The sequence below is a fragment of the Bradyrhizobium sp. CIAT3101 genome (genome assembly GCF_029714945.1).
In the GTDB taxonomy this organism is placed as follows: Bacteria; Pseudomonadota; Alphaproteobacteria; order Rhizobiales; family Xanthobacteraceae; genus Bradyrhizobium.
This window is the reverse complement of sequence record NZ_CP121634.1, coordinates 1,813,400-2,717,298: the sequence shown is the minus strand read 5'-3', so window position 1 is coordinate 2,717,298 and position 903,899 is coordinate 1,813,400. Positions and strand designations below refer to the sequence as shown.

General features: G+C 64.5%; 854 protein-coding genes, 2 tRNA genes, 3 other RNA genes, 3 pseudogenes and 1 riboswitch (2 of these 863 running past the window's edge). Of the genes and pseudogenes, 350 read left to right on the top strand and 512 right to left on the bottom strand.

The window, feature by feature from the left end; translation table 11 throughout:
• From QA645_RS12705 to QA645_RS12695, 3 genes are all read right to left on the bottom strand, one after another.
• A protein-coding gene (locus QA645_RS12705; RefSeq protein ID WP_254133055.1) for a sugar ABC transporter permease crosses the window boundary here: on the bottom strand, positions 1-432 show its beginning. It extends 519 nt beyond the left edge of the window; 432 of the gene's 951 nt are visible here — the first part of the coding sequence; it begins with the start codon at positions 430-432; its stop codon lies beyond the left edge, outside the window.
• A 137-nt stretch (positions 433-569) separates the two neighbouring features.
• Entirely contained in the window at positions 570-1,832 is a 1,263-nt protein-coding gene (locus QA645_RS12700) for an ABC transporter substrate-binding protein (protein ID WP_283050572.1), read from the bottom strand.
• Position 1,833: 1 nt separating this feature from the next.
• A complete protein-coding gene (locus QA645_RS12695) occupies positions 1,834-2,775 on the bottom strand; it encodes an N-acetylmuramic acid 6-phosphate etherase (RefSeq protein WP_283050571.1) in 942 nt (313 codons plus the stop codon).
• Positions 2,776-2,868: 93 nt separating this feature from the next.
• On the opposite strand from QA645_RS12695, the gene QA645_RS12690 reads away from it, so the two are divergent.
• The 5 genes from QA645_RS12690 to QA645_RS12670 are packed head-to-tail and all read left to right on the top strand — an operon-like array spanning position 2,869 to position 7,798.
• Positions 2,869-3,747 (top strand): BadF/BadG/BcrA/BcrD ATPase family protein, encoded by an 879-nt coding sequence (locus QA645_RS12690; protein ID WP_283050570.1) that lies wholly within the window; start codon positions 2,869-2,871, stop codon positions 3,745-3,747.
• Positions 3,738-4,493 (top strand): GntR family transcriptional regulator, encoded by a 756-nt coding sequence (locus QA645_RS12685; RefSeq protein WP_254133059.1) that lies wholly within the window; start codon positions 3,738-3,740, stop codon positions 4,491-4,493. Before QA645_RS12690 ends, QA645_RS12685 begins: the two co-directional genes overlap by 10 nt.
• On the top strand, positions 4,490-5,515 hold the full coding sequence (locus tag QA645_RS12680; protein WP_283050569.1) for an SIS domain-containing protein: 1,026 nt from the start codon (positions 4,490-4,492) through the stop codon (positions 5,513-5,515). The genes QA645_RS12685 and QA645_RS12680 overlap by 4 nt, the downstream gene beginning before the upstream one ends.
• The gene (nagA, locus tag QA645_RS12675) at positions 5,515-6,654 is read left to right on the top strand and encodes an N-acetylglucosamine-6-phosphate deacetylase (protein WP_283050568.1); all 1,140 of its coding nucleotides are present in this window, start codon (positions 5,515-5,517) and stop codon (positions 6,652-6,654) included. Before QA645_RS12680 ends, nagA begins: the two co-directional genes overlap by 1 nt.
• Before the next feature lie 46 nt (positions 6,655-6,700).
• Positions 6,701-7,798, top strand: coding sequence for a Gfo/Idh/MocA family oxidoreductase (locus QA645_RS12670; protein ID WP_283050567.1), 1,098 nt, complete (start codon positions 6,701-6,703; stop codon positions 7,796-7,798).
• Between the two features lie 131 nt (positions 7,799-7,929).
• Here QA645_RS12670 and QA645_RS12665 read toward each other — a convergent pair.
• The 5 genes from QA645_RS12665 to QA645_RS12645 all read right to left on the bottom strand — a co-directional run bounded on the left by QA645_RS12665 (position 7,930) and on the right by QA645_RS12645 (position 12,645).
• Positions 7,930-8,005 (bottom strand) — tRNA-Lys (locus tag QA645_RS12665).
• 167 nt (positions 8,006-8,172) lie between these two features.
• A complete protein-coding gene (locus QA645_RS12660) occupies positions 8,173-8,769 on the bottom strand; it encodes a Spy/CpxP family protein refolding chaperone (RefSeq protein ID WP_283050566.1) in 597 nt (198 codons plus the stop codon).
• Positions 8,770-9,021: 252 nt separating this feature from the next.
• Positions 9,022-10,026, bottom strand: a complete 1,005-nt coding sequence (locus tag QA645_RS12655) for a TRAP transporter substrate-binding protein (protein WP_283050565.1) — start codon at positions 10,024-10,026, stop codon at positions 9,022-9,024.
• A 288-nt stretch (positions 10,027-10,314) separates the two neighbouring features.
• The gene (locus QA645_RS12650; protein ID WP_254133214.1) at positions 10,315-11,877 is read right to left on the bottom strand and encodes a 2-isopropylmalate synthase; all 1,563 of its coding nucleotides are present in this window, start codon (positions 11,875-11,877) and stop codon (positions 10,315-10,317) included.
• 522 nt (positions 11,878-12,399) lie between these two features.
• Positions 12,400-12,645 carry a hypothetical protein gene (locus QA645_RS12645; protein WP_283053170.1) on the bottom strand — a complete coding sequence of 82 codons (246 nt, stop codon included), beginning with the start codon at positions 12,643-12,645 and terminating at the stop codon, positions 12,400-12,402.
• A gap of 300 nt (positions 12,646-12,945) precedes the next feature.
• On the opposite strand from QA645_RS12645, the gene QA645_RS12640 reads away from it, so the two are divergent.
• From QA645_RS12640 to QA645_RS12595, 10 genes are all read left to right on the top strand, one after another.
• The gene (locus tag QA645_RS12640; RefSeq protein ID WP_254194864.1) at positions 12,946-14,169 is read left to right on the top strand and encodes an SMP-30/gluconolactonase/LRE family protein; all 1,224 of its coding nucleotides are present in this window, start codon (positions 12,946-12,948) and stop codon (positions 14,167-14,169) included.
• 96 nt (positions 14,170-14,265) lie between these two features.
• Complete coding sequence (locus QA645_RS12635) at positions 14,266-15,009, top strand: 3-deoxy-manno-octulosonate cytidylyltransferase (protein WP_283050563.1); 744 nt, start codon at positions 14,266-14,268, stop codon at positions 15,007-15,009.
• 50 nt (positions 15,010-15,059) lie between these two features.
• Positions 15,060-16,178: a D-alanine--D-alanine ligase family protein gene (locus QA645_RS12630; RefSeq protein WP_283050561.1), complete on the top strand. Its 1,119-nt coding sequence runs from the start codon at positions 15,060-15,062 to the stop codon at positions 16,176-16,178.
• A 55-nt stretch (positions 16,179-16,233) separates the two neighbouring features.
• Complete coding sequence (locus QA645_RS12625; protein WP_283050559.1) at positions 16,234-17,331, top strand: FAD-dependent oxidoreductase; 1,098 nt, start codon at positions 16,234-16,236, stop codon at positions 17,329-17,331.
• Positions 17,332-17,552: 221 nt separating this feature from the next.
• Entirely contained in the window at positions 17,553-18,797 is a 1,245-nt protein-coding gene (locus QA645_RS12620; protein ID WP_254133219.1) for an ABC transporter substrate-binding protein, read from the top strand.
• Between the two features lie 91 nt (positions 18,798-18,888).
• Complete coding sequence (locus QA645_RS12615; RefSeq protein WP_254133220.1) at positions 18,889-19,764, top strand: branched-chain amino acid ABC transporter permease; 876 nt, start codon at positions 18,889-18,891, stop codon at positions 19,762-19,764.
• Position 19,765: 1 nt separating this feature from the next.
• Positions 19,766-20,692, top strand: coding sequence for a branched-chain amino acid ABC transporter permease (locus tag QA645_RS12610; protein ID WP_254133221.1), 927 nt, complete (start codon positions 19,766-19,768; stop codon positions 20,690-20,692).
• Positions 20,692-22,173, top strand: coding sequence for an ATP-binding cassette domain-containing protein (locus QA645_RS12605; protein WP_283050558.1), 1,482 nt, complete (start codon positions 20,692-20,694; stop codon positions 22,171-22,173). The genes QA645_RS12610 and QA645_RS12605 overlap by 1 nt, the downstream gene beginning before the upstream one ends.
• Positions 22,174-22,227: 54 nt before the next feature.
• Positions 22,228-23,466, top strand: coding sequence for an ABC transporter substrate-binding protein (locus QA645_RS12600; RefSeq protein WP_283050557.1), 1,239 nt, complete (start codon positions 22,228-22,230; stop codon positions 23,464-23,466).
• A 173-nt stretch (positions 23,467-23,639) separates the two neighbouring features.
• A complete protein-coding gene (locus tag QA645_RS12595; protein ID WP_283050556.1) occupies positions 23,640-24,542 on the top strand; it encodes an SMP-30/gluconolactonase/LRE family protein in 903 nt (300 codons plus the stop codon).
• A gap of 16 nt (positions 24,543-24,558) precedes the next feature.
• Here QA645_RS12595 and QA645_RS12590 read toward each other — a convergent pair whose 3' ends face one another.
• From QA645_RS12590 to QA645_RS12555, 8 genes are read right to left on the bottom strand one after another with little or no spacing between them, the layout of a single operon-like run.
• Complete coding sequence (locus tag QA645_RS12590) at positions 24,559-25,824, bottom strand: MSMEG_0569 family flavin-dependent oxidoreductase (RefSeq protein WP_283050555.1); 1,266 nt, start codon at positions 25,822-25,824, stop codon at positions 24,559-24,561.
• A 12-nt stretch (positions 25,825-25,836) separates the two neighbouring features.
• Positions 25,837-26,124 (bottom strand): MSMEG_0570 family nitrogen starvation response protein, encoded by a 288-nt coding sequence (locus QA645_RS12585; protein WP_283050554.1) that lies wholly within the window; start codon positions 26,122-26,124, stop codon positions 25,837-25,839.
• Complete coding sequence (locus QA645_RS12580) at positions 26,117-27,283, bottom strand: MSMEG_0565 family glycosyltransferase (RefSeq protein WP_283050552.1); 1,167 nt, start codon at positions 27,281-27,283, stop codon at positions 26,117-26,119. Before QA645_RS12580 ends, QA645_RS12585 begins: the two co-directional genes overlap by 8 nt.
• Positions 27,280-28,275: a sll0787 family AIR synthase-like protein gene (locus tag QA645_RS12575; RefSeq protein ID WP_283050551.1), complete on the bottom strand. Its 996-nt coding sequence runs from the start codon at positions 28,273-28,275 to the stop codon at positions 27,280-27,282. Before QA645_RS12575 ends, QA645_RS12580 begins: the two co-directional genes overlap by 4 nt.
• Before the next feature lie 2 nt (positions 28,276-28,277).
• The gene (locus QA645_RS12570) at positions 28,278-28,826 is read right to left on the bottom strand and encodes an MSMEG_0567/Sll0786 family nitrogen starvation N-acetyltransferase (RefSeq protein ID WP_254194875.1); all 549 of its coding nucleotides are present in this window, start codon (positions 28,824-28,826) and stop codon (positions 28,278-28,280) included.
• On the bottom strand, positions 28,823-29,941 hold the full coding sequence (locus QA645_RS12565; RefSeq protein ID WP_283050548.1) for an MSMEG_0568 family radical SAM protein: 1,119 nt from the start codon (positions 29,939-29,941) through the stop codon (positions 28,823-28,825). Before QA645_RS12565 ends, QA645_RS12570 begins: the two co-directional genes overlap by 4 nt.
• Entirely contained in the window at positions 29,868-30,923 is a 1,056-nt protein-coding gene (locus QA645_RS12560; RefSeq protein ID WP_283050546.1) for a Nit6803 family nitrilase, read from the bottom strand. The genes QA645_RS12565 and QA645_RS12560 overlap by 74 nt, the downstream gene beginning before the upstream one ends.
• Positions 30,924-30,961: 38 nt before the next feature.
• Positions 30,962-31,444, bottom strand: a complete 483-nt coding sequence (locus QA645_RS12555; RefSeq protein WP_027526573.1) for an MSMEG_0572/Sll0783 family nitrogen starvation response protein — start codon at positions 31,442-31,444, stop codon at positions 30,962-30,964.
• A 331-nt stretch (positions 31,445-31,775) separates the two neighbouring features.
• Here QA645_RS12555 and QA645_RS12550 point away from each other — a divergent pair, with 331 nt between their 5' ends.
• On the top strand, positions 31,776-33,164 hold the full coding sequence (locus QA645_RS12550; protein WP_283050541.1) for a PLP-dependent aminotransferase family protein: 1,389 nt from the start codon (positions 31,776-31,778) through the stop codon (positions 33,162-33,164).
• 15 nt (positions 33,165-33,179) lie between these two features.
• Here the strand turns inward: QA645_RS12550 and QA645_RS12545 are convergent, their stop codons facing one another.
• The 4 genes from QA645_RS12545 to QA645_RS12530 all read right to left on the bottom strand — a co-directional run bounded on the left by QA645_RS12545 (position 33,180) and on the right by QA645_RS12530 (position 37,992).
• The gene (locus QA645_RS12545; RefSeq protein ID WP_254133233.1) at positions 33,180-34,139 is read right to left on the bottom strand and encodes an ABC transporter permease; all 960 of its coding nucleotides are present in this window, start codon (positions 34,137-34,139) and stop codon (positions 33,180-33,182) included.
• Positions 34,136-35,248, bottom strand: coding sequence for an ABC transporter permease (locus QA645_RS12540; protein WP_283050538.1), 1,113 nt, complete (start codon positions 35,246-35,248; stop codon positions 34,136-34,138). The genes QA645_RS12545 and QA645_RS12540 overlap by 4 nt, the downstream gene beginning before the upstream one ends.
• Entirely contained in the window at positions 35,241-36,788 is a 1,548-nt protein-coding gene (locus tag QA645_RS12535) for a sugar ABC transporter ATP-binding protein (protein WP_283050536.1), read from the bottom strand. Before QA645_RS12535 ends, QA645_RS12540 begins: the two co-directional genes overlap by 8 nt.
• Before the next feature lie 73 nt (positions 36,789-36,861).
• Entirely contained in the window at positions 36,862-37,992 is a 1,131-nt protein-coding gene (locus QA645_RS12530) for a sugar ABC transporter substrate-binding protein (protein WP_254133236.1), read from the bottom strand.
• 453 nt (positions 37,993-38,445) lie between these two features.
• Between QA645_RS12530 and QA645_RS12525 the strand changes: the two genes are divergently transcribed.
• Positions 38,446-39,756, top strand: a complete 1,311-nt coding sequence (locus QA645_RS12525; RefSeq protein WP_283050533.1) for an ABC transporter substrate-binding protein — start codon at positions 38,446-38,448, stop codon at positions 39,754-39,756.
• A gap of 573 nt (positions 39,757-40,329) precedes the next feature.
• On the top strand, positions 40,330-40,509 hold the full coding sequence (locus QA645_RS12520) for a hypothetical protein (RefSeq protein WP_283050532.1): 180 nt from the start codon (positions 40,330-40,332) through the stop codon (positions 40,507-40,509).
• A gap of 176 nt (positions 40,510-40,685) precedes the next feature.
• Here QA645_RS12520 and QA645_RS12515 read toward each other — a convergent pair whose 3' ends face one another.
• From QA645_RS12515 to QA645_RS12475, 9 genes are all read right to left on the bottom strand, one after another.
• Complete coding sequence (locus QA645_RS12515; protein WP_254194883.1) at positions 40,686-41,855, bottom strand: Gfo/Idh/MocA family oxidoreductase; 1,170 nt, start codon at positions 41,853-41,855, stop codon at positions 40,686-40,688.
• 49 nt (positions 41,856-41,904) lie between these two features.
• A complete protein-coding gene (locus QA645_RS12510; protein ID WP_283050530.1) occupies positions 41,905-42,219 on the bottom strand; it encodes a septal ring lytic transglycosylase RlpA family protein in 315 nt (104 codons plus the stop codon).
• Positions 42,220-42,322: 103 nt separating this feature from the next.
• The gene (locus QA645_RS12505) at positions 42,323-43,168 is read right to left on the bottom strand and encodes a CmcJ/NvfI family oxidoreductase (RefSeq protein WP_254194884.1); all 846 of its coding nucleotides are present in this window, start codon (positions 43,166-43,168) and stop codon (positions 42,323-42,325) included.
• A 363-nt stretch (positions 43,169-43,531) separates the two neighbouring features.
• A complete protein-coding gene (locus tag QA645_RS12500) occupies positions 43,532-44,470 on the bottom strand; it encodes an ABC transporter substrate-binding protein (RefSeq protein WP_283050528.1) in 939 nt (312 codons plus the stop codon).
• Positions 44,467-45,561 carry an LLM class flavin-dependent oxidoreductase gene (locus tag QA645_RS12495; RefSeq protein ID WP_283050526.1) on the bottom strand — a complete coding sequence of 365 codons (1,095 nt, stop codon included), beginning with the start codon at positions 45,559-45,561 and terminating at the stop codon, positions 44,467-44,469. Before QA645_RS12495 ends, QA645_RS12500 begins: the two co-directional genes overlap by 4 nt.
• A 27-nt stretch (positions 45,562-45,588) precedes the next feature.
• Positions 45,589-46,761 (bottom strand): acyl-CoA dehydrogenase family protein, encoded by a 1,173-nt coding sequence (locus QA645_RS12490; RefSeq protein ID WP_283050524.1) that lies wholly within the window; start codon positions 46,759-46,761, stop codon positions 45,589-45,591.
• Positions 46,755-47,555 carry an ABC transporter ATP-binding protein gene (locus QA645_RS12485; RefSeq protein ID WP_283050523.1) on the bottom strand — a complete coding sequence of 267 codons (801 nt, stop codon included), beginning with the start codon at positions 47,553-47,555 and terminating at the stop codon, positions 46,755-46,757. Before QA645_RS12485 ends, QA645_RS12490 begins: the two co-directional genes overlap by 7 nt.
• Positions 47,549-48,571 carry an ABC transporter permease subunit gene (locus tag QA645_RS12480; protein ID WP_283050521.1) on the bottom strand — a complete coding sequence of 341 codons (1,023 nt, stop codon included), beginning with the start codon at positions 48,569-48,571 and terminating at the stop codon, positions 47,549-47,551. Before QA645_RS12480 ends, QA645_RS12485 begins: the two co-directional genes overlap by 7 nt.
• Positions 48,549-49,652, bottom strand: a complete 1,104-nt coding sequence (locus QA645_RS12475; RefSeq protein WP_283050520.1) for an ABC transporter substrate-binding protein — start codon at positions 49,650-49,652, stop codon at positions 48,549-48,551. The genes QA645_RS12480 and QA645_RS12475 overlap by 23 nt, the downstream gene beginning before the upstream one ends.
• Positions 49,653-50,139: 487 nt before the next feature.
• Between QA645_RS12475 and QA645_RS12470 the strand changes: the two genes are divergently transcribed.
• Positions 50,140-51,120: an ABC transporter substrate-binding protein gene (locus tag QA645_RS12470; protein WP_283050518.1), complete on the top strand. Its 981-nt coding sequence runs from the start codon at positions 50,140-50,142 to the stop codon at positions 51,118-51,120.
• A 136-nt stretch (positions 51,121-51,256) separates the two neighbouring features.
• On the opposite strand, the gene QA645_RS12465 is transcribed toward QA645_RS12470, so the two are convergent.
• The gene (locus tag QA645_RS12465; RefSeq protein ID WP_283050516.1) at positions 51,257-51,691 is read right to left on the bottom strand and encodes a hypothetical protein; all 435 of its coding nucleotides are present in this window, start codon (positions 51,689-51,691) and stop codon (positions 51,257-51,259) included.
• Positions 51,692-52,024: 333 nt separating this feature from the next.
• Between QA645_RS12465 and glgC the strand changes: the two genes are divergently transcribed.
• Both glgC and glgA read left to right on the top strand, forming a co-directional pair.
• Positions 52,025-53,287 (top strand): glucose-1-phosphate adenylyltransferase, encoded by a 1,263-nt coding sequence (gene glgC, locus QA645_RS12460; RefSeq protein WP_254133250.1) that lies wholly within the window; start codon positions 52,025-52,027, stop codon positions 53,285-53,287.
• Positions 53,284-54,720: a glycogen synthase GlgA gene (gene glgA, locus QA645_RS12455; RefSeq protein ID WP_283050514.1), complete on the top strand. Its 1,437-nt coding sequence runs from the start codon at positions 53,284-53,286 to the stop codon at positions 54,718-54,720. The genes glgC and glgA overlap by 4 nt, the downstream gene beginning before the upstream one ends.
• An 84-nt stretch (positions 54,721-54,804) precedes the next feature.
• Here the strand turns inward: glgA and QA645_RS12450 are convergent, their stop codons facing one another.
• Positions 54,805-55,599, bottom strand: a complete 795-nt coding sequence (locus tag QA645_RS12450) for a class III extradiol ring-cleavage dioxygenase (protein WP_283050513.1) — start codon at positions 55,597-55,599, stop codon at positions 54,805-54,807.
• 157 nt (positions 55,600-55,756) lie between these two features.
• On the opposite strand from QA645_RS12450, the gene QA645_RS12445 reads away from it, so the two are divergent.
• Complete coding sequence (locus QA645_RS12445) at positions 55,757-55,936, top strand: hypothetical protein (RefSeq protein ID WP_027519499.1); 180 nt, start codon at positions 55,757-55,759, stop codon at positions 55,934-55,936.
• A gap of 7 nt (positions 55,937-55,943) precedes the next feature.
• Here the strand turns inward: QA645_RS12445 and QA645_RS12440 are convergent, their stop codons facing one another.
• Both QA645_RS12440 and QA645_RS12435 read right to left on the bottom strand, forming a co-directional pair.
• Positions 55,944-57,413: a carboxylesterase family protein gene (locus QA645_RS12440; RefSeq protein WP_283050509.1), complete on the bottom strand. Its 1,470-nt coding sequence runs from the start codon at positions 57,411-57,413 to the stop codon at positions 55,944-55,946.
• Positions 57,414-57,528: 115 nt separating this feature from the next.
• On the bottom strand, positions 57,529-57,777 hold the full coding sequence (locus QA645_RS12435; protein WP_309143731.1) for a hypothetical protein: 249 nt from the start codon (positions 57,775-57,777) through the stop codon (positions 57,529-57,531).
• A gap of 189 nt (positions 57,778-57,966) precedes the next feature.
• Here QA645_RS12435 and QA645_RS12430 point away from each other — a divergent pair, with 189 nt between their 5' ends.
• From QA645_RS12430 to QA645_RS12420, 3 genes are all read left to right on the top strand, one after another.
• Positions 57,967-60,657: an alpha/beta hydrolase fold domain-containing protein gene (locus QA645_RS12430; RefSeq protein WP_283050507.1), complete on the top strand. Its 2,691-nt coding sequence runs from the start codon at positions 57,967-57,969 to the stop codon at positions 60,655-60,657.
• Between the two features lie 129 nt (positions 60,658-60,786).
• Entirely contained in the window at positions 60,787-61,059 is a 273-nt protein-coding gene (locus QA645_RS12425) for a hypothetical protein (protein ID WP_283050506.1), read from the top strand.
• A gap of 128 nt (positions 61,060-61,187) precedes the next feature.
• Entirely contained in the window at positions 61,188-61,493 is a 306-nt protein-coding gene (locus QA645_RS12420; protein ID WP_254133257.1) for a hypothetical protein, read from the top strand.
• Between the two features lie 273 nt (positions 61,494-61,766).
• On the opposite strand, the gene QA645_RS12415 is transcribed toward QA645_RS12420, so the two are convergent.
• The 8 genes from QA645_RS12415 to QA645_RS12380 all read right to left on the bottom strand — a co-directional run bounded on the left by QA645_RS12415 (position 61,767) and on the right by QA645_RS12380 (position 71,562).
• Positions 61,767-61,919, bottom strand: a complete 153-nt coding sequence (locus QA645_RS12415; protein ID WP_254133258.1) for a hypothetical protein — start codon at positions 61,917-61,919, stop codon at positions 61,767-61,769.
• 94 nt (positions 61,920-62,013) lie between these two features.
• A complete protein-coding gene (locus QA645_RS12410) occupies positions 62,014-62,538 on the bottom strand; it encodes a septal ring lytic transglycosylase RlpA family protein (protein ID WP_283050504.1) in 525 nt (174 codons plus the stop codon).
• 148 nt (positions 62,539-62,686) lie between these two features.
• Positions 62,687-62,845, bottom strand: coding sequence for a hypothetical protein (locus QA645_RS12405; RefSeq protein ID WP_283050502.1), 159 nt, complete (start codon positions 62,843-62,845; stop codon positions 62,687-62,689).
• Positions 62,846-62,994: 149 nt separating this feature from the next.
• Positions 62,995-65,514 (bottom strand): M56 family metallopeptidase, encoded by a 2,520-nt coding sequence (locus QA645_RS12400; protein ID WP_283050500.1) that lies wholly within the window; start codon positions 65,512-65,514, stop codon positions 62,995-62,997.
• Entirely contained in the window at positions 65,511-65,903 is a 393-nt protein-coding gene (locus QA645_RS12395) for a BlaI/MecI/CopY family transcriptional regulator (RefSeq protein ID WP_148753097.1), read from the bottom strand. Before QA645_RS12395 ends, QA645_RS12400 begins: the two co-directional genes overlap by 4 nt.
• Before the next feature lie 287 nt (positions 65,904-66,190).
• Entirely contained in the window at positions 66,191-67,786 is a 1,596-nt protein-coding gene (locus QA645_RS12390) for an NAD-dependent malic enzyme (protein WP_254196308.1), read from the bottom strand.
• Positions 67,787-68,142: 356 nt separating this feature from the next.
• Complete coding sequence (locus QA645_RS12385; RefSeq protein WP_283053166.1) at positions 68,143-69,141, bottom strand: tripartite tricarboxylate transporter substrate-binding protein; 999 nt, start codon at positions 69,139-69,141, stop codon at positions 68,143-68,145.
• Between the two features lie 90 nt (positions 69,142-69,231).
• A complete protein-coding gene (locus QA645_RS12380) occupies positions 69,232-71,562 on the bottom strand; it encodes a mechanosensitive ion channel domain-containing protein (protein WP_283050495.1) in 2,331 nt (776 codons plus the stop codon).
• A 253-nt stretch (positions 71,563-71,815) separates the two neighbouring features.
• Here QA645_RS12380 and QA645_RS12375 point away from each other — a divergent pair, with 253 nt between their 5' ends.
• On the top strand, positions 71,816-72,439 hold the full coding sequence (locus QA645_RS12375) for a hypothetical protein (RefSeq protein WP_283050494.1): 624 nt from the start codon (positions 71,816-71,818) through the stop codon (positions 72,437-72,439).
• Positions 72,440-73,085: 646 nt separating this feature from the next.
• Positions 73,086-73,970: an MBL fold metallo-hydrolase gene (locus tag QA645_RS12370; RefSeq protein WP_283050492.1), complete on the top strand. Its 885-nt coding sequence runs from the start codon at positions 73,086-73,088 to the stop codon at positions 73,968-73,970.
• Between the two features lie 323 nt (positions 73,971-74,293).
• On the opposite strand, the gene QA645_RS12365 is transcribed toward QA645_RS12370, so the two are convergent.
• The 8 genes from QA645_RS12365 to QA645_RS12330 form a co-directional block, all read right to left on the bottom strand.
• The gene (locus QA645_RS12365) at positions 74,294-75,223 is read right to left on the bottom strand and encodes a polyphosphate kinase 2 family protein (RefSeq protein ID WP_254194894.1); all 930 of its coding nucleotides are present in this window, start codon (positions 75,221-75,223) and stop codon (positions 74,294-74,296) included.
• Positions 75,183-76,202, bottom strand: coding sequence for a branched-chain amino acid ABC transporter permease (locus QA645_RS12360; RefSeq protein ID WP_254194895.1), 1,020 nt, complete (start codon positions 76,200-76,202; stop codon positions 75,183-75,185). The genes QA645_RS12365 and QA645_RS12360 overlap by 41 nt, the downstream gene beginning before the upstream one ends.
• Positions 76,199-77,080 carry a branched-chain amino acid ABC transporter permease gene (locus QA645_RS12355; protein WP_254133267.1) on the bottom strand — a complete coding sequence of 294 codons (882 nt, stop codon included), beginning with the start codon at positions 77,078-77,080 and terminating at the stop codon, positions 76,199-76,201. The genes QA645_RS12360 and QA645_RS12355 overlap by 4 nt, the downstream gene beginning before the upstream one ends.
• A gap of 7 nt (positions 77,081-77,087) precedes the next feature.
• Entirely contained in the window at positions 77,088-77,792 is a 705-nt protein-coding gene (locus QA645_RS12350; RefSeq protein WP_283050489.1) for an ABC transporter ATP-binding protein, read from the bottom strand.
• Positions 77,792-78,562 carry an ABC transporter ATP-binding protein gene (locus QA645_RS12345; protein WP_283050487.1) on the bottom strand — a complete coding sequence of 257 codons (771 nt, stop codon included), beginning with the start codon at positions 78,560-78,562 and terminating at the stop codon, positions 77,792-77,794. The genes QA645_RS12350 and QA645_RS12345 overlap by 1 nt, the downstream gene beginning before the upstream one ends.
• Before the next feature lie 15 nt (positions 78,563-78,577).
• On the bottom strand, positions 78,578-79,888 hold the full coding sequence (locus tag QA645_RS12340; protein ID WP_283050486.1) for an ABC transporter substrate-binding protein: 1,311 nt from the start codon (positions 79,886-79,888) through the stop codon (positions 78,578-78,580).
• Between the two features lie 93 nt (positions 79,889-79,981).
• Positions 79,982-80,686: an NUDIX hydrolase gene (locus QA645_RS12335; protein ID WP_254133271.1), complete on the bottom strand. Its 705-nt coding sequence runs from the start codon at positions 80,684-80,686 to the stop codon at positions 79,982-79,984.
• Positions 80,687-80,715: 29 nt separating this feature from the next.
• On the bottom strand, positions 80,716-81,741 hold the full coding sequence (locus QA645_RS12330) for an ABC transporter substrate-binding protein (RefSeq protein WP_283050484.1): 1,026 nt from the start codon (positions 81,739-81,741) through the stop codon (positions 80,716-80,718).
• Between the two features lie 139 nt (positions 81,742-81,880).
• Here QA645_RS12330 and QA645_RS12325 point away from each other — a divergent pair, with 139 nt between their 5' ends.
• Positions 81,881-82,330, top strand: coding sequence for a cupin domain-containing protein (locus QA645_RS12325; protein ID WP_283050482.1), 450 nt, complete (start codon positions 81,881-81,883; stop codon positions 82,328-82,330).
• A 45-nt stretch (positions 82,331-82,375) separates the two neighbouring features.
• Here the strand turns inward: QA645_RS12325 and QA645_RS12320 are convergent, their stop codons facing one another.
• Both QA645_RS12320 and QA645_RS12315 read right to left on the bottom strand, forming a co-directional pair.
• Positions 82,376-83,161, bottom strand: a complete 786-nt coding sequence (locus QA645_RS12320; RefSeq protein ID WP_283050480.1) for an ABC transporter permease — start codon at positions 83,159-83,161, stop codon at positions 82,376-82,378.
• Complete coding sequence (locus QA645_RS12315; RefSeq protein ID WP_283050478.1) at positions 83,161-83,979, bottom strand: ABC transporter ATP-binding protein; 819 nt, start codon at positions 83,977-83,979, stop codon at positions 83,161-83,163. The genes QA645_RS12320 and QA645_RS12315 overlap by 1 nt, the downstream gene beginning before the upstream one ends.
• Before the next feature lie 118 nt (positions 83,980-84,097).
• On the opposite strand from QA645_RS12315, the gene QA645_RS12310 reads away from it, so the two are divergent.
• Positions 84,098-84,880 (top strand): ABC transporter ATP-binding protein, encoded by a 783-nt coding sequence (locus QA645_RS12310; RefSeq protein ID WP_283050477.1) that lies wholly within the window; start codon positions 84,098-84,100, stop codon positions 84,878-84,880.
• Positions 84,877-86,436 (top strand): ABC transporter permease/substrate-binding protein, encoded by a 1,560-nt coding sequence (locus tag QA645_RS12305; RefSeq protein ID WP_283050475.1) that lies wholly within the window; start codon positions 84,877-84,879, stop codon positions 86,434-86,436. The genes QA645_RS12310 and QA645_RS12305 overlap by 4 nt, the downstream gene beginning before the upstream one ends.
• 28 nt (positions 86,437-86,464) lie before the next feature.
• Here the strand turns inward: QA645_RS12305 and QA645_RS12300 are convergent, their stop codons facing one another.
• The 3 genes from QA645_RS12300 to QA645_RS12290 all read right to left on the bottom strand — a co-directional run bounded on the left by QA645_RS12300 (position 86,465) and on the right by QA645_RS12290 (position 89,549).
• On the bottom strand, positions 86,465-86,842 hold the full coding sequence (locus QA645_RS12300) for a rhodanese-like domain-containing protein (RefSeq protein ID WP_254133278.1): 378 nt from the start codon (positions 86,840-86,842) through the stop codon (positions 86,465-86,467).
• A 138-nt stretch (positions 86,843-86,980) separates the two neighbouring features.
• Positions 86,981-88,693: a sulfatase-like hydrolase/transferase gene (locus QA645_RS12295; protein WP_283053165.1), complete on the bottom strand. Its 1,713-nt coding sequence runs from the start codon at positions 88,691-88,693 to the stop codon at positions 86,981-86,983.
• A 190-nt stretch (positions 88,694-88,883) separates the two neighbouring features.
• Positions 88,884-89,549 (bottom strand): TetR/AcrR family transcriptional regulator, encoded by a 666-nt coding sequence (locus tag QA645_RS12290; RefSeq protein WP_283050472.1) that lies wholly within the window; start codon positions 89,547-89,549, stop codon positions 88,884-88,886.
• Between the two features lie 106 nt (positions 89,550-89,655).
• On the opposite strand from QA645_RS12290, the gene QA645_RS12285 reads away from it, so the two are divergent.
• Entirely contained in the window at positions 89,656-90,273 is a 618-nt protein-coding gene (locus tag QA645_RS12285) for a hypothetical protein (protein WP_283050470.1), read from the top strand.
• Positions 90,274-90,278: 5 nt separating this feature from the next.
• Here the strand turns inward: QA645_RS12285 and QA645_RS12280 are convergent, their stop codons facing one another.
• From QA645_RS12280 to miaA, 10 genes are all read right to left on the bottom strand, one after another.
• Positions 90,279-90,650 carry a lysozyme inhibitor LprI family protein gene (locus QA645_RS12280; RefSeq protein WP_283050468.1) on the bottom strand — a complete coding sequence of 124 codons (372 nt, stop codon included), beginning with the start codon at positions 90,648-90,650 and terminating at the stop codon, positions 90,279-90,281.
• Positions 90,651-90,653: 3 nt separating this feature from the next.
• Complete coding sequence (locus tag QA645_RS12275; RefSeq protein ID WP_283050467.1) at positions 90,654-91,505, bottom strand: SDR family oxidoreductase; 852 nt, start codon at positions 91,503-91,505, stop codon at positions 90,654-90,656.
• Positions 91,506-92,029: 524 nt separating this feature from the next.
• The gene (ilvC, locus tag QA645_RS12270; RefSeq protein WP_028145443.1) at positions 92,030-93,049 is read right to left on the bottom strand and encodes a ketol-acid reductoisomerase; all 1,020 of its coding nucleotides are present in this window, start codon (positions 93,047-93,049) and stop codon (positions 92,030-92,032) included.
• Between the two features lie 132 nt (positions 93,050-93,181).
• Positions 93,182-93,784 (bottom strand): LysE family translocator, encoded by a 603-nt coding sequence (locus tag QA645_RS12265; protein ID WP_254133284.1) that lies wholly within the window; start codon positions 93,782-93,784, stop codon positions 93,182-93,184.
• 7 nt (positions 93,785-93,791) lie between these two features.
• Complete coding sequence (locus QA645_RS12260) at positions 93,792-94,667, bottom strand: EamA family transporter (protein WP_283050464.1); 876 nt, start codon at positions 94,665-94,667, stop codon at positions 93,792-93,794.
• 49 nt (positions 94,668-94,716) lie between these two features.
• Positions 94,717-95,412, bottom strand: coding sequence for a class I SAM-dependent methyltransferase (locus QA645_RS12255; RefSeq protein ID WP_254133286.1), 696 nt, complete (start codon positions 95,410-95,412; stop codon positions 94,717-94,719).
• A 3-nt stretch (positions 95,413-95,415) separates the two neighbouring features.
• Positions 95,416-95,958, bottom strand: coding sequence for an acetolactate synthase small subunit (ilvN, locus tag QA645_RS12250; protein WP_254133287.1), 543 nt, complete (start codon positions 95,956-95,958; stop codon positions 95,416-95,418).
• A 23-nt stretch (positions 95,959-95,981) separates the two neighbouring features.
• Positions 95,982-96,953: a threonine dehydratase gene (locus QA645_RS12245; protein WP_254133288.1), complete on the bottom strand. Its 972-nt coding sequence runs from the start codon at positions 96,951-96,953 to the stop codon at positions 95,982-95,984.
• 4 nt (positions 96,954-96,957) lie between these two features.
• A complete protein-coding gene (locus QA645_RS12240; protein ID WP_254133289.1) occupies positions 96,958-98,733 on the bottom strand; it encodes an acetolactate synthase 3 large subunit in 1,776 nt (591 codons plus the stop codon).
• A gap of 329 nt (positions 98,734-99,062) precedes the next feature.
• Complete coding sequence (gene miaA / locus QA645_RS12235) at positions 99,063-100,004, bottom strand: tRNA (adenosine(37)-N6)-dimethylallyltransferase MiaA (protein ID WP_283050462.1); 942 nt, start codon at positions 100,002-100,004, stop codon at positions 99,063-99,065.
• 11 nt (positions 100,005-100,015) lie between these two features.
• Between miaA and serB the strand changes: the two genes are divergently transcribed.
• Positions 100,016-100,921 (top strand): phosphoserine phosphatase SerB, encoded by a 906-nt coding sequence (serB, locus tag QA645_RS12230; RefSeq protein ID WP_283050459.1) that lies wholly within the window; start codon positions 100,016-100,018, stop codon positions 100,919-100,921.
• A 128-nt stretch (positions 100,922-101,049) separates the two neighbouring features.
• Here serB and QA645_RS12225 read toward each other — a convergent pair.
• From QA645_RS12225 to QA645_RS12175, 11 genes and pseudogenes are all read right to left on the bottom strand, one after another.
• A pseudogene (locus QA645_RS12225) lies at positions 101,050-102,345 on the bottom strand (Do family serine endopeptidase); the annotation flags it as partial.
• 101 nt (positions 102,346-102,446) lie between these two features.
• Entirely contained in the window at positions 102,447-103,343 is an 897-nt protein-coding gene (locus QA645_RS12220) for a protease modulator HflC (protein WP_254133293.1), read from the bottom strand.
• Entirely contained in the window at positions 103,340-104,476 is a 1,137-nt protein-coding gene (hflK, locus tag QA645_RS12215) for an FtsH protease activity modulator HflK (RefSeq protein WP_254133294.1), read from the bottom strand. Before hflK ends, QA645_RS12220 begins: the two co-directional genes overlap by 4 nt.
• A 160-nt stretch (positions 104,477-104,636) precedes the next feature.
• Positions 104,637-105,152, bottom strand: a complete 516-nt coding sequence (locus QA645_RS12210; protein WP_283050453.1) for a dihydrofolate reductase — start codon at positions 105,150-105,152, stop codon at positions 104,637-104,639.
• On the bottom strand, positions 105,152-105,637 hold the full coding sequence (locus QA645_RS12205) for a GNAT family N-acetyltransferase (protein WP_283050452.1): 486 nt from the start codon (positions 105,635-105,637) through the stop codon (positions 105,152-105,154). Before QA645_RS12205 ends, QA645_RS12210 begins: the two co-directional genes overlap by 1 nt.
• 5 nt (positions 105,638-105,642) lie before the next feature.
• Positions 105,643-106,437 (bottom strand): thymidylate synthase, encoded by a 795-nt coding sequence (locus QA645_RS12200; RefSeq protein ID WP_283050450.1) that lies wholly within the window; start codon positions 106,435-106,437, stop codon positions 105,643-105,645.
• A 171-nt stretch (positions 106,438-106,608) separates the two neighbouring features.
• Complete coding sequence (locus tag QA645_RS12195; protein ID WP_283050447.1) at positions 106,609-107,589, bottom strand: tripartite tricarboxylate transporter substrate-binding protein; 981 nt, start codon at positions 107,587-107,589, stop codon at positions 106,609-106,611.
• 136 nt (positions 107,590-107,725) lie between these two features.
• Positions 107,726-109,240 carry a tripartite tricarboxylate transporter permease gene (locus QA645_RS12190; protein ID WP_283050445.1) on the bottom strand — a complete coding sequence of 505 codons (1,515 nt, stop codon included), beginning with the start codon at positions 109,238-109,240 and terminating at the stop codon, positions 107,726-107,728.
• A gap of 7 nt (positions 109,241-109,247) precedes the next feature.
• On the bottom strand, positions 109,248-110,012 hold the full coding sequence (locus QA645_RS12185; protein WP_254133300.1) for a tripartite tricarboxylate transporter TctB family protein: 765 nt from the start codon (positions 110,010-110,012) through the stop codon (positions 109,248-109,250).
• 94 nt (positions 110,013-110,106) lie between these two features.
• Complete coding sequence (locus tag QA645_RS12180; RefSeq protein WP_283050442.1) at positions 110,107-110,637, bottom strand: chromate transporter; 531 nt, start codon at positions 110,635-110,637, stop codon at positions 110,107-110,109.
• Positions 110,634-111,239, bottom strand: coding sequence for a chromate transporter (locus QA645_RS12175; RefSeq protein ID WP_283050440.1), 606 nt, complete (start codon positions 111,237-111,239; stop codon positions 110,634-110,636). The genes QA645_RS12180 and QA645_RS12175 overlap by 4 nt, the downstream gene beginning before the upstream one ends.
• Positions 111,240-111,334: 95 nt before the next feature.
• Here QA645_RS12175 and ssrA point away from each other — a divergent pair.
• From ssrA to QA645_RS12125, 10 genes are all read left to right on the top strand, one after another.
• Positions 111,335-111,710, top strand: a transfer-messenger RNA (tmRNA) gene (gene ssrA / locus QA645_RS12170).
• Between the two features lie 114 nt (positions 111,711-111,824).
• Positions 111,825-112,343: a ClpXP protease specificity-enhancing factor SspB gene (locus QA645_RS12165; protein WP_283050438.1), complete on the top strand. Its 519-nt coding sequence runs from the start codon at positions 111,825-111,827 to the stop codon at positions 112,341-112,343.
• 89 nt (positions 112,344-112,432) lie between these two features.
• Positions 112,433-113,866 carry a class II fumarate hydratase gene (fumC, locus tag QA645_RS12160; RefSeq protein WP_283050436.1) on the top strand — a complete coding sequence of 478 codons (1,434 nt, stop codon included), beginning with the start codon at positions 112,433-112,435 and terminating at the stop codon, positions 113,864-113,866.
• A 279-nt stretch (positions 113,867-114,145) separates the two neighbouring features.
• Entirely contained in the window at positions 114,146-114,334 is a 189-nt protein-coding gene (locus tag QA645_RS12155; RefSeq protein WP_254133305.1) for a DUF4169 family protein, read from the top strand.
• The gene (locus tag QA645_RS12150; RefSeq protein ID WP_254133306.1) at positions 114,331-114,582 is read left to right on the top strand and encodes a ribbon-helix-helix domain-containing protein; all 252 of its coding nucleotides are present in this window, start codon (positions 114,331-114,333) and stop codon (positions 114,580-114,582) included. Before QA645_RS12155 ends, QA645_RS12150 begins: the two co-directional genes overlap by 4 nt.
• Positions 114,583-114,721: 139 nt before the next feature.
• Positions 114,722-114,997, top strand: coding sequence for a FeoA family protein (locus QA645_RS12145; RefSeq protein ID WP_148754161.1), 276 nt, complete (start codon positions 114,722-114,724; stop codon positions 114,995-114,997).
• 24 nt (positions 114,998-115,021) lie between these two features.
• Positions 115,022-116,893, top strand: a complete 1,872-nt coding sequence (locus QA645_RS12140) for a ferrous iron transporter B (RefSeq protein ID WP_283050430.1) — start codon at positions 115,022-115,024, stop codon at positions 116,891-116,893.
• Between the two features lie 389 nt (positions 116,894-117,282).
• On the top strand, positions 117,283-118,608 hold the full coding sequence (locus QA645_RS12135; RefSeq protein WP_254133308.1) for an MFS transporter: 1,326 nt from the start codon (positions 117,283-117,285) through the stop codon (positions 118,606-118,608).
• A gap of 200 nt (positions 118,609-118,808) precedes the next feature.
• A complete protein-coding gene (locus QA645_RS12130; RefSeq protein WP_254194918.1) occupies positions 118,809-119,012 on the top strand; it encodes an ABC transporter substrate binding protein in 204 nt (67 codons plus the stop codon).
• A 232-nt stretch (positions 119,013-119,244) separates the two neighbouring features.
• Positions 119,245-119,514 carry a cyclase gene (locus QA645_RS12125; protein ID WP_283050426.1) on the top strand — a complete coding sequence of 90 codons (270 nt, stop codon included), beginning with the start codon at positions 119,245-119,247 and terminating at the stop codon, positions 119,512-119,514.
• Positions 119,515-119,707: 193 nt separating this feature from the next.
• Here QA645_RS12125 and QA645_RS12120 read toward each other — a convergent pair whose 3' ends face one another.
• Complete coding sequence (locus tag QA645_RS12120) at positions 119,708-120,700, bottom strand: AraC family transcriptional regulator (RefSeq protein ID WP_283050425.1); 993 nt, start codon at positions 120,698-120,700, stop codon at positions 119,708-119,710.
• Between the two features lie 564 nt (positions 120,701-121,264).
• Here QA645_RS12120 and QA645_RS12115 point away from each other — a divergent pair.
• The 4 genes from QA645_RS12115 to QA645_RS12100 all read left to right on the top strand — a co-directional run bounded on the left by QA645_RS12115 (position 121,265) and on the right by QA645_RS12100 (position 124,118).
• Positions 121,265-121,456, top strand: coding sequence for a hypothetical protein (locus tag QA645_RS12115; protein WP_283050423.1), 192 nt, complete (start codon positions 121,265-121,267; stop codon positions 121,454-121,456).
• A gap of 53 nt (positions 121,457-121,509) precedes the next feature.
• A complete protein-coding gene (locus tag QA645_RS12110) occupies positions 121,510-122,685 on the top strand; it encodes an OpgC domain-containing protein (RefSeq protein WP_283050421.1) in 1,176 nt (391 codons plus the stop codon).
• 30 nt (positions 122,686-122,715) lie between these two features.
• A complete protein-coding gene (locus QA645_RS12105; protein ID WP_283050419.1) occupies positions 122,716-123,150 on the top strand; it encodes a GNAT family N-acetyltransferase in 435 nt (144 codons plus the stop codon).
• A gap of 284 nt (positions 123,151-123,434) precedes the next feature.
• Positions 123,435-124,118: a helix-turn-helix domain-containing protein gene (locus tag QA645_RS12100; protein WP_283050417.1), complete on the top strand. Its 684-nt coding sequence runs from the start codon at positions 123,435-123,437 to the stop codon at positions 124,116-124,118.
• A gap of 100 nt (positions 124,119-124,218) precedes the next feature.
• On the opposite strand, the gene QA645_RS12095 is transcribed toward QA645_RS12100, so the two are convergent.
• Positions 124,219-124,974 (bottom strand): outer membrane beta-barrel protein, encoded by a 756-nt coding sequence (locus QA645_RS12095; RefSeq protein WP_283050416.1) that lies wholly within the window; start codon positions 124,972-124,974, stop codon positions 124,219-124,221.
• A gap of 167 nt (positions 124,975-125,141) precedes the next feature.
• Positions 125,142-125,408, bottom strand: a complete 267-nt coding sequence (locus QA645_RS12090; protein WP_283050415.1) for a hypothetical protein — start codon at positions 125,406-125,408, stop codon at positions 125,142-125,144.
• A 122-nt stretch (positions 125,409-125,530) separates the two neighbouring features.
• Here QA645_RS12090 and QA645_RS12085 point away from each other — a divergent pair, with 122 nt between their 5' ends.
• On the top strand, positions 125,531-126,028 hold the full coding sequence (locus QA645_RS12085) for a GNAT family N-acetyltransferase (RefSeq protein WP_283050413.1): 498 nt from the start codon (positions 125,531-125,533) through the stop codon (positions 126,026-126,028).
• A 42-nt stretch (positions 126,029-126,070) separates the two neighbouring features.
• Here QA645_RS12085 and QA645_RS12080 read toward each other — a convergent pair whose 3' ends face one another.
• The gene (locus QA645_RS12080; protein WP_283050411.1) at positions 126,071-126,439 is read right to left on the bottom strand and encodes a cupin domain-containing protein; all 369 of its coding nucleotides are present in this window, start codon (positions 126,437-126,439) and stop codon (positions 126,071-126,073) included.
• A gap of 118 nt (positions 126,440-126,557) precedes the next feature.
• Positions 126,558-127,151 carry a TetR/AcrR family transcriptional regulator gene (locus tag QA645_RS12075; protein WP_283050409.1) on the bottom strand — a complete coding sequence of 198 codons (594 nt, stop codon included), beginning with the start codon at positions 127,149-127,151 and terminating at the stop codon, positions 126,558-126,560.
• A gap of 98 nt (positions 127,152-127,249) precedes the next feature.
• Here QA645_RS12075 and QA645_RS12070 point away from each other — a divergent pair, with 98 nt between their 5' ends.
• Positions 127,250-127,987, top strand: coding sequence for a 3-oxoacyl-ACP reductase family protein (locus tag QA645_RS12070; protein ID WP_283050407.1), 738 nt, complete (start codon positions 127,250-127,252; stop codon positions 127,985-127,987).
• Between the two features lie 123 nt (positions 127,988-128,110).
• Positions 128,111-128,473 carry a hypothetical protein gene (locus tag QA645_RS12065; protein WP_283050405.1) on the top strand — a complete coding sequence of 121 codons (363 nt, stop codon included), beginning with the start codon at positions 128,111-128,113 and terminating at the stop codon, positions 128,471-128,473.
• A gap of 186 nt (positions 128,474-128,659) precedes the next feature.
• Here the strand turns inward: QA645_RS12065 and QA645_RS12060 are convergent, their stop codons facing one another.
• The 4 genes from QA645_RS12060 to QA645_RS12045 form a co-directional block, all read right to left on the bottom strand.
• Entirely contained in the window at positions 128,660-128,905 is a 246-nt protein-coding gene (locus QA645_RS12060) for a hypothetical protein (protein WP_254133320.1), read from the bottom strand.
• 25 nt (positions 128,906-128,930) lie between these two features.
• Positions 128,931-130,055, bottom strand: a complete 1,125-nt coding sequence (locus QA645_RS12055; RefSeq protein ID WP_254194927.1) for a DUF2336 domain-containing protein — start codon at positions 130,053-130,055, stop codon at positions 128,931-128,933.
• Between the two features lie 220 nt (positions 130,056-130,275).
• Positions 130,276-133,908, bottom strand: coding sequence for an AsmA family protein (locus QA645_RS12050; RefSeq protein ID WP_283050402.1), 3,633 nt, complete (start codon positions 133,906-133,908; stop codon positions 130,276-130,278).
• Positions 133,909-134,067: 159 nt separating this feature from the next.
• Positions 134,068-135,297, bottom strand: a complete 1,230-nt coding sequence (locus QA645_RS12045) for a cytochrome P450 (protein WP_283050400.1) — start codon at positions 135,295-135,297, stop codon at positions 134,068-134,070.
• 132 nt (positions 135,298-135,429) lie between these two features.
• On the opposite strand from QA645_RS12045, the gene QA645_RS12040 reads away from it, so the two are divergent.
• On the top strand, positions 135,430-136,053 hold the full coding sequence (locus QA645_RS12040; protein ID WP_283050398.1) for a TetR/AcrR family transcriptional regulator: 624 nt from the start codon (positions 135,430-135,432) through the stop codon (positions 136,051-136,053).
• 169 nt (positions 136,054-136,222) lie between these two features.
• Complete coding sequence (locus QA645_RS12035) at positions 136,223-137,896, top strand: serine hydrolase (RefSeq protein WP_283050396.1); 1,674 nt, start codon at positions 136,223-136,225, stop codon at positions 137,894-137,896.
• A gap of 54 nt (positions 137,897-137,950) precedes the next feature.
• Here QA645_RS12035 and QA645_RS12030 read toward each other — a convergent pair whose 3' ends face one another.
• Entirely contained in the window at positions 137,951-139,162 is a 1,212-nt protein-coding gene (locus QA645_RS12030) for an ABC transporter substrate-binding protein (RefSeq protein WP_283050394.1), read from the bottom strand.
• A 263-nt stretch (positions 139,163-139,425) separates the two neighbouring features.
• Between QA645_RS12030 and QA645_RS12025 the strand changes: the two genes are divergently transcribed.
• A complete protein-coding gene (locus tag QA645_RS12025; protein ID WP_283050392.1) occupies positions 139,426-139,707 on the top strand; it encodes a hypothetical protein in 282 nt (93 codons plus the stop codon).
• Between the two features lie 21 nt (positions 139,708-139,728).
• Here the strand turns inward: QA645_RS12025 and QA645_RS12020 are convergent, their stop codons facing one another.
• The 3 genes from QA645_RS12020 to QA645_RS12010 form a co-directional block, all read right to left on the bottom strand.
• The gene (locus QA645_RS12020; RefSeq protein WP_283050391.1) at positions 139,729-142,314 is read right to left on the bottom strand and encodes an EAL domain-containing protein; all 2,586 of its coding nucleotides are present in this window, start codon (positions 142,312-142,314) and stop codon (positions 139,729-139,731) included.
• 157 nt (positions 142,315-142,471) lie between these two features.
• Positions 142,472-143,764: an MFS transporter gene (locus QA645_RS12015; protein WP_283053164.1), complete on the bottom strand. Its 1,293-nt coding sequence runs from the start codon at positions 143,762-143,764 to the stop codon at positions 142,472-142,474.
• 91 nt (positions 143,765-143,855) lie between these two features.
• On the bottom strand, positions 143,856-146,285 hold the full coding sequence (locus QA645_RS12010) for an EAL domain-containing protein (protein WP_283050389.1): 2,430 nt from the start codon (positions 146,283-146,285) through the stop codon (positions 143,856-143,858).
• Positions 146,286-146,570: 285 nt separating this feature from the next.
• On the opposite strand from QA645_RS12010, the gene QA645_RS12005 reads away from it, so the two are divergent.
• Positions 146,571-147,737 carry an ABC transporter substrate-binding protein gene (locus QA645_RS12005; RefSeq protein ID WP_283050387.1) on the top strand — a complete coding sequence of 389 codons (1,167 nt, stop codon included), beginning with the start codon at positions 146,571-146,573 and terminating at the stop codon, positions 147,735-147,737.
• A 6-nt stretch (positions 147,738-147,743) separates the two neighbouring features.
• Here the strand turns inward: QA645_RS12005 and QA645_RS12000 are convergent, their stop codons facing one another.
• From QA645_RS12000 to QA645_RS11990, 3 genes are read right to left on the bottom strand one after another with little or no spacing between them, the layout of a single operon-like run.
• A complete protein-coding gene (locus tag QA645_RS12000) occupies positions 147,744-148,721 on the bottom strand; it encodes a hydroxyacid dehydrogenase (protein ID WP_283050385.1) in 978 nt (325 codons plus the stop codon).
• 12 nt (positions 148,722-148,733) lie between these two features.
• Positions 148,734-150,587: a TRAP transporter large permease subunit gene (locus QA645_RS11995; protein WP_283050384.1), complete on the bottom strand. Its 1,854-nt coding sequence runs from the start codon at positions 150,585-150,587 to the stop codon at positions 148,734-148,736.
• A gap of 37 nt (positions 150,588-150,624) precedes the next feature.
• Positions 150,625-151,656, bottom strand: a complete 1,032-nt coding sequence (locus tag QA645_RS11990) for a TRAP transporter substrate-binding protein (RefSeq protein ID WP_283050383.1) — start codon at positions 151,654-151,656, stop codon at positions 150,625-150,627.
• A 66-nt stretch (positions 151,657-151,722) separates the two neighbouring features.
• On the opposite strand from QA645_RS11990, the gene QA645_RS11985 reads away from it, so the two are divergent.
• Entirely contained in the window at positions 151,723-151,938 is a 216-nt protein-coding gene (locus tag QA645_RS11985) for a hypothetical protein (protein WP_283050381.1), read from the top strand.
• A gap of 81 nt (positions 151,939-152,019) precedes the next feature.
• Here the strand turns inward: QA645_RS11985 and QA645_RS11980 are convergent, their stop codons facing one another.
• Positions 152,020-152,463 (bottom strand): DoxX family protein, encoded by a 444-nt coding sequence (locus QA645_RS11980; protein WP_254133334.1) that lies wholly within the window; start codon positions 152,461-152,463, stop codon positions 152,020-152,022.
• A 96-nt stretch (positions 152,464-152,559) separates the two neighbouring features.
• Here QA645_RS11980 and QA645_RS11975 point away from each other — a divergent pair, with 96 nt between their 5' ends.
• From QA645_RS11975 to QA645_RS11960, 4 genes are all read left to right on the top strand, one after another.
• The gene (locus QA645_RS11975; protein ID WP_254133335.1) at positions 152,560-153,480 is read left to right on the top strand and encodes a LysR family transcriptional regulator; all 921 of its coding nucleotides are present in this window, start codon (positions 152,560-152,562) and stop codon (positions 153,478-153,480) included.
• 144 nt (positions 153,481-153,624) lie between these two features.
• Positions 153,625-155,115 carry a caspase family protein gene (locus QA645_RS11970; RefSeq protein ID WP_283050378.1) on the top strand — a complete coding sequence of 497 codons (1,491 nt, stop codon included), beginning with the start codon at positions 153,625-153,627 and terminating at the stop codon, positions 155,113-155,115.
• A gap of 151 nt (positions 155,116-155,266) precedes the next feature.
• Entirely contained in the window at positions 155,267-156,934 is a 1,668-nt protein-coding gene (locus QA645_RS11965) for a SulP family inorganic anion transporter (protein WP_283050376.1), read from the top strand.
• 259 nt (positions 156,935-157,193) lie between these two features.
• Entirely contained in the window at positions 157,194-157,997 is an 804-nt protein-coding gene (locus QA645_RS11960; protein WP_283050374.1) for an ABC transporter substrate-binding protein, read from the top strand.
• A gap of 8 nt (positions 157,998-158,005) precedes the next feature.
• On the opposite strand, the gene QA645_RS11955 is transcribed toward QA645_RS11960, so the two are convergent.
• Both QA645_RS11955 and QA645_RS11950 read right to left on the bottom strand, forming a co-directional pair.
• Positions 158,006-158,365, bottom strand: coding sequence for a hypothetical protein (locus QA645_RS11955; RefSeq protein WP_254133339.1), 360 nt, complete (start codon positions 158,363-158,365; stop codon positions 158,006-158,008).
• 52 nt (positions 158,366-158,417) lie between these two features.
• Positions 158,418-159,842 (bottom strand): FAD-linked oxidase C-terminal domain-containing protein, encoded by a 1,425-nt coding sequence (locus QA645_RS11950; protein WP_283050373.1) that lies wholly within the window; start codon positions 159,840-159,842, stop codon positions 158,418-158,420.
• A gap of 87 nt (positions 159,843-159,929) precedes the next feature.
• On the opposite strand from QA645_RS11950, the gene QA645_RS11945 reads away from it, so the two are divergent.
• A complete protein-coding gene (locus QA645_RS11945; RefSeq protein ID WP_283050372.1) occupies positions 159,930-160,439 on the top strand; it encodes a thioesterase family protein in 510 nt (169 codons plus the stop codon).
• Positions 160,440-160,448: 9 nt separating this feature from the next.
• Here QA645_RS11945 and QA645_RS11940 read toward each other — a convergent pair whose 3' ends face one another.
• Positions 160,449-160,619 carry a DUF1328 domain-containing protein gene (locus QA645_RS11940; protein ID WP_234679956.1) on the bottom strand — a complete coding sequence of 57 codons (171 nt, stop codon included), beginning with the start codon at positions 160,617-160,619 and terminating at the stop codon, positions 160,449-160,451.
• 240 nt (positions 160,620-160,859) lie between these two features.
• Here QA645_RS11940 and QA645_RS11935 point away from each other — a divergent pair, with 240 nt between their 5' ends.
• The 8 genes from QA645_RS11935 to QA645_RS11900 all read left to right on the top strand — a co-directional run bounded on the left by QA645_RS11935 (position 160,860) and on the right by QA645_RS11900 (position 168,903).
• The gene (locus QA645_RS11935; protein ID WP_283050371.1) at positions 160,860-163,436 is read left to right on the top strand and encodes a UvrD-helicase domain-containing protein; all 2,577 of its coding nucleotides are present in this window, start codon (positions 160,860-160,862) and stop codon (positions 163,434-163,436) included.
• Between the two features lie 7 nt (positions 163,437-163,443).
• Positions 163,444-163,731 (top strand): type II toxin-antitoxin system HicB family antitoxin, encoded by a 288-nt coding sequence (locus tag QA645_RS11930; protein ID WP_283050370.1) that lies wholly within the window; start codon positions 163,444-163,446, stop codon positions 163,729-163,731.
• An 88-nt stretch (positions 163,732-163,819) separates the two neighbouring features.
• Positions 163,820-164,236 carry a hypothetical protein gene (locus QA645_RS11925; protein WP_283050369.1) on the top strand — a complete coding sequence of 139 codons (417 nt, stop codon included), beginning with the start codon at positions 163,820-163,822 and terminating at the stop codon, positions 164,234-164,236.
• Complete coding sequence (locus QA645_RS11920) at positions 164,236-164,904, top strand: OmpA family protein (protein WP_283053163.1); 669 nt, start codon at positions 164,236-164,238, stop codon at positions 164,902-164,904. The genes QA645_RS11925 and QA645_RS11920 overlap by 1 nt, the downstream gene beginning before the upstream one ends.
• 172 nt (positions 164,905-165,076) lie before the next feature.
• Positions 165,077-165,595 carry an Mpo1-like protein gene (locus tag QA645_RS11915; protein ID WP_283050368.1) on the top strand — a complete coding sequence of 173 codons (519 nt, stop codon included), beginning with the start codon at positions 165,077-165,079 and terminating at the stop codon, positions 165,593-165,595.
• Between the two features lie 32 nt (positions 165,596-165,627).
• Positions 165,628-166,659 (top strand): NAD-dependent epimerase/dehydratase family protein, encoded by a 1,032-nt coding sequence (locus QA645_RS11910; protein WP_283050367.1) that lies wholly within the window; start codon positions 165,628-165,630, stop codon positions 166,657-166,659.
• Between the two features lie 31 nt (positions 166,660-166,690).
• Positions 166,691-167,317 (top strand): isoprenylcysteine carboxylmethyltransferase family protein, encoded by a 627-nt coding sequence (locus QA645_RS11905; RefSeq protein WP_254133347.1) that lies wholly within the window; start codon positions 166,691-166,693, stop codon positions 167,315-167,317.
• A gap of 281 nt (positions 167,318-167,598) precedes the next feature.
• Positions 167,599-168,903 carry a sorbosone dehydrogenase family protein gene (locus tag QA645_RS11900; protein ID WP_254133348.1) on the top strand — a complete coding sequence of 435 codons (1,305 nt, stop codon included), beginning with the start codon at positions 167,599-167,601 and terminating at the stop codon, positions 168,901-168,903.
• Between the two features lie 4 nt (positions 168,904-168,907).
• Here the strand turns inward: QA645_RS11900 and QA645_RS11895 are convergent, their stop codons facing one another.
• Both QA645_RS11895 and QA645_RS11890 read right to left on the bottom strand, forming a co-directional pair.
• Positions 168,908-169,732: an aspartate dehydrogenase gene (locus QA645_RS11895; RefSeq protein ID WP_283050366.1), complete on the bottom strand. Its 825-nt coding sequence runs from the start codon at positions 169,730-169,732 to the stop codon at positions 168,908-168,910.
• A gap of 37 nt (positions 169,733-169,769) precedes the next feature.
• Positions 169,770-170,687: a LysR family transcriptional regulator gene (locus QA645_RS11890; RefSeq protein WP_283050365.1), complete on the bottom strand. Its 918-nt coding sequence runs from the start codon at positions 170,685-170,687 to the stop codon at positions 169,770-169,772.
• A 131-nt stretch (positions 170,688-170,818) separates the two neighbouring features.
• Between QA645_RS11890 and QA645_RS11885 the strand changes: the two genes are divergently transcribed.
• The gene (locus tag QA645_RS11885; RefSeq protein WP_283050364.1) at positions 170,819-172,117 is read left to right on the top strand and encodes an MFS transporter; all 1,299 of its coding nucleotides are present in this window, start codon (positions 170,819-170,821) and stop codon (positions 172,115-172,117) included.
• A 21-nt stretch (positions 172,118-172,138) separates the two neighbouring features.
• Complete coding sequence (locus tag QA645_RS11880; RefSeq protein ID WP_283050363.1) at positions 172,139-173,212, top strand: tartrate dehydrogenase; 1,074 nt, start codon at positions 172,139-172,141, stop codon at positions 173,210-173,212.
• Between the two features lie 8 nt (positions 173,213-173,220).
• Here QA645_RS11880 and QA645_RS11875 read toward each other — a convergent pair whose 3' ends face one another.
• Both QA645_RS11875 and QA645_RS11870 read right to left on the bottom strand, forming a co-directional pair.
• Positions 173,221-174,168: a LysM peptidoglycan-binding domain-containing protein gene (locus QA645_RS11875; RefSeq protein WP_283050362.1), complete on the bottom strand. Its 948-nt coding sequence runs from the start codon at positions 174,166-174,168 to the stop codon at positions 173,221-173,223.
• 828 nt (positions 174,169-174,996) lie between these two features.
• Positions 174,997-175,860 carry a DUF3313 domain-containing protein gene (locus QA645_RS11870; RefSeq protein ID WP_283050361.1) on the bottom strand — a complete coding sequence of 288 codons (864 nt, stop codon included), beginning with the start codon at positions 175,858-175,860 and terminating at the stop codon, positions 174,997-174,999.
• A 171-nt stretch (positions 175,861-176,031) separates the two neighbouring features.
• Between QA645_RS11870 and QA645_RS11865 the strand changes: the two genes are divergently transcribed.
• A complete protein-coding gene (locus QA645_RS11865) occupies positions 176,032-176,709 on the top strand; it encodes a TetR/AcrR family transcriptional regulator (RefSeq protein ID WP_283050360.1) in 678 nt (225 codons plus the stop codon).
• A gap of 101 nt (positions 176,710-176,810) precedes the next feature.
• Positions 176,811-177,203: a PRC-barrel domain-containing protein gene (locus QA645_RS11860; RefSeq protein ID WP_254194952.1), complete on the top strand. Its 393-nt coding sequence runs from the start codon at positions 176,811-176,813 to the stop codon at positions 177,201-177,203.
• Between the two features lie 136 nt (positions 177,204-177,339).
• On the opposite strand, the gene QA645_RS11855 is transcribed toward QA645_RS11860, so the two are convergent.
• Complete coding sequence (locus tag QA645_RS11855) at positions 177,340-178,056, bottom strand: hypothetical protein (protein WP_254133357.1); 717 nt, start codon at positions 178,054-178,056, stop codon at positions 177,340-177,342.
• A 282-nt stretch (positions 178,057-178,338) separates the two neighbouring features.
• Here QA645_RS11855 and QA645_RS11850 point away from each other — a divergent pair, with 282 nt between their 5' ends.
• Both QA645_RS11850 and QA645_RS11845 read left to right on the top strand, forming a co-directional pair.
• The gene (locus QA645_RS11850; protein WP_254133358.1) at positions 178,339-179,262 is read left to right on the top strand and encodes an ABC transporter ATP-binding protein; all 924 of its coding nucleotides are present in this window, start codon (positions 178,339-178,341) and stop codon (positions 179,260-179,262) included.
• The gene (locus QA645_RS11845) at positions 179,259-180,020 is read left to right on the top strand and encodes an ABC transporter permease (RefSeq protein ID WP_254133359.1); all 762 of its coding nucleotides are present in this window, start codon (positions 179,259-179,261) and stop codon (positions 180,018-180,020) included. The genes QA645_RS11850 and QA645_RS11845 overlap by 4 nt, the downstream gene beginning before the upstream one ends.
• A 53-nt stretch (positions 180,021-180,073) precedes the next feature.
• On the opposite strand, the gene QA645_RS11840 is transcribed toward QA645_RS11845, so the two are convergent.
• Positions 180,074-180,397 carry a hypothetical protein gene (locus QA645_RS11840; protein WP_254133360.1) on the bottom strand — a complete coding sequence of 108 codons (324 nt, stop codon included), beginning with the start codon at positions 180,395-180,397 and terminating at the stop codon, positions 180,074-180,076.
• 359 nt (positions 180,398-180,756) lie between these two features.
• On the opposite strand from QA645_RS11840, the gene QA645_RS11835 reads away from it, so the two are divergent.
• Entirely contained in the window at positions 180,757-181,551 is a 795-nt protein-coding gene (locus tag QA645_RS11835) for a L,D-transpeptidase (RefSeq protein WP_283050358.1), read from the top strand.
• A 2-nt stretch (positions 181,552-181,553) separates the two neighbouring features.
• Here the strand turns inward: QA645_RS11835 and QA645_RS11830 are convergent, their stop codons facing one another.
• A complete protein-coding gene (locus QA645_RS11830) occupies positions 181,554-182,816 on the bottom strand; it encodes a hypothetical protein (RefSeq protein WP_283050357.1) in 1,263 nt (420 codons plus the stop codon).
• A 54-nt stretch (positions 182,817-182,870) separates the two neighbouring features.
• Positions 182,871-186,062 carry a CHAT domain-containing tetratricopeptide repeat protein gene (locus QA645_RS11825; RefSeq protein WP_283050356.1) on the bottom strand — a complete coding sequence of 1,064 codons (3,192 nt, stop codon included), beginning with the start codon at positions 186,060-186,062 and terminating at the stop codon, positions 182,871-182,873.
• A 219-nt stretch (positions 186,063-186,281) separates the two neighbouring features.
• Here QA645_RS11825 and QA645_RS11820 point away from each other — a divergent pair, with 219 nt between their 5' ends.
• A complete protein-coding gene (locus QA645_RS11820) occupies positions 186,282-186,536 on the top strand; it encodes an acyl carrier protein (protein WP_254133364.1) in 255 nt (84 codons plus the stop codon).
• A gap of 23 nt (positions 186,537-186,559) precedes the next feature.
• Positions 186,560-188,260 carry a fatty acyl-AMP ligase gene (locus QA645_RS11815; protein ID WP_283050353.1) on the top strand — a complete coding sequence of 567 codons (1,701 nt, stop codon included), beginning with the start codon at positions 186,560-186,562 and terminating at the stop codon, positions 188,258-188,260.
• A gap of 6 nt (positions 188,261-188,266) precedes the next feature.
• Here QA645_RS11815 and QA645_RS11810 read toward each other — a convergent pair whose 3' ends face one another.
• From QA645_RS11810 to QA645_RS11800, 3 genes are read right to left on the bottom strand one after another with little or no spacing between them, the layout of a single operon-like run.
• Positions 188,267-189,208 carry a hypothetical protein gene (locus QA645_RS11810; protein ID WP_283050352.1) on the bottom strand — a complete coding sequence of 314 codons (942 nt, stop codon included), beginning with the start codon at positions 189,206-189,208 and terminating at the stop codon, positions 188,267-188,269.
• 37 nt (positions 189,209-189,245) lie between these two features.
• Positions 189,246-190,628: an MBOAT family O-acyltransferase gene (locus QA645_RS11805; protein WP_283050350.1), complete on the bottom strand. Its 1,383-nt coding sequence runs from the start codon at positions 190,626-190,628 to the stop codon at positions 189,246-189,248.
• 38 nt (positions 190,629-190,666) lie between these two features.
• Positions 190,667-191,626 (bottom strand): fatty acid desaturase, encoded by a 960-nt coding sequence (locus tag QA645_RS11800; protein WP_283050348.1) that lies wholly within the window; start codon positions 191,624-191,626, stop codon positions 190,667-190,669.
• 336 nt (positions 191,627-191,962) lie between these two features.
• Here QA645_RS11800 and QA645_RS11795 point away from each other — a divergent pair, with 336 nt between their 5' ends.
• Positions 191,963-192,820: an alpha/beta hydrolase gene (locus QA645_RS11795; protein ID WP_283050346.1), complete on the top strand. Its 858-nt coding sequence runs from the start codon at positions 191,963-191,965 to the stop codon at positions 192,818-192,820.
• Between the two features lie 200 nt (positions 192,821-193,020).
• Entirely contained in the window at positions 193,021-193,944 is a 924-nt protein-coding gene (locus QA645_RS11790; RefSeq protein WP_283050344.1) for a glycerophosphodiester phosphodiesterase, read from the top strand.
• Positions 193,945-193,950: 6 nt separating this feature from the next.
• Here QA645_RS11790 and QA645_RS11785 read toward each other — a convergent pair whose 3' ends face one another.
• The gene (locus QA645_RS11785; RefSeq protein WP_283050342.1) at positions 193,951-196,233 is read right to left on the bottom strand and encodes a fused MFS/spermidine synthase; all 2,283 of its coding nucleotides are present in this window, start codon (positions 196,231-196,233) and stop codon (positions 193,951-193,953) included.
• Positions 196,234-196,404: 171 nt separating this feature from the next.
• On the opposite strand from QA645_RS11785, the gene QA645_RS11780 reads away from it, so the two are divergent.
• Complete coding sequence (locus QA645_RS11780; protein WP_283050340.1) at positions 196,405-198,015, top strand: NAD(P)/FAD-dependent oxidoreductase; 1,611 nt, start codon at positions 196,405-196,407, stop codon at positions 198,013-198,015.
• Positions 198,016-198,302: 287 nt separating this feature from the next.
• Here the strand turns inward: QA645_RS11780 and QA645_RS11775 are convergent, their stop codons facing one another.
• On the bottom strand, positions 198,303-198,467 hold the full coding sequence (locus tag QA645_RS11775; protein WP_187435185.1) for a Flp family type IVb pilin: 165 nt from the start codon (positions 198,465-198,467) through the stop codon (positions 198,303-198,305).
• A 156-nt stretch (positions 198,468-198,623) separates the two neighbouring features.
• Here QA645_RS11775 and QA645_RS11770 point away from each other — a divergent pair, with 156 nt between their 5' ends.
• The gene (locus tag QA645_RS11770; RefSeq protein WP_283050338.1) at positions 198,624-199,511 is read left to right on the top strand and encodes a 50S ribosomal protein L11 methyltransferase; all 888 of its coding nucleotides are present in this window, start codon (positions 198,624-198,626) and stop codon (positions 199,509-199,511) included.
• A gap of 151 nt (positions 199,512-199,662) precedes the next feature.
• Here the strand turns inward: QA645_RS11770 and QA645_RS11765 are convergent, their stop codons facing one another.
• Entirely contained in the window at positions 199,663-199,845 is a 183-nt protein-coding gene (locus QA645_RS11765) for a hypothetical protein (protein WP_254194963.1), read from the bottom strand.
• Between the two features lie 184 nt (positions 199,846-200,029).
• Between QA645_RS11765 and QA645_RS11760 the strand changes: the two genes are divergently transcribed.
• The gene (locus QA645_RS11760) at positions 200,030-201,859 is read left to right on the top strand and encodes an aminopeptidase P family protein (RefSeq protein WP_283050336.1); all 1,830 of its coding nucleotides are present in this window, start codon (positions 200,030-200,032) and stop codon (positions 201,857-201,859) included.
• A 225-nt stretch (positions 201,860-202,084) separates the two neighbouring features.
• Positions 202,085-203,365: a multidrug effflux MFS transporter gene (locus QA645_RS11755; protein WP_283050334.1), complete on the top strand. Its 1,281-nt coding sequence runs from the start codon at positions 202,085-202,087 to the stop codon at positions 203,363-203,365.
• 171 nt (positions 203,366-203,536) lie between these two features.
• Here the strand turns inward: QA645_RS11755 and ligA are convergent, their stop codons facing one another.
• From ligA to rsmH, 20 genes are all read right to left on the bottom strand, one after another.
• Positions 203,537-205,684 (bottom strand): NAD-dependent DNA ligase LigA, encoded by a 2,148-nt coding sequence (ligA, locus tag QA645_RS11750; RefSeq protein ID WP_283050332.1) that lies wholly within the window; start codon positions 205,682-205,684, stop codon positions 203,537-203,539.
• A 96-nt stretch (positions 205,685-205,780) separates the two neighbouring features.
• Positions 205,781-207,454 (bottom strand): DNA repair protein RecN, encoded by a 1,674-nt coding sequence (gene recN, locus QA645_RS11745; RefSeq protein ID WP_283050330.1) that lies wholly within the window; start codon positions 207,452-207,454, stop codon positions 205,781-205,783.
• A 26-nt stretch (positions 207,455-207,480) separates the two neighbouring features.
• Positions 207,481-208,368 (bottom strand): outer membrane protein assembly factor BamD, encoded by an 888-nt coding sequence (locus QA645_RS11740; RefSeq protein WP_254133378.1) that lies wholly within the window; start codon positions 208,366-208,368, stop codon positions 207,481-207,483.
• Positions 208,369-208,612: 244 nt separating this feature from the next.
• On the bottom strand, positions 208,613-209,575 hold the full coding sequence (gene lpxC / locus QA645_RS11735; RefSeq protein ID WP_254133379.1) for a UDP-3-O-acyl-N-acetylglucosamine deacetylase: 963 nt from the start codon (positions 209,573-209,575) through the stop codon (positions 208,613-208,615).
• Positions 209,576-209,936: 361 nt separating this feature from the next.
• Positions 209,937-211,733: a cell division protein FtsZ gene (gene ftsZ / locus QA645_RS11730; protein WP_254194968.1), complete on the bottom strand. Its 1,797-nt coding sequence runs from the start codon at positions 211,731-211,733 to the stop codon at positions 209,937-209,939.
• Between the two features lie 87 nt (positions 211,734-211,820).
• Positions 211,821-213,143, bottom strand: a complete 1,323-nt coding sequence (gene ftsA, locus QA645_RS11725) for a cell division protein FtsA (protein ID WP_254133381.1) — start codon at positions 213,141-213,143, stop codon at positions 211,821-211,823.
• Positions 213,140-214,156 (bottom strand): cell division protein FtsQ/DivIB, encoded by a 1,017-nt coding sequence (locus tag QA645_RS11720; RefSeq protein ID WP_283050327.1) that lies wholly within the window; start codon positions 214,154-214,156, stop codon positions 213,140-213,142. The genes ftsA and QA645_RS11720 overlap by 4 nt, the downstream gene beginning before the upstream one ends.
• A gap of 349 nt (positions 214,157-214,505) precedes the next feature.
• Positions 214,506-215,492 (bottom strand): D-alanine--D-alanine ligase, encoded by a 987-nt coding sequence (locus QA645_RS11715; protein ID WP_254194969.1) that lies wholly within the window; start codon positions 215,490-215,492, stop codon positions 214,506-214,508.
• 22 nt (positions 215,493-215,514) lie between these two features.
• Entirely contained in the window at positions 215,515-216,435 is a 921-nt protein-coding gene (murB, locus tag QA645_RS11710) for a UDP-N-acetylmuramate dehydrogenase (RefSeq protein ID WP_283050325.1), read from the bottom strand.
• A 245-nt stretch (positions 216,436-216,680) separates the two neighbouring features.
• Positions 216,681-218,084, bottom strand: a complete 1,404-nt coding sequence (gene murC, locus QA645_RS11705; protein WP_283050323.1) for a UDP-N-acetylmuramate--L-alanine ligase — start codon at positions 218,082-218,084, stop codon at positions 216,681-216,683.
• Between the two features lie 122 nt (positions 218,085-218,206).
• Positions 218,207-219,307, bottom strand: a complete 1,101-nt coding sequence (gene murG, locus QA645_RS11700; RefSeq protein WP_283050322.1) for an undecaprenyldiphospho-muramoylpentapeptide beta-N-acetylglucosaminyltransferase — start codon at positions 219,305-219,307, stop codon at positions 218,207-218,209.
• 191 nt (positions 219,308-219,498) lie between these two features.
• The gene (gene ftsW, locus QA645_RS11695; RefSeq protein ID WP_283050320.1) at positions 219,499-220,650 is read right to left on the bottom strand and encodes a putative lipid II flippase FtsW; all 1,152 of its coding nucleotides are present in this window, start codon (positions 220,648-220,650) and stop codon (positions 219,499-219,501) included.
• A 228-nt stretch (positions 220,651-220,878) separates the two neighbouring features.
• Positions 220,879-221,190: a hypothetical protein gene (locus QA645_RS11690; protein ID WP_283050318.1), complete on the bottom strand. Its 312-nt coding sequence runs from the start codon at positions 221,188-221,190 to the stop codon at positions 220,879-220,881.
• Positions 221,191-221,280: 90 nt separating this feature from the next.
• Positions 221,281-222,678, bottom strand: a complete 1,398-nt coding sequence (gene murD / locus QA645_RS11685) for a UDP-N-acetylmuramoyl-L-alanine--D-glutamate ligase (RefSeq protein WP_283050316.1) — start codon at positions 222,676-222,678, stop codon at positions 221,281-221,283.
• 10 nt (positions 222,679-222,688) lie between these two features.
• On the bottom strand, positions 222,689-223,792 hold the full coding sequence (gene mraY, locus QA645_RS11680; protein WP_254133391.1) for a phospho-N-acetylmuramoyl-pentapeptide-transferase: 1,104 nt from the start codon (positions 223,790-223,792) through the stop codon (positions 222,689-222,691).
• 176 nt (positions 223,793-223,968) lie between these two features.
• Entirely contained in the window at positions 223,969-225,348 is a 1,380-nt protein-coding gene (murF, locus tag QA645_RS11675; RefSeq protein WP_283050314.1) for a UDP-N-acetylmuramoyl-tripeptide--D-alanyl-D-alanine ligase, read from the bottom strand.
• Positions 225,345-226,802, bottom strand: a complete 1,458-nt coding sequence (locus QA645_RS11670) for a UDP-N-acetylmuramoyl-L-alanyl-D-glutamate--2,6-diaminopimelate ligase (RefSeq protein WP_283050312.1) — start codon at positions 226,800-226,802, stop codon at positions 225,345-225,347. The genes murF and QA645_RS11670 overlap by 4 nt, the downstream gene beginning before the upstream one ends.
• 80 nt (positions 226,803-226,882) lie before the next feature.
• The gene (locus QA645_RS11665) at positions 226,883-228,631 is read right to left on the bottom strand and encodes a penicillin-binding protein 2 (protein WP_254133394.1); all 1,749 of its coding nucleotides are present in this window, start codon (positions 228,629-228,631) and stop codon (positions 226,883-226,885) included.
• Entirely contained in the window at positions 228,628-229,020 is a 393-nt protein-coding gene (locus QA645_RS11660) for a hypothetical protein (RefSeq protein WP_254133395.1), read from the bottom strand. Before QA645_RS11660 ends, QA645_RS11665 begins: the two co-directional genes overlap by 4 nt.
• Positions 229,021-229,023: 3 nt before the next feature.
• A complete protein-coding gene (gene rsmH, locus QA645_RS11655; RefSeq protein ID WP_283050310.1) occupies positions 229,024-230,013 on the bottom strand; it encodes a 16S rRNA (cytosine(1402)-N(4))-methyltransferase RsmH in 990 nt (329 codons plus the stop codon).
• Between the two features lie 512 nt (positions 230,014-230,525).
• Here rsmH and QA645_RS11650 point away from each other — a divergent pair.
• Positions 230,526-231,308, top strand: coding sequence for an N-acetylmuramoyl-L-alanine amidase (locus QA645_RS11650; protein ID WP_283050309.1), 783 nt, complete (start codon positions 230,526-230,528; stop codon positions 231,306-231,308).
• Between the two features lie 116 nt (positions 231,309-231,424).
• On the top strand, positions 231,425-232,447 hold the full coding sequence (locus tag QA645_RS11645) for a D-cysteine desulfhydrase family protein (protein WP_283050308.1): 1,023 nt from the start codon (positions 231,425-231,427) through the stop codon (positions 232,445-232,447).
• On the opposite strand, the gene QA645_RS11640 is transcribed toward QA645_RS11645, so the two are convergent.
• From QA645_RS11640 to QA645_RS11630, 3 genes are all read right to left on the bottom strand, one after another.
• Positions 232,444-233,676 carry an RNA polymerase sigma factor gene (locus tag QA645_RS11640; RefSeq protein ID WP_283053162.1) on the bottom strand — a complete coding sequence of 411 codons (1,233 nt, stop codon included), beginning with the start codon at positions 233,674-233,676 and terminating at the stop codon, positions 232,444-232,446. The genes QA645_RS11645 and QA645_RS11640 overlap by 4 nt on opposite strands.
• Positions 233,676-234,026: a YciI family protein gene (locus tag QA645_RS11635; RefSeq protein WP_283050307.1), complete on the bottom strand. Its 351-nt coding sequence runs from the start codon at positions 234,024-234,026 to the stop codon at positions 233,676-233,678. The genes QA645_RS11640 and QA645_RS11635 overlap by 1 nt, the downstream gene beginning before the upstream one ends.
• 87 nt (positions 234,027-234,113) lie before the next feature.
• On the bottom strand, positions 234,114-234,464 hold the full coding sequence (locus QA645_RS11630) for a YciI family protein (RefSeq protein WP_283050306.1): 351 nt from the start codon (positions 234,462-234,464) through the stop codon (positions 234,114-234,116).
• Positions 234,465-234,613: 149 nt separating this feature from the next.
• On the opposite strand from QA645_RS11630, the gene rnpB reads away from it, so the two are divergent.
• Positions 234,614-235,030: RNase P RNA component class A (gene rnpB / locus QA645_RS11625), an RNA gene on the top strand.
• Positions 235,031-235,149: 119 nt separating this feature from the next.
• Here rnpB and QA645_RS11620 read toward each other — a convergent pair.
• Both QA645_RS11620 and QA645_RS11615 read right to left on the bottom strand, forming a co-directional pair.
• Positions 235,150-235,863, bottom strand: a complete 714-nt coding sequence (locus tag QA645_RS11620) for an alpha/beta hydrolase (RefSeq protein WP_283050305.1) — start codon at positions 235,861-235,863, stop codon at positions 235,150-235,152.
• Positions 235,864-235,936: 73 nt separating this feature from the next.
• Positions 235,937-236,368 carry a DUF983 domain-containing protein gene (locus QA645_RS11615; protein ID WP_283050304.1) on the bottom strand — a complete coding sequence of 144 codons (432 nt, stop codon included), beginning with the start codon at positions 236,366-236,368 and terminating at the stop codon, positions 235,937-235,939.
• Positions 236,369-236,447: 79 nt separating this feature from the next.
• On the opposite strand from QA645_RS11615, the gene QA645_RS11610 reads away from it, so the two are divergent.
• Positions 236,448-237,818: a PLP-dependent aminotransferase family protein gene (locus QA645_RS11610; protein WP_283050302.1), complete on the top strand. Its 1,371-nt coding sequence runs from the start codon at positions 236,448-236,450 to the stop codon at positions 237,816-237,818.
• A gap of 118 nt (positions 237,819-237,936) precedes the next feature.
• Positions 237,937-238,680, top strand: coding sequence for a sulfite exporter TauE/SafE family protein (locus tag QA645_RS11605; RefSeq protein ID WP_283050301.1), 744 nt, complete (start codon positions 237,937-237,939; stop codon positions 238,678-238,680).
• Here QA645_RS11605 and QA645_RS11600 read toward each other — a convergent pair.
• The 5 genes from QA645_RS11600 to QA645_RS11580 form a co-directional block, all read right to left on the bottom strand.
• Complete coding sequence (locus QA645_RS11600; protein WP_283050300.1) at positions 238,667-239,953, bottom strand: O-antigen ligase family protein; 1,287 nt, start codon at positions 239,951-239,953, stop codon at positions 238,667-238,669. The two genes, QA645_RS11605 and QA645_RS11600, sit on opposite strands and share 14 nt — an antisense overlap.
• Positions 239,954-240,036: 83 nt before the next feature.
• Entirely contained in the window at positions 240,037-241,443 is a 1,407-nt protein-coding gene (locus QA645_RS11595; protein WP_283050298.1) for an MATE family efflux transporter, read from the bottom strand.
• 75 nt (positions 241,444-241,518) lie between these two features.
• The gene (locus QA645_RS11590) at positions 241,519-243,318 is read right to left on the bottom strand and encodes an ABC transporter ATP-binding protein (RefSeq protein WP_283050296.1); all 1,800 of its coding nucleotides are present in this window, start codon (positions 243,316-243,318) and stop codon (positions 241,519-241,521) included.
• Between the two features lie 411 nt (positions 243,319-243,729).
• The gene (locus QA645_RS11585) at positions 243,730-245,316 is read right to left on the bottom strand and encodes a DHA2 family efflux MFS transporter permease subunit (RefSeq protein ID WP_254194980.1); all 1,587 of its coding nucleotides are present in this window, start codon (positions 245,314-245,316) and stop codon (positions 243,730-243,732) included.
• Positions 245,317-245,344: 28 nt separating this feature from the next.
• Complete coding sequence (locus QA645_RS11580) at positions 245,345-246,655, bottom strand: HlyD family secretion protein (protein WP_283050293.1); 1,311 nt, start codon at positions 246,653-246,655, stop codon at positions 245,345-245,347.
• A 197-nt stretch (positions 246,656-246,852) separates the two neighbouring features.
• Between QA645_RS11580 and QA645_RS11575 the strand changes: the two genes are divergently transcribed.
• Genes QA645_RS11575 through QA645_RS11565 form a run of 3 tightly spaced genes read left to right on the top strand, consistent with a single transcriptional unit; the run spans position 246,853 to position 249,077 of the window.
• Positions 246,853-247,488: a TetR/AcrR family transcriptional regulator gene (locus QA645_RS11575; RefSeq protein ID WP_254194982.1), complete on the top strand. Its 636-nt coding sequence runs from the start codon at positions 246,853-246,855 to the stop codon at positions 247,486-247,488.
• Between the two features lie 54 nt (positions 247,489-247,542).
• Complete coding sequence (locus tag QA645_RS11570) at positions 247,543-247,887, top strand: DUF6665 family protein (RefSeq protein ID WP_254194983.1); 345 nt, start codon at positions 247,543-247,545, stop codon at positions 247,885-247,887.
• A complete protein-coding gene (locus QA645_RS11565) occupies positions 247,884-249,077 on the top strand; it encodes a LanC-like protein (RefSeq protein WP_283050291.1) in 1,194 nt (397 codons plus the stop codon). The genes QA645_RS11570 and QA645_RS11565 overlap by 4 nt, the downstream gene beginning before the upstream one ends.
• Positions 249,078-249,134: 57 nt before the next feature.
• Here QA645_RS11565 and QA645_RS11560 read toward each other — a convergent pair whose 3' ends face one another.
• The 3 genes from QA645_RS11560 to QA645_RS11550 all read right to left on the bottom strand — a co-directional run bounded on the left by QA645_RS11560 (position 249,135) and on the right by QA645_RS11550 (position 251,976).
• On the bottom strand, positions 249,135-250,322 hold the full coding sequence (locus tag QA645_RS11560) for an extensin family protein (protein WP_254133414.1): 1,188 nt from the start codon (positions 250,320-250,322) through the stop codon (positions 249,135-249,137).
• A gap of 330 nt (positions 250,323-250,652) precedes the next feature.
• Positions 250,653-250,985 (bottom strand): hypothetical protein, encoded by a 333-nt coding sequence (locus QA645_RS11555; RefSeq protein WP_283050289.1) that lies wholly within the window; start codon positions 250,983-250,985, stop codon positions 250,653-250,655.
• 100 nt (positions 250,986-251,085) lie between these two features.
• On the bottom strand, positions 251,086-251,976 hold the full coding sequence (locus QA645_RS11550; RefSeq protein ID WP_283050288.1) for a DUF2147 domain-containing protein: 891 nt from the start codon (positions 251,974-251,976) through the stop codon (positions 251,086-251,088).
• Positions 251,977-252,163: 187 nt separating this feature from the next.
• Here QA645_RS11550 and QA645_RS11545 point away from each other — a divergent pair, with 187 nt between their 5' ends.
• Positions 252,164-252,955: a DUF2147 domain-containing protein gene (locus QA645_RS11545; RefSeq protein ID WP_283050287.1), complete on the top strand. Its 792-nt coding sequence runs from the start codon at positions 252,164-252,166 to the stop codon at positions 252,953-252,955.
• Between the two features lie 187 nt (positions 252,956-253,142).
• Positions 253,143-254,591 (top strand): FecR domain-containing protein, encoded by a 1,449-nt coding sequence (locus QA645_RS11540; RefSeq protein ID WP_283053161.1) that lies wholly within the window; start codon positions 253,143-253,145, stop codon positions 254,589-254,591.
• Between the two features lie 130 nt (positions 254,592-254,721).
• On the opposite strand, the gene QA645_RS11535 is transcribed toward QA645_RS11540, so the two are convergent.
• Positions 254,722-255,291 (bottom strand): NUDIX hydrolase, encoded by a 570-nt coding sequence (locus tag QA645_RS11535; protein WP_283050285.1) that lies wholly within the window; start codon positions 255,289-255,291, stop codon positions 254,722-254,724.
• 69 nt (positions 255,292-255,360) lie between these two features.
• Entirely contained in the window at positions 255,361-256,224 is an 864-nt protein-coding gene (gene asd, locus QA645_RS11530) for an archaetidylserine decarboxylase (RefSeq protein WP_283050283.1), read from the bottom strand.
• Positions 256,225-256,259: 35 nt separating this feature from the next.
• Here asd and QA645_RS11525 point away from each other — a divergent pair, with 35 nt between their 5' ends.
• Positions 256,260-257,924 (top strand): aminotransferase class III-fold pyridoxal phosphate-dependent enzyme, encoded by a 1,665-nt coding sequence (locus QA645_RS11525; RefSeq protein WP_283050281.1) that lies wholly within the window; start codon positions 256,260-256,262, stop codon positions 257,922-257,924.
• A gap of 305 nt (positions 257,925-258,229) precedes the next feature.
• Here the strand turns inward: QA645_RS11525 and QA645_RS11520 are convergent, their stop codons facing one another.
• From QA645_RS11520 to QA645_RS11510, 3 genes are all read right to left on the bottom strand, one after another.
• Complete coding sequence (locus QA645_RS11520; protein ID WP_014492925.1) at positions 258,230-258,889, bottom strand: hypothetical protein; 660 nt, start codon at positions 258,887-258,889, stop codon at positions 258,230-258,232.
• A 155-nt stretch (positions 258,890-259,044) separates the two neighbouring features.
• On the bottom strand, positions 259,045-259,734 hold the full coding sequence (locus QA645_RS11515) for a methyltransferase domain-containing protein (protein WP_254133420.1): 690 nt from the start codon (positions 259,732-259,734) through the stop codon (positions 259,045-259,047).
• A 33-nt stretch (positions 259,735-259,767) separates the two neighbouring features.
• On the bottom strand, positions 259,768-260,820 hold the full coding sequence (locus QA645_RS11510; protein WP_283050279.1) for a glycosyltransferase family 1 protein: 1,053 nt from the start codon (positions 260,818-260,820) through the stop codon (positions 259,768-259,770).
• Between the two features lie 274 nt (positions 260,821-261,094).
• On the opposite strand from QA645_RS11510, the gene QA645_RS11505 reads away from it, so the two are divergent.
• Together QA645_RS11505 and QA645_RS11500 are read left to right on the top strand one after the other, a co-directional pair.
• Positions 261,095-261,799, top strand: coding sequence for a L,D-transpeptidase (locus QA645_RS11505; RefSeq protein WP_254133422.1), 705 nt, complete (start codon positions 261,095-261,097; stop codon positions 261,797-261,799).
• Between the two features lie 106 nt (positions 261,800-261,905).
• Positions 261,906-262,325 carry a c-type cytochrome gene (locus tag QA645_RS11500; RefSeq protein ID WP_283050277.1) on the top strand — a complete coding sequence of 140 codons (420 nt, stop codon included), beginning with the start codon at positions 261,906-261,908 and terminating at the stop codon, positions 262,323-262,325.
• An 11-nt stretch (positions 262,326-262,336) separates the two neighbouring features.
• Here QA645_RS11500 and QA645_RS11495 read toward each other — a convergent pair whose 3' ends face one another.
• Positions 262,337-262,732 (bottom strand): nuclear transport factor 2 family protein, encoded by a 396-nt coding sequence (locus QA645_RS11495; RefSeq protein WP_283050275.1) that lies wholly within the window; start codon positions 262,730-262,732, stop codon positions 262,337-262,339.
• 132 nt (positions 262,733-262,864) lie between these two features.
• Here QA645_RS11495 and QA645_RS11490 point away from each other — a divergent pair, with 132 nt between their 5' ends.
• Both QA645_RS11490 and QA645_RS11485 read left to right on the top strand, forming a co-directional pair.
• Entirely contained in the window at positions 262,865-263,350 is a 486-nt protein-coding gene (locus tag QA645_RS11490) for an Lrp/AsnC family transcriptional regulator (protein ID WP_254133425.1), read from the top strand.
• Positions 263,347-263,862, top strand: coding sequence for a GNAT family N-acetyltransferase (locus QA645_RS11485; RefSeq protein ID WP_283050274.1), 516 nt, complete (start codon positions 263,347-263,349; stop codon positions 263,860-263,862). The genes QA645_RS11490 and QA645_RS11485 overlap by 4 nt, the downstream gene beginning before the upstream one ends.
• Here QA645_RS11485 and QA645_RS11480 read toward each other — a convergent pair.
• Together QA645_RS11480 and QA645_RS11475 are read right to left on the bottom strand one after the other, a co-directional pair.
• A complete protein-coding gene (locus QA645_RS11480) occupies positions 263,796-264,131 on the bottom strand; it encodes a hypothetical protein (protein WP_283050272.1) in 336 nt (111 codons plus the stop codon). The two genes, QA645_RS11485 and QA645_RS11480, sit on opposite strands and share 67 nt — an antisense overlap.
• Complete coding sequence (locus tag QA645_RS11475; protein ID WP_283050270.1) at positions 264,074-264,853, bottom strand: thioredoxin family protein; 780 nt, start codon at positions 264,851-264,853, stop codon at positions 264,074-264,076. Before QA645_RS11475 ends, QA645_RS11480 begins: the two co-directional genes overlap by 58 nt.
• 99 nt (positions 264,854-264,952) lie before the next feature.
• Between QA645_RS11475 and QA645_RS11470 the strand changes: the two genes are divergently transcribed.
• From QA645_RS11470 to QA645_RS11435, 8 genes are all read left to right on the top strand, one after another.
• Complete coding sequence (locus QA645_RS11470; RefSeq protein ID WP_283050267.1) at positions 264,953-266,173, top strand: helix-turn-helix domain-containing protein; 1,221 nt, start codon at positions 264,953-264,955, stop codon at positions 266,171-266,173.
• A 27-nt stretch (positions 266,174-266,200) separates the two neighbouring features.
• Positions 266,201-266,839: a PQQ-binding-like beta-propeller repeat protein gene (locus QA645_RS11465; protein ID WP_283050266.1), complete on the top strand. Its 639-nt coding sequence runs from the start codon at positions 266,201-266,203 to the stop codon at positions 266,837-266,839.
• A 141-nt stretch (positions 266,840-266,980) separates the two neighbouring features.
• Entirely contained in the window at positions 266,981-268,549 is a 1,569-nt protein-coding gene (locus QA645_RS11460; RefSeq protein ID WP_283050263.1) for a DUF4403 family protein, read from the top strand.
• 135 nt (positions 268,550-268,684) lie between these two features.
• On the top strand, positions 268,685-269,788 hold the full coding sequence (locus QA645_RS11455) for an ABC transporter ATP-binding protein (protein WP_254133432.1): 1,104 nt from the start codon (positions 268,685-268,687) through the stop codon (positions 269,786-269,788).
• A 63-nt stretch (positions 269,789-269,851) separates the two neighbouring features.
• Positions 269,852-270,910, top strand: a complete 1,059-nt coding sequence (locus QA645_RS11450) for an ABC transporter substrate-binding protein (protein ID WP_283050260.1) — start codon at positions 269,852-269,854, stop codon at positions 270,908-270,910.
• Between the two features lie 22 nt (positions 270,911-270,932).
• Complete coding sequence (locus tag QA645_RS11445; protein ID WP_283050258.1) at positions 270,933-272,195, top strand: ABC transporter permease; 1,263 nt, start codon at positions 270,933-270,935, stop codon at positions 272,193-272,195.
• The gene (locus tag QA645_RS11440; protein ID WP_283050256.1) at positions 272,192-273,019 is read left to right on the top strand and encodes an ABC transporter permease; all 828 of its coding nucleotides are present in this window, start codon (positions 272,192-272,194) and stop codon (positions 273,017-273,019) included. Before QA645_RS11445 ends, QA645_RS11440 begins: the two co-directional genes overlap by 4 nt.
• 295 nt (positions 273,020-273,314) lie before the next feature.
• Complete coding sequence (locus QA645_RS11435) at positions 273,315-274,529, top strand: ABC transporter substrate-binding protein (RefSeq protein WP_283050254.1); 1,215 nt, start codon at positions 273,315-273,317, stop codon at positions 274,527-274,529.
• A gap of 101 nt (positions 274,530-274,630) precedes the next feature.
• Here the strand turns inward: QA645_RS11435 and QA645_RS11430 are convergent, their stop codons facing one another.
• Entirely contained in the window at positions 274,631-275,170 is a 540-nt protein-coding gene (locus QA645_RS11430) for a PRC-barrel domain-containing protein (RefSeq protein WP_283050252.1), read from the bottom strand.
• Between the two features lie 219 nt (positions 275,171-275,389).
• The gene (locus tag QA645_RS11425; protein WP_283050251.1) at positions 275,390-275,965 is read right to left on the bottom strand and encodes a hypothetical protein; all 576 of its coding nucleotides are present in this window, start codon (positions 275,963-275,965) and stop codon (positions 275,390-275,392) included.
• Positions 275,966-276,145: 180 nt separating this feature from the next.
• On the opposite strand from QA645_RS11425, the gene QA645_RS11420 reads away from it, so the two are divergent.
• Positions 276,146-276,886: a response regulator gene (locus QA645_RS11420; protein WP_254133440.1), complete on the top strand. Its 741-nt coding sequence runs from the start codon at positions 276,146-276,148 to the stop codon at positions 276,884-276,886.
• Between the two features lie 15 nt (positions 276,887-276,901).
• Positions 276,902-278,239: an ATP-binding protein gene (locus QA645_RS11415; RefSeq protein WP_283050250.1), complete on the top strand. Its 1,338-nt coding sequence runs from the start codon at positions 276,902-276,904 to the stop codon at positions 278,237-278,239.
• A gap of 24 nt (positions 278,240-278,263) precedes the next feature.
• On the opposite strand, the gene QA645_RS11410 is transcribed toward QA645_RS11415, so the two are convergent.
• Positions 278,264-278,479, bottom strand: a complete 216-nt coding sequence (locus tag QA645_RS11410) for a hypothetical protein (protein WP_283050248.1) — start codon at positions 278,477-278,479, stop codon at positions 278,264-278,266.
• Between the two features lie 237 nt (positions 278,480-278,716).
• Here QA645_RS11410 and QA645_RS11405 point away from each other — a divergent pair, with 237 nt between their 5' ends.
• The 7 genes from QA645_RS11405 (at position 278,717) to QA645_RS11375 (ending at position 285,117) form a co-directional block, all read left to right on the top strand.
• Positions 278,717-279,271: a lytic transglycosylase domain-containing protein gene (locus QA645_RS11405; RefSeq protein WP_283050246.1), complete on the top strand. Its 555-nt coding sequence runs from the start codon at positions 278,717-278,719 to the stop codon at positions 279,269-279,271.
• A 52-nt stretch (positions 279,272-279,323) separates the two neighbouring features.
• Positions 279,324-279,468: riboswitch (TPP riboswitch) on the top strand.
• The gene (locus tag QA645_RS11400) at positions 279,456-280,466 is read left to right on the top strand and encodes an FAD-dependent oxidoreductase (RefSeq protein WP_283050244.1); all 1,011 of its coding nucleotides are present in this window, start codon (positions 279,456-279,458) and stop codon (positions 280,464-280,466) included. It overlaps the preceding riboswitch by 13 nt.
• 7 nt (positions 280,467-280,473) lie before the next feature.
• A complete protein-coding gene (thiS, locus tag QA645_RS11395) occupies positions 280,474-280,671 on the top strand; it encodes a sulfur carrier protein ThiS (protein WP_283050243.1) in 198 nt (65 codons plus the stop codon).
• Positions 280,672-280,675: 4 nt separating this feature from the next.
• On the top strand, positions 280,676-281,458 hold the full coding sequence (locus tag QA645_RS11390) for a thiazole synthase (protein ID WP_283050242.1): 783 nt from the start codon (positions 280,676-280,678) through the stop codon (positions 281,456-281,458).
• Positions 281,445-282,050 carry a thiamine phosphate synthase gene (locus tag QA645_RS11385; RefSeq protein WP_283050241.1) on the top strand — a complete coding sequence of 202 codons (606 nt, stop codon included), beginning with the start codon at positions 281,445-281,447 and terminating at the stop codon, positions 282,048-282,050. The genes QA645_RS11390 and QA645_RS11385 overlap by 14 nt, the downstream gene beginning before the upstream one ends.
• 162 nt (positions 282,051-282,212) lie before the next feature.
• Complete coding sequence (gene thiC, locus QA645_RS11380; RefSeq protein WP_283050240.1) at positions 282,213-284,111, top strand: phosphomethylpyrimidine synthase ThiC; 1,899 nt, start codon at positions 282,213-282,215, stop codon at positions 284,109-284,111.
• Between the two features lie 235 nt (positions 284,112-284,346).
• Positions 284,347-285,117 carry a hypothetical protein gene (locus QA645_RS11375; protein ID WP_254194991.1) on the top strand — a complete coding sequence of 257 codons (771 nt, stop codon included), beginning with the start codon at positions 284,347-284,349 and terminating at the stop codon, positions 285,115-285,117.
• A 150-nt stretch (positions 285,118-285,267) separates the two neighbouring features.
• Here the strand turns inward: QA645_RS11375 and QA645_RS11370 are convergent, their stop codons facing one another.
• Both QA645_RS11370 and QA645_RS11365 read right to left on the bottom strand, forming a co-directional pair.
• Positions 285,268-285,813, bottom strand: coding sequence for a phosphohydrolase (locus tag QA645_RS11370; protein ID WP_283050239.1), 546 nt, complete (start codon positions 285,811-285,813; stop codon positions 285,268-285,270).
• Positions 285,814-285,838: 25 nt separating this feature from the next.
• Positions 285,839-286,324, bottom strand: a complete 486-nt coding sequence (locus tag QA645_RS11365; protein WP_283050238.1) for a DUF4262 domain-containing protein — start codon at positions 286,322-286,324, stop codon at positions 285,839-285,841.
• 96 nt (positions 286,325-286,420) lie between these two features.
• On the opposite strand from QA645_RS11365, the gene QA645_RS11360 reads away from it, so the two are divergent.
• On the top strand, positions 286,421-286,930 hold the full coding sequence (locus QA645_RS11360; protein ID WP_283050235.1) for a mismatch-specific DNA-glycosylase: 510 nt from the start codon (positions 286,421-286,423) through the stop codon (positions 286,928-286,930).
• 57 nt (positions 286,931-286,987) lie between these two features.
• Here QA645_RS11360 and QA645_RS11355 read toward each other — a convergent pair whose 3' ends face one another.
• Complete coding sequence (locus QA645_RS11355; protein WP_283046012.1) at positions 286,988-287,929, bottom strand: IS110 family transposase; 942 nt, start codon at positions 287,927-287,929, stop codon at positions 286,988-286,990.
• Positions 287,930-288,424: 495 nt separating this feature from the next.
• Here QA645_RS11355 and QA645_RS11350 point away from each other — a divergent pair, with 495 nt between their 5' ends.
• The gene (locus QA645_RS11350; protein WP_283050233.1) at positions 288,425-289,069 is read left to right on the top strand and encodes a glutathione S-transferase family protein; all 645 of its coding nucleotides are present in this window, start codon (positions 288,425-288,427) and stop codon (positions 289,067-289,069) included.
• A gap of 167 nt (positions 289,070-289,236) precedes the next feature.
• Here QA645_RS11350 and QA645_RS11345 read toward each other — a convergent pair whose 3' ends face one another.
• Positions 289,237-289,965 (bottom strand): SDR family oxidoreductase, encoded by a 729-nt coding sequence (locus QA645_RS11345; protein ID WP_283050232.1) that lies wholly within the window; start codon positions 289,963-289,965, stop codon positions 289,237-289,239.
• 277 nt (positions 289,966-290,242) lie between these two features.
• The gene (locus QA645_RS11340) at positions 290,243-290,680 is read right to left on the bottom strand and encodes a VOC family protein (RefSeq protein WP_254133456.1); all 438 of its coding nucleotides are present in this window, start codon (positions 290,678-290,680) and stop codon (positions 290,243-290,245) included.
• 228 nt (positions 290,681-290,908) lie between these two features.
• On the opposite strand from QA645_RS11340, the gene QA645_RS11335 reads away from it, so the two are divergent.
• From QA645_RS11335 to QA645_RS11325, 3 genes are all read left to right on the top strand, one after another.
• Positions 290,909-291,133, top strand: coding sequence for a hypothetical protein (locus QA645_RS11335; protein ID WP_254133457.1), 225 nt, complete (start codon positions 290,909-290,911; stop codon positions 291,131-291,133).
• A gap of 207 nt (positions 291,134-291,340) precedes the next feature.
• Positions 291,341-291,733: a hypothetical protein gene (locus QA645_RS11330; RefSeq protein ID WP_283050230.1), complete on the top strand. Its 393-nt coding sequence runs from the start codon at positions 291,341-291,343 to the stop codon at positions 291,731-291,733.
• 25 nt (positions 291,734-291,758) lie between these two features.
• Positions 291,759-292,454 (top strand): glutathione S-transferase family protein, encoded by a 696-nt coding sequence (locus tag QA645_RS11325; protein WP_283050229.1) that lies wholly within the window; start codon positions 291,759-291,761, stop codon positions 292,452-292,454.
• A gap of 151 nt (positions 292,455-292,605) precedes the next feature.
• On the opposite strand, the gene QA645_RS11320 is transcribed toward QA645_RS11325, so the two are convergent.
• Positions 292,606-293,040 (bottom strand): hypothetical protein, encoded by a 435-nt coding sequence (locus QA645_RS11320; protein ID WP_283050227.1) that lies wholly within the window; start codon positions 293,038-293,040, stop codon positions 292,606-292,608.
• Positions 293,041-293,386: 346 nt separating this feature from the next.
• On the opposite strand from QA645_RS11320, the gene QA645_RS11315 reads away from it, so the two are divergent.
• The 4 genes from QA645_RS11315 to QA645_RS11300 all read left to right on the top strand — a co-directional run bounded on the left by QA645_RS11315 (position 293,387) and on the right by QA645_RS11300 (position 295,340).
• Entirely contained in the window at positions 293,387-293,773 is a 387-nt protein-coding gene (locus QA645_RS11315; protein ID WP_283050225.1) for a RidA family protein, read from the top strand.
• A gap of 106 nt (positions 293,774-293,879) precedes the next feature.
• Entirely contained in the window at positions 293,880-294,140 is a 261-nt protein-coding gene (locus tag QA645_RS11310) for a hypothetical protein (RefSeq protein ID WP_283050223.1), read from the top strand.
• Positions 294,141-294,357: 217 nt separating this feature from the next.
• Positions 294,358-294,609: a hypothetical protein gene (locus tag QA645_RS11305; RefSeq protein ID WP_283050222.1), complete on the top strand. Its 252-nt coding sequence runs from the start codon at positions 294,358-294,360 to the stop codon at positions 294,607-294,609.
• Positions 294,610-294,701: 92 nt separating this feature from the next.
• Positions 294,702-295,340, top strand: a complete 639-nt coding sequence (locus tag QA645_RS11300) for a hypothetical protein (protein ID WP_283050220.1) — start codon at positions 294,702-294,704, stop codon at positions 295,338-295,340.
• Between the two features lie 6 nt (positions 295,341-295,346).
• Here QA645_RS11300 and QA645_RS11295 read toward each other — a convergent pair whose 3' ends face one another.
• A complete protein-coding gene (locus QA645_RS11295) occupies positions 295,347-295,832 on the bottom strand; it encodes a J domain-containing protein (protein WP_254133465.1) in 486 nt (161 codons plus the stop codon).
• Between the two features lie 111 nt (positions 295,833-295,943).
• On the opposite strand from QA645_RS11295, the gene QA645_RS11290 reads away from it, so the two are divergent.
• From QA645_RS11290 to QA645_RS11280, 3 genes are all read left to right on the top strand, one after another.
• Positions 295,944-296,711: an SDR family oxidoreductase gene (locus QA645_RS11290; RefSeq protein ID WP_283050217.1), complete on the top strand. Its 768-nt coding sequence runs from the start codon at positions 295,944-295,946 to the stop codon at positions 296,709-296,711.
• 214 nt (positions 296,712-296,925) lie between these two features.
• Positions 296,926-297,174, top strand: coding sequence for a helix-turn-helix domain-containing protein (locus tag QA645_RS11285; protein WP_237865850.1), 249 nt, complete (start codon positions 296,926-296,928; stop codon positions 297,172-297,174).
• Between the two features lie 112 nt (positions 297,175-297,286).
• A complete protein-coding gene (locus QA645_RS11280; protein ID WP_283050214.1) occupies positions 297,287-297,805 on the top strand; it encodes a collagen-like protein in 519 nt (172 codons plus the stop codon).
• Between the two features lie 3 nt (positions 297,806-297,808).
• Here QA645_RS11280 and QA645_RS11275 read toward each other — a convergent pair whose 3' ends face one another.
• Positions 297,809-298,021: a hypothetical protein gene (locus QA645_RS11275; protein ID WP_254133468.1), complete on the bottom strand. Its 213-nt coding sequence runs from the start codon at positions 298,019-298,021 to the stop codon at positions 297,809-297,811.
• Positions 298,022-298,117: 96 nt separating this feature from the next.
• Complete coding sequence (locus QA645_RS11270) at positions 298,118-298,384, bottom strand: DUF2277 domain-containing protein (RefSeq protein ID WP_283050212.1); 267 nt, start codon at positions 298,382-298,384, stop codon at positions 298,118-298,120.
• 128 nt (positions 298,385-298,512) lie between these two features.
• Here QA645_RS11270 and QA645_RS11265 point away from each other — a divergent pair, with 128 nt between their 5' ends.
• The 4 genes from QA645_RS11265 (at position 298,513) to QA645_RS11250 (ending at position 301,171) form a co-directional block, all read left to right on the top strand.
• Positions 298,513-299,574 (top strand): alpha/beta fold hydrolase, encoded by a 1,062-nt coding sequence (locus QA645_RS11265; protein ID WP_283050210.1) that lies wholly within the window; start codon positions 298,513-298,515, stop codon positions 299,572-299,574.
• Positions 299,575-299,714: 140 nt separating this feature from the next.
• The gene (locus tag QA645_RS11260) at positions 299,715-300,059 is read left to right on the top strand and encodes a hypothetical protein (RefSeq protein WP_283050208.1); all 345 of its coding nucleotides are present in this window, start codon (positions 299,715-299,717) and stop codon (positions 300,057-300,059) included.
• Between the two features lie 76 nt (positions 300,060-300,135).
• Positions 300,136-300,537, top strand: a complete 402-nt coding sequence (locus QA645_RS11255; protein WP_283050207.1) for a DoxX family protein — start codon at positions 300,136-300,138, stop codon at positions 300,535-300,537.
• Between the two features lie 31 nt (positions 300,538-300,568).
• Complete coding sequence (locus QA645_RS11250; RefSeq protein ID WP_283050206.1) at positions 300,569-301,171, top strand: MSMEG_1061 family FMN-dependent PPOX-type flavoprotein; 603 nt, start codon at positions 300,569-300,571, stop codon at positions 301,169-301,171.
• 73 nt (positions 301,172-301,244) lie between these two features.
• On the opposite strand, the gene bfr is transcribed toward QA645_RS11250, so the two are convergent.
• The 3 genes from bfr to QA645_RS11235 form a co-directional block, all read right to left on the bottom strand.
• On the bottom strand, positions 301,245-301,733 hold the full coding sequence (gene bfr, locus QA645_RS11245; protein ID WP_011089420.1) for a bacterioferritin: 489 nt from the start codon (positions 301,731-301,733) through the stop codon (positions 301,245-301,247).
• A gap of 132 nt (positions 301,734-301,865) precedes the next feature.
• On the bottom strand, positions 301,866-302,138 hold the full coding sequence (locus QA645_RS11240; protein ID WP_148750587.1) for a (2Fe-2S)-binding protein: 273 nt from the start codon (positions 302,136-302,138) through the stop codon (positions 301,866-301,868).
• Positions 302,139-302,304: 166 nt separating this feature from the next.
• Positions 302,305-302,604: a hypothetical protein gene (locus QA645_RS11235; protein WP_283050205.1), complete on the bottom strand. Its 300-nt coding sequence runs from the start codon at positions 302,602-302,604 to the stop codon at positions 302,305-302,307.
• A gap of 134 nt (positions 302,605-302,738) precedes the next feature.
• Here QA645_RS11235 and QA645_RS11230 point away from each other — a divergent pair, with 134 nt between their 5' ends.
• Together QA645_RS11230 and QA645_RS11225 are read left to right on the top strand one after the other, a co-directional pair.
• Positions 302,739-303,077 (top strand): hypothetical protein, encoded by a 339-nt coding sequence (locus tag QA645_RS11230; protein WP_254133474.1) that lies wholly within the window; start codon positions 302,739-302,741, stop codon positions 303,075-303,077.
• A gap of 239 nt (positions 303,078-303,316) precedes the next feature.
• Entirely contained in the window at positions 303,317-303,601 is a 285-nt protein-coding gene (locus QA645_RS11225; RefSeq protein ID WP_283050204.1) for a hypothetical protein, read from the top strand.
• Between the two features lie 84 nt (positions 303,602-303,685).
• Here QA645_RS11225 and QA645_RS11220 read toward each other — a convergent pair whose 3' ends face one another.
• Entirely contained in the window at positions 303,686-304,909 is a 1,224-nt protein-coding gene (locus tag QA645_RS11220; protein ID WP_283053160.1) for a lytic murein transglycosylase, read from the bottom strand.
• 99 nt (positions 304,910-305,008) lie between these two features.
• Between QA645_RS11220 and QA645_RS11215 the strand changes: the two genes are divergently transcribed.
• Entirely contained in the window at positions 305,009-305,500 is a 492-nt protein-coding gene (locus QA645_RS11215; protein ID WP_283050203.1) for a hypothetical protein, read from the top strand.
• Here QA645_RS11215 and ettA read toward each other — a convergent pair.
• On the bottom strand, positions 305,460-307,109 hold the full coding sequence (ettA, locus tag QA645_RS11210; protein ID WP_254133477.1) for an energy-dependent translational throttle protein EttA: 1,650 nt from the start codon (positions 307,107-307,109) through the stop codon (positions 305,460-305,462). The genes QA645_RS11215 and ettA overlap by 41 nt on opposite strands.
• A 234-nt stretch (positions 307,110-307,343) precedes the next feature.
• Between ettA and QA645_RS11205 the strand changes: the two genes are divergently transcribed.
• On the top strand, positions 307,344-307,559 hold the full coding sequence (locus tag QA645_RS11205) for a hypothetical protein (protein ID WP_254133479.1): 216 nt from the start codon (positions 307,344-307,346) through the stop codon (positions 307,557-307,559).
• Positions 307,560-307,719: 160 nt separating this feature from the next.
• Positions 307,720-308,682, top strand: a complete 963-nt coding sequence (locus tag QA645_RS11200; protein WP_283050202.1) for a D-2-hydroxyacid dehydrogenase family protein — start codon at positions 307,720-307,722, stop codon at positions 308,680-308,682.
• A gap of 73 nt (positions 308,683-308,755) precedes the next feature.
• Here the strand turns inward: QA645_RS11200 and QA645_RS11195 are convergent, their stop codons facing one another.
• Positions 308,756-309,919, bottom strand: coding sequence for a L,D-transpeptidase (locus tag QA645_RS11195; RefSeq protein WP_254135506.1), 1,164 nt, complete (start codon positions 309,917-309,919; stop codon positions 308,756-308,758).
• 364 nt (positions 309,920-310,283) lie between these two features.
• On the opposite strand from QA645_RS11195, the gene QA645_RS11190 reads away from it, so the two are divergent.
• Entirely contained in the window at positions 310,284-311,165 is an 882-nt protein-coding gene (locus tag QA645_RS11190) for a hypothetical protein (protein ID WP_283050200.1), read from the top strand.
• A gap of 64 nt (positions 311,166-311,229) precedes the next feature.
• Here QA645_RS11190 and sseA read toward each other — a convergent pair whose 3' ends face one another.
• The 3 genes from sseA to QA645_RS11175 form a co-directional block, all read right to left on the bottom strand.
• Positions 311,230-312,081 (bottom strand): 3-mercaptopyruvate sulfurtransferase, encoded by an 852-nt coding sequence (gene sseA / locus QA645_RS11185; protein WP_283050198.1) that lies wholly within the window; start codon positions 312,079-312,081, stop codon positions 311,230-311,232.
• 129 nt (positions 312,082-312,210) lie between these two features.
• A complete protein-coding gene (locus tag QA645_RS11180) occupies positions 312,211-312,624 on the bottom strand; it encodes a rhodanese-like domain-containing protein (RefSeq protein ID WP_283050196.1) in 414 nt (137 codons plus the stop codon).
• A 38-nt stretch (positions 312,625-312,662) separates the two neighbouring features.
• Positions 312,663-313,838: a VWA domain-containing protein gene (locus tag QA645_RS11175; RefSeq protein ID WP_254133484.1), complete on the bottom strand. Its 1,176-nt coding sequence runs from the start codon at positions 313,836-313,838 to the stop codon at positions 312,663-312,665.
• A gap of 123 nt (positions 313,839-313,961) precedes the next feature.
• Between QA645_RS11175 and QA645_RS11170 the strand changes: the two genes are divergently transcribed.
• Positions 313,962-314,207: a GlsB/YeaQ/YmgE family stress response membrane protein gene (locus tag QA645_RS11170; RefSeq protein WP_254133485.1), complete on the top strand. Its 246-nt coding sequence runs from the start codon at positions 313,962-313,964 to the stop codon at positions 314,205-314,207.
• A gap of 105 nt (positions 314,208-314,312) precedes the next feature.
• A complete protein-coding gene (locus QA645_RS11165) occupies positions 314,313-315,155 on the top strand; it encodes a MoxR family ATPase (protein WP_063201884.1) in 843 nt (280 codons plus the stop codon).
• 830 nt (positions 315,156-315,985) lie between these two features.
• Here the strand turns inward: QA645_RS11165 and QA645_RS11160 are convergent.
• Together QA645_RS11160 and QA645_RS11155 are read right to left on the bottom strand one after the other, a co-directional pair.
• Complete coding sequence (locus QA645_RS11160; RefSeq protein ID WP_283050191.1) at positions 315,986-316,423, bottom strand: DUF5958 family protein; 438 nt, start codon at positions 316,421-316,423, stop codon at positions 315,986-315,988.
• 19 nt (positions 316,424-316,442) lie between these two features.
• Positions 316,443-316,709 (bottom strand): hypothetical protein, encoded by a 267-nt coding sequence (locus QA645_RS11155; protein ID WP_283050190.1) that lies wholly within the window; start codon positions 316,707-316,709, stop codon positions 316,443-316,445.
• Between the two features lie 145 nt (positions 316,710-316,854).
• Here QA645_RS11155 and QA645_RS11150 point away from each other — a divergent pair, with 145 nt between their 5' ends.
• On the top strand, positions 316,855-317,094 hold the full coding sequence (locus QA645_RS11150; RefSeq protein WP_283050189.1) for a hypothetical protein: 240 nt from the start codon (positions 316,855-316,857) through the stop codon (positions 317,092-317,094).
• Between the two features lie 25 nt (positions 317,095-317,119).
• On the opposite strand, the gene QA645_RS11145 is transcribed toward QA645_RS11150, so the two are convergent.
• The 5 genes from QA645_RS11145 to QA645_RS11125 all read right to left on the bottom strand — a co-directional run bounded on the left by QA645_RS11145 (position 317,120) and on the right by QA645_RS11125 (position 322,004).
• Positions 317,120-317,425 carry a hypothetical protein gene (locus QA645_RS11145; RefSeq protein ID WP_283050187.1) on the bottom strand — a complete coding sequence of 102 codons (306 nt, stop codon included), beginning with the start codon at positions 317,423-317,425 and terminating at the stop codon, positions 317,120-317,122.
• A gap of 111 nt (positions 317,426-317,536) precedes the next feature.
• The gene (locus tag QA645_RS11140; protein ID WP_283050186.1) at positions 317,537-319,183 is read right to left on the bottom strand and encodes a GMC family oxidoreductase N-terminal domain-containing protein; all 1,647 of its coding nucleotides are present in this window, start codon (positions 319,181-319,183) and stop codon (positions 317,537-317,539) included.
• Between the two features lie 16 nt (positions 319,184-319,199).
• Positions 319,200-319,793: a GNAT family protein gene (locus QA645_RS11135; protein ID WP_283050184.1), complete on the bottom strand. Its 594-nt coding sequence runs from the start codon at positions 319,791-319,793 to the stop codon at positions 319,200-319,202.
• Between the two features lie 195 nt (positions 319,794-319,988).
• Positions 319,989-320,927 carry an SMP-30/gluconolactonase/LRE family protein gene (locus tag QA645_RS11130; protein WP_283050182.1) on the bottom strand — a complete coding sequence of 313 codons (939 nt, stop codon included), beginning with the start codon at positions 320,925-320,927 and terminating at the stop codon, positions 319,989-319,991.
• 243 nt (positions 320,928-321,170) lie between these two features.
• Entirely contained in the window at positions 321,171-322,004 is an 834-nt protein-coding gene (locus QA645_RS11125; RefSeq protein WP_283050181.1) for an AraC family transcriptional regulator, read from the bottom strand.
• Between the two features lie 174 nt (positions 322,005-322,178).
• On the opposite strand from QA645_RS11125, the gene QA645_RS11120 reads away from it, so the two are divergent.
• Entirely contained in the window at positions 322,179-323,282 is a 1,104-nt protein-coding gene (locus QA645_RS11120; RefSeq protein WP_283050179.1) for a mandelate racemase/muconate lactonizing enzyme family protein, read from the top strand.
• Positions 323,283-323,291: 9 nt separating this feature from the next.
• Here QA645_RS11120 and QA645_RS11115 read toward each other — a convergent pair whose 3' ends face one another.
• On the bottom strand, positions 323,292-323,642 hold the full coding sequence (locus QA645_RS11115) for a hypothetical protein (protein ID WP_283050178.1): 351 nt from the start codon (positions 323,640-323,642) through the stop codon (positions 323,292-323,294).
• A 183-nt stretch (positions 323,643-323,825) separates the two neighbouring features.
• Between QA645_RS11115 and QA645_RS11110 the strand changes: the two genes are divergently transcribed.
• Positions 323,826-324,050 (top strand): hypothetical protein, encoded by a 225-nt coding sequence (locus tag QA645_RS11110; protein WP_254133493.1) that lies wholly within the window; start codon positions 323,826-323,828, stop codon positions 324,048-324,050.
• A gap of 279 nt (positions 324,051-324,329) precedes the next feature.
• Here the strand turns inward: QA645_RS11110 and QA645_RS11105 are convergent, their stop codons facing one another.
• Complete coding sequence (locus QA645_RS11105) at positions 324,330-324,986, bottom strand: glutathione S-transferase family protein (RefSeq protein WP_283050176.1); 657 nt, start codon at positions 324,984-324,986, stop codon at positions 324,330-324,332.
• 120 nt (positions 324,987-325,106) lie between these two features.
• Here QA645_RS11105 and phaZ point away from each other — a divergent pair, with 120 nt between their 5' ends.
• On the top strand, positions 325,107-326,330 hold the full coding sequence (phaZ, locus tag QA645_RS11100; RefSeq protein WP_254133495.1) for a polyhydroxyalkanoate depolymerase: 1,224 nt from the start codon (positions 325,107-325,109) through the stop codon (positions 326,328-326,330).
• 3 nt (positions 326,331-326,333) lie between these two features.
• On the opposite strand, the gene QA645_RS11095 is transcribed toward phaZ, so the two are convergent.
• The 10 genes from QA645_RS11095 to QA645_RS11050 form a co-directional block, all read right to left on the bottom strand.
• On the bottom strand, positions 326,334-329,708 hold the full coding sequence (locus QA645_RS11095) for an adenylate/guanylate cyclase domain-containing protein (protein ID WP_283050173.1): 3,375 nt from the start codon (positions 329,706-329,708) through the stop codon (positions 326,334-326,336).
• A gap of 296 nt (positions 329,709-330,004) precedes the next feature.
• Positions 330,005-330,520: a hypothetical protein gene (locus QA645_RS11090; protein ID WP_283050172.1), complete on the bottom strand. Its 516-nt coding sequence runs from the start codon at positions 330,518-330,520 to the stop codon at positions 330,005-330,007.
• A 656-nt stretch (positions 330,521-331,176) separates the two neighbouring features.
• Entirely contained in the window at positions 331,177-332,325 is a 1,149-nt protein-coding gene (locus tag QA645_RS11085) for a PepSY-associated TM helix domain-containing protein (protein ID WP_283050169.1), read from the bottom strand.
• Positions 332,326-332,344: 19 nt separating this feature from the next.
• Positions 332,345-334,342 (bottom strand): TonB-dependent siderophore receptor, encoded by a 1,998-nt coding sequence (locus tag QA645_RS11080; RefSeq protein WP_283050167.1) that lies wholly within the window; start codon positions 334,340-334,342, stop codon positions 332,345-332,347.
• A 491-nt stretch (positions 334,343-334,833) separates the two neighbouring features.
• Entirely contained in the window at positions 334,834-336,702 is a 1,869-nt protein-coding gene (locus tag QA645_RS11075) for an ABC transporter ATP-binding protein (RefSeq protein ID WP_283050165.1), read from the bottom strand.
• Between the two features lie 9 nt (positions 336,703-336,711).
• The gene (locus QA645_RS11070; protein ID WP_283050163.1) at positions 336,712-337,638 is read right to left on the bottom strand and encodes a glyoxylate/hydroxypyruvate reductase A; all 927 of its coding nucleotides are present in this window, start codon (positions 337,636-337,638) and stop codon (positions 336,712-336,714) included.
• A 7-nt stretch (positions 337,639-337,645) separates the two neighbouring features.
• Entirely contained in the window at positions 337,646-338,974 is a 1,329-nt protein-coding gene (locus QA645_RS11065) for an FAD-binding oxidoreductase (RefSeq protein WP_283050161.1), read from the bottom strand.
• A 40-nt stretch (positions 338,975-339,014) separates the two neighbouring features.
• The gene (locus QA645_RS11060; protein WP_283050159.1) at positions 339,015-339,890 is read right to left on the bottom strand and encodes an ABC transporter permease; all 876 of its coding nucleotides are present in this window, start codon (positions 339,888-339,890) and stop codon (positions 339,015-339,017) included.
• 4 nt (positions 339,891-339,894) lie between these two features.
• Positions 339,895-340,845, bottom strand: coding sequence for an ABC transporter permease (locus QA645_RS11055; protein WP_283050158.1), 951 nt, complete (start codon positions 340,843-340,845; stop codon positions 339,895-339,897).
• A gap of 27 nt (positions 340,846-340,872) precedes the next feature.
• Entirely contained in the window at positions 340,873-342,564 is a 1,692-nt protein-coding gene (locus QA645_RS11050; RefSeq protein ID WP_283050156.1) for a peptide ABC transporter substrate-binding protein, read from the bottom strand.
• Between the two features lie 202 nt (positions 342,565-342,766).
• Here QA645_RS11050 and QA645_RS11045 point away from each other — a divergent pair, with 202 nt between their 5' ends.
• Together QA645_RS11045 and QA645_RS11040 are read left to right on the top strand one after the other, a co-directional pair.
• On the top strand, positions 342,767-343,402 hold the full coding sequence (locus QA645_RS11045) for a cupin domain-containing protein (protein ID WP_283050155.1): 636 nt from the start codon (positions 342,767-342,769) through the stop codon (positions 343,400-343,402).
• Positions 343,403-343,538: 136 nt separating this feature from the next.
• Positions 343,539-345,392 carry an ATP-binding protein gene (locus tag QA645_RS11040; protein ID WP_283053159.1) on the top strand — a complete coding sequence of 618 codons (1,854 nt, stop codon included), beginning with the start codon at positions 343,539-343,541 and terminating at the stop codon, positions 345,390-345,392.
• Positions 345,393-345,411: 19 nt separating this feature from the next.
• Here QA645_RS11040 and QA645_RS11035 read toward each other — a convergent pair whose 3' ends face one another.
• Positions 345,412-346,437 (bottom strand): AraC family transcriptional regulator, encoded by a 1,026-nt coding sequence (locus tag QA645_RS11035; RefSeq protein ID WP_254135508.1) that lies wholly within the window; start codon positions 346,435-346,437, stop codon positions 345,412-345,414.
• Positions 346,438-346,622: 185 nt separating this feature from the next.
• Here QA645_RS11035 and QA645_RS11030 point away from each other — a divergent pair, with 185 nt between their 5' ends.
• Entirely contained in the window at positions 346,623-347,072 is a 450-nt protein-coding gene (locus QA645_RS11030) for a cupin domain-containing protein (protein ID WP_027529369.1), read from the top strand.
• A gap of 108 nt (positions 347,073-347,180) precedes the next feature.
• Entirely contained in the window at positions 347,181-348,674 is a 1,494-nt protein-coding gene (locus QA645_RS11025; protein ID WP_283050151.1) for an NAD(P)/FAD-dependent oxidoreductase, read from the top strand.
• On the opposite strand, the gene QA645_RS11020 is transcribed toward QA645_RS11025, so the two are convergent.
• Complete coding sequence (locus QA645_RS11020; RefSeq protein WP_283050149.1) at positions 348,671-350,233, bottom strand: TadE/TadG family type IV pilus assembly protein; 1,563 nt, start codon at positions 350,231-350,233, stop codon at positions 348,671-348,673. The two genes, QA645_RS11025 and QA645_RS11020, sit on opposite strands and share 4 nt — an antisense overlap.
• Positions 350,234-350,556: 323 nt before the next feature.
• On the opposite strand from QA645_RS11020, the gene QA645_RS11015 reads away from it, so the two are divergent.
• The gene (locus tag QA645_RS11015; RefSeq protein ID WP_283050147.1) at positions 350,557-351,630 is read left to right on the top strand and encodes a hypothetical protein; all 1,074 of its coding nucleotides are present in this window, start codon (positions 350,557-350,559) and stop codon (positions 351,628-351,630) included.
• Here QA645_RS11015 and QA645_RS11010 read toward each other — a convergent pair.
• A complete protein-coding gene (locus QA645_RS11010) occupies positions 351,627-352,997 on the bottom strand; it encodes a cytochrome c peroxidase (protein ID WP_283050144.1) in 1,371 nt (456 codons plus the stop codon). The genes QA645_RS11015 and QA645_RS11010 overlap by 4 nt on opposite strands.
• Before the next feature lie 18 nt (positions 352,998-353,015).
• Positions 353,016-354,716, bottom strand: a complete 1,701-nt coding sequence (locus QA645_RS11005) for an alkaline phosphatase family protein (protein WP_283050143.1) — start codon at positions 354,714-354,716, stop codon at positions 353,016-353,018.
• Between the two features lie 230 nt (positions 354,717-354,946).
• Between QA645_RS11005 and QA645_RS11000 the strand changes: the two genes are divergently transcribed.
• Positions 354,947-356,122: a beta-propeller fold lactonase family protein gene (locus QA645_RS11000; RefSeq protein ID WP_283050141.1), complete on the top strand. Its 1,176-nt coding sequence runs from the start codon at positions 354,947-354,949 to the stop codon at positions 356,120-356,122.
• Between the two features lie 4 nt (positions 356,123-356,126).
• Here the strand turns inward: QA645_RS11000 and QA645_RS10995 are convergent, their stop codons facing one another.
• Both QA645_RS10995 and QA645_RS10990 read right to left on the bottom strand, forming a co-directional pair.
• On the bottom strand, positions 356,127-357,380 hold the full coding sequence (locus QA645_RS10995; RefSeq protein ID WP_283050139.1) for an alpha/beta hydrolase: 1,254 nt from the start codon (positions 357,378-357,380) through the stop codon (positions 356,127-356,129).
• Positions 357,381-357,420: 40 nt separating this feature from the next.
• Complete coding sequence (locus QA645_RS10990; RefSeq protein ID WP_283050137.1) at positions 357,421-358,212, bottom strand: ABC transporter substrate-binding protein; 792 nt, start codon at positions 358,210-358,212, stop codon at positions 357,421-357,423.
• 257 nt (positions 358,213-358,469) lie between these two features.
• Here QA645_RS10990 and QA645_RS10985 point away from each other — a divergent pair, with 257 nt between their 5' ends.
• Positions 358,470-359,663 carry an efflux RND transporter periplasmic adaptor subunit gene (locus QA645_RS10985; protein WP_283050135.1) on the top strand — a complete coding sequence of 398 codons (1,194 nt, stop codon included), beginning with the start codon at positions 358,470-358,472 and terminating at the stop codon, positions 359,661-359,663.
• A gap of 10 nt (positions 359,664-359,673) precedes the next feature.
• Complete coding sequence (locus tag QA645_RS10980) at positions 359,674-362,832, top strand: multidrug efflux RND transporter permease subunit (protein WP_283050133.1); 3,159 nt, start codon at positions 359,674-359,676, stop codon at positions 362,830-362,832.
• Positions 362,833-363,012: 180 nt separating this feature from the next.
• Here QA645_RS10980 and QA645_RS10975 read toward each other — a convergent pair whose 3' ends face one another.
• Positions 363,013-365,280: a cation:proton antiporter gene (locus tag QA645_RS10975; RefSeq protein WP_283050132.1), complete on the bottom strand. Its 2,268-nt coding sequence runs from the start codon at positions 365,278-365,280 to the stop codon at positions 363,013-363,015.
• Between the two features lie 285 nt (positions 365,281-365,565).
• Here QA645_RS10975 and QA645_RS10970 point away from each other — a divergent pair, with 285 nt between their 5' ends.
• From QA645_RS10970 to QA645_RS10960, 3 genes are all read left to right on the top strand, one after another.
• Positions 365,566-367,356, top strand: coding sequence for an adenylate/guanylate cyclase domain-containing protein (locus QA645_RS10970; protein WP_283050130.1), 1,791 nt, complete (start codon positions 365,566-365,568; stop codon positions 367,354-367,356).
• Between the two features lie 345 nt (positions 367,357-367,701).
• Positions 367,702-368,187 (top strand): lipocalin-like domain-containing protein, encoded by a 486-nt coding sequence (locus QA645_RS10965; protein WP_254195012.1) that lies wholly within the window; start codon positions 367,702-367,704, stop codon positions 368,185-368,187.
• A gap of 100 nt (positions 368,188-368,287) precedes the next feature.
• Entirely contained in the window at positions 368,288-368,539 is a 252-nt protein-coding gene (locus QA645_RS10960) for an aspartate/glutamate racemase family protein (protein ID WP_283050129.1), read from the top strand.
• Between the two features lie 9 nt (positions 368,540-368,548).
• Here QA645_RS10960 and QA645_RS10955 read toward each other — a convergent pair whose 3' ends face one another.
• Complete coding sequence (locus QA645_RS10955) at positions 368,549-369,721, bottom strand: MFS transporter (protein WP_254195014.1); 1,173 nt, start codon at positions 369,719-369,721, stop codon at positions 368,549-368,551.
• A 51-nt stretch (positions 369,722-369,772) separates the two neighbouring features.
• Here QA645_RS10955 and QA645_RS10950 point away from each other — a divergent pair, with 51 nt between their 5' ends.
• The 4 genes from QA645_RS10950 to QA645_RS10935 all read left to right on the top strand — a co-directional run bounded on the left by QA645_RS10950 (position 369,773) and on the right by QA645_RS10935 (position 375,145).
• Complete coding sequence (locus QA645_RS10950) at positions 369,773-370,612, top strand: helix-turn-helix transcriptional regulator (RefSeq protein WP_283050127.1); 840 nt, start codon at positions 369,773-369,775, stop codon at positions 370,610-370,612.
• Between the two features lie 290 nt (positions 370,613-370,902).
• On the top strand, positions 370,903-372,252 hold the full coding sequence (locus QA645_RS10945; RefSeq protein WP_254133521.1) for a malonyl-CoA decarboxylase: 1,350 nt from the start codon (positions 370,903-370,905) through the stop codon (positions 372,250-372,252).
• Between the two features lie 350 nt (positions 372,253-372,602).
• Entirely contained in the window at positions 372,603-373,949 is a 1,347-nt protein-coding gene (locus QA645_RS10940) for an MmgE/PrpD family protein (RefSeq protein WP_283050122.1), read from the top strand.
• Positions 373,950-373,957: 8 nt separating this feature from the next.
• A complete protein-coding gene (locus QA645_RS10935) occupies positions 373,958-375,145 on the top strand; it encodes a DUF418 domain-containing protein (protein ID WP_283050120.1) in 1,188 nt (395 codons plus the stop codon).
• Between the two features lie 125 nt (positions 375,146-375,270).
• Here the strand turns inward: QA645_RS10935 and tarD are convergent, their stop codons facing one another.
• From tarD to QA645_RS10910, 5 genes are all read right to left on the bottom strand, one after another.
• Positions 375,271-376,440 (bottom strand): D(-)-tartrate dehydratase, encoded by a 1,170-nt coding sequence (tarD, locus tag QA645_RS10930; RefSeq protein WP_254195018.1) that lies wholly within the window; start codon positions 376,438-376,440, stop codon positions 375,271-375,273.
• Between the two features lie 193 nt (positions 376,441-376,633).
• The gene (locus QA645_RS10925; RefSeq protein ID WP_148754636.1) at positions 376,634-376,891 is read right to left on the bottom strand and encodes a DUF3297 family protein; all 258 of its coding nucleotides are present in this window, start codon (positions 376,889-376,891) and stop codon (positions 376,634-376,636) included.
• A complete protein-coding gene (locus QA645_RS10920; protein ID WP_283050117.1) occupies positions 376,888-377,364 on the bottom strand; it encodes a glutathione peroxidase in 477 nt (158 codons plus the stop codon). The genes QA645_RS10925 and QA645_RS10920 overlap by 4 nt, the downstream gene beginning before the upstream one ends.
• Positions 377,365-377,366: 2 nt before the next feature.
• Positions 377,367-378,767: an amidase family protein gene (locus tag QA645_RS10915; protein ID WP_283050115.1), complete on the bottom strand. Its 1,401-nt coding sequence runs from the start codon at positions 378,765-378,767 to the stop codon at positions 377,367-377,369.
• A gap of 233 nt (positions 378,768-379,000) precedes the next feature.
• Positions 379,001-379,258: a hypothetical protein gene (locus QA645_RS10910; RefSeq protein WP_254133528.1), complete on the bottom strand. Its 258-nt coding sequence runs from the start codon at positions 379,256-379,258 to the stop codon at positions 379,001-379,003.
• Positions 379,259-379,505: 247 nt separating this feature from the next.
• Between QA645_RS10910 and pqqA the strand changes: the two genes are divergently transcribed.
• The 11 genes from pqqA (at position 379,506) to QA645_RS10855 (ending at position 391,115) form a co-directional block, all read left to right on the top strand.
• Positions 379,506-379,586 (top strand): pyrroloquinoline quinone precursor peptide PqqA, encoded by an 81-nt coding sequence (gene pqqA, locus QA645_RS10905; protein WP_007595659.1) that lies wholly within the window; start codon positions 379,506-379,508, stop codon positions 379,584-379,586.
• Positions 379,587-379,704: 118 nt separating this feature from the next.
• On the top strand, positions 379,705-380,634 hold the full coding sequence (pqqB, locus tag QA645_RS10900) for a pyrroloquinoline quinone biosynthesis protein PqqB (protein ID WP_283050113.1): 930 nt from the start codon (positions 379,705-379,707) through the stop codon (positions 380,632-380,634).
• Positions 380,631-381,410 carry a pyrroloquinoline-quinone synthase PqqC gene (gene pqqC / locus QA645_RS10895; RefSeq protein ID WP_283050111.1) on the top strand — a complete coding sequence of 260 codons (780 nt, stop codon included), beginning with the start codon at positions 380,631-380,633 and terminating at the stop codon, positions 381,408-381,410. The genes pqqB and pqqC overlap by 4 nt, the downstream gene beginning before the upstream one ends.
• 12 nt (positions 381,411-381,422) lie before the next feature.
• Positions 381,423-381,734 carry a pyrroloquinoline quinone biosynthesis peptide chaperone PqqD gene (gene pqqD / locus QA645_RS10890; protein ID WP_283050109.1) on the top strand — a complete coding sequence of 104 codons (312 nt, stop codon included), beginning with the start codon at positions 381,423-381,425 and terminating at the stop codon, positions 381,732-381,734.
• Positions 381,731-382,924: a pyrroloquinoline quinone biosynthesis protein PqqE gene (gene pqqE, locus QA645_RS10885; RefSeq protein WP_283050107.1), complete on the top strand. Its 1,194-nt coding sequence runs from the start codon at positions 381,731-381,733 to the stop codon at positions 382,922-382,924. Before pqqD ends, pqqE begins: the two co-directional genes overlap by 4 nt.
• A complete protein-coding gene (pip, locus tag QA645_RS10880) occupies positions 382,914-383,900 on the top strand; it encodes a prolyl aminopeptidase (protein WP_283050105.1) in 987 nt (328 codons plus the stop codon). The genes pqqE and pip overlap by 11 nt, the downstream gene beginning before the upstream one ends.
• A gap of 154 nt (positions 383,901-384,054) precedes the next feature.
• A complete protein-coding gene (locus QA645_RS10875; protein WP_283050103.1) occupies positions 384,055-384,732 on the top strand; it encodes a DUF4286 family protein in 678 nt (225 codons plus the stop codon).
• Between the two features lie 240 nt (positions 384,733-384,972).
• A complete protein-coding gene (locus QA645_RS10870; protein WP_254133535.1) occupies positions 384,973-386,772 on the top strand; it encodes an FAD-dependent oxidoreductase in 1,800 nt (599 codons plus the stop codon).
• The gene (locus tag QA645_RS10865; RefSeq protein ID WP_283050101.1) at positions 386,742-388,589 is read left to right on the top strand and encodes a 2-oxoacid:acceptor oxidoreductase subunit alpha; all 1,848 of its coding nucleotides are present in this window, start codon (positions 386,742-386,744) and stop codon (positions 388,587-388,589) included. The genes QA645_RS10870 and QA645_RS10865 overlap by 31 nt, the downstream gene beginning before the upstream one ends.
• Positions 388,586-389,641: a 2-oxoacid:ferredoxin oxidoreductase subunit beta gene (locus QA645_RS10860; protein WP_283050100.1), complete on the top strand. Its 1,056-nt coding sequence runs from the start codon at positions 388,586-388,588 to the stop codon at positions 389,639-389,641. Before QA645_RS10865 ends, QA645_RS10860 begins: the two co-directional genes overlap by 4 nt.
• A 124-nt stretch (positions 389,642-389,765) precedes the next feature.
• Positions 389,766-391,115 (top strand): adenylate/guanylate cyclase domain-containing protein, encoded by a 1,350-nt coding sequence (locus QA645_RS10855; protein WP_283050099.1) that lies wholly within the window; start codon positions 389,766-389,768, stop codon positions 391,113-391,115.
• A 6-nt stretch (positions 391,116-391,121) separates the two neighbouring features.
• On the opposite strand, the gene QA645_RS10850 is transcribed toward QA645_RS10855, so the two are convergent.
• From QA645_RS10850 to QA645_RS10840, 3 genes are all read right to left on the bottom strand, one after another.
• Positions 391,122-391,562, bottom strand: a complete 441-nt coding sequence (locus QA645_RS10850) for a DUF4399 domain-containing protein (RefSeq protein ID WP_283050098.1) — start codon at positions 391,560-391,562, stop codon at positions 391,122-391,124.
• Positions 391,563-391,579: 17 nt separating this feature from the next.
• Entirely contained in the window at positions 391,580-393,124 is a 1,545-nt protein-coding gene (locus tag QA645_RS10845) for an SUMF1/EgtB/PvdO family nonheme iron enzyme (protein WP_283050096.1), read from the bottom strand.
• 321 nt (positions 393,125-393,445) lie between these two features.
• Complete coding sequence (locus tag QA645_RS10840; RefSeq protein ID WP_254133540.1) at positions 393,446-394,030, bottom strand: STM3941 family protein; 585 nt, start codon at positions 394,028-394,030, stop codon at positions 393,446-393,448.
• 195 nt (positions 394,031-394,225) lie between these two features.
• Here QA645_RS10840 and QA645_RS10835 point away from each other — a divergent pair, with 195 nt between their 5' ends.
• The 6 genes and pseudogenes from QA645_RS10835 to QA645_RS10810 all read left to right on the top strand — a co-directional run bounded on the left by QA645_RS10835 (position 394,226) and on the right by QA645_RS10810 (position 396,889).
• Positions 394,226-394,849 (top strand): hypothetical protein, encoded by a 624-nt coding sequence (locus QA645_RS10835; protein WP_283050094.1) that lies wholly within the window; start codon positions 394,226-394,228, stop codon positions 394,847-394,849.
• A gap of 31 nt (positions 394,850-394,880) precedes the next feature.
• Positions 394,881-395,354, top strand: a complete 474-nt coding sequence (locus tag QA645_RS10830; RefSeq protein ID WP_283050092.1) for a DsrE family protein — start codon at positions 394,881-394,883, stop codon at positions 395,352-395,354.
• A gap of 94 nt (positions 395,355-395,448) precedes the next feature.
• The gene (locus QA645_RS10825; protein WP_074120355.1) at positions 395,449-395,772 is read left to right on the top strand and encodes a metalloregulator ArsR/SmtB family transcription factor; all 324 of its coding nucleotides are present in this window, start codon (positions 395,449-395,451) and stop codon (positions 395,770-395,772) included.
• A complete protein-coding gene (locus QA645_RS10820; RefSeq protein WP_254133543.1) occupies positions 395,769-396,200 on the top strand; it encodes an SRPBCC domain-containing protein in 432 nt (143 codons plus the stop codon). Before QA645_RS10825 ends, QA645_RS10820 begins: the two co-directional genes overlap by 4 nt.
• Before the next feature lie 38 nt (positions 396,201-396,238).
• Positions 396,239-396,451, top strand: coding sequence for a hypothetical protein (locus QA645_RS10815; protein ID WP_254133544.1), 213 nt, complete (start codon positions 396,239-396,241; stop codon positions 396,449-396,451).
• Positions 396,448-396,889: pseudogene (locus QA645_RS10810) on the top strand (DUF1801 domain-containing protein). Before QA645_RS10815 ends, QA645_RS10810 begins: the two are co-directional and overlap by 4 nt.
• Positions 396,890-397,071: 182 nt before the next feature.
• On the opposite strand, the gene QA645_RS10805 reads toward QA645_RS10810, so the two are convergent.
• From QA645_RS10805 to QA645_RS10795, 3 genes are read right to left on the bottom strand one after another with little or no spacing between them, the layout of a single operon-like run.
• The gene (locus QA645_RS10805; protein WP_254133546.1) at positions 397,072-398,610 is read right to left on the bottom strand and encodes a SpoVR family protein; all 1,539 of its coding nucleotides are present in this window, start codon (positions 398,608-398,610) and stop codon (positions 397,072-397,074) included.
• Positions 398,607-399,884, bottom strand: a complete 1,278-nt coding sequence (locus tag QA645_RS10800) for a YeaH/YhbH family protein (protein ID WP_283053157.1) — start codon at positions 399,882-399,884, stop codon at positions 398,607-398,609. The genes QA645_RS10805 and QA645_RS10800 overlap by 4 nt, the downstream gene beginning before the upstream one ends.
• A 19-nt stretch (positions 399,885-399,903) precedes the next feature.
• A complete protein-coding gene (locus QA645_RS10795; RefSeq protein WP_254133547.1) occupies positions 399,904-401,847 on the bottom strand; it encodes a PrkA family serine protein kinase in 1,944 nt (647 codons plus the stop codon).
• 1,033 nt (positions 401,848-402,880) lie between these two features.
• Here QA645_RS10795 and QA645_RS10790 point away from each other — a divergent pair.
• From QA645_RS10790 to QA645_RS10765, 6 genes are read left to right on the top strand one after another with little or no spacing between them, the layout of a single operon-like run.
• Complete coding sequence (locus QA645_RS10790) at positions 402,881-405,730, top strand: bifunctional transaldolase/phosoglucose isomerase (protein WP_283050091.1); 2,850 nt, start codon at positions 402,881-402,883, stop codon at positions 405,728-405,730.
• 13 nt (positions 405,731-405,743) lie between these two features.
• Positions 405,744-406,742: a phosphogluconate dehydrogenase (NAD(+)-dependent, decarboxylating) gene (gene gnd, locus QA645_RS10785; protein WP_283050090.1), complete on the top strand. Its 999-nt coding sequence runs from the start codon at positions 405,744-405,746 to the stop codon at positions 406,740-406,742.
• 30 nt (positions 406,743-406,772) lie between these two features.
• Positions 406,773-408,284: a glucose-6-phosphate dehydrogenase gene (gene zwf / locus QA645_RS10780; protein WP_283050089.1), complete on the top strand. Its 1,512-nt coding sequence runs from the start codon at positions 406,773-406,775 to the stop codon at positions 408,282-408,284.
• Complete coding sequence (pgl, locus tag QA645_RS10775) at positions 408,284-409,033, top strand: 6-phosphogluconolactonase (protein ID WP_283050087.1); 750 nt, start codon at positions 408,284-408,286, stop codon at positions 409,031-409,033. The genes zwf and pgl overlap by 1 nt, the downstream gene beginning before the upstream one ends.
• Positions 409,020-409,559, top strand: a complete 540-nt coding sequence (locus QA645_RS10770) for a gluconokinase (protein ID WP_254133553.1) — start codon at positions 409,020-409,022, stop codon at positions 409,557-409,559. Before pgl ends, QA645_RS10770 begins: the two co-directional genes overlap by 14 nt.
• Positions 409,560-409,587: 28 nt before the next feature.
• Entirely contained in the window at positions 409,588-410,400 is an 813-nt protein-coding gene (locus tag QA645_RS10765; protein ID WP_283050086.1) for an HAD family hydrolase, read from the top strand.
• Positions 410,401-410,404: 4 nt separating this feature from the next.
• Here QA645_RS10765 and QA645_RS10760 read toward each other — a convergent pair whose 3' ends face one another.
• Complete coding sequence (locus QA645_RS10760; RefSeq protein WP_283050085.1) at positions 410,405-412,210, bottom strand: glycoside hydrolase family 15 protein; 1,806 nt, start codon at positions 412,208-412,210, stop codon at positions 410,405-410,407.
• A 30-nt stretch (positions 412,211-412,240) separates the two neighbouring features.
• Positions 412,241-414,202 (bottom strand): 4-alpha-glucanotransferase, encoded by a 1,962-nt coding sequence (gene malQ / locus QA645_RS10755; protein WP_283050084.1) that lies wholly within the window; start codon positions 414,200-414,202, stop codon positions 412,241-412,243.
• A gap of 204 nt (positions 414,203-414,406) precedes the next feature.
• Between malQ and QA645_RS10750 the strand changes: the two genes are divergently transcribed.
• The 6 genes from QA645_RS10750 to treY are packed head-to-tail and all read left to right on the top strand — an operon-like array spanning position 414,407 to position 428,418.
• On the top strand, positions 414,407-416,353 hold the full coding sequence (locus QA645_RS10750) for a maltotransferase domain-containing protein (protein ID WP_283050083.1): 1,947 nt from the start codon (positions 414,407-414,409) through the stop codon (positions 416,351-416,353).
• 10 nt (positions 416,354-416,363) lie between these two features.
• A complete protein-coding gene (gene treS, locus QA645_RS10745; protein WP_283050082.1) occupies positions 416,364-419,657 on the top strand; it encodes a maltose alpha-D-glucosyltransferase in 3,294 nt (1,097 codons plus the stop codon).
• Complete coding sequence (glgB, locus tag QA645_RS10740; protein ID WP_283050081.1) at positions 419,650-421,797, top strand: 1,4-alpha-glucan branching protein GlgB; 2,148 nt, start codon at positions 419,650-419,652, stop codon at positions 421,795-421,797. The genes treS and glgB overlap by 8 nt, the downstream gene beginning before the upstream one ends.
• 3 nt (positions 421,798-421,800) lie before the next feature.
• Complete coding sequence (gene glgX, locus QA645_RS10735) at positions 421,801-423,879, top strand: glycogen debranching protein GlgX (RefSeq protein WP_254195045.1); 2,079 nt, start codon at positions 421,801-421,803, stop codon at positions 423,877-423,879.
• Entirely contained in the window at positions 423,876-425,630 is a 1,755-nt protein-coding gene (treZ, locus tag QA645_RS10730; protein WP_283050080.1) for a malto-oligosyltrehalose trehalohydrolase, read from the top strand. Before glgX ends, treZ begins: the two co-directional genes overlap by 4 nt.
• Position 425,631: 1 nt before the next feature.
• Positions 425,632-428,418, top strand: a complete 2,787-nt coding sequence (treY, locus tag QA645_RS10725) for a malto-oligosyltrehalose synthase (RefSeq protein ID WP_283050079.1) — start codon at positions 425,632-425,634, stop codon at positions 428,416-428,418.
• A gap of 3 nt (positions 428,419-428,421) precedes the next feature.
• On the opposite strand, the gene QA645_RS10720 is transcribed toward treY, so the two are convergent.
• Positions 428,422-428,739 carry a polyhydroxyalkanoic acid system family protein gene (locus QA645_RS10720; protein ID WP_027529317.1) on the bottom strand — a complete coding sequence of 106 codons (318 nt, stop codon included), beginning with the start codon at positions 428,737-428,739 and terminating at the stop codon, positions 428,422-428,424.
• Between the two features lie 180 nt (positions 428,740-428,919).
• Between QA645_RS10720 and QA645_RS10715 the strand changes: the two genes are divergently transcribed.
• Entirely contained in the window at positions 428,920-429,084 is a 165-nt protein-coding gene (locus QA645_RS10715) for a DUF3309 family protein (protein WP_007595743.1), read from the top strand.
• A 124-nt stretch (positions 429,085-429,208) separates the two neighbouring features.
• Here the strand turns inward: QA645_RS10715 and ligD are convergent, their stop codons facing one another.
• Positions 429,209-431,881 (bottom strand): DNA ligase D, encoded by a 2,673-nt coding sequence (gene ligD / locus QA645_RS10710; RefSeq protein WP_283050077.1) that lies wholly within the window; start codon positions 431,879-431,881, stop codon positions 429,209-429,211.
• Between the two features lie 119 nt (positions 431,882-432,000).
• On the opposite strand from ligD, the gene QA645_RS10705 reads away from it, so the two are divergent.
• Positions 432,001-432,885 carry a Ku protein gene (locus QA645_RS10705; RefSeq protein ID WP_283050076.1) on the top strand — a complete coding sequence of 295 codons (885 nt, stop codon included), beginning with the start codon at positions 432,001-432,003 and terminating at the stop codon, positions 432,883-432,885.
• 123 nt (positions 432,886-433,008) lie between these two features.
• Here QA645_RS10705 and QA645_RS10700 read toward each other — a convergent pair whose 3' ends face one another.
• The 6 genes from QA645_RS10700 to QA645_RS10675 form a co-directional block, all read right to left on the bottom strand.
• Complete coding sequence (locus tag QA645_RS10700) at positions 433,009-433,698, bottom strand: response regulator transcription factor (RefSeq protein WP_254133565.1); 690 nt, start codon at positions 433,696-433,698, stop codon at positions 433,009-433,011.
• Positions 433,695-436,418, bottom strand: a complete 2,724-nt coding sequence (locus QA645_RS10695) for a sensor histidine kinase KdpD (protein ID WP_283050075.1) — start codon at positions 436,416-436,418, stop codon at positions 433,695-433,697. Before QA645_RS10695 ends, QA645_RS10700 begins: the two co-directional genes overlap by 4 nt.
• A 40-nt stretch (positions 436,419-436,458) precedes the next feature.
• Complete coding sequence (locus QA645_RS10690; RefSeq protein ID WP_283050074.1) at positions 436,459-437,064, bottom strand: K(+)-transporting ATPase subunit C; 606 nt, start codon at positions 437,062-437,064, stop codon at positions 436,459-436,461.
• Between the two features lie 59 nt (positions 437,065-437,123).
• The gene (gene kdpB / locus QA645_RS10685; RefSeq protein ID WP_283050073.1) at positions 437,124-439,238 is read right to left on the bottom strand and encodes a potassium-transporting ATPase subunit KdpB; all 2,115 of its coding nucleotides are present in this window, start codon (positions 439,236-439,238) and stop codon (positions 437,124-437,126) included.
• A 17-nt stretch (positions 439,239-439,255) separates the two neighbouring features.
• Complete coding sequence (gene kdpA / locus QA645_RS10680) at positions 439,256-440,959, bottom strand: potassium-transporting ATPase subunit KdpA (RefSeq protein WP_283050072.1); 1,704 nt, start codon at positions 440,957-440,959, stop codon at positions 439,256-439,258.
• A gap of 112 nt (positions 440,960-441,071) precedes the next feature.
• On the bottom strand, positions 441,072-441,161 hold the full coding sequence (locus tag QA645_RS10675) for a K(+)-transporting ATPase subunit F (protein ID WP_035698142.1): 90 nt from the start codon (positions 441,159-441,161) through the stop codon (positions 441,072-441,074).
• 621 nt (positions 441,162-441,782) lie between these two features.
• Between QA645_RS10675 and QA645_RS10670 the strand changes: the two genes are divergently transcribed.
• The 8 genes from QA645_RS10670 (at position 441,783) to QA645_RS10635 (ending at position 446,808) form a co-directional block, all read left to right on the top strand.
• Positions 441,783-442,247 (top strand): hypothetical protein, encoded by a 465-nt coding sequence (locus QA645_RS10670; protein ID WP_283050068.1) that lies wholly within the window; start codon positions 441,783-441,785, stop codon positions 442,245-442,247.
• A 150-nt stretch (positions 442,248-442,397) separates the two neighbouring features.
• The gene (locus QA645_RS10665; protein ID WP_283050066.1) at positions 442,398-442,646 is read left to right on the top strand and encodes a hypothetical protein; all 249 of its coding nucleotides are present in this window, start codon (positions 442,398-442,400) and stop codon (positions 442,644-442,646) included.
• Between the two features lie 25 nt (positions 442,647-442,671).
• On the top strand, positions 442,672-443,589 hold the full coding sequence (gene dapA, locus QA645_RS10660) for a 4-hydroxy-tetrahydrodipicolinate synthase (protein WP_283050065.1): 918 nt from the start codon (positions 442,672-442,674) through the stop codon (positions 443,587-443,589).
• Positions 443,590-443,716: 127 nt separating this feature from the next.
• Positions 443,717-443,908, top strand: coding sequence for a hypothetical protein (locus QA645_RS10655; protein WP_283050063.1), 192 nt, complete (start codon positions 443,717-443,719; stop codon positions 443,906-443,908).
• 16 nt (positions 443,909-443,924) lie between these two features.
• On the top strand, positions 443,925-444,281 hold the full coding sequence (locus tag QA645_RS10650; protein WP_283050062.1) for a hypothetical protein: 357 nt from the start codon (positions 443,925-443,927) through the stop codon (positions 444,279-444,281).
• Between the two features lies 1 nt (position 444,282).
• Entirely contained in the window at positions 444,283-444,411 is a 129-nt protein-coding gene (locus QA645_RS10645) for a hypothetical protein (protein ID WP_283050061.1), read from the top strand.
• A gap of 156 nt (positions 444,412-444,567) precedes the next feature.
• Positions 444,568-445,203, top strand: a complete 636-nt coding sequence (upp, locus tag QA645_RS10640; protein WP_254133574.1) for a uracil phosphoribosyltransferase — start codon at positions 444,568-444,570, stop codon at positions 445,201-445,203.
• Positions 445,204-445,236: 33 nt separating this feature from the next.
• Complete coding sequence (locus tag QA645_RS10635; protein ID WP_283050060.1) at positions 445,237-446,808, top strand: AMP-binding protein; 1,572 nt, start codon at positions 445,237-445,239, stop codon at positions 446,806-446,808.
• A 7-nt stretch (positions 446,809-446,815) separates the two neighbouring features.
• Here the strand turns inward: QA645_RS10635 and QA645_RS10630 are convergent, their stop codons facing one another.
• The 6 genes from QA645_RS10630 to QA645_RS10605 are packed head-to-tail and all read right to left on the bottom strand — an operon-like array spanning position 446,816 to position 452,253.
• Positions 446,816-447,727 carry a flagellin gene (locus QA645_RS10630; protein ID WP_283050058.1) on the bottom strand — a complete coding sequence of 304 codons (912 nt, stop codon included), beginning with the start codon at positions 447,725-447,727 and terminating at the stop codon, positions 446,816-446,818.
• A 19-nt stretch (positions 447,728-447,746) separates the two neighbouring features.
• Positions 447,747-449,522, bottom strand: a complete 1,776-nt coding sequence (gene flgK / locus QA645_RS10625; RefSeq protein ID WP_283050056.1) for a flagellar hook-associated protein FlgK — start codon at positions 449,520-449,522, stop codon at positions 447,747-447,749.
• A gap of 18 nt (positions 449,523-449,540) precedes the next feature.
• On the bottom strand, positions 449,541-450,014 hold the full coding sequence (locus QA645_RS10620) for a flagellar protein FlgN (RefSeq protein ID WP_254133578.1): 474 nt from the start codon (positions 450,012-450,014) through the stop codon (positions 449,541-449,543).
• Positions 450,015-450,023: 9 nt separating this feature from the next.
• Positions 450,024-450,284, bottom strand: coding sequence for a hypothetical protein (locus QA645_RS10615; RefSeq protein WP_283050054.1), 261 nt, complete (start codon positions 450,282-450,284; stop codon positions 450,024-450,026).
• 3 nt (positions 450,285-450,287) lie between these two features.
• Positions 450,288-451,553, bottom strand: coding sequence for a flagellar hook protein FlgE (gene flgE / locus QA645_RS10610; RefSeq protein ID WP_283050053.1), 1,266 nt, complete (start codon positions 451,551-451,553; stop codon positions 450,288-450,290).
• A 31-nt stretch (positions 451,554-451,584) separates the two neighbouring features.
• On the bottom strand, positions 451,585-452,253 hold the full coding sequence (locus QA645_RS10605) for a FlgD immunoglobulin-like domain containing protein (RefSeq protein ID WP_283050051.1): 669 nt from the start codon (positions 452,251-452,253) through the stop codon (positions 451,585-451,587).
• Between the two features lie 37 nt (positions 452,254-452,290).
• On the opposite strand from QA645_RS10605, the gene QA645_RS10600 reads away from it, so the two are divergent.
• Positions 452,291-452,422, top strand: coding sequence for a hypothetical protein (locus QA645_RS10600; protein WP_283050050.1), 132 nt, complete (start codon positions 452,291-452,293; stop codon positions 452,420-452,422).
• A 91-nt stretch (positions 452,423-452,513) separates the two neighbouring features.
• Here QA645_RS10600 and QA645_RS10595 read toward each other — a convergent pair whose 3' ends face one another.
• The 3 genes from QA645_RS10595 to fliD form a co-directional block, all read right to left on the bottom strand.
• Positions 452,514-452,786: a hypothetical protein gene (locus QA645_RS10595; protein ID WP_283050048.1), complete on the bottom strand. Its 273-nt coding sequence runs from the start codon at positions 452,784-452,786 to the stop codon at positions 452,514-452,516.
• A gap of 170 nt (positions 452,787-452,956) precedes the next feature.
• Positions 452,957-453,385 carry a flagellar export chaperone FliS gene (locus QA645_RS10590; protein WP_254195062.1) on the bottom strand — a complete coding sequence of 143 codons (429 nt, stop codon included), beginning with the start codon at positions 453,383-453,385 and terminating at the stop codon, positions 452,957-452,959.
• The gene (gene fliD / locus QA645_RS10585; RefSeq protein WP_283050046.1) at positions 453,385-455,019 is read right to left on the bottom strand and encodes a flagellar filament capping protein FliD; all 1,635 of its coding nucleotides are present in this window, start codon (positions 455,017-455,019) and stop codon (positions 453,385-453,387) included. The genes QA645_RS10590 and fliD overlap by 1 nt, the downstream gene beginning before the upstream one ends.
• Here fliD and QA645_RS10580 point away from each other — a divergent pair.
• On the top strand, positions 455,012-455,155 hold the full coding sequence (locus tag QA645_RS10580; protein ID WP_283050044.1) for a hypothetical protein: 144 nt from the start codon (positions 455,012-455,014) through the stop codon (positions 455,153-455,155). The genes fliD and QA645_RS10580 overlap by 8 nt on opposite strands.
• 8 nt (positions 455,156-455,163) lie before the next feature.
• On the opposite strand, the gene QA645_RS10575 is transcribed toward QA645_RS10580, so the two are convergent.
• Both QA645_RS10575 and QA645_RS10570 read right to left on the bottom strand, forming a co-directional pair.
• Positions 455,164-455,988 carry a flagellin gene (locus tag QA645_RS10575; protein WP_148772853.1) on the bottom strand — a complete coding sequence of 275 codons (825 nt, stop codon included), beginning with the start codon at positions 455,986-455,988 and terminating at the stop codon, positions 455,164-455,166.
• Positions 455,989-456,129: 141 nt separating this feature from the next.
• The gene (locus tag QA645_RS10570; RefSeq protein WP_254133586.1) at positions 456,130-456,828 is read right to left on the bottom strand and encodes an RNA polymerase sigma factor; all 699 of its coding nucleotides are present in this window, start codon (positions 456,826-456,828) and stop codon (positions 456,130-456,132) included.
• Between the two features lie 729 nt (positions 456,829-457,557).
• Between QA645_RS10570 and QA645_RS10565 the strand changes: the two genes are divergently transcribed.
• The 3 genes from QA645_RS10565 to QA645_RS10555 all read left to right on the top strand — a co-directional run bounded on the left by QA645_RS10565 (position 457,558) and on the right by QA645_RS10555 (position 461,693).
• Entirely contained in the window at positions 457,558-459,756 is a 2,199-nt protein-coding gene (locus QA645_RS10565; protein WP_283050042.1) for a hypothetical protein, read from the top strand.
• A gap of 67 nt (positions 459,757-459,823) precedes the next feature.
• Positions 459,824-461,143, top strand: a complete 1,320-nt coding sequence (locus QA645_RS10560) for a hypothetical protein (protein WP_283050040.1) — start codon at positions 459,824-459,826, stop codon at positions 461,141-461,143.
• A 13-nt stretch (positions 461,144-461,156) separates the two neighbouring features.
• Positions 461,157-461,693 carry a hypothetical protein gene (locus QA645_RS10555; protein WP_283050038.1) on the top strand — a complete coding sequence of 179 codons (537 nt, stop codon included), beginning with the start codon at positions 461,157-461,159 and terminating at the stop codon, positions 461,691-461,693.
• A gap of 1 nt (position 461,694) precedes the next feature.
• Here the strand turns inward: QA645_RS10555 and QA645_RS10550 are convergent, their stop codons facing one another.
• From QA645_RS10550 to dctP, 5 genes are read right to left on the bottom strand one after another with little or no spacing between them, the layout of a single operon-like run.
• A complete protein-coding gene (locus QA645_RS10550) occupies positions 461,695-462,942 on the bottom strand; it encodes an acetyl-CoA hydrolase/transferase C-terminal domain-containing protein (RefSeq protein WP_283050036.1) in 1,248 nt (415 codons plus the stop codon).
• A gap of 19 nt (positions 462,943-462,961) precedes the next feature.
• A complete protein-coding gene (locus QA645_RS10545; RefSeq protein WP_283050035.1) occupies positions 462,962-464,128 on the bottom strand; it encodes an acyl-CoA dehydrogenase family protein in 1,167 nt (388 codons plus the stop codon).
• Positions 464,129-464,166: 38 nt separating this feature from the next.
• Positions 464,167-465,456: a TRAP transporter large permease gene (locus QA645_RS10540; protein WP_254133591.1), complete on the bottom strand. Its 1,290-nt coding sequence runs from the start codon at positions 465,454-465,456 to the stop codon at positions 464,167-464,169.
• 12 nt (positions 465,457-465,468) lie between these two features.
• Positions 465,469-466,023: a TRAP transporter small permease gene (locus QA645_RS10535; protein ID WP_254133592.1), complete on the bottom strand. Its 555-nt coding sequence runs from the start codon at positions 466,021-466,023 to the stop codon at positions 465,469-465,471.
• Positions 466,024-466,050: 27 nt separating this feature from the next.
• Entirely contained in the window at positions 466,051-467,076 is a 1,026-nt protein-coding gene (gene dctP / locus QA645_RS10530; RefSeq protein ID WP_254195067.1) for a TRAP transporter substrate-binding protein DctP, read from the bottom strand.
• 228 nt (positions 467,077-467,304) lie between these two features.
• On the opposite strand from dctP, the gene QA645_RS10525 reads away from it, so the two are divergent.
• From QA645_RS10525 to QA645_RS10510, 4 genes are read left to right on the top strand one after another with little or no spacing between them, the layout of a single operon-like run.
• A complete protein-coding gene (locus QA645_RS10525; RefSeq protein WP_283050030.1) occupies positions 467,305-468,507 on the top strand; it encodes a CoA transferase in 1,203 nt (400 codons plus the stop codon).
• A gap of 45 nt (positions 468,508-468,552) precedes the next feature.
• On the top strand, positions 468,553-469,005 hold the full coding sequence (locus tag QA645_RS10520; protein WP_015684048.1) for a MaoC family dehydratase: 453 nt from the start codon (positions 468,553-468,555) through the stop codon (positions 469,003-469,005).
• Positions 469,005-469,856, top strand: coding sequence for a CoA ester lyase (locus QA645_RS10515; RefSeq protein ID WP_283050027.1), 852 nt, complete (start codon positions 469,005-469,007; stop codon positions 469,854-469,856). The genes QA645_RS10520 and QA645_RS10515 overlap by 1 nt, the downstream gene beginning before the upstream one ends.
• Before the next feature lie 17 nt (positions 469,857-469,873).
• Positions 469,874-470,614 (top strand): IclR family transcriptional regulator, encoded by a 741-nt coding sequence (locus tag QA645_RS10510; protein ID WP_283050025.1) that lies wholly within the window; start codon positions 469,874-469,876, stop codon positions 470,612-470,614.
• A gap of 2 nt (positions 470,615-470,616) precedes the next feature.
• On the opposite strand, the gene QA645_RS10505 is transcribed toward QA645_RS10510, so the two are convergent.
• From QA645_RS10505 to QA645_RS10460, 10 genes are all read right to left on the bottom strand, one after another.
• Positions 470,617-471,033 (bottom strand): hypothetical protein, encoded by a 417-nt coding sequence (locus tag QA645_RS10505; RefSeq protein ID WP_283050023.1) that lies wholly within the window; start codon positions 471,031-471,033, stop codon positions 470,617-470,619.
• Positions 471,034-471,163: 130 nt separating this feature from the next.
• Positions 471,164-471,955, bottom strand: coding sequence for a transporter substrate-binding domain-containing protein (locus tag QA645_RS10500; RefSeq protein WP_283050021.1), 792 nt, complete (start codon positions 471,953-471,955; stop codon positions 471,164-471,166).
• Between the two features lie 36 nt (positions 471,956-471,991).
• Positions 471,992-472,783, bottom strand: coding sequence for a fumarylacetoacetate hydrolase family protein (locus QA645_RS10495; RefSeq protein ID WP_283050019.1), 792 nt, complete (start codon positions 472,781-472,783; stop codon positions 471,992-471,994).
• 89 nt (positions 472,784-472,872) lie between these two features.
• Positions 472,873-473,691 carry an alpha/beta hydrolase gene (locus QA645_RS10490; protein ID WP_283050017.1) on the bottom strand — a complete coding sequence of 273 codons (819 nt, stop codon included), beginning with the start codon at positions 473,689-473,691 and terminating at the stop codon, positions 472,873-472,875.
• On the bottom strand, positions 473,691-474,479 hold the full coding sequence (locus tag QA645_RS10485; RefSeq protein ID WP_283050016.1) for an SDR family oxidoreductase: 789 nt from the start codon (positions 474,477-474,479) through the stop codon (positions 473,691-473,693). The genes QA645_RS10490 and QA645_RS10485 overlap by 1 nt, the downstream gene beginning before the upstream one ends.
• A gap of 10 nt (positions 474,480-474,489) precedes the next feature.
• The gene (locus QA645_RS10480) at positions 474,490-475,461 is read right to left on the bottom strand and encodes a tripartite tricarboxylate transporter substrate binding protein (protein WP_283050014.1); all 972 of its coding nucleotides are present in this window, start codon (positions 475,459-475,461) and stop codon (positions 474,490-474,492) included.
• Between the two features lie 40 nt (positions 475,462-475,501).
• Positions 475,502-476,938 carry an MmgE/PrpD family protein gene (locus QA645_RS10475; protein WP_283050012.1) on the bottom strand — a complete coding sequence of 479 codons (1,437 nt, stop codon included), beginning with the start codon at positions 476,936-476,938 and terminating at the stop codon, positions 475,502-475,504.
• An 18-nt stretch (positions 476,939-476,956) separates the two neighbouring features.
• Positions 476,957-478,411: an MmgE/PrpD family protein gene (locus QA645_RS10470; protein WP_283050011.1), complete on the bottom strand. Its 1,455-nt coding sequence runs from the start codon at positions 478,409-478,411 to the stop codon at positions 476,957-476,959.
• Positions 478,401-479,435, bottom strand: a complete 1,035-nt coding sequence (locus tag QA645_RS10465; RefSeq protein ID WP_283050010.1) for a 4-hydroxythreonine-4-phosphate dehydrogenase PdxA — start codon at positions 479,433-479,435, stop codon at positions 478,401-478,403. The genes QA645_RS10470 and QA645_RS10465 overlap by 11 nt, the downstream gene beginning before the upstream one ends.
• Before the next feature lie 17 nt (positions 479,436-479,452).
• A complete protein-coding gene (locus QA645_RS10460; protein WP_283050009.1) occupies positions 479,453-480,766 on the bottom strand; it encodes a cation:dicarboxylase symporter family transporter in 1,314 nt (437 codons plus the stop codon).
• 135 nt (positions 480,767-480,901) lie between these two features.
• Here QA645_RS10460 and QA645_RS10455 point away from each other — a divergent pair, with 135 nt between their 5' ends.
• Both QA645_RS10455 and QA645_RS10450 read left to right on the top strand, forming a co-directional pair.
• Positions 480,902-481,870 carry a LysR family transcriptional regulator gene (locus tag QA645_RS10455; RefSeq protein WP_283050008.1) on the top strand — a complete coding sequence of 323 codons (969 nt, stop codon included), beginning with the start codon at positions 480,902-480,904 and terminating at the stop codon, positions 481,868-481,870.
• A gap of 46 nt (positions 481,871-481,916) precedes the next feature.
• Positions 481,917-482,816, top strand: coding sequence for a LysR substrate-binding domain-containing protein (locus QA645_RS10450; protein WP_254133609.1), 900 nt, complete (start codon positions 481,917-481,919; stop codon positions 482,814-482,816).
• Positions 482,817-482,895: 79 nt separating this feature from the next.
• On the opposite strand, the gene QA645_RS10445 is transcribed toward QA645_RS10450, so the two are convergent.
• The 8 genes from QA645_RS10445 to QA645_RS10410 form a co-directional block, all read right to left on the bottom strand.
• On the bottom strand, positions 482,896-484,359 hold the full coding sequence (locus QA645_RS10445; protein ID WP_283050007.1) for an amidase: 1,464 nt from the start codon (positions 484,357-484,359) through the stop codon (positions 482,896-482,898).
• A gap of 16 nt (positions 484,360-484,375) precedes the next feature.
• Positions 484,376-485,173, bottom strand: a complete 798-nt coding sequence (locus QA645_RS10440) for a xanthine dehydrogenase family protein subunit M (protein WP_283050006.1) — start codon at positions 485,171-485,173, stop codon at positions 484,376-484,378.
• Positions 485,174-485,184: 11 nt separating this feature from the next.
• Positions 485,185-487,572 carry a xanthine dehydrogenase family protein molybdopterin-binding subunit gene (locus tag QA645_RS10435; RefSeq protein ID WP_283050005.1) on the bottom strand — a complete coding sequence of 796 codons (2,388 nt, stop codon included), beginning with the start codon at positions 487,570-487,572 and terminating at the stop codon, positions 485,185-485,187.
• Between the two features lie 2 nt (positions 487,573-487,574).
• Positions 487,575-488,066: a (2Fe-2S)-binding protein gene (locus QA645_RS10430; protein ID WP_283050004.1), complete on the bottom strand. Its 492-nt coding sequence runs from the start codon at positions 488,064-488,066 to the stop codon at positions 487,575-487,577.
• A gap of 19 nt (positions 488,067-488,085) precedes the next feature.
• Positions 488,086-489,192: an ABC transporter ATP-binding protein gene (locus QA645_RS10425; RefSeq protein ID WP_283050003.1), complete on the bottom strand. Its 1,107-nt coding sequence runs from the start codon at positions 489,190-489,192 to the stop codon at positions 488,086-488,088.
• 2 nt (positions 489,193-489,194) lie between these two features.
• Positions 489,195-490,115 carry an ABC transporter permease gene (locus QA645_RS10420; RefSeq protein WP_283050002.1) on the bottom strand — a complete coding sequence of 307 codons (921 nt, stop codon included), beginning with the start codon at positions 490,113-490,115 and terminating at the stop codon, positions 489,195-489,197.
• Positions 490,112-490,996: an ABC transporter permease gene (locus QA645_RS10415; RefSeq protein WP_254133616.1), complete on the bottom strand. Its 885-nt coding sequence runs from the start codon at positions 490,994-490,996 to the stop codon at positions 490,112-490,114. The genes QA645_RS10420 and QA645_RS10415 overlap by 4 nt, the downstream gene beginning before the upstream one ends.
• 82 nt (positions 490,997-491,078) lie before the next feature.
• On the bottom strand, positions 491,079-492,428 hold the full coding sequence (locus tag QA645_RS10410; protein ID WP_283050001.1) for an extracellular solute-binding protein: 1,350 nt from the start codon (positions 492,426-492,428) through the stop codon (positions 491,079-491,081).
• A gap of 259 nt (positions 492,429-492,687) precedes the next feature.
• Here QA645_RS10410 and QA645_RS10405 point away from each other — a divergent pair, with 259 nt between their 5' ends.
• Positions 492,688-494,160 carry a hypothetical protein gene (locus QA645_RS10405; protein ID WP_283050000.1) on the top strand — a complete coding sequence of 491 codons (1,473 nt, stop codon included), beginning with the start codon at positions 492,688-492,690 and terminating at the stop codon, positions 494,158-494,160.
• Between the two features lie 18 nt (positions 494,161-494,178).
• Here the strand turns inward: QA645_RS10405 and QA645_RS10400 are convergent, their stop codons facing one another.
• A complete protein-coding gene (locus QA645_RS10400; protein WP_283049999.1) occupies positions 494,179-495,480 on the bottom strand; it encodes an MFS transporter in 1,302 nt (433 codons plus the stop codon).
• Positions 495,481-495,685: 205 nt separating this feature from the next.
• On the opposite strand from QA645_RS10400, the gene QA645_RS10395 reads away from it, so the two are divergent.
• The 3 genes from QA645_RS10395 to QA645_RS10385 are packed head-to-tail and all read left to right on the top strand — an operon-like array spanning position 495,686 to position 499,455.
• Positions 495,686-496,900, top strand: a complete 1,215-nt coding sequence (locus tag QA645_RS10395; RefSeq protein WP_254195087.1) for an ABC transporter substrate-binding protein — start codon at positions 495,686-495,688, stop codon at positions 496,898-496,900.
• Positions 496,901-496,907: 7 nt separating this feature from the next.
• Positions 496,908-498,641, top strand: coding sequence for an FAD-dependent oxidoreductase (locus QA645_RS10390; protein WP_283049997.1), 1,734 nt, complete (start codon positions 496,908-496,910; stop codon positions 498,639-498,641).
• Positions 498,642-498,660: 19 nt separating this feature from the next.
• A complete protein-coding gene (locus QA645_RS10385; protein WP_254133622.1) occupies positions 498,661-499,455 on the top strand; it encodes an IclR family transcriptional regulator in 795 nt (264 codons plus the stop codon).
• Between the two features lie 162 nt (positions 499,456-499,617).
• Here QA645_RS10385 and QA645_RS10380 read toward each other — a convergent pair whose 3' ends face one another.
• The 10 genes from QA645_RS10380 to QA645_RS10335 form a co-directional block, all read right to left on the bottom strand.
• Positions 499,618-500,397, bottom strand: a complete 780-nt coding sequence (locus QA645_RS10380) for an SDR family oxidoreductase (protein WP_283049994.1) — start codon at positions 500,395-500,397, stop codon at positions 499,618-499,620.
• Between the two features lie 57 nt (positions 500,398-500,454).
• Positions 500,455-501,045, bottom strand: a complete 591-nt coding sequence (locus tag QA645_RS10375) for a thiamine pyrophosphate-dependent enzyme (protein WP_283049992.1) — start codon at positions 501,043-501,045, stop codon at positions 500,455-500,457.
• Positions 501,046-501,050: 5 nt separating this feature from the next.
• On the bottom strand, positions 501,051-501,581 hold the full coding sequence (locus tag QA645_RS10370) for a thiamine pyrophosphate-binding protein (RefSeq protein ID WP_283049990.1): 531 nt from the start codon (positions 501,579-501,581) through the stop codon (positions 501,051-501,053).
• A 324-nt stretch (positions 501,582-501,905) separates the two neighbouring features.
• On the bottom strand, positions 501,906-502,607 hold the full coding sequence (locus QA645_RS10365; protein ID WP_283049988.1) for a GntR family transcriptional regulator: 702 nt from the start codon (positions 502,605-502,607) through the stop codon (positions 501,906-501,908).
• A 105-nt stretch (positions 502,608-502,712) separates the two neighbouring features.
• Complete coding sequence (locus QA645_RS10360; protein WP_283049986.1) at positions 502,713-503,456, bottom strand: aspartate/glutamate racemase family protein; 744 nt, start codon at positions 503,454-503,456, stop codon at positions 502,713-502,715.
• A gap of 9 nt (positions 503,457-503,465) precedes the next feature.
• Positions 503,466-504,731 (bottom strand): FAD-binding oxidoreductase, encoded by a 1,266-nt coding sequence (locus tag QA645_RS10355; protein WP_283049984.1) that lies wholly within the window; start codon positions 504,729-504,731, stop codon positions 503,466-503,468.
• A gap of 3 nt (positions 504,732-504,734) precedes the next feature.
• A complete protein-coding gene (locus QA645_RS10350) occupies positions 504,735-506,396 on the bottom strand; it encodes a thiamine pyrophosphate-binding protein (RefSeq protein WP_283049982.1) in 1,662 nt (553 codons plus the stop codon).
• Complete coding sequence (locus QA645_RS10345; RefSeq protein WP_283049980.1) at positions 506,393-507,619, bottom strand: pyridoxal phosphate-dependent aminotransferase; 1,227 nt, start codon at positions 507,617-507,619, stop codon at positions 506,393-506,395. The genes QA645_RS10350 and QA645_RS10345 overlap by 4 nt, the downstream gene beginning before the upstream one ends.
• Positions 507,620-507,628: 9 nt before the next feature.
• Entirely contained in the window at positions 507,629-507,982 is a 354-nt protein-coding gene (locus tag QA645_RS10340; RefSeq protein WP_254133631.1) for a RidA family protein, read from the bottom strand.
• A 17-nt stretch (positions 507,983-507,999) separates the two neighbouring features.
• Positions 508,000-508,917, bottom strand: a complete 918-nt coding sequence (locus QA645_RS10335; protein ID WP_283049979.1) for an NAD(P)-dependent oxidoreductase — start codon at positions 508,915-508,917, stop codon at positions 508,000-508,002.
• Between the two features lie 237 nt (positions 508,918-509,154).
• On the opposite strand from QA645_RS10335, the gene QA645_RS10330 reads away from it, so the two are divergent.
• The 5 genes from QA645_RS10330 (at position 509,155) to QA645_RS10310 (ending at position 513,741) form a co-directional block, all read left to right on the top strand.
• The gene (locus QA645_RS10330) at positions 509,155-509,991 is read left to right on the top strand and encodes a transporter substrate-binding domain-containing protein (protein ID WP_283049976.1); all 837 of its coding nucleotides are present in this window, start codon (positions 509,155-509,157) and stop codon (positions 509,989-509,991) included.
• 6 nt (positions 509,992-509,997) lie between these two features.
• Positions 509,998-510,660 carry an amino acid ABC transporter permease gene (locus QA645_RS10325; RefSeq protein ID WP_283049975.1) on the top strand — a complete coding sequence of 221 codons (663 nt, stop codon included), beginning with the start codon at positions 509,998-510,000 and terminating at the stop codon, positions 510,658-510,660.
• Complete coding sequence (locus QA645_RS10320) at positions 510,657-511,415, top strand: amino acid ABC transporter ATP-binding protein (protein ID WP_283049973.1); 759 nt, start codon at positions 510,657-510,659, stop codon at positions 511,413-511,415. Before QA645_RS10325 ends, QA645_RS10320 begins: the two co-directional genes overlap by 4 nt.
• 38 nt (positions 511,416-511,453) lie before the next feature.
• Positions 511,454-512,182, top strand: coding sequence for an aspartate/glutamate racemase family protein (locus QA645_RS10315; RefSeq protein ID WP_283049972.1), 729 nt, complete (start codon positions 511,454-511,456; stop codon positions 512,180-512,182).
• Positions 512,183-512,373: 191 nt separating this feature from the next.
• Positions 512,374-513,741 carry an MFS transporter gene (locus QA645_RS10310; RefSeq protein WP_254133636.1) on the top strand — a complete coding sequence of 456 codons (1,368 nt, stop codon included), beginning with the start codon at positions 512,374-512,376 and terminating at the stop codon, positions 513,739-513,741.
• Between the two features lie 15 nt (positions 513,742-513,756).
• On the opposite strand, the gene QA645_RS10305 is transcribed toward QA645_RS10310, so the two are convergent.
• A complete protein-coding gene (locus tag QA645_RS10305; RefSeq protein WP_254133637.1) occupies positions 513,757-513,915 on the bottom strand; it encodes a hypothetical protein in 159 nt (52 codons plus the stop codon).
• Between the two features lie 227 nt (positions 513,916-514,142).
• Here QA645_RS10305 and QA645_RS10300 point away from each other — a divergent pair, with 227 nt between their 5' ends.
• Entirely contained in the window at positions 514,143-515,084 is a 942-nt protein-coding gene (locus QA645_RS10300; protein ID WP_283049970.1) for an alpha/beta hydrolase, read from the top strand.
• 200 nt (positions 515,085-515,284) lie between these two features.
• Here the strand turns inward: QA645_RS10300 and QA645_RS10295 are convergent, their stop codons facing one another.
• The 3 genes from QA645_RS10295 to QA645_RS10285 are packed head-to-tail and all read right to left on the bottom strand — an operon-like array spanning position 515,285 to position 519,799.
• Positions 515,285-516,946, bottom strand: a complete 1,662-nt coding sequence (locus QA645_RS10295) for a carboxylesterase family protein (protein ID WP_283049969.1) — start codon at positions 516,944-516,946, stop codon at positions 515,285-515,287.
• Positions 516,943-518,439, bottom strand: coding sequence for a carboxylesterase family protein (locus QA645_RS10290; RefSeq protein WP_283049968.1), 1,497 nt, complete (start codon positions 518,437-518,439; stop codon positions 516,943-516,945). The genes QA645_RS10295 and QA645_RS10290 overlap by 4 nt, the downstream gene beginning before the upstream one ends.
• Positions 518,440-518,461: 22 nt before the next feature.
• Positions 518,462-519,799, bottom strand: a complete 1,338-nt coding sequence (locus QA645_RS10285) for an MFS transporter (protein ID WP_283049967.1) — start codon at positions 519,797-519,799, stop codon at positions 518,462-518,464.
• 213 nt (positions 519,800-520,012) lie between these two features.
• Between QA645_RS10285 and QA645_RS10280 the strand changes: the two genes are divergently transcribed.
• A complete protein-coding gene (locus tag QA645_RS10280) occupies positions 520,013-520,663 on the top strand; it encodes a TetR/AcrR family transcriptional regulator (RefSeq protein WP_254133641.1) in 651 nt (216 codons plus the stop codon).
• Positions 520,664-520,807: 144 nt separating this feature from the next.
• On the opposite strand, the gene QA645_RS10275 is transcribed toward QA645_RS10280, so the two are convergent.
• From QA645_RS10275 to QA645_RS10250, 6 genes are all read right to left on the bottom strand, one after another.
• Positions 520,808-521,593: an ABC transporter permease gene (locus QA645_RS10275; RefSeq protein WP_283049966.1), complete on the bottom strand. Its 786-nt coding sequence runs from the start codon at positions 521,591-521,593 to the stop codon at positions 520,808-520,810.
• Positions 521,590-522,402 carry an ABC transporter permease gene (locus tag QA645_RS10270; protein WP_254135511.1) on the bottom strand — a complete coding sequence of 271 codons (813 nt, stop codon included), beginning with the start codon at positions 522,400-522,402 and terminating at the stop codon, positions 521,590-521,592. The genes QA645_RS10275 and QA645_RS10270 overlap by 4 nt, the downstream gene beginning before the upstream one ends.
• A 72-nt stretch (positions 522,403-522,474) precedes the next feature.
• Positions 522,475-523,518, bottom strand: a complete 1,044-nt coding sequence (locus QA645_RS10265; RefSeq protein WP_283049964.1) for an ABC transporter substrate-binding protein — start codon at positions 523,516-523,518, stop codon at positions 522,475-522,477.
• Between the two features lie 22 nt (positions 523,519-523,540).
• On the bottom strand, positions 523,541-524,848 hold the full coding sequence (locus QA645_RS10260; RefSeq protein ID WP_283049963.1) for an FAD-binding oxidoreductase: 1,308 nt from the start codon (positions 524,846-524,848) through the stop codon (positions 523,541-523,543).
• Positions 524,849-524,863: 15 nt separating this feature from the next.
• On the bottom strand, positions 524,864-525,580 hold the full coding sequence (locus QA645_RS10255) for an HAD family hydrolase (RefSeq protein ID WP_283049961.1): 717 nt from the start codon (positions 525,578-525,580) through the stop codon (positions 524,864-524,866).
• A 33-nt stretch (positions 525,581-525,613) separates the two neighbouring features.
• A complete protein-coding gene (locus QA645_RS10250) occupies positions 525,614-526,693 on the bottom strand; it encodes an ABC transporter ATP-binding protein (RefSeq protein ID WP_283049959.1) in 1,080 nt (359 codons plus the stop codon).
• A gap of 213 nt (positions 526,694-526,906) precedes the next feature.
• Here QA645_RS10250 and QA645_RS10245 point away from each other — a divergent pair, with 213 nt between their 5' ends.
• Positions 526,907-527,845: a LysR family transcriptional regulator gene (locus tag QA645_RS10245; protein ID WP_283049958.1), complete on the top strand. Its 939-nt coding sequence runs from the start codon at positions 526,907-526,909 to the stop codon at positions 527,843-527,845.
• 5 nt (positions 527,846-527,850) lie between these two features.
• Here the strand turns inward: QA645_RS10245 and QA645_RS10240 are convergent, their stop codons facing one another.
• The 7 genes from QA645_RS10240 to QA645_RS10210 form a co-directional block, all read right to left on the bottom strand.
• Positions 527,851-529,002, bottom strand: coding sequence for an alpha-hydroxy acid oxidase (locus tag QA645_RS10240; protein WP_283049956.1), 1,152 nt, complete (start codon positions 529,000-529,002; stop codon positions 527,851-527,853).
• 17 nt (positions 529,003-529,019) lie between these two features.
• Complete coding sequence (gene uxuA / locus QA645_RS10235; protein ID WP_283049954.1) at positions 529,020-530,210, bottom strand: mannonate dehydratase; 1,191 nt, start codon at positions 530,208-530,210, stop codon at positions 529,020-529,022.
• A 13-nt stretch (positions 530,211-530,223) separates the two neighbouring features.
• Positions 530,224-531,273: an L-idonate 5-dehydrogenase gene (locus tag QA645_RS10230; protein WP_283049952.1), complete on the bottom strand. Its 1,050-nt coding sequence runs from the start codon at positions 531,271-531,273 to the stop codon at positions 530,224-530,226.
• Positions 531,270-532,676 carry a TRAP transporter large permease gene (locus QA645_RS10225; protein WP_254133651.1) on the bottom strand — a complete coding sequence of 469 codons (1,407 nt, stop codon included), beginning with the start codon at positions 532,674-532,676 and terminating at the stop codon, positions 531,270-531,272. Before QA645_RS10225 ends, QA645_RS10230 begins: the two co-directional genes overlap by 4 nt.
• 4 nt (positions 532,677-532,680) lie before the next feature.
• Positions 532,681-533,259, bottom strand: a complete 579-nt coding sequence (locus tag QA645_RS10220) for a TRAP transporter small permease (protein WP_254133652.1) — start codon at positions 533,257-533,259, stop codon at positions 532,681-532,683.
• 117 nt (positions 533,260-533,376) lie between these two features.
• Positions 533,377-534,336, bottom strand: coding sequence for a sialic acid TRAP transporter substrate-binding protein SiaP (locus tag QA645_RS10215; protein WP_283053155.1), 960 nt, complete (start codon positions 534,334-534,336; stop codon positions 533,377-533,379).
• An 88-nt stretch (positions 534,337-534,424) separates the two neighbouring features.
• Positions 534,425-535,237: a FadR/GntR family transcriptional regulator gene (locus tag QA645_RS10210; protein WP_283049949.1), complete on the bottom strand. Its 813-nt coding sequence runs from the start codon at positions 535,235-535,237 to the stop codon at positions 534,425-534,427.
• Between the two features lie 138 nt (positions 535,238-535,375).
• On the opposite strand from QA645_RS10210, the gene QA645_RS10205 reads away from it, so the two are divergent.
• Together QA645_RS10205 and QA645_RS10200 are read left to right on the top strand one after the other, a co-directional pair.
• Positions 535,376-536,845, top strand: coding sequence for a mannitol dehydrogenase family protein (locus QA645_RS10205; protein WP_283049948.1), 1,470 nt, complete (start codon positions 535,376-535,378; stop codon positions 536,843-536,845).
• An 89-nt stretch (positions 536,846-536,934) separates the two neighbouring features.
• Positions 536,935-537,342 carry a nuclear transport factor 2 family protein gene (locus QA645_RS10200; protein WP_148772927.1) on the top strand — a complete coding sequence of 136 codons (408 nt, stop codon included), beginning with the start codon at positions 536,935-536,937 and terminating at the stop codon, positions 537,340-537,342.
• A gap of 13 nt (positions 537,343-537,355) precedes the next feature.
• On the opposite strand, the gene QA645_RS10195 is transcribed toward QA645_RS10200, so the two are convergent.
• On the bottom strand, positions 537,356-538,108 hold the full coding sequence (locus tag QA645_RS10195) for an HAD family hydrolase (RefSeq protein WP_283049946.1): 753 nt from the start codon (positions 538,106-538,108) through the stop codon (positions 537,356-537,358).
• A 136-nt stretch (positions 538,109-538,244) separates the two neighbouring features.
• Here QA645_RS10195 and QA645_RS10190 point away from each other — a divergent pair, with 136 nt between their 5' ends.
• A complete protein-coding gene (locus tag QA645_RS10190) occupies positions 538,245-539,093 on the top strand; it encodes an SDR family oxidoreductase (RefSeq protein WP_283049945.1) in 849 nt (282 codons plus the stop codon).
• Positions 539,094-539,207: 114 nt separating this feature from the next.
• The gene (locus QA645_RS10185) at positions 539,208-540,473 is read left to right on the top strand and encodes a serine hydrolase domain-containing protein (protein ID WP_283049943.1); all 1,266 of its coding nucleotides are present in this window, start codon (positions 539,208-539,210) and stop codon (positions 540,471-540,473) included.
• Positions 540,474-540,533: 60 nt separating this feature from the next.
• Here QA645_RS10185 and QA645_RS10180 read toward each other — a convergent pair whose 3' ends face one another.
• Both QA645_RS10180 and QA645_RS10175 read right to left on the bottom strand, forming a co-directional pair.
• Positions 540,534-541,421, bottom strand: coding sequence for a dienelactone hydrolase family protein (locus tag QA645_RS10180; protein ID WP_283049942.1), 888 nt, complete (start codon positions 541,419-541,421; stop codon positions 540,534-540,536).
• Between the two features lie 100 nt (positions 541,422-541,521).
• Positions 541,522-542,748, bottom strand: coding sequence for an MFS transporter (locus QA645_RS10175; RefSeq protein ID WP_283053153.1), 1,227 nt, complete (start codon positions 542,746-542,748; stop codon positions 541,522-541,524).
• A 530-nt stretch (positions 542,749-543,278) separates the two neighbouring features.
• Between QA645_RS10175 and QA645_RS10170 the strand changes: the two genes are divergently transcribed.
• Entirely contained in the window at positions 543,279-543,857 is a 579-nt protein-coding gene (locus tag QA645_RS10170) for a MarR family transcriptional regulator (RefSeq protein ID WP_283049940.1), read from the top strand.
• A 12-nt stretch (positions 543,858-543,869) separates the two neighbouring features.
• On the opposite strand, the gene QA645_RS10165 is transcribed toward QA645_RS10170, so the two are convergent.
• Positions 543,870-544,802 (bottom strand): hypothetical protein, encoded by a 933-nt coding sequence (locus QA645_RS10165; protein WP_254195115.1) that lies wholly within the window; start codon positions 544,800-544,802, stop codon positions 543,870-543,872.
• Between the two features lie 814 nt (positions 544,803-545,616).
• On the opposite strand from QA645_RS10165, the gene QA645_RS10160 reads away from it, so the two are divergent.
• Complete coding sequence (locus QA645_RS10160) at positions 545,617-546,387, top strand: response regulator transcription factor (protein ID WP_283049938.1); 771 nt, start codon at positions 545,617-545,619, stop codon at positions 546,385-546,387.
• Positions 546,388-546,597: 210 nt separating this feature from the next.
• Here the strand turns inward: QA645_RS10160 and QA645_RS10155 are convergent, their stop codons facing one another.
• The 38 genes from QA645_RS10155 to motA form a co-directional block, all read right to left on the bottom strand.
• Positions 546,598-547,056, bottom strand: a complete 459-nt coding sequence (locus QA645_RS10155) for a hypothetical protein (RefSeq protein WP_283049937.1) — start codon at positions 547,054-547,056, stop codon at positions 546,598-546,600.
• Positions 547,053-547,592: a flagellar biosynthesis protein FlgN gene (locus QA645_RS10150; RefSeq protein ID WP_283049936.1), complete on the bottom strand. Its 540-nt coding sequence runs from the start codon at positions 547,590-547,592 to the stop codon at positions 547,053-547,055. Before QA645_RS10150 ends, QA645_RS10155 begins: the two co-directional genes overlap by 4 nt.
• Positions 547,593-547,636: 44 nt before the next feature.
• Positions 547,637-548,116 (bottom strand): rod-binding protein, encoded by a 480-nt coding sequence (locus QA645_RS10145; RefSeq protein WP_283049934.1) that lies wholly within the window; start codon positions 548,114-548,116, stop codon positions 547,637-547,639.
• Positions 548,113-548,532: a hypothetical protein gene (locus QA645_RS10140; protein WP_283049933.1), complete on the bottom strand. Its 420-nt coding sequence runs from the start codon at positions 548,530-548,532 to the stop codon at positions 548,113-548,115. Before QA645_RS10140 ends, QA645_RS10145 begins: the two co-directional genes overlap by 4 nt.
• Before the next feature lie 6 nt (positions 548,533-548,538).
• Positions 548,539-549,291, bottom strand: coding sequence for a flagellar biosynthesis protein FliR (gene fliR, locus QA645_RS10135; protein ID WP_254133665.1), 753 nt, complete (start codon positions 549,289-549,291; stop codon positions 548,539-548,541).
• Entirely contained in the window at positions 549,288-551,369 is a 2,082-nt protein-coding gene (flhA, locus tag QA645_RS10130; protein ID WP_254133666.1) for a flagellar biosynthesis protein FlhA, read from the bottom strand. Before flhA ends, fliR begins: the two co-directional genes overlap by 4 nt.
• A gap of 78 nt (positions 551,370-551,447) precedes the next feature.
• Entirely contained in the window at positions 551,448-551,714 is a 267-nt protein-coding gene (gene fliQ, locus QA645_RS10125) for a flagellar biosynthesis protein FliQ (protein WP_254133667.1), read from the bottom strand.
• 2 nt (positions 551,715-551,716) lie between these two features.
• Positions 551,717-552,136 carry a flagellar hook assembly protein FlgD gene (gene flgD, locus QA645_RS10120; protein WP_254195121.1) on the bottom strand — a complete coding sequence of 140 codons (420 nt, stop codon included), beginning with the start codon at positions 552,134-552,136 and terminating at the stop codon, positions 551,717-551,719.
• A 17-nt stretch (positions 552,137-552,153) separates the two neighbouring features.
• The gene (gene flbT / locus QA645_RS10115; protein WP_254133669.1) at positions 552,154-552,564 is read right to left on the bottom strand and encodes a flagellar biosynthesis repressor FlbT; all 411 of its coding nucleotides are present in this window, start codon (positions 552,562-552,564) and stop codon (positions 552,154-552,156) included.
• Positions 552,564-552,908, bottom strand: coding sequence for a flagellar biosynthesis regulator FlaF (gene flaF / locus QA645_RS10110; protein WP_254133670.1), 345 nt, complete (start codon positions 552,906-552,908; stop codon positions 552,564-552,566). The genes flbT and flaF overlap by 1 nt, the downstream gene beginning before the upstream one ends.
• A 60-nt stretch (positions 552,909-552,968) precedes the next feature.
• The gene (locus tag QA645_RS10105; RefSeq protein WP_254133671.1) at positions 552,969-554,015 is read right to left on the bottom strand and encodes a flagellar hook-associated family protein; all 1,047 of its coding nucleotides are present in this window, start codon (positions 554,013-554,015) and stop codon (positions 552,969-552,971) included.
• 2 nt (positions 554,016-554,017) lie between these two features.
• Positions 554,018-555,493 carry a flagellar hook-associated protein FlgK gene (gene flgK, locus QA645_RS10100; protein WP_254133672.1) on the bottom strand — a complete coding sequence of 492 codons (1,476 nt, stop codon included), beginning with the start codon at positions 555,491-555,493 and terminating at the stop codon, positions 554,018-554,020.
• 46 nt (positions 555,494-555,539) lie between these two features.
• Positions 555,540-556,772, bottom strand: a complete 1,233-nt coding sequence (locus tag QA645_RS10095; protein WP_254195124.1) for a flagellar hook protein FlgE — start codon at positions 556,770-556,772, stop codon at positions 555,540-555,542.
• A gap of 115 nt (positions 556,773-556,887) precedes the next feature.
• A complete protein-coding gene (locus tag QA645_RS10090) occupies positions 556,888-557,472 on the bottom strand; it encodes a transglycosylase SLT domain-containing protein (RefSeq protein ID WP_283049929.1) in 585 nt (194 codons plus the stop codon).
• Complete coding sequence (locus tag QA645_RS10085) at positions 557,423-558,772, bottom strand: flagellar hook-length control protein FliK (RefSeq protein WP_283049928.1); 1,350 nt, start codon at positions 558,770-558,772, stop codon at positions 557,423-557,425. The genes QA645_RS10090 and QA645_RS10085 overlap by 50 nt, the downstream gene beginning before the upstream one ends.
• Positions 558,769-559,953 (bottom strand): chemotaxis protein, encoded by a 1,185-nt coding sequence (locus QA645_RS10080; RefSeq protein ID WP_283049926.1) that lies wholly within the window; start codon positions 559,951-559,953, stop codon positions 558,769-558,771. The genes QA645_RS10085 and QA645_RS10080 overlap by 4 nt, the downstream gene beginning before the upstream one ends.
• Positions 559,950-561,269: a MotB family protein gene (locus QA645_RS10075; protein WP_254195128.1), complete on the bottom strand. Its 1,320-nt coding sequence runs from the start codon at positions 561,267-561,269 to the stop codon at positions 559,950-559,952. The genes QA645_RS10080 and QA645_RS10075 overlap by 4 nt, the downstream gene beginning before the upstream one ends.
• Before the next feature lie 7 nt (positions 561,270-561,276).
• Positions 561,277-561,984, bottom strand: a complete 708-nt coding sequence (locus QA645_RS10070) for a hypothetical protein (RefSeq protein ID WP_254195129.1) — start codon at positions 561,982-561,984, stop codon at positions 561,277-561,279.
• The gene (gene fliF / locus QA645_RS10065) at positions 561,981-563,606 is read right to left on the bottom strand and encodes a flagellar basal-body MS-ring/collar protein FliF (RefSeq protein ID WP_254195130.1); all 1,626 of its coding nucleotides are present in this window, start codon (positions 563,604-563,606) and stop codon (positions 561,981-561,983) included. The genes QA645_RS10070 and fliF (QA645_RS10065) overlap by 4 nt, the downstream gene beginning before the upstream one ends.
• A gap of 304 nt (positions 563,607-563,910) precedes the next feature.
• Positions 563,911-564,819: a flagellin gene (locus QA645_RS10060; RefSeq protein ID WP_254133680.1), complete on the bottom strand. Its 909-nt coding sequence runs from the start codon at positions 564,817-564,819 to the stop codon at positions 563,911-563,913.
• A 276-nt stretch (positions 564,820-565,095) separates the two neighbouring features.
• Entirely contained in the window at positions 565,096-566,004 is a 909-nt protein-coding gene (locus tag QA645_RS10055; RefSeq protein WP_254133681.1) for a flagellin, read from the bottom strand.
• Positions 566,005-566,274: 270 nt separating this feature from the next.
• Complete coding sequence (locus QA645_RS10050; RefSeq protein WP_254133682.1) at positions 566,275-567,180, bottom strand: flagellin; 906 nt, start codon at positions 567,178-567,180, stop codon at positions 566,275-566,277.
• A 242-nt stretch (positions 567,181-567,422) separates the two neighbouring features.
• On the bottom strand, positions 567,423-568,163 hold the full coding sequence (gene fliP, locus QA645_RS10045; protein ID WP_283049922.1) for a flagellar type III secretion system pore protein FliP: 741 nt from the start codon (positions 568,161-568,163) through the stop codon (positions 567,423-567,425).
• A complete protein-coding gene (locus tag QA645_RS10040) occupies positions 568,160-568,603 on the bottom strand; it encodes a flagellar basal body-associated FliL family protein (RefSeq protein ID WP_148772957.1) in 444 nt (147 codons plus the stop codon). Before QA645_RS10040 ends, fliP begins: the two co-directional genes overlap by 4 nt.
• A gap of 30 nt (positions 568,604-568,633) precedes the next feature.
• Positions 568,634-569,329, bottom strand: a complete 696-nt coding sequence (gene flgH, locus QA645_RS10035; protein WP_254133684.1) for a flagellar basal body L-ring protein FlgH — start codon at positions 569,327-569,329, stop codon at positions 568,634-568,636.
• The gene (locus QA645_RS10030; RefSeq protein WP_283049919.1) at positions 569,329-570,096 is read right to left on the bottom strand and encodes a MotE family protein; all 768 of its coding nucleotides are present in this window, start codon (positions 570,094-570,096) and stop codon (positions 569,329-569,331) included. Before QA645_RS10030 ends, flgH begins: the two co-directional genes overlap by 1 nt.
• A gap of 67 nt (positions 570,097-570,163) precedes the next feature.
• Complete coding sequence (gene flgI / locus QA645_RS10025; RefSeq protein ID WP_254133686.1) at positions 570,164-571,294, bottom strand: flagellar basal body P-ring protein FlgI; 1,131 nt, start codon at positions 571,292-571,294, stop codon at positions 570,164-570,166.
• Positions 571,291-571,767: a flagellar basal body P-ring formation chaperone FlgA gene (gene flgA / locus QA645_RS10020; protein WP_254133687.1), complete on the bottom strand. Its 477-nt coding sequence runs from the start codon at positions 571,765-571,767 to the stop codon at positions 571,291-571,293. The genes flgI and flgA overlap by 4 nt, the downstream gene beginning before the upstream one ends.
• Positions 571,768-571,780: 13 nt before the next feature.
• Positions 571,781-572,572 (bottom strand): flagellar basal-body rod protein FlgG, encoded by a 792-nt coding sequence (flgG, locus tag QA645_RS10015; RefSeq protein WP_254133688.1) that lies wholly within the window; start codon positions 572,570-572,572, stop codon positions 571,781-571,783.
• A 17-nt stretch (positions 572,573-572,589) separates the two neighbouring features.
• Complete coding sequence (locus tag QA645_RS10010; protein WP_254133689.1) at positions 572,590-572,922, bottom strand: flagellar hook-basal body complex protein FliE; 333 nt, start codon at positions 572,920-572,922, stop codon at positions 572,590-572,592.
• 2 nt (positions 572,923-572,924) lie between these two features.
• Positions 572,925-573,341 (bottom strand): flagellar basal body rod protein FlgC, encoded by a 417-nt coding sequence (gene flgC / locus QA645_RS10005; protein ID WP_254133690.1) that lies wholly within the window; start codon positions 573,339-573,341, stop codon positions 572,925-572,927.
• A gap of 11 nt (positions 573,342-573,352) precedes the next feature.
• The gene (gene flgB, locus QA645_RS10000; protein ID WP_254133691.1) at positions 573,353-573,754 is read right to left on the bottom strand and encodes a flagellar basal body rod protein FlgB; all 402 of its coding nucleotides are present in this window, start codon (positions 573,752-573,754) and stop codon (positions 573,353-573,355) included.
• Positions 573,755-573,818: 64 nt separating this feature from the next.
• On the bottom strand, positions 573,819-574,904 hold the full coding sequence (flhB, locus tag QA645_RS09995; protein WP_283049915.1) for a flagellar biosynthesis protein FlhB: 1,086 nt from the start codon (positions 574,902-574,904) through the stop codon (positions 573,819-573,821).
• Positions 574,905-574,917: 13 nt separating this feature from the next.
• Positions 574,918-575,958: a flagellar motor switch protein FliG gene (locus tag QA645_RS09990; RefSeq protein ID WP_254133693.1), complete on the bottom strand. Its 1,041-nt coding sequence runs from the start codon at positions 575,956-575,958 to the stop codon at positions 574,918-574,920.
• A gap of 2 nt (positions 575,959-575,960) precedes the next feature.
• Positions 575,961-576,335: a flagellar motor switch protein FliN gene (fliN, locus tag QA645_RS09985; protein WP_254133694.1), complete on the bottom strand. Its 375-nt coding sequence runs from the start codon at positions 576,333-576,335 to the stop codon at positions 575,961-575,963.
• Positions 576,336-576,410: 75 nt separating this feature from the next.
• Positions 576,411-576,725, bottom strand: a complete 315-nt coding sequence (locus tag QA645_RS09980; protein ID WP_254195134.1) for a hypothetical protein — start codon at positions 576,723-576,725, stop codon at positions 576,411-576,413.
• Entirely contained in the window at positions 576,706-577,647 is a 942-nt protein-coding gene (locus QA645_RS09975) for a FliM/FliN family flagellar motor switch protein (protein WP_254133696.1), read from the bottom strand. Before QA645_RS09975 ends, QA645_RS09980 begins: the two co-directional genes overlap by 20 nt.
• Positions 577,644-578,540 (bottom strand): flagellar motor stator protein MotA, encoded by an 897-nt coding sequence (motA, locus tag QA645_RS09970; protein ID WP_254133697.1) that lies wholly within the window; start codon positions 578,538-578,540, stop codon positions 577,644-577,646. The genes QA645_RS09975 and motA overlap by 4 nt, the downstream gene beginning before the upstream one ends.
• Positions 578,541-578,682: 142 nt before the next feature.
• Here motA and QA645_RS09965 point away from each other — a divergent pair, with 142 nt between their 5' ends.
• The 4 genes from QA645_RS09965 to QA645_RS09950 all read left to right on the top strand — a co-directional run bounded on the left by QA645_RS09965 (position 578,683) and on the right by QA645_RS09950 (position 583,059).
• The gene (locus QA645_RS09965) at positions 578,683-579,474 is read left to right on the top strand and encodes a DUF1217 domain-containing protein (protein ID WP_254133698.1); all 792 of its coding nucleotides are present in this window, start codon (positions 578,683-578,685) and stop codon (positions 579,472-579,474) included.
• Between the two features lie 3 nt (positions 579,475-579,477).
• Positions 579,478-580,206: a flagellar basal-body rod protein FlgF gene (gene flgF, locus QA645_RS09960; protein WP_283049911.1), complete on the top strand. Its 729-nt coding sequence runs from the start codon at positions 579,478-579,480 to the stop codon at positions 580,204-580,206.
• A 36-nt stretch (positions 580,207-580,242) separates the two neighbouring features.
• The gene (gene fliI / locus QA645_RS09955) at positions 580,243-581,568 is read left to right on the top strand and encodes a flagellar protein export ATPase FliI (protein WP_254195136.1); all 1,326 of its coding nucleotides are present in this window, start codon (positions 580,243-580,245) and stop codon (positions 581,566-581,568) included.
• 855 nt (positions 581,569-582,423) lie between these two features.
• Positions 582,424-583,059 carry a MarR family transcriptional regulator gene (locus tag QA645_RS09950; RefSeq protein WP_254133701.1) on the top strand — a complete coding sequence of 212 codons (636 nt, stop codon included), beginning with the start codon at positions 582,424-582,426 and terminating at the stop codon, positions 583,057-583,059.
• A gap of 831 nt (positions 583,060-583,890) precedes the next feature.
• On the opposite strand, the gene QA645_RS09945 is transcribed toward QA645_RS09950, so the two are convergent.
• The gene (locus QA645_RS09945) at positions 583,891-584,955 is read right to left on the bottom strand and encodes a 2-dehydropantoate 2-reductase (protein ID WP_254133702.1); all 1,065 of its coding nucleotides are present in this window, start codon (positions 584,953-584,955) and stop codon (positions 583,891-583,893) included.
• Positions 584,956-585,311: 356 nt separating this feature from the next.
• On the opposite strand from QA645_RS09945, the gene QA645_RS09940 reads away from it, so the two are divergent.
• The gene (locus QA645_RS09940) at positions 585,312-586,823 is read left to right on the top strand and encodes an ATP-binding protein (protein WP_283049907.1); all 1,512 of its coding nucleotides are present in this window, start codon (positions 585,312-585,314) and stop codon (positions 586,821-586,823) included.
• Between the two features lie 11 nt (positions 586,824-586,834).
• Here the strand turns inward: QA645_RS09940 and QA645_RS09935 are convergent, their stop codons facing one another.
• From QA645_RS09935 to QA645_RS09890, 10 genes are all read right to left on the bottom strand, one after another.
• Complete coding sequence (locus QA645_RS09935; RefSeq protein ID WP_283049905.1) at positions 586,835-589,150, bottom strand: TonB-dependent receptor; 2,316 nt, start codon at positions 589,148-589,150, stop codon at positions 586,835-586,837.
• On the bottom strand, positions 589,131-590,198 hold the full coding sequence (locus QA645_RS09930) for a HoxN/HupN/NixA family nickel/cobalt transporter (RefSeq protein WP_283049903.1): 1,068 nt from the start codon (positions 590,196-590,198) through the stop codon (positions 589,131-589,133). Before QA645_RS09930 ends, QA645_RS09935 begins: the two co-directional genes overlap by 20 nt.
• Positions 590,199-590,429: 231 nt before the next feature.
• Entirely contained in the window at positions 590,430-591,170 is a 741-nt protein-coding gene (locus QA645_RS09925) for an ABC transporter ATP-binding protein (protein WP_283049900.1), read from the bottom strand.
• Positions 591,167-592,015 (bottom strand): ABC transporter ATP-binding protein, encoded by an 849-nt coding sequence (locus QA645_RS09920; RefSeq protein ID WP_283049898.1) that lies wholly within the window; start codon positions 592,013-592,015, stop codon positions 591,167-591,169. The genes QA645_RS09925 and QA645_RS09920 overlap by 4 nt, the downstream gene beginning before the upstream one ends.
• The gene (locus tag QA645_RS09915) at positions 592,015-593,838 is read right to left on the bottom strand and encodes an ABC transporter permease (protein ID WP_283049896.1); all 1,824 of its coding nucleotides are present in this window, start codon (positions 593,836-593,838) and stop codon (positions 592,015-592,017) included. Before QA645_RS09915 ends, QA645_RS09920 begins: the two co-directional genes overlap by 1 nt.
• Positions 593,839-593,891: 53 nt before the next feature.
• Positions 593,892-595,049, bottom strand: coding sequence for an ABC transporter substrate-binding protein (locus tag QA645_RS09910; RefSeq protein WP_283049894.1), 1,158 nt, complete (start codon positions 595,047-595,049; stop codon positions 593,892-593,894).
• A 62-nt stretch (positions 595,050-595,111) separates the two neighbouring features.
• Positions 595,112-595,690, bottom strand: coding sequence for an alkylhydroperoxidase domain protein (locus QA645_RS09905; RefSeq protein WP_283049893.1), 579 nt, complete (start codon positions 595,688-595,690; stop codon positions 595,112-595,114).
• A gap of 14 nt (positions 595,691-595,704) precedes the next feature.
• On the bottom strand, positions 595,705-596,304 hold the full coding sequence (locus QA645_RS09900; protein WP_283053152.1) for a CMD domain protein: 600 nt from the start codon (positions 596,302-596,304) through the stop codon (positions 595,705-595,707).
• Positions 596,305-596,336: 32 nt separating this feature from the next.
• On the bottom strand, positions 596,337-597,371 hold the full coding sequence (locus QA645_RS09895) for a putative FMN-dependent luciferase-like monooxygenase (RefSeq protein WP_283049891.1): 1,035 nt from the start codon (positions 597,369-597,371) through the stop codon (positions 596,337-596,339).
• 131 nt (positions 597,372-597,502) lie between these two features.
• Positions 597,503-598,297, bottom strand: a complete 795-nt coding sequence (locus QA645_RS09890) for a MetQ/NlpA family ABC transporter substrate-binding protein (protein WP_283049889.1) — start codon at positions 598,295-598,297, stop codon at positions 597,503-597,505.
• 212 nt (positions 598,298-598,509) lie between these two features.
• On the opposite strand from QA645_RS09890, the gene QA645_RS09885 reads away from it, so the two are divergent.
• Complete coding sequence (locus QA645_RS09885; protein ID WP_283049887.1) at positions 598,510-598,896, top strand: hypothetical protein; 387 nt, start codon at positions 598,510-598,512, stop codon at positions 598,894-598,896.
• Here QA645_RS09885 and QA645_RS09880 read toward each other — a convergent pair whose 3' ends face one another.
• Positions 598,897-600,336, bottom strand: a complete 1,440-nt coding sequence (locus QA645_RS09880) for an MATE family efflux transporter (RefSeq protein WP_254133714.1) — start codon at positions 600,334-600,336, stop codon at positions 598,897-598,899.
• Between the two features lie 146 nt (positions 600,337-600,482).
• Here QA645_RS09880 and QA645_RS09875 point away from each other — a divergent pair, with 146 nt between their 5' ends.
• Entirely contained in the window at positions 600,483-601,058 is a 576-nt protein-coding gene (locus QA645_RS09875; protein WP_283049885.1) for a TetR family transcriptional regulator, read from the top strand.
• Positions 601,059-601,264: 206 nt separating this feature from the next.
• Here QA645_RS09875 and QA645_RS09870 read toward each other — a convergent pair whose 3' ends face one another.
• The 10 genes from QA645_RS09870 to QA645_RS09825 form a co-directional block, all read right to left on the bottom strand.
• Positions 601,265-601,552 carry a DUF1330 domain-containing protein gene (locus QA645_RS09870; RefSeq protein WP_254133716.1) on the bottom strand — a complete coding sequence of 96 codons (288 nt, stop codon included), beginning with the start codon at positions 601,550-601,552 and terminating at the stop codon, positions 601,265-601,267.
• A gap of 11 nt (positions 601,553-601,563) precedes the next feature.
• The gene (locus QA645_RS09865; protein WP_283049881.1) at positions 601,564-602,484 is read right to left on the bottom strand and encodes an NAD(P)-dependent oxidoreductase; all 921 of its coding nucleotides are present in this window, start codon (positions 602,482-602,484) and stop codon (positions 601,564-601,566) included.
• Between the two features lie 32 nt (positions 602,485-602,516).
• Positions 602,517-603,791 carry an amino acid ABC transporter substrate-binding protein gene (locus QA645_RS09860; RefSeq protein WP_254195149.1) on the bottom strand — a complete coding sequence of 425 codons (1,275 nt, stop codon included), beginning with the start codon at positions 603,789-603,791 and terminating at the stop codon, positions 602,517-602,519.
• 34 nt (positions 603,792-603,825) lie between these two features.
• Positions 603,826-604,557, bottom strand: a complete 732-nt coding sequence (locus tag QA645_RS09855) for an ABC transporter ATP-binding protein (protein WP_254133719.1) — start codon at positions 604,555-604,557, stop codon at positions 603,826-603,828.
• Positions 604,547-605,311, bottom strand: a complete 765-nt coding sequence (locus QA645_RS09850; protein WP_283049879.1) for an ABC transporter ATP-binding protein — start codon at positions 605,309-605,311, stop codon at positions 604,547-604,549. The genes QA645_RS09855 and QA645_RS09850 overlap by 11 nt, the downstream gene beginning before the upstream one ends.
• On the bottom strand, positions 605,308-606,306 hold the full coding sequence (locus QA645_RS09845; protein WP_283049877.1) for a branched-chain amino acid ABC transporter permease: 999 nt from the start codon (positions 606,304-606,306) through the stop codon (positions 605,308-605,310). The genes QA645_RS09850 and QA645_RS09845 overlap by 4 nt, the downstream gene beginning before the upstream one ends.
• The gene (locus tag QA645_RS09840) at positions 606,306-607,184 is read right to left on the bottom strand and encodes a branched-chain amino acid ABC transporter permease (RefSeq protein ID WP_283049875.1); all 879 of its coding nucleotides are present in this window, start codon (positions 607,182-607,184) and stop codon (positions 606,306-606,308) included. The genes QA645_RS09845 and QA645_RS09840 overlap by 1 nt, the downstream gene beginning before the upstream one ends.
• Before the next feature lie 103 nt (positions 607,185-607,287).
• A complete protein-coding gene (locus QA645_RS09835) occupies positions 607,288-608,271 on the bottom strand; it encodes a quinone oxidoreductase (protein WP_283049872.1) in 984 nt (327 codons plus the stop codon).
• Between the two features lie 31 nt (positions 608,272-608,302).
• The gene (locus QA645_RS09830) at positions 608,303-608,746 is read right to left on the bottom strand and encodes a hypothetical protein (protein ID WP_254195154.1); all 444 of its coding nucleotides are present in this window, start codon (positions 608,744-608,746) and stop codon (positions 608,303-608,305) included.
• A gap of 46 nt (positions 608,747-608,792) precedes the next feature.
• A complete protein-coding gene (locus QA645_RS09825; RefSeq protein WP_283049869.1) occupies positions 608,793-609,956 on the bottom strand; it encodes an alcohol dehydrogenase catalytic domain-containing protein in 1,164 nt (387 codons plus the stop codon).
• A 187-nt stretch (positions 609,957-610,143) separates the two neighbouring features.
• On the opposite strand from QA645_RS09825, the gene QA645_RS09820 reads away from it, so the two are divergent.
• From QA645_RS09820 to QA645_RS09810, 3 genes are read left to right on the top strand one after another with little or no spacing between them, the layout of a single operon-like run.
• The gene (locus tag QA645_RS09820) at positions 610,144-610,788 is read left to right on the top strand and encodes an FCD domain-containing protein (protein ID WP_283049867.1); all 645 of its coding nucleotides are present in this window, start codon (positions 610,144-610,146) and stop codon (positions 610,786-610,788) included.
• A gap of 31 nt (positions 610,789-610,819) precedes the next feature.
• Positions 610,820-611,905 carry an LLM class flavin-dependent oxidoreductase gene (locus QA645_RS09815; RefSeq protein ID WP_283049865.1) on the top strand — a complete coding sequence of 362 codons (1,086 nt, stop codon included), beginning with the start codon at positions 610,820-610,822 and terminating at the stop codon, positions 611,903-611,905.
• Positions 611,906-611,936: 31 nt separating this feature from the next.
• Positions 611,937-612,812 carry a polysaccharide deacetylase family protein gene (locus QA645_RS09810; RefSeq protein ID WP_283049863.1) on the top strand — a complete coding sequence of 292 codons (876 nt, stop codon included), beginning with the start codon at positions 611,937-611,939 and terminating at the stop codon, positions 612,810-612,812.
• A 52-nt stretch (positions 612,813-612,864) separates the two neighbouring features.
• On the opposite strand, the gene QA645_RS09805 is transcribed toward QA645_RS09810, so the two are convergent.
• Positions 612,865-613,059: a hypothetical protein gene (locus QA645_RS09805; RefSeq protein WP_283049861.1), complete on the bottom strand. Its 195-nt coding sequence runs from the start codon at positions 613,057-613,059 to the stop codon at positions 612,865-612,867.
• Positions 613,060-613,333: 274 nt separating this feature from the next.
• On the opposite strand from QA645_RS09805, the gene QA645_RS09800 reads away from it, so the two are divergent.
• Together QA645_RS09800 and QA645_RS09795 are read left to right on the top strand one after the other, a co-directional pair.
• Complete coding sequence (locus tag QA645_RS09800; protein ID WP_283049860.1) at positions 613,334-613,771, top strand: hypothetical protein; 438 nt, start codon at positions 613,334-613,336, stop codon at positions 613,769-613,771.
• Between the two features lie 15 nt (positions 613,772-613,786).
• The gene (locus QA645_RS09795; protein ID WP_283049858.1) at positions 613,787-613,978 is read left to right on the top strand and encodes a hypothetical protein; all 192 of its coding nucleotides are present in this window, start codon (positions 613,787-613,789) and stop codon (positions 613,976-613,978) included.
• Between the two features lie 9 nt (positions 613,979-613,987).
• Here the strand turns inward: QA645_RS09795 and QA645_RS09790 are convergent, their stop codons facing one another.
• The 8 genes from QA645_RS09790 to QA645_RS09755 form a co-directional block, all read right to left on the bottom strand.
• Positions 613,988-616,309 carry a molybdopterin guanine dinucleotide-containing S/N-oxide reductase gene (locus tag QA645_RS09790; RefSeq protein WP_283049856.1) on the bottom strand — a complete coding sequence of 774 codons (2,322 nt, stop codon included), beginning with the start codon at positions 616,307-616,309 and terminating at the stop codon, positions 613,988-613,990.
• 194 nt (positions 616,310-616,503) lie between these two features.
• Positions 616,504-617,067 carry a hypothetical protein gene (locus QA645_RS09785; protein WP_283049854.1) on the bottom strand — a complete coding sequence of 188 codons (564 nt, stop codon included), beginning with the start codon at positions 617,065-617,067 and terminating at the stop codon, positions 616,504-616,506.
• Positions 617,068-617,159: 92 nt separating this feature from the next.
• Entirely contained in the window at positions 617,160-618,398 is a 1,239-nt protein-coding gene (locus QA645_RS09780; protein WP_349253177.1) for a serine hydrolase, read from the bottom strand.
• 24 nt (positions 618,399-618,422) lie between these two features.
• Positions 618,423-619,151 (bottom strand): glutamine ABC transporter ATP-binding protein GlnQ, encoded by a 729-nt coding sequence (gene glnQ / locus QA645_RS09775; protein ID WP_283049852.1) that lies wholly within the window; start codon positions 619,149-619,151, stop codon positions 618,423-618,425.
• Entirely contained in the window at positions 619,148-619,804 is a 657-nt protein-coding gene (gene glnP, locus QA645_RS09770) for a glutamine ABC transporter permease GlnP (protein WP_254133731.1), read from the bottom strand. Before glnP ends, glnQ begins: the two co-directional genes overlap by 4 nt.
• 19 nt (positions 619,805-619,823) lie before the next feature.
• Positions 619,824-620,576 carry a transporter substrate-binding domain-containing protein gene (locus QA645_RS09765; protein WP_283049850.1) on the bottom strand — a complete coding sequence of 251 codons (753 nt, stop codon included), beginning with the start codon at positions 620,574-620,576 and terminating at the stop codon, positions 619,824-619,826.
• Between the two features lie 40 nt (positions 620,577-620,616).
• Positions 620,617-621,519, bottom strand: a complete 903-nt coding sequence (locus QA645_RS09760; RefSeq protein ID WP_283049848.1) for a PhzF family phenazine biosynthesis protein — start codon at positions 621,517-621,519, stop codon at positions 620,617-620,619.
• Between the two features lie 98 nt (positions 621,520-621,617).
• Positions 621,618-622,364, bottom strand: coding sequence for an AraC family transcriptional regulator (locus tag QA645_RS09755; protein ID WP_283049846.1), 747 nt, complete (start codon positions 622,362-622,364; stop codon positions 621,618-621,620).
• Positions 622,365-622,653: 289 nt separating this feature from the next.
• Here QA645_RS09755 and QA645_RS09750 point away from each other — a divergent pair, with 289 nt between their 5' ends.
• Positions 622,654-624,441, top strand: coding sequence for a peptide ABC transporter substrate-binding protein (locus QA645_RS09750; protein WP_283049843.1), 1,788 nt, complete (start codon positions 622,654-622,656; stop codon positions 624,439-624,441).
• Here the strand turns inward: QA645_RS09750 and QA645_RS09745 are convergent.
• A complete protein-coding gene (locus QA645_RS09745; protein WP_283049842.1) occupies positions 624,404-625,384 on the bottom strand; it encodes an AraC family transcriptional regulator in 981 nt (326 codons plus the stop codon). The two genes, QA645_RS09750 and QA645_RS09745, sit on opposite strands and share 38 nt — an antisense overlap.
• 103 nt (positions 625,385-625,487) lie before the next feature.
• On the opposite strand from QA645_RS09745, the gene QA645_RS09740 reads away from it, so the two are divergent.
• The 10 genes from QA645_RS09740 (at position 625,488) to QA645_RS09695 (ending at position 634,210) form a co-directional block, all read left to right on the top strand.
• A complete protein-coding gene (locus QA645_RS09740; RefSeq protein ID WP_349253176.1) occupies positions 625,488-625,826 on the top strand; it encodes a carboxymuconolactone decarboxylase family protein in 339 nt (112 codons plus the stop codon).
• Between the two features lie 139 nt (positions 625,827-625,965).
• Entirely contained in the window at positions 625,966-627,237 is a 1,272-nt protein-coding gene (soxC, locus tag QA645_RS09735) for a sulfite dehydrogenase (protein ID WP_283049841.1), read from the top strand.
• Entirely contained in the window at positions 627,224-627,769 is a 546-nt protein-coding gene (locus QA645_RS09730; protein ID WP_283049839.1) for a c-type cytochrome, read from the top strand. The genes soxC and QA645_RS09730 overlap by 14 nt, the downstream gene beginning before the upstream one ends.
• A gap of 10 nt (positions 627,770-627,779) precedes the next feature.
• Positions 627,780-628,250, top strand: a complete 471-nt coding sequence (locus tag QA645_RS09725; RefSeq protein WP_283049837.1) for a DUF302 domain-containing protein — start codon at positions 627,780-627,782, stop codon at positions 628,248-628,250.
• A 40-nt stretch (positions 628,251-628,290) separates the two neighbouring features.
• Complete coding sequence (locus QA645_RS09720) at positions 628,291-628,632, top strand: hypothetical protein (protein WP_283049835.1); 342 nt, start codon at positions 628,291-628,293, stop codon at positions 628,630-628,632.
• A 160-nt stretch (positions 628,633-628,792) separates the two neighbouring features.
• A complete protein-coding gene (locus QA645_RS09715) occupies positions 628,793-629,671 on the top strand; it encodes a sugar ABC transporter permease (RefSeq protein WP_283049833.1) in 879 nt (292 codons plus the stop codon).
• Positions 629,668-630,465, top strand: a complete 798-nt coding sequence (locus QA645_RS09710; protein ID WP_254133742.1) for a carbohydrate ABC transporter permease — start codon at positions 629,668-629,670, stop codon at positions 630,463-630,465. Before QA645_RS09715 ends, QA645_RS09710 begins: the two co-directional genes overlap by 4 nt.
• A gap of 1,047 nt (positions 630,466-631,512) precedes the next feature.
• Entirely contained in the window at positions 631,513-632,088 is a 576-nt protein-coding gene (locus QA645_RS09705; protein WP_283049831.1) for a hypothetical protein, read from the top strand.
• 2 nt (positions 632,089-632,090) lie between these two features.
• A complete protein-coding gene (locus QA645_RS09700; protein WP_283049829.1) occupies positions 632,091-633,071 on the top strand; it encodes an SIR2 family protein in 981 nt (326 codons plus the stop codon).
• Positions 633,072-633,340: 269 nt separating this feature from the next.
• A complete protein-coding gene (locus tag QA645_RS09695) occupies positions 633,341-634,210 on the top strand; it encodes a hypothetical protein (protein WP_283049828.1) in 870 nt (289 codons plus the stop codon).
• A gap of 120 nt (positions 634,211-634,330) precedes the next feature.
• Here QA645_RS09695 and QA645_RS09690 read toward each other — a convergent pair.
• Positions 634,331-634,579, bottom strand: a pseudogene (locus tag QA645_RS09690) (LysR substrate-binding domain-containing protein); the annotation flags it as partial.
• Here QA645_RS09690 and QA645_RS09685 point away from each other — a divergent pair.
• From QA645_RS09685 to QA645_RS09660, 6 genes are all read left to right on the top strand, one after another.
• Entirely contained in the window at positions 634,508-636,082 is a 1,575-nt protein-coding gene (locus QA645_RS09685; RefSeq protein WP_283049827.1) for a serine hydrolase, read from the top strand. The pseudogene QA645_RS09690 and the gene QA645_RS09685 sit on opposite strands and share 72 nt — an antisense overlap.
• Positions 636,083-636,464: 382 nt before the next feature.
• A complete protein-coding gene (locus QA645_RS09680; protein WP_283049826.1) occupies positions 636,465-641,288 on the top strand; it encodes an NAD-glutamate dehydrogenase in 4,824 nt (1,607 codons plus the stop codon).
• 50 nt (positions 641,289-641,338) lie between these two features.
• A complete protein-coding gene (locus QA645_RS09675; protein ID WP_254133749.1) occupies positions 641,339-641,659 on the top strand; it encodes a hypothetical protein in 321 nt (106 codons plus the stop codon).
• Between the two features lie 190 nt (positions 641,660-641,849).
• Positions 641,850-642,320, top strand: coding sequence for a YbaK/EbsC family protein (locus QA645_RS09670; protein ID WP_254133750.1), 471 nt, complete (start codon positions 641,850-641,852; stop codon positions 642,318-642,320).
• Between the two features lie 112 nt (positions 642,321-642,432).
• A complete protein-coding gene (locus tag QA645_RS09665) occupies positions 642,433-642,852 on the top strand; it encodes a CBS domain-containing protein (protein ID WP_254133751.1) in 420 nt (139 codons plus the stop codon).
• A 180-nt stretch (positions 642,853-643,032) separates the two neighbouring features.
• Positions 643,033-644,061, top strand: coding sequence for an alpha/beta fold hydrolase (locus QA645_RS09660; RefSeq protein ID WP_283049824.1), 1,029 nt, complete (start codon positions 643,033-643,035; stop codon positions 644,059-644,061).
• A gap of 40 nt (positions 644,062-644,101) precedes the next feature.
• Here the strand turns inward: QA645_RS09660 and QA645_RS09655 are convergent, their stop codons facing one another.
• Positions 644,102-644,476, bottom strand: coding sequence for a hypothetical protein (locus QA645_RS09655; protein WP_254133753.1), 375 nt, complete (start codon positions 644,474-644,476; stop codon positions 644,102-644,104).
• Between the two features lie 496 nt (positions 644,477-644,972).
• On the opposite strand from QA645_RS09655, the gene QA645_RS09650 reads away from it, so the two are divergent.
• From QA645_RS09650 to QA645_RS09635, 4 genes are all read left to right on the top strand, one after another.
• Positions 644,973-646,277: a hypothetical protein gene (locus tag QA645_RS09650; RefSeq protein WP_283049823.1), complete on the top strand. Its 1,305-nt coding sequence runs from the start codon at positions 644,973-644,975 to the stop codon at positions 646,275-646,277.
• A gap of 265 nt (positions 646,278-646,542) precedes the next feature.
• Positions 646,543-647,001: a hypothetical protein gene (locus tag QA645_RS09645; protein ID WP_283049822.1), complete on the top strand. Its 459-nt coding sequence runs from the start codon at positions 646,543-646,545 to the stop codon at positions 646,999-647,001.
• A 141-nt stretch (positions 647,002-647,142) separates the two neighbouring features.
• Positions 647,143-648,879 carry an ATP-binding cassette domain-containing protein gene (locus QA645_RS09640; protein ID WP_283049821.1) on the top strand — a complete coding sequence of 579 codons (1,737 nt, stop codon included), beginning with the start codon at positions 647,143-647,145 and terminating at the stop codon, positions 648,877-648,879.
• A 116-nt stretch (positions 648,880-648,995) separates the two neighbouring features.
• On the top strand, positions 648,996-650,348 hold the full coding sequence (locus tag QA645_RS09635) for an HlyD family type I secretion periplasmic adaptor subunit (protein WP_283049820.1): 1,353 nt from the start codon (positions 648,996-648,998) through the stop codon (positions 650,346-650,348).
• A gap of 73 nt (positions 650,349-650,421) precedes the next feature.
• Here QA645_RS09635 and QA645_RS09630 read toward each other — a convergent pair whose 3' ends face one another.
• The 7 genes from QA645_RS09630 to mnmA all read right to left on the bottom strand — a co-directional run bounded on the left by QA645_RS09630 (position 650,422) and on the right by mnmA (position 656,172).
• The gene (locus QA645_RS09630) at positions 650,422-651,204 is read right to left on the bottom strand and encodes a response regulator transcription factor (RefSeq protein WP_283049819.1); all 783 of its coding nucleotides are present in this window, start codon (positions 651,202-651,204) and stop codon (positions 650,422-650,424) included.
• Positions 651,205-651,417: 213 nt separating this feature from the next.
• Positions 651,418-652,002 carry a hypothetical protein gene (locus QA645_RS09625; RefSeq protein WP_283049817.1) on the bottom strand — a complete coding sequence of 195 codons (585 nt, stop codon included), beginning with the start codon at positions 652,000-652,002 and terminating at the stop codon, positions 651,418-651,420.
• A 792-nt stretch (positions 652,003-652,794) separates the two neighbouring features.
• The gene (locus tag QA645_RS09620) at positions 652,795-653,094 is read right to left on the bottom strand and encodes a hypothetical protein (RefSeq protein WP_283049816.1); all 300 of its coding nucleotides are present in this window, start codon (positions 653,092-653,094) and stop codon (positions 652,795-652,797) included.
• A gap of 467 nt (positions 653,095-653,561) precedes the next feature.
• Positions 653,562-653,638 (bottom strand) — tRNA-Met (locus tag QA645_RS09615).
• Positions 653,639-653,859: 221 nt separating this feature from the next.
• Positions 653,860-654,222, bottom strand: a complete 363-nt coding sequence (locus QA645_RS09610) for a hypothetical protein (protein ID WP_283049815.1) — start codon at positions 654,220-654,222, stop codon at positions 653,860-653,862.
• Between the two features lie 46 nt (positions 654,223-654,268).
• Complete coding sequence (locus QA645_RS09605) at positions 654,269-654,907, bottom strand: class I SAM-dependent methyltransferase (RefSeq protein WP_283049814.1); 639 nt, start codon at positions 654,905-654,907, stop codon at positions 654,269-654,271.
• A gap of 80 nt (positions 654,908-654,987) precedes the next feature.
• Positions 654,988-656,172, bottom strand: a complete 1,185-nt coding sequence (gene mnmA / locus QA645_RS09600; RefSeq protein ID WP_254133764.1) for a tRNA 2-thiouridine(34) synthase MnmA — start codon at positions 656,170-656,172, stop codon at positions 654,988-654,990.
• A gap of 357 nt (positions 656,173-656,529) precedes the next feature.
• On the opposite strand from mnmA, the gene QA645_RS09595 reads away from it, so the two are divergent.
• The 8 genes from QA645_RS09595 (at position 656,530) to QA645_RS09560 (ending at position 664,888) form a co-directional block, all read left to right on the top strand.
• Positions 656,530-658,152: a flagellar hook-length control protein FliK gene (locus tag QA645_RS09595; RefSeq protein ID WP_283049813.1), complete on the top strand. Its 1,623-nt coding sequence runs from the start codon at positions 656,530-656,532 to the stop codon at positions 658,150-658,152.
• A gap of 13 nt (positions 658,153-658,165) precedes the next feature.
• Positions 658,166-658,885, top strand: coding sequence for a flagellar hook capping FlgD N-terminal domain-containing protein (locus tag QA645_RS09590; RefSeq protein WP_254133766.1), 720 nt, complete (start codon positions 658,166-658,168; stop codon positions 658,883-658,885).
• 394 nt (positions 658,886-659,279) lie between these two features.
• Positions 659,280-659,555, top strand: a complete 276-nt coding sequence (locus tag QA645_RS09585) for a DUF1153 domain-containing protein (protein WP_002714638.1) — start codon at positions 659,280-659,282, stop codon at positions 659,553-659,555.
• Between the two features lie 188 nt (positions 659,556-659,743).
• Positions 659,744-661,369 (top strand): flagellar basal-body MS-ring/collar protein FliF, encoded by a 1,626-nt coding sequence (fliF, locus tag QA645_RS09580; protein WP_283049812.1) that lies wholly within the window; start codon positions 659,744-659,746, stop codon positions 661,367-661,369.
• Positions 661,370-661,383: 14 nt separating this feature from the next.
• Positions 661,384-662,475, top strand: a complete 1,092-nt coding sequence (fliG, locus tag QA645_RS09575; RefSeq protein ID WP_283049811.1) for a flagellar motor switch protein FliG — start codon at positions 661,384-661,386, stop codon at positions 662,473-662,475.
• A complete protein-coding gene (locus tag QA645_RS09570; protein ID WP_254133769.1) occupies positions 662,475-663,095 on the top strand; it encodes a FliH/SctL family protein in 621 nt (206 codons plus the stop codon). Before fliG ends, QA645_RS09570 begins: the two co-directional genes overlap by 1 nt.
• 3 nt (positions 663,096-663,098) lie before the next feature.
• Positions 663,099-663,449, top strand: coding sequence for a flagellar motor switch protein FliN (gene fliN / locus QA645_RS09565; RefSeq protein WP_254133770.1), 351 nt, complete (start codon positions 663,099-663,101; stop codon positions 663,447-663,449).
• 53 nt (positions 663,450-663,502) lie between these two features.
• Entirely contained in the window at positions 663,503-664,888 is a 1,386-nt protein-coding gene (locus QA645_RS09560; RefSeq protein ID WP_283049810.1) for a sigma-54 dependent transcriptional regulator, read from the top strand.
• A 102-nt stretch (positions 664,889-664,990) separates the two neighbouring features.
• On the opposite strand, the gene QA645_RS09555 is transcribed toward QA645_RS09560, so the two are convergent.
• Positions 664,991-665,323: a GYD domain-containing protein gene (locus tag QA645_RS09555; RefSeq protein WP_254133772.1), complete on the bottom strand. Its 333-nt coding sequence runs from the start codon at positions 665,321-665,323 to the stop codon at positions 664,991-664,993.
• Between the two features lie 379 nt (positions 665,324-665,702).
• On the opposite strand from QA645_RS09555, the gene QA645_RS09550 reads away from it, so the two are divergent.
• Together QA645_RS09550 and QA645_RS09545 are read left to right on the top strand one after the other, a co-directional pair.
• Positions 665,703-666,953 carry a vanadium-dependent haloperoxidase gene (locus QA645_RS09550; RefSeq protein ID WP_283049808.1) on the top strand — a complete coding sequence of 417 codons (1,251 nt, stop codon included), beginning with the start codon at positions 665,703-665,705 and terminating at the stop codon, positions 666,951-666,953.
• Positions 666,954-667,136: 183 nt separating this feature from the next.
• On the top strand, positions 667,137-668,285 hold the full coding sequence (locus tag QA645_RS09545) for a M20 family metallopeptidase (protein ID WP_283049807.1): 1,149 nt from the start codon (positions 667,137-667,139) through the stop codon (positions 668,283-668,285).
• 112 nt (positions 668,286-668,397) lie between these two features.
• On the opposite strand, the gene QA645_RS09540 is transcribed toward QA645_RS09545, so the two are convergent.
• From QA645_RS09540 to QA645_RS09505, 8 genes are all read right to left on the bottom strand, one after another.
• On the bottom strand, positions 668,398-668,553 hold the full coding sequence (locus QA645_RS09540) for a hypothetical protein (RefSeq protein ID WP_254133775.1): 156 nt from the start codon (positions 668,551-668,553) through the stop codon (positions 668,398-668,400).
• Between the two features lie 85 nt (positions 668,554-668,638).
• Positions 668,639-669,220 carry a flavin reductase family protein gene (locus QA645_RS09535; protein ID WP_283049806.1) on the bottom strand — a complete coding sequence of 194 codons (582 nt, stop codon included), beginning with the start codon at positions 669,218-669,220 and terminating at the stop codon, positions 668,639-668,641.
• A 32-nt stretch (positions 669,221-669,252) separates the two neighbouring features.
• Positions 669,253-670,092 (bottom strand): ATP-binding cassette domain-containing protein, encoded by an 840-nt coding sequence (locus QA645_RS09530; protein WP_254133777.1) that lies wholly within the window; start codon positions 670,090-670,092, stop codon positions 669,253-669,255.
• 7 nt (positions 670,093-670,099) lie between these two features.
• Positions 670,100-670,906, bottom strand: a complete 807-nt coding sequence (gene ssuC, locus QA645_RS09525) for an aliphatic sulfonate ABC transporter permease SsuC (protein WP_148755361.1) — start codon at positions 670,904-670,906, stop codon at positions 670,100-670,102.
• A complete protein-coding gene (gene ssuD / locus QA645_RS09520) occupies positions 670,903-672,081 on the bottom strand; it encodes an FMNH2-dependent alkanesulfonate monooxygenase (protein WP_283049805.1) in 1,179 nt (392 codons plus the stop codon). Before ssuD ends, ssuC begins: the two co-directional genes overlap by 4 nt.
• Entirely contained in the window at positions 672,078-673,031 is a 954-nt protein-coding gene (locus QA645_RS09515; RefSeq protein ID WP_283049804.1) for a sulfonate ABC transporter substrate-binding protein, read from the bottom strand. The genes ssuD and QA645_RS09515 overlap by 4 nt, the downstream gene beginning before the upstream one ends.
• Positions 673,032-673,069: 38 nt before the next feature.
• Positions 673,070-674,020, bottom strand: a complete 951-nt coding sequence (locus tag QA645_RS09510; RefSeq protein WP_283049803.1) for a sulfonate ABC transporter substrate-binding protein — start codon at positions 674,018-674,020, stop codon at positions 673,070-673,072.
• Between the two features lie 369 nt (positions 674,021-674,389).
• Positions 674,390-675,559: a cytochrome P450 gene (locus QA645_RS09505; protein ID WP_283049802.1), complete on the bottom strand. Its 1,170-nt coding sequence runs from the start codon at positions 675,557-675,559 to the stop codon at positions 674,390-674,392.
• A 569-nt stretch (positions 675,560-676,128) separates the two neighbouring features.
• Between QA645_RS09505 and QA645_RS09500 the strand changes: the two genes are divergently transcribed.
• Positions 676,129-676,380, top strand: coding sequence for a hypothetical protein (locus tag QA645_RS09500; protein WP_283049801.1), 252 nt, complete (start codon positions 676,129-676,131; stop codon positions 676,378-676,380).
• Positions 676,381-676,849: 469 nt separating this feature from the next.
• Here the strand turns inward: QA645_RS09500 and QA645_RS09495 are convergent, their stop codons facing one another.
• The 7 genes from QA645_RS09495 to QA645_RS09465 all read right to left on the bottom strand — a co-directional run bounded on the left by QA645_RS09495 (position 676,850) and on the right by QA645_RS09465 (position 683,561).
• Positions 676,850-677,830, bottom strand: a complete 981-nt coding sequence (locus QA645_RS09495; protein ID WP_283049800.1) for an ABC transporter substrate-binding protein — start codon at positions 677,828-677,830, stop codon at positions 676,850-676,852.
• A 135-nt stretch (positions 677,831-677,965) separates the two neighbouring features.
• The gene (locus QA645_RS09490; protein ID WP_283049799.1) at positions 677,966-678,499 is read right to left on the bottom strand and encodes a GDSL-type esterase/lipase family protein; all 534 of its coding nucleotides are present in this window, start codon (positions 678,497-678,499) and stop codon (positions 677,966-677,968) included.
• 192 nt (positions 678,500-678,691) lie between these two features.
• A complete protein-coding gene (locus tag QA645_RS09485; protein WP_283049798.1) occupies positions 678,692-679,675 on the bottom strand; it encodes an ABC transporter substrate-binding protein in 984 nt (327 codons plus the stop codon).
• A 219-nt stretch (positions 679,676-679,894) separates the two neighbouring features.
• Positions 679,895-680,683, bottom strand: coding sequence for a helix-turn-helix transcriptional regulator (locus QA645_RS09480; RefSeq protein ID WP_283049797.1), 789 nt, complete (start codon positions 680,681-680,683; stop codon positions 679,895-679,897).
• Positions 680,684-680,697: 14 nt separating this feature from the next.
• Positions 680,698-681,051, bottom strand: a complete 354-nt coding sequence (locus tag QA645_RS09475; protein ID WP_283049796.1) for a DUF2200 domain-containing protein — start codon at positions 681,049-681,051, stop codon at positions 680,698-680,700.
• A gap of 10 nt (positions 681,052-681,061) precedes the next feature.
• Positions 681,062-682,267, bottom strand: a complete 1,206-nt coding sequence (locus QA645_RS09470; RefSeq protein ID WP_283049795.1) for an LLM class flavin-dependent oxidoreductase — start codon at positions 682,265-682,267, stop codon at positions 681,062-681,064.
• A gap of 73 nt (positions 682,268-682,340) precedes the next feature.
• Positions 682,341-683,561 carry a helix-turn-helix domain-containing protein gene (locus QA645_RS09465; RefSeq protein WP_283049794.1) on the bottom strand — a complete coding sequence of 407 codons (1,221 nt, stop codon included), beginning with the start codon at positions 683,559-683,561 and terminating at the stop codon, positions 682,341-682,343.
• Between the two features lie 218 nt (positions 683,562-683,779).
• Between QA645_RS09465 and napE the strand changes: the two genes are divergently transcribed.
• The 6 genes from napE (at position 683,780) to QA645_RS09435 (ending at position 689,157) form a co-directional block, all read left to right on the top strand.
• A complete protein-coding gene (napE, locus tag QA645_RS09460) occupies positions 683,780-683,965 on the top strand; it encodes a periplasmic nitrate reductase, NapE protein (RefSeq protein WP_254133796.1) in 186 nt (61 codons plus the stop codon).
• A 25-nt stretch (positions 683,966-683,990) separates the two neighbouring features.
• Positions 683,991-684,305, top strand: a complete 315-nt coding sequence (locus QA645_RS09455; RefSeq protein WP_254133797.1) for a chaperone NapD — start codon at positions 683,991-683,993, stop codon at positions 684,303-684,305.
• Between the two features lie 17 nt (positions 684,306-684,322).
• The gene (gene napA / locus QA645_RS09450; RefSeq protein WP_283049793.1) at positions 684,323-686,836 is read left to right on the top strand and encodes a nitrate reductase catalytic subunit NapA; all 2,514 of its coding nucleotides are present in this window, start codon (positions 684,323-684,325) and stop codon (positions 686,834-686,836) included.
• A complete protein-coding gene (locus tag QA645_RS09445) occupies positions 686,833-687,303 on the top strand; it encodes a nitrate reductase cytochrome c-type subunit (RefSeq protein ID WP_254133799.1) in 471 nt (156 codons plus the stop codon). Before napA ends, QA645_RS09445 begins: the two co-directional genes overlap by 4 nt.
• On the top strand, positions 687,300-687,941 hold the full coding sequence (locus QA645_RS09440) for a NapC/NirT family cytochrome c (RefSeq protein ID WP_283049792.1): 642 nt from the start codon (positions 687,300-687,302) through the stop codon (positions 687,939-687,941). Before QA645_RS09445 ends, QA645_RS09440 begins: the two co-directional genes overlap by 4 nt.
• A 100-nt stretch (positions 687,942-688,041) precedes the next feature.
• Positions 688,042-689,157 (top strand): ATP-dependent RecD-like DNA helicase, encoded by a 1,116-nt coding sequence (locus QA645_RS09435; RefSeq protein ID WP_254133801.1) that lies wholly within the window; start codon positions 688,042-688,044, stop codon positions 689,155-689,157.
• Positions 689,158-689,190: 33 nt separating this feature from the next.
• Here the strand turns inward: QA645_RS09435 and QA645_RS09430 are convergent, their stop codons facing one another.
• Positions 689,191-690,036 carry a metal-dependent phosphohydrolase gene (locus tag QA645_RS09430; protein ID WP_254133802.1) on the bottom strand — a complete coding sequence of 282 codons (846 nt, stop codon included), beginning with the start codon at positions 690,034-690,036 and terminating at the stop codon, positions 689,191-689,193.
• 188 nt (positions 690,037-690,224) lie between these two features.
• Complete coding sequence (locus tag QA645_RS09425) at positions 690,225-691,916, bottom strand: caspase family protein (protein ID WP_283049791.1); 1,692 nt, start codon at positions 691,914-691,916, stop codon at positions 690,225-690,227.
• A gap of 246 nt (positions 691,917-692,162) precedes the next feature.
• Between QA645_RS09425 and msrA the strand changes: the two genes are divergently transcribed.
• The 4 genes from msrA to QA645_RS09405 all read left to right on the top strand — a co-directional run bounded on the left by msrA (position 692,163) and on the right by QA645_RS09405 (position 694,107).
• Positions 692,163-692,864, top strand: coding sequence for a peptide-methionine (S)-S-oxide reductase MsrA (msrA, locus tag QA645_RS09420; RefSeq protein WP_283049790.1), 702 nt, complete (start codon positions 692,163-692,165; stop codon positions 692,862-692,864).
• A 45-nt stretch (positions 692,865-692,909) separates the two neighbouring features.
• Positions 692,910-693,329, top strand: a complete 420-nt coding sequence (msrB, locus tag QA645_RS09415) for a peptide-methionine (R)-S-oxide reductase MsrB (RefSeq protein WP_283049789.1) — start codon at positions 692,910-692,912, stop codon at positions 693,327-693,329.
• 107 nt (positions 693,330-693,436) lie between these two features.
• Positions 693,437-693,601, top strand: a complete 165-nt coding sequence (locus QA645_RS09410) for a DUF3309 family protein (RefSeq protein ID WP_187436663.1) — start codon at positions 693,437-693,439, stop codon at positions 693,599-693,601.
• A 212-nt stretch (positions 693,602-693,813) separates the two neighbouring features.
• Positions 693,814-694,107, top strand: a complete 294-nt coding sequence (locus QA645_RS09405; RefSeq protein WP_027532521.1) for a hypothetical protein — start codon at positions 693,814-693,816, stop codon at positions 694,105-694,107.
• Positions 694,108-694,376: 269 nt separating this feature from the next.
• Here QA645_RS09405 and QA645_RS09400 read toward each other — a convergent pair whose 3' ends face one another.
• Both QA645_RS09400 and QA645_RS09395 read right to left on the bottom strand, forming a co-directional pair.
• The gene (locus QA645_RS09400) at positions 694,377-694,934 is read right to left on the bottom strand and encodes a DUF4112 domain-containing protein (protein WP_254135519.1); all 558 of its coding nucleotides are present in this window, start codon (positions 694,932-694,934) and stop codon (positions 694,377-694,379) included.
• 62 nt (positions 694,935-694,996) lie between these two features.
• Positions 694,997-695,422, bottom strand: a complete 426-nt coding sequence (locus QA645_RS09395) for a DUF5413 family protein (RefSeq protein ID WP_283049788.1) — start codon at positions 695,420-695,422, stop codon at positions 694,997-694,999.
• 145 nt (positions 695,423-695,567) lie between these two features.
• Between QA645_RS09395 and QA645_RS09390 the strand changes: the two genes are divergently transcribed.
• Together QA645_RS09390 and QA645_RS09385 are read left to right on the top strand one after the other, a co-directional pair.
• Positions 695,568-695,813: a hypothetical protein gene (locus QA645_RS09390; RefSeq protein ID WP_254133807.1), complete on the top strand. Its 246-nt coding sequence runs from the start codon at positions 695,568-695,570 to the stop codon at positions 695,811-695,813.
• Positions 695,814-695,992: 179 nt separating this feature from the next.
• A complete protein-coding gene (locus QA645_RS09385) occupies positions 695,993-696,340 on the top strand; it encodes a hypothetical protein (protein WP_283049786.1) in 348 nt (115 codons plus the stop codon).
• Between the two features lie 209 nt (positions 696,341-696,549).
• Here QA645_RS09385 and QA645_RS09380 read toward each other — a convergent pair whose 3' ends face one another.
• A complete protein-coding gene (locus QA645_RS09380; protein WP_283049784.1) occupies positions 696,550-698,145 on the bottom strand; it encodes a hypothetical protein in 1,596 nt (531 codons plus the stop codon).
• 37 nt (positions 698,146-698,182) lie between these two features.
• The gene (locus QA645_RS09375; RefSeq protein WP_254133810.1) at positions 698,183-699,475 is read right to left on the bottom strand and encodes an adenylosuccinate synthase; all 1,293 of its coding nucleotides are present in this window, start codon (positions 699,473-699,475) and stop codon (positions 698,183-698,185) included.
• A 372-nt stretch (positions 699,476-699,847) separates the two neighbouring features.
• Here QA645_RS09375 and QA645_RS09370 point away from each other — a divergent pair, with 372 nt between their 5' ends.
• On the top strand, positions 699,848-700,780 hold the full coding sequence (locus tag QA645_RS09370) for a DMT family transporter (RefSeq protein WP_254133811.1): 933 nt from the start codon (positions 699,848-699,850) through the stop codon (positions 700,778-700,780).
• On the opposite strand, the gene QA645_RS09365 is transcribed toward QA645_RS09370, so the two are convergent.
• The gene (locus QA645_RS09365) at positions 700,777-701,166 is read right to left on the bottom strand and encodes a DUF1330 domain-containing protein (protein WP_283049781.1); all 390 of its coding nucleotides are present in this window, start codon (positions 701,164-701,166) and stop codon (positions 700,777-700,779) included. The genes QA645_RS09370 and QA645_RS09365 overlap by 4 nt on opposite strands.
• 105 nt (positions 701,167-701,271) lie before the next feature.
• Here QA645_RS09365 and QA645_RS09360 point away from each other — a divergent pair, with 105 nt between their 5' ends.
• The gene (locus QA645_RS09360) at positions 701,272-702,207 is read left to right on the top strand and encodes a DMT family transporter (protein WP_283049779.1); all 936 of its coding nucleotides are present in this window, start codon (positions 701,272-701,274) and stop codon (positions 702,205-702,207) included.
• Positions 702,208-702,303: 96 nt separating this feature from the next.
• A complete protein-coding gene (locus tag QA645_RS09355) occupies positions 702,304-703,281 on the top strand; it encodes a tripartite tricarboxylate transporter substrate binding protein (RefSeq protein ID WP_254133814.1) in 978 nt (325 codons plus the stop codon).
• Between the two features lie 177 nt (positions 703,282-703,458).
• Here QA645_RS09355 and QA645_RS09350 read toward each other — a convergent pair whose 3' ends face one another.
• Positions 703,459-705,144 (bottom strand): methyl-accepting chemotaxis protein, encoded by a 1,686-nt coding sequence (locus QA645_RS09350; RefSeq protein ID WP_254133815.1) that lies wholly within the window; start codon positions 705,142-705,144, stop codon positions 703,459-703,461.
• Between the two features lie 260 nt (positions 705,145-705,404).
• Here QA645_RS09350 and QA645_RS09345 point away from each other — a divergent pair, with 260 nt between their 5' ends.
• From QA645_RS09345 to QA645_RS09320, 6 genes are all read left to right on the top strand, one after another.
• Positions 705,405-706,448, top strand: coding sequence for a C-terminal binding protein (locus tag QA645_RS09345; RefSeq protein WP_254133816.1), 1,044 nt, complete (start codon positions 705,405-705,407; stop codon positions 706,446-706,448).
• A 91-nt stretch (positions 706,449-706,539) separates the two neighbouring features.
• A complete protein-coding gene (locus tag QA645_RS09340; RefSeq protein WP_283049775.1) occupies positions 706,540-707,880 on the top strand; it encodes an extracellular solute-binding protein in 1,341 nt (446 codons plus the stop codon).
• A 132-nt stretch (positions 707,881-708,012) separates the two neighbouring features.
• A complete protein-coding gene (locus QA645_RS09335) occupies positions 708,013-708,969 on the top strand; it encodes a sugar ABC transporter permease (RefSeq protein WP_283049774.1) in 957 nt (318 codons plus the stop codon).
• Complete coding sequence (locus tag QA645_RS09330; protein ID WP_283049772.1) at positions 708,962-709,864, top strand: carbohydrate ABC transporter permease; 903 nt, start codon at positions 708,962-708,964, stop codon at positions 709,862-709,864. Before QA645_RS09335 ends, QA645_RS09330 begins: the two co-directional genes overlap by 8 nt.
• Positions 709,865-709,992: 128 nt before the next feature.
• Positions 709,993-710,964 (top strand): MBL fold metallo-hydrolase, encoded by a 972-nt coding sequence (locus QA645_RS09325; protein WP_283053146.1) that lies wholly within the window; start codon positions 709,993-709,995, stop codon positions 710,962-710,964.
• A 109-nt stretch (positions 710,965-711,073) separates the two neighbouring features.
• Entirely contained in the window at positions 711,074-712,429 is a 1,356-nt protein-coding gene (locus QA645_RS09320; RefSeq protein ID WP_254195204.1) for an esterase-like activity of phytase family protein, read from the top strand.
• A gap of 183 nt (positions 712,430-712,612) precedes the next feature.
• On the opposite strand, the gene QA645_RS09315 is transcribed toward QA645_RS09320, so the two are convergent.
• From QA645_RS09315 to QA645_RS09290, 6 genes are all read right to left on the bottom strand, one after another.
• Positions 712,613-713,446, bottom strand: a complete 834-nt coding sequence (locus tag QA645_RS09315; RefSeq protein WP_283049768.1) for an energy transducer TonB — start codon at positions 713,444-713,446, stop codon at positions 712,613-712,615.
• Positions 713,446-713,892, bottom strand: a complete 447-nt coding sequence (gene exbD, locus QA645_RS09310) for a TonB system transport protein ExbD (RefSeq protein ID WP_283049766.1) — start codon at positions 713,890-713,892, stop codon at positions 713,446-713,448. The genes QA645_RS09315 and exbD overlap by 1 nt, the downstream gene beginning before the upstream one ends.
• 3 nt (positions 713,893-713,895) lie before the next feature.
• The gene (exbB, locus tag QA645_RS09305) at positions 713,896-714,672 is read right to left on the bottom strand and encodes a tonB-system energizer ExbB (protein ID WP_283049764.1); all 777 of its coding nucleotides are present in this window, start codon (positions 714,670-714,672) and stop codon (positions 713,896-713,898) included.
• A 19-nt stretch (positions 714,673-714,691) separates the two neighbouring features.
• Complete coding sequence (hutX, locus tag QA645_RS09300; protein ID WP_283049762.1) at positions 714,692-715,195, bottom strand: heme utilization cystosolic carrier protein HutX; 504 nt, start codon at positions 715,193-715,195, stop codon at positions 714,692-714,694.
• 24 nt (positions 715,196-715,219) lie between these two features.
• Positions 715,220-715,552, bottom strand: coding sequence for an antibiotic biosynthesis monooxygenase (locus tag QA645_RS09295; RefSeq protein WP_254133825.1), 333 nt, complete (start codon positions 715,550-715,552; stop codon positions 715,220-715,222).
• Positions 715,553-715,648: 96 nt separating this feature from the next.
• A complete protein-coding gene (locus tag QA645_RS09290) occupies positions 715,649-718,012 on the bottom strand; it encodes a TonB-dependent hemoglobin/transferrin/lactoferrin family receptor (protein WP_283049759.1) in 2,364 nt (787 codons plus the stop codon).
• A gap of 247 nt (positions 718,013-718,259) precedes the next feature.
• Here QA645_RS09290 and QA645_RS09285 point away from each other — a divergent pair, with 247 nt between their 5' ends.
• Genes QA645_RS09285 through QA645_RS09270 form a run of 4 tightly spaced genes read left to right on the top strand, consistent with a single transcriptional unit; the run spans position 718,260 to position 721,308 of the window.
• A complete protein-coding gene (locus QA645_RS09285) occupies positions 718,260-718,466 on the top strand; it encodes a hemin uptake protein HemP (protein ID WP_283049757.1) in 207 nt (68 codons plus the stop codon).
• Between the two features lie 6 nt (positions 718,467-718,472).
• Positions 718,473-719,420 carry a hemin ABC transporter substrate-binding protein gene (locus QA645_RS09280; protein ID WP_283049755.1) on the top strand — a complete coding sequence of 316 codons (948 nt, stop codon included), beginning with the start codon at positions 718,473-718,475 and terminating at the stop codon, positions 719,418-719,420.
• Complete coding sequence (locus tag QA645_RS09275) at positions 719,417-720,508, top strand: iron ABC transporter permease (protein WP_283049753.1); 1,092 nt, start codon at positions 719,417-719,419, stop codon at positions 720,506-720,508. Before QA645_RS09280 ends, QA645_RS09275 begins: the two co-directional genes overlap by 4 nt.
• Complete coding sequence (locus QA645_RS09270; RefSeq protein ID WP_283049751.1) at positions 720,505-721,308, top strand: heme ABC transporter ATP-binding protein; 804 nt, start codon at positions 720,505-720,507, stop codon at positions 721,306-721,308. Before QA645_RS09275 ends, QA645_RS09270 begins: the two co-directional genes overlap by 4 nt.
• A gap of 193 nt (positions 721,309-721,501) precedes the next feature.
• Here QA645_RS09270 and QA645_RS09265 read toward each other — a convergent pair whose 3' ends face one another.
• Complete coding sequence (locus QA645_RS09265) at positions 721,502-723,175, bottom strand: mucoidy inhibitor MuiA family protein (RefSeq protein WP_283049749.1); 1,674 nt, start codon at positions 723,173-723,175, stop codon at positions 721,502-721,504.
• Between the two features lie 246 nt (positions 723,176-723,421).
• Entirely contained in the window at positions 723,422-724,042 is a 621-nt protein-coding gene (locus QA645_RS09260) for a response regulator (protein ID WP_254133832.1), read from the bottom strand.
• Positions 724,043-724,243: 201 nt separating this feature from the next.
• Between QA645_RS09260 and QA645_RS09255 the strand changes: the two genes are divergently transcribed.
• A complete protein-coding gene (locus QA645_RS09255) occupies positions 724,244-725,260 on the top strand; it encodes an AraC family transcriptional regulator (protein ID WP_283049747.1) in 1,017 nt (338 codons plus the stop codon).
• A gap of 1 nt (position 725,261) precedes the next feature.
• Here the strand turns inward: QA645_RS09255 and QA645_RS09250 are convergent, their stop codons facing one another.
• Positions 725,262-726,473 carry an NnrS family protein gene (locus QA645_RS09250; RefSeq protein ID WP_283049745.1) on the bottom strand — a complete coding sequence of 404 codons (1,212 nt, stop codon included), beginning with the start codon at positions 726,471-726,473 and terminating at the stop codon, positions 725,262-725,264.
• 128 nt (positions 726,474-726,601) lie between these two features.
• Between QA645_RS09250 and QA645_RS09245 the strand changes: the two genes are divergently transcribed.
• Positions 726,602-727,312 carry a Crp/Fnr family transcriptional regulator gene (locus QA645_RS09245; protein WP_283049743.1) on the top strand — a complete coding sequence of 237 codons (711 nt, stop codon included), beginning with the start codon at positions 726,602-726,604 and terminating at the stop codon, positions 727,310-727,312.
• Positions 727,313-727,398: 86 nt separating this feature from the next.
• Here the strand turns inward: QA645_RS09245 and QA645_RS09240 are convergent, their stop codons facing one another.
• Together QA645_RS09240 and hemN are read right to left on the bottom strand one after the other, a co-directional pair.
• Entirely contained in the window at positions 727,399-727,596 is a 198-nt protein-coding gene (locus QA645_RS09240) for a DUF1858 domain-containing protein (RefSeq protein ID WP_234680425.1), read from the bottom strand.
• Between the two features lie 73 nt (positions 727,597-727,669).
• Positions 727,670-729,022, bottom strand: a complete 1,353-nt coding sequence (gene hemN / locus QA645_RS09235) for an oxygen-independent coproporphyrinogen III oxidase (protein WP_283049739.1) — start codon at positions 729,020-729,022, stop codon at positions 727,670-727,672.
• Positions 729,023-729,273: 251 nt separating this feature from the next.
• On the opposite strand from hemN, the gene nirK reads away from it, so the two are divergent.
• The gene (gene nirK / locus QA645_RS09230; protein WP_283049738.1) at positions 729,274-730,371 is read left to right on the top strand and encodes a copper-containing nitrite reductase; all 1,098 of its coding nucleotides are present in this window, start codon (positions 729,274-729,276) and stop codon (positions 730,369-730,371) included.
• Positions 730,372-730,423: 52 nt separating this feature from the next.
• Positions 730,424-731,299, top strand: a complete 876-nt coding sequence (locus QA645_RS09225) for an SUMF1/EgtB/PvdO family nonheme iron enzyme (protein WP_283049735.1) — start codon at positions 730,424-730,426, stop codon at positions 731,297-731,299.
• A gap of 26 nt (positions 731,300-731,325) precedes the next feature.
• Here the strand turns inward: QA645_RS09225 and QA645_RS09220 are convergent, their stop codons facing one another.
• The 3 genes from QA645_RS09220 to QA645_RS09210 are packed head-to-tail and all read right to left on the bottom strand — an operon-like array spanning position 731,326 to position 733,351.
• Entirely contained in the window at positions 731,326-731,961 is a 636-nt protein-coding gene (locus QA645_RS09220) for a GNAT family N-acetyltransferase (protein ID WP_283049733.1), read from the bottom strand.
• 20 nt (positions 731,962-731,981) lie between these two features.
• Positions 731,982-732,632 (bottom strand): CoA transferase subunit B, encoded by a 651-nt coding sequence (locus QA645_RS09215; RefSeq protein WP_212298191.1) that lies wholly within the window; start codon positions 732,630-732,632, stop codon positions 731,982-731,984.
• Positions 732,633-732,649: 17 nt separating this feature from the next.
• The gene (locus tag QA645_RS09210) at positions 732,650-733,351 is read right to left on the bottom strand and encodes a CoA transferase subunit A (RefSeq protein WP_283049730.1); all 702 of its coding nucleotides are present in this window, start codon (positions 733,349-733,351) and stop codon (positions 732,650-732,652) included.
• 274 nt (positions 733,352-733,625) lie between these two features.
• Between QA645_RS09210 and QA645_RS09205 the strand changes: the two genes are divergently transcribed.
• The 4 genes from QA645_RS09205 (at position 733,626) to QA645_RS09190 (ending at position 738,915) form a co-directional block, all read left to right on the top strand.
• Positions 733,626-735,515, top strand: a complete 1,890-nt coding sequence (locus QA645_RS09205; protein WP_283053144.1) for an AsmA family protein — start codon at positions 733,626-733,628, stop codon at positions 735,513-735,515.
• A 195-nt stretch (positions 735,516-735,710) separates the two neighbouring features.
• Positions 735,711-737,096 (top strand): ABC transporter substrate-binding protein, encoded by a 1,386-nt coding sequence (locus tag QA645_RS09200; protein WP_254133842.1) that lies wholly within the window; start codon positions 735,711-735,713, stop codon positions 737,094-737,096.
• 98 nt (positions 737,097-737,194) lie between these two features.
• Positions 737,195-738,067: a sugar ABC transporter permease gene (locus QA645_RS09195; protein ID WP_283049728.1), complete on the top strand. Its 873-nt coding sequence runs from the start codon at positions 737,195-737,197 to the stop codon at positions 738,065-738,067.
• A complete protein-coding gene (locus tag QA645_RS09190) occupies positions 738,064-738,915 on the top strand; it encodes a carbohydrate ABC transporter permease (RefSeq protein ID WP_254133844.1) in 852 nt (283 codons plus the stop codon). Before QA645_RS09195 ends, QA645_RS09190 begins: the two co-directional genes overlap by 4 nt.
• Before the next feature lie 51 nt (positions 738,916-738,966).
• Here the strand turns inward: QA645_RS09190 and QA645_RS09185 are convergent, their stop codons facing one another.
• The 8 genes from QA645_RS09185 to QA645_RS09150 form a co-directional block, all read right to left on the bottom strand.
• Positions 738,967-740,994 (bottom strand): HAMP domain-containing methyl-accepting chemotaxis protein, encoded by a 2,028-nt coding sequence (locus QA645_RS09185; RefSeq protein WP_283049727.1) that lies wholly within the window; start codon positions 740,992-740,994, stop codon positions 738,967-738,969.
• 16 nt (positions 740,995-741,010) lie between these two features.
• Entirely contained in the window at positions 741,011-741,910 is a 900-nt protein-coding gene (locus QA645_RS09180) for a TRAP transporter substrate-binding protein (protein ID WP_283053143.1), read from the bottom strand.
• Between the two features lie 172 nt (positions 741,911-742,082).
• Positions 742,083-742,592: a DUF6622 family protein gene (locus QA645_RS09175; RefSeq protein WP_283049725.1), complete on the bottom strand. Its 510-nt coding sequence runs from the start codon at positions 742,590-742,592 to the stop codon at positions 742,083-742,085.
• A gap of 13 nt (positions 742,593-742,605) precedes the next feature.
• Entirely contained in the window at positions 742,606-743,418 is an 813-nt protein-coding gene (locus QA645_RS09170) for an ABC transporter permease subunit (RefSeq protein WP_283049724.1), read from the bottom strand.
• A 1-nt stretch (position 743,419) separates the two neighbouring features.
• On the bottom strand, positions 743,420-744,331 hold the full coding sequence (locus QA645_RS09165) for an ABC transporter permease (RefSeq protein WP_283049722.1): 912 nt from the start codon (positions 744,329-744,331) through the stop codon (positions 743,420-743,422).
• Entirely contained in the window at positions 744,328-745,497 is a 1,170-nt protein-coding gene (locus tag QA645_RS09160; protein WP_283049720.1) for an ABC transporter ATP-binding protein, read from the bottom strand. The genes QA645_RS09165 and QA645_RS09160 overlap by 4 nt, the downstream gene beginning before the upstream one ends.
• A 52-nt stretch (positions 745,498-745,549) precedes the next feature.
• Positions 745,550-747,028: a glycerol-3-phosphate dehydrogenase gene (locus tag QA645_RS09155; protein WP_283049719.1), complete on the bottom strand. Its 1,479-nt coding sequence runs from the start codon at positions 747,026-747,028 to the stop codon at positions 745,550-745,552.
• A gap of 33 nt (positions 747,029-747,061) precedes the next feature.
• Positions 747,062-749,746: an EAL domain-containing protein gene (locus QA645_RS09150; RefSeq protein ID WP_254133851.1), complete on the bottom strand. Its 2,685-nt coding sequence runs from the start codon at positions 749,744-749,746 to the stop codon at positions 747,062-747,064.
• A gap of 205 nt (positions 749,747-749,951) precedes the next feature.
• On the opposite strand from QA645_RS09150, the gene QA645_RS09145 reads away from it, so the two are divergent.
• The gene (locus tag QA645_RS09145) at positions 749,952-751,055 is read left to right on the top strand and encodes an NAD(P)/FAD-dependent oxidoreductase (RefSeq protein ID WP_254133852.1); all 1,104 of its coding nucleotides are present in this window, start codon (positions 749,952-749,954) and stop codon (positions 751,053-751,055) included.
• 112 nt (positions 751,056-751,167) lie between these two features.
• Here QA645_RS09145 and QA645_RS09140 read toward each other — a convergent pair whose 3' ends face one another.
• Entirely contained in the window at positions 751,168-751,350 is a 183-nt protein-coding gene (locus tag QA645_RS09140) for a DUF465 domain-containing protein (RefSeq protein WP_254133853.1), read from the bottom strand.
• A 327-nt stretch (positions 751,351-751,677) separates the two neighbouring features.
• On the opposite strand from QA645_RS09140, the gene QA645_RS09135 reads away from it, so the two are divergent.
• The 3 genes from QA645_RS09135 to QA645_RS09125 all read left to right on the top strand — a co-directional run bounded on the left by QA645_RS09135 (position 751,678) and on the right by QA645_RS09125 (position 752,528).
• Positions 751,678-751,884: a DUF465 domain-containing protein gene (locus tag QA645_RS09135; protein WP_008546179.1), complete on the top strand. Its 207-nt coding sequence runs from the start codon at positions 751,678-751,680 to the stop codon at positions 751,882-751,884.
• 151 nt (positions 751,885-752,035) lie between these two features.
• Positions 752,036-752,254, top strand: a complete 219-nt coding sequence (locus QA645_RS09130) for a hypothetical protein (RefSeq protein ID WP_283049717.1) — start codon at positions 752,036-752,038, stop codon at positions 752,252-752,254.
• A 22-nt stretch (positions 752,255-752,276) separates the two neighbouring features.
• Entirely contained in the window at positions 752,277-752,528 is a 252-nt protein-coding gene (locus QA645_RS09125) for a hypothetical protein (RefSeq protein ID WP_028138362.1), read from the top strand.
• 2 nt (positions 752,529-752,530) lie between these two features.
• On the opposite strand, the gene QA645_RS09120 is transcribed toward QA645_RS09125, so the two are convergent.
• Positions 752,531-753,274, bottom strand: coding sequence for a GGDEF domain-containing protein (locus tag QA645_RS09120; RefSeq protein ID WP_283049714.1), 744 nt, complete (start codon positions 753,272-753,274; stop codon positions 752,531-752,533).
• Positions 753,275-753,415: 141 nt separating this feature from the next.
• On the opposite strand from QA645_RS09120, the gene purE reads away from it, so the two are divergent.
• A complete protein-coding gene (gene purE, locus QA645_RS09115; protein ID WP_254133856.1) occupies positions 753,416-753,904 on the top strand; it encodes a 5-(carboxyamino)imidazole ribonucleotide mutase in 489 nt (162 codons plus the stop codon).
• Complete coding sequence (locus QA645_RS09110) at positions 753,901-755,007, top strand: 5-(carboxyamino)imidazole ribonucleotide synthase (RefSeq protein WP_254133857.1); 1,107 nt, start codon at positions 753,901-753,903, stop codon at positions 755,005-755,007. Before purE ends, QA645_RS09110 begins: the two co-directional genes overlap by 4 nt.
• Positions 755,008-755,102: 95 nt before the next feature.
• On the opposite strand, the gene aqpZ is transcribed toward QA645_RS09110, so the two are convergent.
• Complete coding sequence (gene aqpZ / locus QA645_RS09105) at positions 755,103-755,825, bottom strand: aquaporin Z (protein WP_283049711.1); 723 nt, start codon at positions 755,823-755,825, stop codon at positions 755,103-755,105.
• Positions 755,826-756,085: 260 nt separating this feature from the next.
• Here aqpZ and rpsU point away from each other — a divergent pair, with 260 nt between their 5' ends.
• Both rpsU and QA645_RS09095 read left to right on the top strand, forming a co-directional pair.
• Complete coding sequence (gene rpsU, locus QA645_RS09100) at positions 756,086-756,382, top strand: 30S ribosomal protein S21 (protein ID WP_027545547.1); 297 nt, start codon at positions 756,086-756,088, stop codon at positions 756,380-756,382.
• A gap of 125 nt (positions 756,383-756,507) precedes the next feature.
• On the top strand, positions 756,508-757,158 hold the full coding sequence (locus tag QA645_RS09095) for a tetratricopeptide repeat protein (RefSeq protein WP_283049709.1): 651 nt from the start codon (positions 756,508-756,510) through the stop codon (positions 757,156-757,158).
• Positions 757,159-757,185: 27 nt separating this feature from the next.
• Here the strand turns inward: QA645_RS09095 and QA645_RS09090 are convergent, their stop codons facing one another.
• From QA645_RS09090 to QA645_RS09050, 9 genes are all read right to left on the bottom strand, one after another.
• Positions 757,186-758,145 carry a hypothetical protein gene (locus QA645_RS09090; protein WP_283049706.1) on the bottom strand — a complete coding sequence of 320 codons (960 nt, stop codon included), beginning with the start codon at positions 758,143-758,145 and terminating at the stop codon, positions 757,186-757,188.
• Between the two features lie 93 nt (positions 758,146-758,238).
• A complete protein-coding gene (locus tag QA645_RS09085; protein WP_188105482.1) occupies positions 758,239-758,523 on the bottom strand; it encodes a cupin domain-containing protein in 285 nt (94 codons plus the stop codon).
• 24 nt (positions 758,524-758,547) lie between these two features.
• Positions 758,548-759,645, bottom strand: coding sequence for an ionic transporter y4hA (locus QA645_RS09080; protein WP_283049703.1), 1,098 nt, complete (start codon positions 759,643-759,645; stop codon positions 758,548-758,550).
• A gap of 63 nt (positions 759,646-759,708) precedes the next feature.
• Positions 759,709-760,509 carry an alpha/beta hydrolase gene (locus QA645_RS09075; protein WP_283049701.1) on the bottom strand — a complete coding sequence of 267 codons (801 nt, stop codon included), beginning with the start codon at positions 760,507-760,509 and terminating at the stop codon, positions 759,709-759,711.
• 23 nt (positions 760,510-760,532) lie between these two features.
• Positions 760,533-761,933 carry an NAD(P)(+) transhydrogenase (Re/Si-specific) subunit beta gene (locus QA645_RS09070; RefSeq protein ID WP_254133863.1) on the bottom strand — a complete coding sequence of 467 codons (1,401 nt, stop codon included), beginning with the start codon at positions 761,931-761,933 and terminating at the stop codon, positions 760,533-760,535.
• A 39-nt stretch (positions 761,934-761,972) separates the two neighbouring features.
• Complete coding sequence (locus tag QA645_RS09065) at positions 761,973-762,290, bottom strand: proton-translocating transhydrogenase family protein (RefSeq protein ID WP_014492434.1); 318 nt, start codon at positions 762,288-762,290, stop codon at positions 761,973-761,975.
• An 11-nt stretch (positions 762,291-762,301) separates the two neighbouring features.
• On the bottom strand, positions 762,302-763,429 hold the full coding sequence (locus QA645_RS09060; protein ID WP_254133864.1) for a Re/Si-specific NAD(P)(+) transhydrogenase subunit alpha: 1,128 nt from the start codon (positions 763,427-763,429) through the stop codon (positions 762,302-762,304).
• A gap of 144 nt (positions 763,430-763,573) precedes the next feature.
• Positions 763,574-763,726 carry an aa3-type cytochrome c oxidase subunit IV gene (locus QA645_RS09055; RefSeq protein WP_008136857.1) on the bottom strand — a complete coding sequence of 51 codons (153 nt, stop codon included), beginning with the start codon at positions 763,724-763,726 and terminating at the stop codon, positions 763,574-763,576.
• Between the two features lie 208 nt (positions 763,727-763,934).
• Positions 763,935-765,872: a M3 family oligoendopeptidase gene (locus tag QA645_RS09050; protein ID WP_254133865.1), complete on the bottom strand. Its 1,938-nt coding sequence runs from the start codon at positions 765,870-765,872 to the stop codon at positions 763,935-763,937.
• Between the two features lie 127 nt (positions 765,873-765,999).
• Between QA645_RS09050 and QA645_RS09045 the strand changes: the two genes are divergently transcribed.
• From QA645_RS09045 to QA645_RS09035, 3 genes are all read left to right on the top strand, one after another.
• Entirely contained in the window at positions 766,000-767,496 is a 1,497-nt protein-coding gene (locus tag QA645_RS09045; RefSeq protein WP_254195232.1) for a sigma-54 dependent transcriptional regulator, read from the top strand.
• A 348-nt stretch (positions 767,497-767,844) separates the two neighbouring features.
• Positions 767,845-770,091, top strand: coding sequence for a L,D-transpeptidase family protein (locus tag QA645_RS09040; protein ID WP_283049699.1), 2,247 nt, complete (start codon positions 767,845-767,847; stop codon positions 770,089-770,091).
• A gap of 273 nt (positions 770,092-770,364) precedes the next feature.
• Positions 770,365-771,984: a DUF882 domain-containing protein gene (locus QA645_RS09035; protein WP_254133868.1), complete on the top strand. Its 1,620-nt coding sequence runs from the start codon at positions 770,365-770,367 to the stop codon at positions 771,982-771,984.
• A 12-nt stretch (positions 771,985-771,996) separates the two neighbouring features.
• On the opposite strand, the gene QA645_RS09030 is transcribed toward QA645_RS09035, so the two are convergent.
• The 3 genes from QA645_RS09030 to QA645_RS09020 form a co-directional block, all read right to left on the bottom strand.
• The gene (locus QA645_RS09030; RefSeq protein WP_283049696.1) at positions 771,997-772,416 is read right to left on the bottom strand and encodes a DUF1801 domain-containing protein; all 420 of its coding nucleotides are present in this window, start codon (positions 772,414-772,416) and stop codon (positions 771,997-771,999) included.
• A gap of 186 nt (positions 772,417-772,602) precedes the next feature.
• Entirely contained in the window at positions 772,603-772,875 is a 273-nt protein-coding gene (locus QA645_RS09025; protein WP_008546273.1) for a DUF2312 domain-containing protein, read from the bottom strand.
• Between the two features lie 198 nt (positions 772,876-773,073).
• The gene (locus QA645_RS09020; RefSeq protein ID WP_254133870.1) at positions 773,074-773,379 is read right to left on the bottom strand and encodes a DUF1244 domain-containing protein; all 306 of its coding nucleotides are present in this window, start codon (positions 773,377-773,379) and stop codon (positions 773,074-773,076) included.
• 157 nt (positions 773,380-773,536) lie between these two features.
• Between QA645_RS09020 and QA645_RS09015 the strand changes: the two genes are divergently transcribed.
• Positions 773,537-774,133 (top strand): DUF1036 domain-containing protein, encoded by a 597-nt coding sequence (locus QA645_RS09015; protein ID WP_254133871.1) that lies wholly within the window; start codon positions 773,537-773,539, stop codon positions 774,131-774,133.
• On the top strand, positions 774,130-775,566 hold the full coding sequence (gene pyk, locus QA645_RS09010; RefSeq protein WP_254133872.1) for a pyruvate kinase: 1,437 nt from the start codon (positions 774,130-774,132) through the stop codon (positions 775,564-775,566). The genes QA645_RS09015 and pyk overlap by 4 nt, the downstream gene beginning before the upstream one ends.
• 142 nt (positions 775,567-775,708) lie before the next feature.
• Here pyk and QA645_RS09005 read toward each other — a convergent pair whose 3' ends face one another.
• Entirely contained in the window at positions 775,709-776,389 is a 681-nt protein-coding gene (locus QA645_RS09005; protein WP_200469738.1) for a TetR/AcrR family transcriptional regulator, read from the bottom strand.
• Positions 776,390-776,893: 504 nt separating this feature from the next.
• Between QA645_RS09005 and QA645_RS09000 the strand changes: the two genes are divergently transcribed.
• Positions 776,894-778,453, top strand: a complete 1,560-nt coding sequence (locus QA645_RS09000; RefSeq protein ID WP_283049688.1) for a glycosyltransferase 87 family protein — start codon at positions 776,894-776,896, stop codon at positions 778,451-778,453.
• A 188-nt stretch (positions 778,454-778,641) separates the two neighbouring features.
• Here QA645_RS09000 and QA645_RS08995 read toward each other — a convergent pair whose 3' ends face one another.
• The 3 genes from QA645_RS08995 to QA645_RS08985 form a co-directional block, all read right to left on the bottom strand.
• Entirely contained in the window at positions 778,642-779,268 is a 627-nt protein-coding gene (locus QA645_RS08995) for a phosphoribosylanthranilate isomerase (RefSeq protein ID WP_283049687.1), read from the bottom strand.
• A 234-nt stretch (positions 779,269-779,502) separates the two neighbouring features.
• A complete protein-coding gene (locus QA645_RS08990; RefSeq protein WP_283049685.1) occupies positions 779,503-780,771 on the bottom strand; it encodes a glycosyltransferase family 87 protein in 1,269 nt (422 codons plus the stop codon).
• Between the two features lie 165 nt (positions 780,772-780,936).
• A complete protein-coding gene (locus tag QA645_RS08985; protein WP_045002731.1) occupies positions 780,937-781,101 on the bottom strand; it encodes a Flp family type IVb pilin in 165 nt (54 codons plus the stop codon).
• A 292-nt stretch (positions 781,102-781,393) separates the two neighbouring features.
• Between QA645_RS08985 and QA645_RS08980 the strand changes: the two genes are divergently transcribed.
• The 3 genes from QA645_RS08980 (at position 781,394) to QA645_RS08970 (ending at position 784,778) form a co-directional block, all read left to right on the top strand.
• Positions 781,394-782,884, top strand: a complete 1,491-nt coding sequence (locus QA645_RS08980; protein ID WP_283049681.1) for a hypothetical protein — start codon at positions 781,394-781,396, stop codon at positions 782,882-782,884.
• Complete coding sequence (locus QA645_RS08975; RefSeq protein WP_283049679.1) at positions 782,881-784,353, top strand: hypothetical protein; 1,473 nt, start codon at positions 782,881-782,883, stop codon at positions 784,351-784,353. The genes QA645_RS08980 and QA645_RS08975 overlap by 4 nt, the downstream gene beginning before the upstream one ends.
• A 95-nt stretch (positions 784,354-784,448) precedes the next feature.
• Positions 784,449-784,778, top strand: a complete 330-nt coding sequence (locus tag QA645_RS08970) for a hypothetical protein (RefSeq protein ID WP_254195239.1) — start codon at positions 784,449-784,451, stop codon at positions 784,776-784,778.
• Positions 784,779-784,843: 65 nt separating this feature from the next.
• Here QA645_RS08970 and QA645_RS08965 read toward each other — a convergent pair whose 3' ends face one another.
• The gene (locus QA645_RS08965; protein WP_254133880.1) at positions 784,844-785,041 is read right to left on the bottom strand and encodes a hypothetical protein; all 198 of its coding nucleotides are present in this window, start codon (positions 785,039-785,041) and stop codon (positions 784,844-784,846) included.
• A 104-nt stretch (positions 785,042-785,145) separates the two neighbouring features.
• A complete protein-coding gene (locus QA645_RS08960) occupies positions 785,146-786,348 on the bottom strand; it encodes an ABC transporter substrate-binding protein (RefSeq protein WP_283049676.1) in 1,203 nt (400 codons plus the stop codon).
• A 159-nt stretch (positions 786,349-786,507) separates the two neighbouring features.
• On the opposite strand from QA645_RS08960, the gene QA645_RS08955 reads away from it, so the two are divergent.
• Entirely contained in the window at positions 786,508-787,362 is an 855-nt protein-coding gene (locus QA645_RS08955) for an alpha/beta fold hydrolase (RefSeq protein WP_283049674.1), read from the top strand.
• A gap of 203 nt (positions 787,363-787,565) precedes the next feature.
• Here QA645_RS08955 and ftsH read toward each other — a convergent pair whose 3' ends face one another.
• From ftsH to tolQ, 10 genes are all read right to left on the bottom strand, one after another.
• Positions 787,566-789,488, bottom strand: coding sequence for an ATP-dependent zinc metalloprotease FtsH (gene ftsH / locus QA645_RS08950; RefSeq protein WP_254133884.1), 1,923 nt, complete (start codon positions 789,486-789,488; stop codon positions 787,566-787,568).
• A gap of 254 nt (positions 789,489-789,742) precedes the next feature.
• A complete protein-coding gene (gene tilS / locus QA645_RS08945; protein WP_283049672.1) occupies positions 789,743-790,828 on the bottom strand; it encodes a tRNA lysidine(34) synthetase TilS in 1,086 nt (361 codons plus the stop codon).
• A 54-nt stretch (positions 790,829-790,882) separates the two neighbouring features.
• Positions 790,883-791,920 (bottom strand): tol-pal system protein YbgF, encoded by a 1,038-nt coding sequence (gene ybgF / locus QA645_RS08940; protein WP_283049670.1) that lies wholly within the window; start codon positions 791,918-791,920, stop codon positions 790,883-790,885.
• A gap of 184 nt (positions 791,921-792,104) precedes the next feature.
• Positions 792,105-792,593, bottom strand: coding sequence for a peptidoglycan-associated lipoprotein Pal (pal, locus tag QA645_RS08935; RefSeq protein WP_254133887.1), 489 nt, complete (start codon positions 792,591-792,593; stop codon positions 792,105-792,107).
• A gap of 257 nt (positions 792,594-792,850) precedes the next feature.
• Positions 792,851-793,579, bottom strand: a complete 729-nt coding sequence (locus QA645_RS08930; RefSeq protein ID WP_254133888.1) for a hypothetical protein — start codon at positions 793,577-793,579, stop codon at positions 792,851-792,853.
• 167 nt (positions 793,580-793,746) lie between these two features.
• On the bottom strand, positions 793,747-796,083 hold the full coding sequence (locus QA645_RS08925) for an EAL domain-containing protein (RefSeq protein ID WP_254133889.1): 2,337 nt from the start codon (positions 796,081-796,083) through the stop codon (positions 793,747-793,749).
• A gap of 247 nt (positions 796,084-796,330) precedes the next feature.
• Positions 796,331-797,680: a Tol-Pal system beta propeller repeat protein TolB gene (gene tolB, locus QA645_RS08920; protein ID WP_283053141.1), complete on the bottom strand. Its 1,350-nt coding sequence runs from the start codon at positions 797,678-797,680 to the stop codon at positions 796,331-796,333.
• A 41-nt stretch (positions 797,681-797,721) separates the two neighbouring features.
• The gene (locus QA645_RS08915; protein WP_254133890.1) at positions 797,722-798,681 is read right to left on the bottom strand and encodes a protein TolA; all 960 of its coding nucleotides are present in this window, start codon (positions 798,679-798,681) and stop codon (positions 797,722-797,724) included.
• A 4-nt stretch (positions 798,682-798,685) separates the two neighbouring features.
• Entirely contained in the window at positions 798,686-799,138 is a 453-nt protein-coding gene (gene tolR, locus QA645_RS08910) for a protein TolR (RefSeq protein WP_254133891.1), read from the bottom strand.
• A 43-nt stretch (positions 799,139-799,181) separates the two neighbouring features.
• Positions 799,182-799,898: a protein TolQ gene (gene tolQ / locus QA645_RS08905; protein ID WP_283049666.1), complete on the bottom strand. Its 717-nt coding sequence runs from the start codon at positions 799,896-799,898 to the stop codon at positions 799,182-799,184.
• Between the two features lie 700 nt (positions 799,899-800,598).
• Here tolQ and ggt point away from each other — a divergent pair.
• Positions 800,599-802,305, top strand: a complete 1,707-nt coding sequence (ggt, locus tag QA645_RS08900) for a gamma-glutamyltransferase (RefSeq protein WP_283049664.1) — start codon at positions 800,599-800,601, stop codon at positions 802,303-802,305.
• 141 nt (positions 802,306-802,446) lie between these two features.
• On the opposite strand, the gene QA645_RS08895 is transcribed toward ggt, so the two are convergent.
• Both QA645_RS08895 and QA645_RS08890 read right to left on the bottom strand, forming a co-directional pair.
• A complete protein-coding gene (locus QA645_RS08895) occupies positions 802,447-803,157 on the bottom strand; it encodes an SDR family NAD(P)-dependent oxidoreductase (protein ID WP_283049663.1) in 711 nt (236 codons plus the stop codon).
• 39 nt (positions 803,158-803,196) lie between these two features.
• A complete protein-coding gene (locus tag QA645_RS08890; RefSeq protein WP_283049662.1) occupies positions 803,197-803,964 on the bottom strand; it encodes a serine acetyltransferase in 768 nt (255 codons plus the stop codon).
• Between the two features lie 293 nt (positions 803,965-804,257).
• Between QA645_RS08890 and QA645_RS08885 the strand changes: the two genes are divergently transcribed.
• Positions 804,258-805,421, top strand: a complete 1,164-nt coding sequence (locus QA645_RS08885) for an acyl-CoA desaturase (RefSeq protein WP_283049660.1) — start codon at positions 804,258-804,260, stop codon at positions 805,419-805,421.
• A 17-nt stretch (positions 805,422-805,438) separates the two neighbouring features.
• Here QA645_RS08885 and QA645_RS08880 read toward each other — a convergent pair whose 3' ends face one another.
• From QA645_RS08880 to QA645_RS08860, 5 genes are all read right to left on the bottom strand, one after another.
• Complete coding sequence (locus QA645_RS08880; RefSeq protein ID WP_254133896.1) at positions 805,439-805,609, bottom strand: hypothetical protein; 171 nt, start codon at positions 805,607-805,609, stop codon at positions 805,439-805,441.
• 285 nt (positions 805,610-805,894) lie between these two features.
• On the bottom strand, positions 805,895-806,392 hold the full coding sequence (locus QA645_RS08875; RefSeq protein WP_283049658.1) for a DUF2852 domain-containing protein: 498 nt from the start codon (positions 806,390-806,392) through the stop codon (positions 805,895-805,897).
• A gap of 119 nt (positions 806,393-806,511) precedes the next feature.
• Positions 806,512-807,252, bottom strand: coding sequence for a TetR/AcrR family transcriptional regulator (locus QA645_RS08870; RefSeq protein ID WP_283049657.1), 741 nt, complete (start codon positions 807,250-807,252; stop codon positions 806,512-806,514).
• An 85-nt stretch (positions 807,253-807,337) separates the two neighbouring features.
• Positions 807,338-807,700 (bottom strand): hypothetical protein, encoded by a 363-nt coding sequence (locus QA645_RS08865; protein ID WP_254133899.1) that lies wholly within the window; start codon positions 807,698-807,700, stop codon positions 807,338-807,340.
• 46 nt (positions 807,701-807,746) lie between these two features.
• A complete protein-coding gene (locus QA645_RS08860; RefSeq protein ID WP_283049655.1) occupies positions 807,747-808,151 on the bottom strand; it encodes a YciI family protein in 405 nt (134 codons plus the stop codon).
• A 485-nt stretch (positions 808,152-808,636) separates the two neighbouring features.
• On the opposite strand from QA645_RS08860, the gene QA645_RS08855 reads away from it, so the two are divergent.
• Positions 808,637-810,301 carry a PAS domain-containing methyl-accepting chemotaxis protein gene (locus QA645_RS08855; protein ID WP_283049653.1) on the top strand — a complete coding sequence of 555 codons (1,665 nt, stop codon included), beginning with the start codon at positions 808,637-808,639 and terminating at the stop codon, positions 810,299-810,301.
• A 150-nt stretch (positions 810,302-810,451) separates the two neighbouring features.
• Here the strand turns inward: QA645_RS08855 and QA645_RS08850 are convergent, their stop codons facing one another.
• Positions 810,452-810,829: a cupin domain-containing protein gene (locus QA645_RS08850; protein ID WP_283049651.1), complete on the bottom strand. Its 378-nt coding sequence runs from the start codon at positions 810,827-810,829 to the stop codon at positions 810,452-810,454.
• Positions 810,830-810,919: 90 nt separating this feature from the next.
• Between QA645_RS08850 and QA645_RS08845 the strand changes: the two genes are divergently transcribed.
• The 5 genes from QA645_RS08845 (at position 810,920) to QA645_RS08825 (ending at position 813,899) form a co-directional block, all read left to right on the top strand.
• Positions 810,920-811,708, top strand: coding sequence for an SDR family oxidoreductase (locus tag QA645_RS08845; RefSeq protein ID WP_283049649.1), 789 nt, complete (start codon positions 810,920-810,922; stop codon positions 811,706-811,708).
• Positions 811,709-811,833: 125 nt separating this feature from the next.
• Complete coding sequence (locus tag QA645_RS08840) at positions 811,834-812,262, top strand: hypothetical protein (RefSeq protein WP_254195247.1); 429 nt, start codon at positions 811,834-811,836, stop codon at positions 812,260-812,262.
• An 81-nt stretch (positions 812,263-812,343) separates the two neighbouring features.
• Entirely contained in the window at positions 812,344-812,892 is a 549-nt protein-coding gene (locus tag QA645_RS08835) for a hypothetical protein (protein ID WP_283049647.1), read from the top strand.
• Positions 812,893-812,997: 105 nt separating this feature from the next.
• Positions 812,998-813,180 (top strand): hypothetical protein, encoded by a 183-nt coding sequence (locus QA645_RS08830; protein ID WP_254133906.1) that lies wholly within the window; start codon positions 812,998-813,000, stop codon positions 813,178-813,180.
• Between the two features lie 371 nt (positions 813,181-813,551).
• Positions 813,552-813,899, top strand: a complete 348-nt coding sequence (locus QA645_RS08825) for a hypothetical protein (protein WP_283049645.1) — start codon at positions 813,552-813,554, stop codon at positions 813,897-813,899.
• Positions 813,900-813,967: 68 nt separating this feature from the next.
• Here QA645_RS08825 and QA645_RS08820 read toward each other — a convergent pair whose 3' ends face one another.
• The 4 genes from QA645_RS08820 to QA645_RS08805 form a co-directional block, all read right to left on the bottom strand.
• Positions 813,968-814,381 (bottom strand): VOC family protein, encoded by a 414-nt coding sequence (locus QA645_RS08820; RefSeq protein ID WP_254133908.1) that lies wholly within the window; start codon positions 814,379-814,381, stop codon positions 813,968-813,970.
• Positions 814,382-814,418: 37 nt separating this feature from the next.
• Positions 814,419-814,955 carry an SRPBCC family protein gene (locus tag QA645_RS08815; protein ID WP_254133909.1) on the bottom strand — a complete coding sequence of 179 codons (537 nt, stop codon included), beginning with the start codon at positions 814,953-814,955 and terminating at the stop codon, positions 814,419-814,421.
• Between the two features lie 179 nt (positions 814,956-815,134).
• Positions 815,135-816,436, bottom strand: coding sequence for an RNA polymerase sigma factor (locus QA645_RS08810; protein ID WP_283049642.1), 1,302 nt, complete (start codon positions 816,434-816,436; stop codon positions 815,135-815,137).
• Entirely contained in the window at positions 816,433-816,801 is a 369-nt protein-coding gene (locus QA645_RS08805) for a YciI family protein (protein ID WP_129275136.1), read from the bottom strand. The genes QA645_RS08810 and QA645_RS08805 overlap by 4 nt, the downstream gene beginning before the upstream one ends.
• A 143-nt stretch (positions 816,802-816,944) precedes the next feature.
• On the opposite strand from QA645_RS08805, the gene QA645_RS08800 reads away from it, so the two are divergent.
• Positions 816,945-817,910 carry a glyoxylate/hydroxypyruvate reductase A gene (locus tag QA645_RS08800; RefSeq protein ID WP_283049639.1) on the top strand — a complete coding sequence of 322 codons (966 nt, stop codon included), beginning with the start codon at positions 816,945-816,947 and terminating at the stop codon, positions 817,908-817,910.
• Positions 817,911-818,064: 154 nt separating this feature from the next.
• On the opposite strand, the gene QA645_RS08795 is transcribed toward QA645_RS08800, so the two are convergent.
• Genes QA645_RS08795 through QA645_RS08780 form a run of 4 tightly spaced genes read right to left on the bottom strand, consistent with a single transcriptional unit; the run spans position 818,065 to position 822,087 of the window.
• Entirely contained in the window at positions 818,065-818,478 is a 414-nt protein-coding gene (locus tag QA645_RS08795) for a Rieske (2Fe-2S) protein (protein ID WP_212298258.1), read from the bottom strand.
• On the bottom strand, positions 818,475-819,575 hold the full coding sequence (locus QA645_RS08790) for an amidohydrolase family protein (RefSeq protein WP_283049637.1): 1,101 nt from the start codon (positions 819,573-819,575) through the stop codon (positions 818,475-818,477). The genes QA645_RS08795 and QA645_RS08790 overlap by 4 nt, the downstream gene beginning before the upstream one ends.
• The gene (locus QA645_RS08785) at positions 819,572-820,675 is read right to left on the bottom strand and encodes an amidohydrolase family protein (RefSeq protein ID WP_283049635.1); all 1,104 of its coding nucleotides are present in this window, start codon (positions 820,673-820,675) and stop codon (positions 819,572-819,574) included. The genes QA645_RS08790 and QA645_RS08785 overlap by 4 nt, the downstream gene beginning before the upstream one ends.
• 32 nt (positions 820,676-820,707) lie before the next feature.
• Positions 820,708-822,087 (bottom strand): MFS transporter, encoded by a 1,380-nt coding sequence (locus tag QA645_RS08780; protein ID WP_283049633.1) that lies wholly within the window; start codon positions 822,085-822,087, stop codon positions 820,708-820,710.
• 126 nt (positions 822,088-822,213) lie between these two features.
• Between QA645_RS08780 and QA645_RS08775 the strand changes: the two genes are divergently transcribed.
• A complete protein-coding gene (locus QA645_RS08775) occupies positions 822,214-823,131 on the top strand; it encodes a LysR family transcriptional regulator (protein ID WP_254133915.1) in 918 nt (305 codons plus the stop codon).
• A 104-nt stretch (positions 823,132-823,235) separates the two neighbouring features.
• Here the strand turns inward: QA645_RS08775 and QA645_RS08770 are convergent, their stop codons facing one another.
• Positions 823,236-823,904 carry a TetR/AcrR family transcriptional regulator gene (locus QA645_RS08770; protein ID WP_283049631.1) on the bottom strand — a complete coding sequence of 223 codons (669 nt, stop codon included), beginning with the start codon at positions 823,902-823,904 and terminating at the stop codon, positions 823,236-823,238.
• A gap of 107 nt (positions 823,905-824,011) precedes the next feature.
• Between QA645_RS08770 and QA645_RS08765 the strand changes: the two genes are divergently transcribed.
• On the top strand, positions 824,012-824,656 hold the full coding sequence (locus QA645_RS08765) for a glutathione binding-like protein (protein ID WP_283049629.1): 645 nt from the start codon (positions 824,012-824,014) through the stop codon (positions 824,654-824,656).
• 74 nt (positions 824,657-824,730) lie between these two features.
• Here QA645_RS08765 and QA645_RS08760 read toward each other — a convergent pair whose 3' ends face one another.
• From QA645_RS08760 to QA645_RS08715, 10 genes are all read right to left on the bottom strand, one after another.
• On the bottom strand, positions 824,731-825,498 hold the full coding sequence (locus QA645_RS08760; protein WP_254133918.1) for a transporter substrate-binding domain-containing protein: 768 nt from the start codon (positions 825,496-825,498) through the stop codon (positions 824,731-824,733).
• Positions 825,499-825,534: 36 nt separating this feature from the next.
• The gene (locus QA645_RS08755) at positions 825,535-825,840 is read right to left on the bottom strand and encodes a cytochrome c (RefSeq protein WP_254133919.1); all 306 of its coding nucleotides are present in this window, start codon (positions 825,838-825,840) and stop codon (positions 825,535-825,537) included.
• 157 nt (positions 825,841-825,997) lie between these two features.
• Complete coding sequence (locus QA645_RS08750) at positions 825,998-827,713, bottom strand: PQQ-binding-like beta-propeller repeat protein (protein ID WP_254133920.1); 1,716 nt, start codon at positions 827,711-827,713, stop codon at positions 825,998-826,000.
• Positions 827,714-828,125: 412 nt separating this feature from the next.
• Complete coding sequence (locus tag QA645_RS08745; protein ID WP_283049627.1) at positions 828,126-829,781, bottom strand: hydantoinase B/oxoprolinase family protein; 1,656 nt, start codon at positions 829,779-829,781, stop codon at positions 828,126-828,128.
• A gap of 2 nt (positions 829,782-829,783) precedes the next feature.
• Positions 829,784-831,868 (bottom strand): hydantoinase/oxoprolinase family protein, encoded by a 2,085-nt coding sequence (locus QA645_RS08740; RefSeq protein ID WP_283049626.1) that lies wholly within the window; start codon positions 831,866-831,868, stop codon positions 829,784-829,786.
• Positions 831,869-832,009: 141 nt separating this feature from the next.
• The gene (locus QA645_RS08735; protein WP_283049625.1) at positions 832,010-832,816 is read right to left on the bottom strand and encodes an NAD-dependent protein deacetylase; all 807 of its coding nucleotides are present in this window, start codon (positions 832,814-832,816) and stop codon (positions 832,010-832,012) included.
• A gap of 37 nt (positions 832,817-832,853) precedes the next feature.
• Entirely contained in the window at positions 832,854-833,984 is a 1,131-nt protein-coding gene (locus QA645_RS08730; RefSeq protein WP_283049623.1) for a helix-turn-helix transcriptional regulator, read from the bottom strand.
• A gap of 212 nt (positions 833,985-834,196) precedes the next feature.
• Positions 834,197-834,817, bottom strand: a complete 621-nt coding sequence (locus QA645_RS08725; RefSeq protein WP_283049621.1) for a hypothetical protein — start codon at positions 834,815-834,817, stop codon at positions 834,197-834,199.
• Positions 834,818-834,963: 146 nt separating this feature from the next.
• Positions 834,964-835,800, bottom strand: a complete 837-nt coding sequence (locus QA645_RS08720) for an SDR family oxidoreductase (protein WP_283049619.1) — start codon at positions 835,798-835,800, stop codon at positions 834,964-834,966.
• A gap of 72 nt (positions 835,801-835,872) precedes the next feature.
• Positions 835,873-837,192, bottom strand: a complete 1,320-nt coding sequence (locus QA645_RS08715; RefSeq protein ID WP_283049617.1) for a solute carrier family 23 protein — start codon at positions 837,190-837,192, stop codon at positions 835,873-835,875.
• 124 nt (positions 837,193-837,316) lie between these two features.
• Between QA645_RS08715 and QA645_RS08710 the strand changes: the two genes are divergently transcribed.
• Positions 837,317-838,645: a dicarboxylate/amino acid:cation symporter gene (locus QA645_RS08710; protein WP_254195261.1), complete on the top strand. Its 1,329-nt coding sequence runs from the start codon at positions 837,317-837,319 to the stop codon at positions 838,643-838,645.
• A 182-nt stretch (positions 838,646-838,827) separates the two neighbouring features.
• Here QA645_RS08710 and QA645_RS08705 read toward each other — a convergent pair whose 3' ends face one another.
• The 5 genes from QA645_RS08705 to QA645_RS08685 form a co-directional block, all read right to left on the bottom strand.
• Positions 838,828-839,568, bottom strand: coding sequence for an SDR family oxidoreductase (locus QA645_RS08705; RefSeq protein ID WP_283049615.1), 741 nt, complete (start codon positions 839,566-839,568; stop codon positions 838,828-838,830).
• A 116-nt stretch (positions 839,569-839,684) separates the two neighbouring features.
• The gene (locus QA645_RS08700; protein ID WP_283049614.1) at positions 839,685-841,274 is read right to left on the bottom strand and encodes an ABC-F family ATP-binding cassette domain-containing protein; all 1,590 of its coding nucleotides are present in this window, start codon (positions 841,272-841,274) and stop codon (positions 839,685-839,687) included.
• Between the two features lie 144 nt (positions 841,275-841,418).
• A complete protein-coding gene (locus QA645_RS08695; protein ID WP_283049612.1) occupies positions 841,419-842,666 on the bottom strand; it encodes an amidohydrolase family protein in 1,248 nt (415 codons plus the stop codon).
• 12 nt (positions 842,667-842,678) lie between these two features.
• Positions 842,679-843,179, bottom strand: a complete 501-nt coding sequence (locus QA645_RS08690; protein ID WP_283049610.1) for a GAF domain-containing protein — start codon at positions 843,177-843,179, stop codon at positions 842,679-842,681.
• Entirely contained in the window at positions 843,176-844,534 is a 1,359-nt protein-coding gene (locus QA645_RS08685) for an MFS transporter (RefSeq protein ID WP_283049608.1), read from the bottom strand. The genes QA645_RS08690 and QA645_RS08685 overlap by 4 nt, the downstream gene beginning before the upstream one ends.
• Before the next feature lie 170 nt (positions 844,535-844,704).
• On the opposite strand from QA645_RS08685, the gene QA645_RS08680 reads away from it, so the two are divergent.
• Entirely contained in the window at positions 844,705-845,571 is an 867-nt protein-coding gene (locus QA645_RS08680) for a LysR family transcriptional regulator (RefSeq protein ID WP_349253190.1), read from the top strand.
• A gap of 5 nt (positions 845,572-845,576) precedes the next feature.
• Here QA645_RS08680 and QA645_RS08675 read toward each other — a convergent pair whose 3' ends face one another.
• From QA645_RS08675 to QA645_RS08635, 9 genes are read right to left on the bottom strand one after another with little or no spacing between them, the layout of a single operon-like run.
• The gene (locus tag QA645_RS08675; RefSeq protein WP_283049604.1) at positions 845,577-845,924 is read right to left on the bottom strand and encodes a RidA family protein; all 348 of its coding nucleotides are present in this window, start codon (positions 845,922-845,924) and stop codon (positions 845,577-845,579) included.
• Between the two features lie 12 nt (positions 845,925-845,936).
• The gene (locus tag QA645_RS08670; protein ID WP_283049602.1) at positions 845,937-847,058 is read right to left on the bottom strand and encodes an FAD-dependent oxidoreductase; all 1,122 of its coding nucleotides are present in this window, start codon (positions 847,056-847,058) and stop codon (positions 845,937-845,939) included.
• Positions 847,055-848,473, bottom strand: a complete 1,419-nt coding sequence (locus tag QA645_RS08665) for an FAD-dependent oxidoreductase (RefSeq protein WP_283049600.1) — start codon at positions 848,471-848,473, stop codon at positions 847,055-847,057. Before QA645_RS08665 ends, QA645_RS08670 begins: the two co-directional genes overlap by 4 nt.
• Positions 848,470-848,766, bottom strand: a complete 297-nt coding sequence (locus QA645_RS08660; protein WP_018641635.1) for a (2Fe-2S)-binding protein — start codon at positions 848,764-848,766, stop codon at positions 848,470-848,472. Before QA645_RS08660 ends, QA645_RS08665 begins: the two co-directional genes overlap by 4 nt.
• 29 nt (positions 848,767-848,795) lie before the next feature.
• Positions 848,796-849,992 carry an FAD-dependent oxidoreductase gene (locus QA645_RS08655; protein ID WP_283049597.1) on the bottom strand — a complete coding sequence of 399 codons (1,197 nt, stop codon included), beginning with the start codon at positions 849,990-849,992 and terminating at the stop codon, positions 848,796-848,798.
• 8 nt (positions 849,993-850,000) lie between these two features.
• Positions 850,001-850,807 (bottom strand): ABC transporter permease, encoded by an 807-nt coding sequence (locus QA645_RS08650; RefSeq protein WP_254133939.1) that lies wholly within the window; start codon positions 850,805-850,807, stop codon positions 850,001-850,003.
• Positions 850,804-851,679: an ABC transporter permease gene (locus QA645_RS08645; RefSeq protein ID WP_283049594.1), complete on the bottom strand. Its 876-nt coding sequence runs from the start codon at positions 851,677-851,679 to the stop codon at positions 850,804-850,806. The genes QA645_RS08650 and QA645_RS08645 overlap by 4 nt, the downstream gene beginning before the upstream one ends.
• Positions 851,676-852,716 (bottom strand): ABC transporter ATP-binding protein, encoded by a 1,041-nt coding sequence (locus QA645_RS08640; RefSeq protein ID WP_283049593.1) that lies wholly within the window; start codon positions 852,714-852,716, stop codon positions 851,676-851,678. The genes QA645_RS08645 and QA645_RS08640 overlap by 4 nt, the downstream gene beginning before the upstream one ends.
• A gap of 27 nt (positions 852,717-852,743) precedes the next feature.
• Entirely contained in the window at positions 852,744-853,775 is a 1,032-nt protein-coding gene (locus QA645_RS08635) for an ABC transporter substrate-binding protein (protein WP_283049591.1), read from the bottom strand.
• Between the two features lie 276 nt (positions 853,776-854,051).
• Here QA645_RS08635 and QA645_RS08630 point away from each other — a divergent pair, with 276 nt between their 5' ends.
• On the top strand, positions 854,052-854,951 hold the full coding sequence (locus QA645_RS08630) for a LysR substrate-binding domain-containing protein (protein WP_254195272.1): 900 nt from the start codon (positions 854,052-854,054) through the stop codon (positions 854,949-854,951).
• Here the strand turns inward: QA645_RS08630 and QA645_RS08625 are convergent.
• Genes QA645_RS08625 through QA645_RS08585 form a run of 9 tightly spaced genes read right to left on the bottom strand, consistent with a single transcriptional unit; the run spans position 854,948 to position 863,702 of the window.
• Positions 854,948-856,321, bottom strand: coding sequence for an amidohydrolase family protein (locus QA645_RS08625; RefSeq protein WP_283049589.1), 1,374 nt, complete (start codon positions 856,319-856,321; stop codon positions 854,948-854,950). The genes QA645_RS08630 and QA645_RS08625 overlap by 4 nt on opposite strands.
• Positions 856,318-857,901, bottom strand: a complete 1,584-nt coding sequence (locus QA645_RS08620) for an ABC transporter substrate-binding protein (protein ID WP_283049588.1) — start codon at positions 857,899-857,901, stop codon at positions 856,318-856,320. The genes QA645_RS08625 and QA645_RS08620 overlap by 4 nt, the downstream gene beginning before the upstream one ends.
• Before the next feature lie 20 nt (positions 857,902-857,921).
• Positions 857,922-858,578, bottom strand: a complete 657-nt coding sequence (locus tag QA645_RS08615; protein ID WP_283049587.1) for an aspartate/glutamate racemase family protein — start codon at positions 858,576-858,578, stop codon at positions 857,922-857,924.
• 8 nt (positions 858,579-858,586) lie between these two features.
• Positions 858,587-859,471, bottom strand: coding sequence for a polysaccharide deacetylase (locus QA645_RS08610; protein ID WP_283049585.1), 885 nt, complete (start codon positions 859,469-859,471; stop codon positions 858,587-858,589).
• Complete coding sequence (locus tag QA645_RS08605; RefSeq protein ID WP_283049584.1) at positions 859,458-860,288, bottom strand: ABC transporter substrate-binding protein; 831 nt, start codon at positions 860,286-860,288, stop codon at positions 859,458-859,460. The genes QA645_RS08610 and QA645_RS08605 overlap by 14 nt, the downstream gene beginning before the upstream one ends.
• 15 nt (positions 860,289-860,303) lie before the next feature.
• Positions 860,304-861,068, bottom strand: a complete 765-nt coding sequence (locus QA645_RS08600) for an amino acid ABC transporter ATP-binding protein (RefSeq protein WP_254133949.1) — start codon at positions 861,066-861,068, stop codon at positions 860,304-860,306.
• Positions 861,065-861,922 (bottom strand): amino acid ABC transporter permease, encoded by an 858-nt coding sequence (locus QA645_RS08595; protein ID WP_283049582.1) that lies wholly within the window; start codon positions 861,920-861,922, stop codon positions 861,065-861,067. Before QA645_RS08595 ends, QA645_RS08600 begins: the two co-directional genes overlap by 4 nt.
• The gene (locus QA645_RS08590) at positions 861,919-862,746 is read right to left on the bottom strand and encodes an ABC transporter substrate-binding protein (RefSeq protein WP_254195279.1); all 828 of its coding nucleotides are present in this window, start codon (positions 862,744-862,746) and stop codon (positions 861,919-861,921) included. Before QA645_RS08590 ends, QA645_RS08595 begins: the two co-directional genes overlap by 4 nt.
• A gap of 32 nt (positions 862,747-862,778) precedes the next feature.
• Positions 862,779-863,702, bottom strand: a complete 924-nt coding sequence (locus QA645_RS08585; RefSeq protein WP_283053140.1) for an N-carbamoyl-D-amino-acid hydrolase — start codon at positions 863,700-863,702, stop codon at positions 862,779-862,781.
• Between the two features lie 184 nt (positions 863,703-863,886).
• On the opposite strand from QA645_RS08585, the gene QA645_RS08580 reads away from it, so the two are divergent.
• Together QA645_RS08580 and QA645_RS08575 are read left to right on the top strand one after the other, a co-directional pair.
• A complete protein-coding gene (locus tag QA645_RS08580; protein ID WP_283049581.1) occupies positions 863,887-864,813 on the top strand; it encodes a LysR family transcriptional regulator in 927 nt (308 codons plus the stop codon).
• A 28-nt stretch (positions 864,814-864,841) separates the two neighbouring features.
• Positions 864,842-865,561 carry a type 1 glutamine amidotransferase gene (locus QA645_RS08575; protein ID WP_283049579.1) on the top strand — a complete coding sequence of 240 codons (720 nt, stop codon included), beginning with the start codon at positions 864,842-864,844 and terminating at the stop codon, positions 865,559-865,561.
• Between the two features lie 144 nt (positions 865,562-865,705).
• Here the strand turns inward: QA645_RS08575 and QA645_RS08570 are convergent, their stop codons facing one another.
• The 7 genes from QA645_RS08570 to QA645_RS08540 form a co-directional block, all read right to left on the bottom strand.
• Complete coding sequence (locus QA645_RS08570) at positions 865,706-866,173, bottom strand: nuclear transport factor 2 family protein (protein ID WP_283049577.1); 468 nt, start codon at positions 866,171-866,173, stop codon at positions 865,706-865,708.
• Positions 866,174-866,267: 94 nt separating this feature from the next.
• Complete coding sequence (ybgC, locus tag QA645_RS08565) at positions 866,268-866,717, bottom strand: tol-pal system-associated acyl-CoA thioesterase (RefSeq protein WP_254133955.1); 450 nt, start codon at positions 866,715-866,717, stop codon at positions 866,268-866,270.
• Between the two features lie 67 nt (positions 866,718-866,784).
• Positions 866,785-867,708, bottom strand: coding sequence for a metallophosphoesterase (locus QA645_RS08560; protein WP_254133956.1), 924 nt, complete (start codon positions 867,706-867,708; stop codon positions 866,785-866,787).
• Between the two features lie 129 nt (positions 867,709-867,837).
• Positions 867,838-868,896, bottom strand: a complete 1,059-nt coding sequence (gene ruvB, locus QA645_RS08555) for a Holliday junction branch migration DNA helicase RuvB (RefSeq protein WP_283049574.1) — start codon at positions 868,894-868,896, stop codon at positions 867,838-867,840.
• Positions 868,893-869,510, bottom strand: a complete 618-nt coding sequence (gene ruvA / locus QA645_RS08550) for a Holliday junction branch migration protein RuvA (RefSeq protein ID WP_283049572.1) — start codon at positions 869,508-869,510, stop codon at positions 868,893-868,895. The genes ruvB and ruvA overlap by 4 nt, the downstream gene beginning before the upstream one ends.
• Positions 869,507-870,034: a crossover junction endodeoxyribonuclease RuvC gene (ruvC, locus tag QA645_RS08545; RefSeq protein ID WP_283049570.1), complete on the bottom strand. Its 528-nt coding sequence runs from the start codon at positions 870,032-870,034 to the stop codon at positions 869,507-869,509. The genes ruvA and ruvC overlap by 4 nt, the downstream gene beginning before the upstream one ends.
• 76 nt (positions 870,035-870,110) lie before the next feature.
• The gene (locus QA645_RS08540) at positions 870,111-870,857 is read right to left on the bottom strand and encodes a YebC/PmpR family DNA-binding transcriptional regulator (protein WP_254133960.1); all 747 of its coding nucleotides are present in this window, start codon (positions 870,855-870,857) and stop codon (positions 870,111-870,113) included.
• A 208-nt stretch (positions 870,858-871,065) separates the two neighbouring features.
• On the opposite strand from QA645_RS08540, the gene QA645_RS08535 reads away from it, so the two are divergent.
• The 5 genes from QA645_RS08535 to QA645_RS08515 all read left to right on the top strand — a co-directional run bounded on the left by QA645_RS08535 (position 871,066) and on the right by QA645_RS08515 (position 879,157).
• Positions 871,066-872,802, top strand: a complete 1,737-nt coding sequence (locus QA645_RS08535; RefSeq protein WP_283049568.1) for a methyl-accepting chemotaxis protein — start codon at positions 871,066-871,068, stop codon at positions 872,800-872,802.
• Between the two features lie 188 nt (positions 872,803-872,990).
• Positions 872,991-874,415: a methyl-accepting chemotaxis protein gene (locus tag QA645_RS08530; protein ID WP_283049566.1), complete on the top strand. Its 1,425-nt coding sequence runs from the start codon at positions 872,991-872,993 to the stop codon at positions 874,413-874,415.
• A 763-nt stretch (positions 874,416-875,178) separates the two neighbouring features.
• On the top strand, positions 875,179-875,643 hold the full coding sequence (locus QA645_RS08525) for a (2Fe-2S)-binding protein (RefSeq protein ID WP_254133963.1): 465 nt from the start codon (positions 875,179-875,181) through the stop codon (positions 875,641-875,643).
• An 8-nt stretch (positions 875,644-875,651) separates the two neighbouring features.
• Positions 875,652-877,817, top strand: a complete 2,166-nt coding sequence (locus tag QA645_RS08520) for a molybdopterin cofactor-binding domain-containing protein (RefSeq protein WP_283049564.1) — start codon at positions 875,652-875,654, stop codon at positions 877,815-877,817.
• Positions 877,814-879,157, top strand: a complete 1,344-nt coding sequence (locus tag QA645_RS08515) for a cytochrome c (RefSeq protein ID WP_283049562.1) — start codon at positions 877,814-877,816, stop codon at positions 879,155-879,157. Before QA645_RS08520 ends, QA645_RS08515 begins: the two co-directional genes overlap by 4 nt.
• Positions 879,158-879,403: 246 nt before the next feature.
• Here QA645_RS08515 and QA645_RS08510 read toward each other — a convergent pair whose 3' ends face one another.
• Positions 879,404-880,501 carry a cyclase family protein gene (locus tag QA645_RS08510; RefSeq protein WP_254133966.1) on the bottom strand — a complete coding sequence of 366 codons (1,098 nt, stop codon included), beginning with the start codon at positions 880,499-880,501 and terminating at the stop codon, positions 879,404-879,406.
• A gap of 120 nt (positions 880,502-880,621) precedes the next feature.
• On the opposite strand from QA645_RS08510, the gene QA645_RS08505 reads away from it, so the two are divergent.
• Positions 880,622-881,686 carry a GTP-binding protein gene (locus QA645_RS08505; protein ID WP_283049559.1) on the top strand — a complete coding sequence of 355 codons (1,065 nt, stop codon included), beginning with the start codon at positions 880,622-880,624 and terminating at the stop codon, positions 881,684-881,686.
• A gap of 298 nt (positions 881,687-881,984) precedes the next feature.
• Here QA645_RS08505 and QA645_RS08500 read toward each other — a convergent pair whose 3' ends face one another.
• The 5 genes from QA645_RS08500 to QA645_RS08480 form a co-directional block, all read right to left on the bottom strand.
• Positions 881,985-882,809, bottom strand: coding sequence for a TIGR00282 family metallophosphoesterase (locus QA645_RS08500; protein WP_254133968.1), 825 nt, complete (start codon positions 882,807-882,809; stop codon positions 881,985-881,987).
• Positions 882,787-883,383 (bottom strand): 5-formyltetrahydrofolate cyclo-ligase, encoded by a 597-nt coding sequence (locus QA645_RS08495; RefSeq protein ID WP_283049556.1) that lies wholly within the window; start codon positions 883,381-883,383, stop codon positions 882,787-882,789. The genes QA645_RS08500 and QA645_RS08495 overlap by 23 nt, the downstream gene beginning before the upstream one ends.
• Positions 883,384-883,598: 215 nt before the next feature.
• A non-coding RNA gene (gene ssrS, locus QA645_RS08490) (6S RNA) lies at positions 883,599-883,759 on the bottom strand.
• A 263-nt stretch (positions 883,760-884,022) separates the two neighbouring features.
• Positions 884,023-884,406 (bottom strand): cell division protein ZapA, encoded by a 384-nt coding sequence (locus tag QA645_RS08485; RefSeq protein WP_254133970.1) that lies wholly within the window; start codon positions 884,404-884,406, stop codon positions 884,023-884,025.
• Positions 884,403-884,693, bottom strand: coding sequence for a DUF4164 domain-containing protein (locus QA645_RS08480; RefSeq protein WP_084292232.1), 291 nt, complete (start codon positions 884,691-884,693; stop codon positions 884,403-884,405). Before QA645_RS08480 ends, QA645_RS08485 begins: the two co-directional genes overlap by 4 nt.
• Before the next feature lie 328 nt (positions 884,694-885,021).
• On the opposite strand from QA645_RS08480, the gene tkt reads away from it, so the two are divergent.
• From tkt to QA645_RS08440, 8 genes are all read left to right on the top strand, one after another.
• A complete protein-coding gene (gene tkt / locus QA645_RS08475) occupies positions 885,022-887,007 on the top strand; it encodes a transketolase (protein WP_283049554.1) in 1,986 nt (661 codons plus the stop codon).
• A 172-nt stretch (positions 887,008-887,179) separates the two neighbouring features.
• A complete protein-coding gene (gene gap / locus QA645_RS08470) occupies positions 887,180-888,187 on the top strand; it encodes a type I glyceraldehyde-3-phosphate dehydrogenase (protein WP_254133972.1) in 1,008 nt (335 codons plus the stop codon).
• 155 nt (positions 888,188-888,342) lie between these two features.
• The gene (locus QA645_RS08465; RefSeq protein ID WP_283049551.1) at positions 888,343-889,539 is read left to right on the top strand and encodes a phosphoglycerate kinase; all 1,197 of its coding nucleotides are present in this window, start codon (positions 888,343-888,345) and stop codon (positions 889,537-889,539) included.
• Positions 889,540-889,590: 51 nt separating this feature from the next.
• The gene (fba, locus tag QA645_RS08460; RefSeq protein ID WP_254133974.1) at positions 889,591-890,658 is read left to right on the top strand and encodes a class II fructose-bisphosphate aldolase; all 1,068 of its coding nucleotides are present in this window, start codon (positions 889,591-889,593) and stop codon (positions 890,656-890,658) included.
• 336 nt (positions 890,659-890,994) lie between these two features.
• Positions 890,995-892,020, top strand: a complete 1,026-nt coding sequence (locus QA645_RS08455) for a class I fructose-bisphosphate aldolase (RefSeq protein ID WP_283049549.1) — start codon at positions 890,995-890,997, stop codon at positions 892,018-892,020.
• 3 nt (positions 892,021-892,023) lie between these two features.
• Positions 892,024-892,692, top strand: a complete 669-nt coding sequence (locus QA645_RS08450) for a thiamine phosphate synthase (RefSeq protein ID WP_283049547.1) — start codon at positions 892,024-892,026, stop codon at positions 892,690-892,692.
• 8 nt (positions 892,693-892,700) lie between these two features.
• Positions 892,701-893,804, top strand: coding sequence for an HcpA family protein (locus tag QA645_RS08445; protein ID WP_254195296.1), 1,104 nt, complete (start codon positions 892,701-892,703; stop codon positions 893,802-893,804).
• A gap of 107 nt (positions 893,805-893,911) precedes the next feature.
• Positions 893,912-894,697: an inositol monophosphatase family protein gene (locus QA645_RS08440; protein ID WP_254133978.1), complete on the top strand. Its 786-nt coding sequence runs from the start codon at positions 893,912-893,914 to the stop codon at positions 894,695-894,697.
• Positions 894,698-894,788: 91 nt separating this feature from the next.
• Here the strand turns inward: QA645_RS08440 and QA645_RS08435 are convergent, their stop codons facing one another.
• From QA645_RS08435 to QA645_RS08400, 8 genes are all read right to left on the bottom strand, one after another.
• A complete protein-coding gene (locus QA645_RS08435; protein WP_254195297.1) occupies positions 894,789-895,040 on the bottom strand; it encodes a hypothetical protein in 252 nt (83 codons plus the stop codon).
• 265 nt (positions 895,041-895,305) lie between these two features.
• On the bottom strand, positions 895,306-895,761 hold the full coding sequence (locus QA645_RS08430) for a MaoC/PaaZ C-terminal domain-containing protein (protein ID WP_283049542.1): 456 nt from the start codon (positions 895,759-895,761) through the stop codon (positions 895,306-895,308).
• A 165-nt stretch (positions 895,762-895,926) separates the two neighbouring features.
• A complete protein-coding gene (locus QA645_RS08425; RefSeq protein WP_283049540.1) occupies positions 895,927-897,054 on the bottom strand; it encodes an AAA family ATPase in 1,128 nt (375 codons plus the stop codon).
• Positions 897,055-897,216: 162 nt separating this feature from the next.
• Entirely contained in the window at positions 897,217-900,372 is a 3,156-nt protein-coding gene (locus tag QA645_RS08420; protein ID WP_283049538.1) for a multidrug efflux RND transporter permease subunit, read from the bottom strand.
• A gap of 6 nt (positions 900,373-900,378) precedes the next feature.
• Positions 900,379-901,572 (bottom strand): efflux RND transporter periplasmic adaptor subunit, encoded by a 1,194-nt coding sequence (locus QA645_RS08415; protein ID WP_283049537.1) that lies wholly within the window; start codon positions 901,570-901,572, stop codon positions 900,379-900,381.
• Positions 901,573-901,816: 244 nt separating this feature from the next.
• Positions 901,817-901,966 (bottom strand): hypothetical protein, encoded by a 150-nt coding sequence (locus tag QA645_RS08410; RefSeq protein WP_283049535.1) that lies wholly within the window; start codon positions 901,964-901,966, stop codon positions 901,817-901,819.
• 225 nt (positions 901,967-902,191) lie between these two features.
• Complete coding sequence (locus QA645_RS08405) at positions 902,192-903,220, bottom strand: cyclopropane-fatty-acyl-phospholipid synthase family protein (RefSeq protein ID WP_283049533.1); 1,029 nt, start codon at positions 903,218-903,220, stop codon at positions 902,192-902,194.
• A protein-coding gene (locus QA645_RS08400; RefSeq protein ID WP_283049531.1) for a DUF1295 domain-containing protein crosses the window boundary here: on the bottom strand, positions 903,217-903,899 show its 3' portion. 127 nt of this gene lie beyond the right edge of the window; 683 of the gene's 810 nt are visible here — the last part of the coding sequence; its start codon lies beyond the right edge, outside the window; its stop codon occupies positions 903,217-903,219. The genes QA645_RS08405 and QA645_RS08400 overlap by 4 nt, the downstream gene beginning before the upstream one ends.

Below are 903,899 nucleotides of genomic sequence, written 5' to 3'. Positions count from 1 at the left end.
TAGCGGGGAAAGGATCAGGTTCCAGGAGAAGCCGACGATGACAACCGAAAGCATCGTGGGCAGAAACATGACTGTGCGATAAAATCCCTTGAGCCTCAGACCCGGCAGGCTCAGCAATCCAGCGAGCGCGATACCGACTGGATTCTGCACGCACATGTGCACGGCGAAGAAGATCAGATTGTTTCCGAAGGCATTCCAGAATGGCTTCGACCAGAGCGCATCGCCGAGCAGCGTCGCGAAATTGGCGAGCCCGACGAAAGACCGGGCTCCCGACGGATCGCTCGTATAGGTGGAGAGCGTCATCGTCGCAACGAGCGGATAGATCGAGAATAGGGTATAGATCGCCACCGCCGGCCCGAGAAAGAACAGCAGAAGGCCCGCGAGTTTTGCGCGAGGCATCTGGGCAGTGATGTTCGAAACGGATTCGGGCATGACGGGAAGAGATTGAACCTAGCGTGCGTTATCGTCCCTCTCCGCGCCTGCGGCCGGTGCCGCGAGTCAGCGAAGTATGGAGGCAGGTCGAACAAGGAAAATCCCTCTCCCCGCAAGCGCGGAGAGAGGGACTGGCTTCATTTGGCAGGCTTGTACCACTTGTCGAGGCCGTCCTGCAGTTGCTTGCCGGCAGCATCGGGCGTCAGCTTGCCGTTGACGACCTGCGCCGACACGTTCCAAAGCTCGTTTTCCAGGTTTGGTGTACCGCGAGACAGGATCTGATACGAGTTGCGGATCGTCGACTTGCAGGTCTGGCGCCAGCCGACCATCGTCGCCGCGACGTCGTCATCGACCTTCACCGGCGTCTTGGCGAGAGGAAAGAAGCCGGGAAGCGCGTTGGCGTAGATCGTTGCGAACTCCGGCGTCGTTAGCCATTCCAGAAACTTCTTCGCATCTTCCTTGTTCTTCGAAGCTGCGTTGACACCCATCGCGATGTCAGTGTGATCGGAGATATAGCAATCCGCCGTGCCGGCCGGCTGCGGCGGCGGGAATGCCCCCATGGCAAACTTCGCCTGGCCGCGGAATGTCGAGATGTCCCACGAGCCAGCCGCATAGATTGCGCCCTTGCCGAGCGAGAACAGGTTCTGGCTGTCAGCGTAGGTCTGCGCCTGGAAACCCGATCCAAGATACGGTGCCCAGTTCGCGATCTCCTTAAAGGCGGCAACGTATTGCGGATCGGTGAGCTTCTCCTTGCCGGCAATCAGATTGGCGCGACCCGTCTCGCCCTTCCAATAGTCCGGACCGACATTCTGGAATCCCATGGTCGCGGCCTCCCATTGATCAGCCGTGCCCATCACCAGCGGGACATAGGTCCCGTCCTTCTTGAATTTCTCGAGCACGGCGTGGAATTCGTCGAGCGTCTTCGGCTCGGACACGCCGAGTTTGGCGAATGCTTCCTTGTTGTAGATAAACCCTGCGATCACGGAGGCCATCGGAACACAGAAGGTGGTCTTGCCATCGTCGGTCTGCCACGCGGCCTTCGCGACATCAGAGAAATTGTCCATGCCCTTGATGCCGTCGACAGCATCGAGCTGATGTTTCTGATAGAGCGCGAGCGAGGCGTCGAACGGACGGCAGGTAATCAGGTCGCCGGCGGTGCCACCATCGAGCCGCGCATTGAGAGCGGCGTTGTATTCCTTGGGCGCGGACGGCGCGAATTCGATCTTGATGTCGGGATAGTGTTTGTTGAAAGCGGGAATGATCTTCGAATTCCAGATATCGGCGTCGTCGTTACGCCAGCTCTCGATCTTCAATGAACCTGCCTGGGCCGACGCCAGCCCCGCGAGCAACGCCAACGCGGCAACCTCAGTTCCCAATGCGGCCTTGAATGTCCGTCTCATGCTACGCTCCCTTGTTCGGGCCTTCGCCCTCGATTTCGTTGACCTTTGCGCGGCGCAACGCGTCGTCTATGCGGCCTTCTGCAGCGGCGAGCCAGTTGACGGCTTCGCTCATGCTGGCGATGCCGTGGGCAATCAGCACCGCTGGCTTGACATCGCCGCCTGCCTCAAGCAACGCCGCCGCCGCTTTGGCATCGCTGACACCAGCGATCGATGCGACGATCCCGCGCGCCCGTTCCCGCAACTTCGCATTATCGGCCTTCAGGTTGACCATCAGCCCCTGGTGGATGTGACCGAGCTCGAGTCCCATCAATGATGAGAGCATGCCGAGCGCGGCCTTTTGCGCGGCTCCGGCCGCAAGCCGCGTCGAGCCGCGCAGCGCCTCCTCCCCGCTTTCGAGCAGGATCGAGGCGTCGGCGCCTGCGAGCAACGGAGAGGCCGGATGGTGCGCGATGCCGACCACGAAGGCGCCGCGCCTGCGCGCCGCTGCGGCCGCGGCGACGGTGAACGGCGTCGAGCCGCTTGCCGAGACGGCGATCACCGCGTCGCGGGAGAGATCGCCAAGCTCGGTCATGGACCTCTCGCCGGCTACAGCATCATCCTCCGCCGCGCCGTCGATGCGAAATGGCTCGGCGGTCCCGCCGGGCAGAACAATTGCGATGCGGCTCTGGTCAAGGCCGAACGTACCGGGAAGCTCGGCAGCATCCGCGGCCGCCGCAAGGCCCGAAGACCCCGCACCGGCAAAGACCAGACGCCCGCCGGCCCGCCAAATGGCGGCGAGCCGAAGTGCCGCCGTGCGAATGTCCTTTGAGGCAGCCGCAACCGAAGCAATCGCCCGGCGGTAGGAGGCAAGCATCGCGTCTGCAAACACCGCTTCATCGGTCGTCACGATGTCAGCGGTGTCGCCGCACCTCTCTCCCGTCTCCGCGCTCGGCAGTACCAGCATCGTGAATACCAATGGTAGATACCTCTTGTATTCGTTTTAGCCACGTGACATACCACTTGTCTAGAGGCGTTAAGAATATTTTTAGGAGGCTCCTTGGCGACAGCCCGGTTCTTTCTCGGAGTAGACGGCGGCGCCACCCGTTGCCGCGCGAGACTGCGGGATTCGTCAGGCCAAGAGCTCGGGCGCGGGCTCGGGCCGGCTTCGAACATCTATCTCGACTTCGACGAGGCGATGCGCGTCGTGCGCGAAACCATCGAATCCGCGATCAGTGCCGGCGCGCCAAGGCAGGAGATCGCAGTCGGCCTTAGCCTTGCGGGGCTTTCGGACGACAGGGAAGCCGAGCGCGTCTCCGCCGCCCTGCCCGGCTTTGCCCGCATCGTCGCTGTCAACGACGCTGTCGCCGCCTGCGTTGGTGCCAATGGCCTTGGCGACGGCGGCCTCATCATCGCCGGCACGGGCTCGGCGGGCATCGCTCGCGTGGGAGCTCGAACGACCATCATTGGCGGACGCGGTTTCTGGCTCGGCGATGACGGATCTGCCGCACGCCTCGGCGAGTCGGCGTTGCGCGCGACGCTGCGTGCGATTGATGGCCTCGAACCGATGAGCGGGCTCGCGCAAGCGCTCGGGCGTCATTTCGAAGACGACCCGTTACGGATGAGCCGCTGGGCAGCGGACGCGAGACCCAGAGACTACGGCGCCTTTGCACCCCAGATCCTGGACGTCGCCAGATCCGGAGACATGCGCGCGCGCGAAATCGTCGGCGAGGCAGCCGGTGCGATCGCGACGCTTGCAAACGCGCTGACGGCGCTCGGCGCGCAGCGCATTGCGCTTGCCGGCGGCTTCGGTGAGCCCTTGCGGCCCTTCTTGCCGCCTGATGTGGCCAAGCGCCTCGCGCCGCCGCGGCGCGACGCAGTCGATGGCGCAATCCTGCTCGCCGGTGGAACGCTCGCGGAGGACCCGCAATGTCCATGACGGTCGAGACGGCGCCAGGCCAGAAACTCTATCGGGCCGTGGTCGACGCGCTTCGGCGCGAGATCGAGACCGGACGGTTCGCGGAGACGCAATTGCTTCCGGCCGAGCGCATATTGTGCGAGCTGCTCGAGGTATCGCGCACCACGTTGCGCAAGGCGATTGCCGATTTGATCGCCGAAGGGGTGCTGTTTCACCGTCATGGCGCCGGCACCTTCATCCATCGTGCAACGCCGCGCGTCGAACAGCCCTCCTCGCGCCTGACGAGCTTCACGGAAGACATGCGGCTGCGCGGATTGGAGGCGAGCTCACGCGAGCTCGAGCGCGGCGTGTTCCTCCCGACGCCGGAAGAGGCCATGATGCTTGGCGTACGGCCGAACGAACGGGTGTTCCGACTGGGACGCTTGCGCCTGGCCGACGGTTCGCCCATGGCCATCGAGCGCGCCGCCGTGCCGATCGGTTTTCTTCCTGAACAGGAGTCAGTCGGCGATTCGCTTTACGAGGCGCTCTCCGCGAACGGCTTCAAGCCCACCCGGGGCCTGCAGCGATTACGTGCGACCCTCCTCGATCATACGGATGCCGAACTGCTCGGCGTCGCACCGAACAGCCCGGCGCTCTATATCCAGCGTATCGCCTATCTCGCCGACGGATCCTGCGTCGAATTCACGAAATCCTGGTACCGCGCCGATGCGTATGATTTCGTCTCTGAACTCACGCTGTCACCACCGGCCCGAAAGTCGCAGCGATGACGACCCTCATGTTTCAGGAGATCGGCGAGTCGGGCGATGCGGTCGCGCGGCAGCTCAGCGAGAATGCGGAGCCGCTCGCCAAGCTGGGAGCGCGCCTGCGCACCCTCGACCCGCCCCTCGTCGCAACCATCGCCCGCGGCTCGTCGGATTGCTGCGCGCTCTATCTGAAATACCTCGTCGAAATCGTTTCGGGCGTACCCTGTGCCTCCATCGGCCCCTCCATCGCGACACTCTATCGTACGCCGATGCGGCTCGAAGGCGGCGTTTCCGTCGCGATCTCGCAATCGGGACGCAGCCCGGACATCGTCGAAATGCAGCGCGCCGCACGACTCGGCGGTGCGCTTGCCGTCGCACTGGTCAACGACGTCGACTCTCCGCTGGCGCGAGAGGCCGAACTGCTGCTGCCGTTGTGCGCAGGCACGGAACGTTCCGTCGCCGCGACCAAATCGATGATTGCGGGTCTTGTCGCGGGCGCGAGCCTTGTCGCGGCCTGGCGCGAGGACCGGCAACTCGCAGACGCCCTCGCCGCCTTGCCTGGCATTCTGCGCGGTCAAGGGACGGCGCCACCCGCGGCGATGCTCGAGAGGCTCGCAAATGCCCGCAGCGCTTTTGTGCTCGGTCGCGGTGCCACGCTTGCGATCGCCGCGGAGGCGGCGCTGAAGCTCAAGGAAACCTGCGCGATTCACGCCGAGGCTTATTCCGCGGCCGAGGTGCTGCATGGCCCGGCCGAACTCGTAGCCCCGGGCTTCCCCGTCATCGCCTTCCTGCCGTCCGACGCGGCGCGCGAAGGCATGCTGCCGACGCTCACGGCGCTGACCAAGGCCGGCGCAACGGTGATTGCAATCGAAGCGGGCGGTATCGATGAGGAGGATCGTCTCGCGACGGCAAAGGTCGAGGCAACGCTCCTGGAGCCCATCGTCATGATCCACCGCTTCTACCGCCTTGCCGAGGCGCTTGCGCTCCGGCTCGGGCGCGATCCCGACCGCCCGCGCAATTTGCGCAAGGTGACGGAGACTGTTTGATGAGCGTTCTGTCCGGCGCGCGGATTTTTGATGGCGAACGTTTTCTCGATGACCACGTGGTCGTCATCGAAGGCGCCCGCATCGCCGCAATCGTGCCCCATACCGATAGGCCTCACGGCGAGGTGCACGATCTCGGCGGCGGCCTGCTTGCGCCCGGCTACATCGATGTGCAGGTCAATGGCGGCGGCGGAATCCTGTTCAACGACGACCCAACGCCTGAGGGCATCGCTCAAATCGCCGCAGCGCATCGCAAGTACGGCACCGTTGGGTTGTTACCGACGCTGGTGACCGATACGCCGCAGGTGATGGCAGCGGCCATCGCCGCGACGCGCGAGGCGCGACAACGGACTCCGGCGACGCTCGGCATCCATCTGGAAGGCCCATTCCTGGATCCCCTCCGCAAGGGCGCACACGAGCTCGGTTATATCCGCGATCTCGAGCCGAGCGACATCGCGACGATCGCCGAGGCGAATTGTGGCGCCGTCATCCTGACGCTCGCGCCTAACAGGGTCGGAGCAGCGGACATTGCCAAACTCGCGCAGCATGGCGTGCTCATTTCGCTCGGCCACTCCAATGCAAGCTACGCAGAGGCTTGCACGGCCGTCAAAGCCGGCGCACGGGCGTTCACCCATCTCTTCAATGCGATGAGTGCGCCCGCCGGACGCGAGCCAGGCATGGTCGGCGCGGCGCTCGATCTCGACGAGGCTTTCGTTGGAATCATCGCGGACGGTCATCATGTCCACGAGGCGAACCTGCGTATCGCCTTCGCCGCCAAGCGGCATGACCGCTTCATGCTGATTACGGACGCAATGCCACCGGCGGCCGGTGGGCCGGATCAGTTCAACTTACAGGGCCGCCGCGTCACTCGCGCAGACGGCTACCTGCGGCTCGAGGATGGAACGCTCGCGGGCTCCGTTCTGACCATGGACGAAGCCGTACGCTACGCGGTCAACGACGTGCGGCTCGATCTCGCTGACGCCCTCGCGATGGCGTCCCGCATTCCGGCGACGTTTCTACGACGCGACATGGAGCTAGGCCGCATCGCGCCAGGCTATCTCGCGAGCCTCGTACATCTCGGTGACGATTTGCGCGTGCTCGAAACCTGGATCGAGGGCCGGCCAAACGCCGACGGCTGCTAGCGCGACGAGTTGGCAACCAACATCTGACCGAGAGACCGATTGAGCCATGTCCTCGCCCTCCATCTCGACCGCACAGAAGGTTCGCGTTCTCGTGGTTGGCCTCGGCACCATGGGAACCAGTCATGCCCGCGCCTACAGATCGATCGAAGGATTTGAGCTCGTCGGGCTTTGCACCTCGCGTGCAGCCGAGCGCAACGATCTCGAGGCCGAGTTTCTCTCCCTCCCGCGCTTCGAAACCTTCGACGAGGCGCTCGCCAGCCTGCGTCCCGACGCTGTCGCGATCTGCACCTACACGGAGCATCACGCCACCATGGCCTTGCAGGCTATCGCCGCAGGGGCGCATGTTTTCTGCGAAAAGCCGCTCGCCGACACGCTGGAGGCCGCGCGACGGGTCGTCAGCGCGGCACGTACGGCCGGAAAGGCGCTGCTGATCGGCTATATCCTGCGCGTGCATCCCGCATGGTCGCAGTTCGTCGAGATCGGCCGGACGCTCGGAAAGCCGCTCGTGATGCGTATGAATCTCAACCAGCAGTCCGCGGGCTCCTTCTGGGAGGTTCATAAGAATCTCATGCGGTCGACTTCTCCGATCGTCGATTGCGGCGTCCATTACGTCGACATCATGTGCCAGGTGACGCGAGCGCGTCCCGTTGCGGTCCATGCGGTCGGGGCGCGGCTGACGAACGAGATCGCGCCGACCATGTACAATTACGGGCATCTTCACATCGTGTTCGACGATGGATCCGTCGGATGGTACGAGGTCGGCTGGGGTCCGATGATGAGCGAGACCGCTCATTTCGTGAAGGATTTGATCGGCCCGAACGGCAGCGTGTCGATGGTCGCGAAAGAGAGCAGCGAAGCCGCCGCGCATTCGGCCGACCATGACACGCATACGCGGACCAACGCCCTTCGCATCCATCACGCGGCGCGCGGCGCCGAAGGCCATCTTGCAAAGCCGGACGAGTTGATCTCGACAGCTGACGAACCCGGCCATCAGGAGTTATGCGAGCGCGAGCAGCAGCTGTTTCTGGGTGCTGTCCGTGGCGAGATTGACCTGTCCGAGCATCACGAGGACGCGATCAACTCACTCCGTATCGTCTTTGCCGCCGATGAAAGCGTTCGGAGCGGCGAAGTCGTCCGCCTGTAGCTCCAACCGGCATTCTGCCCCCAGCGTCCGCAAGGTGCGTTCAGCCAATTCATCATTGGAGAGCTCGCGTTCGCCCGTCGCGGTGCGCACAGGGGGCGCTCTGACAACGACTTCGCGGCAAGAGTTATTAGTGGTGGGCGCACCAGGGCTCGAACCTGGGACCCGCTGATTAAGAGTCAGCTGCTCTACCAACTGAGCTATGCGCCCGAAAGGCGGTCAATGCCTTGCGAGGCCGGTCGTTTAGCAAAGCGATCCGGGTCTGGCAAGCGATGTGACGCATGTTTTCCAAGGTTCTTCCACAGCCGCCAAAATGCGAAAAGCCGCTGGATTCCAGCGGCTTCTCAGAGGTTAATATCCGGGAAATCCCGGAGCGCTCAAAGACGCCCTTCCCGATCCGGGCCATCGTCGCGGTCGCGGCCGCGGAAATGGTCCATGCCACGCTCCATCATGCGGTCCATGCCGCGCTCCATGAAGTGGCGGGGCGGGCCGTCCTCGCCGCCGCCGAACGGGCCGCGGTGGTGGGTCAGCATGGCCAGACGGCGCTTCTGGCCGTCGTCGAGGCTCTTGTAGAGCGGATCGGCGGCATCGGCGATCTTCTTCAGCGCCGCCGAGGTCGCGCCCATGTCGTCGGCGCGCTGGCGCAGGCGGGCGACCGGATCGTCCGGCTTGTTGCCGTCCTTGGCAGCGTCTCCGGAACCGGTGTTCATCCGCGCATTAGCGCGGTCGATCCGCAGCTTGGCGAAGTCGCGCACGGCGGCCTCGACCGGCGGCCATAGCTTCTCCTGGTCGGCGTTGAGCTTCAGCCCGGCATGGACCGCTGCGATCCGCGCGTCGACGAAGGCGGCGCGGTCTTCGGGGTTCATGCGGATGTGGCGGAAGTGCTCCATCCACGGGCGATGATATTGGGCATAGACCGCGCCCGAGCCGGCGATGCTGAGCACGGCGATGGCGGCGATGGTGAACTTCCTCATACGAACCTCCTCTGGAAGGATGTCCTGAAGATGAGGGTCGGAAGGCCGAGGTGCAACTTACAACTTGGACAGAGAGGGCGTTCTGACGGAGATGTAATTCACTTGAACGTCCGTTCAGCCATTGCTGGACATCATCCGTAACAAAAAAGGGCTTCCGTGCAGCCCGCACGGAAGCCCTCCTTCATATTTCGTTTAGATTCGTTCGACGTGCGCTCGGTTCGTTGCGCCAATTCCTTGTGCTAGTTCGTCGTGCTAGTTCGTCGTGCTCTTGGCTTCCTTCAGGAACTCGTCGATCAGCGGCTGGCCGACGCGGCTTGCCGCGTCCTTGTAGACCGGCTCCATCGCCTTGCGCATCGCCTCGTCCTGCTCCGGCGTGAGCTTGATGATCTCGCTCTTGCCGCTCTTCTTGATCTCGGCGAGAGCGTCGTCGTTTTCCTTCTGCGACTGCGCGTTGTTGAAGTCGGTCGCTTCCTTCATCGCCTTCGAGAGCTGGTCGCGGATGTCGGCCGGCAGATCGTCCCAGAACTTCTTGTTCACGATCACGACGTAGCCGATGTAACCGTGATTGGTCTCGGTGATGTACTTCTGCACCTCGTGCATCTTTTGGGTATAGATGTTGGACCAGGTATTCTCCTGGCCGTCGACCACGCCGGTCTGCAGCGCCTGGTAGACTTCCGAGAACGCCATGACCTGCGGCAGCGAGCCGAGCGCCTTGAACTGCGCCTGCAGCACGCGCGACGACTGGATGCGGAACTTGACGCCCTGATAGTCACTCGGTGCCACCAGCTTCTTGTTGGCGCTCATCTGCTTGAAGCCGTTGTCCCAATAGGCAAGGCCGGTGATGCCCTTCGGCTCCAGCAGCTTGAGCAGCCGCGCGCCGAGCGGGCCTTCCGTCACCTTCCGCAGCGTCTTCAGATCCGGAAGGATGTAGGGCAGATCGAACACCTCGAACTCGCGGATGCCGAGCGGGCCGAATTTCGAGTTGGACGGCGCCAGCATCTGCACGCTGCCGAGCTGCAGCGCCTCGAGCTCTTCCTTGTCCTTGTACAGCGTCGAGTTCGGGTAGACCTCGACCTTGACCTTGCCGCCGGTGTACTTCTCGGCGAGTTCCTTGAATTTTTCCGACGCCTTGCCCTTCGGGGTGTCGGTCGCGACGACATGGCTGAACTTGATGATGATAGGCGATTGAGCCGATGCCGGCCCGGTCAATGCCAAAGCCAATGCCGCGACGGATGCCGCGATCGCGAAGGTGCGCATATTCTCTCCCTTATTGTTCTCTTGGGCTGCCCAATGTGGGCGCCTATCCTCAAGCCGGGAGCATCAATAGCGGCTCGCGCATTGAGCCGCTATTGTCCGTTAGCAGGGCAGCTATTCGCCGTTAACACCGCGGATTCCGCTGCACTCCCTCTCCCGCTTGCGGGAGAGGGCTGGGGAGAGGGCATCTCCACGTCGAGATATTCCCGGTGAGGAAAGAACCCTCACCCGGCGCTACGCGCCGACCTCTCCCGCAAGCGGGAGAGGTGCAACAACCAGCAGCGTCGAGCCTCAGCTCGCCGCAGCCGTCGTCACATTGTCGCGCTGGCGCTTCATGACGATCTTGTTGAGCGCGCCGAGATAGGCCTTGGCGGACGCCACCAGCGTATCCGGATCCGCTGCACGCGCCGTCATCGCACGCCCCTCCTGCGACAGTCGCACCGAGACTTCCGCCTGCGCGTCGGTGCCTTCGGTCACCGCATGGACCTGATACAGCTCGAGCTTGGCCTCGTGCGGCACCAGGCGCTTGATGCAGTTGAACACCGCATCGACGGGACCGTTGCCTTCGGCCTCCTCGATCTTGATCTGGCCGTCGACGTCGAGCTTCATGGTCGCGCGCTGCGGGCCATGCGTGCCGGCGATCACGGTCAGCGAGGTCAGCTTGATGCGGTCGTGCGAGGCCGCCATCTCCTCGTCGACCAGCGCCTCGATGTCCTCGTCGTAGATGTCCTTCTTGCGGTCGGCGAGCGCCTTCATCCGCGTGAACGCATCTTCCAGCTGGTTCGGGCCGAGCTTGTAGCCCATCTCCTCCAGCTTGTGCACGAAGGCGTGGCGGCCGGAATGCTTGCCGAGCACCAGCGAGGACTGCTTCAGACCGACCATTTCGGGCCGCATGATCTCGTAGGTCGAGGCATCCTTCAGCACGCCGTCCTGGTGAATGCCGCTCTCATGCGCAAAGGCGTTCCGGCCGACGATGGCCTTGTTGTACTGCACCGGGAACGAGGTTGCCGCCGACACCACTTTCGAGGCGCGGGTCAGCTGGGTGGTGTCGATCTTGTTCCAGTAGGGGAATTTGTCGTTGCGCACGTTGATCGCCATCACGATCTCTTCGAGCGCGGCGTTGCCGGCGCGTTCGCCGATACCGTTGATGGTGCACTCGACCTGACGCGCACCGCCGACCACGCCGGCCAGCGAGTTCGCCACCGCCATGCCGAGGTCGTTGTGGCAGTGCACGGAGAACACGGCCTTGTCGGAGTTCGGCACGCGTTCGATCAGCGTCTTCATGAAGTGGGTGTATTCCTCCGGCACCGTGTAGCCGACGGTGTCGGGGATGTTCACCGTGGTCGCACCGGCCTTGATGACGGCCTCGACGATGCGGCACAGATAATCCATCTCGCTGCGGGTGCCGTCCTCGGCCGACCATTCGACGTCGTCGATCTGGTTGCGGGCGCGCGCAACCATCGCGACCGAGGTCTCCAACACCTCCTCCGGCGTCTTGTTCAGCTTCACCCGCATGTGCAGCGGCGAGGTCGCGATCACGGTGTGGACGCGGCCGCGTTTTGCAAATTTCACGGCTTCGGCGCAGCGGTCGATATCGGCCGGATGCGCGCGAGACAAGCCGGCGATGACGGCATTCTTGGAGCGGCGGGCGATCTCGCTCACCGCCTCGAAGTCACCCTGCGAGGTAATGGGGAAGCCGGCTTCGATGACGTCGACGCCCATATCGTCCAGGAGCTCGGCGACCTCGAGCTTCTCCTCGAAGGTCATGGTGGCGCCGGGGCACTGCTCGCCGTCGCGCAGCGTGGTGTCGAAAATGATGACGCGGTCCTTGTCGGACTTGTTCGCGGGGGCCATTGCAAATTTCCTTTTGAGCTTTTGCGCCGTCAGTCTGCTGGGCGCTTGAGGTGTCCGGTGATCTCGACCAACCCCTGAGCGCCCAGGCGCGTGGCGCCCAGCCGGCCCTCAGGGGCAAGTAAGAAGAAGGCCGCCAATAAGGAGGGTGGGCAGCAGCGCAGCCGGGATCGTGGCGGCGGCCAGAGCCACCTCCCCCGAAATCCCATCGATTTGGCCGCGAATCAGCATTGCCAGACCCTTTTGAGCCCCAAATCCTCGGTCAAAACCGTTGACGGTTGGTTGCCGGGAGGCTCAACGCGCCGTTTCTAGACGAGAAATGGCCGCAACTGCAACGCCAAAAGATGGTCAGGGGGGCTGACCTGGTTACGAGCCCTCGCCATTCGTGCTGTCATGCCAGACGACCGCCCCTTTTTGCCGGATCAGGGGCGGCAACACATACGAAAAATCAGAATTTCGGTAAAGCGGAATATTTTTGAGCGCGCGGTTACAAGGATGACGGTCGCGCTTGTCGTCTCTAGAAAGCTACCCCGCGCGACGCGAGCGGGCCCTGCTTTCCCAGCGATCCAGCATCTGGCCGAGTTCGCCGACGGCGGGGGACGGAGTTTCGTTGGTGTTGGCGGCAACGGTGGGGTTAAGCCAGTCCGGCTGCGTGTAGCCGCCCGTGCGGCGAGCCGCGGCACGCCGTTTGCGTGACTGGAAATCGCGCGTGAAATAGCCGGCCGCATACGCGATCCCGAGCAACACGATCAATGTGATGACACCCTGCACCATTGGCTGCGGCCTTTCTTTCAAGATTTCTGCGCAGCAATAGAGGCGACGTCAAGGCTTGACAGGGCCCAAACTGGGGCTCGGTTAATTCCCCACAGGCGCGCGAATTGTCGCGTCACACCGCGCAGAACGGCGGTTCACATTTATTCCCGCATGAATCGGCAAATTGGCGAATTCAACGATCTCTAAATCGCACGGAGGATGCGACGTCGGCCCTCGCAACTCATCGCGGACGGGACTAACCTTGCCCTTGCTCAGCCGGATCAACCGGCCAGCTGAACACAACCTGGGAGGACGCGAATGACACGCCAACAGCAGCGTGAGCAGGATGCCGCGCTTTCACGACGGACGCTGGTCCAGGGACTTGCACTCGGTGCCGCGGCCACGATGGCCGGAGCGGGCACCGCACTGGCACAGACCGGACCTGCCGCCCCGCCGACGACGATCACCACACCGCCGCGCGACTTCGGCCCGCACGGCGCACCGACCACCTATTTCTGGGACCCCGATATCATCGCGGTCGATCCCTCCTTCAACGATCTGGCGCAGCCCAACACAGCGATCAAGCGGCTCCATACCGGTCTGCTGTGGGCGGAAGGTCCGGCCTGGAGCGCGCAAGGACGGTATCTGCTCTGGAGCGACATTCCCAACAACAGGCAGATGCGCTGGAGCGAGGATGACGGCCGCGTCAGCGTGTTCCGCACGCCTTCCAACAATTCCAACGGCAACTCGTTCGACTTCCTGGGCCGCCAGCTCTCCTGCGAGCATCTGACCCGGCGGGTGACGCGCTACGAGCATGACGGCACCGCCACCGTGCTGTGCGACAATTATAACGGCAAGAAGCTGAACTCGCCGAACGACGTCGTCGCGCATCCTGACGGCAGCTACTGGTTCACCGACCCGCCCTATGGCGGCCAGCTGTATGAAGGTGAGCCCGATGCGGCGGGCGGACCGAGCAACGCGGGCGGCAAGCTCAATCCGCGGATCGGACAGCCGGCCGGCTTCACACCTGGCAAGCGCGAGCTGCCGACCAATTGCTATCGCATCGACCCAAGCGGCCGCGTCGATCTCGTCGTCACCGAGGAGCAGGTGCCCGATCCCAACGGCTTGTGCTTCTCGCCCGACTTCAAGAAGCTCTATGTCGTCTCGACCGGCAAGGGACCGGGCGACACCGGCCCCGGCGGCAAGGGCGAGATTTTCGTGTTCGATGTCGGCGCGGACAACAAGCTGTCCAACGGAAAGCGCTTCTCCGATTGCGTGATCGACGGCGTGAAGTGCGGGCCGGACGGCGTGCGCTGCGACGTCAACGGCAATGTCTGGGCTTCCAGCAATGCCGGTCGCGCGGTCGGCTATAACGGCGTGACAGTGTGGTCGCCGGACGGCAAGCTGCTCGGCCGCATTCGCCTGCCGGAAGTCTGCGGCAACGTCTGCTTCGGCGGTCCGAAGCGCAACCGCCTGTTCATGGCCGCGAGCCAGTCGCTCTATGCGGTGTTCACCGCGACGCAAGGTGCAGGGCCGGGCTGAGCAGGCGTGAGCTGAATTGCGACGAGGCGCCAGCGTTCCCCGCTGGCGCCTCAAACTTGCGTGCGATGTTGCCCGTTCAGGAAACGAAAGGTTTCAATGCGTCCGATCGTGATCATACCCACTCGGCTCGGTTCAACCCGGCTCCCCGGCAAGGCACTGACCGATATCAATGGTCAACCAATGATCTCTCACGTCTGGCGAAGAGGCCTCGAGGCCGATATTGGCCCCGTCGTCGTCGCCTGTGGCGATCAAGCCATCGTGGACGTCATCGACGATCTGGGCGGCCGGGCGGTCTTGACTGAGCCGGCCCTCCCGACGGGATCTGACCGTGCGCACGCAGCGTTGCAGTTGATCGACGCGGAAGCGGCCTACGATGTCGTCGTCGTGCTTCAGGGCGATCTGCCGACCATCGATCCATCGACGATACGGGCGACAATGGAGCCATTGTCCCGGCATGCCGATTGTTCGATCGCCACGTTTGCCACCGAGATCGAGGATCCCATCGAGCTCCAGGCGCCGAGCGTCGTGAAGATCGCCCTCGCGATCCACCCCGGAGAAACCATCGGTCGCGCGGTCTATTTCAGCCGGGCCGTGATCCCCTCAGGGGCCGGGATGCACTATCATCACGTCGGCATGTACACCTACCGCCGCGAGGCGTTAGCGAAATATGTCGGCCTGCCGCGCGGCGTTCTCGAGCAGCGAGAAAGCCTTGAACAGCTCAGAGCGATCGAGAATGGCATGCGGATGGACGCGAAGGTGATCCAGACGGAGCCGCTCGGCGTGGACACGCTGGCCGATCTGGAGCGCGCCCGAGAACTTTTGGCAGCCAGGGCGATCTAGCCGCCCGAGGCCGCACGTGACTTCCGGACAGAGCGCGTGATAATTGAGCCATGGCAGACAAAATTCGCGTCGTGGTTCTCTATGGCGGCAGGTCCGGCGAGCACGAGGTTTCGCTGAATTCGGCGGCCTCCGTGCTCAGGCATCTCGACCGTGCGCTTTTCGAGGTGATCCCGGTCTCCATCGACAAGACGGGTCGCTGGCAATGGAACGATCTTGCCAGGATCGATCCGACGCAGGCGGCCTTGCCGATCCTGCCCGATGCGCCCGAGATGCGGCTTGCCAGAGGCGCCGATGGACGCGGCATTCTCGTGCCGATCTCCGAAAGCGCGACAGGACCGATCGAGATCGACGTCGTCTTTCCGGTCATGCACGGCCCCCTTTGCGAGGACGGCACCGTGCAGGGCCTTCTGGAGCTGGCCGAGGTCGCCTACGTCGGCTCCGGCGTTCTGGCCTCCGCGGTCAGCATGGACAAGGATGTCGCCAAGCGGCTCGCGGACTTCGCCGGCGTTCCGGTCGCGCCGTATCGCGTGCTCACCCGCAAGGCCTTCGCTGCGGATCGTGCCGCGTCTCTCGTCAAGGCGGTCGAGGGCCTGAACCTCCCGGTGTTCGTCAAGCCGTGCAACATGGGCTCCAGTGTCGGCATTCACAAGGTCAAGACGTGGGACGCGCTCGGGCCTGCACTCGACGACGCGTTTCGCTATGACCTCAAGGTGCTGGTCGAACAGGGCATCGACGCCCGCGAGATCGAGGTCGCCGTGCTCGATGGCGAGACGCTGTTCGCGAGCGTCGCGAGCGAACTCAATCCGAACGCCCATCACGAATTCTATTCGTACGAGGCCAAATATCTCGATCCCGACGGCGCCCGCGTCGATCTTCCGGCAAGGCTCGACCCGGCACAGATGGAGCGCGTGCGCGCGCTCGCGGTGCAAGTGTTCGCGGCGCTCGAATGCAGTGACCTCGCGCGGGTCGATTTCTTCCTCGATCGGCAGACCGGCGAATTCTGCTTCAACGAGATCAACACCCTGCCCGGCTTCACCTCGATCAGCATGTATCCGAAGATGATGGAAGCCTCTGGCGTGCCGTATGGAGAGTTGCTGACGCGCCTCGTCCATCTGGCGCTGGGTCGCCATCAGCAGCGTCACGCCCTGGAACGTGGCTATTCGAGCTAGGTTGTCTCCTCGGGATTAGCCGGATCAGGAAACAAGCCATGTCGGGAAACAAGCCATGCGCGTTGTGATCTGCGGCGGCGGCGTGATCGGGGCCTGCACCGCCTACTTCCTCCGCCGCCTCGGCGTCGATGTCATCGTCGTGGAGCCGACCGAGGTCGCGGCCGCGGCCTCCGGCAAGGCCGGCGGCTTTCTGGCGCGCGACTGGTGTGCGGGCACGCCGCTCGATGCGCTGGCGCGACGCAGTTTTGCGCTCCACGCACAACTGCCCGGCGAGATCGCGGGCGATTGGGGCTACCGCCCGATGAGCGCGTATGGCGGCTATGTTGCTCCCGACGGCGATCCGCGCCGGATGACGCCGTCAGCGCTCGGCTGGCTCGGCGACGGCGTCGTCATCACGCAGCGCATCGGCACAACCGAGACGACCGCGATCGTTCATCCGCAAAAGTTCACCTCGGCCGTGATGAACGCGGCGCTGGCGCAAGGCGCCGAGCTTCGCCGCGGCCGCGTCACCGGTATCGTCCGCGACGCGACGCGTGCGAAGGGTATCGCGGTCGAAGGCAATCTCATCGAAGCGGATGCCGTCGTGATCGCGATGGGACCATGGTCGCTGCTCGCGGCGCAATGGATGAGCCTGCCCGCTGTCTATGGCCAGCGCAGCCCGAGCATCGTCTACGACATCGGCCCCAACGTGCCGGCCGATGCATTGTTCCTGGAATGCGAGACGGATGGCAGCGCCGTGTCGATCGAGGTGTTTCCGCGCGCCGACGGCAGCACGCATGTCACCGCGCTGTCCGACATTGTGCCGCTGCCGCTCGATCCGGCTGCGGTGACGCCGGACCGCGATGCGATCGCACGCCTGCAAGCCATGTCGGAGCGGCTCTCGCCGCTGTTTCGTCCTGAAAAAATCATCGCGCAGCAGGCCTGCTTCCGCCCCGTCACGGAGGACGGCCTGCCGCTGATCGGCCGGGTGCCGCAGAGCGAGGGTCTTTATGTCGCGACCGGACACAATGTGTGGGGCATCCTGAATGCGCCCGCGACCGGCGAGGCCATGGCGCAGCTGATCGCGGATGGTACGACGCGCGAGGTGAACCTCGCGCCATTCAATCCGGCCCGGCTCTCGCCGCTCGATCCATCGATGCTGCAAGCGCGCTGAGGCTGCTCAACGGCAGTGCGCCTGCGATACACTCGCATGCCCGCCGACGAAATCTGCATGCCTGTGTGCGGAATATGGCTCCGCCATGCCCGATAATTACGCAGCGCTAGACTTTAGTCCCCATCGTACAATCCTGAATACAGTTTTACTTGCCGAGGATTCTCTCGCCGTTATAGTCGCGCCAATAGCTCAAAGAAGCTTGGTTCAAGGGAGAGAACAACATGAATAAAGCACTCTCTGGTGCATTGCGAAGTGCGCTTGGCGCAGTCGCGACCGGTGCATTGTTGGCAGCGTCAGGCCCGGCCTTTGCGGCCGATCCGATCAAGATCGGCGTCATCGCGGAAGCGCAGGCGATTGCCGGCGCATCGATCCCGCAAGCGGCGCAACTCGCCGCCGACGAGATCAACGCCGCCGGCGGCGTCGACGGCCGCAAGATCGAGATCATCGGTTACGACAATCACTCCTCCTCCGCCGACTCGGTGCGCGCCTTCCAGCGCGCGGTGAACGAGGACAAGGTCAACGCGGTCATCGCCAGCTATATCAGCGAAGTGGTGCTGGCGCTGGAGCCCTGGGCTTCGCGGCTGAAGACGCCGTTCGTCACGCCCGGTGCGGCCTCCAACGAGATCAGCAAGAGCGTTCACGCCGATTACGAGAAGAACAAGTACACCTTCCACGGCTACCTGACCTCGGCCGCGCTCGCGCTCTCGGTCTGCGACGGCGCCAAGGACCTGCTCGTCGACAGGCTGCACATGAAGACGGCGGTCATCATGAGCGAGGACGCCGCCTGGACCAAGCCGCTCGATATCGGCTACGAGGAATGCCTGCCCAAGATCGGGCTGAAAGTGCTCGATCACATCCGCTTCTCGCCCGACACCACCGACTTCACCCCGATCTTCAACAAGATCGAGGGCTCGAAGCCCGACGTGATCATCACTGGCATCTCCCATGTCGGCGTGCAGCCGACGGTGCAGTGGAAGAACCAGCAGGTGCCGATCCCGATGTTCGGCATCTCCTCGCAGGCCACCAACGAAACCTTCGGCAAGGACACCAACCAGGCCGCCGAAGGCGTGCTCTATCAGGGCGTCTCCGGGCCAGGCGTCGCGGTGACGCCGAAGTCGGTGCCGTTCGCCGAAAACTTCAAGAAGAAGTTCGGCAACTACCCGTCCTATGCCGGCTACACCGCCTATGATGAGGTCTACTACATCGCCGACGCCGTGAAGCGCGCCGGCTCGACCGATGCCGACAAGCTGGTCGATGCGCTGGAGAAGACCGACTGGGAAGGCACGATCGGCCGCGTCCAGTTCTACGGCAAGGACGATCCGTTCACGCACTCGATCAAATACGGCAAGGGCCTGATCACCGGGCTGATGCTGCAATGGCAGGACGGCAAGCAGAGCGCGGTCTGGCCGAAGGACGTCGCCAAGGTCGACATCAAGTTCCCGAGCTTCATCAAGCTCTCGAACTAGCAGGAGTAGCTCCCGGGACCACCTCCCGGGAGCTTCCATTTGCGGCGTCCCGCAGCACCTTCCCTCAAGTGAGACTCTCGGCCAATCATCAATGCGAGCTTTCCAGATCCTGATCGATGGCTTTGCCATCAGTGCTCTCTACGCTCTCGGCGCCACCGGCTTCACACTGATCTTCGGCGTCTCCGGCGTGCTCAACCTTTCCCACGGTGCCATCATGGTGGCGGCAGCGGTGGCGGCCTGGGCCGCCGCCAGCGTGCTCAATGTCGGCACCTATGCCGGCGCGCTGATCGGCGTGGGCGTCGCCCTTCTTGCGGCGTTCGCCACCTACTTTGCGGTGGTGAAGCCGATCCAGGACTCCCGGCGCATCCCGAATGAGGAGAAGGAGATCTTCGTCCTCACGGGAACGCTGCTCTGGGGCATCATGATCCAGGAGCTGATCGCCTATTTCTTCACCAACAACGCCAAGACCGTGCTGCCGATCGTCGAGGGTGTCGTCGAGATCCTCGGCGTCCGCACGCCCAAGAACGAGATTTTCACGGCGATCGTGTGCTGCCTCGTCATCGCACTGCTGTGGCTGCTGGTGAACCGCACCCGCACCGGCAAGGCGGTGCTGGCGGCCTCGATGAACCCGCGCGGCGTCACGCTGCTCGGGCTCGAGCTCACCAACATCTACATCGTGGTGTGGGGTATCTACGGCATCCTCGCCGGCATCGCCGGCGTACTGCTCGGCATGTTCCTGGGCGTTAGCTCCTACAGCGTGGGTCCGCTGACCGCGAGCGCGTTCTCGATCGTGGTGCTCGGCGGCCTCGGCAGCGTCTCCGGCTCGCTGATCGCCGCCTTCGTGGTCGGCTATCTGGAAACGCTGACGGCCTACCTGGTCTCGCCGGCTTACCGCACCATTCCGGCGCTGCTGCTGCTCGTGTTCGTCATGTACATCCGGCCCCAGGGCCTTCTGGGGAGGCGCTGAGATGGCGAGCTTCTTTACCTCGCGCCTGTTCTTCGTCTCGCTGGCGCTCGTCATCGTTGCGGCAACCCTGCCGCTTTATGTCTCCGGCTATGTGCTCGGGCTCCTCACCGTCGCGTTCTATTTCGGCGTGTTCGCGATGGCCTGGGACCTGCTGTTCGGCTTCGCGGGCGAAGTGAATTTCGGCCCGACCTTCCTGATCGGCGTCGGCGCCTACACCGCCGGCATTCTCAACGCCCAGTTCGGCTGGTCGGTCTATCTCTGCATCGTGCTGGGCGCGAGCGCCTCGGTCGTCGCCGGCCTCGTGCTGGCGTTGCCGGCGTTGCGCGTCCGCGGGCCTTATTTCGGCCTGACCACGCTGGTCGCGGTCTTGATGCTGCAGAACTTCATCGTCGTGTTCGCCGACCTCACCGGCGGCGAGATCGGCCTCACCATCCCCGACGTCATCAGCATCAATGCCGGCACGAACTACTGGATCGCGCTCGGCTTCATGACGATCTCGGCCGCGATCCTCTATGGCCTGTCGCAATCACCGATTGGCCTGGTGCTGCAAGCCAGCGGCCAGGATCCGGTGCAGGCCGGCGCGCTCGGCTTCAACATCGTCAAGCACAAGCTCGCCGCCTTCATCGTCAGCGCGTTCTTCTCAGGCCTGTCGGGTGCGCTGCTGGTGTTCTATTTCGGCACCGCCTCGGTCGGCACCGTCGTCGACGTCGCGGTCGGCGTGAACGTCATCGTGTCGGCCGTTCTCGGCGGCCGGCGCACCGTGCTGGGCGCAGCACTGGGGGCGATCTTCCTGATCGTCGCCGGCGAATTCCTGCGCCCGACCGGTGAGCTCGCGACCTTCATCGTCTCGGCGGTCGCACTGCTCGTCGTCCTGTTCTTCCCCGGCGGCTTCCTCGGAGCGGCCCTCTCGCGCGAGGCTCGCTCGTAATGGATCAGAGGCTTTCAAACCGGCCCGTGCTGGAAGTCCGCGGCCTGACCAAACGCTTCGGCGGCTTGACCGCGGTGAAGAACCTCGGCTTCGAAGTCAACAGCGGCGAGATCTTCGGCCTGATCGGGCCGAACGGCTCGGGCAAATCCACCGCGATGAAGAGCGTGATGGGCATCGAGCGCCCGACTGCCGGCGACGTGATCTTCGAAGGCGAGAATGTCGCCGGCCTGCCCGCGCACAAGATCGCGCGCAAAGGCTTCGGCATGGTGTTCCAGCACTCGCGGCCGCTGAACCGGCAGACCGTGCTGGAAAACATCATGGTGGCGCTGCTGCCGGACAGCCTGTTCATGCTGTTTCCGGACAAAGCGCTGGTCGAACGCGCCAAATGGATCGCCGATCGCGTCGGCCTCGGCAGCGTGATGAACCGCCGCCCGCCGACGCTGCCCTTCGCCGATTTGCGCCGGCTCGAGCTCGCCAAGGCGATCGCGCGCGACCCCAAAGTCGTGCTGGTCGACGAGCCCTTCGCCGGCCTGACGCGCGCCGAGGTCGATGTCTTCTCCGACCTGATCCGCAGCTTCCGCGATGACGGCCGTGCCGTGATGCTGGTCGACCACAACGTCAAGAGCGTCGCGGCACTGGTCGACCGCGTGCTCGCGATGTATCTCGGCGAAGAGATCGTCACCGGCAAGGCTGACGACGTCATGAAGAACGAGACGGTGCGCCGGGTCTATCTCGGCGGCGCCATCGAAACCCATGCGCGGCCCGAGACCAGCTTCAAGGACAAGGTGCCGCTGCTCCAGGTCGAGAATGTCAGCGTCCATTACGGCAAGGCGCAGGCGCTGGAGAACGTCTCGATCCACATCCACGAGGGCGAGTTCGTCTCGATCGTCGGCCTCAACGGCGCCGGCAAGACCACGCTGTTCGACACCATCTCCGGCTTCCTGCCCTACACCGGCGAGATCATCCGCGGTGGCGAAAAGCTGCGCGGCACCAGTCCGGCCAAGATCGCCCGCAGCGGCCTCGTGCAATGCCCGGAATCGCGCGAGCTGTTCGGCGAGATGAGCGTGCGTGAGAATCTCGATCTCGGCGGGCAGCATCTCGCGGACGACAAGCGCGCGGCGCAGCTCGCCTGGCTGTTCGAGCTGTTCCCGATCCTCAAGGAGCGCCAGGGCCAATTGGCGCAGACACTCTCCGGCGGCGAGCAGCAGATGCTGGCAATCGGCCGTGCGCTGATGATGCAGCCGCAGATCCTGATCCTGGACGAGCCGACGCTGGGCCTTGCGCCCGTCATCCTCGAGCTTTTGTCCAAGGCGCTGGAGAAACTGCGGCAGACCACCTCGATCACGGTGCTGCTCGGCGAGCAGAACGTGACATTCGCGCTTCCGCACGCCGACCGCGTCTATGTGCTGGAGCACGCAAGGATCGTCTGGGAAGGCGATCCCGGCCGCTTCGCCAGCGAAGCCGGCGCCGATTTTCTCTAGTTCGCACGTATCAACAACAAAACAACCCAAGAAAACAACGAAAGGGAAACGACCATGCGATCATCGAGCATCTTGAGCTCTGGCCTCCTCACCTCTGCGCTGGCGCTGTGCCTCGCCGCCCCCGCCTACGCGCAGTCGAACGATCCGATCAAGATCGGCGTCATCGCCGAGGTACAATCGATCGCGGGTGCCGCGACGCCCGGCGGCGCGCAGATTGCCGCCGACGAGATCAACGCCAAGGGCGGCATTCTCGGCCGCAAGGTCGAGATCGTCACCTATGACAACAAGAGCTCCTCGGCCGACTCGGTGCGCGCGTTCCAGCGCGCGGTGAGCGAGGACAAGGTGTCCGCGGTGATCGCGAGCTATATCAGCGAGGTCGTGCTGGCGCTCGAGCCCTGGGCGGCACGCCTGAAGATGCCGCTGATCACTCCCGGCGCCGCCTCGAACGAGATCACCAAGGCGATCCACAACGACTACGAGAAGAACAAGTACACCTTCCACGGCTATCTGACCTCGGCCGCGCAGGCCCAGCTCGTCTGCGATGCGGCGAAGGATCTCCTCGTCGACAAGCTCAAGTTCAAGACCGTCGCGATCATGAGCGAGGACGCCGCCTGGACCAAGCCGCTCGATGTCGGCTACGAGGCCTGCCTGCCCAAGGCCGGGCTGACGGTCGTCGAGCATGTCCGCTTCTCGCCCGATACCACCGACTTCACGCCGATCTTCAACAATATCGAAGGCAAGAAGCCGGATGTGATCGTTACCGGCATCTCGCATGTCGGCGTGCAGCCGACGGTGCAGTGGAAGAACCAGCAGGTGCCGATCCCGATGTTCGGCATCAGCGCGCAGGCGCTGAGCCCGACCTTCTGGAAGGACACCAATGGTGCCGCCGACGGCGTGCCGTCGCTGGCCGTCGCGACGCCCGATGTCGCCGTGACCTCGAAGACAAAGCCGTTCGCCGCGGCCTTCAAGGCCAAGTTCGGCACGCCGCCGGCCTATACCGGCTACACCGCCTATGACGAGGTCTACATCATCACCGACGCCATCAAGCGCGCCGGCTCGACCGATCCGGACAAGATGGTCGCCGAGATGGAGAAGACCGACTTCGAGGGCACGATCGGCCAGATCAAGTTCTACGGCAAGGACGACGAGTTCACCCACGGCATCAAGTCCGGCGCGGGCGCGGTCACAGGCCTCGTCTTCCAGTGGCAGGACCAGAAACAGGTCGTGGTCTGGCCGGAGAAGATCGCGGAAGGCAAGCTGAAGTTTCCGAACTTCGTGAAGCTGTCGCAGTAAGAAGCCAAAGAACGCTTTCACAACGACGATTGCCCGGGGCCTGTCCCCGGGCATTTCGTTTCCGGCTCGATGCACTCTCGAAGTGAAGCACGCTTGCAAATTCGGCAGGGTCGATCACAGTAAGGACCGCACGCAGGCAATCCCAAGAATCTGCGGCTCATCAAGGAGGACACATGCTCCCCTATGTCGCCCACGACCCTCGTTTCGACCAGCTGGTCTTCGGCCACGTCAATCTCGAGAAGCTCACCAACGGCGAATGCCGCTGGGCCGAAGGCCCCGCCTACTTCCCGGCCGGACGCTACCTGATCTGGTCCGACATTCCGAACAACCGGATGATGCGCTTCGACGAGACCGACGGATCGGTGTCGGTGTTCCGTTCGCCGAGCTTCAATTCCAACGGCAACACGACCGATCGCCAGGGGCGGCTCGTGACCTGCGAGCATTTCATGCGGCGCGTCACCCGGACCGAGCACGACGGCTCGATCACCGTGCTGGCCGACGCGTTCGAGGGCCGCCGGCTGAATTCGCCCAACGACGTCGTGATCAAGTCAGACAACTCGATCTGGTTCTCCGATCCGACCTACGGCATCGACAGCGATTATGAAGGGCAGCAGAGTCCGTCCGAGATCGGCGCCTCCAACGTCTACCGGATCGACGGCAGCTCCGGCGCCATCACGCGCGTCGTGTCCGACCGGGTGAAGCCCAACGGACTGGCGTTCTCGCCGGACGAGACCCGGCTCTACGTCGCCGACACCGGCGCGACCCATGTCCGCGGGCTTCCGCCGACGATCTGGTCCTACGAGGTGAAGGGGCAAACGGTCGGGGAAGCCTCGCTGTTTGCCACCTGCCCGGACGGGCTCTATGACGGCTTCCGCTGCGACATCCATGGCAACGTCTGGACCTCGGCGGGCCGCAGCGTGTTCTGCTATGCGCCTGACGGCACCCATCTCGGTACGGTCCCGATCGGCGAGATCGTCGCCAATGTCTGCTTCGGCGGCCCGCGCCGCAACCGCCTCTACATCTGCGGGCAGACCTCGCTGTATTCGATCTATCTCAACACGAAGGCGGCGGTTTAAGTGGATTGCGCCGATATTATGCGACCTCACGCGTTTCGACGCGTGACGCGCTCGATCGCTCGTTGATGTGCTCCGCGACAAAGCCGGTGTCTCGCCCGATTCCCACAAACCGGCCGGAGCCCCAGGTGTAGAGCCACGGCAGGCCGACCACATAGGCGCCGTCAACCGACGTGATGCCCCGCCTGTGGGTCGGATACCCGGTGCCATCGAACATCGGCAGGTCGATCCAGGACCAGTCGGAACGGAAGCCGGTCGTCCAGATGATGCTCGTGACGCCGCTCGCTGCGAGGTCGAGCTCCGTGGGGACCGCACTTGGAGACCATACGGGCTCATAGTGAGGCGTCACGGGTGCAGCGATCCTGTTCTTCGCAATGTGGTCGTCGATCAGCCGGCAGATGCCGTTGTAGACCCGATCAGCGCTGTCGAGATTGGCCTGAAGATCATCGCCAAACTGCAAGGAGGTTCCGCGACCGTCCTTGAGGCGGCCGTAGAGCTTCATGCCTTCGAGCGCGAATTTGCGCAGGTCGATGTCGCGGCCGCCGTCCCGCCCGGTCAAATAGTGATTGGCGTTCTTGCGAACGCCCTCCTTCAGCGAATGCTTGTCGACGGGCAGGTCATACTGACCGAGATCGTCGAGCCAGTCGACCGCATCCCGGCCGCGATAGAAGCGCGGGCAGCGCGGCGCGCTGCCGACGGCGAGATGCACCTTGCGACCGGCCAGATGCAGGTCTTCGGCGATCTGGCAGCCCGACTGCCCACTCCCCACCACGAGGATCTCGCCCGGCGGCAACTGATCCGGATTGCGGTAGGCGGAGGAGTGGATCTGCGTGATCGATACATCGAGCCGGTCGGCAAACGGCAACACTTTCGGGATGTGATAGCCGCTCACGGCCAGCACGACGCTGTCGGCGGCGATTTCGCCCAGCGTCGTCTCGAGCACGAAGCCGCGACCAGACTGCCGAAGGCGTGTAACGGTGACGCCTTCGCGGATCGGCGCACCGATGTGCTTCGCAAAATCCTCGATGTAGGAGACGATCTCGTCGCGCAACATGAAACCATGCGGATCGCTGCCGGTGTATGGAAAGCCGGGAAGCTGGCATTGCCAGTTCGGCGTTACCAGACAGAATGCGTCCCAGCGCTGGGTCTTCCAGGAATGCGCGATGGTATTTTTCTCAAGCACGACATGCTCGATGCCACGCGCCTTGAGTTGCGCGCTCATGGCAAGGCCAGCCTGGCCGCCGCCGATCACCACGACCGGATAATGAGAGTGAAGGTCGGACATGATCAGCTCCTGCTATTCTTCAAATGAGACGATTGTGACGGAAGCGCCGGGCGTGGCCTCGAACTGCGCGACCGCCGCTTCGATCCGGGCAAGCTGTCCGAGTGCGCGCGAGCACAGAAAGCCGTACTTCTCACGGACGCGCTCGGCCGCGATCGTCAGCGCGATGCGGCTGCGGTCGCGAAAATCGTCGAGCGCATAGGTCGTGCCGGCGACAAAATGATCCTTGATGACGAGCGAGGGCGAATAGCAGGCCTCGATCCGCTCATCGGGCCAGCGCACGTTGAAATGCATCTCAGGCATAATGCATCTCGCGCATCTCTTGATAGGCCGCCATGTGTGCCCTGGCAGCGCGGCTCCAGTCGTGATGCCTGGCGACCCCAGCGCCATTCGCAATCAGGCGCGAGCGCAGGGGCTCGACGAGCGCACTGAGGGCGGCATCCGCGATCGAGCCCGCGTGATGCGGATCGCACCAGGCAACATCGTCGGGGCCGAGATATTCCGTGAAAGGTGCGATATGCGAGACCGCCGCCGGCACGCCGCTGGCCATCGCTTCCAGCACAGTCAGGCCAAAGCCTTCGCGCAAGGACGGGAACAGCAACACATCGGCCAGACGATAGAGCGATGGCATATCGGCATCCATCAGCGGACCGGTCTCGATCACCGCATCCGCCGGCAGTCCGGCATCGCGCAACCGCGAATTGAACTGTTGGCGATAGAGACCATGGTCGAGGAGAGACGCGCCGCCTGCGATAACGAGCTGCGCGGACCGGTGCACGGCGTGCACCTGCCGGAAGGCATCGAGAATGCCGAGCGTGTTCTTGCGCTGCTCGACGCCGCCGACCGAGAGCAGGATCGGGCCGGCGCGAAGGCCGAGCCGGGCGCGCAGCATCTGGTCGGCGGATGCCGGGGTGGCTGAATAGCGCACCGTGTCGACGCCGTTGCCGACCAGCGTCGCCGAGCGCGACATCTCCGCCATCAGCTGCGCTTGCCAGAACCGGCTGACGACGAACAGGCCGTCGGCGTGAACAATCGAGCGACGGTCGAGTTCGCAAAGCCGCTCGTCCCTGAATGCATCGATGTGATGAACGGTGCGGACGTAACGTTGAATCAGGCCGCGCTGCTTCAGCGTCGCGAGCGCATTGCCGGAGATACCGTCCTGGGCGTGGAAGACGTCGTACTGCCGGTTTGCGGCATCCTCGAAATGCCTGACATAGTCCGCGATGCGCGCCTCGACCATCGCGACGACGTCGCCGGAGGTGGGCGACGCCGGCACGGAGCGCGTCGCGGCGCGGCTACGGCGGAAGAAGCCTTTGCCTGCGGGATCGGGCGCGTGCACGACCGGCCGATGCCCGAGGTCTGCCAGCGCGTCGGCAAGCGCGAGCGCGTGCACCACGCCCCCTCGTGGATTGGTCGAATGCGTGAGGATCGCGATGCGAAGCCCGGACGAACCGCCGCTCATGCCACGCTCCGCTGCTGATGGCTCTGACCTGGCGCACATCCGATCAAGGGCTGTGCCGCAAAATCCCAGACCGTTGCGCGGCCGCAAGCGGCGCGAATATCCACGCTCGTTCCCACGCTGACGTCTCCGATCGCGGCTGCTGCGATGCCGCGCCGCTGGAAGCGCGACAGGATCTCGTCGACGGAGTCGGGCTTCGCCGACAGGAGATAACCGAAGCTCGGGAATGTGAGCAGCCAGCGCTCGAGCGGCGCACCGGCGGGAATTGGAATCGCCTCAACGTCCAGCGTGATGGCGACCTGCGAACACTCGGCCAGCATCGCCGCAGTCCCGACGACACCGCCCTGGCTGATATCCTTGGCGGCGAGCGCGAGCCCAGCCTCGGCAATGGACGGCAGGATCTCCAGATCGTCGCGCAACCGCTGCGCCGGTGCGTCGGTCGCCGCTTCCCAGTTCGCGAACGGCTCGCGGTAACGGCCGCGAAGATCTATCGCCGCGATGATCTTGTCGCCGGGCCTGGCGTCGAAGCTGGTGAGGAGGCGCTTCGCGCGGCCGAGGATTGCGACGGCAAACTGGCTCTGGCCGCTGCGCACATTGGTATGCCCGCCGATCACGGGCACACCGAATGTCTTCGCGGCGGCTTTCAATCCTTCTAGGATGGGCGCGGCCTTGTCCGCACCATTGGACCAGATCGCGTTGACGATGGCAGTCGGCCGCCCGCCCATCGCCGCGACGTCCGAGATGTTGACCATGGCGCCGCACCAGCCGGCAAACCAGGGGTCGGCGGCGACGAATTCGTTCATGAAGCCTTCGATCGCGAACAGCGTGTAGCCATCCCCCTCCGGGATCGCCGCGCAGTCGTCCCCCACCGCGATGGCGTCGCCCCCCGAGAGGTCGAGCGCGGCCGCAACAGAAGCGATGTCGGCCTTGGCGGCGATGCCGCGGCTTTGGCGGAGCCTTTCGGCGAGGCTCGTGAGTGCGGCGTCCGTCAGCATGATCAGGCCGCCAGTTTTGCGAGCGACAGGAAGCCGGTTTCCGGCGTCCGGAATGGCGGGTAGTGGTCAAGGTCGGCCTCCATGCGATGGTGCGGCCGGCCGAGCAGTTCGAATTCGCCGAGCGAGCGCCAGTGCATGTGCTGGAACAGAAGCGCATTCTGGCTCTGCACGTTGGCAAGGAAGCGCCGGCAGCCGCGCGCATGCGCAGAGGAGACGGCAAGCCGGATCAGACCGGCGCCGACCGCGCTGAGCCGGCGATAGCCCTTTTCAACGGCAAGGCGGGAGCCCCACCACACATCCGCCTCGTGTTCATCGGCATGAATGCGCACGGTGCCGACGACATCGGCCTCGGCCACGCCGAGCAGCGACACGGCGACGAGCGGAATGGCGATATCGTCGACCGCGTCGCGATCATCGCCGGAAAACACGTTCTGCTCTTCGCAAAACACGTCGCGACGCAGGGCTGCTGCGGCGGCACGCTCCCAGGCTTCGGTTGCGAACTTCACCTGGAATTCCGGCGCCACGAATGGCTTGAACGGTTCGAACATCATGCGCTGGCTCCGCGTTCGTAGGTGGACAGGGCCGAGCAGGCGCCGCATTTGCCGCAACCTGCCTTGATGTCGGTGGCGCGCAGTCCGCCGGCGCGCAGCATCCCGGCGAGCGGACGCAAGATGTCGTGCATGAACGCTGCAGACGGCGTCGGATGGCTCTCCAGCGGCGTGCCGGCAATCGGCACGAACGGCACGACGAAGGGATAGACGCCGATATCGATGAGGCGGCGCGACAACGCGAGGATCTCGGAAGGTTCGTCGCCGAGGCCAGCGAGGATGTAAGTCGAGACCTGACCGCGTCCAAACACCGGGACGGCCGCAGCGAACGCTTCCATATATCGTTCGACCTGGACCTGCGCCTTGCCCGGCATGATCCTCTGCCGCACCGCCGGCCCGATCACCTCCAGATGCATGCCGAGCGCGTCGACGCCCGAACTCTTCATGCGCTGGAACCAGGCGAAATCATCTGGCGGTTCGCATTGCGCCTGGATCGGGAGATCGACGGCAGCTTTGACGGCCTGCGCACTCTCCGCAAGGATCCCGGCGCCGCGATCGGACGTATGCGGCGTGCCCGTCGTCATCACCATATGGCGGACACCGTCGAGCTCGACGGCCGCCTTGGCCACTTCGGCGAGCTGCGCCGGCGCCTTGCGCTCGACCGTGCGTCCCGCCGCGAGCGACTGCCCGATGGCGCAGAACTGACAGGTCTTGGTGCGGCTCTGGTAGCGGATGCAGGTCTGCAGCACGGTGGTGGCGAGGACGTCGCGCCCATGCAGGGTCGCGATCTTCCAATAGGGAACACCGTCCTCGGTGGTGCGGTCGTAGAATTTGGGTCGCAACGGAAACGAGACGTCTGCGAGCACCACGCCATCGCGCGAGATGCGGCTGCGCCCGGCCTCGTCCGGACGCTCGACGAGGTAGGGGCTCTCGAAGGCCGGCGCGTTGTGAACCGGAATCATCACGGTCGCGCCGTCGATCGTGAACGGCGTGTGATCCGACGGCCCCGCACCGCCGCGACGGCCGGTTCCCGCGGTCTTGGGATCAGCGAGCCGGACCCCGAAGGACTGCAACTCGTTGATCAGCTGCTCGGTCGGCATCGCCTTGGGTTGCGGCATCTGCGGTCTCATCTGATGGGTCTCCGGGAATGGGCGCGAGGCGGTTCGGGTGAAAGCCGTGCATCGGTCGCGCGGCTCGGTCGTTCAGCACCAGCGAAAGCAGCTCCGGCCGCGCGTAGTGGCCGACCGAGTCCATCATCCGCTTGCGTTTGGTGATCAGGGCGAGATCGAGATCGGCGACGAGGATGCCCTCGCCGCTGGTCAGCGGCGGCACCAGATGATTTCCTTCGGGAGAGACGATCGCGGTCATGCAGCCGCCGCGCAGGCCTTTGCGCAGGCCCTCCTCCGGCGAGATCTTGGCGATCTGTTCCTCAGTCAGCCAGCCGGTGGCATTGACGACGAAGCATCCGCTTTCCAGCGCATGATGCCGGATCGTCACCTCGATCTGGTCGGCAAAGATCTGTCCGACCAGCGACCCCGGAAACTGGGCCGCATGGATTTCCTCGTGCTGGGCCATCAGCGCGTAGCGGGCGAGCGGGTTGTAATGCTCCCAGCAGGCCAGCGCACCGACCCGGCCGACTGCGGTCTCGACCACCTTCAGGCCGGCGCCATCGCCCTGCCCCCAGATCATGCGCTCATGAAACGTCGGCGTGATCTTGCGCCGCTTCAGGACGATCGCACCGTTCGCGTCGAACACGAGTTGGGTGTTGTAAAGCGAGCCGTGATCGCGCTCGTTGACGCCGAGCACCACCACCATGCCGTGACGCTTGGCCGCTTGCGCGACCGCGTCCGTCACGGGACCGGGCACGACGACGGCGTTGTCGTAGAGCTGGATGTGTTCGGCGCCGCTCAGGACCGGCGGACGGACAAAGGAGAAATACGGGTACCAGGGAACGAACGTCTCCGGAAAGACGGCGAACTGGACTCCCTTGGCCGCCGCCTCCGCGATGGCCGCCAGAATCCGGTCGACCGTTCCGGTCGGCGTGTCCAGATCCGGCGCGATCTGAATCGCACCGGCTCTGATCGTGCGTTTCGCTGTCACTGTGTTCCTCCCTCGTCCGTCGCGTGAGCCAGCCGAGGTCAGACGGTCCAGGTGTGGATCATGAACGCGTCGTCCCTGCGATGAAGCAGGATCAGGTCGAGCACATCGAGCGGATTGATCGGCCGGATGCCCGGAATGAGCGACGGTTCGCCATGGCCGTAGAGCGCCTGCAACGCGAACCGGCAGGCATAGACCTTGCCGCCTTCATCCATGAACTTCGCGAGCTGGTTGTTGAAGTTCTGCGCGCCCGGGAAAGCCTCGTCGCCGATCTTCGGAAAGCCGCGCTGAATGCCGAGCGTGACGCCGGGGCCGTAGAGCAGAACCGACGTCTCGAAACCCTTCCGCTTCAAGCGCAGCGCCTGGAGAATATTGACGAGACCGATGGAGCCCTCGAACGCGACGGTGTGGAAGGTGACGAGCGCTTTCTCGCCGGGCTTTGCTTTGACGTCCTCGAACACCTTCTCTTCGTAGTCGACGAGAAAATCGCCCTTCTGACGCGCGGGCATGTTCACTGCTGGCATAGACACCTCCTGTTCACGTCCGGCCTCCCGGATCGAGATCAGGTTTTGCAATCAATGTGCCAAAGGGCGTTCTGCACTACAAATCATCAAACCATACAATATGCATTCATTTATACATTCAATGTTGAATGGAGACCTGACTGGATTTGGCTATGCTCACGTTGAGTGCGAAGAATACTGCCTGAAAAATACTGGGCAACGCGCTCGATCGGTGTGCAACACACGCGGGCGAACCGCTTCGCCGAAGCGACCGAACGCCGCGATACAATTGCCTCGACGCTTGCAACAATATACAGTCAATTCTGCTGACGTAACTTGACGGAACCGAGCAATGGCCGACTGGCGACCCGACCTATCGAACAGCGACAAGCCGCGCTATCTCGCGATTGCAGATGCGATTGCCGACGATATCGCGGCCGGACGGCTCGTGATCGGCGATCGCCTGCCGCCACAGCGCAAACTCGCCAAGCGCCTCGATGTCGATTTCACGACCGTCGCGCGCGGCTATGTCGAAGCCCAGAAGCGCGGGCTGATCGAATCGAAGGTCGGACAGGGAACCTTCGTGCGCGACAAGCCGCGACCGCGTCGCTCGGCGACGAGCTTCCCGCCTCGTCCCGTCGACCTGTCGATGAACCTGCCGCCCGAGCCCGATGATCCCGAACTGATCGAGCGCATGCAGGCCGGCGCCGAACATGTGCTGCGCGACATCGCCTCGTTGCTGCGCTACCAGGGCTTCGGCGGCACGCAGGCCGACAAGGATGCCGCCTCGAGCTGGCTCGGCCGCCGTGCGCTGGTGCCAGCGCAGAGCCGCATCTTCGTCTCGCCGGGGGCACATCCGGCGCTGCTCGGCATTCTCTCGATCCTTGCGAAATCAGGCGAGGTGGTGCTGTGCGAGGCCATCACCTATCCCGGCATCAGGTCCATCGCCGCGCAGCTCGGCATCACCCTCGTCGGCCTGCCGATGGATGACGACGGCATCGAGCCGCAGGCGCTGACCGATGCCTGCAAGAAGCTGAAGCCCAAGGCCATCTACCTCAATCCGACGCTGCAGAATCCGACCACGCTGACGATTCCGGATTCGCGACGGCGCGAGATCGTCGCGATCGCGCGACGCTTCAAGCTCCCGATCATCGAGGACGATGCTTACGGCTTCATTCCCGAGCACGGCCACGGCCACGCGCCCTTCGCCGCGATCGCGCCCGATCTGACCTGGCACGTCGCGGGACTGGCGAAATGCATCGGAGCGGGCCTGCGCACCGCCTACGTCGTCGTGCCCGATACGCGCTCGGCCTGGCCGTTTGCCTCTGCGCTGAGGTCGGCGACCGTGATGGCGTCCCCCCTCACCGTGGCGATCGCGACGCGCTGGATCGAAGACGGCACCGCGGACACGATGTTGCGGTTCATCCGCGCGGAGACTTCGGCGCGGCAGAAGCTCGCCGCCGAAATCCTGCCCAAGGGATCCTATCGCGGCGATCCCCTGAGCTTCAACCTGTGGGTCGCGCTGCCCACGCCCTGGCGGCGCTCGGCTTTCGTGGAGCATATGCGCCAGACCGGCATTGGCGTGGTCGCAAGCGACGCCTTTGTCGTGAGCGATCTGCCTCCCGAGGCCGTGAGAGTCTGCATCTGCGGCCCTTCAAACCGCGCGCAGATCAGATCCGCGCTCGAATACGCCGCTCACGCGCTGGTCGAAACTCCGGCCCTGGCGTCGCCGTTTCTCTGATCCATTGGTGTAGCGTCAGCTCGTGACGCGTTCGCCGCGGCCGTAGACCAGCAGCATGAAGATGATGACGAGGCCGTAGATCACCTGGCGGCCGGCCTCGGGCATGTCCATGATCGACAGCACGCTGTTGAGCAGCACGATCAACACGACGCCGATCAGCGTCCCGAGATAGCGGCCACGGCCGCCGAGGATGTTGGTGCCGCCGATCACCACCGCCGCGATCGACGGCAGCAGATAGGCATCCCCCATGCCCTGATAGGCCTTGGTGGAATAGCCGGCGAGCAGAACGCCGGCGAGTGCGGCGGCGAGGCCGCAGAGGACGAAGCAGATCACGGTGATACGGCGGGTGTCGACGCCGGCGAGATACGCGGCCGCCTCCTTGTTGCCGATGGCATAGACGTAGCGGCCAAGCGTCGTGCGCTGAAGAACAATCGTGACGACCACCGACACGGCGATCCAGACGAACAAGGCGTTGGGGATGCCGAGCGTGCGGTCGCCGGCAAGCATCCGCATCAGATCGGTGGCGGCGGTCTGCGGGGCGTAGCCGCCGGTGTGCGCCACCATCAGCCCGCGCATCACCGCGTTGACGCCGAGCGTGAAGATCATCGAGGGCACGCGCAGATACGCAACCCCGATGCCGTTGATGAGACCGACCAGCAGCCCGACGCCGAGCCCGACCGGAATGGCGAGCGGTCCGCCGATCGACGTCGCCATCATGGCGGCCGCGGCCAGCGTCCACGGCACCGACAGATCGATCTGCGCGATCAGGATCACCATCATCATCCCGGCGGCGACGATGCCGAGGAAGGCGCCGATCTGGAGCTGCTGCAGCAGATAGGTCGGCGACAGCAGCGGCGCGCTGCCGAAGCGGGCAAACGTATAGATCGTACCCGCCACCAGGATGACGAGGATGAACAGCGCCGCGATCAGGATCGGACGGTCGTCGCGCGAGAGACTGAGTGAGGCCGAACTCATCGAAACAGCTCCAGCGTATTCTTGACGCGCAGCACGCCGAGCGCGCCGATGCTGACCGCCGCCAGCAGGATCAGACCCTCGAACAGCGGTTGCAACAACGGCGCGATGTCGAAGATACGGAAGAAGAACGAGATGACGCGCAGGACCATGGCGCCGAAGATCGAGCCGATCGCGCTGCCGGTCCCGCCGAGCAGCGACGTCCCACCGATCACGACGGAGGCGACGGAGTTGAGCGTATAGGCGCCGGCCTGCGGGATGTCGGCATTGCCCGAGGAGGTCTGGATGGCGAGAAAAAGTCCGCCACAGCCGGCGAAGAAGCCGGCGAGCGTGAAGGCTGCGATCTTGGCGCGATCGATCGGCAGGCCGGACATGTAGGCGGCGCCCTCGGCCGAGCCGACCGCATAGACGGCGCGACCCAGCACGGAGCGGCGGAACGGCACCCAGACCAGCAGCGCGATCAGGGCGAGCAGCACGAACGGCACCGGGATCCAGGCCACCGGCGCAAACCAGGGCGCCGCGCCATCATCGAAGATATGGACGGTCGCGGCGAAATCCCCGAGCGAATTGGTCAGCGCCCAGTTGAGATCCTCGTCGATCTTGCCGCCCGGCGTCGGCCGCAGGAACAGCGCAATGCCGATATAGACCGCGCCGGTCGCGAGCGTCGCGATGATCGGCTGGATGCGCCCATAGACGACGACGCAGCCATTGATGAAGCCGGCCAGCGCGCCGGTCGCAAGACACACGACGATGCCGAGCAGGATGCCACCGACACCGCCGGGAAAGGTGCCGAGGCCGAGATGCAGGCCGAAGATATCGAGATGCAGCGGCGTGCCGCCGGCCGCCCCCGTAAGCAGATAGCTCGCGAAACATCCGACCATGGTCATGACGGCGCCCACGGAAAGGTCCAGCCCTGATGCCAGCACCGGCACGGTCTGGGCCATCGCCAGCATGGCAAGCGCGAAGATCTCGTCGCCGTTCTGCACCAGAACCGCCGATGAGAAGCCCTTGGGGTGGGCGAGGTTGTAGAGCAGATAAAGAATCGAGAACAACAGAACGGCGGTGACGATGCCGATGTTCTGACGAACCCTGATGGCGATATCGTCAAGCATGGGCGGCTCCGGGCGTGTCCGGCGTCGCGGCGTCGATGTTCAGCGCGCTCGCGATGATGTTGGTCTCGTTGAGCTCGTCGCCTTCGAGCTCGCGCACGATGCGCCCGTCATACATGATCGCCACCCGGTCGCAGCAGCCGATGAGCTCGTCATAGTCGGTCGAGTAGAACAGGATGGCGGCGCCCTGGTCGGCGAGCTCGCGCATCAGCCGGTAAAGCTCCTGCTTGGTGCCGACGTCGATGCCGCGCGTGGGATCGTTGAGCAGGATGATACGCGGATCGGTCATCAGCCATTTGGCGAGAACGACCTTCTGCTGGTTGCCGCCGGAGAGCGTGGCGACCGCGTCGCCGGGCGCGCCGATCTTGATCTGCAGCCGCGCGATGGCGCGCTTGATCGCCTCCGTCTCGCGTGCACGGTCGACCAGAGGCCCGGTCGAGATCGTGTCGAGCGAGGCGATCACCAGATTGTCTGATATCGACATCGGCAGCATCAGGCCTTCGGTCTTGCGATCCTCCGGCACAAGCGCAATGCCGACCGACTTCGCCGCCGCCGGAGACGCGGGGCGCACCTCGCGGCCTTCGACGGTGACTTGTCCGGACACGCCGCGCAGCACGCCGAACAGCGCCAGCAGCAGGGATTTCTGGCCCTGGCCGTCGAGCCCGCCGAGGCCGACGATCTCGCCGGCGCCGACGCGGAGCGAGATGCGATCGAGGCGCTTGTCCCAGCTCAGATTGTCGACAGCCAGCATGGGCTTCGGCGAACCGCGCGCGGGCTTGGGCGGATATTGGGCTGCGATGTCGCGCCCGATCATGAGTTGAACGATATCGGCGGTCGAGCGCCGGCCCTTGTCGAAGGTCTCGATATGGCGTCCGTTGCGGAACACGGAGGCACGGTCGGCCAGCGCCTCGACCTCGTGCATCCGGTGCGAGATGTAGAGAATAGCGACGCCCTCGGCCTTGAGCCGTGCCAGCATGGCGTACACCTTCTCGACGTCGGCACTGGTCAAGGCCGACGTGGCTTCGTCGAGGATCAGGAGCTGCGGCTTCTTGCCGAGCGCCTTGGCGATCTCCACCACCTGGCGGCGCGACAGCGGCAGGTCGCGCACGCGCATCAGCGGATTGACGTCCTCGCAGCCGATCTCCGCCAGTAACGCCTCGGCGCGGCGGCGCTGCGCCCGCGCGTCGATGAGGCCGAAGCGGCGCGGCGGCGACGCGATCGAGATGTTGTCCGCGACCGAGAGGTCGGGCATCAGCGACAATTCCTGGAAGATGCAGACGACGCCGGCTGCATTGGCCGCCGACGGCGTCGCGAAGCTGACGTCGCGTCCATCGAGCCGCATGGTGCCGGTGTCGGGCTGGACCACGCCGGCGATGATCTTGATCAGCGTCGACTTGCCGGCGCCGTTCTCGCCCAGCACCGCGTGGATCTTGCCGCGCTCGCATGCGAAGTCGACGCCTTCGAGCGCCCGCACGCCGGCGTAGCGCTTGGAAATTCCGGACAGGGTGAGAAAGGCAGATTGGGTCAGGGTGGCATCCGACATGGCGGGCTCTGGCGGGCTCACGCAGCGGCGGCCCGGCAACTGCCGGGCCGCAACCAGGGCATCTCCAGCAGGCTCACTGGGTGTTCTTCTCGCTCTGCGACATGATCTCCGGCGCCGTGAAGTTGACGCCGCAGGGCGCGAACTGGTTCGGCGCGAAGAAGTTTGCGTTGAGGTCCGGCCAGAAATTGGTGCCGGGCTTCAGGTCCTTGTAGGTCGCGACCGGGATCGGGATCGAGATCAGCTGCGGCATCACATTGCCCTGCAGCGCGGAGATCGCCGCCTTGGTGGCGATGGCGACCAGCGCCGGAGACTGGCCGTAGGACATGCCCTTGAGCCCGTCCTTGGCGTGATCGGCGATCTGCTTGCGGTACTCGTTCTCGCCCTCACCCGACATCGGGACGAAGGGATGCTTCGCCGCCATCATCGCCTGCACAGTGCCGTCCGAGCCGCCTTGCGTGAACACGCCGTCGAAATGGCCGTGCACCGCGAGCGCGTCCGCCGTCACCTTCTGCGAGGTGCCGGTATCCCAATTGCCGACCACTTCGGTGATCTTGAAGCTGTTGCCCGGCGCTTCCATGACCTCGCGGAAGCCGAGATGGCGGTCACGGTCGACCGAATTGCCCGGCAGGCCGCGGACTTCGAGGATGTCGCCCGCCTTCTTGCCGCTCTCGTCGATCAGCCACTTCGCCGACATGCGGCCCATTTCCTTCTGGTCCTCGTTGACCATCATCACCTTGTCGGTATCCAGGACGTTGTCGAAGGGGACCACGACCACGTTGTTCTTGTCGGCAAGACGGATAATGCGGTCGAAGCCATCGGGAGCCACTGCGATGGTGACGATGGCGTCAAAACCCTGATTGATGAAGTCCTCCATCGCGCCGAGTTGCGCTGCAACATCGGTGCCGGTCGAGACGACCTTGAACTCCTTGATGTTCTCCTTGATGCCCGGCTGCGAGGCGAAGGCCTTTGCGGTCTTCACCATCTGGATGCGCCAGGTGTTGCCGACGAAGCCGTTGACGAGCGCGATCTTGTAGGGACCGGGCTTCTTGTCCCATTGGAAAAACTTGGTTTGGGCAGACCAGGGCTTGAAGCAACCCGGATCGGCGCCCGGACCGGACACCACTTTCGGCCCTGCCAAGGCACTGACCGGGGACAGCAACAGGCCAACGCAAGCGAGCCCCGCAAAACGAAGCGTCCACACCATGTCTCTTCTCCTGAGCTTTTGTTTCCACCCTTAACGCGGCGCAATGGCCAAGCCGGGAATTGGGCTTCCCGTGCAATTTGCGCCGCTAGGATGGCACGCAACCTCCGATGCGCACAAGCCGAATGGCTGCCGCCAGTCAGGCCTGCGGCGAAAGCGCGGGAACGAAACCATCACAATTGCGGGAGACGATGAAGTGCCGGGCGACGCTGAAAGCACACGCACGACAAGCGGATGTTGGCGTCCGGCCTGATGCAGCGCAATCGAATGATTGCGAACCAAAGCACGGCGCAGCGCAAAAAGAATGATACTCAGGGAAAAATGCCGTCGCGATCATGGTCGGCTGCGCGTCCGAATTGCCTGGTGCGGCGCATGTTGACTTTCATGCATGCCCTTCAAATACTCGCGGAAAAATATACAGCCAGTCGCAAACGACTGAGCGGAGGGAGGGATAGGATGCCGACTTCACGCAGGCAGCTGCTGAAGGGTACGGCGGCTGCCGCCGCCACACTCAGCCTCGATTGGACCCGGGCCCAGGCGCAGGCCGAGAATTTGCGCATTGGCCTGATCTACGATCTCACCGGACCATTCGCCGCGGGCGGCTCGGTCGCCTCCTCGGTCGGCGCGCAGATCGCCATCGATCTCGTCAACGAGAAGGGCGGCATCGGCGGCAAGACCAAGATCGTGCCCGTCCCCGCCGACTCCCAAAGCAAGGCCGACGTCGCCATCAACGAGGCCGAGCGCCTGATCAGCCAGGAAAAGATCGACATCATCAACGGCGTCTATTCCAGCGCGCATGCCGTGCCGATGGCGGCGAAGGTCGAACAGCAGAAGAAGATCCTCTGGATCACGACCGCGGTCTCGACCGCCGTGTTCAAGGACAAGAACCTGCAATATGTGTTTCGCGCGCAGATTCACTCCGACCAGTACGGCCAGGCGTTTGCGGGATTTCTCGCCGAGCACGCCAAGGGCAAGCTCGGCATGGAGCCGAAGGACGTCAGGGTCGCGCTGATCCACGAGGACGGTCCCTATGGCGTCGGCGTCGCCGCGGCTGACGAGGCCTATGCCAAGGAGGCCGGCATCCAGGTGGTGCTGCGCGAGGGCTATTCGGCCTCGGCGCCCGATCTCTCCGTGCTCGTGACCAAGCTCAAGCGCGCCAAGGTCGACGTGATCTCGCACGCCGGCTACAACCCCGACATCACCCTGTTTCTGCGCCAGGCGCGCGAGAGCGGCCTCCGCTTCAAGATGCTGTTCGGCGCCGGCGCCGGCTACAGCCAGCTCGACAAGCTGCGCACGACCTTCGGCGCCGACATCGACAATTTCTGCAACATCGATCCGGTGCCGGCGCAGCTGCTCGATCCGTCGAAGCTCGCACCCGGCATGGGTGATCTGATCAAGACCATGGTGACGCGCTACCAGGCCAAGACCGGCGCCACCGACGTGCCGCCGCACTGCTCGATGGGTTTCAATCAGACCTGGGTGCTGCTCAACAACGTGCTGCCGGTGGCGAAGGAAAAGTACGGCAGCTTCGAGCCGGAGGCCATTCGCAAGGCGGCGCTCGATGTCGACATCCCACCCGGCGGCACCATCCAGGGCTACGGCGTGAAATTCTTCCCGCCGGGCACGCCGCTCTCCGGCCAGAATGAACGTTCGACGCCGGTGGTGATGCAGAACGCCGGCGAGCACATCTCCGTGGTGTGGCCGACCAACATCCGCACCCAGGATCCCGTGTTTCCGCTACCGAAGGGCTCGACCTACGGGACGTAGAGATACAGCTCGCGCCGGCTTGCTCCCAGCCTCCCCTTTCAGGCAGGGCAATCGCATCTGGTCTTTTGGAACGAAGTGAGCACGCGCCTCGCCCTTCGAGACGACCGCTCCGCGGTCTCCTCAGGGTGAGGCTAATCGGCACCCGAGCCCTTCCAGACAGTTGCCGCACACTCCGTCCTCATCCTGAGGAGCCCGCCCAAAGCGGGCGTCTCGAAGGATGGCCGCAGGGAAATCACTCTCACATGCGATAGTCCTGCCCTCCAGGGGACGATAAGAGAGCGCGCTCCGCGCTCATGCCGTTGTAGCCGGCGCCGTCTGCATCCAAAGGTCATTGCTTTCGCGCTGTAGTTGGATTTTCGACCGCCGGGGCAACCGCACAGGTTGTGAAACGAAGTCTTATTGAAACAAAAATCTTCTAGAATGTGATCTGGATAATTAGTGCTGCTTCATTTCCTACGTACAAGCAGATCAGCCAGTCGCCTCAGGTTGGCTTAACCGGCAACACTGGCTTTCGAAGCCGTCCAGCGCGGATCAGACGGTCTCAGATCGTGAATTCCAGCGATGGGGGTGACCATGCCCGCCATATTCGAATTGCTCTACAAGGAGTACTGCCGCGCGCGCCTTGCAGAGATGCGCAAGCAGCTTCTGCTCACGCGCAAACATCCAAAACAATTTCTGCCGGACGACGAACCCACCGATCCCGATGGGATGGACCCGCAACACGACGCCGACTTGAAGCGGGCGAGGGAATAATCACGCCACGGCACCGGTATCTTGGAAAGCCGCACATTTCCAGGAGGCAACATTGAATACGCCCGAATTCTATACTGCGTCGATTGCCTGCCTCTCCTGCCTGACCATTGCCGTGATGATGGTTGTCGGAGCCTGGTAGGTGGAAAGATCGATGGCGGCGAACGCGCGGCGGCGTCCTACAGCACCACGCGCCGTCCCTCTTCCGCCGCCCAATAGCCGGCATAGTTCACCTTGATGGTCTCATAGGCCAGCGCGAGATCCGACAGCGGCTGCCGTCCCGTGGCCGCGCATTCCATGAAATCCTGGATCTCCTGGAGATAGCCGCGCGTCCATTCTTCCTCGAGGCAGACATATTGCCAGCCGGTTTTGCGGTCGACCTTCTCGGTGATGTAGACCGAAGCGAGCTTCTCCTCGGAGGTCTGGTAGCTCATCAGATGATTGTTCGGGGTGATGTTGGCGAACAGCGAGCCCCCGCTGGTGTAGGTCTCGATCAGGTTGCGCACGCCGCCCATGATCATGTCGCCGGAGAACACCGTGGCCTTGGTGCCGTCGGAGAAAGTCGCCGTCAGCGTGCCCCAGTCCTCGACATCGACCGGATTGGCCTTGATGTAGGTTCGCTCCTCCGGCCTCAGCGCGGCCGTGACATTGCCGACATCGCCGGTGACGCTGGCGACCTTGATGGTCTCGCCGCGCGCCTTCGCCTCGACCTGCTTGAGATAGAGCACGGCCGAGAGCGGATGGCAGCCCATCCGGATCAGCGAGCCGCCACCGGTCATCGCCCATTGCGCGGCGTGCGCCGCGTGCGAGCCGGAATGGCTCTCCTCGCCCTTCATGAACAGTATCTTGTCTTTCGTCGCCTTGAGGATCTCCGCGGTCTTGGTCACGGCCGGCGCGTAGATCCAGTCCTCGGCATACATGAACAGCTTTCCGGTGCGCTCGATCGCGGCACGCGTTGCGTCCATCTCCTTCAGGAGGCGCTCATACATCAGTGCCTTCGGCACGTGCTTGCCGATCGGCTGCTTGTCGCCGTCACGACCGAAATAGCCGGCAAACGGCTTTTCGCAGATGACGTGCTTGCCCGCTTGCATGGCTCCGACGATCATCTCGGCATGGAGATTGGGCGGCGTGCAGATGTCGATCACATCGAGCGCGCGGTCTGCGATCAATTCTGCAAAGCTGCGATAGACCCGCGGGATGTTATGACGGGCGGCAAATTCGACGACATGATCGCCGCGTGCAGCGACCGCCGCAACCTCGACATCCACGCCGTAGACGCGCCGGAACGCATACATATGCAGCTCCGACACGAAGCCGCAGCCGACGAGTCCAACCTTGATTCCGGCCATAGCACCCCTCCCCCCTTGCTTTGGGCGGCACTATAGCGAGATGGCAGAGCTATTCCACCGAGACCCGCACCACGCCTGCGCTCATCATGCCGAGCGCGCGGGCGGCGGGCACCGAGAGATCGACGATGCGGCCGCGGATGAACGGGCCGCGATCGTTGACGCGGCATTGGATGGTGCGGCCGCTATAGGACACCTTGATCACGCTGCCGAACGGACGCGTCCGGTGCGCGCAGGTCAGCTCGCCGCCTCTCCCGGCTTTCCCGTATCCATAATATGAGGCAAGTCCGCTTTCGGCATGGGCGACGGAAAATGCAGAAAGCGAAAAACTGATCAGGCAAAACAATAGCGTCGGCTGCGCTCGCACGGCACCGCTCCCGGTTTACCCTGCCACGCGCTGCAACGTCGCCCGGTTCCATTTGGTTCCGGGAACACTGCCGGGCATCGCCCGGCAGTGCCATCACACATTGTTACTGTTTATGAAAGACCAGCGTACGCACCTCGATGCTCTCGCGCGGCGCGGCGTCGGCCGGCGTGGTCGGATCGATAAAGGCAGTGTGCGGCCCGAAACGGGTGCGGCCGTCGGTCGCCGAGTCATAGCATTTGAGCAGCAGCGCCTCGTCCGCTGTCATCTCCGGGAAATAGAACCAGCGGTGGTTCGGATTGTATTTCACCGAATAGGTTTCGCCGCGGCGATTGGGATAGATCAGGTCGGACGCGACGAGATCCTCGGGAGAGACCGTGGTGCCATCGACCATCGCGAGCGGTGAATCGCGTAAAGGTCCCCGGATCGGCCGCCAGAGGTTGATCACCTGGACGCGCCCCTTGAGCAGCTCCTCGGCTTCGTCAGGCAGATGCTCGCGCACACGGTTGGCACCGGAGACGTCGGTCTGGTCGACATGCACGCGCGTCGCGGGCTGGCGCGGGCCGCCGTCGCGAATATCAGGAGCACCCTCGACGCGCCTGCGCACGGTGTGGTCGAAGATGACGACGCGGTCGGCTTTCAGCGTCGCGCGCAGAAAGGCTTCGACAGCAGGATAGTAGACAGCGCGGATTTCCTCGTCGTTGTAAAAGTCCTTGACCTGGTTCGGATGGCGCACCAGCGCAAAGCCCTCGCGATCGAGCGAGAAATTGTCGGCGATCAGGCGCGCATCGAAGATCGGCACCTGGTGCGGCTCGGGCAACGACGTGCTTTTCGGCTCGCCCGGCGGTGGATCGAAGGCGTAAGTGCGTGGCTTGCCGGAGACCGGCGCGAGGTAGTTGAGTTCGGCGGTGACGAAGGGAAGCGATTCGATTTTTGTTTCTTGCAGGCCCATGGCCGGTCTCCCGATGTGGTCGTCCGGTTGATTTTTGACGGAGTCGAGCGTGGCGCAAGAGTGAGGCTGCAAATAGCAATGCGGGCGTTGTTCTCAACGTGAAATGCAGAAGGAACGTGTCGAGGAAGGCAGGTGTGCGTTGATCCCCTTCTCCCCTTGCGGGAGAAGGTGGCGCGTAGCGCCGGATGAGCGGTATCTATCCGCGAGTTCGAAATGCCAGAGACGTGATCGCGGAGAGAGAGACCCCTCACCCGTCTCGTCGCTCTCGCCATAGCCGATGCAAGGCATCGGCGTTCTTAGAACGACGGCCGAGGGCCGCCTATGCCACCCTCTCCCGCAAGGGGAGAGGGAAAGGAGCGCGCCTTACAACCCCGCCTTCGCGATCGCATCCGCGAACGAGCGGTCGACAATCTCTGCCGCATCGAGCTTCTGCTTGATCAGGCCCCAGCGGAAGTAGAGATCGATCGTGCTCTGCTCGTCCGCGACCACACCGTCGTCGATCGGCGCGATGCGGATTTTTGCGCGCGATAGCCAGTTCTGCGGGACGGCAGTCGGGATGTTCATCAGCTTGCCCCAGGTCTCGGCATAACCGTTGGCATTGGTCAGCGACCACGCCCGCGCCACGGTGAGGCGGCGGATGAAGTCGGTCAGCTCCGCGCGCTTGTCGCGGATCGCATCCGGCCGCGCCACCTGGAAGCTCAGGCCCGGTGTCAGGCCTTCCGCGGTGATGATGCGGCGCGACTTGAACAGCACCTCTTCCTGGCTCACGTAAGGCTCCCAGGTCGACCACGCATCGACCGCGCCTTGTGTGTAAGCGATCTTGGCATCCGACGGCGCCAGGAATGCGATCTGCACGTCGCTCGCGGACCAGCCGTTCTTCTCCAGCGCGGCCAGGATCAGCTGATGTCCGATCGAGCCGCGGCCGGTCGCGATCTTCTTGCCCCGGAGATCCGCAAAACTCTTGATCGGCGATTTTTCGGGCACGAGGATCGCGAGCCCCTCGCCGGTCTGCCGGATCGCGGCGATCGCCTTCACCGGCGCGCCGGAGGCGGCGGCGAAGGTGAAGGGCGCGTCGCCGACGAGCCCGGTCTCGATGGCACCTGCGCTCAGCGCCTCCAGCAGAGGTGCGGCCGCCGGAAACTCCTTCCACTCGATCTTGTAGGGGAGATCCTTGAGCACGCCTGCGGCTTCCATCACCGCCTGCGAATTGCCCTTCTGGTCGCCGACGCGCAGCGTCGTCTGCGCGGCCGCGAGATCAGCGCCCGCAAAAGCGAGCGCTGCAGCAATGATGAACCGGATCATTCGGCCGCGATGCCCCGCTGCTGGTCGCGTTCGGCGATCAGCTTGCGTGTCAGCGGGATCAGCTCGCGGCCGTAGTCGATGGCGTCCGGAAGCGGATCGAACCCGCGGATCAGGAAGTGGCTGACGCCGAGATCGTAATAGTCGGCGAAGACTTCGGCGACCTGCGCGGGCGTGCCGACCAGCGCAGTCGAGTTGCTGTTGGCGCCGGTGAGCTTCGCGATCTCGGTCCACAGCCGCTTGTCGACGCGCGCGCCCTGATCGGCCGCGGCCAGCAGGCGCTTGGCGCCCTCGGTCGCATGATTGGGCCGGCGATAGCCGGTCTGGTCCTGCAGCGCGGTGGCACGCTCGAGGATCCCTTCGGCCTTCTTCCAGGCGGCCTCCTCGGTGTCGGCGAGGATCGGCCGCACCGACAGGCTGAAGCGCGGGCTTGGCCGTCCATGCTTTGCAGCTGCCGCACGCACCCGCGCGGTGACGTCGCGCACCTGGGCGTAGGATTCGCCCCACAGCGCAAAGGTGTCGGCATGCTTGCCCGAAACCTCGATCGCCGCATCGGAGCCGCCGCCGACGAAGGTGTAGATGCCGCCCTTCTGCAGCGGCTTCACCTGCGAAAATCCGTTCTCGACGGTGTAGTACTTGCCGCTGTAGTTGAACGGCTTCTCGCTGGTCCATTCCAGCCGTACCACGTCGAGGAATTCGCTGGTGCGGGCGTAGCGCTCGTCCTTGTCGTCGAGCGTGTTGCCGTCCTGGCGCAGCTCGATGGCATTGCCGCCGGTGATGACGTGCAGCGAGACGCGGCCGTCATAGAGTTGATCGAGCGTGGCCAACTGGCGCGCCAGCAGCGTCGGCGCCGTAAAACCCGGCCGCTGCGCGATCATCACCTTGAGCTCTTTGGTGATGGTCAGCACGTGCTGGGCGATCTGCAACGCATCCGGCGTGGTCGAATGGAACGCCAGCAGCGCACGGTCGAAGCCCGCGAGCTCATGCGCCTTCGCCACCGTCTCGATGTAATGCGGATCGAGCACCGGCCCCTGGCGCACGATGGTCTCGGAAGCGTTGCTGTTTGCGATGAAGCCGATGAACTCGACCGACATGATGGTCTCCCTGTTGTTTTCTGAAAGCTAGAGGCCCAATGCGGCGCGGCCGAGGCCGGTGCGCGTGGCATCGTCCTGCGGCGTGTGCACGCGTCCGCACAGGACATCCCGATAATGCCGCTCCAGCGGATTGCTGCGGGACAGGCCGTGATTTCCGGTCAGCGACAGCGCGTCCTCGACCGCGGCGACCGCATTGTTGGTGACCGTCAGCTTGATGACGTTGGATTCGCCGGTGGAGAGATCGACGCCGTCGTCGAAATCGCGGGCAAAGGTGTCGAGCAGCCGGGCATTGACCGCGAGCCTGGCCTCAATGGCACCGAGGATCTCCTGCGCGCGCGGCAGGGTGGCAAGCGGCGCGCCGAGGCTGGCGGGAACGCGCTGCTTCAGGAACTGGACGAACCAGTCCCGCGCCGCACGCGCAATGCCGTCATAGATCGCGGCGACGAAGACGGTGTGCACGGTCGCCTGCGTAATGTCGCGCGCATTCCAATCCGCGGGCTTGCGGACATCGACCTCGGCATCGAGCGGGATCACGACATCGTCGAAGATGACGTCATGGCTGCCGCTGGCACGCAGGCCGTGATGATCCCAGGTCTCGACGATGCGCGTGCCCGGCAGGCCCGCCGGCACCAGGAACTGGCCGACGCGCGGCTCGGCCTCGTCGGTCCGGGCCCAGACCAGGTACCATTTCAGGATCGGCGATCCCGTCGAATAGATCTTGTGGCCGGTCAGGCGCCAGCCGGTCTCGGTGCGGCGCGCAATCGTCGCCGGCAGCCCGCCGCGCGACGGCGAGCCGAGCTCGGGTTCGACCCGCAATGCGTTGACGAGCGCTGTGCCTTCGACCGTCTCGCGCGCGAGCTTGCGCGACAGCCGCAACGGCCAGGTCGGGCTCCGCCCCATCACCAGGTGGTTGATGTAGTGCATCGACAGCACCAGCGCGGTCGACGGATCGGCCTTGCCGATGATGCCGAGGACCCGCGCGGTGTATCGCGCGCCCGCGCCGGCGCCGCCGAGCGCGGCCGGCACCGTCAGCGCAAGCAGGCCGGCCTCGGACAGCTCGCGAAAATTCTCGAAGGGAAAGCTGCCGGTGCGGTCATGCTCGGCGGCGCGCGCGGCAAAGACCGGCGCCAGCGCCTCGGCGCGCGCGATGTAGTCGGGCTCGCCATGGGCCACCCGTCCCTGAACTGCAGAAGTCACCATGTCGCATCCAATCCCAAGAGGCCAAGAATCTGACGGCGCAGATCGGCCAGATACGGGTCGCCGCGATGACGCGGATAGGGCCGGTCGACCCGGATGTCGGCCTTCACGCGCGCAGGCCGCTCGCTGAAGACGATGACGCGGTTGGCGAGCACCAGCGCCTCCTCCGCATCATGCGTGACGAGGAGCGTGGTGAAGCCCTTGCGCTGCCACAGCGACACCAGCTCGGCCTGCATGGTGATGCGGGTGAGCGAGTCGAGCTTGCCCAGCGGCTCGTCCAGGATCAGGATCTTGGGATCGTTGACCAGCGCACGGGCCAGCGCCACGCGTTGCGCCATGCCGCCGGAGAGCTGATGCGGATAGGCGGTGCGGAAATCCGACAGCCCGACGAGGTCGAGCGCGGCATCGACGCGGTGCCGCTGGCTCTTCAAGATGCCCTGCGCCTCCAGCCCCAGCGCGACATTGTCCCAGACCGAGCGCCAGGGAAACAGCGTCGGATCCTGGAACACGACGACGCGCGACGGATGTGGCCGGGTGATGCGGACTTCGTCCTCGCGCAGGCTTCCCGATTTGGGCTTGTCGAGGCCGGCGACGAGCCGCAGCAACGTTGATTTGCCGCAGCCGGACGGGCCGAGCAGCGCGACGAACTCGCCGGGCTCGACGGCGATGCTGACCTCGCTGAGCACCGGCAGCTCGGCGCCGTCGATGTCGAAGGCATGGCTGACCTGCTCGATGTCGAGCGCGGCGCCCGCAGCCGGATGCGCGGGGATTTCGGCCAATGCGGCTGCCGCTACCATTTCACGGTCCCCTTCTGCCAGACCAGCAGGCGGTCGCGGATCGAAAACAGCAGCGTGATCGCGCCGGAGCAGAGCAGCGACATCACGATCAGCGCCGCATACATGTTGGCGTAGGCCGCCCAGCCTTGCGCCCATTGCAGGTACCAGCCGAGCCCGGCCTTGACGCCGATCATCTCGGCGACGACGAGCACGGCAAAGGACGCGCCGAGGCCCATGAACAGGCCGACGAAAACGTGCGGCAGCGCGGCGGGGATCGCCACTTTCAGCACCAGGAACGACGGCTTTGCCCCCAGCGTACGCGCGACGTCATAATAGGCGTTGCTGACGCTGGCGACTCCCGACCAGGTCAGCACCGTGACCGGAAATCCGGTCGCGAGCGCGATCAGGAAGGTCGAGGCGCTCCAGCTCGACGGGAAGGTGAAAAAGGCGATCGGCAGCCAGGCGGTCGCCGGCAGCGGGCCGATGAAGCGCAGCAGCGGATGCACCCAATAGCCGACCGCGCGCGACCAGCCGATCGAGACGCCGGTCAGGAAGCCGACCGCGGCGCCGATGAGATAGCCGCCGAGCTGAAGCTTGACCGAGGCGAGCACGCTGTCGAGCAGCTTTGGCAGATCGTCGGTGTAGACCTCGATGATCGATTGCGGCGGCGGAAAGAACGGCAGCGGCAGCCAGGCGAATTTGGCGGTGGCGAGCTCCCACAAGGTCAGGACAGAGCCGAGCGCAATGAGCCACGGCGCGCGCTGGCGCAAGGCCCTGCCCGCCGATCCCAGATAGTCCGCACCGACAGTCCCGAACAGGGCGATCGCAGCGATGACGAAGGCGGCAATGCCGAGCGAATGCGTGCGCGACCAGTCCCCGACGTCCTCCCACCACAGGCAGGAGAGACCGAAGACGATCCAGGCCGCGCTGGCGGCCACGCCGGCGCCGGATTCCCGCAACCACGTCGCAAGCAGCGGTCCACGCGAGAGGCGCGGCGCGCCGGACGCGACGCCGTCAGACAGCGAATACGTCGACATAGATGCGCTCCGCGAATTTGGCGGTATCGGTGCTCTGCTTGAAGACCTGCACGCTCTTCAAATCGTCCGCATATCCCTTCAGCTCGCGCTTCAGCACCTCTCCGACGGGATGATGATGGTGGGTGTGGTAGCGCACCATGCCCTCGATGTCGGCGAGCGACGCCGTCTTCGGCGCGTAAGGCTGGAACGATTTCGCCGTCACGGCCGGATTCTGCGCGGTGAACATCGCGGCATCGAGCAGCGCCTGCGTGAGGGCGCGCGCGACCTGCGGCTCCTCGCGCACCAGGCTGCCACGCAAGCCGAGGATGCAGCAGCTCTTGTCACGATATTCGCCGTCGAGATTGGAAGCGACTTCCTTGTACTGGCTGTCCTTGAGCCAGAGATAGCCCAGCGGGTCGGACGACAGGAAGGCCTGCACCTCACCCTTCTGGACCGCGACGTCGAGCAAATTGCCGGGATAGGCGCGCCAGTCGACATCCCTGGTCGGATCGATGCCGAGCTTGGCCAGCTGAATGGAGAAGAAGTTCTTGTCCGGGCCGCCGAGGTCGCCGACCGCGACGATCTTGCCCTTGAGATCGGCGAGCTTGCTCACGTTGGAATCGGCGCGGGTCAGCACGCGCATGCAGCCGCCATGGGTGCCGGCGGCGATCTTGACATCAAAGCCCTGCTCCAGCGGCTTCAACCAGCGTAGCGCCATGCCGAGGCCGGCATCGCTCTTGCCCGTCGCGATCGCCTCGAGCAACTGGTCGGTCGAGCCGGAATAATTGATCAGCTCGACGTCGAGATTCTGCTTCTGGAAGAAGCCGTGCTCGATGGCGACCGGCACCGGAGCGAGACAGACCGCACCGGCATTCCAGGACAGTTTCAGCTTGCGCGGCGCGCCGGTGAGCGCGGGCGCGTCCGAGGCCGTCCGGCACAGCGGGAATTCCGAGAGGTCGACACCGGGCGCGATCGCCTGCGGTGCAAAGGCCTGTGCTGCACCGAAGGCACCGAGCGGCGCGGCGAAAGCTGCAGCCAGCCCCGCCTGAAGCAGATGACGCCGATCGAGGCCCGCCCCGGTGCGCTTGTTGTCGTTGCCCATCAGCCCCACTCCTGAGTTGGCACGGCTCCACCATTCACGCAACGCTTCGCGTTGCGCATGTTCCGTGCGGAGCTGCGTCGAGAGAATATTTTTCGCGGGCACTTTGCGCGCCGCGTTGATGCGATGCGCAAATCATGCGGCGCGCCTGCCGCATCGTCAATGAAATGGAATTTCGAATGTGGCGCGATGCGAAGTCATTCTCTCCATCGACGCGCAGAACGACGATGAAAGGATTTTCGCGGTGGCATCATCCCGCAACGACGCGCTGCGGCTCCATCGGTTGCTGGATTTTTGCGCATCTGCGACCGCGCACGCCGCGCGTTCTCGAAATCTGCACCGCGCTGAAACGTCATTGCCCGAGGCATCCGCAATACGGATAGCCATTTCATTGACTGCGCATCACGCAATCATAGACTTGAATCTCTCGCTGTATCACGCGCCCACGTGTCGTGGGCCAAAGTCACAAGCAAGCAACACGACAGATCACATGAGCATCAACTCCCACGACCATTCCATCACGCGCCGGTTGGCGGCCTCGCTGTTTGCTGCCGCCGTCACCTTGTCGACGGCAGCCGCGTCGTTCGCGGCCGATACGGTCGTGCTGCGCGTCGGCGACCAGAAGGGCGGCAACCGCTCGCTGCTCGAAATCTCCGGCTACGCCAAGGACCTGCCTTACAGAATCGAATGGTCGGAATTCCCGGCGGCAGCGCCGATCCTGGAAGCGCTCAATGCCGGCGCGCTCGACGTCGGCTACACCGGCGATCTCTCCTTCCTGTCGGTCTATGCGGCCGGTGCGCCGATCAAGGCGATCGGCGGCACCAAGTCGGATGCGAAGACGCAGGCGATCCTGGTGCGCCAGGATTCACCGATCAGGTCGGCGGCCGACCTCAAGGGCAAACGCCTCGCCGGCACGCGCGGCGGCTGGGGCCAGTTCCTGATCGATGCGACGCTGGAGAAGGCGCAGATCAAGTTGGAGGACGCGACCTTCGCGCCGCTCGGCCCGGTCGATGCCAAGGTCGCGCTGGTGGCCGGCTCGATCGACGCATGGGCGGTGTGGGAGCCCTATGTCTCGTTCGCCACCTTGAAGGACAAGGCGCGCGTGATCGCCGACGGCGAAGGCCTGACGCCCACCATCACCTTCATCGTCGCCACCGACAGCGCCATCGCCACCAAGCGCGCGGCGGTGCAGGACCTCCTGCAGCGGCTGAACAAGGCGCGGCTGTGGTCGCTGGATCACATCAGTGAATATGCGAGGAGCACGGCCGAGCTGACAAAACTGCCCGAGGACGTGCTGCTGGCGGCCTACACCGCGCAGCGCACCAGCCCGATCGTGATCGACGAGAGCGTCGTGAAGGAGGTACAGGAAGCCTCCGACCGCTCGACGCGCTACGGCATCCTGCCGAAGACGCTCGACGTCAGCAAAGCCGTCGACCGCAGCTTCACCGCCGCGGCCGCGGGATCGAACTAGCGCGGGAGCGGCGAGATGCGCAGGCTTCGCCTCAAAGCCGGCCCGCTGCATCTCGCCGCGATCGTGCTCGGGCATCTCGCCTGCATGAGCTTGATCGTGTGGCTATCGCTTTAGGCCACCACTCAGGCCTGCGCGATCACCAATAGTGTTGGTAGTAGGGGCGGTAATAGGCCCGCGGCCGATAGTAGCCATAGCTGTAGTAAGGACGGGGACGGTAGTAGGGACGGTAGCCGTAACCGTAACCCGCTCCGTAACCGCCGCCATAATAAGCCGGCGCATACCCGTAGCCGTAGCCCGGCCCTGGATACCCATAGCCACCGTAATACGGCCCGCCGCCGTAATAACCATAGGGCCCGCCGCTGGCGATGGCGCTTCCGATGATCGCGCCGGCCGCAAGGCCGCCAAAGCCCCATCCCCAGCCGCGCCAATAGACCGGTGTGACATCATCCCCGGCCGCCGCCTTCATGGCCGCAACATGGGTCGGCAGCGGGGCCGCTGTCACCTGCCCGGGCTGGCCCGCCACGACCGCAGCCGTGAGCGAGCAGGCAATTGCCGTTTTCCAGATACTCATCGCCTTTCTCCCTCTGAGGTTTCGTTATGGAAAAGGATCGCAGCGTCACGCTTCAGGCATCCCAGCGTCAAGTCGAATCCTCGAGCTTGCGTGCAGCGCACAAGATGCCGCAGGTGCCCGAAATATGATCCTCCGCGGCGCCGACATGACACCGGGACGACGGCTCCGGAGGGCCTGCGCCCCCGGGGCAAAGCGTTAAGCTTCCCATGCGTTCGCAACCAACAAGCACCTTCCCGATTTACTATTCGTACCGTTACTATCGGTTCCAACGATGCGCGGCCGGGAAGCGTCTCGCGAAGGCCTTGGTATGCGCCTGAGTTCAGGGAGGATGACATGAGTGCTGCCGGAAATGAGCCGCTTGCCCGCCAGGCCCTGGCATTTGTCCTGGCTGGCGGACGCGGCAGCCGGCTGCTGGAATTGACCGACCGGCGCGCCAAGCCCGCGGTCTATTTCGGCGGCAAATCCCGCATCATCGATTTCGCGCTGTCGAACGCGGTCAATTCCGGCATCCGCCGCATCGCGGTCGCCACCCAGTACAAGGCGCACAGCCTGATCCGGCATCTTCAGATGGGCTGGAACTTCTTCCGTCCCGAGCGCAACGAGAGCTTTGACATCCTGCCTGCGAGCCAGCGCGTCTCGGAGAACATGTGGTATGTCGGCACGGCGGACGCGATCTACCAGAACATCGACATCATCGAGTCCCACAACGCCCGCTTCATCGTGGTGCTGGCCGGCGATCACGTTTATAAAATGGATTACGAGGTGATGCTGCGACAGCACGTCGACAGCGGCGCCGACGTCACCGTCGGCTGCCTCGAGATGCCGCGCGCGGAATCCTCCGGCTTCGGCATCATGCATGTCGACGAGAACGGCTGGATCCAGCAGTTCCTGGAAAAGCCCAAGGATCCGCCGCCGATGCCGGGCAAGCCTGATGTCTCGCTCGCCAGCATGGGCATCTACGTGTTCGACGCCAAATTCCTGTTCGACCAGCTCAAGCGCGACGCCGAGGATACCAACTCCAGTCACGATTTCGGCAAGGACATCATTCCCTACATCGTCAAGAACGGCCGCGCCATCGCGCATCAGTTCTCGACCTCCTGCGTGCGCTCGGGCAACGACCCCCGCTCCTACTGGCGCGATGCAGGCACGGTGGATGCCTATTGGGCTGCCAATATCGACCTCACCGACGTGGTGCCGGAGCTCGACCTGTTCGACCGCGCCTGGCCGATCTGGTCTTATGCGGAGATCACGCCGCCGGCGAAGTTCGTCCATGACGAGGAGACCCGGCGCGGTTCGGCCGTGAGCTCGCTGGTCTCCGGCGGCTGCATCATCTCCGGCGCGGCGCTGCGCCGATCGCTGCTGTTCACCGGCGTGCGCATCAATTCCTATGCCCATGTCGAGAACGCCGTGATCATGCCTTACGTGAATGTGGGACGCGGAGCCCGCTTGAAGAACGTCGTGATCGATCGCGGCGTCGAGATCCCCGAAGGCCTCGTGGTCGGAGAGGATCCCGAGTTCGACGCAAAGCGCTTCCGCACCACCGAACAGGGCATATCGCTCGTCACCCAATCGATGCTCGACAGGCTCAATACATGACGCCTGTTCGCGTCCTTGCGGTCGCCTCTGAAGTCTACCCCATCGTCAAGACCGGCGGCCTCGCGGACGTTGCCGGAGCGCTGCCGATCGCGCTGAAGGCGCATGGCGTCGAGATGCGCACGCTGATGCCGGGCTACCCGGATGTGATGCGGCTGCTGTCGGGCGCGGAAGAGATCCGGCGCTGGCCGGATTATTTCGGCGGGCCCGGGCGACTGCTCGCGGGCTCCCATGACGGGCTCGACCTGTTCGTGCTCGACGTGCCGCACCTCTACGCACGGCCGGGCAATCCGTACGTCACCGCGGACGGTATCGACTGGCCGGATAATGGCGTGCGCTTCGCCGCGCTGGCGCGCATCGCGGCCGATATCGGCCACGGTCTCGTCGCAAGCTTCGTGCCCGATGTCGTGCACGCCCATGACTGGCAGGCCGGGCTGGCGCCGGCCTATCTGCACTACGACGGCGGGGCACGCCCCGGCACCGTCATGACCATTCACAACATGGCCTATCAAGGCAAGTTCGACCGCACGCTGGCGGCCGCGATCGGCTTACCCCACGACGCGTCGTTCGACGTCCACGGCCTCGAATATTTCGGTGGCATCAGCTTCTTGAAAGCCGGGCTGCAACTGGCCGATCGCATCACCACGGTGTCGCCGACCTATGCGCGGGAGATCCAGAGCGACGAGGGCGGCATGGGGCTCGGCGGCCTGCTGCGCGAGCGCGCAAGCGTGCTGAGCGGCATCCTCAACGGCATCGACACGGAGGTCTGGAATCCGCACACCGATCCGCACATCGCCTACCGCTTCAGCGCCGAGGAGCTGTCGTTTCGCTCGGCCAACAAGGCGGCGCTGCAGCAGCGGTTCGGCCTCGAACCGCGGCCGGATGCGCTGCTGCTCGGCGTTATCAGCCGCCTGTCATGGCAGAAGGGGCTCGATCTGCTGTTGGATTCCATGCCCACCATCCTGGGCGATGGGATGCAATTGGCCCTGCTCGGCAGCGGCGATGCCGAACTGCAGGATCGCTACCTGGCAACTGCGCGCGGACATCAGGGCCGGATCGCGGCCGTGATCGGCTATGACGAGGCGCTCGCGCATCTGATCCAGGCCGGCTCTGACGCCCTGATCGTGCCGTCGCGGTTCGAGCCGTGCGGGCTGACCCAGCTCTGCGCGCTGCGCTACGGCGCCGTTCCGATCGTGTCGCGCGTCGGCGGCCTCGCCGATACCGTGAACGAGACGACCGGCTTCACCTTCGGGCCCGTGACATCGGCCAATCTCTCGGCAGCGCTGGGGCGCGCGAGCTTCACCTTCCATGACAGGGCGGCGTGGCGGCAATTGCAGCTCGCGGGCCTCGCGACCGACGTATCCTGGCGCAACCGGGCCGGCGAGTACGCGGCACTCTATCGCGGCCTGATGGCATCCCGCTTGCGCGGTGCGTAGGGCGGATTAGCCGAAGGCGTAATCCGCCGCCTTTGGTGCGGCCCGATGGCGGATTACGCTTCGCTAATCCGCCCTACGAGTTCATCACCCAAACACATACGACGCCATCGCCACGTTCGCGACCTCGTCGACGAAGACGCGCTTGCCGACGTCGCTGCCCGCGGCGCCTGCGGCGACCATCAGCGGCAACAGATGATCCTCGCGCGGATGGGCGAGGCGCGCACTCGGCGCGTTCTCCCAGTCGACCAGCATCGCATTGCGACGCGCCGCATCCGGATTGCCGATCGCCTCGTTCAGATAGGCCTCGAAATCGTATGAGACGGGCTTGGACTCCGCGCGGCCAAAACCGCGCATGTTGTGATAGGTGAGGCCGCTGCCGACGATCAGAATGCCTTCGTCGCGCAGCGAGGCGATCGCCTGCCCGACCTTGACGTGCTCGGCCGCGTCATAGCTCGACTTCAGCGACAGCAGCACGATCGGCATGTCGGCGTTGGGATACATCAGGCCGAGCGGCACGAACGTGCCATGGTCAAAACCCTGATTGGGATCTTCCCGGCAATCCAGGCCCGCGCGCGTGAGCAGCGTCCTCACCTCCGCAGCCAGCTCGGGCTGGCCCGGCGCCGGATATGTGATGTGGTAGGTATGCTCGGGGAAACCGTAATAGTCGTACACCATCGGCGGATGCGCCGAAGTCGACACGGTGAAGGCGTCGGCCTCCCAATGGCCGGTGATGACGAGCACGGCCTTGGGCTTTGCGGGCAGAAGCTGCGGCAGCCGACCGAATTCCGCGGCCGTCTTCGCATATTGCACCCGCCGGTCCTCCATGAAGGGCCAGGGGCCGCCGCCGTGGGACAGGAACAGGGTCGGAAATCGCGTCATTTGCGTCAGCTCGTTTCGTGGACGACATGCGCGTGTAGCAGTCGCGCAATCGGCGGCGAGCATAGGCAAACCCGTATGGTTAGCAAGTCGTTAACGATTTGCCGCCCACAATCCGGCGTGGCCGAAGGAATCGGCCTGAAGACAAGCGAGACGTGAGATGAAGAAGTTTGCGCTGGGGGACGTCGTCAACAGTGACAAGGGCCGCCGCGGCGTCGTTCGCGCCGCCTATCGGTCGAAGGAAGGCCAGCAGTTCTATGCCGTCGAGAAGGACGGCGCGATGGACTATCTGGAAGAAGACCGGCTGAGCCCGGCGCCGCGCGTCGAGCTCGCGGCCTAACTCCAACTCATTTTCCGTTTTCGCGCGCGAGCCGGTCCAGACGCTCCACCCAGGGGTCGTCGCCGCTAGTGATGCGATCATTCGTGATCAGCAGCAGATGGTCGCGGTCCGCGACCGCGTCCCAATGCGGCAGCTCCGCGCCGTTCGGGTCGCCGCTCCTGGCAAAGTTGATCCAATAGGCGCGCATGCGGTTTGCGACCTCGCGGTCCCGTCGCGAGAAGATGCCCGCACCAGGCACGCCCTCCGCGCCGAAGATGAACTGCAGCTCGCGCCCATGGCCTTCGTCGGGATTGCCGCGCCGGGCTTCCGGCACGTAGGCAAAGCGATAGCGGAAGGTCGGTGCGCCGGTCGTGGCATGAAGCCGGGCGAGCATGCGCACCGGCTCGGAGAAAACCTTGTCGGTGTAGAAGCTCGCCGCAACGTCCGACGACCTCGCGGCACCCGGATAGAGCTTGCGCAGCGCGTCGATGCTCTCGCCCGAAGCGGACAGCATCTCCTTGACCTCGAGCTCGCTGTCGAAACGGGTCTCGTCGTCATTCGACCCGATGATCAGGGGAATGCGGCTCTCATGGGCCGCCGCAAATCCCGCGGCGATGTCTTCCGTCACCAGCTGTCCGTCCATCGCCGGCGCAAAGCTGCGCGGCGCTTTGTCCAGCAGACGTTTTTCCGTGGCAAGCAGACGTGCCGGTTCGACGGCACGCAGATCCGCCCCGTGCCCGAGCGCTGCAACAAATTGCCGGCCTGCGGCCTCGGCCTCCTGCGACGAAGGCAGGAGTGCGCGGCCGGGCACCGATTGCAGGATGGCCTTTTGGAAGAGATCGCGGGATTGGGCGCACAGCATCAGCAGCGCGATCGACGTGGCACCGGCGCCGTTGCCGAACAGCGTGACGTTGTTCGCATCGCCGCCGAAGGCCGCGATGTTGTCGTGCACCCAGCGCAGCGCCGTGACCTGGTCCATCAGGCCGAAATTACCGGAGCCGCCGTCCGACAGCGCGGGATGCGTCAGCCAGCCGAGCGCGCCGAGACGATAATTCACGGTGACGATGATGAGCCCGGCCTGCGCAAACAATGAGCCGTCGAACAGCGGATCACTGGCGGTGCCCACGAAAAAATCGCCGCCATGAATGAACACCATCACCGGCAGCGGCCCGTCGACGCCGAAGGGACGAAACACGTTGAGCGTCAGGCAATCCTCGCGCCCGGCCGGCAGCGATGGCTGGAGACAGGGCGCGCCATAATCGTAGGCCGTGCTCATCTCCGAACTCTCGGGCAATGCCTGCGGCGGACGCCAGCGCAGGCTGCCGACCGGCGGCGCTGCATAAGCAAGGCCCTTGAATGAGGCCACCTCGCCTTTGACGGCGCCGAGCATCTGGCCTTCGCGCGTCAACGCAAATGGAAATTGCCCAACCGGCTGGGCCACGGCCGCGCCGGCAGAGAGCAATGCAAAGGCTGCAATGAGCGCAAGCAGGGACCGCATCTTCGGGGGATCTCGATGCGCGGAAATGTTCGCCGTCAGGTTACGTCCGCGGCCCGCCGTGAGGCAAGCTGCGTCTTAACCTCGCCCCGCTTGCCAAGTTGTGCAGCCGATGTGCCTACCCGCCCTTGGCAATGATCTCCGCCAGCGCACGTCGTGCGATGATGCCGAGCTCGCCGAGCGTGGAGTGGCCGGATTGCGCCGCCTCGATCAGGCGCTCGGCGATGAACCTGCGGCTGTCATGACCGCCGCCATGCGGCAATTGGCGGCACGTCTCCTCCAGGACGACGTCCATGTTGGCTTTGGTGCGCTCACTCAACTCTGTCATGACGCCCGGTCGGTACGCGTGGCTTGTAGCCGCAAGCATACACAGACGGATCATGCATGATTAGCCCGGGTAATCACGGCCATTGTGCATCGCGATGCGTGCATTGAAGCAGGGTTCGCGCCGCCACGATGACGCCGCAACGACTACCGAAGATTGCACTTGCTCTGATGACAAGCCGGGCCTGCAGGACTAGCCTGCCGGCAAAACAAAATACACGGGAGGAATACCATGCCGGACGCAATGGTCGCCGCACGTGAGTCCAAGGCGGCGAGTGGAACAACCCAACAGGTCGATGTTGCCGTGGTCGGCGCCGGATTTGCCGGCCTCTATCTTCTTCATCGCCTGCGCAAGGCCGGCCTCTCGGCCGTCGGTCTCGACGAAGCCGGCGACGTCGGCGGCACCTGGTACTGGAACCGCTATCCCGGCGCGCGCTGCGATATCCAAACCATCGACTACAGCTACACGTTCGATCCGGAGCTCGACAAGGTCTGGACCTGGTCGGAAAAATACGCGACCCAGCCCGAGATCCTGCGCTATCTCGGCTTCATCGCCGACCGCTACGATCTGCGCCGCGACTTCCGCTTCAAGACCAAGGTCACCGAAGCCAGATGGGACGCGAAGGCCGAGCGCTGGCAGCTCAGCACCGACAACGGCGCGCCAGTCTCCTGCCGCCATTACATCATGGCCACCGGCTGCCTCTCCGCGCCCAAACCGCCGGAGATCGACGGCGTCAAGGACTTCAAGGGCCAGGTCTACTTCACCGGACGCTGGCCGCATGACGGCGTCAATCTCGCCGGAAAGCGCGTCGCCGTGATCGGCACGGGATCGTCGGCGATCCAGTCGATCCCGTTGATCGCCGAGCAGGCCGCGCACCTCACCGTGTTCCAGCGCACGCCGAATTTCGCGCTGCCTGCGCATAACGGCCCCTCGCCGGCCGATCGCAGGGACATGTTCCAGAGCGACCGCGCGGCCTATCGCGAGCAGGCGCGCCAATCGATGACCGGCGTTCCCTATCCGCAGCAAACCGTCGTGAGCTGGCAATTGAGCGATGCCGAACGTCGTGAGCGGTTTGAACGTGCCTGGGCAGCCGGCGACCTCGTCCACATCCTGACGCAGCTCTGGGCCGATCAGGGCGTCGACGTCGACGGCAACAAGATCGTCCAGGACCTGATCCGCGAGAAGATCTCGGCGGCCGTGAAGGATCCGGAGACAGCTGCGGCGCTGATGCCGCACGATCATCCCTTTGGCGCCAAGCGTCCCTGCCTCGATACCAACTACTACGCGACCTACAACCGGCCGAACGTCACGCTGGTCAATCTGCGCCAGGAGCCGATCAAGGCGATTACCGCAGGCGGCATCACCACCGGCAAGCGCAGCTTCGACGTCGACGTCATCGTATTTGCGACCGGCTTCGACGCCATGACCGGCGCGATCCGCGCCGTGCATCCGATCACGGGGCGCAACGGCAAGTCGCTCACCGATGTCTGGGCGCAGGGACCGCAGAGCTATCTCGGTCTGACGGTCGAGGGCTTCCCGAACTTCTTCATGATCACGGGGCCCGGCAGCCCGTCGGTGCTGTCGAACATGGCGGTGTCGATCGAGCAGCATGTCGACTGGGTCGTCGATCGGCTCAAAGCGTTGCGCGATGCCGGCTTCACCACGATCGAGCCGACCGAGACGGCGCAGGCCGGCTGGGGCCGGCACATGACCGACTGCTCGATGGTGACGCTGCACCGGCTCGCCAACACCTGGTACACGGGCGCCAACGTGCCCGGCAAGGTGCAGGGCCTGATGCCCTATACCGGCGGCGTCGGTCCCTATCGCAGCATCTGCGACGAGGTGACGAGCCGCGGCATGCTCGGCTTCAAGCTCACCGGTCCCAACGTCGCCGCGCAATGCAATGACGGCGAGGTGGTGAAGCTGCAGCCCGATGTGCGGCTGGTGCTGAATCTGCTGGCGTCGCTGAACCTGCCGCCGATCGAGTCGATGGGCGCGATCGGCGCGCGCGCCTTCGTCAACGAGTTCAACAAGGGCCGGCCGGCGGGACGGCTGATCGGCGAAATCGTCGACGGCACCCTGCCCGGCGCCGACGGCCCGCTGCCTTATCGCGTCTACAAGCCGGCCACACCGGGCCCGCATCAGGTCGTCGTCTATTTCCACGGCGGCGGCTGGGTGCTCGGCGACGAGCAGTCGGACGAACCGTTCTGCCGCGACATGGTGCGGCGAACCGGCATGACCTTTGTCAGCGTCGGCTATCGCCACGCGCCGGAGCATCGCTTCCCCACGGCGGCCGAGGACGGCTATGCGGCGACGCGCTGGATCTCGGAGCATCTGGTCGAGCTCGGCGGCAAGCCGGGCCCGGTGCTGGTGGCAGGCTGGAGCGCCGGCGGCAACATCGCCGCCGTCACCTGCCAGCTCGCGCCCGACCGCGGCGGGCCGGAGATCGCGGGCCAGTTGCTGGTGTGTCCGGTCACCGACTGCAGCTTCGACCGGCCCTCCTACAACGACAATGCGACCGGCTACTTCCTGACGCGGTCGCTGATGTACTGGTTCTGGGACCTCTACTGCTCGCCGGCCGACCGCACCGATCCGCGCGTCTCGCCGCTGCGCGGCAAGGTCGCCGGCCTGCCGCCGGCCTTCGTCGTAACCTGCGAGTTCGATCCGCTGCGCGACGAGGGTGTCGCCTATGCGGACGCGATGGCGGCCGCCGGCGTCCCGGTCGAGCAGCTCAAGGCGCACGGCCATTTCCACTCGTCCTTTGCGATGGTCGACGTGGTGATCACCGGGGTCCAGGGCCGGGTGCAGATGGCCGAAGCCTTGCGGCGCTTCGCCGGGCTTCCGCCCGAGGTCAGCCGCGGCGACGACACCAGTCAGGGCCATGCGAGCCCAGGGCATAGAATCGCCGCAGCCGCGAGTTGAGACGCCATCGGCCGGGAACCTTTTCCCGGCCACCGCGTTGTCGGCGGGTGGCATTGAGATGCAGCGATGCGTATGGGCCCTAGCACGCCGATGAGTGTGTTGGGGTCCTGTTTGCGTGAGGCGAGGACGATGGGTGGCGTATCAGCTGATTCAAAGGTCGATTTCAGCGCGCTCGCGGTGCTGCACAAATGGCCCTCGCTCGGAAACCAGCGCCGGCCGGACCGGGTATCCTATCAGGTGAGCGAAGGCACGCTCGACGAGTGCATCTCGGCCTTCATGGAGAAGCCCGCGCCGACCCGGCATCTCTATGACATCCACACGGCGCCGCAGCCGCCGCTGGTCACGGACATCCTCTCGCCGGAGCACGTCCTGGAGCTGTCGCGGCTGCGGGAATTTCTCTGACCGCACGAACATTCCAATACCGCACGCTCACGGCAAGCGTCTCGCTGGCGTCCTGTGATTTCCGCAGGAACCTTCTTCCGGTTTTTCCCGTTAACCGGGATCGGAAGCCAAAAGCGTGAGTGTCTGAGATGCTTGAAGCTGGCGTGAAATCCCCGGACGTGCCCTATGGCGCTGACCAGACCTTGTTCGTGGTGATCGATCGCCTCGACAAGGCGACCGAGATCCGCATCGAGCGGAGCGATCTCGAAGCCACCATCGGCGAACTCGTCGCCGGCTGCTTCAACGACCCGATCAAGGTGATCTCGTTCAACACGCTCGAGCACTGGATGAAGGACATCTCGACCGAAATCGCCGATGAGATCCAGGCCCGCTGCGATATCGACGGCGTGACGCTGCCCGACTATCTCAGCGATTTCGTCGAGAGCCATAGCTGACGCGCACTGTCGTCGCGCGCAATCATCGCAGCCAACAAAAAACGCCGCTTCCGCGGCGCTTTTCGTGTGTCGGCATCACAGCCCTAGTGGTGCCAGAAGATTGCCAGCAGCAGAATGACCGGCAGCGGCACGCCAAGCAACCAGAGCAGTGCACCTCGTCCAAAGCCCATGACTTCCTCCTCCATGTCTGTGCTGACATGACGCCGGAGAGGAGAGGAAGTTCCGCAGCCCGCAGCGAGGGCGGATGCGTTCAGAGCATGGATCTAAACGGCGTCAGGCGCGCCGGCGGCCGGCGATGACTTCGATCTCGCGGCGGCGGTCGCCGGCAAAGGTCAGGAGCTTTTCGATCGTCAGCGTATCCGTGATCCGTTTGGCAAGTCGCTCGGCGCGCGCAGCCTGATCTTCGAGATACTGGATCGTGTTCAAGCGCCGTCTCCCCCCAAAGCCCCGAATTGCCGGGCGCCCATGGTGCGGGAGAGCAGCTAACAGCCGGTTAAGCGCAGCGTGTGCGGATCAAGCTCTATTGCACGACGTCGAGCCGGACATTGGCGAGGCCCTTGTCGACCATGCCGAGCGCCTCGGCGGCGGACGGCGAGATGTCGACCACGCGGCCGCGGACGAACGGCCCGCGATCGTTGACACGGACGGTCACGAAGCGGCCGGAGGAGACATCGGTGACGCGCAGCCTGGTGCCGAACGGCAGCGTCGGGTGGGCCGCGGTCAATTCGTTCTTGTCGAACTTCTCGCCGCTCGCGGTCTCGGTATCCGAATAGAAGCTCGCAACGCCATGCGACGACGTCTGCTTCGCACTCGCGACGTCATGAGACCGATGCGGCCGGTAGATCGGACGCGGATGCAGCGCCGCGACCCGGTGCGGACGCTCGATCGCGGTCTGCCTTGTGGTGGGAGCGAGATCGGCTCTTTGCCGACCGGCCGGTGATTGCGCGCACGCCGCGAGCGAGGCGGCGCCGATGATCGCGAGCAGCAACCGGCTCGAGGTTGCCAGCGAAATTCGGGCAGTTTCGGCACTTGCAATGCATGACATGATGCGCCCTCCGAACAACCCTGAGTTTCGGTGGGCAATGAGGGCAGAACCTTGGCTGAACAAAAGCGGCCTTGCGGCCACCAACGTTTCGCGCCGGCTGTGATGATTCCACCACAGTTGTCCTGAATCGGTACAGATGAGCGGGGAACTAGTTCGATACGACGCGCCAGACGATCGGGTGCGTCTCCGGCCGCGCCTCGCCGCGCTCGACCTCGCCGGTGACGAGCCGCATCAGTTCACGCCGATAGAGCAGCCGCCAGCCGGTTTTCAGGCTGGCGAGAAAGTCGAGCTCCCGTTGCGTCAGCATGCACATCATGAACCCGGTCAGCTTGCGAGGGCCGCGCCGAATTCCGGGCCCGCGGCCGGCTACCTAACGTAATGTTACATACCGTAGCGATCGCCGCGGCCACGCGCAAGCCGCGATTGACGCGATCGCGCCGCCGTCCCGGCGCGCCGCTAGAAATTCGGCCCCAACGCGATCTTGGTGATCGTTCCGTTCCTGATGCCGATGCGCCATTCCGCCGAGCCATTGGCGAACTGGGCGACATAGATGTCGCTGTCGAGCGCGGTGACGCCGCGGAACGAGACCGCGCGCAACGCCCCGAGCCGCGCCACGATGGCCTGGTCGAACGGAAGCTGCGCACGCGTGATGTTGGCGACCTCGGTCGTCATGTGGTCGTAGTCCGGCTGCCCCTTGCCGATGCCCTCGATATATTGCCGCAGCATCGCCTCGCCATTGGCGATCGGGACGGCGCGACGCGATGCGCGGCCCGGCCGTGCCAGGACGTTCGAGGCCTCGACATTGTGGAAGCGCGTCTGCCGGCCCGGCACCACGATCTCCATGCACTTGCCCGACTTGTCGGCAATGACCCATGGATTGTTCACGGTGGTCAGCGCGACCCAGGTCATGTCCGACCTGACGACGCTCTGCGCCTTGCGCTCGCCATCCGCACCGAGATTGAAGACCTGAATATCGTCCTCCGTCTCGTTGTAGAGCATGATCCTGATCGGCGAGGTGCCGGCGCGGCCGCGCACATTCGCTTCCTCGGAGCAGGAGACGATACCGCCGAGCTCGTCATTGCCGTCGGGCCGGAAGATCACGTCGCCGGCCTTGCCGTCGGGCTCGAGCATCACGCGGAATTCCGCCGTGCCGTTCGCGAACTTGGCGCCATAGATGTCGTAGCCGCCGGGCCCGACGCCGCGGAAGAAGATCGACTCGACCGCACCGAGCGCCGCGAAGGTCGCGCGCAATTCGTCGAGCCGACGATGGATGCTGGCGGCGAGCGGCGCGCTCATCCGATCGTAGTTCGGCGTGCCGGCGCGCACATCCTCGATCCCCCTGAGGATCACTTCCTTGCTGCCCGCAGCCGGAATCTGTTCCCTGAACCTGTCAGGCACTTCCGCGAGGCGGCGCGCGAACTCGGCCTCGATCGCCTGGGCCTGCGCCGCATCGATCCGCTGCGCGAGGCGGGCGCCGGAGGTGGCGTTCTGGACCAGCACACGCGCCACGTTGGCCGCATCATCGCGCAGGAAGATCAGGAGATGATCGCCGTGGAGCGAAAAGGCATCGGCGCCTTCGGCGAGAATCTTCGATCGACCCTGCCCGGTCTCCTGCACCTGCAGCATATCGCCATCGCGCCGCACGGTGAGCACGCGGTTCGGCGCAACCTTGTACCAGCCGACATATTGATCGAGCGACACCGGATCGGTCGCCGGCGCCGGCATCTCGGCAACGCGAACGGCGCGCACGTCGCGGCCGTTCATGCGCAGCGTCAACTCGGACGAGCGGCGCTCCGCGTCGATCGGGAACGTGATCTCGCCGAACGTCGCCGCATAGGACGCCGTGCCGTCGCTGGCGACGGTCAGGCGCAGCCTGCGTTGCCCGGTGAGCTGCCCGTAGATGTCGTCGCCCTCGCGGAAGACGGCGAACACCGAGGCCGGGCCCATCGCGTAGAAATTGACGAACGGACGGTAATGCTGCGCCGGCACATCGCCGAGATCCGCGCCGGCGGGCACGGGATCCGGCGTGCGATAGGCGATCATGCCGGCCGACACGATCACCACCGGCACGATCGCGGCCGCGATCCACAGCCGCTTGCGCCAGCCGACCGCCACGGGCAGCGCGGCGGCCGCGATGATGCGCTCGATCCGCGCCCGCACGGTCGACACCTGCGCCATCGCAAGCTCCATCGGCCGCGGCTTCACGGAGGACGCGACGTCGAGCAGGATTTCCGCGTAGGACAGCCGGTCGTCGATCATCTCGATCGCCCGGGCATCGCTGATGATCTCGGCAAGCTCGGCCAGCCGCGCCAGCTGCCACCATGAGAACGGGCTGAACCAGAACACCGCGCGGTTGAGCGAGGCGAGCAGGAGGACGTAGAAATCGCCATTGGCGACATGCGCGCCCTCATGGGCGAGCACCGCGAGGCGCTTCTTCGCGTCCCAGCTGAAAAACTGCGGCGGCACCAGGATGGTCGAGCCGAAGGTGACGGGGCCGCCGACGTCGCGGCTGACGCGCACATCGGCATCGATCATCTCGCGGCTTTTGACCGGCTTCGCCGCGCGCGCCATGCGCCAGGTCAGGCAGAGGCCGATGGCCAGCCGCAGCAGCAGCAGGCCGGCGACGCAGGCATAGGCGACGGTTGCGACCATCCACCAGTCGATCGCGATGCCTCGCTTCACCATCGGCGCGATGGCCCCAGCGGGCGCGATCGGCAGGGTCGGCTGCGGCCGCTCCAGCATCGCGAAGTCGGTCGGCCAGGTGTCGTCCGGCACCGGCATGGACAAGGGCATCCGGTCGATGGTGAGCGTCGGCCAGTGCATCACGAACGGCATCGCCAGCGATGCCAGCAGCACGACCACCCACGCCGTCATGTGGACGTGCGGATTGCGGACACGAAACAGGATGAGACCGATCCAGACGACGCCTCCCAGCGCGAAGGAGCGTAACGCCGCCTCAGCCAGAGCCGCGATCATTCTTTCTTCACTCCCCTCGCCTTCTTCGCCTTGGCCACCTGGTCGGCCAGCGCACGCAATTGTTGCTGGTCGAGCATCGCATTGTCCACCATGCCGACGAGGACCTCCTCCATCGAGCCGTTGCAGAACCAGTCGACGATCCGCTGCACCGCCTTGGCCGCAACGCGGGCCCGCTCCTCGGCGGCGTGGTAGACATAGGTGCGCCCGTCCACGGTGTGGCGAGCATAGCCCTTTTCCTCCAGCCGGCGCAGCACCGTCCGCACCGTCGATTCCTTCAGGCGTCGCGATAGCCGCTCGCGCACGATTTCGGCCGTGACCGGCCCATGGGCCCATACCAATTGCATGACCTCGTGCTCGAGATCGCCCAGGTCGGGCAAACGATCGTCCATGGTGGCTTACCTAGCGGCTTGAGTTTCTTGTAATGCTACGCAGCGTCGCACATATGGCGACGGCAAACAATTGCGATTCCAGCGGAACCGGAATCGCCAACGAGGCTGTCGCATATGCGGAAGAACGTGGCGGCAGACTGCCTGCGGCCCATCCTTCGAGACGCCCGCCTCCGGCGGGCCCTCAGGATGAGGTCGCGTTTGCGGCGAGATATCAGCCCCTCATGGTGAGGAGCCCGCCAAAGCGGGCGTCTCGAACCATGCAGGCCGAACTCTCCCGGCAGACTCACTCAGTACTTCGGCTCGTACATCTGCGACTGGACCAGGCCCTTCACGTCGTTGGGCGGGGGTCCGTCGGCGAGCCCGCGCTGATAGGCGACATCGGCGACAGCGGCCGCGATACGGGCCGAGACCTCGCGGATGCGGGGCAGCGCGGGATAGAGGCTGCCCTGATCCAGATCCTCCTTGCCGACGCAATTGGCGAGCGTATGAGCGGCCGCCATGAACATCTCGTCGGTCACGAGCCGTGAGCGGCTGGCGATGACGCCGAGGCCGACGCCGGGGAAGATGTAGGAGTTGTTGCCCTGGCGCGGCACGAAGGTGCGGCCGTTGAGCTTGACCGGATCGTAGGGACTGCCGCAGGCGAACAGCGCGCGGCCGCCGGTGTAGCGATAGGCATCCTCGGCCGAGCACTCGGCCTTCGAGGTCGGGTTGGACAGCGCGAACACGATCGGCTGTTCGTTGAGCTCGGCCATCGCCTTGAGCACCTCGGGCGTGAAGGCACCACCCACCGCGGCAACGCCGATGATCGCCGTCGGCTTCAGCGTCTTGATCGCGGTGAGGAAGTCGGCGATCGGCGCCTGATCCTTGTGGGCATAACGGAGCTTGTGGCCGTGCAGGCCCTCACGGGCGCCGACGACGAGGCCGCGGGAATCCACCAGCCAGTTGCGCCGCAGCGCCTCGGCCTCCGTTGCGCCCTCCGCCATCATGGCGGAGACGACGAGGTCGGCGATACCGGTCGCTGCCTCGCCGGCGCCAAGGAACAGGATGCGCTGATCCCGCAGCTTGCCGCCGCTGACACGCAGCGCCGAGAACAGGCCGGCAAGTGCGACCGCTGCGGTGCCCTGAATGTCGTCGTTGAAGACGCAGGCTTCGTCGCGGTATTTGTGCAGCAGCTTGAACGCGGAATGGTTGGCGAAATCCTCGAACTGGATCAGCACGTCGGGAAACGTCTTTCGCGCGGCCGTCATGAACTCGTCGACGAAGCTGTCATAGGCCTCGCCGGTCAGCCGCCGTTCGCGCAGACCCAGATAGTAGGGATCGCTCAGGAGCTCCTCGTTGTTGGTGCCGACGTCGAGCACGATCGGCAGGCAGTGCTCGGGATGCACACCGGCACAGGCCGAATAGAGCGAGAGCTTTCCGACCGGAATGCCCATGCCGTTGGCGCCGAGATCGCCGAGGCCAAGAATCCGTTCGCCGTCGGTGACGACGATGAGCTTTGCGGGATTGGGCCAGTTCTTCAGGATGTCCGCGATCTGGCCGCGATCGCGCGAGGAGATGAACATGCCGCGCGGCCGCTGGTAGATCAGGCCGTATTTCTGGCAGGCGAGCCCGACCGTCGGCGTATAGATGATCGGCTGGATCTCGTCGATATTGTCGACGACGACGCGGAAGAACAGCGCTTCATTGCGGTCATGCAGCGCGTTCAGCGCGACGAATTTTTCGAGGTCGGTCGGCAGCGTGCGCAGATTGGTCAGCACGCGCTCGGCCTGCGTCTCCATCGTCAGGACACAAGCCGGCAACAGGCCGCGCAAGCCGAGTGCATCGCGCTCCGCTTCCGTGAAGGCTGTGCCTTTATTGAGCAAGGGATCGCGCAGCAAGGCCATGCCATGCGCGGACTCGGACGATGTCGATTGGGTGCTGACCCGAGCAGGTCTATTCACGAATTCCCCCAGGGAGTTTCTTATTGAAGGGCAGCCATTGTCGACCAGCGCTCCATCGAGATCAAGGACGTTGCTCCTTGGGCCGCGATTGTGATCTCGCACCGCAGCGAGATTTTTGCGGGAGGAAAGCAGGTAGCCGAGGCAAAGCTTAACGCGGAAAAACAGCTCGTTCTCCTCATGGTGAGGAGCGCGGCACGCGCGTCTCGAACCTTGAAAGGCCCCGATCTCACCCGCGGCCATCCTTCGAGACGGCCGCTACGCGGCCTCCTCAGGATGAGGAGGCGTGCATGACAGCAAGATTATTCCGGCTTGATGTCCGCAGCCTTCACCACCGGCCACCATTTCTCGGTCTCCGCCTTCTGGAAGGCGCCGAGGGCGGCGGGCGATTGCTGGTCCACTGGCGGTATCTCCTGGCCCAGTTCGGCGAAGCGCTGCTTGACGGCGGGATCGGCAAGCGCGGCGACAATGGCCGCGTTGAGCTTTGAGACGATCTCATTCGGCGTGTTCTTCGGTGCCCAGATGCCGTGCCAGTAGGAGATGTACAGGCCGGGCAGGCCCGCTTCGTCGACGGTCGGAATGTCGGGCGCGGATGCGAGTCGGGTCGGCGACGTCACCGCGAACGCCTTGATCGCCCCGTTCTTGTATTGCGGCAGCGAGTTCGAGGCCTGGTCGAACATGATGTCGATCTGTCCGGCGACGAGATCGATCATCGCGGGCCCCGCACCCCGGTACGGCACGAACTGGAAGTCGGTGCCGGTCTTCTCCTTGAAGAACACGCCGGCAACATGCGCACCGGTGCCGGCGCCGGCAGTCCCGGCGGTCGCCTTGCCGGGATTGGCCTTCAGCCAAGCGATCATCTCTTTCAGATTGTTGGCCTCGAGCGACTTCCGGCCGACGATCAGTTGTGTGCCCATCGCGACCAGCGCGACCGGCTCGAAATCGGTGACGACATCATAAGGCAGCTTGAAGATCGCGCCGTTGAGCACATGCGTGCCCCAATGGCCGATGGTGATGGTCGTGCCGTCAGGCGTTGCGCGCGCGACGCGGGCGCCGGCGATGCTGCCGGACGCGCCGGCGACGTTCTCGACCACGATCGTCGCATGCAGCTCGGCTGCGATCCGCTCCGACAGGATCCGTGCCAGCGTATCGGTCGGCCCGCCGGCCGCAAACGGCACCACCAGCGTGATGGGACGGGAGGGAAACGACTGGGCGTAGCCCGGTGCGGTCCACGCGACACTTCCGATCAACGCGCAAATGACGATCACATGACCGCGCAATCCGGCCCACAGCCCCCGCACCATTCTTCCCACCCTTTTTGCCACCCGCATGTCATCAGCGGGCTGGAGGGCGAGTGAACGCTGCCGGAAGAACGGAGGCAAGCCGGAAATTTATCCAGCCGCCCGCCGCGGCGTTAGATTGGTGGCGACGTCGGCCGGTGGCGCGACATGCATCAAAATGCTCTGGGTCGCGGATGCCACCTCGATGCCGTTCTGCTGGAAGCGCTGCTTCATGCGGCGGTTGAATTCGCGCTGGACCGGCCAGCGGCCGGCCTCGGTGCAGCGGATCTGGCCGACGATCGACACCATGGCACCATCGACCTTGTCGATACCCCAGAGCTCGAGGTCGCCGCGGATCAACGGGCGGAATTCCGTCTCGCGGCGCATCTCCTCGACGATGTCCTTGAGGATCTGGCCGGCGCGGTCGGTGTCTTCCTTGTAGGCGACATTGATGCTGACGGAGGCATTGCCGGCGCCACGGCTGGCATTGGTGATGGTCGTGACCGCGCTGAACGGCACGATGTGCACGGAGCCGTCGCCGGCGCGCAGGCGTATCGTACGAATGGAAACGTTCTCAACCACGCCCGACAGGCCCGACACGCTGACGGTATCGCCGACCTGGACCGTATTCTCCAGCAGCAGGAACAGGCCGGTGATGAGATCCTGCACCAGCTTTTGCGAACCGAAGCCGATCGCGATGCCGACGATGCCGGCACCGGCGAGCAGCGGCGCGACATTGACGCCGATTTCGCTCAGTGCCGTGAGGCCGACGACGGTGGCGATCAGGCACAGCAGCGCCGTGCGCAGCATCGGCTGGAAGGTGCGCAGGCGCGCCGCGCGGGCATAATGCCCGTCACGCGACAGCGTGTTGATCTGGCGGTCCAAGAGCGCATTGCTGGCCTCCCAGATCACCGCGGCGATGAAGACGGCGACGCCGATCGTCGCGAGGGCGGAAATCAACTGGCTCCCGATCTGGCCGCCATAGAACCAGACGATGGCATCGACGCCCCAGACCTCGAGCACGGCGACGAAGCCGACGAACGCGATCACGCCGGACACGATCTTGCGCAGCAGCGGCAGATAGCGGTTGGCGCGGATCTCCAGCCCGGGAAAACGCTGGAGGATTTCCGGCTGGATGCGGAAGCCGCGATCGATCAGGCTCAGCGTCACCATGATCGCAACCCGCGTGATCAGCACCACCACGATGGTGCCGACGAAATATTGCAGCAGCAGCGAGTAGCCGTTGCGGATGTTCAGCGCCCACACCGCCCACAGCGCCAGATCGAGCGCGATGGCCAGATAGTGCCAGCCGCCGGCGATGCGGTTGCGCAGGCGCGCCGCGATCCCCTGCCGGTCCGCAGGCGCGCGAATGGCGTCGGCGACCTGGCGGCGGCATTGCAGGATGATGACGACGACGAAGAGATGCACGACCAGCATCACCATGCGGATGAGCGCGGCATAACCGGCGCGATGCAGGCCGAGCAGCAGCGCCACGTTAGCGAATGCAATGCCGGTGACCGCGACGCCGACGATGCGGCGCGCCCAGATCTCGACATAGGCTGCCGTCTCGGCGCGCACCGGAAACAGGCCGAACGGCCCGGCCAGCGCCCGAACGACGCAGATGAGCCCGCGCGAGAACGCATAGGCGTTGACGACCGCAAGGATCACAAGGCGGACGGTCGCGGGCTCGCCGATCTCCGTTCCGAGCAATGCGGTCGCGATGCCGACGAAAACGACCACCGGAAGCAGTTCGAACAACAGCCGCCCCAGCACGAAAGGCAGCCGCAGCATCAGCTGCCAGACCCGCGCCAGGCTGTGCCTGCGCTTGTGCAATTCCGGCGACGGAGTGACATCGGCGACCGATGACGGCGGATCGGCAATCGGTAGCGTCTGTACCGGCAGGCGCGCGGTCTGCGGCACGCGCCCTTCGAGGAAAGCGACCGGACGCCGGATCAGGCGGACAATCACCCATTCGGCGGCAAGTGCGCAGCCGAACACCAGCGCCAGCTTCCAGGCGATCTCGATCAGCAGATTATAGGCGTCAGGATCGTTGGCGGTCCGGACGATCCAGTAATAGAACGCCGGGAAATGCGTGAGCGTCCGCGCCATGTCGGCGACGTCGCGCGAGATCTCGCCGATCTCCTCCGACACCGTGAGCAGAAGCTGCGCGCCGAGGCCGTCAGCCGACAGCGGGATCGGCGACTTCTGTTCGGGCGCGGGCTGCTGCGGACCGGACGCATTCGCGATGGCGCGCAGCGTATCGATCATTTGCGCGCGCTTCTTGTCGTCCTGGAGCGTCTCCAGCGCCCGCTTGGCCTCGTCAGGCGACAGCGCGGCCATGCCGCTCGCGGCCGGCGCAGGCGGCTCTGCCCGGGCGGGGGAGAAAGAGGAGAGCGCGAGAATGAAGGCGGCGACAAGCGCCGAGGCAAGCTTATGCGACACGCGGATTCCCCAAAATAAATGAAATGCGCCGGCGGAATCGTGACCGCGAAGCACTGCGTCATGTCGGATAGCGGCTATTCGCCCCGATCATGTGTCGGAAGTTTGCCGATCAGGCGACCATCTCTTGGCATTTCCCTTGGCATTTCCCTTGGCATGTCCTCTGGCATTTCCCCCAACGCAGATGTGATGGAACCGCGTCATGGCCAGTGCCGCAAAAGCATGCGAAATTGGCGCGGGAATTCGGGGGCATCATATGACGGATTTTGACCGGCGCCGGCTCGTGCTTGCGGGGGCTGCGGTCCTGCTCGGCACGCGGGCCGCGGTCGCACAGAGCGGACCCACCTTCACCTATCGCGGCATCACGGTCGACACCAGCGCCGCGCAAAGCCAGCCCGATATCAAGGACGTCGTCACGTCGCTGAAGCATCAGATCGACATCGTCGTCGAATGCGGCGCGAAGCCCGGGATCATGACCTTCTTCAAAAGCCAACCGGTCTCGGTCAAGCCCGGACAGGGCGACGGCGGCGGCCACTTCTCGTCCAAGGTCCAGGGTGTCACGGTTGACGCGGCCGTCGTTGCGCCAGAGAAGCCGGTGCTGCTGCACGAGCTGCTCCACGCCTATCATTTCCGCGTCCTGCCGGGAGCGCTGCAGAATCCGGATCTTGTGCGCTTCTACGGCATCGCCAGGCAGAACGAACTCTATCCACCCGACTCCTACGTCCTGAAGAACGTGCAGGAGTTTTTTGCGGTGACCGGAAGCCTCTATCTCTGGGGCAACGTCGACCGCCCGCCCAACAACCGCGCCACCCTGCACGAGAAGCAGCCGGTTTATTATCAGTGGCTCGGTGATCTCTTCGGCGTGACGAAGAAGGCGTAGCGCCTGATGAAATTAAGTCCAGTCGGCCTGTGCAGGTCTACCTCTCCCCAACGGGGAGAGGTCGGATTGCTCCTGGCGATGCGAAGCATCGTCCAGAGCAATCCGGGTGAGGGGGTGCGGCACCCAGTGGGACCTGAACCCCTCACCCGGATCGCATTTTCAATGCGATCCGACCTCTCCCTTCGGGAGAGGTGAACCTCGGCCCAATTCGCCAATCACATTCCGCTTTAGTTGACGCGCGCGGTACGCCAAAACGCACAGCGCCGGGCAGGTAGGGGCTCTGCCTTGCTGATGCAGCCCACTAAACCTTGACCCGGCGTGCCGTTCGCGGTTTCTGCCGCTATGCGATAATCCGAACGAGCTCCATCGCAATTAACGCGGCTGGATTTGCGGAGGTGGCGTCATAGACCTCCCCTTGCTCATGAAGTGGACCCGTCGCTTGTTTGCGACCATCTGCATGCTCCTCCCGTGACATAAAACTGTCAAGCGGGATCGATGAGTTTCAAATCACATTTGACGATGTGTTCCATGCTGTTCCCGCGACACATCGGCTGCTTGCAACGATGGAATAAATCATCGGCGGCAGCGTTTGTGTCGAAGAGAACACCCGCCTCCTCCGTCCTCATTCATTTCCAGAAAGCCAGAGATGAAAGCATCATTTTGTATCGCCGTGCTCGCAGCCCTCGTCACCGGATCAGCATTCGCGCAGACGCCGCCGCAGACCTCGACCAAGAAAGTCGAGGGCACCGAGAACGTCTACATCTTCCGCTATGGCGGCCATCAGTCGATGTTCGTGGTGACGCCGCAAGGGGTGATCGCGACCGATCCAATCTCCTACTTGCGTCCCGCCAAGCCCTATATCGATGCGATCAAGGCCGTCACCGACAAGCCGATCAAATACGTCATCTACAGCCACCACCATTACGACCACATCGCCGGCGGCCAGCCCTTCAAGGATCTCGGCGCCACCTTCATCGCGCATCGCCGCACCAGGGAGCGGCTGCTCGAGTTGAAGAAACAGAATGCGCTCCTGGCCGATATCGTGATGCCGGATCAGGTGGTCGACGACAAGAAGACCATCACGCTCGGTGGCACCACGCTGGAGCTCGACTATGTCGGCCGCAACCATTCCGACAACTCGCTGGTGATGCGGCTGCCGAAGGAGAAGCTCGTCTTCGTGGTCGACTTCGCGCCGATCGAGGCGGTCCAGTTCCGCAACATTCCCGACAATTCCTCGCCGCTCGAATATATCGCCTCGCTCAAGAAGCTGGCTTCGCTCGACTGGGAGCGGATGATCCCCGGCCATCCCTATGCCGGCGGCCGGCTCGGCACCAAGAAGGATGTCGAGGACGACATCGCCTACATGGAGGATCTCTCGGCCGAGGTGAAGAAGGCGGCCGACGCCGGCAAATGCTTCGACACCGCGATGAAGGAGGTGAAGCTGCCGAAATACGAGAAGTGGGCGAATTACGAAGCGAGCCTGCCCGCCAATGTCGAGCGCTTCTGCTATTGGTGGGGTCGCGGGTACTAACGGCTCGCACCGAACTCGTAGGGTGGGCAAAGGCGCGCAAGCGCCGTGCCCACCACCTCTCTCGATCGCGAAACATGCGTGGGCACGCTTCCGCCGTCGCTCTTCGAGCTATGGCGGACAAGTCGCTTTGCCCACCCTACGAGAGCATTCGTGATGGTGACATCATGCCCCTGTTTTGCCCGACGGGTCAAGCCATTTTCTAAAAATCCGAACCTCGCCCACAGCGACCGGCAGGCCCTTGATTCCATGAGCGCCGGCTACTGTGCATGGGGTTGTTTTCAGATTTTGCCGATGACGGCGGCCGCGCTGACGGTTTCCTCCCGTCACTTTCCCCGCTTCTTGTCCCCCTTCCCTTCCTTCTCCAGCGCCTTGCGCACGTTGTCGAACTCCGCCGCCGAGGCCTTGTCGGCGCGGGGAAAGCGCAGGTCCAGCTTTTCGAGCTCCGCGACGATGACGGAGCCGATCACCACGCGGGCAAACCATTTGTGGTCGGCGGGCACGACATACCAGGGCGCATGCGGCGTGGCGGTGTGGCGCACGATGTCCTGATAGACCGCCTGGTAGCGCGGCCACAGGGCGCGCTCCTTGATGTCGTCCATCGAGAACTTCCACTGCTTGGCCGGCTCCTCCAGCCGGTCGAGAAAGCGCTGGCGCTGCTCTTCCTTGGAGAGATTGAGAAAGAACTTCAGCACCAGCGTGCCGTTGCGCGCCAGGTAACGTTCCCAGGCGGCAATGTCCTCGAACCGTTCCTGCCAGATGTTCTTGGTGACGAGCTTCGGGGGCAGCTTCTCCTTGGCGAGAACCTGCGGGTGGACACGCGTGACCAGGCACTCCTCGTAATGGGAGCGGTTGAAGATGCCGATATGACCGCGCTCCGGCAGCGCGATGACGTGGCGCCAGAGGAAATCGTGGTCGAGCTCCTTGCTGCTCGGCGCCTTGAAGGCGGACACCTCGCAGCCCTGCGGATTGATGCCCTCGAAGATCGCCTTGATCGCGCTGTCCTTGCCGCCGGCGTCCATGGCCTGGAACACGATCAGCACCGACCAGCGGTCCTGGGCGTAGAGCTTCTCCTGGAATGCGACCAGCCGCTTCTTGTTGGCGTCGAGAATCTCCTGCGCCGTCTCCTTGTCCAGATCGCCCTTCTCGTTGGTCTTGTGGTCCTTCAGGTGGAACTTGCCGGAGCCGTCATGCCGGAATGGCGTGATGTAGCGGTCAAGTTCCTGGGCGAGCGATTTGGACGGCTTTTTGCTCATGAGCGCGGGGCACCTTGCGTTGCGACTTCAATCGGTCGAGCAGGCTACCAAGGATGCCCTTCGGAAGGAATATGATGAAAAGCACCAGCAGCACGCCGTAGACGAGGTTGTCCCAGCCGACCGCCTTGGTGCCGAAGCCGATGCGCAGGGTCTCCGCGAGCAGGATGGTGATGACGGCGCCGACGGTCGGGCCGAGCGAGACGAACAGGCCGCCGACGATGGCCGCGAACACCATCTGCAGCGACACGGCGATGCCGGAGACCGTGTCGGGCGTGATGAACATCTGGTACTGGCAATAGATCGCGCCCGCCAGCGCCGTCATCACGGCACTGATCAGGGTGATCTTCAGTTTCTCCGCGGTGACGTCGACGCCGGCCGCGGCAGCCGCGTCCTCATCCTCAGAGATCGCCTCGAGCGCGTAGCGGCTCATGCTGCGATCGATCAGGTGCCAGACGACGATGCCGCCGAGCCAGACCGCGAGCGCGATCAGGTACCAGGTGATCTTGTCGTCGAATTGCAGCGCCAGCAGCTTGTTGCCCGAGGCGCGGTTCGGCGTGTAGCCGAGCGAGCCGCCGGTATAGTCGCGCGTCGCCGTGATCACCTGGAGCACGATGCCCGACAGCGCGAGCGTCACCAGCACGAAGTAATGTCCGGTGATGCGGAAGCGGAAGCAGGGATAGCCGACGATCAGCGCCAACGCGCCCGCCGCGACCATGCCGATGGGGATGCCGATCCATGGCGACAGGCCGAGATGGTTCCAGAGCAGCGCGGTGACATAGGCACCGATCCCCATGAAGCCGCCATGGCCGAGCGAGACCAGGCCGAACCGCCCCATCATCGACCACGACGTATAGGCGAACGACCAGATCAGGATCAGCACCAGAATGTGCAGATGATAGGGATCGCGATAGACGAACGGCAGCGCGACCAGCGCGGCCAGTCCTATCCCCCATGCGACGCGCCGGCCCTGCCCCATCATCGGCGCCTCGCGAGCAGGCCCGCGGGCCGGATGAACATCATGACGATGAAGAAGGCGAAGGCGAGCACGTAGCCCCATTCGAGATCGGAGAACAGACCACCCAGCGAGATGATCTCGGCAAACACGAAGGCCGCAATGAAGCCGCCGATGAAATTGCCGAGACCCCCGAGCACGCAGATCAGGAAGGTGATCGGACCGAAGGAGAGGCCGACGAAGGGGTGCACGTCATATTGCAGCACCAGCAGACAGGCGGCTAGTCCGGCCAGCCCGCCGCCGATCGCGGAGGTGATGAGATAGATCCGCCTGGTGTCGACGCCCATCAGCGCCATGATCTGGCGGTCCTGCGAGATGGCGCGGATCGCGGTGCCGGTGAAGGTGCGCGTCATGAAGAGATAGACCGCGACCATGCCGACCAGCGCCGCCAGGAACGACAGAAGTCGCGCGTAGCTGAAATTCATGTCGCCGAAGGCGAGCACCGGCAGGCGGATGCCGAGGTTGCGGAAGTCGATGCCGAAGGCGACGGTGGCAAAGCTCTGCAACACGAACAGCACGCCGCCGGTTGCAAGCAGCTGGTTGATCGGCGGCGCCGTCAACAGCGGCGCGATCACGAGATAATGCAAGAGCGCGCCGAGGATCGCGACCAGCAGGATGGTCAGGGGCGCGGCGATGAAATAGCTGATGCCGTAATACTGGACCATGAAGTACATGGCGTACATGCCGATCATCACGAGCTCGGCGTAGCAGATCCAGGTCACGTCGATGACGCCGAAGATCAGGTTCAGCCCGAGCGCGAGCAGCGCCAGCACGCCGCCGAGCAGGATCCCGTTGATCACGGCCTCCAGCAGATAGATGTCGAAAATATCCAGGAACGCCTGCATATGCCCCTCACACCCCGAGATACGCTTCCTTGACCGTGTCGCTCGCCAGCATCTCGGCCGAGGTGCCCGAGGCGCGGATCGTGCCGGCCTCGATCAGATAGGCCCGGTCGACCACGCGCAGCACCTGCTGCACGTTCTGCTCGACGATCAGCACCGTCAGCCCGCTGGCGCGGATCCGCTTCACCAGCTCGAACACCTGCTGCACCACGACCGGCGCCAACCCGGCCGAGGGCTCGTCGAGCAGCAGAAGTTTCGGATTGGACATCAGCGCGCGGCCGATCGCGCACATCTGCTGCTCGCCGCCGGACATGGTGCCGGCCATCTGGTGGCGCCGCTCCTTCAATCGCGGAAACAGATCGAACACGACCTCCAGACGCTCGGCGTATTTCCCCCGCGCCTCCTTCATGAAGGCGCCCATCTTGAGATTGTCGTCGACCGAGAGCTGCGGAAACAGCCGCCGGTTCTCGGGCACATGCGCAATCCCGAGGCTGACGATCTTGTGCGGCGGTGTGGCGATGACATCGACGCCTTCCATCCTGATTGATCCGCGCGTGGGACGGATCAGGCCCGAGATGACACGCATCAGCGTGGTCTTGCCCGCGCCGTTCGGACCGATGACGCCGACGGCCTCGCCGGCCTTCACGTCGAGATTGACGTCGAACAGCGCCGGGAACGTGCCATAGCCGGCATTGACGCCGCGAAGCTCCAGCATCACTGGCCTCCCGCGCGGCGGCGCGCTTCAGCGGCCGCGGCCTGCGTGGTCTCGGCATCGGTTCCAAGATAGACCTCGATGACGCGCGGATCACCGGCGACCGCGCTCGGCAGGCCCTCCGAGATTTTTTCGCCGTGATCGAGCACCATGACGCGGTCGACCACGCGCATCAACACGCCCATGATGTGCTCGACCCAGATGATGGTGATACCGAGCTCGTCGCGGATGTTGCGCAGCATGTCGGCGGCCTGGTCCATCTCGGCCTCGTCGAGGCCGCCGAGACTCTCATCGGCGAGAAGAAGTTTGGGTGCAGTGGCGAGCGCTTTCGCAAGTTCGAGCTTCTTCAAGCCTGCTGCGCCGAGGCCGTCAACGCTGGCGTGGCGATCGGTCGGCAAGCCCACCATCGCGAGTGACCGCTCCGCCGCCTCCTCGGCCTTGATGCGGCTGTGGCGCCCTTGGCCGTAGAATCCGGCAAGCGCGACATTCTCGAAAATGGAGAGCCGCCGGAACGGCCGCGGAATCTGGAAAGTGCGGCCGATGCCGCGGTTGATGATCCGGTGCGGTGCCAGCCCCGCGATCTCCGAGCCATCGAACAGAATCGATCCTGAGCTCGGCGCCAGCGTGCCGGAGAGCATGTTGAAGATCGTGCTCTTGCCCGAGCCGTTGGGACCGATCAGGCCGAGGATCTCGCCCTGCTCGACCCTAAACGACACGTTGTTGACGGCTGTGAAGCCGCCAAACCGCTTCACCAGCCTGCTGACCTCCAGCACCGCAACGCTCCGCTGCTACTGGTTACTGTAGGTGGTGCCCTTCGGCAGCGGCAGCACGGCTTCGCGCTGCGCCTGGCTCTTGGGCCACACCACCGAGGACTTATCGTCGATGTACTGGATCACGACCGGGAACGAGCGCTCGTTCTGGCCCGCCATCGGTGTGCCCTCGCCGTAGAACTTGACGCCGAAGCCGAGCATGGTGCCACCCTCCGGAATGTCGGTGTCGAGCGACGCCTTGCGCAGCGCCTCGGGATCGACCCCGCCATACTTCTTGATCGCGCGCGGCAGGACGTCATCCATGAACACGTAGGTGTTGGACGCGCCGATGCCGACATGGGCGGAGCGGATGGCAACGCCGGGCCTGATCTTGTCGAACTCCTCGCCGACCATTTTGATGATGGGCGCAAGCTTCGGGTTCATGGTCTTCTGGTTGGCCAGCCAGATCGAGATCGGATCGGTGTTGAAGATGTAGCTCGCGTCAGCGCCCATCCCCTCCTTCAACTTCTCGTAGACGCCGTAGCCGGCGCCATGGCCGACGAGGGCTGCGAACTTCAGGCCCTGCTCACGCGCCTGCCGCAGCAACAGCGTGATGTCGGGATTGTAGCCGGTGTGGAAAATCACGTCGGGCTTGGCGCGCTTCAGCTTGGTCACCAGCGCGGAGAGATCCGGCGCGGTCGCCGAATAGCCCTCCGTCAGCACGACGTTGAAACCCGCCTTTTTCGCACCGGCCTCGTTGCCCTTGGAGACGTCGACGCCATAGGAGCCGTCCTCGTGGACGATGGCGACGCGGAGATCCTTCGGCTCCTTGCCGAGCTTGCCTTGCGCGTTCTGCGCGATGAAATCCATCGTCATTGCACCGAACTGGTCGCCGCTCGCCTGCGGGCGGAACACGTATTTGTAGTTCTTGTCGGCGAACACGGCGGACGAGATGCAGGTCGTCATCCACATGAACTTCTTCAGCTGCTCGACACGGGCGGCAACCGGCACGCATTGCGCCGAGGAGAAGAAGCCGAGCACCATGTCGACCTTCTCCTGCTCGAGCAGGCGGACGGATTCGTTGATGGCGATGTCGGGCTTGCTCTGCGCGTCGGCGTAGACCGCCTCGACCTTGTAGCCCTCGACGCCGGTCTTGCTGAAATGATCGAGGATGATCTTGGTACCGAGATATTCGAGCTCGGAGCCGCCGCCGGCGAGCGGGCCGGTCAGGTCGAAAATCACGCCGATCTTGATCTTCTTCTCTTGAGCCTGAACCGAAACGGTCAGGCCCATCGCTGCAATCGCGACCAACAGCCCACGTACCAAGCGGGCAGCCATGCGCAGGCGCATCTAAACCTCCCTGGACGATTGTGCATTGCAATTTTTTGTTTTGCTTTTGCGCCCATCACATGGGCTCGGCCGCGCGATGTCAAGCCTCGCGCGTCAGCGCGAAGCGAACTGCTGCGCGATGAAGGCCGTGACAAATCGCGGCATGGCCGGCATGAGATCATCCATTCCGCGCACGAGATGGATGGCCGACAGCTCCGGCTCGTCCTGGCGAGCCAGGTTGGCTTCGATCCGCGCGCGCGCAGCCTCACCCGGCATATCCAGGTTGAGGATCTGTATCATTGCAAGTGCGCTGCCGGTGACGACACAGTGCCAGTCCGTCTCCGCCGAATAATCAGCGGGGAGCAGGCCGGTCTCCTCCTCGAGCTCGCGAACGACGCTGCCGGGAATGTCGAGGGTGCCGTCCCTGACATCGTCGAGATCGGGCGTGCCTGAGGCGAAGTAGATTCGTCCCGCATTGGCTGTGTGATGCGCCATCTCGCCCATCAGGAAAGCGCCGTCGGACGTGCGCAGCGCACCCATGCCGAACCCGTTGAATACGGCCGGATCGGGAAAGCCCCAATCGCGCCAGGCCAGGAAGCTGGCGAAATCCGTCTCGAAATAGGTCGCAGCGAGATGACCGTCGGTGAAGACGGCATCGCGCCCGAGCAGAACCCTGCCGTTCCAGAGTTTCGGCCGCGCACGCTGCTGCTCGGCGAAATGCGCGGCGATCTCGGCGCGCCGCTCCTCGGCGAACGGCCAGATCACGGGGCGCACGGCAAGGTCAAGCGTCGTAACGCGATGAATGGTCAGTGACGTCATGACGCCTGATTACCCAGCCTTCGCGTCAGTTATTTGGCGCTCCCTGTGGTCTTCTTGGCCTGTTCGACAAACTTGTTGGTGAAGGTCTTGCTGACGTCGATCTTGGCATTGGCCACCTCGGGCGAACCGACACTGAACACCGCCAGCACGGCGTCCGCTCCCTTCGGATCCATCTTCCCGGTCTCGGAGAACATCGGGATCGTGTTCTTAAGCGCCGCGAGATAAAGATCCTTGTTCTTGCCGACCATCTCGTCCGGCATCTTGGCCATGATTTCTTCGGGCGAATGCGAATGGATCCAGGCGATCGTGGCCAGCATCGCGTTGGTCAGCGCCTGCGTCTCCTTCTCGTGTCCGTTGACCCAGGCCACGGTCGAGTACAGCGCGCCACCCGGATATTCACCACCGAAGGTCTCGAGCGTGTCCTTCTGCGTGCGGGTGTCGCTGAGGATACGCAAATCCTTGTGGCTGCCCTGAAGCACGGTGACGGAGGGATCGAGCATCACCGCGGCATCGATCTGCCCCTGCTCCATCGCAGCCACGGCCGTGGCGCCGAGGCCAACGCCGATCACCGCGGTGCCGGCGGGATCGAGGCCGTTTTTCTTCAGGAGATATTTCAGGAAGAAGTCAGTGGAGGAGCCGGGCGCGCTGACGCCGACCTTCTTGCCGGCCAGATCCTTGACCGACTTGATGTCGTTGGTGTGCGACGGTGCGACGACCAGCACAAGGCCCGGATAGCGGTCATAGACCACGAACGCCTGCAGTTCCTGCTTCTTGGCCGCCAGGTTGACGCAATGGTCGAAATAGCCGGACACCACATCGGCGCTGCCGCCGAGCACGGCCTTGAGCGCGTCCGAGCCGCCCTTGAGGTCGACCAGGTCGACGTTGAGGCCGGCTTTTTCGTACTCACCGAGCTGCTTGGCCAGCACCGTCGGCAAATAGCACAGGCAGGCGCCGCCACCGACCGCGATCGTGACCTTGCTTTGCGCTGCGGCAAGACCGGTGGTGAGCGTCAGCGCGAGCAGCGCGCCGGCGAGCCTGGCAATCGTGTTCTTCATTGGTTTCCTCCGTTCGGCTGGCGGCACCATAGAGCAGCGGGACTGCCTTGAGAAGCACCGCTTAAGTGGCACTGGCCATTGGTCTTTCGGCGCAATAGCATGGGTGCACAACAAGCATTCCTGATGGGGAGAATCGTCCATGAATCGCCTTGCTGCCGGGCTGTCGATCACCGCCGCCTTCGTCGCCGGATGCGGCGCGACCTACCTGCTCGGGCCGGCGCTGGCCGCCGAAAACATCACCGCGCAGATCATCCATACCGGCGAGATGGAAGGCGACGCACTCGGTCCCGCCAACCAGGTCGGCTACCGCTCGAAGACGTTCATGACCGCCGATGGCTCGACCGTGTCGATCCAGGTCGGCAATGTGCCAAAACACCTGCATCCCAACACCAACGAGATCCAGTACATCCTGGACGGGACCGGGACGATCTGGCTCGGCGACAAGGAAGTGACGGTGAAGCCGGGCGACCTCGTCATCATCCCGAAGGGCACGCCGCATGGCGGCACCAAGCCGATCAGCGGCCAGGTCAAGGCGATCGCGATCAAGACCCCGCCGCAGGCGCCCGACGACGTCAAGCTGCTGGATTGAGCATTTGCGATCGGGGCTCGCGCAGATGCGCGGGCCCTTCTTCCGCTAGCCGCGACTGTCCACGGTTGGACGCCAGACCAGGAGGCGCCGTTCGACCAGCGTCACTCCAAAATCGATCAGGATGACGAAAGCCGACAGCACGAACATGCCGGCGAACACGCCGGCGACGTCGAACACGCCTTCGGCCTGTTGGATCAGATAGCCAAGCCCCGCGGCCGATCCCAGATATTCGCCGACGACGGCGCCGACCACGGCGAAGCCGACCGAGGTGTGCAGCGAGGAGAACATCCACGACAGCGCCGACGGCCAATAGACGTGCCGCATCAGCTGCCCCTCGCTCATGCCGAGCATGCGGCCATTGTCGAGCACGGTACGGCTGACCTCCTTAACGCCCTGATAGACGTTGAAGAACACGATGAAGAACACCAGCGTCACGCCGAGCGCGACCTTGGACCAGATGCCGAGCCCCAGCCACAGCGCGAAGATCGGCGCGAGCACGACGCGGGGCAGCGCGTTGGCCATCTTCACGTAAGGGTCGAACACCGCGGCAACCAGCGGCTGCCGCGCAAACCAGAAGCCGACCAGGACGCCGCTGAGCGAGCCGATCACGAAGGCGAGGATCGATTCCCAGAGCGTGATCGCGAGATGCTTCCAGATCACACCGGAAACGAACCATTTGACGATCTGGTCGAACACGTCGACCGGATTGGAGAAGAAGAACGGCGGCAGCAAAATCTTGCCGAACACCGGCACGGTGGAGAGCAATTGCCACAGCACGATGCAGACAACGGCGACCAGGACCTGCAACGCAAGCAGCGTAACGCGCGACATCAGACCGCCTCCGCCGCGTGGTTGGATTGGGCGTAGCCCTTCATCACCTCGTCCTTGAGCACGCTCCAGATCTCGCGATGCAGCGCATGGAACTCCTTGTCCATCCGCACCTCGAAGATGTCGCGCGGGCGGGCGAGCGTCACGCGCCAGTCGCCTATGATGCGCGAGGACGGCCCCGCCGACATGATCACGACGCGATCGGCGAGCGCGATCGCCTCCTCGAGATCATGAGTCACGAACAGGACGGCCTTGCGGTCGGCATTCCACAAGTCGAGCAGGAGGTTGCCCATGACCTGCCGCGTCTGCGCATCAAGCGGCCCGAACGGCTCGTCCATCAGCAGGATCTTTGGGTCGCGGATCAGGACCTGCGCCAGCGCCACGCGCTTGCGCTGGCCGCCTGAGAGCATGTGCGGATAGCGGCCCGCAAACGCGCCGAGACCGACGGAGGTGAGCCATTTCTGCGCTTGCGGCAGCGCCTCGGTGCGCGGCGTGCCCTTGATTTCGAGCCCGATCGCGACATTGTCCAACGCCGTCTTCCAGGGGAACAGCGCATCCGCCTGGAACAGATAGCCGGCATCGCGGTTCAACCCCGCGAGCGGCTGATCGAAAATCCTGACGCTGCCGGCAGCTGGCTTGAGCAGCCCGGCGGCGACGTTGAGCAACGTGGATTTTCCGCAGCCGGTCGGGCCGACAATGGCGACGAACTCGCCCTGGGCGACCGCGAGATGGGCCTTCTCCACCGCTGTATAGACCCGCCCGTCCCCCAACCGGAACGCGACCTTGGCATCTTCCAGCGCCACCGCCGTGGGCGTTGTCATGTGTTTCCTCCGAACTTGGCTTGATGCCTTAGCCGCTCGCGCGGCCAAGTTCAATCAACCGGCCAAGCGTGCTACGCATGGGGTCTGGCCCCCTTGCCGCCCCTTGAGCCCATCCGCGATGCCCTCCAAGCTGGCGATCACCTACCGAAACGTCACCAAGAGCTTCGGCTCCCTCAGGGCCGTCGACGACGTCTCGCTCGACATCGCCGAGGGCGAGTTTCTGGCTGTTGTCGGCGGCTCGGGTTCGGGCAAGACGACGCTGCTGCGGCTTGCCAACCGGCTGATCGAGGCCGATGGCGGCACCATCACTGTCGAGGGCGAGGACGTCCAGAACGTCGATCCCGTCGCGCTGCGGCGTCGGATCGGCTACGTCTTCCAGAGCGGCGGGCTGTTTCCGCACTTGAGCGTCGCCGACAATATCGGGATCACGCCGAAGCTGCTCGGCGCGCCCGCAGCCGAGATCGCGGAGCGCGTCAACGAGCTGATCGAGCTGATCCAGCTCGACCGTGCCTCCCATCGTGACAGGCTGCCGGAGGCGCTTTCAGGCGGGCAGCGCCAGCGCGTCGGCGTGGCGCGGGCGCTGGCAGCAAGGCCGCGCATCGTGCTGATGGACGAGCCGTTCGGCGCGCTCGATCCCCTCACCCGCGATGCGCTCGGCGAGGATTTTCGCGAGCTGCACCGCAAGCTCGGCCTGACCACCGTGATGATCACGCACGACATGACGGAGGCGATCCTGCTGGCCGACCGCATCGCGGTCATGCGCGGCGGCAAGCTGCTCGCGCAGGGTACGCCGGCGGAACTCTCGACGAGCACCGATGCCTATGTGCTGGAGCTGCTGCGCACGCCACGGCGCCAGGTCGAGCGGCTGAACGCGCTGCTGCCACAGGGCGGTGCGGCATGAGTTTCCTCAATGATCCGCGCTGGGGCGAGGCGCTGTCGCATTTGCCCGACTACCTCGGCAATCATGTCCGGGTGAGCCTCGCCGCGCTCGCGCTCGGCCTGATCGTCAGCTTGCCGCTCGCAATCCTCACACGCAACCGCCCGGCGCCGCGCGCCATCCTGCTCGCGCTCGCCAGCATCGTGCAGACCGTGCCGGGGCTGGCGCTGCTCGCGCTGTTCTATCCGCTGCTGCTGCTCGCGGCGTCCGTGACGCTGAAATGGTTCGGCGTCTCCTTCTCCGCGTTCGGGTTCCTGCCGGCCATGCTGGCGCTGGCGCTCTATTCGATGCTGCCGGTGCTGCGCAACGGCATCACCGGGCTCAACGGCATCGATCCCGCGCTGATCGAAGCCGCGAAGGGCGTCGGCATGACGGAGCGGCAGTCGCTCACGATGGTCGAGCTTCCGCTGGCGCTGCCGGTAATGATGGCCGGCATCCGCACCGCCGCCGTGTGGGTGATCGGCACCGCGACGCTGTCGACGCCGATCGGTCAGACCAGCCTCGGCAATTACATTTTTGCGGGGCTGCAGACCCAGAATTGGGTGTTCGTGTTGTTCGGCTGTTTCGCGTCGGCCCTGCTCGCGCTCGCCGTCGATCAGCTGCTCGGCTTGATCGAGAGCGGGCTGCGCCAGCGCGGTCGTCTCCGCGCCGGACTCGGCGCGATCGGCATCGCGGCACTGGTTGCGGCGACGCTGGTGCCTACGATGGGACGTTCGTCGTCCGGCTATGTGGTCGGCGCAAAAACCTTCGCCGAACAATACGTGCTCTCGGCCCTGCTGCGGGACCGCCTCCAGGCGGCAGGTCTCTCCGCCACGGCGCGGTCCGGTCTCGGCTCGAGCGTGATCTTCGAGGCGCTGAAAGCCGGCGACATTGATCTCTATGTCGACTATTCCGGCACGCTCTGGGCCAACCAGCTGCACCGCACCGACATCAAGCCTCGCGCGGAGCTGGTGGCAGATTTGAAGACGGCGCTCGCCAAGGACAACATCACGCTGCTCGGCGAGCTCGGTTTCGAGAATGCCTATGCGCTGGTGATGCCGAAAAAGCGCGCCGACGCGCTTGGCATCCACACCATTGCCGATCTCGCCGCACATGCGTCGACGATGTCGATTGCCGGCGATTATGAATTCTTCTCGCGACCGGAATGGGCGGCGCTCCAGAAGGCCTACGGTCTTCAGTTCAACGCACAGCGCCAGATGCAGCCGGATTTCATGTACGCCGCTGTAGCCAGCGGCGAGGTCGACGTGATCGCCGGCTATACCAGCGACGGGCTGATCGCGAAGTACGAGTTGGTGGCGCTCGACGATCCCAAGCAAGCGATCCCGCCTTACGATGCCATCCTGCTGCTGGCGCCGAAGCGTGCCGGTGACGAGAGGCTGCAGGCAGCCCTCGAGCCGCTGCTCGGCAGGATCGACATCGCCACGATGCGCGAAGCAAACCTGCGCGCCAGCGGCAATGATGCGAATTCATCGCCGGATGCGGTGGCGAAGTGGCTGTGGGAGAAGGTGGGCCGGCGCTAGGGCGTGCCTCCCTGCGCCGCCGCCCTTGCTACGCCTTCTCGGTCGCCCCTCCGGCATCGACCCAGTCCTTGAAACCGCCGACGTTGTAGACGTGGCCGTAGCCCATGTCCTGAAGCAGCTTGCCGGCGAGCGCGGAACGGCCACCGGAGGCGCAATAGAGGATCACGGTCTTGTCCCTGGCGAGCGCCTTGTCGTGATAGGGCGAGTCCGGATCGGCCCGAAACTCCAGCATGCCGCGGGAGATATTCACTGCGCCCGGAATCTTGCCGCTCTTCTCGATTTCAGGCGCATCGCGCACGTCGAGCACGAGCGCGCCCTTCCCGATCATCTCTTTCGCCTGGGCCGGCGAGATCTTCGGCACGGCCGCGTTGGCGGCCTCGAGCATCTGTTTCACGGAAATGGGCAAATGACTTCTCCTGTGGTTCGCAATCCGTTGAGCGCCCCCATTAGCCGGCATCATCCGTCGCGGCGTCCCTCATTCGGAGGAGGACACCGGGCCAAAGTATCAACGGACGCAGTGGCGAATGAATGGCCGCGATGGAAACTACAGCCCGCGGATCATCCCGGCATTGATCAGCAACCGGTTGAGCCGCCGCGCCTCGGCGCCGTCCTTGCAACCGTAGAAGATGCCCTTGCAGCGGATCATGATCTCCTTCTGCGCGACGAAGGACGGATCGAGCGGAATGCCTGCGGCTTCCTGGATCACCAGCGGCAGATAGGGACCATCGATCGTGTCCATCACCGCGTCGCTCTTCACAGGCTCGAAATTGACGGCGTCGATCGCGTAATAGGTCGCGTAGAGACGCGGATCGTAGGCGTCGAGCTTCTTGCCGATCGCACCTTCGTCGAGCCCGGGCTCGAGCAGATTGGGCGCGAACTCGGGCTGATGATCGCCATAGCGCACGATCAGGAAGGGCTCGCCCGGAAAATTCCTCTTCAAGCCTGCAATGAAGGCCTTGTATTGCTCGGCGCTCATCGCCTGCCGGCGCAGATATTCGTCGATGGACGGCGCGTTGCCCGGCGCGCGCCAGTTCGGCACCAGATCGGGGCGGAAGCGCGTCTCCCAGGGGAAATGATTGGCACCGAGATAGATGAAGCTGAACAGCGGCTTGTTCGGCGTCCGCTCGCCCATCAGCCGCAGCGCCTTGTCGTAGAAGAAACTGTCGGGCTCGACATCCTTCGCGCCGAGATCCCGGGAGTCCAGGAAGCGCTCGACGCCGGTCGTCAGCTGGAAGCTGCGCGCGCCCATGAAGCCGCCATAGGCGGGATAGAGCGACATGGTGTCGTAGCCGCAGCGGCGCAGCGCCAGCGGCAGGCCGCGCTCGACGCGACCCGAGGCGATGCGCGTCACGAAATAGGCAAAGCGGCCGAACGAGCGCGAGGAGAGACCGGCAAGTACGTTATACTCGGTGAACCAGCTCGGCCCGCCATTGCTTTCGGCCAGGAAGGTACGCTCCTTGCCGTCCCAGGACTTGAAGTGACTGCCGTATCCCGGCGGCACCTTGATGCCCTGTGCGGCGCGGATGTCAAAGCTCGATTCATCATGGATCATGATGATGTTCGGCCGCCGGCCGGCCGGATGGCAAGAATCCACCAGCGGCATGTTGAGCCGCTCATTGGTCGAGGCGTCCGACTCCATGAAGCCGTACTGCACGAAATCGGATACCGCGGTGACGCCGGAGCGGAAGAATTTCGAGAGATAGCCGTCGTCGTAATAACCGCGCCAGGCTTCGTCCGGATGATAGACGGAATATCCGACCAACCCCGCGAGACAGGCGAGCATCGCGGCGAGTGCCGGAAGGCGGCGGATGCGGAATGGATCGAGCCACCACAGCGCATACATCAGCGGCAGCGTGACGAGGCCGGCCCCGATCACCGACCAGCGCAGATTCGGGAAGATCGTGAACAGGAACGCGACCGTGTCGAGGTCGATCATCATCAGGTCGATGAAGTTGACCGTCATCTGCACGACGTCGTGCTTGAGCCGCGACAGCAGCACCAGCACGACGACCATGGTCAGCGACAGCGCGCCCGACAGTGCCGGCCGGCGCAACAGCGTGACCCAGAAGAAGTTGAGGATGCCCCAGGCGAGCAGGAAGGACAGGCGCGAGCCGAAATCGGTCTCGGTCTCGTACATCAGCGCAAGCGCTGCGAAATGCGGCGCGGCCACCGCGAGCAGCCGCCAGATGCCGAGCGCGGCGACGCTCGCCAGGACGGCGGTGGTGGCGGAAGGGCCTGGATTGGGCGCGGGCGCCATCGACGACACGCAACTCTGGTCCGGCGCGGTGATGCCAAGCCGTCTGACCGGCCCGCGGCGTTCGGCGCAGCCGGAAAGCCTGCGCCGTGTCATAAAACTGTAATGGAATGGTCACGGGCAGGCAACGCGATCCGCCATCCGACCTTCGCTTAATGTTAGCGGGAGGCGAAAGGCCGCACCTCGGGCGACGCTAGGGTTTGGCGATCCCGGCGATGAACAGATCGATCACCCCCTCCGCCATCCGCTCGACTTCGTCTTCCGCCACGCCCCAGCGCGGAAAATGGCCGTCGAGGTTCATCCGGGCAAAGCCGTAGATCAGGGCACGGCCGGCGATCAGGATGCGCTTGAGATCCGCCGACCGCAGCAGGCCGTGCGCGGCCGCCTCGGCCAGCATCCGCTCGGTCAACGCGACCAGCTCGGCATTGTCGCGCGTCAGCTCGGCCGAACTGCCATGGGCGAAATAGCGGCCTGTCGAGATGATCTCGAAATGGGCGGGGTTGCGCATCGCCCATCGCACATAGGCGATGCCGAAGGCGCGGAAGCGGACCAGCGGGTCGGCCGACGGCGCCTCCGCCAGCGCAGCCTCGATCTCGACGCGAAAGCGCCGCTGCGCTTCCTCGGCCACCGCAGCCATCAGGGCGTCGCGGTTGGGAAAGTGCCGGAACGGCGCTCCCGGCGACACCGCCGCCCGGCGCGCCGCCTCGCGCACGGAGACCTCGGCACCCTCAGCCGCCAGTTGCAGCGCAGCATCAATCAGCACGCGGCGGAGGTCGCCGTGATGATAGGGCCGGGCTTCGGATGTCTGGCGGCGGGCGCGAGGTTTGGAGGTCCGAGGCTTGGTCTGACGGGCGGGCATGGCGCCTTCTAGCATCACCCGAACGTGAATGTAAGCAGCGATTACACCATTGACGGCTACATCGCCCCGAAATGTAATCAATGATTACATAAAGGAGGAGACCACCATGTCGCAACGTCAAAGCTGGTTCGAAGGCTGGCGGCTGCTCGCCGTCCTCACGCTGTGCCTGATTGCCTTATGCCTCTGGATCGCCTCAATGCGACAGTTCGAGGTCGAGGGCGTCCGGATGGTGATCCGTTTCACGGCGCGCAGCTCGCTCTCGCTGTTCTGCCTGGCGTTCAGTGCCGCGGCGCTGGCGCGGCTCTGGCCGAACGCCTGGACGCGCTGGCAGCGCCGAAATCGCCGCTATCTCGGCTTGAGCTTTGCCGCCTCCCACACCATCCATGCGGTTGCAATCGTCGTATTCGCGAAAATGGACCCGGCCGGCTTTGCGGAGGCGACCTCGCCGGCCTCCTACATCTTCGGCGGCATCGGCTATGCCGTGATCGTCGCCATGAGCGCGACCTCGTTCGACCGAACGGCCGCACTGATCGGACCGCACGTCTGGCGCGCGCTGCACCTCATCGGCGGCTACTATCTCTGGTTCCAGTTCATGGTGTCGTTTGGCAAGCGCGTGACGACCATGCCTGGTTACGCGGCGTTCCTCCTTCCGCTGCTCGCCGTGATGGCGCTGCGGATGATCGCGATGGCCTCACGCGCGACCCCGCAAGCCGCCAAAGCCTGATCGCGTCAGCGGCCGAGGCCCTCGAGCTCGCGCGCGCGGACCTCGGTCATCCGGCGCAGGCACTCGCCGGCATCGACGCGCGCAATGGTGCCCTCGCCCATGCCGTAATACAGGCAATTGGCGTCGCGGTACTGGATCCAGAGCCGTTGCGCAGCGCGAAGCTGGTCGCGCTGCGCATCCGCCGCATTCTTCATCGCCTGCTGATAGGCGATGGTCATGCGCTTGTCCCATTGCGCGGTCTGCGCCTTCAGGCACTCGACCATCTCCGCGGTCGAGCCGTCGCAGGACCGCGGATCGCCCTGGTCCCCGGCTTGCGCCGCAGAGGCCAGGACCGTGGAGACCAAGGCGCAAAGGGCCGCAATCAGAATGCTTCGCATGCTCTAGCTCTGCGGCAGCAGCCCGAGCCGCTTGGCGATGATGCGGTCGACCGTTCGCTTGGGCAGCGTGGCCGTCATGAAGTGCCGCAGCCGGTCGGGCGCGATCTGGTAGCGAACCTTGGGGCTCGCAGCCGTGAGCGCCTCGAAGACGACTTCGGCGATCCGCTCGGCCGGCAGCCCGGTCTCACCGAGCTTCATCATGAACGCCATGACCTTGTTGAGCGCCGGCAGATAGGGCGAGTTCTGATAGACCGACATATCGAACTGCTCGGCCTTGCTCCAGATCGGCGTCTTCACTGCGCCGGGCGCAACGATGATGACGTCGATGCCGAACAGCATCAGCTCACGGCGCAGGCTTTCCGACAGGCCCTCGATCGCGTGCTTGGAGGTGCAATAGGGCGCCGACAGCGGGTTACCGTTCTTGCCAGCGACCGAGCTGATCATCACGATGCGGCCCTTCGGCCCCTTCAGCGATGGGTCCGCACCGAGCAGCGGTCCGAACGCCTGCGTCGCAATCACCGGGCCGATGACGTTGATGTCCATCTGGCGGCGGAAATCATCCGCCGACAATTCGAGCACGGGGCCGGCGACGGCAACGCCGGCGTTGTTGACGAGACCAGCCAGTGTCTCGCCGCCCAGCGCCTCGCGCACCTGGCGCGCAGCGGCCAGCACCGCGGCCTCGTCGGTGACGTCGAACAGCAGTGGCGTGAAGTTTTGGCCGAACTCACCGTTCAGCCGATCGGCATCGGCCTGCTTGCGGACGCTGCCGAAGACGCGATAGCCGCGCCCGATCAGAAATTTCGCAATGGCCCAGCCAATGCCGGTGGACGCGCCGGTAACGACGACGGATCGCATGGTCCTCTCCCCCCTTTTGTACCCCGCGACCAATGTAGGGGGAGGCTCCGCCAGCGCAATGCCATCGGGTTCTCAGGCCGCGCACCGATGATCATTTTCGAGCCTGCGCCGCCCTGCAAGAAGGCGTGGCAAGTGTCGGTTCTTAAGATGAAGTGGCGTGCGAACGTCGCGAAATACGATTGATTGCACGTTGAAAGCACGGATGAAGAGCCGAATCCTAGACTCTGAGGACACAGCGCTTTTGGCGATCGTGCGTTCCGGAAAAATTCTGAGAAACGACGCGAACTCAAGAATGTGGATTAAGCGTCAGTTCTTGGCTCTCTGGGAGCACATCAACTCGCGAAGAATTTGAATGAAGCAGCAATGCTTCGGGCGAGAAGAAAAGAGCGAGACCGCAGGTTGCGATCTCGCCCAGACATAATCGCGAAGATTTAAGATTTGGTTTGGCGAGCGAAGCTTGTGCTTTCGCTCTCGCGTCCCGAACGTAGCGCGTCGGCGACGCGCCACGTCCAGAGATCGCCGCCTTAGTTCTTCGACTTGTCGACCAGCGCGCCCTTCTTGATCCAGGGCATCATGTCGCGGAGTTTCGCGCCGACTTCCTCGATCGGGTGCTGGGCGAGCTTGGCGCGGGTCGCCTTGAACGAGGTCTGGTTGACCTTGTTCTCGAGCATCCAGTCGCGGGCGAACTTGCCGCCCTGGATGTCGGCGAGGACGCGCTTCATCTCGGCCTTGGTCTCGGCGGTGACGATGCGCGGACCGGTGACGTACTCACCGTATTCGGCCGTGTTGGAGATCGAGTAGTTCATGTTGGCGATGCCGCCTTCATAGATCAGGTCGACGATCAGCTTCACTTCGTGCAGGCACTCGAAATAGGCCATCTCCGGGGCGTAGCCGGCTTCGACCAGGGTCTCGTAGCCGCCCTTGATCAGCTCGACCAGACCGCCGCAGAGCACGACCTGCTCGCCGAACAGGTCGGTCTCGCATTCTTCCTTGAAGGTGGTCTCGATGATGCCGGCGCGGCCACCGCCGACAGCGGAGGCGTAGGACAGGCCGAGGTCATGGGCGTTGCCCGAGACGTCCTTGGCGATCGCGATCAGGCAGGGCACGCCGCCGCCGCGCTGATACTCCGAGCGCACGGTGTGGCCGGGGCCCTTCGGCGCGATCATCAGCACGTCGAGGTCAGCGCGCGGGTCGAGCAGGTTGAAGTGGACGTTGAGGCCGTGCGCGAACACCAGGGCAGCGCCCTTCTTCATGTTGTCGTGCAGGTGCTCGCGGTAGATGTCGCCCTGGAGCTCGTCCGGGGTCAGCATCATGACGAGGTCGGCCCATTTGGCGGCTTCGGCGACTTCCATCACCTTGAAGCCGGCGGCTTCCGCCTTCTTGACCGAGCCCGAGTCCTTGCGCAGCGCAATCGCCACGTCCTTGACGCCGGAGTCCTTCAGGTTGAGCGCATGGGCGTGACCCTGGCTGCCATAGCCGACGATGGCGACCTTCTTCCCCTTGATCAGGTTCAGGTCGGCGTCGCGATCGTAATAAACACGCATAGTCGTTTCCTCGTTCAGGGCCAGAATCGGCCGATAGTCAGTGTCCGAAGGGTGAAATTTGCGGATTTCGAGGGCTGTCTAGAGCATTTTCAGCCCTTAGGGAAACCCGTTTCTGCATGGAAATCCGCGACATCATGCATCCATGAAAACGGGGTAGAGGGAGGCGAGCAGCAGGAGCGCCATCAGGATATTGAAGGCGCGGACCAGCCGCTCCGAGGTCAGCACCGGGCGTAGTGCGGTGCCGAAGAAGGCCCAGACCACGGTCGAGGCCGTACCGACCAGCAGGCTGATCAGGGTCTGGATGGCGATGTTGATCGGGAATTGGGCAATCGCCGCATAGGCCGTGATGGTGCCGATCACGATCACCCAGCCCTTGGCATTGATCCACTGGAACATGGCGGCGCCCCAGAAGGTCATCGGGCCGCGACCGTCCTCGCTGCCCGGCGTGGTCGGTCCCGACATGGCGATCACGGCGGCAAGATAGATCAGGTAGGCCGCACCGGCGTATTTCAGGATGGTCTGGAGGATCGGGTACGCCAGGAACACCGTGCCGAGCCCGAGGCCGACAGCGCCGACCATGAAGGCAAAGCCGATGACGATGCCTGCGATGTGGGGAATGGTGCGCCGGAAGCCGTAGGTCAGGCCCGAGGCCAGCAGCATGATGTTGTTCGGCCCCGGGGTGAAGTACATCACCACCATGAAGGCGAGGAACGCATAGAAGAGCGAGTAGGCCATGTTCACCTCACGCAGCCTTCGCGAGCGGTTGGGGCCGCTTGACCAGCACCATCACCGCAATGCCGCCGATCACGGTCAGCATGCCGGCGAGACGCAGCGGCCCGAACCGTTCGCCGAACACGATGCTGGAGGCGGCCGATCCGACGAACGGCACCAGCAGCGCGAACGGCACCACTTGCGCCGCGGGATAGTCACGCAGCAGCCGGCCCCATAGCCAATAGGCGATGCTGGTGGAGATCGCGCCGATCACCAGCAGGCAGACGAGGCCGGTCAGCGACATATGGATCAGCGACTGGAAGGTCGGCGCCGGCCCGTTCACGACGAGCGCGAGTGCGAACAGCGGCACCGCGGCCGTGAGGCACAGCCAGGCGAACAGATCGAACATCGGCGCGCCGCGCGCACCGCGCAGCAGGAGATTGCCGACGGCAAAGCAGATCGGGGCGATCATCAGCACCGCGAAAGCGCCGACGCTGAAATCATAGCCGACGGTGCCGCAGATCATGAGCAGCCCGATGGCCGCAATGACAATTCCTAGCGTCTGTACCGGCGTCGGCCGCTCGCCGAAGACGAGCGCCGCGAAGCCGATCGTGAACAGCGCCTGGCTCTGCACGACGACGCTGGTCAGCCCCACCGGCACACCATGGGCGATGCCGTAGGCCTGGCTCAGGAACTGGCCGAGAAACAGCGTAAAGCTGATGGCGATCAGCAGCGACCAGGCGACCTTCGGTCTGGGAATGAACAGGCACGGCACCGCGGCGATGGAAAATCGCATCGCGGTCATCAGCTCCGGCGAAAATTCGTCGAGCGCGATCCGGCTCGCCACAAAGGCAAACCCCCAGATGATCGCCACCATGAGGGCGATGAGGATATCGGCCGGCTTCATTGTTGTTTCCGGTTCTGCCCTGTCGTGCAGCCCTGCTTGTTCTTCTGGTCTAGCCTTGCTCGCCGGCTTTGGGTTTGCGGAGGAGATAAGTGCCGTGCATCGGTGCGTGATAGTCGGCCGAGACCAGCGTGAAACCGACGTCGGTCAGCATCCGCTCCATCACCCAGCCGAAGGTGGAATATTCGTCGCGCATATGCGTCACCACGCCCTCGCGCGAGAAATCATGGTTCTTGATTTGGTAGTCGGCCCACTCCTCGACATTGCGCTCGACGGCATCGGGCATCGAGGCGTAGACGATGTCGCGCAGGTAGAAGCTCGCGCCGGGCTTCAAAGCGCGAAAGATCCGCGACATCGCCACGACCTTCCAGAAGTCGGGCAGGTGATGCAGCGTGAACTCGCTGACGATCAAATCGTAGGATTCCGGCCGGTAGGCAAAGCTGAGCAGGCCGGCGGACTGCGTCCGCACGGGCGCCTTGCGGTCGCGGGCATAGATCTCGGCCAGCGCCAGCATCGCCGGCGAGATGTCGATGGCGTCAACCTCGGCGCCCATCAGCGCCGCTTCGGTGGCGAGCACGCCATTGCCGCAGCCGATGTCGGCGATTCGCCAGCCGCGCTGAACTCCCAGCATTTTCAGTGCGGCGCGCGCCCGCAGATCGGCATCGTCGTGGGCGTCGTAGATCGACGCTACCGCGGGCTCGATGCCCATCCGGTTCCGCTCGTTATAGTACCAGTCGCGCGCCAGCATGGTTCACATCCCTTCGGGCCCGCGGCCGATCGCGGCAACGCCGGTGCGCGACACCTCGACAAGGCCGAGCGGGCGCATCAGGTCGATAAACTGGTTGATCTTGTCGGTATTGCCTGTGATCTCGAACACAAAGCTCTCGGTGGTGGCGTCGATCACGCGGGCGCGGAACGCGTCCGCCAGCCGCAGCGCCTCGACGCGGTGCTCGCCCTGCCCGCGCACCTTCACCATCGCAAGCTCCCGTTCGATCGAGCGCTTGGTCTGGGTCATGTCGACGACCTGGTAGACCGGGATCATGCGATCGAGCTGGTGCTTGATCTGCTGGATCACCATCGGCGTGCCCGTGGTGACGATGGTGATCCGCGACAGATGCTTCTGCGCTTCAGTCTCCGAGACCGTGAGGCTCTCGATGTTGTAGCCGCGGCCGGAGAACAGGCCGATGACACGGGCGAGCACGCCGGGCTCGTTCTGCACGAGCACTGCAAGCGTGTGCGTCTCGTTGGGATCATGGCGGTCTTCGATGAAGTAGGCGGATGCGGGCTGGTTCATTGTCGTCCCCTCTTGTCTCTTCCTCACGCCATCGCTGGCGCGTCCGTCCCGACCCAACGGCGGAACAGATCGAAATCGATATTGCCGCCGGACAGCACGAGACCGACGCGCTTGCCCTTCAGCTTGCTCTTTTCCTGCAGCGCCGCGGCGAGCGCGGCAGCACCGGCGCCTTCGGCGAGATTGTGTGTATCGGTCCAGTAGGCGCGGATCGCGGCGGCGACCTCGTCGTCCGAGACCTCTACGATGCGTGAGGCCCCCTTGCGGATCAGCGCGAGCGCATCTTCGTCGGGGATACGCGTCGCCATGCCGTCGGCGAGCGTATTCGCCGTCTCAGTGGTCACGATCTTGCCGGCGGCGAATGAGAGTGCGTAGGACGGCGCTTCCGTCGACTGCACACCGACGATTTCCGTCTTCAGGCCAAGCAGGTCACGCGCCATGATGCAGCCGCAGATGCCGGAGCCCTGCCCGATCGGCACGTAGAGAACGTCGAGATCGGATGCGGACCGGAACAGCTCGAGCGCATAGGTCGCAACGCCCAGCACGAGGTCCGGGTGGAATGACGGCACCATATGGAGCCCGGCAAACTGCGCGCGCCGCTCGGCCTCCTCGCGCGCGGCCTGAAAGTCCTCGCCGTGCTCGACCAGCTCGGCGCCAAAGGCCTTCATCGCGCGGTTCTTCTCGACCGAATTGCCGCGCGGCACGTAGATGACCGCCGGCACGCCGTGACGGCTCGCGGCAAAGGCCAGGCTCTGGCCGTGATTGCCGCGCGTCGCCGAAATGATGCCGGGCGTGTTCGGCCGCTCACGCTTGAGACGGTCGAGATAGACGAGCCCGCCGCGCACCTTGAAGGCGCCGATCGGCGTGTGGTTCTCGTGCTTGACCACGACCTCGGTACCGAGCCGCCCAGCGAGCAAGGGCCAGGCGCGCGCCGGCGTTGCCGGCACCGCCTGCCCCACGATCGCATGTGCTCGCTCGAGCTCCGTCAGGTCGAACATGGCCTCACACCAGCGCCTTGCCGCCGGCGAAGGCCTTGGCGGTGGCTTCATCGTTGGCCTGCTCGGGCAACAGCATCTCGTTATGCGCCTTGCCGGAGGGAATCATCGGGAAGCAGTTCTCCAGCGCCGCAACACGGCAGTCGAACAGCACCGGGCGCTTCACCGAGATCATCTCCTTGATGGCGCCTTCGAGATCGGCAGGCTTGGTGACCTGGAGACCGACGCCGCCATAGGCCTCCGCGAGCTTGACGAAATCCGGCAGCGCCTCCGAGTAGGAATGCGACAACCGGTTGCCGTGGAGCAATTGCTGCCACTGCCGCACCATGCCCATGTACTGGTTGTTCAGGATGAAGATCTTGATCGGCAGCTCGTACTGAACCGCCGTCGACATCTCCTGCATCGTCATCTGCACCGAGGCGTCGCCCGCGATGTCGATGACAAGGCTGTCGGGATGCGCGACCTGCACGCCGATCGCCGCGGGCAGGCCGTAGCCCATGGTGCCGAGACCGCCCGACGTCATCCAGCGATGCGGCTCCTCGAAGCCGTAGAACTGCGCCGCCCACATCTGGTGCTGACCGACTTCGGTCGTGATGTAGGTGTCCTTGCCGCGCGTCGCCTCGAACAGGCTCTGGATCGCGTGCTGCGGCAGGATGATGTCGTTGCTCTTCTTGTAATAGAGCGAGTTGCGGGCGCGCCACTGCGCGATCTGCTGCCACCAGGTCTTGATGTCGGGCTTCTTCGCCTCGGCCTTGAACACCTGGAGGATGTCGCCGAGGATGTTGCCGCAATCGCCGATGATCGGGACATCGACGCGGATGTTCTTGTTGATCGAGGACGGGTCGATGTCGATGTGGATCTTCTTCGAGTTCGGCGAGAACGCATCGACGCGGCCGGTGATGCGGTCGTCGAAGCGCGCGCCGACGCACAGCATGACGTCGCAATCATGCATGGTCATGTTGGCTTCGTAGGTGCCGTGCATGCCGAGCATGCCAAGCCAGTTCTTGCCCGATGCCGGATACGCACCCAGGCCCATCAGCGTGGAGGTGATCGGGAAGCCCGTGACCTCGACCAGCTCGCGCAAGAGCTTGGTCGCCTCAGGACCGGAATTGATGACGCCGCCGCCGCTGTAGATCACCGGGCGCTTGGCGCCGGCGAGCAGCGACACGGCCTTGCGGATCTGCGTCGCATCGCCCTTCACGCGGGGCGCGTAAGAGCGGTGCACGTCGGACTTGCGCGGCGGATGATAGGTGCCGGTCGCGAACTGCACGTCCTTGGGAACGTCGACCAGCACCGGGCCCGGACGGCCCGTGGTCGCAACGTAGAACGCCTCGTGCAGGACTTTGGCGAGATCGTTGACGTCGCGCACCAGCCAATTGTGCTTGGTGCAGGGACGCGTGATGCCGACCGTGTCGCATTCCTGGAACGCGTCGTTGCCGATCAGATGCGTCGGCACCTGGCCGGAGATGCAGACCAGCGGGATCGAGTCCATCAGCGCGTCGGTCAGCGGCGTCACCATGTTGGTGGCGCCGGGGCCGGAGGTCACCAGCGCAACGCCCGGCTTGCCGGTCGAGCGCGCGTAGCCCTCGGCCGCGTGGCCCGCGCCCTGCTCGTGGCGAACCAGGATGTGCTGGACTTCGCTCTGCTGGAAGATCTCGTCGTAGATCGGAAGCACCGCGCCGCCGGGATAGCCGAAAATGTCGGTCACGCCGTGATCGATGAGCGCGCGGACGATCATCGCGGCGCCGGTCATCTGGTTCGGATCGTGGCTCTTGTCGGTCATTGGCTTGCTCCGGATGCGCTGTTGTCAGCGGCTTCGTTCGTGTCGGGTTCGGGAAATAAAAAAGGCCCCGAAGAGGGACCCTGCACACCGCCTGTCATGTGGATGGCAGCTAGCCACCCCCGGCGGTGTGCCTGGGTACGACGGCGATAAGGAGTTTGGTAATAATGTTACGCATGGCAGGCGCTCGGCTTCCCAAAGGTTGCGCGAAACATAACGACCAAAGCCCCGATGTCAAGGCAAAGCGGCCATTCCCGCGCGATTTTGGCAGTGTAGCGGTGTTCCCGTAGTTCGGCGAGAGGTAAATGCGGGAACCCGAGCACAAAAGCACGTCAACCGGGATCCCGGACCGCGTGGGCGGCATCCGCCAGCCACCCCCTTGCCGCCCCAGGCTTCACCCACTCGAATTCCGGCAATTGATGCCGAAACCAGGTGAATTGCCGCTTGGCGTAGTGGCGGGTGTCGGCCCGGCCGATTGTGGCGGCCTCCTCCAGGCTGAGCTCACCGCGCAGATGCCGGGTCAGGGCCGGCACACCGTGCGCCTTCATGGCCGGCAGCAGCGGATCGAGGCCGCGGGCCGCGAGCCGCTCCACCTCTGTCAGGGCACCGGCGCCCAGCATGGCGTCGAACCGGGCATCGATCCGGGCATAGAGCTCGTCGCGCTCGGGCGCGAGAAACACCGCGCGAAAACGATCCTTGGGCAACAGCGGTGGCTCGCCCTCATGATGCCAGTCGAGCAGCGAACGACCGGTCGCCTCGACCACTTCAAGCGCACGTGCGATCCGCGTCCTGTCGCGGAGATTCAGTCGATCGGCGGCGCGGGAATCGCGACGCGCGAGTTCCGCATGCAGGGCCTCCACGCCGTTGCGCTCCAGCCGGGCACGTACGTCCTCACGTATTTCCGCAGGGATCGGCGGCACCACCGAGAGACCCGCCGTCAAAGCCTTGAAATACAGCCCGGTGCCGCCGATGAAGATCGGCAGGCGGCCCTCGTCTTTCGCCTCTTCCAGCATCTTCGCGGCGTCAACCACCCAGGCGCCGGCGGAGAAATTCACGGCCGCATCGACATGGCCATAGAGGCGATGCGGAACACGCGCCTCCTCATCCTGCGTGGGACGCGCAGTGATGACGCGGAGGTCGCGATAGACCTGCATGGAATCGGCATTGATCACGATTCCGCCCGTGTTCAGCGCAAGCTCGAGCGCCAGGGCCGACTTGCCGCTGGCGGTCGGGCCTGCGATAAGCACGGCCTTGCTCGAATGCCTCTCGCTCACGAAAACCTCAAATGTCCCTCGTCGCCACGCTGATCTGCAATCCCGCCAATCCCGCCCTCGACTCGACCATTGTCGACGGCGCCCGCGCCGTGCTGCCGCAAGCGGCCCCCGCGCACTGGCTGTTCGACGGGGTTGCGGTCGACATTCCCTTCGGCGCCGACAGTAACCTCGAAGCCGACCGTCACGCCATCGAAGAGCGATTGCGCGAGCTTCGCGGCGATCTGCCCATCGACATCGTGGTGCAGCCTGCCGGCGTCCGGCGCAAGAAGCTTTTTCTCGCCGACATGGATTCGACCATGATCGGCCAGGAATGCATCGACGAGCTCGCCGATCTCGTCGGGATGAAGGCCCACGTCGCCGCCATCACCGAACGCGCGATGCGCGGCGAGATCGAGTTCGAACCGGCACTGCGCGAGCGCGTCGCGCTGCTGAAGGATCTCCCGGCCAGCGTCGTCGACGAGGTGCTGGCCAAGCGCATCACGCTGACCCCGGGTGGCCGCGAGCTGGTCGCGACCATGCGCGCCAACGGCGCCTATACCTGCCTCGTCTCCGGCGGCTTCACCCTGTTCACCAGCGCGATCGCCGCAAAAATCGGTTTCCAGGAGAACCGCGCCAACGAGCTCGTCGTACGCGACGGCAAGTTCACCGGCGAAGTGAAGGAGCCGATTCTGGGTCGCGCCGCCAAGCTGGCGACTCTGGTGGATTTGATGGAGTCGTTCGATCTCGACGACATCGACTCGGTCGTCGTCGGCGACGGCGCCAATGATCTCGCGATGATCCAGGCCGCCGGACTGGGCGTGGCGTATCACGCCAAGCCGGCAGTGGCCGCTGCCGCGGCTGCGCGGATCGACCACGGCGACCTCACCGCACTGCTGTATGCGCAGGGCTATCGGCGGGACGAATTTGTTGAGGCGTAATCTCTAGCTGCGCCCCCGCGGCCGTAGGGTGGGCAAAGGCGCATCGCGCCGTGCCCACCATCTCTTACTACGGCAGAAAGATTGGTGGGCACGCTTCGCTTTGCCCACCCTACAGGACTGTGCGTCCCTTACTGCACGCTCAGCGCCACGAACCGCAGCTCGCCGTCGCCGTTCGAGACCAGCAGCAGCACAGACTTCTTGCCGTCTTTCTTGAGCTGGTCGACCCGCTTCTGGATGTCGGCGCCGCTCGCGACCGCTTCCTGCGCGACTTCGACGATGACGTCGCCGGCGGAGAGCCGCTTCTCCGCGGCATCCGAATTGGCGTCGACATTGGTGACGACCACGCCCTTGACGGTGTCCTTGATCTTGTAGCGCGTGCGCAGATCCTTGCTCAGCACGGCGAGATCGAGGCCGAGCGCCTTCTGCGTCACCGGCTTCTCCGGCGGCGGCTCGTCGGTCTTCACCGCGGCCTGCACCTTGTCCGGATCCTGCAGGCGGCCGAGCGTGACCTTCTTGGTCTGCTCCTCGCCCTTGCGGATGATGATGACGTCGACCTCCTTGCCGACCGCGGTGTCTGCGACGACGCGAGACAGGTCCTTCGGGTCCTTGACGTCCTTGCCGTCGAACTTGACGACGACGTCACCGGGCTCGATGCCGGCCGGCTTGGCCGGGCCCTTGTCGTCAACGCCGGCCACCAGCGCGCCGCGCGCCGGCTTGATGTTGAGGCTCTCGGCGATCTCGTCGGTGACGCTCTGGATGCGCACGCCAAGCCAGCCGCGGCGCAATTCGCCGAACTGGCGGAGCTGATCCACGACGCCCGCGACCGTCTTCGACGGCACGGCGAAGCCGATGCCGATCGAGCCGCCGGAGGGCGAGATGATCAGGGTGTTGACGCCGATGACGTCGCCTTCGAGGTTGAACAGCGGGCCGCCGGAATTGCCGCGATTGATGGCGGCGTCGGTCTGAATGTAGCTGTCATAGGGCCCCGAGGAGATGTCGCGGTTCTTGGCCGAGACGATGCCCGCAGTCACGGTGCCGCCGAGGCTGAAGGGGTTGCCGATCGCAACCACCCAGTCACCCAGGCGCAGCTTGTCGGAGTCGCCGAACTTCACGGCAACCAGCGGCTTCGGCGGCTTGAACTTCAAGACTGCGAGGTCGGTCTTCTTATCGACACCGACGAGCTCAGCCTTGATCTTGGTGCCGTCGTTGAGAATGACGTTGATCTCATCGGCATCGGCGATGACGTGGTTGTTGGTCACGACGACGCCGGAGGTGTCGATGATGAAGCCGCTGCCGAGCGAGTTGGCCTTGCGCGGCGGGCCGCCGCCGTTATCGCCGCCCTTGCTGCCGCCGCCGGGGCCTTTGCGGTTCTTGAAGAAATCGTCAAAGAATTCCTCGAAGGGCGAGCCGGGCGGCAGTTGCGGCAGGAAGTCGGCGAACGCAATGGACCTCATCGGATTGGAACCTCCCGTGGTGCTGTTCTTGTCTGGACGAAGGGCGGCCAAACCTGCCGCCCTTGTCTAGCTTACGGTTTCGCCGGCGTCTCGGTCGCCGTCTTGCCGGACGGGTTACCAAAATACCGGAAGAAATCCGAGTCCGGCCGCAGCAGGTAGCGGGTGTCGTCCTTCTTCAGCCCGTTTTCATAGGCCGTCATCGACCGGTAGAAGGCAAAGAAGTCAGCATCCTTGCCATAGGCTTCGGCGAACAGGCGGTTACGCTCGGCGTCACCGACACCGCGCGTCTGCTCGGCCTGCGAGTTGGCCTCGGCAATGATCACGGTTGCCTCGCGATCGGCCTTGGAGCGGATCTCCTGTGCCTTCTGGCCACCCTGCGCGCGGAACTCGGCCGCTTCACGCTGACGCTCGGTCTGCATGCGCTGGTAGACCGCCTGGCTGTTCTGCTCGGGCAGATCGGCGCGACGGATCCGGACGTCGACGACCTCGATGCCGTAACCGTCGGCCTCCTTGTCGAGCTGCTCGCGGATGCGCCCCATCAGCTTCTCGCGTTCATCGCGCACCACGGTGATGAAGTTGACCTCACCGAGCACGCGGCGCAGTGCCGCGTTCAAGAGCGAAGTGAGCTGGAGATTTGCCGCCTGGATCGAACCCACGCTCTGGTAGAAGCGCAGCGCGTCCTTGATGCGATAGCGCGCAAAGGCGTCGACCACGAGCCGCTTCTGGTCGGAGGCAATGACCTCCTGCGAGGGATTCTCGAGGTCGAGAATCCGCTTGTCGATGTTGATCACGGAATTCCAGGGCGCCTTGAAGTGCAGCCCGGGATCGGTGACGACGTCCACCGGCTTGCCGAATTGCAGCACGATGGTCTGCTCGGTCTGCTGCACCGTGAACAGCGACATGTAGGCGACAATCGCGACCAGAAGTGCCGCAAGCAGCACGACGATGCCTGTAACCGGAGACCTCATCTTGTGCCTCCGCTCGACTGCTGGCCCGTCGTCGTAGGCTTCTTGGCCGACAATTCGTTGAGCGGCAGATAGGGCACGACGCCCTGGCCCGAGGGGCCACCGTCATAAATCAGCTTGTCCGAGCCGCCGAGCACGCGCTCCATCGTCTCCAGATAGATCCGTTCACGCGTCACGTCGGGCGCCTTCTTGTATTCCTCGTACACCTTCAGGAAGCGGGCGCTCTGGCCCTTGGCCTCGGCGACCGCCTGCTCCTTGTAGCCTTCGGCGGCTTGCAGGATCTGCGCAGCCTTGCCGCGCGCTTCCGGCACGACCTTGTTGGCATAGGTCTGCGCTTCGTTCTGCAACTGCTCGAGATTGGCGCGCGCTGCCTGCACGTCGCGGAACGCGTCGATCACCTGCGCCGGCGGATCGACCTTCTGCATCTGCACCTGGGTGATCTGGATGCCGGCGCCGTAGCCGTCGAGCGTCTTCTGCATCAGATCCTGCACGGTGCTCTCGGTCTGCGTCCGCGCGCCGGTCAGGATCGGCTGGATGTTGGAGCGCCCGATCACCTCGCGCATCGCGCTTTCGGCGACGGCCTTCACGGTGCCTTCGGGGTTCTGGATGTTGAACAGGAAGTTGCCGACGCCGTTGGGCTTGATACGCCACAGCACGGTGAAGTCGACATCGACGATGTTCTCGTCGCCGGTCAGCATCAGGCTCTCTTCCGGCACGTCACGGATCGAGCGGCCGCGGCGGGCCGGATCGTCGATCAGCGTCATGCCGATGGAAATGGTCGAGACGCGCAGCGCCTTCGGCAGCAGCACGGTCTCGATCGGATAGGGCAGATGATAGTTCAGGCCCGGATCCACGGTGCGCACATGCTTGCCGAAGCGCAGCACGACGCCCTGCTCTTCGGACTGCACGCGGAAGAAGCCCGACAGCAGCCAGAGCGCGACGACGATGAGCAGGATCAGCGTGATGCCGATGCCGGAGAAATAGCCACCCGGCATGATCTGCTGCAGCCGGTCCTGGCCACGCCGCAGAAGATCCTCCAGATCCGGCGGCCTCGGCCCGACCGGTTGCGGGCCTGTGCCCCATGGTCCTTTCGGACCCGAGCCCCATGGGCCACCGCCCTGATTCTTCCACGGCATTCGACGCTCTCCTCGGCAGACCGGGACTAGAACTAAAGCCGGCCCGCATTGTCCGGTCCGGCTTTATAGGGGACCGAAAGGACCCTTACAACGCAAGCCTGACCGACCCACGAGCTAAGCTCGGGGGTAGAAAAGTCAATGTTAACATTGGCGAATGCAGTTAATGGGACGGCCGCCGACGATATGTCACATAGGAGAAGTCGGCGCTGTCGTCCGGCCCGGCCGGATGGCGAACGCGCCCGGTCTCGTCCCACTGCGCCCTGTCGATCTCGAAATGCGTGTCGCCATCGGGCCGCGCATGCACTTCGGTGATTTCAAGGCGATCGGCCCGGTCGAGCCATTGCCGGAAGATTTCGGCGCCGCCGATCACGGCGATTTCAGCGGCTGAACGCCGCAGGGCGTCACCAAGCGCAACCGCGGCCGCAGCCGCCGCCGATGTCGTGACGACGGCGCCGGCGGCGCGATAGGCCGCATCGCGCGTGATCACGATGTTGGTGCGGTTCGGAAGCGGCCGGCGCCCCGGTAAAGACTCGAAGGTCTTACGGCCCATGATCACGGGCTTGCCTATGGTGAGCGCCTTGAAGCGCGCCAAGTCGGACTTCAATCGCCACGGCATCGCGTTGCCGGCGCCGATGACGCCGTTCTCCGCGATCGCAACGACGAAGACGATCTCCATCAGGTCGCACTCCCTGCAAGCCGCGTCAACGCAGGACCGGAGACCCGGCACAGCGTCCAGTCGTCCAGCATCGCGGCGCCGAGCGATTTGTAGAACGCGATCGAGGGCGCGTTCCAGTCGAGCACCGCCCATTGCAGGCGCGACCAGCCGTTGTCGACGCATTCCTTCGCCAGATAGACCAGCAGCGCCTTGCCGAGGCCTTTGCCCCGATGCGACGGCCGCACATACAAATCTTCGAGATAGATGCCGTGGCGACCGCTGAAGGTGGAGAAATTCAGGAACCAGACTGCAAAGCCGGCGGGCTCGCCGTTCCACTCGGCGATCGCGCAAAACAACCGCGGATCGCTGCCGAACAAGGCCTCGGCAATGTCAGCCTCGGTCGCCTCGACCTCATGCGAGAGTTTTTCGTACTCGGCGAGTTCGCGGACGAAACCAAGCACGAGCCCTGCTTCGCCAGGATGCGCGCGGCGAATGCTGAGCGACATCGGTGCTAGACCGCGACTTCTGCCTTGATGTGCGGATGCGGATCGTAACCGACGAGCTCGAAGTCCTCGTAACGGAAGGAGAAGATGTCCTTCACGTCAGGATTGATCCGCATCACCGGCAGCGCACGCGGTGCGCGCGTGAGTTGCAGCCGCGCCTGCTCCAGATGGTTGGAATAGAGATGGGTGTCGCCGAGCGAATGCACGAAGTCGCCGGGCTTCAGGCCCGTGACCTGCGCGACCATCATGGTGAGCAGCGCGTAGGAGGCGATGTTGAAGGGCACGCCGAGGAACACGTCGGCCGAGCGCTGATAGAGCTGGCACGACAGTTTTCCGTTGGCGACATAGAACTGGAACAGCAGATGGCAAGGCGGCAGCGCCATCTTGTCAACGTCGGCCGGATTCCAGGCGGTGACGATCAGCCGGCGCGAATCCGGGGTGCGCTTGATCATGTCGATGACCTTGGCGATCTGGTCGATGCTGCCGCCGTCCGGCGTTGGCCAGGAGCGCCATTGATGACCGTAGACCGGGCCGAGATCGCCATTGGCATCCGCCCACTCGTCCCAGATCGTGACGCCGTTATCCCTGAGATATTTGATATTGGTGTCACCCTTCAGGAACCACAGCAGTTCATGCACGATCGCCTTCAGCGGCAGCCGCTTGGTCGTCAGCATCGGGAAGCCGGCGGACAGATTGAAGCGCATCTGATGGCCGAACACCGACAGCGTGCCGGTACCGGTCCGATCTGTCTTCTCGGCGCCGTCTGAAAGAATCCGCTCGAGCAGGTCCTGATACTGGTGCATGTGCGATAGAGCCTTTGGGGAGGCGGCGAACTTAACGGCGCCCCCGGCGCTGTGACAGCGGCGATTCGCTGGTCCCGCCGATTATACCCGGAAAAGTGAGAACTCCCGGCGCAAACGACAAGGGGCGGAACTGGTGTCCCGCCCCTCGCCTATCGGTTTGATTGTACTGGCTTAACTTGCCGGCTTGAGCACCGGGGTCCACTTCGCGATCTCGGATTTGACGAGGGCGGCGAGCGCCTCCGGGGTCCGCTCGGCCGCGGTGGGGATGACGCTGCCGAGCTCGAGCAGGCGCTTCTTCACGGTCTCATCGTCGAGCGCCTTGGCGGCGGCGGCGTTCAGGGTCGCCAGGATCGCGGGCGAGGTTCCCTTCGGCGCGAACATCGCATTCCAGGCCTGGGCCTGGAATGTGGGCAGGCCCGCTTCCGCCGTCGTCGGCACGTTCGGCAACGACGGATTGCGCTCCGGCGTTGCGATCGCATAGGCCTTGATGGTGCCGGCGTTGATCTGCGGCACGGCGTTGACGATCTGGTCGCACATGTAATCGACCTGGCCTGCCACCAGCGCGTTCATCGCCGGGCCGGTACCGTTGAAGGGCACGCCGACCGGCTTGACGTCGAGAATGGAGTGCAGGAGCTCGCAGGACACGTGCGAGACCGAGCCGACGCCGGCATGCGCGGCGTTCACCTTCTCGGCATTCGCCTTCACGTAAGCGACGAACTCCTTGAGGTCCTTTGGCGGAAAATCCTTGCGCGCCAGGATCAGGATCGGCGTGCCCGCGAGCAGCGCGATCGGCTCGAAGTCCTTCTCGGGATGGTAGGCGAGCTTCGGATAGAGCGGCACGGACGCCGCGTGCGTGCCCATATGCCCGGTGATCAGCGTATAGCCGTCATTGGTCGCGCGCGCGGCGCGCGTGGTCGCAGTGGTACCACCGGCGCCGACCACGTTCTCGATGATGATGCTCTGCCCTAACGTCTGCGCCATGTGGGCGGTGACGATGCGCGAGATCACGTCGGTGGGGCCGCCCGCCGCGAACGGCACGATCATGGTGATGCTGCGCGTCGGATAGGTCTGCGCTTCGCTGGTCGCGACAAAGCCGCACAGCGATGCGAGCACGGCTGCACATGCGCCCGTGAGCGCGCGAATGGAGGTCATCTGGATCATCTCCGACATAAACAAAAATGCCGGCCTCGCGGCCGGCATTTTCATTTCACGAAGACATCACACAAGTCGATTGGACTTCCGAATGCGGCGTGCCGACGCGTGACACGCCGACGCAGGTACGCGCCGCTCAGTTCTCGGATTCGGTGAACACCTCGTCGCGCTTGGCGCGCAGCATGGGCAACAGCGTGAGCACCAGCAGGAACGCCGCGATCGCGAGCAGCACCGCCGAGAGCGGACGCGTCAGGAACACGCTCCAGTCACCACGCGAGATCAACAGGGCGCGGCGCAGGTTCTCTTCCATCAGCGGTCCGAGCACCATGCCGAGCAGCAGCGGCGCCGGCTCGAAATCGTGCTTGATCAGCCAGTAGCCAACGAGACCGAACACGCCTGCGAGGATGACGTCGACCGGCGCGTTGTTCACCGAGTAGATGCCGATCGCGCAGAAGATCACGATCGAGGGGAACATCAGCCGATACGGCACGCGCAGCAGGCGGACCCAGATTCCGACCAGCGGCAGGTTGATGATGATCAGCATCAGATTGCCGATCCACATCGAGGCAATCATGCCCCAGACCAGATCAGGCTGCTTCTGCATCACCTGCGGACCCGGCACGATGCCATGAATGGTCATCGCGCCCACCATCAGCGCCATCACCGCGTTCGGCGGGATGCCGAGGGTGAGCAGCGGGATGAAGGAGGTCTGCGCCGCGGCGTTGTTGGCGCTTTCGGGCGCAGCAACGCCCTCGATCGCGCCGCGGCCGAACCGCTTCGGATCCTTGGCGAGCTTCTTCTCGAGCGTGTAGGCCGCGAACGACGCGATCACCGCACCGCCGCCGGGCAGAATGCCGAGGATCGAGCCGAGCACGGTGCCGCGCAAGATCGCGGGCGTCGAGTCGGCCAGGTCCTTCCTGGTCGGCATCAGGCCGGTGATCTTCTGCTGCACGAGATCGCGATTCATCTCGGCGCCGGCGTCGAGATTGCGGATGATCTCGGCGAAGCCGAACACGCCCATCGCCACCGTCGCAAAGCCGAGGCCGTCGGCAAGCTCCGGAATGTTGAAGGCCATGCGCGAGGCACCGGTCTCGATGTCCGAGCCGACCATCGACAGCAGCAGGCCGAACACGATCATCGCGATCGCCTTCAGCACCGAGCCCTTGGCGAGCACGACGGCGAAGATCAGGCCGAGCACCATCAGCGAGAAGTACTCGGCCGGACCGAACGCCAGCGCGAGTTTTGTGAGTGGTGCACCGAGAACCGCGATGAGCACGGTCGCGACGCAACCGGCGAAGAACGAGCCGATCGCGGCGATCGCCAGCGCCGGACCGGCACGGCCCTGCTTGGCCATGGCGTGGCCGTCGATGGCAGTGACTACCGATGTCGCTTCGCCTGGAATGTTGACCAGAATCGAGGTGGTCGAGCCGCCATACTGGGCGCCGTAATAGATGCCGGCGAGCATGATCAGCGCGCCGACCGGCGGCAGCCCGAACGTGATCGGCAGCAGCATCGCGACGGTCGCGATGGTGCCGATGCCCGGCAGCACGCCGACGAGCGTGCCGACGAGCGCGCCGATCAGGCACATCAGAAGGTTGACCGGAGAGAAGGCGACGGCGAAACCGTGAGCGAGGTTGGCAAAAAGCTCCATGACAGCCTCACTGAGCCAGGAAACGCGGGAACATCGGCATTGGCAAACCGAGCACGTAGGGGAAGAGAAGCGCGCAGCCGACCGTCAGGCAGGCGCCGACGATGGCCGCCTCCACCCAGCGCGTTTCATGCGATCCCAGCGCCGCAATCATGAAGCTCACAAACGCCGAGACCACGAGACCAAGCGGCCGGATCGCCAGCGCGAAGAACAGGATCGCGCACATCACGAACAGGGGTCCGCGCCATGAATAATGCGCGAGCGAGGGACCCTCGGCCAAAAGGCCCGTCAAGGCGATGCCCGCCGACAGAGCCACCAACAATCCCCCGAACATCCGCGGTGCGGTGCCCGCGCCAAAGGAGAAGCCGCGCATACCCTGCAGGTCGCTCGAGGCCCACAGCGCGAACAGCGCAAGCGCCATCAGAATGACGCCGCCGATATAGTCCTGCGCCGACCTGATCGTCATGAACAGTGTGACAATCGCCACCGCGAACAGCGGATAGGAATAGATCAGTGCCAGCAGAACGTCCGATGACGCCTTCTTGGTATCACCGCCGACCGCGCCGAGCAGCGCAGCCGGACCGCCCGCGACCAGTGCAGTCGCGTGGCTGATGAGGACCGAGGCCGGACCGCGCCCGGCACCCCAGCCAAAGATCGTCCCGATCGACCAGATGAATTCGAAAATCTGTGGCGCGATGGCCAGCAGGCAGAAGCCGATCGCCACCGATGTGTTTCTTGTGGCTGACGCCGCCGAGTGGCCCATTGTGTCGGCCATGCATGTCTCCTCCGCGACCCGTAAGCCACGAGCACTGTTGTTCTAATCGGCTGGAAATCGATCCCCGGCCCGGATCATTGCCTAGCCATTTTCATCACACAATGCCAGCAAAACCCAACAGGCCTCCTGCGAGCAGAAGCCACAGTGGATTGACGCGCGAGACGGAGGCGATCACTGCAACCGCAGCGGTCAGGAGCAGCGCAGCAATGGTGCGATCGGTCGACTGTGCCAGGATCAGAGCACTCGCCGCCATCAATCCGATCGACAGCGGAACCAGTGCAGCCTGGATCAGGCCGGGCCAGCGCGATTGGCTCGGCCGGTTCAAAAGCCGGCTGACATAATAGGCAAGCAGCGCCGTCGGCAGGCACATCGCCAACGTTGCGGCCAGCGCGCCGGGAATGCCGGCAACGGCATAGCCGATTAACGTGACGATAAGCACGTTGGGACCTGGCGAAAGCTGCGCGATCGCATAGGCGTCCGCGAACTGCTTGTCGGTCATCCAGTGATGCACATCGACGGCGATGCGGTGCATCTCGGGCACCGCGGCCGCGGCGCCGCCGACCGCGAACAAGGACATTAGACCAAAGGTGGAGATCAGCGCCCAGATCGGGTTCTCGCTGCTCATGCTGCTACCTTCCGCCGCATCAGATAGGTGACGCCGATGCTGAGCGGGATCGCGACCAGCAGCACCGCCTGCAACGGCCAGCGAAGCACGCCGATGGCCGTGAACACGCCGAGCATCAGGATGAGCACGACGACGTCCATCCGCTTCAGCAGCGGCATCATCATGCGGAAGACCACCGCGATCAACAAGCCGACCGCCGCGCAGGAGATGCCTGCGAGACTACGACGCAGCACCTCCACGTCGCCGAACCGGGCGTAGATGATCGCGAGCACCGTCATGATCAGCGTCGGTGGCAGCAACAGCCCGGTGAAGGCTGCGACGCCGCCGGCGATGCCGCGCAGCCGCGAGCCGAACACCATCGACAGGTTGACGATGTTGGGCCCGGGCAGGAAATGGCAGAGCGCAAAGGTCTCGTTGAATTCGTCCGCGGTCATCCATCGATGCTGGTCGACGATGGCGTGCCGGGCAAACACCAGGACGCCGCCGAAGCCAGCCAGCGACATCCGGGCAAAGGCCAGAAACAGCGCGGCGAGACCTGGCGGAGCGGCGTGAGTTGGCGAAGGATCCGGCTCTTGGGCGGCCGGTGCTGAATCCGGGGACATGCCAACAGCTTAGAACGCGGTCCGCCGCGGGGCCAAGATCAGACAGGAGACCGGTCGGAACCTATCCAAAGGAACCTCCGCGCAGTCGCGCCAAACCCCTGTCTTTCTAAACCTTTGCCCCCTATATTGGGGGTGCCGGTTCGCCGGCTATGGAAATAAACGGTCGTCGCAATAAACCATTCGGACCCGGGGGCGGTACCCGGCGCCTCCACCAAAGCTCATCGTTTGGCGGGCTTGGCCCACTGGCAAGTGAGCTTCGGCGGGGGCGAAATAGGATCGACGAGGGCGTAAAGGGCGTGCTTTTTCCCGGTATTGTTCCGCCGTTATCGGGCTACTGCAATAGTTGCCAACGACAACTTTGCTCCGGTTGCTCAGGCTGCGTAACGCAGTTTGAAAGACCATCTTAAAGTCCTAACGGGTTAAGCTCCGTTAGGCGGGGTTCGGAGGCACCTGGCAACAGAAGCCTCCACTTACCTCTGATTTCCTTCCCGGCGGGGACTCCTGCTGACCCGTCAGGCGCGGTACTATTGCGGCTTGGCGAGTCGGGCCGGCAGGGCCCGTCTCCTGGAATGCAACAGGACCACCATGGCGACCGATCATATCCGATACGATGTGCTGGCACGCGACGCGCTGCGCGGCGTGTTGCGCAAGGTGCTGACCGACGCCGCGGCCCATGGCCTGCCGGGCGAGCACCATTTCTTCATCACCTTCGTATCGAAGGCCGAGGGCGTGAAGCTGTCGAGCCGGCTGCTTGCGCAATATCCGGAAGAGATGACGATCATCCTCCAGCACCAGTTCTGGGACCTGACCGTGCTCGAGGACCGTTTCGAGGTCGGCCTGTCCTTTGGCGGCATCCCGGAGCGGCTGATCGTGCCGTTCAGCGCCATCAAGAGCTTCCTCGATCCGTCCGTGAAATTCGGCCTCCAGTTCGACACCTCGGATGTCGCGGAGGTGACGGGCGAGAATTTGCCCGCGGCCCCGGCCCCATCCGCCGTGGCGGCACCCGCGCCGGCCACCGAGACGGCCGAGACCGCGGAAGAACCGACCCCGACGAACCAGGGCGGCGCCGAGGTCGTGCGGCTCGATCGTTTCCGCAAGAAATGATCTAGGTTGGCCGCGAGACCGTCGCGCCCGGCCAAACTCCCTATATAGAAGAGCACATCAAGAGGCCGCGCGGCGTCTCGCGCGGCAGAATGGATGTGCTCATGGCCAAAGCTGCCCGCGCGAAGACCGCCCGCCCCGCGACCCGCATCGAGACCGACAGTTTCGGTCCCATCGAGGTCCCCGCCGATCGCTATTGGGGGGCGCAGACCGAACGCTCGCGCCAGAATTTCCGCATCGGCATCGACCGCATGCCGATCTCGCTCGTGCATGCGCTCGGCATCGTCAAGCTTGCGGCCGCACAGTCCAACCTCGAGCTCGGCCTGCTCGACAAGCGCCGCGCCGGCGCCATCATTCGCGCCGCGCACGAGGTGATCGAGGGCAAGCTCGACGATCATTTCCCGCTCGTGGTGTGGCAGACCGGCTCGGGGACCCAGAGCAACATGAACCTCAACGAGGTCATCGCCAACCGCGCCAACGAGCTGCTCGGCGGCGAGCTCGGATCCAAGAAGCCGGTGCATCCCAACGACCACGTCAACATGAGCCAGTCGTCGAACGACTCTTTCCCGACGGCGATGCACATCGCGGCCGCAAGCCGCGTCACGGCGGATCTCGTCCCTGCCCTCGGCGAACTGCACCGCGCGCTGCGCAAGAAGGAGAAGGAGTTCGCCAAGATCGTGAAGATCGGCCGTACCCACACCCAGGACGCGACGCCGCTGACACTTGGCCAGGAATTCTCGGGCTACGCCGCGCAGGTCGAGAGCGGCATCGCGCGACTCAAGGTCGCGGTGAAGGACCTCTATCCGCTGGCGCAGGGCGGCACCGCCGTCGGCACCGGCCTCAATTCGAAGCCGCGCTTCGCAAAGCTGTTTGCAAAGCACGTCGCCGGGATCACGAAACTTCCCTTCACCAGCGCCGCCAACAAATTCGAGGCGCTGGCTTCGAACGACGCCTATGTGCTGGCGCACGGCGCCATCAATTCCGTCGCGACGGGCCTGTTCAAGATCGCCAACGACATCCGCCTGCTCGGATCGGGCCCGCGCTCGGGCCTTGGCGAACTGATCCTGCCGGAGAACGAACCGGGCTCATCGATCATGCCGGGCAAGGTCAATCCGACGCAGTGCGAGGCGATGACCATGGTGTGCTGCCAGGTGTTCGGTAATCACACCGCGATTACGGTCGCCGGCAGCCAGGGCCATTTCGAGCTCAACGTCTACAAGCCGGTGCTCGCCTACAACATGCTGCACTCGATCCGCCTGATAGCGGACGCCGCGCGCTCATTCACCGAGCATTGCGTCAGCGGCATCCGCGCCGACCAGAAGCACATCAAGGAGCTGATGGAGCGTTCGCTGATGCTGGTGACCGCGCTCGCGCCGAAGATCGGCTACGACAACGCAGCCAAGGTGGCCAAGACCGCGCATGCCAACGGCACCACGCTGAAGGAGGAGGCACTGCGGCTCGGCTTCGTCTCGGCCGACGAATTCGACCGCCTGGTGCAGCCGGAGAAGATGACGCGACCCGGGTGAATTCCGAATTCCGATAGTCATCCGTAATGATACGGAGCCCTAAAAGCTCATAATTATAAGGCTTAAAGGACAGGATTTGATTACCGTCAATGTGGCGGCGGCGGCACCTGCTACGCAAAGCCCCTCTGCCCTTGACGGGGCGAAATTCATCGTTTGATGGCCGACAGGCCGATTGACGAGGACGAGCGAATGACGATCAAGTCTTGTGGGGCGCAACGCGGCGCCCTGTTTCTGGAAGTTTCATCCAGCCTGAAGAGGAGCGGATGATGGAGACGCGGCATGGGGAACGTCATCAACCTGAATCGTTTCAGGAAGCGCGCCGAGCGGGAAGCATCGGCGAAGCAGGCGGACGCCAACCGAACGAAGTTCGGCCGCACGAAGGCCGAGCGATCGTCGGAGGAGAAGCAGGCGGACCAGGCGAAGGCGCATCTGGACCAGCATCGGATCGATCGCGAGGAGCAGCCATGAAGTCGCCCGTCGTGAAGCGTTCGATCGTGGTCGCCGGCCACAAGACCAGCGTCAGCCTGGAAGAGGCGTTCTGGAACGGCATGAAGGAGATCTCGGGCCTGCGCAACATGACGCTGTCCGAGCTCGTCGGCGAAATCGACGGCGGCCGCCAGCAGGGCAATCTGTCCTCGGCAATCCGCCTGTTCGTGCTCGACTACTTCAAGAGCCGCGCCATGGCCGCCCAGCCGGAAAAGGTCCCGGCGCAGTAGCGCCAAGGACTGGCGCCAAGGACTGCTGCCAAGGCGCTCGGCCCACGGCTTCGTGATCTGCACTTTAAAATCACTCTAAGGTGCAGTTTCAACGAGCGTGCGCGCTTGACCTCCCTGCCCTGCGTTGAAAATACAGGGCATGACCGACACCCACGATACGCGCCGCGAGATGCCGCTGGGCCTGGCCAAGCGCGGCTATACCGGCGTCATCCAGCACCTCTCCGCCAAGGACGCCGGCTCGGCACTCTCGGACATCGAGCTCGAGAGCCGGCTGATCGAGCTCGGCTTTGTCGAGGGCGCGCGGGTCGAGGTCCTGCACGAGGGGCTGGTCGGACGCGACCCGATCGCCGTCCGTGTCGACAACATCACCATCGCGGTGCGCCGCCGCGAAGCCATGGCCATCATCGTCGCCTGAAATTGCGGCCGGACATCTGATTCCATGGAATTACCCCTTCTGCATCTCGCCCTGGTGGGCACGCCAAACAGCGGCAAGACGTCGCTGTTCAATGCGCTGACCGGCAGCCGGCAGAAGGTGGCGAACTATCCGGGCGTCACCGTCGAGCGCAAGGAAGGTTTTTTCGTCACCCCGCAGGGGCGCCAGGTCTCCGTGGTCGACCTGCCCGGCACCTATTCGCTGCGCGGCCGCAGCCCGGACGAGGAGATCACCCGCGACTTTGTGCTCGGCAAGGCCTCCGGCGAGACCGTGCCCGACCTCGTGCTGTGCGTGGCCGACAGCACCAATCTGCGCCTGACCATCCGCCTGCTGCTGGAGCTGAAGCGCACCGGGCGGCCGATGATCCTCGTGCTCAACATGTTCGACATCGCGAGCCGCCGCGGCATCTCGGTCGACGTGGAGCGGCTCGCCAAGGAACTCGGCGTGCCCGTGGTCACCTCGATCGCGGTGCGCAAGGGCGGCACGGCTGACCTGCTGGCGCTGACCGACGAGATCTCGGCCAAGCTCTCCGCCGAGCCGGCCGAAAACAGCTGGCGCGCGCTCAGCGTCGCCGAATTGCGTGCGACCCAGCGCGAGGCCGACCGCATCATCTCCGACTGCGTCAGCCTGCCTGCCAGGCCCGACACCTGGACCGCGCGCATCGATGCGATTGTGCTGCATCCGGTCGGCGGCCTGATCGTGCTCGCGCTCATCCTGTTCGTGATGTTCCAGGCGGTGTTCGCCTGGGCGCAGCCGCTGATGGAGCTGCTGCAATCGGGCTTCGACGCGCTCGGCGACTTCGTCCACGCCACCCTGCCCGAGGGCCTGCTGCAGAGCTTCCTTCAGAACGGCGTGATCTCCGGCGTCGGCAGCGTCATCGTGTTCCTGCCGCAGATCATCATCATCTTCCTGTTCATCCTGCTCCTGGAAGATTTCGGCTACATGGCGCGCGCCGCGTTCCTGATGGACCGGATCATGGGCGGCGCAGGGCTGCACGGCCGCGCCTTCATTCCGCTGCTGTCGAGCTTTGCCTGTGCCATTCCCGGCATCATGGCGACGCGCGTGATCGACAACAAGCGCGACCGGCTGACCACGATCCTGATCGCACCGCTGATGACCTGCTCGGCGCGCATTCCGGTCTACACGCTGATCATCTCGGCCTTCATTCCGGCCAAGGACGTCTGGGGCTTCGTCAACCTGCAGGGCCTCGTGATGTTCGGGCTTTATGCGGCCGGCATCACCAGTGCGCTGGTCGTCTCGTTCCTGATCAAATTCTTCATGCTGCGCGACTATGCGCCGGCGCCGTTCATGCTCGAGCTGCCGGACTACAAGATGCCGCGGCTGAAATCGATCGCGATCGGCATCTTCACCCGCGCGAAGATGTTCCTGCAGCGCGCCGGCACCACGATCTTCTCGATGATGGTGCTGATCTGGTTTCTGGCCTCGTTCCCGCAGCCGCCCGCGGGCGCCACCGAGCCCGCGATCGACTTCAGCCTGGCCGCCATGATCGGCAAGGCGATCGAGCCGCTGCTTCATCCCGTCGGCTTCAACTGGCAGATCGCGGTCGCGCTGATCCCGGGCATGGCGGCGCGCGAGGTCGCGGTCGCAGCGCTCGGCACCGTCTACGCGATCGAGGGCGGCAAGGAGGCGGCCGAGCAGATCGGCCAGGTGCTGGCGACGAAGTGGTCGCTCGCCACCGCGCTGTCGATGCTCGCCTGGTACATCTTCGCCCCGCAATGCGCCTCCACGCTCGCCGTCATCCGGCGCGAGACCGGAAGCTGGGGCTGGATGGCGGCGACGTTCGCCTACATGCTGGTGCTGGCCTATGCGGCGAGCCTTCTCACCTACAACGTCGCGGTCGCGCTGGGCGCAGGCTAGCCTCTCTCGCAACCAAGACCGCGAAAACAACCCCATGCACAGTAGACGGGGGCTGTGAGATCAGTGGCTTACGCCTGTGCAAAATCATGCGACCGCAGCCAAGGCTCGCGAGCCAGTTCCAGCTTCAAACCATGACAGCTCGTAGGATGGGTAGAGCGAAAGCGAAACCCATCATCGCCTCCGCGCGTTCCGAGACGTGATGGGTTTCGCTGCGCTCTACCCATCCTACGCACTTGATCCGCACGCCAGCTTCAAACCAGGACAGCGTAACTGTCGCTTTGACGTCAAAAGCAAATGCCGTTTGCGCTCATCGTATCCGGGCGTCATAGTTTCGTAATGCTGCCCGGAAGTTTGAACCGGCTTTGAGCGAGCAAGCGGGAGGCCGCGCCATGCAAGACGTCGAGACTCGTGTCATTGGCAAGGTGATGTGGCGGCTCATTCCGTTCCTGATCGTGTGCTACTTCGTGGCCTATCTCGACCGCGTCAATGTCGGCTTTGCCAAGCTGCATATGAACCAGGCGCTCGGTTTGAGTGAAGCAGCGTTCGGGCTCGGCGCCGGCTTGTTCTTCGTCGGATATTTCCTGTTTGAAGTGCCCTCGAACATCTTCCTGGAAAGGGTCGGCGCGCGCGTCTGGATCGCCCGCATCATGATCACCTGGGGAATCGTCTCGGCGGCTTTCGCATTCATCCCGTCGATATCGGCAGCAACGGGAATTCCGACGACGGGCGTTTTCTATTCGCTTCGTTTGCTGCTCGGCGCCTGCGAAGCTGGCTTCTTTCCCGGCATCATCTTCTACCTGACGCTCTGGTTCCCCGCTGTTTACCGCGCGCGAGTCATCAGCCTGTTCATGCTGGCGATCCCGATTTCGTCCATCGTCGGATCACCCATCTCCGGGCTGTTGCTCAGCGTGACCGGTTGGGGATTGGAAGGCTGGCAGTGGCTGTTCATTCTCGAAGCATTGCCGTCGGTTCTGGTCGGCATTGGCGTCCTGCTCTATCTGACCGATTTCCCGCGCCAGGCCCGCTGGCTGCAACAAGACGAGATTGCCTGGCTGGAGAACGTGCAGGCCACCGAGAAGCGCAACAAGGAGCGCGTAGAGCATTTGTCCCTGGGACAGGCGCTCACCGATCCTCGCATCCTGGCGTGCGCTCTGGTGTACTTCTGCCTGAACGCTGCGAGTTACGGCGTGGCATTCTTCCTGCCGACCATCATCAAGGGTTTTGGCGTCAGTGACACCCAGACCGGCCTGCTCGCGGCACTCCCCTTTGTTTTCGGCGCCGCCGGCATGGTGCTGCTTGGTCGTCATTCCGATCGGACCATGGAGCGGAAGGGTCACGTCGCCGCGGCGCTATTGATGGCAGCAGTCGGAATTGGACTTGCAGGTCTCGTTTCCAATTCCGTGCTCATCATGGCGTTGCTCTGCTTTGCACAGATCGGCGTCTCCGCGGTCCCGCCGATGTTCTGGCCACTGCCGGCAAGTTTCCTGACGGGCGCATCGGCCGCCGCCGGCATCGCCGCGATCAACTCGCTCGGAAACCTTTCTGGCTTCGCTGGTCCTTACGCAATGGGCTACCTGAAGGACCTGACCGGCAATTTTACTGCGGGCCTGCTCTTGCTGGCGGGTTGCGCGCTGGTCGGCGCCATCGTCGTCATGATGCTGCGGATCGATGTACGGCGCGAGCAATTGTCCGGTGACGTCGCGATGGCGCACTAGGCGGCTTCCGGGGCCCCCATGAAGCGGCGCGAGTTCATCACGCTGATTACTGGCGCTGCGGCATTGCCGCTCGGAGCACGCGCACAGCGGGCTGGGCGGCCGTATCGCGTTGCGGCATTGGGACCAGTCCCGCCCAGCTGGCACTCCGCCGCCTGCCCGCCATTCTGCAGTGGCCCGAACAGGCGGAAGAAGGCGGACTGATGGGATACGGTCCTCGTCTCAGCGCGGTCTTCGACCAATGCGCGCGTCAGGTCGCAAGACTATTGCGAGGCGCAAAGGTGGCCGACGTCCCTGTTGAGCAGCCGATCAGGTTCGAACTGGTCATCAATCTCAAGACAGCGCAAATGTTAGGTGTCGAAATTCCGCCGGTGGTACTTTCGCGTGCCGACAGGACGATCGAGTGAGCCGTCGATTTCCGCCTCCGGCTCATCGGCTCCGTTGACACGCTTTTGACCCGCGGCGGACATCCGACTGATGAGGCCGTTCTATCGGACAAAGGGCAAGGTCCGATGGCATCAGCGCGACCCGGAAATGAAATAGCTCCAAGCGGTGTGCAGTATTATACTGGTGCTACTGGAAGTCCTGTTTCAAGCGTTCGTGGGAAGATTGTTACGACCGGTCAGGGAGGAACATCTGATGACGACTATGTTTGTTAGACACATGGTTTCCGACTACAAGATCTGGCGGAAGGCTTATGACGATTTTTCTCCGATTCAGAAGGCGAAGGGCGTCACAGCCGAGGCTGTCTACCGAGCGGTCGAAAATCCCAATGACATCACAGTAACTCACGAGTTTGCCACGATTGAAGCTGCGCAAGCCTTCGCGGAGAGTGCTGAATTGAAGAATGCCATGCGGAATGCAGGAGTGGCAGGAGCTCCAGCGATTTGGTTTACGAACAAGGCGTGAAGTATCGATCCCGGCCAAGTGCCGGGATTTTTTTTGTTGTGGTGCGCCATGTTGCCTGTTGGCCCATCGGTCCCGTTGACACAGTACCCCGACATGTCAGCTCGCAGGGACGGAGCGGACGTTTGCAGCCGCGCCTTCCGACGCTTTTGACCCGAAGCGGACATTCGGCAGCAGCATCTCGCGCGTGGGCCGATCAAGGGCACATGGCTCGGCGGCGATCCTTGCCGATGCAGCGAACCCCACGTGGCGAATCGCCGAAGCGAGCCCGGAACAGGCGATTGAAATGCGAAACGTCCGAGAAGCCAACCTCCAGCGCGATGTCAGAAATCAGTTGCGTGCCAGAGCGCGCCTCGGTCAGCAGTTTGAGCGCAAGTTGCAGACGTAGCTCGTTCACGTGCCCGGTGAACGATGATCCCGACAGTGCCATCAGGCGCTGCAGATAACGAGGTGAAATGCCCTGGCGACGAGCGACCGTCTCGACGCTGAGCCCGGGCTCCTGAAAGTGTGTCGCGATGTCGTCGAGGACGGCACTGTGGCGCGCGGCCACGACCGCACTCGCATCGCTCTCGCCCAAGGGAGCGCACTCACCGACTGCGAGGGCTACGAGATCACAGGTGTGAGCGACGACGACATCACGCAGCCTTGGGGCGGCCAGAGCCCCCTCCCTGAATGCGGACTTCAGATAGGCCATGAGGATACGAAGCGGTTCATTCCGCTGAGGGATCGGTCGCATTGCGAGGCTCTCGATATCGGTCACGCGCTCCGCCAGCGCCTCGCGGGGCACCGCCAGACCGAATAGTATTCCGCTGACATAGGTGACGGTGGCGGGCTCCGAATGCAGAATCGAGATTGCATCGCCGGCGCAAAGCTCGATGTCGCGGCCGCGCTGCGTCAGCTGACTGTTACCGGGCGAGCAGACGATCAGGCCGATCGAGTCGTCACCGTCGGCAATGTTCGTCCGCAAGCGCTTGAAGCGCATTGGCGAGCCTTTCAGCGCGAGCGTGCGCAAACCGCGGATCGCTTGCAGCGTTGCGTCGACCTGAAACGGAATGTTCGCGAGAGGCTCGACATCGGCGTGGACGATCCCCCGCACAAAGCTATCGCGCCATAGTGGAAGTCGCATCCGCTCCGGATGTTCGCGCGTCGAAAATCGATGCGATACGAAATCGGCTGCGTCCGTAGACATGGGGACCTCCAGCCTTGCCAAGACATTGGGAGTCAAGTTCAGCAACAAGCCAGCTGTCGGTATCGGGATTTTGCAATTTACGTACCGACCGCCTCTCGAGGTACGCAGGACTCCAAGAAGCTACGTCATTTGTCTGCTAGTCTCATTCACCTGTGATTGATGCTGGTGTGAACTGGCTCACGTGGCGACCAGAAAATTACGACAATCTTTAATTGCGAATTTCGCGCATAAACTTCTCCTTTAAGAGGAGACGATTGCGATGGCTCTATTTCAAATTGCCGCCATCGGATCCAATTCTGGAATCCCTGACAAGGGGCAAGACCAAATCCAACTTTATAATGCTGTTCGCGACTGTTTGGACTCATCGATGCGAGCAGAAGGAAGTTCTCGGAACGAGACTATCCTCTGATACCGATTTTCCGTCGTGCCTTGATCGTCGCATCACCATTGAGATTCGTCGGACACAAATTACGTCCCGGCCATGCTCCTTTTCAGCCGCCGGGTGAAGTGGTCGAAATCTGTCATATGGGACGTCAACCGTGGCGATCAGGAAGGGATTCGATCATGTCCGCCATCGTCGACATGCTCTATCGTGAATATTGCCGTGCCCGTCTCACCGAAATGCGAAAGCAGCTTTTGATACGAGGTGCCGGCGACAAGACCTTGCAAACGCCTTGGGAGGATGACGATCCGGCCGACCCTGGCGCTCAGAGGAGCAGCTGGCGGACCAAGGAGCCCCCATCATCCATCAGGTAGCCGGCGCGCGCCATCGACCCCATGCGCGCGATCGCACGCAGACAGGCCTGCAGATGGATGATCGAACTCACACCTCGACGCGATTGTTCGGTGAAACTCCACCGGAGTTCAAAACGGCGAGCCGCGATCTCCGTATCGACATCGCTCGCGGGATCGCGTTGTGGTGGATCTTTCTCGATCACGTTCCCAACAACATCGGGAGCTGGTTGACGCCGCGCAACTACGGCTTCTGCGACGCCGCCGAGATCTTCATGTTCATCTCGGGCGTGACCTGCGCGCTGGCCTACGACAGAGCACGTCAGCGCGAGGGCTGGAGCGGCATGATCGGCCGTTCGCTGCGGCGGGGATGGGACATCTATGCGGCGTTTCTGCTGCTCACGCTCGCTTGCGCCATCCTCGTCTACCTTGCGGGCAGCGATGATCTCGCCGATGACAGCAATACGCGAATTCTGCTCGAACATCCGGGCCCGACGCTCGCTCACGCCGCAATCCTGCAATACCGACCCGTCAACACCGACGTCTTGCCGGTTTTTGTGATTTTTCACGCGCTGTTCGCGCCGCTGCTGTGGCTGCTGCTGCGAGCACCGAACGTGACCCTCGGATTGTCGTTATTGCTCTACGCGCTCGTGCACGTCTTCGGTTGGACGGTTCCGGCCTGGCCCGGCGGCGTCTGGTTCTTTAATCCGCTGGCCTGGCAGCTTCTGATCGTGCTGGGTGCATGGAGCGTCATTGAAGGAGCGAAATTCCGGCCGTGGGTGATGTCGCGCTGGGCGCTTGTTCTTGCCGTTCTTTATCTGGCTTGCGGCCTGGTTCTTGCACAGAGTTGGAGCATCGCGGCTCTGATCCCGCCATTTCTAACGGACCTGCTATTTCCACTGGATAAATCGAATCTCAGTCCGGTACGGCTGCTGCATTTTGTGGCTCTCGCGATTGTGGTGCTGCGATTCATTCCCCGGAATTGGGGAGCGCTATCGACGCCGGCGCTGGTCTGCGCGAGGTGGTGTGGCGAGAATTCGCTGCCGATCTATTGTCTGGGCGTCCTTCTGGCGCTCGCCAGCCAGTTCACGTTGCTGGACCTCTCCGAGGGGCTGGCGATGCAAATCTTGGTCAGTTTTGCCGGCGTGTCGATCATGATCGTCGTCGCGCGGCTCCTGAACGCGATCAGCCTCAAGCGCGAGCGGACGTCAGGGTGGACGCAGGCGATCGATAAAATTCCGCTGGTGCGCTAAACTCGCAAGCTGGACTGGTAGGGAGGCGCAATGAGTACGATCGTTGAGGTTCAAGCCACGGACCCGCTCATGCCGGCGGTATACGCCTTGCGGCATGATGTGTTCGTTGTCGAGCAAGGTGTTCCGGAAGAACTTGAAGTCGACGATGACGATAAGGTCGCCACCCATCTTGTCGCGGTATCTGACGGCCGCGTCATTGGCACGTTACGCATTTTGCGCCATGGGCGTACCGCGAAAATCGGCAGGATGGCCGTATCGGCGTCATCGCGGAAAGATGGCATCGGGAGAGAGCTGATGGAGTTCGCCGCGACCACCGCCTCCCGCCGCGGTGCCGAGGAAATCATTCTCGGCGCGCAACTCACAGCACGCGAATTTTACAAGCGACTGGGGTACATGGAGGAAGGAGCGGTGTTCGATGATGCAGGCATACCACACGTGATGATGCGCAAGACATTGCAGCGATGAAGTTCCGGTCGGATGAAGCGACCGAAGATCAACTATGTCGCCTTGTGGCTCGATCCCGGATCAGGCGATCGATGTCGCGTCAAATCCCGGTGCGGCCAGACAAGTCGGCCCCATGCTGTCCGTTGGTACAATGCCCCTTAGGCCGATAGCCAGCGGTCCCGGCTTCGAACAGGCTCGACATCAGCAGGAATGCGCGGCGCGATCCGTCTCCATGCCCGAAGCGTTGCGGTCGACAAACCCGATCATCTCCAATTGATCACCCCTGGGATTGAGAAGTTGGTCCAATGCTGATGCACCTGACCTCGGCGGCCCTGCCCCGCCCGCATTGTCTCAGCGAGCTCGGAATCGCCGCGGCTTCGGATCCGATGGTCAGTCTGAATGAATTTACGTACCGGCGCGGCAGCGAGATCTACGGCGAGAAGGAGGCCGCCGACTATGTCTATCAGGTCAAGGCGGGCGCGGTGCGGAGCTACAAGTTGCTGTCGGACGGGCGCCGCCAGATCAGCGCCTTTCATGTCCCGGGCGACGTCTTCGGACTGGAGAATGGCAGTGTCCATCGCTTCACGACGGAAGCGGTGGTGGATGCGACGGTTCGGCTGATCAGACGCGAGAGCCTCGACGCCATCGCCGGGAGCGACGGCATCTTGATCAGGAGCCTGCTGCGCCTGACCACGATGAACCTGCGGCACGCGGAAGATCATATGCTGCTGCTCGGACGGAAGACGTCGCTGGAGCGGGTCGCCGCCTTCCTCATCGAGATGGACAGGCGACTGACCGCAGCGGGCATTCTCGCGCTGCCGATGTCCCGGCGCGACATCGCCGACTATCTCGGCCTGACGCTGGAGACCGTCTCACGAACGCTGTCGTATCTGCGCGATCTCGGCATTCTCGGGTTCATCGACAACAATCAGCGTCACATCGTTCTGCTGGACAGGCAGCAACTCGCCGGGCTCGACCGCCGCAATTGAGTTGCCGACTGCCTGGTTGGTGCGAGGCGCCGTGGTCCACCTGCCGATAAAAAAGGCCCCGGACGATGCCGGGACCTGAAGTTACGGGGAAGCCACAAGCTCAGTAGCGGGCCGCCACCGGCGCGCCATACACGCCGAAGCGATAATTCACCCGGACCGTGATCATGTCGACATCCTGGCTGACCCCGCTGCCGAGCAGGGTGATGCCGCCGGGTGTGACCACGCCTGCGAAGGTGGTGTTGTCGCGCCCCATCCAGAGATGGTCGTATTCGACACCGACCGACCAGTTCGGCGCAAAGCCGTATTCCCAACCAACGCCCGCCGTACCGCCCCAGCGCGTGTGGCCCGCGGAGGCGAGGCCGACACCGGTGACGTTGTTGAAGATATCGAAGCGATTGTGCGTCACCGCAGCGCCACCTTTCACGTAGAACAGCGACGCGTTCCAGGCCCAGCCAAGTTGGGCCGTGAAGAGGCCGATGCCATCGGTCTTGCCCGTGGTCGAAACCAGCGGATCGATCAGGGTCACGCGCGTGTTCTTGATGTCGGCCCAATCGCCCTGGGCTTCCAGACCGAGCACGAACTGATTGGTCTGCCAGCGATAGCCGATCTGTCCGCCGACAAGGCCGCCGGAGCGATTGGCGCAACCACTTGCGAGCGTCCCCGCGGGCGTCAGGAAATCGACGCAACCATGGCTCTGCCCCCAGCCTCCATTGGCGCCGATGTAGAACCCGCTCCAGTTATAGATCGCAACCACTGGTGCCGGCGGCGGCGCCTTGACGGCCATGTCGGCTGCCATGGCGGGACCCGTCATGCTCAGCGCCGCGACGCCGATCGCAGCCATCGAAAGCTTTTTCATTGTCTTGTCCCCTTTGCTGCTCAGATCTCTTCCGTTCAAAGACAGCAGCCCTATGCAGGCTGGCGTGCATAAGCCCTGCGAACAGCCTGAAGTTTAGTCGCGAGGGCTTATTTGGCGCGTATCAAAATGGCAACACTCAAACGCAATCGCTATGCACGGCTGAGTGCTTACTCGCTTTGCGAAAGTCCAGACGCGGAGGTGCTATCCCCGTCATCGGCGAGCCACGCCTGGATGTCGGACGCCAGAATGAGTCGCCTGGGAAGGTGAGGATTGATCGTGCCCGCAAAGACAGCGAGCCCATCGTTGAACTTCTCGCGTGCGAACTGCTTGGCTTCATCCTCCGTCGCGAACGTTCTTGTCTCACGCGGACTGCGTTGCTTCAGCAAAGTCCCGCTCTTGCGAATTTCAAAGGTGACGTACCAGGTTGGATTCATTGGACCCATCAACATGTCACCAGCCCCGGGGGCGTGTTGTGGTGCGGCCGCGTTCTCGGCGCTTGATTCAGATCAAGCCGCCACTTGACTATCCGACGCGAGCGATCGACACGTCGATCGTCATGGATCAATTCAGCACCGACAGATTGACCGCCGAGAGGCTCAGCGAGGACCACCTCGCCGACCTCGTCGCACTCCATCTCGATCCCGACGTCTCCCGTTATCTCGGCGGCGTGCGATCGGCCGAGGTGACGAAGACCTATCTCGCGACCAACATGGCCCATTGGGACCAGCATGGCTTCGGGCTGTGGGCACTGCGGACGAAAGACGGCGCCTTCGCCGGACGGGCCGGCATCCGGCATATTCTCGTGGACGGCATCGACGAGATCGAGATTGCCTACACGTTCAAGCGCGATATCTGGGGCCAGGGTCTTGCGAGCGAGATCGCGACCGCGCTGACGGACATCGGGCTGTCACGACTGAAATTGCCGTCGCTCATCGGGCTCGTCTTCGTCGCCCATGGCGCATCGCGGCGCGTGCTGGAGAAGACGAACTATCTGCTCGAGAAGAGCACGACGCATCACGGCGAGGACGTCGTGATCTACCGGATCAGGCCGTGAGAGCTGCTCGTCCCACGGCCTCCAACTTGAACCGCGCGCGCCTCACGGCTCCGTCGTGTAGGAGCGCCCGGGTTCGAGCACGTAGATCGTGAGAAAGCGCAGCGGACGGTCCGGGTCGCAATTGCGAAAATGCGTGTGCACAGCATCCGCCCGATCCTGCAACGTCTCGCCCGCGCGATACACGCGCGGCTCGTCGCTGCCATAAGCGGACTCGGCTACGCCCTCGACGATGTAGATCGCGCCCGCAACGGGATGGCGGTGACGCGGAGCGACGCCGCCGGGCGGATAGGTGACCTCGACGACCATGAGTTCCTGATTGCCGGGCAATGGAAGACGTTCGAGAATCCTGCGTGTGACGCCGGCGAAGCCGGATTGTTGGGTGTTCGTCTGACCGTCGGGATGTTCAACCAAGGAGGCACCTTTTTCGTCGATTGAGCTCGTAGGATGGGTAGAGCGCAGCAAAACCCATCACACATCAACAAGCTCGACCGCAGCGATGGGTTTCGCTTCGCTCTACCCATCCTACAGACTAACCCTCGACCGGCCACGCCGCCATCGCCGCCTTGGCTGCACCTCGCAGGTCCGCCTGCGTGGCGCCGTCCTTGGCCTGGATGGCCATGCCCTGGAAGACGCCGAGATAGAACCGGCTCAACGCATTCACGTCCGTCGTACCGGGCAATTCGCCGCCGGCAACCGCCGCTTCGAGCCGTGCGCGCAGATTGTCGAGCAGCTCGAGCCTGACCTTTCTCACCTCGCGCGCGATCGTGGCCGGCCATTCGTCGCTGACGGCGCCCAGCGCGACCATGCAGCCGGCGGGGGCCGTGCGGGATTTCGGCAGATTGTCGGCCGCCGCGATCAGCAGGTTCTCGACGCCGGCGCGTGCGGTCGCCCCCTCCGCGAGCTTGTCCCAGACCGCCTGGCCCTCGGTCGCGGCGTAATGCTGGAAAGCGGCCAGATACAGCGCCTCCTTGCTGTCGAACGCCGCATAGAGGCTCGGCGAACGGACGCCCATGGCCTCGCACAGGTCGTTCATCGAGGCGCTGGCAAAACCCTTGCGCCAGAACAGCAGCATCGCGGCCTCCAGTGCCGCCTCGCGATCAAATTCCCGTGGCCGTCCCGCCATGACGCCCCTTTCTGTAGTGATCAACACATAATTCACTTGACGGGGCCGATCAAGATCCCAGATATTCTGTGTCGATCATTACAGAATAGGAGATTACGATGACACTGGCAGGAAAACGGGCCCTGGTGACGGGCGCAAGCAGGGGTATCGGCGCGGCCATTGCAAAGGCGCTCGCCGCGGAAGGCGCCGATGTCGCCATCACCTATGAAAAGTCCGCAGATAGCGCCGCAAAGGTCGTCGACGCCATCAAGGCCTCGGGGCGGAAGGCGATCGCGATCCAGGCCGACAGCGCCGATGTTACGGCCGTCAAGACCTCGGTCGACAAGACCGTTGCCGCCCTGGGCGGGCTCGACATCCTGGTCAACAACGCCGGCATTCTGCGCCTGGGCGGCCTCAACGACATGTCGCTGGCCGACATTGATGCGCTGCTGAACGTCAACGTGCGTTCGCCGATCGTGGCCAGCAAGGCGGCACTGCCGCACCTCGGCAAGGGTGGCCGCATCATCACCATCGGCAGCTATTTCGCCGATCGCGTGCCGTCGCCGGCGCTCGGCATTTACGCGACATCGAAATCGGCACTGATCGCGTTCAACAAAGCGCTGGCGCGCGAACTCGGCCCCAAGGACATTACGGTCAATCTGGTGCAGCCGGGCTCGATCGACACCGACATGAACCCGGCCCACGGCCCGACCGCGGATACGCTGAAGCAGTTCATGGCACTCGGCCGCTATGGCGCGCCGGATGACATCGCCAACGCTGTGGCATTCCTGGCGAGCGAGAAGGCCAAGTACATCACCGGCTCGACACTCACCGTGGACGGCGGCGCGAACGCGTAAGCTTTAAGGGGAGCGCAGCCGGGCCATGGTCCGGCTGCGCTCCCGCTCCTTCTCGGCAAATCACAAGAACGTCCCACTCGAATTTGAATGGCGTTCCCGCGATCGACTGTCTATGGTCGACCCATGTCGCGCCTCTTATGTCTGTTTGTTGCTGTCATCCTGTCGCTGCTGCCGGCCGTTGCGCCTGCTGCGCCCAACGCAAAAAAGCCCAAGCAAGCCTGGCATGGCTATGGCTTCCTGCCGGGCTATCGCCAGCCGCTGAGCAACAGCCAGCCGATCTACATGCAGAAGAACGGCTTCCGTCGCTATGCGCGCGAGAACCAGCGCCCCTGGTACATCGATCCGGTGCCGAGCTACTACCGCTTCATTGACGGCGAATGGCGCTATTTCGGCCGGCCCGGTTTCGGCGGCTCCCGCTACAATGGCGGCAGCTTCGGTCCGTGCTGGACGCGGACCCCGATCGGCGCGATCTGGAATTGCGGCTGATCGCACGACGGATCCAGTCATGCCTCCGCGAGTCTGAAATCGTAGGGTGGGCAAAGGCGCATGTGCGCCGTGCCCACGGATCCAGCACGATGACAGAAAGTCGTGGGCACGCTTCGCTTTGCCCACCCTGCGATAGCTGCGGCTAATCGCCCGGTCGCGAAATTGCGGGGCGGCAGCCGCGCTGCCTTACCGGAAGTACCCGAGCACGAGATCGGTGTCTGCGCTGGCGGCGACCGTGCCGTTCAGCTCGGCATCGATGACACGGCGGCAGGCTTCGATCGCGGCGTGGTCGCCGAGATCGTTGGCGGCTTCCAGCACGAGCCATGCGGCGTCGACCGTGGCTTTCTCCGGAGCCGCTCCGCCCGTCTCGGCGGGGAGGTTCTTGGCGAGGCCTTTGTTCTTGCGAACTGCGGTACCGAATTGAGGCAACATTGCAAATACTCCCTCGATGTCCCGTTCAGTGAACCTGGAGCTCGGGCTGACGACCCGTCGCGGGATCGGTGCCGGCGCTGTTCTTGCGCGACTGGTAGAATTTCAGAATGCTGCGTGAGGTCTCGATCTTGAGCCGGCCGAAATCGCGCTCGTTGTCGTGGAGCTCGCGCGCCGTGATCAGGTGATCCTTGGCGCCGAGGAACAGCAGCGACATCGTCGTGTCCCAGGAGAAATCGAGCGCCTTGCACAGCACCAGGATCATCTCCCGGTTGCGGTCCATCAGCGCACGCTCGATCACATCGACCGGCAGCGACGACAGCAGTGACAGGCCGATCTGCACCTCGTCGAAGCGATGCTGGCGCGCGTAATTCGAGATCGAGATCTGGTTCAGGTTGCCCTGCCGGTACTGCGTCGTTACCACGCGCTTGGCGACGAAATAGCTGCGCGAGGATGGGCCGAACTTGGACTGCAGATCGCCGGTAACCTCGGTCACCGAGCTCTGGATCTGCGACATCATCTCGGGGCGCTCGGTCTCGAGCCGGCGGCGGACGTCTTCCGACGCCTTGGAGATGAGCTGCTGGAAGATGTGGCGCGGCACGTCCTTGCGCAGGCCGAGCTGCTCGGCGAGGATCGAGTCGCCCTCCGCGCGGCGGACCATGTGCAGCAGGCCCGAGCCGGAGAAGCGCGCGCCCTCGTTCCTGGCGACCGAGGTGACAACCTCCTGGTTACCACGCTTGACGAGCACGTCGGTCACGGCCTCGCCGATCGCATCACGCTGGGAGATCGCGAGCAGATGGGCCTGGCCCTTGGTCATGGCGCTCTCGACCAGGACCTTCTCGTCGATCCGGTTCGAATCGCGCAGCACGGGACCAGCGACCTCGATCTCGTCGTCCAAAGCGAGCTTCTCGATGACGTTGAGCGGTGCATGATCGCAGCCGGCCATCAACTCGGAAAGCTGCGCCCGCGCTTCGACCTCGATCTCGTCGGCAAGCCGGCCGATGACCTCGCCGAACATGCTGATCTCGTCGTCGACATAGCGACCGGTGATCAAAAGGTCGGTCGCATGCCACAACGCCTTAGCCCGGCTTTCGTCGGTGCCGCGCGCGATCGCGTCGTCCAGATCCTGCAGAAGCGATGGTGCCCCGTTCATCTCGATAACCCCAGTTCTTGGTATTCAAGTTCTTGGCGGTTGATCCTGCTTGTGCGAGCAGGACTCCGGATTCCTCTGGGACAGAGCCTAGGGAACAAACGCGAGAATCCAGTAAAATCGGCAGTTCAGTTTTGCCGGGCAGAATTCATTCAAATGCGAGCGAATGTGTTTACGACCGCGCAGGGCCTGCGCGGCCGTAGCAGCGAAGAGGGCCGATTTCTCAGGGATTCGACGGCGTCAGGACCAACGGCGGCTTCGGCCGGGGCTTTGCGGGCGGCGGGCCTGGCGCGGGCCGCACGTCGATCGGGGGCGGCAGGGGTGCGACCTGCTGGCTCGCGAGCGGCGGGCTCGGTGCCGCAGGGGCGGCAAGCGGCGCCTTCGGCATCGGTGCGACCTTGGGCTCAACCTTTGCCTTCGGCGGGGCGCGGCGCGGATCGCGGCCGGGCATCGGAACGTCGGTCAGCGACGGAGCGGGCTCGGGCTCGGGCGAGACCAACGTCGGCAGCGCGGCGGTCGCCGGCGGCGGCTCGCCGCGCTCGATCGCATCCAGCCTTCGCGTCTCGCGATCGATCGTGCGCACTGCAAGCCACGACGACAGCGGCGTGAGATCGACGGTGCGGCTGAGCTTGTCGGGTGGGCCTGCCGCAAACAGCTGGATCTCCGGCGGCGCACCGGAGAGACCGGTCATGATCGGCGTCAGGCTGGCGCGGATGTCGGCCTGGTCGGCGGGAATGTCGTAACCGCCGGAGACGATCGCGCGCGCATTCTTCGCTTCAAGGGGCGTTGCGCCGACGCGCAGGCGGCCGTCGCGGATCGTGAACGCGATCTGCACTGATGCCACCGCAATGGGAGCGGCCGACAATGCGGGCTCGACGAGCTGACGCAATCGGTTGTCGTCGCCGACCTGCCCGCCGTCGCTGGCACGGATCGCGATCTCGAAGGCGCGCGGATTGAGCCCGCTGATCTCGGCCGCGTCCAGCGTCACCGTGCCGTTGCCGGCGAGCGCGCCGGTCAGCGCCGAGACGCTGCGGCCCTGGCTCGTCAGCGTCATCTGCACCGAGGCGCGCCCCTTCGTCAAAGCCAGATCGCGATAGCGCAGCGAGGCCGCATCGACATTGGTGAGGTCGAGATGCGCGTTCAGCGCCAGACCGCCGGGGCCGTTGCGCGCATCGAGGCTTGCGGTCATCTCGCCGCCACCGACGCCGCCCTTGAGCGCATCGAGCGCAAGCGACTGACCGTCGCCCTTGATCGTGCCGCTGAACGGGCGCATCTCGATCCCGCCCGGCAGGCCGCCGCGCAATGCCTGGAACGCGATCCGGCCGCGCCAGCCGCCGACGAGACCTGCGCTCAGCGCCTCGCCGCTGTCACGCCCGGCCGCGCCGACGGCAAGCGCGAGCGCGGGCATCAGATCGAGCGTGTCGAGCCCGAATTCGCCATCAATGCGTTTCTCCTGATCGAGCGTCATGGCGAGTCGGCCGCGCAGGTGCGAGCCGAAAGCGGTGCTGTCGAGATCGTCGAGGGTCAGACGATTGCCGGATAGTCCGACGCGGGAGGAAAGACTGACATTCTGCGCCGATTTGTCGGCCGGGCTGGTCCCGAACAGCGGCGCCAGATTGGCGTTGCGGACGCGCAAATTGATGCTGGCCTTCGGCTCCGGCGTCGACAATTCGACGCTGCCTTGGGCGTCCGCATCCAGCCCGCCGCCGCTGAGCTTGGCGTTCAGTTGCAACGGCCGGCGCCACGCGCCGCTCAGCTTGCCTGCGATCTGCGAGGCGCCCTCGCCTGCCGCGACGATGCGATCGAGGCCGAGCACCGCCGTCAGCGAAGCGGCCTGCGGCGATGACAGTTTCGACTCCAGCGTGAAGTCGCTGTCGCGCATTTTTCCGATATCGATGCCGTTGACCGCGGCCACCAGCGGCTGCGCGGCGAGCGTCGCGGTGGCCTTGAGCTGCGGCGCATCGAGGTCGAACACGACGCGCGCGTCGCTGCGATCGGCGTGTTCGGCGTTCTTGTCGAGGCTGAGGTCGAGCTTCAGGCGTGTTGCGCCCGGCAGCGGCGCGATCGCATCGAAGCGTGCGCGCAGCGCCGGCGCGATAGGTTCCAGCAGCGCCGTGAGGTCGCCGAGCGAATTGGCCGAGGATTTCAGCGCGAGCTTGCCGGTGGCCCTGGTGCGATCGAAACTGCCGCTCGCCTCCGTGGTCACGCCGCTGGCCTGGCCGAAGCGCAACTGCTCCAGCGACAGCGAGGTCGGACCGTAGCCGAGCCTTGCCGCGAACGGCCGCAGCTCCTGTCCGGCCGAGATCGCGCGGCCGACGTCGAGCGAGAGCTTTACCTCCTCCGGCCATTCGCCCTGCGGTCCGGCCAGCGCGCGGACAAAACTCGCGGCGGTGTCGAGATCGAGACGGTCGGCCTTGAGCTCGGCATCGATCCGCGAGCCTTTGCTGGCGCCGGTCTGCACGAAGGCAATGCGGCCCTCGACGGCGCCGCCTTCGATGTCGGCCTTCATTTTGTCGATGGCGAGATGGTTGGCGGCGATCGTCACGTCGCCGGCAACGCGCAACGGCCGCGTGCTGCGGCGGTTGACCTCGCTGCGGCCCAGGAGCCAGGCCACCAGCGTATCGGGATCGGAGGACTCGACGCTGAGGCGGCCGCTGAAGCTGTCGGCACCCGGCGTGGCGCCGTTGAGCGAGAGCTGCGTCATGCCGGGGGCGCGCAGCTCGAGCCGCTGGAAGGTCCAGGACCGGCCGTCCGTCTGCAGCTCGGTCGTGATGTTCTGGAGCGGGCGGCCGCCCAGCATGATCTGGTCGGAGTTGAACTCGATCTGCGCCGGGATCGGCGCCTGCGGGATCGCGGCAAGACCCGCACGCAGCGCCGGCAGGATGCGCAGCGGCTCGGCATCGTCGCGGCCGGCGAGCTTGTCGGCGTCGACCTGCCGCGCCGACAGCACCGCGCGCAGCAGCGGCGAGGCACCAAACTTGAGATCGCCAACGCCGCCGAGCTTCAGGGCGGTGTCTTCCGGGCCAAAGCTCGCGTCGATCTGGTCGAATTTGGCACCGGCCGGATCGGCCTTGAGTTTTGCGGTGAGCTTCCAGGGCATCGGCCCCGCCTCGCCCGGCTTCTTCGCCGGCGGCACGGCCAGCGTCAGCGCGCCGTCGAATTTCGGCTGGCGGTTGTCGAAGGCAAGAACGCCTTCGAGATCGGCGAGAATGGCGCGCTCGCCGGGATCGATGTTGAGGTGAAGACGGGTGGCGCTGCCGTCGGGGCTCGGACCGGAGGAGACGCGGAACGGATAGCGCACGCCTGCGGCGGTGAAATTGCCGTCGCCGCGCACTGAACCCGCGAGCGAGCGGACGTCGCCGGAGAAGACGATGTCGTTGAGCTCCAGCGTCGAGCGGCTGGCGGCGTCATGAAACGCGATGCGGCCGGTGAGGTTCAGGCGTTCGATGGCGAGCGAAGCCAGGTTGAAGGTGCCGCTCGCCGTGGACGGCAAATCGACCCTGCCCCTGGTGTCGAGCCCGAGATCAACCGCCATGCCGCCGACCGAAAGCTCGGTGGCGCGCCATTCGCCGCGCATCAGGGAGCTCAGGCTGAACTCGACATCGAGCTTGTCGGCACGCAGCCGGCCGAGATCGTTGTTGCCGCCGAAGGTGACCGAGCGCAGCCGCAGCGTCGGCGCCGGCAGCAGCCGCGCATCGAGCTCACCGGCCACGCGCACCGGCACGCCGATGATCTGGCTCGCCTCCGCCTCAAACTGGGGCCTGAACTGGTTCCAGTCGACGAAATAAGGCCCGACCAGCGCGGCCAGCAGCGCTAAGATAAAGGCAATTGCCAATCCGAGCAGCGTCGTCTGCACGGGTCTCCCCTCGGCCAAGCCGGCACCCGGGTCAAACCCAAGCCTTTCAAACCCAAGCCTACAACCAAGCTTCAGGCGCGCCGGAACTGCCCCTTATATAAAGGGAAGTGTGGCGAAGTCACAGCGACTGTTGCGCACGGAGGTTAACGCCGGGCGCCCTCACCAGCTCGCCGGCAGTTGCTTGAGGCCCCTCAGTACGAAAGTCGGACGCCATGCCGGGTTTTCGACGTCGTCGATGCGCAGATCCGGCAACCGGCGCAACAGCGTCGCGATGGCGATCTCGGCCTCGATGCGCGCCAATTGGGCCCCCAGGCAGAAATGGATCCCGCCGCCGAACGACAGCGGCCGGACGTTCGGCCGGGTGATGTCCAGCCGGTCCGGATGATCAGGATAGACCGCCGGATCGTGATTGGCCGAGCCGAGCAGGCAGAGCACGGTCTCGCCCTTGGGGATCCGCTTGCCGCCGAGATCGTCGATCTCCTCCAGCGTGACGCGGCCGGTCATCTGGACCGACGAATCGTAGCGCAGGAACTCCTCAATCGCGTTGGTGATCAGGTCGGGCCGCGCCTTCAAGAGCGCGAGCTGGTCCGGGTTGCGATGGAGCGCCAACAGGCCATTGCCGATCAGATTGACGGTGGTCTCGTGGCCGGCGCCGAACAAGAGGATGATGTTGGCCGTCAGCTCCTCATTGGTGAGCTTGTTGCCGTCTTCTTCGGCCTGCACCAGCTGGGTCGTGAGATCGTCAGCGGGGCTGCGGCGGCGCAGCTCGAACAGCTGCTGGAAGTACATCTGCGCCATCATGTTGGCGGCATTGCCCTTCGCGATCTCCTCGGGCGTCATCGGCACCGGATCGAGCAGCCGCCCACCGTCGCGCGAGCTCTTGTAGAAGACCTCGCGATGCTCCTCGGGGATGCCGAGCATGTCGCAGATGATGGTGACCGGCAGACGAAAGGCGAAATCCTCGATCAGGTCCATGTGGCCGCGGTCGATCACCGCATCGATGGTCTGGTCAACGATCTCCTGAATGCGCGGCCGCATGTCCTCGACGCGCCGCGCGGTGAAGGCCTTCACGACGAGCCCGCGCAAACGGGTGTGGTCGGGCGGATCGGCCTGCAGCATCCAGTAGCTCATGCTGCGGAACACCGGCTCGTTCATGATCGCGGGGCCATAGCGGCGCGTCGTGCGCTCGACAAAGTCCTTGCCGAAGCGCTTGTCGCGCATCACGAGGCTGACATCGGCATGGCGGCTGGCGACGAACTGGCCGAACGCCGTCTCGTGGATCGGATCGACCGTGCGCAGCCGGTCGTAATGCGGATAAGGATTGCGGATGAAGTCCGGTGCCAGAGGATTGAACAGCGGCTCGCCTGCTGGTTGCACTTGCTCGTTCATGGTGACCTCGACATCGGTTGCCGCATGACACGATACGCGAGGCCGCCCCGAAAGCCTCCGCGTAACCATCCCCGTGATCTATCAACTCGATACATTATTGTATCGAGTTGCATTCTGCCCTAAACTGGACCGATGTCAAGGGTGAGAACCAGGCCGACCAGGGACGACACGCGCGACAAGCTGTTCGAGGCGGCAGCCCGCGTGTTCGAACGAGACGGCATCGGCGGCGCCAGCATCGAGGCGATCGCGGCCGAGGCCGGCTTCACCCGCGGCGCGTTCTATTCGAATTTCAAAAGCAAGGACGAATTGATCTTCGCCATGCTCGAGGATCACGTCGAGCAGTCGATCCGGCGCAATATGGAGATCCTAGCGCAGCACACAAATCTCGACGACTTCATCGCGGCGTTGAAGACGATGGATCGCGGCCGGCAGGATCCACTCACCCGCTCCCCGCTGCTGCATATCGAGATGATCCTGTTCGTCGCGCGCGCCGAGAAACGCCGGCCCGAGCTCGCGAAGCGCCTACGTGCGCGGCGCAAGCTGATTGCCGACATCGTCGAGGCGACATTGAAGAACAATGCCAGAGGCGAGACGCTGAACCCGCCCTGGATGGCGTCGGTGGTCCTGGCGTTGGAAGACGGCTTCCGCCTGCACCGGCTGATCGATCCGGAGACGACGCCCGCCGACAGCTTCTTGCGCGCGATCACGGATTTGCGGCGCAGGACGGGATTGGCGTCGGACAGCGGCTCATCATAAAAGAGAGCGTAGCGGGCAAGAGCGCAGCAGGGGCGATGCAACAGCTCCGTCTTTCGCGATAGCACGATCGAGGGCGTCAGACGCTGCCGCTTGACGGCAAAAGCGCAAATCCTATAGCGTTACAATCAGTAGCATTAAGCCTGCCTGCCAATCGAGGGCGCGAGACACCATGAAGGCCTGGCTCTGGGTTGTCCTGGCGGTCGTGCTCGGCCCGTCGCCCGCGTTCGCCATCAGCGATAGCGATCTGAAGGCCGCGCTGTCGCAGCGCTTCACCGGCGATCGCACCGGCGCCTGTGTTGCAGCCGGCGTGATCGACAACGGCACCGTCGCGACAGCTTACGTCTGCGCCGATCCCAAGACCGCGCGCCCCTATGACGAACACACGGCCTTCGAAATCGGCTCGGTCACCAAGACGATGACCGCGGCCCTGCTCGCCGAGCTGATCGCGACGCACGACATCGCGCTCGACGATCCCATCGCGAAACTCTTGCCGCCCGGGACGAGCGTGCCGTCATTCAACGGCCACGAGATCACCATCGGCGAAATCGTGACGCACACGTCCGGTTTGCCGGCGATCCTCCCCGACTATCACCCGCCGGACCCAAAAAATCCCTATGCCGGCGCAACCGAGCGAGACCTGCTTGATACCCTGGCCGCGATCAAGTTGACGCGCGAACCGGGCTCGAAATGGGAATATTCGAATCCGGCGATGATCGTCCTGTCCTATGCGCTCGCCAAGCGCGCGGGCAAGGACTACGAGACGCTGCTTCGCGAACACCTGCTCGGTCCGCTCGGCATGAACGAGACCTATGTGGCCACGCGCCCGCCGCAGGTGCATCTGGCGCAAGGCCATTACCCCAACGGCGAGGCCGCACCGCCTTGGGATTTTCATCCCGACATGGCCGGCGTCGGAGGCGTGCGCGCGACGTTGGCGGACATGTTGCGCTACATGGAAGGCGAACTCGGCACCCGCGACAGCGCGATCACGCCGGCGCTCGCACTGACTCAGCAAGAGGTTACGGATGTCGACAAGCACCGCATGGGCATAAACTGGTTTCTGTCCGTCGTGAATCGGCACACGATCGCCCTCCATGAAGGCGCGACCGGCGGCTACTCGTCCTTCGCAGGGTTCGATCGTGACGCGAAGCGCGCCGTGGTCCTGCTGAGCGATACGTCTCTGGTCACGCTCGGCGGCCTTGGACAATTGGGATTTCGCCTGCTGGACACCTCACGGTCGACCGGCGCGCCGCACATCGCGATGGACGCCGATGCCAAGCTGATCGACGCGCTGGTCGGCAAGTATCGCCTGCAGGGCGGCCTTGGCATCGAACTGCGGCACAAGGACAGCGGCCTGACCATCCAGGCCGACGGCCAGAACGAGTTCGAGATGGGCTATGACAGCGCCGGCGATTTCTATCCGCGCAAGTTTGACGCGGTATTGCGGCCCAGGCGCAAGGCGGACGGAAGCTATGGCTTCACCTGGTTTCAGGGCGGGGGCGCAGTCGAGGCCAAGCGCATCGATCCGCCTCCGGCGGCGACGAGCAGATGGATGCCGACCGACACGCAACTCCAGGACTATGTCGGGCTCTATCCGCTGACGCCGAACTTCGGACTGCGCATCTTCGTCGCGGACGGGGGGCTCAATGTGCAGGGGACCAACCAGCGGCCGGTCAAGCTCGCGCCGGTCGAGCAGGACATCTTCGTCGCAGAGCAGGTCGGCGCAGAGATCGATTTTGCGCGTGATGCCGGTGACAAGATCGTGGCGCTGACGCTGAAACAGCGCGGACAGGTCCTGAAGGGCGAACGTCAGCAGGGTACGACGGCCGAACCGGCCAATCGCTGAAAGTCCCAAGGGACGCAGCAACCTTGCTGCGCCCCTTGAGTCGCGAACCTGTCGTCAGCGCGATGCCGTGCTGAGGTTCTCGCCGAAGAACTTCCAGGTCTTGCCGTCGAACTTCGCGAGCTTGAACGTGTCGAACGTCGAATAGTCCGTCGGCGTCACCGAAACCGTGATGCCGGGAAGGAACAGCGGCAGCGCGACTTTGCTGATGTTCGTCGCCTGCTTCAGCACGTTCTCGCGCGTCAGCACGTCGCCGCAGTTCTTCAGGATGATCGCCGTGAACTGCGCGGAGGTGTAGCCGATCTGGTTGCTGCCATCGATCGGATTCCCTTCCGGATACCACTGCTTCATGAACGCCAGATAATCCTGCACGCCCTGATCGGAATCCCAGGCGGGATCACCGACGACCTTGGTGGCGAGCGCCGTGATCAGGCCGGTGGAGGCTTCGAGCCCGGCCGGCTCGAGCACGCCGCCGATCGAGCTCGCGACCGACACGATGAAGTGCGTCGGCTTCCAGCCGAGATCGGTCACCTTGCGGATCGCCTGGGCGCCGAATTTCGGCGTCGTGATCGTCATCAGGACATCGGCACCCGCGCTCTTCAGATTGACGATCTGGGAATCGATGGTGGGATCGGTCACCTCGTAGCTGAGCTCCTTCACGATGAGGTCGGCCTTCTCGCCGAGCCCTTCCTTGAAGCCCTTCAGGTAGTCCTTGCCGAAATCGTCGTTCTGATAGATCACGCCGATCTTGGCGTTGGGAAGCTCCTTGAGAATGTACTTGGCGTAGATCTTGGCTTCCTGCGCATAAGGCGGATAGAACGGCGTGGTCCAGGGGAAGTTCTTCGCGTCGTTCCACTTCGAAGCGCCGGTCGAGATCAGCAGATGCGGAATCCGCTTGCCGTTCAAATATTTCTGGATGGCGGAATTTGTCGGCGTGCCCAGCGATCCGAAATTGGCGAGAATCTCGTCCTGCTCCACCAGCTTGCGCGTCTGCTCCACCGTCTTCGGCGGGCTGTAGCCGTCGTCCATGCTGAGGAACGTGATCTTGCGGCCGTTGATGCCGCCCTGGCTGTTGATCATCTTCCAGTAGGCGGCCTCGGCCCTGCCCTGCGTGCCGTAGGCGGACGCGGGCCCGCTATAGGGCATCGTCTGTCCGATCTTGATTTCAGTGTCGCTGGCGCCGGGATCGTACTGCTTGTCGGCGGCCAGAGCGGCGGATGAAACAATGCCGAAGGCGGTGGCGAGCGCCACCGTGATGCAAGAACGCATAATAGTTTCTCCCTGTCGCGCCGCTGTTTGCCGCGGCGTCTCCGGGGATAATGATCTCGGCTTCCGGGATTGTCGACCCCAAGTCCGCCAGCCGATTGATCCCTGGGCCGGTCGGCAGCCCCTTTCTGTGGACCGCTCGCATGAGGGCAGGTCGTGTGTTCTCGCAAACGAAGGTGCATCTTCGAAAGAACAGGACTTCATCACACGCGATAATTAGGCCGGCGTCCTCGCGTGTCCGGCTCAACTCCAACAAGGAGCTTCCGATGGGTCTCCTGTCAAGAACGACCATAGCAACGGCCGTATTCGCCGTCATTTCCAGTCAGGCGCTCTCGGAAGCGCTCTTGGAGCTCAAGCCGGGCATGGCTTACATGTTTCGTGGTCCGGGACACATGATGACCGCGGCCCTCGACGAACAACATCGCGGCGCGATGATGAAGTACGCTCAAAAGTTGCCGAAAAATACTGTCTTCTTCATGAAGGACGGCGAGCTGTATTCAGCATCGGGAATGCCGGAAAATTCGCTGGATGAATTGCATTTCGAATGAGAGGCGCGTCCGCAACGGCAATCACGCCGACCGCTTCACCGCGGCCGTACCTGCCGGCTTGACATCGAGCCGGCCGAGCATCGCCTTCGCCTGCTCCGCGCAATGCTCGATCAGCCAGCGCTCGAACGCGACCGGAGCTAGCGCGGGGGCGTAGAGGAAGCCCTGCACGACATCGCAGCCGAGCTCGGCCAGCATCTTGCGCTGGCCTTCTGTCTCGACGCCTTCTGCGACAACAGTCATGCCGAGACCCTGACCGACGCGCACGACGGCAGTGGCGATCGCGACTGCGCCCGCGTCCTTCTCGATGTCGCGCATGAAACTGCGGTCGATCTTGAGCTCGCGGATCGGCAGATGGGCGAGCCGGCTCAGGCTCGAATAGCCGGTGCCGAAATCATCCACGGACAGGCCGATACCGAGCGCCCGGATCGCATGCATCGTCTCCAGCGCGGTGGCGCCATCCTGCATGAAGGTGCCTTCGGTGATCTCCAGCATCAGGGCATCCGGCGGCAGCTTGTATTCGGCGAGGATGTCCTCGAGCCGGGCGGCCAGCGTGACGTTGCGGAAATTGATCGGCGACAGATTCACCGAGACAGAGGGAATGTTGAGCCCGGCGCGGCGCCAGCTCGCCATCTGTCGGCAGGCCTCGCGCACCGACCACAGGCCGATCTGCTCGATCAGGCCGCACTCTTCCGCGAGCGGAATGAACTTTGCCGGCGAGACGTCGCCGAGCGCGGCATCGTGCCAGCGCGCCAGCGCCTCGACACCGTGGATGGCGCCGTCGCCACTGCGGATCTGCGGCTGGTAGCTGAGGCTCAGCGCATTGTCGGCGATGGCACGGCGGAGTGCCGCGATCATCGCCAGCCGCTGCTCGGCCAATCCGTTCATTTCGGCACTGAACATGCGATGGGTCGACCGGCCCGCCTGCTTGGCCATGTACATGGCGGCATCGGCCTGCTGCATCAGCGTGTCGATGTCGGTGGCATGGTCGGGATAAAGGCTGATGCCGATGCTCACCGACATCGGCATCAGCTTCGAGCCGAGCCGCAAGGGCGAGGCCAGCGCTTCGGTGATTCCGGCCGCGACGCGCTCGGCGCTCTCGGCGTTACGGTTCGGCAGCAGAACGACGAATTCGTCGCCGCCGAGCCGGCCCAGCATGTCTTCTGGCCCGATCTGCTCACGCAGGCGCTGTGCCAGCCGGATCAGGAGCTCGTCGCCGGCGGCGTGGCCGAGCGTGTCGTTGACGTCCTTGAAATGGTCGACGTCGAGGAAGGCAAGCGCGACATGACCGCCGGTCGGGCAGGCGTCGATCGCAGTGGTGATCAGGTGCCGCAATTGCGCGCGATTGGGCAGGCCGGTGAGGATGTCATGATAGGCAAGCCGCGCGATCTCGGCGCGCGCTTCCTTGCGCTCGATCGCGAAAGCGCCGAGGTTGACGCAAGCGTCGACGATGCGCCGGTGCCAGTTGCTCGGCGCCCGCGGCTCACGGAAGTAGAACGCGAAGGTGGCGATGACGCGGCCGTCCTTGGCCTTGATCGGCGTCGACCAGCAGGCACGCAGGCCGATCTCGAGCGGCATGGCCTTGTAGGGCTGCCAGCGCGGATCGGTATCCAGATCGTCAGCCAACACCGGCTCGCCGTAAAACGCGGCGGTGCCGCACGAGCCGACGCTGGGGCCGATCGGAATGCCGTCCAGCGCGCGGGAATAATCGTCCGGCAGGCTCGGACCGCCGAGCGGATGGATCAATCCGGCGGAATCGACGTGGAGTAGCGAGCAGACGACGTCGGGCGCGATCTCCTCGACGCGGCGGCACAACCGGTCGGCGATCTCGGTGATCGCGATTTCGTCGGCGAGCGCGCTCATGATGAGCTGTTGCAGCGAGCGCAGCTGCCGGGACTCGGTGATGTCCTCGAGCAGCGCGAAGATGTGTTTGACGCGGCCCTTCTTGTCGCGGAAGGCGTCGATCCGGGCTGAGACCCAGATCTCTGCGCCGTCCTTGGTGTAGACCAGCGTCTCGACCTCGCCGCGCCGGCCGCCGCCGAGCAGCCGCTTGACGAGCTTCGCAATGGCGGCGCGATTGGTATGGCAGCCGGCGATCAGCTCGCCTGCACGCCGTCCCTCGGCTTCCTCGCTGGTGTAGCCGAACAGCGTCGTGAAGGACGAATTGACGTAGCGGATGTTCTGCTCGACGTCGGTGATGATGACCGCGCGATTGGTCTGGTCGGAGACGGCATTGAGTAGCCCGATCCTGACGCGGCGCTCGGCGTCCGCAGTGACGTCGCGCGCGAACACGATGTGATGGATTGCGCCGTCGATCGCCGCCGACGACAGCGCGATCGTCGCCTTGATCCGGCTGCCGTCGCGCCGCATCAGGCTGATCTCGTCGCGAAAATCCGCGACCGGGTCGGCCTCGAGGCATTTGAGGGCGAGAATGGCGGCATCGCGGCCGAGCACGTCAGCGCGCGCAAGCTTCCAGATCCGCTCCGCGCCGGCGTTGAAATGCGTGATGCGACGCGCAGCATCGACGATGACGATGCCGTCGTCGGCGCATTCGAGCGCCGCGCGCAGCACGTCCGGCATTTCGGTCACGGGACAGTCGGAGGCAGACATCGCTAGGCTCGGCAGCATCAGGACAATGCGGCAATCGGCCCCAAGCTAGCGCTCCGATGGTGTCCAAGACGTTTTTGCAACCGGCTCGCACCCGGCCAAGCCGCGACATGCTTAACATTCCGCGAAAGAAGCGGAGGTAATCCGGTGCAGACGGAACCTATTTTGTGGCCTGAAGCTTGTGCAGGCGCCCGGCCACGGCCCGCACCCTGCGCGGCGCGGCCTGCCAGATCGACAGCGCCGACAGGAGGCTGACGACGATGGCGATGGCAAAGGCGAGCGTGTAGTCGCCGACGCGGTCGTAGAGCAAGCCTGTCACCCACGGGCCAGCCGCGCCGCCCGCCAGCGCCGCGAGCATGATCATGCCGAAAATGCTGCCCTGGTGCCGGCCCTGGAAAATCTCGAACACCACCGCGCCCATGATCGAGGTGAGGCCGTAACCGAGCGCGCCTTGCGTGAACACCATCAGCCAGACCAGCCAGAACGAGGGTTGGAACTTCAGTGCCATCAGCGCCGCGAAGCAGATCGCAAAGCCAGCGCAGCTGATGGCCCACACCCATTCCCGCCCGATCCGGTCGGAGATATGACCGAGGAAAATCTGGCCGGGAATGCCGAGCAGGCTGACGGCGCCGAGCGCCCAGACTGCAACGCTCGGGCTGAAGCCGATGTCGAGCAGGAACTTGGTCTGGTGCACTTGCACGGCGTACCAGATGTACAGGCCGCAGAAATAGCCAAGCGCGATCCACCAGAAACGAGCGGTCGCAACCGCGCGTCGCAGCGTCCAGTCAGTGGCAGCCCAGGCCGGATCGACGATGTTGGAGACCGGCTTTGCACCGCCCGCGGCCGGCGCCGCATCGCCGTCGGGCTGGAGGCCGATGTCTTCGGGGCGCTTGTGCAGGAGCAGATTGATCGGCGCCAGCACGATCAGGATCATCAGGCCCATCGCGGTGCAGGCGGTGCGCCATCCGGTCTGCTCGATCAAATGCTGCACCCATGGCAGCAGCGTCACCGAACCGATGCCGACGCCGGCGAAGGCAATGCCGATGGCGAAGCCGCGCTTGCGGATGAACCAGTTCGGCAAAAACAGCGACTGGCCGGAATAGCCGAGACACACCGAGCCGGCGCCGACCATGACGCCCAGCGTCATGTAGAGATGCCAGGGCTGGCTGGTGAGCGGCGCAAGCAGCAGCCCGCCGGCCATCAACAGCACGCCGAGCTCCATCACGGCACGCGGTCCCGCGCGATCCATCAGCCGGCCGATCAGTGGGCTGGCAACCGCGGACGCGACAAAACCGAAGGAGAAGGCGCCCGCGGTGACGCCGCGCTCCCAGCCGAATTCAGAGAGAATGGGCGGATAGAACAATGAAAAGGAGGTGCGTGCGTTGACCCCGATCGCCATCGTGACAAAGGTCACCGCGACCACGACCCAGCCGTAGAAGAACGGAAGCCGCATTTTTGTTTTTTTCATCCCTGGACGATCACTACCGATCATCCGGGACTGCCTGGGTCAAGCGATTTTCGCGCGTGGCGCCTGGGCGGCCGGCTCAGGCAGCGTCGCGTTGCGAAGGCTGGGCGGGCGCCTCGAGCTCGATCTGGTCGACCGGCAGCGGGCGGCCGAACAGATAGCCTTGCGCAAAGTTGACGCCGAGCGCCCTCAGGCGTTCGAACTCATCGGCGGTCTCGACGCCCTCAGCGGTGACCGACATGTCGAGCCCGCGCGCCAAAGTCACGATCGAGGAGATGATGGCGGAAGAGCGCGGCTGGTGCGTGAGGTTGCGGACGAACGACCGATCGATCTTGATCTTGTCGAACGGAAACGCGGTGAGATAGCTCAGCGAGGAATAGCCGGTGCCGAAATCGTCGAGCGCAAGCTCGATGCCGATATGCTTGAGCCGTTCCATGAACGCATGGTTCTCGGTGCCGCGCTCGAGCAGGACGGATTCGGTGATCTCGATCTCGAGCCGTTGCGGCGACAGGCCGGAATCCCGCAAGGCCGCGCAGATGACGTCGAACAGGTCGGCTTCCTTGAACTGGATCGGCGACAAATTCACCGCGACCATCAGATCGGACGGCCAGTTTGCCGCGTCCGCGCAGGCGCGACGCAGCACGAATTCGCCGAGCGGCACGATCAGCCCGGTCTCCTCGGCGAGCGCGATGAACTGATCCGGCGGGATCAGGCCGCGGGCCGGATGCCGCCAGCGCACCAGCGCCTCGAACCCGCGTCGCGCGCCCGTGCTGGCATCCATGAACGGCTGGTAGTGCACCTCGAGCTGACAGCGCGCGATGGCGTCGCGCAAATCGCCTTCCAGCGTGTTGCGCGCCTCGAGCTCAGCCGACATCGCCTCGTCGTAGATGGTGAAGCAGTTCCGGCCCGCCGATTTCGAGCGGTAGAGCGCAAGGTCGGCCTTCTTCAGCAGCTGCTCTTGGTCGCGGCCATGATCCGGCGCGATCGCGATGCCGATGCTGGTCCCGATCTCGACGCGATGACCGGGCAACAGAAACGGCTCGGCAACGAGCTTGGCGATCCGCGCGGCCAGTTCGGTCGCGCAGGCGCGCTGGTCCTCGCAGTCTTCCTGGATGATGGCGAATTCGTCGCCGCCGAGCCGCGCCAGCACATCGGTGGCGCGCACCGCGGATTTCAGCCGCTGTGCCACCAGCCGCAGCAGCGCATCGCCGGCGCCATGACCGAGGGAATCGTTGACGTTCTTGAAGCGATCGAGATCGAGCATCAGGATCGAGAAGGTCGGACCGCCGTTCTTCAGCTGGCCGTTGAGCTCGTCGAGCCGGGCGAGGAAGAAGGCGCGGTTCGGCAATCCGGTCAGGACGTCGGTCTGCGCAAGCTCGAGCACACGACGATTGGCCAGCGACAGCCGCCGCGAGTTGCGGCTGGCGAGCATCAGATAGGTCGACAGCGACAGCGTCAGCAGCATGCCGACGATCAGCACGGCGCCCGCGCGGTCATACGTCGTCTCCAGCGAGCCGCCGGCGGTCGGAACCGCCCGCACCTGCCAATCGGTGTCCCCGATCTTGAGACCACCCGACCAATGGCGCCCCCGCGCAACATCGCGCATCGATTGCGGCGCGGCGGCTGCGGAAGCGTAATCGGGCAACATGCCTTCGAGGCTGACGATGCGCGCGCTGAAGGGCTGATACACGTTCACGCTGACCGCGGGGCTCGCCCCGGTCCTGACGCGGATGGCCTGCATCAGCAGAGGCAGATCGAAAATGCCGACAACGAAGCCCGAGATGTTGCGGCGGCGGTCGGCGACGGTGTCGCGCGAGGTGCCCTTGGCGTAAACGGGCACGACCACGAACACGTTCGGCAACTGCCCGGCATTATTCGTGGCAAAGAGCTCGGTGCGGATCGCCGCGATCTGGTCATTGTCGCGGGCACGTTCGAGCGCCACCTTGCGATCCGGCACGCTCAGATAGTCGATGCCGTAGACACGCGATGTCTTCGACTGCGTCGAGTAGAAGATGGGGTAATATTCCTCGCCCTGCGGCGCGGTGACGAAGCCATTGCCTTCGAGCGACTTGATGCGATAGCTGGACACGCCCTCGGCGATGGCTGCGGCTTCGTACTCGGCACGCTCCTTGCGCGTGATCCGTGGCAGCCAGCCGATACGCAACAAGCCGGGATATCGTTCGAACAGCTTGCCGCTGAAGGTCTCGAACTCGCTGCGGGTGACGCCCTCGTTGGAGGATTCGAACAGGGTCCGCAGCGCCACCAGCCGGCTGATATATTCGTTCATGCCGTTCTGCATGACGATGGACTGCGTCTCGGCGGCGTTCTCGAACTCGATCTTGTTGACGCGGTCTTCCCATCGCGCCACCGCCGCGGCGCCCGCGATCGAGAACAGCAGGCCGACGGCCGCCGCGACCAGCGCAGGGCGATGGAGGCCGAGCAGCGGCGCAATGCGCCACCGTCCAGTCACACGCCTTCGATCCTGATCATTCTGATCGCGACCGCCCATCTTGATTCCGCACGTCCCCTCGGCGCAGCGGCCGAACTTAGGGTTGAGCCACCGTGGCGACTATCGGACAAGGATCGGGGTTAAGAACTGCACAATATTGGAACCAACCTGTCCCGCATTGCGAGGTGTAGTTAACAATCGACCTGCGTGTTCCCGAAAATGTGGTCGCCAATTGCAGGATTGCCCCGGACTTCTACGGACCGCTCTCCCCACGCCGGTTAGCGCCCTGTTCAGCCCAGGGACCTATCGTGGCGGCAACTTTTCCAGCATCCGGCGAGCCCTCTCATGAAACGATCGCACGCAGCGACATGCATCGCGCTTGCCGCCGCGCTGCTGGCGGCGGCGACACTGACGGCAAAAGGCGACGAGGCCGGCGTCAGCGAGGACGCAATCCTGTTCGGCCAGGCCGCCGCGCTCGAGGGTCCCTCTTCCATGCTCGGCCAGCACATGCGGCACGGCATCGTCGCGGCGTTCACCGAGATCAATGCCAAGGGCGGCGTCCACGGCCGCAAGCTCCAGCTCATCAGCCGCGACGACGGCTACGATCCCGATCGTTCGGTGGTGCAGACTCTGCGGCTGATCGAAGACGACAAGGTGTTCGCGCTGATCGGCGCCGTCGGGACCGCGACCGCAATGGCAACCATCCCGATCACGAGCACGCGCGATGTGCCCTTCATCGGACCGGTGAGCGGTGCGGAACTCCTGCGCGACCTCGAACTGACGAATGTCGTGAACATTCGCCCGAGCTACGGCGCGGAGTCGGAGACCCTCATCAAGCATCTCATCGAGGATCGCCACTTCACCCGGATCGGCATCTTCTACCAGGACGATTCCTTCGGCCATGACGGCCTCGCCGGCGTGAAGACGGCGCTTGCCAAGCGCGGTCTCGAGCTCGCCGCCGAGGGCACCTTCGAGCGCAACACCCGTGCGGTCGGCGCGGCCTGGCGCACCATCAAGCGCGCCGAGCCCGAGGCGATCATCATGGTCGGCACTTACGGTCCGAGTGCCGAGTTCATCAAGCTCGCACACCGCAGCGGCGCGTACCCGACCTTTGCCAGCATCTCGTTCGTCGGCGCCACCGCGCTCGCCAGGGAGCTCGGCTCCGACGGCGAAGGCGTCGTGGTCGCGCAGGTCGTACCGTTTCCCTGGGATCGCTCGATCAAGCTCGTTGCCGACTACCAGGCCGCGCAGAAAGCGATCGATCCGACGCTGACGCCGGATTTCGTCTCGCTCGAAGGTTATCTCTCAGGCCGCCTGGCGGCGGCCGCCCTCGAAAATCTCGGACCGAACCCGACACGCGCGGGGCTGCTGCGCACCATCAACGACATCGGCCGCTTCGACATCAGTGGCACTGTCTTCACCGTCGGCTTTCGCGCCATCGAGACGCCGCCAAAAGTGTTCCTGACGGTGATCCAGAAGGACGGGACGTTCAGGGCGATCGATAGGCTGTAAGGCCCTTTATGGCCGCCGGGTCCAGCGGTCGGCGTTGACGGCACCCAGCGGGGCCTCGCCCTTGATGATGGCGTCGACCTGCCGCACCGTTTCCAGCGACTGGTATTCGATCGCCTGCGGCGTCAGCCCGCCGACATGCGGCGTCGCGACGACGTTGGCGAATTTTGCCAGCTCCGGCGTCGGCATCTGGTCGGGCGCGCGGCCGACATCCATCGCAGCGCCCGCGATGCGGTTCTCCAGCAGCGCCTTCGCAAGCGCCGCCTCGTCGACGAGATTGCCGCGCGAGAGATTGATGAAGACGGCATGCGTCTGCATGCGCGCCAGCGCCGCCTCGCCGATCAGCTTCTCGGTCTGCTCGTTGGCAATTGCGAGGCAGACGACATAGTCGGACGCCGCGAGGAGTTCGTCGAGGCCCACCTGCCTGATCGCGCTGTCGCTGACATCAGCGAAGGGATCGGAGACCAGCACCTCCATGCGCATCACCTTGGCGATCTCGGCAAGGTAACGGCCGATGCTGCCATAACCGATGATGCCGATCTTGCTGCCGGCGAGCTGACGGCCCATCCGTGCCTCCGGCTTGCGGCCGGCATGGTAGTCGGCCGTGGCCCGCGACACGCCACGCGACAGGTCGACCATGAAGCCGACCGCGAGCTCGGCGACCGCCTGCACGAAGCCGGGACCGGCGCGGGTCACCAGCACGCCGGCCTCCGAGGCGGCATCGACGTCGACGTTGCGGATGTCGACGGCGCAGCGGACGAAGGCCCGCAAGCGTGGCAGCTGCGCAAAGATCTCGCCGCGGCCCTCGGTCATGCGATCGGCGACGATGATGTCGGCGTCCTTTGCCGCACTGACGAGGCCCGCGGAATCCAGCGCCCGATCACCCTCGTGCAGGACCAATTCGGCAATGGCGCGCAGGCCGTTCAGGCTGCGATCGCCGTAATAATTGCGGCGCATCTCCGGCGTGTGGGCCAGCAGGACTTTCACGACGACACTCCTTCAGTAGCCGAACGCGCGCGGCAAGGCGGTGCTCAGCCACGGCACGAAGGCGATGACCAGCAGGCAGAGGAACAACAGGCCGAGATAGCCCAGGATCGGCTTCACCGTCTGCTCGATCGGCACGTTACCGATCAGGCAGGCGCCGTAGAGCCCGAGCCCGAGCGGCGGCGCGAACAGGCCGACGCCCATCGCGATGACAAGCACGACGCCGAAATGCAGGGGATCGATGCCGAGCTGCACCGCCACGGGAAGAAGCAGAGGCCCGAAGATGATCAGCGCAGCGGCGCCTTCCAGCACCGAGCCCATCACGATCAGCACGGCGATCGCGAGCAGAATGAACAGCCAGGTACCGCTCGTCTTGGACAGGCCCAGCATGAAGTCGCCGACCGCATGCGGCACCTGCTGCAAGGTCAGCGTGAACGCCAGCGACTGCGCGGCGGCAACGATGAACAGCACCAGCCCCGCGCGCGTCGCCGCCTGCACGAAACTGTGCGTCGCCGTTCTGAAGCTGAGTTCGCGAAACACCACGCTCCCGACGATCAGCGCGTAGGCGACCGCGAAGGCCGAGATCTCGGTCGCCGTGGCAAAGCCGCTCTTGAAGCCGAAGAAGATCATGAAGATCAGGCCGAACGAGGCGATCGCGCCGCTCCACAATCCCGACACCGGCACCTGCGGCTCGACCTCCTCGGCCTCCGCCGGCGTCTTGCCGAAGATGATGGAGAAGGCGATCAGCACCGCCGCCATCAGCGCCGCCGGCAACAGGCCTGCCATGAACAGGCCGCCGATCGACAGGTTCGCGACGAAACCCAGAATGATCAGGTTGATGCAGGGCGGAATCGTCTCCGCCATCACCGCGGACGCCGCGAGCAGCGCCACCGCGCTGCCCGGATTCTGCTTCGAGCGGCGCGCTGCCGGAATCAGCACCGAGCCGACGGCCGCGACGTCGGCCATCTTCGAGCCCGAGATGCCGGAGAACAGCACCATCGAGGCCACCATCACGACGTTCAGGCCGCCGCGCATGCGGCCCACCGCGCGCTGCAACAGCTCGATCAGACGCACGGACATGCCGTTGGCTTCCATGAGGTAGCCGACGAGGATGAAGAACGGGATCGCGAGCAGCACGAAATTGTCGATGCCGCGCGCCATCTGCTGGGCGAAGATGACGCCGGGCAGCGCGCCCTCGACCCAGATGAAGATCAGCGCAGCCAGCGCCAGCGCGAACCCGATCGGCAAGCCGCCGAACAGCGTGGCGAAGAAGCCGATCAGCATCAGCACGCCCGCCGACGGCACCGAGGACGGCGACAGGTAATCCCAGGCGAGATAAAGCCCGGTCACGACGGCGACCGCGATGAGGCCTCTGACGATGTCAGGCAGCGGTCGTGCGCAGAGTTGGTCGATCGCGAACACCGTCATGAACAGCGCGCCGACGCCCATCGGATAGAAGGTCAGCTCCAAGGGCAGGCCGGAGCCGGTGGTCTGCCCCGCCGTCAGCGAGCCCAGCTTGATGGCGTTATGGGCGACGTAGCCGGAGATCAGCACGACGAGCACGGCGCTCGCCGCATCGACCAGGGTGCGCAGCCGCAGCGCCAGCAGATCGCGGAAGAAGGACACGCCGACATTCTCGCCGCGCGCAAGCGCGCTTGCCGCGCCGAAGAAGGCCGATCCGACCATCAATCCGCGCGCGACGTCATCCGACCATTCGACCGGCGCGTTGAAGCAGAAACGCAGCAGCACCGAGCCGCAGACAACCGCGAGATCGGCGGCCAGAAGGATGGCCGCGATCGCGTCACTGACGCGAAGCAGAAGGGCGATGCTCCCGTGCCGACCGCCGGAGAGCGGCACGGCTTCCGTCATCGCCAACTCAGATTTGGCCAACCCGGATTTGGCCATCTCAGGCTTGCGTCGAGCGAATGATGTCGATGACGGCCTTGGACTCCGGCCGCGCCTTGATGAAGTTCTCGGTCTGCGGCGCAACGCGCTTCTTGAACGCCTCGCGATCGCATTCGGAGACCGTCACGCCCTTCTCGGTCAGAGCCGCCAGCGCTTCCTTCTCGACTGCGAGCCCATGGGCGCGCGTGTCGACCGCGGCCTTCTTCGCGGCGTCGAGAAAACCCTCGCGCAGCTTCGGATCCATGCGGTTGAAGGTCATGTCGCTGAAATAGACCGCGAGCGGCGAGAAATTGTGCTGCGTCAGCGCGTAGAACTTCGCCGTTTCGAAGAACTTGCTGGCGAGGATCGTCGGCGGATCGTGCTCGAGGCCATCGAGCACGCCGGCCTGCAACGCCGTGTAGATTTCGCCGAACGCCAGCGGCGTCGCGGCCGCGCCCATCAGACGCAGGCACTCCGTGATGACGGGATTCGGCAGGGTGCGGATCTTGAGACCGGCGAGATCCTCCGGCGTCTTCACCGGCTTCTTCGCAAACACGCTGCGCGAGCCGAAATTATAGGCCCAGGCGATGATGCGGATGTTGCTGCCCTTGAGCAGCGCGTCCTCGATCGGCTTGGCGGCACCGGCGTCGAACGCCTTGGTCTGCTGCGGAAAGCTCAAGAACAGAAAGCCGAGGTCGTAGGTGCCGACCAGCGGCACCAGATTGGCCGAGATCGACGAGCCGGAGATCATGAGATCGATGACGCCGAGCTTCACCGAATTGATGACGTCGATTTCCTGGCCGAGCTGGTTGTCCGGGAAGAACGCGACCTCGACCTGCTCGCCGAGCCCGTTGCCCTTCAGATTCTTGACGAGATTGTCGTAGTAGACGCGGCCGTTGGCGAATTTGGGATCGTTCGGCAGCGAGGAGGAGCATTTCAGCTTCAGCGTCGCGGCTTCGGCGCGGCCGATGATGGCTGGAGAGAGCACGAGGCCGGCGGTCACTGCCGTCGACGACTTGATGAACGTGCGACGGCTGACGGGCACGATAGTCATGGTGTCTCTCCCCAATATTATTTTTTGCAGCCGCGATCGTTGTCGCGGCGCGTTGGCCCGGACTGTATGGCCAAAGCGACGGGGCAGGCAAGGGTTGCGGCCGGCGCAGCCGAGACGGGACGAGCGAAAGGCGCGCCGGCGGAGACTGCAGCGGAATGCCTATATTTGCCGATGTTTTCGATCATGCAGCAGCGCGACCGAACGGCAGGCTATGCAAGATTGACGCAGATCAATCCAATTCAGGCATGGATCAATACCGAACGCAGATTGATGGGCTTTTGACGACTGCACGCGTGTTGGCACGCAACAAAAAGCTGCGGGACCGTGATCCCGCAGCTCTCGCGTTTCAATGATGCGACGATGTCAGCGCGACGACGCGACGCTCAACTGCCCGTTCGCCGCCTCGACATCGCGTGAGGGCCGCAGCGCGAAGGCGCCATCGCCGAGCAGCGCCTGCGCGACCAGCGCGATCACCCAGAACGCGGGGTATTCCCAGCCGCCCTTCGGGTTGGTGAAGAAGAACCCGGCGGCACCGTGCACGGTGAAGATCGCGCCGAGCAGGATCGGGATGCCGGCCAGCGCGGCATAGCGGGTCCAGACGCCGAGGATCAGGGCAATGCCGCTGAGGACTTCGACGGTCATCACAAGGTAGGCGAGCTCCGGCGGGAAGCCGAGGCTGCCGAAGAACTTTGCAGTGCCGGCGGGGGTGAACACGAACAGTTTCAGGCTGGCATGGGCCAGGAACAGCGCGCCCAGCGTCACGCGCAGCACCAGCGCGGCGTAGGGAGCGGTACGGGAATCGATCATGGCGGTCTCCATTGTTCGGGCCACCTATGATCTATTCTCACTTGGATGATAATCAGCTATTCTTGAAATATACTTCACACCCATAGAGTGAAATAGATGCTCGACCGGCTGACCAGCCTGGAAGTCTTCGCCAAGGTGGCGGCGAACGGCAGCCTGTCCGGCGCGGCCCGGGCCATGGGCCTGTCGCAGACCATGGTCACCAAGCACGTGGCCTCGCTGGAGGCCCGGCTCGGCATCAAGCTGTTCCACCGCACCACGCGGCGGCTGTCGATCACCGAAGCCGGCCGCCTCTATCTGGAATCCTCCGAGCGGATCCTTGCCGACATGGAGACGGCCGATGCCGCGGTCGCGCGGGAGCGCGCCGAGCCGCGCGGATTGTTGCGGGTCAACGTGCCCGTCGTGTTCGGCACACGGCAGATTGCGCCCGTCATTGCAGACTTTTCGGAACGCTACCCCGAGGTGACCATCGAGCTCGGCCTCAACGATCGCCTCGTCGATCTCGCCGAGGAAGGCTGGGACCTCGCGATCCGCATCGGCAAGCTGCGCGACTCCAGCATGGTGGCGCGAAAGCTCGCGCCGAACCGGCTCGTCGTGTGTGCCGCCCCGTCCTATCTGGCAAAACACGGCACGCCGCGCACGGTCGCCGACCTCGCCGCACATAATTGCCTCGGCTACACGCTCACGCAGCAGGGCAGCGCCGCGGAATGGCCGTTCGGCGTCGACGGCGAGATCCGCATCCAGATCAGCGGCACCTTGCGCGCCAACAATGGCGATGCGCTGCGCGCCGCGACGCTGGCCGGCCTCGGCCTCGCCCGTCAGCCGACCTTCATCATTGCCGACGATCTGCGCGCCGGCACGCTGGTCGCGCTTCCGCTCGATCAGCCGGAGATCCAGTCCTCCGCGGTGCATGCGGTCTACCTGCCCGATCGCCGGCCGCCGGCGAAGGTGCGCGCCTTCATCGATTTTCTCGCCGCACGCTTTGCGCCTGACCCGCCCTGGGACCGTGGATTGTTCTGAAGGCACGGCACCGCGCGTCGGTTCTGGCAGACCCCCTGCCCCATTTTGCCGCACGCGAGAGCGTGAGCTAGCGCACAGACAGCGCCGCGGCTGACGACTAGAAAAGGTAATATCCTCGCGCCCATTGCCGATGGAGGTGACACCATGCGCCGTCCAGTCCTTTGCAATTTAGTTCTTGCTTCCGGTCTCCTTGCACTCACGCAACTCATGACGCCGACGCAAGCCGCGGCCGAAGCCCGGCTTGCGCTGGTGATCGGCCAGTCCGCCTATCGCACGGTGCCGGAACTGCCGAACGCCGCCAACGATGCCAAGGGCATGGCCGAGCTGCTCGGCAATGCCGGCTTCACCGTCACCGCGGCGCCGAACCTCGCGCAGAGCGAGATGCGCCAGACGATCTCCGATTTCGCCGGCAAGGTCAGCGCCAGCGGCGCCGACACGGTTGCGCTGGTGTTCTATGCCGGCCATGGCTTGCAGATCGACGGCGAGAACTATCTCGTGCCCGTCGATCTCGATCCCAAGCGCGAGGCCGACATTCCGCTGCAGGGCGTGCGGCTGAACGATCTGCTCAACACGCTCGGCGCGCTGCCGACGCGGGCGCGCATCTTCATGCTCGACGCCTGCCGCAACAATCCGTTCCCGGCGCTGAGCGGTGCCGGCCACGGGCTTGCGATCGTCGACACCAAGGCGGGCGCGCCGGGCTCCTTCATCTCGTACTCGACCTCGCCCGGTGCCGAAGCCGAGGACGGATCCGGCGCCGACAGTCCCTACACCACGGCAGCGCTGACCGTTGCCAAGCAGCCGAATATTCCGATCGAGGAAGTGTTCAAGCGCATCCGCATCGCAGTCGCGCAATCGACCGACGGGCGGCAGATCCCCTGGGAAAGCTCGTCGCTGACGACCGACTTCAAATTCTTCGGTGGTGACAGCGGCGGCGGCCAGCCCGCGGCGCCGGGCGCGAACGCGATGGCCCTCGCCAGCGCGACGCGCAGCGTCGAGGACTGGCGCAAGGATTTGCAGGGCAAGGATGCCAAGGCCGCCTATCAGCTCGTGATCGCCGACGACACCGTGCCTGCGTATCAGGCCTATGTCGAACTCTATGCGCAGGACGCCCAGACGCCGCGCCTGCGTACGGTGCTGGAGCGGCGGCGTCAGATGCTGGCATGGGACCGTGCGGTGGCGATCAACACCCGCGCTTCGTACGAGACCTATCTCGCAAACTGGGACAACAGCGATCTCGCCGCGACCGCGCGCCGGCTGCTGCTTCGCGTGCAGAACCGCAATTATGCCTTGCCGGTTGCCGCCGCCGCAGTGCCGGTCGCCGTCGCGATGGCGCCGACCTGCCCGTGCTCGGCACCGACGCCGCCGGCAACGCCGATCAACCCGACGGTTGCGCCCGTGATCAAGAAGCGCGTCGACGACACGCCGCCAAAGCGCAAGGTGGTCGACACGCCGCCGAAGCGCCGGCCGCCGCCTGACGAAGTCGTCGTCGAGCGCGCACCGCCCCCCGGCCCGCCGCCTGAAGCCGTCGGAATCGGTCTCGGAATTGGCCTCGGCATGGGAATGGGCATGGGCGGCCATGGCGGTGGAGGCATGGGACGCGGCGGCGGCGACTATAACCGCGGCACCAGGTACTGACACCGCCGCACTGCGATAGGCATTGATGTCCGCAAGCCTCGCTTGCGGACATTTTTGTTGATGATCGCGAAGTTGCGCAGTCGGCCGCCCTCCAATCCGGAAATGTTGTAGTCTGACGGACCACCGCAGATTTTCCGGGGATTCCGCATCGATGCCGCAGGACGCTCACGCCAGGAAAGCATGGCCGCTGTTTGGCTCGCTCGCCTCCTATGCCCTGCCCGGCGATCTCATGGCGGGGCTGACGCTGGCGGCGATCGCGATCCCCGAGCAGATGGCGACCGCGCGGCTCGGCGGCTTCGCGCCGCAGATCGGCTTCTTCGCCTTCATGGCGGGCTCGCTCGGCTTTGCCCTGCTCGGCGGCAACCGCTTCCTGTCCTGCGGTGCGGATTCCACGATCACGCCGATCTTCGCCGGCGGGCTGGCCGCTTTGGCCGCTGCCGGCTCACCGGAATATCAGGGGCTCGCGATCGCGCTGGCCCTGATGGTCGGCGCGATGATGCTCGCCGGGGGCGCGTTCCGGCTCGGCGGCATCGCCAACCTTCTATCGATGCCGGTGATGGTCGGCTTCCTCGCCGGCATCTCCGTCCACATCATCGTCTCGCAATTGCCGGGCGTGCTGGGACTGGACTCGCCGAGCGGCCCGACGCTCGATCGCATCGGCGTGCTCGCAACCGAGATCGGCCGCACCAATCCCATCACCTTTTTCATCGGCTTCGGCGTGCTCGCAGTGGTCTTCATCTCCGAAAGGATCAGCGCGAAAATCCCCGGCGCATTGATCGGGCTCGTTGCCGCGACGCTGGCCACCATCGCGTTTGGCCTGGAGAGCAAGGGCGTCAAAGTCGTCGGCACGGTGCCGGGCACGCTGCCCCGGCCGACCTTGCCTGATCTGGCGCCGGAGCAATGGGTGCACTTGGTGCCGCTCGCCTTCGTCGTGACCGTGGTGGTGATGGTGCAGACCGCCGCCACCACGCGGTCGTTCCCGTCCGATCCCGACAAGCCCGCCGATGTCGATCGCGACTTCCTCGGCGCCGGCGCGGGCAGCGTGCTGTCGGGCCTGTTCGGCGCGTTTCCGGTCAATGCCAGCCCGCCGCGCACGGGCATCGTCGCCGAGACCGGCGGGCAATCGCAGCTTGCGGGCCTTGCGGCCGCGGTGATCGTCCTGTTGCTGCTCGCGTTCGGAACGGGGCTGCTGCAGCACGTCCCGGATGCAGCCCTTGGCGGCATCCTGCTGTTCGTGGCGCTGCGGATCATCCGCACCAAGCAGATCGTGACGATCTATCGCCAGTCCTTCAGCGAGTTTCTGCTGATCGTCGCCACCGCCGCGCTGATTATCGTGCTGCCGATCCAGCAGGGCGCGTTCCTCGGCATCGTGCTGTCGCTGCTGCACGGCATCTGGAGCACGACGCGCGCGAGACTGGTCGAATTCGAGCGCGTGCCGGGCACCACGATCTGGTGGCCCGCGCATCCGCACATCACCGGCGAGCGCATCGCGGGCGTCGCCGTGATCGGGCTGCAGGCGCCGCTGTCCTTCCTCAATGCGCCGGGCTTCCGCAGCGACGTGACGAAAGTCCTCGGCACGGCGACACCGCAATTGCTGGTGCTGGAGGCAAGCGGCATGGTCGAGATCGACTTCACCGCCGCGCAGATCCTGCTCGACGTCTTCAAGGCCTGCCACGAACAAGGCGTCACGGTCGCGCTGGCGCGGCTGGAATCGATGCGCGCGCAGGACGCCTTCGAGCGCTTCAGGCTGTTCGATGTGCTGCCGAAGGAGCACGTCTTCCACAGCGTGGACGAGGCCGTGCGGAAACTGGCGAAGTAGCTGCGGGGCGCCGAGCGATCTATCCCGCCGCCTCCAGTGTGCTACCCTGCGGGCCTCAAATATCTGGCTTTATCCTGGACGCTGCATGAAGCGACGAGGGTTCATCACGTTGCTCGGAGGCGCGACTGTTGCGTGCACAGTCGCGGCGCGCGGGCAATCAACGAAACGGCCGACCATTGGCTTTCTTGGAACAGTCGCGCAATCATCGTGGACCAGGTCGACCGCTTCTTTCGAAACGAGGTTACGCGAGCTCGGTTGGATGGAAGGTCGCAATGCTGTTGCCCTCGATTATCGCTGGGCAGACGGACGCAATGACCGGATCGCCGAAATAGCCGCGGAGTTCGTCCGTCTCAAGGTCGACATCATTGTGACCGGAGGAAACGCGGTCCTCGCGATCAAGAAGCTGACATCGACGATTCCGGTCGTGTTCGCCGTAGCTGTGGACCCGGTTGGCAGTGGCTTCGTCGATAATCTGTCCCGACCGGGAGCCAACGTGACCGGACTGTCGATCCAGGGGCCCGATCTTGCAGGCAAACGAGCTGAACTTTTGCGGGAAGTCATTCCCGGGCTCCGACGGATGGCAGTGATGGCCAACGTTGCCTATCCCGCGGCCAAGCAAGAGCTGGCCGAGGTTCAGGCCGCGGCGCACGCGCTTGGCGTTGAGGTCATCGCACTGGAAATCCGCGGCGAGCAGGATATCGCACCTGCATTCGAAGGACTGAAGGAACGAGCCGAAGCGCTCTATATCGCGAGCGAAGCATTGGTAGACGCCAAGCAAGTTACGATCAACGAGCTGGCGTTGGGCGCACGGCTGCCGACAATCTGGGGGGTCAGTGGCGGTGTCCACAGCGGTGGACTCATGTCCTATGGACCGAGCCTCCCGGCTCTGTTCCGACGGGCGGCCGATTACGTCGATCAGATACTCCGCGGGGCCAAGCCGGCCGATCTACCAGTCGAACAGCCGACCAAGTTCGAACTCGTGATCAACTTGAAGACCGCGAAGACGCTGGGGCTGAATATATCGCCCGCGCTGCTCGCCCGCACCGACGAGGTCGTCGAATAGGATCATGTCTAAACCAAAGCCGGATGATCACGCTGCGCCGTTTCGCGGATCCAACTGGCGTGGATCGCGCGGAACAGGATCTGCGCCGTCTTGATGTCGTTCGCGGCCATGCAGAGATTGACGATGCGATGCACCGCGTCGTCGCGCATCAGGCCATCGGAGATCTTCATCGCGATTTCCATCGCGACCTTTGCGGCGCGCTCATAACGCGCGCTCTCGCTTTTGTCGTTACAGGCGGAGCCTGCGGCGCTCTGGACCGCAGCGTCACAGATGGAGCGGATGCGCGCGACCGCCTCGATATCGCCGAGCGGCCACTCGATCGCTTCGTCCCATATATCTTCTCGCGTCCTGCGCGCGAACCACTGCATTGTCTCGCTCCGCCGTGATGGAGCGAGCATAAGCGAAAGGCAATGGCGCGCGCTACGCCTCCGGCACGATCTTGCCGGGGTTGAAGATGTTTTGCGGATCGAGTGCCATTTTTATCGCACGCATCGCATCGATTGCTTCAGGGCCGAGTTCCGCCTTGAGATATTTCTGCTTGCCCTGGCCGATGCCGTGCTCGCCGGTGCAGGTTCCATCCATCGCCTGCGCGCGTTCGACGAGGCGATGCATGAACTCCTCGCCGCGCGCCATCTCGGCCGCATCGTTGGTGTCACACACCAGCGAGCAGTGGAAATTACCGTCGCCGACATGGCCGACGATCGGCGACAACAGGTTGAGACGCTTGAGATCTTCCTCGGTCTCGCTGACGCAGTCGGCAAGCCGCGAGATCGGCACGCAAACGTCGGTTGCAACCACGCCGATGCTGTCGCCGGGCCGCAGCGCCTTGACGGACCAATAGGCATCGTGCCGCGCCTGCCACAGTTTCGTGCGATCCTCCGGCTTGGTGGTCCAGGAGAAATCGCCGCCACCGCACTCCCTTGCGATCTCGCCGAACGCCTTGGACTGCGCATCGACCTCGACCTCGCTGCCGTGGAACTCCATCAGCAGAAGCGGCGTCTCCGGCAGCGTCAGCTTCGAATAGGAATTGCAGGCCTTCACCTGCGCCGTATTGAGCAACTCGATGCGCGCCACGGGAATGCCGGTCTGGATCGCCAGGATCACCGCCTGACACGCACCGTGCACGGTCTCGAACGACACCGCGGCCGCGGCGATCGTCTCGGGAATGCCGCGGAGCCGAATGGTCAATTCGGAGATGATGCCGAGCGTGCCTTCGGCGCCGACGAACAGATGCGTCAGGTCATAGCCGGCCGAGGACTTCTTCGCGCGTGTGCCCGTGGTGATGATCTCGCCATCGCCGCGCACGACTTTCAGCGCCAGCACGCTGTCGCGCATGGTGCCGTAGCGCACCGCGTTGGTGCCGGAGGCGCGCGTCGAGGCCATGCCGCCGAGCGAGGCGTCCGCGCCGGGATCGATCGGGAAGAACAGGCCCTGGTCGCGGAGATGCTCGTTGAGCGCCTTGCGGGTGACGCCGGGCTGGATCACGCAGTCGAGATCCTCGGCATGCACCGCGAGCACCTTGTTCATGTCGCGCAAATCGATCGAGATGCCGCCGGCGGGCGCGTTGACCTGGCCCTCGAGCGAGGTGCCGGTGCCGAAGGGAATGACCGGCACGCCGTTCTTCGCGCAAATCCGCACCACGTCCTGGATGTCGGCGGTCTCCTGCGCCATCACCACGCCGTCCGGCGGCTGGTTGACGATCCATGTGGTGGTATGGCCGTGCTGCTCGCGAACGGCCTGCGAGGTGATGAGGCGGTTGCCGAAGCGTGCGGCAAGCTGCTCCAGCGCGCTTGCGAGGGCTTTCGGCTCCGGCCGCGGCGGATTATTGGTGATGGTCGTACCCACGGATAGTCCTCCCGACACTGGAAACCGTGGCAAAGGACATCTCACCGGTCAAGTCAAGCGACCGGACGCATAGCCAGGGAATGAGACATGCCGGAGAGTGCCACCGCCCCTACGCCTGAGCCGTTCCGCGCCTCGATCATGCAGATCGAGCCGCAATGGATCGACTATAACGGCCATCTCAACATGGCCTATTACAACGTGATGTTCGACCGGGCGATCGACCAGATGTGGCTGCAGCTTGGGATCGGGCCGGGATACATGAAGGAGCGCAACGGCTCGACCTTCACCGCCGAGTGTCACGTGCGGTATCTGCGTGAAATTCACCTCGGCGATCCCGTGCAGGTCTCGGTCTGGCTGCTGGAGGCCGACGACAAGCGACTGCACACCTTCCAGGAGCTGCGGCACGCAACCGAGGGCTGGCTGTCGGCGACCTCCGAGAACATGTCGCTCCACATCGACATGGGCTCGCGCAAGGTGGCGGCCTTTCCGCCGGATATTCGCGCGCGCATCGCGGCCGTCGTCGGGGCTCACAGTGCCTTGCCGCGCCCCGAGGGCATCGGCCGAAACGTGGCAATGCCCTCGAAGCGTAGTGCATGATCCGGCGCGCTAGATCCTGCGGCCGCGGGCAAGGCCGACCACGGCCGAGACCAGGAACAGGACGATCGCGACGAAGAAGATGATCTTGGCGATTTCGATCGATGCGCCGGCGAGGCCGCCAAAGCCCAGAAGACCGGCGATCAGTGCGATAACGAGAAATGTCACAACCCAGCTCAGCATGGCCTTAACCTCTGTTTTGATGTCTGTCTGCGATCGGCGCGGCTGAGGCGCCTCACTTGAACAAACAATCTCCGGCTCGGAACATTGGTTCCGGCCCGCCGGGGCTGGAAATTCGTCCGGCACGCAGGAACAAATCAGCCCGGCGTGCACGTGGAAAACCCTTGCCGGCCGCCCCATATAGGCGGCAATCCCTGTTATGAAGGCTCCCTTCCGCCACCCCGCGGTGCCATCGTGGGGCCAATGATTCGCATGACCGAGCCGAGCAAAATCACCAGCGTACCCGACCACCAGCCCGCAGCCGGCGGCATCGCCGCGCGTGCGCGCGCCTCGGTGGGCCCGAAATATCTGACCGGGCTCAATCCCGAGCAGCGCGACGCCGTCGAAACGCTGGACGGCCCGGTCCTGGTGCTGGCCGGTGCCGGCACCGGCAAGACCCGCGTGCTGACCACCCGGATCGCCCACATCCTGAGCCAGGGCCGCGCCCGCCCCTCCGAGATCCTGTCGGTGACCTTCACCAACAAGGCCGCGCGCGAGATGAAGCACCGGCTCGGCCAGATGCTCGGCCAGGCCGTCGAGGGCATGCCGTGGCTCGGCACCTTCCACTCCATCGGCGGTCGCATTCTGCGGACCCATGCGGAGCTGGCGCAGCTCAAGTCGAATTTCACCGTGCTCGACACCGACGACCAGGTGCGGCTGCTGAAGCAGCTGCTGCAGGCCGACAACATCGACGACAAGCGCTGGCCCGCGCGCATGCTGGCCGGGCTGATCGACGGCTGGAAGAACCGCGGCCTGGCACCGTCGCAGGTGCCGTCAGGCGAAGCCGCCGTCTTCGCCAACGGCAAGGGCGGCAAGCTCTATGCGAGCTACCAGGAACGGCTGAAGATTTTGAACGCGGCCGATTTCGGCGACCTGTTGCTCGAGGACATCCGCATCTTCCGCGAGCACCCGGATATTCTCCGGCAGTACCAGCAGCGCTTCAAGTTCATCCTGGTCGACGAGTACCAGGACACCAACGTCGCGCAATATCTGTGGCTGCGGCTGCTGTCGCAGGCGCCGTCTTCCACCTCTCCCCGCGTGCGCGGAGAGATCGCATCGCAGGGCGATGCGGGTGAGGCGGACTCTCCGAGCACCGAGCTCGTGGAGACTCTCCCTCTCCCCGCAAGCGGGGCGAAGGAGCAGACGCCGCACGTCAAGAACATCTGCTGCGTCGGCGACGACGACCAGTCGATCTATGGCTGGCGCGGCGCCGAGGTCGACAACATCCTGCGCTTCGAGCACGATTTTCCCGGCGCCAAGGTGATCCGCCTCGAGCGCAACTACCGCTCGACCGGCCACATCCTCGCGGCCGCCTCGCACCTGATCGCGCATAACGAAGGCCGGCTCGGCAAGACGCTGCGCACCGAAGACCAGGACGGCGAGAAGGTCACGGTCACGGGCTCGTGGGATTCGGAAGAGGAAGCCCGCGGCATCGGCGAGGAGATCGAGCAGATCCAGCGCAAGGGCGAGAAGCTCAACGAGGTCGCCATCCTCGTGCGCGCGTCCTACCAGATGCGCGAGTTCGAAGACCGCTTCGTCACGCTCGGCCTGCCCTATCGTGTCATCGGCGGTCCGCGCTTCTACGAGCGCGCCGAAATCCGCGACGCACTGGCTTATCTTCGCGTCATCAACTCTCCCGCCGACGATCTCGCCTTCGAGCGCATCGTCAATGTGCCCAAGCGCGGGCTTGGCGATGCCACCATACAGTTGCTGCACGACCACGCCCGCAAGCGCCGCATTCCGCTGTTCGAGGCGGCACGCGCGGTGGTCGAGACCGACGAGCTGAAGCCGAAGGCGCGCGGGTCCTTGCGCGACGTCGTCGCCCAGTTCGACCGCTGGCGCGCCCAGCGCGAGGTCACCGCGCACACCGATCTCGCCCAGATCGTGCTCGACGAGAGCGGCTACACCGAGATGTGGCAGAAGGATCGTTCGGCGGACGCAGCCGGCCGGCTGGAGAACCTCAAAGAGCTCGTGCGCTCGATGGAAGAGTTCGAGAACCTGCAGGGGTTCCTGGAGCACATCTCGCTGGTGATGGACCGCGACGGCGGTGCCGAGGAAGACGCCGTGTCCTTGATGACGCTGCACTCGGCCAAGGGTCTCGAATTCGACAACGTGTTCCTGCCCGGCTGGGAAGAAGGCCTGTTCCCGAGCCAGCGCACGCTCGACGAGCAGGGCCGCGCCGGTTTGGAAGAAGAGCGCCGGCTCGGCCATGTCGGCCTCACGCGCGCGAGGCGGCGCGCGAAAATCTATTTCGCGACCAACCGGCGCATCCATGGCACCTGGTCGACCACGATCCCGTCGCGCTTCCTCGACGAATTGCCGGCGGCCAATGTCGAGATCACGGAATCCAAGGGTGGCTCGGCCTGGGGCGGCACCGGCGGCTACGGCGCCTCCCGCTTCGACGACATGGAGGCGTTCGGCTCGACCTATTCGACGCCGGGCTGGCAGCGCGCCCAGGCCAACCGCAATCGCGGCGGCGGACGCAATGGCGGCGGCGGACGTGGCGGCTTCGAGGAAGAGGCCCCGAACTTCTCGTCGTCCTCGTCATCCGGCCCCGATTTCGGCAGCTTCTCCTCGCGTCGCCGCGGGCCGATGACGATCGAGGGCGAGCTGGTCGCCAAATCGACCGGCACGACATCGGAATTCTCGCTCTCCGACCGTGTCTTCCACCAGAAGTTCGGCTACGGCCGCGTCACCAAGATCGACGGCAACAAGCTCACCATCGCCTTCGACAAGGCCGGCGAGAAGAAGGTCGTGGACAGCTTTGTGCAGCGGGCGTGAGGCCGACATGCCTCACTACGTCGCCATCATCGAAGACGCGGGCCCGGATGACGTCAGCCTGTGGTTTCCGGACCTGCCCGGCTGCATCTCCGGCGGCGACGACGCCGACGAGGCCCTGGAGAATGCGCCCGAGGCGATCGCATTCTACGCGCAGGAGCTGACCGAGGACGGCCGCGAGCTTCCCCCGCCCAGGACATTGGACGAACTCAAGGCCGATCCCGAATTTGCCGACGACATCCGGAAACACACGGCCGTCCTGATCGAATTTCCTCCCAGCGACGACGCCGAGGAGTGAGGACTGTTAGCCGCACTGACCGGACTCTCGACGGTTCTGGTTCGAACAGCCCTTGACCATGGCGAACTTCCCCGTATCAGATGCAACCATGGTCCGGGGCTCCATCACACTGATCGTGCTTTTGTTGGGGATGCCGTCGCTTGCGACGGCGGAGACCATGAGCTTTGGCGATTCGATCGGGCTGCTGGCAAAAAGCTGCGGTGCGGAAATCGTCGCCAATTGCCGCGGCGTCAATCCGGATTCCACCCGCCTCAAGGAGTGCCTGTCCCGCAACCGGGACGTGCTCTCCCAGCAGTGCCAGAGCGACTATCTCACGACGTTCGATGCCATCCAGAAGCGCGTCGCCGCCCGCGTCACGGTCGCGAACGCCTGCCAGCGCGAGATCGTCAAGGTCTGCGGCGGCTCGACCAAGGAAACCAGCAAGTCGATCCCCTGCCTGATCTCGACGCCCAAGGGCATCAGCAACAACTGCCTGAAGGCCGTCGACGACGCGGGGTATCGATGATGCGGGCAACCGGGCACTTCACCGCCGGAATCGGTTTCGTGTTGGGTCTCGCTCTGCTCGCGGGCGCAGCGGGCGCGCAGACGGCGCCGACCCGCGACGACATCGTTGGCAAGCTCAATCATTTCGAGGAAGCCCCCGAAGTCGATCTCCCCGCGCTGAAGCAGCAGGTGATGGAGCGGGCCAAGGCCAGGATCAAGAACGATCCAGGTCCGGTGAACCGGCCTCTGATCGCGCCGGATCTCGCCAAGCTGCCCGCCTTCAACGCCCAGATCCAGTTCGACGCCGACACGCCGATCATCCAGCCGGACTCCTACCAGACCGTCGGCCGGATCGCCGACGCGCTGGTTCACGCCTCTCTGCTGCCCTACACCTTCCTGATCGTCGGCCATGTCGAGTCCAATCAGAAGACGCGGGAAGCCAACGCGATCCTGAGCCAGCGCCGGGCGGATGCGATCCGTGATGTACTGGTGAACACCTTCAAGATCTCGACCAAGCGGCTGCAGCCGATCGGCCTCGGCGAGGAGCAGTTCCTCGACCGCGCCAAGCCGACCTCGGCCGTCAACGGCCAGTTGCAAATTCTGACCTTTGCCAAAGTGCCCGAAGAAGCGCCTGTGCATCCCGCAGCAGCCCCTGCGCCTGCGGCGAAAAAGCCCGCCAAGAAGCATTGAGCGCGCAGCCGTCGCGTCTGGCGGAACCCGTTGAACTTCTGACTATTTTGTGACCTGTCTCACAGCGCGACAGCATGGTCCTGCGCGACAATAGCGCCGGTTTGTGCACTGCCCTATCAGGTGCTATAGGCTGTCTTCGCCCTTCCCCGCCCCCGTGCCGCACGAGACCAAGATGGCTGGCTATTTTCAACGCCAACTGGCCGATTATGTCGAATACCATCGCGATCCCTGGAATTGCGCGATGCATGTGGTCGGCATTCTCCTGCTGTTCACCGGCGCGACGCTGCCGCTGACGCTGGTCCATTTCTCCGTGTTCGGGGTCGAGGTCAGCCTCGCCGTGATTTTGGCCCTGCCCGTACTGGTATACTGGCTGATGCTGGACGCCGGCGTCGGGCTCGGCATCCTCGTGTCGATGATCGTGCTGCTTTCGGTCGCAACCGCGATCGGCAATCAGGTCTCGCTTGCCATGATGTGGTCGATTTTTGCGGTGCTGATCGTGCTCGGCGTCGCATCGCAAATCGTCGGGCACAGGGTGTTCGAGGAACGGCAGCCGTCGATGGTCGACCACCCCACGCATTTCCTGCTTGGACCGATGTTCGTCATGGCAAAATTTTACATTGCACTGGGTTTTCGTCGCGACCTCGCCGCGATTCTCGCGCCTCTTCCGACCAACTCCCTTTCAACCCGATAGCTTTCTCGAAGCGGAACAGCAAAACCTACTTCATGACTCTCGTACTGGTTACCGGTGGCAGCGGTTTCATCGGACAGCATCTTGTCGAAGCGCTCCGCGCCCGTGGGCAGCGGGTACGTGTTCTCGATGTGCGACCGCCGGCCACGGCGAACACGGATGTTGAGTATGTGCATGGCTCGGTGCTGGACGGTGCCGCGGTCGATGCCGCGCTTTCGGGCATAGATCAGGTCTATCACCTCGCCGGCCTGCCCGGCATGTGGGTCGCCAACAAGCAGGACTTCCACGACGTCAATTTCCGCGGCACCGAGGTCGTGCTTGCGGCTGCGATGAAGCGCAACGTCTCGCGTTTCCTGCACTGCTCGACGGAATCGATCCTGTTTCCCTATGCGAACCTCAACGGCGTTGCCGCCGAGGAGGCGCTGCAGCCGGCTGACGCGATGCCGGGCGCCTATACGCGCTCGAAGTCGCTCGCCGAGCATCACGCCGCGAAGGCCGCAGCCAGCGGCTTCCCGCTCGTGATCGGCACGCCGACCATGCCGATCGGCGCCGCCGACCACAATCTGACGCCGCCCACCGCGATGCTGTGGTACTTCCTGCAGAAGAAGGTGCAGCCGCATCTCGACTTCCTGGTCAACCTCGTCGACGTCCGCGACGTCGCGATGGGCCTGTTACTGACCATGGAGCGCGGCCGCACCGGTCAGCGCTACATCCTCGGCGGCGACTGTGTCCGGCTCGGCCAGATCCTGCGGATGATGTCGGCGATGAGCGGACGGCGGCAATACCCGGTCGTCGTTCCCGGCAAGATCGCCGAGCTCTCCGCCATCATGCTGGAATCGATCTCCGATCGCATTACGCACCGTCCACCCAACGGCACCGCCGAGGGCGTGCGCATCGCGCTCGCCGCAAGCGATCTTTCGATCGGCAAGGCGCGTACCGAGCTCGGCTATGCGCCGCGCCCGATCGAACCGGTGCTGCACGAAACCATCACCCATCTGCTCGCCCGCAACGGCCAGCAGCCCTCCGGCGCCATCAAGCATCACGCGCTCTCCTCGCGCGCGAGCTAAGGCCGCCGCCCAAACCAAAGAACCTTTCCGCATGTCCTTCGATTTCAGCAAGCTTCTCTCCGTGGCCTGGGGTGGCTGGACCACGGCCTGGCCGACCGAACTCCTCGCCCTGATCTGGGTCGCCTTTCTCGCCAGCTGGGTGGGCGCCTCGTTCTGGCAGGGACAGACCAAGAAGCAGGTCATGACGCTGGAGTCGCAGCGCTATCGCCTGCCGATCCTGGTCGGCGGCATCCTGTACACGCCCTTTATTGCGGAGATCCTGGGCTGGAAGCCGCTCTGGGTGCTCGGCAACACCGGCATCGCCGTTGCTGCAATCCTCTCGGTCGCCGGCATCGCCTTCGCCTGGTGGGGCCGGCTGCATCTCGGAAAGTTCTGGTCCAACACCATCACCCACAAGGAAGATCACCGCGTCATCGACACCGGCCCTTACGGCATCGTGCGTCACCCGATCTACACCGGGCTGATCTTCGGTATGCTGGTAACCGGCGTTGCAATCGGCCTGGTGACGACGATCCTCGGCGCCATCCTGATCTCGCTCGGCATGTGGCAGAAGGGCCGGATGGAAGAGGTGTTCCTGTCAAAGGAGCTCGGCGAGGACGCCTACGGCGCTTATTGCCGCCGTGTACCGATGATCATCCCGTTCACGTCGCCGCGGTGATGTAGCCCCTGAACTCGTCGGTATCGTCCTGGCTTTCGCCGGGACAGCGATGTGGTGGCGGCTGCCATGCAAATTCGGCGTGCAGCCATTTGCGCCGTGAACGGCTCGATCCGACCCTGCACAGGTTGACCTTTTTACCGCCACCCAGTTGGATGCGCGCGCAAAACGGCATGACGACGTTCTATCGTGGATCTGGAGAGGTCGACGACCCGGTCTGAGCCCGCGCGGGGCTTTGGACGATCCGTCGTTGGACAGTGCCGCAGGTTCGACAGGGGATTTTCATGACATTTTCCAGCATCTTCGCGCAGTTCGTCGCGTTCGTGGGCGGCATCGCGCTGCAATGGCGAAAGCTGTCGGGCACCACGCCCGCGCCGGCTTGGGGGCAGGCCCCGGCGATTCCCGACGCGAAGCCGCAAGGCGCGCTGCCGACGCTGAAGATGCCGACCGCCCGCGGCTGGAGCGAGGGCCAGAAGCCGACGGTCGCGCCCGGGCTCAAGGTCAATGCGTTTGCCACCGGCCTCGACCATCCGCGCTGGATCGAGGTGCTGCCCAATGGTGACGTGCTGATTGCGGAAGCCACGCAGATCGCGGGGGCTCCGAGGTCGGTGTTCCACTACGCGATGCAGGCGACCATGCGGCGCGCCGCGGCGCTCGGCGAGTCCGCCAACCGCATCACGCTCTTGCGCGACAAGGACGGCGACGGTGTCGCAGAACATCGCGGCGCCTTCATGGAGAACCTCAGCCAGCCGTTCGGCATGGCGCTGGTCGGCGACACCTTCTATGTCGGCAACACCGACGGCGTGATGGCCTTCCCTTACGTCGCCAATGCCGACCGCATCACCGCGTCCGGCAAGCGCCTCACCACTTTCAAGCCCGCCGGCCACTGGACGCGCAGCCTGCTCGCGAGCCCCGACGGCAAGAAGCTCTACGCCGGCGTCGGCTCGCTCAGCAACATCGCCGAGATGGGCATGGAGGTCGAGGAAGGCCGCGCCGCGGTCTACGAGCTCGATCTCGTCGCCGGCACGCACCGCATCTTCGGCGCCGGCCTGCGCAACCCGGTCGGACTCGCGTGGGAGCCCAACACGAACGTGCTCTGGACCGTCGTCAACGAGCGCGACGGGCTCGGCGACGAGACGCCGCCGGACTACCTGACCTCGGTGCGCGACGGCGGCTTCTACGGCTGGCCCTATTGCTACTGGGGCAAGACGGTGGACGACCGCGTGCCGCAGGATCCCGCGATGGTCGCCAAGGCGCTGCAACCCGACTACGCGCTCGGTGGCCACACCGCTTCGCTCGGCCTGTGCTGGATGCCATCAGGCACCCTGCCGGGCTTCCCCGACGGCATGGTGATCGGCCAGCACGGCTCGTGGAATCGCAGCACGCTGTCCGGCTACAAGCTGGTGTTCATCCCGTTCGAGAACGGCAAGCCGTCCGGCCCCGGCCGCGACATCCTGTCGGGCTTCCTGTCCCCGGACGAGAAGGAATCCTACGGCCGCCCGGTTGGCGTCGTGATCGGCCCCGACAAGAAGTCGCTGCTGATGGCCGACGACGTCGGCAACGTGATCTGGCGCGTGACCGGAGCGTAAGAGTCTACGTTCCGACACACAGCGTGGCGCGCTGCTTCTTCAGCAGCGCGATCACGGACAGCGCGGTGATCATCCCGGTCTTGGGATTTTCGGACGGGATGTTCTCGATGCCCATCGAGAACCGCGCCGAATCCGCCTCGACCTCGATGCGATGAACGTTGCGCGTCACGGTGGGGTCGGCCCAAACCTGCATCTGGGTGCGATCCGGCCCGATGCCCGCCAGCGACAGCGCAACGGCGACATTGACGTTCGCCGGAAAGCCCTTCGCCGCGTCGCGCGCGCTGCCTTCGAACAGCTTGAGCGGCTCGCGCAGATTGTCGATGTCGATGTTGTTCTGAACGATGAACGGTGCGCCCTTCAGCCCGTCGACCGGCTTGCGCGTGACCATCTTCACCGAATGAATGGTGCCGACCGCAGCCGCGTTGACCGCGTCGAGCCCGATCAGCGCGCCGGTCGGGACGAGGATGCGACCGCCATTGGCGCGGGCGAGATCGATCAGATCATAATTGTCGAGTAATCCGCCGACGCTGACTACGACCGCGGACCTGCCGCGCTTCACCGCCGGCTCGACGATCGCACGCAACTGGCTGCTCGGCGCGCACTCGACGACGATGTCGGCGGCGTCGCCGAGCTGGTCGATCGGCAGGATTTGCGGCTGATGGCGAAGGCCGTTCAGAAATGCCTGATGCTTGGCGGGATCGCGCACGGCCACGGCCGACAGCGTCAGTCCCTCGATGCCCTGATCGAGCGCGGTCGCGATCTTGGTGCCGATCGAGCCCAGGCCCGCGATGGCCACCCGCAATTCGTTGGAAGCTTTCTGTCCGCTCATCGCATCACACCTTATGTCCGAACCCACTCTTAGCCGCTCACGCCTCCCGCGCATAGCTGCGCAGGCGCGCCTCCAGCACCGCCAACATGGCATCGCGGGCCGGATCGCGTGAGCCGCGCAACCAGGCCGCGGCCAGCGGCAGCCGCCCGATGGGGCCGCTCTGCCTCGGGCGGAGCGGCACGAAGCGCACGCCCGTCACCGCCATCCGCGTGGTCCAGCGCGGTACGATCGCAACGCCAAGCTTCGTTGCCACCAGATGGATGATGGTCTGCTTCTCGTCGGCGACCTGCACGATGCGCGGCGTCAAGCCGGCCTGCTCGAACATTTTTACCGTGAGGTCGTGGCTGTGTGGTCGCGAGCGGCGGTCGGGGACGAGCATGGCTTCGTCGGCGATGTCGGCCAGCGTGATCGACTTGCGCCCGGCGAGCGCGTGGCGCTGCGGAAACGCGACGATCGCGGTTTCCTGAAGCAGAGGCCGAAACTCGAGCCGCTTGTCCGCCCGATCGGGCGGCCGGACGAAGGCGAGATCGAGCGCGCCGGTCAGGATCTTGGGCAACAGCCGGACGGTCTTGTCCTCCAGAAGCTGCACCGCGACCTCCGGATGCTTTGTCCGGAAATCGCGCAGCAGCGGCGGCAGCAACCCGGCGGCTGCGCTGTCGATGGCGCCGACCCGCAGCCGCCGCGCAGCGCCCGCACGCGAGCGGTTGCGCAGATTGCTCTCCACGGCCTCGACCCGGGCAAGGATGGCGCGGGCGTCGCGCAGCAGCGTTGTGCCGTCCTCAGTGAGCGAGACCGCGCGGGTCGTGCGCGCGAACAGCCGCGTTCCCAGATCCTCTTCCAAAAGCCTGATCTGGCGCCCGAGCGCCGACGGCAGCATCTGGAGATGCTGCGCGGCGCGGCCGAAATGCAGCTGCTCGGCCGCCGCTACGAAGCATCGCAACTGATGCAATTCCATTCAGGATCCTCTCGTGTCGCCGTCGGAGGATTATATCATTTTTTTGTATAAACCAGCGTCAATTGAGTCCGCCAGGCGCTCCCGCCTAGGCTCGCTGCCACACAACAAACCGGAACCGTGGGGAGGCCAGAGTGGCGAGCGAGATTCAGACGCGCGTGCTGCGCAAGATCACCTGGCGCATCGTTCCCTTCATCATGCTGCTCTACTTCGTGGCCTTCATCGACCGCGTCAATATCGGCTTTGCTTCGCTGACGATGAACAAGGACATCGGCCTGTCGCCGACCGTCTACGGTTTTGGCGCCGGCATCTTCTTCTGGGGCTATTTCCTGTTCGAGGTGCCCTCCAACATCATCCTGCACAAGGTCGGCGCGCGGATCTGGATCGCGCGGGTGATGATCACCTGGGGCATGGTCTCGGCGGCGATGGCGTTCGTGCAAGGCGCGACCAGCTTCTACATCCTGCGTTTCCTGCTCGGCGTCGCGGAAGCCGGGTTCTTTCCCGGCATCATCCTCTATCTCTCCTACTGGTTCCCGGCACGCCAGCGCGCCGCGGTGACCGCATTGTTCATGGCGGCAGCACCACTCTCGACCGTGCTGGGCTCGCCGGTCTCCGGTGCACTGCTGGAGATGGACGGCCTGCTCGGCTTCAAGGGCTGGCAATGGCTGTTCGTGCTGGAGGCCCTGCCGGCCGTGGTGCTCGGCTTCGTCGTGCTGGCCTTCCTGACCGATCGCCCGGAGAAAGCAAAATGGCTCGCCGATGACGAGCGCCGCTGGCTGGTCGAGACCATGAACGAGGAGACCACCAGCAAGGCCGCGACTGCGAGCCACAGCATCTGGCGCGGGCTGGCCGATCCGCGCGTGCTGGCGCTGTCGCTGATCTATTTCGGCACCTCGGCCGGCCTCTACACGCTCGGCGTCTGGGCGCCGCAGATCATCAAGCAGTTCGGCCTGACCTCGCTCCAGGTCGGCTTCCTCAACGCGCTGCCGGCCACGGCCGCGGTCGTCGCCATGGTGCTGTGGGCACGGCATTCGGACCGCACCGGCGAGCGCACCTGGCACGTCGTGCTCGCCTGCCTGATCGCCGCCGTGGGTCTCGCCTATGCCGGCCTTGCATCCGGCGTCGTCGCGGTGCTCGTCGCGCTCACGCTCGTCAATATCGGCATCTCCTCCGCAAAGCCGCCGCTCTGGAGCATGCCGACGCTGTTCCTCTCCGGCCCCGCGGCCGCGGCGGGCATTGCCACCATCAACTCGATCGGCAATCTCGGCGGCTTCGTCGGTCCGGCCATGATTGGCTGGATCAAGGACCAGACCGGCAGTTTTGTCGGCGGTCTGTATTTCGTCAGTGGCCTGCTCGTTCTCTCGGCGGTCCTGACCCTGCTATTGTCGCGTGCGCAGACAGCGCCCGTCGAACCCGTCCCGCAATCCCACTGACACCCCAAACGGAGCACATCCATGCGCACCCATTCGATCGCAGCCATTCCCGCCGACGGCATCGGCCCCGAGGTCATCTCGGCCGGCGTCCGCGTGCTGGAGGCGCTGGCAAAACGCAGCGGCGACCTCGCCTTCAACGTCAAGACGTTCGACTGGGGCTCGGACTATTACAAGAAGCACGGCGTGATGATGCCGGCCGATGGTCTCAGCGAGTTGAAGACGTTCGACGCGATCTATTTCGGCGCGGTCGGCGCGCCCGACGTGCCCGACCACATCACGCTGTGGGGCCTGCGCCTGCCGATCTGCCAGGGTTTTGACCAGTACGCCAATGTGCGGCCGACCAAGATCCTGCCCGGCGTCGCCTCGCCGCTGCGCAATGTCGGCGTCGGCGATCTCGACTGGGTGATCGTGCGCGAGAACTCGGAAGGCGAATATGCCGGCATGGGCGGCCGCGCACATAAGGGTCTGCCGGAAGAGGTCGGCACCGAAGTGGCGGTCTTCACCCGCGTCGGTGTGACCCGCATCATGCGCTACGCGTTCCAGCTCGCGCAGTCGCGTCCGCGCAAATTCCTGACCGTCGTGACCAAGTCGAACGCGCAGCGCCACGGCATGGTGATGTGGGACGAGATCGCCGCTGAAGTTGCGACCGAATTCCCCGACGTCACCTGGGACAAGATGCTGGTCGACGCCATGACCGTGCGCATGACGCTGCATCCGAAGAGCCTCGACACCATCGTGGCGACCAACCTCCACGCCGACATTCTCTCGGACCTCGCCGGCGCACTTGCCGGCAGCCTCGGCGTGGCACCGACCGGCAACATCGATCCGCAGCGCCGCTTCCCCTCGATGTTCGAACCGATCCACGGCTCGGCCTTCGACATCACCGGCAAGGGCATCGCCAACCCGGTCGCGACATTCTGGACCGGCGCACAGATGCTCGAGCATCTCGGCGAGAAGGATGCCGCCGCGCGCCTGATGAAGGCCGTCGAGCAGGTCTGCGCCGCCGGCGTGCTGACGCCCGATGTCGGCGGCAAGGCGACCACGAAGGAAGTGACGGATGCCGTGATCGACGCGATCCACGGCTCGAACGTCTAGAGGAAAAGCTACTTCCGCCGCGAAGGTGCCGCCGCCGGCGGCACCACCATTGCGGCCGCGGCGTCCGGCGGCGTCAGATGCCGCGGGACGATGATGGATTGGCCCGGAGTAAGCGTTGCGTTCTCCGGCAGTGAGTTGCTCTGCGCGAGCGACCACAGCGGCACGCGGTTGGCGGCGGCGATGCTCTCCATGGTGTCGCCGCGACGCACCGGCAAACGCACGCCGCTGTCCCACAATTCGACCAGCGAGTCGCCCGGCACGAGATAGCGCAGCGGTACCGAATCGGCCTCGGTCTGCGCCGCCTGGATCCGCGGCAACTGCGTCACCATCTCGACGATCTGGCGGTGAATGTCGTCCGACTTCTCGATGTTGATGTGCGAGACGCGGCTGTTCTGCTTCAGGTCATAGCTCGCATAATGGCCGCGGAAGCCCGGCACCGCGACCACATTGCCGCCGCCGAGCACACTGTCGGAGAGGAAGATGTTGATGAAGCGCTCAACATTGAGCGGCACGTCATCGGTCGCATGGGCGGGATCGATGGTGATGACGAGGCTGATCGGGATGTTCTCCTTGGCCGCCATCTCGGAGATGAGAACCGAGCACAGGCCGCCCATGGAGTGGCCCATCAGCACGATCGGCGCCGGGCTCTCCTTGTAGCTGGCGATGGCGCGATTGCCGATCAGCCGACACAGAGTGAACTCGTAGACGTCGGCCGAGAAGCCGGCTGCCGTGAGCTTCTCGCTGAGCCGGTCCATGCCGGTCGAGAAGATCGGCCCCATGGCGCCGCGGAACAGGTAGATCTTCGGCGGCGGCAGCGGCTCAGCCGGCGGAGGTGGCGGCGCGACAGCGGGGGCCGCAGCCGGCTTCGACTTGGCGGGCGAGGCTGCGGCCAGACAAGGGTTCAAGGCGAGCAGCGCACAAGCTGCCAGCACCACAAGTCGCCTTGGATCAATCATCAAGTCCTGCAGTCCCACCACGGGAGGCACAGGCCTCCCCCGCGGCGCTTAGTGACCCCAGATTGGGCGGTTTTTGGGGCACGGAACCGTGGCCACGGCCGGCCAGCAAGGGCCCTCAGTCCGACCATATCAACATCCTGGCCTCACCTGAACGGAGCCAATGGCTCGGCTTCGCACGCCTCGGACAATACCGAACTCTGGATTCCCTTGTACTCGTCATTGTCGAAGAAAACCGAATAAGCAGGCCGTCCGCCCGCCGATGGGCCTGTCTGCCTCAGGCACACGAAATACGATCCGGGCCCATGATCGCTGTAGCGAACGGGCGATGTCTCGAGGTCTCCGCTCAGCTTGGCCTCCGCGGCTGCTTTTCTCACCCCGTCCTGCACCGCCTTGGCGCCCGGCGCACGCGAGGGATGATAGGCCGGAGGCAGATTCGCACTCGACGCGCATCCCGCCAGCAACAGCGCCAGGACAGCGGCCGGCGCCCGCGGAGATGCGCGGTGCCGCGTTCGATACTTGCGTGTCATCCCTGGGTCAGGAAGAGATAGAGGCAGCCTGCGACCGTCGGCAGGAACGCAACCAGGGCCGTCATCCAGAAGCCTGGTTCGAGGATCGCGTTCAGATCGTCCGTCTCGCTGGTTGCGCGCCGATCCGCGTTGGTTCTGCTCCACGCCTCATCGGCGGTAAACAGGGGAACGCTCCTCGCCTGCGTTGCACTTTGGCGCAAAGCGCGTTGGGGCGGGCGATGTATTCCAGGTGTCGGCATGTCGTTGACTCGGATCGGTTACAAACAGGTTGAGGTTGGAGGTCGCAAAGAGCGCGGCCACGTCATTGCGTGAGCGTCTGCTCCGGAGACGCCTCGTGCGCGGATGGTGCGGCGGGACTGCTGGCCGGACTTTCCTCGGCGCCTGAATCCGTCCAGCCTGGCGGCAGCCCCAACCCCTGTCCCGCAAGGCCCGTTACGCCTGGAAATCGTCCGAACGCTTCGCACGCGACGTATTTGGGCGCACCGCCGAGTCGGACGCGAATACTGTCCATGGCAGGCAGCGCAGGGACGCCGCCGAACGGAGATTCTCCGGTCGCGACCAGCTTGGCGAAGTCGGCGCCGAAATCGGCGGCGAGATCATATGCATCGCCCTCGTTCGCGACCCGCGGCGAGTTCGTGATGGAATTGGCGCCGCGCGCCCAGACCATGGCGGCCTTCTCGAATCCGGCAAAGTCATGCGCTTCCGCCTCGACCGACAGGCTGCCGAGCCCGACCGGAAGCCGCGGCACCGGCACAGGCACGCCGGGAAGCGCGACGGTCTTGGCGATCGCCAGGGCTTTCGATGCGCCCGCGGCAGTCGGATTGGTCGGCGCGGCATGCGTCACCGTCGCCTGCACCGTCAGGTCCGCATCGTCATCGGCGGCCACGATGCGGAAGCGCTCACTCAGGCGCAGACACAGCTCGCGGCTGATCGCGTTTGCGACGAGGCGGCGTTCTTTTTCGTTCAAGGGGACATCGGCGCGCGCCTGGAAGACGGTCGATGCGATCCGGATCGTCTTGGCCGCCAGCACGTCCTTCTTGTTCACGCGGATCTTCGACCGCGTCACCAATCCGTTGGCGTCCGACATCCGGTCGTAGCTCCTGAGCGAGCCGGCCTGCTCGAGCGGCGCGGTCGCGCAGCCCCCGAGCGCCAGCGCGACACTCATCAGGGCCGTCCGTGGCAAGCGCATGGTCCTGTTCCCGCATCGACGGATTATTAGATAGATCGCTCTAATAATCACTCTCATGCTCCTCGCCACCCGTCAACATAAATAGATGGAACTCTCTAATTTTGATTTTCTCGTGGCAAATCCTCGTGGTAAACGGGGCGAGTGTGAATGGAGATGTCCGGTTTGAGGAAAGTCGATCCCGTCAAGCATGAACTGAAGCGCCAGGAGATCCTCGGCGCGGCGATCCGCTGCTTCATCAGGGACGGCTTCCGCGGCGCCAGCACGACGGACATCTGCACCGAGGCGCGCATCAGTCCCGGCCACCTCTACCACTACTTTCCGAGCAAGGAGGCGATCATCGAGGCGATGATCGATCTGGGTCTTGCGCATGCGGCGGAGCGGTTCGAAAGGATTCTCGCGGCCGACGACGTGATCGACGCGCTGCTCGCCGATATCGAGGATAACAGCCTGCGCTTTCGTCCCGCCCAGGCCCTCAATCTGGATGGCCTCGCCGAGGCCGCCCGCAATCCGGATTTCGCAAGGATCATCGAGCGGCACACCGCAGCCGTCCGCCGCATGTGGAGTGATTTCCTGCGCCACGCGCAACAGCAGGGACGGGTGGATCCAGGACTCGATCCGGATGCGACGGCGAACATCCTGATCGCCCTCATCGACGGATCCCGCGCACTGCCGATCCGCAATCCGAAGCTGGACATCAAGCAGAGCGCGGCGCATCTGAGGACGATGATCGCCCGCTTCCTGAAGCCGCCCGAAGCGCAGGGCATCGCGAGCAAGCCGCGCGGTCAAAAGACCAGCGGTCCGCTCAAGCTGGTCAGGAAGCGCTAAGCGGGTTCGCCGGCAACCAGCGACTCTCCCCCTCGCGTCAGTAGGAACCTTTGCCGCTCCCTCCTGTTGCCACCGCGATCAACTGGTTGAGGAGGACCAAGATGAAGAAGCTCGCTATGGCATGTGCATTTGCAGTTGTTGCTGCGACTGCCGCTCATGCGGCGACGACCACCGTGAAGTCGGCGCCGACGGAAAGTTGGACGGTGACCAACTACTACAAGCAGGCCGTCTACGATCCCAAGGAAAGCAAGATCGGCGACGTCGACGACGTGCTCGTCGACAAGTCCGGCAAGATCACCGGGCTCGTGCTCGGCGTCGGTGGATTCCTGGGCGCCGGCGAAAAGGACGTCATCGTGCCCTTCAGCGCCATCAAGACCGCCAAGAAGAACGACAAATGGTGGCTCACCATCGACGAGACGAAGGATACGCTCAAGGAAGCGCCGGGCTTCAAATACGACAAGGCGAGCACCACCTGGGTGCCCGAGAAGAAGTAATTCGCCGCGATCGACGCCTGGACAGGGCCCGCTGCACTCTTCTCACATCCCCACGGCATGGCGGACAAGACAATGCCGCCGTCGACAATCAAGTCGACGGCGGCATGATGACGTCAGCCGCTACGGGCGAAAGTCTTCAGTTCCTCGCCGGAGCCGTTGCCGCCGCCGAATGCGCGGCCCGCGGCGCGCCGGGTTGCGCGACCGGGCCAGCCGGACCGCGCGAACGGGCGATCGCGGCGTCGATCTCGGCGATGACGCGGCGCTGGATTGCATCGTTCTTGTCGATAGTGATGTGGCCGACGCCGCTGCCGCGCACGTCGACATTGTCGAGCTTGCCGCGAAGGCCCGCATCGGCCCGCACTGGCTCGCCAGGACCATCGCCGATATAGATGTTGATGTAGCGCTCGGCGCCGGTCGACAGCTTGGTCTTGAACACGGAGTCGAGCCCGATCGCGAGCTTCACGGGCACGCCGAGACGGTTGAGCTTGGCGATCATGTCGGGCAACGCGGTGGCGCCCGAGGAGTGCCCGACCAGGACGATGGTCTTGAGGCGGCCGGCCTTGTATTCGGTGGCGGCTTCATCGGCGAGCGAGGACCAGGACACGAAGTTCGCGACGGTCACCGGAATGCCCTGCGCCTGGAGCCGTGCGCCGATCGTATCGAGCCCGAGCGAGAAGATGTTGAGCACGCCGCGGAGCAGATAGACATGCGTCGTCGCCGCAGCCTGGCTCGGCGCCGCCCTGGCGGTGGTCGGGCTCATGGCAACAGCTGACAGCAGCAGCAGGCAGGTCGCCCACATGCGGAGAGTGGACAACTGGCTGGCGCCGGCGGTGTGACGGCCGTTCGGTCTCATCGATCTTTTCCCTGGGGACATACGCTTCGCGATTGGCCGGAATCGTAGCCACGGCCTGCTCGCAGACGCAACAAAGAGCCGCGTGAATGACGATCTTAGCCGCAATCCGTGACCATCGCGCAACACCTGCCTGAAACCTGCCACTTAAGGGCCTGTTTTGAGACCATTTTTCTCCAGGCAATTGCGGCCGGGCAAGGCCATTCCTATTTCGGGGGTCCGCCGGTCTTCCGCCCGCCAGGGTGCGGGTTCCGGCGCATCCCTCCCCACCCCCGACCGGCCCCCATGTCCTCCATCATTTCCGTCGCCAATCTGTCGAAGACCTATGGGTCCGGCTTCAAGGCGCTCAAGAACGTCAATCTCGACATCAAACGCGGCGAGATCTTTGCGCTGCTCGGCCCCAACGGCGCCGGCAAGACCACGCTGATTTCCATCATTTGCGGCATCGCCAACCCCAGCGAGGGCAAGATCAGCGTCGGCGGCGAGGACATCCAGACCTCCTACCGTAAGGCGCGATCGATGATCGGCCTCGTGCCGCAGGAGTTGCACACCGATTCCTTCGAGAGCGTGTGGGCAACGGTGAGCTTCTCCCGCGGCCTGTTCGGCAAGCCGAAGAACCCGGCCCTGGTCGAGAAGATCCTCAAGGATCTGTCGCTCTGGGACAAGAAGGACAACAAGATCATCACGCTCTCCGGCGGCATGAAGCGCCGCGTGATGATCGCGAAAGCGCTGTCGCACGAGCCGCAGATCCTGTTTCTGGACGAGCCGACCGCCGGCGTCGACGTCGAGCTGCGCAAGGGCATGTGGGAGGTGGTCCGCACGCTGCAGCAGTCCGGCGTCACCATCATCCTCACCACGCATTACATCGAGGAAGCCGAGGAGATGGCCGACCGCATCGGCGTCATCAACAAGGGCGAGATCGTGCTGGTCGAGGACAAGGCCACCTTGATGCAGAAGCTCGGCAAGAAACGGCTGACGCTGCATCTGCAGAACAAGATCGCCGCGCTGCCGGAGAGCCTCGCCCATTACGAGCTCGACCTCTGCGACAGCGGCGCGACGCTGGTCTACGATTACGACACCAAGGGCGAGCGCACCGGCATCACCAGCCTGCTCAGCGACCTTCGTACCGCCGGCATCCGTTTCAACGATCTCGACACGACCCAATCGTCGCTCGAGGACATCTTCGTCGACCTCGTGAGGGCGTCATGAATTACCGCGCCGTTCGCGCCATCTATCTGTTCGAAATGGCGCGCACCTGGCGAACGCTGTTTCAAAGCATCGTCTCGCCCGTCGTTTCGACCTCGCTCTATTTCGTGGTGTTTGGCGCTGCGATCGGCTCGCGCATCAGCGATGTCGAGGGCGTCAGCTACGGCACCTTCATCGTGCCGGGCCTGATCATGCTCTCGGTGCTGACCCAGAGTATCAGCAACGCTTCGTTCGGCATCTACTTCCCGAAATTCGTCGGCACGATCTACGAGATCCTGTCGGCGCCGATCTCCTATTTCGAGATCGTGCTCGGCTATGTCGGCGCCGCCGCGACCAAGTCGATCATCCTCGGCCTGATCATTCTCGCCACCGCCGGGCTGTTCGTGCCGCTGCACATCCATCACCCGATCTGGATGCTGACCTTCCTGGTGCTGACTGCGGTGGCTTTCAGCCTGTTCGGCTTCATTATCGGCATCTGGGCCGACGGCTTCGAAAAGCTCCAGATGATCCCGATGCTGGTGGTGACGCCGCTGACCTTCCTGGGCGGAAGCTTCTACTCCGTCAACATGCTGCCGCCGACGTGGCACACGGTGGCGCTGCTCAATCCGGTGGTCTACCTGATCTCCGGCTTCCGCTGGAGCTTCTACGAGATCGCCGATGTCAGCGTCGCCGTCAGCTTCAGCATGACGCTGGCGTTCCTGGCGATCTGCCTCGCCGTGATCTGGTGGATCTTCCGGACCGGTTATCGGCTGAAGAACTGACTGTCATTCCGGTGCGCGACGAAGTCGCGAGCCCGGAATGACGGGCGGTGGACTTACCGATAACAGCGGAAGTGGTGATAGCCGTCGTAGTAGCCGCGGCAATGGCGGTGGCCGTGGTAGGGAATGCCCAGAATACCATCGACGGCGCCCACAGCGCCGCCGACACCGGCACCGACGACACCTCCGACCGCACCGCCCACGGGACCGGCAATCCGGTTGCCTTCATAGGAGCCTTCCTGGGCGCCACGCACGATGCCCTGGGCGTGGCCGGCTTGCGGCGCGCAAGCCAGCGCAAGAAGGACAGCGGCGCCCGCGAAAAACAGGCGAACGGGTAGACCCGCCGGCAACTGCGCGGCGGCGATACGAGCTTTGTTCATCTTGAGTCCCCGGGAGTAGACGGCGGCGACAGCCACCAATTGGTAGGCCGTGTTCAACGCCCGAAGCGGCCAAATGGTTGCGTCTTTGTGACGAATTGTCGGCGTTGTGAACGCAGCTCCCGCTCGCGAAAATGTCAGCATCGCCAGAGCCGGCGCGGCACAAAGCGGCCTTGCTTACGCCGGGCATCACGTTAACGATGGGTGAGCAGCCCGCTGGAACGAAAGCCGGATTGCAGGCATAGTGCGAGCCGGGGACGGAGAGCCGCGGTGTTATTGTTTGAGCATGATCTTTTCGGAAAACCGCTACACACTTTTCCGGATCATGCTCTAGCGCGAACAGGCCGGAGGCCAGATTTCAGATGCGTTCCTTTTTCGTTGCGTTCACGTCCCTGATGCTTTTGAGCGCGGGCACCGCGCAGGCCAAGGTCGACATTACCGTCGACAAGAACAATCAGCAGATGACCGTCGTGGTCGACGGAGTCACCCGCTACCACTGGCCGGTGTCGACCGGCATCCCCTCGCGCGAGACGCCGGCCGGCTCGTTCCGTGCCTTCCGTATGGAAGAGGATCACTATTCCAAGGAATTCGACGACGCGCCGATGCCGCACTCGATCTTCTTCACCAAGGTCGGGCATGCCATTCACGGCACCGACTCGGTCGGACGATTGGGTACGCCCGCCTCGCATGGCTGCGTGCGGCTGTCACGCCAGAACGCCTCGACCCTCTACGCGCTGGTGCAGGAGCAGGGCGTGCTCAACACCACGGTGACGCTGACGGGCTCGGCGCAAGTGGCGCTGGCCCGCAACCCGCGCGGCCGGACCAACAATGCTGTGGCCCGCGCCGAGCAGCCGGCCGAGGAGCAGTATGCGACGACAGGCGATCCCGTGAATCTGACGCCGCCGATGCAGCCCGCTCGCCGCTACATGCCGCAGGACGACAACTACATCTATCCCGCCGACGGAAGCGACACCGGCGCTCGTTACCCGGCGCCGCGTCCGATCACCCGCCCTCCTGGCGCGCAGGTCTACCAGCAGCTGCCGCAACCGCAGCCGAGCTACGGCTACGATCCGGTCCAGGCCCATCAGGGCTACTACTATCAGCAGCAACAGCCGCGCCAGTATTATCAGCCGCGCAATTATTACTACCAAAACTAAGGCTATCTGAACGCGGCGTCGCCGCGTTCGACAATCTTCCGCGCAGCATCGACGAAGGCGCGGGCAACCGGCTCGAGGATCTCGGGCCCGGTTGCCGTGAGATCGTCTGCCGGCGTGTGGAAGGTCTGATGGCGACCAGCCATGCCGAGGAAATTGGCGTAGCCCGCCGCATGCACGTCGCGCAGCTCGCCCACCGCCTGCTTCTCCGTCACCAGACGTTTTGCCGCGACCGCGGCGAAGGCCTCATCGGTCAGCGCGACGGCTGACTTGCTCAGCACGAGATAGCGCTCCTCCTCGGGCCGGCTGATCCGTGCGCCTTCCGCAAAGGCGTAGCACGCGTTCGACGAGCCGAAGTGGATCCAGGCCAGCGTGTCCTTTGGCGCGGGCGCGCCGTCTTTCAGGAACAACTCCATGCCGCCATGGCCGATCTCGTGGCCGGCGGTGGCGATGAAGACGAAATGCGCCGGCCATTTCTCCGCAGCCGCCGTGCGCGCCAGCGCGAGAAAATTGGCGATGCCGGGACCACGTTCGCAGACGCAGCTGTACCAGCCGGTCATCGGCGTGGAGACGACGATGGTCGGTCCACGGCCAATGCCGATCTCGGCGATGACGTTGCGGCCGGAGACGTTGTGATCGTAGTGCCCGGCAAGGTCGAATGTGACCGGAGCGCCTGACGCGAGCGCACGCTCGAATGGATCGCGGGCCTTGGCGCCGACCACCATCACCGGTACCGGCCAGGGTGCGTCCTCCTGCGTGACGTTGTAGGCGAAACGGTCGTCCGCGGGATTGCCGATCGTCAGCAGGATGGCGGCGGGTTTCCTCGCCGTGGCCTCAGCGATCGCCGCGCGATGCGCGGGACCGAGATAGGCTCCGCGATCGAATGGCAGATCGACCCAGAGAATCTTGCCGGCAACGTCGCCCTCTCGGGCGAGCGGCGCGGAGAGATGGAAGCCGGCCTTATCCTCGGGCGGCCACCAGAACGGCGTCACTTCGACGCTCGTGCCGGCCGCCTCCGCACTCGCGCGCTCCACGACGTATTGCCGGCCAAGCACGACGGGTTGGAACTTGATGGCGAAGCCGGCCTCGGACAGCTCGCCCGCGATCCAATCGGCCGTCGCGCGATCGCCGGGCGAGCCGAAGCGGTGCAGGCCGAAGGAGGCGTAGCGCGCCACATCGGCATAGAGGCTCGCGCCCGACAACACATCCCTGGCCGCCGCCTGTCCAACCATCAGAGCCGCCATCGTTGCAATGAGGATGAGCCGCATGTGAATCGCTCCCGATCTTTTTTGGAGACCAGTTTCGCCTCTTCGCGGCTGCCGTCAACCGCCCTCGCCGACCAGCACGAATGGTGCCCACACCGCGGGATCAGCGTTGCGCGGTGACGACCGATCCGCAATCAGCGCTTTCATCGAGCGCCGCAACGCTTCGGCGCGGCCGATGCCGGGATGCGCGCTGAGCTCCGCGAAGGCGCCCGTGGTCAGGCGCACAGCCGCATCGGAATCGACCGGCCAGTGCGAGACCAGCAGCGCGCGTGCGCCGGCATAGAAGAACGCGCGCGCGAGGCCTGACAGGCCCTCTGCACCCGGCTGGTCGCCCGCGGCCGTATTGCAGGCCGACAGCACCGCCCAATCCGCATCGAGCTTGAGTTTTGCGATGCGGCTCGCCGTGAGCAGACCATCATCGTCACTGGTCGGCCTGTCCGGCAGTGTCAGCACCAGCGCCGGCTCGCTGAGACCGTTGACCTCGCCCGCGACAAGCCCGTGGGTGGCGAAATCGACGACGCGGTACTGATCGAGCGCGAGCTGATTGACGCTGGTGACGGTCGCGTCCGCACCGAGCTTGACGTCGTCCTGCGGCGAGGCACCGAGCGCCTTCGCCACGGCCCGGAGCTCGCCCGCTGTTTCCGGCAGCGCCGGCAATCCGGTGCGCAGGCGCTCGAGATCGACCGCGGAACCCTCATAGTAGTTCTGGTAGGGCTGCACATTGCGCCCTGGCCGCTTGTCGCCGGGCGAGCGCTGCAAGATCGGATCGCCGAAACCGATGAACGGCTTTTGCGCCCGCGAGTCCCTGGCCAGGCTGCGCAGCGCGCGCAGGCTCGGCACCGAGGGCAACACGGTGATGGCGCGCTCGTTGAGCAGCCACGCCGCCTGCCGGTAGCGATCCGGGGACGCTCCATCCGGCTTCTTCGTCACCAGCACCTGAAACGGCAGGCTGGTCAGCGCACCGGCGGGGACGATCAGCAGTTTGGGCTTACCGGCGATATCCGCAGCGATCGGGCCGAACAATCCACTGTAGAGTTCGAAGGACGCATCGAGGTCGAACGCGGATTGGACCGCCTCGGGATCGCTGAGCCCCTGCCGCAGATGCGCGACGCGGTCGCTGATCTCGCGGCTATCGAGCGCGATCTGGCGCAGCGCGCTGGCCTCGCGCGTGACCGCGAAAGCATAGGTCGTGTCACTGAGCGTGATGAACGCCACCAGCGCTTCATCGGGTTTCAACAGGCCCTGCGTTTGCGCGATCGACAGCGGCTGCGGATTGGACAGTTCCGCATAGGCCGGAAAGCTGCGGTCGAGCTGCGGCGTGACGTCGTCGAGCGATTTCTGCGCTTGCGATGCCTGTGCGCGCAAATTTGCGAGCAAGGTGTCGTTGCGTTTTCCGTCCGCCTGCGCAAGCTCGGATGTCACCCGCCTGCTGAGCGTATCGAGGCTCGCCTTCAGATCTTGCTGCCGCCGGACCAGGCCCGCGATCGCATCGTTGCCGGCGCCAAATCGGGCTGCCATCTGCGACAACGCTGCGCCCGCTTTGGTCTCATGCGCGCGCTGCGCGGCGCCGAAGGCCTCATCCTTGGCCATAGCATCCGGCTTGCCGTCGGAGACGCGCCAGATCCCCTCGATCAGCCAGGGATCGATGTCGGTGAAACGGGTAAACTGCGCATTGCGCTCTGCGTTGAGCGTCGCCGCGGCGAGCCGCAGCCGCGCAAGGCTGTCCGGCCACTTGCCCTCGCGTCGATCGATGTCCGCCAGATTGATCAGCGTCGCGATCGTGTCCTGATGATGAGACCCGAGCTTGTCCTGCGCGATCGCAAGCGCCCGCTCGAGCCGGCTGCGCGCCTCGGCCAAATGACCGGTTTTGAGGTCCAGCAGCGCGACGGCGCGCAGATCCTTGATCAGCTGCGGGTGCGTCGCGCCAAGCGCGCGCTCGTCGATCTCGAGACAACGCATCAGATACGGCCGGGCTTCGTCCGTCTTGCCGGCGTCCATCAAGGCCTGTCCGAGTGAGCCGGCCGCAAGCGCGCTTGGGCCGCTGCCCTCGCCGAACTTGCGCTCCATCACCGCAAGCGAGCGGCGGTAGAGGCCGAGCGCCTGGTCGCTGCGCCCGAGGCTCGCATAGCTGTTGGCGAGATTGTTGAGGGCGCGCCCGACATCGGGGCTGTCCGCGCCAAAGGCCTTCTCGTCGATCGCGAGCACGCGCTCCTGCAGACCCGCGGCGGCCTCGTGCTTGCCCTGCGCCGAATAGACGTTGGCGAGATTGTTCAGCCCGATCGCCGTGGTCGGATGGTTCGCCCCGTAGATCCGCTCATAGAGCTGAAGCGTCTGCTGGTAGAGCTTCTCGGCCTCCAAGTAGCGGGCCTCGTGCTCCAGCACGGTCGCGAGGTTGCCCATGGTGGCCGCGACATTCGGATGCGCGTCGCCGCTACGCGTCCGCGTGATCGCCAGCGCGCGCCGCATCGTGGCTTCGGCGTCGGACAAGCGTCCCGCATCGAGATAGAGATTGCCGAGGTCGTTGAGCATCTTGTCGTAGTTCGGTGCAGCCTCGGCATTGCCGCCGAAACTGCGATCGAGCAACGCGATCCCCTGCTGCAGCAGGCGTTCGCTGTCGTCGAAGCGGCCCTGCAGGCCGTAGGTGTCGCCGAGATTGTCCATGGCGGACGCAATATCGACGGGTGGCACATTGGCGGCCTGCAGGCCGGTCAGCGCGCGTTCGAAGTAACCGGCAGCCTCCCTGTAGTTCTCCTTGTCGCGCGCCAGTCCGCCGAGCGCGGCCAGCGTATCCGACAAGCGGACGTCATTGGCGCCGAAGGCGCTGGTGCCGAGCGCCAGCGCCCGTTCGGCCACCGTCGTCGCCTCCGCACGCCGGTCGAGCATGCCAAGCGAACCCACCAGAATGTTGGAGGTGCGCAGCGTCGAGGCGACATCGTTGTTGCGAAGCTTGATGGCGAGCGCGGCGTTGAGCTTGTCGGCGGCTTCGCCGAAGCGGCCGAGATTGTGCAGGAACATGCCTTCGTTATGCAGCACGCCGGCATAGTTCATGTTGTCGGCGCCCTGCCGGCGGCGCACCAGGTTTTCGAGCTTCTGGGCGGCCGCCAGCCCCTCGGCCCAATGCCCTGCCTGCGTCGCGGCATTCATCTGCGCCAGCAGCGAATCAAAATCGTTGCCGCGCTGGGCGGTGGCCGGCTTCGAAAGGGTCAGGGCCGCGAGAAAAAGGGCGGCGAACAAGCGGGCGCGGCTCATGCGAAAATCCCGTCACGCGCGTCAAACTGCAATTCGGGGAGGATAGGGGCGGTCGCCGCCCCTGTCGACCGCGGGAAATCGCGCCCGCTTGTGCACAAAATGAGCATCCGGCGACGCAGGAAAGCAACAGTCCCCAACCTTCAACGCTGCGGCGTTTGGGCCAAATTGACAACCTTGAGGTCGCCCGTATTGTCGTTCTGAGTATTTCTGGGAAATGACATGACACGCGAGCAGATTTCGGATTTCTGCGTTATTGCGCTAGCCAATATCCTGAGAATCTCCAGGGACCGCGTCGACACCGGCACGAAATTCAGCCGGCTCGGCATCGATTCGGCGATGCTCGTCTACCTCATGATGGAACTCGAGGAGAAGCTCGACCTCGAACTGTCGACGGACGACTTCTACGACCACCCTACGGTTGAGGCGCTGTCGCGATTTCTCGCCGACAAGCGCGCGCTCCGCTCCGCCGCCTGAGGGCGGCTGAAGCCGGCGCCCCCATGGACAACCACCGCTCGCTCGTGGCGCTCCTGGCCCGGCGCGCGGCGGAGCAGGCTGACGATCGCGCCTATGTCTTCGTCTCCGATCGCGGGACGGAGGAAGCCTCCCTCACCTTCCGTCAATTGCATGATGCTGCGCGCGCCCTCGCCGCGCGCCTGACCGCGACCGCCCAGCCCGGAGATCGTGCGATCCTGGTGTTTCCGCCGGGCATCGAATTCATGGTGGCGTTCTTCGGCTGCCTGATCGCCGGCGTGATCGCCGTACCGATGATGATGCCCCGGCGCAACAGCGCCCGCGATGCCAGCGCCGCGATCCTCGCCAATTGCACGCCGGCGCTCGCGCTGACCACTTCGGCCTTCGCCCTGCGCGGCGATCTGCGGGAACGCTTTGCGCAGGAGAACATCCGGTGGATCGAAGTCGATCTCACCGAAGCGGCCGACGCCACGGTCGAGCAGCAAGAGCCTACTCCCGACGACACCGCGTTCCTGCAATACACCTCCGGCTCGACCTCCGAGCCAAAGGGCGTGATGGTCAGCCACGCCAATCTGCTCGCCAATCTCGAGATGATCCGGATTGCGCTCGGCAACACCAGGCAATCGACCTATGTCAACTGGGTGCCGCTCTATCACGACATGGGGCTGATCCTGAACGCGTTGCAGGCGCTCTATGTCGGCGCGACCTGCGTGCTGATGGCGCCGAACGCGTTCATGCAGCGGCCACTCGGCTGGTTGCGCGCGATCTCGCATTATCGTGCGGAGGTCGCCTGCGGGCCCAATTTCGGCTTCGACCTCTGCGTCAGCCGCTATCGCGCCGACCAGATGGAGGGCGTGGACCTGTCCTCGCTCAGGATCGCGCTCAACGGCGCCGAGCCGGTGCGCGCCGACACCGTCGCGCGCTTCATCGAAACCTTTGCGCCGCACGGCTTCGACCCGCGCGCGACATATCCTGCCTATGGCATGGCGGAGGCGACGCTCCTGATTTCCGGCGGGACACGCGGCGGTCGCCACGTCACACACCATGTCAGTCGCGCCGCGCTTCAGGCGCATGTGGCCAAGCCGCCTGCCGATCCGGGCGACGCGCAACCCGTCGTTGGTTGCGGCCGCGCGCTGACCGGCGAGCAGATCGCCATTGTCGACCCCGAACACCGTGTGCGGCTCCCGGCCGACCATATCGGTGAAATCTGGGTCAGCGGCGCCAATGTCGCCCGCGCCTATTGGCGCAACGATGCGGCGACGCGCGAAGAGCTCAATGCGGAGATCGCGGGCGAGGATGGCCGGTGGCTGCGCACCGGCGATCTCGGCTTCCTCGATCATGCGGGCGAATTGTTCGTCACCGGCCGGATCAAGGATCTCATCATCATCCGCGGCATCAATCACTATCCGCAGGACATCGAGCGCACGGTGCAGTCGCAGGACGGCGCCTTGCGCGAGAACTGCGGCGCGGCCTTTTCGGTGCCGGACGAACATGGCGAGGAAAGTCTCGTCATCGTCCAGGAGGTCGAGCGCACCGCCCGTCACACCATCGACACCGCCGAGATCAAGGGGCAGATCCGCGAGGCCATCGCCGACAGCCACGAGCTCTCCGCGCGACACATCGCGCTGATCCGTCCCGGCGCGTTGCCAAAAACCACCAGCGGCAAGATCCAGCGCAAGCTTGCGCGCAGGCTCTGGCTCGACGGCGGGTTTGAGGAAGTCGGCTGAGCCGGCTCAGAAATCGATCTTCGCGCTCTCGCCATCGCGCAAGCTCGCGATAATGCCTTGCTCGATTCTGCGCGCGAGTTTCGGGCGATAGTGGATGAAATCCACGAAGTTATCGCGGTCGCGGGTCAGCGCGTTGTCGACGCGATAGCTGATGAAATTGCTGCGCGCACGCCCTGCAATGACGGCTTTCAGCGCGGCATCGCAAGCGCCGCGCGCCAGCGCCAAATCCGTGCCTGATATCGGCACGGTGGCCGCGAAAGTCGGCGGCACGATGATGACGATGGGTACGTCGGCCTGCAGCTTCCGGACGACGTCTTGCAGGGCGCTGATCTCGGGAAACGCCGCTCGCGCCGAGACAGCAGGTACAGGATCTCGCGGCGCGTTCGCCTCCTTGAATTGGCCGGGCGGCCAGATGTCCTCATAGCTGACAAAGCCGTCCGGATTCATCCGCTGCCGCCAGCCGAGGCCGATCCCGAGCCGCTGAAAGGCCTGCTCGATCGCCTGCCAGGAAATCAGCCGCACCGCGTAGGTGACTACACTCGTATCGTAGAGCCAATAGGGAAACGGAGCGCCCTCCTCTTTCGGCCGCGCATGCACGCACCAGCCGGGGTCGGCAGCAATCACCAGCGCGCCAACCTGCTTGTGATTGCGCAGAAAGAAGTCGAGCACTGCGAGCTGCTCGCGCGGAGCCGAGCCGGTGGTGTAGAGCTGCACGAAGCGCAGGCTTGTTGCGCGGGACAATGCCTCAGGCTCGATCATCTGCGCCGTCGAGTTGCCGAGGATGGCGGCGTTGAAATTCGGGTCTCTCGCGCGGCTCGCAGCCGTGATCTGGGTGAGACGATTGTCGACGCCGTCGATGCCCAGCAGGCCGAGCTTGCCACTGTCATAGGGATCGACGACGACCATCAGCGCCAGCACCAGCATGGCCGCGCCGATCAGCGTGCCCATGCAGGCAGCAAGGCTCCTCCCCCAGCCGGGATCGGTCTCAGAACTTGAAGTAGACGAATTCATGGAGATCCCGACCACCCATATGGAGCAGCAACGCGAAAAGACTGAGACCGAGAACGCTCGCAAGGACAGGACTCGGACGGCGCGTGAAGACCGCGACGATGTCCTGGCTCGCCGGCAACAGGAAGGCGAACAACGGCGCCACGATCAGCGGCCAGAGGTGCTGCCCGCGCGCGAGCGGCAGCGGCTGGGCGAGCCCGGCGAAGACATGCCAGGCGGCCTCGACCGAGCCGGCGCGAAAGATCACGCCGGTCGCGAGCACGAACAGCACGGTGAGCGCCCAGCCGAGCCATGATGGAAAGTGTGGACCATAGCGCCGCCAGAGCGAACAAACGACCTGCGCAACACCGTGCAGCACGCCCCACAGCACAAAAGCCCAGCTCGCGCCATGCCACAAGCCGCACAGCGCCATGGTGATCAGCATTGCGCCGAAGAACTGCACCGGCAGAAAGCGTCGCGGCAGGATGCGCAGATTGACGAGTGGATAGAACACGTAATCGCGCAGGAACAACATCAGCGTGATGTGCCAACGCTGCCAGAAATCCTGGATGTTGGTCGAGCGCAGCGGCGCATTGAAATTATACGGCAGTTGCACGCCGAACAGCAGACCAAGGCCGATCGCGATGTCGGAATAGCCTGAGAAGTCGAACATGATCTGAAACGAGAAGCAGAAAGCGAGCCAGGCATCGCCGCTTGCAAGCGGACCGCCCGCTGCCTGCGTATAGATCGGATCGAGCAGATGCGCGATGCTGTCGGCGAGCACGACCTTCTGGAACAGGCCGATCGCGATGAAGCAGATCGCGATGCAGAACTGACGCTGCCAGCCCGGCACATAGACCTGTCTGCCGAACTGATGCATCACCTCCGACCAGCGCGCCAGCGGGCCCGCGATCGCCTGCGGAAAGAAGGCGATGTAGAGCGCATAGCGATCGAGCGCGTAGAGCGGCGCCTTGCCGCGCTTGAGATCGACCAGATACATGATGTGGTGGAAGGTGAAGAAGGAGATGCCGAGCGGCAAGCCGATGTCGAGCGTCGGCAACGAGGCGCCCAGCACATGCCCGAGATTGGCGAGGATGAAATTGGCGTATTTGAACAGCGCCAGGACGCCGATATCGAGCGCGATGACAAGCGTCAGCACCAGCTTCCACTTCACCCGCCCATAGGCGACCGAGGCGAGCCAGTTGATGACGATCGAGGCGACCAGGAGCAGGATGAAGGACGGACTGCCCCAGGCGTAGAAGGCCAGCGACAGCACCACCTGCGCGCCGATACGCAGATGCGGATAGGGATCGACCAGGCGGTAGATCAGCAATGCCGCCGGCAGGAAGACCAGGAGGAAGGGGTAGTCGTTGAACAGCATCGGTTCAGCGCTGCGCCGTCATCGCCGGATGCCGATCCTTAGCCCGTTTCCAGATCGGGCTCTGCATCGCCCGGCTGCCGCAGCATGCGCCGGGCGATCTTCTCCTCGCTCGGCACCTTGACGTCCCAGGCGAGCCCGAGCGCCTCCAGCGCGCGGATGAAGATGAAGCCGGGATCGAACTCGAACCAGCGCAGCCCGAACGCCGCCGAATACGGGAAGGCGTGGTGGTTGTTGTGCCAGCCCTCGCCCCAGGCGAGCCACGCCATTACGCCGAGATTGCGGCTGTTGTCGTCGCGGGTGACGAAGGGCTGCGCGCCGAACGTGTGCATGATGGAGTTGATGGCGGACATGGTCTGCTCGACCACGAACATCCGCACCACGCCGCCCCACAGCAGGCCCGTCAGCGCGCCCCACAGGCTCATCGTGGCCAAGCCACCGATCGCGGCCGGGAGCAGCAGGCCGAGCGCGACCCAGCTGTAGTAGTAGCTGTTGACCGCGACCAGGGTGCGGTTGGCCATCAGATCCGGCACGTAATGGGCGACGTTGGGATAGTCGTGCGCGATCATCCAGGTCAGATGCGCGTGCAGGAAGCCGCGCAGGCGACCGAGCAGACCGTCGCCATGCAAGCGCGGCGAATGCAGATCGCCGTCGTGGTCGGACAGTTCGTGGTGCCGGCGATGCATCGCCGCCCAGGACAGCATCGGGCCGCGGCCCGCCATCGATCCCATCACGATCAGGAGCGCGCTCATCGCGGTCGAGGTGGCGAAGGCGCGGTGGGTGAAGAGGCGATGATAGCCGACGGTCAGTCCAAGCCCGGTGATCAGCCAGAGGCCGAAGAACAGGCTGAGCTCAACGATGCCGATCGGACGGTAGAACAGGAAGCCCAGCGCAACCAAGGTGCCGACAAAGGGCAAAACGTCGAAAATGATGAAATGCCGCCGCTGCATCTTGTGAAAATGCCGGCTGCGAATGATGCGGTGATCGCGTTTCTGTTGCACGGGCGGGATTCCAAAGGCGCCAAGACTACATACAAGCCGGGCGATCGCAACCCAAGCCGCCGCCCGAGGTTTCAACAGGTCCCGCCCGCGGGGCTGCGGCGCCAAGTCACTCCCAAACCAGGTCACGCCCAAAAGCGGTCGATTCTCTCACTTTTGCGAGAGAATCAGCCGCTTCAGCCACCCAGGCGGGGCCGGTCATCCGGCTGTAAAAAGCCCGCAATACCGTCCGCCCATTCGTTGAGCATGGACACCCGGCGGGGCGCTGCTCCCGGCATCGCGGCAGGCGCAGCACCGGTTCCCGCCCGCGCGATTTGAACACCGGATGCGGAGACTGTCATGAAGAGAGGCATCGCCGTTTTCGCCTCAGCCGCAGCGCTGATGGGTATCTTCTATTTCAGTGCAGGCAAATGGGCCATCCATCACAGCACAGTCGCGCTCGCCGACATCTTGCGCGACGACCGCGATGTCACCGTGGAGGTGTCGGTCCGCCGCGACCGCGAGATGGAAGCGATGGCTGAAATGATCGAGCTGCCGGTCGTGATCCTCAGCCACGGCAACACGGTCAAGCATACCGAATATTCGTTCCTCACCAACACATTCGCCGCCCGCGGCTATCTGGTCGTCAGCATCCAGCACGATCTGTCGACCGACGATCCGATGGTGACGAAGGCTGGCGAGGAATATGTCGGTCGCCGCTCGCAATACAACCGCGGCATCGCCAACATCCTGTTCACGATCGACGCGCTCAAGAAGGTGTATCCGAACGCGGATTACCGCCATCTGACGCTGGTCGGACACTCCAACGGCGGCGACATCTCGATGTACTTCGCCAAGCTGCACCCGGAGCTGGTGAAGAAGGTGGTCACGCTCGACAATCTGCGCGTCCCCTTCGTCACCGACGGCAGGGTCAAGATCCTGTCCTTCCGCTCGAGGGATCCGCAATTCAAGGCCGATCCCGGCGTCGTTCCAGACGATGAAACCTGCGCCAAGGCGGGTATCCAGGTGGTCAGGACCGAATTCCAGCACAACGATCTCAGCGACCGCGGCTCGGACCAGGTCAAGGGCTTCATCGGCAGCACGGTCGACGATTTCCTGAACGACCTGGGCGAGGACGACAGCCCGTTCAACATGCCGCGCCCGTCGAAGCCTCATCCCACCATCGACCAGCTTGCGGCCTCCGTGCCCGACCGCTGAACGCTGCGGCCTCTCGCGCATTTTCCGCCTCGCCCCGACGTGCCGCCCCCTGCCCGGTGGACGGCGCGGCCGATGCCGATTATTGATCGATCCGGCCTTGCGGCGGTAGCCGCCATCCCTCTTGCCCGGCGCGGTTCATGATGTCATTCCGTCTTGCGCTACTCCTCGGCACGATCTGTCTTCTCGGTGCAGGAAAAGCCATGGCCTTCGACCTCGAGGCGCATCGCGGCGGGCGGGCGCTGATGCCGGAAAACACCCTGCCGGCCTTTGCCAATGCGCTCTCGATGGGCGTGGACACGCTGGAGCTCGACGTTGGAGTGACCGCCGACGGCGAGGTCGTCGTGTCGCATGAACGCGGGCTCAATCCCGATCTCGCGCGCGACGCCAACGGCGCCTACGTCGCGGCGCCCGGCACGCCTTTCGTGAAGCTTCGGTTCGCCGATGTCAGGACCTACGACGTTGGCCAGATCCGGCCCGATAGCGCCTACGCAAAACAGTTTCCCGACCAGCACGCGGTGCCGGGAACCCGCATTCCGACGCTCAAGGAGCTGTTCGCGCTGGTGCGCAAATCCGGCAACGAGCGCGTGCGCTTCAATATCGAGACCAAGATCGATCCGGATCATCCGGATCAATCGCTGGAGCCGCAGGCCTTCGTCGCAAAGCTGCTCGGAGTGATCGCGGCCGAGAAATTTTCCGACCGCGTCATGATCCAGTCGTTCGACTGGCGGACGCTGCTGCTGGTCCAGCAGCAGGCCCCGACAATTCCGACCGTGTATCTGACGCTGCAGCGCGGCTCGGCACCGACCATCGCGCTCGACAAGGCCACCAGCTGGACGGCGGGCTACAGCCCGGCCGATCACGGCGGCTCGCTGCCGCGCACGATCAAGGCCGCGGGCGGCGCGGTGTGGTCGCCCTATTTCGGCGACGTCACCGCGGCGCTTGTCACCGAAGCCCATACGCTGGGGTTGCGCGTCGTGGTCTGGACCGCCAACAAGCCCGACGACATGGCGCGGATGATCGAGATCGGCGTCGACGGCATCATCTCGGATCGGCCTGACCTGTTGCGACAGGTCGCCGGTGAGAAGGGACTTGCGCTGCCGCCGGGGACGCCAGTCCAGCCGTAGGAACCGCTACTGCTCGCCGTAGCGCAAACGCCGATACAGCGCGCCGAGGATGTTGGAATAGTCGTCGGTCCAGACCCGCACCTTCTCGTCCGCGTCGGTCTCCTCCCACTGCTTGGAGGAGGCGAGCTTGCCGACGTCATCCGCCTCGCGCGCGGAGATGACGACATCGGTCGAGAAGATGTAGTCGGCGTCGCGACCCGAATCCTCGTCGTAGACCCAGCTCTTGAGATCGTTTGCATCTGCAATTCCGACCACGACGGGCTCGAGATCGAGATGCCGGTTGGACACGTGCATCACCACGGCACCGTGCGGGGCGAGCTTGTCCTTGTAGATCTTCATCGCCTCTTCGGTCGCCAGATGAATCGGGATCGCATCCGACGAATAGGCATCGACGATGATGAGGTCGTAGACGCCGTCGGGCTCCCGTGCGAAGGTGAGCCGCGCATCCCCGATCACCGGCTTGAAGTTCGGCTGGCAGCTCGAGATGTAGCGGAAATTCTTGGGATCGCGCGCGGCATCCACCATCGACTGGTCGATCTCGAAGAATTTCCAGTCCTCGCTTGGCTCGGCAGCGCAGGCCAGCGTGCCCGATCCGACGCCGATCGCCGCGACCTTCAGCGGCGCGCCCTTGCGCTCGCGGATCGCGGTGATGGCCTGACCGATGCCGCCGTCCTTGTGATAATAGGTGATCGGCTCGGGCCGGCCGGTGACCGGCGTGCCGTCATTGTTGAGGAAGCGCTCGGCGCCGTGAATCGTGGTGCCGTGCATCAGCACATGGAAATAACCGCCCGGCGTCACCACGATCTTGTGCACGCCGAAGAAGCTGCGCACCGTCGTGACGCGGCCCTCGTCGGCCGGATAGATTCGCGTCAAGGCCAGCGCCAGCGCGACGGTGGCAAAGATCTTCCAGCGATCGGCGTTGAGCGCCAGCGCCAGAAGCGCTGCGAGCACACCGACGGCCCCAGCGAGCCAGACGCGGTGATCCTCGAACCAGGTCGAGACATCGCCCGTCATGTAAGACGGTGCAACGAGCGCCGCCGCGAGCACGGCAAGCGCCAGCCAGTACCATCTCACGATGCCCGCAAGTCGCTCGTTGGCCGACGGCCGGCACAGCGCGGCGAGCGCGACCAGGATCGGATACTCGGCGATCCAGGAGAAGGTGAAGGGCGCGACGAGGCCGGCAAAGAGGCCGCCGACCATGCCGCCGAACGACAGCGCGACATAGAAGCCGGTGAGATATCTGGCTGCGGGCCGGGTCCGCGCCAGTTCGCCGTGACAAGCCATGGCGATGACGAAGAAGCACAATTGATGTCCGCCGAGCGTGAGCAGCAAATTCTGCTCGCCGCCGAAGGCGAGCAGGAAGATGACGCCTGCGATCGCGACCGGCTGAAGCATCAGCATCCATTTGTGCGGCAGCAGCGGCCGCGACTGGAACACCACGACCCAGGTCAAGAGGTACAGCGACAGCGGCAGCACCCACAGCAGCGGCGCCGCTGCGACGTCGGTGGAGATATGCGCGGTGACCGCGATCAGCAGGCCGGACGGCACCGCGGCGAGGAAGATCCAGCGCAGCCGCGTCACCAGCGTCGGCGCCGGCGCATCGGCTTCTTCCGCTTGCACATCGGCTACAGCCAGCTTTGGCGAGCGCAGCAACAACACGCCGCAGGCGGCGATCAGCAGGATCAAGAGGCCATAGCCGCCGGTCCAGAGCCGGTTCTGCGTGTGCAGCGTGAAGATCGGCTCCAGCAGGAACGGATAGGACAACAGCGCGAGGAAACTGCCGATGTTGGAGGAGGCATAAAGGAAATAGGGATCGCGGCCATCAGGATGGCCGGTGCGGACGAACCAGGCCTGCAGCAGCGGGTTGTTGGCGGCAAGCGCGAAGAACGGCAGCCCAATCGACATCACGAACAGGCCGAGCAGCCAGAACGCGTAGCCGGCGCTTGGGGGCTCGCCATAGGCACTGGCGATGCCGAGCGGCAGCGTGACGAAGGCCGCGATCAGCAGCACCAGATGCACCACGACCGGGACCACGCGGCTCTTGATCTGCATGAGGAGATGCGCATAGGCGTAGCCCGCCAGCAGCAGCGACTGGAAGAACACCATCGCCACCGACCACACGGCCGGCGAGCCGCCGAGCCGCGGCAGCACCATTTTCGTGAACAGCGGCTGCACCGAGAACAGCAGGAGCGCGCTGACGAAGATCGCGGCGGTGTAGACCGTCAGCAGCAACCGGTTGCGCGACGAGGACGGCTGCTCCGTGGCGGCGGGTTGCACGATCGAATCCATGGGAGCTCCGGCCAATTCCCCCGGCGGGCGCCGGGTGCGCGCAATGGAGCACACCGCGCCTGAACGGGCAATAAATGGTCTCGTGATGTTGCAGGGAGGAATGCTTGATATACAGGTGTCATTTCGGATCAGGTCCGACGGACCATCCTCAATGGAACAGCTCGAGCTATCATGACCGAAACCGACGTCGTCATCATCGGCGCTGGCCATAATGGCCTCACCTGCGCGGCCTATCTCGCAATGGCGGGCTTGCGCGTGCATGTCGTCGAGCGCCGCAAGGTGGTCGGCGGTGCCGCGGTCACGGAGGAGTTTCATCCGGGCTTCCGCAACTCGGTCGCGGCCTACACCGTGAGCCTGCTCAACCCGCAGGTTATCAGCGATCTCGACCTCGCCGAGCAGGGCCTGCGCGTGGTCGAGCGGCGCGCGCAGAATTTTCTGCCGGCACCCGACGGCAACTATCTCCTCACCGGCGAGGGTCGGACCAAGGCATCCATCGCGCGGCTCAGCGTGCACGATGCGGATGCGCTCGACGGGTTCTCGCGCGAGCTGGAAGACATCGCCGACGTGTTGCGGCAGTTCGTGCTGCGCGCGCCGCCGAACCTGCTCGGCAGTTTCGGCATTGGCGCGATCCGCGAGGCGGCGAATGCGTTGACGACGGCCAACATCCTGCGCGGTCTGACGCTGGAGCAGAGCCGCAGCCTGCTCGATCTCTTCACCCGCTCGGCCGGCGAGATGCTGGACGAGCGATTCGAGCACGATCTGGTCAAGGCCCTGTTCGGCTTCGATGCCATCGTCGGGAATTACGCGAGTCCCTACGCCGCCGGCTCGGCCTATGTGATGCTGCATCACGCCTTCGGCGAGGTGAACGGCAAGAAAGGCGTCTGGGGTCACGCCATCGGCGGCATGGGCGCGATCACGCAAGCGATGGCGCGCGCTGCGCGGGCTCGCGGCGTCACGATCGACCTTGATGCCGGCGTGCGCGAGGTGATCGTCGAGCGCGACCGCGCCGTCGGCGTGGTGCTGGAGAACGGCTCGACCATTCGCGCAAAATACGTCGCGGCCAACGTCAATCCAAAACTGCTCTACACGCGGCTGATCGCGGCCGATGCCCTGCCCGCGGATTTCCTCACCCGCATCCGCCACTGGAAGAACGGCTCCGGCACCTTCCGCATGAACGTGGCACTGGACCGCCTGCCCTCGTTCACCGCGCTGCCAGGCGACGGCGATCACCTCACCTCCGGCATCATCCTGGCGCCGAGCCTCGGCTATATGGACCGCGCCTATCTCGATGCGCGGGCGCAGGGCTGGAGCCAAAAACCGATCGTCGAGATGCTGATCCCCTCGACGCTCGACGACACGCTGGCGCCTGCGGGGCAGCACGTTGCGAGTCTGTTTTGCCAGCACGTTGCGCCCGAGCTGCCCGACGGCAAATCCTGGGACGACCACCGCGACGAAGTCGCCGACCTCATGATAGCGACGGTGGACAGCTACGCGCCCGGCTTTGCGGCCAGCGTGCTCGGCCGCCAGATCCTCTCCCCGCTCGATCTCGAACGGCAGTTCGGGCTACTCGGCGGCGACATCTTCCACGGTGCACTGTCGTTGAACCAGCTGTTCTCGGCCCGGCCCATGCTGGGCCATGCCGATTATCGCGGGCCGTTGAAGGGCCTCTATCATTGCGGCTCCGGTGCCCATCCCGGCGGCGGCGTCACCGGCGCGCCCGGCCACAACGCGGCACAGGCGATCTTGCGAGATCACCGCGGCCTGTTTGCAAGCCTTGGATAGGTCTGTGGACGGGCTGTGGACAGGCCTGTTGGCAGAGCTGTGGAGAAGCCGTGCAAGGGCGGCGTGATGGGTTGGTGCAAGTCCGGATGAAGCTGTGGAGAAGGGGTTGATAAGCCGCGTAGAAGCCGGTGGATTGCGACTTGATTCATGGGGGACAAGCTGGGGAGTGCTGTGAAACGTGCTGCCAAAACGACTTCGCCCGCCAGAGGGCAATTCCCCCAGCGGGCGCTCGTCAAATAAGCCGTCTATGAAGAAACTAGCCCCCGCTGGGAAATGGGAGGCAGAAATTACTTCAAGGAGCTGCTAATCGAACCGAACTTGTCGTTCATGGTGGTGCCCAGGCTGTTCACCACGGTGATGATCGCCAGCGCGATACCGGCCGCGATCAGGCCGTATTCGATCGCGGTTGCACCGGACTCATCGGACCAGAACTTCGAAACCATGCGCTTCAAGACTTCGCCTCCATTTCCATTTCAGGGTGTGCTGGTTGGTTCCAACATCCGGAAATCTACGGGAGACAACCTGCGGTCTAGTTAACTTGGGAACTGCAAGTTATACGGAAAATTGGGAACAAAAGTTCCAAAAATTAAACTCGACGGAACTCCAGAATGCAGCCTTTACCCACCCATCGCGCGAGTTTTTCGATCGGCAACGAGGCTGCCGCCAGGCGTGTCGTCGACGTCCTCACGGAGCTCTTTTTCGAGGGCGATGCCGCCGTCGCCGCCTTCGAACGGCCGGACGGACAATGGGACGTCACGCTCCATTTTGCCGAGGCGCCGGATCAGGAATTGCTCCGCGAACTCGTTGCAACTTCAGCAGGAAATGACATCGCCGCAACGCTTGCCTTCGACACGATCGAGGCCAAGGACTGGGTCAAGGCGAGCCTCGAAGACCTCGTCCCCGTACCGGCCGGACGCTTCGTCGTCCATGGCAGCCACGACCGCGACCGCGTGGCCCCAAACAAGCTCGCGATCGAGATCGAGGCGGCGCTCGCCTTCGGAACCGGCCACCACGGCACCACGCGTGGCTGTTTACTTCTGCTTGACCATGTCCTGAAACATGCGCGGCCGAAGCGCGTGCTCGACCTCGGCACCGGAACCGGCGTGCTGGGGATCGCGGCGGCGAAGGCGCTGCATCGCGCAGTGCTGGCCTCCGACATCGACGCGCCTTCCGTGCGGGTCGCGGCCGAGAACGCGACCCTGAACGAGGTCGGCAACCAGGTGCGGGTGATCCGGGCGACCGGCTTCGCTGCGCCGGACTTTGCCAAAAGCGGCCCGTTCGACCTGGTGCTGGCCAACATCCTTGCCAATCCGTTACGCCAATTGGCAGGCCCGATGACGCGACATCTCGCGCCCGGGGGCCGGGTGATTCTCTCGGGCCTGTTAACCCACCAGGCCCCCGCCGTGATTGCCGCCTACCGCGCGCGCGGCCTGGTGCCGTTGCGGCATCTGCGCATCGAGGGATGGAGCAGCCTGTTGCTGCGGAAGCTCGATTGAGCGAGATCTCGGCCGGGCAAAGCGACTTGCCCGCCATGGCCCGAAGAGCGACGGCGGAAGCGTGCCCACCACTTTCATCCGTGAATCCGAGATAGATCATGGGCACGGCGCGTTGCGCCTTTGCCCACCCTACGGCACCATTGATGCCGTCCTACTCCGCCGCCGGCTTTTCGTCCCGACGCATTGCGGGCTGGCTCTGCAACGCCCGCCTCGCGCGACGCTCGGCGACACGATCAATCATCTGGCTGATGAGGCCGCGCGGCTTCTTCGGTGTCGTTGCTGCGGGTGCGCGGCGCACCGGCGGCGAAATCTTCTCAAACGTGAACGCTGGCATCGTGTGTCCCCTCGCCGTTGAGATGAACCACTTGCTCGAATTTCCCTGTTATCCGGACGAAGCGCAACTGCTGCATCCTTACTCCACTCAGTTCGAATGGAACCTTTTCAAGCACAGTCCATGCCAGATGAAATGGCAAATGCGTCTACATTGCGGACTGATCTCCATAATCCTAAACTGAGCCATGTTCGAAGCGCACTTCCAGACATTCGAGGAGCCCGAGGCCGGCGTCGCATTGACGGCGCGGCTTTCCGCACTCCGTGAAGAACTCGCCCGTCGCAAGCTGACCGGCTTTGTCATTCCGCGTGCCGATCAGCAGCAGAATGAATATGTGGCCCCCTCCGAAGAGCGGCTCGCCTGGCTCACCGGCTTTACCGGCTCGGCCGGGCTGGCCGTGGTGCTGACCCAGCAAGCTGCATTGTTCGTCGACGGCCGCTACACGATCCAGGCGGCCAAACAGGTCGACGCCAAGGCCTGGGCGGTGGAATCGCTGATCGATCCGCCGCCGGAGAGCTGGGTCTCGGCGCACCTCAAATCCGGCGACCGCCTAGGATTTGATCCGTGGCTGCACACTTTTGCGGCAGCCGAGCGCCTCTCAGCGGCCTGCGCCAAGGCCGGCGCCGAACTGGTCGCGGTCGACAGCAATCCCATCGACGCGGTGTGGCAGGATCGGCCGCAGCCGCCGATCGCGCCGGTCGCGATCCACGGCCTGCAATATGCCGGGGTCGCCGAGGCCGAGAAGGTGGCGCAGATCAAGAGCGAGATCGACAAGCTTGGCGCCGACGCGCTGGTGCTGTCGGACAGCCATGCGGTCGCCTGGACCTTCAACATCCGCGGCGCCGACGTCGCGCATACGCCGCTGCCGCTGTCCTACGCGCTGGTGCCCAAGGTCGGCCGGCCCACCGTGTTCATCGACCACCGCAAGCTCTCCAACCTGACGCGCGACCATCTCGAGCAATCGGCCGACGTGCGCGAGCCCGATGCACTGACGCCGACGCTGATGGCGCTCGCCAAAAGCGGCGCTGCGATCGCGCTCGACAACGCCACCGCGGCCGACGCGCTGAGCCGGTTGATCACGAACGGCGGCGGCAAGCCGCTGCGCGGCAGCGATCCGATTGCGCTGCTCAAAGCGGTGAAGAACGCGACCGAGATCAGGGGCACGCAGACGGCGCATCGCCGCGACGCGATTGCGCTGGCGCGCTTCCTCGCCTTCATCGATCGCGAGGCAGGAAGCGGCAAGCTCACCGAGATCGACGCGGTCGAGGCGCTGGAGACCTTCCGCCGCGACACCGGCGCACTCAAGGACGTGTCGTTCCCAACCATTTCCGGCACCGGCCCGAACGGCGCCATCGTGCACTACCGCGTCACCCGCAAGAGCAACCGGCGGATCGCCCCCGGCGACCTGCTGCTGATCGATTCCGGCGCGCAATATGAAGACGGCACCACCGACGTCACCCGCACCATGGCCGTGGGCGAGCCGACGGAGGAGATGCGCGACCGCTTCACCCGCGTGCTGCGCGGACATATCGCGATCGCGCGCGCCATCTTCCCTGACGGCACCACCGGCGCGCAACTCGACACGCTGGCCCGGCAATATCTCTGGGCCGCCGGCGTCGATTTCGAGCACGGCACCGGCCACGGCGTCGGCAGCTATCTCAGCGTGCACGAAGGCCCGGCACGGATCTCGAAACTCGGCACCACGCCGCTGAAGCGCGGCATGATCCTCTCCAACGAGCCGGGTTACTACAAGACTGACGGCTTCGGCATCCGCATCGAGAACCTCGACCTGGTGGTCGCCGCCGACATCAAGGGTGCCGAGAAATCGATGAATGCGTTCGAGACGCTGACGCTGGCGCCGATCGATCGCCGGCTCATCGACGCAGCGATGCTGAGCAAGGAAGAGCTCGCCTGGCTCAACGCCTACCACGCGCGCGTCCGCGCTGAAGTGGGACCGGCGCTGGATGAGGCGACAAAGACGTGGCTCGACCAGGCCACGGCGGAGCTGAAGGCCTAGACGGTGCCCGCATAGCACTACGCGGTTTGCGCAAGGCTCAGCCGCTTTTGCCTGCGATCGCGGCTGACTTGGTGCATTCCTCGCCACGCTTCTCCGTAAAACGACGGCTTCCTGCGCACTGTTATTATAACAGTCCCGGAATCGGTATGGCCGCATTCCGAAACGCCAATATCCGTCTTGTGCGAGCACGCTACAGTCCGATTCGACTTCGAGAGACGGACACGCATGCACGGCATGATCAGCAGGCCGCAGGACGCGGCGACGACAAACATCGCGACCTCGCGCGTGGTGTTGCTGCTGCTTGTCGTCATGACCGGGATCGCGCCGATCTCGCTCTACATCCTGGTTCCAGCACTGCCCGTGCTGGCGACGAATTTCGGCCGCGACATCTCGATCGCGCAGATGACGGTGTCGCTCTACATGGTCGGCATCGCGCTGTCGCAGCTGATCATGGGACCGCTGTCGGACAAGTTCGGCCGGCGCCCCGTGCTGCTCGGCGGCCTCGCGTTGATGGTGGCGGCGAGCGTTGCCTGCATCTTCGCCGAAACCCTGCCGCAACTGATTGCAGCGCGCTTCTTCCAGGCCCTGGGCGGCGCCTCCGGCATGGTGGTGAGCCGCGCCATCATCCGCGACATCTACCAGCGGGACCGCGTGGCCTCCATGATCAGCCTCGTGGTCGCCGCCCTGATGATCGGCCAGATGGTCTCGCCGCTCACCGGCGGCCTGATCGAGACCGCGTTCGGCTGGCGCGCGATCTTCTACGCCGTCACCTTCGCCGCGATCGCCGTCGCAATCGGCATCGCGATCGCGTTACCCGAGACGCGCCGCGACCGCGCGGTCGGCAGCGGCGGCTTTCGCAGCGATGTCGGCACTCTGATCAAGAGCCGTGCCTTCATCGGCTATGTGATGTGCCAGGTGCTGGCCTCGCAAATCATCTTCACTTTCGCCGGTGGCGGCCCCTACATCGTGGTGACGCAGATGGGGCGGACCAGCGCCGAATACGGCGCGTGGTTCGCAACGACCGGATTTGCGTATCTGGTCGGCAATCTGCTCTGCGTGCGCTTTGCGCCGCGGCACTCGCTGGAGAAGCTGATCTGGTTCGGACTCGGCCTGCAACTCTGCGGCAGCCTGTTGAACCTGCTCTGGAGCTTTACCGGCTGGAACGAAGCACCGGCCTGGCTGTTCGGCACGCAGATGATCGTGATGGTCGGCAATGCCTTCGTGATGGCGAATTCCGCGGCCGGCGCCATCAGCATCCGCCCGGAAGCCGCCGGCACCGCGTCAGGCGCGATGGGCTTCCTGCAGCAGGGCATCGGTGCCTTGATGTCGCAATTCGGCGCCTATCTCGGCGGCCACTCCGCAACGACGCTGCCGCTGACATCGGCCGTCCTCGCCATCTCGCTGCTCTGCGCCTGCATGATGATCTTCGTCGTCCCACGCCGCGAATTGGTGGTGAGCGAGGAATTGATCGAGCAGGCGGAAGAGGAAGAGACGGGGATGATGTGAGGGACGCCCACAGCAGCGCCCCAACCTCGCTGTCATGCCCCGGCTTGACCGGGGCATCCAGTACGCCGCTGCATCAGTAGCAGCAGCGAGATCTCCAACGTACGTCTCTGGAATACTGGATCGCCCGGTCAAGCCGGGCGATGACAGAAGAGCAAGAGGCGCGAACGCCCCTCACTCCCCGATCAGCGTCAGCCACTCGTCCTCCGTCAGCACCTTGACGCCGTGCTTATTGGCGTCCGCGAGCTTCGAGCCCGCGCCGGGACCGGCGACGACGAGATCGGTCTTCTTCGACACCGAGCCCGAGACCTTGGCGCCCAATCGCTCCGCGGTCGCCTTGGCCTCGTCGCGTGTCATCTTCTCCAGCGAGCCCGTGAACACCACCGTCTTGCCGGCGACGGCGGAGTTGCTCTTCGGCTTCTCGGCATCGACGATCTCGACCTCCTTGGTCAGCCGCTCGACAATGCCGCGATTGTGGCTCTCGCCGAAATAATCGGCGATGCTCTTGATCACGGTGTCGCCGATCTGGTCGAGCGCGTCCATCTCCGCCATCGCCTCTTCGTCGCCCTTGGCGACCTTGAGGCAGGCATCGTGGAAGGCATCCCAGGAGCCGTAGCCGCGCGCCAGCGCAAGCGCCGTGGTTTCGCCGACATGCCGCATGCCGAGCGCATAGACGAAGCGCTCCAGCGCGATTTTGCGCCGGCTCTCGATCGCACCGAACAGATTGCGCACCGAGGTCGCGCCGTAACCCTCGATCTCCTCGAGCTTGAGCTTCGAATTGCGCTTCTCCAGCGTGAAGATGTCGGCGGGCTCCCTGACCCATCCTTCGTCGAAGAAATACTGAAGCTGCTTCTCGCCGAGGCCATCAATGTCGAAGGCGCGCCGCGACACGAACAGCTTGAGATGCTCGATCTTCTGATAGGGGCAGGCGAATTCGCCGGTGCAGCGGGCGCGTGATTCCTCCTCACCAGCGGCCGTCTCCCCGCGCACGACATCGGTATGCAGCGGGCACGGGCACTTCTTCGGGAAGGCGAATTCCTTGGCGCTCTTCGGCCGCTTGTCGAGGACGACGTCGACGATCTGCGGGATCACGTCGCCGGCGCGCTGGACCACGACGGTATCGCCGATCCTGATATCGCGCCCCTCGCGCAGCACCTCGCCCTTGTTGCCGATACCCTTGATGTAGTCCCCGTTGTGCAGCGTGACATTCTGCACGATCACGCCGCCGACGCCGATCGGCTCGAGCTTGCCGACTGGTGTGAACGAGCCGGTGCGGCCGACCTGGATCTCGATATCGCGGAGCACCGTCAGGGCGCGCTCGGCCGGGAATTTGTGCGCGATGCCCCAACGCGGCGTGCGCGAGACGAAACCGAGCCGCTCCTGCCAGTCGATGCGGTCAACCTTGTAGACGACGCCGTCGATATCATAGTCGAGCTCTGCGCGTTCTTCCTCGATACTCTGGTGGAACGCGATCAGCTCCTCGACGGAGTGACAGAGTTTCGTCAAGGGATTGGTCTTGAAGCCGCAGCGCTCGAACCAGTGGATCATGCTGCTCTGCGTATCCTCGGGCATCGCGCTCATCTCGCCCCAGGCATAGGCGAAGAAGCCGAGCGGACGCGATGCGGTGATGGTCGGATCCTTCTGACGCAACGAGCCTGCAGCCGAGTTGCGCGGATTGGCGAAAACGGTGTCGCCGGCCGCCTTCTGCCGTTCGTTGAGCGCGAGGAACGCCTTCTTGGTCATATAGACCTCGCCGCGCACCTCGCAGATATCAGGGATGTTGCGGCCCTTGAGCTTCTGCGGCACGTCCTCGAGCGTGCGGATGTTGGCGGTGACGTCCTCGCCTTCCGCACCGTCGCCGCGCGTCGCCGCCGTGACGAGTTCGCCGCCCTCGTAGCGCAGCGACATCGACAGGCCGTCGATCTTCGGCTCGGCCGAGAAATTGATCTTGTCGTCGTCGAGCTTGAGGAAGCGCACGATGCGGCCGACGAAGTCGCGCACGTCCTCGTCGGCAAAGGCGTTATCGAGCGACAGCATCGGAACAGAGTGCCGCACCTTCCTGAAACGCCCGGACGGCGCCGCACCGACTTTCTGTGAGGGCGAGTCCCTACTGACGAATTCCGGAAAGCGTTTTTCGATCGCATCGAGGCGGTGACGCAGGGCGTCGTATTCGGCGTCGGTCACCGTCGGCGCGTCGTCCTGATAGTAGCGCTCGTTGTGTCCCTCGATCTCGAGCGACAGCCGCATATGCTCGACCTTGGCCTGCGCCTTGGTGAGGTCGGCAACGTCGCGAAGCGGTTTCGATTTTGCTGCTCTTGCCATGGTGCTTGGATACGACGGAGCGGGCGGGAGGGTAAAGGCAGGTCGGGACTTGTTTCCCCGGATGCTGCGCGACGCACCGCGCCCGGGACACGAGGTCTAGGCCGTCGCCGCCTTGAGCAGCCGGTCGGCAGCCGCCCTCGCCTCCGCCGTGATCTCGGCGCCGGCGAGCATGCGGGCAATTTCCTCACGGCGGTGGTCGGCGGCCAGCGCGTTGACGCGGGTGGCGACGCGCTTGCCCTTGTCCATCGCATCCTTGGAGATCAAGAGATGCTGGCCGGCGCGGGCGGCGACCTGCGGAGCGTGGGTCACGGCCATCACCTGCACCTTGCCGGCGAGCCGCGCCAGGCGCCCTCCGATGGCGTCCGCGACAGCGCCACCAACACCCGTGTCGATCTCGTCGAAGACCAGCGTCGGCGCCGAGCCACGGTCGGACAGCACGACCTTGAGCGCCAGCAGGAAGCGCGACAGCTCGCCGCCGGAGGCGACCTTCATCATCGGCCCCGCCTTGGTGCCTGGATTGGTCTGCACCCAGAACTCGACGCGATCGAAGCCTTGCGGGCCCGGTGCGGCCTCGTCGGTGGCGACTTGCGTCATGAATTTCGCGCGTTCGAGCTTGAGCGGGGCGAGCTCGGCATTGACGGCCTTGTTGAGCTTCTCGGCCGATTTCTGCCGCGCCGCGGAGAGCTTTTGCGCAGCCGCCGCATAACGTGCATCGGCCTCGATCGCGGCCTGCTCCAGCTTCTTCAGGCGCGAGGCACCGGCATCGATCAGCACGACGTCGGCGGCATATCTGGCGGCAAGTGCGGCCAGGCCATCGACCGGCGTCGAATATTTACGCGAGGCGGCGCGCAAGGCGAACAACCGCTCCTCGATGCGTTCGAGCTCGGCCGGATCGAAGTCGGTCGCAGCCAAGGCCGCCTGGAGATGCTGATCGGCCTCCTCGAGCGCATTGATCGCGATGTCGATCGCCCTCACCGCGGGCTCGACCAGCGCCGGCGAATTGACGCCACGGCGTTCCAGCCTGCGTACCGCGGCCGACAGCGCCGCGACCGGCGAATTATGACCGCCGACGACCTCCTGCGCCTCGCGCAGATCGGAGGCGATCTTCTCGCCCTGCATCATGGTGGTACGGCGCGAGGCGAGCGAGGTCTCCTCGCCGTCCTTCGGTGCGAGCTGCTTCAGCTCGTCGGAGGCGTGGCGCAGATAGTCGGCCTCACGCGCGGCCCGCTCCATGCCGGCGCGATGCTCTTCCAGCTCGGTGTTGGCGGTGCGGCGCGCATCCCAGAGCGCTTCGACGGCTGCGACATCCTTTTCGAGGCCGGCAAAGGCATCGAGCAGGCGGCGATGGGTGGCGGCATCGACCAGCGCGCGCTCGTCATGTTGGCCGTGGATCTCGACCAACGCTGCGCCGACCGCCTTCAGCGTCTGCACGCTGATCGCCTGGTCGTTGATGAAGGCGCGGGTGCGACCGTCGGCGAGCTGGACGCGGCGGAGAATCATTTCGCCGGTGTCGTCGAGCCCGTTCTCAGCCAGAATTTTCGTCGCGGGGTGATTCTTCGGGATATCGAAGACGGCGGTGACCTGCCCCTGCTCCGCGCCATGGCGCACGAGGCCGGCGTCGCCGCGGCCACCGAGCGCCAGTGCAAATGCATCGAGCAGGATGGATTTGCCCGCACCGGTCTCGCCGGTCAAAACCGCAAGTCCGGTGGCGAATTCGATATCGAGCCGTTCGATCAGGACGATGTCACGGATCGACAGACGCGCCAGCATGGAACCAGATTTCCTAGCCGAGACCTTTAGAGGCCAATCCCCTTGAAGGTCCGGCTGATCCAGGACCCTTGATTCTCGCTCGGCTCGAGACCGCCGGATTTTACAAGATTATAGGCGTCCTTGTACCACCGGCTGTCGGGAAAATTGTGCCCGAGCACGGCGGCGGCGGTCTGGGCCTCGCCGACAATGCCGATCGCCATGTAGGACTCGGTGAGGCGGTAGAGCGCCTCCTCGACGTGACGCGTGGTCTGATACTGCGTCACCACGGCCTTGTAGCGGTTGATCGCGGCGGTGTAGTCGCGCTTGCCCATGTAGTAACGGCCGACGGCCATTTCCTTGCCGGCGAGTTGGTCGCGTGCACCCTCGATCTTGGCCTTGGCGGAGGTCGCATATTCGGACGTCGGATATTTGCGCACCACCTCTTCCAGCGAGGCGATCGCCTTCTCGGTGCGGCCCTGGTCACGGTTGATGTCCGGAATCTGGTCGTAATGCGAGGCCGCGATCAGGTATTGCGCGTAAGCCGCATCCGGGCTGCCGGGATGCAGGGTGACGTAGCGGGTGGCAGCGCCGATGCAGCTGTCATAGTCGCCGCCCTGGTAGGACGCGTAGGCCGACATCAGCAGCGATTTGCGCGCCCAGTCGGAATAGGGATGCTGGCGGTCGACCTCTTCGAACTTCTTGTTCGCCGCCTTCATGTCCTTCTTTTCGTTCATGAGGTACAAGCCCTCATTGTAGATCTTGTCGGCAGGCTCCTCGACGAAGGTATCGTCCTTGGCGGTGAACTTGTCCCAGAGCGAGCCGGTGCCGCAACCGGCCAGCGGCAATGCGAGCAGGAACAGAGTCGCAGCCTGAAGCAGCCCACGGGCTCGCGGTGAAACCAAGAGATATCCGCGCGTCATACGCTGTGCCGACATGAATTTGAGACCTGACGCCCTGTGATGCGGTGCCCGCCAGCCCGTGATCCCCGTCACGGGCGCGAAATGTGTCCGTGGTGCCTGCCATGCGACCACGTCGGTGTAACCGAAAAACGATTGTTAACCCATCGGATAGGCAGGCATTCCGCCCGGATTAAGGCGAAAACGCCGCAATCCTAGTCGATCATGGTTACCAGGAGTTTCCCCGATAAAAATGCCGCTTCGCGCGTGCCGCAACAGCCGTTCAGGACACGTCCGGCCCGTAGGCCGCGGCGATCCGGCCGCCAACGATACCGCTGCCGACCTCGACAACGCCACGCGTGGTGCGGCGGGCCGCCTCGCCCTCGACCACCCGCCAGGCGCTACGGTCGGCGAGCAGTGCGGTCAGGACGGCGTGGTTGAGCTTGTGACCGCCACGCACCGAGCGATAAGCACCAAGCAGCGGCAGGCCGGCCAGAGCGAGATCGCCGATCACGTCAAGAACCTTGTGACGGGCGCATTCGTCGGCGTAGCGCAGCCCCTCTGTGTTGAGCAGCCGCTCCTCGTCGAACACGATGGTATTTTCGAAGGAGGCGCCGAGCGCATAGCCCGCGCTCCAGAGCCTGGCGACGTCGCCCATCAGACCGAAGGTCCGGGCACGGCCGACTTCGCGGCGGAAGCGCTCGGGGCTCACGTCGAAGCCGTAGCTCTGCTGGCCGATGACGGGATTGGTGAAGTCGATCTCGACCTCGGCGCGGAAGCCGTTGGCGTAGGGCCGGATCTCGCCGAAGGAATCGCCGATCTTGACCGAGATCGGCTTCAAAACCTGGATGAACCGGCGCTGCGCCGGCTGGTTGACGATACCGGCCTGATCGATCGCCGCGATGAAGGCCGCGGCGCTGCCGTCCATGATCGGTACTTCCGGACCATCGACTTCGATGATGGCGTTGTCGACGCCCATGCCCCGCAGCGCAGCAAGCACATGCTCGGCGGTGGAGATCAGCGGACCATTGCGGTCGCCGAGGACGGTCGCGAAATCGGTTGCAACCACCTGCTCGGCGGTCGCCTGGATCTCGCGGTCACTTCCCTCAAGTCCGGTGCGGACAAAAATAAGACCTGCATCGACGGGTGCAGGTCCAAGCGTAAGGGTGACGGGAAGACCGGAATGAACGCCCACGCCTGCCACGGTGGCTTGCGCACGAAGCGTTGTTTGCCGGCTAAATTTCATCAGGAACCGCCCCACTACGACCACTGCGACTTATACTAGACCCGACTGATCGATCGAGATCGACCGTCCGAATCTCCGTATCCCCAAGTCACACCGAACCATAGTCACTGCCTCAAACAGCGCCAACTCACGCTTTTTTACCGATTGTTACCCCAAACCTGCCGTATTCGCGCCAAGGCTTAACCAAATTGCGCCGGAGTTTCGGGCCGTTATCGGCAGCTTTACTGAAGCACCGAACAGGTAATTAATGATTTAAAATCAGTTGCTTGAACGCGTAATCCGGATATGCACGGGACCAAAGGAAAGGCCCCGGCAAGCTTCCCGCCGGGGCCTTTCTGCATCTGCCTTATTGTAACAAATCTCAGGTCGCCTGCCGGCGCAGGAAGGCCGGGATATCAAGATGGTCGTCTCCCTGTGGCGCCGGCGCAACAGGTGCGGGGCGGCCATGGGCGTCGAGTCCCTGCGGCGCGGGCCGGCGGGCGTATTCCGACACCGGTTCGCTGGCGGCGATCTGCTGCTGCACCGTCCGCTGCGGCTTGCGATCGGGCAGCGCCGGCATGGCGGGACCGGCGGTCCGGGCGGCGATCGGGGCCTCGGTCTCCTCGTCGCGCCGGCCGAGGCCGACATTGGCGAGGCGCTGCAGCAGCGACAGACGGGTCTTCTGCGGCGTTTCCTCTTCCACCTCGCCACGGGCCTGACGCAGCTCGGCCTGGGCCGGCATCGGCAGTTCCTCGAGGCGCGGCATGCGCGGGGCGCGGGCCGGAGCACGCTCGGCCTGCGGCGGGATGAAGGTTTCCGGCGTCATCGGCTCATGCATGCCAACCGGCGCTTGCTCGGGCTCCGGAAACAGCGTGGGCTTCTGCGCGATCGGGCGCACGGTGACGTCGCCATAGGTCTGCGGCGCGGGCGCCGACGGAACTTCGGACACGGCAGCGGCGATGGCGGCAAGCGCCGCACGCTCGACATTGGGACGCTGTGCGACAGGCGCGGCAGCGGCGGGTGCGGCAGGGATCTGCGATTCCAGCTTCTGGGCGCGCTCGGCCAGACGCTGGTTGTCGGCACGTAGGCGCGCGGTCAGGTCGGCGAGACGGCTCTCGGCAGCGGCAGCCGGGACAGCGGGAGCCTGCTGCAGCTGCTGCGGCGCGGCGTTTGCGACCGGAGCGCTGGTGCCCTGGGTGTTGCGGGCAATCGCGGCCTGCTCGATGCCGGTGGCGACGACCGAGACGCGGATCAGGCCATCGAGCGCTTCGTCGAAGGTGGCGCCGACGATGATGTTGGCGTCCTGATCGACTTCCTCGCGGATGCGGGTCGCGGCTTCGTCGACCTCGAACAGGGTGAGGTCCTTGCCGCCGGTGATGGAGATGAGGAGGCCCTTGGCGCCCTTCATCGAGGAGTCGTCGATCAGCGGGTTGGCGATCGCGGCTTCAGCGGCGGTGAGCGCGCGCTTGTCACCGGAGGCTTCGCCGGTGCCCATCATCGCCTTGCCCATCTCGCGCATGACGGCGCGGACGTCGGCGAAGTCGAGGTTGATCAGGCCTTCCTTGACCATCAGGTCGGTGATGCAGGCCACGCCCGAGTAGAGCACCTGGTCGGCCATCGCGAAGGCGTCGGCAAACGTGGTCTTCTCGTTGGCAACCCGGAACAGGTTCTGGTTCGGGATGATCAGCAGCGTGTCGACGACCTTGTGAAGCTCGTTGATGCCGGCTTCGGCGGTGCGCATGCGGCGGCCGCCCTCGAAGTGGAACGGCTTGGTCACGACGCCGACGGTGAGGATGCCCATGTCGCGCGCGGTCTTGGCGATGACCGGAGCAGCGCCGGTGCCGGTGCCGCCGCCCATGCCCGCCGTGACGAACACCATGTTGGCGCCCGAGAGATGATCGCGCAGCTCGTCGATGACTTCTTCCGCGGCGGCAGCGCCGACGTTCGGCTGCGAGCCGGCGCCGAGGCCTTGCGTCACCGCGGTGCCCATCTGCACGATGCGCTGCGCCTTCGACATTGTCAGCGCCTGCGCATCGGTGTTGGCGACCACGAAGTCGACGCCCTGGAGGCCGGCCGTGATCATGTTGTTGACGGCGTTGCCGCCGGCGCCGCCGACGCCGAACACGGTGATGCGGGGCTTCAACTCGTGAATATCAGGAACGTTGATGCTGATGGTCATGTTTGCCTCTCGATCACGCGCGCGTGGGTTCGCCCCGGCCTGCGGCCGCGGGAGTTGGTGAAAATCGACAATTGGGGAAAGCGGTCATCAAAAGCCCTCGCGTAGCCATCGCCCGACCTTTCCGAAATAACCGCCCGTTCCTGTCCTGACCTGCTGCCGCGTATGCCGCGGTTCGACATGTTCGTGGTGAACATATTGCGGGTAGACGAGAAGTCCGGCCGGCACCGCGAACGCGGCGTTCTTCGCCTCGTTGGGCAGCCGGCCAAAACCGAGCGGACGTCCGACCCGCACGGGCCGGCCGAGAATCTGGGTTCCGAGCTCGACGAGGCCGGTGAGCTGCGAGGCGCCGCCGGAGAGCACGACACGGCCCTTGGGCTCCGCCGCGAAGGGCGAATCCTTCAGCTTGTCCCGAACCATTTCGAAGACTTCCTCGGCACGATGCTTGACGATGTTGGCGATGGTGGCGCGCGAAACGATCTGCGGCAGATCCTGATCGTCACCGGCTGTCGGTACAGACATCAGCTCACGCGAGTCCGATCCGCCGGTGATGACGGTGCCGTATAACGTCTTGATTCGCTCGGCATCGGCAATGGTCGCCGAGAGTCCGCGCGCGAGATCCATCGTGATATGTTGCCCACCGACCGCAAAACCGGCCGCGTGCACGAAGCGGCCGCCGGAATAGACCGCGATGGTGGTGGTGCCCGCGCCCATCTCGACCACGGCCGCGCCGAGATCGGCCTCGTCGTCGGTCAGCACCGACAGGCCGGCCACATAGGGGCTCGCCGCCATGGCTTCGACGTTGAGATGGCAGCGTTCCACCGCCAGCATCAGGTTCCGCGCCACGGTGGCGTCGCAGGTGACGACGTTCATGTCGACGCCGAATTGATGCGCGACCATGCCGCGGGGATCGCGGATGCCCTTGACGCCGTCGAGCGTGTAGCCGACCGGCAGCGCGTGCAGCACGGTGCGGCCCTCGCCGGTGGCGTGGCGCATGCCGGTGGAGGTGACGCGGCTGACATCGGCCGGCGTCACCGCACCGCCGCGGATATCGGCTGCGGCTTCGACCAGCTGGCCCGCGAGCCGGCCGCCGGAGACCGACAGCAAAACGGACTCGACCCGAACCTTGGCCATCTTCTCGGCAAGCCCGACGGCCTGGCGCACCGCCTGCTCGCATTCGGCGAGATCGACCACCGCGCCGGCCTTCATGCCGCGCGACTGGATCTGGCTGTAACCGATCAGCTCCACCGCATGAGTACGGTCGCGCAGGGCCTCGCTCGGCGCCGACGGCTTCAGCCGGGCGATCATGCAGGCGATCTTGCTGGTGCCGATGTCGAGGCAGGCGACGAGACCGGCGCGCTTGTGCGGCATCGGGCGCATCTTCGGCGTCTGGGTGCGATCAAGACCGGTCATGCGGCGTCCCCGGCCTTCTTTTTCTTCTTGTCCTTGAACAGATCCTCGCGCGCCTTGGCGGCGTCATCGGACAGCTGCACCACCAGACGGTCGGGCAGGCGCATGTCGATCGCGACGATATCCTTCGAGAACAGCCTGTCGTCCTTGTCGAGCTTGGAGAGCGCGGCGAGCGCGTTGCCGACGTCCTGCTCGGGCAGACGGATGTCGAGGCCGTCCTTCAGCCTCAGGTTCCAGCGCCGCTCGCCGACATAGATCGCGGCCTTCGTCACCGAGTTCACCTGCGGATAGCGGGCGAGCAGCGCGAGGAAGTCGCGGGCCTGCGTGTCGGCGCCCTTGCCGACCACGAGCGGCAGCGACAGGAACCGGCGCGAGACATAGGGTTCGAGCAGCGCACCGTCGTCGGCGATGACGGAGAGCCGGCCGGCCTCCTGCCACAGCGCGAACGCCTTGCGCTCGGTGATCTCGATCATGAGCTGGCCCGGATAGAGCTTCAGCACGGTCGCATCCGCGATCCAGGGATTGGCCTTGAGCTTGTCGCGGACGTCGTCGGCATCGAGGAACAGCAGCGAGGAGCGGCCGCTGACGCCGCCGATCGCGAGGATCTCGTCCTGGCTGAGCTGCTTGCGGCCGTTGATCACGACCGAAGTGATGCGGAAGCCGGCCGAATTGGCCATGGCGTTGCGCGCGTCGCTGACGGCGGTAACGAAATCCTGGAGATGGCCGCCCTTGACGATGCCGAGGCCGCAGCTGCCGATCAGCAGCAGCACGGTCATGCTGATCCCGACCCGGCGCGGCAGATAGCGCTCGACGACCGCGATCAGATGCGGCGGCGGCTCGCGTTCGACGACCGCCTTGGCCTTGATTTTTTGCTTGGCAGCGGCGCGCTTCTCGGCGCGCTTGTCCTGTACCCACTCGCGCAGAAGCACGACCGCTCCGATAGCGGCCGCCTTCAGATCAGCTTGGGGCCTCAGCGATCTCAAAAACGACCGGGAGAGGCTTCCTGCACCATCCATTGCACGAGCTCGTCAACAGTTTGCCCACGACACCGCGCGGGTCCTGGCGAACATGACGTCTCGAACTTGCCGGGCCGGGTAACTGGTCTTCGGCTGAAGAAACCGCTCCCCTTCAAAGCGTTCGCCGGTCGGGGACAATCCGAAACAGCTCACGCGCCGGCAGCCAAAACGCCATATGCGCCGCCAGCGTTAACCTTCGGACTTCCTGGTAAACAAAAGGTAAAGTTCGTTAACGAAGAATGCTTTTTGCCCAGCTCGGTGAGGCAGTTATGCCACGATCTCCGGCATTTTACCGGCTTTGGGCACCAAAACGGCCGTTTTCGCCCTCTCGGCCGTTAACCAATCCTAATTATTTCCGCACCCGCCGCACCGCCAGCTCGATCAGGTCGCGGAGGAAGTCGGCAAACGCGATGCCCTCGGCTTTCAGCGCCTTGGGGTAGAGCGAGGACTTGGTCAGCCCGGGCAGCGTGTTGGTTTCGAGATAGATCAGCCCCTTCTCCGAGACGATGAAGTCGGAGCGGGAATAGCCGGCGCAGGACATCGCACGATGCGCGAGCATCGCCTGGCTCTTGAGCGCGGCGGTGACCTCTGCGGTGAAGCGGCCCGGGCAGATCTCCTGGGTCGTCGACAGCAGGTACTTTGCTGCGTAGTCGAAATTGCCCTCACCTGGGATGATCTCGATCGGCGGCAGCGAGATGAGCGAGCCGTCGATGCGCTCCAGCACGCCGCAGGTCGCCTCGACGCCGGCGATGTAGGGCTCGATCACATATTCTTCGTGCCTGGCCGCATTGCGGACGGCGACGAGATCCTGCTTGGCGTTGACGAAGATCAGGCCATAGCTCGATCCATCGCGCGCCGGCTTTGCGATCAGCCTTCCATATTCGGCGAAGGCCTCATCGATATTCTCGAGCGCGATGCCCTCGGGCGGTGTCACGCCACCGAGCGCGGCAAAGCGCTTGGCCGCGATCTTGTCGAAGGCGAGATGCGAGGAGGCCGAACCGGAGCCGGTGAACGGCACGCCGCGCGCTTCGCACATCACCTGCAATTCGCCATTCTCGGCGCCGCCGCCATGCAAGCTGAGTACGAGGACGCGGTCTTCCGCCTTGGCCTTGTCGAGCGCCTGCGCCAGCGGAATGCCGCGCGTACCAGGCTTGAACTCGTCCTCGAAGGGCCGGGAATGTTCGAGCAACTGCTTCGACTGGACGGTGTGAACGTTGTCCTCGACGTCCCACCACCAGAGATCGGCCTCGGGGAGCGCCTGGTGCAGCGCCTGGGCTGACGCGACGGAAACCAGACGTTCGCGGTTGGAGCCGCCGAAGAGGATGGTGATGCGCATAGTCTCTCGTCGCCTCTCCAAATTAGCCGGGAGTTCCAATCCGCTTGATTTCCCAGTGCAGCTCGATTCCGGAATTCGCCTTGACGCGTTCGCGGACGGTCTCGCCCAGCGTCTCGATGTCGTGCGCGGTGGCATCGCCGGTGTTGATCAGGAAGTTGCAGTGCATCTCCGACACTTGCGCACCACCGACGCGCAAGCCCCGGCAGCCGGCGGCATCGACCAGCTTCCAGGCGGAATGGCCGGGCGGATTCTTGAAGGTCGACCCGCCGGTCTTCTCGCGGATCGGCTGCGCCGTCTCGCGATGGCTTTGCACGTCGGCCATCCGCGCGCGGATGGCCTCGACATCCCGGATCTCGCCACGAAAGCGGGCCGACGTGAAGATGATGGAGGGATCGACGCCGCTGTTGCGGTAGACGAATTTCATGTCGGCGTTGGCGAAGATGTGCTTCGTGCCGTCGCGGCCGACGCCGCGCGCCTCGATCAGCACGTCCTTGGTCTCGCCGCCATTGGCGCCCGCGTTCATGCGCAGCGCGCCGCCGATCGTGCCGGGAATGCCGAAATAGAATTCGAGCCCGCCGATATTGGCGCCGGCCGCGACTTCCGCGACGCGCTTGTCGAGCGCAGCCGCACCCGCGATGACGACGTCACCGTTCGCGGTCGCCTCACCGAAAGCGCGCGGCGCCAGCCGGATCACCACGCCGGCAATGCCGCCGTCGCGTACGATCAGGTTGGAGCCGACGCCGACGACATAGACCGGGATGTCGCTGGCGAGATGCGCAAGGAAGTAAGCGAGATCATCCTCGTCCGCCGGTGTGAACAGCACCTGCGCCGGACCGCCGACGCGAAACCAGGTGAGCTCGGCCAGCGACTGATTGGCAAGCAGCCGCCCGCGCAACTGCGGCATCGCGGCTTTGAGCGAGGGCGTGATGTCGGGAAAGCTCATGCCGCACCGACCATGACGTTGTTGGCCAGCGCTCGGGGCTTACCCCTCTCCCCAGCCCTCCCCCGCAAGGGGGGAGGGAGCCTAACCAGCATGCTCGCCTCACCTGACATCGCAGCTGCACTCTGATCCTTTGATGGAGTTAGGAAGGCACCGGCGGATGGGTTCCCTCCCCCCTTGCGGGGGAGGGTTAGGGAGAGGGGTGGCCACACGAGCGGTGGTCGACGATGGCTCGACATCCGCTCGCCCTACCCCAGCGCCTTCAGTTGGTCCGGCAGTGCGTACGCCCATTGCGTGATGTTGCCGGCGCCGAGACACACGACGAGATCGCCTGACTTGGCAATTCCCTTCACGATGCCGGCGAGATCGGTGGCTGCCGGCAGCGGGATCACCTCGCGGTGGCCGTGAGCGCGCAGGCCCGCGACGAAATGATCGCGATCGATGCCGTCGATCGGCGTCTCGCCCGCGGCATAGACGTCGGCGACGACCACTGCATCGGCATCGTTGAAGCAGGTGCAAAATTCCTCGAACAGCGATTGCAGGCGGGTGTAGCGATGCGGCTGCACCACGGCGACGATCTTGCCATTGGTGGATTCCCGCGCCGCCTTCAGCACCGCCGCGATCTCGACCGGATGATGGCCGTAATCGTCGATCACGGTGACGCCGTTCCACTCGCCGGTCTTGGTGAAGCGGCGCTTGACGCCGCCGAAGCCGGCGATCGCCTTGCGGATATCTTCATCGGATACGCCAAGCTCGCGCGCGACCGCGATCGCAGCCGTCGCGTTGGAGGCGTTGTGACGGCCCGGCATCGGCAGCATCAGGTCGGAGATCTCGTGCACGGCGCCCGTCTTGCGATCGCGGAACGCGACCTTGAACTTCGATCCGCCTCCCGTCGGCGTCAGGTCGAGCAAGCGCGCGTCGGCCTGCGGATTCTCGCCGTAGGTGATGATGCGACGATCCTCGATCTTGCCGACGAGGGTCTGCACGACGGGATGATCGATGCACATCACGGCAAAGCCGTAGAACGGCAGGTTCTCGATGAAATGGCGAAAGGCGTCCTGCACGGCGTCAAACGTCTTGAAATGATCGAGATGTTCAGGATCGACATTGGTGACGATCGCGACATCGGTCGGCAGCTTCAGGAACGTGCCGTCGCTCTCGTCGGCCTCCACCACCATCCAGTCGCCGGCCCCTAGCCGCGCGTTGGAACCATAGGCGTTGATGATGCCGCCGTTGATCACGGTCGGATCGAGACCGCCTGCGTCGAGCAGCGTTGCCACCATCGTGGTCGTCGTGGTCTTGCCGTGGGTGCCGGCAATCGCGACGCAGCTCTTCAGCCGCATCAATTCGGCCAGCATCTCGGCGCGACGCACCACGGGAATGCGCCGTTCGCGCGCCGCCATCAGTTCCGGATTGTCGCGCTTGATCGCGGTGGAGACGACGACGACCTCGGCCCCGTCGACATTCTCGGCCTTGTGGCCGACCGAGACTTTTGCGCCCTTCTTGCGCAGGCGGTCGAGATTGTAATTGTCGGAGGCGTCCGAACCCTGCACGACATAGCCGAGATTGACCAGCACCTCGGCGATGCCGCTCATGCCGATCCCGCCGATCCCGACGAAGTGGATGGGTCCGATCTCGCGCGGCAGTCTCATGCTCTCTTCCCTGACCTCGCCGCCTTGAACAGGCGGCATCTGGCGAAAGTCACGGCCAAATCAGCCGCGCCGTTCTTACTGGATGCCCCGCTTTGGAAGGCCAAGACAAGGGCTTTTTCGCGTCAGATTCCCGCGACTTTGACCACCAGATCGGCCAGCCGCTCGGCGGCATCGAGCCGGCCTGCCCCCTTCGCCGCCGCGGCCATGGCGCCAAGACGCGCCGGCTCGGCGGCAAAACCCGAGATCTCGGCGGCGAGGCGATCAGAGGTGAACTCGGTCTGCGGGATACGGATGGCGCCATCAACCTTGGCCAGCACGCCGGCATTGGCGAACTGATCCTGGTCGATCGCGCCCGGCAGCGGCACCAGGATCGACGGCCGGCCGATCGCGGCGAGCTCGGCGACGGTGCCCGCGCCGGAGCGCGACACCACCAGATGGTTGGAGGCAAGCCGCGCCGGCAGATCCGCGAAGAACGGCGCGAGCTCGGCATTGATCTTGAGCTTGTCGTAGACCGCACGCACCCGGGTCATGTCCTCGTCGCGGACCTGCTGGGTGAGAATGAGCCGGCCCCACAGCGCGGGCTCGAGCCGCTCGATCGCGCCCGGCACGACGTCGGCCATGATGCGCGCGCCCTGGCTGCCGCCGACGACGAGCAGGCGCAGCGGGCCGTTCACCTCGGGTGCGGCATATGGCACGGCCGCAGCCGCGAGCACCCCCGGCCGCATCGGCGTGCCCACCGTCGTGGTCTTGGCCGCCAGCGCCGGATCGCGGTCGAGCACGCCCGGCAGCGACGTCGCGATGGCGCGCACACGGCTTGCGAGAAACCGGTTGGCGCGGCCGAGCACCGCGTTGGCTTCGTGGATGATGCCGGGCACGCCGGCGAACTTTGCCGCGACCAGCGGCGGCAATGTCGGATAGCCGCCGAAGCCGATGACGGCAGCGGGCTTCAATCGCTTGATCAGGCGGTAAGCGGACAGCGTGCCGGTGGCGAGCGTGAGGCCGGCATGAGCGAGCTGGATCGGGTTGCGGCCGCGTGCGGTCTCGCTCGCGACGACGTCGATCATGTCCTTGGTGAACAGCCCGCTATAGCGCAGCGCGCGCTCATCGGTGACGAGGCGCACGCGAAAGCCGCGCCGGATCAGCTCGACGCCAAGCGCCTCGGCCGGAAACAGATGGCCGCCGGTGCCGCCCGCGGCGAGAAGAATCAAGGGGGAATTGTCCATGGAGAGGCCTTTTACAAGGTCTTTCTCGTCATTACGAGCGCAGCAAGCCGTATCTCAAACCCTCATCCCGAGGAGCGCGGAACGCGCGTCTCGAAGGATGAAGGCCCGGCCGGTGGCCTCGCCCTTCGAGACGCCGCGCAGAGCGCGGCTCCTCCAGCGGCAACGGCTTCGCCGTTGCGCGGGGGTGAGGATCACGCGTAGCTGCGCATCGCGTCGGCATGGCCGCTGGCTTCGACCTCGGTACGCGGGCGCAGCCGCGTCAGGGCCAGCATCATGCCGACACCATAAGCGAGCGACACGATCGAGGAGCCGCCGTAGGAGATGAAGGGTAGCGTCATGCCCTTGGCGGGGATGAGCTGGAGGTTGACCGACATGTTGATCGCAGCCTGTACGCCGAACAGAATCGCGAGCCCGGAGGCCGCAAAGCGCGAGAACATGTCTTCGTTGGCGTAGGCGCGCGACAGCGTGCGGATCACGACGAAGGCGAACAGCGTCAGCATCGCCAGGCACAGGATGATGCCGAACTCTTCGGCGGCAACCGCGAACACGAAGTCGGTGTGGCTGTCCGGCAGACTGCGCTTGGCGATGCCTTCGCCCGGTCCGAGGCCGAACCAGCCGCCGTTGTAGAAGGCCTCCATCGCGGTATCGACCTGAAAAGTGTCGCCCGAGGCTGGATTCATGAAGCGCTTGATGCGCCCGGCAACGTGGGGAACAAAAAGATAGGCGCTGAACAGCCCGGCCGCGCCGATGCCGGCGAGGCCAAATACCCAGATCATGCGCATGCCCGCGATGAAGAACAGCGAGCCCCACACCATCAGGATCAGCATGGTCTGACCGAAGTCCGGCTCCATCACAAGCAGGGAGACCAGCATCATCAGCAGCACCAGCGCCATCGAGGTCGCGGGCATCTCCGGCCGCTTGGTCGATTCCGCAAACAGCCAGGCGGCGATGACGACGAACGACGGCTTTGCGATTTCGGAGGCCTGGATGTTGACGCCGAGCAGCGTGATCCAGCGGCGAGAGCCCTTGACCTCAGGGCCGATGGCGAGCGTCACCACGATCAGGATGATGCTGATCGTGAAGATGATCAGCGCGCTTCGCCGGATCGAGCGCGGCGACAGGAAGGAGACGCCGACCAGCACCATGAAGGACGGCGCCAGGAACATCACGTGACGGCTGAAGAAGTGGAAGGGATCGAGCCCGATGCGGGTCGCCACCGGCGGGCTCGCCGCCAGCGACAGGATGACGCCGGTCAGCATCAGCACCAGGATCGCGCCGAGCAGCGGCTTGTCGACGGTCCACCACCACTCGGTAAAGGGGGTGCGTTCTTCACGGGAGAGCATGGGCGGCCGCTTTCGGACAGAGGTCCGTCCATTGGTCGCCGAGGTTGGTTACCGGGGGGTTAAGGAATCGTTCAAGTTTTGAAGAGTCTCGTGCCCCGGACGCAGCGCAGCGTCTCTTCGACGGTGCGCTGCAGAGCCGGGGCCCACGTCTCCCAGCAATCGCGTGGCGTGGGTCCCGGCTCTGCGGAGCAGCGTTACACGCTGCACCGCGTCCGGGACACGAGAGCCCTATTCGTAGTTGATCGCGACATCCCCCGCGCGTTGGTCGCGCTTGAAGACCTCGCCTGGCTCGGGAATGAAGCCGATCCTGACCGCCCGCTCGCTGCTCCAGGCGACGACGACGTCAAGATGCCCGCGCACGCTGACGAAGGTCGGCGTGTCCTCCGGCGAGAACGTCCGACCGCGCGCCACGATGCTGGCCTGGGTGCTGTCAGGCACCTTCGCGCTACACGACTTCCAGACCACGACGACCAGCTTGCTGCCAGTTGGAGAGGCGAACAACTTCTGGCGAACGACACGACACGCGCCGAATTCGTGCATGACGCTGTCAAAGAAGACAACGCAGAGGAAACCGATGGGAATAGCAAGAGCAGCGACGACGAGTCCGAGCCTGCGTCGCCGCGACATGTCTCAGACCACCGGCTTCACACCCGGCAGCGCCTGCACCAGCTCGCGGAACTTCGTGCCGCGGATTTCGAAGTTGCGGTACTGGTCGAAGGAGGCGCAGGCCGGCGACAGCAGCACGACCGCTTCGGTGAGACCCGATGCTTCCGCATCGCGCGCGGCATGCGCGACCGCGACGTCGAGCGTCTGGCTGATCTCGTGCGCGACCGGGCCGAGCGTGCCGGAAAACTCCTGGGCGGCCTCGCCGATCAGATAGGCCTTGCGAATGCGCGGGAAGAAGGAGGTCAGGCTGGTGATGCCGCCGGCCTTCGGCTTGCCGCCGGCGATCCAGAAGATCTCCGAAAAGGACGACAGCGCATGCGCGGTGGCGTCCGCGTTGGTGCCCTTGGAGTCGTTGACGAACAGCACGTTGCCGCGACGGCCGACCTGCTCCATGCGATGCGCCAGGCCCGGAAAGCTGCGCAGGCCGTTTTGCAGCACGTCGAGGCCGATGCCCATCGCGAGCGCGGCTGCGGCCGCGCACGCCGCGTTCTGCGCGTTGTGCAGCCCGCGCAGCGAGCCGATGCCACCGAGCTTGGCGATCTCGCTGCGGGCGCCGCCCGCGGTGCGCATGATGGTGCCGTGCTCGACATGAATGCCGCTCGCCAGCGGATTCCTGACGGAGATCCGCACCACATTCTTGCCGGCGCGGTCGAGCCGGTCGGCGATGTCGCGGCAATAGCCGTCGTCGACGCCGACGATCGAGGTGCCGCCTGCCTGCACGCCCGCAACGAGACGCTCCTTCACCGCGGCGTAATGTTCGATGGTGCCGTGACGATCGATGTGATCCTCGCTGACATTGAGCAGAATGCCGACGGAGGGATCGAGCGAGGGCGTGAGGTCGATCTGGTAGGAAGACATCTCGATGACGTGGACGCGGCCGGTGCGCGGCGGCTCCAGCGACAGGATCGCGGTGCCGATATTGCCGCCCATCTGGGTGTCGTAGCCGGCCACCTTCGTGAGATGCGCGATCAGCGCCGTCGTGGTCGACTTGCCGTTGGTGCCGGTGATCGCAATGAACGGCGCGTTCGGTGCGTGGCGCCGGCGCTCGCGGCAGAACAGCTCGATGTCGCCGATCACCTCGACACCGGCTTCGCGCGCCTTCAGCACGCTCCAGTGCGGCACCGGATGCGTCAGCGGCACGCCGGGCGCGAGCACCAGCGCTGCGAAATTGTCCCAGGCGACGTTGCGCAGATCGGCGGTGATGAAGCCGGCCTGCGCCGCCTTGGCGACATTCTCGGCATTGTCGTCGGCGGCGATCACTTCGGCGCCGCCGGCCTTCAGCGCGTGGCAGGAAGCGAGCCCCGAGCCGCCGAGGCCGAACACCGCGACCGTCTTGCCGGCAAAGGATGTGACCGGGATCATCGCGATACCGTCAGCGCAGCTTCAGCGTGGAGAGGCCGGCGAGCGCCAGCATCACCGAGATGATCCAGAAGCGGATCACGATCTGCGGCTCGGTCCAGCCGAGCTGCTCGAAATGGTGGTGGATCGGCGCCATCCGGAAGATGCGCTTGCCCGTGAGCTTGAACGAGACCACCTGCACGATGACGGAGACCGCCTCCAGCACGAACAGTCCGCCGATCACCGCAAGCACGATTTCGTGCTTCACCGCGACCGCGATCGAACCGAGCATGCCGCCGAGCGCGAGCGAGCCGGTGTCGCCCATGAAGATCGAGGCCGGCGGCGCGTTGAACCAGAGAAAACCGAGGCCGGCGCCCAGCAGCGCGCCGCAGAGCACCGCCAGCTCACCGGTGCCCGCGACATATTTGATCTGGAGGTAGTCGGCAAACACCGCGTTGCCGGCGAGATAGGCGATCATCGCAAAGCTCGCGGTCGCAATCATCACGGGAACGATGGCGAGGCCATCGAGACCGTCGGTGAGGTTCACCGCGTTGCCCGCGCCGACGATGACGAAGGCACCGAACACGACGAAGAACCAGCCGAAATGCAGCACGGTGTCCTTCAGGAAGGGGATCGTCAGCGCGGTCGAGGCGGGATCGCGGTTCAGCCGCACCAGCGCATAGCAGGCGACCAGCGCGATGACCGCCTCGATCAGCAGGCGCAGCTTGCCGCCGAACCCGCTCGTGGTCTGCTTGGTCACCTTGAGGTAATCGTCATAGAAGCCGACGAAGCCGAAGCCGAGCGTCACCGCGAGCACGATCCAGACATAGGGATTGAGCGGATTGCACCACAGCACGGTGCCGACCGTGAGGCCGGACAGAATCATCAGCCCGCCCATGGTGGGCGTGCCCTTCTTGGCCAGATGCGATTGCGGGCCGTCGGTCCGGATCGGCTGTCCCTTGCCCTGGCGGATGCGCAGATGATCGATGATCCAGGGTCCGAACAGGAACACGAACAGCGCGCCGGTGACGATGGCGCCGCCGGTGCGGAAGGTGATGTAGCGAAAGACGTTCAGAACGGTGCGCACCGCACCGAAGCCTGGAAATGTGTTGGAGAGCTCGATCAGCCAGTAAAACATTCAGACGGTCCTATGGCGCCTTTCGCACGCAGGCTTCTTCAGACGCAGATTTCGACTCACGCGCATTCGCTGGTTTTCATCATGGGTCGGGCGACCTCAAAGAAACCGGACGGCAAGAAACGTGCAGCCTTGGCACCGCAAAGAGTGGGATTCGGGAACAGCGCCTTCCAAGCAGTTTACGCCTTTGCCTGCAAGGCGGCCACTAGCCCCGGCACAAACTTGTTGACCCAGAACATCTTCTTGCTGCCCTTGACAACCACGACATCGCCTGCCTTCAGCAGGCCCGCGACCTCGCTGGCTTTCAGCGTCGCGGGATCGTCATGCCAGCCGAGCCCTTTGCCGGCGGGAAGCGCGTCATAGAGGTGCCGCATCAAGGGCCCGACGCAATAGATACCGTCGATGCCGTCGAGATGCGTGGCCAGCGCGGTGTGGTAGCTTGGTGCGTCGTCGCCCAGTTCCAGCATGTCGCCGAGCACCGCAATGCGGCGGCCGCCCGTCATGTTGCGCGCCTGCAGACTTTGCAGCGCAGCAGCGACGCTCGCCGGGTTGCCGTTGAAGCTGTCGTCGATCACGGTGACGCCGCCGACCGCCTGCTCGACGCCGCGGCCGGTCATGATGCCGACGCGGTCGAGCTTGATCGCGAGCGTCGCGGCATCGAGATGGGCGGCGTGAGCCGAGGCGAGCGCGGCGAGCGCATTCTGCACGCGATGCGGCGCCCCCGGCGTGAGGCTGAAGGCGATCTCCTTCTTGCCGATCGCGGCCACGACCTGCCAGCTCTCGCCGTGCGGCGCGTGTGCGACTTCGTGCACCTCGGCCTTCTCGCCGAAGCGCACCACCTTGCCCTTCCAGTCCGGCGCCTTGATGCCGGTCGGCAGCACCAGCACGCCGTCCGAGGGCAGGCCGAGCGCGATCGACACCTTCTCGCGGCGGATCGCATCGAGCGAGCCGAGCTTTTCCAGATGCACCGGCTGGACATTGACGACGAGCGCGACGGTCGGCCGCGTCAATTCGCTGAGCCGCGCGATCTCACCTCGCTGGTTCATCCCCATCTCGACGACCCAGAGGCTGGCATCGGGCCGGGCATTGCACAGCGTCAGCGGCACGCCCCAGAAATTGTTGAAGCTCGACGGGCTCGCATAGGCATTGGGATAGGCCGCCAGGAACTCCTTGGTGCTGGTCTTGCCGGCACTGCCGGTGAGCCCGATCACCGGACCGTTGAAGCGCGCGCGTGCGGCACGCGCGAGGCCCCAGAGGCCGTCGATCAGCGTGTCCTTCACGACGATCTGCGGAATGCGAACGCCCGCGATCTCGTGCGGCACGATCATCGCGACCGCGCCCGACGCTTCCGCCTTGTCGGCGAACTCCCAGCCATCGCGCGCGCTGGCGAAGGCCGAGATGAAGCCGCCGCTCGGCGTGCCGCTCAACGCCACGAACAGGCTGCCCGGCTTCACCAGGCGGCTGTCCTGGGTGACGAAGTCGATGGGCGTATCCGGGAACGATCCGCTCGCGCCAAGCGCACGCGCCACCTCGGCAACCGTCCATAGTGGCGCGCTCATGCGACCCTCGATGCTAATGCGGCGGCAACCGCCTCGTGATCACTGAACGGCAGGACCTCGCCACCCACGATCTGTCCGGTCTCGTGGCCCTTGCCGGCGACGAGCAGCGCATCGCCATCTTCCAGGTCCTCGATCGCCGCGCGGATCGCAGCTGCGCGGTCGCCGATTTCGCGCGCGCCCTTTGCGGTGGCGAGGATCGCGGCGCGAATGGCTTCCGGCTTCTCGCTGCGCGGATTGTCGTCGGTGATGATGACGCGATCGGCATTCTCCGCCGCGATCTGGCCCATGATCGGCCGCTTGCCGGCATCGCGATCGCCGCCGGCGCCGAACACGACGATCAGCCTGCGCCTGGCGTAGGGCCGCAGCGCCTGCAACGCTTTCGCCAGTGCATCGGGCTTGTGCGCATAGTCGACGAAGATTGGCGCGCCGTTGCGCTCGCCGACGCGCTCGAGCCGGCCCTTGGCGCCTTCGAGATGTTCGAGGCTTGCAAACACACCGGCCGCATCGCTGCCGGTGCCGATGGCAAGGCCGGCCGAGACCAGCGCATTCTCGATCTGGAATTCGCCGGCCAGCGGCAGCCGGACCACATGGCGCTTGCCGCGATGTTCAAGTGCAAGCTTTTGCGAGAAGCCCTCGACCTCGACATCGGTGAGGCGAATGCCCTCGCCGGCCCCGTCGCCGTGACGGCCGACCGCCATGACGCGCAAGCCGCGCCTCGTCGCCGCGTCGATCGCTTCCGCCGAGCAATCATGATCGGCCGAGATCACCGCAGCGCCGCCGGGCGGCACGAGCTCGCGGAACAGCCGGAGTTTTGCTGCGAGATAATGCGCGACGGTCGGATGATAATCCATGTGGTCGCGCGAGAGATTGGTGAAGCCGCCGGCGCAGACGCGCACGCCGTCGAGCCGATACTGGTCGAGCCCGTGCGAGGACGCCTCGAAGGCGAGATGCGTCACGCCCTCGCGCGCGATCTCATCGAGCTGCCGGTGCAGCGCGATCGGATCCGGCGTCGTCAGCGAACCGTAAACGGTGCGTTTCGGCGAGACGAGACCGATGGTGCCGATGCTGGCCGAGGCATGCCCCAGCCGCTCCCAGATCTGGCGCGTGAATGCGGCCACCGAGGTCTTGCCGCTGGTTCCGGTCACCGCCGCAATCGTCGCGGGCTGGGCCGGGAAAAATCTTGCTGCAGCCAGCGCCAATGCGCGGCGCGGATTGGCGACGGAGACGAACGGCACCTTGCAGCCATCGGGCGCATGATCGCCGACCACGGCGACCGCGCCGGCCGCAATCGCAGCATCGACGAACCGCGCGCCGTCGGTCTTGCTGCCGGCGAGCGCAAAGAAGAGATCGCCCGGCTTGACCACGCGGCTGTCGAGCGCAACGCCGCCCACATCGAGCGCGGCGGTAGCGGGCTCGATTGCGGCATCATTGCCTAAGAGGTCACGCAGCTTCATGGTCTTCCGGTCACCGTGCCGAAAAGCCGAATCTTGAGGAAAATCCCCGACTCAGCAGCGGCTACGGCCTACCCGATTGATTACTGGGTTGTCCTGGATGCTGCAAGAATAAGGCGGTCCGCAGGCGGCAGGTCGTAGCGGGGCTCGATGCCGAGCAGTGGCCCGATCCGGCTAATGACGTTGCCGGCGGTCGGAACGGCGTTCCAGCCCGACGTGATGAAGCCGTAGGTTTCCTTCAGGGGCTGCGGCTCGTCGAGCATGATCAGTAGCTGGTATTTCGGCTTGTCCGCCGGGAGGATCGCAGTGAACGCGGTCAGCACCTTCTTCTTGGCATAGCGGCCGTTGACCACCTTTTCCGCGGTGCCGGTCTTGCCGCCGATGTAGTAGCCGGGAACATTCGCTCGCTTGGCGGTGCCGATCTCTGCGTTCAGCCGCATCAGGAAGCGCATCTTGTCCGAGGTCTCGGGCTTGATCACGCGCTTTGCGACCGCCCGCGCCTCCTCTTCGGTGCGCTTGAGGAAGGTCGGCGGAATCAAAAGGCCGCCGTTGGCGAGGGCGCTGACGCCCATCACGGCCTGCAACGGCGCGACAGCCATGCCGTGGCCGAACGAGATGGTGATGGTGTTCAAATCGCTCCAGCGCCGCGGCAGGATCGGCGAGGCGCTCTCCGGCAGTTCGGTGCGCAGCCGCTCCATCTGCCCCATCTTGCGCAGGAACGCCTTGTGCGCCTCCACGCCCTGCGACAGCGCGATGCGCGCCGCGCCGACGTTGGAGGAGAAGGTGAAGACCTCTTTCATGGTCAGGAAGCGGCCCTTCGGCTCGTCGTCATGGATCGCGAACTTGCCGTAGTGCAGCGGCCCGCGCGCGTCCCACAGCGAGTCGAGACCGTACTTGCCGGTGTCGAGCGCCATCGCGAGCGTGAACGCCTTGAAGGTCGAGCCCATCTCGTAGACGCCGGTGGTCAAGCGATTGATGCGGTCCGGGTCGTGGGCTTCCTTCGGATTGTTCGGATCGAAATCCGGCACCGAGACCATCGCGATGATTTCGCCGGTGTTGACGTTGGTGACAAGCCCGGAGGCCGCCTTGGTGTGGAACTTCTCCTTGGCCTTCAACAGCTCGTCGCGCAGCGCGTGCTCGACGCGCAGATCGACCGACAGCTCGATCGGCTTCTGCAGGCGGTCGGTGGCAAAGCCTGCACGGTGGAGATCGGCGAGCCCTTGGTTATCGAGCCACTTCTCCATGCCGGCGATGCCCTGATTGTCGATGTTGACCAGACCGATGAGGTGGGCGACCTCGTTGCCGGTCGGATAGACACGCTTGTTTTCGCGCAGGAAGCCGATGCCGGGAAGGCCGAGCTTGTGGATGTCCTGCTGCTGCTTCGCCGTGATCTCTCGCTTCAGCCAGACGAAGCCCTTTCGCGTCTTCAGGCGCTCCCGCACCTCGGCTTCATCGAGGTCGGGCACGGTGGCGGTCAACAGCTCGATCGCCTCGTCCTTGTCGATGATGCGGCGCGGCTCGCCGAACATGCTGGCCGCCTTGACGTCGGTCGCAAGGATCGCGCCGTTACGATCGACGATGTCGGGCCGCGCAGTCGCGACCACTTCCTGCGAGGCAGCCCGCCGCGCGCTATGAGCGTCGGCGCCGATCGCGAACATCACGAGCCGGCTTCCGATCAGGGCATAGACCAGGGAAAAGGCGACCATTGCGAGCCCCACGCGCGCGCGGGCCTTCGCGGCGCGGTCGACATTGCGCCCGTAGAGCAGGCTGCGGATCAGACGCTGCCGCCAGGGTTCAGTCGGCTTGGGTTTGGCCGGAGTCGCAGCGCTCATTGCTTGTCCTCGGGCTGAGGCACGGAGCCCGTCACGGTGTCAGGGTCGCTCGCGGCTTCGATGGTGTTGAGCATGGCGCCGATCGGATCGGGCTCGCCCGGCCGGAACATCCGCGGCGGACGCTCCGGCAGATTCTTCAGCGAGTCATATTGTGTACCGTTGACCGGCTTCAGCGGCAGATGGCGCTCGACGAGGCCCTGCAGGCGCAAGGGCGCATCGAGCTTGGCCCATTCGGAGCGCAGCTGCGCGATCGCGTCGCGCTGCTCGCGGATCTCCGCGTGCAGCCGCAGCACCTTCTCGGTGCGGGCGGTGGAGTCCATCTTGATCCGGTAGACATAGGCGGCCGCGAAGATCAGGGCGCCGATGACGAGCAGGTGGATGAAGCGCATGTGCTAGCCCCCCCTCATCACGTCGGAAAGCTTCGGCCAGGACGACGGCTCTGAATCGTCGTGCGCCGGCGCCGAGGTGCGCTCGGCGGCGCGCAACTTTGCGGAACGGGCGCGCGGATTGTGCGCAACCTCCGCCTCGCCGGCGATCACCGGGCGGCGCGTCAAGAGCTGGAAGCTCGGCGCGCCTTGCGCCACTTCCGGCAGATGCCGCGAGCCGCCGCCGGTCTTGGCGCGCAGGCTCAGGAAATTCTTGACGATGCGATCTTCCAGCGAGTGGAACGAGACCACCACCAGACGGCCGCCGGGCTTGAGCACGCGCTCGGCCGCCGCGAGCGCGGTCTGAAGCTCCTCGAGCTCTTCATTGACGAAGATGCGCAGTGCCTGGAACGTCCGCGTTGCCGGATGAATGTCGCCGGGCTTCGAGCGCACCACCCGGCCGACGAGATCGGCGAGCGCGCGCGTGGTGGTGAACGGCGTCTCCTGTCGGTCAGCCACGATGGCGCGAGCAACGCGGCGCGAATGCCGCTCCTCGCCGAAGAGATAGATGATGTCGGCGAGATCGCTTTCCGAGGCGCGCGCGACGACGTCAGCAGCCGTCGGGCCGACCTGCCCCATGCGCATGTCGAGCGGACCGTCGAGGCGGAACGAGAAGCCGCGACCGGCCTGGTCGAGTTGCATCGAGGACACCCCGACATCCATCACGACGCCGTCGACCGCGTCGACGTCTTGCGCCGCGCAGACCTCGGCAAGATTCGAGAATCGGTCTTCGACCAGCGTCAGCCGGCCCGCGGCATGCGCGACCAGCTCGGCACCGCCGGCGATCGCGGTGCGGTCGCGATCGATCGCGATGACGCGGGTTCCCGGCACATCGAGAATGGCGCGGCTATAGCCGCCGGCGCCGAAGGTGGCATCGATATAGATGCCGCCCTCGCGCGGCGCGAGATGCTCGACCGCCTCGCGGCCAAGCACGGGAATGTGCGGCGCGTCACTCATGCGTCGCACCTGCCGTGCGCGCAGGTAAAATATGGGGCGAAGCAGCCCATCACGCCTCGAATAATTCCGCGTCGCGGCGGTTCCACGACAAAGCCCCAGTCCAACATGCGTGCCGGGCCCGGTCGTCCCGGGCGGCAAGCCCGGTGATCCCAGTGGAATATGTCGGGCAGCCATGGGATTTCGAGCCAAAATCGCTTCTGGCCGCCTCCGGACGCGGGTCGGCTCTTCACCCCTCAGTAACGGCCCTTAGCGTTAAGAAAGCGTTGATCGGCTCATTACAAGTCGAAAAGGCGACCCATCGGTGATGCGTCATCCACACACATGCGCCAAAATGCACCCGTTAACCGCATCGCGTGATTGCGCGGACCGGACAGTAAAGAAATAGTAAAGAGAAGGGCTTGGCCCATTATCCTGTCCGACCTGAGTTGGTTATGTCGTCCGGTCCGTCCACGCCATCTGGAACTGATTCGAAGCGTCAGCGCGTTCTCCCGGTTCCCAAGGCCGCGGCGAACATGCGGACGTTCGATCCGGATTCGTCGATCGTCTCCGACATCATCCCCTCGCCCAATCATGGCGAACGCAACAAGGGACGGCAGCCCGACATGATCCTGCTGCACTACACCGGCATGCCCGACGTCGAGGGCGCGCTGGCGCGACTGTGCACGGCGGGCACCGAGGTGTCGGCGCATTATGTCGTGCTCGAAGACGGCCGCATCGTGCAGTGCGTCCCCGAAGCGCGGCGTGCCTGGCACGCCGGCGTCTCGTCCTGGGCCGGCGAGGACGACATCAATTCCTGCTCGATCGGGATCGAGATCATCAATCGCGGCCACGATTGGGGCTATCCGGAATATCCGCTGCGCCAGATCGCCGCCGTGATCGCGCTGTGCCGCGGCATCATGCTTCGTCGCAAGGTGACGCCGCAACGCGTGCTCGGCCATTCCGACGTCGCGCCCGCGCGCAAGAAGGATCCCGGCGAAAAATTTCCCTGGCATTCGCTGGCCAATTCCGGCGTCGGTCACTGGGTGACGCCGGCGCCGGTCGTGCGCGGCGAAACGCTGATGCTCGGCACCATCAGCGACGAGGTGCTGAGCCTGCAGCAGGCGCTGGCGCGCTATGGCTATGGCGTGCCGCTGACCGGCAAATACGACGCAGCGACGATGGAGGTCATCACGGCATTCCAGCGCCACTTCCGCCCGGCGCGACTGGATGGTGTTGCCGATCACTCGACGCTGTCGACCTTGCAGGCGCTGCTGGCGAGCCTGCCTGCCGATGGGACTGAAGTCGCGTCGAAGTGACGCCTCGATAAAATAATCCCGCGCTGTTCGCTCGAATGTGATCACGCAATCGTCGCTGCGATTGCGTGCGTCGGGCTATTGTCCGGCGATCAGACGCAAGCAGGACGAACGATACGATGCAGATCGATCGCAAGCCACTGACTGAGCGACTCGCAGCCTTTCCTCGCCTGGGGCTGGCCGATCTTCCCACGCCGCTCGAACCGATGAAGCGGCTGACGGCCCATCTCGGCGGGCCGCGACTGTGGATCAAACGCGACGACGCCACCGGGCTCGGCTTCGGCGGCAACAAGTTGCGCAAGCTCGACTACGTCCTGCACGATGCCGTCTCAAAGGGTGCCGATACGATCGTCTCGGGCGGCGTCGTGCAATCGAACAGCCAGCGGCAGGTCGCGGCTGTTGCTGCAAAGCTTGGGCTCGCCTGTCATCTCGCCGTCTATCACGGCCGGCTCGCGCCGCCGACGCCGGAATACGAGACCTCGGGCAACGCCTTTCTCAATCGGCTGTTCGGCGCGCAGCTGCACGACGTGCCCTGGACCGGCGATCGCAACGCGGCCATCCGCACGCTCGTCGACGATCTCCAGGCGAAGGGGCGCAGGCCCTATTTCGTGCCCTACGGCGTCTCGAATGCGCTCGGCGCTGTCGCCTATGCCACCACGATCTCTGAAATCGAGCAGCAGGCGGCGCGGTCGGGCTTCAAGCCGGCCGCGATCGTGCATTGCACCGGAAGCGCCGGCACGCAGGCCGGTCTCGTCGTCGGCGCGGCGGCGGCGATGCCGGACACGAGGATCGTCGGGATCGATATCGACGCCGAGCCCGCGCGGGTGCGCTCCGATGTGGTGGCCCTCGCGCGGCAAGCCGCGGATTTACTGGAGGTCGGCTTCGACGAGTCCACGGTCGAAGTGGTCGCCGGTCACGCCGGACCGGCCTATGGCGTGCCGCACGAGGCGACGATCGAAGCAATCCGGCTTGCAGGGCAAACGGAGGCACTCGTGCTCGACCCCGTCTATTCGGGCAAGGGGCTCGCCGGCCTGATTGCGATGATCCGCCAGGGGCGTTGGCGCAACGACGAAGATGTCATCTTCCTGCACACCGGCGGCGCGCCCGCGCTGTTCGCCTATCAGAGCGCGCTCGGCATCTAGTCGAGCTCCCGCACGCGCCGCGCATAGAGCCGCCGCAACGGCGCGAGCTGCGTCGCCTCCGTCGCCACGCGATAGGCCTCGCGCGCGTCGTCCTTGCGGTCGAGCCGCCGCAACAGATCGGCACGCACAGCCGGCAACATCTCATATCCGTCCAGCCCGCCGCGCGCGGTGATCGCGTCGACGAGATCGAGCGCGCGCGCCGGGCCGTCGACCATCGAGATCGCGGCGGCATGGTTGAGCTCGATCACCGGAGACGGGCTGATGCGCAGCAGCACTTCGTAGAGCCCAGCGATCTGCGGCCAATCGGTCGCCTCAAAACTCGGGGCGCGGGCATGCAGCGCGGCGATCGCGGCCTGCACCGCATAAGGCTGCAGCCGGCCCGGCACGCGCAGCGCGTCATCGACGAGATGCAGCCCCTCCTCGATCTGCGCGCGATCCCAGAGCGAGCGGTCCTGCTCTTCCAGCAGAACGATGTCGCCGGCCGCGGTCTCGCGACCGGCGCGGCGCGCGTCGTGGAGCAGCATCAGCGCCAGCAGCCCTTTGATCCCCGCGCGGTCGGGCATCAGCCGGTCGAGCAAACGGCCGAGCCTGATCGCCTCGACCGCAAGGTCGGGCCGCATCAGGTCGGCGCCGGAGGTTGCGACATAGCCCTCGGTGAAGACGAGATAGATGACGGCGAGCACGCCGTCGAGCCGCGCTGCCAGCGCATCGCGCTCGGGCACTTCATAGGGAATGCCGGCGAGCCTGATCTTCTGCTTGGCGCGCACGAGGCGCTGCGCCATCGCGTCCTCACCGACGAGGAAGGCGCGCGCGACCTGCGCGGTGGAGAGGCCGCAGACCGTGCGCAGCGTCAGCGCGACCTGCACTTCCGGCGCGAACGCCGGATGACAGCAGGTGAAGATCAGCCGCAGCATATCGTCGTCGAGCATCGCCGTGGGTTCGGCCGGCGTGTCTGCGTTGAGCTCGAGCTCGTGCAGGAGCGCCCGCTGCTTGCCGCGGAAGGCGGCCTGGCGACGCACGCGGTCGATCGCCTTGTTGCGGCCGACATTGACCAGCCAGGCGCGTGGATTGCCGGGGACCTCGCCTGCCGCCCAGCGCTCCAGCGCGACCGCGAATGCGTCCTGGAGCGCATCCTCGGCCAGGTCGAAATCACCGACGAGGCGGATCAGGGTGGCGAGCGCCCGCCCCGCCTCGTCGCGGAAGATCCTGTCGATGTCGGCTGGTGCGATCACTTGTAGATCATGACCGGCCTGACCTCGATCGATCCGCGCTTGGCCTCGGGGATGCGCGCGGCGAGCGCAACGGCGTCGTCGAGGTCCTTGGCTTCGACCAGATAGTAGCCGCCGAGCTGCTCGCGCGTTTCCGCGAACGGACCGTCGGTGGTCATGGTCTTGCCGTCGCGCACGCGCACCGTGGTCGCCGTCGTCGTCGGCTGCAGTCCGTCGCCGGCCTTGAAATGGCCGCTCTGGATGATCGACTGCGTGTAGGCACCGTATTCTCCCGCCAGCTTCTGACGGTCGGTGGCGCTCATATCGGTCATGTAGTTTTCGTTCCGGTAGATCAGCAGCAGATATTGCATCGCTCAACTCCTGTTGTTTGGGGGATGACCGACACCAGTCGAACGGGGCCGGCACCAAACGACATCATCGCGAGATTATTTTCGAGCTCATTTGTAGATCATGACCGGCCGAACTTCGATCGACCCTTCCCGGGCGCCGGGAATCCGTGCCGCGAGCGCGATCGCGGCGTCGAGATCCCTGGCCTCGACGAGATAATAGCCGCCGAGCTGCTCGCGGGTCTCCGCGAAGGGACCATCGGTCGCCAGCGTCTTGCCGTCGCGAACGCGCACGGTGGTCGCCGTCTTGGTCGGCTGCAATCCGTCGCCCGCCTTGAAATGGCCGCTCTGGACGATTGACTGGGTGTAGGCGGAATACTCCGCCAGCAGCTTCTGGTAATCGGCGGGCGCCATCTGGCCCTGTTGCGCCTCGTTCCGGTAGATCAGCAGCAGATACTGCATCGCTCAACTCCTGTTGCTGGCGGGATCGCCGGCACCCAGTCGAACGGGGTCCGCGCCCAACGACATGTTCAGGATAAATTATTTACACCGCCGCGTGCGCGACGATCTCCGCTTGACGAAACCGTCACAAATGCCCATTGCCTAGGCCGTCAGTCGGCCGGACGGCCGCTCCGGCAAGTGCCGAAAGGCCGCCGGGGAGGAAAGTCCGGGCTCCCTTGACATGCGGTGCCGGATAACGTCCGGCGGGGGCGACCCCAGGGAAAGTGCCACAGAGAACGAACCGCTCCCTCCTCGGAGGAAGTAAGGGTGAAAAGGTGCGGTAAGAGCGCACCGCGGGTCCGGCAACGGAGCCGGCATGGTAAACCCCACCGGGAGCAAAACCGAATAGGGACGGCGTAGCGGGCTGTTCGCGAAAGCGATAACGCCGCGGGGCGATGTCAGGCCCGCCGTCCGGGTAGGTTGCTCGAGGTCATGTGCAAACATGGTCCCAGAGGAATGGCCGTCACGTATCGTTCGCGCAAGTGGGCGGTGCCCTACAGAACCCGGCTTACAGGCCGGCTGATATTCTAAAGCGCTTTCGAGCGAAGTGGAGTTCCGGTTCGCGTCAAGAAAGCGCGTCTTAACTAGGAAGCAACGAGGGGTCCGATGCCGACGCATCGGACCCCTCACCAATTTCGCCGCTGCCTTACGCCACGATTTCCTGCAGCGTCTTCATCAGCGCTTCCGGCGCCGTCACGTTCGGCGCATGGCTGGCGTCGAGCTCGAAATAGCGCCAGCCCTCCTCGCTCTTGGTTCGCTTGGCGAACTGCCCGAACACATCGCCCGGCGGAATGCGCTTGCAGTAGATGTAGCTGCGCGGCATCGCGGGTTCGCCGTGCCCGAGCTTCAGCTTCGTCTCGAAGCATTTGAGCGGCATGTTGATACGGCGCGCGTTGAGCCAGTCGAGATCGGCCTGCGGCGTATCCGGCGGCGGCGGGTTGGGCGGAATGCGGTAGCCGTCGGCCGCGGCCGCCGCCTTGCGCATCGGCTCTCGCCCGGACTCATTGAGATCAAACAATGACTGGCCATCGCGCGGCACGAAGGCATCGAGATAGATCAATTGCGTCACGCGCTCACGCGCGCGATCGGCAACGCCGGTGGCGACCATGCCGCCATAGCTGTGACCGAGCAGCACGATGTCGCTGAGGTCCTCAAACCTGATGACGTTGAGGATGTCCTGGATATGCGTCTCGAGATCGATCTCGCTACTTGCGAGATGCGATCGCTCGCCGAGCCCGGTGTAGGTCGGCGCGACCAGGCGGTGGCCGGCCTGCGCCATCAGCGGATGCATCTTCTTCCAGGCCCATCCGCCGGACCACGCGCCATGACAGAGCAGGAAGGTTCTTGCGCGTGCGGCCATCGGCGTTTCCATCGTTCTTGTTTGATACGATAGAGTGTAGCGGGCAGCGACGCGATGTAAACGCCGCGGGGCATCAAGCCGCGCGCGGCGCTTTCACCAGCACGGGCGCAAGCTGGCCGGCTTCGCGCCGCAGCTTGCTCGCCTCGAAGCCGTGCATGCCGATCTGCCATTGCAGGCCGACGATGGCGCCCTTGGTCGGCTGCAGCAGCGCCAGCGAGGCAAACAGCGTCACCGGCAACCACACCGCCAATTGCAGCCAGACCGGCGGCGCGTAGGCGGTCTCGACCGCGAGGATCGCCGGCACCACGAGATGGCCGACCACGACCATCACCAGATAGGCCGGAAAATCATCGGCGCGCTGGTGGAACAGCTCCTCGCCGCAATGATCGCAAGCGTCGGCCACCTTGAGGAAGCGGCCGAACATGTGCCCCTCGCCGCAGTTCGGGCACTTGCCGCGAAACCCGCGCCACATCGCCTTTGCCAGAGAGATCGAACCGGTCGCCATGACGACACCTCTTCCGTTTTGCTGATCCATACAATAATATCTTGCATCCATACATTCAAAGGATATGGGCCTAAATTGCATGGATTGGACTCCTACAATCTCGGAGCTGAGCGGGCCGCGCTACCAGCGCATCGTCGAGGCCATGGAGGCCGACATCGCCGCCGGCCGGCTGGTGCGGGGCCAGCAACTACCGACGCAGCGCGCACTCGCAAAAGCGCTCGGCATCGACCTGACCACGGTGACGCGCGCCTACACCGAGGCGCGGCGCCGCGGCATCATGGAGGCCCGCGTCGGCCAGGGCTCGTTCGTGTCGGAGACCAGCGCGCGCCGCGCGGTCGACCTGCCGCACCCCGTCGCGATCGACCTCTCGATGAACGTGCCGCCGCATCCGCTCGAAGCGCAGCTCGACGAGCGCATCATCGCGGGGCTCGAGGCCATTCGCGCGCAATCGGGCCTCACCGCATTCCTGAATTACCAGCCGCCCGGCGGCAGCGCCCATGAGCGCGAGGTCGCCGCGCGCTGGATGCGCACGCGCGTTCCGCATGCGCATGCCGACAAGCTCGTGATCTTTCCGGGCGCACAGACGATCCTGTTCAACCTGCTCGCCCATCTCGCACGACCGGGCGATGTCGTGCTGACGGAAGCCATCACCTTCCCCGGCATCAAGGCCGCCGCAGCACAGCTCGGCGTCAGGCTCGTCGGCGTCGCCATGGATGACGGCGGCGTGCTGCCCGATGCGCTGGCGAAGGCCTGCCGCACGCACAGGCCGAAGGCCGTCTATCTGATTCCGACGCTGCACAACCCGACCACGGCGACGCTCTCCGCCGAGCGGCGCGGCGCGATCGCCAAGATCGTCCGCGACGCCGATACGATGCTGATCGAGGACGATGCCTACGGGCTGCTCGATCGCTCGGCATCGCCGATCGCCAATCTCATCCCGGAGCGGACATATCTGGCGACCACGCTGTCGAAATGCATCGCGCCGGCGCTGCGCGTGGCTTATCTGCTGACGCCCGACGGCGGTGCGCAGCTTCAGATGCGCGGCCATCTCCAGGCGACCGTGCAGATGCCGGCGCCGCTGATGGTCGCGCTGGTGACGCACTGGCTCGAGACCGGTGTCGCCGACCGCATCATCACCGCGATCCGCAACGAAGCGGTCGGCCGCCAGCAATTGGCACAGCGCGCGTTGAAAGGTTTTCAGTTCCAGGCGAAGCCCGCCGCACATCATTTGTGGCTGCACCTGCCGGAGGGACGGCCGGACGTCGCCGCGCATCTCTTGCGAAATGGGCTCGCGATCGTTGCCGGCGACGCCTTCACCGTCGACGGAACCTCGCCGCATGCGGCGCGCGTTTCACTCGGCGCGGCGCGCAACAGATCGGAATTGACCGAGGCGCTGCGCATCCTCGTCGGCGCGCTGCACAAGCCAGCCGACGTCAGGCAGATCGTCTAGCGAACCGGGCAATTGCGCCGGCCTGCGGTTTTGAAATTGACCTCTCGCGCCGCATCTGTGCTAAGCGCCATCAGGCGATCACGGCTTCCGGGTCGCCGGTCATGGCAGGGATTCATCGGTGGAAACGCTCACTTACGCGCTGCTCCTGTTCGGCGCGCTGGCTGGCGGCTTCGTCTCGGGGCTGGCGGGGTTCGGCACCGCGCTGATGGCGCTCGGCATCTGGCTCTATGTGCTGCCGCCTTCGCTCGCGGTGCCCCTGGTGCTGATCTGTTCGGTGATCGCGCAGACCTCGACGCTGCCCTCGATGTGGAAGAGTTTTGATCTCTCGCTGGTGTGGCCGTTCCTGATCGGCGGATTGATCGGCGTTCCGATCGGCACCACCTTGATCGCCTCCGCCGATCCGAAAGTGTTCAAGCTGAGCGTCGGCGTTTTGATCCTGATCTTCTCGACGGCCCTCTATCTCAACAAGAGGCCGCTCGCCGTCACCTTCGGCGGCCGCATCGCCGACGGCGCGATCGGATTTGCCGGCGGCATTCTGGGCGGGCTCGCCGGCCTGTCCGGGCCGTTGCCGATCCTGTGGGCCAACATCCGCGGCTGGAACAAGCACGAGCGGCGCGGCATCTTCCAGCTGTTCAATTTCACGGTGCTCGCGACCGCGCTGGTGGTGCAGACGGCCTCGGGCCTGGTCGCCTTCAAGGTGGTCTGGCTCACGATCGTGGCATTCCCGGGCACGCTGATCGGCGCATGGGCCGGCGCGCGCGTCTATCACGCGCTCAGCGACAAGCACTTTGGCGATGTCGTGCTTGGCCTCTTGTTCCTGTCGGGCGCCACCCTGGTCTGGAACAGCATCAGCTCGCTCTGACGTCCATCGTCGACTGCTTCGCCAGCGCCATGCCGCCGGCGACACCGACGCCGAGCACATAGATCCAGCCCGGCGCGAAGTCGAACAGATGGGTGTTGAGCAGCGAGGACAGCATGTTCTGCACGACGACCAAAAGGCCGATCCAGCAGGCCAGCCCCTCGCCGCGGAACATCAGCAGATGCGCAAACCACAGCGCATAGAGAACCAGAACGCCCGCCACGCCCCACTGCACGGCAACGCTCAGGGTCTGATTGTGCGGATTGCTGACGATCTGACCGCGCAGCGGATCGACGTCCTCATCCGCGGCCACGCCCGCAAACAGCTCGCGAATCGAGCCGGTGCCATGACCGATCAGCGGCGCATCCGCGATGAACCCCAGCGATTTCCGCCAAAATTCCAGGCGCGAGCCCATGCCGCTGACCTTGTTGTCCTGCGTACTCGTCTCATAGTCGCCCTGGAATTTCGCGACCGTCGCACGCAGATGCGGCGAGACAAACCAGAGAGCGACCGCAACCAGCGCCATCGCGCTCGCGGCGAGCAGAGCCGTACGCCAACGCAGATGCAGCAGTGCAAACACGACAGCCAGGATCGGCAGCGTCACCAGCGCCGTCCGGGAGACCACGACGAACATCATGTTGAGGAGAAAGCCGAGCAACAACATCGCAAGCAATATCGCGCTGCGGGCGCGGCCGTCACGAAACAGCGTCACGATCGGATAGACCAGCGCGATCGCGCAGAGCCCGAACTCCTGGCTCTGGTCGATATAGTTGCGCACCGCAATCCCGCTCTCGACCTTGTAGGGTCCGCGCGACAGATAGAGTTTCAGCGACAGGGCGGGATCGATCGCGACGGCGAAGGAATAAACCATCAGCAACGCGCAAGATGCCAGGAATGCGGAAAACATCCAATTGCCGTCGGGCCAACGCTCGAACTGGTAGATCAAAAGCGGGATCGCGAGAAGCTTCAATACCGGTCCGACTGCGTGCAGCCTGTCCGGCCAGGGTGCATCCGACCAGAGCGTTCCGGCCAGCGCGAGAAGCACCAGCCCGATCGGCAGCAGGCAGACCGGACGCAGCAGCGAACGCGGAAACTCACGCAAATCGAGGAAAGCGAAGGCGATCAGCCAGGGGATCAGCGCAAAGGTCACGCCGGTCGTCGTCCACGGCAGCAACAGCGCGACCAGCGCGACGAAACGGGCCGGCGTGCGGTAGCGCGCGGCCCAGATCTCGGAAAGCACGGACGCTCGCCCCAGCTCGTTCGACACTCCGGTCATTTCCATCCCTTGCAGGTTCGCGCCATCCCACGGCCCGGCAAACTAGCCGGAGCCGTGGGTGGGCGACAAGCGTGGGGCCCTCGCTACGCGGGCTCGCTCACCGGAGGCGCAACCGGCTCGGACGTCGCCTGCCTTGGCGCATCCGCCTGCTGCCGCGGCACCAGGCGCTTCCTGAACTCGCGGCGCAGCAGCCACAGGCTCTGCACGGCCTGGAGCGTCGTCGCGGCGTTCGACAGGTACCAGACGTACTCGATCCGAAAACCGGGCCGCGTCGAGAGCCAGATCGCCGGCAAGGAATAGGTGATGACGCGCGTCGCCGAGCTCCACAACACCGGCTTGGTGTTGCCGAGGCCCTGGAACATGCTGGAGCAGGTGAAGATCAACCCCTGCGCCACCATGTTCAGCGAGATCATCTTCAGAAACAGCAACGCGACGCTCATCGTCTCCGGGTCATTCGAGAATCCGGCGAGCAGCAATCCGGGCTTGAGCTGCACGAAGATCGTCAGCGCGATCATCACGAACGTCGCGATCAGCGCCGCCCTGACGAAGGTCTCCCGCACCCGCTCATAATTGCCCGCGCCGAAATTCTGGCCGACGATCGGTCCTGCCGCGAGCGAGACGGCAAGGGCCGGCATCTGGATCAAGCCCACGACACGCGTCCCGATGCCAAAGCCCGCCTGGGCCGCCGGACCGAGATCGCGCAGCACGTAGTAGATCGCCGCCATGAAGATGAAGATCATCACGAACTCGCCGCCCGCGGGCAGACCGACATTGAGGATCCTCTTCCACTGCCGCAGTTGCGGACGCCATTGCGCAGGATGGAAGGCGACATAGCGCTCCAGCCTGCGAAAATAGTACAGCAGCATCAGCACGCCGATGAAGACGGCGATCGTGCTTGCCAGGCCCGCGCCGGCGACGCCGAGCGCGTATCCGGTGCCCCAGCCCGTGATCAGGACCGGCGCCAGCGCGATATTGATGATGACCGCAAGCACCTGCACCAGCATGCTCGGCCGCACGATGCCGGTGGCCCGTAGCCCCGCCCCCATCACCTGCGTGATGAATTGCAGCGCCAGCGCCGGCATGAACCAGAGGAAATAGGTGGTGCCGGCATTGATGGTGGCCTCATCGACAGCAATCGCGCGCATGTAAGGGCGCGCGAGCGCAAAGCCGCCGAGCAGCGTCAACAGCCCGAACAGCGCCGACAGCACGATCGCCTGGTTGAACACGAGATTGGCGTCGTCGCGATCTTTGCGGCCCACGGCATGCGAGACCAGCGCCACCGTGCCGACACCGAGCATCTGCATCAGTCCGTTGACGAGGAAGCCGGCGTTGCCGGCCGCAGCGACGCCCGCAACCGCGGCATCGCCGAGCCCGGACACGAAATACAGGTCGACAAGCTGGCAGATCATGATCGTCATCATGCCGACCACGATCGGTGGCGCCATGCTCAGGATGTGGCTTACGATGGAGCCGCGCGTCAGGTCCTTCATTTCATTCCACCCTTGACGGATTTCATTCCAGTCTTTGGCGACGTGACGGCAGGGCTTGCGCCCCGCCGCCGCGCCTCACTCAGCTGCTGCGATATGCCCGAGCTCCACCACCTGGCGCTCGAACAGGCTGCGATAGATTCCGCCAGGCTTGCCCGCGAGCGTGGCATGCGTGCCCTGCTCGGCGATCTCGCCGCGGTCGAACACCAGGATGCGATCGAGGCTGCGCACCGTCGACAGCCGGTGTGCGATCACGATCGAGGTGCGGCCTTTCATCAGCCGCTCCATCGCCTGCTGGATCAGCGCCTCCGATTCCGAATCGAGGCTCGAGGTCGCCTCGTCCAGGATCAGCACCGGCGCATCGGCCAGGAAGGCGCGCGCCAGCGCCACGCGCTGCCGTTCGCCGCCCGACAGTTTCACGCCGCGCTCGCCGACCAGCGTGCCGTAGCCCTTCGGCAGGCGCAGGATGAAGTCGTGCGCATTCGCCAGCCGCGCCGCCTGCTCGATCGCCTCGAGGCTGGCACCGGGCCGGCCATAGGCGATGTTCTCGGCGAGCGAACGATGAAACAGGATCGGGTCCTGCTGCACGATCGCGATCTGGCTGCGCAGCGATTGCTGCGTGGCCAGCGCGATGTCCTGCCCGTCGATCAGCACACGACCGCCGGTCACGTCGTAGAGCCGCTGCACCAGCTTGACGAACGTCGTCTTGCCGGAGCCGGAGCGACCGACCAGGCCGACGCGCTCGCCGGCACGGATCCTGACCGACAGCCCGTCGTACAGCGGCGCGCGATGGCCGCCATAAAGGAACGTGACGTCGTCGAACACGATCTCGCCGCCTTCGATCGCGATCGGCCGTGCGTCGGCGGCATCGGCGATGCCGATCGGCTCGTCATGGATCGCCACCAACTCCTCCATGTCGTTGACCGAGCGCTGGAGGTTGTTGATGTGCATGCCGACGTCACGCAGATAGGCGTGAATGACGTAGTAGCTCGTCAACACATAAGTGACGTCGCCGGGCGAGGCATGCCCGTACATCCACAGCAGCACGGAGCCGCCGATCACCGACGCACGCAGGCACAGCAGCAGCGAGAGCTGCGCCATGGCGGTGTAGTTGTAGCGGAACCAGGTCCGCCGCACCCGCACGCGCCAGCGCTTGATGACGCGGGCCAGCCGCGCATCCTCGCGCACTTCCGCGCCGAACGATTTCACCACGGCATTGCATGTCAGCGCATCCGCCAGCGTGCCGCCGACCTTGGTGTCCCAGGCGTTGGACACGCGCGCAGCCGGCGCGATGTAGCGCGTCGAGAACAGCACCGTCATCGTGACATAGGCCGCCGCGCCGAGCGCGATCACGGCGCCGAGCGAGGCCCAATGCACGCCGAGCAGGACCATCGATCCGATCAGGACGGCCAGCGACGGCAGCAACGCCAGCAGGATGGTGTCGTTCAGCAGATCGAGCGCCCACATGCCGCGCGTGATCTTGCGCACGGTCGAGCCCGCGAAGGAGTTGGCGTGCCAGTCGGTCGAGAAGCGCTGCACGCGCAGAAATGCGTCCTGCGCCACGTCCGACATGATCTTCAGCGTGAACGGCACGATCACCTGCAGGCCGGTCAGGCGCAGCACCATCGAGGCCGCGCCCAGCACCACGATGCCGCCCAGCGCCACCAGCGCGGCGTGGCGGGCGTCAGGATCGGACGGGCCGCGCGTCAGCGCGTCGACCAGATGTCCTGAAAACACCGGCATGAACAGGTCGGCAACGGTCGCCCCCAGCAGACCGACGGCAATGGCGAGCGTGCGCCCCGGCTGGTTCAGCCAGTGCCGGAACACGAAGGGCAACACCACGCGGATCGCCGCGGGCTTTTTTGACAGAGAGGTCATGGCGTCATCCGGCCGCTTTGCCGCGGGCCGGCTCCATCGATGGACGCGGGCCGGCCGCGAGGGCCGAGACGGCGTCACTTAAAACTGAATTTGACTTGGGAAGCGGAGCGATCGGGGCGTTTGGGCAAAACCCTGGCCCAATCGAAGCTGGCGGAAGCGGCCTCTAGCAGGCCGAAACGGTACCGAGCCAGACCATCATCGAGCGCGGAAACGCGATCTGCGAATGCGACGAAATCATGCAAATCTCTCCCCGGTTCGATTGAATGAGGTGCGCTTTATAGATGTGTGATTCGCGTTTTGCAACGGGCCCCGCGCGAGATCACGCACGAGTGTTGCATTTTGGTGCGCGGTCGCCCGGGCTTTATGCGCAATTGCGCATAAGGCCCGGCGACGACATCGCGTGTGTGACCGTCAGTGCGCGTCGCCGCCGGCGCCGAACGGCGAAACCGGCTTGTTCAGCAACGTGACCAGGAGGCTGAGGCTCAGATAGAACAAGGTCAGGATGAAGAACGCGTCGCCAAAGCTCATCACCACGGCCTGGCGGTGCACGATCTGGCTGAGCTGCTTCATCGCCATCAGCGTCGAGTCTCCGAGCCCCTGGAATTTCTGCTGAAGCAGGGTCAGGGTCTCGGTCGCGGTGGCATTGCCCCAGGTCACGCGCTCCTGCAGACGCGTGATGTGCAGGTCGGCGCGATCGTTGAGCACGGTGTTGATGACGGCGAGCCCGACCGCACCACCGAGATTGCGCATCAGATTGAACAGGCCGCTCGCGTTCTTCACCTTGTCGGGTGGCAGCGTGCCGAGCGCGATGTTGTTGGTCGGCACCATCGCGAACATCATGCCGACGCCGCGTAGGATCTGCGGGATCAGGAGCTCGTAGAAATCGAAGTCGCGCGTGATCCAGGTCATCTGGTAGGAGCCGATCGCGAACACGATCAAGCCGAACGCGATCATGTAGCGCATGTCGAGGCTCGCCATCAGCCGGCCGACCAGCGGGGCGACCAGGAACATGGTGATGCCCGAGACGAACATGGTCTCGCCGATCATCAGCGCGCTGTAGCCGCGCACCTCGGCGAGATAGCGCGGATAGATGTAGGTCAGGCCGTAGAGGCCGATGCCGATGCAGAATTGCAGCGTGGAGCCGACTGCGAAATTGCGGTTGGAGAAGGCACGCAGATTGACGATCGGCTCGGCCGCCGTGAAGACGCGCACGAAGAAGGCGATGGCCGACACGGCGCAGATCCAGGCGCAGATCGCCACCGAGGTGTCCTGCAGCCATTCATATTGCGGACCTTCCTCCAGTACATATTCCAGCGTGCCGAGGAAGCCGGCCATGAAGATCAGTCCCCACCAGTCGAAGCGGTCGAGCAGCTCGAAATGCGGCTCGTCGAAATCGACCAGCGCGAGTACCCCAAGGGTGATGCCGATGCCGGGAACGACGTTGATGAAGAACAGCCAGTTCCACGACATCAGATCGGTGATGTAGCCGCCGACCGTCGGGCCGATCGTGGGAGCCAGCGTCGCCACAAGCCCGATGATGGGACCGACGATGTGGAATTTCGTGCGCGGGAACACGGTGTAGGCCGAGGCGAACACCGTCGGGATCATGCCGGCGCCGAGAAAGCCCTGGAGCGCGCGCCAGAGGATCATCTCCTCGATGGTCGTGGCGAAGCCGCAGAGCAGGCTCGAAATCGTGAAGCCGGCCGCGGAGATCGCGAACAGGAGCCGCGTGCCGAAGGCGCGCGACAGGAATCCCGACAACGGGATCGCGATCACTTCGGCGATCAGATAGGCGGTCTGGACCCAGGAGACCTCGCTCGAGCTCGCCGACAAGCCGGCCTGGATTTCGCTGAGGGATGCCGACACGATCTGGATGTCCAGGATCGACATGAACATCCCGAACACCATGATGATGAAGGCGATCAGCCGCTTCGGCGCGATACGCTCCGAATCGGCTGATGCCATCATGGCAGGTGAAGCAGTCGTGGCGTTCGCCATGGTCTGACCTCGCAGCGCTCGGACGCGCTTACTGCGGATGGATCATGGTGGGATCGTCGAGATCGATCTCGCTGTCGGCGTCGGCGGCGCCCTTGTTGGTGTCGACCGTCGCATAGACCGACATGCCGGCGCGGAGCAGGTTCTGCCTGGCAACCGCCTTCGGCACGCGGATGCGGACCGGCACGCGCTGCACGATTTTGGTGAAGTTGCCGGTGGCGTTGTCCGGCGGCAGCAGCGTGAACACCGAGCCGGAGCCCGCCGCGATGCTGTCGACGACGCCGGAGAACTTGCGCATGCCGTAGGCATCGACCTTGATCGTCACGGGCTGGCCGGGACGGATGCGCTTGAGCTGCGTTTCCTTGAAGTTGGCGTCGATATAGACGTCGTCGAGCGGCACGACATTGCCGAGGCGCTGACCGACGGCGACGAAGTCGCCGGCGTTGACGAGACGGTTGGAGAAGATGCCGTCGACCGGCGCGCGCACCGCCGTGAAGGCGAGATCGCGCTCGGCCTTGGCGAGCGTGGTCTTGAGCTCGGCAAGCTGCGCCTGGGCTTCGGCCTGCTGCGCCTTGGCGACGTCGACATTGCTCACCGCGACGTCGTAGGCGGCCTGTGCGGCCTTGACCGCGGCGGCGCCCTGGTCGCGACCGGCTTCCGAGGTTTCGAAGGTCGCGCGCGAGGCAAAGCCCTTGTTGCTCAGCGCCTGCTGGCGCTCATAGTCGAGATCGGCGCGCTTGAGGCCGGCCTCGGCGGAGACGAGCTGCGCCTTGGCCTGTGCGACCTGGCTGTCGAGCGCCGCGATCTGGCGGCCGATGCGGTCGATGGTGGCCTGCTGGGTCGCGATCCGGGTCGCAGCCGCGTCGACGGCGATCTTGTAGTCGCCGTCGTCGATGCGCAGCACGGTGTCGCCGGCATGCACCAGCGTGTTGTCACCAGCCAGGATCGAGGAGATATGGCCGGCCACGCGCGCGCCCAGCATGGTGTTGTTGGCACGGACATAGGCGTCGTCGGTGGAGACGAAGAAGCGGCCGACCAGCGTGTAGTAGCCGGCATAGCTTGCCGCCGCGAGCGCCAGCACGAGGCCGATGCCCATCATGACGAATTTGCGCTTGCCGGATTTTGGCGCGGCAGCGGCGGGCGCGGATGTCGGAGCCGGCTGGTCGGTCACGGGCTTCTCCGGCGCCTCGCTGGTGCGGCGCTTGGTTTCTTCGGCCACATGAGAGCGCAACTGCTCGGCGAGGACTGCGGATGTTCCGGTCGCAGCTTCACCGTTCGGCGTCGTCGTCTCCACCGCTTCCTGGCGAAGGACGCGCGCAGCCTGGTCTCTCGATGTGGCCATAAAGGCCTCCCCAATAAAAGTGCGATCCGGGGCAGCCGTCGCACGGCCGCGTTCCCGCTCGCCCATCCCAAATACCATTGACCGAACGGTTCGGTCAATATACTTAATATTCCCGCGCGGACCCTACTGGTCCGAATCCTTTATTTCGGTTTCATGCTTCGAGCCCGATTCGAGAAACCTTTCGAGACGCTGAACCAATGGTTGTAGCCAGCCCTGAACCTCTGCGCGTCCTCCAGGAGGAGGACAGCTCCAAGCGCCGCCAGATCCTGGCCGGCGCCCGTAAGGTGTTCATGGATCTGGGTTTTGACGGCGCCAGCATGGGCGAGATCGCGCGCGCGGCCGGCGTCTCCAAGGGCACGCTCTATGTTTACTTCGCCGACAAAAGCGCGCTGTTCGAAGCCATCCTCGAGGAGGAGGCGCTGTTTCATGGCCAGGTCGTGTTCAACTTCGACCCCGCGCGCGATGCCGAGACCACGCTGAAGGATTTCGGCCAAGCCTATCTGCATCTGCTCTGCCGGCCCGGCGGCGGATCGGCGATCCGCACCGTGATGGCGATTGCCGAGCGCATGCCCGACGTCGGCCGCCGCTATTATGGTTGCGTGCTGGAAAAGACCATCAGCCGGCTGTCCGACTATCTCAAAGCCCATGTCGCCCCCGGTGATCTCGCGATCGACGATTGCGACCTGGCCGCCTCGCAGTTCATGGAACTGTGCAAGGCTTCACTTTTCCTGCCCTTCGTGTTCCAGGCCGCGCCGCCGCCGACAGAACAGCGCATGACGGAAGTGATCGACAGCGCGACGCGGATGTTCCTCGCCGCGTACAAGGCGAAGTAACGGCGACGGGCCACGCGTTGCGTATGCGGTTGGCGCCGCATTATATTGCGCGCCATGTCCCGTGATCTTCGCCCGCCGGTCGATATCCTCCACTACGAGATCGTCCAGGAACAGGCCTCCGCGCTTGGACGGATGGGCCGCACGCTCGAGCAGGCGCTCGCGCAATTGCGCGAATTCGACGCCGCGCATGCGGTTCCGGAGATCCCGGATGCGATGCAGCCGGCGAGGCGCAAGCTGGTGATGGAAGCCGGCCAGGCGCTCTGGATGTTCGTGGTGCAACGCGAGGCAACCGGCTTGCGCGACAGCCGTCACATCATGCGGACCTACAATGTCCCGGCCGACGTGCAGCGATGCATGGGGCTGGCGCCGGCGACGGACGTCGCAAAACGCAGATCATGATTGCCCTCGGTCGCCATCGCGCGCTTGTGCACGACGCCTGGAGCGAGGCGGCCGCCCGCACCGCGATTGCGGACATCGTGGCCGATGCCATCGCCGATTTCGATCCCGAGACGTTTTGGCCCGGTCACCCCGGCGACGATGGCGCGGGAGACGGCAACCCCAGCTTCTATTTTGGTGCGGCAGGCGTCATCTGGGCGCTCGATTATTTGCATCGTGTCGGCGCCAGTCCCCTCGCGAAAGACTTTCGCGCGGTCCTGCCAAAACTCCTCGAACGGACAACCGCCAGGTTCGAGAGCAGTTCACCGGCCGGCTACGCCAAGCACGGCTCGCTGCTGTTTGGCGACATGGGGGCCGCACTTCTCGCCATGCGCCTCGATCCCACACCAAGCCTCGCCGATCTCGTCTATGCGCGCGCGGAAGCCAATACCGAACTCCCGGTCCGTGAGCTGATGTGGGGCATGCCCGGATCCATGCTGGCTGCGGTCCACGTGGCCGAGATGACACGGGAGCCGCGATGGCGCGGCCTGTTCGAAACGCAAGCGGCCCGGCTGCTGGATGATCTGGAGGAAACGCCGCAAGGCCGGCTCTGGACCCAGGACCTCTACGGCGCCAAGGACCGCTGGCTCGGGCCCGTGCATGGCTTCGCCGGCAACATCATTCCGTTGCTCCGTGGATGGGACTGGCTGGCACCGGCACAGCAGGCGCAGGTGGCCGAAATCGTGCCGCAGACCCTGGCCGCGAATGCGTGGTCGTCCGAGCTCGGAGCCAATTGGGGCGCGAGAAGCAAGCGCGAGACGCCACCGACCTTGTGCCAGCACTGCCACGGCGCCCCCGGCATGGCGACAACATTGGCCGACGCGCCGTTCGCGACGCCTGAGTTTGACGAGCTTCTGCACGATGCCGGCCGTTTCACCTGGGCCGCCGGACCGCTGACCAAGGGTTCGAACCTGTGCCACGGCACCGGCGGCAACGGCTACGCATTCCTCAAACTTTATCGCCGCACAAACGATCCGGTCTGGCTCGACCGCGCACGCCAGTTCGCCATGACGGCTATTGTCCAGTATCGCGGCGCCAAGATCGTCGTCGGCCGCGGACGCTATTCGCTCTGGACCGGCGACGTCGGCCTGGCGATCTATCTCTGGGACTGCATCACCGCAGAGCCGCGCTTCCCGACCATCGACGTGTTCTGATCTGCGGCGGTGGCGCGCGGTGCCGCGCTACGCCCCGCCGTCTTCCATCTTGCGCGGCTAGTCGTCCGAGAACTCGTCTTCCTCGTTGACCTTGTCGTGCTTGCTCTTGTGCGCACCGAGCGCGCCGGTCACGGAGGGATCGCGATTGCTCGCATATGGCGTGCGCCGCTGTGCGCGCCCGGCAACCTCTTCGCCGGAGACCGCGGCGGGCTGGCAGATCAGGCGGCGGCTGGCGCGGCGCATCAGGTCGACGTGAATGTGATCGTAGTGATAGACGTTCGAGCCCGGCGCCAGCACGGTGGTGAAATGCGCGCACGCACCCGACTGGACGTCGCGCAAGAACCCCTGCTCTTCCGGCATCCCGCGCCAGCCGTCCTTCACGGTGATGCGGCGGCCATCGGCGAGCACGAAGGCGGCGACATCGAGCGCGTTGCCGAAGGCGTGCTCGGAGATATGAGCGTGCGGATTGCCGTTCATGCCGCGGCAGGAATAGGCGGAGATCTGCTTGATCTCGACCACGCGGGCACCGAACCAGCGCATCGCCGAAGGCTGCACGGTGTCGGCAAACCAGCGATCGAGTTCCGACACGATGGGACAGGCCAGCGTCGCGGTCGGCTTCACCGCGACGGGACCGACGGCGGTGACGGGATTGCCCTGCGCGGGACCGAGCCGCGGCAGCGGCTGTTGCATGGGCGCCTGCGAATAAGGCGCCGGGCCGGGCGGCCGCGCCGGATAGCTCGGCGCATTCATGTAGCGCGCGGCGCCCGCGGCATCGGTGCCCTCGGGCGGCAGATCGATCTCATCTTCCTGCGATGCCACGCCGGGCGCGCTGAGCGACACCGGTCCGGAGGACGCGCCATAGCCGGCAGGCTGGCGCACCGCGCTCTCGGGATAGTTCGACCGTTGCGGATAGGAATTCGGCTGCGGCTGCGTCACCGGCCAGCGCGGCTGATTGCCGACATTGCCGGGCGGGCGCAGCTCCTCATCGGCGAAACCGTAGCTGCTGGAGGGATCGCCGATGGCGGCGACCTTCAGCGGAAACTCGGCGCCGCACATGCCGGGTCCGGAGATCGGGTCGATCCGGACGATGTCGGCACTCTCCTTCACGGCGCCCGATTTCAGGCACGCCGCTTCTGCCTCGGCCCGCCACGGTTCACGTTCGGCCTGGAAAAAGCCGCGTCCGCAACCCGCAAGCGAAACAAGGACGATGGAGCCGACGAGATACAAACGAACTCCGCGCGTCATGCACGCACGTTCGGTGAATTTACTTAAAGACTCTTCAACGTGTCGATTTCAGCTTTGCTTTACCATGACGCGTCCGCGGCCGCAGATGAACGACAGAGAGGCTGGCTTTTTTCAACGGTCAGTTTCTGTTAACCATGATGTCCGCGATCCCAAGCGGGATCTCAGGGAGCAACGTCATGACGTTCGTCGGGAGACTGAGCGTTATCACCGCGTACGTTGCCATGGCCTTTGTCGTCGCCATCGTGCTCGGCATGATCTAGCAGCGTCCGCCGACCTTACCGCAGAGCTCGCCCGGCCGAGACGGATTGCCCGCCGGGTGCCTTGCGCTGCTCAGAAATTCGAGCAGTCCGATCCGGTGATGCCGCCGATCTTGAAATCGCGGCACATCATGCCGGGATCGTCAGGATCGGGATAGCGATCGTCCTTCACGCGCACGGTGTGGCTGAAGCGCCAGCCGCGCCCGCGCATGCAGCGCTTGTACGCGGCCGATGTCGCCGTGCCGTTCTGCGGCGCGCCGAGTTGCGCATCGCAGAATGAGCTGTCGACATTCAGCGCGTCGTCGCCCCGCTTCTGCTTCAGCACATTGGTCCAGATGTCGGTGTCGGCGTGGGCCGAGATCGCGCCGCCGATCAGCAGCGCAGCGATGATGGCGAGGCGTTTCATATGCAATCTCCTTGCATGCGTCGTCAGCCATCGGTCGCGTGCAAGCGAGATGCGGGTTCGGTGCAGGACGATTACAAATTGGACAGGGGAGCCAGGCTGCCTACGACCTTGCGCCCCACTGGCGCGATGTCGTGATCAGCTTCTCCGGCCGCGGCTCGACGCGCGTCCAGTCGTTGCCGGAGCACCAGAAATGGCCGAGCGCGCAGGCTTCGACGTAAAGCTTGCCGGAGCTCTTCAGCGTCATCGTCGCATAATAGGTGTTGCCGCTGGAGCGGCTGTAGATGCTGCCGGCCCAGACATCGTGCGCTTTCGGTTTCATGTTGACCAGCACGCTCTCGCCCCGGGTCGACGCCTCGGTCAGCGCGAAGCCGCACAGCGCGGGGCCGCAACGTTCGATGCGGACCGTGCCCTTGGCGCCGTCGCTCTCCCATTCGCCGAACGGCATGTAGGCCGGCTCGTCGTCGCTGCGCGGTGCGATCGTTGTGGCCGGCTGGAGCGTGGGGTCCGGATTGGGGGCCGGTGGCTCCGGCTGCGGCAAGGGAATCGTCTTCGGCGGATCCAGGCGTGACAGATCAACCCGCGGCGGATTGGGGCTCAGCGTCTCTGGTCTTGGCGTCTCGAGTCTTGGCGTCCCAAGTCTTGGCGCCGGCGGCGGCGCGACGGGCTGCGATGTCGTGGCGGCAAGCACAGGGGCGGGCGGCGCAACGACCGTCGCCTGCGCCGGCCTGACTGAGGTAACGGGATAGACCGGCTGTGGCGCCTGGACCGCGGGTGCAGGCGCGGGCGGCGGGGCGGATGTGGTGGCGACATCGTCCGTCGTTCGCAGCGTTCGGCTTGACACCGAAACGCACGACGTGGATCGGCAGTTGCGCAGTGCCTCGAGGTGGAACCGATGGCCGCTGATCGTGAAGGAGTAGGAACCGGCCTGCGCCGCAGGCGCGATCACCGTCAGTGCGATCAACGTGCCGGGCAAAATCGCAAGCCGCTTCATCGATGTCTCCCACTCTGTCACGGCGACGTTACGCGGATGAAGGGCGGCAGAATGTGCGCTGGCTCACCCTGGGAGCCATCGTGAGGTTCATCACAGAAGGCCGGAAGGCGCCGGCATAAGGTCGAACCACATCCGGTCCACGACCGACTTCAGTCCATCTCGGGACCACGCCATTTCGGAGGTTGTCATGAACAAGCTCACCATCGCCGCCACCGCGCTCTTCCTCGCTTCGACCGCCGCCGCGCATGCCGGCAACTCGATCTCGTTCCAGATCGAAGGCCAGCGCGTCCGCATCGAGACGCCGCGCAACTGCGCCTCGCTCGATTGCGTCACCATCGTGGCGCCGGGCCTGTCGAACAAGCCGATCAAGCTGAACAACATCAACCTCAACGGCCTTGGCGGCTCCAAGGACGATGACGACACCACGCCGGCGACGACGACGGCAAAGCCCGCGCCGGCTCCGGTGCAGCAGCAGCCCGTGGCGCCCGCGCCGGTGCAGGCCACCGCGCCGGCCGCGCCCGCTGTTGTCGCCGCCGCTCCGGCCACGACCGTCGCCGCTGCGCCGTCCGTCGACACGACCACGCCGCCTGCGCCGGTTGCAGCCCCTGCTCCGGTTGCCGCGCCCGCGCCGGTTGCCGTTGCTCCCGCTTATGCGCCGGCTCCGGCCCCTGCTCCGGTCGCACCGGTGCAGGCCGCGAACACGCCGGTCGGCGTGTGGGCGACCGAAGAGAACAAGGGCAATGTCCGCGTCGAACAGTGCGGCACCAATCTCTGCGGCTATGCCGAGAAGACCAACGAGCGGATCCTGATCAACATGAAGCCCGACGGCGCCAAGTGGAGCGGCCGCATCCACGATCCCGACTCCGGCAAGAACTACGACTCGACGATCGCGATGAAGGGTCCGAACGCGATGCGCGTGCAGGGCTGCGCCTTCGGCGGCATGTTCTGCGGCGGTCAGACCTGGAAGCGCGTGAGCTGAGGCCGAGGCATCGCCCGCAGACAAGCGTTCCTGTTCTTATGATGGCGCCACGTCCCTGACACCGGGACGTGGCGTTTGAACGTTCTCCCGTTCCGTGCGACAGACGTTCATCCGCCATTCAGCCGGCTCCGGCTGATATCGGCCGATCTCGCCTCGTGTTCTCACCGGGACCTCATTCGTGGCTTTGATGGTGGCTTGGCGCCGCGTCGTGTTTGCTTTGCCGCTGCTGGCGCTGCCGCTGGCCGGCGCGGACAGGGCATGCGCGTCCGATGCCATCGAGCTCGCGCAAGCGCAGCCACAGACGCAAGCGCAGCCGCAACCGGCGCCCGCGCCCTCGCCGACCCCAGCGGCCTCGCCGGCGCCGGCCACCGATGCGCAAGCCACCACCGTGGAGCCGATCGGCAACGTCGCGACGGTGACGGGGATCGCGACCGTGATCCGCGACAAGAACTCCTATCCGCTGAAAGTGCGCGACGACATCTATCTCAACGACGTCGTGCAGACCTCCTCGAACTCGTCGCTCGGCATCACCTTCAACGACGCCACCACGTTCAACCTCTCCGCCAGCTCCAAGATCACCATCGACAATTACGTCTATGAGGACGGCGGCAAGCAGAATTCGGCGATCTTCGACATCGGCAAGGGCACGGTCGCGTTCGTCGCGGCGGCGGTGGCGAAGACCGGCGACATGAAGATCGCAACGCCGACCGCAACGCTCGGCATTCGCGGCACCACCGGCGTCGTCGACGTGCCCGAGAACGCGACCGCGAACAACGCGAACAACGTCAACATCAAGCTCTATCCCGACGCCGACGGGCGCGTCGGCCATATCGACGTCAACGACCGCGCCAGCGGCACGCGGCTCGGCGCGCTGACGCAGGCCTCGAGCGGCTTTGCGATCCGGCCGGGTGCGGCCGGCCCGGGCGGCATGCGCTTTGCCGCGGTGCCGATCACGATCCCCCCGCAGCAGATTGCGCGCGACCGCGGCTTCGTCAGCCAGGTGCATGCGGCGCAGACCACCGGCCGCCAGATCGTCACCGAGCAGCGCGACTTCCGCCGCGCCAATCCGGCCGCCGTCAGCCGCATTCCGCGACCGGCGCAGCCGCCGCAGCAACAGCAATTGCGTCCGAACACGGCGCCGAACCAGCAGCCGCAGAACGGCCAGCCGGGTCAGAACAACCGTCCGGGTCAGCAGCCGCCGGGTGCGCCGAACCGCCAGGGTACGCAGACGCCGCAGCGCCAGGGACAGGGCGGCGCCGCGCAGCCGGGTGCGCCGCGCGCGGGCCAGGGTCAGCAGCAAGGCACAGGACAGCCGGCCGCCCAGCCGCGCACCGGACAAGGCACGCAACCCGGCGGCACGCGGCCGACGCAGCCACAGCGCGGCGGACAATCTCCGCAACCGCCTGGTGCGGTCGCGCCTCAGCCGGGCAGCGCCGCGCCGGCGCAACCCAACGGGACCACGCCGCAAACGCCGCGCACCGGGTTGCAGCCCGGCACACCGCCGGCCGCCCAGCCGCAACAAGGCGCCGCCCCACGCCAGCCCGGCCTGCAGCAGCGCCTGCCGGCCGCGCAGCGCCCAGTCGCCCCGCGCAGACCCGCGCCGGCTCCGGCACCGAAAGAAAAGAAGAAGCGGTAGGGCCTCGCCGCGGAGCAAGCTATCGTAGGGTGGGCAAAGGCGCGTGAGCGCCGTGCCCGTCTTCGGTATCGTGGGCACGCTCCGCTTTGCCCACCCTACGATTGTGCGATTCTGGACTCGCGGGTAGCGCCTACGCCTCGCCGCGCAGCCAGGCCTTCACTTTCTGCAACAGGCCATGCCGCAGTTCGTCGACAGAAGCGACTTCAACCGGCGTCAGCGTCTGCAAGGCGGCATCGATGTCGTCCGCCGCCAGCGTTGGCGTCGGCTCCAGTGCGGGTAGTGGTGCAAGCCCGGCCGCAGCGATCGCGATCGGGCCGACCTGGGTGAGGAAGGCGCGCTCATATTCGCGCGACAGGCGCGCCAGCGCGTCGTCCAGCGTCACCCAGTCGACGGCCTTGATGTCGTTCATGAGCTTGCGGACGGGACCGCCCTCGGCCTCCATGCGCCAGAAATGCACGATCTTGATGGGGCCGCCGGACTGGTAGGCGATGGTGCCGAGAAACTCGTGCACGAGCACGTCGTGGCCGGTCTCCTCCAGCACCTCGCGGTGCGCGGCTTCCTTCGGCGTCTCGCCGGCGTCGAGCTTGCCCTTGGGCAAGACCCATTCATTGCGCTTGCGCTGACGCACGATGGCAATCAGCGGCGTGTCGCCACGCCGCAGCACAATACCACCCGCCGCCATCACCGGCGCCCGCGCCATCACCAATCCTGTCGTGTCGTCGACCAGTGCCCTCGAGCGATATAGGCCCCCGACACGGCGGAATGAAGACTAGTTCCGCCGAAGCAGGGCTTGACCGGCACGAATGCGCGTCCCCTCGGCGATACCGTCGCCAAACGAAAAGTCGCCGGGCGCCAGGATGATGATGGTCGAGCCGTGCTCGAACCAGCCGAGCTCCTCGCCCTTGGTCACGTTGACGTCGCAGGGGAAATTGACCGGCCCCCTGGTCTGCGCGTTCAGCACCATGTCGAGGAAATGCAGGCGGATGCTGGCGACCAGGATCGCTGCGACCGGCACCAGCGTCACCGCCTCGCCGGTTGCGAGATGCGTGCGGATTACCGCGCGCTCGTTCTTGCAGAAGAGACGCTCGACCCGCTTCAGCGCGATCGGGTTGACGTTCCAGACATCGCCATGGATCAGCGTGACGCGCTCGATATGTGCATCGAACGGTGCATGGAAGCGATGATACATGCTCGAGGTCAGCCGCAGCGTCACAAAACTTCCGTTGCGGTGCTGCTCGACCAGCGCGGGGTCGCCAAGCAGGTCGAGCAGCGAATAGGGCGCGCCCTTGACCTGGAACAGCTCGGTGTCGGCAATCCGGCCATGGGCGCCGACGATGCCGTCCGAGGGGCTGGCGACCACCGACGGGTCCGGATCAAACGGCCGCAGGCCCGGCTTGAGCTCCCGGGTGAAGCAATCGTGCAGGCTCCTGAAATGGTCTTTCTTCGCCTCCGACAGATCGAGGTCGGAGAACAGCTTCCACAGCGCGATGGAGCCGTCCCGCACCAGCGGGTTCTCGATCTTGGAGAACCAGCCCATGAAGCGGGTCAGCGCCGCGCGGGGGATGCGGTTGGTCAACAGGAAGTTGAGGTCTTCCTGCTGGGTGAAAGAGGCGATGAGGGCTTTGACTGTCATGAATCTGTCAGCTCGCAGTATTAGCGCTTGTTGTCATGGAAACGACACTCCCGATTCTCTCATTTTCCGTGGCCGCCGCAGCGTCCGCTGCCGCCGTCCTCCCGAAGATCAAGGCGCGGGTCGAACTGTCCCGCGCCAAGCACCGCTCGCTCGCCGGACACTCCAAGATGTCGCGCCGGGTGGCAAAGCTGCTGCCGTTCTACGAATTCGAGGGTGACAAATATTTCGGCTGCGACGGCGCGCCCGCGAACGTGGTGAAGCAGCGCAAGGACGCCTTCTTCCGGCTCGCAGCTCTCTACGCCGACCGCTACCCGAAGGGCCGCGCGATGACGAAGGAGGCGGCGGAGACGATCTCCGACCTCAACTTCACCGAAAGCTACCGCGTGCCGTTCCAGTTCGCGCGTCTCGTCCGCGAGCATCTGGGCACCTCGACCTTCATGGAATCCTCGAGCGGCGTCACCGTCACGGATGTCGACGGCAACACCTCCTACGACCTCACGGGCTCCTACGGCGTCAACATCTTCGGCAACGACTTCTACAAGGAGTGCATCGAGGGCTCCGAGAAGCGTGCGCATGCGCTCGGTCCCGTGCTCGGTCCCTACCATCCCGTCATCCTCGAGAACGTGCAGCGGCTCTGCCAGATCTCGGGCCTCGACGAGGTCTCGTTCCACATGTCCGGCACCGAAGCCGTGATGCAGGCAGTGCGGCTCGCGCGCTACCACACCAAGCGCACGCATCTGGTTCGCTTCGCCGGCGCCTATCACGGCTGGTGGGGCGACGTGCAGCCCGGCGTCGGCAATCCGATCGCAGCGCACGAGACCTACACCCTTTCCGAGATGTCGGAGAAGACGCTGCATGTGCTGCGCACGCGCAAGGACATCGCCTGCGTGCTGGTCAATCCGCTCCAGGGCCTGCATCCGAACGGCAACGCGCCCGGCGATTCCTCGCTGGTCGACTCGTCGCGCGGCGGCAATTTCGATCGCGCCGCCTACACGGAATGGCTGAAGAAGCTGCGCGACGTCTGCACCGAGCGCGGCATCGTCTTGATCTTCGACGAGGTCTTCGTCGGTTTCCGCCTTGCCGCCGGCGGCGCCCAGGAATATTTCGGCGTCAAGGCCGACATGGTGACCTACGGCAAGAGCCTGGCCGGCGGCCTGCCGGTCGGCGTCGTCTGCGGCAAGAAAGACTTGATGCGCCGCTTCCGCGACGATCGTCCCGCCGACATCTGCTTCGCCCGCGGCACCTTCAACTCGCACCCCTACGTCATGACGGCGATGGACGAGTTCCTGAGCCGGCTCGCCAGCCCGAACTTCCGCGCCATCTATGACGGCCTGGATGCGACCTGGAACGGCCGTACGCAAAAGCTCAACCAGATGATGACCGACGCGAAGCTGCCCGTGCAGTTCGCCAACTTCTCGTCGATCTGGACGGTGAAATACACCACTCCGTCCCGCTACAACTGGATGCTGCAATATTACCTGCGCGCCGAGGGCCTGTCGCTGAGCTGGGTCGGCACCGGCCGGCTGATCTTCAGCCTCAACTACACCGACGCCGACTTCAGCGAAGTCGCCGACCGCTTCGTCCGCGCCGCCGAGAAGATGAAGGCGGATGGCTTCTGGTGGCACGACGGCTTGCTCACCAACAAGAACATCAAGCGGCAGATTCTGAAAGAGATGCTGGCCAAGCGTCTTGGACGCTGAGGCCACTACTCCAACCACATTCACCGTCATTCCGGGGCGCGGTCTCTCCTCCCCCTCTCCCCGCCTGCGGGGAGAGGGTTGGGGTGAGGGGGACTCTCCGCGCACGCGGTGATCATTTTCCGACGTACCGGTGGCAACGCCCCCGCGGAGAGCCCCCCTCACCCGGATCGCATCTGCGATGCGCTCCGGCCTCTCCCCGCGCGCGGGGAGAGGCGAAGAAGAGACCCCCAAGACGTGGATGCCCGGGACAAGCCCGGGCATGACGTAGCCAATCAACATCGGAGTATTTTGTGAGAACAGCGCGCTCAGGCGTGCTGCTCTTCGAGCGTGGGCTCGGAGATGAGTCCCAGCGTGTGCTCGGGGTTGAGGTGCAGGCCGGGATCCATCAGTTCGCCGCGCATCAAGGCGAGCGGAGCGCTGCGATAGAGCATCAGATCGTGGAAGGGGTCGGTCAGGATCTTGGTCATCCAGACCAGGCCGGTTTCGACGTCGCGGATGAAGAACAGATGCACGGTGCGGAACAGGAGACCGCCGCCACCGATCACGAGCCAGATCTTGGCCACCTGCCGCATGAAGTCGGTCGCGGAAGCCCAGGGCGTGAACAGGCCGAACAGCGTCGGATCGACCACCAGCACCAGCGGCGACAGCGCCCAGATCGCCATCAGCACCACCTTGCGCTGAAGGTTGTAGCCGACCTTGATGTCTTCCTTGTACTCGTGCGTCGCCTGGTTGATGTGGTCGTAATCATGCGGCTCGAAGAAGAAGTGACCGGCCTGGCGCGAGGTCATCGAGACCAGCCAGCCGACCAGCGCCGAGATCATGGGATCGACGAACAGCCAGACATAGGCAAAGAGAAAGCTCAGCGCGCTGACGAAGTGCAGGCTCTGATTGATGCGGCTGTGGTGATAGTAGCGATGGTCGTCCCAGCGCTGGATCCGCAGCTGCTCGAGATAATTCTTGATCATGCTATTCCCCAAAATGCTTTCGGGTAAGGGATTTACAGGGATTCGATGTACGCCGTGTGACATCATCATTTTGTCATGTGATGATGCGCAGCGACGCGATGACGCACGCGAACGCGTGAGCGGCGGATCGCACCGCCGCTCTCTCGCAGCCTTGCTCAGGCTGCCTTGGCGACGTCGACCTTGCGGAAGCGCACCAGCGAGAAATGACCGAGCGGCGGAATCAAACGGCGCTCGGCGAGCTCGATTCCCTTGGCGCCGGACAGCCATTTGGCATAGCGCGACCAGGCGAACTCGGCAGTGCGGAAGCCGAGCGGACGCACCACCGGCTGGAGCTTCTGCTCGATGAAGCGGCGCATGCCGGTGTCGGCGCTGACGCGGGTGAGGATGATCAGCTCGCCGCCCGGACGCAGCACGCGGGCGAATTCGTCGAGCGCCTTCTCCGGATTCGGCACCGCGGTGACGACGTATTGCGCCATCACGACGTCGAACGAATTGTCGGGGAATTCGAGCTTCTCGGCATCCATCACCGCGAGGCCTTCGACGTTCTTGAGGTTGCCCTCGGTGACGCGGCGGCGCGCCTTGTCGAGCATCGCTTCCGAAATATCGGTGCCGAAGATACGGAGGTTCGGAGCATAAAGCGGCAGCGAGATGCCGGTACCGACGCCAACCTCGAGCACGCGCCCGCCGATCTTGTTGGTGGCCGAAATCGCCGCCTGACGTCCTTTTGCGAACACGCCGCCGAACACGAGATCGTAAACGGGCGCCCAGCGATCATAGGCCTGCTCGACCGTACCGCGGGTGAGGTCGAGCTGCTGGGTGCCGTCAAGGTTCATGATCTTAGCCATCGATGAGGTTCTCGCTGTGGGTCAAAGGTTGGATCAGCCGCGCACCGGCCGCCGCGCCATCACGGGCGAGGCGCGCAAGGCACGGCTGGGCTGGAGTGAGGTGAGATTGCCGACGAACTGGCGCGCGCTGTTCTCCCAGGAGCGCTCCAGCGCGAAGTTGCGGCAGGTCTCGCGCGACATGGTGAGTGCGCGCAGACAAGCGGCACGCAGATCGTTGTCGATCGCGCCAATCGGATGATCGGCGATGACATCCTTGGGACCCGTCACCGGAAACGCCGCAACCGGCGTGCCGCAGGCGAGCGCTTCGAGCTGCACCACGCCGAACGTGTCGGTGAGGCTCGGAAACACGAAGACGTCGGCCGCAGCGAGATGCGCGTTCAGATCCGCGCCCTTCTTCTCGCCGAGGAAAACCGCGTCCGGATATTTCTTCTCGAGCGCGGCCTTCTGCGGGCCGTCGCCGACGACGACCTTGGTGCCGGGCAGATCGAGCGACAGGAACGCCTCGAGGTTCTTCTCGACCGCGACGCGGCCCATGGTCATGAAGATCGGGCCCGGCAGATCGAGCTTGGCCGGAGCGTCCGGATGGAACAGCTCGGTGTTGACGCCGCGGCCCCAGAAGCCGAGCCGCTTGAAGCCGCGCCCGGAAAGCTCCTGCCGCAGCGACGGCGTCGCCACCATGGTCATGGCGGCGGCATCGTGGAAGTGGCGCAGCACGGCATAGCCGACGGCATCGGGAATGCCGGTCCGCACCGAGACGTATTCCGGGAAGCGCGTCGTGTAGGAGGTGGTGAAGGCGAGGCCGTTGCGGCGGCAATAGGCGCGCGCAGCCCAGCCGATCGGGCCTTCGGTCGCGATATGCAGCGCTTCGGGCGCGGCCTTCTCGATCCGCCGCGCGATCTCCTTTCCGCTCGGCAGCGCTATGCGCAGGCCCGGATAGGTCGGCAGCGGCCAGGACCTGAAGCCATCAGGCGTCAGGAAGTCGATCTCGACATCGAGGGCCTTGGCGGCAGCCGCCAGCGAGGTCAGCGTCCGGACCACACCGTTGACCTGCGGATGCCAGGCGTCAGTCGCGATTAATACCCGCATGGGGAAATCCCGAGAGTTTGATGATTCTCGGCTTAGGACCATCAACCACGGATATTTCAGGCGTGTGACGTCACATAAGTGTCGGCGCGCTGTTTTGTTCGTTAACGGGCGCGCCCGGCCACGAAACTGTCATGAAACAATCCTTGCCACGACGAAACCGTTTTCGGTTTTCCGAGCAAACGTCCCGAAACTTATTGTCGTTAGTGAATTGGGCAACGGAGCACCGAAACGGTGCCGGGGTGACCAAGAAACACCACGCAAACAGGGGCGACCAATGTTCAATCTGGACACGTTCAAGACGTTTTCGCGCGCCGTTGCCATGAGTGCAGTGGCCGTGACCGCAATCGCATTTGCCGGCCCGGCCAAGGCTGCGCCCGTGCAGCTCTTCCCGTTCTTCCAGCCGTTGCCGACGATGACCGCGCCGCAGCCGCTTCAACCGTACCAGCCCTATCAGGCGCCGACCTATCAGACTGCGCCGTCCGAGGATCAGGACGCCGTCGAGACGCCGGCCCGCTTCCGCCGCCAGACCGTCAGCTATGCGACGCGTGAAGCGCCGGGCACCATCATCATCGATACGCCCAACACGTATCTCTACTACGTGCTCGGTAACGGCCAGGCGATCCGCTACGGCATCGGCGTCGGCCGCGATGGTTTCACCTGGTCCGGCACGCAGTCGGTGACCAAGAAGGCCGAATGGCCGGATTGGACCCCGCCGCCGGAAATGATCCAGCGCCAGCCTTACCTGCCGCGCCACATGGCCGGCGGCCCCGGCAATCCGCTCGGCGCCCGCGCCATGTATCTCGGCGGCACCGTCTATCGCATCCACGGCACCAACGCCCCCGATACCATCGGCAAGCACGTCTCCTCGGGCTGTATCCGCCTGACCAACGACGACGTCTCCGACCTCTACTCCCGCGTCAACGTCGGCACCAAGGTGATCGTGCTGCCGATGACCGAGCGGCGCGCTGAGCTTCGGTAGCGCCCGGCGCAAGCGACAGGACATCGTGACGCAAACGGCCCCGGAACCGACCGGGGCCGTTTTCGTTTGCAACGGGCACATCTTGTCATCTCACGTGGAGGCGCAGATGCAACCACGCCTGCAGACGTCGCGGGACACATGGCTGCGTCCGATCGCGGCCGTCGGAGCATTGACGCTGCTTCTCGCCGTGCCCTCCGCGCTCGCGCAGCAGCCGGCGAGCGACGATGCTGCCCAGCAGGCCTTCAACAATTCCTGCCGCACCTGCCATTCGGTGAAGGAAGGCGACAATCGCCTCGGTCCCAACCTCAACAAGATCGTCGGACGCAAGGCAGGCGCGCTGCCGAACTACAACTACTCGCCGTCGATGAAGGATGCCGGCTTCGTCTGGGACCAGGACAAGCTCACCCGCTTCATGGTCAAGCCCGACGAAATCGTCTCCGGCAACAAGATGCAGCCCTATGGCGGCATCTCGGCCGACGACGCCGCCAAGGTGGTTGCATATCTGCAGGCGGCAGCCAGCCAATAGAATCACGGGGGCTAGGTGGTGGTCGGCTCATATCGTCGCTCGATATAAAACGATTTTGCGGTGATCAGCCAGATGCCGCTGATACGGTGAAACGCGAGATAGTCGATGTATTGGAGCACATCGATCCGAACGCGAACCTTCACCAGAGCCTGCGCCGGTGACGCCAAGTCAAGCAGCAGTATCTCCTGAAGACGCTGGGCATTCCTTGATTGGGGGGACGGCGTCGATGCGAGCATCTTCCTGTAGTCGGCGGCTGGCAGTATCCGCAATTCGGCATCGCGAAATCCGTGCAGTTGCGCCGTCAGCGCGAAGACGCGATCGAACTGCGAGACGTCATTATCGTACATCAGTTTGAAGTAGCGCTCGACAGCCTCCAGCAGAGGCGCGACATCCGGGCTTTCGGTCATGGTTCACTCCATCAGCGGCAAGATCGGAGCAATCCATCCCACGGAAAGCCGAGGCATGTCCTTGCGAACTGGGCTAGTCTTGGCGACGCGGGCGCAACATTGTGCCCTTCTCGATCCAACAGGATGCGGTTCATGCCAAAATGCGAGCTGGATGCGATCGACCGGCGCATCGTCACCGAACTCCAGAGGAATGCACGACTGAGCAATATCGAATTGGCCGAAAGGGTCGGATTGTCACCGTCGCCCTGCCTGCGGCGGGTGCGGCGGCTGGAGCAAGACGGCTATATCGACGGCTACCGCGCGTCGTTGCGACGCGGCCGTCTCGGCCTCGGCTTCTCGGCCTTCCTCGGCGTCAAGATCAACGGCCATGCCAACAACCAGGCGCTGGGCTTCGAGAGAACGGTCGTCGCCATGCCTGAGGTCGTTGCCTGTCACCTCGTGTCCGGAGAGGCCGACTACCTCCTCGAGATCGTCGTACCCGAGCTCGAGGACTATCAGCGCTTCCTCGTCGACAAGTTGCTCAACCTGCCAATTGTGAAGGAAGTGCGCAGCAGCATTGCAATCCAAACGCTGAAAGCCGGCGCACCGTTGCCTCTGGCACATCTCGCATCGCCATGATCAGATTGCTCACCCCCGCCGACGCGCCCCTCTACCGCGCAATCCGGCTGGAAGCGCTCGCGGCGCATCCCGAGGCTTTCACCAGCACGTTCGAGCGCGAGCGGGAGAAGCCGCTCGCATGGTTCGATGAGCGCCTCACGACATCGGACGTGTTCGGCGCGTTCATCGCGGACGAGCTGGTGGGGACCGCCGGCTTCCGCCGCGAGGACGGCGCGAAGATTGCGCACAAGGCGGTGCTGTGGGGCATGTATGTGCGGCCCGGCGCGCGCAAATCCGGCACGGCCAGGCTGCTCGTCGATGCGGTCGCGGCTCATGCGGCACAGCGCGTCGAGCAGCTTCATCTCGCCGTCGTCAGCGAGAACCTACCTGCGTTGCGTCTCTACGCGGCTGCAGGGTTTGTCGAATACGGTCGCAGCGTGAAGGCGCTGAAGCACAATGGCCGATATTACGATGAGACGCTGATGGCTTTGTTCTTCGACCCCGAGATCAGCCGCAACCACGCCGCTGAGTGAAACGCACTCATCAGCAGATACATCGGCACCATCCCGCCGAGCGACAGGCCGTGTCCGGCGGAGCAGAGCATGTCCGCCGGGCCGCCCCCGGGCACGGCCGTCAGCACGGCCATGATCGCGAAGGTGGGCGTGGCCGCAAGACCCAGCCATCGGGCAAGGCGGGATGCGGCCTCCCTGCCGTCACGGCTGGTGCCGGCGGGATGGACGTCGCTCACTGCGCGCCCGGCGTGCGGAGCGCGATCTCGCCGGCGTCCGACACCTCGACCCATTTCTTGTCCGGCGCAGCACCCGCCTCGTAGCTGTCGTTCCAGTTCCACCATTTGTAGGTCGGCGACTTCGGATAACCGGCCGGCGAATCCTCCCAGGGCTCCTGGCGGCCGAGCGGGGTGATGTCGAGATAGTTCCAGGTGCCGCCCATCTGTTCGTCGCCGCGGCTCTTGATCAGATAGGTGCGGAAGATGCGCGTGCCGTCGCGGTAGAACACGTTGGTGCCGTGCCACTCGCCGACGCCGAAATCGGCATCGAAACTGTCGGTGATGGTGACCCACGGAATGTTCCAGCCCATCCGCGCCTTCAGCCGCGCGATGTCGGCTTGCGGCGCGCGCGAAGCGAACACCAGCGTGGTGTCGCGGGCGTTCAGATGGGAAACATGGGCGACCTGGTCGGCCACCATGGAGCAGCCGCGGCAGGCATGGTCGGGCCAGCCGAACACCCCCGGCTCGAAGAAGGCCCGGTAGAGGATGAGCTGCTTTCGGCCCTGGAACAGATCGAGCAGACTGGCCTTGCCCGAGGGCGCCTCGAATGCGTAGGTTTTGTCGACTTCCATCCACGGCATGCGCCGGCGTTCGGCGGCGAGTGCATCGCGGGCGCGGGTATGCGCCTTTTCCTTCACGAGCAGTTGCTGACGGGCTGCCTCCCAGTCCTGCGGCGACACCACCGGCGGTGTTTGCATGGCGGCGTTAGTTCCTGCTTTTTCAACTGATGTCATCATGTCTCTCCAAACCTCTTGCTCACCGCACATCGTCGGCCGTGAGCGAGTTCTCGCACCGGACGGGGCCGCGGTGGGAGTAACAAGTGTGGCGGGATTTTCATGGAGTCGCTGATCACGGCTGCGGCGCGCGCGTTGGAGGCCGGCGATCCCCTCGGCGCCCTGAACCGCGTCGCGCTGCGCAACGATGCGCCGTCGCTGGCGCTACGCGGCATCGCGATGGCGCAGCTCGGCGACCTCGCAAAAGCGAAGACGCTGCTGCGCAGCGCTGCGCGCGCGTTCGGGCCGAGAGAGGCGGTCGCGCGCGCCAGATGCGTGGTGGCCGAGGCCGAGATCGCACTGGTCTCGCGCGACCTGAGCTGGCCGGCCAAGACGCTCGCAGCCGCACGCGCGACGCTCGCAAGCCATGGCGATCTCGCCAATGCCGCCCATGCCGGCCATATCGAGGCCCGTCGGCTGCTGCTGCTCGGACGGATCGACGAGGCCGAGCGCACGCTGGCCGCGATCGGCGCCTCCCCGCTGCCGCCTGCATCCCTCGTGGTGCGCGAGCTGGTGGTCGCCGGCATCGCCATCAGGCGGCTGAAAACCAGAGATGCGCGCGCCGCGCTCGACCGCGCAGCCAAGGCAGCGCTGCAGGCAAGAATCCCGGCGCTCGCAGCCGAGGTCGACAGCGCCAGCCTCGTCCTGAACACGCCGGCCGCGCGCCTGATCGCGCGCGGCAGCGAGCACCCGCTGCTGCTCGGCGAGGTCGAGAGACTGGCGACCTCGACGGCGCTCGTCGTCGACACCTTCCATCACGTCGTGCGTAGGCAAGGCACGGCCGTGTCGCTCGGAACGCGCCCCGTGCTGTTCGCGCTCGCCCGCCTGCTGGCGCAGGCATGGCCCGCCGATGTCTCGCGCGAGGCGCTGATATCGGGCGCGTTTGGGGCCAGGCACGTCGATGAGTCCCATCGCGCGCGCTTGCGCGTCGAGATCGGTCGGCTCCGCACCCAGCTCAAGCCGCTGGCCGAGATCAGCGCAACGAAGCAGGGTTTTGAACTGGCCCCGCGGAAAACGCGCGACGTCATCGTGCTGGCGCGGCCCGTCGAGGAGAAGCACGCCGCCGTGCTCGCCATTCTCGCCGACGGCGAACCGTGGTCGAGCTCGGCGCTCGCGCTCGCGCTTGGCATGAGTGCACGCACGGTGCAGCGGGCGCTCGAAGAGCTGGCGCGCGCCAGCAAGGTGCAGTCGTTCGGCCACGGACGGGCGCGCCGCTGGATGACCCCGCCGGTCCCCGGATTCCCGACAGGCTTGTTACTCCCCGGACCGCTCCTGAAGGCGTAGATTGGTCACATCACAGGGATCGAGCAGATGAAGCGTTCCGCCGCAGAGATCGTCACGGAGTACGGGCCTTTCGAAGGCGTCGAGGCCGTGCACGGCGTCACCTATGACGGCACCCATGTCTGGTTCGCATCGGGCGACAAATTGAATGGCCTCGATCCGGCCAACGGCAGAATCGCGCGCTCGCTCGATGTCGCCGCACATGCGGGCACGGCGTTCGACGGCCGCCATTTGTTCCAGATCGCGGAGGATCGCATCCAGAAGATCGACGCCGCGACAGGCAAGGTGCTCGCCACGATCCCCGCGCCCGGTGGCGGCGGCGATTCCGGATTGGCCTGGGCCGAAGGTTCGCTCTGGGTCGGTCAGTATCGCGAGCGCAAGATCCATCAGATCGATCCCGACAGCGGCAAGATTCTCCGCACCATCGAGAGCAAGCGTTTCGTGACCGGGGTGACCTGGGTCGACGGCGAGCTCTGGCATGGCACCTGGGAGGGCGAGGACAGCGATATCAGGCGGATCGATCCCGATACGGGCAAGGTGCTCGAGCAGCTCGACCTGCCGGCCGGGACGATGGTTTCGGGGCTGGAATCCGACGGCGGCGACCGCCTTTTCTGCGGCGGCGGCGACAGCGGCAAGGTGCGCGCGGTCCGCCGTCCCAGGCGGGGCTAGCTGCGGGCTGGCCGCCCGAACAGAGGGACACCGCACAGCCGCAGCCGTTAACCGATTTGCCGCAATTCCACCCCACCGGTGCGCTCTAGCGCCCTCCTCGCCCGCCCTGTAAAATCCCCGTTGGGGCGGCTTGGGGGATTGATGCGTCTGACGTTGAACTTGAAGACTGTCCTGATCGCCGTTGCGGTGCTCGCGGCGTCGTTTTTCATCAGCCTGAAGGCAATGGATTGGCTGTCGCCGCGCGCGACCAATTCCGCGCCGCCGGTCGCGCAACTGCCGCCGCTGCCGCCGGTCTCGAAAAGCTCGATCGTGGTGGCGCCGGTGGCGATCGCGCTGTCGGCGATCCGGGAGCAGGCCGAGAAGGCCGCGCCGCGCAATTTTGCCGGCAAGGCCGAGAACCCGATCTCGCAGATTCTGCAGGACGCCGATATCGGCTGGACCGCCGCCCGCGGACCGATGGCGGCTGTCGGCGACAAGGACGTGCTGACGCTGTCGACGCCGATCACCGGCAAGCTGAACGTGACGGGATCGCTCTCGGCGAAAGCCACCGGCGCGCTCGGCGATGCGCTGGGCAGCGTGCTCGGCGGCGACGCGGCGAAACGGATCGGCGCGGTCAACATCAAGAATTTGAACGCCAGCGCCGAGATCAAGGGCAACGTGGTCGTCACCTCGCGCCCGAAGCTCGCGGCCGCCTGGCATCTCGAGCCGAATTTGGGCGCACAGGTCAATCTCGGCGATACCAACCTCAACGTCGCCGGCGCCAAGGTCAACGTGCCGGCGCAGGTGAAGCCGCTGATCGACAAGACCGTCGGCGATCAGCTCAACGTCGTTTCGGAGCGCATCCGCAACGATCCCAGCCTGCGCGAGAACGCGAAGGTGCAATGGGCCAAGGCCTGCCGCTCGATCCCGCTGCAAGGCGGCGGCTCCTCGGCGGCGCTGCCGCCGCTCTGGCTCGAGATGAAGCCGACCCGCGCCATCGCGGCGCAGCCGCGCGTCGACGCGCAGAACGTGACGCTGCTGCTCGGCCTCGAGGCCGAGACGCGCGTGACGTCGACGCAGACCAAGCCGGACTGCCCGTTCCCCGACAAGATCTCGATCGTGCCGCCGACCGGCACCGGCGTGAACATCGGCGTTCCCATCGACGTGCCCTTCACCGAGATCAACAAGCTGATCGCGGCACAGATGGTCGGCCACACCTATCCCGAGGATGGCTCCGGTCCGGTCGAGGTCACGGTGAAGAGCGTCAACGTCGTCCCCTCCGGCGAGCGGCTGCTGATCTCGCTCTTGGTGCGTGCCAAGGAGAAGAAGAGCTGGCTCGGGCTCGGCGCCGAGGCGACCGTGCACATCTGGGGCCGGCCGATGCTCGACCAGGCCCAGCAGACGCTGCGGCTCGCCGACATCCAGCTCGCGGTGGAGTCCGAAGCGGCCTTCGGGCTGCTTGGCGCAGCCGCCCGCGCGGTGGTGCCGCAGATGCAGCAGGCGCTGGTGCAGAAGGCGACGCTCGACCTGAAGCCGATCGCCGCCAACGCGCGCGAGAAGATCGCAGGCGTCATCGCCGACTTCCAGAAGAGCGAGGACGGCGTCAAGGTCGAGGCCAATATCAGCAGCCTGACGCTCGCCGACATCGCCTTCGATTCCAAGACGCTGCGCGTGGTCGCGGAAGCCGGCGGCACACTCAACGTGTACGTGACGAAGCTGTCGGGGATGTAGCGCGCGTTCCTGCACGGAATCCGCGCAGCCCTGATCGCTTCCGCCGCTGGCATTCTCGTCGGAGGGTGCTAAGCTGCCCGTCGCAACCTCGGATGAGGTGCTGACAGCGGCAGTTGAGTGGGGCGCGAAGACGATATGGAAGCCGGCATGGTCACGCCCGCACTGGTGCGGTTTTCCGGCATTCAGAAAACCTATGATGGCGAGCATCTCGTGGTGAAGAACCTCGATCTCGACATCAAGAAGGGCGAGTTCATCACCCTGCTCGGCCCGTCGGGCTCGGGCAAGACGACCACGCTGATGATGCTGGCGGGCTTCGAGGTTCCGACCCACGGCGAGATCTACCTCGCGGAACGGCCGATCAAGAACATGCCGCCGCACAAGCGCGACATCGGCATGGTGTTCCAGAACTATGCCCTGTTTCCGCACCTGACGATCGAGGAGAACGTCGCTTTTCCGCTGTCCGTCCGCAAGGTCGGCAAGGCGGACACGCAGGCGCGCGTCAAGGCGGCGCTGCGCATGATCAAGATGGAAACCATGGCGCAGCGGCGGCCCGGGCAACTGTCCGGCGGCCAGCAGCAGCGCGTGGCGCTGGCCCGCGCGCTGGTCTTCAACCCGCAGCTCGTGCTGATGGACGAGCCGCTGGGCGCGCTGGACAAGCGCCTGCGCGAGCAGATGCAGCTGGAGATCAAGCAGCTGCACGAGACGATGGGCATCACCGTCGTCTATGTCACCCACGACCAGAGCGAAGCGCTCACCATGTCGGACCGCATCGCCGTGTTCAACGACGGCATCGTGCAGCAGATCGACCGGCCCGACGCGCTGTATGAGCATCCGGTCAACAGCTTCGTCGCCAACTTCGTCGGCGAGAACAATGTGCTGGCCGGCACCGTGGAGACGATCGAGCAGGACTATTGCCGCGTCGCGCTGGCGGCCGGCGGCGCCGTCATGGCCCGTGCGGTCAACGTATCGGGCGCAGGCGCATCGACCTCCCTGTCGGTCCGGCCGGAGCGGATCGCCATCATCCCTGACGGCGCCTCCGGCGACGGACCGAACCGGCTGCCGGCCAAGGTGCAGAACACCATCTATCTCGGCGATCACGCGCTGGCTGTGCTCGATGTCGCCGGCAACGCCGAATTCATGGTCAAGCTTCAACCGGGGGCGCATGATAGCCTGAGGCCCGGCGAGAATGTCTTCGTCACCTTCCGCCCCGAGGACTGCCTCGCCCTCGATCCCGTCTGATCCGACCAACGCACTGCAATCGATCGACTCAATGCAAACGCAGATGAAGAAGGAACAAGGACCATGCTGAAGCGCAAGATTGGCAAGATTGCTCTGGGTTTCGCCGCGGCGTTCAGCGCCAGCGCCGCACTGGCCACGTTCGCGCAGGCACGCGACCTCACCGTCGTGTCGTGGGGCGGCGCCTATCAGGACGCCCAGAAGAAGGTCTATTTCGAGCCGTTCAAGAAGACGGCCGGCGTTGCCATGAACGACGAGTCCTGGGATGGCGGCGTCGGCGTGTTGCGCGCCAAGGTCCAGGGTGGCGCCGCCACCTGGGACCTCGTCCAGGTCGAGAGCGACGAGCTCGCGGTCGGCTGCGAGGAAGGCCTGTTCGAGAAGCTGGACTATTCCAAGATCGGCGGCGAGGCCGCTTACATCCCGCCGTCGGTCAATCCCTGCGGTGTCGGCGCCATCCTCTATGATTTCGTGCTCGGCTACGACAAGGACAAGCTGAAGGAAGCGCCCAAAGGCTGGGCCGACTTCTTCGACACCAAGAAGATTCCGGGCAAGCGCGCCCTGCGTCAGGGCCCGAAGACCACGCTCGAGATCGCGCTCATGGCCGACGGCGTCGCGCCGAAGGACGTCTACAAGGTTCTGGCGACCGACGAAGGCGTCGATCGCGCGTTCAAGAAACTCGACACCATCAAGGGCGACCTCGTCTGGTGGAAGGCCGGCGCGCAGCCGCCGCAACTGCTCGCCTCCGGCGAGGTGGCGATGACCTCGGTCTACAATGGCCGCATCGACACCGCGAACAAGAACGAGAAGAAGAACTTCGGCATGGTGTGGGATGGCGCGCTCTTCACCCTCGACAGCTGGGTCATCCTGAAGGGCAGCCCGAACAAGGACGCGGCCTACAAGTTCCTGGACTTCGCCGGCAAGGCTGAGAACCAGTCGAAACTCTCGGAGAACATCGCTTACGGCACCTCGAACAAGGACGCCGCCGGCCTGATCCAGCCGGCTGTCCTGAAGGATCTGCCGACCGCGCCCGACAACATCAAGAACGCGGTCGAGATCAACGTTGCCTTCTGGCTCGAGAACATCGACCGCCTGACCGAGCGCTTCAACAAATGGGCCGCGAAATAGCGCGGCCTGCAAGGCTCGATTCATGACGGATGCGCTTCTGACCGGCGCCAATGCGTCGACCGACGTGCCGCTCAAGCGCCGATTGAGGCGCGCGGAGCGGACACGCCAGGTCAAGGCATTGGCGCTGGTGCTGCCGCTTCTCGTCTTTCTGCTCTTCACCTTTGCGGGCCCGATCGCCGGCATGCTGTGGCGCGCGATCGATGACCGGGAGGTCCGCCAGGCCTTGCCGCAAACCGTCGCGGCTCTCGCCAGCTGGGACGGCAAGGACCTGCCGGACGAAAAGGCCTACGCGGCGCTGGCGAGCGACATCGTGGCGGCACGCGCCGCCGGCACCATCGCCATCGCGGCCAAACGACTCAATTACGCCCTGAACGGCTTTCGCACGATCCTGACCAGCACGGCACGCAATCTGAAGACGGTGCCGGAGCCCGGCACCGCGAAGGAGACGCTCGGCAAGATCAATCCGGCCTGGCGCGAGCGCACCACCTGGACGACGATCAAGGATGCGGGTGGCCCAGTCACCGGCTTCTACCTTCTGGCGGCGCTCGACCTGACACGGAACGTGGACGGCGCGATCGTCGCCGCCCCGCCGGATCAGGCGATCTACCGCGATGTCTTCGCCCGCACCTTCCTGATCAGCCTCGGTGTCACCGCGCTCTGCCTGATCCTTGGCTTCCCCGTCGCTTACCTGCTGGCGACGCTGCCGCCGGGCCGATCGAACCTGCTGATGATCTTCGTGCTGCTGCCGTTCTGGACATCGCTGCTGGTGCGCACCTGCGCCTGGATCGTGCTGCTGCAGAGCAACGGCGTCGTCAACGACAGCCTGCACTGGCTCGGCATCATCGACGCGCCGCTGCGCCTGATCTACAACCGCTTCGGTGTCTGCGTGGCGATGACCCACGTGCTGCTGCCGTTCATGATCCTGCCGCTGTACAGCAGCATGAAGGCGATCTCGCCGGCTTACATGCGGGCCGCCGCCTCGCTCGGTGCACCACCCCTCACCGCCTTCCTGCGCATCTACCTGCCGCAAACCCTGCCCGGCATCGGCGCGGGAAGCCTGCTCGTCTTCATCCTCGCGCTCGGCTACTACATCACGCCGGCCCTGGTCGGCGGCGCCGCCGACCAGATGATCAGCTACTTCATCGCGCTCTACACGACCGAGACCGCCAATTGGGGCCTCGCTTCGGCGCTCGGTGCCGTGCTGCTGCTGGCGACCATTCTGCTCGCTCTCGTCTACGGCAAGCTGGTGCAGGGCCAGCAGGTCACGGGAGGGATGAAGAATTGAGCGACAATCCTTCCCTCCGCACGCCGAGCCAGCGCATCGCGTGGACCGCGACCATCGTCATCTCGACGCTGGTGTTCATCTTCCTGATCGCCCCCATCCTCGCGATCATGCCGCTGTCCTTCAGCTCGGGCTCGTACCTCACCTATCCGTTGCCGGGCCTCTCCTTGCGCTGGTACGACGATTTCATCAATTCGCCGCGCTGGATGAATTCGCTGAAGAACAGCATGATCATCGGCGTCGCCTCGACGCTGCTGTCCATGGTTCTCGGCACGCTGGCAGCTCTCGGCCTCGCGCAATGGAAGAGCCGGTTCAAGCCGCTGGTGCTGGCTTTCGTGCTGTCGCCGGTCGTCGTGCCCGGTGTGATCACGGCGGTCGGCCTCTATTTCTTCTTCGCGCCGATCGGACTGACCGGCAGCTATGTCGGACTGATCCTGGCTCACACGGCGCTCGCGACGCCCTTCGTGGTGATCACGGTCGGCGCGACCTTGCAAAGCTTCGACACCAACCTCGCACGCGCCGCCGCCTCGCTCGGCGCCTCACCGCTCGAAGCGTTCCGCCGCGTGATCCTGCCGTTGATCCTGCCGGGACTGGCGTCGGGCGCGCTGTTCGCCTTCGCGACCAGCTTTGACGAGGTGGTGATCGTGCTGTTCATGGCAGGGCCGGAACAACGCACACTGCCGCGCGAAATGTTCAGCGGCATCCGCGAGAACATCAGCCCGACCATCACCGCCGCCGCAGTGATTTTAACGACGGTCTCGGTCATCCTGCTCGCCACTCTGGAGGGCTTGCGCCGACGCAATGAACGGTTGAAGGGCGGCGGCTGAGTGACGGCCTCTTCTTCCTTCTCCCCTTGTGGGAGAAGGTGGCGCGAAGCGCCGGATGAGGGGTCTGCCTCCACACGCTTGAATGCAAGATCAGTGTACGTGGAGAGAACCCCTCACCCGTCTCGCCGCTGCGCGGCGAGCCACCCTCTCCCGCAAGGGGAGAGGGTTAACCCCGCCTCCCCCTACTTATTTCCCAGTCTTTTTCACCTGCCCTCGGCTTTGCCCCCGCGACGGTTTGTCGCTAGAACAGTCCCCGCAACAAAGTCCAAACAACAAGGCTGAGGGAGAAAACCATATGCAGAAACTCATTGCCGCCGTCGCGGCCGGCTTCGCCATTGCCGCAACTTGCGGCGCGGCGCAGGCGCAGATTTCCGACAACGTCGTCAAGCTCGGCGTGCTCACGGACATGTCGAGCCTTTATGCCGACGCGACCGGCAAGGGTTCGCTCGCCGCTGTCGAGATGGCGGTCGCCGATTACGGCGGCAAGGTCGCAGGCGTTCCGATCCAGATCGTTTCCGCCGACCACCAGAACAAGCCCGACGTCGGCGTCAATATCGCCCGCAACTGGTACGACAACGAGAAGGTGGACGCGGTGATGGACGTGCCGACCTCCTCGGTCGCGCTGCCGATCTCGGCGCTGACGCGCGAGAAGAACAGGATCAACATCAATTCCGGCGGCGGCTCCTCGGACATCACCGGCACCGCCTGCTCGCCCAACACGGTGCACTGGACCTACGACACCTACGCGCTGTCGAACGTCGCCGGCAAGGCGATGGTGAAGCGCGGCGAGGACACCTGGTTCTTCGTCACCGCGGACTACGCGTTCGGCATGGCGCTGCAGCGCGACGCTGCCAATGTCGTCAAGGAGAGCGGGGGCAAGGTGCTCGGCGAGGTCCGCCATCCGCTCAACTCATCCGACTTCTCCTCCTTCCTGCTGCAGGCCCAGGCCTCCAAGGCCAAGGTGGTCGCGCTGGCGAACGCCGGCGGCGACACCACCAACGCGCTGAAGCAGGCGGCCGAGTTCGGCATCACGCAAGGCGGCCAGAAAATGATCGCGCTGCTGCAGGAGATCACCGACACGCATTCGCTCGGCATCAAGGCCACGCAGGGCCTGATCGTCACCGACGCGTTCTACTGGGACATGAACGACGAGACCCGCGCCTTCTCCAAGCGCTTCAACGACAAGGTCGGCCACATGCCGACCATGATCCAGGCCGGTCTCTACTCGGCGACCATGCACTATCTGAAGGCGATCGAAGCCATCAAGACCGACGAAGCGCCGAAGGTGATGGAGCAGATGCGCAATACGCCGGTGAACGATTTCTTCGCCAAGAACGGCAAGATCCGCATCGACGGCCGCATGGTCCACGACATGTATCTGTTCGAGGTGAAGAAGCCGGAAGAGTCCAAGGGCGAGTGGGATCTCTACAAGCTGCTCGCCACCGTTCCCGGCGACGAAGCCTTCCGGCCGCTCGACAAGGGTGGCTGCCCGCTGGTGAAGTCGAACTGAATCTCTTCTCCCTCTCCCCGCCTGCGGGGAGAGGGAGAAGACACGACAGCGCGCCCGGTGAAAACCGGGCGCGCTGCGTTTAGGCCATCACGCGATCCGCATTACTCCGAGTACTTGAACTCGGGCATGTTCTTCAGCTCGTCCTTGGTGGCGTTGAACACGGCGTGGTCCGGATACCATTTCGACGAGGACGACGCTGTGGTCGTGGTCGTCGTGGTCTTCTCGGTGCCGGTCGCAGCGCCCGTCGTGGTGGTCGCAGCGGGCTTGGCACTCGGGTTCGCGCCGGTACCGGTATAGGCCACCGCCTCGTTGACGAATTTCAGCTTCTCATAGGGCACGGCCACGAGATGCTCGCCCATGCCGAGGAAGCCGCCGACGCCGATCACAGCGATCTTCACGGCGCCGCTCTTGTCCATCAGCAGGTCGTTGATCGAGCCGACGCTCTCGTTGGCGTCGTTGTAGATCTTCAAGCCGACCATTTTCGACGCGCGCCACTCGCCCGACGCGGTCGTGGTGGTGGTCGTCGCAGTGGTGGCCGCGGTCGGCGACTTGTCGGTGGTGGCGGTCGGGTTCTGCGCGAACGCAACGGTCGCAAGCAGAGCGGTGCCGGCAAGGCCGGCGGCGATCGATTTCATCAACATTGTTGTCCTCTCCTTCAGCAGAAAACGCATGCGGAGAAAACAGCCACCATCATCCGCAGTTCCTGTGCTGCGGCAATTTCGTTGCCTCATTGCGGCGCTGCGCTGCGAGGAAAGTTCCTGTCGAGGAACGTGCGAAACGCACAGTTCCTCGCCGACGATCTTGCGCCCTGGGATGTAGCAAGATCGCGGCGAGGAACGCGCCGACCGGCGTCGCGCGGGTCAGCTCTGGTAGTCGATCAGAAGCGCGGAGATCTCCGTGCTGCTCGCGGAGCTCGTGGTGCCGTTCGCGTTGTAGGACGAGTTCGACGAAGACTGCGACTGCTGCAGCGCCTGGAGGAACTGCTCGAGAATTTTCGCCGTGCTGGACTCGGTCGAGCTGCTGCTCGTCGAATCCGTCGACGACGAGGCGTCCGAAGAGCCGCCATCCGACGGCGGCGGACCGGGAAGCGGGCCGCCCGCACCGCCCGGACCACCGGGCCCTTTGCCGAAGGCGGACTGGAAGACGCCCTTCAGCTCGTCGGCCTGGTCCGACGTCAGCGTCCCGTTCGAGACCTCGCCTGCGATGAGATCGTCGATCTTCGACTTCAGGCCGTCCTTGGACGGCTTGGTGCCGCTGGACTGATCGCTGGACCTGCTCTGCTGAAGCGCGGTGTCGATGTCTTGCAGGGCGGTCGTGAGGGCGGATTGGTCCGACGACGAGATCGTGCCGTCCGACACTTCCGATTGCAATTCCTGCTGCAGCCGCTGCAGCGGCGACTGGTGATTACTGGCCGAGGTCGCCGAAATCGACGTCATGAGTGCACCGTGGTTTTTGCGGGGTTTCGTACATTCCGGCGCCACGGTATGGTTAACGGGCTTAACGAGACCTTGCCGTATGACTACCCAGTCGTTGCGGGGTGTTGCGGAAATACATTCGGAAACAAACGGAAACAAAAATCTTCGCCTTTTGGCCCGAATCTTGGACAAACAAAGCTCATGGCCATTCCTTCTCCCAACATCCTGATCGTCGAAGACGATCGCGAAACCCGGACGTTGATTGCGAAATATCTCCGCAACAACTCCTGCAACGTTACCGCTGTGAGCGACGGCCGCGAGATGTCGCGTGCCATGGCCGACCACCGCGTTGATCTCATCATCCTTGACGTCATGCTGCCGGGCGAGGACGGCCTCAGCCTGTGCCGCAAGGTGCGCTCCGAGGCCCAGACGCCGATCATCATGCTGACCGCGCGCGGCGAGGACGTCGACCGCATCGTCGGCCTCGAAATGGGTGCGGACGATTATCTGCCGAAGCCGTTCAACCCGCGCGAGCTGCTCGCCCGCATCAACGCGGTGCTGCGGCGGCAGGCGTCCGCACAGGCCGCGAGCTCGATCGAGGGCGCCTCCACCCTCGCCTTCGAAGGCTGGCGCATAGACCTGCGGCTGCGCGAGCTGCGCAATCCCGAAGGCGCGCGCGTCGCGGTGACCAGCGCCGAGTTCGACCTGCTCCGTACGTTCTGCGAGCGTCCCGGCCGGGTGCTCTCGCGCGACAGCCTGCTCGACCTCACGCAGGGCCGCAACACCGGCTCGTTCGAGCGCTCGATCGACGTGCTGGTCAGCCGTATCCGCCGCAAGATCGAACCCAATCCGGCCGATCCCACCATCATCAAGACGGTGCGTTCCGGCGGTTACCTGTTTACGCCCAGAACGGAAGCGGTTACGACGCCCCTGAGCAACTGACGGGGCGTTAAGACGATGAGGCCGTTCGGGTTCTTCCACCTCAAGGGCATCGGCGGGCAGATCGCTGCGCTGGTGCTGGCCTCGACCGTCGCGCTGCATCTCGTCGTCACCACCGCCTTCCTGATCAGCCGGCCCGACCGCCCGGACCAGCCGCCGGACGGTGCGCCGCAATTGATGGATGCCGCGCTGCTGCTCGGCTCGGCCAAGCCGGACGACCGGCCGCGTCTCGCCGCAGATATCGCGCGCGCCTTCCCGAAGCTCAACATCGAGATATCGGCGCCGGGCACGGCGATTGTGGTCGAGGACAGCGAAAGCCAGCACCTGCACGGGCTCCGTCGCCATCTCGGCCGCGGCTACAAGGTGGTGCAGCTTGCGCCCGAGGGCGGCGCCCACCGCATCGGCGTGCAATTGCCTGACGGCACCATGATCGCGGGCCATGTCGAGAACGGTCCGCGTCCGTGGTTCTGGGGCGCGCCATGGCTGGTGACGCTGATGACCGCCTTCATCTGCATCAGCGTGCTCGGCCTGTGGGCGGCGCGCGCGCTGGCGACGCCGCTCTCTTCCTTTGCCAAGGCGGCCGAGAATTTCAGCCTGGACGGCGGCGCAGAGCCCCTGCCCGAGCGCGGCCCGGAGGAGATCCGCTCGGTTGCCCGCGCGCTCAACCGCATGCATGAGCGGATCGCGCGGCTGATGTCGGACCGCACCCGCATGCTGGCTGCGATCAGTCACGATCTGCGCACGCCGATCACGCGGCTGCGTCTGCGCGCCGAGTTCATCGAGGACGAGGGCAACCGCAAGCGCATGCTGATCGACCTCGACCAGATGCGCTCGATGCTGGAAAGCGTGCTGTCGCTCCTGCGCAACGACCGCAAGATCGAGGCGATCACGCTGGTCGATATCGCGAGCACGCTGCAGCTGATCGCCGATCAGTTCGGCGACATGGGCCATGTCGTACACTATGACGGCCCGTCATCGGCGACCGCTGCGGCGCGCCCCGACGATCTGCATCGCGGCGTCACCAACCTCGTCGAGAACGCGGTGCGCTTCGGCGCCGAGGTGACGATCCGCCTCGATGTCGACGGCACAAAACTCGTCATCGACGTCGAGGACGACGGCCCCGGCATTTCGGACGCGCGCAAGCAGGAGATGCTCGAGCCGTTCGTGCGCGGCGACGACGCGCGCACCATGGACGATTCCACCGGCTTCGGCCTCGGCCTGTCGATCGCGCGCGCGATCGCGCTCGCCCATGGCGGCGAGCTGTCGCTGCACGACCGCCAGCCGCACGGGCTGATCGTGCGGATGCAATTGCCGGTGTGGCAGCAGCCGCCGCTGGCGGCGCAGGTCGCTGCTTGAACGTCGCGGCTTGAACGTCGCTGCTTAAGCTGCGAGCGGCGGATAATCCACGGCAGACTCGTCGAAGATCGCGATCGCCTCGAAGCGATAGCCGCAGGCCTGGCAATTCCAGAGATAGGAGACCCGCCCCTCGCCCGGCTCGATCCAGTCGGGCTGCGCGATCGACGCGCCGCACTGGGCACAGGGATTCTGTCTGGGAATGTCGCCGGTGTGGGTCTTCACCATGGTTGTTTTTGTCATGGCACCTCTCCCGATTCGCAGGGCGCTTCTTACTCGCTTTCGCGGACCAGCGCGAATAGACAGGCTTGCTGCCGCGACACGCGTGTCCACCTGAGGGAACTCTTGCGCCGGCATTGAGTCGTAACAGCGGCTCTGCGCCGCCAAATCGGTCACGGCGGCGTTTGGTCACATCATCGCCGCGTTCGGGAGGCCTAACGGCAACCGGGCGCAGGTTGCTCAGGCATTCCGGGGTATCTGATGAAAATTTTACGCGCTGCCGCGCTCATTGCGGCAGGAATGATGTTGCCGCTGGTGTCGCCGCAGGCCGCCTTCGCGGGCCAGGCCGAATATGCGGAGATGGTCGCGATGCATGCGCGCGCCAACGGCGTGCCGGAGGCGCTGGTCCATCGCGTCATCATGCGCGAGAGCCGCTATCAGCCCGGCCTGGTCGGCCGTGGCGGCGCGATCGGCATGATGCAGATCAAGCTCGCGACCGCCCGCGGCCTCGGCTACACCGGCGATGCCGCAGGCCTGCGCGACCCCAACACCAATCTCACCTATGCGGTAAAGTACCTCGCCGGCGCCTATCACGCCGCCAATGGCGACCACGACCGAGCCGTGCGTTATTTCGCGGGCGGCTATTACTACGTTGCAAAGCATCAGCGCCAGCAGGCCATGCAGCAGGCGAGCTTCGTGGCGAATGACCAGGCCTGGCTCGAGCCCAACGGCAATCCGCAGCCGATGTTCGGCGGCCCGGCGCATCGCAAGCTCGCCCAGCACGTCCGCAACGCGCGGGCGCAGGCGCCCAGATAATCCCCTGTTCCAGCCAAACGCGTTGACACAGGCCCCCACTAGCCTACATTAGAGCCGTTCCGAGGGGTGCTCCGAGGAGGAGCTGAGATACCGCTAAATGGGCAAGCCTGCACTTCAGCAAGCCGGCCCAGGACCGCGGTGACCCTTTGAACCTGATCCGGGTCATGCCGGCGAAGGGACAGGGATGTTGCAGACGACCAAGCGACCGGATTCTCCGGTATCCATCATCGGTGCAGGCATAGCCGGAGCCTGGCAGGCGCTGTTGTTCGCGCAGGCCGGCCACGCCGTGACGCTACACGAGCGCAGTGACGCCGGCATGACCGACGCCACCAGCCATTGGGCCGGCGGCATGCTCGCGCCTTATTGCGAGGCCGAGGTCGCCGAACCCATCATCAGCCGCCTCGGCCTGCGCTCGCTCGATATCTGGCGGCGCGAACTGCCCGATACCCCCTTCAACGGCTCGCTCGTCGTCGCCCATCCGCGCGAGCGCAACGATTTCGAGCGTTTTGCGCGGATGACCGAAGGCCATCGCCGCCTCGATGCCGCAGGCCTCGCCGCGCTCGAACCGTCGCTCGAGGGCCGCTTCCGCGACGCGCTGTTCTTCCCGACCGAGGGCCATGTCGAGCCGCGACGCGTGCTGCCGAAGCTGCACGAGCGCATCAAGGCCGCCGGCGGCACCATCAAGTTCGGCAGCGACGTCACCGCGGCTGAACTTGACGGCATCGTCATCGACTGCCGCGGCCTGTCCGCGCGTGAGGAACAAGGCGAGTTGCGCGGCGTCAAGGGCGAGATGATCCTGATCGAGAGCAGCGAGGTGCGGCTCGCGCGCCCGGTTCGGCTGATCCATCCGCGCTGGCCGCTCTACGTGATCCCGCGCGAGGACAATCTGTTCATGCTGGGCGCGACCTCGATCGAGGCCGAGGACACCGGCGTCAGCGTCCGCTCCGCGCTGGAGCTGTTGGGCGCGGCCTATGCGGTGCATCCGGCCTTCGGCGAAGCCCGCATCGTCGAATTCGGCTCGGGCCTGCGCCCCGCGTATCCGGACAATCTGCCGCGCATCGGCGTGCGCGGCGGCCAGATCAGCGTCAACGGGCTCTACCGCCACGGCTTCCTGCTCGCGCCGGCGCTGGCCGAGCTGACGCTCAACTACGTCGAGCGCGGCCAGATCGACAATGAGGTGATGCAATGCGCGTGATCGTGCAATGATTGTGATCGTAAACGGCGAGCAACGCGAGATCACTGCGGCCAGCGTCGACGCGCTGCTCTCGGAGCTCGACTATGAAGGCACGCATTTCGCCATCGCGCTGAACTACGACGTCGTGCCGAAAAGCCGCTGGGCCGAGACCGCACTGAAGGCCGGCGACGAGATCGAGATCATCACGCCGCGGCAGGGAGGGTGAGGACATGGTGACCTTCTACGGCAAAACCTTCGCCTCGCGCCTGCTGATCGGCAGCGCGCTCTATCCTTCGCCCGCGATCATGCAGGACGCGATCCGCGCCTCGGGCTCGAACATCGTGACGGTGTCGCTGCGGCGCGAATCCGCCGGCGGCAAGACCGGCGACGCGTTCTGGAAGCTGATCCGCGAGGTCGACGTTGCCGTGCTGCCGAACACCGCCGGCTGCCGCAGCGTGCGCGAGGCCGTCACCACAGCAAAGCTCGCGCGCGAATTGTTCGGCACATCCTGGATCAAGCTCGAAGTGATCGCCGACAACGACACGCTGCAGCCCGACGTCGTCGGCCTGGTCGAGGCCGCGACGATCCTGATCAAGGACGGCTTTGAGGTGTTCCCCTATTGCACCGAGGATCTCTCGGTCGCGAACCGGCTGGTCGATGCCGGCTGCAAGGTGGTGATGCCGTGGGCCGCGCCCATCGGCAGCGCCAAGGGCATCATCAACCGCGACGCGCTGAAACTGATGCGCGAGCGGCTGCCCGACATCACGCTGGTGGTCGATGCCGGCATCGGCGCGCCCTCGCACGCCGCCGAAGCGCTCGAGCTCGGCTATGACGCCGTGCTGCTCAACACGGCGATCGCCAAAGCCGCCGATCCCGTGGCGATGGCAAAAGCCTTCCGCCTCGGAATCGAGGCCGGCCGCACTGCGTTCGAAGCCGGGCTGATGAACGCCCGCGACTTCGCTTCCCCCTCCACCCCTGTCGTTGGGACCCCGTTCTGGCATGCCGTATCCTGATCGCTTCTATCCCGTCGTCGACAGCCTCAAATGGGTCGAACGCCTGACCAAGCTCGGCGTCGGCACCATTCAGCTGCGCACCAAAGAGCTCAACGACGCCGACGCGCTGCAGATCGTCACCGACGCGCTGGCCATCACCAACGGCACGCAGGCCAAGCTGGTCGTCAACGACTATTGGCGCGCGGCGATCGTCGCCGGTGCAAAATATCTGCATCTCGGCCAGGAGGATCTGGCCGACGCCGATCTCAAGGCGATCCGCGAGGCCGGCCTGTCGCTCGGCGTCTCCACCCATGACGACGCGGAGCTCGAGACTGCGCTCGCGGCAGAGCCGGATTACGTCGCGCTCGGCCCGATCTTTTTCACCACGCTGAAGTCCATGCGCTTCGAACCGCAGGGCATTCCAAAAATCACGGAATGGAAGAAGCGCGTCGGCACCATCCCGCTGGTCGCGATCGGCGGCATCAAGTTCGAGCACGCCGCGGAGATCTTTGCCGCGGGTGCCGATTCCATCGCCGTCGTCAGCGACGTCACCCAGAATGCCGACCCGGATGCGCGGGTGCGGCAGTGGCTCGGCGCGAAGGAGGCGGCGTGATGGCTTCACTTTCACTCTCCCGTCACCCTGAGGTGGCCGCGCAAGCGGCCCTCGAAGGGCGACAGCCCGGCTCTTTCATCCTTCGAGGCGCGCAAGTGCGCGCACCTCAGGATGACGAGATCAACATTGCACCCAGGAATTAAAGAGTAACCGGAGGATCCCATGAACATCCGCTCCAACCCCGACAAGACCGTGCCTGCCGTCACCACCGGCCCGCCGCCCTCTTCGCGAAAAATCTTCGCATCGCCCGATGCCGCGCCGGATGTCCGCGTGCCCCTGCGCGAGATCATCCTCTCGGAAGGTGCCGGCGAGCCGAACCTGCCGGTGTACGACACCTCGGGCCCCTACACCGATCCGTCCGTGACCATCGACGTCAACGCCGGTCTCGCGCGCGGCCGCAAGGCGTGGGTGCTGGAGCGCGGCGGCGTCGAGGAATATGACGGCCGCCAGATCAAGCCGGAAGACAATGGCAGCGTCTCCACCGACCACGCCGCGCGCGCCTTCAGCGCCTATCACAAGCCGCTGCGCGGCCTCGACGGCCACAAGATCACCCAGCTCGAATTCGCGCGCGCCGGCATCATCACCAAGGAGATGATCTACGTCGCCGAGCGCGAAAACCTCGGCCGCAAGCAGCAGCTCGAACGCGCGGAAGCCGCCCTTGCCGACGGCGAGAGCTTTGGCGCCGCGGTGCCCGCCTTCATCACGCCGGAGTTCGTGCGCAGCGAGATCGCGCGCGGCCGCGCCATCATCCCCTCGAACATCAACCACAGCGAACTCGAGCCGATGATCATCGGCCGCAACTTCCTGACCAAGATCAACGCCAATATCGGCAACTCGGCGGTGACGTCGTCGGTCGAGGAAGAGGTCGAGAAGATGGTGTGGGCGATCCGCTGGGGCGCCGACACCGTGATGGACCTCTCCACCGGCCGCAACATCCACACCACCCGTGAGTGGATTTTGCGCAACGCGCCGGTTCCGATCGGCACCGTGCCGATCTACCAGGCGCTGGAGAAGTGCAACGGCGATCCGGTCAAGCTGACCTGGGAGCTCTACAAGGACACGCTGATCGAGCAGTGCGAGCAGGGCGTCGACTATTTCACCATCCACGCCGGCGTGCGCCTGCAATACATCCACCTCACCGCCAGCCGCGTCACCGGCATCGTCAGCCGCGGCGGCTCGATCATGGCGAAGTGGTGCCTGGCGCATCACAAGGAAAGCTTCCTCTACACCCATTTCGACGAGATCTGCGACCTCATGCGCAAGTATGACGTCTCGTTCTCGCTCGGCGACGGCCTGCGTCCGGGCTCGATCGCCGACGCCAACGACCGCGCGCAATTTGCCGAGCTCGAAACGCTCGGCGAATTGACAAAAATCGCGTGGGACAAGGGCTGCCAGGTCATGATCGAAGGCCCCGGTCACGTGCCGATGCACAAGATCAAGATCAACATGGACAAGCAGCTTAGGGAATGCGGCGAAGCGCCGTTCTACACCCTCGGGCCCCTGACCACCGACATCGCGCCGGGCTATGACCACATCACCTCGGGCATCGGTGCCGCCATGATCGGCTGGTTCGGCTGCGCCATGCTCTGCTACGTCACGCCGAAGGAGCATCTTGGGCTACCCGACCGCAACGACGTCAAGGTCGGCGTCATCACCTACAAGATCGCCGCGCACGCCTCCGATCTCGCCAAGGGCCACCCGGCCGCCCAGCTCCGCGACGACGCGCTCTCGCGCGCCCGTTTCGACTTCCGCTGGAGCGACCAGTTCAACCTCGGCCTCGATCCCGACACGGCCAAGAACTTCCACGACGAAACCCTGCCGAAGGAAGCCCACAAGGTCGCGCATTTCTGCTCAATGTGCGGCCCAAAGTTCTGCTCGATGAAGATCACCCAGGACGTCCGCGACTACGCCGCGACGCTGAACGATCCGAACTCGATCGGCATGTCGATGAGCGGCGCGGCCGAGGACGGCATGGCCAAGATGAGCGCGAAGTTCAAGGAGATGGGCGAGAGCCTGTATCTGGATGCGGAGAAGGTGAAGGAGAGCAATCGGGTGCTGTGAGCCTATAAGCGCGCACCCACCAAACGACAGGCCGGGCGCTGAAGCGCCCGGCCTTTTTTGTTTGCGGCAATGAGCGAGCACGAAATCGTCATTCGCTTCCTTCTTTTGCATGGTGGTTGCACTTCGCTAACCAACCTGTGAAGTCTTCGCACCCTTTGGTTGTTCTCTCATTTTATGTCGGTACAAGGTAGAACAAAGGCAGGTAGGCGAGCCGTATCGCACCTTGAAGTACAGATTGCACCATCTGATATTTTCCTTCCTGCTCGCTGGGACGTCCGGCGCGCTGGCGCAGGAGCAGCCGCACGAGGTTGCCCGGCCGATCGCACCTGCGGAAGTCGTGCTCTACATCCAGTCAGACTTGAAACGCACGGACTTCGTTCAGCCGCTGGTTTGCGCGCTTCGGCGTGTGCTCACCGCCCCCGTCTCTGTGCAAGCTCTAGACCTTCCGCTCGGATCCGAATTGCTCGCAACGCCCACGCAATTCGAGGCGACCAAGGTGGCAGACCGGTTCATCCAGCGAACAGCGGACGAAGGAAATGCGCCCTCGTTCAAGTATCTTCTTGTTCCGTTCGATCTGAACGTCGAGGCCTGGAATTGGCGCTATGCGTTTTCCGCGAGCTTTGGCGACGAAACGACGTCCTACCACGTCGGTGTCGTCTCCACCGCGCGGATCGTCGCTGGCAATTGGTGGCTGCAATCTCCATGGGATCACGAGATCACGGCGACCCGAGCTTACAAGCTGATTCTCAAATCAATCGCGTACCGCACAGGGCATCGCGGCACGGATGCCTGCATTCTCTCAACGCCACTTAGTCTCGAGGAGTTGGATCGAAAATCATCCGAGTTTTGCCCGGATGACCGTGCCGCGCTTGTTGCCGCTGGCGTCCTCAAGGAGAAAGAAGAGCAGAACGACCCCGGCTGCATGACCGTTGCAGGGCGATTGCTTGTGCCAATGCTCGTGACAGCACGCAGGATGCTGGACGATTGGTGGGCTACGCTGCATTAACCTACGCTGCGCAGCAAGCCCGTAGGGTGGGCTAGCGTAGCGTAACCCACCACCTTGCATCCAAAACCTCGCCAGCCGTGGCGGGTTACGCCTTGCACTGTTAGGTGTTGAACGACCGCGCTTGTGAACGGCTACCCCACCCTACGCAGCTCAGCTCAACGACGCCAGTTCCCGCGCGAGATTCTCTCGCGCGCGGCGATCGTATTTCGCGGCAAAGTTCGCGTCTGGATAGATGACCGGGCGGGCGGCGAACCTGCGGAGCACCGCGGCGCGGCCGGCGCGATAGTCGGCATCGCTGACGTGGATGAACTCCTGCCGGATGGCCGCGGCATAGGCGTCGTAGCGCGCCGGCTCCGCGCCCAAAATGCTGAGATCGATCGAGATCAGGATGGCCCCGAGGCGATCATCCGCCGCGACGTCGTGCGTCTTCGTCAGACGGATCAGGCGACCGACCTCGCGGCTGATATCGGCGCGCATGTGCTGTTCGGCCAATTGTGCGCTGAGCTCTTCGTTATCCGAGCGGGTCGGGTCGTAGACGACGTCGTGCCACCAGATCGCTTCCGATAGAATCTCGCGCTCATGAGCCGAGGGCCCTTCCACCTGCGCAAGCGCGGCGAGGCAGTCCTCGATATGCGCGAGGTTGTGATAGTGGCGGCCCGGCGCGGCATAGGCGACGGCCAATTCTTCGCGGTCCATCGTCAGGCCATTTCGAAGGACAACATCAAGAGACCGTCCTCTTCAACAACGGTTGGTCCCGTCTGACGTCGAGCGAGCAGTCCGCCTCCCAGGGGAAACGACGGTCAGCATCCTGCCAGACGATCTGGAGACAGGGGAACGCGAGCTGCGATTTCCGGTAGAACCAGATCGCAATGCCGAGATAATCAGGATAGGCCCCGAACGGCACCTGCCAGAAGCCGAGCTTGTAGCCGTTCTCCAGCAGTTCGTCGGAGATATCACCGTCGACGAACTTATGCCCCGCGGCGGCGCGATCGCGGATAAGATTGATGATGGCCTGCGCGCTGTGGAAGCTCTGGCCGAAGATGATGAGTTCGGGGTGGCCGTAGTTCAGGTACAGACCGATTGAAAATGCAAACGGCGGATTGGCATCAGGTATGCCCGTGATATGGCAGCCGTGGTTGCGGACGTTGCGCAAAACGACCTTGTCGGCTTCGTGCTCGGGCTCGGGCCACTCAAACTGGTCTAGCATGCTTCCCCCAACCGGCCAGAGGCACACGGCGCTCGCGTGCCCTGACAATACCGACGGCAGATTCAGCGAAGAAGCAAGTCAATAGTCGCATCGAAAATGTCCAACACTAGTCACCGCCTCCCCGACCAGCTCCGCGAAAACCTCCGCCTCGTCTTCGTCGGCACCGCCGCCTCGACGCACTCGGCCGAACTCGGGCATTACTACGCCCATCCCGGCAACCGCTTCTGGCGCGCAATCCATGAGGCCGGGATCACGCCGCGACGGTATCAGCCGGGTGAGTTCGCATCGCTGATCGAGCTCGGGATCGGCTTCACCGATCTTTCCAAGTCGGGTGCGGGGATGGATCACCAGATCGCGGCGGAGACGATCGACGTGCCGGGCTTTCGGGCCAAGATCGAAAAATATCGGCCGCGGACGATTGCGTTCACGAGCAAGAAGGCGGCGAGCTTGTTTTATGGCCGGCCGTCGCGCGGGATTTTGTTGGGGCGGCAGGTGCGGGACGAGAGTTGGCCTGAGGTGTTCGTGTTGCCGTCGCCGTCCGGGGCGGCGTCGGGGCATTGGACGTTGGAGCCCTGGCGGGAACTTGCGGCGTGGATTGCGGCGTAGGGCGGGTTGCGGTCGCGCCTCAAACACCGCCGTCGTCCCGGCGAAGGCCGGCAACTGTTATGTCGGCCCGGTCTGAAGGTAGGGCTTCCTGTCGCGCATCATGGCGTTGAGGACGGTTAGGAGCTTCCTGGCGACGGCAATGAGAGCGAGCTTGGCTGGTTTGCCGGCCTGTCGCAGTCGTGCGTAGAAGGCCTTGAACGGATCGGCCCGGCGAACCGCGTTGAGGGCAGCCATGTAGAGGGCGTCACGAACGCGCTTTCGACCGCCGGCGATCTTGCGTTTGCCACGGAAGACGCCGCTGTCGACGTTGAAGGGGGCAAGGCCCGCGAGTGCCGCGATCTGTTTTGCACCAACACGTCCGAGTTCCGGCATCTTCGAGATGAGCTGCATGCAAGCCACGGGACCCACACCCGGAAGCGAGCGGATCAACTTTGCATCGTCCGCGATCTCCGGCTCGGCCTTGGTCAGCGCCTTGATGTCGGCTTCGATCTCGGCAACTTCGCCGTCGAGAACCTCGATAAGGCGGCTGATCCGTTCGGCCATGGCGCGGTCGTCAGCCTCGCTGCGCCGGTTCTTCTCCTGCGCGCGCATGAGAACCAGCTGATCCCGCCGTTTTGCAAGCCTCGACAAGGCGTTGCGGGCGGGATTGGCGGCCTGCTCGGTTGCCGGCTGCATGACCCGGCCAAAAGCCGCCAGCATCCGTGCATCGATCGGGTCGGTTTTGGCAAGTTGGCCGCTGGCCCGCGCAAAATCGCGAGCTCGAGCCGGATTGATCCGGGCGAAGCGGACACCGGCCTGGCCCAGGGCCTCGCGAAGCGCAAGGTCATAGGTACCCGTGGCCTCGAAGACGATCAGCGCATCGCATCGCCAACGCGCCACCTGCTGTGTGATGGCCTGTGCCGCGTTGGCGATACGCCTGGGCACACCGTCAGCTTCATCAAAGATATCGAGATGCTTTTTGGAGACGTCGATTCCGACGTAACGAAGAGGTATGATCACGGTGCCTGTCCCTGTGATGCGAGGTCTGTTGCCGCAGCCTCGTGCAACTGTTCAGGTTGGTAATGGAACGGGCGGGAGGCCGAGCCGGCTCACGGCGTCAAGCGCCAAGGACCCAACGGCTTCCCGCCCAACCCATCCTGACAGACTTCAAAGACACAGGGACCCATACCGCGGAATCCATCGGTTGAGACCGGTAGCAGTGCAGAACTGTGAGTCTTCGCCAAACTGCTCCCTGTGGTTATGGGTCCCGGCGTTCGCCGGGACGACACCGTGGATTTGGCCAGGCTATCGCGCCGAACTGCGAAGTTCGTAGGGTGGGCAAAGGCGCCCCAGCGCCGTGCCACGATCTCTCCACCAATCGACAGGACGTGGGCACGGCGCGCGAAGAGCGCGCCTTTGCCCACCCTACGGGACCGTGCGCACCGGAGAGACTGTCGGAATCCGCTCCGCTCGTTCGTCCTCTGGTCCAAACCGCCATCACCCCGGAGATCTCGCATGCCCACCATCACCGCCTTCGCAAACTCTCCCGACCGCGGCCGGGGTCTGGCGCGCGACATGCGGATCCGGTGGGCGTTGGAGGAGGTGGGCCAGCCCTACGACGTTCGCCTCGTGACGTTCGATCAAATCAAGCAGCCCCAGCATGTTGCGCTGCATCCGTTCGGGCAGATCCCGACCTTCGAGGACGGTCACCTCGTCTTGTTCGAGACCGGCGCCATCGTGCTGCATATCGCCGAGCGTCATGCCGGTCTGCTGCCGGGCGAGCCGAACGCCAGGGCGCGCGCCATCGCGTGGATGTTTGCCGCCGTCAACACCGTCGAACCGCCGATCGGCGAGCTGGGGACGGCGATCCTGACCGAACGTGACAGCAGCTGGTATGAGGTGCGGCTGCCGATCCTGAGGGACCGGGTCTGCGTCCGGCTCGGCGAACTGGCCCGCCATCTCGGCGGCGCCGACTGGCTCGACGGCGCGTTCAGCGCCGGCGATCTCCTGATGGTGACGGTGCTGCGCAGGCTGGCTGCATCGCGCATCCTCGACGACTATCCGACCCTCTCCTCCTATGTCGCCCGCGGCGAAGCGCGGCCGGCGTTCCAGCGCGCGTTCGATGCGCAGCTGGCGGTTTTCACGGCGGCGGCCGGCTAGGCACGGTGCCGTATTCCGTAGGATGGGTAGAGCGAAGCGAAACCCATTAACTGGACCGAAGCAACAGGTGCGCCTGTTCGACTGCGCCACAGGGCTGGCTAGACCGCAGACCGGGTGATGGGTTTCGCTGCGCTCTACCCATCCTACAAAAGCTACGGCACCGCGCCCTACAGATCGAAATTGGTCGGCATCATCACCACGTCGCGGATGGTCATGCCGCGCGGCCGTGTCAGCATGAACATCACGACGTCAGCCACTTCGCTGGCCTCCAGCAGGCTGCCGGAATCCCTGGCTTCCCTGAGCTTCTCCGCCGGCCAGTCCGCGAGCAGCGCGGTGACGACCGGGCCGGGCGAGATCGAGCCGACGCGAATGCCGTGCTTGAAGACCTGGCGCCGCACCGTCTGGACGAAGCAATTGATCGCCCATTTGGACGACGCATAGACCGGCTCCCATGGCGTCGGAAAATGCGCCGCAAGAGAACTCGTGACGATGATGTCGCCGCTCCGGCGTTCGATCATGTGCGGCAGCACGTCGTGCACGTTCTTCATCACGACATTGACGTTCAAATTCAGCATCCGGTCGATCGCCATATTATCGGCATCGATGAGGTCGCCCCCGACATAGGTGCCGGCATTGGCATGCAGGATGTCGAGCTGCCCTGCCTTCTCCAGAACGCGCGGCAGCAACGTCGCGCAATCCTTCGGGTCTAGCAGATCGACCACCAGCGGGATCACGGCGTCGCCATGCCTGTCGCCGAGCGCCTTCAGCGCGGCCTCGTCGCGGTCGACCATCACGACGCGCGCGCCCGCGGCCAGCATTGCTTCAGTGCTCGCCAACCCGATGCCCGACGCAGCCCCGGTCACGGCCGCAACCTTGCCTGCCAATTCGTTTGCCATGAGATCACCATCCTGCTGATGTCAGCAGTATAGCGATGCAAGGCGGATTGGCGAAGCTGATCGGCGTGAGCGTGGATTAGCGATTGTACGTCACACTCAGCCGTCGTCCCGGCGAACGCCGGGACCCATACCGCGGATTCTATCGGTTGTGGCGACAGCAGTACCGGACTTCGAGTCCTCGCCAAACCACTCCCTGGGGTTATGGGTCCCGGCGTTCGCCGGGACGACACTTTCGGTTTGGATACGACATTCCGCCAAACCGCGACGCGTCACTGCGTCACCCCGCATACGCCTTGTCGAGATCCGCGATCACGATCTTCCGCATCGCCATCATGGCCTGCATGACGCGATTGGCCTTGGTGCGATCGGCATCGCCGAGGTACCGGCCAAGCGCTGTCGGAACCACCTGCCACGAGAGCCCAAACTTGTCCTTCAACCAGCCGCAGCGGGATTCCTCGCCGCCGTCGGCGGTGAGCCGGCTCCAGAAATAGTCGACTTCGTCCTGCGTCTCGACGCTGATGAAGAACGACACCGCCTCGTTGAAGCGGTATTGCGGCCCGCCATTGAGCGCGTTGAAGCGCTGTCCTTCCAGCTCGAACACCGCCATGAAATCGCTGACGGTCTCGACCTTCGCGTTGGGGAATACCGACTTGTAGAAGGCGACGGCTTCCGGAACATTGTTGTCGAACCAGAGAAACGGCGTGATGGAGGTCATATGCGAATATCCTTTTATCTGGGACCGGACGGGCGAACTGCAAGCCGCCATCCCAAGGACGAGCCCGGGCACATCGCCCCGACAGCGGTACGGAATTTTTTAGACCCAGGCAGTTCCTGGGACGAATTTTGCTCCGCGCCACCCGTCCTGCGCTTGCTTTGCATCAGTGTGCACTGCTAGCCTGCACTACCATAGGTTTATTATTTTGCAGCGAGTAGAGGATTGGATATGACAGACCGATACACCAAATCCGTGCTGACGGTCATTGCAGCAGCGCTCAGCATCATCGCGGCCCGGCAATTCCTCCAGACTGCGGAGGCGCAAACAGGCCAATGTGGAAATCAGGCGCACCCATGCGCCACTTACAACGTCTATTGGGACAGTAGCTTCAGCGAATGGAAGCCGTGCTACGAAAGCTCGCGCGGCTGTTACGTGGTCGGCACGGTCAGATGAGTTCGCACAAGTCCACGGCGCGGTAAGCTAACCCGCAATTCGCCTTACCTCCGTCAAATGAATGACGCCGGCCGTCCTCCGATCGATCGACGTCGCATGCAGCCTATTGCAAGGGCGTGATGGCGGCGATACGACTTGGAGTGAAAGAACGTGGGACGGAACAGCCGAGCCTCAACCGGCGCACGTCATGTCGAGGAAGCCGCCGCCATGAGCGACGATCTCTCCGGTGTCTGGGACGGCACTTACATTCAACCCGGCACGGGAATGGTCACGTTCACCGCGACGCTGGTCGAGGCTGGCGGCGCGCTCGCAGGCCACGTCACCGAACCCTGCTCGAATCCGCGCTGTCCGGTGCGAACCCACAGCGCCTCGATCACGGGCCATCGCTCAGGCCACGCCGTGTCGTTCGTCAAACGCTACGAGCCGCCGGGTTACGGCTTCGACATCGTCCATTACGACGGCATCATGAACGGAGAGGCGACCGAGATCGACGGGCGCTGGCGGCTGCCGGGCACATCAGGCTCGTTCCTGATGATCCGCTCCAGCAAGCGCGCGCAGGCGAGCGCCACCGGCAAGCGCGCGGACGAACCGGCCCCATAGTCCAATTTTTCTGGGAGGAGCCACCATGCTGACGCTCTATTCGTATCCGGAGCTCTTCGGCGTCGCCGACAACAACGGCTACGGGCTCAAGGTCTACGCTTTCCTGAAGCTCGCTGGTGTGCCGTTCGTGCACGAGCATGTGTTCGACGCCTCCGCCGCACCGCGCGGGCAGCTTCCCTACGTGGTCGATGACGGCGAGACCATCGGCGACAGCGAGACCATCATCGCGCATGCGATCGCCAAATATCACCTGACCATTGATGCGGCGCTGTCGCCGGCGCAGCGCCGCACCCATCACCTCGTCACGCGCATGCTCGATGATCTCTACTGGGTGATGTCGTATTCGCGCTGGAAGGACGAGCGCTATTATCCCGCCTTCCGCGACGGCTTTATTGCGCAGCATCCGCAGATCGACGCCGCCGGCTTCGAGAAGGCGAAGGCCTATAATGCGCAGCGCTATCACTACCAGGGCATCGGCCGCTACACGCCCGAGCAGGCCTATGCGCGAGGACTAGCCGATCTGCAGGTGCTGGCCGAGATCGTGCCCGCAAACGGTTTCGTCGATGGCGAGCGGCCGACCAGCTGTGACGCCGGCATCTACGGCTTCATCGCCAACATCTATTATTTTCCGATCCCGACGCCGCTGAAGGCGTTCGTCGATGCGCACAAGAACCTCGTCGCGCATTGCGAGCGGGTTCATGCGATGGTGAGCGGAAAGTAGCCACGGCCGGGATCTCGTAGGGTGGGCAAAGCGGCTTGTCGCGCCGTAGCTCGAAGAGCGAAGGCGGAAAGCTTGCCCACGATCTGTATCCATCGCGCGCGAATGGTGGGCACGGCGCTACGCGCCTTTGCCCACCCTACAGCACCGTCTTTTACCGCATCGTGATCGCAAGCCCGCTCAGATCGGCATTCGCCATCAACCCCGTCTGGTAGCCCGACAGCTCCAGCACCGCGCCCTTCTGGTTGGTCAGCACGATGGCGCGGGCGCCGCGGCCGACCGCGAGGCCGGCACCGGCGGCGCCATAAACGCCGGCGACATCGGAGGGACGGTTGATGTTGGAGACGCGGCCGCGCAGCACGGTCTTGGAGCCACCGAAGACGAGCCCGTAGTCGAGCCCGCCGGTCGAGAGCGAATAGGAGCGGCCGCGGAAGTTCAGCACGCCCGAGCCGCCGGAGCCACCGATGATCCAGCCCGCCTTGTAGATCGTCAGCACCACGGTGCCGCCATCGGCCTGCGCCGCGGTCGAGAGGCCGGCCAGTGCTGCAAGGGCGACGAGTGCGGCACGCAGGGTGGAAGCAATCTTCATGAGGCGTCTCCGGGGGCTATTTTTCAAGGGGAAAGCGAATCAGTCGCTGCAATGTATCCGATCGATCGCGGCGGCAACATGATGGGGAGCGCCGTCGGTGTGCTCCCTCGCCTCGTTCTTACGGGGAGAGGCGAAGCAAGCCGCCCGCGCTCACCCGCATCACCCCACCATGCCATCCTGCCAGTGTTTTGCCCGACGGGTCAAACTTTTTTCTGCCTTCCCGAAATCTGGATTTCGCCAATGATCCCTACTGTGCATGGGGTTGTTTTCGCGTTTTGTGTTGGAGCATGCCCCGCATGACGCTACGCTCTCCCGCACGCCATCATCATTGCATGCGAGGTCCCCCATGCCGATCCAGCATTTCGCTGCCCCGCCGCACGTCAAGGCGCCGCCGCTCTCCTTCGCGACCCGCGTCGGCGACCTGCTGTTCGTCTCCGGCATTCCCGGCTTCGACGCCCATGGCGCGCTGCCCCACGGCTTCGAGGCGCAATTCGCCAATGTCGTCGTCAACATCAAGCGCGTGCTGGACGAGGCCGGCGCCACGATGCGCGACCTCGCCAAGGTCAACGTGCTCCTGACCCGCGCCTCGGACGTGGCCGCGATGAATGCGCTCTATGCCGGCGCGTTCGGCCCGCCGCCCTTTCCCGCACGCACCACCTGCGTCGTGCACGCGCTACCCGATCCGAAGATGCTGATCGAGATCGAGGCGGTGGCCTCGCTGGCGAAAGGATAGTCAACCGGGATCTGCCTGACATATCCGTGATCGGTCACGCCGGGCTTGCAAGCTGCGCAGTTTTGCCGCACCAGTCTCCCGTCACGTTCCCATCAGGAGATCTTTCATGCGTCGCGTTCTCGCCCTTTGTGCCGTTGCCGGCATCGCTTCTTCCGTGTTCGCCGTGCCGGCCTCGGCGAAGACCGGCTATTACGTGATCCGCTGGGACAACACCGGCATCTGCCAGGTCTGGAACGAGGACCTCCGCTACAAGCCGTTCGAGTGGGGCGCGTCGACCTACAAGGTCGTCAGCAAGCCGCTGCCGACCTTCACGCAGGCCTCCGAGCTCCAGATCAAGTTGCGCGCCGAGCGCCGCTGCTTTCTCTGAGCCGATCGGCCGATCCAGTTCGAGGGCGGGTTGCGCAAGCAGCCCGCCCTCTGCTTTTGGCCAGCGAATTCCGCCATTTCCGCCATTTGCGGTTTGAACCTGATCAGCACACGGAACTACTCACCTCTTGTTCGGGGCACAGGCTGAGAGCGCCCCGCACCCCCTCCCCGCCATTGTCGGGAGGCGCATCACATCTTTCATTTTGAGGAGCTGATCCATGCGTCGTCTTTCCATGCTGTGCGCTGCCGCCGGTGTCGCTGCTGTCGCCTTCGTCGCCGCGAGCCCGGCCGAAGCCGGCTATCATCTGATCCGCTGGCAGGACAGCGGCGTGTGCCAGATCTGGGACGAGAGCATCCCGACCACGCCGTGGCCGGCCGGCTACCATCGCGCCAGCGCGTCCGTGCCGACCTTCCTCGACGCGCTCGCGCTGAAGGATAACGCATTGAAGGCCGGTCACTGCAGCTGGTAATAATTCGATCGGCGGACGACAGGGCCGGGCAAGGATGCGATGCTAGCATCCTTGCCCGGTCGTTTTTTCACCTCGCGGATTGGAGCAGGTCGATGCGCGCACGGACGACGACGCTGGCTGCTTTCTCCGCTGTGCTCCTGCTCGCCGCAGCAGCGCAGGCGCAGGCCCCGCAATCCTTCCGCGTGATCTCGCCGATCTTCAGCCAGCTCGTCAGCTTCGCGATGCCGTCGAATTTCGCGGCCGTGTTCGAGAACACCAAGGGCGGCCACTACATCCGCGAAGCCGTGCTCAAGGGCGAGACGCCCGAGCGCTGGACGCAGATGATCACGGTCACCGGCGAGAAGGGCATGACGCTGACGCCGGGCGCATCGCCGCAGATTTTTGCGGGCACCATCGCAGGCGGATTCAAGACGGCCTGCCCGGACAGTTTTGCGGCGAGGCCTTTGGGCGAGACGACATTCGGCCGCTTCGAGGGCTTTGTCGCCGTGGTCGGTTGCGGCCGCATCGACAGCGGCCCGACGCGGCACAGCGAGACTGCGCTGCTGATCACGCTCAAGGGCACGACCGACTATTACACCATCCAATGGGCCGAGCGCGGCCCCGAAAGCGACGAGCCGCCGGTCAACGACGATCGCTGGGAAGCCCGCCTGCGCGATCTGAGCCCGATCGATCTCTGCCCGATCATGCCGGGCGAAGCCGCGCCCTATCCGAGCTGCGTCAACAAGAGCTGAGCGCCGTCAGGCGTCCTTGTGCGCGCCGGGGTGAATGAGAATATCGCGCGCGGAGCTGAGGTCGATGAAGGCCTGCGCGCTGCCGCCCTGGTCGGGATGCATGCCCTTGGCGGCGCGGCGATAGGCCTGGTTGATGTCGTCGCAGGTGAGCTGCACCGCGAGCGGCAGGCCCAGCATCTTGCGCGCGCGGTCCTCGCTGGACAGCTTCTTCGGCGCGGCGTTGCGACGGCCGAAGCGTGGCGCGGTCAGATCATGGACGACGTCGAGGATCACGCCGACGCGGCGCCGTGCGGCCAGCGTGACGCCGTGATCGTCATTGTCGGCAGCCTGGCGCAACACGGGCAGCGCCTGCTCGGCGGCCTGCCGCAGCGTGGCATTGGTGCTCATCCGCACGATCTCGGCCACCAGCCGCCCTGCCTCGGCCCAGTCGGCGAATTCCGCCGACCGCAGGCGCTCGAGCGCCAATTTCCAGGATTCAAGTCGTTCCATCATGCGCGCAACGTTTAGCAATGAAGACGAGTATGCCAAGGCGGCCGTTTCCGACCCCTTAATTTCGAGTTAGCCTTTCATGAAACTTAGAAACGAATCCGGGAGGAAATTGTCATGGCATTGCTCGCAAACCACATCGCTGTCGTCACGGGCGCCGGTTCCGGCATCGGCCGGGCCATCGCCGCCGGCTACGCCCGCGAGGGCGCGCGGGTGGTGCTGCTCGACGTCAACGCCGACACGGTCGCGGCAGCCGCCGAGGAGATCCGCAAAGCCGCCGGCAAGGCGGAGAGCTTTGCGCTCGACGTGACCAAACGCGACGATTGCTTTGCGCTGGCGAAGACCATCGCCGACAAGGTCGGGCAGGTCTCGATCCTCGTCAACAATGCCGGCATCACCCGCCGCAACGCCTTCACCGCCGAGACCGAGGCGGTCGCGAAGGACTGGAACGACATCATCTCGCTCAACCTCAATGGCGTCTTCAACATGACGCAGGCGTTCCTCGCGCCCTTACGTGCAGCCAAGGGTCGCATCGTCAATATCGGCTCGATCCAGTCCTTCGTGCATCTGCGCACGCCGAGCTCGGCGGCATACACCACCTCGAAGCACGGCGTGCTCGGCTTCACCAAGGCGCTCGCGGTCGAGCTCGGCAAGGAAGGCGTGCGCGTCAACGCGATCGGGCCGGGCTTCATCGAGACCAACATCAACGCGCATGTGCGCGCCACCAATCCGGCGCTGGTGCAGGCCTTCGTCGACCACACCCCGCTCGCGCGCACCGGCAAGCCGGAGGACATCGTCGGCCCAGCGATCTTCCTCGCCTCGGACCTGTCGTCCTACGTCACGGGCACGATCGTGATGGTGGATGGCGGATATCGCACGGTGTGAGGCGCGAAATCGGTCCGCATCGCTATGCATCTCGTGCCAATCGCGGCGGCGCGGCGGCATTCCCAAGGTCAATTCGTGCGATCGCGCGCAATTAACCTTTCGTTAACCAAACCCGCCCACCGTAGATGTACGGCTTAGGATATTCGGCTTGGGGGTCGTTTGTTCTCGATCCGCTTCCAACGATGGAAGCGGGCGTTGATCGGGGAGTGTATTGATGACCACTGTTCATGTCGCGGCGCCCGAGCAGGGCGCGCAATTTCTTGCACCCAATGAGATCGTTCCACTGTTGATCGGCGCGACCGTCGGCGAGGTCGAGCGTGAGCTCGTGCTCCAGACGCTCGCACGCTGCGACGGCAACCGCACGCGTGCCTCGCGCGTGCTCGGCCTGTCGGTGCGCACGCTGCGCAACAAGATCAGGATCTACGCGGCGTCCGGCATCGAGGTGCCGGCGTATCACGATTGACGCGCCCCGCCGCGCCGATTGATGTTGATCAAGCCCGCCACGAGGCGCGGGCGGAATTGCTGCTGTCGTCAAACGCCGCTAAGTAGCTTGCGTGCGCAAAAGGAGCAGCGGCGTGGCAGACGAACAGGGACGGCAGGGACCCCAGGGTCCGCGCGGACGGCAGGGCGAACCGGGACGGCCGGGACCGCAGGGTCATCCGGGCAAGCGGGGCCCCGACGGCTCACGCGGCAAGCCGGGCCCGCAGGGCAAGCCGGGGCCGGCCGGAAAAGCCGGAGCGCAGGGCAAGGCCGGTCTGCCGGGCAAGGCGGGCGAAGCCGGTGCGCGGGGCGCCTCAGGTCCGCAAGGGCCCGCCGGTCCTCAGGGCCCGCGCGGCGAAGCCGGTCCGCCCGGCCAATTACCGTCGATCGAGCAGGTGCTGCCATGGCTCGAGCAACTCTTCGACGCCTGGGATGAGCGCCGCCGCCAGCGCGAGCAGGAGGCCGCCGAGCGCGAAGCGCAGGAAGCTGCCGAGCGTGCGGCGCTGGAGGCCGCCGTGCAGGAGGCTGACGATGCCTCCGCCGATGGCGACGATGACGAAGACGACGATCACAAGAAAAAGAAGAAAAAGAAGAAGCACGGCCACAAGGACTAGCGCCTACTTCCGATCCTCACGCCGCGGCAGCATGCCCATGCGCTCGAATTGCCAGCGCATGGCGCGGTACCAGAGATAACCGACCGCCGCGCCGCAGATGGCCAGGATCACCATGTTCGCGCTCGAGAACGAGCCGCTCCACCACATCATCCACGCGGTCCACAACAGCGTGAAAACGATGGCACCTGCTTTCAGCGGAAGAAGGGGGCGGTTCATGATCGTGCTCCGGGTTGTCAAAACCCCGGCGAGCATCATCGCGCGTGACGGCCATCGCTTCCGTGAGCCAGATCACGGTCGAGCCCGGCCGGACCGCTAGCCGAAACGCAGCCGCGAACGTTCCTTCGCCTTCTCCGCCTCGACCTCGCGGTCGCGCGCCGGTGCATGGGTGTGAAGCGACGTCAGGAGTTTTCGCGCAGCCTCCGAGACCTCGACGACCGCGCGGTCGAAGGCTGCCTCATTGGCCTGCGACGGCCTGCTGAAGCCGGAGAGCTTTCGCACGAACTGGAGCGCGCTGGCATGGATCTCGTCCTCCGTCGCCGGCGGCTCGAAATTGAACAGCGTCTTGATGTTGCGACACATGCAGTCTCTCCCGATGATTTCCTCATAAGACGATCGGCGGAGCCGAAATCCTACATCCTTCCGGACACTTCTGCTAAAGTCCATCCCAACGCGGCCACGAGCCATGAGCCGCTTATGGGGAGACAAACATGAAAGCTTCTTGTGCGGCGCTGTCGGTCATTCTGCTGTCCATCTCGACATCGGTATTCGCCGCCGACTATCCGGCGCCGAAACAGGGCGATTGGGTTGCCAAGGATTTCAAGTTCCACACCGGCGAGGTCATGCCGGAACTGAAGCTGCATTACACCACTGTAGGTGAACCGACCGGACAACCGGTGCTCGTGCTGCACGGCACCGGCGGCTCGGGCGCGAGCATGCTGACACCCGCATTCGCCGGCGAGATGTTCGGCGCCGGACAGCCGCTCGATGCGTCCAAATATTACATCATCATTCCCGACGCGATCGGCCACGGCAAATCGTCGAAGCCGTCCGACGGCATGAAGACGAGCTTCCCGAAATACAATTACGACGACATGATCGAGGCGCAGCATCGCCTCGTGACCGAAGGCCTCGGCGTCAAGCATCTGCGGCTCGTGATCGGCAACTCCATGGGCGGCATGCAGACCTGGCTGTGGGGCGAGACATATCCCAAGGACATGGACGCGCTGGTGCCGATGGCCTCGCAACCGACCGAGATGGCGTCGCGCAACTGGATGATGCGGCGGATCATGCTCGACACCATCCGCAACGATCCCGATTACAACGGCGGCAATTACACCAGCCAGCCGCGCATGATGAAATACGCCATCACGGCCTATGGCATCGCCAGCATCGGCGGCACGCTGGCCTATCAGCAACAGGCACCGACCGCAGCAAAGGCCGACAAGATCGTCGACGATCGGCTGGCGACGCCGATCACCGCGGATGCCAACGACTACGTCTACCAGTGGGATTCCTCGCACGACTACAACGCCGGCGACAAGCTGGAGCAGATCGAGGCCTCGCTGCTGCTGATCAATTCCGCCGACGACGAGCGCAATCCGCCCGAGACCGGCGTGACCGACGCTGCAATGAAGCGTGTCAAGAACGGCAAGCTGTATCTCATCCCGGCAAGCACCGAGACGCGGGGCCACGGCACCACCGGCAACGCGAAATTCTACACCGAGCAGGTTCGGCAATTGCTGCAGACTGCACCGCAGCGCACGATGTAGGCATCGTCGGAACGACCTCGATGTCGCAACGCATCATGTGCGGCGCATCAGCGCCGCATATTATTTGAGCATGCAATGAGCCGGCGGCTCGGGCTTAATCGCGTCAACGATACGAATCGACACGCGATGAGGAGGATTGCATGCACAGGCTTGCGCTGTGCGTTTGGCTCGCCGCGATGACGAGCGCCGCGTTCGCGTTCGACAACGGCCAATACGACAACGTTCCGCCCGACATCCGCGCCTGGTTCAAGAGCGTGATCGCGCCGAACGGCGTACCCTGCTGCGACATCTCCGATGGCCATCGCACCGACTACGACGTGCGCAAAGGCGCCTATTGGGTACCGATCGAGGGACAATGGATGGAGGTGCCCGAGCGCGCCATCATCCGCGATCGCGGCAATCCGGTCGGTCAAGCCGTGGTGTGGTACGTCCACCACCGCGGCGCCATCATCATCAGTTGCTTCGTGCCCGCCGACGCAGTGTAGCGCGCACGATGGCGCCTCGCCGCCGCGCGTGCTAGTTCAGCTGATGCCCCCTGCAAACGACCGAACGCGCGCCGTGATGCGCTTCGTGCTCGCGGCGTTCTACCTTGCGGCGGGGATCGCGCATCTCCGTGTTCCGGACAAGCTGCTCGCGATCACGCCATCCTGGGTCCCGTTTGCTGCGCAGCTGATCCTCATCACCGGCCTCTCCGAAATCGTGGGCGCCATCGCGCTGGTGACGCGACCGTTTCGCTGGTGGGCTGGCGTCGCGCTTGCACTCTATGCGCTCTGCGTCTGGCCGGCGAACATCAAGCACGCCCTCGAAGGCATCGACCTTCCGCCCATCCCCAATAGCTGGCTCTATCACGGGCCGCGGCTGGCGCTCCAGCCGGTGATCATCTGGTGGGCGCTTTACTGCGCCGGCGTGATCGACTGGCCAAGGCGGCGTCATAAAGGGGATAGTGGTCAGGCCGGGGAATGATATCCTTGAAGCCTCAATCAGGGAGACCTTCGTGACCGACCTCTGCGCCGAAGACCTTGCCACCATCTATGCGAAGCCGACCCCGCGCGTGATCGCGAAGGCGCGTCCGGCGATCGACGTGCATGCGAAGAAATTCATCGAGATGTCGCCGTTCTGCGTGCTCGCGACATCAGGCATCGACGGCAGCGTCGACGCCTCACCCCGCGGCGGCGGCGTCGGCTTCGTCCATGTTGCCGGCCCCAATCAACTGCTGATGCCCGACCGCGCCGGCAACAACCGCATCGACAGTTTCCGCAACGTCGTCGAAGGCTCCGGCTTCGTGCACCTGCTGTTCTTCGTGCCGGGTATCGACGAGACGCTGCGCGTCGGCGGGCGCGGCACGCTGTCGGCCGAGCCGGAGCTGCTCGCGTCGATGGTCGAGTTCGGCAAGCCGCCGCGTGCGGTGCTGAGCGTCGCTGTCAGCGAGGTCTATTTCCACTGCGGCAAGGCGCTGATGCGCTCAAAGCTATGGGCGCCGGAGAAGGTAGAGCGCTCGGTAATGCCGAGTGTCGCCCAGGTGATCCACGACCAGACCGGACTCGGCGAGCCGGAAAGCCAGGAGATCGTGGAAGAACGTTACAAGACTCAGCTGTAACCGCGAGTTCGAACAAAAAGGCCGTCCCGACGAAAGCCGGGACGGCCTCGTTTCATAAGGCTGGCGCCGGAGCTTAGTGCCCCTCGCCCTCGAGCCCGCCGACGTGCTTCTGGGTATAGAGCTCAAGGCCGATGCGGCCGATCAGATCAAGCTGGGTTTCGAGGAAGTCGATGTGGTGCTCCTCGTCGCTCATCAGCTTCTCGAACAGGTCGCGGGTGACGTAATCCTTGACGCCGTGGCAGTAGGTCGCCGCTTCCTGGTAGAGCGCGCGCGCGCTCATTTCGGCGGCGAGGTCGCACTCGATGATTTCCTTGACGTTCTGGCCGATGCGCAGGGGATCGAGCACCTGCATGTTCGGGAAGCCGTCGAAGAACAGAATGCGCGCGGTGAGCTTGTCGGCGTGCTCCATCTCCTCGATGGACTCCTTGCGCCAGACCTTGGCCATGTCCAGCAGGCCCCAATTGTCGAGGAAGCGATAGTGCAGCCAGTACTGGTTGATCGCAGTCAGCTCGTGACGCAGCGCCTTGTTGAGATAGTCGATGACTTTTGCGTCGCCCTGCATGGTTCACTCCAGATCTTGCAGTCCAAATCGGACCTATCCGACTTTAGAATGCTTCTAAATGAGATTAAACGCGAGAGCAACCGGCTACGGGGACGCAGCCGGGGAAAAGCTCAGCCGAATTTGCGGAAGTTATCAGCAGGCCGCGAGGGCGAACTGGGCGGGCTGGGCCGCCTCATCGTTGGCGGCCACGGTGTGGCTGTGCGGGCAGCCGGAACAGCAGGACTTGGCACAGGGGCCGAGCGCTTCGTCGATGATGGTCTTGATCGTCCGGGCGCAGCGGCCGCACTCGGCGCTGCAGCCGAGGCATCCGTAGATCTGCTTGGCATGACGCACGGCGTCGTCGGACTCGGCGACGGCGGCGCGGATGTCGTCATCGCTCAGCACGTTACAGGAACAAACGATCATGGAAGCGGTAGGCCCTTCGGTGATGCGCCATCATCGATATTTAAGGGGCCGTCCGGATGCAAAAGGAAAAACCGGTATTTCAAGCTATTCCAAACTGGCCAGGAAACAGCCTAGAACGGCTCTAAAATAGCGCGTTGCGCTGGATCAAGATGATACCGAACTGGGCTCAATCGCTGCTCCCGCCTCCCCCGCTATCGCCTCCGCCACCGCAATCTCCGCCACTGCTGCCGCTATCGCTGACGGAGCAACTGCCGCTGTCGGTCGAACTTCCGGAACTGTCGCTGGAAAACCAGCTTCCGAGCGAGAAGCCGTCATTCGTCGTATCCGAATAGCCGTCGCTGCTTCCGCCGTTACCGCCTGCCCTCGCGCGCGGGCGCGCCGCGCGGTTCTGAAAATGGGTGATCAGGGCATAGCCAACCACGCCGACGGCACCCAGTGCGATCAGGGCATTGGTCAGGACGTTCATCGTGGTCTCCCAGGCTTGAAAGCCGCCATTTCCACCAATTGGTCGCGGCCGACCAACGCGCCGTTCATTGATCATTCAAGCGAAATATGGAACTTTGGCCGGAAGAGTTCCGTGTTCGCTGAAAGGTCGCCCGAATGAAGAAGTCGCTTATGGCGGTCGCCGCCGCCGTCACCCTGGTTTTGGCCGCGGGTACACCGGCCCACGCACAGCGCGGTGTCGCTGCCGGCGTCGCCGCGGGGATCATCGGGGGCGCCATCGTCGGGGGCGCACTGGCCTCCCCGTATTATTACGGACCCGGACCGGGCTATGCGTATGGCCCGGGTTACGGCCCCGGCTACTATCCGCCCCGCTACTACGCGCCGGGTCCGGGCTACGTCGCCGACGATTATTATGGCGATGGCTGTGTCTGGCAGAGGCAGCGCTTCTGGGACGGCTACGCCTGGCGCGTCCGGCGCGTCCGAGTTTGCGGCTGAGGCGCGTTAAGCCGCTCGGTTGGACCGATTCAAAATGAGCCGGTTCACTACGGATGCGCCGTTCATCTGCGGGCCTGAAAAAGACCGCTTTTTCTCGTCACAGCTCCGTGTGCGTTTACCGCGGATTGACCATTTGCGCGCTTCCTAGCTGCAAGGCCAATTCGATCCAAATGCGCGTGAACTTTTAAATCCCGGGCGCCTCTAACAAGGTGCGTCCATCTCCCAGGAGAGCCAAGAGCATGAAGAAGACTATTGTTGCCGCCCTCACGGTTGCGACGATCGCCGGTTCGCTGGTGACCGCCACGCCGTCCGCCCAGGCCCATGACGGCGTCGGTGTCGGCATCGCGGCCGGCCTGCTCGGCGGCGCGATCATCGGCGGCGCCATCGCGTCGAGCCGTCCCGCTTACGGCGGACCGGTGTACGTGGCCGAGCCCGGCCCGCCGCCCCCGCCCTGCTACTGGCAGCGCCAGCGCTATTGGGACGGTTACGGCTGGATCGTTCGCCCGGTTCGCGTCTGCTACTGATCTGATCGCACGGCGCTGATCGAGCGCCGCGATCGAAGCCCGGCCGAGACCATCGGCCGGGCTTTTTCTTTTTAGCGGGCCTTGTCAGCGCGCCGCCTGGATCGAACGCAGCACCTCTTCGCTCGGCCAGCAATCGACCTTGAGCCCGGCCGACTTCTGATAGGCGCCGAGCGCAGCGCGCGTCTGCATGCCGGCCTTGCCGTCGATCTTGTCCTTGTAGAGACCTGCGCGCGTCAGCCCGCGCTGCATCGTCTCGACGTCCTTCGTGCGCAACTGCTTCGACGCGGACCACGGCGTCGCGAACGGGAGCGGACTCGTCATGCGGTCGCTGAGATGACCGACGAACAGCACATAGAGGTCCGAGAAATTGTATTCCTTGATGACGAAGTAGTTCTTCGTGGTCAGGAACGCCGGACCATAGATGCCCTCCGGCTGGAGCAGTGATGCCGGCTGTGCTTGCTCGGCCGCGCTGAGCTTCTCGCCACGCACCGGCACGAAGCCTTCACGCAGCCACTGACCGATCGGCTTCGTCACCTCGGGCACGCCGGTGGTGCAGTCGACCTTTGCCGGCGCTTTGACCTCATAGGCCCAGCGCACGCCGCTCTGCCAGCCCTTGTTGACGAGCTGCTGCGCAGCCGAAGCCAGCGCATCCGGCACCGAGTGCCAGATGTCGATGCGGCCGTCGCCGTCGAAATCGACGCCGTGCTTGTAATATTCGGACGGCAGGAACTGCGTGAGCCCGGTGGCGCCGGCCCAGGACGAGCGCATGTCCTTGCGCGTCACCACGCCCTCGCCGAGGATCTTCAGCGCGAGAATGAACTCGTTGCGATAGGTGTCCTTGCGCCGTCCGACATAGGCCTGCGTCGCCAGGACGCGGACGAGATCGTAAGGCAGCGTATAGCGGCCATAATCGGTCTCGCGGCCCCAGATCGCGAGCATCACGGTGGCGGGCACGCCGGAGCTGTTCTCGATCTTCGTCAGCGCAGCATTGTATTTCTGCAGCAACCGCTGCCCCTCGCCCGCGAGATTCGCAATCGAGCCTTCCCGGACGTAGTCCGCCGGCACCTGCACGAATTCCGCCTGCGACGGCGCGCCGGTCGCAGGCCGGCCCGGCAGAATCAGATCAGGCAGCTTGTAATCCGGCTCGAGCCCGCGCGTCTGCTGATCGAATGTCGCACGCGAGACGCCGGCCTCCTGTGCTTCCGGCCAGAGCGAGGCGATGAACTGGGTGAAGGCGGCATCGGCGGCGTGGATCGGTTGCGAACCGAGCAGAACGATCCATAGCAGGGCGCCGGCCAGCTTGATCATTGTCCGATATTGCATTTCCGCACCTGTTCCTGAAGGCTCGGAGATCGACCGAGTCGCAACGCTCGTTTGCGGTTGTAGCCGGAGAAGGTCGGAAGCGCGATGTTCTTCCCGAAGGTCAACGTCAAGGATGACCCTGTTCGTCGATGGCACCGACCGGACCGCCAGTTCTTCGCTAATGGCGCCTGCCAGGTGCTGGCCTATGCATTTCTGGAACGATACGCGGATCTTGGCTTTCACGCGCGCTGGATCAAGCCGGCGCCCGGCTATATCGGCCACCACATCTTCGTCACCGATGGCCGCAATACGTTCGACTACCACGGACTCACGACGGAAGCTCAGCTGCTGTCGCTCAGCTTTCGGCGGGCACGCCGGTTCTTTCCAGGTTGGGACGCAACGCTCGTCGATCTGCCGATGGACGTCCTGATCTCGAATCAACGATCTCGCGAAATCGAAGGGCTTTGGCTGCGTGAGCCAAAGCAGTTTCTTCACGACGCGCTGCCACGCGCCCACGCCTTTCTCGACAGGTTCGACAACCTGCGAGACCGGCTGATCACCGCGTCAGCTTCTTGTACTTCACGCGGTGCGGAATGATGCTGTCCTGGCCGAGCCGGCGCATCTTGTCCTTCTCGTAGTCCTGGAAGTTGCCTTCGAACCACTCGACGTGGCTCTCGCCTTCGAAGGCCAGGATGTGGGTCGCGATACGGTCGAGGAACCAGCGATCGTGGCTGATGATGACGGCGCAGCCGGCAAAATCCTCCAGCGCCTCTTCGAGCGCGCGGAGCGTGTCGACGTCGAGGTCGTTGGTCGGTTCGTCGAGCAGCAGAACGTTGGCGCCGGATTTCAGCATCTTGGCGAGATGGACGCGGTTGCGTTCACCGCCGGAGAGTGCGCCGACCTTCTTCTGCTGGTCGGCGCCCTTGAAGTTGAACGACGAGCAATAGCCGCGCGAGTTCACTTCCTTCTTGCCGAGCAGGATCAGTTCGTTGCCGCCGGAGATTTCCTCCCACACGGTCTTCTTGCCGTCGAGCGCATCGCGCGACTGGTCGACATAACCGAGATGCACGGTCTCGCCGACCGTGATCGTGCCCTTGTCCGGCGTCTCCTGCTTCGTGATCATCTTGAACAGCGTGGTCTTGCCGGCGCCGTTGGCACCGATCACGCCGACGATGCCGCCGGGCGGCAGCTTGAAGGTGAGATCGTCGATCAGCAGGCGATCGCCATAACCTTTGCTGAGGGTTTCGAAATCGACCACGTTGGCGCCGAGACGTTCGGCGACCGGGATGATGATCTGCGCGGTCTGGGTCTGCTTCTCGCTCGCCTGCTTGAGCAGCTCCTCATAGCGCTGGTAGCGCGCCTTCGACTTGGCCTGGCGCGCCTTCGGCGAGGACGCGACCCACTCCTGCTCGCGCGCAATCGTCTTCTGGTGCGCGGCGTCCTCGCGGCCTTCCTGCTCCAGACGCTTCTGCTTCTGGATCAGCCAGGACGAGTAGTTGCCCTCGTAGGGGATGCCCTTGCCGCGATCGAGCTCGAGGATCCACCCCGTGACGTTGTCGAGGAAGTAGCGATCGTGGGTGACGATCAGGATCGCGCCGGGATAGTTGCGCAGATGGCCTTCGAGCCACGACACCGACTCAGCGTCGAGATGGTTGGTCGGTTCGTCCAGCAGCAAAAGCTCGGGCTGGTCGAGCAGAAGGCGGCACAGCGCGACGCGGCGGCGTTCACCGCCGGAGAGCTTGGTCACATCGGCATCGTCGGGCGGGCAGCGCAGCGCGTCCATGGCCTGGTCGACCTTGCTGTCGAGATCCCAGAGGCCCTGGGCCTCGATCTCGTCCTGCAGCTTGGTCATCTCGTCGGCGGTCTCGTCCGAATAGTTGACCGCAAGCTCGTTGTAGCGGTCGAGGATCGCCTTCTGCTTGGCGACGCCCTGCATGACGTTCTCGCGCACGGAAAGCGCCGCGTCGAGATGCGGCTCCTGCTCGAGATAGCCGACGCGGGCGCCCTCGGCGACCCAGGCCTCGCCGGTATATTCCTTGTCGAGGCCCGCCATGATCTTGAGCAGGGTCGACTTACCGGAGCCGTTGACGCCGAGAACGCCGATCTTGGCGTCCGGGTAAAAGCTCAGCCGGATGTTGTCGAGGACCTTGCGGGTCGGGTAGCTCTTGGTCAGGCCTTCCATGAAGTAGACGAACTGGCGCGCCATCGGTCCCGTGAAACCTTCAATTTGAGGAGTTTTGCTTGCCGCCGATGTAGCGATCCCGCCCCCAAAGGGCAATGTTTTCCCTCCGTTCACCACGGATGAATACTGGGCGGACACCATCCTGACCCCGTTCCGGACAATTGAAACCATCTTTTAATAAATCAGGCCAAAGCTCGGTTTCGCGCGGAAACAGCGCCACCCGCTCAGAACGAACGGGGAGCACAGCGAGGCCCCATCATGGCTCTGATCGAGACCCATTCCCTCCCCGTTCCGGCAGAAGCCGGCCGCACCTCCGCGCTCGTCTCGGAGATCAAGGGCTTCTGGAAACGCTTCTTCGCCACCGCCTTCAACCCCTACCGGCCCGAACTGCACTACATGCGCGGTCCTGGACCTGCCTGGCGCGCCAAGCACGGCATGGATGCGCCGGTCCGGCTGAAGCCCCGCGACCTCTGAGCCGCCGTTCCCTTTCCGGATTTGCCAACGGATTCTTGAAGACCCAGACTGCTTGCGCACAGGCCTGATTGCGCGCAACCATGGCCCGGTTCCGACGATGGCGCCCTTCCGCCTGGCGCCGCCACCTCTCGCCGTCAACTCTGGTCCTGGATGAACGCTAATGACGCGGCTGCGCTGTGCAATTCTCGACGACTATTTCAATCTCGCCCTCGACGTCGCCGACTGGTCGAAACTGTCCGACCGCGTCGATGCCACCGTGTTCAGCCATCCCTTCGCCTCCGAGCAGGCCGCAGCCAGCGCGCTGGCCGATTTCGACATCATCTGCGCGATGCGTGAGCGCACGGCATTCCCCAAGAGCCTGTTCGAGAAGCTGCCGAAGCTGAAGCTGCTGCTCACCTCCGGCATGCGCAACGCCGCGATCGACATGGAGGCTGCCAAGGGACGCGGCGTCGCCCTCGGCGGCACGCAATATTCCCGCGATCCGACCGCGCCGCTCACCATGGGCCTGATCCTGGAGCTGACCCGCGGCATCGGCCGCGAGAATGCGCGCATGCATGCCGGTGAGCCCTGGCAGACCTTTGCCGGCGTCGAAATCGAGGGCCTGACGCTCGGCGTCGTCGGGCTGGGCAAGCTCGGCACCAAGATGTCCGGCATCGCCAAAGCCTTCGGCATGAACGTGATTGCCTGGAGCCCGAACCTCACGCCGGAGAAGTGCGCGGCCGCCGGCGTCGGCTACGCCACCAAGGAAGAGCTGTTCGCCAAAGCCGACATCGTCACCATTCACGTGGTGCTGAGCGAGCGCTCACGCGGCCTCGTCGGCCGTGCAGATCTTGCGCGGATGAAGCCGACCGCCTTCCTCGTCAACACTGCGCGCGGGCCGATTGTCGATGAGACGGCGCTGCTTGAGGCCTTGCAGCAGCGCAAGATCGCCGGCGCCGGCATCGACGTGTTCTCGGTCGAGCCGCTGCCGGTCGATCATCCCTTCCGCAAGCTCGACAATCTCGTGCTGACGCCGCATCTCGGCTACGCGACCGAAGACGGTCTGCGCATCCATTACGGCCAGATGGTCGAGGCGATCGACGCCTTCACCAAGGGCAATGATCTGCCGCGCAAGCTCGCCTGAAGCGACGCGGACCTGAAACGACGAAGGGCGCGCCGATGGCACGCCCTTCGCAATTTCAATTGTCTTGCAGCGCTTAGCGCACGGTGACCGGCGCGGGCAGCGGCGGCACCACCGTCGGCTGCGTGCCCGGGACCGGACCGGCGGGAGCCGCGCCCGGCGCAGGCGCAGCCGATGCGGTCGCCGTTCCCGGCGGCGTACCACCCTGCATCACCACCACGCGGGTGCCGACCTTGGCGCGGTCGAACAGATCCGAGACGTCCTCGTTCAGCATGCCGATACAGCCGGAGGAGACGAACTTGCCGATCGTCGAGGGCTGGTTGGTGCCGTGAATGCGGTACACGGTCGAACCGAGATACATGGCGCGAGCGCCGAGCGGATTGCCTTCGCCACCGGCCATGAAGCGCGGCAGATAGGGCTGGCGCTCGATCATTTCCGCCGGCGGATGCCAATCCGGCCACTCGGCCTTGCGGGTGATCTTCTGCACGCCGGTCCAGGTGAAGCCGTCGCGACCAACGCGGACGCCGTAGCGGATCGCGCGGCCATTGCCGAGGACGTAATAGAGGTAGGTGTTCGGAGTATCGACGACGATGGTACCCGCGGGCTCCTTGGTCTGGAACGCGACCTCCTGGCGGCGCAGGTTCGGCGCGAGCTGCGCCGGCGCCGCATCAGGCTGCTCCTCGGGCGGCAATGACGCCACCGACATCGGCCGGTTACCGGCGCCGGGCTGCGGCGAGACCGCACCGGTCGCGGCCGGGCCAACGGCCTCCGGCGGACGCATGCCATCATTGCCGGGCGCCTGGCCCGAACGATCGCCATAGATCACCGGAGGCGGACCGGCGGGGCGGCCGTAGCGGGGATCATCGGGCGACATCACCGGCCCCTGCGGCGGCGCGGCCGAATAGACCGGCGGAGCGCCGGCCGGGCGGCCGTAACGCGGATCATCCGGCGACATCACCGGGCCCTGCGGTGGGGCAGCCGAATAAACCGGGGGAGCGCCGGCCGGACGGCCGTAGCGCGGATCGTCGGCCGGACCGGGCGGCGGCAGCGCGGCCTGCGGCATCGCGTCGTCGTCATCCTCCAGCGAGTCGAAATTCGGGGTGCGGTCGCCGGGCCGGTATTCGGCCGGAGCGCCGTAGCTCGGCGCCTGCTGAACCGGATAGCTTTGGGCCTGTGCGAGCGAGGTTCCCGCCGCAGCGACTGTTGCGGCAGCGCATATCGTCAGAAAATGTTTGATCATCATCGCTCTTGTATAGTCCCCGGGCCCCGTCCGAGCCGTCCACGGCCAGATGACCGAAGATAGCGGCACATTCAAGACATAACAGGCTGATTTGGCCTGATTTAGCGATTTGTGATGCAATCGCACATAGTTGCCCCGTTGCATCACGGGGATGGAAATCGCATGACGCCGTAGATTGCCGGAGTCTTCGGCCCCGATTTTTACGGAACGGCGCGGAGACGTTGCGATATGGTCGAATCAGCCTGATTCGCCACCGATTTGAGCTCGGATCCCACGTGGCGAAGGCGGCAATCAGTACCGTCACCGCGTTCAGATGGCTCATGGGCCCTGGCCAGCCGCCGGGGCGGAAACGCGTAACCCGTCAATGCTTCCCGGCTTTCGCTTCCTGCTTGCCGCGATCCTGCTGTCTGCCTCCATCCTGGTGTTTGGCTTGGGAGCCGCCTCGCTGCTGCGGGCGAGCCACGAGCAGTATGTCAACAACCCCTCCTGGCGGAATGGCCCGCAGGAGCAGGTGTTCGCGCAGACCTCCGAGCCGGCCCAGCCGGTGCTCGCGGCGCTCCGCGTGGAGCCGGTCGCGCCGGTCGTCAATGAGCCGGCGCCTGCGATGCAGGACCAAGCCCCGAGCAACGAGGTCCCGAGCATCGGCCTGCCCGCCGTCGAGACCGCGCCCGAGCAGATGGCCGCCGTGGCGCTCGAGGCCAAGGTCCAGTCTGAGGCCAAGTCTGAGGCCCAACCTGCCCCGAAGTCGGAGCCCCAGCCTGAGATCGTCGCCGTCGCATCGCCTGCGGAGCCCGCTCCGCCCGCCGCCGAGATGCCAGCGCCTGAGCAAGCCGAGATCCAGGCTGCGGCTCCGGCCCCCGCCGACACACTCACCCTCGCCGACACGACCGTTTCCATGGCCCCGACGACGCCCGCACCAGCCGTGAGCGCCACCGACGTGCCGCGAACCGCAACACCGGCGCTGGCATCGCGCGTCAGCGACATTGCAGCAGCCAGGGTGGCTGCGCTCAACGACCTCGCGCCGGCGAAGACCAAAGCCGTCAGCGCCGCACCCGACAGCAAGCCGCGCGCGCAAAAGAAGAAGCGCCACCGCATCGTGCGGCGCCCACCGCCTCAGCAGCTCCAGCAATCGTATGATCCGTTCGGCCAGCAGCGACAGATGCAGCAGCAGCAGATGCAGCAGCGACAGATGCAGCAGCAACAGCAGCAGCAGGTGCTCGCCACCACGGCCTCGCGCACGCGCTGAACGTCTCCTCGCCTCGCCCCGCTCTCGTCCGCCGAAGCGAAGGCAGATGCGGGGCTGCGACGCGTTACGCCGGCCCCGTCGCGATCGGCGGGCCCTTCTCCTGGCCCCATTCCGACCATGAGCCGTCATAGAGCGCGGTGTCGGTGACGCCCAGGCGATAGAGCGCGAGCGTCAGCACGCCGGCCGAGACGCCGGAGCCGCAGCTCGTGACGATCGGCGCATCGAGCTTGACGCCGGCGCCGGTGAAGGCGGCGCGCAAGTCGTCCAGCGGCTTCATCGTGCCGGTCGCGGCGTCGAACAGCTGACCATAAGGCACGTTGCGCGAGCCGGGGATGTGGCCGGAGCGGATGCCAGCGCGCGGCTCGGGGGCGCGGCCTTCGAAACGATCGGCAGCGCGTGCGTCGATCACCTGCTCGACACGGCTTTCGACGTTGGCGATCAGCTGCTGCATGCTGCGCACGCGCTTTGAATCGTAAGTCGCCTTGAACGTCGCGGGCTTCGGCTTCACCTCGCCGCTCTCCACGGGGCGCCCCTCAGCGCGCCACTTCTTCAGGCCGCCATTGAGGATGCGGACGTTGCCGTGGCCGAAGGCCAGAAACATCCACCACGCACGCGGTGCAGCGACCCAACCGCCGGCATCGTAGAGCACGACCGTGTCGGCATTGGAGATGCCGAGATGACCGACATCGCGGCCGAACTGCTCGGCGCTCGGATACATGTGCGGCAGCGGATTGGAATGGTCCGACACCGCTTCGACGTCGAAGAACACGGCCCCCGGCAGATGCGCGGCGAGATAATCGTCCTTCGGCAGCGGCAGCACGCCCGGCAGCTTGAAGCTGGCGTCGAGCACCTTGACGTTGGCATCGTTGATGTGGGCGGCAAGCCATTCCGTGGAGACGAGGGGATCGGTGGTCATGCGCTATTTCCTTATGGTCATTCCGGGGCGTGCGAAGCACGAGCCCGGAATCCATCGTGCGGCAACGTTGGTGGATGAATGGATTCCGGGCTTGCGCTTCGCGCGCCCCGGAATGACGAAGGGAGAGAGTTACCCCTTCTTCTTCGGCTCCCACTGCTCCGTCGGACCGCCGGCATCGCGCCAGGCGGCGTAGCCGCCGGCGATATGGGCGACGGGCTTCAGGCCCATGTCCTTTGCGGTCTTGGCCGCGAGCGCGGAGCGCAGGCCGCCGGCACAGTGGAAGACGAACTTCTTGTCTTCCTGGAAGATCGGCTTCGCATACGGGCTCTGCGGATCGATCCAGAATTCGAGCATGCCGCGCGTGCAGGAGAATGCGCCGGGGATGCGGCCGTCACGCTCGATCTCGCGGGGGTCCCTGATGTCGACGATGACGACGTCGCCGTTCTTGGAGATCTCGATGGCGTCCCTGGCGGTGAGCGTCTCGATCTCGGCATTGGCCTCGTCGATCAGCGCCTTGATACCGCGGGTGATGTTCTGGGGCATATGCTTCTCCCTCTTGTCGTCGTTCGCAGGCGCGCGTGCTAGTGCGTCAATTCCTTCATCGCACTCTCCAGACCTTCGATCGTGATCGGGTACATGCGGTTGGCAAAGATGCGTTTGATGATGGTGGTCGATTCCGAATAGTCCCAGTGCTTCTGGGCAACCGGGTTCAGCCACACCGTGTGCGGATAGGTCCGGATGATGCGATCGAGCCAGACCGAGCCGGGCTCCTCATTGACGTGCTCGACCGAGCCGCCGGGCACCATGATCTCGTAAGGCGACATCGAAGCGTCGCCGACGAACACGACCTTGTAGTCGTGCGGGTATTTGTGCAGCACGTCCCAGGTCGGCGTGCGATCGGTGAAGCGGCGCTTGTTCTGCTTCCACACGCCTTCATAGAGGCAGTTGTGGAAGTAGAAATACTCCATGTGCTTGAACTCGCTTTTCGCCGCCGAGAACAGCTCCTCGACCTGCTCGATATGCGAGTCCATCGAGCCGCCGATGTCGAAGAACACCAGGAGCTTCACCGCATTGCGCCGCTCGGGGCGCATGTGAACGTCGAGATAGCCATGATTGGCGGTCTCGCGAATGGTGGTATCGAGATCGAGCTCGTCCGGTGCGCCGGTGCGCGCGAACTTGCGCAGGCGCCGCAGCGCCACCTTGATGTTGCGGATGCCGAGCTCGACATTGCCGTCGAGATCCTTGAACTCGCGTTTGTCCCACACCTTCACGGCGCGGTTGTTGCGGTTCTTCTCCTGGCCGATGCGGACGCCTTCGGGATTGTAACCATGCGCGCCGAACGGCGAGGTGCCGGCGGTGCCGATCCATTTCGAGCCGCCCTGGTGCCGGCCCTTCTGCTCCTCGAGGCGCTTCTTCAGGGTCTCCATAAGCTTGTCCCAGCCCATGGCCTCGATCTGCTTCTTCTCTTCCTCGCTCAGGTATTTCTCGGCGAGCTTCTTCAGCCACTCCTCGGGGATCTCCGCCTTCTCCATGGCGTCGAGCAGGCTTTCCAGCCCCTTGAACACGGTGCCGAAGACGCGGTCGAACTTGTCGAGGTTGCGCTCGTCCTTCACCAGCGAGGTGCGCGACAGGTAGTAGAAATTCTCGACCGAATAGTCCGACAGATCAGCGTCGAGCGCCTCCATCAGCGTGAGGTATTCGCGCAGCGTCACGGGGACCTGCGCATCGCGCAGAGACGTAAAGAATTGCAGGAACATGGGTGACAGATTGCCCGTCGGGTGGCGAACGTCAAGGGGCGGAGGCCTTCGCTGCGCGCTGGACCGGCAGGCTTTTTGCTCTAGAATTGGGGACCTCAAGGGGTCTTTTTGGGGACGTTTGCAATGGGTATTCTCGCAGCGCTCATCATTGGCGCGATCGCCGGCTGGCTGGCCGGCAAGATTGTCCACGGGGCGGGATTTGGGCTGATCGGCAACATCGTGGTCGGCATCATCGGCGCGCTGGTGGCGGGCTGGGTGCTGCCGCAGCTCGGTATCGCGCTCGCCACGGGCACGCTGGGCTCCATCATTGACGCCACGGTCGGCGCAGTGATTGTGCTCGTCATCCTTTCGCTGATAAAACGGGTCTGAAAGCCTGACCGAACCAGGAACGGCCGCCATGAGCGGCCGTTCCCATGTCGTGACCACGGCAATGCCATTGGCAATTCCTGGGACGACGACCAACAAGGACGCGCAATGAAATTTACCGGCACCAAGGACTATGTTGCGACCGACGATCTCAAGGTCGCCGTCAATGCCTCGATCGTGCTGGAGCGCCCGCTGCTCATCAAGGGCGAGCCCGGCACCGGCAAGACGGTGCTGGCGGAGGAAGTGGCGAAGGCGTTGAACGCGCCGCTTCTGACCTGGCACATCAAGTCCACCACCAAGGCGCAGCAGGGCCTCTACGAATACGATGCGGTATCGCGCCTGCGCGACAGCCAGCTCGGCGATAGCAGGGTCTCCGACATCAAGAACTACATCAAGCGCGGCAAGCTGTGGGAGGCCTTCACCGCCGAGCAGCGCCCGGTGCTGCTGATCGACGAGATCGACAAGGCCGACATCGAATTCCCGAACGACCTGCTGCTCGAGCTCGACCGCATGGAATTCCATGTCTACGAGACCGGCGAGACCATCAAGGCCAAGCAGCGCCCGATCATGATGATCACCTCCAACAACGAGAAGGAGCTGCCGGACGCCTTCCTGCGCCGCTGCTTCTTCCACTACATCAAGTTCCCCGACGCCGACACGATGGGCCGCATCGTCGACGTCCACTTCCCCGGCATCAAGAAGCGTCTCGTCGAGGAAGCGCTGCGCATCTTCTTCGAGGTGCGCGAGGTGCCCGGCCTGAAGAAGAAGCCGTCGACGTCGGAATTGCTCGACTGGCTCAAGCTGCTGCTCAACGAAGACATGAGCGTCGAGCAACTCCGCGAGCGCGACCCGCGCAAGCTCATTCCACCGCTGCACGGGGCGCTGCTCAAGAACGAGCAGGACGTGCACCTGTTCGAACGGCTGGCGTTCCTGAGCCGACGGGAAGTTTAGGGCACAATGCCGTAGGGTGGGCAAAGGCGTAAAGCGCCGTGCCCACCATCTCGTATTGATCGCACTCAGAACGTGGGCACGCTTCGCTTTGCCCACCCTACGATACTTGAGTGTTTCGCACGCTGCTTCCACATCAGTCATTGCGCGCACAGACACGCCTTCGCATCCTCGCGGCGCATCCCGCCCGAATTTTGCTTCATCTCTCGCGCCCTCTTCAAACAGAGGGCGCAGGGAAGGCCGGGTGCTGACATCGCACCCACGGTCCGCTGTGCGCGTGTAGCGCAATGAGAAATGCACAGCGGCATACAGGTGAAGCCGAACACACGGCCTTCCCTGCGCAGTGGCTTGACGGCTTATGCCGCGCTCTCCCGGGAGCCGAATTCCTTCTGGCCTCCCTCGCCCCGCAGATTCATCGATGCCGTCCGCCTGGTTGGGCTCGCCGACATCTCCACGAAAGCTTTGCCGTAGCGACGACGGCCGGGACCACACGGTTTTGCCGTACGCGCGTTCAACAACGCCACAGGGTCCTCCGGCAGTGTGCACACGCGCCGAAAGAATGCTGGCGAGACGAACTTGACAGCGCCGCTCGTTCACACGCGGGTCTCGGGCTCACAGGGACTACCCGTCCTGCCCGCCCCCCTCGTGCCGACGCTGCCGCGTCCACCGCAACCCGGCCCACGTTTCGAACGACAAACGAGACGCCCCTCTTCGATGGGCCAGGCCCTGTCGATTTACGCGCAATTCCGAATTTCGGCAAAGTGTGACGGGGTGCTTTGCTCGACGAGCAAACTCGAGCAAATCACGATCCACCGCACGGGAGAGAGCCCAGGTTACGCGCCCTTGGTCCGCTTGATCTCGTTCACGATTTTCGGGTCACTCAAGTCTTGGTGCCACCAATGATTTTCGAGATCCAGCGGTTGCTCCCTGCGCCGCCTGTTGTCCGCGGCAGCGAGCAACTTGATGAGCAGCGGAAACACGCGGGCCAGCTCAAACTCCGGCAAGGTCAGGAGCTTCGCCAATTGAACCTTGAGGTTCGGCATTGCGATCAGGACGCATGGCGTAAGCGTCGGCTTCAGGCGTGACTCGGAAATTGCGATCGTCACATCCTCAGGCTTTGGCCGCGCCTGCAGGATGAAAGCATTCAGGCCGGTGAGTAGCCTAAGCTTGTCGTCCCTAACTCGTTCCTCAAACCACGCTTGCCCCTGCGACTCATCCAAGATGCCCTGCGCCAGTTGATTGATCAGGATCGCTTCATCCACACTCAGCATCACACCACCTGTGACAACGTTAACTGTCACCCAAGTCCCTGAGCCAAGAAGCGAAATCCTCATCTCCGTGCAGATATTCGTCTGGAGACGTACGCAGATCTGCGCCACTCAGCGAGATGATGGCCGACCAGACCTTCGCATCTTCAATGCCCGGGTCCAGTCGCCGTACCCACTGCGCGGCCCAATCGGCGACTCTCTGGCGCTGTGTGTCGTCGCCGAGAAGCGCGAGCATCTTCTCGCGAACCTCAGAGCGAGTGGGCTCACCCAAATCCTCACAGTCCGACATACATCGCTCATCGCCGACAATTATCTTCCAGATTGCACGTTTAGCGTGCAGCATCATAATCTACGAGGATGATGCGGAAGGAAAGACCCTAGTGGAAAGCTCTTGCCTTGAATTGCCGGCGAACTTTGAGGACCACGGATGGGAAGTGGAAGCAAAGGGATGGTTTTCCGACGCCCGGATCATCGCGTCGGGAGCACGCTATCCGATCAACTTCTATGATCCGGTGCGCCTCGGCCAGCAGATACAAGACGAGCTAGCGCTCGGCCGAATATTCTTCGAGCCGAACCTCGTTGTCGTAGCTGCCGTGACGCGGGCAAACATGGAAACTGCCGCCAAGGCGCTCGTTCAGTCAGGCGGCCTTTCTTCGTTGATTGCTGAAGCGTAGGGGCGGGTAGCGCCAACGCAGCACCTCAGGGAACGCCGAGGACATTCTCCAGAGTAATTTCGACCTCGGTCACAAAACGCTTGTACGCCGCACGATCTCCGCCCTTCTCGGCGATCCGCTCGGACTGCCAAGACAGGAACGATGGCAGATACCACGGTAGGGATACCAAACGCTTTGGCACCACGTCTTCGTCACCGATCTTGATGGCGCGCAAGACGGTGAGGACCGCCTGTCCTCGAACAGCATGGTAATCGCCGTTGCGGACGCGATCGAAGAAGCCGTTCTCGTCCCACTCGGTTTCCAGCTGTTCAATGATCGCGGCGATGGTCATTGGCTGGTCCCGTGGACAAGTGAAATCTGACTCGCGGAGGTCCCCCTCACCCGGATCGCATCTGGCGATGCGATCCGGCCTCTCCCCGCAGGCGGGGAGAGGCGAAGGGCCTCACGCCACCGCGGCATCCGGGATGCGGGCGGCTTCCATCGGGGCCTTGCCGCGAATCAGGTCCGACGCACGATCGGCGATCATCATCGTGGAGGCGTTGAGGTTCGCCGAGATCATGCGCGGCATCACCGACGCGTCGATGACGCGCAAGCCTTCGAGGCCGTGGACGCGGAGCTGGTCGTCGACGACCGCCCACGACGAATCCGCCGGGCCCATGCGGCAGGTGCAGCCGGGATGGAAGGTGGTGGTGCCGCGTTCGGTGGCGGCGTGCAGGAATTCGTCGTCGGTGTTGACGTTGGGGCCGGGGAAATCCTCGTAGGCATAGTAAGGCGAGAGCGGCGCGGACTTCAGCAGGTTGCGCGCGAGCTTCATGCCGCCGACGATGACGCGGCGGTCGAGCTCGGCGTCGAGATAATTGGTCTGGATGATCGGCGGCGCAAAGGGATCATTCGAGCGGATGCGGACATAGCCGCGGCTCTCCGGGCGCTGCTGCCAGGACGCCACGGTCATGCCGGGCTCGTCCTCGAGCTGGCCCTGCACGCCTTCCTTGTAGCTCGCCGGCGTGAAGGTGAGCTGCAGGTCGGACGAATCCGCGCTCTCGCCGGAGTGCCAGAAGCAATAGACCATGGTCGGCGACAGCGAGAGCAGGCCCTTGCGGGCGGTCGCCCATTTCAGCGCTTCGATCCACAGCGAGAAGCCACGACGCAGCTCGTTGATGGTCTTGATGTCCTTGACCCGCGCCACGGTGCGCGGGGCGTAATGGTCCTGAAGCCCCTCGCCGACCGGCAGGGCGTGACGCACCTGGATGCCGTGGGCGTTCAGCAAATCCGGCGAGCCGATGCCGGAGAGCTGCAAGAGCTGCGGCGAATTATAGGTGCCGCCGGAGAGGATGACTTCCTTGTTGGCGCGCACCTCCACCGGCGTGCCGCCACGGCCGCCCCTGGTGTAACGCACGCCGACGGCGCGCTTGCCCTCGAAGATGATCTCGGTCGCATGCGCATGCGTGTGCACATGCACGTTCGGCCGCTTCATCGCGGGCTTGAGGAAGGCGGTCGAGCCGGAGACGCGCAAGCCCTTGTCGATGGTGCGCTGGCAGTAGGAGACACCTTCCTGCTTCGCGCCGTTGTAATCGGGATTGCGGGGGATGCCGAGCGAGACCGCACCCTCCATGAAGGCTTCGCAGAGCGGATCGCGCCAATCCATCGTGGTGACGGTGAGGTTGCCGTCACGCCCGCGAAAGGTGTTGTCGCCCTCGCCGACCCGCTTCTCCAGCCGCTTGAAGTAGGGCAGCACGTCGGCAAAGCCCCAGCCGCGATTGCCCATCTGCGCCCAGGTGTCGAAATCCATCCGCTGGCCGCGGTTGTAGATGTGGCCGTTGATCGAGGACGAGCCGCCGAGCGTCTTGCCGCGCGGCGCGTAGATGCTGCGCCCACCGGTGTAGGGCCCGACCTCCTGCTGGTAGGCCCAGTTGATGCTCTTCATGTGGAAGGTTTTGATGAAACCCGCCGGCAGATGAATGTAGGGATGCCAGTCGTTCGGGCCCGCTTCGAGCACGCAGACGCTGGTGTTCGGGTCTTCGCTGAGCCGGCTGGTGAGAACGCAACCGGCGGAGCCCGCGCCGATGATCACATAGTCAAATCTATCCATGGTGCCCCGGCCGCCCCTAGCGCGGCTTGTCGTTGAGTTGATAGTTGAGATGCGCCTTCACCGTCGGCCATTCCGCGGCGGTGATGCTGTACACGACGGTGTCGCGCAGCGTGCCGTTCGGCGCGACCTGGTGGCTGCGCAAAATGCCGTCCTGCTTGGCGCCCAGGCGCTCGATGGCGCGGCGGCTCTGGTGGTTGAAGAAATGCGTGCGGAATTCGACCGCGATGCAGTTCAGCGTCTCAAAGGCGTGGGTGAGCAGCAGCAGCTTGCACTGGGTATTGAGCGGACCGCGCTGCGCGCTCTTGCCATACCAGGTCGAGCCGATCTCGACGCGGCGGTTGGTGGCATCGATGTTCATATAGGTGGTCTGGCCGACGATCTTGCCGCCGGCGTCGAACACGGTGAACGGCAGCATCGACCCCGCGGCCTGCAGGCCCAGACGGCGGTCGATCTCCTTGGCCACGTTCTCCGGCATCGGGATCGCGGTATACCAGATCGTGTAGAGTTCGCCGTCCTTCACGGCCTCCACCAGCCCCTCGCGGTGCTCTTTCGACAGCGGCTCGAGACGGGCGTGCTGTCCACGCAGGGTGATGGGATCAGGCCAGGGCATTGAAGTCTCTCCTTACGTGTCGTCATTGTGAGCGAAGCAATCCAAACTGCGAGCCCCTCATCCTGAGGAGCGCGGAACGCGCGTCTCGAAGGATGAAGGCCCCGCTGTTGGCCTCGCCCTTCGAGACGCGCGCTGGAAGCGCGCTCCTCAGGGTGAGGGTCTGGGATTTGCCTCGCCGTACGATGACGGCTTGGCTCACTTATTCAAAAAATTCAACGGCAAACCGCCGCGCGGCCAGTCCATGGCGACGAGTTCGCCCTTGCCGGACAGCGTGATATAGGCCGTCTTCAGCTCGGGGCCGCCAAAGGCGATGTTGGTGGTGACGCGGTCGCCGGTCGGGACCTGCTCGACCAGGGTACCGTCGGGCGCGATCACCGAGATGCAGCCCGAGACCAGCGTGGCGACGCAGACATTGCCGTTCGCTTCCACCGCGAGCGAGTCGAACATCTGGTAGCCGCCGAGGCCGCAGATCGGTTTTCCCCGCTCGCCGCGATAGATCACCTCGCGCGGCTTGAGCACGCCGGGCGCGGAGAGTTCATAGGCCCACAGCCGCGCCGTCGGCGTCTCCGCGATGTAGACGGTGTTCTCGTCCGGCGACAGGCCGATGCCGTTGGCCGGCAGCACGCCGTGCACGATTTCGACGATCTCCTTCATGCCGGGCTTGAGGTAGTACATGCCGCCGACATCCATCTCGCGGGGACGGCGTTTGCCGAGATCGGAGAACCACAGGCCGCCATGCTTGTCGAACACGAGATCGTTCGGCCCGCGCAGATCGTGCTCGCCGCATTTGGTCACGACGGTCTCGATTTGGCCTGATTGCAGGTCGACGCGCTGGATCGAGCCGCCGAGATAATCCTCGGGCTGCGGGCCCGGCATGATCATTTTGCCGGTCGGGATCCAGGAGAAGCCGCCATTGTTGCAAATGTAGATCTTGCCGTCGGGGCCCAGCGCCGCGCCGTTCGGGCCGCCCGGCACTTTCGCGACGACCTCCTTGCGACCATCGGGATAAACGCGGGTCAGGCGCTGTCCGCGGATTTCCACCAGCACCACCGAGCCGTCCGGCATCACGACCGGCCCTTCCGGAAATTCGAGGTCGGTGGCGAGAACACGGATATTGGGCGTGGCAGTGGACATTTGGGCGACTCTCCCGGCTGCTTGTTATGGCTTGCTCGGGATGTCCGGCACGGGCCCCGCTGGCAAGTTTTGCCAGCGGTTATGACAAACCAGGTCCCCCTTGCCAAGCAAGCGGGCGCAATGCTGCGTTGCAGCCGCGAAGCGCGATGAGGGCATCGCGCCTTGCGCTATTGTTTGAGCATGATCTTTTCGGAAAACCGCTCTGCACTTTGCGCTAACGCGGCCCTTTGGGTCCGGATCATGCTATTCTTTGATGGGCACCCAGATTTCGAAGCCGCCATTGCCGGTCACGGGATCGAACTTCTCGTCGTAGCGTTCGAAGTTCGGCGCATCTGCGGCCTTGTGGCCCGACCCCGGCAGCCATTGATTCCAGATCGCATTGACGGTGCGCCTGATGGAAGCGACGTGATCGGCGTGCGTGAACACCGCGTAGCGCTGCTCGGGGATGCGGATGCGGCCGAAGCCGCGTGGCAGGTCGGAGAAGTCAGCGACCTCGACGCCGGCGATGTAATCGATATTGCCGGAATCATCGCCGTTGCAGCAGACACCGTAAGCGACGTTGCCGATGCGCTCGGGAATGTCGGCAACCTCCTGGTGGAAGCGCGCCCACATCCCCGGGATGATGGCGCCGTTGTCGCAGGAGATGCGCTCGGCGAGACCGGCGACGAGAATGGCCTTTGCGGTTTCGAAACGCGGGGCTTTGAGATTGTCTGACAGGGTGGAGTCCATGAGGATCGGCTCCTGAAGCTTGAGATGGTGGGTGCACGTCGCCGCCCTCACCGCTTCGGGCGTGGTACCGAACTGGTCGCGGAACGCGCGGGTGAATGCTTCGTGCGAGCCGTAGTCCGCCTCCAGCGCCAGCGACAGTATGTCCGGCGCTCCCCTGGCAAGGCTGCGCGCCGCTTCCGTCAGCCTCCGTGCGCGCACGTAACGCATCACCGGATAACCGGTGGCTGCGGCAAACGCACGCACCATGTGGAACCGCGACACGCCACCGATCGCAGCGATCTCGTCGAGCGTCATCGGCTCGGCCAGATGGCTTTCGATGTACCAGAGCGCGCGCTGGGCTGGGTTCATGGTGACTAAGCTCTCGTTCGAAGCACGGCCATGATGCGCGCCGCCGCCGGAGCGCGCTTGATCGGCATTGCGGTCGGCGCATGAGGATAGTCCGGGAATAGCCAGTGGCAACGCCCCGATATTCGCAGCTACACTGCCTGGAACCGCTCAAAGAAAGCATGGAGGAACCGCGTCATGGAAATCACCGATGTGCGGGCGCACCATATCCGCATTCCCTACGACGCCGGTGTCGCGAGCTTCCGCCAGGGCGCATCGGCCATCTCAGCCCTCGACATGGTGCTGGTGGAGGTCACGACCGATGCCGGGCTGACGGGATGGGGCGATGCGTTCGCCTATGTCTGCCCGGCCACCACGCGGAGCGCCGTCGAGGAGATGATCGCGCCGCAGGCGCGCGGGCTGAAGGTGCCCGACGCGGCCGGCATTCCGGCCGCCATGGAGCAGATCCAGCGCAACCTGCATCTGTTCGGCCGCTACGGCATCACCATGTTCGCGATCTCAGGGCTCGACATCGCACTGTGGGACCTTGCCGCGAAGATCGAGGGCGTGCCGGTGCATCGCCTGCTCGGTGAGACGAAGCGCGCAAAGATTCCCGCTTACGCGAGCCTGCTGCGGATCGGCTCGCCCGAGAACATCGCCGGCGAATGCAGGAAGGCACTCGCGCTCGGCTATGGCGCCATCAAGCTGCATGAGACCACGACGCCGGCGGTGTTCGCCGCGCGCGAGGCGATCGGGCCCGGCATTCCGCTGATGGTCGACATGAACTGCCCGCTCACGGCCGAACAGGCGATCGCGTTCGCCGGAGCGTGCAAAGACGCGCAGCCGATGTTCCTGGAGGAGCCGGTCTGGCCGCCGGAAGACTTTGCTGGGCTCGCCGAGGTCCGCAGCAAGGGCGGACTTGGCGTCGCGGCCGGCGAGAATGCCTGCACGGAATATCAATTCCGCCAGATGATGGATGCGGGTGCCGTGAGCCATGCGCAGCCGTCGGTGATCAAGGTCGGCGGCATCACGGAATTTCTGAAGGTTGCGCGGCTCGCCGATCAGCGCGGCGTCAAGATCGTCCCGCATTCCCCTTACTTTGGTCCGGGCCTGCTGGCGACCCTGCATCTGCTGGCGACGCGCGACGACGGGCTTGTCGAGATGTTCTATCTCAGGCGTGAGGCCTGCCTCTGGGGCGGCCGCGCCGATGTCGACACGACCGGACATGTCGCGGTACCAACGGGCCCGGGACTCGGCCTTGATCCCGATCGCGGCGTGATCGAGCGCTACCGCGTGACGTGATCGGTGCCGCTATTTCGCAGCATCCTTCGGTGGCGGCGCGTCCTGCTTCTTCTTCAGATCCTCCGCCTGTTTCACTTGCGCCGCCTGCAGATCGCCGATGGTCTTCTGCAAGCCTGCAAGCGTCACCTTCAGCGTGTCGATCTGGCGGTTGGCAGCTTCGATCTTCTGTTGGTGATCGAGATTGAGCTTGCTGATGGTCTTCTGGAGGAAATCGACATTGCTCTGGAGACAACTGGTGCGCCGCTCCATCGTCTTCTCCACCGTGCAGATCTCGATGCCGGGCACGTCCTGCGCCAGCGCCGGCGTATGCGCGACGAGCGGTAACATGGCGAAACACACGGCAGCGATCCGGCACAGCATCCAGGTTCCTCTTCAAATTAATCACGGCAATGTGCGCCGATTGCGCGCGCCTTCCCGAAGCTACCACACTCGCACCGCATTCTCGCGATGAGCTTGGCTTGTTCCCTTGGACGGGGAGCGGTGAACCGCACGCGGAAGAAGTAGGCGCTCTTTCCGCGGCTTTGATTAGGGGAGATTTTTGGAATGGCAACGCGCGATAGACGTTTGGCAGAATTCGATGGCGCCGGAGAGCCACCACCTGGCCTGCCGGTCGAGGTGCTGTGTGAGGATCACAGCGGGACATATCAACTGCCGTTCGCCTGCCGCTATGTCGAGGGCCGCTGGCAGAATGACGCGGCCGGCGTCCCGGTGGAAGCCACCGTCATCGGTTGGCGCGTGCCGCGCGTGAAGCACTCCGGCGTGGCCTGACGGTTTGGTTCTGTCTCAAAATGCAACGGGGCCGCGCTCCGCCTTAACGAACGGAACGCGGCCCGAACGAATCACGTCCGAATCAGCCGTTTGACGTCGTACGCGGCTGTTCACGGCTAGATGTCGACAAGGCGTCGCTGGGGCGCACAATATCTGCGCGGTGCGAGAAGCGCCCTCGCCAGATACCGGCCGCAAAAGTTAACGATGGCAAAGACATGGAGGTCGGCGAGACGCAGGCCGCTGCCGCCCCGGAAACAGGCAGGACCGTAGGCCGCCTGCCTAATATTCGACCTCGAGCTCCTCGATCTCGGCCGGCTCTTCCTGCGCCGCCGCGATCCATTCCCTCATCTCGGGCATCGCCATGATGGTATCGGCATAGGCCTTCAACCGTGGCTCGAGCTTGACGTCATAGGTGACGAAGCGCGTCACCACGGGCGCGTACATCGCATCCGCCATGGTGCGCGTCTCGCCGAACAGGAACGGGCCGCCGGATTTCTCCAGACAGTCGCGCCAGATCGACCAGACCCGGTCGATGTCGGCCTGCGCGCGCGACCAGATCTTGAAGCCGGGGAAGTGGCCCTTCAGATTGACCGGCAGCGAGGCGCGCAACGTGGTGAAGCCCGAATGGATCTCGCCGCAGATCGAGCGGCAATGCGCGCGCTGGACGCGATCCGCCGGCAACAGGCCGGCGTCCGGCATCGCCTCGTTGAGATATTCGGCAATGGCGAGCGTATCCCAGACCGTGGCGCCGTCGTGGCGCAGACAGGGCACCAGGATCGAGGACGACAGCAGCAGGATTTCGGCACGCGCCGAGGCGTCATCCGGTGCGGTGACGATCTCCTCGAAATCGAGCCCGGAGAACTTCGTCAGCAGCCAGCCACGCAGCGACCAGGACGAATAGTTCTTGCTGCTGATGGTCAGTGTCGCCTTCGCCATAGGGCCTTCCCTCACGTTTACGGCCAAAGGAGCAGCAAGCGACGTGCCAATTTGAGGGGCGGCCAGTGTCCGTCTGGCTCCGATATTGCATGGCAACATCGGAGAGGTGGGCGCTTCAGTATGATGTCGATGTATTATCAGGCTTTTCAGAACCAGATGGACCTGACGGCGCCGTGGCGGGCGGGCGCCTCGTCCGCGCTCAAATTCCTCGATCTGGTGCCGCAGGGCATGTCCGACAGGGTGGTCGGCCGGCTCTCGGCGGCGCTGGAGCTGATCTCCCGCTCCACCCTCACCTATCACCGCCCGGCCTACGGCATCGACAGCGTGATGATCGGCAATCGCGAGGTCGGCGTCACCGAGGAGATCGCCTATGCGACGCCGTTCGGCTCACTGCTGCACTTCAAGAAGGACGGCGTGACCGAGCAGCCGCGCATGCTGCTGGTGGCGCCGATGTCCGGACATTTCGCCACGCTCCTGCGCGGCACCGTGAAGACGCTGCTGCAGGACCACGACGTCTACATCACCGACTGGCACAATCCGCGCGACATTCCGCGCAGCGAGGGCCGCTTCGGGCTCGACGACTACACCGAGCACCTGATCGACTTCCTCGGACAGCTCGGTCCGCGCCCGCATATGGTGGCGATCTGCCAGCCGTCAGTATCGGCGCTCGCGGCCGCCGCGATCATGTGCGAGGGCAATCATCCGTCGCGGCCGGCGACGCTGACGCTGATGGCCGGGCCGATCGACACGCGGATCCAGCCGACCAAGGTCAACGACTTCGCCAAGAGCAAGCCGATCGAATGGTTCGAGCAGAACCTGATCAACTACGTCCCGGTGCAGTGCCGCGGCGCATTCCGGAAGGTCTATCCCGGCTTCGTGCAGCTCACCGCCTTCGTCTCGATGAACCTCGAGCGCCACATCAAGCAGCACATGGATCTCGCCAACCACATCGCCAAGGGCGAGAAGGAGAAGGCGGCAAGCATCAAGACCTTCTACGACGAATATTTTGCGGTGATGGATTTGCCCGCCGAGTTCTACATCGAGACCGTGCGCGACGTGTTCCAGGAGCACCTGCTGCCGCAAGGCAAGCTGATGCACCGCGGCCGCCCCGTCGACACCAAGGCGGTCAGCCGCATGGGGCTGATGACGGTCGAGGGCGAAAAGGACGACATCTGCTCGATCGGCCAGACGCTCGCCGCGCAAGACCTCTGCACCAGCGTGCGCGCCTATCGCAGGGTCCATCACATGCAGGCCGGTGTCGGCCATTACGGCGTGTTCTCGGGCAAGCGCTGGAACAACGAGATTTACCCGCTGCTGCGGGATTTCGTGCACGTGAATTCGTGACTGTCATTCCGCGCCGCCAAGACGACCCGCCGCGGAAACGGCACGCGCCTCACGCTCCTGCGCAAGCAGCTCTTTCGCTTCCATCAATTCAGGAAGGTTGCGCTCGGCCTCGAACTCAGCGAACACCGGCGCGAGCACTTCATAGACCGCACCGGCTCGGCCGTTTGTCCTGTGCAGGCGGGCAAGTCCAAGCGCGCTGCGCAGCTCGAAGGTCTTCGTCCGCTGGTGTCGCGCGATGTCCAGCGCTCGCCTGAGGTCGGCTTCGGCACTGGATTCGTCTGAAGAATTATGACGCAATAAAAGCTTTCCGCGGACACGATGCAGCTCGGCATCAAGCCAATGCTGGCCGGACTGTCCGGTCCGGGCGATCAGTTCGTTCAGGATGTCGAGCCCTGTTTCGACCTGGCCCATCTCCGCATTCGCTACGGCGACATGCAGCCCCCAGAACGGTTCGCAGAGGTAACAATCGTTCTCTTGCAGCAAGGTCCAGCCGTGACGCATGTCCGCCAGTCCGGCCATTCGGTCGCCGGCGCGCCACCTGGCCAGTCCGTTCAGGTAGGTGCCCGCGGCCACATACAGCGGCATGGTGTGGTCGCGCGCGAGACCGAGCGCCAGGATCGTCTCGGTTTGCTGCAACATGCCCCCGCATACGCCGTCGAACACGGCGCGATGAACCAGCGCATTGGCCCGGGAAAGCGCCCGTTTTTCTCCCGACGCACCCACCGCTTCGGCGGCGAGCTCGCGCGCGCGTGCAGTGAGACCGAGCGGCCAGAGCACCAGGGCAAGAAATCTCATGATTACGAACGGCAGATCCAGTGCCGAAGCCCTGAATGTCGCGGGATCCGGTTCGGCGGCATAGATGGCCAGCGCCCGCTCAAGATGCGTTCGCGCGTTCAAATAGTCGCCGCCGAACCAGCAGGTGACGCCGCTCGTCCATTGGGCAACCACGGCCGCCACCGGCGAGTCCGGCCGTCGATCCGCGGCGCCCCTGATGGCATCCACGAGCTCCCGCATCGGAGCGAATTCGCCGTGTGTCAGGCAGGCATTGAAGAGCCCCGAATGAACAGGCGCAAGTTCAACGGGATCATCGATGTCGGCTGCGAATTGGCGCGCACGCGTCCAAGCCGCGATCGTTTCGGGAGCGCTGTGCCCGAGGCTGCCCCTCAGTGCGCGGCCGTACGAGATCTGCAGATGCAGCCTGGTCATCATCCGGCGGGGGTCATCCGGCAGCTCGTCGGCGGTCGCGACGGCCTTGCCGAGATGCGCGACCGCCTCGGAATAGGCAGAGCGTTTCAGCGCCTGCTGGCCCGCCTTGCGCCACCATTCGAGGGCTACCTCGCTCAGCCCCGCTTCGGTGAAGTGATGCGCCAGAACTTCCGGCTCGATCTCGGCGACGACCGGAAACTTCTCACGGAGGACCTCGCCAATTCTCGTGTGAAGCAGGTGCCGTTTGCTTTTGAGCAAACTCTCGTAGGCGGCCTCCTGAACGAGGGCGTGCTTGAAACTATAGCTTGCGTCGGGCGGAACCCCGCGGCGAAGCAGCAGTTCGGCTTCTTCAAGTTGTCCCAGCGCGGCACTCAGCGTCAGATCATCGCGTCCCGCCACATACTTCATGAGCGCGTATGAGAAATCGCGGCCGATGGCGGCACCTATCTGCGCCACCTCCTTGACTGGAGCGAGCCGGTCGAGCCGCGCCATCAGCGAATCCTGAAGCGTTGCGGGAATTGCGAGCGGCGGGAGCGGACTATTGAGGCGATAGCGCCCGGCATCTTCGACCAGCAGGCCGGACTCCAGCACCATCTTGGTCAGCTCTTCGACGAACAGCGGGACACCATCCGTCCTGTCGATGATCTGCTTCATCATCTCGCGTGGCAGCTGGCGACCGACAACCACCTGTTCCACCAGCGCGCGCGTGTCCTGTCGATCGAGCCGATCGAGACGCAGCAGGCCGACATTGGCAAGGCCCGACCAGGACGGCTCGAACTCCGGCCGGGATGTCATGAGCATGAGGATCGGCAGTGCCCGGATCCGATCCACCGCGAGATCGAACAGCTCAAGGGTCGTGGCATCGGCCCAATGCAAATCTTCGCAGATAATCAGCAGAGGCTGACCTCGCGCCAACCCCTCGAGCTGATCGAGAAGGGCGGCAAATGTCTGTCGCCTCTGCTGCGCCGGACTCAAGCCGAGGGGTGGGCAATGGTCGCCGGTTGGAATCGAAAGCAGCGCCGCAATGAGCGGTGTTGCCCGGGCGACCTGCTGGGTTCCAAGCGCCAGCATGGCCTCGAGCTTGCCGAACCTTTGTTCTGGCGTGTCGTGCGCGCGGATTCCGGCGGCGCGCTCGAGCTGTGCGACAAAGGGATGAAGCGCGCTGTTGGTATGATAAGGCGAACACTGATATCGCACGCGACGGTGCGTCCCCAACGAGGGACTTTCGGACAGCGTTGCGACGATGCGCGACTTGCCGATACCCGCCTCGCCGGAGATCAATACGATCTGGCCGTGACCCTGCCATGCCTCTCGCTGGCGCGAGAGAATGAATTCGATCTCATCCTTGCGGCCGACAAAGCCGATCGAGCGCGCGGCACGGACCGCCTCGAAACGGCTCTCGGATGCGGTCGCGCCTTCCACCGCCCACACTGCGACGGGTTCGCCTATCCCCTTGACTTCGCGGCGGCCAAGATTGCGAAACGTGAAGAGATCCCCAAGCAGCCGGCGGGTCGATGACGCAACGACGACCGCCCCGGGTTCCGCGAGGCTCTGAAGCCGAGCAGCGAGATTTGGCGTATCGCCGACGGTCGCATGCTCCTCCGACGCATCTCCACTGATGAGGTCGCCGACCACCACAAGACCGGTCGCAACTGCAATCCGCAGCTCCACCCGTTCGCCGGCGCCTGTGTCGAGCTGGCGAATTGCGGCTATAATGTCGAGGCCCGCGCGCACCGCGCGCTCCGCATCGTCTTCGTGGGCGCGCGGATAGCCGAAATAGACGAGTATTCCGTCGCCGACGAACCTGGCTATGCTGCCGTCATAAGCCGCAATGACCCGCGCACATGCGGCGCGGTAGACCCGGATCACTTCCCACATATCCTCGGGATCGAGGCGTGCCGAGAGCATGGTCGAGCCGACCAGATCGCAAAACATGACGGTGAGGTGGCGCCGCTCGGCGTCGTGAGGAGGAGCCGGCGATGCGATCAATGCGGCCGGATCGAGGTCGGCAATGGCTCGCTGCATCTTGCGGCGATGACCGAGCAGGACTCCGAGCTTGTCAAAGTCCTCGTCCATCAGCTCGGGGAGGACGCCAACGTCGATCCCGTTTTGGGCAAAACGCTCCGCGTATTGCCCAAGCCCCAGCTTCTCGAGCCACTCCGCAATCTGCATGGCTCACCCATCTTATGACTGGCGATTAGCAGAATTTTGGACCACGGCCGCAGCGAGACAATATCCCAACGCCGCGATGATGGCACGTCTTGTTTGCCTTGCGAAAATTAGGTTACTCGTTACCGATGACACTTCGGTCGGGACACGACCCGATGTGAGCGGCCGTGCTACCAAACATCGCCGACACACAGCGTTGGACAGCAGAGGTTGCGATGATTCGTCACGCCACACTCCAGATCTGAAGCCGACCGACACTGCACCTTGTGCTCACATGCAATGCCAAGGAGACGTTTGCTTCATTGCTCGTTCGTCGGCGCTTCGTGGCTGCGAGCCAACGTGCCCGCCGCAACCTGAAGCGAAGAACCAACCGCCCAGCAGACCGCAACAAAGCCTATCAGGGCGTCGGGTAGATTTTGATCAAGGACAAGAAGGCTTACGGAAAGAGTTGCGGCAATCGCCGCGCCGAACGTTCCGGCCGCGCTCATGATTTCAGCCGGCTCAGAGCCGTTCCATTCTTCCGAGATGGTCGATTTCGGCCGCCGCGCGAGATTACCGGACAAGTCAATTCCGACATAAAAGCTGAGAGCTCCGTAGAGCATCGTTATCAGCACGATCCAGCCGCTTTCAAACAGCCCGTCTTTCTGACGCAACAGGGTCGCACCCACATAGAGACCGCAAGAGGCTCCAACGGCCGCCAGCCCAATTCTTTCAAGGGTATGGGCCGACTTGATCAGGCTGGAACGGGCGATCCCAAGACCGCTGACGTACCTTGTGAGGGAAAATGCGGTCGAACTTGCACTGGTGATCTTCATTGCGGGCTCCTTCTGAGTAATTGGCAGCCTACTGGCCGACCCCGAATAGAATCTGCCGGGACGCGGTTCTCGATGCCCTTGATTCCAATGTCAGAAAGATCTGTGCTGAGTGATGGGGCTGACTTGCTCGCGAAGGCGAGAGCCAATCCAAGGCTGCGCGCACGCCGCTGCGCAGGCATTGCAACTCACCCGTGCCTGTCAGCCAGCTCCGGGTGCGGCAATTTCTTGCGGGAGTGATAGTTCAAATCGTGACGGATGAACTATGAAGCGGTTCACATACCGCAGCTCCCTACCGCTCCATCGGGTCACGATTTTAGGAGAATTAAGTTTGCAACGTTGCATAGGCGCGGCGCAGGAGGCGGCCAAAGGATACCGAGAGTTCGCAAGCTGTCCCGCGTTTTGCCGACGTCAAATCTATTCGCTCTCACTCTGGCTCGTGCAGATGAATGCGTGAGGCGCCCGGCGCGTTCGCGGTCGGCGAGCTATACGGCTGCTCACGTAGAAGACAAGGACCACGAGCGGAATCGCGAGCGCGACCCAGGACGCCTGATCCCAGACGCCGTCCCCGAGCAGCGCCGAAATCAATCCAAAAGCCACAACGCAGGCGATCACGACTGGCGCCAGGAATGTCCGGAGCAGAGAACGCCTGGCGCCGGTCATCGCGACGCCTCCGCGCCCACCGCCAATTGCTTTGCGGCCGCCGCGGTCGATCGCCTTGGCACCTTGCGCAGCCGCGCCGCCCAAAGATAGAGACCGCTGCCGAGCACAACGAGAGTCACGAGATCCAGCAGGGCCCAGATGATCTTCAGCGGCATGCCGCCATAGTCCCCGAAGTGCAGCGGGCGCGAAACGAACAGCGCCTTGACGTAAAGCGGCATATCCCGCGTTTCGCCAAAAGAGCCGTCATCGGCATTGATCAGCACCGGCTTGAGCAGCCGCGAGGTCAACGGCTCGTTGCCGCGCAGATAAACGCCGTAGTGATGACCGCCGGCAAACGGCGACCCCGGCATCGCGACCGACTGCACCTTCATGCCTGGCGCATGTGCGAGTGCGGCGTCGATCGCGACCTGCGCCGACGCAAGCTTCGGCGGCACCGGCGCGTTTCGCCACGGGCCGAGCATCGCGACGAGTTCGGTTCGCTGCCAATGCTGCGCGATCTGCTGCGACAGCGTGTTAATGACGCCCGTTACGCCGACGACGATGGTCCACGCCAGAATGACGATACCGAACAGATTGTGCACGTCGAGCCAGTACAGGCGGCGGCGCGACCTCATCGTGCCGAAATCCAGGCGGCGCATGAACGGGCCATAGACGACGACGCCGGAGACGGTTGCAACCAGAAAAAGGAAACCCATCGCTCCCAGGAACAGCATGCCTGGCTGTTCAAGGAACAGGTCGGCATGCAAATCGAGAAGAAACTTGGTGACAGCTCCGCGGACGGCGGCTCCGACGTGGAGAATTCGTCCGGTGTGGCCGTCGACACTGACGATGGCATCTGCCTTCGGTGTCGTGATGGTCGATGCCATGAAGACATGCCAGATGGGATCCTCATCGTCCGCGCCAACGATGGTGATTACGTCATTCGGCCGCGCCGCGCGTGCGATGTCGAGGACGCGGTCGAAGCTCAGCAACGGTGTCCCTTCGGCGACGACATCCGGCTCAACCGCAGCTCCCAGGGCCGCGTCGATCTCGTCATGGAAGATCAGCGGCAGCCCTGTCAGGCACAACATGAACAGGAATAGCGTGCAGACGAGGCTCGTCCACTTGTGCGTTTCCTTCCAGATGCGGATCGAGCGAGGCGTCATGCGAAGCGCTTCTCCATCATCACCAGGTATAGCGAACGCCGCCGATCACCGTTCGTCCCGAGCCGATGAAGCACGAACTCAGGCTCGTGCATGATGCGACGTAGTACTTGTTGAAGAGATTTGTGGCGTTTACCGCAAGCTGCACGCCGCGAAGCCTGCGATCGAGATTGGACAGATCATAATGGATCGCGGCATCGACCAATGTGTAGCTCGGGATCGAGATCGTGTTGGCGAGATCGCCATAGGAATCGCCGATGTAACGCACGCCGCCGCCGAAGCCGAAACCTGCGACCTGCCCCTGCTGGAACGTGTAGTCCGCCCACAGCGCGGCCTGGTTCATCGGTTGGATCGTGAGGTGCTTGTTGAGCTGGCTCGCCGTATTGGTCTTGGTCGTCAGGGTGTCAGTGTAGGCGTAGGATGCCTTCAGCTTCAGCCCCTCGGTGAGGCTGGCCGTCGCCTCGAATTCAGCGCCCCGGGACCGCGCCTCGCCGGTCTGGACGCTCTTGCCCGTCACGCTCAGATCCGGAGTGACGACGTTCTCCTGCGTCATGTCGAACAGCGCCGCCGTGAGGAGCAGATTGGTTCCGACCGGCTGATACTTCACGCCGATCTCGGCCTGCCTGGCCGTGGTCGGAACCAACGCCGCGCCGCTCGCGGTTGTCCCCAGAGTCGGCTGGAATGAAGTGGCGTAAGCGATGTATGGCGCCACACCGGAATCGAACACATAATTCAGCCCGGCGCGCCCAGTGAACGCATGATCGTTCTGGCTCTGGTTTGTGTTCTTGATGAAGTCCAGCGTGTTGGTGCCGACCCAGTCGTTGCGGCCACTCAGCGTCAGCCGCCACCCGCCGAGCGCGATCTGGTCCTGTGCATAGAGGCCAGTCTGATCCTGCCGCTGACCTGTGTTGGTGGCGGTGGCAGGCATCGCAATCGCCGCACCATAGACCGTGTTGTTGAGGTTGATCGACGGTGCCGAGCCGATACCCATATTCAGCTCGCTGGTCGTGTGACGGTAGTCTAGCCCCATCAGCACGGTATGAGCGAACGCGCCGGTCGAGAAACGGGCCTCGGCCTGATTGTCCATGGTGAACGCGTCGGCGCTCTCCGGAAACTTGAAAGCAGCGCGCGCAAGCGTGGCGTAATCGCCCACACCGGCGTTGGGATAAGGGTTTACGCCCGCAGCACCGCCGCCGGCGACCGCATAGGTGTTGGTCTGGAGGTTGAAGTACCGAACATTCTGCCGCACCGTCCAGATCTCGTTGAACGAGTGCTCGAACTGGTATCCGACCCACGCCTGCTCGCGATCGAAATGATCGAAGCCGGGTTCGCCCAGGAATTTCGTCATCGGAATGCGTCCGTTCGGACTGGGCAGCAGCGTGCCCACGGCCGGGAAGAACTGCAACGCCAGACCGGTGATGTCGCGCTGATAGCCGCTCAGGAAGGTGAAGGTGGTGTCGAGATCGGGCCGCCAGGTGAAGGACGGCGCGATCGCACCACGAAAATCGTTGACGAAGTCGACCTGCGTTCCGCCGTCGTGAAGCGTACCGGCGATGCGCCAGTACAGATCGCCCTTCTGATGGACGCCACCGATGTCGAAATTGGTCTGCGCCTTGCCCCAGCTGTCGCCCAAGACCTCGACAGAATTCAGTGGCGTGGGCGTCGGCAGGCGGCTGACGAGGTTGATCATGCCACCCGGCGCGACCTGCCCGTAAAGCGGCGACGAAGGTCCCCGCAGCACCTCGATCCGTTCGAGCAGAGCGAGATCGAGCTTCGGCTGGCCGAACATGCTGGCGCCGTAGGGAAGCTGCATGCCGTCGAGATAGAGCACCGGCTGGAAACCGCGGATGCGCAGCGACTCAAAGCGCGTGTCATTGGGACTGTTGGTGACCACGCCGGGCGTGTAGCCCACAGCCTGCGCCACTGACCGAGCGCCCTGATCGCGGATCTGGGCTATGCCGATCACGGAGATCGACTGCGGCACCTCGAGGATCGGCGTGTTGGTCTTGGTTCCGGCCAAGGTCCGGTGCGGGACATAGCCCTCGATCGGGCCATTGCCCTGGCGGAACGTGCCTCGGCTCGCGGCTGTCTCGACATGAACGGCTTCGCCGCTCTGCCCTGTTGCGGTTCTCGATCGATTTGAACGGGCGCTGCGCGAGGTTCGCGTGGGCTGACTGCGCGTTACAACGCGTGGCTTTGGTGCATCGACGGTCACGGGAGGCAGAGCTGTTCCGGATCCCGCTGCAGGCGTCTGCGCGACGCTGTCGGTCGCATAAGCCGTCAACGCAAGTCCCAACAACGCAACGACAGGAGCCTTCGCTCCACCAGTCGAAATTCCCACCACGACAACGCCCCATTCCACTTCCGCGACAAGCGGTAGTCCTCAGGCTTCGTGGTGGGAAGAACGCTGAAGCGATGATCTTCTGGAATCTATCTTAGAAAGCCTCGAATATTTCTGAACGGAAACATTCTCCGTCTGCGCAATGATCGGAGACTCTGCGGCGAGACGCCTTAGGCCGACCACTCCTCGCCCCAGACCTGCACGACATGGCCGGGCGAGACCTCGCGATATTGCCGGATCGGCGGTTGATAGTCCGGTGCACGCACCGGGCTTCTGATCTCGTCGTTGGCCACGTCGCGCTTCGTGCCGCGGCGTGCGGGGTCGGGCACGGGAACGGCGGCCATCAGCTTCTTGGTGTAGGGATGCTGCGGGTTGCCGAACACCGCAGCGCGCGGACCTATCTCGACGATCTCGCCGAGATACATCACCGCGATGCGGTGGCTCATGCGCTCGACCACGGCGATATCGTGGGAGATGAAGAGATAGGCGAGCCCCATGCTGGCCTGAAGGTCGAGCATCAGATTGACGACCTGGGCCTTGACCGAGACATCGAGCGCGGAGACCGCCTCGTCCGCGACGATCAGCTTCGGCCCGAGCGCGAGCGCACGCGCGATACAGATGCGCTGGCGCTGCCCGCCGGAGAATTCATGCGGGAAGCGTGCGGCCATGTCGGCGGTGAGGCCGACGCGCACGAGCAGGTCGGCGACCTTGTCGCGCGCCTGCGACGCCGAGGCGAGGCCGTTGGCCAGCAGTGGCGCCGCGATCGCCGTTCCCGCCGACATCCGTGGATTGAGGCTCGCGAACGGATCCTGAAACACGATCTGCATGTGCTTGCGGAAATCGCGCAAGCTGCGACCGCTCATGGCGAGCACGTCCTGGCCGTCGATCAGGACGGTGCCGGCATCCGGCTCGGTCAGCTTGAGGATCGAGCGCCCCGTCGTCGACTTGCCGCAGCCGGATTCACCGACCAGCGCCAGCGTCTCGCCGGCGCGCAAGGTGAACGAGATGTTCTCGACGGCATGAACGCGGCCGGAGACCTTGCCGAACAGACCCGCGCGGATCGGAAAGCGCGTGGTGAGGTTTGATACCTCGAGCAGCGGGCGCTCCGCGCTCGACACCGTATCGGGCGTCTCCGCCGGTTCGTCCGAGGTGCCCGTGACCTTGTCGACGATGGGAAAGCGCATCGGCCGCGTCCGGCCGTCCATCGAGCCGAGCCGCGGCACGGCGGCGAGCAGTGCACGCGTATAGGGATGCGAGGGTGCGGCGAAGATGCGCGACGTCGCGTCGGTCTCGACAGCCTGTCCGCCATACATCACCACGGTACGATCCGCGATCTCGGCGACCACGCCCATATCGTGGGTAATGAAGAGGATCGACATCCCCTCCTCCTGCTGAAGCGCCTTCAGCAATTCCAGGATCTGCGCCTGGATGGTGACGTCGAGCGCCGTGGTCGGCTCGTCCGCTATCAGGAGTTTCGGCTTGCAGGCCAGCGCCATCGCGATCATCACGCGCTGGCGCATACCGCCGGAGAAACCATGCGGATGCTCGTGGAAGCGCGATTTTGCAGCGGGGATACGGACACGATCGAGCAGACGGATGGTCTCGGTTTCCGCCGAGGCACGCGACAGGCCGCGATGCTGGATCAGCGCTTCCGCGATCTGGAATCCGATGGTGAGCACCGGATTGAGACTGGTCATCGGCTCCTGGAAGATCATCGCGACATCGTCGCCGCGGATGTTCTTCATATCAGCTTCGGGCAGCGTCAGCAGATCGCGGCCGGCCAAATTGATGCGACCTTCGATGCGGCCGCTCTCTTTTGGAATGAGCCGCATGATCGAGAGCGCGGTGACGCTCTTGCCCGAACCGGACTCACCGACGATCGCGACGGTCTCGCGTGGCGCGATATCGAAGGAGACGTTGCGAACGACCGGGATCCATTGCTGCTCGCGCAGGAAGGACGTAGTCAGGCCCGAGACCGACAGCACGGGCGCCAGCGCGCCGGCAACGATCTGATCGGGTCTGCTCGCGCCGATGCTCATGCAAGTATCCTAGTAGCCGCGATCGCGGTCGATACGCCCCGGCAGGGGCTCGCCGCGGCGGTGGCGTGCGATGGTGTCGAGCACGTAGTCGACCGCGGTTTCCGGCTTCGTCGTGCTGGCGATATGCGGCGTGAGAAGAATACGCGGATGACTCCAGAACGGATGGCCCGCGGGCAGCGGCTCGGGCTCGGCGACGTCGAGCACGGCGGCCGACAGCACGCCGCCGTCCAGCGCCGCGACGAGGTCGGCCTCGACCAGATGGCCGCCCCGCCCGACATTGAGCAGCCGCGCGCCGCGCGGCAGACGCGCGAACAGATTTGCGTTCAGAATGCCGCGCGTCTCCGATGTCAGCGGCAGCAGGCAGACGAGGATGTCGGCCTGCCCCAGGAAATCCGGCAGGGCCTCCGCACCCGCATAACAGGTGACGCCCGCGATGCTGCGTGGCGAACGGTTCCAGCCGAGCAACGGAAAGTCGAACGATTTGAGCCGGTCGAGCACGGCCTGGCCAAGCAGACCGAGCCCCATCACACCGACACGCCGTTCGCTCGTGTGCGTCACGGAGAGCTCGCGCCAGACTTGATCGCGCTGCTGGCCGATGAACTGCACGAGATCGCGATGCAGCGCGAGCACCGACATGCAGGCATATTCGACCATGCGCTCGGTGATACCGGGTTCCATCATGCGGACCAGCGGGACATGCGGAGGTAGTTTCGTGATGTCGAACTGATCGACGCCGGCGCCGACCGAGAACACCAGCTCGAGATTGGGGAACGTCGCCGCAATATCGTCGGGCGGCTGCCAAGCCACCAGATAACGCACCGCCTGGGGATCGCCGATATCCGGCCAGACCCGGAACGGCACGTCCGGCGCGCGCTCGGCGAAGAAGCGGGCCCACTCCGCGCCGCGCGCCATGTTGGCCTTGTAGAGAACCGTCATGCCGCCCTCAGAATGGGCTGACCGGCGCGAGCCGCCGGCCGTCGATCATGCGCTTGTGGCTGTAGGCTGCAGGATCGACCAGCGGGGTCGCGCCGGTCACGATATCGGCGGCGAGCTTGCCGGCCGCAGGACCGATGCCGAAACCATGACCGGAGAAGCCGGTCGCGAGGAAGAAGCCGGGCAGCGCGTCGACCGGCGAGATCACGGGAATCGTGTCCGGCGTACAGTCGATGGTCCCGCCCCAGGCCTCCGCGATCTCGATGTCCTTGAGCTCCGGGTTTGCCTTGATCAGCGAGGCCAGCGCCGCAGTGACCAGTGACATATCAGGCTCGGGATCGCGCACGCGCTCAGTCTCGAACGGCGACGGCTTGTCAAAGCTCCAGCTGGTGCCGCGCATGATCTGGTCGAAGAACGACTTGCCGAACGACAGTTTGAGCCCGCCCTTGCGATGCTGATAGGTCGGCCAGAAGGTGCGCGCGTAGCGGAACAGGTCGGGCGACAACTCCACCGTGCCGCGGTTGCGCAGCGCCAGTGTGAAGCCGCCATCGAGACGGCGGCGGATGCAGTAGAGATCGGTGCCGAGCGCACCGGAGGTGATCTCAGGTGCCGGCGTGGTGCGGCATGCGGTGGCGTTGACGAGACCGATCGGCAACTCGATGCCGTGACGCCGGCAGAACAGCGACGACCACGCACCACCCGACAGTAGCACCGCCTGCGTGCGAATGGTGCCCTTCTCGGTGACGACGGCGCTGACGCGTCCTCCTTGTGTCTCCAGCCCGCGCGCGGCGCAGCCCTGATGAATCGTGACGCCGTGCTTTCGCGCGGCCGTCGCCAACGCAGGCACGGCCATCGACGGTTCGGCGCGGCCGTCGCTCGGCGTGTGCAGCCCGCCGACCCATTTGTCGGTATTGCCCGGCATGCGTTCGGCGACCTCGGCCGGGGTCAGCACGGTCGAATGCACCTGCATTTCGCGCGCGACCGCCGCCCAGCGCTCCCAGCTCGCGAGCTCGTCCTCGCTCTTCGTCAGGAACAGCACGCCGGTGCGGCGGAAACCGGCATCGACGCCGGCGTCGTTCTGCATATCCTCCCACAGACGTAGCGCCTCGCGCGCCAGCGGAATTTCCTCACGCGCCCGGCCCTGCTGACGGCACCAGCCCCAATTGCGGCTCGACTGCTCGCCGCCGACGTGACCTTTCTCGACCAGCGCGACGGAGAGACCCTTCTTCGCCAAATGATAGGCCGCCGAGACGCCGATGACGCCGCCGCCGATGACGACGACGTCCGCCTGCGCCGGCAGGCGTTCGTCGCTGTTTATACGGTTGAGCGGCGGGGACATGATGCACTCCTGGAGATCAGTTCGGTCGAGAGCTTGCTCGTCATGAGATGTTCATTCGCGGATCGAGCGCGTCGCGCAGGCCGTCACCGAGGAAGTTGAAGCTCGTCACGGCGAGCGTGATGGCGACGCCCGGCGCGATCGCGAGCCACGGCGCGCTGGTGAGATAGATCTGCGCATTGTTGAGCATGTTGCCCAGGCTCGCGGCCGGCGGCTGGATGCCGTAGCCGAGATAGCTGAGATAGGATTCCAGCAGGATCGCCTGGGCGACATTGAGAGTTGCCGCCACCAGGATCGGCGCAACCGCGTTGGGCACGAGCTCGCGGAACATGATCCGAAGGTTCGACGAGCCGAACGCGAGCGCGGCCACCGCAAACTCGCGCTCCCGCAACGAGCGCACCTGGGCCTCGACGACGCGCGCCACCAACATCCATGACGTCGCTGCGATCAACACGGCGGTCGTGACGAAACCGGGCTCGGTGAGCGCCGCCAACGCCAGCAGCAGGAAGATGGTGGGAAAGCACAGCACGGCGTCGACCAGCCGCATCAGCACCGCGCCCACGACGCCGCCATAGAAGCCGGCGAAGGCGCCGACGACGATGCCGACGGCCATCGCAATCACCATCGCGACGAAGCCGATCGACAACGAGACGCGCGCGCCCATCATCAGCCGCGCCAGCACATCGCGACCGAGTTCGTCGGTCCCGAGGATGTGCGTCCCCGAGAGCGGCGGGGCAAACCGTTTCATGATATCGATATAGGTGTCGTCGAACGGCAGCAGATAAGGACCGAACGCCGAGCCGAGCACCAGAACGAGAATGACGATCGCGCCCGCGAGCGCGAGCCGGTGGCGGCAGAAGCGTTGCCAGGCGCCCTGACCGGGGCCGGATTGAGCGGTGGACAAGACTGCGGTCGCCATCGCTTCAGCCCACCCGAATGCGCGGATCGACGACGGCATAGAGGATGTCGGCAACCAGCGAGCCGATCAGCACCATGACCGCAGAGAACATCAGGATGCCCATCACCACGGGATAGTCGCGATAGCCGATGGAATCCAGGAACAGCCGCCCCATGCCGGGCCAGGTGAACACCGTCTCGGCCACCAGCGCGCCGCCGAGCAGCGTCGGAAACTGCAACCCGCCCACCGTGATCATCGGCAGCAACGCATTGCGCAACGCGTGCACCGTGAGAATCCGCCATTCCGGCATGCCCTTGGCTCGCGCGGTGCGGATGTAATCCTGGTTGATCACTTCAAGCATGGAGGAACGCATGAAGCGGCTCCACATCGCGGTCTCGACCAGCCCCAGCACCATCGCCGGTGCGATCAGATGATGCAGCAGGTCGAGGAAGGAGCCATCGCCGATGGTCGCGCGGTTTCCCGCCGGCAGCCAGCCCAGCGTCACTGAAAACACATAGATGGTGACGAGGCCGAACCAGAACGTCGGGATCGACAGCGCGATCATGGCGCCAACGGTGGCGAGCGAGTCGAACAGCGAATATCGCCTCAGCGCGCCCAACATGCCGATCCAGCAACCGAGCAGCACCGCGATGATGGTCGCCGTCACCATCAGCTCGAGCGTTGCACCAAGATGTGACGAGATCACCGACAGCACCGCCTCGCCGTCGCGATAGGACTTGCCCCAATCGCCTTTGAGCATGCGGCCGAACCAGTCGAGATACTGGATCGGCAGGGGCCGATCGAGGCCGAGCTGCCTGGTGACGCGGTCGAGATCCTCCTGCGTCATCTGCGCGGACACGGCGAATTGCGAGAGCGGACCGCCGGGCGCCAGATGCAGGAGGGCGAAACCGATCGCCGAGACGATCACCAGCAGCATGACCGCCTGCGCCAGGCGATTGGCGACGTAGCGAACCATCTCAGACGATCTCGCGAATAGAGCGCATCAGGCCCAGTACCATTCGCGGATGTTCCAGCAATTGATCGAGGTGTTGATGTTGGGACGGAAGCCCTGCAGCCCCTCCTTCACGCCCTCGACAATGTAGCCCTGGAACAGCGGCAGGATCGCGAGGTCGTTGCGGATGAGCTTTTGCAGGTCACCATAGGTGGTCTTGCGCTGCGCGAGATCGAATTGCTTGGCGCCTTGCGCGAGCAGACGATCAGCCTCGGCGTTCTGGTATTGATAGGTGTTGTAACCGCGGCCGCCCTTGGCAGGGATCGCGCCCGAGCCGAACCGCGGCGTCACGTCGGGGTCGCTGCCCAGCATGAAATTCACGCCGACGATGACCGAATTGAACTTCGACTGCTGCCAGAAGTCGCCCCAGATCACGGCGGCCGGCATGTTGTTGACGCGCATGCTCGCGCCGATCGCGCGCCAGTCCTGGATCAGGAGCTGCTGGGTCTGCTCGCGCACGGCATTGCCTGATGTCGTCGAGTTGGTGAATTCGAGCTTGACGCCACCCTTCTCACGCACGCCGCCCGCGCCGCGCACCCAGCCGGCTGCATCGAGCAGCGCATTCGCCTTGGTCGGATCGTATTTGTGCTGCGGCAGGCCCTTCTGGAACGACCACGCCTCCTGTGGCACGAAGCTTTCGGTCTGCATCGGCAGGCCGTAGTTCAAGGCATCGATGATCGCCTGCTTGTTGATGGCAAGATAGAGCGCCTCGCGCACCGCGCCGTCGGCGAAGGGGCCGAACTCCAGATTCGGCGCGATGTGCTCCACCGAGGACGTCGACGAGACGAAGATCTTGCGCGCCTTCAGCGTCTTCGCCTCCTGCACGAAGTTCGGCAAAATGCCCTGCAGGCCGGTGTAGTCGACCTGTCCGGTACGGAACTGGGTGTAGAGGACGGTGAGATCGGGAATGTACTTGAACACCACGCGTTCGACGTAAGGTCCCTTGCCGTGATAGCCGGCATAGGCATTGAACTGAATATGGTCGCCGGGCACGCGCTCGCCCCAGCGGAACGGTCCGGTGCCGACAGGCGCATTGTGGAACGGCGACGAATTCGGATCCGACACCTTCTCCAGAATGTGCTTGGGCACGATGAAGGTCAGCGACAGGATCGACATGTAGGGCGAATAGGGAGCTTCCATTCGCCAGTGGATCTCGTCGGGCGCGACGATCGTGATGGCCTTGACGAGGCTGTGGCCGACGCGATTGCGGACACGGAAGTCGGGATTGTTGATCAGCTCGAGCGAGAACTTGACGTCGTCCGCCGTGAAGGCCGTGCCATCGTGCCACTTCACGTCATTGCGCAGCTTGATCTTCCAGCTCAGGCCGTCCGCCGAAAGGCCGCCATTCTCGACCGTCGGGACTTCACGCGCGAGATCGGGCACGAACTTGCCGTCGGGATCGATGAACCAGAGCGGCGAGAACACCTGCCACCAGACGCCCTGGTCGACTTCGATGCCGGGCATCAGCGGATGAAAGACGGTCGGCTCCTGCGACAACGCCGCGATCACCTGCCCACGCGGCTTGTCCGGCGGATTGCCCGGTCGTTCGGTCTGCGCAAAGGCGCTGCCTGCAAGCGTCCATCCCGCCGCGGCGCCGGCGCCGATCTGAAAAAATTGTCGGCGATTTGGAATGCCGAGATGATGCAGTCCGCCAACGCCGAACTTGCCGGTGCTGTCTGCCATGACCAGTCTCCGTTCCCGCACGCGGCACCTCTCCCGCGCCCCGTGACCCCGGCAAAGGGACAGGAGTGGGCTTTAGTGCTTCTAAATTTTTCGATCAAAAGTTCATCATGACTAAATACAGCTGTCAATCGCATTGCTAGGATGCGCGACCTTTTCACACCGCCGGCCATTCCGGCGGCAAGGTCATGCACGGGAGAGCGACATGGATGGTCGCGGCGACACCAATGGTCCGAAAGACGCCCCGACGATCGAGGCCGACGATGCGGTCGACCAGAGGCTCGGCGAGACCGTGCGGCTGCTGCGCCAGCGCGCCGGCCTGTCGATCCAGGACGTCGCCAACAAGACCGGCCTCTCCAACGGCATGATCAGCCAGCTCGAACGAGCACGCGCCATGCCGTCGATCCGCACGCTGCGCCTGCTCAGCATCGCGCTCGAGGTGCCGATCTCCTATTTCTTCGAGACCAGCGATCCCGCCGCCGACGTGCAGCGCTACATCGTGCGCAAGAACAACCGGCGCCTGCTGCGGCTCACCGCCAGCGGCGTCGTCAAGGAAGCGCTGACGCCGGAAGGCAAAGGCCAGCTCGAGCTCTACGAGCTCACACTCAACCCCGGCGCCTCCTCAGGCACCGACTTCCTGCAGCACACCGGCGAGAAGGCCGGCTACATCCTCTCCGGCAGCCTGCGGCTGTGGCTCGACAACCAGGCCCATGTGCTGGAAGCCGGCGACAGCTTTCGTTTTCCGAGCATCGTACCGCACATGTTCGACAACCCGACCCAGCATGCCGCACGTGTGATCTGGGTCACGACGCTGCGCCAGACCGATTCGCCGGCAAGTTGACACAAAGCAACGGCTCGCCCCGATACTGACGGAAATTGCCCTCGACGCCGCCGCAGGGAGTCTGTAGCTCACATGGAGCCGGACTCATTTGACAGGGCGGACGCGAGGGTCCGCGGTGGACGTCGTTGGTAAGACCATGAAACTCAGGGGGCTTCTGACACTCGCGATGGCCGCGCAGGTCGTCGTGACCGCCGCGGCACTCCTCGTCTCTTATGCCGTGGCCGGCCCGGGGTTCGGCGTTGCGGAGATCGTTGCCCTGCTCGCAAGCGGCGCCGTCGCACTGCTGATCGCCCGGCTCTGCACGCGCACGATCGAGACGGCTCAGGACAAGCGCATGGCCGCACAACTGGCCGAGCAGGCGCAGTCGAGCGCGCAGATGACCCAGGCCGTCATCAAGACTGCTCTGGATGCTTTCGTCCAGACCGACGCGAACGGGATCATCCTGGAGTGGAGCGTCCAGGCCGAGGCGCTGACCGGATGGACGCGCGAGGAGGCGCTCGGCACTGACGTCGTCAATCTCCTCATCGCCGAGCCGCTCCGCGACGGTTTCAGGCAACGCATGATGCGGCTTCTGCCGGAGCTCTCGCATACGCCGATCGGCATCCGCTTCGAGGCAACCCTGCTGCACCGGGAGGGCGACGAGATCCTGATCGAGGCGTCGAGCACCACGCTCCAGCTCGGCGGGCGCACCGTCATCAACAATTTCGTCAAGGACATCACCCAGAAGCGCGCCGCCGAGGAACAGCTGATCCAGGCGCAGAAGATGGAAGCGGTCGGCCAGCTCACCGGCGGCATCGCCCATGAATTCAACAACATGCTCACGGTGATCACGGGCACGATCGAGATCCTCGCCGATGCCGTGAAGGACAACCCGCCGCTCGCCACCATCACCAAGCTGATCAGCGAGGCCGCCGATCGCGGCGCGGCACTGACCTCGAGCCTGCTGTCCTTTGCGCGCAAGCAGGCGCTGCAGCCGGCCGATATCGACGTCAACGACCTGCTCGAGGAGCTCGCCAAGCTGATGCTGGCGACCTTCGACAAGAAGATCGAGATCGTGAAGAGGCTCGACGGCACCATCTGGCTCGCCTTCGCCGACCGCGGGCAGCTCTCCTCGGCGCTGCTCAACCTCGCGATCAACGCCCGCGACGCAATGCCTGAAGGCGGCAGGCTGACGCTGACGACGCGCAACGTGGTGTTCGGCGTGCGCGAGGCCGTCGCGGTCGGCGCCGGCTATGCCGGCGACTATGTCGAGATCCAGATTGCCGACACCGGCACGGGCATTCCGCAGGCGATCCTGGAACGCATCTTCGATCCGTTCTTCTCGACCAAGGAGGTCGGCAAGGGCACGGGCCTCGGGCTCAGCATGGTGTTCGGCTTCGTCAAGCAGTCGGGCGGCGGCATCAAGGTCAGATCGGAAGAAGGCGGCGGCACGACATTCACGATCTACCTGCCGAAGGCCGAGACCAGCGTGCTTCGCCCGACCGGCTATGACGAGCGCAAGATCGTGGGCGGGACGGAGACCATCCTGTGCGTCGAGGACGACCGCGATGTCCGTCGCTACGTCACGGTCCAGCTCGAAAGCCTCGGCTACAAGGTCATTCCGGCCACCAACGCAGCCGACGCCCTCGCCATCGCGGCGGAGGGGACGTCCTTCGATCTGCTCTTCACCGATATCGTGATGGCGGGCGCCTTGAACGGACGGGAGCTCGCCGACGAGATGGTGGCTGCGCGCCCCTCCTTGCGGGTGCTGTTCACGTCGGGTTATGCCCACGACTCCCCGCATGGGCTGGGACAGGCCACCAAGGGTGCGCCGCTTCTGACAAAACCCTACCGCAAGGCCGAGCTCGCCCGCATGCTGCGCCGCTCGCTCGATACCGCCGTCGATGCGGCAGGCGACCCGATCCCGACGCCCTATTCGGTGCAGGCCGAGGTCGAAGGGTTCTTGCGCAAGCAGGAGACCGACGAGAGCGCGACGCGATCGCGAAAATGAACCTTGCCGGCGCCGCTCGTTAGCTCATCCGCCGTCGCAGAGTTGCCGACGGCGTCTCGCCGAATTTTTCGCGGTACGCTCCGGCCATGCGGCCGAGATGCGTGAAGCCGAGATCGAAAGCGATGTCGGTGATGGAAACGTCTGGCGAAGACTGCGCGAGCCTCGCATGAAGACCGGCAAGACGCATATCGAGCAGCATCTCCGAGATCGACACGCCGAAATGACGGCGGAAGCCGAGCTGGAGCGCGCGGATGCCGATGCCGGATGCGTCCGCAAGCTGCGCGAGATCGAGCGGCTCGCCGGCATTTTCCGCAAGATGGTCCCGTGCGGCGCGGAGTGCGCGTGGCAGGCGCTCGGCCTGTCCTGAGAACGTCCTGATCGCATCCGACAGGCCATGCCGCTGGCCATTGAGGAGGCGATCGAGCAGCACCTCGCGCCAATCAGCCATCGCAACTGGGGAAAGCCGGCCGGACCGTCCGAGCCGCTCGGCGAGCCTCATCAGCTCGGCAAGGCTCGTTTGCAGCTGGCGGCCGGACGGCGCGTTCAGGTCGATCACGGGATCGAACTCGACCGCGCCGGCCGCCCTGCCCGACAGCGCCGCGGCGCGCTGCTCAACCATGCGACGGTCCAGCAGCAAAATCGCTTGCGCACAGTCGCGCCACGTCATCCGGGTCGGGACCGTCGGCGACAGCAGCGACGCCGTCCGGTCCGGCGCGGCGTCGAAGCCGCCGGCCCCCGCACAAATGTGGGCGGTGCCCGTGAGCGGGATCTGGACCAGGAAGAAGCGGTCGAGGCACCCCGGATCGATGCTGACAGTCCCACCATAGGCAACGTAGTTGATGGAAAAGCCGTCGAACGCCGCGCAATTGTGCCGCGCCGAAAATCCGGAAGCGCGGGCCTGCGCCGGCTTGAGATCGTGCGGACAGAAGATGCGCCCGATCTGCTCGGCCGCCTCGTCGACATCATCGGTGGTGACGCGAGCGAAGCCCGCCAGCCGTTCGGCTACGGGCGTTGTCGTGCTCATTTCCTGCACGGCTGCGGACATCATCGACCACGCTTCGCGTCACGGAATTGCTTTAAGCCTATAATAGTTCCGCGGACGCGAAAAGGGCCGCGTCGCAAAATCGTCGTGCTGCATGGCAACCGCCGCGACGGATTCGTTTAGCGGATAGACAGCCGCCCGGGCGTGGCCGAAGCTCCATCCTGGCAGGAATCCAACAGGAGGCGAGCATGACTGCACTCGAAAAGGGCATTACCGCAAACGGTACAGGCTATGGCGGCAAGACCTGGAACATCCTGGGTCAGGTCTACTTCCCCAAGGCCGTCACCGAGTCCACTTTCGCATTCGAGACCAACAGTGACCCCGGCCAGTTCGTGCCGGTGCACATCCATCCGACCCAGGACGAGTTCATCCTGGTGCAGGAAGGGACGCTCGACCTCAAGCTCGACGGAAAATGGGTCAAGGCCCATGCCGGTGATCTCGTGCGCATGCCACGCGGCATTCCGCACGGCTATTTCAACAAGTCCGACAAGCCGTGCCGCGCGTTGTTCTGGGTCTCGCCGATGCAGAAGCTGGAGGCGCTGTTCAACCAGCTCCACAATCTGACCGACCCTGCCGAGGTCGTGCGCATCTCGGCGCTGCATGAGGTCGACTTCCTGCCGCCCGAGGCCAACGACTAGGCGTCTGGCGCTCCTCGTCCACTTTCATCCGCTTGCTGGTCCGCCGGCCGCGCCTTGCGGCCGAACGAGATCGCTTGCGCGCGAAACCCATAGATTGCGAGCCATCCCATGGTCAGCCCAAAGCATGTCTGCGTGATCGGCGCCGGCGTCTCCGGCCTCGCCACAGCAAAAGCGTTCTCCGCCCGCGGCCACCGCGTCACCATCGTCGAGCGTAGCGCCGATCTCGGCGGCGTCTGGGAGCCGGCGCGCTCCTATCCGGAGGTGCAGACGCAAAGCCCCAAGGATCTCTACCGCTACACGGATCGCGCCATGCCAGACTCCTATCCGGAATGGCCGACCGGGCCGCAGGTCCACGCCTACCTCGCCGACTACGCGAAAAGCTTCGGTCTCGACCGCATGCTGCGCCTCAACACTGGCGTGGCCGGCATGGCGCCGCGCACTGACGGCAGACCAGGCTGGACGCTCGCGCTAGCCGGCAAGGACGGCGCCACCACGAACGAGGATTTCGATTTCGTCGCGGTGTGCACCGGGCAGTTCAACGAGCCGCGCGAGCTGCATTGCCCCGGCGAGGACGGCTTTCTGGCGCAGGGCGGACAGATCCTGCATTCGTCGAAATACAGCGATCCCACGCTGGCCAAGGGACGTCGCGTCGTCGTGCTCGGCGGATCGAAGTCGGCGACCGACATCGCGGTGAACGCGGTGAAATCAGGCGCGCGCGAGGTCACCATCGTGATGCGCGAGCCGGTCTGGCGCATCCCCTATTTCATCGGGGGGCTCGTGAACTTCAAGCGCATCCTCTACATCCGCGCGCAGGAGGAGATGTTTCCGGGCTGGGGCATCGGCGCGATGTCGCAGCTGGCGTACCGCATCGCCGCGCCCCTGATCTGGGCAAACTGGCGCGGGCTCGAGAGCCTGTTGAAGGCGCAGCTCAAGCTCAACAAGTGCAGGATGGTGCCGAAGGAGAGGATCGAGGATGGCGTCAACTGCTCGGTACCGATCGCAACACCCGGCTTCTACCCGATGGTCGCCGATGGCCGGATCAAGGCCGTGTTCGGCAGCTTCGACCACCACGAAGGCGACACCATCGTGATGAGCGGCGGCGAGCGCATCAGCGCCGACATCGCCGTGCTCGCGATCGGCTACAAGCTCGGCGTACCCTTCCTGCCGGATGCCTATCAGCAAAAGCTGGTCGATGCGGACGGGCAGTACCGGCTCTATCGCCTGATCGCCAACCCTGATCTGCCCGACCTCGGCTTCGTCGGCTTCAACTCGTCGTTCTGCACCGTGCTCTGCGCCGATCTCGCCGCGAACTGGCTGGTGCGCTATGCCGACGGGCAACTCGCCAGGCAGCCGACGGCGCAGCAGATGCGCGACAACATCGAGATGATGCTGCACTTCAAGCGCGTGGAGCGGCCGGCCGCCGGCGTCTATGGCGGCTTGTGCGTCGCGCCTTATCACTATCGCCATTTCGACGAGCTGATGGCCGACATCGGCACCAAGACGCAGAAGCGCGGCGGGCTCGCCGGACACTTCCTGCCGCCCGACGCCGATGCCTATGCAAAATTCCTGTCGTCGGCGCCGGAGTACCGGGCGGCGGGCTAGTTGGTGATGCGGGCTTCCTGCACCGCATGATTGAACATCGCGTTCAACGCCGCCGTGATGTCGGCCGGCGTGTTCGCGGTGTAGAAGAAGCCCGGCGAGGCGCAGTTCTGCAGGCTCGCCGGAATGTTCGGGATGTTCCAGTTGGCATAGTCGTCCTCGTCTCCGGCGAAGGACGTGTTGACCGGATTGATCTTCTGATAGGGAATGTAGAGCACGGAGATGATGACGCCGCGGTTCTTCAGCGGCGTACACGACGTGGCCGGATCAATCGTCGTGGCATGGTTGCTGCCCGACCACGAGCCGTTCGGAACGCCCTTCACCTGCGGATCCTGCGCACCATCAGTCACGAGGAAGACGTAGGGCAGCGTGTTGTTCCACGCACTGCCGTCGCCCACGCTCGTGATCAACGTGTTCACGCTCGACAGCGCCGTGTCGATATGCGTGCCACCCGACCCGAGATTCGTATTCATGTTGGTATCAAGCAAGGTCGCGAGGTTCGCGGCCGCATAGTTGATCGTCGAGGAATTGGTCGTCGACCCGTTGATGCTGCTGGTCAGCGGGAAGTACGAATAGAGATAGCGGATGAAGGGATAGAGGCCGATGCGAAACTGGTTCGCCACCTTCTCGGTATTGTTCGCCGTGACGAACAGCTGATTCACCGCGTAGCCGACGGCGTCCAGTCGCAACTGAATGCAGGAATCGGTTCCGTCAGTCGGACAGTTCGCCACCGTCGCGAGGTTGGAGTAGAGCGAGTTCGGCAATCCGGAGACGATCGACGACGGCAACTGAACCCCCATGGGGTTGCTGGTCTTTGTCTGCAGCAGGCCTCTGTACCCGCTCTGGCTGACGCGCGAGATCGCATAGCCCAGGCAGTAATTGTTGGTGGGATAGCCCTGCGTCCCCGAATCCGTGCAGGCGCTGTTCTGCGGCGAGAAATGGCAGGCAAGCGTGCAGCCCGTCGGGTATTGCCGGTAGTTGTCGGGATTGATCGACTGCATGCGCTGGGCTTCCGCCGTGGTCGAGGGCAGACCCATCGAGCCCGAGACATCCAGCGTCAGGTAGAAGTCGAGATACAGCGGCAGCGTGGTGGTCGAGGACGAGCTGCCGGTCACGGTCAGCTTCCTGTAGCCGAGAAGCTGCATGAAGGTGACAGGCACATCCGCGCTGAACTGCACGTTCGAGACGAGCTTGTTACCGGTCTTGGTGACCGTGCTTGTCACACCGAGATTGGTGTAGCTGCCGGAGAACGTCGCAGCATTTCCGTTGAAGACGTTGTTCGCTTCCGTGACGCCGGCGCCAACGGATCCATTCGACGTCATCGCCATCGCCGCGTTGTAGCCGGCCGAGTTCACCGAGATCGACGCCACGCCCGCCGAATCCGCCGAACCCTGCAGCTTGGCCTTGATGCGCGTTGCCATGCTGTAGTCGATGGCGCATCCGATCGAGGCGATCAGCGGCACCAGTGCGATCGCAAACATGGCGGCAACGTTGCCTCTGGAGTCGCGCTTCAATCGCGAGACGAGCCGGGCTACATGGTGGATCGTTCCGGGAACTGCCATTGCCAAGCCCTCGCCCGACTCTTTGTTTGATCAATCACTAAGAGGAATTTCTGGAAGCGAAACCGACGCCAGGAACCAACGCACGGGTCGCGCATCGCTCCCGATGAGACGGAGCATTCTGCAGATGCCGCGCTACTTAATCGTAAAGTTCTCTTGCGAATCGCAGGTGCGTTTTGTCAGCTTCCTGTCAGCCTGACGGATTGATCCGTTTTTCTACGGAGTTTCGGCGCAACGCGGACCGATCAGGAGTTGCGCCTCGCCAAGCTGCACCTTGATGCTTACGCTCGCAGCAGCGAACGAATCGACCGACCCGGGAGCCCGCGATGCAACCACAACGCCACGCAGCCGCGGCCATCGCGGCGCTCACCCTCTTCCTCGCAATGCCTGTCACCGGCAAAGCGCAAACGTCCACGGCAACGCAATCAGACGCGCAAGCCGCCTACGATCGCGCGCTCGGCGATTTCAAATCGATCCTTGGCGAGCGCCGCCGCCAGATCGAGGCGAAGCAGCCGCTGCCCAACCTGCCCGGCCAGGCCTTGTATCTTGCGCGCGTCGCAATGATCAGCGCTTACAAGGATCTCACCGACGCCGTGCCGTCGCGGATCGGCAAGCCGAACAAGTTCGGGATTCCGCCAGCCTATTTCGATGCCGCGATCGAGCCGCTGGTCGACGAATACGCTGACATCTTCGAGGTCATGGAGGCGCCGCCCGCGAACGCACAGAACTCGGCAACGCCGTTCAAGGACGTCATCGATCTCGGCGCTGCGATTGCGCGTGCCAAGGGGCTTTCGCCTGCGGACGCCAGCGCAGCCGGCCTCATCAGTCTGGGGCTGTTCTATGCCGAGACCAACGGCAAGCAGAACGTCCGCAATGCGCGCTCGAACACCTACATGGGCAGCCTGCAGACCGGCCCGTCCGAGGACCGCAACGGCCAGCGCAAATGGGAGGCCATCAAGGGCACGATCGCGGCCGCCGATCCCGCATTGAACGCGCGCGACGACAAGGAAGAGGCGCGGTCCCGCGGCACTGATCGCCGCTTCAACCACTGGACCAATGTGCGCGACGGCCTCATGAACGCGCATGCGGAGCTGTTTGCCGAAATCCCGGCGATCGTGAAGACGTTGCCCGATCCGATCGAGCAGATGAAGCTGTTCGAACTGATCCAGATCATCCCGACCCCGACGCGCTCGGCACTGAGGTCGGGCGACCTGCTGAACTACCGGGTGTCAGACCCCACCATCATGAAGCACCTGCGCAACAACAGCATCTTCGCCTTCGGCAGGACCGACCGCGCGCGAAGTTCGGCCAGCTTCCGCGAGATTCTGGGCGCGATGTGGCTGTTCAAGCGGAAGTTCGACAAGGCGATGGTGAAATACGCGGAGATCAGGCCGCGCTAGGGGCGCGCTGTGCCGGACACACCCTGGTTCTCCGCCTTGTAGCCGTCCGTCAGCGTCTTCAGGAAGGCAATGATGTCGGTCATGTCCTGATCCGTCATTGCCGGCTTGTCGCCGAGGTGACGATCGAAAGGCGGATCCGTCACGTCGACATTGGCGTGATATTTTTGCGGAATGTCGTCGTATTTCTGCACCGTGCCGTCGGCCGCGCGCCGAAACACTTTCTCCGGATTGGTGTCGCGGAAATTGTAGAAATCCATCACCTGCTCGAGGGTGGAGAAGACGCCGTTGTGGAAGAAGGCGTGACGCGTCGCGGTGTTGCGCAGCGTCGGCGTCAGGAACATGCCGCAATACTGCGTCTGCTCGGGAATGTCGGTCCGATGCGGACCGCAGACGCCGAGATCGAAATAGTCGGAATCCTTGTTGCCCGCGAGCGCGGCATTCCGTGGCGCACCGAGCGCCTCATATTGGTGATCGGTAAACATCGGCGGCAAGCCATCGCGGGTCGGCGCCGAGGTATGGCAGCCGGCGCAGTTCGCCTTGTCGGGGTCGTTGAACAATTGCAGGCCGCGCAATTCGCCCTCGGACAAACTCGCCTTGCCCTCGAGCCAGTAGTCGTACTTGCTGGTGTAGGGATGGAAGCTCGGCTCTTCGACCTGGTAGCGCGCAACCGCGAACATCGCCTCCGCAATCAGCAGCCGCTGGTTTCTCAGCACGCCGGCGCCGAACAGTTCGACGAAGCGGTTGGCATAGGGCGCACGGCGCAGCTTGTCGGCCACGATCTCCGCGCTGCCGCCATCCATCTCGTTGGCGTCGAGCAGCGGAAACAGCGCCTGGTCCTGCAACGTGTCGGCGCGGCCGTCCCAGAACAGGCCGCCCTGCGGCACGATATTCGCCGATGCGCCGGAACCACCCGCAGTCTTGGTCGTGCGCGCGGCCTGCTGGCCCAGTGCGGCCATCTGCGCGAGGGGGATGATGTTGTCGTCGTCGCCCTTGTCGGGGCCGATGCTGAAATTCGGCTGGCGATCGAGATAGGTCAGCGACGGCACTGCGCGTGCGCCTTGCCGCGACAGATTGGCACCGCCCAGCATCACCGGGCCGTCATTGGGCGGGCCGTAGGCGTGATCCGGACTGTGACAGGATGCGCAGGACAGCGAGCCGGATGACGACAGCGAGGCGTCGTAGAAGATCTCTTTGCCGAGCAGGGCCATCGCGGACAACGGGGCGACGGGCGGACGCATCAGGCGAACCGGGTTCGGATTCGTCCCCGGCTGGTTTGCCTCTGCAAGTCCTTGCGTCCCGGCCGCAAAGACGGCGCCGGCCAGAGCGAGCAGGCCGGCGCCGAGGAGCCACAAAGTGCGGCTGTTCATTTATGATGTCCCGCTGGACTAGTGGTGGTGGTGGTGCTCGTCGGGCGGGCTGACCATCACCGTACCCGTGGTCGGATCGAGGAACAGCGCATCGGTGCGGAAATCATGGCTGTGATCCTGGTCGAAGTCGAACAGGTCCATCAGCGATCCGCTGGTCGCATCGAACGAGCCGCCCCCGAGACGCTCACCGCGCAGCCAATTGTCCTCGATGAAGCGAACCACCGAAGCCTGGGTCGTGTAGGTGTGGCTGACATAGTTGGTCTTGGCGTAGGGCGAGACCACGATCAGGGGCACGCGGGTGCCCGGGCCACAGCGACCGTTGACCGGCTTGCCGCTGAGACCGTTCGGCGCCGGCTGCTTGTTGGCGCCGAGGCCGCACAGGCCCGGACCGTTCACCTGGTCGGCGGTCGAGTCATAAGAGGCGGTCTTCGGCGGCATGTACTGATGGTCATACCAGCCGTCCGAGTCGTCATAGGTGATGATGACAGCGGTCTCGCGCCATTCCGGCTGCTTCTGCAGGAAGTTGATCAGCTCGACATTGCCGGCCTGCTCGTCAAGCGGGTCGGAGTTGCCGGCGTGACCGTCCTGGAAGGCAGGCATCTTGACGTAGGAGACGGCCGGGAAATTGCCGGCCTTGATCGCGGCATAGAGGTCTTCGAGGTCGTAGTTGTGGTTGGCCGGATCGACCTTGCCGTTGAAGTCGTGGGTATGGCCGATCGCATGGACCGAGCTCGGCCGCGCATGGGTCGGGTTGGCCGTCGACGCATGATACTGGAAGAAGGCGTGGTGCGGGCTGTAGTCGACGATCGTGCCGTTGACGTTGGTCGAGAACGTGCTGCGGCCGCAACCGGTGGTGCCGTTGGCGTTCTTGAGGGTCAGGTCAAAGCCGCCCATGAAGCTGCCCCAGCTGATGCGCGCATCAGTGAGCAGGTTGCCGATGTTCTTGCCGCCCATCAGCATGGTGCTGGTCGTGCTCGAGCAGGCATCGTTGCCGGGATCGGTGTCGCCGGTCAGCGTCAGGCCGCCCTGGCCATCCGCGATCGAGGACGAGGTGCCGATGACAGGCTGCACGCCGTTGGTCTGGCCGCCGACCACTTCCAGCATACCCGGCGTCGACGGACCGAAAGTGTCGGTCCAGTTGTTGTCGCTCATGGCGAAGTGCTGGGCGTAGTTCCAGAAGCCGGTGACGGTGTTGCCGTCGAAATAGCCCATGACCTGGCCGTTGGTGCCGAACGCGCCGGCGCCGCCGGCGGTGCCGCGGCCGGTGAATTTCGGGAACAGGTCTTCCTTGCCGTTGTCGACAGCCTGCTGCTCGGGCGTATAGGAGTGGTTCTGCGAGCGCGTGTTGGCCTGGGTGCGGTCGAGGCGGAACGGGTCCGTCGCGCCGGTGCCGTTGGCCGGATTGTTGTTCGGGTTGTTCACCAGCAGATTGGCGTTGGCGAGGTTGTTGACCCGGGGCGTATGCGGCTTCGGCACGAACGGGATCGAGCCCGAGGGATTGGCCGCGTTCGGATAGGTCGCGAAATAATGGTCGAACGAGCGGTTCTCGTTGAAGATGATCACGAGATGCTTGATCGGGGTTTCCGTATGAATCTCATGCGGATGGCGATGATCGCGGTCGTGATCGCGACCAAAATCTTCTGCGAGCACCGGAACGCTGCACGCAAGAGTCGTCGCGGCCGCGAACATCGCAGCCGTCGTCAAAAATTTGGATTTCATTTTTGTTCGCCCTGAAGGAATGACGGGGCAACCCTAGCGATCACATTTGACAGAGCTGTGTCAGTTTGACGCAAGAGACACTTTGCGCAGTTGTTGGGACAAAGAAATTCACAGGCCCGCGCATCGGCGATTATTCCCCGCCTGGAATAAAAAATTGCCGCGCCGGAATTGTTGCGAACCCGCTTTGGTTGCATAGCTTTGTCGAACAAAAACAATCCTGCGGGGGAAACATGAGAGCCGCTCGTCGCACGCGCCTGGGCCGTGTTGCATCTACCATCGCCGCAAGCGCTGTCACTGGCCTGGCGAGTTTCCCCGTCCATGCCGAAATCCTCGTCACGGCCAATGACGGCAAGATGGTGCTGGAGAACGGCAACGCCGTGGTGCGCAAGCAGCCTCTGCCCGACACGGTCAGCATCATCGATTTCACAGATGGGATGCTCAAACTTCTGGCTGAAGTGCCGGCTCCCGCAAGCGTCGTCGGCCCGCCGCCGAGCGTCGCGGTCGCGCCCGATGGTTCCTTTGCGCTGGTCACGGGCGCGATGAAGGTCGACCCGGCGGATGCGACCAAGACGGTGCCGAACGACAAGCTCAGCGTGATCGACCTGAAATCCCCACAGCCAAAAGTGCTGGCGACACTGCAGGCCGGCGCCGGTGCGGCCGGCGTGTCGATCAACCGTACAACGACCCTGGCGCTGGTCGCGAACCGGAGCGAAGGCACTGTCTCGGTCTTCACCATCAGCGGCAGCACGCTGACGCCGGCAGGCAAAATCCAGCTCGGGGATGCAAAATCAGGTCCGAGCCACGCCGTCTTCTCCCATGACGGCACGACCGCGCTGGTCACCCGCGACGGCGACAGCCGGACCTCGCTGCTGACGGTGGACGGCAACAAGGTCGAGTACGCCAAGCGCGACCTCTATTCCGGCGTACGCCCCTACGACATCGATCTCACCGGGAGCGCCACCGCCATCATCGGCAATGTCGGAGCCAGCGGCGGCGACGCCGATACGATCAGTGTGATCGACATGAATGCGAAGCCGATCCGCGTCGTCACCACGGTCAGCGTGGGGCAGACCCCCGAGGGCGTGAAGATGTCGCCGGACGGCAGTTACGTCGCCGTCACCGTCATGAACGGCTCGAACAAGCCTTCCGCCTCGCCCTTCTTCAACGATTTCGGCCTGCTGAAGGTCTACAAGATTACCGGCACCGAGCTTGCGCCAGTGGCGGAAGCGAAGATCGGCCATTGGTGCCAGGGCATGGTGTGGTCGAAGGACTCCAAGTTTGTCGTGACCCAGTGCATGGTCGAGAGCGAGCTGATCGCGTTCTCGTTCGATGGCAAGGCGCTGACCAAGACATCGACACTCAAGATGCAGGTGAGTCCTGCCGGCATCCGCACAGCCGAGCCGTAAGGACTCATCGATCGAGCGAGGTGAGATATTGATCGGCGACCGCACGCCAGCGCTCGGGATAAAGCCGCAGCAAATGGCCGTCGCCGGGGATGCCGTGCAGTAGCTCGAAGCGCGCATTGCCGCCGGCGGCGGCGAATGCCTGCTGATACTCGCGGATCAGATCTTCCTTGTAGAGGCGATCGTTGTCGGCATAGAGCCAGAGCTGCTTGACGTTGGCGCCCGCGCCGCGGCCGGCGTTCGCGTAATATGGCGTGGTCACCGGTCCGTACGGGTACCAGCCGCCGCAGAAGTTCACCACGCCCATCACCTCGCCCGGCTTGAGGCCCGCATAGTGCATGGCGAGGAAGCCGCCGCGCGACTGGCCGGCGAGCAGCACCTTGCCCGGCTTGACGCCAGGAAGCGCGCGGCCATAGGCGATCGCGGATGCGAGATCCTCGACCGCCTCAGCGACGCCGGCCGAAACATCGATCAGGCTGCCGTCGTGATCGCGTCCGAACGTTTCCTCGCCGTTGATACCCTCGGAGCTGCCGCGTCCGCGGCGCATCAGCGCCAGCACAGCGAATCCGTTGTCACGCAGCCAATGCGCTTCGGTCGAGAAAGACCAGGATCTCAGCTGATTGCGACCGACGTCGGATCCGTGGGTGAAGATCGCGAGCGGTGCGGGCCCCGGCCCCGTCGGCGGATAGAACGTGCCCTCGAGCGTGATCGGCCGTGTGCCATCAGGCGTGCGGACCGTGAGGTGCGGAATCCGGACACGCTCGCCGGGCCACGGCCAGTCGTTCGGTCGATCGCCTGCAGCAAGACGCGCCGGATCGGTGCGGACCAGCGCGCCGGAGGTGACGACGCCATTCTTGAGCGTGGCCGTCATGTACAATCGATCGGGGCCATCGAAGGCATAACGGAAGATGCGGAACCCCGTCATCGTCAGCACGCCGTCCACGACCGTCGCCTGGTCGCGCCACCATTCGCGATTCATGCCGTTGAAGGCCGAGTCCGACCGGGCAAAGACGAGGTCTGTATGTCCGTCAGCCCGGACGCGCTCGACCACGAGGATGTGCCGGTCGTCTTGCCAGGTCCCGATCCATGCGCCCTGGAATCGGGCGATCTCGGGCGGTACGTCGGATGCCGGCGGCTCCATGTCGAACCGCGGCGGCAACGGGACGACGGTCTCGGGATCGACCGTCAGAGGTTGGGCCTGGGCACTCTGCATCATCAAGACCAGCGACACCATCGCGGCTGCAATCCAACGTCCAAGCATGTGCGCCCAGTCGAAACTCGATGTGGCCGAAGGGATGGATCTATTCGGTGCGGATCGGCGAGTCCTTCAGGCCGTTATCATCATAGGCCTTGCGCAAGGTGCCGTTCGTCACGGCCTCGGTCATGAACTTGGTGACGAACGCCAAGGCCTGACTATGGCCGAGCGGGACCGCAACGGCCGTCACCGTCTTCTTGAACGTTTCGTCCAGCACCCTGGTCCCCGGAAGCTTCTGCGCCATCTTGTTGAGTTGATCGCGCGAGAGCGCGAAGGCATCGACCTCGCCGGATTTCAGCAGGCCAAAGATTTCGTCATAGGTCTGATAACCCGTAACCTTCGCGTTCTTCAGATGCGCAATGGCGCCGCGCATCGTGGTGGTGGCGTTGACGGCCGCGACCTTGATGCCGGGCTGGTCGAGCGTGGCGAAATTGGTGACGCTCGAACCGGCCTTGACGATATAGGTGGCGTCGGCGACTTCGTAGATCGGGCCGAACATCATCCTGGTCTCGCGTTCGGGATCTTTCGGCAACCAGGTGACGTCCCAGCTGCCCTTGCCGGCCGCGTCGGTGATCTGCCCGGAATTCTGGTACACGACATATTCGACGGGGATGCCGATTTGCGCCGCCATGTCCTTGCCGAGATCGACGGGTACGCCCGCATAGCCGGCTTCAGTCTTGGTCGACCAGAACGCGCCACCCGCCGGGCTGATCGCGATCGCGACCCGCAGCTTGCCGGTCGGCGCGATCTCGTCTTTCAGGCCGTCGGCTAGCGCGGGCATGGCGAGCACGGCGGCAAGAGCGAGGCCGGCCCAGGCCGACCGGAATGGCGTTGGCATGTCATCGTCTCCTCGCGTTTCTTCTTGTGCTGTCCATGTGCCTGTTTCTGTCCGCCGCCTCGCGCCGGTCGCGCGGCCTTTGACACAATTCTGGTCGATCATGCGCTCGGTGAAAAGCGATTTGTCATGACAAACCTGTCAAAGGCCACGCCGCTGTTTGCAGTGCAAGGGCTGTGACTGCCATGGCTATGGTGTTCCACGGCCGGTCATTTGTTGCTAGCCTACCGCACCGACAGACAATCATCGGAGGCCACCGAATGACCTCAGCGTATCCCGCCCATTCCGCACCATCTCATGCTGCGTGGAGGCATATCGGGCGGGCCCTAGCCGCCACGGCGGCCGTGATTGCGCTGGCCGGCTGCGAGGACAAGAACACTTTCGTGGCGCCGCCGCCGCCGAAGGTGGACGTCGCGACGCCGATCCAACGTGCGGTCACACGCTATGTCGAGGCCACCGGCAACACCGCGCCGATCAAGAGCGTCGATCTCGTCGCCCGCGTGCAAGGATTCCTGCAAACGATCGACTACACCGACGGCACCTTCGTCAAGCAGGGCACCCAGCTGTTCACGATCGAGCCGGAGACCTACAAGCTGAAGCTCGACCAGGCGCAGGCGGCCGAAGCCGGTGCGCAGGCCTCGCTCAAGCAGGCTGAAGCCGATTTCAAGCGGCAGGTCGATCTCGTTCAGCGCCAGGCGGTCTCGCAGGCCACCCTCGACACGTCGACGTCGACCCGAGACAACGCCCAGGCCAGCCTCCAGCAGGCCCAGGCCAACACCAGGATCGCCGAGCTCAACTACAGTTACACCAAGGTGAGCGCGCCGTTCGACGGCATCGTCAGCGCACATCTGGTCTCGATCGGCGAGCTTGTCGGCGCCTCCTCGCCAACCCAGCTCGCCACCATCGTCGCGATGGACCCGATCTGGGTGAACTTCACGGTCAACGAGCAGGACGTCCTGCGGATCCGCGCCGAAGCGCAGCGACGGGGGCTGACGGTCGCCGACCTCAAGCAATTGCCGGTCCTGGTGGGCCTCCAGACCGAGACCGGCTATCCGCATGAAGGCCACCTCGACTACGTCTCGCCGACCCTCAATACGTCGACGGGCACGCTCGCGGTGCGCGGCGTCGTGCCTAACGACAAGCGGGTGCTGCTGCCCGGCTATTTCGTCCGCGTCCGCGTGCCCTTCGACCAGGACAAGAACGCCCTCCTCGTCCCCGACACCTCGCTCGGCAGCGACCAGAGCGGGCGCTATCTGCTGGTGGTCAACAAGGACAATGTGGTCGAGCAGCGCAAGGTGCAGATCGGCGCCGCCGACAACGGCCTGCGCGTGATCGAGAGCGGCCTGAAGCCGGACGACCGCGTGGTCATTTCCGGACTTCTGCGCGTGATCCCGGGCCAGAAGATCGACCCGCAGCAGACCAAGATCGAGCAGCCGCAGGCCTCGAACCAGTGAGGCGCCTGTCATGATCTCAAAATTCTTCATCGAGCGGCCGGTCCTCTCGAACGTCATCGCGCTCCTGATGATCCTGATCGGCGGCGTCGCGCTGTTCAACCTCGCGATCGCGCAATATCCGGACGTGGTGCCGCCGACGGTGCAGGTCACCACGCGCTATCCCGGCGCCAGCGCCAAGACCGTGATCGACACGGTTGCCCTGCCGATCGAGCAGCAGGTCAACGGCGTCGAGGACATGCTCTACATGCAGTCCTACAGCGGCTCCGACGGCACCTATACGCTGACGGTGACCTTCAAGATCGGCACCGACCTCAACTTCGCGCAGGTGCTGGTGCAGAACCGCGTCTCCAGCGCGCTGTCGCAACTGCCGTCGTCCGTGCAGAACCAGGGCGTCACCGTCCAGAAGAAGTCGACCTCGATCCTGCTGTTCGTGACGCTGACCTCGCCGGACTCCCGGTTCGACAGCCTTTACCTGAGCAACTACGCCACCATCAATCTGCGCGACGAGCTGTCACGTTTGCCCGGCGTCGGCAACGTCACCGTGTTCGGCGCCGGCCAGTATTCGATGCGGATCTGGCTCGATCCGAACAAGTTGCAGGCGCGCGCATTGGTGCCGCAGGACGTGATCCAGGCGATCCAGCAGCAGAGCCAGCAGGTCTCGGCCGGCCAGGTCGGCGCACCGCCGACGCCGCCGGGACAGGCGTTCCAATACACGCTCAATGTCAACGGAAGGCTCGACGACACCACGCAGTTCGAGAACATCATCGTCAAGACCGGCACGAGCGGCGACGTCACGCGCGTGCGCGACGTCGGCTGGGTCGAACTGGGTGCGCAGACCTACAGCCAGATCTTCTCGCTCAACAAGCAGCCCGCCACCGGCATCGGCGTGTTCCAGTCGCCCGGCGCCAACGCGCTCGAGGTCGAGCAGGCCGTCGAGAGGAAGATGACGGAGCTCGCCAAGCGCTTCCCGGAAGGCATCAAATACGACACGCCGTTCGATACCACCAAGTTCGTCAACGCCTCGGTGCACGAGGTTTACATGACGCTGATCGAGGCCGGCCTGCTGGTGCTGGTCGTCATCCTCGTGTTCCTGCAGGACTGGCGCGCGATGCTGGTGCCGGCGACGACCGTGCCGGTGACCATCATCGGCGCCTTCGCGGCGATGGCGGCGCTCGGCTTCACCATCAACATGTCGACGCTGTTTGCGATCGTTCTCGCGATCGGCATCGTCGTCGACGACGCCATCGTCGTGGTGGAAGGTGCGGCCCACAATATCGAGCAGGGCATGAACGGCCACGACGCCGCGATCAAGGCGATGGACCAGCTGTTCGCGCCGATCGTCGGCATCACGCTGGTGCTGATCTCGGTGTTCCTGCCGGCCTCGTTCCTCGCCGGCCTCACGGGACGCATCTATTCGCAATTCGCGCTGGTGATCGCGGCGACCGCGCTTTTGTCTGCCATCAACGCGGCGACGCTGAAGCCGACGCAATGCGCGCTCTGGCTACGGCCGGCGGTGCCGCCGGAGCAGCGCAATTTCTTCTACCGCGGCTTCAACGCCGTCTACGACCGCGTCGAACGAGGCTACACCCGACTGATCGCCTTCCTGGTCGGACATGCCACGGCGTCGGTGGCGGTCGCATTGGTCCTGATCGGGATCGGCGGCTACGGCCTGTCGCGGGTGCCGACCGGCTTCCTTCCGATCGAGGACCAGGGCTATCTGATTGCCGCCGTGCAGCTGCCGGACGGCGCCTCGCTGGAGCGAACCCAGAAGGTGCTCGACCGGGCCGCCGATATCATCAAGGACACGCCGGGCGTCGCCCAGGTGATCACCATTGCCGGCATCTCCGCGCTCGACAGCAGCGCGAGCCTTGCCAATGCCGGCGTCGCCTACATCATCCTGAAGGACTGGGATGCACGCAAAGGCCCCGGTGAGGATTTGCGCTCGCTGGTCTACGGCCTGAACGACAAGGTTGGGACCATCATGGAGGCGCGTACGCTGGTGCTGCCGCCGCCGCCCATTCAAGGCATCGGCAACGCCGCCGGCTTCTCGATGCAGGTCGAGCTGCGCGACGGCAACAGCGATTTCGCCAAGCTGCAGGCCATCACCGGCGCGATGGTCAGTAACGCCCAGAGCCAGAGCGCGCTGCAGCGCGTCTCCTCCTCGTTCCGCTCGGCGGTGCCGCAATTCAACGTCGAGATCGATCGCGTCAAGACGCAGACCTTGCACGTAACCACGGACGCGGTGTTCGCGGCGCTGTCGACCTATCTGGGCTCGTCCTACGTCAACCAGTTCAACAAGTTCGGCCGCGTGTTCCAGGTCTACACGCAGGCCGATCCGGCGTTCCGCGTCACCGAGCGCGACATCGCCAACATGCAGGTGCGCAACCAGAACGGCGACATGATCCCGATCGGCACGGTCGCCACCATCACGCCGGTCACGGGACCGTCGCTGATCAGCCTCTACAATCTCTATCCGTCCTCGACCATCGTCGGCCTGCCGGCGCAGGGTTATTCATCCGGCCAGTCGCTGAAGCTGATGGAAGAGATCGGCGACAAGACGCTCCCGCCGGGCACCGGCTTTGAATGGACGGCGATGTCCTATCAGGAGAAGGCGGTCGGTAACCAAATCTACTGGGTGTTCGGGCTCGCCATGCTGCTGGTCTATCTCGTGCTCGCCGGCCAGTACGAGAGCTGGTACTCGCCGATCTCGGTGATCCTCGCGGTGCCGCTGTCGCTGATCGGGCCGATGCTGGTCCTCAACGGCCTGAACATCGACAACAACCTGTATTGCCAGATCGGCCTGATCCTCCTGATCGCGCTGTCGGCCAAGAACGCGATCCTGATCGTCGAGGTCGGGCTCGAACTGCACGGCCGCGACGGCAAGCCGGTACTGGAATCCGCGATCGAGGCGGCGCGCGCCCGCTTCCGCCCGATCCTGATGACGTCGTTTGCCTTCATCCTCGGCATGGTACCGCTGGTGATCGCGACCGGCGCCGGCGCCAGCGCTCGCAAATCGATCGGCATCACGGCGTTCTCGGGCATGCTGGCCTCGACCTGCCTCGCGGTGCTGTTCGTGCCGACCTTCTTCGTGGTGGTGCAGCGCTTCGAGAACTGGCTCGGGTCGCGGAAAGCGCCGAAGGCGCAGCCGGCGGCGAAGGTGAAGTCCTAGGGCGGCTTCGACGACAACGCGAAAACAACCCCATGCACAGTAGGGATGGGGTTGAAACGGCGCGAGACAATTCGGTATCACCGAAATTACTTGCTCCGTCGGGCAAAACACCGGCATAGTGGCATCGTCGGCGGTGCGGGTGACCTGCGTTGCCCCTCCCCTCCGTCATTGCAGGCGCAGCTAATCTTTCTCGCCTGGCGCCCGGCGCGCCTCGCCGCTCGACACCAGAAGCACCGAGACCTTCGACTGCCGCAGCACGGCGTCGGCGACGCCGCCGAAGGAGAGATGATCGGCCTGAATTCGGTCGACGCCCATGACGACGAGATCGACGTCGGTGGTGTCGATCTCGCGCAGGATCGCCGCCTCCGGCGCCCGGTTCACGCGCAGCGTGGTCGTGATGTCGACATCGTAGCGGGCGGCGAGATCGCTCGCGTCCTTCAGGATACCCGCCTCCTGGCCGAGACCGCGAGACGCACCGCGTTGCGCGCCCTTGTCCCGAGTCGTCGCGACATAGATCACCCGCATCGAGCCTGATCCGGCCTGCGTCAATGCGACCGCGACCTCGGCGCCGCGCCTTGAGACGCTGCTGCCGGAGACCGGGACGAGGATGTTGAGTCCTTCGGGCATCGGCTGCTTCAAATGCTTGCCCTTGGCTGCTGCGATCGCGAGCGGCCCCTCGAATTTTGCGGCGATGTCCTCGATCTTGCGGTCGAAGCGGTCCTTGCTCGCGGCGACCTTGTCGACACCGACGACGAGAAGATCAAAACCCTTGCGCGCCTCATCCGCAATCGTCTCGCCGAGCTCGGCGCGCCGCGAACGGGTCACGACATCGACACTGCCGGCATCGCCGTCGCCATGGGCGGACACCGTTTCGGCCGCCTTCTTCACGACGGCTTCGTGGCTCTCCTCTTCGTCGCGGATCTTTTCCTGGTCCTTGGCGCGTTTACCGATATGCAGCACGGTAATCGGCAGGCCACGCATGCCGGCGATCAGGCCGATGATGTGTGATGCGAAGGTGGCGTTGACGCTCTCGTCAACGGCAAGCAAAGGGCGTTCGAGATTGGCAACGAAGCCGCGCTTCTCGAACTCTTCCCGCTCGAGCCGGTCCTTCTCGTCCTTGTTCATCGGCAGCCTGGCGAGCGCCGCGCGCAGCATCGGCGGCATCGCCATCGTGGTCACGATCGCCATCGTCACGATCATCGTGAACAGGTTCTGGCTGAGCACGCCGATCGACAGACCGATGGTCGCGATGATGACCTCGGTCGAGCCGCGCGCATTCATCCCGCTCGCGAGCGCCAGCGACTCCCGCGTGCTCAACCCGCCGACGGTGCCGCCGACAAAGGCGCCGCCGAACTTGCCGACACTGGCGATCACGACCAGGAGGCCGGTGAGCATCAAAAGGTAGGGATCGCGCAGCACCGACAGGTCGGCGCTGAGGCCGGCGAGGCCGAAGAACACCGGCATGAAGAAGCTGGAGATCAGCCCGCGCAGGCGCTCATCGATCTGCCGCGTCAGGATCGGCGACTCCCCGACCAGGATGCCGGCGACGAATGCGCCGAGCACGGTGTGGACGCCGATCGCGTGCGTGATCAGCGCCATCACGCCCATCAACAACAGGATCACCGTGATGACCGCCGCCGCGCTGACGAGATTGTCGTTGGCCCAGCGGATCAGGTGAAACACCAGCCGGCGGCCGATGGTGAAGGAGACGGCGAGGAACGCGAGCGTCCCCAGCACCGCCTTCGCCACCGAGGCGACGTCCAACGTGCCCTGCGAGGCCAGACTGAAGATGACGGCGATGATGATCCAGCCGATGGTGTCGTCGATCACGGCGGTCGCGACGATGATCTGGCCGACATTGCGGCGCATGAAGCTCATCTCGCGCACCACCACGGCGACGATCTTCACGGAGGAGATCGACAGCGCCGTGCCCATGAACAGCGAGGCGACCAGGCGCTGCTCGGGCTTCGGCAGCAGCGCATCCGGCAGGAACGCACCGAGCGCAAAGCCGCAGGCAAAGGGCACGAGGATCCCGGCAATCGAGATCGCGATCGCGGCCTTGCCGACCTTCCTGACCAGCTTGAGATCGGTCTCCATGCCCGTCAGCAACAGCAGCAGCAGAATGCCGACTTGCGCGATGCCGTCGAGCATCGCCTTCTGCTCCGGCGTCTTGGGGAAGATCGCGGCTTGCGCCTCCGGCCAGATCCAGCCGAACAACGATGGCCCGAGGATGATGCCGGCGAGCAATTCGCCGATCACCGAGGGCTGGCCGATGCGCTGCATGAGCTCGCCGAGACCGCGACCCACGGCAATCAGCAGCACGATCTGCGTCACCAGCAGGAATTCGGAGGGCCCCGCCGATTTGCCGCCCTCGGCGCTGGCCGCCATGGTGGTGAGGACAAGCGCCGCGGGGACAAGGCCGACCGGTCGGAGCAGGCTCCACTGCATGCAGGCGTCTTCCCCCGTTTGGGGTCCCGGCGAAGTGTCGAGACCACAGGGGATAGAACCCGCGGAAGGTGGACGGGGTTCCCGCTACTCGAAGGGGCGAAGACGGGATTAGCGAAACGACGATGCACCGCAGCGCCGCTGCCAACAAAATCGAGGAGTCCGCTTCGCTCCCGATAGACACCCTTGCCAGCCCAGCAAATGACGCGCAGGGCCAAAAAGAGACATCGGCCAAGTAGGCATCCGAGTAGCTCTATCGTATAACTCGGCCTTGCGAGGACCAGTGCCATGGTTCAAGACCGCCCAGCCCGGATCGAGCGCAGGTTGTCGGCGATATTGGCCGCCGATGTCGCTGGCTATTCGCGGCTCATGCACCAAAACGAAGAGGCCACGCATACCAGACTGACGGCGCTCCTCGCGGACGGGATCATGCCCGCGGTCTCCGAGCACGGTGGTCGCATCGTCAAAAACACCGGCGACGGGTTCCTGGCAGAGTTTCCAAGCGCGGTCGAGGCGGTTCGGGCTGCCGTACAGTTCCAGACCCGCGTCAAGGAGCTTACAGGCGCTGAGTCGGAAAACAGCCGTATTGCTTTTCGTGTTGGCATCAATGTCGGCGACGTGATTGTCGAGCCGCATGACATTTTCGGCGACGGTGTAAACATTGCGGCACGGCTCGAGAGTATCGCAGAGCCCGGCGGCATCTGCATCTCGTCTTCTGCATACGACCATGTGCGCGGCAAGGTCAGCGCCGAGTTCATTGATCTAGGCGAGAAAAATCTCAAGAACATCCGCAGCGCGGTCCGGGTCTATGCAGTTGTCCAGGCAAGACCCGGTCCGACGACCCAGGTTGAGGGCGCGAGGCCAGGCCCGCTGTCGCCGCCTCGTCTTTCCATCGTTGTACTGCCGTTCGTCAATCTAAGTGGTGATCGTGAGCAGGACTATTTCGTCGACGGTGTCACCGAGAGTGTGACTACAGACTTGTCACGCATCAGCGGTTCATTTGTTATCGCAGGGACCAGCGCCGTCTCATACAAGGGTAGAGCAGTCGATGTGCGACAGGTCGGCCGCGAATTGAACGTTCGCTACGTGCTCGAAGGCTCAGTACAACGCAGCGGCAAGCGGCTTCGGATGAACGTGCAGTTGATCGATGCTGACAGCGGCCAGCATCTTTGGGCCGAGCGCTTCGAGAAGCCTGTCGTCGACCTGTTCGATATGCAGGACGAAATCGTATCGAGGCTCGCCAATACATTAGGGGTCCAGCTCATCGAGGCCGAGGCGCGACGAGCCGAGCGTACGCTGCATCCCGATGCGATGGACTTGTACTTCCAGGGCCGGGCCTGGTTGATGAAGGGGTTTAGCCCTGAATGCGTAACACAAGCGCGTGGCTTCTTCGAGCGCTCTTTGGTGCTCGATCCTCGCAACGTCGAAGCAATGATCGGCCTGGCAGGTGTTGATACGGCAGTTGCAACCAGCTTTACGACGGATGATGGGCCTGCGCGGTTTGCAGCGGCCGAGGCGATGGTGAACAAGGCATTGTCGATCAGGCCGAACCGTACTTCGGCCCACTTGGCTCGGGGTTACGTCCAGATCTTTACGAACAGGGCCGACCAAGGCATCCGTGAATTCGAGTATGCGCTGGCGCTGAATCCAAATGCGGCCAACGCTCATGCTGCCCTTGGGCTCGCCAAATTCTGTGCGGGTCGCGCTGCCGAAACCGAAGGCCATATACGCGATGCTTTACGTCTGTCCCCTCGCGACGTTGAAACCTATCAATGGACGTGTTTTGTAGGCGTGGCCAAGCTGCAGCTTGGTTTGGACGCCGAAGCCGTGAGTTGGCTACGACGAAGCACTGAGGCGAACCGCAACTTTCCCCTTGCTCATGTGTCGCTCGCCGCTTCGTTGGGCTTGACCGGCGCGCTCGATGAGGCGCGAACCGCTGCAGGAACAGGACTTGCGCTCAACTCTGGTTTCACCATTCGTCGCTTCATGGCTGCTCAACAAAGCGACAATCCGATTTACCGTGCTGGGCTCGAGCGCTTCTGTGAAGGCTTGCGCCTCGCTGGCGTACCGGAGGGATGATATCTACCGGAGTGGACGAAGCTCTCTGGTTGAAGGGCGATCATAATGTCCGCCGGCACTGCGATGAGAGGGGTTCCTTTTGCGCCGCCGGCGGTGTTTCCTCTGCACGGCGGAGAACGGGCATGCAGGGATCGCTGGGGGAAAAGATCGGTGAAGGCGCCTTTCCGAACTCGCGCCGGAAATTGTCGACAATCCGGAGCGGCCGCGCGCAACCAATGCGGCCGCGCAATCCGAATACGCGCGGTTCGCTGGCATGTCGCTCGCGGAACTGATGGCGGCCATGAAGCCGCCCAAGCTATCTTGGTCATTGTCGAAGCCCGACTTTGCCACTCATGGGAGAACAGCATGGCGCGTCTCGTTGCCTTATTGGTTGCCTTCCATTGCTATTTTCAGTCTGGACTTGTGTTCGCGGACGATGCATCGAAACTGCTGGTCGGAAGTTGGAAACTGACCTCATGGACCATTCGAATTGTCGGTGGCGACGCAACCGAACCATTTGGTTCCAATCCGAAAGGTAGGGCACTTCTCACGTCGGACGGATACGCGGCCTTTATTATTGTCGGAGCAAACCGCAAGCCCGCAACAAACAACGACGACAGTGCGGCACTGCTAAAGTCATTGCTTCTCTACTCCGGCAAATTCTTCATAGACGGAGACAAATTCACGACCAAGGTCGACATATCTGGCAACGAGCTACTCACCGGGCAGGATCAGGTGAGGTTTTTCAAGTTGGAGGGCGACCGGTTGAGCATCCGAACGGCCGAACAAGTCAGCTCTGTATATGTCGGCAAGAAAGTCGTCGGCACTCTGACCTGGGAACGCGAACGCTGAAGGTCTGCTCTGGGTCAGTTGCGTCGTTCGGATCGTCAAGGACGTCCGGCCTTCCCTTAACAGCGGACGAGACCGCCGCTGACGCAATTTCAGGGAGGTGATGCGCGCGATCCGTCTCGTCAAGGCAGGACGTACGGACGAAGCCGCGGGCATCCTTGGCCGGGAGGCAGAAGCGCTCGCCGTCAGGGGCTGTTCGCACGTCGCGATGGCCTGCACGGAAATTCCGCTGGCGCTGGCCGCCCTCGACAACGATCTGGGCGCTGCATTGCTGGACCCCACCGACCTGCTGGCACAGGCCTGCGTCAGATCATGCCTCGCCGCGCCGCGGGACGCGGTGCGGGAGCTTGCGTAGCAGGCCCCCTCACGCCGCCACCGGCGTCCGGATCTCGCGCGGGAGGATGATCGCCGCCGCAATCGCCAGCAGGCACAGGCCCGCAAACGCGTGCAGCATGGTGACGAAACCACCCTGCTCGTAGAGCCAGGCGACCAGGCCCACCGACGCGCCCGCCGCGGTGAAGCCGATGAAATAGCGCACGGCATAGGCGCGCGAGCGCCACTCTTCGGATGTGTATTTGCCGACCATGGCGTCGTTGACCGTGACCTGTCCGAACGCGCCCATGACGATGCCGATCGACACCAATATCAGCGGCAGATTGGACAGGCTGGCTGCGAGATAGAGGAACGGCGCCAGCATGAAGGACAGCGGCAAGGCCACCGTCTTCAGCGAATAACGATCCAGCAGACGGCCGATCGTGTACTGCGTCATGGCACCGAACACGTAGACGCAGGCCGCAATGACGCCGAGCAGCGCCGGGCTCTTGGTCAGATCCGCCAGCCGCTCCGCGAACAGTTTTGGCAGCGCGACGGTGACGGCATTGAATGTTGTGGAGATCGCGATCACGACGATCAACAGCGACAGCACCACGCGCCACATGTCCTGCTTGGCGACGCGGGCTTGGGCTGCCGCCTGCTTCGACCCCTTGCGATCCTCATGCACGACCAGCATCGCAAAGGCGATGCCGATCAGGATGGTGACGATGCCGGGGACGATGAAGGCGAAACGCCAGCCGAGATACTGGCCGATCACGCCGGTGACCAGCGCCGACGAAGCGACGCCGAGATTGCCCCAGACGCCGTTGATGCCCATCTCGCGGCCGAGCCGCTCGGCATAGGACACGATCATCGCGGTGCCGACGGGATGATAGATCGAGGCGAAGATGCCGATCGCGAGCAGCGCGGCGCCGAGTTGCACGGGGGTCTGCACAAAGCCGACCGAGATCATGGAAGCGCCGATGCCGATGAAGAAGATCAACATCATGTGGCGGCGGCTCCAGCGGTCCCCGAGCCAGCCTGTCAGCAGCGAGCCGGCGCCGAAGGCGATGAAACCGGGGGTCGCATAGGGAAGCAGTTCCGAATAGGCCATGCCGAGCGCCGGCCCCATGATGATCACGGCGGCGGCGAAGATCAGCATCGCATAATGATCGATGAAATGACCGGCGTTGACGAAACTGATGACCCGGCTGGGGCTGTTCATTCGGAATCCTCTCCTGCTCCGAAATGAGTTATATGTCGGAGCTATGACGGGATGCTGCCAATGACTGTCTTGGAGACGCCAATCTTGGAAACGCCAATTTTGGAAACGCCAATCCTGCGGGAAGTCCAGGGCAACCACCGCTCCACCGCGGGCGTGCACCTGGTCGCGCGCGACTATCCCAAGGGCATGCGGATCGATCTGCACATGCACCGCGAGTCGCAGCTGATCTATGCGGCCAAGGGCACGATGCAGGTGAACACGCCCGGGGGACGCTGGCTGGTACCGCCGGACCGCGCGGTCTGGGTGCCGGCCGGGCTCCAGCATGCCATCGACCTGCTCGCTGACATCGAGATGCGCACGCTGTATTTCGACCTTGCCTGGCTTAAGCGCGAGCAACGCTACGAAGGACTGACGAGGGAATTCGTGGTGCGGGTGTCGCCGCTGCTCAACCAGGCGATCCTCGCGTTGTTCGATACGCGCAACACCGAGGAGCGCACCGAGCTGCTGGTGCGCCTGGTGATGCTGGAATTGCACCAGGCCGGGGATTCCGCGACCTTCGTGCCGTTGCCGCATGAGCCGCGCTGCCGGCGCGCCGCGATGATCGTGCTCGACGATCCGACGGGCCTGCACGACATCGACACGCTGGCACGCGAAGTCGGAACGTCCGCGCGCACGCTGTCGCGGCTGTTCTCCGCGGAGACGCAACTGAGCTTCAAGAGCTGGTGCCAGCGCGCCAGGATTGCGGCGGCGATTCAACGGCTATCGACGGATGCCAACGTATCGGTAAAGCAGCTCGCCACCCAGCTCGGCTATGCCAGCGTGCCGGCTTTTTCGGCAGCGTTCCGCCAGGTGACCGGGCGGACGCCGACGGAGTTCGCGGGGAAGGTGTGAGGCTCGCCGTCATTGCGAGCGCAGAAATCGTGGAGTCGGCAAAGCGAAGCGTGCCCACGCCTTTTGCTGCCATCGAGAGATCGTGGGCACGGCGCAAGTGCGCCTTTGCCCACCCTACGGCAGCGGGTGAATCAGTGCACCGGATACCCGTCTTCTCGGAGCATGACAGCGTCATCGGAGATGCATGGTACCCCCAAAGATACAAAATGCCGCCGCTTGATTGTGATCGGCTTCCGCCTAAATCCCGTGTAAGCTTCCGCACCGCACAAACCCGGTTTCGAAAGGCCCAGATGGCTAACGCCTTCTTCTCCGACCTGCTTGCTACCATTTCCGAGCGCGGCCGCACGCTGTTGCGCCGCGATTCTGCCGATACCAAACAGGATGCCGACGGGCTGATCGAGCTCTGCGGCGCGCTGCTATCGGGCCGGGGCGAGGCCTCGGGCACAGCCATGGCGCGCGAGGTGCTCGATCTCTACGGGGAGCTGGATGCGACGGGACGCCGCGCCTTTTTCGACGCGCTGGTGCGCGATTTCGGCCCGGACCGGGAACGGCTGACCAAGGCGATCGAGAAGTGGAGCGCCGAGCCGACCGATGAGGACGCGAGCTCGCTGCACTTCGCCTCGGAACCGCGGCGGCAGGAGCTGATTCGCCGCCTCAACCGCGCGCCGGGCGGGACCGGCGATCTCGTCGCCATGCGTGCCGACCTGCTCGGCATGATGAACGGACACACCGATCTCGCCGCGCTCGACCGCGACGTTTCGCATCTTCTTTCTTCGTGGTTCAACAGGGGGTTTCTCGTGCTGCGCCGGATTGACTGGTCGACTCCGGCCAACATCCTCGAAAAGATCATCCGCTATGAAGCCGTGCACGAGATCAGCGACTGGGACGATCTGCGCCGGCGCATCGACCCGGTCGATCGGCGCTGCTACGCGTTCTTCCATCCCGCAATGGTCGACGAGCCCCTGATCTTCGTCGAGGTCGCGCTGACCGAGACCATTCCCGGCGCGATCGCGCCGCTGCTGGCCGTCGATCGACAGTACCTTCCGATCGAGAAGGCGCGCACCGCCGTGTTTTATTCGATCTCGAATACCCAACGTGGCCTTGGCGGCATCTCCTTCGGCAGCTTCCTGATCAAGCAGGTGGTCGAGGAACTGCGCCGCGAAACGCCGAAACTCGACACCTTCGTGACGCTGTCGCCGGTGCCGGGCTTCATGCCATGGGTGAAGCAGGACAAGGACCTGCCGTTGTCGGAGGAGGACCGCGAGATCCTGAAGCGCCTCGACGATCCCAAATGGTATGAGAATCCCGAGACCACCGCGCAGCTGCGCGGCGTGATCGAGCCGCTCGCCGCCCACTACTTCCTGAAGGCGCGCACGCCGAAGAACCGCCTGATCGACTCCGTCGCCCGCTTTCATCTCGGCAACGGCGCCCGGCTCGAGCGCATCAACTGGCTCGGCGACCTCTCGCCCAAAGGCGTGCGCGAGTCCGCCAGCGTCATGGTGAACTACCTCTACCGCCTCGACGATATCGAGAAGAACCACGAAGCCTACGCCAATGACGGCGAGGTCGTGGCATCGAGCGCGGTGAAGAAGCTGCTCAAGGGCGAAGGGCGCAGGCTGCTGGATATGCGGCTGTCGTAGGCGGCTGAGGCGTTGCAACACAGACGGCGTCATCGCCCGGCTTGACCGGGCGATCCAGTATTCCAGAGGGCGGCGTTGAAGAGCTCGCTCCCACCACATCCGCCGCGGCGTACTGGATGCCCCGGTCAAGCCGGGGCATGACAGCGAAGTATTTGGCTCGGCCCTAAGAAGCCGCGAATGGCGCCCGCCGACTGGACACACGGTCGCCTTCAGCGCTATCCGTTTCATCGGAATTCCTGCACCAAAGACGGGACACCATGAAACGCCGCGATTTTCTCAGGCTGACAACCACCGGACTCGCCCTCGCGCCCGCACGCGGTTTCGCGGAAGGCCCCCTCACGAGTCCGGAAATGACGGCGCTGTGCGACTACATGAGCGCCGCCAAGTCCCGGGCCCTGCCGCCCGACGTCGCCGAACAGGCCAAGCATCACATCCTCGACTCGCTGGCGTCGATGATCTCGGGATCGGAGCTGCCGCCCGGCCAGGCGGCGCAGCGCTATATCCGCGCCAATGCCACGCAGGGCTCTTCGACTGTGGCCGGCACTGCGATGACGGCTTCGCCGGTCGAGGCCGCGCTCGCCAATGGCGTGATGGCGCATGCCGACGAGACCGACGATTCCCACAGCCCGTCGCGCTCGCATCCGGGCTGTTCGGTCATCCCCGCAGCCCTTGCGCTCGGCGAGCATCTCGGCATCGAGGGCGGGCATTTCCTGCGCGCGGTGACGCTCGGCTACGATGTCGGCACGCGCGTGGTGGTGGCGATGGGCGGAGCCGATTTCAGCTATGACAGCCTGCTCAGCACGCACAGCATCTCCGGCACGTTCTGCGCCTCCGCGGCAGCCGCCTGTGTCGCCGGCTTCGACGCACAGCGGATGCGCTGGGTGCTTGATTATGCCGCGCAACAATCCTCCGGCTTCATCGTGTGGCGGCGCGATGTCGACCATATCGAGAAAGGCTTTGTGTTTGCCGGCATGCCGGCGCGCAACGGCGTCACCTCGGCGCTGCTGGTGCGCTCGGACTGGAACGGCGTCGACGACGTGTTCTCGGGGCCGGACAATTACTTCCAGGCTCATGCGCCAAAGGCCACGCTCGGCAAGCTCGTGGACAAGCTCGGCGAGCGCTACGAGATCGCAGGCACCGATATCAAGAAGTGGACGGTGGGCTCGCCGATCCAGGGCCCGCTCGATGCGATCTACGCCATCCGCGGCAGGCACGCGTTCGAGGCCAAAGAGGTCAGCCGCGTGACGGTGCGCCTCGCGCCGCCGGTCGCGGAGATCGTAGACAATCGCGACATCCCCGACATCTGCCTGCAGCACATGGTCGCCGTGATGCTGCTCGACAAGACCGCGTCGTTCCACGCCGCACACGACAAGCCGCGCATGCAGGATGCAGCCGTCCTGCAGATGCGGGCCAAGGTGAACCTGGTGCGCGACGAGGAGCTTGCAAAGCTGTTGCCGGTGCGCGTCGCCGTGGTCGAGATCGAGCTTGCCGACGGAAGCAAGCTCTCCGAGCGTGTCACCGCCGTGCGGGGCACACCGCGCAACCCGATGACGCGCGAAGAGGTCATCGACAAGGCGCGCGACCTGATCGCGCCGGTGGTGGGGCGGGACAAGTCGGAGCAATTGGTGAAGTCGGTCTATGAGATCGAGGCGGTGACCGATATAAGGAGCTTGCGGTCACTCATCCAACGCACCTGAATTCTCCCATGACGTCCAACAGCGCCGCGGTCCCCAGGCCGACGCCCCCCGCGGAGCGGATCGATGCCATCGACGTGCTGCGGGGCATCGCCCTGTTCGGCGTCATGGCCATCAACCTGGTGATGGAATTCCGCGTTTCGATCTTCGACCAGTTTCTCGGCCCCAGGATGCTGGCCTCGCCAATCGATCGCGCCATCGAGACGATCCTGACGGAGGCCGTCGAACTCAAGGCATTCGCGCTGTTTTCGCTACTGTTCGGCGCAGGGCTCGCCATTCAATTCGACCGCCTCGCAAGCAGTGAGCGCCGCATTGTGCTGCTCGTCCGCCGGCTCGCGGTGCTGCTGGTGTTCGGCGTCATTCATCTGTGCCTGATCTGGAACGGCGACATTCTCACCGAATATGCGCTGGCCGGGTTCATCGTGTTGCCGTTCCTGTTCGGTCCGCGCTGGCTGCTGACGCTTGCCGCGCTGCTGTCCCTCGCGCTGTATCTGGCCATGCAGGCCTTTCCGCCCGTCGGATTGTTTCCGAGCCGGGCCGCGATCTGGCAGGACGTTATGGACGCCAACCGCATCTATGCGACGGGCGGCCTCCTCGACGTGCTGGCGTTTCGCCTGCGCGAAATTCCCCTCATCGCCTCCCTGCACGCCTTCGTCTTCCTGCGCACGATCGGGCTGTTTCTCGTCGGCGCGCTCGCCTGGCGTAGCCGCATCGTGCAAAATCCGCGCGGCCTGTTCGCCATCGCGCTCCCCGCGATCGGCCTCGGCGCGGGCCTGCTTTATCGCGGCATCGAGCCGCTCGGCACCATCCTGCTGGCGCTGGGCTATGGCGCCGCCATCCTCTTCGCTGCAAGTTTCGAGCGCGGCAAGAAGCTGCTCGGCTGGGCCGCACCGCTCGGCCGGATGGCCTTCACCAACTACGTCGCACAATCCGTCATCTTCGGCTGGATCTTCTACGGCTATGGCCTCGGCCAGTTCGGCCGGCTCGGCATCACCCCGGCGCTTGCCATCGGCCTCATCGTCTACGCCGCACAGGTCCGCTTCAGCACCTGGTGGCTGCGCCACTACCGCTACGGCCCGCTCGAATGGCTATGGCGATCGTTGATGTATGGCGTTCGGCAGCCGATGGTGGTGGCGGATGCCACGATGCGAACTCAACTGTCGTCCCGGACAAGCGAAGCGCAGATCCGGGACCCATAACCACGGGATTGGATCTGGCGAAGATTCGGGGTGATCAGCGCGCTCCATAACCACTCCCTGGGGTTATGGGTCCCGGCGTTCGCGGGGACGACACTGAGTGCGTGGTACGACCGTCGTCGCCAACGCTACTCCGCCAACGCCTTCATCTCCTTGTAGAGATCGGACTTGCCTTCGAAGCCGATGCCGGGGAGATCGGGCATGGTGATGTGGCCGTTCTCGACGCGGACGCCGTCGGGGAAGCCGCCATAGGGCTGGAACAGGTCGGGGTAGCTTTCGTTGCCGCCGAGGCCGAGGCCGGCTGCAATGTTGAGCGACATCTGGTGGCCGCCGTGCGGGATGCAGCGGCTCGGGGACCAGCCGTAAGTCTTCAACACTTCCAGCGTGCGCTGGTATTCGCACAGGCCGTAGGACAGCGCGCAGTCGAATTGCAGCCAGTCGCGGTCGGGGCGCATGCCGCCGTAGCGGATGAGGTTGCGGGCGTCCTGGTGGCTGAAGAGATTCTCGCCGGTGGCCATCGGGCCGGGATAGAACTCGGCAAGCGCTGCCTGCAGCGCGTAGTCGAGGGGATCGCCGACCTCCTCGTACCAGAACAAGGGATAATCGCGCAGCATCTTGGCGTAGGCGATGCCGGTCTCGAGGTTGAAGCGGCCGTTGGCGTCGACGGCGAGCTGCGCGTCCTTGCCGATCTCTTTCAGCACCGCCTCGATGCGGGTGCGGTCTTCGTCGATGTCGGCGCCGCCGATCTTCATCTTCACGACGTTGTAGCCGCGATCGAGATAGCCGCGCATCTCAGCCCGCAGCATCGAGAGGTCCTTGCCGGGATAGTAATAGCCGCCGGCGGCGTAGACGAACACGCGCGGATTGGCTGTCAGGCCGTGACGTTCGGCGAGCAGGCGAAACAGCGGCTTGCCCGCGATCTTCGCAACAGCATCCCACACCGCCATGTCGATGGTGCCGACCGCGACCGAGCGTTCGCCGTGACCACCCGGCTTCTCATTGGTCATCATCGCGGCCCAGACCTTGTCGGGGTCGAGATTGTCTCCGGCAGCGTTGAGCAGCGACTTCGGATCCGCCTCGGTGATGCGCGCGGCAAAACGCTCGCGGATCAGGCCGCCCTGCCCGTAGCGGCCGTTGGAATTGAAGCCGTAGCCGACCACACGCTTGCCGTCGCGCACCACGTCGGTGACGACGGCAACGAGGCTCGTCGTCATCTTGGTGAAGTCGATATAGGCGTTGCGGATCGGGGACGAGATCGGCTTGGTGATTTCGCGGACGTCGACGATGCGGACGGACATGGGTGGCCTCGGTGGTCAAGAGAGACTTCGTGACTGCCTGCCCGTCATCCTGAGGTGCGAGTGGCGCGATGCACTAGCATCGCGCCGGGAGCCTCGAAGGATGAACGGCCGAGCTGCAGCCGGGCCGTCGCCCTTCGAGGCTCGCCGAAGAGGCGAGCACCTCAGGGTGACGGTGATGCATTTGACGCTACGCTTACTTCTTGTCCCGGAAATACGGCTCGACCGGACCATGCACCTTGATGGTCAGCGGGTTGCCGTAGCGGTCCTTGGCATTTCCTGCGGTGACGCGGACCCAGCCTTCGCTGATGCAGTACTCCTCGACATTGGTCTTCTCGATGCCCTTGAAGCGGATGCCGACGTCGCGCGACAGGATGTCGGCGTTGTAATAGGGGCTGTTGGGGTCGACCGACAGGCGGTCCGGAAATTCGTCGCTCATGATTGTCTCGCTCATAACAGGGTCTCGATCTTCTGCCGCAATCCTTCCGGCCGCGCGGTCGGCGCATAGCGCGCGATCACGTGGCCGGCACGGTCCACCAGGAATTTGGTGAAATTCCATTTGATGGAGGCGCCCAACAGGCCGGATTGCTGGCGTTTCAGGTACTCATACAGGGGATGCGCGTGGGCGCCGTTGACGTCGATCTTCTCGAACAGCGGAAAGGTGACGTCGTAATTGGTCGAGCAGAACGTCTGGATCTCGGCGGCCTGCCCCGGCTCCTGCGCGCCGAACTGGTTGCAGGGAAAGCCGAGCACCGAGAAGCCGCGCGGCGAGAGATCGCGATGCAGATCCTCCAGCCCGCGATATTGCGGCGTGAAGCCGCATTTGCTCGCGGTGTTGACGATCAGGAGCACCTGCCCCTCGAACTGGCGCAGGGCGACTTCGTCGCCGGCAAGCGAATTGGCCTTGAAGTCGTAGATCGCGGACATCGCTAACCCACGGGGTCGATCGGCGAGGCCGGCACACCGCCCGCCTCGATCGCTTCGCCGGCGAGCAGACACAGATCCTCGCGATAGCGGCCGGAGACAATGTGCACGCCGACCGGCGTCTTGCCGACGAGACCGGTCGAGACCACGAGGCCCGGCAGGCCCATGAACGGCGTCGCGATCTGCGGCAGCTGCGCCTCCCAGACGCGCTCGAAGGAGGCCGCATCCTTGCGGTCGAGATGATCTGGGAACGGCAGCTCGCCGGAGACCGGCGTCAGCACCACGGCGTATTTTTCGAAGAACAGCATCCAGTCGCGGGTCAGCGTGGCGCGGCGGGTCAGCGCCTGCGCGTAGTTGGCCTGGTCCATCGGCGTAACCTTGGCGCGGTTGCCGCGCAGGCACGCCAGTGCGCCGGGATCGCCCTCGCGCTCCGCCATTTCGAGCTGCGCCTCATAGGCATCGCCGAGCCAGAGTTTTCGCTGCCACTCGACCGCTTCGCGCATCGGCGGGGTGTTTTCAATCACCTCGACGGTCCAGCCGGCGCGCTCGAGGCGCTTGCCGGCGTCGGTCACGGCCGCCTTCACCTCGGGCGTGGTGGCGAGGCCATCCGGGTTGAGACAGATCGCAGCGCGCTTCTCGCGCACCTCGCCTTCCAGCGGCACCGGCACATACCAGGGATCGCGCGCGTCGCGCGCCGACATCGCGGCAAGCGAGATGCGCAAATCATTCACCGTGCGGGCCAGCGGGCCCGACACGGCCATGATCTGCGGGCCGATCGGACGTTCCGGCAGCGCCGGATTGAAAGCGGGGATGCGGCCGAGCGTCGGGCGCAGGCCATGCACGCCGCAGGCATAGGCGGGATAGCGGATCGAGCCGGCGATGTCGGTGCCATGGGCGATGTGGCCGATGCCGGCCGCGACCGCCGAGCCGGCGCCGCCGGACGAGCCGCCCGGGGTCAGCGCGGCATCGCGGGGATTCTTGGTGTCGCCGTGGACGAGATTGGTGGTGAACCAGCGATAGGAAAAGGCCGGGCAATTGGTGCGCCCAAGGAGAACCGCGCCGGATTTGCGGAAGTTGGCGACCACCGGGTTGTCCTCGCGCGCGATGAGGTCGCGCTGGAGCTTCAGGCCGTTGGTGGTGGCGAAGCCCTCCTGGTCGACATTGGCCTTGATGGTGACGGGCACGCCGGCGAGCACGCCGGGGTCCTCGCCCCGCGCGATGGCGGCATCGACGGCGTCGGCCTGCTTGAGCACGTCATCGGGCCGGTGGTCGATCACGGCGTTCAGCTTTGGATTGACGGCGTCCAGGCGGTCGAGGCCGGCCTTGGCCGCCTCCCGGGCGGACACCTTCCTGGATTTGACGAGGGTGGCGAGGTCGGCGGCCGACAGGCGCCAGAGATCTTGCATGACGTGCTCCGTGTGACCGGCGTCTTTTAGCGCCGGGAACGCAGCAAAGCCATGCGGATTTCGCAGGGGCGAAGGTGGTTCACCTCTCCCGTAGGGAGAGGTCGGAGCGCATCGAAGATGCGATCCGGGTGAGGGGTTGCGGTTTCACTGTACGCTGCGGCCCCTCACCCGGATTGCTGCGCAACCCGACCTCTCCCCGCTGGGGAGAGGTGGGCACCACACTCGTGGCGGGTCTAGTGCCGCGTCGCCGACTGGTCCGGCATGTCCAGCAGCGCCTCGGTAAACGGGAATTCCAGCACGATCTCGCCTTCGACGTCGGTGACCTCGATCACCGCCTCCATCAGCGCCGGCTGGGCGCCTTCGGATTTCACCACCTCCAGGATCATCTGGCGGGCGACCTCCCAGGCGCGATCGGGATTGCGCAGATCCTCGCCGTCGGGGTCCACGATCAATTCATCGCCGATACGGGTGTTGAAGAAGTATTTGGGCATCACGGGATCCAGCTAGAGGCGCCTGTATCGGATTGAAAGCTGCACCGCACTCACAACTGCTTTATCAGGACAGGGTTCGCGACCGAATGCGCCGGGCGCAAGGCAGCGTCACGAGAAGTGATGTTCCACCACGAATTTTCGCGGCGCAACATGGCTTTCTCGGGAAAATTTCACTGGCGAACTTTTGCGCCCGCAGTAACTTACCCCCGGGCGTAAACGTCCGAAATCGCGAAAATGGAGAGCCAAAATGGCCTGGAAAGCCCCCAAGATCGTCGAAGTGCCCTGCGGCATGGAAATCAACATGTATGTGAGCGCCACCCGCAAGTAAGCGGTTGGTGAGTACGCGTTTTGCGCAGGTGGGTCTGCCGGTCACGATCGGTTTCCGGATGATGGAAACTGTGTTGGCCTAGGATCCACCTGGCGACGTTGCTTCCAGGAGACGGATCATGCTTCGCGTCGTCGTCCTGGGCGCCGGGGCTGGCGGCGGAGTCCCGCAATGGAATTGCGGGTGTGAGGGCTGCCGGGCGGCCCGTGCTGGCGGACATGAGCTTTATCGAACCCAGGCCTCGGTTGCCTTCAGCGGCGACGGCGAGCACTGGTTCCTGATCAACGCCTCCCCCGATCTTCGCCAGCAATTGAATGCCACGCCGCAGCTGCATCCCAAGGCAGGCAGCCTGCGCCATACGCCTGTCGCAGGCGTGATCCTGACCAACAGCGAAGTCGATGCGGTCGCGGGCCTGCTCTCGATGCGCGAGGGCTCGCCCTTCACGGTCTATGCGCATGAGAAGGTGCTGGCGATCCTGGCCAGCAACAGCATCTTCAACGTGCTGAACGAGAAGAACGTCAAGCGCCAGCCGATCGGCATCAGCGAGCCCTTCGAGCCGCGATTGCCCGACGGCGCGCGCTCAGGGCTCGAGGTGCTGCCGTTCGCCGTACCCGGCAAATCGGCCTGGTATCTCGAAGGCAAGGCGCATCCCGGCGGCGAAAGCGGCGATGGCGATACGCTGGGGCTGAAGGTCACCGACAAGTCGACCGGCAAGTGCTTCTACTTCATTGCCGCCTGCGCCGAAATCACCGATGCGCTCAAGGCCGAGATCGACGGTGCCGCGCTGGTGTTCTTCGACGGCACGGTCTGGCAGGATGACGAGATGATCAGGGCCGGGCTCGGCCACAAGACCGGCAAGAGCATGGGCCATGTCGCGATGTCCGGTCACGATGGCGCGATCGCGCGGCTGGCCGATCTCAATATCGACAGGAAGATGTTTCTGCATATCAACAACTCGAACCCGGCGCTGCTGCCGGCCTCGCCTGAACGCAAGACGGCTGAGGCCGCGGGCTGGCAGATACCCGCCGACGGAACGGAGATCGTGCTGTGAATGCCGCGTCCATGACTGGGATGACTGCGCTGTCGGTCGGCAAGGACATCAAGCTCAACTCGGCCGAGGAGCTTGAAGCGACGCTGCGCCACATCGGCGCGACGCGCTATCACAGCCTGCATCCGTTCCATAAGCTCCTGCACGGCGGCAAGCTCAACAAGGGGCAGGTGCAGGCCTGGGCGCTGAACCGCTACTATTACCAGAGCACGATTCCGATCAAGGACGCGGTGGTGATCTCGCGCTTCCGCGACCGTGCCACGCGGCTGGAATGGCGACATCGTATCGAGGATCATGACGGCGACGTCGGCTCCGAGGGCGGCATCGAGCGTTGGCTCAAGCTGACCACCGGCCTCGGCCTCGACCCGGCTTACGTGGAATCGACCGAAGGCATCCTGCCGGCGACGCGCTTCGCGGTGGAGGCTTACGTCCACTACTGCCGCGAGAAGTCGCCACTGGAGGCGATCGCCTCCTCGCTCACCGAGCTGTTCGCCCCGAACCTGCATGAGGAGCGCATCTCCGGGATGCTGGAGCACTACGACTTCGTCAATCCGGACATCATGAGCTATTTCAAGCGCCGCCTGGCGCAGGCGCCGCGCGATGCCGGCTTTGCGCTCGATTACGTCAAGGCGCACGCCACGACGCCGGAGCAGCGCGCGCAGGTCTGCAATGCGCTGATCTTCAAGACCAACGTGCTGTGGGTGCAGCTCGATGCGCTCCAGCACGCCTATGTCGAAGGCAACATTCCGCCGGGCGCGTTCGTGCCCAAAGCAGGTTGAGGAACAAAAGCAATGGCCGGGCCGCGGAACATCAGCGTCAGCGAGGCAAGCCGCCCCGTGCTGCCGCGGCATGCCAAGCTGAAATATGACGAGACGCGAAAAGTCTGGGTGATCCTGGCGCCGGAACGCGTGCTGGCGCCGGATGAGATCGCGGTCGAGGTCTTGCAGCTCTGCGACGGCAAGCGCAGCGTCGGTGACGTGTCCGACCAGCTGGCGGCGAAATACGCAGCGCCGCGCGACGCGATCCTGGCCGACGTCATCGTCATGCTGCAGGATCTCGCCGACAAGGGCTTTCTCACTGAAGCCCGGGAGAAGACGCCATGAGCGATGTGCTCCCGACCATCCCGCCCGACGCCAGCGACAGCCTCGCGGTGCTGGAGAAGAGCCGTTCGACGGCGGAGACGTTTGGTATTCCGCTCGCCGTGCTGCTCGAGATCACCCATCGCTGCCCGCTGCAGTGCCCCTATTGCTCCAACCCGGTCGAACTCGATCGCTCGGGCAAGGAGCTGACCACCGACGAATGGAAGAAGGTGCTGAGCGAGCTCGCCGAGATCGGCGTGCTCCAGGTGCATTTCTCCGGCGGCGAGCCGACCGCGCGGAAGGATCTGGTCGAGCTGGTCAAGCATGCCAGCGACGTCGGGCTCTACACCAACCTCATCACCTCGGCCGTGCTGCTGACGCGCGAGCGGCTCGGCGAGCTTGCCGATGCCGGGCTCTGCCACGTGCAGATCTCCTTCCAGGGCATCGAAGAGGGGCTCGCCGACCGCGTCGCCGGCTACAAGGGCGGCCACCGCAAGAAGCTCGAAGTGGCAAAATGGACCCGCGAGCTCGATTTGCCGCTCACCGTGAATGCGGTGATGCACCGGCAGAATTTGCATCAGCTTCCCGACATCATCCAGATGTCCATCGATCTCGACGCCGACCGGCTCGAGGTCGCCAACGTCCAGTATTACGGCTGGGCGCTGAAGAACCGCGCCGCGCTGATGCCGACGGTGGCGCAGCTCGACGAATGCACGCGCATCGTCGAGGAGGCGCGCGAACGGCTGAAAGGCACGCTCGCGATCGACTATGTCGTGCCGGATTACTACGCGCTGCGGCCGAAGAAGTGCATGGGCGGCTGGGGCCGGCAGTTCTTCAACATCTCGCCCGCCGGCAAGGTGCTGCCCTGCCACGCCGCCGAGAGCATCACCGGGCTCGACTTCGAGTCGGTGCGCTCCAATCATTCGATCGCCTGGATCTGGCAGAACTCCGACGCCTTCAACCGCTATCGCGGCACCGGCTGGATGAAGGAGCCGTGCAAGACCTGCGAATTCCGCGAGATCGATTTCGGCGGCTGCCGCTGCCAGGCCTTTGCGCTGACGGGCGATGCCGCCAACACCGACCCGGCTTGCGCGCTGTCGCCGCTGCACGAGACCATCTTCAAGCAGGCCGAGCGCGAGGCGGAGGGCGAAACCAATCGCTTCCTCTATCGCAATTTTGCCGGCGGCACTCTGGAATCCGGGAATGACGCCTGACGCCGACGCGGCCGCATCGGCCAGACGTGCCGATCCCTTTGCGCCGCTGACCTCCGAGATGGTGGATGTCGGCGACGGCCACGAGCTCCATGTCGAGAGCGTCGGCCGCGCCGACGGCATCCCTGCGATCTACCTCCATGGCGGGCCGGGCAGCGGCTGCCAGCCGGATCATCGCCGGCTCTTCGATCCCGAGCGCATGCATGCCGTGCTGTTCGACCAGCGCGGTTGCGGCCGCAGCCGTCCGAAGGGCTCGCGCGAGCACAACACGACGGCGCATCTGATCGCGGACATGGAGAAGATCCGCGAAAGGTTCGGCATCGCACGCTGGATGGTGGTCGGCGGCTCCTGGGGTGCCACGCTGGCGCTGGCCTACGCGCAGGCTCATCCCGAGCGCGTCTCCGGCATTGCGCTGCGCGCGACCTTCCTGGGCACGCAGGCAGAGGTCGAGACCGCCTTCACCTCGCGGCTGGCGCAGTTCTATCCAACGCTGCACGAGGATTTTCTGAGTGTTCTGCCGCCGGAGGAACGCGCGCAGCCGGTGCAAGCCTATTATCGCCGCATCCTCGATGCCGATCCGGCCGTGCACGGACCTGCCTCGCGTGCCTGGCACGACACCGAACGCGCCCTGTCGGAGCACAAGCCGGCCAAGACACGCATCGACCTTGGCTCGCTCAACGTCTGGCGCACGCTGCCGGCGACGCCGTTCATGGAGGCGCATTATTTCGTCAACAATTCCTTCATGAGCGAAGACCAGTTGTTGCGAAACGCTCCCCGGCTCGCCGGCATTCCCGGCATCATCGTGCAAGGACGCTACGACCTGTTGTGCCCTCCTGAGACATCTCAGGCGCTCTCGAAAGTTTGGCCGGGTTCCGAGGTCAGGATCGTGGAAGAAGCCGGACATTCGCTCTATGATGCCGGCGTGCGGGACGCGGTCATGAAGTCGATCGCCGACCTCGCGTCTAAGATGCCACGCTAGAGATCTAGACCCTCATCCTGAGGAGCGCTCCGATGGAGCGCGTCTCGAAGGATGAAAGGCCGCGATGCTACAGCGGGGCCTTCATGGTTCGAGACGCCACTTCGTGGCTCCTCACCATAAGGGTCTGGGTTCGCATGGGAAGGACAACAAGAAAATGCCGCTCGCCGGGACAGGCATGCTGCTGACGTCGATGAACATCGACGCCGCAGACGAAGCCGATTTCAATCGCTGGTACGATCGCGAGCATCTGGAAGAGCGCGTTGCGATCGAGGGCTTTCTGGAAGCGCGGCGCTACGTCGCGCACGCCGCCAATCCCAAATATCTCTCGCTGTATTCGACCGCGACGCTCGACGTGCTCGACAGTCCCGCCTACCGGACGCGCCTGGCCAACCAGACCGAATGGTCGCGGCGAACCATGGCGCATTTCAAGAACATGCTGCGCGTGGTCGCACGCATCACCATCAGCAAGGGCACCGGCCGCGGCGCTGCGCTCGGTCTGGTGCGGCTGCGCCCCACCGTCGACAATGCCGGGGCGTGGCGTGATGCACTGCAAGAAAAGCTGGTGCCGCAAGACCGCGAAGGCATCATCTCGATGCACCTGCTCGAGACCGAGCCGGAATTGTCGGGCGCGACCGGCGATATCCCAGCGGTGCGCAACGAAGGCGCACGCGACTGGTTCGTGCTGATCGACGGCACGCGTGTTGGCGCGGTCTCGGCGGTCATCGCCGAGCGCTTCACCGGACCGGCCGCCGCGCCCTTCCCGCTGCCCGTCTCCGTCGGCACCTACAGCCTGATGTGGGACCTCGCGAAGAGCGATATCGCGAGCAGCTAAAGCGTCATCCGCATCGCAATATATTGCACCGCCGCATTGGTCGCCCGCGCGGTGTTAATGCTGTGTGCGCGCAGCTCCCATGAAAGGCGGTGATCGCGAAAATTTGCCGTTGTACTTGGGAATGGTTCTAATAAGCTAACCCAATGACGTCATTCAGAAACCAGATCGCCGCGCGTTAAGCGTCGACAAGCTCAAAGAAAAGGCCGCCGGGTCTTTGAGCCTGCGCGGACGAGGGTAGGAATGAAACCGACCGATATCGCGGCCCCCGACTACTTTCACAAGGTAGTCGATTGCCAGTGGGCCTGTCCTGCGCACACCCCGGTTCCCGAATACATCCGATTGATCGCACAAGGCCGCTACAGCGACGCCTACATGATCAATTGGAAATCGAACGTGTTTCCCGGAATCCTGGGACGCACCTGCGATCGCCCATGCGAGCCGGCGTGCCGCCGCGGACGCGTCGAGGAAACGCCGGTGGCGATCTGCCGCCTCAAGCGCGTCGCCGCCGACTTCAAGGACGACATCAAGCAGCGCCTGCCGCACCCGACCGCAAAGAACGGCAAGCGCGTCGCGTTCGTCGGCGGCGGTCCCGCGTCGCTGACGGTGGCGCGCGATCTCGCGCCGCTCGGCTATCACTGCACCGTATTCGACGGTGATCCCGAAGCCGGCGGCATGATGCGGACGCAGATCCCGAAATTCCGCCTGCCCAATTCGGTCATCGACGAGGAGACGGGCTACATCCTCAACCTCGGCGTCGAGTTCAAAGGCGGCCACCGCATCGAGAGCATGAAGGCCCTGCTCGCCGAGAAGTACGACGCAATCTTCGTCGGCTCCGGCGCGCCGCGCGGCCGCGAGCTCGACATTCCCGGCCGAAAAGAAGCTGCGAGCAATATCCATATCGGCATCGACTGGCTGTCGTCCGTGTCGTTCGGCCACACCGACAAGATCGGCAAGCGCGTGATCGTGCTCGGCGGCGGCAACACCGCGATGGATTGCTGCCGCACCGCGCGCCGCCTCGGCGGCGAGAAAGTCACGGTGATCGTGCGTTCCGGCTTCGAGGAGATGAAAGCCTCGCCCTGGGAGAAGGAGGACGCGATCCACGAGGATATTCCGATCCTCAACTATATGGTGCCGGTGGAATTCAAGCATGTCGCCGGCAAACTCATCGGCGTCACCTTCCAGCACGTCAAAGCCGAGTTCGACGCAAAAGGCCGCCGCAATCTGGTGCCTTCGGGCGATCCCGATCAGACCATTCCCTGCGACGACGTGCTGGTCGCGGTCGGCCAGGAGAACGCTTTCCCCTGGATCGAGCCGGATTGCGGCATCGAGTTCGACAAATGGCACATGCCCAAGGTCGATCCGCAGACCTTCGTCTCGACCAATCCGAAGGTGTTCTTCGGCGGCGATGCTGCGTTCGGCCCTAAGAACATCATCTGGGCGGTGGCGCAGGGGCACGACGCTGCGCTGTCGATCCACAAGCTGCTGTCGGGCGAGGACATTACCGAACGGCCGCTGCCGGAGGTGCACGTCTCCTCGCAGAAGATGGGCATCCACGAATGGAGCTATGACAACGACATCTCGATCGACAAGCGCTTCAAGGTGCCGCATCGCGACAAGGTGATCGCGCTGAAGGACATCCGCACCGAGGTCGAGCTCGGCTACGACGTCAAGCTCGCGCTCGGCGAGGCGCATCGCTGCCTGAACTGCGACGTCCAGACCGTGTTCTCGACCTCGCTCTGCATCGAGTGCGATGCCTGCGCCGATATCTGCCCGATGGACTGCATCACCTTCACCAATAATGGCGAGGAGGACGATCTGCGCGATCGGCTGAAGGCGCCCTCGCCGCGTCCGGATCAGGACCTCTACGTGTCCTCCGACCTCAAGACCGGGCGCGTGATGGTCAAGGACGAGGACGTCTGCCTGCATTGCGGGCTGTGCGCCGAGCGTTGTCCCACCGGTGCCTGGGACATGCAGAAATATTTCATCGAGATGACTCACGCAGGTTCGACATGTCCGACAAAAAGCCGATCAGCAGCGTAAACGACTTCGTCGTCCGTTTCGCCAACGTCAACGGCTCGGGCTCGGCCAGCGCCAACGAGATGTTCGCGCGCGCGATCCTGCGCCATGGCGTGCCGGTGTCCCCGCGCAACATCTTCCCCTCCAACATCCAGGGCCTGCCGACCTGGTACGAGGTGCGTGTCACCGAAGCCGGCCATCTCGGCGCCCGCGGCGGCGTCGACATGATGGTGGCGATGAACCCGCAGACCTGGGACAAGGACGTCGCCGGCATCGAACCCGGCGGCTACCTGTTCTACGATTCCACCAAACCGATGCCGTCGACGAAATTCCGCGACGACATCACCGTGATCGGCGTGCCGCTGACCGCGATCACCAACTCGACCTACACCGATCCACGCCAGCGCCAGTTGTTCAAGAACATCATCTATCTCGGCGCGCTCTCGGCGCTGCTGGAGATGGACCCGAAGCTGATCGAGCAACTGATCGGCGAGCAGTACAAGGGCAAGGAGAAGCTCTTGTCCTCCAACGTCCATGCGCTGCATCTGGGCCGCGACTGGGCGCTGCAGAATTTGAAATGCCCGATCGGGCTGCGGGTGAGGAAGTCCGACAAGGTCGGCGACCGCATCTTCATCGAGGGCAACAGCGCCGCCGCCCTCGGCGCCGTCTATGGCGGCGCCACCGTGTGCGCCTGGTATCCGATCACGCCATCCTCGTCGGTGGCGGAGGCCTTCACCGCCCACTGCAAGAAGTACCGGCACGACCCGGAAACGGGCAAGGCGAAATACGCGATCGTGCAGGGCGAGGACGAGCTCGCCTCGATCGGTATCGTCATCGGTGCGTCCTGGAACGGCGCCCGCGCCTTCACCGCCACCTCCGGCCCCGGCATCTCCTTGATGACCGAGTTCATCGGCCTCTCGTATTTTGCCGAGATCCCGGCCGTGATCATGAACATCCAACGAGCCGGCCCCTCCACGGGCATGCCGACCCGCACCCAGCAATGCGACATCATCGCCTGCGCCTATGCTTCGCACGGCGACACCAAGCATGTGCTGCTGTTCCCGGAAGATCCTGCAGAGGCCTTCGAGTTCGCGGCCGCCGCCTTCGATCTCGCCGAGCGGATCCAGACCACGATCTTCCTGATGCTCGATCTCGACATCGGCATGAACCACCGGCTCTGCCGGCCGCTGAAGTGGGACGATGCCAAGCAGTATGACCGCGGCAAGGTGATGACCGCGGAGATGCTGGAAGAAGGCCGCGACTTCGGCCGCTACCTCGACGTCGACGGGGACGGCATTCCCTACCGCACCTATCCCGGCACGCACCCGACCAAGGGCTCGTACTTCACCCGCGGCACGTCGCGTGACCGCTATGCGCGCTATTCCGAGGAAGGTTCGGTCTATGCCGACAACATGCAGCGGCTCGTGCGCAAGTTCGAGACTGCGCAGGACCTCGTGCCGCGGCCGCTGCAAGCCAATGCGGAACGGCCGACCAAATATGGCGTGATCTATTTCGGCTCGACCTCGCCGGCGATGGACGAGGCAATCGGACTATTGGAAGCGCGCGGGCATCAGCTCGACCGCCTGCGCATCCGCGCCTTCCCGTTCCACTCGAGCGTGGCGAGCTTCCTCGCCGAGCACGACTTCGTCTATGTCGTCGAGCAGAACCGCGACAGCCAGCTCCGCCAGCTCATCGTCAACGAGAACGGCATCGATCCCGTTCGCCTCGTGCCGATCGTGCACTATGACGGCACCCCGATCACCGCCCGCTATATCGCAAAAGCCATTGGCGACCACCAGGATCACCTCAAGGTGACCCCGCTCCGCAAGGCCGTGTCATGACCTATATTGCCAAGCCGAAATTCTCTCATCCCGGGCTCAAGAAGAACGATCTCGGCTACACCCATCGCGACTACGAGGGCAAGATCTCGACGCTGTGCGCCGGTTGCGGCCACGATTCGATCACGGCCTCGATCATCGAGGCCTGCTACGAGCTCTCGATCGAGCCGCACCGGGTCGCCAAGATCTCCGGCATCGGCTGCTCATCGAAGACGCCGGACTACTTCCTCGGCAATTCGCACGGCTTCAACTCCGTGCACGGCCGCATGCCGTCAGTCTTGACCGGCGCCAACCTCGCCAATCGCGACCTGATCTATCTCGGCGTCTCCGGCGACGGCGACAGCGCCTCGATCGGCTTCGGCCAGTTCGCGCATTCGATCCGGCGCGGCGTCAACATGACCTATATCGTCGAGAACAACGGCGTCTACGGCCTGACCAAGGGCCAGTTCTCGGCCACCGCCGACCGCGGCTCGAAGTCGAAGAAGGGCGTGACCAACACCGACAACGCCATCGACCTCGTCGCAATCGCGCTGCAGCTCGGGGCGACCTTCGTGGCGCGCTCGTTCTCCGGCGACAAGACCCAGCTGGTGCCGCTGATCGCGGCCGCGATCGGCCACAAGGGCGCGTCCTTCATCGACGTCATCAGCCCCTGCATCGCTTTCAACAACCATGCCGGCTCCACCAAGAGCTTCGACTATGTCCGCGAACACAATGACGCGGTGAACCGGCTCGACGTGCTGGTCGGCCGCGATCCCATCGCGGTGGACTATGCGCCGGGCACGGTGCAGGTGGTCGAGCAGCATGACGGCAGCAAGATCGCGCTGCGCAAGATCGACGCCGATTACGATCCGCATGACCGGCTGGGGGCTCAGACATTCCTCGCGCGGCACGCCGCCAAGGGCCAGATCGTCACCGGGCTGCTCTACGTCGATCCCGACGCGGAAGATCTGCACAGCCATCTCAACACGGTCGAGACGCCGCTCAACACGCTGGAAGCGGATATGCTGTGCCCGGGCTCGTCGGTGCTGGACAAGATCAACGCCAGCCTGCGTTAGAAACCGGCGTCGCGATTCCGAGGCGCGTTCGTCCCCGAGCGCGCCTTTGCCTTTTGGGCCAAGGTGACGGATTTCCGTCTGCAGCTCTTGTTTGCTATGGTCGGCCTGCAGGCAGGGACCACATATGCAGCCGGTTACGCAGTACGCCAGGAGCGGAGACGTCCACGTTGCCTACCAGGCGTTCGGCGACGGTCCGATCAACCTTGTTCTGGTGCCGGGCTTTGTGTCCAACGTCGAGAATTACTGGGACCAACCCGACTTCGCTCGCTTCCTGACGCACCTTGCGAGCTACGCGCGCGTCGTCACCTTCGACAAGCGAGGTACCGGCGGATCCGATCGCGTCAGTGAACTGCCGGGTCTCGACGTGCGCATGGACGATCTGCGTGCGGTGATGGACGCGGCTGGCATCGAGCAGGCTGCCCTGCTCGGGATCTCGGAGGGCGCGCCACTCTCCATTCTGTTTGCGGCCACCTATCCGCATCGTTGCCGCGCGCTCGTGCTCTACGGCAGCTTTTCGCGCTTCTCCTATTGGTTTGCGACCGACGAGGCGCTGGCGGCATTCTTCAGCTACGTCGAGACAGCCTGGGGCACCGGCGGAAGCATTCAGAGGTTCGCGCCGTCGCGAGCGAACGACGCGGCGTTCCAGCGCTGGTGGGGGCGCAATGAACGATTGGGTGCCAGCCCGGCCGCAGTAACAGCCTTGATGCGTATGAACAGCCAGATCGAGATCGGCGGCGTATTGCCGGCGGTTCGTGTGCCGACCCTCGTCATCCACCGGACCGAAGATCAGGTCGTCAACGTCGCGGGCGGACGCGACGTCGCGGCGAAAATTCCCGGAGCGCGTCTGGCGGAGTTTCCCGGGAGCGACCACCTCTTCTATGTCGGCGAGAACGCCGACGACATTTCCGATGCGATCGAGGAATTCCTGACGGGCGCACGTGGCTCCGCAGTGGCCGATCGCGTGCTGGCGACGGTGCTGTTCACCGATATCGTGGGTTCGACTGAAAAGGCCGCGAGCCTCGGCGATCGTCGCTGGCGCGCCCTGCTCGACGACCATCACGCCATGGTCCGCGGCATCCTCGCCCGCTTCCGGGGCCAGGAGGTCAAGACCACCGGCGACGGGTTTCTCGCGACATTTGACGGGCCGGCGCGCGGAGTCCGTTGCGCCCGAGCGATCGCTGATGAAGTCAGGTCGCTGGGCATCGATATCCGCGCCGGCCTGCACACGGGCGAATGTGAGGTCATCGGCGATGATGTCGGCGGGATCGCCGTCCACATCGGGGCGCGGGTCGCCGCGCTGGCCGGCGCCGGAGAAGTATTGGTGTCGAGCACCGTGAAGGATCTCGTCGCCGGGTCGGGCCTTCGCTTTGGCAGCCGTGGTGTCACGCCCCTGAAGGGCGTTCCCGGCGAATGGCAAATCTTTGCCGCCGAAAGCTCGACCTCACTGGCTCGTCCCGGGCATGAGCCCGGCTAGCGGTGATTATTTGCCGCGCGGCTGCCTCACGCGCACGCTGATCTTGTCCGAGACGACGGGCGGGTCGAACGGATAGTGCTTCGCATCGCCCAGCACCAGCTGCAGGGTGTGGGTCCCGGGCGGAAGCTCGAGAGTCGTTTCTGTCTGCCCCGCCCCGAAATGCAGATGCGACTTGTCCTGCGGGATCGGCTCCTTGGGATCGATGGGGTCGTTGACGTCGATCAGCAAATGATGGTGGCCGGCGTTCTGATAATCGTCGCCGGCATGCGTCACACCCATGTTGCGCAAGCCGAACCGGACCAGGAATGCGCCGCGCACCCTTTGCCCGTCATACGGGGTTATGAAATAGACCTTCGCGTCCTTTGGAGCGGCCTTGCCCTGCGAGAAGGCCATGCCCGGGAGCAATGCGAGCGCCGCCGACAGCGCAAAGCAGCGAAGGATCTTCATCAATCTACTCCGGCAGTTCAAGGACTGAGCGCCACGCGGAATCCATGTGTCGGGTAACGAACATTGGTATCGTAACCGTCGCGGTTGGACGGCCGCACGTATCTCGAATCGTTCTTCCAGGAACCGGAGCGCAGTACGTGCGAGCTGCAATCGCCACTGCTCCATGCCGAACCGTCATTGGGCGCGCCCTGATAGGTCCTGTGCCAGCAGTCCTCGACCCACTGGTCGACGCCGCCGCCCATGTCGTAGAGACCGAAAGGATTGGGCTTGAAGCTGCCGACCTTCGCCGGCTGCTCGGCCGCGGCATCACCGCAGTCCTTGCACCCGGCCATGCCCTGCTGGGGCTTGTCGCCCCACCAATACTTTGTCGACGTCCCGCCGCGCGCCGCATACTCCCATTCGGCCTCGCTTGCGAGCCGGTAAGGCTTCTTCGTCGTCTGCACGAGGAAGGCGGCATATTGCTGCGCGTCGGTCCAGCTCACATTGGTGACGGGCGCATCGTCCTTGCCGATCGCCGTGAATCCGCACGCCTTGGCGGCGGCGCATTCGTTCCATTCCTGCACCGTCACCGGATATTTTCCGATCGAGAACGGCTTGACCGTGACCTGGTGGACAGGGCGTTCGGTCGGATCATCGTTGCTTCCCATCGCAAAGCTGCCGCCGCGAATGGCGATCATCTCGGGCTCACGAACCGGTGCCGCCGTCGGTTGAACGGGCGCCGGAGTGGGCGACGGAGGCGCCGAGGCCAGTGAGGGAGACGGTTGCGGCGTCGGCGTCACCGCCTCGCGCGGTGACGCCTGCGGGATCGGCGATGCGGCCGGAGAGGCGGTTGGAGACACGGTCGGCACGGCGGCCTGCTCGCCGACCCTGTGTTGCGGCTGCGCCAGCAGATACCAGAGCACGCCAGCGGCAATGACCAGCAGCGTGATGCCCAGGAGAAAGATCAGGGTGTTCTCGCGCCGGCCGCGCGCGGTGCCGACCGAATCCGCGTCCGGCAGAACGCGATAGACGCGCACGGGATCGGTGATGTTCTTGACCTTGCGATCCCCGAGCGACTCATAGCCGCACACGACCTTGTGCTTGATCTGCTCGTAGATCGCGCCGGAGATGTAGACCTGGCCGGGCTCGGCAATGCCCTCGATGCGTGTGGCGATGTTAACGCCATCGCCGTAGACGTCGTCCGGCTCAACGATGACATCACCGAGATTGACGCCAATTCGGTATTCGATCCGGGATTCCTTCGGAATCGAGGCGTTGCGGCCGACGAGATTCTGCTGGATCACGATGCTGCATCGAACGGCCTCGACGGGGCTGTCGAAAATGGCGATGAAACCATCGCCCGTGGTCTTCACCAGACTTCCATGATGCTCGACGATGCTGGGTTCGATGAGGTCCCGCTCGATCCGCTTGACGCGGACATGCGTTCCTTCCTCGTCGGCCTGCATCAGGCGACTGTAGGATGCGATGTCGCCGACAATGATCGCTGCGAGACGACGAGGCATTCCGCCGTGCGGAGGAGGCTCGTTCTGATTCCCGGATCTGAAATTGCGAATTTCGCCCATTGCGGGGGACTCCACAAACCTACAAGAGGCGGCCCCAGCCTACGACTTCTAAAAATAATTGCGTGTGAACGCTATCACATTAGCGAACCGGAACAACGTCGAAGGAATCGCCGGCAGCGAGTTCCAGAGAGCAGGGACTTGTTGGTTGTCTGAACCTTCCTGGCCCCCCCCGCGACTAAGGCGTCGCGCGGAGCATCCATCTCAACCATGTGGAGGCCGGCGGCGGACAACATCAACGTCAGGCTGTGCCCGAGCTTGACCTCTTCCGCTAACGGGAGAGCGAGAACGCATCGCGCCCCCGGCAGCAATCAGGCCTGATCTCTAGCCGACCGGCTCCGGCGCGGGCACAGCTTCCGGCACGGGCTGGTCCGCAGGGACCGGTCGTCCGGCGCCCCAATATTGCTTGCAGGTCTCGAGCAATGTTTCGGTGTCCATGGTCAGGCCACCCGCATTGACGATCACGCTGTCAGTGCCAAGCGCCTTGTTCAGCAGCGACAGCGCCTGCGTCGCAAATCCTCCGGAGAACCGCTGGGCGATGAGGGGATCGACCTTGAGCACCACGAATTTCTGCGCGCGCTGCTCCCAGAGGAACACCTTCCGCACCGCGCTCCAGGCGATGGTCTCGCCGGCGAGCCTGGTGTCGCGAATGCCGACACGGCTGAGGAAGACCACCGGTTGCCTCGCTGTGATCAGCCTCCAGAGCATCCTGCAGGTGGCAAGGCCGAAAAACACCGCGCCGATATAGCAGATGGCGACCTGGGGCGTGGTGCTGTTCTGGCCTTGCTGCCAGTTGAATGCGAGCCCGGCACAGAGCAGCGTCAGCAGCAGGCTGCCGCCGAAAACCATCAGCAGCCGGGCCCGCGAATAGCCGATCGCAAGATTGGGCAAGTTCTGACTTTCGGACATTTCGATCGCCTCCAGCCATTTGCAACAACCCGGGGTCTATCCGCACCCCTCCCTTGCAAGGGTTAAGCCTGGAACCTTGCGCGAGGCTGCCCGCAGCAGGCGCAGTTGAACGCACCCTGTTCGGCTCGCGACTAACGGCCAGTTGGCCCTCGCCGCGCGATGCGGGCCGTCCATGGCTGAAGCCCCGGTGTCATCATGAAGCTTGCCCTCATCCTTCCGCTGGCCTTTGTCGCCTTCATCGGCGTCGCCCGGGCCGAGGGGGCCGACGACTTTCGCGAGGCCACCCCGGCTGAGACCGAAACCTTCAATGCGCGCATGTATGCAGGCACACCCGGCAAAACGGCCTATGCCTGCTTTGTCCGCCGCTACGATGCCGAGCATCTGGCGCAGCATCCGAAGCAGAAGGTTGCGTCGATGAAGCTGCTGGTGTCGGCGGAGACCTTTGAGGCGGACAATCAGCTCCACAACTCGTTCCGGATTGGCTTCCGGTACCGCCACCGCAGCGGCGATTTCGACTCCAGCGGCTCCTGTCACCACACCGTGCTCACCAAGGACGGCAGCGAGGTGCGCCTCGGCTGCGGCGTCGATTGCGAGGGCGGCGGCCTCGGCATCGCGCTGTCGAAGGACGACAAATCAGCCATCGTGCGGCTCGAAAGCATCAGGATCTGGCAGCACAAAAAGGCGACTGAAGACGACGACAATCGCACCCTGGTCGCCGGCAGCGATGACGGGATTTTCCGCCTCGAGCGGACCGACAACAGCGAGTGTGCTGCGCTTGCATACGACCGCAAGGAACTCGCCGCGCTTCGCCACAAATGATATGCCTCCGGCAAAGTAGTGGGAGATCGTCATGAACCGCCGGAACATCTTGTGGAGCACCGTCTCGGCGCTGGGCGCAGCGTTTGCCGCGTCGCGCGCCAAGGCTGATGATAAGGCTGCTGAAAAAGCTGCGACTGAACCCGCCAAGTCGGACAAGCTGAAGGTCGTCTATCACCTCGCCGACGCCGACAAGGTCAATTTCGTGCTCGGCAACATCCAGAACCATATCGACGGCGTCGGCGGCCCCGACCATGTCACGATTGCCCTTGTCATCCACGGGCCGGCACTGAAGGCTTTCCACTGGGCGCAGGCCAATCCTGACGTCAGCAGGCGGGTCGGCAATTTTGCGAAGGACGGCGTCGAGCTCGCCGCCTGCGGAAACACCATGAAGGCGCAGAACATCACGCTGACGGATCTGCTGCCGGGCTTCGTGAGTGCGGAAAAGGGCGGCGTGGTTCGGTTGGCCGAGCTGCAGTCGCAGGGGTATCTGTATCTGAGGCCGTGAGGCGCGAGCCCGCGCCCTCCGTCAATCCCGCTTGACTTATCCATAACTCTACGGTTATGAATTAATCCATAACCTACGAGTTATGGATTCCCGCATGTCCGCCGCCCACGATCTCCTGTTCCGGACGCTCGCCGACCCGACGCGGCGAGCGATCTTCGAGCGGCTCTGCCGCGAGGGCGAGCAGACGGTCGGGGCACTGACGGCGCGATCGGGCGTTTCCCAGCCGGCGGTCTCAAAACATCTCGGCGCGCTGAAGCAGGCGGGCCTGGTGCGCGATCGCCATGAAGGACGCCAGACCCATTACAGCGCGCAGCCCGGCGCGCTCAATCCGCTGATCGACTGGACCAGCCAGATGGCGGGCTTCTGGCAGAACCGGCTCGATGCGCTCGACGATTTGCTGAAGAGGATGGACCAATGACCGAGGCTGCGACCGAAACACGTTCCGTGGTGATCGAGCGGGAATTCGCTTATCCGCCGGAGCGGCTGTGGCGCGCGCTGACGCAGCCGCATCTGATCGAGGAATGGCTGATGAAGAACGACTTCAAGCCGACGGTCGGTCATCGCTTCAATCTGCGCGGCGAGTGGGGCGGCGTGCTGGATTGCGAGGTGCTCGCCATCGAGCCGCAGCGTTCTCTCGCCTACACCTGGAATTTCACCCATGAGGACGCGGCTTACGACCTCAAAAGCGTGGTGACCTTCACGCTCACCCCGCAAGGCGCGGGCACGCATCTGCGCGTCGAGCAGGCGGGCTTCCGCCCCAGCCAGAAGCAGGCCTATGGCGGCGCGCATGCCGGCTGGAAGCAGTTTTTCACCAAGCTGGACGAATTGCTGGCGCGGGCCGAATAGCCCTGCGTCCATTTCCAACATTCTCACAGGAGACCTCAATGCGTTCGAACATGTGGATTCGACAGATCCATCGCTGGCTGTCGCTTGCCTTCACGCTTGCCGTGATCGCCAACATCGTCGCGCTGACCATGCAGGTTCAAGCGACGTGGATCGGCTTGCTGGCCTTCGTGCCGCTGATTCCGTTGCTGGCGACCGGGCTTTACCTGTTCGCGCTGCCCTATCTTGGCCGTCGCAGCGAGGCGCGGTCATGAAAAAGGCGGTGGCCGCAAAGAAGACCAGTGCGAAGGACACGAGCGGACCGTCACCCCTCGGGGATGATCGACGGCCGGATCAAGGAGCTCGGCGACTGGCGCGGCGAAATGCTGGCGCGGATCCGCAGCCTGATCAGGGAAGCCGATCCTGACGTGGTCGAGGAATGGAAATGGCGCGGCGTTCCCGTGTGGGAGCACGACGGCATCATCTGCACCGGCGAGACCTACAAGGCCGTCGTGAAGCTGACCTTTGCCAGAGGCGCGGCGCTGGATGATCCGGCCGGCCTGTTCAACTCCAGCCTCGACGGCAATGTGCGGCGCGCCATCGATATTGGCGAGGGCGCTGAGATCAACGAGAAGGCGTTGATGGCGCTGATCCGCGCGGCCGTGGAGCTGAACGCGTCGAAGAAGAAGCCTGCGAAGAAGCGATCGGCGTAGCCGGAGCAAGCGCCTCGTCCTTCGAGACGACCGCTCCGCGGTCTCCTCAGGATGAGGCTCATCAGCATCTCCGCTGTCGAAACAGTTGCCACCCACTCCGTCCTCATCCTGAGGGCCCGCCAAAGGCGGGCGTCTCGAAGGATGGACCGCGGGCGAGCTATCGGCCAGGAGTTGCGGCGGCGTTACGCCACCGCCGCCGCGATCGGGCGCGGGCTCACGACATATTCGCGCAGCACCTTGTCGCTGGCATCGACCTCGATCAGCGCGACGTCGTAGGTCCAGAGATCGGCCAGGTGCTGCAGCACCCGCTTGGCATCGGTCTCGTTGAGCTGCGAGCCCTTGATGACGCGATGATGCAGGATCAGCCGGCGGTCACCGGAGAGGTCGACATCCACCACCTCGATGTTGGCGTCGATGTAGCCGACGTCGTGCTGGCGGGCCAGCTCGCGGCGGACGCGGCGGAAACCGCGCTCGTCGTGGATGGCGTCGACGCGGATGCCGGCGCGCTCCTCGGGATCGTCGTGCAGGTGGAACATGCGGAATTGCCGCATCAGCTTCGGGCTCAGGAACTGCCCGATGAAGCTTTCGTCGCGGTAATTGGCCCAGACGTCGCGCAGCACGCCCATCACGTCGTTCTTGCCGGCGATGTCAGGAAACCATTCGCGGTCCTCGTCCGACGGACTGGTGACGATGCGCTCGATGTCCTGCATCATGGCAAAGCCGAGCGCATAGGGATTGAAGCCGGAGAAACGCTGATCGTCGAATTCGGGCTGGAACACCACATTGGTGTGCGATCCCAAAAATTCGAGGAAATTGCCGTCGGTGATGCGGCCCTGCTGATGCAGCTGGGTCATGATGCGATAGTGGACGTAGGTCGCCGTCCCCTCGTTCATCACCTTGGTCTGGCTCTGCGGATAGAAATATTGGGCGATGTGGCGGACGATGCGCAAGAGCTCGCGCTGCCAGGGCGCCAGGCGCGGCGCGCTCTTCTCCAGGAAGTAGAGCAGGTTTTCCTGCGGCAGGCCGAGCAGCTTGCGGCGCCGTTCGAGCGAGATCGCGGTCCGAGCCTTCGAGGCGCCCTTGGGGACGGTGCGCCAGAGGTCGTTGAAGACTTCCTCCTCGTGCTGGCGGCGGCGCCCTGCCCGCTTCTCCTCTTCGCGCAGATCCAGCTGCTTCTTGCCGGGATAGCGATCGATGCCATGCGACATCAGCGCATGCGCGGCATCCAGCGTGCGCTCGACCTCGGTGCGGCCGTAGCGCTCCTCGCACTGCATGACGTAGTTCTTGGCGAAATCCAGGTAGTCGAGAATGCCCTCCGCATCGGTCCACTGCTTGAACAGGTAATTGTTCTTGAAGAAGTGGTTATGGCCGAAGGCCGCGTGCGCGATCACCAGCGTCTGCATCGTCGCCGTGTTCTCCTCCATGAGGTAGGAGATACAGGGCGAGGAGTTGATCACGATCTCATAGGCGAGGCCCATCAGGCCCTTGCGGTAGGACGCCTCGTGGTATGCGAAGTGCTTGCCGAACGACCAGTGCTTGTAGAACAGCGGCATGCCGACGGACGAATAGGCATCCAGCATCTGCTCGGCCGTGATGACCTCGATCTGGTTCGGGTAGACGTCGAGCCCGAGATCCTTCAACGCCACCTCCTCGCAGGCATCGGTGATGCGCTGCAAGGTGTGGAAATCCCAATCGGCGCCTTCGAACAAGCGTTCCGTCATTGAGCGGCTTTCTCCTGAGCAGTGTCGCGGCGCTGGAACAGATCGTGGAACACCGGAAAGATCTCGCTGCGCTCGCTGACCTTGCGCATCGAGAGCGGTGCGCCGGAGTTGCGCAGGCGCTCGTAGAGGGTCCAGAGCGAGGAATCGGAGAGATCGAAGGCGCTGCCGCCGGCTTCCCCGACCTCGAGATAGGCGAAGAACTGGCAGACCGGGAGAATCTTCTCGGTCAGCAGCAGGCCGGTGAGCTCGCCGTCGGAATAGGAATTGTCGCCGTCGGAAGCCTGGGCGGCATAGATGTTCCAGTCCGCCGGGCTGAACCGTTCGCGCACGATCTCGTGCATCGCCTGCAGCGCGCTGGACACCAGTGTGCCGCCGGAGGCCGGGCCGTAGAAGAAGGTCTGCTCGTCGACCTCCTCGGCGCGGTCGGTGTGGCGGATGAAGACGATCTCGACATGCTTGTAGCGCCGCTTCAGGAACACGTAGAGCAGCATGTAGAAGCGCTTTGCCAGATCCTTCATGTGCTCGGACATCGAGCCGGAGACGTCCATCAGGCAGAACATCACGGCCTGCGCCACCGGCCGGGGCACCTTCTCGTAGCGGCGGTAGCGGATGTCGAGCGGATCGATGAAGGGAATGCGCTTGGTCTTCGCCTTGAGTTTTTCGAGCCGGGCGACGAGCTCCGCGCGCTCGTCCTCGTCGGTCGATGCGGCGATCTCGGTTTCCAGCGCTTCGATCTCTTCCTTGCTGGGACGCCTGAGCGCGATGCGGCGGGCGAGCGCGAGCTTGACGGTGCGGCTGACCGAGATGTTGGCGGGCGAGCCTGACGTGGTGTAGCCGGCGCGCTGGATGCCTTCGCTCTCGGTCTGCGCGATCTTGCGCTTGGCAAGATCCGGCAGTTCGAGATCGTCGAGGAAGAGATCGACGAACTCGTCGCGGCTCAGCACGAAGCGGAAGGCGTCTTCGCTGTCGCCTTCGCCGGGGCCGGAATCCTTGGCGCTGCCCTGGCCGGAGCGCTGCAGATAATCGCCCTCGATGAACTTCTTGTTGCCGGGCAGCACCATGTCGCGAGTCCCGCCTTCACGGCGGAACCGCGGCTCGTGCATGCCGTCCAGCGGGATCGTGACCTCACCACCCTCCAGGACGTCCTTGATGTCGCGTTCCTGCGAGGTCTTCTTGACGGCGCCCTGCACCAGGGATTTGGCCCGACGCAAGAACCGCTGGCGGTTCTCAAGACTCTTGCCGCCTGGATTCAGGCGCCTGTCAATAATGTGAATGGCCACTTTCTCATCCGCCTCAACCGGCTTGCTTCACACGCATGTACCACTCGACCAGTCGGCGAACCTGACGCTCGGTGTAGCCGCGCTCCACCATGCGTGCGACAAACTCGCCGTGCTTCTTCTCCGTCTCGCCGTCCTTCTTCGAACCGAACGAGATGACCGGAAGCAGGTCCTCGACCTGAGAGAATATCCGCTTTTCGATCACATCGCGAATCTTCTCGTAGGAGGTCCAGGTCGGGTTCTTGCCGCCGTTCTGCGCCCGGGACCGTAACGAGAATTTGACGACCTCGTTGCGGAAATCCTTGGGGTTGGCGATGCCCGCCGGCTTCTCGATTTTCGTCAGTTCCTGGTTCAACAATTCGCGATCAAGCAGCTGGCCGGTGTCGGGATCCTTGAAGTCCTGGTCCTCGATCCATGCATCCGCATAGTCGACATAGCGGTCGAACAGGTTCTGGCCGTAGTCCGAGTAGGATTCGAGATACGCCTTCTGGATCTCGTTGCCGATGAACTCGGCGTAGCGCGGCGCAAGATCCGCCTTGATGAATTCGAGATAGCGCTTCTCGACTTCCTCGGGCAACTGCTCCCGGCGGATCGACTGCTCCAGCGCGTACATCAGGTGCACGGCGTCGGCGGCGACTTCCTGCGGGTCGTGGTTGAAGGTCGCAGCCAGGATCTTGAAGGCGAAGCGGGTGGAGACGCCGTCCATGCCTTCGTCGACGCCGGCGGCATCGCGATATTCCTGGACGCTGCGCGCCTTCGGATCGGATTCCTTCAGGCTCTCGCCGTCATAGACCCGCATCTTGCCGAACAGCGTGGAGTTCTCGTGCTTGCGCAGACGCGACATCACCGAGAACCGCGCCAGCGTTTCCAGGGTCGATGGCGCGCAAGGTGCGGCCGCGAGCTCGGAGCCCTGGATCAGCTTCTCGTAGATCTTCTGCTCCTCGGTGACCCGCAGGCAGTACGGCACCTTGATGACGCAGATGCGGTCGATGAAGGCTTCGTTGTTCTTGTTCGACTTGAAGCTCGCCCACTCCGCTTCGTTGGAGTGCGCGAGGATCACGCCGGTGAACGGGATCGCGCCGATATTCTCGGTGCCGATATAGTTGCCTTCCTGCGTTGCGGTCAGCAACGGGTGCAGCATCTTGATCGGTGCCTTGAACATTTCAACGAACTCGAGCACGCCCTGATTGGCGCGATTGAGGCCGCCGGAATAGCTGTAGGCGTCGGGATCGTTCTGCGCATAGGTCTCGAGCTTGCGGATATCGACCTTGCCGACCAGCGAGGAGATGTCCTGGTTGTTCTCGTCACCGGGCTCGGTCTTGGACACTGCGATCTGGCGCAGCCGCGAGGGCTGGATCTTGGCGACGCGGAATTGCGAGATGTCGCCGCCGAAGGCTTCCAGCCGCTTGTAGCACCACGGGCTCATCAGGCCGGTAAGGCGCCGGCGCGGAATGCCGTACTTCTCTTCCAGCATCGGCCCGAGGTTATCCGGATCGAACAGGCTGAGCGGGCTCTCGAACACCGGCGAGAGTTCATCGCCGGCCTTGAGCACGTAGATCGGATGCACTTCCATCAGCGACTTCAGCCGCTCGGCGAGCGAGGATTTGCCGCCACCGACCGGTCCGAGCAGATAGAGGATCTGCTTGCGCTCTTCGAGACCTTGCGCCGCATGTCGGAAGAAACCGACGATGCGCTCGATGGTTTCTTCCATGCCGTAGAAGCCGGCGAAGGCCGGATAGGTACGGATGGTGCGATTCAAAAAAATACGGCCAAGGCGTGGGTCCTTGGCCGTGTCAATCGTCTGAGGGTCGCCGATCGCCGCTAGTAACCGTTCGGCCGCGTTCGCGTATTTCATGGGATCGCTTCGACACGATTCCAGATATTCCGCCATCGACATGTCGTGCTGGCTTCTCGCCTCGAACGACCGAGCGAAAGCGTTGAATAGAGAATCGTTGTACATGATCCCTCTCCGCGTGAGTTCCGCTACAAGCTGAAACGAAAGCAGTTACTGGACCGTTCCTCAGGCCGCTTTTCGAATCAGCGTGAGCACATGACGTTCATTGGACACCCGGGTGCCGACACGACGCAATGTACAAGGTAGGCACTCGCTGAATTACGAACAGGCACTTGCCTGTAATTTGTGCGAATCTCTATCTATCTTCGCTCTTTTCCAAAAAATGTCACTCGCTCGCCACATCCGGGCAATACCGGGGCTGAGTCCCCTCCGGCACTGCAACATGACGATCTGCGAGCGGCGAACTTATGACGCTCGCAGGGCGATGCTTTGCGCGCCGCGTTCATCTTCCCTGCTGCAATGCTTCCCCTGCTGCAATGCGATGCGTGGACTGCATGCAGCATGAATGTCGCGGCAAGCGCGCAGCGTTGTATCAAAATCGGTCGCCAAACCCTCCGAAGGGATAACGTCGTTCTGCGTGGCGGCTCGGATGCAGACGAGCTGCCGCGCCTGACTCGAACGCAAAGCTTGGACGAGGCCGCGCTATCGCAACGCCCGCCGCAACCAGGAGCCGCGTGACGGATCGATCGATGTCGAGATCATGGAATGCGCCGATGCAGACGGCCGACGCGATCGATGGCCGGTGATTGGCGACGGCAACACCGTCAGGACATGCGTGCATGCTTTCCCCCAGCATGGCCATTCGCGATGAAGCCAATAGCGACCGGCCCATGACGATCGGACGGATCGATAACCGCCGACGACACTCCGCGACGCGACAGATGTCCTCACGCAACAAGGCTCACCGCAACAAGGCTTGGACGCAACAAAAGTCTGGGCCGAACCATCCCGGCCAAATTTTTATTACGCAAAAGCACGACTCCCGCCTGGATCGCCATGATCGCGACGGAGTTAGACTGAGAGAATGACGCCAATACCCTTGATTGGTTCCCTCCCGGGAGCATGTGGGCTAAAGGATAGCGCGTCAGGACCGGCGCGGAAACCCCCTCCGCCCGCAGGCTTGGAGATAAAAAGCATCATGAATCCCGTCAAAGAACTGGAAAAGCACGGACAAGCCGTCTGGCTGGACTTCCTCGCCCGTGGCTTCATCGCCAAGGGCGACCTGAAGCGGCTGATCGACACCGACGGCGTCAAGGGCGTGACCTCCAATCCGTCGATCTTCGAAAAGGCGATCGGCAGCTCGGACGAATATGACGCCCCGATCGGCAAGGCGCTGAAGCGCGGCGACCGGACCGTGGCCGATTTGTTCGAGGCGGTCGCGGTCGAGGACATCCAGAACGCCGCCGACGTGCTGCGCCCGGTCTATGACCGCCTCAAAGGCCATGACGGCTATGTCAGCCTCGAGGTCTCGCCCTATCTGGCGATGGACACGTCAGGCACGGTCGCCGAAGCGCGACGGCTGTGGAAGGACGTCAATCGCAAGAACCTGATGGTGAAGGTGCCGGCGACGCCGGAAGGCCTGCCGGCGATCGAAACACTGATCGGCGACGGCATCAGCATCAACATCACCCTGTTGTTCTCGAAGGCGGTCTATCTCCAGGTCGCCGAGGCCTACCTCGCCGGCCTCGAGAAATACGTCGCCGGCGGCGGCGACCCCTCGCATGTCGCGAGCGTGGCGAGCTTCTTCGTCAGCCGCATCGACAGCGTGGTCGACAAGCAGCTCGACGAGAAGATCGCGCGGGCCAACGACCCGTCCGAAAAGGAGCGCCTCGCCGCGCTGAAGGGCAAGGTCGCGATCGCCAACGCCAAGGTCGCCTACCAGGATTACAAGCGGCTGTTCTCGGGCCCCCGCTGGGAGAAGCTCGCCGCCAAGGGCGCCAAGCCGCAGCGCATGCTGTGGGCCTCGACCGGCACCAAGAACAAGGACTACAGCGACGTCCTCTATGTCGAGGAGCTGATCGGCCCGGACACCATCAACACCGTGCCGCCCGCGACGCTCGATGCATTCCGCGACCACGGCAAGCCGCGTGACAGCCTAGAAGAGAACGTCGACGACGCCCGCCATGTGCTGGAAGAGCTGGAGCGCTCCGGCGTCTCGCTCGACGCCATCACCGAGGAGCTGGTCAAGGACGGCGTCAAGCAGTTTGCAGACGCCGCCGACAAGCTCTACGGCGCCGTCGCCCACAAGCGCGCCACCGTGCTCGGGCCGGCGATCGACCGCCAGCAGCTCTCGCTGGGTGACGGCCTCGGCAAGGCCGTTGCCAAGAGCACCGAGGAATGGCGCGCATCGGCCAAGATCCGCAGGCTGTGGCAGCGCGACAAATCGGTCTGGACCGGGACGGACGAGGACAAATGGCTCGGCTGGCTCGACAGCGCGGCGAAAGCCGACGTTGCCGACTACGAGGACTATGCCAACCGCGTGAAGGGCCAGAAATTCTCCGACGCCGTCGTGCTCGGCATGGGCGGATCGAGCTTGGGGCCGGAAGTGCTGGCCGAGACCTTTGCGAGGAAGGCGGGCTTCCCGAAGCTGCACGTGCTGGATTCCACCGATCCGGCGCAGGTGCGGGCGATGGAGGCCAAGATCGACATCGCCAACACCGTGTTCATCGTCTCCAGCAAATCCGGCGGCACCACCGAGCCGAACGCGATGAAGGACTATTTCCATGAGCGCGTGGCGCAGGCGCTCGGCCCGAAGGCCAAGACCGGCTTCCGCTTCATCGCGGTGACCGATCCCGGCTCCTCGCTGGAAAAGGCGGCGAAGACGCTCAACTACGCCCGAATCTTCCATGGCGAGCCGTCGATCGGCGGTCGCTATTCGGTGCTGTCGCCGTTCGGCCTGGTGCCGGCGGCCACCGCCGGCATCGACGTCAAAACCTTCATCAAGCATGCGCTTGCGATGGCGCGCTCCTGCGGACCGGACGTGCCGCCAAGCGAAAACCCGGGCGTGCAGCTCGGCCTCGCCATGGGCCTCGCCGGCCTCGAAGGCCGCGACAAGGTGACGATCCTCGCGTCGAAGAAGATCGCCGATTTCGGCGCCTGGGCCGAGCAGCTCATCGCGGAATCGACCGGCAAGGAGGGCAAGGGCCTGATCCCGATTGCCGGCGAACCGCTGGTCGAATCCGCGGCTTACGGCAACGACCGCTTCTTCATCGACATCCGCACCGAGGGCGAGACGGACGCCGCACACGATTCGGCGCTGGCCGGCATCGAAGCGGCGGGCCATCCCGTCGTCCGCATCGTCATGAAGTCGATCGACCATCTGGGTCAGGAGTTCTTCCGCTTCGAGATGGCGACCGCCGTGGCAGGCTCGATCCTCGGGATCAACCCGTTCGACCAGCCCGACGTCGAAGCGGCGAAGATCAAGACCCGCGAGCTGACGTCGGCGTACGAGAAGACCGGCGCGCTGCCGGCCGAAGAGCCCGTGGTGAGCACCGCGGAGTTCGACCTCTACACCGACGACACCAACGCCGCCGCGTTGCGCACCATGGGAGCCAATGGCGACCTTACCTCCTGGCTCAAGGCGCACATCACGCGCTCGCGGCGCGGTGATTATTTTGCCCTGCTCGGCTACATCGCGCGCGACAAGGCCACCATCGAGGCGCTGCAGGAGATGCGGACGGCCGTGCTCGAGAAGCGGCATCTGGCGACCGCCGCCGAATTCGGCCCGCGCTTCCTGCACTCCACGGGCCAGGCCTACAAGGGCGGGCCCGATAGCGGCGTGTTCCTGCAGATCACCGCCGATGACGCCAAGGACCTGGCCGTGCCGGGCCAGAAAGCGAGCTTCGGCGTGATCAAGGCGGCGCAGGCACGCGGCGATTTCGACGTGCTCACCGAGCGCGGCCGGCGCGCGCTTCGGGTGCACCTGAAGGGTCCGCTCAAGAAAGGTCTCGCGACGCTCAACGCGGCGCTTAACGACGCGCTGAATTAAGGGGAATATCTCGATGCAACTCGGCATGATCGGCCTCGGCCGGATGGGCGGCAACATCGTTCGCCGGCTGATGCGCCACGGCCACTCGACCGTGGTCTATGACAAGGACGCCAAGGCCGTCGCCGGCCTCGCAGCCGACGGCGCAGTCGGCTCGGCGACGCTGGAAGAGTTCATCTCGAAACTGGAGCGGCCGCGCACGGCCTGGGTGATGCTGCCTGCGGGCCGCATCACCGAGCAAACAATCGAGACGATCGCGGGCGTGATGCAGGAAGGCGACGTCATCATCGACGGCGGCAACACCTTCTGGCAGGACGACGTCCGCCGCGGCAAGGCGCTGAAGGCGCGCGGCATCCACTATGTCGACGTCGGCACCTCCGGCGGCGTCTGGGGCCTCGACCGCGGCTATTGCATGATGATCGGCGGCGAGAAGCCGGTGGTCGACCGGCTCGACCCGATCTTCGCGGCACTCGCGCCCGGCGCCGGCGACATTCCGCGCACCGAGGGACGTGACGGACGCGATCCCCGCATCGAGCAGGGTTACATCCATGCCGGTCCGGTCGGCGCGGGCCATTTCGTCAAGATGATCCACAACGGCATCGAGTACGGCCTGATGCAGGCCTATGCCGAAGGCTTCGACATTCTCAAGAACGCCAATATCGACGCCCTGCCCGCGGATCATCGTTACGATTTCGACCTCGCCGACATTGCCGAAGTCTGGCGCCGCGGCAGCGTGATCCCGTCCTGGCTGCTCGATCTCACCTCGACCGCGCTCGCCGACAGCCCGCAACTCGCGGAATATTCCGGCTTCGTCGAGGATTCCGGCGAGGGACGCTGGACCGTGAATGCGGCGATCGACGAGGCCGTGCCGGCCGAAGTCTTGACTGCAGCGCTCTACACACGTTTCCGTTCCCGCAAGGAACACACCTTCGCCGAAAAAATTCTCTCCGCGATGCGCGCAGGTTTCGGCGGCCACAAGGAGCCGAAGCAGCCGGACGCTTCGAAATCGAAGTAAGAGCCACAAGCAAGCGAAGGCCGACAGTTCGTGACAAAAGACCCGCAAGCCAAGCGCAAGCCGGAAAATTGCGCCTTCGTCATCTTCGGTGTCACCGGCGACCTCACCCATCGCCTGGTGATGCCATCGCTCTACAATCTCGCCGCCGAGCATTTGTTGCCGGAGAAGTTCTGCGTCGTCGGCGTGGCCCGCAAGGGCCAGTCGGATGACGAACTGCGCGACAGTCTGCTGAAGGGGCTGAAGCAATTCGCGACACGGCCCGTGGACGACGACATCGCCCGGAAGCTGCTGGAATGCGTGACCTTCGTCGAAGCCGATGCGAGGGACCCGGCCTCGTTCGATCGTTTGCGCGAGCATCTGGATTCGCTGGAATGCGCGCAGGACACCGGCGGCAATCGCCTGTTCTATCTGGCGACCCCGCCGGCTGCGTTCGCACCGACCGCGCGCGAGCTCGGCCGCACCGGCATGATGAAGGAGAACGGCGCCTGGCGTCGCCTCGTGATCGAGAAGCCGTTCGGCACCGACCTCGCATCGGCCAAGGCGCTGAATGGCGAGCTCCTGAAGATCATGGACGAGCACCAGATCTACCGGATCGATCATTATCTCGGCAAGGAGACGGTGCAGAACATCCTGGTGCTGCGGTTCGCCAACGGCATGTTCGAGCCGATCTGGAATCGCAACCATATCGACCACATCCAGATTACCGTCGAGGAGAAGCTCGGCGTCGGCCATCGCGGCGGCTTCTACGACGCCACCGGCGCGTTGCGCGACATGGTGCCGAACCATCTGTTCCAGCTGATGTCGCTCGTCGCGATGGAGCCGCCGGCGCGCTTCGATGCGCATTCCGTGCGCTCAGAGAAGGCCGAGGTGCTGACCTCGATCCAGCAGCCGGACCAGGAGGAAGCGCTGAGGAACTCGGTGCGCGCGCAATATCTCGCGGGCCGGATCGGGGACGATGAGATCCCTGACTATCGCAAGACCGAGGACGTCAAGCCCGGCAGCGCCACCGAGACCTTTGTCGCGCTGAAGCTGATGATCGACAATTGGCGCTGGGCCGGCGTTCCCTTCTATTTGCGCACCGGCAAAGCGCTGGGCCACAAGCGCACGGAAGTGGCGATCAAGTTCAAGCAGGCGCCGCTGTCGATGTTCTCGGGCACGACGGTCGACCGGCTCTCGCAGAACTTCCTCACCATCGGCATCGCGCCGACGGAGACCATCGAACTTCAGTTCAACGCAAAAATCCCGGGGCCGAGCATCACCATCGACGGCGTCGAGATGAAGTTCAAATACGGCGACTATTTCCGCGCCGATCCCTCCACCGGCTACGAGACGCTGATCTACGACTGCATGATCGGCGACAACATCCTGTTCCAGCGCGCCGACGGCATCGAGGCCGGCTGGGCGGCGGTGCAACCGTTCCTCGACGCCTGGAAGACCGAAGGTACCAACGGCATCGAAACCTATGAGGCCGGCAGCGACGGCCCGGCTTGCGCCGACGAATTGCTCAAGCGCGACGGCCGCAGCTGGCGGAAGTTTTCGTGATGGCGGCGGCCGGGGAGCCGAAGCTGATCGTCGTCGCCGATCCCGAGGCGCTGGCGCAGGGGGCAGCCGAACGGGTGATGGCGCGGATCGCGGCCAATTCCGGCCGGATCGCGATTTGCCTCACCGGCGGCTCGAGCCCGAAGAAGCTGTATCAGCTGCTCGGCAGCGACGCCTGGCGCGGCAAGATCCCCTGGGATCGCGTGCACTGGTTCATTGGCGACGAGCGTTTCGTCCCCGAGAGCGATCCCCTCAACAACATGGCCGTCGCGCGCGCGACCTTCCTCGATCGCAATGCGCCGTCAGGCCATATCCATCCGATCCCGACCACGGCCGAAAATCCCGATGACAGTGCGCAAGCCTATGCGCACGAGCTCCAGGCCTTCTACGGCTCCGGAAGCCTCGATCCGGCACGACCGCTGTTCGATCTCGTCCTGATGGGCGCCGGCCCCGACGGACATACCGCATCGCTGTTTCCCGGCTATCCCGAGATCGAGGAGACCGGGCGCTGGGTCGTCGGTGTGCCCAAGGCCAATGTCGCGCCCTTCGTGCCGCGGGTCTCGCTGACGCTGCCGGCGCTTGCGTCCTGCCGCGAGATGCTGTTCGAGATAGCCGGGCATGACAAGCAGCCGATCTTGACGCGCCTCCTCAATGGCGAGACTCTGCCGGCTGTACGCGCGCGCTCGAATGGTGAGACCGTCTGGATGGTCGACCGGGCCGCGCTTCCGGAGGGAATTCGTGGCGGGCGTTAAAGCACCTTGTGCGTTGATCGTGATGGGCGTGTCGGGCTCGGGCAAGAGCACGGTGGCGGAATTGCTCGGCAAGCGGCTCGGCTGGCGGTTCGAGGACGGCGACAGCTTTCACCCCGCCAGCAATGTCGAGAAGATGCGGGCCGGTCACCCGCTCACCGACGAGGACCGCTGGCCCTGGCTCAACGCCATCGCCGACGAGATCGCGCGGGTCTGCAACAAGGGCGAGCACGTGATCATCGCCTGTTCGGCGCTCAAGCACACCTATCGCGATGTGCTGCTGCGCGGACGCGACGACGTGCGCTTCGTGTTCCTCAAGGGCACGCAGGAGCTGATCGCCGACCGGCTCGCGCACCGCAAGGGCCATTTCATGCCGCCCGGACTGCTCACCAGCCAGTTCAACACGCTGGAGCCGCCGGAGGCGAGCGAGCACGTTATCACGGCGTCGATCGACGAATCGGTCGAGGCGATCGTGGACGGCATCATACGGCAGCTGAAATTCGACGGCGGCAAGAGCAAGGCCGTGTAACCCAAGCGACTGTCATCAAGGTACTGCCATGACGAAAATCTCACTGGTCGTTTCCGACGTCGACGGCACGCTGCTGACCAAGGACAAGACGCTGACGGAGCGCGCGCGGTCCGCGGTGCAGAAGTTGCACCAGGCCGGCATCGGCTTCACCATCACCTCGAGCCGCCCTGCGATCGGCATGCGCTTTCTGATCGAGCCGCTGGCATTGTGGCTGCCGGTCGGCCCGTTCAACGGCTCCTCGATCGTCGATCCCGAGATGAATCCGGTCGAGCAGCATCTGATCCCGAAAGACGCGGCCGCACGCAGCTTACAGATCCTGCGCGAATTCGGCGCCGACATCTGGCTGTTCACCTACGACAAATGGCTGATCGACAACCCAGGCGGCAAATACGTCGCGCATGAGCAGCACACGATCCGGTCCGAGCCGACCATCGTGACGGATTTTTCGCCATACCTCGCCAGCGCCTGCAAGATCGTCGGCGCCAGCGCCGATGCCGCCGGCCTCGAGGCCTGCGAGAAGGCGATGCAGCAGGCGCTCGGCAGCGAAGCCACCGCCGTGCGCTCGCAGACCTATTATCTCGACATCACCCCGCCCGGCTTCGACAAGGGGACGTTCGTACAGGCCATGGCCAAGCGCCTCGGCATTCCCCTCGACGCCGTCGCCACCATCGGCGACATGCAGAACGACCTCGCGATGTTCCGCGTCAGCGGCACCTCGATCGCCATGGGCAACGCCACCGACAGCGTCAAGGAGCAGGCCACCAACGTCACCGCGACCAACGAGCAGGACGGTTTTGCAGAGGCGATGGAGATGATCTTGAAGCGGAACGGGGTCGCCTAGGTCACTACTTCGACCGCTGCATCGCGGGCTTCTCGCTCGCGTGCCGTGCCGCCGAGAGATTGTGCGCGGTGTTAATGAGCGCGATGTGGGTCAGCGCTTGCGGGAAATTGCCGGTCTGGCGGCGCGCGATGGAATCATATTCCTCGGCCAATAGGCCAACATCGTTTGCGATACCCACCACGCGATCGAACAGCATCTGCGCCTTGTCGAGATCGCCCGCGAGCACGCAGGCGTCGGCGAGCCACAGCGTGCAGGCCAGGAACGCGCCCTCGATCGGCTGCTTCTCCTCGGAGACCTCGCGGGGATCGTGCCGCAGCACGAAGCCGTCGCGCATCATGTGCTTCTCGACCGCCGCGATGGTGCCGCGGACGCGCGGGTCGCCCGCGGGCAGGAAGCCGACCGCTGGCAGCAGCAGCACGCTGGCATCAAGCAGCTTCGAGCCATAGGACTCGACGAAGGCGTTCGCTTCCGCGTCAAAGCCCCTGTTGCAGACGTCGCGGTGGATCGCCTCGCGCAGCGCACGCCAATGCAACAACGGCGCCTTGAAGCCAAAGGTTTCGGCGCTCTTGATGCCGCGATCGAAGGCGACCCAGGTCATGACCTTGGAGAAGACGTAGTGACGAGGCTGGCCGCGCCGCTCCCAGATGCCGTGGTCGGGCTGGTCCCAGACTTCGGCGAGATGCTGGAGCACGGCGCATTCCAGCGCCCAGTTCGCTTCATCGTCGAGCTTGAGCTTCGCCATGCGCGACTGATGGAAGGCGTCGATCAACTCACCGTAGACGTCGAGCTGGAGCTGGGCATGCGCGGCATTGCCGACGCGCACGGGCTGGGCGCCTTCATAGCCGGCGAGCCAGCCTGCCTCCCATTCCAGCAATCGCCGCTGGCCCCAGATGCCGTACATGATCTGCATGTTGGCGGGCGAGCCCGCAGCCGCACGCAGCAACCAATTGTGCCAGGCCGAAGCTTCCTCGGTGTAGCCCGAGTTCATCAGCGCCAGCAGCGTGAAGGTGGCGTCGCGCAGCCAGCAGAAGCGGTAGTCCCAATTCCTGGCACCGCCGAGCTTTTCGGGCAGCGACGTGGTCGGCGCGGCGACGATGCCGCCGGTCGGCCCGAACGTCAGCGCCTTCAGCGTGATCAGCGAGCGCATGATGAGATCGCGATACTCGCCGTCATGCGTGGAGCGGCTGGACCAGTCTTTCCAGAACGTTTCGGTCTCCTGGAGCGCGATCTCGGGATCGATCGGCGCGGGCGGATCGAGGTGCGAGGGACCGTAGGTCAGCACGAACGGCACGGTCTCGCCGGCCTTGACCTCGAAGTCGGAAACCGTGGTCAGATCCTCGCCGCGGGTCTCGACCGGCGTGCGCAGCACGGTCATGTCCTGGCCGGCGACGGCCAGCAGCGAGCGATCCTCGCAGCGGCGCACCCAGGGAATGTCGACGCCGAAGCCGAAGCGGATCACGAGCTCCATCCGCATCTTCACCGTGCCCGTGAGGCCCCGCACCAGCCGCACGATGTCGGAGGCCTTGCCGCGCGGCGGCATGAAGTCGATCAGTGCGACGGTGCCGCTCCCGGTCTCGAAGCGCGTTTCGAGGATGAGGGTATCGCCGAGATAGCGGCGCGAGATTGTGGTGACGTCCCCGCCCGGTGCGATCAGCCAGCGTCCGTTCTTGTGGGTGCCGAGGATTGCGGCAAAGCAGGCGTCGGAATCGAAGGCTGGCCAGCACAGCCAGTCGATCGAACCGTTGCGTCCGACCAGCGCTGCGGTCTCGCAGTCGCCGATCAGCGCATAGTCCTCGATCTTCTCTGACAATGTCTTACGAGCCCTGGAAATCCCGGTCGATCAACTCCCGCCGTGCAGCGAACGTTCCCGCGTCGCGGCCTTCAAGGCCGCAAGATCGACCTTCGAGGCGATCTTGTCGAGCGCGACGGGCAGGCGCTGGCGCCAGTTCGGATGCTCGTCGATGGTGCCGGGAATGTTCGGCTGGTCGATCACGCCGAGCAGATCCTCCATCGACACCGCGAGCAGCCGCGACGGCGTGCGCGACAGGAAATTGAGCACCGAATAGAGATCGTTGGCGTTGATGCCGTTCTGGCGCAGGATCTGGTCGAGACCACCGAGCGCATTCCAGCGCGCCTGGTCGTCCTCGCCGGGATCGAGCCCGAGCGAGCGCTTCATCTTGAGATCGCTGAACGAGCGCCAGCCCGCATAGGTACAGAGATCATGCGTGTTCAGCGTGACCAGCGCGTTCGGCCGGTAATGGTCGATGTTGCGGAAATTGCCGGCATCGTCGCGCTCGAACATCATGACGAGGTAGGACCAGATGCCGAAATCCTGCATGGTCTCGCGAAAACCTTCCGGCACGGTGCCAAGGTCTTCGCCGATCACAACGCATTTATGGGTGATGCTCTCGCGCACGACCGCGGCCAGCAGCGCCTCGAGCGGCATCTGCACATAGGCGCCGTTGTCCGGCTTGAAGCCGCGCGGCACCAAATAGAGCCGCTTCAGTCCGAGCACATGATCGAGCCGGATCGCGCCGGCGTGCCGCATCGAGGCGGCCACCATGTTGGCGAACGGCACGAAGGACTGCGCCTCCAGGCCGCCTGCATTGAAGCCGGCGAGGCCCCAATCCTGCCCGACGGTGTTGAGCACGTCGGGCGGCGCGCCGACCGCAAGGTGGCGCGAGATCGCAGTCTGCTCGTTCCAGGCATCGAAGCCGTTGGACTGTACCCCGACGGCAACGTCGAGATAGAGCCCCACGCGCATGCCAAGCTCGACCGACAGCTCCTTGGCGGCGTGCAATTGCGAATCTGCCGTCCATTGCACGAATTCGACGAACTCGACCTCATGCTTGTCGGCACCGTTGCGAAGCTCCGCGCATTTGGCATCGTCCGGCTGCTGCCATTCCACCGGCCATTCCCACCACGGCGACACGAAGCGGTGGCGGAGCACCTCGAAGCAGGCAAAGCGCGCCAGCAGTGCCCCCCGGTCGGCGCGGAAGGCATCGAACTGGTTGCGGCGGACACCGCTCGCGGTTTTCACGAAACTGTCAAACGCTGCGCGCAAGCCCAGCCATTTCAGCGCCGCCATATCGGCATAAGGGACCCGGTCACCTTCGCGCAGCCGCGCGGCGGTCGCGGCCGCATCCGGGATCAGGTCTGCTGAAAATTCCGGTATGGCCTCGACATCGACGTAAAGTGGATTGAGAAACAGCCGGCTGTTCGGCGAATAGGGGCTGCAATCGGCCGGATGATTATCGAACAGGACATGCAGCGGATTGAGCCCGACGCCGTCGGCGCCGAGTTGCTTGGCAAGCCTGACCAGGCCGGCCAGATCGGTGAAATCGCCGATGCCCCAATTGCGATCGGAGCGAACGCTGTAGAGCTGCACGGCGAGCAGCCAGCCGCGGTCGAAATCGCCGCCGAAGGCGCGCTCGGGCGCCACGATCATCGGGACCTCTTCCGTCGTACCAGCGGCATCGGTCAGCGTCAGCCGGTGATAGCCGAGCGGCAGGCCATCGGGCCAGGCGATCACCGGCTCGCGCGTCTCGCCTTGCGCGATGGCATTGCCATTGCCGGTGATTTTCCATTGCAGCGGCGCCGCGCCGATGGCCGCGAGCTCGGTCCGCGGATTGCCCAGCGCGCGAACCACGACAGGCCCACTGACAAAGCGGTAGACCCGCTTCTCCGGCAGGGCGTCGAGGATGGATTTGAGCGCCTCGGGCGCGGTGGTCCGCAGCTTTCCGAGGGCATCGATGAATTCGGATTGAACGCCCTTGATCCGGGCTTGGGCTAAAAGGTCCATTCGGCACGCAGCTTGCAGGCCATTCTCAGGCCGGGGGCATCGATTTTAACGTGGTCGCGGAAGAGGTTAGTCGCACTTAACTCACAAACCGCGCCTCCCGTTCCCAGGGGAACCAATGACACACAAGCGGCTTTCTATATAGGTACCAAGCGTAGGTTCCCGACAAGGGAAACGGGCCCCTGCACTCTTGTCAATGGCATCACCGTGAACAAGACAATTCAAACTGTCGAGAGTGCCGCTTCAGGCAGCGCTTTCCTCATCGAAGATATCTATCCGTTGATCGATGGCGGCCGCTTTGCCGTGAAGCGGATTGCGGGCGACCGGGTCGAGGTGTGGGCCGACATCTACCGCGACGGCGACGCCAGCATCAGCGCCGCGCTGGTCTGGCGCGGCGAGCAGGAGCGCGACTGGCGGCGCGAGACCATGACCCATCATGGCGATGACCGCTGGTCCGGCGCGTTCACGCCCGTCGAGCCCGGCCAGTATGTCTATGCCATCGAGGCCTGGACCGACGAATTCGCCACCTGGCGTCACGGCATCGAACGCAAGCAGCTGTCCGGCAGCGACGTCACGCTCGATGCCATCGAGGGCGCGGGTCTGCTGACCAAGGCGCACAGCGCGCGGCAGGACGCCGCAGCCGTGATCGTCCGGCAATGCGAGAACTATCTCGGCAGCGGCGATGTAGCGCCGCTGCTGGCGACTGAGCTCGGCGAAGCCATGGCCGAGAGCCAGGCGCGCCCCGACCTGACGCGCTCGGCGAACTTCCCGCTGATCATCGACCGCGACAACGCGCGCTTCGGCGCCTGGTATCAGATGATGCCGCGCAGCCAGAGCCAGGTCTCCGGTCAGCACGGCACGCTCCGCGACTGCATCGCGCGCGTGCCCGACATCGCCGCGATGGGTTTTGACGTGCTGTATTTCACGCCGATCCACCCGATCGGCCGCACCCGCCGCAAGGGCCGCAACAATGCGGCCGTCGCAACCGAGGGCGAGCCCGGCTCACCCTATGCGATCGGCGCCGCCGAGGGTGGACACGATGCGCTGCATCCCGAGCTCGGCACCATCGAGGACTTCCGCGCGCTGGTGGCGACCTGCCTGGAATACGGCCTCGAGCTCGCGCTCGATTTCGCCGTGCAATGCTCGCCGGATCATCCCTGGCTGACGCAGCACCCGGAATGGTTCAAATGGCGGCCGGACCGTTCGGTGCGGTCGGCGGACGGCCCCTATTCGGATATCGTCATCCCCGACTTCGCCTCCGTCGACCGGATCGGACTGTGGGATGCGTTGCGCGATGCCATGCTGTTCTGGATCGACCACGGCGTCACCATCTTCGCGATCGACAATCATGACACCGCGCCATTGCCATTCTGGGAGTGGCTGATCCGCGACATTCGCCAGCGGCATCCCGAGGTGATCCTGTTCTCCAAGACCTTTGCGCGACCGAAGCTGATGAAGGGCCTCGCCAAGCTCGGCTTCGCGCAGTCCTTCAGCTATTTCCCCTGGCGCACGGCGAAATGGGAGCTGGAGCAGTATCTCGGCGAGCTTTCGCGCTATCCCGAGCGGGACTTCTATCGGGCGAACCTGTTCGTCAATACGCCGGACCTGCTGCCCTACCATCTCCAGAGCGGTGAGGTCTGGATGTTCAAATCGCGCGTGGCGCTCGCCGCCATGCTGTCGGGTAATTACGGCCTCTATAGCGGCTTCGAGCTGCTGGAGCACGAAGCCGTTCCCGGCCGCGAAGAATATCAGGATTCCGAGAAATACCAGATCCGCCAGCGCGACTGGGACAAGCCCGGCAACATCAAGCCCTACATCACCGCGCTCAATCGCATCCGCAACGACAACGCGGCGCTGCAGCAGACCACCAATCTGCGCTTCCTCGGCATCGATGACGGCGAGACCATCGCCTTCGCCAAGGAGGCGGCTGAACCGGCCAACACCGTCGTTGCCGTCATCGCCCTCTCGCGCCATGTGCGCGAGTTCTGGTTGCCGCTCGGCGACCTCACCATCGACGTCGGCGGCGAACGCCACCACGTTTCCGCTCTTGAAAATCTCATGACAGGCGAACAGTCCCGCATCGAATGGGGCGGGATCAGGCTGCGTATCGATCCCGACCGCGATCCGGCCCTGCTCTTCCGCTGCCTGGCGTAAGGATCACGCCATGAATGTTTTGTCTTCCGTCGACACCAAGAAGGCCGAGGCTGCCGAGATCGTGGACGAGCTCTGGTACAAGGACGCCATCATCTACCAGCTCCACGTCAAGGCCTTTGCCGACAGCAACAATGACGGCATCGGTGACTTCGCCGGGCTGACCGAGAAGCTGCCTTACCTGCAGGATCTCGGCGTTACTGCGCTGTGGCTGCTGCCGTTCTACCCCTCGCCCGGCCGCGACGACGGCTACGACATCGCCGACTACGGCTCGGTCAATCCCGATTTCGGGACGATGAAGGACTTCAAGCGCTTCATCCAGGAAGCGCAGAAGCGGGGCCTGCGCGTCATCACCGAGCTCGTGGTGAACCACACCTCGGATCAGCACAATTGGTTCAAGCGCGCGCGCCGCAGCCCGGCCGGCTCGAGCGCCCGCGACTGGTATGTCTGGAGCGACACCGACCAGAAATACCAGGGCACGCGGATCATCTTCACGGATACCGAGAAATCCAACTGGACCTGGGATCCCGAGGCCGGTGCATTCTACTGGCACCGCTTCTTCTCGCATCAGCCTGATCTCAACTTCGACAATCCGCGCGTCGTCAGCGCCATCATCCAGGTGATGAAGCGCTGGCTCGACGCCGGCGTCGACGGCTTCCGGCTGGACGCGATTCCCTATCTCTGCGAGCGCGAGGGCACCTCGAACGAGAACCTCCCCGAGACGCATGCGATCATCAAGCGCCTGCGCCAGGAGCTTGACGCCTACTCCAAGGGAAAGCTGCTGCTGGCCGAGGCCAATCAATGGCCGGAGGACGTGCAGGAATATTTCGGCCGTGGCGACGAGTGCCACATGGCCTACCACTTCCCGCTGATGCCGCGCATCTACATGGCGATCGCGCAGGAGGACCGCTTCCCGATCACCGACATTCTGCGGCAGACGCCGGACATCCCCGCGAGCTGCCAATGGGCACTGTTCCTGCGCAACCACGACGAGCTGACGCTGGAGATGGTCACCGACGTCGAGCGCGACTACCTCTGGACCACCTACGCCAACGATCCGCGCGCGCGCATCAATGTCGGCATCCGCAGGCGTCTCGCGCCGCTGATGGACAACGACCGGCGCAAGATCGAGCTGATGAACTCGCTGCTGCTGTCATTCCCCGGCACGCCGATCATCTATTACGGCGACGAGATCGGGATGGGCGACAACATCTATCTCGGCGACCGCAACGGCGTGCGCACGCCGATGCAGTGGAGCCCGGACCGCAACGGCGGCTTCTCGCGCGCCGATCCCGCCCGCCTTTATGCGCCGCTGATCATGGACCCCGTTTACGGCTACGAGTCGGTCAACGTGGAGGCGCAGTCGCGCAGCCTGTCGTCGCAGCTCAACGCTACCAAGCGGCTGATCTCGGTGCGTAAATCGACGCTGGCTTTCGGCCGCGGCACCATGACGTTCATCCGCCCGGCCAACCGGTCCGTGCTCGCCTATGTCCGGCAATATCGCGACGAGGTCATCCTGTGCGTCGCCAATTTGTCGCGCGCGGCGCAGGCGACCGAACTCGACCTGACGCCGTGGAAGGACCGCATTCCGCAGGAGATGCTCGGCCGCACGCGCTTCCCGCCGATCGGCGAGTTGCCCTACATGATCACGCTGGGGCCGTACGGCTTCTACTGGTTCCAGCTCACCGAGCGCGACAAGTCCGAGCCGGTCGTGCCACGCGCGGTGCCGGAGTTCGAGACGCTGGTGGTGCCGGTCAATTCGAACTGGGTGTCGCTGGCGCGCGAGCGCGGCGTGTTCGAGCGCGACGTGCTGCCGGGCTTCCTGTCGCGGACGCGCTGGTACCCCGAGCACAATCCCAAGCACATCCAGGCCACGCTGACCTCGGCGGTGCCGTTCAGCGAAATCGGCGACAACCGGCCCTGGATCGCCTTCTTCGAGACGACGCAGGACGACGTAACGACGCGCTACGTGCTGCCGATGCAGATCGAATGGGTGCGCTTCGACCGCGAGCGTTTCAACCCGAAGGCGCTCGCCGCCGTGCGTCAAGGCGCGCGCGAAGGCACGCTGCTCGACGTCGCCACCGACCAGATCTTCATCGGGCTGTTCCTGCGAGGCTTGTCGCAGAACCTCGTGGTGGACGAGAACAATCTCCGGCTCGAATTCAAGCCGACCAGCCGATTCGCCGAATACACGATCAAGGAGCCGGCGCGTATCCGCGCGGTCGAGCAGTCGAACAGCACGGCCCTGGTCGACAACCAGTATGTCGCAAAAATCCATCGCCAGCTCGAGAGCGGCATCAATCCCGAGATCGAGATCGGCAGTTACCTGACCGAGATCGCCCGCTTCGCCAATGCGCCGGCGCTGCTTGGCAGCGTCGAGCTGGTCGAAGGCAATAGCCGCAGCGCGATCGGCGTCTTGCACGCCTATGTCGAAAACCAGGGCGACGGCTGGACCGTGACCACGGGCTATCTCGACCGCTACATCGATGAGCAGCGGCTGGGGCCGGTGGACGACATGCCCCGGGTGACCCAGGAGCAGGCGCCCTATCTGCACTTCATCGCGCAGACCGGCCGGCGGCTCGCCGAGCTGCACGTGGCCCTGGCCGCCGCAAAGGCCGCCGATCTCGCGCCGGAGCCGGTCAGTCCTGCGCACATCAAGCGCTGGACCTCGGATCTCAAGGCGCGCGCCGAGCGGGTCTTCGACCGGCTCGCCGACAGCCGGGATGGCCTGCGCGAGGGCGACAGGCCCCTGATCGACCAACTGGTCGCGGTACGCGCGACCCTGCCGGACCACATCAATGCGCTCTTGCCATCCGACATCGGTGGGTTGAACATCCGTCATCATGGCGACTTCCGCCTGGGGCAAACTCTGATCGTGAAGGACGACATCTTCATCATCGATTTCGACGGCGATCCGCATCTCGCTCTGGCCGACAAGCGGCGCAAGCTGCCTGCCGCGCGCGACGTGGCGGGACTGATCCGATCGATTGATCTTTCGGTTAACGCCGCACTTCATCGGGCCCTGTCCGGAGGCAGCGACGAGCAGGGCCGCCTGGCGGCCGCGCTCAGCGAATGGCGCGAACACGCCACTGCGACCTTCCTGTCCGCCTATCGCGAGGCCATGACCGATCGGCGGCTTTGGCCGCAAGAGAACCATTCCGCGGAAAGCATGTTAAGGTTTTTCCTGCTTGATCAAGCGTTCGACGAGGTAGAGTACGAGCTGTCCCACCGGCCGGAGGGGCTCAATGCGCCGCTGACCGGCCTGCTTCGCATTCTGTCCAGTGCCGAGAGCGAAGCCCATGCCTAAACTGCCAGCCGAAGCCTACGCGATCATCGAGGGCCGCCATTCCGACCCCTTCCACTATCTCGGGCTGCACCCCGAGGGGGACAAGAGCGTGGTGCGTGCCTTCCTGCCCGAGGCCTCCAATGTCGAGGCCATCGGCGAGCACGGCGAGGTGGCAAAGCTCGATCGGGTCCACGATTCAGGCCTGTTCATCGGCGCCCTGCCCAACGGCTCCAGGCACTACCAGCTCCGCGCCAAATTCGGCGACAACGTCGTCGAGTTCGAGGATGCCTACCGCTTCCCGCCGATCCTGACCGATTTCGACCTCTATCTGCTCGGCGAAGGCACCCATCAGCGCATCTACGACAAGCTTGGCGCGCATCCGATGCGGCTCGAAGGCATCGACGGCATCGGCTTCGTCGTGCTGGCGCCGAATGCGCGACGCGTCTCCGTGGTCGGTGACTTCAATTTCTGGGACGGGCGGCGTCATCCCATGCGGGTGCGCGGCGCCGGCTATTGGGAATTGTTCATCCCGAACGCCAAGGCCGGCGACCATTACAAATTCGAGATCATCGGACCACACGGCCATCTGCTGCCGCTGAAATCCGATCCCTTGGCGTTTGCGAGCGAGGTGCGGCCGAAGACGGCTTCGATCGTGTTCGACGAAGCGCATCTGCCGCGGCCACGTCCTGCGCCCGACGGCATCAACGCGCTGTCGGCGCCGATGTCGATCTACGAGGTCCATCTCGGATCGTGGCGACGCAAGAACGGCGACGAATGGCTGACCTATCGCGAGCTGGCCGAGCAGCTGCCGGCCTACGCCCGCGACATGGGCTTCACCCATCTCGAATTCCTGCCGGTGAGCGAACACCCTTTCGACGGCTCATGGGGCTATCAGCCGACCGGCCTCTACGCGCCGACCAGCCGCTTCGGTACGCCGGAGGATTTCGCCGCGCTCATCGACGCCTGCCATCGCGAGGGCATCGCCGTGCTGCTCGACTGGGTGCCCGGTCATTTCCCGGATGATCCGCACGGGCTCGGCAGCTTTGACGGCACCTCGCTCTACGAGCACGCCAATCCGCTGCAGGGCCGCCACCTCGATTGGGGCACGCTGATCTACAATTACGGCCGCACCGAAGTGACCAACTTCCTGGTGTCGAACGCGCTGTTCTGGCTGGAGCGCTACGCCATCGACGGCCTGCGCGTCGATGCAGTGGCGTCCATGCTCTATCTCGACTACAGCCGCCCGCCCGGCGCCTGGATTCCGAACCAGTATGGCGGCCGCGAGAACATCGAGGCCATCAACTTTCTGCGCCGCTTCAACACGGAATTGTTCGCCCGCTTTCCGCAGGCGACCACGGCCGCCGAAGAATCCACCGCATGGCCGCAGGTCTCGCGCCCGGTCGAGTTCGGCGGGCTCGGCTTCGGCTACAAGTGGAACATGGGCTGGATGCACGACACGCTGAATTACATCAGCAAGGATCCGATCCATCGCAAGCATCATCACGGCGAGATCCTGTTCGGCCTGCACTACGCGTTCTCCGAGAATTTCATCCTGCCGCTGTCGCATGACGAGGTGGTGCACGGAAAGCGCTCGCTGCTCGGCCGCATGCCCGGCGACGAATGGCAGCGCTTCGCGAACTTGCGCGCCTATTACAGCTTCATGTTCGGCCATCCCGGCAAGAAGCTGCTGTTCATGGGGGCCGAGATCGCGCAGAGCCGCGAGTGGAATCACGACCAGTCGCTCGACTGGCACCTGCTCGAGTATAAATATCATTCGGGCATCCAGGCGCTGATCCGCGATCTCAACCGGATCTATCGCGCCGTGCCGGCGCTGCACCAGATGGATTGCGACCAGGCCGGCTTCGAATGGCTGATCACGGACGACGCCAACCGCAACGTGTTTGCCTGGCTGCGCAAGGGATTTGACGAGCACGCGCGGTGCCTGGTGATCGTCAACTTCTCACCCAACGTCTACCGCAACTACCGCGTCCGCGTCCCCTTCGCCGGCAAGTGGAAAGAGGTGTTCAATTCGGACTCCGCCCATTATGGCGGCACCAATGTCGGGAACATCGGCGAGGTCCAGACCGTTGACGGCAAGGCGCCCGAGCTCCGCCTCACCATTCCGCCGCTCGCTGCGATCTTCCTCGTTCCGGAAAGCTGACACATGCGCCTGACTGCCGGATCGCCCGCACGCCTCGGTGCAAGCTGGGACGGACGCGGCACCAATTTTGCGCTGTTTTCCGCCAACGCGCAGAAGGTCGAGCTGTGCCTGTTCGACAGCCAGGGCCGGCGCGAGCTCGAACGGATCGAGCTGCCGGAGCGCACCGAGGACGTCTGGCACGGCTATCTCAACGACGTTTCGCCGGGCCAGCTCTACGGCTATCGCGTGCACGGCCCCTACGAGCCCGAGCACGGCCACCGCTTCAACGCCAACAAGCTGCTGCTCGATCCCTACGCCAAGCGGCTCTCGGGGCGGCTCGTCTGGAGTGACGCGCATTTCGCCTACCGTACCGGCTCGGCGCGCGAGGATCTGTCGTTCGATCGGCGCGACAATGCGCGCGGCATGCCCAAGGGTGTCGTCGTCGACGAGACCTTCAACTGGGGCCGCCGCGAGATCCGGCCCAACATCCCCTGGGAAGACACCATCATCTACGAGGCTCACGTCAAGGGACTGACGCAGAAGCGCGACGACGTGCCGCCGAATTTGCGTGGCACCTATGGCGGCCTGTCCTCTCCGGCGATGATCGAGCATCTGAAGAAGCTCGGCGTCACCACGGTCGAGCTGCTGCCGATCCATGCCTTCGTCGACGACCGCGTGCTGGTGGAGAAGAAGCTCGCCAATTACTGGGGCTACAATACGCTGTCCTTCTTTGCGCCGGAGCAGCGCTATGCCCAGGACAACGCGCTCGATTCCTTCCGCACCACTGTGGCGCGGCTGCACGATGCCGGCATCGAGGTGATGCTCGACGTCGTCTACAACCATACCGCCGAAGGCAATCATCTCGGCCCGACGCTGTGCTATCGCGGCATCGACAATGCCTCCTACTACTGGCTGAATCGCGAGAACCCGCGCTATTACGACGACTTCACCGGCTGCGGCTCGTCGGTCAACCTCACTCATCCGCGCGTGCTGCAGATGGTGATGGATTCACTGCGCTACTGGGTCGAGGTCTGCCACGTCGACGGCTTCCGTTTCGACCTCGCCACGACGCTCGCGCGCGGGCCGAACGGCTATGATCGCGGCATCTCGTTCCTCACCGCGATCCGGCAGGACCCGGTGCTCGCGACCGTCAAGCTCGTTGCCGAACCATGGGACCTCGGCCTCGGCGGCTACCAGGTCGGCGCCTTCCCCTCGCAATGGTCGGAGTGGAACGACCGCTATCGTAGCGCCATGCGCCGCTACTGGAGCGGAGAAGGCAGCCTGATCGGCGACATCTCCAGCCGCATGACGGCGTCCTCCGACCTGTTCAACCATGACGGACGGCGCCCCCGTGCCAGCATCAACCACATCACCGTGCATGATGGTTTCACGCTGGCCGACCTCTTCAGCTACAACGAGAAGCATAACGAGGCCAACGGCGAGGACAATCGCGACGGCTCGAACGACAACCACAGCAACAATTGCGGCGTCGAAGGCCCGACCGACGATCCCAATATCCTCAGCCTGCGGCGGCAGCTGCGCAAGAATGTGCTGGCCTGCCTGATGCTGGCGCAGGGCATTCCCCTGATCCTCGCCGGCGACGAGGTCGGCAATACGCAGTCCGGCAACAACAACGCCTATTGCCAGGACAACGAGGTCGGCTGGGTCGGCTGGGACAATCTCGGCAAGGACGGCGACGACATGGTCGATTTCGTCGCCGATCTCGCCGGCATCCGCCAGAAGTTCTCGCAGCTGCGCAGCCATCGCTGGCTCGATGGCCGGCCCAAGGACGGCATCTCCTACGGCGCGCTGTGGCTGACCCCCGCGGGCGACGAGATGACGGAGAGCGACTGGACATTTCCCGATGGCCGGTTTCTCTCTTATGTGATGGGGCCGATGGAACCGGGCAGCGCGGCGATCTTTATCGTACTGAACGCCGCCCCCGAAGAGATCGCATTCAAATTGCCGAAAATGCCCGAATACAAAAGCTGGCAGCAGATCCTGAACACGACGGATGCCAAGCTGAACAGCATTGATTTCCTGCCCGGAAGCGACAGCAAGGCGCCGCCGCGCTCCGTGCTCGCCTTCGCGGGGGCGCTATGAGGCCATCCTTCGGGGCGAAGCCGACCAGGGACGGCGTCTCGTTTCGTTTGTGGGCGCCCGGCGCGCGTCGGGTCGATCTCCTGCTCGACCGACGACACGCCATGCAGCGCCGGCAGGATGGCTGGTATGTCGCCGAGATCGCCGGCCTGCCGGTCGGCAGCACCTACAAATTCAGGATCGACGACGAGATCGACGTGCCTGATCCCGCATCCGCGTTCCAGCCGGAGGACGTGTTCGGCGCGAGCGAAGTGATCGACCACGATTCCTTCGCGTGGCGCGCCAGGGATTGGCGCGGCCGCCCTTGGGAAGAGGCCGTGCTGCTCGAGACCCATGTCGGCACCTTCACGAACGATGGCACCTACCGCGCCATGATCGGCAAGCTCGATCATCTCGTCGCGACCGGCATCACCGCGCTCGAACTCATGCCGCTGGCCGATTTCGCCGGCGGCCGCGGCTGGGGCTATGACGGCGTGCTGTGGTATGCGCCCGACAGCGCTTATGGTCGGCCCGAACAACTGAAGGCGCTGATCGACGAAGCCCATCTGCGCGGGCTGATGGTGTTTCTCGACGTCGTCTACAATCATTTCGGGCCCGAAGGGAATTATCTCGGCCGCTACGCACCGACCTTCTTCACCGACGCGCACACGCCCTGGGGCAGCGCGATCGATTATCGCGTGCCTCAGGTGCGAGCGTTCGCGATCGAGAATGCGTTGTCCTGGCTCAGCGACTACCGTTTCGACGGGTTGAGGCTGGACGCTGCCAACCACATCATGGCGATCCCCGGCGAGCAGTCGATGCTGCACGACCTCAGCGCTGCCGTAGGCGAGCTCGCCAAGGCCACCGGGCGGCACATTCATCTGGTGCTGGAGAACGGCGACAACCGCGCCAGCCTGCTCGATGCGGCGCAGGAGCCGCCGAACGGCAAATATCGCGCGCAGTGGAACGATGATTATCACCACGCCTGGCATGTGATGCTGACCGGCGAGCTCGCCGGCTATTACGCGGACTATCAGACGCCGCGCATGGATCTGGCCCGCGCGCTCGCCTCGGGCTTCGTCTATCAGGGCGAGATCTCGGAATTCTGGGGCAAGAAGCCACGCGGCGAGGCCAGCGGCGAGCTGCCGCCGGCGACCTTCGTCAACTTCCTGCAGAACCACGACCAGATCGGCAACCGCCCGCTTGGCGACCGGTTGGAAAGCCTGGCACCGCCACGGCAGATCGAGGCCGCACTCGCGGTGACGCTGCTGGCGCCGATGGTGCCAATGCTGTTCCAGGGCGAGGAATGGGGCTCGACCGTGCCCTTCCCGTTCTTCTGCGATTTCCAGGGCGGCCTTGCCGACGCCGTGCGCAACGGGCGCAAGCAGGAATATGCCTGGGCCTACGACAAATACGGCGACGAGGTGCCCGATCCGCTCGATCCCGCCACGCCGCAATCGGCCGTGCTCGACTGGGCCGGCCGCACGCCGGCGCAGGATGCGCGGCTGGCGCTGGTGCGTGAGCTGCTCACGCTTCGGAGCAAGGAGATTATGCCGCGCCTGAAGGGCGCGCGCTTCGGCGATGCCGAGGCGGCCGATAATGGCCTGCTCACCGCGCATTGGCGCATGGGTGACGGCACGACGCTGCGCCTGACGGCCAATCTGTCGGACAAGGACATCATTTATTCCAACGGACATGCAGGCGCGCCGCTCTGGGGCACCGCAAGTGACAATCGGCTCACGCCGTGGTCGGTGCTCTGGCATCTCGGAGGTTGATATGCCTTCCGCGATTCCTCTCGCGACTTACCGGCTTCAGCTCACCGCGGATTTCGACTTCGACAAAGCCGCCGCGGTGGTGCCTTATCTGAAGGCGCTGGGGGTCACGCATCTCTACGCCTCGCCGGTGATGAAGGCGCGCAAGGGCTCGACCCACGGCTACGACACCGTCGATCACAGCCAGTTCAATCCAGAGCTTGGCGGCGAGGCCGGCTTTGCGCGGCTGAGCGAAGCGCTTAGAGAGAACGATCTCGGCCTCATCATCGACTTCGTGCCGAACCATGTTGGCGTACACTTTGCCGACAATCCCTGGTGGCTCGACGTGCTGGAATGGGGCCAGACCTCACCGCACGCGGTCGCCTTCGATATCGACTGGGACCTGCTGCCGCACCGCGCCCGCGGCGGCGTGCTGCTGCCGATCCTCGGCTCGCCCTATGGCGAAGCGCTCGAGCGCGGCGAGATCGAGCTGCGCTACGACGCGGACGAAGGCAGTTTTTCGGCCTGGTACTTCGAACATCGCCTTCCGATCGCGCCGGAGCGCTATGGCGAAATGCTGCGCGTGATCGTGAAGGAAGCGGACGCCGCCGATACCGTCGCCGGCAAACGCCTGCTTTCACTTGCCGCCCGCTACACGGGCCTGCGCCGGCCGAACCGCAAGGAGGCACCCGGCTTCAAGGCCGAGCTGAAGGAGATCGCAGGCAGCGCCGACATCATCACCCATGGCCTCGCCGCCTATCGCGCCGCCAAGGATCGCCCGGCGCAGACGCTGGCGCTGCATCATCTGCTGGAGCGGCAGCACTACAAGCTCGGCCACTGGCGGCTTGCCTCCAGCGACATCAACTATCGCCGCTTCTTCGACGTCAACGGGCTCGCAGGTCTGCGCGTCGAGGATCCGAGCACGTTTGCCGCCACGCACCGGCTGGTGAAGCAAATCGTCGCCGAGGGCAAGCTGCAGGGCATCCGCCTCGATCACATCGACGGCCTGCGCGATCCCGCGCAATATTGTCAGCGGTTGCGGCGGCTGGTGCGCGACGCGCAAGGCGCAACGAAGCCGTTCTACACGGTGATCGAAAAGATCCTGTGCGAGCACGAAAAGCTGCCGCACTTCGCCGGCGTTCAGGGCACCACCGGCTACGAATGGATGAACGCCATCACCCAGGTGCTGATCGACGCCAAAGGGTTGGAGGCGCTGGACGAGACCTGGCGGCAGATCAGCAACCGGTCGCCGCGGCTCGCGCCCTACGTCAAGGACGCCAAAAGGCGCGTGCTGGAGACGCTGCTGACCAGCGAATTCACCGTGCTGACGCGGCTGCTCGCGCGTATCGCCAACGGGCATTACTCGACCCGCGACTTCTCCGCCGACAGCCTGCGGCAGGCACTGGAACTGTACGTGCTGCACTTCCCGGTCTATCGCACATACCTGACGCATAGCGGCCCGACTGCGCTCGACCGAAAGCTGATCGACGACACCATCGAGCGCGCCCGCGCCGAATGGTTCGCCGCCGACGACGGCATTTTCGACTTCTTGCGCGATGCGCTGACGATGGATCTGCTCAAGCCAGGCCGCCCGCCGCACAGCGCCCCACGCGTGCGCCGCTTCGCGCTGAAGGTGCAGCAGTTCACCGGGCCGATGATGGCGAAATCGCTGGAGGACACGGCGTTCTATCAATTCCACCGGCTGCTGGCATTGAACGAGGTCGGTGGCGATCCCGCCAGCCAAGGCCTCACCATTCCCGCCTTCCACGAGGCGATGCGGGCCCGCGCCAGGGAATGGCCGCAAGGGATGACGGCAACGGCCACCCACGACACCAAGCGCGGCGAGGATGCACGTGCGCGGATCGCGGGCTTAAGCGAAATTCCCGGCGAATGGACCAGCGCAGTGGCGCGGTGGAAGGTGCTGAACGCGCCGCACCTTGCGCTGCACGGCAATCTGCGCGCCCCCTCGGCAACCTTCGAGTACATGCTCTACCAGACCCTTCTCGGCGCGTGGCCGCTCCAAGGGCCGGCCGATGCCGGCTTCGTCGCGCGCATCCAGGCCTATGCGTTGAAGGCGGCGCGCGAGGGCAAGGAAGAGACGAGTTGGCTCAATCCGCATGAAACCTATGAGGACGGCGTAAAGGGCTTCATCGAGAAGATCCTGGATCCTGCGCTGTCCGGTGAATTCCTGGAGGCGCTCCGGACCCTCGCCCGCCGCGTCGCGTTGCTCGGGGCGCTGAACTCGCTGAGCCAGCTGACGCTGAAGGCGACGCTGCCGGGCGTGCCCGATTTCTATCAGGGCACCGAATACTGGGACCTGTCGCTGGTCGACCCGGACAACCGCCGCCCGGTGGATTTTGCTTCGCGCCAAATGGCGCTGGCGTCGATGGAAACGCCGGACTGGGGTGGTCTGATCAAGACCTGGCCGGACGGGCAGCTCAAGCTGGCCTGGACGCGGCACCTGCTCAAGCTGCGCAACGCGCTCGCCGACGTCTTCGCCCAGGGAGATTATCGGCCGCTCGACGTCCGCGGCACACACGCGGACCATGTCATCGCGTTTGCCCGCACCCGTGGCCGCGCTGCGGCGATCGTCGTGGTCGGCCGGCAATTTGCGCCCTTCACGCAAGCGGGGCGGGAGTGGCCCACGCTGGAGGGTCTTGACGCGACCGTCGACATCAGCGGCTACACCGCGCCCGGTTTTGCGGGCAACGAATGGCCGCTCGCGCAAGCTTTCCGCGATCTTCCCGCGGCGGTCATCGCGGGCCGCGCGGCAAGCGCCATCAGGCACGCGCGGAAACCCGCGCGCGCCTGACGCCTATTTCCCCTCGTCCTTGGTCAGCAGCAATTGTCCGCGCTTTCGGATGGTCGCCTGCGCCATCTCGGCAAAGCGCTGCAACAGCCACGGCAACACCACCTGAACCTTGACGTGGTCGTCGGCAACGTCGACCTGGCCGCTCGCGATCTGCCCGAGCGCGCGGATGCGGAAATTCATGCTATCGCCGCTCCAGCGCTCCTCTTCGACCTGCATCACGGGAATGCTCGCCGCGGCGCGGCCGAGCCCGGTCTTGAGCCGGCGCACGGCTTCCTCGCGGCCCAGACGATGCGGAATGGAGACGACAAGCGGTGCTGACATGGCCCTGCCCTGTGCTGACTGTTCTCACATAGTCATGTCGGCCGGACGGTCAAAGGTTCCATGCAAGTCGGGACCTGTCGACCCGTTTCAAATCCGGAACTTTAAAACCTGCGGCAAGTTGCCCTCGCACAACGGGACAGGTGCAACGACCCTTTCAACAAAGGGCTGGAGGAGATTAGCATGTCTATCGGTACGATCATTCTGATCATCTTGGTTATCGCGCTGCTCGGCGGCTTTAGCGGCATCGGCGGCGGGCCGTTCTACGGCACCGGCTATTACGGCGGCGGCGGCCTCGGACTCGTCATCGTCATCCTGCTGATCTTGCTATTGCTGGGGCGGATCTAGCCGAGACTTCGTAGGGTGGGCAAAGGCGCACTTGCGCCGTGCCCACCTTCACGCTCGACGGCAAAAATATCGTGGGCACGCTTCGCTTTGCCCACCCTACGAGAACCGCGCTCGTGGCGCGAACCTACTTCACTTTCACCGCAAGCTTCTTCGCCGCCGTCTTGATCGACGCGGCCGCATCGTCATAGCCATCCCATGCCTTCGACCGCGCCAGCAGGCCGGGCACGGTCCGCACCGTGTATTTCTTCGGATCGAGATCGCCCTTCACCTGCGGCCACGTGACCGGCATCGACACGGTCGCGCCATGGCGTGCACGCGGCGATAGCGGCGCCACCGCCGTCGACAGGCGATCGTTGCGCAGATAGTCGAGAAAGATCTTTCCGTTGCGGAGCTTCTTCGACATGTTGAGCAGATAGCGCTCGGGATCGTCATCGGCCATCCACTGGCAGACGCCTTGCGCAAACGCCTTGGCTTCCTTCCAGCTCACCTTGTCGCGCGCGCCATGGAGGAGCGGCACCACCACGTGCAGGCCCTTGCCACCGGTGGTCTTGCAAAAGCTCTCCATGCCGACATCGGTGAGCCGCTGCCGCATCTCCTTTGCCGCTTCGACGACATCGGCAAATTTGACGTCAGGCGCGGGGTCGAGGTCGAACACCAGGCGGCCCGGCGTGTCATAGGCGTCCGGCGCGCAATTCCAGGGATGCAGCTCGACGCCGCCGATCTGCGCGACCGCGGCAAGCCCCTCGACGCGATCGATCTGCAAATACGGTTTGCGATCACCGGACACCTTTGCGAGTTCCAGCAGGCTCGACGTCCCCTGCATGGCATGGCGCTGGAAGAATTTTTCGCCATTGATGCCGTCGGGGGCACGCAAGATCGAGCATGGCCGCCCCTCGATATGCGCGATCATCCAGGCGCCGACCGCTTCGAAATAGCGCGCGAGATCGAGCTTGGTGACCCCCTCGCCGTCGCCGCCGTCCGGCCACAGCTCCTTGTCGGGCTTCGAGATGACGACGCCCATCACCTCGGCGGTACTCTTCGCTTTGGCAGGCTTCGCCGCAACGCGCTTCCTGGCGGAGGGCTTGGCAAGCTCGGTATCCGCAGGCGTTTCCGCCTCAACCTCCGCGGCCGGCTTGTCCTGCCGCAGCCCCTTGAAGGCGGCCTGACGGATATTGCCGTCGGCAGTGAACCCGGCGAATTCGATCTCAGCCACCAGTTCGGGCCTGACCCAGTGCACGTCGCGCGTCTTCTTCGGCGCATTCTTGCCGCCGAACGGGCTTTCGTTCGACGCCGCCTCTTTCAGAAACGGCATGATACGCTTGACCTTGTCGGCGCCAAAACCGGTGCCGACGATGCCGACATAGGCGAGATGATCGCCGCGATAGACGCCGGCCATCAGCGAGCGGAATTTCCCGGCCGTCGTCTTCCAGCCGCCGATCACGACCTCCTGACCGGCGCGGGACTTTGTCTTGGTCCAGCCTTCTGTGCGCCCCGAGCGGTAGGGTGCATCGAGCTTCTTCGAGACGATGCCTTCCAGCTCGAGCTTTAGGGCCGATTGCAGCACCGTGTCGCCATCGCTCTCGAAATGTTCGACGTAGCGGATCTGGTTCGATTTGCGCTTGCGTGCCGCCAGAATTTCCCTGAGCCGCGCCTTGCGCTCGCCGAGCGGCAAGCGGCGATAGTCGAGGCCCTCGGCAAACAAGAGATCGAAGGCAAAGAAGATCAGGTCCTCGGTCTTACCGTCGGACAATGCGGCCTGCAGCGACGAAAAATTTGGGGCGCCGCTTTGATCCAGCGCGACGATCTCACCATCGATCATGGCGTCCGGCAGCGCGCCGGCCTCTTGCGCGATCGCGGCGAACTTGTCGGTCCAGTCGAGCCCCGTCCGCGTCTTCAGCGTCGCCTTGCCGCTCTCGACCCGGAGCTGCATGCGATAACCGTCGAACTTGATCTCGTGGCACCAGCGATCGCCTGACGGGGGACGCTCGACCGGCGTACAGAGCTGTGGCGCGACGAAGTCCGGCATCTCAGAGACCCGACTGGCATTCGTTGCCGTCGTAGCCTTCTTCTTCGCGCCCTTGGTTTTGAGGACCGTTCCGGCCTTCAACGCCGCGCGGGGTGCAGCCTTGACCGTACGCCCCTTCGTCTCCTCGGCGCGGTTCGACTGCCAAACGGCATCTGCCTTGCCTCTGCCCTTCGCCAGCATGAAGGGCTTCGGCGCACGCCCCTTGCCGCCGGCGATCTGATCCATGGCACGCCCAGAGGCAACGGACTTGTCCTCGCTGAGAATATCCTCATCCTCGCTGGCATATTCGTCGCGATGCTTGATCAGCAGCCAGTTGGTGCGCTTGCCGCCGTCGCGATCATGCCGCATCCGCACCAGCACCCAGCTGCCGTGCAGCTTGTCGCCGTGAAGCGTGAACTTGAGATCGCCCTTCTTGAAACCGGCCTGGGGATCATCGGATTCCCAGGTGCCGCGGTCCCACAGCATGACCGTGCCGCCGCCATATTGGCCTTCGGGAATGGTCCCTTCGAAATCGCCATAGTCCAGCGGATGGTCCTCGACCTCGACAGCCAGCCGCTTGTCGTGCGGATTGAGCGATGGCCCCTTCGTGACCGCCCAGGACTTGAAGACGCCGTCGAATTCGAGGCGGAAGTCGTAATGTAGCCGGGTGGCGTCATGTTTCTGGATCACGAAACGACGCTGCTTCGACGGCGCGACTGCCGTCTTTCCCGAGGGTTCTGGCGTCTTTTCAAAGTCGCGTTTCTGTCGGTAGGTGGAAAGTTTTCGCAGCACGACCGGTCCCGCATTCTCTCGTCGCTTTGAAGCCTATCACGGCAAAAGTCTCCATCGGAACCAAAACCCGGGGGCCCGGTTGGAGTTCCTGAAAAGCCTTGAAATCACTGGAGAATGGAATGGCCCCGCGCGCCTATTGGAAGGGAACGTTGAAGCTGTCGCTGGTCAGCTGCCCGGTCGTGCTCTACCCCGCGACCACGACGGCCGAGAAGACCCGCTTTCACATGATCAATCGCGAGACCGGCAATCGGCTCAAGCAGCAGATGGTGGATTCCGAGACCGGCGATGTCGTCGAGAGCGACCAGAAGGGACGCGGCTACGAGCTCCGCAAGGGCAGATATGTCGAGATCGAGCCGGAGGAGCTCGAGGCGGTGCAGATCGAGAGCAACCACACCATCGACATCGAAAGCTTCGTGCCGAGCGAGGAGATCGACCAGCGCTACCTCAACCACCCCTATTACATCGCGCCCGAAGGCAAGGCCGCGGCGGATGCGTTTGCCGTGATCCGCGACGCCATGAAGGATCAGGACCGCGTGGCGCTCGCAAAGATCGTGCTGACCAATCGGGAGCACATCATCGCGATCGAGCCGCTCGGCAAGGGCCTGCTCGGTACGACCTTGCGCTTTCCCTACGAGCTGCGTGACGCGGACGAGTTCTTCGACGACATCAAAAGCCCGAAAATCACCAAGGACATGGTCGAGCTCGCAGGGCACATCCTGCACACCAAGGCCGCCCACTTCGACCCGAGCAAGTTCAAGGACGAGTACGAGACGGCCCTGAAGACCCTGGTGAAGCGCAAGGCCAGCGGCAAGACGATCGCGTTACCGGAGCGAGAGGAACGCCCGAGCAACGTCGTCAGCCTGATGGATGCGCTGAAGCAGAGCCTGAAGGGACGTGGCGGGAAGAAGGCGGCAGCGAAGTCGCATGCGCGCCGGGTGACGAGGCGGCAGCGGGCTGCGAAGAAGACGCAGCGGTCGACGGCGCGGCAGAGGAAGGCGGGGTGATTTACGCCGTCACTAATGTGAGCGTCGTAGGATGGGTAGAGCGCAGCGAAACCCATCACGCATCTTCAGGCGCCGAGGGATGATGGGTTTCACTGCGCTCTACCCATCCTACAGATCTGAGTCTCAATCCCCAGCCTTGAGCCGGTACCCGATCCCCGTCTCCGTCAGCACATATTGCGGCCGCTCCGGATCGGCTTCGATCTTCTGGCGAAGCTGGCGGACATAGACGCGGAGATATTGCGCGTCGGTCAGCTCGTCCCAGAGCTCCTTGAGCAAAAATCTGTGGGTCAGCACCTTGCCGGCGTGCTGCACCAGCACGCGCAGAAGGTCGTATTCCTTCGGCGAGAGTTTGACGTCGCGCTCGCCGAGCTTGACGATGCGGCGCACGAGATCGACGGAGAGATCGCCGGTGCGGAAGACCGGGCGTTCGCCCTGCACCTGCAGCTGGTGCCGCAACGCGGCGCGCAGGCGCGCCAGCAACTCGTCCATGCCGAACGGCTTGGTCAGATAATCGTCGGCACCGAGATCGAGCGCCTGCACCTTGCCGGCCTCGTCGCCGCGGCTCGACAGCACCACGATCGGAACGTTCTCATTGCGAGCGCGGATGGTGCGCAACAGCTCATGGCCCTGGATATCCGGCAGGCCGAGATCGAGGATGATCAGCGCGGGATCTTCGGTGAGCTTCTCCAGCGCAATCTTGCCGTTCGACGCCTCCAGAATCTCGTAGCCCTGCGTCGAAAGCCCCATCCGCAGCAATTTGCGGATCGGCGGCTCGTCGTCGATCACCAAAACCTTGATCGGGGCAGCACTCATGCGGCGGTATCCAATGCGTGGGTCTGCGCCGGAACGGGCAGACGGATGGTGAGGACCGCGCCGCTCCGGTCGCTGCGGTTGGCGGCCGAAATCGTGCCGCGCATTGCCTCGACGAAGCCGCGCGAGATGGCAAGCCCGAGGCCGGTGCCGGGACGGACATGATCGCCCTTCTGCACGCGATAGAACTTGTCGAACACGCTTTCGAGCTCGTCGGGCGGAATGCCGGCGCCCTCGTCGGCGACCTCCAGCACCACCTGATCGCGCTCGCGCCGGCTCTTGATCGCAATCGTGGTCTCGGGCGGCGAATATTTCGCGGCATTGTCGAGCAGGTTGAACAGCACCTGTTCGAACAGCACGGCATCGAGCTCGAGCATCGGCAGATCGGCGGCCAGCACCAGCTCGACCTTGTGCGCAGTGAGGATTTTCGATGCCCGACGCAGCGCGCTGCCGACGATCTCGCCGAGATCGTGCAGCGCCGTGTTGGGCACGATGGCGCCGGATTCGAGCTTGGTCATGTCGAGCAAATTGGCGATGAAACGGTTGAGCCGCTCGGATTCGTCGATGACGGTTGCAAGCAGATCGCGCTTCTCGGTATCGGACAGCGCGCCGGCGAGATCGCGCATGGTCGAAGCCGCGCCCAGCACGGAGGCGAGCGGCGTCTTCAGATCGTGCGAGATCGATGTCAACAGCGCGGAGCGCAGCCGCTCGGATTCGACGGTACGCTTGACCCGGTCCATGTCCTCGACCAGCAGCACGCGCTCGATCGCGAGCGCACCCTGGTCCACCAGCGCGTCCAATAGACGGCGCTGGTCCGGCGTCAGCAGCGGGCCGGTGCGGTCATTGTCGATGCCGATCACGCCGATCGGGCCGCGCCCGGTGCGCATCGGCAGGAACAGGCGCTTGGCGCCCGGCAGCGTATCCGAACCGCGGCCGGCGGAGCGGTCATTGCTCCAGGCCCAATTCGCGGCGGCAAGATCGGCCTGGTCGAGCTGGTCCTCCGGCGGATAGCCGGATTTCACCGTCAAAAGCCCGTCTTCCGGCAGCAGCAGCACGACACGGACCTTCAGCATCAGCGCAATCTGATAGGCCGACGCCCACAGCACGTCGTCGAGCGTGGCGGTGCCGGCAAGCTTGCGGCTGAAAGCATAGAGCTGCTCGGTCGTGCGGATGCGGCCGATCGCGGTGTCGGCCTGCGTACGCACGCGCGCCGCGACATTCGACACCAGGATCGCGATCAGCATGAAGAAGAAGAACGCCGCGACGTTGGTCGGGTCCGTGATGGTGAAGGTGTAGACCGGCGGCAGGAAGAAGAAATTATAGGCGAGCGAGGCAGCCAAGCTCGCGAGCAGCGACGGCCACAAGCCGTAGCGCACCGCGACGGCCACCACGGCGGTGAGCAGCACGAGATCCACGTTCTCGATGCCGAAGCGCGGCTGCAGCAGAACCGCGGCGCCGAGGCCGACCAGCACGATGCCCAGCGACTTCAGATAGGGCAGCGGATTGAACGGCTCGGACCGCGCAGCGGTCTGCACCGCCGCCTTCGGCGCAGCCTCGTCCGGCAGCTCGTCGCCGGGAATGACGTGAACGCTGATATTGCCGGCGCGGCGCACCAGATCATGCACGACCGAGCCGCGCGCCATCTCGAACCAGCGCGAGCGCGTCGACTTGCCGATCACGATCTGGGTGACGTTGTTGCCTTGCGCGAAATTGATGACGTCGTCGGCGATGCGGCGGCCGACCGCAGGGATCGTCAGCGCTTCGCCGCCGAGCGATTCCGCGAGCCGCAGCGTGTCGGCCAGCCGGTCGCGTTCCTGGTCGGAGAGCTGAAGCGAGCGCCGCGTCTCGATCGAGATCGCGGTGAACGGTGCATGCAGCCGGTCGGCCAGCCGCTTGGTGTAGCGCACGAGGCCGGCCGCACGCGGGTCCTCGCTGACGCAGACGAGGATGCGCTCGCCCGCAGCCCAGGGGCCCGCGATGGCGTTCGCCTGCATATGCGTGAGCAGCTGCTCATCGACCCGCTCGGCGGTCCGCCGCAACGCGAGCTCGCGCAGTGCGGTCAGATTGCCCGGCGAGAAATAATGCTCCAGCGCCCGCTCGGCCTGCTTGGGGACGTAGACCTTGCCCTCGCGCAGGCGCTGGATCAGATCGTCGGGCGTGAGGTCGATCAGCTCGATCGCATCGGCGCGATCGAAGATCGAATCCGGTACGGTCTCGCGCACCCGCACATGGGTGATCTGCGCGACGACGTCGTTCAGGCTCTCGATGTGCTGGATGTTGACGGCGGTGTAGACGTCGATGCCGTGGGAGAGCAGCTCCTCGACGTCGAGATAGCGTTTTGGGTGACGACTGCCGGCTGCATTGGTGTGAGCAAGCTCGTCGACCAAGGCGATCTTCGGGCGCCGTGCGATCACCGCGTCGAGGTCCATCTCCTCGACGATCTGGCCGCGGTACTCGAGCCGCTTGCGCGGGACCAGTTCAAGCCCGCGCACCAGCGCTTCGGTCTCGGCGCGGCCATGGGTTTCGACGAAGCCGACCACGACATCGATGCCGGCCTTGCGCCTGGCATGGGCGCTTTGCAGCATCTCGTAAGTCTTGCCGACGCCGGGGGCGGCGCCGACGAAGATTTTCAGCTTGCCGCTCGCGCTCTCCTCCCGACGCGCGGCTTCCAGCAGCGCCTCGGGAGACGGACGTTGTTCGGGATCGCGGCGCTGTTGAACCATCAGGCCAATATAATCATCCGGGCATTCCCAGCCTAGAGCGCTACTTCGCGGACGCACGATCCAGTGCGAGGTTCAGGGCAAGAACGTTAACCCGGGGTTCGCCGAGCAGGCCGAGCAGACGGCCCTGGGTGTTGGAGGCGACGAGCGCCTTCAGCGCATCCTCCGACATATTCCGCGCCTTCGCGACGCGCGGCACCTGGAATTGCGCCGCTTCGGGGGAAATATCGGGATCGAGACCGCTGGCCGAGGTCGTGACCAGATCGACCGGCAACGGGGCGTTCGGGTTCTCGGCTTTCAGTTTGTCCACATCCTCCTTCAGCCGGTCGGCCAGCGCCTTGCTGGTCGGGCCGAGATTGGAGCCGCCCGAATTGGCGGCGTTGTAGGGCGCCGATACGGTCTTGGTCGCATCATTCGGGTCCGGCGCAAGCGTCGCCGAGGGACGGCCGTGGAAATATTTGTCGTCCTTGAATTCCTGGCCGATCAGGGCGGAGCCGACCACCTTACCGTCCTTCTCGATCAGGCTGCCTTTCGCCTGAACGGGGAAGATTGCGCCGGCAATGCCGGTCATGGCGAGCGGATAGGCCAGGCCCGTGATGGCTGTGAGCACCAGCAGGAGGACGATGGCGGGACGGATTTCTCTGAGCATGTGTATCTCCAATGTCTTCGTCGCGGCCCGGGCGCGCGCTGCGCAACCCGGGAAGACGGTTAGGCCAGGTGCAAGGCGACGACGACGAGGTCGATCGCCTTGATGCCGATGAAGGGAATGACGATGCCGCCGAGGCCGTAGACCAGCAGGTTGCGCCGAAGCAGCGCACCGGCCCCGACCGCGCGATAGGCGACGCCCTTCAATGCGAGCGGGATCAACCCGATGATGACGAGCGCGTTGAAGATGATCGCCGACAGGATGGCGCTCTGCGGACTCGACAGGTTCATGACGTTGAGCACGTTGAGCTGCGGATAGAACGCCAGGAACATCGCCGGGATGATCGCGAAGTATTTTGCGACGTCGTTGGCGATCGAGAAGGTCGTCAGCGCACCGCGCGTCATCAACAGCTGCTTGCCGATCTCGACCACCTCGATCAGCTTGGTCGGGTTGGAATCGAGATCGACCATGTTGCCGGCCTCGCGCGCCGCCTGCGTGCCGGTGTTCATGGCGACGCCGACATCGGCCTGCGCCAGCGCGGGCGCATCATTGGTGCCGTCGCCGCACATGGCGACCAGCTTGCCCTTGGCCTGCTCGTCGCGGATCAGCTTGAGCTTGTCCTCGGGTGTCGCCTGCGCCAGGAAATCGTCGACACCCGCCTCTGCCGCGATCGCGGCCGCCGTCATCGGGTTGTCGCCCGTGATCATGACGGTGCGGATGCCCATGCGGCGCAACTCGGCAAAGCGCTCGCGGATACCGCCCTTGACGATGTCCTTGAGCTGGATGACGCCGAGCAGCCTGCCATCCTTGGCGACCGCGAGCGGCGTCCCGCCGGCCTTCGAGATCTCGTCCGCAATGGTCTGGATTTCACGGCCGATGTCCGAGAGCCCGGCGGGCTGAATGGCGCGCGCCGTATTGCCGGAGGCAACAGCCAGCGGCGCGCCGCCGCCGACATAGTTCAGCATGGCGTCGACCGCGCCCTTGCGCACCGACGATCCACCGGCATCGACGCCGCTCATGCGGGTCTGCGCCGTAAATGGGATGAAGGTGGCGCCAAGTTCGGCCATGTCGCGGCCGCGGATGCCGTACTTCTCCTTGGCCAGCACCACGATAGAACGGCCCTCCGGCGTTTCGTCGGCGAGCGAGGCGAGCTGGGCAGCGTCAGCCAGTTCCTGCTCGCTGACGCCCCGCACGGGACGGAACGCCGTCGCCTGCCGATTGCCGAGGGTGATGGTCCCGGTCTTGTCGAGCAGCAGCGTATCGACGTCGCCGGCGGCCTCCACCGCACGGCCGGACATTGCGAGCACGTTGAAGCGGACCAGACGGTCCATGCCGGCGATGCCGATGGCCGACAACAGCGCGCCGATCGTGGTCGGGATCAGCGTCACGAACAGCGCGACCAGCACAACGACCGAGATCGAGCCGCCGGCATAGGCGGCGTAGCTCGGAATGGTGACGGTGGCGAACACGAAGATGATGGTGAGGCCCGCCAGCAGGATATTGAGCGCGATCTCGTTCGGCGTCTTCGCCCGCTCGGCGCCTTCGACCAGCTTGATCATGCGGTCGATGAAGGTCGAGCCTTGCGCTGCCGTGATGCGGACGCGGATCCAGTCGGACAGCACTTGCGTGCCACCGGTCACCGCGGAACGGTCGCCGCCGGACTCGCGGATCACGGGCGCGGATTCGCCGGTGATGGCGGCTTCGTTCACGGAAGCGACACCCTCGATCACCTCGCCGTCCGAGGGGATGGTATCGCCGGCCTCGACCAGCACGATGTCGCCGACCTTCAGGCTCGTTCCCGCCACGAGCTTGAAGTCCCGGCCCGCGCCGGTCAGGAGCTTGGCCTGGCTTTCGGTGCGGGTCTTGCGCAGCGAATCTGCCTGCGCCTTGCCGCGCCCTTCGGCCACGGCTTCGGCGAAATTGGCGAACAGCACCGTGAACCAGAGCCAGAGGATGATCTGGAAGGTGAAGCCGAGATTCGCGCCACCCGTGACGAGGTCGCGCAGGAAGATCACGGTGGTGAGCGCGGCCACGATCTCGACCACGAACATCACGGGGTTCTTGATCATCAGCCGCGGATCGAGCTTGGTGAAGGACGCGCGGATCGCGGGCACGACGATCTTGGGATCGAGCATCGCCGAGACGGAGGCGCGTTTTTGCAGTTTCATGGTGTCCATGGAGGTCACTCCGACAATCAGAAGACGTTACCGGCGTTCATCGCGAGATGCTCGACGATCGGGCCGAGTGCGAGAGCCGGGAAGAAGGTGAGGCCGCCGATGATCAGGATCACGCCGACGACGAGACCGACGAACAGCCCGCCGGTGGTCGGGAATGTGCCCGCCGACGGCGGAATGGATTTTTTCGCGGCCAGCGAGCCCGCGATCGCCATCGCCGGGACGATCATGAAGAAGCGGCCGACGAACATCGCGCTGGCGAGCGTGAGGTTGTAGAACAAGGTGTTGCCGGTGAGGCCCGCAAACGCCGAGCCGTTATTGCCGGTCGCCGAGGTGAAAGCGTAGAGCACCTCGGTGAAGCCATGCGGGCCGGCATTGGCCATGGAGGCAACCGCCGCCGGATAGACCACGCCGACCGCAGTCCAGCCGAGATACATCAGCGGCAGCACCAGGATCGCGAGCATGGCCATCTTGACCTCGCGCGCCTCGATCTTCTTGCCGACATATTCCGGCGTGCGCCCGACCATCAGGCCGGCGACGAAGATCGCGAGCACGACGAACAGCAGCATGCCGTAGAGGCCGGCGCCGACGCCGCCGATGATGATCTCGCCAAGCTGCATATTGATCAGCGGAATCATGCCGCCGAGCGCCGTGAAGCTGTCGTGCATCGCATTGACCGCGCCGCAGGAGGCGGCGGTGGTGACGACGGCAAACAGCGAGGACGCCACGATGCCGAAGCGGACTTCCTTGCCCTCCATGTTGCCGCCGGTGAGGCCGAGCGCCTGCAGCGTCGAGGTGCCATTGGCTTCGGCCCAATAGGTGACGGCGACGCCGGCGACGAACAGCACGCCCATGACGGCCAGGATCGCCCAGCCCTGACGCTGGTTGCCGACCATGCGGCCGAACACGTTGGTCATGGCCGCGCCGATCAGGAAGATCGACAGCATCTGCACGAAGTTCGACAGCGCGGTCGGGTTCTCGAAGGGGTGCGCGGCGTTGGCATTGAAGAAGCCGCCGCCATTGGTGCCCAGCATCTTGATCGCGACCTGCGAGGCCACCGGGCCGACCGCGATGGTCTGCTTGGCGCCTTCGAGCGTGGTGGCATCGACATAATCGCCGAGCGTCTGCGGCATGCCCTGCGAGATCAGGAACAGCGTGTAGACCACGCAGATCGGCAGCAGCACATAAAGCGTCGTGCGGGTGACATCGACCCAGAAATTGCCGACGGTGCGCACCGAGGCACGCGAGAAGCCGCGGATCAGCGCGACCGCGAGCGCGATGCCGGTGGCCGCCGACAGGAAATTCTGGTGCGTCAGGCCGACCATCTGCACCAGATAGGAGATCGTGCTCTCGCCGCCGTAGTTCTGCCAGTTGGTGTTGGTGATGAAGGAGATCGCGGTGTTGAAGGAGAGATCTTCGGCGACCGCGCCCTGCCCCGCCGGATTGAAGGGCAGCACGGCCTGCAGGCGCATCACGCCGTAGATGATGAGGAAGCCGCCGACATGGAACAGCAGCATGGCGACCGTGTAGGTCAGCCAATGCTGCTCGCGCTTCTCGTCGACGCCTGAGATCCAGTAGATGCCGGCCTCGATCGGGCGCAGCACCGGCGACATGAACGTCCGCTCGCCGTTGAAGACGCGCGTCATGTACCAGCCGAGCGGCTTGGTGAGCGCGACGATGATAACGCAGAAAAGAATGATCTGGAGCCAACCGATCACAGTCATGGCATTAACCCTTCAGGCTTGGTGTCCGTCGCAACAGCGGCAGGAGCACCACGAGCAGGCAGCCGACGAGCCCAATGTCCGCCAGCAGCAATTCGACAAGGAGCAGCACGGCTCAGAACCGTTCCGGCCGCAGCAGCGCGTAGGTGAGGTAGATCAGGAGGCCGAACGAGACGGCGCCCGCGAGCGCATAATCGAAGATCATGGTACGCTCCCTCACAACCGTTCGCAGGCGTAGGTGTAGCCGATCGCAAGGGCAAAGAAGGCGAAGCCCAGCGCCAGCATCAGAATGTCCATCATGGGATTGCTCCTCGTTGCGTCCCGCTATCGGGAGCAACTCTTTCTCGGGGACCCGGCGGAGCTCGTGGAGGGAATCGCAATGCAATTCCACGGCCCAAGCGGGACTTTTGACCGTGTTGAAGTGCCACCACGGACATAGGTTTTCGAGACGAGGGCTATGGCGAAGTTATAGGAATCTCATAAAGGCGGCGCGTCGTTCCTGAGAGACGCGATGCGCTATCGGCTCACTCCGCCGTCATCCCCGCGAAGGCGGGGATCCATGACCCCAGGGAGATGTTGCGGGGCGAAACCGGTAACCGCGAGTCATCGCCAAACTCCTCCCTGTGGCTATGGGTCCCGGATCTGCGCTTCGCTTGTCCGGGACGACAGCGGAGGTTGTTGCGCGACTATCGAAGCGGCTCCGGCCACCTCGACTTTTATGACATTCCTATATCTCACGCCCCGCTCCCATCTCGTTTTCCAATGTCCTTCCCGCCATCCTGAAGAGGCCGGCCGACTGACCGACGCCAATTCCAGGAGGCCCGAGATGACCGCTCTGCGACTCTACGATTTACCCGCGCTTGGCGACCGACTGCGCAATGCGCAGGGCATGACGCGGCCGTTGATGCTTGAGATCATCGACAGGGCCTGCCGCCGCTTTCCCTCGCTCGGACAGACCGAGCGCACCGCCCGCCTCATGCGCCTGATCGACGCGGAAGCCTGGGCCGATGCGGCGCTGGCGCTGATGGAGCTCGAACTGCCGCTATGGCATGTCCGCCGTATAGCCTATGACGAAGGTGAATGGCATTGCGCGCTCTCGCGTGAGCGCGAGTTGCCGGATTGGCTCGACGCGGCTGTCGAGGGATGCCACGGCGACCTCGCGATCGCGCTGCTTTCGGCCTTCGTCGAAGTCCAGGCATTGGCCGTGGAAGCATCCCGACCGAGCGTTCCCAGCGTACGCCCCGCGCCGGACTCGCTGTACGAACCGATCGCCTGCGAGAACTTCAGCTGATCGAACACCAGGCCTTGATACGAGGCCTTATGGCGCTCCTATGAGATCGCCGCGCGTCCTCTCTCGAAATCCTATCCCTTCGAAAAGATATTGATGCGGCGGTCGCGGGACGAGATCCCGCCGCCCGCATCAATTGGAAGGACCAAATCCGTGAAACTCGTCGAACCTCCCTCGTGCAGCTCCCTCTCAAGCATCGTCTTCATCGGCCGGAACCACAGGGGACAGTGGGTCGTGCAGGAGCAGAACGGCCTTTATGGCGGCCTGTTCGTCAGCCGCGCCCAGGCCATCAAATACGCGCTGTTCGAGAACGGACAGCATCCCGAGACCATCGTCGAGCTGCCGCGCGAGATCGAGCTCGACATGGGCAGACACCCCGACCTCTCGCAGCGCGCCGCCTGAGCGGACCGCATTCGGCAAGCAAGCCATGTTCATTCCTCCTTCAGCCTGGTTCACCGGCTTCATTCCGGATCTGCCGACGCCGTTCGAGGCCGCTGACACGATCGACCTCGAGGCGTTCGCCGCACTCTGCGAGCGCCAGGTTGCGGCCGGCGTTCCCGCGCTCGTGGTTTGCGAGACGGCGGGCGAGGCACCGACACTCTCGCCCGCCGAGCAGGAGCTCGTCATTCGCACCGCGGTCGACGTCGCCCGCGGCCGGTCGCGGGTCATCGCGGGCGCGATGTCGAATGCCACCGGCCGCGCCGTCGAACTTGCGCGGCGCGCGGAAGCGGCCGGCGCCGACGCCATCATGTCGGTGGTGCCCGCCTACAACAAGCCGACGCAGGAGGGGATGCTCGCGCATTTCCGCACCATTGCTGGCTCGACCGGACTGCCGGTGATCCTGCACGACATTCCCTCCCGCACGCTGCGCCCACTCGCCGACGAGACCCTTTTGCGTCTCGTCGAGTCGCGCCAGTTCGTCGGCCTGCGGGATGGCGGCGGCGACACCACCCGCCCGATGCGCCTGAGCCGGCTGCTGCCGGCGGGCTTTCGGCTGCTGTCCGGCGACGATGCGACCGGCTTCGGCTATATCGCCGGCGGCGGCGATGGTGCGATCTCGGAAGTTTGCAACATCGCACCGGACCTGTGCCGGACGATCTTCTCGCAGGTCAGGCAGGGTCGCCTCCAAACAGCGCGCTATCTGCACAAGCGCCTCGTCCCGCTGATGACCTGCCTCTCCCGGGAAAGTCCGGCCGCGCTCAAACATGCCCTGAGCGTGCTTGGCCTGATGTCGGCCGCGACACGGCTGCCGATCGTGCCGCTGGACGCTGCCGCGCAGAGAGAGGTTGTGCGGGCATTTGCCGCGATCGCCGACGAGGATCTGATCGACAATGTCGGCGCGTAGAGCGCGCCTTTATGGCGCGCCTATATGACGGCGCCGCCGCCCGTCTCGCATTCATATGCCGCAATACTCATCATGAGAGGCAGGTTGGAGCGACGGTCTCGTCGCCCCACAGACAAGGACTTCTGACATGTCGATGCTGACTCAGGGCTTTGAACGGTCCTCCAACTGGTCTGAACGCCCGGTACGGATCCCTGGTGAGCGCAAAGCCCAACTCAAGCGCGTCGCGATGCGCACACTCGCGGTGCTCACGATGGGCAGCGTGCTCACGGCGCTGATCGCGCTGAAGACCGCGATCTTCGTCTGGCACCTCCACGCCTGAAGTCCCGGTGACCACCATGACCTTGCAGATGTGTGAGGAGGCCGCCATGGCCGCAATTGCTCTCCAAGCCACTCACCGCCAGAAGCGGCAGGTGCCGGCGGCGGAACTCAGGCCGCTCGATCCCGATGTGATCAGCGACGCCATTCCCGCCTTTTTCATCGGACGCAACCAGGCCGGCCTCTGGGTCGCCCGCGAGGCGCACGGACGCATCGGCGGCTTGTTCCTGTTCAAGAGTTCGGCCGTCGATTTCGCCCACCGTCAGAGCCGGCCGGCGCGCTGCGCGCTGGTGTTTCCCACCGAGACCTTCGAGCTCGACATCGAGAACCACGGCAATCCGCTGATCGCGCTCGTGGCGCGGTTCCTGAGGCGGTAGCATGCCGCTCTTCAAAGGACATCTCGAGCACGCGGTCACCACCACGATCATGACCATGACGCTCAGCCTGGTCTGGGGTGCGGTCCTGACGATCGTGATCACGCTCGCTGCCCGCGGGCTTGGCGTCTAGACGTCACGGCGATCGACCGCGAATTGACCATGGCTGCCTACGAGGCAAGCAACCGGGCGCGAATGGCGGTCGCACAGCCCGGCCAGGCCGCCCCCTCGTTGCGGAAAACGTCCGGCCGATCTGGCGCAGTTTCGTGGAACCGTGTAGATCGGTTTCATGAGCACAAGCAGCGTCAACGTCGTCGCCCACCCCCTGGTCCAGCACAAGCTTTCCCTGATGCGGGAGAAGGACCGCTCGACCAAGAGCTTTCGCGAGATCCTGAACGAGATCGGGATGCTGCTCGGCTACGAGGTGACGCGCGACCTGCCGCTGGAGCTGGTCGAGATCGAGACGCCGATCGCGCCGATGCAGGCGCCGAAGATCGCCGGCAAGAAGCTCACGCTGGCGCCGATCCTGCGCGCCGGCGTCGGCTTCCTCGACGGCATGCTGGCGCTGATGCCCTCGGCCCGCATCGCCCATATCGGGCTCTACCGCGACCCTGATACGTTGCAGGCCGTGGAATATTACTTCAAGGCGCCGCAGGACCTGTCCGACCGCACCGTGATCCTGATGGACCCGATGCTGGCGACCGGCAATTCGGCCTGCGCCGGCGCCTCGCTGCTCAAGGACCGCGGTGCCCGCGACATCCGCTTCGTCTGCCTGCTGGCGGCGCCCGAGGGCGTTGCGAAGTTCCAGGACGAACACCCGGACGTGCCGGTCTGGACCGCCGCGATCGACGAGCGGCTTAACGATCACGGCTACATCGTGCCGGGCCTCGGCGATGCCGGCGACCGGATGTTCGGCACCAAGTAGACAGGTTTGCGCGATCGGGCTACTCCGGTCGCCATGCAAGCCGATCATGTTTCACTGCAATCGCTGATCGGATCGGAGACTGCCGCCGGTCCTGCCTTCGTGTTCGACGGCAAACCCGTCTCGCGCGCGGAGTTTTCAGGGATGGTCGCGCAGACCACGGCCTGGCTCGCGGCGCAGGGTATCGGCAAGGGCGACGTGGTCGCGGTCTGGCTGGTCAACCGGGTCGAGTGGGTCGCACTGCTGTTCGCCGCCGCCCGACTGGGTGCGGTCGTCGCGGCCGTCAACACCCGCTACCGCAGCGCGGAAGTGGCACATCTCCTGAAGCTGTCGGGCGCCAAGCTGCTGGTTGTCGAGGCGGCGTTTCGCTCGATCGATTTCGCCGCCATTCTCGCCGATATCGCCAAGGTTGATGTCCCCGCGCTGCAGGAGCTCGCGGTGGTCGGCGCGGATGCGATCCCCGCGCAATGGCCGTGCGTGCGGTTCGATGCGTTCGAGAAGCGCTATCCGCCGGCTCCCGCCTTGGTCGACGACATCGACCTCCCCGTGCTGCTCTACACCACATCCGGCACGACCAAGGGACCCAAGCTCGTCGCGCACTCGCAGCGAACGCTGGCGACCCACGCCAACGCGATTGCCAAGGCGCTCCAGCTCGCGCCGCAGCGTCACTCGCTGCTCGCAATGCTGCCGTTCTGCGGCACCTTTGGTATGACGAGCCTGCTCGGCTTCATCGCCGCCGGCGCGACCGTCCACGTGCTCGACGCCTTCGAGGCCGCACCGGCGCTGAAAATCCTCAGCGCGCACAGGATCACGCATTCCTTCGGCTCCGACGAGATGTTCCGCCGCATCCTCGCGCTCACCGACGCGCAGCGGCCCTTGCCGCATCTCGAAGTCTGCGGCTTTGCAGCCTTTCAGCCCGGCTGGCGCGAGCTGGCCGCAGAGGCCGAGGTGCGCGGCCTGCCGCTACACGGCCTCTACGGCTCGAGCGAGGTGCAGGCGATGTTCTCGATCGCCCGTCCCGGCGACGCCTTCGCCGATCGTATCGAGGGCGGTGGCTGGCCAATGTCCCCCGAGGCCAAGGTCCGCGTGCGCGATACCGAGACCGGCGAGCTTGCAGCGCAAGGCATCTCCGGCGAGATCGAGATCAGCGCGCCGTCGCGCTTCCTCGGCTATTTCAACAACCCCGATGCGACGCGCGATGCGATTACCGCGGACGGCTTCTTCCGCACCGGCGACATCGGCCGGCTGCGCGACGGCGCCTTCGTCTATGAGACCCGCGCCGGCGACGCGATGCGGCTCGGCGGCTTCCTGGTCGCGCCCGGCGAGATCGAGGACGAGCTCAAGTCCTGTACCGGCGTCGCCGATGCCCAGGTCGTCGCGGTCGACCTGAAGGGCCAGGCGCGCTGCGTCGCCTTTGTCATCGCGGCCGGCACTTCGCCGCACCAGGAGGTGCTGACGGCACGCCTGCGTGAGCGGCTCGCCGGCTACAAGGTCCCGGCACGGATCTATGTCGTGGACGCCTTCCCCGTGACCGACAGCGCCAACGGAATCAAGATCCAGCGCGCAAAACTTCGCACCATGGCGATGGAGCGAATCGCGGCCGAATAGGCCTCGCCTATTTCAGGTAGCTCGCCAGATTCATGCTGAGGATCTTGGACATTGCCGAATACGACGCGGTGAGCTGGGCCTGGTAGGTCGAGAGCTGGGCGGTGATGGCGGCGACATCGACGCCGGTGAGGTCGTTCGACAGGCTTTCGGCGTAGCTCTTGTAGTCGGTCTGTTGCGTGCTCGCCGACTCGATCGAGGACGCCGAGCTGGAGAGTTTTGCCTGCACCGCCGCGGTGTCGTCGAGCGCCGTGCTGGCGAGATCGAGCGCGCTGGAAATGTCCGAGGACGACAGCGAGGTGCTGTTGGCTACGAACTTCAGCACGCGCATGACTTCCTCGAACGCCGAATTGTCGGCGGTCACGCCATAGGACACGGTGTTGTCGGCGGCCACGCGCACCGAGGCTATTTCGTCGTCACCGTTGTAGTAGCTGGTATCCGCCGTGGTGGTAGAACCCGTGCCCGAAGAAAAGCTGGTGAGGTCGACCGGCGCCGTATCCGTCTTGCCGCCCGCAAAGACATACTGGCCGTCATACTGCGTGTTCATCAGCGAGCCCATCTGCTCCAGCATCTGCTGGGCGGACGAGATCACCGAGTTCGTTTCGGTCGAGCTCCCGGTCGAAGCAGCGCTGAGCTGGGAGCGGAGTTGCGTGATGATGTCCGTCATCGAGCCGACGGCCGAATACATCACCTGAACCTTGCTGTCGGCCAGCGTGGCCGCATCGATATAGGACTGCGCGCGCGTCACCGAGACCTGGAGGTTGACAACATGCTGCGCGTTCGAGCCGTATCCGCCGAAATCGGTCGAGATGACACCCGACGATTCCTGGACCTGCTCGTTGGCCATGACCGACTCCACGCGCATCGCGTCGGCGATCATCTTGCTCGACTGGGCGAAGGTGGCAATCCGCATCGCGACCATGGAGCTGCTCCCCCGCGCCTTACGACGATTGCACGGCGGTGATCAGCGCCGAGTACATGCTGTTGATAGCCGAGATCAACGCGGAGGCCGCCGTGTATTGGTTTTGCAGCGTGCTCAGATTGGCCGATTCTTCGTCGAGGTTGACGCCCGACTGCGACGAGAGCGAGCTCGCATAGGTCGACTGCGCGGTCTCCTTGGCGGTGTAGTTGGTGGACGCCTGCGAGGCCTTGCTCGCGACGTCGGCCACGATGGTCGAGGCATAGTCGGCAAAGGAGCCGGTGGTGGCGGCGAGCCCTCCGGTAGAGGAAAACGTCCGTGAGGCCGTCAATGCGCTGTAGAACGCATTGACCACGGTCGCGGATCCCGACGTCAGCACACTGCTGCCGACCGTGAGGGTCGACGAGGAGTCCAGCGTGGCGAGCTGCAGCTCGTTGGTGCCGGACAGGATGCTACTGTTGACCGCGATATCCGACGCGCTCGTTCCGGTCACGAGATCGTTGAGGCCAAAATAGTCGGAAAATCCCTCGCTCGAGCTACCGACCGAGCTGGTCATCTCGTTGATGGCAACGCCGTTGCCCGAGCCTGTCGCCGTGATCGAAAGATGGCCATTCGAATCGACCGACGCCGACATCCCGGAAATGCCATTGATGGCGGTGACGAGATCGCCGACCGTGGAATAGGACGACAGGTCCAGATCGCTGTAGGAGACCAGGTTGCCGCTCTGGTCGGTCACGGCGAGACGCACTGTGCCGGTGGCGGACAACGTCGTGGCGCTGGTGACACTGGTCGTTCCGGTCAGGCTGGTCGGCGCCGGCACCGAGGAGGCGCTGTTCGAGACGGTGTTGACCGCGGAGGCAAGCTGCGTTGCGAGCTGGTCGAGCTGGGACTGTGCCGCCGGCAGGGTCTTGTCGCGAAGGGTGATGAGGCCGCCGATGCTTCCGCCGGTGATCTGGGAGGTAATGTCGACGCCGTTCACCGTGATCGCGCTGAAACCGCTCGACGAGGAGCCGGCGGTGTAGGTCGTCGACGACGACACGTTGGCGGCGGCGGTATAGCTGATCTTGTGTGCGGAAGAGTCGACCAGCGCCTGCCCGGTCGTGGTGTAGATCTGGAGATCACCGTTCGACGCCGTGTAGTAGCTGACGTTCATCTTCGAGGCGACGTCCTGCAGCGCGGCGTTGCGCTGGTCCTCCAGGTCCGCGGTCGACTGCCCGGTTGCCGCCGTCTGCTTGATCTCCGCGTTCAGATCCGCGATGTTCTGCAGGTCCGTATTGACGTCGTCGATCGACGACGAGATATCCTGGTCGGCGTTGGAGCGGAGCTTCTGGATACCGCTCGATGTCTCCCGCAACTGGCTCGTGACGTCGTCGAGCGCGCTGATGACGTTGGATTGCAGCGAGGCGCTGCTCGGCGTGCTTGCCAGCGACGACAGCGCGGATTCCAGCGAGGCAATGCTGTTGGCCAGCGAGGTCCCGGTCGACGAGCTGTCGGTGCTGCTGGTCGAGCCGTAGAGCTTCTCCAGCGAGGTCAGATAGCTATTGGCCGTGTCGGCCGAACCGAGATCGGAGTCGGCACCGACCAGCGACTTCAACAGCAGCTTGTCGACCGTCGAGGTGATGCCCGTCACCGTGACGCCGGTACCGACGCCGTTGGTGACGCTGCTCGACTGGTTCGCGGTCTTTTTGGTGTAGCCCGTCGTGTCGGCGTTCGAAATGTTCGACGACGTCACGCTGATCTGCACCGACGTGGACGACAGGCCGCTGAAGGCGATCGATCGTGCGATATCGAGCGACACGGCGGACTCCCCTGCTCGTCAGGCGCTGCGGCTGGTGCCGCTGGAGACGGCGCGTGCGGCCACCCGGCCGGAGGCGCCATAGGGCGACACCGCCGCGATCTGCTCGCGGATCGCCTGCATGACCGCTTCGATCCGGCGATTGCTGGCCTCGATCGCGGCGCGCAGGCGCACCAGATTTTCGTCCATCGCCGCGCGCAGCTTCAGGATCCGATCCAGGAGCTGCTCGCGCAGGATCCGGTCCCGCACGGTCAGCGTGGTCCCGCCCGCCGCACATTCGGCGACGGATCGCTCGAAAATCTCCGCCAGCCGGTTCTTCTCGTCGACCTGCTTCAGGCGTGAGGCCGGGAGGCCCTTGGCGAGTTCGGCGTTCTCTTCCGCGACCAGCGCGGTCAGGACGTCGATCAGTCCGATCAGCGACTTGATCCGGGCGTCGCCGCTTGCGGCGTTGGTCCGCGTGGCTTGGCTATTGGCTTGGGCTACACTCATGGTCATCGCCTTCTTCTAATTGTGCCGTTTGCCGCGATGGGCTTGCGAGTTGCGCAGATAAGCACCGATCGCGGTCGTCCTGACGGTCGCCTGTTTCATCTCGCCCTCGATCTCTGCGCATTCCTTCAACAGGCCGCGGCGGGTCGTCTCGATATCGTCGAGCAAGGCGAGGAGCTGTTTGTGGTCGGTGTCCTTCACGGTTGCGGCCCGGGCCACCAGCCGTCGCAGCCGGCGCAGCAGCGCTTCTCCGGCGGCTTTGGCCTCCTCGCTGCGCATCGCTCACCTCATCGCCGAGATCAGGGTGTCGTACATCTTGCTGACGGTAGAGATGACCTGAGAGGCCGCCGAATAAGCCTGCTGCGCCGAGATCATGCTCGAGAACTGGCTGGAGGTATCGGTGGTCGAGGATTCCAGCTCGCTGCCGTAGATCGTCCCCGCACCGTTCTCGCCGGACGCCTGCAACGCCGCATTCCCCGACGTCACCGTCGCGGAATAGAGGCCGTCGCTGGCGGCGGAAAGGCCGGTTGGATCGGCGAAAGTCGCCACCGCGATCTTGTAGATCGCGATGGTCTGGCCATTGGAATAGGTGGCGTCGACGATGCCGTTCTTGCCGATCGAGATGCTGGACAACTTGCCGTAGGACAGGCCGTCCGAGGAGATGCTGGTGACGTTGACGGTCGGCGTTGTCTCGCCCGAGGCGTATTGTGTGAGACCGTCCGTGCCTCCGGCGGTACCGAGGCTCATCGTGATCGTGCTGTCCGCTGCACCATCGGTCCAGCCCGTCACCGCGACGGTCGCCGGGCTCGGGCTGGTGCTGGCAAGCGAGCCGTCGCTGTTGAAGGTGATGGCGATCGTGCCCGAGGCCGTGCCGGTCGCGGTCGTGGTGTCCGACGTCGAGGTCGGATTGGCGAAGCTCGCGCTCCACGTGTTCGTCCCGGTCTTGGTCCAGGTGACCTGCATCGAGTTCGCCGCACCGAGCGAATCGTAGACGGTCATCGAGCTGGTATAGGTATCGCCGGTCGCTGCATCCGACGGCAGGTTCGCCGCAATCGTGGTCTTTGTGGTGGCGCTGCCGCTGGTCGAGGCGACCTGGGTGTTGATGGCTTCGAGATTGCTCGCCGATTCATTGCCGACGACGTTGCCGTCCGAATCGGTGCGCCATCCCTCGAGGTAGCTGCCATTGTTCTCGAGATAGCCCGCGTTGTCGGTCGAAAAGGCGCCGTTGCGCGTATAGGACGTGGTGCCGCCCGACGTGGCGCTGGTCACGACGAAGAAGCCCGAGCCCTGGATCGCGACGTCGGTCGCGTTGGAGGTCGCGGCAAGCAGGCCTTGCTGGGTGATGTTGGCGCGACCCGAAACGGTGACGCCGCCCGAGGCATAGGAGGTCGCGTTGCTCGACGCGGTCACGAGGTCGTCGAACATCGCCGACGTCGTCTTGTAGCCGGTCGTGCTGGTGTTGGCGATGTTGTCGCTGATCATCGACAGGGACTGGCTCTGCGCGCTGAGCGCGGAGATCGCCGAAGAGAGTGCACCGGTGAGACTCATGAAGAAACTCCAGAGGGATCAGGACGTAGGATCAGGACGTGACGCCGATGATGTCGGCGGCGCTGACGGAGACGCCGTTCACGGTCAGCGATGGCGTGGACGTGGATGTGTCGATGCCGGTCACCGTGCCGGAAATGGTGGTGTAGTTGAGCACCGAGTTGCCGGCGGAATCCGTCGCGGTCACCGAGATGGTGTACTGACCGCCATCCGTGAGCTGGGTGCCGCTGGAGTTCTTGCCGTCCCAGGTGAAGGTGTTGGATCCGGAGTTGCCGGTCCCGGTGCCGGTGTAGACGGTGTTACCGGAGGAGTCCTTGATGGTGATCGCGACGTCGGAAGCGGCCGACGACAGCGAATAGCCGAACGTCGCCGAGCCGTTGCTCAGGGTCGACGTGTCGGTCTTCGCCTCGACGGTGTGGCCGATATAATTGACCGAATTGAGCGTCACGAGGCTCGAGAACGAGCTGGAGAGCGACGTCAGATTGGAGTTGATCGACTGCTGCTGGCTGAAATTGGCGTAAGAGGTGAGCTGATTGATGAAGTCGGTGGTCGAGGTCGCGTTCAGCGGATCCTGGTTCTGAAGCTCGCTGACGAGCAGGCTCAGGAAATCGCTCGAGGTCAGCGTCGAACTGGACGAGGTGCTCGACGATGACGACGTCGTCGTGGTCGCAGTCGTTGCGGAACTCGTTGCGGAAACTGTCATCAGAAACTCCGGCTTTCTCGCGCGGCCGGCGACGACGATGTCGGTCAGCGCGCTTGAAATCTGTGTGCTGATGAAACGCGTGGCCTCGCGGATTCAGGCGCGGATTCACCCGCGCAAAAATCGCTTTCGACACGGCAAAAACTGCCGCGTGCGCAGTATTCGGGAATGATGAAAGTGCGCTTACGAAAAAGCGCAGCCGCTCGCGCGTGTGGGCACGAGCGCAAAAGTCATTGGGATCGGAATGTCAGAGAAAGAGCCGTTCAGCTGCCCGCGGTCTCGCCTTCGGTGCGCGGCTCGGCGGTGTCGCTCTTCATTTTCGCGGCGGCGGCGGCGATACGGTCGGCGAGGCCTGCGGGCGCCCGGACCGGAGGTGCGGCGAGCGCCTGGCGCAAGGCGCGCATCTCTTCCAGCAAGGCCTGGGCAGAGCAGGAACGCTTCAGCAGCTCTTCGGCGGGCAGACGCCGGTCGTCGGGCCAGAGCGAGAGATCCTCGCCCAGCCGGTCGATCAGTTCCTCAAACTCGGTGACGTCCATCGCCCGCCGATCCCGCCTCGGTCAGGCCCCTCATAAAGCATTGCAGGTGCGGCGGAAACCGATTTCCGGCAGCTTCGCGCGCCAAAAACGCCCGGAGCACTACGGAAACGGGCCAAACTGCGCGATGGGCGATCGCCGGGACCCCTTACGCGGTCCGGGCACTCGCGATTTTAGCCCGTGCGGGCCGAATCGGCCGGCGCGACCTTGCCGCCCCGCACCGCCGCGTCGACATGCTCCCACGCCTCGCGCAGCTCGGTCACGGCGGCGATGATCCGCCGAAAACTCTGAGGCGCATGCGGCCGGCCGAACGCCTTGTGGCTCGCCACGATCAGGCTGTTGTAGGTCTGGAACAGGCGCTCGGCCACCGCCCCGCCCTTAGCGAAGTCGAGATTGTGGCTCAGCCCGCGCAGGATCGCGGTCGCCTTCAGCAGATATTCGTGGCCTTCCTCGAAGCGCCGCGCTTCCTGCGCGGCCAGCGACTTCTGGAAGAAGGTGATCGCGCCGCCAAGCAGCATCGAGATCGCCTTCAGCGGCGGCACACTGGTCGCCGCGCCCCGATAGGCCTGATTGGCCATGTACGCCATCGGATTATGCATCATCAACTACTCGAGCTGGAGTTAAGCAAGGCCTTGAGATAGGTGAGCGTGTTGTTCGCGCTCGTGATCGCGGCCTGGTAATTCGCGTATTGGGTCTGAAGCTGGGTCTGGTAGGCGGACGCGGCGCTCTCGATGTCGTCGACCTTCTGCTGCAGGTCCGTGTCGCGATCGGTCAGGTTGGTGATCAGCGTCTGCAGCGAGCCGGAGCTCGACGAGTAGGTCTTTGACAGCTGATAGAGCTGCGTGGCGATGCCCGAGGTCGAGGTCACCGTGATCGATTGCGACGTCGAACCCGAATAGGTGAAGGCCATGCCGGCGTAAGCCGTACCGGCCGCGCCAAGGATCGTCGTGCCGCTCACCGTGAACAGCGAGGAATCGCCGCCGACCGAAGCAGAGGAGAGATTTCCGGACGAATCCACCGTCAGGTCGAGCGTGAAGGATTGCGGCGACGTTCCGGTGTTGACGACACTGAGCTGGCTCGACGAGGTCTTGGTCTGTGCCGACAGCAGCGTGGTAACGCCGCTCAGATTGGTGCTGAGAACATTCGATAGCGTCGAGGTGTCGAGCTCGAGCTCGTTCTTCTCGTTGAAGGACAGGCCGAGGTCGGCCATGGTGAGGCCGCCCACCGTGCTATTGAGCGCGTTCTGGAGCGAATCCATGATGTCGCGCATGGTGCCGTCGCCGAACAACACCGCGCTCGAATCCGCCGTGCCGTCCGAGGCCGTCGCCTGCTGCGCGATCACCGCATCGCGGAACGTGTTGTAGTTGGTGACGAGGCTCTCGACCGCCGTCTCAATCTGGCTGGTATCGGGCTCGATGCTGATGTTCAGCGTCGCTCCTGAGGTCGTCGCCTGGAGCAGATTGAAAGTCACGCCAGTCAGCACGTCAGTGATATCATTGGTATCCCGGGTCATCGAGATGCCGTCGAGGGTGAATTTGGCAGCTTGAGACGTTTGCAGGACGTCGGAAAAAGCGCCCGAGCTGTCGGTGACGCCGAGCTCGTTCAGGATGTCGTTGCCGGACGTGCTGGAATAGGCGATGTCAGAGGCGTCCTCCGTGCCGGACAGCACCATCTCGTACGATCCGCTCGATACCTGGACGATCGAGGCCTGCACATTGGTGGTCGATGTCTGGGCGTTGATGGCGTCGACGACGTCCTGCATCGACATCGTGCTGGTGACGGTGATATCTGCCGTGCTGCCGCTGCCGAGACCAAGGGAAAACGTACCGGAATAGCCGAGCGCTGTGGTTTCGCTCGACTGTGAGGTGCCGACCACCTTCTGCGCGGTCGCGACCTGGCTGATGGTCAGCGTGTGGTCGCCGGTCGCAGCACCATTGCTGACCGACATCGAGAGCGCGGAGGACGCGCTGACGTCGCCAGTCGAGCTGATGGTCGCCGCGCGCGTGGCAAAAACGTTGGTCGCGAGCGAATTGACGACGGCCGTCGCGAGCGAGGACAGGCCGCTTGAGAGCGTCGAAAGATCGGTCTGGAGCGTCTGGTAGGCGGAGATCTTGGCTTCGTTGTTGGTGATCGAGGTCGAGATCGTGGTCGCTGCCGTCAGCTTGGCGTTCACCGCCGCGGTGATCAGCGCGCTCCAGTCCACGCTGGTCGATGTGGTGGTGCCGGTCGTGGTCACCGTGGAAGCGCTCGACGTGCTCGAGGTGGTGCTCGCAGTGCTACTGGTGCTCGAACTGACTGACGTCACTGTGCTGCTGCCCGATCCATCCCAGGGTGAACCGGGCCGGCATCAAGCCGGCCCGGAGGTCGTCTAGGCAACCGCTTAGCCGAGCAGCTTGAGCAGGTACTGCGGCATCTGGTTTGCCGCGGATTCCGCCGACACCGCGGCCTGGGTCTTCACCTCGGCCGAGGACAACGTGGCCTGCTCGGCCGCGATATCGACGTCCTTGATCGCCGAGTTCGCCGACTGCAGGTTCTGGGTCTGGGTCGAGATCGAGTCCGACGAGAAGTTGAACCGCGATTCCTGCGCACCGATGCTGGCGCGGGCGGCCGAGACCGTGTCGATCGCAGTATCGAGCGTGTCGAGCGCCGAGGCCGCATCCGACAGCGAGCTGACGTCGAGCGAAGTTACGCCGAGTGAGGACGACGTCAGGCTCGTGAGCGTGATGGTGATGGTGTCGGAGCCGGACGAGCCGACCAGCACGGAGACGCCCGAGGAGAACACGCTCGAGCCGTCCAGAAGGCTCTGGCTGGAATAGCGCGTGCCGCTGGCGATCGAATCGATTTCGCTCGTGAGCTGCGTGAATTCCGAGTTGATGTAGGCGCGGCTGGAGTCGGTCGTGGTGCCCGAGGCCGATTCGGAGGCCAGCGACTTCATGCGCGCCAGGATGTCCGAGATGTTGGAGGCGCCGCCGTCAGCAGTCTGGAGGATCGCGGTCGCCTGCGAGGCGTTGGTCGCGGCCTGCTGCAGCGTGGTGACGTCCGACGAGATGCGGGTCGAGATCGCGAGGCCGGCGGCGTCGTCGGAGGCCGAGGTGATGCGCGAGCCGCTCGACAGCTTGGCAAGCGCGCTGCTCTCCTGCGCGGAATTGATGTTGAGGTAGCGGACCGCAGAGTTCGCCGCGGTATTGGTGGAAATTGCAGGCATTGGAAACTCCTGTGCTGATGGGCATGGCGTGCCGCATCGTTGAAGACGATTGACGACGCAGACCGCAGCCCCGTCCGTTCGCTCAAACGGTGGAGCGCAAGGAGATCAGGCGCGAAAATTTTCGCAGAGCAAATTTTATGGTTAGCAATCGGTAAACGCGGTGCGGATGTCGCGTTCGTGCTTGCGCAGCAACTGACGCAGCTGCTGGCGTCCGCGCTTGAGCAGGGACTCCACCGCCGCCACCGTGGTGTCCATCACCTGGGCGATCTCGCCGTTGCTCATGTTCTCGTGGTACGAGAAAATCACGGCAATGCGCTGCTGCTCGGGCAGACGTTGCATCGCGAGCTCCAGCATGCCGTTCAGCTCGTTGCGCTCGATGATCTCGACGGCGCCGGGCTGGCCGTCGGCGACTTCCGGCACGGTCTCGACGTTCTCGTTGCGCGGCTTGCGGCGCAGATCGATGCAGCGGTTGGAGATGACGCGGTAGAGCCAGGTCGAGAACTTGGCGCGGCCGTGCTGCCAGCGACCGCGATGGCTCCAGATCTTGAGCATGGTGTCCTGCACCACGTCTTCGGCATCCGCGGCGTTGCCGACGATGCGCAGCGCGATCGCATAGGCGCGATCGATGTGACGCTCGACCAACATGCGGAACGCGGCTTCGTCGCCAGTGGCAAGCTTGTCGAGAAGTTCGCTGTCCTCGTCGAAGACGATTTCGTCGGCGACCGGCGCGCTGTCCGGCGCCAGCGGCACCGACGGCATCATGGGCACGATCTCTTCAGCCGGCAGCGTCGTCGTAATCTCGGCCTCGGCGGGAGCCCAGACATCAGCAGCGTAACTCATCCCGCAATCTCCAACCCGCAATGCCGGCGGCGCACATGCCACACGGCTTCCAGGCGTTGAACGCGGGGCCAAAACAATCCAGGCGGAGAATTTTTGTTATTTTTCAAGATGTTAGCCGGTATCTTTTGCCGAGTGTCGGGCAATAATTGCCGAGCGCGTGCTGCTCTCGCACCTCACACCCGCAATCATCACATCGTCTCGCGCCATGGCGGATCGTCCATCCTGAACAGATGTCGTTGAGAGAAAACGCTGACATTACGCGGCACTAGGCGATCAAACGCGACACGCACACCGCGCATCAAGAAGCGATTGTTTCCGAGTGTGAATGTACGCGAGACGACGTCCGCACCCGGCAATTTTTTCCGAATCACCTTTTTCGAACCTAGCGATTTTTTTGAATCTGTCAGTCGTGACGAATGCGTTTTTGAATCGCGCGTGAATTATTTTCGCGCTTGTGGCGCCTGACATGGTGAACGTGCGCGTTAATTGATCTGATTGGCGGGGAATCTGCACATGACGATCGCAACGGCCGGTGCGCTGCGCCGCGCCAAAATTGTTTCTGCTTGGTCGTTCGATGTTTTCGATACATTTCTGTTGCGCGCGTGCACGACGCCGGATGGTGTATTTGAAAGGGCTTACGAGCTTTCCGGCATTTCACGAACTTGTCCGAATGTTTCCGCGAGTTTCGTTCAGCATCGTGTCCAGGCCGAAGCGCGTGCGCGGAGGACCGTGAAGGAGAAGCGCGGCGGCGGCGAAGTTCGCATCGATGAAATCTATTCCTATTTTCCATTCAAGCTGTTCGGTCTCACGCGCCATCACCTGAACGATCTCGTCGAATCAGAGTTCTCGGCCGAGCTCGAGCTCTGCCGCGCCAATCCGGACATGCTTCGGCAATATCTGGACATGAAGCGCGCCGGGCACCGTGTCGGATTCATCTCCGATACCTATTGGGACACCGACCGGCTGGCGCGATTGCTGCTCGCATGCCGCCCCGGGCTGACGTGGGACTTCCTCTACGCTTCCTGCGACCACGGCAGCGGCAAGAGCGAGGCGCTCTTCGCAAAGTACCTGTCCGAGCAGGGTATCGACGCCAGCGTGTCCTTTCACGTCGGCGACAACGACAAGGCCGATATCAAGGGCGCGAAGCGCCACGGCATTCGGCCGCGTTATTATCCGCAGGCGACGCCGCAACTGGCTTCCAAATTCCAGCGCGAGACCGCGCTGCTCGAGCTGTTGTGCCCGGGCACGCCGGCGCGGCTCGATCATGGCGCACGGACCTTGCGGCGCATGGTCGCCACACGCAACGCCGAGAAATCTCCCGCCTTTCATCTCGGCATGACCGTGCTCGGCCCGGTGATGACGGCGTTCGATGCCTTCATCGCCCGGCGCTGCCAGGAGGCCGCCGGCCCCGGCCGGAAGGTCGCCCTCGCCTTCCTCGGCCGCGACGGCTTCCTGCCACACCGGATCTGGCAGGACCTGCACGGCACCACATCGGCCTATCTCGAGATCAACCGGCGCGTCAGCCTGATCGCCTCGGCCGATACGATGCAGCCGTTGATCGACCTGCTCAGCAAGGTGTTGAAGATCGACGCGCCGACCTTCCGCGACATGATCAAGATCCTGCCGCCGAAGGTCGAAGCGTTCTTCGCGGCCTATCCAGACGGAATTGCTCCCGGCGAAGATCTCGCCGAAGCTCTGCCGGAACTGATGGATGCCGGCGAGATCGCCGAGCTTGCAGCGGCCCTGCGCGCACGGCTGCTTGCCTATCTGCGTCACACGATCCCCGGCTTCGACGAATGTACCGACCTGGTGCTCGCCGATCTCGGCTATTCCGGAAGCGTGCAGAAGGCGTTGCGCCGCGTGTTCGACATGGAAGGCATCAATATCCGGCTCCACGGCGCCTATCTGATCTCGCTCGACGATGCCTTCGACGATGTCGCCGAGGAAGACAGCGCGACAGGCTTGATCTCGGACCTGGTGGTGACGCCGCATATCAAGCGCATGTTGATCCGCAACATTGCGCTGCTCGAGCAGATCTGCTGCTCCGCCGATGGCTCGGTCCGGGATTATGACGGTGAGCAGGTGCTGCGCGAGATCAATCCGCGCCCGGCCGGCCAGGTCGCACTCGCCGCGGAGATCCAGGCAGGCAGCGTCGCCTTTGCGGAGAGCGCCGAGGACGTGGCGCTCGACTTCTGCCTCGCTCCCTATGCCGCGCCTGATGTCGCTGCGCGCTGGTGCACGGCGACACTGGCGCGGTTCCTGCTGTTGCCTGACGAGGACGAGTTGGCGCTGCTCGGCGGCTTGAAGCACGACGTCAATCTCGGCACGCACGCGCTGGCGCCGATGATCGACAGCGACTTCCTCCGCCGGCAGATCACCGCCCGCGGTTTTTCCGCCGCCTGCGCGTCTGCCGCCCCGCCGATGTGGCTCGCCGGCAGCTTTGCCCGGCTGTCGCCGTCGAACGCCTATCTCTACACGCTGTTCGGGGCCAACCGCCTGCCGGCCGACGTCTTTGAAGAGAGCCCCTGCGGCCAGGTCCAGATCGGACTGTTCCGCGCCGACGGCGCAGCCACGCTGGACACCGTAACTCTCTACCGCACTGGTCTCGGCGAGTTGCGCCTGCGCATCCCCCTTTCGCGCACGATGGGCATCGCCATGATCGCACTGCCGCTGCCGACATTCGCCGCAGAAGGCCTTCTTCATGGCGTGACCATCCAATCAGCGGACGACATTCGCGACGCCGCCGAGAGCCAGGATGTGACCGGCATCGCCGCCGACAGCCTGATCTTCGCCGGCGTGCAGCACAACGGTACCCATTATCGCACCGAGACCGACGACGCCTGCCTGCTGGTCCCCGTCGCGCCGATGGCGCATGACATCGCGATCTATTCGGTTGCGATCACCCCGCTCGGTTCCAGCCCCAAATAGTGCGCCTGATCGCGCCGCCCCGGCCGTTCAAGTCCAAGGGCTGAGTGGCGACGCGAGGGGCACGGAATTGACGGACGGGACGCACGCAAACCTTGACGACCTCTTGCGATCCGGCGGCATCCGGCTCGGCAGGACCCAGCGCGACCGGCTGGACTGGCTGACCGGACAATATGGCGCGCCGACGCTGGACGACCGCGCCGGGAACAGGCGCAGCGGCGTTGTCATCCTCAAGGAGCCGCCGAGCGGCGCTGCCGCGGAGCTGTTCTACCGTTCGCTCAATCCGGGCTGTGCCGTCGTCATTCCGACCAGCGAGAACCCCGGCTTCGACTTCCTCAAGTCCAAGCTGACCGAGTTCGGAACCGTCGGCCCCTGCGGCGCCGACGGTCCGCACGAGATGTGGTGGGGTGGCATCGGCTGGTCGAAATTCCTCGCTGGCGCCGATACGTCCACCGTCCGCCCGCGGATCGTCTCCTGTTACCCGCGCGGCGGCGACGCGACCGCTGCCTTCGCGCTCCGGCACTCGCTCGAACGATTCGATCTCGCTTGTCATATCGAGCCTATCGACACCCAGTTCAGCGACCGCCTGCTCTGCTTCGAGAAGGCGGAGTTCATGCTGCGGATGTGGAACAAATATCGCGAGCCGCTCCTATTCGTCGAAGCCGGCGCCGTGCTCCGCGAGGCGCCGCTGCTACCGTCCTTCCTCGGCTGCGACGTCGCACTCCACAAGTGGAATCGCTGGGAGATGTCGGCCCGCACGCTCTATTTCGGTCGGACCAGGGCCGCGGAGATGCTGCTGCGCACCTGGCAGCATCTCGCGGCATCGTACCCTGCGATCTGGGAGGGCTATCTGCTCGACCAGGCCTGGAGCCTGACCTCGTCGCAAGTGCCGCTCGATACGGTGTGGCTGCCGCGATCCTATCACGCGCTGGCCGGCGATCTCGGCGCGATGCGCGCCACTGTTCTGCACAGCCAGCAGACGACGACGCTGGAGCTCGGACCCGATTCCGCCTTCGCCGGCCTCGTGCGCACCGCCCGTCGTGCCGGCCGCACCGGCGCGCGCGATGCCTTCATGGTCATGACGTCGCAGGCCGAAGCCGGCAAGGGCATCGCCGTCATCCTGCGTGACATCTCGGCCAGCGACGCCGGCGCAGTCGCCGCCACCGTCGAAGCTGTGACCGGCGCCTATGCCGCCGATTGCGGTGGTTATGGCCGCCTCGAACTGTCGCTGTGCGCCTGGCAGGACGATGTCGGCGCGGCGCGTGATGCGGCGGCGCTGGCGCGCTACCGCATCCTGGAGATCGCTCCGGGACAGCGCATCGCCAACGACTTCTTTGCACACTGCGCGGCCGACGACGCCGTCATGACCGCCCGCCAACTCTTCCCCTGAGGGACATCACGCGATGCTCAAGACCATCATCCTGCTCACCGACACCGTGCAACAGCAACAGCCGCTGGCCAACCTGCTGCGCGAGCACAATCGCGAGCTCGCGTTCGTCTCCGCGCTGCGTGCCCAGGACCTCAGCGCCATCGATCCGGAGATCCTGAGCGAGGCACGTCTGGTGTCCTTTGCCGCCGACGTCGCGGTGCCCGAAAAGTTCCTGCTGCAGCTCGGCTACGGTGCCTACAAGTTCTACGCCGCGGCGACGCAATATCCGGGGTTGCCGCAGGCGCCCGACGAGAGCGACGAGACTCCGAGCTGCTACTCCGTGATCGCGCAGTCGATGATGATCTGGCCGGATTTCAAGAAGGTGGTGGGCCTGGAAACCGTGACAATCCCGGACGGAACCGCGGCCGCCGAGCGCGAGCGGCTGGTGTTCACCCGCCTGGCCCATTTGTTCTGGCGGATGTCGATCATGATCGCGGGCGAGGTGACGGATCTCCCCGGGATCATCGGATCAGCCGAGAGCCAGCGGCCGACGCTGGCAATGATGAACTGAGCTAGCGCGCGGAGCCGCGGAGCTGCTCCGACAACAGATCGCGATGCTCCGGTGCCGCGATCGCGATCATGCGCCGCGCGCGCTCGGCAAGACCGCAGCCGCGTAACTCGGCGATCCCCCATTCCGTGACAATGGCGTCGACATCGGCGCGGGGCGTCGTCACGGTCTCGACATGGGCGACGATCCGGCTGGTACCGTCCGATGCCGTCGCCGGCAGCGCGATGATCGCCCGTCCGCCGGGAGACGCATTGGCCCCACGGACGAAATCGAGTTGCCCACCGATCGCCCCGATCGCGACGCCGTTCAGCGTCTCGGAGTTCACACTGCCGTCGAGCCCGACCTGAAGCGCCGAGTTGATCGCGACCAGCCGGTTGATCCGCGCCAGCACGCCCTGGCCGTGCGTGTAGGACGTCGGCCGCACTGCGACTGCCGTGTTCTCGTGCACGAAACGATAGAGCCGATTTGTTCCGATCACCTGGTTGGTGACCGTGATCCCCGCATCGATCCCCTTCTCCGCATTGGTGACCGCGCCGCGCTCGATCAGGTCGACCACGGCATCGTTGATCAGGCCGGAGTGGATGCCGAGATTGCGCACATGCGATAGCGAGGAGAGGATCGCGTCCGGAATCCGCCCGACACCGAATTGAAGCGTGCTGCCGTCGGCGATAAGGCCCGCGGCATGTGCCGCGATACGCCTGGAGACCTCGTCCAGAGGCGGTGACGGCAACTCAACAGGAGGACGGCGAGCAACGACGCGCACGTGGATCGGCACGTCCTCAGGCCATTCCGCGCCAAACGTAAACGGCGCATCCGGATTGACCTCGGCGATGACGAGGCGCGCACCGCGCGCGGCGCTGATGACATAGTCGTTGGAGAGGCTGGCGCTCAGCCGTCCGCCGGACTCCGCAAGCTGCACCAGGACGACATCGGCCCGATGGCGGCGCGCAGAAAAATCGGAGCAGAAGGCGCTGTAGCTGCTCGGGATCACGTCGAGCCGCCCAGCCTTGGCCAGCCGCCGCGCGTTCCCGATCACGCCATAGCTCTGGAATGACACGTTGGGCGCGCAGGCCGCGGAGAACGTCTCCGAGAAGATCGGCCCGACCATCATCCGGAATGCCGGCAGCTCTCCAGCCTGCGCCATCAGCGCTTCGGTCAGGGTGACCGGCTCTGCCGTCGCCTGCCCGCACACCACGAGATCGCCCTCGCGGATCAGGCCGGAGAAGTCGATCGGCGCCGTGTCCTCGGGCATCGCCCAATTCTGCTTCAGCCTAGTATGACTTCGCGAGGCCCAACACCTTTTCCGCAATAAAACTGAGCGCAAGCTGCGGGCTGACCGGCGCGATGCGCGGGATCAGCACCTCGCGCAAATAACGCTCGACGTGGAACTCCTTGGCGTAGCCGAAGCCGCCGTGGGTCATCACCGCCTGCTCGCAGGCATGGTATCCGGCTTCGCCTGCGAAATATTTGGCGGCATTTGCGCCGGCGCCGCACGGCAAGCCCTTGTCGTATTGCCAGGCCGCCTGCATCACCATCAGCCAGGCCGCCTCGAGCTCGACCCAGTTGACCGCGAGCGGATGCTGAATGCCCTGGTTCTTGCCGATCGGACGATTGAAGACGACGCGCGTCTTGGCGTATTCCGTCGCGCGCGACAGCGCAAGCTTGCCGAGGCCGACGGCTTCCGCTGCGATCAGGATGCGCTCGGGGTTCATGCCCTCGAGGATGTACTGGAAACCTTTGCCCTCTTCGCCGATGCGATCCTCCATCGGGATCTCGAAATCCTCGAAGAACAGCTCGTTGGAATCGACGATCTTGCGGCCCATCTTCTCGATCTCGTGGACCTTGATCCTGTTGCGGTCGAAGTCCGTGTAGAACAGGCTGAGACCATGGGTGGGCGAGCGCACATCCTCCAACGGCGTGGTGCGCGCGAGCAGCAGGATCTTGTGCGCGACCTGCGCGGTCGAGATCCACACCTTCTGGCCGTTGACGATGTAGCGATCGTTCTTGGCGACCGCGCGGGTCTTGAGCTGGGTGGTGTTGAGGCCGGTGTTGGGCTCGGTGACGGCGAAGCAGGCTTTCTCGCGGCCTTCCACCATTGGTGGCAACATGCGTTTGCGCTGCTCCTCGGTGCCGAACACGACGACGGGATTGAGACCGAACACGTTGATATGCACTGCGGAGGCGCCGGACATGCCGGCACCGGACTCCGCGATCGTGCGCATCATGATCGCGGCTTCGGTGATGCCGAGCCCTGAACCGCCATATTCTTCCGGCACGCAGATGCCGAGCCAGCCGGCATCCGCGAGCGCCTTGTGAAAATCGTGCGGGAATCCGCCGTCGTGGTCTTTCTTCAGCCAATAGGCATCGGGAAAGGCCTCGCAGATCTTTGCGATGGCGTCGCGAATGGCTTCCTGCTGATCGGTGAGCGCGAAATCCATGTTCTTGATCTCCTTCTTGGGAGCCGCGAGCTCCGATCCTAGCGCCCCATCTGCGAGGGCAGCCAGAGAATGATAGACGGGAACGCCACCAAAATCGCGATCGCGATCAGGTGGGCGATGAAGTGCGGGAAGGTGCCGTGAAACACCTCCGCCACCGGCCGTTTGGCGTAGCGGGCGACGATGAAGCAGTTCAGCCCGACCGGCGGCGTGATCATGCCGACCTCGGCGGTGACGATCTTGATGACGCCGAACCAGATCGGATCGAAGCCGAGCGTCTTGATCAGCGGCAACACGATCGGCACGGTCAGCACCAGGATCGCGATCTGGTCCATGAACGAGCCGAGCACGATATAGCCGCACAGGATCAGCGTGATGATCACCCAGCGCGAGGTCGGCAAGCTGCCGATCCAGGCGACGAGATCCTGGGTCACATGGGTGAGCGTGAAGAAGTAGCCGAAGATCGAGGCACCAACGAGGATCATGATGATCATGCAGGTGCCGTGGCAGGCGCGCAGCAGGGTCTTGTAGAGCGAGGTCGGGGTGATCTTGCCCTTGACGATCGCGAGCAGGAAGGCACCGAACGCGCCGAAGGCCGAGGCCTCCGTCGGCGTCGCGACACCGAGATAGATCGTGCCTGTGACGATCGAGAACAGCACCACCATCGGCGAGACCTGCCACAGCAGCGCAAACTTTTCCCGCCACGGCACTGACTTTGCAGCCGGCGCCCGCGAGGGATCCTGCCAGACCAGGAAATAGATCGTGGCCATAATGGTGATGGTGACGAGGATCGCTGGGATGATGCCGGAGATCAGCAGCTTGCCGATATTCACTTCGGCCAGCAGGCCGAAGATGACGAGCGCAACGCTGGTGGGCAGCAGCATCGACAGCGTGCCCGAGATCGCGACCACGCCCGCGGCCATCTTCGGCTCATAGCCCTGGCGGATCATCGCCGGCAGGCTGGTCGAGGACAGCGTCGCAGCGGACGCCGTCGAAGTGCCGCAGATCGCACCGAAGCCTGCGCCGGCCAGCGCGGTCGCCATGCCGAGCCCACCGGGAACACGGCCGACCCAGGCCGAGGCTGTCTTGAACAGATCGTCCGCGACGCCGGACAACAGCACGAGATCCGCCATCAACAGGAACATCGGAATGGTGATCAGCTCGTAGGAGGACACGGTCGAGAGCGGCGCGGTCTCCAGGATGCCGAACAAGGTCGGAAAGCCGCCGACCATCACGAGGCCGACCGAACCGGAAAAGGCCATGGCGAAACCGACGGGCGTGCCGAGCGCGAGCAGGCCGAACAGCAAAGCGAGAACGATGAGAGGTGTCATGGATATCCGCCGTTACTCGAAGCCGCGCGCTTCGCCGACGCCGGTCACCGGCGGCAGCGGATAAAGGTCGCGCCCGCTGACGAGGCTCAGCACATTGCCGACCAGCTGGAGCGCCAGCCGCAGCACCAGCACACCGCACCCGAACGGCACCAGCGCCGCCGAGATCCAGGTCGGCCAGGGAATGGCGCCAGAGAGAACGTCGTGCTGCTCGTAATTCTCCAGCGCGCGCGCGAAGCCGACCTTGCAGATCAGGACGAACACGAAGAGGCCCGCGAGCGCGGTGACGATCTCGGACAGCCGCCGCCCCGTGGGCGAGAACCGCGACAACAGGATGTCGACGCCGACATGGACATGCTCGCGCAAGGCGTCCGACAGCGTGAAGAAGAACACGCCCGCGAGCAGATAGAGCCCGATCAGGTCATAGGTGAAGGAGAACGGGCTGTTCAGCGCATAGCGCATGAACACGTCGGTCACGACCAGAACCATGATCACGAACATGAATAACACCGCGATCACTGTCAGCGCGCGCTCCAGCGCGCCGAGCACCTGCCCTGCCCGTTCGATCACGTCGCGCCTCCTTCTCCGATTTGCGGATTACTTGCCACCGGCGGCCAGCAGGTCGTCGAACTCCTTCAGCGCGGCAGAGGCCTGCTTGCCGCGGCTGTCGAGACCTGCGGCCCATTCATGACCGACGCCCTTGAGCTTGTCCTTCATTTCGGCGCGCGTTGCTTCCGGCAGCGGATCGAAGGTGACGCCTTCGTCCTGCATGTGTTTCTTGGTGGCTTCGCCTTCCTTGTCGACATCGGCGCAGGCTTTCGGCGTGATCGCCTCCGAAGCCTCGTTCATCGCCTTTTTCACGTCGTCCGGCAGCTTGTCCCAGACCGACTGATTGATGGAATAGGCGACGATGAAGCTGCCGAAGCTGACGCCTTCGGTCGCGTGCTTGACCAGCTTGTCGAGGCCATAGGCCACGACGCTGTCCAGCGGAAACAGCAGGCCATCCATCGTGCCGCGCGACAGCGACTCATAGGCATCGGGTGCGGCCATGCGCACCGGCACGGCGTTGAGCGCGCGCAGCGTGAGATCCTGCGCGCCGCCGGTGGTGCGCAGCTTCAGGCCCTGCATGTCCTTGGTGGTCTCGACCTTCGACTTGACGGTCCACACCTGGTAGGGCGGCAGCACCACGGCGAGCAGCAGCTTGATCTTGTTCGGCGCGTATTCCTGCTTGGCCAGCACGCCTTCGCGCGCGGTCTTCCAATAGGCAAGCGTGCCCTGGCAGCTGGTCGCGAACGCACCCGGTAATTGCGCCACTTCCGACAGCGGCATCTTGTCGGAGACGTAGGACGGTCCGATGTAGCCGATGTCGACCACGCCCGACTGCGTCAGCCGCAGCATGTCGGCGGCTTTGCCGATCTGCTGGTTCGGATAATAGGTGAAGGTCACGGCGCCGTTGGTGCGCTTGGTGACGTCGTCCATCCAGGGCTTGAGCATCAGGCGGACGAGATAATGTCCGGCGGGGAAGCTGTCGGCGACCTTCAGCTCGAGCGCTTGCGCCGACAATGTCGAGACCGGCAGCGACAACGCGAGCACGGCTGCAGCCCGGACCAGATTTGTCTTCATGTCATTCTCCCTGAGGCGTCCCGCGCCGAAGGCGGCAGCCGCTTGCTGCCGAGCCGTTCGGTCCCTCGCTCCGTTTCTTGCTTGAGGAAAATGTACATATATGTGAATTTATCTGTCAAGTATATGAACTATGCATGGAGCTATGCGCCCCTCGGCGAACCACGCGAATTGACATCGCCGATTTATGAATTCTAACTCCACCTATATGAATTTATCCCACGAGGCCCCATGGGACCGCTCGCCGGCTTCACCATTCTCGACCTGACTTCGGTGCTGATGGGCCCCTACGGCACCCAGGTGCTGGCCGACATGGGCGCTGACGTCATCAAGGTCGAAAGCCCCGAAGGCGACATCGTTCGCCAGATCGGTCCCGGCCGCACGCCCGGCATGGGCGGGATGTTCCACAATGCCAATCGCGGCAAGCGCAGCATCGTGCTCGACCTCAAGAAGCCAGAGGCGCGCGATACGCTGTTGCGGCTGGCGAAAAGCGCCAACGCGCTCGTCTACAATGTGCGCCCGCAGGCCATGGCGCGGCTCGGCCTCGACTACGAGACGCTCGCCGCGATCAATCCGTCGCTGGTCTATGTCGGCGCGTTCGGCTACGGCCAGTCCGGCCCCTATGCCGCCAAGCCTGCCTATGACGATCTGATCCAGGGCGCGGCGACCATTCCGACGCTGCTTGCGGCAGCCGGCGACGGCACGCCGCGCTACGTCCCCGTCACCATCGCCGATCGCATCGTCGGGCTGATGATGGTGAACGCCGTCATGGGCGGCTTGATGCACCAGCAACGCACCGGCCAGGGCCAGCGCATCGACGTACCGATGTTCGAATCGATGACCGAATTCGTGCTGGTCGATCATCTGGGTGGCCTGACCTACGATCCGCCGCTCGATCACGGCGGCTATACTCGCCTGCTCTCGCGCTATCGCCGGCCCTACAAGACCAGCGACGGCCATCTCTGCGTGCTCATCTACAACGACAAGCACTGGCGTAGCTTCTTCGAGGCGATCGGGCAGCCGCATTTCCTCGAGCAGCCGCGCTTTGCCAACCACGCCGCGCGCACGAAGCACATCGACGAGATTTACGAGGAGATCGGCCACGTCTTCGTTACGCGCACCACCGCCGAGTGGCGCGAGCTGCTGGAGCGTGCCGATATTCCGGTGATGCCGATGCACACGCTGGAGACGATCCTCGAGGATCCGCATCTCAAGGCGATCGACTTCTTCAAGACGGTGGATCACCCCGTGGAGGGCCGCATCCGCCAGATGCGCGTGCCCTCGACCTGGAGCGCGACCCAGCCGGAGCCCGCCGGCCCGGCGCCGACGCTCGGCCAGCATGGCCGCGACATTTTGCACGAGGCCGGCTTCTCGTCCGAAGAGATCGAACGGCTGGCGGAGCAGAAGGCAGTTCACCTGGCGGCGCCGCCCTAGAGGCAGGCGCCGGCCAAATCGCAGGACAACAGGGAGGAAAACGCGATGGCCGGACTTTATTTCGAGGACTTTTCCGTGGGCCAGGAGTTCAGGCATCCGCTGACCCGGACCGTCACGGAAATGGACAACACCATGTTCAGCCTGCTGACGCTCAATCCGCAGCCGCTGCATATCGACGCGCATTTCTCGGAAAAGACCGAGTTCGGCCAGCGCATTTTCAACAGCCTTTACACCCTCGGCATCATGATCGGCATGACGGTCTATGATACGACCATGGGCACCACCGTTGCCAATCTCGGCATGACCGACGTGACTTTTCCAAAACCGGTCTTCCATGGCGACACCTTGCGGGCGACGACGAAGGTGCTTTCGTTGAGGGAATCCAAATCGCGCCCGAAGGCGGGCATCGTCGAGTTCGAGCATCATGCCTTGAACCAGAACGACGAGATCGTCGGCAAATGCCGCCGCATGGCGATGATGCACAAGAGGCCGGTCTGATGCGTTCCATGCTGTTCGTGCCGGGCGATTCCCCGCGCAAGTTCGAGAAGGCCAGCGAAGGCAGGGCCGACGCGCTGATCATCGATCTCGAGGATTCCGTCGTCACCGACAAGAAGCCGGAGGCGCGCACCCTGACGCTGGCGATGCTGAAGAGCCGACCCGGCCCGCATCAGCTCTACGTCCGCGTCAACGCGCTCGATACCGGCATGACGCTGACCGATCTCGCCGCGGTGATGCCGGGCAGGCCCGACGGCATCGTGCTGCCAAAATCGCAAGGCGGTGACGACGTGCGGCAAGTCGCGACCTGGCTCGAAGCCTTGGAGGCGGCCGCCGGCATCGCCGTCGGCACGACGCGTATCGTTTGCGTTGCGACCGAGACGGCAAGCTCCATCTTCGGTCTCGGCAGCTACAAGGGCTGCTCCCCTCGCCTCGCCGGCCTGATGTGGGGCGCGGAGGATCTCTCGGCCTCGCTCGGCGCCACCGAGAAGGCTTCGGGCGGCGTGTTCCACAGCCCCTATCGCCTCGCGCGTGACCTCTGCCTGATGGCGGCGGCCGCGGCGGAAGTCGCACCGATCGACACCGTCTATACCGACATCGACAATCTCGCCGGCCTCGAGCAGGAGACGCGCGCGGCGCGGCGCGACGGGTTTTCGGCGAAGGCGTTGATCCACCCCAAACATGTCGATGTCGTCAACGCGGCGTTCGCGCCGACGGATGCCGAGCGCACCTGGGCAGAGAAGGTGATCGCGGCGTTCGCGAGCAATCCGAACTCCGGTACGCTGCGGCTCGACGGCCAGATGATCGACAAGCCGCATCTTCGCGCCGCGAAGAAGATCCTCGGCGAGAGCTAGATCGGAACGCCGCCACCATGATCGTTCGCCAAGCCGCAAACGTCCTGGAGATCATGGAATTCTTCGCACAAACGAGGAAGCCGGCGACGCTTGCCGAAATCGCCGATCATTTCGGCTGGCCGCGCTCGTCGACCTTCAACCTGCTCGCGACGCTGTCGGAGAAGGGTTATCTCTACGAACCCCGGCCGCGCGCCGGCTTCTATCCGACGCCGCGATGGCTGGCGATGGCGCGGATGATCTCAGAAGTCGAGCCGCTGCCGCCGTGGACGCATACGTTGATCGCAGATCTCTCGGCCGAGACCGGCGAGACCGCGTCCATCGTGGCGCCCGCGGGCGTCATGGCTGTCTTCATCGACGTCGTCGAATCCCAGGCCGCGATCCGCTATTTCGCCACCATCGGCCACCGCGTGCCGATCCACGCCACCGCGAGCGGTCGCGCGCTGCTGCTGCAATATTCGCCGGAGGAGCGCGACTCCGTCTATCGCAAGATCGAGTTCAAGCAATATGGTCCGTCGACCCCGATCAGCATCGAGGCGGTGGAGGCCGAGCTGCGCAATTCGATCGAGCGTGGTTACTGCCAGAGCTTTGCCGACTACAGCCGCGACCTCGCTGGTGCTGCGATCCCGCTGCCGATCGGCGACCGCCGCCTGTCGGTCGTCGTCGCGGGGCCGGAATTCCGGATCGGGCCGAAGGTGGCGGAAGTCGCGTCGTTGATCGCGCGGACGGTGGATCGGCTGCGGCCGAAGACGGCGGCGTAGCTTCAGTCGAATCCCTGAGCCGGCGGCGTCGTGGTCTCCACCGGCGCCGCCGGTGCAGCTTGAGCCGGCTGCTCCACAGGTGCGGCCTGGACCGGCGGATTGCTCGCAGCCCTCATCTGACCGCTGGCCTCCATCGCCTGGCGCGTGCGCGGCGGAGCGGTGGTTGCGGCGACGGGGGACGCCTCACGGCGTGACGGCTGCCGATGTCTCGCCGACTGCGAACCTCTCACGCCCCATGACCTCGCGATCGAAGGTCCGGCGGTATAGCCGATTACCGCGCCCGCGACGGCACCGATCGGACCGAGCACGACGGCGCCGGACACGGCGCCTAATGCTGCAGAGCCAGCACGCTCCTGCGCAGCGGCGCTTGCCGGCACGCCGGCCAGCAGCACGATGGCAGTGATCAGAGCTTTGTTCATCGGAGCGCCTCCCTCTCGGGAGATCACTCTGACTCAAATATGGCCACAGCGGGTTTGTTCGTGGCCCAACACGGGGCAATCGCGGATGGAACTCCGGCAATTCAAAGGCTCGGGCCGCGGTTTCCGCGCGCTAAGGCGCGACCTTGTCGGCCGTAAAGCCGTTGCTGTCGAGCGCACGGCGGACTGTGCCGTCAGCCTTGGCCTCCGTCAGGAATTGCGCGGCCCAGACCTTCGCGACGGTCTTGCCCTTCGGCACGACCACGACCACGCCGGTCGACTGAACCACTTCGTCCAGCACCTTCGTTCCCGGCAGTTTTCGCGAGAGGTCTTCCAGCGCCCCCATGCCCATTGCGAGCGCATCGAGCTCGCCCTTGCCGATCAGCTCGGCCGCCTGTTCCGGCTTGACGAACTTCGTGAGCTTCGCCTGCTTCAGCGATTTCTCGACCGTCCGCGACGTCGACGTTCCCTCGATGCATCCGACCCGCATGCCCGCGCGATCGACATCCGCAACAGAGCGGATGTCCGAACCCGCGCGGATGAGATAGCCGCTCATATAGGCGACGTAGGCCGGCCCCTGGTCCACGAACGCTTCGCGCTTGACGTCAGCCGGCATGAAGGAGAGATCCCAGACGTCCTTGCCGCTGGCAGCGGCGATCTCGTCCGAGCTTTGGTATTCGACGAGCTGCAGCGGAAGGTGGAGCATCCCGGCGGCAGCCTTGGCCAGTTCGACCGTGACGCCGCGCGGCTTCCCGGTCGCGGGATCGCGCGTCGTCCAGAACGCCGACGCGGCGGGACCGACGGCTACCGCCACGCGCAATGTTCCCGTCGGCGCAACCTCGAGCGCACCCTCGGCTTTCACCTCGGGAGCACCGGTCATGAGAGCGACCAATCCCAACGTGGCGATCAAGCCGAGCCGCAACATGTCACGTCCCTCCAGCACTGAATGGCTCGCGGATACTCAGACGATCTTGATCGACATATCGGGCAAGCCTTCGAGCTTGCACAACAGCACATCGCCCTTCGCCACGGGGCCGACATTCTCCGGCGTTCCGGAATAGATGATGTCGCCAGCCTTCAGCTCGAACGCTTCCGAAAGCTTCGCGATCTGCTCGGCGACGCTCCAGATCATCTTGCTGAGGTCCGAGCTCTGCTTCACGGTGCCGTTGATCGCGAGCGAAATCGCACCCTTCTCGAAATGACCGGTCTTGCTCACGGGATGGATCGGGCCGATCACCGCAGCATGGTCAAAGCTCTTGCCGATCTCCCACGGCTTCTTCTCCGCGGCCATGCCGTTCTGAAGATCGCGCCGGGTCATGTCGAGGCCGAGTGCGTAGCCATAGACATGGTCGAGCGCTTTCTCGGCCGGGATGTTGGTCCCGCCGGATTTCAGCGCCGCGACCAGCTCGACCTCGTGGTGGTAGTTCTTGGTCAGCGACGGATAGGGATGATCGGCGACCTCGCCGATCGCAACGTTCTGGATCGCATCCGTCGGCTTCTGGAAGAAGAACGGCGGCTCGCGGTTCGGATCCGAGCCACGCTCGATCGCGTGCGCGGCATAGTTGCGGCCGATGCAGTAAATGCGGCGGACCTGGAACACGCTCGTCTCGCCGACGATCGGGATCGCGACCATCGGCACCGGGAAGATCGGCTTGGGCGCAGCCTGCGCTGCGGCCGGCGACGCATCTGCGAGGCCTGTAGCGGTCATCGCGGCTGCGGCAGTGAGCACGCTGCGTCGGGTGGTTTTTGTCATGGCGTCATTCCCTGATTTTCGCCGTTTCTTGTCGGAACGTCAGTCTTAGAGCCAAACGACGGGCGGGCCAATGGCCCGACCTGTACGTCTTAAGTCGCGACGCGATCGAAGAACTCGCGCACCTTTCGCGCGCAGACGTCGGGGTCCGTCGCGGCGACATGATAGGAATCGCCCGGCAGCACTTCGAGCTTCGAGCCCGGGATCGTCTCCTGCCACGCCTTCACGGACGCAACGTCGCCGAGCCCCGAGCCGGTCGTGGTGATCACCAGCGCCGGGCGCTTGATGGCCGGGAGCTCGCTGGTGACGTCGACCGTCGGCACCATCTGAAGGAACGCTTCCAGCGTCGACGCCTTGGTCTTCGACATCAGGCTGATCCACCAGTCGAACGCCGCCGGCGGCAGCGACGAGCCGAGCCGGCCGGCCGTGGTCTCGCGGACCCAGGCTTCGACGCCCTGCTCGCGGATCTGCTTGCGCCAGGTCGGCGCCCGCTCGTTGAACGAGGTCAGCGACGCCGGCGCGCCGACCGCGGCAACCGCGATCACGCGATCCGGGTGCTTGGCCGTGAGATACATCGCCAGCGTGCCGCCGATCTTGCCGCCGATCAGGAACACGCGATCGAGCTTCAGCGCATCCAGCATCCGAATGATATCGTCGCCGAGGCCGGCGAAGCGATAGACATAAGTGCCCTGCATCGGCGTCGAATCGCCGTAGCCGCGAAGATCGGGCCTCACCACCAGATGATGCGTGGCAAAATACGGCACCCAGCGCCGGAACGCCTCGCCGCTCTCGGCGAGCCCATGAAGCATCACGACCGGCGGCTTGGTGTCCCACGGCAGGAGATAATCGTCGACGCGAACCGCAAGCTCGCAATCGTCGCTGACACCGATCTTCCGCAGTTCGCTAGCCATCAGATACACCTCGTTCCACCGCCATCGACATTGATGCAGGTACCCGTAATGAAGGATGCGCGGTCTGAACAGAGGAACGCAACGATCCCCGACACCTCGTCCGGTTGTCCAACGCGGCCAAGCGGAACCGAGGCGATGGCTGCCGCATTGGTTGCGCCCTGATCCTGTCCGGAGATGGCCGCCCCCTGGGAGATCAGGCTGTCCCAGCGATCGGTCTGCACCGGACCGGGATTGACGCCGGTAACCAGCACATTGTCAGGCGCGCATTCCTCGGCGAGCGCGAGCGTGAAGTTGAGCAGCGCCGCGTTGACCGCGCCGCCCGCCATATAGGCCGCGCGCGGCTGATGCCCGCTGCGACCGATGATGTTGATGATGCGTCCCCAGCGGCGGTCGCGCATCTCCGGCAGCACATTGCGCGCACAACGCATGTAGCCCAGCAGTTTCAGCTCGATCGACTTGGCCCAGATCGCATCAGGCGTTTCCGCGATCCGGCCCATCGGCGAGGCGCCGGCATTATTGACGAGGATGTCGACGCGGCCAAAGACCTCGCGCGCGGTATCCATTGCGCGGGCGATGTCGTCCGGCCTGGTCATGTCGCCGGCACAAGCAATCACCCGCCGGCCGGTGTCCCGCGACATGTCTTGCGCGGACGCGGCAAGGCGCTCGGCATCGCGGGCCACGATGACGACATGCGCCTGCTCGCGCGCAAGCTCGGCAGCAATGGCCCGGCCGATGCCGATGCTGCCGCCGGTGACGACGGCAACCTTGCCGCCCAGATTCAGATCCATGACGCGCTCCTCAGTCCACTGTGGCGCCGGAGGCTTTGACGAGTTTGCCCCACTTTGCAGTCTCGTCCGTCATGAATTGCCCGAACGCATCGCCGAACACCGTGCCGGGCTCGGCCCCGAGCTCGGCAAGCCGCTTCTTGACGTCAGGCATCTTCAGGATCGTCTCGAGCTCGCCGCTCAGCTTGGCGAGCGCCGGCGCAGGCGTCTTGGCCGGCGCCACCAGTCCGAACCAGGAGGAGGCCTCGAAGCCCGGCACGGTCTCGCCGACCGTCGGCACATCAGGCAGCGCTTCCGCCCGCTTGGCACCGGCCACCGCGATCGCGTTGATGGCCTTGCCTTGCACCTGCGGCAGCACTGCCGGCATGTTGTCGAATATGAAGGGGATCTGGCCCGCAAGCAGATCGTTCATCGCCGGCGCCGCACCACGATACGGCACGTGCACGATATCGATGCCGGCCATGCTCTTCAGCAGCTCGCCGGCGAGATGATTGGTCGACCCGATACCCGACGAGCCGAAATTCAGCGTGCCCGGCTTGGCCTTGGCCAGCGCAATCAGCTCGCCGACATTCTTCGCCTGCACCGAAGGATTGACGACCAGCACGATCGGCACCGAGGCAATCAGCGCCACCGGCGCAAAGGCCTTTGCCGGATCAAACGGCAGCTTCTTGTAGAGGGAACCGTTGATCGTCAGCGGCGGCGGCGCGGTCAGCAACAGGGTATAGCCGTCGGCCTCTGCGCTTGCGACCGCCTCGGCGCCGATATTGCCGCCGGCACCACCACGGTTCTCCACCAAGAAATTCTGACCGTTCCGCTCGGTCAGCTTCTGGGCAACGATGCGGGCGATGATGTCGTTGGACCCGCCGGCCGGGAACGGCACGATGATCTTGACGGGCCGGGAGGGATAATCCTGCGCACCCGCAACGCCGGAGAATAGGACGGCCGCGCAGGCGACCAGAAAGGTGCGTCGCATAACCCCGCGCATGGGCACTTCCTTGATGTTTGTTTTGTTGTTGATTGAATCGTCACGCCGTCAGCAATGGCCTCAGCTTGCCGACGTCGTCCAGTCGCTCGAGATTGCTGACCTGCTCGATCAGCTTCTCGGCCCTGTCGCCTCCCAAAACCGGTGCAATCAGGTCCCGCGTCTTCGCCGCGACGGCTTCGGTACTCAGCGGATTCTCCTTGGTACCCGGCGGATATTTCGTGAAGTGCTCGACCTTCCTGCCATCGGCCAATGTCACTTCGACGACAGCCCCGCGCGGCGCCGCCGGGTCCATAAGCGCCTTGTCACCGACCAGCGTCACCTTGGCGCGCTGCTCCAGGATCTTCGGATCGTGCATCAGCGCGACGTCATGGCTGTCGTTGAACGACACCGCGCCCTTGACCAGCGCGACCGCCACGAGGTGCTGGCAATTGACGTCTGGCATCGCGCTTTCGCCTACAATTCCCATCGCATCGGTCGGCAGCTTGACCAGGATGCTATGGACGTTATCTGGCGTGAGGCTGTGCTGCCTGCGCAGCGTCAGCATCGCATCCAGCGGCGACTGGATGGGATAGCCGACCGAGAAGGTCTTGATCGCGGTTTCCGTGACATAGAACAGCTTGCCGAGATCCTTCACCATCTCCTCGGGCTTCGGATCGGTCGACAGCGCGATGAAGAGATTATGCGTGCCGTCGAGCACGTCGTCGACACCGGTCAGGCCGTTGAGAGCCATGTCGACCGCCATGACGCCATTGCGGGCGCCCATGCCGGCGAAGTCAAACGCCTTCTCGATGTGATCGTGGTCCTTCACCCAGCTCCACAAGCCGGAAACCTGCTGCGACGAATAGGAGATCGCGTAGCGCATCCCCTTCTCGTCGAGCCGTGCGAGCGAGGCCGCCGCGCCGAGCGCACCGAAGTTCGATGATGTTCCCTCGGCGCTGCGGTGCGTGCCGCGCACGAGATCCGGGCCCAGCGCCATCAACAGGCGGCAGGTCAAATCGTAGCCGAGCGCGACGGCTCGAATGACGTCCTGTCCGCTGCGATGCTCCCGCTCACCGAACGCGAGCGCGGCCGGTACCACAGAGCATCCCGGATGCGCCTTGGTGACGGGCTCGAAATCGTCGGTCTCGTCCGCATGCGCACACATCGCATTCGCCAGGGCCGCGTTGACTGCCGTGGTGCGAAAGTCCGAGCCGACCACGGAGGCCTGGGCATCGCCGCCGAGCGTGCGCACGTATTTCAGCGCCATCTCGCCCGGCTTCATGCGCGATCCCGAGATCATCGCGCCGAGCGTATCGAGGATGCGGTGCTTGCATTCGCGCAGCACCTGCTCGGGCAGCTCCTGATCCCGCGCGGCAACCATGTAGCGGGCGAGCCGCTCCGTCACGCCCGGTCCGGCTGCGAAAGCCACGCGGCCGCCGGTGGCAGCCAGAGCGGCGACCGAACCGGAGGATTGCAGGAAATGGCGGCGTGACCGCATTGCTTCTCTCCCTCGCGATCAGACCGCGACCGACATCTTGGCGATCTCTGCCGCGCTCGGCAGGTTCTCGACACCCCAGCAGGCATCCATCACGCGCCGGATGGTCGCCGCGGGAATGATGCCGTCGGCAAGGTCGGAGAACTTGGTTTCGAGCTGCTTGTCGGTCATCGGCACCTCGACGCTGCCGATCGCATGCTCGATGTACCGGTTCAGCTTGCGGCCGTCCTTGAGCACGATGGTCATATCGACCTGCTCCGGCTTGATGCCGGGTGTGATGACCGGGAACACCTTCTCGCGCAACGCGACGATGGTGGGGTCGTTCACCGCACGATCGCTGAACTGCTTTTCGCCGCCGGCGCCCTCAACGATGGCGACCGCGACCGAATGATAGATGCTGAACTTGCCTTCGAGTCCGAGTTTCGGCGTCTTCTTGCCGGTCAGCTCGAGCACCAGCGGATGGATCTTGAGATCGACCCGCTCGATCTGGTCGGCAGTCAGCTTGTTCTCGTTGCGGAGCTGGATTGCCGCATCGATCGCGGGATGAATGACGATACCGCAGGCGAACGGCTTGTAGGTGTTGAGAGCGGCCTCATAGCGCTTGCCGAGGTCGCCGAGGATCTCGTTGTAATCCTGCTTGGTGCTGATCGCGTTGGCCCAGCCGCGTTTGGCCTCGATCATCGCGTCAGACGACGTGAAATTCTTCGAGGCCAGGATCGCCGCGAAAATGCCGCTGGAGGCAGCACGGCCCGGATTGAAGCTCTTGTTCATCGAGCCGAAGGATTCACGCAGACCCACGGGCTGGGATGCGGCAAGGCCGAGCGCCCAGGTCATCTGCTGCTCGTTGAGCTTGAGAAGCTTGCCGATGGCCGCGGCCGAGCCGAACACGCCGGCCGTGCCGGTGATGTGCCAGCCGACATCGTAGTGGTTCGGGTAGACCGAGTTGCCGATCCGGCACTCTGTCTCGACGCCGAGCACGAGCGCGTTGAGGAAGTCCTTGCCCGAGACCGGCTGCATTTCCGACAGCGCGAGGATCGCCGAGGCCACGGGACCGGCCGGATGGATGATCGTCTTCAGATGCGTATCGTCATAGTCGAAGATGTGGCTCGACACGCCGTTGATGAAGGCGGCGTTCATGATGTCGAACCGCTCACGCCGTCCGAACAGGGAAGCCTGCTGCGGCCCGGAGAACGGGCCGAGCGCGGACACCGCGATATCGACCGTCTCGTGATGCGATCCGCCGATGGCGACGCCGACCCAGTTCAGCAGCGTCCGCATGCCCTCTTTTCGGACATTGGCCGGCAAGTCGTCGTACTGCGCGTTGACGAGATAATGCGCCAGTGCGCGCGTGACGTCTTTCGGAGGCACCGCGACAGGAGCCGCAGCCGAATTTTGTGCAAAGGCAGCGTCGGCGCCGACGGTCGCGAGCGGCAGCGCGGCCGCCGCCTGGAGCAGAGTCCTGCGATCAGTGCGCATAGGCAGCCTCCTTGACCTTGATCGACACCAGCTTGGCCGCCAGACGCACTGCGCTCTCCAGCGCACCGGTGTTGGCGACGCCTTGGCCTACGATATCGAACGCCGTGCCGTGCGACGGCGTGGTGAAGACGGTCTCGAGCCCCGCGGTGACGGTGACGCCGCGGTTGAAGCCGCGCAGCTTGGTCGCGATCTGGCCCTGGTCGTGATACATCGCGACCACGCTGTCGAACTCGCCGGCGAAGGCGCGGATATAGACGGTATCGGCGGGATAAGGCCCGGTGCAGGCGATGCCGGTCTTGGCGGCGGCCTCGACCGTCGGACGGATCATCTCGATCTCGTCGCGGCCGAACAGGCCGTTCTCGCCGGCGTGCGGATTGAGAGCTGCGACCGCGATGCGCGGCTTGGCGACGCCGGCCCGCCGCATCATGCGGTCGACCAGCTCGATCGCATCGGTGATGCTCGCCGGATTGATGCCGTCGAGCGCCTCGCGCAGCGATTGGTGCCCGGTGACGCGCGACATCCATTGGCCGTCGAGCACGTTCATCTCGGAGAAGTAGGTCTTGTGCCCCAGCAGGCTCGCGAACATCTTGTGCTCGTCGGGAAACTTCCAGCCGCCGTCGAACATCGCGCGCTTGTTGAGCGGCGCAAAGGTGATGGCATCGACCTCGCCGGCCTTGGAGAAGTCGATCGCGCGCGAAAGGGTCTCGCCGGTCAACCGACCGGATTCGGCGCTGGCCTTGCCGAGCGGGATTTTGGCGGGATCGGTATTGCCCAAGTCAACGAGCGGTACCGTGCCGCGGCCCCATTTTGCGGCCTTCGGCGAGGCAATCCGCTCGACCTTCAGCTTCACGCCGGCATGTTCCATGCCCATGTCGAGCACGCGGGCATCGCCGACCACGACGAGACGCGCGACATCGGCGAGGCGGTCGTCCGAGAGGATGCGCGCGATCTGCTCGGGGCCGATGCCGGTGCAGTCGCCGGGCGTCAGCGCGATGACAGGAAGTTCGTTGGTGCTGATAGCCATATTGAAGCCTTGGATCCTTACTTCGCTTGCTGGATTTGCGCGGCGGACTGAACCCAGTCCTCGCGATTGAATTCGCCGTCCCATTTCGCGACCACGATCGCGGCGACTGCGTTGCCGATGGTGTTGGTGATGGCACGCGCCAGCGACATGAAACGGTCGATGCCGAGCAGCAACGCCAGCCCTTCCGCCGGGAGCCCTGCGGCGACGACGGTTGCAGCGAGTGCTGCGAACGCACCGCCGGTGACGCCGGCCGCCCCCTTGCTGGTGAACAGCATCACCACGAACAGGCTCAGCTGCTGCGCGGCCGACAGCTCGACACCGTAGACCTGGGCGACGAAGATGGTGGAGAGCGGCAGCGTCAGCGCAACGCCGTCGAGATTGAAGGAATAGCCGGAGGGAATGACGAGGCCAGCGACCGCGCGGCCGACACCGGCCTTCGGCAGCTTTTCCATCATGCCGGGAATAGCGGTCTCCGACGACGAGGTGCCGAGCACCACCAGCAGTTCGGTCCGCAGCAGGCGCAGGAGATCCATCAGGCGAACGCCGACGAGGCGGCAGATGGTGCCGAGGATGACGAAGATGAAGAATGCCATCATCGCCCAGGCGGTGCCGACCAGAAGTGCCAGCGCATAGAGCGTCGCGGCGCCGAATTTTGCCACGGTGAACGCCATGGCCCCGAACGCACCGATGGGCGCCAGCGCCACCACGACATGAACCACGCTGAACACGAGCTCGGTCACGCGCTCGAGGCCCGTCCGCAGCGGGCCGGCTTTCTCGCCGAGCAGCAACAGGCCGATACCGCAGAGCAGCGCCAGCACCAGCACCTGAAGCACGTCGCCGGCGGCAAAGGCGCCGACGAAGCTTTCCGGCACCATGTGCTGGATATAGGCCGACAGCGATCCGACATGGGCCTGCTGATAGCGCGCGACCGTCTCGGCCTGCTGCGCGGTGGCGTGCGCGACGCCCGCGCCGGGCTGTACCCAGCGCACCACGACGAAGCTGATCAGGAGACAGATCGTCGTCACCACCTCGAAATAGGCGAAGGCCTTGAGGCCGATGCGCCCGACCGCTTTCATGTCGCCGACCTGTGCGATCCCGGTGACCACGACCAGGAAGATCAGCGGCGCGATGGTCATCTTGATCAGCGAGATGAAGACATCGCCGAGCGGCTTGAGCTCCACCGCAAAGTTCGGAAACAGAGCACCGAGCAGCGCGCCGAGCGCGGCGCCGGCAACCACGAGGACATATTGCTCGCGCCAGAGCGGCTTGCGGCGGCGTTCGGACGTGGAGCTCGCCATGGGTTCAGACAGCGGCGTCGCGGCAATCTGCAATGTACTTTCCTCCAACGGCATCGGCGCCATGCGTTGACGGCGCTTCGTTCTTGTCTTTCGATGGCGTTTACATTGGACCAGCGGCGTGTCAGGCGCTAATGCCGTATCGGTATGATTTGAGGACGAAACGGCATCATGGACCTGGTCTGGCTGGAGGATTTCCTTGCCATCGCCGAGGAGGGCGGCTTCTCCCGCGCCGCCGAGCGACGGCACGTGACCCAGCCGGCGCTGAGCCGCCGCATCAAGTCGCTCGAGGACTGGCTGGGGACACAGCTGTTCGAACGCTCGACCCACACCATCACGCTCACAGCCGCCGGCGAGAGCTTTCGCCCGGTCGCCGAGGACGTGCTGCGCCGGGTGCTGGTCGGCCGCGAGGAGGCGCTCGAAGTGGCCCGGCTGAAAGCCGAGACCATCACCTTCGTCGCCACGCATTCGCTGTCGCAGACCTTCTTCCCGGAATGGATCCGTAACTCCGATGGCGCGCGCGCGGGCTCGGCCGTGCAGCTCGTCGCCTCGAATTTCGCCGGATGCGAAAAACTGCTGCTGGACGCGCAGGCGCACTTCATGCTGGCGCACTACCATCCGTCGCTGGTGAGCCGGCTCGACATGGACCGCTTCCAGCGCATCGATCTCGCCACCGACGTGCTGATCCCGATCAGCGCGCCGGCGGCAAAGCCGGGCCGCGGTGGCAGCCGTAGCAAGAAGGCACTGCCGCGCTACCCCCTGCCCGGCGCATCCGGCGCGCCGCTGCCCTATCTCGCCTATCACCCGGGCTCGGGCGTGGGGCGGCTTGTCACGTCGTTCCTGGCGGCAAAGGATCCGTCGGCCTGGCTCGTTCCCGGCTTCTCCGCGCCGGTCATGCTGCTGATCGACATGGCGCGCGAGGGGCGCGGCGTGACATGGGCGCCGATGAGCCTCGTCCGCGCCGATCTCGACCATGGCCGCCTGCTGCGGGCCGGCGGGGGCGAATGGGACATTCCGATCAATGTCTCGCTGTTCCGCACCCGCGCCCGCATGACGCGGGCGGCCGAGAATTTCTGGAATTCGGTCCGCAAGGGCCGGCCGGGCGTGAAATCCGCCGCATCTGCGTCTCGGGCCAAGTGAGGCCTAGCATGGAACTTGCATAAATTCTGGGCGACATGGACGCCGCATGAACCTCATCAGTCTCGACATCCGCATGCTCAGGTCGCTGATCTCGGTGGTCGAGACCGGCAGCATCACCGAGACCGCGCGACGGCTGGGCCGCACCCAGCCGGCGATCACGCTGCAGCTGCAGCGGCTGGAGGAGCTGACCGGCAAGCAGCTGTTCGAGCATGGCGGCCGCAGGCTGACGCTGACCGACGACGGCACCACCGTCCTCACCTACGCCAAATCCATCCTGAGGCTGCATGACGAGCTGATCTCGCAGCTGGCGTCGCAGGAGATCGAGGGCCAGGTCGTGCTCGGCACGCCCGACCTCTACGCGGCATTCATGCTGCCGCAGATCCTCAGCGTGTTCCGGAAATCGTTTCCGCGCGTGCAGGTCGAGCTCAACTGCGCGCTGTCGACGCCGCTGGTCGGCCTCGTCAAGCGCGGCGATGTCGACATCGCGCTCGTCACCCGCATGAACGATTTCACCGGCGGCCAGGTGGTGCGGCGCGAGCAGCTGGTGTGGATGACCGGCGAGCAATCCGCCGCGCATCAGGAACGCCCGATCCCGCTTGCGCTGCTGCCGCCGGGCAACATCTATCGCGACTACGCCATCGATACGCTGGAGCGCGCCAATCTGCGCTGGCGCATCGCCTGCGTCAGCGAAAGCGTCGGCGGACTGCAGGCCGCGGCCTTCGCCGGCATGGCGGTCACCGTGCTCGGCCGTAGCGCGCTGGTGCCGGCGATGCGCGAGATCGGGCCGAACGAAGGCCTGCCGCCGCTGCCGAAGATCGAGTTGCTGCTCTACAAATCGAGCGGGGCCACCTCGAAGGCGGCGACCGCGCTGCACGACTATCTCGCGCATTATCTGCGCCTCGACGAAGAGCTCAGCGGCCGCGGTGCGCCGATCGAGCTGGGCTAGACCCAAACAACACGAAAACAACCCCATGCACAGTAGAACGGCCCTTGTTTGCAAAGGGGTTTTCGCGTTCCTCCTCCGGCTAGCGTAACGCCACCTGCGGCCAGAACTTGGCCCAGGGCTGCGCCGCTTCAAATGCCGCTGCGATGCGGAAGATGGTGGGCTCGTCGAGCCAGGGCGCGACGATCTGAAGACCGACCGGCATGCCGTCGCGATCGAAACCGCAAGGCAGCGTCGCCGCCGGAAGCCCGGCGAGATTGATCGGCCAGGTGAAGGGCGACCAGCCGAGATGCGGATCGATCTTCTTGCCATCGATCGTGTCGACGCCGATCCGGCCAGCCTCGAATGCGGTCACCGCGACCGTCGGCGTCACCAGCACATCGACGCGCTCGAACAGTTTGACGAAGGCATTGCGTGCCTGGCCGCGGCGGTAACTGGCTTCGATGTAGTCCGTGCCGGTATAGCGACGGCCGGCGCTGACGACATCGCGATAGTCCGCTTCGGAACTGGCGAGATCGGCAGTCGTCTTGGTCGCGACGGCGGCGGCCTGTTCGGTGAACGCGATCGGCTTCAGCGTGTGCTCCAGAATGCCGGGATCGAGACCCGGGCCATCCATAGTGACCTGCGCGCCGCAGGAATCCAGAATGGCGAGCGCCTTGCCAAAGGCAGCACAGACATCGGGGCTGACGGCGGCGTAACCGAGATCGGCACTGGCGCCGATGCGAATGCCATCGAGCCGCCCTGCATTCGCATCGAAGCGACGCGTGGACACCGGAAGGCTTGCGGCATCACGTAGATCGTAGCCGGCAATGATCTCCAGCGTCAGCGCGGCATCCGCGACCGTCCGCGTGATCGGCCCGGTATGCGCGAGCGAGGCCCAGGACGGCGGCGAGAATCCGGGCGAGCGGGGCACCAGGCCGAAGGTCGGCTTCAGCCCGAACACGCCGCAGAAGGACGACGGCACGCGGATCGAGCCGACGCCGTCGGTGCCGATCGCGATCGGACCGCAACCGGCGGCGACGCCCGCCGCCGCACCGCCACTCGATCCGCCGCTGGTGCGGCCGGGATTCCAGGGGTTTCGCGTCGTACCCGTGACGGGGCTGTCCGCCGTCAGCTTGTAGCCGGACTCGCAAGTCGTGGTCTTGCAGGTGACGATCGCGCCGGATGCTTTCAGCGCCGACACCACGGCGGCATCGACATCGGGCACAAAACTCTTGTTCATCGGCGAGCCGGCATAGGCCGGCACGCCCGCAACGAACACGAGATCCTTGATCGTGACGGGCACGCCGGCAAGCGGCCCCTTCGCTTCGCCCGACCGCATCTCCTTGGTGATACGGTCGGCCTCCGACCTCGCCTGCTCATACATCGGTGTCACCACCGCATTGCAGGCTTCATTTGCGGCTTCAAGCGCGGCAATGGTGTCGTCGACGACATCGCGCGGGGTGAACGCCTTGCGCCGGTAGCCGGCCATGATCTCGATTGCAGAAAGCGCGCCAAGGCCAGTCGGCGCCGGCGGGAAGGCCGCTCGGCCGGAACCATCAGTCATCATCAACCCTAAAGAGCTAGCTGAGCGCCGCGTCGACGGCGCGCTTGGCCATCACCGTGACGAGATGCGCACGGTAATCGGCTTCGGCATGGATATCGGAGGTGAGACCGTCGGTGTCGATCTTGATCGCCGCGATTGCGGACGGATCGAAATTCTCCGACAGCGCCACCTCCATCGGCGGCACGCGGAACACGCCCGGCCCCGCGCCGGTTACGGCGACGCGGACACCATCGGCGAATTTCGCGACGAACGCGCCGACCAGCGCATAACGCGACGCCGGCGCCTTGAATTTTGCGTAACCGGCCTTGAGCGGTACGGGAAAGCGGATCGCCGTGATGATCTCGCCGGTTTCAAGCGCGGTCTCGAACAGGCCGAGAAAGAACTTGTCGGCCGCGATCTCCCGCGTGCTGGTGACGATGGTGGCACCGAGACCGAGCACGCCGGCCGGATAATCCGCAGCCGGATCGTTGTTCGCCACCGAGCCGCCAATGGTGCCGCGGCTGCGCACGGCGGGGTCGCCGATCATCGACGCCAACGCCGCGAGCCCGGGGATCTTCGCCTGCACGAGCTTCGAGGCCGCCACCACGGCATGCGGCGTCATCGCACCGATGGTGATGGTGGCGCCGTCGTCGGTGATGCCTTTGAGGGATTCGAACTTCGACAGGTCGACCAACGCGGCGGGGCTCGCGAGCCGCTGCTTGATCGTCGGGATCAGCGTCATGCCGCCGGCGACGAGCTTGCTGTCCTCGATCGAGGTCAGGAGCTTGGCCGCGTCCGGGATCTGGTCGGGTTGATGATAGGCAAATGGTTTCATTGTTGTCCTCCCTATTCCGCGGCGACCGGCAGCGACGCGTTCTGCAGCAGGCGCCAGATCCGGTTCGGCGTCGCCGGCATGTCGACATGGGTGACGCCGAGATGCGACAATGCATCGACCACGGCGTTGATGACGGCGGCCGGCGAGCCGATGGTGCCGACCTCGCCGCACCCCTTCACGCCCATCGGGGTGTGCGTGCAAAGCGTGGAGTGGGTCGCGACCTTCATCATCGGCATGTGATCGGCACGCGGCATGCAATAGTCCATCAGCGAGCCTGACAGCAGCTGACCCGAGCCTTCGTCATAGACCGCGTTCTCGAACAGCGCCTGGCCGACGCCCTGCACGATGCCACCGTGCAACTGGCCCTCGACGATCATCGGATTGATGACCGTGCCGACGTCGTCGACCGCCGTGTAGTTGACCAGCGTCACCGTGCCCGTCTCCGGATCGACCTCGACCTCGGCGATGTGGCAGCCGCCGGGATAGGTGAAGTTGACGGGATCGTAATAGGCCTGCTCCTCCAGCCCCGGCTCCAGCACCTCGAGCGGGTAGTTGTGCGGCACGTAAGCCGCGCCCGCGATCTCCTCGAACGACTTGATGCGGTCCGTGCCCGCGACCGAGAAGTTTCCGGCCTCGAACTGGATATCGACTTCGGCGGCCTCGAGCAGATGCGCCGCGATCTTCTTGCCCTTGGCGATCACCTTGTCGGTCGCCTTGGACAGCGCAGCACCACCCACCACCAGCGAGCGGGAGCCATAGGTGCCCATGCCGAACTGCACGCGGTCGGTATCGCCGAACACGATGTCGACATTCTCGAAGGCGACGCCGAGCTTGTCGGAGACGATCTGCGCGAACGTCGTCTCGTGGCCCTGGCCGTGATTGTGGGTACCGATCATGACCGTGACCTGACCGGTCGGATGCACGCGCACCGTGGCACTCTCGTAGAGGCCGCCGCGGGCGCCAAGCCGGCCGGCGAAGCGCGACGGCGCGAGACCACAGGCCTCGACATAGGTCGAGTAGCCGAGCCCGCGGAATTTGCCCTTGCTGGCGGAGGCCGCCTTGCGGATGCCAAAACCCTTCACATCGGCGGCAACCAGCGCGCCGTCGAGGCAGCCCATCGGATCGCCGGAATCGTACTGCACCAGCACCGGGGTCTGGTACGGGTAGGCCTCCTTCGGGATCATGTTGCGGCGGCGGATCTCGACGCGGTCGATACCCATCTCGCTCGCGGCGACATCGACGATGCGCTCCAGCACGAAGGTCGCCTCGGGCCGGCCCGCGCCGCGATAGGCATCGACCGGCACCGTGTTGGTGAAGACCACCTTCACATTGCAGTAGATCGCGGGCGTGGTGTAGACGCCGCCAAGCAAGGGACCATAGAGATTGGTCGGAATGTTCGGCCCGAAGGTCGAGAGATAGCCGCCCATGTTGGCGAGCGTGTTGACGCGGAACGCCAGGAACTTTCCGTGTTCATCGAGCGCAAGCTCGGCTTCGGTGACGTGGTCGCGGCCATGGCGATCGGAGACGTAACCTTCCGAGCGGCTCGCGACCCATTTGATCGGCCGCTTCACCCACTTGGCGGCCCAGGTGATCACGGCCTCCTCGCCATAGTGGAACTGCTTGACGCCGAAGCCGCCGCCGACATCGGGCGCAACCACGCGCAGCTTGTGCTGCGGGATGTTCAGCACCAGCGCGCCCATCAGGAAGCGCACGACGTGCGGAAACTGGCTGGTGGTCCACAGCGTGAAGCGGTCGGTGCCCGGCTCGTATTCGGCGATCGCCGCGCGCGGCTCCATCGGATTGCCGATCAGGCGATTGTTCACCAGGCTGAGTTTGGCGACATGCGCGGCCTTGCGAAAAGCGGACTCCACGGCCGCCTTGTCGCCGAGCTCCCAATCGCAGCAGATGTTGTTCGGGACGTCGTCGAACAATTGCGGCGCATTCGGCCGCACCGCTTCGAGCACGCCCACGACAGAGGGCAGCACGTCGTAATCGACATTCAAGAGCTCTGCCGCGGCATTGGCCTGCTCCGGCGTCTCCGCGACGACGAAGGCCACCATGTCGCCGACGAAACGCACCTTGCCTTGCGCCAGCATCGGGAACGGCGGTTCCTTCATCGGCACGCCTTTGGCGTCCGAAATGCCCCAGCCACAGGGCAGACCGCCGAGGCCGTCGGCCTTGACGTCGTCGCCGGTCAGGACGGCGATGACACCGGGCGAGGCCAGCGCCGCGCTCTTGTCGATGCCACGCAGCACCGCGTGCCCGTGCGGCGAACGCACGAACACGCCGGCTGACATGCCGGGGCGCTTGATGTCAGAGACGTAATTGCCGCGGCCGGTGAGGAAGCGTTGATCCTCTTTTCGCTTCGGTGCGGCGCCGATGCCGATCACATTGCCCATGGTCACTCTCCCTTGGCGGCGTTCATGGCGGCGGCGCCGGCCATCACGGAAACCACGATGTTCTGGTAGCCGGTGCAGCGACAGATATTGCCTTCGAGGCCGTGACGGACCTCGGCCTCGGTCAGGTCCGGCTTACCGGTGGCGAGCGCGACCGCGGTCATCAGCATGCCCGGCGTGCAGAAGCCGCATTGCAGACCGTGATGCTCGCGAAACGCCTCCTGCATCGGATGCAACTGGTTCGAGCCCGGCGCACCTTGCAGACCCTCGATGGTGAGCAGCGTCGCGCCGTCGAGCGCGGGCGCCAGCAGTGTGCAGCTCTTCACCGGCAACCCGTCGAGATGCACGACGCAGGCGCCGCACTGGCTGGTGTCGCAGCCGATATGAGTGCCCGTGAGATTGAGCTGCTCGCGCAAGAGCTCGGCGACGAGCGTCGCGGGTTCGACATCCACGGTGGTGGGCCGGCCGTTGAGTGTGAAGGATATCTGCAAGGTCATACTCCTGCGCGACGGGGCTTTAGGCGAGTGGAAGCGCGCTGCCGGTGGCCCATGTGGCCATGACGACATCGCCGACGGTGAAGGGATCTGCGAAGAAGGTCTTTTCCGGCACATAGGCGACGAACTCGTCGTCCGGCACGGTGTCGAGCATGACCTTGACGAAGTAGCCCTGGTACTCGATCGCGAGCACGCGGCTCGGCAGCGACGTGGTGTAGCCGGGCGGCAGGTCCCTGCCCGGCCTGACCAGCGCGACGTCGTCGCGGCGCACGGCGATATCGACCTTGTCGCCCACGCTGACGGTCGGGCGCGCCTGCAGCGGCACTTCGATGCCGGAGGGTGCGGCCTGTGCGAGCGTAAAGCTCGCACCGTTGACCTTTTCGACGCGGCCGGACAGCACGTTCTGGCCGCCCATGAACTCGGCGACATAGCGGTCGTGCGGATGGGCGTAGACGTCGCGCGCAGCGCCCGCCTGCTTGATCTTGCCCTGCTCCATCACCACCACGAGATCCGCGAGCGCGATCGCCTCGAGCTGGGTGTGGGTGACATGGATGAAGGTGATGCCAAGCTCCTGCTGCATCCGCCGCAGCTCCTGCCGCATCTGGACACGGAGCTGCTCGTCAAGCGCCGACAACGGCTCGTCGAGCAGCAGCACGCGCGGTTCCGTGATCGCGGCCCGCGCCAGCGCCACGCGCTGCTGCTGGCCACCGGAGAGCTGCGCCGGAAGGCGGTCGGTGAACTGTGTCAGCCGGACCTTCTCGATCATGGCGTCGGCTGCCCGGAGACGATCGGCTTTGGACTGACCTCGCACGCGCAGCGCAAAGGCGATGTTCTCGCGGACCGTCAGATGGGGAAACAGTGCGTAGGACTGGAACATCATCGCCGTGCGGCGCTGCACGGGCGCAAGCCCCACCACATTCTGGCCGCCGATCACGATCTCGCCCGCGGTCGGGTCTTCATGGCCGGCGATCATGCGCAGGATCGTGGTCTTGCCGCAGCCGGACGGGCCGATGAAGCAGCAATAGGCGCCGTCGTCGATCTTGAGATTGACGCCGTCGACCACGTTGGTGACGCCGTCAAAGCTCTTGCAGACGCCTGCCAGTTCGATATCGCCGCGATCGCTCTTCATTCTCAACCCTTGGCCTGGCTGCCGCGCTTCTTCTGGATCAGCACGATGGTGCCGAGGCTTGCGCCGATGACGATGAAGGAGACGATGGTGGTCACGGTGCCGAGCGCATAAAGCGAGGGCGAGGTGACGTTCAGCGTCATGCTCCAGATTTCCAGCGGCAGCGTGTTCAGCGAGCCCGCGGTCTGCAGGCTGCGCGCGAATTCGTCGTAAGAGAGCGTGAACCCGAACAGCGCGACCGCGACGAGGCCGGGTGCGAGCACCGGGATCATCACCAGCCAGATCGACTGCCAGCGGCTGGCGCCGAGATCGTAGGCCGCCTCCTCCCAGACGTGGTTGAAGCGCGACATCACCGCGAACATCACGAGCACGCCGAACGGCAGCGTCCAGGACAGCTGCGCGCCGAGTGCGGAGGTATACCAGCTCGCATCCAGCCCCAGCGCCTGGAACAGAAGCCCCGTGCCGAGGCCGAGCACGAGGCCGGGTGCGACCAGGCTGCCGATCATCATGTAGAAGACGAATGTGTCGCCGCGGAAGCGCTTGCGGAAGCCGAGTCCGGCGAGGAACGACACCACGACGGTGATGATCGTGACGATCATCGCCAGCTTGATCGAGCGGTCGAACGAGCCCTTGACGTCGCCGGTCCGCGCCTGGGTGAAGAGATCGACGAACCAGTGCAGCGAATGCCCCTTCATCGGGAACACGAGGCCGCCTCTGATATCCTGGAACGACAGGATGTAGATGCAGAACATCGGGCCATAGAGGGCGATGACGTAAGCGGCGAACAGCGCCGCCAGCACATAGAACGTCCAGGGCCGGCCGCCTTTGCTCGGCGCGATCGCCTTGGTCGTCGCCGGCGCGACAGACTCGGACGCGCCGGTCTTGGACGCGCCTGTTTTGGGCATGTCGGCGAGAACCGCGCTCATCGCGTGATCTCCTGCCTGATATCGACGGTGCGCAGGATCAGCGAGACGATCGCGACCAGCGCCAGCGTCAGCAGCACGGCACTCGCCGCCGCCGTCGGATATTGCAGCACGCCGACGTCTTCATAAAACGCGCTGACCACCGAGGCCGAGCCGCCGCCGGACATCACCTTGACCACGAAGAAGTCGCCCATCACGATCGAAACCACGAAGATGGTGCCGAGCGCGATGCCGCTCTTGGACATCGGCACCACGATCAGGCGCATGATGTCGAAACGGCTGGCGCCGGCGTCGATCGCGGCCTCGATCAGCTTCTTGTCGATCCGCGCCATGGAATTAAAGATCGGCACGATCATGAAGATCGTGAGCTGGTGAACATAGGCGATGACGACGGCGAGGTCGGAGAACAGCAGCACTTCCAGCGGCTGGTGGATCACGCCCATCGCGAGCAGCGCCTGATTGATCAGGCCTTCCTTGCCCAGCAGCGGGATCCAGGAAATCATCCGGATGATGTTCGAGGTCCAGAACGGCACCGTGCACAGCAGGAACAAGCCGATCGCCAGCAACTGGTTGCGGACATGAAACACCAGGAAATAGGCGACGAAGAAGCCGATGATCAGCGTGAAGATCCAGGTCAGCACGGTGAACTTGATGGTCGCCAGATACAGCTTCAGCGTCAGCGCCGAGTGCAGCACCTCGACATAGCTTGCCAGCGTGAAACCCGGCGTCAGCCCGCCAAAGCCGTCGGCGGCGAAGAAGCTCGCGGCCAGCACGACCAGGATCGGCGCCACGAAGAACGGCACGAGCACCAGGACCAGCGGCGACACATAAAGCCAGCCGGCGAGATTGGAGCGCGAAGGACTTGAGCTTGGACTGGGCTGCATATCAGCAATTGCCTCGAACTCGGTCTTGTCGCACCGGCGCGTGACGGCGCCGGTGCTTCGCTTGGGTCAGGGAAAGCAGGTTTCAGGCCACCTTGAAGTCGTTCCAGCGCTTGTTCATGTAGGCCGCCTCGTCCATCAGCGTGTTCCAGCACGAGATGTTCTTGACGCGGTCGAGGAACGAGCCGCCGTCACGCTTGGTGCCGACCTTCTCCATCGGCACGCCATAGGGATCATTGATGACTTCAGGCGCCGGCTTGCCGTCGTACCAGAAGTCCCATTCGGCAGCGGTCAGGAACTTCTTCGCCGTCGACGGCACCGGGCTGTAATAGCCGTAGCGGCCGACGAAGCCGCCCTGCCAACCCGACAGATACCAGTTGAGATATTCGTAGGCGGCGTCGAGCTTCTTGCCGGAGAGGTGCTTCATCAGGCCCATGCCGTTGCACCAGCCGCGATAGCCTTCCTTGCCGTTCTTGACGTTGACCGGCGCGTAGACGCAGGGGATTTCCTTGACACGCACGGCCGCCACCGCCGGCGACCACATCGACTGGATCACCACTTCGCCCGCCGCCATCAGCTGCACCGACTGGTCGAAGGTGGTCCAGGTCGCGCGGAACTGGCCCTGCTTCTTCAGGTCGATCAGCTTGTTGCAGGTGAAGTCGATCTCCTCCTTGGTCATGTTGCCCTTGTTGCCGTACTTGATCAGCCCGGCGCTTTCGAAGCAGAGCGCGGCATCCATGATGCCGATCGCGGGCACGTCGAGGATCGCGGCCTTGCCCTTGAACTTCGGATCGATCAGGTCCTTCCACTCGGTCACTTCGTGACCGACGAGATCGGGGCGATAGCCGATCGAGTCGGCATTGTAGACCTGCGGCAGGAAGGTTGCCCATTCGGTGACGCCATCGTGCAGATCGGTCGAGTCCGGCTTGGAGATGTACATGGCCTCGTAAGGCGAAATGCCCTGACGCGGGATCTTGTGGCCGTCGATCTCGCCCTTGGTGAAGATCGGCAGGATGTTGTCGAACTCCTTGATCTTCTTGACCTCGATGCCCTGGATCACGCTGCGCTTGGCGGCGAGCTTGGCCTGCCAGCCCTCGAGGTCGGCGATATCGACCGTATTAGGCTGGCTTATGAAGCGGTTGATGGCGGCGGAGGTGTCGAGGTTCTGCATCGTCACCTTGAAGCCGAGGTCCTTGGCGGCCTGGTCGCCGATCGCCTTCACGACGGAATAGGAGACGCCGACATGGCGCAGCTCGATGTCCTTGATCTCCTGCGCCCAGATGGTCGGGAATCCGCGGATCGCATCCGACCCCGCGGCCGCACCCGCAACAGCGGCCGCACCCTTCAACAGCGTGCGCCGGCTCAGCTTTTTCGTCGATCCCGCTTCCATTCCCGCCGGATTGGAGGTGGACGTTCCCTTCGTCTCATCAGACATGGCAACCCTCGTTGGTTACGATGAACGCTCGCACCGATCGCCATTGATCGGCTGCTTTCCGTGATCAGTTGCGCGTGAGGCTATGGCTGAGGTTTCGCGAAGTAAAATTGGAAGTAAAAATTCGGCGTATAAGAGCGGCTAATGGTTCGGGTCGCTGCATTTGCTTTTGGCAGCGCGCATAAGAAGGCGTCAGGCCGTGCATACAAGCGCACGTAGACAACGGCGCGGGCCCCTTTGCGCGGCAACAGCGGCGACGATTGTGCTGCTCATTGCCGCAACCTCGGGCGTCGCACTTGCCGACGAAACATCCGTTGCGGCGGCGACGTTGAAAGCGATCGGAAAGATCGACCCGCGCTTTCAGTCCTACAATATCGAGATGGTGGAGGTGACGGGCGGACGGTTCTGGAAGCCGTATCCGCGCGCGGGCCGCAGCTTCGATCAGCGCGATCGCTACAGCTTCAGGCCTCCGATCGATCTGTCCAACGCGCGCCTGCGCAAGCTCGCAGCCGCTCTGTCGCCGGCCTATGTGCGGGTCAGCGGAACCTGGGCCAACGCGACGTTCTTTGCCGACACGGAGAGCGCACCGTCGGAACCGCCTGCCGGTTTCGACTCCGTGCTCACCCACGCGCAGTGGCGCGGCATCGTCGATTTCGCGCGCGCTGTCGATGCGGAGATCGTCACCTCCCTGGCCGTCAGTCCCGGTAGCCGCAACGGCAATGGTACCTGGCGACCGGATCAGGCCCAACGCCTGCTCGATTTCACGCGCTCGCTCGGCGGCCGCCTCAGCGCCATCGAGTTCATGAATGAGCCGACGCTCGCGGCCGGCGCTCCGCCCGGGTACGACGCGACCGCCTACGGCCGTGACATCAAGATTTTTCGCGAATGGATTCGGCACAGTGCGCCGGAGACGCTGATCGCAGGGCCCGGCTCTGTCGGCGATACCGCCTCCCCATCCGGCTCAGGCATCACCACGCGCGATCTGCTCGCCGCGTCCGGCCCCGGCGTCGACCGCTTCTCCTATCATCACTACAACACGATCTCGCCGCGCTGTGGGGGCCGCGATGACCCGGCGCAGGCGGTTTCGGAACAATGGCTCGCGCGCACCGATACGACGCTGGCGATCTATCGCGACTTGCGCGACAGGTTCGAGCCGGGCAAGCCGATCTGGCTGACCGAGACAGCGGATGCGGCTTGTGGCGGCAATCGCTGGGACAAGACATTCCTCGACACGTTTCGTTATCTCGACCAGCTCGGGCGGCTGGCCAAAGCCGGCGTCCAGGTCGTGATGCACAACACGCTGGCCGCGAGCGACTACGGCCTGCTGGATGAGACGACATTCCGTCCCCGACCGAACTACTGGGCTGCGCTGCTCTGGCATCGGCTGATGGGATCGACGGTGCTCGAGACAGGTCTCGCGGTCGTCCCGGGTCTTCACGTCTACGCGCATTGCCATCCGAAGCTGAACGGCGCGGTCACGCTGCTCGCAATCAACATTTCGCGCGATGCTTCGCGCTCGCTCGCCCTGCCGCTTCCGTCCGAGCGTTACACGCTCAGCTCCGCCCGGCTGCAGAGTGCCGGCGTGCAATTGAACGGCAACCCGCTCGCGCTTGCGGCGGGCGATCGAATACCTGACATCGCGAGCCTTCCGACAGCGGCCGGCACGATCCGTCTCGCCCCGGCCACGATCACATTCCTGGTGATCCCCGGCGCGGCCAATCCCGCCTGCCTCTGACTGCCTGCCTCTGACCGCCTATGATTTCAGCGTGTCGCGCGCGGTCTCCGGCGCCATCAGCGTCGCAACAATCGTGATGATCGACAGCGCGATGATGTAGAGCGATACCGGCCAGTACGTGCCGGCCCAGGCGAGCAGCGCGGTTGCGATCAGCGGCGAGAAGCCGCCGCTCAGCGCGGCTGCGACATTTGCGCCGAGCGAGGCGCCGCTGTAGCGCACCTGGGTGCGGAACAGTTCCGGCATGAACGCCGCTTTGGGTCCGAACAGCAGCGCATGCGTCAGCGTCATCGTGACCACGAGCGCGAGCGTGATCTGCACCGGGTCCCTGGTGTCGAGGAACCAGAACAGCGGAAACGCGAGCGCGACGGAGAACACGCCGCCGGCGAGATAGAGCGCCTTGCGGCCGAAGATATCGGACAGCCAGCCGGCGAGCGGCAGCGTCGCGAATTCGACGATCGCGGCATAGACCACCGCATTCAGGATCACCTGGCGCGGCAGGCCGAGCTTCGTCGTGGCATAGACCACGGTGAAGACGGTGAGGAGATAAGCGAGCCCGACTTCGGACACCGTGATGCCGATCGCCAGCAGGAAGCTGCGCCAGTCGCGCCGTATCACCTCCCACACCGGCTGCGCCAGCACCTCCTTGCGCTCGACCACCTCCTTGAAGTGCGGCGTCTCCGCGAGCTTGAGCCGCACGATGAAGCCTACGCCGACCAGCAGGATGCTGATCAGGAACGGCACGCGCCAGCCCCAGCTCAGGAAGTCGGCCTCGGGCAGTTGCGTCATCAGCCCGAAAATGCCGGTGGAGGCGGCAACGCCGACGGGAAAGCCGATCTGCACCAGGCTGCCATAAAAGCCGCGCCGATTGCCGGCATGCTCGGCCACCATGACGACCGCGCCGCTCCACTCGCCGCCGAGACCGATGCCCTGGACGAAGCGCAGGATGACGAGCAGGATCGGCGCCCAGACCCCGATCTGGCTGTAGGTCGGCAGGCATCCGATCAGGAAGGTGCCGAGCCCCATCGCGATCATGGTCGCGACCAGCATCCTCTTGCGGCCGAGCCGGTCGCCGTAATGTCCGATGATGGCGCCGCCGATCGGCCGCGCCACGAAGCCGACGGCGTAGGTCGAGAATGCCGCGAGCGTGCCGACGAACGGGTCAAAGCTCGGGAAGAACAGCTTGTTGAGCACGAGGGCGGCGGCCGTGCCGTAGATCAGGAAATCGTACCACTCGATCGCGGTGCCGAGCGCACTCGCCCACACCACATGCGCCGTGGTCGACCGCTCCGTGACGCCGGAGACCCCCGCTGCTGCCGTCATTGCCATGCGCCCCACGATTCCAGCGGACATCATGGCCAATCATGATGTCCGTTGCAACTTACGGGGGTGTTCCGGATTGCTTCGCTTTGCTCGCAAGGACGAGACGCACCAAAATTCGCCATTGACAAATTAATTTGCTAATATCTAATTCCTCGCCAGAACAACCGGCCGCGCCAAGGCGGCCCATAAAAGAGAGGGAACGACGATGAGAGGGCTTTTGGCCTGCACCATGCTCGCGGCCATGACGTCTGCCGCCATGACCACTATTGCGAGCGCGCAAGTCTCCGACGACGTGGTGCGGATCGGCGTGCTGACGGATCTCTCCAGCTGGGGCCGCGACAATTCCGGACCCGGATCGGTCGAGGCCGCCAAGATGGCGGTGGAGGAGTTCGGGCCGACCGTGCTCGGCAAGCCGATCGAGATCATCAGCGCCGACCACCAGATGAAGACCGACGTCGGCGTCAATATCGTGCGCGGCTGGTTCGACAACGGCAAGGTCGATGCGGTCGTCGACATTCCCAATTCCGGCATCGCGATCGCCGTGCACAACATGGTGCGCGAGCGCAACAAGATCGCGCTGCTGTCCGGCCCCGGCGCGAGCTCGCTCACCGACGAGCTGTGCAGCCCGAACACCGTGCACTTCACCTACGACACCTATGCGCTGTCGAAGGTGACCGCCTCCGCCGTGATCAAGGAAGGCGGCAAGTCCTGGTACTTCATCACCGCCGACTACGCCTTCGGCCAGCAGCTCGAGAAGGACGCCACGCGCTTCATCAACGAGATGGGCGGCAAGGTGCTTGGCGGCGTCAAACATCCGACCAACACGGCGGACTTCTCCTCCTTCGCGCTGCAGGCGCAGAGCTCCAAGGCCGACGTCGTCGCCTTCGCCAATGCCGGCCAGGACACCGACAACGCCATCAAGCAGTCCGGCGAGTTCGGCCTGGTCCAGGGCGGCCAGAAGCTGGTCGGCCTCCTGATGTTCGACACCGACGTGCACGCGATCGGGCTGAAGTCCGCGCAAGGCACCTACATGACGACGGCGTCGTACTGGAACATGGATGAGGCGACGCGGGCCTGGTCGAAAAAGTTCTTCGCCCGCACCAACGTGATGCCGACCATGATCCAGACCGGCGTCTATGGCTCGGTCCTGCACTATCTCAAGGGCATCAAGGCCGCCGGCACCGACGATCCGGCCAAGGTGATGGCCAAGATGCGCGAGCTGCCGATCGAGGACACCTTCGTCCATGGTGGCAAGTTGCGCGAAGACGGCCGCGTCATCCGCGACATGTATCTGGCGAAGGTGAAGTCGCCCGAGCAGTCCAAGGAGCCCTGGGACTATCTGGAGATCATCAAGACCGTGAAGGGCGAGGACGCCTATCGCCCGGTCTCCGAGTCCAAATGTCCGCTGCTGAAGAAGTGAGGCTCACATGACCGGCAACGAGCGCAACGCAAGCGAAACATACGAGTGCGATGTGCTCGTGGCCGGATCGGGTGCGTCCGGCATGTCGGCCGCGATCACCGCGCGCTATCGCGGCCTCGACGTGCTGATCGTCGAGAAGGAGCCGCGCTTCGGCGGCACCACCGCACGCTCCGGCGGCTGGCTCTGGATCCCCGGCACGTCGCTGGCGAAAGCCTACGGCATCGCGGAGACGCCGGAGCAAGCCCGCACATATCTGCGGCACGAGGCCGGCAACAATTTTGACGCCGCGCGCGTCGATGCATTCTTGAGCGCCGGCCCCGAAGCCGTCGATTTCTTCACCACCAAGACGGCGCTGCGCTTCGACATGCCGCTGGTGTTCCCGGACTACCATGCCGAAGCGCCCGGCGGCACGCAGGGCGGCCGCTCGATGGTGACGCGCCCGTTCGACGGCCGCGAGCTCGGCGATCAGATCAAGACGCTCGGCATGCCGCTGCCCGAGCTCACCGTGTTCGGCATGATGCTGGGCTCCGGCAAGGAGATCATCCATTTCATGCGCGTGACGAAGTCGCTGACCTCGGCGGTCTATGTCGCAAAGCGCCTGTCGCGGCACCTGATGGACGTGCTGCGCTACGGCCGCGGCATGACCTTGACCAATGGCAACGCGCTCGCCGGGCGTCTCGCCAAATCCGCGCAGGATCTGAAGATCCCGATGTGGCTGTCCTCGCCGGTCCGCGAGCTGACCGTCGAGAACGGCGCGGTGACGGGCGCGATCGTTTCGCGCGAGGGCCGCGAGGTCCGTGTCCGTGCGCGCGCGGGCGTCGTGCTCGCCTGCGGCGGCTTCCCGCATGATGTCGAGCGGCGGAAGAAGATGTTTCCCCACGCGCCGACCGGCCATGAGCACTTTTCGCCCGGCCCGACCGGCAACACCGGCGACGGCCTGCGTCTTGCGGAGAGCGCCGGCGGGCATGTCGAGGACCGCCTGCCGAATGCGGCGGCCTGGGTGCCGGTGTCGCTGACCACGCGCAAGGACGGCTCGAAGGGCGTGATGCCGCACTTCATCGACCGCGCCAAGCCCGGCGTGATCGCGGTGATGCGCGACGGCAAGCGCTTTGCCAATGAAGGCAATTCCTATCACGACTTCGTCCAGGCCATGATCAAGGCCGCAAAGCCCGGCGAAGAGATCGCGGCCTATCTCGTCTGCGACCACCCGACGCTGCGCAAATACGGCCTCGGCTGCGTGCCGCCGTTCCCGATGCCGCTCGGTCATCACCTCGCGACCGGCTACCTCATGCGCGGCGACACGCTTGAAGCGCTGGCGGCGAAGGCCGGCATCGATGCGAAAGCGTTCGCCGAGACCGTCAAGCAGTTCAATGCGACCGCTCCGCAGGGGCATGACGCCGCATTCGGCAAGGGCTCAAAGGCCTATAACCGCTACCAGGGCGATGCCATGCACGGCCCCAACCCCTGCATCGCGCCGATCGAGAACGGTCCGTACTACGCCATCAAGATGGTGGTCGGCGATCTCGGCACCTATGCCGGCATTGTCACCGACGAGAACGCGCGTGCGCTCGACGCCGAGGGCCGGGTGATTCCCGGGCTCTATGCCGCCGGCAACGACATGGCGAGCATCATGGGCGGCAATTATCCCGGCGCCGGCATCACGCTTGGGCCGGCGCTGACCTTCGGCTACATTGCCGGCCGTCATCTCGCCGACAGCGCCGCCAAGCGCGACGCGGCGTAAACCACACGCCAGGGGGCGCATGAAGAGAGAAAGCCGCGGCATCCAGTCGATCGAGGTCGGCGGAGAATTGCTCCGCGCCCTCGCCAGGAGCGGCGAGCCGATGATGCTGCGCGATCTCGCGCGCGAGGCCGGCATGACGCCGGCCAAGGCGCATCCTTATCTCGCCAGCTTTTCGCGCATCGGCCTGATCGAGCAGGACGAGACCACCGGCCGCTACGAGATCGGCGCGCTCGCGCTGGAGCTCGGCCTGATCAGCCTGCGCCGCCTCTCCGGCGTCCGCATCGCCCAGCCGAAGATCGCCGCACTGGCGAGCCAGATCGGGCACGCCGTCTCGCTCGCGGTCTGGGGCACGCACGGCCCGACCGTGGTCCAGCTCGAAGAACCCGGCCAGCCCGTCCACATCGTGATGCGCGCCGGATCGGTGATGGCACTGCTGGAAACCGCGACGGGCCGCGCCTTCGCAGCCTTCCTGCCGGAGAAGACCATCAACGCCGCGCTCGAAAGCGGCCTCGACCGTCACGGCGTCGGCTACAATCCCAAGCGCGCCGTGAAAGGCGCCAAGGTCACCGAGATGCTGACCGAGGTCCGCAAGCACGGCCTCGCCCGCGCGCTCGGCGATCCCCTGCCCGGCGTGAATGCGTTCTCGGCGCCGGTGTTCGACCATGCCGGCCATGTCGCGCTGGTCATCACCGCGATGGGGCCGGAAGGCACGTTCGATGCGCGCTGGGACAGCCCGATCGCGCATGCACTGCGCGATTGCGCGAGCCACATTTCGAAGCGGCTCGGCCATGGCATGACGATCGCGGCGGAGTGAGGTTTCCGAGTCGTCCTGGCGAAAGCCAGGACCCATTACCCCGGGGAGTAGTTGTCGTCTAAGCTAGTGACCACAAGTCTTCGTCAAACCACGTCTTGTGGTAATGGGTCCTGGCTTTCGCCAGGACGACACCGAAAATGTGGCAGCGGCTTCGCCCGCCCTCTACTTGTCCTTCACCGGCACCGTGTAGTTCAGGATCAGCCGGCCGCCATCGGGATAGATGGTCTGTCCGGTGATATAGGACGCGTCGTCGCTGGCGAGGAACGCCACGACGGAGGCGACCTCGCTCGGCTCGCCACCGCGCCCCGCAGGCGTCCGCGACATCACGGTCTTGCGGGCATCTTCGGAGGTGTAGATCGAGGACGCCACCATGTCGGTCAGGATCGTGCCGGGGCCGACCGCGACGACGCGGATGTTGTGCGGAGCGAGCGCGACGGCCGCGACCGACGTCAGCTGCTTCATGCCACCCTTGGACATCGCGTAGGTCGCAAGCGCGGGGATCGCCAGCAGCGCGTTGACCGAGGACATGTTGATGATGACACCACCGCCGCCCTGCGCGATCATCTGCTTGGCCGCGGCCTGGACGCCGAAGAACGCGCCCTTCAGATTGATGCCGATGATCTCGTCGAATTCGGCTTCGGAAATCTCCAGGATGTCGCGGTTGCGGGCGACACCGGCATTGTTGACCATGATGTCGAGCCGGCCGAATTCCTTCGCGGCGGTGGCGACGAGCTGGTCGACGTCGGCGCGCTTGGCGACATTGCCGACGACGGTGCGCAGAGCATCGGGCCGGCCGAGCTCGGCAGCCGTTGCCGCCAGGCCATCGGCATCGACGTCCGAGATGACGACCTTCACGCCGTCATCGAGGAACCGCTTTGCGCAGGCCTTGCCGATGCCACGTGCCGCGCCGGTGATGGCGGCGACCTTGCCGGATAGTTTCATGGGTCTCACTCCAGAATAGCTGCTTGGCCAGCGAGCTATCCCGGAGAGAATTCCGGTTCAAGCCGCCGCGAAGCCGAGATGAGCACGGAACCGGTTCTTGATAAAGACGGCATCGCGCGACGGCAGCGAACGCGGCGGATTTTCCGCCCTCACCTTGATGACAAAAAGCCGCGGACCATCGGCCGGCGCGGCGATTTGCGCAGCGAGGCCTTGCACCTCCTCGATCGTCCGCACCGTCGCAGTGGCAGCAAAGCCGCAGGCCGCGGCAATCGCGGTGAGATCGACACCGCGGCCGGTGTGGCTCGCCTGCATGCCGGTCTCGCCGAAATGCTGGTTGTCGATCACGACGATGTCGAGGTTGCGCGGACGGGCGACGCCGATGGTGGCGAGACCGCCGATGCCCATCAATTGCTCGCCGTCACCGGTCAACGCGAGGACGCGCTTGCCCGGCTGGGCCTGCGCCAATCCAAGCGCGATCAGCGCAGCGCCGCCCATGGCGCCCCAGAGATAGAAATTGGCGTCGTGGTCTCCGACGGAATGCAAATCGTAGGTGGGAGAGCCAAGGCCGGAGACGACCAGCGTGTCCTTGCGGTTCTTGAGAAGAGCCGCGACGGCGGCGCGGCGATCGAGCTCGGAGGGAACGGTCATCGATATCACCACTTCTTCTTGCCGATCAGGCGCTGCCCGATCAGGACTGCAATCTGCTGATCGGATTCGTAGGCGAGCGACGCCGCGGATTCGACGGTCTCGACCAGATCCTCCGCTGTCTCAGCCCGCATCACCTTCAGCCCGATGGCCTCCAGCGAGGGCTGCGTCGCCCGGCTCATCGGCACCTGCCAGGGATTGAACTCCGCCCATTCGCCGCGCATCGTCACCAGCATCAACAGCGGAAAGCGGCCGATCGCCGACAGCGACAGCATGTTGATGCAATTGCCGACCCCGCTCGATTGCATCAGCAGCACGCTGCGCTGGCCACCGAGCCAGGCGCCCGCGGCAATGGCGATGCCTTCCTCTTCCGTGGTCAGCACGTTGGTGGTGACGTCGCTGTCGGCCGAGAACATGCGGATGAGCTGGCTGTGACCGGCGTCGGGGACATACGACATCTGCCTGACGTCGGCGGCCTTCAGGACGCGATAAAGCTCGGACGGCCAGTCGGTTTCAGGATTGGGCTTGGGGCTATGCACCGCGTCTCTCCGTGAATTGCGAGCGGCACGCTAGCGGGGTTCGCGGGTGAAAGCGCTGACCGTCTGGCACGACCAGATATTGAAGGATTGTATAGCTGGGTTTTCGCGCAGTGCGGATGATTGCGCCCTCTCCCCTTGCGGGAGAGGGCATCACCGCAGGTCGACACAAACTCACTTGGGTGAGGGGTACGTCTCCACGCACTCACGCGCAGCTATGTGCGCCGAGAGATACCCCTCATCCGGCGCTTCGCGCCACCTTCTCCCGCATCCGCCTTCGCCAAGGCTTCGGCGGACATGAGGGGAGAAGAGGCACCATCGCTCAGGCTAGTTCGCCACAGACCTCGCCGCAGCCGGCATATAAATCTGCGCGTAGCCTTCCTTGATCGCCGACGTGATGCGATCAAGCCGACGGTCGATGTGCTTTTCCAGCACCGAAACGCAGGCTTCTTCATCCCGCGCTTTCAACCCTTCGACGACCGCGCGATGCTCGGCCTGGGTGTTGGAGCGGTTGATGCTGTCCATGTCGATCCAACGCACGAAGCGGATGCGGGCGTTGACGTTGCGGAGCACGCGCAGCATCTCGGCGTTGTTCGACATCGCCATCAGCCGCTCGTGAAAGGTCTCGTCGAGCTCGACCAGCTCCACTGACGAGCGCTCGCCGGGATCGGGGCCGGTGGCTTCGAGGAATTTCAGGAGCGCGTCGATGTCCTCGTCCTTGGCACGCTTGATGGCGAGGCGGACCGAGGCGACCTCGATCGACTTGCGCAGCTCGTAGAGATCGAAGATCTCGTGCGCGTCGAGCTCGCGGCAGAAGAAGCCCTTGCCCGGCGTGAAGCGCAGGAAGCCTTCGGTGTTGAGACGGTTGAGCGCTTCGCGCAGCGGCGTGCGGCTGACGCCGAGGCGCTTGGCCAGCTCGCCCTCGTTGAGCCGTTCGCCCGGCTTGAACTCATAGCTCACGGCCATCGCCTTGAGCTGTTCATAGACGCGATCGACGATACTATCGGAAGCCAGTTCCACGTTGCTCATATCAGCTGCATTCATGCCCGCACACAGCCCAATATACCGGGGCTGCGGGCGCGATTGCAATGCAAACGAGGGCAGAGGTTGTGAAGAGCTTCGCAACCGCCGGACTTAGGCGAAGGCGCGCGGCCGCAGTCCAGCATGAAACCAGGTGATCATGGAATAGATGTCGTAGACCGGCAACCCGACCTCGGCCTGCAACGCGGCCGCGTAGGGCGGCATATTGGTGCATTCGAGCACGATCGCGCCGACATCGGGGTTTTTGGCGACCAGCTGCTTTCCGGCCTCGACCACATCACGCTCGGCCTGCGCCACGTCCATGTCGTCCTTCTCGGCCTTGATCAGGACGCGGAAAAACTCCTTGCCGTGCTCGGTGCCGACCAGCGGCGTATCGAGCGGCACGCCGGCGCCTTCGAGATGGGCCGGCGTCAGGGTCGAGCCTGACACCGTGACGAGACCGACGCGCTTGCCCGGCGGCAGGGTCGCCTGCACCCACGGCACCTGCATCAGCGACGAGGTCGCGACGGGAACGCCGACGGCTGCTGCGATCTCCTTCTGGAACAGCGAGAGGAAGCCGCAATTGGTGGTGATGGCTTCGGCGCCGAGCCGCACCAGATCCTTGGCGGCGTCGATGAAGTCAGGCAACAGGCCGGCGGCCCCCTTCAGCACCACCTTCTCCGGCGAAGCGCCGCTCACCACGCGATAGAGCACGGGGAATGGCCAGGTCGTGCCGTTGCCCATGTCGCCGGGAATGCGGGGGAAGCGTGCTTCCAGCATCAGGATGCCGAGCGGCGCGCCGTAGATGGCCTTGCCGCCACGGGCGATACGGGAGGACGAGCTGGCTGCGTTGGTCATGGTGCGATCTCAGAGGAAGCGGGTGGGCGCGAATGGTGCGAGCGGAATTTCGGGCTGCTTGCCGCTCAGGAGCTGCGCGACGAGACGGCCGGTGCGGGCCGAGCCGACCAGGCCGATATGGCCGTGGCCGAAAGCATAGACGATGTCGCGCGAGGCGCGCGCGTAACCGATGCAGGGAATGCCGTCGGGCATGCTCGGCCGATGCCCGAACCAGGTTCTTATGCGCGAAGCCGGGATATCTCTCGGCAGCTTGGGGAACATGCTGAGAAGGTTGTTGCGCAGGATCTCGGCGCGCTTCCAGTTTGGCGCGGCCTCGAGGCCGGCGATCTCGACCGTGCCGGCGGCGCGCAGACCCTTGTCGGTCCAGTTCACCACCATTTTTGCGTCGGATGCCATCATCGAGCTGCGCGGCCCCGATTCCGGATGCTCGATCATGACGTGATAGCCGCGCTCGGTTTCCAACGGCAGGGGATCGCCAACGGAAGCGGTCAGCCGTTTCGAATGCGCGCCGGCCGCAACCACCGCGGCATCGCAAGCGATCTCGCCGGTCTCGGTGAGGACGGCGACAAACTTGTTGCCGGAAAGCTTGAGGCCCGTCGCCTTGGCGCGCACGAGTTTCGCGCCGTTCGCCAGCGCATGCTGGGCCAGCGCCGCAACATAAGCGCCGGGATCGCGGCAGCGGCCGGCCTCTTCCACCACCACGCCAAAAGTGTAGCGCGGATGCAGATCCGGTTCGCGTTGACGCATCTCGTCGGCGTTCAGCTCCATCCATGCGACGCCGACCTTCTTGCGTAGGCGCCAGCCGAGATCGTTGTCGAAATTGCCGCGCGACGGGAACACGTGCATCACGCCGTTGCGCTCGACGAGTTCAGGCACGCCGGCCTCTTCCGCAAGCTTCCGGTGCAAGAGCGGCGCGTCCTTCAGGAGATCACGCAGCGCAAAGGCGGTCTTCTCGACGCGCGCCTCGGTCCAGCCCGAGAGCAGATATTTGATCAGCCAGGGCAGCGCCTTCGGCAGATACGACCAGCGGATCGCGAGCGGGCCGAGCGGATCCAGGAGATAGCCCGGCACCTTTTTCCAGATGCCCGGCTCGGCCGGCGGGATCACCGAATGCGAGGAGAGCCAGCCGGCATTGCCATAGCTTGCCGCCTGTTCGCCACCGGGCTCGCCCGCGTCGATCAGCGTGACGCGATGACCCTCGCGCAGCGCCTCGATGGCGCTGATCACGCCGACCGCGCCGGCTCCGATGATGGCGACGTGGCGGCCTGGCGACATCGCTTACGCCTTCGCTGCCGGCGTGAAATCCTTGCCGACCGAGATCGCGCGCGGATCGATGATGCAATGGAGGATCGACGGCTTGCCCGAGGCCAGCGCACGCTCGAACGCCGGCGCGAACTCTTCGGTGCGCTCGACCCGCTCGCCGTGGCCGCCGAACGCCTTGGCGTACATCGCGAAGTCGGGGTTCTTGAGCTGGGTGCCGACGACGCGGCCGGGATAGTCGCGCTCCTGGTGCATGCGGATGGTGCCGTATTGCGAATTGTCGACGACGATGACGACGAGCGGCGCGTCATACTGCACGGCGGTCGCGAATTCCTGGCCGTTCATCAGGAAGCAGCCGTCGCCGGCAAAGGCGACGACGACGCGATCCGGAAACTGCCGCTTTGCGAGAACCGCCGCCGGCACGCCATAGCCCATCGAGCCCGAGGTCGGCGCGAGCTGCGCGGCAAAGCTGTGGAAGCGATGATGGCGATGGATCCAGCCGGCATAATTGCCGGCGCCGTTGCAGACGATCGCATCCTTCGGCAGGCGGTCGCGCAGCCAGGTCATGACCTGGCCGTACTGGAACGTACCCGGCAGCTCGCGCGCCTTGTCGGTCCAGGCGAGGTAATCGGCATGCGCCTTGGCGGCCTCGCCCTTCCAGGCCACCGCGCCCGAGGGCTTCAGCGTTTCGACGGCGGCGGCGAACGCGGCTGGCGTCGCCTGGATTGCCAGCGCCGGCTGATAGATGCGGCCGAGCTCTTCGGAGCCCGGATGCACGTGGATCAGCTTCTGCTTCGGCGAGGGGATGTCGAGTAGCGTGTAGGACGAGGACGGCATCTCCGACATGCGGCCGCCGATCAGCAGAATGACGTCGGCGTTATCGATGCGTGCCTTCAGGCCCGGGCTCGGCCCGATGCCGAGGTCGCCGGCATAATGCGAATGATCGGCGTCGATCAGCGACGCACGGCGAAACGAGGTCGCGACCGGGAGGTCGAAGCGCTCAGCAAAGCGTGCTATGCTCTTGGTGGCGTCATCGGTCCAGCGCGAGCCGCCGAGGATCACCAGCGGCGCCTTGGCGCTCGCGAGCATCGCACCGACCTGCTCGAGATCTGATGGCGCCGGCCAGCTCACCGCGGGCTCGATGCGCATGGCGTCGGCGACGGCGGCGGTCTCGGTCAGCATGTTCTCCGGCAGCGCGATCACGACCGGACCCGGGCGGCCCTGCATCGCGACGCGGAAGGCGCGCGCGACCAGCTCCGGAATGCGATCGGGGCGATCGATCTCGATCGCCCATTTCGCCATGGTGCCGAACACCGCCTTGTAGTCGAGCTCCTGGAACGCCTCGCGCTCGCGCATGCCGGTGTCGACCTGGCCGACGAACAGGATCATCGGCGTCGAATCCTGCATCGCGATGTGAACGCCGTGGCTGGCATTGGTCGCGCCGGGGCCGCGGGTGACGAAGCAGATGCCCGGACGTCCCGTGAGCTTGCCATAGGCTTCCGCCATCATCGCAGCACCGCCTTCGGCGCGGCAGATCACGACGTCGATCGGACTGTCATGCAGCGCGTCGAGCGCGGCGAGATAGCTCTCGCCGGGCACGCAGGTGACGCGATCGACGCCCTGGGCGACCAGCTGATCAATCAGGATCTGGCCCCCGGTGCGGGTGTTTCTGATGGTCATGACAGCTCCCTGCAGGCTTTGGCGATACGCTCTAGGGCTTCGCGCAAGTTTTGTTCCGAGGTGGCGTAGGACAGGCGGAAATAAGGTGCAAGGCCGAAACAGCTGCCCGGCACCACGGCCACGTCATGCCTCTCCAGCAGGAAGCGGCAGAACGCCGCGTCGCTGTCGATGATGGTGCCATCCGACGTGCGGCGGTCGATCAGGCCGGCACAGCTGGCATAGGTGTAGAACGCGCCCTCCGGCCGACGGCAGGTGACGCCGTCGATGGCGTTGAGCGCATCGACCACGATGTCGCGGCGACGCTGGAACGCAGAACGGCGCTCGATGAGCACGTCCTGCGGCCCGGTCAGGGCGGCGATCGCAGCCGCCTGACTCACCGAGGACGGATTGGTCGTGCTCTGGCTCTGCACCACCGCCATCGCCGCGATCAATTCGCGCGGGCCGCCGCCATAGCCGACGCGCCAGCCGGTCATGGCATAGGCCTTGGAGACACCGTTCACCGTCAGCGTGCGCGATTTCAGGCTCGGCTCGAGCGCGGCCGCCGTGACGAACGGCAAGCCATCGTAAGTGAGGTGCTCGTAGATATCGTCGGCCATCAGCCAGACATGCGGATGACGCTTGAGCACATCCAGGATCGGGCGCAGCTGCGCCGCGGAATAGGCCGCACCGGTCGGATTGGCCGGCGAGTTCAGGAGCAGCCAGCGCGTCTGTGGCGTGATCGCGCGTTCGAGATCGGCGGCATCGAGACGAAAGCCGTTGTCTTCGCGGCAGAGCACGTCGACCGGCGTGCCGTCGGCGATGCGCACCATGTCGGCATAGCTGGTCCAATAGGGCGCGGCGAGGATCACCTCGTCGCCGGGACTGAGCGTTGCCATGAAGGCGTTGTGGATCACCTGCTTGGCGCCGGCCCCGGCGGTAATCTCATCAGGCGCATAGACGAGATCATTCTCGCGGCGGAATTTCTCGGCGATGGCCGCCTTCAATTCCACCGAGCCGTCGAGGATGGTGTACTTCGTCTGGCCGGCGCGGATGGCGCGCTCGGCTGCGTCCTTGGCATGGTCGGGCGTATCGAAATCAGGCTCGCCGGCCCCTAACACGATCAGGGGCCGCCCCTCGCGCTTCAGCCGCTGCGCGACCGCGCCGATCTTGAGGATCTCGGACACGCCGATCGCGCTGATGCGCTGTGCGGGGCGGAAGGTCGACGCGGGAGCCCTGACAGTCACAGCCGTCCTCTACGCGCGTGCGGCGATCGCGATCACTTCGATACGGAAGGCTGGATCGGCGAGCTCGACCTTGCCGCAGGCGCGGGTCGGCGTGTTGCCGGGCACGACCCAGGCGTCATAGACCGCGTTCATGGCATCGAAATCGTCCATGGTCTTCAGCCAGACCTGAACGCTGAGCAGGCGTGACTTGTCGGTGCCGGCGCGCGCCAGCATGTCATCGACCTTGGCCAGCGCCTCTTTCGTCTGCTGGGTGATGTCGGCGGTCTTGGTGTCCGCCACCTGGCCCGCGAGAAAAACGAGATCGCCGAACACGGAGGCGCGGCTGCGGCGGGCATTCTGGTCGATGCGGGTGATATCCGACATGGGATGTCCTTATTGCTTTACTTGCCGGTGGCGATGATGCGGCGGCAGTGATCGAGCGCGGCACCGATGAGATTGTCGCTCGCCTCCGGCGTGCGGAACGCCGAATGCGCCGACAGCGTTACGTTCGGCAGTTTTGTCAGGGCGTGGCCGGCCGGCAGCGGCTCGACGGTGAAGACGTCGAGGCCGGCATGGGCGATGTGGCCCGAACGCAGCGCGTCGAGCATCGCGTCTTCATCGACGACGGCGCCGCGCGCGGTGTTGATCAGGATGCTGCCCTTGCGCATCTGCGCGATGCGCTCGCGCGAGAGAAAGCCCTTGGTTTCGTCGTTGAGCAGGAGATGCAGCGAGACGACGTGGCTCTCGGCGAGCAGCTTCTCCAGCGAGACGAACTCGACGCCCGGATGCGTCTTCGGCGTCCTGTTCCAGGCGATCACCTTCATGCCGCAACCCGCCGCCATGCGGGCGGCTTCCGCAGCGATGCCGCCGAAACCGATCAGGCCGAGCGTCTTGCCGGTAAGCTGCACCGCGTCGCGACGCAGCCAATTGCCCTCGCGCATGCCGCGATCCATCTCGCCAAAGCTCTTGGCAGACGCCCACATCAGCGCGATCGCGCATTCCGCCACGGCCGTGTCGCCATAACCCTTGATGGTGTGCACGGAGATGCCGCGCTGGCTAAGCTCTTCCGGATTCATGTAGCTGCGCGCGCCGGTGCCGAGGAAGACGACATGCTTCAGCGCCTTGCACTTTTCAGCGATCGCACTGGGCACCGCGGTGTGATCGACGATCATGATCTCGGCATCGCCGAGCAGACCGGGCAGATCGTCGGGCTTGATCGAGGGATTGCGGTTGATGCCGACCGGCAGCCTCGAGGCAGCCAGCAGCTTGTCGGTCACCGCCGCCAGGGTCTCGTTCGCATCGACGAATAGGGCGCGCACAGGCCTCTCCTTCAGCACATCTCGATATTGCGTTCAGTCTTGTATTCAGACTTGAATGCGATTTGCAATCCCTGGCTTTCAGGAATTTTGCGCAATCCTGCCAAGATATTGGGCTCATTCCTGCCTTGCCGCCCAAATGGTCAGCAAATCGAAATACCGTATTGCATTTTATTCTGAATACAGAAATAGTCCAGTGGCCGGAGACGATCCGACCCAAATTCCAGGGAGACAGAGACCATGAATCGCAGGGACGCTCTCACCACTGTCGCGCTCGCGGGCGCCGCGATGGCTGCCGCCAGCGGATCGGCCAAGGCCGACGCACCGACCTCCACGCTCGACCGCATCAAGAAGAATGGCGTGCTGCGGGTCGCCGTCATCGTCGGACAGGAGCCCTACTTCCACAAGGATCTCGCCACCAATGAATGGTCGGGCGCCTGCATCGAGATGGCCAAGGACATCGCCGGCAAGCTCGGCGCCAAGCTCGAGACGCTGGAATCGACCTGGGGCAACCAGATCCTCGACCTCCAGGCCGACAAGGTCGACCTCGCCTTCGCCGTGAACCCGACGCCGGAGCGCGCGCTGGTGATCGACTTCTCGACGCCGATCCTGGTGCACTCCTTCACCGTCATCACCAAGAAGGGCTTTGCCAAGCCGCAGACCTGGGCCGATCTCAACAAGCCCGAGGTCAAGATCGCCGTCGATATCGGCTCCACGCACGAGACGATCGCGCGCCGCTATTGCCCGAAGGCCAACATCCTCGGCTTCAAGAACCGCGACGAGGCGATCCTTGCGGTTGCGACCGGACGCGCCGACTGCAACGTCTCGCTCGCCGTGCTGTCCGTGTCGACGCTGAAGAAGAATCCGAACCTCGGCGATCTCGCGATCCCGCGCCCGCTCCTGACGCTGCCGACCAACATGGGCATCCGCGCCGAGAGCGACCGCCGCTACAAGGATTTCCTCAGTGCCTGGGCCGACTACAACCGCTCGATGGGCCAGACCCGCGAATGGATGCTCAAGGGCTTCGAGGCGGTCGGCCTCACCGCCGACGATCTCCCGCCCGAAGTTCAGTTCTGATCGATCATGTATGTCTGGGACTTCGCGGCGCTCAGGCCGTATTGGGGCCTGATCTGGCAAGGGCTCCTGGTCACCCTGTTCTACACGGTGACCACGGTGGTCGCGGGTCTCGCCATCGGACTGTTCGTCGGCATCTTGCGCACGACGGCACCGCGTTGGATCACGGTGCCGCTGCGTCTCTATATTGAGGTGTTCCGCTGCACGCCGCTGCTGGTGCAGCTGATCTGGGTCTACTACGCCCTGCCGGTCCTGATCGGCGTCGACATGTCGCCGGCGATGGCCTGCTTCATCGCGCTGTCGCTCTATGCCGGCTCGTTCTATGCCGAAATCTTCCGCGGCGGCATCGAAGCCGTCGATACCGGGCAGTGGGAAGCGGGCCGCGCCATCGGCATGCGCCGCGGCAAGATCTTCCGCCGCATCGTGCTGCCGCAGGCAACCCAGGTGATGATCCCCTCCTTCATCAACCAGACCATCATGCAGCTGAAAAACACCTCGCTGGTGTCGGTGGTCGCGGTCGGAGACCTGCTCTACCAGGGCACGGTGATCACCGCGTCGAGCTACAAGCCGCTCGAAGTCTACACCACGATCGCCGTGCTGTACTTCGTCGTGCTGTTCCCGCTGACGCTGGTCGCTGACAGGGTCGAGCTCAAGATGGGAGCGCATCGATGAGTGCTCTGATCGCAACCAACATCCACAAGGCGTTCGGCGACCACGAGGTGCTCAAGGGCGTCTCGCTTTCGGTCGAACGCGGCGAGGTCGTCACCCTGATCGGCGCCTCGGGCTCCGGCAAGTCGACCTTCCTGCGCTGCCTCAACCTGCTGGAAATGCCGCAGCAGGGCGAGCTGGCGATCGGCACGCACAAGTTCTCCTTCGGCAAGGGCGTGCGTGCCGCGGGCGACGCCCAGCTCGCGCTGCTTCGGCGCAGCGTCGGCATGGTGTTCCAGCACTTCAACCTGTTCCCGCACATGTCGGTGCTGTCGAACGTCACCGAGGGCCCGGTGCAGGTGAAAGGCGTGGCGCAGGACGAGGCCGACGCACTCGGCCGCGACCTCCTGGCCAAAGTCGGCCTCGCCGACAAGGCGGACGCCTTCCCCAGCCGGCTGTCCGGCGGCCAGAAGCAGCGCGTCGCCATCGCGCGCGCGCTCGCCATGAAGCCCGACGTGATGCTGTTCGACGAGCCGACCTCGGCGCTCGATCCAGAACTCGTCGGCGAAGTGCTCTCCGTGATCCGCGGCCTTGCCGCCGAAGGCATGACCATGGTGCTGGTCACTCACGAGATGGCTTTCGCCGCCGACGTCTCCACCCGCGTCGGCTTCATGAACGACGGCGTCATGGCCGAGATCGGCACGCCGGACGAGACCATCCGCCAGCCGCGCAGCGAACGGCTGAAATCCTTTCTCAGCCGGTTTCACGAGACGCATTAGACTGGCGTCGCGACCATTCCGAATCAGTGGGACGATTGATGAAACTGCGCGGTGGCTTCACGAATTACGGCGAGACGATCGGCATCCTGATGCTCGATACGAAATTTCCGCGTCCGCGCGGCGACATCGGCAACGCGCTCTCCTATGACTTCCCGGTGCGCTACAAGATCGTCCGCGGCGCTCACGCGACAAGGATCATGGGCGACCAGCCTGATCCGGCCCTGCTCGATCCCTTCATCGCGGCTGCCCGCGAGCTGGAGGCCGACGGCGTCAAGGCGATCACGACGAGCTGCGGCTTTCTCGCGCCGTTCCAGAAGCAGCTCGCCGCGGCGGTCAACATCCCGGTCTTCACCTCGAGCCTGATCCAGGCACCGCTGATCCATGCCATGCTGCCGCCGGGCAAGGTCATCGGCATCTTCACCGAACGCGGCCATCACATGAACGAGGGGCACTTCCGCGGCGTCGGCTGGTCGCCCGACGTGATCCCCGTCCAGATCCAGGGCATGAAGCCCGATGCGCAGTTTCCCGCGACCTATATTCTCGGTCGGGAGGAATTGGACACCGACGTGCTGCGTGCCGAGATGATCGACATGACGGAAGCGTTCATGGCGTCCTGCAAGAACCCGGGCGCGATCCTGTTCGAATGCACCAACATGTGCCCGTTCTCGCGAGACGTCGCCGAGAGATCGGGCCTGCCGGTGTTCGACATCAACACGTTGATCAATCTGTTCTATCGCGCGGCCAATCCGGTGCCGTACCTCGGCTGAGCCAGGAAGACGCACCGCCGACCAGCCGCGCAGCAAGCGCAGCTGCGGCGTTTTGGGCCGATTTCACCGGACATATTGACGCGGATGCCCTGAGCAAACCGGGACGCTGATATGCGCGCTGCCTTACGTGGCCCTTCCGGTGTTGACGCGAATCCATGCGCGTTTAAGTAGGTGAGACAAAGACTGCAGGGATGGCGACGTTCGCTGGGCTGGTTCCCGTTGCCGTCACCCATGCAGGACACATGACGACCTCGCCTCACGCGGCCTCGCCAAGCGCGACACCGAATTCGGCTTCCGCGCCCCCTCATCTCGCCATCGTCCTGTTCTCGCTCGCGATGGGCGGCTTTGCGATCGGGACCACCGAATTCGCATCGATGAGCCTGCTGCCGTTCTTCGCGGCCGACCTTCATATCGACGAGCCGACGGCCGGGCACGCGATCAGCGCCTACGCCCTCGGCGTGGTGCTGGGCGCGCCGCTGATCGCCGTGCTCGGTGCGAAATTCGCCCGGCGCACGCAGCTGCTGGCGCTGATGGCCGTGTTCGCGCTCGGCAACGCCCTCACCGCGCTGGCACCCGGCTTCGGCGCGATGATCGCCGCCCGCTTTCTCTCCGGGCTACCCCATGGCGCCTATTTCGGCATCGCCGCGCTGGTTGCGGCATCGCTCGTTCCGCAAGACCGCCGCTCGCGGGTGGTCGGCCAGGTGATGCTGGGGCTGACCATCGCCACCATCATCGGTGTGCCCCTGGCCAATCTGATCGGCCAGCGGGTCGGCTGGCGTGCCAGCTTCGGCCTCGTGTCGGTTCTGGCCTTGCTCACGATGCTGTTGTGCGCGCTGTTCGCACCGCGCGACCAGGCCGGCCGATCGGATCCGCTGCGCGAGCTCGGCGCGCTCAAAAGCCGCCGCGTCTGGACGACGCTCGCGATCAGCGCCATCGGCTTCGGCGGCATGTTCGCCGTCTACACTTATCTCGCGACGACCTTGATCGAGGTCACCAAGGTCAGCACCGAGGTCATTCCGTTCTTCCTGGCGATCTTCGGCATCGGCGCCACCCTCGGCAATCTGTTCGTGCCGCGTTTCGCCGACCGCGCGCTGATGCCGACGGCGGGCGGCATCCTGGTGTTTGCAACACTCGCGCTGCTGGCGTTTCCGCTTGTCGCCGGAAATCCCTGGCTGCTTGCGATCGACATTTTCGCGATCGGCGCCAGCGTCGCGCTCGGTGCCGTGCTGCAGACGCGGCTGATGGATGTCGCGGGAGACGCTCAGGCGCTCGCTGCCGCGCTCAATCATTCGGCGTTCAACACCGCCAATGCGCTCGGCCCGTTCCTCGGTGGCCTCGCCATTCGTCAAGGCTGGGGTTGGACCTCAACCGGTCCCGTCGGTGCTGCCCTGGCGGTCCTGGGCTTTCTGATCTGGATCGTCGCCTACCGCGACACCGGCCCCGCGCCTGTCGAGCAAGCCGCAGGCAGTGACGCCGCGCCACGCGAAGCTGCTCCCCTCAAGCGCGCGCCACCACTGGCACCGATTGAGCGGAGCCGTTCGGAAGATCCGGTGGCCTGACGGATCGCAACGCGCTCAGAACAGAGCGGCGTTGAAGGCCTGTCCATAGATCATCGCGGCCACGAGCGAGACCAGCAGGCCCGCGCCCGAGAAGATCATGAGGATCTTCAGTGTTTCGACCTCGATATTGGTTCCCGTCGCGCGGGATATTGCTCTTGCCAATGCAGCAATCATCGCCAGCTCCGAAGCCGGCCGCGCAGACGCGGGGCCTGATGTCATCTAGCGCAGATCGGCGCGACTGGCTGTGAAGCAGATTACAGGTCCGGCCCGGCTGTCGTTCCCGAGCTGAGCGCGAAAGATCACGGGACTGAACATCATGTTCAGCCCGAGATCCCTCTTGGTCATTGACACCGAAAGCCGGGATCGCCGAGCTTCCACCCAACAACAAAGGGAGGGACTCCATGCATCCGCGCGTCGCAAATTCGATCATCACAGCCTTTGCGCTTCTCACGCTCGGCGTTTCAAAGCCGGCCTCGGCGGAGGAGAAAACCATCAAGGGCGGCGTGCCGATCAATCTCGCGACCCTCCAGCCCGGCATCACCTACACCGACATCCCGAACGGCTTTGCGCGGCCGCATTTAATGATGGACATCATCAAGCCGGTCAGCGACAAACCGGTGCCGGCCATCGTGTTCGTTTCCGGCAATGGCTGGCGTAGCATCGACCGCGCGGCGCTGATCCCGCAGCTGTCGCCGATCGCCAAGGCCGGCTATCTCGTCGCGGCGATCGACTACCGCATCATCGGCGAGGCGAATTTTCCAAAACCGCTCGAAGATGTGAAGACGGCGATCCGCTTCCTCCGCGCCAACGCCAAGACCTACAACATCGACCCTGATCACATCGCCGTCTGGGGCAATTCTGCGGGCGGCCATCTCTCGGCGATGGCGGCAACCACGGGCGAGGTCAAGGACTACGACAGCGACCGCTGGCCCGGCCAGTCAAGCGCGGTGCAGGCGGCCGTGATCTTTTATGGTCCGATGGACCTCTCCCACCGCATGGACGCCAATGCCGTCAACGGCAGCCCGGGCATGTCGGTGGAGAGCGCGTTCCTCGGCTTCGACGCCAAGGATCCGGCCAACGCCGAGAAGGTGAAGAAGGCCAATCCGGTCGCGCAGATTTCCGACAAGACGCCGCCGATGCTCATCGTGCACGGCACCAAGGACGTCGTCGTCCCCATCAGCGAGAGCGAAAACCTCTACGCAGGCCTGATCGCGGCGAAGCGTCCCGCCACCTTCATCCGGGTCGAGGGCGCCGGCCACAGCTTTGGCCAGGTCAGCAGCAATCCCGAGGTGATGGCCGAGGTGCTCGCCTTCTTCGACCGCACGCTGAAGGGCAAGCCCTAAGACCCCGCGCTGGACCTAAAGCAGAATTGTTTTAGTTTGGATCGCACGGCTGGCTCGTTCACCTCTCCCGCTTGCGGGAGAGGTCGGATCGCGAAGCGATCCGGGTGAGGGCTTTTTCCACTTGGGGACTATCCCGTTGCAAGACACCCCCACCCCAGCCCTCCCCCGCAAGCGAGAGAGGGAGCAGCGCACCTCTCGCTTTAATCCCGCGAGATTCGCGGCGTCGAGGGTGTGACATTGGCGGGCGTATGGAAATCGAGCCGCGCCCGGTTCTCCTCACGCACGCCGCTGTCGTCGCCGAATTCGACGTAGGTTTGCGCGTCCTGCTTCCATTGCGGCCATGGCGTTGCCGGCGTGGCGGGATTGCCGGTGCGCGCGAAGGCAACCAGCGTGTCCATCATGCGTTCGGACAGCGCGCGGTCGAACTCGGTCCAGTTGCGCGTGGTGCGGAATTTGTTGAAGGCGTCCTGCGTTCCGAACCAGTACGGCACGTCGGAGGTGTGATAGGCGCCGATTTTCTGCGGGCTATCGAAGAATTCGACACCGGGCGCGAACGGATGCACGCGCGAGAACATGTACATGTAGAACGGCGCCTTGCCGGCCCTCACCTGGGCTTCCGCCCAGTTGCGCGTGCCGATCTCGACCAGTCCCTCGCGCGCGGCGAGCAGGCCCATCGCCTTCGCCTCGCCGTCGGTCTTCGCAGGATAGAGCGCGAGGAAGCGATCGGCCTGGTCGCCGTAGAGCTTTTTCGCGGCGGCGACATAAGCCTCTAACGTGCCCGCGGTACGCAGATCGTTCGAGCTTTCGTCGCTGGTGAAACCGGCGACGGTCGCGACGTCGTTCTGCTTGCCCGCAGCAAAGATGTTCGGGACCGTGTCCGGCAGCACGTAACCGTCGATATCGGGCGTGACCGAGATCGTGCCGGCGCAGCCGAGCTGGCAATCCTTCTGGATGGCGAGAATCTTGTCGGCCTGGATCTGCCGCATCTCGGCCAATGACGATGCGCCAAGCGCCGACTGCACCTCGAGGCCGATCTTCTCGGCGGCAGGCAGCGCCGGGAATTTGAAGCGGTTGTCGAACATGCTGAGACTCATGGCGAAGCCGCGATTGAACAGGCCCTTGGCCAGCGGGCTCGCTTCCAGCGCCGACACCGACATCGCGCCGGCCGATTGCCCGGTGATGGTGACGTTGTCGGGGTCGCCGCCGAATTGCGCGATGTTGCGCTTGACCCATTGCAGCGCCGCGACCTGGTCCATCAGGCCGTAATTTCCGGAGGCGTGGTTCTGCGATTCCGCGGTCAGCTCGGGATGGGCGAGATTGCCCAGAATGCCGACGCGATAGTTGAAGCTGACGAAGATCGTGCCCTTCTTCGCAACGTTCTCGCCGTCATACATCGCCATGCCGCTGGAGCCGAGGGTAAAACCGCCGCCATAGATCCAGACCACGACCGGCAGCTTCGCGCCCGGCTTGGCATCCGCACTCGCCCAGATGTTCAGATAGAGGCAGTTCTCGCTGGTCGCCTCCTCGCCGAAATAATGATTGAGATTGTGCCGGCGCAGCACCTGGATGCATTCCGGCCCCAACCGGTCGGCGTGGTAGACACCCTGCCACGCTTCGACCTTCTGCGGCGCGCGCCAACGGAGATCGCCGAGCGGCGGCGCGGCAAAGGGAATGCCGAAATAGGCTTTGACGTTCGACGGCAGCACCTTGCCGGAAACGGCGCCGCTGTCGATGCTGACGGGATCGCCGGGAACAGGCGTCGCGACGATTTGTGCGGCGACGGGTGAAGCCGCCAGCAGCGCGAACGCGCCAAGCAGCGAGACGATCGAACCGCGCGTAGCATTCCTGTTCAAGATGCTCATACGGCCTCCCTGATGGTCTTTTTATTGTTGGTGCCAGCGCTCAGTTCCGCCCAGAGGCGGGAGCGCATGCCTTCGTTGAGGGGCACAATATGAAACGGCTGGCCGAAGATTGCGAGTGGCTCCTTGGGCAGCTCGAACCGCGGCCAGGCTTCCGCGACATCGGGCGCGCCAGATGTCACGAAGCGCAGCAGGCTGGTCTGGAACCGCGCCGCGACGTCGATATCGGCCGGGGTCATCGGACCGCCCTTGCGCTTCAGGATCGGACGATCGATGAAGTCGGGCAGATGCGCCCAGAGGCAGGCATTGTCGGCGCCGTGGGTCGGTCCTTGCGACAGGAACGGCTCCAGCGACGGGCGATGGTCGAACCGGCTCAGCCACACCGCGCCGCCTGCCGCCGCGTGGCTTCGCGCGAGATCGGCCATCGGGCGGTGCCAGAAGGCATCCGACAGCAGCGCCTCGTACGGATCCTCGTCAGGGCGTGCCGAGCCGCGATAACAGGCCAGCAGCCGCTCCCAGCCGGCATCGCCGAAAGCCGTGCGCACATTGCGCTCGGTGGTGCGGATCATCGCGGCTGGCGGCGTGCTCTTCAAAAACATCACCATCTCGTCGCGGCAGGAACCGAGCCAAAGCGGAATGTCGCGCAGGCTTCCCTCGGCAAAGATGTCGCGCGGCTCGCGTGCGATCACGGTGCCGTCGAGCACCGGGCCAAACACGGTGCCTGAATCCGTCTCGTCGGCGATCCTGCGGCCGACGCGCTCCACCGCGGCGAAGAGTTTTGGCAGCGGCACGGAGGCAATGGCCGCAGGGTCGCGCGCAAGCTCGAGCTCCTCGATGACGCGGCGCGCGACCTGGTCGGCATGATCGGCGCTCATGATGTTGCGCCCTGGTGCACTCAGCGCCAGTGCGCGGGCGAACTTGCCCTTGGCCTGCGGCAGCGTCGCGAGCGCAATCACCATCGACGCGCCGGCGGACTGGCCCGACAGCGTCAGCTGGTTCGGATCGCCGCCGAAATTGGCGATGTTGGCATGGACCCAGTCGAGGGCGGCGAGCGAATCCGAAATGGCGAGGTTGTTGGCCTCGGCCAATCCGTGACGATGCAGTTGCAGGAAGCCGAGCGGGCCGAGCCGATAGTTGATGGTGACGATGACGGCCGGGCCGTGTGCGGCGAGGAATGCGCCGTCATAATCGGCGCCGCCGCCGGTGACGAAAGCGCCGCCATGGATGAAGAACAGCACCGGCAGCGGACGATCGGCGCCCACGGGCGTCCAGATATTCAGGCTGAGACAGGATTGTTCGACCTGATCGAGATGCCCGGGCTGCGGCGCATAAGCGCCGTAGTCCGTGCAACGGCGCGGCTCCGTCCACGCTTGCGGCGGCGTCGCCTTGGCAAATCGCCGCGCGGTCGCGAACGGCACGCCCTTGAAGGCGCGGACGTGCCCCTGCTCGGCGCCGACGATCGGGCCCTGCGTGGTCGGAATAGCGTTGGTCAGCATCGATCCTTGTCCTGTCTTGCGCTCACGCGCGCCGCTTGCCGAGATCGGCGATGTCGACCTTGTGGGTTTCCCGTGCGGTCATCGCGGCCAAGGCGGAGGCGACGCAGCAGCCGGCCACGAAGATCGCAACCGGGACCCAGCCATTCGGGCCTTCGCCGACCAAGCTCGCGCTCACCAGCGGCGTGAAGCCGGCGGCGAGGAAGCCGAGCTGGGTGCCGATCGCCGTGCCGGAATAGCGCACGCGCGCCTCGAACATCTCCGCATAGAACGACGGCCAGATCGCGTTCGGCGCCGAGTAGATGATGTAGAGGCCGATCGCGGCGGCGAAGATCGCGGGCGTGCTGCCCGAGGTCACCAGCATGAAATAGGGAAACAACAACACGGCGCAGCCGAGCACGCCGCCGATGAACACCGGCTTGCGGCCGATCTTGTCGGCGAGCAAGGCCCAGAGCGGCTGCGCGAACAGCGCCGTGACATTGCCGAGCACGCCGGCCCACAGCATGGTCGGGCGCGCGACGCCGAACTTGCTGGTGGCGTAGCCGAGTGCAAACACCGCGGTCAGGGTGCTGACGGTCGCGATCAGCGCGCAGACGATGACGCGCAGCACGTCCGGCCAGTAATCACGCAGCAGCGCGACCACGGGAAAGCGCGCCACTTGCGCCTTGTCCTTGATGTCTTCGAACACGGGCGTTTCCGGCATGGTCCGCCGCACCAGATAGGCGACCAGCAGCACCAGCGCGGAGAGCAGGAACGGAATGCGCCAGCCCCAGCTCAGCAGCTGATCTTCCGGCATGCTGGACACCGGGATGAACACCAGCGTCGCCAGGATCGCGCCGGCCTGGGTGCCGCTCAGGGTCCAGCTCGTGAAGAAAGCGCGGTTGGAATTGGCGGAATGCTCCAGCGTCAGCGAGTTTGCGCCGCTCTGCTCGCCGGCCGCCGACAGGCCCTGCAGCAGGCGCAGCAGCGTCAGGATGATGGGCGCGGCATTGCCGATCGTCTTGGCGTCGGGCAGCAGGCCGATCGCCAGCGTCGAGGCGCCCATGATCACCAGCGTGAACAGCAGCACCGTCTTGCGGCCGATGCGGTCGCCGAAATGGCCGAGGATCACGGCGCCGACGGGACGCGCGATATAGCCGATGCCGAACGACAACAGCGCGAGCAGCGTCCCGGTCGCGGGATCGACATTGGCGAAGAACACTTTTGGAAAGATCAGCGCCGCCGCGGTGCCGTAGATGAAGAAGTCGTAGTATTCGAGCATGCTGCCGACGAAGCTGACGAGCGCAGCGCGCTTCGGCAGCTTGTTTGGCGTGGTGTCCGTGCCGGCCGGCGCGTGCAGCGATGCAGTTGAGATCGAGCTCATCAATAGTCCTCCCCGTGTGCGATGGCGGTCGCAGCTCGCTTTGGCCCGTCCGGCCGTGCGCGCTTTTTTTGCTTTTGGTTGCCGCAACCTTGGTTTCAATCCATAATGTACGAACTAGTACGTTTATGCAAGTCCACCTCAAAAGACGTCGGATTGGGCGAAATTTGCCTTCACCTTCAAGGTGATCCATAGAAACGGGCGGGAGAAACAGTGATGCTCGAGCGCATGCCACCCCCATTGAAGCGCACCAACGACCCCGAGCGCACCAAGCGCGACATCCTCGAAGTGGCGATGGCCGAATTCGCCTCGGAGGGCTATTCCGGCGCCCGCGTCGACGCGATCGCGGCGCGAACCCGCACCTCGAAGCGGATGATCTATTACTATTTCGGCGGCAAGGAGCAGCTCTACCTCGCGGTGCTGGAGGAAGCCTATCGCAGCATCCGCGCCTTGGAAGACCAGCTCGACATCGCAAGCTGCGACGCGCGCGAGGGCCTGCGCCGGCTGATCGAGGCGACCTTCGACCACGACGAGCGCAACCCGAACTTCATCCGCCTCGTCTCGATCGAGAACATCCACCACGGCAAGCACCTGAAGCAGAATCTGCAGCTGCGCCAGCTCAACGCCAGCGTGATCGCGACGCTCGACGGCATCTTGAAGCGCGGCCGCAGCGAGGGCGTCTTCCGCGACGACGTCGACGCCATCGATCTGCATCTGGCGATCTCTTCCTACTGCTTCTTCCGCGTCGCCAACCGCCACACCTTCGGCGCGCTGTTCGATCGGGATTTGAGCGAGCCGAAGGTGCTGGCGAAGAGCAGGAGCCAGATCGTGGAGATGATCTTGGCGTGGCTGGGGGCGAAGGGTTAGCGATTGCCCCATACGCGCTGTCATGCCCCGGCTTGACGGGGGCATCCAGTACGCCGCGGCCTATCGTGGAATCACAACTGTCTCTGGAATACTGGATCGCCCGATCAAGTCGGGCGATGACACCGATATTGGGGTGACAGTCCCCTACCCCACCTTCTTCTGCCGCGTGCTCGCCAGCAGCACCAGCATGAACGACGCCGCTGTCATCAGCGTCGAGATCGCGGCAATGGTCGGGTCGATCTCGTCGCGGAGCGCGGTGAACATGCGCTTGGTCAACGGCTGATACTGGCCGCCGGAGATGAACAGCGCGACGATGGTCTCGTCCATCGCCGAGATGAAGGCGAAGATGCCGCCGGCGACCACGCTCGATTTGATCTGCGGCAGCGTCACCGCAAAGAAGCTGCGCAGGCGGTTCATCCCGAGGCTGCGGGCGACCATCTCCTGCGCGGGATCGAAGCTTTGCAGGCCCGCGAGCACCGAGATGACGACGTAAGGCAAGCCCAGCATCACGTTCGCGAGCACGAGGCCCGGCAGGGTCGCGACCAGGCCGATCTTGGCATAGACGAAGAAGATGCCGACCGCGGTGATGATGATCGGCACCACCAGCGGCAGCAGCAGCGCCATGTGGATGACGCGCATGATCCGCAGCTTCGACTGGCTGATGGCGTAGGCGGCGGCCACGCCACACGGCGTTGCGATCGCCACCGTGAACAGCGCGACCGTCAGCGTCACCTGCGTCGCCTGCATCCAGGCCGGATTGGCGAAATATTGCTGGTACCAGCGCAGCGAGAACGACGGCGGCGGGAACGTCAGGAAGCGCGCGCTGGAAAACGAGATCGGCGCGATGATCAGCACCGGCAGGATCAGATAGATCAGCACCAGCGTGCTGATCACGTAGAGGGCGATGCGGGCGGGCGAGATGCGCGTCATTTCTGCCCCAACACGCGATCGAGCGAGATAAAGCGGCTGACGACAAAGAAGATCAGCAGCACGCTCACGAGCAGCACCACGGCGACCGCGCTCGCGGCGCCGAACTGGTTGTAGAGCTCGACATTGCGGCTGACCAGCATCGACACCATCACCGTGCGCCCGCCGCCGAGCAGCTCCGGCGTGATGTAGAAGCCGAGGCAGAGCACGAACACCATGGTGCAGCCCGCCAGCACGCCGGGCAGCGACAGCGGCAGGAACACGCGGAAGAAGGTCAGCGACGGGCTCGCGCCCAGGCTGGCGCCGGCCTGCATCAGATCGCCGGGGATTTTTTGCATGGTGGCGTAGAGCGGCAGCACCATGAACGGCAGCAGGATGTGCACGGTCGCCACCACCGTTCCGAAGGTGTTGTGCACCAGCGCCAGCGGCTCGGAGATGACGTCGAGATAACGCAGAAACTGATTGATCACGCCGGTGCGCTGGAGCAGCGCCAGCCAGGCATAGGCGCGCACCAGCACCGATGTCCAGAACGGCAGCACCACCAGTGACAGGATGAGGATGCTCCAGCCCTTCGGCACGGAGTTGGCGAGATAGGCCACGGGATAGCCGAGCAGCAACGCGATCACGGTGACCGCGAGGCTGATCTCAAAGGTCAGCGCAAAGCTCCGCCAGTAGATGTCTTCGGTGAAGACGCGGCGATAGTTCTCCAGCGTGAAGCCGTCATGGTAGATCGACTGCCAGGCCAGCCAGCCGACCGGCAGCACGATCAGAGCCAAAATCACCAGCAACGCCGGCGACACCAGTGCCAGCATCAGGCCGTTCTCGCGGCGCTGATGCTTCTCGGAGGGATCTGGCACGGATGTCGTCAACGCTGCCTCGCTCTCTTACTTCTGCATGAACGATGCCCAGCGCTTCTCGGCGGCTTCTCCGGCCGGCGAGGACCACCAGGCGTAGGACATCAGTGCTTGCTTCGAGGCATTCGCCGGCTCGCTCGGCAATTGCGCGGCACGCTCCGGCTTGATCACGCTGGTCTCGAATGCCTTGGGATTGCCCGGGCCGTAGTCGATGTTGAGCGGCAAATTGGCCTGGTGCACGGGATCGACGGCCTCGTTGAGGAACTTCACGGCCGTGTCGAGATTCGGCGCACCCTTGAGGATGCAGAGCGACGTACTCTGCAGGATACCCTGGTTGTAGGTGAAGGTGACCTTGGCGCCTTCCTTCGCGACCGCGCTGACGCGGCCGTTCCAGGCCATTTCCATGTCGACCTCGCCGTCATTGAGGAGCTGCGCCGACTGCGCGCCGGAGGTCCACCACACCGTGATGTGCGGCTTGATCTCTTCCAGCTTCTTGAAGGCGCGATCGACGTCGAGCGGATAGAGCTTGTCCGGCGCGACGCCGTCGGCCATCAGCGCCGCCTCGAGCGTGGCGAACGGATGGTTGCGCAGCGCGCGGCGGCCGGGGAATTTCTTGACGTCCCAGAAATCGGCCCAGCTGTTGGGCGCGTCCTTCGGGAAGGTCTTCTGGCTGTAGGACAGCACGCTCGAATAGAACTCGTAGGACACCGAATAGGGACTGCGATAGGACTCCGGCATCGCCGCGCCGTTTGGAATCTTCGAGAAGTCGAGCTTCTCGATCAGCCCCTGCTCGCCACCACGCAGGCAATTGCCGGTGGGCGTGTCGACGACGTCCCAGATCGGCTTGCCGCTGCCGACCTGCGTCTTGATCGCAGGCCAGGCGTCGGGGATGGAATCCTGGTTGATGGTGATGCCGAGCTTCTTGGCGGAGGGATCGAGGATCGCCACCGTCTGCGCCTGCTGATAGGCGCCGCCTTGCGAGACGAAGGTGATCTGCTCGGCGGCGTGCGCCGCGGTGAAACCACATGCGCCCAGCAATGCGCAGCCCAATCCAAAATTCAGCTTCGTATTCATCCTCGCCTCCTCCAAATGAACATCACTGACCGATCGCATCGAGAAACTGGTACCAGCCGGCGACCATGCGCACGGCGGGCTCGCGCAGCGGGTAGAAAGGAATGGCCTTCATGCGGCTGACGTCGAGCAGCCCGACCTCGGGCGTCTCGCCACGCACGAAAGCAGCGAGATAGCGGCCCATCAGGCTCGACATCGCGACGCCCGCACCGTTGTAGCCCATCGAGACCAGCGTGCGGTCGTCGATCCGGCCGATATGCGGCACCGAGTCCAGGGTCATGCCGACGAGGCCCGACCATTTGTATTCGAGCGGGACGTCGGCGAGATCAGGAAAGATGCCGACCATCGCCTTGCGCAGCGCGTCGAACGCGGCTTGCGAATCCTGCTTGCCGAAGGCACCGCGGCCGCCAAAGATCACGCGGTTGTCGACCATGCGGAACCAGCGCATCATGCGCTTGGTCTCGGTGTAGGTGCGTCCGGTCGGCATCAGCTTGCCGGCGAGATTGCGCGGCAGCTGTTCGGTCGCGATCAGCGCGCTGCGGAACGGGATCAGCGTGCGCTGCAGATGCGCGGTCGCGCCGGTGAGGTCGGAATAGCTGTTGGTGGCGATGATCGCCTGCCTGGCGCGCACCGCGCCTTGCGGCGTCTCGGCGACGATACCATCACCCTCTCGCCGGAGCCTTATAACCGGCGATTCCTGGAAGATCGGTACGCCGCGGCGCGCCACGCCATCGGCAAGGCCGCGCAGATAATTCAGCGGATGGATGCCGCCCGAGCCGGGATTGAGCACGCCGCCGACAAAGATGTCCGAGCCGGTCTCGTCGCGCACGCCGCTCTTGTCGAGGATACGGACCTCGGCCGAGCCCATCTCGCGCGTCATCCAGTTGGCTTCGTCGATCGCGGCCTTCAGCGTCACCTCGTTATGCGCAGCCTTGACCTGTCCGGTGCGCACGAGGTTCGCGCTGGTGATACCGAATTCAGAGACCAGCTCCTCGACCATGTCGGTCGATTCATGCGCGATCTCGTACATCCGCCTTGCCATGGCACGGCCATGGGTGGCGTCGATCTCGCGGAACGACAGCCGAAACTTTGCGGTGATCACGCCGCCATTGCGGCCGCTCGCGCCCCAGCCGGGACGATTGGCTTCCAGCACGACCGGCGACAAGCCACTCTTGGCGATGTGGTGCGCGGCGGACAGGCCGGTATAGCCCGCACCGATGATCACGACATCCGCCTGTTGCTCGCCGGACAGCACGGGAAACGCGCGCGCCGGCTCCGCCGTGGCTTCCCACAGCGAATTGGCCGACGGCAGCGCGTTCCAGTCCCGTGTCATGCCCGCACTCACGGATTACGCCGCAGGCCCGATGGCCGCGTCGGCCAGCGCCTTCAGCGTCGGGAAATGGAAGTCCGGTTTCGTCAGCGTCTCCACCGCCGGCGTGCCGCCGAATCCGGCGACGCCCTGGCGGCGCTCGATCCAGCACACCTTGTAGCCGAGCTTCCGCGCGATCCCGATGTCGTGATACTGGCTCTGCGCGACGTGGAGAATATCGGACTGCTTGTAGCCGAACGCCGACTGACGCCCCTTGTTATAGGCAAAGAACTCCGGGTTCGGCTTCGCCACGCCAGTGTCGTCAGCGCAGACGGTGTCGTCGAAGGGATTGCCGAGCGCGTGGGCGTAGCAGGACAGCGCGACACGATCGGCATTGGTCATCGCCACGAGGCGGAATTTCGTGCGCAGGCGCTTCAGCGCCTCCACGGAGTCCGAGAACGGTCCCCAGCGCAGCACCGAGAGCTGGAACACGTCGCAGGACGCATCGTCCGCCGGCAGTCCGAGCTCGGTGGCGAGATGGCGATAGACGTGGAACATCACCTCGCTGGAGCGCTCGTAATGCTTGTCGCGGCCGCGCTTGTAGGGCTCAAAAATCTGCTCGTCGCTGAGCTCGGCCGGCGTCTTGCCCGAAATCCTGCGCACCGCGTTGAGTACGCCGGTCTCGAAATCGATCAGGGTTCCGACGACGTCGAAGGTGAGAACCTTGAAATTGCTGAACGCGGCTTGGGTCGACATATCCGTTTCTTCTCTCGGTTGGACAAGGTTTGGTCAGTCCACCCTGGGCACCACGATGGTGTCCTCGGGATGAAGGGTGACGGTGAGGCTGCCGCCGAGCGGCGGGATGCGGCCATAGGCCTGGTGATAGGCCGGCTGGCGCAGGCTGAGCGCGATGCCGTCCGTCAGCGCCAGGAAGATGCGCAGGCTCTCGCCCTGGTAGACGATGTCGGTCACCGTCCCGGTCAGGCGGTTGCAGGCGGCATCCTGCGCGCCGTCGTCGATCAGGAGCTTTTCGCTGTGCACGGCGAGCATCAGCGCATTACCATCGGGAATGGCGCGGGCGCTGCGCAGAAGCGCATGACCGAGTGCGACGCTGGAGGCATCGACGCGGCGGACCGGCAGCATCGTCGCCTCGCCGATGAAGCTCGCGACAAAGGAATCGGCGGGATGATCGTGCAGCCGCTCGGGCTGGTCGATCTGGATCAGCTTGCCGTCCTTCATCACGGCGACGCGGTCGCTCATGGTCAGCGCCTCGCGCTGGTCGTGGGTGACATAGATGATGGTGGCGCCGATACGCCGGTGCAGCGCACGCAGCTCGATCTGCATGGATTCGCGAAGCTGCTTGTCGAGTGCCGAGAGCGGCTCGTCCATCAGGATCAGCTGCGGCTCGAAGATCATGGCGCGTGCCAGCGCCACGCGCTGGCGCTGGCCGCCGGAGAGCTGCGCGATGCCGCGTTCCTCGTAGCCGGCGAGCCCGACCATCGCGAGCGCCGCGCGCACCTTGTCGGGCCAGCTCGCTTTCGGCAGGCGCCGCGCGCGCAGCGGAAAGGCGACGTTCTCGCCGACGCTCATATGCGGGAACAGCGCGTAGTTCTGGAACACCACGCCGATGTCGCGCTTGTGCGGCGGCATATAGGTGACGTCGCGGCCGCCGAACAGAATTGTGCCGGAAGTCGGCAGGATGAAGCCGCCCAGAATGCCGAGCAGCGTGGTCTTGCCGGAACCGGAGGGGCCGAGCAACGAGACGAATTCGCCGGCGCCGACATTGAGGGAAACGTCGTCGAGAGCGCGAACGGCGCCATACGCCTTGCTCGCGGACCTGATCTCGACGCTTTCCGCTCGTTTGTCCAACGATCGACCTCGTCTCGTTCCCTGCAATGGCGTGCCTCACTGCGCGCCATAAGCCTGTATTATAGACAGCGTTTTCGAGCACTTGCCGGCGCGGCGTGCGCCGCACCAAATTCTTCCTCAAAACACCCTGTCGTTAGGCTGTGATGCCAATGACACCAGACTTGGCAAAACTCGGCAATTGCCAAATTCTCACCGCGCTCATAACATGACGTTATGCCCGAGCTGCGCCGGATGCTGCCCTCAAGTAACGCCCTGTTCGTCTTCGACGCAGCGGCGCGCAATGGCAGCTTCACGGCAGCGGCCGCCGAATTGAACGTCACGCAGCCCGCGGTGAGCCGCATGCTCGGCCAGTTCGAGGACCATCTCGGCGTCCGCCTGTTCGACCGCAAGGCCGGCCGCGCGGTGCTCACCGAGGAAGGCGAGCTGCTCTATCGCCGCGTGCTCGAAGGTTTTCGCAGCATCGAGACCGGTCTCACCGAGATCGAGCGGCGCCGCAAGGGCACCGAGACGGTGACGCTGTCGGTCTCCTCCGCCTTCACCACGCATTGGCTGATGCCGCGCATCGACAAGCTGCAGCGGCAGTTTCCGCAGGTCGATCTGCGCTTCCAGCTGATCTCCGGCGCGCTGCGCGGGGCGGTCGAGAATGTCGACCTCGGCATGCGCTTTCGTGACCGCGAAGAGCCGTCGTCCGGTGGCACGCTGGTGATGAAGGAGGTCATGCTGCCGATGTGCAGCCCGGGCTATCTCGGCGAGACCGACCCCGCAGAGGGCAACACCATCATCCGCCTCGCCGAGACGCCGGGCGACTGGGCCGCGGATTATGCGTCGCTGCTCACCGGACGGCGCGGCGCCGCCAAGGCGCTGAGCTTCACCGATTATGCGGTCGTGGTGCAGGCGGCGCTGCTCGGCCAGGGCATCGCGCTCGGCTGGCTCACGGTCGCCTCGCACTGGCTGTTGACCGGCGCGCTGGTGCCGGCCTCCGACAGGCTCACCACCACGCGCCGCATCTGCGAATTCCTGCCGCCGCGCAACCGGCCGATGCGCCCCATCGCCGCGGAGATCCGCGACTGGATCATCGCCCAGATGCACAGCGAGGTCGCGGCGATCGACAAGCTCTATCCGAAGCTCGGCGCGATGGCCGCCTGCTATTGAGCGCGCTACCCGGGCCGGAAGCGCAGATTGGCGCGCGACAGCTGGCTGATCGACGTGCATCCCATCAGCTTCATGCCGCGCTCGAGCTCCGTGCGCAGCAGCCCGAGGGCGCGCTCGACACCGGGCTGGCCCGCCGCGGCGAGCGGATAGAGATAGTATCGTCCGAGCCCGACCGCCTTGGCACCGAGCGACAGCGCTTTCAGGACATGGGTTCCGCGCTGGATGCCGCCATCCATCATCACGTCGATGCGGTCACCCACGGCGTCGACGATTTCGGCGAGCTGGTCGAAGGCCGAGCGGGAGCCGTCGAGCTGGCGGCCGCCATGGTTGGACAGCACGATGCCGGCACAGCCGATGTCGACCGCGCGACGCGCGTCTTCCACCGACATGATCCCCTTCAGGCAGAACGGCCCGTTCCAGTTCTTCACCATCTCCGCGACATCGTCCCAGTTCATCGCGGGATCCAGCATCTCCGTGAAATAGCGGCCGATCGACATGGTGCCGCCGCCCATGTCGACGTGCTCGTCCAGTTGCGGCAGCCGGAATTTCTCGTGGGTGACATAGTCGATGCCCCATCGCGGCTTGATCGCGAATTGCAGCATGCCGGCCAGCGTCAGGCGGAAGGGAATGCTGAAGCCGGTGCGCAGATCGCGCTCGCGATTGCCACCGGTGATGCTGTCGACGGTCAGCATCATGACCTCGACGCCGGCCTCCTTGGCCCGCTGCATCATGGCGCGGTTGAGACCGCGATCCCGGTGGAAATAGAACTGATAGACCTGCGGCGTGTCATAGGCCTTGCGCAATTCCTCCAGGCTCACCGTGCCCAGCGAGGAGACGCCGAACATGGTGCCGTACTTCGCGGCCGCCGCGCCGACCGCACGCTCGCCGTCATAGTGAAACAGCCGCTGCAAGGCGGTCGGCGAGCAGTAGAACGGCTGCGCGAGCTTCTGGCCCATGACGGTGACCGAGAGGTCGACCTGCTGCACGCCGCGCAGCACGTTGGGTAACAGGTCGCAATGCTCGAAGCTGGCACTGTTGCGGCGAAGGGTCGTCTCATCGTCGGCCCCGCCGTCGATATAGTCGAAGATCGGGCCGGGCAGCCGGCTGCGTGCCAGCCGCCGGAAATCGTGGAAGTTATGACACTGTGCCAGCCGCATCGCTTACCTTAGATCTCCTAGTGATGCTCGATCGCACGAATCGCGCCGCGGAGCTCGGCGAGGCCACGGAGGCGGCCGATTGCAGTATAGCCGGGATTGGTGCGCTTGGTAGCGGCGAGATCGTCCAGCATGCGATGGCCGTGGTCGGGACGGAAGACGATCCTCTGGTCCGGTGAGCGCCGCGCATTCTCCTTCAACAACGCCTTGAGCACCGCAATCATATCGACGTCGCCGTCGAGATGATCGGACTCGTGGAACGATACCCCGTCCGCCTCGCGCTTGGTCGCGCGCAGATGGGCAAAGGCAATGCGCGGGCCGAAGCGTTCGGCCATGGCGGGCAGATCGTTCTCGGCGCGCACGCCGAGCGAGCCCGTGCAGAGGCAGATGCCGTTGGCCTTCGACGGCACCGCGTCAAACAGCGCCTGGTAGTCCTCGGCCGTGGAAGCGATGCGCGGCAGGCCGAACAGCGGCCGCGGCGGATCGTCGGGGTGCAGCGTCAGCGACACGCCGAGCTGCTCGGCGACCGGCGCGACGCGGCTCAGGAATTCGGCGAGATGCTGCCGCAGGATTTTTGGCGTGATGTCGCGATAAGCGTCCAGCTTGTCGCGGAATTGCGGAATGGTCATCGGCTCGGTTGTCGAGCCCGGCAACGCGCTGGCGATGACCATGATGAGATAGTCGATATCGGCCTGGCTCATCTGATCGAACAGCTTTTTGGCGCGCGCCTGCTGCTCGGGGGAGTATTCCTGTCGCGCAGCCGGACGTTCCAGGATATGCAGCTCGAACGCCGCAAAGCGATCCTGATCGAAGCGCAGGGCACGGGCGCCGTTTGGCAGCTCCCATTCGAGATCCGTCCGGCACCAGTCGACGACGGGCATGAAGTTGTAACAGATGACCTTGATGCCGGCTGCGGCCACTGCTTCAAGACTTGCAATCCACGCCTCGATCGATTTCGTCGCCTTTCCGCCGAGCCGCTTGACGTCGTCAGGGATCGGAATCGATTCCACCACCGACCAGATCAGCTGCGAGCGGCCGGGCTGGCCATTCTCGATGAAATTCTTGCGCTCCTCGACCGCCTTGCGCGTCCAGGCCTCGCCAATCGGCACCTGATGCAGCGCCGAGACGATATCGCTCGCCCCGGCCTGCCTGACGTCGTCGAGCGACACGGGATCATTGGGTCCGTACCAGCGCCATCCCTCGAGCATCATGGGTATTCTCCAATCAGTTGGCAGTCAGCACGACCTTGACGCTCTGCGAGCGGTCGAGCGCCAGCCGCAGCGCGTCAGGCGCGGTCGACAACGGCCGCTCGGCGGTGACGAGTGACAGCACGTCGACGCTGCCGGATCCAATCAATTCCACCGCCGTCATGAATTCAAGCCCGAAGCGGAACGAGCCGCGCAGGTCGATCTCCTTTGCCATCACCGCATTCGACGGCGTCGGAATTTGCCCGCCCGGCAGATTGCCGATCTGCACCACCACGCCGCCGCGCCTGATAATGCCGATGGCGCTGGCAAGACCAGCGGCCGTGCCCGAGACCTCGAACGCGACGTCGTAGGGACGCGACGCCGCTTGCGCCTTCAGGCCCTCTTCTCCGCCCGAGACGTTCTCGACATGGGACGCACCGAGCTTTGTCGCGAAGGCGAGCGGCGCCGGTGCGATGTCGGCCACCGTGACGTCAGCCATGCCGGCGCGGTGCGCGGCAAGCATGGTCAAGAGCCCGATCGGGCCGGCACCGAAGATGATGCCGCGCTTGCCTTCGATCTTGCCGGCACGTGCAACGGCGTGCAGGCAGACCGCGAGCGGCTCGGCGAGCGCCGCGGCCTGATAGGACACGTGGTCCGGGATCTTCACGCACTGCGCCGGGATCGCGTCGAAATAGTTGGCGAAACCGCCCTGCATGTGCGGCGTCTTCGACGCCGAGCCCATGAAGTAGATATTCTCGCAGAGGTTCTGCCGGCCCTCGCGGCAGGCGCCGCAATGGCCGCACCAGCGCGACGGGTTGACGGCGACGCGGTCACCGACCTTCAGATTGGCTGCGGAACCCGCGATCTCCACGACCTGGCCCGAGATCTCGTGACCGAGCACCAGCGGCGACTTCACGACGAAATCGCCGGTCCGGGCGTGGCGGAAGTAATGCATGTCCGAGCCGCAGATGCCGCCGGCTCCGAAGCGGATACGCACCATGCCGTCGGCCAGCTTGTCGAGCGGATGCTCGATCATGCGGAGATCTTCGGGGCCAAACAGGGTTGCGGCGAGAGAGGTCGAGGTCATTTGGAAAGTCCCATGTATTTTGGCAGCCAGAGGGTGAGTTCGGGAATGTAGGTGATCGCGATCAGCGCGATCAGCAGCGGCACCAGCCAGGGCAGGATCGCGACCGTCGTACGCTCGACCGAGAGCTTTGCCACGCGGGCGAGCACGAACAGCACCATGCCGAGCGGCGGATGCAACAGGCCGATCATCAGGTTCAGCGTCATGATCAGACCGAAATGGATCGGATCGATGCCGAGCTTGAGCACGATCGGCAGCAGGATCGGCACCAGAATGGTGATCGCCGCCGTGGTGTCGATGAAGCAGCCGACGAACAGGATCAGCACGTTGGCGAGCGCCAGGAACACCCATTTGTTGTGGGTGATGCTGAGCATCCAGTCCGACAGCAATTGGGCCGCCTGCGACACCGTCAGCAGCCAGGCGAAGATCGAGGCTGCGGTGACGATGAACAGCACGGAAGCCGTGGTCTCGATGGTGTCGAAGGTCGCCTTCGCCACCGTCTTCAGGGTCATGGTGCGGTAACGCACGAGGCCGAGGAACAGCGACCAGATCACCGCGGCCACGGCCGCCTCGGTCGGCGTGAACCAGCCGAGCGTCATGCCGCCGATCAGGATGACAGGTGCCATCAGCGCCATCACCGCGGAGAAATCGAAGTACCAGTCGATCGCCAGCAGCGCGCCGAGGCCGATGACGACGGCCATGTTGGTCGACATGCCGGCCATCACCATCAGCCAGATCGCCAGCGGGAATGCGAGCACGATGGCGATCTCGAGGCCGGCCGAGCCGAGCTGCGGCCAGGAGAACGGCGTGTCGCTGCCCCATTTGTTCTTGTGCGCAAAGTAGGTGACGGTGGCCATCATCAGCAGCGTCATGACGATGCCGGGAATGACGCCTCCGAGGAACAGCGCACCGATCGAGACGTTCGCCATCATGCCGTAGATCACGAAGGGCAGCGACGGCGGGATGATCGGGCCGAGCGTGGCCGAGGCCGCGGTGACGCCGACCGAGAACTCGGTGGTGTAGCCGTGGTCCTTCATCGCCTTGATCTCGATGGTGCCGAGACCGGCGGCATCCGCGATCGCGGTGCCGGACATGCCGGAGAAGATCACCGAACCGATGATGTTGACGTGACCGAGGCCGCCGCGCATCCAGCCGACCAGCGCGACGGCGAATTTGTAGATGCGGCCGGTGACGCCGGCGATGTTCATGAGATTGCCGGCCAGGATGAAGAAAGGCACGGCGAGCAGCGGAAAGCTCTCGACGCCCGCGATCATGCGTTGCGCCAGCGTAACATCCGGCGTCACGCCGCTGACCAGGATGTAGAGCAACGACGACGCGGCCATGGCAATCGCCACGGGAACGCCGAGCAGCATCAGGACGAGAAAACCGCCAAGCAACAGCAGCATGAGATTATCCTTCAAAACCGTCGTAGGCGCCGGGACGTTCGAGGATCGAATAGCCCTGTCGCAGATGTTGCAGCGCGACCTGCACCGAGCGCACGAACATCAGCACGAAGCCGAGGAGAACGGCGTAATAGACGTAGTCCTTGGGCAGATTGATCGTGGTCATGGATTCGTCGCCGATGATCTGGATGTAGACCCAGACCAGCTTGATGGCGTAACCGAAGAAGGCGATCCGGATCAGGTCGATCGCCGTCGACAGCGCGCGCGCGACGACATGCGGCAGATAGCGGTAGATCAGGTCGACCTGGATGTGCCGCGACAGCCGCACGCACATCGAGGCGCCGATGAAGACGACACCGATCAGGCAGTAGGTCGCGATCTCCTCGGTCCAGGCATAGCTGTCATTGAGGACATAGCGGGTGAAGAACTGCAGGAAGACGGCCAGCGCCATCACCCAGAAGATCACCAGTGCCACCCAATCCTCGAAAGCGTAGACGCCGAGATCGACCTTCGGCGTCGCCTCCTCCTCGAAGGTATGGGCGATCTCGTCTCCGGTGATCTGCCGGTGCACTTCGGCAGTCGACATGTGGTTACTCCCCAAAACTAATTCACGTCGTTCCGGGATGGTGCGCAAGCACCAGACCCGGAACCTCGAGATCCCGGGTTCGGTCCTGCGGACCGCCCCGGGATGACGACTACGTCGTCACTTGACCGCCTGGATCCGTTCCCAATCGGCCTTGCGATAACCGAAGGTTTCGAACGGAACGTTCTTCAGCACGATGTCGCGGAACTCGTTCTTGTCGACTTCGGTCACGGTCAGGCCCTTCTCCTTGAAGAAGGCGACGAGCTTGGCCTCGTTCTGCTTGATCTCGTCGGTCGCTTTCGCGGCCGCTTCCTGCGCCACGTCGGTGAAGATCTTCTTGTCCTCGTCCGAGAGCTTCTTCCAGAGCGCGCCCGCCACGACCGTGTTGAGGTGGTCGACGATGTGGCCGGTGAGCACGATGTGCTTCTGCACCTCGTAGAACTTCTTGGCTTCGATCGTGGTCAGCGGGTTTTCCTGCGCCTCGACGGTGCCGTTCTGGAGCGCGAGATAGACCTCGGCGAAAGCGATCGGCGCGGTGTTGGCGCCGCAGGCGCGCGGCATGGCGAGATAGGCCGGCACGTCGGGCACGCGCATCTTCAGGCCCTTGAGGTCGGCACAGGTCTTGATCGGCTTGTTCGACGAAGTCTGGCGCACGCCGTAATAGGTCACCGCGATGATGTGATGACCGCTCTTGTCCTCGTAACCCTTGGCGAGCTCCTTGAAGATGTCGCTCTTGGTATAGGCGAGCAGATGATCGGCATCGCGGAAGGTGTAGGGATAATAGGTCACGCCGATCGGCGGGAAGCTCTTGGCCGCGAAGCTCGAGCCGGAGATGATGATATCGACCGAGCCGAGCGAGAGGCCCTGGTTGATGTCGGCTTCCTTGCCGAGCTGGGACGCCGGATAGACGTCGATCTGGTAGCGCCCGTTGGTGCGCTTGCCGATCTCCTGCGCGGCCCAGACGGACGCGGTGTGGAACGGCTCCGAGGTCTCGTAGACATGGGCCCATTTCAGCTTGGTCTGCGCCAGGCTGGCCTCGGTCGTCGCAAACATTGCCGCGGCCGAGACCGCCAGCACCATCGTGATTTTCTTCAACACTGATTTTCCTCCACTCACTCAAGTCTGCTTCTTGTTCACTCGCCTCGAAACCGATGCGAGCCGCCCAATCTCATCGCCGCCGCGCGCTGCCGCTTTTGACCGGCTTCTTCGACGGTCGTTTTGGCTTCGCCGGCTGAGCCTCGGATCGCGCGGTCCGCTTCCGCATCGTCGGCGCTGCCGCGGCGGTTTCGGCGCCAAAATTCTGCGCAAAGCGCTCCTGCGAATGCGCGAGGTGATCGCGCATGGCGTCGCGGGCCGCCTTTGGCTGGCGCGCCGCGATGGCATCGCGCACGGCCCGGTGCTCGCTAAGCGCCGTGCGCCAGGTGCCGGGGTTCTCGAAATAATGCGCAAGCTGCGCGAAATAGGGGTTGAGGCGCTGGTCGAACAGCTCGCCGACCACGCGCACCAGAACGGCATTGCCGAGGCATCCGGCGATCGCGATATGGAAGGCGCGGTCATGGACCATCGAGGCTTCGCCGGGATGCGCGACGTTCTCCATCGCCACCAGGGCGGCATCGATGCGTGCGAGATCGTCCTTGGTCGCGACGCGCGCGGCCTGCTCGGCGATGGCGCTTTCGAGGAATTCGCGGGCGCGCAACAGCTCGAACGGACCTTCAATGACGGCGGCCGCCAACGCGGGCGCCGCGTCCGCGGGCTCGCTCACATAAATGCCTGAACCGACACGGATGCGGACGCGGCCCTCGACTTCGAGCGCGATCAGGGCTTCGCGCACCGTCGGGCGCGAGATCCTGAGCTGCTCCGCGAGCTCGCGCTCGGTCGGCAAGCGGCTGCCGACCGCGTACTCGCCGCTGTCGATCAGGCTTCGCAATTGATCGGCGACCTGGCGGTAAAGCCGTCTCGCCTCCACAGCTTCCAGCGGCACGCTGGCCTCCCCGAAAGGGTCGCGCCGGTGGATCCGGCGACCCGCCAATTTTGGAGAATTGGCCTTACCAATTGACCGGAGCATTGACCCAGGACGGCCGCCATGTCAAGCAGCGGCCAAATACAGGGAGAGACGACCATGCGGCTTGGCAGCTCCAATCTCGATCGGCTGGCACCTCGCATCCGCCGCCCGGCCTATGATCGCGCGCGTGTTACGCCCGGTATCGTGCATCTTGGTTTGGGCGCGTTTCATCGCGCCCATCAGGCCGTCGTCATCGACGATTGCCTTGCTACCGGCGCCGCCTCGTGGGGCATTGTCGGCGCGAGCCTGCGCAGCCCTGACACGCGCGACGCCCTCGCCCCGCAGGATCATCTCTACACGGTTGCCGTGCGCGCCACTGAGGGCACCGAGCATCGCGTCATCGGCGCGCTGCTGGACAGCGTCGTCGCGCGCGAGAAACCGGCTGCGCTGGTCGCGCGAATGGCAGATCCCGCCATCCGCATCGTCTCGCTCACGGTCACCGAGAAGGGCTATTGCCACACGCCGCAGACCGGCGATCTCGATGAGCGGCATCCCGACGTCGTGCACGATCTCAACAATTTCGACGCGCCGCGCTCGGCGCCCGGCTTCATCGTGGCAGCACTGGCGCGCCGGCGGGCGCAGGGACTTTCGCCCTTCACGGTGCTGTGCTGCGACAACCTCGCCGCCAACGGCCACACCGTGCAGCGGATCGTGACGCAATTCGCCGCGCTCCGCTCAAAGGATCTCGGCAAATGGATCGCGGATAACGCCACCTTCCCCTGCACCATGGTCGATCGAATCGTGCCGGAAACGACGGATGCCGACCGTGATGCCGTTGCAGCCGCACTCGGGATGCGTGACGCCTGGCCTGTGATGACCGAGCCGTTCACGCAATGGGTGGTCGAGGATCGCTTTTCCGCCGGCAGGCCCGATCTGGCTGCCGCCGGCGTCGAGCTCGTCGCCGACGTCAAGCCGTTCGAGCTGATGAAGCTGCGGCTGCTCAACGCCAGCCATTCGGCGCTCGCCTATCTCGGCTATCTCGCCGGTTACGAGACCATCGCCGAGACCATGCAGGATCCGCATTTCGCGCGCCTCGCCGCGCAGGTGATGGAAGAGGCGGCGCTGACGCTGACGATGCCTGCGGGCACCGATCTCGCCGCCTATCGTGCGTCCCTGCTCAAGCGCTTCGCCAATCCGGCGCTGCATCACCGCACCTGGCAGATCGCGATGGACGGCTCGCAGAAGCTGCCGCAGCGCCTGCTCGGCGCGATGCAGGATCGCCTGGCCAAAAACCTGCCGATCGCGACGCACGCGCTCGCGGTCGCCGGCTGGATGCGCTACGTCACCGCACGCGACGAGCAGGGCCGCGCCATCGACGTGCGCGATCCCCTCGCCGCCGAGCTCGCGGGCCTGGCGCGCGAGGCCGGTCCCGTCGCGGAGCGGCTGGCGCCGGCATTGCTCGCCGTCACAAAAGTGTTCGGGCCGCTCAGCGCCGAGCCGCGCCTGCGCGAGGCCGTGATCGCGGCACTCGGCCGCCTCTACAAGGACGGTGCGCGACGCACGGTGGAGACGCTCATTTCGGCGTGACCATAAAGTGGGCAATCATGCTGCACTGCGTTCAAAGTCGGACTCAAGTCGCGCTTGATTTTTGCCTGCCATTGGCTCACCCGAGAGGCATGGCAAAGGACAGCAAGGTCATCGCCGCGAACGCGGCTTTCTACGCCGCCTTTTCGACGGGCGATTTTGACGAAATGAAGCGGATGTGGGCGGATGACGACGCCATTTCCTGCATTCATCCCGGCTGGCCCGCGATCGTCGGCCACGCCACCGTGATCGGAAGCTGGCGCGACATCCTGCAAAATCCGGAACGGCCGCAGATCGTCTGCGCCGAGCCGCAGGCGATCGTCGACGGCGACAGTGCGCGCGTGCTCTGCATCGAGATCGTCGACGGCACCGCGCTCGCTGCCGCCAACCATTTTCGGCGCGTCGGCGACGGCTGGCGCCTGGTGCATCACCAGTCGAGCCCGATCGCGCAGATTGTCGAGCAGGCTGAGGACGATAGAGCAAGTCACCGGGTGCACTGAGCGCGACGGCGTTCTACTGTGCATGGGGTTGTTTTGCGGTTTTTTGTTCGGCGCCGAGTTCCGACAGATCGTCCAGCACCACCCGCGCCGCGCTGAAATCATCATCCCGGAAAAACAGGCTGCGGGTGATGAGCACGGGAATGTCGGCCCGCGAGGCCGCGATCAGGCCGTTGCTGGAATCCTCGATCGCGACGCAGTCGGATGGCGCCAGCTTCAATCGCGCCAGCACGTCGAGATAGACGTCCGGCGCAGGCTTCTTGTGCCTGACATCGTCACCGGCAACGATCGCATCGAAATCCGCGGCCCAGCGCGGCCCCAGCGCCTGCGACAGCAGCGCATCGATATTGCCGTGCGAGGTCGTGGTCGCGATCGCGAGCCGCTGGCCGCGCGCCTTGGCCGCAGTGAGCAGCTCCATCACACCGGGCCGCAAGGGGCAGCAGCCGGTCTCGACCAGCTCGGCATAATGAGCGGTCTTGATACGGTGAAGCTCGGCGATATCCGCATCCGACAAGGGCGGCGCGATCCACTGCCGGGCATGGAAGGCGCGGATGCGCTCCTTGCCGCCGGTCACCCGCAGCAGATCCTTGTAGGCGGCCCGGTCCCAATGCCAGTCGAGCCCGTGACGGGCGAAGGCGTGGTTGAAGGCCCGCCGGTGCAGCTCCTCCGTCTCGGCCAGGGTCCCGTCGACGTCGAAGATCAGAGCGGCCGCGTTCCGGATCAGCTCCGCCGCGCCGGATGGCGCTATGGTGGCCGCTTCCGCCTGCATGGTCGACGCCTCCTGTGACGGGCGACCATCGCCCGAGGCGGCAGGCGAGTAAAATCGCAATATCTTTTGCCGGACCCAAAAATCTCTTATGAGCGGAGCTGCGCGCCTCGCGCAAACGGGAACTCACGGGAGACGCATGCGGCTCTTCATCCTCGGCCTCGGCTACAGCGCCCGGCATTTCGTCCGCACATTCGGCGGCAGCTTCTCGCATGTCGCCGGCACGGTCCGCGACCCCGCCGCGCGGGTCGATCTTGCGGGGATCGAGGTGCATGGCTTTTCCGGCAGCCGCCCGGCCGACGCGACGGTCGACCGTATCAGCGATGCCGATGTCCTCCTCATATCGATCCCGCCCGGCAGCACCGGCGATCCCGCGCTGGCGGCGCTCGGTGACGTGCTCGCAGCACGCCGCCGCAAGGTGGTCTATCTCTCCACCGTCGGCGTCTATGGCGATCACGCCGGCGGATGGGTGGACGAGAGCACACCGCCTCAGTCGAGCCTCGACCGCGCGCGGATGCGGGTCGCGGCGGAGCAGGCCTGGACGGACACGGCACACGGCGACGTCGCGATCCTGCGGCTCGCCGGCATCTACGGTCCCGGCCGCAACGCGCTGGTGACGCTGCGCAACGGTACGGCGCGCCGTATCATCAAGCCCGGCCAGGTCTTCAACCGCATTCATGTCGACGATATCGCTGGCGCCATCATGGCTGCGATCGACCACAACGGCAGCGGCACCTGGAACGTCTGCGACGACGAGCCCGCACCGCCCCAGGACGTGATCGCCTACGCCGCGCAGCTGATGGGCGTTGCGCCACCCGCGGAAGAGGCGTTCGCGACCGCCGAGATGTCGGCAATGGCGCGCAGCTTCTATGCCAGCAGCGCCCGCGTCTCCAACACGCGGCTGAAGCACGAGCTCGGCGTCCGGCTTGCCTATCCGACCTATCGGCACGGCCTCGATGCGCTGTGGCGAACGGACGACGGACGATAAGGTCTTGGCGCGTCCCAGACATGCCCTACCCGCGCTTGACTTCGCGTCTGCGCGGTCATGATCTAGGCGTGGAGCGAGCCACCGCATAACGAGCTCGCCGCCTGGGAGGATTTCATGAACAAGACGATCGTCATGATCGCGGCGGCTGCCGTCATCACGTTCGGAGCAGCGCGCGCCGCGCCGCTGCCCGAGGCCAATCCCGACGATGTCGGCTTCTCGAAGCAGGGCCTCGCACGGCTCGACGATTTCTTCGCCCGCGAGATCGCCGCCAAGCGTGTGCCCGGCGCCGTCGTCGCCATCGCGCGGGACGGCAAGCTCGTGCACTACAAGGCCTATGGCATGCTCGATCCGGACAAGGGCACGCCGATGCCTATCGATGCGATGTTCGCGCTGGCCTCGATGACCAAGCCGATGGCCGCGGTCGCCGGCCTGACGCTGATGGAGCAAGGCAAGCTGCCGCTCCAGACAAAACTGTCCGATTACTATCCCGCCTTTGCCGACATGAAGGTCGGCGTTCAGCAAGCCGACGGCTCGGTGAAGCTCGAACCGCAGGCATCGCCGATCTACATTCACGACCTGTACCGCCACACGTCCGGCCTGATGTATGGCGGCCGTCCGGACTCCTCCAGCGCGCTCGCGCGGCAATACCCTGAAGGGACTGCACCGGCGATCGAAGGCGACACGCAGGCCTTCATCGATCGCATCACGAAACTGCCGCTGGTGCATCAGCCCTCGACCGAGTTCGAATACGGCTTCTCGATCGACGTGCTTGGCGCCGTTGTCGAGAAGGTGAGCGAGCAGCACCTTGGTGATTATCTCGCCGCTAATGTCTGGCAGCCGCTCGGCATGAAGGACGCGACCTTCCATCCCACCGACGCACAGCGCCCCCGTCTCGCGCGCCCCTTTGCCAACGATCCGATCACGGGGAAGCCGCAGGCCATCAAGCTTCTGGATACCCCGACCAAATTCGATTGCGGCGGCGCCTGCTCGTTCGCGACGGTCGGCGACTACATCCGCTTCGGCCAGATGCTGCTCAATGGCGGCGAGCTCGACGGACAGCGCATCCTCTCGCCCAAGACCGTACATCACATGACGAGCAACCATCTCGGCCCCGAGATCAAGAACAACGTGGCTAATGTCGAACCGCATCGTGCCGGTTTCGGCTTTGGCCTCGCGGTCGCGGTTCGAACCAGCGAAGGACTGTCGTCGGTCCCCGGCAATCCCGGCGAGTTCACATGGAATGGCGCCTACGGAACGCAGTTCTTCTGCGATCCCAAGGAGCGGCTTGTCGTGGTGGTGGGGACGGCGGCACCCGGTGAGCTGCGCAAGTATTATCGGGAGCAGGTGCAGGACATCGTCTATGGCGCGATGACGAAGTGAGGCCGGTCCGCGCGCAAGTAAAAAGGGCGGTCGCTCGGACCGCCCTTTTGGATTCTGGCGTCAGCTCAGGACACCATACTTCTTGAACCAGGCCTGCGCCTGCTTCCAGGCATCCTCCGCCGCGTCCTTGCGGTAGCTGCCGCGATAGTCGGCATGGAAGCCGTGCGGCGCTTCCGGATAGATCTTGAAGTCGTCCGTCTTCTTGTTCTCCGCGAGCGCCGCCTTGAGCTGCTCGACCTGAGCTACGGGGATGCCGGTGTCGGCGCCGCCATAGAGGCCAAGCACCGGCGCCTTCATCTCGGGCGCGAGCTGCAGCGGGCTCTTCGGCCACAGCGGATTGGGCGCATCGACCGGCGGACCATAGAAGGCAACGCCGGCCTTGAGCGTGCCGCTATGGGCGGCATATTCCCAGACCGTACGACCACCGCGGCAGAAGCCGATGATGCCGAGCTTCGCGGTGTCGCCGCCCTGCGACCCCGCCCAGGCCACCGTCGCGTCGAGATCGGACAGCAGCTCGGCGTCCGGCTTGGCGTTGACGACCGGCAGCAAGTCCTTGATGTCGGTGATCTTGGTGAGATCGGTGCCCTTGCGGAAATAATAGTCGGGCGCGACCGCGAATGCGCCGAGCTTGGCGAGGCGCCGCGTCACGTCCTTGATGTATTCGTGCAGCCCAAAAATCTCCATCGCGACGATGATTAGCGGCGCCTTGGTGTTGCCGGCGGGACGGGCGAAGTAAGCAGGCATCTCTTCGGAACCGACCTTGATCTTGGCATCGCCGGCCTGGAGGCCGGTGGTGTCGGTCGTGATCACCTCGGCGCGGACGGGACCTGCCGCAAGCGTGTAGCCGGCAGCAACGGCCGCGGTGGCGCTCATGAAGCCGCGGCGCGACACCGGGGCGACTTTCGTCAGCCCCACGACGTCGGCTGTCATGGTGGTTTCTATGCTCATCGGTCTTTCCTTCCTGATGCCTAGCCCTGATCTTCAGGCGACGCATTCGCCAATAAATGCCTGCGAAACGCAAATCACCAGCCTGCGAGCGCCGGACCTTTCAGACCCGGCGATCGCGCTGCTTCACCGGTGCGGTCTCCGGCATCAGGCTCATCGCGACAAGTCCGACGATCGCCGCAAGCAGCAGATACCAGGCCGGCGCCAGCGGATCGCCGGTGACATGGAGCAGCCAGGTCACCACGAGCTGCGCAGTGCCGCCAAAGCTTGCGATCGCGACTGCGTAGACGGTGGCGAACACGCCGCCGCGGATGTTCTGGGGCAGCGCCTCGGTAAAGGTCGCATAGAACGCAGTGAAGGGCAGCGAGCCGATGACGGAGAGCAGACCGAAGCCGACCAGCAGCGACAGCGTGCCGGGCGCATGGACGATCCACAGGAAGACCGGATAGGTCAGCAGCAGCGTTGCGAGCTGCGGCCAGATCATGACGGGCTTGCGGCCGAGGCGGTCGGCGAGCCAGCCGCCGACCAGCGCGCCGGCAAACTGAATGGCGTTGCTGACCAGCGACACGCCAAACGCCAAGGTCGACGAAACATGCAGCGTGTTCTGCGCATAGGTCGTCATGTATTGCGTGACATAGGTCGAGATCGTGCCGCTGGCCAGAACCATCAGCGCCAGCGCGATGAGGCCGGTGTGGCGGCGGGCCTGCGAGAAATGGCCCGTGCTCTCCTTCGCGACGGTTCCGGCTTCCGCCTGCGGAATCGTTTCCGGCAAGGTTCGGCGCATCCAGACGCCGAATGGCAGACAGATTGCGCCGATCAGGAACGCGACCCGCCAGCCATACGCGTCCAGCATCTCCGGCGCCATCGTCTTGCTGAGGATGACGCCGACAAGCGCGCCGGCGGTCGCGGCGATCTCCTGGCTCGCCGGCTGCCACGCCACCACCAGCGCCCGATGCTCGGGCGGCGCAATCTCGATGAGATAGGCGGTGGTGGGCCCGACCTCGCCGCCGAGCGCAAAGCCCTGCGCCATGCGGGCCGCGATCACGATGATCGGCGCTGCGATGCCGATCGCATTGTAGGACGGCGTGAACGTGATGGTGACGATCGCCGCCCCCATCAATGCGAAACTCAGCAGCATGGCCGGCCGCCGGCCGATCCGGTCGGAATAAGTGCCGAGCACGATGCCGCCGATCGGCCGCGTCACGAAGCCGGCGCCGAAGGTCGCAAGCGACAACATCAGACTGCCGTATTCGCTTCCGGTCGGGAAGAAGGTGTGGCCGATCTGGATCGCGAAGAAGCTGTAGGTGATGAAGTCGTAGAACTCGAGCATGTTGCCGACGGTGGCGGCGAGTGCTGCGCGTTTGACGTTGAACGGCTTGTTTCCTGACGGCACTCTCGAATTCCCGGTGATTGTGTGCCCGATTTAACCGCGTGACCGCATTGCGTCGCAACATCCATTAACCGAAAAAGGGGGTTCTCCCCCAGGCCGCGGCGCCATCACGCGTTGCAAGCTGTGTGCAGCTTCGCGCAATTCGAAACGTTTCGCCGCAACATTCGGCTCGATCGTGGCCGCAACGACACATCATGTTGCCCGGGCACAGCACACGGTCCGATATTTGAAGGCAAGCACGCGTCATTTGACTGAAATTTTCAGATCAGTTGAGCCGTCATATTTACTCGAACTTTCTTCGTGACGCTCTAGTTCCACTCCCGAATGTTCCATCTCCAGAACGGAGAAGCGTCTTCCAAGCGCGGCAATTGTTTCCGCTTCGAGCGACGCTCGACAGCTTCATTCCGACCCGCAGCGATTGCGCACCCAACTGCTCAATTGAATAAAGCTTTATCCGATCTGGCATCGATATGAATTTGGCTCGTGAAGCGATTGAATTACTTGGACAGGTCGCGCGAATCCTGTGGTTCGAAGGCACCAAGCACGGCATGCGCGATCGCGAGTGGATGGCGCTGCGCTTTCTCTCCCGTGCCAACCGGTTCTCCAGGACGCCTTCGGCACTGGCAAGCTATGTCGGCACCACGCGCGGCACCGCCTCCTTCATCATCGGCGAGCTCGAACGGCTCGGCTATGTGGAGCGGAAGCGCTCCACCAAGGACAAGCGCTCGGTGACGCTGAGCGTGACGCAGCAGGGCAAGAAGTTTCTGGCGCGCGATCCCGTCAACGGCCTCGTCGAGGCGATCGCGATCCTCGATGACGACAGCAAGCTCCGCTTTCGCGACACCTTGCGACACGTGCTCGATCAGGCGGATGCCGCCGAACAGCGGCACCACACCGACGTCTGCAAGCGATGCATCTTCCTCCGGGAGGATCGCACAGCTTCCGAGAACAAGACGACGGTCGAATTCACCTGCCGGCTGTTTCGCGCGCCGATCGCCGAAGCCGAGATCGACCTGCTATGCACCAGCTTCGAGCATCATCGCCAATAGAGCGTCCGCAGCTCATTTGCGCGCCGAATAGACGACGCCGCCGCTGGTTTCCACCACTAGACGGCCGCTCTCGTTCCTGATCTCCTCGATGCGACCGAGATTCGGGACCTGCTGGCCGAGCACGGCCTCGATGACACCGCTCGGCCCCTGCAGGATCGCAATGCCTTCATAAGCCTGGCGAACCGACCAGCCCTTGACCACCTTTCGCGGCGCCGAGCTGCGTTCGGCCGGAGACACCGAGCCCGTGGTCTCGGGTGCTGCAAGCGAGGCCATCATCGGCGCCGCCGGCGACGGCTGCGCGGCAACGGGAGTCGGCGGCTGGACCTGGGCCTGCGCAAGCCTGTCGAGCTTGGCGGTCGAGGACGAGCTCACGCGCTCGATGCGATCCAGATTCTCGGCGAACCGGCCGAAACGATCGCTGGTCGACTTGCTTGACTGATCGACCGCGGTCCGCAGGCCGTCCAGATTCTCGGACACGCCGGCCAATTGCTTGCGCAGCTGCGTGACCGTATCGCGCAGATTCCTGATCTCCGCACTGGCCGCGGCACTGGTCTGGCTCGGCTGCGTGGTGAGATAGGCAATGACGCCGGTGCAGGCGCAGACCACCAGGATCGCGGCAACCGCCAATGTCGCAAGCGGCGCGACCCATGTTGGACGTGGCGGCGGCGGTTTGGCCACGATCACCGCTGGCTTGATCGCCACAGGCGCAGGCTTTGGTATCGCCATCTTATCAAGGCGCGCCTTGGCGCGAATGCGCTTCAATCCCTCGAGCGCGGCCTTGGCGGCAACTTCGTCGCTCGCTGCCGATACGGGCTTCACGCTTGGCGCGGGCTTGGCCGCACGCGGCGCATTATTGGTCTTCGTGTCGCGCGCTTCCGGAGCCGGCCTCGCCGCTGCGGTCAAATCCGCAGTTTCGGCGGGACGCGTTTTTCCATCGGACAACATTTGAAAATGCTCCGTTCGTTTTCGATCTATTGAACGAAGCTAGTTGGCGAAGCTTGCCTGAAACGTGCGCGTCAAAAAATCTATTCGTCACAAACAATGCGACATCGAATGAGTCCAACGCGTCATGCACGAGGCGAAAGTGCGACTCGAAAGACACACACTCGCCAAGATTTCGCCAAGCTGGAGTCTCGCCGCCATACATGAGTCGAATTGTCGCAGCCGGGTGCGCGGCCAGGAGAGTCAATCCGGGGTTGAAAACCCCTCCCTGCGACAGCCCGACAGCACTACCCAAAATAGCTGTATTTGTACGGGCATATGGAACTTTATAACCGTCACGGTGCAAAAGTAGTTTGGATTTCAAATCAACTGATGATCTTTGACATACAAAGAAACAGCCAGAAACAAACCAACAGCATCAAGCACACGTAGCAAACGCTTTGTTCCGCACGCTTGATCGGAAATCGGCAATTGTTACGGTCCTACTCAAGTGATTCTCGCCAGTTGGCGAGGAGATCGACCAAGTTCAGTAGCGTTCGGACGTAATCAGCAACGTAGCGCAACTATTCTAGGTCGCTGTCTCACCGCTCCGCGGGGTGATCCGTAAGACACCCGCCGAGCCTCACGCAGTAAGCGTTCAGTATTGAGTCGAAGTAGCAGGCCTGCTCACGCAGGCACTGAATGCGTAGGGCTGCCCGCGAACATCGAAACATAACAACGGTTCGCGGGAGGGAATATCGTCAAACAGCATGGCGTCGAGCCGGGGCATCACAACAACTCCCGGCCGCTGCAAGTGCGAAACAGGGGCGACTGACTAATGTATATAATCGTTGATGATCGCGAGAGCGTCACGAACAGCTACGTAGGAGGGCTCGTTCGCGAGGGCGTATCGTCGATCGGGTTCTCCTCCGGAGAATTCTGGGACTGGCTGCAATCCGCGAACGAATCGGACCTGGCAGCGGTCGATGCCTTCCTTCTGGGGGACTGCGATGCCCGCGGAAGTCTGCCACGGGCGATGCGCAAGCGGTCCACGGCTCCGATCATCGCCATGAGTGGCCAGAAGATGCTCAAGAACACGCTGGAGCTGTTTGAATCCGGCGTGGACGACGTGGTTCATGTGCCGATTCACCTGCGTGAGATCCTCGCCCGAACGGCCGCGATCGCCCGCCGCCGGGTGGGCGAGTTGCCAAGGCCCTGCGAGACCCGGATCCAGGTCTTCTTTAACGGACGTGACCCCGAAATCGCGGGCCATGCCCTCACACTGCCCCGCCGCGAGCTGCGCATTCTCGAGTATATGGTCAGCAATCACGGCAAGTGGATCACCAAGACGCAGATCTTCAACGCAGTCTACGGCATCTTCGAATCCACGTTCGACGAGAGCGTGATCGAAAGCCACGTCAGCAAGCTGCGCAAGAAGCTGCGTGATCGGCTCGGTTTCGACGCAATCGTGGCACGGCGCTACGTCGGATACCGGCTCAACATCCCCGCCACCGAGGCCATCGACGAGCCGATGCAGGAGCTCGACGAGGTCGGTATCCTCCTGAACCGGGCACATGCCGCCCCGGCGGCGTACCCGGCCGGCAACTGACGCGCCAAAGCGCGATGAGATCGGGTGAGATCCTCATCGCGCTTTGGATTTGAACATGCCCCGGAAAGCCGCCGCACACCTTTCCGGGTCATGTACTTTCAAGCCACGGCTCGCAAACAACAACCGGCCTCTGCGGGGACATCCGCAGAGGCCGGCTTGCTTCAGCAGCAGAAACGTCATTGCACCCGTGCGGCCTCGCGGCCCGGCGCGTTACGGCTTCTGCTGGAATTCTTCCTTGGAGACGTAGTTGAAGTCCTCGACCAGCACGTCCTGGACGATGTCGGCCTGCATCCGCTCGTTGACGCGCTGCTTGATCCCAGCGGTCAGGACGGAGAGGTCGTAGCGGGCGAGCTTCCTGAAATCGAGCTTGTCGTCAGCGTAGATCCTGCGGAAGGCCTCGTCCACGACGAACGGCTCGGGCGGAACGGTGAGCTGGTGCATGGTTCGCGCCTCCACCGTGTAGACGAAGCGCGCGACGATGTAGCCCTGCACGGCGCCGCTCTCGACCATGGGGATGCTCAGCGCGCGCGTCTTCTGGTATTGCAGCCCGTCCAGATATTCGTCCTTCGCGGGCAGCAGGGTGCCGTTTTCCTTCCAATAGGCCACGCCGTAGCTCGTGCCCGCGGTGAGGATGCATACCCAGAGCCCGGCCAGCACCAGCTTGATCATTTTCCGTCCCGCGCTGCGCGACCGGTGTAGGTGCCGTCAGACTCGGCATCCTTGATCGCCCTGACGATGATGGTCGCGACCTCACGCACGGCGTCGTAATGCATTTCGAGGAGCGAACGGTTGCGCTCGAGCTTCTCGCGCAGCCGCCGGATCTCCTCGGTGATCTCGCTTTCGCCGCCGAGATGCATCCGCGCCCGCATCAGACGGACGAATTCCAGCATGCTCCGGCTCTTGCGCATGCTGAAATCGTCGAAATCGACCTTCTGTCCGGTCGCGAGCGCGACGGTTTCTTCCTCGACGATGGTCTCGAGCCGGCGGATCGCTGACAGCAGGCCGCTGACCTCCTCGGCCCGCGTCGCCTCCAATCTTGCCGCCTCGGCTTCGTCGAACGGCATCTCGCCGCCGACATTCGGCAGCAGCACGGGCAACAGAGCATCGCCCGGCGCGGCCCCGGTCATCATCTCGGAGTCCAAGACCTGCTGTTCGACGACCGGCTGCTCCATCACCGGAAGTGTCGCGCCCTGTTCCACCTGCATAGCAAATTCACCCTTCAACTTTGGTCACCCGTGTCCCAGATCCATCAGCCCGACTTGCCCGTCACATCCGGACCAGGCGGGTGTGCGGACGCGAGCTGCTTGGCAATTCCGATCCCCTTGCCCTTCGCGAGCTGGGCGCCCAGCTGCTCGGCCAGCATCGATTTCCAGACGCCGCCGGCGGTGCCCTTGCCGAACACTTCCTCCGACTCCTTCGGCAGCATCGTCTCGACAAAGGTCTGGAGGATGAACGCCTCGAACTTGCGATAGACCTCGTCCGGGCCGGGCTTCTTGATCACCTGCACCGGCGGCCCGTTCACCACTCCGGACTGCGCCTCCGCCACATTCGCGGCGGATTGATCGGCCGCTGCCGCGGCCGCCTTGGTGGCCTCGGAGTCCATCGTCGCGGCGAAATCGGCGCCCGACGATTTCAGTGCGTCGAGCTTCGCGGTCGCGGCGCGCTGCGCCACCGGATCGGCGGCGTCGAGGACGTCGAGGACGAGGTCGGATGTCGGCGTCACGATCATGTCTTGTTCCGGCTGGCTGGCCGCGGCGTCAAATCGCGAACGGCGGCATGTGTCTCGGTCATGTCCTCGAGCGAGCGCTTCTCGGCGTCGCGCAGCTTTTCGGCCAGCGCCACCTTGGCGACCTCTTCGAGCTGTTTGACGCGCCGGTTCTCCGAGCGGACCTTGTCGAGTTGCATCGCGGCCCGCTCCTGCACGGCGCGCGCGCCGACGGTCGTCCTGTTGAGGCGCTTCGCGAGCGACTCGCTCGACGATCCGGCCGGCGGTTTTCCCTCGTTCAGGGTCCTGACCAGCCAAACCTGCTCATCCTGCATGGTCTGCTCCTGCTGCCGCAATTGCGCGAGCTGCCATTCGGACAGACGGAGCTGAAGCTTCACCAGCGAGACGATCCGACCGAGCTTGTCCGCGCGCGAATTCATGGCCCGTCATCCCGCCAGCCATGACGACATGCCGAGCATGAATTGCGTCAATAACTCGTCACTGGTGAGATAGAGCAGCAGCAGGCCGCCGACCAGGACGAACGGCACCGAGACGAAATAGACCGCAATCGACGGCGTCAGCTTGTTGATGAGGCCGATCGAAAAATTGACGATGACGGAATAGACGATGAAGGGGCTGGTGATCCGCAGCGTCAGCACGAACGCGTCCGTGAGGCGGCTCGTGAGCTGATTCAGCGCCATCTCGCCGCTCAGTCTCTCACCGGGATGCCAGACGTCGTAGGAGTTCATCAACCCACGCACGACTTGCCAATGCTGGTCGGTGAGGAAGAACAGCGTGGTGACCGCGGCCATGATCAGCGGCACCGAGGCCGGCGTCGGATCGTTGTCGCCGAGCGGCACGCCCGGGATGTTGCTGAGCCCGATCGAACTCGCCATGACGGTGGACATGGTCTGGAGCGCGAGGAAGAACACGCGCCCGCCGAGGCCGATGACGCTGCCGACCAATATTTCGGTGCCGATCAGCAGCGCGAGCGTCAGCGGCGACGCATCGTCCACCAGCGGCTTCAACATCGAGACCAGGATCGGTGACAGCGCAAACGTCGTGACGAGCGCGACGAACAGACGGATCTGCGGCGGAACGTTCGTGCTGGAATAGCCGGGCACCAGCATCAGGCAGGAGCCGATACGGCAGAATACGATGAACGTCGCGAGCACGTTGTCGGCGAGGCCGCTGATCACGAGATGGCTCCGAGCGCCCGGATCTCGGCGCTGCGAGCGACCTCGACGTGCGACAGGATCGGCAATGTCGGGAACACCCGTTCCAGGATCATGCGGACATAGGGGCGGGCTTCCGGCGTCACCGCCAGCACTACGCTGGTGCCGTCCTCGGTGAATTTCCGGATCGCGGCACTGGCTTCGGTCGCGAACTGTTCGATCAGGCGCGGGTCGGCGTCGAACTCGACGACGTCGCCCTTGCCGTCGCGCTTCAGGCTCTGGTGGAAGGCGAGATCCCAGCGGTTGCCGAGGCGAAGGACGTTGAGCACGCCATTGTCGGAGAGATCACCGCAAATCTGCTGAGCCAGGCGCATGCGCACGTGCTCGGCCACCTGCTCGGATCGCCGCACATGCGGCGCGATTTCCGCGATCGCCTCGAGGATCAGGTGAAGATTCCGGATCGACACCCGCTCGCCCAGCAGGATCTTCAGGATCGCCAGCAGGCCCGAATAGGAGATCTGCGACGGACAGAGATCGTCGACCAGGCGCTTGTACTCGGGCTCGAGCCGGTCAAGCAGCCCGCGCATGTCCTTGTATGACAGCAGCTGGGAGAGGTTCGCCCTGAGCACCTCGCTCAGATGCGTGAGCAGCACCGACAGATTGTCGACCGGCTTGCAGCCCTGCCGCCTGACCTCATCGGTGAAGGCCTCGGTCACCCACAGCGCCTTCATGCCGAACGCGGGCTCGATTACCTCGTCGCCGGGCACGTCGGGCTTGCCGTCCTTGTCCACCAGCACCATCACCTCGCCGATCCTGAGCTCGCCATGGGCGACGCGGGTATCGTGGATCCGGATCTGGTAGCCCTTGGGGTCGATCGACAGATTGTCCGACAGCTTGATCTCGGGAATGACGAAGCCGTACTGCTTGGCGAACTTCTTGCGGATCTTGCTGACGCGGTGCGCGAGCTCGTTGCGCGAGCCGAGCAAATGGACCGACAGATGGCTGCCGAGCGACAGCTCGATTTCGGCGGTCTTGAGCGATTCCTTGACGGATTCCTTGGCATCGTTCTGCGCGCGCTCTTCCGCCTTGCGCGCCGCCTCCTTCTGCTGCGCAGCCGCCTGCCGCTTCGGCAGCGAGTAGCCGACGAAGGCCATGACGCCGCCCAGGAGCACGAACGGCGCCATCGGCAGGCCGGGCATCAAGGCAAGCACGAACATCATCAACGACGCCGCCGACACCGCGCGCGGGTAGCCGCCGAGCTGCCGCAGCACGGCCTGCTCCGCCGAACCTCTGGTGCCGCCCTTGGAGACCAGCAGGCCCGCCGAAAGCGATACGATCAGTGCCGGCATCTGCGTGACCAGACCGTCGCCGACGGAGAGTTTTGTGTAGACGTCGGCAGCACGCGACAGCGTCAGGCCGTGATGGGTGACGCCGATGATGATGCCGCCGAAGATGTTGATCGCGGTGATGATCAGGCCGGCGATGGCATCGCCGCGGACGAATTTCGAGGCACCGTCCATCGCGCCGAAGAAGGAGCTTTCCTCTTCGAGCTCGCGGCGCCGGCGCTGCGCTTCCTTGTCGTCGATCAGACCCGCCGACAGGTCCGCGTCGATCGCCATCTGCTTGCCCGGGATGGCGTCCAGGGTGAAGCGGGCGCCGACTTCGGCGATACGCGTCGCGCCCTTGGTGATCACGACGAAGTTCACCGTGACCAGGATCGCGAAGATGATCAGGCCGATGACGAAGTCGCCGCCCATGACGAATTTCGAGAAGCCGGCGACGACATGGCCGGCAGCCTGTTCGCCCTCCCCGCCGCGGGACAGGATCAGGCGGGTCGTCGCCACGTTGAGCGCCAGCCGCAGGATCGTCGCGATCAGCAGGACCGTCGGGAAGGCGGAGAAGTCGAGCGGCCGCTGGATCCACAATGCGACCATCAGGATCAGCGCCGCAAGCGCGATCGAGAACGCCAGGCCGAGGTCGATCAGAAGCGGAGGTATCGGCAGGAACAGGATCGTGAGCATGGCCACGATACCGCCCGCGAAGAAGGCATCCGCGCCGACACGTCGCGGGTTGGGCAGGCTAGCAGCTAAAGTATCGGCCATGGGTCACCGGCAGCAGGGTCCGCCTGCATTTTGCCCCGCAAAGCTTACGCGAGGGTGGTGGCCGGAGCTCTCCGCGGATCAGAAGCCGTGCTCGATCCGCGAATAGACCATCTCGGTGAAGGTGGAGATATGGGCGCCGATGAAGGAGCCGGAGACCGCCACGACCACGAGGATGACGACGATCTTCGGAACGAAGGTCAGCGTCGCCTCCTGGACCTGGGTCAGGGCCTGGATCAGCGCGATAACGATGCCGACCAGCATCCCGGCGCCGACCGCGGGTCCGCAGGCAACGAGGATGGTCCAGATCGCCGCCTGGACGATGTCGAGGGCGTCCCGCTCGTTCATGGCTAGCTGATCGTCAGGCCGGGGCCGACCGCGACCTTGGTGCCGTCCTCGAGGGTCGCGACCGAGCCGTTGCTGTTGATCGAGATCGACGCAACCTTGCCGGTGAAGGTCGCGCCGGTCGAGTCGGTGAAGCTGACGTTCTTCCCGATCAGTCCGTCCGCCTGCGACAGCGCCTGCGAGGACAGCAGCGAATCCAGCTTCGTATTGGTCTGCATCGCCTGCTCGACCGACGACAGCTGAGCGAACTGGCTCATATATTGCGACGTATCCATCGGATTGGTCGGATCCTGGTTCTTCATCTCGGCGATGAGGAGCTGCAGGAAGGTGTTATAGTCGACGGTGTTGTTCGACGTGGACGTGGTGGACGACGTCGAGCTCGTCGAATTGGTGCTGGTGGTATCGGTTGCGCTGGAAACGTTCATGTGCCTCTCCGCTGTTGTCAGGCAGCCTCGAATGGGGCTTCAGTGTTGGCGCCGGCCAGGATCGCCTGCTCCAGGGGAAACAGCGCCCGGATCCGCTTGAGCGCTTCGAAGTAGCGGGTTCCGCCGACCATCTCGTCGATCGCAGCGAGCCCGTCCAGCATCTCGCGGTTCTCGCACACGGCGAGCAGGGCTGCGTGGTGCTGCCCGTAGAGCGAGGCGGCAGCAGCGATATCCGTCGGATTCATCAGCATGAGCTGGACGATGAAATAGAGCTGGCGCATCGCCGTGGTGGCGTCGGAGGCCTGCATGACCTGCCCTTCCAGCAGGAACATCACGTCGTTGACGAGCTCGAGCGAGACCTTGCGGTCCACGCGCAGCACCGCGCCGTTGATGTAGACCCGTTCGCCCGCCCGCAAGGAAATCTTCATTAAAGCGCGTCTCGGATCATGCGGTTGATTTCGACGAGCTGCATCACGTCGCTCGAACGTTCTTCGCGAAGGCGATCGGCTTCCTTGACGACCCACAGGCCGATCGAGATGATGTCCGCGCGCAGCTGCTCGGGCAGTCCGTTCTCCGGATGCGCGAGATCCTCGATGAAGATGGTCCACAGCCGCCGGACGTAGAGCAGGCTCTGGACCTGATCCTCCCTGCTGTGGTGCTCCCTCTGGAGCCGCTCCAGCCGGTCGATGCCGAGGCTGAGCGCCTGTCGCTCGCGCCCCCGCGCCTCGTAGCCGCTGTCTTCAACGACCGTTTCGTAGGCTTCAAAAGTCATCCGGACAACTCTGCGCAGAAAATTGCAAGAAACTGAAAGCGAACTCGACCGACGCGCGGCTCAGAGATAGTTGATGAGGCTGATCTTCTGGAGCTGCGAGGTCAGCGCGAGCGCCGTCTGGATCTGGGTCTGCAGCGCATTGACGCGCACCGATGCCTCCGTCGGATCGACCTGCTCCATGCCGACGATCTGATTGTTCAGAATGTCCTTCTGGGTCTTGAGCTTGTCGGTCGCGGTGGTGAGGCGCTGCTGCACCGTGCCGACGCTGCCGCCGAGCGCAGCGAGGTCGGTGATGGCGCTGCCGACGAGGCCGATGGCCTTGTCAACCACGACCTGGAACGTCGACTGGTCGAGGTTCGCATTCCCGAGATCGGCCATCATCGTGTAGGCCTCGGCGAGCTTGCGGAAACCGGTCTGGTTGGCACTGACCGAAGTATCGGCGATCTCGGTGGTGGAGATGCGGCTCTGCATGACCTGGTCGGTGGCCGACGACCAGTTGGTGTTCCAGGCCGGGCTCGCGAACTCGGCATCGAAGGGACCGTTGAGGAAGCTCTGCATTTGAGCCGGGGTAATCGTGCTGACGCTGGCCGAGGATTGCGAGAAGCCGAAGGCCGCAAAGAAATCGCTATCGACCTGGTTCTTGCTGGCCGAGCCGGCGGCGTAAGCCGTGACCGGCTGGTTCTGCGTGTTGATGCCGGAGAACAGATACGAGCCGTTATAGGAGATGTTCAGCGCGCCGATCAGATCCTGGAGGTTGGAGGACGCAGGCGGCAGGATGATCCGCCCGCCGCCGTCGGTGCTGCGGGCCGCGATCAGGTCCTTGAGGAAGTCCGTTGCGGTCGTGCTGAGCTGGGTGATGCGGTCCTGGGTCACGTCCAGGCGTCCCGCGACGAGCCCGTTGGTATCGACGAGCTGGTCGGCGAAGCTCATGTCCGCGCGCAGGGTGACGTCGCCTCCCGTCGTGGCGCCGAGTTCCAGGCCGACATCGGCGAAGCGGCCGGTGGTCGCCTCCGTCGACGCCTTGCTCAGCGCGGCCTGGTTGCTCGTGATCGAATACCTCAACGACGAGGACAACATCAGGGTCGAAATGTAGTTGGCGCTCATCATGACTAATTCCCCACGGCGGCTAGCAAGGCTTGCAACATTTGGTCGACGGTCGAGATGATCTTCGACGACGCCGAATAGGTGCGCTCGACCTGGAGCATCAACGACATCTCGTCGTCCATGTTGACGCCATTGACGTTCGACAGCGCCGTCGTGCTGCGGTCGAGCAGCGTGCTCTGGTACTGTGAGTTGTCGTTGGCGGTCTTGCGCTGGTTTTCGATCCAGCTCGTCGACGACGCCGCATAGTCGATCAGGCTGCCGTTCGGCTTGCCCTGCGTGGTCGCATCGAACGGCTGCGACGCATCCATGTTGGTGATGAGCTGCTGAAGCCGGGTCGAATAGCCGCCGCTGCCGGCGGTGTTGTATTGATAGGCGACGTTGCCGCTGATCGCACCGTCGCGCAGCAGATTCGGGTTGCCGCCCTGCGCCGGATCGACCGATGCGGCAACCGAGATCGTACCGGCAAGGCCCACCGAGACGGTGGCGCTTGCAGGCATCGCCGGCGAGCCAGGATAGGTGAAGAGGCCGGGAACGTCGGGCAGCGACGCGCCCGACTGGTCGCTTTCCTTGAAAGTATTGATCAGGCCACGGGCGACTTCGTCGAGCTGGCTCTGATAGGTGACCGTGTCGGTGTCGCGCAATTGGGCGAGACCGGCGAGCTTGCCGGACTTGATCGGCATCACCGAATTGGGACCGGTCACGGGCACGCCGTCGATAAAGACCGCATTTCCGCTGATGTTCGCCGAATAGGACGTGGTCGGGGCGAAGCTCACCGCCCGCGCCGTCTTGTCGAACAGCACCACGCCGCTGTCGGTGTAGAGCGCGGCATCGCCGTTGGTGCGGATCGACATCGTGACGCCGACCTCCTGGGACAGCTTCGAGACGATGCTGTCGCGCTGGTCGAGATAATCGGTCACGTCGTCGCCGGCGATCGTCCCCTTCACGATTGCCGTATTGACGGTCTGGAACTGGGACAGCAGCTGGTTGATGTTCTGGACCGAAATATTCATGTCGGCATCCGCGCCTTCGCGGACCGACTGCACGGTCTGGGTTGCCTGGTTGAGCGCGGTCGCCATGTCCTTCGCGGACGTCACGGCGGCCTGGGCCAGCGTGGTGTTGTCCGGAGCGTTGGCATATTGTTGAAGCGCCTGCTTCAGCGCATTGAGCTGCGCCGTCGGCGACTGGTCGAGCTGCGGATCGTCCACCGTGGCAGACGCGATCTTCTGGAGACCGTCATAGATCGCGCTCTGCGTGGCCGCCGCGGAGGTCGCGGTCAGCACGTTGCTGTACAGACCCGAACTGGCCGCGCGCTGGATCGCCGCCACGTAGACGCCGGCGCCGGGAAGATTGTCCAGCACCGTGATCTTGCGCGAATAGCCCGTCGAACTGGCGCCGGCGATGTTGCGCGAGACGGTCGACGACTGGATGCCCGACGCCATGAGCGAATTGCGGGCGGAGTCGAGGGCTGACGTAAGGGACATGGCGTGCTCTTGAACGTTCTCTTGCCCGGGAAGGGCGCTGAAGAATTCAGCGCTTCAGGTTGACGACGACGTCGAGCAGATCAGCGCCGGTCTGGAACGACTTCGAGTTGGCGGTGAAGCCGCGCTGCGCCTCGATCATCGAGGTCAGTTCGTCCGCGAGATCGACGTTGGAATCTTCCAGCGCACCGGACTGGATGGTTCCGAGACCGCCCTGGCCGGCGAGGCCAACCTGCACGTTTCCGGAGTCCAGGTTCGGCGAATAGACGTTGCCGACCTCGGGCGTCAGATGGTCGGGGCTCGGCACGGTGGCGAGCGCGATCTGAAAGCTCGGCAGCTCGGTGCCGTTCTTGAGCACTGCGGTGACCACGCCCTTGCTGTCGATATTGACCTTGTCGACGGCGGACGGCGCGTTGCCGTCGACGGTCGCCTTGAAGTCGAAGCTCGACGCGACCTGGGTCATGGCCGAGAGGTCCATCGTGAAGGGATAAGTCGAGGCGCCGCTGGTAACGGTATACGAAAGCGTTTTCGGGCTCGCTGCAGCCAGAGCTCCCTTGCCGGTCGCCGTCGTGTCAAAGGTGAACGTGGTGGACCCCGTCGGAGCAAGCAGCGTCGATCCATTATAGGTCTGGATATCCCATGTGTTCGCACCGGTATTCTTCATGTAGACGTCGAGCGTCACGGGATTGCCGATATTGTCATAGGTCACCATCGACGTCTTCGAGGTGTAGTTGGTGGGGCTCGCCGGTCCTGCACCGCTCGTCGCACTCGGATCCAGATTGGCCGCGACGGTTGCCTTGGTCGAAGCCGAAGCCTGCAGCGCCATCTGGTTGACGTTGACGACCTGCAGGCCACCGAAGCCGTTGGCGGCGACGTTGGGCGCAGCACCATTCTGGATGTTGTAGCCCATCAGCTGGAAGCCGGCCGTGTTGACCAGGTTGCCCGAGCTGTCGGGCACGAACGAGCCGGCGCGCGTCAGGAAGTTGTTGCCGTTGGTGTCCTGCACGACGAAGAAGCCGTTGCCCTGGACCGCAAGGTCCGTCGTCGAGGTCGTGAACTGGAGGTTGCCGGGATCGGTGATGGCGTAGCGAACGGTGGTCTCGACCGCGCCGGAATCATAGTTGCCGGAGCCGCTCTTCAGGATCAGCGAGGAGAATTCCGTCGAAGCCCGCTTGTAGCCGACCGTGTTGACGTTCGCGATGTTGTCCGAGACCGTCGACAGCTTGTTGGACTGCGCGTTCATACCGGAAACGCCGGTGCGCATAACACCATACAGGCTCATGTAGTGGGCTCCTTTGACAGATTGTCGTTACAATGGGTGATCTTGCTTGCGCGGGGCTGATGATTGGCGGCGATGCACAACTTCATGCGACGCATCGTCGTTTTACTTCGTTGGCTCACGTTGTCTTGGGTTGGCAGAACGAGCGCGCCCTGTCGGTCCACGCACCGAAGCCGCTGGAGACGAGATGCGCGACGATGTGGCAGACGTAACGCTTCTGCGCCGGTTGATTGTTGGGGCCGGCGTTGTAGCGGGCGACCGCCATGGTCCAGCTTCCCTCGCGTTGCTTCAGCTCCTTGAGGAAGCGCGCGGCGTAGTCGACGTTCCTGGCCGGATCGAACATCGCGCGCACCGACGTGAACTTGTCGCCGTGAAAATAGTGGTTGATCTGCATGCAGCCGAGATCGATCAGCTTGATGCCCCTGGCTCGCATCGCTTCGAAATTCGCCATTGCATCATCCATGTCCTTGGCGAACACGGTCTGCCCTTCCGCACCGAGCGCGTAGGGATAGAGCGCGCCGCGCCGGCCGGTCTCGGTGAGACCGACGGCATAGAGAATGCCGAGCGGAATTCCGTGCTGCTGCGAGGCGCGCGCCATCTCACGCTCGCAGGGGCGCGCAGTGTCGGTCGCCGCCGCCTCGGCAGCGCCGGTGCTACAGATAAACAGGGCCGCGGCGAGTCTGCGGCGCCACGTCCTGGTCATGGCGTGCCTCCTGGTTGGGCTGCTGATCCTGCCGGGCTTGCCTGGCTCCGCCGTCCGACTGACCGGACGAAGTGCCCGCGCCGCCGAACGCGCCTTGCGACTGGGATGATTGCTGTTGCTGGCTCGCAAGCTGAGGCTGCGACTGCGGCTGGCCGGATCCGGCCTGGAATCCATCGAGCGAGCCGTGCTGTACGGGTGCGACGTCAGCCACGTAGCCCGCCGACTGCATCAGGTCGCGAATCTGGTCGCGCTGCTGATCCAGCATCGTGCTGGTGTCCTTGCGTTGGGCGGCGAGCTGAACCGACACCTCGGTGCCGACGAGGCGAAGGCGCACGGTGACATTGCCGAGATCCGGCGGCTCGAGATTGACGGTGAGGATCTTGACCGGCTGATCCGGCGCATTGCTCTGCGCGCCGACAAGATCGGCCGCGGCGGACGCAGTCGGCGCGGGCGAGCTCTTCAGGTCCGACACCACGGCGTTCGCGACCTGCTGGCTCGCGCTGAACTGCTGCACGGGAGGCAGATGCGTCTCCTGCTGGACCACCGTGACCTTGGTCGTTTCGGGCAACGCGTCGCGGCCCGCGGACTTTGCAGCGCGCTCGACATTCGCCGTGACGGCTTCGAACCCGGATGTGGTGGCGGGCATGGCTTTCGGTTGAACGTCGCTGTCATCCGGCATCGCCTGAAGGGGCACCGCGGCCGGCTGTGGGCGCGGCCCGGAGACATCGGCCGTGGAGCGCGGCGCAACGGTCGACGGCGCGACGGCGGATCGCGCGACATCTGCCGTCACAGCCTTTGCGTCGGTGATGCCCTGAACGTCGCGTTTCGCTGTGGCGGGTCGTTCGTCGCGGGCCGAGATGTCCTTCTTGTCGTTCGACGGTTGCGGCGTCTGCATCGTCACGGCCTGCGCGGCGGCGAGCTCCTGCCCCACGATGGTCGGAAGGTTCAATCTGCTCGGAACGTCCGCCTTTGCCGTTTGATCGACCGGGTCTTTCTTGGCCGACGATTTGGGCTCTTCGGTGCGCTCATGCACCGGCTCGTCCTTCGGTGTGTCGGGCTCGGTCAGTTGAACCAGGCGCGGGCGTACCGTAGCGGCCTTTGCGCTGGCGTCGCTCCCCTGATCGTCCAGCGCCCGCTTGGCCATGTTCGAGACGGTGTGAAGCAGATCGTGAAACGATGAATCGTCCGCCGTTTTCGCCCCCGTCGTCGCAGTACCCTTCGCCGAGCGCGACACCCCTCGCGTAAGACTTTCGGCGAGGCCTGCGAACAACTGTCCGGACGTTCCGCTAAGCTTGGTCATGGACGGCGATCCTTGGTGAGAAGCTCCAGTTCGCCGAGCTGCGTCTGTGCGCGCGCGAGCATTGCGTTCGACGACGCCAGATCGATCCGGGCCGGCGTGGGCGGCGGCTTGTCGGCCGACATGACGGCGGTCGGACCCGCAATCGGCTTGCGGACGTCGAGCGCGAGCTGGAGGGTTGCATTGAGAAGAAGGACGTCGCGCTCCGCCAACTTCGCCCGATCGAGCGCTTTCAGCTCGGCAATGCCGCCATCATATTCGTCAGTGAGCGCGCGGGACGTGCCGCGGTAGAAATGTGCACGCTCGCGATCGGGCGTGGCATCGGCGCTGAGCGTCAGCGCCCGTTCGCCTGCGAGCCGGGTCACGACGAGCTTGCCGCGAACCAACGCGCCGCGCGCGATTACCAGATAGAGCTTGAGGCGGCTGGCGCGGTCGATCTGTTCCAGCAGCCCCGCGACCCGCGCAAAGCGGCGATCATCCAGCGCAAGACTCGATTGCGTCAGCCCGGTGGAGAAGCGTTGCCAGAAGTCGCCGGCATAGACCGAGTTGCGGTAGTGGCGGATATAGGCCAGCGTCAGGAACTCGAACTTGTCGAAATCCTCCGCCTGCCCGACCAGCAGGATCTCGCGTCGCAGCGCCGCTTCTTCGACCAGCGTGCCCGGCAGCAGCAGGCGCGCGTCGTCGAGACGCTCGATCGCAAGCGATGCCTCGGAACGCGCGAACAGCGCGCCCTGAACCAGTGCGACCTGCCCGCCCATGCCGGACGAGAGCGTGCGCGGCTTGACGTCCTTGAGCAGGTCCTTCGCCTCGTCCTGCCGACCTTCGACATAAGCGAGCGCGCCGTCGAACAACCGCGAATCTACATTGATCTTGTCGCGCGGCAGCTTGCGGACGATCTGTGGGGCGCCGCCGCTGAGCAGATAGATCACGACCGCCTGGCCGTTCTGCGGATTGCTCCACACGCTCGCGTCGGCGGCGAGAAATTTTTCGCCGATCTGCCGGATCAGCGCGATGTGGCTGGCATGCGCCGCGGTGTCGCCATTGGCGATGCCGTCCTGCACCGCCTGCAGCGTGCGGACGAGCTCAAACGGCTCCCCGGACGGAGCCGTCGGTTCGGCAGATGCGCGTGTCGCTGCGAGCGACAGCACGATCAGCAGCCCGGCGCGGAGCAGCGGCCTGGTCAAGGGCGCTTCTCCCGGATCAGGATCTCGATACGCCGGTTTTGCGCGGCAGCGGGATCGTTCGGAAGCTTTGGCCGGCGGTCGGCATAGCCTTCGACATGCTCGATCCGCTGCGCATCGATGCCGGAGCGAACCAGCATGTAGTAAGCCATCTGCGCGCGCGCGGTGGACAGCCGCCAATTGTCGTAATTGTCCGACTTGTAGGGCCGGTTATCGGTATGACCGCGGACGATGATCATGCCGCGGCGCTTCGCGATCAGAGGTCCGATCTTGTCGATGACGCGAACGAGCTCGGGCCGCGGCTCGGCCGACCCGACCGCGAACATGCCGAAGCTCGCATCGTCGGTCAGGCTGACCAGCAGCCCCTCCTCGACCTGGCGGACCTCGGCCACCGGCCCGGCGCCGGCCTTGATATCCGACAGGGCATCGGCGATCGCAGATTGAAGCTGCTTGACGGTCGGCTGCTGGGTCTGGGCCGCGTCACGCGGCTCGGATTCCTTCGGAGCGTCGGTGAGACGTGCCTGCGGCGCGGCGTTGGCCTGAAGGTTGGCCTGCGTGTTCGGCTGAACGTTAGCGTCACGCACAGACGATGATGGCGCCGGTCCCGGCGGCAACAACGGCGACTGGCTCGCGGTCGACGCCTGCGCATCGGGGGCCACGCTGCCACCGGCGTCATCGGTTTTGCCACGGCGCGGCTCGCCCTGATTTGTGCCGGCCGAATTGTCGCGTGCGGAAGCATTCGGCTTCGGCTCGCCCTCCATGATCCGATCCGCTTCCTTCGCGGCCTCGGGCGCAAGCTTCCAATAGCCGGGATCGAACGGATCGCGATAGGCGTCGCCGCCCTTGAGGCCATCTTCTTCCGCGGAAGTCGTCGCACCGGCGCGCCGCTGGCCCGAGGCCTGGTTCGAGCTGGCCGCGATTTCGGCGAGCGTTGCATAGGGATCGCGGAACAGAACCTTCTCTTCGTAGAACGGCGGCTTTTCGGCCGTCGGCGAGTCGCCGCGGCGCTCCTCGTTCGGCCCGGACGGCTGGCGCTTGCCATCCTGTCCCTCGAACGTCGTCGGCTCCTTCTTGGTGAGGTCCTTCAGTCCCTTCGGCGCGGGTGCGTTTTCCGCGAGCTTGATCGGGTTGAAGTAGCTTGCAACGACCTGCTTCTGGTCCTGGTTGAGCGCATTGAGCAGCCACATCACCAGGAAGAACGCCATCATCGCGGTCATGAAGTCCGCATAGGCGATCTTCCAAACGCCGCCGTGCGCCTTCTCGTCCTCGAAAGCGCTCCGCCGGCGGATAATGACGAGCTCGTGCTTGACCTCCTCCATGGTGAAACTACCGGCGCGCCTCTTTCAGCCGATCCATCCACGTCGAGATCTGCGTCTCGATCGTGGTCTGATCGGCGAGGACGCGAACCTCAACGGTGTCGGCGGACTGGTATTCGACGCCGGAGCGGCCGGCCAGATTGAGCTGCGTCCTGACGAGATCGATGAGCTCGCTCGGTCCAGTGACGCGGAATGCCGGCACCGGCGAATTCGAGGTCAGCGCCGAGATCTGCTCGACCAGGGATCCGATCGCCTTGTCGCGGACCGCATCGGCGAGGAACGGCAGCAATATCCGCGCGACCGAGCTCGCAATGTTGCTCTCGATCTCGCGGCAGGCGGCGTCAAAACCGTTGACGATCGCGACCGCCTGCTGGTCGGACCATTTGGCCCGCTCCTCGCCGAGCCGGATCGCGCTGCGAACGCGCTCCTCGGCGAGCTTGGCTTCGCCTTCCGCAAGACCCGCAGTATGGCCGCGTCGATAGGCGTCTTCGAGCAGATTGACCGGCGCGGCTTCCGGCGCGGGCGCCGGAGGCGGCTGAAGTTGAGGCTGCGCCTGCGGCTGACGCTGCGCTTGAGGCTGCGGCTGCGCTTGCGGCTCGCGCCGAAGCTCCTTTCTCGTCAGGACATCCTGGATCTTCGGCGGCGGCGGTGGCGGTGGCGACTTGGCCCGGCCATTCGCATCGAATTGCGTCAGGAGTTTTCCGATTGCCGCGTTCATGCCGCCTCCTCGCGTCGCATCCAGTCTTTAAGGATTGCTGCCGCCTGCATCTGATCGAGGCGAACGATCTGCTCCAGCCGCTTCTGCGGCGTTCGCTGCATCTTGCCTTCGAGGTCCTCGACGAGGTTGAGCTCGGGATCCTGGCTGTCTGCCAATGCGAGGGCCGTGGCGGCCTCGAGCTCGGCGGCCTCGGCCGCCTCGGTCTGTTCCTGCGCGGCGCGATGGGTCAGGATGCCGTTGACCGCGGGCCGAAGCCCGAACCAGACCAGCATCGAGGCGACGGCCAGGATCGTCACCGCATTGATGACGCTGCCGAGCTGCTTGTTCATCATCTCGACGAAGCTGATCGGCGGCACCGGCGCGAGTTCGCGCGAGCCTTCCACGAAGTCGACCGCAGTCACCTGGATCTGGTCGCCGCGCGCCTTGTCCAGTCCGCCTGCGGTCGCTGCGAGCTGGCTGATCTCGGCGAGCTTGCTGTCGACGATGGCCTGGTTGGTCTTGTCGCCGAGATCGGCGACGAGCCGCGCGCGATTGACCAGGACGGCGATGAAGAGCTTCTTGACCGAATAGCCATCGCTGACCGTCGTCGTGGTCTTGGATGAGACCTCGAAATTGGTGACGTCCTCGCGGCGCGTCTTGTCCTCGCTGGAGTTCTTGGTGCCGCCGGCGTTGACCTGCTGGTCCGGAAGGTTCTGCTGGACGGTCGTCGGCGTCGAGCGATCCGCGTTCGACGACTTTTCATTTTCGCGGACATTGCGGACCGAACGCTCGGCCCGGGTCTCGGGATCGTAGACCGTCTCGTTGATCTGGCGCTTGTCGGTGGAGAGCTGGGGCGCGACGCTGACCTCGAAATTGTCCAGGCCGAGATAGGGCGTCAGCGCCTTGCGGATGTTTTCCTGCACCATTCCGCCGACGGTCTTCTGCAGGCTCGCCATCTTGGTCGGCGCGGCGCTGGCCTCGTCCTCTTCGGCCAGCAGCATCGAGCCGTCGGCGTCGAGCACGGTGACCTTGTCGCGCGTCATGCCGGGAATGGCGGCCGCGACGAGGTGGCGGATCGACTGCGCCGTGCGCGCCTCGATCGCACCGTCGGTGCGCAGCACAACCGATGCGGAGGGCGGCTGCTGCGTCGCACGGAACGAGCCGCGCACCGGCATCACGATGTGCACCCGCGCTGCCTTGACGCCCTTCATCAGCTGAACGGTGCGCGCGATCTCACCCTCGAGCGCGCGGAGCTTCGTGACCTCCTGCATGAAGGAGGTCAGCCCAAGCGACCCGATCTTGTCGAACAGCTCGTAGCCGGCATTGGCGCTGGTCGGCAGCCCCTTCTCCGCCAGCAGCATTCGCGCCTGTGCGGTCTGGCTCGGCCGCACCGAGACGGTATCGCCGGCGGCGTTGATATCGAAGGCAATGTTCTGCTCGCGCAGCGCGGCGCCGATACGCGTCACGTCTTCACGGGTCAGGCCGGTGTAGAGGGATTCGAATTCCGGCCGGCTCAGATAATAAGCACCCCCGACCACGGTGACGAGGACGGCGAAGCCGATCAGTCCCAAGGCCATCAGACGTCGCGGCCCAAGTTCCAGCAGATTGTTGAGCAGCTGCTGTAGCTGCGCGCGACTGAGCATATGACCTCGTACCAATGCGAACGGTGAGGACACTCCGCTGTCAACCTTGTCTGAAGGTTGCGCGCAAACGCGAATGTGTCGCTTCGCAGGCGAGGCGTTGCAATTTTACAAGAACTTTGGGCGACGCAGGCAGGTCAATGGCACGGACGGACGATCGAACGCGTGACCGCGTGATCGGCTGCAGCCTATGGCATCAGGTCTGGGCGTCGGGGGGCGACTACGGGCACATCATGTGCCGTCACTTCCGCCACTCACGGCGGGGACCGTGCTCCCGTGGGAGCACGGTCGTGTTCGAAGCGCGAGCTTACTTGAACAGCGAGAGGATGCTCTGGCTGTTCTGGTTGGCGATCGAGAGCGCCTGAACGCCGAGCTGTTGCTGGGTCTGGAGCGCCTGGAGGCGGGTGGATTCCGCGTTCATGTCGGCGTCGACGAGCTGACCGACACCGCGCGTCACCGAGTCCATCAGGGTCTTGACGAAGTCGGTGTTGGTGGCGATGCGGTTCTTGACAGCACCGAGGTCGGCAGCGGCCGAAGCCACTGAATTGAGCGCGGTGGTGACCGCCGTGATGTAGCTGCTGAGTGTAGCCTGGTCGGTCGCCGCATCGGTCAGCGAGGTGATGTCGATCGTGTCGATCGACGCGCCGCCGCTCACCGTATCCAGGATGCCGGTGGTGGACGTGCTGTAGAGCGAGTATTTGGAGATCGTCAAGGTGATCGAGCCGATGGTCGGCGTGCCACTGACGCGGGAGAACGACGACACGAGGTCGAAGGTCGCGGGCGTTGCCGTTGTCACGCTCAGCCAGTTCACGCCGTTGAAGGTTGCCGCATCGGCGGTGCCCTTCATCTGTTGCTGGATCTGGGTGATATCGGCCTGGATCTTGGTGCGGTCGATACCGGCGGTCTTGGCTTCGACCAGCAACGCCTGCAGCTTGGTCAGGCCGCCGGTGCTGTCACCGACAACCGCGGTCAAAGCGGTATATTCGGTGTCGACAGTCGCAGCCGACAGACCGAGCGAGTCGGAGACGGCGGAGAGCGCGGCGTTGTCGGCGCGCATCGAGGTCGCGATCGACCAATAGGCGGCGTTGTCCGAAGCGGTGGCCACGCGCTGACCGGTCGAGATCCGGTTTTCAGTGGTCTGGAGGCTGGAGCTGACGTTGCGCAGCGTCTGCAGCGCGGTCATTGCCGCGGAGTTGGTGAGCAGGCTAGAACTCATGTTCGACGTCCCCTTGAAAACGATTTGAAATTTTTGGGACATACCGGGCTTGCACCGGTACGGCAGAACGGCATCATGCCTTTGAGCTGCGAAAAAGCACGCTCAACCTGTCGTAACGGCGGCGATAGCACGCGAAGTTTGCGCGAGGCTTGTGGCTCTGTGACCGGACCGCAATCCGAGGCGCGAAATCGCACCTTTGACGCACGAACGACGCACGCCAAAATGAAAGGGGCCGCGCTTCTCGCGAAGCGCGGCCCCCTCAGATGGTTTTCAGGCTTAACGGAACAGCGAGAGGATGCTCTGGCTGTTCTGGTTGGCGATCGAGAGCGCCTGAACGCCGAGCTGCTGCTGGGTCTGCAGCGCCTGGAGGCGGGTGGATTCCGCGTTCATGTCGGCATCGACGAGCTGGCCGACACCGCGATTCACCGAGTCCATCAAGGTCTTGACGAAGTCAGTGTTGGTCGAGATGCGGTTCTTGACGGCGCCGAGGTCCGCGGCGGCCGAAGCCACCGAGTTGATCGCAGCAGTCACCTGCGTGATGTAGGCGCTGAGCGTGGCCTGGTCGGTCGCCGCGTCGGTCAGCGAGGTGATGTCGATCGTGTTGACCGACGCACCGCCGCTCACCGTATCCAGGATGCCGGTGGTGGACGTGCTGTAGAGCGAGTACTTGTTGATCGTCAGGGTGATGGAGCCGATGGTCGGCGTGCCACCAACGCGGGAGAACGACGACACGAGGTCGAAGGTCGCCGGCGTTGCCGTCGTCACGCTGAGCCAGTTCACACCGTTGAAGGTTGCCGCATCGGCAGTGCCCTTCATCTGCTGCTGGATCTGGGTGATGTCGGCCTGGATCTTGGTGCGGTCGATACCGGCGGTCTTGGCTTCGACCAGCAGCGCCTGCAGCTTGGTCAGGCCGCCGGTGCTGTCGCCGACAACCGCGGTCAGAGCGGTATATTCGGTGTCGACGGTCGCGGCCGACAGACCGAGCGAGTCGGAGACGGCGGAGAGTGCGGCGTTGTCGGCGCGCATCGAGGTCGCGATCGACCAGTAGGCGGCGTTGTCCGAAGCCGTGGCCACGCGCTGACCGGTGGAGATGCGGTTTTCGGTGGTCTGGAGGTTGGAGCTGACGTTGCGGAGGGTCTGCAGCGCCGTCATTGCTGCGGAGTTGGTAAGAAGGCTTGAACCCATTTTGATGTCCCTTTGAAGATTGAGTTGTTTGGGGACATACCGGACTTGCACCGGTACGACAGGGCGGCGTCATGCCTTTGGGCTGCGGAAAAGCGGTTAGGCCCAACCTGTCGTAGCGGCGACCGTAACGCTCGAAGCTTGTGTGGGGCTTGTGGCTCTGTGTCGTAGCTGCAACAGGGCAGCCGAAATTTCAGCGCGCACGGAAGGTCACGCCAAACGAAAAGGCCGCGCTTCGCGAGAAGCGCGGCCCTCTCCCAGATGGTTTCAGGCTTAGCGGAACAGCGAGAGGATGCTCTGGCTGCTGCCGTTGGCGATCGAGAGCGCCTGGACGCCGAGCTGCTGCTGGACCTGGAGAGCCGACAAGCGGGTGGACTCCTGGTTCATGTCAGCGTCGACGAGCTGGCCGATACCGCGATCAACCGAGTCCATCAGCGACTTCACGAAGTCCGTGTTGGTCGAGATACGGTTCTTGACGGCACCGAGGTTGGCGGCGGCGGAGGCCACCGAGTTGATCGCAGCGGTGACCTTCGCGATGTAGGTATCGAGCGTGGCTTGGTCAGTTGCCGCGTCGGTCAGCGTGGAGATGTCGATCGTGTTGACCGACGCACCGCCGCTCACCGTATCGAGGATGCCGGTGGTGGACGTGCTATAGAGCGCATAGGTGGCAGTCGTCAGCGCGATGGAGCCCGTGGTCGGCGTGCCGCCGACGCGGGAGTACGACGACACCAGGTCAACCGTTGCCGGCGTGGAGGAGGTCGCGCTCAGCCAGTTCACGCCGTTGAAGGTCGCCGCATCCGCGGTACCCTTCATCTGCTGCTGGATCTGGGTGACGTCCGCCTGGATCTTCGTGCGGTCGATACCGGCCGTCTTGGCTTCGACCAGCAGCGACTGCAGCTTGGTCAGGCCGCCGGTGCTGTCACCGACAACCGAGGTCAGAGCGGTGTATTCGGTGTCGACGGTCGCGGCCGACAGACCGAGCGAGTCGGAGACCGCGGAGAGCGCGGCGTTATCGGCGCGCATCGAGGTGGCGATCGACCAGTAGGCAGCGTTGTCCGAAGCGGTCGAGACGCGCTGGCCGGTGGAGATGCGGGTCTGCGTGGTGGCGAGTTGGGAGCTCACAGACCGCAGGGTCTGGAGGGCGGTCATAGCGGTCGAGTTCGTAAGCAGGCTTGACATTGCGAATGTCCCTTTGATGTACGCGTTACATTTTCACGAGGGGACATACCGGGCTTTCACCGGTACGGAGGGGCGGCATCATGCCTTTGGACTGATGTGGGTGGGGTCCAACCCGCCGTGCCGCATTGCTAGCACGTCGAATCTTGCTTCCGAATTAAGACGAGCTTGAATTCTGTAGCAAAATCATATGGTTAACATTACGCTTTGCTAACCTTAACCAACCGTTAGGGCGATGATCGCTCTTACGAGAACGATCGCACCAGTCCGGAGGCGAGCAGGTTCCAGCCGTCGATCAGCACGAAGAACAGCACCTTGAACGGCAGCGCGAGGATCGACGGCGGCATCATCATCATGCCCATCGACATGGTCAGCGTCGCCACGATCATGTCGATGACCAGGAATGGCAGGATGATGAGGAAGCCGATTTCGAACGAACGCCGGAGCTCGGAGATCATGAACGCTGGAATGATGACGCGCATGTCGATGCGCTTGTCGTCGAACTTCTTGCGGAAGCTTTCCGCGGCGAGCGATTCGAACGTCTGCAGGTCCTTGTCGCGGACGTGGGCCAGCATGAACTCGCGGAAGGGGTCGCTGATCTTCAGATAAGCCTCCTCCTCCGAGATCTCGTTCTTCATCAGCGGCTGCACGCCGGTTTCCCAGGCGCGATCGAAGGTCGGCGCCATGACGTAGAAGGTCATGAACATGGCGAGGCTGATCAGCACGAGATTCGGCGGCGTCGTCTGAAGGCCAAGGCCGGCGCGCAGGAACGAGAGCGCAACGGCGAAGCGCGTGAAGCTCGTCACCATGATGAGCAGCCCCGGTGCGACGGACAGCACCGTCAGCAGCGCCATGAGCTGGATGATGCGGCCACTGGTCGAGCCGTTGCCCGGCGGCAGCAGCGAATTGAGGTCCGGGATCTGGGCGAACGCTACCTCGGGCAGCACGACCAGGAGCAACGCAATCAGCAGGACTCTCAGTTTCACTGGATCACCAACGTCTCAATGATCAATTCACGGACCTTGCCGGACGAGCGGATGCTGGCGCGTTCCGACAGGTCGTCGCGCAGATGCTGGAGCCCGCGCGTGCCTTCGAACTGCGTGACCGAGGCGGACCGCAAGTAAGTGACGATGTCTTCGCTGATATGAGCGGCCAGAATGCCGGCATCCTCGTCGCTCATGCTGTCGGTCACCATGGAGGCTTCGACCCGGGCCCAATTGTTGGCCGGCGCCGCGAGATTGGTCACGATCGGAGACAGCTTCCTGAGCCGCGCGCTGCCGGCGTAGCTCGAGGCGATCGGCGGCGGGGTGGCGCCCTTCTTTGCATCCGCGACGCGTTCGGCTGCGGCGAACAGGTGCAAGCCCGCAAGCGCGCCCGCGCCGATCGCGACCAGGGTCAGCACGAGGATGGCGGCAATCAGGCGCATGACGCCCCCTGCTCCCACGACGCGCGAGCCTCAGAACGGTGCCACGGCATCATAGATCCGGTGACCCCATCCAGGTTGCTGCACGTCAGACAGATTTCCGCGACCGCCATAGGACACGCGCGCCTCGGCGATCTTCTCGTAGGAGATGGTGTTGGTTCGCGAAATATCGCGTGGGCGCACGATACCGCCGACATTGAGCACGCGCATCTCCGTGTTGATACCGAACTCCTGCGACCCGCTGATCATCATATTTCCGTTCGGCAACACGTCGGTGACGACGGCGGCGATGGAAAGCTTGATGTCCTCGGAGCGGTCGATCTGGCCGTTGCCCTTGATCTGGGTATTGGTGTTGAGGTTGGCGTTGGTCTGGCCCTTGTCCTGCCATCCTGCGACGTCCATCAGCCAGTTCAGCCCGAACTGGATCTGCGAATCGCGCGAGCGGTCGGTCTTGTTGTCGAGCTTGGCCTTGTCCTGCATCGAGATGATCACCGTCACGACGTCGCCGACGCGCCGGGCGCGCGGATCGCGGTAGAGGTCGGTGCCGTCATCCCAGGTCGAGCGATAGCTGACCGGCGTGCGCATGCGGGGCGTCACCGGGATCGGTTCGGCCGGCGTCCTCAGCCCGCTGCCCACGGGCGACAGTTTCGGCCCGGTCAGGATTTCTGCCGGATCGTGGGAGCATCCGCCGAGAAGCACGAGCGACAGGAGGAGGATCGGCTTCTTCATTACTTGGTCTTCCCGTCATCCACGCGACGCATTCCACCGAGCAGGTCGGCGAGATGTGCTGCGCGCCCGGTCTCCATCTCGTTGAAAATCGCGCTCGAGCTCCTCGGGCTGAGCTTTGCGAGCACCGCCGCAGCCGTCTCGTCCGCCATGCCGGCGATCTGGGTCGCGGCAGCGTCCGGTTTCATGCGCGAATAGATCTCGACGACGCTCGCTTCCGCTTTCTTCAGGAAGTCGTCGCGCAGGGCCATCCACTTTTCGTATTCGGCGCGCTTGGCCTCGACTTCGGCGATCCGCTCCCGCAGCAGGCTCTCGGCCTTCTCCAGCTCTTTCAGCTGCCAGGCGAGCCTGGCATCGACGGCGGGGTCGGCCACGTTGCTGCAGAACAGCGCAACTTCATTGTCACCGGGCGCAGCAGCCTGAGCCGGCGCCGGTTTCGGCGGGGCGGTGATGCTGCCGGACTTCGCCGGGCGCGTCGGCACGGGTGCTGGTGCAGGCGCCGGCGGAGCAGCCGCCGTCGGAACCGCTCCCGTGATTGCAGGACCCGAATCCTCGGCCGCCCAGGCGGTTGCCTGTGAATTATCGCCCGGGACCGGCGTCGCCGCCACGTGCGGCCTCTGCGGCCCGGGCGCGCGAGCGCGTGCGAAGGAAAGCAGATTGAGCGGCTTCGACGGCTTCGGCTCATCCAGCGCCAGCGCCGGCGACGTGCCTGCGAGCGCGAACATCGCGGCCAGGAGAAGAAGTTGCGCTATGTGATCCAGCTTCAGCATCGGCTCGCGTGCGATTCTCGGTCGAGGCCTGAGCATTGAGCGACCAAGCTTGCACGACGCTTATGCATCATTGCACGATGACTTCAGCCTGCAGCGCGCCGGCCGTCTTGATCGCCTGGAGGATCGCGATGATGCCGGACGGCTTCAGTCCGATCTGGTTCAGCCCGCGCACGAGGCGCTGCAGGTCGACACCGCTCAGGATCGCCACCTGCGATCCGGCCTCGTTGGCCTCGACCACGGTCTGCGGCACCACGACCGTCTGGCCTTGCGAGAACGGCGCCGGCTGCGACACCACGGGCAGCTCGGTGACACGGACCGTCAAATTTCCATGGGTGACGGCGACGGTGGAGATCCGCACGTCGCGTCCGATCACCACCGTGCCGGTGCGTTCGTTGATCACCACCCGCGCCGGCGTGTCCGGTTCGACGGTGAGCTCACCGATCTCGGCGAGGAAGCGCACCGGACCGACATAGCGCGGCTTGGACAGCACGATCGTCCGGTAGTCGCGCTCGAAGGCGATCTGGGCGCGATAGCGGCCGCCGGCATAGCGATTGACGGCGTCCAGGATCCGCGTCGCGGTGACGAAGTCGGGGTTCTTCAGCTCCAGCACCAGGTACTCCATCTCGTGGAGGCTTCCCTGGACCTCGCGCTCGACCAGCGCGCCGTTCGGAATGCGGCCCGCCGTCGGCGTGCCCTGGCTGACATTCTGGGCCTGGCCCCCGACGCTGTAACCGGCGACCGTGACCGCGCCTTGCGCCACTGCGTAGACCGCTCCGTCGGCAGCGCGCAGCGACGTCATCACCAGCGTGCCGCCCAGCAGCGACGTCGCATCGCCGAGCGAGGACACCGTCACGTCCATCCGTTCGCCGGCGCCGATCGACGGCAGCAGGTCGGCGGTCACCATCACGGCGGCAACGTTGCGCGTGCGCAGCGTCGTCGGCCGCGACGAGTTGTTCGTGCTGGTGGTCTCGTTCCGGACATTGATGCCCATGTTTTCGAGCATCGACTGCAGCGATTGTTCCGTGAACGGCGCGTTGCGCAGGGTGTCGCCGGTGCCGTTGAGGCCGATGACGAGGCCATAGCCCACGATCTGGTTTTCGCGCAGACCCTTGATGTCCGCGATGTCCTTGATGCGGACGGCGGCCTGGGCACTGGCGGCGGAAACGATGAGGAGAAGCGCGATCAGGAATCTGGTCATGACCCGTCCGCGACCTTGACGGTGCCGTCCGGCTGGACGATGGCCCGGATCATCACGCCCGTGTCGGTGTTCCGCACGGTGATCAGCGATCCCGGCGCACCGGACTGCATGGCCGCGCCGTAGGTCACGATCGACAGACCGGAGTCTTCGACCACGACCTTGACCATGGCGCCACGGGCGATGGTCCAGGGATCCTCCACCGAATTGGTGGGGATCGGCTGGCCGGGCAGCAGCGCCCGCCGCGCCATGCGGCCGACGAGCACCTGACGCCCTTCGATGAACATGGCGACGCCGAGCACGTTCGGCGCAAAGGTACGGTCGGTGATCATGTCTTCCCTGATCAGCTCGCCGGCGCGGATCGCTACGGCCGGCACCGGAAGCCGCTTCTCGTCTGCGGCGGCGAGCCGCGCGGAGACGAGAACCAGCAGCGCGGCGGCCAACCCGCGCGCGATCAGGCCCACCCTGTTCAACATGGACACACCGGAACTAGCGACTGAGATTCTTCGATACCGTCTGCGCCATCTCATCCGACGCCTGGATGACCTTGGCGTTCATCTCGTAGGCGCGCTGCGCCGAGATCAACTCGGTGATTTCCTTGACCGGGTCGACGTTCGAGGCCTCGAGATATTGCTGGTTGATCTTGCCGTAGCCGGCATCGCCGGGGAGACCAACGACCGGCGCTCCCGATGCGGTGGTCTCGCGATAGAGATTGCTGCCCAGCGGCTCGAGGCCTGCCTCGTTGGCAAAGTTTGCGAGGTTGAGCTGGCCGATTTGCCGTGGATTGACTTCCGTATCGAGCTTGGCGAACACTTGGCCGGTCTGGTTGACGGTGACCTGCACCGTTCCCTGCGGCACCGTGATGTTGGGATCCAGCAGGTAGCCGTCCATCGTCACCAACTGGCCGGTGGCGTTGGTGTTGAACGAACCCGCGCGGGTGTACTGCACCTCGTTGTTCGGGCCGAGCACCTGAAACCAGCCGCGGCCGTTGATCGCGAGATCATAAGGGTTGCCGGTCTGAGTCAGCGCGCCCTGGATGTGCAGCTTGCGGATTGCGGCCGACTTGACGCCGAGGCCGAGATTGGCACCTTCCGGGATCGGCGAGGCACCGTTGACGTTCGCGACACCCTGCATGCGATCCATCTGGTAGAACAGATCGGTGAATTCCGCACGTGCACGCTTGAACGACGTGGTGTTGATGTTGGCGATGTTGTTCGCGATGACTTCGATATTGGTCTGCTGGGCATTCATGCCCGTAGCCGCGATGGCGAGCGATTTCACAGCGTCATTCCTTCAGATCAAATCGACATACGAACGACTTCTTGGTAGGCCTGCACGACCTTGTCGCGGACCGCGACCGCGGTCTGCAGGGCCTGTTCGGCCGACATCAGCGCCTCGACGACTTTCCGCGTCGATTCCTTGCCCTGCATCGCCGAGATCGACGCACTCTCGCCGGCCTTCAGCGTGCCGATCGCGTCCGTCGTCACCTGCTTCATGACGGAATCGAACCCGACGTCGTCGCCCGCCTGAACCGGTGACGTCGCACCGGGCGCAATGGTCTGCGTTTCGGTGATCCGGGATGCAACCGCCTGCCCTGCGCCAATCGCAGTGGATGAAATCGCTTCTAGCATTGTCAGCTCCTCAGAAGGTCGATGCTCATGCCGAGCATCGATCTCACCTGCTTCACGACCTGGAGATTGGCTTCGTAGGACCGGTTGACTTCCCGCATATCCGCCATCTCGATCATCATGTTGACGTTGGGCATCTTGACGTAACCGGCCTTGTCGGCCGCGGGATGTCCCGGATCGTACTCGACGCGATAGGGCGTGGTGTCGACCCCGATCTCCTTGACCTTCGCCAGCTGCGTGCCCGAAGCACGATCCATCGCGGCGTCGAATGTAATCGTCTTGCGCTGATACGGGTCGGCACCGGCGGTGCGCCCCGTCGAGCTGGCATTCGCGAGATTTTCCGAGACAACCCGCATGCGCGTCGACTGCGCTTCGAGCCCGGAGCTTGCGACCGTCAATGAAGCCGATAGGGCGTCCAGCATATCAATTCACCTCAGGTCTTCGCGCTGGCCAGAACCATGCGGTTGAAGGACCGCACGATCGCCGAGTTCATCGAATAGTCGCGATTGACGTCGTTGCCCTTGATCATCTCCTGCTCGAGGCTGACCGAGTTGCCGGAGTGGACGACGTCCCAGCTATCCTTCTTCGCGGTTGCCCGCGTATCGGTTTCGGCCGGGGAAAGCTGCATATGCGTGGGCGACGTCGTCGCAAGCCTGACCGGCATCGCGTCGAGCACCTTGTTGAATGGCTCGACGTCGCGCGCCTTGAAGCCCGGCGTATTGGCGTTGGCGACGTTGGTGGCGATGGTCGACTGGCGGAGTTCGAGGTAACGCGCCTGCGACGATGCGAGTTCGAAAAGATAAAGCGGTCCCACGACGGCCCCATTATGATTCATTGGAAAGAACCCTAGGGCGTTAAGCTTTCGTCAAGCTGTTGGGCGAACCACCATCCTCGTAAATCTACTGAACCTTCTCGGGCCGAGGCGTCTGCTTCGACTGCAGGAAGTAGATGATCTCGGCAACCGGGCGGAAGAATTCCGCAGGGATGACCTGGTCGACCTGCACCGCCTCGTAGAGCGCGCGTGCGAGAGCCTTGTTCTCGATCACCGGGATCCTGTTCTGCTCGGCGGCCTCGCGGATCTTCAGCGCAATCACGTCCATGCCCTTGGCCACGACCAGCGGCGCCGGGTTCTCGTCGCGATTGTAGCGCAATGCGATCGCAAAGTGCGTCGGGTTCGCAATCACCAGCGTCGCACGCGGCACGGCGGCGATCATGCGCTGGCGCGAGCGGTCGCGCGCGAGCGAGCGCAGGCGCGCCTTGATCAGCGGATCGCCCTCGGACTGCTTGTGCTCGTCCTTGATTTCCTGCTTGGTCATGCGCAGCTCGCGCCGCCAGCGAAAGCGCGCCCAGGCGAGATCGATCGCAACCAGAACGATCGTCGCGATGCAGATCGCCGACACGATCCGCATCGCGATGGTGAGGATCATCTCCGGCAACGCGACAGGATCGGTGTACATCGCCTCGAACGCCCTCGCCTCCGACGATCGCAGCACGAAGCAGACGACCGCGGTCACCGAGGCGAGCTTGAACATCGACTTGGCGAACTCGACGAGGCCCTGTGTTCCGAAAATGCGGCTCCAGCCGGTGGCCGGGGAGATCCGGGAGACGTCGGGCAGGATGCGCTGCAGCACCAGCCGCGGCGCATTCTGCAGCAGCGAGGCGGCGAGCCCGAACACCGCGATGATCACGACCAGCGGCACCAGGAATCGCAGCGCCTCGAGGCCCACCACCGTGAGAAGATTCAGTGCGTCGGCCGCAGTGCTGAGCGGGAAGCCGTCGGGTTCGTCGATGAAGCTCTTCAAGGTCGGCGTCAGCCGCTGCACGCCCTGGCCGATCAGGAACGCCTGAATCACCATCAGCGCGGCCATGGTCGCAAACATGGATGCCTCCCGAGAGACCGGAATATTGCCCTGTTCGAGCGCATCGCGGACTTTCTTCTCGGTCGGCTCTTCTGTTTTGCTCTCCTGATCGGATGACTCTGCCATGCCTGCTCAGCGGTCAGCGGAAGACCAGCTCATCCTCCTGGTCGGGATTGAGCTCGATCTCACCCTTCTCGGCGAGGTCGAGGGCGAGATCGGTGATGACGCGGCGCGCCTCCAGCACATCGCGCTGGTTCGACGGCTCGCCAATGGCCAGCTCGTGCTCGACGACGCGGCGGACACGCGAGGCGACAGCAGACAGGATCAGCTCGCGGAAGTGCTTGTCGGTGCCCTTCAGCGCGACGACGATACGGTCGGTCGGCACCTGGTCGAAGATCATGGTGCGCGCCTTCGGCGCCAGGTTGATGACGTCGTCGAAGGTGAACAGCAGTTCCTTCAGCACTTCGGCCGACTTCGGCCGCTTCTCCGACAGGCTCTTCAGCATGTCCTCGATGTGGCCGCGCTCCATCTTGTTGATGATGTCGGCGACGCGGGCGTAGGTGTCGGCACCGAGATTGCGGGCGAAATTGAGCGTTAGATCTTCGTGCAGCGTCTTCTCGAGGACCTTCAGCGCGTCGTCGACGATGGGCTTGAGGCTGAGCACGCGCCGCATCAGTTCGTTGCGCAGGCTCGACGGCAACTGGCTCATCACCTTGGCGGCGCAGGACGGCTTGACCTTGGACAGGATCAGCGCCGCGGTCTGCGGATGTTCCTTGGAGAGGTAGGTCGCAAGCGAGTTTTCCGACACCGACGAGACGCGGTCCCATACCGACCGGCTCGAATTGCCGAGCAGGTCCGACATGATCGCCGTGACCTGGTCGGCGGGAAGCACGTCGCCGAGCACGGCTTCGAGGCCGCCGAGGGTGCCGAGAATGTTCGCGCCCATCGAGAATTGCTGGGCGAACTCCTCGACGATCGACTCGAGCTCCTGCGCCGTGATCGGCCGCAGCTCAGCCGCGGCCTTGGTGACGATGCGGATGTCCTGCGGCTCGAACTGCGCGAGCACGCTCGCAGCCGCCTGCCGGCCCATGGCCAGCAGGAGCGCCGCGACCTTTTCCGTTCCGCCCAGCGTGGCAACGCCTCGCTGCTTGATGGGAGCGATGCCGACCTGTGCCGCCATGTTCAGGAATCACTCTGCCCCAGCGGGCCGACGATCTCGGTCAGCGACACACCGAAGCGCGAATTGTCCTCTTCGACGACGACCACCTCGCCGCGGGCGACGACGCGGCCGTTGACCACGACGTCGACGGGCTCGCCAACGCGGTGATCCAGCGGAACGACGGCGCCGCGGCCGAGCTTCATCAGGTTCGCCACCGGGATGGTCGCCGATCCCAGCACCACCTGCATGGTGACGGGAATGCGCAGGATGGCATCGACATTGGCGAACTTGCCGGTCTCCTCCGCGGTGCGCGCGGCGATCTCCGCCAGCCGCTCCAGCGGGGTCGTCTCGGCATCGTCGGATGCGGTTGCTGACTCGTAGTCGAAGGATTGCGCCATTTGGTATCGCCTCTTGGTATTTCCGCTCCCGGAGCGCCGCGACGTTCCGATCTATCCGTTCAGCCGGTCCCGGCCCTAATGCTTGTTGACCTCGGTGCCGCCTGCGGTCGCAGCGGGCTGGAGCCCGGTCCGCGCATCGAGCGCCGCAATCGCCTCGTGAGCCTGGTCGATCTTCGTGCTCAGCACGTTGGCGAGCCGGCCGAGATTTGCCGTGGAATCATGCGCCGCGGTGATCACCGTATCGAAGGCGCCTGCGGTCTCGTGCACGATGGTCGAGAACTCGCCCTGGTAGTTGCGCAGCCGTGCCAGCTCGCGGTGCATCCGGGTCACCCGCATGCTGGTGAAGGCCAGCGCAATCAGCAGAACGGCATCAACGAGATAGGATATCATCGACGAACTCCCGCTTCTGATCGACGGGATCTGCCACCTGCATGGCGTAGTAGCCATCAAGTTGGCCGATCTGGCACCAGAACAGCACCTGGTTGTTGCTCTCGAGCCGCGCCAGCGTGCGCGGCGTGGCTTCGAGCTCGAGCACCTGTCCGACCTTGAACTTCACGACGTCCTCGAGGGATATCATCTTCTCGTCGAGCACTGCGCTCAGCGTCACCTCGGTGCGATGAACCTCGCTCTCCATCTGCTCGCGCCAGCGTGGATCGGCCGCGCCGCCTTCGCTGACGACGACGTGAGCGAGCTTCTGCCTGAGCGGGTTGAGCGCCGAGTGTGGAATGATCAGGAACATCTGACCGCCGCGATAGAGCGCCTGCAGCATGATGTTCGCGCAGATCGACATGTTGCCGCCACGCCCGATCGCCAGCGAGGCCATCGCGGTCTCGACCCGCTCGACGCGGAAGGTGACGTTGGAGGTGCCGGCGAAGGCGGTTTGCAGCGCCTTGGCAAACCGCTCGAACAGCGCCTGGACCAGGCGGATCTCGATGTTCGAGAAGGTGCGTTCGACGTCCAGCGGCGGCTCGGCGCCGTCGGAACCGAACATCGCCTCGACCATGGTGAAGACGAAATCGCGGTCGAGCACGATGATGACGCGGGAGTCCCACTGCTCGGCATAGAGCACGGCGGCGACCGCGTTGCCTTCATAGTCCTTGATGATATCGCCGACGCGATCGTTGGTGATGCCGTTGACCGAGAAGTAGCAGGGCGTTCCTGCCATCGGCTGCAGGCTGTCCGTGCACGATGCTGCCATGCGATCGAAGATCACATTGAGCATCGGCATGCGCTCGATCGAGATGCCGGCCGCGTCCAGCAAATAGTTCGGCAGCTGCTTCCGCTGATCGATCTCGACGTCTTCCATCGTCATGCGCGCGCCGCCTTGGGTTCAGCCTCGGTCACGACGGCCTTGGGACCTGCGATCGTCTCGTTCTCGACGACATCGATCGACGGCCGCTCACCGCTCGCAATCATCTTGCGGCCGTGCTCGACGGCGATCTGCGGCATGGCGCCGTTCATGAACGCCAGCAGCGTCTGCTTGACGATGATGTAGGGCCGGCACTTCTTCTCGCGCGTCATTTTGATCTTCAGCGCGAATGGCGAAATGATGCCGTAGGACAGGAAGATGCCGGCGAATGTACCGACCAGCGCCGCGCCGATGAAGCCGCCGAGCAGCTTCGGCGACTGATCGAGCGCGCCCATGGCCTTGATGACGCCGAGCACGGCGGCGACGATACCGAGTGCGGGCAGCGCCTCCGACACCGTCACCAGCGCGTGGTAGGGCGTCAGCTTGCTCTTTACGATGGTGTGGATTTCCTCATCCATCAGCGCTTCGATCTCGTGCGTGCGCGCGTTGCCCATGATGATGAGGCGGACATAGTCGCAGATGAACTGGAGCAGCGCCGGATCCCCGAGCACGCTCGGAAACGCCTTGAATATCTCCGAGGAAGAGGGATCGTCGATATGCGCCTCGACCTCGTTGCGGCCCTTGCCGCGCAGCTCGCGCATCAGCGCATGAAGCGCCCCGAGCAGGTCGAGATAATAGCGCTCACCCGGCACCGCGCCGGTGATGGCCTGCATGCAGGCAACCCCGGTGTCCGTGACCGTCTTCCACGGATTGGCCACGATGAAGGTGCCGACCGCGGTCCCCATGATGATCACGAATTCCCACGGCTGCATGAGCACGGCCAGATGCCCGCCCATAGCGGCAAATCCGCCGAGCAGTGCCGCCACCGTGATGAAAATCCCCACGAAACTGAGCAACCCGCCACTCCATCGCCGATCCCATCGGGAATATCTAGTCGGCCACGCTTGCGCGAAGCTGGTTTCGGCCTGGCCAGCCCCGCGCAAGCAATGCACGGCAGCTTGAGACGATGTCGCAATAGCGGCCAAAGGGGCGCGTGCCATGCTATCCACGATCGCGGACTACACCAGGCTGACCACGGACATGAGCAAGTCGCTGACTCAGGTCGAGCAGCAACCCGACGTCAGCCGCGATACCGCCTACTACCTGGCCAATATCGGCAACGTGAAGAGCATCGACGATTTCCTCAATAACTATAAGCTCTACTCGTACGCGATGAAGGCCTTTGGCCTCGACGACATGATCTACGCCAAGGCCTTCATGCGGAAAGTGCTGACCGAGGGCGTTGCGACCTCGGACACCTTCGCCAACAAGCTGAGCGACAGCCGCTACCGGGACTTCGCCACCGCCTTCAATTTCGCGGCGCTCGGCGCCAATGCGACGCAGGCTACCGCGGCCACGACCAACGTGACCAGCCAGTACGCGACCCAGACGTTGGAGGAAGACGCCGGCGACCAGAACGAGGGTCTGCGGCTCGCGCTCTATTTCACGCGCAAGGCCTCCTCGATCACCAGCCCCTACCAGATCCTCGCCGACAAGGCCCTGACCCAGGTGGTGCAGACCGCAGAGGGCTGGTCGTCGACGATTTCTTCGTCCGACATCGACATGCAGGCCAAGATGATCACGGACAAGATCGATCTGACCGATTTCCAGGACCCGACCAAGGTCACGAAATTCGTGCAGCGCTTCGCCGCAATGTGGGACGCGACCCAGGCCCAGAGCGACACCTCGACCAACCCCGCGCTGGTCCTGATCACCGGCGCGTCGACGACGTCGGCCGGCCTGGATACCGACATGCTCACGACGCTTCAGAACATCAGGTTCAACAGGTAAGCCATGCAATCGGCTCTTTATGTGGGATTGTCGGCGCAGGTCGCGCTCGAAAAGCGCCTCCAGACGATCGCCAACAACGTCGCCAACGTCAACACGTCCGGCTTTCGCACCGATGTGGTGAAATTCGAGACGGTGCTGTCCAAGGCCGCCGCCAACCCGGTCGCGTTCTCCTCGCCCGGCGAGAACATCATCTCGCGCGAGGCCGGCAACATCACCGAGACCGGCAACCCGCTCGACGTGGCCGTGGTCGGACAGGGCTGGATCGCCTTCGCCGGCCCCAACGGCACGGTCTATACCCGCGACGGCCGGCTCCAGATCGCCGCCAACGGCGACCTTCAGACGGTGTCGGGCTTCCCCGTCATCGATTCCGGCGGTGCGCAGATCTCGCTCGACCCGAACGGCGGGCCGGTCTCGATCTCGCGCAGCGGCGCGGTCACCCAGGACAACAACGAGATCGGCACCATCGGCCTGTTCAGCATTCCGACCGATGCCGATCTCGACCGCTACGGCAATTCCGGCGTCACGCCTGACCGTCCTGCGACCGCCATCGCCGATTTCAGCCGGGACGGCTTCAAGCAGGGCTATGTCGAGGGCTCCAGCGCTAACCCGATGATGGAATTGACAAAGCTGATGTCGGCCTCGCGCGCTTTCGACAGCACCAATTCGCTGATCGAGGGCACCGAGAGCACGCTCAGCAACGCAATCCGGACGCTGGGCGATCCGAGTAAGTAGGCTGCGCGTCGCGCGTAATTTGGGTGGACGGTTTCCTTGAACGCTCTTCGTCAACTTGAGTGGGCGCTGCTCGAACTCCAGCAGAGTACGCCGCTGGCAAGCATCAGCGGCGCGATCTCCGAGATCGCGCCGACGCATTTCCGCGTCTCCGGCCTGTCGCGCGCCGTCAAGCTCGGCGAACTGATCGGCGTCAATTCCGGCGGCAAGCCCCAGATCGGCGAGGTGGTGCGGATCGACAGCGAAGGCATCATCGCAAAACCGTTCGACCGGCAATTCGCCGGCGGACTCGGCTCGGTCGCCTATCGCATGCCGGCATTGTCGTTCGCGCCGGATCCGAGCTGGAAAGGCCGCGTCATCAACGCACTCGGCGCCCCGCTGGACGGAATGGGCCCGCTCACCCCGGGATCGCGCGCGGTCTCGGCGGAGACGGAAGCGCCGCCGGCGATGAAGCGAGCGCGCGTGCACAAGCCGCTGCGCACCGGCGTCCGCGTCATCGATCTATTTGCGCCGATCTGCGCCGGCCAGCGCGTCGGCATCTTTGCCGGCTCCGGCGTCGGCAAATCGACGTTGCTCGCAATGCTCGCCCGCAGCCAGGGCTTTGACACCGTCGTGCTGGCGCTGGTCGGCGAGCGCGGCCGCGAGGTGCGCGAATTCATCGAGGACGTGCTCGGGACCGACCGGCACCGCTCCATCACCATCGTATCAACGGGTGATGAAAGCCCGATGATGCGGCGACTGGCGCCGAAAACGGCAATGGCGGTCGCCGAATATTTCCGCGACCGCGGCGAATCGGTGCTGCTCGTGGTCGATTCGATCACCCGCTTCGCCCACGCCGCCCGCGAGGTCGCGCTTGCAGCCGGCGAGCCCGCGGTGGCACGCGGCTATGCCCCGACGGTGTTCACCGATCTGCCGCGCCTGCTGGAGCGCGCCGGGCCCGGCGAGGAGGGCTCCGGGACCATCACCGGCATCTTCTCCGTGCTGGTCGACGGCGACGACCACAACGAGCCGATCGCCGACACCATCCGCAGCACACTGGACGGGCACATCGTGCTCTCCAGGCACATTGCCGACCAGGCGCGCTATCCCGCCGTGGACGTGCTGGCCTCGGTCTCCCGCCTCGCCCACAACGTCTGGGACCCGGAGGAGCGCGAATTGGTGAGCAAATTGCGCACCCTGATCGCCAAATACGAGGATACCCGCGACCTTCGCCTGATGGGCGGATACCAGTCGGGACGTGATTCGGGGCTCGACCAGGCAGTCGACATGGTCCCGCGGATCTACAACGCCATGCGACAAGACGCCTCTGCTCCGCCGAGCGCCGATCCGTTCCGCGAGCTCAGGGACATGCTCAAGGGCGACTAGCGGCGCAAGCTGCCGGCCAGCCGCGCCACCCGCGACCGCGTACCCTGCCCTCGATGCGCGCATGTCGTGGCACAAACTGCATAGGCGTTTGTTCGCCAGCAATGTTCGCCGCGCGAATCTCAACCATTTGGATGAGACGGTCAGCATGGTCGTGGAAAACGACACGCGGATGATGCTCAGGGCATAACACCACAACAACCGCCACGTGCAATCCCCGCAAGTTCCCCTGATGCCGTCCAGGCTAGACCAGAAGCAGATCGCGGAAGTTGTGGATGATTTTCATGTTGCGCGGCGCCTACGGTGCACAAGCTTCGATCATCTTGCTTCAACGACGGACAGCAATATCAGTGCAATCAAACGCGCGTAGAACTACGTGCATCTAGCCGGCTAGACTGCACATGCGTTCACCATCATGTGTTCTGAAGAGCGAGATTGTCTTGAACGTTACATTCGTCTGCAACGACATCCGCTCTCCACGAGTGTCTCTACTTGATTTTGTTGAGAAGCTCATTCATCGTTTCGGTGGGCCATAAGAAACGTCTGCGTGTGACTTGAACTCAGGGGCTTCGGTTGTACAACTCCGATCCATCGTCCAGCGGTGACGGCAGCTCGGGCTTGCGTTCGACGACTCTGCGGTTGGCATGCCATCGGCAGCAGCGTTTCTCGCGCGGTGTCCTGCGACGCTCATCAGTCCAAGTCATGTGCCGTGCACTCCAGGGCTTCGCGCTGAAGCCGGCTACGACGCACGTATCGGACATTGATGGGCATCATGACTCTCGCGAGACATTCGTGCGCCATGGTGGAAAGCGGCTTCGGGGCGCCGCACACGCGATTCCCGGGGCGAGGTAGGAATTTATGCCGTTGGCACGCGAAGCCGTCGAGCTGCTGGTTCAGGCGGCCAGGGCCTGGTATTTCGAAGGCAATCAACACGGGTTGCGCGATCGGGAATGGATGGCGCTGCGCTTTCTCGGCCGCGCCAACCGCTTCTCGCGCACACCGTCCGCGCTCGCCGGCTTCATCGGTGCGACCCGGGCGACCGCATCGCAGATCGTCAAGACGCTGGAGAGCAAATCCTTCCTGGTGCGAAAGCCGTCGCAGGAAGACAAGCGTTCTGTCGTGCTGCACGTCACCGCGCAGGGTGAGAAGTGCCTGAGCCAGCACGACCCGATCAATCACGTCGTCAATGCCGTCAGGGCCCTCGAGACCGACGATCGTGTCCATCTGCGCGACTCGCTCCGCGAGGTTCTCAATCATCTCGACGCAGCCCATCAGCGGCTCGATGCCAGCGTCTGCCGCGATTGCATGTTCCTGGCCGAGCGTAGCCCCAGCACGGGCAAGGGACGCGCCACCGCCGAATTCATGTGCCGGCTGTATCGCGCGCCCGTCTCGCTCGAGGAGACGGAGCTGCTCTGCACCAGCTTCGAGCGCACCCGTGATCGCCCCAAGATCGAGGAGCATCTCGATCGCGCGCGCGTGGCAAGCCAGAGTTGAAGCAGCCGCGCGCGGCGTTTGTCCAACACACGGTTCAGTTCGTAGGATGGGTAGAGCGAAGCGAAACCCATCGCTGTTCGTCCTCGCGGAGCCATGATGGGTTTCGCAAGTGCTCTACACATCCTACTGTCCCTTCAACTGCAGACACACCTTCGCACCCTCGCGGCTTAATTCGCCCGAGCTTTGCCTGGTCTCGCCACCCTCTTTGTCCAAGAGGGCGCAGGGAAGGCCGGGTGCTGACCTCGCACCCGCGGTCCGCTGCGCGAAAATGTAGCGCAGAGAAAACCGCACAGCAGCATACAGGTGGTGCCAATCACTCGGCCTTCCCTGCGCGATGGGTTGACGGCTTATGCCGTGCTCTCCCGGGAGCCGAATTCCTTCTGGCCTCCCTCGCCTCGCGAATTAGCGATGTGGTTGATCCGGTTGGACGCTCCACACCTCCGCGACAGGCTTGACCGTAGCGACGACGGCCAGGACCACACGGTTTTGCCGTACGCGCGTTCGCCTGGTGCCACAGGGTCTTGCGGCAGTGTGCACACGCGCCGCAAGAATGTTGGCGAGACGAACCTGACAGCGCCGCTCATCCACGCGCGGTTTCGGGCTCACAGGGACTACCCGCCCTGCCCGCACCTCTCGCGCCGACGCTGCCGCGTCCACCGCAAGCCCGGCTCGCAATCAGTGACGACGTACGATCGCCCCTCCAGGTCGAGCCGGGATGGGCGACACATACGCCATTTCCGAATTTCGGTAAAGTGGAATATTTTCGCCGGCGCCGATTGACAGCTTTCGCAGGTGTTTTGCCCGTCGGGCGCCGGTGAACGGCGCGCGCCGTTACTGCGCGCCCGATCCGCCCTGCACGATCTTCTCGTTCAGCTTCTGGTCGACGGTGTCGACCGTACGGTCGATCTCGGCATTGGGCGCGCCGATCTGATGCGAGATCAGTTTCACCAGAAGATCGACGCGCTCGATGAAGGGTGCGCCGCCGGCCACAGCCCGCGCCGCCGACGACGGCTTGAGCAGGCTTTCGGCCGCCTTGGCGTATTTCGCAAAGGGCACCTGGTCCTGCGGATCGGCGCCGAGGCGGCGGGCGATGGCGTCGACATGGTCGTAGATCGTCTGCGAGCGCGCGAGGTCGCCATGCACGGCGTCGCGGATCGACTGCGGCTCGTTTGGCGTGATGCAGCGGTAGTTGCCGGTAAGCAGCATCGACCACTTGGCCAGCGGCACGAACAGCGACTCGAACACTTTCAGCTTCACCGGCACGTCATGGCCGTCGAGCGTCACTGCATCGATGTCGGCCTCGAGTTCGCGCAGCACCTTGTTGTGCTTGTCGTCGGCAAAGGCCGAGGCCTTGAAGTTCGTGGGCAGGCCGACATGCAGCACGTTGGCCGCTTCCTCCGGCGGACGGAAGGCCTGCGGATCGGGCGAACACAGCGTCACCAACCCCGGCTCGAAGCGTTCCCATACCTGCGCATTGGTGTAGGCCTCCTCGAGATCCATGTCGGCGAGCGCCGGAATGCGCTTGAGATAAGGCAGCGGCGGCATGTTCATGATCGACAGGCACGGCAGCTTCGCCGCGGCGATCTTGACCATCAGCATGCGGACCGTGTGGTTGGTGTATTGCGGCTCCTGCATCGCCAGGCCGACAAGGTCATAGCGGGAGACGTCGACATTCTGCGGCGTCACCGCGTCGAGCTTGCCGGGCAGGTCGCGCGAGAAGATCGCGCGGTGCACCGCCTCGTCACGCAGCTTGATGCGCACCTCGGTACCGTCGCGGTTGATCAGTTCCGCGGTCTTGGCACGGCAGACCAGGGTCACGTTGTGCCCGGCCATCAAGAGCTTGGTACCCAGCAGGGAGCCGTAGGAAGCACCCAGAATCAGAACGTTACGCGCCATGTTCGTCCCCTCGATATCTTGTGTGATTTTTTGAGCCCCGGCCGTTGCCCGCGGGTGCGTTGCAGCATCTAAGGCAAACTGGCCGGGAATGGCAACTGGGATAATGCATACAAGGATACGCCGGATATTCCGCCTCGTGGACGGAACCACCAACTTGGTTGTCGACGCGATTGCGATTTTACCGAATTCCGGCGTCATCGCGGACCTCGCCCGCGGAACGGCCCGCAGTTCTACGGCTTTCGAATCCCAGTTGAAAATCCACCGTGGGCAACACGGCGCGATTCGCCGTGTTTCGCTCGACGCATCCCGATCCGATTGATAAGCCCCTGTCCGCGAATGGAAGGGCCTGAGTCGGGATGACGGTTGCGATCGAGATGGGGTTGACCACGGCGGGCGCCGCGGCGGCCATGGACCTCGAGGAACTCTTGGCGACCCGCCTCCTGGTGCAGGGCAATTCCGGCTCCGGCAAGTCGCATCTGTTGCGGCGCCTGCTCGAGCAGAGCGCGCCATGGGTGCAGCAGACGATCATCGATCCCGAAGGCGATTTCGTCACGTTGGCCGAGCGCTTCGGCCACCTGGTGATCGAGGCCGAGGATCACACTGAGCGCGGCCTTCAGGTTGCCGGTGAACGCGCCCGGCTGCATCGGGTCTCGACCGTGCTTAATCTCGAAGGGCTGGACGCCGAGAACCAGATGCGGCGCGCGGCCGCGTTCCTCGGCGGCTTGTTCGACGTGGAGCGCGACCATTGGTATCCGATGCTGGTGGTGGTCGACGAGGCGCAGCTGTTTGCACCGGCGGTCGCCGGCGAGGTGTCGGACGAGGCGCGAAAACTCTCGCTCAGCGCCATGACCAATCTGATGTGCCGCGGCCGCAAGCGCGGGCTCGCCGGCATTATCGCGACGCAACGTTTGGCAAAGCTCGCCAAGAACGTCGCGGCCGAAGCCTCGAACTTCCTGATGGGCCGCACCTTCCTCGACATCGACATGGCGCGCGCCGCCGATCTGCTCGGCATGGAGCGGCGGCAGGCGGAAGCCTTTCGCGATCTCGAGCGCGGGCAGTTCATGGCGCTCGGACCTGCGCTGTCGCGGCGTCCGTTGCGGCTGAACATCGGCCCGACCGACACCTCCCCACGCAATTCGACGCCGCGGCTGATGCCGCTGCCCGAAGCGACGCTGGAGGATGCCCGCGCCGTGATCCTGGCCGCGCCGCCGCCGGATGCCAGCCGGCCGCAGCGCCGGCCTGCGCCTGACCTGCTCGAGCAACTCCGTGCCGCCAAGGCCGCGGCGCCCGAGGTCAGCCCCGACGTGGTCGAGGAACCGATCAGTGCCGAAGAGCTCGCGGAACGGCGCGAGCGCGTGGATCGGACGTTGCGCGCCGTGCTGGCCGCGCCCGATGCCGGCTTCCGCGCCATCGGCGTGCTCTATCAGGAATTCGTGGTCCGCTGCCGCATCGAAGGCCTCGGCGCGTCGGTGCCTGATCTCACCGAATTCCGCCGCATGCTGACGCATGCACGCGCAGGCCTCGGCACTGAGATCGCCGATGACGACGCCTGGCAGGAGGTGACGTTGCGCGCCTCGATCCTGCCTGACGACATGCAGGGCGTGTTCATGATGATCGCGCGGGCCGCCAAGGAAGGCTGGCCCTGCCCCGGCGACGCCGCGATCGCACGCGCTTACGGCTCACATTCGCTGCGCCGGGCCCAGCGCCTGCTCGGCTATATGGAGGAGCAAGGCCTGATCGTCGTCCAGCTCGACGGCGGCGGACGCAGGTTCGTGACGCTGGTCGAGCTCGCGTGGGCGACGGCGCCGGGTGATCCGAATGGCGACGATCAGCCGGCGGAGCAGATGCCGAGCGCTGCGTCGGCTTAGCCTTGAGGCTATTAGAACGTCCCCGCCACCGTCACGCGAAATGTCAGCGGCTCGACCGGGTGCAGCACGTAGTCCATCACGCCGTTCTGGCAGACCGCGGCCGGCGCGACGCTGCCGGTGCAGAGATTATAGAGCGTGTCGGTCTTGAGCAGCGAACCATAGGCGTAGGTGATCTGGTTTGCCTGCGTGTTGAAGAGATTGAGCACGTCGAGCTGGATGCGCCAGCCATTGTCGGCGCGATAACCCACGCGACCGTTGAAGATGCCGGTCGCTGACGAGCGGAAAGCATTGTCCTCCGTCAATGGACTCGCCGCCAGATAGCGCCAGCGCACACCACCGAACCAGCCGGTCTTCTCGCCGAGCGTGATGCCGGCCGAGGCCACCATCGGCGGCGCATTCGGAATGTAATTTCCGGGCGCGTTGCCAATCTGCGCCTCGGGATCGCCGGCGAGCGAGGCGTAGACGTCCGCCTGATCGAAATCATAGCCGCGGAAGCGCGCATGCGTCATGGCGAGATCGGCATCGATGTCGATCCAGGAGCGCGGGCGATAGTGGTTGGTCCACTCAAAACCGTAGCGGCGGCTGGCGCGGGTCGCCTCGGTGTCGCCGGCGTCGCCCGAGAACAGGATCTCGGAATCCTGGTCGAGGATGAAGACGCTGAACGAGGAATCGAGGCCGGGAATGATCCTGGTGCGGACGCCAACCTCGGCGCCGCGGGTGCGCACCAAAAGCGGCGATGGCGAGAGTCTTGTGGTAGGATCGCTCGGATCTTCCGTCGTGGTCGCGCCGCGCGCGTCGTTGGAGTGCATGCCATAGCCGGCGCCGAGGAAGAATTCGGTCTGATTGAAAGGACCCAACACCATCCTGAATTTCGGGCTGCCGAGCGAGGCATCGACATGACCGGAATTGCTGGAGTTGAACAGCGAGGTGACATCAGCGTTGTAGTAATCGCCGCGCCAGCCGACCGTCGTCCGCAGCCAGTCGGTCCAGCGCACGGTGTTCTCGGCGTAGATGCCGACGCTGCCCTCGCCGACCTTGTCGCTGCGCACGCTCGACAGGAAGCTTCGCTGGAACGTGTTGGAGAGCGCGAGATCGATCGAATCGTAGCGCGATTGCAAGCCGAAGGTGGTTTGCATCGGCAGCCCAGCGAACGAGCCGTTCAGCGTGCGCGAAATATTCGCGCCGGCCATCAGGCGGTCGTCGTGCTGGTGAAACTGGTCGCCGAACACGGGATCGCTGAGGAAATAGGTGAAATTGTTGAAGAGGTCGAGCTGGCTCTTCACGACATAGGCATTGGCCTTCCAGGAACCCGCATCGTCGCTCTGCGCGACGCGGCCTGACAGCGCAAAGCGGTTGGTGTTGCCGCCGTCGCTTGGATCTTCCGCGCCGAAGCGGTCGAGGAAGCCGCTCGTGATCGCGCGCTGCGGCACCTGGTCTGTGGAATTCCATTTGTTGGCATAGGCCATGCCGGTGACGGAGACGCCGTCAGTCGCGGTGCCCTGGCTGTAGCGGACGAGGCCGTTGAGCTTCTTCACATCGTCCGGATTCACCCACGGGCCGTTATAGGTGCCAAGCTCGCCGGCCACGAGCAGCGAACCGTCGCCGACCTTGGCCGAGTCCATGCCGAGCAGGCGGCGATAGCCAAAGCTGCCGACGGTCACCTGCGCAAGGCCCTTTTCGGTGCGGTCGATCAGGCCGATATGGATGCTGCCGACGGAGGCGAAATCGCCCTCGTCGGCGAAATACGGCCCTTTGCGCACGTCCATCGCGCCGATGGTCTCTGGGATCAGCCAGTTCAGATCGGCATAACCCTGGCCATGCGCGTGGGTGCGCATGTTGACCGGGACGTCGTCGACATAAATCGCAAGATCGGTGCCGTGATCGAGATTATAGCCGCGCAGAAAATACTGGTTGGCTTTGCCCTCGCCGGAATGCTGCGTGACGATCAGCCCCGGCGCGGCCTCGAGGGCTTCGCCCGGCCGTGTGAAGATGCGTGCGTTGATCGCCTCTCCCGAGAAGGTCATCTCGCTCGCCATGCTCGGCGCACTCTTGGCGCCGGAGGCGACGCCAGCGTTCCCTCCTGCCGGAGCCGGCGCCGGCTGGGCGACCACAGGGCGCGTCGTTGCCACGGGCCTGACGGCGCGCCGCGTTGCGGACGGCTTCTTGTTATGCTGCGCCGCGCCGCCGCTGACCTCAACGGGCGGCAGCTCACGCGGAGTGGTGCTGCTCTGCGCGAAGGCCTTGCCGGGATCCGCGATCAGAACGATGGCCGGAAGCGCCGCGAGAGTGACGCAGCGGCAGCTTGACTCAGGCCGCCTCGGTCGCATCGGCCCCTCGGAGCACTTGCGTGCGCGGGCCATCCGCAAACATGCGGCGGTAGAGCACGACCGAGACAAGCCATGCGATCGCAAACAATGCGATCACTGCGAAGCCAACATTGGCGAGCGACTCGTTCAGACTATCGACCAGCGCCCATGCGCCGCCGGACAGGCCAAGCCGATCACTGATCAGGCCAAGCGCCTCGATGCCGCCGATGAACAGCGCGACCGCGACAGAGGCGCCGGTGATCGTGAGGTTGTACCAGAGCTTGCGCATGGGATCGACGAAGGCCCAGCGATAGGCGCTCACCATCAGCGCGGAATCCGCGGTATCGACCAGCGCCATGCCTGACGCGAACAGCGCGGGGAAGACCAGGATATCGGCGAGCGAGGCACCGCGCGCGGCCTCGGTGGCGGAGATGCTGAGCAGCCCGATCTCGGTCGCGGTGTCGAAGCCGAGACCGAACAGGAGGCCGAGCGGAAACATGTGCCACGGTTTCGTCACCAGGCGGAACATCGGGCCGAGCAGCCGTGCGAGAAATCCGCGGTTGGCGAGCAGCGCCTCCAAGCCGGCGGCGTCGTGAACACCCTGCTCGCGCGCCGCGCGGAACGTCCGCCAGAGGCCGGCGAAGATGACGAGATTGATGGCGGCGATCAGCAGCAGGAACAACGCCGACACGGAGGTGCCGATGAAGCCGCCGATCTCCCGGAGCAGGCTGTCGCCGCCGAGGCTGACCACGCCGAGCGCGAGCAGCATAGTCGCAACCACGACCACGGTAGAGTGGCCGAGCGCGAAATAGAGGCCGACGCTGCGCGGCGTATCACCCGCCTGCATCAGCTTGCGCACGACATTGTCGATGGCGGCGATGTGGTCGGCGTCGACGGCGTGGCGCAAGCCGAACACCCAGGCGAGCAACGCTGTCGCCATTACCGCCGGCCGGTCGCCGAACGCCGCGAAGGCCCAGGCCCATGCAGCGATGTTGGCGGCGATCAGCCCGCCGAACAGCAGCACCATTCCGGGCTCGACCGCCCGCACAGACCTGGTCACGAAACTCATTCCGCCGCGCGCCTCGTTGCGTCAACGGTATGATGATTCCATAGAATGATCATACTGACCAGTGCAATCCCGGAAGGGCGGCACAGTTTTGCGGCAGTGCTCGCGGCCATCCTTCGAGACGCCCGCTGCGCGAGCTCCTCAGGATGAGGCCCTGTCCCGCGGCGAAATGTCAGACCCTCATGGTGAGGAGCCCGCGCAGCGGGCGTCTCGAACCATAAGGCCGAGACCCCGCTACGCCGCCTCGGACCCGCCGAGATAGGCATCCCGCACGCGGGGATCGTCCTTCAGCGTACGCGCAGAACCTGACAGCACGATCTTGCCGGTCTGCAGCACATAGGCCTCGTGCGCGATCTCGAGCGCGAGGCTAGCGTTCTGCTCGACCATGAAGACCGAGACGCCCTCCTGGTTGATGGTGCGGATCAGCTCCAGCACGCGGTCGACATAGAGCGGAGACAGACCCATGGTCGGCTCGTCCATCACGATCATCCTGGGGCGGCTCATCAGCGCGCGCGCCATCGCGACCATCTGCTGCTCGCCGCCGGACAAGGAGCCTGCCCGCTGCGACAGCCGCTGGCCAAGCTTTGGAAACAGCGTCAGCATCTTGTCGAGATCCCGCGCCACCGCATCGCGATCGTTGCGCACGAAGGCACCCATCAGGATGTTTTCGCGGACGCTCATGTCAGCGAACAGCCGCCGCGCCTCCGGCACCGAGGCGATGCCGCGGCGGACGATCTGCGGCGTGGTGAGCCCGATCAGCGAGGCGCCGTCGAACGTGACCTCGCCCGAGCGCGGCTTTACCAGGCCGAGGATGATCTTCATCGTCGTCGATTTGCCGCTGGCATTGCCGCCGAGCAGGCAGACGATATGACCTCGGCCGACGGTGATGGACAGGTCGAAATGCACCTGCGCCTGGCCGTAGAACGTGTTGACGTTGGTCAGCGCCAGCAGCGGTTCGGGTGCGCCCGTGGTCATGCCGCGCTCTCCTGCTCCGTCGTCCCGGACAGGCCGTGGCCGAGATAGGCCTCGATCACCTTGGGATCGTTGCGCACCTCTTCGCCCGGCCCTTCCGCGATCTTCTTGCCCTCGTCCATGACGATGACGCGGTCGGAGAGACGCATCACCATCTCCAGCTTGTGCTCGATCAGGAGAATGGTCAGCCCCTCCGCCTTCAGCTCGGCGACGAGCGCCTGCATCTCCGCGGTCTCGCTCGGGTTCATGCCCGCGGTCGGCTCATCGAGCAGCAGCAGGCGCGGCTTCAAAGCGAGCGCGCGGGCGATCTCGACGCGGCGGCGGTTGGCGTAGGAGAGGCTGTAGGCGGGCTGATCGATCCGCGGCAGCAGCCGCTCGCCGAAGCGGGCGAGAATGGCCTTCACCTCCTCGCGCAGCTTCTCTTCCTCGGCCTTGACGCTTGAGGGGCGCAACAGCGCGAGCCCCAATTCAAGCAGCGGACCGATCACGGGCACTGCCGGCTTCACCGCGCGAAGCCGCGTGTGCGCGCCGATCAGCACGTTGTCCATGACGCTGAGATTGCCGAAGACACGGCCGAGCTGGAACGTCCGCGCGATGCCGCGGCCAGCCAGCCGTTCCGGCGAAAGACCCGTGATGTCCTGTCCCTCGAAACGAACCTCGCCCGCATCCGGCCGGTCGAGCCCGGTGACGAGATTGAACAGCGTGGTCTTGCCGGCACCGTTCGGGCCGATGATGCTGACGAGCCCACCCTTGGCGAGATCGAGATCGATACCGTCGACGGCCGTCAGGCCGCCGAAGCGGCGGGTCAGCCCGCGCAGGGACAACAGCGGTGCATTTGCCTCCGCCATCAGATCGTCCCCAGCAGGCCCTGCGGCCTGAATCGCACGAGCAACAGGAGAACGATACCGTAGATCAGGATGCGGTACTCCGCCGCGATCCGGAACACTTCCGGCAGGCCAACCAGCGCGACCGCGCCAACGATGGCGCCGACGACATTGCCGAGGCCGCCGAGGATCACGACGGTCAGCGCGAGAATGGATTGCTGCGTGTTGAAGGTCTCGTGGTTGATATAGGAGTAGAGATGCGCGGCAATGCCGCCGCTGACGCCGGCTGCGAACCCGCCGAAGATGAAGGCGAGCGACTTGTAGCGGTTCAGGCTGAGGCCATAGGCACGCGCGGCGATGTCGTCGTCGCGGATGGCACGGAAGCTGCGGCCGAGATGCGACGAGAGCAGCCGCGCCTGCAGCAGCGCCAGCACGACCATCACGGCAAAGCTGAACCAGTAGATCGACGTGGGGCTGATCAGGTCGTAGCCGAACAGCGACAGCGGCGGGATGCCGGAGATGCCGATCGGGCCGCGGGTGACGCTTTCCCAGTTCAGGATCACCAGCGAAACGATCTCGCCGATGGCGAGCGTCGCGATCGAGACATAATGGCCGCGCAGCCGGAACGACGGCGAGATCAGGATCGTGCCGAGCGCGGCGCTCATCAGGCCGCCGGCGATGATGGCGAGACCGACGGGAACGTTAAGTGCCAGCGACAGCAGCGCGGACGTGTAGGCGCCGATCGCGAGCAGCGCGGCGTGCCCCAGCGAAACCTGGCCGACTGTGCCCGCGACGAGCGTCAGGCTGAGCGCGAGCATGCCGAGCAGCCAGGCATTGATCAGGGTCTGCAGCACGTAGAAGGACACCGGAAGCAGCGGCAGGATCGCGAACGCAGCGACCGCGAGAGCCAAGGCCCAGCGCGGAATGCGCACCGGCCGGCTCGGCGCGATGAAGGTGCCGGTGAGCGGCTCCGGCGGCGCCTGCCGGGCGCTGGCGAACAGGCCGTTCGGCCGCAGCACCAGCACCACGACCAGCAGCAGGAAGGCGAACAGGTTGCGATAGCTGGTGCCGAACACGGCGACGCCGTAGCTCTCGACGAGGCCCAGCAACAGGCTGCCGACCACGGCGCCGGGCACGTTGCCGGCGCCGCCGACGACTTCCGCGACGACGCCCTTGAGCGTGGCCTGCAGGCTCATCGCGGTGTCGATCTGGTTGTAGTACATGCCGACCAGCAGGCCGGAGACGCCGCCAAGCGCAGCCGCAATGCCGAACACCGCCTGGTTGACGCGGTTGACATCGACGCCCATCTGCATCGCGGCGTCGCGATCCTGCGAGGCCGCGCGCACCGCCCAGCCGAGCTTGCTGTAGCGCAGGAACACGAACAGCAAGAGCGCGCTGGAAATGCCGACACCGGCGATGAGCAGATCCAGCGGCCCGATCGTGCCGCCGCCGACCTGGAAACGCACGTCCGGCAACTGGCTCGGCAACGCGCGCGGATTGGGCGAGAAGGTCAGCATCACCAGCTGGTCGAGCACGAAGCTGATGCCGATCGTCGCCAGCAGAGGCGCGATGCGCACCGAGTTCTGCAGCGGCCGCAGGCCGAACCGCTCGATGATCAGCCCAACCAAAGCGGCCACCACCGCGACGAGGATGATGGTGAGCGGCAAGGGCGTGTGCAGCTGCACCACCGCGACCCAGCCGATATAGGCGCCGACGAGGTAGATCGACCCCTGTGCGAAATTGATCAGCCGGCTGACGCCGAAGATCAGCGCGAGCCCGACCGCAACGAGGGCGTAGACATTGCCGACGATCAGCCCGTTGATGGTGTAGTCGAGCCAGGAAGACACGCGATAGTCCCAATCAGAGAAAAGCGGCCGGAGCCCCCGCTCCGGCCATCATGTCAGGTCGGCTTGCCGTCCCAAAGCGAGAACTGGCCCTTGCGCACGACGAGCTCGGCATTCATCGCGCCCTTGACCCGGCGGGTCGCGACGTCGAACGTCGCCGTGCCGAAGATGACGCTCGGGACGTCCTTGACCTTGGCGAAGGCATCGCGGATCGCCTTGCGATCGGGGCCACCGATCTTCACCACGGCGGCCGCCATGTTCATCGCGTCATAGGCATAGGCGTTGAAGGCGTCGGGCTCGAGCCCGTTGTACTTCTTCTTGAAGCCGGCGATGAATTTCTGGACCTCGGGACGCGGATCCTCCGGGAAGTAGCGCGTGCCGACATGAACGTCCTCGACGGCGTCGCCGCCGAGCTCGAGGAATTTCGGCGAGTAGACCGAGCTCGCGGCGCAGATCACCTGCTTCAGCCCGACCTGCCGCGCCTGGCGCGCGATCAGCGCACCGTCGGAATAGTAGGAGATCAGGACCAGCCCGTCCGGATTGGCGTCGCGCACACGGACCAGCGTGGAGCGGAAGTCACGCTCCTCGGCGATATAGCCCTCGGTGATGGCGATCTCGGCGCCATATTCCTTGGCGGCGTTGTTGAAGTAGTCGCGGCTGGTGCGGCCCCAATCGGTGTTGAGGTGCAGCACGGCAAGCTTTTTCAAGCCGAGCTTCTTCACGGCATAGGCTGCCAGCAGCGGCTGTTCGTCGGCCTGGCTCACCGAGGTGCTCCACATGAAGTCGCCGCCCTTGGTGAAGTCGGGGTGCGAATTGGTGAAGCCGAACTGCACGAGGCCGCCGCGCTGGTAGATCGGCGAGGCCGCCATCGAGGCGGGGCTGGAGAAATCGCCGAGCTCCAGCACGATCTTGGGATCGGACACGAACTTCTGGGCGATCGCCACCGACTGGCGCGGGTCGCTCTGGCTGTCCTCGAATTGATAGGCGAGCTTGCGACCGTTGATGCCACCGCCGGCCAGGATCTCATCGAGCGCGAGGTCAAAACCCTGCTTCCACTGCGTGCCATATTGCGCGTTCGGCCCCGTGAGGGGACCGCTGACGCCGAGCAGGATCGGCTCGGCGCTGTCGGCAAAGGCTGCCCGCGAGAGCGATGTTCCTGCAATTGCGGCGGCGAGCGAGCCCTTCACCAGGGTTCGGCGATTGATGTTGCTCATGCACGGCTCCATCCAGTCAGGTGTTACAAACAAAGCAGCAATTCTTGTGCCGGTGAGATTGGCTATTTCGAGGGTTCACCGAGCGACAGCATCAGCCGGTTCGCCCAGTTGAAGAACGAGGCGCCGTTGATGACGTCGACGATCTCGGCATCGTCGAGGCCCGCACTGCGCAGCTCCTTGATATTGTCGGGGCCGAACGCGATCGGCGTCGACGCAAGCGCCACCGAAGCCTTGACCACGGCGTTCCAGCGTTCGCCGAGATCGGCGTTGACGCCTTCGTCGAGCAGCTTCTGCACGTCCTCGCGGCGCTTGGAATAGGTGCTGGCGAAGCGCGCATGCACCGAGGCGCAATAGATGCAGCCGTTGTAGCGCGAGGTCGCCGCCGCCGCGAGCTCACGCTCGGCGCGCGGCAGGCCGTCGGCGATGTTGTAGAAGATGTCCTTGTCGGTCTTGGTGCGGGCTTCCAGCACCTCGGGATCGCGCACCAGCAGACGGAAATATTCCGACTTGGCGCGGGCGCGATCGACCAGGCCATTGAAATGCCGCTCGGTCAGCTCGGCCTCGGGCAGCGGCTCGATCCAGGAGACCCAGCCAAGCTCATCCTGGGTGAATACGACGGGCGGATTGACGGTGGCGCTCATGATGCGGCCTCCTCTTATGCGTTCGCTGCGGCGAGCGTGCGCAAGCCGCTGACGACCCGCACCTGGAACGACAGGAATGCGACAAGTTGAGAGAACGTGACGATGCCGGTATTCGACCAGCCGGCGGCCAACAGCGCCTTCATGTCGGTGGACGCCGCATCGCGCGGCCGGAACACCAGCAGATGCGCGTGCTCGAGGGCCGCGACGAGCCGGGCGCCGAGAACGGACTTGCTCGCCGCGCTGACGCGATAAATCAGGCCGGCCGTGTTCTCGACCGACAGCGGACCGGCAGGAAACGAGCCATACGGCCCCGAGGTCCTGCCGCGCGCAATCTCGGCGTCGATCGCTTCAAGCAGCGCCGCGCCACCCGCACTCGCCGCGAGCTTGTCGCGATAGAAGGTCGCGACGGGGGATTCGCCGTGGAGCCCGGTCACGAAGGCCGCGACCGCGGCGCGCTCGACAAGCGAGAAATCGCCGGCGTCGATCGGCTCGAACAGAGAGAGATAGCTCTTTTGCGCGTTCTCGCGCGCCTGCAGGCGCTTGGCGCGAATAGCGTCCAGAGCTGAGCCCGGTTCGATCCCGGCAAGTTTATCGATGATATCCGTCGTCGCCATCATTCAGCCTCGTGCAATTCCGCAAATACCGACTAGCCCGCCAGCGCCACTTCGGGCGCGGTCCGGGTCCAGCCCAGCGCCGGCGCGACCTTGTCGGCCACGAGTTCGATCGAGCGCAGGACGTAAGGATGCGGCGCATCGACCGAGTGAACCTGGAACACCAGATCGGTCACCCGCTCCAGCGTCGCGTCGGTGCGCAGCGAGGCAATGACCTCGTCGGCGCCGCCGACATGGGTATCAAACGCCGTGATCATCTCCTCCAGCGTCTCGCCCGGAGGAAGGTGACCGCCTTTCATGAACTGCGGAAGCGCGCGGCGCAGCCCGATATCGGCGAGCCTCAAAGCCTCGCGATGATCGTCGGCAACGAACACGCTGCGCGACGCCATGATGCGCGGCTCGGCACCCGGCGGCAGCGCCGCAAGATAGGCATCGATGATCGAGTTCTGAATCTCGGCAAGCGTCGCCTTCGGCGCGTCCTTGGCCCGCGGCTGGGTGCGCGAGAGCAGCAGGCCGTCGCCGGCCTTGCCGGCGCGCGCGCCGCCCGCCACCGAGAATGTCGCCTGCCAGATGCGCTTGTCCAATTGCGGCCGCTGCGGATAGAGCGTATCGCCGCCGTCGAGCTGCTTGCCGGTCAGCGCCTTACGGACCACCTCGAGATTGCGCGCGAAAATCTCGTTGCGCTGGGTGCCGTCGAGGCCAAAGGCGGCAAACGCGGACGGGTTGCCCCCGGTGCCGACACCGAGCTCGAACCGGCCGTTGCAGAGCAGATCGAGCACAGCGGCGTCCTCCGCCACCCGCACCGCGCTCTCCAGCGGCAAGGTGACGATGCCGGTACCAAGGCGAATGCGCGAGGTCTGGGCCGCGACATAGCCGAGGAAGGTGAAGGGCGACGGCAGCCCGCCCTCGCGCTCGTGAAAATGGTGCTGCGCGATCCACGCGGAATCGAGACCGGCCTTCTCGGCCCGGACGATCTGTTCGGCGGCGAAGCGATATCGCTCCGCCGGCGGCGCCTCGTCGAGCAGCCGCGTGAAGAAGCCCAGGCGTTTCAGGTTTGCAAAGCGTTTCATACGACCCCTGTCGGGCGAGGATGGCCACGACCCCGATGATGTCGGTTGCCGCGGCCCGAGACAAGCGGGCAATGCGCAAGGCTGACCGCCGGGATCGGCCCCCTGAGCTGGAGCCTGGCCAGGCAGATTGCCTACCAGCTCGGCAGCACCGCGCCCTTGAACTTGGTGAGGATGAACTCCTTCACCTCCGCCGTGTGGTAGCTGTCGACCAGGATCTTGACCCAGGGCTTGTCCTTGTCGGCGGCGCGCACCGCGATCAGGTTGACATAGGGGCCCTTCGGGTCCTCGCGCAGGATCGGATCCTTGACCGGATCGAGGCCCGCCTGGGTTGCATAATTGGTGTTGATCGCGGCTGCATCGACGTCGTCGAGCGCGCGCGGCGCCTGGGCCGCATCGACCTCGATGAATTTCAGCTTCTTGGGATTCTCGGTAACATCAAGCACGGTCGGCTTGAAGCCGGTACCGTCCTTCAGCTTGATCACGCCCTTGTCGCGCAAGAGCAGCAGCACGCGGCCGCCATTGGTCGGATCGTTCGGAATCGAGATCTTGCCGCCGTCGGGAATGTCAGCCCAGCTCTTGTGCTTCTTTGAATAGACACCGATCGGGAAATTCACGGTGAGCGCAACCGACTCGATCTTGTAGCCGCGGTCGGCCTTCTGGTTGTCCAGGTAAGGCTGGTTCTGGAACGAATTGGCCTGGATATCGCCGGCATCGAGCGCCGCGTTCGGCACCACATAGTCGGAGAACTCGATGAGCTGGATGTCGAGCCCCTGTTTGGCGGCAACCGGCTTCACCGCCTCGAAGATCTGTGCGTGCGGGCCCGGTGTCACGCCGATCTTGATGGTCTCGGCGCCGGCTGCAGCCGACCATGCGGCGAGCACGGTTGCGAGGATCAGGGCGGGACGAAACGACATCTTGGTCTCCATGACTCGGCGGCAATGATTGGAACCGTATTCGCTTCTCTGCCAGGCGAAATCAATGAAATGGAAATCCAAATTTGCCGCCTGCGGCGGGCAACGCTTCTCCATTTCGGCGGCAAAGGAGAAACGAACGGCCGCGTCGACAAGCGTGAGGTGTATCACGGCAAGCCCGCGCCGAGAACGCGAGAATGGCGGCACGATAGCCAAGGAGATCCGCCATGAGCGCCCTCGCCGTCCCGAAATTCGCCGCGCTGAATCGGTTCGAAGGTTTTTGGCTCTACGCAGTCTGCCAGGGCCTTCCGACCTATGCCGGCGTGGCGCTGACGGTGAAGCTGATGGGCGCCTCGGAGATCGTCGGCGAGCGCTATGGCGCGGCGATCTTCGTCGTGATCGCCTCCACCATCCACGGCCTGTTGACGCCTTGGCTCGGGCCAAAGTTCCCGCGCTTCTTCAAGCACACAAGTGAGCCGGTGTTCCTCAACGCCCATCTCAGCTTCGCCGAGAAGGTATCGTGCTGGCTGGGGCAACCGAAAACTGCGCTGCAGCTCCTCACCAACGTGCTGCTGATGTCGGTGATGGCGGTCGGCGTAACCAGCATTCGGTAATCAGTGTGGCGCGGCGCGCCAGGTCGATGGCGACAGCATGATCAGAACGCAGATGACGGCATAGGCGGCGAGCGATACCGTCACCATGGCAGCAAGCCCGGTCATTCCCGCGCCGAAATACGCCACCGCGGTCCAGCCGCCCCCGGCCGCGATCAGGATGCGCGCGACCGCGGACAGCAGAGGACCCATCGCCCGGCCGGTGCCTTGCGCGGCGAACGACGTGACGAAGCCGAAGCCCAGCGCGGCATAGGCCGGCGCCACGATGCGCAAATAAGTCATGCCCTCGCTCACCACGTCCGCATCGTGGCTGAAAAGATGCAGCCAGGCCGTCGGAAAGATCGCGACCAGCAGGCCGATCGAGCCGGTCATGATCAGGCCCGCAGCGCCACTGACCCAGCCGATCCTTTGCGCCCGCGCGGTCTGGCCCGCGCCCATGTTGACGCCAACCATGGTCAGCGTCGCCGTGCTGATGCCGAACAGCAGCGGGATCATGATGTAGTCGAGCCGCGAGGCGATACCGTATCCGGCGAGCGCGGACGTGCCGAACAGGCCGACCGCACCGGTGACGAGGATTACGGTGAGGTTGGTCAGCACGGCGTTGAACGCGGTGGGGATGCCGACCTTCAGCATGTCGCCGAAGATCCTTGCGCGCAGCGGCGTGATGTGCAGCCGCAGGCCTGATGCCCCCGAGGACATGTAGCGCAGCAGGAACAGCATGGCCGCGCCGTAGTAGAGGCCGAAGGCAATGCCGGCGCCGCCGATGCCGAGACTTGGGACGGGCCCGAAGCCGAAGATCAGCAGCGGCGACACCGGGATCGTCACGATCGCGCCAATCAGCGTCACCAGCGCCGGTACCTTGACGTTACCCGAGCCACGCAGCGCGGCCGCCTGAAGGTTGACGATCCAGACCGGAATTGCGCCTGCAAACAGATAGCTCGAATAGGTGATGGCGGCGTCGAGTGCGCCGTCGCGGCCGCCGAGCGCGCGGAACAGCGCCGGACCACCGAGGCGCACCCCCAACGTGAACAGCGCGCCCGCGATGATCGCCAGCACGATGGCGTGGAACAGCGCCGCATCCGCATCGTCGCGGCGGCCGGCGCCGACGGCACGCGCCACCGACGACGCGACGCCGGATCCGAACCCGCCATTCGACATCATGGTCATCAGCATGAAGATCGGAAACACCAGCGCAGCACCGGCCAGTGCATCGGTGCCGAGATAGCCGACATAATAGGCCTCCGCGATGTTGACCGCGGTCTGCGCCACCAGCACGGTCACGGTCGGCAACGCTAGCTTGAGCAAGGTCGGCAGGATCGGTGCCGTCAGAAGCGCGGCGCGCCGCTGATCGGCCGGGGTCGGCACGCTGCGAGGCGCGGCCGCGCTGCGCGCCGGGGGCTCGATCGCGGACAAGGGCGGTGCGGCGACGTCCTCGACTGACATTCCTGAAGTCTTTCGCGGCTGCAGCCGGTGCGCGAGCCATTGCATTACGATCATAATGCTTTATTATGACCATAATGCAATAGCAAATCGCTCACGATCCTGTGGCCGGTACTTCCCGCTCGGCTGGCAGGAGGGAGTTAGAGCCCATGCGCTACGACAAGGGACGCAAGGACGAAACCCGCAGGCACATCCTCGATGTGGCCTCCGCGCAGTTCCGCGAGAGCGGAATAGCCGCGGTCGGCCTCGCCGGCATCATGTCGGAGGCGGGCCTCACCAATGGCGCCTTCTACTCTCACTTTGCCTCCAAGGAGGAGCTGGTGCGGGAGGTGCTGACCGATGCACTCACCCGGCGCGAAGAGCGGCACAAGGCCAATCTGGAAAACGGCGTCGCGCTCGAAACCACGATCCGCGATTATCTCTCGACGCGGCATCGCGACCGCGCCGGCAGCGGCTGCCCGACCGCGGCGCTGGTCGCCGAAATCGCACGGCATCCAAAGGCGACGCGCGATGCCTTCACCGGCAAGGTCGCCGATATCATCGTGCTGATGGCGGAGCAGATCAGGCCAGGCTCCGCGAAGGAGCGCCGGCGCAAGGCGATCACGATCTATTCGACCATGGTCGGCGCACTTCAGTTGGCGCGCGCGGTCAACGACAAGGCTTTGTCTGACGAGATCCTGGAGAATGCGGTGGAAGCGGCGATTGCGATTGCCAACGACCGCTAAGGCGTTCGAATCCCCGATCGCCATCTGTGGCGGTTTGGCGGCGGCTGAAATGATTCTCTGGCCGCTGCAACACAGCGAAACTTGATGTGCCCTCGGCGGCCGGGTTAGCGTCTCCGCGCGGCCTTACAACTTCCCCAAGTTCGCTGAGTTCGCACTGGACCGTCGCCTGAACCTGCTGTCGGGCGACGGTCCGGATCTCTCACCGCCTAGTCGAGTCCCTCGACCGCCACCATGTGGCGCTCGGACGTGCCGATGGTGTATTTGAGCGCCTCCGAATATTCGGGCGAGTTGTAGCAGTTCACCGCGGCGTCGAGGCTCGGGAAGCGCGCAACGATGCTGCGTTCGTAGTTGCCGCCCTCGAGGATCACCTGCTTGCCGCCGCGCGCAAGAAACACGCCGCCATGCTTCTCGATCGCGGGGCCGGCGAGAGCGGCATACTTTCCGTAAGTTTCGGGATCGGTCACGTGAACGCGCGCGCACCAATAGGCAGACATGGCTCTTCCTTTTACGATTGGGAGGACGAAAGTGTGGGCGCATCGGCGCCACTATGACGGTCGAAACCGTTCAAATGCTCTAGCACGGCGCAGACCGACGCGGTATCGCGCGCAGCAAAGCCGAGCGCCTCGCCCGCATGATAGAGCTGCTCGGCCGCCGAGTAGACCGGCAGGGTGCATCCGAGCTCGGCGGCAAAGCCCGAGATGATGGAGAGATCCTTCAGGTGGGTTCGAATGGTCGCGGTCGGATTGTCGTAATTCTCGTCCCGCATCAGCGGCCCGCGCATCTGGAACATGCGTGAGGTCCCTGCGCTGTCAGCGAGCGTATCGTAGACCAGGCCTGGGTCGATCCCGGCCTTCATGCCGAGCAGCATCGCCTCCGCCGCGGCAGCATTGTGGATCGTGACGAGGTGATTGGCGATGTACTTCATGATGCTGCCGGTGCCGAACCGGCCGAGATAGACCTGACGCCGCGACATCCCGGCGAAGGCCGGCCCGCAACGTTTGAACGCCTGCTCATCACCGCTGCCGAGGATCACGAGATCACCGGTTGCGGCCTGCGCACCGGTGCCGCTGACGGGGCAATCGAGCAGGATCTTGCCAGCGCGCTCCATCACGGCAAAGGCCTCACGCTTGGCGGAGAGCGGCAGGGTCGAGCACTCGATCAGAATCTGTCCGGAGCCACGCGCGCCTGCAACGCTCACCGCGGCCTCCGCAAGCGCGGCGCTGCCAGGCAGCGAGGCAAAGCTGATCACGGCGGCCTCCGCCACGTCCGTCGGCGACGACAGCGCCTTGCCGCCCATATCGGAAAGGCGATCCCGTGCCGCCGGCACGGGATCGTAGCCAACCACGGCAAAGCCGGCCTTGATCAAATTCCCCGCCATGGCGGAGCCCATGATCCCGATACCAAGCATGCCGATCGTTTCAGTCATGACGTCTCGTTTCTTCTTTTTGAATGGCCTGATCAGTTCTGCGCGGCCTTCTGGGCGTTGGCGAAGGGATAGACCAGGTCGCCGGACTTGTACTTCGGTGGGAAGATGATCACTTCCTTGCCGGCCTGGGTGAACTGCTGGATATCGTTGCCCTTGATGTTGCGGAACTGCACCGCGAACATCCGCGGCTCGACCCACTCGCCATCGGGACCGAAGGCGATGTCGCCGACCACGGTCTGGAACGTGTTGCCATGGATGTAGCTGATCAGCTTCTGCTGATCGACACCGCCGGTCTTGGTCACGGCTTCACCCAGAACCTGAAGCGCCGAGTAGACGAACGCCGGCACGTAGTAGCCGAGCGCGTCGACGCCGACCTCCGCCGCCTTGGCCTGGTACTTCTTCAGCATGTCCTCGATGCCGGGGAATTTGACGGTCGGCTCGGGGATGTACTGCTCGAAGGAGACGACGCCATTGAGGGCCTCGCCGAGCTGCTGCTTGATCGCAGCATATTGGGTGCCGACCATGGCGCCGCCGAACACCTTTGGCTCGAGATTGATCTCGTGCGCGGTGCGGATGATGCCGACCGTATCGGACGGATAGGATGCGACGAACACCAGGTCCGGCGACGTCGCCTGCAGCGCCTTCAGCACCGGTGTAAAATTCACCGTCGTTGGCGGATAGACCTTGTCGTAGACGACGGTCAAGCCCAGCCGCTTGGCTTGCATGCGGGCACCTTCCAGCGCGTTCTTGGAGAACTCCGCATCCGCGCCGACCAGCGCCACCGTGGTCGGCTTCGGGTTCATCGCGATCGCATTCTCGAAGAAGCCGCGGGTCAGCGAGTCCTTGCCGTTCGGCCCATAGGGCTGGATCTGGAAATAGCCGGGATATTTGAACTGCTCGTTGATGGCGAGCGCGAACATGCCCATGATCAGCCGCTTGTGCTGGATGATCGTCGGCATCGCCGGCGCGGTCTGGTTGGTGTTGTTCGACAGCAAGAGGTCGACCTTGTCGACGTCGAGCAGCTTGGAATAGATGCCGGGCACGAGACCGGGATTGCTCTGGTCATCATAGGGCACGAGCTCGACCTGGCGGCCGATCAGGCCGCCCGCCTTGTTGACCTCGTCGGCCCAGATCTGCGCGCCGAGCAGCGCTGCCTTGCCGTTGCCGGCGAGCGGCCCGGTCAACTGTATGCCGAAGCCGATCTTGATCGGATCCGCCGCACGCGCCGCATCGGTCGGCGCATAGAGCGCGGCAATCATTGTCGAGAGCGCCAGTGCGACGCCCCTCAAGCCAGTCAGCGGAAACATCCTCACGTCTTCCTCCCTGCTTTTGTTTTGAGTTCTACATGCCGAGGTAATGCTGTCGTATCAGATCGCTCTGCCGCATCTCTTCCGGGCTTTCGCCCCGGAAGGCGATCTCGCCGTGGACGATCACATAGCCCTTGTCGGCGATCCGCATCGCCTGCGTGAAGTTCTGCTCCGCCATCAGCACGGTCAGGTGATAGCGTTCCTTGAGCTGCGCGATCATGTCGATGGTGCGGCTGACGAACAGCGGGGCCAAGCCCACCGACGGCTCGTCGACGATCAAAATGCTCGGCGCCGACATCAGCGCGCGCCCCAGCGCCAGCATCTGCTGCTCCCCGCCGCTCATGGTGCCGGCGAGCTGGGTGCGGCGTTCGGCCAGCCGCGGGAACGCCTCGTAGCAATAGGCCATGTTGTCCTTCAGCCGCGCCCGCGCTGTCGGACGATAGGCACCCAGCAGAAGATTCTCCTCGACCGTGAGGCGCGGAAACAGCCGACGGCCCTCTGGCACCAGCGCGACGCCGAGGTCGATGATCTCCTCGGTCTCCTTGCCGATGAGATCATGGTCCTTGCCGTCGATGGTCGCGACGATACGTCCCGAGCTCGGCCGCACCACGCCCATGATGGTCTTGATCAGCGTGCTCTTGCCGTTGCCGTTGGTGCCGAGCAGGGTCACCGTCTCACGCGGCGCGACGTTCATGGACACGTTGTGGAGGACGCGGACAGAGCCGTAGCCGGCATTGATGCTGTCGATGCGAAGGCTACTGGCCAAGATACGCCCCTATCACCCGCTCGTCGGCGATGACGTCCTTTGGTGCGCCGTCCGCGATCTTCTCACCGGCCACCAGCACCACCAAACGCTCCGAGAACGCCATCACCGCACGCATGATGTGCTCGATGAAGATCACGGCGACGCCGCGCTTGTTGAGCGCGAGCAGCAGCGCCAGGATCTCATTGACTTCTGAATGCGACAGGCCCGCGAGCGCCTCGTCCGACACCAGCAGTGTCGGGTCCGTGGCCATGGCGCGCGCGAGCTCGAGCTTGCGCATCTCGACCTGGGTCAGATCGCCGGGCAACCGATGCAGCTTGCCGCCGAGGCCGAACTCGCCGAGCAGTTCGGTGCTGCGCGCGCGGATCTGCTGTTCCGTCAGATTCGTGCCGCCTCGCGCATTCACCGCATAGACCAGCGGGATGCGGAGATTGTCGAGCAGCGACAGGCTGTGAAACGGCCGCGGCAGCTGGAAGCTGCGGCCGAGCCCGAGCCGTGCGCGCTGATAGGACGAGAGATTGTCGATCACCCTGCCCGCGAACGATATCGAGCCACCATCCGTCTTCAGGGCGCCGCACAGGCAGTTGGTCAGCGTGCTCTTGCCGGAGCCGTTCGGGCCAATCAGGCCGAGCCGCTCGCCGGGCCGGACCGCGAGGTCGACATTGTTCAGCGCGACGAAACCACCGAACCGCTTGGTGACGCCGCGGGCGTCGAGGATCAGCTCGTTGGTTGTCGCAGCGCTCGCCTCGATCGTCATTGGCTGCTCCGCTTCTCTGTCATGAGCATCGCGGCGAGCGGGTTGGTCTCGGGATCGACCTTCTTGCCGCCGAGCGAGCGGATCAGTCCCAGGATCCCGTTGGGCGCGGCGATCACGAAGATCACGAGCAGCACGCCGACGACGAGCAAATTGACCGACGACGAGATCAGCACCGTCATGGCCTGTTGCATGGTGCCGAGCAGGACCGCGCCGATCACCGGCCCGAGCCAGCTCGTGGTACCTCCGACCAGCGGCATCGCGACGCTGTTGACGGTATAGGCGAGGCTAAACGAGGAGGTCGGCTCGACATAGGTCAGATAGAACGGCAGCGGCGCGCCGGCCATGCCCATCAAGGCGCCGCTGATGGCGGCGGCGACCAGTTTGAGCCGCAGCACCGGAACGCCGGATGCGGCAGCCGCCGTCTCATCATCGCGAATGGCAGCAAGGCCGAAGCCGAAGGTCGAGCGCTCGATGACGCGCGCAATGACGACGGCAGCGACGGCCAGCACCGTCATCAGGAAGAAGAGATAGGCGACATAACTGCCAAACACCGGAACATCGGTCGGCCGCATGATGTAGATGCCGCGCGAGCCGCCGACATAGTCCCAATTGGTGATGAAGGTCTGGACGACGACGGAGAGCGCGAGCGTTGCGATGGTGAAGTAGACGCCGCGCAGCCGGATCGTCAGATACCCCATGGCGAGGCCAACGGCGCCGCAGAGCACGCCAGCAATCGGAATGAGCACCGGGATCGGCAGGTCGAGCCACTTGTTCAAAGCAGCCGCGCTGTAGAGCCCGATGGCGAGGAACGCCGTCGTGCCGAAATTGACATAGCCGACATAGCCGCCCAGGATATTCCAGGCCGTCGCCAGCACGACGTATTGAAGAACGAAGTACGCCGCGAACACATAGTACTCGTTGGTCACGAACAGGCTGGCGACGACCAGCGCGACGCCGACCAGGCAGGCGAGCAGGATAAAGCGCCCGTTCGACATCAGGCTCTCCCGAACAGGCCGGCGGGCCTGACCACCAGCGCAATCAGCAGGAAGCCGAACGCGATCGCGGGCGACCATGACGGACCATAGAAGGTCGCGGTGATGCTCTCCGCGACGCCGACGATCACCGCCGCGATGAACGTGCCCGGCAGCGAGCCGATGCCCCCGAGAACGCAGATCGCAAAAATCCGGCCGATATAGTCGCGCCCCATCGACGGCTCGACCGGCTGAAGAATGATGAGGAAGGCGCCGGCCATCGCGGCGGTTGCCGTGGAGAGACCGAACGCGATGCGCTTGATGCGAACAGGCGCGGCGCCCATCAGCTGCAGCGCAAACTTGTCCTGCGCGACCGCCATGATGGCGCGCCCGGTGAAGGTGCGCGCGAAGAAGATCTGCAGACCGATCAGCAGCAATACGGAGGCCAGGAACGGAATCAGCATCCGGACCGGCAGCGAGACCGGCCCGATATTGTAGGACGGCCCGATATAGGCCGCCTCGACCAGGCGATAATCGACACCGAAGATCAGCTGAAGGCCGACCTCGGTGATGAAGAGCAGGCCGAAGAAGAATGCGAGGCCACGGATCAGCTGCGTGCCGCGCCGCTCGAAGGCGAATTCGTAAGCCGTGTAGAGCAGCGTCCCGAGAAAGTAGAACGGAACGGTCGCGAGCACGCCAACCAGGATCGGATCCCAGCCGAACTGGGAGTTCAAGACATAGGCGATGAACGAGCCGAGCAGAATGAGCGCCGGATGAGCGATATTGCTGATGCCGAGCATGCCGAACGCGATCGAGATGCCGACCGCCATGGCGGCGTAGAAGCCGCCGACGAGAACGCCGGACACGATGGAATCGAGCAACAACCCTGCGTATTGTCCCATCCGCTGCCGGCCTCCTCCTGTTGACGTACCCAACCGAAATTATTGTTCTGGTTGTTCTGCGGGGTCTCTCGGAGGCGGGAGCTTGCCGCCTCCGTCGATAAAGTCAGGGCATCAGCAGCGACGACCCCTGGGTCGATCCAGCCTCGAGATCACGATGGGCCGCGGCCGCCTCGGCCAGCGCATAGCGATGCCCGATCATCGGCTTGATGACGCCCTTGCCCACCAGGTCGAACACGGCCGCTGCCGACGCGACGAGATCCTCGCGCGCGGCGATGTAAGTCGCAAGCGTCGGCCGCGTATAATAGAGAGATCCGTTCTTCTGGAGCAATGCCGCCTCGAGCGGCGGCGGTGCGCCGGTGGTCGCCCCGAAGGTGACGAAGAAGCCGCGCGGGGCGAGCGAGGCGAGCGTCGCCTCGAAACTGTCCTTGCCGACAGAATCATAGGCAATCGCAACACCCTTGCCGCCGGTCAGCGCCTTCACCCGCTCGGGGATCCGCTCGCTCTTGCGGTCGATCACGGCATCGTAGCCATGCGCGAGCGCGAGCTCCGCCTTCTCCCCGCCGCTGGTCACGCCGATCATGCGGGCGCCGAGATGCTTGCCCCATTGGCCGGCGATCAGGCCGACGCCGCCGGACGCCGCGTAGAACAGCACCTGCTGCCCCGGCTTGACCGCAACGCAGCGGTTCAAAAGGTACTCCGCCGTCATGCCCTTCATCAGCACGGCCGCCGCGGCCTCGTCGCTCACGGCTTGCGGAATGGGAACGAGGCGTGCGGCCGGCATCAGCCGGTGGCTCGCATAGGCGCCCGGTGCCGAGCCGCCATAGGCAACGCGGTCACCGACCTTGAAGTCGGTCACGCCTTCGCCGACGGCCTCGACCACGCCCGCGGCTTCGGCGCCGAGGCCGGCGGGCAGATCCAGCGCGTAGGAGCCGTCGCGGAAATAGACGTCGATGAAATTGAGGCCGATCGCGGTCTGCCGCATCAGCACCTCACCCTTGCCGGGCGCGGCCAACTCGACCGTCTCCAGCTTCAGGACATCGGGGCCGCCTTGCGCGGCCATGCGGATTGCCTTGGCTTTCGTACCCATACCCAAATTCCCGTGTGCCGATCCTGCCTGCTTATGATGCCATCTTGATGTCAGCGCCCTTCGGGACCGCGAGCCGCACACTGTCCGGCACCGTCAGCGGCTTGTTGGCGCTGTCGAGGAATTCCACCGTTGTGAACAGCAGGTCCGTGGTGCCGATGTTCTCGACGGCATGCACCATGTATTCGCCGGCGCCGAAGCCGAGATGTTTCGTTTCGCCCTTGTAGTGCTCGACATCGACGATGCGGCCATCCTCGAAATAGCCGCGTGCCTTGCCCGGATTGTGTGCCGTCCAGAAATAGGTCAGCACGTGGCGATGGAAGCCGCAGCGCTTGCCCGGCGCGATCGACAGGTGCCAGACGCGCACGCGATCGGTCTCCGACACCAGCACGCTGCCGACGCAGCCGCTGTTGCGCCCTTCCTCATATTCACGCTGCACCTCGAGTGGCCAATGAGCGCGGGGATTTGAGTCCGACATGAGCCATTTCCTTCCAGATGCTAGCGATTGTCGCGGGGCGGCGGCGTCACGCCACCTCTTTCCTGGTCTGGCTGACCGCGCCGCGGGTCTTGACCACGACCTTGATGGCGTCCTCGATACGATTGCGCGCGTAATGCAGCGCCATCGGCAGGTCCGCGAGCGGGAATGTATGGGTGTGGATCAGCGTGGCATCGAAGCGTTTCGCCGCCATCAGCGCCATGGCGCGGTGCGTGGCGCTCTTGCCCTCGCCGCGGATGCCGTAGATGTAGATATTGTTCTTCACGAGTGCGCCGATGTCGGCGAGCACCGGCTCGTGCGGAAATGCGGCGAGGCAGATCTTGCCGCCACGATTGACCATTTTGGCGGCCTCGTTGATCGCCGTGTCGGTGCCGGCGCATTCGACGACATAATCGGCGCCGCGGCCGGTCATCTCCTTGACGACGGTGACGAGATCCTCGTTGCGGACGTTGACGACGCGATCGGCGCCGAGCTTGGTGCCGATCGCAAGCCGCGCATCGCGAGTGCCCGACAGGATGACCGGATCAGCGCCGAGCGCTTTGGCAACCGCGACGGCAAGGAGTCCGATCGGCCCCGGCCCGGTGACGACCACGCTCTCGCCGGCGACGAGGCCGCCGAGCTCGGTGAGGCCGTACATCGAGGTGCCGGCGGTGACGACCAGCGTCGCCTCCTCGTCACTCATGTCGTCGGGCACGCGCGACAGCGTGTTGATGTGGTTGACGGCATATTCGGCGAAGCCGCCGTCGGTGGTGAAGCCGTTGGCACGATGGCCCTTGTCGACATCTCCATAGTTCAGGCCGTAGTTGTGGCAGGAGGTGTACATGCCCTGCCGGCAGCGCTTGCACTGGCCGCAGCCGGCATGGATCTCGACCGTGACGCGCTCGCCGATTTTGTATTCGTCGACGCCGGGGCCGAGCGCCGCGACTGTCCCCATGTACTCATGGCCGGGCGTAAAATTCTTGTTGAAGGGTGGACCGCCCTGGATCAGCGCCGGCGTGCCATGCTCGATGATCTCCAGGTCCGTCGCGCAGATCGCAACCGCATCGATGCGCACGAGCACCTCCGCGCGCTTCGGCATCGGCACCGGCTTTTCGGTGATGCGCAGCTGGCCGGGGTCGCCCAGCACCCAGGCCTTCATCGTGTCGGGAATCGGCATGTCGGTTGACGTGCGAACGCTGGCAGACTCGACCATCGCAACGATCCTCGCCCATTGGTCAACCAATTTTACAATTGGCTTTTTGATTGGTTGAAGCCTCGCTTTCAAATCTGCTGCTGTCAATGCCTAACTTTCATCACTATCGTTTTGGTCTTGCATTTGTGAACACAATGCGCGTGAAATAGAGATTGGTTGATATTGGTTGCGGGAGAGGATTGGACCGGTGTTCGATTTGTTGGCTCGATTGACTGAGGGCGGTCCCGGCACGCGCCTTCCTCCGGAGCGACAACTCGCGGCGCAGTTTGGGGTTTCGCGCAACGAGATCCGCAAGGCGCTCGCGCGCCTGGAACTGGACGGCCGCCTCTCGCGCGAGGTCGGCCGCGGCACATTCATCCGCGCGCCCGCGGACAACGGCAGCGCCAATCTCGTCGCGCTGCGCGACAGCACCAGTCCGCGCAACGCGATGGAGGCAAGGCTCGTGCTGGAGCCGGAGATCGCCAGCCTCGCCGCGGTCAACGCCACCTTCAAGCAGATCGAAGGCATGCGCGTGCTGGCGCAGCAGATGCGCGAGGCCAAAACCTGGAAGGACTACGAGACGCTGGATGGGCGCCTGCACCGCCTGATCGCGGAAGCCACCGGAAATCCGCTGCTGTCGGCGATCCACCGAACCGTCGACGACGTCCGGCGCGCGGTGGTGTGGCGATGGCTCGATACCAGGCCGGAGCGACCGCCGGAAGACTACTCCTCCTTTGCCGAGCACGACGCGCTGATCGATGCGATCGAGCAGCGTGATCGCACGCGCGCGATGGAGGCGATGCGCCGGCATCTGCGAACCACCGTCGACAAGCTGATGGGAACGCAGGCCTGAGTTCCACACAAAAACAATAAAGGTGCCGGCCATGAAACTGGGCTTCTTCACGATGCCGATCCATCCACTGGAGAAGGACTGGCGACAGTCCTTGGCTGAGGATCGCGAGGCGTTTCTGCTGGCCGACGAGCTCGGCTTCAGCGAGGCCTATGTCGGCGAGCACGTCACCGACCAGGCCGAGAATATCACCTCATGCATCGCCTTTCTGGCCTGGATTGCGGCTGCGACAAAGCAGATCAAGCTCGGCACCGGCACCGTCAACATGCCGAACGTCCATCCGGCCACCGTCGCCGCCACCATCGCGATGCTGGACCACATGCTCGACGGGCGGCTGATCTTCGGCATCAGCCCGGGCGGCCTGCTCTCGGATGCCGAGCTGTTCGGCACGCTCGAACGCGATCGCAACGCCATGTTCCTCGAGGCGATCAATCAGGTTCTGCAAATCTGGGCGAGCGAGCCGCCCTACAATATCAAGGGACAGTTCTGGAACATCACGACCGAGAAGACGCTGATGGCCGACATCGGCCAGGGCTTTATCGCGCAGCCCCTGCAGCGGCCGCATCCGCCGATCGTCGTCACCGCCGTCGCGCCGTTCTCCAAAGGCGTCACCGAGGCCGCCGCGCGCGGCTGGGATCCGATCTCGGCCAACTTCCTCATGCCGATGTGGGTGAAGAGCCATTGGCCGAAATATGTCGAAGGCTGCGAGCGCGTCGGCCGCCCGGTCGATTCCGGCAATTGGCGCGTGGCCAAGAGCGTGTTCGTTGCGAACGACATGGCGACCGCCAAGGCCTATGCCACCGATCCCGACAGCCCTTACGTCTATTACTACCGCTCGCTCTTCACCAAGCTGAAGCGCAACGGGCGCATCGAGCTGTTCAAGACGCGGCGCGACCAGCCGGATGACGAGGTCACGCTCGAATCCGTCTGCGACAAGCTGATCATCTACGGCACACCCGACAGCGTCGCCGACCAGATCCTGGCGCTTCAGGAAGAGGTCGGCGAGTTCGGCACCCTGCTCTATGCCGGCAAGGATTGGCGCGACCGCGAGCTCGGACGCCGCTCGATGATCCTGATGGCCGAGCAGGTGATGCCGCGCATCACCGCCGGCACGAAGTAGTTTAACCTCTCGGCACGACAGGAGGCTCGCCATGGCCCTCAGTGATCGCATTCCGTATCAAGCCCTGATCGACCGACCGAAGCTGAAGCTGCCGAACGGCAAGCGCCTCGCGGTGTGGGTGATTCTCAATGTCGAGGAATGGCGAATCGAGAACGCGATGCCGCGCGTCGTGCTGAGCCCGCCGATGGGCCAGCCGCTGTTGCCCGACGTGCCGAACTGGTCCTGGCACGAATACGGCATGCGCGCCGGCTTCTGGCGCCAGTTCAAGGCGCTGACGGATCGCAACATGAAGGTGACGCTGGCCGCGAACGCCGATGTCTGCAACGCCTATCCGCGCGTCGCCTCGGCCGCGCGCGAGGCCGGCTTCGAGTTCATGGGGCACGGCTTCATGCAGGGTCCGATGCACCGCCTTCCCGACCAGGCAGACGCGATCAAGCGCTCGGTCGAGACCATCGCAAACTTCACCGGGCGCGCGCCGCGCTCATGGGAGAGCCCGGGCCTGACCGAGACCGAGGAGACGCTCGACCTCTTACGCCTCAACGGCATCGAATATGTCGCCGACTGGGTGATCGATGATCTGCCGCAGGACATCGCGACGCCGCACGGCACCATCACGACGATCCCCTACACGGTCGAGACCAACGACATCGTCGTGCACGCACTCCAGCACCTGCCATCCGACCAGTTTTTGAAGCGCGGCATGGATCAGTTCGACCGCCTGTATCTCGAGGGCGCCGACACTGCGCGGGTGATGGCGATCTCGATCCATCCCTACATCACGGGCGTGCCGCACCGGATCAAATATCTCGAACAGCTGCTCGACTACGTCATCGGCCACGACGGCGTCGCGTCGATGACGGCGAGCGAGATCGGCGACTGGTATCGGGCAGAGATGGCGCGGGTCTGACGCAGTCGACCGCGCCTGCCAGCAGCAGGCACCTCCTTTGCGCGCTCACGGCCTATTTCCGGCGCATCTCGCCGGATCGCGCATCGAAGCGGGCGACCGGCCGATCCATCTGCCAAAGCTCAATATCATGTCCGTCGACGAGCTTTCGGGCACGAATGATAGCGGCGTCATCATCACTGCAATCCAATTGGATCACGCCGATCGCCCGGTCGTGTCGTCCGACGATCAATGCACGGTAAGCGGACATTTTGATCTCCAAGTCATGTGTCAAAGCCAGCGTTCGTCCGAAAGATGACGCTGACGGCATTTGAATTCGATGGGGATCGCACCCTTCAGTTTTAGGTGCGGCATAAGTTTCTTCCTGGCTGCGAGATCGAATCCTATGCCGCTCATATGCGGCGAGAGCCGAGGCAATCTCGAAATCATACTGCACCCGGCACCATATGGGCGCCGTCACGCACATTCGCGTGACGCCTTGCGGGCCTCTCCGGCCCGGCAGCAACGAACATACCGGTGAACTCATGTCTACCCCTCTTGTCGATGACAGGATCCTCGATCCGATGATGGCGATCACGGGCTGCACGGCGCGCCAGCGCATCATCGTGATCGGCGCAAAAAGTATGGAGCTGATGATGGCGCTGCACCGCCGTGGGTATCTGCAAGCGGCTGGGGCAGGTAATTGCGGCGTTCCGGCCGGCCAGTATGAGGTCGCGCTGGTCGATTGGCGACGGCGCACGCTGAATGCGCTTGATACGACGATGGACTGGCTCGACAATTTCCTCAGCCCGCGTGCCGTGCTCGCGATCTGGGTCGATGCACAGAAGCGAGCCGCGAAAGACAGCCTCCGCGCCGCCGTGAGCAGACACGGCTTTGTCGTCCTGCAGGGCGCCGAGCATCCGTGTGGCAGCATGCTGTTGGCGCGACGCTCGCAGGCCTATCCCCTCCAGAAGGCCGCGTAAGCGGGAGACCAGCAGATGTTGAGATCCAGGACACGACGCGCCGTTATTCGCGAGTGGATGGCCCTTCCGCCAGCTCAGCGACGCACCGGCGAGCAGGCCACCGCCTTTGCAAAGGGCGCAATCGCACGGCATGCGCTGCCCCGCAGCCGGCTGACGCCGCAGACCGTGGTCATGGCCTGGCTGCGGCCGCGCACCGGACGTGCGTAGCAAGCGCTCTTACACCGGATCAAACGCCCGGATCGGCGGCAGATTGCCGGTGAACTTCTCGACCTCCACGGTCGTGAGCTGGCCGGTGCAGCCTTGTGCGAAGGACGAAGTACCGATGTCGCGGGTCAGCACGTTCGGATTGCCGTGGACGCAGAGCGGCGCCGCGTCTTCCGGATCCATCGGGTCGTACCAGGCGCCGGTCGGGAGCTGCACGACACCAGGCGCGATGCCGTCGGTGACGTTCACCGCGGCCAGGCAGGCGCCGCGTTCGTTGAAGAGGCGGATGATGTCGCCATCCTTGATGCCGCGTGCGTCAGCGTCGCGCGGATTCATGCGCGCGACCTCGCGGCCGCGATGCTTTGCGGCCAGCGAATGCCCGCCGAAATCGAGCTGGCTGTGCAGCCGTGTCACCGGCTGGTTGGCGACGAGGAAGCAAGGCGCACCCGGCTTCGGCATGTCGCTCTTCTCAAGCCAGACCGGATGTCCCGGACAATCCGCATCGCCATGGCCGGCGATCTTCGCGGAGTAGATCTCGATGCGTCCGCTCGGCGTCGGCAGGGGATGCGCGACGGGGTCATCGCGGAAGGAACGCAGCCGGCCGCCATCGTCCGGCTGCTGCGGCACGACCAGGCTGCCGCGCTGCCAGAATTCCTCGAAGCTTGGGGCCTCTAACCCGCGCTTGGCGAGCGAGGCGCGGGTCGGCTCGTAGAGATGCTCCAGCCACTCTCGCGACGTGCGCCCCTCGGTGAAAGGCTCGCGGGCACCGAGGCGATCGGCGATGTCGGCAAAGATATCGTAGTCGTCGCGCGCGAGGCCAAACGGCTCGGCGATGCGATGCATCGCGACCATCAGGGGATCGTTGGTGGAATAGCCGATATCCTCGCGCTCAAGCGTCATGGTCGACGGCAGCACGATGTCGGCGTGGCGGGCCGTCGCGGTCCAGGCGAGCTCGTGCACGACGAGCGTGTCGACTTTCGCAAACGCCTTGCGCAGGCGGTTGATGTCCTGGTGATGATGGAACGGATTGCCGCCGGCCCAATAGACCAGGCGGATATCCGGATAGGTACGCGTCTCGCCATTGTAGCGATAGGTGCTGCCGGGATTGAGCAGCATATCGGCGATGCGCGCCACCGGAATGAAATCACGGACGCCGTTGCGGCCCTGCCCCAGCGTCGGCCCCGGCACGTCGTTGACGCGGCGGCCGTAGTATCCGATCGCGCCGAGCGAATAGGCGTATCCGCCGCCGGGAAGACCGATCTGGCCGAGAGCGGCCGCCAGCACCATGCCCATCCACACCGGCTGCTCGCCATGCTCGGCCCGCTGCAGCGAATGCGAGATGGTGATGAGCGCGCGCTTGCCGGCAAGCCGTCGCGCCAGCGTGCGGATGGTGTTCGCGTCGACGCCGCAGATCGCGGCGGCCCATGCCGCGTCCTTCGCCTGCCCATCGCTCTCACCCGTGAGATAGCGCAAGAACACCGGCCATCCCTCGGTGTAGCGATCGAGGAAGGCCTGGTCGTGCAGACCTTCGCTGACCAGCGTGTGGACCATGCCGAGCATCAACGCGGTGTCGGTGCCCGGGATGCAGGTCATCCATTCGGCGCCCGCCTCGACGGGCAGATCCTCACGCAGCGGACTCATCAGGATGAACTCGCAGCCGCGCTTGCGTGCGGCTTCCATCGCACCACGCTCGACATGCTTGCTGATCGAGCCGCCGGCCACCATCGAGTTCTTCAGCGCCATGCCGCCGAACGCAAGCACGATCTCGGTTTCGGTCGCGATCTGCTCCCAGGTGACGTTGCGCTTGGTGATGTCCTCGTAGCCCGCCATGATCTGCGGCAGCAGCACCGAGGACGCGCCCGAGGAATAGGAATTCACCGAGCGGACGTAGCCGCCCATCGCGATGTTGAGGAAGCGGTGCACCTGGCTCTGCGCGTGATGCAGGCGGCCTGCGCTCGACCAGCCGTAAGAACCGCCGAACACGGCGCCTGGGCCGCGCGTGTCGCGGATGCGCATCAGCTCGTCGCCGAGCAGATCCAGCGCCTTCTCCCAGCTGACGGAGACGAATTCGTCGCGGCCGCGCCGGTCATCCGGCCCGGGCCCGCGCTCGAGCCAGCCGCGACGAATCGCGGGCTGGGCGATACGCGCCTGGTGGCGCAAGGCGCCGGGGAAATTGTCGATGATGCCGTTCGGATCGGGATCGCCCGCATAGGCCCTCACCTCCAGCCCGGCTGCGCCGTTGCGTGCGGAAAACACGCCCCAATGCGAGGTGTGCGGCTTGAAGCCGTCCGACAGGTCGAGACCGGGGTCGGGGAAACCAATCGTATCGTCCATCGCGTGGCCCTCATCGCGGGACACGCCGTGCAGGCGGCCCCGGTCGCAATCATCGCACCAATATAATGAGGCCAGCGCGCGGGGGGCAACGGATTACCGATGCCTGGAACCGCGCGCATGGCCGCATCCCGCGGATCGCACGGCGGCCTGCGGCGCGTTTCCCCTTCAAGCGGTCATCCCAGGCCGCGCCTTGCTCAGCCCTGGGCGTCGACCTGGCTCGTCCGATCGGATGACGCTGCCTGCTGCGCGGCATAGGCGGACGTGGCCTGTGATGCCGGCGAATATTGCGCGAAGGACTCGGTGAGCTCTTCGGCCGCCTCGGTGAGCTCCTTCATCACGGCGGCACTGTCCGATGCCTGATTGCCGGAAGAATGAATGACCTCGAACGAGAACCCGTTCGGGAGATCGACATGAATCTTGTCGATTCCGACGGTGTCGGGAGTGTTGTCATTCTGCGTTTGGCTCGACGTGGAGGACGAATCCCCCGAAAACTGCTGACTTGCGAAATGCTGGACGAAATCCTCGATGGATTTGAGCGCACTGCTGTCGAAGCCGCCGCCGCCGAAATGGACGATACCGACCGACATTCCGTTCGGCAGGTTCACCTTGACCTCGTCGTAAGGCGTGCCGTCGTGCATCAGCGAGGCGAAGGTCGAGCCGTCTCCCTGCGAACCGACAGTCGATTTCGAAGGGCTGGTGGACGACGACGAACTCGTCGCGCTTCCACCACTGATGCTGCTCATGCTGCCGACGCTCATACGCGAACTCCACTGTCATTGCGAACGCACGTTCCGCGTGCAATGGGCGTGCCAGACAAGAGCATCTTTGCCATCAAGCACTTATCGCGAGTTCATGCCGGCAGCTTCGTCACGCCGGCAAAACCGTCCCGGCAGAAGCTGCCCACCCACGCCATTCTCGCGAGCGCGTCGAAGAGCGCAAGGTTGAGCCGTTTGGTGTCGTTGCAAACGGCGACCGGCTGCGACGAGAATTTTGCGACGACCATCTCGGCGCCTGGATCGACGTAGAGCCATTGGCCGTGAATGCCGAGAGCAAAGAACGCGTCGCCATCAGTGCGCCTCTGGTACCATTTGTTTCGATAGCATCCGCCCGGCAGCCATTCGGCGAGCTTGCCTGCGCTCCACGTTCCGGCAGGGGTGCCTGTCGCCGTGTCGCGCACCCATTCCGGCGAGACGATGTTTCGCCCATTGGCGACGCCGCCCAGTCGCATCATCTCGCCGACACGCGCAAGATCGCGCGGACTCATGCAGATGCCGCCACCGGACCGGGCCGAGCCGGCCGCATCGACCGTGACATAGGCATCCTGCCTTGCTCCGAGCGGTTGCCAAAGACGCGTCGTGACGAGATCCGCAAAACGCTCGCCGGATGCGCGTTCGACGACCAGGCCCAGAACGTCGGAATTCGGGGATGCATAGTGGAAGGAGCCATTGTGATCCCCCGGCCCCTTCTTCAACGAGGACAGGAATTCAATGAGCGTTTCCGCAGCTTGTCCGGGCGCGACGGGCTCCAGCAAGCCGGCGCGGCGATAGCGCGCGAAATCGCCGCGCGGGTCCTGATATGTCTCTTCGAAATCGAGGCTGACCCGCATGTCGAGAACGTCGCGGATGCGCGCATCCGCATAGGCGGATGATTTCAGCTCCGGCACATAGTGCGGCACCTGCTGGTCAAGATCGAGCAGCCCGTCGCCGTGCAGGACGCCTGCGACGATCGAAGTCACCGACTTGCTTGCGGAGAAGAGAATGTGACGCGATTGCAGCGTGAAGTTCGGCGCGTGGATATCAGCAACGATGCGACCGGACTTCATCACGACGAGCGCGTCGGTCGACGTTCTCCGGAGAATATCTGCAACAGTCGTTCTTTCGCCTCCGACCGAGAGCTCCTCGCCGAGCAGGCCCTCGGCATCAACGGGCGACTCCTCGACGAGACCCGGCGTCGCCGAGATGCGCGCGGTCGGAATCAGCTCGCAGACATGGCGGAACGACCAGACGTTCCAGGGCGCCTGACGCCAGTTGGACAGTCGGACATCGCTACGGGGGAAACCATAGCTGGTCTCGAAGGCAGATGACGACATGATCTGTGGAAGCTCCGTCGAGGATCAGTCAATATGCTGGAGGAAGTCGCGAAATCGCTCGCTCGGGGGCGCCGACAGCAACGCGGCGGGATTGCCGTCGTGAACGAGGTGCCCTCCATCCAGAAACAACAACCGCGAGCCAACCCTCTTGGCGAAACTCATCTCGTGGGTCACGACAACCATGGTCATGCCCTCGGTCGCCAGGGTCTGCATGACCTTGAGCACCTCCTGCCGCAATTCCGGGTCGAGCGCCGACGTCGGCTCGTCGAACAGCATCACCTTCGGCCCGACAGCGAGCGCACGCGCGATCGCGACGCGCTGCTGCTGACCGCCGGAAAGCTGCGAGGGATAATGGTTCATGCGCTCGGCAAGCCCGACCTTCTGTAGCAGGGCCGCAGCGATCTCGCGCGCCTCGGCCTTGGTGCGGCCGCGTGCCCGGATCGGCCCGAACATGACGTTCTGGATCGCGGTCAGATTTGGAAACAGGTTGAACTGCTGGAACACCATGCCGGCCTCGAGCCGGATGCGCCTGATGTCGCGCGACGCGCCGAGCACGCTGATATCATCGACGCGGAGATCACCGCCGCTGATCGTCTCCAGAACGTTGATGCAACGGAGCATGGTCGATTTCCCGGAGCCCGACGGTCCGATGATCACGGCGACCTCGCCGCTCTCGATATCGAGATTGAGCGGGTGCAGAACGATGTGCGCTCCAAATCGCTTGGTCGCCTGCCTGAATTCGATCATGCTCATGGCAGGCGCGATCTCCGTTCGATGAAGCGAAGGCTGTAGGCGAGCAGACTGATCACGACGAGATAGATCAGCGCCACTGCGGTCCAGATCTCCACCGCTCGAAAATTCTCCGACATGATCTCCTGACCTCGCCGGGTCAGCTCGCCGACGCCGATGACGAGGAAGATCGAGGTGTCCTTGACCACGGCCACGACCTGATTGCCCATCGCGGGCAGTGCACGGCGAAACGCGATCGGCGCGATCACGTAAGCCAGGACCTTGCGGAAGCTCAGGCCCATGGCAAGGCCAGCCTCGCGAAGCCCGGCAGGGACGCTGTCCAGCGCGCCCCGCACGATCTCGGCAGTGTAGGCCCCCGAATTCACGATCAGCGTGATGATCGCCGCGCTGGTCGAGCTCAAGCGGATGCCCAGCATGATCGGCAGGGCAAAATAGACGAACATCACCTGGACGACGATGGGCGTGCCGCGAATGAAGGCGACGTAGGCCTGTGCCGGCGCGGTGACCAGCCAGTTCCCATAATTGAGACCAACCGCAGTCACGACGCCGACGATCGTACCGCCGATCAGACCTGCGATCGCGATCAGGATGGTGAGCTCGAGGCCCTCCAGCAATTCGGGCAAGGCGGCCGTGATCGCGGTCCAATCGAACGACATGGCAAGGGGATCCGTCGCCTTAGGTCGCTTCCGGCCCGAACCATTTTTCGCGCAGCGCCTTCAGGCGTCCGTCGGCCTTCATGGCAGCGAGCGTCGCATTCGCCGTCACAACCAGAGGGCTGCCCTTCTGGAAGCCAATGCCGACGTCGCGACCTTCCAGCTTCGGCTGGAGCACCCTGACTTTGCCCTTTCCGGCATTGTTGGCGTAGTACATCAGGGCCGGCGCGTCGTAGACGACGGCATCCGTCCGCCCCGCCTCGAGCGCCAGCAAGGCATTGTTGATGGTCGGCATCTGCTCGATGCTCGCGCCCTTGATGTGCTCGCGGATGAAGTCGACGGCGACCGTTCCCGTTTCGGTGCCGATCGCCTTGCCCGTGAGATCGTCGGGCGTCTTGATCGCGTTGTTGCCGGCTCCGGTGATGGCAACCAAGCCGCTCTGATAGTAGGGCTCCGAGAAGTCGATCACCTTCTGACGCTCCGGCTTGATGAACAGCTGGGAGACGATCGCGTCGATGTTCTTCGTCTGCAACGCGGGGATCAACGCGCCGAACTGCATCGGCTGCACATGCCATTTGCGGTTCAGCCCCTTCGCTACCTCGGCCCAGACTTCGATGTCGAAGCCTGAATAGCCGTCGCCATCCTTGAAGGCAAAGGGCGGGCTGCCGACATTGGAGCCGACGATAAGCTCGGCATCTTCGGCTCTGGCCGGCCAGGACATCGAGATTGCGGGGGCGGCAATCAAGCCAAGCTTGATAAAATCGCGACGTTTCACCTTCATCTCCATGGCGCGGGTGGGTTCTGGGTTCGGCTCGTCAGGTCGAAATTTTCTCGCATTCGGTCGGCTGTACGACGCCGGAGAGCCAGCAGCCGTCGATGCGCCCATCATCGAGATTGAAGCGGACCTGGATTTCAGACGGACGCTTCATCGCGCGACCCTGGCGAACCGTGATCGCGCGCTCGGAGGCTTCGACCAAACCGTTGGACAGCAGGCCGAACGACAAGGCGGATGCCGCGATGCCGGTCGCCGCATCTTCCGGATACCCCGACGAGCGCGGAAACTGACGCGCGTCGACGACCTGCCGCTCCCGATCGGAGATCGCGTAGGGATAGAGTCCGGTGGAGGCGATGCGGGAACACAGCCGCTCGATCCTGTCGAAGTTCGGGTTCAAACCGTCGAGCACCGATACCGATCGCAGCGGAATGAGAGTCTTCACGCGGCTGGTCCGCGCATTCTGGATCGGCAGCGGCGCGATGTCGTCGGAGCCGATGCCGAGGACCTCGACAATGTCGGCTCTCACCTGATCGGTATCGGACAGCGGCTCGACATGGCCTGCGGGCTGCGAGACCTCCACGCAGACGTCCTGTCCTGCCGCCCGCCGGATCCGCGCTTCGACGCGGCCACTCTTGGTCGAGATCTTCAAGTGATCGCCCGACACTCGGCCGAGCTGCGCGAGCAGCCAGACGGCGCCCACCGTCGCATGTCCGCACATCGACATTTCGTGGTTGGGGACCCAGAAGCGAAATTCGAAATCGCAATCCGACGCCAAAGGCGCCGGCAGGACGAATCCGCTTTCATGGCCGTAGGAGCTCGCCACGTCCTGCATCTGCGCATCCGACATTCCGGCTGCGTCGACGACGATCGGCGCCGGATTGCCGCCGTCGGGACCCGCGGCGAACACGCGGACGAATCGCACCTGATGTCTTGAACTGTTCATCACCCATCCCGGGGCGCTAGGCTCTTGCGAGCCGTCACGCAGAATTCACGCCGGTCAAAATATGACCGTCGCTGGCGGGATGCGTGTCCGAACGGGACCTAAGGTTTGATTGATCGGGCCATGCGCTTGCGGACCTCGCTGGGCGAGCGGCCGTCGGCCCGGCGCATCGCATGGGCGAGTGCGGCACCGCTGTCGAATCCGACCCGGAACGCGATCTCCCCGATGGGAAGATCGGTTCCCGCGAGCAGCTCGCAGGCCCTGTCGAGACGCGCCCGCTGCTGGAATTCCCCGATCGACAGACCGGTGAATTCCCGGAACAAGCGGCTCATATGTCGCCGCGACACGCCAAAACGTGCTTCGAGCGTGTCGAGCGGAATGGTCCGGTCGACATGCCGGGTCAGATATTGCTTCACGTCCTCGATCAACATCATGCCGTGCTCGCGATGCGAGGTGCCGGACACGACCTCGCCCGCCATGACTTCGGCGATGCATTGAACCAGCAGCGCCGAGGACAGGCCATGGCGAATGCGCGATTGGCCGTAAGCCTCTCCTTCACCGCGCGCCGATAGTTCGTGCAAGGCGCGCAGCCTTGAGGTGCAGCGAAAGAAGCTGGTCGTACGGGTTCGCCTCCGGAATTCGCTCAGCGAGCCGATCTCCCTCTCAAACCTCTCGAGGATCGGTCCGGTGACATAGAGGGCGATGTGGCTGTGCGCTCCGATGCCGGCCCTGGTTTCGTGCGCGCGGTCGGGCGGCACGACCGCGAAGCGATCCTGAGACAGCCACGCCCCCGCGCGCTGGCCTTCGTGCTTGAGCTCGATCGTTCCGCGGTTCGGCAGGATGAACATCAGGCAATCATGCCAGTGCCACGGCATGGCGTATTCGCCGCTGCCGACCAGGGCCGCGTACTCATTGTCAGCAGCAACCAGGCGACCAGGATCTGCCGTTCCGCGGAGCTGATCAAATGATCTCAGCATGTCGATGCCCAAATTTGACGGCCCGAGCCTAGCAGTCTTTGACCTGCATGCCCACCGCCTGCGTCATCTTTGACGCCACGCGGGCCAAAATCCTGGGCTACAGTGCATGTAAATTGCATGGCCGGCGACGACTTTTCTTCTGCGAGGTGGAGGTCATCTGATGGACGACAAGGACATCCGCGGCCTGGTGGCCGAGGTGCAGCAGGGCACGCTCTCGCGACGCGCGTTCATCCGGACCATGGCTGCGGTCGGGATCGCAGCTCCGGTCGCGAGCCAGATCCTGCTCTGGAACGACGTGGCGATGGCGGATGCCACGCTGGCCTACAAGCCGACCAAGGCCGGCGGCGGCGGTCCGCTCAAGCTCCTGCTCTGGCAGGCTCCAACGCTGCTCAATCCGCATTTCGCGCTCGGCACCAAGGACCAGGTCGCCTCGCGCGTCTTCTTCGAGCCGCTGGCCGGCTGGGACAAGGAAGGCAACCTCATCCCCTGCCTCGCCGCCGAGGTGCCGACCAAGACGAATGGCGGTCTCTCTGCCGACGGCACCACCGTGATCTGGAAACTGAAGCAGGGCGTGCGATGGCATGACGGCAAGCCCTTCAGCGCCGACGATGTTGTCTTCACCTGGCAATACGCCGCGGATCTCGCCACTGCCGCCTACACCACCGGCTCCTATCAGAACATCACGGTCGAGAAGATCGACGACCACACCGTCAAGGTCACCTTCAAGGCTCCGACCCCGTTCTGGGCCGACCCCTTCGTCGGCTCGGTCGGCCAGATCCTGCCGAAGCATCATTTCGGCGAATATATCGGCGCGAAATCCCGCGATGCACCGGGTAATCTGAAGCCGGTCGGCACCGGTCCGTACAAGTTCGTCGAGTTCAAGCCAGGCGATCTGGTCCGGGCCGAACGCAATCCCGACTATCACGTGAAGAACCAGCCGTATTTCGATACGTTCGAGATCAAGGGTGGCGGCGATGCGGTCTCCGCGGCGCGCGCCGTGCTGCAGACCGGGGAATACGACTACGCCTGGAACCTGCTGGTGGAGGACGAGATCCTCAAGCGCATGGAGACCGGTGGCAAAGGCAAGGTGGAGTTCACAATATCCGGCGGCGTCGAGTTCATCATCCTCAACACGACCGACCCGTGGACCGAGGTCGATAGCGAACGCTCCAGCGCCAAGACCAAGCATCCGACGCTGTCCGATCCGGCGGTGCGCCGGGCGCTCAACCTGCTGATCGACCGCGACGGGATCCAGAAATTCATCTACGGTCGCGGTGCCGTCGCAACCGCAAGCTTCGTCAACCAGCCGGGTCGGTTCAAGTCGAGCAAGCTGAACTTCGAGTTCAATATCGACAAGGCGAACAAGATCCTCGACGAGGCCGGCTGGAAGATGGGCGCGGACGGCATCCGCGAGAAGGACGGCAAGAAGCTCAAATACGTATTCCAGACCTCGATCAACGCGCCACGGCAGAAGACCCAGGCCATCATCAAGCAGGCCTGCCAGAAGGCCGGCATCGAGATCGAGCTCAAATCAGTCACCGCGTCGGTGTTCTTCTCCTCCGACGTCGGCAACCCCGACACCTATTCGAAATTCTATTGCGACATCGAGATGTACAACACGACGATGCCGCAGCCCGATCCGGAGCGGTTCCTGAACCAGTGCGTCTCCTGGGAGATCGCCAACAAGGACAACAAATGGCTCGGCCGCAACGTCTCGCGCTGGTCCGATCCCGAGGCCGACAAGGCCTACAAGGCCGCGCAACAGGAGCTCGACCCGGTCAAGCGCGCGGCGCTGCTGATCAAGGTCAATGAGATCTTCTGCGAGGCCAACGTGTTCCTGCCGCTGCTCTCGCGCTACATCGTCGGTGGCGCCGTCAACAACCTCATGACCGACATCTCGGGGTGGGACGTCACGACGTGGAATGTGGCGAGCTGGTATCGGAGCTGACCGCGACCGGCTGGGCACCCGGCTCCATTCTCAGCGCGCCGGGTCGCATGCCGTATTTGCGCATGATGGCTTTGCTGAGGGCGCTCTCGGACGCGTACCCGATTTCATCCGCGATCTTCGCGATCGGATCGGACGTGCCGGCCAGCCGTTTGCGCGCGATCGCCAGTCGCAGATCGGACAGGAACGTCATCGGCGCGACGCCCGCGCGCTTCTGAAAGGCCCGCACCAGCGTTGCGCGCGAGGCGATGGCCACCGCCGCCATCTCGTCGAGCGTCCAGTCGCGGGCGAGATCACCGAGGATCGCCAGCACGACGCGGGCCGTCGTACGGTCCTGCAGAAGCGAAAGCGTCCCGTTACCGGAAGCCTGCTCCGTCAGATGATCGCGGAGCATCATCACGAACAGGGCTCTGGCGAGATCGGCCGCGACCATCTCCGATCCGGCCTTTGCTGCGTCGAGCTCTTCGCGGATGTCGAGCAACAGGCGCCGAAACCTTTCCAGCAACGGCTCTCCTGCGGTGCGCAGGATGATCTCGTCGGGAAGAGCCGCGATCAGCGGATTCTCGTCCGAGGTTTCGAACAGGAAGCGGCCGCAGAGCAGCTCGGTATCGACCGCAGCATCCACCATCGTGCGCTGGCGGATACCGTTTCGAGTCTCGATCGAAACCCGCCCTGCAGCGCCCCTCACTTCGCTTCGCACCAGATGACTATCACCGTGCGGCAGCAGGAGAATATCGCCCGCCTCCAGCCTTTGCGGACCCAGGCCTGGCCTCTCGACCACGCAGGCGCCGCGCGTCACCATGTGGAATTGCGCCCATCCCCGGCCGTTCGGCGCGTGCAGTGACTCCCAGCTGCCGCCGAACCTGCAGGAATCGTCGATCACGGGGCGGATCCTGAACAGCGGCACCATCGCATTCAACAATTCGGCTGCTCCAGCCTCCGACATTCGCACTCCTTGATCCGCCCGGACATGTGTTCGAGCCGCCCGGCCATGTCCCGGCGCGGCAAGCGCGGGCACTGTAAGGGCCAGAACACCAATGGAGGTTACCATGGCCATGCTCGACTGGAACACCTACCGCCGCCAGGTCGTCGCCGGCGTCGGCGAGATCGGAAGGCTGTCGCCGGAGACAGTCAAGGGCTACGCGACGCTGAGCGGCGCTGGCGCCAAGACCGCTCACCTCGACGCAAAGACGCGCGAGCTGATCGCGCTCGCCGTCGCCATCAGCCTGCGTTGCGACGGCTGTATCACTGTCCACGCTGCCGAAGCGAAGAAGCACGGCGCCAGCGAAGGCGAGCTCGCCGAAGCGCTCGGCACCGCGATCTCGGTCAATGCCGGCGCAGCACTGGTCTATTCGACCCGCGCGCATGAGGCGTTCAAGGAAGCTTGAAACAGCCGACAGGAGTGAGCGCGCCAACGCTCACTCCTTCTAACACAACCTAACATGCAATCGTCGCGGCCTGCGGTAAATCTCGCCGCGTGATCGCGATCGGGATTTCCAAAAAAGACGATTATCGATGGGAGATCATATGACGTCCAAGACGCCAATCGAGTTGTTGTCCCGGCCTGCGAACATGTCGCGCCGCGGCTTCGTCGGAGGCCTGTCGGCGGGCATTTTGAGCGTAGCGGCGACCGAAGCGGCCAATGCGGAAACGCTGGCCGACGTTCCCGATCGCGGCCCAGGCGCTGATCTCAGCGCACACAGCGAGCGCTCCCGCTTCGCCAAGATCGACCGTATCCCGGAGGCGACGCCGGGCAAGCGTAATATCGATCCCAGCGATGCCATCAATTCCAAGACGCCGCATCAGAAGCTGGTCGGCAACATCACACCGACCGATCTGCATTACGAGCGCAGCCATTCCGGCGTGCCCGATATCGATCCCGCGCAACACCGGCTACTGATCCACGGCATGGTCGGCAAGCCGCTGATCTTCAGCGTCGACGATCTCAAGCGAATGCCGTCGATCTCGCGCGTGGTCTTCATCGAATGCACGGGCAACGGCTGGGAGAACTGGAAGAAGGCCGATCCGGACTTGACGGTGCAGAACACGCACGGCCTGGTCAGCACCACCGAATGGACCGGCGTACCGCTCAAATTCCTGATCGACCTCGTCGCCAAGGACAGGGGCTCGACCTGGATGCTGGCCGAAGGCGGCGACGGCGCTGGCGTCGACCGCAGCATTCCCCTCACCGACGAGATCGTGAACGAGGCCTTCGTCGCCTACGGCCAGAACGGCGAGCCGCTCAGGCCCGCGCATGGTTTTCCGATGCGGCTGGTGATGCCGGGGTTCGAAGGCAACCTCAACATCAAATGGCTGCGCCGCCTCAAGTTCGGCAACGCGCCCTGGATGACGCGCTGGGAGACGGCGCGCTATACGCAGCTGCTCGCCGACGGCAAGGCGCGGCAATTCCAGCTGCGGATGGACACCAACTCCGTCATCACCCAGCCCTCGGGCATGATGCAGATCCAGCCGGGCTACAATCGCATCTCGGGCTTGGCCTGGAGCGGCCATGGCAAGATCGCTGAGGTCGAGATCTCGACCGACGGCGGCAAGACCTGGACAGAGGCGCAATTGAGCCTGCCGGTGCTGTCCAAGGCCCAGGTCCGCTTCCAGATGGATTGGGTCTGGGACGGCAAGCCGACCACGATCGTGAGCCGTTCGACCGACGAGCAGGGCAACGTTCAGCCGGACCGAAACTCCTTCATCGCGGCGATGGGGACCAACGCACTGTTTCACTACAACGCCCAGCAGACCTGGAGCATCGACGAGGCCGGGAGAGTTCGCAATGTCCTCGCATAAGCGACTTATCACCGGCGTGCTCGCGATCGGCCTGCTCGCGTCCCCCGCGTTTGCTTTCGACTTCGGTCGTCCGGCAACGCCGGATGAGATCAAGCTGTGGGACATCGATGTCGGGCCTGACGGCAAGGGCCTGCCTGACGGCAGCGGCACAGTCGTGCAAGGCAAGCAGGTGTTTTCGGATTATTGCTCGGCTTGTCATGGCGAGAATGGCCACGGCGGCATCAAGGATCGGCTCGCCGGCGGACAGGGCACGCTCGCCTCCAATATGCCGGTCAAGACTGTCGGCAGCTTCTGGCCCTACGCAACGACGCTGTTCGATTACATCCATCGCGCGATGCCATATCCGACGCCGGGATCGCTTGGCACCGACGAGACCTATGCCGTTACCGCCTACATCCTGAGCCTGAACGGCATCATTCCCGCCGACGGCAAGGTCGACAAGGACAGTCTGCCGAAGATCAGGATGCCCAATCGCGACGGCTTCGTTCCGGAACCGGAATTCGACCCGGCCCGATTGTTCCACAAGAAGTGAGCGCGCGATCATGAGGCTTTCCGCGCTGGTCAAAATCATCGCGCTGGTTGCAGCGATATGTTCATGGGAGACACAGGCCATGGCTACGGACGGACTCATCACCATCAAGAGCAACTTCGGACGCGCGGACACGATGAAGCGGCTCGAGGCCGAGGTGAAGGCCAAAGGCCTCACCGTGTTTGCCCATGTCGATCACGCTGCGGGTGCGGCCGCCATCGACCTGAAGCTGAGGCCGACTGATCTTCTCATCTTCGGCAACGCCAAGGGCGGCACGCCGTTGATGCAACAGGCGCAGACTGTCGGCATCGACCTGCCGCTGAAGGCGCTGGTTTGGCAGGACGAGCAAGGCGCGACCTGGCTGTCCTACAACGATCCGGCCTATCTCGCCGGCCGTCATGGCGTTGGCGAGGCGGCCAAGGCGGCGGTCACCGCAATGACGGGAGCGCTGCATGCCATCGCGACCAAGGCCACCACGCCATAGCGCGGCCGCCACCGCTGCCCTCGCGCTCGAGGAGAGGCCCATGACCGGCACAGACAATCAGCCGACCGCACCATCCAGCCCCGGAGGCGGCAAGCTCGCCAGATGGGTCGTCATCGCGGTGCTGTCCGCACTGCTCATCGCCGCTTGCATTCTCGGCTATCTCGGCTGGACCAGCACGGACACCAAGGTGCCGGAGGCCGGTTACGTCGCGCTGGTGTTCGGCGTCGTGTTCTCGCTCGTCGTCGGCGCCGGCCTGATGGCACTGGTGTTCTACAGCAGCCGCAAGGGCTACGACGAACCGGTGGTGCTGATCCAGGAATCGGAAGGTGAATCGGAGGGCGAACCGGAGAGCGATCCGGACGATGAACGCGGTTCGCGCTGACGACACATGATCGCCGCGCGGAACTGGGCTGCGCTGCCGTCTCTTGGACTCCAGCCGTTTGACAGGCTAGTTCTGGCTTGATCCGGAATGCTGAGAAGGCCTCGGTGTCAATCGAGGCCTTTTTTCGTGCCCGGGGGTGTCCCCGCTGCAATTGTCTGAAATGAAGCCATACGACAACAGAGCCTGGTTCCTGGTGCTTCCTGCCCTGGTCATCGTGACCTTCGTCGGAATCCTCCCCCTGATCGCCGTCACCAATTACTCTTTCCAGGACCTGTTCAGCCTGAGCAATCCCTATTGGATCGGCCTCGACTGGTACCGGAACATCGTCACCTCCGAGCGCTTCTATGCCAGCCTCGGGCGCAGTTCCCTGTTCTCGGCCATCGTGCTGTCGATCCAGCTGCCGCTCGGCATCTGGATTGCGCTCTTGCTGCAGCGATCGCATCGCTTCGTCGTCAGCACCGTCCTCGTTCTGATCACCGTGCCACTGGTGGTGCCCTGGAACATGATCCCGGTGATCTGGCTCAACTTCATCAATCCCAATATCGGTCTCGCCGGCCGTACGCTGGCCTGGCTGGGCGTCGGCTTCGACTACAAGTTCAACGCCCTGCACACCTGGATCGTACTGGTGGTGATGGACACCTGGCACTGGCTGGGGCTCGTCGTCGTGCTGGCTTATGCAGGCATCTCCAGCATTCCGCCCGCCTACTATCAGGCCGCGGCGATCGACGCCGCGTCGCCATGGCAGGTGTTTCGCTTCATTCAGCTTCCGAAGATGAAGACCGTGCTGTCGATGGCCGTTCTGCTCCGCTTCATGGACAGCTTCATGATCTATATCGAGGCGTTCCGCATCAATGCCGGCGGCCCCGATAGCGCGACCGCATTCCTCAGCCTCGACCTCGGCGAGGAGATCCAGTCCTTCAACTATGGACCGTCCGCCGCCCGCTCGATCGTCTACTTCCTGATCGTCCTGACGGTCGCCTGGACCTTCAAGGCGGCAACGAGCACGCGAGCGCCGGTCGCCATGGAGCCCGCCAAGTGAAGTCGCTGTCATCCTTGGGACGGACCGCGCTGTTCGCAACGGTCGGTGCCTTCGTCCTGGTGCCGCTGGCGCAGACGATCATCACGAGCTTCGTGTCGACGCTGCCCAGAGCCGGGATCGCGGAAGGGCATTTCAGCCTCGTCAACTACCTGAACATCCTTCACTCACCGGTTCTGAAGGAAGCGATCCTCAACTCCATCATCTACGTCGTGCTCAACGTCGCGCTCTGCCTTGGCGTCGGACTGCCGGCCGCCTATGCGTTCGCCCGCTACAGCTTCGTCGGCGACCGGCAGCTGTTCTTCCTGCTGCTGGTGTTCCGCATCACCCCGACCGTCGTGCTGTCGCTGCCTATCTTCGTCCTGTTCGCGCAAATCGGCCTGGAGAACACCCCGGTCGGCATCGCGCTGGTTCACTGCGTCTTCAACATCCCGATCTCGATCTGGATATTGGAGGGATTCATCGGGTCAGTGCCGCGTGAGTTCGACGAGACGGCCTTTCTGGACGGCCATTCGCTTCCCAGCTTCTTCTTCCGCCATCTGGTTCCTGCGATCGCGCCGGGCATCGGCGTGACCGCGTTCTTCTGCTTCATCTTCTCCTGGGTGGAGGTGGTGCTGGCGCGCATCCTGACAACGACCGGCGGCAAGCCGATCACCATGGCCATCAACGCGCTGTTCGGCTTTCGAACCGATTTCGGCCTCGTCATGGCGATGACCGTGCTCGCGCTCGTGCCGGGGGTAGCGATGATCTATTTCGTGCGGAATCATCTCGCCAAGGGCTTTGTGATCCGGACGTAAGGACACTCTCTCCTCGTCATTGCGAGCGCAGCGTAGCAATCCAGAGTCTTTCCGCAGCGGCAGACTGGATTGCTTCGCTGTACTCGCAATGACGGAATGTGAGGCAGCACTGGCGTAGGATCGGTAGAGCGAAGCGAAATCCATCGCGCTTTGTCAGCGCGGCGACATGATGGGTTTCGCAAGTGCTCTACCCATCCTACGACCTCACCGACACGCCTTCGCGCTCTCGCGGCTGAAGTCGCCCGAGCTTTGCTCGATCTCTCACCCTCCAAAATCCAAGAGGGCGCAGGGAAGACCGGGTGCTGACCTCGCACCCGCGGTCCGCTGCGCGAAAATGTAGCGCAGGAAAACCGCACAGCAGCATACAGGTGGTGCCAATCACTCGGCCTTCCCTGCGCGATGGGTTGCCGTGCTCTCCCGGGAGCCGAATTCCTTCTGGCCTCCCTCGCTTCGCAGATTAGCGATGCATTTCACCCGGTTGGGCTCCCTGCACCTCCGCGAAAGCTTGACCGTAGCGACGACGGCCAGGACCACACGGTTTTGCCGTACGCACGGTTCGCAAGTTCGCCGCATGATCGTCCGGCGCTGTCGACATTGCCGGACGAATGCTAGCGAGACGAAGCCTGACAGCGCCGTTCGTCGACACGCGGTTTCGGGCTCACAGGGACTACCCGCCCGGCCCGCACCTCTCGCGCCCAACGCTGCCCGCGTCCACCGCAAGCCCGGCTCGCAATCAAGACGACACAAGATCGCCCCTCAAGAATGAGCCGGGATGGGCGACACATACGATATTTCCGAATTTTGGTAAAGTGGAATATATTTGTGAGGAGGGGTTGACGGGGTGGAGGGTGTTTCGCCCGACGGGCAATCGATGCAACAAATCGGGTAGTAGCGAATGTGCCGACTAAAGACTTAAGCGCAGCCAAACTGCTATGACTTGCCCTTGTCTCACAGATTGAGCCTCGCGCAAGATGCTCGGCAGGCTACGACGGATCCCGCTATCCCTCCCTGACTATGCACACAACATCGTTGACGCAGGCAAGTCCCATGGCATTGACCAAATTGCAACGCAGGCTGATTGTCGAAATAGAACACATAGCTTCGTCCGCAGGCCAAGACTACCGAAACATCGAACAATACGAGGAGGCGGCGCGGACGCCGAAGCTCAATAGCATCAAGAGACAAATGATTATCGGAAGCGTCGTCGGCAGATACACGCTTGCAGACGAACTGCTGTCAACCATCATCTGCCACGTATACTTCAAGAAGCCGCGCAAGAGCTTCTCGTTCAGGCAACTATGGGGAACGAAGAAATTCTCGGCATTCGCTTACCACGTGCTGGATAACCTGTATCCACTGCAGAAGATGAGCTTGGTTCATGAGCTCAGGCCCGTTCCTAAGAACATCCGGGACATACTCAACCGACTTAACGCGTTGAGAAATGCCCTGGCGCACAGTTTTTTCCCGGAGAACCGCAAGAGCTACCGAGCAGCCAAAGCGGTGATTTATCGGGACCACGATATTTTCACGGTTGAAGGATTTGAGGTCTTTGAGGCGGATGGTCAGGACCTGATAGACTTCCTGCTAGAGCGCGCCTATGGCGTCAAGCCGGATAGGGACTGAGGATGGCACATTATCTTTTGACCGGAGCAGGGTTCAGCTACAACTGGGGTGGCTGGCTCGCCAGCGAAGCGTTTGAGTATCTTCTTGGCGCACCTGAAATTGATGCCGACCTGCGCACCCTCCTCTGGCAGAACAAGGAAGCCGGAGGCGGCTTCGAGGACGCACTAGCTATCCTTGAGAAAGATTACGCCGATCACCCTGGGCCACTCACCAAGGCGCGGCTTAATTTGCTGATCGCCGCCATCGTCGGGATGCTCAACATGATGAGCAATTCCATGGCGAGACGCCAATTCGAGCAGCATAATCACATGCAGGGCAGCGTGATCGAGTTTCTTCTCAAATTCGAAGCGCTATTCACTCTCAACCAAGATACCCTGCTGGAGCAGCACTACGCGCAGCACGTGATGCTTCGTTCGGGGAATAGGTACCAAGGCCTTGAATTTCCTGGAATGATGTCGGCTGGGCCTCCTCCCATATCGTTCGGAGGCAACCAGGAATTTACTGCTCTTCGATTCCCGGTCGCAGACGGTAGGTTCACGGTTTCACCGCAGCACCAACCTTACTTCAAACTGCACGGTTCGAGAAACTATTCGGTAGGCCCAACAGGCGACCGCATTATAATCATGGGCGGCAACAAGGCCGCCTTGATTCCGCGGATTCCGGTCCTCCAATGGTACAAGGATGAGTTCACGAGACGAATCTGCACGGCAGGCGCCAAGCTTATGGTCATTGGGTACAGCTTCAGCGACAGACATATCAACGACGCGATTAGCGCCGGTGTAGACTGCGGTTTAAAGCTCTTTATCATCGACCCGGCAGGGGTGGACGTTATCGACAAACGTAAACCGACGCCGATAAAGGCGCCTGACGCCTACGTCCAAAAGATTGGCCCAGCAATCATCGGGGCATCCAGACGACCGCTGACGCAGATATTCAATCAGGACCACGTCGAATGGGACAAAATCATGAGATTCTTTGCGTGACGGTACCGGTATGTGGGATCGGTAACGCGAAGCGAAACCGATCAAAGTCCGTCCCGCGGCGAGATATGATGGGTTTCGCAAGTGCTCTACCCCATCCTACGCGCTGATCCTGCTCTCCCTCGCTGCTGCACCAATATCTTCGACCGGCTGAGGATGGATTTTTATGTACCGACAGAGCGCAGCACGCAGGCGTGTCGCGCGGGGCACATTCGAGACGTGAAGCGCGACAGGTTCAATACGTCTTCGGGCTAGATATGCGAGAGTCAACCTTGAAAACACTTACGTTAACGGCCACTGATGGCAACGGCTTTAGACCACCTTGTTTTGCCCATGTGAAGAAAAACAAGGAAGCATTTCATCTTCGAGATGATCTTCCGCATCCCATTGCGATGTTCAACCATTCATGGTCGGAAGTCGTATCTGCCTTTGAGAGTTGTTTTCGGTACCTCGAAACGGTGCGGAATCTCCCAATACCTCACACGGAGGATAGAGCGCGGATAGCGCTACTGGAGGCAATGCGGGATCTCTATTATAGGACCACAGAGTTCATTGAAAATCTTGATGATTGCATCTCAAAGGCGCTCACACCCGATCCAAAGCGCCCAATACGCGTTGCTGGAGCGAGCGCGCTAAGGAAACGAGTTTCGATTCCTTGCAATAAGCTGAAGCACAATCACAACCGCATTCACTACGTCCAGGCAATCGTGGGCGGTGTCGCCATTCCCGGATTTTCAATTTATCAGGTTAAAGGAAGCAGCCTTGAACCCAACCCCGAAATTCATAAAAAGCGGAGGGCGTTTTCCTTTAACGTCGAGCTCCGGAGGATTTTCGCGACGATCTACTTGTATGCCTTCGAAGTTGGAGAAAACATTTCTCGGCTTGGTCTTGCGGAGAAGCACGGAAACGTTGTTGCGGAAGCTCCCGACGTTCAAACGATGGGCCTGATCCGAAAGCTTTTGTCATTGTCTCCCCTCAGCTTCGCGGATGAAACATCTCAACACATGCCGGCTATTGCATTTGACAATGAAACTTTAACAGTTGCGGATAACGACGGCATCATCTTGCCAGCTCCAATCGATTGCCAAATGCATGCAATCTTTGTTGGTGATGGCTACACAACCAGTTTTGCTATTCCCTAGCACGTAGGATAGGTAGCGCAGCAAGTAGGATGGGTAGAGCGCAGCGAAACCCGTCAATATTCTCCAGCCTGACACGCGATCCGCTTCGCAAGTCCTCTACTCCGCACGCAAGCCCGCCGTTCACCCCAACTCAAACGCCCCCCGCGCCGCCTTCACCGACGATGCGATGAAGCGGTGCACCTCCTGGACGCGGCGCGTTCCGTGGGTGTCGGGGTGTGAGGTCAGCCAGTAGTTTCGCACGAAGCGGATGTCGGGCAGCAGCCGGCGCAGTTCAGGATAGCGGCTTGCCGCGTAGTCATGCAGGATGCCGATGCCGTGTCCGGCACGCACCGCCTCGATCTGGGCGACGATGCTGCCGCATTCGTAGCGAACGCGATCCTCCTGGAGCTTGAACCGGCCAAGCGGGCGATGACCATCCGGGACCTTCTGCGCAACACCTCCGGTCTGGTCTATGCGTCCCCCGACTATGCCGATCCTGGATTTGGCAATACGGCGATCCACCTGCTTTATGGCGTCAGGGCGCCGTTCCGACGCGACAAGCCCATCGCCTCCTTCGTCGCGAGCCTCGGCACCCTCCCACTTCTGCACCAGCCGGGCGAAGTCTGGGAATATTCCATAGGCTACGACGTTCTCGGACGGATCATCGAAGTCGTATCGGGTCAGACTTTCGATCATTTTCTGCAAAGCCGGCTGTTCGCGCCGCTCCATATGGTCGACAGCGGCTTCTCGGTGCCGGAGGATAAACTCGACCGTCTCGTCGCTGTGCCGGGCGGGCAGCCCGCAGCTCTTTCCGATGGGGACGTCACGAAGCCGCAGACGTTCTTTTCAGGGGGAGGCGGGATCGTTTCGACGGCCCCCGACGTTCTGCGCTTCTGCCAGATGCTGCTCAACGACGGCGAGCTTGACGGGGCGCGGATCCTGAAGCCGGAAACGGTCCGGCTGATGACGCCAAATTCGATGCCGCCCGGCATCCACTTCGCGGGGCACGAAGCCGGTCCGGCTTTTGGAACGGGCTGGGGACTCGGCTTCGCCGTCCGCACCGATCCGGATTTCAGTCTGATCCCAGGCGCCGTCGGAAGCTTCAACTGGCAGGGAAGCTGGGGCACATTTTTCTCGGTCGACCCAGTTCAGAAGCTGATCCTTGTCATGATGATGCAGAGGTCGCAGTACAGTGAGAACGGTTTCTATTTTAATGCCATCCGCCGTCTGCCGTATGCGGCGTTGAAGGTTCCTGAAGTGCCTGCGCCCGTCGCCTCGGGGCAGTTGAATGCAGGCGCTCTCACCGACTACGTCGGGCGTTACGATTTCGGTGGGTCCGCAAGTTCGCTGGACAGACAGATGTTGGTTGCCGACGGCAACGGCTGGACCGGCCTTGAGTCCGTTGTCGCTGGCACGGATGGCCTCAGGGTGATCAAACCGGCCGAGGGAGGCCCCGCCGCGCGGGCGGGCGTTTTGGCGGGAGACCTCATCACGGCGATCGGCGACCAGTCGACGAAGGGCCTGACCCTGGAAGCGGCATTTCGCCGGATTTCAGGTCCGGTCAACGCCGCGATCAAGCTCAAAATCACCCGGCAGGGACAGACCGATCCGCTCGTTGTTGCCTTTACCCGGGAGGCGGTCCCCTCGCACAGCGTCGCGCTTCAAGTCCGTGTCGCGGACGGCAAGCTCGTCGTTGAAGCAACAGGCAGCTGGTCGATCCTTGATTTTGACAAGGGGCAGCCGACGCCCGTGGCGGTTCTTTCGAAGGATGAATTCTACGTCGACAGTGGCGATCATACGCGGATCGCTTTCACGCGCGACGCCGCCGGCAAAGTCAACCGCGCGGTTCTCAATCCGGGACCCTGGGAGCAACGCGGCGCACGCGCCCAATAGGGCACACTGACAGTTGATGAAATGGAGGAAGCTTGCGCGGCCCGAACATTAAGGTGTCCTACGGTCGCCCAATGTGGGGCGGTCTCGACTTGGCGCGCCATTCAGAATAAAGCCACGAACTCATACATATTTGAAATTGCTCGTGATTTTCTTCGCCCCAATGATTCGGCCGTCGGCACCGACTGGGCCCGCCCGCTGCCGTAGAGAATTTCGGCACGCCTCACGACAGCGTGCGCCTTTCACTCCGGGATCGTAGTATTGTCGTCGGAAGCCGCCGACGCACGAGACTGAGGATTTTGCGTATCCACTCGATCGCGGCGCTCGACGGGATGCACTCCAGAACTAGGCTGAGGATCGCGACTGCGATCGGACGGCGCGGCAAATGGAGGACATTATGGCGTGGCGTGACGACAAGGCCCGGGCAACCCTGATCCGCGATGCAGCGGGCAGCGTACCGCCGGGCAAGAGCCCCCGGGCCTTTGCCGAGCCGTTATTCGGCTACAGCAATATCGAGGATCTCGCCAACTACGACGCCGCCTCGCTTGCCCTCCTGGCGGAGCAAGCCTGGGAGCACGTGCAGCGGCGCACGGCCGGCAGCGCTGATATCCGCGTCGTCAATCCGACGTTGCCGAACGGGCGCGAGATTTCCGTGCTCGAGATTCTCAACGAAAATATGCCCTTCCTGTTCGATTCCACCATGGCGGAGCTCGCCGAGCAGGGCATCGAAGTCACCCTCGTCGCTCACCCGATCATCGCCGTGGAGCGCGACGATCAAGGTAACCTGCTGCGGTTTTACGGCGAAGCGCTACCGGAGGGAGCCACGGGCGCGCGCGAAAGCCTGATTCATCTCCACATCACCCGCCTGGACGTCGATGCCGACCGCCAGAAGCTGGTCGCCGGTCTGACCAGGACGTTGAACAATGTCCGCGCCTGCGTCACCGATTGGCGCGCCATGCGTGACCGCGTCGAGGAAGCGATCAAGACGTTCGCGGCCAATCCGCCGCCGCTGCCGATCGAGGAGGTCGCCGAAGCCAATCAGTTCCTGCAATGGCTCTGCGCGGACAATTTCACCTTCCTCGGCGTGCGCGAGTATCGCTTCTCGCCCGACAGCGATGCGTCCGACGACATCACGACCGGCAAAGGCCTCGGCATCCTGCGCGACCCCGACGTGAAGGTGCTGCGCCGCGGCAGCGAAATGGTGGTGATGACATCGGAAATCCGCGAGTTCATGCATGAGCCGACGCTGCTGATCGTCATCAAGGCCAATGTCAGCAGCCTCGTCCATCGCCGCATCCGGATGGATTATGTGGGCATCAAGCTCTATGCGCCCGACGGCCGGCTCGAGGGCGAGCTGCGCGTCGTCGGCCTGTTCACCTCGGGCGCCTACACCCGCTCGGTACGGCAGATCCCCTATGTCCGCCATAAGGTTTCGCGGGTGCTTCAGCGCGCCGGCTTCGATCCGAACGGCCATTCCGGCAAGGCGCTGATGCATATTCTCGAAGATTATCCGCGCGACGAGCTGTTCCAGATCGATGTCGACACGCTCTACAATTTCGTCATCGAGGTCCTGATCCTCTACGAGCGCCCGCGCGTTCGCGCGCTGGCGCGGGTCGACAAGTTCGATCGCTTCGTCTCCATCCTTACCTTCATTCCACGCGACAAATACGACACCGACGTCCGCACGCGCGTCGGCGCCTTCCTTGCGCAGGCCTACAAGGGGACCCTGTCCGCCTCGTACGTATCATTCCCTGAAGGCGCGCTTGCACGCGTCCATTTCATCATCGGGCGCTATGAAGGAAAAACGCCCGTCGTCGAGCACTCCGTGCTCGAAGCCGGGATCAGCGCCATTGCCGCGACCTGGGCCGACAAGCTGAAAGCTGCGCTTAACGCGTCGACCGATGGCATGCGGGCGCGCATGCTCACCAACCGATATGCCCGTGCCTTTAGCGGCGGCTATACCGAGGTGTTCGGCGCGCAACAGGCGATTGCCGATATCGCGACCGTCGAAAAGCTCACGCCGGCCCGTCCGGTGACGATTTCGGTTTACCGCATCGAAGGCGACGATCCGAAGCGCTTCGGCCTGAAGGTGTTTTCGGACGCCGCACCGCTGTCGCTGTCTTACCGCGTGCCGGTGATCGAAAATCATGGTCTGCGCGTGGTCAACGAACGCACCTACCAGATCGTGCCCGGTAACAGGCCTGAGCCGGTCTGGCTGCACGACATGACGATCGAGACCAGCGACGGCAAGCCGATCGAGATCAGCCCGGAATTGAGCCATCGCCTGGAAGCCTCGATCATGGCGGTGGTCACCGATCGCGCTGAATCCGACGGATATAATGCCTTGATCCTGCGCACAGCCCTGGGCTGGCGGGAAGTCTCGAGCCTCCGGGCGCTATCCCGCTATTTGCACCAGATCCGCGCGCCGTTCACCCAGGACTATATGTGGGAGACCTTGCGCAGGAATGGCGCGATCACCGCCAACCTCGTCGCGTTGTTCCAGGCCCGCCTCGATCCGCGCCTCACCCTGACCGACGCCGAGCGTTCGGCGCGCCAGACGGACCTCCTTGCCGAGATCGAGGAGCAGCTCAAATCCGTCGCCTCGCTCGACGAAGACCGCATCCTGCGCCGCTTCATCAATCTGGTGCAGGCGACCATCCGCACCAATTTGTGGCAGGTCGGCCAGGATGGACATCCGCGTCCGGTGATCTCCTTCAAATTCGACGCGCGCCGGGTCGACGACCTGCCCGCTCCACGACCTCTCTACGAGATCTTCGTCTATTCACCTCGTGTCGAAGGTATTCACCTGCGCTTCGGCAAGGTTGCGCGCGGGGGCCTACGCTGGTCCGATCGGCCGCAGGATTTCCGCACCGAGATCCTGGGCCTCGTCAAGGCGCAGCAGGTCAAGAACGCCGTGATCGTGCCGGTCGGAGCCAAAGGCGGCTTCGTGCCCAAGCGCCTGCCGCCGCCTTCCAATCGCGACGCCTGGCTCGCGGAAGGCACCGAAGCCTATCGCATCTTCGTTCGCTCGCTGCTCGAACTCACGGACAACCTCGACGGCGACGACATCGTGCCGCCCGACTCTACCGTGCGGCATGACGGCGACGATCCGTACCTCGTCGTCGCCGCCGACAAGGGCACCGCCACCTTCTCCGACGTCGCCAACGCGATCTCGGCCGAGAAGCACCATTGGCTCGGCGATGCCTTCGCCTCAGGCGGCAGCCAAGGCTACGACCACAAGAAGATGGGGATCACCGCGCGCGGCGCCTGGGAGGCGGTGAAGCGCCACTTCCGCGAGCTCGGCACCGACATTCAGACCATGCCGTTCACCGTGACCGGCGTCGGCGACATGTCTGGCGACGTCTTCGGCAATGGCATGCTGCTCTCGCCGACGACAAGGCTTGTGGCGGCTTTCGATCACCGCGACATCTTCATCGATCCCTCCCCCGATCCGGCGACCAGCTTCGCCGAGCGCAAGCGTCTGTTCGACCTGCCGCGATCGAGCTGGCAGGACTACGCCAAATCGCTGATCTCCCAAGGCGGCGGCGTGTTCTCGCGGCAGCTCAAGGCGATCCCGCTCGGACCGGAAGTGCGTGCCCTGCTCGATCTCGACAAGCCGCAAGCCACGCCGTTCGAGGTGATGACGGCGATCCTGAAAGCGCGCACGGACTTGCTGTGGTTCGGCGGCATCGGCACCTATATCCGCGCATCGGCAGAGAGCGACGATCAGGCCGGCGACCGCGCAAACGATCCGATCCGCATCACCGGCACCGATGTCCGCGCCCGGGTGATCGGCGAAGGCGCCAATCTCGGCGTCACCCAGCGCGGCCGCATCGAAGCGGCGCGGAAGGGTGTCAAGCTCAACACCGACGCCATCGACAATTCGGCCGGCGTCAACACCTCCGACGTCGAGGTCAATATCAAGGTCGCGCTGGCGCGCCCCGAACGCGAGGGACGCCTCAGCTTCGCCGACCGCAACAGCCTGCTTGCCGCGATGACCGATGAGGTCGGCACGCTGGTGCTGCGCAACAATTATCTGCAAACGCTGGCGCTCTCGCTCGCCGAGCGCAAGGGCGTGGCCGAGACCGGCTTCCTCACCCGCCTGATGCAGTCGCTCGAGCAGCGCGCCCTGCTCAGCCGCGCCGTGGAATTCCTGCCCGACGACGCAGCGCTCACCGAGCTGACACGGCGCGGCCAGGCCCTGACGCGGCCCGAGCTTGCCGTGCTGCTCGCGTACGCCAAACTGACGCTCTACGAGGACCTGCTCGCCACCAGCGTGCCGGACGATCCTTATCTCGCCCGCAGACTGTCCCTGTATTTTCCGCGCGAAGTTCTCGATAAATTCCCGACCGCGGTCGAGCTCCATCGCCTCCGACGCGAGATCATCGCAACCAGTCTCGTCAATGCCGTGATCAACCGCGGCGGCCCGGCGTGTGTCGTGCGCCTGACCGACGAGACCGACGCCGATATCCCGACCATCGTCATGGCGCAGGTGGCGGTGGACGCGATCTACGAGCTCAGACGGCTCAATGACGCGATCGACGCGCTCGACACCCGCATCGACGGCCAGGTGCAGCTCGGCCTCTACGCGACGGTCCAGGACCTCCTGATTTCCCGAATGGTCTGGTACGTGCGCAATGTCGATTTCAAGGACGGCCTCGAGGCGGTGATCGGACGTTTTGGCCCGGGTATCCGCGAGATCGCGGCCTCCCTCGACACCACCCTGCCGCCGGACCTGCAGGCCGCGCGCGGCAAGCGGCGCCAGGAACTCGCCGATGCCGGCGTCCCGGCCGGCCTCGCCGGCGAGCTCGCCGATCTCGACGCGCTGATTGCGGCTCCCGACATCGTGACGATCGCCGAGCGCACCACGCGCCCGATCGGCGATGCCGCGGCGACCTTCTACGCCGCCGAGGCGAATTTCCGTCTCGACCGTATCATCGCCGCCGCGCGCGGCGTGCCGGCCAATGATTATTTTGAACGCATCGCCGTCGATCGCGCCGTTGAACAGATCGCCGGCGCCGAACGCAGACTGGCCGCGGATATGCTTGCAACCGGCCAATGCGGCCAGCAGGCGGTCGAGACCTGGCTCGCGGCTCACCCCGAAGCGACGCGCACCCGCCGCTCGGTCGAGCAGATTGCGGCCAGCGGCCTGACTCTCGCCAAGCTGACGGTGGCGGCAAACCTGCTGGGGGACCTGGTCAAAGCCTGAGGGCGTGCGAGGCCGCGATGTGAAACCTAGCCGGCGAACGGAGGAATCCAATGATCCACGCCACTTGCCACACCGCCGACAATGTCCGCTGCATCGAGTTCGATGCCACACCGTGGTTCAGCGAGGCGGACGCACCGAGCATTGTCGATCTGGCCCAACGAGGATGGACCAGCACGGCGATTGCAGAGTCCCTCGAGCACAGACGAGGATACGAAGGCCTGCACGACCTCGTCGAGTATGCGGCGAAGCGATTGCAATCGGAATCCCTGGAGGACCCAACCTGGGAAACCTTCGCGTGCGTCGTCGATGGCCCCGAGGCCGTTGCCTGGCTCAAGAAGAACCGGCCCAACGTTGTGGCAGGGATTTCGTAAGCCACGGGAAAATCGGCGGCATCGCAAACGAAGCCAGAATGGCGCGCCGCGGACGGATTCGCCCACCGACCCGATTGCGGCATTCAACGGCGACGCCTATGCTGACGTCCGGCAATCACGCGGCCGCCCATCGTGCGGCGGAGGCAGCCTCACGGTGGATGGTTCACATATCCATCCGAAAGGCCATGCCATGACCATAGCCCCCACGCTCCACCGATACCTGGCTGCCGAGAACATCCAGTATGCCGAGATCCCGCACGTTTTCACCATGTCGTCGGCGCGCACGGCGCAGGCCTGCCACGTCTCGGGCGATCATTTCGCCAAGGCCGTCGTGCTGCGGCATGACGGCGGCTTTATGCTCGCGATCGTACCGGCATCGCACCATCTCAACCTGCCGGAGTTGAAGGAGAGGCTCGGCGCGGATCTCGCGATGGCGAACGAAACCGAGATCAACCGGCTGTTCGCGGACTGCGCGCATGGCGCCGTTCCGGCGATAGGCCGGTGCTACGGGCTCGATCTCATCGTCGATGACAGCATCCGGGCGCAGCCCAAGATCTATGTCGAAGCCGGCGACCACGAGACGCTGCTCCAGCTGACGCAAGCGCAGTTCGAACGGCTGACGGCCAATGCGCCGCATGGACGCTTCAGCATGCGCGATTGACCAGCATGGCGTCGGGATAATCTCCGGACGCCTTGTCGCGGCGCGCGTGCGGTCGCGCCCGGTTCGTAGTATAGTCGCGTCACGGGGGCTGCGTTCGCAACGGAGGTCCTCCATGAAGGTCAAGGACGTGATGCACAAGGGCGTCGATTGGGTCAGCCCCGACACCCCGATCACCGAGATCGCGAAGTTGATGCAAGGGCACGACATCGGCTGTATTCCGATCGGCGATGACGACCACCTGATCGGGATGGTGACCGATCGCGACATCGTCTGCAAAGGCCTCGCGAGCAAGAGCTTCAACGCCGCGCGCATGACGGCGCGGGACGTGATGACCGAAGGAATCCATTGCTGCCGCGAAGACGACGATCTGGCGAAAGCCGTGCATCACATGGAGACGCTGAAAATCCGCAGGCTACCCGTGATCAACAAGAGCAAGCGGATGGTCGGCATGATCAGCCTGGGTGACGTCGGCCAATTCGCCTCCGTTGATTTGTTGACCCAATGCGTCAAGGGCGTGTCGGCCCATCATTGATGGCAACCGCCACCCGGCGTTGGAACTTCGTCGCATGGCTCGCGGGCCCCGCTGCCGGCGAACGCGGACGCCTTGCCCCCGACCTGCGACGAGGCTGCTTCGCCGTCTTCTCGCCCCCATTGTCATTCAGGGAGCTAGCCGGGGCGGCGGTATGGTGGGCAAAGTTCCCAAAGGTTCCGTGTGATCGTCCGACATCTTCTGCAACGCAATTCTCATCATTCTCTTTCGCGCCGCGCGCTCCTGGGCGGGCTCGCGTCGGCAGGCAGCGCTCTCGCGCTCGGCGGATGCGCAGGCCTGGGCGCGACCGGCGCGCGCTACGACGCGTCGTCACTCTCCGCTGACCCCACATTGCTCATCACCACCACGCGCAGGCCCGTGAAGGGTGGTCGCACGAAACCCTGGTTCGGGCCGGAGCGCGCCACCACAATGACGGTCGCGCGGGCAAAGCTGGTGGCGCCGGACGAGAGCCGACTTTCTCTCGCCTCGGTCGGGCTGGCCGATTGGCGCCTCGATCAGGTCGAACCGGTGCAGGCCGACATCGGCGATCTCCTTGCGCAGGGCGGCGGGGGAGGAGACGTGCTGATCTATGTGCACGGCTTCAAGCAGACATTCGAGACGGCCGTGCTCGATGCCGCCCATCTCTCCGATGGGATCAAGTTCCGCGGCCGGACCATGGTGTTCTCCTGGCCCTCCAAGGCGGGGCTGTTCGACTATGCCTACGACCGCGACAGCGCGATGTGGTCTCGCGACGATTTCGAACGCGTGCTCTCTTCCCTCGTGACGACTTCAGGCGGCGGCCGCGTGCACATCGTTGCGCACAGCATGGGAACCATGCTGACGCTCGAGAGCCTGCGTCAGCTCTATGCGAGATACGGCGACACTGTCACGAGCAAGATCGGCACGGTCGTGTTTGCCGCGCCCGACATCGACATGGACGTGTTCACGTCGGCGATCCACCGCCTCGGTCCGCTTGCCGGCAAGATCACCGTGATCGCCGCAACGAACGATCGAGCTCTCGCTCTATCGGGACAGCTCGCAGGCGGGATGACCAGGGTCGGCGCCGCCGAGAAGGCTGTCATCCAGCAACTCGGCGTGCGCGTGGTCGATGCTTCCCAGGAAGGCTGGAGCATCATCAATCACGATCTGTTTCTATCGAGCGCGGAAGTGCAGCGGGAGATCCGCCGCTCGATCAACGGTACGACCGCGTAAGAGCGAGAGCGCGCGACTAATTCCTGAACTGGTTCTTGAACTAGTTTTTGGCGTTCCGCATCTTGCTCGCACCCCTGAGCGGGGTCGCCGGTGGGCGATCCGAATTCGCCCAGCCGGCCATCTGCAGACAGGTGAGCAGGTCGACATAGCTTTGTATTCCCGCTGCCGCAGCCTCGCCTTCGCAACTTTCGCGCGCGGGACCCGGAACAGTCAGCCAGGCCGAACTCAGCTGTTGCTGGGCAAGCGTCTCGTCACGCGTGCACTCACCGGCGTCCTGCGCCAGGGCCAGCCCTGACGCCTTGTCGTCGGCGGAAACGTCCCTGCACATGGCTTCCACGTTGAAGACGGGCACGCGATCTGAAACCGGCATCGCGGGCAGGCCAAGAAGCGACAGTGCCAAAAGCGCTGCTTTCATGGGATCCTCCCTCAAATCGGGTTAGCAACCCGGGGGAGGCTAGGTCTGGTTTGTTTCCGGCTGGCTTCATCCGGCCACCAAAAGGTTTCGTCCTTGCCACGGCGCGCAGCGGGCACGGTCGGCTACAGGCCGCGCCCACCTCCCCGCCTTGCGGCAGGAGCTTGTCGGCGACGTATTTGCCCGCCTCCCCCGCGACCTCCAGCATCGGCCCGCGCAAAGTTGCAAAGGCTGTAACCGCATCCGAACGGATGTAGCCGATGTTACGTCTGCCAGACGAAGCGCTATATCCGAACTGACGACTGGGCATTCGACCTTCCCAGGATGACATTCTGTCCGGAGTGCAGAACCCGTCCGATCACGCGGAGCGATCGCGATGAGGGAGGCTACGATGGATCTTTCGCGGATGTCGGATGGAATCCGGCTGCATCACGCCTCTCATCACAACGATGGGTATGATGGCGAGGACGGACCGGGCCCTGCGCCGAGCGCCCCGTTCGTGGCTGACGCGCTGATCCGCGGTCCCGGCCCGTTTACAGATCCTGGAGCACGTCCCGCGAGCACGAATAGCCAGCATCATGACTCCGACCCGGTTCAACCCGAACATCCCGCATCGGCGGTCGGCACGATCGGCCACCCCGGCAACCATGCTGCGGCGGGCCCGGACGTTTCCTCCACAAAGCCTGCTGCCGGCGCATCCGATCCCGGGATGGCCATTGCTTCGGTCGAGAGTGGGGCGAACTTGGCCGGGAACGGCGGGGATGGCCACTTCTACGGAGGTATCATTCACGCGTCCCTGTTGATCTATGAACCGGTCAACATCTCGGTAAGCCTGGGATACGGCTCGGTCGCCCTGGCCAGCCAGTCCAACAATTTGAATGTCGATCAATCCGCTTTTCAGATGGCCGGCGTCGGCGGCCATGGCGGCAATGACAACATCGCTTCGGGAGCGAGCGTCAGCACGTCCTTGGGCGCCGGCATGATCGCGAGTGGTGACAACAGCGCCGGAAACGGCGGCAGCGGCTATTTCTCGGGCGCGATCGTGGACGCTCCCGTGGTGATCTATCATCCGATCAATATTGCGGTGGCGGGCTCGGGCGGCACTGCGCACGCAAGTCAATCCAACACGGTCGAGATCGATCAATCGGCCACCCAGATCGCGGGCGTCGGCGGAAACGGCGGAAATGCCAATGTCAGCGCCGGCGGCAGTGTCGTCACGCTCGACCCAAGTTGGGGATCAAGCAACGCAGGCGGCGTCTCGGACGTTCAAACGGGCGGGAGCCAGGTCGGCAATGGCGGCGACGGCGCCTTCTACGGCGGGCTCGTCCATACGTCCTTCGTACTGTACGACCCGATCAACATCGCAGTCGCGGGCTACGGCTCGAACGCTCATTCGGTCCAGACAAATGACGCCTACGTGGATCAATCCACGGTTCAGATCGCCGGCATCGGCGGGTACGGCGGCAACGGCAATGCCGCCGCGGGCGGCCATGCAAGCCTTCTCTCCCACGGCCTGTGGGGCGGCTCCGACGCGATCGCGACCGGTTCGAATGGCGCAGGCAATGGCGGCAACGGCTATTTTGCCGGCAGCCTGATCGACGTCAGCGTCGCGATCTATGCACCCATCAATATCGCAATCGCGGGTTCGCATTCGACGGCCGTAGCCGATCAGGTCAACAACGTGCATATCGACCAGAGTGCGGTGCAGATCGCCGGACTTGGCGGGGACGGCGGCCACGGCAATCTCGCACTGGGTGGCGATCTTTCCGCCCATCTTCTGTCGGATCTTCACCTGCTCGGATAGCGACACGTCGCGCGGCTCGCACAAGCCCGATCGCGGACTGCGTCGACGCTCTGCGCATGCAAGCTCGCCGTGCGGCCCCCCCGGGACGTATCGAGCTCCGGTGTTGCGCGACGAATGTCATACTTTCGTACGTAGGTCGACCAAGCCGGATGGTGTCCGATTTGACATCTATCGCCGTCGCGCGTGGCCGGATCAGACTTGCCGCGCGCGTCCGCCTGATCGGGACGGATGATGCGCGAAAGCCAACAGAGCGAGGGAGGCACACATGATGCCCAAAGCGATCCACATCTCGGACTCGATCGAATTCAAATCGATCAGCACCGGCGGTCAAAGTGTCGGAAATGGCGGCGACGGCACCTTCAAGGGAGCCATCATCAGCAAGCCGACCCTCAACTTTGATCCGACCAACAAGGCGACCGGTGCCGACGTGCATGTGAACACCGGCGACAACGTCAAGCAGACGGCAGATTGGGATGCCGGCGGTGCCAACGCGAAGGCTTCGGTGTTTTCGAAGGCTCATGGCGGCGACGCCGAGTCGAACGGAAGCCAGAAATCCTACAGCGGTTACGATACCTCCAAGGTCTACGCCAATACGGACGCGAGCCAGATCAACAAGGTCTCGGTGGACCAGCACCAGGACGTCGTGGCCGGCATCGGCGGCAATGGCGGAGACGGCAACGCCGCGTTGGGCGGAGAGGTGGACTTCCATCTCGATACGTTCTGATCACCGGCTCGTCCGAATGGCAGGACCGGTGGCCGCCGTCACCGGTCCTGACGTTCAAGCCAATACCCTGCCGATATCGCCGGCAGATGACGTTAGCCATCGGTCAAGTGCGTCAGACCTCGATTTCAGGCGGTGACGATCATGCTGATGCCGCCCATTCGGTTGCCTATCCTGCCGCAGATCCGGACGCCACTGCACGCAGCCCTCCGGTCCTGCGTGGGACCGCTCGGTCTCGTATTCGCGTATAGCTGCAGCTACAACCTGCTTCTGTTCGCGCCCTCCATCTATCTTCTCCAGATCTATGACCGGGTGTTGTCGAGTCGCAGCGGCGACACGTTGCTCCTGCTCACGCTCATCGTCGCGACCACGGTGGTCGTCGGCGGCGTGTTCGATGCATTGCGGCGCGCCGTGCTTGGACGCCTTGGCGCATGGCTCGACGATCGCCTTCGTCCTTGCGTGCTTTCGGCCGGCCTCGAATCGGCATTTCGCAGCGATTGGACGCAAGCGTCCGGCGCATATCGTGATCTCACCGTGCTGCGCCAGTTCGTCGAGTCCGGCGCATGTACGTTGCTGTTCGACGCGCTCTGGGCGCCCTTGTTCCTCCTCGTCCTCTTTCTGATCCATCCCCTGCTTGGCCTGGTGGGCGCCTGCTGCGTCGCCCTCCTGTTCGCGCTCACGATCACCGGAGAGCTGGTCACGGAAGATGTTCTGCTCAGATCCGGCGCCGCGCTGTCCCGAAGCTGCGGCCGCCTCCAGACTGCCGCGGGCAACATCCACATGATCCGCGCCATGGGAATGTTCGATAGCGCCGCACGCATGATCCACCGTGACGCGCAGCACGCGCGCAGAGAGCACGATGTGGCACTCCGGCTCGGCGAGATGGTCATGCTGGCCACCAAGCCGGTCCGCGCGCTGTCGCAGGTTTTGATCATGGGGGCTGCCGCGTGGCTCGTCCTCGATCACGGAAAGAGTCCGGCAATCATCTTTGCTTCGACGCTGATGTTTAGCCGGGCGCTCGCCCCGGTCGAAAGTGCCGTCGCAGGCTGGAAATCACTCGTGGCGGCCATGAGCGCCTGTCAGCGACTCGGCGCACTTCTCGCCGCATTCCCCGCCGCGCGGCAGCAGAGCGCGGAGGTTTCTCCGCCGCAGGCGCAAAGCGGCCTCGTCGTCGACAATGTCAGCGTGAGGCTGGCGGGCACGGACCATCTTCTGCTGAACGGCGTCTCGTTCAGCCTCATGCCCGGAGAATGCCTCGGCATTATCGGTCCGTCCGGGTCAGGCAAATCCTTGCTCGGCCAGGTGATCGCCGGGCTGTCGATGCCAACATATGGCCGTGTCCTCCTCGACGATACCGTCGTCTCGCTGCTTCGCGAGGGCCAAAGCGGCGACCGCCTCGGATATCTCCCTCAGGACATCAACCTGCTCGGCGACACCATCAACGACATCATCGCACGCCTTGAAGATGCCGACCGGCGGAAGGTCGTCGAAGCGGCCAAGCTCGTCGGAATCCATGGGGCGATCATGCGCCTGCCGCTGGGCTACGACACGGTGATTCACAGTGAAACAGCCTTCTCACGCGGGTATCGGCAGCGCCTTGGTCTTGCCCGCGCTTTCTTCGGCAGTCCACGCCTCGTCGTTCTCGACGAACCTAACGCCAGCCTCGACTACGGGGGCGAGCGAATGCTCCTGGATGCCATCGAGCGCATGAAGCTCGCAGGCGTCATCCTCGTCGTCGTCACGCACAGGATGGGTCTCCTCGCCGCCACGGACAAGATTGCCATCATGGAAGACGGGGCGGTCGCCGCTTTCGGCGACAGCGAGGAGATCTTTGAACGGCACCTGAGCCGCCCCCAGGTTACCTCGCAGATTGCGCCATGATCCGGAACGCTCTCACCATCCGGTTGCTTCCCGTCGTCTCGAGACTTCCCATGATTTGGGACCAGCTCATGCGAGCGCCGGCGAGCCCCCCGCCCACCCGACGATCTGGCGTCGTGGTGACCGCGATCGACGATTTCGAGCCTCTGGAGTTTCCATGGTGCTCGACGCCGACGCCGACCTCTCCACGTGGAAGGCTTCGCGGTATCACCCTCGCGGGCAATCTGCTGGTACTCTGCTTCATGCTGGGGCTCGGTACATGGGCGAGCCTCGCGCCCCTCGAGAGCGCCGCGATCGCGTCCGGCGTCGTGGAATCGGAATCGAGCCGCAAGACGATTCAGCATCTGGAGGGCGGTATCGTCAGGAAGATCCTGGTTTCGGATGGCGATATCGTGCGAAGCGGACAAACGCTGATCGCGCTGGACGACACCCGGGCCGCCTCGGAGGCGCAAAGCCTTCAAGGCCAGTTGTGGGATGCAGCTGCACGTGCCGCACGGCTTCAGGCCGAGCAACAGAGATCTGAGCGGATCGCAATTCCGGACGCGCTGGAACAGGACAGCAAGCAGAACGGAATGGCCGCCGCTGCGGTGTCGGCGCAGCAATTCATCTTTCAGACACGCCTGCAGGTTCACGAGTCGCAACTTGCGGTCGTTCGCGAACGAAGGCGTCAGGTCGAGAAGGAGATCGAAGGCCTCAAGGCTCAGGAGAGCGCCACCGGACAGCGGGTCGACATCGTCCGGGAGGAACTGGATATGGTCGCGACCCTCGTCAACAAGGGGCTCGAACGGCGGCCGCGGCTTCTGAACCTGCAGCGGGAGCTGGCCGACGTTGAGGGCCGCCGCGGCGAGATCGCCGCGCAGATTTCCCGCGCCGGACAGGTCATCAGCGAACAGCAGGCCACATTGTTCAAGCTCGAGAGCGAGAGGCAGAACGAGATCGCACAGTCGCTTCGTGAAGCACAGAACCAGATATTCCAGCTCCGCGAGCGGTTGCTTGCGGCCAGGGATCAGCTATCGCGAACAGAGGTCAAGGCGCCCGAGGACGGCGTGATTACCGATCTGCGGATTCATACGGCCGGCGGCGTCATCGGAGCGGGTGCTCCGCTCATGGACCTGGTGCCGCGGCAAGACCGCCTCATCGTAACTGCGCGCCTGAGGCCCGAGGACATCGATGTGGTCCATCCCGGCCTCAATGCCGAGGTTCACCTCGTCCCGTACAATCAGCGTCGCGTGCCTCGCCTGAAGGGAAACGTGGTGCAGGTATCCGCAGATCGGCTCCTCGACAAGCGTACCGACCAGCCATACTACGCGACCAGGATCCGGATCGACGACGCGCAGATCGCCGCAAACGACATCCAGATCGTCCCCGGCATGCCGGTTCAAGTGTACATCACGACAGGGCGCGGTACCGTGGCCCTCTACGCGCTCAGGCCCCTGCTCGACAGCTTCCGTGGTGCATTCAGAGAGGACTAAAGCGCGATGCGCGTGGGATGAATCGTCATCGCGTTCCGGGGCAGGCCCCAGGTCTCCTCGCTAGGTCTCCTCTCTAGGTCTCCTGCATTGGAGCTGCGCCGGGGTCGTGATCGCGCCCCCGCGCGGGCAACCGGCCGCGCCAGCGGAGGACGGCTTCCGTGCGATTGTGCGCATCACATTTCCGCATGATATGCTGGATGTGCATTTTGACTGTGCTTTCCGAGAGGTTCAATTTGGCGGCGATCAGCTTGTTGGGCAGGCCGAGCTCCATTTCCGCCAGAACCTGTTGCTCACGAGGCGTGAGACCGATCAGGCTTCTGTCAATGGCCACTCCGGTTCCCTCATTCATCAGATATGCGGGCGCAAGCCCGCGCGCATCCGAGGTCTCGAAACCCGATATCCTGTTCATCCCGGCCATGGGCAACGGCCTGTAGACGCCGCCGACGAGAACAAGGCGCAGTCCAGCTATGACGATCTCGATCGGCAACGAGGTGGAAAGAAAGCCGCGCACGCCCCGCTGCATCGCAGCCTGCACTGTCGGCTCGTCATCATGGTTCGACAGGACTGCAATTGCTGCGCCGGGACACCACTCCACGACGACGGCGAGATCGTCCTCAACCGAGGGATCGTCGATGGGCTTGTCCGCAATACTCAGCACCACCAGACGAACATCGCGGGCCGACGTGCAATCAAGGCCCTGGACCGAAGCCATGTCGAGGATATCGAGTTCGTCCAGTTCCCGCCTGAGGACGTTCAGAATGCATGTGCGAGGCAACAGGAGCGGCTCGATGATCACCAGAACCGGCAAGTGGAGCGAGTCATTCAGCCGCTTCGCGGTATTGGTTATGTCGTGCATGATTTCCTCGAGATGAAAAGAATTTCCGCGATATTCCCATTCCGTATTGCGTCCCCTGCCGCTGCATTCGTCCTGAATGCATCATCACGGGAGCGGCACAGTGCCGCCGTTGGTGCCGCATCCACTGTGGGATCACCTGGCGCCCTGGGTGGAAATTCTTTCCGCTCAAATTACTTGGGTGCGTACTGCGCGATGACGCAGTCGACGCGTCCTCTAATTGCAGATATTTCGATACGCCGTTGACGCCGCCGACCCCGACTTGCCGTCGACGACATATGCTTCGTCCTCCTTCACAAGATAAAGAAACGGTCTCTCTCCGGTCTCACCGCCTGACGCGGTTCTTCCTTTCACGCGCCCGCAAATCGTATCCACGGGGCGTCCAAGCGTGTTCTTTCGCATGGTGTGCTTCATATCGGTGAATTCGGCCGATCCTGGATCCTCCATCTTCGTCGCAATGGCGACCTTCGCCTTGTCCAGGACGGGATCTGATGCTTCCGCAGGCCGTTTGGATGCCGTGACGCTGATCCTCGTCCGCGGGGACGCCGCTTTGGCCAGATCGGCCGATCCGCGTTTCTTCAGAGATGATGTCTTGCCGGACCTTCCCGGGGCTTCGGAATTCGGTTTGACGATCGCAGGATTCGACGCCAATGCCGTCGGCATTGGTTGCGCGGGTTGGGCGACTGCAACCCTGTCGAAACAGGGGCGTGACGCGCAGCCGAGGAAATACCCTCGCGAGGGCGCAAACCAGCCAAAGCCGATCAGGACTCCTGCCAGCACTCCGACAAAAAGCAGTCCCATCCGATTCCCCTCCTCGGGAGCTCGGCTCACACTTGTAACTAGGACTAATTCCGCGCTGGTGATCTATCTGTTGCGCAAAAGCGTTAAACGCCCATTAAGCGCGCGCGGTCGGGATCGGCGGATTCGGGCTCCAGACCCATGGCGAGATGACGCAGAGGGCCAACCGTGAAAGCAATCACGGCCGATCGGCCAATTGGGAGCGCCGCACCGGCTTCGCATCAGAAACGGCCTGCCGCAACGCGCTTACAGTCTCACCGGCGGCCCCGCTGAATCAGCGGCGCGCGGTCGACGCCGGGCAATCAAGATCGCCGACTGTGACGGCATCGGCGCCCTCTGGACGGGGATCGCGCCGATCGATACGCGACCTTAAGACACGAATGAGATGCCCGCGCGGTCGTCCTGTCGCCACACCAAGCGACAATCGAACGATGTTCGAAAGCCGTCAAATGACAATCGGAAGTCGGTCGATAGGATCGGGGTATTTTTCGTCCTCACACAGGCGCCGAGGACAGAGAGGTTCAACATCTCGCAGGGCGTGATCGTCACTTCGTCTGGAAAAGAAAGCATAACAATCTGTTCGAGACTCTTGCGTGCGACGCGTCGCCGTTCAATACCCGTCCATTCGAGAGACACTTTCGGTCACCTCAAGGTTCGTAGCAAGGCGGGGTCGCCGCCCGAGAAAACGGCAGCCCCTCGCCGCGAAGCATCGTTACGCGAAACAAAGACGACTTCGCGACTGCATCGAGCATCGGCTTCACGTTCAGGGAGCGCAATGAGATATGGTCGTTACGGTTACTTCAACGGCTTCGTGACCGCTGAACCCTGCGCCGTTGCCTTATGCGAGGTGATCGCCTGCACCTTCTCCAACGTTTCCAAAAATTCGGACCGGAGAAGCTGTTCGTGCTTCGCGTCTGTCGGCTCCGAGAGGAATGCGACCTTCACGATGAAGCGGTTCAATATCGATGCGACGAGAAGGTCGTCCGAGTGTTGCGAGCGTAGGGCCGTGAGCTGCCGACGCATCTCAATGAGATCGATGTTCTCGCGGTCTGACTGCTTGATCAAATAAAGCTCGCGCCACTGTTCTACAGCCAAACGAAGCCGACGCGCCGAGTATATTGGCGCGACGGCTTCGCCACTGGGGACCCGGACCAAAGGGCAATGTCCGGTGCAGAGACGCTATCGCACTGTCGCCCCGGTGCAATCGAAGTCGCGGATTAAGCTTGATGTCCCCGCGGCGCGTTAATTCCGGAACTGCCTGCACGCGTTAGCATCCCGCTTGCTGCGGGACGTCGCCCGCATTTCCAACCGCAACGGAAGTCGCGCCGCATCCGGCCATCCTCAAGCGATATGAGGCACAACTCGGCCGGCTTGAAGAGACGCTCGCAAGGGGTGTCAGTGCGGGCGACGGCGAAGCCGCCGAAGCCATGAGAGATCTGGTCGAGACGGTCACCGTCTTCCGGGCGCTTGGGTGGTGTGACCGTGGAGATAGCAGGCCGGTTAAACGCTCTGCTGGGGAAAGAGCTTTTCCCAACCGCGTCAAAGGCGCGCGGGGAAGCGTTTGGTAGCGGGAGAGGGACTCGAACCCCCGACCCCAGGATTATGATTCCCGTGCTCTAACCAGCTGAGCTACCCCGCCAAAGGGTCGCGAACGGCTGATACCGCCGATCTCGCGAACGCGCGGCATATAAGGAAGGGGGCGGCGGGAAGTCAAGCTAAGTGCGCCTGATTTTGGCGCCGGAATCGACCGCTTCCGGCGCGAACTCGCGGAGAGTCCCCTCACCCGGAATCCGCGCTTTGGCGCGGATTCCGGCCTCTCCCCGACGGGGAAGAGGCGAAGGAAGGGTGCAGCGAGATTCGCTATTTCGGCCGGACCGTTGGGTCCCCGCCGGGGCTGCCGGGAGGCGGAATCACAGGCATGGCCCCATCCGTGCTCGGCGCGGGGGCGTGCATGTCGGGGTCGACGCCGGAGGGCGGGCAAAGCACGCCGTCGGATTTCGCCAGCTTGTCGCCGAGCGGTTCCCGGGCCTGGCCGGTGGTGGTGCCGTCGGGCGCAGTGGCGCGATTCGGGCGGTCCTGCGGCATGCAGTTCGCCGTGTGCGTCGGGGATGGCGGCGCGGTCGCTTGCGGCGGCGTCGCCGGGGCGGGCGGGGCCTGCGCGATCGCGGCGCCAGAGGCTGCGATCACGAGGCCCGCAAGGATGATGTTTGATGTCGTGCGCATGAGGAGGAAACGCCCGGGTCGGCCCCGATGTTCCAGCCTCTGAACATTACGATTTGTGGTAGCGGATCAGCGAAAAGTGGCCCATCGGCGGCATCGGGCGGCGCTCTGCCAGCGTGACGCCGCCGTGCTTCGCGGCCCAGTTCACCAGGCGCTGCCACGGGAATTCCGGGCGCCAGCCGAGGCGGCGGGCGAGCGGCGCAAACGCGAGCTCGGAGAGTTTGCGAAAACCTTTTTCGGCGCCGATGTGGTTGACCAGGATCAACTCGCCGCCGGGCTTGAGCACGCGCACGAATTCATCGAGCGTGCCTTCGGGATCGGGCACGGCGGTGATGACATATTGCGCGACCACCGCGTCGAAGGCGGCATCGGGGAACGCCAGGTTCTTCGCGTCCATCACCGAGAGCACTTCGACGTTGCTCAAGCGGAGCGCGCGCACGCGTTGTTGCGCCTTGCGCAGCATCGGCTCGGAAATATCGACGCCGCAGATTTTTGTGGTGCGCGAATAGTCCGACAGCGACAGGCCCGTCCCGACACCCACGTCGAGGATGCGGCCGCCGATGCGGTCGGCCTCGGCGATGGTCGACTGCCGGCCGGCATCGAACACCTTGCCGAACACGAGATCGTAGACCGGCGCCCAGCGGCCATAGGCCTTCTCGACCCCGGCCCGCGAGATATCTGCTGCCATGCCCCCTGCCCCGGTATTAGCTTTTTGTCTTGCGCATGATCTGGTCGGAAAACCGCTTCACACTTTTCCGGATCATGCGCTTAGCCGCGAACCGCCTCAGCGAGCGGCCTCGCCGTGCTGCTCGTCGCTGCCTTCGCCGCGGCGCTCTGGATGAAGCCGCCGCCGAGCACGCGTGCCTGCCCACCCGGCGCGTCGTAGAACACGCAGGCCTGTCCCGGCGAGACGCCCTCTTCGCCGGCGACGAGCTCGACCTCGTAATGGCCGTTCGCGCCGCGCAGCCAGGCCGGCTGCGGCGCGCGGGTCGAGCGCACGCGGACGAACAGCTCGAGGCCAGAACCGATCGCGCGGTCGATGTCACCGCCGCCGATCCAGTTGACGTCGCGCAAGGTGATGCGGTGCATCTTCAGCGCATCGCGCGGGCCGACGACGACGCGGCGGTTGGCGGCCTCGAGCCGCACCACATACAGCGGCGCGGCGGCCGCGATGCCAAGGCCGCGGCGCTGGCCGATGGTGAAATTGGCGATGCCGTGATGCTGGCCGAGCACGCGGCCATCGAGATCGACGATGTCGCCGGGGTCCATCGCATTCGGACGCAGCCGGGTGATGATGTCGGTGTAGCGGCCCGTCGGCACGAAGCAGATGTCCTGGCTGTCGTGCTTGTCGGCGACGGAGAGACCAAAGCGGCGCGCGAGCTCGCGCGTCTCGGGCTTGGTCATGTCGCCGAGCGGGAAGCGCAGGAAGTCGAGCTGTGACTGCGTGGTCGCGAACAGGAAGTAGCTCTGGTCGCGGTCGCTGTCGGCCGCGCACACCAGCGCACGCGAACCGTCGTCGCGACGGCGCGAGGCGACATAATGGCCGGTGGCGAGCGCCTGCGCGCCGAGCTCGCGTGCGGTCTTCAGCAGGTCGCGGAATTTGACGGAGCGGTTGCACTCGATGCACGGCACCGGCGTCTCGCCGAGAGCGTAGCTGTCGGCGAAATTGTCGATGACGGACTCGCGGAAGCGGTCCTCGTAGTCGAGCACGTAATGGGGAATGCCGAGCTTGGCCGCGACGTCACGCGCGTCGTGGATGTCCTGGCCGGCGCAGCAGGCGCCCTTGCGATGGGTCGCCGCGCCATGGTCGTAGAGCTGCAGCGTGATGCCGACGACGTCGTAGCCCTCGGCCTTCAACAGCGCAGCCGTCGTCGAGGAATCGACGCCGCCCGACATGGCAACGACGACCCTGGTGTCCTCAGGACGGCCTTCGAGATCCAGACTGTTGAGCATGGGCCTTAAGCGATTGTAACGGCGGCGATCCGCGATTGCTGATGCGAGTCCCGGTCTCTTGGACCGGGACACCGGCGGTCCCCGGGAACCTGGGTTCCCGAAGGGCACTGGCTGGCCCGGTCGAAAGCGGCTGAGAGCACCCTTTAATATAGGCGGCATTCCGGTGAAGCAATCGCGGCCGCCGCAAGCTTAGGGCAATTCTTGCCGGGGCGGCAGAAATGACGGGGTTTTCGGGGAGCCGGATGCAGCCGGCCCGATTCGCCAAGATATTGATATCAATAGAAAAAATGTCGAAACAGGGGATTGGCCCGCTCTTTGCTGACCTCCTGGTCCGAAGATGTTTTCAAGGGGTCGCCTGTGGTTGGTGTCACGTCAGACGTAGCGGCAAGCGCGCAGGTCTCCAGCGCGCAGCAAAAGCCTGCCCGGTCGCAGAGCACCAAGGACACCACGCCGAGCGACTCCTTCGGGTCGCTGGTCGACAGCAACACCCAGGCCATCAGCAACAGCGCCTCGTCCTCGAGCCAGGACACCGGGCCGCGGCGGACCGACTCGTCGTCCTCCTCGTCCGACCGCAGCACGCGCGACTCGTCCTCGACCGATCAATCCTCGCAGAGCAAGGCGAGCGACAGCACGGATTCCTCGACGCAGGCGGCGAGCGACACGACGACCGATCCGACCAAGGCTCCCGACAAGACCAAGGACAAGAGCGACGCCTCCACCACCAAGGCGGGCGACAAGTCGCAGGACTCCAAGGACGGCAAGAGCGACAAGACCGACGCCACCACCGACGGCCTCGCCGTCGCGGTCGACGCCTCTGCCGCGGCACAAGCCGCCGCAGCGCCGGTAGCGACGCCCGATCCGACCGCCGTCCCCGTCGCCGCGCCCGTGGTGCCGGTCGATCCGAACGCGGCGGCCAACCAGGCCGCCAACACCGCCTCCTCGCCGCTGACGATCGCAGCCGCCGGCATCGCCGCCAGCGCCTCGACCGCAGCGCAGATCGCCGGCACCAAGACCGACGCGACCGGCAAGACTGCCAAGACCGGCGATGCCAAGGCCACCGACGCGAAGGTCGCGGTGGCCGACGCGGCAACCACGGATGCGACCGCAACCGATGTCACCGCGAACGCCGCGCAGGTGATCGCCGTCGATCCGGGCACGCCGAAGACCTCGTTCAAGGCCGCCGCGACCGCGCAGGGCCAGACCGACGTCTCCAACATCGGCCAGGACGCGGGCAAGACCGCGCAGACCGCGGCCACCGCACAAAATCCTGCGACCGCGACGACGGCCAACGCCGCCGCGCATCCGCAGGCCGCCAAGCCGCAAGCTGACGCGGCTGCCGCCGATGCGAAGGCTGACGCGACTAATCGCACCGCCGATGCGACGCCAGCCGCGCCGACCACGCACGCGCATGCCGACACGCAAGCCGCAGCTAGCGCGACAACCGACGCCAGCACGCAAGCGGCCAACGCCGTGCAGGCGCCGCTGACCAATACGACGTCCGCGGCCACCGCCTCCACCGCGACGCTGACCGCGACCGCGGCTAATCCGACCGCCGTGCCGATCAGCGGCATTCCGGTCGAGATCGCGGCCGCCGCGCGCGCCGGCAAGACGCGCTTCGACATCAGCCTCGATCCGGGCGATCTCGGCCGCATCGACGTCCGCATCAATGTCGACCGCAACGGCCAGGTCACCTCGCATCTCACCGTCGAAAAGCCGGAGACGCTGCAGATGCTGCGTCAGGACGCACCGCAATTGCAGCGCGCGCTCGACGATGCCGGCCTCAAGACCGGCGGCAACGGGCTCTCCTTCAGCCTGCGCGACCAGAATTCATCGGGACAGAACTCCGGCCAGAACAACGACAATGGCAGCAATTCCCGCCGCCTGATCATCAGCGAGGATGACCAGGCCGCGAGCGCCCCCGTCAGCCGCAGCTATGGCCGCATGCTCGGATCGAGCAGCGGCGTCGATATCAGAGTGTGAGGAGTATTCGCCAATGACCACCACGAATGCCGCCACCGCGCCGTCAGTCGTCTCCGGCACCACGCAGACCTCGTCGTCCTCCTCGTCGAGCTCGAGCCTGGGCTCGTCCACGGGCGCGACGCTCGCCGGCAACTTCCAGACCTTTTTGACGCTGCTGACCACGCAGCTGCAGAACCAGAACCCGCTCGATCCGCTCGACACCAACCAGTTCACCCAGCAGCTGGTGCAGTTCGCCGGCGTCGAGCAGCAGCTCAAGACCAACGACTCGCTGTCGCAGCTCGTCACCCTGCAGCAGACCACGCAGGCGACCCAGGCGCTGGATTACGTCGGCAAGACCGCCGTGGTCGACGGCACCACCGCGACGATGTCGCAGTCGTCGGCGACCTGGCACCTCAACGTGCCCTCCAGCGCCACGGTCAATATCTCTATCGCCAATTCCACCGGACAGACCGTGTTCAGCGGCCAATACACCGCCGGCGCCGGCAGCGACATTCCCTTCACCTGGAACGGCCAGGGCAATGACGGCACGCAATGGCCCGACGGCAAATACACGATCACGGCGACCGGCAAGGACGCCGCGGGCAACAATGTCGGCGTCGCCGCGCAGGTGCAGGGCACGGTGAGCTCCGTCGACCTGACCCAGTCGCCGCCGCTGCTCACCATCGACGGCAACAGCTACACGCTGAGCCAGGTGAAGAGCGTGGTGGCGAGCAGCAGCAGCTCCGGCAGCTAAGGCGGCGCGCTGACGCTACGCATACGGTGTCATCCCGGCGAAAGCCGGGATCCATAGCCACAGGGAGCAGTTTGACGAAGACCCGTGGTTAGGAATTCTATCTTGGTACTGCCACCTGCGTGTCATCGATAGATCGCGCGGTATGGGTCCAGGCGTTCGCCGGGACGACATTCAAAGGCCCCGGCAAGCATCACTGCGGGCCTCGTTCGTTAGTAAAGTATTTACGAAGACCCCCGCTCGGCCCGCTGAAATCGCGCTTTCAGCCCGCCGGGCCGGTCGCGTTCCCGCAAGTTTCAAGGAGAATTGTATTGAAGCCTTAGGCTTAGCGGATTTTTAAGCCCGCATGCGTAGGGTTGTGAAGTGAGTTCAGTGGTTGAGAGTTTGTGAGTACGCCATGACAGAACCCCATCGCCCGAGGGTAAAATACGTCATCGGGCCGGACGGCAGTCCGCTGACGATCGCAGATCTGCCCGCACCCGGCACCAAACGCTGGGTCATCCGCCGCAAGGCCGAAGTCGTCGCTGCTGTGCGCGGCGGACTTCTCTCGCTCGAGGAAGCCTGCAGCCGGTACACCCTGACGGTCGACGAATTCCTCTCCTGGCAGTTTTCCATCGACCAGCATGGTCTGGCGGGTCTTCGCACCACCCGCATTCAGCAATATCGCCAGTAAGCGATCCGGAAATCTGCTGCTTTTGATGAAAATCGGCCCCGCTCTGCGAGGCCGATTTTTTTCATGTTTCGTTTTGGCGCTACTTTTGTCCGAGCTCTTAACCTTCGTTAACCATATCGAAACCATCACCTAGGCAATAATTGCCCACTCGACCGCTCAGTTGCGGGTCGAAGCTTCGGGGCGGTTGCTTGCAAGGTCTTGCGGACTTCTTAAAAGGTATCGGCGCCGCCCGCTTCGGGGCGATGATCGCGGTCACCGCCGCGCTCATCGGCTTCTTTGCCTTCGTCATCATGCGCGTCACCACGCCCCAGATGACGACGCTGTTCACCGACCTCTCGGTTGAAGATTCTTCCAGCATTATCAAAGACCTGGAACGCCAGGGCATCCAGTTCGAGCTGCGCAATGAAGGCACCATCATCATGGTGCCCAAGGACAAGGTCACCCGGCTCCGCATGAAGCTCGCCGAGGGCGGCCTGCCCAAGGGCGGCGGCATCGGCTACGAAGTGTTCGACAAATCGGACGCACTCGGCACCACCTCTTTCGTCCAGAATATCAATCACTTGCGCGCGCTGGAGGGCGAGCTCGCCCGTACCATCCGCGCCATCGACCGGATTCAGGCCGCCCGCGTCCACCTCGTGCTGCCCGAGCGTCCGCTGTTCGCGCGCGAGGCGCCGGAGCCGTCGGCCTCGATCGTGGTCCGGGTCCGCGGCTCGCTCGAAGCCCAGCAGATCCGCGCGATCCGCCACCTCGTCGCGTCCGCCGTCAACGGGTTGAAGCCGCAACGGGTCTCGATCGTCGACGAAGCCGGCCAGCTGCTCGCCGACGGTGCCGCCACCGATCCGGAGCAGGCGCTCGGCGATGAGCGCCGCACCGCCTTCGAGAAGCGGATGCGCAAGCAGGTCGAGGACATCGTCTCCTCGGTGGTCGGTTCGGGCCGCGCCCGCGTCCAGCTCTCAGCCGATTTCGACTTCAACAAGATCACCCAGACCTCGGACAAGTTCGATCCCGAAGGCCGCGTGCTGCGCTCGAGCCAGACCCGCGAAGAGCAGAGCATGACCGCCGACAATAACGGCCAGGTCACGGTCAACAACGAGCTCCCCGGCCAGCAGCAGAACAGCGGCCCGGCGGCGAAGGACCAAAGCAAGAAGACCGAAGAGACCAACAATTACGAGATCTCCCGCACCACCAAGACCGAAGTGACCGAGGCCGGCCGGGTCAACCGCATCTCGGTCGCGGTGCTGGTCGACGGCATCTACGCCAAGAACGACAAGGGCGAGCTCGCCTACACCGACCGCAGCAAGGAGCAGCTCGACCGCATCGCCACCCTGGTGCGCTCGGCGATCGGCTTCGACCAGAAGCGCGGCGATCAGGTCGAGGTCGTCAATCTGCGCTTTGCCGACGCGCCCTCCACCGCCCCGATCACCGAGCCCTCCGGCTTCCTCGGCATGCTGCAGTTCACCAAGGACGACGTCATGTACTTCGTCGAGCTCGGCGTGATGATGCTGCTCGGCCTGGTCGTGATGTTCATGGTGATCCGTCCGCTGGTGAAGCGCATCCTCGCCTCCGACGAAGTCGCCGCCGCCATCTCCGGCGTCCTCGCCGGCCCCGCCGCGTCCGAAGAGGGCGCATCTGCGGCGGCAGGCTCCGGCGGCCAGGCCCTGATCCCGGGCGGCGCCGCCAGCGCCATCGACGTCGCCACCATCCAGGGCCAGGTCCACGCCCAGTCCGTTCATCGCGTCGGCGAGCTCGCCGAACGCAACCCCAACGAAACCGTCGCCATCATCCGTCAATGGCTGACCGAACCCACGAAATGATCGAGTGAACTGACATGGCCGGCAATCTGCAGAACGCCAACTCGAACGACATCACCAGCGTGATCTCCACGCTCGGCCAGCGTGCCGGCAGCCGCACGGGCGCCAAGGTCGAAGCGGTGGCCGGACCGAAGCGTGCCGCGATCCTGATGCTGGCACTCGGCGAGCAATATGGCGGCAAGATCTGGTCGCTGCTCGACGACGACGAGGTGCGCCAGCTCTCGCTGGAAATGTCGACGCTCGGCACCGTCGAGGTCGACACGGTCGAGGACATGCTGCTCGAATTCGTCTCGCGCATGTCGGCCTCCGGCGCGCTGATGGGCAATTTCGACGCCACCGAGCGTCTGCTGCAGCAATATCTGGCGCCGGAGCGCGTCAACGGCATCATGGACGAGATCCGCGGCCCCGCGGGGCGCAACATGTGGGAAAAGCTGTCCAACGTGCAGGAAGAGGTTCTCGCCAACTACCTCAAGAACGAATATCCGCAGACCATCGCGGTAGTGTTGTCGAAGCTGAAGCCTGAGCATGCCGCGCGCGTGCTCGGCATCTTCCCCGAGGACCTCGCGCTCGACGTCGTCAACCGCATGCTGAAGATGGAAGCGGTGCAGAAGGAGGTGATCGAGAGCGTGGAAAAGACGCTGCGCACCGAATTCATGTCCAACCTGTCGCAGACCCGCCGCCGCGACGCCCACGAGGTGATGGCGGAAATCTTCAACAATTTCGACCGCCAGACCGAAACCCGCTTCATCACCTCGCTCGAAGAAGAGAACCGCGAATCCGCCGAGCGCATCAAGGCGCTGATGTTCACCTTCGACGACCTCGTGAAGCTCGATTCCGGCTCGGCCCAGACCCTGATGCGCAACGTCGACAAGGACAAGCTCGGCGTGGCGCTGAAGAGCGCCAACGAGGATGTCCGCAACTTCTTCTTCGGCAACATGTCCTCGCGCGCGGCCAAGATGTTGCAGGACGACATGGCGGCGATGGGTCCGGTGCGCCTGCGCGACGTCGACGAGGCCCAGGCGCTGCTGGTCAACCTCGCAAAAGACCTCGCCGCCAAGGGCGAGATCATGCTGACCAAGAACCGCGCTGACGACGAGCTGGTGTATTGATGGGCGCTCCGGCCAAATTCCTGTTCGACACCGACTTCGCCGCGCCCGACCGGACGCGCGAGAAGGCGGCGACCGCGGCCGAGATCGCGCAGAAGGTCGCGGAAGCCGAAGCGCGCGCCTATCAGGACGGCTTTGCCGCGGGCCAGCGCGAGGCCAAGGCCGAGAGCGACCGTCGCGTCGCGCTCGCCATGGAAGAGATCAACATCGCGATCCGGGGCATCGCCGCAGGGATCGGCAACATCGAGAGCAAGATGGAGACCGAGGCGGTCGACGTCGCGGTCGCGGTCGCACGAAAGCTGTGCGCCGACCTGGTCGCCGCCGAGCCGCTCGGCGAGATCATGGGTCTGGTCAAGGACTGCTTCTCGCATCTGGTCGCGACGCCGCATCTCGTCGTCCGCATCAACGACGCGCTCTACGACAGCGCGCGCGAGAAGATCGAGCGGCTGGCCAAGCAAAGCGGCTTCGAAGGACGGCTGGTGATCCTGGCCGAACCCGAAATTGCCACCGGCGACTGCCGGATCGAATGGGCCGATGGCGGCGTCGTGCTGGAGCGCCACGCCATCGCGGCCAAGATCGACGACATGGTCGGACGCTATATCGCGTCCCGCAGGGGGAATTAAGCCATGAGCGACAACGACGGACAGGTCCCGCTGCCCGACCTCAACGGCCCATTACCGCCGACCGGCGCCGATGTGAGCTACAATGAGGACGAATATGCCTCGCGCGTCGCCGCCGACCTCGAGGCCGTCTTCGACGTGCCGGTACAGGTCTCGGCCGTGCTCGGCCGCTCCAAGATGGACGTCGGCGAGCTGCTGAAGCTCGGGCCCGGCACCGTGTTGGAGCTCGACCGGCGCGTCGGCGAGGCCATCGACATCTACGTCAACAACAAGCTCGTCGCCCGCGGCGAGGTGGTGCTGGTCGAGGACAAGCTCGGCGTGACCATGACGGAAATCATCAGGACTGAACGCGGCTAGCGCCAAACAGGGAATGACGCGCGGCAGCGCGAACAGACGGACAGGAGACTGACATGCGGCTTCTCATCGTTGGCACATTGAAGGGCCAGCTCACCACCGCCACCAAGATCGCGATGGAGAACGGCGCCACCGTGACCCACGCCGAGGATCACGAACAGGCGATGCGCGTGCTGCGCGGCGGCAAGGGCGCCGACCTCCTGCTGGTCGACGTCGCCCTCGATATCCGCGACCTCGTGATGCGGCTCGAGGTCGAGCACATCCACGCCCCGATCGTCGCCTGCGGCATCACCAACGACGCTCGCGCCGCGGTCGCCGCGATCCACGCCGGCGCCAAGGAATACATCCCGCTGCCGCCGGATCCGGAGCTGATCGCCGCGGTGCTGGCGGCCGTCGCCAACGATTCCCGCGAGCTGGTCTATCGCGACGAAGCCATGGCGCGCGTCATCAAGCTCGCCCAGCAGATCGCCGGCTCCGACGCCTCGGTGATGATCACCGGCGAATCCGGCACCGGCAAGGAAGTGCTGGCGCGCTACGTCCACACCCGCTCGGCCCGCGCCAAGCGCCCGTTCATCTCGATCAACTGCGCCGCGATCCCCGAGCATCTCCTGGAATCCGAGCTGTTCGGCCATGAGAAGGGTGCCTTCACCGGCGCGATCGCCCGCCGCATCGGCAAATTCGAGGAAGCGACCGGCGGCACGCTGCTGCTGGACGAAATCTCCGAGATGGACGTCCGCCTGCAGTCAAAGCTGCTCCGCGCCATCCAGGAGCGCGTGATCGATCGCGTCGGCGGCACCAAGCCGGTGCCGGTCGATATCCGCATCATCGCGACCTCGAACCGTAACCTGGCGGAAGCCGTGCGCGAAGGCACGTTCCGCGAGGACCTGCTGTTCCGCCTCAACGTCGTGAATCTGAAGATCCCGCCGCTGCGCGAGCGTCCAGCCGACATCATGGAGCTCGCCCAGCACTTCGTGAAGAAATATGCCGAGGCCAATGGCGTGCCGATGCGCCCCATCTCGGCCGAAGCCAAGCGCGTGCTCTCCACCAATCGCTGGCAGGGTAACGTCCGGGAGCTCGAGAACACCATGCACCGCGCGGTGCTGATGGCGCAGGGCGACGAGATCGGACCCGACGCGATCCTCACCCCGGACGGCGACCGCCTCGACCTCGCCAAGACGGCGCCGGCCGTGGCGCACGCCACCATGGCTGCCGAGCAGGTCACGCGTGCCCTCGTCGGCCGCACCGTCGCCGACGTCGAACGCGACCTGATCCTGGAGACGCTCAAGCACTGCCTCGGCAACCGGACCCATGCCGCGAACATCCTCGGCATCTCGATCCGCACGCTGCGCAACAAGCTCAACGAATACGCCGACGGCGGCATCCCGATCACGCCGGCCGGCACGCCGGGTGAATATCCGCGGATGCCGATGATGGGAGCGTAGGCAACCAGCTTGCCGGTCTCGTGACGCCCGCCCCCGGGGCCTCACGGCCGGGACGACCCGACCGTGGGTGTTTGGCCAAGCGGCCACTACGCTCGTGTCAGATTACTTGCCTGGCGGTACGTACACACTTGCAAGCTTCGCGGCCTTTTCCGCGACAGCTTTAAATTCACTCATCTTCCAGGCGCGCACCGTCTCGATTTTGGCAATGGCGCCGCTTGCGGCGGCGGCCATCGCGATAGCGACGGCATCCGCTCCATCGGGAAACTCCGTGACGAGCAGCGCGTCATGCGGACCGGTGGTCATGAAGGCTCCCTGGAGCCTTCCGCCGGCCTTTTCCACCATCGCGCCGATGACCGCCGTGCGATCGATCGGCTTGTCTATCATTCCCTTGATCCCGGTATTTGAGTACGAGACGTACGAGATGAACAACGGCATGTTTCTCTCCGTTGAGGTTACAGCAACGAAAATGCAGTCTCGGAAAAGTAGCTCTGAAACGAGAGCGAGGCATTGCCTGCCGACGGCATGCGAGCTGCCTTGAAAAAAATCCAGCTTCGGACTTCGGCACGTCCAACTGGCAGCTTGAGCCGACTATAGCCGACTCCCCAACACAGCGCGAACGGTAAGCCAAGCCTACCCATTCGAGCCTCGACTATTCCGCCGGCCGCGACAACTTGCGCGATACGGTGCCGCCACTGAGTGAGGCATTTCACAAGCAGAACAGATCAAGACAGCTAGAGTCCTCGCGCAGCGCGATGTGAAATCCGCCAGAGCCGCACCGGCCTCGCGAAACGTCCTTCAATCGAAAGGGCATGCCATGAAATACGCGTCGTGGACGATCTCCCGCTTATCGCTGATTGTAACGCTGATCGCAGCTTCGACACCGCTTGCGCGCGCCGACGTGATCATGGATTGGAATGCAAAGGCCGACGCGATTGCTGCCGAGAAGCAAATTCCTCCAGCGCCGCACAGCCGCACCTTGTCCATGATGCACGTCGCAATGTTCGAGGCGGTCAACGCGATTGATCGCCGGTACGCGCCCTACAAAGTCTCCCTGCCCGCAGACCGTTCGACGTCGCGGGAAGCTGCGGCGGCAGTTGCGGCTCACGACGTGCTGCTGTCGATCTATCCAGACCTCAGGCCGGACCTGGATGCGACGTTGACAAGCTCTCTGGCGCCCATTGCCGACGGCGATTCCAAGACCGCCGGCATTGAGCTCGGAAGAGAGGCCGCAGTGAAGATCATCGAGCTTCGCGCGAATGACGGCAGCGCCGCTCCGGAAACCTACCGCCCGCTGACGACACCGGGTGCTTACGTCCCTACCACCATCCCGAGTTTCACAACCACGGGTGCGACCACGCCCTGGGTCATGGCCTCCGGATCGCAGTTTCGCCCCGGGCCCCCGCCGGCTCTTGATTCAGAGGTTTGGACCCGAGACGTCAATGAGATCCGCGAGATCGGTAGCCGAAGCAGCCCGACCCGGACCCCCGAGCAAACGACGATCGGTCGCTTCTGGTTCTTTGTCGGCGCGCGCACCTACAATCCGATTGTGAGGCAGGCGGCGATGGCCAAGGGCATGGATCTCGTCGACTGCGCCCGGCTGTACGCGCTGACGTCGATTGCGGGCAACGATGCCATCGTCGCCGTATTTGACGCGAAGTACCATTACAATTTCTGGCGACCGATCACGGCCATACGCAACGCCGATCTGACGTCGAATGCGGCGACGCCTCGCGATCCGTCCTGGCTACCGCTGGGGGAAACACCGATGCACCCGGAATATCCCTGCGCCCACTGCATCGTGTCGGCGGCGATCTCGACCGTGCTCCAGACCGTCGTTGGGGATTTCGGCGAATTCTCGCTGACCAGCCCCACCGCACCGGGCGTCACGCGCAAATGGTCCCGGCTCCAGGATTATAGCGACGAAGTCTCCAACGCCCGTATCTGGGCCGGCTTCCACTACCGGTTCTCGACCGAGATCGGCAAGGACATGGGCCGGAAGATCGGTGCGTTGACCGTCGCGACGCAGTTTCGCGGTGTAGAAGCGATGGCGGAACCGAACCGTTAGGCTATTGCCGTTTGGGACCGGCCAGGCGGAATCCGCCCTGTCGCGCGTCCGAATTGGCTGGACAACTCCGCCCCTGCGCTACCCGACGTGCGATTCTGCGCAGAGTGCCCGCGTTCGGCGCCTACCTCATCGTCGACAAGGGCTCTATAAGCGCAGCATCGCATCAGTTGGGGAACAGTGACGATGTCGGAGACTCAAATTACGGATTGGCTGGCATCGCAGCGGCAGGCGATGATCGATCTGCTGCGCGACGTCGTGGACATCGATTCCGGATCCTACGACAAGGCAGGCGTCGATGCGGTCGGTGCGCGGTTCGAGCGGCACTTTGCCGAACACGGCATTCCCTCACGCCGGGAGAGCCACGGCACGTTTGGCGATGCGATCCACGCGGACGTGGCAAAGCCCGGCAGCAACGAGAAGCCGGTGCTGTTGATGGGGCATCGCGACACCGTATTCGGCAAGGGCGAAGCGGGGAAGCGCCCGTTCACGATCAAGGACAAGCGCGCCTATGGGCCCGGTGTCGCCGACATGAAGGCCGGCGTCGTGATGAACGTCTTCGTCGCGACCGCCTTCCACAAATTCGGCGGCAACCCGCATCCGATCAAGCTGCTGATCACCTCGGACGAGGAGATCGGCTCACCGTCGTCACGGCCGGTGATCGAGCGTGAGGGGCGCTCTGCGCGCGCCGTGTTCAATTCCGAGCCGGGCCGCCCCACCGGCAATGTCGTCACCAGCCGCAAGGGCGGCATCTTCATGCACATGGCCGTCACCGGGAAGGCGGCGCATTCCGGCGCCAATTTCGCCGCCGGCATCAGCGCGATCGGCGAGCTCGCGCACAAGATCATCCAGATCCACGCGCTGACCGACCTCACCAAGGGCATCACGCTCAATGTCGGGCTCATCTCGGGCGGCCAGTCGGTCAACACGACCGCGCCTTACGCCGAGGGCCAGATCGACATGCGCTATGTCGATCCGAAGGATCGCGCCACTGTCATGGCCGAGATCGAACGCATCATCGCGACGCCTTATGTACCCGGCACCAGCGCGACGCTGACGATCAAAGGCGAGTTCGTGCCGGTGGTGCAGAGCGAGAGCTCGAAGGCGCTGTTCGAAAATTATCAGGCCGCCGCAAAGCAGGCCGGCCTCACCACGCTGCAGGGCGAGTTCTCCGGCGGCTGCGCCGATTCCGGATTCACCGCCGCGGTGGGGACGCCGACCATCTGCGGCGTCGGCCCCGTGGGCGGGCTTGCCCACTCGCCGGAGGAATATCTCGAGCTCGACAGCATCGTGCCGCGTGCACAGGCGCTGGCGCTGGCGATCTTGCGGGGGTGACGGTGCCGTAGGGTGGGCAAAGGCGCACTTGCGCCGTGCCCACCATCTGTTTCCGTTGGATGAAGGTGGTGGGCACGCTTCGCTTAGCCCACCCTACGAGACTGCCCGAGTCCTACGAATAGCTCGGCGCATCCGGCTTGCGGAAAATGTGGATGGGATCGCCCGGCACGAACGGCTGGCCGCGGAAAGTCGCATAGGCGTAGAGCGCGAGATAGACGATCGCCAGCGCACCGACGGCATAGAAGGCCCAGGTCCCGACGCGCTTCATCGTTCCGCTCCGTTGCCGTCCCGGCGGGAGGGCTCAGGGCGCTTCTAGAGCGATGGGCGAGAAAAGGCCAGCCTGAGCGCGGCGATCAAACGCCGCGGCTGCTGCGCGCGGGAACGCTGACCTCGGCGAGCCTTGCGGCGTCCTCGTCCTGATCCACCGCCACATACTGACCGTGCCAATAGGCGAGCGCTGCGGTCCGCACTGAATTCTTGATGTCCCTGACACGGCCGATGACGATGCCGTGCGAGTGACGCTCGACGATCTCCTCGACCTCGCAATCGACGGCAGACAGGGCGCCGACCAGCAGCGGAACGCCGGAGACCGCCGTGACCCACGTGCTGCCTGCGAAACGCGCGGCCCCCTTCAGGCCACCCTTGCCGGCAAAGCGTTCGGCCACATCGAGCTGATCGGCTGCGAGGATGTTCACGCCGAAGGCGCCGTGGCGGCGGATCAGCGGAAATGACGAGGCATCGCGATTGATGCTGACGATCAGCGTCGGCGGGTCGACCGATAGCGAGGTTACGGATGTAACCGTCATGCCGGTGATGTCTTTGCCCCGCCCTGCGGTGATGACGCTGACGCCGCCGGTGAGATGGCGCATGGCGCCGCGGAAATCGGCAGACGAGACGGCAGTTTCGGTCATGAGATCGCGGGGCACTACATTCATGGCATGGTCCCCGAAACGGGGTTCCTCTTTATCTAGGTACGATCGTCCGCTGACAACAGGTGGCTCAGGATCGAGCCTTCGAGCGCAGCAAGCTCGGCAGAGCCGCGTTCACGCGGCCGGGCGGTATTAACCATGACATCGTGGGCGATGCGGCCCTCGTCGATCACCAGCACCCGGTCCGCCAGCGCGACGGCCTCGGAGACGTCGTGGGTCACCAGGATCGCCGTAAAGCCCTGGTCGCGCCAGACCCGCTCCAGCAGCCGCTGCATCGAGATGCGGGTCAGCGCATCGAGCGCGCCGAGCGGCTCGTCGAAGGCCAGCACGCGCGGACGGGAGACCAGCGCCCGGGCGAGCGCGACGCGCTGCTTCTGGCCACCCGACAGCACCGACGGCCATTGATCGCGCTTGTCGACGAGCCCGACCTCGGTGAGCGCCTTCTCCGCACGCGACTGCGCATCATCGGATGCGCGGTCGCGCCCGAGTCCGACCTCGACATTGGACAGCACCCGCGCCCAGGGCAGCAGCCGCGGCTCCTGGAACATCACGCGGATATCCTCCGGCTGGATCGCCGCATCGCCGAAGCTGATGCTGCCGGCGTCGATCTTTTCCAGGCCGGCGATCAGGCGCAGCAACGTGCTCTTGCCGCATCCGCTCTTGCCGACGATGGCAACGAACTGGCCGGCCGGTATGTGCAGATCGATGCCGCGCAGCACCTCGTTGTCGCCGAAGGATTTCCGCAGGCCGCGGATGCTGAGCGGCAGACCACTCACATGCAGCGGCCGCTCCTCGCGCGTCACGCGGGCCGCCGGCGCGAAATTGGCGCGGCTGGCGAGCTCGGTTTCCGGAAGGGAGGTCCGAAGGGCTGTCTGCATGTCACTCTCAGCGTTTCTGGAAAGCGGGGTGCCAGGAGAGCGTCAGGCGCTCCAGCACGCGGGAGGCGCTGTCGGCGAGCTTGCCGAGCAGGGCATAGATCAGGATCGAGAGCACGACGACGTCGATCAGCATGAACTCGCGCGCCTGCATCGCCATGTAGCCGAGGCCGGAGGACGCCGCGATGGTCTCGGCGACGATCAACGTCAGCCACATGATGCCGAGCGCGAAACGGATGCCGACGAAGATCGAGGGCAACGCGCCCGGGAAAATCACGCGGCGGAACAGCTCGCCGTCGCTCATGCCGTAGATGCGGCCCATCTCGATCAGCTGCGGATCGACGGTGCGGATGCCGTGCAGCGTGTTGAGGTAAATCGGGAAGAACACGCCGAGCGCCACGAGAAACAGCTTGGCGCTTTCATCGATACCGAACCACAGGATGACCAGCGGGATCAGCGCCAGATGCGGCACGTTGCGTACCATCTGCAGCGTCGTGTCCGTGAGTTTTGCGGACAGCTGCGACAGGCCGTTGGCGAGCCCGAAGGCGAAGCCGATGCTGCCGCCGATCAGGAAACCGATCGAGGCGCGCCAGAACGAGACCCAGATGTTGCGGATCAGCTCGCCGGACAGCAGCAGCTTCCAGCCGGCGAGCGCGACGTCGCTCGGCGCCGGCAGCACGCGTACCGGCACGAAGCCGGTGACGCTCGCCACCTGCCAGATCGCGATGATGGCGAGCGGCACGATCCACTGGACCAGGCCATCGACTCGCGGCAGACGGAAGTTGCGTGGAAGTGAGACGCTGTCGATGAGGCTCATGATTGCGACACCCGATGCTGCGGACGGTAATCGCTGCCGACCGTCTCGCCGAACGGACCGCCGTTGAAGTGCAGCTTGGTCACGTTGCTCGGCAGATCGAGCGAGAGCAGCGGGAACACCAGCTCGGCAAAGCGATAGGCTTCCTCCAGATGCGGATAGCCCGACATGATGAAGGTATCGATGCCGATGTCCTGATACTCCTTGATGCGCGCGGCGACCGTCTGGGCGTCGCCGACCAGCGCCGTGCCGGCACCGCCGCGCACCAGGCCGACACCGGCCCAGAGATTCGGTGCGATCTCGAGCTTGTCGCGCTTGCCGCCGTGGAGCTGCGCCATGCGCTGCTGGCCGACCGAGTCCATGCGCGCAAAGTTCTTCTGCGCAGTGGCGATGGTGTCGTCGCTGACATGCTTGATCAACTCGTTGGCGGCCGACCAGGCCTCTTCATTGGTCTCGCGGACGATCACGTGAAGACGGATGCCGAAGGAGAGCTTTCGTCCGCGCGCTTCTGCAGCCGCTTTCACCCTTGCGACCTTCTCGGCAACCAGTGCCGGCGGCTCGCCCCAGGTGAGATATTTGTCGACGGCGTCGACAGCGACGTCGATGCCGGCATCCGACGAACCGCCGAAATAGAGCGGCGGCCGCGGTGACTGCACCGGTGGGAACAGCAGCTTGCCACCCTCGACGTGAATGTGCTTGCCCTCGACATCGACCGTTTTGCCGGAGAGCAGGTCGCTATAGACGTTGAGGAACTCGCGAGTGACCTCGTAGCGCTCGTCATGGCTGAGGAAGATACCGTCGCCCTTGTTCTCGACGGGATCGCCGCCGGTGACGACGTTGATCAGAAGCCGGCCATTGGTGATGCGGTCGAGCGTCGCGGTCATGCGCGCCGCCACGGTCGGCGATTGCAGGCCGGGTCGGACAGCGACGAGATAGCGCAGCCGCTCCGTGAACGGCGCCACCGAGGAGGCCACGACCCAGGAATCCTCGCAGCTCCGTCCCGTCGGCAACAGCACGCCGAAATAGCCGAGCTGGTCCGCCGCCTGCGCGACCTGGCGCAAATAGTTGAAGTTGACCTCGCGGCCGCCGATGCCGGTGCCGAGATAGCGGCCATCACCGTGGGTCGGCAGGAACCAGAGGATGTTGGCGTTGGATTGCGTGCTTGCGGTCTTACTCATGAACCTGGCCTCCGCGCCACGTCGGAAATCTTGATTGCCTTGGGGATCAGGTTGAGCGCGAAGAACGCGTCCGCAACCTGCTGCTGGTCGGCGATGACGGCATCGGTCAGCGGCTCGATGCCGTAGGCCTGCCGCTTCAGCGCGACCTCGACCACCGGGACGGACAGGCCGATCGCCGGAGCCAGCTGCTCGGCCACCGCGTGGATGTCGCCCTTGGCCCAATCGTCGACCGAACTCAGTTCGGCGAGCACGACGTCGACGACCTTCGGGTTGGCGTCGAGGAATTTCTTCGAGGAAAAATAGAACTGGTAGTTGGCGACGATGTCGGTGCCGTCAGCCAGCGTGCGTGCGCCGGTCGCGGCTTCCGCGGCGGCCTGGAACGGATCCCAGATCACCCAGGCATCGACCGCGCCGCGCTCGAAGGCGGCGCGCGCATCGGCCGGTGCAAGGAACACCGGCTCGATCTCGGAATATTTGACGCCCGCCTTCTCCAGCGCCTTGACCAGGAGGTAGTGAACGTTGGAGCCCTTGTTGAGCGCGACCTTCTTGCCCCTGAGATCGGCCACCGATTTGAGCGGGCTGTCCTTCGGCACCAGGATGGCCTCGCCCTTCGGCGCCGGCGGCTCATAGGCGACGTACTGGATCGGCGCGCCGGCGGCCTGCGCGAAGATCGGCGGGGCCTCGCCGGTGTTGCCGAAATCGATCGCGCCGACATTGAGCGCTTCGAGCAACGGCGGACCGGACGGGAATTCGGTCCACACCACCTTGTAGCCGGAGGCAGCCAGCTTCGGCTCCAGCGTGCCCTTGCTCTTGAGCAGCACCAGCTTGCCGTATTTCTGGTAGCCGATGCGCACCACCTTGTCCTGGCCGTAGGAGGTGCCGACCGCAGCCGCGACGATGCCGATCGACAGGACGATCGCCGCAATCAGTCGCTGAATGATACGCCTCATGTTCAGACCTTTTGAAATGGGGAGATTGGTTGGCACGATCAGGTCGCCGTGCTGCGCCAGACGATGTCGCGGATGACGATCGGCTTCGGGATCAGGCCGAGCTTATAGAACCGGTCGGCGACGCCCTGCTGGGTCGCGACGATGTCGTCGGTGACGGGGCCGATCACGAAATTCGCGCGAGCGGCCGCGACGGCCTGGATATCCAGCGGAACGCCGGTGATCGCAGCCAGCGACCTGGCGACCTCGTCGCGGTGCTGTTCGGCCCATTGACCGGTCGCGGTGGTGACGTCGACGATCTGCTGCAGGATCGCGCCGTGAGTCTTCGCGAACTCGCGGTTGGCGATGTAGAACGAGTTGGTCTTGGTGACCTCGCGCGCATTGATCAGGATGCGCCCGTTCTGCTTGGTCTCGCCGATCGCGAAATAGGGATCCCAGATCGCCCAGGCCTCGATGCTGCCATTGGCAAAGGCGGGGCCGGCGTCCGGCGGCGTCAGATAGACCGGGGTGATATCGGCGTAGGTCAGCCCCGCCTTCTCCAGCGTCTGCACCACGACGTTGTGGGCGCTGGAGCCCTTGGTGAACCCGACGCGCTTGCCCTTCAGGTCCGCGATCGAACGGATTGATGAATCCTTGGGCACCAGGATGCCCTGCCCGTTGGTGATGGGCTGGCCGGCGGCATAGACGATCGCCGCGCCCGCGGCCTGGGCGAACACCGGCGGGGAATCGCCGACCGCACCGTAATCGACGCTGCCGACATTCATCGCCTCCATCATCGGCGGGCCGGAGGAGAACTCGACCCATTTCACGTCGATGCCCACGGCAGCGAAATGTTTTTCCAAAGTCGCCCGCTGGCGCGTGATGACCAGCACGCCGGTCTTCTGGTAGCCGATACGAATTTCCTTCAGCGCGCCTTGCGCGCCGGCGCGCGGAGCGAACGCAGCGGCGGCGGCGGTTCCGGCGGACAGTTTCAGAAAATCTCGACGCAGCATTCCAAACTCCCGGCCGCGTAGGGCCGTCATCATTCATGTCCGGGGAATGATGGTGCGGAGCGGGAAAGCTGTCGAGACGTGCGGGAAAATAGCGATGCGCACACTGCCCCTATGGCAGCGCGCATGATTAATCTTTCAAACGGCGGAGCGAATGAAGATGGAATTTTTCTGCACGCGGATGTGAACGGCCTCGCGCGTTCGACCTCTGACTCGGAGCCGGAACAAAAAGGCGAAAACAACCCCATGCACAGTAGCCGGGGACGTGCAAAAGCATCTGACTACGATTTATCCGAAATAAATTTGACACGTCGGGCAAAACAGGCGCAGGATGGCATGATGGCAGCGCTCGGGATGGACGGCCTTGCCGGGCTATTGCAGCCACCGCACCGGCAAATTCTGCAAGCCCCGGAACGCCCAGCCGCCGATCCGCACCTCTTCGTCATCGGCAAGCTCGATATGCCCGGCACGCGCAAACACCGTCGGCAGCGCGACGTCGGCGATCATGGCGCGCGAGGCCCAGGCGCCGGCGCAGAAATGCGGACCGGCACCGAAGGCCACGCTCTTGGAGGTGTCACGCCGCACGTCGAACTGGTCGGCACGCTCGAAATGCTTCTCGTCGCGATTGGCGGAACCGAACATCAGGAACACACGCTCGTCCGTCTCGAACGCGACGTCGCGGATCGACCACGGTTTTGCAATCCGCCGCGGCGACATGCCGATCGGCGAGATCCAGCGCGCATATTCCTCGAACGCCTCGAGCCAGGTCACCTCGCCCTTGCGCACCAGCGCGAGCTGCTCGGGATGGGTCAACAGCGCCCACACCGTGCCGGCGATCGCCTTGCGCGGCTCGTTCTGGCCGCCGGAGATCGCGAGTTTGACATTCGCGCGCACGCTCTCCATCGGCATGCCGGCGGCGAGCAGCACGCCGAGAATGCTCTGATCGGGATGCTTGCGCATCACCGGCAGGATGTCGTCGATCGCGGCATCAATGCCTGAGGTCGCCGCGTGGCAGCGCGCTTCGACTGCGGGATCGCCGCCGTAATTGGCGATGCCCTCGATCATGCCTTGCGACCACGCGTCCATGTCGGCGAAGCCGATATTGGTGAGGCCGGTGATCGACTTCAGGCATTCGCCCGAGAACGGCAGCGCGAAGTCGCGCATGAAATCGATCCGACGGCCGGGTTCGATCGCGTTGATGATGCGGTCAGCATGGGCCTGGAACAGCGCGGTCCAGTGCGCCTTCACCGTCTTCGGCGACACCGTCGGAAACATCGCGCGCCGCTCGATTTGATGCGCCTCGCCGTCCTTGCGCATCATATTGTGGCCCATCAGCCGGTTCATCAGGCCGGCAGGCTGGTGCGAGGAGAACACGTCGATCTGCTTCTCGGAGATCGAGATGTCGTCGCGGCTCGCCAAAAGCGTCGAGCCGAGCTGCGGCACGTAGGCGATCGGCGCCTCCTTGCGCAGTTTTGCAAGCGTTGGATACGGATCGGCCCAAAACGCAGTCGGGTCGATGTCGACGCGCGGCGCGGTGCTCAAGGCGGTCTCCCCTGGATTCTCGCTTTCTCCAGGCGACATTAGCGAAATCCGGAGCCGGCGTCTGTCCCTTGCGATAGGGACACGCTGCATCGGCGTGCATTCATGAGCCAGGTGCTCGCGGGCGCGATAACGAGGTCCGCATCGTCCACAACAGCGGACGTCGACGGACGCACGACGAGCGTTCCTTGAGGTCAAATCCGTACGTCTTCCTTCAATCTTCAATCGACAACGATCTATTAATCGTGAGCGCGCATCTCACGTGCGAGCCGATCCGTTATCGCCTAAGTTGCAATCGGCAACATCGAAAGCTTTGGCTTAAACCGCATGCAACCGTACGATTGGGCTGTAGTCCTGTACTACGCGTGGCCATTGATCTTGATACCCGCGGGATGGTTCGTGTTGGGGCGATTGTGCCGGGAACACGCAGCTTCCGGGGCGTCGATGATCGAGTTGCGAGAGCAACACCTCACGGAAACATACCGGATGAGCGCTGTGATGGAGAGGATCGCAGCCGCTCTTGAGAAGAACCACAGGAATTGATCAAAGCTACTTGGCTTGGGAGGTTGAGGATGACCGTGGCCGATATCCTACTTGCGATGTACTCCTGGTGGCCGTTCATCCTGATCGTGGGTGGATCGATCCTGGCGATGCGTACGATGCGCCAACGCACGTCATCAGGCGCGACGATGATCGATCTCTATGAGCAGCAGATTGCCGAAACGCGCCGAACGAACGCCGGATTGGAGCGGATCGCCGCCGCTCTCGAACTTGGGAATGGCACGGCCCGATCCAAAGCGGATAAGGGTCGCGAAACCGGTTGAATACCCGAAGTCTCCGCGAGTTCACATCGATGGCACGACGGTGACGTTCCGCAATTCAAGAAAGCATCGATCCATTTGGCAAGACCGCTGGACTCCGGATCGCGCGGGCGTTGCATGGATGCTGATGTCAGCAATCATCGCCGTCGCCATCTTTGCGGCCGTCGTGATTTATTACCCTTTCTTGCCACAGCGAAGCGCTGGTGCGGGCTTTGGACCCGACTGGGATTGCACACCTCACCCCAGCGGCGAACCCACTTGCATCAAGAGGATTGATCGATAAATCAGCCTAGACGTGCGGCTCCGACGAGGGACTGGTCCAGTGTTGCGGTCGTCGCCTGCTGAAAATGGCGCGCGACGCCGGCGCCGATTCCGGCGCTATGGCCCAAAGCAGCAGACATCGACAAACGCACGAGCGACATCTGCTAAGGGCTGCCATTTCCGGATTCATGCACCGCCGCAAGGATGCGGATTATTCAATCACCTCATCGGCGATGGCGAGCATCTTGTCCGCAATGGTGAGCCGGAGCGCCTTCGCAGTCGCGAGATTGATGACAAATTCGAACTTGGTCGGTTGCTGCACCGGCATGTCGGCCGGCTTTTCGCCGTTGAGGATGCGACCGACGTATGTTGCCGCCAGGCGATACCCCTCGGAGACGCTGCTCCCGTAGCTCATCAAGCCCCCCGCGGCTGGATACTCGCGCCATTGAGCGACCGTTGGAACAGCGTACCGCGCTGCCGATGCGGCAATCTGGCGGGAGAGACCCAAATAGATTGCGTCCGTTCCGATCATGATCCCACGGACGCCTCGGGCAATCAGATCCGGAAATTGAGCATCGATTTCGTCCTGACGTTTCGGATTGGCAACATGCAGCTCCAGTCCCAGGGTCCGCGCCGCGGCTTCTGCTTCAGAACGCTCCGTCTCGCTGAATGCATTATCCGGCTCGATCAGGACCGCGAAGGTGGTCGCCGTGGGTATCAGCTGATGCAGAAGATCGAGCCTCTTTGTAACAACCGGCCCTTGAAGGATGGAAACTCCCGTGATGTTTCCGCCTGGGCGACCGAAACTCGCAACGAGCCCGAACTTGATGGGGTCGCTCCCTAGCATGAACACGATTGGTATCGTCTGCGTGGCAGCCTTTGCAGCGAGCGCCGTTGTTGTTGCGCCAAGCGCCACGATGACGTCAACGCGACGATCGACCAGCTCGGTCACGATGCCCGTCAACCGCTGGTAATCACCCTCTGCATATCGCCATTCGATGACGACGTTCTGATTCTCAACGTAGCCGGTTTGAGCCAGGCCTTTGCGAAATGCCTCCTCGAGATGAGCGCTTTCGCCGCGTTTCGGGACACGAACGGCACCAATTGTGTGCTTCGACCGCGGCTGCGCACGCGCTGCAAGCGGCCAGGCCGTTGCAGCCCCAACAAGGCGGATGAAATCGCGCCGTTGCATGCGTCCCTCCCAGCAAGGAACACGCCTATGGGAGGAGGAGCCTAACACCTTGTCGCGGCACGGTGGGGGACTTTGAAGGACGGCTTTGTGTCAAATAAGAACTCAACCCCAGCAAATCTGGTCCGCCCTCCCGCGCTACTTCCCCAGTGCCGCGGCGACTTCGCCAACCAGCTCCTGTGCCAGCGAGTGATAGCCCTCCGGCGTGAGATGCTGTCCATCAGGCTGATGGGGAAGTCCGTGCAGCATCCCGTTCGGGAGCATGACAACCTTGATTCCCATCGCGCTCAGGCGACTTTGGATGGCAGGCGTGTTGTCAGCGGCCAGCTTTCGCCGGTCGTTTCCGCCGGGTTGAAGGATCACAACACTCGTTCCTTTCGGGACCACGCGATCCAATCGGGCCAGCATGCCTCCCGTGGTGTCACCATTGACGCCGGCATTGATGACACGGACGTTGAGCCCCTTCGCACGGAGAAGCGTTTCAAGCTGTGCTGGATAGGATTGACTGCGCGAGACACCCTTGCCGAAGGTGTTGCTGGCTCCGAGGGCCACGACGGTTGCCGCGTGAGCGGTGCCAAGTGCGGTGAGCACCCCGAAGGCACCTAGAACAATGATCCGGCCAAGCTTTGCAGCCACTTTTGTGTCCTCGATCGGGATGAACTTCCGCTGCATGCTTATCATCAATCACGCATTGTGCGAATACGGAGGTCGGCCCAGGGACAGCGTATTGGGGCGAGTGCTCATAAGTTTGATGCACGCGAGCGCGTTAGCGAGGTCCGCATGGCCGCAACAACGGCCATCGACGATTCATACGCGGATGTTCGTTAGCGGCCAACAGCAGACCCGCGTGAAGCAGCAATAGCATCATCTTTCGATCACCTCGTCGGCCTGAGCGAGTAGCGTCGCCGGCAACGCGAGGCCGAGCGACTTGGCAGTCTTGAGATTGATTACCAGATCGAATTTGGTCGGCTGTTCGATTGGCAATTCGTCAGGTTTGGCGCCCTTGAATAATCTAACTACATAATGCGCCGAGCGCCTCCACATTGCCAACAACCGCGGACCGTAGCTTGCCAGCCCGCCAGCTTCAACGAACTCACTGATTTGATAGATGTCAGGAATCCGAGCGGCCGCGGCTAGCGGGACGATCGACGGGCGAATGGGGTCCGCCAGAACGAATACGGCGTCACACCTTTCATCCGCGATATCGCGGAATGCTCGATCTAAATCTTCTGGCGTTGCAGCCGCTATTGGAATGGCTGAAAACCCCAGAACTTTGGCGGCGTCATTCGCTACCTCAAACAACCCTGGATGTGTCGGGTTATCAGACATCAAGACGGCGATCTTCTTTGCACTTGGGAGAATGGACCGAAGCACGTCGAAAACTTTGGTCATGCTGTCTCCGTACATATTTGCCAGACCGGTAATATTTCCTCCGGGATGGGAAAAACTCTTCACGAAGCCGGACCCAACAGGGTCAGTAGCCGGGGTCATGACAATTGGAATGGATGATGTCGCGCGTTGCGCCGCGGCGATCGCTGGAGTCGCTACGGCAACGATTACATCGGGACCCAACGCGACGAGTTCATTTGCTAAGACTGGCAAGCGTTCAATGTGCCCTTCAGCCGCCCGCTGATCGACGTGGAGGTTCTCGCCTTCGATGTAGCCGAGGGCGCGCAACTCGTGCCTGAAGACTTCGAGTAAATTGCCGGTCGGGCCGGCGAAAAAGCCCGGGACCAGAACTCCGATGCGCCAAGTTTTTTCTTGCTGTGCCCGCCCCTGCGCTCGCCATGTGGCCGCAGCATATCCAAGTGCTGCAGTCCCGCTAAAAATGAGAGCTCGACGTCTCATTTGAACACCTTGCTGGGAAGGCGGCGCTAGAAACTTTGCGGTCTAAACACTCAAACCTTTTCAGCTCTGGGACTGACGTTTTAGAAGCCGAGTGGAAGACTTTAGCACAATTTTTGGATAGACTGTACTTTCGAGTTGAGTCAGAAGGCGACGATACCAGCGGGCGCCCGCGTGTCTGCATTGCTCTCGGGAGCAAAGATCGCGGGCCCAAAACGTCTCTCAGTTCAGGCCACGGGCCCCCGCGAGCAGCCGCAGCACGATTCCGAACAATTCATTCTGCGCGGAAATGCCGAGCCGCTCATAGGCGCGCTTGCGGTAAGTCAGGGTCGAATGCAGGCTGATGCCGAGTCCTTTCGAGATCGCCTCGGAGCTGAAGCCGAGCAGGATGCGCCGGCAGACGTCCTGCTCGCGCGGCGTCAGCAACGACAGTGGCGCGCGCGTCGCAAACAGCGCGGCGAGATCCTGGTCGGGCGTCGCAGTCGCGGCCTGCTGGAAATGGCGCGCGACGCTGGCGCCGATCGCCGGCGCGATCGCCTGCAGCCGCGCACGCTGGACATCGGTGAAACGGCCCTGGGTCGTGATGCGGTAGAAATTGACGTAGAAGCAGGTATCATCGACCCAGATCGCGGTGGCGCATTTGTCGACAATGTTGGAGTCGTTGAAGAAGATCTTGCGGTAGCGCGCGCCATACATGCGCGGCGCGAAGGACGGCAGCACGATCGGCGCACTGCCCTCGCCTTCGAACAACGCATCGCGATTGGGATCGGATTCGTGGAACTGCCCGGCATAGGCCGCGCCGAGATCGCCGCCGGTCGGGATGTTGCCGACATCGAGCAGACAGCTCGCAGCGCCTGCGCGTGTCAGTGCAAACACCATGCAATGGCCGACCCCGGCCTGCCGGCGCAGCGTGTCGATGAGGATGTTCGGGAAGTCAGCGCGGCCGATGGCGAGCACCGCCGGCGTGACGTCGCCGGCCGCTGGAGTTGGGGGCGCCGCGTGGATGCGCATCGTCTTCTCCCTGATCACTTTCTTCGCAGGATCTGGTCCATCTTCTTGCCCCGGGCCAGTTCGTCGATCAACTTGTCCAGATAGCGGATCTCCCGCATCGTTGGTTCTTCGATCTCCTCCACCCGAACCCCACACACCACGCCTTTGATCAGGGCGCGCGAGGGATTGATCTCAGGGGCCTCTGCGAAGAAGGTTTCAAAGTCCGTCTTTCTTTCAAGTTGGACTTGCAGCTCCTTATGACCATAGCCGGTCAACCATGAGATGATCTGATCGACCTCGGCCTTCGAACGCCCCTTCTTCTCCGCCTTCGCGACGTAAAGCGGATACACGCTTGCGAAGCTCGTCGTGTAGATCCGGTGTTTTGCCACAAGCGTTCCCCTACCCCGCCGCTGCCTTCGCCGGCGCCACGTTGATGGCGAGCTTGCCGTAGCGGTCCGTAAACGCCTCGGTATCGATCTCTTCCAGCTTGATCTCGCCGCTCATCACGCTCCTCTTCCAGGCGGCCTGCGCCGGGTCGTTCTGGAATTCGGGCATCACCTCGCGGCCGAACAGTTCGAGGGATTCGCAGATGTGCTCGTGGCTGTTCTTGCCCGCTTGATTCAGCAGAATGACCTGGTCGATATGCGACGACTGAAAGCGCTTGAGCTTCTTGCGGATCGTCTCGGGCGAGCCGATCAGGCCGCCGCGCAGGGCCGCCTCCTGTGCTTCCGGATTGTCGCGCTTCCACTTGTTGTACTCGTCCCACATGTTGACCGTGTAGGGCGCGGGGCGCTGGCGGTTCTGCGAGGCGCCGTAGAAGCGCAGCGCGAACTGGAAGAAGGTGGCGCCGTCGGCGCGCGCACGGGCCTCTTCATCGGTCTTGGCGCACATGAAGAACGACACCAGCGCCATGTTCGGATTGATCTCGTAGTCGGCGAGCTTGGAGAGCCGCTTCGTCATGGCGTTGTAGTAGGCGTGCACCCAGGCATGCGCGGCGTCGGCACTGACGAACTGGAAGCCGAGCGCGCCAAAGCCGTGGCGACCGGCACGCTCGATGGTCGGCAGCTGCGAGCAGGCCATCCACAGCGGCGGATGCGGCTTCTGCACCGGCTTCGGCACGACATTCCGCAAGGGGATGTCGAAATACTTGCCGTGGTGCTCGGCGCCTGCGTCCTTGAACATCGGGAAGATCGCAGCGACGGCCTCCTCGAAGACCTCCTTCTTGGTCTCCATGTCGCGGCCGAACGGCGTCAGCTCGGTGATCGAGGCGCTCTCGCCCATGCCGAATTCGCAGCGGCCGTTGGACAAGAGGTCGAGCACCGCAACGCGCTCGGCGACGCGCGCAGGATGATTGGTGGTGAGCTGGAGGATGCCGTGGCCGAGCCGGATGTTCTTGGTGCGCTGGCTCGCGGCGGCGAGGAACGATTCGGGCGACGGCGAGTGCGAATATTCTTCAAGGAAGTGATGCTCGACGACCCAGGCGTGGTCGTAGCCGAGACGGTCGGCGAGTTCCATCTGCGAGAGCGCGTTCTGGTAAAGGGCGAGCTCGTCGCCGGCCACCCAGGGCCGCGGCAGTTGCAGCTCGTAGAAGATGCCGAACTTCATGACGCCGTCTCTCCCAAGTTTTCTTGCCCGCTTATTTTTGTTGCGGGCATCTTAATGCGTGAGGCGGCGCTGTCTACGCAGTCGCAATTCCGCCGCGCGGGACACAGTCGGTGTCCAGCCGGTTCAGCGCCTCGCGGCGGAATTCGGTCGGGGTGACGCCGGTCTCGGCCTTGAAGGCGCGATTGAAGGGTCCGATCGACTGGAAACCCGAATCCATCGCGATGGTCAGTACAGGCACCTCTCGTTGCGCCGCGTCTGATAGCGCCAGCCTGGCATCCTCGATGCGGTAGCGATTGAGGAACGCATTGAAGTTGCGATAGCCCAGTCCTTCGTTGATGGCCCGGCGCAGCCGATGCTCGGGGACATCGAGCCGCGCCGCCAGCGCGCCGATCGCAAGACCTTCCTGCCGGTAGGCTCGTTCCACGGTCATCAAATGGTCGAGACGCCGCAACAGGATCGGGTCGACAGCGACCGCGGGATCGATGGCGCCGCGGGGATCGATGACGACCCTGGGATCGATGACGACCCGGGGATCGATGACGACCTGGGGATCCACGGCGCCCCGCTCCGCGGCGGCGCGGTCGGCGACCCGCGCCGGCCTTCCCGCCTCGCCGGATGCGATCGCGGCCGTGGCGTCGCTGACCGCCGCCACCGGCGGACTGAGCACGCCCAGGGCCGCGAGCGTTGCCATCACGAACATGCTGAGCGCGGTCGGCAGGCTGCCGGACGCGCCGGGGACTCCCACGGGAATATCAGACAAGGCCGCAACGGCGACGAGTCCGATGGTCACGACATTGATGGCGAGCACCGCCAGCCGCAGCCGGCGCCTGCGCATCACCAGATCCACGCGCCATGTCTTGACCGTCTGGATCGCGGCGGCCAGCGCGAGCCCGAGGACGACCAACGACAGGACCTTGCCGCCGCCCCTGGCCAAAGCGGGCCATTGCGGCCAACTGAGCGACACTGCAAATCCGAGGGCCACGACGGCCAGCCACAGGCCACCATGCCATCGCCTCAGAATGAAATCGTCATCGAACGCCGCACGCGCCCATAACCAGAAAAGGGCGGGGAGCGAGGACACGATGGGCATCGTCCACCACCAGGATGCCTTGGGAAAGGACGGCGCGGTCACGATCGCATAGAACATGCCTCCCGCGCACATGGCGATGCCAAGGAAGCTGTTCTGATTGGCGGCACGGCGCTGCAGCGCCACCAGGACGATCAACAGGAACACGCCGCTGGCCGCGCCGCGAAACCCGAGGTCGATGGCCGTCAGCCCGCTCACGCTGATCATTCTCCGCTCACGGGCTCAACTCTCGCATCGCCTTCGCGCTTGCACAATCCAAACTTGCGCTTGCGGCCTTGGCGTTTTCCGGTTTGGCGGCTGCGACGATCGCAACTTGATCGGTTGATCCAGATCAACGCGTCAGCCGCCCTGTTGCATCTAAAGTGCACCAAGGCAACGGCCCGGATGCCGTCCCGATTCCCCAGACCATTTCAGAGAGACCGAATATGTCGGCCCCTGACGACACGATGTCGCGCGTGCGCCGTAAGCGCATGGAGATCTTTGCGTTCCTGTTCCTGACCGCGGTCGTGATGCCCGTCCTCGCGGTCGGAACGGTCGGCTCTTACGGGCTCGGCGTCTGGATCTACCAGATGTTCGCCGGCCCTCCCGGCCCACCCTCCTCACCGCATTGATCTCGACAAGCGAAAGACAGGCATCATGGCCCACACCACTCTCAACCGCCGTGCATTGATCACCGGCCGGGTGCTCAGCACCGAGCGCGTCATCCCCCCGCCGGGCTGCGAGATCGCCAGCATCATCGTGCAGGCGCGCCCCGAGCGCCTCGCCGCGCTGGAGGCCGAGATCGCCGCGATTCCGGGCTGCGAAATCCATGGCCGCGACGCGCGCGGAAAACTCGTCGTCGTGACCGAAGCGCCGGACGCCGGCAGCCTCGGCACCATCCTCAACACCATCCAGTCGCTGGGAGACGTGTATTCCGCAGCGCTGGTCTTTCACGCCATCGAAACGACCTGACGGCAGGGAGAGCCATCATGACATCGCCAAAGCTCGACCGCCGCCAGATGCTGAAGCTCGAGGCCGCCGCCATCGCGGCCGCCGCAGCCGGAATGCCGGCACCTGCGCTCGCCGCCAATCTCGTCGCCGAGCGCGACGCATCCGAACTGAAATGGGACAAGGCCGCCTGCCGCTTCTGCGGCACCGGCTGCTCGGTGATGGTCGCGACCAAGGACAACCGGGTCGTCGCCACCCACGGCGACATCAAGGCCGAGGTCAATCGCGGCCTGAACTGCGTCAAGGGCTACTTCCTCTCCAAGATCATGTATGGCCATGACCGCCTCACCCAGCCGATGTTGCGCAAGACGGGCGGCAAATACGACAAGAACGGCGACTTCACGCCGGTGTCGTGGACCGAAGCCTTCGACATCATGGAATTGAAGTGGAAGGAGGCCTTCAAGAAGCGCGGCCCGAACGGCGTCGCCATGTTCGGCTCCGGCCAGTGGACGATCTGGGAAGGCTATGCGGCGTCAAAGCTGTTCAAGGCCGGCTTCCGCACCAACAATATCGATCCCAATGCACGCCACTGCATGGCCTCGGCCGTCGCCGGCATGATGCGCACCTTCGGCATCGACGAACCGGCCGGCTGCTATGACGACATCGAGGCCACCGATGCCTTCGTGCTGTGGGGCTCCAACATGGCGGAGATGCACCCCATCCTGTGGACGCGCCTGGCCGACCGCCGGCTCTCCGCACCGCATGTCCGCGTCGCCGTGCTCTCGACCTTCGAGCACCGCTCGTTCGACCTCGCCGACATCGGCATGGTGTTCAAGCCGCAGACCGATCTCTACATCCTCAACGCCATCGCCAACCACATCATCACAACCGGACGCGTCAACAAGGACTTTGTCGCCGCGCATACCATCTTCCGGCGCGGCCAGACCGATATCGGCTACGGCCTGCGGCCCGAGCATCCGCTGCAGAAGAAGGCGACGGGCGCGGCGAAGGCGAACGACTCCACCGACATGAGCTATGACGAATACGTCAAGTTCGTCTCGGACTACACGCTGGAGAAGGCGGCGCAGATGTCCGGCGTGCCGCTCAATCGGCTGGAGGCGCTGGCCGAGCTCTATGCCGATCCGAAGACGAAAGTGGTCTCGTTCTGGACCATGGGCTTCAACCAGCACACCCGCGGCGTCTGGTGCAACAACCTCGTCTATAACATCCATCTCCTGACCGGAAAGATCTCCTCGCCCGGCAACAGCCCGTTCTCGCTGACCGGCCAGCCCTCGGCGTGCGGCACCGCGCGCGAGGTCGGCACCTTCTCTCACCGCCTGCCCGCCGACATGGTCGTGACCAACAAGGAGCATCGCGACAAGGCGGAGCATCTCTGGCTGCTGCCCGAAGGCACCATTCCCGACAAGAACGGCGCCCACGCCGTGCTGCAAAGCCGGATGCTGAAGGACGGCCTGATCAACGCCTATTGGGTGCAGGTCAACAACAATTTGCAGGCCGGCCCGAACGCCAACGAGGAAACCTATCCGGGCTTCCGCAATCCCGACAATTTCATCGTGGTCTCGGACGCCTATCCGTCTGTGACGGCGCTGGCCGCCGACCTGATCCTGCCGACCGCGATGTGGGTGGAGAAGGAAGGCGCCTACGGCAATGCCGAGCGGCGCACGCAGTTCTGGCACCAGCTCGTGCAGGCGCCGGGCGAAGCCAAGTCCGATCTGTGGCAGCTCATGGAGTTTTCAAAACGATTCAAGATCGAGGAAGTCTGGCCGGAGGAGCTGATCGCCAAGAAACCGGAGGTTCGCGGCAAGACGCTGTTCGACGTGCTCTACAAGAACGGCCAGGTCGACAAGTTTCCTGTTACGGAGATCGAGGAAGGTTACGCCAACGAGGAATCCAATGCGTTCGGCTTCTACGTGCAGAAGGGCCTGTTCGAGGAATACGCCTCGTTCGGCCGCGGCCATGGCCACGACCTCGCGCCGTTCGAAAGCTATCACAAGGAGCGCGGCCTGCGCTGGCCGGTGGTGAACGGCCAGGAAACGCGCTGGCGTTTCCGCGAGGGCAGCGATCCCTACGTCAAGCAGGGCACCGACGTGCAGTTCTACGGCTACCCCGACGGCAGGGCGCGCATCTTCGCCCTGCCCTACGAGCCGCCGGCGGAATCGCCCGACAATGAATACCCGTTCTGGCTCTCGACCGGCCGCGTGCTGGAGCACTGGCATTCCGGCACCATGACGCGCCGCGTGCCCGAGCTCTACAAGGCATTCCCCGAAGCCGTCTGCTTCATGCATCCGGACGACGCCGCGGAGGCAAAGCTTCGCCGCGGCGACGAGGTGAAGGTGGTCTCGCGCCGCGGCTTCATCCGCGCCCGCGTCGAGACCCGCGGCCGCGACCGGCCGCCGAAGGGACTCGTGTTCGTGCCGTGGTTCGACGAGTCCAAGCTGATCAACAAGGTGACGCTCGACGCCACCGATCCGATCTCGTTGCAGACCGACTACAAGAAATGCGCCGTGCGCATCGAGCGGGTGAACGTGTCATGATGAAACGCCTCGGCATAGCCCTGCTCGCCTGCGCGATCGCCGCCGGCGCAAGCTCGCTGACCGCGCAGACGGTGAATTCGGGCCTGCGCGGCCCGACGCCCCTCAACGACGAAGGTCCGGCGCCGCCGATGCTGCCGAACCGCAATACGTCGGAGCGGGAGTCGCGCAACTATCCGGAGCAGCCGCCGGTGATCCCGCATACGATCGACGGCTACCAGATCGATCTCAACGGCAACAAATGCCTGTCCTGCCACGCGCGGGCGCGCACCGCGGAATCGCAGGCGCCGATGGTCTCGATCACGCACTTCATGGACCGCGACGGCCAGTTCCTGGCCTCGATCTCGCCGCGCCGCTTCTTCTGCACCGAATGCCACGTGCCGCAGAACACCGCGGTGCCGCCGGTGAGCAACGATTTTACGGACATCGATACCTTGCTGTCGCGCGCAAGCCCGGGTGGCCGGCGATGACGACGAGTGCCGATGAGCCAAAAGCCAAGCGCGGCTTCATCCTGCGTTGCTGGGATTTCGCGATCGAGCTGTGGGGCGTGCTGTCGCGGCCGAGCACGGTGTTCGCGCTCGGCACGCTGGTGCTGGCGGGCTTCGCCGCCGGCGTGATCTTCTGGGGCGGCTTCAACACCGCGCTGGAATTGACCAACACCGAGAAATTCTGCACCAGCTGTCACGAGATGAAGGACAACGTCTTCGCCGAGCTGAAATCGACCATCCACTTCACCAACCGCTCCGGCGTGCGCGCGACCTGCCCCGACTGCCACGTGCCGCACAACTGGACCGACAAGATCGCGCGCAAGATGCAGGCTTCGAAGGAAGTCTGGGGCAAGATCTTTGGCACGATCGACACCAGAGAAAAGTTTCTGGACCACCGGCTCGAGCTCGCCGCGCATGAATGGGCGCGGTTCAAGGCCAATGATTCCCTGGAATGCCGCAACTGCCACAGCGCCGATTCCATGGACATCACCAAGCAGTCGCCACGCGCCTCGGTGGCGCACCAGCGTTTCCTGTTCACCGGCGAAAAGACCTGCATCGACTGCCACAAGGGCATCGCCCACCATCTGCCCGACATGCGTGGCGTGCCGGGCTGGCAATAGGGCCGCGGGCGACCGGATTCACGCTGCTTGAACCCTTGGGGCGAATGGTTAGTTTTGGGGGGTGGCGAATCGCCTCGTTTCGCCCCTCCTCAAGACAGATATGACCAATTTCTCTCCGCATCAGGATGCCGCCCTCAAGGCCGTCGGCGATTGGCTGAAGGCCAAGCCCGGCCGCAACGGCACGCCGCCGATTTTCCGCCTGTTCGGCTTCGCCGGCACCGGCAAGACCACGCTGGCGCGGCATATCGCCGAGGGCGTCGACGGCGAGGTGAAGTTCGCCGCCTTCACCGGCAAGGCGGCCCTCGTCATGCGCAACAAGGGTTGCGACGAGGCCTCCACCATCCACTCGCTGATCTACCGCGCCCGCGAATCCGGCGAGGAGCAGCCGAGTTTCGAGCTGTGGGACGATGCGCCGGCCTCCAAGGCCAAGCTGATCGTGATCGACGAATGCTCGATGGTCGACGCCGAACTGGGCCGCGACCTGATGTCGTTCGATTGCCCGCTGCTGGTGCTCGGCGATCCCGCGCAGCTGCCGCCGATCCAGGGCGGCGGCTTCTTCACCAACACCGAGCCGGACGCGATGCTCACCGAGGTGCACCGCCAGGCCCAGGACGATCCGATCGTGCGGATGTCGATGGACGTGCGCGAGGGCCGCGAGCTCGACATCGGCCGCTACGGCGAGAGCGAGGTGGTGTCGCGCAAGGAGCTCGATCCCGATCGCGTCATGGGCGCCGACCAGGTGCTGGTCGGCCGCAACAACACGCGCCGCGCCTACAACATGCGGGTGCGTCAGCGCCAGAACATCGAAGACACCTTCCCGGTCGCCGGCGACAAGCTGGTCTGCCTGCGCAACAACCGCAAGAAGGGCCTGTTCAACGGCGGCCTGTGGCGCGTGAAATCACGCAACACCTCGCGCTCGAAGTCGCGCATCCTCTCTATGCGGCTGTCGCCCGACGAGGACTTTGGGCACAAGGTCACGAAGGTCTCCGTCCGCGCCGACTGCTTCGAAGGCGGCATCGAGCAGATCGCCTGGGAGCAGCGCAAACCCTATGACGAATTCGACTACGGCTACGTGCTGACCGTGCACAAGTCGCAGGGTTCGCAATGGGACGACGTCGTGCTGTTCGACGAGAGCTTTGCCTTTCAGGACAGCCGCGCAAGATGGCTGTACACGGGCATCACGCGCGCGGCGAAGCGGCTGAGCATCGTGGTTTGACGCCGAACCCCGCTCGCCGTCCCCGATCAAGCATCAAGGTTGCGGACCCGATAGTCCCGGCTCGCGCTCGGCCCGGAAAACATTGCTGTAGAGATTTGCGATCCATTGCCGGCCGCTCGAGGTGATGTTGAGATAGCGTATCGCGGCCTGGATCTGTGGAGCAACGTTGTTCCAGTAAAACTGCGGATATTTGTAGACGACGTCGGCAGGCGTTTCATAGCCGAGCTTCTTGTTCAGGCCGATTTCCTCGAACTCGTGGAACAGAGCGTTCGACTTCCTCAAATAGTTGGGATCGCCAAGCTGGCCGATCAGGTCGGCGGCGCGAAGCAACATACCCTCCTCTTCCATCAGACTGTCGTTTGAGGATTCCGAATAGGGAAAGCGCGTGAATTCTATGGCTCGGGCAATTCGGCCTGCCTCGATCTCTTCGACGTCGTCGAAGCGTTCCAGGACGAACAATTTCGAGCGGTCCACATGATAGGGAGCGAGCGCGGCGTCGGAGGCGCCCCGTGGAAGACTGATCATGCGGCCTTCCAGATCTGCGACATAGGAATCGTCGCTGTCGCCTTGAACGACTCCGCGCACATACCCGATGTCGTGGGTCAGGCACGCCAGGGTGAAATTCGCATAGTCGGCGACTGTCGTTGGCCGCAACAGCATTCGCCCCATCAGGATGTCGTGCCCGGCAAGGGTGACGAGCATCGAGTGCTCGATGTTGTGATACAGGGCGTCGCTGTTGCCGATGCACTCCAATGTGAGCCTGGCCGCAAAGGGAAGAACCTCGGCCAGACGGGCATGCGAAGAGCCAAATCGATCTCGTGTGTCCGAAGTCAAGAACGACGCGAGAGTCTGCGCGACCAGTTCTGGAATTGTGATCATCTGAACACCCATCTCAATGTGCGCTGCGGGGTCTGACGAGCTCCTTCGTGATCGCAAAATAGCACATCGCCGCTCGCTGAGTCGGGCGAATGTTCACATCCGTGCGGAAACTGACCTCAACGGCCGGCGGGTGAATTCCGTTTGGGGGCGGGAGGTTGCGCTCTTCCGTCGCACCTCACACGCAGCCGTCACTTCCCCGCCACGAAATAGAAATCTTCACGCCCCGGCGGCGAGCCGTACGAAAACGGCTGCTGCTCGTGCTTGGTGGCGGACCAGACATCGTCGCGGACGATGTCGAACAATTTCCGGATCTCGACCTTCGGCACCTTGATCTCGCGGGCGAGCGCGGTCGAGAACGGGCTGTCGGCGCCATTGTCGCCGTCGATCGCGGTCTCGCCGTGCTTGGCGGCGTAGACCACCATGAAGCCGGCGCCGGGCTCGATGTTGGAAAAGCCCTTGTCGACCAGTTTCAGCGACAGCGTGTGCTGCATGGTCGGCGCGAACGGATTGTCGCGGCAGGCATCCAAAATCACCAGGCGCACTTTTCGCGCGGCGCCGACGGCGGCGATCACCTGCTCCAGGGCGACGGCCTGGGTCTCGGCATCGCGGTCGACGGCGAGCTTGGCGTCAACGGGAACGAGGTAGTTCACCCCGCCGATCTCGAAGCCGTGGCCGGCGTAGTAGACCACCGCCCAATCGGCCTTTTCCGCCTCCTCGGCGAAAGTCTTGAGCGCGTCGAAGAACTTGTCGCGGGTGAGGTCGCTGACCGAGATCACGGTCTGGAAGCCGACATCCTTCAGCACGCTCGCGATCATCTTCGAATCGCGCGGCGGATTGGGCAGGGCGTGGACGTTCTTGTAGGCGCCGTTGCCGATCACCAGCGCAACGCGGCGGCCGCTGGGCGCGGCGCCCGGCGTCTGGGGCGTCAGTGCGGCGAGCCGCTCCTGCGCGATGGTGCGGGCGCGCGCGACGTCGAGCTCGTCGAACTTTGTCAGCGAATAGGCCGCCGAGCGATAGTCGGCGCGGGCCTGGCCGAGATCCTTTTTGCGCTCGTAGACCTGGCCGCGGCCGGAATGCGCGCGGATGTTGTTCGGGTTGATCTGGAGCGCCGCATTGTAGTCCTTCAGCGCGGCGTCGAGATCGCCCTTCATCATGCTGACATCGGCACGATTGTTGATCGCGCCCGTGTTCTTCGGTTGCTTTTCGATGATGCCGTTGCAATCGGCAAAGGCCTGGTCGAACTTGCCCATCAGGCCGTAGGTGATGCAGCGGTTGCTGGCGATCTGCGGCGCGGTCGGATCGATCTTCTCGGCCTCCGCGAAATCGGCGAGCGCACCGTCATAATCCTTCATCAACGTGCGCACGCGCGCACGATTGGTCCAGCCGAGGATGAATTTCGGCGTGTATTTGATCGACAGGCTGAAATCGTCGAGCGCGCTTTGCAGTGCGTTCCGGCGCAGCTGAATGACGCCGCGATTGTTGTAGGGAACGCCGTAGGTCGGCCGCTTCTGGAGCGCAAGATTGAAGTCCGCCATCGCAAGGTCGTCCTGGCCCGTGCGCTCGTAGGCGATGCCGCGCAAATTGAGGATGATGGCATTGTCGGGATCGAGATCGACGCCCATGGACAGGGTCTCGATCGCATGCAAATTGTCGCGCTTGTTGATCAAATTATTGCCGCGCACGGACAGCGCGACCGCCTTGTCCTTGCCGGTGACGCGATCGGCGTTGAGCAGGTTCTCGCAGGCCGTGGTCCGCGCCTGGGCGTCGGCCTGGCGGTCACGACAAATGGCGAGGTCGTCGCCGGCTTGCGGCTCGGCGGCGGCGGCGATCGCGACGCCGGAGACGAGGATGACTGATATCAGGGGGACGACGCGCAGCATGTTGTCAGATCAGCTCCAGCCACCACATTTCTAAGTCGATCAGCGATCGCGCCGGTTCATCTAGCCGGAGTTCCCCAGCCCGCCAAGCCGGCCCAGGGGCTGCGGCTTTTTTTCACGGACTCGTGTCTCTCTCCCCGTAACAATCGCCCGGTCCGTCCGTATCTCCGGTGTCTGAAAACGCCGGGCAGGCTGTTCGCCCGCCCTCAACCGCCCTAAACTGTCAGGCCTTCCGAAAGAGGATCCGCCATGCGCCGCTCCGTCCTGTCCCTGCTCGCCGCCACCACCGCCTTGACGCTGGCCTTTGCCGCACCGACCCGGGCCGCCGAAGACGGCGTCGTGATCCCCGCCCCCGCAATGGACGCGGCCCCCGCGAGCGGCATCCAGACCGCGGTGATCGCCGGCGGTTGCTTCTGGGGCGTGCAGGGCGTGTTCCAGCACACGGCCGGCGTCGTCAACGCCGTCTCCGGCTATGCCGGCGGCACCAAGGCGACCGCCGACTACCAGACCGTCTCGAGCGGCCGGACCGGCCACGCCGAGTCGGTTGAGATCAAGTTCGACCCGAAGAAGATCTCCTACGGCAAGATCCTCCAGATCTACTTCTCGGTGGCGCACGATCCGACCCAGCTCAACCGCCAGGGACCGGACAGCGGCACGCAATATCGCTCGGCGATCTTCACCACCTCCGACGAGCAGAAGAAGGTCGCGGAGGCCTATATCGCCCAGCTCGACAGCGCCAGGGTGTTCAGCAAGCCGATCGTGACCAAGGTCGGCGCGCTGGAGGCGTTCTATCCGGCCGAGGGCTATCACCAGGACTATCTGACGCTGCACCCGAACCAGCCCTACATCGCCTATAACGACATCCCGAAGGTCGAGAACCTGAAAAAACTGTTCGCGGATAACTACATTGAGAAGCCGACGCTGGTGAGCGCCAGCAAGGCCACCAACTGATCGCGAGATCATCGACAACAAGATCATCAGACAAACGGGAGACCCATGCCCGACACCAAGACGAAATCCACCGACGACAAGGTCATCAAGAGCGAAGAGCAGTGGCGAAGCGAATTGTCGCCGGTGCAGTACGCGGTGCTGCGAGAGAAGGCGACCGAGCGTCCCTTCTCCGGCGAATATGAGCACGACCACCGTGCCGGCACCTATGTCTGCGCCGGCTGCGGCAATGTGCTGTTCGAGTCCGACGCCAAGTTCGACTCCGGCTGCGGCTGGCCGAGCTTCACCGCGCCCGCGGTCGAGAACCATATCGACGAAGAGCGCGATACGACGCACGGCATGATCCGCACCGAGGTGCTCTGCTCCAAATGCAGCGGCCATCTCGGCCATGTCTTCCCGGACGGACCGGGGCCGACCGGCCTGCGCTACTGCATCAATTCGGCGGCGCTGAAGCTGGAGCCGAAATAAGATAGCACGCCGCCGGGTTCCCCGATGGAACCCGGCGGCGCGTTGTGCTTTTCTTGTCTGGCGGTGCAGCCGTTGAGCGTCATCCGGCGGCCGCCAGGGAGGACGCCATGTCACTCGGGACCATCCTGATCATCCTGGTGATCATCTATCTCTTGGGCGGCTGGTCCGGCCGGATCGGCGGTTACGGCTACGGCATGGGCCATTCCGGCATGGGGATCGGCGGTGTCGTTCTGGTGGTGCTGCTCGTCCTGCTGCTTCTTGGCAAGTTGTAAACCATACAAGCCACTGAAATTATTTAACTTTCTGCGGCTGCGGACCTGCCATGCATGGATTCATCATCTCCCATCGCAGGGGTCGCATTTCTGTCAAAACGGCCTATATTAGTGGACGAAAATGATGTGCGGCGGGCCCGCTTGATTGCGGCCTCCGCCCTCCCAAACCCCACGCGCTTAAAGCCCCAGACAAGATCACGAGGTCTTTGACCATGCGTCCACTGCGTCCGTTCAACTTCAACACCTCCGCCGAGCTCTTCCCCGCCGCCATCCGCAAGAAGAAGCGCGCGGGCTTTACCTATCGCCGGTTCGGCACCGCGGCCGAAGCCGTGCAGTTCGCGATGGAGCAGTTGCCGACGGATTCGCTGAATGGCGCGTATCTCCAGGTCGAGGAAGCCCGTTTCGACCAGAACGGCATCCGCTCGCTCTATGAGAGCGAGGCCTTCCCGCTGCCGCGCCACCGCAAGCCGGAACCGGTCGCCGAGACCGACGCCGACGCGGCGTAAATTCTTCTAAAGCCTCCGATGTGCGCGGAAAGCGCGACGGCCGAAAGGCTGTCGCGCTTTCGGCGTTTGGAGCGCGCTCCGTCTTCTCCCTCGCCCCGTTCTTACGGGGAGAGGGTTGGGGTGAGGGGCTCTTTCCGCATAGGCAGTGAGAATTGGACTCGCGGAGAGTCCCCCTCACCCGCCGCGCGCGGGACGATGCTCCGCATCGCCCGGAGCGCGTCGGCCTCTCCCCGCAAGCGGGGCGAGGCGAAGAAGCACCGCACTCGCTGCTAAATCCGCGGCTGCTTGTCGAGCCAGCGGCGCAACAGGCGCACGTTGCGCATGTTGGCGCGGAACATGACGTCGAAGGCGTCGCCCACGAACGGCACGATGCCGACCACGCCGTCGACCGCGACATTGCCGAGCATCCGCGCGGTGATGTACCAGGGCGCCCCCAGGGCGCGGGCCTCGCGCACCAGCCACAGCGAGATCGCGGTGGTGATGATGTCGCCGACAACGGGGATCAGGCCGATCAGCCCGTCGATGCCGTAGCGGATCTTGGTGCCCGGCAGGATGAAGGCGACATCGAGCAGCTTTGCGAGCGCCTCGAGCCGCGCGATGCGCTGCTCGCGCGTCAGATTGCCGAACGGGTTGCCAGCGAACTGACCTTCTTTGCCGAATTCGAAGCGAAACTCCTGAAACCCCTGCTCCAGGCTTTCGGGGCGGATCTCACGGCCGTCCTGATCGATGATCGGCCCGTGCGCCTCACGGTCCGAAAAACCGGCGCGCGACTGCGTCCCCGAGCGGGACCTGCGTGGCGTGAGAATGTCATCGTCGGGCATGGTCATGGCCATTGGAGGAACGCACGAGCGCTGCAGAGGTTGCTGCGCCGCGACCGAAGGTCGCGCGCTCAGCTCGCCGCCGCCGCCGGTTGCGGCTCCTCGATATAGTGATGCACGAACCAGGATGACAGCACCGCCGGCACGAAACCGACCAGGCCGTACAGGACGAACTGCACCGTGCCCGAATCCGACCCGCGCGAACCATAGGTGATCGCCGCCAGGATGAAGGCGAACAGGCCGACCAGCAGCATCCGCAGCACCGGGCCGATCCGCCTGACATGGATCAGGATGTCATCGACCGCGCCGATCATCAGCGACGGCAGGAAGCCGAACAGATAGCTGTATTGCAGCGTCTTGAAGAACACGACGAACAGCTTGCCGACCTCGCCGAGACTGGTCTGGGTCCAGTAGCCGGACTGGTAGGTCGTCGTCAGCAGCAGCAGGAAGCCGCCCACGAACGGACCGACCAGCGCAAACACCAGATAGCGTTTCATCAAGAACTCCTCATACGCAGAGGCATTTATAGCAGCGCGGCGGGAACCTTGGATAGCAGGACTGCGGGCGGTTTGGGGGGAACAAGTGGCAAGGCCGCGGGTTCAGACAGGACTTGAAATTCACCTGTCAGATCTGGAGCCGCCAATGTCTCGTAAACTGTTCTTGCTGGCGACGATCACGCTTGCGGCCGCCGGCGGCCTGTCGAACGCGCCCGCCTTTGCACAAGGCCATATGGGCACGCCGCAAGAGCAGAAGGCCTGCTCGCGCGACGCCTCGCGGCTGTGCCGCAAGGACCTCGGCAACGACGGTGCGGTACAGGGCTGCCTGCAGGCCAACCGCGCCAAGCTGTCGAAGTCGTGCAGCAAGGTGTTCGAGAGTCACGGCATGTGAGATCGCATCCGCATTTTGCGTGACGGTCTCGCAACATTTGCGAATTCCTTCGCGCCGCCCATTGCAGCTTCGTAACAATCGCGCATACTCGAATCGGGCGGCGCAGCACTTTTCGATTCGAACATCAAGAGATCGAGCGACCACATGCGGGATTGAGCTCCCGGCGTGAAGGCTGAGACATGCGGCAGATCAAGCCGCGTGCGGCGCCCCAAAACCAAGTGGTTCAAACCGCGGAACTCGGGGACGCATTCTTCATGACACGCTACCAAACCATCGCTTCGCTATTCGCCTTCGCCGTCACGGCCTTCACCCTCCAGACATCACCCGCCCTCGCCTTCTCGTCCGAAGCGCAGCAGATGTGCTCGGGCGATGCGATGCGGCTGTGCTCCAGTGAAATCCCAGACATCCCGCGCATCAGGGCCTGCATGGTGCAGAAGAAGGCGCAGGTCAGCCCCGGCTGCCGCGCCGTGATGGATCGCGAAGCGGCCGCAGCAGCATCCCGCAAGCGGGAAGCGGCCGCGCAGTAAGCGGCTTGGCAAATCTTCGATTGACCGCGCTGCCAGTTGGAGGGTTCGGTTCACCTCTCCCGTAGGGAGAGGTCGGAGCGTCGCAGATGCGATCCTGGTGAGGGGTTACGGTCTCACGGAACGTTGCGGCCCCTCACCCGGATTGCTCAGGCGCGCAATTGCGCGCCAAAGCAATCCGACCTCTCCCCGCTGGGGAGAGGTGCACAGGCCTAGTCGCCCCACTGCGCGAAGGCGTCGTTGAAGGCGCGTTCGCCGGGGGCGCCCTTCTCGATGGCGATGATGGCACGGCGCTGGTTGGCATAGACCAGCGGCACGTCGAACCACGAGCGCTCCTTCAGGAGCTGGACGTTGCGGGCGCGGTCGGCGTCGACATTGGAGAGACCGACCAGGAAGAAGCCGTCGGTGACCTTGACGGCGAGACCCGCGAGCGGCGTGCCGCGCGCCTGCTCATTCGACTTCATCAGGATGCCCGGCACGTTGGAAACGCTGCCGCCCGGAAAGTCCGGCGGCAGGATGAAGGTCAGCTCGGCCGTGTGGCTCGCCGGCAGCGACGAGTCGGTATTGCGGCGGAACGACATCGTCATCTTGAACTTGCGGTCGGGGATCTCGATGTCGGCACGCACGGCGATGTCGGCCTTCTGGTTACCCGACGCCTTGATCGGCTCGAGCCGCCACACCACCGAACCGACATATTGCTTGCCCTTCGGGTCGGACGGATCCTCGTCATAGAGCACGACCTTCTGCGCCACCGGCGCGGCCGGCTGGTCGCTGGCCGAGGGCTGGCCGACGCGATCCGGAATCTTCGGCTTGCTCTGCGGCTGCGAGGCATCCTTCGGCGCCTCCACCACCTGGGTGGGCGAAGGCTTGAACAGATTGGTCGCGGTCTGCACCAGCTGCTTGCCCCAGAGGATGCCGGCGCCGACCAGGATCAGCACGATGCCGATGGCGATCGCGCTCTTGAACGGGAAGACCGAGCCGCTGCGCTTGGGCTTCTTGGCGCCGCGGTCGGGCGCAATGCGCGGACGCGGCGACGGCGGCTGCGGCGCGTAGCGCTCAGCCTCCTCGATCGACTCGTCATAGGAATAGGGTGCGTCGGGTTCGGCGGCGCGGTTTTCCAGGCTCGGCTCGAGCCGGTCGAATTCCGGCGAGGGCGACGGCACGTTGGCGTAGGTGCGGCGCGCGGCGCGATTGGCCTGCGCGGCGGCACCGCCGAGATCATTGACGTCGGCCGTGATGTCGCGGAAGCCGCGCACGCCCGGCGCCGGCGGCAATGGCGGCGGCGGTCCGCTGTCCTGCGGGCGGCGCGGAGGTGAGCGTCCGGCCGGCGGCTCCGGCGGGCCGGGCTGGCGCGGCGGCGCATCGAAACGAGGGGCACGGGGCGGACGCGGCGCGTCGTTCTGGTCATCGCCGCCAAGCGGCGGGCGATCGTTGCGCGGCGGCGGTGCGGCGGGACGGGCCCGTGGCGGTCCGGCCGGCTGAGGAGATGCTTGCGGAGTGTTGTCGGCCGCACGCGCACTGGCCCGGCGGAACGCATCGCCGCTGCCGCCCCCGCTGCGGGGGCCGCCACCGGGGCGCGAGGCCTCGCGGGCCCGCTGGGCGGCTTCCGATTCGACCTTGCGGACGGCCTCTTCCAGCGACAGCCGCTCGCGGGTGATCTCGGATTCGGAGAGCGGCGGCTGCACGCTGCGCAGCTGCGCGATCAGGGCCGTGCGCGCCCGTTCATAGAGCGCGCGCCGGCTTTCGCCGGGAGCGTTGGGGTCCAGGGCGGCAATAGCGCGGGCGATCAGCGGATAGTAATCAGCCATTTCTACTCAACTATACCCGCGTCCCGGTAAGAGATCGTTAAGCCTCAAACGGATTTTGCACCAGGATAGTATCTTCGCGTTCGGGGCTGGTGGAAAGCAGGGCCACCGGGCACCCGACCAATTCCTCGATCCGGCGGACATATTTGATGGCCTGGGCCGGCAGGTCGGCCCAGGACCGCGCGCCGGCGGTCGGCTCCTTCCAGCCCTCGATGGTCTCCCAGATCGGCTCGACCCGGGCCTGCGCCCCCTCGCCGGCCGGGAAATAATCGATCTCCTTGCCGTCGAGCTTGTAGCCGACGCAGACCTCGATCGAATCGAAGCCGTCGAGAATGTCGAGTTTTGTGAGTGCCAGTCCGTTGATGCCACAGGTGCGGACCGTCTGGCGGACCAGCACGGCGTCGAACCAGCCACAGCGGCGCTTGCGCCCGGTATTGACCCCGAACTCGCGGCCGCGACGGCCGATCTCCTCGCCGATCTCGTTCAGCAGCTCGGTCGGGAACGGCCCCTGACCGACGCGGGTCGTGTAGGCCTTGCAGATGCCGAGCACGTAGCCGACCCCGCTCGGACCGATGCCCGTTCCGGTCGCGGCCTGCGCCGCCACGGTGTTGGACGAGGTGACGTAGGGATAGGTGCCATGGTCGACGTCGAGCAGCGCGCCTTGCGCGCCCTCGAACAGGATGCGCTTGCCGGCACGCCGCTCGGCATCGAGCAGGCGCCACACGGTCTCCGCATAGGGCAGCAGCTGCGGCGCCAGCGCGCTCAGCTCCTTCAGGATCTCGTTGCCGTCGAACTCCGGCAAATTGAGGCCGCGACGCAGCGCGTTGTGGTGCGCCAGCAGCCGGTCGATCTTGTGCGGGAGCGTGTCGAGGTCGGCGAGGTCCATCAGGCGGATCGCGCGGCGGCCGACCTTGTCCTCATAGGCCGGACCGATGCCGCGGCGGGTGGTGCCGATCGCGGTCGCGGAATTGGACGATTCGCGAAGCGCATCGAGCTCGCGGTGCAGCGGCAGGATCAGGGTCACGCTCTCCGCGACGCGCAGATTCTCGGGGCCAACCGCGACGCCCTGGCCGCGCAGCTTGGTCACCTCGTCGAGGAAGGCCTGCGGATCGAACACGACGCCGTTGCCGATCACCGCCAGTTTCGACGGGCGCAGCACGCCCGAAGGCAACAGCGCGAGCTTGTAGGTCTCGCCGTTGATGACCAGCGTATGGCCGGCATTATGCCCGCCCTGGAAGCGCGCGACGATGTCCGCCTGCTCCGACAACCAGTCGACGATCTTGCCCTTTCCTTCGTCGCCCCACTGGGCGCCGACGACGACAACATTGGCCATTCGCGGGTAATCCTTCGAAGAATTTAGATGCGCCCAGCCCAATTCCCGGCCTGGAGCCGTTCGTATGCGGGGCAGCCAACCGGATAAAGGAAGCAGCCTCTCTAAGCAAGCAAGAACGGGGCTTTTTGAGGACCCAACGCCCGATCCAAGCCTTTGATATCCCCGGAAAATCCGGACATGTTCCCAGACCATGGGCCGACCTCGACCAAAGCGCTAGGCACAGCGTCGGCCGCTGCATGGTCGCGATGCGCCCGCCCCCGTTGATGCAGCCGCGATTTCCGTGTCTTTGAACGGTGCCGGGCTATGAGCCGGCCCGGACAGAGCCGGGCCGGCGGCCTTGGTGCAGTCCACCGCGGGGCCATAACAATCACAATGTCCGCCACCGGCCAGACCACGAGCGCCGACACATCCGGCCACAACTGGATCGCCAACCAGCCTTATCTCCTGCTCAGCATCACCGCGCTGTGCTGGGCCGGCAATGCGGTCGTGGGGCGGCTCGCCGCCGGCCATATCCCGCCGGTGACGCTGTCCTTCCTGCGCTGGACCTTCGCCTTCCTGCTGGTGCTGCCGTTCGCCTGGAAGCATCTCGCCCAGGACTGGCCCGCGATCCGCGACAAACTCGGCCTGATGATCGTGCTGTCGATCACCGGCATCGGCGCCTTCAACACCCTGCAATATTGGGCGCTGGAGCATACCCAGGCGCTCAACACCCTGCTGCTGCAGTCGGCCGCGCCGCTGGTCGTGGCGCTGTGGTCGCTGGTCATCCTCGGCATCCGCCTCACCCTTGCGCAGGCCTTCGGCGTGGCTCTTTCGATGTGCGGCGTGCTGATCATCCTGCTGCATGGCGATATCACCACGCTGTCGAACATCGCCTTCAACAAGGGCGACCTGATCTTCATCGTCGCGCTGATCATCTTCGCGCTCTATTCGGTGCTGACGCTGAAGCGGCCTCCGATCCACGGCCTGTCGTTCCTCGCCTTCACCTTCGGTGCCGGTGCGGCCTGCCTCATCCCGCTGGAGATCTGGGAATTGTCGGCGCGCCCCGTCATGAAGCTCGACGGGCCGAACCTGCTGACGCTGTTCTACGTCTCGGTGTTTCCCTCGACGCTTGCCTATCTCTGTTTCAACCGCGGCGTCCGCCTGATCGGCGCCAACCGCGCCGCACCGTTCTTCCACGTCGTGCCGGTGTTCGGCTCGATCATGGCGATGGCCTTCCTGGGCGAGCACCCGCAGGCCTTCCACTTCATCGGTTTTGCCCTGGTGCTGTCGGGCGTGTTCGTCGCGTCAAGGAAGCAGACGAGTTAATTCGTCCTGAACTTGCTGTACGCCTCGCTGGTCGCGATGATGACGTGTTCGGCGCAGCCGTTGACGCGGTGCGGATCGGCATCGCGCTCGTAGGCTTCCGACGTCATCATGTCGAGGAACGCGGTGACCGACGGATAGAACACCAGCGCGACGAAATCCCAATTGTTGCCGGCGTGCGGGCCGAGCGCGATCGTCCTGGTCTCGCCGGTCCACAGCAGCGTGCCGCCGCGCGCCCTGATCATGGGCACGGTGATCGCGCTGTAGCGCAGATACGCATCCCAGCCGGAGCCGTCACCGTCGCGCGAGCGCGCGTGGAAACGCATCAGGTTCAGCATCACCACCGGCGCATGCCGGTCGAGCTGCTCCAGGCCCACAATGTTCAACATATTGACCGCCAATGGCACCTCCTCAGGGCTCGCCTGCATTGTAGCATTGCGGCGGCGTGACTTGTCTCACGACGGCGATCCGGCGCAAGGTCGTATGTGACGCCAATGACGATCGCATCGCCCGCGCCACCTGCCTCTCACCCGGTCAGCTGGCTCAACAACCAGCCCTATCTGCTGCTCAGCCTGAGCTCGCTGTTCTGGGCCGGCAACATCGTGCTCGCGCGCCATGTCGGCGCGCATGTGCCGCCGCTGACGGTGACGACGATCCGCTGGTTCGGCGTGTTCCTGATCCTGCTGCCGTTCTCATGGCCGCATCTGAAGCGCGACTGGCCGGCCTTGCGCAAAAGCCTGCCGCTGATGCTGTTCCTGTCGCTGGTCGGCTTCGCCTTCAACAACGCGATCTCCTACTGGGCCCTGCAATATACCGAAGCGCTGAACGCGCTGCTGATCCAGTCGGCAGGTCCCCTGTTCGTGGCGCTGTGGTCGCTGGTGCTGTTCGGCGTGCGGCTGACCGGCGGTCAGCTCGCCGGCATCGCGATCTCGCTGGTCGGCGTGCTGGTCATCATCCTGCGTGGCGATCTCGCGGCGCTGGCCAGCATCTCGTTCAACAGGGGCGACATCATGTTCGCCTCCTCGCTGGTGGCGTTCGGCATCTACTCCGCCTTCATCCCGCGCCGGCCGAAAGTTCATCAGCTGTCGTTCCTGTCTTTCACCACCTGCTGTGGCGCCTTCATGCTGCTGCCGACGGCGATCTGGGAGACGTGGAGCGGCAATGTCATGCAATTCGACACGGTGACGCTGCTGACGCTCGGCTACATCCTGATCTTCCCTTCGACGCTCGCCTATCTGTTCTTCAACCGCGGCGTCGCGCTGATCGGGCCGAACCGTGCCGCGCCGTTCTTTCATCTGGTGCCCGTGTTCGGCTCGGCGATGGCGATCCTGCTGCTCGGCGAAAAGCTCCAGCCGTTTCACCTGATCGGCTACGCGCTGGTGCTCGCCGGCGTCGTGATCGCCTCGCGCCAGGGCTCGGCCGTGAAGTAATTCCGCGGAGCGGACGCGGTGCGCTCGCTACCGTCTTCCGGTTTTGATGTGGACCGGCTAGGTTCCCCGCCAACGAAAAAGAGGGAACGTCCGAACATGCTGTCATCGCTCATGCGCGCCTTGCGCACCGTCGGCGCCGCCGTGCTGTGTCTTGCTGCCGCATCCGCCGCGCAGGCCGATAATTGGCCGAGCCGCAACATCACGCTGGTGCTGCCGTTTGCGGCCGGCAGCGGCACCGACACCACGACGCGGCTGATCTCGCAGCATTTGTCGCAGGCGCTCGGCGTCGGCATCGTGATCGAGAACAAGGCGGGCGCCAACGGCATGATCGCGGCGACCTATGTCGCGCGCGCGGCGCCCGACGGCTACACGCTGCTGGTGACCACCAACACGACCCATTCGGCCAATCCCTATCTGCTCAAGAGCCTGACCTACGATCCGGTGAAGGATTTCACCCCGATCGCGCGCACCGGCGATCTGCCCTTCATGCTGGTGATCCACCCCGACGTGCCGGCCAAGACCGTCGCCGAGCTCGTCGCCTACGGCAAGGCCAATCCGGGCAAGCTGAGCTACGCCTCGGGCTCGTCCTCGGCGATCGTGTCGGGCGCGACCTTCGCGCACAATGCGGGGCTCGACCTCTTGCACGTGCCCTACAAGAGCTCGCCGCCGGCGCTCAACGACGTCATGGGCGGCCGCGTCTCGATGATGTTCGTCGACATCCTGACCGGCCTGCCGCATGTCCAGGGCAACGCGCTGCGCGCGCTCGCCGTCACCACCAAGGACCGCACGCCGCTGATCCCCAGTCTTCCCTCGATGCAGGAGGCCGGCGTGCCTGATTTCGACATCTCGTCATGGCAGGGTTATTTCGGCCCGGCCGGCATGCCGAAGGAGATCGTGACGCGGCTCAACGCCGAGATCCGCAAGATCGTCGAGAAGCCGGAGATCAAGGCCCAGCTCGCCACGCTCGGCATGGACGCGTTCTCCGGCACGCCGGAACAGCTCGGCACGTTCGTGAACGAGCAGCTGGTGCTGTGGGAGCGGCTGATTCGGGATGCCGGGATCGAGAAGCAGTAGGGCTCTCGTACGACGATCACGTAGGGTGGGCGAAGCGAAGCGTGCCCACGGAAACTTCATCGCGCACTCAAAACGAAAAGGTGGGCACGACGCTTTCGCGTCTTTGCCCACCCTACGAATTCAGCGCCAAGAACTTCGGCGCCAAGAACTTCGGCGCCAAGAACTCAGCGCAAGAATTTACGCCGCGCGCACCTTGGCGAGGAAGCCGTCCACCGCGCTGCGCAGCGCGCCGGACTGGCTGTCGAGCTCGCGGGCGTTGGTCAGCACGTCGCTGGCCGCACTGCCGGTCGCTTCCGCGGCCGAAGTGACGCTGCCGATATTGGCGTTGATCTCGTTCGAGCCGGCCGCGACCGACTGGATGTTGCGGGCGATCTCGCGGGTGGCCTCGCCCTGCTGCTCGATCGAGGCCGAAATGCCGGCGGTGATCTCGCTCATCTCGGCGATGGTCTGGGTGATGCCGCCGATCGCTGCGACCGCATCGCTGGTCGAGGTCTGCATCGCCGCCACTTGCGCGGAGATTTCCTCGGTGGCCTTGGCGGTCTGGTTGGCCAGCGCCTTGACCTCGGAGGCGACGACGGCGAAGCCGCGGCCGGATTCACCGGCACGTGCCGCCTCGATGGTGGCGTTGAGCGCGAGCAGATTGGTCTGCGCTGCGATCGAATGAATGAGCTTGACGACCTCGCCGATCTTCTCGGCACCGGTCGAGAGCTCCTGCACCGTGGCGTTGGTACGCTCGGCGTCGCTGACGGCGCGGCTCGCCACTTCGGTCGAGCGCGTCACCTGGCGGGAAATTTCCGCAACCGAGCTCGACAGCTCTTCGGCGGCCGCCGCAACCGTGCCGACATTGCCGGACGCCTTCGACGAGGCCGCACCGACCGTCGCCGCGCGCGACGAGGCGTCGCTGGCGGTTGCGGTCATCGACTGCGCCGTCGACTGCATGCCGGCCGCGGCCGAGGAGACCGAGCGGACGATGCCGTTGACGCTGCGTTCGAAGTCGTTGGCGATATTTTCCATCGCGCTGCGACGCTCCGCCGCGGCACGGTCCTTGGCCGCCGCATCGGTCTGCTCGAGGTCGCGGATGCGAACGGCGTTGTCCTTGAAGATCTGGACGGTCGCAGCCATCGCGCCGACCTCGTCGCCACGACCGACGCCGGGGATGTCGCCCTCGAGCTTGCCGTCGGCAAGATCCTTCATGCGCGTGCCGAGCAGCGCCAGCGGACGGCTGATGCTGCGGCCGAGCAGCCAGGCAACGCTGCCGGCGACGATGACGATGCCGAGCATGGCAAGGCCGAGCAGCCAGTAGACCGGGCCCATCTTCTGGTCGATGTCCTCGAGATAGGCGCCGGTGCCGAGATACATGTCGAAGCCGGGAACGGCGACGGCGTAACCGATCTTGCGGATCGGCGTTTCCTGGCCGGGCTTCACATATTCATAGTACAGCAGGATCGAGCCGTTGGCCTTGACGCCGTCCATCAGTTCGACCGACAGCTTGCGGCCGTTGGTCACGACGTCCATGCGGTTGGTGCCGATCTGCTTCGGATCGGGTGCGAGCTGGGTGATGCCGTCATAGGATGTGCCGAACAGATAACCCGAGCCGTTGTCATAGGTCATCGAATTGCCGTAGCGGCGAAGCTCGGCCATGGCCGCATCCTTCGTCAGCTCGCCGGCATCGACGCGCTTCTTCAGCGCGGCTGCATAGTTGCGACCGAGATCGACGATCGCCTTGGTCTGGTCGATGCGGGCGTCGACCATGGCGCGCTTCATCAGGTAACCGGCCAGGACTCCGGAGATGCACAGGCCGAACAAGGTGACGCCGACGAGAATGCCAAGCTTGGGCGCGATTTTCAGATTGCTCAACTTCACGGGGTGGGCTCCGGAAAAAAGGGATGCGGGCGCGCGAGTGAATCGATCGAAATTGAATCAACTTTTAGTGTGAGACCCCTTAGCAAGTTACTTACGTGCCTCCGTAGAAGCCCGTACGATGCCGGGATTTCGGCAAATATTCGCCGGATCGACAACCGGGAATTGTACGCGACCGGATCGATTTCGCGTAAAAGACGCAAAGGCCCGATCGAGAAGGCCGGGTCGCAACAAGAACCGACAAACCAAATCGGGAGCAGGAAATGCCGAAATACAGGGTGGTGACGCCGAAGGGCGCGAGTTTCACGGTCGCGGGCAGCGATTACTCCTACGAGCGCGAAGCGCTCGATCCGATCGATGCCGAGATCGTCGAGGCACCGGCCAACGAGGCGGAGTTCATCGCCGCCGCCAGGAATGCCGATGCGATCTACGCCAAGGGCATCCCGATCACCAAATCGATCATCGACACTCTCGAGAACTGCAAGGTCATCACGCTCGGTTCCGTCGGCGTCGACAGCGTCGATGTGAAGGCCGCGACCGCGCGCGGCATTCCCGTCACCAACATCCCCGACACCTTCATCGAGGAGGTCGCCGACCATGCCATGATGCTGCTACTCGCCGGCTTCCGCCGCCTGGTCGAGCAGGACAAGATGGTGCGCAGCGGCCGCTGGGCCGAGGGCAGGCCTGCGCTCCTGAAGGTTCCGCGGCTGATGGGCCAGACGCTCGGCTTCATCTCGTTCGGCCGCGTCGCGCGTGCGGTTGCGAAGCGCGCCGCGCCGTTCGGCCTGCGCATGATGGCCTATGATCCCTTCATCCAGGAAACGCTGATGTGGGACCACGGCGTCATCCCGGCGACGCTGAACGAGGTGCTGTCGCAATCCGACTTCGTCTCGATGCATGCACCTGCCCGGCCCGAGGTGCATCACATGCTGACCGAGAAGCATTTTCGGCAGATGAAGAAGGGCTCGATCTTCATCAACACCGGGCGCGGCGCGACCGTGGATGAGGAGAGCCTGATCAAGGCGCTACAGGAGGGCTGGATCGCGCATGCCGCGCTCGACGTGCTGGAGAAGGAACCGCCGTCGCACAACAACCCCATCCTGGGCATGGAGAACGTGACCCTGACCGCCCATGTCGCCTCGGCCTCGGCACGGTTCGACGAGGCGCGCAAGCGCCGCGTGGGCTACGAATTGTCACTGGTGCTTCAGGGCATGTGGCCGGTAAGCTGTGTCAATCCGTCGGTGCTGCAAGACACCGCGCTCCGCCGCTGGCAGCCCGTCGGCATGGATCGCGGCCCGAACAGCTAAGGCGGCCGGCCGCAAATCGCGCGCCGAAAGAACGAAACGGCCCTTCACCGGCGATCAACGCCGGGAAGGGAGACATCATAGGGAGGAACTGATGAGGAACGACATCACACGTCGTGATGCCTTGGCGCTGGGCCTGTCTGCTGCGACGTTCGCCGCCACTGGTGCTGCAGCGCAAACATCGAACATCAAGGCCGCCGACGTCCCCGCGCCGAAACTGCCGATCGAGAAGGGCGCAAGCTTGCGCATGCTGCGGCCGGTGCGCTTCGTCCAGGCCGACGAGGACGTGTTCCGCGCCAATGCGGCCAAGTTTACCAAAGAGACCGGCGTCGAGGTCAAGGTCGATTTCGTCGGCTGGGAGGACATCAACCAGCAGACCGCGGTCACCGCCAATTCCGGCGCCGGCCCCGACATCATCATCGGCTTCTCCGACGCACCGCACATCTATATCGACAAGCTGATCGAGCTGACCGACGTCGCCGATTACGCCGGCAAGCGTTACGGTGGCTGGCTGCCGCTGGCGCAGCGTTACGGCAAGAAGAACAAGAGCGACACCTGGATCGGACTGCCGTTCGGTGCGACCGCCGGTCCGCTGATCTACCGCAAGTCGATCCTGCAATCGGTCGGTTTCGACAAGGTGCCGGAAGACCATGCCGGCATCCTCGATCTCTGCCAGAAGCTGCAAAAGGCCGGCAAGCCGGCGGGCTTCGCGCTCGGCAACGCCAAGGGCGACGGCAACGGCTTTGCGAGCTGGGCGCTGTGGTCGCACAATGCCGCCCTGCTCAACGAAGAGGGCGACGTCACCATCAACAGCAAGGAGACGATTGCCGCGCTGAACTGGGTCAAGCAGCTCTACCCGACCTTCATCGCCGGCACGACCTCGTGGAACGACGTCAGCAACAACCGCGCCTATGCCGCGCAGGAGATCGCGCTGACCGCCAACGGCGTCTCGCTGTATTTCTCGCTGAAGAACGACCCCGCGACCAAGGCGATCGCCGACGACAGCGAGCATCAGCTGCTGCCGAAGGGCGTGGCCAAGGTCTCGCCGATGGCGGGCCTGACGCTGAATGCCATGGTGTTCAAGCACAGCCAGTACCCCAACGCCGCAAAGGCCTTCCTGCAATTCATGCTGGAGAAGGACCAGTACGAGCCGTGGCTCAACGCCAACTCCGGCTACTGGGCGCAGCCGCTCGCGGCCTATGCCGAGGCCGCCGTGTGGTCGCAGGATCCGAAGGTGAAGCTGTTCAAGGACACCATGAACAGCACCTATTACGACGGCTATGCGGGCCCGATCTCGACGGCGACCGGTGCGGTCAGCGCCGACTACGTGCTGATCCAGATGTTCGCGTCGGTTGCGACCGGCGCGGCCACACCGGAGGCCGCCGCCGCAGAAGCCGAGCAGCGCTGCAAGCGGTATTTTAGGCGGCAGAAGTAAGACAGAGCGACCGCCATTGCGAGGAGTGAAACGACGAAGCAATCCAGACTGCGGCTGCAGAGACAGACTGGATTGCTTCGCTTCGCTCGCAATGACGGGTGTGGTGACCTTCAACGACAGGACAACGCCCTGATGTCCGTGACCACCCTCTCCTCACCCGTACTGGTGCAGCGGCAACCGAACTGGCTGGTGCGCCTGTTCGACTACAAGCCGTTCCTGGTCGTGATGTGCCTCGCACCCGCGATCGGGCTGCTCGCGGTCTTCCTGACCTATCCACTCGGGCTCGGCCTCTGGCTCGCCTTCACCGACACCACGATCGGACGGAAGGGCGAGTTCATAGGCCTGGAGAACTTCCAGTACCTGCTCACCGATCCCTTGTGGTGGAACGCGGTGTTCTACAGCGTGGTCTATACGGGCATCGCGACCTTCGGAAAGTTCGCGCTCGGCTTCTGGCTCGCGCTGCTGCTCAATAACCATTTTCCGTTCAAGAGCCTGCTGCGCGCGATCATCCTGCTGCCCTGGATCGTGCCGACGGTGCTGTCGGCGCTGGCGTTCTGGTGGATCTACGATCCGCAATTCTCGATCATCTCTTATCTTCTGGTCGATGTGCTGCATTGGCGCACGACCAATATCGACTTCCTCGGCTCGCCCTGGCCGGCGCGGTTCTCGCTGATCGCGGCCAATATCTGGCGCGGCATTCCCTTCGTCGCGATCTCGCTGCTGGCGGGCCTGCAGACCATCTCGCCCTCGCTCTACGAAGCCGCCATGCTCGACGGCGCCAGCGCCTGGCAGCGCTTCCGCTACATCACCTTCCCGATGATGATGCCGATCCTCGCCATCGTCATGACCTTCTCGATCATCTTCACCTTCACCGACTTCCAGCTGGTCTACGCCATCACCCGTGGCGGGCCGGGCAACTCGACGCATCTGCTGGCGACGCTGGCGTTCCAGCGCGGCATCGCCGGCGGCGAGCTCGGCGAAGGCGCGGCCATCGCGGTGTCGATGATCCCGTTCCTGGTGTTCGCGACGCTGTTTTCCTATTTCGGCCTGGCGCGCCGCAAGTGGCAACAGGGAGAGGCCAATGACTGATACCGTCGCCCAACCCTCCGCCGTCGCGGACGCAAAAGCGGCACCCGACACCATGGCCTGGGATTCCGGGCTGCGCCGGCTGATGATGATCTATCTGCCGCTCGGCTGCTTCGTGCTGATCCTGCTGTTTCCGTTCTATTGGATGGCGATCACGTCGTTCAAGCCGAACGCCGAGCTGATGAACTACAAGGAGCACAATCCGTTCTGGATCACCTCGCCGACGCTGGCGCACATCAAGCACCTGTTATTCGACACCGCCTATCCGCGCTGGCTGTGGACGACGATGCTGGTCGCGGTCGGCTCGACCACGCTGTCGCTGATCGCGAGCACGCTGGCGGCCTACGCAATCGAGCGGCTGCGCTTCCGCGGCAGTCCGTATGTCGGCCTCGGCATCTATCTCGCCTATCTCGTGCCGCCGTCGATCCTGTTCATCCCGCTCGCGACCGTGGTGGTGCAGTTCGGCCTGTTCGACTCGCCGCTGGCCCTGATCCTGGTCTATCCGACCTTCCTGGTACCGTTCTGCACCTGGCTGCTGATCGGCTATTTCAAGTCGATCCCCTACGAGCTCGAGGAATGCGCGCTGGTCGACGGCGCGACGCGGCTGCAGATCCTGCGGCGGATCACGCTGCCGCTCGCGGTGCCCGGACTGATCTCGGCCGGCATCTTCTCGTTTACGCTGTCCTGGAACGAGTTCATCTACGCGCTCGCCTTCATCCAGAGCGGCGCCAACAAGACCGTGCCGGTCGCGATCCTGACCGAGCTCGTCACCGGCGACGTCTATCAGTGGGGCGCGCTGATGGCGGGCTCGCTGCTCGGCTCACTGCCGGTTGCGATTTTCTACTCGCTGTTCGTGGACTATTACGTGTCTTCGCTGACCGGCGCGGTGAAGGAGTAACGGGCCACCGCAAGCGTAAGCGATCGTGCGGTCCTGATAGACTGTGGTCTGCCCCGGTCGCACCTTGCCGCGGCAACGGCGGAGCGACCGTGGCCGCAATTGTCCTCGCTCCAGAAAGCGAGCATCACATGGGATCGCCAAAGCTCCAGTCAATGTCCCGACGCGGCTTCTGCCTGTGCTGCGTCGGCGGCGCCGCGTTCGCCGCAACGGGGGGATGGCTCAGCCCGCGGCAGGCCTACGCAGAAGCGCGCGGCCTCGTCAGCCTGATCAAGGACAGCGCGGCGACATCCCCGATCAAGACCTACAAGCTGCGCAACAATATCAGCGCGCTCGAGGGATCCGGCGGCAACATCGCCGTCCTCACCGGACCGGACGGCAAGCTTCTGGTCGATGCCGGCATCGGCGTCTCGCGCCCACAGCTCAGCAAGGCGCTTGCCGAACTCGGCGGCGAGCCGATCGCGCATCTGATCAACACACACTGGCACTTCGATCATGCCGACGGCAATGAATGGCTGAGCGCTGCCGGCGCGAAGATCCTCGCCCACGAAAACACCCGCAAGCATCTTTCCGTCGTTCAACGGGTCGAAGACTGGGACTACAATTTCCTTGCGTTGCCCGCCAGCGCGGTGCCGGCCGAGGTCTTCACCAAGGAGCAGAACCTCAAGCTCAACGGAGCGTCGATCGCGCTGAGATATTACGGGCCCGCCCACACCGACGGCGACATCTCGGTCATGTTCGCCGAGGCCAATATTCTGCATGCCGGCGACACCTTCTGGAACGGCATCTATCCCTTCATCGACCATTCGACCGGCGGCAGCATTGACGGCATGATTGCGGCCTCCGATGCCAATCTGGCAGCAGCCAACAACGACACCATCATCATCCCCGGTCACGGCAAGCCCGTCAGCAACAAGGCCGAGCTTCAGGGCTTCCGCGACATGCTGGTCGCTATCAGGGACAATGTCGGCAATCTCAAGAAGCAGGGAAAGACACGCGACGAAACGGTTGCGGCCAAGCCAACCGCCGCGTTCGATGCGAAGTGGGGACAGTTCCTCGTCGACCCCGGCTTCTTCACCAGACTGGTCTACGAAACCGCGTGAGATGCCGCGTGCGGTAAGGGAATAAACCGCGCCTGCGGCGTTTGGCCCGGCTTCACAAAACTGCAATATGCGATCCGCATAAGGCGTCGTCCGCTAACAGGAGACGCACATGCGCGCGACTTTTCTCTGCACCGTCGCAACGATCGTTCTTACCGCGAGCACCGCGCTCGCACAGAGCGAGGGTGAATTCCCGGCCAAGCTCGCCGGCCACGTGGTGATGCCGGCTGCGACCTTCATCGATGCCCCGGCCGATGCGCCGGCCGATCTCAAGACCTCGGGAAAATACACCACCGGCAAGCGCGTCGACGCGCTCGGCACCGTGATGGGCAAATCCTTCGAACGTTCGACCGGCGTCTCGCTGCCGTTCAAGGGGCAGCCGCTGCAGGGCCATTCCGGCATCAAGAAGATGCCCGACGGCAGCTTCTGGGTCATCACCGACAACGGCATGGGCGCGCGCGCCAATTCGATGGACTCGATGCTGTACCTGAACCACTACAAGATGGATTGGGCGGGCGGCAAGATCGAGCGCGAAGGGACCGTCTTCCTGCACGACCCCGACAAGAAGGTACCGTTCCGCATCGTCCACGAGGACACCGAGAAGCGCTATCTCACCGGCGCCGATTTCGACACCGAGGGCTTCCAGATCATCGGCGACACCTTCTGGATCGGCGACGAGTTCGGCCCCTACGTCCTGAAGGCCGACAAGACCGGCAAGATCCTCGCCGTGTTCGAGACCATCGCCGACGGCAAGCCGGTGCGCTCGCCCGACCATTGGGCGGTGGCGACACCGGGCGCGCCGGGCGCGACCTACACCAACGTCAATCTCCGCCGCTCCAAGGGCTTTGAAGGCTTTGCCTCGTCGAAGGACGGCAAATTCCTCTACGGTCTGCTCGAGGGCCCGCTGTGGGATGCCGACAAGAAGGATTGGGAGCGGGTCGACGGCAAGGAAGCCTCCCGCATCCTCGAATTCGACGTCGCCGCCGAAAAATTCACCGGCCGCTACTGGCAGTATGTGTTCGAGCAGAACGGCAACGCCATCGGCGACTTCAACATGATTGATCCCTCCGCCGGCCTCGTCATCGAGCGCGACAACGGCGAAGGCACGCCCGACAAGGCCTGCCCGGCGGGCACGCGCGGCGAGAACTGCTTCCCTGATGTCGCCAAGTTCAAGCGCGTCTACAAGATCGAGCTCAACGACGCCAATGTCGGCAAGCCCGTGCGCAAGATCGGCTATATCGACCTCATGAAGATCCAGGATCCCGACAAGAAGGCGCGCAAGCCGCTCAATGACGGCGTCTACACCTTCCCGTTCTTCACCATCGAGAACGTCGATCGCGTCGACGACACCCACATCATCGTCGGCAACGACAACAACCTGCCGTTCTCGTCGAGCCGCGATCCCAACAAGGCCGACGACGACGAGTTCATGCTGCTCGACGTCGCCGACTTCCTGAAGGCGAAGTGAGGCTCTCACGCGCTACAAACTCCGCTGTCGTCCCGGCGAACGCCGGGACCCATAGCCACAGGGTGGAGTCGTAGCGCGAGATGGTGGTGGCGAATCTTCGCCAAACCCGGTCCTGTGGTTATGGGTCCCGGATCTGCGCTTGCGCTTGTCCGGGACGACAGCTGGGTTTGTGGCGACGGCTCGTTACCTCACCGTAAACTCCACCGGAATCGAAAAGCTCATCGAGCCGTTCTTGATCTCGTCCGGGATCGGCGGAAACGGCGAGGCCTGGCGGACCATCGACATGGCCTGCGCGTCGAAGGCGGCGACGCCAGACGAGCCGCCAAGACGGCTCGATGTCACCTGCCCGCTGCGGCTGATGCTGAAGCTGAGCCTTGCGACGCCACGCTGGCCGTTGCCGCCGGACGGATAGGAATGGAAGCGCATCAGATGTGCGCGAACCCGCTGATTGTAGGACGCGATCGCTGACGCCACGGCGCCCGCGCTGACGGCCGATGCCATCGGCGCCTCGCGCTCGGCACGCGGCGGCGCGCTGGTCCGCGGTGCGGGCGTCGCGTCCGAGGGCTTTTTCGCCTCGCGACGAACCACCTTCGGCTTCTCCAGTGCAGGCTTTTCGACCGGCACGATCTTCGCGGGCTCAGGTTTGGCCGGCGTCGGTTCCAATTTCTGCTCCGGCGACGCCACCACGTCCGGCTTCTCTTGCGGCGGCGTCGGCGCGATTGTCTCCTCGACGGCCTGCTGCCGCACGGGCTCCGGTGGCGAGGCGTCGGCCTCCTGCATAACTGGTCCCGGCGCGACCTCGTCTTGCGTCGATTGCGGCGCCGACGTCATCGGCGCCATGTCGACCATGATCGCCGGCAGGGTGACGCCCTGCTCCGGCTGCGACCTGAGCCAGTGCATCGTGAGCAGCGCGGCAGCGATATGCAACGTGACGATGACAGCGGCCGATACGCTCCAGCGCGTCGTTTCACGCTCGCCAAGCGGCTGATGCAGCGCAAAGGCGTTGGCCGTGGTCATCAACTGCGTCCGTCGAGGCCGACGAGGGCGACCTTGAGATAGCCGGCATTGCGCAAGGTGTTCATCACCTCCATCAGGTCGCCATAGGAAACGGCCTTGTCGGCGCGCAGATAGATGCGCTCGTCCTTGCGTCCCTTGGTGGCGGCGTCGAGCGAGGTGCCAAGCGCGTCGCGGGCCACGACGTCTTCGCCGACGGCGATCGCGAGATCCGGCTTCACCGTGACGAAAACCGGCTTGTCCGGCCGTGGTGCCGGCTCGGCGGCCGTCGCCGGCAGCTCGACGCCGATGTCGACGGTGGCGAGTGGGGCTGCCACCATGAAGATGATCAGCAGCACCAGCATCACGTCGATGAACGGCGTGACATTGATCTCATTGACGACGTCGAGATCGCCAGGGTCGCCGCGCCTGAGCGGGGATCCCATACGTGCGCCGAGCTTCGCGGCCATGGCCTACTCCGCCGCCCGCGCCAGGCGGAAGTCCCTGTGATCGCGCTGCCGGCTCACCAGCAGCATCAGCTGCGCGGATGCGTCAGCGAGCAAGGCACGATGATTGGCGATGCCGCGGACCAGGTGATTGTAGATCACGACCGCCGGAATTGCGGCGACGAGACCGAGCGCGGTGGCGAGCAGCGCCTCCGCGATACCGGGTGCGACCACGGCGAGGCTCGTGGTGTGGCTCTCCGAGATGCCGATGAAGGCATTCATGATGCCCCAGACGGTGCCGAACAGGCCGACGAACGGCGCCGTGGCGCCGATGGTCGCGAGCACGCCGGTGCCGCGCGCAATCTGTCGCGACATCGCCGCCTCGACCCGCTCGAGCCGCAATGCCACGCGCTCCTGCAGGCCGTCGTCGACGATGCCGCCTGACAGCTCCGCCTCTTTTGCGCAGGACTGGATGAGCTGCGCCACCGCATCGTGCGCGTCCCCCGCACGCTCGGCCGCCTCGGCCAGCTTCATGTTGCCTTCGAGCGCACGCGTCCGCTGCACGGCCAGCGCGCTCTTGCGGCGCAGCTCGATGGTCTTGGCGAGCCACACCGTCCAGGTCACCAGCGAGGCGCAGGCCAGCCCGATCATCACCGCCTTCACGACGATGTCGGCGCCGACGAACATGCCCCACGGCGACAGATTGCGCGGCAGCAGCGCCTCATCGATCGCGAAGGCCGGTGTCGGCGCGAGCGCCAGCGCGATGGTTGCGATCACATGCCGAAGCCGAAGATTGCCCTGCATCCTGATCTCCTGAATGACGTTACACCGCGATCCGGTCCGCCAGCTGCCGGAACCGTTGCAGCTGGTCCGCACGCAACGCCCGGGTCTCGTCACGACCGACGAACACCTTGAACATGATGCCGCCGTCGGCATTGATGAAGGCGGCGAAGGCGGACGACTTGCCCATGAAGGGCCGCTCGACGAAGGCGATGCCGGCGCAACGCTCGTGGCGGACATGGCCGTGCAGGCCCTTCGGCTGCATCAGGTTGAAATAGCCGCGGCCGATCTCGCCAGCCGGAATGCTGCCGGTGAACTCGAAGATCGCGTCATCCGTGTGGACGATCAGCGTGACCTCGCCCCATGCGGCGATGTCCTGCATCGCGGCGGCGAAATGCTCGCCACCGCCCATGCGCAGCATCGACAACGGCAGCGCCTCGATCACGGCGCGCGGCGTGACCTTGCGCTCGCGCGCGACGTCCTCGATGACCGCGCCGGGATTATCGGCCATGTACGCCCTGAGATCGGCGAGATCGGTGCTCAGCATGTCCGGCTCCTCATCTGCGCCGCCTTAGGCCGCCGCAGCCTTGCGCTCGCTCTGGATCACCTCAAACCCCTCGAACTTGGGATGACCGAGATAGAGGCTCTCGCCGGTCTGATTGTCGGCGCGCGCATGGGCGCGGCGAAACTGGTCCGAGCGGGTCCAGGCTTCGAACGCGGCCTTGTCGACCCAAAGCGTGTGCGACGAATAGAGCGTGTGGTCCTCGGCTTCAGGGCCCTTCAAGAGATGAAACTCGACGAAGCCCGGCATGCTGCCGAGATAGGATTCGCGGGTGGCCCAGACGGTTTCGAACGCGGTCTCCGCGCCCTTCTTCACCTGGAACCGGTTCATGGCGATGAACATAAGTGTCTCTCCTTCTCATTGAAACGAATACACGCCGAAGCCGCGCTGGAGCATCAGCGCGGCCCGGCGGACGTGGGTGACGTTGCGACGCGCGGCTTACGCACCTCCGAAGTGGATCTTCAGGCCGGCCTTGTAGACCCGACCCGCTCCCGGGCTCGACCACAGCACGTCGTTCTGCGTGGTGCCGTCGACCGAGCTGCCGGGAATGGCGTAGGGCCGGTAGTACTGGTTCAAGAGGTTGTCGATCGAGGCCGAGAACACGATGTCCTTGGTCGCGTTGTAGGTCAGGTACAGATTGACCAGCTCGTATCCCGTCGCGGGCAGATAGCCGGCGGGCACATCGTTGTTCGGACCGTACGAGGCCCACTGCGCGGTCAGGATCAGCGTGCGATCAAGCAGGCGAACACCGCCCGTGGTGACGACCTTGCGCGGCGTGATGGTCGCAAGCCCGACATTGGTCGCGACGTTCTTGCCCTGGATGTAGTGACCGGAGACACCGACGAACCAGTCGCCGGCATCGTACATCGTCTCCGCCTCAAAACCCTGGATCCGGGCGCTGGCGATGTTCTGGTACTGATAGTACTTGGCGAACGAGCCAAAGCCCGGGAACGCCACGAAGCCGAACGGCACGAGGTCGATGTAGTCGCTGACGTCGTTCTGGAACAGATTGATCTTGCCGCGGAACGAGTCGGATGCGCGGAAGATGTTGTCGTATTTCAGATTGAAGCCGACTTCCTTGTTCTTGCCGACCTCGGGGCGAAGGTTCGCATTGGGCAGGAAGCAGAACACGCCGGAGGTGCCGTCCGGACAGGCAAACAGGGCCGGTCCGCCACCGGTTGCGTGGGCGCCGGAGATGACCGTTTCCGTGATCGACGGGGCGCGGTAGCCTTCGGCGTAGCTCACATAGGGCTGGAAGCCCGGGACCGGCGTGACGCCGAGGGTGATCTTCGGCGAGAAGCGATCACCGCCCGTATTGGTACCGCCCGACTGCAGATTGTAACGGTCGTAGCGGACCGCGCTGACCGCCTCGAACCAGGTGCCGTAGTTCTGCTTCAACTGGAGGAAGCCGCCCGACACGGTGCGGATGCCGCTCGGCGTGGTGACGTTGGAATTGCCGCGGCCGTCGGTCGTGATGACATCGTCCTGGAAGGCATCGACGCCCCAGGTCAGCGCGTTGCGCCAGTCGGCAACGTCGAAGCGCGTGGTGTTGTTGGCATCGAAGCCGAACGTATTCAGCTTGTAGGCACGACTGGTACCGACGCAGCCCGAAATGTTGTTTCCGAGACCGCCGTTACAATAGGCCGTGGGGTTGCCGTAATCATAGGTCTTGGTCTGGTCGTTTTCGGTGCGGTTGGCGTAGGCCGACATGTGCCAGTCCCACAGATTGTCGCTCGGCAGCGCGTAGTTCCACGTGACGGTGCCGGTGTAGTTCTTGGCATCGGAGGCGTAGACCGACGAACCACGGTTCAACGCGATCAGCGCCGCCGATGTCGTCGGCCCTCGGTTGATCTGGCCGATGCTGTATTGATAGTCCTGGAACGTGGCGCCGAACTTGACCTCGTGGCCGAGCGCGGGGCGCACCGTCAGTTTCATCAGCCCGGCCTCGACCTGGTTGCCGGTGTTGCCGATCTCGGTGCCGTTGCCGTCCTTGTAATTGCCCTGCGTGCGGTAGACCGCGCCGCCGAAGATATCGACGTCGGGCGTGGCGCGCACGCCGCCGAACACCGAGCCGAGGCCGCGGCTGTTGTTGGAGCCGTAGGAGCCTGAGAGATCGACCCCCCAGCGCTCGCCGGGACGCAGCACGTCGTTGATATCCTTGGTCCGGAACGAGACCAGGCCGCCGATCGCGCCGGAACCGTAGATGTTGGCGGTCGGTCCGCGCACCACGTCGACGCCGCCGATCAATTCAGGGTCGAGGAAGAAGGAGCCGTTGGCGTTGTGACCGGTGCGTTGATAATTCTGCCGCGCGCCGTCGACCACGACGGCGACGCGGCCGAAATCCTGCAAGCCGCGGACATTGATGACGGTCGCGGGATCATCGCCGCGCTCCTGGAACGACACGCCGGGGACGTTATAGAAGATGTCCGACAGCCGGTTCGGCTGCAAACCCTGGATCTTGTCGAGCGAGACGGAGGAGACCGGCGCGAGCGAGTCGATCGCGCGCTCCTCGGTCTTGGTCGCGGCCACCGTGATGGTGTCGAGCGTCTGCACCGGCGCCGCGCCGCCGGCCTGGGCACGAGCGTTCATGACGTCAGGCTTGGCTTGCTGCGCAGGCTTGGCTTGCTGCGCAATTTGCGGCTTGGCCTGCTTGCGCTTGGCCTGCTTCGATCCTGCCGCCGAATCCTGTTCGGCCTGCGGCTGCGCCGTCTGCGCAAGACTGCTCTCCGCCGCCATTGCCGCGATTGAAACCACCGACGCGCCCAAAATCAGGGCGCGCGAATACCTAGCCCCGTCAGCCATAAACCCAACCCAATCATCTTGTGTCTTGTTGGCTGGCGTGCGCTAGCGCGAGGCGAGCGACTGGCTGGCTATTTGTGTGCGGGCCCCCAGCCCGCATCGTCCTGTTTGGTAACGTGGCAACACTCTGACGGTCAATGACGTCGGGTTGCAGTTTATATCGATTGTAAGTTGCTGCGGTTGGAATGCGCCTCACGCCGCTTATACAAACAAGCAGCACCTGAAATTTCGAAAGCGCATCGCAAGACCCATGTCAGCCGCATCCGGAGACAGCATCAACGACGCCGGAGGGCACGTGGAAAACCCTTCTGCAACAACGCGAACCCTGATGATGCGGGGCAATCGCATCGACAGCCGCGAGCTGTTTGCCACCGAGCGCGAGATCATGATCGCACACGGCGGGGAGAACTATCGCCTCCGCCTGACCTCGCAGAACAAGCTGATCCTGACGAAGTAGACCGCAATGACATTTTGTCGCACCCTGCTGTATCTGCTGCTGGCCGGTACGATCACACGCGCGCCCGCCGCCAACGCGGCCGGCATCGTCGTGCATGACGCACGCAACCGTGACGTCGCGGTCAACGACATCGCGCGCACGGTCGCGATCGGCGGCGCCATCACCGAGATCCTCTATGCACTCGGGCTCGAGAGCCGGCTGGTCGGCGTCGATACCACGAGCCTCTATCCGGCAGCCGCGCTGCACGACAAGCCGAACGTCGGCTACATGCGCCAGATCTCGGCGGAAGGCGTGCTCGGCCTCAACCCGACGCTGATCCTCGCGATCCAGGGCTCGGGCCCGCGCGAGACCATGGATCTCCTCGATACCGCAAAGGTGCCGCTGGTGCTGGTGCCCGAGACCTTCTCCGAGGACGGCCTGATCGAAAAGATCAGGCTGGTCGGCCATGCCATGGGTGTCGATACCCGCGCCGAATGCCTGAGCACTGCGGTCAGTGCCGACCTCGCCCAGCTTCGCGCGCTGCGCGCCAAGGTGACCAAGCCGGTGCGCGTGATGTTCGTGATGTCGCTTCAGAACGGGCGCGCCATGGTCGCGGGCCACAAGACGGCGGCCGACGAGATCATCCAGCTCGCAGGCGCCGCCAATGCCGTCGACGATTACGACGGCTACAAGATCATCGGCGACGAGGCGATCGTCGCGGCCAAGCCCGACGTGGTGCTGTCGATCGAGCGCGGCAAGGACTCGCTCCAGGCCGACGCGGTCTACACTCATCCCGGCTTCGCCCTGACGCCGGTCGCAGCCAACAAGAGTTTTGTGACGATGGACGGGCTCTATCTGCTCGGCTTCGGACCGCGCACGGCGGCGGCGGCGCGCGATCTCTCGGTCAAGCTCTATCCGGCGCTGGCTGATGGCGCATTCACGTCGGCTTTGTCGGCGGCGAATTGCCGGCAATGAGCGTGGCGGTCGAGACCGAGGCACGGGGACCTCGACGGCGCGCAGGACGGCGCTCCGCATCGCTGGCGATTCCGCTTCTGCTCATCGTGCTCGCCGCCACCGCAATCGTCGCGCTGACCGTCGGCGCGGCCGGCATTCCCCTCGCCCGGCTGCCGGCCGCGCTCGGCCTTGTCGCGGACGGCGCCGCGACGACCGTCACCGCGCGCGACCAGCTCGTATTGTGGTCGATCCGCATTCCCCGGATCGCGGCGACCGCGATGGTCGGCGGCCTGCTCGCGGCAGCCGGCGCGATCATGCAGGGGCTGTTTCGCAATCCGCTCGCCGATCCGGCGCTGGTCGGCGTCTCCAGCGGTGGCGCGCTCGCGGCTGCATGCGCGATCGTCTTCACCGATTCGCGCTTCGGCGAGGCATTTCAATTCCTCCAGACCGAGCTGTTGCCGCTCGCGGCCTTTGCGGGATCGCTGGTCACGACCGCGATTCTTTACGGCATCTCCAGCCGTGCCGGCAGGACATCGATCGCGATCTTTCTGCTCGCCGGCGTCGCCATCACCGCCATCACCAACGCCGGCATCGGGCTGTTGGTGTTCATCGCCGACGACCGCCAGCTCCGCGACATCACGTTCTGGATGCTGGGCTCGATGAGCGGCGCAACCTGGACCAAGGCCGCCGTGCTCGCCCCTGTCCTCGCGGCCGGGCTCGCCGCCTGCGCCTTCATCGCACGCGGCCTCGATCTGCTGGTGCTCGGCGAAGCCGATGCCTTTCACGGTGGGGTCGATGTCGAGCGCCTGAAAAGGATTGCGATCGTGATGGTCTCCGCCATGACCGGCGTCGCGGTGTCGATCAGCGGCGTCATCGGCTTCGTCGGGATCGTCGTGCCGCATCTGTTGCGCCTCGTCATCGGCCCCGCGCATCGCCTGCTGCTGCCGGCCTCGGTGCTGCTGGGCGCGATCCTGATGGTCGGCGCCGATACGCTCGCACGCACCATCGTGGCACCGGCCGAGATGCCGATCGGCATTTTGACCGCGGCGGTCGGCGCACCGGTCTTTTTGGGTATATTGCTGCGGCAACGCGGGCTCGCCTCACTATGAGCGCCGTGATCGAGGCGCGGGGCTTAAGCAAGCGCGCCGGCCGCGCGAGGCTGCTCGATGACGTCAGCCTCGGCGTCACAGCCGGCGAGATGGTTGCCATCATCGGCCCGAACGGTGCCGGCAAGTCGACCCTGCTGCGCCTGCTCTCCGGCGATCTCCACCCGAGCGAGGGCGACGTCAAGCTGAAGCAGCGCGACATCAACCTCTATACGCCCCGCGAACTTGCCGCGCGCCGCGTGATGCTGTCCCAGCACATCAACGTCACCTTCCCCTTCACCGTCGAGGAGATCGTGCTGATGGGCGCGGGCGATCGCAGCCCGCGCGAGGCGGGCCGGCTGGTCGACGCCGCGCTCGATGAAGTCGGCCTGTCGCATTTCCGCGAACGGCAATTGCCGACGCTGTCAGGCGGCGAGCAGCAACGCGCCCATTTCGCCCGCGTGCTGGTGCAGCTCGCCTGCGGCGAGGCGGAGCACGGACCCGGGCTGCTGCTGCTGGACGAACCGACCTCGAGCCTGGATCTGCGCCACCAGATCGACCTGGTCGAAGCCGCGCGCAGCCGCGCGGCCGGCGGCACGGCGGTCATCGCGATCCTGCACGATCTCAATCTCGCGATCCGCTTTGCCGACCGGCTGATCGTGCTGAACGGCGGCAAGCTCGCCGCCGACGGCCCGCGCAGCGATATCGTCACCCGCGAAACCATCCGCGAGATCTTCGAGATCGACGCCGTCGTCCATCAGGCCGACGGCGTGCCTTACATATTGCCGCAGTCGATGCGCGCGGTTGTGCCTGCGCCGCGATGAAGGTGCGCTCCCTCGCCCCGCTTGCGGGGAGAGGTCGGAATGCGCGCTGAAAGCGCGTATTCCGGGTGAGGGGGACTCTCCGCGAGTGCAACTCTCATCGTCCCCGCGGAGACTCCCCCTCACCCCAACCCTCTCCCCGCAAGCGGGGCGAGGTAAGAAAGCGCCGCGCTTCGCTACATGCCGGCACCGTAGCCTAGCCCGACGGCACGATCACCATGTTCTTGTCCTTCGGCCAGCGGACGCGCCAGGCGAAGTTGATATCCTTGACTTCACCGGGTTTGGCATCGAACGACCATTCCAGCACGCCGCGCTTGTCGCGGAGATCCTTTGCCGTGGGCGGCGTGGTCGCCGGCAGCATCTCGACGACGATCTCCTCGTTCTCGCTGACCGGGAGCTGATCCTCGATCGCGACGTGGATCGGGAAGTCGTGGCCGTTGCGGACGGTGGTCTTGAACGCACGCTCGTCGGTCTTCGACGTCGTCACGATCAGGCCCGCCGAACCCTCGTTGCGCTTGAGTACCGCGCGCTCGATCTTGATCTTATCGTCGGCGCCGAAGCCGAGCCGCACGATATCGTCCTTGGCCGAGGCCGAGAGCTTGCCGCGGCCGACGAAGACGCCGTCACGGTAGATCGCGACCTTGCCCGGCAGCAACGTCGTGTCGTCGGTCTGCTTGAAACTGGCTTCGAGGAACGCGGTAGGGTCCAGCACCGGTGCGGCGCGCACCGCGAGGTCAGCGGGCACGCTCATCGAGGCGATGCGCAGGCTCTTGGCCCCCTCGGCTGCGCCGAGGCTGACACGGCCCGGAATTTTGAAGGTCGCCTGAAAGCCGCCGATCTCAGCGGCGGCCTGCTGTTCATCGGCGCGCTCGCGCAGCTCGGATGAGTCGGCAACCTTGGCCGCGAAGGACGGAGGCTCCATCTTTCTCAACACGGGTGCGGATGCCGGCGCTGGCCTCACCAGGTCCTGTTGCACCATCTGCGGATATTGCGCCACCAGCGAGCCCAGCTCCGGTGCGCTGCCGCCGCGGGCGATGCGGACGGTGGAAACGCCGAGCGTGACATTCGACCAATCCTCGCCGGTCGACTGCGTGACCTCGGCGCGACGGACCAGCTCGAGCTGCGGCTTGCGGTCCTTGGCGCCGGTGTCGAGCCGGGCATCATAGAGCGGCAGCCAGCGCGCATTGCGCACGGCATAAGTGACCCGCAGCGTTGCCTTCGTCGCGGCTGCGGAGGCGATGTCGATGCGAACCTCGAGCTTGCTGGGCGGCTTGGCCGACCGGTCGGCTTCGAGTTGCGCGATCTGGCGATCGATCTCGCGCTGCTTTCGCGAGGCATCCCGGATCGCCGTTTCTGCCGCCGCGACTTCCTCGGCCACGGCGGTAAAGGCCGCGCGCCATTCGGTGATCGGGCGCGCCTCGCCCTTCTCGCCGAGACCGGCGGGTGAGGCTTCGGCAAAACGCTGCGCGAATTTGCGCCGGGCGGCCGCAGCATCGATCGCGCCTTGCAAATCGGCACGCTCGTCCTTGAGCGCCTCGATGCGCTTGTCGAGCTCAGGGAGATTCACCGGCGGCGCCGCACGCGGCGGCCGCGCATCGATCGTGCCGATGGTGAGTTTTGTACCCGCCTCACCCTCGACGCGGAGCGAGGACGGGTCGAGCGAGAGCGGAAAATCCTTCGCGACCAGGGTGCTGTCGCCGGAGGCAAGATCGACCGCGATCACGCGGGTGACGGTGGCGCCATCAGGATAGACGGTGACGGTGTCGATGGCCGATGTGGCGTCCACATCGGCGGCCCATGAGGGCGCGGCGAGCGCCGTGGTCACCAGGACCAGGCTCGTCGTCGCCAGACATCTTGCGATCGTGCGCATAAACTTCTCCCTGCCGATATCGCCGCGCCGCCAGCCGGACGCTGCGAAAACATGCCACGCCATCGTGGTGAGACGCGGCAGGGAAGGAACTGGTTCGATTGGGGTTTCCGTTGGGCGCGGCTGCGGCAGCACCATGGCCGCGGAACGCGTCACCGCGCCGCGGCACAACCGGGACTCAGAAGCCGAGTTCAGGCCGGCTCGTTCAGGCTTGGATTGTTCAGGCTTGGATTGTTCAGGCTGGCTTGTTCAGGCTTGGCTCGGCGAACCCTGGCCGAAGATGCGGCGGAGCAAATCGGTCACGTTGCGGGCGCCGGCCTTCTTCAAAATGCTGGCACGATAGCCTTCGACCGTGCGTGCGCTCAGATGCATGCGACGGGCGACCTCCTTGTTGGTCAGACCGGCGGCAAGATGCACCAGCACGTCGTTCTCGCGCGCGGTCAGGGGTTCGCAACTGGGCAGCCAGCGGTGCCTGGTCGAATCCGGCTGGGCCGACTCGTCGATCGCGGCATCGATCCGGTCGACGACATCGCGGGTGCGAAACGGCTTCTCGATAAAGTCGGCCGCACCGCTCTTGATCGCGTCGACCGCCATGGCGATGCTGCCGTTCGCCGAGGTCACCAGGACCGGCGCCATGCAGTTTTCCTCGCGCAGGCGCTTGAGCACCTCGAGCGCGGAGCGATCCGGCGGCATCTCCAGCAACACGCAGGCCGGCATCCGCGCCTTGGCTTCCGACAGCAGCGACGCGCCGTCGGCGAAGCAGATCACGTCATAAGCACTCTGCTGGAGCGCGTTGGACAATTGTTCGCGGGAGGCGGCGTCGGTTTCAATGACGAATACCTCACCCTTGGAAAGCATGTTTCCCGGCATAATCCCGATCCAGTAATGTCTTGGTCAAATGATTTGAGACGGCCGGGGGCCCCATCGCGCCCCGCCGTCATGAGCACGGCATTCACGCCGGTGCTTCGCTTTCCCTTATGTATGTTCCGCCCTGTTCCCGGATTTGACGGATCGGGACAGAAACTTTACATTTCGGGACATCTGCGGGAATGGCTGACAGGAACGGGTCGCATGACCGACCTCATTCGCAGCGCAGGCTTGAGTTGTTACCCGGAGGTCGCCCGGTCGGTCGGGCTCGACCCCAGGCAGATGATGCGCAAGGTCAGACTGCCGCTGACCGTTCTCGACAAGCCCGATACGCCCATCGCGGTCCCGGCCTTACGTCGCTTGCTCGAATTGTCGGCAGAAGCCTCCGGTGCCGAAGATTTCGGCTTGCGGCTCGCCGAGCGCGGCGGCCTGACCAATTTCGGCGCGGTTGGCCTGATCGTGCGCGAACAGGCGACCGTCGGCGAGGCGATCGAAGCATTCTCCCGCTTCATCCATGTTCATCACGACGGCATGAAGCTCGACGTCGTCAGGGACAAGCAGACCGTGACCGTCACATTGCATCTGCGCGGCCGGCAACCGACGGCCCCGCGCCAGTCGATCGACATGGCGCTGGGCAGCGTCCATCGCATCATCCAGTCGCTGTTCGGAAGTGACTGGCGGCCGCAGGAGGTGCACCTGCACTACCCGCCGCCGCACGACCGCAAGCGCTACCGCGACTTCTATGGCTGCCGCGTGATCTTCAACGCGGAGGAGGACTCGATCCAGTTGTCGACGCACGACATGGAGCGGCGGATCCCGAGCGCGCATCCCCTGATCGCAAGCTATCTGCGCAAGCGGATCGAAGCGATCGAGACCCGGCCGGCGAGCTGGGAGCAGAAAGTCGACGAGGTCGTGCGCAGCCTGCTCGCGAGCGGCGACTGCACGGTCGAACGCGTGGCCGAGCATCTTGCCTGCACCCGCCGCACCATTCACCGGCACCTCGCCGAAGCCGGCACCAGCTTCTCGGCGATCCTGGATGCGCAGCGCGCCGATCTCGTGATCCAGCTGATCGAGGACCCCGGCCGGCCGCTGGCGGATATCGCCGCACAGCTCGGCTTCTCGGCGCAGAGCGCGATGGCGCGCTGGTTCCGCGGCCGCTTCGGCTGCACCATCACCGACTGGCGCAAGGGCGTACGGCCGCCGACGGCGAACGCAGCCTGACTCAGCGTGCCGGGGCCGGCACGCCCATGATGGCGAGTGCACGCCGGGGGCTGCCGGCAAGCAGCGGTCCGAACGCGGCGGCAAAGCCGAGGAACGCGACGATCCAGCCGCAGGCGGCAATGTGCAGCAGCACATCGCCATGCGCTGGCAGCATCACGGCAGTAACCCGCGCCAACGCCGCGACGATGATCGCAACATAGATGGCTTGCGTCGCCAGTGATGCCGTCAGCGCCTGCCCGGTATGGCCAAGGCTCGCGCGCGTCATCACCGCGAGCGTCATCACTCCGGCGGCGCCCGTCATCCAGGCGTGAATGCCGGCACTCGGCGGCAGCGCGCCGAAACCAGCCAAGGCGTTCAGGAGGAAGCCGAGCGGCACGAAGGCGTAGCCGACATGCAGGATCAGCAGCAACCGCTCGCGCGTGGTGCGATCGCCGGCCCAGCGCGCGAGCCGCACCAGATGCAGCAAGCCGACAAATGCCATCGCGACAGCGGTGATCGCATTCAGCGGCGCCACGATCCAGGCGATGAGCGTCAGCGCACTCAACCCGACCACCACGCCGTCAAACCGCCCGAACGGCACCGGCAGGCGGCCGGGGTTGAACTTGACCAGCCAGTTGCGGGTGAAGCTCGGGATGATGCGGCCGCCGATCAGCGAGATCAGCAGCACGACCACGCCGATACCGACGCGGATGCTGACATCGGCCGCGCCCTCGTAATGCGCTTCGAGATGGAAGGCGACATTGCCTGATAGCAGCACCAGCACGAGCACCACGACGGGCAGATTGCGCCAGTTGCCGCCGGCGATGATCTCGCGCGTTGCGGCCGCAACGACCAGCGCCAGGAAGGCCGCGTCGACGGCGAGCGCGAATGCCCAGCCGATCTCGGCGGACAGAACCACCGCCCCGCGCCCGGCAAGCCAGACCACCAGCAGCACGCCCAGCGACGTGCCCTGGATCGGCAGCCGCCCAGTCCAGTTCGGGATCGCCGTGAACAGGAACCCGGTGATCACAGCCGGCAGGAAGCCGTAGAGCATCTCGTGGACGTGCCAGTCCCGCGGCGCAAAGGCCGACGTCACCGACAGCTCGCCATAGAACATCGGCAGCCAGACCAGGATCGACAGCCCGGCCTGGATCGCGGCGAGCAGGAAAAAGGGCCGAAAGCTGTTCGCAAACAGCGGCCAGCCCTGAAAGTTACGGGATCGGGCGCCAGCCATGGGGCAACTCCTGTGAATTCGGATCGTCGGCTGGAAAAATACTGCCGTCCGGCCGGTCCGTTTTGCGCTATCGCAAACACCCCGACGATTGCAGGTGCCATCACACTCCCTGATGCCAAGGAGGCAGTATGGCCAAGGTCGACACATCGCTGGTTGCGCATTTGCCGCTGTTTGCCGGCGTCAAGCCGGAAGACCTCGAGGAGATCCTGCGCGAGGCCCGATCGGTGCGCTATCCCAAAAACACCGCCATCTTCGAGCAGGGCGCGGATGCGCAATCCTTCTTCCTGCTGCTGCATGGGCATGTCCGCGCGGCCAAGACCACGCCGACCGGCGAGCAGATCGTGGTGCGCTATGTCGCGCCCGGTGAAACCTTCGGACTGGCGATGGCGATCGGCGCCGCACAGTATCCGGCAACGGCGATGGCGGTCGACGACAGCGTCGCGCTGATCTGGCCGAATTCGGCCTGGCCGCGGCTGATCGAGCGGTTTCCGGCGCTTGCCGCCAACACGATGCAGACCGTCGGCAAGCGGCTGCAGGAGAGCCACACCCGCATCCTGGAAATGTCGACCCAGCAGGTCGAGCAGCGCGTCGCGCATGCGCTGCTGCGGCTCGCCAGCCAATCCGGCAAGAAGCTCGATCACGGCATCGAGATCGATTTCCCGATCAGCCGCCAGGACATCGCGCAGATGACCGGCACCACGCTGCACACGGTGAGCCGCATCCTCAGCGGCTGGGAGAGCCAGGGCCTGGTCGAGAGCGGCCGCCAGCGTATTATCCTGCGCGATCCGCACCGGATCGTCGTGCTGGCAGAACGCAGCCCGGACAGTGGTGCGGGCTGACGATAGGGGTGAGGGCGCCTCCGCTTACGGCGAAAGCTCGCCCTCACCCGGGAGGCTGCGCGCCCCCGCGCAGACTCCAATTCGCCTCATGCCGGCACGCATTCGCTCAGCGCGGCGAGAAACTTGTCGCGGTCGATGCCGTGCTCGCGGCAGGCATCGTCCACGGTGTGGAAGGTTGCGATCGGACAGCCGACACAGGCCATCCTGAAGGCGAGGAACACGCGGATCGTGTGCGGGGCCGCACGCATGATGTCATCGACCAGATCGTCGGATCGGAAGGGCATGGACAACTCCGTTCCGAAAAGACGATAGCGGAGCGGAGCTGCGCTTCTTTGCTGAAGCGCAAGCTGGCGGCGACTACACCGCCCGGCTGTGCAACTGCTTGCCCGGATCGAGATGCGCATCGAACGCGGCGGCCACGCTGCGGACCAGGAAGCGCGAGTCGCTCGCGACCGCGAGGCGATCGCCGTCGAGCCTGACGACGCCATCCGAGATCAGCGGCTTCAGCCGCGACGCGGATTGCAGCATCGCCTCCGGCTTCGCGCCATGGCGCGCGCAGATGTCGCCGAGATCGGCGCCGAACTCGCACATGATGCGCTCGATGATGTCGGCACGCAGCCGGTCGTCATCGGTGAGCCCATAGCCTTTCGCGGTGGCGAGGCGGCCATCCGCAATGCGTTGCGCATAGGCACCGATCTGCACCGCGTTCTGGACATAGCCCTGCGGCAGATGTCCGATCGCGCTGGCGCCAAAGCCGAGCAGCACCTCGCTCTGGTCGGTGGTGTAACCCTGGAAATTGCGCCGCAGCGCCCCCTGCTCGAAAGCCACCGCCATGGCGTCATCGGGACGCGCGAAATGATCGAGCCCGATCTGCACATAGCCGGCCTCCTTCAGCGCGTTGGCGATGGCGCAAGCCTGGTCGTGGCGCGCGAGGCCGTCCGGCAGATGCTCCTCATTGATCATGCGCTGGTGCTTCTTGAAATCGGGCACATGCGCGTAGCCGAACACCGAAAAGCGGGCCGGCGCCAGTTCGAGCGAGCGCCGCACCGTGTCCAGGCACGATGCGATCGTCTGGTGCGGCAGGCCGTAGATCAGGTCGAAATTGATCCCCCTGATGCCGGCGCGCTGGAGCATGTCGACGACGGAGGCCGTCTGCTCAAAGCTCTGCACCCGGTTGATCGCGCGCTGCACGACCGGATCGAAACTCTGCACGCCGAGGCTCGCGCGGTTGACGCCGGAGAGCCGCATGGCCTCCACCATCTCCGATGTCAGCGTGCGCGGATCGATCTCGACCGCGATCTCGGCCGAGGGCAGCACGAAGAACGCCTGGCGCATCGCCGCCATCAACTCCGCAAAGGCCTCCGGCGCCATGATCGTCGGCGTACCGCCACCGAAATGGATGTGCTCGACCTTGATGCGGCGCCCGATGGGATCGGCGACCCCTGAGATTTCGCTGCGCAGCGTCCGCTGATAGGCAGCGATCAGCCCGTCGCGGCGAACGATCTGGGTATGGCAGCCGCAATACCAGCACATCTCGCGACAGAACGGCACGTGCAGATAAAGCGATGCGCTGGCGCCCGCGGGCAGCTCGGACAGCCAGCGTGCGTAGGCGTCGGCACCAACCGCCGGCGAGAAGTGCGGCGCTGTCGGATAGCTCGTGTAGCGCGGCAGTCTCTCTTCGCCGTAGCTAGCTGCGAGATCAGTCCTCATATCTTACCCATTCGTCGATTGATGCCGCCTGCGGATACGGCAAGCTGCGAATGGCACTGGATTACCCGCTTTCAAACCCGCGACCTTGCGCTCGCTCAAAGTCCGAGCACTGTGCCGCACACCGGAAAACCTCTTAAGGAATTCACCGGAGGCGAATCCGGCAAAAGCTTGTCGCAGCGCAAACACTCTTGCCGCAACAGGCGCACACTGCATCCGTCATCAAAACCCTTTCACATGAAGGATGCCTAGCGATGTTCACCCGCAGAGCCGCATTGATCGGCGCCGCCGCGACCGCCCTGATGCTCGCGACACCCGCCTTCGCTGCCAGCGATCTCAAGCTGCCACGACAGAAGGTCGAGCTGGTCGCCCCGCCCTTCGTGCACGCGCACGAGCAGGCGACGACGCAAGCGCCCAAGATCATGGAATTCAGGATGACCATCGAGGAGAAGAAGGTGGTCATCGACGACAAGGGCACGACCTTCCAGGCCATGACCTTCAACGGCTCGATGCCGGGCCCGCTGATGGTCGTGCATGAAGGCGACTATGTCGAGCTGACGCTGGTCAATCCCGCGACCAACACCATGCCGCACAACATCGACTTCCACTCCGCGACCGGCGCGCTCGGCGGCGCCGAGCTCACGCTGGTCAATCCCGGCGAGCAGGTCGTGCTGCGCTGGAAGGCGACGCGGACCGGCGTGTTCGTCTATCACTGCGCCCCGGGCGGCCCGATGATCCCCTGGCATGTCGTCTCCGGCATGAACGGCGCCGTGATGGTGCTGCCGCGCGACGGGCTGAACGACGGCAAGGGCCACGCGCTGAAATACGACAAGGTCTATTATGTCGGTGAGCAGGACATGTACGTGCCGCGCGACGAGAAGGGCAATTTCAAGTCCTACGACTCGCCGGGCGAAGCCTTCACCGACACCGAGGAGGTGATGAAGAAGCTGATCCCCTCGCACGTCGTGTTCAACGGCAAGGTCGGCGCGCTCACCGGCAAGAACGCGCTGACGGCCAAGGTCGGCGAGAACGTGCTGATCGTGCATTCGCAAGCCAATCGCGACAGCCGTCCGCATCTGATCGGCGGCCATGGCGACTATGTCTGGGAGACCGGCAAATTCTCCAACCCGCCGGAGACCGGGCTCGAGACCTGGTTCATCCGCGGCGGCTCGGCGGGAGCGGCGATGTACAAGTTCCTGCAGCCCGGCATCTATGCCTATGTCACGCATAACCTGATCGAGGCCGCCGACCTCGGCGCCACCGCGCACTTCAAGGTCGAAGGCAAGTGGAACGACGATCTGATGACCCAGGTGAAGGCGCCTGCTGAGATACCGGCTCCCAATACCAACTAGACGCGACAAGGGGCCGGCCATCGCCGGCCCCTTCTTCTTTCGGGGGAAAGTCATGCTGATTGCATTCAAGCTCAAATTACTCCTCGCCTGTGCCGCCGGGTTCGCAGGACCGCTGGCCGTTGCGCCGCTGGTCTCCGAGATGTCGACGCGCGGCACGCAGGGCGAGCCTGTGATCGTCGAGATCGTGGCGGGCAGCTTCGCCTATCGCGAGGCCGGCGACTTCACGCGCGCCGGGCAACAGGCCGAGGCGCCGCTGCGCACACTGCAGTTCACGCGGCCGCTTCACATCATGCGCGAGCAGGTCTCCTCCGCGGACTACCAGCTTTGCGTGCGTGACGGCGAGTGCCACGCGCTCGATCGCGGCGTGACGATCGCGCCCGACCGCCCCGCGGTGCAGGTGAGCTGGCACGATGCACAGGCCTATGCCAGCTGGCTGTCGCGCAGGACCGGCCATCACTATCGCCTGCCGAGCGATGCGGAATGGGCTTTCGCGGCAGGCTCCCGATTCAAGGACGATGGCGCGCCGGTCGACGCGGACGATCCCGCAAAGCGCTGGATCAGCCGCTATGAGCGCGAATCCGAACGCGACCTGTCCGACACCACGGCCTATCCATTCGGCAAGTTCGGCCTGAACGAGCGCGGCGTGTCCGATCTCGCCGGCAATGTCTGGGAGTGGACCTCGACCTGCTTCGTGCGCTCGCGCGTCGACGCTTCAGGCAATGCCGGCCGCCCGACGGTGAATTGCGGCGTGCGCGTCGCCGAAGGCGCGCACCGCGCCTATGTCACGGACTTCATCCGCGACGCTCGCGCCGGCGGCTGCGCCCAAGGCGTGCCGCCCGCCAATCTCGGCTTCCGCCTCGTGCGCGAGGAGCGGTCGTGGGTGGCGAGCGTGTCGGCCCGGTGGGGCAAGGTGTGGGCGAGGTCGTAACCACACACGCCGTCGGCGCTGCGCGATCAAATCGCGCGCGCAAACATCCGAAAGCCCGGCGCGCCGATGATCGCCTCGAAGGCGGGATCTCGTTTCTCTTCCGCCAGGACAAAGCCGGCCTTGGCATAGGCGCGCTCGGCGGGCTCGTTGCCGATCAGGAACGAGATCGTCGCGCGGGCAAAGCCGGCCGCCCGCCCCTTCTCCAGCGCATGGGCGATGAGCGCCTGCACCAGGCCGCGGCCGCGATAGGCGGGATCGGTTGCGACATGCTCGATCATCCAATCGCCTTCGCCGCCCTGCACCCAGCAGGCCCGCGTGTAGGCGGCGCGTTGGCGGATGGCATCCAGCTCTGAAGCCGAAAGCCCGGTCGCAAAACCGACTTCCTCGACCGCGCGCCAGGCCGAGAGCCCGGTGTTCGCCGCAGGCACGGCGCAGAGCGCCGCGACCGGCTTCCCGTCGATCTCAGCAACCAGGAACTGCGAGACGTGCCACATCGACACCGTGCGTGCCGTCGTCACGCGCGCGATGAAATCGAGGCATTGGGATTCGGGCCAGCCGAGCGCGACGTCGAACCAGCCGCGCGACCGGTAGCCGCGCATCGATGACAGGATGATTCCTGCGATGAAATCGGCGTCTTCGGGACGCGCAGACCGTATCGTCATGCGCGCCCCTTGCGACGACCTTACGTGTTCTTCAGCGCGACGCGGAATTCGGCTTCGGTCTTGGCCTTGACCTCGTCGAGCGTGACGCCGTCGGCGAGCTCGATCAGCGCCATGCCGCCGTCGCCGTGCTTGTCGATGGTGAAGACGGCGAGATCGGTGACGACCATGTCGACCACGCGCTCGCCGGTCAGCGGCAGATTGCACTTCTTCAGGAGCTTGGCGCCGTCCTTGGCGGAATGCTCCATCACCACGACGACGCGCTTGACGCCGGCGACGAGGTCCATCGCGCCGCCCATGCCCTTGACCATCTTGCCGGGGATCATCCAGTTGGCGAGATCGCCGTTCTGGGCGACCTGCATGGCGCCGAGGATCGACAGATCCATATGGCCGCCGCGGATCATGCCGAAGGAATCCGCGCTCGAGAAATACGAGGTCGACGGCAGCTCGCTCACGGTCTGCTTGCCGGCGTTGATCAGATCGGCGTCCTCTTCGCCCTCATAGGGGAACGGGCCCATGCCGAGCATGCCGTTCTCGCTCTGGAGGCTGACGTCGACGCCATCGGGGATGTAGTTCGAGACCAACGTCGGGATGCCGATGCCGAGATTGACGTAATAGCCGTCACGCAATTCCTTCGCGGCGCGCGCAGCCATCTGTTCACGGGTCCAGGCCATGTGACTCTCCAGTGTTCTTAGTTGCGCGGGCGGGTGTTGCGGAATTCGATGCGCTTCTGGGCCGTGCCGACCTCGACGATGCGCTTCACGAAGATGCCGGGCGTATGGATGTGGTCGGGATTGAGTTCACCGGCGGGAACCAGATGCTCGACCTCGGCCACCGTGATCTTGGCGGCGGTCGCCATCATCGGGTTAAAGTTGCGCGCGGTCTTGCGGTAGATCAGGTTGCCGGCGGTGTCGCCCTTCCAGGCGTGCACGATGGCGAGGTCGGCGAACAGACCGCGCTCCATCAGATATTTCTCGCCGTCGAACTCCTTCACTTCCTTGCCTTCGGCGATCAGCGTGCCGACGCCGGTCTTGGTGTAGAAGGCCGGGATGCCGGCGCCGCCGGCGCGAATGCGCTCGGCCAGGGTGCCCTGCGGGTTGAATTCGAGTTCCAACTCGCCGGCGAGGAATTGCTGGGCGAACAGCTTGTTCTCGCCGACATAGGACGAGATCATCTTCTTGATCTGGCGGGTCTCGAGGAGGCGGCTGAGCCCGATGCCGTCGACGCCGGCATTGTTCGAGACAACCGTCAGACCCTTGACGCCGGAGTCGCGGATCGCATCCGACAGCGACTCGGCGATGCCGCAGAGGCCGAAGCCGCCCGACATGATCATCATGTTGTCCTTGAGAACGCCCTCAAGAGCCGACTTGGCGTCGGGATAGACCTTGTTCATGCAAAAACCCTCGACTGAAGCTGCGGCCGGCAGGCGTCGCGCCCTTATTGGCGGCGATTATTAGGCGAAATCGTCCGAAGCCGTCAATGATACGGGGTTCTCCGTTCCGAGAGCCGGTGGTAGAAGCTGCCCACGCCGTGGGCAGACCCGTCCGCGGCCTTGAAAGCGACAAGAAAACCCATCAAGTTGCGGGGGTTGGGCGTGGGGGCGCGCAGGTTTCCCGCCCCGCCCTTTTGGCTCCAGCGACCAACCCGATCAGGACATGCCATTGACCATGGCCCAAGGAATGAAGCGCCTCGGGACGCCGATCGCGGCGCTGCTCGGCGTCGCGCTGATCGCCCTGATCGCGACCTCCTGGCTCATCAACCGCGACGCGTTGCGCAAGGCGGTGGAAGCGCAGATTCGCGACGTCACCGGGCTCGAGCTCAGCGTAGCCGGCAACATCGACATTTCCGTGCTGCCGGCGAGCTACATCTCCTTCCATGACGTCGGCCTCAAGGGCGGCGGCACCGCCGACCCTGCGCTCCATGTCGACGTGCTCACCGCCAATCTCAGGCTCCTGCCGCTATTGCTGCAACGGTTCGAGATCGCCGACCTGACGCTGCTGCGGCCGCACATCCATGTCAGCCTGAAGCCGGACGGCGAGAGCAACTGGACCCCCTTCATCCAGACCATCGCCCGGACGATGAAGCCCGGCGCCGACAGCCAGGTCTCGTTCTCAGAGATCAGGATCCAGGACGGCGTGCTCAACTACGAGGACGTCGCCACGCAAGCCACCGAGAAGTTCGAGGACATCGATCTGTCGCTGGCCTGGCCCTCGATCTCCCGCTCCTTTGCCGCGACCGGGCAGTTCGACTGGCGCGGCGAGCGCGTCGACGGGTCGATCAGCTTTGCCGATTTCGTCGCGGCACTTTCGGGCGACCGCTCGGGCCTGAAGGCGCGGATCGCAAGCGCGCCGCTCAAGCTCGCCTTCGACGGCAGCGTCGCCAACCGCACCAGCCCGATGATGGAGGGCACGCTCACCATCGACAGCCCGTCCTTGCGCAACGCGCTGCGCTGGGCCGGCCAGCCGCAGCCCGGCAGCGGCGGCTTCGGTCGCTTCGCGCTGAAGGCGCGCGCCAATGTCGTCGGCGCCTCGATCGCGCTGACCAACGTCAATGTCGAGCTCGACGGCAATGCCGCCGAGGGCGTGATGACCTACGCCAATAACGGCCGGCAGACGCTGCAGGCGACGCTCGCCGCCGACGCGCTCGACTTCACGCCTTATATCTCCACCTTCCGCCTGCTCGCGAGCGGCGCGCGCGACTGGAACAGGCAGCTGTTCGATCTCAACGGGCTTTCCAGCACCGACCTCGACATGCGCCTGTCGGCAGCCAGGCTGACCGTCGGCCCGACCAAACTCGGCCGCACCGCGATCGGCGCGAATTTGCGCAACGGCACGCTGGCGCTCTCGGTCGGCGAGGCGCAGGTTTATGGCGGCATCGCCAAGGGCTCGTTCGGCATCTCGCGCTCCGACAGCGTCGCCGACATCAAGGCACAATTCCAGTTCACCGACGTCGATCTCCAGGCCTGCGCCTCCGAACTGTTCGGCCTGAACAAGCTGTCCGGCCGCGGCAATATCAACGTGTCGCTCCTCGCTTCCGGCTCCAGCCCGTTCGGCCTGGTGCAGTCGCTCGACGGCACCGCCACCGTGACCGGGCATGACGGCGCGATCGCGGGCTTCAACGCCGAGCAGCTCTTGAAACGGCTGGAGCGCCGCCCGCTGTCCGGCGGCGGCAATTTCCGCAACGGCTCGACGCCCTTCGACAATCTCACGATCGCCGTGAAATTCGCCGACGGGATCGCCACCGCCGAAGACATCCGCATCGAGGGACCTTCGGCGAAGATCACGCTGACCGGCACCGCATCGGTGCCGACGCGCGAATACGACATGAAGGGTGTGGCGAGCCTCAACACAACGTCCGGCTTTCAACTGCCCTTCATGGTGCAGGGCCCGTGGGACGATCCGCTGATCTTTCCCGATCCCGAGGCCCTGATCCGCCAGTCGCCTGCGGCGTCTCCTTTCCTCGATCTCCTGAAGCAGCGCATCACCGGCGGAAAGCGACAGGCGCCGGAGGGATCGCCGACGGCCGAGAACGCCAAAGAGAGCGCGAAGTCCAACTGAGGACGGCGTCCGCGACATCAGCGAATTGATCGGGGCGAATTGATGCGGCGATCGCATCGATGCCCGCGTTAAGCATCTCCTTTAGCCTGATACCCCTCGACCTAGGTCTGACAACATGCCGCTAGATCGGATAGCGGCCATGGGCTAGTGTTTTATCCGACCGGTTAAAACACCGGCGGCTTGAGGGAGAAAAACGTGAAATCCAAGGTTATTGGCGCAGTATCACTGGCGGTCGCTGCGGCCGGGCTGTTTGCAGCCGCTGCACCCGCATTTGCGCAGCAAAAGACGATTACGGTCTGGTGGGGCAAGGGCTTCTATCGCTCCGAAGACGACGCGCTGCTCGAGACGATCAAGAAGTTCGAAGCCAAGACCGGCATCAAGGTCGAATTGTCGCAGTACGCGATCCAGGACATGATTCCGAAGACGGTCGCCGCACTCGACGCCGGCACCGTGCCCGATGTCGCCTATTCCGATTCCTATGACGTGCAGGCGCAGGGCAAGTGGGCCTATGAGGGCAAGCTCGAGGACCTGACCGACGTCATGGAGCCGATCAAGGACCGGTTCGTGCAGAACACGCTGGACGCCTCGATCCTCTATAACGACGTCACCAAGAAGAAGGCCTATTACGGCTTCCCGCTGAAGCAGCAGAGCATGCATGTCGAGATCTGGAGCGACATGCTCGAGAAGGCCGGCTTCAAGGTCGCCGACATCCCGACCGACTGGGCAGGCTACTGGACGTTCTGGTGCGACAAGGTGCAGCCGGCGATTCGCAAGGCCACCGGTCAGCGCATCTACGGTGTCGGCCAGCCGATGGGCGTGGAATCCACCGACGCCTTCCAGTCCTTCTACACCTTCATGGACGCCTATCACGTCAAGCTGGTCGACGACGACGGCAAGCTGCTGGTCGACGATCCCAAGGTGCGCGAGAACCTGATCAGCGCGCTGAAGGACTACACCGACACCTACATCAAGGGCTGCACCCCGCCCTCCTCCACGACCTGGAAGGATCCGGACAACAACGTCGCCTTCCACAACAAGACCATCGTGATGACCCACAACTTCACGATCTCGATCGCGGCGAAGTGGTTCGAGGATTCGCAGAACCAGGCGCTCACGCAAGAGCAGCGCGACGCCGGCAAGAAGGCCTATGAGCAGGACATCGTCACGGCGTCCTTCCCGAAGGCGCCGGATGGTTCGACCATCCGCTACCGCTCCGACGTCAAGACCGGACTGATCTTCACCGCGGCCAAGAACAAGCCCGAGGCCAAGCAGTTCATCAGCTTCCTGCTCCAGGAAGACAATGTCCGCCCCTATATCGAGGGTGCGCTCGGCCGCTGGTTCCCGGTGACGAAGGAAAGCCAGGCCAGCCCGTTCTGGCAGGCCGACAAGCATCGCAAGGCGGTCTATAATCAGTTCACCGGCGGTACCGCGCCGTTCGACTTCACCAAGAACTGGAAGTTCACGATTCTCAACAACGAGAACATCTGGGCCAAGGCGATGAACCGGGTTGTCAGCGAGAAGGTCCCGGTCGACAAGGCCGTCGACGAGATGATCGCCCGCATCAAGCAGGTTGCAGGCTGAGTTTCTCTTTCTTCCTCTCCCCGCTAGCGCGGGGAGAGGCAAAACGCTAACACCGGCCGCCTCGTGCGGCCGGAAGTCCTTTCAAAGAGTCCTGAAGAATGGCGATCACGCTCTCTGGCGATCAGTCGATCCCCGCCCCACCCCTGTCGCAGCGGCTGACCCCGGCGCAGGTCTGGGGCATCGTGCTGCTCGCGCCCTATCTGCTCGTTTTCCTCGCCTTCGTCGTCTATCCCGTCTGCTACGGGCTGTGGCTGGCGCGGGCCCCGTCGAATTATGTCGCGCTCTATAACGACCCGATCTTCGCGCGCGCTGCGGTCAACACGCTGATCTTCCTGGTCATCGGCATCAACATCAAGATGCTGATCGCGCTGTTCCTGTCCGGCTTCTTTGCCATGCAGCGCACCTGGATCAAATGGCTCTCGGTGATCTTCATCCTGCCCTGGGCGGTGCCGTCGATCCCGACCATCCTGTCGGTGCGCTTCATGCTCAACCCCGAATGGGGCGTGATCAACCACCTCATCTTCTCCTTCACCGGCGATGACGGCCCGAACTGGCTGAACGACCCGACCGTGGCGCTGAGCATGGCGATCGGCGTCCACATCTGGAAGTCGCTGCCGTTCTGGACGCTGATCCTGATCACCGGGCGCCTCGCGATCTCGCACGATCTGTTCGAGGCCGCCGAAGTCGACGGCGCCAGTTGGTGGCAGAAATTCCGCTTCATCACCTGGCCGTCGATGCAGACGCTCTATGTCACCTGCACGCTGCTCTCGATGATCTGGACGCTCGGTGACTTCAACAGCGTCTATCTGCTCACCGGCGGCGGCCCGGCCGACCTCACGCACGTGCTGTCGACGCTCGGTATCCGCTATCTCCGGCTCGACCAGCTCTCACTCGCGATGGCCTCCATCGTCTGCGCGATGCCGTTCGTCCTGCCGCTCGTGTATTTCATGATGAAACGGTTGTCGCGATGAAGCTTCCCTCTCTCCGTGACGTCGCGACGGAAGCGCGGCTGCTGCTGATCGGCATTCCCGTCTTCCTGTGGACGATGATCCCGATCTACCACATGTTCCTGTTCGCGATCTCTCCGAAGGAGGACGCGTTCTCGGGCAAGCTGTGGCCGGACCATCCGACGCTGCACAACTTCGAGATCGTGTTCAAGCAGCAGCACTACTTCCTGCGCGACTTCTACGTCCAGTTCTGGAATTCGACGTTGATCGCAGCTGCGGTCGGCGCGCTGACGCTGTTCATCGCCACGGCCGCAGCGTTCTCGATCTCGCGGCTGAAGGTGCCGGGCGGGCGCATGGTGCTGAACCTCGCGCTGTTCACCTATTTCATCCCTGCGGCGTTCCTCGCGGTGCCGATGTACCGCACCATGGGCAATTACGGCCTGCTCAACAATCACTGGGCGCTGATCCTGGCGATGGTGACGATCGCCAGTCCTTACGCGATCTGGGTGCTCAAGCAGGCCTCCGACAAGCTGCCGGTCGAGCTGGATGAAGCCGCGGTGATGGACGGCGCCACCACGCTGCAGATCTTCCGCCTGGTCTATCTGCCGCTGATGATGCCTTCACTGGTCGCGATCGGCACCTATGCGGTGCTGCTGGCCTGGAACGAATATCTCTACGCGTTCCTGCTGCTCTCGAACGATCGCGAGATCACGCTTCCCGTCGCGCTCGGCAACTTCCTCGCCGCCGACGATTCGCCCTGGGAGCTGCTGATGACCACCGGCTTCATCTACGCGCTGCCGCCGGCCGCGGTCTACTACGCCTTCCGCCGCTACATGGTGGGCGGGCTGACAGCGGGCGCCGTGAAGTCCTGAACTTCGGCTGCGCGCTGCACCCGGGGAGGGATGGCAGCGCGCTAGACGCCCTCAGGCCGCCTTGCGTACGGTCTGCAGAAACTCCGCGACGGCTTTCTTGAGCGCGCGCGCCTGATCCTGCAATGCCGAGGCCGCCGAGAGCGTGGCTTCGGCGCCGGCGTCGGTCTCTCCGGCCACGGTGCGGACCGCGCCGACCTGGTCGGTCACCGCCGCCGTGCCGTTCGCCGCCTGCTCGACATTGCGGGCGATCTCGCTGGTCGCAGCCCCCTGCTCCTCGACCGCCGAGGCGATCGTGGTCGCGATCTCCGTCATCTCGGCGATGGTCTTTCCGATCTGGCCGATCGCGGCGACGGACTGTCCGGTCGAGCCCTGGATCTCGGCGACGAGCCCGGCGATCTCCTCGGTGGCGCGCGCGGTCTGCGTCGCAAGGCTCTTCACCTCGTTTGCGACCACGGCAAAACCCTTGCCGGCATCGCCGGCACGCGCAGACTCGATCGTGGCGTTGAGAGCCAGCAGATTGGTCTGGCTCGCGATCGCCTGGATCAGCTGAACCACTGTGCCGATCCGCTCGGCGGAATCCGACAGCGCGCGCATCAGCGCCTCTGTGCGGGACGCCTCTTCCTTGGCCTGGTCCGACACCGATACGGAGCGGGCGACCTGGCTCGAAATCTCCTTGATCGAGGCCGCGAGTTGATGGGTCGCGGCCGCAACGGTCTGCACATTCGAGGAGGCCTGGGCCGACGTCGAGGCGACCTGCTCGGCGAGCGAGCGGCCGCGCTCGGCGACGCGGGCGAGACTCTGGGCGCTATGCCCCATCTCCTCGGCGCGGCTCGAGACGCCGCCAATGACGCCCTCCATGCCGCTGTCGAAGCGATCGGCAAGCTGAGCCATCATCGATGCACGTTCCGTCTCGGCTGCGGCGCGCTGCGCGGCAGCGCCCTGCTCCATGCGCCGGACGGTCTGAGCGTTCTGGCGGAACACTTCGACGGCTTCGGCCATATGGCCGATTTCGTCGCCGCGCTCGCCACCCGGGATCGCCTCATCGAGCTCGCCCTTCGCGAGGCTCTGCATGCGCAGGGTCATCTGGCCGATCGGCCGCGACACGCTGCGCCCGATCAGCCAGGCCAACAGTGCCCCCAAAGCGAGTGCAGATGCCGCGACGGTGAACACGAGATTGCGCGTATGCTCGACCGATTCCGCCGTTAGCCGGCTCTGCTCGGTGCGCACCGCACCGAGAGCCTTGCTGATCTCGGCGGCCTTGGCGTCGATTGCACCGCTGGATTTGACGAGGTCGGCTTGCGCCTTGCGCAGTTCGCCCATCGCCGCAGAAAGCTCCGTCAGCGTCGCCGATTGGTCGGCCAGCACCTTCTTCAAGGCCGTAATCAGACTCTTCAATCGCGGCGCCTCGACAGCGGCGATCTCCGCCTCACTGTCGGCAATCGCGGCCTGCGCGTAGCCGATCGTCAGCGAGACGTCGTCGGCATCGACCTGGGCCTGGGTGATGGTGAAGCGCAGCATCGCGACGCGCATCGCATCCACGGTGCCGGCAAGACGCAGCGGCTGGAGCAGGCGCTCGGGCTGGTTGGCGAGCGTCACATTGATCGCACCGACATCGAGGCCCGCCGAGGCACCGAGCGATTCGCCCTTGGTGCTGGCAATGCGCAGACGGTCGACGGCACCGGCGACCGCCGTGAAGGATTTCCGATAGGTCCCAAGCGCATCCACCAGCGCGCTTCGACCAGAGGCGATCGCCGGCAGACGCGCAAATTGCTGATCGACCTGATCAAACGTCGCGCCGAAATTGTCGATCGCCTTCATGGCGCTGTCGCGGTCGCCGAGATTGCGCGTGCGGATGAATTTCTCGACGGTGACGTTGGCCGAGAGCAGCGCGGCATGCACCCTCGCCATGCCGGCATCGCCATCGGCGCTGGTGACGAGCTCGCCGACGGTGCCGCCGATCTCAGCCAGCCGCAACACGGCGAGCAGTGCCAATATGCAGAGGAAGCCCAGGACCAGCGCGAAGCCGCCGAAGATGCGTGGGCGGATGCCGATGCGCGACAGAAGCAATGTCAGGTTCATGATTTTTTCCGGAGAATTACGGCGTAGCCCGGATCCGGGCGAGCAGATCCTTGCCGAAGCGCTTCTCGAATTCGGGCTCCAATGGCTTCACGGCATCGATGAAGGGCTGGCGGTCGACCTTCTCGGTGATCTCCATGCCGCCCTTGCGAAGCTCCTCGATCTTCTTCGCCTCTTCCGCGACGCCACTCTTCCAGGTCGCCTCCGCGCCGGCCTTTGCTGCGGCGATGATGGCGGCCTGGTCCGCGGGCGCGAGGGCCTGGAACACATCGCGATTGGCGACGAAAGCAATGGGGGCGAAGAAATGACCGGTGAGGCTGGCGTATTTCTGCACCTCCTCGAGATGGCTGGCGGCGATCGTCGCGACCGGGTTCTCCTGCCCATCGATGCGTCCGTCCTTCAGCGCGGAATACACCAGTGTGAACTCCATCGGCACGACCTCGGCGCCGAGCGCCTTGAAGGTCATCTGATAGACCTCGTTCGGCAGGACACGGATCTTCAACCCCTGGAGGTCGGCGGGCGAATGAATCGGTCGCTTCGAATTGGTGACATTGCGAAAGCCCTGCTTGCCGATCGCGAGCAGCACCAACCCCTTGTCAGCGAAATGCTTGGCGAACAGGGCGCCAACCGGCCCATCCGCAACCGCCTTGGCTTGCGCGGCATCGCGGAAGAGAAAGGGAACGTCGAAGACGCCGAATTCAGGAACGGCGGAGCTGACCACCGAGCCCGACAGCGTCGCCATGTCGACCACGCCGCTGCGCATTGCGGCCAGGATCGCCGTCTCGCTGCCCAAGGCGTTGCCGGCCCGCGCATCGAGGATGATTCGGCCCTGCGCGACCTCGGCAAGCTTGCGGCGAAATTCGTCCGAGCCGATCTGTTGCGGCGACTGCGGCGAGCCGTTGTATACGAGCGATACCATCTGCGTCGCGGCAGCCGACGGCCGAACGGCAAGACAAAACAATGCCAGCGCCGTGCTGGCCACACCAATATAGAATCGCTTCATCGCCCTCTTCCCCAAGCGAGGCGACGATAGCCAGATAAGCTATATGAACTGTTAACCTAGATTCCAGGCGGTGCCCGAGCGCCGCAAGTCAGCTCCCGGAACGGCTCTCCGCGCTCTTGTGCCGATACGCGAGCAGCAGCGCGATCATCGAGCCGAAGAAATAGCCGGCGGTTGCGCCCGAGATGGCGCGGCCGACGATGATGGCCACCGCGCGGTCGCCCGCGTCGACCGCAGAGATCACGCTCACCGCGTACTGCAGAGTGAAAACGACGAGATTGCGGATCAGTGCGAACGCGCTGCCCGGACGGATGATTTCTCCGGTCTTGTGATCCACGTCGAACGGACGCGGCGTCAGCACGCCGAGAGGCAGAAGCAAGAGGGCCGCCACGATCCACGCGACGATCGGCCATTGGGTATCCTGCTGCCCAAAGCCGGCCCGCGAGACGCCCCAGACGATGAACACGATGGGGACGATCAGCGCGCGCCAGATCGCGACCTTGCGCGGCTGCATCGCCTTGATGCCCTGCCAGACCAGGTAAGCGAGCAGGATCCAGACCCAGGGCGGCGTATGGATCACGATCTGATAGGCGAACATCATGACGACCTCCGGATCACAGCGGTGCTGCGCTCTCGCCCTGCGAGTTCGACAGCTTTGAGGCAAGCGAGGCGATGACGATGACGACCGCGATCAGGGCGATCACGAGCGTGCAGATCGCATTGATCTCGGGCTTCACGCCCAGCCGCACCTCGGAATAGATCCGGATCGGCAGCGTCGCCGAGCCGGGCCCCGTGGTGAAGCTCGCGATCACGAGATCGTCGAGCGAGAGGGTGAAGGCGAGCATCCATCCGGCGACGATCGCGGGCGCGATCAGCGGCAGCGTCACCGACAGAAAGGCCCGAACGGGCGCGCAGCCGAGGTCCATCGCCGCCTCCTCCAGCGAGCGGTCGAGCGAACCGAGGCGCGACTGAACCACGACGGCGACGAAGCACATCGTCAGCGTGGTGTGGGCGATCGTCACCGTCCAGAAGCCGCGCTCGGCGTTCAGCGCCACGAACAGCAGCAACAGCGACAAACCCGTGATCACCTCCGGCATCACCAGCGGCGCATAGAGCATGCCGGAGAACAGCGTACGGCCACGAAAGCGTTCGCCACGCGACAGCGCCACCGCGGCCAGCGTACCGATCAGCGTGGCGATGGTCGCGGACGCAACCGCGACCCGCAGGCTCATCCAGGACGCCTCGATCATGGCCCGGTCGGCAAAGATCTCGCGGTACCAGCGCAGCGACCAGCCGCCCCACACCGTCACCAATCGCGAGGCATTGAAGGAATAGATGACGAGAATGAGGATCGGCAGATAAAGGAAGGCGAGGCCGAGCACGAGCGAAGCGATGTTGAAGCGGGACAGGCGGGAGAATTTGCGCATCTCACCGCTCCTCCAATTGCCGCCGCTGCAGCCGCTCGTAGAGCAGCAGCGGCAGCAGCAGCACCACCAGCAGCACGATCGCCGCGCTCGAGGCGACCGGCCAATCCTTGTTGGTGAAGAATTCCAGCCACAGGGTCTGGCCGATCATCAGCGAATTGGAGCCGGCGAGAAGATCCGGGATCACGAACTCGCCGACAACAGGGATGAAGCACAACAGCACGCCGGCACCGACGCCCGGCAGTGACAGCGGGAAGGTCACCAGCCAGAACACCTGCCACGGCGGCGCGCCGAGGTCGCTTGCGGCTTCCTCCAGCGCCGGCTCCATCTTGGCGAGCGTGGCGTAGAGCGGCAGGATCATGAACGGCAGATAGGAATAGACGATGCCGATATACATCGCGGTATCGGTGGACAGCCACACCACCGGCTCGCTGACCAGATGCAGCGCCAGCAGGATCTGATTGAGCAGGCCGTCGTGCTGGAGGATGTTGATCCAGGCATAGATGCGGATCAGGAACGAGGTCCAGAACGGCACGATCACCAGCACCATCGCCACGGCCTGCCAACGCTTCGGCAGCCGCGCCATGCCGTAGGCGATGGGATAGCCGATCAGCAGCAGCAACGCGGTCGCCGTCACCGCAACGGTGAGGCTGCGCAGATAGGCGAACACGTAGATGTCGTCGGAGGCGAGCAGCCTGAAATTGTCGATCGAGAGCGCGGCAAAGGCCGCCCGGATCGCCGCCCACCCCGCCGTCAGGTCGAACACCGGCTCGTAAGGCGGCTGCGCGATCGCCGTCTGCGACAGGCTGATCTTCAGCACGAAGCCGAACGGCACCAGGAAGAACAGCACCATCCAGACATAGGGCGCGATCGCGGCAAAGCGCGCCGGTCGCGCGAAAATCCGGCGCGCGCTCATGACGGCAGCACCACGCAATCGTCGGGCGTGAACCAGGCGACGATCTGCTGGTTCAGGCTATGGGCATCGACATCGAGGCGCGCACTGTTGGCGACGGACGCCCGCACCATGCCGCCGGTATCGAGCTTCACCTTGTAGGTGGTGGTGCCGCCGAGATAGCAGATGTCGGCGATCACGCCATCCAGCCGGTTGATCGCGTTTTCATGACCGGCCTCGCTCACGGGACCACGACGCGACAGCTTGACCTTCTCGGGGCGGATCGCGACCGAGAACCTGCTGTCGCCGAGGGGCTGGCGCGGCTCGGCCACCACCAGCGTGCCCGCGTCGCGCGTACCGACGACCAGGCGATGACCGTCGCGCAATTTGGACTCGGCGTCGAACAGATTGATGTCGCCGACGAACTCCGCGATCCAGCGCGAGCGCGGTGCCTCGTAGAGCTCGCGCGGGCCCGCGACCTGGGCGAGCTTGCCGGCGTTCATCACGCCGATTCGATCAGCCATCGTCATCGCCTCCTCCTGGTCGTGGGTGACGATGATGAAGGTCATGCCGAGCCGGCGCTGCAGCTCCATCAGCTCGCCTTGCGTGCTTTCGCGCAATTTCTTGTCGAGGGCTGCGAGCGGCTCGTCGAGCAGCAACAATTGCGGCCGTCGCGCCAGCGCGCGGGCCAGCGCGACGCGCTGGCGCTGGCCACCCGAGAGCTGATCGGGCTTGCGCTTCTCCAGCCCGTCGAGCTTCACCAGCGCAACCATCTCGGCCACGCGCGTCGCGATATCGGCGCGCGCCATGCGTGCGCGCTTGAGGCCAAAGGCGATGTTGTCGCGGACCGAGAGATGCGGAAACAGCGCGTAGTTCTGGAACATCATGTTGATCGGGCGCTCGTGCGGCAAAGCCTGCGCGATGTCCTTGCCGCCGAGCAGGATGCGCCCTTCGTCCGGCGCCTCGAAGCCCGCGAGCATGCGCAGAAGCGTGGTCTTGCCGCAGCCGCTGGGGCCCAGCAGCGCAAAGAACTCACCGGCCTTGATGTCGAGCGACACGCCGTCGACCGCACGGAACGTCCCGAACGTCTTGGCCACACCCTCGATGCGCAGCAACGGCTCACCCGCGGCAGGAATCGCATCTCCAGCCGCCTTGGCCGCGGCGCCCGTTCCAGACAACTCGTCAGTCATGGTCCCTGCCAACCCCAATGCCGCCGCACGCTAGCGGCGGATCGGCCTTTGCTCAACCAGTTCGAGGCGGATCGTTCACACCCGCCATGAACGCGGCCAGCGCGTCACGGTCCGCGGCCGGCATGGTCAGGCCGAGCTTGGAGCGGCGCCACAGAACGTCTTCTGGAAAGCGCGCCCATTCGCGGGCCATGAGATAGCGCACCTCGGCGCCGGTCAGGTCCGCGCCGAAGGCCGGGCCCAGCTCCTCGCGGGTCTTCGCTTCGCCCAGCACGGCCGGTAGTCGCGAGCCGTAGGCCGCGACCAGGCGCCGGGCCTGCGGCTCGGAGAGAAAGCGCCAGCGGTGGCGCGCGAGGTCGACCTCGGTCTCGAAACGATCCCAGGCAAAATCGCCGCCGGGCAGCGCTGCGCCGGCGGTCCAGCGCGGCGACATCGGATAGAACGGCGTCAGGCGCGTCACCGCCCGCTCCGCCCGCAACCGCGAGGTGGTGACGTCGCCGCCGAACATCGTCAGCAGCGGCGCCTTGCGCCGGCGCGCGTGGAACAGCGTCGTGCCGTCGCCGCGCCGTCCGGACACGGGCGTCAGATTGACGCCGGAGACCGTGCGCACCACGTCGGTCGGGACAACACGCTCGCGAAAGTAGCGGCTCGCGGCCTCGCAGAGATAGCTGACATCGGCGCCCGGCATCGCGACGATGGCGGGATCGCCGGTGAAGCCGTGCGTGACCGTGCCGACCAGCGTGAAATCACGCTCGAACGGGCTAGCAAAAATCAGCCGTCCGTCGCTGTTCTGGAACACATAGACATTGTCGGACTCGAACAGCCTTGGCACGACGATCTGGCTCATCTGCATGGCCGCCAGGGCCTGCTGCGGCTGCCGCAGCACGGTCTCTGCGACCATTGCCGTCCAGCCGCCGCTGGCATTGGCCAGCGCGCGTGCCGTGACGACGCGGCGATGGCCGCGGTCGACCAGCGCGAGCCGCCAGGTGTCGGTCCTGTCGGCACGCACGCATCGCGCCCCGGTCAGGATCGCGGCGCCGCGCTCGGCGGCATCCAGCGCCGTGAGCACCACCAGGCGCGAATCGTCGACGACGCAATCGGCATATTCGAACGCGATGCCGAACGGCCGTTTCAGCGCGTTGCCGACCGGATGATGGGTGATGTCGAGGGTGGCCGATCCGGGCAGGCCGCCGCGGTTCGTGAGGGCGTCATAAACGTATAATCCGGCGCGCAACAGCCATGGCGGACGTTCGTCCGAATGGGCGGGGATCACAAAGCTCATCGGCCGCACCAGATGCGGTGCGATCCGAAGCCAGGTCCGGCGCTCGGCCAGCGCCCGGCGCACCCGCCAGAAGCCGCGGCGCTCCAGCACGGATAAATCGCCATGGATCAGCCGCGGTGTCGCCGATGACGCGGCACCGCCGAGATCGCCCTGCTCGATGAGAATGACCCGCAGCCCGCGCCCCGCCGCATCGCGCGCGAGATTGACGCCGTTCAGGCCGCCACCAATGATCGCGAGGTCGTAATCTGCCATGAAGCCGTCGAAGGGAGCGATGCGCCCTTCTCACTAGCCGGTCTTGAGCGCAAGCTCCATGGCCTCGACGCGGCCGACGAGGTCGGCATATTTCCCGATGGGCAGCGGCTTGCCGAGCAAATAGCCCTGCACACCGTCGCAGCCTTCCCTGGCAAGGAAAGCGAGCTGGTCGATGGTCTCGACGCCCTCGGCGATGATCGACATTTCGAGGCCGTGACCGAGGTCGATCACGGCACGGACGATCGCGGCCGATTGCGGATTGCGGCCGAGATTGATGATGAAGGCGCGGTCGATCTTGATCTTGTCGAACGGGAACGCCTGCAGATAGCTCAGCGAGGAATAGCCGCTGCCGAAATCGTCCATCGAGATACGGACGCCCAGCGCCTTCAGGCGGCGCAAGAGCGCCAGGCCGCGGTCGAAGTCCTCGATCAGCACGCCTTCGGTGATTTCGAGCTCGAGCCGGCCGGGGGCAAGCCCGGTCTCGATCAGGATCGCATGGACGAGCCCGACCACGTCGCCGTGCATGAACTGAGCCGGCGACAGATTGACCGCGACCTGCAGCGGCTTCGGCCACGACGCCGCCTCGCGGCAAGCCTCGCGCAGGATCCATTCGCCCATTTCGACGATCAGGCCGCTTTCTTCCGCAATCGGGATGAATTCGGCCGGCGAGACCTGGCCGCGCACCGGATGCTGCCAGCGCGCCAGGGCCTCGAAGCCGATGATCTCGCTCTCGGCGACGCTGTCGCGCGCGATGCCCTGGGGCTGGAACGCCAGAGACAGCTCGCCGTTCTTGATCGCCTTCGACAGATCCTGGTGCAGCACGCGACGGTCGCGGATCTGCTGGTCCATCTCGGGCTGGTAGAGGCTGATGGTGCCGCGCGATTTCTGCTTGGCACGGAACAGCGCCGCGCCGGCGTTGGCGAGCAGCGCCGCACCGTCGGGACCATTGTGCGGGAAGATCGACATGCCGGTGGTGATGCCGGCACGGACGGCGCGGCCATCGATGTGGAATTCGGGCGCGAGCGCGTCGCCGAGCTGCTGCGCCAGCGCAAGACCCGCATCGGGCTGCTTGCCGTCGATGATCAGGCCGAACTCGTCGCCGGAGAGGCGCGCCACCAGGCCGCCACGTGCGGCGTCCTGGAACCGCTGGGCCACCTCGATCAGCAGCTTGTCGCCAAGCGCATGGCCGAACACGTCGTTGACTTCCTTGAGGCCGTCGAGGTCGACGCACAGGACCGCGAATTCCTCGTCGGTGCCCTCGCAGGCCTCGATCATCTGGTTCAACGCCTGGAGGAAGGCAGCGCGGTTCGGCAAATCGGTGAGGCCGTCATGATAGGCCATGTGCGCCATCCGCGACTCGGTCTGCCGGCGGTTGGTCACGTCCTCGTGGGTCTTGATCAGATATTCCGGCTGGCCGGCGTCGTTGAGCACCGTGGCGCGCCGGGTCAGGAACAGGCGCAGGCCGTCCTTGGTGGAGATCGGGTGCTCCTCGGTGATCATCCCGCGCTTCTTGATCGCGGCCTCGTCGCGCGCGATGATCAGCTTGGCTTCCTTGGCATTGAAGATGTCGGAGGCGGTCAGGCCAGTGGCTTCCTCACGCCTGCGGTTGAGGATCGTCTCGGCGCTGCGGTTGGCGAGCAGATAGCGGCCGTCCTTGACCTGCTCCACGATCAGCGCCACCGGAATATTGTCGACCACCAGCTCGAGGAATTTCTTGGTGTTCTCCAGCTCCACCGACAGCGATTGCCGATCGGTGATGTCCTCGAACACCACCAGCAGGAATTCCGGCTTGTTGCTCTCGTTGCGGACCACGATGCGGATCGAGGCCACCATGCGCCGGGCCTGGTCGCGTTCGACCTCAACCTCGAATTCGTTGCGATATTGTCCCTCCGGCGCCAGCAGCGCGGCCCGGTCGGTCGCCTCGATGCTGGCAGCCGATTTCGGGCCGAACAGCTCACGCGCATTCTTGCCGACGACCTCATCGCGCGAAAAGCCCCAGAACCGCTCATAGGCGCTGTTGGCAAAGATGTAGCGGCCGTCCTCGATGTTTTTCGCGGCCACGCAGGCCGGCACGTTGTCCAGCACCGTTTCCAGGAACTGCTTGGTCGAGGCGAGCTGCCGCGACAGCTTGCGCTGCTCGCTGACGTCGAGATGGGTGGCCACGGAGCCGCCGTTCGGCAGCACGAAATACTTGACCAGGATGGCGCGGCCATCAGGCAATTCGCTGATCAGCCCGTTGGAGCTTGCCGCTTTCTCGTAGAAGTCGTCATCGGAGACGGCGAGGACCCCGCGCTGGCGCCGCAACTCGAGGATGTCGTAGCCGGTCATGCCGGTCCACAGGTCCGAGCGCGTCAGGCCGTAGATCTCGATATAGCGGTCGTTGCAGAAGATGATGCGCCGCTGCGCATCCGTCATCACCACGCCCTGGTTGAGATTGTTCATGGCGGAGGAGACGAAGGCGTTGCGTCGCAACTGCGAACGCTTGCTCCGGCGCAGCGCGGAATGGATCCACAATGCGATGGCGGCCAGGAACGCGCAGACGACCACGCCCCCGATCAGGGCTTCCCAGACCAGATTGGGATCGAGATCGCCAAGAAAGCGCGACGGACTGAAGCTGTCGGCATAGGCACGCGAAGGCGCGACCGCGCTGGCCAGGCACACGACGGCCTGCACAGCAATCGGAAGCATGCTGCCTTCCTGCCAGTTCTTCTCAGCCATCAGCCACCCGCGATTTCAACTGCGGATTGTCTGGCTTCACGGGTTTGGATCGGGTAAACGCCTGTACGCCCAACAGAAAAATGTGACGCGAAATACGGCAATTGCCCTGACATGATAAATGCTTCCTTAATGGACGACGGCCGCGCGGCCCGTTTCCCAGGCAAACCGGCCCTCTCGGCAACTTCAACGGGACTTCTGCACAACCATGGATAGGGTCGACTGCGTCGTCATCGGAGCCGGCGTCGTCGGGCTCGCGGTGGCCCGGAAGCTGGCCCAGGCCGGGCGCGAAGTGATCGTGCTCGAAGAGGCCGAGGCCATCGGCACCATCACCTCCTCACGCAACAGCGAGGTGATCCATGCCGGAATCTACTACCGCGCCGGAAGCTGGATGGCGCGCATGTGCGTCAGCGGCAAGCACGCGCTCTACCGTTATTGCGGCGAGCGCGGCATCCCGCACAAGAATTGCGGCAAGCTGATCGTCGCGACCAATGCAAAGGAAACCGAGAAGCTGCAATCGATCAAGGCGCATGCCGAGGCCAACGGCGTGCTCGACATGCAGTTGCTCTCGGGCGAAGCAGCGCGCGCGCTGGAGCCGGCGCTGGCCTGTGACGCCGCGCTGCTCTCGCCGTCGACCGGCATCATCGACAGCCATGCCTACATGCTCTCGCTGCGCGGGGAAGCCGAAGAAGCCGGCGCAGCCTTTGCGTTTCACACGCCGCTGATCCGCGCCAAGGCAGACGCTGGTGTGATCGAGATCGAAGCCGGCGGCGAAGCGCCGATGACGCTGCAATGCGACCTGCTCGTCAACGCCGCCGGGCTTTCGGCGACGACCGTGGCACGCCACATCGACGGCATGCCGATCGACCGGATTCCGCCGGCCTATCTCGCCAAGGGAAACTATTTCAGCTGTAACGCGCGCGCACCGTTCTCGCGCCTGATCTACCCCGTGCCCGAGCCCGGCGGGCTCGGCGTGCATCTCACCCTGGACATGGCAGGACAGGCGCGCTTTGGCCCCGACGTCGAATGGATCGAGACGATCGACTATGAAGTCGATCCGTCGCGTGCCGAGCGCTTCTATCCTGCGATCCGCAAATACTGGCCGACGCTTCCCGACGGCGCGTTGATGCCGAGCTATTCGGGCATCCGCCCGAAGATCGTGCCGCCGGCGGTGGCTACCCAGGATTTCCTGATGCAGGGTCCGCGCGACCATGGTGTCGCGGGTCTGGTCAATCTGTTCGGCATCGAATCGCCGGGACTGACATCGTCGCTCGCGATCGCGGACCACGTCGCAGAGCTCGCAGAAATTTAAGCGGCCGCGCAACGATCATTGCACGGCGCGCACCTAACAGCAGGGACGAGCGCAAACGCTCTAATCCCTGCCTGAAAGGATACGATCAAACTTTACGCTGTTACGGGGGTTACTAGTGAAGCGTGTCGCCGGTTTGCTTCAGACGCTCGATCTGGTCCTTGACCATCAACTTCCGGCGCTTCAACTCAACAATTTGCAGGTCGTCTGTTGAAAGGTGCACGAGAGCTTCGTGCAATTCGTTTTCGAGAACTTTGTGCTTCCGTTCCAATTCAACCAGATGTGCCTGAATTGTCATTCGAAACCTCCTCGGTAGGGGTGACCTTGGATTCGATCCGGACGAAGAAGTGTACACCGTCGATTCGTTCTGTCGATGGATATCCGTCGTCGCAGCGTCATTTTTGAAAATTCATATGTAATGAAGCGTGAGTAAGGAACCACGCGGTGAAAGATCCATGATATCAATGCGCTTGCGCGACACTGCTGCGAATCGTTGAAATATCTTGCGAGAGAGCGGTGCGCGAAGGTCGCAGATCGCTTGCGATCACGCCGCGCAAGGACGATAATTTCCACAGGGCATCCACAGCCTTAATCTCAAGCTAATCGGTTTTCGGCCACCGCAAACATGACCAATGAAGACGAGCGTGAGCTCGAAGCCGAGCTCACCCGGTTGCAGCAGGAACACCGAGATCTCGATGCGGCGATCGATGCACTGCATCAATCGCCCGCCCCCGACCTATTGCGGTTACAGCGGTTGAAGAAACGCAAGCTGTTGTTGCGCGACCGCATCGCCTTCATCGAAGACCAGATAACGCCCGACATCATCGCCTGATCCGCGAGCGGTCGCCGCTTGCGGCCCACATGAATCCGCTTGACTCAAAAAGAACAAAAGAGGAACATAAATCTCGCCGCCGACGCCCCAGGAAACACCCAAGAAATCGCCCAAGAAAAACCTGCACGCACAACCCGCAAGGACACCGCAGATGTCAGTCCCCGCCCTTCTCGACAACAGCTATTACGAGCAAGCCTGCGATCAGGCGATCGCGATGTGTGACGGCAATCTGCGCAGCACCATCAAGGCGCTGATCATGGCCAACGAATATCTGGAAGCTGAACTGGAAGAGCTGCAGGCCGCGATCGCCGCCGGCTGCATTCCCGAGACCTCGCGCAGCTGGACGCGGGGCAAGAGCGGCGCCGCCTAGTTCTGATCACCGGAGCAACGCCATGTCGGATGTGACCTATTACGTTGCAATGCCTTTTCTGATCGATGCCGACGGATCGCCCGTCGCGGGCGCCGCCGAGGAGTGTCAGAGCTCGACGGCCGCGCTGCGACGCGCCGAGGCCCTGTCGCGCGGTGCCGGCCATATCGGCGCGGTCGCGTTCAGCCGCAGCGGCGATCCCATGACCGGCGAATTCGGCGATGCCACGCTGCTGCGCAGATTCGGCAACGTGCCGGAAGATCTGGCCACGCTGTAGGATCAGTTGCTCACGAGCCTGATCCGCGGCTCGTGCCGCCGGCGGGCCTTGCGCACATACATGGCGGCATCGGCCTCCTCCAGCGCGCGGACGGCATCGGACTGGGCACCGAGCAACGCGACGCCGGCGGAAGCGCCCGCCGTCACGTGCTGGCCGCGAAAGACAAAGGACAATTCGTCGATCGCCTGCTCGAAGATCGCGGCCTTCGCCTTGGCATCGGTCTCGCTGAGATTCCACAACAGCAGGGCAAACTCGTCACCGCCGAGACGTCCGACCACGTCGGAGGCGCGGATCTGCCGTGTCAGCGTCGCGGCAATTGCCTTCAGCACCTCGTCGCCGGCGGCATGGCCGAAGGAATCGTTGATCGGCTTCAGCCGGTCGACGTCGAGCACGATCAGTGCGCCGCTGGCGCGGTAGCGCTTCATGTAGGCCACGGCGCGCTGGAGCTCGCGCTCGAAGCCGCGCCGGTTGGGGATGTCCAGCAGGAAATCGGTGTCGGCCGCCGCCTCGAGCTCGACGACGCGCCGCAGCGCCTGCGTGAGCTTGGTCCGCAGGGCGCGGATGGTCGCCTTGCTGGTATCCTCGCTCGGCTCTTTCCTGGTTTCCTTCCTCGTCCCCTTGGCAGCACGGACTGCCTGCGCGCGAGGCGGCGCCACAGCCCGCTTGGGTGCAGTTTTCGTTCGGCTTCCGCTGGTTTTTCGGCCCTTTTTGGCCTTCGCCGCGGTCGCCCTTTTTGGTTTCTTCATGGGCATCCTGCTCAATGAAGGCTTGCGGGGATTCACCAAGACAGGATAGTGCATTCCCTTCTCCTTGCCACCGCCTTGCGAGCCGCCGGCCGGAACCGTTAATCTGGCCTATCCTTCTGTTTTCCGAGCACAATTGACGTCATGACCGCGCCGATCGCCATTATCATGGGAAGCCAGTCGGACTGGGAGACGATGCGGCACGCCGCCGACACGCTCACAGCGCTTGGTATCACCTCCGACGCCCGCATCGTTTCGGCACACCGCACCCCCGACCGGCTCTTTGCCTTCGCCAAGGGCGCCAAGGCGGCCGGTTTCAAGGTCATCATCGCCGGTGCCGGCGGCGCGGCGCATCTGCCCGGCATGGCCGCGGCGCTGACGGAATTGCCGGTGTTCGGCGTGCCCGTCGAGTCCAGGACGCTGAAGGGCATCGATTCGCTGTATTCGATCGTTCAGATGCCGGCCGGCATTCCGGTCGGCACGCTCGCGATCGGCAAGGCCGGCGCGATCAACGCGGCGCTGCTCGCAGCGTCCGTGCTGGCGCTGTCCGATCCGGCCCTCGCCGACCGCCTGGCCGCCTGGCGCAAGGCCCAGACCGAGGCCGTTGCCGAGCGCCCGGAGGACAAGGCGTGACTGACGCAAAGCAGGTGAAGCTGAAGCCCGGCGACACCATCGGAATCCTCGGCGGCGGACAACTCGGACGGATGCTGGCCATGGCCGCCGCACGGCTCGGCCTGCGCTGCCAGGTGTTCTCGCCCGATCCGGATTCGCCGGCCTTCGACGTCGTGCTGAACGCGACCTGCGCCGAATATGCCGACGTCGAGGCACTGGAGATGTTCGCGCACGACGTCGACGTCATCACCTACGAATTCGAGAACGTGCCGGCCGCCGCCGCCATGGTGCTGGATGCACGCCGCCCGGTGCTGCCGAACCGCAAGATCCTCGAGACCACCCAGGACCGGCTCGCCGAAAAGGATTTTGTCACAAGGCTCGGGATTGGCACTGCCGCTTACGCCGACGTCACCTCGGTGGCTTCGTTGCGCGAGGCCATCGTCAAGATCGGGCTTCCCGCCGTGCTGAAGACCCGCCGCTTCGGCTATGACGGCAAGGGCCAGGCCATCATCCGCGAAGGCGACGACATCGCGAAAGTCTGGACCAGCCTCGCCACCAAATCGGCGATCCTGGAAGCCTTCATCCCGTACGAGCGCGAGATCTCCGTGATCGCCGCGCGTTCGGCCTCGGGCCAGGTCGAATGCTTCGACGTCACCGAGAACGAACACCGCGACCACATTCTGAAGATTTCCCGCGCGCCGGCGCCGATCCCGGATTCGCTCGCCGAAGAGGCGCGCAGCATCGCCGGCAAGATCGCGACCGCGCTCGACTATGTCGGCGTGCTGGCGGTGGAGATGTTCGTGCTCGCCAACGGCACCGGGCCGAAGGTGCTGGTCAACGAGATCGCTCCGCGCGTGCACAATTCCGGACACTGGACGCTCGACGGCGCGTCGGTCTCCCAGTTCGAGCAGCATATCCGCGCCATTGCCGGCTGGCCGCTCGGCAAGCCGGTGCGTCACGGTGAGGTCGTCACCATGACCAATCTGATCGGCGACGAGATCAATGATTACGAGTCATGGCTGAGCGTGCCGGGCGCAACCGTTCACATCTACGGCAAGGGCGCGCCGCGCCCCGGCCGCAAGATGGGTCACGTCACAGAAGTCAGGCCTTCAAAAAGCAAGTGAGGGGACCGCAGCAAAAGCTGCGATCCCGTTTTTTGAGTTGTTGTTTTGACGCGTTTTCTCGACGCGAACCGCTATCCACTTCGCTCGAAAACGCTCTAGGCCGTCTTCACGCCTGCGACGACGCCCGAGGGCTCCTCGCTGAGCCAGCGATAGATCACTCCGCCCAGCGCGCCACCGATCAACGGCGCGACCCAGAACAGCCAGAGCTGCGCCAGGGCCCAGCCGCCGACGAACAGCGCAGGCCCCGTGCTGCGCGCCGGGTTCACCGACGTGTTGGTGACGGGGATGCTGACGAGATGGATCATCACCAGCGCAAGTCCGATCGCGAGCGGCGCAAAGCCCGCGGGCGCGCGGCCGTGGGTCGCGCCCATGATGACGAACAGAAACATCATGGTCATCACCACTTCGGTCACGAAGCAGACCACCATGCTGTACTGGCCGGGCGAATGCGCGTCATAGCCGTTGGAGGCGAAGCCCTTGGTGACTTCGAAGCCGGGCGCACCACTGGCGATCACATAGAGCAGCTCGGCGGCGACGATCGCGCCGCAGACCTGCGCAATCACGTAAGGCAGGATCTGGCCTGCCGGAAAGCGTCCACCGGCGGCAAGGCCGACCGTGACGGCCGGGTTGAGATGGCAGCCCGAGATATGGCCGATCGCATAGGCCATGGTGACGACGCTCAAGCCGAAGGCCAGGGACACACCGACCAGGCCGATGCCGACCTGCGGAAAGCCGGCCGCGATGACCGCGCTGCCGCAGCCTGCGAATGTGAGCCAGAATGTGCCGATGGCCTCGGCCGCGTATTTCTTCATATCCATGTGGCGTCTCCCCTGATTTCCAAGATTCCGGAACAATGTCCGCTGCGGCCCCGTTTTGGCGCCGAATCTCCCAAATCGAGGCCGCAAGAGAGCATTTTCGCCGCATTTAATGGCTGAACTTGGCCCGAAACCCCGCTTGGCAGGTGGACATGGCGGGTTTTGTCTGATACATCCGCGCCCTCAAGGTTAAGGGCTTGCGCTTTTTGCCATCCCCTTTGACTTACCAGAATTCAAATCCGATCCACTGAAGAGGATGCCGCGTGCAGGTTCTCGTTCGCGATAACAATGTCGACCAAGCCCTCAAGGCGCTGAAGAAGAAGATGCAGCGCGAGGGTATTTTCCGCGAGATGAAGCTCCGCGGTCACTACGAGAAGCCCTCCGAGAAGAAGGCCCGCGAAAAGGCCGAAGCCGTGCGCCGTGCGCGCAAGCTGGCCCGCAAGAAGCTGCAGCGCGAAGGCCTGCTGCCGATGAAGCCGAAGCCGGTGTTCGGCGCTGGCCCCGGTGGCGAGCGTGGTGGCCGTGGCGGCCCCGGTGCAGGTCCGCGCGGACCGCGCTGATCTTGCCGACGTTGCAGGACTGAGTTTTCAATGACGCGGGCCCCGGGCCCGCGTTATTATTTTGTGAGCAGTGCCTTTCTGGGACGGGGCACTACAGATGCGGCACCAGCGCGAGCGAACCGTAGATGGCCTCCCCTTTCCCCGAGCCCGGCTTGGCGCGGTTGCGCCGGATCTGGCGCCAGCCGCTTGCGCTGACCTTGGTGGGGATCGCACTCTGCGGCTGCTCCTTCGATCTCGGCTCGCTGATGCCGGAGAAAGACAAGCCCCAGGAAGCGCCCAAGGCGGCCGCTGCCCCGGACAGCGCAGTCAGCGCCGGCAACGTCACCGAGGCCCAGGCCCACACCGTAAAAGCCCAGGCCCTGGTGAAGTCCGGCGAGACGCAGGCAGCGCTCGACGAGTTCAATCGCGCCGTCGCGCTCGATCCCTATAACGCGCAGGCGCTCTACGGCCGCGCCCTGCTCTACCAAGGCAATAACGAGCACGACTTCGCGATCGCCGATTTCGGCGCCGCAAGCGGCCTCAATCCCCAGAAGGCCGAACCGCTGCTCGGCCGCGCCGTCAGCTATCTCGCCATCGGCAAGGTCAAGGAGGCGGCGGCCGATCTCGATGAGGCCGCCGAGGCCGATCCGCACAATGCCCAGGTCTGGACGACCCGGGGACAGGCCTATGAGCGGCTGGGCGACAAGGCCAAGGCGGCGGCGTCCTACAACAAGGCCGTCGGCCTGCGCCCACGCGATGACGCCGCCCGCAGCGGCTTGGCCCGCGTCGGCGGCTGACGGTGTCAGGACGGCGCGGACGCCGTCTTAATCGGGGGTGGCGCCCTTCGGCAGAACCGCGTGGAACATCGACTTCATGCCCGACAGCATCTCGTCGGCGACATTGGTCTTGGGCCGCGGCGTGGGGGCGGCTGCCCCGGCATCGGCGCGCAGATCCAGCGGCGGCGCGATCACGGGCACCGGAATGTCGGCCGGCGGCGTCAGCCGATTCGGGTTGTCGTTACCAATCGAGGCCGTGTAGGGCGGATTCGCCTGCGAGGAGCCGCCAGTGCCATAGGCCTCCGACGACGGCGTCGACACATTGATCGGGGGCGGCAGCGGGCTCACCGTCGACGGCACCGCAGTCACCACACGGGGCGGCTCGGGCACGCGAGACGCTTCCTGAACCGCAGGCTCGGACTTCCGCTCGACCGCCTTGGCGTCGGGGAGCTTGATGTCGGTCGACTTGGTCTCAGTGGATTTGGTCTCGGTGGCTTTGGCTTCGGCGGCCTTCTCAGCGGCCTTGCCCTCGGGCGACTTGCGCAGGCGCTCGATGGCGGCCCGGGCCAGATCGTTGGCGTCGGGGGTCACGGCCGGAGCAGCCGGCGACGAATTGGCCTCAACCACCGGGGCCGCGGGGGCTGCCGGGGTAGACGTGGCCGGTGAGGACTTGGCGACCGCCTTCTCATGCGCCGGGGTGCGGCCCACGTCCGCAGCCTTGTCCGCAGCCTTGGCCTCGGCAGGCTTCTCGCCCGCGGGCTTGTCCGTCGCGCTCTTGTCGGAAATGCTCTTCTCGGAGACGCCCTTGGCCTTCACGCCGGGGGCCGGGAGATTGGCCACATCGGCGGGTTTGCCGTTCTTGCCGGCATCGGCAGGCGCCACCACCGCGGCTGGGGTATCCGCCGCCGGCCTGGCGTTGATGTAGTGATTGACGATGTAGGCCCCGATGATCGTCGCGAGCACCGAGGGGAAAATATCCATCGAAATTTTAGCGAGGTATTTCAGCATTTCTCGGCCACTCCCCGCGCGATCTGATGCGGGAACTTTGGGGCATTGTAAGGGATCAACTGCGACGGATCGATGGCAAAGGTTACGCGTGCCTTACGGCTTCAGCTCAATCTCAAGGAACACGATCTCGGTTGAGGTTTCGTTAAGTACGTCGTGTTGGACGCCGGCTTTGCGGAAGTAGGATTTCCCGGCCGCAAGCTGCGCCTTGGAACGCTCTCCACCGGGTGCCACGATGGTCATTTCGCCGGCCACGACGGGAACGATCACATAGTCCATTCCGTGGGTGTGATGCCCGGTCGCGCTGCCCGGGGCAAGCCGCCACTCGGTCACCCGGACCTCGTCATTGTCGACCTGAACCTCGGACTTGGCGGCAAGCATCGGAACTCTCCTCGGGGAATCGGTTCAGGGGACGAAGACCATGAACACGTAGACGGCAAATACCACCATATGGACCAGCCCGAACAGGACATTGGTCCTGCCGGTGCCGAAGGTCAGCATGCTCAACAAGAATGTCAGGAACAGCAGCGCCGTGTTCTGGGGATTGAGGCCCAGCACCAAGGGCTGGTCGAGCGCATAGGTGGCGATCCCGACCGCCGGGATGGTCAGGCCGATGGTGGCCAGCGAGGACCCGAGCGCCAGGTTAATGCTCTTCTGGAGGTCATTCCGGCGGGCGGCCGTGATCGCTGAGACGCCCTCCGGCATCAGGATCAGGAGCGCGACCAGCAGGCCCGCAAACGCCGGCGGAGCGCCGATCCTGTCGGCAACGGCGTCCACCACCAGCGAGAACTTCTTGGCGAGGAGAACGACGGCCAGCAGCGAGATCAGGAGCAGCGCGATGCTGAGCACCAGCATCTTGCCCGGCAGATGGGCCGCCCCGCCCTCGCCGTCCGCCCGCTCGTGAACGAAGTAATCCTTGTGCAGGACCATCTGGGTGTAGAGGAACACGCCATAGAGCACGATGGTCACGAGGTCGACGAAGCCGAGCTGAAGCGTCGAATAGATCGGCCCCGGCGTCGTCAGCGTGTAGTTGGGCATGATCAGCGTCAGCGTCGCGAGCGCAATCAGCACGCTGAGATAGACGTTGGCGCCGGAGAGCTGAAAGCCCTGCTCGCGGTAGCGAAGCCCGCCGATGAACACGCAGAGGCCGACCAGGCCGTTGCAGACGATCATGACCACCGCAAAGACGGTGTCGCGCGCGAGCTCCGGCGCGGGCTTGTCGCCGAGCATGATCGTGGTGATCAGCGCGACCTCGATGATGGTCACCGCGAGCGTGAGCAGCAGCGTGCCGTAGGGCTCGCCGATCCGCTCCGCGATCACCTCGGAATGATGCACGGCCGCGAACACGGTGCCGAACAGGATCACCAGCAGGACGACCGCGAACAGGCCGCCGCCGGCCGACAGGGTGAAGCCGTAGCCGGTCACGGTGACGATCAGGAACAGCAGCACCGCCAGAGCGGGGAAAATCCAGGACGACCGCGGCATCGGTCCGTGTGCACTCATTCCAGCGATTCCTCCAAGCAACTGGAGGCCGAGTATGCGCGAGAACATCGCGCGCGTCAGCCCTCATGACCCGTTGATGAAGGCTCGCGCGGTCTCGGCGATACCGAAATTTCCGAGATCGTCATGCCCGCCGCCGGCGACGCGGACAAACTGCTTCGGCTCGCGGGCCAGCGCAAAAAGTTTTTCGCCGAATGCGATCGGAATAGTCTGGTCCTGCGCGCCGTGCACAATCAGCAGCGGGACCGCAACGCGCGCGATGCGCTGGTCCGAGTGGAAGGGATCGCGGATCAGGAGGCGGACCGGGACGAACGGAAAATGAGCGGCCGCGACATCGGCGATCGACGTATAGGGCGCCTCGAGGATCAGCTTTCCGACCGGGTGTTCGGACGCGATCGCGACGGCAGCGCCGGTCCCGAGCGAGAAGCCCCAGGCTGCGATGCGCTGTGCGTCGTAGCGCTCCCTCGCAAATGAATAGGCGGCCGCGCCATCGCGCAGCAGCCCGTCCTCGCTCGGCGCACCGCTGGAGCCGGCATAGCCGCGATAGGACAGCGCAACGAGACCGGTACCGTCAGCCGTGATTGACTTGAAGCGCCCGGCAAGTCCGGCGAGGAAGTCGCCGTTGCCGTGGAAGAACAGCACCACCGAGCGGCCAGGCTTCGGCGGCACATGCCAGACGATGACCTTCTCGCCATCGGAGGTGGTGAGGATGTGTTCCTCGGCCTGCGGAAATCCCGCCGCGGCCGGCGACTTGCGCTCGGTCGTCGGAATCGGAAACAGCATGTCCCGCTGCTTCACATAGAGCAGGACGAGACCGGCGAGATATCCGGCGGCAACGACGATGGCGATCCATTTCAGGACTGTCATCGCCTACCGCCGGCTCTCCGATGCTACATCGCCTTGACGATGTTCTCGGTGACCTTCTTGGCGTCGCCGAGCAGCATCATGGTGTTGTCGCGGTAGAACAGCGGATTGTCGATACCGGCATAACCCGACGCCAGCGACCGCTTGATGAACATCACCGTGCCGGCCTTCCAGACCTGGAGCACGGGCATGCCGTAGATCGGCGAAGTCTTGTCCTCTTCGGCCGCCGGGTTGGTGACGTCGTTGGCGCCGATCACGAAGGCGATGTCGGCCTGCGCGAATTCGGAGTTGATGTCCTCGAGCTCGAACACCTCGTCATAGGGCACGTTGGCCTCGGCGAGCAGCACGTTCATGTGGCCGGGCATGCGGCCCGCGACCGGATGAATGGCGTACTTCACCTCGACGCCTTCCTTCTTCAGGATGTCGCCCATTTCACGCAGCGCGTGCTGGGCCTGCGCCACCGCCATGCCGTAGCCGGGCACGATGATGACCTTGGAGGCGTTCTTCATGATGAAGGCCGCATCGTCCGCCGAGCCGAGCTTGGCCGGCTTCTGCTCGCCGCCTGCACCGCCGCCGGCCGCCGCGGTCTCGCCGCCGAAGCCGCCGAGGATGACCGAGATGAAGGACCGGTTCATCGCGTGGCACATGATGTAGGACAGGATCGCGCCGGAGGAGCCGACCAGCGCGCCGGTGATGATCAGCGCGGAGTTGCCCAGCGTGAAGCCGATGCCGGCCGCGGCCCAGCCCGAGTAGGAGTTGAGCATCGAGATCACGACCGGCATGTCGGCGCCGCCGATCGGGATGATCATGAGCACGCCGAGCGCCAGCGCCAGGATGACGATCATCCAGAAATCGAACGCGCTGCCCGACATCACCAGCCCGACGATGAAGACGACGAGCGCGATCGCCAGCGCGATGTTGATGATGTGACGGAACGGCAGGATGATCGGCGCGCCGCTCATGCGCGCCGACAGCTTCAGGAACGCGATCACCGAGCCGGTGAAGGTCAGCGCGCCGATGGCGACGCCGAGCGACATTTCGACCAGGCTCTGCGGATGGATGTTGCCGGGGGTGCCGATGTCGAAGGCCTCGGGCGCGTAGAACGCGCCGGCGGCGACCAGCACTGCGGCCATGCCGACCAGCGAGTGGAAGGCGGCGACCAGTTCCGGCATCGACGTCATCGGCACGCGACGCGCGATCACCGCGCCGATCGCGCCACCGATCGCGATACCGACGATGACGAGCACCCAGGCGAGACCGTCCGCGGGCGGATGGTTGGCCAGCGTGGTGGCGACCGCGATCGCCATGCCGATCATGCCGAACAGATTGCCCTGGCGCGACGACGCCGGGCTCGACAGCCCGCGCAGCGACAGGATGAACAGCACTCCCGCCACGAGATACAAAAATGCAGAGAGGTTGGCGCTCATCTCAGGTCCCCATTGATCCCATCAGCCCGAGGTGGCCGCTTACTTCGACTTCTTCTTGTACATCGCCAGCATGCGCTGGGTGACAAGGAAGCCGCCGAAGATGTTGATGCAGGCAAAGATCAGCGCGACGAAGCCGAAGGCGCGCGCCCAGCCCGAACCGCTCGATACGTTGGCAACGCCGCCGGCCAGCAACGCGCCGACCACGATCACCGAAGAGATCGCGTTGGTCACGCTCATCAGCGGCGTGTGCAGTGCCGGCGTCACCGACCACACCACGAAATAGCCGACGAAGACGGCGAGGACGAAGATCGAAAGCCGGAAGATGAAGGGATCGACGACCTGTGCAGCATGCTCCATGACGGATCTCCTTACGCCTTCGGCTGGAAGTTCGGGTGGATCACGGCGCCGTCCTTGGTCAGCGCGGTGGCCTTGACGAGTTCGTCGTCCCAGTTGACGGCGAGCTTCTTCTCTTTCTTGTCGACCATGGTCTCGATGAAGGAGAACAGATTGCGTGCGTAGAGGCTCGAGGCCGAGGCCGCGACGCGGCCGGCGACATTGGTGTAGCCGACGATCTTGATGCCATCGAGATCGACGACCTCGCCCGGCTTGGCGCCCTCGACATTGCCGCCGCGCTCGACCGCGAGATCGACAAGCACCGAACCCGGCTTCATCGACTTGACCATCTCGCCCGAAACGAGCTTCGGCGCGGGCCGGCCCGGGATCAGCGCGGTGGTGATGACGATGTCCTGCTTCTTGATGTGCTCGGCGGTGAGCGCGGCCTGCTTGGCCTGGTACTCCTTGGACATTTCCTTGGCGTAGCCGCCGGCGGTCTGCGCGTTCTTGAATTCCTCGTCCTCGACGGCGAGGAACTTCGCACCGAGCGATTCGACCTGCTCCTTGGTCGCGGGCCTCACGTCGGTCGCGGTGACGATGGCGCCGAGACGGCGCGCGGTCGCGATCGCCTGCAGGCCGGCGACGCCGACGCCCATCACGAACACCTTGGCGGCAGGCACGGTGCCGGCTGCGGTCATCATCATCGGGAAGGCGCGGCCGAAGGCCTCGGCGCCCTCGATCACGGCGCGGTAGCCGGCGAGGTTTGCCTGCGACGACAGCACGTCCATCACCTGCGCGCGGGTGATGCGCGGCATCAATTCCATCGCGAAGGCGGCGACGCCGGCATCGGCGATCGTCTTCAACGCCGCCTCGTTGCCGTAGGGGTCCATGATGGCGATGACGAGCGCACCGCGCTTGTACTGCGAAAGCTCGGACGCCTCGGGGCGCTTCACCTTGATGATGATGTCGGCGTCCTTCAGCGCATCGGCGCTGACCGTGGCGCCCACGGCGGTGAACTCGGAATCCGGCAGGCCCGATTTGAGGCCGGCGCCCGGCTCGACGGCGATCTCGGCGCCCAGCGCCTTGAACTTCTTCACCGTATCGGGCGAAGCGGCAACACGCGGCTCCGACGGATCGATTTCCTTGGCAACGGCGATCTTCATAGGCCCTCCGGCGACGCGGGAAAAAGCGCGCGCGCAAAAACTTAGCGTTACTCCCGCAACGTTGCTTACCGGCTTTGGAACCGGCTTGTTTGCAAATTTTGTGGGCAGCTGCCGCCAAAGATGGAGGCAGCCGCCAAAGACGAATTAGGTGAGGAAGATCGCCATCAGAATGACGATGAGCGCGACCGAGGCCGTGCCGTACTTCACGAGCTTGATGAAGCCCTCGTAGGTCTGCTCGTGGGCAACGTAGTCGTTGCCGTCGGCGGTGGTGTAGGCCACTTCGCTATGGTCAGCCATGATGATGTCCCCAGTCGAAAGTCGAATTCTTCGGTTGGGATACCTTAAACCTTCGGGCAGGGCAACGGCACCGAAGCGCGGTTTTCCAGCAAATAGGCTCATTTGGAATCCCGATTATCGTGGATCCCGCGCGCGACGCAGCATTCGCTGAACGCCGGTTCAACGAATGCTCTGCAGCCATCCTGCCCGAAATTCGGGCACTTGGCCCTCAGCCCATCGCCTCCAGCTCGTCGATCATCCCGGCGATGACCGAGAGTCCGCCGTCCCAGAACTTCGGGTCCTTGGCGTCGAGCCCGAACGGCCGCAGCAACTCGGAGTAGTGCTTGGTGCCGCCGGCCGCGAGCATGTCGAGATAGCGCTCGGCAAAGCCCTCGGCCGCGTTCTCGTAGACGGCATAGAGCGAATTCACGAGGCAATCGCCGAAGGCATAGGCGTAGACATAGAACGGCGAGTGGATGAAGTGCGGGATATACATCCAGTAGTTCTCATAGCCCGCCTTGATCTCGATCGCCGGTCCAAGGCTCTCGCCCTGCACCGACAGCCAGAGCTCGCCGAGCCGCGTCGCGGTGAGCTCGCCATTCTTGCGCTCGGTGTGAACCGCACGCTCGAACGAGTAGAACGCGATTTGCCGCACCACGGTATTGATCATGTCCTCGACCTTGCCGGCGAGCAGCGCCTGGCGCTGCTTGGGACTCTTGGTCTGCGCCAATAGCCGCCGGAAGGTCAGCATCTCACCGAACACGCTGGCGGTTTCGGCGAGCGTCAACGGCGTCGGCGCCATCAGCGCGCCGTTCTTCGCAGCGAGCACCTGGTGCACGCCATGGCCGAGCTCGTGTGCGAGCGTCATCACGTCGCGGGGCTTGCCCTGGTAATTCATCAGCACATACGGATGCGCCGACGGGGTGGTCGGATGCGAGAAGGCGCCCGGCGCCTTGCCCGGACGCACCGGCGCATCGATCCAGCGGTCGGTGAAGAAGCGCTCGGCGATATCGGCCATTTTGGGCGAGAACCCGCGATAGGCCGTCAGCACCATGTTGCGCGCGTCGCCCCAGCCGATGACATCGGTCGCGGCGAACGGCAGCGGCGCGTTGCGATCCCAATAAGCCAGCCGCTTCTTGCCGAACCATTTTGCCTTCAGCGCGTAGTATCGATGCGACAGCTTTGGATAGGCGGCGCGCACGGAGGCGACCAGCGCATCCACCACCTCGCGCTCGACGCGATTGTTCAAATGGCGGGAGTCCGCGACATCCTTGAAGCCGCGCCAGCGGTCCGAGATATCCTTGTCCTTGGCGAGCGTGTTGGTGATCAGCGCGAAGGTGCGCTCATTGGCCTTGAAGGTTTTTGCCAGCGCTTCCGCCGCGGCCTTGCGCTTGGCGCCGTCGCGATCCTGCAGGAAATTCAGCGTCGGCTCGATCGCAAGCTCTTTGGCGCCGACCTTGAAGCGGAGGCCCGAGATGGTCTGGTCGAACAATCGATTGAACGCGGAATAGCCGGTTTGCGCCTTCTCCAGGAACAGCTGCTCGAGCTTGTCGTCGAGCTGATACGGCTTCTCCTTGCGCAGATCCTCGATCCACGGACGATAATGCGCGAGCTCGGCGGTTTGCATCGCGCGGTTCAAAATATCGTCATCGACGCGGTTGAGCTCGAGCGCGAAGAACAGAAGATGCGTCGACGCCGCCGTCAGCCGCTCGGAGACGTCGCCGTAAAACTTTGAAATCGCAGGGTCCACGCTGTCGCCGGCGTGGACGAGGCCGGCATATGAGCCGAGACGGCCGGCGAGATCGTCGATCGCCTCATAGCGCCGCACGGCTTCCGCGAGCCATTTTCCGCCATCTTCGTTTGCTGTGCCTGTTGCGAGCTTGCCCTTGTAGTCCGTCTCGAACGCGACGCAATCGGCATCCATCGTTTCGAGATCGCGCGCGACTTCCGGCGCATCGATCCCGGAATAGAGATCGGCGAGGTTCCACTCCGGAAGCTTGCCAGTCTTGCTCACGGGCTTGGAGGGCTTTGCCTTGACGGCAGATTTCTTGACGGCGGATTGCTTGGCAGCTGGCTTGCGGAGAGCAGGCTTTTTGAGGGCAGTCTTTTTGAGAGCAGTCTTTTTGAGGGCAGTCTTTCTGAGAGCAGTCTTGGAGCGCGAAGTCATTGTGTGGGAAACCTGTGTTCAACAAACGCTGCGGCGGGCGGGGGCATCAAGGTTTAAGAGTGCGTTAATCGGCTTCGGCCAGAGTGACCCGATTCGAGACAGATAGTAGTAGCGTGCGGGGAGCACCATGGCTGCCAGTATTTTGATCGCCGACGACGACGCCGTAGCCCGCCGTCTGGTCGAGAACATGGTGCAGAAATGCGGCTATGAGACGATCGTCGTGGAGTCCGGCGACGCCGCAATCGCCACCCTCACCGCTCCCGATGCGCCGGCGATCGACGCCGTGATCCTCGACCTCGTCATGCCCGGCCTCGACGGCATGGGCGTGCTGGCGAAAATCCGCGAAGCGGGCCTCAGCGTCCCCGTCATCGTGCAGACTGCGCATGGCGGCATCGACAACGTGATCTCGGCGATGCGCGCAGGCGCTGCCGATTTCGTGGTCAAGCCGGTGGGCCTCGAGCGGCTCCAGGTCTCGTTGCGCAACGCGCTCAACGCCTCCGCACTCAAGGGCGAATTGCAGCGCATCCGTCACAGCCGCGAGGGCCGTCTGACCTTCTCCGACATCATCACGCGCGCCGAAGCGATGACGGGCGTGATGCGCGCGGCGCAGAAGGCGGCGAACTCCTCGATCCCGGTGCTGATCGAAGGCGAGTCCGGCGTCGGCAAGGAGATGTTCGCACGCGCCATCCACGGCAGCGGCGAGCGCAAGGCAAAGCCCTTCGTCGCCGTCAATTGCGGCGCGATCCCCGACAACCTCGTCGAGTCCATCCTGTTCGGCCACGAGAAGGGTGCCTTCACCGGCGCGACCGAGCGACATACCGGCAAGTTCATCGAGGCCCATGGCGGCACGTTGTTTCTGGACGAGGTCAGCGAGCTGCCGCTGACCGCGCAGGTCAAATTGCTCCGCGCACTGCAGGAAGGCGCCGTCGAGGCCGTCGGTGGCCGCAAGCCCGTCAAGGTCGACGTCCGGATCATCTCCGCGACCAATCGCAAGCTTCTGGAGCGGGTCAAGCAGGGACACTTCCGGGAAGATCTGTTCTATCGCCTGCACGTGCTGCCGCTGACGATCCCGTCGCTCAGGGCCCGGCGCGAAGACATTCCGCATCTCCTGCGACATTTCCTGGCGCGCTTTGCCGCCGAGGAGAACCGCCCCATCTCCGGCGTCAGCGGCGAGGCCGTCGCGCATCTCGCCCAGCTCGACTGGCCCGGTAACATCCGCCAGCTCGAAAACGCGGTCTACCGCGCGGTGGTGATGAGCGAGGGCGATCAGCTCGGTCTCGACGATTTCCCGCTGCTTGCGTCGCTTCCGCAGTCGGCGACGGAGATTCCGACCGCGCCGCTGATGATCGAGCCGATCGCAGCGCCCTCGGTCGTGTCGGGTAGTGAAATACCGATCGCGCCGCTGCCGCTGGCAGGGTCTCTCTCGATGTTGACACCCAACGGCGATGTCCGTCCTCTGGAAGACATGGAGAACGAGATCATCCGCTTCGCGATCTCGCACTACCGCGGACAGATGTCCGAGGTGGCACGTCGCCTCAAAATCGGCAGGTCCACACTCTACCGCAAACTCGACGAAGCCGGGGTTCCCGGACATGGCGGGAAAAGCGGCGAGGAGACGCACTGAACCTGATGCGAACGGAGGTTCGCGCGGCTCGGCCTTGCGCCCGCAACCCGTTGAATTACGGCAAAATTCGGCGGCGAGCCAAACCGTGACTTGGAAGTGACAGACACCGGGAAAAGCGCGCGATGAAAGCGCACAATCCGTTGCAAAACAGCCTGTCTTGAAGTCAGTTTGTCGTGAGTTGTCCCGGGTAGCGCTGGCCGCCAAAACGGGGCCTGTATATCGTCTGCGTATGAATCGTTGCGTGCAGGCGTGCAACTTTCGAGAGGCCGGCGCGGTTTAGCCGAAACTCAATTAGGCGATAACGAAAGCTGTTCCACGGGGGACAGTTCACCCAAGGGGTGCGACACAATGCGTGACTGTTTGAACCACCGTGCAGGCTTTGACCGCGTTTTGGCGACGGTCGCGGCGACCTTCCTCACGGTATCGGCCGGCTCGGCGCTGGCGCAGGATCAGGCGCGCAGCAGCGCCGCCGAGCTAGCGATCGAAGCCGCGATCCCGCGCCCCGAGCCCGCAAACGTCCCGCCCCCGACCGCATCCGACATCAAGCTCGACACCACCGCCACCGTCCAGGATGCGCCGAAGGAAACTGCCAAGGAAACTGCAAAGGACCCCGTGAAGGCCGAAGCCGCTCCGGCTCCGGACAAGGTCGAGACCAAGCCATCCGACGTCGCCACCACGCCGGCAGCCGACGCGCCGAAGAGCGAGACGGCCAAGACCGAGACGACCAAGACCGAGCCCGCCACCACCGAACCCGCCAAATCCGAACCCGCCAAGGCCGATACCGCGGCAGCACCGGCGGCCACCCCCGCTGCACCCGCGGCGGCGGCAGCGCCCCCGGCCGCCGAGCCCGTGAAGGCCGCGAGCAACGTCCCCGCCGCCGACCAGCCGGTCGCCGACAAGATCAAGGATATCATCGGCGCCAAGACCTCGCGCCATTTCGACCGCAAGAACGAGCGCGCTGCCGTCGAGAAATTCTACGGCGCCCGTGACTTCGCGCCGGTCTGGACGCAGGCCGGCAGCCTGACGGCCGCGGCCAAGGGCGTGATCGCACGGCTGAAGGATGCGGCCTCCGACGGTCTCAATGCCGCCGACTATCCGGTGCCGGATTTCGCCGCCGCCACGACGCCCGACGCGCTCGCCGACGCCGAGCTGAAGCTCACCGCCAGCATGTTCGACTATGCGCGCCAGGCGCAGAGCGGCCGCATGCACTGGTCGCAGGTCAGCGCCGACATCCTCTATCCCGAGCATCCGACCGATCCGAACGACGTGCTGACCAAGGTCACGACGGCAGCCGACGCCTCCGTCGCCCTCGACAGCTACAACCCGCCGCAGAAGCTCTACAAGGAGCTGAAGGCGAAGCTGGCGCAGCTGCGTGGCCAGGGCGACGGCTCGGTGATCGAGATCACCGACGGCCCGACGCTGAAGTACACGCCCGCCAAGGGCAAGAAGCAGGCGGAAGTCGTGGTGCAGGATTCGCGCGTGCCCCAGCTCCGCACCAAGCTCGGCATCACCGAAAACGCCAGCGACGATCACTATGACGCCACGGTTGCCGACGCCGTGCGCAAATTCCAGGACGGCGCCGAGATCAAGGCGACCGGCGTGCTCGACGCAGCGACCGTGAAAGCGCTGAACAGCCCGAAGCGCGACAAACAGATCGACACCGTGCTGGTGAACATGGAGCGCTGGCGCTGGCTGCCGCGCGACCTCGGCGTGCCCTCGCTCGGCGACGCCTATGTCATCCTCAACATTCCCGACTACACGCTCAAGGTGATGCAGCGCGGCCAGCAGGTCTGGACCACCCGCGTCGTCACCGGCAAGCCGGGCCAGCACGCCACGCCGCTGCTGACCGAGACGATGAAGTACATCACGGTCAACCCGACCTGGAACGTGCCGCCGTCGATCGTCTATGGCGAATATCTGCCGGCGCTGCAGCAGGACCCGACCGTGCTTCAGCGCATGGGCCTGAAGCTCGAGCAGAACCGCGACGGCTCGGTGCACATCTCGCAGCCGCCCGGCGAAGCCAACGCGCTCGGCCGCATCCGCTTCAACTTCCCGAACAAGTTCCTGGTCTATCAGCACGATACGCCCGACAAGAACCTGTTCGCCAGGGAAGATCGCGCCTTCAGCCATGGCTGCATGCGCGTGCAGTATCCGGATCAGTATGCGTCCGTGCTGCTCAACATCGCCATGCCGGGCGAGAAGTACACCCCGGAGCGCGTGCGCAGCATGTACGGCTCGGGTGAGATCGACCTGAAATTCCCGACGCCGATCCCGGTCAACATCACCTACCAGACCGCGTTCGTGGATGACGGCGGCAAGCTGCAATTCCGCAAGGACGTCTATGGCCGCGACGCGACCATGATCAACATCCTGAAGAACAGCCGCGGCAAGGATCTCGAGAACGTCGTGGCCCACTCGCAGCCGAGCTATTCGCGCCCGGCGACGACGTTGCCGTCCGGCGTGGCGATCGCCAACAATGGCGGCGGCTTCGGCTCGTCCGGCCCGAACTTCTTCGAGCGGCTGTTCGGCGGTGGTGCCCCTGCCCAGCCGCCGGCCCCGGTCGGCCGCAAGCCCCAGCGGGTGTTCACCCGCTGAGCTCCAGTCCGACGCCCCAGCACATAAAATTCTTCAATAAAATCATCGACCCCGCCCTCTGGACGGGGTCGTTTGACGTTAACCATTCGCCACCCGGGTTCCGGCAGCGGGCGTTTTTTTGCCACAGTCAACCGTTTAGGATTGTAGTCTGACTTGGTTTGGGGGCGGGAAGGTCAACCTCGAATTAACCTTCTCGTTTTAACAAAGCGTTCATCCTCTTTCGCGCGCTAACGGGGTTAGCGGGAGAGTCCATTTTGAACGCTCGTCGACTGGGTGGGCTCATACGTGCTGGCTGGTTTCGCACGCCAATTTGCTGCGGTGTCGTTGTCCCATGCGGGAGTGAAGGTCGGATCTCGGATCGGCCTCGCCTCGCTGGTGCTGCTTGCGGCTGCCGGTTCGGTTCATAACGCTGCCGCGCTGAACGAAACCAAGACCCTCTCCTTCCACCACACCCACTCCGGCGAAGATCTCACCGTCACCTTCAAGCGCGATGGCCGCTACGACGAAGCCGCGCTGAAGACGCTGAATCACTTCCTGCGCGACTGGCGCACCCAGGACGAGACGGTCATGGACCGTCACCTCTTCGATATCCTCTGGGAAGTCTATCGCGACGTCGACGGCAAGCAGCCGATCCAGATCATCTCGTCCTATCGCTCCCCCGCCACCAACGCCATGCTCCGCCGTCGCTCCTCGGGCGTGGCGCGCTTCAGCCAGCACATGCTGGGCCATGCGATGGACTTCTACATTCCGAACGTTCCGCTGGAGCAGATCCGCTTCGCCGGCCTGCGCCTGCAGCGCGGCGGCGTCGGCTTCTACCCGACCTCCGGCTCGCCCTTCGTGCATCTCGACACCGGCAGCATCCGGCACTGGCCGCGCATGACGCATGACCAGCTCGTCCGCGTCTTCCCGGATGGCCGCACGGTCCACGTCCCGACCGACGGCACACCGCTGAAGGGTTACGAGCTCGCCAAGGCCGACATCGAGCGGCGCGGCAGCGGCGACGACGGCGCCAGCAAGCCGGGCTTCTTCGCTGCCCTGTTCAAGAGCAAGTCGGCGCCGGCCGCCGGCAGCGACGAGGACGACGAGGGCGCAGCCGAGAAGCCGGCGACACCGACCGTGGTCGCGGCCGCCGCCAAGCCGGCCGACCCGGTCCCGACGCCCCGCGCCAAGCCGTCGGTCGCCGCCGCGATCCAGCTTGCTTCGGCTGACGCGCAGCTCGTTGCGCCGCCCAAGCCGAAGCCCGCGCCCGTGGCTGACAAGCCGGCTGCCGTCAAATCCGCCGACGGAAAGCCCGAGACACCGGCCGACATCATCAATGCCCGCGGCTTCTGGGATGCTCCCGCCACGCCGCAGCAGGCGACGCCCGCCCAGGTCGCAGCCCTGAAGGCGCGCCAGGCACTCGCCGCCGCGACCGACCCGCAGCCGACCGCAAGCGTCTCCAACGCGACCCTTCAGGCGCTGGCTTACGCGCCGGCCGCCTCGCCGGTCGATCGCGCAAACGTCGTCGCCGCCTCTGCGCCGATCCCGCGCGGCGTGCGCCCGGTGTCCGCGGCCCGCAACGCCGCGCCGGCCACCGAGATCAACACGGTCGTTGGCAAGAGCACCGACGGCATGATCGCCACCGCAACCCGTCTCTCCGCCGCCAAGGGTGAGAGCATCTGGCTCAAGATCGTGATGCTGTCGCCGAGCGCCAGCCGCGCGATGTCGGTCACGCTGATGGGCGAGCTCGATATGGCGGCGATGCGCGGCTATTTCGTCAAGCCGCAGGCTGTGATCGCGATGGGCTTCACCGATGACCCGATGCAGGGCCTGTCCTGCGACAGTTTCTCGGGCAGCGCCACCGCCAAGCTCGAGACGACGTCGTTCGTCGTGCGCACCGCCGCGCTGCGCTGACGTCAAGCGCGGTCAGCGCTTCTTCCGCCGATCCAGATGATATGTCAGCGCCAGCGACAGGCAGATCGTGAGCTCCTGCTTTGGCAGCTTGCCCGTCACCGGCAGCAACAATGCTCTCGTTTGCCGATACTCGAACTGATCGGGAAAACGCTCGCGAAACGTATCGACCAGCGTCGTCTTGCAGTTGAAGAGAATGGCGGCGTGGTCGGAATCCTTGAGGCGGCCGAGCCGGATGGTCGAGCCGCTGCCGGTCTCATCGGTCAGGTAAGCGGGCTCGCCCCATTTCAGCGTTTCGGTGAGCCGGCCGACATTGTCATGCGCGGCAGCCGTCGCGAAGATCAGGTCGCGCACCTGGAGCAGCCGCTCGCCGATCGGCGCCGGAAGAGCGCCGAAGGCACGGTTCACGTCACGCGGTAGCGGCGGTGCAGTCACTGACATCTCCCTCGATGCTTCTACGCCACCGGTGTCGTCCTGGCGAAAGCCAGGACCCATACCGCGGAATCCATCGATGAAAGCGCGGTGCCAGTCCCGCACGAGGGTAACGCAACGACTAGCCTTCGCAAATAACCACGGCCTGTGGTTATGGGTCCTGGCTTTCGCCAGGACGACAGCGAGGCCTCAGATCATCCCCAGCGCCTGCATGTAGGTCTCGAGAATCGTCTCGGCCTCGGCGCGCTCGTTCGGGTCCTGCTTGCGCAGGCGCACGATGGTGCGCAGCGCCTTGACGTCGTAGCCGTTGCCCTTGCTCTCGGCATAGACATCGCGGATGTCGTCGGAGATGGCCTTCTTCTCTTCCTCCAGCCGCTCGATGCGCTCGATGATGGATTTGAGCTGGTCCTTGGCAAATTTCGTCGCGGGCTCGTCGTCGCGGACGGCGGCGGAGGTGGCCATCTTGGTACTCCCAATGGAACTGGCAAAACGAGGTGACGCCGGCAACCTCACCGCGCGTGCTGGCTAGACCCTTAGGGTTCGCGCCGACCGCGTTCAAGCAAGCATCGCGCTCGTCCACAGCGCGCCCACACCTTCCTGCAGGCGACCGAAGAAAGCTGTTGTGTGGCGCGACTCAGAGCGGCGTGCCGGACAGTCGCCTCAGTGATTGTGGGGATGGACCTTCTTCATCGCCTCGAGCTGCTCGGGGCTGGCCGTGCCCTGGTACTTCGCCTTCCAGGTCTCGTAGGGCATGCCGTAGACGGCCTCCCGGCTCTCGTCCTTGCTCAAGCTCACGCCTTGCGCGTCGGCGGCGTCCTTGAGCCAGTTGGACAGGCAGTTGCGGCAAAAACCGGCCAGATTCATCAGGTCGATGTTCTGGACGTCGGTCCGCGTCTTCAGATGATCGACCAGGCGCCGGAAAGCGGCCGCCTCGAGCTCCGTTCTGGTTTTGTCGTCGATTGCCATAGCTGGATCCCTTGGCTGGCCCTGATGTCGTCACCCTTACGGGATCAGGTAGGGTCCTGTCACAGATTTTGCCATATCGCGGCGCAAACGGCCCCCGAGGCTGGTTCCGCCCGCCCCTACGCCAAATCGTCAATGATCTGATATAGCTTCCGCGACAATGATCGCCGAATCTCTCCCCGCCCCCCTTCGCCTGCTCGCCCGGTTGGTCCCGGTGCTGGTGGTTGGCCTGTTGTGCATCTGGGCCAGCCCGGCCGCGGCCGATTTCCGGCTTTGCAACAACACATCGAGCCGGGTCGGCATCGCGCTTGGCTACAAGGATGCCGACGGCTGGACCACCGAGGGCTGGTGGAACATCTCGTCCCGCTCCTGCGAGACGCTGCTGCGGGGAACGCTGGTCGCCCGTTACTATTACATTTACGCGATCGACTATGACCGCGGCGGTGAGTGGTCGGGGCAGGCCTTCATGTGCTCGCGCGACAAGGAATTCACCATCCGCGGCACCGAGGACTGCCTGGCGCGCGGCTATGACCGGACCGGCTATTTCGAGGTCGATACCGGCGAGCAGCGGGCCTGGACGGTCCAGCTCACCGACGCCAACGAGCAGCCTTCCCAGCAACGCGTCCCCGGGATGCCCGGCCCTGTTGGCCCCGGTGGCGGCGTTCCGGGTTTGCCCAATAGCCCGCCCGGTGGTACGCCCCCCGCCGCGCCTGGCCTTCCGCCAGCCCCCTCGCCACCGTCTGGAAATAAGCCATGAGGCGTCTTCGCCGTATCAAGATTCTCGCGACCCTCGGACCTGCCTCTTCGGATCTCGCGATGATCCGCCGCCTGTTCGAGGCCGGCGCCGACGTGTTCCGCATCAACATGAGCCACACCCCGCATGACAAGATGCGGGAGCTGGTGGCGACGATCCGCAATGTCGAGTCGAGCTACGGCCGCCCGATCGGCATCCTGGTCGACCTGCAAGGCCCGAAGCTCCGGCTTGGCGCCTTCGCCGAAGGCTCGGTCCAGCTCCAGAACGGCCAGACCTTCACGCTCGATTCCGACAAGACCCCGGGCGATGCCACGCGCGTCAATCTTCCGCATCCCGAGATCCTCGCTGCGCTGCGGCCCGGCCATGCCCTGCTGCTCGATGACGGCAAGGTGCGGCTGATCGCGGAGGAAACCTCGAAGGAACACGCGGTGACGCGCGTCGTGGTCGGCGGCAAGATGTCCGACCGCAAGGGCGTCAGCCTGCCGGATACGGACCTACCGGTCTCGGCGATGACGCCGAAGGACCGCGCCGACCTCGAGGCCGCGCTGGTCACCGGCGTCGACTGGATTGCGCTCTCCTTCGTACAGCGTGCCGACGACGTGATCGAGGCCAAGAAGATGATCCGCGGCCGCGCCGCGGTGATGGCCAAGATCGAGAAGCCGCAGGCGATCGATCGCCTCGCCGACATCATCGAGGCCTCCGACGCGCTGATGGTGGCGCGCGGCGATCTCGGCGTCGAGCTGCCGCTGGAGCGCGTGCCGAGCCTGCAGAAGCAGATGACGCGCATGGCGCGCCGCGCCGGCAAGCCGGTGGTGATCGCGACCCAGATGCTGGAATCGATGATCCAGTCACCGGTGCCGACCCGCGCCGAAGTCTCCGACGTCGCCACCGCCGTCTACGAGGGCGCCGACGCCATCATGCTGTCGGCGGAATCGGCGGCCGGCAAATTCCCGGTCGAAGCAGTCTCGACCATGAACCGCATCGGCGAGGAGGTCGAGCGCGACCCGACTTACCGGTCCGTGATCACGGCCCAGCGCCCCGCGCCGGAATCCACCGCCGGCGACGCCATCGCCGACGCCGCGCGGCAGATCGCCGAGACGCTCGACCTGCCCGCGTTGATCTGCTGGACCAGCTCGGGCTCGACCGCCGTGCGCGTGGCGCGCGAGCGGCCGAAGCCGCCGGTCGTGGCGATCACGCCGAACATCCAGGCCGGACGCCGGCTCGCCGTCGTCTGGGGCGTGCATTGCGTGGTGGCGGAAGATGCGCGCGACCAGGACGACATGGTGAGCCGCGCCGGCCAGATCGCCTTCCGCGACGGTTTCGTCCGCGCCGGCCAGCGCGTGATCATCGTCGCCGGCGTGCCGCTCGGCATTCCCGGCACCACCAACATGGTGCGCATCGCCTCGGTCGGTCCCGAGGGCGAGGCGCAGATGTGAGGCGGCAGGCAGGCCGCCAACGAAAAACGCGAAAACAACCCCATGCACAGTAGCCGGCCGGTCAGGCCGCCTTGCGCGGGTTTTGCGAAAAGACGGGCTCAGGCAACGGCCTGAGCGCGATCAGCTCGAGGCCGCCATCGGATCAGGCCCCGACCAGCGCCTTGGTCGTCGGCAGCAGCGTCTGCTGCACCACGAGACCTCGGGCGCGGGCGTCCATGACGCCGACGGCGCGCAGCGCAAGCAGCGTCACGGTCTGAACTGCGTCGCGCATCTTCACGGGATCTTCGAGATTGTCGGGCGCGAGCGGACCGACCAGCGCTTCGTGCAGCGCACCCAGCAGCGCGGTCGCGGCCAACGCGGTGTCCTGCGCCGGCAGATGGCCGGCGCGTACGGCGGCGTCGATCCGGGCGGCGATCTCGCCGGCAATCTCGCGACGGCTGGCAAGGCGTGAGGCACTGACATCGACATCGACAGGCTCGGCCAGGATGCCCCAGGCCAGCCGGCGCTGCGACAGCGTATGGACGGCCACCGTGGTCACGGCCGCCGCCAGCGCGGACGACGGGCCGGGCGCGGCATCGGCCGCGCGCCGGATCGCCGCGAGCTCGTCGCGGGAGACCTCGGAGATCAATTCGGAGATCAGCTCGGCCTTGGAGGGGAAGTAGCGGTAGACGGTGCCGGCCGCCACGTTGGCCCGGACCGCGACCGGTGCGATCTGCACCGCCGCCATGCCGCCTTCGGCTGCGGCTTCCCTTGCCGCCGCCAGGATGGCGCTGCGCCGTGCCGCAAGGCGCTTAACCACTTGATGCGTTCGCCGATAAACCATGGCGCGCTTCCTGTCCCACACGCCTGCCGCACGCCCGCGGCCGAACGCTTCGTCACTGCACTAGATGCAAATCGCCCCGCAAGGACTGAACAACTATTCAGGGGGGATGACAAGAAGCAAATGCGTGATGCCAGTTTTCGCCGCTTCACCCGCTTAGGCTGCGATTCGGTATAATCGAATTCCGAGAATTTCGAGCGACGGCGGCGGCATTCTGCTGCGTCTGCCGGATGGCAGCACCATTGCTCGACCGTGCGCGACCTTTGCGCGCAAGGCAGCAGAATTCGCGCACAGATTCATGCAACCTTAACTGGCCGGCCATAGTCCTACGCGTATCAATCGGAATTCGGCAATGCGTTCCACCAGCGTATCTTCTGCGTCGCGCCCCGTTTTCGAAAAAGGCTGCGCCCATCAGCCGGCGCTTTGATGCTGCAACGCGCGACAACCGCCGCTGACTTGCGAGAGGCTATGTCGGTGCCCGCGGCCGGAGGCCTGCGGCGATCAGGGATGACGAACCTGCGCGGACGAGCGCTTGCACCCATCGCCATCGTCGTCTGCTCGATGCTGGCAGGCGCGCTCTACACCTTCGCGATGGGCCAGGACGTCAACTGGGATTGGCAGAACTACCACGAATACAATGTCTGGGCCTTGCTCAACGGCCGCTATGGCGTCGATGCGGTCCCGCCGGGGTTTCAAACCTACTTCAATCCGATCGTCTATTTTCCGGTCTATTACCTCCGCCACTATCTGCCGTCGCCGTATGGGCTGATGATCATCGGCGCAATTCACGGCCTCAACCTCGCGCTGATCTGCCTGTTTGCACGTCTGGTCCTGGGACAAGCCGCGACCTTCGCGGCGATCGCGGCGGCGGTCGTCATCGCGGCCACAGGTCCGATGACGCTCTCGGAAGTGGGCACGAGCTTTTCCGACGTGCTGCTGGCATTGCCCGTGGTCGGCGGCTTCCTGCTGATCCTGGTTGCGGATCACCGACCGAGCGCCCGCTATCTGCTCGCCGGGCTCCTGATCGGCGCCGCGGTCGGGTTGAAGCTGACCAATGTGGTCTACGCGATAGGCGCAATCGCAGCACTGCTCGCCGCCGTGCGGCCGCTTCGAGCGACGGTCCTGCTGGGACTCGGCGGGATCGTCGGCGCGGCAATCACCGGCGGCGAATGGTGCCTGATCGCCTGGCGCGACACCGGCAATCCGATCTTCCCGCTGTTCAATGCCGTCTTCCAGTCAGGCGAGGTGGCGGCGATCAATCTGATGGACGCGCAGTTCATGCCGCACAGCGTGGCGGACGCGCTGGCCTATCCGTTCTATTGGCTGATGGGCGACCACCGAGGCGCGGAGCATCCGTTCCGCGATGCGCGCTTCGCGGTCGTGGCGATCCTGCTCATGCTCGGCCTCGTTGTGCGCATGACGCGCGTCAGCGCGATCCTCACGCGACGTGATGTGCAGCTGGTGGTGCTGTTTGCCGTCTCGTATTTGGCGTGGCTCGGCCTGTTCGCAATCCAGCGCTATGCGGTGGTTCTGGAACTGTTGTGCGGCCCGATCATCGTTGTGCTGCTCGCGCGCCTCGCTGCGAGCGCGGGGCCGACATTGCGCACGGCGTTCCCCGTTCCGCCGAACGCACTGATGGTGACGGTTGCAGCCGGGATTGCATTGTGGTCGCAGCCGGCGGACTGGTGGCACCGCCCCTGGTCCGACACCTACCGGCCGAAGATCGCCGACGCGCTCGATCAGCCCGCGACTTACTTCATCCTCGGCAAGCCGCTCGCCTATATCGCGCCGCAGCTTCCGCCGCAGTCGCGCTTCTACCTGCTCGCCGATATCGGTGTGCCCATCGTTCCCGGCGGCATCTTCGACCAGCGCATCCGCGCCGGATTGAAGGCTCCGCTGCCCGGCGGTATTCGCGAACTGCACATGCGCGGCGAACCGGACCGCAGCGCGCTGCTGGATCGCTACGCGCTTGCCATCGATCCCACCAGGCCCTGTGTCGCCATCGAGGGCGCCCGCCTCGGCACGGTGCTCGAGAGCTGCCCGCTCATCGAGCGGAGTTCGCGCTAGCGTCGAACGATCGGAGCCTGCTCGCGGTAGATCATTTCGGATATCGCGGGCCTTACCCACGATACGGTTACCCACGGCCCCGGTTCGGCGCTTACGGGCAGGAGCGGACATCGACCTGCCGACAATGCCCGGTGAAACCGTCGAAAATGACCCAAAGCGGACAATCATTGTGATCCGCTGGACACCCTTCATATGGAGCGCACCGCATTGAGGAGTGCTGAGATCTTGGCCGGATCTTTGACACCCAATTCATTATCAAGGCTGGACGAGACATCGATCATCCTTGCGCCGGTGGTGGCAATCGCCTCGGCTACATTGCTCGGATCAAGCTCACCACCAAGCGCCCAAGGCAAAGGATGTTTGATCCCCCGGAGCAAATTCCAGTTGCCCCGCAGCGCGGAGCCAGCTTCGGACGCTTCGTCGTCCGGCGGCTTCAACTCGTAAAGAATGCGATCAGCTATGCCCTTCCACCGTGTGGCTGCGCGCAGATCCTTTGCAGTCCGGACCGGCACGACGCCCCAAACAGCTTTTCCGACAATTCCCGATGGTCGATCAATTCCGTTGAATTGCAGAATGTGCAATCGTGCGGCATGGATCGCCGCCATAAAGAAAATGCTATCCTGTTCGAAGAACACTCCGACCTTCCGGACATGGCGGGGGACGCACGCCACCAATTCCGCAGCTTGCTCGAGGGTGACATAGCCAGCAGAGGGCATACGGGAAAATGCGAACCCGATATGGGTCGCGCCGCCTTTCACAGCAGCATCAACGGCCTCCGGCGTGGCAAGCCCGCAAACTTTGACCTTGACCTTCATCTATTACCGGATCCGGCTGCCGCTCGTTCGCGAGATCGATGTCTTGCCATTTCTTGTTTTGCGGTATCATTCAAAGCTACTGCGATAGGATTAAACGCCCTCAAGCCTCATAATTAAAGATTGATTTATTCGCACCGATGTCTGCTGCTGCCCATCGCGCATTCGCTGCAGTTGCAAAAGGGCGGTCGGGATCGGAGGACAGCGGACATCACCGACGGTCTATGAGTACGCGGCCTAGATTTCGTATCGTGTGGTGTCAGGTATATAAGTCCCTGCCGCTAGCTGCATCGATGCCGCCTCTGCAGCCCGAGCCTCGGCAGCGCGCCAGGCGGCGCAACGGCCGAGGATCAGCCCGAAGACGATGAGGATCGCAGGGAAGCCCACGGGCTGACCGAGAAACAGGAAGGTCGCGAGCAGCGCGAAGACAAGCGCCAGGGCCATCACCTCGTGGCGCGCAAATCCCTCATCGAGCCCCGCGCGGATGAGAAAGGCCACCGCGATGCCCAGCACGACCAGGTCATACATGAAGAGATAGGGCGTCGTGAGTAGCGTTGCCGCCGCGAGCATCGCCGCCTTCAGCGCGTAAGGCACTCTGCTCCGCCACATCACGACCAGCACGACCGCAACCGCTGCCGTCAACACCCACTGGAAGATCCATCCGAGCTGCTCGGTGCCGCCGACATAGCGCACGAACGCGAAGATGCTCTGCATCTTGAACCAGGGGGCCCTGCCTTCGGTCAGGAAGGCCTGCGAGAACATCGGAATCCAGTGGAAGAAGGCCTGCCAGCTTTCGGTCCCGAATGCGAGCCAGGACGCTCCTGCGATCGTCACGGTGACGATGGCGGCGGTGATGAGCACCGTCCATTCGGCGGCGGCGATCAGCACCAGCGGAAACAGCAGTCCATATTGGGGCTTGTAGCTCAGAAGGCCCAGGCAGATTCCAGCCAGCACCGGTCGCGTCGGCAGCAGATAAAGCATGCCGCCGATCAGGGACGCGGTGAGGAAACCGTTCTGCCCGACCAAGATGTTGATGAAGGTGGCGGGAAATCCAATCGCAAGCACCAGGCCCGCATTGCGCCCGATGATCGCGCGCATCACGGCGAGATAGGGCACCATGCTGAACGCGGCCCAGCCGATGAACGCCACAGCATAGGGAAACTGCGCGAGAAAAGACGCGACGAACAGGAAGGGCGGCGGATAGTGCCAGGCGAAATGGCCGACGAAATCCTGCTTGAGCAGAGCAAGCTCGACCTGCTTCTGGATGTCCCAATCCCAGGCTAGCGCGGGGTGGCCCTCCAGCGCCAGTTTTCCGGCCGCCCAAACATTGACGAAGTCCGTCGGGATGCCGCGTCCATCCGCGCCAAAGATCCACACATGCGTGAGATAGGCCGTCGGAAAATACGCCAGCGTGACGATCGCCAGCACGAAGGAGATGTTGAGGAGCGTCGCAGGGAGCGCGCCGTGACGAGCAACGGCAGGCGGGGCGGACGAAGCTTCGGCCATGCGGCTTCCTTTAACGCAAATACGGTGACGCGGATGCGTCCAAGCCATACACCCGCGGGACTTGAAGGAGGCTTAAGCGTGATCGTCGAATGCCCCGATGCTCCGGGCAAAGCAAAAGAGCCCCGTCGATGACGGGGCTCTTCGCTATTCCGTTGATCGTCTAGCTTACTTGAGGCTGGACGAGATCGAGCCGAACTTGGCGTTCAGCGTGGTGCCGAGGTTGTTGACGACGGTGATGATCGCCAGCGCGATGCCGGCGGCGATCAGGCCGTATTCGATGGCGGTGGCGCCGGATTCGTCCTTCACGAAACGCGAAACGAGGTTCTTCATAGACTGCTCCAAAGGATACACGTGGCTTCAACTGGTCTGGTCTTTTCGGCTTCCCAGCGCCGCCCGACCATGGAACTCAACGTAAAGGCAAAGACTTGCGCCGCAGTTAATTCGACTGCGTAAATGCGGAACCGTTTGTATGTATTCGCCGATGGTAAACCGAAATCTAAAACAATCGGTTAAATTGCACCGTCATGAAGCGAGGTAGCTCCGCCGATTTACGGGAAGTTATGATCGCCATGGTCAAATGCCGCCCGCTCGGCCAACAGGACCAAGAACAAGACGAGGCGGCATGTCCCTATCCTTCACCAACAGCATTGCAGTGCAAAGCCGCGCGCGCGCGCTGGTGCCGCTGTGCGTCGGCGCGGGCGCCTACCTGTTCTTCCTCTATATCGGCGACACCCTGCTTCAGGACTCCGACTCGTTCTGGCAGATCAAGATCGGGCAGTGGATCCTCGATCACCACGCCCTGCCCTATACCGACTTCTATTCGTTCACACGCCCCGGCGAGCCGTGGATCTCGACGTCCTGGCTGTCGCAGATCCTGTTCGCCATCTCCTACGCGCAATGGGACTGGGCCGGGCCCGTGATCCTCACCGCGCTCGCGATCGCGGCATCGGCTGCCGTTTTCGTCTACCTGCTCGAGGCGCATCTCGAAATTCCGCGCGCGGTCCTGTTCGCGATGCTGGCCGTGCTGCTGTCGCTGCACCATATCCTGGCGCGGCCGCACATCCTGGCACTGCCGGTGATGATCGCGTGGGTCGGCATTCTCATGAATGCGGCCGACCGCAAGGTCACGCCATCCTGGGTCTGGCTGCCGCTGATGTCGCTGTGGGCGAACCTGCATGGCGGCTTCGTGCTCGGCCTCGCGCTGATCGGCCCGATGGCGATCGAGGCGATCTGGACACTCGATTCCGGCAAGCAGGTCCGGCTGCTCGCACGCTGGTTCCTGTTCGGCGTCGCCGCGATGGCGGCCGCCTGCGTCACACCCTATGGCTGGCGCACGCTGCTGGGCGCGACCAACATCCTCAATCTCGGCGAGTTGCTGTCGGTCATCTCGGAATGGATGCCGGCGAATTTCGCCTCGTTCTCCGCCTTCGAAGCCGCGATCCTCGGCCTGATCGCGATCGGCCTGTTCCGTGGCATGACGCTGTCGCCGCCGCGCATCCTGCTGATCCTGCTCTTCACCTGGATGGGCCTCACCCATGTCAGGAGCATCGAGGCCTTTGCCTTCCTGGTGCCGCTGGTGCTGGCCAAACCGCTCGGCGAGACATCGCCGCTGCCGCAAGCTGACGCGCAAGCCGGCGAGAGCTGGGCCGCGCGCTACGTCACCATCACCGGCGCGCTGATGATCGCGGTCGCGGCCTGGACCACGACCTCGATCTACATGTCGCATCACCGCTTCACCTTCACGATGGACCAGACGCCGGTCGCCGCCGTCGACCTGTTGCAGCAACGCAAGGCGCAGCGCATCTTCAACGCCTACCAGTTCGGCGGGTATCTGATCTCGCGCGACATCCCGGTTTTCGTCGATGGCCGCGCCGAGCTCTATGGCGAGAAGTTCGTGATGGACTTCTTCAAGGCGGTCGAGGTCAAGAAGCTCGATAACCTGACGCGGCTGCTGGAAGAGTACAAGATCGACGCCACGCTGATGGGCGCCGACATGCCGGCCGCGCAGGTGCTCGATCATATCAAGGGCTGGAAGCGGCTCTATGCCGACAACATCGCCGTGATCCATGTGCGGGATGGCGCGCCCGATGCGGCCGTGCCGGCCAAGCCATGACCATCGCGGCCAGCGTTCCGATCGCGCGCGCGCAGCGCAATCTGGCGCCGCTGTGCGTCGCGGCCGCGACCTTCCTGCTGCTGCTGCTGAACGGCGACAGCCTGCTGCACGATCCCGACACGCTCTGGCAGATCAAGGTCGGCGAATGGATCCTCGATCATCGCGCCGTCCCCTGGACCGACTTCTATTCGCTGACGCACCAGGGCGATGTCTGGCTCTCGACCTCCTGGCTGTCGCAGGTCCTGTTCGCGACGGCCTATGCCCATTGGGGATGGGCCGGGCCGGTCGTGCTGACCGCGGCTGCGATCGCGCTGGCAATGGCATTGCTGCTGACCTTCCTGCAACGGCATCTCGACCTGCCCTATGCGCTGGTGTTCTGCCTGCTGGCGATGACGCTGGCCGCGCCGCATCTGCTGGCCCGCCCGCACGTGCTGGCGTTGCCGGTCATGGTTGCCTGGGCCGGAGGCCTGATGGCCGCGGCCGACCGCGGCCGCGCACCATCCTTCCTGCTGCTGCCGTTGATGATGCTATGGGCTAATCTTCACGGCGGCTTCGTACTCGGCCTCGCCTTGACCGGCGCAATCGGGCTCGAAGCGCTCTGGCGCGCGGCGCCGTCGCGCCGGCTGGCGCTCGCAATGTGGTGGGCCGCGTTCGGGTTCGGCGCGCTGGCGGCGAGTTGCTGCACGCCCTATGGCCTGGACACGCTGCTCGGTGCAGCGCGCATTCTCAGCCTCGGAAAGTCCTTCTCCGTCATCGCCGAATGGCGCCCGGCCGATTTTGGCACCTTCAGCCCGTTCGCGGGCGCGCTGCTCGGCCTGCTCGGTCTCGCACTCACGCGCGGGCTGGCGCTGTCGCCGCCGCGCGTGCTGCTGATCCTCGGCACCACCTGGATGGCGCTGGCGCATGTCCGCAGCATCGAGACCTTTGGCGTGCTGGTGCCCCTGGTGCTGGCGCAGCCACTCGGCGGCTGGTTCAGGGCTATCCCTGATGCACCGCGCAGCCTGCGGATGGCCCCCGGCGCCCCGGCGGCGCTGGCCGCGGTGGCCATCGTGCTCGCGACCGCAAGCATAACCGCGACCTTTGCAGGCCGTCACACCTTCGAATTCTCCACGGCACAGACGCCGGTCGCGGCCGTCGATGTGCTGATCGATCGCAAGGCCGCGCGCGTCTTCAACTCGTATGGTTTTGGCGGCTACCTGATCGTCCGCGACCTCAGGCCTTTCGTCGACGGACGATCGGAGCTCTACGGCGAAAAATTCCTGATGGACTATTTTGCCGCCGAAGACGGGCGCGACGTCACCGGCCTCCTGCGCATGCTCGACGACAACAGAATCGACGCGACGCTGCTGACGCCGGATTCACCGGCGGCCCAGATGCTGGATCACATCAAGGGCTGGAAGCGGGCCTATGCGGACAAGATCGCGGTGGTCCATGTGCGGGATGATCAGGACACCGCGCCGCTGAAGTGAGAACGGCCTGCCAAGCAGTCTTGTCTCTTCGTTCCTGACGCAGTTCAATGCAGCCGGATCGGGGCGGTGAAAAGGGCCTCGAAGTAGACCGTGTCATGAAGAACCCGGACGCCATCGCTGTCATCATATCAGCGCTCCGTCACGTCCACGGTGACGACATCGCCCGAATGATGCTGGTCGAAGGCATGAGCCTGGCCAATCTGATCGACGCGATGTTTTCGGCGCCGCTGACGCACCGTGAGGCCGTTCGGGCGATCACCGATGGATTGGATGACTTCGTCATCACGCCCGAGCTGGGGCTGATATGGCACCTGAAATATATCTACGGCGACCAGCCCGGCTCCCTGCATGTCGTGGACCTGGAGATCGCCACGCCGGACGGCACGCTGGCGAGCAAGGACGTCTGGCTTCGTCTCGCCTCCTGAGGCGATGGGCCAGGTCACCGCGGATAGGATCCATGCCGAGCGTTGTTGATGCCATTCGTCTTCGATTACGAAAACAGAAAGGTCCCGATCAGCAGGCCCACAGCGAAAGCGAGAAGCCCCAAAGTGGAGGCTGAGACGATGCGGATGAGGATGCGAACCTGCTCCTCATACTGCTCTTCTGCGGTCTTGTGAGACTGAGCCGCCATTGCAACTGCCCTGCCATTGCCCAGAATGGGCGAATGTACGCCCGAAATCATGGTCAACAAGAGGCATTTTGGCCCCGCCGCGATGCCCTCTTCGTGATCTGGCGGGCCAGGGCCGGATGGCGCGGAGCGAAATCCGGGCTACAACAGCAAAAGCGGCGCCCTCAATTTCCCGTCTGCAGCTCGCCAAATCGCTCCCAGGTCTTGCCGTTGAAGCGCATGAACTGCATCTGGTCGACGGGGACGTGGTCGGTCGCGCTGGTGTTGATCCTGATGCCGGGCAGCAGCATCGGCAGTTCGAGATCGTGGATCGCGTAGGCCTGCTTCAGGATGTTCTCGGTCGATAGATCGTTGCCGCAGGCCTTCAGCACCGCCTCCAGCGCCATCGCGCTGTTGTAGGAGTTGACGTAATTGGTGTCGTGCTGGTCGGCCTCCGGCACATATTTCGTCATGAACTCGCGCCAGGCCTTCACGCCGGGATCGTCCTTCCAGGCGGGATCGTCGGGGTCCTTCACATAAGCGGTGGAGAGAATGCCGGTGCCGGCTTCCACGCCGGCGGGCTCCATCACGGTCGAGATCCACACCGCGACGTTGGACAGGAAGGTCATCGGCCGCCAGCCGATCTCGAAGGATTTTCGGATCGCCTGCGCTGCGAATTTCGGTGTCGCCGCGATCACGAACACGTCGGCGCCCGAGGCCTTCAATTTCACGATCTGGGAATCGATGGTCGGGTCCTGGATCTCGTAGGTGGCATTGGTGACCACGGCATCGTATTTCTCGGCCAGCACGTCCTTGAGGCCCGCGAGATAGTCGCGGCCGTAATCGTCGTTCTGCGAGATCACGGCGAATTTCGCGTTCGGATTCCTGGCGAGCGCATACCGAGCATAGAGCCGCGCCTCATAGCGGAACGGCGCCTGCACGCCCATCGTCGCCTGCGGATATTGCGCGATGTCGGCGAATTTGGAGGCGCCGGAGCCGATGAAGAGCTGCGGCACGTTCTTGCTCTGGAGATATTTCGCGATCGCCGTGTTATGCGCGGTGCCGATCGAGGAGAAGATCAGCGCGACCTCGTCGCTCTCCACCAGCCGTCGCGTTTGCTCGACCGATTTCGGCGGCGCGTAACTGTCGTCGAGCGAGATCAGATTGACCTTGCGGCCGTTGATGCCGCCCTTGTCGTTGAGCATCTTGAAATAGCCGACCTCGCCCTTGCCGAGCGCGCCGAAAGCGGAGACCGGCCCGCTATAGGGCATGGTCTGGCCGATCCTGATCTCGGTGGCGGTGATGCCGCGCATCTCGGCGGCGATGGCGGCGCTGAATGTTACAAATGAAACGGCGCACAACGCGCCCAATGCCGCCGTCAAGCGCATCGGCTCCCCTCCCATTTGCCGGTGCGATCGCGCCGCACCTTTATTTGAAGGGAGCATGCCATGACATCGCGGCCAACTCCAATCATTATCGGGCGACGATCACCGCAGCCGTAAGGCGGGCGAAGCGCAGCGCCAGGTCGCCCAGCAGGAAGACGCGTCATGTTTCGCAATCTCTTCGCCGCACTCCTCATCACGATGTCGCTCGGCACGGCACATGCAGCACCGCGATGGCTGAACCTGCCGCCGACGCCGACCTTGCCCAAGGCAACGCAAAGCGGCTTCGCGCCCGTCAACGGCATCAAGATCTGGTACGCAAGTTTCGGCCGCGGCGAGCCGGTCCTCCTGCTGCATGGCGGCCTCGCCAATGCCAATTACTGGGGCCACCAGGTCCGCGCGCTGCAGCGGCATTATCAGGTCATCGTCATGGACAGTCGTGGACATGGGCGCAGCCACCGAAATCAGGAACCGTATGGCTACGACCTGATGGCCTCGGACGTGGTCGCCCTGCTCGATCATCTCGGGATCAGGAAGGCCGCGATCGTCGGCTGGAGCGACGGCGCGATCATCGGCCTCGACATCGCGATGAAGCACCCGGAGCGGGTGAGCAGGCTGTTTGCGTTCGCAGCGAATTCGGATCCGTCGGGCGTTGCCGATATTGCGTCGAGCGACGTCTTCAACGCCTACATCGCGCGGGCGGGCGAGGAGTACCAGCGCCTCTCGCCGACGCCGACCGAGTACAAGAGCTTCGTCGCGGAGATTACCAAGATGTGGGAGAGCCAGCCGAAATGGACGGCCTCCGATCTCGCAGGCGTCAAGGTGCCGACCTGGATCGTCGACGGCGATCACGACGAGGCGATCAAGCGCGAGAACACCGAATTCATGGCGGCGAATATTCCCGGCGCTGGCCTGCTGATCCAGCCGGAGGTCAGTCACTTCTCGTTCCTGCAGGATCCCGGGCAGTTCACGGATGATGTGATGCGGTTTCTGGGGCGCAGCGGAGCAGCGGCAAAGTGAGATGCCGTAGGGTGGGCAAAGCGCAAGCGTGCCCACCGCTTCCGTCATGACTGCAAAGAGATCGTGGGCACGGCCCTACGCGCCTTTGCCCACCCTACGAGGCTGCCGTTGTTGCGAGTGCAACTGCGTCCGCATCGCCATCCCGAGCCAACAAAAAACGCGGCGTTGCCGCCGCGTTTTTCAATTCGATATGCCGTTTGCCGTTACGCCTGCGGCTGCGGCTCCAGGCCGGGATCCGGATCGGGCCGCGGGCGCGACTTGCCGGCCGGCGGCACGGCGGAGGCACGTGGCGTGGTCGGCTCGAGCACGGACTCGCGGTTCGGCTTCTTGCCCTTGAGCAGGTCGACGATCTCGTCACCGGAGAGCGTTTCGAACTCGAGCAGGCCCTTGGCCAGCGCTTCGAGATCGGCGTGCTTCTCGGTGAGGATGCGGGTCGCTTCCTTGTAGCCTTCCTCGACCAGGCGGCGGATCTCGGAGTCGATCTTCTGCACGGTCGCCTCAGAGGCGTTCTGCGTCCGCGAGACCGACATGCCGAGGAACACCTCGTCCTGGTTCTCGCCGTAGGAGACGGTGCCGAGCTCTTCCGACAGGCCCCAGCGCGTCACCATCATCCGGGCAAGGCGGGTGGCCTGCTCGATGTCGGAGGCGGCGCCGGACGTCACCTTCTCGCGGCCGAAGATCAGCTCTTCGGCGACGCGGCCGCCCATCATGATGGCGAGGCGCGAGGTCATCTGCTCCAGGGACATCGACAGCTTGTCGCGCTCGGGGAGCTGCATGACCATGCCGAGCGCACGGCCGCGCGGAATGATGGTCGCCTTGTGGATCGGATCGGTCGCAGGCACGTTGAGGCCGACGATGGCGTGGCCGCCCTCGTGATAGGCCGTCAGCAGCTTCTCTTCCTCGGTCATGACGAGCGACTTGCGCTCGGCGCCCATCATCACCTTGTCCTTGGCTTCCTCGAACTCGGCCTGGGTGACCATGCGCTTGTTGCGGCGCGCGGCGGTCAAGGCGGCTTCGTTGACGAGGTTCATCAGGTCGGCGCCGGAGAAACCGGGCGTGCCGCGCGCGATGGTCTTGAGGTTGATATCCGGGGCCAGCGGCACCTTGCGGACGTGGACCTTGAGGATCTGCTCGCGGCCGACGACGTCCGGATTGGGCACCACAACCTGGCGGTCGAAGCGGCCCGGACGCAGCAGCGCGGGATCGAGCACGTCGGGACGGTTGGTCGCGGCGATCAGGATCACGCCCTCGTTCGCCTCGAAGCCGTCCATCTCGACCAGCAGCTGGTTCAGCGTCTGCTCGCGCTCGTCATTGCCGCCGCCGAGACCGGCGCCACGGTGACGACCGACCGCATCGATTTCGTCGATGAAGATGATGCAGGGCGCGTTCTTCTTGGCCTGCTCGAACATGTCACGCACACGGGAGGCGCCGACGCCGACGAACATTTCGACGAAGTCAGAACCCGAAATGGTGAAGAACGGCACGTTGGCTTCGCCCGCGACCGCACGCGCGATCAGGGTCTTACCGGTGCCGGGAGGGCCGACCAGCAGCACGCCGCGCGGAATGCGGCCGCCGAGGCGCTGGAATTTGCCGGGGTCGCGCAGGAATTCGACGATCTCCTGCAGGTCCTGCTTGGCTTCGTCGACGCCGGCGACGTCCTCGAAGGTGACGCGGCCGTGCGCTTCCGTGAGCATCTTCGCGCGCGACTTGCCAAAACCCATCGCCTTGCCGGCGCCGCCCTGCATCTGCCGCGACAGGAAGATCCAGACGCCGATCAGCGCGATGAAGGGCAGCCAGGAGACCAGCAGCGAGACGAACCACGGCACGTTGTCGCCGGGCGGCTTCGCGGTGATCTGGACCTTGCTGTCGTACAGGCGCTTCACCAGCGTCGGGTCGTTCGGCGCATAGGTCTGGAAGCTGGAGCCGTTGGTGAAGGTGCCGTGGATGTCGGGACCCTGGATCACGACGTCACGGACGCGGCCCTGGTCAACTTCGCTCAGGAGCTGCGAGAAGGCGATGTCCTGCGAGGAGGCCCGCTGGCCCGGATTCTGGAAGAGCGTGAACAACGCCAACAGCAGCAAAACAATGATGACCCAGAGGGCGAAATTGCGCAGATTGGCGTTCATCGATCTTCCTTCGTGGTCGCGCGGATCGCGGCCTCATCCTTGGGCTTTACGAGGAAATCCCCAAGGAATCCTCATCGTTAGACGCATACAATTTAGGTGCCGCCCCGGTCGCTGCCAAGGGAACGAGATGGGACTATTTATCCCATCTTAGAGCGATTCCCGCTGAAATAATGGCATCAAAGCGGGCGTTTTTCCTGCCTGGTTAAGGTGTCCTGACGGCGCGTTGCCGAAACGGCCGGTGTCATGGTCCGCCCTCATCCGCCTTTGGGACCATTCCTGGACCGCCGGGCCGGCGCGGGCGCGATGTGGATACGCCCCCCGGCAAGGCTGATCAAGGCTCCCGCCAGGGTCTGCTTCAGGATGGCACGGCTATTTGCGGGCGCACGGGAGCGGGCGGAGATGTCCTGGTCGCGCATGGCCTGATCGATCGCAGCCAGCAGGGTCTCGACCTTGCCGAGTTCCGCCGGCCCCTCGTGCCCGACCGCGTCGATGGCCCGCAGCAGCAGCCGCAGCCGGACTTCCTCGGGCAGGGTGGCGAAGGCTGCGGCCTCGAAACTGCGCACGTCCGGCTGCGGCGCATCGCCGCGATCCCGCAAACGGAGGAAGCGCTCGGCGCCGTCGGTCAGCACCTCGACCGCCACGTTGGCCCGGGCGAGCCGCGCCGAAAGACGAACCAGCGTGCGGGCATCGCCACCCTCGGCTGCGAGCTGCGGCAGCAGCGCGCGAAGCCTGGGCCGCGTGAAGGCCGCATCGCGGTTGGTGGGATCGTCGGCGAAACCGATTCCAGCCCGCTTCAGCGTCGCGATGAGCTGCGACTTCGGCACATCGAGCAGCGGGCGCGCCAGCACCAGGCCATCGCGCGTCGCGTGTCGCGCCATCGCCGACAGACCTGCGATGCCGCTGCCGCGGAGCAGCCGCATCAACAGGGTCTCGGCCTGGTCGTCGCGGGTATGCGCGGTCAGCACGTGGCTCGCACCGGCTGCGCGCGCGGCCTGCGCAAGCAGGCGATAGCGGGCTTCGCGCGCGGCGGCCGGCAATCCCGTTGCCGGCTTTGCACCGCGCCAGCGCAGGGTCCGGTGTGTCAAGCCGAGTTCAGTGGCGAGCCGCTTGACCTCACGCGCCTCGCGTGCCGCCTCCGGCCGCAGGCCATGATCGACGGTGACGACGATGAGCTCCGGGCCGCGCGCCAGGCTGCGCCGCCAGCGCGCCGCGAGCCACATCAGCGCGACCGAGTCGGGCCCGCCGGAGACCGCGAGCACCAGCGCGGGCGCGCTCTTGAGCTCGGCGAAGAGCTGCTTCGCTTCGCGTGCCGAAATCGGAGAATTGTCGTCGTCGGACATGACGCTGCAATTTAGCGCAGCGCCATCGGGGTTGTCAGGTTCAAACGCGGCAGATCAGCACTTCACCCGCTTCTGCTCGCGGTCCACCGCCGCTTTGACGCCGGCGGAGGCACGCGGATATTTGCGGCCGACCTCGCCGAAGGCGGCGCAGGCGGCTTCCTTCTCCTTCAGCGCCGCGAGGGACTGACCGAGCCGCAGCAACGCATCCGGCGCCTTGGCCGATTTGTCGTATTTGGTTGTGACGGCGAGGAAGGCCTCGGCCGAGTCGCGATATTGCTGGCGCTGGAAATAGCTTTCGCCGAGCCAGTATTGCGCATCGCCGAGCAGCGGGTCGCTCGGATATTTCGCCGTGAAATTCTTCATGGTCTGCTCGGCGAGCGCATAGTCCTTGCGCTGCATGTAGCCGATGCCGAGATCGAACTCGTCGCGCGGCGTCGCCGAGGGCGGCAGCGTCGCGAGAGCCGGACCACCGGTCTGCGCGGGAGAGCCCTGCTGCGCCGGCGGATAGCCCTGCTGGGCCGGTGCCGCGGCCTGCGGATAGTGGCCGCCAGTGTTGTTGAGGTCGAGCGGCTCGCCGGCAGCACGGCCACCGGGCGCGCCGCCCTGAGCCGGCATCGGCTGCTGGCCGCCGCCGAGCGCGCGCGGCGCGCCGGGCGCATTCGGCGTCTGGCTCGGGTCGAACGCATCACCACGGCGGCGCGTGCCGGGCGCGCCGGGGCCCGGCTGCTCCTGAACGATCGGCGCGGGAGCAGCGATCTGCGGCTGCTCGTAACCCGGCTGCGCAGCCTGTTGCTGCTGCGGAGGCTGCTGGCGATAGGGCGGCGCAACCTGGGCCGGCGGCACGGCCGCGGCGTTTGGCTGTGCCGGCTGTCCGGGCGCGCCACCCTCGAGCGCCCGCAGCCGATCCTCGAGCTGACGGTTGCGATATTGCAGCTCCTCGTTCTGGCCGGTGAGCTGGCGCAGCTGGTTTTCCAGCCGTTCGATCCGCATCTCGGGATCGCCGTCGTCCGACTGGGCGAAGGCGGGCGCGCACAAAGAGAGCAGCGCGGCGAACGCCACGGTGCCGGTAATTGCCTTGAATTTGGATGACATCTTGCCCTGACGACGAAAACGAAATCTGCGACGGAACATGCGACGCGCCACACTTTGAAAGGCAGTACGCCAAAAATGTGACTGGCACCACGGGGTTTCTGTCACAGATCGCTGAAACGAAACCGGCGCCCGAGAGGGCGCCGGCATAATCGGTTTCTGAAGATGAACGGCGGCTGACTGAACGTCAGGAGCTCGCGTTCAGCACGGTCACAGCGCGACGGTTCTGCGACCAGCAGGAGATGTCGTTACACACGGCCACCGGGCGCTCCTTGCCGTAGGAGATGGTGCGCATGCGGTTCGCATCGATGCCGCGCGAGGCGAGGAACGAGCGCACCGACTGGGCGCGGCGGGCGCCGAGTGCGATGTTGTATTCGCGGGTGCCGCGTTCGTCCGCGTGACCTTCGATGGTGAAGGAGTAGCGCGGATAGGTCTGCAGCCACTGCGCCTGCTTCTCCAGGGTCACGATCGCCTGCGGGGTCAGATCGGTCTGGTCGCTCTCGAAGAACACGCGGTCGCCCACGTTCACCACGAAGTCCTGCTGGCTGCCCGGCGTCGCCGCGCTCGCGTTCGCATCCAGGCCCGCGTTCTGCTTCGCGCAGGCGCCCATCGACAGTGCGATGGCAACCACCGCGGCCAGCTTCAATCCCTGGAGGATACGCATAGGATTCATCATTCCGGAGCCTCCACGCTCACGTTCGTCCACTGCTGTCCGGTCTACAGGGGGTTGGTTAAGCGAACGTTCCGTCAACCTTGACGGAACCTTGCCTCAGCCGGTCAAATGCCCCCAACCAGCGAAAAGCACCCACTATGGTTAATGGGTTGTAAATGTGGCGCGAGGGTGAAGGCAAGCCGCCTTAGCCGGCAAAAACGCTGAGTCTGCCGGAATTTTGGGCCTTTACGGAGACTCTTGCGGGAACCGGCGTTGGCCGATCAGGCCACGGTGCTAGCCGGGACGAGCACCGGCCGGGACACGGCCTGGGTCTGGCCGGCACGATCGAACAGCATCCTTCGCTCGAAGGCGCTCGAGCGCATGATGGGAAAGCGGGTCAAGACCCGCTCCCGAAGCTTGGCGAAATCGGAGGCCATGAGAACCACTTTCCGCGAATGCCAGCCCGGGAACGGACGCGGCTCCGTGAGGGTCTCATGCAGGAAGATCCGGCGATAAAACGCCTGGTGGTCCGTACGCACCATCGCAAGTCCGAGATCGGCATTGAAATGATCACAGGCCAGATAGGCCAGCCGCAGCGTCAGATAAGGGAGCTCGTGAAACCGCTGGCTCTTGTCCGGATCCGCAGCAAAACGCGCGGGATCGACGAAAACCTCGCCTCGGTCCAGGCGAGAGTTGAGAACATCGCCGAACAATTCCGTGGTGTAGGACATCCGCCATTCCGACGTCAGGACGTGCAGGCGGAGCGAGCTGCAGAGTTCTCCGTCGAGATAGATTCCGAAGATCCAGGCGTTGGGGGCATCGTCGTAAGTGTCGACGATCCGCTGAGACGCGTTCGGCGAGATCAGTCCGCCGTGCAGGTAGGCCCGGTAGCGCATCGCGTAGACCGCATCACGGTCCTCGGGGGTTTCGACGAGCCGATAATCGAGCCGGTCGAACAACCCTGCCCCTCGAATTTCGAGCGGCGCGCGCGGCTCGGCTCCTGACTTCATCTGATACTCCCGCCCCGCGGGCAACTTCCGCGAGTGTGGGGAAGATTAATGACTCCTTAACCGAATTGCAAAGGCTTCGAAATGTTAGGGTTAAGGATCAGGCCCCGTAAAACCCCGGGAAAATACAGGGAAACATTGAGGAAATGGGGACGGCCGGGAGCGCGGCGTTAGCCAAACGACCGCGAGGAGATCGAGACGATCTGAGCGTCCGCCATGCGGCGGCCATGCGAGGCATCGAGCAACTGACGGATCCTGACGGCGGGTACCGGCCGGCTGAACAGGTAGCCCTGCCCTTCGGAAACGGTGCCGTCGGCGCTCACCAGCTCGAGCTGCTCGTTGGTCTCGATGCCCTCGACCACGACCGACATGCCGAGGTCGGCCGACAGCCGCGCCACGCCGCGCAACAGCGTCAGCGGTCGGTCGGCATCGATGCCCTCGAGGAAGGAGCGGTCGATCTTGACCTTCTGCATCGGGAAGTTGTGCAGATAGCTGAGGCTCGAATAGCCGGTGCCGAAATCGTCCAGCGAGATGCGCACGCCGAGCGCATGCAGCTGTGACAGGATATCGTGGGTGAGCTGGGTGTTACGCAGCAGCGAGGATTCGGTGATCTCGATCTCGAGGCGGAACGCCGGCAGGCCCGAGACCTCGAGCGCGTAACGGATCTCGCTCAGCACGTCGCGCTGATGGAATTGCTGCGGCGAAAAGTTGACGGCGACGCTGACGCCCTCCGGCCATTTCATGCATTCCATGCAAGCGCGGCGCAGGATCCAGCGGCCGAGATCGACGATCAGGCCCATGTCCTCGGCGACCGGGATGATGTCGACCGGCGAGACCGTGCCGCGCACCGGATGATTCCAGCGCAGCAGCGCTTCGCAGGTGGTGATCTTGCCGGACTTCAGATTGACCAGCGGCTGGTAGAACAGCTCGAACTCCTCGTTGGCGAGTGCCTTGCGCAGATCGAGCTCGAGGATACGGCGCGCCTCGACGGTGGCCGCCATCTCGTCGCGGAAGAAGCAGAAGGTGCCGCGGCCGTCGGCCTTGGCGCGGTAGAGCGCCATGTCGGCGTTCTTGAGCAGCGTGTCGGCGCTGGCGCCATCCGGCGAGGTCAGCGCGATGCCGACGCTGGCGCCGATCTCGACCAGGTGATTGTCGATCCGGTAGCGCTCGCTCAGGCGCTCGACGATGCGGCGGGCGAGGCTCGCGGCATCTTCGGCCGCGTTGATATTCTGCTGGAACACGACGAACTCGTCGCCGCCGAAGCGGGCGACGAAATCCTCGGGCCGCAGCATCTCGCGCAGACGGTTGGCCACCGCGCAGAGGAGCTGGTCGCCACAGGGATGGCCGAGCGTGTCGTTGACCTGCTTGAACTGGTCGAGGTCGACGAACAGCAGCGCGGAGAGCCGGTCGGAATGGCGCGAGGCCGCCAGCAGGGATTCGATCTCGTTGCGGAAATGGACGCGGTTGGGGAGCGCCGTCAATTCGTCGTAACGGGCAAGATGGGTGATCTTGGCCTCGGCATTGCGCCGCTCGGTCACGTCCTCGAGCAGCAGCACTGCGCCACCGTCGGCCATCGGCTGCACCGTCCAGGACAATGACCGGTTTCTCTCCGCGTCGGGATCGACGGTCACGATCTCGTTCGCATGCGAGTTTTCGATCTCGGTGACGATCATCTCGCCGCTCGCGGCCGAGATGGAGCCGGAGCTGACGCACGCGGCCATGATGTCACGCGCGGTGATGCCGCTCCGAACGAGATCCTCGGGCAGCTCCAGCATCGCGCTGAACCGGTGGTTCATCACGGCGAGCTGCCTGTCGACGCGGAACATGCACAGGCCGTGCGGCATGTTGTTCAGGGCGGTGTCGAACTGGCCGGCGAGCGCCGCTTCGCGCTCCCGCGCCACAACGGCGCGCATGAATATTCTGTGCAGATTGGCCGAGAGCTGCATGATCGCCAGCAGGAATGCGGCGCTCACGACTGACATGGCGATGTAGTAGGGCGTGCCCCACGACGCCAGCGCGATCACGGCCGGACCGAACATGAGGCCGGCCTGCAGATGGTATATCGATGGCCGTCCGTAAGCCCGTCCTGCGCCTCCCCCGACGATTCCGGTGGTGATGGAGAGGGCGATCATGTGGACGACGGCGTCGTCAGTGCTCACCAGAGCGAGCCCGCACCATGTTCCAATGGCAGCGGCCTGAATCAGCGCGCCCATCAGATAGCGCCTCTGCCAGACCACGGCTTCTTCGGCTGTCAGGCTGGCTTTGCGGGGCAGGAAGCGCCGCAGATCGAACAGGCGGAGAGCTCCGGCCAGGATGATCAGGGCCACCGTCGCCCAGGTCAGAGTTTGTCCGGTCCTCAGCGCCGTGATGGCGGCCCCGATGGCGACGAAGACGATACCCGCAAACAGCGGACCGGGCGCTTCGAACAGGGAATCATTCAGCGCCGCCGACACCGGGGGCGCCGCCTGTCCTTGATCGGATTTTCCGGTCTGGCTTGCGAACTGCATTTTCGTTTGTACGCGCGTCCTGTTTGGCGCGTACTTTTACCCACACCTGATGAAGCCTTTCTGAGGGAACATCGTTAAAGTCGAGTTGTTTTTCGGCAATAGCGAAACTGTTTCCGCTGAAATATCAAGCAACTAGGCAAGCCTTGCCGGGCGCAAGGTGAAGGAAAGCTTGCCGCGCGCGCGAAAAGCGGAAAAATCGGCGCTTTTTTTCGAAAAAACATCGCGCGTCGTCAGACGCGCGATCGACCTATTGGCCCGCGGTCGCGGACAGCAGCGGCGACCAAGCCGGATCGGAGGCGAAGCCCGGCGTCGGCACTTTCAGCTCGTTGCGGCCGGAGATGTCGACCGAGAACAGCGACGGCCCACCGCTGCCGCCGGGATCACGGAAGAACATGATCACGCGGCCGTTCGGCGAGAAGGTCGGGCCTTCATTGTGATAGCCGGAGGTGAGGAGCCGCTCGCCGGAGCCGTCCGGCTTCATGACGCCGATCGAGAACTGCCCACCGCCCTGCCTGGTGAAGGCGATGTAATCGCCGCGCGGCGACCACACCGGCGTCGAATAGGTGGCGTTGTTGTCGTCCTTCGAGAAAGAGATGCGCTGCGCCTGTCCGCCGCCCGCCGCCATCACATAGATCTGCGACCTGCCGCCGCGATCGGACTCGAAGCAGATACGGGTGCCGTCCGGCGAGTAGGACGGCGACGTGTCGATCGCCGGCGTGTCGGTGAGGCGCGTGGTCGAGCGCGAGCGCAGATCCATCACGAACAGGTTGGAGTTGCCGCCCTGCTGCAGGCTCATGATGACGCGCTGGCCATCCGGCGAGAAGCGCGGCGCAAAGGTCATGCCGGGGAAGTTGCCGACGATCTCGCGCTGGCCAGTCTCGATGTTGAAGAGATAGACCTTCGGATCGCCCTGCCCGAACTCCATATAGGTGATCTCTTGCGAGTTCGGCGAGAAGCGCGGCGTCAGCACGAGATCGGCGCCGCGGGTGAGGTAGCGCACATTGGCGCCGTCCTGGTCCATCATCGCCAGCCGCTTGACGCGGCGCTCCTTCGGCCCGGACTCGTCGACGAACACGACGCGGCTGTCGAAATAGCCCTTTTCGCCGGTCATCTGCTCGTAGATCTGGTCGGAGATGATGTGGGCGATGCGGCGCCAATATTCCGGCGAGGTGAAATATTGCTGGCCGGCGAGCTGCTGGCCGGTGACTACGTCCCACAGGCGGAATTCGGCCTTGAGGCGGCCGTCTGGCTGCCGCGTCATGCGACCGGTGACGAGGGCCTGCGCGTTGAGGGTCTTCCAGTTCTGGAATTGCGGCGCGACGTCGATGTTGCTGATGCGCTCGATGAAGGCGGCCTGGTCGATCGGGGCGAACAGGCCCGAGCGCTTCAGGTTGTTGGTGATGACCTGCGTGACGCCGTTGCTGACGTCGCCGTCGGCGGGCGAGCCCGGCACGAAATTGGTGATCGCGATCGGGATCGGACGAAACTCGGTGGGATCGATGCGGAGACGCCCCTGCGATTGCTGGGCGAAGGCCTGTCCGCCCCCGAGCAACGCGAGCGTCGACCCGGTCAGGGTCATGAAGCGGCGGCGGTTCATCGATCGAACGTCATTCATCGCAAAATTCTTTTGTTCGGATGTCACAACATGTCTTTCAGGCCGAAAGTCATCGGAATGAGCTTCCAGCTGTCGTATTGCTGCTTCGGCAGGAACGAATAAACCTGGCACTGCACGATGGCGCGCTTGGCGCTCTCCGCCACCGCCTGGGCGATCGACCGCGACGGTCCTCGCACCGCGACGATGACCGGCTCCGACGCCAGCGATCCGTCGACCTTCATGGGAATGTCGATGTCGGCTTCGTACAGGTTGGCGTCCTGCCCGTTATAGGTCGGCGTGAAGCAGCGCTTGACCGCGCCCTGGAATGCACCTTGCCAGGTCGCGACGTTGCTGACGGCAGTTCCGGTCGTCGAGCCCAGCGATGCTGACGCATTCAGCGCCGAGCCGGTCTGCTCGTGCCGGGTCGCGGCGCGCTTGTCGAGGTCGCGGGCAATCTGCGCGGGATCGAAGGTGCGCTCCTTGGGCTTCGGCTGCTGCTGCGGCTGCACCGCCGCGACCTTCTGCTCAACGGGCTTCGGCGGCGGCTTCTTGGTGTCGAGCTTCTTCTGCAACTCCGCGATCGGATCTTCCTTGGCCGGATCAGGCTTCTTCTCCTGCGGCTTCGGCTCTTCCTTGGGCTTGGTCTCGGCGACCGGCTTCGGCGGATCGGGCTTCTTCTCGACCGGCTTCTCGACAGGCTTCGGCGGCGGATCGGGGGTCGAGTTGGTCTTGATCAGCTCTTTCTTCTCGGTGACCTTGCCGACGGCATCTTCCTCGGGCTTCGCCTCGGCGATCTTCTCGACCTTGGGCTTCGGCTCTTCCTTCTTGCCGGTCTTCTGGCCCGACATCATCTGCGCGAGCTGATCGCTGGAAATGATGTCGACCGGAAGCGACTCCTCCGGTGCGATGAAGGCCTTGCTGCTAAAGGTGAGCAGACCCCATCCAATCACGAGGACGTGGAGCACGATCGACGCAACGAGTGTCTTGTCGACGTTCACCTTCACCGGCCTAGGACCCCTGATCCGCTTCCGTGACGAGTGCCAGCTTCTTGAAGCCCGCACCCGACAGCAGGCCCATGACCTTTGCCACCGTGCCGTAATCCGCCTTCTTGTCGGCGCGCAGATAGATGCGTTCCTCGAGCCCGCCGCGCGCGTCCGTGATCGCCTTCAGCTTCGGGATCAGCTCGTTGATCTGGATCTCGGCGTCGGCGATGAACACCTTGCCCTTGATGTCGACCGACATCTGGATCGGCTTCTGGTCGTTCTGATCAAGGCTCTTGGCCTGGGTCGACGGCAGATCGAGCGGAACACCCACCGTGAGCAGCGGCGCCGACACCATGAAGATGATGAGCAGCACCAGCATCACGTCGACCATCGGCGTGACGTTGATCTCGGCCATGACCGGCTTGCGCCGGCTGCGGCGGCCGCCGCCTCCGGACGAACTGGCTACGTTCATGCCCATGGCTTGGTGCCCAATCTCGCCTTCACACTATACATGCCGTCCGTCAGCCCCGCTCGTCGATCTGACGGGACAGAATGGCTGAAAATTCATCAGCGAAGCCCTCGAGCCGCTGGGCCTGCCGGTTCACCTCGGAAGTGAACTTATTGTAGAAAATAGTGGCAGGAATGGCGGCGATAAGGCCGACCGCGGTCGCAAACAGCGCCTCCGCGATGCCGGGCGCCACCACCGCCAGGGAGGTATTCTTCGACGCCGCGATCGACTGGAAGCTCGACATGATGCCCCAGACCGTGCCGAACAGGCCGACGAAGGGGCCGGCGGAGCCGACGGTCGCAAGCACGAGGAGCCGGCGTTCCAGCCGTTCCACCTCGCGGGCGATCGAAACGTTCATGACCTTGTCGATGCGCATCTGCAGGCCCGCGACCGAGCGGGCGTGGCTTTCGAAAGAGCGCTTCCATTCGCGCATCGCGGCCACGAAACAGGCGGCCATGGAATGGGTCGGCTTGGCCGAGAGCGTGCGATAGAGCTCCTCGATCGACTCGCCGGACCAGAACGCCTGCTCGAACCGGTCCATCGAGCGGCGGGTGCGGGCATAGAGGAAGATCTTGTCGATCGCGATGGCCCAGACCCAGACCGAGCAGGACAGCAGGCCCAGCATGACGCATTTCACGATCCAGTGAGCCTGCCAGAACAGCGCGATCAGCGACACGTCGGCGGAGGCCACACCCGGAAGGGCGGACTGAGCCACGTCGGCCGGATTCATCAGCAATATCCTCTCAAAACGATCGCCTTCGGCGACCGTTACCTATGTCCCGGCGAGCCCAATGGCGGCCGGTTCCCCAACTGCCGCGCTAGCACCGGCGCGGCCGGCAAGCCCGCTCAAAGCCTTGTCTTTCTGGGGTGCAGGGGCTTCTCCAAAGCCGCCGCCTGCATTCCCTGCCAAGATGTCAAAACTAAGGGCCTCGACGACAGCTCCGGGCGCGATTGTCCATAATTACCAGAGCCCGCCGATGGTTAATGCCGGGTTACCAGGGACGAATTTGGCCGCGGGAAAGCGAGACGGCGCTGAGGGATGGGGGGCGGAAGGGCAAGCGCGAGGCAGGATGTCGCGTGGCCGCACCGAGTGAGTGAGCAAACTCCCGGACCCAAAGGAGGTTGGTTCCCTCCCCCCCTTGCGGGGGAGGATTAGGGAGAGGGGTGCCACACGGGGATTCGCCTCGTGGCGAAGAAATCCGGACGCTCTGACAAACACCATTTGCTGAGCCACCCCTCTCCCCCGCCCTCCCCCGCAAGGGGGGAGGGAGCGCAGTTGGACTGGTGGCCGGCACCCTTGGACCTCGACGGCCGATTTGCCCGGCGAACGCGGCCTGATAAATTGAGCCTGCATCACCAACAAGGGCCGGGGACAGCCGGCCTTGCCTTGGGAGCAAGCCGTGCAACATGCGGGAACAAGCCTGCGGTGGATGACCGCCGCCATCGTATCCGTCAGCCTCGTCACCTTCGGCCCCGCGCGCGCGGCATCGGTCGCACCGATCGCCGCGGAAAACGGCATGGTCGTCTCTGCGCAACATCTGGCGACCCAAGTGGGCGTCGACGTGCTCAAGCGCGGCGGCAATGCCGTCGATGCCGCCGTGGCCGTCGGCTATGCCCTCGCCGTCGTCTATCCGGCCGCCGGCAATCTCGGTGGTGGCGGCTTCATGACGATCAACCTCGCCGACGGCCGCAAGACCTTCCTCGATTTTCGCGAGACCGCCCCCAAGGGCGCGACTGCGAACATGTATCTCGACAAGGACGGCAACGTCATCAAGGGCATCTCGACCAAGGGACACCTCGCGGTGGGTGTGCCGGGATCCGTCTCGGGCATGGAATATGCGCGCGAAAAATACGGCACCATGAAGCGCGCCGACCTGCTCGCTCCCGCGATCCAGCTCGCCGAACAAGGCTTTGCGCTGGACCAGGGCGACATCGACCTGCTGCTCACCACCACCGCGGACTTTCAGGACGATCCAGCCTCCGCCGCCATCTTCCTCAACAACGGTCAGCCGTACCAGGTCGGCGAGAAGCTGATGCAGTCGGAGCTCGCCAAGACGCTGCGCGAGATCAGCAGCAAAGGCACCGACGGCTTCTATAAAGGCTGGGTCGGCAGCGCCATCGTGGCCTCGAGCCAGGCCGGCAAGGGCTTGATCACGCAAGACGACCTCGACGGCTACAAGACCCGCGAGCTCGCACCTGTCGAATGCGACTATCGCGGCTATCACGTGGTGTCTGCGCCGCCGCCGAGTTCGGGTGGCGTCATCATCTGCGAGATCCTGAATATCCTGGAAGGCTATCAGCTGAAGGAGCTGGGCTATCACTCCGCAGCGGCCGTGCATGTGCAGATCGAAGCCATGCGGCACGCTTACGTGGACCGCAACAGCTACCTCGGCGATCCCGATTTTGTGAAGAATCCGCTCGATCGCCTGCTCGACAAGGCTTACGCGGCCAAGATCCGTGCGGTGATCGATCCGAACAAGGCCGGAATCTCCAAGGACATCAAGCCAGGCGTCGCGCCGCACGAGGGCAGCAACACCACGCACTATTCCATCGCCGACAAGGACGGCAACGCGGTCTCGGTCACGTACACGCTGAACGACTGGTTCGGCGCCAAGGTGACCGCTGCGAAGACCGGCGTGCTGCTCAACGATGAAATGGACGACTTCACAGCCAAGGTCGGGGTGCCGAACCTTTACGGCCTGGTGCAGGGCGAGGCCAATTCCATCGCTCCCGGCAAGCGGCCGCTGTCGTCGATGAGCCCGACCATCGTCACCAAGGACGGCAAGACCGTCATGGTGGTGGGCACGCCCGGCGGCAGCCGTATCATCACGGCTGTCCTGCAGACCATGATCAACGCGATCGACTACGACATGAACGCGCAGGAAGCCGTCGACATGCCGCGCATCCACCAGCAATGGCTGCCCGATCTGACCAATGTCGAGAATTACGCGCTGTCACCCGACACGCGCAAAATTCTGGAGGGCATGGGTCACAATTTCGGGCCGCCGCAACCGGCCAACCACCTGGCGGTCATCATCGTCGGCGCGCCGTCACTGGGCGGCCAGCAGGTCGGCAACAACCGCTACTACGGCGCCAACGATCCGCGGCGCAACTCGGGACTTGCCGCCGGGTATTGATCGCTCATGACTGTCATACCCCGCGAAGGCGGGGTATCCAGTACGCCGCGGCCCTTCCGCATCTCAATGTCGTCTCTGGAATACTGGATTGCCCGCCTTCGCGGGCAATGACAGCGGGAGGCCATGATCGGCCCCCTGCTCTCACCACTTCTCCTTCGAGGTCCGCACGTCGAGCTCGAACGACCAGGCGCGCTCGGGCTGGCGGTAGAGGAATGCGAAGGCATCGACGATGCCCTCGATGCTGATCAGGCTGTCCTCGCGGCCGGCAGCGTCGGGGAAGCGCGAGAAAATCTTGTCGCCGGCGATCGCGCCGTCGACCACGACATGGCCGACATGGATGCCGTCTCCCGCATATTCCTTGGCCATGGCCTGCGCCAGCGTGCGTATGCCGGCCTTGGCCGAGTTGAACGCGCCGTAGCCGGAGCGCCCGCGCAGCGAGGCGCTGGCGCCGGTGAAGAGCAGCGTTCCTGTCTTCTTCGGCACCATGCGGCGCACCGCTTCGCGGCCGAACAGGAAGCCGCCGAAGCAGACCACGCGCCAGGCATTCTCGAAATAATCGGCGTCCATCTCGATGATCTTCCCCGGCGTGTTGTTGCCGGCGTTGTAGATCGCGAGGTCGAGGTCTTCGCCGGCGGCATCGAACAGGGCAGTGATGTCGCTCTCCCTGGTCGCGTCGGCGATGACAGGCGTAGCGATGCCGCCGGCCTTCGCGATGTCATCCACGACCGCCTGCAACGCCGACTGCGTCCGGCCCGCGACGATCACCCTGAGCCCCTCGGCTGCAAAACGCTTGCAGAGCTGGGCTCCAAGGCCGCGCTCCGGTCCGACGCCGATCACGATTGCCGTCTTCATTGCACGCTCCAACATTTGAAAAGCTGATGATGGGATCAATCACGCCACCGAGGCAGGCTCGGGGCAGTTGGTGAGCCGCGCGGGATTGCCGACCGCGGTACAGCCGCCGGGCACATCCGATGTCACGACCGTGCCGGCGCCGATTTTTGCGAAATCACCGACGCTGATGTCGCCGAGAATGGTCGCGCCGGCGCCGAGATAGACACCGCGCCCGACGCGGGGCGAGCGCGTCGGCAGTTCACTGCCGCGGCCGATGCTGACGTTCTGCAGGATCGTGACCTCGTCGCCGATCACGACATTGGCGCCGATGACGATGCCGGTGGCGTGGTCGAGATAGACGGACGAGCCGATCTGCGCGGCCGGATGGATGCTGACCTGCAGGACGTTCGACGCCTCGTTCTGAAACAACAGCGCCGCATCGCGATGCTCATGACGCCACAGCCAGCGCGAGACGCGCCAGGCCTGCAGCGCGACATAGCCCTTGAAATGCAGCAGCGGCGCCAACAGGCTGGCGATGGCCGGATCGCTGCGCACGATGGCCTGCAAATCGCGGCCGGCCGCTTCGATCAATTCGGGGGAGCCGCGAAAGGCTTTCAGGGAAAATGCCGTGAAGCGTTCGCGCTCGCCGGCGCGGCCGCCAAGCCGGCGCCCGATCAGATCGGCGAGCGCCGCCGCGAGATCATCATGCGGCAGAATGGCGTCGGCCACAGTCCTGCCAAAGACGGGATCGGCGGCAGCAGTGCGCCGCGCCTCGTCGCGAATGGCCTGCCAGAGGTCGTCGCTCGCCATGACCGCAGCTGGTGCCATCGTCGCCTCCGGTATTTTAATGCTTCCCTATATAGGTGGTGGGCAAAGCGGCACCAGCGGCGCGGCCGACCCGAGCATCATGCCGCAGCTCCCCGTGAGGCTACGAGCTTGCATGCCAGATGCCCGCGACCATATAGTCCGGCGGATTTCCGGCCGACGCTGCGTTGGCCGGGACTCTCGAAAGCATCTCAAGCCCGCGCGGTGGTCCGCCATCCGCGGGTTTTTCGTACCCGATGGTCTTCGGCCCGGCCGAAGCAAATCCCAGATAATGTTACCCGAGGTCACGCCAAGACATGTCGCCCAACGCGCCCGCCGACGACCAGCACGACGACATCATGTACCCCTCCGCCGTGCCGTTCGTGCTGGTCCATCTCGGCTGCTTCGCAGCCATCTGGTCGGGCGTCACCTGGCAGGCCGTCGCGATCTGCGCTTCGCTCTACGTCGTGCGCATGTTCGGGGTCACCGCGGGCTACCACCGCTATTTCTCGCATCGGGCTTATGCGACCAGCCGGGTGTTTCAGTTCATGCTGGCCTTCATTGCGCAAAGCAGCGCGCAGAAGAGCGTGTTGTGGTGGGCGGCCAAGCACCGGCACCATCATCTGCATTCCGACACCGAACACGACACGCACTCGCCGCGGCATCGCGGCTTCCTGTACAGCCATCTCGGCTGGATCTTCTACCGGGAGCACGACACGACCGACCTCGTGAAAGTCGGCGATCTCGCGGTCTATCCGGAGCTGATGTGGCTGCATCGGCTCGAGCTGCTGCCCGCCTTCGTGCTTGCAGCACTCTGCTTCGCGTTCGCAGGGTGGTCGGGCCTGGTCGTCGGTTTCCTCTGGAGCACGGTGCTGGTCTATCACGCGACCTTCTGCATCAACTCCCTCGCCCACGTGCACGGACGCAAGCGCTACGTGACGGGCGACGATTCCCGCAACAACTGGCTGCTGGCGCTGCTCACCATGGGCGAAGGCTGGCACAACAATCACCACGCCTACCAGAGCAGCGTGCGACAGGGCTTTCGCTGGTGGGAAATCGACATGACCTATTACGTGCTGAAGGTGCTATCGTGGTGCGGAATCGTCTGGAACATGAAGGCGCCGCCCGAGCAGGTGCTGCGCAACGAGCAGCCGCTCGGCGCACGTGTCATCAATCGCGCAGCCCGCGAGCTTGCCGGGCGGTTCGACGCGCACGCTCTCGCGCACGCGATCTCGTCGGCGCTGCACCGGGCCGATCCGGCCCATTTGCAACTGCCGACGCTGCACGACATCCTCAATCGCGCGCATGACGGCGTCGATGCGCTGACGCATCTGCATCTGCCGAAGATTCCGACCCGCGACGAGTTTCTCGCGGAAGCAAGGGCAATGTTCGCGCGAACGCGATCACTCAACGAGATCGTCGACCACGCCTACGAGCACTTCCTGACGTCGGTTCGTGCGCAGGTCGTGACCGCGCGCTGAAGCTCGCGGATCGGGTTCTATGGCGCCGGACGGTCCTGCGGATGGTTGTAGACGACACCACAGAGCTGACGGCCGCAGCTGCGGACATGGCAGTCGGGATCGCCGGCGCAGCTGCCATAGACGAAGCCGATATAGCCCAGCACCGCGATGGCGGTCGCGCCGAGCAGCAGGCGGGTGGTGAGGTCCATGACGTCATCCAACAGAAAATCGGCACGCGAACGGCGCACACGTCTTAGTGTCAGTACGTCCGATGTTGGTTCTCCAACTGGTTCAGCGCGTCATGGCCGGGCTTGTCCCGGCCATCCACGCCTTACTCCGACGCACCAAGAACGTGGATGCCCCGGACAAGCCCGGGCATGACGGTTCTTTGAAGCCCTTCCCCAAAACCAAACCGCCCGCCTGCGGGGTGCGCAGGCGGGCGGCTCGGGGCCATCAGGACTTTGGGGGCATGCGCCTGAAGGCTTTGAGGGGGATCAACCCTGCTGCTGGTCGGTCGGCGGCGGGGTCGGACGCGTCTTGTGCTGGGCCATGAACTGGTCGAACTCTTCCTTGTCCTTGGCGTGGCGCAGGCGGTCGAGGAAGTTCTTGAACTCGACCTGCTCTTCCTCGAGCCGGCGCAGCGTTTCAGAGCGATACTCGTCGAAGGCGCGATTGCCGGAGGACGGCGGGCCGAAGCCAAAGCCGCCGAAGCCTCGGCGCTCCATGCGGTCGCGCATGCGGTCCATCTTGTACTGCATCCGCTCCATCTTGTTCTGCCAGCGATCAGAGTTGCTCCAGCACGACATTCTTCTGCTCCCGAGTGTGAAAAAGAGAAGGGCTAAACCGATCGGCCACCAGATGATGAAGCCGAGAATGGTCACGGCAATCCAGCCAGGATGCCAGGGCGTATCGAGCATGTGGGGCCGCTCGTACTGCTGCTGTTGTTGGTCCGAGGGGCCGCGCCAGCGATTGACATCAGCGGTGTAGGCCATTTCCCTTCTCCATCACGGCATCTGCCGTTGTGAATGTAAATAACATTTACATAGCTAGACCATCCCGCGATTTTGTCAAGCTGACCGCCAAACACGGTCTCGTAATTATTTGCGCAACTTTATTTCGGCTTGCCCCAAGGCCCGCCCGGCGGCACTCCGGAACCGGAGGGAGCCTCCGGCGGCACCGGCGGCGGCTCGGCGCTTTTCGCCTGCGGCCTGCGGTCGGTCGGGAAGCCGAGGCCGCGCAGATAGATCAGCACCTCGGCCTCTAGCAGTTCGTCCGGCGACATCGGCAGCTTTCGTCGCGCGGCGTCCCCGCGCGAGAACAGCGAGGCGACGCCATGCGCCATCGACCAGATGTGCAGGGCCATCATCATCGCCGGCGGACGCGGCGTGCCGGGCGGCGCCAGCGCCGCAAGACGCTCCGCGGCGGCGCGAATGACGTTGAAAGCACGCTCGCTTGCGGCCTGCAGCGCCGCATTGGCATCGACCGGCAGGCCGGATTCGAACATCGCGTTGTAGAAAGCGGGCTCCTCGCGGGCGAAGGCGAGATAGGCCCGGCCGACACGCTCGAACGCGGTGACGGTGTCGGGGCGCCCATCGTCCCAGGCTGCCGTGAGACGCGCTTCGAACTGCTCAAAACCACGCTGGGCGATCGAGGACAGCAGTTCGTCACGGTCGCGAAAATGCCGGTAAGGCGCCGCCGCGCTGACGCCGGCCATGCGCGCGGCATCGGCAAAGGTGAACCCGGCCGCGCCCTTCTCGGCGATCAGCCCGAGGGCGGCCTGCAGAAGTGCTTCCTTCAGATTGCCGTGGTGATAGCCGCGCTCGGCGCGGCGCTGCTCCTTGCGCCAGCTCATGTGAACAACTTTTACATGAGCCGCGCGTGAAGGTCACTAGCAGGGGCGGGTTTTGGTGAACCCGTATTTCCCGCAAAGGCGCAGCCTAGCCACCCGGGATCGGCAGCACCGGCATGATCTCGACCCGCTCGCCGGGGAAGATCGCGAAATGCGGGTGGTTCTCGAACATCTTGGCCGCGGCCTCGTGCGAGGCGGCGCGGACCACGGTGAAGGCGCCCATCTCGTTGGCGATGTCGGCGACGCCCTTGGCATCGACCTTCTTGGTCTTGCCGAGCGGGCCGCCCATGGCCTGGATCGCGCCTTGGTGCTTCTCGACCCAGCCCTTCCAGGCTGCCATGCCCTCCATCTCCTTGGCCTTGCGCTCGGCGTCGGACATCGCATTCCACGCAGCAAATTTCGGGCTGTCCTTGCTGCCGAGGAAAACGGCGAGATAGGTGTCGGTGCTCATCGGTTCGCTCCCTTGTTGATCGTTTGATGCCGCGATGTCGCGGCCGCTAGGTCTTCAGATCGTCAAAACCGGCGGCGGCCGCCTGCACCTCCGGCGGGAAATCGGACATTTCCTGCACCTGGCGGATCTCGATGATCTCATTGGCGGAAGCCGGGCACTTCTTCGCCCAGGCGATCGCCTCCTCGCGCGAGCCGACCTCGATCATCCAATAGCCGCCCAGCACTTCTTTGGCTTCCGCGAACGGGCCGTCGGTCACGACAGGCAGGCCGGTGGCAAACGAGACGCGGGCGCCCATTGACGGCGGATGCAGGCCGTCCAGCGTGATCAGCACGCCGGCATCCTTCAGCGCCTCGTTGTAGCGCATCATCGCGGCGACGCGTTCGGGATCGAGTTGCACGTCCGCCGGCGCGGTCTCGTAGCCGAGCGGGATCATCAGCATCATGAATCGCATACGGTCCTCACTGGCCCCGTCATTCCACATGGCGCGCCGCGACATGCGCCGCGAAGCGCACCACGGAATGGCGGGAAGATCAGCGGACCACATGGCCCGCACTCCCTTGTAAGACGAACGGCGTTCTACAAGGCCGACAGAGCCGTGAAAATTATTCCGGAGGTCATTGCGACTCATCCGGCGGCGTGCAGGCGCCAAACCGCGGCCAGGCGGATGGGCACGCGACAGCTCGTCGCGGCAGAACATATTTTTCAAAACGCGACCGTACAACTACGGACGGACGCACGCACTCGTATGAACCCCGCCGTGCTTATGAAGCCAGAACGCGCGTGAACTGAACGACATCGGAATCACACGTGAAATTACGGAAGGCCCGCAGCTGTGTGCAGTTGTTTACAGTTGCTCAATCCGCTCATGCAACTTTTCAGATCAAACGTGGCGGTACCGTGATTCATGAACCGCCCCAAATCATTGCGGAGCATCAATTGTTCAATTTTCAGAGCAAGAAAGTCAGGCACGCAGTCGCTGAGGTCGAGGCGCTCGACCGGTCGCAGGCGGTGATCGAGTTCGGTCTCGACGGCACCATTCTCGATGCCAATGAAAATCTGCTGAAGATGAGCGGCTATTCGCTCGCGGAGATCAGGGGCAAGCATCACAGCATCTTCGTGAGCCCGGCCGAGCGCGAGAGCGCCCGCTACCGCGATTTCTGGGCCAGCCTGAACCGCGGCGAGTTCCAGACCACGCAATACAGGCGCTACGGCAAGGATGGCAGGGAAGTCTGGGTCCACGCCTCCTACGCGCCGCTGCTCGACGAGAGCGGCAAGGTCGTCAGCTTCATCAAGTTCGCCACCGACATCACGGCGTACAAGATGAGGAGCATGGAGGAAGCGGGCAAGCTCGCTGCGATCAGCCGTGCCCAGGCCGTCATCGAGTTCAACATGGACGGCACCATCGTCACCGCCAACGACAACTTCCTCAATGCAGTGGGCTATTCGCTCGACGAGATCCAGGGCAAGCATCACAGCATGTTCGTGACGCCGGAGGATCGCGCCGGCTCCGCCTATGCCGATTTTTGGGCGCGGCTGAACCGCGGCCAGTTCGAAGCCGCCGAATACAAGCGGCTCGGCAAGGGCGGCAAGGAGATCTGGATTCTCGCGACCTACAACCCGATCCTCGACGAGATGGGCCGGCCGTTCAAGGTGGTGAAGTTCGCAACCGACGTCACCGCGCAGAAGATGAAGGCCGCCGACAATGACGGCCAGCTCGCCGCGATCCAGAAGTCGCAGGCGGTGATCGAGTTCAACATGGACGGCACCATCCGCACCGCCAACCAGAATTTCCTGAGCGCGATGGGCTATTCGCTGGCCGAGATCAAGGGCCAGCACCACTCCATGTTCGTCGAGCCGAACGAAAAGAATTCGGCCGCCTACCGCCAGTTCTGGGAGACGCTCAATCGCGGCGAATACCAGGCCGCCGAGTACAAGCGGCTCGCCAAGGGCGGCCGCGAGATCTGGATCCAGGCGTCGTACAATCCGATCTTCGACCTCAACGGCAAGCCCTACAAGGTGGTGAAATACGCCACCGACATCACCGCGCAGGCGATCGGCCGAAAGAAGGCCGACAATGCCCGCGGGTTGATCGAAGCGGTCGCGGCCGGCAGCGAGCAGATGAGCGCCTCGATCCGCGAGATCTCCGCGACCATGGCGAAGTCGCGCGAGAACTCCAAGGTTGCGACCACGAGGGTCGACGCCGCCGACGGCCAGGCGCAGCGGCTGAACGCGGCCGCGCAGGCCATGAGCGGCATCGTCGAGATGATCGCCGGCATCACCAGCCAGATCAATCTGCTCGCACTCAACGCCACGATCGAATCCGCGCGTGCGGGTGAAGCCGGCCGGGGCTTCGCCGTGGTCGCCTCCGAGGTGAAGAACCTCGCCAACCAGGCCAAGCAGGCGACCGACACGATCACCTCCGAAATCGACGCGCTGAACACCATTTCCGGCGACGTCGCGAGCTCACTGACAGCGATCAAGATCGCGATCGCCGGCGTCAACGAGTTCATCGCCTCGACCGCCGCCGCGGTCGAGGAGCAGAGCGCCGTGACCGCGGACATGTCGGCGAACATGCAGCGCGCGTCGGCGGAACTGTCGTAGAGCAAACGCCCTCCACGTCATCCTGAAGCGCTCGCCGTGCAAAGCACGGTGAGCCTCGCAGGACGAATGCGGCCGGGCCGTCGCTCTTCCAGGCTTCCGCTTCGCTCCGGCACCTCAGGGGTGACGGACCACGATTGAGGTTGCCGCCCCTTACCGCTCCCACCGCCGCGTCGCTTCGCTTGCTCCTTCCGGCAACGCCTCGAACACCGGGGCGGCCAGCACGGCATGGATGTGGAGCGTCGCCGTGCCCGAATTGCGAAAGCCGTGCTGACGGCCGGCGGGGACCAGCAGCGACTGGCCGGCCGTGACCGCGATCCGTTCACCCTCGATCCACATCTCGGCCTCGCCCTCGCGCACGGTCAGCACCTCCTCGACCGGATGGCTATGCGTCGGCGCCCCCGTGCCGGGATCGACCCATTGCTCGAAGATGCAGAGCGCGGTTGCGCCATTGCGCGCGGATGTCACCATGCGCGTCTTCACACCCGGCCGCCATTCCTCGAGCGGGTTCGCGCTGGGAGCGATGAGCATGGTCAGGGCCTTTCTCGTCGGGGTCAAAGCGAAGTAAAAGACCAATCCCAGGGGATGCCCTCCCCTTTCGAACACAGGACAGAATAGCAAATGCCGCAGGCCCCGCAAAAAGTCGCCCTCGTCACCGGAGCCGCACGCGGCATCGGGCTTGCGACTGCGAAGAAATTCCTGGCCGAGGGCTGGCGCGTGGCGCTGCTCGACATCGAGGGAGAGTTGCTCGGCCGGGCGGTCACCGAGATCGGACGCGGCGAGACGACGCTGGCGATCACCTGCGACGTATCCGATACGGCAGCCGTGGGCGCTGCGATGGCGGTGATCATGGACCGCTTCGGCCGCCTCGATGCGCTGGTCAACAATGCCGGCGTTGCCGTGTTTGCCCCCGTGCTGGAGACCAGCGATGCCGACTGGAACCGGATCATGGCGGTCAACCTCAACGGCCCGTTCCTCTGCACGAAGGCGGCCGCGCCGCTGATGCGCGAGCAAGGCGGCGGCGCCATCGTCAACATCACCTCGATCTCGGCCGTGCGCGCCTCGACGCTGCGCTCGGCCTACGGCACCAGCAAGGCTGGACTTGCGCATCTCACCAAGCAGCTCGCGGTCGAGCTGGCCTCGCTCAACATCCGCGTCAATGCGGTAGCGCCAGGGCCGGTCGACACCGCGATGGCGAAGCAGGTGCACTCCAAGGAGATCCGCGCCGACTATCACGACGCCATCCCGCTCAACCGCTACGGCCTGGAGGAGGAACTCGCGGAAGCGATCTTCTTCCTGTGCTCGGAGCGCGCGAGCTACATCACCGGCCAAATTTTGGCCGTCGATGGCGGCTTCGATGCGGCCGGCATCGGCCTGCCGACGCTGCGCGGCGAACGGCGGAACGGGTAGGCACAGATCTCGTAGGGTAGGCAAAGCGCAGCGTGCCCACAATCTGAACAATTCGAGGTGACAATGGTGGGCACGGCGCTTGCGCACCTTTGCGCACCCTCCGAGATTGAGTTTGTGGAGACGCCATGCGACGCCTCGCCCTGTTCGCGATATCGACAGCTTTGCTCGCTTCCGTTCCCGCCAAAGCCGAGATCCGCATCATCCAGAGCCCCGGCGGACAGGTCGGGCCATTCCTCGATCTGTTCGAGAAGGTGCGCGAGAGCGGCGACCGCGTGGTGATCGACGGTCCCTGCCTGTCCGCCTGCACGCTGGTTCTCAGTATCGTGCCGGGCGAGCGCATCTGCGTCACCAAACGTGCCGTGCTTGGTTTCCACGCGGCGCGTTCGGTCGACCGGCGCGGACGCTTCTATGCCGAGCCGGAAGCATCCGAAGCCGTGCTTGCGGCCTATCCGGGTCCGGTTCGCGACTGGATCAGCCGTCACGGCGGCCTCACCTCGCGCCTGCTGTTGCTGAAGGGACGCGACCTCGCCGCGATCTATCCGCGTTGTCGATGACGTCGCGACGACGGGCGACGGTCTGACCGCGAAGAATCCCCTGCTGTCCGACGATTAGGCATCGGCCGATGATTCCGGCCCTTGGAACGCGAAATCCGCTCAACTACATCGCAATGCGTGCACAATTTACGCGATTTCCCGCTTTCTCCTGGCGTTTATGATGATGCTGGCCAGACCGGGGTCGTCGCGCATCGCGATGACTGCGCGACCGTCATATCCCGGCAGCGGTCGCGGAATATAATGGTTCCACATTTTCAAGATCAGTCATTTTCAAATGGGACGCATATGGAGTCCATCGATTTTCGCTACCGCCTGTCGGATGAGGGGCGGATCGTCCTCGGCCCGCTGAGTTCGGAAGAAACCCGCGAATTCGAAGAGCTGACGCGGCGTGACCGCGAGGGCCTGATCGACCTGACCTCCGAACTGCGGCTGCTCGAGTTGTATGTGAAGTACATGGGCTCGGACGCCAAGGTCTCGCTCGTGCCATCGGAACCTGCGTCGCAAATGCGCGAGACGCCGCAGCGGCGAAAGCTCCCGCCACGTCATCACGCGCGGCAACGCAATCTCGTGGTTCCCATGATCGTCGTGATGGGCATGAGCTTCATGCTGATCGCGCTGTTCATCAGCTGATGCACGATGCTGCGTCCACAAGCTTCGCGTGAGCTACGTCACACTAAAGCCAAGGTTGAGCTGACATAGATAAACACGGCGACACCGATGTCCGCAGGGGAATTCATGACAAGCATCAGCACCGACGGACCTGTCGATTCGCAAGCTCAGTCATCACTTCAGCGGAAAGGGAGCGATCAGGCCTTCACCCTGACGTTCCTTGTCACGAGCGCGGTCGCAACGGTCGGCTGGCTCTACGTGCTCGCACAGGGAGCCGTGGCCGTGGCGGGCTGGTTTTTCTCTCAGTAAAAGAGAATCTGCATCACCGGCGCGAGCTTCACGCTGGCGCAGATCAGCATTCCCCAAAGAGCAAAATTGATTTGTAGCGCCGCTGCCATCGGTCGCTCCCTTCCAAGTCACGCCCACCCTAATTTGTAGGTATTGTGAACAAACTTAGCGATTCGGACGCGAAGTTCACAGCCTAATCTTGCGCCAGTTGTTGTGCGATGCAATTCGCTTCGTGTCACAAACACGCTTGCGCGCTTCCGCAAAGTGAATCGCGCGCACGAATCTCCTTTCGGCCATGCCGGTGACGTCGTTTTCCCTCAAGTCCCGTGTACGCGTTGCGACGCAAAGTTTTTCACGCGAATTCGCGTGGTGTACCGCACGGAAGGCCCGGGATGGCTCGACACATTCTCGTCTTGCTCAGTTTTTGCGCAGCGCTCGTGGGATGCGCAAGCGCGCCGGCGGCGGAGCATCGTCCGATCGCATGGGACGGGCTCGGTCAGAATCCCAATCGTCCAGCTGTCACAAAACGCCGCCTTGCCAATCACACGGCACCGGAGAGCGATCCCAATATTGAGCGGCAACGGGTGCTGGGCACGCTGCGTCCCTACTCCGACGCTTGGTGGGCGGTCCAGAGCGAGATCGAGGCCGAGAACGACAGGCAGCTCGGCTCGAAGCTCGTGATCTGCCGGAGCTGCGTGACGCAGCCGCCGGGTGAGGACGTCACCGGATCGATCCGCTGACGAGGGCGCTTCCTCTCTCAAGACATCGAGAGAGGAAGCCAGCTCGGGGAGGCAACGGAGCGTCGCGCTCACATTCCTTCGGCGGGGCAGTTCACCATCCAGGGAATGCCGAACTTGTCGACGCACATGCCGAAGCCCTTGGCCCAGAACGTCTTGGCGAAGGGCATGGTGACGGTTCCGCCGTCGGCGAGCGCGTTGAACTTGCGTTCGCCCTCCGCGGGATCCGCAACGGTGATCGAGACCGCAAAGCCCTGCGGCTTGTGGTAGTGATCAGGCGGCGCGTCGGAGGCCATCAGGACGTTCCCGCCGGGCAGCGACATCCGCGCATGCATGATCATCTTCTCCCGTCCGGGTGAAGGTTGCATATCGGCGGGCCCTTCGCTCGCGCGCATCATCATCTCGATCTTGCCGCCGAGCACCTTGGCGTAATGGTTGAACGCCGCTTCGCAGGTGTCCTGATAGAACAGATAGGGATTGAGCATCGCTTCTCTCCTCTTTGCTTCTGGGCGGTGGCTGGCATTACTTCTCGGTGAGCTTCTTCAGGCTGGCGAGGCCGGCCTCGAAGTCCTTGCCGATCATGGTGTCCATGTTGATGAAGACCTGCATCACCTTGGACATGAAGGGAGCCGGACCATACATCGCCCATGTGACCAGTGTGGCATCGCCTTGCGGCACAAAGGTGAACTCGGCGGTGTTGTGACCTTCGAAAGGCCGTTCGAAATCGAGCTTGATGCGGAGTTTCGACGGCGTGCTCGCCTCGAGGATCTCCATATGGCCGGCACCAACATTGTTGTTGCCATCCCAGGCATAGGTCGCGCCCTTCCCTTTCACAGTTCCCCCGTAAGTGCGCTTCATGGCGGGGTCGCGCCCTTCATAGGGCGACCAGCTGGTCCAGAAGTGGAAATCGGAGACGAGCGGATAGATCGCCTCGGCCGGCGCCTTCAGCGCGAGCGAGCGCTCGACACGGAACGTGTCGGGCTTTGTCAATGCGAAGACGAGGACGCCCGCGATCCCGACCGCGAGCACGATGGCGACAATGGCAATGGCTTTCAGCATGAATGACTCCCTGGATACGGGATTAAGACGAAGGGAGACGACGGCGGCCGACAATTCGGAACGAATAATTTGATTGGGTCGTCATGGCCGGGCTTGTCCCGGCCATCCACGTTCTTGGCGAAGAAAGACGTGGGTGCCCAGGTCAAGCCCGGGCATGACGCCGAGGAGAGAGTTGGCCGTCACTTCGCCTTGGCGCCCTGCCTGGCCCCGCCATTGGCTCCCTTCGGCTGGCTGTCCCGGATCAGCCGATCAATGTGCATGCGGATGTGGGCGGCCTCGGCCGAGGTGTTGGCCAGCGCGATGGCGCGGTCGAAGGCGACCCGGGCTTCGTCGTTACGGCCGAGCTGCATCAGGAAGGCGCCGCGCACGCCGTAGAAATGGAAATAATTGGCCAGCTTGGGCGCCAGCGGCTCGATCAGGTCGAGCGCGGCCTGCGGCCCGCGCACCTTGGAGACCGCGACCGCGCGGTTGAGCGTCACCACCGGCGACGGCTGCACCACTTCGAGCGCGCCGTAGAGCAGGTCGATCTGGGTCCAGTCGGTCTCCTCCGGCGTCGCCGCGCGCGCATGCAATGCGGCGATCGCGGCCTGGATCTGGTAGGGCCCGCTGCGGCGATGGCGCATCGCCTTGTCGATCAGCGCGAGGCCCTCCGCGATCATGGTGCGGTTCCACAGCGAACGGTCCTGGTCATCGAGCAGGATCAGCGAACCGTCCGCGGCAAAGCGCGCTGCGCTGCGCGCGTGCTGCAACAGGATCAGCGCCGTCAGCCCCATGATCTCCGGCTCGCTCTGGAACAGGCGCAGCAACAACCGCGCCAGCCGGATCGCCTCCTCGCACAACGGCTTGCGGATCTCGGCGGTGTCGCCGCTCGCCGAATAGCCCTCGTTGAAAATCAGATAGATCATCGCAGCGACACCGGCGAGCCGCTCGGAGCGCTCGATCGCACCGGGCGTTTCGAACGGCGTCCCGGCCTCGGCGACCTTGGCCTTGGCGCGGGTGATGCGCTGCTCCATCGCCGCGTCGGAGACCAGGAAGGCGCGCGCGATTTGCTTGACGGTCAGGCCTGACACGATGCGCAGCGCAAGCGCGATCTGCTGCGTCGCCGGCAGTTGCGGATGGCAGCAGATGAACATCAGCCGCAAGATATCGTCGCGGTAGTGCGAACCGTCGAGCCGCTCGGCGAGCGCGCCTTCGGCATCGTCGAGATCGGAGATCGCCTGGTCGTCCTCCGGCAGCGGCTGCTGCTTGCGGGTGCGACGCACCTCGTCGATCGCGACGTTGCGGCCGACCATGATCAGCCAGGCCGCGGGATCGCGCGGAGGCCCGTTCTGCGGCCACGTCTTGAGCGCGCGCAGGCAGGCGTTCTGAAACGCCTCCTCGGCCGTATCGAGATCGCGGAAATAGCGGAGTAGCGCACCCACCGCCTGGGGTCGCGCCGAGGTCAGCGCGGTCTCGATCCAAGCGGTATCAGTGTCGCTCACGCCGAAATTCCTCCGGGGCGGAATACGCCGACGGGCCGCACCTCATAGGCGCCGCCGGGGTTGGCAGCGCCAAGGTCGCGCGCGACGTCGAGCGCCTCGTCGAGGTTCTTGCAGTCGACGATGTAGAAGCCGAGCAGCTGCTCCTTGGTCTCGGCATAGGGGCCGTCGAGCACCAGCGGCGGGTCTTCCTTGCGCAAGGTCGCCGCCGCCGTGGTCGGCAGCAGCCGGGCCACCGGCCCGAGCCGTCCCTGCTGTGTGAGCTTCTCCTGCACCACAGCGAGCTTCTTCATCACGGCCTCGTCCTGGTCCTTGCTCCAGGAGCCGACGAAGTCCTCGTCGTGATAGCAAAGGATCGCATAAAGCATGGGCAGCACCTTCCCTGAACGCTTGTTTTAAAGACGATCCACTATGCCCCGCCCCGACAGGGCTGCGGAAAAAAACTGCAAGAAAAATCCGGCGGATCATGCCAAGGAGGGCCATCAAAAGCGGAACCCACGAGGCACTTCGAATGACCAAAGGCACACTGGCCGTCCTGATCAACAGCACGCAGCAGAACTGGCTGCCGGAGCGCTGGAAGGCCCGGTTCGACGCGGTCTGCGGCGGCCGCCGCGTGGTGCTGCTGCCGGATGCCGGGCTCGATCCGGCCGAAGTGCACTATGCCGCGGTGTGGAAGCCGGTACCGGGTGACCTCGGCTCCTTTCCCAATTTGCGAGCCATCTTCAACCTCGGCGCCGGCGTCGATGCGCTGATGGCCGACAAGAGCCTACCCAGCGTTCCGCTGGTGCGCGTCGCCGTGCCCGACCTCACCAACCGCATGACCGAATATGTCGTGCTGCACGTGCTGATGCACCACCGCCAGGAGCTTTACTTGCGCGACTCACAACGCGCAAAGCGCTGGGAGCCGAAATATCAGTGGCCGGCGAGCGCGGTCACGGTCGGCGTCATGGGATTAGGCACGCTCGGCGCCGACGCGGCCGACGTGCTGCAGCGGCTCGGCTTCCGCGTCGCCGGCTGGAGCCGCAGCCCGCGCACGATCGACGGCGTCGAATGTTTCCACGGCACGGCTGGAATGGACGCGTTCCTGCGCAAGACCGACATCCTGGTGTCGCTGCTGCCGCTGACGCCGGATACGCACGGCATCCTCAACCGCGACGTCTTCACCAAGCTCAACCGCAACAGCCCGCTCGGTGCGCCCGTGCTGATCAATGCCGGCCGCGGCGGCCTGCAGAACGAAGCCGACATCCTGGCCTGCCTCGACGACGGCACGCTGGGCGCCGCCTCGCTCGACGTCTTCGTCCAGGAGCCGCAGCCGAAGGACAGCCGGTTCTGGACCCACCCCAAGGTGGTGCTGACCCCGCACAACGCGGCCGACACGGACGCGGACGCGATCTCGGCCTATGTCGCCGAACAGATCGCAAGGTTCGAGGCGGGTGGCGCGCTGGAGAACGTGGTGGATCGCGGGCGGGGGTATTAGGGCTCGATCCGCCTGGAAGAGGCAGCTTCGCGCCTCACACGCATTGCCGTCCCCGCGAACGCGGGGACCCATACCGCGGAATCCATTGATCACGGCCGGTCGCAGTACCGAACGACGAGTCTTCGCCTAACCTCACTCGACGCGCTCCGGCCTCCTAGAAATCGACGACGACATAAGCGTCCTCGACCGTGACGGGATATCGCTCCGCCACATAGGGTCCCATCACGAGGTCGGAACCGGCTTCGAGCTTCACCTCGAAGCTGCGCACCTTGGTCCGGCGCGGATCGCACCAGGATTGGCCGGTCGCCATGTCGAATTCCCAACCGTGCCAGGGACAGCGCAAGAACTCACCCCGGCGTTCGAGGCGATAGTCACCCGGGCCGGACGACTGGCTGAGGCCGGTGACCACGCCAGAGCAGATCGCGGCCCCACCGTGCGGACAGCGGTTGAGCAGCGCATGCAGGCGCCCCTCGACATTGAACACACCAATCTCGCGCCCGTCGACGACGACGACCTTGCGCGCACCGGGCGGCAGCTCGGCTGCCGGGCAGACCACATGGCGGCTCATGCGAGGCGATACAATGCCAGAGCATTGTCCCTGAAGATCATGCGGCGCTGCTGCTCGGTCATGGGGAATTTGAAAGCAAAGGACGGATTGTCGTAGTCCCAGTGCGGATAGTCCGACGAGTAAAGCAGGCGATCCCAGCCGATCCAGTCGATGATCTCGACGATATGGCGAGCCTGCGCCGGCTCCTCGATCGGCTGTGTCGTCCACCAGATGTGCTCGCGCAGATATTCCGAGGGACGCCGCTTGAGATGCGCGACCTCCTTGCGGAACTTGTCGAAATGCTTGTCCATGCGCCACGCCAGCGCCGGAGCCCAGCCGAAGCCGCCCTCGACCAACACGACCTTCAGCTTCGGGAAGCGTTCGAACACGCCCTCGATGATCAGGCTGCTGGCGAGGGCTTCCATGCAGGCCACGAAGACATAGTGCTCCTGCAAATAGAAGGTCGGCCAGCCGGAGCCCGTGGAAGGATGACCGCCATTGTAGCCGACCGGATGCAGCCCGATCGGCAGGCCGGCACGCTCTGCAGCCTCATAGATCGGCCAATAGCGCCGATGACCCAGCGGATCCGATGGCCGCGACGACAGCATGATCTGCACATAGCGGCGATCGCCGGCGCAACGTTCGATCTCGGCCACAGCCGCTTCGGGAAACTCCTGCGGCACGACGATGCCGGCGCGAAGCCGCGGCTCCTCGCGCACCCAGCGATCGATCTGCCAGTCATTGGTGGCGCGCGAAAGCGCCGCCGCAAGACCGGGATTTCGCTCCTCCATGCCCCCCTTGCTGAGCGCCATCAGCAGGCCGAACTCGACATTGACGGGATCGAGATGCTGCTTGCGCAGAAGATCGAGATCCGACCCCGCGGGACCGCCCTTCTCGGGGAGCGAATCGGCGCGCATGCCCGCGGCCATCATGCGCGGATACATCAGCCCGCTCTGCAGCGCCTGCCGCACATGGACGCCATGGGTCTCATAGTGCTCGCGCCAGCGCGGTTCGAGATAGGGCAAGAGTTCGCCGGGCGTGCGGTGAGCCGGGTGGATGTCGCAATCGACGACCGCGAACGTCTGCCGGGCCTTTTGTTCGACGAAGGGTGCGTTCATCTCACGTCCTCCTTCGCTCGCCCGGCGGCGACGGCCGCGCCCTGCGCCAGGCGGGGATAGGTTGCGAGCGCATTGTCGATGAGAATCTTCTGCAGCGAGTCCGGCGGCAGCCCGTCGGGCAGCACATCGTCGCCGTCAAACTGCCAGTGCGGATAGTCGGTGGCGAACAGCAGCAACGCGTCAGAGCCGATGCGATCGAGCGTCTGCGCGACCGCTGTCGCATCGGGTGCATCGAACGGCTGGATCGAGAAGCGCAAATGCTCGTGGATGATCGTGGACGGCCAGCGGTCCACCCACGGCACCTCCGGCCGCGCGCCGCGCCAGGTCTTGTCGGTGCGCCACACGGTCATCGGCAGCCAGCTCACGCCGGACTCGAGCATCACGACCTTGAGGCGCGGAAAGCGACGGAACACACCCTCTGCGACAAGGCTTATGGTCTGGTTGGCGAAAGCCTGTGCCTGCGCGACGTAGTCCTCGAGCTGATAGGACGGCCAGCCTACAATCGTCGGCGCGTACCGATAGGTGCTGCCTGCATGCACGGCGATGACAAACCCGTGCCGTTCTGCCGCCTCGTAGAGCGGGAAGAATTCGCGCCGGCCGAGCAGCTTTTCGCCCATCACCGGCAGCACCACTTGCACAAAGCGCCGGTCGGGCGCGAGGCGCTCGATCTCGGCAACGGCCTGCGCCGGATCTTGCGGCGACACCAGTATGGACCCGCGCAGCCTCGGTTCGCGATCCAGCCATTCCGCCCGCAGCCAGTCGTTCACGGCACGGCAGATCGCTGCCGCCATGTCGTCGTTGTAGAGCGTGATCGCGCCGTGCATCACGTTGGCGATGCCGAACTGGAGATCGAAAGCGTCGAGGACATGGGCACGCAGCCTATCGAGATCGCTCGACCCGGCCTGTGTGGCGCGCCAATCGGCACGCGCGGTGATCGGTGCATTCGGCGGATAGCTCATCATCGCGAACGACATCCGGTCGATCGCACGGTTGGTGATCTGGTCGCGCCAGTAGTCGTCGAGATACGGCAGGAGCTGCGCCATGCTCGGCATCGGCGGATGCAGGTCGCAATCGATCGCGCCTGCAAAGGGCATTTTCATGTTTCGGACTCCATCGTTTCGCGCCAACGCGTCTAGGCTGCGGCCGTCTGATCGATCTTGGGGGCGGCTGCCGCATGCTTGCGCTGCGCGATTCCCAGCACCAGGACGCAAGCCGCCATCACCAGCGGCGGCAGAGCGGCCAGCAGGAACAGGTTCGAGAAGGGCAGATGCTGCGCGAGCAGTATCCCGGCGACCAGCGGTCCGCTGATCGAGCCGATCTTGGCGACCGACAGCGCCCAGCCGACGGCCGTGGTGCGGTTGGCGCTGGAATAGAACTGTCCGACCGAGCTGTTCAGGCCCTGGTGACCGCCCACCACGAAGAAGCCGACGCACACCATCGTCGCCAGGTAGGTGCTGTCACCAAGACCGAGCCAGCCGAGCGAAGCGACCAGCGGTGACGCAATCAGCGGCACGATCGCTATGGCAATGACGCCGAAACGATCGAGCACTCGCCCAATGGTGAGACCGCCGACGGCACCTCCGAGGCTGAACACGGTCAAGCCCATGGCCGCCTGCGCGGGCGTATGCCCCGACGCTTCCGCCAGGATCGGCGTCCAGCTGTTGAGGAAGAACATCGTGATCGAGCTCGCGATATAAGCCACCCACAGGAATGGGGTAATGACCGCAAGCCGTCCGTCGAACAGCGTCGCAAGTTGTGACGTCAGCCCGGTGCCGGCGGCAGATCCGGATGTCTCGTCACGCAGGACGAAGCGGGTCGTCGCCTGCGCTTGGAGCGAGGGCTCGATCCGGTTGAGGATGCGCGCGATTTCCGCGGGTTCGCGATTGCGTACCACGAGGAACTTGATCGACTCCGGAAGCGCGAAGTAGCACAGCGCAGCGCCCAGCAGGGGCAGCACGCCGCCGATCCAGAACACGATGGTCCAGCCGAAGTGCGGCACGAGACCGGCAGCGATGAAGCCGCCGATGCTGCTGCCCGCGACATAGCCGACCATGATGATCGCGACCGCCGTGCCGCGATACCGGCTAGGCGCATATTCGAGGTTGAGCGCGTAGCACAACGGCGACAAGCCACCGATGCCGATGCCTGCGAGGAAGCGAAGCACGATCAGGCTGGTGATGTCGTTGGCCCACACCGTCGCCAGTGTGAAGCTGCCGAACACCAGCATGGAGGCCACGATCGACAGACGACGGCCGATGCGGTCGCCGAGCGATCCGAACACGAGGCCGCCGACGAGGATGCCGAAAATGCCTGCACTGAAGACGATCCCGAGCGAGGCCCGGTCGATGCCCCAGTCCCGGATGATCGACGGCGCGGCAAAGGCCATTGCCTGAAGATCATAACCGTCCAGGAACATCATCGTGGTGGACAGGATCTGAACCGTCAGGACCAGGCCGTTACGGCGCTGACGCTCGATGACATCGGTGACATCGATGATGTCGGATGCACTCATACTCATCCTCCTCCCCGTTGCCGTTCGTTTTTTGGTGACGGCTTGTGGTAGCCGGGAAGCCTATTTCCTTCGGGAATGGAGGAGAATATGCTATTTTGAGCGATCATCTTTTCCAGGTTGGATTAAATGGCCGATAGCCTGCTGAATATGAAGGCATTTCTGGCGACGGCACGGGCCGGAAGCTTCTCAGAGGCGGGCCGACAGCTTGGAGTGGCACCATCGGTCATCACCAAGCGGGTCGGACAGCTGGAATGGTCGCTGAAGACGACGCTGTTGCGGCGGAGCACGCGGCGTCTTGCGCTGACCGAGGTCGGCGAGCGCTACCTCGACAGCGTCCGCCAGATCGTGCGCGAATACGACGAGATGGCGAAGGGGATCATGCGATCCCCGAACGAGCTCGAAGGCCAGTTGCGCATCAAGGCGCCGGCGTCGCCGATGATCATCGACCTTGCGCAATTGCTATCGTCGTTTCAGATCAAGTACCCGCGCGTGACGCTCGACGCGGTGTTGGTGGACCGCACGGTGAACCCGGTCGAGGAAGGCTTTGACATCGTGCTCACCATGATGCCGTCATCCTTCGATGGCGTGCTCGAGGAGCCCCTGCACGTCTTCGAACGCGTGCTGTGTGCGGCGCCCTCTTATCTGGCGCGGCGCGGCCATCCCCGGCACGCTCGTGATCTCGTCAATCACGATTGCATCGTGTTTTCGCCGATCGGGCCGGCATGGACCTTCGAAGGGCGCAACGGCGTGACGACGGTTACGGTTCGGCCGCACCTCGTGACCAACAACGGCGCGCTCGTCATCGACAGCCTGTGCGCCGGCAGCGGAATAGCCATTGCTTCGCGCACCGCCGTGGCCGATCGGCTCAAGTCCGGCGCGCTGGTCGAGATGCTCCCGCAACTCCAGGTCCCCGATCTCTGGGTTAAGGCACTTGTTCCCGCCACGCGCTCCAACCTCGCTCGGGTGCAGACACTGCTCGGCTCCCTGCGCGACGCCTTCCGCGAGGCCGCGACATCGGCGCCGGCACTCGGCCGGGAGGCATGACGCCAGAGAAGAATTTCAGGGCGAAGCTCTAATCCTCAGTCGTCGCCGAACGCCTCCTGGGGTTACGTGCCCGCGCTGGCGCTTGGTACACCCAAGGAGACGGCTCAGGGTTTCGTGGCTGCTCCTACCATCACGTCAATCGCGCCCTTCACGATTCCCTCCAGCTCCTTACGCGAGACGCGCGCGCGGGAGCGGATGGCGATGGTGTGGATGGTGGCGGACGCGAGTTGCGCCAGTGCGGCGGGATCGGCACTCGCCGGGAGTTCGCCCTTCTCCCTGGCGCGGCGGAAGCAATTCGCGAAAGCCTTGTCGAGCTCCGACAGCCCCTCCAGCACCATGGCGCGAATCTCCGGGTCGCCCACCGCTTCGGACGCCGCCGTCACCACGGTGAAACAGCCGCGCGGGCCGGTCTCGCCGGAGAGATAGATATTCAGCGCCGCAGCGTAGATACGCTCCAGCCGCTGGCGCACCGGCATCTCTTCGCGAAAGATCTCGACCATCGATGCGCGCGCATCCTCGCGATAGCGCTGGTAGCTCTTGATGTAGAGCTCGCGCTTGTCGCCGAATGCGCCATAAAGGCTCGGGCGATTCATGCCGGTGGCTTCACTGAGATCATCGAGCGAGGTCGCGGCAAAGCCCTGCTTGCGAAACAGGTCGAGCGCCTTGCCGAGCGCGACGTCGGGCTCGTAGGCGCGCGGCCGTCCGCGGCGCTTGGGTTCGCCGCGACGCCCGGGTTCAGTGGCAGCAGCTGGCGGCTTTGATTTTTGTACCATCTCGCAAGTTAATCCTTGACCTTCGACATAATATGCAAGACAGTACAAAAATCAATCTGGCCAGGTTGAGCGACACTCACAAAGAGAATTGCCCAAGGAGGCTACAGATGGATCTCTATTTCTCGCCGCTCGCCTGCTCCATGGCGACGCGCGTCGCGCTCTATGAGGCCGGCGCCGAGGCGAATTATCTCGAAGTCGATCCGCCGACCAAGAAAGTGCTCAACGACGGCTCCGACTTTCGCACCGTCAATCCGATCGGCCTGGTGCCGACGCTGCGCACCGACGAGGGCGTGGTGCTGACCGAGAACGCGGCGATCCTGCAATATGTCGCCGACCGTTTTCCGCAATCGGGCCTCGGCGCGGCGGCAGGCATTGATCGCACGCGGCTGCACCAATGGCTCTGCTTCATCGGCACCGAGCTGCACAAAGGCCTGTTCGTGCCTGTGCTCGACCGCAAGGCGTCGCAGGACGTGAAAGCCTACGTGCTGGAGAAGAACCTGTCGCGGCTCGACTATCTCGACAACTACCTGAAGGGGCGCGAGTTCCTGCTCGAGCATTTCAGCGTCGCTGATGCATATCTCGTCACGGTCATCAACTGGACCATGGCGACGCCGCCGATCGAGCTCGCCAAATGGCCGAACGTGAAGGCCTATTACGAGCGCCTGCGGCAGCGGCCGTCGATCGCGAAAGCGATCGCGGAGGAGTTCGAGCTGTACAAGGCCGAACAGGCTCGAAAGAAGGCGGCGGCGTAACGCCGACGCTTATCGGTTCGCATGACGACGTCGTCCCGGTTGGGCCTGGACGACGTCGCTGTTCGAGCAATCAGCTATTTCGGGGCTTGCAGCACGATCCCATAGCGGCCGTAGATCCGATCGATCGTACCGTCGTTCCGAAGCCGTTCCAGCGCCCGGTCGATGGCTTCGCGCAACGCATCATCCGGGCGGAGCATGCCGACAGCGACGTTCCAATTGAGATCGGCCTCGCCTTCGTCGCGATCCAGGATCCGGAGCGCCTTGTCCGGATGCGTCAGATTGAAATAGCTCGCCGCGGTCGGCGTGACTGCTGCGGCGTCGATCTCATGGTTCGACACGGCATCGAGGCTGTCGGTCTCGAATCCGAATGTCGATGTCGGGACGCGCCGCTGACCGATGATCATGGCTGCAACGGATCCGACCTGCACGCCCACCTTGGTCGACCCGTTGAGGCTCTTGAACGAGGTCAGCGCGCTGGATGAGGGCACCGCGAGCGCGACGCCCGTGCGATAATACGGTTTCGATATCCTCAATCGGGTTTCGCCCTGCGCTTCGCGGTCGGCGATGACGTCGAGCAAGATGTCACAGCCCGCACTGCGCATCTGGTACTGAGTGATGATCCAGTCGGGCCTGAGCGAAACGCCAAGCTCGCGCGCGAACGCGTTGCCCAGCTCGATCTGAAATCCCGGAGGGTCACCAGCCTTGTTGGCGAAGGGCAACGAGTTGGGGTGGGCGCATAGTCCGAGCACACCGGAGTCGCGGATCGCCTCGAGGGAGCGGGCCTGCGCCACACCGTTGAGTCCCAACAGTGCGACGACCACGAAGGGGAGACAGGTCTTCATGAGATGTCCAGTGTGGATCCGTACTTTCTTGCCGACCTAGCCTTCGCTCGGCTTCAGGGCGCGAATGTATTTGATGATCTCGTCGATCTGCGCATCGTTGAACACGGCGCCGAAGGCAGGCATGGCGCCTTCCTTGCCGTTCTTGATGCGAATGCGCAGGAAGTCGTCGTCTCGCTTGGTGTCCATGAGCTGCGGCCCCTTGCCGGCCGCACGACCGCCGGCGGAGTGACACCAGCCACAGGTCGTCGCGAACAACTGTCCGACATCGAGCTGCTCGCTGTCCGGCGCGGGCGACGCAGGCTGCTGCGCGCGGGACGGCAAGGCTGAAATCGTGAGGAGCACGGCAAGTGTCGGCGCCGACAATGTCGCAAGGGTCCAAGCCAATCGCATACCGGCCAAACCTACCTCTCGGAAATCCAATTGGCGCCGCGGCTCAGCGGCCCCGCTTCGACGGGGGAGGGAGCAGCGTCATGACGCTCCCTCCCAGCGCCACGAGGGCTTATTTCAGACTGTAGACGATAAGCGCGCCGTCGTCGCGCGGCATGCTCTTGTAGACGCCGCCGAACGTCGGCGCGTAATCATCGGAGGCCATACCGCCGAAGCCGGCAACGACCGCGATGTACTGCTTGCCATTGACGGCATAGCTGATGATGCCGCCCTGATGGCCGGTGCCGTCGCCGTGGCTCCAGAGCTCGGCACCGGAATCGGCATCATAGGCGTGAACCGTGCCTCGCGAATCCGGCACGAACACCAGATTGCCTCCGGTCGACATGACGCTTCCGAGCGGTGGTTCAGGGAAACGCACTTCCCACTTCTTGACGCCGGTGATGGGGTCGCGCGCGTCGAGATGGCCATAGATCTCACCGCTGGGCGGCGGCGCGATCTTGAAGTCGGCGCCAATGTTGAGCTGAGCCTGAGGAGCAACGATCGGAGTCGTCTTCTGAACTTCGAGCGTCATGCACCATTCCTGGCCGAGCTTGTAATAGAGCCCGGTCTTCGGGTTGTACGACCCGGCGTTCCAGCTCACCCCACCGGAAATGTGCGGGCACAACGGCTCGGAAACCTTGCCGGCCGAGAAGTCGCGACGACCGATCAGCTCACCCGTCTTGGGATCGATGTCCTTGACGAAATTGCTGTTCTGCGTGATCCGCCAGACATTCTTGACGCCGAGGTTGCGGTCATAGACGAAGATGTATCCGCTCTTGTTCGGATGGACGACGTACTTCTGGCCGTCGCGATCGAGCATCACGAACTCGCCGACCGCGCTGTCGAAGTCCCAGGCGTCGTGAGGCAGTTCCTGGTGATAGGATTTCAGCTTGCCGGTATCGACATCGAGCGCGATCACCGAGGTGGTGTAGAGATTATCTCCCGGACGCGCGCCCTGCGTCTTGTAATCGGCTCCCGACCAGTCGTAGAGCGGCGCCGGGTTGGCGGTGCCCCACAGGATGGTGTTGTTCTCGGCATCGAAGGTGCCCGGCATCCAGCCGCCGCCGCCGCCAGTGCGCCAGGAGTCATTACCCCAGGTCTTCGTGGCTTCGTCGGTGCCGGCAACCGTCAGGAATTCCCATTTCTTCTTGCCGGTGGTGGCATCAACACCGAAGATCGGGCCTCGGCCCGGCCATTCGCCGCCCTGTGCGCCGATCACCACCGTACCCTTGGCGTAAAGCGGTGCTCCGGTGAAACCAACGGTCAGTTTCTGGGAATCAATCAGCTTGGTGTCCCACATCACCTTTCCGCTCTTCATGTCGAGCGCGATGAGATGGCCATCCATTGTCCCCACATAGACCTTTCCCTCGCCGAGGGCGGCGCCGCGATTGTAGGGCGAATGAGTCTGCCGCGCGACCAGGGCTTCATCCAGCTCCGGGAAGTAGGACCAGATCACCTCGCCGGTAGCGCCGTTCAGCGCAAAGGTGCGGCTATAGGAGCCGGTGTAGTAGAGCACGCCATCGGCCGCGAGCGGCATCGATTGCAGCCCCCGGGTCGAACGTCCGGGGATGTGGATCCAGGCCACGCCCAGATTGCCCACATTGCTGGTGTTGATCTGTGAGAGAGGGCTGTAGTGATACGACTTGTACGAACCGTGATAGGTGAGCCAATCGTTCTGACCGGCGGACTCGATCCGGGCAGTATCCACGGCTTGAGCCCACGCTGCCGACGCCGCAAGTGTCGCTGCAACGAGAACAGGTAAGCCCGAGTTAAGCCACTGCTTCCTCATGTGCACTTCCTCCCGCTTTATGTTTGATCATTGCGTCTTGTAGGCGCCGCTGCGAGGGATGTTGGCAGGTCAAGATACGTCGATCGCTCTCCGTCGGGCATGATGTGCCAACGGATGTCCCCCTCTTTCGGCGCATATCGCCAATGGAGCTATGTTCACTGGAGTGGTTGCGATTGTACTTCTGTTCGCGGGCACAGCGTACGCCGGATCGCGGGGAGTGCAACGACGGAATGCGCGCACGGCGCGGATTTGACGCGCGGACGCGAAATTAAAACGGCAGCCGCGCTGACCGTTTCGTCTCGATCGACAAATCCCGGACCGAAATGTCTTGGTGGTCGTCTTGGCGGAAGTGTCTTGGCGGTCGTGCACGACCGCCAAGATCAAGGCGATGCAAGGCCAGATCGTCAGCGCTTCACCCGCGTCCGTAGATCGCCATGGCCTTGTCCGAAGACACCAGCCCGCTCTCGACATCGTCCTGCACCGCCGCGCGATCGCGCTCGCCCGGTGCGCCGATGCCGGCGCCGCCCGGCGTCATCACCACCAGCCGGTCATCCGGTGGAATGGTCTGAAAGCCCTTGCCGCGCATCTTCTGGCCGGACTTCAGGCCGACATAGCCGGCCTCGCCATTCTGGCCGCCGTCACGGCCGCGCGGCGGATGCTCGATGCGATCGAAGGCCGCGAGGATGTCGAAGGGCGCGTCGATGCCGGTACCGACCTCGATGATCTGGCCGAGGCCGCCGCGGGTACGCCCTGCTCCGCCGGAATCCGGACGCAGTTCCTTGCGCCAGAAGATCAACGGCGTCTGCGTCTCGGCGATCTCGACCGGCGTACCGCGCACGCCGCTGGGATAGGCGGTCGCGGACAAGCCATCCTTGCCGAAACGCGCACCGGTGCCGCCGTTGGACGTCACCGCCATCGAGAACCCGTAATTGCCGCCGACGCCCGAGCGGGTCTGGCCGCGCACGTTGAGATTCCACAGGCACGAGGTACCTTCCGCAGGCACGCGCTCGGGAATGATCTGGCGCAGGCAGCCGAACACGACGTCGGGCAGCATCTGTCCGATGATGTGGCGCGAGGCGACCGGTGCCGGCTTCGGCGCGTTCAGGATGGCACCCAGAGGTGCCGACACCGTCAGCGGCGAGAGCGAGCCGGCATTGTTCGGGATCTGCGAGGCAACGACGCAGCCGAGGCCGAACACGGTATAGGCCGTGGTGTAGGACAGCGGCACGTTGATGCCGAACTTCGAGGCGGCCGAGGTGCCGTCGAAATCGACGTGGATGCCTTCGTCGGAAATCGTCAGCGTCGCCGCCAGCGTGACCGGCGCATCGTAGCCGTCGACCACCATGGTGTTGCGCCACGTTCCCTTCGGCAATTTCGCGATCTCGGCGAGCACGGCCTCGCGCGAGCGATCGCAGATGTAGTCGCCGAGCTCGTCGAGCGTGTCGATATCGAACTCGGTCATCATCTCGACCAGGCGCTCGCAGCCGACGTCGTTGCAGCCGGCGAGCGAATAGGTGTCACCCTCGGTATCGATCGGCAGCCGTGTGTTGGTGCGGATCATCGCCATCAGCGTCTCGTTGACGACGCCCTGGTCGATCAGCTTCAGCATGGGAATGTAGAGCCCCTCCATGAACACGTCGGTGGCGTCGGGGCCGAAGCCGATGCCGCCGATGTCCATGAGATGGCTGGTGCAGGAGAACAGCGCGACGATCTTGCCGTCCTTGAAGCAGGGTGTGGTGACGACGAAGTCGTTGAGATGGCCGGTGCCCATCCAGGGATCGTTGGTGATGTAGGCATCACCTTGCTTCATCGTCTCCAGCGGAAAATGATTGATGAAGTGCTTGACCGATTCCGCCATCGAATTGACGTGACCGGGTGTGCCGGTCACGGCCTGTGCCAGCATCCGCCCCCTGAGGTCGAACACGCCGGCCGAGAGGTCGCCGCATTCGCGCACGATCGGGCTGAACGCGGTGCGGAGCAGCACCTGCCCCTGCTCCTCGACCACGGCGATCAGCCGGTGCCACATGATCTGGAGGTCGATCAGGCTCGCGCCTTTGGTCTTGCTCATGATCAGGCCGCCTTCCGTTCCATGACGATGCTGCCGGCACCGTCGATATGCGCGTCGAAACTGTTCGAGACGAAGGTGGAGGTTTCGTCCTCGGCGATCACCGCAGGCCCCGCAATCGTCGCGCCCGGCGCCATGTCCTCGCGGCGATAGAGCGGGATCTCGATCACCTCGCCTGCCCGGCCGTCGAAGAATTTGCGGCTGCCGGAGGCCTTGGCCGCGGGCTTACGCGTGACGGCGGCGACAACAGAGGGATTACGTGCCTCCGTCGTCGCAAGCACCGACCAGCTCAGCACCTCGATCGCGGCGCCCGGGATCGGACGTTCGAACATCGCCGAATAATCAGCCTCGAACTTTTGCCGCAGGCCGGCGAGATCGGCCGACGTCAGCGGCCGGTTCGGCAGCTCGACGGTGATCTCGTGGCCCTGGCCGACATAGCGCATGAACGCGGCGCGGCGCTCGCGCACCGGCGCGCCGGCAGCGCCGGGCTCGACCAGCGCACGCGCTTCGGTCACCATTTCCTGCAGGAGTTCGGAAACTGCAGCCGTATCGAAATCGTCGAGCCGCACGTGGCGGCTGCGCACCAGCTCATAGGCGATCGGCGCGGCGAGGAAGCCGACCGCCGAGCCGACGCCGGCGTTCGACGGCACGATCACGCGGGACACGCCGATCTTCTCGGCGACACGCGCAGCATGCAGCGGCGCGGCACCGCCAAAGGCAATCAACGTGTGCTGGCCAACGATCTCGCCACGCTCGACCGCATGCACGCGCGCCGCACTCGCCATATTCTCGCAGACGACCTCGTGCACGGCATAGGCCGCGGTTTCCGCCGACAGGCCCAGCGCCTCGCCGACATCGCGCAGCAGCGCCTGCTTCGAAAGCTCTGGATCCAGCTTGATCGTGCCGGCCGCAAAGGTGTCGGGGTCGATCATGCCGAGCGCGACGTCGGCATCGGTCACGGCCGGACGCCGGCCGCCGCGGCCGTAGCAGGCCGGTCCCGGTTCGGAGGACGCGCTCTCGGGGCCGACGGTCACACGCTTCATCGCATCGACATGGGCGATCGAGCCGCCGCCGGCGCCGATCTCGACCATCTCGATCACGGGAATGCGCACCGGCAGGCCGGAGCCCTTGAGGAAGCGCGCGGCACGATCGACCTCGAACACGCGCGAGGTCTCGGGCTGGTATTTCTCGATCAGGCAAATCTTTGCCGTGGTGCCGCCCATGTCGAAGGAGAGCACCTTGCTCTCGCCGAGACGCGCCGCGATCTGCGCCGCGAAGATGGCGCCGCCAGCGGGGCCGGATTCGACCAGACGAACCGGAAAGCGCCGCGCCGTCTCGATCGAGGTGACGCCGCCGCCGGACGTGACGAGATAGATGGCGCCACGGAACTGCTCGACCTGCAAGGCGTCGGCCATGCGGGCGAGATAACCGTCGATCAGCGGCTGCACATAGGCGTTGGCCACCGCGGTGGACGTGCGCTCATATTCGCGGATTTCCGGACACACGGCCGACGATACCGTCACGGAGATGCCGGGCATCTCCTCGCCCAAAATCGCGGCAGTACGTCGCTCGTGCTCGGGATTGGCGTAGGAATGCAGGAACGCGATCGCGACGCTCTCGACCTTCAACTCGCGCAATCTTGGCGCGAGCGCGCGCACGGCTGCTTCGTCCAGCGGGAGGCGAACCGCGCCATGGGCGTCAATGCGCTCGGGCACGGTGAAACGCAGGCTGCGCGGCGCCAGCGGCTTCGGCTTGTCGATGCTGAGGTCATACTGGTCGTAACGGCTCTCGGTGCCGATATCGAGCACGTCGCGAAAACCCTCGGTCGCGATCAGCGCCGTCTTGGCGCCGCGCCGCTCGATGATGGCGTTGGTCGCCAGCGTCGTGCCGTGGATGAACACGTCGATGTCGCTGATATGCGCGCGCGCATCGGTGAGGATGAGACGCATGCCGTCCAGCACCGCCTGTTCGGGCCGTTGCGGCGTCGTCAGCACCTTGCGGGTTTTGCGCACTTCGCCCACGTCCAGCACGATGTCGGTGAACGTGCCACCGATATCAACGGCAAGCCGCACTTCGGCTCCTTCAAGCATTCCAAAATTCTCCGGCTGATCGTCAAGACTGAGGGCAAAAGTACAGCAATTTCCGTGCCATCCGGCACACTCGGAACGCTGCACCAGGCCATTCTGCTTGGCACCTATGCAATAGGCAAGACGTGTTCGCGCCGCATCAGATCAGAGCAGGAATGCAAGCGCCGCCTCGCAGCGCTCCTCGACCTTGAGCGTCAGAAGATCGTCGGCGCGGGTGCGTCCGAGATTGATCGCGGCGATCGGAATCTGGCGATCTGCGGCAGCCTTCACGAAGCGGAAGCCGGAATAGACCATCAGTGACGACCCGACGATCAGCATCGCGTCGGCCTGCGCCAGATGATCCTGCGCGGTCGCCACCACATCGCGCGGGACGTTTTCTCCGAAGAACACGACGTCGGGCTTGAGAATGCCGCCGCAGGCTTCGCACGCAGGCACGTTGAACGAGGAGAAATCCGCATGCTCCAGATCGGCGTCGCCATCAGGCGCGTCCGCCGCATCGAGCGTCAGCCATTCCGCATTGGCGCGGCCGAGCGCATCCTGGAATTCGTTGCGCGGCGTCTTAGCCCCGCAGCCCATGCAGCGGACGAGATCGAGCCGTCCGTGCAAATCGATCACCTGCCGGTGGCCGGCGGATTGATGCAGCCGGTCGACATTCTGGGTCAGCAGCATCTCGCACCGCCCATTCGCCTCGAGCCGGGCGAGCGCATGATGCGCATCGTTCGGGCGGGCCTGGCCGAATCGCCGCCAGCCGATCAGGCTACGCGCCCAGTAGCGCTGGCGCGTAAGCTCTTCGGACATGAAGGCCTGGAAGTTGACCGGCTGGGTGCGCTTCCAGTTGCCGTGGCTGTCGCGATAGTCGGGAATGCCCGAATTGGTGCTGCAGCCCGCGCCGGTCAGCACGAACAGTTTTTCGTGCCGGCCGACGAATTCCTTGAGCGGAGGGTTTGTCATGGCGCAGATGTAGGCTGCGCCGGCCGGTTTTGCCAGATCACGGCCGCTCGGGCGGCTCGAATCCGGCGATCAGCTTCACGAGTTCGCTCTGTCGCGCGGCGCCGGTCTTGCGGAAGACATTGTGGAGATGCGTCTTGACCGTCGCCTGCGTCAGGCCGAGGGCCACAGCGAGGGCCTTCACACCGCTCACCTTCATGACGGCATCGAGCACGCGGATCTCGCTGGCGGTGAGCTTGTAGAGCTTTGCCAGCGCCTCCAGCGGCGGCGGACTTGCGGGCGAGGTCTTGCGGACGAACACGGCGGCGACGGCGGAATGCAGCGCGCCGGTGCGCTGTCGGTCGCCGGAGGTGAGCGGCAGCACGCTGGCGAACCAGCGGCCTTGCGAGGTCGCGAGCGGGATCGGGCCGGCGCTGTCGGCCGGCACATTGCCGTTCTCGGCGGCCACAAGCGCGTCGCGCAACGCGCGCTGCGCCTCGGGAGCGGCGGCGAACAGCATTCCGTTTCGTTCGGCGACCAGCGCGGCCTCGTCCAGCACCATGCGTCCGGGCGCGTTGGTGAAGACGAGGCGTCCGTTGGGGCCAACCAGAAAGACGGCGGCCGTGACGCTGTCAAGCGTCTGGGTCAACACCGCCTGAGCCGCCTTGTTCTGATCGAACAGCCGCCCGATCGAGACTGCGCGCTGGAAATGCGGCACGATCAGCGCGAACCGGTGGCGAGCGCCGGGGCTGACGAGGCCGTCCTTCTCATGCATACGCACGCTGACAATCGATGAATTGGTTGCCCCCTTCTCCAGATTCGCCCCGAGCGCGTCGATCATGCCCTGCGGCTTCATCCACTCTTCGTAAAAGCGCGTCTCCGCCATCTCCTCGAAGGGGACGAAGTCGGTGGATGCATAGACAAGACCCGCCTCGCAGAACGTGGCCGCCGGGAAACAGGGATTCAATGGAAGATACTTCTCGAGATAGAGCTTGGTGAAGTCCGGCGCTTCATTGAAGAGGTGCAGCACCGCGGTTTGCTCGGTGGCTGCGTCATGCCAGAACAAGGCGCCGGAGGAACCGCCGACGAACAGGCAGGCTTGCTCCAGCGCACGCGGCCACAGGCTCGGATCGAGTGCGGCGTCGTAGACGAGGCCGATCACCTCTGAAAGCAAAGCGGCTTCAGACGTCACGGCCGGCTCTCAAGCATTTCGAACAAGGCATTTGGCATTTGCGCCTTCAGTCACACACTATCACGATGTCGACACCGACGGCAGAACTTCAACCGTACGAATGATGCAGGGCTCCATGCCCGAAGCGGCGGTGTGACATTGCCAATGGCTTACGTTGTGATCGTTTTGCTGTTTCGTTGAGCAAGATGTCACGGGGTCGGGACCGTCGTCGATCATTTCGAGGGAGCGCTCGGCTTGGTTGGCGCAGCCTGCTTTTGCGACACCACGGCCTTGGCCGCCGGCGGTTCCGGCGCAGCAGGCGCGACCGGCGCGGACTGCCCGACTGACAACGACACGCCGAACACACGCCATTGCCCGTCGACCGGCGCGAACAGCAGTTCAAAATTCACCTGCGACGGCACCGATGGGAAAAACCCGGCCATGTGCAACAGCCCGCTGGGCTCGATCTGCGGCAGCAGCGACAATTGCGGATCGATGACGGCGACACCGGAGAGATCGAGCTTGTCGCCGCGGTGCTTGGCAAAAATCTCCGCGAGCCTTGCCGCGGTGTTGACCTGGAAGCCCGGCGCGCCGAGATCGCGCAGCACCGTGTAGTTGCCGGTCTTGTTGGCCTGATCGACCGCAAGCAGCGTCGAGCGGATCAGCATCAACACGCCGTTGCGGTCGATATTGGCGGGCTTGGCTGCCGGTTGCTGCGGCGGCGGCGCAGCCTGGTGCGGCTGTGGCGGCGTCTGCTGCGCAGACGTCGTCACCGCATCGACCACGACAAGCCCAAGAACTAAAAGCCCAAGAACCAGAAGCCCCAGGCCTGCGCCCAACCATCGCAGTTTCATTGCAAGCAGACCTCCGAGCCGCCGGGACTGTGGGCCAGGAGACAGGATCGGACATCAACCGTTCGGTTGAGTTCGCCTGTAGGTGTCGCGCCGAGGCTGCGGTTCTTTCCGACTGTTGCTGGATTGCATCGCAAGACTTCCCGGGGTCAGCTCGCCCAATTGTCGCGAAACTCGGGAAACAACGTCAGCCCTCCGCAGGCATAGATGGTCTGCCCGGTGATGTAGCTGGCATCATCCGAGGCAAGGAAGGCGAAGACGGCGGCGATCTCTTCCGGCGCGCCGACGCGCCCGAGCGGGATATGGCTCGCGACGTTGGCGCGCTTGTCGGCATCGCCGGTCCATGCCGCATTGATCGGCGTGTCGATCGCGCCAGGACCGACCGCATTGACGCGGATGCCGCGGCCGGCAAATTCCAGCGCCAATGTGCGGGTCAAATTGGCCATGCCGCCCTTGCTGATCGAATAAGCGAGATAGCCCGGCTTCGGGATGATCTGATGCACGCTGGAGCAATTGATGATGCAGCCAGCCCCGCCGCGCGCAACGAAATGCGCGAGCGCCTTCTGCGCGCAGAGCACGGCGCCATTCAGGTTGACGTCGATGATGCGGCGATAGGTTTCGATATCGAGCGCCTCGCTCGGCGATTCCCGCTGGAAGCCGGCATTGTTTACGAGACAATCGAGACGCTTCCAACGTGCCAGGATCGTCTCGAACATCGCAGCCACCTCATGGTCGTTGCTGACGTCGGCCTTGACGATGACATGATCGAGCTTGCCGTGGCCGCGATCGCCCGATCCGGTCCTTGCGAGCGCAAGCGTCTCCTCCGCCTTCTCGGGGTGATCGACATAATTGATGGCAACAGTCGCCCCTTCCTGGGCGAGCCTGACAGCAACGGCACGGCCGATGCCCTGGGACGCGCCGGTCACCAGCGCATATCGGCCGACTAGGCGTGAGGGAAAGGTAGCTGAGAGGTCGGTCTGTGGCATGAGCTTTCTCCGGGATGCATCATCATGGATGGAACCGGTCTTTTGTTCCATCCGTCAACGCATCGCTGGGATTCATTCCGCGCGGCGCGCGATCGGCGAGGTCAGGATCTGGTACAGAATAATGGCGCCAAAGGTGGCGGTGCCGATCCCGCCGAGGGTGAACGCACCGAATTTCAGCGTGAGATCGCCGGCGCCTGCGGTCAGCGCCACGGCGACGGTGATCAGGTTCGCCGGATTGGCGAAATCGACCTTGTTCTCGACCCAGATCCGGCCCGCCATCGCCGCGATCAATCCGAACAGCACGATCGAAAGGCCGCCGATGACGGGACCCGGGATCGACAGGATCAGCGCGCCGAATTTCGGCGAGAAGCCGAGCAGTAGCGACCCGGTTGCGGCGAAGGCAAACAGCAAGGTCGAATAGACCTTCGTCGCCGCCATGACGCCGATGTTCTCGGCATAGGTGGTGACGCCGGTGCCGCCGCCGCAGCCGGCCACGATCGTCGCGAGGCTGTCGGCGAACAAGGCGCGGCCGAGATAGCCATCGAGGCTACGGCCCGTCATGGCGCCGACCGCCTTGATGTGACCGAGGTTCTCGGCGACCAGAATGACCGCGACCGGCGCGATCAGAAAGATCGCATCGGCATGGAAGGTCGGCGTCGTGAAGTTCGGCAGGCCGAACCACGGCGCCGCCGAAAGCTGCGTGAAGTCGATCGGCTTGCCGAAGCCCAGGCCGTTCGCGAACAGCAGGTACAACAGATATCCACCGATCGCGCCGAGGATGATCGGCAGTCGGCGCCAAAGCCCCGGGGCGGCCACGGCGAGCACACCGATGATCAGAACCGTCGCGAGCCCGATCCAGGTCTCGAACGCATTGGCGCTCACCGCCTTGACCGCCACGGGCGCGAGGTTGAGGCCGATCGCGGCAACCACGGCGCCGGTGACGGCCGGCGGCATCAAACGCTCGACCCAACCGATCCCCGACCACATCACGATCAGCGCGATCACGGCGTACAGCACACCGGCCGCAACGATGCCGCCGAGCGCAACCGACAGGTTCGGGTTCGGCCCATGCCCGGCATAGCCGGTGGCGGCGAGGACAACGGCAATGAACGCGAAGCTCGAGCCGAGATAGCTCGGCACGCGTCCCGCAACGATGACGAAGAAGATCAGCGTGCCGACGCCGGAGAACAGGACCGCAACATTGGGATCAAACCCCATCAGCAGCGGCGCGATGATCGTCGACCCCGACATTGCAACGCAATGCTGGAGACCGGAGACGATGGTCTGGCCCCACGGCAGCCGCTCCTCCGGCATGATCACGCCCGAGGTCTTCAGCTTCCAACGCGGAAAATAGCTGTTCGCGTGCTCGTCCGAGCCTGTTGCGTTCGACATGTTCCCCCCATTGCGGTGCAGCGATTGATCTTCGTGCGATCCGACAAAAATGTGATTGTTGCTTATGCGGCGAACATCACATGATGTAAATCATGCAAGATCAAAGCGTTCCGGGGCAAGCCATATGACACAAGTCGCGATCCAGCCAGCCGTTCATCGCCGGCACCAGCCCTGGTACAAGATCCTCTATGTCCAGGTGCTGATCGCGATCGTGCTCGGGGTGCTGATAGGCTATTTCTATCCGGACCTCGGCAAGGAGTTGAAGCCGCTCGGTGACGCCTTCATCGCGCTGATCAAGATGATGATCGCGCCGGTGATCTTCTGCACCGTGGTGCACGGCATCTCCTCGATGGGCGACCTCAAGCGTGTCGGCCGGGTCGGATTGAAGTCGCTGATCTATTTCGAGACGGTCTCGACCGTCGCGCTCGCCATCGGCCTCCTGGTCGGCGAGATTCTCCAGCCCGGGCGCGGCTTCAACATCGATCCTTCCACGATCGATCCGAAATCGGTGGCGACCTATGTGACCAAGGCGCACGAAGACGGCATCGTCGCCCATCTGATGGCGATCATCCCGGACAGCTATGTGGGCGCGATCGCGCGTGGCGACCTGTTGCAGGTGCTGCTGGTCTCCATCCTCTCCGGCTTCGCCATCGCCTTCCTCGGCAAGACCGGCGAGCCGATCGCGGAGGCGATCGACAAGGCCGCAAAGATGTTCTTCGGCATCATCCGCATCATCGTGCGCGTGGCGCCGATCGGCGCGTTCGGCGCGATGGCGTTCACCGTCGGCGCCTACGGCCTCGGCTCGCTGCTCAACCTCGCCGCCCTCATCGGCACATTCTATCTCACCAGCATCCTGTTCGTGCTGATCGTGCTGGGCTCGATCGCCAGGCTCGCCGGCTTCTCGATCCTGCGCTTCATCGCCTACATCAAGGACGAACTGCTGATCGTGCTCGGCACCTCGTCATCGGAGACGGTGCTGCCGCAGATGATCCAGAAGATGGAGCATCTCGGTGCCTCGCGCTCGGTGGTCGGCCTCGTGATTCCGACCGGCTACAGCTTCAACCTCGACGGCACCAACATCTACATGACGCTGGCGACGCTGTTCCTTGCACAGGCCACCAACACGCATCTGACGATCTGGCAGGAGCTCGGCATTCTGGGCATCGCGATGATCACCTCGAAGGGCGCATCGGGCGTGACCGGCGCCGGCTTCATCACGCTCGCCGCGACGCTCTCGATCGTGCCTGATATCCCGATCCAGTCGATCGCGATCCTGGTCGGTATCGACAAGTTCATGAGCGAGTGCCGCGCGCTGACCAATTTGATCGGCAACGGCGTCGCCTGCGTCGTCATCAGCATCTCGGAGGGAGAGCTCGACCGCGAGGCGCTGCACGAGACCATGGCGCATCCGCTAGAGATGGGCGAAGCGCTGGAGCCTGGCGGCAGTGCGTAACGCACCGCTCGACACCAGGTGAGTCGGTTCCGTCGCGGTAGTTTCCCGGAGTGGTCAATTGGTGCATCACGCGTCACAACAAGGCGTTGGGATCACCGATTGATACTCATTCATTCCACCCGACGCGCTGGGGGCAGGGCGTCGGGTTTTTGAAGAATTGCAGCAGGATCTGCGGGGCGGGATCAGATGATCCCGCCATTGGCGCGCAGCACCTGCCCGTTGATCCAGCCACCATCGGGGCCGGCGAGAAACGAGACCGCGGCCGCGACATCCGTGGGCTGGCCCAGCCGCTCCAACGGCGCGAGCTTGGCGAGATGATCGATCACCGCCGGAGTCTTGCCATCCAGAAACAGCTTCGTTGCAGTCGGACCGGGCGCCACGGCATTCACGGTGATGTTGCGGCCACGCAACTCCTTGGCCAGCACATGGGTCAGAGCCTCGACGGCCGCCTTGGTCGCCGCATAGATGCCGTAGGTCGGAGACAGCAGACCGGCCTGGCTCGACGACAGATTGACGATGCGCCCGCCATTGCGCAGCCGGCGTGCTGCCTCGCGCAGCGTGTTGAAGGTGCCTTTCAGATTGATCGCGATCTGGCTGTCGAAGACGGCATCGTCGGCATCCGCAACCGCCGCCAGCCGCATGACACCGGCATTGTTGACCAGCACATCGACGCCACCGAACGCGGTCTCCGCCGCGTCGAACATCCGCGTCACGGCGGCTGCGTCGCTGACGTCGGCCTGCGCGGTGATGGCCCGGCCGCCAGCCTGCGCGATCCTGGCGGCCAGCGCCTCCGCTTCGGCCGCGCTGCCGGCATAGTTAATGACAACGGCAAAGCCGTCGCCGGCGAGCCGTTCGGCAATCGCAGCCCCAATGCCGCGCGAGCCCCCGGTGACAATGGCGACCTGTTTGCTTCCGTTGGACATTTGCCTTCTCCGTGGTTCCCGGCCGCTGCTTGCGGCTGACACGGGAGGATTTGCCCCTTTTCCGGCGAAAGATAATCAGCCGGCCGCCGGTATCATTGTTCTGCCATGCCGAACAATCACCCCGAGGCGGCGAGATCGAGCCACCGCGTGATCCCGATCGCCTGCAGGAACGCCTCGTCATGGCTGACGACGAGCAGCGCGCCGTCATAGGCCCTCAAGCCGGCTTCGACGGCTTCGATGGACTCGATGTCCAGATGATTGGTCGGCTCGTCCAGGATCAGCAGTGACGGTGGCGCCGATCCGCCCAGCACGCAGGCGAGGGCCGCCCGAAACAGCTGCCCGCCGCTCAGGCTGCCGGCGATCTGCAAGGCCGCATCGGCGCGAAACATGAAGCGCGCCAGCGCGGCATGGCACTCGTTCGCGCCCGCCCTTGGATTGAGGCGCGCGAAATTGTCCAGGATCGAGACCGCGGGATCGAGCAGGCTGACCTTCTGGTCGAACAGCGCAAAATCCGGCCTGACCCGCACGGTGCCCGAGCTGGAGGGGAGCTCACCGGCGATGAGTTTCAGCAGCGTCGTCTTGCCAGAGCCGTTCGGCCCGATGATCGCGACCCGCTCCGGCCCAACGATGGTGAGCGATAGATCGCGCAGGATCGGTCGCTCCGGCTGATAGCCCGCGCTGACGCGATCGAGCCAAACCACCTCCCTCCCCGCCGGCAGCTGCGTCGAGGGTAGCTTGACGGACAGCGGCTGGAGGATCTCGATGCGTCGGCGTGCGGTATCGACCGCATCAAGCGCTTCCGCGCGCCGCCTCTCCGTGATCTGCGCAGTCTTGCCGCCGCTGTCCTCGCTGCGATCCCGACGCGCACCGGCGAGAATACGCGGCATGTCGCCCTTGGCGCGCTTCGCCCTTCCGCCACTGTCCTTGCGTGCCTTGCGCTCGACCGCCTCCTGCGATTTGCCGTCGATCTCGGACAGATGCTTCTCGGCATGGACGAGGTCGTGCCTGACGGCGGCGAGCTCGACGGCCTTCTGTGCGCGATAGCTGCTCCAATTGCCGCCGTATCTCGTAGCGCCGAGCGAGGTCAGTTCCACGATGGCGTCCATCGTCTCCAGCAGCGCGCGGTCGTGGCTGACGACGATCGCGCCGCCGCGCCAGGCGGCCAGCAGATCGATCACGGCACGGCGCCCGTCCCGATCGAGATTGTTGGTGGGCTCGTCCAGCAACAGGAAGTCCGGCTCGGTGAAGAGCAGCGCGGCCAGACGAACGCGCGTGACCTGCCCACCCGACAAGCGGTCCAACTCCGTGTCGGCGGCGATATCGAAGCCAACGCGGGCAAGCGCGGATGCAAGCCGTGTTTCCAGGGTCCAGTCGACATCGGCGACATCCTCGGCCGAGGCTTCGCCGCGCTCGGCACGGCGAAGCAGGTCCAGGGCAGCGCGCGCGCCGAAGAGGTCGACCACCGTCGCGCCGGCACTGAGCTGGGCGTCCTGGCGCAGCAGCCCGACGGTAGCGTTGGCGATCACACGCCCCGACTGCGGAAGGTGCTCGCCCATGATTGCGGCGAAGAGCGTTGTCTTGCCGACGCCATTGCGGCCGACAAGACCGGCGCGCTCGGAGCCGAAGGTCAGATCGATGTTGGAAAGGAGCGAGCGGCCGTCAGGCGTGGACAGTGACAGGCGCGACAGGATGATTGAAGCAGGCATGGAATTCCCCGTGAGCAATGCGGATCGGCGTTGCGGTCGGGGTGAAATCCATGGCTGCGAATATCCTTATTGAGAGCCCGCTCATAATCCCGCCGGGCGACAAGATCAAGCCATGTCCTCGGCGGGCATCCTATTGCCTCAGGGTTATGCGGCCAGCCTGTCGAACTGAACCTTGCCCGCCTTCATCACCAGCGGGATGTGCTCGCCCTGACCGAGCAGGCAGGTCACGTCGCGCAACGGGTTGCCATCAACCACCAGCAGGTCGGCAAAAGCTTCGGGCAAGATCCGGCCGAGCTTGCCCTCCATGCCGAGCACCTCCGCTCCGATCACGGTCGCACTGGCGATGACCTCGTGTGTGCCCTGGATCTCGGCGCGAATGCGGAATTCATCGCTCTGGAGGCGCTGCGACGGTCCAAGCAGATCGCTGCCATAGCCCATCTTCACCCCGGCCTTGCGATAGATCTCGAGCGAGCGCAGGCCGGCATCGCGGACGTCGGCGATCTTGGCGACGCTCTCCGGCGGCAGGCCGTATTGCGCACCCTCATTGGCAAGGGCCTCATAGGTCACGAGCGTCGGCACCACATAGGCGCCCTTCTCGGCCATCAGACGCGCAGTCGGCTCGTCGACGAGATTGCCGTGCTCGATGGTGCGGACGCCGCAGCGAACCGCGCGCGCGATCGCCGCCGCGGTATAGGCATGAGCCAGCACATAGGTCTGCCGGCCCTGCGCCTCCTCGACGATGGCGCGGATCTCGTCCTCGGAGTAGCCGAAGGCGCCGACCGGATCGGTCGGCGAGGCAACGCCGCCGGACGCCATGATCTTGATCTGGTCGGCCCCCATCTGCAGCTCCTCGCGCACAGCCTTGCGCACGCCGTCGACACCGTCGGCAACACGCCCCAACGCACCGACGCGCACGCAGCACGGACAGGCCGTGTCGCTGGCGAGGTAATCGGAACGCGCCCGCATGTCGGCGTGGCCGCCTGTCTGGCTCAGCGCACGGCCGGACACGAACAGCCGCGGACCGTCGGTCAGGCCGGTCTCGATCGCCTGCTTCATCGCGTGGCCGGCGCCGCCGGCATCGCGGACGGTCGTGAAGCCTCGCCGCAACATGCCGCGCAGCAGAAGCGTCGAGCGCAGCGTCACCAGCACGTTGGGAATGTGGACCTGCTGCGCCAGGTTCAGCTCGATCGCGATGGTGTGCACGTGGAGATCGATCAGTCCGGGCATCAGCGTCTTGCCCTTCACATCGATGGTTCGATCGGCTGTCACCTTGATTGGCCGGTCCGAGACCTCCTTGATCAGATTGTCCTCGACCAGCACGTCATGGCCCGTCAGCAGCTCCGGCTGGAGCGGATCAAGCAGAGCGGCATTCTTGAAGAGGATGCTGGGCATGGTGGTTTCCTGTCAGGACGCTGGCGCCAGAAGTGCCGGCAATGTCAATTGGGCAAAGGGGAGACAGGCCGCGACGTCGTCCTCGTCGTACCAGGCCGCCTCGTGCAGCAGATTGAGCGAGCCGAGCGTGCGCCCACGCCAGCGCACCGGCATGTTGAGCACGCTCGCGCAGCCAAGCGAGGCAATCAGCTCGTGGTCGGAAAACACGTCGCGCAGATCGTCCAGCGTGCGGCCGATATAGGCCTCGCCACGGTCGAGCACCGCCTCGGTCCACGGCCCCGGCGCCAGGCGCTTGCGCCCGCCCGCAGGATAGGGCCCGGGAAGATTGGAATAGACCCGCGCGGCTTCGCCACTGGCGTCGTCGTAGGTCAGGATCGTAAACAGCTTGTGCCCGATCGCCGACTTCATGGCATGGTCGAGCGCCGCGAACAACGCCTTCGGCTGATCGACGCTGCTCTGCGCTGCCGCGACGGCGCAGAGCCAGGGATCAGCCTTTGTTTTGGTCCGCGTCATGCAACCTCGCCCGCCGCGATCTCTTCCAGAGACCGGCCGCGCGTCGGCACGCCCATCAGCACGACCGTGACCGCCCCGAGCAGCAGCACGGTGGTGGTGACGCCGAACACGCCGGCGAAGCCGAAATTGGGATAGAGGTAGCCGACCAGGATCGGCGACACGATCGCGCCGATGCGACCGATTGCGGACGCAAGCCCGGCACCGGTGGTCCTGACCGGCGTCGGGAATACCTCGGCGGTGTAGGCATAGACGCCCGCATAGGTGCCGTTCATGAACAACGACAGCAGAATTCCCGCCAGCATGATGTGCTGATCCGTCTGCGCGAAGGCGAGGCCGAGCGCGCTGATGCCGCCGAGCACCATGTAGGTCGCAATCGTCGCCTGCCGGCCGATGCGCTCGTTGAAATAGGCGGCACTGAAATAGCCGGGGATCTGCGCGCAATAGATCGCGATCGAATAGCCGAAGCTCTTGGTGATGCTCATGCCGTTCTGGACCAGAAGACCCGGGATCCAGACGAAGAAGGAGTAATAGCTGAAGGTGATCGCAAGCCACATGATCCAGGTCATGATGGTGATGCGGGCCTGACGGGCCGCCAGAAGTGCCGCGAAATTGGCGAGCAGCGTTCCGCCGGTCCCGGTGGGCGGGGCAACTTCGACGACCGGCGGCGGCAGGACATGGCCCTCGCGCGCAAAGCCGGCCTCGATTCGATCAAGCACGGCCTCGGCTTCCTTCTCCCGTCCGCGGCTTTCGAGCCAGCGCGGCGATTCCGGAAGGGCCCGACGCCACCACAACAGCATGACGACGGGTATTGCCGTGATCACCAGCACGATACGCCAGCCGTTATCATAGGCGGGCACGATGAAGTAGCCGAGCAAGGCCGCCGCGACGAAGCCGAAGGAGAAGAAGCCGGCCAGCGCGCCGGTAAAGCTGCCGCGGTAACGCCGCGCCACGAATTCCGCGAGATAGGGCGCGATGATCGCGCTCTCCGCGCCGGTGCCCATGCCGGCGACGACGCGTGCAGCGAAGAACGCCGACCAGCTATCGACCACCGCACTGACGATCGACGCCACGCAGTAAAGCGCCAGCGCCGACATCATCACTGCACGGCGCCCGATCAGGTCACCGAGCGTGCCGGCGAACAGGGCTCCGAACAGGAAGCCGATATAGGTGCTGCTGCCGAGCACGCCGATCTCGACGCTCGACAAATTCCAGGCAGTCCGCAGCACCGGCAGGATGAAGGCCAGCACCGCCGCATCCATCGCGTCGAACATGTAGCCAAGCCCGCCCATCAGCAGGAGATGCATGTGGAAGCGCGCGAACGGAAGGCGCTCGATGCGCGCCGATATCATTGACATGGAAATCCCCCTCGATTGCGGCCCGGCACACCGCGCGTCGTTCGGGAGCGAAGCATAGACAAAGTGACATTATCGTCATAATTTATAATCTTGATCTCGTATATCACCATGGTGAATGTGTGTCGTTCCGCGCGCTCGACCTCAACCTGCTGAAAGTCTTCGAGGCGCTGATGACCGAGGGCAGCGTCACGCGCGCCGCGAGTGCTCTGACAATGACCCAGCCCGCCGTCAGCAACGCACTCGCGCGCCTGCGCGACGCGCTCGGCGATCCCCTGTTCGTGCGATCGGGCACCGGCATCCGTCCCACGCAACGCGCCGTCGTGCTGTGGCAGCCGATCGGTGAAGCCCTGGAAAGCGTGCGCGGCGCGCTCGACGAGCAGGTATTCGATCCCGGCCGCGCCCAGACCGAGTTCACCCTGTCGATGTCGGACTATGTGGCTTCGCTGGTGATGCCGGACCTGCTGAATCATCTCGGCAAGGTCGCGCCGAGGTCGCGCGTGCACACCGTTCCCAACACCATCGTGGAGATCGCCGACCAGCTCGAGGACAACCGGGTCGACTGCGTCTTGAGCGTTTACGTCAACGAGGCGCAGCAGCCGGCCGCCATCCGCTCGCGTTTGCTATGGACGGTCGACTATGCCTGCTTCATGCGGCGCGACCATCCGCTGGCGACACAAAAGCGGCTGAGCACGCGCGCCTTTCTCAACGCAAGGCATGTCGATGTGAGCCTCGCCGGCAAGACACAGCCGTCCTACGATCTGTTTCTCGCCTCGCGCGGGCTGTCGCGCAATCTGGTGGCGACCGTCAACCATTACAGCGCAGCCTACGAGACCGTGCGGCAGTCCGACCTCATTGCCGTACTGCCAAGCGATCTCCGTTCGCAGTCGCGCCACGCGCCGTTCCTGCATGCGATGCCGCTGCCGCTCAAGGCGCCGGCCCGCATCGTCAGCCTGTTCTGGCACCAGCGCAACGACACCGTGCCCGCGCAGCGCTGGCTGCGCGAGACCCTGGTCGGGATGTTCGCCAAATCGGACTGAGCGGATCAGCCCTTGAGCGCGGTGACAACCACCTCGATCAGCGCGCCGCCACCGAGATCGGCGACGCCGACGGTGGCGCGGGTCGGCAGATCGTCGCCGAAGAACTCGGTCCAGGCCGCATCCATCTCCTTCTTCCTGGAGAGATCCGTGACGAAGATCGAGGCGCTGACGATCCGGCTCTTGTCGGTGCCGACCTCCTTCAGGTAGCCGGCGATCTTGCCGAGGATGTTGCGGGTCTGATCGCCCATCGAGACCGAGGTGTCGTCGGCAATCGTGCCGCCGACGAAGACGAAGCCATTGGCTTCGACGGCGCGGTGCATGATGGGCGTGCGGATGCTGCGGGTGATGCTCATGACGTCTTCTTCCTAAAGCGTGGAGGGATGGAAGCGGTCGATGCCGAGATCGCTGATTCGCGTCTGGGTGCCGCCGTTGACGATCAGCTCCGCCATCACGGCGCCGGCACCGGGGCCGAGCTGAAAACCGTGCAGCGAGAAGCCGAACTGGTGATAGAGCCCCTTGTGGCGGCTGCTCGGCCCGAACACGGGGATGTCGTCCTTCATCTTGGCCTCGATGCCGGCCCAGGCGCGGACGATCGTGGCGCTGCGCATCACCGGGAACAGCTCGAACACGGTGCGGGCGCTGATCGCGAGGCTCTTCCAGTCCAGCACCGTCTCGTTGCGGTCCTGATAGGGGGTGGCCAGATGGCCGCCGCCGATCAGCACGGTGCCGTTCTTGAATTGCTTGAAGGAAAGCTTTCGCCCGCGCAGGATCACGACAGGATCGATGAAGTGCGGCACGCGCGAGGTGATCATCAGCATCGGCGCCACGGTCTCGACCGGCACCGGCTCACCGAGATCAGCGGCGATCTTGCCGGCCCAGGCGCCGGCCGCATTGACGAGCACCGGCGCGGCAAAGGTTTCAGTGCCGACGTCGACGTACCAGAGGCCGTCGCTGTAGCGGATGTTGGAGGCGGCTACGCCCTCGCGCACGATCGCGCCAAGCTGCTGGGCCTTGCGCCGGAACGCCGTCGTCGTCTGCGCGGGGTTGGCTGCGCCGTCCCGGCGCGAGACGACGCCGCCGGGACAGGTCTCCGCCACAGCGGGCACAAGGCGTCGCAGTTCAGCCGCGTCGATCAGCTCTTCATGGGTGAAGCCGAGCGCGTTGAGCTCGGCGACGCGCGCGCGGCAAACGGCAAGCTCCTCCTCGTTTTCCGCGACCAGCACCTGGCCGTAGCTCTCAAAACTGCAATCGTCGTCGAGCAGATCAGCGATCTTTTCCCAGATCCCCATCGAGCGGATCGACAGCGGAATCTCAGGGATGTGCCGCGCGAGCTGGCGGACACCGCCGGCATTGACGCCGGACGCATGCCGGCCGGCATAGTCCTTCTCGATCAGCATCGGCTTCAGACCGGCGAGGCACAGGTGCAGCGTGGTCGAGCATCCGTGGATGCCGCCGCCGACGACGATCGCATCCACGTTTTGGGTCATCCGCGTACCACGGCCTTGATATCCGCTTCGCTCTTCGGAACGGCGGCGAGCTCGGCGAGCGTGATCGGCTTCACCGGCGCGCGCAGCCGGTAATAGCCGATCTCCTGCGGGGTCTTGCCACGCGCCTGCGCCATCAGCTCGGTGACGGTGAGGCCGCAGAGCCGGCCCTGGCACGGGCCCATGCCGGTGCGGCGATAGGCCTTGAGCTGGTTCGGCCCTGTCGCGCCGATCGCAACGGAATCGAGAACGTCCTTTGCGGTGACCTCTTCGCAGCGGCAGACGATGGTGTCGCCCGCGGGAATGCGGAATTGCGGCGCGGGACGGAACAGCGTGTCGAGGAAGACGCGGCCGCGCTCCGCCTTGGCGAGATCGGCACGGAGCGTCGCCATCGCGGGAAGCTTCGCGGCCGCCGCAGGCGCCAATGCCTCCACTGCCGCGCGCGTCGCGATGCGGCCGCGTACGACGGCGGCATTCGCACCACCGATGCCGGCACCGTCGCCGGCGATCGCGATGCCGGCGACCGAAGAGTTACCGCTCGCATCGAGGACGGGCGACCAACACAGCTGCAAATCGTCCCAGCGATGCTCGATGTCGGCCGACATCGCCAGATTGACGTTGGGTACGACACCCTGATGCAGCAACAGCAGATCCGCAGGGATGGTCTCACGCCTGCCGCCGGCGACATAACTCACGCTGGCGAGCTGGCCATCGCCGGCCGCAGAGAGTTCAGAGACGCCGGAGACGACCTGCACCCTGGCCTTCACCTCTCGCATCATCGACAAGCCCTTGGTGAAATAAGGCGAAGTCAGGAAGGCGAAGGCGTGCGGCAGCGCCGCGACATAATTGCCGCGCTCGGTGGTGTCGAGAATGCGGTCGATGCGGCCACCCAGGCGCAAGATCTGCGCGGCCAGCAGCCAGAGCAGCGGCCCCTGCCCCGCGATCACGGTGCGGCCATCCGGCACCAGCGCCGACGATTTCAGCATGGTCTGCGCGGCGCCTGCCGTCATGACGCCCGGCAATGTCCAGCCGGGAATCGGAAACGGCCGCTCCAGCGCGCCGGTCGCGAGAATCACGCGCCTTGCCTTGATGAAGGCCGACGCCCCTCCGATGGACACCGCGATATCGAGGTTGCGATCGAGGCTCCAGACCGTCGCACGGTGGATGACCTCGGCACTGCTCGCGCGGAGCGACTGCACGAGATCGGCACCAACCCAATAGTCCGCGCCGAGCTGATCGCGGTCGGTCACCGGCGTCGACGAGATCGCGCGAAACACCTGGCCGCCGGGACCGATATTCTCGTCGAGCAATAGCGTCGACAGGCCGGCTTCGGCGGACGTCGCCGCCGCCGCGAGCCCCGCGGGCCCGGCGCCGATCACGACGACATCATATTCTTCGCGCTTGGGAGCCACGCTCATCGTCCGATCTCCCGCTTGCCCTTCTGGATTTCAATCTGCATGCCCTCGGCGACTGGCACGAGGCAGCCCTGGCGATTGCCGACGCCATCGATGGTGACGAGGCAGTCGAAGCACACGCCCATCATGCAATAGGGCAGACGCGGCGCGCCGCTCACTGCGGTGGAGCGCCGCGCGTCCTGGCCGGATGCCAGCAGCGCGGCGGAGACGGTGTCGCCCTGGCGCGCCGCGACGGCGACGCCGTCGACGAAGATCTGCACTTGCGGGCGCTTGTCCTGCTCGGATCGTCTGAACATGGGATGCCTCTTGGCTCCTTCAATTATCTCTAATAGCCGCTGTTGTTCGCAGCGCCCGCGCTACCAAAACGGCTGGCGGAGAACGCGCCGACCAGTTCCGGTTCGAGCGCGCCTTGCGCAACCATGCGCGCGATCTCGAAGGCATGGTTGGAGGCCAGCGTCACGCCCGAATGGCAGCAGGCGACGAAGGCGCCAGGATGCGTCTCCGACTGCTCGTAGATCGGAAAGCCGTCCTGCGGCATGACGCGAATGCCGGCCCAGCTCCTGACCACGTTCAGTCGCGCGAGATGCGGAAACATCCGCTGCGCACGATCGGTCATGACAGCGCTGATCGAATGTTTCAGCGCGCGATCGTCGAGCTCATCCTCCTTGCTGTCGCCGATCATCACCGTGCCCTCGTCGGTCTGGCGGATCGTGGTCAGCGGATGCGGCAGGAACGGCATGGTGCGCTCGGTCACGACGATCTGGCCGCGGGTCGGCCCCATCGGCGCGTAGAGGCCGACCATCGGCGCCAGCGTCTGGTTGGCATTGCCGGCGGCAAGCACAATCTTCGCGGCACGCAGCTCACCCTTCGGCGTGGCCAGGCGGAATTCGCCGCCACTCTTGCTGATTGCCGAGACCGGCTGCTCCGGAAAGTAGTCGATGCCGAATGCCTTGAAGCCGGTGTGGAAGGCGCGGAAGGTCCGCAGCGAATTGACATGGCCGTCGAGCGGACAGTAGCTGCCGCCCGAGACTTCGGGACCGATCAGCGGCAGCGACTTCCTGACCTCGGATGCGGACAGCATCTCCATCTTGTAGTCGGCCGCGCCGACCTGGTTATGCATGCGCTTGACCAGTTCGGTGCGCTGGCCGAATTCGTCCTCGCCGAGCGTGAGATGAAAGCCGCCGTTCTGCTGGAGCGCGACGTCGAGCCCGGTCTGTTGCTTCAGTTCGGACGCGAGCCGCCCCCAGGCCTGCGACGCCTGCACGGTCCACACCGTATAGGCGGGCATGCCGAGGCCCTTGCTCTGAACCCAGACCAGCGCAAAATTCGCGCGCGAAGCACGCTTGGTGATGTCGCCTTCGTCGAGCACGGCCACGCTCTTGCCGAGCCGGCCGAGGCCCCAGGCAATGGCGGAGCCGAGCAATCCGCCGCCAACGACGGCGACGTCATAGTCGGACTTTTGTTTAGACGCGTTTTCTTTACGCGAACCGGCGTCCACTTCGCTCGAAAACGCTTTAGACATAGATTCTCCTATCGTCCCGTATCGCCCTTGCCGGCGAGCACACGGTCGAGCCCGTAGAAGCGGTCGAGCAGAATGAGGGCGGTCATGGTCACAGCGATCACGCAGGCCGAGACCGACGTCACCAGCGGATCGATGTTGTCCTGGATATAAAGGAACATGCGCACGGGCAACGTCTCAGTGCCGGGTGCTGCGAGAAAGACGGTCATGGTGAGATCGTCGAACGACTGGATGAAGGCGAGCGCCCAGCCGCTGATGACGCCGGGCAGGATCAGCGGCAACGTCACGCGGCGGAATAGCGTCCAGCCGCCGGCGCCGAGCGAGACCGCGGCCATCTCGACCGTGCGGTCCATGCCGGTTGCCGCCGCCAGCGTCAGCCGCAGCGCGAACGGAAACACGATGATGACGTGCGCGATGATCAGCGCGGCAAAACTGCCGCCGAGGCCCGCCGAGGTGAAAAAGCGCAGGAAGGCGATGCCAAGCACGACATGCGGGATCATCAGCGGCGACAGGAACAGCGCCGCCAGCGCATCGCGTCCGCGGAAACGATAGCGCGCGATCGCGAGCGCCGCCGGCACCGCAAACAGCAGCGCCACGAAGGACGACAGCGCGCCGAGCCCGAGGCTGACCCAGAAGGCATGGATGAACTCGGGATAATTGCCGATCGCCCTGAACCAACGCAGCGAGAAGCCGTTGGTCGGCAGCGACAGGAAACCTTCGGGCGTGAAGGCGACGAGGCAGACCACCAGGATCGGCGCCACCATCACGATGACGAAGATGGTGTGGAAGATCAGGGCCAGCGGGCCGTTCCGTCTCATCGGAACACCTCCGCATAGCGGCGTTCGATCAGCGCGTTGCTGCCGACCACGATCAGCACCAGCGCCACCAGCAGCAGCGTTGCGACCGCCGCTCCCAGCGGCCAGTTCAGCGTGTTGAGGAATTCGTCATAGGCAAGCGTCGCCGCGACCTTCAGCCTGCGGCCGCCGATGATCGCGGGGGTCGCAAAGGCGCTGGCCGAGAGCGAGAACACGATGATCGCGCCCGACAGCACACCCGGCATGATCTGCGGCATGATGATGCGGCGGATAATGGTCACGGGTCCCGCGCCGAGCGACATCGCCGCATTCTCGATCTGTGGATCGAGCCGCTGCAGCGCGGCCCAGACCGACAGCACCATGAACGGCATCATCACATGCGCGAGCGCGACGACCATGCCGGTCTCGGTGAACATGAAGGGAATGGGTGAGCGGATTACACCGAGCATCATCAGCAGCTTGTTGACGAGGCCGTTGTTGCCGCCGAACAGCAGCGCCCAGCCGAGCGTGCGCGCCACCACGGAGATCAGCAGCGGCCCGAGAATGACCAGCAGGAAAAAGCTCTTCCAGCGGCCGCTCATCCGGTTGAGGATGTAGGCTTCGGGCGCGCCGAGCAGAGCGGTGAGCAACGTGGTCAGGATCGCGATGCGAAATGTGCGCCAGAACATCTCGGCGTAATAGGGATCAGTCGCGATCTCCTGCCAGTTCTTCAGAATGAAGACCGGCTCGATGCCCTTATACTGGCCCCAATCGTGGAACGACAGCATCACGGTCATCGCCAGCGGAATCAGCAGCACGCCGACGAACAGCATCAGGGCGGGCGCCGTCAGCGCCCATGGGGCACGCGCACTGCGCTCCTCGGCGGCCGCGCTCATGCGACGCTCCTCGCACGCACGCTCATGTCCTCCGGCCGCCAGGTGAGGCGAACGGCCTCGCCTTCAGCCGGCTGCGGTTGACCGTCATTCTGGCGGATCACGATCGCCGGGCCGCATTCGCTGCCGCACTGGAACAGCCAGTGATTGCCCTGGAAGATGCGCGTGACGATCTTTGCGCTGAGGCCGGCATCGCCGAAACCGATGCGTTCGGGGCGAATGCTGACGGTGACGGGGCCGCTCAAGCCGGCAGGCGCCGGCGCGCTCCAGGAACCGGCCACCAACCGCGCCGGGGTCGCAGTCCGATCGATGGTCCCGGCAAAATCGTTGGTTTTGCCCAGAAACTGCGAGACGAAGGCCGAGGCCGGCTTCTCATAGGTTTCCTGCGGCGTGCCGATCTGCTCGATCTTGCCCTGGCTCATCACCACGATGCGGTCGGACAGCGACATCGCTTCGTTCTGGTCATGCGTGACGAGGATCGTCGTGGTGCCGATGGTGCGCTGGATCTGGCGCAGCTCGATCTGCATCTCCTCGCGTAGCTTGGCATCGAGATTGGACAGCGGCTCGTCGAGCAGCAGCACGCTCGGCTTGATCACCAGCGCGCGCGCCAGCGCGACGCGCTGCTGCTGGCCACCGGACATCCGGCGCGGATGGCGATCCTCATAACCGGCGAGGCCCACCATCGCGAGCGCGGCGCGAACGCGCTCGGCTCGCTCGTTGCGCGGGGCGTTGCGCATCTCGAGGCCGAAGGCGACGTTCTCCGCCGCGGTCATGTGCGGAAACAACGCGTAGCTCTGGAACACGATGCCGAGCCCGCGCTTGGCCGGATGGATCGCGGTCAGGTCCTTGTCCTCGAGCCGGATTGCGCCGCGCGTGGGGTCAAGGAAGCCCGCGATCATCTGCAACGTCGTGGTCTTGCCGCAGCCGGAGGGGCCAAGGAAGGAGATGAACTCCCCCTTGCCGACCGCCAGACTGAAGTCATCGACCACGGTCTGCGCGCCGAACTGTTTGGCGACCCGATCGAGCTCGAGATAGGCCATGAGCTGTCTCCGCTGCGAACGATCAGATCAGCGCTCGACCTCGCGGTTCCAGCGCTTGGTCCACTCCTCACGCTTCTCGTTGATGGTGGTCCAGTCCGGATTATAGAGTTTTGCCGCGCGCTCGCCGATCGGGGCCATCTTGCCGAGCTCCGGCGGCACCACCAGCGATTTCAGCACCGGGCCGTAGCCATAGTCCTTCAGCATCACGAGCTGGATTTTTGGATCGAGCAGCTTCTTCACGAAGCTCGATGCCAGCGGCGAGGCGTTGGGCTTCGCGATCGGACAAGCCGTCGTCAGCAGCGTTGCCGCGCCTTCCTTCGGGTACACGAAATCGACGGGGAAGCCGGTATTGGCAAAGCTCTGCACGCGGCCGGTGCCCCACACCGCGATCACGGCCTGGCCGGACTGGAACAGCTCGGTCATCTTGCCCGGCGACGGCTCATAGGCGAGCACGTTCGGATTGATCTGCTCCTTGAAGATCTTGAAGCCCGAGTCCACGTTGGACTCGCCGCCGCCATTCATCTTCGACAACATCACCAGCGCTTCGAGGCCATAGGTGTTGTTGATCGGCGGAATGACCAGCTGCTTGGCGTATTTCGTGTCCTTCAGGTCATTCCACGAGGTCGGCGGCGCCCAGCCTTTCTCGGCGAACACCTTGGTGTTGTACATCAGGCCGGTGGCGACGATGCCGATCGCGACGGCGCGATCATCCTTGAAGCGCGCGGTGTCGTAGAGATCGGCCGCCGGCAGGCCGTCGAGCTTGCCGCAGAAGCCGAGCTGGATCGCCTGGTACATCGGACCGTCATCGACGATGGCGACGTCGATCTGCTGATTGCCCTTCTGGGCCTGAAGTTTTGCCAACGTGTCGGTGGAGTTGCCGGCGACATACTCGACCTTGACGCCGTTCTCCTTCTCGAAGGTCGGGATCACCTCGTCCCGGATCGTCTTCTCGAACGAGCCGCCATAGCCGGCGACATAGAGCGTCTTTTGCTGGGCCGAAGCCGGGGCGGCAATGAGCGCCGCGATGCTGGCCGCAGTCAGAAGGCTGAGAGTCTTCATGTGGTCCGATCTCCAATACCGGGATGAGGTGACGTGCCGACAAGTCCCACTAGCCAAAGCGCCTTCCGCATTTCCTTCCGCACCGATCCCGCCCTCAAGCAGGGCTCCGGCCCCTGCTTCGCGGATTTGGTGCGATTTGGAGGTTTGAACCCCTCCAATCTGCCGAAAAAGCGGGCTGTCTCCAGCTCTGATGAAAAAGATCGCAAACCCCGGCTTCCATCGTCCAATGAATAATGGCACCCTCTGCATGCTTAAATGTTATGAATGGAAATCGGGATGGCGCGGATCAATTCGCGGCAGGTGGAGGCCTTCCGGGCAACGATGCTGACCGGCAGCGTCACCGAGGCGGCGGCGCTGATGACGGTGACGCAACCGGCGGTCAGCCGCTTGCTGCGCGACCTCCAGGCGCTGCTGAAAATGGAGCTGTTCGAGCGGCGCGGCACCGGCCTGGTGCCGACCGCCGCAGCAATGGCGCTCTATACCGAGGTGGAGCGGTCCTTCGTCGGCCTCGAACGCATCACCGCCGCAGCCGAGGAAATCCGCGGCCGCCGCACCGGCTCGCTGCGGATTGCAGCACTGCCGGCGCTGTCGAACGGTTATCTGCCGCGGCTGACGGGTCACTTCCTGAAGGAACGGCCAAATCTCAACCTTGCGTTCTTCGGCGTGATCTCGCCGATCGTGGTCGACTGGGTGCTGAACAACCAATGCGACGTCGGCTTTGCCGAGGTGCCGATCGCGCATTCCGGCCTGCCAACCATGAAATTGCCCGCGCCGGCCCGCGTCGCGGTGCTGCCGACGGGTCACCGCCTCGCGGAGAAGGAAGTCCTGGAGCCGCGCGACTTCGAAGGCGAGACGTTCATCTCGCTGTCCGCGGGATCGTCGAGCCGGCATCTCGTCGACCAGCTCTTCCACCGCCACGATGTTCGCCGCGTGCTGCGCGTGGAGACCGCGCTATCCGAGATCATGTGCGGCATGGTGTCGTCGGGGCTCGGGGTTGCGATCTGCGATCCCTTCACGGCGCAGGAGTTCTCCACCCGGGGCGTCGTGGTGCGTCGCTTCCTGCCGCGCATCGATTTTGAGTTCTCCGCGGTCTTTCCTGCCCAGCGCAGCCCTTCTCCGGTCGCGCTCGATCTGGTCGAGACCATGCGCAAATCGCTCGTCGACTTCGAGGGCTAGCCGTTGAATGCCGCCTGCGCCTCCGGCAAGTCCCAGATCTTGCCGATCGCGGCGGTGCCCGCCGCCGTGATCGCGGCCTCATCAGCGCCGAGATAGCGGCCCGCATCGACCAGCATGCGGCCGTCGACCATGACCTGATCGATGTTGGCGCGGTTGGCGAGCGCGATCAGTGCGCGGCGCGGATCGAACAGCGGCTGAAGATGCGGATGGGTGAGATCGACGACGGTGAGATCGGCGGTGGCGCCTGGCTCGATGCGGCCGAGGTCCGGTCGCTTGATGACGTCGGCGGCCACCGCCGTATTCGCCTCGATCAGTTCCGGCGAGTTCGCGACATCGGCGCGCTGCGAGGTCACCTTTGAGATCAGCGACGCCGCATTGAGCTCGCCGAGCAGGTCCATGTTGTAGCCGTCGGTGCCGACCACGGTGCGCACGCCGTGCTCCGCGAAGCGGCTGAACGCCGCGGTCACGCCGGCGCGCGCGAAGACGCGCGGGCAATTGAGGACAGTCATGCCGCGCGCGGCCATCAGCTTCAGATCATCGTCGCTGCTGAACATGCAGTGCGCCGCCATCAGATCGGGCGCGAGCAGGCCGAGCCAGTCCAGATATTCCGCCGGCGTGCGGCCGCCATAGCGCTTGCCGATGGTCTCGACCTCGGCGCGGCTCTGCGCCATGTGCGTCGTGATGGGAACCCCGAGCTCGCGCGCCCGCGTGGCGCAGGCCTTCAGCAGATCGGGGCCGCAGGTGTCGGTGGCGTGCGGGCTCATGGCGAGGCTGATGCGGCCGTCGCCGCGATCGTTCCAGCGCTGATAGAGCGCATCCCATGTCGCCATGTCGGCAGCGCCGTCGTCACCGGAATAGCGGACTACGCCGTCGGCACCTGCTTTCGCGTCGGACGTAGAAAACAGATACGGCGCGCCGTAGAAGCGAATGCCCATCTCCTCCGCGGCGTCGAACATCTCGGGGATCGAATTGCGGAACGGCTCCATCACCGTGGTGGCGCCGCCCTTGAGGAGCTGGAGGATACCGAGCCGCGCGACCGCCAGTCGCTCCTCGGCCGATAGAATCTCGGCGCCGCGCTTGGTCAGTGGCAGCAGCACCGTATAGACGATGCTCTGGTTGTTCTTGCGGCCGTTGCCGTCCTCGCTATGGCTGCGCGCCACGGCTTCGGAGAAGCAGTGGTTGTGCAGATTGAGCAGGCCCGGCAGGACGAAGCGGCCGGGACGGTCGTAGACGTGATCCGCGCTCGGCCTGTCACGTGTGATCGCGGCAATCTTTTTGCCTTCGATCAGGACCCAATGGTCGCGCAGCACACCCTGCGCGCCGTCCTTGCGTGACAGCACATAGCTGCCGAAAATTGCCGTGGTGCTCATGCGGGGCGTACGTTCCAGAAGACGGCGGTGCCGTCGAGAATGCCGGTGATGTCTTTGCGATAGGCGGTCGGCTGCTTGTACAGGCCGATCGGAATATAGGGGATTTCGTCGAAGGCGACTGCCTGGATCTCGCGGCAGATGCGCCGCTGCTCCGCGAGCTCGGACGCCGCCAGCCACTGGCTGCGCAAGGGTCCCATCTTCTCGCTCGCATACCAGCCGGCGACCTTGCCTTCGCCGCGGATGTTGGTGTTGCCGGCCGGGTTGAGCCAGTCGATGCCCTGCCAGTTACCGACCGCCGCGCTCCAGCCGCCCTGCCCGATCGGATCCTTCTTCAACTGGCGCTGCAAGACGACGGCGAAGTCGAGCCCGGCATATTCGACATTCATGCCGGCCTTGCGCAAACTATCGACCGCGATCTCGCCGAGCGGCTTCTGTGCCAGCGAGTTGGTGGGGACCAGTACCACGATCTTCTCGCCATTGTAGCCGGCGGCCTTCAGGTCGGCCCTGACCTTGTCGTAGTTGCGCGGGCCGCGGAACACGTCGAGGCCAACGTCGCTCGCCATCGGCGTATCAGGTGCGAAGAAGCCGATCGGCGAGACCTGGAACGCCGGATCGGTGCCGGCGACGGCCGTCATGAAGGCGGACTGGTCGATGGCGCCGAGCAAGGCACGGCGGACGGCCGGATTATCGAACGGCGGCTGCAAATGATTGAGGCGCAGCATGCAGGCGTAGCCTCTGGGATCGAGGATGCGCGTCTCGATGTCGCCCGCGGCCTTGATGATCGGCAGCAGATCGTGCGGCGTGGTCTCCTGCCAGTCCTGCTCGCCGGTCTGGAGCGCGGCAACACCGGTGCCGGCATCGGGCGTGGTGGTCCAGACCACGCGGTCGTAATGCACGATCTTGGGACCCGCCGTCCAATCCGGCTTGCCGTCGGTGCGCGACTGATAGCGCTCGAATTTGGCGTAGGCGTTGCGGGCGCCCTGCACGCGCTCGTCGGCGAGATAACGGAACGGACCGCTGCCGATGACGTCGGTCAACGGCTTGAACGGGTCCTGGCTCGCCAGCCGCTCCGGCATCATGAAGCAGGGATTGATCGCGGCCTTGCCCAGCGCCTGCGGCAGCAGCGGAAACGGACGCTTGAGGCGAAAGCGGATGGTGCGATCGTCCGCCGCCGACAATTCGGCAGTCGCCTCCATCAGCTCGCCGCCAAAACCGTCGCGCGCCGCCCAGCGGCGAATGCTGGCGACGCAATCGCGGGCAAGCACGCGCTCGCCGTCGTGCCAGAACAAGCCGTCACGCAAGCTGAGGTCCCACTGCAGCTGGTCGCCCGAGATCGCATGGCCCGACAGCATCTGCGGCGAGACCTGGAGCGAGGAGCTCATGCCATAGAGCGTGTCGTAGACCATGAAGCCATGGTTTCGCGACACCTGCGCGGTCGAGTAGATCGGATCGACAAAGGCGAGATCGATCACGGGAATGAAGCGCAGCGTGCTCTGGGATTCGGCACGGACGATGCCCGGCAACGAAAGCGCCGGCACGGCTGCGGCGGCCTTGAGGAGCGAACGGCGAGAGATGGGCATTCCAAGAAGCTCCAGAGATCTTACGTATTCAACAACACCGCGCCGATCGCAGCCGCGACCGCCTGCTGCGCCGGTTCGATCACGGGCACGCCGATCGCTTCCGCAATCGCCGCGCGATGCGAGGCCATGCCGGCGCAGCCCATCACCACGACATCGGCGCGATAGTGCGTGACCAGCGCACGACCAGCGTCGATCAACCGGCCGCGGATATCCGCGCCTGCGGTTTCCGCCGCGCTTGCACCGACCGACCAGCTTCCGGCATAGCGGCTGTCGACGCCCATCACCCGCGCCATGCGCTGCTGGCGGCGGATGCTCGATGGCGACAGCGCAATGACGCCATAACGTTCGCCCAGCATCAGCGCTCGAAAGATCCCGCATTCGGCGATGCCCAGCACCGGACGGCCGCCGGCCGCCTCGCGCACCGCATGCAGGCCGGGATCGCTGAAGCAGGCGAGCACGAAGGCATCCGCATCGTCGCGCGTGACGCGGTTGACCAGCGGCATCACGACGCTGTCAGAATCGCGCTGCGAGCTGATGCTTGGCGGTCCCTCGGCAAGCCCGACGACCTCGATGTCGGGCCCGCCGGCGATGCGCAGCGGCGCCACCGCCTCGTCGATCGCCGCCGTGACCGACGCCGACGAGTTGGGGTTGATGACGAGGATGCGGCGACGGGTCATGGCACTCCTCAACGGTTGGCGGCCTCGTGGCGCAGGAAGTTCTCAGCGATCTTCTCGCCGGTGGTGATCCAGACGTCCGGGCACGATTTTGCGTAGGTCAGGAACTCGCGCAGCAGGCGCAGCCGCATCGGACGGCCGCTGCATTGCGGATGCAGCACGGTCGTCACCATCGCACCCCAGTCCCTGGTTTCGTCGAGCTCGTCCTTCCAGATCGAGAGCACGTGCTCCTTGGGGAAGATCGAGCGCGGGCTGAAGCGCGCCGACAGACCATGCATCCAGTCATCATAGCTCGCCGTCACCGGCAGCTCGATCGTACCGGGCTTGCCGTCGGCGAGGCGATGCCGATAGGGCCGCACGTCGTCGCGGAACGAGGACGTGTAGACGATGCCGTGACGCACGAGTGCTGCGCGCAGCTCCTCGGTGAATTCGCCGTATGGCGCCCGATAGCCGGTCGGCTTGACGCCGAGCCGACGCTTCAGCGCTTCGAAGCCGCGCTCCAGCTCCTCCTCGATCCAGGGATCGCCGGGATCCGGCAGGAGATGATGATAGCCGTGATGGCCGATCTCGTGGCCGGCCTTGAGGATCGACTCCGCCATCGCCGGATGCGCATCGACCGACCAGCCCGTGACGAAGAACGTCGCCTTGAGATCGAGCTGATCGAGCAGCTCCAGCAGCTTTGGCGTGCCGACGCGCGCCTCGTAGCCGCCATAGCTCATGGTGATGAGCCGCTGGGCGTGCACGGCGTCCTTGCTGGTCCACGCGCTTTCCGCGTCGACGTCGAAGGACAGGAACATCGCCGATGTGTACGGCTTCGGCCAGGGATATTCCGGTGCGGGATCCGCGGTGTTGGCTGGGGTGAGCGGAATGCTCTGGAGGGCCTTACTGTCCAGCATTGATGGTCGCCTTTTCGAGTGCGTTGTCTGTCAGTTTCCACTTGGCAAGCAGGGTCTTGTAGGTGCCGTCGGCGATCAGCGCGTCGACCGCCTCCAGCATTGCCTGCTGAAGTGCCTTTTCCTTGACCGGCAGCGCAATGCCGGTGAACTGCGTTGCGAAGGGATCGCCGACCGGGGCATAGGTGCCCGGCTCGAGATCCATCACATAGGGCAGCGTCTCGTTGCCCTGCACGGCGGCGTCGATGCGGCCCTGCCTGAGCTGCGTGCGCGCATCTGCCGAGCCATCCGTGCCGACGAACTGGATCGGGTTGCTGCCGCAGTTCTTCTGGCTCCACTTGTCGATCTCGGCCGGAAACATGGTCCGGCGGCTGGCGCCGACCTTCTTTCCGCACAGTGCAGCCATGTCCTTGAACTCGGACGCACGGGACTGCTGCACGAAGAATTTTGGGCCGCTACGCAAATAGTCGACGAAGGAGGCAATGTCGTGCCGGCTCGCATAGTCGGTGAAGCCGGACAGGATGGCGTCCACCCGACCCGTCGAAATCGACGGCATGAACTCGGCAAAGCTGGTTTCGGTCCATTCGATCTTGACGCCGAGCTTGCGCCCGAGCGCCTCGCCGAGATCGATGTCGAAGCCCGACAGCGCGTTGGTCGCGGGATCGCGGAACTCCATCGGCGGATAGTTCGGCACCAGCGCCACCTTGAGGCTGCCGCGCTTGGCGATTTCAGGCGGCAGCTCGATCGCCCAAGCCTTAGTACCAAGCGCCGAGACGCTCATGGCACCGAAAAGCGCCGCCGCAACAAAAAGTCTTTTCATCAATACGCCCCCATTTCAGATCACAGCCGAAAGAAATGCCTTGGTGCGCTCTTCGCGCGGCGCGCCCAGCACTTCGGACGCGCGGCCCTGTTCGACGATCGCGCCCTGGTCCATGTAGACGACGCGGTCGGCGACCTCGCGGGCAAAGCCGAGCTCGTGCGTCACCACCATCATGGTCATGCCGCTCTTCGCCAGCTCCTTCATCACCGCGAGCACTTCGCCGACGAGCTCGGGATCGAGCGCGCTGGTCGGCTCGTCGAACAGCATCAGCATCGGCTTCATCGCGAGCGCCCGCGCAATCGCGACGCGTTGCTGCTGGCCGCCCGAGAGTTGCGCGGGATACGAATTGGCCTTCGCCGAGAGCCCAACGCGCCGCAGCAGTTCGATCGCCTCGGCGCGGACCTCGTCGGCCTTGCGGCCCTGCACCTGCAGCGGGCCTTCGGTGATGTTCTCCAGCGCGGTCTTGTGCGGAAACAGATTGAAGCGCTGGAACACCATGCCGGTCTTCAGCCGCTGCCGCCCGATCTCGTTCTCGCTGAGGCGATGCAACCGCCCGCTTTGCTCGCGCACGCCAAGCAATTCGCCATCGAGCCAGATGCCGCCGCTATCGATGACAGCGAGCTGGTTGATGCAGCGAAGCAGCGTGGTTTTGCCGGAGCCGGAGGCGCCGATCAGGCACATCACCTCGCCGGGCCAGACGTCGAGCGAGACGTTCTTGAGAGCCTGAAACTCTCCAAAACTCTTGCTCACCGAGCGGATCGCGACGAGGGGTTTTGTCATCGCGCCAACCGCATGGTGCCGCGTGCAAAACGGCGTTCGAGCAGCATCTGGAGCGGCGTCAAGATCGAGACCACGAGCAGATACCAGAGCCCGGCGACGATCAGCAGCTCGATCACGCGGGAATTGGCGTAATAGATGTTTTCGGCGTTATGCAGCACTTCCGGATACTGGATGACGCTCGCGAGCGACGTCGCCTTCACCATGCCGATGAACTCGTTGCCGAGCGGCGGGATCACGACGCGCATCGCCTGCGGCAGGATGATCCGGCGCAGCGCGCGCAGCCGTCCCATGCCGATCGCCTGCGCTGCCTCATATTGCCCGATGTCGACCGACAGCATGCCGGCGCGCATGACTTCGGAAGTGTAGGCGCCCTGGTTGATGCCGAGCCCGAGCAGGGCCGCGAGGAACGGCGTCATGACGTCGACGGCGCGCGCGGACCACAGGCCGGGAATGCCGATGGTCGGAAATACCAGCGCGAGATTGAACCACAACAGCAGTTGCAGGATCAGCGGCGTGCCGCGGAACAGCCAGGTGTAGCCGGCGGCCACCGTCTTCAGCACCGGATTCGGCGACAGCCGCATGATCGCAACGACGATTCCGAGGAAGATGCCGAGTCCCATTGCCAGCACCGCCATCACCATGGTGTTGACGATGCCCTCGATGATCACTTTTGCGGTGATGAAGCGGCTGACATAGGACCATTCGATCTGGCCATTGGCAAACGCCCGCGCGATCGCCGCCAGCACCAGGACGATCAGGGCCGCGCTCAGCCAGCGAAACCAGTGCGGCTCGCGCGCGATCCGCATTCCCGACAGATCGGGAAAACCTTCCGCGAGTGCCGGGGCCGCCTTCATTGCGGTGCCGCGTTCAGCATGGGCTGGGTGACCGCATTCGCACCCAGACCCCATTTGTCGAGAACTGCCTTGTAGGAACCATCCGCGATCATCACGGTGAGTTTCTCCGTCACGACTTCACGGAGCGCGGCATCGTCCTTGCGGAACATGATGCCTTGGTAGCCCTTCGCGAAGGACTCGCCGACGACGCGGTACTTGCCCGGCTCCTGCGTCTGCGCATAAGGCAACGTCTCGCTGCCCTGTACGGCAGCGTCGATGCGGCCCTGCTTGAGCTGGTTACGGACGTCGATCGAGTTCTCGCCCGGCACATATTGGATGGCTGGCTTGCCGCCCGCCTCGCAATTCTGCTTGCTCCACTTCTCGATCTCGACCGGAAAGCTGGTGCTGCGGGTGGTGCCGACCTTCTTGCCGCAGAGATCGGTCGCATCCTTGGCCGCACTGTCCGCCATCACGAAGAACTGCGGGCCGGTCGTGAGGTAATCGACGAAATCGGCGCTCTCGCGTCGCGAGGCACGATCGGAGATGCCGGAGATGATGAAATCGGCACGCTTGGTCTGGAGCGACGGAATCAGCTCGGCGAACGGCGTCTCGCTCCAGACGATCTTGAGGCCACCGAGCCGCTTGGCGAGTTCGTTCGCGAGGTCGATGTCGAGCCCGACCAGCTCGTTGCTGGCGGGATCACGGTATTCCATCGGCGCGTAGGTGGAATTGACCGTGAGCTTGAGCGTGCCCGCCTGCTTGATCTCCGCCGGAAGCTCCGCGGATTGCGCAGACGTCACGGCAGCCAGCGCTGCGAAACCGAGAGAAAGCGAGAGGCGTATCATGTCAGCTCCTTTGCCAGCGCTGTGCCAGATCGTCAGTCCGCGTCGAGCACGGCCGGCTCGATGACGCCGGCGCGCTCGGTGATCACCCTGTATTGCTCAGGCCGCCGGTGGGCGGCGAAATTGAACATCTTGTCCTTGCCCTGACGGCAGAGATCGAGGTCCAGATCGGCGACGATCACCTCGTCGGTCAGGGTCGCGGCCTGAGCAACGATGCGTCCGTTGGGATCGACGATGCAGGAGCCGCCGATCAGGCCCGAGCCGTCCTCGTCGCCGGCCTTGGCGACCGAGATCGCCCAGGTCGCGTTCATGTAGGCATTGGCCTGCGTCACCAGCGTCGAATGGAAGGTGCGCAGCGAAGCATCTTCCGTGGCGCCGCCATTGGGATCATAGGCCGCCGAATTGTAACCGATGCAGACGAGCTCGACGCCTTGCAGGCCGAGCACGCGCCAGGATTCCGGCCAGCGTCGATCGTTGCAGATCATCATGCCCATGATCGCATGTGCCCATGCCGAGCCGGCACGGAACGCGGGAAAGCCGAGGTCGCCATATTCGAAATAGCGCTTCTCGAGCTGCTGGTAGCGCGCGCCCTCGCGCGGCTCGACCGAGCCCGGCAGATGCACCTTGCGATAGCGGCCGAGAATCTCGCCGTCGCGATCGACCAGGATGGCGCAATTGTAACGGCGTCCTTCGGCGGTCAACTCGGCATAGCCGACATAGAAACCGACGCGCAGCGCACGCGCACGATCGAACAGTTTTGCCACGGCCGGGTTCGGCATGCCGTGCTCGAAATAGTGGTCGAGCGCATCGCCCTCCAGGAGCCAGCGCGGGAAGAAGGTGGTGAAGGCAAGCTCGGGAAACACCACGAGGCTGGCGCCGCGGCTCGCCGCTTCCTCCAGCATGGCAAGCATTCGCGATAGCGTATGCTCGCGCGTATCGGCTTTCTGCGTCGGCCCCATCTGGGCTGCGGCGGCGCGAAGGACACGAACCAAGACTGCCTCCAATCTGTGCGCAATGCTGCCTCAATGGGCGAATGAACCCTTTGATCCAGCATGCAAATCCGCGACCATTAGGCGCAAGGAGGGCTGCAAAAGCAATTCATCGTGCTATGATGTTTTGACCTAGAGTATAATCGGCGGTGATATGAACCTGCGCCAGCTCGAGATCCTGCGTGCCGTCATCCGCCATCACACCACGGTGGCGGCGGCCGACGAGCTGGCACTGTCGCAGCCCGCGGTCAGCAATGCGCTGAAGACGATGGAGGCGCAGGCGGGCTTTGCGCTGTTCGAGCGCGTCAACAACCGGCTGTTTCCGACCGCGGAAGCCATGGCGCTCTACAAGGAGAGCGAGGCGATTTTTGCGCTGCACGCCAAGCTCGAGAACCGCGTCCGCGATCTGCGCGAGAACCGCGCCGGACATCTAGCCATCGTGGCAACGCCGCCGCTCGCCTACAGCATCATTCCCTCCGCGCTATCGGGCTTCCTGCGCCGGCGTCCGGAGACACGCGTGTTCTTCGACGTCAGGCGCTATGAGGGCATCATCGAGGGCGTGCTCAGCCGCGTTGCCGAGCTCGGCTTCGCGCTCGGGCTGACCCATCATCCCGGCATCGCGCATGAGGTGGTGCACACCGGCGAGATGGTCTGCGTGCTGCCGCCACAGCATCCGCTCGCCGACAAGCCAGTGATCTCGGCCGCGGATCTGTCCGGTCTCCCCTTCATCGGGCTCGAGCGCGGCACGCGGCTCGGCGAAGCCGTGCGCGACAGCTTTGCGCGCGCCGGCGCGTCGTTCCAGCCGACGGTCGAGGTGCGCTATTGCAATACGGCCTGCGTGCTCGCGGCCGCAGGCGTCGGCGCCGCCGTGGTCGATCCCTTCTCGCCGCGCCAGAACGGTGGCCACGGCCTCGTGGTCCGGCCGTTCACGCCGACGACGCGCGCGGTCGCCTACATGCTATGGTCGGAAGCCGAGCCGCTGTCGCGTCTGGCCAAGGCGTTTCTCGCCGAGATCCGCAAGGAGAGTGCGCAGTTGGAGCGCACAGCGCCACACCAGCAACATGGGGCAGGAAGCGACTGAGCTTCGCAATCTTTGACCTGAGGGGCACATGGCACGCATCACCATCATCGAGACCGGACAGGTTCCGCCAAAATATCGCGAACAGCACGGCTCGTTTCCGGACATGTTCGAGCGCATGGTCCACGCCGAGGATCCGACGGCTACGGTTGACGTCGTCAGCATCCCGAATGGCGATGCGCTGCCCGATCCGGGCAAGCTCGAGGCCGTGCTGATCACCGGTGCTGCCGCCGGCGTCTATGACGGGCTCGACTGGATCACACCGCTGGAAGATTTCGTGCGCAGCGCTTACGCCAACAAGACGCCGATGGTGGGCATCTGCTTCGGCCATCAGCTGATCGCACAGGCGCTCGGCGGCACCGTGCGCAAATCCGAGAAGGGCTGGGGCATCGGCCGGCACGTCTATCAGGTGCTGCCGGAGAACGGCGTCGTCGAGGGCGAGGCCGTCGCCATCGCCTGCTCGCATCAGGACCAGGTGATCGAGGCGCCAAACGACGCGCTCACGATCCTCTCGTCGGAATTTACCCCGCATGCCGGCCTGCTCTACGCCAATGGCGCAACGCTGACCGTACAGCCGCATCCGGAGTTCGACGTGGAGTTCGCGCAAGTGTGCTGCGAATTGCGCGACGGCAAAGCGCCGGATGATGTCCTGGCAACGGCAAGGGATTCGCTGGCGCAGCCGATGGACAACGCGAAGCTCGGTGGGGCGATTACGCGGTTCCTCGCGCGCAAATCTGCCCCCTCATCCTGAGGAGCGGCCGAAGGCCGCGTCTCGAAGGATCGAGGCCCCCGCTGCAGCGGCGGGGCCTGCATGGTTCGAGACGCCGCGGGGCCTGTCATCGGGCCGCGCGTTGCGCGGACCCGGTGGCGGCTCCTCACCATGAGGGATGAGAGTTCAGAACGGATCCGTTCCCAGCCCCGGCACATCCGCCGGCCGCGGCCCGGGCGCGGCCCAGTGGAACCGGCGATCCTTCTCCGCAATCGTGATGTCGTTGATCGAGGCCTCGCGCCGCCGCATCAGGCCGTGCTCGTCGAACTCCCACTGCTCGTTGCCGTAGGAGCGATACCACTGGCCGCTCGCGTCGTGCCATTCATACTGGAAGCGCACCGCGATGCGGTTCTCGTCGAAGGCCCAGAGATCCTTGATCAGGCGATACTCCTGCTCCTTCTCCCATTTGCGGGTCAGGAACGCCACGATGGCCTCGCGGCCCTGAAACACTTCCGAGCGATTGCGCCAGCGGCTGTCCTCGGTATAGGCTAGCGAGACTTTCACCGGATCGCGCGAATTCCAGGCGTCCTCGGCCATGCGCGCCTTTTGCGCGGCGGTCTCACGGGTGAAGGGCGGAAGCGGCGGGCGCGACATGATGGCCTCATCGGTTGGTTTGGAGGCGCAATCTATCGCTGCATTTGACGGAGTCGATAGGCCGTGACCTGTCGGCCGATCACTTATCGGGCGATCAGGAAATCAAATCGGCCTTCATCAGAGCGCGGATCGATTTCGGGATCGGTTGCGCCCGGCCGCCGCTGATGAAAGCGACGCGCACCTCAGCCTTGACCAGCACGTCCGTACCGCGCCGCACCTCCTGCGCCAGCATGATGGAAGCCCCCTTCACGGCAACGGGCCAGGTCACGACATCGAGCACGTCGTCCATCCGTGCAGGTTTGAGAAAATCCAGATGCATCGAGCGCACGACGAAGGCAAAGCCCGCGCCTTCGGTCTCGGGTTGATCGAACAGCGCCTGCTGCTCGGCACCCATCAGCCGCAGATGATTGGTGCGCCCGCGCTCCATGTAGCGCAGGTAATTGGCATGATAGACGATGCCCGAGAAATCCGTGTCCTCGTAGTAGACGCGGACCTGCATGTGGTGGCGGCCGTCGCGGATCTCGCCGTCGAGATGAGCTGTCACGTCGCGAGCCTCTTCACTTGTCGCTACCGGCCCGTTTTGCGCAAAAACGGCCGGCTGCGCAAGCCGGCTAGGACACAGTTGCCACCGGCGCCCGCCCCAGCGTCACCTCGACGATCTCGGGCGGCACACCGACGCGGACCGGCATGATGCTGCAGCCGAGGCCGCCTGAGATGATGACGTCGCACTTCAGCCGGAGATGGCCGTAGACGAGTGGAACGCCGCGCTGCTGCGGAAGCGCCGGCGACCAGCCGAACAGGCGGATCTGACCACCATGGGTGTGACCGGACAGCTGGAGCGCGACACGCGCGGGCACGCGCGTCGCGATATAGGGCTCATGCGCGAGCAGGACGATTGGGGCGTCGTCCGTGACCTTTGCGAGCGTCGCGGTGAGATCGTCAGCACCGAAACGCTGAGCGCGGCCGTAGCGCTGCGACGGCGCATAGGCGAGTTGATCGCCGAGGCCGGCGAGCCAGAACGGGCGCCCATCCTTGGTGAGACGCACGACGTCGTTCTCGTAGACGGGGATGCCAGCCGCTTCCAGCGCACGGTGGGCGACCGTCGGCCCGCGCCCGGCCCGCTGCACGATCTTGTCGTCCCAATAGTCGTGGTTGCCCATGACCGCATGAATACCGAGCGGCGCCTTGAGACCGCTCAGCACCCCCGCCCATTCGCTGGCCGGGATGATGCGCGTGACATGGTGATGACCGGCGACATAGTCGCCGAGCAGCACGATGAGGTCGGCGTTCAGCGCGTTGGTCCGCTCGACGATGGCCTCGATCCGGTCCAGCGACATCCAGGGATCGCAGGCATGGATGTCGGCGATGACGGCGATCTTCAGCGGAAAATCCGTCGGCCATTGCCGCGGCTTTGGATGATAGCGCGTCACGCGCAGCCGCAACACCGGCTCGACGCCGACGCCATAAGCGGCGGTCGAGACGCCGAGGGCGGAGAGACCGCCGATGGAACGGATAAGATGACGCCGATTGATCATGGAAGTCCGCTTCTGATGCACTTGCTTGATGCGGTCGGATTTGAGCGGAATTGGGGTGCGCTTGTGCAGATCGTCTGCACGAGATTACCGGAAGTTCATGACACCGGGACGCTGCGCGACTGCGCGAGATCAATCGTCGCTCTCGTCCGTGCCGAACAGGCCGAACTGGGCTGCCGCATCACGCGATGGCTCGGCGATACCGAGATGACGGAAGGCGTGGGAGGTGAGGAGGCGGCCGCGCGGCGTGCGCTGGAGGTAGCCGCACTGAATGAGATACGGCTCGATGATGTCCTCGATCGCATCGCGCGGCTCCGACAGCGCCGCCGCCATCGTCTCGACGCCGACCGGGCCACCGCCATAGTTCATCGCGATAGTCGTGAGATAGCGACGGTCCATCGCATCGAGGCCGGCCGCGTCGACCTCGAGCGCACTGAGCGCATGGTCGGCAATCTTGCGGTCGATCTTGTCGGCATTGGCGGCCGAGGCAAAATCGCGCACACGACGCAACAGGCGGCCGGCGATGCGCGGCGTACCGCGGGCACGGCGCGCGATCTCGTTGGCACCATCGGCGCTCATGCCGACATTGAGCACGCGCGCGCCGCGGGTGACGATGCTCTCCAGCTCCTCGATCGTATAGAAGTTGAGGCGGACCGGAATGCCGAAGCGATCGCGCAAGGGGTTGGTCAGCAGACCCGCGCGCGTGGTGGCGCCGACCAGCGTGAACTTCGACAGCTCGATCTTGACCGAACGCGCCGCAGGCCCCTCGCCGATGATGAGGTCGAGCTGAAAGTCCTCCATCGCGGGATAGAGCACCTCCTCGACCGCCGGGCTGAGGCGATGGATCTCGTCGATGAAGAGCACGTCGCGCTCTTCGAGATTGGTCAGGAGCGCGGCGAGATCGCCGGCCTTGGCAATCACGGGGCCTGAGGTGGCGCGAAAGCCGACGCCAAGTTCTTTCGCCACGATCTGCGCCAGCGTGGTCTTGCCGAGGCCGGGCGGACCGACGAACAACACGTGATCCAGCGCCTCGCCGCGCTTGCGCGCTGCCTCGATGAAGATCGAGAGATTCTTGCGCGCCTGCTGCTGGCCGACGAAGTCGGACAGCGATTGCGGACGCAGCGCGGTGTCGCCGACGTCATCGCTGCGGCGCTCGGGCGAAACCATGCGGTTGGCCTTGGGATCGCTCACTTCGCGAGCTCCTTCAGGCCGAGGCGAATAAGCTGCGCCGTCTCGGCGTTTTCACCGGCACTGCGCGAGGCCGAGGCAATCGCCGCAGCGGCCTGCGGCTGGCCGTAGCCGAGATTGACCAGCGCGGAGATGGCATCCGCCACCGGGCGCGGCGCGCGCTGCTCGTCGACGGCACCGGCGAGATGCACGACGGCGGGATCGACATTGGCGAAGGCCGGCGTCTTGTCCTTCAACTCGGTGACGATGCGCTCGGCGACCTTGGGCCCGACGCCGGGGGTGCGCGCCACGGCGGCCTTGTCGCGCAGAGCAATCGCATTGGCGAGATCGGCCGGCGCCAGCGTGCCGAGCACGGCGAGCGCGACCTTGGCGCCAACGCCCTGCACGGTCTGGAGCAGTCGAAACCATTCGCGCTCCTGGTCGGTGCGGAAGCCGAACAGTTTTATCTGATCCTCACGGACATAGGTTTCGATCGAGAGCACCGCTGCTTCGCCGGGCGACGGCAGATGCTGCAGCGTCCGCGCCGAGCAATGCACCTGGTAGCCGACGCCACCGACGTCGAGGACGACATAGTCCTCACCGTAGGAATCGATCAGGCCCTTGAGCTTGCCGATCATAGTCCCACCACCTTCAGCCTGAGCGCCGCGCTCTGGCGGTGATGGGCGTGGGTGATGGCGATGGCGAGCGCGTCGGCGGCGTCCGCTGACGGCGGCTCGGCCTTGGGCAGCAGGATCTTCAGCATCATCGCGATCTGTTGCTTGTCGGCGTGGCCGGCGCCGACCACCGTCTTCTTCACCTGGTTCGGGGCGTATTCGGCGACAGAGATGCCGAACATTGCGGGCGCCAGCATGGCGACGCCACGGGCCTGGCCGAGTTTCAGCGTCGCGACGCCGTCCTTGTTCACAAAGGTCTGCTCGACCGCGGCTTCCATCGGATCGTGACCGGAGAGAACCGCCGTAAGCCCCTCATGGATCGCGAGCAGCCGGCTCGACAGCGGCAAATGATCCGGCGGTTCCACCGAACCGCAGGCGATATAGATCAAGCGGTTGCCGTCGGCCTCGATCACGCCCCAGCCGGTGCGGCGCAGGCCGGGGTCGATGCCGATGATGCGAACGGGTTGGCGAATCGGGAGCGCGGTCATGGGCCAGTGATAGCGGTTGGCCCATGATAGCGAAACAGAAACAGAACAGAAGTCCCCGGAGAAAGGGGCCTGAGCCCTACCCGCCCATCTTGGCGATCAGCGCGTCCGAAATCTCGAAATTGGCATAGACGTTCTGGACGTCGTCGTGCTCGTTGAGCAGGTCCATCAGCTTCAAGAGCTTCTCGCCGGTCTCGTCGTCAACGGCGACCGTGTTCTGCGGCTTCCAGATCAGCGCGGCCTTGCGCGGCTCGCCGAACTTGGCCTCGAGCGCCTTGGCGACGTCGCGGTAGCCTTCGGTCGAGGCGTAGATCTCGTGTCCGCCTTCGCCCGAGACCACGTCGTCGGCGCCGGCCTCGATCGCGGCATCGAGCACGGCATCGTCATCGGCGACGCTGCGGTCGTATTCGATGATGCCGGTGCGGTCGAACATGAAGGAGACCGAGCCGGTTTCGCCGAGATTGCCGCCGGATTTGGTGAAGAAGGAGCGGATGTCGGAGGCGGCGCGGTTACGGTTGTCGGTCAGGGCCTCGACGATCACGGCGACGCCGCCGGGGCCATAACCCTCGTAGCGGATCTCGTCATAGTTCTCGCCCTCATTGCCGAGCGCCTTCTTCACGGCGCGCTCGATATTGTCCTTCGGCATGTTCTCCTGGCGCGCCGCGATGATGGCCGCGCGCAGGCGCGGGTTCATGTTGGGGTCGGGCGTGCCGAGCTTGGCTGCGACAGTGATTTCCCGCGCCAGCTTGCCGAACAGCTTCGACTTCTGGGCATCCTGCCGGCCCTTGCGGTGCATGATGTTCTTGAATTGGGAATGTCCGGCCATGCGTGATCTTCTCTAGGGAATCGTGCGCCAAAAGTGAGCTTGGGGAAGCGCGGCCTTATAGGCCGCCAACCCACCGGAATGAAAGAGCCTCTCATACTTTAAGGTAATACAGTAGTCGCCCGTGCCCGGAAGTCAGGCATCGTTAACCCTGATTTCATTCCGGCTTGCGAAAATAGCCTCCGCCCGTCTCCCGACAAGAGTAGACCCAATGGCGTTCGCATTATTTCGGAAGCGCCTGCCGGATACGGCCGCACCGGCCCCAGCCCTGCAGGCTGCGCAGCCGGCGGCCGCGCCGGCCACCGAGGTCGATTCGGCCCGGGAAATCCTGGAACTGCTGGAACTCGAGCTCGGCGCCATGATCCGCCAGCTCGAGCGCGCGGCCAATTCGGTCGCGGGCGGCGCCGAGGCGACCGCGGTGACGCTTGCCGATATCCGCCAGCGTACCGATGCGCTGACCGGGCGGACCAACGCCGCGCAGTCGAACGCCTCGGGCTTTGCCCATGCCGCCGACAAGTTCACCCAATCCGCGCAAGGCATCGGCGCGCAGGTCCGCGAGGCCGGCAAGCTCGCCGATGAGGCCAGCGCCGCAGCGCAAGAGGCCCGCGCCAATGTCGACCGCCTGCGCGAATCCTCCGCGGCGATCGGCAATGTCGTCAATCTGATCGCCCAGATCGCGCGGCAGACCACGCTGCTCGCGCTCAACTCCACCATCGAGGCCGCGCGCGCCGGTGCGGCCGGCAAGGGCTTTGCCGTCGTCGCCACCGAGGTCAAGGCGCTCGCGGTACAGACCCAGGGTGCCACCGAGGAGATCTCCAGGAAGATCGACGCACTGCAGCGCGACGCCGCCGGCTCGGCGGACGCGGTGCACCGCATCTCGCAGGCGATCGAGGCGATCCGCCCGGTGTTCGACACCGTCAACGGCGCGGTCGCCGAGCAGACCGCCACCACCGGCGAGGTCTCCGGCAACGCGACCAGTGCATCGCAGTTCATCATCGCGGTCGGCGAAAGCGCGGCCGAGATCGACGCCGCGACCAAGGCCGCCGAGACCCATGGCGAGAACGTCGCCAGCGCCGGCAAGGCCGTGACGACCTTTGCCCGGAAGCTGAAATCGCGCTGCGCCGTGCTGCTCCGCCAGAGCGAGCATGACGACCGCCGCAAGACCGAACGGCTGCCCTGCCACCTCACATTCGAAACTCCGCGCGGCGTGCTGCCGGTCTACGAGATCGCGATGGACGGCGTCTTGATCGGTGGTAGCGAAGCAGGCCGGCTGGCGCCGCAGGCGATCATCGACGGCAGCCTCGAAGACGTCGGCGCCTGCCGCCTGCGCGTGATCGAGCAGTCCAAGGCCGGCGCCCGCACGCAATTCGTCAGCCCGAACGCCGCGCAGCGCGAGAAGATCGAAGACAAGCTCTGGTCGATCCACGAGGAGAACACCGAGTTCGTCACCCGCGCGATGGAGGCCGGCACCGCGCTGACCCGGATTTTCGAGCAGGCCGTCGCGCGCGGCGAGGTCAGGATGGATGACCTCTTCGACACCGACTACGCCGAGATATCAGGCACCAATCCGCAGCAATACCGCACAAGATATCTGGACTGGGCCGACCGCGCGCTGCCGCCGTTCCAGGAAGCCTTTCTCGCCAAGGAACCGCGCATGGCGTTCTGCGCCATGGTCGACCGCAACGGCTTCCTGCCGGTGCACAACAAGATCTACTCGCATCCGCAGCGGCCGGGCGACGCCGCCTGGAACATGGCCAACAGCCGCAACCGCCGCATCTTCAACGATCCGGCGGGGCTGGCCGCGGCGCACAATTTGCGGTCGTACCTGATCCAGAGCTATGCGCGCGACATGGGCAACGGCAACACCGTGATGATGCGCGAGATCGACGTCCCGATCCGCGTGCAGGGCCGGCACTGGGGCGGATTTCGCACGGCTTACAAGCTGTAGGGCATGGTCCGAAAAAGTGTGCAGCGGTTTTTCGACAAGACCATGCCCAAACTCAAAAACTAAGGCCCGAATTGTGCCTTAGTGCGCTCTCGGGCAAGACGCGGCCCGCGAATCACGTCTTTAGGTGAAGTTGGAATGGGAATGCCGCGGAGGGCCGGCGAACGGCTCTGACTTGAGGAAGGCCGTAAATGTCCCTCGCCCAGCTTGCAGTCATGGACACCGCATCCAACCGGACGCTCGCCGAGCGGCTGATCGACCAGCTCGCCGACCGGATCGGCGGGCTCGGCGTCGAGCTCGCCGACATCGCCGGCAATGTGCAGGAGGTCGCCAACCGCGTCGCCAACCAGTCGGAGCGGTTCCATCACCTGCAGAAGACGGCGGAGACCATGGTCTCTGCCAACCACGACATCGCCAACGCCTCGCAGGCGGTGCAGTCGACCACGTCGGCGGCGGTCGGCGAGATCGCGCAGTCGCGCGGCGCGGTCGACACCGCGGTCAGCCATATTTCCGAGCTCGTCGCGGCGGTGGAGCGGATCGAGGTACGCCTCTCCGCCGTCGGCTCGGCGCTGGCGCAGGTCGCAAAAGTCTCCGGCTCGATCGAGGCGATTGCCAAGCAGACCAATCTGCTGGCGCTGAACGCAACGATCGAGGCCGCGCGGGCCGGCACTGCCGGACGCGGCTTTGCCGTGGTCGCAAGCGAGGTCAAGAACCTCGCCGAGGCAACCCGGCAGGCCACCCACCAGATCTCCGACACCGTGCGCGATCTCGACGGCCAGATCGAAGGCCTGATCGGCGAGAGCAGCGACGCATCCCAGCGCGCGAAGACCGCCGGCGAAGGTGCCCAGCAGATTTCCGGCATCATCTCGCGCGTCCAGCAGGGCTTTGCCTCGGTGGAAGCCGAGATCGACAGCGTCACGCGTGCGGCGACCTCCAATCTCGGCCATTGCGACACCGTTATCAACGAGCTCAACGAGCTCGCCAAGGGCGTCGACCTTTCCTCGCGCGATCTCAGGAGCGCCGACCAGCGTGTCACGAAACTGCTCGACACCTCCGAGGGGCTGATCGCTCTGATCGCCGACAGCGGCGTGGAGACGTCGGATGCGCCGCTGATCCGCGTTGTCGTCGATACCGCCAAGCGGATCTCGGCCGAGTTCGAGGCCGCGGTCGATCGCGGCGAGATCACGCTCGACCAGCTCATGGACGAGAACTACCGGGAAATCGCCGGCACCGATCCCAAGCAGTACAACACCGCCTATGTCGACTTCACCGACCGCGTGCTGCCCGCGATCCAGGACCCGATCCAGAAGTCCGACCCCCGCATCGTTTTCTGCGTCGCCTGGGCCAAGGGCGGCTATTTGCCGACCCACAATCCCAACTACCGCCTGCCGCAGGGCAAGGACCCCGTCTGGAACAACGCCAATTGCCGCAACCGCCGCCTGTTCACCGACCGCGCGGTGAAAAAGGTCGCGGCCAACACAAAGCCGTTCCTCCTGCAGACCTACCGCCGCGACATGGGCGGCGGGCAATTCGTCCTGATGAAGGATTTGTCGTCGCCGATTACGGTCCGCGGCAAGCACTGGGGCGCATTCCGGATGGGTTTCCGGCAGGGCTGAAGCCCCACACGACGATCGATCCGGATCAAAACGTCGAAAACAACCCCATGCACAGTAGCCGCGGTGCGCGAAATCAATAGCTTATCGCTTCTGTAGACCAAGACCTGTCTAGCGCCCCAACGCAGGTGCGTTCCCTCCCCCCTTGCGGGGGAGGGCTAGGGAGGGGGTAGCCCAGGAAAAGGTGTCGGCTGTTGATGCGGCACCGAGGGCAGATGCACGACGACGGAAAGAGTCCCCGTGTGGCCCCCCTCCCTGCCCCTCCCCCGCAAGGGGGGAGGGAACGGAGAGAGCATTACTGCGGCGCTAGCCAGCTCGATCCAGCTTGATCGCAGTACGTTCGGCGTTGAATGTCGCCATTGCTCCGTCGGGCAAAACAGGAGCATGGTGTCATCGTCGGCAGGTCGGCCCTCACGTCGCTACGGTCGATCCCATCAGACGAGCAATGCGCTCGCCATCCCCGCCTTTCGCAATCGCACGAGTTCGCGTTCGCACCGTTTTGCGAATTCGCACGGTGATGTGCGACGGCCAAAGACGCAGATGATGCAAAAGCGTCAGAAAATGACGCACATCATATCAATTAGCCCAAAACCGTTGCAGCTATTCCTGCACAAATTCGTGAACGTCATGGCCTGATGCTCCGGCAAAGCAAATATGCATTGCCGGAAATTTCGACGCTTCATCGTTTCACATCGGTATGATTATTGTCGCGCGCGAGTTCGCCACCTAGATCGCCGTAAGCGATCCGGCGAAGAAGGGGATGCATATGGCAACGACTCTCACCATCAATGGCGAAACGAAATCCTTCGACGCGCCGCCCGAAATGCCGCTGCTGTGGGTGCTGCGCGACATCCTCGGCATGACCGGCACCAAGTTCGGCTGCGGCATCGCGCAATGCGGCGCCTGCACGGTGCATGTCGACGGCAAGGCGGTGCGCTCCTGCGTGCTGCCGATCAGCGCGGTCGCGAACCGCGCCATCACCACCATCGAGCATGTCGGCAGCACGCCGTCAGGCGCGAAGGTGCAGAAAGCCTGGTTAGAGGCCGAAGTGATCCAGTGCGGCTACTGCCAGTCCGGCCAGATCATGTCGGCCGCGGCGCTGCTGGCGGCAACGCCCAACCCTGACGATGCCGACATCGACGCGGCGATGGCCGGCAACATCTGCCGCTGCGGCACCTATGTGCGCATCCGCGAGGCCATCAAGCTGGCCGCCTCCGGCCGTCAATCGTGAGGTCCGCCATGAATGCACATCACAGCGTCTCCCGCCGCGCGCTTCTGACCGGCGGCCTCGCCACCGGCTTCGTGCTCGCCTTCCATCTGCCGCTGCGCGCCGCCGCGAACGAGCCGGTGCAGAAGGATGCGACCGACGGCAAGTTTGCGCCCAACGCTTTCATCCGGATCGACGAGACCGGCCGCACCGTGCTGATGATGCCGCAGGTCGAGATGGGCCAGGGCACCTACACCTCGATCTCCGCCGTGCTCGCCGAGGAGCTCGATGCCGACTGGAGCAAGATCGAGGTGCAGCACGCGCCGCCCAACGACAAGCTCTACGCCAACCCGACCTTCGGCCTCCAGGTCACCGGCAACTCCAACTCGATCCGTGCCTGGTGGATGCCGCTGCGCAAGGCCGGCGCCACCGCGCGCGCGATGCTGGTGCAGGCAGCGGCCGCCCAGTGGGGCGTCGAGCCCGCAAGCTGCACGGCATCGAAAGGCGAGGTCGCGCATGCCGCGAGCGGCCGCAAGCTCGGCTATGGCGAGCTGGCGCTGGCCGCGCAGGGCCAGACGCCGCCGAAGGACGTCGCGGTCAAGGACCCCAAGGATTTCGTCCTGATCGGCCAGCCGCTGAAGCGGCTCGACACGCCCGACAAGGTCAACGGCAAGGCGCTCTACGGGATCGATGCGATCCTGCCTGACATGAAGATCGCCGCGATCGCCAATTGCCCGGTGTTCGGCGGCAAGGTCGGCAAGGTCGACGACAGCGCGGCGACGAAGATCGCCGGCGTGCGCAAGGTCGTCGTGCTCGACGACGCCGTCGCCGTGATCGGCGATCACATGTGGGCGGCGAAACAAGGCCTCGCGGCGCTCAAGATCGAGTGGAACGAGGGAGCGAACGCCAAGATTTCCACCAAGGACGTCTGGGACGATTTGCGCAAGGCCAGCGAGAAGGACGGTGCGATCGCGAAATCCACCGGCGATATCGCCAAGGCGCTCGCGACCGGCGACAAGTTCGAGGCGACCTTCGAATTGCCGTTCCTCGCGCATGCCTCGATGGAGCCGATCAACGCCACCGTGCGGGTCACGAAAGACTCCTGCGAGATCTGGACCGGCACGCAGATCATGACGCGCGTGCAGTCGGAGGCCGCAAAGGCCGCCGGCCTCCCCATCGACAAGGTGATCGTCAACCAGCACCTGCTCGGCGGCGGTTTTGGCCGCAAGCTCGAGCCGGACATGGTCATTGCCGCGGTGAAGATCGCAAAACAGGTCGACTATCCCGTCAAGGTGATCTGGACCCGCGAGGAGGACATCCAGCACGACGTCTACCGTCCGGTTTATCGCGACCAGGTCACGGCGTCGCTGGTCGACGGCAAGGTGGCAGGCTGGAAGTACAAGGTCGCCGGCTCGGCCGTGCTGGCGCGTTGGCTGCCGCCGGCGTTCCAGAAGGGCATCGACATCGACGCGATCGATGCGGCGGTCGACGCGCCCTACGACTTCGCCAATTTCCACGTCGAATATGTCCATGCCGAGCCGCCGGCGGTGCCGACCGGCTTCTGGCGCGGCGTCGGCCCGAACAACAACGTGTTCGCGGTCGAATGCGCCATGGACGAGCTCGCCCGCAAGGCCGGCAAGGATCCGATCGAATTCCGGAAGTCGATGCTGACCAAGAACCCGCGCATGCTCGCGGTGCTCAACCAGGTTGCTGAAAAGTCCGGCTGGGGACAACCGCTGCCGGCGCGCGTCGGCCGCGGCGTCTGCGTGCAGCCGTCCTTCGCGAGCTTCATCGCGACCGTGGTGGAAGCGGAGATCGACGACATCGGCGAGATCGTGCTTCGCCGCGTCACCTCGGTGGTCGACACCGGCATCGCCGTGAATCCCGATACGGTGAAGGCGCAGATCGAGGGCGGACTGATCTTCGGCCTCACCGCCGCGCTCTATGGCGAGATCACCATCGAGAAGGGCCGCGTGCAGCAGTCGAACTTCCACGACTACCGCATGATGCGCATCAACGAGACCCCGAAGATCGAGGTCATCGTCGTCAAGAGCGGCGAGGCGCCCGGCGGCATCGGCGAGGCCGGCGTCAATGCCGGACCGCCGGCGTTACGCAACGCGATTTACGCCGCAACCGGCGTGGCGCTGCGGCGCCTGCCGATCGACCGTAAACTCCTGGCTGCCGGGAGGAAGGCATGAGCCGGACAATGCGTATCCTTGCAAGCCTCGTCGTGATCGCCATCGTCGCGGTGGTATCAGGCGTCTTCATCATCCGCGGACCCGGTCCGCTCGATTTCGCCGGCGGCACCAGGGTTGCGCTGGCCGATTACCGCGCCGGCAAGCCCACGGGCGTGCCGGCCAAGCTGGAGAAAGCAAGCCTGGTCGAGCGCGGCGAATATCTGGCGAAGGCGGCCGACTGCATGGTCTGCCACACCAAGCCCGGCGAGAAGGATTATTCCGGCGGGCTCGCTTTCAAGCTGCCGTTCGGCACGCTCTATTCGACCAACATCACGCCCGACAAGGACACCGGCATCGGCAATTACAGCGACCAGGATTTTCTCAACGCGGTCCAGCGCGGCAAGCGGCATGACGGCGCCCGGCTCTATCCGGCCATGCCGTACACGTCCTACACCTATATGAGCGATGACGACGTGCTGGCGGTGAAGGCCTATCTGTTCAGCCTGCCGGCCGTGCGCGCCAAGGCGCCGGACAACACACTGTCGTTCCCGTTCAACCAGCGCTGGGCGATGATTTTCTGGTCGGCCGTGTTCAATCCGGACACGCGCTTTGCGCCCGACACGTCGAAGAGCCCAGAGTGGAACAGAGGTGCGTATCTCGCGGAAGCGCTGGCGCATTGCGGCGAGTGCCATACGCCGCGCAATCTCGGCTTTGCGCTCGACAACCGCAAGAAGTTCGCCGGCGCCATCACCGCCGGCTGGCACGCCTTCAACATCTCCTCCGACAAGGCCACCGGCCTCGGCAACTGGAGCGATGCGGATCTGATCGCCTATCTGTCGCTCGGCCATGCGCCGGGTCACGGCTCGGCCTCGGGTCCGATGGGCGAAGCTGTCGACCACAGCTTTAGCCAGTTCGCGCCGGAGGACATCCGCTCCATCGTTGCTTATTTGCGCAGCGTGCCGCCGGTGCCCTCGCCCGACCTGCCGGCCACCACGGCGCCGGTCGCGCCCGCCTCGCACAAGGACGGCGTGACGGCCGACGCACGCGGCAAGAAGGTGTTCGCCAGCGCCTGCGCCAGCTGCCATGGCTGGAGCGGCGAGAGCCCGGTGTCGCCGATGGCGACGCTCACCGGCACCTGGGCCGTCAATGACCCCGCCGCCACCAACGTCGCGCAGATCGTGATCTCAGGCACCAAGCGGCACACGCCCGACGGCGCGCTGTCGATGCCGGCGTTCGGCAATGCGTATACGGATGACGAGATCGCCGCGGTGGCGAACTACGTCACGGCGCGGTTCGGTACCAAGGGCTCGAAGCTGACGGCGAAGGACGTGGCCGAGTTGCGGGAGCAGACGGCGGAGTAGTGATGGCAAGATTGACGCGCGATCGCGCGCCAATCTCCACCGTCGTCCCGGACAAGCGAAGCGCAGATCCGGGACCCATACGCCGCAGCAAAAGTTTTGCGAAGACTTGGAGTGACCAGCTTCGCGCTGCAACTACTCCCTGGGGTTATGGGTCCCGGCTTTCGCCGGGACGACACCGATTGTATGGCGTTGGCTAAACCACAGCATCGGCGCGGACGCTTCACACGCCCGCGCCGATCTTTGCCCTCACGTAATCGCAATCGGGCAGCCGTTGCTGCCGGTGGCGCCCTTGATCGGGGCGGGCGCGAAGCAGTAGACGAACTGGTACTTCTTGTCGGCGATCAGATCGTCGAAGAAGAGGTTCTCGTGGTTGTGGATGCCGTGCTTGGTCTGGAGCTCGGCGTGGACCACGAAGGCGAGCGACTTGTCGGGATTGGGCACCACCTCGACCGCCCAGGTGTCGGCGCCGGTCAGCGAGAGATCCTTCTCGACCACCCATTTTGCGGCGTCGAGGCCGATGCCGGGCTCGCCGCTGTTGAAGCGATCGTTGTTCTTCATCCACAGCGAGCCCCAGCCGGTGTGGAAGAAGATCGCGTCGCCTGGCTTGATGTCGGCTTCATTCATGTTCTGCTTGGCCAAGGCTGCCTTGATGTCGGCCGCTGATATCTCCTGCCCGGCGTCCATCATGCCGCCCTTGAGCGCGACCATGTCGACGAGATGGCCTCGGGTGAACAGCGGCTTGAGCTTCTCGACGCCGAGCTTCTTCAGACCGTAGGCGTCGCTGATCTCCTGGGCAGTGAAGCCGTTGTAGAATTTCATCTCGCTCTTGTCGCCGTCCTTGCCCAGCTGGATGCCGATATGGCCGAGACCGTCGAACTGCGTGCCGGTCTGGCCGATCTCGGTGGTCAGGAATTCGTCGTGATAGACCATCTTGTTGTCGCCGAACGGGCCGCCGGTCGGGCTGCCGGGAATGCGCAGCGTGAACGCGCGCGGACCGAACAGCGGCATGCCACCTTCGTAGACACGGCCGATCTTGTAGATCTTGCCGTCCTTGATCCATTTTGCGGTGTCGAGGACTTTCTCGGGCGTGATGTGATTGGATGCGCCGCACTCATCGTCCTTGCCCCATTTCGACGGCCACCACGGCTTGTCGGTGCCCTTGGGCATGGAGGTTGCGGTCTGCGCCTGGGCTTCGCTGATCGGGGCGAGCGAGAACTTGCCGTGCATCGAGCCGGCGAGTGCGGCTCCGGCAACGCCGGCGATGCCCGCGGTGCGGAGCAGGGTCCGGCGATCTGTCGTGGAGCCGCTGTCGTCTTGATCTACGTTATTGATCTCATTAGACATTGCACCCTCCCAGGTTGTGGTCAGAATAAGCTCTGACTCTAAAATTGTTTCCGCCAGCCTCCTCCTCCGCTACGCTGTTGTCCAGCGGCAAAAATATGACAGTCGGCGCGCGAGCTTCCCATGAGCCTGTTCGAAAGCGACAAATCGGCGCAGCGGCTACCGGTATCGCTGATCACCGGCTTTCTCGGCAGCGGCAAGACCACGCTGCTCAATCGCCTGCTGCGCCACGACGACATGAAGGACAGCGCCGTCATCATCAACGAATACGGCGAGGTCAGCCTCGATCATCTGCTGGTCGAGCGCGTCGATGGTGAAGTCGCCGTGCTCGCAAGCGGCTGCATCTGCTGCACCATCCGCAGCGACCTCGAGCAGACGCTGCGCGACCTTCTGGTGAAGCGCGACCGCGGCGAGATTCCGCCGTTCCACCGCATCCTGATCGAGACCACCGGGCTCGCCGATCCCGCGCCGATCGTCCAGCTTCTGCTCAACAACCCGCTCGTCTCGCACTTCCTGCGGCTCGACGCGATCGTGACCACGATCGACGCCGTCAACGCATCGCATCAGCTCGACCGTCAGTTTGAGGCGGTGAAGCAGGTCGCGCTGGCGGACCGGCTGCTGATCACCAAGCGCGATCTTGTCGAAGACATCAGCGCGCTGCAGTCGCGCCTACGCCAGCTTAATCCCGCCGCCGGAATCGAAACCGTCGATCACGGCGAGATCGATCCGGCGAACCTGTTCGGCGCCGGCCTGATCGATCCCGAGAAGAAAAAGATCGACGTCGCGCGCTGGCTCAATGAGCACGCCTTTACCGGGCCGCACGCGCATGCCGGTCACTCGCATCATGAGCACGCGCAGCATGACCATGATCATCATGATCACGACGCCTCCATCACCAGCTTCATGCTCGCGTTCGACGAGCCGCTCGACTGGATGGCCGTGACGCACTGGCTCGCGCATTTGCGTAGCGCGCGCGGTGCAGACCTCTTGCGGGTGAAGGGGATACTCAATCTTCAGGGCGAGCCGGCGCCCATCGTGATCCACGGCGTGCACCATGTGTTTCATCCGCCGGTGGCGCTGGCTGCCTGGCCCGACAGCGATCGCCGCTCGCGCATCGTCTTCATCACGCGCGGGATTTCGCGTGCGGACGTGCTGGACCTCTGGCAAGCGGTTCGCGCCGCGGCGTGACATCGTCGAAATGCGGGACGCTGCCTAACCCTCCCCTGGAGGGGGAGGGTCGGCTCATGTTGAGCGAAGCGAGACATGAGCCGGGGTGGGGTGACGGTCTCTCCACATCCAACAGTGCCCGTGGGGAGAGATCACCCCACCCCGCTCGCGCTGCGCGCGATCGACCCTCCCCCTCCAGGGGAGGGTGGCAGCCCACCACCTTTAGCGATCGAGAAAGATCGTGGGCACGGCGCAAGTGCGCCTTTGCCCACCCTACGATTTCTTCGCGGGGACGACAGCGAGTGTGTGGCGCGGCCGCTCAGCTCAACCAGAATTTCGGCGTCGCCGGCTCCAGCCTTCCCCCAACGCGCACCGGCGCGATCTTCAGTGCGAGGCCCGTCGCGTCATCCGTCTCGACCGCGACGCCGCTCAGCGTCGCCGCGCCCGCGGCCGGCTCGAAGCGGCCCGACGGAATCCCCGAGGTGAAGCGGCGCAGCGGCTCTTCCTTCTGCATGCCGATGATGGAGTCGTAGTCGCCGGTCATGCCGGCATCGGTCATGTAGGCGGTGCCGCCGGTGAGGATCTGGTGGTCGGCGGTCGGCACATGCGTGTGCGTGCCGACGACGAGGCTGGCGCGGCCGTCGCAGAAGAAGCCGACGCCCTGCTTCTCGCTGCTCGCCTCGCAATGGAAGTCGACCACGATGGCGTCGGCGGCGACGCCGAGCGGACAGGCGCCGAGCTCGCGCTCGAGCGCGGCAAAGGGATCGTCGAACGGGGTCATGAACACGCGCCCCAGCGCGTTGACGACGAGCGCATGCTTGCCGTTCTTGGTCTCGACCAGGGCGGCGCCACGGCCGGGCGTGCCGCGCGGATAGTTCGCCGGCCGCACCAGGCGTTCGGCGCGCTCGATGAACACGAGGGCTTCGCGCTGGTCCCAGGAATGATTGCCGAGCGTCACCGCGTCGGCGCCGGCCTCGATGAACTCCTGATAGATCGTCTCGGTGATCCCGAAGCCGCCAGCCGAATTCTCGCCGTTGACGACGACGAAATCGAGCGACCAGTCCTTGACCATGCCGGGAAGATATTCGGCGATTGCATCGCGGCCGCTGCGGCCGACGACGTCACCCACGAAGAGAATGCGCAACTTCAGAACTCCGGAAATCAAACACGTCCGATTCCGTTAGCACATAATCCAGCGCCACGTCGTGCGATAGTGCAGGGACCGCCTTGATCTCCTGCGCTGCAAAAGCGAGCCCGATACCGAGGATGTTCTTGGCCTTGCGCAGATGCGCGAAGGTGAAGTCGTAATGCCCCGCGCCATAGCCGATGCGGTGGCCGAGACGGTCGAACGCCGCGAGCGGCGTCAGCATGATGTCGGGGATGACCTCGGCGGCGGCCGGCGACGGCTCGGGGATGCCGAGCGGGCCGAGCATCAGGCGGTCGTTCGGATGGAAGAGGCGGAAGACCAGCGACTGGCCGCGCGCGGTGACGCAGGGCAGCGCGAGCTTCGCGCCATCCTCGGCGAGCTTCTTCAGCAGCGGCATCGGATCGATCTCGCTGCGGATCGGCGAGTAGCCGGAGACGATGGTGCCGGGAAGGAGCTCGAACGGCAGCCCGCGCTTGGCGAGTTTTGCAGCAGCCGCGATGCGCTTCTTCTCGCTCAGCGCGTCACGTGCCGCGAGGGCCTTGGCACGGAGTTCGGATTTGGTGTTGGGCATGTGCGCTTGCTCCGAAGGCGGAGCCTTGCTCCGCCTTCATCGCCCGCGGAAGCGGGCGATCCAGTATTCCAGAGACGCCAGTGATCAAACATCGACGCCGCGGCGTACTGGATGCCCCGGTCCCCCGTGCGCAATTGCGCACTAGGCCGGGGCATGACACTGCCGGTTTGTCGTGGACGGCCATTCGACAAGAACGCATTGCCAGCAAACAAAAGTGCGAAGCCGCGGACGCCGTTGAAGCACTCGATCCCGGAGTTCCCTACGAAAGTAGGTGGGCACCATATGTCCGAGCCCACGGGCCCGGCCAGGGACAGTTCCCTAAAGGATCGATAAGGCCCCGGGGATATATGGCTCCGGACGCGCGTCGCAGCCTCGCCGTCGCAATGTAACAACGATACTGACGAATCGCCAGCCCGGTAACTGTCGCACTGGCGCGGCGTTCACAGTCTCACCCTCCCCTGGAGGGGGAGGGTCGGCACGCGATCAAGCGAAGCGAGATTGCGTGACGGGGTGGGGTGACGGTCTCTCCACCTCCAACAGTGCCCGAGTGGAGAGATCACCCCACCCCGCTCGCGCTACGCGCGATCGACCCACGAGCGAGCTACGCTCGTCTCGGACCCCTCCAGGGGAGGGTGGACCTCAGCCGATCGCGATTCCGTTCCCGACTGTCCGGTTCAGGACCTGGGTCGACTTCTCGATGCGCTCGGCGGCGGCGTTCAGGGCGTTGACCACGGCGGTCTGGGTCATCCGGGCGCGCTCGACGGCGGCGTTGCGGAAATCCCTAAGCTCGACCAGCTCCTGCTCCATGGTGCGGATGCGGTTGCCGGCGTCGACCAGCTCGTCGCACACGGTCAGCGCCGCCATCACGGTGAGGCGCGCATCGCCGATCTCGCCGAATTTTCCGCGCAGCGACTGAATCCGCGTCTCCAGGCCTTCGGCGAGCTTCAACAGCCGCACCTCCTGGCCCTCCTCGCAGGCCATGCGGTATTGCCGGGCGTTGATGGTGACGTTGATGTGGCTCATCCGTCCTCTCCGGTATCGAGCACCGAACGTATCGTGACGATCGCGGAATCCAGCCGATCGGAGATCTCGCGGTTGGTGCGCTCGAGCTTGCGCGCCTTCACCAGCGCGCCGTCGAGCTCGTCGGCAAGCCGCGAGCGGTCCGCGCCCAGCGCCTGGATTCGCGTCGCGAGCTCGTTCTCGTCGCGATCGGCATCGCGCCGTCGCTCGACCGCGCTTTCGAGCGCGTCGAGAGCCGCCGTGAGCCTGCGGGTCGCGATCTCGATCTCGACGGCGGAGGACTCCGTCATGGCAGCGCTATTGGATACGCGATCGTTCATGCAGTCAGCGGCGGAACCTGTGGGCCTGATCCGTGGCCTTTACCTCGGAGCTTGCCGTCCGGCAAAAGACTCGGTTCGGCAAGCGGTTAGAAGCAGAAATTTACGTGGCAAGCTAGCCGAGCGCAACGTCGCCGCGAAACTATGCACTGCTAAGCAACTTTTACGGCCAAACCGGCGTTTGATTGCCTTGGCCTGCCGGAACCGAGATGCTATCCCAGCCGCGACCCCAGCGGCCGAAAGGCTCCTTCCAGCGCGGCGAAGACAGCCACAAGCGCCTCATTTCAGACGGATTTCAGACATGACGCAGGTCGACCCCAACCGTATGGCCAATGCGATCCGCGGCCTCTCGATGGACGCTGTCGAGAAGGCGAAGTCGGGCCATCCCGGCCTGCCGATGGGCGCCGCCGACATCGCCACGGTGCTGTTCACGCAGTTCCTGAAATTCGACGCCGCCGTCACCGACTGGCCGGACCGCGACCGCTTCGTGCTCTCGGCCGGCCACGGCTCGATGCTGCTCTATTCGCTGCTGTACTTGACCGGCAACACCGCGATGACGCTGGACCAGCTCAAGCAATTCCGCCAGCTCGGCGGATTGACGCCGGGTCACCCCGAGAACTTCCACACCAAGGGCATCGAGACCACCACCGGCCCGCTCGGCCAGGGCATCTCGACCGCGGTCGGCATGGCGCTCGCCGAGAAGATGCTCGCCGCCGAGTTCGGCAAGAAGATCGTCGACCACCACACCTACGTGCTCGCTTCCGACGGCGACCTGATGGAAGGCGTGTCGCAGGAAGCGATCGCGATGGCCGGCCACTGGAAGCTCGGCAAGCTGATCGTGCTCTACGACGACAACGGCATCTCGATCGACGGCCCGACCTCGATCGCCGATTCCGTCGACCAGGTGAAGCGCTTCAAGTCTGCGGGGTGGGCCGCCGAGAAGATCGACGGCCATGACCAGGTCGCGATCGCGGCTGCGATCACCCGGGCGCAAAAATCCAACAAGCCGACGCTGATCGCCTGCCGCACCACCATCGGCTTCGGCGCGCCGCACAAGGCCGGCACCGCGAAGGCGCATGGCGAAGCGCTCGGCGCCGACGAGCTCAAGGCCGCCAAGGAAAATCTCGGCATCTCGCTCGAGCCGTTCTCGGTGCCCGACGACGTGCTGAAGGCCTGGCGCGCAGCCGGCAGCCGCGGCGCTGTCGCACGACAGGAATGGGAAGGCCGGCTCGGTGAGCTCGGCAGCCGCAAGCGCGCCGAGTTCGAGCGCCGCCTGCGCCATGAGCGTCCGGCCTCGCTCGCCAAGGCCGTGCGCGCCTACAAGAAGGAGCTCTTGGAAAAGCCGCTTGTCGCGGCGACCCGCAAGTCGTCGGAAGCCGTGATCGAGGTGATCGCCGGCGCGATGCCGATGGAATTCCTCGCGGGCTCCGCCGACCTCACCGGCTCCAACAACAACAAGGCGAAGTCGGCGACCGCCTTCTCCGCCAAGACGCCGAAGGGCCGCTTCATCCATTACGGCATCCGCGAGCACGGCATGTGTGCCGCGATGAACGGCATCTTCCTGCACGGCGGCTTTGCGCCGAACGGCGCGACCTTCCTGGTGTTCACCGACTACGCGCGGCCCGCGATGCGCCTGGCCGCGCTGATGGGCACCGGCGTCGTCTACGTGATGACGCATGACTCCATCGGCCTCGGCGAAGACGGCCCGACCCATCAGCCGGTCGAGCATCTCGCAGCGCTTCGCGCCATTCCGAACATGCGCGTGTTCCGCCCCGCCGATTCCATCGAGGTCGCCGAGTGCTGGGAGCTCGCGCTCAATCGCGTCGACGGCCCGACCGTGCTGGCGCTGACGCGGCAGAACCTGCCGCAGCTCCGTACCAATGCGCCGAACGACAACCCTTGCGCGGCCGGCGCCTACGAGCTGGTCGCCGCCGAGGGCGAAGCCAAGGCGACGCTGTTCGCCTCCGGCTCCGAGGTCGAGATCGCGGTGGCCGCCCAGAAGCAGCTCGCCGAGCGCGGCATCCCGTCGCGGGTGGTCTCGGTGCCCTCGCTCGAGCTGTTGTTAGCGCAACCAGAGGCCAAGCGTGCCGCCATCATCGGCAATGCGCCGGTGAAGGTCGCGATCGAGGCCGCGGTGCGCTGGGGCTGGGATGCCGTGATCGGCCAGGATGGCGAATTTATCGGCATGCATTCGTTCGGCGCGAGCGCGCCGGCGAAGGACCTTTACAAGCATTTCGGCATTACCGCCGAGGCCGCGGTTAACGCTGTGCTGAAGCGCGTTAGCTGAGAGTTGAGCTTGCCAAAAAAAAGGACTACGTAATCTCTCATATGATCAAGCACCGCCCGGCTGAACCGGGCGTCCGCCCCTAAAAAACCCTCGCAGGCGCGTAACTCGCGCGTTGTGCGGGAAGACTAGGCGTTATCGAGCCCGTCATTGAACGGTCATAAGGAGATGAAACATGGCAGTCCGCGTCGGAATTAACGGTTTTGGCCGCATCGGCCGCAACATCCTGCGGGCTATCGCCGAGTCCGGCCGCAAGGACATCGAGGTCGTCGGCATCAACGACCTCGGTCCGGTCGAGACCAACGCCCATCTGCTTCGCTTCGACAGCGTTCATGGTCGTTTCCCCGGCACCGTGACGGTCGATGGCGACTCCATCAATCTCGGCAGCGGCAAGATCAAGGTGACCGCCGAGCGCGATCCCTCAAAACTGCCCTGGAAGGATCTCGGCGTCGACATCGCGATGGAATGCACCGGCATCTTCACCGCAAAGGACAAGGCCTCCGCGCATCTCGCCGCCGGCGCCAAGCGCGTGCTGGTCTCGGCTCCGGCCGACGGCGCCGATGCCACCATCGTCTACGGCGTCAACCACGACACGCTGACCAAGGACCACATGGTGGTCTCCAACGGCTCCTGCACCACCAACTGCCTGGCGCCGGTCGCCAAGGTGCTGAACGACCTCGTCGGCATCGAAACCGGCTTCATGACCACGATCCACGCCTACACCGGCGACCAGCCGACGCTGGACACGCTGCACAAGGATCTCTATCGCGGCCGCGCGGCTGCGATGTCGATGATCCCGACCTCGACCGGCGCCGCCAAGGCGATCGGCCTGGTGCTGCCCGAGCTGAAGGGCAAGCTCGACGGCGTCTCGATCCGCGTGCCGTCGCCGAACGTCTCGGTCATCGATCTCAAGATCGTCGCCAAGCGCGCCACCGACGCCAAGGAAATCAACGCGGCGATGAAGCGCGCCTCGGAGCAGCAGCTCAAGGGCATTCTCGGCTACACCAATCAGCCGAACGTCTCGATCGACTTCAACCACGACCCGCACTCCTCGACCTTCCACGAGGACCAGACCAAGGTGCAGAACGGCACGCTGGTGCGCGTGATGTCCTGGTACGACAACGAGTGGGGTTTCTCGAACCGCATGGCGGACACCGCCGTTGCATTCGCGAAGGTGATCTAAGGACGTAGGTCTCGTGTCCCGGACGCGGTGCAGCGTGAAACGCTGCTTCGCAGAGCCGGGACCCATTCAGCTACGGGACTCGCCGCAACGTGGGTCCCGGTTCTGCACAGCGGCACTTCGCGCCGCAGTGCGCCCGGGACAAGAGAGAGTGTCCAATGGCCAACAAATTCCGCACCCTCGACGACGTCGACGTGAAGGGCAAGCGCGTGCTGCTGCGCGTCGATCTCAACGTGCCCATGGACAATGGCCGCGTCAGCGACGCGACCCGGCTCGAGCGCGTCGCGCCGACCATCAATGAAATTGCGGACAAGGGCGGCAAGGTCATCCTGCTCGCGCATTTCGGCCGGCCGAAGGGCCGCGATCCCAAGGAATCGCTCAAGCCCGTGGCGGAAGCGCTGTCGAAGGTGGTGAAGAAGCCGGTCGCCTTCGCCGATGACTGCATCGGCGAGCCCGCGGCCAAGGCTGTGGCGGACATGAAGGATGGCGATATCCTCTGTCTGGAAAACACCCGCTTCCACAAAGAGGAAGAGAAGAACGATCCCGCCTTCGTCGCGGAACTGGCGAAACTCGGCGACATCTGGGTCAGCGATGCGTTCTCCGCGGCGCACCGCGCCCATGCCTCGACCGAAGGTCTCGGCCACAAGCTGCCGGCCTATGCCGGCCGCACCATGCAGGCCGAGCTCGACGCACTGGAAAAGGCGCTGGGCTCGCCGACCAAGCCGGTCATCGCGATCATCGGCGGCGCAAAAGTGTCGACCAAGATCGACCTGCTCGAAAACCTCGTCAACAAGGTCGACGCGCTCGTGATCGGTGGCGGCATGGCCAACACCTTCCTGCACGCCCAGGGCGTCGGCGTCGGCAAGTCGCTGGCCGAGAAGGATCTCGCACCCACCGCGCTGCGCATCATGGAGAAGGCAGAAGCCGCCAACTGCGCCATCATTTTGCCGGTGGACGCCACCGTCGCGTATCACTTCGCCGCCAACGCGCCGTCGCACGCCTACGGGCTCGATGCGATCCCGGCCGACGGCATGATCCTCGATGTCGGCCCGCAGTCGATCGCGCGCATCCACGCCGCCATCGATGACGCCGCCACGCTGGTCTGGAACGGACCGCTCGGCGCCTTCGAGATGCAGCCGTTCGACCGCGGCACGGTCGCCGCCGCCAAGCACGCCGCCGAGCGTACCAAGGCGAAAAAGCTGATCTCGATCGCAGGCGGCGGCGACACCGTTGCGGCCCTCAACCAGGCCCAAGTGGCCGGTCAATTCACCTATGTCTCGACCGCCGGTGGCGCATTTCTTGAATGGATGGAGGGCAAGCCCCTGCCCGGCGTCGAAGTTCTGCGCATCAAGTAATCAGACGGCAAGAAACAAGCGGCCCTGAGGCCCGAACGGAGAAAAAGACAGATGGCTCGGATCACGTTGCGTCAATTGCTCGACCATGCTGCGGAGAACGATTACGGCGTCCCGGCCTTCAACATCAACAACATGGAGCAGGCGCTGGCGATCATGGACGCGGCCAACCAGGTCGACGCGCCCGTCATCATCCAGGCCTCGCGCGGTGCGCGCTCCTATGCCAACGACGTCATGCTCAAGCACATGATGGACGCCGTCACCGAGATCTATCCGCACATCCCGGTCTGCGTGCATCTCGACCACGGCAACGAGGCCGCGACCTGCATGACCGCAATCCAGGCCGGCTTCACCTCGGTGATGATGGACGGCTCGCTCAAGGCCGACGGCAAGACCCCCGGTGACTGGACCTACAATGTCGGCGTCACCAAGACCGTGACCGACATGGCCCATCTCGGCGGCATCTCGGTCGAGGGTGAGCTCGGCGTGCTTGGCTCGCTCGAGACCGGCATGGGCGACAAGGAAGACGGCCACGGCGCCGAAGGCAAGCTGAGCCACGACCAGCTCCTGACCAATCCCGACGAGGCCGTGAAGTTCGTCCAGGAGACCAAGGTCGACGCGCTCGCGATCGCGATGGGCACGTCGCACGGTGCGTACAAGTTCACCCGCAAGCCGGACGGCGACATCCTCGCCATGAACGTGATCGAGGAGATCCACCGCAAGCTGCCCAACACGCATCTGGTGATGCACGGCTCCTCCTCGGTGCCGCAGGACCTGCAGGACATCATCAACGCCTATGGCGGCAAGATGAAGCCGACCTGGGGCGTGCCGGTCGCCGAGATCCAGCGCGGCATCAAGCACGGCGTACGCAAGATCAACATCGACACCGACAACCGCATGGCCATGACCGGCCAGATCCGCAAGGTCCTCAAGGACAATCCGGAAGAGTTCGATCCGCGCAAGTACCTGAAGCCGGCAATGGAAGCCATGACCAAGCTGTGCAAGCAGCGGCTCCAGGAGTTCAACACCGCCGGCCAGGCCGCCAAGTTCAAGAAGATCCTGACCCCCGCCGACATGGCCAAGCGCTACGCCAAGGGCGAGCTGGACCCCCGCGTCGCGTAAGCGATCGCGTGGGTGGCGTAAGGCCGGTACGCTCTATCGTCTCCCTCGCCCCGCTCCTCGCGGGGAGAGGGCGGGGTGAGGGGCTCCCTTCGCGCGTTGTGCTCTATCGCTAGACCTGTACCCCCTCACCCGGATCGCACCGGACGATGCGTCGCATCGCCGGGGGCGATCCGACCTCTCCCCGCAAGCGGGGCGAGGTGAAAGGGCGCCCAGCCGGGCCAGCCATTTACCCGACGACCTCCCCCCTTTACCCTGCGACCAACGTTAACTCGGCAATTGCCCGAGAACCGTCTATTTTCACAGGCAAGGGCAGAATCGTTTTGGGAGGACCTCTCGATGAATCTGACTGAGCTCAACAGAATTGCGACCGCCATGGTCGCGCCGGGCAAGGGCATCCTTGCCGCCGACGAATCCTCCGGCACCATCAAGAAGCGGTTCGACGCGATCGGCGTGGAATCGACGGAAGGCAACCGCCGCGACTATCGCGAGATGCTGTTTCGGTCGAAGGAGGCCATGAGCCAGTACATCTCGGGCGTGATCCTCTATGACGAGACGATCTGGCAGGACGCCAAGGACGGCACGCCGCTGGTGAAGCTGATCGAACAGAGCGGCGCCATTCCCGGCATCAAGGTCGACGAAGGCACGCAGGCCCTGCCGATGTGCCCGGGCGAGCTTGTCACCGTCGGGCTCGACAAGCTCGCCGAGCGGCTGAAGAAGTATTACGAGCGCGGCGCGCGCTTCGCCAAATGGCGCGCGGTGATCGACATCGGCAGCGGCATTCCCTCAATGACCGCGATCAGCGTCAATGCCCATGCGCTGGCGCGCTATGCCGCACTGTGCCAGGCCGCGCAGATCGTGCCGATCGTCGAGCCGGAGGTGCTGATGGACGGCGATCACGACATCGATCGCTGCTATGAGGTCACGACCCGCGTGCTCAACAAGACGTTCCAGGAATTGCGCGTGCAGCGCGTGGCGCTCGAAGGCATGGTGCTGAAGCCGAACATGGCGATCTCAGGCAAGAAAAGCGCAAAGCAGGCCTCCGTGGAGGAGGTCGCGGAGAAGACGATCCGGCTGCTGAAGGCGTGCGTGCCGGCGGCGGTGCCCGGCATCGCCTTCCTCTCCGGCGGCCAGTCGGACGAAGAGGCGACCGCGCATCTCAACGCCATGCACAAGCTCGGACCGCTGCCGTGGGGCCTGACCTTCTCCTACGGCCGCGCGCTGCAGGCGGCGCCGCAGAAGGCTTGGTCGGGTAGGCCTGAGAATGTCGCGGCCGGACAGAACGCATTCAGTCATCGCGCCCGCATGAATGGCCTCGCCTCCAAGGGCGAATGGCAAAGCAGCCTGGAAAAGAAGGCAGCCTAGATCTTGTCGAACAAATCGCCTCCGCCGCGCCCGGCGCCGCGCCTTTATCTCGCGACGCCCGTTGTCGATGATCCCGCCTCGCTCATCGCCGAATTGCCGGCGCTGCTCGCAGCAGTCGATGTCGCAGCCGTGCTGGTGCGGCTGAAGGAGACCGACCAGCGCACCATGATCTCGCGGATCAAGGCCTTGGCGCCGATCGTGCAGAACGCGGGCGCGGCGCTGCTCGTCGACGGCCATCCTGAGCTCGTCGCGCGTGGCGGCGCCGATGGCGCACACCTGCCGGGCATCGCCGCACTGAAAGAGGCGATGCCGTCGCTCAAGCCCGATCGCATCGCCGGCGTCGGCGGGCTGACGACGCGGCACCATTCGATGGACGCGGGCGAGATGGGCGCGGACTATCTGCTGTTCGGCGAGCCCGATGCGAACGGGCAGCGACCGTCGGCGCAAGCCATTGCCGAACGGCTCGACTGGTGGGCCGAGCTGTTCGAGCCGCCCTGCGTCGGCTTCGCTGTTACGTTCGAGGAGGCCCACGATTTCGCCGCCAGCGGCGCCGATTTCGTGCTGGTCGGCGATCTCGTCTGGGCGGATTCGCGCGGGCCGAAGGCCGCGCTGATCGAGGCCGACGCCGCGATCAAGAAGGCCTTCGCGGCCGTTGTCGTGGGCGAGGGCTAGCGCCCGCCATGACGCTCCCGCGCATCACCCTTCTGGCCACGCTGCTGTTGGCGGCGCCTGCGGCCGCGCAGCTCCAGATCACGCCCCCGGCCACGATCCCGAGCCCTGCGGCCGAAAAGCAGAAGCCAAAGGAAGCGGCAAAGGAGCCGGCGAAGGAAAAGCCCAAGGTCGCGCCGCACACGATCAAGAAGAAGGAGGCTGCCCCGGCGCCGAAGCCGTCGGCCTCGCCGAGCCCGACGCTGCCGGCAACCGTGATCCCGGCGCCGGCAACGGACAATTCCAACGTCGACCTGGTGTTCGGCGCCTATCAGCGCGGCCAGTACAAGACCGCCTTCGACCTCGCCAGCGCGCGCGCCAAGACCGGCGACGTCAAGGCCATGACCATGCTGGGCGAGCTCTACTCCAACGCCATGGGCATCAGGCGCGACTACGCCAAGGCGGTCGAATGGTACAAGCGCGCTGCCGATGCCGGCGATCGCGAGGCGATGTTCGCGCTCGCCATGCTGCGCATGGCCGGCCGTGGCGGCCCCGTCGACAAGGGCGAGGCGGTCAAGCTGATGGCCTCAGCCGCCAAGCTCGGCGAGCCCAAGGCAGCCTACAACCTCGCTCTGCTGTATCTGGACGGCCAGACCCTGCCGCAGGACGTCAAGCGCTCCGCCGAGCTGCTGCGCCAGGCGGCCGATGCCGGGCTGCCCGAGGCGCAATACGCACTCGCGACCTTCTACAAGGAAGGCACCGGCGTGCCGAAGGACCCCGAACGGTCGGTGCGGCTGCTGCAGGCGGCCTCGCTGGCCGACAATGTCGATGCGGAGGTCGAGTATGCCATCGCCATGTTCAACGGCACCGGCACGCCGAAGAACCAGCCGGCGGCCGTGGCCTTGCTGCGCAAGGCGTCCCGCCAGGGCAGCGCGATCGCGCAGAACCGCCTCGCCTGGGTCCTGATCAACGGCATGGGCACATCCGTGGACAAGGTCGAGGGCTTCAAATGGCATCTGGTGGCCAAAACCGGCGGCAAGGGCGATCCGGAGCTCGACAAGCAGCTGTCCGATCTGCCCGCGGACGATCGCGCCAAGGCGGAGGCCGGCGCCAAGAAATGGCTCGGGAACAAATGACCTGACTTCAGGTGCCCTGAAGGCTTGACGTTTGGTCCCTCGCGGGGCACCCAATCCCCTCAAATGGCGCCATTCCGCGTCTCCTCCCCCGATCAAGACCAGAGCTCATGCTGTATTCCGCCACTATCAACGTCATGGTCAAAGCCGCGCGCCGCGCCGGCCGCAGCCTCAAGCGCGATCTCGGCGAGATCGAGCATCTCCAGGTCTCGCTGAAGGGGCCTGCCAACTTCGTCACGCTTGCCGACAAGCGCGCCGAGGAGATCCTCTACCAGGACCTCTCGAAGGCCCGGCCCGGCTACGGCTTCATCGGCGAGGAAGGCGGCACGCGGGAAGGCTCCGACAAGAGCCACACCTGGATCGTCGATCCGCTCGACGGCACCACCAACTTCCTGCACGGCATCCCGCAATTCGCGATCTCGATCGGTCTTGTGCGCGAGGGCACCATCATTGCCGGCGTGATCTACAATCCCGCCAATGACGAGCTCTACATCGCCGAGCGCGGCAAGGGCGTCTTCCTCAACGACCAGCGCCTGCGCGTGGCCGGCCGCCGCCAGCTCAACGAATGCGTGGTGGCCTGCGGCCTGCCCCATATCGGCCGCGGCGACCACGAGGAATTCCGCCGCGAGATGACCGCGATCCAGGACCGCGTCGCCGGCCTGCGCCGCTTCGGCGCCGCCTCGCTCGACCTCGCCTTCGTCGCCGCCGGCCGCCTCGACGGCTATTGGGAGCGCAACCTGCAATCCTGGGACATCGCCGCCGGCATGCTGATGGTGCGCGAAGCCGGTGGCACCGTGAGCGACATCAGCACGCCGGGCGACGCCCTGGTGACGGGCGACGTCGTGTGCGGAAACGAGTTCGTTCACGGCGAGTTGGTGAAGATTTTGCGGAAGTAGACGGACTCTTTCGTCACGTCGTTTGCGCGCACCCGTAAGACCGAGAGAATAGAGGCCGCACATCGCGGCCTCCGGTCTCATGTCGTGCGGCTTACCACGCCACCCACTTGCGGCCGTGCCAATAGCCCCGGCCCTCGTGCTCGCGGAAAGCAAACTTTTCGCGCGGTCCCCAGCGCCAATTGTCTTCGTGAACGACGACGCCCGCCTCGTGCGGAAACTCGTAGGCCTCATGCGTGTGCCAGCAGGTGTGGCCCTGACACACGATCGCGGCCGATGCGGTGAAGGTGGACATCATCAGCACGCCGGTGCCGACAGCGGCAGCGGAAAGAATCTTCTTCAACATTGGGACGATTTCTCCGTGGAACCCTAACCCCGCGGGCAAACAGATTTGCCGGCAGTCGGTTCCGTCGGAGAACGTGAAGCTTTCGTAAGAATTTGCGCAAGTCGAGCGTCGTGGGCCTCCCCGGCGCTCACGGGCACATCAACCTGCCGACGATCCCCGCTAACACCGTCGAAAATGACCCACGACAGACATTGCAGCTCCCGTCTTGCTGTCTCAAACAGCACGAACCAAACGTCGGCGCGCCGAACTCACAGCTAGCAACGTATCAGGGTTCTGCAGGCCGACGCGCGACGAGGACGGTGTTGACGCATTGCAACACTATTTCGCGCTTTTGATTGCGGAGTTGAATTTGGTTGCGGACGATACCCCTGTCAGAATTCGACTTCGACTCGCGCTTCTCTAGAATGGCCACGTCAAGATAAAGCTCGTCTGCCGGGCGGACCGGGATCGGCAGTCTGAGTTCATCCCAGCCGAGGCCGGCAAGGATACGAAGCGAATAAGGCTGTGCTCTGGGCAGCAACGAAATAACTATCGCGAATGTGTGAGCACCCGAGGCTGTTAAGCCCGCAAAAACCGAGCGTGCGGCAGCTTCTTCATCGATGTGGAAAGGCTGCGGGTCGTACTTTCTGGCAAATTCGATGATTTCTTCCTTCGAGACAAGATACGGGCCGGCCGTACGTAATTTGCCAACCTCAGCCTCTTCGAAATACAAGATGGCCATCGACGACCCTCAACCGATATCTGGCTCAATATGAGTAACCTAGCCTTCCCGCCGCTGAATGTCAGCAGGTCCGGTTGTGACCCATCGCGTCATTTGCTGTGGCTGCACAAAGGTGGTCGCTATCGGCGCAAAGCGGACATCGCCAGCGGCTTATGAGTACACGGCCTAAGAGTCGTCATCATCAGGCTCCTCGTCGCGATACTCGCCGCCGAGGGTCAGGCCTTCGATCGTCGTGGCGCCCTTCGACTTGATCACCCGGCGAAGCGGGACCGAACTCTCGTTTCGCAACGCATCCATCAACTGCTCCGAATGGGTGACGATCCAGATGTCGGCGCGGCTCGATGCCTTGACGATCAGCCGGGCCAATGGCGCCAGCAGTGACGGATGCAGGCTGGTCTCGGGTTCGTTCAGCGCGATGAACGGCGGAAGCCGATAGCCCATGAACACCGCAAGCAGGCAAATGTATTTCAGCGTCCCGTCGGATAGTTCGTGCGCGCTGAACGGCCGCGGCATATCCGTCAGTTGCAGGTCAAAATCACACAAGCCATTTTGCTCCCATGCACGGAGCTCAGCGCCTGGAAATGCATCCTCGATTGCGTCCTGCAGGTCGACGGCGTCTTCCCTGATTGTATAGAGCGTCGCCAGCGCCGCGGCCAAATCGGTCCCATCGGCACTGAGCGACGGCGTCGTGATCGCCAGACACGGCTTTCGTATCGGCGACGCCGGATCGGTGCGAAAGTCGTGATAGAAGCGCCAGCCCAGCATGGCGTTTCTGATCAGATCGATTTCCGGGCATTCCTTGCCATCTGCAAAGCCGGCAAGCGCCGTCTCGGACGGCAGCACCGCGTCCTTGTGGCTGCTCCATGCGCCGCTGTCGCTGCGGACGCTGACAAGCGAATTCTTCCGCTCCATCAGCAAAACCGTTCGCTTGCCCTGCTCCGCCTCGATACTCTCGGCCTTGATCATCGGCTCGCCGGAAAACGCCGCCTCGAGGGGACCGGGAAATCCGATCTCGATCGAATATTTGAGACGGTCGAATTTGGCCGACAACCGCAGTCGCCCATCTTCGCCGCGTTTGCGAACGCCGGACCAGCAGACCGAATTCAATCCGCCTTCGTCGGCGATCGTCCGCGTGATCCGCCCGGTTGCCGCGTCGCGCAACAGCGACAAGGACTTGTAGAGGTTGGATTTGCCGACGCCGTTCTCGCCCACAAACACGGACAGGGGGTGAATTGGTAGGGAGAGCCGGCGGATGGAGCGATAGTTCGAGATCGCAATGTCGGTCGGACGCATCACATGCTCTCAATCGGCAGGCCGTGTGCAGTCGCGGCGCAGTGCGACTACACATGCCTTCAATCCAGAGGTGTAGTCTGGATTGACCAACTTGGGAAGGCAAGTGCTCCGCTTGTCATTCCGGGGTGCGCCTCTTGGCGCGTGCCCGGAATGACGAGTGCCCTATGGCTTCACCGGCGCCGGCGGGCCATACGCCCCGCCGTCCTTCGCGACCTTCGGCTCCCGGTCACCCGCCAGCACGCGCTGCACCGAGACGAAGAACACCGGCACCATCAGTAGCGCCAGGATCACCACCGCGATCATGCCGCCCATCACGACGGAGCCCAGCGCCTGCTGGCTGGCGCCGCCGGCACCGTGAGCGATCGCCATCGGCAGCACGCCGCAGATGAAGGCGAGACCCGTCATCAGGATCGGGCGGAAGCGCAGGCGGCAGGCTTCGATGGTGGCTTCCACCAGCGGCTTGCCCTCCTTGCGCAGATCCTTGGCGAACTCGATGATCAGGATGGCGTCCTTGGCCGCAAGGCCAATGATCGTGATCAGGCCGACGGTGAAATAGACGTCGTTAGGCAGACCGCGCAGCATGGCCGCCACCACCGCGCCGACGATGCCGAGTGGCACGGTGAGCAGCACCGCAAGCGGAATGGTCCAGCTCTCATAGAGCGCGGCCAGACACAGGAACACCACGAACACGGAGAGGGCGAGCAGGAACGGGGCCTGCGAGCCCGACAGCTTTTCCTGGAGCGACTGTCCGGTCCATTCGTAGCCGAAGCCGCGCGGCAGTTGTCCGGCGAGCCGCTCCATCTCGGCGATCGCATCGCCCGAGGTGAAGCCGGGCCTGGCTTCGCCCGAGATGCGCACGGCCGGATAGTAGTTGAAGCCCGCGATCTGCGTCGGACCGCGCGACCATTCAACCGTCGCGAAGGAGGAGAACGGCACCAGCTGGCCGTGGGAGTTCTTGACGTTGTAGTTGAGGATGTCCTCGGTCCTCATGCGGTCGCGGCTGTCGGCCTGCACCACGACGCGCTGCATGCGGCCGCGATTCGGGAAGTCGTTGATGTAGTTCGAGCCGAGATTGGTCGAGATCGTGTTGTTGATGTCCTCGAAGGTGACGCCGAAGGCGCCGGCCTTCTCGCGGTCGATCACGAGATTGACCACGCCGGCCTCGGGCAGGCCCTCGATATAGACCTTCTGCAACACCGGGCTGGCATTGGCTTGCGCGATCAACTGGTCGGCGGCGCGCATCAGGGCCGGATAGCCCTTCTGGCCGCGATCCTGCAGACGGAACGAGAAGCCGGAGGAGTTGCCGAGATTGTCGATCGGCGGCGGCTGCAGCGCCGAGATCTTGGCGTCGCGGATCGACGACCCCAGATCGCGGTTGATGTCGTTGACAACAGCAGCCGCGGATTCGTTCGGTCCACGCTCCGACCAGTCCTTCAGCGTGATGAAGGCCTGCGCGGTGTTCATGCCCTGGCCGGAGAAGCTGAAGCCGGTGAGGAAGGTGACGTTGTCGACACCCGGGCGCTGCGCCAGATATTTTTCGACCTTCTCGATCACCGCCTCGGTGCGGCCGTAGGACGAATCCGACGGCGTCTGGACGTCGGTGGTGACGAAGCCCTGGTCGTCGACCGGCAGGAAGCCGCCCGGGAGATTGACGAAGGCCCAGGACAGGCCGGCGAGCAGCGCGACATAGACCAGCATCAAACGTCCGGTGCGCTTCAGCGAGAAGCCGACCGTGCGGGAATAACCCTCCTTGCTGCCCTCGAGCATGCGGTTGAACCAGCCGAACACGCCTCTCTTGGCGTGACCGTGGCCGGCCGCGACGGGCTTGAGCAGGGTCGCGCACAGCGCCGGCGTCAGCGACAGCGCGAGGAAGGCGGAGAAGCCGATCGCCGCGACCATGGTCACCGAGAACTGGCGGTAGATGATGCCGACCGAGCCCGGGAAGAACGCCATCGGCACGAACACGGCCATCAGCACCAGCGTGATGCCGATGATGGCGCCGGAGATCTGCGACATCGCCTTCCGCGTCGCTTCCTTCGGCGGCAGGCCCTCCTCGGTCATGATGCGCTCGACGTTCTCGACCACGACGATGGCGTCGTCGACGAGGATGCCGACGGCGAGCACCATGCCGAACATCGAGAGCATGTTGATGGAGTAGCCGGCGAGCAGCAGCGTGGTACAGGCGCCCAGCAGCGCCACCGGCACCACGATGGTCGGAATGATGGTGTAGCGGATGTTCTGCAGGAACAGGAACATCACCACGAACACCAGCACCACGGCTTCGACCAGCGTCGTCAGCACCTTCTTGATCGAGGCCTCGACCACCGGCGTGATGTTGTAGGGAATCTCGTAGGAGATGTTGGCCGGGAAGAAGCGCGACAGCTCCTTCATCTTCTCCTCGACCGCGCTCGCGGTCGCAAGCGCATTGCCGGTCGGCGACATCAGCACGGAGAGACCGGCCGTCGGCTTGCCGTTCAGGCGGGTGTTGAACTGGTAGCTGAGACCGCCGACCTCGACGCGCGCGACGTCGCGCAGCCGCACGGTCGAACCATCGGCATTGGCGCGCAGGATGATGGCGCCGAACTCGTCCGGCGACGACAGCTGGCCCTTGACCAGCACCAGCGCGGAGGTGCGCTGGCTGTCCGTCGACGGCTCCGCACCGATGCTGCCCGAGGCGACCTGCGCGTTCTGTGCGGCGATCGCCTTGTTGACGTCGTCGGCGGTCAGCCCGTAGCCGACCAGCTTGGCCGGATCGACCCACACACGAAGACTGCGTTCGGTCGAATAGAGCGTGGCGCGGCCGACGCCGGGGATGCGGCGGATTTCGCCGAGCACGTTGCGGATCATGAAGTCGCCGAGGCCGACCTCGTCGAGGCTGCCGTCGGTCGAGTTCAGCGTGATGATCTGCAGCACCGCGCTCGAGGCTTCCTCGATCAGGATGCCCTGCTGGATCACCGCGCGCGGCAGCCGCGCCTCGACGCGCTTGATGCGGTTCTGCACCTCGACGGACGCCGCGCTGGTATCGGTGCCCGGCTGGAAATTGGCGATGATCTCGACCTGGCCGAGCGAATCGCTGGTCGATTCGAAATTGAGGATGCCGGAGGCGCCGTTGAGCTCCTCCTCGATCAGGCGGGTGACGCTGTTGTAGAGGTTTTCCGGCGACGCGCCCGGGTAGCTCGTCGAGATCGAGATCGAGGGCGGCGCGATGATCGGATATTGCGCGATCGGCAACAGCGGGACCGAGATCGCGCCGATCAGACAGATGAACAGCGCGACGACCCAGGCGAAGATCGGCCTGTCGATGAAGAAGCTCGCCATGGTGCGTTACCGCGCGGCCTTGAGGGCGTGCCGGTTGTCCGCGCTCGCCTCGGCTTCGGACCAGGATTGCGGCTTGACCTTGTCGCCGGCCGCAAATTTCTGGAAGCCTTCGACCACGACCTTGTCGCCGGCCTTCAGGCCGTCGGTGACGAACCAGACGCCGTCCTGCACCGAGCCGGTGCGCACCGGCTGCACCGCGATGCGGTTGTCGTCCTTGACGACGAACACCTCGCTGCCGCCACCGCCATTGCGCTGGACCGCCTGCTGCGGCACCGCGATCGCGTCGGAATCGAGGCCCTGATCGAGGCGGACGCGGACATACATGCCCGGCAGCAGCTCGCGCTTGGGATTGCGGAATTCGCCGCGCAGCGTCACCTGGCCGGTATGGGCGTCGACCTTGGCCTCGGAGAACAGCAGCTTGCCGTCGAGCGCATAGATGGTGTTGTCGTCGAGCACGAGGCGCACCTTGACGGCATCGGCCGCGATGCGATCGAGGTCGCCGCTTTCGAAAGCGCGGCGCAGCTGGTTGAGCTCGGTCACCGACTGGGTGAAGTCCGCATAGATCGGATCGAGCTGCTGCACGGTGGCGAGATTGGTCTCGTTCTGCACCACGAGCGCGCCCTCGCTGACCAGCGCGGCACCGACCACGCCGTCGATCGGCGCGCGCACGGTCGCATAATCGAGATTGAGCTTGGCGCGCGCGAGGTCGGCCTTGCGGCCCTCGACGTCGGCCTGCGCCTGGCGCTCGGCGGCGATGGTCTTTTCGTTCTCGGCTTCGGGCGCGGCGCGCTGACTGGTCAGCGTCGCGATGCGCCGCGCCTGCTGCTGCGCCTGCATCAACGCCGCCTCGGCCTTGTCGACCGCCGCGTCGTTGGCCATCACCTCGACCTCGAACGGGCGCGGATCGATGCGATAGAGCGCATCGCCCGCCTTCACCTCGCTGCCCTGGCGGAACAGCCGCTCGACCACGATGCCCGACACGCGCGGCCGCACCTCGGCGACGCGCGTCGGCGAGATCCGGCCCGGCAGCTCGCGTACCACGGCGCGCGGTTGCGGCTTGACGGTGACGATGCTGACATCGGGTTCAGAGGTTTGGGCAGTGGCAACGGCGGAAGAAGATTCGTCGCAAGCGCCTAGCAGCGGCGCAAGGGCCGCGAGCATCATTGCAACGCATGCCGATCGCGCTCGAAGTCCTGACATGAAGTGGGGTGCCCCAAAATTGTTGAAACTGATCACGCGTCGCGCGCAACGCCCGTTCTGGGCAATGACTGCGCGGCTGATGCGATCAAAATAGAATGGACTTGCTGCGACGCAACGCATCGCGCGGGCGGCTCAATGTCACACGCGCTATGGCGCTGAGTTCAGGCTGATTTTTGCGACTCACCAGATTGTGAGTCCGGTTCCATCGCGGCACGCTGCGACAGAACATCGCAATGACAGCGAGTCACTGGGCTTGATCGTAAGCCTGCAGGATCCGAACGAAATCAGCCATGCTGGATCGATCCTGGTTTTCAGCCATGGCCGCAACCTGAGTATGGGATGCGGGCCGGCTGCCCTGCCAGAACCACATGAGGAGATCGGCGATGTTTCTCATGGCGTACTCGCTGCACCAGCTGTGGCCGTAAGCATCAATTGAGCGGCAAAGCGCGGCTCAATCGGGAGATAAGGCCAGTGGGCGCTACGCCGCCGGCCTTGTCCCGCAACTGCCGGCTCGGAGGCCGGTTCCGTTGCTGTTCACCGTGGATGTATCGGTAACACCGAGGACCTGGTCGGGCCATTGCGCGCAGGTATTGCGCGACCATACTTAGGTAGGCCCGGACTACACCGCCGCCTTCATCCGATAGTGGCTGACGCCCCACTCCGTTCCGTCGGCGCAGCCGAACAAACCGGCGGTGGCGAGGAAGAACCAGCGCCAGCGCCGCATCCACAAATAGGTCTCGTCGCCATAGACGTTGCGCAAGGCGGCTTCGATCGCGTCGCGATGTGCGTCGAAATTCGCCAGCCAGTCGTTCGCGGTGCGCTGATAATGCGTACCGCTCCAGCACCATTCCTTCTCGATCGCGAAGATGTCGGCATATTGCCGGATGAGCTGATGGCTCGGCATCACGCCGCCGGTGAAGAAGTGCTGGGCGATCCAGTCTTCGCGATTGGCGCGGTCGAACGCATAGGAGCCCGTGCGATGGGTGAAGATGTGCATGAAGAAGCGCCCCTCCGGCGCAAGCCATGCGCGCGCACGGGTCATCAGCTTACGCCAGTTCATCATGTGCTCGAACATCTCGACCGAGACGATGCGGTCGAACTGGCCGTCCGGCGCGAACACGTTCATGTCTGATGTGACGACGCGCAGGTTCAAGAGCCCACGGCTCTGCGCGATGTCCTCGATATAGGCGCGCTGCGATTGCGAGTTCGACACCGCGGTCACCCTGGCATGCGGAAACTGCCGGGCGATCCACAGCGACAGCGAGCCCCAGCCGCAGCCGAGCTCGAGGATGGTCTGCCCGTCGGCGAGGCCGGCATGCTCGACCGTCTGGCGCAACGCTTCCTCCTCGGCCTCCTGCAGCGTCGTCGCTTCGGTCTTGTAGAAGCAGGAGGAGTATTTGCGATTCGGGCCCAGCACCTGCGCGAAGAAGCTTTGCGGCACCTCGTAGTGCTGGGTGTTGGCAGCGTCGGTATGTTCGGCGATCGGCCGCATCATCATCCGTCCGGCGAAGGCGGCATCGTCGGCCGCCGTATGCGCGGCGAGACGCGTTGCGGTGCGCGAGCACAGGCGCTGGATGGCGGCGCGGACCACGAGATCCGGCAGCGGCACGCGTTCGGCAGTCCCGATGATCGTGGACACGACGCTCATGCGGCCATTCCCTCTCTCGGTGGCAACGGAAAGAACATGCTGGTTCGGGATTGATAGGCGCGGTAGCGCTCGCCGCGCGACCGCAGCATCTGCGCTTCCAGCGGCGGGATGCCGGTGACGTGGACCAGGATCCAGTACATGAAGATGGGTGCGAGCAGGCTGGCCCAGCCCCAGGGATAGCCGGCCGCAAGTCCGATCACGGGATAGGCGAGCCAGCCGAACCATTCGAAAAAATAATTGGGATGGCGCGACCAGCGCCACAGCCCGGCATCGCAGACCTTGCCGTGATTGGCGGGGTCGCGGCGGAAGCGGCGCAACTGCGCATCGGCCTGCGCCTCGCCCGCGATCCCGATCAGCAGGATCGCGGCACCCAGGACGTCCTGGATCCGCAAGGCTGATACAGGGACGTGCGCGGCGACAAAAATCGAAAACACCAGGGGCACCGAGCCCAGCGCCTGGTTCTGCAGGAAGATGAACATCCGCCGCGGGGCATTGAGCCCCCACTCCGCGGCAAAGGTGGCATAACGGGGGTCATCTTTGATCCCCGCGGTGCGGATCGCGATGTGGGTGCCGAGCCGGAGCGACCAGACCGCGACGAGGCCGGCAACCAGCCATTGCCGTTCATTGGGCCCCTCGCCTGCGACCGGCCACAGGGCGCTGCCGGCGCCGACCAGCCCGA

Excerpts from the sequence above, each read along its gene's own strand:
- QA645_RS12700 (WP_283050572.1), bottom strand. The coding sequence starts at position 1,832 with ATGAGACGGACATTCAAGGCCGCATTGGGAACTGAGGTTGCCGCGTTG.
- QA645_RS12695 (WP_283050571.1), bottom strand. The coding sequence starts at position 2,775 with ATGCTGGTACTGCCGAGCGCGGAGACGGGAGAGAGGTGCGGCGACACC.
- QA645_RS12685 (WP_254133059.1), top strand. The coding sequence starts at position 3,738 with ATGTCCATGACGGTCGAGACGGCGCCAGGCCAGAAACTCTATCGGGCC.
- QA645_RS12680 (WP_283050569.1), top strand. The coding sequence starts at position 4,490 with ATGACGACCCTCATGTTTCAGGAGATCGGCGAGTCGGGCGATGCGGTC.
- nagA (WP_283050568.1), top strand. The coding sequence starts at position 5,515 with ATGAGCGTTCTGTCCGGCGCGCGGATTTTTGATGGCGAACGTTTTCTC.
- QA645_RS12670 (WP_283050567.1), top strand. The coding sequence starts at position 6,701 with ATGTCCTCGCCCTCCATCTCGACCGCACAGAAGGTTCGCGTTCTCGTG.
- QA645_RS12660 (WP_283050566.1), bottom strand. The coding sequence starts at position 8,769 with ATGAGGAAGTTCACCATCGCCGCCATCGCCGTGCTCAGCATCGCCGGC.
- QA645_RS12655 (WP_283050565.1), bottom strand. The coding sequence starts at position 10,026 with ATGCGCACCTTCGCGATCGCGGCATCCGTCGCGGCATTGGCTTTGGCA.
- QA645_RS12650 (WP_254133214.1), bottom strand. The coding sequence starts at position 11,877 with ATGGCCCCCGCGAACAAGTCCGACAAGGACCGCGTCATCATTTTCGAC.
- QA645_RS12640 (WP_254194864.1), top strand. The coding sequence starts at position 12,946 with ATGACACGCCAACAGCAGCGTGAGCAGGATGCCGCGCTTTCACGACGG.
- QA645_RS12635 (WP_283050563.1), top strand. The coding sequence starts at position 14,266 with ATGCGTCCGATCGTGATCATACCCACTCGGCTCGGTTCAACCCGGCTC.
- QA645_RS12630 (WP_283050561.1), top strand. The coding sequence starts at position 15,060 with ATGGCAGACAAAATTCGCGTCGTGGTTCTCTATGGCGGCAGGTCCGGC.
- QA645_RS12625 (WP_283050559.1), top strand. The coding sequence starts at position 16,234 with ATGCGCGTTGTGATCTGCGGCGGCGGCGTGATCGGGGCCTGCACCGCC.
- QA645_RS12620 (WP_254133219.1), top strand. The coding sequence starts at position 17,553 with ATGAATAAAGCACTCTCTGGTGCATTGCGAAGTGCGCTTGGCGCAGTC.
- QA645_RS12615 (WP_254133220.1), top strand. The coding sequence starts at position 18,889 with ATGCGAGCTTTCCAGATCCTGATCGATGGCTTTGCCATCAGTGCTCTC.
- QA645_RS12610 (WP_254133221.1), top strand. The coding sequence starts at position 19,766 with ATGGCGAGCTTCTTTACCTCGCGCCTGTTCTTCGTCTCGCTGGCGCTC.
- QA645_RS12605 (WP_283050558.1), top strand. The coding sequence starts at position 20,692 with ATGGATCAGAGGCTTTCAAACCGGCCCGTGCTGGAAGTCCGCGGCCTG.
- QA645_RS12600 (WP_283050557.1), top strand. The coding sequence starts at position 22,228 with ATGCGATCATCGAGCATCTTGAGCTCTGGCCTCCTCACCTCTGCGCTG.
- QA645_RS12595 (WP_283050556.1), top strand. The coding sequence starts at position 23,640 with ATGCTCCCCTATGTCGCCCACGACCCTCGTTTCGACCAGCTGGTCTTC.
- QA645_RS12590 (WP_283050555.1), bottom strand. The coding sequence starts at position 25,824 with ATGTCCGACCTTCACTCTCATTATCCGGTCGTGGTGATCGGCGGCGGC.
- QA645_RS12585 (WP_283050554.1), bottom strand. The coding sequence starts at position 26,124 with ATGCCTGAGATGCATTTCAACGTGCGCTGGCCCGATGAGCGGATCGAG.
- QA645_RS12580 (WP_283050552.1), bottom strand. The coding sequence starts at position 27,283 with ATGAGCGGCGGTTCGTCCGGGCTTCGCATCGCGATCCTCACGCATTCG.
- QA645_RS12575 (WP_283050551.1), bottom strand. The coding sequence starts at position 28,275 with ATGCTGACGGACGCCGCACTCACGAGCCTCGCCGAAAGGCTCCGCCAA.
- QA645_RS12570 (WP_254194875.1), bottom strand. The coding sequence starts at position 28,826 with ATGATGTTCGAACCGTTCAAGCCATTCGTGGCGCCGGAATTCCAGGTG.
- QA645_RS12565 (WP_283050548.1), bottom strand. The coding sequence starts at position 29,941 with ATGCCGCAACCCAAGGCGATGCCGACCGAGCAGCTGATCAACGAGTTG.
- QA645_RS12555 (WP_027526573.1), bottom strand. The coding sequence starts at position 31,444 with ATGCCAGCAGTGAACATGCCCGCGCGTCAGAAGGGCGATTTTCTCGTC.
- QA645_RS12550 (WP_283050541.1), top strand. The coding sequence starts at position 31,776 with ATGGCCGACTGGCGACCCGACCTATCGAACAGCGACAAGCCGCGCTAT.
- QA645_RS12545 (WP_254133233.1), bottom strand. The coding sequence starts at position 34,139 with ATGAGTTCGGCCTCACTCAGTCTCTCGCGCGACGACCGTCCGATCCTG.
- QA645_RS12540 (WP_283050538.1), bottom strand. The coding sequence starts at position 35,248 with ATGCTTGACGATATCGCCATCAGGGTTCGTCAGAACATCGGCATCGTC.
- QA645_RS12535 (WP_283050536.1), bottom strand. The coding sequence starts at position 36,788 with ATGTCGGATGCCACCCTGACCCAATCTGCCTTTCTCACCCTGTCCGGA.
- QA645_RS12530 (WP_254133236.1), bottom strand. The coding sequence starts at position 37,992 with ATGGTGTGGACGCTTCGTTTTGCGGGGCTCGCTTGCGTTGGCCTGTTG.
- QA645_RS12525 (WP_283050533.1), top strand. The coding sequence starts at position 38,446 with ATGCCGACTTCACGCAGGCAGCTGCTGAAGGGTACGGCGGCTGCCGCC.
- QA645_RS12520 (WP_283050532.1), top strand. The coding sequence starts at position 40,330 with ATGCCCGCCATATTCGAATTGCTCTACAAGGAGTACTGCCGCGCGCGC.
- QA645_RS12515 (WP_254194883.1), bottom strand. The coding sequence starts at position 41,855 with ATGGCCGGAATCAAGGTTGGACTCGTCGGCTGCGGCTTCGTGTCGGAG.
- QA645_RS12505 (WP_254194884.1), bottom strand. The coding sequence starts at position 43,168 with ATGGGCCTGCAAGAAACAAAAATCGAATCGCTTCCCTTCGTCACCGCC.
- QA645_RS12500 (WP_283050528.1), bottom strand. The coding sequence starts at position 44,470 with ATGATCCGGTTCATCATTGCTGCAGCGCTCGCTTTTGCGGGCGCTGAT.
- QA645_RS12495 (WP_283050526.1), bottom strand. The coding sequence starts at position 45,561 with ATGTCGGTCGAGTTCATCGGCTTCATCGCAAACAGCAACGCTTCCGAG.
- QA645_RS12490 (WP_283050524.1), bottom strand. The coding sequence starts at position 46,761 with ATGGTGACTTCTGCAGTTCAGGGACGGGTGGCCCATGGCGAGCCCGAC.
- QA645_RS12485 (WP_283050523.1), bottom strand. The coding sequence starts at position 47,555 with ATGGTAGCGGCAGCCGCATTGGCCGAAATCCCCGCGCATCCGGCTGCG.
- QA645_RS12480 (WP_283050521.1), bottom strand. The coding sequence starts at position 48,571 with ATGTCGACGTATTCGCTGTCTGACGGCGTCGCGTCCGGCGCGCCGCGC.
- QA645_RS12475 (WP_283050520.1), bottom strand. The coding sequence starts at position 49,652 with ATGGGCAACGACAACAAGCGCACCGGGGCGGGCCTCGATCGGCGTCAT.
- QA645_RS12470 (WP_283050518.1), top strand. The coding sequence starts at position 50,140 with ATGAGCATCAACTCCCACGACCATTCCATCACGCGCCGGTTGGCGGCC.
- QA645_RS12465 (WP_283050516.1), bottom strand. The coding sequence starts at position 51,691 with ATGAGTATCTGGAAAACGGCAATTGCCTGCTCGCTCACGGCTGCGGTC.
- glgC (WP_254133250.1), top strand. The coding sequence starts at position 52,025 with ATGAGTGCTGCCGGAAATGAGCCGCTTGCCCGCCAGGCCCTGGCATTT.
- glgA (WP_283050514.1), top strand. The coding sequence starts at position 53,284 with ATGACGCCTGTTCGCGTCCTTGCGGTCGCCTCTGAAGTCTACCCCATC.
- QA645_RS12450 (WP_283050513.1), bottom strand. The coding sequence starts at position 55,599 with ATGACGCGATTTCCGACCCTGTTCCTGTCCCACGGCGGCGGCCCCTGG.
- QA645_RS12445 (WP_027519499.1), top strand. The coding sequence starts at position 55,757 with ATGAAGAAGTTTGCGCTGGGGGACGTCGTCAACAGTGACAAGGGCCGC.
- QA645_RS12440 (WP_283050509.1), bottom strand. The coding sequence starts at position 57,413 with ATGCGGTCCCTGCTTGCGCTCATTGCAGCCTTTGCATTGCTCTCTGCC.
- QA645_RS12435 (WP_309143731.1), bottom strand. The coding sequence starts at position 57,777 with ATGCTTGCGGCTACAAGCCACGCGTACCGACCGGGCGTCATGACAGAG.
- QA645_RS12430 (WP_283050507.1), top strand. The coding sequence starts at position 57,967 with ATGCCGGACGCAATGGTCGCCGCACGTGAGTCCAAGGCGGCGAGTGGA.
- QA645_RS12425 (WP_283050506.1), top strand. The coding sequence starts at position 60,787 with ATGGGTGGCGTATCAGCTGATTCAAAGGTCGATTTCAGCGCGCTCGCG.
- QA645_RS12420 (WP_254133257.1), top strand. The coding sequence starts at position 61,188 with ATGCTTGAAGCTGGCGTGAAATCCCCGGACGTGCCCTATGGCGCTGAC.
- QA645_RS12410 (WP_283050504.1), bottom strand. The coding sequence starts at position 62,538 with ATGTCATGCATTGCAAGTGCCGAAACTGCCCGAATTTCGCTGGCAACC.
- QA645_RS12405 (WP_283050502.1), bottom strand. The coding sequence starts at position 62,845 with ATGCTGACGCAACGGGAGCTCGACTTTCTCGCCAGCCTGAAAACCGGC.
- QA645_RS12400 (WP_283050500.1), bottom strand. The coding sequence starts at position 65,514 with ATGATCGCGGCTCTGGCTGAGGCGGCGTTACGCTCCTTCGCGCTGGGA.
- QA645_RS12395 (WP_148753097.1), bottom strand. The coding sequence starts at position 65,903 with ATGGACGATCGTTTGCCCGACCTGGGCGATCTCGAGCACGAGGTCATG.
- QA645_RS12390 (WP_254196308.1), bottom strand. The coding sequence starts at position 67,786 with ATGGCCTTGCTGCGCGATCCCTTGCTCAATAAAGGCACAGCCTTCACG.
- QA645_RS12375 (WP_283050494.1), top strand. The coding sequence starts at position 71,816 with ATGACGGATTTTGACCGGCGCCGGCTCGTGCTTGCGGGGGCTGCGGTC.
- QA645_RS12370 (WP_283050492.1), top strand. The coding sequence starts at position 73,086 with ATGAAAGCATCATTTTGTATCGCCGTGCTCGCAGCCCTCGTCACCGGA.
- QA645_RS12365 (WP_254194894.1), bottom strand. The coding sequence starts at position 75,223 with ATGAGCAAAAAGCCGTCCAAATCGCTCGCCCAGGAACTTGACCGCTAC.
- QA645_RS12360 (WP_254194895.1), bottom strand. The coding sequence starts at position 76,202 with ATGATGGGGCAGGGCCGGCGCGTCGCATGGGGGATAGGACTGGCCGCG.
- QA645_RS12355 (WP_254133267.1), bottom strand. The coding sequence starts at position 77,080 with ATGCAGGCGTTCCTGGATATTTTCGACATCTATCTGCTGGAGGCCGTG.
- QA645_RS12350 (WP_283050489.1), bottom strand. The coding sequence starts at position 77,792 with ATGCTGGAGCTTCGCGGCGTCAATGCCGGCTATGGCACGTTCCCGGCG.
- QA645_RS12340 (WP_283050486.1), bottom strand. The coding sequence starts at position 79,888 with ATGCGCCTGCGCATGGCTGCCCGCTTGGTACGTGGGCTGTTGGTCGCG.
- QA645_RS12335 (WP_254133271.1), bottom strand. The coding sequence starts at position 80,686 with ATGACGTCACTGACCATTCATCGCGTTACGACGCTTGACCTTGCCGTG.
- QA645_RS12330 (WP_283050484.1), bottom strand. The coding sequence starts at position 81,741 with ATGAAGAACACGATTGCCAGGCTCGCCGGCGCGCTGCTCGCGCTGACG.
- QA645_RS12325 (WP_283050482.1), top strand. The coding sequence starts at position 81,881 with ATGAATCGCCTTGCTGCCGGGCTGTCGATCACCGCCGCCTTCGTCGCC.
- QA645_RS12320 (WP_283050480.1), bottom strand. The coding sequence starts at position 83,161 with ATGTCGCGCGTTACGCTGCTTGCGTTGCAGGTCCTGGTCGCCGTTGTC.
- QA645_RS12315 (WP_283050478.1), bottom strand. The coding sequence starts at position 83,979 with ATGACAACGCCCACGGCGGTGGCGCTGGAAGATGCCAAGGTCGCGTTC.
- QA645_RS12310 (WP_283050477.1), top strand. The coding sequence starts at position 84,098 with ATGCCCTCCAAGCTGGCGATCACCTACCGAAACGTCACCAAGAGCTTC.
- QA645_RS12305 (WP_283050475.1), top strand. The coding sequence starts at position 84,877 with ATGAGTTTCCTCAATGATCCGCGCTGGGGCGAGGCGCTGTCGCATTTG.
- QA645_RS12295 (WP_283053165.1), bottom strand. The coding sequence starts at position 88,693 with ATGGCGCCCGCGCCCAATCCAGGCCCTTCCGCCACCACCGCCGTCCTG.
- QA645_RS12290 (WP_283050472.1), bottom strand. The coding sequence starts at position 89,549 with ATGCCCGCCCGTCAGACCAAGCCTCGGACCTCCAAACCTCGCGCCCGC.
- QA645_RS12285 (WP_283050470.1), top strand. The coding sequence starts at position 89,656 with ATGTCGCAACGTCAAAGCTGGTTCGAAGGCTGGCGGCTGCTCGCCGTC.
- QA645_RS12280 (WP_283050468.1), bottom strand. The coding sequence starts at position 90,650 with ATGCGAAGCATTCTGATTGCGGCCCTTTGCGCCTTGGTCTCCACGGTC.
- QA645_RS12275 (WP_283050467.1), bottom strand. The coding sequence starts at position 91,505 with ATGCGATCCGTCGTCGTTACCGGCGCGTCCACCGGCATTGGCTGGGCC.
- ilvC (WP_028145443.1), bottom strand. The coding sequence starts at position 93,049 with ATGCGTGTTTATTACGATCGCGACGCCGACCTGAACCTGATCAAGGGG.
- QA645_RS12265 (WP_254133284.1), bottom strand. The coding sequence starts at position 93,784 with ATGGCCTACTCGCTCTTCTATGCGTTCCTCGCCTTCATGGTGGTGATG.
- QA645_RS12260 (WP_283050464.1), bottom strand. The coding sequence starts at position 94,667 with ATGAAGCCGGCCGATATCCTCATCGCCCTCATGGTGGCGATCATCTGG.
- QA645_RS12255 (WP_254133286.1), bottom strand. The coding sequence starts at position 95,412 with ATGCTGGCGCGCGACTGGTACTATAACGAGCGGAACCGGATGGGCATC.
- ilvN (WP_254133287.1), bottom strand. The coding sequence starts at position 95,958 with ATGAACCAGCCCGCATCCGCCTACTTCATCGAAGACCGCCATGATCCC.
- QA645_RS12245 (WP_254133288.1), bottom strand. The coding sequence starts at position 96,953 with ATGTTCGACCTGACGGAGCTCGAGCGAGCACATGCGATCGTGGGGCAG.
- QA645_RS12240 (WP_254133289.1), bottom strand. The coding sequence starts at position 98,733 with ATGACCGACAAGAGCCACGATCCGAACCAGATGACCGGCGCCGCGATG.
- serB (WP_283050459.1), top strand. The coding sequence starts at position 100,016 with ATGTCCCTCGTCGCCACGCTGATCTGCAATCCCGCCAATCCCGCCCTC.
- QA645_RS12220 (WP_254133293.1), bottom strand. The coding sequence starts at position 103,343 with ATGAGGTCTCCGGTTACAGGCATCGTCGTGCTGCTTGCGGCACTTCTG.
- hflK (WP_254133294.1), bottom strand. The coding sequence starts at position 104,476 with ATGCCGTGGAAGAATCAGGGCGGTGGCCCATGGGGCTCGGGTCCGAAA.
- QA645_RS12210 (WP_283050453.1), bottom strand. The coding sequence starts at position 105,152 with ATGGAGATCGTCTTCGTCGTTGCGATCGCGGAGAACGGCGTCATCGGC.
- QA645_RS12205 (WP_283050452.1), bottom strand. The coding sequence starts at position 105,637 with ATGTCGCTCAGCATTCGCCGCGCGCATCCTGGCGAAGCAGGGCTCGTG.
- QA645_RS12200 (WP_283050450.1), bottom strand. The coding sequence starts at position 106,437 with ATGCACCAGTATCAGGACCTGCTCGAGCGGATTCTTTCAGACGGCGCC.
- QA645_RS12195 (WP_283050447.1), bottom strand. The coding sequence starts at position 107,589 with ATGACCTCCATTCGCGCGCTCACGGGCGCATGTGCAGCCGTGCTCGCA.
- QA645_RS12190 (WP_283050445.1), bottom strand. The coding sequence starts at position 109,240 with ATGGAGCTTTTTGCCAACCTCGCTCACGGTTTCGCCGTCGCCTTCTCT.
- QA645_RS12185 (WP_254133300.1), bottom strand. The coding sequence starts at position 110,012 with ATGGCCGACACAATGGGCCACTCGGCGGCGTCAGCCACAAGAAACACA.
- QA645_RS12180 (WP_283050442.1), bottom strand. The coding sequence starts at position 110,637 with ATGAGCAGCGAGAACCCGATCTGGGCGCTGATCTCCACCTTTGGTCTA.
- QA645_RS12175 (WP_283050440.1), bottom strand. The coding sequence starts at position 111,239 with ATGTCCCCGGATTCAGCACCGGCCGCCCAAGAGCCGGATCCTTCGCCA.
- QA645_RS12165 (WP_283050438.1), top strand. The coding sequence starts at position 111,825 with ATGGCGACCGATCATATCCGATACGATGTGCTGGCACGCGACGCGCTG.
- fumC (WP_283050436.1), top strand. The coding sequence starts at position 112,433 with ATGGATGTGCTCATGGCCAAAGCTGCCCGCGCGAAGACCGCCCGCCCC.
- QA645_RS12155 (WP_254133305.1), top strand. The coding sequence starts at position 114,146 with ATGGGGAACGTCATCAACCTGAATCGTTTCAGGAAGCGCGCCGAGCGG.
- QA645_RS12150 (WP_254133306.1), top strand. The coding sequence starts at position 114,331 with ATGAAGTCGCCCGTCGTGAAGCGTTCGATCGTGGTCGCCGGCCACAAG.
- QA645_RS12145 (WP_148754161.1), top strand. The coding sequence starts at position 114,722 with ATGACCGACACCCACGATACGCGCCGCGAGATGCCGCTGGGCCTGGCC.
- QA645_RS12140 (WP_283050430.1), top strand. The coding sequence starts at position 115,022 with ATGGAATTACCCCTTCTGCATCTCGCCCTGGTGGGCACGCCAAACAGC.
- QA645_RS12135 (WP_254133308.1), top strand. The coding sequence starts at position 117,283 with ATGCAAGACGTCGAGACTCGTGTCATTGGCAAGGTGATGTGGCGGCTC.
- QA645_RS12130 (WP_254194918.1), top strand. The coding sequence starts at position 118,809 with ATGGGATACGGTCCTCGTCTCAGCGCGGTCTTCGACCAATGCGCGCGT.
- QA645_RS12125 (WP_283050426.1), top strand. The coding sequence starts at position 119,245 with ATGACGACTATGTTTGTTAGACACATGGTTTCCGACTACAAGATCTGG.
- QA645_RS12120 (WP_283050425.1), bottom strand. The coding sequence starts at position 120,700 with ATGTCTACGGACGCAGCCGATTTCGTATCGCATCGATTTTCGACGCGC.
- QA645_RS12115 (WP_283050423.1), top strand. The coding sequence starts at position 121,265 with ATGTCCGCCATCGTCGACATGCTCTATCGTGAATATTGCCGTGCCCGT.
- QA645_RS12110 (WP_283050421.1), top strand. The coding sequence starts at position 121,510 with ATGGATGATCGAACTCACACCTCGACGCGATTGTTCGGTGAAACTCCA.
- QA645_RS12105 (WP_283050419.1), top strand. The coding sequence starts at position 122,716 with ATGAGTACGATCGTTGAGGTTCAAGCCACGGACCCGCTCATGCCGGCG.
- QA645_RS12100 (WP_283050417.1), top strand. The coding sequence starts at position 123,435 with ATGCTGATGCACCTGACCTCGGCGGCCCTGCCCCGCCCGCATTGTCTC.
- QA645_RS12095 (WP_283050416.1), bottom strand. The coding sequence starts at position 124,974 with ATGAAAAAGCTTTCGATGGCTGCGATCGGCGTCGCGGCGCTGAGCATG.
- QA645_RS12090 (WP_283050415.1), bottom strand. The coding sequence starts at position 125,408 with ATGAATCCAACCTGGTACGTCACCTTTGAAATTCGCAAGAGCGGGACT.
- QA645_RS12085 (WP_283050413.1), top strand. The coding sequence starts at position 125,531 with ATGGATCAATTCAGCACCGACAGATTGACCGCCGAGAGGCTCAGCGAG.
- QA645_RS12075 (WP_283050409.1), bottom strand. The coding sequence starts at position 127,151 with ATGGCGGGACGGCCACGGGAATTTGATCGCGAGGCGGCACTGGAGGCC.
- QA645_RS12070 (WP_283050407.1), top strand. The coding sequence starts at position 127,250 with ATGACACTGGCAGGAAAACGGGCCCTGGTGACGGGCGCAAGCAGGGGT.
- QA645_RS12065 (WP_283050405.1), top strand. The coding sequence starts at position 128,111 with ATGTCGCGCCTCTTATGTCTGTTTGTTGCTGTCATCCTGTCGCTGCTG.
- QA645_RS12060 (WP_254133320.1), bottom strand. The coding sequence starts at position 128,905 with ATGTTGCCTCAATTCGGTACCGCAGTTCGCAAGAACAAAGGCCTCGCC.
- QA645_RS12055 (WP_254194927.1), bottom strand. The coding sequence starts at position 130,055 with ATGAACGGGGCACCATCGCTTCTGCAGGATCTGGACGACGCGATCGCG.
- QA645_RS12045 (WP_283050400.1), bottom strand. The coding sequence starts at position 135,297 with ATGAACGAGCAAGTGCAACCAGCAGGCGAGCCGCTGTTCAATCCTCTG.
- QA645_RS12040 (WP_283050398.1), top strand. The coding sequence starts at position 135,430 with ATGTCAAGGGTGAGAACCAGGCCGACCAGGGACGACACGCGCGACAAG.
- QA645_RS12035 (WP_283050396.1), top strand. The coding sequence starts at position 136,223 with ATGAAGGCCTGGCTCTGGGTTGTCCTGGCGGTCGTGCTCGGCCCGTCG.
- QA645_RS12030 (WP_283050394.1), bottom strand. The coding sequence starts at position 139,162 with ATGCGTTCTTGCATCACGGTGGCGCTCGCCACCGCCTTCGGCATTGTT.
- QA645_RS12025 (WP_283050392.1), top strand. The coding sequence starts at position 139,426 with ATGGGTCTCCTGTCAAGAACGACCATAGCAACGGCCGTATTCGCCGTC.
- QA645_RS12020 (WP_283050391.1), bottom strand. The coding sequence starts at position 142,314 with ATGTCTGCCTCCGACTGTCCCGTGACCGAAATGCCGGACGTGCTGCGC.
- QA645_RS12015 (WP_283053164.1), bottom strand. The coding sequence starts at position 143,764 with ATGCGGCTTCCGTTCTTCTACGGCTGGGTCGTGGTCGCGGTGACCTTT.
- QA645_RS12010 (WP_283050389.1), bottom strand. The coding sequence starts at position 146,285 with ATGGGCGGTCGCGATCAGAATGATCAGGATCGAAGGCGTGTGACTGGA.
- QA645_RS12005 (WP_283050387.1), top strand. The coding sequence starts at position 146,571 with ATGAAACGATCGCACGCAGCGACATGCATCGCGCTTGCCGCCGCGCTG.
- QA645_RS11995 (WP_283050384.1), bottom strand. The coding sequence starts at position 150,587 with ATGACGGAAGCCGTGCCGCTCTCCGGCGGTCGGCACGGGAGCATCGCC.
- QA645_RS11990 (WP_283050383.1), bottom strand. The coding sequence starts at position 151,656 with ATGACTATCGTGCCCGTCAGCCGTCGCACGTTCATCAAGTCGTCGACG.
- QA645_RS11985 (WP_283050381.1), top strand. The coding sequence starts at position 151,723 with ATGGCCAAAGCGACGGGGCAGGCAAGGGTTGCGGCCGGCGCAGCCGAG.
- QA645_RS11980 (WP_254133334.1), bottom strand. The coding sequence starts at position 152,463 with ATGATCGATTCCCGTACCGCTCCCTACGCCGCGCTGGTGCTGCGCGTG.
- QA645_RS11975 (WP_254133335.1), top strand. The coding sequence starts at position 152,560 with ATGCTCGACCGGCTGACCAGCCTGGAAGTCTTCGCCAAGGTGGCGGCG.
- QA645_RS11970 (WP_283050378.1), top strand. The coding sequence starts at position 153,625 with ATGCGCCGTCCAGTCCTTTGCAATTTAGTTCTTGCTTCCGGTCTCCTT.
- QA645_RS11965 (WP_283050376.1), top strand. The coding sequence starts at position 155,267 with ATGCCGCAGGACGCTCACGCCAGGAAAGCATGGCCGCTGTTTGGCTCG.
- QA645_RS11960 (WP_283050374.1), top strand. The coding sequence starts at position 157,194 with ATGGAAGGTCGCAATGCTGTTGCCCTCGATTATCGCTGGGCAGACGGA.
- QA645_RS11955 (WP_254133339.1), bottom strand. The coding sequence starts at position 158,365 with ATGCAGTGGTTCGCGCGCAGGACGCGAGAAGATATATGGGACGAAGCG.
- QA645_RS11945 (WP_283050372.1), top strand. The coding sequence starts at position 159,930 with ATGCCGGAGAGTGCCACCGCCCCTACGCCTGAGCCGTTCCGCGCCTCG.
- QA645_RS11940 (WP_234679956.1), bottom strand. The coding sequence starts at position 160,619 with ATGCTGAGCTGGGTTGTGACATTTCTCGTTATCGCACTGATCGCCGGT.
- QA645_RS11935 (WP_283050371.1), top strand. The coding sequence starts at position 160,860 with ATGATTCGCATGACCGAGCCGAGCAAAATCACCAGCGTACCCGACCAC.
- QA645_RS11930 (WP_283050370.1), top strand. The coding sequence starts at position 163,444 with ATGCCTCACTACGTCGCCATCATCGAAGACGCGGGCCCGGATGACGTC.
- QA645_RS11925 (WP_283050369.1), top strand. The coding sequence starts at position 163,820 with ATGGTCCGGGGCTCCATCACACTGATCGTGCTTTTGTTGGGGATGCCG.
- QA645_RS11920 (WP_283053163.1), top strand. The coding sequence starts at position 164,236 with ATGCGGGCAACCGGGCACTTCACCGCCGGAATCGGTTTCGTGTTGGGT.
- QA645_RS11915 (WP_283050368.1), top strand. The coding sequence starts at position 165,077 with ATGGCTGGCTATTTTCAACGCCAACTGGCCGATTATGTCGAATACCAT.
- QA645_RS11910 (WP_283050367.1), top strand. The coding sequence starts at position 165,628 with ATGACTCTCGTACTGGTTACCGGTGGCAGCGGTTTCATCGGACAGCAT.
- QA645_RS11905 (WP_254133347.1), top strand. The coding sequence starts at position 166,691 with ATGTCCTTCGATTTCAGCAAGCTTCTCTCCGTGGCCTGGGGTGGCTGG.
- QA645_RS11900 (WP_254133348.1), top strand. The coding sequence starts at position 167,599 with ATGACATTTTCCAGCATCTTCGCGCAGTTCGTCGCGTTCGTGGGCGGC.
- QA645_RS11895 (WP_283050366.1), bottom strand. The coding sequence starts at position 169,732 with ATGAGCGGACAGAAAGCTTCCAACGAATTGCGGGTGGCCATCGCGGGC.
- QA645_RS11890 (WP_283050365.1), bottom strand. The coding sequence starts at position 170,687 with ATGGAATTGCATCAGTTGCGATGCTTCGTAGCGGCGGCCGAGCAGCTG.
- QA645_RS11880 (WP_283050363.1), top strand. The coding sequence starts at position 172,139 with ATGCGCACCCATTCGATCGCAGCCATTCCCGCCGACGGCATCGGCCCC.
- QA645_RS11875 (WP_283050362.1), bottom strand. The coding sequence starts at position 174,168 with ATGATTGATCCAAGGCGACTTGTGGTGCTGGCAGCTTGTGCGCTGCTC.
- QA645_RS11870 (WP_283050361.1), bottom strand. The coding sequence starts at position 175,860 with ATGAGTGTCGCGCTGGCGCTCGGGGGCTGCGCGACCGCGCCGCTCGAG.
- QA645_RS11865 (WP_283050360.1), top strand. The coding sequence starts at position 176,032 with ATGGAGATGTCCGGTTTGAGGAAAGTCGATCCCGTCAAGCATGAACTG.
- QA645_RS11860 (WP_254194952.1), top strand. The coding sequence starts at position 176,811 with ATGAAGAAGCTCGCTATGGCATGTGCATTTGCAGTTGTTGCTGCGACT.
- QA645_RS11855 (WP_254133357.1), bottom strand. The coding sequence starts at position 178,056 with ATGAGACCGAACGGCCGTCACACCGCCGGCGCCAGCCAGTTGTCCACT.
- QA645_RS11850 (WP_254133358.1), top strand. The coding sequence starts at position 178,339 with ATGTCCTCCATCATTTCCGTCGCCAATCTGTCGAAGACCTATGGGTCC.
- QA645_RS11845 (WP_254133359.1), top strand. The coding sequence starts at position 179,259 with ATGAATTACCGCGCCGTTCGCGCCATCTATCTGTTCGAAATGGCGCGC.
- QA645_RS11840 (WP_254133360.1), bottom strand. The coding sequence starts at position 180,397 with ATGAACAAAGCTCGTATCGCCGCCGCGCAGTTGCCGGCGGGTCTACCC.
- QA645_RS11835 (WP_283050358.1), top strand. The coding sequence starts at position 180,757 with ATGCGTTCCTTTTTCGTTGCGTTCACGTCCCTGATGCTTTTGAGCGCG.
- QA645_RS11830 (WP_283050357.1), bottom strand. The coding sequence starts at position 182,816 with ATGCGGCTCATCCTCATTGCAACGATGGCGGCTCTGATGGTTGGACAG.
- QA645_RS11825 (WP_283050356.1), bottom strand. The coding sequence starts at position 186,062 with ATGAGCCGCGCCCGCTTGTTCGCCGCCCTTTTTCTCGCGGCCCTGACC.
- QA645_RS11820 (WP_254133364.1), top strand. The coding sequence starts at position 186,282 with ATGACACGCGAGCAGATTTCGGATTTCTGCGTTATTGCGCTAGCCAAT.
- QA645_RS11815 (WP_283050353.1), top strand. The coding sequence starts at position 186,560 with ATGGACAACCACCGCTCGCTCGTGGCGCTCCTGGCCCGGCGCGCGGCG.
- QA645_RS11810 (WP_283050352.1), bottom strand. The coding sequence starts at position 189,208 with ATGGGCACGCTGATCGGCGCGGCCATGCTGGTGCTGGCGCTGATGGTC.
- QA645_RS11805 (WP_283050350.1), bottom strand. The coding sequence starts at position 190,628 with ATGCTGTTCAACGACTACCCCTTCCTCCTGGTCTTCCTGCCGGCGGCA.
- QA645_RS11795 (WP_283050346.1), top strand. The coding sequence starts at position 191,963 with ATGAAGAGAGGCATCGCCGTTTTCGCCTCAGCCGCAGCGCTGATGGGT.
- QA645_RS11790 (WP_283050344.1), top strand. The coding sequence starts at position 193,021 with ATGGCCTTCGACCTCGAGGCGCATCGCGGCGGGCGGGCGCTGATGCCG.
- QA645_RS11785 (WP_283050342.1), bottom strand. The coding sequence starts at position 196,233 with ATGGATTCGATCGTGCAACCCGCCGCCACGGAGCAGCCGTCCTCGTCG.
- QA645_RS11780 (WP_283050340.1), top strand. The coding sequence starts at position 196,405 with ATGACCGAAACCGACGTCGTCATCATCGGCGCTGGCCATAATGGCCTC.
- QA645_RS11770 (WP_283050338.1), top strand. The coding sequence starts at position 198,624 with ATGCAGCCTTTACCCACCCATCGCGCGAGTTTTTCGATCGGCAACGAG.
- QA645_RS11765 (WP_254194963.1), bottom strand. The coding sequence starts at position 199,845 with ATGCCAGCGTTCACGTTTGAGAAGATTTCGCCGCCGGTGCGCCGCGCA.
- QA645_RS11760 (WP_283050336.1), top strand. The coding sequence starts at position 200,030 with ATGTTCGAAGCGCACTTCCAGACATTCGAGGAGCCCGAGGCCGGCGTC.
- QA645_RS11755 (WP_283050334.1), top strand. The coding sequence starts at position 202,085 with ATGCACGGCATGATCAGCAGGCCGCAGGACGCGGCGACGACAAACATC.
- ligA (WP_283050332.1), bottom strand. The coding sequence starts at position 205,684 with ATGGCAAGAGCAGCAAAATCGAAACCGCTTCGCGACGTTGCCGACCTC.
- recN (WP_283050330.1), bottom strand. The coding sequence starts at position 207,454 with ATGCTGGCGCGTCTGTCGATCCGTGACATCGTCCTGATCGAACGGCTC.
- QA645_RS11740 (WP_254133378.1), bottom strand. The coding sequence starts at position 208,368 with ATGTCGGCACAGCGTATGACGCGCGGATATCTCTTGGTTTCACCGCGA.
- lpxC (WP_254133379.1), bottom strand. The coding sequence starts at position 209,575 with ATGAAATTTAGCCGGCAAACAACGCTTCGTGCGCAAGCCACCGTGGCA.
- ftsZ (WP_254194968.1), bottom strand. The coding sequence starts at position 211,733 with ATGACCATCAGCATCAACGTTCCTGATATTCACGAGTTGAAGCCCCGC.
- ftsA (WP_254133381.1), bottom strand. The coding sequence starts at position 213,143 with ATGACCGGTCTTGATCGCACCCAGACGCCGAAGATGCGCCCGATGCCG.
- QA645_RS11720 (WP_283050327.1), bottom strand. The coding sequence starts at position 214,156 with ATGGATGGTGCAGGAAGCCTCTCCCGGTCGTTTTTGAGATCGCTGAGG.
- QA645_RS11715 (WP_254194969.1), bottom strand. The coding sequence starts at position 215,492 with ATGCGCATCACCATCCTCTTCGGCGGCTCCAACCGCGAACGTCTGGTT.
- murB (WP_283050325.1), bottom strand. The coding sequence starts at position 216,435 with ATGAGCTTTCCCGACATCACGCCCTCGCTCAAAGCCGCGATGCCGCAG.
- murC (WP_283050323.1), bottom strand. The coding sequence starts at position 218,084 with ATGAGACTGCCGCGCGAGATCGGACCCATCCACTTCGTCGGGATCGGC.
- murG (WP_283050322.1), bottom strand. The coding sequence starts at position 219,307 with ATGGACAATTCCCCCTTGATTCTTCTCGCCGCGGGCGGCACCGGCGGC.
- ftsW (WP_283050320.1), bottom strand. The coding sequence starts at position 220,650 with ATGCTCTCCCGTGAAGAACGCACCCCCTTTACCGAGTGGTGGTGGACC.
- QA645_RS11690 (WP_283050318.1), bottom strand. The coding sequence starts at position 221,190 with ATGCACGAATTCGGCGCGTGTCGTGTCGTTCGCCAGAAGTTGTTCGCC.
- murD (WP_283050316.1), bottom strand. The coding sequence starts at position 222,678 with ATGATCCCGGTCACATCCTTTGCCGGCAAGACGGTCGCGGTGTTCGGC.
- mraY (WP_254133391.1), bottom strand. The coding sequence starts at position 223,792 with ATGTTTTACTGGCTGATCGAGCTCTCCAACACATTTCCAGGCTTCGGT.
- murF (WP_283050314.1), bottom strand. The coding sequence starts at position 225,348 with ATGAGCGCGCCACTATGGACGGTTGCCGAGGTGGCGCGTGCGCTTGGC.
- QA645_RS11670 (WP_283050312.1), bottom strand. The coding sequence starts at position 226,802 with ATGAAGCTGCGTGACCTCTTAGGCAATGATGCCGCAATCGAGCCCGCT.
- QA645_RS11665 (WP_254133394.1), bottom strand. The coding sequence starts at position 228,631 with ATGAGCGCTGCGACTCCGGCCAAACCCAAGCCGACTGAACCCTGGCGG.
- QA645_RS11660 (WP_254133395.1), bottom strand. The coding sequence starts at position 229,020 with ATGCGCTTCATCCACCTGCTCGTCATCGGCGCCCTGATCTTCGCGGCC.
- rsmH (WP_283050310.1), bottom strand. The coding sequence starts at position 230,013 with ATGAGTGACGCGCCGCACATTCCCGTGCTTGGCCGCGAGGCGGTCGAG.
- QA645_RS11650 (WP_283050309.1), top strand. The coding sequence starts at position 230,526 with ATGCGGACGTTCGATCCGGATTCGTCGATCGTCTCCGACATCATCCCC.
- QA645_RS11645 (WP_283050308.1), top strand. The coding sequence starts at position 231,425 with ATGCAGATCGATCGCAAGCCACTGACTGAGCGACTCGCAGCCTTTCCT.
- QA645_RS11635 (WP_283050307.1), bottom strand. The coding sequence starts at position 234,026 with ATGCAATATCTGCTGCTGATCTACCGGAACGAAAACTACATGACCGAT.
- QA645_RS11630 (WP_283050306.1), bottom strand. The coding sequence starts at position 234,464 with ATGCAGTATCTGCTGCTGATCTACCGGAACGAGGCGCAACAGGGCCAG.
- QA645_RS11620 (WP_283050305.1), bottom strand. The coding sequence starts at position 235,863 with ATGGCCGCACGCGCAAGAACCTTCCTGCTCTGTCATGGCGCGTGGTCC.
- QA645_RS11615 (WP_283050304.1), bottom strand. The coding sequence starts at position 236,368 with ATGGCGACCGGTTCGATCTCTCTGGCAAAGGCGATGTGGCGCGGGTTT.
- QA645_RS11610 (WP_283050302.1), top strand. The coding sequence starts at position 236,448 with ATGGATTGGACTCCTACAATCTCGGAGCTGAGCGGGCCGCGCTACCAG.
- QA645_RS11600 (WP_283050300.1), bottom strand. The coding sequence starts at position 239,953 with ATGACCGGAGTGTCGAACGAGCTGGGGCGAGCGTCCGTGCTTTCCGAG.
- QA645_RS11595 (WP_283050298.1), bottom strand. The coding sequence starts at position 241,443 with ATGAAGGACCTGACGCGCGGCTCCATCGTAAGCCACATCCTGAGCATG.
- QA645_RS11590 (WP_283050296.1), bottom strand. The coding sequence starts at position 243,318 with ATGACCTCTCTGTCAAAAAAGCCCGCGGCGATCCGCGTGGTGTTGCCC.
- QA645_RS11585 (WP_254194980.1), bottom strand. The coding sequence starts at position 245,316 with ATGGCGAACGCCACGACTGCTTCACCTGCCATGATGGCATCAGCCGAT.
- QA645_RS11580 (WP_283050293.1), bottom strand. The coding sequence starts at position 246,655 with ATGGCCACATCGAGAGACCAGGCTGCGCGCGTCCTTCGCCAGGAAGCG.
- QA645_RS11575 (WP_254194982.1), top strand. The coding sequence starts at position 246,853 with ATGGTTGTAGCCAGCCCTGAACCTCTGCGCGTCCTCCAGGAGGAGGAC.
- QA645_RS11570 (WP_254194983.1), top strand. The coding sequence starts at position 247,543 with ATGTCCCGTGATCTTCGCCCGCCGGTCGATATCCTCCACTACGAGATC.
- QA645_RS11565 (WP_283050291.1), top strand. The coding sequence starts at position 247,884 with ATGATTGCCCTCGGTCGCCATCGCGCGCTTGTGCACGACGCCTGGAGC.
- QA645_RS11560 (WP_254133414.1), bottom strand. The coding sequence starts at position 250,322 with ATGACGCGCGGAGTTCGTTTGTATCTCGTCGGCTCCATCGTCCTTGTT.
- QA645_RS11555 (WP_283050289.1), bottom strand. The coding sequence starts at position 250,985 with ATGAAACGCCTCGCCATCATCGCTGCGCTGCTGATCGGCGGCGCGATC.
- QA645_RS11550 (WP_283050288.1), bottom strand. The coding sequence starts at position 251,976 with ATGAAGCGGCTTGCGATTTTGCCCGGCACGTTGATCGCACTGACGGTG.
- QA645_RS11545 (WP_283050287.1), top strand. The coding sequence starts at position 252,164 with ATGAACAAGCTCACCATCGCCGCCACCGCGCTCTTCCTCGCTTCGACC.
- QA645_RS11540 (WP_283053161.1), top strand. The coding sequence starts at position 253,143 with ATGGTGGCTTGGCGCCGCGTCGTGTTTGCTTTGCCGCTGCTGGCGCTG.
- QA645_RS11535 (WP_283050285.1), bottom strand. The coding sequence starts at position 255,291 with ATGGCGCGGGCGCCGGTGATGGCGGCGGGTGGTATTGTGCTGCGGCGT.
- asd (WP_283050283.1), bottom strand. The coding sequence starts at position 256,224 with ATGACAGTCAAAGCCCTCATCGCCTCTTTCACCCAGCAGGAAGACCTC.
- QA645_RS11525 (WP_283050281.1), top strand. The coding sequence starts at position 256,260 with ATGGAAACGACACTCCCGATTCTCTCATTTTCCGTGGCCGCCGCAGCG.
- QA645_RS11520 (WP_014492925.1), bottom strand. The coding sequence starts at position 258,889 with ATGATCAAGAATTATCTCGAGCAGCTGCGGATCCAGCGCTGGGACGAC.
- QA645_RS11515 (WP_254133420.1), bottom strand. The coding sequence starts at position 259,734 with ATGGCTAAGATCATGAACCTTGACGGCACCCAGCAGCTCGACCTCACC.
- QA645_RS11510 (WP_283050279.1), bottom strand. The coding sequence starts at position 260,820 with ATGCGGGTATTAATCGCGACTGACGCCTGGCATCCGCAGGTCAACGGT.
- QA645_RS11505 (WP_254133422.1), top strand. The coding sequence starts at position 261,095 with ATGTTCAATCTGGACACGTTCAAGACGTTTTCGCGCGCCGTTGCCATG.
- QA645_RS11500 (WP_283050277.1), top strand. The coding sequence starts at position 261,906 with ATGCAACCACGCCTGCAGACGTCGCGGGACACATGGCTGCGTCCGATC.
- QA645_RS11495 (WP_283050275.1), bottom strand. The coding sequence starts at position 262,732 with ATGACCGAAAGCCCGGATGTCGCGCCTCTGCTGGAGGCTGTCGAGCGC.
- QA645_RS11490 (WP_254133425.1), top strand. The coding sequence starts at position 262,865 with ATGCCAAAATGCGAGCTGGATGCGATCGACCGGCGCATCGTCACCGAA.
- QA645_RS11485 (WP_283050274.1), top strand. The coding sequence starts at position 263,347 with ATGATCAGATTGCTCACCCCCGCCGACGCGCCCCTCTACCGCGCAATC.
- QA645_RS11480 (WP_283050272.1), bottom strand. The coding sequence starts at position 264,131 with ATGGGTCGAGGTGTCGGACGCCGGCGAGATCGCGCTCCGCACGCCGGG.
- QA645_RS11475 (WP_283050270.1), bottom strand. The coding sequence starts at position 264,853 with ATGATGACATCAGTTGAAAAAGCAGGAACTAACGCCGCCATGCAAACA.
- QA645_RS11470 (WP_283050267.1), top strand. The coding sequence starts at position 264,953 with ATGGAGTCGCTGATCACGGCTGCGGCGCGCGCGTTGGAGGCCGGCGAT.
- QA645_RS11465 (WP_283050266.1), top strand. The coding sequence starts at position 266,201 with ATGAAGCGTTCCGCCGCAGAGATCGTCACGGAGTACGGGCCTTTCGAA.
- QA645_RS11460 (WP_283050263.1), top strand. The coding sequence starts at position 266,981 with ATGCGTCTGACGTTGAACTTGAAGACTGTCCTGATCGCCGTTGCGGTG.
- QA645_RS11455 (WP_254133432.1), top strand. The coding sequence starts at position 268,685 with ATGGAAGCCGGCATGGTCACGCCCGCACTGGTGCGGTTTTCCGGCATT.
- QA645_RS11450 (WP_283050260.1), top strand. The coding sequence starts at position 269,852 with ATGCTGAAGCGCAAGATTGGCAAGATTGCTCTGGGTTTCGCCGCGGCG.
- QA645_RS11445 (WP_283050258.1), top strand. The coding sequence starts at position 270,933 with ATGACGGATGCGCTTCTGACCGGCGCCAATGCGTCGACCGACGTGCCG.
- QA645_RS11435 (WP_283050254.1), top strand. The coding sequence starts at position 273,315 with ATGCAGAAACTCATTGCCGCCGTCGCGGCCGGCTTCGCCATTGCCGCA.
- QA645_RS11430 (WP_283050252.1), bottom strand. The coding sequence starts at position 275,170 with ATGTTGATGAAATCGATCGCCGCCGGCCTTGCCGGCACCGCTCTGCTT.
- QA645_RS11425 (WP_283050251.1), bottom strand. The coding sequence starts at position 275,965 with ATGACGTCGATTTCGGCGACCTCGGCCAGTAATCACCAGTCGCCGCTG.
- QA645_RS11420 (WP_254133440.1), top strand. The coding sequence starts at position 276,146 with ATGGCCATTCCTTCTCCCAACATCCTGATCGTCGAAGACGATCGCGAA.
- QA645_RS11415 (WP_283050250.1), top strand. The coding sequence starts at position 276,902 with ATGAGGCCGTTCGGGTTCTTCCACCTCAAGGGCATCGGCGGGCAGATC.
- QA645_RS11410 (WP_283050248.1), bottom strand. The coding sequence starts at position 278,479 with ATGACAAAAACAACCATGGTGAAGACCCACACCGGCGACATTCCCAGA.
- QA645_RS11405 (WP_283050246.1), top strand. The coding sequence starts at position 278,717 with ATGAAAATTTTACGCGCTGCCGCGCTCATTGCGGCAGGAATGATGTTG.
- QA645_RS11400 (WP_283050244.1), top strand. The coding sequence starts at position 279,456 with ATGTTGCAGACGACCAAGCGACCGGATTCTCCGGTATCCATCATCGGT.
- thiS (WP_283050243.1), top strand. The coding sequence starts at position 280,474 with ATGATTGTGATCGTAAACGGCGAGCAACGCGAGATCACTGCGGCCAGC.
- QA645_RS11390 (WP_283050242.1), top strand. The coding sequence starts at position 280,676 with ATGGTGACCTTCTACGGCAAAACCTTCGCCTCGCGCCTGCTGATCGGC.
- QA645_RS11385 (WP_283050241.1), top strand. The coding sequence starts at position 281,445 with ATGCCGTATCCTGATCGCTTCTATCCCGTCGTCGACAGCCTCAAATGG.
- thiC (WP_283050240.1), top strand. The coding sequence starts at position 282,213 with ATGAACATCCGCTCCAACCCCGACAAGACCGTGCCTGCCGTCACCACC.
- QA645_RS11370 (WP_283050239.1), bottom strand. The coding sequence starts at position 285,813 with ATGGACCGCGAAGAATTGGCCGTCGCCTATGCCGCGCCGGGCCGCCAC.
- QA645_RS11365 (WP_283050238.1), bottom strand. The coding sequence starts at position 286,324 with ATGCTAGACCAGTTTGAGTGGCCCGAGCCCGAGCACGAAGCCGACAAG.
- QA645_RS11360 (WP_283050235.1), top strand. The coding sequence starts at position 286,421 with ATGTCCAACACTAGTCACCGCCTCCCCGACCAGCTCCGCGAAAACCTC.
- QA645_RS11350 (WP_283050233.1), top strand. The coding sequence starts at position 288,425 with ATGCCCACCATCACCGCCTTCGCAAACTCTCCCGACCGCGGCCGGGGT.
- QA645_RS11345 (WP_283050232.1), bottom strand. The coding sequence starts at position 289,965 with ATGGCAAACGAATTGGCAGGCAAGGTTGCGGCCGTGACCGGGGCTGCG.
- QA645_RS11340 (WP_254133456.1), bottom strand. The coding sequence starts at position 290,680 with ATGACCTCCATCACGCCGTTTCTCTGGTTCGACAACAATGTTCCGGAA.
- QA645_RS11335 (WP_254133457.1), top strand. The coding sequence starts at position 290,909 with ATGACAGACCGATACACCAAATCCGTGCTGACGGTCATTGCAGCAGCG.
- QA645_RS11330 (WP_283050230.1), top strand. The coding sequence starts at position 291,341 with ATGAGCGACGATCTCTCCGGTGTCTGGGACGGCACTTACATTCAACCC.
- QA645_RS11325 (WP_283050229.1), top strand. The coding sequence starts at position 291,759 with ATGCTGACGCTCTATTCGTATCCGGAGCTCTTCGGCGTCGCCGACAAC.
- QA645_RS11320 (WP_283050227.1), bottom strand. The coding sequence starts at position 293,040 with ATGAAGATTGCTTCCACCCTGCGTGCCGCACTCGTCGCCCTTGCAGCA.
- QA645_RS11315 (WP_283050225.1), top strand. The coding sequence starts at position 293,387 with ATGCCGATCCAGCATTTCGCTGCCCCGCCGCACGTCAAGGCGCCGCCG.
- QA645_RS11310 (WP_283050223.1), top strand. The coding sequence starts at position 293,880 with ATGCGTCGCGTTCTCGCCCTTTGTGCCGTTGCCGGCATCGCTTCTTCC.
- QA645_RS11305 (WP_283050222.1), top strand. The coding sequence starts at position 294,358 with ATGCGTCGTCTTTCCATGCTGTGCGCTGCCGCCGGTGTCGCTGCTGTC.
- QA645_RS11300 (WP_283050220.1), top strand. The coding sequence starts at position 294,702 with ATGCGCGCACGGACGACGACGCTGGCTGCTTTCTCCGCTGTGCTCCTG.
- QA645_RS11295 (WP_254133465.1), bottom strand. The coding sequence starts at position 295,832 with ATGATGGAACGACTTGAATCCTGGAAATTGGCGCTCGAGCGCCTGCGG.
- QA645_RS11290 (WP_283050217.1), top strand. The coding sequence starts at position 295,944 with ATGGCATTGCTCGCAAACCACATCGCTGTCGTCACGGGCGCCGGTTCC.
- QA645_RS11285 (WP_237865850.1), top strand. The coding sequence starts at position 296,926 with ATGACCACTGTTCATGTCGCGGCGCCCGAGCAGGGCGCGCAATTTCTT.
- QA645_RS11275 (WP_254133468.1), bottom strand. The coding sequence starts at position 298,021 with ATGAACCGCCCCCTTCTTCCGCTGAAAGCAGGTGCCATCGTTTTCACG.
- QA645_RS11270 (WP_283050212.1), bottom strand. The coding sequence starts at position 298,384 with ATGTGTCGCAACATCAAGACGCTGTTCAATTTCGAGCCGCCGGCGACG.
- QA645_RS11265 (WP_283050210.1), top strand. The coding sequence starts at position 298,513 with ATGAAAGCTTCTTGTGCGGCGCTGTCGGTCATTCTGCTGTCCATCTCG.
- QA645_RS11260 (WP_283050208.1), top strand. The coding sequence starts at position 299,715 with ATGCACAGGCTTGCGCTGTGCGTTTGGCTCGCCGCGATGACGAGCGCC.
- QA645_RS11255 (WP_283050207.1), top strand. The coding sequence starts at position 300,136 with ATGCGCTTCGTGCTCGCGGCGTTCTACCTTGCGGCGGGGATCGCGCAT.
- bfr (WP_011089420.1), bottom strand. The coding sequence starts at position 301,733 with ATGCAGGGCGACGCAAAAGTCATCGACTATCTCAACAAGGCGCTGCGT.
- QA645_RS11240 (WP_148750587.1), bottom strand. The coding sequence starts at position 302,138 with ATGATCGTTTGTTCCTGTAACGTGCTGAGCGATGACGACATCCGCGCC.
- QA645_RS11235 (WP_283050205.1), bottom strand. The coding sequence starts at position 302,604 with ATGAACGTCCTGACCAATGCCCTGATCGCACTGGGTGCCGTCGGCGTG.
- QA645_RS11230 (WP_254133474.1), top strand. The coding sequence starts at position 302,739 with ATGAAGAAGTCGCTTATGGCGGTCGCCGCCGCCGTCACCCTGGTTTTG.
- QA645_RS11225 (WP_283050204.1), top strand. The coding sequence starts at position 303,317 with ATGAAGAAGACTATTGTTGCCGCCCTCACGGTTGCGACGATCGCCGGT.
- QA645_RS11220 (WP_283053160.1), bottom strand. The coding sequence starts at position 304,909 with ATGATCAAGCTGGCCGGCGCCCTGCTATGGATCGTTCTGCTCGGTTCG.
- QA645_RS11215 (WP_283050203.1), top strand. The coding sequence starts at position 305,009 with ATGTTCTTCCCGAAGGTCAACGTCAAGGATGACCCTGTTCGTCGATGG.
- ettA (WP_254133477.1), bottom strand. The coding sequence starts at position 307,109 with ATGGCGCGCCAGTTCGTCTACTTCATGGAAGGCCTGACCAAGAGCTAC.
- QA645_RS11205 (WP_254133479.1), top strand. The coding sequence starts at position 307,344 with ATGGCTCTGATCGAGACCCATTCCCTCCCCGTTCCGGCAGAAGCCGGC.
- QA645_RS11200 (WP_283050202.1), top strand. The coding sequence starts at position 307,720 with ATGACGCGGCTGCGCTGTGCAATTCTCGACGACTATTTCAATCTCGCC.
- QA645_RS11195 (WP_254135506.1), bottom strand. The coding sequence starts at position 309,919 with ATGATCAAACATTTTCTGACGATATGCGCTGCCGCAACAGTCGCTGCG.
- QA645_RS11190 (WP_283050200.1), top strand. The coding sequence starts at position 310,284 with ATGCTTCCCGGCTTTCGCTTCCTGCTTGCCGCGATCCTGCTGTCTGCC.
- sseA (WP_283050198.1), bottom strand. The coding sequence starts at position 312,081 with ATGACCACCGATCCCCTCGTCTCCACGGAATGGCTTGCCGCCCACATC.
- QA645_RS11180 (WP_283050196.1), bottom strand. The coding sequence starts at position 312,624 with ATGCCCCAGAACATCACCCGCGGTATCAAGGCGCTGATCGACGAGGCC.
- QA645_RS11175 (WP_254133484.1), bottom strand. The coding sequence starts at position 313,838 with ATGTTCCTGCAATTCTTTACGTCTCTGCGCGATGCGCAGGTCCCCGTG.
- QA645_RS11170 (WP_254133485.1), top strand. The coding sequence starts at position 313,962 with ATGGGTATTCTCGCAGCGCTCATCATTGGCGCGATCGCCGGCTGGCTG.
- QA645_RS11165 (WP_063201884.1), top strand. The coding sequence starts at position 314,313 with ATGAAATTTACCGGCACCAAGGACTATGTTGCGACCGACGATCTCAAG.
- QA645_RS11160 (WP_283050191.1), bottom strand. The coding sequence starts at position 316,423 with ATGCTGAGTGTGGATGAAGCGATCCTGATCAATCAACTGGCGCAGGGC.
- QA645_RS11155 (WP_283050190.1), bottom strand. The coding sequence starts at position 316,709 with ATGTCGGACTGTGAGGATTTGGGTGAGCCCACTCGCTCTGAGGTTCGC.
- QA645_RS11145 (WP_283050187.1), bottom strand. The coding sequence starts at position 317,425 with ATGACCATCGCCGCGATCATTGAACAGCTGGAAACCGAGTGGGACGAG.
- QA645_RS11140 (WP_283050186.1), bottom strand. The coding sequence starts at position 319,183 with ATGGATAGATTTGACTATGTGATCATCGGCGCGGGCTCCGCCGGTTGC.
- QA645_RS11135 (WP_283050184.1), bottom strand. The coding sequence starts at position 319,793 with ATGCCCTGGCCTGATCCCATCACCCTGCGTGGACAGCACGCCCGTCTC.
- QA645_RS11130 (WP_283050182.1), bottom strand. The coding sequence starts at position 320,927 with ATGTCCACTGCCACGCCCAATATCCGTGTTCTCGCCACCGACCTCGAA.
- QA645_RS11125 (WP_283050181.1), bottom strand. The coding sequence starts at position 322,004 with ATGAACCCAGCCCAGCGCGCGCTCTGGTACATCGAAAGCCATCTGGCC.
- QA645_RS11120 (WP_283050179.1), top strand. The coding sequence starts at position 322,179 with ATGGAAATCACCGATGTGCGGGCGCACCATATCCGCATTCCCTACGAC.
- QA645_RS11115 (WP_283050178.1), bottom strand. The coding sequence starts at position 323,642 with ATGCTGTGCCGGATCGCTGCCGTGTGTTTCGCCATGTTACCGCTCGTC.
- QA645_RS11110 (WP_254133493.1), top strand. The coding sequence starts at position 323,826 with ATGGCAACGCGCGATAGACGTTTGGCAGAATTCGATGGCGCCGGAGAG.
- QA645_RS11105 (WP_283050176.1), bottom strand. The coding sequence starts at position 324,986 with ATGGCGAAGGCGACACTGACCATCAGCAGCAAGAACTATTCGTCCTGG.
- phaZ (WP_254133495.1), top strand. The coding sequence starts at position 325,107 with ATGATGTCGATGTATTATCAGGCTTTTCAGAACCAGATGGACCTGACG.
- QA645_RS11095 (WP_283050173.1), bottom strand. The coding sequence starts at position 329,708 with ATGCAGATTGCGGAGTGGCTCGAGAAGCTGGGGCTTGGGCAATACGCG.
- QA645_RS11090 (WP_283050172.1), bottom strand. The coding sequence starts at position 330,520 with ATGAAGATCACCAGTGCAAGTTCGACCGCATTTTCCCTCACAAGGTAC.
- QA645_RS11085 (WP_283050169.1), bottom strand. The coding sequence starts at position 332,325 with ATGACGCCTCGCTCGATCCGCATCTGGAAGGAAACGCACAAGTGGACG.
- QA645_RS11075 (WP_283050165.1), bottom strand. The coding sequence starts at position 336,702 with ATGAGCATCGGCGCGAGCAGACCCGATCAGATCGTTGCCGGCGCGCTG.
- QA645_RS11070 (WP_283050163.1), bottom strand. The coding sequence starts at position 337,638 with ATGACGGTTCTCTACAAGGCCAACATGGCGCGCGGCGCGGAGTGGGCC.
- QA645_RS11065 (WP_283050161.1), bottom strand. The coding sequence starts at position 338,974 with ATGTCCCCGCCGCTCAACCGTATAAACAGCGACGAACGCCTGCCGGCG.
- QA645_RS11060 (WP_283050159.1), bottom strand. The coding sequence starts at position 339,890 with ATGGCGACCGCAGTCTTGTCCACCGCTCAATCCGGCCCCGGTCAGGGC.
- QA645_RS11055 (WP_283050158.1), bottom strand. The coding sequence starts at position 340,845 with ATGGTTCGCTACGTCGCCAATCGCCTGGCGCAGGCGGTCATGCTGCTG.
- QA645_RS11050 (WP_283050156.1), bottom strand. The coding sequence starts at position 342,564 with ATGGCAGACAGCACCGGCAAGTTCGGCGTTGGCGGACTGCATCATCTC.
- QA645_RS11045 (WP_283050155.1), top strand. The coding sequence starts at position 342,767 with ATGGATGGTCGCGGCGACACCAATGGTCCGAAAGACGCCCCGACGATC.
- QA645_RS11040 (WP_283053159.1), top strand. The coding sequence starts at position 343,539 with ATGAAACTCAGGGGGCTTCTGACACTCGCGATGGCCGCGCAGGTCGTC.
- QA645_RS11035 (WP_254135508.1), bottom strand. The coding sequence starts at position 346,437 with ATGTCCGCAGCCGTGCAGGAAATGAGCACGACAACGCCCGTAGCCGAA.
- QA645_RS11030 (WP_027529369.1), top strand. The coding sequence starts at position 346,623 with ATGACTGCACTCGAAAAGGGCATTACCGCAAACGGTACAGGCTATGGC.
- QA645_RS11025 (WP_283050151.1), top strand. The coding sequence starts at position 347,181 with ATGGTCAGCCCAAAGCATGTCTGCGTGATCGGCGCCGGCGTCTCCGGC.
- QA645_RS11020 (WP_283050149.1), bottom strand. The coding sequence starts at position 350,233 with ATGGCAGTTCCCGGAACGATCCACCATGTAGCCCGGCTCGTCTCGCGA.
- QA645_RS11015 (WP_283050147.1), top strand. The coding sequence starts at position 350,557 with ATGCAACCACAACGCCACGCAGCCGCGGCCATCGCGGCGCTCACCCTC.
- QA645_RS11010 (WP_283050144.1), bottom strand. The coding sequence starts at position 352,997 with ATGAACAGCCGCACTTTGTGGCTCCTCGGCGCCGGCCTGCTCGCTCTG.
- QA645_RS11005 (WP_283050143.1), bottom strand. The coding sequence starts at position 354,716 with ATGAAATCCAAATTTTTGACGACGGCTGCGATGTTCGCGGCCGCGACG.
- QA645_RS11000 (WP_283050141.1), top strand. The coding sequence starts at position 354,947 with ATGAGAGCCGCTCGTCGCACGCGCCTGGGCCGTGTTGCATCTACCATC.
- QA645_RS10995 (WP_283050139.1), bottom strand. The coding sequence starts at position 357,380 with ATGCTTGGACGTTGGATTGCAGCCGCGATGGTGTCGCTGGTCTTGATG.
- QA645_RS10990 (WP_283050137.1), bottom strand. The coding sequence starts at position 358,212 with ATGCCAACGCCATTCCGGTCGGCCTGGGCCGGCCTCGCTCTTGCCGCC.
- QA645_RS10985 (WP_283050135.1), top strand. The coding sequence starts at position 358,470 with ATGACCTCAGCGTATCCCGCCCATTCCGCACCATCTCATGCTGCGTGG.
- QA645_RS10980 (WP_283050133.1), top strand. The coding sequence starts at position 359,674 with ATGATCTCAAAATTCTTCATCGAGCGGCCGGTCCTCTCGAACGTCATC.
- QA645_RS10975 (WP_283050132.1), bottom strand. The coding sequence starts at position 365,280 with ATGCAGTGGAGCCTGCTCCGACCGGTCGGCCTTGTCCCCGCGGCGCTT.
- QA645_RS10970 (WP_283050130.1), top strand. The coding sequence starts at position 365,566 with ATGGTTCAAGACCGCCCAGCCCGGATCGAGCGCAGGTTGTCGGCGATA.
- QA645_RS10965 (WP_254195012.1), top strand. The coding sequence starts at position 367,702 with ATGGCGCGTCTCGTTGCCTTATTGGTTGCCTTCCATTGCTATTTTCAG.
- QA645_RS10960 (WP_283050129.1), top strand. The coding sequence starts at position 368,288 with ATGCGCGCGATCCGTCTCGTCAAGGCAGGACGTACGGACGAAGCCGCG.
- QA645_RS10955 (WP_254195014.1), bottom strand. The coding sequence starts at position 369,721 with ATGAACAGCCCCAGCCGGGTCATCAGTTTCGTCAACGCCGGTCATTTC.
- QA645_RS10950 (WP_283050127.1), top strand. The coding sequence starts at position 369,773 with ATGCTGCCAATGACTGTCTTGGAGACGCCAATCTTGGAAACGCCAATT.
- QA645_RS10945 (WP_254133521.1), top strand. The coding sequence starts at position 370,903 with ATGGCTAACGCCTTCTTCTCCGACCTGCTTGCTACCATTTCCGAGCGC.
- QA645_RS10940 (WP_283050122.1), top strand. The coding sequence starts at position 372,603 with ATGACGGCGCTGTGCGACTACATGAGCGCCGCCAAGTCCCGGGCCCTG.
- QA645_RS10935 (WP_283050120.1), top strand. The coding sequence starts at position 373,958 with ATGACGTCCAACAGCGCCGCGGTCCCCAGGCCGACGCCCCCCGCGGAG.
- tarD (WP_254195018.1), bottom strand. The coding sequence starts at position 376,440 with ATGTCCGTCCGCATCGTCGACGTCCGCGAAATCACCAAGCCGATCTCG.
- QA645_RS10925 (WP_148754636.1), bottom strand. The coding sequence starts at position 376,891 with ATGAGCGAGACAATCATGAGCGACGAATTTCCGGACCGCCTGTCGGTC.
- QA645_RS10920 (WP_283050117.1), bottom strand. The coding sequence starts at position 377,364 with ATGTCCGCGATCTACGACTTCAAGGCCAATTCGCTTGCCGGCGACGAA.
- QA645_RS10915 (WP_283050115.1), bottom strand. The coding sequence starts at position 378,767 with ATGCAAGATCTCTGGCGCCTGTCGGCCGCCGACCTCGCCACCCTCGTC.
- QA645_RS10910 (WP_254133528.1), bottom strand. The coding sequence starts at position 379,258 with ATGCCCAAATACTTCTTCAACACCCGTATCGGCGATGAATTGATCGTG.
- pqqA (WP_007595659.1), top strand. The coding sequence starts at position 379,506 with ATGGCCTGGAAAGCCCCCAAGATCGTCGAAGTGCCCTGCGGCATGGAA.
- pqqB (WP_283050113.1), top strand. The coding sequence starts at position 379,705 with ATGCTTCGCGTCGTCGTCCTGGGCGCCGGGGCTGGCGGCGGAGTCCCG.
- pqqD (WP_283050109.1), top strand. The coding sequence starts at position 381,423 with ATGGCCGGGCCGCGGAACATCAGCGTCAGCGAGGCAAGCCGCCCCGTG.
- pqqE (WP_283050107.1), top strand. The coding sequence starts at position 381,731 with ATGAGCGATGTGCTCCCGACCATCCCGCCCGACGCCAGCGACAGCCTC.
- pip (WP_283050105.1), top strand. The coding sequence starts at position 382,914 with ATGACGCCTGACGCCGACGCGGCCGCATCGGCCAGACGTGCCGATCCC.
- QA645_RS10875 (WP_283050103.1), top strand. The coding sequence starts at position 384,055 with ATGCCGCTCGCCGGGACAGGCATGCTGCTGACGTCGATGAACATCGAC.
- QA645_RS10870 (WP_254133535.1), top strand. The coding sequence starts at position 384,973 with ATGAAACCGACCGATATCGCGGCCCCCGACTACTTTCACAAGGTAGTC.
- QA645_RS10865 (WP_283050101.1), top strand. The coding sequence starts at position 386,742 with ATGTCCGACAAAAAGCCGATCAGCAGCGTAAACGACTTCGTCGTCCGT.
- QA645_RS10860 (WP_283050100.1), top strand. The coding sequence starts at position 388,586 with ATGACCTATATTGCCAAGCCGAAATTCTCTCATCCCGGGCTCAAGAAG.
- QA645_RS10855 (WP_283050099.1), top strand. The coding sequence starts at position 389,766 with ATGCAGCCGGTTACGCAGTACGCCAGGAGCGGAGACGTCCACGTTGCC.
- QA645_RS10850 (WP_283050098.1), bottom strand. The coding sequence starts at position 391,562 with ATGAAGATCCTTCGCTGCTTTGCGCTGTCGGCGGCGCTCGCATTGCTC.
- QA645_RS10845 (WP_283050096.1), bottom strand. The coding sequence starts at position 393,124 with ATGGGCGAAATTCGCAATTTCAGATCCGGGAATCAGAACGAGCCTCCT.
- QA645_RS10840 (WP_254133540.1), bottom strand. The coding sequence starts at position 394,030 with ATGTCCGAAAGTCAGAACTTGCCCAATCTTGCGATCGGCTATTCGCGG.
- QA645_RS10835 (WP_283050094.1), top strand. The coding sequence starts at position 394,226 with ATGAAGCTTGCCCTCATCCTTCCGCTGGCCTTTGTCGCCTTCATCGGC.
- QA645_RS10830 (WP_283050092.1), top strand. The coding sequence starts at position 394,881 with ATGAACCGCCGGAACATCTTGTGGAGCACCGTCTCGGCGCTGGGCGCA.
- QA645_RS10825 (WP_074120355.1), top strand. The coding sequence starts at position 395,449 with ATGTCCGCCGCCCACGATCTCCTGTTCCGGACGCTCGCCGACCCGACG.
- QA645_RS10820 (WP_254133543.1), top strand. The coding sequence starts at position 395,769 with ATGACCGAGGCTGCGACCGAAACACGTTCCGTGGTGATCGAGCGGGAA.
- QA645_RS10815 (WP_254133544.1), top strand. The coding sequence starts at position 396,239 with ATGCGTTCGAACATGTGGATTCGACAGATCCATCGCTGGCTGTCGCTT.
- QA645_RS10805 (WP_254133546.1), bottom strand. The coding sequence starts at position 398,610 with ATGACGGAACGCTTGTTCGAAGGCGCCGATTGGGATTTCCACACCTTG.
- QA645_RS10795 (WP_254133547.1), bottom strand. The coding sequence starts at position 401,847 with ATGTACAACGATTCTCTATTCAACGCTTTCGCTCGGTCGTTCGAGGCG.
- QA645_RS10790 (WP_283050091.1), top strand. The coding sequence starts at position 402,881 with ATGAATCCCGTCAAAGAACTGGAAAAGCACGGACAAGCCGTCTGGCTG.
- gnd (WP_283050090.1), top strand. The coding sequence starts at position 405,744 with ATGCAACTCGGCATGATCGGCCTCGGCCGGATGGGCGGCAACATCGTT.
- pgl (WP_283050087.1), top strand. The coding sequence starts at position 408,284 with ATGGCGGCGGCCGGGGAGCCGAAGCTGATCGTCGTCGCCGATCCCGAG.
- QA645_RS10765 (WP_283050086.1), top strand. The coding sequence starts at position 409,588 with ATGACGAAAATCTCACTGGTCGTTTCCGACGTCGACGGCACGCTGCTG.
- malQ (WP_283050084.1), bottom strand. The coding sequence starts at position 414,202 with ATGGACCTTTTAGCCCAAGCCCGGATCAAGGGCGTTCAATCCGAATTC.
- treS (WP_283050082.1), top strand. The coding sequence starts at position 416,364 with ATGAATGTTTTGTCTTCCGTCGACACCAAGAAGGCCGAGGCTGCCGAG.
- glgB (WP_283050081.1), top strand. The coding sequence starts at position 419,650 with ATGCCTAAACTGCCAGCCGAAGCCTACGCGATCATCGAGGGCCGCCAT.
- glgX (WP_254195045.1), top strand. The coding sequence starts at position 421,801 with ATGCGCCTGACTGCCGGATCGCCCGCACGCCTCGGTGCAAGCTGGGAC.
- treZ (WP_283050080.1), top strand. The coding sequence starts at position 423,876 with ATGAGGCCATCCTTCGGGGCGAAGCCGACCAGGGACGGCGTCTCGTTT.
- treY (WP_283050079.1), top strand. The coding sequence starts at position 425,632 with ATGCCTTCCGCGATTCCTCTCGCGACTTACCGGCTTCAGCTCACCGCG.
- QA645_RS10720 (WP_027529317.1), bottom strand. The coding sequence starts at position 428,739 with ATGTCAGCACCGCTTGTCGTCTCCATTCCGCATCGTCTGGGCCGCGAG.
- QA645_RS10715 (WP_007595743.1), top strand. The coding sequence starts at position 428,920 with ATGTCTATCGGTACGATCATTCTGATCATCTTGGTTATCGCGCTGCTC.
- QA645_RS10705 (WP_283050076.1), top strand. The coding sequence starts at position 432,001 with ATGGCCCCGCGCGCCTATTGGAAGGGAACGTTGAAGCTGTCGCTGGTC.
- QA645_RS10700 (WP_254133565.1), bottom strand. The coding sequence starts at position 433,698 with ATGAGTGCTGCCCCGATCAAGGTTTTGGTGATCGACGACGAGCCGCCG.
- QA645_RS10695 (WP_283050075.1), bottom strand. The coding sequence starts at position 436,418 with ATGGTTCAACAGCGCCGCGATCCCGAACAACGTCCGTCTCCCGAGGCG.
- QA645_RS10690 (WP_283050074.1), bottom strand. The coding sequence starts at position 437,064 with ATGCTCAGAGAAATCCGTCCCGCCATCGTCCTCCTGCTGGTGCTCACA.
- kdpB (WP_283050073.1), bottom strand. The coding sequence starts at position 439,238 with ATGGACACCATGAAACTGCAAAAACGCGCCTCCGTCTCGGCGATGCTC.
- kdpA (WP_283050072.1), bottom strand. The coding sequence starts at position 440,959 with ATGACTGTGATCGGTTGGCTCCAGATCATTCTTTTCTGCGTTATCATC.
- QA645_RS10675 (WP_035698142.1), bottom strand. The coding sequence starts at position 441,161 with ATGATCTTCGATTATGCGCTCGCGGGCGCCGTCTCGTTCGGCCTCCTG.
- QA645_RS10670 (WP_283050068.1), top strand. The coding sequence starts at position 441,783 with ATGACCGCTCTGCGACTCTACGATTTACCCGCGCTTGGCGACCGACTG.
- dapA (WP_283050065.1), top strand. The coding sequence starts at position 442,672 with ATGTTCATTCCTCCTTCAGCCTGGTTCACCGGCTTCATTCCGGATCTG.
- QA645_RS10655 (WP_283050063.1), top strand. The coding sequence starts at position 443,717 with ATGTCGATGCTGACTCAGGGCTTTGAACGGTCCTCCAACTGGTCTGAA.
- QA645_RS10650 (WP_283050062.1), top strand. The coding sequence starts at position 443,925 with ATGACCTTGCAGATGTGTGAGGAGGCCGCCATGGCCGCAATTGCTCTC.
- QA645_RS10645 (WP_283050061.1), top strand. The coding sequence starts at position 444,283 with ATGCCGCTCTTCAAAGGACATCTCGAGCACGCGGTCACCACCACGATC.
- upp (WP_254133574.1), top strand. The coding sequence starts at position 444,568 with ATGAGCACAAGCAGCGTCAACGTCGTCGCCCACCCCCTGGTCCAGCAC.
- QA645_RS10635 (WP_283050060.1), top strand. The coding sequence starts at position 445,237 with ATGCAAGCCGATCATGTTTCACTGCAATCGCTGATCGGATCGGAGACT.
- QA645_RS10630 (WP_283050058.1), bottom strand. The coding sequence starts at position 447,727 with ATGGTCGCGATGCGGATTGCCACCTTCGCCCAGTCGAGCAAGATGATC.
- QA645_RS10620 (WP_254133578.1), bottom strand. The coding sequence starts at position 450,014 with ATGACCATGAGTGTAGCCCAAGCCAATAGCCAAGCCACGCGGACCAAC.
- QA645_RS10615 (WP_283050054.1), bottom strand. The coding sequence starts at position 450,284 with ATGCGCAGCGAGGAGGCCAAAGCCGCCGGAGAAGCGCTGCTGCGCCGG.
- flgE (WP_283050053.1), bottom strand. The coding sequence starts at position 451,553 with ATGAGTCTCACCGGTGCACTCTCTTCGGCGATCTCCGCGCTCAGCGCG.
- QA645_RS10605 (WP_283050051.1), bottom strand. The coding sequence starts at position 452,253 with ATGACAGTTTCCGCAACGAGTTCCGCAACGACTGCGACCACGACGACG.
- QA645_RS10600 (WP_283050050.1), top strand. The coding sequence starts at position 452,291 with ATGTCGGTCAGCGCGCTTGAAATCTGTGTGCTGATGAAACGCGTGGCC.
- QA645_RS10595 (WP_283050048.1), bottom strand. The coding sequence starts at position 452,786 with ATGGACGTCACCGAGTTTGAGGAACTGATCGACCGGCTGGGCGAGGAT.
- QA645_RS10590 (WP_254195062.1), bottom strand. The coding sequence starts at position 453,385 with ATGATGCATAATCCGATGGCGTACATGGCCAATCAGGCCTATCGGGGC.
- QA645_RS10575 (WP_148772853.1), bottom strand. The coding sequence starts at position 455,988 with ATGCCTGCAATTTCCACCAATACCGCGGCGAACTCTGCGGTCCGCTAC.
- QA645_RS10570 (WP_254133586.1), bottom strand. The coding sequence starts at position 456,828 with ATGAGTTACGCTGCTGATGTCTGGGCTCCCGCCGAGGCCGAGATTACG.
- QA645_RS10555 (WP_283050038.1), top strand. The coding sequence starts at position 461,157 with ATGCTCAAGACCATCATCCTGCTCACCGACACCGTGCAACAGCAACAG.
- QA645_RS10550 (WP_283050036.1), bottom strand. The coding sequence starts at position 462,942 with ATGCCCGAGGACACGGCGCCGATCGACTTCTCCGGCCTGATCCGCGAG.
- QA645_RS10545 (WP_283050035.1), bottom strand. The coding sequence starts at position 464,128 with ATGGATTTCGCGCTCACCGATCAGCAGGAAGCCATTCGCGACGCCATC.
- QA645_RS10540 (WP_254133591.1), bottom strand. The coding sequence starts at position 465,456 with ATGACACCTCTCATCGTTCTCGCTTTGCTGTTCGGCCTGCTCGCGCTC.
- dctP (WP_254195067.1), bottom strand. The coding sequence starts at position 467,076 with ATGAAGACAAATCTGGTCCGGGCTGCAGCCGTGCTCGCGTTGTCGCTG.
- QA645_RS10525 (WP_283050030.1), top strand. The coding sequence starts at position 467,305 with ATGGGACCGCTCGCCGGCTTCACCATTCTCGACCTGACTTCGGTGCTG.
- QA645_RS10520 (WP_015684048.1), top strand. The coding sequence starts at position 468,553 with ATGGCCGGACTTTATTTCGAGGACTTTTCCGTGGGCCAGGAGTTCAGG.
- QA645_RS10515 (WP_283050027.1), top strand. The coding sequence starts at position 469,005 with ATGCGTTCCATGCTGTTCGTGCCGGGCGATTCCCCGCGCAAGTTCGAG.
- QA645_RS10510 (WP_283050025.1), top strand. The coding sequence starts at position 469,874 with ATGATCGTTCGCCAAGCCGCAAACGTCCTGGAGATCATGGAATTCTTC.
- QA645_RS10505 (WP_283050023.1), bottom strand. The coding sequence starts at position 471,033 with ATGAACAAAGCTCTGATCACTGCCATCGTGCTGCTGGCCGGCGTGCCG.
- QA645_RS10500 (WP_283050021.1), bottom strand. The coding sequence starts at position 471,955 with ATGTTGCGGCTCGGCTTGATCGCCACGTTGGGATTGGTCGCTCTCATG.
- QA645_RS10495 (WP_283050019.1), bottom strand. The coding sequence starts at position 472,783 with ATGACAAAAACCACCCGACGCAGCGTGCTCACTGCCGCAGCCGCGATG.
- QA645_RS10490 (WP_283050017.1), bottom strand. The coding sequence starts at position 473,691 with ATGGCTAGCGAACTGCGGAAGATCGGTGTCAGCGACGATTGCGAGCTT.
- QA645_RS10485 (WP_283050016.1), bottom strand. The coding sequence starts at position 474,479 with ATGGATCTGAATCTGGGCGGCAAGGTTGCCGTCGTCACCGGCGGCAGC.
- QA645_RS10480 (WP_283050014.1), bottom strand. The coding sequence starts at position 475,461 with ATGCGCGGGGTTATGCGACGCACCTTTCTGGTCGCCTGCGCGGCCGTC.
- QA645_RS10475 (WP_283050012.1), bottom strand. The coding sequence starts at position 476,938 with ATGCGGTCACGCCGCCATTTCCTGCAATCCTCCGGTTCGGTCGCCGCT.
- QA645_RS10470 (WP_283050011.1), bottom strand. The coding sequence starts at position 478,411 with ATGCGCACTGATCGCAGGACTCTGCTCCAGGCGGCGGCCGCGCTGCCG.
- QA645_RS10465 (WP_283050010.1), bottom strand. The coding sequence starts at position 479,435 with ATGGCTATCAGCACCAACGAACTTCCTGTCATCGCGCTGACGCCCGGC.
- QA645_RS10455 (WP_283050008.1), top strand. The coding sequence starts at position 480,902 with ATGGACCTGGTCTGGCTGGAGGATTTCCTTGCCATCGCCGAGGAGGGC.
- QA645_RS10450 (WP_254133609.1), top strand. The coding sequence starts at position 481,917 with ATGAACCTCATCAGTCTCGACATCCGCATGCTCAGGTCGCTGATCTCG.
- QA645_RS10445 (WP_283050007.1), bottom strand. The coding sequence starts at position 484,359 with ATGACTGATGGTTCCGGCCGAGCGGCCTTCCCGCCGGCGCCGACTGGC.
- QA645_RS10440 (WP_283050006.1), bottom strand. The coding sequence starts at position 485,173 with ATGAAACCATTTGCCTATCATCAACCCGACCAGATCCCGGACGCGGCC.
- QA645_RS10435 (WP_283050005.1), bottom strand. The coding sequence starts at position 487,572 with ATGGGCAATGTGATCGGCATCGGCGCCGCACCGAAGCGAAAAGAGGAT.
- QA645_RS10430 (WP_283050004.1), bottom strand. The coding sequence starts at position 488,066 with ATGACCTTGCAGATATCCTTCACACTCAACGGCCGGCCCACCACCGTG.
- QA645_RS10425 (WP_283050003.1), bottom strand. The coding sequence starts at position 489,192 with ATGAAGAGCGATCGCGGCGATATCGAACTGGCAGGCGTCTGCAAGAGC.
- QA645_RS10420 (WP_283050002.1), bottom strand. The coding sequence starts at position 490,115 with ATGAGCGCGGTTCTCGCCGACATGCCCAAAACAGGCGCGTCCAAGACC.
- QA645_RS10415 (WP_254133616.1), bottom strand. The coding sequence starts at position 490,996 with ATGCAGCCCAGTCCAAGCTCAAGTCCTTCGCGCTCCAATCTCGCCGGC.
- QA645_RS10410 (WP_283050001.1), bottom strand. The coding sequence starts at position 492,428 with ATGTCTGATGAGACGAAGGGAACGTCCACCTCCAATCCGGCGGGAATG.
- QA645_RS10400 (WP_283049999.1), bottom strand. The coding sequence starts at position 495,480 with ATGACGGCAGCAGCGGGGGTCTCCGGCGTCACGGAGCGGTCGACCACG.
- QA645_RS10395 (WP_254195087.1), top strand. The coding sequence starts at position 495,686 with ATGAGAGGGCTTTTGGCCTGCACCATGCTCGCGGCCATGACGTCTGCC.
- QA645_RS10390 (WP_283049997.1), top strand. The coding sequence starts at position 496,908 with ATGACCGGCAACGAGCGCAACGCAAGCGAAACATACGAGTGCGATGTG.
- QA645_RS10385 (WP_254133622.1), top strand. The coding sequence starts at position 498,661 with ATGAAGAGAGAAAGCCGCGGCATCCAGTCGATCGAGGTCGGCGGAGAA.
- QA645_RS10380 (WP_283049994.1), bottom strand. The coding sequence starts at position 500,397 with ATGAAACTATCCGGCAAGGTCGCCGCCATCACCGGCGCGGCACGTGGC.
- QA645_RS10375 (WP_283049992.1), bottom strand. The coding sequence starts at position 501,045 with ATGACCGTTCCCTCCGAGCTCGATCGCCGCGCCGCCGTCGCGGCTCTT.
- QA645_RS10365 (WP_283049988.1), bottom strand. The coding sequence starts at position 502,607 with ATGAGCAACGTGGAACTGGCTTCCGATAGTATCGTCGATCGCGTCTAT.
- QA645_RS10360 (WP_283049986.1), bottom strand. The coding sequence starts at position 503,456 with ATGACCAACGCAGCCAGCTCGTCCTCCCGTATCGCCCGTGGCGGCAAG.
- QA645_RS10355 (WP_283049984.1), bottom strand. The coding sequence starts at position 504,731 with ATGTCGCCAGGCCGCCACGTCGCCATCATCGGAGCCGGCGCGGTCGGC.
- QA645_RS10350 (WP_283049982.1), bottom strand. The coding sequence starts at position 506,396 with ATGACCATCAGAAACACCCGCACCGGGGGCCAGATCCTGATTGATCAG.
- QA645_RS10340 (WP_254133631.1), bottom strand. The coding sequence starts at position 507,982 with ATGTCGGATATCACCCGCATCGACCAGAATGCCCGCCGCAGCCGCGCC.
- QA645_RS10330 (WP_283049976.1), top strand. The coding sequence starts at position 509,155 with ATGAATCGCAGGGACGCTCTCACCACTGTCGCGCTCGCGGGCGCCGCG.
- QA645_RS10325 (WP_283049975.1), top strand. The coding sequence starts at position 509,998 with ATGTATGTCTGGGACTTCGCGGCGCTCAGGCCGTATTGGGGCCTGATC.
- QA645_RS10320 (WP_283049973.1), top strand. The coding sequence starts at position 510,657 with ATGAGTGCTCTGATCGCAACCAACATCCACAAGGCGTTCGGCGACCAC.
- QA645_RS10315 (WP_283049972.1), top strand. The coding sequence starts at position 511,454 with ATGAAACTGCGCGGTGGCTTCACGAATTACGGCGAGACGATCGGCATC.
- QA645_RS10310 (WP_254133636.1), top strand. The coding sequence starts at position 512,374 with ATGGCGACGTTCGCTGGGCTGGTTCCCGTTGCCGTCACCCATGCAGGA.
- QA645_RS10305 (WP_254133637.1), bottom strand. The coding sequence starts at position 513,915 with ATGATTGCTGCATTGGCAAGAGCAATATCCCGCGCGACGGGAACCAAT.
- QA645_RS10300 (WP_283049970.1), top strand. The coding sequence starts at position 514,143 with ATGCATCCGCGCGTCGCAAATTCGATCATCACAGCCTTTGCGCTTCTC.
- QA645_RS10295 (WP_283049969.1), bottom strand. The coding sequence starts at position 516,946 with ATGAGCATCTTGAACAGGAATGCTACGCGCGGTTCGATCGTCTCGCTG.
- QA645_RS10290 (WP_283049968.1), bottom strand. The coding sequence starts at position 518,439 with ATGCTGACCAACGCTATTCCGACCACGCAGGGCCCGATCGTCGGCGCC.
- QA645_RS10285 (WP_283049967.1), bottom strand. The coding sequence starts at position 519,799 with ATGAGCTCGATCTCAACTGCATCGCTGCACGCGCCGGCCGGCACGGAC.
- QA645_RS10280 (WP_254133641.1), top strand. The coding sequence starts at position 520,013 with ATGCTCGAGCGCATGCCACCCCCATTGAAGCGCACCAACGACCCCGAG.
- QA645_RS10275 (WP_283049966.1), bottom strand. The coding sequence starts at position 521,593 with ATGACGCGCATCTCGCCCGCCCGCATCGCCCTCTACGTGATCAGCACG.
- QA645_RS10270 (WP_254135511.1), bottom strand. The coding sequence starts at position 522,402 with ATGCTGGCACTGGTGTCGCCGGCGTTGCTGGTGATTTTGGCTCTGATC.
- QA645_RS10265 (WP_283049964.1), bottom strand. The coding sequence starts at position 523,518 with ATGAATACGAAGCTGAATTTTGGATTGGGCTGCGCATTGCTGGGCGCA.
- QA645_RS10260 (WP_283049963.1), bottom strand. The coding sequence starts at position 524,848 with ATGACACGGGACTGGAACGCGCTGCCGTCGGCCAATTCGCTGTGGGAA.
- QA645_RS10255 (WP_283049961.1), bottom strand. The coding sequence starts at position 525,580 with ATGTCGACCCAAGCCGCGTTCAGCAATTTCAAGGTTCTCACCTTCGAC.
- QA645_RS10245 (WP_283049958.1), top strand. The coding sequence starts at position 526,907 with ATGCCCGAGCTGCGCCGGATGCTGCCCTCAAGTAACGCCCTGTTCGTC.
- QA645_RS10240 (WP_283049956.1), bottom strand. The coding sequence starts at position 529,002 with ATGCGGCTGGCACAGTGTCATAACTTCCACGATTTCCGGCGGCTGGCA.
- uxuA (WP_283049954.1), bottom strand. The coding sequence starts at position 530,210 with ATGATGCTCGAGGGATGGCGCTGGTACGGACCCAATGATCCCGTGTCG.
- QA645_RS10230 (WP_283049952.1), bottom strand. The coding sequence starts at position 531,273 with ATGACCTCGACCTCTCTCGCCGCAACCCTGTTTGGCCCCGAAGATCTC.
- QA645_RS10225 (WP_254133651.1), bottom strand. The coding sequence starts at position 532,676 with ATGCTGCTGTTGCTTGGCGGTTTTCTCGTCCTGATGCTGCTCGGCGTT.
- QA645_RS10220 (WP_254133652.1), bottom strand. The coding sequence starts at position 533,259 with ATGTCGACTGCCGAAGTGCACCGGCAGATCACCGGAGACGAGATCGCC.
- QA645_RS10215 (WP_283053155.1), bottom strand. The coding sequence starts at position 534,336 with ATGGTGCTGGCGGTCTCGGCCGCGGCAATGTTTGCGACGACCGAGGCC.
- QA645_RS10205 (WP_283049948.1), top strand. The coding sequence starts at position 535,376 with ATGCGGCTTGGCAGCTCCAATCTCGATCGGCTGGCACCTCGCATCCGC.
- QA645_RS10200 (WP_148772927.1), top strand. The coding sequence starts at position 536,935 with ATGGCAAAGGACAGCAAGGTCATCGCCGCGAACGCGGCTTTCTACGCC.
- QA645_RS10195 (WP_283049946.1), bottom strand. The coding sequence starts at position 538,108 with ATGCAGGCGGAAGCGGCCACCATAGCGCCATCCGGCGCGGCGGAGCTG.
- QA645_RS10190 (WP_283049945.1), top strand. The coding sequence starts at position 538,245 with ATGCGGCTCTTCATCCTCGGCCTCGGCTACAGCGCCCGGCATTTCGTC.
- QA645_RS10185 (WP_283049943.1), top strand. The coding sequence starts at position 539,208 with ATGAACAAGACGATCGTCATGATCGCGGCGGCTGCCGTCATCACGTTC.
- QA645_RS10180 (WP_283049942.1), bottom strand. The coding sequence starts at position 541,421 with ATGAGCATAGAAACCACCATGACAGCCGACGTCGTGGGGCTGACGAAA.
- QA645_RS10175 (WP_283053153.1), bottom strand. The coding sequence starts at position 542,748 with ATGCTCGAGTTCTACGACTTCATCACCTACAGCTTCTTCGCGATCCAG.
- QA645_RS10170 (WP_283049940.1), top strand. The coding sequence starts at position 543,279 with ATGAATTTGGCTCGTGAAGCGATTGAATTACTTGGACAGGTCGCGCGA.
- QA645_RS10165 (WP_254195115.1), bottom strand. The coding sequence starts at position 544,802 with ATGTTGTCCGATGGAAAAACGCGTCCCGCCGAAACTGCGGATTTGACC.
- QA645_RS10160 (WP_283049938.1), top strand. The coding sequence starts at position 545,617 with ATGTATATAATCGTTGATGATCGCGAGAGCGTCACGAACAGCTACGTA.
- QA645_RS10155 (WP_283049937.1), bottom strand. The coding sequence starts at position 547,056 with ATGATCAAGCTGGTGCTGGCCGGGCTCTGGGTATGCATCCTCACCGCG.
- QA645_RS10150 (WP_283049936.1), bottom strand. The coding sequence starts at position 547,592 with ATGCAGGTGGAACAGGGCGCGACACTTCCGGTGATGGAGCAGCCGGTC.
- QA645_RS10145 (WP_283049934.1), bottom strand. The coding sequence starts at position 548,116 with ATGATCGTGACGCCGACATCCGACCTCGTCCTCGACGTCCTCGACGCC.
- QA645_RS10140 (WP_283049933.1), bottom strand. The coding sequence starts at position 548,532 with ATGAATTCGCGCGCGGACAAGCTCGGTCGGATCGTCTCGCTGGTGAAG.
- flhA (WP_254133666.1), bottom strand. The coding sequence starts at position 551,369 with ATGGCCGATACTTTAGCTGCTAGCCTGCCCAACCCGCGACGTGTCGGC.
- fliQ (WP_254133667.1), bottom strand. The coding sequence starts at position 551,714 with ATGAACGAGCGGGACGCCCTCGACATCGTCCAGGCGGCGATCTGGACC.
- flgD (WP_254195121.1), bottom strand. The coding sequence starts at position 552,136 with ATGAACGTTTCCAGCGCAACCGATACCACCAGCACCAATTCGACGAGC.
- flbT (WP_254133669.1), bottom strand. The coding sequence starts at position 552,564 with ATGAAGATTTCCTTGCGGGCGGGCGAACGGGTCTACATCAACGGCGCG.
- flaF (WP_254133670.1), bottom strand. The coding sequence starts at position 552,908 with ATGACTTTTGAAGCCTACGAAACGGTCGTTGAAGACAGCGGCTACGAG.
- QA645_RS10105 (WP_254133671.1), bottom strand. The coding sequence starts at position 554,015 with ATGATGAGCGCCAACTACATTTCGACCCTGATGTTGTCCTCGTCGTTG.
- flgK (WP_254133672.1), bottom strand. The coding sequence starts at position 555,493 with ATGTCCCTTACGTCAGCCCTCGACTCCGCCCGCAATTCGCTCATGGCG.
- QA645_RS10095 (WP_254195124.1), bottom strand. The coding sequence starts at position 556,772 with ATGAGCCTGTATGGTGTTATGCGCACCGGCGTTTCCGGTATGAACGCG.
- QA645_RS10090 (WP_283049929.1), bottom strand. The coding sequence starts at position 557,472 with ATGACCAGGACGTGGCGCCGCAGACTCGCCGCGGCCCTGTTTATCTGT.
- QA645_RS10085 (WP_283049928.1), bottom strand. The coding sequence starts at position 558,772 with ATGACCAAGCTTAGCGGAACGTCCGGACAGTTGTTCGCAGGCCTCGCC.
- QA645_RS10075 (WP_254195128.1), bottom strand. The coding sequence starts at position 561,269 with ATGGAGGAGGTCAAGCACGAGCTCGTCATTATCCGCCGGCGGAGCGCT.
- QA645_RS10070 (WP_254195129.1), bottom strand. The coding sequence starts at position 561,984 with ATGAACGCGGCAATCGGAAAACTCCTGACGCAATTCGATGCGAATGGC.
- fliF (WP_254195130.1), bottom strand. The coding sequence starts at position 563,606 with ATGCTCAGTCGCGCGCAGCTACAGCAGCTGCTCAACAATCTGCTGGAA.
- QA645_RS10060 (WP_254133680.1), bottom strand. The coding sequence starts at position 564,819 with ATGAGTTCTAGCCTGCTCACCAACTCCGCGGCAATGACCGCGCTGCAG.
- QA645_RS10055 (WP_254133681.1), bottom strand. The coding sequence starts at position 566,004 with ATGGGTTCAAGCCTTCTTACCAACTCCGCAGCAATGACGGCGCTGCAG.
- QA645_RS10050 (WP_254133682.1), bottom strand. The coding sequence starts at position 567,180 with ATGTCAAGCCTGCTTACGAACTCGACCGCTATGACCGCCCTCCAGACC.
- QA645_RS10040 (WP_148772957.1), bottom strand. The coding sequence starts at position 568,603 with ATGCGCCTGATTGCCGCCATCCTCGTGCTGACCCTGGTCGCGATCGGC.
- flgH (WP_254133684.1), bottom strand. The coding sequence starts at position 569,329 with ATGAAGAAGCCGATCCTCCTCCTGTCGCTCGTGCTTCTCGGCGGATGC.
- QA645_RS10030 (WP_283049919.1), bottom strand. The coding sequence starts at position 570,096 with ATGCTGAAGCTGGATCACATAGCGCAACTTCTTCTCCTGGCCGCGATG.
- flgI (WP_254133686.1), bottom strand. The coding sequence starts at position 571,294 with ATGACCAGATTCCTGATCGCGCTTCTCCTCATCGTTTCCGCCGCCAGT.
- flgA (WP_254133687.1), bottom strand. The coding sequence starts at position 571,767 with ATGTTGAACAGGGTGGGCCTGATCGCGCGCGGGTTGGCCGCCGCGCTG.
- QA645_RS10010 (WP_254133689.1), bottom strand. The coding sequence starts at position 572,922 with ATGCTAGAAGCGATTTCATCCACTGCGATTGGCGCAGGGCAGGCGGTT.
- flgC (WP_254133690.1), bottom strand. The coding sequence starts at position 573,341 with ATGCTGGACGCCCTATCGGCTTCATTGACGGTCGCAAGCTCCGGGCTC.
- flgB (WP_254133691.1), bottom strand. The coding sequence starts at position 573,754 with ATGAATCATAATGGGGCCGTCGTGGGACCGCTTTATCTTTTCGAACTC.
- flhB (WP_283049915.1), bottom strand. The coding sequence starts at position 574,904 with ATGGCAGAGTCATCCGATCAGGAGAGCAAAACAGAAGAGCCGACCGAG.
- QA645_RS09990 (WP_254133693.1), bottom strand. The coding sequence starts at position 575,958 with ATGGCGGCACAGGTCGGCATCGCTCCCATCAAGCAGCGAGGCGTTGCC.
- fliN (WP_254133694.1), bottom strand. The coding sequence starts at position 576,335 with ATGGCGCAATCCTTCGACTACGAGTCAGCAACCGCATCCGACGATGCC.
- QA645_RS09980 (WP_254195134.1), bottom strand. The coding sequence starts at position 576,725 with ATGATATCCTATCTCGTTGATGCCGTTCTGCTGATTGCGCTGGCCTTC.
- QA645_RS09975 (WP_254133696.1), bottom strand. The coding sequence starts at position 577,647 with ATGACGATGGAAGACGTCGAGATCGATCAGCGGAAGCAGCTGCCGAAC.
- QA645_RS09965 (WP_254133698.1), top strand. The coding sequence starts at position 578,683 with ATGCTATCCACGATCGCGGACTACACCAGGCTGACCACGGACATGAGC.
- flgF (WP_283049911.1), top strand. The coding sequence starts at position 579,478 with ATGCAATCGGCTCTTTATGTGGGATTGTCGGCGCAGGTCGCGCTCGAA.
- QA645_RS09950 (WP_254133701.1), top strand. The coding sequence starts at position 582,424 with ATGCCGTTGGCACGCGAAGCCGTCGAGCTGCTGGTTCAGGCGGCCAGG.
- QA645_RS09945 (WP_254133702.1), bottom strand. The coding sequence starts at position 584,955 with ATGGCGCGTAACGTTCTGATTCTGGGTGCTTCCTACGGCTCCCTGCTG.
- QA645_RS09940 (WP_283049907.1), top strand. The coding sequence starts at position 585,312 with ATGACGGTTGCGATCGAGATGGGGTTGACCACGGCGGGCGCCGCGGCG.
- QA645_RS09935 (WP_283049905.1), bottom strand. The coding sequence starts at position 589,150 with ATGCGACCGAGGCGGCCTGAGTCAAGCTGCCGCTGCGTCACTCTCGCG.
- QA645_RS09930 (WP_283049903.1), bottom strand. The coding sequence starts at position 590,198 with ATGAGTTTCGTGACCAGGTCTGTGCGGGCGGTCGAGCCCGGAATGGTG.
- QA645_RS09925 (WP_283049900.1), bottom strand. The coding sequence starts at position 591,170 with ATGACCACGGGCGCACCCGAACCGCTGCTGGCGCTGACCAACGTCAAC.
- QA645_RS09920 (WP_283049898.1), bottom strand. The coding sequence starts at position 592,015 with ATGGCGGAGGCAAATGCACCGCTGTTGTCCCTGCGCGGGCTGACCCGC.
- QA645_RS09910 (WP_283049894.1), bottom strand. The coding sequence starts at position 595,049 with ATGAGCAACATCAATCGCCGAACCCTGGTGAAGGGCTCGCTCGCCGCC.
- QA645_RS09905 (WP_283049893.1), bottom strand. The coding sequence starts at position 595,690 with ATGAGCGCCACCGTCAATCCGCCCGTCGTATTCACCCAGGATGAGCTT.
- QA645_RS09900 (WP_283053152.1), bottom strand. The coding sequence starts at position 596,304 with ATGGCGACGACGGATATCATCGATAAACTTGCCGGGATCGAACCGGGC.
- QA645_RS09895 (WP_283049891.1), bottom strand. The coding sequence starts at position 597,371 with ATGAAACGCTTTGCAAACCTGAAACGCCTGGGCTTCTTCACGCGGCTG.
- QA645_RS09890 (WP_283049889.1), bottom strand. The coding sequence starts at position 598,297 with ATGGAGACCAAGATGTCGTTTCGTCCCGCCCTGATCCTCGCAACCGTG.
- QA645_RS09885 (WP_283049887.1), top strand. The coding sequence starts at position 598,510 with ATGAGCGCCCTCGCCGTCCCGAAATTCGCCGCGCTGAATCGGTTCGAA.
- QA645_RS09880 (WP_254133714.1), bottom strand. The coding sequence starts at position 600,336 with ATGTCAGTCGAGGACGTCGCCGCACCGCCCTTGTCCGCGATCGAGCCC.
- QA645_RS09875 (WP_283049885.1), top strand. The coding sequence starts at position 600,483 with ATGCGCTACGACAAGGGACGCAAGGACGAAACCCGCAGGCACATCCTC.
- QA645_RS09870 (WP_254133716.1), bottom strand. The coding sequence starts at position 601,552 with ATGTCTGCCTATTGGTGCGCGCGCGTTCACGTGACCGATCCCGAAACT.
- QA645_RS09865 (WP_283049881.1), bottom strand. The coding sequence starts at position 602,484 with ATGACTGAAACGATCGGCATGCTTGGTATCGGGATCATGGGCTCCGCC.
- QA645_RS09860 (WP_254195149.1), bottom strand. The coding sequence starts at position 603,791 with ATGTTTCCGCTGACTGGCTTGAGGGGCGTCGCACTGGCGCTCTCGACA.
- QA645_RS09850 (WP_283049879.1), bottom strand. The coding sequence starts at position 605,311 with ATGACGATCGAGGCGAGCGCTGCGACAACCAACGAGCTGATCCTCGAC.
- QA645_RS09845 (WP_283049877.1), bottom strand. The coding sequence starts at position 606,306 with ATGTCGAACGGGCGCTTTATCCTGCTCGCCTGCCTGGTCGGCGTCGCG.
- QA645_RS09840 (WP_283049875.1), bottom strand. The coding sequence starts at position 607,184 with ATGGGACAATACGCAGGGTTGTTGCTCGATTCCATCGTGTCCGGCGTT.
- QA645_RS09835 (WP_283049872.1), bottom strand. The coding sequence starts at position 608,271 with ATGGGTACGAAAGCCAAGGCAATCCGCATGGCCGCGCAAGGCGGCCCC.
- QA645_RS09830 (WP_254195154.1), bottom strand. The coding sequence starts at position 608,746 with ATGTCGGACTCAAATCCCCGCGCTCATTGGCCACTCGAGGTGCAGCGT.
- QA645_RS09825 (WP_283049869.1), bottom strand. The coding sequence starts at position 609,956 with ATGGTCGAGTCTGCCAGCGTTCGCACGTCAACCGACATGCCGATTCCC.
- QA645_RS09815 (WP_283049865.1), top strand. The coding sequence starts at position 610,820 with ATGAAACTGGGCTTCTTCACGATGCCGATCCATCCACTGGAGAAGGAC.
- QA645_RS09810 (WP_283049863.1), top strand. The coding sequence starts at position 611,937 with ATGGCCCTCAGTGATCGCATTCCGTATCAAGCCCTGATCGACCGACCG.
- QA645_RS09805 (WP_283049861.1), bottom strand. The coding sequence starts at position 613,059 with ATGTCCGCTTACCGTGCATTGATCGTCGGACGACACGACCGGGCGATC.
- QA645_RS09800 (WP_283049860.1), top strand. The coding sequence starts at position 613,334 with ATGTCTACCCCTCTTGTCGATGACAGGATCCTCGATCCGATGATGGCG.
- QA645_RS09795 (WP_283049858.1), top strand. The coding sequence starts at position 613,787 with ATGTTGAGATCCAGGACACGACGCGCCGTTATTCGCGAGTGGATGGCC.
- QA645_RS09790 (WP_283049856.1), bottom strand. The coding sequence starts at position 616,309 with ATGGACGATACGATTGGTTTCCCCGACCCCGGTCTCGACCTGTCGGAC.
- QA645_RS09785 (WP_283049854.1), bottom strand. The coding sequence starts at position 617,067 with ATGAGCGTCGGCAGCATGAGCAGCATCAGTGGTGGAAGCGCGACGAGT.
- QA645_RS09780 (WP_349253177.1), bottom strand. The coding sequence starts at position 618,398 with ATGTCGTCATCTGCCTTCGAGACCAGCTATGGTTTCCCCCGTAGCGAT.
- glnQ (WP_283049852.1), bottom strand. The coding sequence starts at position 619,151 with ATGAGCATGATCGAATTCAGGCAGGCGACCAAGCGATTTGGAGCGCAC.
- glnP (WP_254133731.1), bottom strand. The coding sequence starts at position 619,804 with ATGTCGTTCGATTGGACCGCGATCACGGCCGCCTTGCCCGAATTGCTG.
- QA645_RS09760 (WP_283049848.1), bottom strand. The coding sequence starts at position 621,519 with ATGAACAGTTCAAGACATCAGGTGCGATTCGTCCGCGTGTTCGCCGCG.
- QA645_RS09755 (WP_283049846.1), bottom strand. The coding sequence starts at position 622,364 with ATGTTCATCCTGCCGAACCGCGGAACGATCGAGCTCAAGCACGAAGGC.
- QA645_RS09750 (WP_283049843.1), top strand. The coding sequence starts at position 622,654 with ATGGACGACAAGGACATCCGCGGCCTGGTGGCCGAGGTGCAGCAGGGC.
- QA645_RS09745 (WP_283049842.1), bottom strand. The coding sequence starts at position 625,384 with ATGTCGGAGGCTGGAGCAGCCGAATTGTTGAATGCGATGGTGCCGCTG.
- QA645_RS09740 (WP_349253176.1), top strand. The coding sequence starts at position 625,488 with ATGGCCATGCTCGACTGGAACACCTACCGCCGCCAGGTCGTCGCCGGC.
- soxC (WP_283049841.1), top strand. The coding sequence starts at position 625,966 with ATGACGTCCAAGACGCCAATCGAGTTGTTGTCCCGGCCTGCGAACATG.
- QA645_RS09730 (WP_283049839.1), top strand. The coding sequence starts at position 627,224 with ATGTCCTCGCATAAGCGACTTATCACCGGCGTGCTCGCGATCGGCCTG.
- QA645_RS09725 (WP_283049837.1), top strand. The coding sequence starts at position 627,780 with ATGAGGCTTTCCGCGCTGGTCAAAATCATCGCGCTGGTTGCAGCGATA.
- QA645_RS09720 (WP_283049835.1), top strand. The coding sequence starts at position 628,291 with ATGACCGGCACAGACAATCAGCCGACCGCACCATCCAGCCCCGGAGGC.
- QA645_RS09715 (WP_283049833.1), top strand. The coding sequence starts at position 628,793 with ATGAAGCCATACGACAACAGAGCCTGGTTCCTGGTGCTTCCTGCCCTG.
- QA645_RS09705 (WP_283049831.1), top strand. The coding sequence starts at position 631,513 with ATGGCATTGACCAAATTGCAACGCAGGCTGATTGTCGAAATAGAACAC.
- QA645_RS09700 (WP_283049829.1), top strand. The coding sequence starts at position 632,091 with ATGGCACATTATCTTTTGACCGGAGCAGGGTTCAGCTACAACTGGGGT.
- QA645_RS09685 (WP_283049827.1), top strand. The coding sequence starts at position 634,508 with ATGCAGGATGCCGATGCCGTGTCCGGCACGCACCGCCTCGATCTGGGC.
- QA645_RS09680 (WP_283049826.1), top strand. The coding sequence starts at position 636,465 with ATGGAGGACATTATGGCGTGGCGTGACGACAAGGCCCGGGCAACCCTG.
- QA645_RS09675 (WP_254133749.1), top strand. The coding sequence starts at position 641,339 with ATGATCCACGCCACTTGCCACACCGCCGACAATGTCCGCTGCATCGAG.
- QA645_RS09670 (WP_254133750.1), top strand. The coding sequence starts at position 641,850 with ATGACCATAGCCCCCACGCTCCACCGATACCTGGCTGCCGAGAACATC.
- QA645_RS09665 (WP_254133751.1), top strand. The coding sequence starts at position 642,433 with ATGAAGGTCAAGGACGTGATGCACAAGGGCGTCGATTGGGTCAGCCCC.
- QA645_RS09655 (WP_254133753.1), bottom strand. The coding sequence starts at position 644,476 with ATGAAAGCAGCGCTTTTGGCACTGTCGCTTCTTGGCCTGCCCGCGATG.
- QA645_RS09645 (WP_283049822.1), top strand. The coding sequence starts at position 646,543 with ATGATGCCCAAAGCGATCCACATCTCGGACTCGATCGAATTCAAATCG.
- QA645_RS09640 (WP_283049821.1), top strand. The coding sequence starts at position 647,143 with ATGCTGATGCCGCCCATTCGGTTGCCTATCCTGCCGCAGATCCGGACG.
- QA645_RS09630 (WP_283049819.1), bottom strand. The coding sequence starts at position 651,204 with ATGCACGACATAACCAATACCGCGAAGCGGCTGAATGACTCGCTCCAC.
- QA645_RS09625 (WP_283049817.1), bottom strand. The coding sequence starts at position 652,002 with ATGGGACTGCTTTTTGTCGGAGTGCTGGCAGGAGTCCTGATCGGCTTT.
- QA645_RS09610 (WP_283049815.1), bottom strand. The coding sequence starts at position 654,222 with ATGCGCACGACATCAAACATCATCCTTGCGGGCCTCGTGATCGCAGCC.
- QA645_RS09605 (WP_283049814.1), bottom strand. The coding sequence starts at position 654,907 with ATGGCAGCAGATATCTCGCGGGCCGGGGTCGAGAAGGCCTATGGCCGC.
- mnmA (WP_254133764.1), bottom strand. The coding sequence starts at position 656,172 with ATGCTCAACAGTCTGGATCTCGAAGGCCGTCCTGAGGACACCAGGGTC.
- QA645_RS09590 (WP_254133766.1), top strand. The coding sequence starts at position 658,166 with ATGACCACCACGAATGCCGCCACCGCGCCGTCAGTCGTCTCCGGCACC.
- QA645_RS09585 (WP_002714638.1), top strand. The coding sequence starts at position 659,280 with ATGACAGAACCCCATCGCCCGAGGGTAAAATACGTCATCGGGCCGGAC.
- fliG (WP_283049811.1), top strand. The coding sequence starts at position 661,384 with ATGGCCGGCAATCTGCAGAACGCCAACTCGAACGACATCACCAGCGTG.
- QA645_RS09570 (WP_254133769.1), top strand. The coding sequence starts at position 662,475 with ATGGGCGCTCCGGCCAAATTCCTGTTCGACACCGACTTCGCCGCGCCC.
- fliN (WP_254133770.1), top strand. The coding sequence starts at position 663,099 with ATGAGCGACAACGACGGACAGGTCCCGCTGCCCGACCTCAACGGCCCA.
- QA645_RS09560 (WP_283049810.1), top strand. The coding sequence starts at position 663,503 with ATGCGGCTTCTCATCGTTGGCACATTGAAGGGCCAGCTCACCACCGCC.
- QA645_RS09555 (WP_254133772.1), bottom strand. The coding sequence starts at position 665,323 with ATGCCGTTGTTCATCTCGTACGTCTCGTACTCAAATACCGGGATCAAG.
- QA645_RS09550 (WP_283049808.1), top strand. The coding sequence starts at position 665,703 with ATGAAATACGCGTCGTGGACGATCTCCCGCTTATCGCTGATTGTAACG.
- QA645_RS09545 (WP_283049807.1), top strand. The coding sequence starts at position 667,137 with ATGTCGGAGACTCAAATTACGGATTGGCTGGCATCGCAGCGGCAGGCG.
- QA645_RS09540 (WP_254133775.1), bottom strand. The coding sequence starts at position 668,553 with ATGAAGCGCGTCGGGACCTGGGCCTTCTATGCCGTCGGTGCGCTGGCG.
- QA645_RS09535 (WP_283049806.1), bottom strand. The coding sequence starts at position 669,220 with ATGAATGTAGTGCCCCGCGATCTCATGACCGAAACTGCCGTCTCGTCT.
- QA645_RS09530 (WP_254133777.1), bottom strand. The coding sequence starts at position 670,092 with ATGCAGACAGCCCTTCGGACCTCCCTTCCGGAAACCGAGCTCGCCAGC.
- ssuC (WP_148755361.1), bottom strand. The coding sequence starts at position 670,906 with ATGAGCCTCATCGACAGCGTCTCACTTCCACGCAACTTCCGTCTGCCG.
- ssuD (WP_283049805.1), bottom strand. The coding sequence starts at position 672,081 with ATGAGTAAGACCGCAAGCACGCAATCCAACGCCAACATCCTCTGGTTC.
- QA645_RS09515 (WP_283049804.1), bottom strand. The coding sequence starts at position 673,031 with ATGAGGCGTATCATTCAGCGACTGATTGCGGCGATCGTCCTGTCGATC.
- QA645_RS09510 (WP_283049803.1), bottom strand. The coding sequence starts at position 674,020 with ATGCTGCGTCGAGATTTTCTGAAACTGTCCGCCGGAACCGCCGCCGCC.
- QA645_RS09500 (WP_283049801.1), top strand. The coding sequence starts at position 676,129 with ATGACCGTGGCCGATATCCTACTTGCGATGTACTCCTGGTGGCCGTTC.
- QA645_RS09495 (WP_283049800.1), bottom strand. The coding sequence starts at position 677,830 with ATGCAACGGCGCGATTTCATCCGCCTTGTTGGGGCTGCAACGGCCTGG.
- QA645_RS09490 (WP_283049799.1), bottom strand. The coding sequence starts at position 678,499 with ATGCAGCGGAAGTTCATCCCGATCGAGGACACAAAAGTGGCTGCAAAG.
- QA645_RS09485 (WP_283049798.1), bottom strand. The coding sequence starts at position 679,675 with ATGAGACGTCGAGCTCTCATTTTTAGCGGGACTGCAGCACTTGGATAT.
- QA645_RS09480 (WP_283049797.1), bottom strand. The coding sequence starts at position 680,683 with ATGCGCATCCACGCGGCGCCCCCAACTCCAGCGGCCGGCGACGTCACG.
- QA645_RS09470 (WP_283049795.1), bottom strand. The coding sequence starts at position 682,267 with ATGAAGTTCGGCATCTTCTACGAGCTGCAACTGCCGCGGCCCTGGGTG.
- QA645_RS09465 (WP_283049794.1), bottom strand. The coding sequence starts at position 683,561 with ATGATCAGCGTGAGCGGGCTGACGGCCATCGACCTCGGGTTTCGCGGC.
- napE (WP_254133796.1), top strand. The coding sequence starts at position 683,780 with ATGTCGGCCCCTGACGACACGATGTCGCGCGTGCGCCGTAAGCGCATG.
- QA645_RS09455 (WP_254133797.1), top strand. The coding sequence starts at position 683,991 with ATGGCCCACACCACTCTCAACCGCCGTGCATTGATCACCGGCCGGGTG.
- napA (WP_283049793.1), top strand. The coding sequence starts at position 684,323 with ATGACATCGCCAAAGCTCGACCGCCGCCAGATGCTGAAGCTCGAGGCC.
- QA645_RS09445 (WP_254133799.1), top strand. The coding sequence starts at position 686,833 with ATGATGAAACGCCTCGGCATAGCCCTGCTCGCCTGCGCGATCGCCGCC.
- QA645_RS09440 (WP_283049792.1), top strand. The coding sequence starts at position 687,300 with ATGACGACGAGTGCCGATGAGCCAAAAGCCAAGCGCGGCTTCATCCTG.
- QA645_RS09435 (WP_254133801.1), top strand. The coding sequence starts at position 688,042 with ATGACCAATTTCTCTCCGCATCAGGATGCCGCCCTCAAGGCCGTCGGC.
- QA645_RS09430 (WP_254133802.1), bottom strand. The coding sequence starts at position 690,036 with ATGATCACAATTCCAGAACTGGTCGCGCAGACTCTCGCGTCGTTCTTG.
- QA645_RS09425 (WP_283049791.1), bottom strand. The coding sequence starts at position 691,916 with ATGCTGCGCGTCGTCCCCCTGATATCAGTCATCCTCGTCTCCGGCGTC.
- msrA (WP_283049790.1), top strand. The coding sequence starts at position 692,163 with ATGCGCCGCTCCGTCCTGTCCCTGCTCGCCGCCACCACCGCCTTGACG.
- msrB (WP_283049789.1), top strand. The coding sequence starts at position 692,910 with ATGCCCGACACCAAGACGAAATCCACCGACGACAAGGTCATCAAGAGC.
- QA645_RS09410 (WP_187436663.1), top strand. The coding sequence starts at position 693,437 with ATGTCACTCGGGACCATCCTGATCATCCTGGTGATCATCTATCTCTTG.
- QA645_RS09405 (WP_027532521.1), top strand. The coding sequence starts at position 693,814 with ATGCGTCCACTGCGTCCGTTCAACTTCAACACCTCCGCCGAGCTCTTC.
- QA645_RS09400 (WP_254135519.1), bottom strand. The coding sequence starts at position 694,934 with ATGACCATGCCCGACGATGACATTCTCACGCCACGCAGGTCCCGCTCG.
- QA645_RS09395 (WP_283049788.1), bottom strand. The coding sequence starts at position 695,422 with ATGAAACGCTATCTGGTGTTTGCGCTGGTCGGTCCGTTCGTGGGCGGC.
- QA645_RS09390 (WP_254133807.1), top strand. The coding sequence starts at position 695,568 with ATGTCTCGTAAACTGTTCTTGCTGGCGACGATCACGCTTGCGGCCGCC.
- QA645_RS09385 (WP_283049786.1), top strand. The coding sequence starts at position 695,993 with ATGCGGCAGATCAAGCCGCGTGCGGCGCCCCAAAACCAAGTGGTTCAA.
- QA645_RS09380 (WP_283049784.1), bottom strand. The coding sequence starts at position 698,145 with ATGGCTGATTACTATCCGCTGATCGCCCGCGCTATTGCCGCCCTGGAC.
- QA645_RS09375 (WP_254133810.1), bottom strand. The coding sequence starts at position 699,475 with ATGGCCAATGTTGTCGTCGTCGGCGCCCAGTGGGGCGACGAAGGAAAG.
- QA645_RS09370 (WP_254133811.1), top strand. The coding sequence starts at position 699,848 with ATGTCCGCCACCGGCCAGACCACGAGCGCCGACACATCCGGCCACAAC.
- QA645_RS09365 (WP_283049781.1), bottom strand. The coding sequence starts at position 701,166 with ATGTTGAACATTGTGGGCCTGGAGCAGCTCGACCGGCATGCGCCGGTG.
- QA645_RS09360 (WP_283049779.1), top strand. The coding sequence starts at position 701,272 with ATGACGATCGCATCGCCCGCGCCACCTGCCTCTCACCCGGTCAGCTGG.
- QA645_RS09355 (WP_254133814.1), top strand. The coding sequence starts at position 702,304 with ATGCTGTCATCGCTCATGCGCGCCTTGCGCACCGTCGGCGCCGCCGTG.
- QA645_RS09345 (WP_254133816.1), top strand. The coding sequence starts at position 705,405 with ATGCCGAAATACAGGGTGGTGACGCCGAAGGGCGCGAGTTTCACGGTC.
- QA645_RS09340 (WP_283049775.1), top strand. The coding sequence starts at position 706,540 with ATGAGGAACGACATCACACGTCGTGATGCCTTGGCGCTGGGCCTGTCT.
- QA645_RS09335 (WP_283049774.1), top strand. The coding sequence starts at position 708,013 with ATGTCCGTGACCACCCTCTCCTCACCCGTACTGGTGCAGCGGCAACCG.
- QA645_RS09330 (WP_283049772.1), top strand. The coding sequence starts at position 708,962 with ATGACTGATACCGTCGCCCAACCCTCCGCCGTCGCGGACGCAAAAGCG.
- QA645_RS09325 (WP_283053146.1), top strand. The coding sequence starts at position 709,993 with ATGGGATCGCCAAAGCTCCAGTCAATGTCCCGACGCGGCTTCTGCCTG.
- QA645_RS09320 (WP_254195204.1), top strand. The coding sequence starts at position 711,074 with ATGCGCGCGACTTTTCTCTGCACCGTCGCAACGATCGTTCTTACCGCG.
- QA645_RS09315 (WP_283049768.1), bottom strand. The coding sequence starts at position 713,446 with ATGACCACGGCCAACGCCTTTGCGCTGCATCAGCCGCTTGGCGAGCGT.
- exbD (WP_283049766.1), bottom strand. The coding sequence starts at position 713,892 with ATGGCCGCGAAGCTCGGCGCACGTATGGGATCCCCGCTCAGGCGCGGC.
- exbB (WP_283049764.1), bottom strand. The coding sequence starts at position 714,672 with ATGCAGGGCAATCTTCGGCTTCGGCATGTGATCGCAACCATCGCGCTG.
- hutX (WP_283049762.1), bottom strand. The coding sequence starts at position 715,195 with ATGCTGAGCACCGATCTCGCCGATCTCAGGGCGTACATGGCCGATAAT.
- QA645_RS09295 (WP_254133825.1), bottom strand. The coding sequence starts at position 715,552 with ATGTTCATCGCCATGAACCGGTTCCAGGTGAAGAAGGGCGCGGAGACC.
- QA645_RS09290 (WP_283049759.1), bottom strand. The coding sequence starts at position 718,012 with ATGGCTGACGGGGCTAGGTATTCGCGCGCCCTGATTTTGGGCGCGTCG.
- QA645_RS09285 (WP_283049757.1), top strand. The coding sequence starts at position 718,260 with ATGTCAGCCGCATCCGGAGACAGCATCAACGACGCCGGAGGGCACGTG.
- QA645_RS09280 (WP_283049755.1), top strand. The coding sequence starts at position 718,473 with ATGACATTTTGTCGCACCCTGCTGTATCTGCTGCTGGCCGGTACGATC.
- QA645_RS09275 (WP_283049753.1), top strand. The coding sequence starts at position 719,417 with ATGAGCGTGGCGGTCGAGACCGAGGCACGGGGACCTCGACGGCGCGCA.
- QA645_RS09270 (WP_283049751.1), top strand. The coding sequence starts at position 720,505 with ATGAGCGCCGTGATCGAGGCGCGGGGCTTAAGCAAGCGCGCCGGCCGC.
- QA645_RS09265 (WP_283049749.1), bottom strand. The coding sequence starts at position 723,175 with ATGCGCACGATCGCAAGATGTCTGGCGACGACGAGCCTGGTCCTGGTG.
- QA645_RS09260 (WP_254133832.1), bottom strand. The coding sequence starts at position 724,042 with ATGCCGGGAAACATGCTTTCCAAGGGTGAGGTATTCGTCATTGAAACC.
- QA645_RS09255 (WP_283049747.1), top strand. The coding sequence starts at position 724,244 with ATGACCGACCTCATTCGCAGCGCAGGCTTGAGTTGTTACCCGGAGGTC.
- QA645_RS09250 (WP_283049745.1), bottom strand. The coding sequence starts at position 726,473 with ATGGCTGGCGCCCGATCCCGTAACTTTCAGGGCTGGCCGCTGTTTGCG.
- QA645_RS09245 (WP_283049743.1), top strand. The coding sequence starts at position 726,602 with ATGGCCAAGGTCGACACATCGCTGGTTGCGCATTTGCCGCTGTTTGCC.
- QA645_RS09240 (WP_234680425.1), bottom strand. The coding sequence starts at position 727,596 with ATGCCCTTCCGATCCGACGATCTGGTCGATGACATCATGCGTGCGGCC.
- hemN (WP_283049739.1), bottom strand. The coding sequence starts at position 729,022 with ATGAGGACTGATCTCGCAGCTAGCTACGGCGAAGAGAGACTGCCGCGC.
- nirK (WP_283049738.1), top strand. The coding sequence starts at position 729,274 with ATGTTCACCCGCAGAGCCGCATTGATCGGCGCCGCCGCGACCGCCCTG.
- QA645_RS09225 (WP_283049735.1), top strand. The coding sequence starts at position 730,424 with ATGCTGATTGCATTCAAGCTCAAATTACTCCTCGCCTGTGCCGCCGGG.
- QA645_RS09220 (WP_283049733.1), bottom strand. The coding sequence starts at position 731,961 with ATGACGATACGGTCTGCGCGTCCCGAAGACGCCGATTTCATCGCAGGA.
- QA645_RS09215 (WP_212298191.1), bottom strand. The coding sequence starts at position 732,632 with ATGGCCTGGACCCGTGAACAGATGGCTGCGCGCGCCGCGAAGGAATTG.
- QA645_RS09210 (WP_283049730.1), bottom strand. The coding sequence starts at position 733,351 with ATGAACAAGGTCTATCCCGACGCCAAGTCGGCTCTTGAGGGCGTTCTC.
- QA645_RS09205 (WP_283053144.1), top strand. The coding sequence starts at position 733,626 with ATGGCCCAAGGAATGAAGCGCCTCGGGACGCCGATCGCGGCGCTGCTC.
- QA645_RS09195 (WP_283049728.1), top strand. The coding sequence starts at position 737,195 with ATGGCGATCACGCTCTCTGGCGATCAGTCGATCCCCGCCCCACCCCTG.
- QA645_RS09190 (WP_254133844.1), top strand. The coding sequence starts at position 738,064 with ATGAAGCTTCCCTCTCTCCGTGACGTCGCGACGGAAGCGCGGCTGCTG.
- QA645_RS09185 (WP_283049727.1), bottom strand. The coding sequence starts at position 740,994 with ATGAACCTGACATTGCTTCTGTCGCGCATCGGCATCCGCCCACGCATC.
- QA645_RS09180 (WP_283053143.1), bottom strand. The coding sequence starts at position 741,910 with ATGGTATCGCTCGTATACAACGGCTCGCCGCAGTCGCCGCAACAGATC.
- QA645_RS09175 (WP_283049725.1), bottom strand. The coding sequence starts at position 742,592 with ATGATGTTCGCCTATCAGATCGTGATCCATACGCCGCCCTGGGTCTGG.
- QA645_RS09170 (WP_283049724.1), bottom strand. The coding sequence starts at position 743,418 with ATGCGCAAATTCTCCCGCCTGTCCCGCTTCAACATCGCTTCGCTCGTG.
- QA645_RS09165 (WP_283049722.1), bottom strand. The coding sequence starts at position 744,331 with ATGAGCGCGCGCCGGATTTTCGCGCGACCGGCGCGCTTTGCCGCGATC.
- QA645_RS09160 (WP_283049720.1), bottom strand. The coding sequence starts at position 745,497 with ATGACTGACGAGTTGTCTGGAACGGGCGCCGCGGCCAAGGCGGCTGGA.
- QA645_RS09155 (WP_283049719.1), bottom strand. The coding sequence starts at position 747,028 with ATGGCAGATTACGACCTCGCGATCATTGGTGGCGGCCTGAACGGCGTC.
- QA645_RS09150 (WP_254133851.1), bottom strand. The coding sequence starts at position 749,746 with ATGGCTGAGAAGAACTGGCAGGAAGGCAGCATGCTTCCGATTGCTGTG.
- QA645_RS09145 (WP_254133852.1), top strand. The coding sequence starts at position 749,952 with ATGGATAGGGTCGACTGCGTCGTCATCGGAGCCGGCGTCGTCGGGCTC.
- QA645_RS09140 (WP_254133853.1), bottom strand. The coding sequence starts at position 751,350 with ATGACAATTCAGGCACATCTGGTTGAATTGGAACGGAAGCACAAAGTT.
- QA645_RS09135 (WP_008546179.1), top strand. The coding sequence starts at position 751,678 with ATGACCAATGAAGACGAGCGTGAGCTCGAAGCCGAGCTCACCCGGTTG.
- QA645_RS09130 (WP_283049717.1), top strand. The coding sequence starts at position 752,036 with ATGTCAGTCCCCGCCCTTCTCGACAACAGCTATTACGAGCAAGCCTGC.
- QA645_RS09125 (WP_028138362.1), top strand. The coding sequence starts at position 752,277 with ATGTCGGATGTGACCTATTACGTTGCAATGCCTTTTCTGATCGATGCC.
- QA645_RS09120 (WP_283049714.1), bottom strand. The coding sequence starts at position 753,274 with ATGAAGAAACCAAAAAGGGCGACCGCGGCGAAGGCCAAAAAGGGCCGA.
- purE (WP_254133856.1), top strand. The coding sequence starts at position 753,416 with ATGACCGCGCCGATCGCCATTATCATGGGAAGCCAGTCGGACTGGGAG.
- aqpZ (WP_283049711.1), bottom strand. The coding sequence starts at position 755,825 with ATGGATATGAAGAAATACGCGGCCGAGGCCATCGGCACATTCTGGCTC.
- QA645_RS09095 (WP_283049709.1), top strand. The coding sequence starts at position 756,508 with ATGGCCTCCCCTTTCCCCGAGCCCGGCTTGGCGCGGTTGCGCCGGATC.
- QA645_RS09090 (WP_283049706.1), bottom strand. The coding sequence starts at position 758,145 with ATGCTGAAATACCTCGCTAAAATTTCGATGGATATTTTCCCCTCGGTG.
- QA645_RS09085 (WP_188105482.1), bottom strand. The coding sequence starts at position 758,523 with ATGCTTGCCGCCAAGTCCGAGGTTCAGGTCGACAATGACGAGGTCCGG.
- QA645_RS09080 (WP_283049703.1), bottom strand. The coding sequence starts at position 759,645 with ATGAGTGCACACGGACCGATGCCGCGGTCGTCCTGGATTTTCCCCGCT.
- QA645_RS09075 (WP_283049701.1), bottom strand. The coding sequence starts at position 760,509 with ATGACAGTCCTGAAATGGATCGCCATCGTCGTTGCCGCCGGATATCTC.
- QA645_RS09070 (WP_254133863.1), bottom strand. The coding sequence starts at position 761,933 with ATGAGCGCCAACCTCTCTGCATTTTTGTATCTCGTGGCGGGAGTGCTG.
- QA645_RS09065 (WP_014492434.1), bottom strand. The coding sequence starts at position 762,290 with ATGGAGCATGCTGCACAGGTCGTCGATCCCTTCATCTTCCGGCTTTCG.
- QA645_RS09060 (WP_254133864.1), bottom strand. The coding sequence starts at position 763,429 with ATGAAGATCGCCGTTGCCAAGGAAATCGATCCGTCGGAGCCGCGTGTT.
- QA645_RS09055 (WP_008136857.1), bottom strand. The coding sequence starts at position 763,726 with ATGGCTGACCATAGCGAAGTGGCCTACACCACCGCCGACGGCAACGAC.
- QA645_RS09050 (WP_254133865.1), bottom strand. The coding sequence starts at position 765,872 with ATGACTTCGCGCTCCAAGACTGCTCTCAGAAAGACTGCCCTCAAAAAG.
- QA645_RS09045 (WP_254195232.1), top strand. The coding sequence starts at position 766,000 with ATGGCTGCCAGTATTTTGATCGCCGACGACGACGCCGTAGCCCGCCGT.
- QA645_RS09040 (WP_283049699.1), top strand. The coding sequence starts at position 767,845 with ATGCGTGACTGTTTGAACCACCGTGCAGGCTTTGACCGCGTTTTGGCG.
- QA645_RS09025 (WP_008546273.1), bottom strand. The coding sequence starts at position 772,875 with ATGGCCACCTCCGCCGCCGTCCGCGACGACGAGCCCGCGACGAAATTT.
- QA645_RS09020 (WP_254133870.1), bottom strand. The coding sequence starts at position 773,379 with ATGGCAATCGACGACAAAACCAGAACGGAGCTCGAGGCGGCCGCTTTC.
- QA645_RS09015 (WP_254133871.1), top strand. The coding sequence starts at position 773,537 with ATGATCGCCGAATCTCTCCCCGCCCCCCTTCGCCTGCTCGCCCGGTTG.
- pyk (WP_254133872.1), top strand. The coding sequence starts at position 774,130 with ATGAGGCGTCTTCGCCGTATCAAGATTCTCGCGACCCTCGGACCTGCC.
- QA645_RS09005 (WP_200469738.1), bottom strand. The coding sequence starts at position 776,389 with ATGGTTTATCGGCGAACGCATCAAGTGGTTAAGCGCCTTGCGGCACGG.
- QA645_RS09000 (WP_283049688.1), top strand. The coding sequence starts at position 776,894 with ATGACGAACCTGCGCGGACGAGCGCTTGCACCCATCGCCATCGTCGTC.
- QA645_RS08995 (WP_283049687.1), bottom strand. The coding sequence starts at position 779,268 with ATGAAGGTCAAGGTCAAAGTTTGCGGGCTTGCCACGCCGGAGGCCGTT.
- QA645_RS08990 (WP_283049685.1), bottom strand. The coding sequence starts at position 780,771 with ATGGCCGAAGCTTCGTCCGCCCCGCCTGCCGTTGCTCGTCACGGCGCG.
- QA645_RS08985 (WP_045002731.1), bottom strand. The coding sequence starts at position 781,101 with ATGAAGAACCTCGTTTCGCGTTTCGTGAAGGACGAATCCGGCGCCACC.
- QA645_RS08980 (WP_283049681.1), top strand. The coding sequence starts at position 781,394 with ATGTCCCTATCCTTCACCAACAGCATTGCAGTGCAAAGCCGCGCGCGC.
- QA645_RS08975 (WP_283049679.1), top strand. The coding sequence starts at position 782,881 with ATGACCATCGCGGCCAGCGTTCCGATCGCGCGCGCGCAGCGCAATCTG.
- QA645_RS08970 (WP_254195239.1), top strand. The coding sequence starts at position 784,449 with ATGAAGAACCCGGACGCCATCGCTGTCATCATATCAGCGCTCCGTCAC.
- QA645_RS08960 (WP_283049676.1), bottom strand. The coding sequence starts at position 786,348 with ATGCGCTTGACGGCGGCATTGGGCGCGTTGTGCGCCGTTTCATTTGTA.
- QA645_RS08955 (WP_283049674.1), top strand. The coding sequence starts at position 786,508 with ATGTTTCGCAATCTCTTCGCCGCACTCCTCATCACGATGTCGCTCGGC.
- ftsH (WP_254133884.1), bottom strand. The coding sequence starts at position 789,488 with ATGAACGCCAATCTGCGCAATTTCGCCCTCTGGGTCATCATTGTTTTG.
- tilS (WP_283049672.1), bottom strand. The coding sequence starts at position 790,828 with ATGTCCGACGACGACAATTCTCCGATTTCGGCACGCGAAGCGAAGCAG.
- ybgF (WP_283049670.1), bottom strand. The coding sequence starts at position 791,920 with ATGTCATCCAAATTCAAGGCAATTACCGGCACCGTGGCGTTCGCCGCG.
- pal (WP_254133887.1), bottom strand. The coding sequence starts at position 792,593 with ATGATGAATCCTATGCGTATCCTCCAGGGATTGAAGCTGGCCGCGGTG.
- QA645_RS08930 (WP_254133888.1), bottom strand. The coding sequence starts at position 793,579 with ATGAAGTCAGGAGCCGAGCCGCGCGCGCCGCTCGAAATTCGAGGGGCA.
- QA645_RS08925 (WP_254133889.1), bottom strand. The coding sequence starts at position 796,083 with ATGCAGTTCGCAAGCCAGACCGGAAAATCCGATCAAGGACAGGCGGCG.
- tolB (WP_283053141.1), bottom strand. The coding sequence starts at position 797,680 with ATGAACCGCCGCCGCTTCATGACCCTGACCGGGTCGACGCTCGCGTTG.
- tolR (WP_254133891.1), bottom strand. The coding sequence starts at position 799,138 with ATGGGCATGAACGTAGCCAGTTCGTCCGGAGGCGGCGGCCGCCGCAGC.
- tolQ (WP_283049666.1), bottom strand. The coding sequence starts at position 799,898 with ATGAATCCGGCCGACGTGGCTCAGTCCGCCCTTCCGGGTGTGGCCTCC.
- ggt (WP_283049664.1), top strand. The coding sequence starts at position 800,599 with ATGACCGCCGCCATCGTATCCGTCAGCCTCGTCACCTTCGGCCCCGCG.
- QA645_RS08895 (WP_283049663.1), bottom strand. The coding sequence starts at position 803,157 with ATGAAGACGGCAATCGTGATCGGCGTCGGACCGGAGCGCGGCCTTGGA.
- QA645_RS08890 (WP_283049662.1), bottom strand. The coding sequence starts at position 803,964 with ATGGCACCAGCTGCGGTCATGGCGAGCGACGACCTCTGGCAGGCCATT.
- QA645_RS08885 (WP_283049660.1), top strand. The coding sequence starts at position 804,258 with ATGTCGCCCAACGCGCCCGCCGACGACCAGCACGACGACATCATGTAC.
- QA645_RS08880 (WP_254133896.1), bottom strand. The coding sequence starts at position 805,609 with ATGGACCTCACCACCCGCCTGCTGCTCGGCGCGACCGCCATCGCGGTG.
- QA645_RS08875 (WP_283049658.1), bottom strand. The coding sequence starts at position 806,392 with ATGGCCTACACCGCTGATGTCAATCGCTGGCGCGGCCCCTCGGACCAA.
- QA645_RS08870 (WP_283049657.1), bottom strand. The coding sequence starts at position 807,252 with ATGAGCTGGCGCAAGGAGCAGCGCCGCGCCGAGCGCGGCTATCACCAC.
- QA645_RS08865 (WP_254133899.1), bottom strand. The coding sequence starts at position 807,700 with ATGAGCACCGACACCTATCTCGCCGTTTTCCTCGGCAGCAAGGACAGC.
- QA645_RS08860 (WP_283049655.1), bottom strand. The coding sequence starts at position 808,151 with ATGCGATTCATGATGCTGATGATCCCGCTCGGCTACGAGACCGCGCCG.
- QA645_RS08850 (WP_283049651.1), bottom strand. The coding sequence starts at position 810,829 with ATGCTCATCGCTCCCAGCGCGAACCCGCTCGAGGAATGGCGGCCGGGT.
- QA645_RS08845 (WP_283049649.1), top strand. The coding sequence starts at position 810,920 with ATGCCGCAGGCCCCGCAAAAAGTCGCCCTCGTCACCGGAGCCGCACGC.
- QA645_RS08840 (WP_254195247.1), top strand. The coding sequence starts at position 811,834 with ATGCGACGCCTCGCCCTGTTCGCGATATCGACAGCTTTGCTCGCTTCC.
- QA645_RS08830 (WP_254133906.1), top strand. The coding sequence starts at position 812,998 with ATGACAAGCATCAGCACCGACGGACCTGTCGATTCGCAAGCTCAGTCA.
- QA645_RS08825 (WP_283049645.1), top strand. The coding sequence starts at position 813,552 with ATGGCTCGACACATTCTCGTCTTGCTCAGTTTTTGCGCAGCGCTCGTG.
- QA645_RS08820 (WP_254133908.1), bottom strand. The coding sequence starts at position 814,381 with ATGCTCAATCCCTATCTGTTCTATCAGGACACCTGCGAAGCGGCGTTC.
- QA645_RS08815 (WP_254133909.1), bottom strand. The coding sequence starts at position 814,955 with ATGCTGAAAGCCATTGCCATTGTCGCCATCGTGCTCGCGGTCGGGATC.
- QA645_RS08805 (WP_129275136.1), bottom strand. The coding sequence starts at position 816,801 with ATGCTTTATGCGATCCTTTGCTATCACGACGAGGACTTCGTCGGCTCC.
- QA645_RS08800 (WP_283049639.1), top strand. The coding sequence starts at position 816,945 with ATGACCAAAGGCACACTGGCCGTCCTGATCAACAGCACGCAGCAGAAC.
- QA645_RS08795 (WP_212298258.1), bottom strand. The coding sequence starts at position 818,478 with ATGAGCCGCCATGTGGTCTGCCCGGCAGCCGAGCTGCCGCCCGGTGCG.
- QA645_RS08790 (WP_283049637.1), bottom strand. The coding sequence starts at position 819,575 with ATGAACGCACCCTTCGTCGAACAAAAGGCCCGGCAGACGTTCGCGGTC.
- QA645_RS08785 (WP_283049635.1), bottom strand. The coding sequence starts at position 820,675 with ATGAAAATGCCCTTTGCAGGCGCGATCGATTGCGACCTGCATCCGCCG.
- QA645_RS08780 (WP_283049633.1), bottom strand. The coding sequence starts at position 822,087 with ATGAGTGCATCCGACATCATCGATGTCACCGATGTCATCGAGCGTCAG.
- QA645_RS08775 (WP_254133915.1), top strand. The coding sequence starts at position 822,214 with ATGGCCGATAGCCTGCTGAATATGAAGGCATTTCTGGCGACGGCACGG.
- QA645_RS08770 (WP_283049631.1), bottom strand. The coding sequence starts at position 823,904 with ATGGTACAAAAATCAAAGCCGCCAGCTGCTGCCACTGAACCCGGGCGT.
- QA645_RS08765 (WP_283049629.1), top strand. The coding sequence starts at position 824,012 with ATGGATCTCTATTTCTCGCCGCTCGCCTGCTCCATGGCGACGCGCGTC.
- QA645_RS08760 (WP_254133918.1), bottom strand. The coding sequence starts at position 825,498 with ATGAAGACCTGTCTCCCCTTCGTGGTCGTCGCACTGTTGGGACTCAAC.
- QA645_RS08750 (WP_254133920.1), bottom strand. The coding sequence starts at position 827,713 with ATGAGGAAGCAGTGGCTTAACTCGGGCTTACCTGTTCTCGTTGCAGCG.
- QA645_RS08745 (WP_283049627.1), bottom strand. The coding sequence starts at position 829,781 with ATGAGCAAGACCAAAGGCGCGAGCCTGATCGACCTCCAGATCATGTGG.
- QA645_RS08740 (WP_283049626.1), bottom strand. The coding sequence starts at position 831,868 with ATGCTTGAAGGAGCCGAAGTGCGGCTTGCCGTTGATATCGGTGGCACG.
- QA645_RS08735 (WP_283049625.1), bottom strand. The coding sequence starts at position 832,816 with ATGACAAACCCTCCGCTCAAGGAATTCGTCGGCCGGCACGAAAAACTG.
- QA645_RS08725 (WP_283049621.1), bottom strand. The coding sequence starts at position 834,817 with ATGAAACTGCGATGGTTGGGCGCAGGCCTGGGGCTTCTGGTTCTTGGG.
- QA645_RS08720 (WP_283049619.1), bottom strand. The coding sequence starts at position 835,800 with ATGCCACAGACCGACCTCTCAGCTACCTTTCCCTCACGCCTAGTCGGC.
- QA645_RS08715 (WP_283049617.1), bottom strand. The coding sequence starts at position 837,192 with ATGTCGAACGCAACAGGCTCGGACGAGCACGCGAACAGCTATTTTCCG.
- QA645_RS08710 (WP_254195261.1), top strand. The coding sequence starts at position 837,317 with ATGACACAAGTCGCGATCCAGCCAGCCGTTCATCGCCGGCACCAGCCC.
- QA645_RS08705 (WP_283049615.1), bottom strand. The coding sequence starts at position 839,568 with ATGTCCAACGGAAGCAAACAGGTCGCCATTGTCACCGGGGGCTCGCGC.
- QA645_RS08700 (WP_283049614.1), bottom strand. The coding sequence starts at position 841,274 with ATGCCTGCTTCAATCATCCTGTCGCGCCTGTCACTGTCCACGCCTGAC.
- QA645_RS08695 (WP_283049612.1), bottom strand. The coding sequence starts at position 842,666 with ATGCCCAGCATCCTCTTCAAGAATGCCGCTCTGCTTGATCCGCTCCAG.
- QA645_RS08690 (WP_283049610.1), bottom strand. The coding sequence starts at position 843,179 with ATGACGCGGACCAAAACAAAGGCTGATCCCTGGCTCTGCGCCGTCGCG.
- QA645_RS08685 (WP_283049608.1), bottom strand. The coding sequence starts at position 844,534 with ATGTCAATGATATCGGCGCGCATCGAGCGCCTTCCGTTCGCGCGCTTC.
- QA645_RS08680 (WP_349253190.1), top strand. The coding sequence starts at position 844,705 with ATGACCGAGGGCAGCGTCACGCGCGCCGCGAGTGCTCTGACAATGACC.
- QA645_RS08675 (WP_283049604.1), bottom strand. The coding sequence starts at position 845,924 with ATGAGCATCACCCGCAGCATCCGCACGCCCATCATGCACCGCGCCGTC.
- QA645_RS08670 (WP_283049602.1), bottom strand. The coding sequence starts at position 847,058 with ATGACCCAAAACGTGGATGCGATCGTCGTCGGCGGCGGCATCCACGGA.
- QA645_RS08665 (WP_283049600.1), bottom strand. The coding sequence starts at position 848,473 with ATGAGCGTGGCTCCCAAGCGCGAAGAATATGATGTCGTCGTGATCGGC.
- QA645_RS08660 (WP_018641635.1), bottom strand. The coding sequence starts at position 848,766 with ATGTTCAGACGATCCGAGCAGGACAAGCGCCCGCAAGTGCAGATCTTC.
- QA645_RS08655 (WP_283049597.1), bottom strand. The coding sequence starts at position 849,992 with ATGTCTAAAGCGTTTTCGAGCGAAGTGGACGCCGGTTCGCGTAAAGAA.
- QA645_RS08650 (WP_254133939.1), bottom strand. The coding sequence starts at position 850,807 with ATGAGACGGAACGGCCCGCTGGCCCTGATCTTCCACACCATCTTCGTC.
- QA645_RS08645 (WP_283049594.1), bottom strand. The coding sequence starts at position 851,679 with ATGAGCGCGGCCGCCGAGGAGCGCAGTGCGCGTGCCCCATGGGCGCTG.
- QA645_RS08640 (WP_283049593.1), bottom strand. The coding sequence starts at position 852,716 with ATGGCCTATCTCGAGCTCGATCGGGTCGCCAAACAGTTCGGCGCGCAG.
- QA645_RS08635 (WP_283049591.1), bottom strand. The coding sequence starts at position 853,775 with ATGAAGACTCTCAGCCTTCTGACTGCGGCCAGCATCGCGGCGCTCATT.
- QA645_RS08630 (WP_254195272.1), top strand. The coding sequence starts at position 854,052 with ATGGCGCGGATCAATTCGCGGCAGGTGGAGGCCTTCCGGGCAACGATG.
- QA645_RS08625 (WP_283049589.1), bottom strand. The coding sequence starts at position 856,321 with ATGAGCACCACGGCAATTTTCGGCAGCTATGTGCTGTCACGCAAGGAC.
- QA645_RS08620 (WP_283049588.1), bottom strand. The coding sequence starts at position 857,901 with ATGCCCATCTCTCGCCGTTCGCTCCTCAAGGCCGCCGCAGCCGTGCCG.
- QA645_RS08615 (WP_283049587.1), bottom strand. The coding sequence starts at position 858,578 with ATGACCCGTCGCCGCATCCTCGTCATCAACCCCAACTCGTCGGCGTCG.
- QA645_RS08610 (WP_283049585.1), bottom strand. The coding sequence starts at position 859,471 with ATGCTGGACAGTAAGGCCCTCCAGAGCATTCCGCTCACCCCAGCCAAC.
- QA645_RS08605 (WP_283049584.1), bottom strand. The coding sequence starts at position 860,288 with ATGAAAAGACTTTTTGTTGCGGCGGCGCTTTTCGGTGCCATGAGCGTC.
- QA645_RS08600 (WP_254133949.1), bottom strand. The coding sequence starts at position 861,068 with ATGACAAAACCCCTCGTCGCGATCCGCTCGGTGAGCAAGAGTTTTGGA.
- QA645_RS08595 (WP_283049582.1), bottom strand. The coding sequence starts at position 861,922 with ATGAAGGCGGCCCCGGCACTCGCGGAAGGTTTTCCCGATCTGTCGGGA.
- QA645_RS08590 (WP_254195279.1), bottom strand. The coding sequence starts at position 862,746 with ATGATACGCCTCTCGCTTTCTCTCGGTTTCGCAGCGCTGGCTGCCGTG.
- QA645_RS08585 (WP_283053140.1), bottom strand. The coding sequence starts at position 863,702 with ATGGGGCCGACGCAGAAAGCCGATACGCGCGAGCATACGCTATCGCGA.
- QA645_RS08580 (WP_283049581.1), top strand. The coding sequence starts at position 863,887 with ATGAACCTGCGCCAGCTCGAGATCCTGCGTGCCGTCATCCGCCATCAC.
- QA645_RS08575 (WP_283049579.1), top strand. The coding sequence starts at position 864,842 with ATGGCACGCATCACCATCATCGAGACCGGACAGGTTCCGCCAAAATAT.
- QA645_RS08570 (WP_283049577.1), bottom strand. The coding sequence starts at position 866,173 with ATGTCGCGCCCGCCGCTTCCGCCCTTCACCCGTGAGACCGCCGCGCAA.
- QA645_RS08560 (WP_254133956.1), bottom strand. The coding sequence starts at position 867,708 with ATGATCAATCGGCGTCATCTTATCCGTTCCATCGGCGGTCTCTCCGCC.
- ruvA (WP_283049572.1), bottom strand. The coding sequence starts at position 869,510 with ATGATCGGCAAGCTCAAGGGCCTGATCGATTCCTACGGTGAGGACTAT.
- ruvC (WP_283049570.1), bottom strand. The coding sequence starts at position 870,034 with ATGACCGCGCTCCCGATTCGCCAACCCGTTCGCATCATCGGCATCGAC.
- QA645_RS08540 (WP_254133960.1), bottom strand. The coding sequence starts at position 870,857 with ATGGCCGGACATTCCCAATTCAAGAACATCATGCACCGCAAGGGCCGG.
- QA645_RS08535 (WP_283049568.1), top strand. The coding sequence starts at position 871,066 with ATGGCGTTCGCATTATTTCGGAAGCGCCTGCCGGATACGGCCGCACCG.
- QA645_RS08530 (WP_283049566.1), top strand. The coding sequence starts at position 872,991 with ATGTCCCTCGCCCAGCTTGCAGTCATGGACACCGCATCCAACCGGACG.
- QA645_RS08525 (WP_254133963.1), top strand. The coding sequence starts at position 875,179 with ATGGCAACGACTCTCACCATCAATGGCGAAACGAAATCCTTCGACGCG.
- QA645_RS08520 (WP_283049564.1), top strand. The coding sequence starts at position 875,652 with ATGAATGCACATCACAGCGTCTCCCGCCGCGCGCTTCTGACCGGCGGC.
- QA645_RS08515 (WP_283049562.1), top strand. The coding sequence starts at position 877,814 with ATGAGCCGGACAATGCGTATCCTTGCAAGCCTCGTCGTGATCGCCATC.
- QA645_RS08510 (WP_254133966.1), bottom strand. The coding sequence starts at position 880,501 with ATGTCTAATGAGATCAATAACGTAGATCAAGACGACAGCGGCTCCACG.
- QA645_RS08505 (WP_283049559.1), top strand. The coding sequence starts at position 880,622 with ATGAGCCTGTTCGAAAGCGACAAATCGGCGCAGCGGCTACCGGTATCG.
- QA645_RS08495 (WP_283049556.1), bottom strand. The coding sequence starts at position 883,383 with ATGCCCAACACCAAATCCGAACTCCGTGCCAAGGCCCTCGCGGCACGT.
- QA645_RS08485 (WP_254133970.1), bottom strand. The coding sequence starts at position 884,406 with ATGAGCCACATCAACGTCACCATCAACGCCCGGCAATACCGCATGGCC.
- QA645_RS08480 (WP_084292232.1), bottom strand. The coding sequence starts at position 884,693 with ATGACGGAGTCCTCCGCCGTCGAGATCGAGATCGCGACCCGCAGGCTC.
- tkt (WP_283049554.1), top strand. The coding sequence starts at position 885,022 with ATGACGCAGGTCGACCCCAACCGTATGGCCAATGCGATCCGCGGCCTC.
- gap (WP_254133972.1), top strand. The coding sequence starts at position 887,180 with ATGGCAGTCCGCGTCGGAATTAACGGTTTTGGCCGCATCGGCCGCAAC.
- QA645_RS08465 (WP_283049551.1), top strand. The coding sequence starts at position 888,343 with ATGGCCAACAAATTCCGCACCCTCGACGACGTCGACGTGAAGGGCAAG.
- fba (WP_254133974.1), top strand. The coding sequence starts at position 889,591 with ATGGCTCGGATCACGTTGCGTCAATTGCTCGACCATGCTGCGGAGAAC.
- QA645_RS08455 (WP_283049549.1), top strand. The coding sequence starts at position 890,995 with ATGAATCTGACTGAGCTCAACAGAATTGCGACCGCCATGGTCGCGCCG.
- QA645_RS08445 (WP_254195296.1), top strand. The coding sequence starts at position 892,701 with ATGACGCTCCCGCGCATCACCCTTCTGGCCACGCTGCTGTTGGCGGCG.
- QA645_RS08440 (WP_254133978.1), top strand. The coding sequence starts at position 893,912 with ATGCTGTATTCCGCCACTATCAACGTCATGGTCAAAGCCGCGCGCCGC.
- QA645_RS08435 (WP_254195297.1), bottom strand. The coding sequence starts at position 895,040 with ATGTTGAAGAAGATTCTTTCCGCTGCCGCTGTCGGCACCGGCGTGCTG.
- QA645_RS08430 (WP_283049542.1), bottom strand. The coding sequence starts at position 895,761 with ATGGCCATCTTGTATTTCGAAGAGGCTGAGGTTGGCAAATTACGTACG.
- QA645_RS08425 (WP_283049540.1), bottom strand. The coding sequence starts at position 897,054 with ATGCGTCCGACCGACATTGCGATCTCGAACTATCGCTCCATCCGCCGG.
- QA645_RS08420 (WP_283049538.1), bottom strand. The coding sequence starts at position 900,372 with ATGGCGAGCTTCTTCATCGACAGGCCGATCTTCGCCTGGGTCGTCGCG.
- QA645_RS08415 (WP_283049537.1), bottom strand. The coding sequence starts at position 901,572 with ATGTCAGGACTTCGAGCGCGATCGGCATGCGTTGCAATGATGCTCGCG.
- QA645_RS08410 (WP_283049535.1), bottom strand. The coding sequence starts at position 901,966 with ATGAGAAACATCGCCGATCTCCTCATGTGGTTCTGGCAGGGCAGCCGG.
- QA645_RS08405 (WP_283049533.1), bottom strand. The coding sequence starts at position 903,220 with ATGAGCGTCGTGTCCACGATCATCGGGACTGCCGAACGCGTGCCGCTG.